Raw genomic sequence first — 922,746 nt, 5'->3', positions numbered from 1 at the left:
GCCGACGGCGTCGCGTCCATGCGGCGCACCTCCCGGCCGGGTCTCGTGGCGCTCGCCGCCTCCAGCCGCGCCGACCTCTCCTCCATCGAGGCCGACGACCTGCCGTTCTCGCTCGTGCCGCGCCTCAACGCCGCCGGGCGCATGGGCGACGTCGACGTGGCGTTCGACCTGCTCGTCTCCCAGGACCCCGTGGAGGCCGCCACGCTGGCGGGCCGCCTGGAGGCCATCAACGACGAGCGCCGGGCCACGGAGGCGTCCATGGCGGCCTCGGTGACGGCCCGGGCGGCCGAGGAGTACGACGGCGGGCCCTGCCTCGTGTTGGGCGGCGAGGGGTGGCACGAGGGCGTCAAGGGCATCGTGGCCAGCCGCATGGTCAACCGCTACCACGTGCCCTGCCTGCTGTTCTCGGTGGCCGACGGCGAGGCGCGCGGGTCGGGCAGGTCCGTGGGGTCCGTGGACCTCTTCCACGCCGTGGAGGGCTGCTCGGACCTCCTCACGCGGTTCGGCGGCCATGCGGGCGCCGTGGGCGTCACCCTGCCGGCCGACCGCCTGCCGGAGTTCCGCGACCGCCTCTCGGGGGAGCTCTCCGCCCTGCCCCCGGAGCAGTTCGCCTCGGTGGGGGAGGTGGCCTGCGTCGTCACCCTCGACGAGCTCACGATGCCCGTGGTCCAGGGCCTCGACCTCCTGCGCCCCTTCGGCCAGGGCAACAAGAAGCCGCTCCTCGCCGTGCGGGGCGTCACCATGCGCTCCGCCGCGGCCGTGGGCGCCACGGGGGAGCACGTGCGCTTCTTCGTCAGCGACGGCGCCAACTCCGTGGCGGCCATCATGTTCCGCGCCCCGGACGTGGAGCGGGCGCTCTCCTGGGAGGGCGCCGTGGACCTCGTGTTCGAGGCCGTGGTGGAGACCTGGCAGGGCCGCTCCAAGGTCAAGCTCATGGTGCGCGACATCCTCTACCGCGACGGCGCCTCCGGCGACGGCGGGGACGGGGGCGAGGGCCCCGCGTGCCCCGACGACGCGCCGGTTCCCGGTGCGGCCGCGGACGGCGACGACGCCGTCGCTGACGGCCCCGACCCCGCGTCCGAGCGCGCCCGCCTGGCGGCCCTCGACGCCCCCGGGCTCACCGACGCCCTGCGCCGCTCCCTCATCGGCGACCGCGACCTGCTGCCCGCCCAGGCCACTGCCCTGGGCATGCTGGCCGAGGGCCAGTCGGTCCTCGAGGTCATGGCCACCGGCCGCGGCAAGTCCCTCGTCTTCCACCTCCACGCGGCGCGCCTGGCCGTGGCCGGCGGGCGGGCCTCCGTGCTCGTCTTCCCGCTCCGTGCCCTGGTCAACGACCAGGCCTTCCACCTCGAGCGTGCGTTCGCGGGGCTCGGCATCGGGGTGCGCGTCCTCACGGGCGAGACCCCCGCCCACGAGCGCGACGCCGCCTTCGCCGGCCTCGCCGACGGCTCGGTGGACGTGGTGCTCACCACGCCCGAGTTCCTCTCCATCCACCGGAGACGCTTCGCCGCCTCGGGCCGCGTGGGCCTCGTCGTGGTTGACGAGGCCCACCACGCCGCCATGGGCCACGGCGGCGACCGCGCCGCCTACCAGGACATGCCCGAGGTCCTGTCCCTCCTGGAGTCGCCCCAGGTGCTCGCCGCCACCGCCACGGCGTCGGACTCCGTGGCCCAGGAGGTCTGCCGGCTGCTCTCCGTGGACCGTGTGGTCGTGGACCGTACCGTGCGGTCCAACCTCTCCGTGGCGGACCACCGCGGCCTCCGCGACCGGGGCGCCTACGCCGCCTCCGTGGCGTCGTCGGGGGAGCGGTGCATCGTCTACGTCAACACCCGCGACGCCGCCTGCGCCGTCGCCCGCGAGCTGCGGCACCGGCTGCCCGACCTCGCCCACCGCGTGGCCTTCTACCACGGCGGCCTGGACCGCGGCCGCCGCGTGGCCGTGGAGCGGGCCTTCCGGTCCGGCCGGGTGAGCTGCGTGGTGGCCACCTCCGCCTTCGGCGAGGGGGTCGACCTCCCCGACGTCCGCCATGTCGTGCTCTGGTCGCTGCCCTTCGACACCGTGCAGTTCAACCAGATGAGCGGCCGTGCCGGCCGAGACGGGCGCCCGGCCTGGGTCCACGCGCTCTTCGGCCCCGCGGACGCCCCCACCAACGACGCCGTGCTCTCCTCGGCCGCGCCGGCCCGCGAGGCCCTGGTGGCCCTCTACCGGGCCCTGCGCACCCTGGGCGCCCCGAGCGGCGGCACCGTGGCCGAGTCCGACGGCCAGGTGCTCGACCTCGCCCGCACGCTCCCCGGCGGCGGCGGGCTCACCGAGGCCGCGGTCTCCTCGGGCATCGGCGTCTTCAGCGAGCTCGGCTTCTGCTCCCAGGAGGGCTTCGGGGACGGCCGGCGCCTCTCCATGGCCCAGAACCCGGGCCACATGGAGCTCACCTCGTCGGTGCGCTACCGCGAGGGTCAGCGGAGCCGGGAGGGGTTCCGCACGTTCTCCGAGTGGGTCCTGCACGCCCCGGCCGAGGCCCTGGCCGAGCACATCGATCGCCCCATCGCCCCCACCTTCGGGGTTCTGTGCGATAGTTGAACCCAACCGTAAAAAACGAGGGGAGGGGCAGGTCATGGATAGCACGGAGGTCCAGGGCGTCCACGCCACCCCGAGAGTGGGCGCAGACAACTACGGCCAGCTGAGAAAGACGTGCGAGCTGTACATGACGCCGGCCCAGATGGCCAAGGTCGAGGAGGCCTACCTCTTCGCGGCCGACTTCCACTCCGAGCAGAAGCGCCGGAGCGGCGAGCCCTACATCAACCACCCAGTCGAGGTGGCCCTGATCCTGGCCCACGACCTGCGCATGGACGACGACGTCGTGTGCGCGGCCCTCCTTCACGACACCGTGGAGGACACGCCGGCCACCAAGGACCAGCTGCAGGACCTGTTCGGCCAGACCGTGGCCGACCTCGTGGACGGCGTGACCAAGCTCACCAACATCGATGTGGGCTCCACCGACGAGAAGCAGGCCCTCAACCTGCGCAAGATGTTCCTCGCCATGTCCAAGGACATCCGCGTGGTCATTATCAAGCTGGCCGACCGCCTCCACAACATGCGGACCCTCGCCGCCCTCAAGCCCGACCGCCGCCAGTTCAAGGCCCGCGAGACCATGGACGTCTACGCGCCCCTGGCCGACCGCCTGGGCATCAGCTCCGTCAAGTGGGAGCTCGAGGACCTCTCCTTCTTCTACCTCGAGCCCGAGGAGTACCAGCGCATCGCCCGCATGGTCCAGGAGTCGCGCGAGCAGCGCCTCGTGGCCACCGACGAGGCCATCAAGGTGCTGGACGACGAGCTCAAGGGCGCGGGCCTCTCCGGCTACCAGATCACGGGCCGCGCCAAGCACCTCTGGTCCATCTACCAGAAGATGCAGCGCAAGAACAAGGACTTCTCGGACATCTACGACCTCATCGCCCTCCGGGTGATCACCGAGACCGTGGGGGACTGTTACTCGGTCCTGGGCTCGGTCCATTCGCTTTGGCACCCTCTGCCCGGGCGCTTCAAGGACTACATCGCCACGCCCAAGCCCAACCTGTACCGCTCGCTCCACACCACGGTCATCGGCCCCGACGCCCGGCCCATCGAGATCCAGATCCGCACCAAGGAGATGCACGAGCAGGCCGAGTACGGCATCGCGGCCCACTGGCTCTACAAGAGCTCGGGCAACTCCAGCGGCGCCATGAGCTCCAGCGACCGGTCCATCGACCTCACCATCTCCCACATCCGCCGCAGCCTCGACTGGGCCGTGGAGGGAGAGATCGACGACCCGAGCCGCTACCTCCAGGACCTCCGGGTGGACCTCTTCGACGACGAGATCTTCATCTTCACCCCCAAGGGCGAGGTCATGAGCCTCAGGCGCGACTCCACGCCCCTGGACTTCGCCTATGCCGTGCACACCGAGGTGGGCAACCACTGCGTGGGCGCCCGCGTCAACGGCGCCGTGGTGCCGCTCACCTACCACCTGCAGACCGGCGACCGCGTTGAGATCCTCACCAACAACAACTCCAAGCCGTCGGCCGACTGGGTCAACATCGTGCGCACCCCCTCGGCGAGGGCAAAGATCCGCAAGTACTTCACCTCGGTGAACAAGGGCACCGACGCCGAGTCGGGCCGCTCCATGCTGGCCGTCGAGCTGCGCAAGAAGGGCTACGGCATCTCCACGAGGCGTTCCGTGCGCGCCATCGCAAAGGTGTGCGAGACGCTCAAGTTCACGACGCCCGACGACCTCTTCGCCGCCATCGGGTCCAACAAGCTCTCGCCCAAGTCGGTGGCCAACAAGGTGGAGAACGTGCTCGAGGAGGGCTCGCCGGCCCAGCTCGCCGCCGCCAAGAAGGCTGCCGAGGAAGCCGAGGAGTTCAAGCGGGTCTTCTCCGAGGACCGCCCCATGCTGCCCACCCACGGCGCCAACCGGGCGCGCCGCCAGCAGGAGCGCAAGCGTTCCAACTGCGGCGTCGTGGTGAAGAACGACCCCGACCTCCTCGTGCACCTGGCCCACTGCTGCAACCCCGTGGCCGGCGATGACATCGTGGGCTTCATCACCCGCGGCCGCGGTGTCTCCGTGCACCGCACGAGCTGCCCCAACGTCAAGGGCCTCATGGCGCACCCCGAGCGCATGATCGACGTCGCTTGGGACACCAGCGGGGCCACGCAGTTCCAGGTGGAGATCGTCGTGGAGGCCACGGACAGGATCGGCCTTCTCAAGGACGTGACGATTGCCCTGGCCGACGCCGGGGGAAACATCCTCTCGGCGGCCACCCAGGTGACCTCGTCGGGCCTCGCGCGCCTGCGCTTCCTCGTGCTCATCTCCGACGCGAGCCTGCTCGACCCCCTCCTGGCAGCCGTCAGCCGGGTGCCCAGCGTCTACGACGCGCGGCGCATCATGCCCGGCGAGGGTGCCAACCAGATGAAGAGGAGGGCCTGACATGGCCGAACCCATTGACGAGCGAGAGATAGAGGACCCCGAGGACTCCCATGTGGAGATCCGCGCCTTCACCGTGGGCCCCATCGAGACCAACTGTTACGCGCTGGTGAGCGACGGCCATGCCATGGTGGTGGACCCGGGCTTCTGCGGCGCCGGGATCGCCGGGCAGCTGTCCGACGTCGCCGTGGACCTCGTGGTGGCAACCCATGGCCACGGCGACCACGTGGGCGGCGTGGCCGCGCTCGTCGAGGCCCTGGGCGGCGACGTGCCCTTCGCCATCGGCGCGGGCGACGCCGAGCGCGCCATGCACGCCGGCGGCGTGGGGAGCCTGGGCATCCCCTACGACGACGATGCCCCAGAGCCCTCTCGCCTGCTCCGCGAGGGCGACACCGTGACCGTGGGCAGCGTGACCATGGCCGTCATCGAGACCCCGGGCCACACCGAGGGCGGCGTCATCCTCCTGGGCGACGGCATCGCGTTCACCGGCGACACCGTCTTCAAGGGCACCGTGGGCCGCACCGACCTCGTGGGCGGCGACCCCGAGGTGATGGGGGAGACCCTGGAGCGCCTCAAGGGCCTCATCCCGCCCGAGACCGTGCTGCTCCCCGGCCACGGCGAGGCCACGACCATGGCCGACGAGCTCCGGGACAACCCCTACCTCAACGGCCGGGCCAGCCGGTAGGGGCGAGGCCGTGGGCCTGCGGCGTCTCTGCTAGAATGGCTGGGCCCGCCCGAGTGGTGGAATGGCAGACACGGGGGTCTCAAAAACCCCTGGGGGCAACCCCGTGTGAGTTCGAGTCTCACCTCGGGCACCATGAGAACGCGCAGCTCCCGGCACCCGACCCGGTGCCGGGAGCTTTCTTTTCTTGTATGCATTTCCGGGTGGTCTGTGCCATCTTGTGCCAAGGTCTCCGGTCAGGCATAAACAGCTTTACGGTGTTGAAAACCAAACGGGCGTCTCGGTACGACGGCTGAGACACCTCAGGCAAGGGTCACCGCTTTGAGGCGGCGCACGAAAAACGCCCCGACCCCATCGCTGGGGCCGGGGGCTTGTCTGTGCCGGGTATAAACGAGGGCCCCGCTACAGCCTGCCGTCGTTGAGCGCGGCCTGGAGGGCGCGGACGGTCTTGGGGCCGCACACGCCGTCGGGGTAGACGCCGAGCCTGCGCTGGAGGGCGCGGACGGTGTCCCTGCCCGCGATGCCGTCGGCCGTCGCGCCGAGACGGCTCTGGAGCGCGCGGATGACCGGGGACCCGCTGGGGTTCGCGCCCCACTTCCACCCTCCCGCGCAGTTGGGCAGCCACCGTCGGTTGCCCGACCACTGGCCCCAGACCTCGCCGTCCGCGACGCAGCGGATGTGCGCCTGCAGGGCCTTGGTGGTGCCCCACCCCCACCAGCCGTCGACGGAGAGCTTTCCGATGGCCGGGGCGGGCACGGGCGTGGCGGGCGTGGACGGCACCGCGCCGCCCTTCGCGGCGATGCCCGCCGCCGACAGGATGGCTCGGGCGATCTCGTCCAGACGGTCGTTGAAGATGGTCCGGTCGGTGACGTTGTCGATGAAGCCGACCTCGGCCAGGCGGTAGTTGATGCCGCGCCTGGCCGCCCGGTTGGCGTTGGCGAGGTCGGAGCGCCCCACGATGATGGAGCTGCGCCCCGGGAGGATGGCCGCGAGGTTCTTCGCGAGCGCCTTGTCGAAGGCGTCGGCCTCGAAGCCGTCCTTGATGATGACGTGGGCACCACGCGCGGAGCCGTCCGCCGCGTCCATGTGCAACTCGAGCACCATGGTCCCCTTGGGCGCGGAGAGCGTGTTGAGGTCCCCTTGGGCGTAGGCGTTGCGCGAGAAGTCGTGCAGCTCCACGTCGGAGGGGTCCGCCGCCAGCTCCTTGACCCGCCTGGCGAGGTTCCTCACGGAGTCTGCCTCGTTATGGCCGCCCCCGACCGCGCCGGGGTCCCCGTGCCCGTGGCCGGGGATGATGTACAGCTTCGCCATCTTACAGGTCCTTCCCGTCGTCTCTTTCGCCGATGTCGCCCGCCGCCACCATGGTCGGCAGGCTCGCGCCGCCGTCCACCTCCGGGATGCCGGCCACGCTCGTGAGCAGGCTCACCAGGGCCGCCAGCAGGGCGCCGCTGCCCACGAGGGCCCAGTCCACCTGCCCCATGGCCGCCGCGGCCCCGATGACGCCTATGGCCGTCTGGGCCGCCGTCTTGCCCGCGCGCACCCCGGCGCCGAGCAGCCATCGCTTGATGTCTTTCATGCCTCAACCCTTCCTCGTCATCCCGTGGAAGGTCTCCACGGGCACCTCGCGGATCTTGCGGTACAGCTCAGAGCCGGTGCCGTTGCCCCCGAGCCCGGTGTAGGCGGCGTAGCAGCGGTCTATCTCGGTGCGCCTCTCCACGGAGAGGCGCTTGTCACCCAGCACGTAGGTGTCGTAGGAGTCCACGAGGTTGCACCGGAGCAGGGCCTTGAGCCCCTCCTCCAGAGCCTCGTCGCGCTCCAGCTCCCTGCGCTCCGAGGCGCGCCCCGCCTCCCCCATGCGGTTGATGGCGGCCACGCACCACGTGACCACGCCGCCCAGGGCGAGCGTCACCACGGTCTCGGCGAGCTTCATGGGGTCCATGGGAACAGCCCCCTCACCCGACGTGGACCAGCACCATCTGGCCGGCGAAGTTCCACTCGTAGCCCGACGCCGGGGCGATGGACGCGGTGTAGCTGATGTGGACCGCCCCTGCGCTGTCCACGGCGAAGAAGACCGAGGGCATGGGGTCGGGGTAGTTGTTGGTGGGGGCGAGCATCCCGCTTCTGGCCGTGTAGGGCGGCCTGAACGCGGTCGGCAGCACGATGCCCGTGGGCCGGCTCCCGTTGGAGATGGACCCGCCGGCCTTGCGCGTCGCCCACAGGTCGAGGACCCCCACGCCGCCCTTCATGTAGTAGTTGACGCTGCCGGTGAGCCTCCCGCCGTCCAGGGAGAAGGCCTTGGACGCGCGGGCGAGGTCCCCTTGGCCCCGGACGAACCGGGTGCCGTTGACGTCGACGGTGCCGCTGGCCGGCTCGTAGATGCGGCTGGTGTAGTCGGCGGAGCTCCCGTTGAAGTGGAAGTCGATGAACCCGCCCGTGCCGTTGGTCGCGCCCGTGCCTATCTCGATGTGCTGCGGGCGGATGATGCGGCCCTTGACGAGGTTGGCGAGCGCCCCGTCGGCGCTCGCGGCCCCGGTGCCGCCCCGGGCCACGGGCAGCGTCCCGGACGCTATCTCGGACGCCGACACCTTGCGGTTCGCCGCCGAGGCCATGGGCGTGAAGAGGCGGACCGGGGCGGCGGGGGAGATGCCGTTGAGGTCGATGCGGTACAGGGGCATGTCGCAGGACGTGGCGCCCGTGAGGGGCGAGCCCGGCAGGGTCGCTGGGGCGGAGGGAGAGCCCGGGACCCCCTTGACGCAGACCAGCGAGCACGACTCGACGCCCGTGGCCGCGTCCCTCGCGTAGCGGACGCACACCACGTCGTGGCGCTGCTGGCCCTGGGTGCCGCTCTCCACCGGCACGTCCACGTGGGAGCCGGTGGGGATGCGCACGTGGCGGCCGCCGAACCATGCCTCGCCGTCGTGGACGCGGCACGTGTTGGCGTCGGGCATCTCGGCCCTCAGGGCCTGCCCCACGTCGGAGCTCACGTAGTTGCCGGGGCCCACGATGGAGGCGTAGCCGCCCCCGTCGTCGGCGCTTTCGATGTGGGCCTCCCCGGTGTAGCCGGTGACCAGCTCGACGGCGGGCATCAGGAGTCGCCCCCGGCCGCCGGCGCGTCGCTCATCCAGGCGTTGAACTCGGCGTCCCACTTGGCCGCCATGCGCTTGTACTCCTCGTAGCTCTTGCGGTCCAGCACGTACTCGGACAGCACGCCGTCCGCTGTCACCCGCTGGACCCTCGGGTAGTTGCCGATGCGCGGGTCCCCGTCGCGCAGGTACTCGCCGTAGTGGGTGCGGTCGCTCATGTAGAGGGTGTAGCCGCTCTCGATGGCCATGGGGCCTCCTTTCCGTCTGCGCCCATGGTCTGCCGGGGGTAACGCCGCTAGGCGACCATGAAGGTCACGGTCCACTGGACGTGGGTGGTGCCGCTGCCGTAGCGGTGGGCCGTCAGGCGCCCGTCGGCCCCCACGGTGTAGCGGCACACGTTGTTGCCGGCCGCGTCCGGACCGTAGGCCGCCCCCACGATGTCGGCGGGCGGCCGGTGGCCGGCGGGCAGGCCCCACCCGCACCGGGCCCACGTGCCGGCGGCGATGTTGGCGGACGTGACCGTGACGGTCACCATGGGGCCGAACTTGCGGTACCTGACGGTCCAGCCGCCGTTGGTCACGGCGTGCCAGCCGGTGGCGGCCACCCCCAGGTAGCCCCTCAGCTGGGAGTCGTTCATGTAGCCGCCGTCGGCCCAGCCGGGCGTGAAGACGGGGAAGCACAGGGTGCCGCTCGTCAGGTTCCCGTCGAAGGCGTCGTGGATGAGGCCGGAGGCGCCGGTGAGGGTGTTCCTGTCGTAGGCCATGACCCAGCCCGGCATCGTGGTCGTGGAGGCGTTGGCCTTGCGGTGGTAGTGGGCGAGGGTTCCGGCCTGGCTCCAGAACTCCTGGTGGATCTCTGAGCCCTGGGCGCGGGACACGAGGAACCCCCACTGGGAGGGTTGCCCCTGGAGCCTCCCGGTGAGGCTGTAGAAGGCGTAGCCCGTCCCCTTGTCCCGCCAGAAGGCCATGGTGTCGGTGGCGGCCTCGGTGGGGTTGGTGCCGAGGTAGGCCAGGTTGTCCAGGGCCTGCAGGCGCGTCGAGCCGCCGGTGCCGCCGGAAGGGACCGGCAGCACCCGCGCGGTCTCCGGCTCGGAGCTCCCCGTGAGGGAGCGGGTCTGGCGGGTGTCGCCGCCCTCCACGGAGACCCTGAGCGCCCCGTCGGTGACCTTGGCCACGGTGCGGGTCACCTCGGCCGTCACCTCGGTGCCGCCCTCGTCGTCGGTCACGGCCACCATGTCGCCCACCTCGGCCGACAGCGACAGGCCCGACAGGTCCACCGACAGGGTGGGGGTGGCCTGCAGCTCCTGGAGCTTCTCGGTGCCGTCCTTGACCAGCTCCTCGCGGCCCGAGCTGGAGCGGTCGTAGAGGGCGGCGCGCTCCAGGCGCCCCTTGAGGGTCTGGGTCGCCGACACCTTCCCGGAGGCGTCGGCGTAGAGGTCCACCACCACGCGGTCCTTGAGCTCGCCCTCCCCGGCGCAGACCAGGTGGTTGTAGGCCATGAGTCCGGCGTCGCTCGTGACCCGGGCCTCCGAGGCGTCCACCTCCACGGTGCGCCGGGCCACGGCGTCCAGCACCCAGCGGGACCCGTCCCAGGACGCCGACAGGCGCAGGCCGGCGCGGCGCAGCTCCTTTCGCAGGCCCGACCACGCGGTGCAGTAGCGATCGAAGCGCCCGGACACGGCCGTGCCGCAGTTTCCGGGGGCGGAGCAGAACCATCCCTCCAGCCCGCAGGCGGACAGCACCTGGCGCACCACGGCCCTCGCGTCGCCGGAGTAGGCCAGGTAGTCCTGGCCCGCGGGGGGCCTCAGCACCCGGGCGTCCAGGAGGCCGCTCCAGGTGCGCCCCACCACGTCCACGCTCGCGGCGGCCGAGTCCGCGCCGCGGCCCTCCACGACGCCCCCTATCTCGGTGCCCTCCACGTAGACCACCGCGCCGACCTCCGGCACGAAGCCCGAGGCGGGGCACGAGAGCGTGAAGTCGTTGTCGTCGGGGTCGTCGGACACGGCCATGTCCAGCTCGCATCCGGCCAGGCGGCAGGCGTCGGTGGCCCCGTCGGGGCCGGTGCACATCAGTTCGTAGCGCGTCAGGTCCACGTCGGGGCCTCCCTCTCGTCGTACACCACCACGTCGTAGGCGAAGCTGCCCGGCGTTGACAGGCCCACCGTGCCCCGGGGAAGGCGCTTGAAGGCGTAGGTGCCGCTGCCGGCGGCGCCCCTCACCCGGCTGCCGAGCACGTTGGTGCGCCGGCCCAGCCCGTCGATCAGGGCTATGGTGCGCTCCCGGGTGTCCAGCTCCAGGCGGCTGCCGGCCGGCACGGTGACCATGACCTGGTGGCGGTTGCCGTCCTCGATGAGGTAGGGGTCGGCGGCCGGCCCCCACACCCGCCACAGCCACTCGGCGGGCCCCAGGGTGTCCACGGAGACGCTGTGGGAAGCCCCGCCGCGCCCGTAGCCGTAGGGGTGGGGCTTTGGGTAGTCGCTGCCCGGCACGGCGGCCGCCGCCGGCAGCAGCGGGAACTCGTGGGCCACCTCGCGGCACCACAGGGGCCGGGGCAGAAGGACCGTCAGCGCGTCGGCCTCCACGCCGCCGTCGAACCACCACGCCGACAGGGCCTGGGCCGTCACCACCGCAGGCACCGACCAGTCCCCGTAGGAGAGCGTTCCCAGCTCGCCTGCGTGGGCGTCGGCCGACAGCACCCGCCGGGCCCGGTCGCGGCCCGCAGGGGAGCTGCCCGCCAGCACCAAGGGCAGCTCGCGCTCCGAGGCGGCCAGGGACCGCGACGCCACGCGGGCGCCGGCCGTCTCGTACTCGTAGGCCGCCGCGTCGAAGAGGTCGGTCTCGCCGTAGTGGACCGTGCCCGGCCCTCCTATGGCCAGCTCCTCGCCCAGGTGGTTTCGGTAGACGAGGCCCCTGCTCACCGGAGCGCTCATGCCTGGCACCTCCTCACCGCCCGGCCGAACTCGCGGCCGTCCATCTCGATGACAGATCCCGCCCGCACGGCGGCGGCCACGGCGTCGATGCCCTTGAGCACCCGGCGCAGGTCCGCTGCGGATGCCGACGGGGCCTGCGCGGCGCGGGCCGCCGACAGCCCCGCCGCCCCCACGGCGGAGGCCCCCGTGGCCGGGGGCACGGCGGCGCCGGACAGGGCCCGGGCCGTGGCGGCCACGGTGCGCACCACCGACGCCGACCCGTCGGACTCTCCCAGCTCCCAGCCGGCCATGACCTGGCGGCCGATGGCTCGGAACACACGGCTGGGGGAGTGCACGCCCAGCTCGCGCTTGGCTGCGGCCACGGCCTCCCGGGCCACCCGCACGGCGGCGGAGACCACCGAGGAGCGCCCGTCGGATATGCCGGCCGCCATGCCGTCGCAGAGCCTGCGCCCGGCGGCGCGCGCGGCGCCCTGCTGCGTCCCCATGCCCGAGGCCGCCGCGCGGGCCAGGGCCTGGGCCGCGGCCGACACCGAGGCGGCGCCGGCCGACACGCCCGCGGCCGCCTCCCGGGCCAGGGCCGAGCCCGCCGAGCGCATCTGGCCGTTGGCCGAGGACACCGCGCGCACGCAGGCCGTCACCATGCCAGAGACCGCCGTCACCGCCTGGGCCTGCACCGAGCGCAGGCCGTTGACCAGGGACACCCCCACGGAGCGGCCGGCGCTCTGCATCTGCCCCGCCTGGGACGACACCGCCCGCACGGCCTGGGCGGCGCAGGCCTGCATCTGGGCCCTCGCCGGCCCCTGCACGGCGCGCAGGGCGCCCAAAAGCTGCGCCGCCATGGCCCGGCCGGCGGCCCCCATGGCCCCCGCGGCGGAGGCCGCCGCCCCCACGGCCGCGGTCACGGCGGCCGACACCGCGACGGGCAGCCCCGCCATGCCGGAGGCCACGCCGGCCACGACGGACGCGGCCAGCTGGGCCCCTGCGGCGGAGAAGGCCGGCGCGCAGGCCGGCAGCTGGGCCGCGGCCGCCTGCAGCGCCAGCGCCACCTGCTCCGACAGCGGCGCCATGGCTGGCCCGACGGCTGCCACGAGCCCGGCGAACATGGCCGTCCCCGCCTCGGTCATCATGGGGGCGTTGGCCGCCACGGCCGCCGCGATGGCCTGCAGGGCCGGCTCCATCTGGGCCGAGAGCTGGGAGACGGGACCTGCCATGGCCGCCGGCAGCGTCGCGAACACCGCGTCCGCGGCCGCCCCCATGCCGGGGGTGGCCCCCTCCACGGTGGAGGTGAGCCCGTCGGCCACCCCCTGCATGGCCCCGGTGACCCCGCCGGCGCCGCCCTCGATGCCCTGCTGCAGGCCTGCGTCGATGTCCCCGCCGGCCCCGGCCATCCTGGTGGAGGGGGAGTGGATGCCGAAGAAGTCGCAGAAGCCGTTCCAGAGGGTGTCGCAGACGCTGCCGATGCCGTCCATGAGGCCGCCGATGGCCCCGGTGACGCCGTTCACGAGGCCCTGTATCAGGTCGCTGCCCAGCTGGCCCCAGTCGGTGCTCGCGATGGCCTGGCCGGCCTGCATGAGCATGTCGCCCACGGCCGACAGCAGCTGGGGGATTATCTGCGGTATCGCCTGCACGAGTCCCGTGAAGAGCTGCACCCCTGCCTGGAGGATGGCCGGCAGGTTCTGCAGCAGGGCCCCGGTGAGGACCGGCACGGCCGCTATGAGGGCGCTCGCCACTTGGGGCACGACCACGGGCAGCGCCTGGACGAGGGCCAGGAACAGCTCGACCGCCGCCTGCACGAGGGCGGGCAGGTTCGCCACCAGGGCCGCGCCCAGCTGCTGCACCATCGCGGGCACCTGCGGCGCGAGCAGCTGCACCACCTGGGAGAACGACTGCAGAAGGCCCGTGAAGAGCTGCATGCCGGCCGTCGCGAGCAGGGGCAGGTTCTCCACCAGCATGGTGCCGATTCCGGCCACCAGGGCCGTCACGCCGGGCAGGAGGTTGGCCAAAAACGTCGGCAGGCTCTCGGAGAGCTGTGCCACTAGGGACCCCACGGCCTCGACGAGCGCGGGCATGGCCGCCTGGACGCCCTGGGCGAGGCCTCCCACCAGGGTCAGGGCCGCCTCCAGCATGGCCGGCAGCAGCGCCCCGAAGGACTCCTGCACCGTCGGCCCCAGCGTGGAGAACAGCGATGTCAGGGCCGCCGGTATCTCGGTGAAGGCCGCGGTCACGATCTCGGCGACCCGGGGGACGACGTTGCCCGCCACGGTCTGCACCGAGGTTATGAGCTTCGAGGTGTAGTCGGCCATGTCCACGTCGTCGCGACCCAGGGCGGCGAGCCAGTTCTCCCAGGAGGCCTTCATCATGTTGACCGAGCCCTCGATGGTCTCGGAGGCCTCCTTGGCCGTGGTGCCGGTGATGTCCATCTTCTTCTGCATGACCGAGATGGCGTTCACGCAGTTGGCGAAGCTCATCGAGCTGGCGTCCACGGTGACCCCCAGCTCCGACTGGATGTCGGTCATCTGGGAGGCGTCCTTGATGAGCTTCTGCATCTCCTCCTGGGTGCCGCCGTAGCCGAGCTTGAGGTTGTCGAGCATGGTGTAGTTCTGCTTGGCGAACCCCTGGTACGCGTTCTGGATGTCGCCGATGTTGGTGCCCATCTTGTTGGCGTTGTCGGCCATGTCGAGGATGGCTCGGTCGGCCACCTGGGCCGCCGCCGCGGTGTCGCCGTCGAGGCTGGAGATGAGGGAGGCCGAGAAGCCGGTCACCGTCTCCATGTACTGGTTGGCGCTCATGCCCGCGGTGCGGTAGGCGTTCTCGGCGTTGGCGAAGACCGCGTCCTGGGACGCCTGGAGCCGCTGGAAGTCGGCGGCCGCCTCGTCGGTGGACTTTCCCACCGAGGCCGCGTACCCCTCCAGGGAGCGCCCGCCGGCGCCGAACAGGGTCTCCACGCCGCCGGCCAGCTGTTCGTAGCTGGCGTAGGCGTTGAGGGCCTGGGCCCCGCAGGCCACGGCCGCCGTCCCCACGGCGGCCAGGCCCGCCCCCACGGCCGCGCCCACGCCCTTCAGGGCGCCCACGGCCGCGGAGCCTATCTTCGAGGCGGCCCCGCCCACGGCCGACACCGCCTTGGAGGCGAAGCCGGCCACCTTCTCGCCCATGCCGGAGAAGGCGGTCCCCACCTGCTCGGCCAGGGGCCGCAGCCTTGAGCCGACGGCCGAGAAGGCCCCGGAGAGCCTGGGCCCCACCGCCGAGGCCAGGGAGGAGGCCCGGGCCGATATGCCGGAGAAGGCCGTGGCGGCGGCGCTGCCGACGGCCGAGAAGGCGGCCGTGGCGAACCCGCCCATGAACCTGAAGGAGCTGCCCACCTGCGACGCCACGGCGGACGCCCGGCCCGCCAGCGACGAGAGGCCCTGGCCCAGCTTCGAGGAGCCGAAGGCAGAGGCCACCGACGAGGCCGCGCCCCGGAACGCCCCGGACACCCGCGACGCGGCCGACGAGGCCGCGCCCGCGACCGAGGAGAAGGCCCCCTGCACCGCCGAGGCGGCCCGGCCGGCCCCGGCCGACGCCGAGCCCGCCAGAGACTGGAAGGCCCACTGGAAGCGGGACTGCACCGTCGCGGCCTGCAGCGAGGCCGTGGCCGCCATGCGCCCGAAGGCCTGGCGCCCGCGCTCGGAGGCCGAGGCCGCCGAGGAGGCCACGCCCTCGTTCGCCCTGGCCATGGACTGCGCGGCCCGCGACGCCTCGGCCGCGCCGGAGGCCGCCCCCTTGCCCACGTCGCCGTAGGAGGCGGCCACCCGGCCGCAGAAGGACTCCCACCTGCCGGCGTCCACGGTGGCCGAGGAGGCCGCCTGGGCCGTGGCCCTGGCGCACCTCTCGGCCCCCTCGGCCCCGGCCTGCCCGGCCTTGGCGTAGGCGGCTCCCATGCGCCGGGCCGCCCCCTCGCCCTTGGACCCGGCGTTCTCCATGGCCCGGGACACGTTGGCCACGGCCCGGTCGCTCTTGGCCCTGAGGCCGTCGAGCTCCCGCATGTAGCGGGAGACGTCGGCGACCACCTCGATGGCGATTGTCCCGTCCACGGCGGATACCCCCTAGAACGACTCCATGGCCCGTTTCCTCAGCTCATCCTCGGTGGGCGGTAACGCCCAGGCCTCGGCCCGCCTGCGGTGCTCGGCCCGGGCATGGCGGTCGGCCCCGGGGCCCAGCGGGGCGCGGGCCGACAGGGCGGCGGACAGCAGCGACCCCTCGGTGCGCACGGCGGCCAGCAACAGGGCGCAGAAGCGGTGCCAGTGCACCTGGCACGCCGGGTCGGTGAGGTCGAGGCCGTAGAGGCGCTGGAAGTCCGCCGTCACCAGGGCCGCGTCGGCCTCCCAGTCGAAGGTCCGGGGCCCGTCGGCCGCCCGGGCATCGGGGGCCAGCGGGTCGCCGTAGGGCATGGCCCCCATGGCCGCGTCGTGCCACTCCAGGGCGGCGGCCAGCCACGGGGCCGGGTCGGCCGCCACCTCCTCGGGCAGCGAGCGGCGCCCGTCGGGGCCGCGGGTGGCCATGAGGCACCACAGCAGGGAGGAAGCCGCCCCCGGAGCGTCGCGGTCCACCAGCTCGGCGGCCACGTTTCGCCGGAAGCCGCAGCACACCGGCAGCGAGACGCCCCCCGCCTCCACGGTGGAGGGGAGGGCGTCCACGAGCAGCACCGCCGCCCCTAGTCGGCGTCGGCGGTGTCGGGCACGTCGGGCATGGCTGCCTCCATGGCCGCGGCCGCCTCGGGGGAGGCCAGCACGTCGGCCACCACCCCCAGCACGGCCACCATGCGGGCCACGTCCAGGCGGTGGGGCCCGCCCACCAGGCGCCCGGCCCCCTCCTCACCGAAGACCGAGGCCACCACCGAGCGGGTGCGTTCGTCCAGCTCCTCGACGCGGGCCGAGACCTCGGCCACGTCGCCGCCGGCCTCGGCCAGGGCGCGCCAGCCGTCCACGAGGCCCGGCAGGTCCAGCATCCCGGCCAGCACCCCCAGGCGGGCCTCGTAGGCCTCGCCCCCGACGGTCACCGCCAGGGTCGGGGTGGCGGGCAGGTCGTAGGCGAGCGTCGCCTTTGCCTTGCGTGCGGTCATGGGGGCTCCTCCCTCGTCGCGTCGTGTCGCCGCCCATGGTGCAGGGGCGGTAACGCGGCGAGGGAAAGGGGCGGTCGCCCGAAGGCGCCGCCCCTGACGGTCACTCCGTGTCGCCGCCCGCGTCGGGCTGGCCCCCGCCGTCCCCGATGCCGGGCTGGCCGCCCGTGCTGCCCCCGGCGCCGTCGCCGCCCCCCCCGGCCGGGGCGAAGGCCAGGGCGCCCGGGTCGAAGGTGCCGCGGTCGTAGGAGGTGGTCACCGAGAGCGTCGCGGTGATGACGGCGGCGCTGGAGGCCTCGGTGGTCAGGGGCTGGACGTTGAGCACGCCGTGGGCGTGCTTGGCCGTGAGGGCGTTGGCGGGGCACGGCGCGCCCTTCTCGAAGTCGTAGGCCAGGGTTCGCACGTACTCCACGGGGATGTTGCGGTCGTCCTCGCGCAGGTAGAGCTCCTTCTGGATGCCGCCGGGGCCCAGAAGGGAGATCTCCAGCGTGATGGTGTCCTTGGAGCCGGTGGAGTAGGTGGGCTGCACCTCGTAGTCGATCCACTCGGGGCTGTACTCGGCGGCCTCGCGCTCGGTCTCGGCCGTGTTCACCTCGGTGCACTTGACGTAGGCCGGGGTCCCGGCGTCGTTGAACTTGATGTAGTGGCCGACCTTGTAGCTCTCGATGATGGAGCGGTCCGTCGTGGTCATGGTCTCGCCTTTCTAGTCGCTCGGCACCAGGTAGGTCGCTTGGGCCGACATCTGGTAGGTCTCGTTGCCGTGGGGGTCCACGGCGTAGAGGCAGGGGGCGCGGGTGAGGGTATGGCCGGCCCACGAGACGCCCGCCGCGTCCGGCAGCCCGCCGTGTTCCACGGCGTCGGCGAGGCGGCCGAGCACGCCCAGCGCGTCGATTCGGGCCCCTGAGGAGCGCGGGCAGGTGCGCAGGAAGACGTCGTAGCCGAAGCGGTAGATGCCGCCTCCGGAGACGAACCGGCGCACCACAGGGTCGGCCCCGGTGGCCGCCACCTCGGCCGCGTCCACCCCGTCCATGGGGCAGAGCTCGCCGTAGGTGGTGCGCACCCCGTCGCCGAGGACGCCCGCCACCCACGCCGTCACGGCCTCGGCCACGCGGGCCTGGGCCGCCTCCTCGCCAGGCGCCGGGGCCGCCGGGTTCGCCCCGAGGGCCCTTAGGACCCCCTCCTTCGCGTCCGCCATCTCACACCCTCGCCTTCAACTCGTGGTCGAACAGCTGGACCCAGCGCCGGCCGTCCTCCCTCTCCGCCTCGTCGAACCACCGGGCCGGGCTCTGGACCCCCGGCTGGTTGGGGTGGTTGAAGTTGCCGTAGTACTGCGGCCTCGCGTAGGCCGCCGTGTCGGCGTCGGTGCCCCACTCCACGACGACCCTGAGGTCGCCCGCGGCCCGGGTGCGCCCGCTGCCCCTGAGGGCCCCCGACAGCTTGGGGACCCGGGGCGTGCAGTCGGACAGGACGTTCTCCGCCGTCACGAACAGCGCCGCCCCGGCGGCCCTGCCCGGCCGCTCCCTGGCCCGGGACAGGTCGATGCTCTTGAGCGCGCACCTCACGGGCACACCACCTCCACGTGGTGGGGGAGGCCCCCGAGGGTGTAGGGGCGCACGGCCCCGACGCGGAGGGCCCCGGCCGGGGGCTCGTCCCCGCCGTGCTCGCCGGCCATGCAGTAGCCGCCGGGCTCGGCGAAGGGGGCCTCCCCGAACACGTAGACCGAGAGCTTCGGGGACGCGTCGGGCCCCACGGCGGCGGTGGAGGAGGAGAGGGCCCCCTCCACCCGGCACCCGCGGGCCACGCGGCGCTCCCACCCGTCGCCGGAGCGGCGCCAGAAGGTGGCCGCGTCGCCGCGCAGGGCGCTCACCGGACCCCCTGCCAGAGGAGGCCGGTGGGGGCGAGGTAGGGGCGCACCACGTCGTAGTCGCAGGCCCCGGAGGCCGCCGCGTCGAAGGAGAGCGTGGTCTCGCCCACGCGCTCGCTCGTGACGTTGGCGGCCCTGCCCTGGGCCACCCGGTCGCACAGGACCCCGAGGGCGTCGAGCCACCGGGGCTCGTGGCGCTCGGGCACGTCGTCACCGGTGAGGCCCGTGAGGCGGGCCGTCGCCGCCGGCAGGGCGGCCTCGAAGGCCTCCCTGTCGAGGCGGCCGAGGTGGCGCTCCGCGTAGCGCTCGTAGGTCAGGGTCGGGACCGCCATGGCCTCCCCCTTACTTCGCGGAGGCCTTGGCCGCGGCGGCCGCCTGGTGCAGCACGCCGGCGGCGCGGGTGTTCTTCACGGCCACGCCGCACACGAACTCGGCGTCGCCGCTCTTGACCGCGCCGGGAGCCGACCAGTCGGGGACGCTGACGGTCACGGCGGAGTCCCCCTTGAGGGTCACGCCGTGCACGGCGTCCATGCCCAGGCAGACGGCGTAGACGTCGGTGCCGCAGACCGCGGCGTCGCGCACCTCCTCGATGCGGATGCCGTTCCAGGAGGCCACCTGGTGGCCCGCCTCGTCGGCGGTGGTGGTGCCGAGGCCGAGGGCGCGGCAGACCGCGTTGATCTTGACCTTGGTGGCGCTGGAGACCAGGAGCAGGTCGGGCTGACGCATGAGGCTGGAGAGCATGCCGTCGAGGTCCTCGGCGAAGGCCAGGGCGGAGGCCTGGGTCACCGTGGAGATGTCGGCGGCGGCGGTCTTCTCGGTGGCGCCGCCGGCGAGGAGCTTGGCCATGCCCTCGAAGCCGAGCACGGCAGGGCCGTTGCCTGCCGCGGCCTTGGGGGCGCCGTTGATGAACTCCTTGGTGAAGGCGCGGACGATGGCGCACTTGGACTCGGTCAGGTACTGCTCGTAGAGGTCGGGGGCCGCGGCCTGGGCGACGCGGTCCATGGACCACTTGTCGGACAGGATGGCGAGCGTGGTGGTCACGCGCTCGAAGGTGAGGTCGGATGCCGCGGGCTCGGCGTTGAGCTCGCGGAATGCGGCGGTGAGGCCGCCGGTGACGCGCTTGTAGCCGTAGACGAGGGTCGAGCCCCCCGCCTCCACGCAGTTGTCGAACTGCAGGGAGTCCAGGAGTGCCGAGTCGGTGATCACCTCGTTCACGAACCCCTGCACGAGCTTGTCGTCGGCGTTCTTCGCCAGCTCAGCCAGTGTGATCATGGTTTCCTACTTTCGGTAGTCGCTCACTGCCTCGTGGATGCTGCGGGCGGGCCCGGCGCCGGCGGCGCCCACGGGGCGCCCGGTGCCCTTGGCCTGGGCCCTGAAGAGGTAGGGCTTGGCCGCCTTGAGCGAGGCCACGTCTCCGTCGAAGGAGGCCAGCGCCGCCCGCCCCAGTTCGGGGTCCAAGCAGCCGGCCGCCGCAAGCGCCGCGTTGGCGCGCTCGGCCTCGGCCTCGGCGCGGCTCTCGGCGAGCTCGCGCTCGAGCGCCGCCACCCGCTCCTCGACGGTCTTGGCCTGGCCGTCGCGCTCGGCGAGCCTCGCGCGCAGCTCCGCCACGGTCTTCTGGGCGCGGCGGTAGTCCGCCTCCAGCTTGTGGTCGCTCGCGGCCGCCTCCGCCGCCTTGGGGTCCTGGGGTTTCGCGCCCTCGCCCGCGGCGGCCTCCTGGGCTGCCTCACCCTGCGCCTGCGGCTCCTGGGGCCTCGTGCCCTCCCCGGCCTTGGGGTCCTGGGGCTTCGCGCCCTCGCCCGCGGCTGCGGCGATCGGGTTGTCTCCGGCCATGCTCCCTCCCGTCCACGATGGGGCGGGGCCTTCCCCCGCCGTCGCCATGCAGTGTCGGGGCGCGGTAACGGGGCGCACGGGAAGGGGCCCCTCGCGGGGCCCTCGGTTCGGCTCGGTTGTGGTTGCGGAGCTAGAGGCCGGCGGCCCCGGCCACGTCGGCGATTCCGCTGGCGGCCTGCGCCGCTCTCCTCATAAGGGAGTTCTCCTCGAGGAACTGGATGCCCTTGAGCGTTATGCGCGGGTCTATGGGGACCACCGTGGGGCCGCGCCTGTCCACGAAGTGGCGCACCTCGACGCCCGCGACGAGCCCCTCCTCCACGGCCATGGCCACGATGTCGTCGGCCCTGGCGTCGCCCATGCGGTCGCCCATGGAGCAGAGGAACGCCCTGCCGTCGAACTCCTCGTCCCCCACGCCGTCGGCGAGCCCCTTGAGGATGCGGTAGATGTCCCTGCTCTCCGGCCTCATTGCACGACCTCCCATTTCTCTATCTCGTCGAGCCGTATTCCGTAGGCGTGCTCGTCGTTGACGAGGTACGCGAAGTCGTAGCTGTCGGATTCCGGCGTGAAGCCGCCAACGATCACCTGCCCGTCCGTGAACGTGATGCGCAGCCTCTTCCCGGCAAGCCCCCACGCCTCCCTGATGTCCATCACTCTGCCCTCCTCGGCACGCCGTGCACGCCGCGCTTGCTGTAATGAATTGTAATACTGCCGGCGGGGGTCTCGGTGCCGTCGACATCCACCACAAACCCGATGCCGCGGCCGATGTCGACCAGCTCCCTCCCGGTCCACCTCCCGTCACGGCCTATCAGCGGCTCCCCGGTCCCCACGGCCCGCTCGACCATGCGGCAGACCTCCTCGGGGGTACCGGTGAGGTGACTTTGGGACGGGTAGGCCGCCGCACCCGTCTTCATCGCCTTGGCCCCCAGGGACCGGCGCCTGTCCTCGAACTCCTTGGTGCCCGGCACGTGCTTGTTCTGGGCAGCCTCGTGGACATGCGCCTTACCGGCCGCCTTGAGCTCGGCTATCTGCCTTTTGGCCCGCTGCTCGGGGGTCTCCCTGAGCGCCCTCGGCTGCTCCCTGACCCCGTAGGCCCGCTCCAGGTCGTAGCGGCGAGGAAGCCCGTTCGCCTTGCACCACGCCCTGACCTCGGCCTGGGCCCGGCCGAGCCTGGCCCGGTCCGCGGCCATGTCGAGGCCGGACTCCTGGCCCATGGCCACCCGGCGCTTGTACTTGCGCACCCGGCGCTCCAGCTCCCGCTGGCGCTGCAGGGCGGCGTAGCGCTCGTCGCTGGTCTGGCCGAAGGCGTCCTCCTCGGCCTCGAACCGAGTGTCCGGGAGCCTCGTGCCGCCCGGCGAGTAGGGGTGGAAGGTGTGGCGGCAGTTGGCGCCGCAGAGGCCGGCCACGCCGCCGTAGCCCGTGGCCTCGGCGAGGCCGGGGTACCGGACGCCGCCCACCGTCACCGGGCCGTGGAGCCCGTAGGCCTTCCCCTGCCACGCGGCATGGGACGGGCGGGCCCCGTAGTGGGCGCTCGTGAAGACGAGGGCCACGCCGTGCTCGTCGCAGCGCTGGACCAGCAGGCGCGCCCTCGCCTGTGAGGCCTGGGTGACCATGTGGCGGCGGGTGGCGGCGTCGACGGACGTGCGCCGGCGGCTGGCGTAGTCCACGGTCTCCAGGCCCTTGTCGGCGAGCGCCCTCACGGCGTCCTCCATGACGGCGCGGCGCGAGTCGCCCTGGAGCGTCCGGGCCACGGCCTTCCCGGCCACCCGGTACCAGAGCCGCGCCAGGTCGTCGGCCATGGCCACGTTCTGGCGTCGGATTATCTGCTCGACCCCGGCCTTGGCCCCGGCCGAGATCTCGGCGGCCACGCCGGGCCTCCCGGCCCCCATCTCGGCGTCGAGCGCCTCCTCCTCGGCCGCCAGGGCCTCGGCCAGGGCGGCCGACGCCTCGCGCTCCACGGACGGTCCCGCCTCGGCCAGCACGGCCGACAGCGCCTGGGGGCACAGCCTCGCCAGCACCGCGTAGCGGTCCGGCTCCGCCACGCCCTCGGCCAGCATCCGCAGGGCCTCGGAGGTGAGGCGCGCCGCCAGCTCGGACTCGGCGCCGGACACCAGGCGGTCGGCCACGTACTCGAAGAACCCGGGCTTGGCCACGGCCTACCCCAGGTCCGGCAGGCCGGCGGCCGCGTCGCCGGTGAAGGCCCGGGCCTCGGCCTCGTCCATGCCGTAGTACCTGGCCGGGTAGAGCCAGGCGGGGCAGAGGCCCCGGGCGATGTCGTCCTTCATCGTCGCCCGCTCGGCCTCGGTGTCGGTCACCACCGAGTCGTCCCACGTCACGGAGGGGTGGGGGACCTCTGCCAGGGGGCGGCCGTTCAGGGCCTCCTCGGTGGCGTAGGCGGCCCGCACCACGGAGGTCAGGGCGGCCTCGATGGCGTTCTCGTGGCGGCGCACGTTGCGCATGAGGGCGGCGTTGTCGCTCACCACCTCGGTGGCCGTCTTGAGGCCGCTGGCCCGGTCGAAGGAGAAGTAGTCCTGGCCGAACCCGGCCTTGAGGCCGAGGGTGGACAGGGCGCAGTCCAGGGAGGCCACCATGTCGCCCACGTGGGTGTCGGGGTTGTACACGGACACCGGCGCCCCCTCGACGCTGCGCACGGCCCGGAAGATGACGTGGTCCACCGTGGCCCGGCCCAAGGGCGTCCCGGTCTCCGGGTCGCGGGCCAGGGCGGCCTCGTCCACGAAGACGCGGGGCAGGCTCACGCGCACCTGCCAGTAGAGCTGGTTGTAGCTCTCGTCCACCACCCGCACGGCGTCCAGGGCGCTGTCGAAGCAGGACACGCCGGCCTGGGAGTAGGCGCTGTAGGGGTTGGAGCGGCTGGGGCGCACGATCGCGTAGGTGGGCAGTGGCTGCCCGGTGTCCACGTCGGCGGCCACCTCGTCGCTGGCCACCTCCCGGTGGCCGTCCACGGTGAACAGCCGGGTCCGGACGCGGTAGTGGCCGGTGTCCGGGTCCGGGGCGTGGACCTGCAGGCGGTCCAGGGGGCGCCCCCCGACGGACACCCGGGCAAGGGTGGCCACGCCCTCGCCCTCCAGCGGGACCGTGGCCCACGCCGGGTGGCGCTCCAGCGACGTGGCGGGCGAGCCCCCGAGGCCGTCCACGGCCACCGTCCACGCGCCGCAGCCCAGGGCGAAGGCCTGGGCCACGAAGTCGGCGTTGTCGTCCACCCAGTCCGGCATGGCCCGGCCTATCCACGCGGCCATGCCGGGGTCGTCGGCCCGCAGCTCGGTGCCGTCGGTCATGATCAGGGCCGGCCACTCCTCGGCCACCATCTGGGCCGGGCGCAGGCTGATGCGCTCCTCGGGCTCCAGGCTCTCGCCCATATCGTAGCCCGCCGTGTAGAACGGGTTGTCGCAGCTCCACCAGCTGCGCCAGCGCTCCTGCATGTCGTCCATGGACGTGTCCGGGGACAGCCCCATGCCCCTGAGCTCCCTCAGCGCCCACTCCGGCTTGCGGCAGTCCACGCCCTTGCTCGTCACCCTCGCCACGGCGGCCTCCCTACACGAACCTTCTGTCGGCGACCAGCGTGCAAACCGCGTAACGGGCGGCGTCGATGGCGTGGTTGCCGGCGTCGGGCAGCAGCGACGTGGCCCTGCCATCGGCGTCCAGGGCGTAGGAGTAGGCCGGGAACTCGGCGGCCGCCAGGCGGCAGGACGGGCTCACGACGATGCGCGAGCGCTGCTGGAGCCAGCGGACGCCGGAGCGCACGGAGTTGGCCCCCTGCTTCGGCGCCCTTTGGGCCCGGACCCCCAGTTCGCGGAAGTCCGCCACGCTCTTGGGCTCGGCGCTGTCGCACCACACCTCGGCGAACGGCTCGGCCGGCAGGGCCTCGGCCCCGTCTGCCGTCACGGCCAGGCGCATCCTCGCCGCCACGGCCTCGGCCGCCCCGGCGTTGGACATGCCGCGTCCCGAGACCTCGTCCAGCACGTAGAGGGCCCGCGCCCTCGGGTCGTAGGCCAGGCGCACCCAACAGAACGGGTCCTGGGAGAAGCCCCAGTCCACGCCGTAGAGCTGCATGGACGCCCCGACCAGCTCCTCGGCCGTGGGCTCGCGCACCTCGGCCCGGGGGAAGACCTCGGCCCCGTAGCCCACGGCCTCGCCCAGGTACTCGTGGCGGTAGGCCTCGGGGTCCGCCGCCCGGAGCGCCTCGGCGTCGGCCACGAACTGCTCGCCGAGCCACTCGGGCGGGGCGTCGGTGTAGCAGGAGTCGACCACGGCCTCCCCCGGGGCGGGGGCGCTGCGCACCCTCGCCACCTCGGCGTTGGCCCAGCTGTCGCGGGTCCTCGGCGGGTTGAAGGTGTAGAGGCGCTGCACCGGCACGGGGGAGCGGCTGACCGTCTGGCGGACGGAGCGCACCTCCGCCATGCCGCGCAGGAGGTCGGCCTCCTCGACCCAGAGGTAGCGCCAGTGGCCGCGTCTGAGCTTGATGGACTTCAGCTTCTTGGGCTCGTCGCATCCCCGGAAGACGACCGCCTGGCCGGTCTCGCGGTTGTTGATGCGCAGGGTGGAGCCCGTGGGCACCCACAGGTCGGCCACGCCGAGGCGGTCGAAGGCCCAGAGCATCTGGGCCATGGACGCGTCGCGCAGGTTCACCCGGCGGCTCTGGATGACCAGGGCGTTGGCGTCGGGGTCCCGCATGAGGCCGCAGGCGATCTCCAGCGAGGCGAATGAGCTCTTGAGCGAGCCGCGCCCGCCCGGCAGCCACAGGTCGCAGGCCTCGCCGGACGCGAGGCCGCGGTGGGCGTCCACGAAGTCCCGCCCGATGAGCAGGGCCATGTCGGCCGCCCACGGGCGGTCCTCCCCGGCGTCCCCGCCTCCGTCGACGCCCGCCAGCTCGGTGACGGCGCGGAAGGCCTGGGCGTTGCCGTTGGCCGCCGCGTTGACCTGCCCGGCGAGCATGACGGCCCCCGTGGTCACCTCGTCGAGTCCCGGGGCGATGGTGCGCACCTGGGCCGCGAGCTTGGGCGGGGCGGGGGAGTCGATGATGTCGAGGGCGAGGTCGCGCAGGCTCCGCCGGGCGCGGCGCACCTCGCCGGAGCGCCGGCCGCCCCTGGCGCCGAGGCGCCTGGCCTCCTCGCTGGTGCGGATGGGCGGGTTCAAGTTGTCCCTGGGGTCCCTCTTCTTCGTCGCCATGGGCCCATCATCCGGCCCCTGTCACGCCCTCCCCGCCCCATGGGAAAGGCCCCCGCAGGGGCCTCCCGGTCAACCCTCCCTGACGGCCGTGCCGCCGGTGAGCCGCTCCCAGCGCCCTATGGCGACGTCGCAGTACCTCGGGTCCAGCTCCATGGCGCGGCACGCCCGGCCCATCTGCTCGCAGGCCACGACGGTGGTCCCCGAGCCCACGAACGGGTCGAGCACCGTGTCGCCCCTGCGCGAGCTGTTGGCCATGAGGTAGGCGATGAGCCGCACGGGCTTCATGGTCGGGTGCTCGGCGCTCCTCGGCGGCCTCTCGCAACGGACGACCGTGGAGGGCCCCGCGCAGACCGCCCGCAGGCGCTCTAGCAGCTGGGCCTTGGTGAGCGACCCCAGGTCCACGTCCTCGATGACGGTGGACTCGCTGCGGCTCGGGTCGAAGTAGTGGGCGGCCCCCTCCTTCCAGCCGTAGAGGCACGGCTCGTGCTGCCACCGGTAGTCCTGGCGGCCGAGGGCGAAGGAGCCCTTCACCCACACGAGCACCTGGCGGGCCCGGGCGCCGCAGGCGTCGAGGGCCCTCGTGAACGGGTCCCGGCGGGTGTCTGCGTGCCAGAGGTAGAAGGACGCCCCGGGCCGCATGTGGGCGAGGGCGCAGGAGAGCGCCGCGGTCAGGAACCCGGTGAAGGCTTCGTCTTCCATGTCGTCGTTCTCGATGGTGGGCCCCTCGACGGTGCCGCCGGTGTAGGCCACGCCGTAGGGCGGGTCGGTCAGGAGGAGGTCAACGGACTCCCCCCCCCCCCGAGCAGGCGGTCCACCGCCTCGGCGTCGGTCGCGTCGGCGCAGAGCAGCAGGTGGTCCCCGAGGCGCCAGAGCTCGCCGGGGCGGCACCTCGGCTCCACCTCGTCGGGGCCAGGCACCTCGTCCTCCGCCACGTCGGCGATCTGCTCCTCGGGGGTCTTGAGCGCATCCTCGAAGCCGTCGAAGCCGAAGCGGCCCATGTCGAGGTCGGTCAGGCCGTCGAGCTCCTGGCCCAGCAGGTCGAGGTCCCACTCGGCGAGCTCCGCGGTGCGGTTGTCGGCGAGCCTGTAGGCCGCCACCTGCTCGGCCGTGAGGTCGTCGGCCACCACCACCGGCACCGTCTCCATGCCGAGGCGCCGGGCGGCCTTGAGGCGCGTGTGGCCGCAGACCACCGTCATGTCGGCGTCCACCACGATGGGCTGGCGCCAACCGAACTCCCTGAGGCTCTCGGCCACCGCCGGCACCGCCGCCTCGTTGTCCCTGGGGTTGCCCTCGTAGGGCACCACGTCCCCGATGGGCACCTCCCTCACCCGCATGGTCATGCCTCTCCTTTCCCGCGCTTGGCCCGCGCTTCGCGGGCCCTCGCGTCGTGCATCCGCTTGCGCAGGGCGCCGGCCCTCGCGTCCTCAGCCGAGCGCCGCTCCATCTCGTCCAGGTAGCACCCCTTGCAGAGCCCCATGCGCCGGGCCCGCGGGCTCTCCTCCCACACCGGGCGCGCGTCGCAGCACCGGCACGCCGGCGTGGAGCCGGCGGCGCGCCTGCCGTGGCGCTCCCGGATGCGCCTGACCGCCTTGGCCGTGCGCCCCGGCAGCATCGCCGCGAGCTCCGCCGCGGTCATCTCCGGGTGGGCGAGCACCCGCCCGAGCTCGCCCGGCGTCCAGAGCCGGTACAGGGGCCTTGGAGATTTCTGTGTGCTTTCTGTGGATGGGGCAAATGCCCCATCTCCGGTCCCGACGCGCTCAGCCACCGTGCACCGCCCCCATCCACGCCGTCACCGCGACCCACACGCACGCCGCCGCCACCGCCAGGGCGCAGAGCCCCGCCGCGGCGGGGTGGGCCGCCCGGACGTCCCAGGCGGCCCACAGCAGGCACGTGGGCACCGGGATCCCGGCCGCGCGCCACCCGCGCCACCGCCCCCGGAGGGCCGTCCGCCTGCGGGGCGCCCTGCGGCGATTTGCGGCCCTGAAAACCCGATTGCGCCTACTCACCCCGGCACCACCCCCAGCTCCCGTTTCCCGGCGCCCTGCGTCCCCCCAGGGCCATCCGCGCGCCCCCTCACCCGGCGCGGCACCATGGAGCGCCGCACCAGCTCCCCGAGGCGCCCCGCCTGGGCGGGCCTCACGCTCCTGGAGCGGGCGAAGGCCTCGCAGAAGTCCCCGAGCCCCGACCGGCTGGCCGCCACCGTGGGGAGCCCGGCCTCGGAACGGGCCGTGAGCACCCGGTACCAGGCCTTGTAGGCCGCCTTGGTGGGCTCGGCCTCGCCGGCGTCGTCGACGCAGAGCAGCGGCGCCTCGGCGTACTGCGCCAGCTCCGCGGAGAAGTCGGCCCGCCAGGACCGGCCCGCCTGGTCCAGCCGGTCCACCATCTCGTCCTCGAGGACGTAGACGGACCGCTCCCGGACGCCGCACCAACGCACCCCGGTGAGGGCGTCGGGCTCGGTCACGGCCACGTGGGAGCCGTCCCACCACAGGCGGATGGCGTGGACGAGCGCCGTCTTGCCGCAGCCCCCGTCGCCGAAGAGCCAGAGGCCCCCCGCGGCGAGCTCGGGGGCGTAGGCCCCGTCGGCCTCCACCCACCCGTAGGCCCTGGGCGCCCGGGTGCGGGAGCGCACCCACGCCGGGTCGGGCGGGTAGGGGGCCCAGGCCTCACTCGGCGTCGAGCGACGCGAAGTCGTACCAGCCATCGGGCGCACCCCCTCCCCGGTCCATGGAGGCCTGGGAGCGGTAGGCCTCGAACTTCGTGCCGAAGAGGGTCTGGGGCCGGAGGTACTTGGCCATCTCGGTCCCGGCCCACTCGGAGCACTTGGCGTCGACGACGGCCTCGAAGTCGGGGAGGCGGTAGCCCTCGCGCCACCTCGCGTCGATGAGGCGGCGGGTGGCCCTAGACGACGGGCGGTAGTCGGCGCCCGCGCGCTGGTTGAGGCGGCCGACGATCGCGCCGTAGGGCACCGGCCCGTCGGGCATGGGGGAGCCCCCGTCGTCCGTGCCGGACTCTATGCGTTTAGAACTCTCCTCACCACTCCTCATCCTCACCTCATTCTCACCTCTACTCACCTCAGTAGAGTTGGTACCTACGCGGCACCTATCGTTGGTACCTACGCGGCACCTATCGTTGGTACCTACGCGGCACCTATCGTTGGTACCTTCGTCGGTGTCCTTATAGGTACCTATGGAGGTACCTTCGTCGGTGTCCTTATAGGTACCTATGGAGGTACCTTCTTCCTGCCTATTAGCCCACCTTTTAGCTACCGACTTACGTCCGCCATTGGAGCGCTTCGCGCTCATCTCGAGACGGCGCCGGCATACGTGGAAGGTCGGGTACCACGGCTCGCCCTCGTCGGGGAGCACCCCGGACAGCCCGAAGGCCACCAGCGCCGCGATGAACGGCTGCCTCTGCTCGGGAGGCATGAACTCGGCGGCCTCGTACATGTCCTCCTGTATGGTCACGCCCACGTCTCACGCCTCCTCGTCCGCGGCCCACTCGCCGCAGCAGTGCTCATAGCCGACCGCAGGCCACATGCAGGTGTAGATGTCCTCCGCCCCTGCGTAGACCATCTGCGGCGGAAAGCGGCGGCACTCGGCCTCGAGCCCCTCGTCATGGTCCGACCTGGGATCCGGCGGCCACGCCCACCGGCACGTCACGCAGCAGTGCCTCATCGGCGCCCACCTCCCTCACGTCCAGTCGCCGCGCATGCGGCGGCGGTACTTCTCCAGCAGCTCCCGGTCCCTGCGCTCGGCCATGGCCGCCTCCGGTCCCCGGTCCGCCTCCGCGCCGCAGCGCGGGCAGTACCTGGCCGTCCTGGAGAGACGGCACCCGCAGGCGCCGCAGCGGACCGTCGGCGCGCCGCCCTTGGGGCCGGGGCACACGTCGACGGGGACGGGGCGCCCCCCCGGGCGGTCACGAGGCCCCCGCGAGGGCCTTGGCGCGGGCCACGATGTCGGCCCTCATCGCAAGGCCGCAGCCAGCCGTGCCGTATCGATCCATTGGGTTCTTGCCGTCGACTATCGCCGGGCAGTCATTGCACATCACGTCCCGGCACGACCAGTAGTCGATGAGCTCCTTCTGTGCGTCATTCTTCAGCCGCTCCCAGCTGTCGGGCTCCGGCTCGGGCTCCGGCACGCCGCCCAGGGCGTGGAGCAGGGCGAGGCGGGCGCCCTTGGAGACGCCGACGGGGTTGCCGTCGACGTCGATGACGGTGTCGTGCTCGACATAGGGCTCGAGGACGACGGTGAAGCCGTCGCCGTGGCGGCAGATGCAGGCGCCGGGCTGGTGGATGCGGTCGGCGTCCATGAGGGCGCAGGCGAGGGCGTCGAGCACCTCGTCGCGGCGCTCCCTGGCGGCGATGGCGGCGCACTCCTCGCCGATGGGGTTCGTCATGTCCGGCTCCTTAGAACGGGATGTCGTCGGTGTAGGTCTGGGGCGCGGCCGGCGGCTGCAGGGTCGGCTGCGCGGGTGGCTGCGCAGGGGCCGCGGGCGCCGGCCAGGCGGCCTGCGGCGGCGCGTAGGCGGGCTGCTGGGGCTGGGGGGCCGGGTAGGCCTGCGGCTGCGGGTACGCGCCCTGGGGGGCCGCCTGCGGGCCGTCCTGGCGGGGGCTCATGAACTCCAGCTCGTCCACGACCACCTCGACCTTGGAGCGGTTCTTGCCGGTCTCCCTGTCCTGCCACTGGCTCCAGCGGAGTCGGCCCTCGACGGCCACCTTGGTCCCCTTGGTGAGGAAACGGGAGATGGACTGGGCGCGGTTGCCGAACACGACGCAGTCGATGAAGTTCGGGCGGTCCTCCCACTGGCCGGTCTGGGCGTTCTTCGTGCGGTCGTTCACGGCCACGCCCATGCGCAGGACCCGGGTGCCGCCCTGGGTCGCCTGCAGCTCAGGGTCGCGGGTCAGGTTGCCGGTGATGGTGACTCGGTTGATGCTCATGCGTCTCCTCTCGAGGCCGCGTCCCTCGCGGCCAGCTCTCGTATCCTGGCGGCCACCGTCACCGGAGGCCGCGCCATCCTCTCGGCGAGGAGCCCGAGGAGCCGCCTGAGCGCCTCGTCCTCCTCCGGCCTCCACCGGTCCCCGCGCCTCTCCGCCGCCCCGATGAGGCGGGCGCGCCTGGAGATGGCCCCGGGCGTGCGGTCCACCCCGGCGGCGAGCCATCCCGGCCACGACGGGCCGTGCTTGCGGTAGTGCTCGTAGAGGGCCGCGTCCTCCTCCGGGCTCCACGGCCTCGTGCCGCCGAGCCTCGGGGCGCTCACGCGACGCCCCTCATGCCGCACCGGGCCGCCCGGACGCGGAGCTCGGAGGCCCGGTGGTGGAGGTCCGCCGCGGCGTCCTCCAGCGCGTGCACGTCCTCCATGGACAGGCCGGCGCCGTCCTCCACGGCCCAGGCCCTGCCGTCCACGTCCTCGGAGACGCGGCGCAGGTCGTCGGCCAGGAACATGAAGCCCGCCACCACCTCGCCGTAGGTGGGGGCCGTCCGCCCGCTCACGACGCCGCCCCCTCGCGGCGGATGGAGCCGTGGAGCCCCATGGCGCGCATGGCCTCCACGAGGGCCAGCACCTCGGAGCGGGTGGCCCCCGTGACGGTCAGGTGCCAGTCGCCCCGGGGCTCCCCGGGGGCAGGGGCCGGCTCGCCGGCCATGCGGGCGTAGTCCTCGGGGCCAGGGCGCCAGGTGGCCGGGGCGGTGGCGGGCTCCGGCGCCTGCTCCGGCTCGGGGACGGGTCCGGGCTCCGGGAGCGGCTCGGGGGCCACGGCCGCGGCCATCTCGGCGATGCGGGCCTTGGCGTCGGCGGCGTCGCGCCCCGCGGCGATGGCGGCGGCCACGTCCAGCGTCTCGAAGTAGGCGCGCTCGGCGTCGGGCAGGGCGTCGCCGAGGCCGGCGGCCTTGAGGGCCTCCCAGCCGTCGGCCACCCGGGCCACCTTGGCGGCCATCTCCTCCTGGGCCTTGGGCAGGCTGCAGGAGCGCCGGAGCCACCGCTCGCCGTCCATGAGGCGGGGGAGGGGCACCACCGGGGCCAGCAGCTCGGCGCCCTCCGCGTAGAAGGCCTCGAGCTCGGCCGTGCGCCGGGCGCGCCACGCCTCGTCGGCCTCGGCTATGGGCTCTCCCAGGCGCTTGGCGGCGTCGGTGGCCTTCCGCTCGATGGCCTTGCAGCGGTCCTCGAAGGCCTTGAAGGGGCGCATGTAGTCGCGCTTCACGCGGTTGCGCTCCTGGGAGACGGCCTTGGCCATGCGGTTGAGCTGGGCGCGGGCGCCCTTGGCCCAGCGGTAGTTGTCGGGGTCGGTGCAGTCCAGCCCCTCGGCGGAGAGCTCCTCCACCGCGCCTGTGACGTAGGCCTCCAGGGAGTCGAGGTTGGCCTCGAGGCTGGCGGGCACCAGCTCCACGGCGACCTCGGGGGCCTCGGTTCCTCGTGACATGTCGGGTATCCTCTCGTCGGGGTCTCGGGGCCGGGCGCACGCACGCCCGGCCCCGCTCTCGTGTCGGCCGCTAGAACTCGATCTCGTCGGGCTCCTCGGCGGCCTGCGCCGCCGGGGCGGCGCCCATGCCCTCGAGCGTCTCGGCCACCTTGGCCGCATAGGCGTCCCAGTCGCCCAGGTGGTCCCTCGGGTCGCCGTGGGCCGCCACCAGCTCCCGGGCCACGGTCTCCTCGTCCTTGCCGAGGGCTGTTGCCAGGCGCTTGGCGGCGTCGCGCATGAAGGCGGCCTGCTCGGGGGAGAGCCGCGCGGTGGCGGCCTGCGGCTCGGGCTGCGTCGACGCCTGCGGCTCGGGGGCCGGCGTCGCGTCCACGACGGTCACGGGGGCCGCCTCCCGGGGCGCCGGGTCCATGTCGTGCATCTCGTCGGGCGTGTAGGCGACCCCGTAGAGCGCCTCGGGGCAGGCCTCCCGGGCCGCCGCCGTGATGGCGCGCCAGGTGAGCATGGTCATGGGCTGCCTGACGTAGTTCTCCTTGGCGGCGAGGCCCATGGCCTCGGCCCACGCCCGGTCCCGGGTCACGGAGATGGGGTAGTCCGGGTCGTCGCAGCGCACCACCGTGGCCGTGACGCTCTGGGCCGCCTCGTCCTTGGCGATGCGGAGCTTGTGGCCGGCCTTGCGGACCTGGGCGGCGATGAGCTCGGCCGACGCCGTGGGCTTGCCCTGGATGACGTTGATGCGGTAGAGGCTCTCGGCCGGGGACAGGCCCATGGAGGTGCCGAGGCCCACGGCGATGAGGACGTTGGCGGGCGAGTTGCGGTAGGCGATGGGCACCAGGCTCCCCTGGGCCACGGTGTTGGCGAAGTTCCACTGGTCGGCCATGGTCAGGGCCTGGGGCGCGGCGGGCGCCGCGAGCTGGGTGGCCGCCACGTCACTCACCGTCCTCGGGGCTCGCGTTGTCGTCGGCGTAGAAGAACCTGGCGCGCTCCCTCTCGGCGCGCTCGGCCCTCTCCTCGGCGTGCGTGCGCAGGGCGTCGTCCACCAGGGCGATGTCTGCCAGGGCGCGCAGCGCCATGCAGAGCTTCCGCTCGTGTTCGGTCATGTCGGTTCCTTTCTCAGAGCTTGTCGACCTTGATGTGCAGGAGCCCGCCGTCCCGGCGGGTCCTGTCGTGCTTGTGGACGAGCAGCCACGTCACCTGGGCGTCGTCGCGGTAGGCGAGCCCGCCGAGGGCGTCCAGCACCGCCTTGGCCACGTTGTCGGCGTCCGGCTTCACGCAGTCGGGCTCGGACAGCACCCGCTTGGGGCGGCTTGCCGGGAGCGGCCGGTAGATGTGGACCTCCACGGCCACGGGCCCGAGCGGCACAAGGCACGCGTCGCCGTGGGCGGCGGCCCAGGCCGAGCGCACGCGGTCCTCGGCCAGGCGCGTCCGGCGGGGCGTGAAGGTCCTGCCGCTCCGCCCGTCGCGCCCGGCGCGCTGCCAGCCCACCACCTCGCCCGGCACGTCCGCCTCCCAGCTCATGGGGCCACCCCCAGGAGCTCGTCCGGGCCCACGGCGAGCCAGCTGCAGAGGTGGGCGAGGTAGTGGACCGTCGGGAAGCTCTCGGAGCGGATCCAGCGGCCCACGGTGGATCGGGCGATGTCCAGGGCGTCGGCGGCGTCCGATGCGGTGAGGCCGCGCTCGTCGAGGACGCGCTCGAGGTTCGCCCCCAGCCACTCGGCGCTGTAGAGCGGGCCCATCACAGGTCCCACCCGTCGGCGCGGGCGTGGGCCAGGCACACGTCGGCGGTGATGGCGGCGCCCGTCTCGGCGGGGCGGGCGTTGGCCGCCTGGAGCCCCCACACGAGGGCGAGCCACGCGGCCCAGAGGACCGCCATCCAGATCAGGACGCGCAGCTCGGTCGGCACGGGCGAGGGGGCCGGCCTGCGGCGCCTGCGGGCGGCCATCAGGCCACCACCCGGGGCGTGGCGGGGTGGCTGCGCAGCCACGCGTCGAGGTCGTCGACGTGGACGAGGCGCCGGGCGCTGTTGGCCACGTGCTTGGTGGGGTCAACGGCCTCGGAGACGGGCATGGACGCGGGGATGTCGCCGCGGGAGATCAGGAGGGCGACGTTGGCCTCGTTGGTGCGCAAGCACCGGGCCGCCTCGGTGACATTGAGCCAGGTGCGGCGCAGGGGAGGGAGCTTGGCGGAGCCCATCACTCGTCACCGCCCTTCCCGGGGTAGTAGCGGCCGCCGTCGCCGCCGCGGTGGACGCCGTCGGTGTAGGCCTTGGGCCAGGAGGTGATGACGTCGTCCAGGTCGCTGCGGGAGATGAGGGCGAACTTGCCGCCGGGGCGGGCGTAGGCGGTGACGGTGCCCTGGGCGAGCAGCCCGAGGAGGTAGTCGGTGGAGCAGTGCAGGTACGCCCGTGCCTGGGCCATGGTCAGCCACCCGGTCATCGCGCGTCACCGCCCTCCATGACCTCGCGGACCGCGGCGTCGATGGTGTCCACGAGGGTCGCCTGCGCCGCGGCCTGCATGCCGGAGAGGTCGTGCGTCCCCAGCACCTCGGCGATGGCGGCTGCGGTGCCCAGCCCGGCGCAGAAGCCGGCCTGGCAGGCCTCGGCGGCCGCCTGGGCCGTGGCGGCCATGCGGCGGGCCTTCTTGCTGTCCTCCCGGGGCACGGCGCTGGTGCCGACGAGTCCGGCGGCACCGCAGCACGCCAGCAGCGCCTCCCCCAGCTCTGCGGTGTCGACGCGGCCCTTCCTGTCGTGCTTCCTGCTCTTGTCCTTGCTCATGGGGTCTCCTTTCCTGCCCCCGCGACACGGGGGCGATGCTTCTACCGGCCCCGTTACCGGGGCCTTAGGGTCGTGGCTCTAAAGGGGGTGGGCGATGGGTCGCAGGGTCAGGCCCAAACACATGGGGGGCGGCGGTGCGGGCCCGTCGCTCGACGGCCACGACGTTGCCGTGATTGCCATCTCCGCCGTTGCGAGCACTCTCGCCGACAGGCTTCCCGGCGGCCTTCTCGACCAACTCCTGCAGCTCATCGCCGGGCCTCTGGGGTGCCCGTAGGCTTGCCCGTCCGCTCATCGGCCCGCCGCCCCGCCGACCTTTCCTCGGATGTGCAGCAGCTCGGCCATGACGAGCATGAGCAGGCCCATCAGTACCGTTTCGCCCGGGGACAGCTCCCCGTGCCCCTGCGCGATGGCGACGTTGCCTTGGACGCATTCGCCGAGGCCCGTCAAGGCCAGGAGCCAGAACAGGCCCTCGCTCAGGCATCTGGCCGTCCTCTCGGTCATCGTCTCTCCTCTCATCGGCGGGACAGCAGGGTGAAGGCGATGCCGGCGAAGAACGCGGCGACGCCGGCTAGGATTAGTGGCATGTGCAGGCCCCTTTCTTTGGCGGTGGTCCCGGTGGTCAGGCGAATCAAAGAGAACGTGTCCCTCGCCGTGTCGGTCCTGGGCCTCTGCGGCGGCGGCGTCTGGGCGTGGCTGGCGGGCGTCGGCCGGGTGGCGGCCGAGGACCCGGTCGCCTTCACGTCCGTGGTCACGACGTCGTTCTTCGCGGGCGTGGTGGCCTGCCACCTCTTCCCGCCGCTCAGGGCCTCCCTCGACGAGGCCGCCCGGCGCAGGGAGCTGTCCCGCAAGGTCCGCTCCCTCTCGGGGAGGCAGCTCGGGATGCTGAGGTCGCTCGTGGACGGCGAGTGGCTGCGCGCCCCGGTCGGCGACGTCGGCGCGGAGGCGCTCGTTTCCCTCGGGCTCGCCGACAGGTCGCGCATCGGCTTCGGCTTCGACGGCGACTGCCTGACCCTCGGCCTGCGGTACGCCGCGGAGCTTCGCGGCGACCCGGACCGTTGGCTGGCCCGGTGATGATTGGTCATCGCTCCTCCTCTCGTTGGTAACGTGCAAACTTTAACTTACGTTCACAGGCAAATAAAAAAGGTCTTCGACCCTGCACCCAAGGTGCTTTGCCAAGGTCTTTGCCTGTGCCAACGTCAGCCTGTCCGGGTCAGCTTCGAACTTCCGGTACGTCGGTTCGGAAACGCCCAGAACATCGGCCATGGCCTTGACAGTGAACTGCTTGGCCTCGGCTGCCTTCGACGTTCGGACTTCCTTCAATCCGGGCATCGCCCCTCCTTTCGTTGGCACAAGAGTAAACCAAACTTGCTCCAGTTGTAAAGCAAGATTTTCCTAGTCAGGTAAATCTCGTTTTCTACAATGGTAAGTGTATTTTTTGGCGACGCGAAAAGGCGCAGCTATGGATGTGAGTACGAAGCTAAAGGAGCTAAGGAAAAAGGCCGGCCTCACCCAGCAGGAGGTGGCCGACAAGGTCGATGTCTCTCGTGTCGCTGTTGGCCAGTGGGAGTCTGGTTCGGTGACGCCCCGGCCAAACAAGATTGAGCGCTTGGCCGAACTATTCGGCGTCTCCGTCGCCCAGCTCCTCGGCTACGATCCCGCCTCCCTGCCGTCCCGCGACACCCGGGCCGACGCCCCGGCCTATGTGCCCATGATGGTCCTCGGCTCGGTCCACGCCGGCGAGTTCGACGAGGAGGCGGTGTCCGGCGACGGCGACGTGGTCAACGTGCCATCCGAGGTCAAGGAGCGCTGGCCGCACGCCCGGGCCGTGCGCGCCCGGGGCACCTGCATGAACAAGGCGATACCGGACGGACACTGGTTCCTGGTCGACCCCGGCACGGAGCCCAGGAACGGCGACATCGCCGTGGTGGAGACCGAGGACCACGAGGCCGTGGTGAGGCGCTGGTACCGGGGCGGCGACACCCTGATGCTCGTGGCCGACAGCACCGAGCACCACGAGGACATCGTCATCCACTGGGAGGACGGCGCCGTCCGCGTCATCGGGACCGTGGTGTACGAGCAGGGGTTTTTGAGGGAGTAGGGGGGGGGAGATGGGTTTTCCTGACAGGTTGAGGTCCCTCCGTCACAAGGAGGGCATGACGCAGCATGATCTTGCCGACCGGCTCGGTGTCACGGCGCAGGCGGTGTCGAACTGGGAGTCCGGGAAGGCGACACCGGGCGTCTCCCGCCTCAAGGCCATCGCCGGCGTGTTCGGCGTCCCGGTCGACGACATTGTGGCGGACGACGCCCACGACGATGAGGGGGCGGGGGAGGTCGTCATCTACCGGTCGGCCGAGGGGGAGCCCGCCATCGACGTCCGCTTCGAGGGTGAGACCGTCTGGCTCACGCAACAGCAGATGGCCGACCTCTTCCAGACGTCCCGAACGAACATAGTCGAGCATATCGGGAACATCTACGACGAGGGTGAGCTCGACGTTCAATCAACCTGTCGGGATTTCCGACAGGTTCGTATAGAGGGGAGCCGCGACGTATCGAGGGAGGTCCCCCATTACAACCTGGACATGATCATCTCCCTCGGGTACCGAGTGCGCTCGAAGACGGCCACTCAGTTCCGCCGCTGGGCCACCGAGCGCCTGAAGGAGTACATGGTCAAGGGCTTCGTCCTTGACGACGAGCGCCTGAAGGGGTCAGGCGGTGGGTCCTACTGGCGCGAGCTCCTCGAGCGCATCCGCGACATCCGCTCCTCGGAGAAGGTCATGTACCGTCAGGTGCTCGACCTCTACGCCACGAGCGTCGACTACGACCCGAAAAGCCGGGAGTCGGTCGCCTTCTTCAAGATGGTCCAGAACAAGCTCCACTTTGCCGCCCATGGCCACACCGCAGCCGAGGTCATCTACGAGAGGGCGGATGCCGAGAAGCCTTTCATGGGCCTGATGACGTTCTCCGGCGACCATCCCGTCCTCGCCGATGCCCGGGTCGCGAAGAACTATCTCACGGAGGACGAGCTTGCCGTGCTGAACAGGGTCGTGTCCGGATACTTCGACTTCGCCGAAGTCCAGGCCATGCGGCACAACCCCATGCACATGAGCGACTACGTGGAGCATCTGGACAAGGTGCTGGCGTCCACGGGGCAGCCCGTGCTGGACGATGCCGGGACTGTGAGCCACAAGATGGCCATGGAGAAGGCCGAGCGCGAGTACAGGAAGTACCAGGCGGCCACGCTCTCCCCGGTCGAGGAGGACTACCTGCGCACGGTCAAGGGCCTGGAGAAGAGGGCCAAGGATGCGTGCGGGCGCGAGCGGCCCTGACCGCTCGAAGGAGGGACCCGGGCATGTCGGCTTATCGTCTCGAGGAGGAGGCGCACTCATGGCCAGGCGCAAGATGGGGACCATCCTGTGGTCCGATGACGGGACCAGCTGCCGGGTCCAGGTGACGCGCGGTCGCCGGTCCGACGGGTCCCGCAGGCGCGTCACACGCACCCTGTACGGCGTATCCGCCGACGAGGCGGAGGCGGAGGCGGTCCGCATGGCCGCCGAGCTCGGGGCGTCGGACCTCGCCGGCGACTCCATGACGCTCTCAGACTTCTACTGGGGGCTTTTTCGCGACACTCCCAGCAACCGGGGAACGCCCCGCACCAAGACCACCCTCAGGGGCTACGACCAGGCCATGCGTCGGTACGTCCTCCCAACCCTCGGCGACGTGCGGCTCGACCGCATCACCCACGACATGCAGGCCCGGGTGGTCCAGGCGGCCGGTAGCCCCCGCAACTGCAAGGCGGTCCTCAGGGCCGTCCTGCGCTCCGCCTACGACATGGGGTACCTCGCCGAGGAGCCCATGAGGCGCCGTATCGTCGCCCCGCGCCACCGCAAGGAGCAGGTGCAGCCCTGGGACCTCCGGGAGGTGGCCATGGCCGTGGAGGCGTCGCGCTCGTGGCGCCCCGAGCTCAGGGCATACCTCGCCCTCGGGCTCTCGGGCCTGCGCAAGAGCGAGGCCCTGGCGGTGCGACCCCGCGACCTGTCGGTGACCACCCTGCACGACTTCGTGACGGGGGAGGCAACCGAGTCCATGACGGTGACCGTGCGCCGGTCCTACAACGAGGTCGACGGCCTCAGGGAGGGCACGAAGAACGACCACAGCGTCCGCAGCGTTCCGGTCTTCGCGCCGCTGCGCCGCGATCTCATGGAGATCGCCCGGTCCTGCGACCCCGAGGCGCGTCTCGTCGACCTCTGCGAGAGCCACTTCAACAAGGAGTGGACCCGCGCCCTGGAGGCGTCAGGCCTCAGGCGGGTGCCGCCCGGGACCCTGCGCCACACGAGCGACACCATCGCCCTCGACTCGGGCGTCGCCCCGGATCTCGTGGACAAGATGCACGGCCGCACGGAGCACTCGTCGACCTACCGCAACTACTACCGGCCGGCGCTCTCGGCCATGGAGCAGGCTGCCCGGCGGGTGGGGGAGACGTTACGATAGCGTGCGGTGCCACGGCGTGCCATGGCCGGCAAACGCGAGCATACCTAAGCAGAGACAATTATCCGTATTGACGGCGTAACTGCTGGTAGAAGGGGTGTTGTTGGATGGTTTACCCGCACTCAAAAACCCCTGGGGGCAACCCCGTGTGAGTTCGAGTCTCACCTCGGGCACCATGGAAAGAAGCGGCTCCCGGCACCCGTTTGGGTTCCGAGAGCTTTCTTAGATATGCAGTGTCCCATTGGTCGGACACTTTTGTCCCACCACCCGGACACTTTTGTCCCATTTTCCGACGGGCGGGTTCCCCGCCGTCCAGACGGGGTCGTGCGCGCCATAGCCACCCAGTAGGGGCGCCCTGCAAGGGGGTCTTGCGGCAAGTGCCCCTTACAGGGCGGCAGGTCGCGTACCAAGGCTGCTGTGGGCGCCAGAATCCACCCTCCAAGACCCTTTTGCGGCAGAATCTTCTTAAAGTGCGCACGGCAACGCGGGCTTGCGCCAAGGAGTCCTTATAGGGGGCCCTACAGGGCGTCCCTGCCACGCGGCCGGGATAAGGGGCGGCGCCCGTTGTCGGGCGGGGCCATGGGTCGGCGGTCTCCCGGCCCGGCACCCGCACCCTCGCCTCCCGGCCCGGCACCCGCACCCTCGTCTGCCGCCCCGCTTTCCGCGCCGTCGACCTTGCAACCCCGCTACCTGCGGTTCGCTACCCCCAGGTGCCTTCCGGTAGCTTAAGAAAGCATCCAGCGGTTGGTAGAATCGTGGGTCCCGCAACCCCATCGTGGGTGCCGTCGCGTTTCCCGCCGCCCGAAAGGACATCCATGAGCTTCCGAGAGAACGTCCAGCACCTCCGCGCCGCGCACCGCATGACCCAGGAGCAGCTCGCCATGCTCCTCGGCGTCTCCCGCCAGTCGGTCACCAAGTGGGAGTCGGGCAAGTCCAACCCCGAGATGGACAAGCTCCTCAAGATCTGCGAGATCTTCGGCTGCACGCTGGACGACCTCGTCTGCGGCGACCTCACCTCCCGTCCCGCGGAGCCCACGGTGGCCATGCCCGACGCCGCCCCCGCCGACGTCTGCGGCTACGACGAGGAGCGCCGCTCCTTCGCCCGGTCCGTCTCCACGGCCGTGGCCTGCTTCATCCTCGGGCCGGCCTGCTCGGCGCTTCTCGAGTCCCTCGGCCGCCTCGCCGACATCGACCATCGTCTCGTCGACGTCCTCGGCGTCCTGCCGGTGCTCGGTCTCGTGGCCGCGGGCGTCGCCCTCGTGGTGCCGGCGGGCATCCGGCATTCGGCCTTTGTGCGCAGCCACCCCTTCGTGGAGGACTTCTACACCGAGGAGGACCGTGCCGCCTGCCGCACCCTCCTCACCCGGCGCCTCGTGGCCGGCATCGCCCTCATCCTGCTGGGCGTGGCGGTGTGCGTCGTCGTGGACCAGTACCTCTGCCTCGAGGACCTCGCCGGTGGCCTCATGCTCTGCCTCGTGGCCGTGGGCGTCCGCTTCATCGTCCTGGGCGGGATGCTCTGGGGCGGCATGGACGTGGGGGCCTACAACAGCGCCAACGCCGGCGCCGAGGCGGATGGCGCCCTCGGCCCCCGCAGCCGCCGCGACCGCGTCACGGGCGGCCTTTGCGGCGCGGTCATGCTCGTGGCCACCCTCGTCGGCCTCGTCATGCTGTTCGTGCCGGGCTACCAGACGCCGCTCTTCTGGCTGGCGTGGCCCATCGGCGGCATCACCTGCGGCGTGGTGAGCTGCCTGACCTCGGCCTTCGTGGCCGACGAGTGAGCCTTTTGCACCGGTCACGCAAAGACGGGCGCCCCGCCACCGACCCTCGTGCCGGTGGCGGGGCGCCCCTGTCGGCCGCGCTGCCGCCGTCCCCTAGTCCTCCACGATGACGAGCTCGGGGCTCTCGCGGGTGAGCGTGCCACGGGCCGTGACGGTGCCGCCGAGGAACCGCCCCACGAGCTCCCCGAGCTCGTCGATGGCGGCCGCGAGGTCGTCGGAGCGCCCCGGGTCCACGGACTCCATGACGAGGAACGCGTCGCGGGAGTCGTCGGAGAGCGCGGTGCGCTGCCCGTCGCGCCAGTTGAGGCAGCGGCAGACGGCGCCCTCGTCGTCGCGGTAGCAGACCTCGCCGGGGAGTGTCGGGTCGTCCTTCTCCTCGCCGAGGGCCCAGAACGCGTCGCCGCCCTCGGTGACGCCCAGGCGCAGGTCTCCGGCGAAGGCGTTCACGTCCTCGCCGCCCACGGGGAACGCGTGGCGCAGGCTCACGATGTTGTAGAGGTCCACGGACGGCGTGATGGGGCCCACGGGGTTGTCCTTGAGGACGCGCTTGAGGAGGTTCTCGATGGAGCAGCGCGCGCCGCGCTTGGTCTTGAAGCTGCGGTAGGCCTCGCGCCACACCTTGACGGGCGCGTTCTCGGCCAGGGTGGGGGAGTCCAGGTGCCTGGCGGCGTCGCGGTTGGCCTGCTCGAGCAGGCCCGCGATGGCGGCGCGGTCCTCGGCCCCCACCTCGTCGGCGGTCCTCATGCCGCGCACCACCAGGCAGGCGACGGACGCATCGGGAAAGAGGTCCCAGAACGAGTCCTCCACGACGAACCTTTGCATGACGGGCTCCCTTCCCGGCCGCATGGGGCCGAGTTCGATGGCGGATGCTATCTCGCTCGGCCGGCTGCAGCCCCCGGGTCCCGGTGCCGGCGTCTCGACCTCGTCCCAGCCTAGCATCGTCGTGCCTCCCCTTCAAACGCACCTTAAAAAACGGATGTGGAGAGGCCCGGTGCCCCGCTTCCGGGCGCGCCGACCGGGCATGAACCACCCCAAACCCGAGGAGGACCCGATGACCGCAGACACCGCCGACAGCCCCAGCACCGCCGCCCCCGCGTTCGATGCGGCCGCCCTCGTGGCGCGCCAGCACGCCTACTTCGACGCCGGCCGCACCCAGGACGTGAACCTGCGCATCATCGCCCTGCGCCGGCTCTACGACGCCATCAAGGCCAACGAGGGCCGCATCGCAGAGGCCATGCACGCGGACCTCGGCAAGTCGCCCGACGAGACGTACCTCTCCGAGGTGGGCCTCGTCCTGTCCGAGATCTCCTACCAGATCGCCCACGTGCGCCGGTGGTCGCGCCCCAGGTGGCGTGTGCCGAGCCTGCTGAGCTTCCCGTCGTCCTCCGTGGACTACCCGTGCCCCAAGGGCGTCGTGTTCGTCATGAGCCCGTGGAACTACCCGTTCATGCTGGCCCTCGACCCGCTCGTGGGCGCCGTCGCCGCCGGCAACTGCGTCGTCGTCAAGCCGAGCGACTACTCGCCCAGCGTGAGCCGCGTCATCGCCGACATCCTCGCCGGGGTCTTTCCGCCCGAGCACGTCGCCTGCGTGCTCGGGCACCACGACGTGGCGGACGCCATCCTCGAGCAGCCCCTGGACCACGTGTTCTTCACCGGCTCCAAGGCCGTGGGCGCCTACGTCATGGGCGCCTGCGCCAAGATCTGCTGCCCGGTCACCCTCGAGCTCGGTGGCCAGAGCCCCTGCATCGTGACGCCGGACGCCGACATCGACCTCGCAGCCCGCCGCATCGTCTTCGGCAAGTTCCTCAACTGCGGCCAGACCTGCGTCTGCCCCAACCACGTGTTCGTCCACGAGTCCGTGCACGACGGGCTGGTGGCGGCCCTCAAGCGTGAGGTGCGCCGCCAGTACGGCGCGCGCCCCCTGGAGAACCCCGCCTGGGGCCACATCTGCAAGCGGCGGCACTTCGACCGCATCGTGGGCCTCGTCGACCCGGCCAAGGTGGTCCTCGGCGGGCGCATGGACCCTGCCACCCTGCGGATCGAGCCCACGGTCATGGACCGCGTGACCCTGGATGACGCCGTCATGGCCGACGAGATCTTCGGCCCGGTGCTGCCCGTCCTCACCTACACGGACATCGGCGACGTGTGGCACGAGGTCGCGGCACGCCCCACGCCGCTGGCGGCCTACATCTTCACCCACGACCCCGCGACCGTCGACTACTTCAAGCGGCGCCTGCGGTTCGGCTCCGGCTGCGTCAACGACACCGTCATGCAGCTCACCACCTCCAACCTTGGCTTTGGCGGCGACGGCGCCTCGGGCATGGGCCGCTACCACGGGCGCTTCTCGTTCGACACGTTCACCGACGTCAAGGGCGTGCTCACCGTGTCCACACGCCTGGACATGCCGTTTCGCTATCGGCCCTACACCAAGGCCCATATGGCCGTGGTGCGCCTCCTGGAGCGGTAGGGGGATGTGGCGGTTCTTTGGACCGCCCCGCACGGCTTGCATCCGGGTGGGCCTGCGGTACCATGGTTTCTCGCATGGGTCTGCCCATGCCCAAGCGGGACCTCGCGTCCCCACCTGATCGGCACCCGCGGGTCGCTGACTGGTACCAGCAAAACGGATCTCGCGGCGCTCGGCGCCGCGTCTTCACAGGTGTTGCGTGCCGGTGGCTTCCTTGGGATGCCACCGGTTTTTCTATGCGGCCCCGGCCGCGCAGAGAGGAAGGTGCACCGACATAGCCAAGAACGATGGACCCCGCATCAACGGCCAGATCAACGCCCGTACCTGCCGCCTGATCGGCGTCGACGGCTCCCAGCTGGGGCTCTTCGGCGTCCGTGACGCCCAGCGCATCGCCGACGAGCAGAACCTCGACCTGGTGGAGATCGCCCCCAACGCCGACCCGCCCGTCTGCAAGGTCATGGACTACGGCAAGTACAAGTACGAGCAGGCCATCAAGCAGAAGGCGGCCCGTAAGAACCAGCAGCGTGTCGAGATCAAGGAGATGAAGTTCCGTCCCAAGATCGACACCGGTGACTACGAGACCAAAAAGGGCCACGTCATGCGCTTCCTCAAGAAGGGCGCGCGCGTCAAGATCACCATCATGTTCCGCGGCCGCGAGATGGCCCATCCGGAGCAGGGCCTGAACGTCCTCGAGCGCCTCGCCGACGACCTCAAGCCCTACGCCACCGTGGAGTCCCAGCCCAAGATGGAGGGCCGCAACATGCATATGCTCGTCGCCCCCATCAAGGGCGCCTTCGACGAGAAGCCCGAGGACACTGCAGAGAAGAAGGAGAACTAGCATGCCCAAGATGAAGACCCACAAGGGTTCTGCCAAGCGTTTCCGCCGCACCGGCACCGGCAAGATCATGCACGCCCACGCCTTCAAGAGCCACATCCTGACCAAGAAGTCGCCCAAGCGCATCCGCCGCTTCCGCAAGGAGGTCCCGCTGGCCGCCGGCGACGCCAAGGTCGTCTCCCAGCGCATGGGCAAGTAGCTCGCGCCCTTCCGTTCCCTTCGTTTTCGCCGGGCCCCGGGCCCCATTTAGGAGTTGATTTACATGGCACGAGTCAAGCGCGCTGTGAACGCCAAGAAGCGTCGTCGCACCCTCCAGGAGCGCACCAAGGGTTATTACGGCACCTCCTCGCGCACCCTGCGCGGCATGAAGGAGCAGAGCCGCCACTCCATGCAGTACCAGTACCGCGACCGTCGCAACAAGAAGCGCGACATCCGCAAGCTCTGGATCCAGCGCATCAACGCCGCCGCCCGCATGAACGGCCTCAACTACTCCAACTTCATGCACGGCCTGAAGCTCGCCGGCGTGGAGCTCGATCGCAAGGTCCTCTCCCAGATCGCCTACGAGGACGAGGCCACCTTCGCCGAGCTGGCCGAGGTCGCCAAGAAGGCCCTCGCCGAGTAGGGCGCGACGGGACCTGCACCATCGGATGACATGAGGGGCGCCGCCGGTATCGTCGGATACGGGCGGCGCCCCTCCGCCGTTAGTCCCACCACCCGGACACTTTTGTCCCAATGGTCGGGCACTTCTGTCCCACCACTCGGACACTTTTGTCCCAAGGGCGACGGCCCTGCTGCCTCACCCCATGTGCTGGCGGTGGGCCTCCTCCTCGAACTCCGGGTCGTCCGGGCCGATGAGCTCGTCTCGCCCCTGGGTATCGTAGTGGTGGAGCAGGACGGGCGTGAAGAGCTTGAGCCTCATGGCAAAGAGCGCCGACATCGCCACGAGGAATGCGAGGACGAGGATGCGGGGGAGGGGCTCCACCTGCGTCATGACGACGGCCCCCAGGCAGAGGGCGGCCGTCCACAGGTAGATGAGCACCACGGCCTGGCGCTGGTCGAAGCCCTCCTCGATGAGGCGGTGGTGGATGTGGCCCTTGTCGGCATGGCCCACCGAGACGTGGGCGCGGCGCCGGCGCACGATCGCCGAGAAGGTGTCGATGATGGGGATGCCGGCGAGCACGAGGGGGAGAAGCAGCGTGGTGAGGCCGGCGACGCGCGCCACGGAGAGCAGCGATATGACGCCCAGGAGGAACCCGAGCAGCAGCGACCCGGAATCCCCCATGAAGATGGAGGCCGGGTTGAAGTTGTACCGGAGGAACCCGAGCGTGGCGCCGCAGAGCGCGATGGAGAGGGCCGCGGCGTCCATGCGGTGGGCGAGGACGGCCAGCACGAACATCGTGAAGCTCGAGATGCACGTGATGCCGGCGGCGAGGCCGTCGAGGCCGTCGATGAGATTGATGATGTTGGCGAAGGCCACGAGGTAGATTACGGTGATGGGGTAGGCCAGCCAGCCGAGGGCGATCTCGCCACCGGCGAAGGGGTTCACGATGTCGCCGATGACCAGGCCGCTCGCGGCGGCGATGGAGGCCGCAGCCACCTGGCCCAGGAGCTTGGGGAGGGGCTTCAGCTGCCGCACGTCGTCCACGGCGCCCACGACGAAGATGGCGAGGACCGACGCCGCGATGCCCTGGTAGGTCACCGTGAGCTTTGGGCTGGGAACGAGGACCACGGGCCACTGGAGCCGGGTGGTGCCCAGGTACTGCACGATGCAGGCGAGGATGAGCCCGCAGAGGATGGCGATGCCGCCCATGCGGGGGACGGGCCTCACGTTCACGCGGCGCTTGGAGGGCATGTCCACGGCGCCAAGGGCCACGGCGACCCTCCGGGCGACCGGCTCGGTGGCGAGCGTACCCGCCAGCGCCGCGAGGAACACGCTGGCGAACGGTATCCAGTTCACGGGACCTCCCTCCGGTGTCCGCCCGGGCCGTCCGTCGCGGCCGTCAGGTCTTCCAGTCTACTTCATGGCCCGCCCTGGCCAAAAAGGCCATGGCCTCTGCATGGAGGGGATGCGCCGTCGCCCGGCGTTCCCGGCCGCTTCCCGACGTTTTGTGCACTTTCGCGCCCTCCGGCGGGGGAGCGACGAGGGGCGGGGTATTATGAGTTCGTCGACTTTCGCGGTACAAACTGGGTGAACCGACGCGTTTGTTTCAGGGAGTCCGCATCTCGTCCTCAGTACAGGTATCCTCCGTTGTTGAGGAAGCTGGAACCGGCGACGAGGACACCCACCTGTGAGAGGTGGGTTCATTATCGTCCCGCGGGGTCGACTCGCAGATTCGGGGCGGGGCCCATCGGGGCCCCGCCCTTTCCCGTGCCGGGCGCCGCTTGACGCGCGGGGCCGCAGGTGCGACAATCGCTTCTGCGCAAATGCGCTTGGGGACGTAGCTCAGCTGGGAGAGCGCTGCCGTCGCATGGCAGAGGCCGAGGGTTCGATTCCCTTCGTCTCCACCAGACGAATCCAAGAGGGGCGCCCCCGGGGGCGCCCCTCTTCTCGTAAGCGTCCGAGGGGAGCGTGCCGTGGGCCTGCTCGACGAGTCCGCCTACACCGAGTGCCGCCTCTGCCCCCGGGGGTGCGCCGTCGACCGCACGGCGCCCGGCCCCCGCGGCGTGTGCGGCCAGGGCGACGGGGTCCGCGTGGCCCGGGCCGCCCTCCACTACTGGGAGGAGCCACCCATCTCGGGGGAGGCGGGCTCGGGCGCCATCTTCTTCTCGGGCTGCCCCCTCGGGTGCGTCTTCTGTCAGAACCACCGGATCAGCTCGGAGGGCTTCGGCCGCGCCGTCTCGGCGCGCCGCCTGGCCATGGTGATGATGGAGTTGCAGGGCCAGGGCGCCCTCAACGTCAACCTCGTCACGGCGCTGCACTTCGCCCCGCAGGTGGCCCGGGCCGTGGCGCTGGCCCGTGACGCCGGGCTCGCCATCCCCGTGCTCTGCAACACCTCGGGCTATGAGCGGCCCGAGCTCGTGGCGGCCCTCGACGGCGTCGTGGACGTTTGGCTCGCCGACTTCAAGTACGCCTCGCCGGACCTCGCGGCCCGCTACTCCCGCGCCCGGGACTACCCCCGGGTGGCGGCCGCCGCGCTCTCCCAGATGGTGGCGCAGGTGGAGGCCCGGGGCGGTCGCAGGCTCGCGCCCGACGGCACCATGCTGCAGGGCGTCGTCGTGCGGCACCTCGTGATGCCCGGCGCCTCGGACGACTCCATGGCGGTGCTCGACCGCGTGTGGGAGATCGGCGGCAACCGCGTGGACCTCTCGGTCATGAACCAGTACACGCCCAGCGCCGAGTGCCGCGCCCGCGGCGACGAGCTCTCCCGCACCGTGACGGACGCCGAGTACGAGTGCGTGCTCGACCACGCGGACGCGCTCGGCTTCGAGCGCATGTGGTGGCAGCAGGGCGGCACGGTCTCAGAGAGCTTCGTGCCCGAGTTCGATGACACCGGGGTGGCCGGCCCCGAGCTCTGAGCGCCATCTGGCATGCCAACCTGCCGTCTCCCGGCCCCGGCGCCCTGTGGCCCCCGTTTCCGTGAAGGCGCGCCCCTGCGCGGGGTACACCGCGGTTGTGAGTCTGCAAGCGGGGTATAGACCGGCGCGAAAGGTTGTGACCGACGCGCCCGAGAAGGAGGCAAGCATGTTCGATTTCTTCAATCGCGACCACGAGACCCGCGAGTCCAAGGACCTCGACCGCCCGCAGGAGATGACCGAGGCCGAGCAGGCTTCGCTCGACGACCGGACGAAGGCCGAGAAGGAGGAGAAGGAAGTCCTCGAGCAGGCCCGTCGCGACATGATCGACAACGAGGAGGAGGGCTACCTCCGTCAAACCGTCTACGACTCGGTCTACGAGACCGCCCGTGACGAGGAGATCGGCCGGTAGGACCTTCGGCACACAGGGAGGGCGCCGGGAGGACCGGCGCCCGTTTTCGTGAGGAGAGACCATGGCATACATCTATGACGAGCCGCTCAACGACCGCAGCGGCATCGGCGGCAAGGAGAAGATGGAGCGAGAGCACGCCGTGGGCGAGATGGACGAGCAGCTCGAGGAGGGGCGCCCCGAGGTCGCCGGGAGGGCCGAGGCCGAGCGCCTGGCCGACGAGGCCGAGGCCCGCGAGACAAAGCGCGCCATCGCTGAGAAGATGGAGGACGAGGCCGAGCAGCGCTAGGCCCGTCCTGTCCCTTCTCCGTCGGGAGGCCCCATGTCAGACACGCCCAACGCCCTGAGCGACCAGGAGCGCGCGGAGCTCGAGCGGCTCCGCGCCGAGAAACGGCGCCGCGAGGCCGACACCGCAGCCGCACGGGAGCGCGCGGAGCTCGAGCGGCTCCGGGCGGAGCGAGACGCCGAGGCCTGCGACGCGGCGGCGCACGAGCGCGAGGAGCAGGCCCGCCGGCGCATGGAGCCCGGCGACGATCTCTCCATGCCCACGGCCCAGAAGGTCGTCTTCGCCATCTGCGTGGTGCTCATGGTCTGCGGAGTGCTCTACATCGCCTTCGCACCCAGATAAAGCCCGGTCTTTCCGGACCTGTGCGCGCCCTTCCCCGCAAAACGGGGGAGGGCGCGCTACCATTGCCCCGAACCGCGCCACCGCCCGCGTACAGCAAAGGGAGACCTCCCATGTCGCTCACCGACCGCACCGTCCCCACCGACGTCGCACTCAACACCGACCTCTACGAGCTCACCATGGCCCAGGGGTTCTGGGAGTCCGGGCTGGCCGACACCCGCGCGGTCTTCTCGATGTTCTTCCGCGAGAACCCCTTCGGCGGCGGCTACGCCGTGGCCTGCGGCGCGGGCCAGGTGGCCGACCTCGTGGAGAACTTCCGCTTCGAGCCCGACACCGTCGAGTACCTGCGGGGCCTCGAGGCCCCGAGCGGCGGCCCCATGTTCAAGGACGGCTTCCTCGACTACCTGGCTGACTTCAGGTGCGACCTCGACATCCACGGCGTGCGCGAGGGCGACCTCGTCTTCCCCCGCGAGCCGCTGCTGCGGGTGGAGGGGCCCATCATCGCCTGCCAGCTCGTGGAGACGGCCCTGCTCAACCTCGTGAACTTCCAGACCCTCGTGGCCACCAAGGCGGCCCGCGTGGTCCAGGCGGCCGAGGGCCACACCGTGAGCGACTTCGGCCTGCGCCGCGCCCAGGGGCCCGACGGCGGCCTGGCCGTGGCCCGTGCGAGCTACATCGGCGGCGCGAGCTCCACCTCCAACGTGCTCGCCGGCAAGATCTACGGCATCCCGGTGTTCGGCACCCATGCCCACAGCTGGGTCATGGCGTTCCCGAGCGAGCTCGAGGCCTTCCGCGCCTTCGCCCGCTCGGCGCCCAACAACTGCGTGCTCCTCGTCGACACCTACGACGTGGCCCAGGGCGTCGAGAACGCCATCACGGTGGCCCACGAGATGGAGGGGCGCGGGGAGCGCCTGGCGGCCGTGCGCATAGACTCCGGCGACCTCGCCAAGCTCTCCAAGCTCGCCCGGGCGCGCTTTGACGAGGAGGGCCTCGGCTATGTGCGCATCAGCGCCTCCAACGACCTCGACGAGTACACCATCCAGTCGCTGTTCGCCCAAGGGGCCCCCATCGACTCCTTCGGCGTGGGCACCAAGCTCGCCACGGCCGATCCCCAGCCGTCCCTCGGCGGCGTCTACAAGCTCTCGGCCTACCGCAAGGGTGACGAGGGCACCTGGCGCCCCACCATGAAGCTCTCCGAGATGGCCTATAAGCGCACCGTGCCGGGCGTCCAGCACATCCTGCGCTACCGCGACGCGTCGGGCGTGCCCGTGGGGGACGTCATCGTGGACGACGACTGGGTGGACGAGACCCGCGCCGGCCGCGCCGTGGACGTGCTCGACGTCGACACCCTCTACGACTTCGGCCGCTACGAGGCCGAGGAGGTGCTCGTCTGCCTCGTGCGCGACGGCGCCGACACCGGGGAGGGCGGCACCATCGACGAGGCCCGCGAGCGCTGCCGCGCGTCCCTGCGCTACCTGGACCCGGCCACGCGCCGCTTCCTCAACCCGCAGATCTACCCCGTGGCGCTGGAACCAGGCCTCTCGGCCCTGAGGAGCCGCCTCGCCCGGGAGGAGCGCGAGCTCGCTGGCAACCCCGTGGCCTGAGGTTTTGCGCCCGCTGCAGGGGCGGTGCTCCGTGATACACTACTTGCATTCTTGCCCCGTGTCCTTCCCGGGGTGTTTCATCCGCTGTGAGAAAGGACCTCTCCCATGCCTGAGACCATCGAGGAGCTTGTGCGCCAGGCCGTGGCAGCCGCCCAGGCCGCCGGCGACCTTCCCGCCTTCGAGGTGACCGATGCCGGCGTCGAGCGACCGGCCGACACCTCCCACGGCGAGTGGACCTCCACGGTGGCCCTGCGATCGGCGCGGCTCGCCCGCATGGCCCCCGCCAAGATCGCCGAGGCTGTGGCCTCCCACATGCCCGCCTCGCCCGAGGTCGAGAAGGTCGAGGTGGCCGGCCCCGGCTTCATCAACTTCTACCTGGCCACGGCCGCGCACAACGAGATCTTCGCCGAGGCCCGCGCCGAGGGCGCGAACTTCGGCCGCTCCGACGCCGGCCACGGCGAGAAGGTCCAGGTGGAGTTCATCTCCGCCAACCCCACCGGCCCCCTGCACGTGGGCCACGGCCGCTGGGCCGCCATCGGTGACTCCCTCTGCAACGTCCTCGACTTCGCCGGCTACGACGTCCAGCGCGAGTACTACATCAACGACCACGGCTCCCAGATGGACGTCTTCGGCAACTCCATCTCCGAGCGCTACCTCCAGATCGGCGAGGTCATGGAGAAGGAGGGCCTCGACCTCGACGGCGCCGTGCAGTTCCTCGTCGACGACCGCGAGGCCTACATCGCCGACGAGGACGACTCCGCCCCCGAGACGCACCCCTACATGGACTCCTTCAACGAGAAGCTCGGCGGCAACTCCTACGGCGGCGACTACATCATCACCCTCGCCCGCGAGTTCTGGGACGCCGACGGCGACAGGTGGATGGGCGCCACCGAGGAGGAGCGCGCCCCCGAGTTCCGCGAGCGCGGCTACAAGCTCCAGCTCGGCCGCATCAAGGACACCTGCTCGAGCGTGCGCTGCGAGTTCGACAACTGGAAGAGCGAGCGCTCCCTCTACGTCAAGGATCCCGAGACCGGCGTGAGCCCCATCGACGCCACCTTCGCCATGCTCGAGGAGCAGGGCCTGCTCTACCGCACCGACGACGGCGCCCTCTGGGTCAAGACCACGGACTTCGGCGACGACAAGGACCGCGTGGTCGTGAAGTCCAACGGCGAGTACACCTACTTCGCCTCCGACGTGGCCTACACCTGGGAGAAGCTCACCAACTACGATTACGAGATCAACATCCTCGGCGCCGACCACCACGGCTACATCCGCCGCGTGCAGGCCGTGGGTGCGGCCATGGGCTTCCCGGGCAAGTACGAGGTGCTGCTCGGCCAGTTCGTGAACCTGCTCCGTAATGGCGAGCCCGTCCGCATGTCCAAGCGCCGCGGCACCATGGTCTCCTTCGACGAGCTCATCGACGAGGCCGGCGTGGACGCCACCCGCTACACCCTCATCAGCCGCTCGTCCAACCAGACCATCGACTTCGACATCGAGAACGTCCGCAAGCAGGACAGCTCCAACCCGGTGTACTACGTGCAGTATGCCCACGCGCGCATCTGCTCCATCCTGCGCCGTGCCGCCGGCGTCGACTACGCCGAGGCGGAGAGGATGGGCATGGAGGCCGTGGCCGCCAAGGCCGTGGGCCCCGACCCCGACCTCTCGCTGCTCACCGACCCCACCGAGGCCGAGCTCGCCCGCACGATGTCCAAGTTCGCCGAGCTCGTCGCCGGCTGCGCCCGCGACCGCGCCCCCTTCCGCATCACCCACTACGTCCAAGAGCTGGCGAGCGAGTTCCACCGCTTCTACAACGAGTGCCAGATCCTGCCGTCCGACGCGCGTCCCATCGACCCCGCGCTGTCCCACGCCCGCCTGGCCGTGTGCGACGCCGTGCGCATCAACCTCGAGGTGGCGCTGCGCCTCATCGGCGTCTCCGCCCCCGACAGGATGTATCGAGAGGCGACGAACGATAACGCTTAGGTATCTTTGAGTTGTTGAAGCGGCGTAGGCTGTAGCCTGCGCCGCTTTTTTTGTCCCGGCCTGCTCCTAAAACGATCATACAAAGAAGGTAAAAAGGAACTGTCCGGCGTAGGCTGGCACATTCGCCGTATTTCCCCAGCACCCGGTGGCACTTACGCCCTGGCAGAAGTGGGTGTTCCCTACTTTTAGTATGAACTTCAGCTGCGTGCTAATCTGGAAGTTGAAAATCGCCGAGAGTTGGAGTAGAAAAGGATACGAATTTGGTATACACGTGAATGCGATAGAAAAAGAGTCCTTTTTGAGTACGTCAGCGCTCGGAATTGATATTCTGGGCATGACGGGAGCCAAAGGGGACCCCGTTTCTGTCGCAACGGCCCACAGACCGATCGGGGAGGCAGCGTCATGGAGCTCAAGGAATTCATGTCCGTCAGATGCGCGTGCAACATCGTTCGCCAGGAGACGCCGGCGCCCGAACGCCTCACCTTCGAGGAGCTCGCCATCCTCTGCCACCTCTTCGAGAACGGCGACGAGCTGAAGACCTCCGAGATCGCTGACTACCAGGGCGTGCTGCGCCCCACCATGACGCACCGCACCAACCACCTGGCCCGTCTCGGCCTCATCACGCGCCACGAGGGCATCCACGACCGACGCAACGTCTGCTGCGCCATCTCCGACAAGGGCGTCGAGGTCAAGGACCGCCTCTGCCGCGAGGTCTGCAGCCACATCCAGAACGGCGCCCCGCTGCACCGCTCCAGCCCCGAGCGCATCTGCAAGTTCATCGACGCCATGGGCACCGTGTTCTGCATGTCCGGCGACCTCGTGCTCCTCGCCCTCCAGATGAGCGGCGACGACTCCCTCTCCGTCTCCCAGATCGTGCGCACCCTTGGCCTGCTGCAGCCCACCGTGTCCATGTCGGTCTCCAGCCTGGTGGACCGCGGCATGGTGGAGCGCAACCGCGCCACGCCCGACGCCACCCGCACGCTCCAGGTGAGCCTCCTTCCCGAGGGCAAGGCCCGTGCCTTGGAGCTGGCCGACCGCGTGAACCAGATCGTGGTGCGCCGCAACCGCCGCTCCCACGGCACCGCGGAGGCCGAGTAGCCCGTCGGCGCACATTCGCCCCGCATGCAGGCGCCCGCCCATCCGGCGGGCGTTTTTTCTTGCCGCTGGGGGAGGGCGTCAAACCGCAGGGCTCTGCTGTGGTATAGTGCCTGCGATGCCGCGGCCTTTGAGCCGCTGCTCCCCGCGGGCGCATGTCCCGCCACCTTCCAGAGCACCTCAGCGTCCCACCCCGCATGCCGTCGCGCGCCGGACGCCGTGATGCCCTCCCAACCCTGTGTGCAAGAAGAAAGGCTCCCCATGGCCCAAGACGAGAACCCCGCCGTCGTACCTGCGGACCCGTCCCCCTCGGAGGAACCGGCCAAGCCCAAGCGCCGCCGCCGCGTGAAGCCGCCCGAGCCCCAGGACGCCGCGGCGGACGCTCCCGCGGAGGAGACGCCCAAGCGCAGGCCGGGCCGTCCCCGCAAGAAGCCCGTCGAGACCGAGACGGCGCCCACCAAGGATGCCGCGCCCACCGAGGCCCCCGAGGCCTCCCCGGCCGAGGGGAAGGCCGGCGAGCCCGAGGGCGAGGCCAAGCCCAAGCGCCGTCCCGGCAGGCCCCGCAAAAAGGCCGCGGAGGCCGCGGACGACGCCGCCCAGGACCGCCAGGGCGATGCCAAGGCCGGCAAGGGGGCCGACGACGCCCGCGACGACCGGGGCCAGGAGAAGGCCGAGAGGGCGCCCCGCGACGCCCGGGACAGGGGCGACCGTCCCGAGAGGAACGACCGCGACCGCGGCCAGGGCCGCGGCAACAACGGCCACCAGCAGAACGGCAAAGGCTACAACGGCAACGGCCGCAACGGCGGCCACCAGCAGAACGGCCGCAACAACCGCAACAACCGCCACAAGAAGCAGGTGCAGACGGCACCCAGCCTCACCCGCGAGGAGCTCGAGGCCCTCAAAGTGGCCGAGCTCCGCACCAAGGCGGCCGAGTACGACGTTGACCCCAAGGGCCTCCGCAAGGCCGAGCTCGTGGACGCCATCTACGATGCCGCCGCCCGAGCCGAGGGCTTCCGCACCGTCATGGGCGTCCTCGAGATCACCAACGAGAACTACGGCTTCGTGCGCACGGACCACTACATGCAGGGCGAGGACGACGCCTTCGTGCAGCAGGCCATGATCCGCAACCTGGGGCTGCGCCGCGGCGACCTCGTCGAGGGCACCGTGCGTCCCGCCGGCCCCGGCAACAAGTTCCCGCCCGTGGCGCGCGTCACCGCCGTCAACGGCAAGGACCCCGAGCTCGCCCGCCGTCGCCCGCGCTTCCGCGACCTCACGCCCGTCTACCCCAACGAGCGCCTGTACATGGAGACCGGCCGCGAGTCCATTACCGGGCGCGCCATCGACCTCGTGGCGCCCGTGGGCAAGGGCCAGCGCGGCCTCATCGTGAGCCCGCCCAAGGCCGGCAAGACCACGGTGCTCAAGCACATCTGCCAGTCCATCGCCATGAACAACCCCGAGGTACACCTCATCTGCCTGCTCGTGGACGAGCGCCCCGAGGAGGTCACCGACATGGAGCGTTCCATCCGCGGCGACGTGGTGGCCTCCACGTTCGACATGCCCGCCGACAACCACACCCACGTGGCCGAGCTCGTCATCGAGCGCGCCAAGCGTCTCGTGGAGGAGGGGGAGGACGTCGTGGTGGTGCTCGACTCCATCACGCGCCTGGCCCGCGCCTACAACCTCGCGGCGCCCGCGAGCGGGCGCATCCTCTCGGGCGGTGTGGACTCCGCGGCCCTCTATCCGCCCAAGCGCTTCCTCGGCGCCGCCCGCAACATCGAGAACGGCGGCTCGCTCACCATCCTGGCCTCGGCTCTGGTGGACACCGGCTCCAAGATGGACGAGGTGATCTTCGAGGAGTTCAAGGGCACCGGCAACATGGAGCTCAAGCTCGACCGCGAGCTGGCCGACAAGCGCATCTTCCCAGCCATCGACCCTGTGCAGTCGGGCACCCGCAACGAGGAGCTGCTCATCGCCAAGCAGATGCAGCCGTTCGTCTGGGGCCTGCGCCGCGTGCTCGCCAACATGAACAACGTGGAGCGTGCCGAGGCCTCCCTCGTGAAGGGCCTCAAGCAGACCGAGACCAACCAGGAGTTTCTCATCCGCTCGGCCAAGAAGGCCGCGCAGCTGGAGTACTCCGACTAGCGTCCAAGGGCATCAAGGGGTCGTCCCTCGGCAAGACGGGGGCGGCGCGCCGGGGGTATCCCGCGGCGCGCCGCCCCCTCTCGTCGTGGGGGGGGTGATTATCGGCCGTTCTTCTTCCGGTGCCTGGCATAGGTCCTTCCCACGGCGCCCTGCAGCGCCATGACCAGGCCCGTGGGCAGCGCCTTGCAGAGGCCGTTGGCCACGCACATGTCCGGGGCGGTGATGATGCAGGCCTTGCCCCTGAGCGACTCCCTGAGGGCCTTGGCGCACACGGCGTCCGGGTCCTCGAAGCCGATCCACTCCATGGATGCGAGGGCCTTCTCGCTGCCCGGGCGGTCGAGGAACGCGGTGTCCATGAACTTGGGGCAGACGGCGCTCACGTGGATGCCGGCGTCGCCGAGCTCACGGTCGAGGGCGCGGGAGAAGTCGAGCACGAACCGCTTGGTGGCCCCGTAGACCGAGAGGCCGGGCTGGGGAACGAGGGCGGCCGCACTCGCGATGTTGACGATGCGGGAGCCCGCGTGCATGTAGAGCAGGCAGCTGTAGCAGAGCTCCACCACGGCGAGGCAGTTGAGCCGCACCATGTTGCCGTTGGCGGTGGCCCCGATGGAGGTGAAGGGGCCGAACTTGCCGAACCCGGCGCAGTTGAGGAGCCACTGGACGTTGAGGTCGCGCTCGGCGGCCAAGGCCCCGTCCACGGCCTTGAAGCTCGCGGGGTCGCAGAGGTCGAGGGCGAGGACCTTGGTGGGGGCGGCGAGGTCGGAGGCGACCTCGTCAAGCTTTTCCGCGCTGCGGGCGATGAGCCAGATCTCGTCGAGCGGCCCGCCGGCCCCCTGGTCGAGGAGCTTGGCAAAGCGCAGGCCGAGGCCGGATGAGGCGCCGGTGACGATGGCGATGTTTCGCACGGTGGGTCCTTTCGACGGGGTCTCCCAAGTGCTTTCGACAGTTTTGCACGGTGCGGCGTACATGTGGGTGGTTACCCCTCGGCGGACCGGCGAGTGGTTCCGTTGTGGGAAGAATCATGGATTTGGCATAGGGTACAGGAGGGAAAATGGACTATAGTCGGAGTTGGTTCGACGCACTTCGCGACGGTAAACGCAGCAGAAACCCACCAAACCGTTGCACTGCAAGCGTCTCGTACGCCCAGCGCATCCCGGGGACACCGCTCCCCATCTGCTCATACCGCCGCCGTAGGCGTCCTCGCGGCGAAGGGATGCATCGATGGTCAAAGATCACGGGAGCCGGGCGGTTTTCGCAGGCTTGGCAACTTCCACGACCCTCTGGTCGGTCCCTTCCCTCGCCCAAGCGTCGCCCCTCGACGGGGCGTCCCCCATGCTCGCCTGCACCGGCGCGGCCGTCCTCGGCTTCGCCGCCGGCGCCGCGGTTGCGGCCGTCCTGGCCCGCCGGGCCGTGGCGGGGGAGCGCTCGGAGCTCCTCGCCCGCATCTCGGCCCTCGAGGAGGCCGTCCAGGAGACGCGCCTCACGGGCACCGTCACCGGCCGCCATGTGGCCACGGGCGAGCCCCGCTACCGGCTGCGCCGCACCGACGCCGCGACGGCCGTCGAGGAGGCGCCCCTCGCCGCCCCCGCACCCGTAGCGCAGGCCTCCGAGCCCGCGCCCGCTGCCGAGGCCTCCGCGCCCGTGGAGGCGTCCGAGGCGGGGACCGACGCCGCGCCGCGCCCCAAGGGCCGCCACTTCAAGGGGAGCATCGCCGCTGCCCGTGCCGCCGCCCCGGCATCCGAGCCCGTGCAGGCCGCGCCCGCCGCGAAGCCTGCCACTCCGAGCCCTGTCGCCCCGGACCCCGCGGCCCCGCTCGCCGACCGCCTGCCGGCCTTCGGCGTCCCCGACGAGGAGCGCCCGTTCTCCGCACCCACCCTGGGCGACGCCGGGCTCCACACCGCCGCGCCGGTGGAGGACTACGAGAGCGTGGCCGCCCAGTACGCCCAGCGGAAGTCTTTCAAGAACCGCATGATGGCCCTCTCCAAGGGCGTGGGCCGGGTCCTTGCCGAGCGCCTTGGCGGCGACATCATGGACGACCTGCCCATGATCCAGCGCGCCGACGGCACCGTGGCCGACGTGGGCACCTCCTGGTGGGAGGCCGCCGCCGCCATGAACGACCTCGAGATCTCCCGCGACCTCTCCAACGAGCTCGCCTCCATCCGCGAGACCGTGGACGACGTGGCCGCCGCCGTGGACGCCTCCGTCTCCTTCGAGGTGCCCTTCTCGGCCTCCGACGTCCCCGGCTGCCCCGCCCAGACCCTGGACCGGGAGGAGCCCGCCGCCACCGCGACCGCCGAGGGGTCTGCGGCCCCCGTCGCCACGACGCCCGTCCCCGCCTCCGCGGCCCTCGAGGCCGACTCCACCGACTGCATGGACCTCCAGGGCCGCTCCGACGGCTGGGAGCAGGCCCTCGACGCCCTCGACCAGCGCTTCGACGACAACCTCGTCTCCGGCAAGGCCGAGTCCACCCCGGCCGGCGTCCGCTGCGAGGTGGAGCCCGTGGCCGAGTTCTCGCGCTTCCAGGACTTCGTGGGCGGCGACGACACCCTCGACGAGCCCGACGGCCTGGAGCCCGACACGCAGTTCCTCACGTTCCGCGCGCCGGCCGGCCACCCCGAGGTCACCGACACCGCGAGCTACGTGAACTACCTCGTAGCCCACGAGATGGGCGAGAACCGCTCCCGCACCGCACGCCGCGCCGTCAAGCACGCCCTCAAGGTCATCCCCGGGGGCACGTCGGCCGACCTCAAGGTGGTGTAGGTGACGGCCTCTCCCAAGGACGGCAAGACGGCGCGCCGGACCTGGGTCTGGCGCGCCGTCCTCGTGTGCTGGTGCCTTTTCATGTGGAGCCGCTCGCTCAAGGCGGGCGACGCTTCGCTCGGCGACAGCGCCTTCGTGGTGGGCCTCGTGCGCCCGCTCTTCGAGACCGTGGGCGTCACCGACGCCGACCTCATGCAGTTCGTCGTGCGCAAGCTCGCCCACTTCACCGAGTACCTCGTCATGGGCCTCGTCTGCCGCCAGGCGTTCCCTGCGGACCCGGGGCGTCGCGGCAACAGGGCGGCCTACGCGGCCCGGGCCCTCACGGTGGTGCTCGTGCCGAGCGCCGACGAGTGCATCCAGCTCTTCGTCCCCGGGCGCTCCGGCATGGTGCGCGACGTCCTCATCGACATGGCGGGTGCCGCCTGCGGCCTCGCCCTCAGCGGATGGACGTCCCGTCTGTGCAGCAGGAGAGCGCGAAGGTCCTGAGCCCGGGGTCGACCCTTTGGGCCGCGGCCCCCACGGCGGCGGCGCGGGCGTCGCCCAGACACGCGGCCATCATGGTGGAGCCCGAGCCGCTGATCCAGAACGCCGAGGCGCCGGCCCCCAGGCAGGCGGCGCGGCAGCGGTCGTAGTGGGCGATGAGGGGGCGGCGGTAGGGCTCGTGGAGCCGGTCGTCGCAGGCCTTGGCGAGGAGCTCGCCGTCGCCGGTCTCGAGGGCGTGGCACGTGGCGGCCACACGGCCCATCTGCCACACGGCCGTGGCGAGCGGGACGGAGGGGGGCATGACGCGGCGGGCGTCCTCGGTGCGCACCTCGTAGGGAGGGCACACGGCCACGAACCGCCAGGCGTCGCTCACGGGGGCCTCCATGCACACCACCTCGCCGTCCCCCGTCGTGAAGGAGCTCGTGAGACCGCCGAGCACGGCGGGGGCCACGTTGTCGGGGTGGCCCTCCCGCTCGCTCGCCAGTTCCACGAGGCGCCGGCGGTCCACCTCCACGCCGGCGAAGGCGTGGGCCGCGGCGATGCCGGCCACGATGCACGTGGAGCTGGAGCCCAGGCCGCCGGAGAGCGGGATGCCCGTCTCGCAGGAGAGGGCAACGGGCGATGGCTTGACGCCGAGGGCCCGCGAGGCTTCGAGGTAGGTCGTGTAGGCCAGGTTGCCCGGGTTGGCGAACCGCGGCTCGCAGCCGGAGAAGGAGCTCTCCTCCGCCCGCTCGAACGTGAAGCGGTTGCCCAACGTGAGGGCCAGCCCCAGGCAGTCGAAGCCCACGCCCAGGTTGGCCGACGTGGCCGGAACCCAGACGGAGACCCGGTCGCGCGACACCGTCACGCCCCCGCGGGGAAGACGGCCCCGGCAGCGCGCTCCACGGCGGCGCCCATGGCGTCGCGGTCCACGACCTCGGTGAAGCGCACGGCGCGGTCCCGGAGGGCCGAGAGGGGCGCCGGCGGCTCGGTGCCGGTGAGCGCGGCCAGACGGTCCATGGCGGCGAAGCCGTCGAGCCCCGCAACGTCCTCGCCCAGGGCGGCGAGCACCTCGGCCGGGAACTTGTAGGGGCTGGCCGTGGCGAGCACCACGCGCGCGCGGCCTTGGGGCTCCTGGGCGTCGAGCACGGTCTTGGCCACGGCCGTGTGGGGGTCGAGCAGCACTCCGTCTCGCTCCCAGGTGCGCCGGATGGTCCCGCGGCACTCGTCGTCGGTGGCGCGGCCGCCCGAGAAGGTGGAGCGGATAGCGTCCATGACGGGGGCGGGCACGGTGTAGGCGCCCTTCTCGGCGAGGTCGGCCATGAGGGAGGCCACGAGCTCGCAGTCGCCGTCGGAGGCGAAGTAGAGCAGCCGCTCCAGGTTGGACGACACGAGGATGTCCATGGACGGCGAGATGGTCTTGTGGAACGGGCGCCGGCGGTCGTAGGTGCCGGTGGCCAGGAAGTCGCAGAGCACGTCGTTGGCGTTGGAGCACACGTGGAGGCGCCCCACAGGCAGGCCCAGGCGCTTGGCGTAGTAGCCGGCGAGGACGTCGCCGAAGTTTCCGGTGGGCACGTAGAAGTCCACCTCGTCGCCCATGGCCACGGCGCCGCGCTCCAGCAGCTGGGCGTAGGCGTCCAGGTAGTAGACCACCTGCGGCACGAGGCGCCCCACGTTGATGGAGTTGGCGCTGGAGAGGAACACGCCCTCCCCGGCCAGGCGCACGGCCAGGTCGCGGTCCGCGAAGATGCGCTTGACCTCGCCCTGGGCGTCGTCGAAGTTGCCGCGCACGGCGTACACGGCCACGTTGCCGCCGGCCTGGGTGGCCATCTGCAGGTGCTGGACGTCGCTCACCTTGCCGTCGGGGTAGAACACGCAGACGCCGCAGCCCTCCACGTCGGCGAAGCCCGCCAGCGCCGCCTTGCCGGTGTCGCCGGAGGTGGCGCACACGATCATGACGTCGCGGCCGTCGCCGGCGCGGGCCTGGCCCATGAGCTGGGGCAGCATCTGCAGCGCCACGTCCTTGAAGGCGCTCGTGGGGCCGTGGAAGAGCTCCAGCAGCCAGTCGTCGCCCACCGGGGTCACGGGCGTCACGGCCGGGTCGTCGAAGGTGTCGCCGTAGGCGCGGCGCACGCAGCCCGCCACCTCCTGCTCGGTGAAGTCCGGCAGCAGGTGGCCGAGGACGCGCCGGGCGCGGGAGGGGTAGTCGCCGGCCCAGAGCGGCTCGAGGTCGAGGGGGGAGGCGAGCACCCCGTCGCTCACGTAGAGCCCGCCGTCCGGTGCGATGCCCGCCAGTATTGCTTGCTTGCTTGTTACGGGTTCGAGCAGAGAACGGGTGCTGTGGTAGAACGAATCCATCGAGACTCCCCCTCGGTCGAGCGGTGCAGGGTTCTGCCCATGGTAGCGGAGCCGCCCCGCGGGTCGCCGAGGGGCGATGGCCGCGAAAGATTGGATTAACAGAGATGAGAATCGCCCTTCTCGGCGCCGGCACCGTGGGAGGCGGCGTCATCGAGATCGTCGACTCGCGCGCCCCCTCCCTCGAGGTGGCCCGCATCCTCACCCTCCCGGGCACCTACGACGACCCCCGCGTCACCTACGATTTCGCCGACATCGTCTCCGACGACTCCATCGAGTGCGTGGTGGAGGCCATGGGCGGCCTCGAGCCGGCCCACACCTTCATCATGGAGAGCCTCGCCGCCGGCAAGCACGTGGTCACGGCCAACAAGGCCGTGGTGGCCGCGTTCCTACCGGAGTTCTGCGCCCAGGCCGAGGAGTCCGGCGTGGGCTTCTTCATCGAGGCCACCTCGGGCGGCGGCATCCCCTGGATCGCCTCCATCGAGAAGGCGCGCCGCATCGACCGCATCGACCGCATCTCGGGCATCCTCAACGGCACGTCCAACTACATCGTCGACCGCATGGCCAAGGACGGGGCCGAGTTCACCGACGTGCTCGCCCAGGCCCAGGCCCTCGGGTACGCCGAGGCCGACCCGTCGGCGGACATCGACGGCATCGACGTCGCCAACAAGTGCATCATCAGCTCCACCGTGGCGTTCGGCACGCTCTGCCGCCGCGACATCCCGGTCCACGGCATCCGGAACCTCACCAAGGCCGACCTCGACACCTTCGCCGGCCTGGGCTACGCCGTGCGCCTCATGGCCCGCGCGGCCCGCGACGACGACGGCTACGCCGCCTGCGTGGAGCCGGTGCTCCTGCCCCTGGCGTCGGTGGAGGGCAACGTGCCCGACAACTTCAACATCGCAACGCTCGTGGGCACCACCGTGGGCCCGCTCAAGTTCTACGGCCAGGGCGCCGGCGCGCTGCCCACGGGCAACGCCATGGTGCAGGACCTCGTCGACTGCGCCGGCGGCGAGCGGCCCGTCTACCCCACGGGGGAGACCCTGTCCTGGAAGCCCGGCCTGCTCCGCGCCGACTACGTCTTCCGCACCGCGGCCGCGCTCCCCGCCGACACCCCCGGCACCGCCGTGGAGGTCGCGCCCGGCTACGTCTCCGTGGGCGGCCTCTCCGCCACCGAGGCCGCGGCCCTGGCGGACGCCCTCCTCGCCGAGGACCCCGCCACCCTCATGGCCGCCGTGGCCGACGTCGACTAGGGGCCGGAGCCCCCGAGAGCTAAGGACCATCGCCCGATGATCAAGATCACCAAGTTCGGCGGCTCGTCGGTCGCCAGCCCCGAGCAGTTCGCCAAGGTCAAGCGCATCATCGACGCCGACCCGGCCCGCCGCTTCGTCGTGGTGAGCGCGGCCGGCAAGCGCTTTGCCGGCGACAACAAGGTCACCGACCTCCTCTACCTCGTGAACGCCCACCGCGACTACCACGTGGACTGCTCGGACCTCCTCGACGACATCGAGGGGCGCTTCCTCGCCATCAAGGAGGGGCTGGGCCTCACCTGGCCCGTGGCCGAGAAGTTCCGCGACTTCCGCGAGGGCCTGGCCGACGACTCCCCGGAGTACGTGGTGAGTCGCGGCGAGTGGTTCACCGCGCACCTTATGGCCGAGTACCTGGGCCTGCCGTTCGTGGACGCCGCCGACGCCATCGTCTTCCACCACGACGGCACCCTCGACCTCGAGCGCACGGCCGATCGCGTGCGCGAGCTCGTGGTGCGCCGCGGGAGCTTCGTCATGCCCGGCTTCTACGGCGCCACCTGCGACGGCGAGATCAAGCTGCTGGACCGCGGCGGCGGCGATATCACGGGCTCCATCCTGGCCAACGCCCTCTCGGCCGACCTCTACGAGAACTGGACCGACGTCTCGGGCTTCCTCACGGCCGACCCGCGCGTGGTGGACCGCCCCCGCACCATCGAGCGCATCACCTTCGACGAGATGCGCGAGCTCTCCTACATGGGTGCCAACGTGCTCCACGAGGAGGCCATCTTCCCGGTGCGCGAGGCCAACATCCCCATCGCCATCCTCAACACCAACGACCCCGAGGCCCAGGGCACCATCATCCGCGAGCGCGTGGAGACGAGCCCCGACGACCCGGTGATCACGGGTATCGCGGGCAAGCGCGACTTCATCACGGTCTACATCGCTAAGACGCACATGAGCGACGCCGTGGGCTTCATGCGTCGGGCCCTCTCGGTGTTCGAGCGCTACGGTGTGAGCGTGGAGCACATCCCCACGGGCATCGACTCGTTCTCGGTGGTGGTGAACGGAGCCGACGTCAAGGACTCCATCTACTCCATCGTGGCCGACCTCCAGAAGGAGCTTCAGCCCGACCAGGTGAAGGTGGTCGACAAGCTGGCTCTGGTCTCCGTGGTGGGCCGCAACATGAGCTCCCGCCCCGGCTCGTCGGGCAGGCTGCTCGGGGTGCTCGGCAACGCCGGCATCAACGTGCGCATGATCACCCAGAGCTCCCAGGAGATCAACATCATCATCGGAGTGAACAACGAGGACTTCGAGCGCACCGTGGCCGTGGTGTACGAGGCGTTCGTGGTGAACGAAGGGAAGTGAGGGCGGTGCCCGAACCCAAGAACGTCGCCATCCTCGGCGCCACCGGCGCCGTTGGGGCCCAGATGCTGCAGTGCCTCGAGGAGCGGGACTTCCCCGTGGGCGAGCTGAGACTCCTTGCGAGCAAGCGCTCCGCCGGCACGGACATGTGCTGGAACGGCCGTCTCCTGCGCGTGACCGAGGCCACCCCCGAGAGCTTCGAGGGCGTCGACATCGTGCTGGGCGCCGCCACCAACCCCGTGGCGGAGGCCCTGCTGCCCCACGCGGTCGCCGCCGGCGCCGTGTGCGTGGACAACTCCAGCGCGTTCCGGCTCGACCCCGAGGTACCCCTCGTGGTGCCCGAGATCAACCCCGAGGACGTGGCCTGGAACCACGGCATCGTGGCCAATCCCAACTGCGCCACCATCATCGGCCTCGTGTGCGTGGCGCCGCTGTCGCGCGTGGCGGGCGCCAGGCGCATCGTCTGCAGCACCTACCAGGCCGCCAGCGGCGCCGGACTCCCCGGCATCGAGGAGCTGGAGGCCGAGAACCAGGCCATCGTGGAGGGCACCCCCATGCCGGAGCCCCGCGCCTTCGCCTACCAGCTGGCCTACAACCTCATCCCGCAGATCGGCGGCTTCGACGGCATCGGCTACACCTCCGAGGAGATGAAGATGCAGAACGAGGGCTGCAAGATCATGCACGACCCCGACCTGCGCGTGAACTGCACCTGCGTGCGCGTGCCCATCGCCCGCAGCCACAGCGAGTCCATCACCGTGGAGTTCGAGCGCCCCATCACGCCCGACGAGGCCCGAGATGTGCTGCGCCAGGCCCCAGGCGTGCGCGTGGTGGACGACCCGGCAGGGCAGCTCTACCCCATGCCGCTCGCCACGAGCGACCAGGACCTGGTGTACGTGGGCCGCATCCGCGAGGACGTCTCGGCGCCGGAGGGTGTGAACTCGCTCACGTTCTGGTGCTGCGGCGACCAGATCCGGAAAGGCGCCGCCACCAACGCTGTGCAGATAGCAGAATTGCTGCTCTAGGGGTAGAATGGGCGCTGTTTGGAGCTGCAAGGTCCAGATAACGCGCCCATAGCTCAGTGGATAGAGCACCGGTCTTCTAAACCGATGGTCGACGGTTCGAATCCGCCTGGGCGCACCATGACCTTGAGGAGAGCCCCCGTGGCCGCAAGCCGGCCGTGGGGGCTTTTGCCATGGCGGGGGGGGGTGTGCGGTCTGCGTCCGGTGCGTCGCAGCCGCCCTGTAGGGTGGGCGTGGCACAGGCACGCCCTCTAGGGCGCCTCTGTTGGAGGCCCTTGTCCCATTCCTCCGTTAGAGGGGGAGTACCAAGCCCCCGTTGGTCCATGGGCCCCTTAAAGGGGGCTTTTCGGCCGCAAGCCCCCTTTGCAGGGTGAGACCGTCCCCCTTCATCAAGACCATGCGCCACACCGGCGTAGCAGGGGGACCCTAGAGGGCGCCCGTCTGCCCTGTCCCAACACCCTGTCCCAACACCCGGACACTTTTGTCCCACGCACGAGTCGTCGCGCATGCCTGTGACATCACTGGGCTGGAAGACATGGCAGAGTTTGCTGAAAAGAAAGAAGAGGACAAGGGGTGATGACACTTCCACGGCCCTCACCCTCTGCGACTCCCACCGCGTGCTCAGCTCTGTGGACCTGAAGACGCCATGGCCTGCGCCTTCGCAACCGGCGAACCGCCCGCCAAGCGATTCTGGGTGCCAACATCATCGTCGCGTCGCTAGGGAGCTCGGTGCGTTCCGATGGCCTCGTCCTTGACACTCAAAAGGCTGCCTGCCGGTGTCTGATCACGGGCAGACAGCTACCACGATTGTGTGCTCGCAGCTGTCAATTTGGTTGGCAATGCCGACACCGCAGCCGCAGCGGCGGGCATGCCTGCGGGTATCGTCTGCGGCATGTGGGGTCCTGCGGAGCGGTTGGGCGCACTGCTCGGCATGGTCCGCAGCCATGTCGAGGCCGGCCCTGTGAACTCGGCCCCGCAGCCGTTTGGTGGTTTTTCTCTCCGCGGGGCCCCGAAAACCACCAAATGGCATGTCGTTTGGTGGTTTAGATCAGGATATGTACCGAAAAGTACCAAACGTCCAGAGAGACCCCGAGGATCGGCCTTGAGAACCTGGGACAAACTTCGCCCGCAGGGAGCGAGTCGGCGCCCATTACATCAAACAAGAAATACGCGAAGTGACAGATGGGCCAGGCACCGCTGTCACGCCTGGCCGGCGGCCCCGGCGCACGGCCGCCGCCAAACCGGGTACCCTCCCTGCGCACCCGCACCCGCACCCGCACCCGCACCCGCACCCGCACCCGCACCCGCACCCGCACCCGCACCCGCAGCCAGGAGCCCCCATGGCACAGTCCCGCAGCACGCAGCCCGACCGGCCGTCGCCTTTCGCCGGCTCCTCGGAGCCGTCCATCCCCGACGCCACCCTCCGGCGCTTCTCCGGGTTCGTCGAGGCCCGCGACACCGGCCGCTCGCTGCGCAAGCGCTGCCCGAGGAGCTCTCTCGCCCGCTGGGAGGTCGTGCCCGACCGCACGTCGGCCCTGGACCTCATCCTCTCCCAGGAGCGCGGCCGCCTGCAGGCCCTCATCCCCGAGCGCCACCGCCGCATGGCCGCCTCGCCCTTCGCCTACTTCCGCGCCACGGCGCTGCCCATGGCCGCGGACCTCTCCACGACGCCGTCCACGGGCCTCATCGTCGAGGCCTGCGGCGACGCCCACATCGGCAACTTCGGCGGTTACCGCTCGCCGGAGTCCGCGTTGGTCTTCGACCTCAACGACTTCGACGAGGTGGCCCGCGGCCCCTGGGAGTGGGACGTCAAGCGCATGGTCTCGAGCGTGGCCGTCTGCGCCCGCAGCCGCGGGTTCGGGGCGGCCACCGCCCACGACGCCGCGCTCGCCTGCGCCGCGGCCTACCGCGAGGCCATGGCATACTTCGCCCACCAAGGCGCGCTTTCCATCTGGCACACCCACGTGGACGTCCAGGGGCTCCTCGACGCCCTCTCCGCCGACGCCTCCAAGAAGGAGCGCCGCCAGGTGGCCAAGGGCCTCGCCGCGGCCTTTGCCAAGGACAACTCCCGTGCCTTCAGAAAGCTCGTGGAAGGGGAGGGCGCCGACCGGCGCATCGTGTTCGACCCGCCCGCCATCGTGCCGCTGGACCGGTTCCTTCCCGCGGGCGACGTAGAGCGGTTTCCGCGCTCCCTCGCCGAGCTCTTCTCCGCCTACCGCTCATCCCTCGCCCCGGAGAACCGCGGGCTCATCGACCGCTACGCCTACGTGGGCGCCGCCCTCAAGGTCGTGGGCGTGGGCAGCGTGGGTATGCGCAACTGGGTGGTGGCCCTCTCCGGCCGCCAGGTGGACGACCCGCTCGTGCTGCAGTTCAAGGAGGCCGGGGAGTCGTGCCTCTCGCGCTACACGGGCCTCGCGCCGCGCTACCGGGGCGGCGAGCGCGTGGTGCGCGGCCAGCGCCTCATGCAGGCCACCGGCGACGTGCTCCTCGGCTGGGCCGACGTCCCCGTCCCCGGCGCCCCGGGCCGCTCCTTCTACGTGCGCCAGCTCTGGGACTGGAAGGCCACGGTGGACCTGGACGCCATAGACGCCGACACCCTCGCGCTCTACGGAGAGCTCTGCGCCTGGACCCTCGCCCGCGCCCACGCGCGCTCCGGCGACCGCGGGGCCATCGCCGGGTACCTCGGCACCTCGGACGCGGCCGACCGCGCGCTCTGCGCCTTTGCCGAGGCCTACGCCGAGCAGAACGAGTGCGACTACCGCGTCTTCATGGACCACGTCGCCGGCGCGGCCGGCACGGGGAAGGGGGAGGCCTCATGAGCCTCGGAACCGTCGACACGTACCTCACCCGCCGTCACGCCCGCCGGGTGCAGCGCGAGCAGGCCGTGCCCGAGCGCGACTGGGCCCCGGTGCCCGCGGGCTCCTACACGCTCCTCGTGCTCTTCAACCTCATGGCGGCCTTCGACGAGGGCCATGCCATCCTCGCCGTGGGGCCGTCCGCGGGCGACCTCATGACCTACTCCTACTACCGCCGGGGCAACGCCCTCAAGGCCCCGGCGTCCATGGCCTGCCTGCGGGAGCCGGAGACCTTCGCCGCCCTCCGCCGGGCTTCCGGCTGGATCGTCCACGGCAACCCCGGCAACTGGTGGAACGAGCACGTGGACTGCGCCGTCGCCCTCACGGCCCCCTCCAAGGCCGGCCGTGCCGTGGCCGACTACGCCGAGGGGGTCAAGGCCGCGCCCGGCACCTACGACCTCGTGACCCACAACTGCCTCGCCTTCGTGGAGGAGGCCTTGGCCGCCGGCGGCGTGCGCCTCACCACGGTCTCTGGCGCGGGCCTGCGCACCTTCGTGCCCAAGGACGCCTTCGAGGCGGTGACAGGGGCCACCGGCGCCACGCCCTTCCGGGAGTGGAAGTATTGGTTCGACGACGTCCCTGCCCCCGACGACGGCCTGCGCACCATCGGCGACGACCCCGGCACGGAGCGCGGCGACGCCCCGGCGGCGCACCGGGGGTAGGGGAGGCCTCTCGGGACCCATCGCCGTCCCGCGCACCTACACCGCCCGCACCCCGTGCGCGGAAGCCTTTGTGTGCCGCGCGGGCGGCCCCCGTCGTGCGGCGCGGCAAACGGGTACGTAGGGCCCAGCACACGCCCACAGGAAGGAACACCCATGGCCACTGCGTTCTACGGCACCATGTCCATCGCTACGTCCGTCATAGGCGACCCCGCCTTCAAGTCGCTCTGGGACGCCACCCTCGACGGCTACGACGAGGCGAGGCTCACCTACGGCATCACGTCGGTCTACGGCTCCGACGAGGAGGGCGGCCGTACCGTCTACCAGGTGAGCGGCAAGACCGACGACGGCTTCGACGAGGACGCCGCCGCCTGCCTCTGCGGCTCGCTTTCTGTGGAGGACGCCGGCCGCCTGCTGAAGGCCCTCGAGGACGCCTCCGCCGCCATCGCCTTCGACATCGACGAGTACGACGTCGACGCCGACTCCCTCACCCGCGAGAAGGCCACCGTCACCGTCGAGGACGGCCGGGCCCGCCTCTCCGACACCTCCTACGACGACGTGCCCGTGACCTCGCGCAAGCTCGTCGACATGGGCTTTGCCGAGGAGTCCGAGCTCGACGACGGGGAGCTCGCCGTCATGGTGGCTGCCGAGATCCCCGACGGCCCCGAGGCCGACGACCTCGTGGACGCCATCGAGGACCTGCGCGAGGACGCCCGCCACGACGGCGTCTTCACCGCCGAGGAGACCGCCGACCCTGTGGCCTTCGCCCAGATGCTCGAGGCCTCCTACGCCGACGAGGACGACATCGAGTAGCCCTTCGCCCTCCCAGACGCGCGGGAACGCGGCGCCGGGCCGGCCCGTCCGAGGCGACGGAGCGGCCCGGCGCCGCGTCGCTGCGGGTACAATGACACGCGTTGCCCTGCCCTGCGAACCGGAAGGTGGCCATCCGTGACCGACATGCCCAAGACCTACGATCCCCAGACGACCGAGCCGCAGCTCGTCGAGCGCTGGATCGACGCCGGCTGCTACCAGCGCTCCAAGGGCACGGGCGACTGCACCGTCGTCATCCCGCCCCCCAACGTCACCGGCGTGCTCCACATGGGCCACGCCCTCGACGACACCATCCAGGACGCCTTCATCCGCTACAACCGCATGGCCGGCCGCTCCACCCGCTGGATCGTGGGCCTCGACCACGCCGGCATCTCCACCCAGACCAAGGTGGACAAGCGCCTGAAGGAGCAGGGCGTCTCCCGCCTGGAGCTGGGGCGGGAGAAGTTCGTGGACGCCTGCTGGGACTGGACCCGCGAGTACGGCGGCACCATCGTCAAGCAGATCAAGCGCATGGGCTGCTCCGCGGACTTCGCCGACGAGCAGTTCACCATGAGCCCGCAGTTCTCCCACGCCGTGCGCAAGGTCTTCTGCGACTGGTACCACGCCGGCCTCATCTACCGCGGCGAGCGCATCGTCAACTGGTGCCCCAACTGCTGCACCGCCATCTCCGACGACGAGGCCGAGTACAAGGACGAGCACGGCCGCCTCTGGTACCTGCGCTACCCGCTCAAGGAGCCCGTGGACGGCAAGGACCACATCGTCGTCGCCACCACGCGCCCCGAGACCATGCTCGGCGACACCGGTGTGGCCGTCTCCCAGGACGACCCCGAGGCCTCAAGGTTCGTGGGCGCCACGGTGGTCCTGCCCATCGTGGGCCGCGAGATCCCCATCTTCGCCGACTGGCACGTGGACGCGGGTTTCGGCACCGGCTTCGTCAAGGTGACCCCGGCCCACGACCCCAACGACTTCGCCATGGGCGAGGCCCACGACCTCGAGAAGATCAATGTCTTCGACGAGCACGCCCACGTGGTGGACGGCTACGGCGAGTTCTCCGGCATGGACCGCGACGAGGCCCGCGCCGCCGTGGTGGCCTGGTTCGAGGAGAACGGCCTGCTCGACCACGTCGAGGACCACGACCACTCCGTCATGCACTGCTACCGCTGCGACACCGCGCTCGAGCCCTGGCTCTCCGAGCAGTGGTTCGTGGCCGTGGACAGGCTCAAGGGCCCGGCCACCGAGGCCGTCACCTCGGGCGACGTCACCTTCCATCCCAAGCGCTGGGAGCAGACCTACCTCACCTGGATGGAGAACCTCAAGGACTGGTGCATCTCGCGCCAGCTCTGGTGGGGCCACCGCATCCCCGTCTTCACCTGCGAGGACTGCGGCTGGGAGGACGCCTCCATGGACGACGTGGAGGTGTGCCCCGAGTGCGGCGGCCGCCACGTCCACCAGGACCCCGACGTGCTGGACACCTGGTTCTCCTCGCAGCTCTTCCCCTTCGCCACCCAGGGCTGGCCGGAGCACCCCGAGGAGATGGCCGGCCACTATCCCACCAAGGCCCTGGTCACGGCTCGCGACATCATCGCGCTCTGGGTGGCCCGCATGATCATGAGCTCGCTGTACTTCTGCGACCGGATTCCCTTCGAGGACGTGGTCATCTACGCCACCATCCTCGCCAAGGACGGCAGCCGCATGTCAAAGTCCAAGGGCAACGGCGTCGACCCCATGGACCTCATGGCCAAGTACGGTGCCGACGCCATGCGCCACAACCTGCTCACCTTGGTGACCAACAACCAGGACGTGCGTTTTGACGCCACCTTCGACAAGAAGACCGGGGCCTTCGAGTCGAGTCCCCGCACCGAGCAGGCCCGCGCCTTCGTCACCAAGATCTGGAACGCCTGCCGCTTCGCCCTCATGAACATGGAGGGCTTCGAGCCCGGCGCCCCGGTGGCCGCCACGCCCGAGGACGCCTGGATGCTCTCGCGCCTGGCCAAGCAGGTGGCGGACACCACGGCGTGCCTCGAGGAGTACCGCTTCGGCGACTACGCCCGCGGCCTGCAGGGCTTCTTCTGGAACGAGGTGTGCGACTGGTACATCGAACTCTGCAAGGGCCGCCTGCAGTCCGAGGACCCCGAGGTCCGCGTGGGTGCCCAACGCAACCTCGTCTTTGTGCTCGACACCTCGCTGCGCCTGCTGCACCCGGTCATGCCCTTCGTGACCGAGAAGGTCTGGGAGTCCATGCCCGCCTCCGCCCTCGACCTCGCCGAGGCGGCCAAGACCGGCTGCGACTCGTCCCACGACGGCCGCTTCCTCATGCTCTCGGCCTGGCCCGAGCCCGCGGCCTACGGGGCCTACGTCAACGACGAGGCCGAGGCCGATTTCGAGATCGCCCGCGCCCTCGTCTCCGGTGTGCGCTCGTTGCGCGCCCGCTATCGCCTGAGCCCTCGCGCCGAGGTCGACGTGGTGGTCAAGGCCGCCCCGGCCGACGCCGCCCGCCTCGAGGCCCAGCGCGACTTCCTCGTGGAGGTGGGCCGCCTCTCGTCGCTGGTGGTGGGCGAGCACGCCGAGAAGCCCGCCAACTCCGTCTCGTTCGTGGCCCCGGGCTTCGAGGCCTACGTGGTGCTCGAGGGCCTCGTGGATCTCGGCGAGGAGGCCAAGCGCCTGGAGAAGGAGGTCAAGAAGGTGACCGGCGAGCTCGCCGGCATCGAGCGCACCCTCGGCAACCCCGGGTTCCTCGCCAAGGCGGCCCCGGAGGTCGTGGAGGCCAAGCGGGCCCGCAAGGAGGAGCTCGAGGTCACGCTCTCCCGCCTGAGCTCCCAGCTGGAGGACCTCTCGGAGTAGGGACGGGCGGCTTCCTCCCAGGGAGGACGTTCGGGTTCCAGGCACCCCGCGGGCTGGTCCCGCGGGGTGTCTTTTTGCGGGGCGGCCCATGCCAAAGGCCGCTCCGGCATGGGTTTTGGCCCCCGCACCCATGCCGCAGGCCGCTTTGGCATGGGGTGAGGCGGCGGCCGTCGATCGCTCTCCATGCCGCAGGCGCCCTTGCATGGGGCCGAGGGCCAAGCGTAGGGCCCAACCGGCGGGCCCTGTCGCAGTGGGGTCCCGGGGACCGCCCCGCCTTCGTGGCGGTCCCGTTTTTCAGCTACTATGGCGTCGACCGTGGGGTCGATGAGCGGGGAGAGGGGCAGGACCGTGGCCACCATCAAGGATGTCGCCCGCATCGCCGGGGTGAGCAGCGCCATGGTCTCGCGCTACCTCAACGACGGCTACGTCTCTGCTGAGAAGCGTCAAGGCCGACGAGGCCTCCGCCTCCGAGCCCGCCGCCGCTCCCGCGGCCGCCCCGGCGCTCCTGGCCGCCGAGACCCTCGTGGCCCCGCTCGCCGGGTCCCCCGCGGCCGCCGCCTACATCGCCGACCCCACCTTCGCCGCCGAGATCCCGGGTCCCACCGTGGCCATCGACCCCGGTGAGGCCGACAGGCTCCCCGTGGTGGCCCCGTGCGGCGGCACCGTGAGCACGGTCTTCGACACCGGCCACGCCGCGGGCATCACCAGCGGCTCCGGCGCCGAGATCCTCATCCACGTGGGCGTGGACACCGTGAAGATGGAGGGGGAGGGCTTCTCCAAGCTCGTCTCCGAGGGCCAGCGCGTGGCCGCGGGCGACCCGCTCCTCGACGTGGACTTCTCCGCCGTGCGCCGCGCCGGCTACCCCGCCACCACGATGATGATCGTCTCCAACGCCTACGACTTCGACGTGGAGCGCCTCGACCTCTCCGCCCCCGTGGAGCCGGGCAAGAGCGACGTCATGGGCCTTGCCCGCAAGGGCTGAGACGCCTGTCTCCGAGGGCCCGGGCCCCGGCTGCGGCCGGCGCCCAGGCCCGGCCCGTACCCGACACCCGACCATTGGAGATCAACCGGTGAACTCCCTCACCCGAGACCTCGCACGACTCTGCCGCGCCCGCACCGAGGAGGCCGCCCATCGCGGCCACGGGCCCTGGTCCCAGCGGTTCCACCTCATGCCCGAGGCCGGCTGGCTCAACGACCCCAACGGCCTCTGCCAGAAGGACGGCGTGTTTCACGCGTATTACCAGAACTCGCCCTTCGACTGCCACGGGGTCTACTCGGGGTCCTCCGTCGTGCACGGGGCCGCATCCACGCCTTCTACGCCGGCAACGTCAAGCGCGAGGAACCCGGGCGCGAGTTCGACTACGTGCTCGACGGCCGGGAGTCCAACACCGTGCTCGTGGAGAGCGACGACGGCGGCGTCTTTGGCTCCAAGCGCCTGGTCATGACGGTGGACGACTACCCCGCCTCCGTCACCTGCCATGTGCGCGACCCCCGCGTCCTGGCCAACCCGGGGGAGGGCGGCCCCGCCTTCCTCATGCTCCTGGGCGCCCGGGCCAAGGGGGCGGACCGCGACCGCGACCGCGGCGAGGTGCTTGTCTACGGCTCCGACGACCTCGTGCACTGGGCCTTCGCCAACACGGTGGCCTCCGAGCGGCCCCTGGGCTACATGTGGGAGTGCCCCGACCTCCTCGTGCTGGGGGCCGCGGAGGCCACGCGCGCGCCGGGCTTCGACCCCGCCGCCCCGCCGCTGGCGGTGCTCTCGGTGAGCCCCCAGGGCATGGAGGGGCCCGCCGCCGGCGCCAACGTGTACCCGAGCGGCCACATGCCCTTCTCGGGGTCGCTCCTCGGTCCCTGCTCGCTGGGGGAGTTCACGCTGTGGGACGCCGGGTTCGACTTCTACGCGCCCCAGACCTTCGAGGCCGAGGACGGTCGGCGCATCCTCATAGGGTGGATGGGCATGGCGGACTGCCCCGACCACGCCAACTCCACCGTGGACCACGGCTGGCAGCACTGCTTTACACTGCCTCGCGAGGTGGTCACCGACGGCCGCACCGTCCTCCAGCGCCCCGTGGTCGAGCTCGCCGGGTTTCGCGGGCCGGTGCTGGAGGGGGAGGGGTCGCTCCGCGCGGAGGGCCTCCCGGCCTTCGACCTCGAGGTGTCGGGCATCCGGGGCCCCCGGTGTGCCGTGACGCTCGCCGGCGGCCTGGACGTCACCTACAACGCCGCGGTCGGCGAGGTGGCCATGGCGTTTCGCGACCGGTCCCGCGGCTCCATGGGCGGCGCCCGCGGCGAGCGGCGCGTGGCGGTGCCGGCCCTCCGGTCGTTCCACGTCGTGGGCGACGCCTCCTTGGTGGAGGTCTTCTGCAACGGCGGGGAGCAGGTGTTCTCCACCCGCTACTACCCATCGTCCTACTCCGTGGCCGTGGAGGCGCCGGGCGCCCGCTCCCGCCTGTGGCCCCTGGAGGTACCGCTCACCTTGTAGAAACTGTTCAGGTTTCCGTCGTCATCGGTGGACCGCGATCAAAACTGTATCGTTACAGTTAGTAAGGCATATCGCTCTCGTTCACCTACCCAGGGAGGAGACCCATGTCCGAGAAGAAGTCCCTGCGCATCGGAGCCCTCGAGGCCGGCGGCACCAAGATGGTGATGGCCGTGGCCACCCCCGAGGGCGAGGTCCTAGAGCGCGAGGAGATCCCCACCGGGGAGCCCGGCCCCACCTGCGAGGCCATCGTGGCATGGTTCGCCGGGAGGGACATCGACGCCCTCGGCGTGGGCGCCTTCGGCCCCACCGGCGTGGACCCGGAGTCGGATACCTACGGCTGGATCCTCGAGACTCCCAAGACGGCTTGGCGCCACTTCGACTTCCTCGGCACCCTCAGGAGGGGCCTCGACGTGCCCTGCGGCTACGACACCGACGTCAACGCCGCCTGCCTCGGCGAGGCCACCTTCGGGTGCGCCAAGGGCCTGGGCACCGTGGTCTACATCACCATCGGCACGGGCATCGGCGCCGGCGTCATGGTGGGCGGGAAGCTCCTCCACGGCATGCTGCACCCGGAGGCCGGCCACATCTCCCTGCGCAAGCGCCCCTACGACACCGGCGCCAGCGTCTGCGGCTTCCACGACTCCTGCTTCGAGGGCCTGGCCTCCGGCCCCTCCATCGAGGCCCGCTGGGGCGCCAAGGGGGTCGACCTCGCCGACAAGGCCGAGGTCTGGGAGCTCGAGAGCGAGTATATCGCCGAGGCCCTCGTCGACTACGTCATGGTCTACTCGCCCGAGAAGATCGTGCTGGGCGGCGGCGTCATGAAGCAGGAGCAGCTCTTCCCGCTCGTGCGCAACAAGTTCACCGAGCTCCTGGGTGGCTACATCCAGACCGAGCAGGTCAAGGCGCAGGACAGCTACATCGTGCCCGCCGGCTGCGGCGGCGACCAGGGCATCCTCGGCTGCACGGCCCTGGGCGTCGAGGCCCTGGAGGCGGCGGGGGAGTAGCGGCCCCGAGGCGGCCGTTCCCCATAAGGCCCCTGCATGACGGAGGCCCGGGTCCCCAGCGCTGGGGTCCGGGCCTCCTGCCGTGGGCGCTGTGCGTCCTCGCTGCCGGCGGCCTAGGTGATGTTGATGGTGTGCAGGGCGGAGCGGCTGCCCACGTTCCGCGAGACCGAGTACTCGAAGGGGGCGCCCGAGTCCAGGAAGCCGATCTGCTCCAGCTCGAGCAGGGGGTCCCCCTCGGCGATGTCCAGGCGCCCGGCCTCCTCGGCCGTGGCCGCCACGGCCCGCACGATGCGGTGGAAGCTCGCCAAGTGCAGCCCGAGGTCCTGCCGCAGGTAGTTGTAGATGGAACCCTCCACGTGGTGCCGCTTGAGGCCGGGGACGAGCTCCAAGGGCATATAGGTGTCCTCGATGACGAGGGGCACGCCGTCGAGGAGGCGCGTGCGCACGTCGTGGTAGCAGAAGTCCTCGTCGCCCAGGTCGAGTCGGGCCGCCACCTCGGCGGGGGGCACCTCGATGGCGAATAGGTGGACCACCGAGGAGACCTCGCCCTGGTGGGCGTGCTCGTTGGTGAAGCCGATGGAGCGGTCGGTGCGGCCTATGTAGAGGGTGTCGCCGGCATGGCGCCCGTCCACCCCCTTGGACTCCGGCGTCGCCTTGACGAAGGTGCCCGACCCCCGGCGGCTCGAGACCAGGCCCTGCTCGGCCAGAAGCTCCACCGCCTTGCGCACGGTGACCTTGCTCACCCCGTAGAGCTCGCAGAGCTCCACCACCGTGGGCAGCCGCTCGCCGGGGGCGATGGCCCCGTCCTCGATGGACGCACGGATGTCCTGGGCGATCTCTGCGTACTTTGACATGGCTGCCCCCCTCGAGGCCGGTGGGGGAGTCCCCAAGTTGTGTGCAAAAAGAAGAATACCGCTTGCGGAGGGATAGCTACCGCTCGCACTCGAATAGAACCCAATTTCTCAAAAAATCGCTGTGTAAGCAGAATTATATCGCTACAATTCTCACCAAGAAGCGCGACCCAAAAGGGGGGACCCCGCGGGCCGCACCAACCGAGACGTGCAAGGAGGACCATGGAACCCATCACCCTGCCCGAGAACTTCTTCTTCGGCGCGGCCATGTCGGGTCCCCAGACCGAGGGCCGCTGGGCCGAGGGGGGCAAGCTCGAGAACCTCTGGGACACCTGGTCGATCGAGAACATCGACGACTTCTACAACAAGGTGGGCTCCTACGTGGGCAACGACTTCATGACCATGTACGAGGAGGACCTCCGCCTCCTCAAGGAGGAGCTCGGCTTCACCACCTTCCGCACCTCCATCCAGTGGAGCCGCCTGCTCGACCGCGACGGCGAGCTCAACCCCGCCGGCGTCGAGTGGTACCATCGTCTCTTCGCGGCCGCCGGGGAGGCCGGCCTCGAGATCTTCGTGAACCTCTACCACTTCGACATGCCCACCTACCTCTTCCGCCGCGGCGGCTGGGAGAACCGCGAGGTCGTGGACGCCTACGAGAACTACGCCCGCAAGGCGTTCGCCGAGTTCGGCCAGGAGGTGCGCTACTGGTTCACCTTCAACGAGCCCACCGTCGAGCCCGAGCAGCGCTACCAGGAGGGCGTATGGTGGCCCTTCACCAAGAACTTCAACCGCGCCCGCACGGTGCAGTACAACATCTCCATCGCCCACGCCAAGGGTGTGCAGGCCTTCCGCGAGGCCCAGTCCGCCGGCCTCGTGCGCGACGACGCCCGCATCGGCCTCATCAACGCCTTCATGCCGCCCTACACCAAGGACGACCCCTCCGACGCCGACCTCGAGGCCGTGCGCATGGTGGACGGCATCAACAACCGCTGGTGGCTCGACCTCGTCACCAAGGGCGAGCTTCCCGCGGACGTCATGGAGACCCTGGCCGAGCGCGGCTGCGTGCTCCCGGTGCGCCCCGGCGACGACGCCATCCTCGCCCGCGGCACCGTGGACTGGCTGGGCTGCAACTACTACCAGCCCACCCGCGTCCAGGCCCCCTCGCGCGACGTCGACGACGCCGGCTGCCCCGTCTTCGCCGACAAGTACGTGTGGCCCGACGCCGTCATGAACGAGAGCCGCGGATGGGAGGTCTACCCCAAGGGCATCTACGACTTCGGCATGACCGCCGCCCGCGACTATCCCGACCTCGAGTGGTTCGTCTCCGAGAACGGCATGGGCATCGAGGGCGAGTACAAGAACCGCGACGCCTCCGGCAAGGTGCAGGACGACTACCGCATCGACTTCGTGCGCCAGCACCTCACCTGGATCGCCAAGGCCATCGAGGACGGCGCCCGCTGCGTGGGCTACCACTACTGGGGCGCCATCGACAACTGGTCGTGGAACAACGCCTTCAAGAACCGCTACGGCTTCATCGAGGTCGACCTCATGGAGAACTACCGTCGCGTCCCCAAGCTTTCCGCCGCCTGGATGCGCCAGGTGGCCACCTCCCACATCGTCTCGTAACGGCCTTCCGGCCGGGGAGGGGAGCCCCGGCCGGGGCGCGAGAGGGGCGGGTGCCCGCCCCGTTCTGAGAGAGCAAGAGAGTCAAGCGAAGAAGAGAAAGAGTTAAGGAGACACCATGGCATCAGGCAAGGGTCAAGCCTTCCTCGACAAGTTCGCCGAAGTGTCGGCGAAGATCGGCAACCAGGTGCACCTGCGGTCGCTGCGCGACGGCTTCGCCACCATCATGCCCATCTACATCCTGGCCGGCATCGCAGTCCTTATCAACAACGTCGTGTTCCCGCTGTTCCTGACCGGCGACGGCCTCGCTGCCGCCCAGTACTGGGGAAACGCCATCACCCAGGGCACCCTGTCCTTCGCGGCCATCCTCCTCTGCGGCGTCATCGGCTACTGCTTCGCCCAGAACAAGCGCTTCGGCAACGCCATCGCCTGCCTCGTGGTGAGCGTCTGCTGCCTCGTCATCATGTTCCCGCAGGCCGTCAATACCGCCGTCTCCAACCTCACCTACGCCGTGAGCGCCGGTGAGACCGGGGCCGCCACCCAGACCCTCGAGGCCGTGGACATCGCCAGCACCCTCGGCATCGCCGAGGACGCCTCGGTGACCACCGCCGCCACCGGCGTCATCTCCACCACCAACACCGGTGCCAACGGCCTGTTCGCCGGCATCATCGTGAGCCTCGTCGCCACGACCATCTTCATCAAGATCTCCTCTGTCGAGAAGCTCAAGATCAACCTCGGCGAGGGCGTGCCCCCGGCGGTGGGCAAGTCGTTCAACGTCATGATCCCGCTGCTGTTCACCCTGTCCATCTTCGCCCTGGTGGCTGCCCTGCTCCACGGCATCTGGGGCACCAACCTCATGGACATCATCGCCACCTGCGTCTCCGCGCCCCTCAAGGACGTCATGAATGCCGGCCCGCTCGCGGTCATCGTCATCTACACCGTGGCCAACCTGCTCTTCTGCCTGGGCATCCACCAGTCCACCATCTCCGGCGTCCTGGCCGAGCCCATCCTCACCGTCCTCATCGTCGAGAACATGGCCTTCTACGCCGCCGGCGAGGCCATCCCTGCCGACCACTACATGAACATGCAGATCGTGAACTCCTTCGCCCTCATCGGCGGCTCGGGCTGCACGTTCATGCTCCTGCTCGACACCTTCCTGTTCTCCAAGAACAAGGCGTCCCGCGACATCGCCAAGCTCTCCATCCTGCCCGGCATCTTCAACATCAACGAGCCCGTCATCTACGGCTACCCCATCGTCTACAACGTGGCCCTCATGGTTCCCTTCGTGATCCTGCCCGACATCTTCATCGCCGTCACCTACGGCCTCACCTGCATGGGCTGGATCTCCCCCTGCGTCGTCCAGGCCCCCTGGACCACCCCGCCCGTCCTCTCCGCCCTCTTCTCCACCGGTATGGACTGGCGCGCCGCAATCTGGCAGGTCATCGAGATCGCCATCGGCATGGCAGTCTGGCTCCCCTTCATGAAGGTCTCCGAGCGCGCCCAGGCCAAGCAGCTCGAGGAGATGCAGAACGCCGCCTAAGGCCTTCTGGGACCCTGAGGCCCCGCACCACCATCCCCGACCGTCGGGGGCATGCCTCCCCGCGCTCCCCGACGGCCCCACCCCCGCGCCATGCGCCGCACCTACACTGATCCCATGGGCCGCTGGCCCGGAAACCGCTAAGGAGGAACCATGCAGAAGATCATGCTCGTGTGCAACGCCGGTATGTCCACCTCGCTCCTGGTCCAGAAGATGCAGAACGAGGCCAAGACCCGCGGCCTCGACGTCGAGATCGAGGCCCGTCCCATGGCCGAGGCCATGGAGGCCCTCGACACCGCCGACGTCCTGCTCCTCGGCCCCCAGATCGGCTATGCTAGGAGCGACTTCGAGAAGGCCACCGACAAGCCCGTGGACGTCATCGCCATGGTCGATTACGGCCGCATGAACGCCCCCAAGATCCTGGACGACGCCCTCGCCAAGCTCTAAGGGCGCACCGGAACGCACCTGAGGGGGCGCGCCACGTCAGCGGTGCGCCCCCTTTTTCTAGACGAGAGACGCCCGGCACGGCCGGGCGGGAGGGAGAGAGACCCATGGACGAGATGAACGAGCTCCAGCTCACCTGCTTCGAGATCATCAGCTACGTGGGCACGGCCAAGTCGTGCTACGTGAACGCCATCTCCAAGGCCCGCGAGGGGGACTTCGAGGGCGCCCAGGCCCTCATCGCCGAGGGCGACACTGCCTACGCCGGCGGCCACGACGTGCACCTCAGGCTCCTCCAGGCCGACGCCGCGGGCGAGCGCGACGCCGAGGCGCCCCTCATCCTCCTGCACGCCGAGGACCAGATGGCGAGCACCGAGACCGTGAAGATCATGGCCCTCGAGTTCATCGCCCTCTACAAGCGCCTGGACGGCGTGGAGGCCTAAGGCCCCACGGCTCCGCACGCACCTCCCCTGGACGGCCGGCCCCCTCGCGGGACCGGCCGTCTATCATTGGCGCGATAACGTCGGACGGGGAGGGGACCGTGGACAAGGGGACGTTGAGGCGGCGCGCCCGGGAGGCCCGCGACGGGCTCGGGGCCGCCGGGCGCGTGGCCGCGGACGGACGGCGTGCGGCGGCCGTGGAGGCGTCCGGGCTCTGGGCGGCCGCCGACGTCGTCCTCGCCTACGTGCCCATGGGGTCCGAGGCGGACCCCGCCGCCCTGGTGGACGCCGCCCTCGCCGGGGGCAAGGCGGCGGCCCTGCCGCGCTGCATGGCCGGCCGCAGGCTGGAGTGGCGCGCCGTGGGGTCGGGCTGGCGGGACGGCCTCGTGGGCCATCCCTTTGGCATGGCCGAGCCCGACCCGGGGCGCTGGGGGTTGCTCGACGTGCCGGCGGCGCTGGCCGGCGGCGCCTCGGTGCTCGCGCTCTGCCCCGGCCTCGCCTTCGACGGCGAGGGGCGCCGCCTCGGCTACGGCGGCGGCTACTACGACCGGTTCCTCTCCGCCGCCCGCGCCTGCGGCGGCCCCGGCACGTTCGCGGCCGTCGGCCTGGCCCACGGCTGCCAGGTGCTCGACGCCGCGGTGCTCGCCTCCGTGGAGGGCCCCTGGGACGAGCCCGTGGACGCCTTGGCCCTCGACGGGTCTATCATGCGGTGCGCACACACACCTTCTACCGAGGAGCGCCTGTGACCGAGCCCGAGAATCAGCGGCCCTACGAGGTGCCGTTCCCTGTGGAGCCCATGGACTACGAGGGGGCGCTGGCCCACCTCCACGGCATCCTGAGGCTGGGGATCTGCCCCATGCTCGAGACCGTGGTCGACATGCTCGCCGAGCTCGGCCGCCCCGACGGGCGCTTCTCCGTGGTGCAGGTGGCCGGCACCAACGGCAAGACGTCCACGTCGCGCTACACGGCGGCGATCCTGGCGGGGGAGGGGCTCTCCACCGCCCTCTACACGTCGCCGGAGCTCGTGGACTACACCGAGCGCATGGAGGTGGCCGGCCGGCCCGTCTCCCGCGAGGGGTTCGCTCGGGCCGTGGCCGCCGCCGCCGAGGCCGGGCGCCGCGTGAACGCCGCCCGGGAGGCCGCGGGAAAGCGACCCTACGACGTCACGGAGTTCGACACCCTCACCGTGGCCGCCTGCGTGCTCTTTGCCGAGCGCGGGGTCGACGTGGCCGTGCTCGAGGTGGGCATGGGCGGCCGCTGGGACGCCACCACGGCCACGCACCCGGCGGCCACCTGCGTCACGGGCATCGGCCTCGACCACACACGCATCCTCGGCGACACCCTGGAGGAGATAGCCGGCGAGAAGGCCGCCGTCATCAAGGCCGGCCAGGCCTGCGTTCTGGGGCGCGGTACGGCCGAGCCGCCCTCGGTGCAGGACGTCCTGCTGGAGCGGTGCGCCGCCCAGGGCGTGGCGCCCGCGGTGGTGCGCGCTGTGGGCGAGCCGACGCCTGCCGGGCTGCCGGTGTGCCGGTTCTCGGTGGTCTCGGAGCCCGCCGCCCTGGGCGACCCCCTCGTCCTCGACGTCGAGGCTCCGCTTTCCGCCTACCGCGGGCTCTCGGCCGTCAAGCCCCGTTACCAGGCTGCCAACATCGCCTGCGCCGTCGCCCTGGCCGAGGGGTTCCTCGGCCGCCCACTCGATCCTGCGGCCCTCGCCGTCTCCGTGGCCGCATGCCCCACGCCGGGGCGCTTCGACCTCGTCCGCGCCGAGCCGCCCCTGCTCGTGGACGCCGCCCACAACCCGCAGTCGGTGGCCGTGTTCCTCGACAGCCTGGGGGCCCTGGACGGCGCGGGGCGGGTGCCGGAGCTCGTATGCGCGGTCCTCGCCGACAAGGACGTCGCCGGCATCGTGGGGCTGCTCGCCGACGCCTTTCCCGTGGTGCACGTGTGCCGGACACCGAGCCCCCGCGCACTGCCGCCCGAGGAGCTCGCGGGGCTCTTCCGGGAGGCCGGTGCCACGGTGGCGTCCGTCTCGCCCACGGTGGCCGGCGCCCTTGCCGCGGTGGGCGACGCCCCCGCCGTGGCTGTGGGCTCCATCACGCTGGCGGGCGAGGTGTGCCGCGTGCTGAGGGCCGGTACGGGGGAGTGACGGCAACCGGTTGCCTTTGCGGAGCGGGGTCGTGGCGCCTGCGGGGCCGGGGGCTCCCGACCATGGGCAACCGGTTGCCCATGGGGACGCCTGACGACGATGTATGGGCCGTCGAGAGGCCTCGGCCGCCGCCGGTGCGGGCTGTAAGGCTGTGTGGCGGGGCTGTGATGGAGAGGGGAGTGTCGTGCCGGTACGGTACAATGCACCAAGCATGCAGCTCGAACGCACCGCCGGTGCAGATAGCCCCGAAGGAGCCACCCGATGCAGGACCTGCTCGATCAGATAATCACGCCCGAGGTCCGCATGGTCCTCTACCTCATGCTCGCCTGCGTGGTCATGCTCTACCTGCTCTCCATCGTCTACGTCATCCGCGACGCCCAGCGCCGCGGCGCCGAGCCCTGGTGGCTGTGGGCCATCATCTCGGTGGTTCCCATCGTGGGCCTGCTCGCCTACGTCATCCTGCGCCCCAGCAGCTACCTGGTGGACCGCGAGGAGCAGGACCTCGACATCGCCCTGCGCGAGCACCAGCTGTCCCACTACGGCATCTGCCCCAAGTGCGGCACGCCCATCGACCGCGACTTCATCGTCTGCCCCATCTGCAACACGCAGGTGCGCAACGTCTGCCCCACGTGCCACCGTCCGCTCAACGCCGACTGGAAGGTGTGCCCCTACTGCCGCACCCGCATCCAGTAGGCACGCCCACAACGGATCGCCCAGGCCCGCTCCGGCGGGCCTTTTGCTAAGGAGGGAGCCCCATGCCCCGCGAGACCATGGCCCAGAAGCGCGAGCGTGCCGCCGAGGTGGAGCGCCGCATGTTCGAGGTGTACGGCGAGGGGGCCTGCTCCCTGGACTATACCGACCCGTTCCGCCTCACCGTCGCCGTGGTCCTCTCGGCCCAGTGCACCGACGCCGCCGTCAACAAGGTGACGCCGCTGCTGTGGGAGCGGTTCCCCGAGCCCGCCGACCTCGCCGCCGCGGACACCGCCCAGATCGAGGAGATCATCCGGCCCCTGGGCTTCTACCGCGCCAAGGCCGCCAAGCTCAAGGGCCTCGCGCAGATGAGCGTCTCGGAGTTCGGCGGGACCGTGCCCCAGGACATCGACGAGCTCCAGCGCCTCCCCGGCGTGGGCCGCAAGACCGCCAACTGCGTCATGTGCCAGGCGTTCAGGGACCCCCAGGGCATCGCCGTCGACACCCACGTGTACCGCATCGCCCACCGGCTCAAGTTCTGCGGCCCCTCGGCCAACACGCCCGACAAGGTGGAGGCGGCACTGCTCAAGGTCTACCCCCGCGAGCAGTGGCTCTACATCAACCACCAGTGGGTGCACTTTGGCCGCGAGTACTGCCGCGCGCGCAACCCGCGGTGCTCCGAGTGCTTCGTGGCGGACATCTGCCCGAGCGCCGGCAAGTGCTGACCCGCCCCGTTGTCCTGTCCCATCGCCCGGACACTTTTGTCCCATTGGTCGGGCACTTTTGTCCCACCATCAAGGACCGAACCTCCGTCGCCCCGGTCGGTCGCCGTTTCCGCCGCATAATCAGTTATGAAATAAGCGAAGTGACAGATGGGCCAGGCACCGCTGTCACACCGGGCTTGATTGATATGTGACACGTCCGCCCATGGCGCCCTCCGGCCCGCGGGGTATGAACCCCCGTCGAACGACGATTCGAAGGAGGCCCCATGGCCAAGAAGGACAGGAAGAACGACCGCCTCGACCCCGACGAGGTCGAGCGCCGCGTCAAGGAGGAGCTCGAGCGGATCGGCGCCGTGCCGGTGCGGCCCGACGGCGCGGACCTCGCCGAGGGGGAGGACGTGGAGATGGCCACCGTGGAGGAGGTCATGGCGCCGGTCCAGACCACCCCGGTGGAGCTCGAGAACGAGCTGGCCGCCTACCTCATCGACACCGCCGTGCGCTCCGTGGACACCGAGAACCAGCGTGGCCGCTCCATCGGCTCCTACTCCAGCCGCCTGCTCATCGGCATCGCCGTGCTGGCCGTCGTGGCCCTGGCCGTGGCCGTGCCCACCATCCTCATCCTCGCCCCGGGTTGGGAGGCCATGCTCATGACGGCCCTCTTCACTGGCGTGCTCGTGCCGCTGCTCGTGGCGTTCCTGCTGGCCGTGACCGCGGGCGCCGGCTCCGCACGCATGGTCAAGGGCGTGCCGGCCGACCTCTTCTCCACGGCCGTCTCGGCCCCCGTCAAGACCAAGATGGAGCTCGCCAGGCGCATCTGCGCGGCCGAGCAGGAGCGCTACGAGGAGGCCAGCCGCAGCCACGACCGCGTGGCCGGCGCCCTCACCGCCGCTCGCATCCTCATGCTCGTGGCCGTGGGCTTCTTCGTGGTGGCGCTCCTGTTCCTCTGCGTCATCATGTTCGTGCACGTGGCGTAGGCGCCGGGCGGGGCCTCGACCCCGCCCGTACAGGGACGACCGCCCTGGGCGGCGGGACGGCGACCGGCCGCCCTGCTGCCTTTCTCGTGCCGCGCGCCGCCCCTTCCCACGCGCCGACCCCGCGCGCGACGCCGCCCAGCCTTGTGGACACCTTCTGAACCTTGTTGGCCCCGGTTACCTTTCATCGGTTCGCTCTGGCTAACTTGTCGCGCCGAAAAACGGACCGAAAGGTACCTCCGCAGATGATCGACAGGCGCCTCATCGCCGTTGCGGCCGCGGCCGTGGTGCGCCTCCTCTGCACCGCCGCGTCGTCGCGTCAGAGCCATCTGTCCTCGGCCGAGGTCAAGCTGCGCCTGCGCGACCTCATCTACCGCAAGCTCCTCGCCCTGGGTCCCCGCTACCGCTCGGTGGTGTCCACCTCCGAAGTCGTGCAGGTGGCCGTGGAGGGTGTGGACCAGCTGGAGACGTACTTCGGCGCCTACCTCTCGCAGTTCTTCTGCGCCATGCTCGCCCCCGTCACGCTCTTCGCGGTGCTGCGCTTTGTGAACGTGCCGGCCGCCGCCGTGCTGCTCGTGTGCGTGCCGCTCATCCCGGCCGCCATCGCCGCGGTGCAGACCTGGGCCAAGAGGCTCCTCGGCACCTACTGGGGCCGGTACACCTCCCTCGGCGACACGTTCCTCGAGAACCTCCAGGGCCTCACCACGCTCAAGGTCTACCGCGCCGACGCCTTCAAGCAGCGCGAGATGAACGAGGAGGCCGAGCGCTTCCGCCGCGTCACCATGCGCGTGCTCACCATGCAGCTCAACTCCATCACCATCATGGACCTCGTGGCGTTCTGCGGCGCGGCCGCCGGCACCTGGGTCGCCGTGACGCAGTTCCAGGCCGGCGCCGTGGGTCTCGCCGGCGTGCTCTTCACCGTCCTCGTGGCCGCCGACTTCTTCATCCCCATGCGCCAGCTGGGCAGCTTCTTCCACATCGCCATGAACGGCATGGCGGCGTCCGAGAAGATCTTCCGCCTGCTCGACGCCGACGTCCCGGCCGACGGCACCCTTCCCGTGCCGGACGAGGGCCCCATCGTCGCCCGGGGCCTCTCGTTCACCTACCCCGGCGCCGAGGGGCCCACCCTTCGCGACCTGGACATCGAGGTGCCCCGTGGCTCGTTCACGGCCGTGGTGGGGCGCTCCGGCTCCGGCAAGTCCACGCTGCTCAAGCTGTTCATGAGGTTCTGGGACGTGCGGGGCGGCTCCGTGGCGGTCTCGGGCACCGAGGTGGCCGACGTCGACACCGACAACCTGCGCGACCTCGAGGGCTACATGACCCAGGACACGCACCTGTTCCACGACAGCATCCGCAACAACCTGCGCATCGCCAGGCTGGACGCCACCGACGACGAGATCGAGGCCGCCTGCCGCGCCGCGTCGGTTCACGACTTCGTCGCCGGCCTGCCCCAGGGCTACGACACGCCGGTGGGCGAGCTCGGCGACACGCTCTCGGGCGGGGAGCGCCAGCGCCTGGGCCTGGCCCGCGCGTTCCTCCACGACGCGCCGTTCCTGCTGCTGGACGAGCCCACGAGCAACCTCGACAGCCTCAACGAGGCCCAGGTGCTGAAGTCGCTCGCCGAGGGGCGCGACGGCCGCACGGTGCTGCTCGTGAGCCACCGCGAGTCCACCATGCGCGTGGCTGACCGGGTCTTCTCCGTCGAGGACGGGAGGTTGAGCTGATGGCCGCCGTCGGGAACGCCCGCCGGCCCGCGGACGCCGTGGAGGCCAGGCGCGCCCGGGAGCAGGAGGTCGTCTCGCAGATGATCGGCATCTGGTGCCACGCCAGGCACGGCACCGCCCGCGGCGAGCTCTGCGACGAGTGTGCCGAGCTGGAGGCCTACGCCCGCGCCCGGAGCGAGCGGTGCCCCTTCATGGAGACCAAGACGTTCTGCTCCAACTGCCACGTCCACTGCTACCGGGCGGAGATGCGCGAGCGCATCCGGGAGGTCATGCGGTTCTCGGGACCCCGCATGCTCCTGCACAGGCCGGTCATGGCCTGCCGCCACGTGGTCGAGTCCCGCAGGGAGAAGAGGGTAATCGAGAGGGAGATGAGAGATGATCGTTAAGAAACTGCCGTTCCTCGTGCTCGGGTTCGTCGGGCTCGGCCTGGGGTTCGTGGGGGCGGTGCTGCCGCTCATCCCCGCGTTCCCGTTCCTCATGCTGGCGGCGTACTCGTTCGCCCGTTGCTCCGAGCGTCTTGACCGCTGGTTCCGCGGCACGCGCCTCTACTGCGACAACCTGGAGGACCTCGTGGGCGGCCGAGGCATGACCCGTGCGGCGCGCCGCCGCGTCATGGGCGCCGTCACGCTGGTCATGGCCGTGGGCTTCACCCTCATGGCGCTGAAGGGCCTCGTGGTGCCGTGCACCGTCCTGTTCGCCGTGTGGCTGGGCCACATGCTGTACTTCGCCTTTGGCGTGAGGCACCGCGAGGAGGACGGGGAGGCCGCCGCAGCGTAGGGGGAGGGGCTCTGGGTCGCGGCCCGCAACCCATCCCAAGGCGACCGGTCGCGCTGCGGGGCCACACGGCGGGGTCCTGTGGTGGGGCCAACATGGTGCGGCCTCTCCCCGGCGCGCCCCCTGGCAAGCGCCCCCTGGTTCTTAGGTGCGTCCCCCTTGCGAGGGGCCATTTGGCGCGACGCCCCCGACGAGCGGCCCCTCTGACAAGCCCCCCGATTCTTCAGTGCGGCCCCTGCAGGGTGACCTTGTCCCCAAGGCGCCCTGCAGGGGCCCTTCCGTCTTTTGGCGGCACATCTCCGCGCCCTAGAGGGGGATGATGCGCCCGGTAGGTGGCCGCGACCGCCTCCCGCAGACGGGTGGGGGCGGAAAACCCCCTTCAACGGCCCCCTATGCCGGTGGCTTGTCCCAAGGGTGGGTTGCAGGGCGCACGCTAGGCTCGTCTCGCTCCAAAAGGGCTTTGGAGGGGGACTTTTCGTGCACTGGACGCCCTTAGAGGGCGCCCCGCCACCCTCCAAGGGTCCTTTGCCGCAAGCCCCCTCCGCAGGGTGCCCCTAGAGGGGGGTCTTGCGGCTTCCCGCGCGCCGGCCGCCCAAGCCCCGCCGCCACGCCCAAGCCCCGCCGGCCGCCCAGACCCTCGCCTCACCAAAGGTTCCACGGGGTGAAGAGCTCCCGATGCAGGCGGGCGCGCCTCTCGAGGGTCGAGCGGCAGAGCGGCCGCTGCCTCACGCCGAGCCTGTCCGCCACCTCTTCCATGAAGGCGTCCAGGCGCTCCCGGCGGTCTGCCATGTTGGGTGTCAGGGGCAGGATCTCAAAGCCCATGTGGGCGGCGGCCACCAGGCGGTCCTTGTCCTCGAGGGGGCGCATGCCCTCCTCGTGGCCGTGGGAGTCGTACTCGACGGCCAGGTGGCTCTCGGGCCATGCGAGGTCGAGGTAGATCGCCCGCTTTGCGGGGAGCAGGGCCCGCGCCCGAGCGTTGAGGGCCACCGGGTGGTTGCGCTGCGGCTCGGGGAGACCGTAACCGCCGCGGCGCGCGGGGAGCGAGGCGTAGAGGACGGTCGCCGCCTCACGCGGGGAGGCGCATCCGTCGAGCAGGTGCGGGGCGGCCGAGCGGGCCGTGGAGACGTGCCTCGCGCCGTCCGGCACGGAGGCGAGGAGATCTGCCACCTCGCCGGGCGTCGTCAGCGGGCCCGGCCGCCTCCTCATGCCTTGGGGCGCCATGGAGTAGGTGCCGCACAGCTCGCATCCCAGGAGGAGGGCCTGCCCGAAGCCGAGGCCACGCGTGCGGAGCAGCCAGTGAAATGCGGGGGAGGGGGCGAAGACGCCCAGTTCGGGCGGGTCGGACGGGTCGTCGAGGCGCACGAGCGCCCCGTGGGGCAGCCCCACGCCCCAGCGCCTGCAGCCGATGCTGCCGCCGTGCCGACGGGCGGCGTCGGTGCCCACGAGGCACGGTATGGGGAGGGGCTCGTTCTCGGGGCGCCTGCGGGCCCCGTTCACCACCGGCCTGAACGACGGCTCCCAGCGGGAGAGGGCGTCCAGGGCCGGTGCCCCGTCCATGTCGCGCATGTTGGCCGTCGCGGATGCCAGGGCGATGGCCGCCTCCTCGTCCGGGACGGGGGCGAGGGTGATTCCCGAGAGGTACGCCGCGCGGGCGCACCAGTCGTGGACGATGAGTGCCATGGATCCTCCCTTGGTCGTCTCCGTGGGTCGGCCGACCCATACGACAAGGGTGTCCACGTTGCGATGATGATGGATGTTCTCCGAGCATACCTAACGGGTGGCGCCCTGTGAAGACGCCTCCCGCCTGACGCCTTTCCGACGGCGGCCGTCAGGGGGGGGCGGCAGGGGCGCAGCCGGCGAGGAGCGCCCCTTGCCCGCGCCCGCGTGCGCCCCGCCCCTTGCCCGCGCTCCGCCCCGCGCCCGCCCTCGCGACACGCCCGCGCCAAGAGGGGTATCCTTGACCCCGTGCGCCGGCATCGGGCCGGCTCGTATCCGGAGGGTGCACCCCATGAACCAGCGCGTCCCACAGCCCGCAGCCATGCGGCCCGTCAAGGGCGTCCTCGCTGCGTGCGGCACCCTCACCCTCACCCAGACTATCTAGGCGCTTGGCGAGCGGCCTCGGCCGCCCGGTGAGCGCCGCCTCCTGTACGGGGACGTCCCTGCCGCCAGGCGGGCCGGCCCCTGCCCGTTGTCGTCAAACGGCCATCGTGAGGCCGAGAAAACAAGAAGGAGTCAGCACCATGTCCAACCCCATCTCCGTCAACCTGCCCGACGGCTCCGCCCGCGAGCTCGAGGCCGGCGCCACCGCGGCCGACCTCGCCGCCTCCATCGGCGCCGGCCTGGCCAAGGCCGCCCTCGCCGCCAAGGTCAACGGCGTGCCCCAGGACCTCGCCGCGCCCCTGCGCGACGGCGACACCGTCGAGATCCTCACCATCAAGAGCCCCGACGCCCTGCCCATCGTGCGCCACTCCTGCGCCCACGTCATGGCCGAGGCCGTGAGCGAGCTCTTCTCCAACGTGGCCCTGGGCATCGGCCCCGACGTCGAGAACGGCTTCTACTACGACTTCCAGACGCCGGACCAGATCTCGTCCAACGACTTCGAGCGCATCGAGGAGCGCATGCGCGCCATCATCCGCGAGGACAAGCCCTTCGTGCGGGAGGTCGTCAGCCGCGAGCAGGCCCAGGAGATGTTCGCCGACCAGCCCCTCAAGCTCGAGCTCCTCGACGACATCGACGCCTCCGAGGACGTCACGGTCTATCGTCACGGCGACCACCTCGAGCTCTGCCGCGGCCCGCACGTGGCGAGCGCCGGCAAGATCCCGGCCGACTCCTTCGAGCTGCAGAAGGTGGCCGGCGCCTACTGGCGCGGCAACGCCGAGAACGAGATGCTGCAGCGCGTCTACGGCGTCGAGTTCGCCACCAAGAAGGAGCTCAAGGCCTACAACCACATGATGGAGGAGGCCCGCAAGCGCGACCACCGCGTCCTCGGCCCCAAGCTCGGCATCTTCGAGACGCTCGACGAGGTGGGCCCGGGCCTGCCGCTGTTCTTCCCCAAGGGCGCGCGCATCGTGCGCACGATGCAGGAGTGGCTGCGCAAGGAGCTGTACCGCCGCGGCTACGAGGAGGTCATCACCCCGCACGTCTACAAGTCCGATGTCTGGAAGACCTCCGGCCATTACGACTTCTATAAAGAGAACATGTACTTCTTCAACATCAACGAGGGCACCGACGAGGAGCCGCGCCTCTCGGAGTTCGGCGTGAAGCCCATGAACTGCCCGGGCCACGTGCTGCTCTACAAGAGCAACCTTCACAGCTACCGCGACCTCCCGCTGCGCTACTTCGAGTTTGGCACGGTGTACCGCCACGAGCTCTCCGGCGCCGTCAACGGCCTGTTCCGCGCCCGCGGCTTCACCCAGGACGACGCCCACGTGTTCTGCCGCGAGGACCAGGTGGTGGACGAGGTCGAGAGCATCATGGACCTTGTCGACCAGATCATGGGCACCTTCGACCTCACCTACGAGTGCGAGATCTCCACGCGCCCGGCCCACTCCATCGGCACCGACGAGATGTGGGAGAAGGCCGAGAGCTTCCTCAAGGAGGCCCTCGAGAAGCGCGGCGTGCCCTACGACATCAACGAGGGCGACGGCGCCTTCTACGGCCCCAAGATCGACGTCAAGGTGAAGGACTCCATCGGCCGCACGTGGCAGTGCTCCACCATCCAGGTGGACTTCAACCTGCCCGAGCGTTTCGACATCACCTACCGCACGGCCGACAACACCCAGGAGCGCCCCTGGATGCTGCACCGCGCCATCTTCGGCTCCATCGAGCGCTTCCTGGGCATCCTCATCGAGAACTACGCCGGCGCCCTGCCCCTGTGGCTGGCTCCGGTCCAGGCCGAGATCGTGCCCATCGCCGACCGTCACCTCGACTACGCCGAGGACGTGGCCAAGCGCCTGCGCGCCGTGGGCGGCCGCGTGGAGGTGGATACCCACTCCGAGCCCATGCGCGCCAAGATCGCCCGCGCCCAGGAGCAGAAGATCCCCTACATGCTCGTGGTGGGCGACAAGGAGGCCGAGGAGGGCACCGTCTCCGTGCGCGAGCGCTCCGAAGGCGACCAGGGCTCCATGGCCGTGGACGAGTTCGTGAAGGTCATCGCCGACGCCCAGGTGTAGCCGCCGTGGGGCCTTCCCCCCAGGGGCCCGGGCTTTTGCATCATCGGGGCAACTGGAAGGGCCGGCCGTATCTGGTGATACGGTCGGCCCTTTCTCGGTGTTCTCATCGCGGTGGGCGACCCCGGGCCGGCCGGGGCCGCCGCTTTACCGCTTTTGTGCTTGATGGCCATGGAGCCAGGGCCACTGCAAGGAACCTGATACCATTTTCGGCGATCCCGTCGGAAGAAGGAAAACGTTGAAGGTCCTGTGCCTGGGCGAGCCGGTCCTGCGCCTCTCCCCGCGTCCGCCCCTCATGCTCCATCAGACCGACCAGCTCTCCATGGCCTTTGCCGGCTCCGAGGTCACCGTGGCCAAGTCCCTGGCCCTCCAGGGCGACGACGTGGCCCTGGCCTCGGTGGTGTCGTCCAACACGCTGGGGGAGCGCTCCCTCATGGAGCTCCGCCGGTTTGGCGTGGACGTCAGCCGCGTGCAGCGGGCCGACTGCCGCCTGGGCGTCTATTACGTGGAGCGCGGCGGCACCGTGCGCCCCGACCGCGTCCTCTACGACCGCGACGGCACCGCCATGCGCGACGTGGGACGGGACGATTTTGACTGGGACGGCCTGCTCAACGGCGTAGGGTCGTTCTACTTCTCCGGGGTCGTGGCCTCCATCACGTCCACCCTCGGCGACGTGGTGGAAGACGCCCTCGTGGCCTCCAAGGGACGGGGCATCCGCACCTTCTGCGACCTCAACTTCCGCCGCGGCATGATCACGCCTGCAGCCGCCCGCGAGCTTTGGGGGCGGCTGCTGCCCTATGTGGACGTGGTGTGCGGCTCCGACGAGGACTACGTGGGCATCTGGGAGCGGGAGGGCTTTGAGGGCGACGGCGACCAGTGCGCCGCGGCCGCCGACCGGCTCATGACGGCCAACGGCATCCAGTCGCTGGCCATGAACCGCCGCGACGTGGACGCCGGGGGGCTCCTCTCGGTGCGGGGCATGCTGCTCTCCGAGAAGGGCCTGTTCCGCTCGCGCTCCCGCGACGTGGCGCCCATGGAGCAGTCCGGTTGCGGCGACGCCTTCTCGGCCTCCATCGTCCACGGGCTGCTCAACCGCTGGGACGCCCAGCACACGCTGGACTATGCCGTGGCGCACGCCGCCTACAAGGCCACCGTGGAGGGAGAGCTCTCCTGGGCCGACGAGGCCACCATCGAGCGGATCGTCACCGGCGACGCCCGCGGCTCCATCATCCGCTAGCGGCCGCCGGTTGAGAGGTGCGCCAAGTAGCCACCTGGTGCAGGTCGCGGAGGCTTCTGCCGGTCGGGATGTGCACCAACTAGCTACCTGGTGCATGTTGGAGGCGCTTTTCGGGCCGATAGGTGCACCAAGTAGCTACCTGGCGCAGGTCGCGGAGGCCCCTGCCGGTCGATGGGTGCACCAACTGGCTACTTGGTGCAGGTCGGATGCGCTTTTCCGGTCGATAGGTGCACCACCTGGCTACTTGGTGCAGGTGGGGGCGGCTCTTGCCGGTAGGGAGGTGCACCAACTAGCTATCTGGTGCAGGTCGGGGGGCTTCCGTCGGTAGGAAAGTGCACCAACTGGCTACTTGGTGCAGGTCGCGATGGTCCCTGCCGGTCGAGAGGTGCGCCAACTAGCTACTTGGTGCAGGTTGGGGGCGCTTTTCGGGCTGGGAGGTGCACCAACTGGCTACTTGGTGCAGGTCGGGGGGGCTCCTGCTGGTCGATAGGTGCGCCAAGTAGCCACCTGGTGCAGTTCGGAGCGGCCCCAGCCGGTTGATAGGCGCGCTAACTGGCTACCTGCTGCAGGCCGCGGCGCCCCCTGCCGGCCGAGACCTGCGCCAACCGGCCACCCGCTGCAGGTCGGACCGCCCACCTACCCGTCGAGCCGACCGACGAGGTCGCCGGCGCCCACGGCCCCGGCCTCTCGCGAGCCGTCGCGCCCCTCCACGGCCGCGCCTAGGGGCCGGCCCACGGCCACCCCCACCACGCACAGCGCGCATACGGTGCCCAGCGCCACGGAGAACGACGTCGCCTGGGCGAGGAGCCCGGCGCCAAAGCTGCCCGCCAGGGAGGCGAAGATGCTGTAGGTGTTCACGGCGGCCAGGTTCTTTGCCATGGCGGCGGCCCCCCACACCTTGGCGCACACGTACGTCATCATGATGACGGCCACGCCCCAAGAGAACCCGCAGGCCAGAAGGGCCACGGCCTGCATCGGAAGGCTTCCGGCGCCAAGGGACCCGAGCAGCGCCAGGATCGAGGCCACCATGGCGGCCGACGTGGCGCGGATGGTCGCCGGCGCGCCGAAGCGGTCCGCCAGCCCGCCGCCCACAAGGCGCCCGAGGCCCGACCCCACGTTCACGAACCCGATGACGAAGGCCGCCGTCACGGCGTCCGCCCCCAGGCTCGCCGGCAGCTCGCGCCCGAGGCCCGTCACGGCCATGCCGGCGCCGCACACCAGGAAGAGCCACAGGTAGAGAAGCCTGAAGCGGCGGTCGGCCACGAGGGGCCCGCCGTCTGCGCCGCCCTCATCGGCCGCGCCGGCCCCCGCGCCCGCCGGCTCCACCACCACGGCGGAGGCGGCCCAAAGCATGCAGAGGAACGCCGCGCCGAGCACCCTCAGCACCACGCGCCACTCCACGACGCCGTAGACCCAGCTCACGGCCGGCCCCAGCAGGAACCCGCCGATCCCAAAGCCCATGAGGCAGATGCCCTGGGCGAGCCCGCAGCGGTCGGGGAACCACTCGGTCACGGCAGCGATGAGCACGTCGTAGGCCAGGCCGATCCCCAGGGCGCAGAGCGCGCAGTAGCAGAGGCAGGTGATCGGGAACGCCAGCGGCCCGTCGGCGACGGAGCAGCCCACGAACCCCGCGGCGAGCAGCACGCCCGCCGCCATGAACGTGGCCCGGGTGCCCCAGCGCCCGCTCATCCTGGCCCCGGCCACGCCGCCGAGGGTGAACATCCCTATGGAGAGCGCGAACACGAGGGTCATCTGCGAGACGGACCACCCCCAGAGCTCCTTCATGGGCGCGAGGACCACCGAGTAGGCGTAGATGAGACCGAGGAAGAGCAGCAGGAGGGTGGACGCGGCGAGGATGCCGCGCCTTCCGCGGAGGGAAGCCATGGGGGAGGGGCCTTTCTTTCTTGTACGACGTCCTGATGTGGGGGAGGGGGCGGCCGGGGACCGCCCGCCCGGAGGCCCTAGGCGGCGGCTACGCTGCGGCCCTGGGCGCGGGTCTTGACCTTCTTCTTGCCGCGCACGAGCCCGGGGTGCAGCCGGCGCACCACGGCAAGGGCGTCCTCGCAGGTGTACCCGCCCGGCACGCTCGCCAGCTGGATGCGCACGGGGGCGAAGCCCGTGGTCAGATTGGCCTCGAGTAGCTTGCGCTGGCGCCCGTTGAGGCGCGCCGAGAAGCCCTCGACGTCGGCGAGCTCCAGGCACAGGTAGCTGTTGGCGCCCATCTCCAGGATGTAGGCGGCCGAGACCTCGTCCCAGGCGACCTCGCCCGGGCTCATCCAGTTGGAGCGGTCGCGGATGCCGCGTTCGTCGATGGCCAGCAGCTCCGGGCGGCGCACCAGGCGGTCGACGCTCCACGCCAGGACGCCCAGGCCCAGGGGAAGGCCCGCCGCCCCCATCCACAGGCGGATGGACAGCTCGTCCTGGCCCGGGGCCAGGGGGGCGAACAGGGCCAGGGCGCCGGCCACGGCCACGCATGCGCCCATGAACGCGGTGAGGGCGCACTTGACGCGGTCGCGCATGATCACGAGCTCGGTGGGTCCACAGTTGCGTTTCTTAGAAGATGGCATGGTCTGCCCCCAGGGGTCGCCGCCTGCGTTGACTCCAGTATATGGAGGGACACCTTCTCCACGGATGCAGAGCCAGAATATGTGTAGGAAATGTGTAGTAGATAGAGTCTTAACCCTATCTGAATCCATATAAAGCGATGGGACCAAGAAATACCAGCTATACGCCCCGTACATTTGTGAAGGAAAAGTGGAGAGACAACAAATACACCATTTGGGAACCACTCAGAAAAATGGAGACATACGATGGGGCCGTGGAAAGAGGGGGCAGTCCGACCCCTCACGACCTTCGACAGAGAGAGGAAGGACATGGCCAAGAAGTACATCGTGGGCGTCACGTCGTGCATCGTGGGCATCGCCCACACCTACATGGCCGCCGACGCCCTCAAGCGGGCCATCGAGGCCGCGGGCTGCGAGGCCAAGGTGGAGACCCAGGGTGCCGACGGATCCGAGAACGCCATCACCGAGGAGGACCTCGCCCGCGCCGACGCGGCCATCATCGCCGCCGACCTCAAGATCAAGGGTCTCGAGCGCTTCGAGCCGGTTCCCTACATCTCCTGCCCCACCGAAGAAGTCATCAAGGACGCCCCCTCCGTGGTGGCCGAGCTTTTGGAGGCGATCGGATAAATGGCCGAGCTCGCACGCAAGGGCGCCAAGAGCGCCAAGAAGTCCCAGGGCGCCGTCATCAAGGAAGCCATCTTCACCGGCGTCTCGTACATGATCCCCGTCATCGTGGGCGGCGGCGTGCTCCAGGGCATCGCCAAGGCCATGGGCGGCTACGACATCGCCCAGCAGGCCGCCGAGCTCGCCTACACGCAGTTCACCTTCGCCATGGTGCTCAACGCCATCGGCGCCGCCATCATGAACCTCTCGGTGCCCATCATCGGCGCCTACTCGGCCTACGCCATCGCCGAGAAGCCCGGCCTTGCCCCCGGCTTCGCCGTCGGCTTCATCTCCGTCACCACCCAGACGGGCTTCCTGGGCGCCCTCGTGGGCGGCATCCTCGCAGGCTACCTCGTCAACTGGATGAAGGACCTGATGAAGAAGGCGCCCAAGGACCTGCAGTCGGTCTTCCCGATCCTGCTCATCCCCGTGTGCGCCACCCTCATCGTCTGCCTGGCCATGTGGTACGTCATCGGTGTGCCCATCGCCTGGTTCATGGGCGCCCTCACCACGTTCCTCACCGGCCTCGAGGGCGGCAGCCGCTTCATCTTCGGTGCCGCCATCGGCGCCATGATGTCCATCGACCAGGGCGGCCCCATCGGCAAGGCCACCGCGCTCTTCACCAACGGCCTCAACGCCGACGGCGTCTTCGGCCCCACCGCCTCCAAGATGTGCGGCGGCATGCAGAACCCCATCGGCATCTGCATCGCCATGCTCCTCGGCGGCAAGAAGAAGTTCGCCGAGAACGAGCGTCAGACCATCGTCTCCGGTCTCATCCTCGGCTGCTGCTACATCCAGGAGTACGTGATCCCCTTCCTGGTCAAGGACCCCATCCGCGTCCTCGTCTGCTGCATGTGCGGCGGCGCCGTCTCCGGCGGCCTCGCCATGACCTTCGGCCTGGAGTCCATGGCCACCCACGGCGGCGTCTTCGTCGTGCCCCTGATGACCGCCTCCGCCGACGCCCCCTTCGCCGGCCCGGTCATGTTCCTGCTCTGCTGGCTCGCCGGCGCCCTGGTCACCGGCGTCTCCTACGCCCTGGTCAAGGCCCCCATCAGCGCCACCGAGACCGACACGGGCAACCCCATCCTCGACAACCTCGTCTAGGAACGGTCCCCCGCAGGGCCGGGGGTGCGAGAAGCATCCCCGGCCCTTTTCCGTATCAGCGCCCCACCGTGAGCAAAGGGAGAAGCCCCACCATGTACACCTCCATGAAGGAAATGCTCTGGCACGCCAGCGAGAACTCCTACGCCGTCATGGCCATCAACTGCACCGACATGGAGCAGGCCCGGGCCATCTGCCACGCCGCGGCTGCCGAGCACGCCCCGGTGATCATCGACATCTCCCCGCGCCAGATGAAGGCCCACGCCACCCCCGAGGTCATGGTGCCCATGATCCGCGCCATCGCCGAGCCCCTGGCGGTGCCCGTGGCCCTCAACCTCGACCACGGCGGCGAGTACGCCGACATCGTCCGCTGCATCCAGGCGGGCTTCTCCAGCGTCATGATCGACTCCTCGAGCTTCCCCTTCGAGGAGAACGTGCGCCGCGCCCAGCTCGTGGCCTCCATCGCCCACGCCCACGGCGCCTCCTGCGAGGCCGAGCTCGGCCACGTGGGCGTCGCGGCCGCCGGCGACGGACGCTCGGCCGACATGTACACCAACGTGGAGCAGGCGGTGGAGTTCGTGGAGCGCACCCACTGCGACTGCCTGGCCGTGGCCATCGGCACCGCCCACGGCTCCTACCCCGACGACTTCGTGCCCAGCCTCGACTTCGACCGCCTGGCCGAGCTCAAGGCCGCCCTCAAGATGCCCCTCGTCCTCCACGGCGGCTCCGGCGCCGGAGAGGAGAACATCCGCCGCTGCGTGGAGCTGGGCATCAACAAGATCAACGTCTGCACCGACCTCTTCAAGTTCCAGCGCGGCGCCATGCACGAGCGCCTCAACGCCGAGCCCGGCATCGACTACATGGACATCCAGATGGTGGGCGAGGAGGCCGCCATCGGCTTCATCCGCGACTACATGCGCATGATCGGCTGCTCCGGCACCTACGCCTTCGACGGCTCCGGGGAGGAGCTGGACTAGATGGCCCCGCGGCGGCCCGGGAGCTCCCGGGGGCGCGCGGCCGGCAGACGGCCTCGAAGGCGGCGAAGGCGGCGGGAAGAGAGGGGAGTGGTGGGCATGATCTCGGGCGACCTCTGCTGGGGGTCCCTCGCGGACGACCTCATCATAGGCTGTGACGGCAAGCGTCGCTGGGCCGGTGCGCCCCGCACGCTCTACGCGACCTTGGAGCAGAGCGCCCGGCGCTACCCCCACCACGACGCCGTGGTGGACGACGACGGCACCCGCACCACCTACGCGGCCCTCCTCGACCTGGTAGACCGCCTCGCCGGGCGCCTGGAGCGCCGCCTCTCGGTGCGCCCCGGCGACCGGGTGGCCCTGCTCATGGAGGCGGGCCTTCCCTACGTGGCCTCCCTCTACGCCGTGAACCGCCTGGGGGCGGCCGCCGTGGCCGTGCCCACCAAGTGCCGCCGCGACGAGGCCGTGACCCTGCTCTATGCCGCCGACGTCACCCATGCGGTGGTGGGGCCCGAGTACGAGGCCTGGGCGCCGTCCCTGCCGGTGGAGCCCGACCGCGTGCTCTGGGCGTCCCAGGTGGCCGGCGGCGACGTTCCGGCCCCGGCCTCGGCCCCCCACGGGGACGCCGCCTCCTGCGCCCTCATGATGTTCACCAGCGGCACCACGAGCCGGGCCAAGGCCGTGATGCTGTCCAACGAGAACGTGGTACACGCGGCCCTCACCTACGGCCGGCTCTGCGGCACCACCATCGAGGACCGCTGCCTGGTGTGCCTGCCCATCTACTACGTCACGGGCCTCGTGGGCCTGGTGGCCCACTTCGTCGCGGTGGGGGCCACGGTGTGCCTCCAGCGGCGCTTCGACGCCCAGCGGGCCCTGGGGCGCGTGGCCGCGGAGGGCGTCACCTACCTCCACGCGGCCCCCGCGGCCTTCTCGCGCATGCTGGACGAGCGCGGGGCCTTCCCCGAGCTCCCCTCGGTGCGCATGGTGCTGTCGGGGTCGGCCCGGGAGACCGCGGCCACCATGGACGCCTTCCGGCGGTGGATGCCTCAGGCCCAGTTCCGGGTGGTCTACGGCCTCACCGAGACCGCCAGCCCCGCCCTGCTCTTCCCAGGCGACACCCCCAGCTCCCCCTGCCCCATGGCCACCGGGCTCCCCGTGCCCGGCATGGACGCCAAGATCGTGGACGGCGCCGGCAACGAGGTGGCTGACGGCGCGGCCGGGGAGCTGTGGCTCCGCGGCACCAACGTCTGCGAGGGCTACTGGAGGCGCCAAAGCGACGCCCACAAGGGCGACGGCTGGTTCGCCACCGGCGACGTGGCCCGTCTCGACCACGGCCTCGTCTGGGTGGTGGACCGCATCAAGGACATGATCAACCGGGGCGGGGAGAAGGTGTGGTGCTCCTCCCTGGAGGAGCACCTGGCCGCCGTGCCCGGCGTGGCGGCCGCCCTCGTGGCCGGCATCCCCTCCGCCGCCTACGGCGAGGTGCCCGTGGCGGTCTGCGTGCGCGAGGCCGGCTCCCGCGTCAGCGAGCAGGAGGTGCGCTCCTGGCTCTCGGGGCGGGTCGCCCGCTTCGAGGTACCCGAGCACGTGGTCTTCGCCGACGAGCTGCCCCTCACCCCCGCCTCCAAGCCCGACCGCGCCCGCGCGGCCTCCATCGTCCTCGACCACATCGCCCAAGAAAGGACGGCCGTCCATGGCTAGCGCCCTCGACGCCCACTTCTGCACCCCCGACGAGGCCATGGCACAGATCCGGGACGGCCAGACCGTGGCCACCGTGGCCATGACCCTGGTGTCGGCCTCGGAGTCAAACCTCAAGGCCCTGGAGCGCCGGTTCCTCGAGACCGGGCACCCCCGGGACCTCACCCTCATCCACTCCTGCGGCCAGTCGGACCGCGAGCGCGGCATCCAGCACCTGGCCCACGAGGGCATGGTGCGCCGCATCGTCGGCGCCCACTGGGGGCTGCAGCCCAGGTGGATGGAGCTCATCGCCTCAAACAAGGTGGAGGCCTACTGCCTGCCCCAGGGTCAGATGGCCCAGCTCTACCGCGAGGCCGCCTCGGGGCTGCCCGGCAAGGTGAGCCAGGTGGGCCTGGGCACCTTCATCGACCCGCGCGTGGAGGGCGGCAAGATGAACGAGCGCACCCGGGCCTGCGAGGACCTCGTGGAGGTGGTGGAGCTCGACGGCCGGGAGTTCCTGTTCTACCGGGCGCTCCCCATCGACTGGCTCCTCATCCGCGGCACCGCCGCCGACGGCCAGGGCAACCTCACCACCACCGACGAGGCCATGAAGCTCGAGGTGCTGCCGGCGGTGCTCGCCTGCAAGCGCTGGGGCGGCAAGGTGGTGGCCCAGGTGCGCGAGCGGGTGGAGACCGGCACCCTCGACCCCAAGGACGTCACCGTCCCCGGCGTCTTCATCGACTCCGTGGTGGTCTGCCCCGACCCCGAGACCGACCACCGCATGACCTCGTCGTTCTACTTCGACCCGTCGTTCTGCGGCCAGGCCCGGGTGCCCGAGGAGGCCATCGAGCCGGCCCCCATGAACGAGCGCAAGCTCATCGCCCGCCGCGGCGTCTGCGAGCTCTACCCCGGGGCCGTGGTGAACCTGGGCACGGGCATCCCCAACGACATGGTGGGCCGCGTGGCCGCCGAGGAGGGACTGTCCGACGACGTCATGATCACCGTCGAGAGCGGCATCTACGGCGGCGTGCAGCTGGGCGGCGTGGACTTTGGCATAGGCCAGAACCTCACGGCCATGGTGGCCCACCACGAGCAGTTCGACTACTACGACGGCGCCGGCGTGGACGTCACGTTCATGGGCCTCGGCGAGCTCGACGGCCAGGGCAACGTCAACTCCACCAAGATGGGGGACCGCTGCGCCGGCGCCGGCGGGTTCATCGACATCACCCAGAACGCCAAGAAGGTGGTGTTCCTCGGCACCTTCACCGCCAAGGGCGGCCGGTACCGCTTCGAGGACGGCCGCCTGGTGATAGAGCGGGAGGGGGAGGTGCGCAAGATGGTCCCCCAGGTGGGCCAGCTCTCCTTCAACGGGCCCGCCGCCCGCCGCGCCGGCCAGGAGGTGCTCGTGGTCACCGAGCGCGCCGTGTTCCGCCTGGTGCCGGAGGGTGTGGAGCTCGTGGAGGTCGCCCCGGGCATCGACCTCCAGACCCAGGTGCTCGACCTTATGGGCTTCACGCCCATCGTGAGCCCGAACCTCAAGGTCATGGACCCGGCGCTCTTCACCGTGGACGGCCCCGCCGGCATCGCCTTGGGCCCGCGCCCGGAGGGGCGCTGAGAGACGGCCCTCCCGGCAGCATTGAATCATCGGATTAACCATAGCGGACACATTAATTAAGGAAAGGAAGCACACCTCATGAACGAGAAGAAGGTCGCGGTCATCGGCTCCGGTCTCATGGGCGGCGGCATCGCCCAGCTCTGCGCCCAGTCGGGCTTCGAGACGGTCAACGTGGACATCGCCCCGGAGCCCCTGGAGCGCGCCCAGGCCCTCGTCGAGAAGCTGCTCTCCGGCAAGGTGGCCAAGGGCAAGATGGACCAGGCCGAGAAGGACGCCGTCATGGGGCGCCTCACCTACAGCTGCGACTTCGCCGACATCGCCGACGCCGCCGTGGTGGTGGAGGCCGTGCCCGAGCGCCTGGATATCAAGAAGGCCACCTTCGCCTCCATCGACGAGCACGCCGACCCCGAGGCCGTCCTGCTGACCAACACCTCGGGCCTCTCGGTGTCGGCCATCGCCGCCGCCACGGCGCGCCCCGGCTCGGTCATGGGCATGCACTTCTTCTATCCGGCGCCGGTCATGAGGCTCGTGGAGCTTGTCCGAGGCATCGCCACCACCGACGACACCTACGACCGTGCCGTCGCCTTCGCCGAGGCCATCGGCAAGGAGGCCATCGACGCCCCGGAGCTGCCGGGCTTCGTGGTGAACCGCCTCATCGTGCCCTACCAGAACGAGGGCGCCTTCCTCGTCATGGAGGGCGTGGCCCCCGAGGACGTGGACCGCGGCATGAAGCTCGGCTGCAACCACCCCATGGGCCCCTGTGAGCTCATGGACTTCACCGGCATCGACGTGGTGCTCGCCACCATGCGCGGCCTCTACGAGCAGTTCGGCGACTCCAAGTACCGCCCCGCGCCCATTCTGCAGACCATGGTCGACGCCGGCCGCCTGGGCCGCAAGACCGGCCGCGGCTTCTACGACTACACCAAGTGACCGTAGCCCGAGAGAGAAGAGAGAGGGAAGAGCTTTGAACAGGACCTTCGAGAAGCACGACGACGACATCGTCATCGTGGCCGGCGCCCGCACCGCCATCGGCCGCTTCGGCGGCAGCCTCAAGGACATCTCGGCCATCGACCTCGGCGCCACCGTGGTGGCCGAGGCCGTGGAGCGCGCCGGCATCGACCCGGCCGAGGTGGACGAGCTCGTGGTGGGCCAGGTGGGCGGCTGGGGCCCCAACGGCTTCGTGGCCCGCGCCGTGGGCCTCAAGGCGGGCCTGCCTAACGAGACCTGCGCCTACTCGGTCAACCGCCAGTGCGGCAGCGGCCTCCAGGCCATCGTGGAGGCCGTGATGGAGATCCGGTGCGGCGCCAGCGAGGTCGTGGTGGCCGGCGGCACCGAGAACCTGTCGCAGCTGCCCTACTACGTCACCGACGCCCGCTGGGGCGCCCGCATGGGTCACAAGCGCTTCGAGGACGGCGTCATCGACATCCTCACCTGGCCCCTGGACGAGTCCCACAACGGCGTGACCGCCGAGAACGTGGCCCGGGAGTTCAACGTCACCCGCGAGGAGCAGGACGAGTTTGCCGCCCGCAGCCAGCAGCGCGCCGTGAAGGCCGTGGCGGACGGCGTCTTCGCCGACGAGATCGTGGCCGTCAACGTGCCGGGCCGCAAGGGTGCCGTCACCGTGGTGGACACCGACGAGAACCCCCGCGACGGCGTCACTGCCGAGGGCCTGGCCCGGCTCAAGCCGTGCTTCGTCTTCGACGGCACCGGCACCGTGACCGCGGCCAACTCCAGCTCCCTGAACGACGCCGCCGCGGCCGTGGTGGTCATGACCCGCGCCAAGGCCGCCGAGCTGGGCTGCGAGCCCATGGCCACCATCCGCGGCTGGGCCGTGGCCGGCTACGACGCCGCCCTCATGGGCTACTCGCCCTTCCTCTCCACCAAGAAGCTCGCCGAGCAGCTGGACATCGACCCGGCCGAGGTGGGGTTCTTCGAGCTCAACGAGGCCTTTGCCAGCCAGGTCGTGGCCGTGAGCCGCGACCTCGGCCTCGACCCGGAGCGCGTGAACGTCTACGGCGGCGGCATCTCCCTCGGCCACCCCATCGGGGCCACCGGCGCCGTGCTCGCCCTCAAGTGCGCCTATGAGCTCGGGCGCCGCCACCCGGAGAAGGGCGACGCCATGGTGTCCATGTGCATCGGCGGCGGCCAGGGCATCTCTATGTACTTCACCGCCGGCTGATCCCGCCGGCCCGGTACCGGGCCACTGTTTGTCACCGGGTTTTCCCACCGTTCAAAGATCCCTATGGATAGGAGTTGCGCGTCATGGTCAATTTCGAGTTCCTCGTTCCCACCAAGGTCGTGTTCGGCAAGGACACCGAGAGCGAGGCCGGCCGCCTCGTCAAGGAGTACGGCGGCACCAAGGCCCTCATCCACTGGGGCGGCGACTACGTACGCACCACGGGCCTGCTCGACCGCGTGGAGAAGGGCCTCGCCGAGGCCGGCGTCGAGTACGTGGAGCTGGACGGCGTGGTGCCCAACCCGCGCCTCTCCCTCGTGAAGGAGGGCGTGGAGCTCGCCCGCAAGGAGGGCGTGGACTTCGTGCTCGCCATCGGCGGCGGCAGCGCCATCGACTCCTCCAAGGCCATCGCCTACGGCCTGACCAACGACTTCGAGCTGGAGGACCTCTTCCTCGGCAAGGTGGCCACCGACAGGATCGCCCCCCTGGCCGCCATCTCCACCCTGGCCGGCACCGGCTCGGAGACCTCCAACTCCACGGTGATCAACATCGACACCCTCGACGGCCCCATGCTCAAGCGCTCCTACAACCACGAGTGCGCCCGCCCGCTCTTTGCCATCATGAACCCCGAGCTCACCTACTCGCTGCCGGCCTTCCAGACCGCGGCCCCCGGCGCCGACATCATGATGCACACCATGGAGCGCTACTTCACCACCGTGGAGCACACCGAGCTCATCGACGCCATGGCCGAGGGGCTCATGCGCACCGTGAGGACCGCGGTGCCCGAGGCCCTGGCCAACCCCGGCGACTACGCCGCCCGCTCCAACCTGCTGTGGGCCGGCTCGCTCTCCCACAACGGCCTCACCGGTACCGGCAACGTGGGCGACTTCGCCTGCCACGCCATCGAGCACGAGATCGGCGCCATGTTCGACGTGGCTCACGGGGCCGGCCTCACGGCCATCTGGTCCGCCTGGGCCAGGTACGTGCTGCACACCAAGCCCGAGCGCTTCGCCCAGTTTGGCGTGAACGTCTTTGGCGTGGAGAACGACTTCGACGACCCGGTGGCCACGGGTCTCCGCGGCATCGAGGCCTGGGACGACTGGTGCCACAAGATCGGCCTGCCCACGACCCTCACCGAGCTGGGCATCGACCCCACCCCCGAGCAGATGCGCGAGATGGCCGAGGGGGCCGTGGAGGCCCGCGGCGGCAACCTGGGCGGCTTCTGCCACCTGGAGGCCAGCGACGTGGTGGCCATCCTGGAGGCGGCCCGGTAGGGGAGCCGGCCCCCGGGTGCGCCGCACCTCTCGGCACCCGGGGTCCTCTCGGCACCCCTCGGCACCTGAATGCGGTTGAGGGCGACTCGCGGCGCGGTCCAGCCGCCAAAGTCGCCCTCAGCTGCGTTCAGGAGGGCGAAATCCGCCCCCAGTCGCGTTCAGGTGCCGAGGAGGTCGCCCCCATTCGCGTTCAGGTGCCGATGCGCGATGTAGACGTGTGACAAAGGTGCCTGGCCCATCTGTCACTTGTCCTATTTCGTGTTTGATGAAATCGCCGACAACCGCCGACAACCGCCGATAACCGCCCGCTCGGCCCGGCCTCGTAGCCGTTACGCTTGATATCCCGCCAGCTCCCAAACCGAGGAGGACCCATGCCCCGCTTCCTGTTTGCCTGCGACTCCTTCAAGGGCACGCTCTCCTCGGCCCGCACCGCGGAGCTGCTCGCCGAGGCCGCCGAGCGGCACTTCCCCGGCTGCGGGTGGGCCGCCGTCCCCATGGCCGACGGCGGGGAGGGGACCGTGGACGCCGTCGTGGCGGCCACGGGTGGCGAGAAGGTGACGGCCCGGGTGGACGGCCCCCTGGGCGACCCTGTCCAGGCCGCCTACGGCATGCTGCCGGACGGCGGCGCCGTCATAGAGATGGCCGCCGCGTCAGGGCTGCCCCTCGTGGCGGGCCGGGAGGACGTCCTCGCTGCCTCCACGCTGGGGACCGGTCAGCTCGTGGCCCACGCGCTCGACCGCAGGGCACGCGGCGTGGCCCTGGCCATCGGCGGGTCGGCCACCAACGACGGCGGCAGCGGTTTCCTCGTGGCGCTGGGTGCTCGCCTGCTGGACGCCCGGGGCGAGGAGGTCGTCCCCTGCGCCGCCGACCTCGGGCGCGTGGCGGCGGTGGACCTCTCGGGGCTGGACCGGCGCCTGGCCTCCGCGGGGCTCACCGTGATGTGCGACGTGGACAACCCGCTCCTGGGCGAACAGGGCGCCACCCGGGTCTTCGGGCCGCAGAAGGGCGCCACCCCCGAGGTCGTCGAGCGCGTGGAGGAGGGCATGGCCGTCTACGCCCGTGCGCTCTCAAAGGCCTGCGGACGCGACGTCGCGTCCGTCCCGGGGGCAGGGGCGGCCGGCGGCCTGGGCGCGGCGTGCCTGGCGGTGGGGGCCACCCTCAGGCCGGGCATCGACACGGTGCTCGACCTCGTGGGCTTCGAGGGGCTCCTCAACGGCACCGACCTCGTGGTCACCGGCGAGGGGCGGCTGGACGCCCAGACCGCCCACGGCAAGGTGGTCTCGGGCGTGACAGCGGCCTCCCGGCGGGCGGGCGTGCCCTGCGTGGCCGTGGCGGGGTCGGTGGACGAGGGCTACCGTCCGGGCGACATCCCCGGCCTTGCCGCCGCGGTGTCCTGCGTCACGAGGCTGGAGCCCCTGGAGCGGGTGCTCGCCCACGCCGAGGAGAACTTTGCCGCCGCGGCGGACCGCCTCTTCTCGCTCCTGGCCATCGACCTCGCGTGACGGCGGGCGGGTTTTGACAGGCTCTCGCGCTCCTTACAGCCCGTTTGACAGAAGGTGGTCGCGTAGATAGGGGACCGCAAAGGTGAGCCTGCCGCGTCCGGCCTGCTCCACCACGCCGGCGTCGAGGAGCCTCCTGCGGTACTTCTGGGCGTAGTCGGGGGTGACCCCGAGGCGCTCGGCGACGTCGCCGATGCGGCTCGACCCCTCGTCCGGGGCCATGGCCGTGAGGAAGTCGACGTCGCGGTCGGAGAGGGCGCGCAGCGTCGTCTCGCAGACGTCGTTCTCAAAGTCTGCCTGCGAGGAGGCAGCCGCGCTCTCAAGGATATCCGGTGTGAGCTCGCCGCCGGGCTGCAGGCGGATGGCTATGTTGTGCCCCAGGAGCTGCATGAGGTACGCGGACCCCTGTGACGCCTCTGCCGCCTGGCGCGTCATGGGGCCGGTGCTCGCGATTCCGAGCTCGCGGAACGCATCCTCGTAGAACGCCTCCACGTCGCCGATGGGGATGGCGGGGAGGGGGAGCTTCCGGGCGCGGTTGAGGAAGGTGAGGACGCGGTCGTTGAGGGTCGCGGAGACGGCGCCGGGGAGCCCCGCCATCACGATGGCGACGTCGAGGCCCTGGCCGACCAGTTCCTGGTACACGGAGACCAGCTGACGGACCTCCGGGGAGTTGGCCTGAAGCTCGTCGATGAGGATGAGGGAGCCCCTGCCGAGCTCGCTCAGCCTTTGCACGGTCTGGGTGAGACGGTGCTCGGGGCTGGCCACGGTCGGAGCATCCTTGGAAAACTGGACCCCGACGGAGAAGCCGAGCGCCCCGATGCTGCCGCCCGAGATGCGGGCGTGGTCGTCACCCTCGACGTACCTGCCGGCGTCTGCCTGCAGTTTCTCGACGATCCTGTCGAGCATCCCCTCAGAGGGGATCGTGGGGCTGGCGACGGTCCAGCCGCGGGCGCGGGCCCGTTCGGCGAGCTCCCAGAGGAGGACGGTCTTGCCGCTGCCCCGTTGGCCGAGCATGACGATGGAACGCTCCCTGCTGCCGGGGGCGGAGTCGAGACCGGCGAGCATCGTCCCGATCTGGGGTTCCCGACCCACCAGTTGGGACGGGCGGTTGCCAAACGAGGGGGCGAAAATCGTGTCTATGGTCATTCATCCTCCTCACCTGCAGTTTTCCTTTTTTTCCTATTTTTTCCTTTTTTTCCTATTCGTCAAGCGTGATGCCACTGCGCGGGCTGGGAGCCGCCATGGGCGGGCGCTGCCGTCCCGGTCGTGCCACTCCTCGCGCAGCGCGTAGGGGACGGCACCCACCAGCACCATGTCCCCGCGACGGCTACAATCCCCCCAAACCCCGACGGATGGGAGTCGCCATGGAGCCGGACCGTGTTCTCGTAGACGTAGACGCCCTGCGCGCGTACCTGCTCGACTACTGCGGCACGGCCATGTTCTCCGGCTTTCCCGCGGCACTGCTGGACGTGGCCGACGTGGACGGCGCGAGCCCCGAGGAGCTTGTCTCCATCGCGGAGCGCCTGGGCGTGGACCCGGCGCGGTTCGCGGTGGGGGAGTGAGGGGGCGCCGCTGGTATCGGGACGGCCGCGCCTGCCGCCGCCTTCCGGGCGTCTGGTGCGATTAAATAAATTTATGATACATTATAGATACGACAATTATATAATTCCACCAATAACCTCGCTGTGTATGAAAACATTGGACAACAAGCAATGTTTTGAGGTAGCGTCGTGTTACAGAATTTCTGAAAGCGCTTCGGCCCGCGGCCGGGCGCCCGGGAACGGCAAACAAGACACAGGGAGGCACAATGAACCAAAACGTTCTGGCCCAGGCCATCGCTCAGGTCGTCCGCACCGACCCCAAGACCTACGGGGCCCAGCTCCTGTCGCTCAGCCCCAGCAAGGAGCTGTTCGAGGCCGTGCGGGCCGTTCTCGGCGAGCCCTTCGACGAGGAGGACTTCTACGGCGCCCTCAAAGAGGCCGTGGGTCTTTGTGCCGAGAAGATCGTGGCCGCAAGCGACGACCCGTGGCACGCCGCAGTCGATTGCTACCTGTTCGATCCCGCCGTGGAGTGCACCGCTGTGGGCGAAGCCTCGGACGGTTCGCCCGTGTTCCGCTACATGGATGTGGGCGGCCATTACCTGGACCAGATCGCGGTTCGGTGTCCCGACGCCGGCGACGGGAAGTGGGGCCTACCCGAGGCCGAGAGCTTCTTCACGTTGCCCGGCGGATTCCAGGCTGCCCACGTTTGATGGGGTGGGCAAATGCCCATGACCGCTCTAGGCGTCAGGAAATGTGGGCTGAAGCCATACCTGGCATGAGCACAAATGTGATCAATAAAACTATTTGAGCAGAAGCTGCCCATAACGCAACAATGCTCTTTCGCCTGCTAGCTGGTTTAGAAGCGTCAACAAAGGGATTTGGTCATGACAGAACAAAAACGGGAGGTCAGAGACCTGGTCAGTGAAAAGCCTCTGACCACCCAGAAGAGGATGGCCTTCATCGATGAAACCGAAGAGCGGCTAGTCCACTATGAGCCGGCCACGCAAGGGAGGGGCGGCGGCAAGGAGGATGTCGGCGAGGTCGCTGAGAATAAAGATAATATATCGCATTACTCTGCCGCTTTTCTTTGCTGGAGTTTACTGACTACTCCGAGATGCATGGGGCTTCCGGTTGTGGTTTGGGGGCGCATAAGGGCCCTTTGCGAAGGCCGGATAGAGATGATGGGGGGACTTCGCGTTTCCGTCTTTGACGCACCCGGCGACTGTGTTAGAGGGTCTCAAAATGATCCCGCATTCCGGAGGGGGCTACTTGACAGAGTCTATCCCAACTCGTCGGAAATGGTTGCAGCATGAACGGTTTTGGAGAGTCCTGTCCTAGGGAGACAATAGATGTTACAAGTTTTCTTAGATCGTTTCCCCGAGACTTCGATGGCGTAGGCCTTACGTTCAAGGGTCTCGGCAAAGTTGGGATAACCACACTGACCCATGCGAACCTGTCATTGCTCAGGAGGGCAGTTGAGGGCGGCCACGATGGCGTAATCGTCAGTTGTCCCGATTTTGTTCGCGAGTCGGTTGCTACAGCCTTCCTTGCATCATTTAAGAACCTTATAGAATTCAAAGGGGGTGGTGGCCTTCGTGAGCCGGTGTCGGGGGAACGTGTCGCAGTCGGTCGCTGTGTGGTGGATGTTGTAGACGTCGACGAAGAAATGGTGCGGTTCGACGGGTTAGGAATCAATCACAGGGTAGGTCTCCGCCGCGACAAGTTTCCGCTTGTTCACAGTGCCTCAGGCGAGCTGACAAGACTCAAAAAGGGGTCCAAGGAACTTCGGCAAGCGGCTGAAGAGTACGACGCCGTGGCCCCTTTTGCCAGGGCACTTCTGGACAGATGTGGTAGTGCCGTTCCCGCTGTCGGAATCGTGTCAAGCTCGTGTCAATACCTCGATGAACCGCCGACCCGTATTTTGAATGGGTCCTTGGTCTCGGATGGTCACGAGACGCCCCTCTCCGATGCTCTTCCATTGACCTATCTCTCCCCGGAAAAGGAGAGGAACGGCTTCGATTGGCCGTTCGATGTCACTCCTTCAATCCTTTTGGCACCCCGCTCGAACGGGGTCGGAGATGCCTTTTCTCTCGCGAATTGCGACGATGGGACCATCCTCGACTTTGTGTCCATCAACATCCCTGATTCCGATGTGTTCGAATCCGAGATGCTTCCTGGCATTCGCTTTCTAGTGAAAAGGCAGCATGTTCCTGTCATCGGATTCTGCGATCGCTGGACACTCGATAAAGTCTCCGGGTTGCAGGCACTCGAGAAATATAACTTCCTAATCGTTGATTGGGACTGGGATTGGGGTTGTTGTGAGGCCATCAGAGGGCAAGGCCCGCTCGTCCTCTCGGCGACCCAAAGAAACCGTCTAGAAGGTTCCTCTAGGGAAGCCAAGCTTCACGTCGTGCCCTCTGGCGACAGTGGTCTCTCGCGGGTCGCCTCGGTCTTTGAGGGTGTGCTTAGACGAACAGAGATGATCAACAGCGAAGCTCTCGTGGCGAAACAGCATCTGTTCCGCTACCTGGCCTCAGCTCTCAGGTTGACTATGCGCCCTGACGAGAATTACTGCTTCGAGCGGAGCGAAAGCATCAAAGGGTCTCTCAATGCCATCCTCAAATCTTCGTCTCTGACGGAAGAAGAATGCGGTGATCTGCAAGAAGCCTGCCGCATTCTCGCGTCGGTGTTTAACCCCACTCGTCATCTGCCAAAGGAGGACGAGATTCTCAAGATCGTGTCTGGTCGCCTAGGGGAGTTCGGGCAATCAGTCACGCTTGTCGTGGATACAGACAGGACGGAGCGGGCTTTCGAGTACTGGAGGAAGAGGGTCTCCGATGAAGGGCTGCCGACTGATCGTTTACACGTAGTGAACGTGTACGGGTTCATTGCAGAGAAAGGATCATCCAAGGACAAGGGGGATAGCGTCGTGTTCTGCGGTTGGTATGACCGCGGAACTATGGACCGAGCGATTCACTCCGGAATCTCTTCTGATGTGTCACTTGTGCTTTACGCGGGTGAGGACCATGACCTCGAAGTGGGTTGGTACAACGATGCGCGCATCCGGTGGCAGGCGTCCTCTGAACGTTGCGCGAAGAAGACCGATGAGTCCCTGTCTGCTCTGGGCTTCAGCCCTCCATTGCGCCCAAAAGGCAAGTGTCTCAAAAGGCCCTCTGGCAAGGAATGCGAGATCCGTGACACTTCGCCGGCAGCGACGGTTGTCGAAATCGATAAGAAGCTTCTTGAATCCGACATAGAGAGCGCGGGCGAAGATGGTGTCCGGGCACGACCGGTGCTGTTCGACGACGGCTCTCATGTATGGCTGAGCACCGACAAGGGGCACAGGGGAAAGCTCACCGTTATCACTGCATGTCTCGCGGGGCTCTCATGCGAGCCGGTGAAGAAGGGGGCCTCGGCCCTTCTGCAAGGGGATGTCGTCACGAGGACTAAAGCAGACAGGTCCTATATCTGGGAGGCATCTGCTTCAGTTGATGACGGTCATCAGGCTGATCTCGAGACTGCTCAGAGGTGGAAGGCTCCGATAAAACGGGCGCAGGAGAGGGGGATGACCGACGCGGAGATCATCAGTAGGATTCGTTCCTATCAAAAGAATAGGGTCCAGCCTCAGACCGTCAGAACCTGGATTACCGATGCAGGAAAGATTTGCCCACGGAAGAAGGAGCATATTCGGTCGATTTTCGTTGCTATGGGCGAGCCTGTCGACGGGCCGGTACTGGACGAGATCCTGGAAGCGGCCGAGAGGGTCAGGGGGTCCCATCGCAAGACAAGCCGCTTGGTGAAGAAGGAAATCGTAAATCTTTTCCTAGATGATGTTGCAGCCTTCGGTCTTGATGACGCCTTGGAAGGGTTTGACCGGCGCCACTCCCTCGGCACCGTGGAACTCTTGCGGGTCATGTCGATCGGGGAAGAGGCCCGAGTTTCCGAGAATGCGGCTGTCATCTAGGAGGAGGGAGGGATCTACAGTGCCCGATATCATTGGTAGTGGGTCTATTGACGATATGCTTAGGGACCGTATTTATAAGAGGGTCTTCGAGGAGTTCGTCGGGCCTATGGATGCCGCGTCCAAGGAGGTCATAACGATCCCGCCGACCCTTAGGTATTCTGCAGGTGTGCTTCACCCGCGGGGACTCGACCTCTCCTCAGAAGCGTGCGAGGGTGACGACAGTGCAATAACCGAAGAATGTGACTATGGAGAGACTTCGAGTGGCAAGGAGCAGCACCTAGATATTGTCGAAACCGGCGTGGACGATATCGAGGGGGCCAGCGACGAGCCCATAGCGCTGTCGAATGCCATGAGGCAGTCTGCCCTGAGCATGACGGTGGCAGTGCGTGATGGGGACCGCCTGTCCTATGTCGCGAGCTGCGCACGCTACGAGTCCGTTGCTGGCGACTCCGGCAATAGGTACCGACGCGTCCCATTGACCTTCGATGTGGGTTTTGATGAGCTCCCCTTGCCTCGGGAGCCAGGGGGGTCTTCGCGGCATTGGCTTGTGGATAGCTCCCTTTACCTCCAGGTCGTGTTTAGGAGGAGAATCCCTGAGGGAATTGTTGTCACTGTGGCGCTCTGCAACAACCTCGAAAATAAAAGAGACAGTTGTGAGAACTGCTTCTTCCAAGCCTCTGTTAAAGTCGTGTCAGAGCTCGGGCTCGTCCCTCCGGTCTGGTCAGATTCGACAAGGTCCGGGGTCACCGAAGAGGAGGCCTCGCACCTCCTTATCTACCGAGATGTGAGGAACTACGCGGTGGGTCATGGGTGTGCCACCCGGTGGGAGGAGGGGGAGAAGGTTACCTGGGCCCAGACCGAGGTCATGCCCGTGGCGGAAACCCGTTCGATGAAGCCCATGCACCCCTCTATGGAGGGGTTGGCACTTCCGCTCAAGACGTTCGGAGACCCTGACCAATGGTGCCAGACTCTGCTGGCAATGAGAGAGATGTGTCATAGGTACAAGAATTGGATCGCGGGCGTCGAGAGGGATGCCGGACTGCTTCCTGACGAGCATCGTGATGCGGCGGCGAATAATCTATCGAAGTGCAGGGCATGTCTTGCCAGGATGGAGGACGGCATCGACCTGCTGGAACACGATGAACATGTAAGGGACGCGTTCGTAATGACCAACGAGGCCATGTACGAGCAATACCTACACTACAGCGTGGTCAGCGGAGAGAGGGCATCCCTCGACGCCCCCGTTGATTCTCCCCGGTGTTGGAGGCCATTTCAGCTTGCATTTATAATCATGAACCTTCGTTCCATCGTTGACGAAGGTTGCAGCGAGAGGGGAGTCGTCGACCTCATCTGGTTTCCTACAGGAGGTGGCAAGACGGAGGCGTACCTCGGTCTTACTGCTTTTACCTTGATTTATGAAAGGCTTTCCGGGACCACGGCGAGCGGCGTTTCCGTCTTCATGCGCTACACCTTGCGCTTGCTCACATCTCAGCAGTTCGACCGAGCCTCGTCACTCATTTGTGCACTAGAGTCCATGCGCAGACGTCGCCGCGAAGTTCTCGGTGAGAGGACTTTCAGAATCGGTCTGTGGGTTGGTGGTGAAGCGAGCCCGAACACCAGAGAGAACGCCTCTGACGCGTTGAACAAGTATTTGAACTCAAAGGAATGCAAGAATCCGTTTCCGGTGCGGAGGTGCCCATGGTGCGGGGCCGACATGGAGGAGTGGGAGGTTCGTGATTCGGCCTATATCGAACATGGGAAGAAAAAGAGAATCGTCTTTGCCTGCCCCAACAGCGAGTGTGAGTTTTCGGATGCAGAAGGTCTCCCGCTCGATGTCGTTGACGAAGATATATATGAACGCCCGCCGTCGTTACTGGTCGGTACCGTGGACAAGTTCGCTATGCTTCCATATCGCCCGGAAGCTCTGGTGCTGTTCGGGATTCAGGGCGGGAGTATGCTGGGAGCCCCGAAGCTCATCATTCAGGACGAACTCCACCTTATCTCCGGCCCTCTAGGGTCGATGTGCGGCCATTATGAGACCTTGGTATCGACCCTTTGCGAGCGTGAAGGTCCCCACGGCGTCGTAAAGCCCAAGATTGTTGCATCAACGGCCACGGTAAGCCGGGCAAAGGAGCAGTGCAACCAACTGTATGCCTGTGGGAAGGACAACGTCTTCCAATTCCCTCCCGCTGGCATCGACCATGGAGATTCTTTCTTTGCCGTAGAGGATACCGGGGCACGTGGCAGACGCTATGTCGGGGTTTTCGTCCCTACGGTCAAGGATTCCTCCGCGAGTATCCAGCTCTACTCGGACCTCTTGTGGGAGCCTGCGTCCTGGAAGGACGTGGATGACGAGTGGAGGGATCGGTATTGGACCACCATCGGCTATTTCGGGACCACAAGAGAGCTCGGACAGGCCGTGACCTGGATGGGAGGGAGTATTCCGGAGCGCCTTAGGGAGCTCCGGAATAGATCAAATGACGGCACCATAAGGTGGCTCAACGAGGGTCTCGAGCTCACTGGTCGAAAGAGCGCAGATGAGGTGAGGTCCGGTCTAGGTCGCCTCTCGGTCTCCTATCCTCAGAGAGGCGCTGTTGACCTCTGTTTTGCCACGAACATGATATCTGTAGGTCTCGATGTTGGTCGCTTGGGACTCATGGTCGTAACCGGGCAACCGAAGTCCACTGCGGAGTACATTCAGGCAACGAGTCGTGTCGGGCGTGGTGATGCCAAAGGAATCGTGTTCGTCGTTTACAGCCCCACCCGGCCTCGTGATAGGTCCCACTACGAGAACTTCGCGATGTTCCATAAGAGTTTCTATCAGAATGTCGAGCCTTCGAGTGTGACGTCGTTTTGCAGGCAGGTGAGAAATCGCGCCCTGTTTGGGACCCTCGAGGGAATCTATCGCTCCGCTCTAGATGGGTCCATGGAGCGACCTCCTGCAGATCCGGACGGCCCCGCCTTCGACAGGGCCGTCAACGCCGTGATCGAGAGGGTGGCTAAGGTCGACCCAGAGGAGCGCGAGGGGACCAGGGAGGACATCCAGGCCATTCTTGATCGGTGGCGGCATGCCAACTATGGACGCTGGATGGAACTCGGTTCTGGGTCAAAAAAGCTCGAATGTCCCCTCATGCGCTCCCCGGAGGTTGAGGTCAAAGATGAGTGGGAGGACTCGTTCGTGGTCCCTACGTCGATGAGGAGCGTTGACTCGCAGTGTGTCATGAGGATGATCAAATCGTATTGAGATGCTGGTTGAACATGAACCCGGTGAGGTGAGTCGATGAGAGTGTCGAGGAAATCAAGAAGCGGAAAAGGCAAAGCCGGACTGAAGTCGGATCACAAGATCCGGATGGGGCAGCTTCTCGGTCCCTACGGCGTGGGCTCCATCTACCCGTGCGACGCCAGCACCGTGGTTATGGTTGCAGGGCTCGACGCGTTTGACGAAAGAAAGCTGGGAGAGGTTCATGACGTTCGGCTTTGCAAGCGTATCGGCGTCAATGGACTTCGTTTGCCGCCGGTTTTCAAGAATGACAAAGATGACGGGTTCATTCCGGTCGTGAGGTTCCCCGGCTGGATGTACTGCCCGAAATGTGGGCGCATGCGCCATGTCGGCCTATTTGAAAACTCGCGGGTTACCTGTGATAACCCGGATTGCAAGCACCGCCTCCTCGTCCCCGAGCGGTTTATTGTCGTTTGCCCCCATGGCCATGTGGATGATTTTCCCGTGATGGAATGGGTTCATCACGGTCAGCATATTTGGCCTGGTGATCCAGAGCACGTCGTCACGAGAAAGACCGGTGGCGGAATCGGGACCATGGGGGATATCCGCTATAAATGCACATGCGGCGAGACGAGGACGCTTAAAGGTGCTATGGACCCATATGGGCCAGGGGGAATCAAGTACCACTGCAGAGGTCGCAGGCCCTGGCTGGGAAAAGAATCTGAAAGCTGTGACTGTGAGACGGGCGACCTTCGGGTTGCGGTCATGGGCGCTTCCAATGTCTGCTACAACGACACGGTCAGTTCGGTCCTGATACCTGGTCCCGTCGAGGAAAGGGCCAAGACAATCTTGTTAAATAGTCTCGACATACTCAAGGAGTTTGAAAATAGCGGGATGCTCCGCAAAGGCTTCGAGCTCATAGCGAAAACTGCGCCTGTTGAACCCGATGCCTTGGCTCTCGCCTACGAGCAGTTCAAGGATGTGGGCGATGCCGAGCAGACGGAGGCTGACTATCTTTACGAGGAGTATCTGACCCTTAAATATCCCGATGTCGTAAAGAATGATAAGTTTTCCGGCAATGCGGTGGACATCGGGGATTTTGACTCGCCGTTTCTGAAAGGGAAGGTGTCGAGTTTTACTCTTGCTGAGACCCTCACAGTGACTCGTGCGCTTGTGGGCCTCACAAGGCTTAGTCCTGAAGGAAACGAGGACAAGTCGATGCGGGAGCGCAGGGGGGACCTGTCTAAGCAACAACTGGACTGGACGTTGGCGGTTCAAAACGTCGGGGAAGGAATATTCCTAGAAATTGATGGGGAGACACTCGAGGGGCTGTGTGGCATCCCCGCGGTGAAAACGCGTGTCGAGATCATGCAGCAAAGACTTGACGGATCGAGGCGTCGAAGAAGGCTGGACGCTCGGGCTATCAACCCCAAGTTTGTCATTACCCACACTCTCGCCCATCTCCTTCTTTTGGCTATCAGCGAGGTCTGCGGTTACTCTGCTTCCTCCATCCGGGAGAGAGTCTATTGCGAAAGGTTCCTGACAGACGGTCAGGAAACACATGACGATATGCACGGCTTGCTCATCTATACAGCTTCCGAGACCGGTGAAGGCTCTCTCGGCGGTCTTGTCCGAACGGGTCGACCAGGCAGGTTCGAGGACGTTTTTCGCCGGGCGCTCGAGGACGCTTTATGGTGTTCGGGCGATCCGGTATGCATAGAGTCGAAAGGTCAAGGTCCCGATTCCTGCAACCTGGCTGCCTGCTACAACTGCGCCCTTGTGCCAGAGACCTCCTGCGAGGTAGGAAACCGTTTCCTCGATCGGGCCCTCATAGTGGGGACTTTGGACGACCCATCTGTAGGTCTGTTTGGGCCGATTCTTCGAGGCGATGACGGGCCGGCTGTATGACCCCTCGATCGATATGTGTCACGCTACGCACTTGGTAGCCAAACGGATGCATCCCCGCCGCAAGGAAGGAGCCGGCATGCCGCCAGAGGCCAGAACCACCCTGGACGACCAGGTCGCCGCGCTCCGCGCCTTCCGCGACGAGCGCGACTGGTCCCGCTTTCACACTCCCAAAGACTTGGCCTGTGCCATCTCGGTGGAGGCGGCCGAGCTGCTCGATGCCTTCCGCTGGAGCGGTCCGGACACCGGCGTTGCTGGCCGAGAGGACGAGGTGCGTGAGGAGCTCGCCGACGTCATGATCTACTGCCTCTACCTGGCAGACGCTATCGGCGAGGACCCCGCCGCCCTCATCGCCGACAAGCTCGCCCTCAACGAGGGCCACTATCCTGCAGACAAGTCCCGCGGCAGCGCGGCCAAGTACACGGAGCTCTAGCCATGGCGCAGGCCATCGAAACCGGCACCAGCGCGCTCGCCCCGCATAGAGGCGAGCCGTTCCGGTGCTACGAGATGAGCTTCTCCGACGCTCAGAACATCACCGACGCCGTCATCGGCGAGGGCATCGTGCTCGACGAGGACCTCATCGGCAACGAGAAGCTCCTGTACGACTGGCCTGCCGTCTACATCCTGGACAACGGCGAGCAAGCCTATGTGGGTCAGACCACGAGCTTTGCAAGACGCATGGGCGAGCACGGCAAGAACCCCGAGAAGTCCCTGTTCAACCGCGCCAACCTCATCTCCCATCCGGAGTTCAACCAGTCGGTGGTCACCGACTACGAGCACCGCCTCATCGGCCTCATGGCGGCCGACGGCAAGTACGAGCTCACCAACGGCAACGGTGGCATGACGGAGTCCGACTACTACTCCCGGGCCGAGTACGAGGCCATGTTCGAGGACCTCTGGGAGCAGCTCCGCCAGATGCACCTGGCCAACCACACCGTCGCCCAGATCCAGGAGACAGAGGTCTTCAAGTATTCCCCGTACAAGGAGCTCAACCTTGACCAGAAGGTGGCCCTCGAGAAGATCCTTCTGGCCGTAACCGGTGCCATGGAGGGGTCCGAGGAGCGTGTAAGACCCATCGTGGTGGACGGCAAGCCCGGCACCGGCAAGACGGTCCTTGCGGTCTTTCTCCTCAAGATGCTCAAGGACAACTACGTGGACGAGAACGGCAACCCCACGGCGAGGATCAAGCTGCTGGAGCCAATGACGTCGCTTCGCAAGACGCTCCAGAAGACCCTTCGCACGGTGCCGGGCCTCAAGGCGTCCGATGTCATCGGCCCTGCCGACCTCGTGAGCCCCAAGAACGGTTTCACCGGTGACGGGGTGCCCAACATCGACATCCTTCTGGTGGACGAGTCCCACCGCCTGCGTCGCTACAAGAACATCGTGGCCCGCAAGTCGTTCAAAGACGTCTGCGCGGCGCTCGGCCGCAGTGCGGAGAACACCACGCAGCTCGACTGGGTCCTCGCCACGTGCCGGCTGCCCATCTTCTTCTACGACCACCGCCAGAGCATCGGCCCGGCCGACATCCCGCAGCAGGTCGTGCGGCAGAAGCTTGGCGATTCGCTTGCGCACCCCATCTCCCTGGGGCGACAGATGCGCGTAAAGGCGGGGGACGCCCTGCTGGACTACGTCGAGGCGATTCTGAACAACGAGCGGCCTGAGCCGCGATCGTTCCCTGACTACGAGCTCTGCCTGCACCGGACGTTCGAGGGTTTTGACCGCAGCTTCGAGGAGCACCTGGCCGAGGCCGAGCTCACCCGCATGGTGGCTGGTTACGCGTGGAGGTGGGCCTCCAAAAAGGACGGGTCGCTTTACGACATCACCATCGAAGGCGTGGACAAGCGTTGGAACACCACGCTGGACAACTGGGTGGGTAAAGGCATGGAGAGCGAGGCCGTCGCCCATGAGGTTGGGTGCATCCACACCATCCAGGGCTACGACCTCTCCTACGCCTACGTGATCGTAGGGGAGGACCTGGTCTACAACCGGCAGGCCGGGCGCATCGAGGCCGTGCAGGACAACTACTACGACACCAACGGCCAGACCAAGGGCATGGACCCGGAGGAGCTCCTCGCCTTCATCCGCGACATCTACTACGTCCTTCTCACCCGGGGCATCGAGGGCACGCACCTCTACGTGTGCGACCCTGCGCTGAGGGAGCACCTGAGCCGCTACATTGAGGCGGTGGAGTAGGGATAAGCATGTTGGACGACGGATGCGCTATTTTGGGTACAGCAGAGAAGTTTGAATTCCATCGAATCGAGAGCCAGCTTGCCTAAGACACTCAACTCGCTCATGAAACATCTCCGCGACAGCGGCATCTCCATCGGGGGCTCCTCACAGAAGCGCAAGCTGAAGAACATCGGATACTACCACGGATACAAGGGGTATCGTTTTGCCCACAAGGCGTCGAATCGGTTGCCAATAACCGACTTTTCCCAAGTGGCGGCCCTATACGATTTCGATACTCATCTAAAAGCGCTTTTCTATCCCCGCGTGATGTCTATCGAAACCGGGCTTAAAAACTACACGTTGGAGGCCGTGCTCAAGGACTCGGATTCCGCCTATTTTGAAGATATCTGGGGAAAGAGTCTTACCGACTATCGGACCTATTCAGGTCGGGACTACCGCGAGGCATGGGGAAGGCGCCAGCGTCTCCGCCAAGAGATTGATGAAATTATATACCGGTATAGGAAGCGAGATGTCATAGGTCATTTTTGCGACTCCGATAAGGACATTCCTATCTGGGCGATTTTTGAGGTTATGACGTTGGGAAACTTCGGCACCTTCTATGAGTGCCTCGATGCTCGCGTAAAGGCGGAGATAGCCGAAGACCTCAGCATGCCGACGAACCTCGATTCGGAGCTGCGTCTTAAAGAGATGATTTATGTACTTAAGGATTTTCGAAACGCAATCGCCCACAACGGGGTGGTTCTTGACGTGCGTTTCCAGTCCGGATCTATCAGCTTGAAACTATTTCAGTTTCTCAAACAAGAGACAGGCGTAAACAGGATCGATTTTACCGATGTGACCGACTATGTCGTCCTGCTGGTTTATCTCATGCGGTGCATGTGCTTCACCAAAACGGAGTGCAAGCAGTTCATTGCGGGGTATGAGGCGGCAATTGAGAAGTATCGTGCCGAGTTGCCATTTAACGTGTATTCGAAGATCATCAAGACGAACACGCGAGGTAAATTGCGTGCCCTGCGGCAGTTTGTGAGCGGGAAGTAAGTCGGGGATCGTCGACCGCTATTCGTGGTAAATTATCACTAATCGCGGTGGAAGGCTTCGGCTGACACCTGGAAAAGCCCGATGCGTCGGGCTTTTCTTTTGCCAAAGGTTTGCGCTCAGGTAGAAATTCATCAACAACGCAATATACGAAGTGACAGATGGGCCAGGTACCATTGTCACGCGTGGCCGGTCGGCGGGGCTATGCCGCATCGCCGTCTGGATTAAGCTTTTGGCGATGTATTATGGCTGATTGTACGAACCTGAATAAAGACGGGGACACGCCATGGCTTCAATGATCGTATGTAATACGGGGGGGGGCGTCGCAGTCTTAGCGCGCCTCTGATCGTTCCCGCGGGGGCGTACCAATGGTGCGCCTAGCCGACATCACCCCTGGTTGCCGGCTTATCGGCCTCATCCCCGGTCAGGCCGTCAGCGTCGTCTCGGTTGAACCCTACAGCGACATATCGGCAAATATCACCTATAGGCTGTCGTCTGGCGCCATCGAGGGGCGGGTCTTCTTTGCCGAGGACGTCGAGACGCTCTCCATCGAGGAGAGCTCCTGGGGCTTCACGGCCAACGGTGGTGACTTCAAACTCGCGTCCGAGGCCCTGCGCATCTCGCTCGCCTCCACCCAGGACCCCTTCCTGGCCGTGCGCACCTCCCGCATCCGGCCGCTGCCCCACCAGATCAGCGCGGTCTACGAGAAGATGCTGCCCTGCCTGCCGCTGCGATACGTTCTCGCGGACGACCCTGGCGCGGGAAAGACCGTCATGGCCGGCCTTCTCGTCAAGGAGATGATGGCGCGCGGCGACCTCAAGCGGTGCCTCGTCGTGTGCCCCGGCAGTCTCTGCGTCCAGTGGCAGGACGAGCTCCTCGACAAGTTCGGCCTCGACTTTGCCATCCTCACCCGGGACGCCTTCGAGGCCTCGGGCCGGCGCAACGCATTCCTGGACCACGACCTCGCCATTGCCTCCCTCGACCGCCTGGCCCGGGACAAGGAGATCGGGTCCCTCGTGGAGGATTGCCAGTGGGACCTCGTGATATTCGACGAGGCCCACAAACTGGCCGCCCATGTGTACGGCAGGGAGGTCAAGTACACGGCGCGCTACAGGCTGGCCCAGCTCCTTTCCGGGCATACGGAGAACCTGCTCCTCATGACGGCGACGCCCCACAACGGCAAGCCGAAGGATTTCCAGCAGTTCATGGCCCTCGTGGACGCGGACCGTTTTGAGGGGGCCGCCCATGGCGAGCCCGACATCGCCGACATCGCCGACGTCTCCGACGTCATGCGGCGCCTGGTGAAGGAGGAGCTCCTCACCTTCGAGGGCCGGCCGCTCTTTCCTGAGCGCATCGCCCACACGGTGAGCTACGAGCTCACGCTCCTGGAGGACGAGCTCTACCAGGAGGTCACGGAATACGTGCGCACGGGCTTCAACCGCGCTGACTCCATCGGCGACGGTGCCAAGCGCAACTCCGTGGGCTTTGCCCTCACCGTGCTGCAGCGCCGGCTCGCCTCGTCCCCGGCCGCCATCCTCAGCTCGCTGCGCCGCCGCCGCGACCGCCTCAAGGAGGAGCTGGCCAACATGAAGGCCGGGAGGGCCCGCAAGGAAGCCCCGGGCGTCTCGGCGGATATCTGGGACAGTCCGGCCTACGACGAGGACCTCTCCCAGGAGGAGCTCGACACCCTGGAGGACTCCACCTCCGGCGTCACGGCGGCCGAGACAGAGGCCGAGCTCGTGGCCGAGATAGCGGAGCTCGACCGCCTGGTGGACCTTGCGGGCCGCGTGTACCGCAGCAAGGACGACCGCAAATGGCAGGAGCTCTCCCGGCTGCTGCAGGACGCGCCGGCCATGTACGCCAAAGACGGCTCGCGCGAGAAGCTCGTCATCTTCACCGAGCACAAGGACACGCTGGATTATCTGGCCTCCAACATCCGCCAGCTCCTGGGCCGTCGCGACGCCGTGGAGGTCATCTGCGGAGGCATGGGCCGCAACGCCCGACGCCAGGCGGAGAACCGCTTCAAGAACGACAAGGACGTCCAGGTGCTCCTCGCCACCGACGCTGCGGGGGAGGGCATCAACCTCCAGCAGGCCCACCTGGAGATCTCCTACGACCTGCCCTGGAACCCCAACAAGCTGGAGCAGCGCTTTGGCCGCATCCACCGCATCGGCCAGACCGAGGTTTGCCACCTGTGGAACCTCGTGGCCGGGGGCACCCGGGAGGGCCAGGTCTACGAGCGCCTGCTCAACAAGCTCGAGGTGGAGCGCGGCGTCTTGGGCGGTCGCGTCTTCGACGTGCTGGGCGAGGTCTCTTTTGGCGATAGGAGTCTGGCCGACCTCCTCAAGGACGCCGTGCGCTACGGCTCGGACCCCGCCCGGGCGGAGGAGCTCAACCGCATCGTGGAGGGGGCGCTCGACCAGGAGAGGCTCAAGGAGCTCCTTGTCGAGAACGCCCTCACCGACGACGTGATGGACCAGGCCGCGGTGGCCCGCGTGCGCGAGGAGATGGAGCTCGCCGAGGCCCGCCGGCTGCAGCCTCACTACGTCGCCTGCTTTTTCTGCGATGCCGTCGAGCGCCTCGGGGGACGCGTCGTGGAGCGGGAACCCGGCCGCTTTGAGGTCACCCATACGCCCGACGTGATGCTCGAACGCGACCGTCGCAACAAGGGTGCCCGGTCCCTGCTGCCCCGTTATACGCGGGTGTGCTTTGACGGCAGGCTCGCCGAGGTCCCCGGTGCCCCGGATGCAGAGTTCGTCTACCCGGGCCACCCCCTCATGGACGCCGTCATTGACACCATGCTCGCGCTGCATGGGAACCTGCTCCACAAGGGGGCCGTGCTCATCGACGAGGGGTCCTGCGAGACCGAGCCTCACGCCCTCTTCTATGTGGAGGACCGCATCTGCGACGGCCGGCGCACAGCCTCGGGCGAGCAGCATGCAGTGGCCTGCAACCTCTGCTTTGTGGGCATGGCGGAGGATGGCCGCACCTTTGACAGCGGCGATGCCCCGTACCTGGACTGCAGCGCGCCCACCGAGGACGAGCTCGAGCTCCTGGAGACATGGCTGAGGGAGCGCCGCCCCTTTGCCACGGTGAGCGAGCAGGCCGTCCGTGCCCGTGCCATGGGCGATGTGGTCCCCCGCCATATGGACGCGGTCAAGGCGCTGCGCGTGCCCCGCCTCGAGAAGATGCGGGCGGCCGTAGACCACCGTCTCACGCAGGAGATCCGCTACTGCGGCGTCAAGAGCGCCGAGATGCGCTCCCGTGGCGCGGACGGCACGTTCTGGCGCGACCGCGCCAAGGACCTCGAGCGGCGCCGCACGACCCGTCTTGCCGAGATAGATGAGGAGCTGCGGATCTTCCCCGTGTCGCCGCAGGTGGTGGGGTGTTCCCTTGTGGTGCCCCGCGCCCTCGTGGAGACGCTCAAGGCGCCCGCCATGGCCGCCAGCCTCGCGGCCGACGCCCAGGCGCGCCGCGTCGTGGAGCTTTGCGCCATGGGGGCCGTCATGGCCACCGAGCGGGCCCTCGGCTTTGAGCCTGTGGACGTCTCTGCAGACCATTGCGGCTTTGACGTGCTGTCCCGGCCCCCGGAGGGCCTGGTGCCCGCGCCGGGGCAGCCCGTCCAACGGTTCATCGAGGTGAAGGGCCGCATCCAGGGGTCTACGACCGTGACCCTCTCCCGCAACGAGGTGCTCAAGGCCTTGAACGCGCCCGACAACTTCATCCTGGCCGTTTGCGAGGTGGTGCCCCAGGAGGGCGGCACTGTGGGGGCCGGGAGGCTCGTCTATATCAAACATCCGTTCAACGAGGAGGTGGACCGTTCCGTCGTCTCGGTCAACTACGACGTCAGCAAACTCATGGAAGACGGAACGGTGGTCCTCCATGAGGAGGACCTTTATGGCTGAGTCCACGCCCAAGAAGAAGCTCATCGAGGTGGCCCTGCCCCTGGACGAGATCAACGCGGCGACGGCCCGCGAGAAGTCCATCCGCCACGGCCACCCCTCCACGCTGCACCTGTGGTGGGCCCGGCGACCCTTGGCCTGCGCCAGGGCCGTGATCTGGTCCTCCCTGGTGGACGACCCGTCGTCTCACCCGGAGGAGTTTCCCACCGCCGAGGCCCAGGACGCCGAGCGCGAGCGTCTCTTTGACATCCTCAGACGCCTGGTGGTGTGGGAGAACTCCAACGACCCCAAGACCCTCGAGGACGCCAAGGCCGAGATACGGCGCTCCATGGGGGACGACGTGCCGGCCCTGCTCGACCCCTTTGCCGGCGGCGGCGCCATCCCCCTTGAGGCCCAGCGCCTTGGCCTCAAGGCCTATGCCCAGGACCTCAACCCCGTGGCCGTCACCATCAACAAGGCCCAGATAGAGATTCCCCCGCGCTTTGAGGGGTTGCCTGCCATGAACCCGCGGGACCGCAAGGACCGTATGGTGGATGTCTGGGAGGGCCACACCGGTCTTGCCGCCGATGTGGACTACTACGGCCAGTGGATGCGCGAGCGCGCGTGGGAAAAGATAGGCCACCTGTACCCCAAGGTGGAGCTCCCTGCAGAGCAGGGCGGTGGCATGGCCACGGTGATCGCATGGCTGTGGGCCCGCACCGTCACGTGCCCCAACCCGGCGTGCCGCCACACCACGCCGCTGGTGCGCAGCTGGGACCTTTCCAAGAAGAAAGGGAAGGAGTGGCACGCCGAGCCCTTCTACAACGAGGAGGGCGAGCTGGACTTTGTGGTGAAGCCTGGGAAGGCCACCGAGAAGGGGATGGTGGACCGCAAGGGCGCCGTGTGCGTCCACTGTGGGGAGCCGATCAAGTTCGACTACATCAGACAAGAGGCTCAGGAAGGGCATATGGGCTCGTCCCTCATGGCCGTTGTGGCTGAGGGTGAACATGGTCGCGCCTACGTAGCTCCAAGCACGGTTCAGGCTAAAGCGGCAGACCTGCCAGTGCCCAAAGATGCACCAGAGAGTATGCTTCCAGAACATGCCCTGGGTTTCAGGGTGCAGACTTATGGCATGCTGAAATGGCAGGACCTTTTTACCCCGCGCCAGCTGACGGCCCTCACCACCTTCAGCGGCTTGGTCAAGGATGCCCAGGAACAAGCCCGCCTGGACGCCGCGGCATCCGGCATGGCAGACGACGGCGTGGGCCTCGCCGACGGCGGCACCGGCGCCACCGCCTACGGCGAGGCGGTGGGGGTGTACTTGGCCTTTGTGGTCGATCAGATGGCCAACCACGGTTCTTCGATATGCGGCTGGAATTCCCCGAATACTCAGTTAAGAAGCACCTTTTCTAGGCAGGCCATTCCAATGACCTGGGATTATGCTGAGAGCAACCCTTTCTGCTCTTCTTCTGGTAGTTTCGAAAACCTATTTTCGAGAATGATTAAGTCATTTTCTGGACTAGCAGTGGGGGATATAGAAGGACACGCGCAGCAAGGTGATGCGTGCAGTGATGGGTCATATCGAAACATTATGGTCTCAACCGATCCACCCTACTATGACAACATCGGCTATGCGGATTTGTCTGACTATTTCTACGTGTGGCTGCGCCAGAGCCTCAAATCTACGTATCCCAAGCTCTTTTCCACCATGCTTGTTCCCAAGGCGGAGGAGCTCATCGCCACGCCCTACCGTCATGATGGTTCGGCGCAGGCCGCTAAAGAGTTTTTTGAAAGCGGCATGCTTGATGTGTGCCGGCGTATTCGCGATTACGCCCGCGATGATGTGCCGGTGACCATCTATTACGCCTTTAAGCAAAGCGACTCGCAGGTTGGCGATGCCAAGGACACCACTGCTTCTACCGGTTGGGAGACGATGCTCTCGGCCATTATCGAGGCGGGTTTTGCCATTACGGGAACATGGCCCATGCGATCGGAAAAACCGGGCCGAACCATCTCTAACGGCACCAACGCCCTCGCATCCTCCATCGTCCTCGTATGCCGCAAGCGCCCCGAGAACGCCGCGCCCCTCTCCCGGCGCGACTTCGTGCGCAGGCTCCGGGCCAACCTGGCCCCGGCCGTGCGCGACCTCCAGGCCTCCAACCTCGCCCCCGTGGACATGGCCCAGTGCGCCATCGGCCCCGGCATGGCGGTCTTCTCCGCCGCCGGCGCCGTGCTCGAGAGCGACGGCTCCAAGATGGGTGTGCGCTCGGCTCTGGCCCTCATCAACCAGGAGCTCGACGCCGTGCTCAACGACGCCGGCGACGCCACGGATACCCCGTCGCGCTTCTGCGTGGAGCTCTATGGCTCCCATGGTTTTGACGCGGCCCCCTACGGAGAGGTGGACGTGCTGGCCCGGGCCAAGAACGTGGAGCTCCAAAAGCTCGTGGACGCCCATATGGTGGAGGCGGCCCGGGGCAAGGTGCGCCTCCTGGGGCGCAGCGAGCTGCCCGAGCGGGGCGTCGACCTCTCCAACGACTGGCTCCTCTGCCAGGCCCTGGTGCGCGACCTCGAGCAGGGCGGCATCGAGGGGTGCTCGGCGCTGGCTGCCCAGCGCACGCCCGTCGAGGCCGAGGACGCCCGCGCCCTGGCCTACCGCCTGTACAACCTGGCGGACCGCAAGGGCTGGGCGTCGGAGGCCCTGCTCTACAACAACCTCGTCACCGCCTGGCCCCAGATCGCGGGGCAGGCCGAGGCCCGCCGTCGCTACGACGAGAAGACCGACCAGACAACCCTGGGTTTCTAAGGAGGACGTCATGCCGGATTCCATGAGCAACCATGACTATCTCAACAAGGGCTTCGACCTCCTGCTCGACCCCCTGGCCGACTACGTGTGCATCCGCCTCAAGGACGTCTACGGCGTCTCGGACTGGTGGCGCACCGGCGTGTACGACCGGCTCTTTGAGAACCAGCGCATGAACCTGCCGCGGGAGGGCACGTTCATGGACCTCGTGAACTCTCTGGACGTCACCGCCTCCCTGAGGCTCATCGACGTCAACTGGAGGGAGGCCTTCAAGGCCCAGCTGGTCAAAAGTGCGCGTACGTGGGTGAATGAGCTCATCGAGCTGCGTAACGCCGTGACGCACCGCGGCCGCCAGGACATGACGAACGACCAGGCCGCCCGCGGCCTCGAGACCATGGCCCTGCTGCTGGAGTCCTTCGACGACCGCGAGGAGGCCGAGAAGATCCGCAAGCTCATGCGGGTGGTTCGCTACGGCTCCGAGGACGGGTCCGTGGCCGCCCGGTCGGTCGAGGCGGCGGACGTTCATCTCACCAAGAAGCAGCGGGCCTTGGCCGAGACCCTCCCGGCGGAGGCCCTTCCCTCGTGGCGCGACGTGGTGAGCCCCCAGGCCGACGTCACCCGCGGCGTCTACCGCAAGGCGGAGTTTGCCGCGGACCTCGCCCAGGTGGCGGCCGGTACGGCCCAGAGCGAGTACCAGGACCCCGTGGAGTTCTTCGGCCGCACCTACGTGACCGCCGGCATGCAGGGGCTGCTCTCCCAGGCCCTCTCCCGGGTGGCCGGCGGCAGCGGCGAGCCCGTGATTCAGCTCAAGACCGCCTTCGGCGGCGGCAAGACCCACTCCATGCTGGCCCTCTACCACCTCATGAAGAGCGGCACGGTGCTCGGGGACACCCCGCGCACCAGGGAGCAGCTCGAGTCGGTCTTTGAGGCGGCAGGGGTCTTCCGCGTGCCCAAGGTCCATGTGGCCTGCGTGGTGGGCACGGCACTGAACCCGGCCAAATCCTCCCGCCCGCAGACCATGCCCGGCGTCACGGTCAACACCCTCTGGGGCGAGATCGTCTGCCAGCTGGCCTCATCCGCGGGAAAGCCCGAGCTCTACAACCTGGTGAGGGAGGCCGACAAGAAGCACGTCTCGCCGGGCAGCGAGGCGCTCCGCCAGGTGATGGACGACTGCGGCTCCTGCCTCGTGCTCCTCGACGAGCTCGTGGCCTATGCCAAGAAGCTCTACGGCGTGGACGGCCTCAAGGCGGGGTCCTTCGACAACTTCATCACCTTCGTGCAGGAGCTCACCGAGGCGGCCCGTGCCAGCCGTTCCTCCCTCGTGGTGGCCTCCATCCCGGAGTCCGAGCGCGAGATCGGCGGCGAGGCCGGCCAGCTGGCCCTCGAGGCCATCGAGCACACCTTTGGGCGCATGGAGAGCATCTGGAAGCCCGTGACCAAGGACGAGGGCTTTGAGATCGTGTCGCGGAGGCTCTTCCTGCCGGTGGAAGACACCGACGCCCGGGACCGCGTATGCGAGGCCTTTGGCGCCCTCTACCATGACAACGCCGGGGAGTTCCCGGTGGAGGCGAAGGAGGCCGACTACGAGCGGCGCCTTGCGGCCTGCTACCCGGTGCACCCGGAGGTCTACGACCGTCTCTACGAGGACTGGACCACCCTCCCGGGCTTCCAGCGCACCCGCGGCGTCCTGCGCTTCATGGCCAGCGTCATCTATCAGCTGTGGCTGGTGGGGGACAGGTCCCCCATGATCCTGCCGGGGTCCCTGCCCCTCTACGACGCCGTCACCCGCGACGAGATCACGCGGTACCTTCCCGACAGCTGGAATGCCGTGGTCGACGCCGAGGTGGACGGCGAGGGCTCCGAGCCCCTGCTGCTCGACCAACGCGAGGCCCGTTACGGTCAGTTCCAGGCGGGTCGCCGCGTGGCCCGTACGGTGTTCCTCGGCAGTGCGCCGGATGTGGCGGCCCAGAACGTGCGCGGCCTCGACCGAAAGCAGATCCTTCTGGGCTGCATCCAGCCCGGTGACAACGTCCCCGTGTTCGTGGACGCCCTGGTGCGGCTCAAGGGGAGCTCCCAGTACCTGTACGAGGACACCCAGGGCGTCCGCTATTGGTTTGACACCCGGCCGTCCCTGCTAAAGACCGTGGCCGACCGCATGGGCCAGGTCGGTGACCCGGAGGCGGACGACGCCCTGCGGGCCCAGATGCAGCGGCAGATGAAGGGTGTGGACCCCCTGGGATGCGTGCAGGTGTGGCCGCTGCGCTCGGCGGACGTGCCCGACGAGGAGCAGGTGCGCCTGGTGGTGCTCGGCGTGGACCACGGCGTGGGGGCCACCGGGTTCGACGGTGACGCGGCGTCCTGCGCGCGGGACTACCTCTACAACCGCGGGGAGGCGCCGCGCACCAACCGCAACATGCTGGTGTTCTGCGCCTGCGAGTCGCGCCGAAGGAGCGACCTGCGGGAGCGCGCCAAGCGCCTGATCGCCTGGAGGGGCATCGAGGCCGACTCAGAGCTCCTCAACCTGGACCGCAGCCAGCAGCGGGAGGTGGCCGAGGGCATCAAGGGGTCGCAGGCGGATCTTCAGTCGGCCATCCGCGAGGCGTGGTGCCACCTGCTGGTCCCCTCGTCCACCGTGGAGGGGGGAGGCTCCGACCTCGAGTTTGACGACGTGCGCATCAACGCCGTGGACGGCGTGGTGCCCGGTTGCCTGGCGCGGCTGAGGAGCGACGAGTCCCTCGTGGAGCGCTGGGCCCCCATGCTGTTGTCCATGGAACTCGGCCGACTCCTGTGGGACGGCAGGGACGAGGTGGGCGTGAGCGAGCTGTGGAACATGTTCTGCCGCTACACGTACCTGCCGCGCCTGGCCGACCGCGACGTGCTGCTGCGCTGCATAGAGGAGGGGTGCGCCGCGGACTCCTTCTGGGGCGTTGCCAGCGGCGTGGAGGACGGCGAGTACGTCAATCTCACCCTGGGGGAGCGCCGGAGCGTCTACACGACGGATGTGCTGGTGAGGCCCGACGTGGCGAGTCGGGTCATCGCCGAGCGCGAGGCCGAGAAGGTGGATGACGGCCCCGGTGACATGCCGGTGGAGCCGGGGACCGTCGGCCCCCACGGCGGTGAGGGCGGAGACGCGCCCTCCCAGGGGGACGGGCCCACGGAGACGCTTCTCAGCGGGTTCTATCTTGATATGGAGCTGGACCCCGTCAACGGTGTGATGGAGCTGGACACCGTGCTCGCAGAGATCGTGGACCCGCTGAGGCTTGCCGATGGCACCAGGGTGCGCCTGCACCTGTCCCTTTCTGCCGAGAACGGCGCCGGCTTTGACGGCGACACCCAGCGGACGGTGCGTGAGAACTGCAACACGCTGGGATACTCGGGGCAGTTTGAGGAGTAGCGGCCGGCCAGTTTGGCCGGGTGTTTTGGCTGTCCCATGGTCTACGGGAACGGGGCCCGCTCTCAGGAGCGGGCCCCGTTCTCTTGCTGCCCGTGCTTGCCGCCCCAGGCGCAAACGGCGTAATTTGCAGTCTCAAAACGGCGTATTTTGCTGTGCGAGAAGGGAGTATTTTGCTGTAACAAAATGGCGTAAAATGTATTCAGAAAAGGGCGTATTTTGTAAATAGCACTTCTGAACAGCGCTTTTGTCGGTAAAGTCGTGTGGGATAGGGGACGACCATCATGCCAAGCAACGATCGGGCGGCAAGCGGTTTCCTCGTCCCGCAGGGCTATCGCCCCAGGCTCGTGGAGGCGCGGCTGGACACACTGTTGGAGTCCTTTGGATGTGTCGAGGTCACCGGGCCCAAATGGTGCGGCAAGACGTGGACGGCGTTGACCCGCTCCCGGAGCGCCTCTCGTCTCGACGCGCCGGGGGAGCGCGCGGCCGCGCAGACGGACCCCCGGTTGGCCCTCTTGGGGGAACGGCCCCACCTGGTGGACGAGTGGCAGGAGGTGCCCCAGGTCTGGGACGCCGCCCGGCGGGCCGTGGACGACGAGGCGGGGGAGCGCGGTCTGTTCATGCTCACGGGATCGTGCGGCCTTTCTCCTCAGCAGCGTGGACTCATCAGCCACAGCGGTGCCGGTCGCATCGCAAGGCTTGCCATGAGGCCGATGACCCTTGTGGAGACGGGGGACTCCACCGGTCAGGTGAGCCTTGCGAGGCTCCTCGGTGGGGAGGGGCTCGACCCCTGCAGGAGCGACACCTCGGTCGAGGACGTCGCCCGGTGGTGCTGCCGTGGGGGATGGCCCTCCAACCTCGGGCTGTCCGAGGACGTCGCCCTCGAGACCGCGCCCCAGTACCTGAGGGCCGTGCTGGACGAGCGGGTGTTCTCAGAGGGGCGTTCCGTCGAGCAGGCGGAGTCGCTCCTGCGTGCGCTCTCCCTCAACGTCTCCCAGGCCGCGACGGTCAACACGCTCGTCAAGGATTCCGGGCTGGGGTCCGACGGGCTCGCACGCACGACGGTGGAGCACTACGTGTCCCTGTTCAAGCGCCTGTACCTGCTCGACGACGTCGCGGGTTGGGAGCCGCCGCTGCGTGCGAAGACGCGCGTGAGGGTCAAGCCTAAGCGCTACTTCACGGACCCCTCCCTGCCTGCGGCGCTGCTCGGGGCCACGCCCTCGACCCTCCTGAGGGACATGCAGACGCTCGGCCTGCTCTTTGAGAACCTGGTGGCGAGAGACCTCCTGGTCTTCCTGTCCACCTATCGCGGGCTGGGGAACCGGCTCTCCTACTACCGGGACGAGAAAGGCCTCGAGGTCGACTTCATCGTGGAGAGCGCCGGTGCCTGGGGTGCCATCGAGGTGAAGCTGAGCGACCTCAAGGCCGACGACGGCGCTCGCAACCTCCTCCGCCTGCGCAAGAAAGTGTTGGCCAACGGCGCGGCCCGGAACCTGGAGCCGGCGTTCATGGCGGTGGTGGTGGGCCGGGGCTCCGTGGCGTACCGCCGCGACGACGGCGTGTACGTGATCCCGGTGGCGACGCTGGGCGCCTAGCCGTCGTCACCTTGGCCGGGCACTCTTGCTGTCAGATCGGCGAGGGCCGTTCGTGCTGGGAGAGGTTTCCTCGGCCTTGAACGGTCTGGGGCAGGGGTGATAAATTATCAGTCATCGTTCAGATATCTCTCCAACAGTTAAGGAACAGCCATGGCCGATCCCATGAAGTCCTTTCTCAAAAGCCTGCAGAACATCGACGTCAAGGGTCTTGTCGACAACGCCCAGCAGCTCGCCGACAACGCCGGTGCCGCCCTGGGTGAGGCCGGTGCCGCCATCGGCGACACCGCCGGTCGTATCGGGGCGGGGGTGACGGGCGCGGCCGAGGGTTTCCTCAAGGGGTTCAACCAAGATCAGGAGGCCGACCCCGTGGAGTACGAGGAGGCCAACGAGGAGATGGCCGACCTCCTCGAGGAGCTTGAGTTCGAGGAGGCCTCCGAGGCCGAGACCCCCGACGCCGGAGTCTCCGCGGGCCCCGCGTTCGTGGACGACGAGGTTCGCGACGCCATGGATCAGCAGGATCGCGAGGCTGAGGAGTTTGCCAAGAAGTTCCTGCTCAAGGCTATCCGCCTGCGCGGCGTGAAGATCGACCGCGCCGCCTTCCTCCGTCAGGAGCTTCTGAAGAAGGGCCTCTCCGAGACCCAGGTGGACCTTGCCATTGCGGAGCGTCCAGCCGTGGCGGGGGTAGACCCCGAGGTGCTCGACGCCATCGCTCGTGAGTCCATCGTGCTCGAGACCAACAAGTCTTCGTGGATGTCCTTTGCCGCCGGCCTGCCGGGAGGCCTTGCCATGGTGGGCACCATCCCCGCCGACATCACCCAGTACTACGTGCATGCCTTCCGCATCATGCAGAAGGTCGCCTATCTCTACGGTTGGGACGACTTCCTCGAAGACGTGGACGACACCGATGACGAGACCCTCGCCAAGCTCGCGTTCTTCTTCGGCGTGATGGTCGGGGTCGGCTCCGCTGCCGCGGGCCTCAAGGCCTTTGCGAACAGTGCCGGCAGGGCCGTGGCGAAGAACGTCGCCAGGGCCGCGCTCACCAAGACGACGTGGTACCCGGTCCTCAAGTCCGTGCTGAGGGCCATCGGGGTGAAGGTGACGAAGGTAGGCGTGGGCAAGGCCGTGGGCAATGTCGTCCCCTTGGTGGGCGGCGTGGTGAGCGGCGCCATGACCTTCGTGACGCTCAAGAACGAGTCGGGCAAGCTCCTCGACCAGCTCAAGAAACTCCCCCAGGCCCAGCCGGTGCCCGAGGTGGTCGTCGAGGAGGACGAGGCGGCTGAGGAAGAGTAGCCATCCCTCACTCCCGCTCCCCGTGGAGCACCTCCCAGAGCCACTGGCCCTCTGCGGAGAGGTCCTCCCTCTCAAAGCCGCTGGTCTTGGCGCATCCCGCCTTGAACAGCGCCGACGACTCGTCCTTGTTCGACAGGTTCCAGCACACGAAGCTCACGTCGAGGGAGTCCATGAGGTCCACCCACGCGTCGGCCGACGCCAGGTCCACCGCCCCCGACCCGCTGGCGTCGCACACGCCGAACTCGCTCACAAACACCGGCAGCCCCGCCTCCACGACCGTCTGCAGCCGGTCGCGCAGGTCCTGCTGGTGGGCGGCGGCGTAGAAGTGCAGCGCGTACATCACGTTGTCAAAGGCCAGGGGCTCGGCGGCGGCCTTGTCCACCTCCTGGGACCACGTGGGCGTGCCCACGATCACCACCGCGCCGGGCGCGTGCTCGCGTATGACCGGGATCACCTCGTTGGCGTAGCGCCTCACGTCGTCCCACGAGGTGTCGCCGTTGGGCTCGTTGCAGATCTCGTAGATCACGTTGGGGCGGTCCCCCAGCCGCTCGGCCATCCTCCCAAAGAAGTCCTTGGCCTCGTCCAGGTGGGCGTTGGGGTCGCCCTCGGAGAGCACGTGCCAGTCCACGATGGCGTAGAGGTCCGCCTCGGCGGCCGCCTCCACGCCCGCCGCCACGAGGTCCTCCAGCCGCCCCTGGTCGCCGTCGGTGCAGTAGCCGCCGCTCTCCTCGGTGTACATCGCCAGGCGCACCACGCTGGCGCCCCAGTCGCTCCGGAGCTCCTTGAAAAGGGTCTCGTTCACATAGTCGGGGTACCAGGCCAGGCCGTGGGTGCTCACGCCCCGCAGCTGCACCGGCCGGCCGTCCTCGCCCACAAGGCGGCTCCCCTCCACGCGGAGCTCCCCGGTGACGGAGGGCGCCGCGTCCCGGGTCTCCCTGTCTTCCTGTGTGTGGGCGTCCCCGTCTTCCGCGGGCGCGGCGGCAGGGGCATCCTCGGCGGGGTCCTGGCTGACGGGCGGCTCCGACGGGGCGGGGCAGGCCGCCAGCCCCAGGCAGAGGCACATCCCAAGGGCCACGGCAACTGCGCGCAACGGGATCCTGACGGTCATGGCGCTCCTCTCTGCAGGGTTCTGCACAAAGGTAACAGGTGCCTTGTGCCGGTATCCTTTGGCCCCTTATCATGAGCGGCGCCTGAAAACGAGAGGAGCCCCCATGGCCGCCACCGCCCAGACCAGCCCCGCCGCCCCCATCGTTCTCCTTGTGGAGTCCGGTGCCGATGTTCCCTCCGCCGCCCGCCAGGACCTGGGCATCGAGGTGGTGCCCATGCACGTGACGCTGGCGGGGGAGACCTTTGACGACGGCTCCGTCCCCTGCGCCCGGATGCTCGCCGCCTGCGCCGAGACCGGCGCCGTCCCCACCACCAGCGGCTGCACGCCCCACGACTTCACCGTGGCCTTCGACCGCATCCACGCCGAGCGCCCCGACGCCCACATCCTGCACCTGGCCTACTCAGCCGCCACCACCTGCTCCTACGAGTCGGCCCTCACCGCCGCCGAGGGCCGCGACTACGTGACCTCGGTGGACGTCAAGAGCGTTACCTGCGCCCAGTACCTCCTGGTCTCCGAGGTGGCACGGTTCCTGGCCGCCAACCCCGGCGCCACGGTGGGGGAGGCCGCCGACCTCGCCCGGGACCTCTCCGGGCGTATCCGCCTGGGGTTCATCCCCGGCGACCTCGCCTTCCTCCGCGCCGGCGGCCGTCTGAGCAACGCCGCCTACGTGGGGGCGCACCTGCTGCGCATCAAGCCCACCATCGAGATGATCGACGGGCTGCTCGTGGCCACCGAGAAGCACCGCGGCTCCATGGCCCGTGCGTGCCGCGCCTTCCTCGACGACTTCCTCTCCAAGGAGGACCTCGACCGCTCGCGCCTGGCCTTCGTCTACTCCCACGGGCTGTCCGACGGGATTCGTGCCGACGCCGAGGCCCGGGTGCGCGAGGCGGGCTTCCGGGATGTCGAGTGGGTGGAGACCGGCTGCGTCATCGCCTCCCACAGCGGCCCGGGCTCCTTCGGCGCGGCGGCCATCGCGAAGCGCTAAGGGCGGCAGGAGCGCGGGACGCTGGGGTGCGGGGTGTCGGGGAGTGTCCCTCCACCTTCTTGGCACCCTCCGCACCTGAACGCGATTGAGTACACCCCCTTCTCCACCTGAATGCGAATAAGGGCGGATTTCCTGCCCCTGAACGCGGTTGAGGGCGGATTCCGACGCGGTTCGTCGTAGAGAGTCGCCCTCAACCGCGTTCAGGTGCCAGGGGGGGCGAGAGGGGGCGCTGCCGAGGAGAGGTGCCGAGAGAGGGGCGCCGAGGGGACGCCGCGGGAGCGGGCACCGGCGACCCCCTCGCGGGGTATAAACCCCTCGCGAGCCCCAACGCCAAGGAGGCGCCATGTCCCGATCGGTCATCACCCTTTCCGCCTACCAGACCACCGCCGAGCGGTTCTTCACCACCCTCGTCGACCACAAGGTCGACCTGCTCCTCGACGTGCGCCTGCACAACACCAACCAGCTCTGCGGCTTCACCAAGCAGCGCGACCTCGCGTATTTTGCCAGGGTCATCGCCCACTGCGACTATCTGCACGACGTCGAACTCGCCCCCAGCCAGGAGCTGCTCCAGCCCTACCTGCACCACGACATCGACTTCGACGAGTACGCCAGCGGTTACCGTGCCCTCATCGAGGGTCGCGGCGGCATCGCCATCTTTGACAGGGACGCCGGCCCCCACGCCTCCGTCGCCATCCTCGGCACGGCCACCAAGAAGCGCCGCAGCCACGCCGAGGTGTTGGCCCAGATGGTCGCCGAGGCCACAAAGTAGCGGTCCAATATTCCTCCATAACCAAAAACAAGCAGCTCTACCTCGATAAATGACAGACGCGGCCAGCAAACTGTCAGGTATCGGTCAAAAACCGGTCAGGTCGCCCGTGCACACTGGGCCCATGAGCATTGTCCTGTGCGACCTGGATGCTTGGACACTTTTTGCCTCGCGAGCACCTTTGCGCCGCGTCCCGAAGGAAGAGGCAGACCGCGCCCTGGAGAGGGCGACCTGCACGACGGCAGACGCCGCGCTCGTGCGGGACCTTCCATGGCGCCGCGAGCTCGACGGGCATGTGCGGGTGCTGGCGGGTGCCGCCCCCGAGGACGACGTGCCCGTGCATCTCGCTGTCTCTGAAGGCAAGGCCCGCCATCGGGCGAAGGGGCTCGTTGCGCACCGCATGGCGATGCCCCTTGCCGAGGGCTCGCTCTGCTCCACGGAACAAGGCGTGCTCACGGTGTCGCCGGAGCTCTACGTGCTCATGCGCTCCCGGATTCTCTCGCCAGCCTCTCTGGCGGTGGTGGTGTCGCTTCTCTGTGGCAGGTACAGCCCGCGGTTTGACGACCCGTCCGGCACATCCGTTCAGTGCGAGCCGGTCGCCTCGGTGGCCTCTATCCGCTCCTTTGCGAAAACGTGCGAGGGGCTGTGGTTCTCGCGCACAAACGTCTGCCGCGTCTTGGACTGCGTTGCCGACGGCTCGCGCTCTCCCATGGAGACGGCTCTCAACGTGCTGCTTGCCTTTCTGCGCGCGACGGCGGGTACGGGCTGCCCAAGCCGGCACTCAACAGCCCGATTCACCTGAGCCGCAACGAGGTGTTTGCTATGAGGGGGCAGCGGCGGTGCGAGATCGACTTCTTGTGGCCAGATCACGGTGCGGGGCTGGAGTACGACGGGGGAGGGCATTTTGACTCGCGGGAGGCCATGGAGCAAGACCGCCTTCGCGACGCGCTGATGAAGGAGCGGGGCCTGGACATTGTGCGGTGGACATGGCCGATGGTCTCGGACGAGGTGGCCTTCGACCTCAAAGTGAGGGAGCTTGCTCGAAAGCTCGGTGCAAAGGTGTCGACGGGCCCTTGCTGCAACAGGCTGGTCGAGCGCAGGGCGCTGAGGGCGTTTGTCTTGGGGCGGCATCTGGTGTGGTGAGAGGCTGCCGATAGGGGCGCGGCCAATACGCGCCAACTTTAGAGTTGGCGTGCACTCCGGCCGGCGCCGGCTCGCAAGTACGCACCAACTTCATTGTTGGAGCGCGTTTCGGCCGAAAAAACGGCTGCCGGACGCTCCCGACACGCACCAACTTCAAAGTTGGCGTGCACTCCGGCCGGCCAGTGCGCACCAACTTCAAAGTTGGCGTGCCTTCCTCGGCCGAGGCTCCTCTCCGGGCCGCACCTTCCCGGTCAGAAAGCCGGCCGTCCTGTCTTCCCATCCACTCGGGTGGGCAAGAAACCCTAGAATCACTCCCAATGACAACCGCGAGCGCCCCCAGCGGCAACCAGATTGGAGAGCCATGACCAAGAAGGCCAAGAAGACGTCTGGACCCAAGAGCAACTTCACCTTCAACGACGACACCATGGCCCTCGTGACCGCCGTGGTCGACGCCACGCCCGACGACAACGTCCTGGCGCTCTTCGACCCGGCGTCCGGCATGTCGTACTTTGGCATCCCCGGCCCGCTGCTCAAGGCCGACCTCGTGGGCGGCCGCGACTCCAAGCGCTACACCGCCTCCTCCCACGACTTCGGCCGCGGCATCCAGGGCCACGTCTACAAGGCCTGGATGCCCTCCCAGCACGGCCGCCTCGAGCTCCTCGTGGCAGAGAACGAGAAGCGCGCCCTCGAGGAGACCCGCGACGTGGACGACCCCGCCGACGACACCACGCCCGACCCCGAGTGACCGTCCGCGCCGACAAGCCTGCCGCCCCCGACGACCCCGCCGCGGCCCTGACCGGGATGCTGGGCGCCCGCTGCGCCCGCACCTGGCTCGTGGCCGCGACGCCGGCCGAGGCGGGCGCCACCCTCGGCGTGCCGTGCGCCCCCGTGGTCTCGTGCGCCCTCGACGCCCCGGGGCTGCCTGCCTTCTCCGTGCGCGACCTCCGCGCCGAGAGGGCCGCACGGCCCCGGGGCGCCCTTCTCGGCTGCGACGTGTCGGCCACCGGCTCCTACCTGTGCCCGGCGGCCATGCGTGGCGCGGACGTGGTCGTGGACGACCTCTCGTCCCTCGGCCTCGGCCCCGCCGCCGCGCCCAGCCCCGCCGCCGCTCCCATCTGCGCGCTCTCGCTCTCCCGGGACGCCCTCCGCGATGCCGCCGCCGTCTCCGCGGCCGAGCGCCTCGCGGCGTCCCGCCCCATGGAGCCCGCGGCCGTCCGGGCCCTCTCCGCCGCGCTGCCGGGCTTCCCGGAGCGCTGCCGCCGCCGGGCCGACGCCGCCTCCGCCATGGCCTCCTACCTCGCCTGTCATCCCGACGTCGCCGCAACGGCCTACCCCGGCCTCAAGGGCGACCCCGCCCACGGCACGGCCGAGCGCATCCTGGAGAACGGCTTCGGCTTTTCCGTGGCGTTCGTCCCCGCCTCGTCGCCCGCCGCCGTCCTCGCCGCGGCAGATGCCCTGGAACCCGGCGCCCGGCGGCCCGCCGCCGCGGCCCCCGACGCCCCGCCCCCGACGCCCGCGGCCCTCGCGCCGCTCCCGTCCGCCCGCGCCGCCCCCCAGGCGCTTCTCCTTACGGTGGGGGACGCCGACCCGCTCGCCCTCGTCATGTGGCTGGAGCGCCTCCTCGACCCCTTCGGCGAGTTTTGAAGTAATTGTGCAGGGGCCGCCCCGCCTCGAGACCGTCCCTTGGTTTTCAGATTCTTTTGCGGCAACAACGATCCTTTGTCAAAACAAAAGATGGCATCGGTTTCCAAGGGGATGGTCCCTCACTTTTCGCAACGTCCCCGCTTAGGGCGTCGCGGCCTCCCGCCGGTTGCTGCGGGAAAACTCAAATGACCATTCCCAAGTGGTCCTTATTGACAATATAAGAAACTACATATATAATAAGAGTTCAAACTCAACCAGCTAGAAATACCTGTCAAGTGCAATTCGGTAAGTGGTTCACGTAGCGAAACCCCTCCCCGAACGCTACTATCTCATTGTCAGGGAGCATTCGGTCTGCGCCCGGTCCCGGGTGCGCCGACCCGCAAGGAACATCCAAGGTCAGATGGAGGTCATCCATGGCAAATCCCGACCAGGTCCTCGACACCGTCGAGACCATCGACAGCGTCGACGCCCTGAAGGCGGCCCTCGACGAGATGCGCGTCGCCGAGGCAGAGTACGCCACCTTCAACCAGGAGCAGGTCGACAAGATCTTCTTCGAGGCCGCCATGGCCGCGAACAAGGCCCGCATCCCGCTGGCCAAGCAGGCGGTCGAGGAGACCGGCATGGGCGTCGTGGAGGACAAGGTCATCAAGAACCACTACGCCTCCGAGTACATCTACAACGCCTACAAGGACACCAAGACCTGCGGCGTCGTCGAGGAGGACGCCGCCGGCGGCTACAAGGTCGTCGCCGAGCCCATCGGCGTGGTGGCCGCGGTGATCCCCACCACCAACCCCACCTCCACCGCCATCTTCAAGTGCCTGCTGGCTCTCAAGACCCGCAACGCCATCATCATCTCCCCGCACCCCCGCGCCAAGGAGTCCACCATCGCCGCCGCCAAGGTCGTGCGCGAGGCCGCCGAGGCCGCGGGCGCGCCCAAGGGCCTCATCCGCTGGATCGAGCAGCCCAGCCTCGAGCTCACCAACGAGCTCATGCGCGACGCCGACATCATCCTGGCCACCGGCGGCCCGGGCATGGTCAAGGCCGCCTACAGCTCCGGCAAGCCCGCCCTGGGCGTGGGCGCCGGCAACACCCCGGCCATCATCGACTCCTCGGCCGACATCAAGCTCGCCGTCATGTCGATCCTGCACTCCAAGACCTTCGACAACGGCATGATCTGCGCCTCCGAGCAGTCCGTCATCGTCCTCGACGACATCTACAAGGCCGTGAAGGACGAGTTCAAGCGTCGCGGCGCCTACTTCCTCAAGGGCGACGAGATCGACAAGGTCCGCAAGACCATCATCATCAACGGCGCCCTCAACGCCAAGATCGTGGGCCAGTCCGCCCACACCATCGCCGAGATGGCCGGCGTCGACGTGCCCAAGAACACCAAGGTCCTCATCGGCGAGGTCGACTCCGTGGAGCTCTCCGAGGAGTTCGCCCACGAGAAGCTCTCCCCGGTGCTGGCCATGTACCACGCCAAGGACTTCGACGACGCCATCGCCAAGGCCGAGCAGCTCATCGCCGACGGCGGCTACGGGCACACCAGCTCCCTCTACATCGACACGATGAACGAGAAGGAGAAGATGGCCAAGCACGCCGAGGCCATGAAGACCTGCCGCATCGTCATCAACACCCCCAGCTCCCAGGGCGGTATCGGCGACCTCTACAACTTCCGCCTCAAGCCTTCCATGACCCTGGGCTGCGGCTCCTGGGGCGGCAACTCCATCTCCGAGAACGTGGGTGTGAAGCACCTCATCAACACCAAGGTCGTGGCAGAGAGGCAGACCAACATGCTGTGGTACCGCACCCCCGACAAGATCTACTTCAAGCGCGGCTGCATGCCGGTGGCCCTCGCCGAGCTCGGCACCATGGGCAAGAAGCGCGCCTTCATCGTCACCGACCAGTTCCTCTACAAGAACGGCTACTCCAAGGCCATCGAGGACAAGCTCGACGAGATGGGCATCGTCCACTCCTGCTTCTGGGACGTGGCTCCCGACCCCACCCTCCAGTGCGCCGAGGAGGGCGTGAAGCAGATCCGCTCCTTCGAGCCCGACTGCATCATCGCCCTGGGCGGCGGCTCCGCCATGGACGCGGCCAAGATCATGTGGCTCATGTATGAGCACCCCGAGGCCCGCTTCGAGGACATGGCCATGGACTTCATGGACATCCGCAAGCGCATCTTCACCTTCCCCGAGATGGGCTCCAAGGCCTACTTCGTGGCCGTCCCCACCTCCTCCGGCACCGGCTCCGAGGTCACCCCGTTCGCGATCATCACGGACGCCGAGACCGGCATCAAGTGGCCACTCGCCGACTACCAGCTGCTGCCCAACATGGCCATCGTGGACGTCGACAACATGATGAACCAGCCCAAGGGCCTCACCTCCGCCTCCGGCATCGACGTGCTCACCCACGCCCTGGAGTCCCTCGTGTCCATCATGGCCAGCGACTACACCAAGCCCGCGTCGCTCCAGGCCATCAAGCTGGTCTTCGACTACCTGCCCGCGGCCTATGACAAGGGTGCCGCCGATCCGGTGGCCCGCGAGCACATGGCCAACGCCTCCTGCATGGCCGGCATCGCCTTCGCCAACGCCTTCCTGGGCGTCAACCACTCCATGGCCCACAAGCTCGGCGCCTTCCACCACCTGCCCCACGGTGTGGCCAACGCCGTCATCCTCACCCGCGTCATGCGCTACAACGCCGTCGACCGCCCGGTGAAGATGGGCACCTTCCCGCAGTACGCCTACCCCGAGGCCAAGGAGCGCTACTGCGAGGCCGCCCGCTACGTGGGCATCACCGGCAAGAACGACGACGAGGTCTTCGAGAAGTTCCTCGCCGCCATCGACGAGCTCAACGAGCACGTGGGTATCAAGAAGACCATCGCCGACTACGGCATCCCCGAGCACAACGACGAGGGCACCGGCTTCCTCGACACCCTCGACGAGATGGTGGAGCAGGCCTTCAACGACCAGTGCACCGGCGCCAACCCGCGCTACCCGCTCATGAGCGAGATCAAGGAGCTCTACCTCGACGCCTACTACGGCCGCGAGCCCCAGAGCTACGAGGACTAACACGGCTTGACCGGGCCGCCGGGCGCCCCTTGGGGGAGGGGCGCCCGGCCCGCCCGTTGTTCCATACACCTGAGAGAGAGGAACGAGAGTGGAGCAGATAGTCCAGCGCGGCAACAAGGCCGTCTTCGTGGACGGCGAGAACATCGTCAAGGTCTTCAACGACACCAAGCCCGTCTCCGACGTCTTCAACGAGGCGCTCAACCTCGCCCGCGTCAACGAGGCCGGCATCTCGACGCCCGAGCCCGTCTCGGTGGCCAGGGTCGACGGCTCCTGGGCCCTCACCACCACCTACGTGCCCGGCCGCACCCTGGCCGAGCTCATGGCCGAGGACCCCGACCAGCTCGACCGCTACCTCGCGATGTTCGTCGACTTCCAGATCGACATCCACAGCCACCGCGCGCCCCTCCTCCAGCACCAGAAGGACAAGTACGCTCGCATGATCGCGTCGCTCACCGACGTCCTCGACGCCACCACGCGCTACGAGCTCGAGATGCGTCTCGACGGCATGCCCAACGAGGTCTCAGTCTGCCACGGCGACTTCAACCCCACCAACGTCATCGTGGGCGACGACGGCAAGCTCTACGCCTGCGACTGGGCCCACGCCACCCAGGGCTCCGGCGCCGCCGGTGCCGCGATCTCCTACCTCCTGTTCGAGATCGACGACCACGAGATGGCCAGGCGCTACCTCGACCTCTACTGCAAGAAGAGCGACACGCCCAAGCAGGTTGTCCGCAACTGGATGTCCATCGTGGCCGCCGCCGAGCTCTCGCGCCGCCGTGAGGAGTCCGCCAAGGACTTCCTGCTCCGCTGGATCGACGTGGTCGACTACCAGTAGGCTCACTGCGTCGCCGACGTCAAGGGCCGGCACCCCGCATGGGTGCCGGCCCTTTTTTTCTGTTTTCTTTCTGAAATGTGGCACAATGGGGGAACCGTACTAAAGGACACTTTCAGAAAGGTTCCCCATGGAGAAGAAACTCTGGCAAAAGGTGGCCACGGCCGCCCTCGCCGTGGCTCTGGCCGTGGTCCCCGCCGTCGGTCTCGTCGGTTGTGGCGGCAACCCGGCCGACCAGGTCAAGTCGGTGGTGACCTCCAACTTCGATCAGATCAAGAGCCTCGATGCGGAGGCCATCGACGAGCTCGGCAGCATGGACGAGCTCAAGGAGCTCGAGACTACCTACGGCATCTCGTCCGAGCGGCTCATCAAGGCGTTCTATGGGCACTTCGACTACACCGTCGACTCCGTCGAGGTGGACGGCGACACCGCCACCGTCAAGATCACGAGCTCCAACGTCGACCTGCAGAAGGTCGTCGAGAGCTACATGGACAGCCTCACCGAGTTCGCCACGAGCGGCGAGGCCCAGAATCTCGTGACCGAGGGTGGCCAGCAAGCCGTGCAGGACAAGGTCGTGGAGCTGCTCATGGCCGCCTTCGAGGCCGAGGACGTGCCCATCGCCACGGGCCAGACCGACCTGGCCATGGAGCGTGCGGACAACTCCTGGACCTATGTCAACGAGGGCGAGGTCCTGCAGGTGCTCTTTGGCGGTCAGGACCTCCAGAGCGCCATGAGCCAGTTCTCCTGATCCCTGCGGGGGGTTTCAAGGACCGGCTGACGAGAGGGGGCCGGCACCCGGTGCGACGGGTGCCGGCCCCCTCGGCAGTGCGGGCGGGGGAGGGCTCAGCGCTGGCGGTACACGCGGTACTCGTAGGCCACGCCCTCGTCGGTCTCACCGCCCGGGCAGCGCTTGGAGAGGCACCAGCCGGGGTGCGTGTCGAGGTTGGGGAACCACGCGTCGGCCTTGGGGCAGAGGGTGTGGTTGACCGTCACGTCGCAGGCGCTGCACAGGGGTAGGAAGGTGCGGTAGACCGACTCGCCGCCGATGACCCACACCAGGTCGTCGTCGGCCACCATGGACAGGATCTGGCTCACGCGGTGGGCCACCTCCACGCCCTCGCGGGCAAAGGACTCGTCGCGGGTGAGCACGATGTTGCGGCGCCCCGGGAGCGGCCTGCCGCCGGGCAGGGTCTCAAGGGTCTTGCGGCCCATGACCACGGTGTGGCCCCAGGTCTTTTCCTTGAACAGGCGCATGTCGGCGCGGTTGGAGGCCGAGAGGCGCCCCTTGCAGCCGATGGCCCAGTCGTCGGTGACCGAGACGATGGTGCGGAACTCTGGCTTCATGGGAGCGCCTTCCCTAGACGGCGATGGGGATGTTCTTGACCTGCGGGCCGTGCTCGTAGCCCTCCACGACGAGGTCGTCCACGGTGAAGTCGTAAAAGTCGGTGACCGCCGGGTTGAGCGAGACCTTGGGCGCCGGGTATTGCGGGCGCTCGATGAGCTCTTCGACCAGCGGCACGTGGCGGTCGTAGATGTGGGCGTCGGCGATGACGTGGAGCAGCTCGCCGGCCTCCATGCCCGACACCTGCGCCATCATCATGAGCAGGATGGCGTACTGGCACACGTTCCAGTTGTTGGCGGCCAGCACGTCCTGGCTGCGCTGGTTGAGCACCATGTTGAGGGTGGGGCGGGGGTTTCCCGGCTCCTGGGTCACGTTGTAGGTGACGCTCCAGGCGCAGGGGTAGAGGCCCATCTCCGGCAGGTCGCCGACGGTGTAGGTGCTCGTGATGATGCGCCGGGAGAACGGGGTGTGCTCGAGGTCGTAGAGCACCTTGTCCATCTGGTCGAAGTCGCCCTCGGGGTAGTGGGTCACCTGGCCGATCTGGTAGCCGTAGGCCTTGCCGATGGACCCGTTCTCGTCGGCCCAGGAGTCCCAGATGTGGCTCGAGAGGTCGCCCACGTTGTTGGACTTCCTCTGGTAGATCCAGAGCACCTCGTCCATGGCGCTCTTGAGGGCGGTGCGGCGCAGGGTGATGGCGGGGAACTCTCGGCGCAGGTCGTAGCGGTTGACCACGCCGAAGCGCTTGACCGTGTAGGCCGGGCTGCCGTCCTCCCAGTGCGGGCGCACGAGCTCGCCCTCCGTGGTCGTCCCGTTGTCTATGATGTCGCGACACATGGAGCAGAACAGCTCGTCGGCGTGGCTCATGGTGCCTCCCTAGGGGTGTCGTTGCATGGGAAAAGGGCCCCGCGAGGGGCCCGGTGGGTCGGGGGTCAGGACGCCGAGAGGCTCAGCGCCTCCATGAGGCTCTCGTAGCCGTCGTCGGCCACGGTGTTGAGGCCCTCGCGGCAAGTGTCCTCGAAGTCGTCCAGCGTGGTGCTGCCGTTGCCCGCGGCCGCCTCGCCGAGCGCGGCGAGGGCGTCGGCCGTGTCGTCCCAGCGCTCGGCCACGGCGCGGGCCGCCTTGGCGAGGAGCCTCGCCTCGCGGCCCTCTACGCCCTCGGGGAGCGCGTCGGCGAGCCCTGCCGCCTGGGCGGCGGCGTCGGCGGCCGTCTGGCGGGCCTCCTCGACGGCCTTGGCGGCGGCCTCGTCGTCGCCGTCCTCGGCGGAGGCGAGGGCGGGGCGCAGCTTGGAGACCACGGTGCCGTTGGCGGTGGCGTCGAGGGCGCAGAGCCCCTTGACCCAGTCGCGCACGCCCTGGGGGACGCCGGAGTAGTCCGAGGCGGCCACGTAGTCGTCGATGGTCACGTCGTAGGATTCCACATAGGCCTCGAGCCCGCTCTCCAGCGTGAGCTTGTCGACGGAGGCGCGGTCGTCCCAGCCGAGGCCGCCGTCCCAGTCGTCATAGGGGCTCGTGCCGTCCCAGCCGTCGTAGTCGTCGTCCCAACCGTAGCCGTCGTAGTCGTCGTACCCGTAGCCGTCGTCCAGGTCCCAGTAGTAGGGCGCGCCCGCCACGAGGAGCGAGGACGTGCAGCCGCCCACGCCGAGGGCGAGGAGGCAGAGGACCGCCAGGGCGCACACCACCCCCACGACGGGGCCGACGCCGGCATGGTTGTGCTCGTGGTCAGTGGTCGCAGAGGCCGACTCGACGACGGGGTCGCCGTCCGGGACGTTGGCGACGTGCTTCTCCTCCATGGGATCCTCTCGCGGGCGGTCGGGTGCAGGTGGCCTGATTCTAACAGGCAAAGGCGGGACCCCGTGCGGCACGGCGGTCGTACGGTCGGGGGCGCGTGCCCTAGTGCTCCTCGAAGATGGCGCCCCACCAGGTCTGGAGGTTCCTCATGAGGTCCACGTCGGCGGGGAGCCAGGCGACGTCCATCAGCTCGTCGCGGGAGAGCCAGCGGAGCTCGTCGTGCACGGAGGAGACGGGCTCCTGGCCCGCGGCGATGCGCGCGCAGAAGACGTCCATGGAGAGGTGGAAGTCGGGGTAGTCGTGCTCCACGTGCTCGAGCGCCCACAGGGATTCCAGGTCGCAGGAGAGCTCCTCGCGCACCTCCCGCACGCAGGCCTGCTCGGGCGTCTCGCCGGGCTCCACCTTGCCGCCGGGCAGTTCCCAGAACCCCGCCTGGTCGCCGTCGCTGCGGCGGCAGGCGAGCATGCGGTCGCTGCCGTCGACGATGAACGCCGCCGCCACGGTTACCTGCCTCATGGGTGCCTCCTCGTCCGGGTGCCTGCGGGTGGTCGCTCCGTCCCATTGTGGCACCTTGTCCCGCCGCCCGGCACGGCCGGGTGCGGTCGGGCGGCATGGCGGCGCGGTCCCGCTGGGACAGAAGTGCCCGGGTGCTGGGACAAAAGTGCCCGACCATTGGGACAAAAGTGTCCGGGTGGCGGGACAGGGGGCGGTGGGTTTGCGCTACCCATTTACCCCTGTCAAAATGATGGCTCGATTGCCGGTTGCTTTCAGATCCGTGATGGGAGGGGAGGGCCATGGCCGTCTACGTGCTCTCCGACGTCCATGGGCACCTGCGGGCGCTCGACGGCGCCCTCGCCCAGGCGTCGCCCGCCGACGACGACCGCGTCTACGTGCTCGGTGACATGGTCGACCGGGGGCCGGACCCCATGGGTGTCATCCGCCTGCTCCGCGGGCTGCCCAACGCCACCGTGCTCGCCGGCAACCACGAGCAGCTCATGCTCTCCTGCGTGGGAAACCCCGACGACCGCGCGGCCTGGGACCTCTGGATGCGCAACGGCGGCACCACCACGGCGCAGGGCCTCATGGCCCTGGTGCCCGAGGCCTACGAGCACACGGTCTCGTGGGTGCGGCGCCTCCCGCTCTTCGACGTCGTGACGGCGGGCGGCCGACCGTGGGTGCTCGTGCACGCCGGCATCGTGGACCCCGCGCCCCCCGAGGGCGGAGTGTGGGACGAGCGCTCGCTCTTCTCCATGCTCCTGGACCAGCGCCCTGACGACCTGCTCTGGGTGCGCTCGGGGTTCTGGGACCGCCCCACGGGGCTCGTGTCGGAGGAGGGCCCGTCCCCCGTGGTGGTGGCCGGCCACACGCCCTCCACCTACCTGCCCTACGTGACCGACGCCATGGACGGCCCCGTGGCCGACGACGACGGCCGCGGCGTCATGGTCTGGGTGGGCGGCGACAAGCTCGATGTCGACTGCGCGGCGGCGGGGGGCCACCCGGAGGGCCAGGTGGGGATCGTGCGCCTGGACGACGGGGCCACGTTCTACGAGCCGGTGCGGGAGGGCGAGTAGGGGAGGGCCCGGGGCCTGGCGCCCGGGGCCTAGCGCTTCTTGGGCGCCTTCCAGCGGCGGGGCTGCTTCACGGCCTTGGGGCGGTACGCCCGGGCGGCGTCGAGCACCTCGCCCACGGTGTAGGAGCCGGGAAACGCCGCCACGCGGACCTCGACCGCCGGGATGCCCTGGGCGAGGCGCGCGCGGACGTTGGCCGCGGGGTGGGGCGCCATGCGCCCCTGGAGGCCCTCCGGGTCCTTGAGGTCGATGGCCAGCGTGTGGCCCTGGCGCACCTGCCAGTCGTAGACGGCGGCGATGTCGTCCCAGGGTATGAGGCCGGGGGCCGCGGAGGAGGAGTTGTCGGTGATGCCGCGTTCGTCCACCTCGAGGGCCCAGCGGTGCTCGGGGAGCATGCGCATGAAGATGATGGCGCAGGCGGAGCCCACGACCACGCCCGTGGCGGAGGCCCACACGCGCCACGGCGCCTCCCCGTAGGAGCCCACCGACGTCACCAGGATGAACAACGACGCCACGGCCACCACGGCGCCGATGGCGATGAAGATGCGCTGACGGGTGGTGTCGGCGGCGATGCGGAACGGCTGGGGACCTTCGGTGCGAGCGGTCATGGGACCTCCAAGACGGCGGGCGCGCAGGCGCCGCGCGGCGGTGGCTTCCTGATGTCTTTCTGTTAAAGAAAGAGGAGAAGCCCGGCATTGGTTTTGGGCTGTGCCATGCTGCCTATAATGACAGGTGGGCGCGGTGCCGCGCCCGCCAAACCGTGATGAGTGGCCAAGATGCCCCAAGGAGGCAACATGAGCGATTTCGTTAAGGCAAGCCAGGTCTTCGTGGACAACCCCTCCAAGAGCCGCGAGGAGGTCCTCCAGCTCCTGTCCGAGCAGGCCGTGGCCCTGGGCATGGCCGAGGACGCCGCCACCGTGCGCGCCGCCTACGACGCCCGCGAGGACATGGGTGCCACCGGCATGCAGGACGGCTTCGCCATCCCCCACGCCAAGGCCGACGCCATCAAGGAGGCCGGCGTCATCGTCGTGAAGCTCCAGGAGCCCGTCGAGTGGCCGTCCTTCGACGACAAGCCCGTCGACGTGGTCATCTCCCTGCTCGTCCCCGACGGGGAGGCCGGCACCACCCACATCAAGCTCCTCTCCAACGTCGCCGTGATGCTCATGCGCGAGGAGTTCCGCGACGCCATGCGCGCCACCGACGACGCCGAGAAGATCGCCGCCATCATCAACGACGGCCTCGACGCCTAGCCGCGCCCCGATCGGCCCTGCCCCGGCGCCCCCTGCTGCCGCGATGCGGCCCGGGGCGCCTTTTTTGTGGGGAGCGGCCCTTGATGCGGGCGGACCCGCGCTTGGGGGCGTTCCGGCGGGCGAACCGTTCCAACACCACGGTCACCCAGCTGGAGATGAGCAACGGCTGCAGCACGAGGTTGATGTTGGCCGGCGTGAGGGCGATGGAGAAGAACTGGCCGAGGCCCTCCGGGTGCCCGAGGCGCGCCACGCTGGCAAACCCCTCGAAGAAGCACTGGTAGACCACGCAGAAGATGGTCAGCCATTGGATGATGTACTCGAAGATCTGGTACTCGTCGCCGCCCATGGACACCCAGCCGAAGCGGCCACGCAGGAGGCGCCGCACCTCGTACTGCACGATGGCGGTGGCAAACACCAGGAGGAAGATGGCGGTCATGAGCGTCCCCGCCGAGAACCGGCCGTCGTCGGTCACCAGGAGGCCCATGAGCGCGGCGGTGGGCCCGGGGACCCGGAGCAGCGCGGCGGCCCCCACCAGGAGCGCGGCCATCACCAGGGCGTTGCCCACCATGACGACGCAGAACTCCAGCACCACGTGGAAGATGCGCCAGCGCACCTTGGGGTCGTCGCCCTGGTACATGATGCGCCCGCAGGCGTAGAGGGTCACAAGCACGATGAGTGCGCGCGCGATGACGGTCACGGGGCTCCCTTCCCACGCATCCTGTCCGGGGCACGGCGCCCCGGGGTGCTCTTACCCATCGGGCGAGGGTGAGGGGCCCTGGGTGCCTTGTGAGACAATGGCCGGTGTCCGATGAGCGCCGACCGCGAGAGGGGGACCCGAATGGGCAGATGCCGCTGGCACAGGCTGGGGAGGAGCTGGCCCGTGGAGGTCCCCGCCGAGGGGCTGCTCCACGGGGCCGTGTCGCTCGAGCGCGGCGCGTCCGGCTGGGTGCGTCCGCTGCGGTTCTTCCCCTCCCAGCTCAGGGCCCTGGGGAGCTGCGCCGCGTGGCACCCGTCGCTCTACCGGGCCCAGGCGCGCACCACCTCCGGGATCGTGGTCGAGTTCGAGACCGACGCCTCCGAGTGCGCCCTCCAGATAGACGTGGACCCCGAGCCCCGCACCACCGTGGCCCAGGTGGAGCTCGCCGTCGGAGGCCCTGCGGACGACCCGTTCGACGGCGTCTCGGCCACGGTCGACGGCCGGCCCGTGGCGCCGTGCATGCCCCCGGAGGGCCCCGTGGAGCTCGTGGTGGACCTCGCCGGCGAGGACGGGGACCCCACGCTGCCGGGGTTCGACCCGCGCCGCCACGTGCGCATCTACCTGCCGGCCCTGAGGGGCTGCACCGTGGGCATGGTGCTCTGCGACGGCACGTACGTGGACCCGGTGCCGCCCCGGCCCACCCTCCTCGTGCTGGGCGACTCCATCTCCCAGGGGTTCCTCGCCGGCGACCCGGCCGGCACCTGGCCGGCGCTCGTGGCGGCCGACAAGGGCCTCGACCTCGTGAACCAGGGCGTGGGCGGTCTCGTGTTCCAGCCCACGGCCCTCATGGGACTCGGGGCCCTCGAGGCCCCGGACACGGTGTGGGTGGCCCTCGGCCCCAACTACCGCTTCGAGGGGTGGTCCGGCACCGTCGTGGCCCGCGAGGTCGCCGCCTACATCGACACCGTATGCTCCCTCTGGCCCGAGGCCCGCCTCTTCTGCGCCACGCCGACGCCTCACGACGAGGACGCCTACCCCACGGCCCGCGGCGCCGCCTACGGCACGGTCCCAGGACTCATCGCCGACGCCTGCGCCCGCCACCCTGAGGTGACCCTCGTGGACGGCCTCGAGCTCCTTGAGGACCGCGCCCGCTACTTCGCTGACGCCGACCACCCCTCGGCCCGCGGCGCCCGGCTCATGGCCCTGCGCATCGGCCGCGTCATGGCCGGCGAGCCGCCCATCGACACCATGGCGGCCAAGAAGGCCCGCCGCGCCGCCCGGGAGGCCATCGCCGCCCGGGAGGGCGCCGAGCCCTGCGACCTGCCGCCGGAGGACACCGAGCCCATCGACCTCGCCGCCCTGGCGCCGGCCGTGCCCTGCCACCTGGAGCCGCTGGCCCCGGCGTCGGTGGGGGAGGGCGCCCCGGCCCGCGCCGACGCCGCGCCCGCACCGGCGCCCGACGCCGCCGCACCCGCCCTCGGGCGCGCCCTGGAGGACCGCTTCAACGCCCTCTGCGGGTCGCTGCCCGGCCTCGACGCCGAGGGCCGCGCCGCGGGGCAGGCCTACCTCGCCGGGACGCACGCCCTCTACCACGGGGCCCCGCTCAGCTGGGCCTTCACGCCCAAGCTGTTCACCGTCGAGGGCGAGCGCCTGCTCGCCGACGCCGCCGAGACCATGTACCGCATCATGGCCAAGACGCTCCGGGCCTACCGTTCCGACCCGGCGGTGCGCGCCGCCTTCGGGCTGCCCGCCGACGTCGAGCGCCTCTGCCTCATCGAGGACCACTTCCCCTGCCCGGTCCCCGTGGCCCGCGTGGACGTGTTCCTGAACGAGGACACCGGGGAGTACTGGTTCTGCGAGCTCAACTGCGACGGCTCGGCGGGCATGACGGCCACCGACGAGGTCTCCCGCGCCGTGGCTCTGAGCCCCACGTTCGCCGCGCTCGAGGGGGAGCGCCCCGGCCTCGACCCCTACTCGGTGGTGGACGCCTGCGCCCGTGAGGTCCTGGACTGCTACGGCGCCTGGGACCTGGCCGGGACCGGGCCCTTCCCGGCGGGGCGGCCCAGCCTCGCCGTCGTCGACTACCTGGAGTCGCTCTCCCGCGACGAGGCTGAGGACTTCGTGGCCCGCTTCGCCGCCATGGGCGTGGACGCCCGCATCACCGACATCCGCGACCTCTCCGTCGACGAGGTGGGCGGCCGGTGGCGCCTCATGGACGGCCGCGGCCCCATAGACTGCGTGTGGCGTCGCGTGGTGGTCTCGGAGATGATGGGGAAGCCCTGCGAAGGGGCCGACGCCCTGGTCCTCGCCGCCGAGGAGAACCTGGCCTGCGTGGTGGGCGGCTTCTCCACCTGGCCCTGCGCCACCAAGAACGTGTTCGCCTTCTTCCACGGCCCGCAGGCGGCCTCGGTGCTGGACGCCGGGGAGCTCGAGTTCGTGCGGGCCCACGTGCCGTTCACCAAGGTGCTCGCCCCGGGAGACGACCTCGCCCCCTACCTCGACCGGGAGGCCTGGATCGTCAAGCCCGCCGACGGCTACAACGCCGACTCCGTCGTGGCCGGCCGCGACGTGGACGACGGGCGCTGGCTCGAGGTCCTCGGGCGGGGCCGCGAGACCGGCGCCGTCGTGCAGGCCTACGCGCCGCAGTACGTGTGCCCCGTGGTCGTGGGCGGCTGCGCGCCGGAGGACGTCACCCAGCTCTCGGGCGTCGTGGATGCCTCCTGTATGGAGGGCCTCTACCTCTTCGGCGGACGCTTCTCGGGCGTCTTCACCCGCTGCGGCGTGGGCGCCACCATCGGCGAGTGGACGAGCCGCCTCAACATGGGCTGCTTCGTGGACCGCGGGGGCCGGCCGTGAGGCCCGGCAGCCGGCAGGGCGCCCTCAACCCCCTGGCGCCCGGCCTCGCCCGGGGGCTCTCCCCCGAGGCGCGGGCCCAGGTGGCCGAGAACGCCGCCCGGGGTGCCTGCAGCCCCTGGGCCACGCCCGACTCCGCTGCGCTCCGCCGTGCGGACGAGCCCCGGGACGTGGCCACGGCCCTCCGCCCCGCCTTCATGCGCGACGTCGAGAAGGTCATGCACCTGCCGGCCTACAACCGCCTCGCCGGCAAGACCCAGGTGTTCAGCTTCCTCGCCGACGAGGACCTCTCGCGCCGCGGCCTCCACGTGCAGCTCGTGAGCCGCGTGGCCCGCGACATCGGCCGGGCCCTCGGCCTCAACTGCGACCTCATCGAGGCCGTGGCCCTCGGCCACGACATCGGCCACACGCCGTTCGGCCACGCCGGCGAGCGCTTCCTGGACGCCATCCTGCGCCGTCGCGACGGGCGGCGGTTCTTCCACAACGTGCACTCCGTGCGCGTGCTCGACACCCTCTACGGGCGCAACCTCTGCCTCCAGACCCTGGACGGCATCCTCTGCCACAACGGCGAGTGCGAGCTCCAGCGCTTCACCGTCTCGGGCCTCTCCTCCTTCGAGGGGTTCGACGCAGCCGTGGCCGCCTGCGCCACGGAGGGCGAGGGAGCCGTGGGGCACCTCAGGCCTATGACGCTCGAGGGCTGCGTCGTGCGCGTGGCCGACATCGTGGCCTACGTGGGCAAGGACCGTCAGGACGCCATCCGCGCCGGTCACGTGGGGGAGGGCTCCTTCGCCGACGGCCTCGGCGGCGCCTACAACAGCTGGGCCCTCGACGCCTTCATCTCGGACATCGTGGAGTCGAGCCTGGGCCAGGACGCCATAGTGATGAGCGACGAGGGGTTCGCCGAGCTCAAGCGCGCCAAGCGGGAGAACTTCGAGCGCATCTACCACTCCACCGAGATAAACGGGGCCACAAGCCACGCCGTGGAGGGGCTGTTCGAGCTCGTGTTCGACGCCGCCCTCGACGACCTCCGGGCCGGTCGGGCCGAGGCGCCGGTCTTCGCCCACCATGTGGCGCCCCTGGAGGCCGACCTGGCCCACTACGACCGCACCTACGACTGGGAGGCCGACCCGGTGCAGACGGCGGCCGACTACATCGCCTCGATGACCGACGACTACTTCATGGCCCTCGCCGAGCGCCTGGACCCCACCGCCGCCAAGGTCTTCCCCCAGCACAACTATTTCGATGCCCTGGCCTGAGGCCTGCGGCGCCCCAGCGCCCGCGCCCACCCCAGTGCACATCAGTCCGTGCCCCGCGCCTGTGCCTGATTTTCAGCTACCATTGCCCGAACAACCGCGAACATCCTCACGTTAGGGGAGACCAATGCACCCTGAGACCAGCCAGTCCCCGCGGGCCGGCCGCGCCCTCACGCCGCGCGCCCTCGTCATCGGGTCGGTGGGCAGCGCCGTGCTCACGGCGAGCTCCATGTTCATCGCCCTCAAGATGGGGGCCCTGCCCTGGCCCATCGTCTTCGCGGCCCTGGCCTCGGTGGTGACCCTGAGGGCCCTCGGCAGCCGGGACCTCCACGAGGCCAACGTGTGCCACGCGGCCATGAGTGCCGGCGCCATGGTGGCCGGCGGCCTCGCCTTCACGCTGCCCGGTCTCTGGATGCTGGGCCCCCAGTACCAGGTGACGTTCCCCCAGGTGCTGCTCTGCGCCCTGTCGGGCACGGCCCTCGGCCTCGTGGCCTCGGCGGTGCTCCAGCCCTACTTCATCCGGGAGCGGCGTCTGGCCTACCCCGTGGGTCTCTCGGCGGCGGACACCCTCAGGGCCTGCGACGGCTCCCAGGGCAAGGACGCCCCGGTGCTCTTCGGGTCCATGGGCCTCGCCGCCCTCTACGCCTTCGTCCGCGACAACCTTGGTGCCCTGCCCTCGGTCCTGGGCTTCGGCGGCGTCATCCCCGGCGTCACCCTGGGCGTGTACAACTCGCCGATGATGGCGGCCATGGGCTTCGTGGTGGGCGTCGTGCCCGCCCTCGTGTGGTTCGCCGGCGCCGTCCTGGGCACCGTCGTGGTGGCCTGGGCCCTTCCCGCCCTCGGCGTCATCGCCGCCGCGGACGCGCCGTCCATCCAGACGAGCCTCGGCCTCGGTCTCATGCTCGGCGTGGGCGGCGGGGCCGTGGTCTCGGGGCTCGTGCCCGTCGTCAAGGCGCGCCTCGCGGGTGGCGCCGGCGCCGCGCCGCGCCCCGACGCCGCCGAGGAGCGCCGCCGCCTCTCCGTGCCCCGCTCCGCCGTGGCGCTCGCCATGGCCGTGGTGGCCGTCGTCGCCTGCGTGGGCCTCGGCCTCGGGCCGCTGCCGTCGGTCGTCGTCATCCTCGGCGCGTGGTTCTCGGTGTACCTCTCCGCGTGGCTCACGGGAACCATGGGCATCAACCCCATGGAGATCTTCGGCGTGCTCGTGCTGCTGCTCGTGCGCATCGCCTTCGCGGGCCTCTCCATGGAGACGCTGTTCCTCGGCGCGGCCGTGGTGGCCGTGGCCTGCGGCATCGTGGGCGACGTCATGAACGACCTCAAGGCCGGCGACGCCCTGGACACCGACCCGCGCGACCAGTTCGCCGGCATGGCGGTGGGCGGCCTCGTGGGCGCCGTGGTCGCCTCGCTCATGCTCATGGCTCTGGCCGGCGCCTACGGGCCCGAGGCCTTCGGCCCCGAGGCCACCGGCGCCGACACCTTCGTGGCCGCCCAGGCCTCCGTCGTGGCGACCATGGCGGGCGGCATCCCCCACGTGGGCGTGTTCTTCGGCGCCTTGGCGGCCGGCTTCGTCATGGCCCTGCTCAAGCTGCCGGTCATGACGCTCGGCCTGGGCGTGTACCTGCCGTTCCACATGAGCGCGTCGGCGGGCCTCGGCGCCCTCGTGCGCATCGTCGTGGAGCACCGCCACAGGGATGACGACCCCGAGGCTAAGGCGGCCCGGGAGGCGCGCTGGCAGGCGGCGGCGTCGGGCCTTCTCGGCGGCGAGTCGCTCGTGGGCGTGGTGACGGCCTTCGTGGCCGTGGCCCTCATGCTCGCGGGCTGACGGCCGGCCGGGACACGCACGGCTGGGGCGCGGAGGGCGCCCGGGACCCGTCTCAGACGGCGGTCCCGGGCGCCCTGTCCGTCTGCGCCCGCGTGCTGTACCCGGGCCGGACCCTCAGCGGCCCAGGGCCCTCCGCCGGGCGTCGGCCGCGGCCACGAAGGCCGAGAAGAGCTCGGGCTGCGTGCCCATGATCTCGGGGTGCCACTGCACGCCCATGAAGAACGTGCGGTCCGTGAAGTCGATGGCCTCGGGCGTGCCGTCGAGGGCGCGCGCCACCACGTGGCCGCCCTGGGGCACCTCCGAGATGGCCAGGTGGTGGATGGAGTTCACCCGGGTCTCCAGGCGGCCGAGGATGCGGGCGAGCTCGCTGTTGGGCTCCACCAGCACGTCGTGGCTCGGCGTGTCGAAGGGCTCGGGCTGCAGGTGACTGCCGATGTGCGCGGCCATGGACCAGGCCTGCTCGCTCACGTCGCGCACGAGCCTCCCGCCCATGGCCACGTTCATGACCTGGAGGCCTCGGCAGACGCCCAGGCACGGCACGTCCCGGTCCCAGCAGGCGTGCACGAGGGCGCCCTCGAAGGCGTCGCGCACGGGCATGGTCTCGCCGAGGGGGTGGTGGGTGGAGTCGTCGTAGGCGCGCCCGCCGAAGCTCGCGCCGTCGATGTCGCAGCCGCCGGTGAACACGATGCCGTCGAAGCGCTCGGCCACCTCGTCGGCGCAGGCGTCGGCGCCCTCGTGGGCGGGCAGGCCCGCGGGGAGGCCGCCGGCCTCGTAGACGCGGTCCGCGTAGTCCTTGAAGATGATGAGGTACTCGCCCGTCTCGTCGGGCCTGCCGCAGATGCCGATGAGGGGGCGGCGGCAGGTCCCCGCCGTGTAGTCCATGGTCCCTCCGTCGAGTTCGTGGGTTTGGGCCAGTATGGCGAACATTAGTTTCCAAGACCTTACAATACCTGCCATGGACACTCTATTCTCCCAGCGGGAGCGCGAGGCCAAGGCGCGGTTCGCACCTCTCGCCGCCCGCATGCGACCCCACACCCTCGAGGAGTTCGTCGGCCAGCCCCAGGCGGTGGGCCCCGGCTCGTGGCTGCGCCGCGCCATCGAGCACGACGTGCTCTCCTCCGTGATCCTCTACGGCCCCGCCGGCACGGGCAAGACCACCCTGGCCCGCATCGTGGCCAACGTCACCCGGGCGGAGTTCGTGGAGGTGTCGGCCATCACCGGCACCGTCAAGGACCTCCGCCGCGAGGTGGACGCCGCCGAGCACCGCCTGCTCTCCGACGGCCGGCGCACGATCCTGTTCGTGGACGAGATCCACCGGTTCAACCGTAGCCAGCAGGACGCCCTGCTCCACGCCGTGGAGGACCGCGTGGTGGTGCTTGTGGGCGCGACCACCGAGAACCCCTACTTCGAGGTCAACTCGGCCCTGCTGTCCCGCAGCCGCGTGGTGGAGCTCACGGCCCTGGACGACGGCGCCGTGGGGGAGCTCGTGGACCGCGCCCTGGCCAGCGACCGGGGCCTCCGTGGCTGCTTCGCCCTCGACGACGAGGCCCGCGCCGCCGTGGTGTCGCTCGCCGGCGGCGACGGCCGGGCCGCGCTCACCACGCTGGAGCTGGCGTCCCAGCTCGCGAGCCCCGACGGCACGGTGCCGGCGTCCGTCCCGGAGGAGGGCCCCTACGCCATCACGGTCGCCGAGGTCGAGGAGGCCAACCCCCGCCGCGGCCTGCCCTACGACAAGGGCGGCGACATGCACTACGATGTGGTCTCGGCCTTCATCAAGTCCATGCGGGGCTCCGACCCCGACGCCGCCCTCTACTGGCTCGCCCGCATGATCGACGGGGGAGAGGACCCGCGCTTCATCGCCCGCCGCATCCTCATCTGCGCGTCCGAGGACGTGGGCAACGCCGACCCCCAGGCCGTCCTCGTGGCCGAGGCCGCCTTCAAGGCCGCGGAGGTCATCGGCTACCCGGAGTGCCGCATCAACCTGGCCCAGGCGGCCACCTACCTCGCCCTCGCTCCCAAGTCCAACGCCTGCGAGGCCGGCATAGACGCCGCGCTCTCCGAGGTGCGTCGCGGCCCGCGCCGCGAGGTGCCCAACCACCTGCGCGACCGCCACCGCCCCGGGTCCGACTCCTACGGGCCCTACCTCTACCCCCACGCCTTCCCGGCCGGCTGGGTCCCCCAGCGCTACCTGCCCGAGGGCCTCTCCGCGGGTGCGTTCTGGCACCCGTCGGAGCGGGGGTGGGAGGCCTGGCGCCGCGAGGCCGTGGCCCGCGACCGCGGCGGTGGGCCTGCGCCCTCAGATGGGTAGAATGCAAACCATCGGAGCGAACGGGCCCCGGCCGAGGCCGGCGCCCTGAGAAAGGGAACGCCATGAACATCTGGATTATCGTCGCGCTCGTCGTGCTCATCGCCGCCTTCGTGTGGGTGGGCGTCGAGATCGCCCTCACCCTGCGCAAGGTCCGCGGCAAGGTCGACGGCCTCGTGGACAAGGTCGACGGCACGGTCGACGGGCTCCAGGGCACCATCAAGAACGTCGACAAGGCCGTCGCCGACCTCAACCCCGCCATCCAGGAGGTCAAGCCCCTCCTCGGCAAGGTGGAGACCACGGTGGACGCCCTCTCCCTCGACCTCCTTCAGGTGAACACCATCCTGTCCGACGTGGGGACCGTCACCGGGGCCGCCTCCGACGCCACCACCGCCGTGAGCGGCGTCGTCGACAAGGCCGCCGCCGTCGCGGGCAGGGCCGTCAACAAGATCACCGGCAAGGGCGGCGAGCAGGGGGCCCAGCCGCTGCCCGAGGCCGAGGCCGCGGCCATCGACGCCGCGGCTCCCGAGGTAGAGACCGTCTCCGACGACAGCGGGTACTTCACCTATCCCGCCAGCGCCCCCACCGACAGCGACAACGAGTAGGAGAGGCCCCATGGATAGCAAGATCGTCGAGCTCAAGACCCCCGCATCGGCGGAGTTCGCCCGCTCGGTGCGTATGCTGGCAGCCAACCTGGCCGTGGTCTGCGGCCTGTCCATCGACGACGTCGAGGACGTGCGCATGGCCGCCGAGGAGGGCTTCGTCTACGCCTGCGCCACCGAGCAGGACTTCTGCGACATCCTCTTCGCCATCGACGAGGCCCAGATCCGGATGAGCTTCTCCCTGGGCCCCTGCCGCGACGTGGAGGACGCCTACGAGGAGGGCTCGTTCGACTACGCCCAGCTCATCCTCGGATCGGTCACCGACGAGTACTCCATCGACGACGGCCACACGCGCCTCACGGTCCTCAAGAAGATGGGAGGGGCCGAGTGAGCGAGTCCAGGCCCCAGGTCTCCCGGACCTCCGGCATCCACGCCCGCCGCATGTCCGCCGGTGCCGGCAGAGGCAAGCTGGCGTGGGACAAGGAGCGCACGCGGGAGCTCTTCGCCCTGTACAAGGACGAGGGCGACGAGGACGCCCGCGAGCAGCTCATCGTGAGCCACCTCAACCTCGTGCGCTTCCTCGCCTCCAAGTTCAAGAACCGCGGCGAGTCTCTCGACGACCTCATCCAGGTGGGCACGATAGGCCTCATCAAGGCCATCGACCGTTTCGAGCCGGAGCGCGGCTTGGAGTTCACCACCTACGCCACGCCCACCATCATGGGCGAGATCAAGCGTCACTTCCGCGACAAGGGCTGGTCCGTGCGCGTGCCCAGACGCCTGCAGGAGCTCTCGGCCAAGGTCAACCAGGCCACCGACGAGCTCACGAAGGACCTCCAGCGCTCGCCCTCCGTGGACGAGATCGCGGCCTCCCTCGGCGTCACCGTCGACGAGGTCCTCGAGGCCATGGAGTCCTCGAGCGCCTACAGCTCCGTGCCCCTCGAGGGCGGCGGCTCCGGCGACCAGGACGCCCCCTCGGTCATCGACCACTACGCCACCGAGGACCAGGACCTTCTTGCCTCCGACGACCGCATGGTCATCGAGGACACCATCGGCTCCTTCTCGCCGCGCGAGCAGGAGGTCCTCAAGATGCGCTTCCAGGACGGCCTCACCCAGGTGGAGATCGCCAAGCGCCTCGGCGTGAGCCAGGTACAGGTCTCGCGCTTCCTGCGCCGCACCCTCAAGAAGGTCCAGGACCGCATCGACCCCGAGGGGCTGATGGGGTAGCATGGCCGGCCAACCGTCAGTACAGCAGCCGACGGGGGTCCCCGCGTCCGACCGCCTGCGCATGGTGCGCGTGTGGACGGTCGTGGGGTTCGTCCTCGTCTTCATCTTCGTGGTCTGGGCCCTGGGCTTCCTGGCCCCCGCCATCGAGTTCCTCGCCGTGGGCATCATCGTGGGCTTCATCTGCAGCCCGCTCGTCAACTGGCTCGAGAACCACGGCGTGGGGCGCGCCCTCGGAGCCATCATGGCCCTCGTGTGCGTGCTCGGCGTGGCCGCCGCTGTGGTGGCGGTGCTGGGTCCCGCGTTCACCGAGCAGCTCACGTCGCTCCTCGAGCGCATCCCCGGCTACCTCCGCGAGACCCAGGACTGGCTGCGCTCGCTCTTCGAGCGCTACGGCAACGCGGACACCGCGGACCTCCAGCAGAACATGACCGGCGTGGTGGACGCCCTGTCCACCATGGGGTCCAGGTTCGCCACCGACCTCGCGAGCCAGCTCTCCAGCGGCCTGCTGCCCAACCTCATGAACATCGTCAACGTGTTCTTCATGTTCTTCCTGGGCCTCGTCATGGCCTACTGGCTCGCGCGCGACTACCCCAGGATCGTGCGGGAGTTCGCCGTCATCGCCGGCCCCGCCCACCGCGACGACCTCACGCTGCTCCTGGCTGTCGCCAGCCGCTCCATGGGCGGCTACATGCGCGGCATCGTCATCACGTCCATCGTGGGCGGCTCGCTGGCGTTCCTCGGCTTCACGGTCGTGGGCCAGCCCTACGCCCCGCTCATGGGCATCCTCACGGGGCTGCTCCACTTCGTGCCCGTCGTGGGCCCCTGGATCAGCGCGGCCATCGCCACGGTGACGGCCCTGTTCGTGAGCCCGGTGTGCGCCTTCTGGACCCTCGTGGTGGCCATGGTGGCCGAGAACGTCACCGACAACGTCGTGAGCCCCGTCGTCATGCGCTCCGCCGTCCAGGTGCACCCCGCCCTGTCGCTCCTCGCCATCGTGGTGGGCTCGAGCCTCGGCGGCGCCGTGGGCATGGCCATCTCCATCCCGGTGAGCGCCGCCATCAAGGGCGTGTTCATCTACTACTTCGAGACCCGCACGGGCCGCCAACTCGTGTCCCGCGACGGCGCGCTCTTTCAGGGCACGCCCTACCGCCACGCCGACGGCAGCCCGGCGCCCTCCTGCGACGCCCTCGACGACGACCACTTCTTCGCCACGAGCCGCCTCGTGCCCGAGCCGCCGGAGACCGACGTCACGGCCGAGGCCGACCCTGCGCCCAGGCCCGACGTCACCGAGGTCATCCGGCGCCACGCCGCGGAGGCCGCCTCCATCCTCGAGCGCGGCCACGACCGCGCGTCGGGGCAGCGCGGCGGCGACGCCCAAGACGACGACCGGGACCGGGACAAGCGGTAGAATGCCCCCTGTATGCGACCAGCCTGCAAAGGAGAAGCCCCGTGGCTGAACTTGACTACCCGACCATGACCACCGCAGAGATCCGCTCCTCGTTCCTCGACTTCTTCGAGGCCCACGGCTGCAAGCGGTTCCCGTCCTCCTCGCTGGTCCCCGACGACCCGTCGCTGCTCCTCGCCAACGCCGGCATGAACCAGTTCAAGCAGTACTACCTGGGCACCAAGACCCTCAAGGACGCCATCGGCGCCACCTCGTGCCAGAAGTGCCTGCGCACCAACGACATCGACGCCATCGGCCTCGACGGGCGTCACCTCTCGTTCTTCGAGATGCTTGGCAACTTCGCCTTCGGCGGTTACTCCAAGCGCCAGGCCTGCGAGTGGGCGTTCGACTTCATCGTCAACCACCTGCACCTCCCGCTCGACCGCCTTTACTTCACCGTCTTCACCGACGACGACGACTGCGCGGCCATCTGGGAGTCCCTGGGCGTGGACCCGGGCCACATCTCGCGCTTGGGCGAGGATGACAACTTCTGGGCCGCCGGCCCCACCGGCCCCTGCGGCCCCTGCTCCGAGATCTACTTCGACCAGGGCGAGGAGCACGGCTGCGGCAGCCCCGACTGCGCCCCGGGCTGCGACTGCGACCGCTTCCTCGAGTTCTGGAACCTCGTGTTCACCCAGTACGACCGCCAGGAGGACGGCACGCTGGCAGACCTCCCGCACCAGAACGTCGACACCGGCATGGGCCTCGAGCGCATGGCCGCCATCATGCAGCACAAGTCGTCCAACTACGACGGCGACATCCTCTGGAGCCTCATCGAGCTCGGCGAGCGCCTCTCCGGCGCCACCTACGGGCAGGAGTTCTCCAAGGACGTCTCGCTGCGCATCATCGCCGACCACTCCCGTGCCGTCACGTTCATGATCGGCGACGGCATTCTGCCCTCCAACGAGGGCCGCGGCTACGTGCTGCGCCGCCTGCTCCGCCGCGCCGTCTTCCACGGTCGCCTGCTGGGCATCGAGGACGCCTTCCTCTGCGACTACGTGGCCGAGGTGACGCGCCTCATGGGTGACACCTACCCCGAGCTCGTGGAGAACGCCGCCCTCATCGAGGGGACCGTCCGCGCCGAGGAGGCCCGCTTCTCCTCCGTCATCGAGACCGGCCGCCTCTACCTTGAGGGGGAGCTCGAGAGGCTCGCGGAGGGGGAGACCCTCTCCGGCCACGTGGCCTTCACCCTGCACGACACCTACGGCTTCCCCGTGGACCTCACCCGCGAGATCGCCCTCGGCGCCGGCCACGACATCGACCAGGGGGCCTTCGACGCCGACATGGAGGCCCAGCGCTCCCGCGCCCGCGCCGCCGGCGCCACCGACTCCGACGCATGGAGCCAGGTGGACGTCTGGACGGCCCTGTCCGACTCCGTGGACGCCACGGAGTTCCACGGCTACGAGGGGGGCGAGCTCCGAGGCTGCACCGTGCTGTCCATCGTGCGCGACGGCGAGAGCGTCATGCGCGCCGAGACCGGCGACGACGTGGAGGTCGTGCTCGACCGCACCCCGTTCTACGCCGAGATGGGCGGCGAGGTGGGCGACACCGGCGAGCTCTCCGGCATCGAGTTCCGCATGGATGTGGACGACACCGTCTCCCACGACGGCCTCACGGCCCACGTGGGCCGCGTCAAGGGCGGCTTCGTGCGCGTGGGCGACATCGTGACCGCCGAGGTCGACGAGCGCCGCCGCGAGCTCATCCGCCGCAACCACACGGCCACCCACCTGCTGGACGCCGCGCTCAAGCGTGTCCTGGGCGACCACGTGCACCAGGCCGGCTCCCTCGTGGCCCCCGACCGCCTGAGGTTCGACTTCACCCACTTCGAGGCCCTGACCCAGGCGCAGGTCCATAGCATCGAGGAGCTCGTCAACGAGCAGATCTTCCTCGCCCTGCCGGTGACCACCGAGCTCATGTCCATCGAGGACGCCAAGGCCTCCGGCGCCGTGGCGCTCTTCGGCGAGAAGTACGGCGACGAGGTGCGCGTGGTGCGTGCCGGCGAGGGCCCCGAGCCCTTCTCCGCGGAGCTCTGCGGCGGCCTCCACGCCTCCAACACCGCCGAGCTCGGCATCTTCAAGATCGTGTCCGAGGGCTCCGTGGGCAGCGCCGCCCGTCGCATCGAGGCCGTGACCTCGCTCGGCGCCCTGGACTTCCTCAACGGCCGCCTCGACGCCCTCGACGCCGCGGCCGCCTCCCTCAAGAGCCGCCCCGCCTCCGTGGCCGGCGCCGTGGACGACATGCTGGCCCGCGAGCGCGACCTCAAGGCCAAGCTCAAGCGCGCGCTCTCCGGCGCCGGCGCCAACGCCGCCGTGGACGCCCTGGCCGGCGCAATCCAGTGCGACGGCTACAAGGCCGTGGTGACGCGCCTGGACGGCCGCGACGCGCGCGACCTCCGCGGCGTCTGGGATACCCTGCGCGAGCAGGCCAAGGGCCCCGTGGCGTGCTTCCTCGTCTCCCAGTCCGACGAGGGCAAGACGTCGCTTCTGGCCGCCGGCACCAAGGAGGCCGTCGAGGCCGGCTTCGACGCCGGCGCCGTCGTGAAGGCGGTCACCGGTGCCTTCGGCGGCCGCGGCGGCGGCAAGCCCGCCATGGCCCAGGGCGGGCTGCCCGGCCCCGCGGTCATCGCCGACGCCCTCGACGCCGTGCGCGAGCGTCTGGGCCAGGGGAAGTAGCCGGTGCGGTACCTTGCCCTGGACATAGGGGAGCGCCGCATCGGTGTGGCGGCGTCCGATGTCTCGGGCGCCGTCGCCTTCCCGGTGTGCGTGCTCCCCGCTGACGAGGTGCTCTCGGGCGCCCGGACGTTCCGTCGCGTCCTGGAGGACCACGAGCCCGACGTCCTCGTGTGCGGCAGGCCCAGGACCATGGCCGGTGACGACGGCCCCCAGGCCGAGCGGGTCATGGCGCAGGCGCGCGACATCGCCCGTGCCTGCGGTCTTCCTCTGGAATTCGCGGACGAGCGTCTCTCCAGCACCGAGGCTAAACGTATCCTGAGGGCCCAGGGCATGGACGAGCGCTCCATGCGGGGCAAGGTAGACATGGTCGCGGCGTCGCTCTTCCTCCAGGCGTTCCTCGACGCCCGACCCCACGAGAGTTAGGAACCCATGGCAGACCCCAGGAACCCCCGCGGCGGCGCCGGCGCGGGGCAGGGACGTCCCGACCGCACGCCCCGTCACAGCCGTCAGCAGGGACGTCGTGCCGCGGAGGCCCCGTGCGCCCCGCTGGCCCGTCATGCCGCCTCTCAGCGCGCCCAGGCCCCGGACCGCGCCGCCCCCCCGCGTCGCGGGGCCTCCCGTGCCACCGCCCAGCGCGTGGCCTCCGGCGCCACCACGCGCCGGGTCTCCGAGCGCACCCAGGCCCAGACCCGCAGTCGCGGCGCCGTGCGCCACCCCGGGTCCGGCGGCCCCGCCGCCCCCTCGCGCCTCCCCCTGGTCGTGGCCGCCGTCGCGGCGGTCGCCGCCGTCGTGGTCGCCTGTCTCGTGGTCTCACGCTGCGCCGCGTCCCCGTCCGACGCCCCCTCCCAGGAGCCCGCGTCCGGCGAGGTGGAGATCCAGGTGGCCGAGGGCGCCGGCACCGACGCCATCGCGCAGTCGCTCGTGGACGCCGGCCTCGTCAAGGACTCCGCCACGTTTACCAAGGCCGTCATGGCCCAGGGGGCGGGGCAGTCGCTCAAGCCCGGTACCTACCGCTTCGCTGCGGGCATCCCGGTCACCCAGATCGTGGAGCAGCTCGTGGAGGGCCCCAACACCACGTCCAACCGCGTCACCGTGCCGGAGGGCCTCACCGTGGCCAAGACGGCCGCCTACGTGCAGGACGCCCTCGGCATCCCGGCCGACGACTTCGTGGCCCAGGCGAAGGCCTCCAACTACTCCTCCGACTACCCGTTCCTCTCCGAGGCCGCCGACGACTCCCTCGAGGGCTTCCTCTGGGCCTCCACCTACGACTTCTCCGGCAAGGAGGTCTCGGCCGACGCCGTGATCCGCGCCATGCTCGACCGTTACGTCACGGCCACCGCGTCTCTGGACTGGCAGTCCGGTGAGGCCGCCCTCAAGGGCGCCTACGGCGTGGACTTCGACGACTACGACGTGCTCATCCTCGCCTCCGTCATCGAGCGCGAGGCCGTGACAGAGCAGGACCGCCCGCTCGTCTCGTCCGTCTTCTACAACCGCATGCGCGACGGCATGCCGCTGCAGTCCGACGCCACCATGGGCTATGTGACCGGCGGCGAGGTGACGGCCGACGACCTCAAGAAGGAGTCGCCGTACAACACCTACCTCAACAAGGGTCTGCCCCCCACGCCCATCTGCACGCCCTCCATCGAGTGCGTCCAGGCGGCGCTGAACCCGCAGTCCACCGACTACCTGTACTTCCTCATCATCGAGAACGGCACCTACTCCAACCACACGTTCTCGCGCACCTACGACGAGCACATGGCCGCCATCGAGCAGGCCAGGCAGGACCAGGCGCCATGAGCGCCGAGCGCGGGGGCACGCCCCTGACCCGCCCGTGGGCCCGCTACCACGCGGTCCCCGACATCCCCGTGGGGCGCCTCGTGGACGAGGGCGTGCGGCTCGTGCTGCTCGACCGCGACAACACCTGCGTCCCCGGCGACGCAGAGCACCCGCCCGCCGAGGTGGCGGCATGGTTCGACCGCGCCCGCGCGGCCGGCCTCGCCCTCTGCCTCGTCTCCAACAACTTCCACGGCACTCGGGTGGCCGCGAGCGCCGCCGAGCTGGGTGTGCCCAAGGTGGACCACGCCATGAAGCCGGCGCCCTTCGCCCTCTGGGCCGCGTGCGGGACCATGGGCGTGCCCGTGGAGCAGACGGTGCTCGTGGGCGACCAGGTGTTCACCGACGTCATGGCCGCCAACCTGGCCGGCGTGCGCCCCATCCTCGTTGACCCGCAGTCCACCGAGGAGCTCTGGTACACCCGCGTCTTCCGCCTGTTCGAGCGGGCCGCCTCGGGCGACCCCGCCTACCGCCCCTGACGCGGCCGTGGCAGCCTTCCTCGCCCTGGCCGCCTGGGCCTCCGTCGCGGACGCCCGCGAGCGGAGGCTGCCCAACGCCCTCCTGGCCGCCATGGCGGCCGTCGCCCTGGCCTTCCAGATGGCCCGGGCCCTCTCCCTGCCGCTCTCCCCGGGGCTCCCGTGGCTCGCCGCCCTCGCCGGCAACCTTCCTGCCCCCGGCCCCCTGCTCGTGGGTGCCGTCGCCGTGACGGCCGCCGCCGCTGCGGCCGAGCTCTGCGCCCGGCGCCTCGGCCGGGGTGCGGTCGGCATGGGCGACGTCAAGCTCCTCGGCTGCTGGGCCGCGCTCCTCGGCTGGGGGCCGGCCGTGGCCGCCATGGCCGCCGGGCTCTGCCTCGGCGCGGCCGTTGCCGCCCTGCGCGGGCGGGCCACGTTCGCCGTGGGCCCGTGGGCGTGCCTCGCGGGCGTCGTCGCCGCATTCCTCTGCGCCTTCGGACCGGTGATACTATCGTTCAGGTGAAACCGGCGAGACGGGGGGAGGGGGAGCCCCATGGAACATGACGGCATGGTCGTGCACGACGACTGCGACCACGTGCTCTTCGTGGGCTTCTCCGGCGCCGGCAAGTCCACGGTGGCCCGCAACCTCGGCCACATGTTCCACCGGCGCTACGTGGACACCGACCGCCTCGTCGAGCGCCGGCTCCACGGCTCGCTGCCCGTGCTCTGGCACTCGAGGGGCGAGGCGGCGTTCCGCGACGCGGAGGCCGGGGTGCTCGAGTCGCTCAAGGCCGAGAAGTCGCTCCTTGTCTCCTGTGGGGGCGGCACCGTGGAAAGCGGGCGCAACCGGAGGCTCATGGGGGAGCTCGGCCACGTGGTCTTCCTCGACGGCACGTTCGAGGACTCCCTCGCCCAGATGCGGTCCATGCGGCGCAGGCCCGACCTCGTCGACCTCGCCCACGCCGCCAACGTGTACGAGCTCAGGCGCCCGCTCTACGAGAGCGTGTGCGACTATCGCGTGATCATTACCGGCAAGACGTTCGAGGAGGTCGCCTGTGAGTGCGGCGCCCTGCTCTGGGAGGAGGGGCTGCTGTGAGCGAGGAGACCGTGAACGACACGGCCGGGGCCGTCGAGGGGGTCTCGCCGGCCTCCCCGGACGCCGGTGCGGGGGCCGTGGCCCCGCTGCGCCAGACGGTGTCCGCCAACGGCGCCTCGTGCGACGTGCGGGTGGGCGACGGCGTGCTCGACAGGTTCGGCCGCGACCTGCGGGTCTGCTGCGGCCGCACCGGCACCGCCGCCCTCCTTGTGGAGGAGGGGGCGGACCCGGGCCTCGTGGAGTCGCTCCGCCGCCTCGTGACCGACGCCGGGTTCCTCGTGCGGCGCCTGCCGGACGTGCCGGCCGCCGACGCCGCGGATGCGTCGCGCCTGCCCGGCCTCTGGGAGGCGCTCGGCTCATCCGGCGTCACCTCCTCCGACGCCCTCGTGGCCGTCGGGGGCAGGGCCACGCTGTCGTTGGCGTCGTTCGCCGCGAGCACCTGGTGCGGCGGGACCCCGCTGGCCTGCGTGCCCCTGTCCCTCGACGCGCTCGTGCTCTGCCCTGCCCTGCCGCTGCCGCTCTCCTCGGGCGGCGAGGGGGCCATGGTCTCGGCGCGCTGCCGCATGGCCATGTGCTACGCCGAGCCCGGGACCCTGGGCATCGCCGCCCTCACGCCGGGCAACGTCGCCGGCCGCGCCGCCATGGTGGCGGCCGCCGTGTGCGAGTCCCGCGACGCCTTCAACACCCTCGTGATGCGCTCGGAGGCCATGGCCGCCGGCGACGCGGCGGCCATGGCCGGGCAGGCCCTCGAGGCCGCCCGCGGCGTGGGTCGCGTCAACGCGTCCACGTCCGTGGCCGTGCGCCGGTCGCTCTCCTACGGCGAGACCTTCGCCCGGGCCCTCGGGCGCTTCCTGCCCGGGGTGGGCTGGGGCCTCCGGCTCGGCGAGGGCCTGCGTTTCGCGGCACGGCTCGCCGTGGGTGCCGTGGAGGGCGACGTCGACCTCGTCTTCGCCCAGGACGCCCTGCTCGACCGCCTGTCGGTGCCCGAGGTGCCCTGCGCCCTCGACCCGGCGGCGCTCGGTCGCGCCTTCCGCGAGGAGGAGCTCGCCCGAACCAACCGCGCCATGGTGGTGCTGCCCCACGCCGTGGGGCGCGTGCGCATGGCCGCCGTGGACGACGCCGTGCTCGCCGAGCACCTCGACGCGTGGTGCGCGGCGAGGTCGATCCTGTGAACCGCGCCCGGGGACGGGCAGGAGAGAAAGGGGAGTGCCGCATGTCCGAGGCACAGCAAGGAGGGGTCGCGCGCCTGCGCGCCCTCATGGGGGAGCGGGGCTACGACGCCGTGGTCCTGCGCAACAACGCCGACCTTAGGTGGCTTACCGGAGCCGAGCGCACCTTCGACGACGAGGTGGCCCACACCGCGGTGGTGACGGCCGACACGCTGCTGCTCCACACCGACTCGCGCTACTACAACACCTTCATGGAGCGCCTCGGGCCCGACGGCCCCTGGGAGGTCGACATGGGGAGGACGCCCCACGCCGCCTGGGCCGCCCGCGCCCTCGCCTCCGCCCGGGCCTGCGTGGCCGCGGTGGAGGACACCGTCGCCGTGGGGTTTGTGGACGACCTCGCCCGCGGCCTCGACGCCGAGTCGTGGGCCTGTCTCATGCCCCGGCTCCACGGCGCCATCTCGCGCCTGCGCATGGTCAAGGACGACGAGGAGCTCGCCCTGCTCCGCCGCGCCCAGGAGATCACCGACGCGGCTTGGGAGCACATCCGCTCCTACGTGCGCCCCGGCATGAGCGAGCTTGAGATCCGCGCGGAGCTCGAGCGCTCCATGTTCGAGCACGGCGCCGAGGCCGTCTCGTTCGACTCCATCGTCGCCGCCGGCCCCCAGGGGGCCAACCCCCACGCCCAGCCCGGCGACTACCGCGTGCGGGAGGGCGACTTCGTCACCATGGACTTCGGCGCCCTCTACCACGATTACCACGCCGACATGACCCGCACCCTCGTGGTGGGGGAGCCCTCTGAGAAACAGCGCGAGGTCTACGACGTCGTGCGCCGGGCCCACGAGGAGGCCGCCGCGGCCGTCAGGGCCGGCGTCGTCGGCGCCGACATCCACCGCATCGCCCAGCGCGTCATCGAGGAGGCCGGCTACGGCGAGTACTTCGGCCACGGCCTTGGCCACGGGGTGGGGGTCGAGATCCACGAGGACCCCAACTTCAGCCTCCGGTGGGAGGAGCCCGTCCCCGAGGGGTCCGTCGTGACCATCGAGCCGGGCATCTACATCCCTGGCGAGTTCGGCGTACGCATCGAGGACACCGGCGTGGTGACCGCCGACGGCTACGAGCCCTTCACCCGCCTCGGCCACGAGCTGGAGTCCGCCAGGGGCTAGGTTCGGCCCGTCGGATCCATATTCTATGGACATGGTTAAACGCCCCATGGGCAGCCCGTCGGCGCCCGTGGGGCGTCCCCTTCTGCCGGTGCCGGGGAGGGCCGCCCAGCGCTACCGCGGGGCCCATGGAGAAAGGAAAAAGGTCAACGCAAACGGAAAGTTGGGTACACTGAAATACCAACGGACCGGATAATATATCGAAAGCATATCCGACGGTCTGGCGCCACGTCGGTGCAGATGAACACTGATTTATGGTCATCTTTCGACTATTTGAGCAGAACCTTAATATGTAAAAAATGACCATTATATCTTCATTTGTGCGTTAAACCAACGAAAATGCGCCGCAAAAACCTATCACGGAAAAAATCCGCCTCCTCGCCACCCCGTCGGGGTGCCTGGGCTATAGTTCATGAAGGTTTTTGTACATGTAAACGACAAGGATAATTTTAGGAGGTTATGTGATGGTAGGTATTGTCCTGGCAAGTCACGGCAAATTCGCCACCGGCATCCAGCAGTCCGGCTCCATGGTCTTCGGCGACCAGGAGAACGTGGCCGCGGTCACCCTGATGCCCAGCGAAGGCCCCGACGACTTCAGGAAGAAGCTGGAGGAGGCTGTCAGCGGCTTCGACAAGGACGCCCAGGAGGAGGTCCTCTTCCTGGTCGACCTGTGGGGCGGCACCCCCTTCAACCAGTGCAGCGCGTTCGCCGACGGCCACGACCAGTGGGCCATCGTCACCGGGCTCAACCTGCCCATGCTCATCGAGGCCTACACCGGCCGCTTCTCCCTGGGCACCGCCCACGAGATCGCGACCAAGGTGTTCGTCGAGGGCCGCCGCGGCGTCCGCGTGAAGCCGGAGTCGCTGCAGCCCAAGCCCAAGGGGGGCGCTGCCGCGGCCGCTTCCTCCGCCGGCTCCGCCGCGCTGCCCGAGGGCACCGTGGTGGGCGACGGCCAGATGAAGCTCGTGCACACCCGCATCGACTCGCGCCTGCTCCACGGCCAGGTGGCCACCAACTGGGCCCGCTCGGTGGGCTGCAACCGCATCATCGTCGTCTCCGACGCCGTGGCCCACGACGACCTGCGCAAGTCGCTCATCGTCGAGGCCGCCCCTCCGGGAGTCAAGGCCAACGTCACCACCATCGCGCAGTTCGTCAAGTGCTACAACGACCCGCGCTTCGGCGACGTCAAGGCCCTGGTCCTCTTCGAGAACCCCGAGGACACCCTCGCGGTCGAGGAGGCCGGCGTGCCCATCAAGCACATCAACGTCGGCTCCCTGGCGCACTCCGCCGGCAAGACCATGATCTCGCAGGCCATCGCGGTCAGCGAGCAGGACGTCCAGGCCTTCGTCGCGCTCCGCGACAACGGCACCACGTTCGACACCAAGAAGGTTCCTTCTGACGGCGGCGAGGACCTCTTCGCCCTCATCCAGAAGAACAACATGATGCCGTAGCCACTCGGCTCTCTAGAAGGATGCAAAAGGAGGATTCATGGACATCCTTTCCGCCGTACTCATCTTCGTGATCGCCTTCCTGGCGGGCATGGAGTCGGTGCTCGACCAGTTCGAGCTGCACCAGCCCATCATTTCCTGCACTCTGATCGGCCTGGTCACCGGCCACCCCGTCGAGGGCATCATGCTCGCCGGCACCCTCCAGCTCATTGCCCTTGGCTGGATGAACATCGGCGCCGCCGTCGCCCCCGACGCGGCCCTCGCCGGCGTCTCCTCGGGCATCTTCGTGTGCCTCAAGGGCATGGGCGTGCAGGAGGCCGTCGCCGTCGCCATCCCCATGGCCGTCGCCGGCACCGTGCTCACCATCTTCGTCCGTACCATCACCGTGGGCTTCGCCCACGGCGCCGACGCCGCCGCCGCTCGCGGCAACGTCGGGGGCGTCGAGGCCTACCTCTGGCTCTCCGTGGCCTGCCAGGGCCTCCGCATCGCCATCCCGGCCATGATCATCATGGCCATCCCCGCCGAGGCCGTTCAGGCCGCCCTGGCCGCTATCCCCGAGTGGATCACCACCGGCCTGTCCACCGCCGGCGGCTTCATCGTCGTCGTCGGTTACGCCATGGTCATGAACATGATGGCCACCGCCAAGGTCTGGCCGTTCTTCTTCCTCGGCTTTGCCCTCGCCTCCGTGTCCGAGCTCGGCCTGATCGCCATGGGCATCATCGGTGTGGCCCTCGCCTTCGTCTACCTCGACCTCTCACCCGAGTTCAACGGCGGCGGCAACGGTGGCGCGGCTGCGGCCACCGCCGGCGGCGGCTCCGACCCGCTCGACGACATCCTGAACGACTACGAGTAAGACGAGGGAGGATTGAAACCAATGGCTGAGACCAAGAACGAGATTACCCTTGACCTCAAGGACCGCCGCGCGGTCTGGATGAGGACCTGGCTGCTTCAGGCCAACTGGAACTACGAGCGCATGCAGAACGTCGGCTGGTGCTACGCGATGATTCCGGCCATGAAGAAGCTCTACAAGGACCCCGAGGAGCAGAAGGCGTTCCTGAAGCGCCACCTCGAGTTCTTCAACACCCACCCCTACGTGGCCGCCCCCGTCTGGGGCGTGGAGCTCTCCCTCGAGGAGAACCGCGCCAACGGCGCCCCTGTCGACGACGCCGCCATCCAGGGCGTCAAGATCGGCATGATGGGCCCGCTCGCCGGCGTCGGCGACCCCATCTTCTGGGGCACCCTGCGCCCGGTCATCGGCGCCTTCGCCGCGTCGCTGGCCCTCACCGGCAACATCCTCGGCCCCATCCTGTTCTTCGTGCTGTGGAACGTCATCCGCATGGCCTTCCTCTGGTACACCCAGGAGTTCGGCTACAAGGCCGGCGCCTCCATCACCAAGGACCTCTCCGGCGGCCTGCTGCAGCGCGTCACCACCGGCGCCTCCGTGCTCGGCATGTTCATCATGGGCGTGCTGATCCCGCGCTGGACCTCCATCGACATGTCCTCCGTGGTCTTCTCCACCGCCGACATGGGCTCCACCACCAACGCCTTCCCGGCCGTGGACGAGCTCGTCGCCGCCCTCAACGGCGTTGCCAACGGCGGCACCGTCACCCCGGACGTCATGGCCAACGGCCTCAACAGCTTCCAGGGCATCGCCTCCCAGGGCTACAGCATCGTGGAGAACGCCGCCGCCGCCTCCCAGTCCGACCCCGGCGTGTGGCGCCTCATGAGCACCACCACCCTCCAGAGCGTCCTCGACCAGCTCCTGCCCGGTCTCCTGCCGCTCTGCCTGACCTTCCTCTGCATGTGGCTCCTCAAGAAGAAGGTCAACCCCATCGCGATCATCTTCGGCCTCTTCGCCGTGGGCATCCTCGGCGCCCTCGTGGGCATCTTCTAAGAGCCTGCACAGAGATCGCTCGCATCGAGGGCGGGGTCTTCCGGGACCCCGCCCTTCCCTGTAGCGCGCCGGGCCCGACCCGGGACCATGGGTTAGGATTGCACTCGTTCCAGACATCCAGGGAGGTGGGACCGTGTTCGGCAAGAAGGACGACATCTCGGCCATCGAGGAGGACGGCGTCCGGACCAAGGAGGACCCCGGCGAGCTCAACCGCCGGGTGGACCTCGTCGTGAACGCCAACAGCTTCGCCTCGGCCGTGTTCCCCAAGACCGGCAGGCTCATCCTGGGCGACGTGGGTCTCGAGTTCAGGGCCGACTCCGGCGTCGGCTTCATCCAGATCCCCTGGCCGAGCGTGGAGGAGGTCAAGGTGGACATCGTAGCCAACAACTATGTCCGCGCCATCACCGTCTCCACCCCCGACTGCTCGCCGCTGGAGTTCGTGGTGTCGGACGGCAAGAACCTCGTCCGGTGCCTGGCCGGGCACGTGGGCCGCGAGCGGCTCGTGCAGGCCACCCACGCCACCGGGGAGGTGGGCGACGCCGTCAGGCGCCGCGTGGGCAGGCTCTTCTCCCGCGGCAGGGGGGAGGAGTAGGGGAGGTTCGTCCCTCCTTCTGCACCGCCGCGACACAGCCAGGGCCTATACTTGACCCCCGTACGTGGCGAGAACCGCCGAGAGCTCTGTGTTAGAAAGCGAGTCACCAGTGGCAACCATCAGCACCGCAGATTTCAAGAACGGCATGGGCCTCCGGATCAAGGACAAGATCTACACCATCGTCGAGTTCCAGCACGTCAAGCCCGGCAAGGGGGGCGCCTTCGTCCGCTACAAGATCCGCGACCTCAAGAGCGGCCGCGTGATCGACCAGACCTGCAACGCCGGCTCCAAGTTCGAGAACGTCCAGCTCGTCACCAAGGAGTATCAGTACCTCTACAACGACGGCCAGGACTACTACTTCATGGACAACGAGACCTACGAGCAGCTGCCGCTGTCCGCCGACTACATCGGCGACAACGCCAAGTGGCTCCTCGAGAACGACGTCTGCCAGCTCCTGTACGCGGACGACGAGCTCCTCGGCGTGACCCCGCCCATGTTCATCGAGTGCGAGATCACCGAGACCGACCCCGGCTTCAAGGGCGACACCGTCCAGGGCGGCACCAAGCCCGCCGTCATCGAGACCGGTGCCCAGATCCAGGTGCCCATGTACCTCAACGTGGGCGAGAGGATCAAGGTCGACACCCGCGACGGCAAGTTCGTCTCCCGCGTCTAGCACCCAAGGCCCTGCCAGGCGCGGCCCGCGGCACAAGCCCGGGCCGCGCCTTCTTTGTGGCCGGGCCCGTCCGGCGGCTCAGGGGCCGCGGATTGGGCATTTATCGGGAATCAGGCGCCCTGCGTCTATACTTGACGCGGCAGACCCCAGTTTGCGGGCGCACGAGCGCAGGAAAGGACCAGGAACATGGCCAACGAGCTCTCCATCGATGGCTTTGCCATCTCCACCAACGTCATCGCAACCATCGTCACCATCGCCGCCGAGAAGGTCGACGGCGTGGCCTACGTCAACGGGCACAACGTCGCCACGAGCCTCATCACCATGTTCACCTCCAAGCCCACCGTGGCCGAGGACACGGTGGAGTGCGAGGTCACCGACGGCAAGCTCGACGTGACGCTGCCCATCGCCGTCTTCTTCGGCTACACCTTCCCCGAGGTGGCCCAGGGCGTGCGCGAGGCCGTCGCCAACGCCGTCACCACCCAGATCGGCGTGCCCGTGGGCGCCGTGAACATCCGCATCGACGAGCTCGTCTTCCCCAAGGAGTAAGCGTTGTCCAAGTCCCATCTCTCCGGCCGCCTCCTCGCCCGCGCCCAGGCCCTCCAGGTCCTCTTCCAGGCGGAGGCCACCGGCCGCCCCGTCGACCGCATCCTCGCCGACGAGTACGTGGTCACCGACGGGCCTATCGACGACTACGGCCGCGACCTCGCCCTGGCCGTGTACGACCGCCGCGGCGACCTCGACCTCGTCCTCGGCACCGTGGCCCGCAACTGGTCCGTCGGGCGCATGGCCTCGGTGGACCGCAACATCCTCCGCATCGCCCTCTACGAGCTCCTCTACGAGGAGGCCGTGGGCGACGCCGTGGCCATCGACGAGGCCGTGCGTCTCTCCAAGGTCTTCGGCGGAGACGACTCCTTCTCGTTCGTGAACGGCGTCCTCGGGCGCCTCCAGCGCGACATGGGTTCCGGCGTGGACCTCGTGGCCCGCGCCCGCGAGCAGCGCGCCGCCCAGGAGGCCGAGGCCCTCGCGGCCCAGGCGGCCGAGGCCGGCGCCGACCAGGAGCTCCAGGCCGAGGCCGACGACGCCGCGGCCGCCGACGACGCCGCGGCGGAGGCCGTAGACGCCGACGTGGCGGGGGCCTGACGTGGGCGCCCGCTCGGAGCGCGCCCACCGCGGCTTCGATGAGGTCACCGACCGCCTCGACCAGATCGTGAGCGACGTGCGCGCCAAGGACACCTCCCTCGAGCGCTCCCTCGACCTCTTCGACGAGGCCATCGCCCTCGGCTCCAAGGCCGTGGAGCTCGTGGACCGCACGGACTTCTCGCCCGCCGAGAAGGAGCGGATGGCCGAGGGCCTCGCCGCCGAGGACCTCGTGAGGGCTCAGGAGGGGGCCGGCGGCCAGGTCGCCGCGGAGCTCCTCGACGGGCGCGCGTCCGAAGGTCCCGCCATGGCCGTGCCGGGGCACCCCGAGGGCGCGGACGAGGCCCAGGCGGCCATGGGGCGCGCCGTGGACGACGCCGACGACGGGGCCTGGGCCGACGGGCCGAAGGAGGGTTAGGCGTGCCCAGGCGGCGTCGGCTCGACGACGAGCTGGTGGCTCAGGGCCTCTTCTCCTCCCGTGACGAGGCCATGCGGGCGGTCCTCGCCGGAGACGTGTCCGGCGCCGGGTTCCGCTACTCCGCGCCCGGCGACCAGGTGGTGCCGGGGTGCGAGCTCCACGTGCGCGCGCAGCGCCCCCATGTGAGCCGCGGCGCCGAGAAGCTCGCCGCGGCCCTCGACGCCTTCTCGGTGGACCCCGCGGGACTCTCCTGCCTCGACGTGGGTTGCTCCACGGGCGGCTTCACCGACCTCCTCCTGGAGCGTGGCGCCGCATCGGTGGACGCCGTGGACGTGGGCTATGCGCAGTTCGCTTGGAGCCTCCGGGGCGACCCCCGGGTGAGGCTCCACGAGCGCACGAACATCTGCGACCTCCCCGGGCGCGACGACGCCCCGGACCCCGTGGACCTGGCCGTGTGCGACGTGTCGTTCACCTCGGTGACCTCGGTCGTGGGCGCCGTGCGCGCCCTCCTGAAGGAAAGGGGCACCTTCATCGTCCTCGTGAAGCCGCAGTTCGAGGCCGACCCTGCGGACGTGGGGGAGGGGGGCGTCGTCCGCGACCCCGCCGTCCGCCTCGCCGCCGTCGAGCGTGTGGCCGACGCCCTCGACGGGTGCGGCCTCGCCGTCCAGGGCTGGGTCCCGAGCCCCATCAAGGGGGCCAAGGGCAACCAGGAGCACCTCCTCGTCGCCCGCGAGGGTGCCACGCCCCGTCCGCTTGTCTGCACCCTTAGAGACGTCTGACAGGAGGCGCCGCCATGGAGGTCCTGCTCGTCCCCAACTACTCGCGCGCCCAGGCCGTCGAGGGCGCCCGGATGCTTGCCCGCTACCTCGAGGGGCAGGGCGTGGGCGTCCGCTGGGTGCGCGACGGCGAGCGCGCCCCCCTCGGGGCGGTCACGGCCGAGGGCGCCGACCTCGTGGTGTCCCTGGGCGGCGACGGCACGCTGCTCCGCGCCGCCGGGATCGTCATGTACTCCGGCGTCCCCATCCTGGGTTTGTCCTACGGCCATCTGGGGTTTCTCACCGGCGCCGGCTCCGACCACGTCGTCGCCTCGGTGGCGGCGGCCCTCGCCGGCGAGCTCCATGTGTCGAGACGCGCCACGCTCTCGGTGGACGTCGGCTTCGGCGACGCCGAGGGGCGCGCGCCCGTGGAGGAGTGGCGCCGGGGGGTCTTCTGCCTCAATGAGATGGCCCTCTCGCGTGGCGCCATGGGCAACCTCGTGGAGTTCGACGTCTCGGTGTCGGGCAGCCCCATCGACCGCCTCAGGGCCGACGGCTTCGTGGTGGCCACGGCCACCGGCTCCACCGGCTACGCGCTCTCCGCGGGCGGCCCCATCGTGACCCCCGAGTTCAACGGCATGGTCAACGTGCCCGTGGCGCCGCACACCATCCTGGCGCGCGCGTTCCTCACCTCGCCGTCGGACGTCGTGGAGCTGTCCATGACGCCGGAGCGCCCCGTGGAGCGCTGCGTCTTCTGCGACGGGCGCCTCATGGAGGGCCCCGAGGGCCTCGTGCCCATGGTCGTGCGCGTGAGCCGCGGCCCCGGCGACATCGTCCTGCTCGACGACGACACCCACGGTTTCTACCGGAGCGTCTCCCGCGTCTTCTACGGAGGCACCAGATCATGATCGACGCCATACACGCCACCGACGTCGCGCTCATCCGCGACGCGTCCATCACCTTCTCCGACGGCCTCACCGTCATCACCGGCGAGAGCGGCTCGGGAAAGACCGCCCTGCTCTCGGCCGTGAAGCTCCTCGTGGGCGAGCGGTCCAACGCCGACATGGTGCGCGAGGGCGCCAAGGGTCTCACGGTGGAGGGCCGCTACTTCGCGGGCGACGACGAGGACGGTCACGTGGTCAGGCGCAGGGTGGACGGCCGCGGCCGCAGCCGGGTGACCGTGGACGGCTCAATCTCCTCGGTGAGGGAGCTGGCGGAGACCCTGGGCGCCACCGTGGACCTCTGCGGCCAGCACGAGCACCAGCGGCTCCTCTCGGCCGCCCACCACGCCGAGCTCCTCGACGCCTGGGTGGGCGCGCCCATGGACGCCGCGAAGGGGTCCTACCGGGAGGCCCTGGCCGCCGCCCGCGCCGCCGCCCGGGAGCTCGACCGCGTGCTCGAGCTCGGGCGCACCGCCGCCGACCGCCTGGACCAGGCCCGCTACGAGCTCGACCGCATCGACGCCGTGGGGCCCGGCGAGCGCGAGCTCGAGGAGTTGGCCGAGCGTCTGCCCAAGGCCGAGAACGCCGAGATGCTCATGCGCGCCGCGAACGACGCCTACCGGGCCGTGACCGCCGACGACGGCGTGGCCGACCGCCTGTCCGAGGCCGTGCGGGACCTGCGCCAGGCATCCTCGGCCGACCCGGCCCTCGAGGGGTTCGCCGCCTCGCTGGAGTCAGCCCTCATCGAGGCCGAGGACGTGGCCGCGTCGCTGCGCGCCTACCGCGACGCCCAGGACCTCGACCCGGCCGAGCTCGCGTCCATGCAATCGCGCCAGGCCGAGCTCCAGGGCCTCATGCGCACCTTCGGCCCCACCATGGCCGACGTCCTCGCCCGCCGCGCCGCCGCGGCCGAGGTCGTGGAGGCCGCCGAGGGCACCGGCGAGGCCGAGGCCGCGGTCCGGGCGGCCGTCGACGCCGCAGAGCGGGAGCTCGCCGAGCGGGCCGCCGAGGTGGACCGCCTGCGGGCCGAGGCCGCCGCCGGGCTGTCCGAGGCCGTGACGGCGCAGATGGGGCGCCTCATGATGGGCGGTGCCTCGCTCGAGGTGGCCGTGACCCCGCTGGCCCGCGACGAGTGGACCGCCGCCGGCCCCAGCTCCGTGGAGCTCATGTACCGGCCCGGCGAGGCCATGGCGCCCCGGCCGCTGCGCAAAGTGGCCTCTGGCGGCGAGGTGAGCCGCGTGACCCTGGCCTGCAAGGTGGTGCTCGGCGACGCCGACGAGGTGGAGACCCTCGTGTTCGACGAGGTGGACGCCGGCGTGGGCGGCACCACGGCCGTGGCCCTGGCCCAGGTGCTCTCGGACCTCGCGGGGAGCCACCAGGTGGTCTGCGTGACGCACCTCCCCCAGGTGGCCGTGGCCGGCGACGCCCACTTCGTGGTGCGCAAGGTGGAGGGTGCCGACGGTGTGCCCGAGACCCGCATCGAGGAGGTGGACGGCGAGGAGCGCGTGGCCGAGATCGCCCGCATGCTGGCGGGCGACGAGTCCGAGGCGAGCCTCGCCCACGCCCGGGAGCTCCTGGCCGACCGAGGCTAGGGGAGGGCCCCTGAATAAGACAGGAGCGACGCGCCGCCCGGTATCGGGTCGCGCGCCGCTCGTCGCTTCGTGCCATTCGGGCATCCTCAGCGGTGGAAACAAGCGCACCAATCAATTAGTAGATATAACAGCAATTTGCCAATTATATCGGAAATACTATATTTGATTTCTCGAAATGGGCTGAGACCAGAAAAGGTATATTAATGCAAAGTAATTAGCTGTTTTTACCTCCAGCAGAAGCTGGAGGTAGTATGTTCAAACAAAGAAATAAAATAATACCTAGTCTCCTCCTTTTGCTTCTATTGTCTAGTTTGCCCACGTATGCGAATGCGGTGCCGAGCCTACCAGATGATCTGAATAGGGGTATTGCAGCAGAGGCTACGAGTTCAGTTTCACCAGAAAGTCGTTCTGTTCTCTTGGACGGGGTTCTGGATACGTATATGTCCTTCTATTGCTACGTAAACCCTGCTCATAATCGCAGAGAGTTTAATCAAACTTACAAGAGGTTATATTTCGGCCATAGCTACACGAGACTTAACAAAGATTTGATTATCGGTTCCATGAGTGGTTACCCTTGCCCAGTTGACCCCTCTCATGGAGGCGACTGCTACGACTTGAAGTGCCAATATAGGGTTTGGTGATTATGGTGAGTGATTCTGTCGTCAAGAATGGACATTTCGGTTTAGTTGTTGCTTTGGTTCCGTGTACTTCCCTTTTTGTCCTAGGCGAATCTGCTCTTGCTCAGACTGGGGCTGGGGGAGCATCAGGTTCCACCTCTATCATCCAAGGCCGGTCAGCAGCTGAAGAGGTTGTTGATACATATTGTACATTTGACGGGATTATAGGATGAGTCCCATATAACCGTTATAGGTTTGGTGACACATACAAGGTGATTTCATTTAGGAACACTTATAATTTTGTTGGTGTCGAGAGGGTCGGCGAGCCGGAGTTTAAATCCTCTAAACTTGATGGATCAAGTACTTTCAAAATAAATGGAAATGGTGCAATCGGTTGGGTAACAACTTGGAAGTGTATTTATTCGGTTAGGTAAAGTGGCTTCGTAGAGAGAAGGTCGCGCCATGGTGGGCTCTGCAAGGATTCGTGTCGCCTCAGCCCTCGTCGTGGCCGGGGCCTGGCTCCTCTCGCTCCCGCTTGCGGAACCGACGCTTCGTGGGTTCTTCTTCATCCTCGGCACCGAGGGGGTGGCCTCGGCCTCTTTCGGCGACCTGGCGCTGGCATACGGTCCGGCGGTCGTCGCGGCGGCGGTCGTCTCCCCGTTGCTGGTCGCCGTCCAGGGGTTCTTCGTCGCGCGGTTCGTCCGCGGCGACGACTCGGTCCCCCTGTCCCGTGGGGCCCGCCGGGGTGTGCGGCTCGCGGTGGCGGCGATGGTGGCCGCCTACGGCGCCCTCGTCCTCTGGAGCCTCTCCCATACTGGCCTCGCCTCGGCGGAGCTGTGGGCGACGGTGGTGTTCGGGATGGGGTACCGTGCCCCCATGGTGGCGCCGTTCCCGAGCCTCTGCGCCTTGGTGGGCATCCTAGCGGCCATGGGATGGGGGCGCAAAGCCCCGATTGCCGAGCCTTTGGCCTGATCTTGCGTTTGCCCATGCGCCTGAAAGCGATTGAGGGTACGTGCCTCGCACGTACCCTCAATCGCTTTCAGGCGCAGCGGACGCCCGCGTGCCGCGAGGCGATCCCTGCCGTTAGCGGTGGTAGTAGCCCAGCCCCTCGTAGCGGGGCTCGCAGCACACGTTGATGCCGAGCTTCCGGTAGACGCTCTCGTCGGCCTCCGAGAGGATGACCGAGAAGAACGCGTCGCAGCCCTTGAGGCTGGCGAGGCCCTCGAGCACGGCGGCTGCCACCTCGTCGGTGGCCGACGACTGCGAGAGGGCGATGAGCGTCTCGTCGGAGTGCAGGCGCGGGTTGTGTCCGTGGAGGAAGCGGGTCTTGAGGCGGCAGATGGGCTCGAGGGCGTCCTCGGCGATCACCGGGGTGTCGGGGTCCACCCCGGTCACGGCCTTGCAGGCGTTGAGGAGCGTGGAGCTCGCGGCACCGAGGAGGTCGGAGGTGCGGCCCGTGACCACGGTTCCGTCCGGGAGCTCGAGGGCCCCCGCGGGCGCCCCGGTGGTCTCGGCCTTGAGGAGGGCGGCGCTCCTCGCCGGCAGCAGGTCGGCGTCCACGCCGGCCTGCTTCATGAGGAGCTCCAGGCGGGCCTGGGCGTCCTGGCCGTCGCCGGTGCGCTTGACGTGGCAGGCGGCTTGGAAGTAGCGGCGCACGATCTCGCGGCACGAGGCCTCGCGGCACGCCCCGTCGTCGGTGATGGCCGAGCCCACCATGTTGACGCCCATGTCGGTGGGGCTCATGTAGGGGCTCTCGCCGGCGATACGCTCCATGAGGGCGCGGACCACGGGGAACACCTCGACGTCGCGGTTGTAGTTGGTGCAGGTCTTCCCGTAGGCCTCCAGGTGGAACGGGTCGATGATGTTGGAGTCGCCGAGGTCGGCCGTGGCCGCCTCGTAGGCCACGTTCACCGGGTGGGTGAGGGGCAGGTCCCACACGGGGAACGTCTCGTACTTGGCGTAGCCGGCCGAGACGCCCCGGCGGTGCTCGTGGTAGAGCTGGGAGAGGCACGTGGCGAGCTTGCCGGAGCCGGGACCCGGGGCCGTGACCACCACGAGGGGCTTGGAGCACGGCAGGTACTCGTTCTTGCCGAAGCCCTCGTCGGAGACGATGCGGTCGATGTCGTGGGGGTAGCCCTCGATGGTGAGGTGCAGGGCGCAGGGGATGCCGAGGGTGGCCAGGCGCCGGCGGAAGGCGTCGGCGGCGGGTTGCCCGGCATAGCGCGTGAGGACGACGCCGGCCACGGGGACCTGCTGGGAGCGGAAGAAGTCGGCCAGGCGCAGGGCGTCCTCGTCGTAGGTGATGCCGAGGTCGCCGCGCACCTTGGACTTCTCGATGTCCTGGGCGTTGATGGCGATGACCACCTCGAGCTGGTCGCGGAGCGTCGTGAGCATCTGGAGCTTGGCGTCGGGCTCGAAGCCGGGCAGCACGCGCGAGGCGTGGTAGTCGTCGATGAGCTTGCCGCCGAACTCCAGGTACAGCCTGCCGCCGAACTGCCCGATGCGATCGCGGATCCGCTCCGCCTGGAGCCTCACGTAGGCGTCGTTGTCAAAGCCCGTCTCCATGGGGCCCCCTTCTCTCGTGTTTGCACAGGTGCGATTATGGGCCAGGACCGGCTTGTGCGCTGGGCTCATTACCATCCCATGAACTCGGGGACGCCCTTCGGGGGACCGGGGCGCCCGTATTAGAATGAGGTTCCGTAGGGACCCGTTCATTTTCAGTGAAAGTGCAGGTAGAACCATATGACCAAGCACGTCTTCGTCACCGGCGGCGTCGTCTCCTCATTGGGCAAGGGCATCACCGCCGCCTCCCTCGGACGACTGCTGAAGTCCCGCGGCTACAAGGTCATGATGCAGAAGGCCGACCCGTACCTGAATGTCGACCCCGGCACCATGAGCCCGTTCCAGCACGGCGAGGTCTTCGTCACCCAGGACGGCAAGGAGACCGACCTCGACCTCGGCCACTACGAGCGCTTCATCGACGAGAACCTCACCCGCACCTCCAACTTCACCACCGGCCTCATCTACCAGTCGCTCATCGCCCGCGAGCGCGCGGGCGACTTCCTCGGCGGCACGGTGCAGGTGGTGCCCCATGTAACCAACGCCATCCGCGACAAGTTCCGCATGATCGAGGAGCACACCGACGCCGACGTCGTGATCACCGAGCTTGGAGGCACCATCGGCGACATCGAGGGCCAGCCCTTCGTGGAGGCCATGCGCCAGTTCCGCAACGAGAAGGGCCCGGCCGACGTCTGCTTCATCCACGTGAGCCTCGTGCCCTACATCAGCGCCGCCCACGAGGTGAAGACCAAACCCACCCAGCACTCGGTCAAGGAGCTCCGCTCCCTGGGCATCCAGCCCGACTTCATCGTCTGCCGCAGCGACCACGAGGTCGACGAGGCCATCCGCGCCAAGATCGCCAACTTCTGCGACGTCCCGGCCGACCATGTCTTCGAGAACTCCGACTGCCCGTCCATCTACGACGTCCCCATGCACCTCGCCGAGCAGGGGTTCGACGTGGAGGTCTGCGAGCGCCTGGGCCTCGAGCCCCGCGAGCTCAAGATCGGGGACTGGACGGCATTCACCCGCGCCATGCACGCGGCCGACGCCCAGTCCGACACCGTGCGCGTCGCCGTCGTGGGCAAGTACACCCAGCTGCCCGACGCCTACCTCTCCATCATCGAGGCCCTGCACCACTCCGGCGTCTACTTCGGCCGCCACGTGGAGGTCCAGCTGGTTGACGGCGAGAACCTCACGGCCGACGACGTCGAGGAGGTCCTGGGGTCCGCCGACGGCATCCTCGTGCCCGGCGGCTTCGGTGTGCGCGGCCTCGAGGGCAAGATCCTGGCCGCCGAGCGCGCCCGCACCCGCGAGGTGCCCTTCCTCGGAATCTGTCTCGGCATGCAGGTGGCCGTCTGCGAGTTCGCCCGCCATGTCGCCGCCATGCCCGACGCCAGCTCCACCGAGTTCGTGCCCGACTGCGAGTACCCGGTCATCGACCTCATGCCCGACCAGGAGGACGTCACCGACATGGGCGGCACCATGCGCCTGGGCGCCTACCCCTGCAAGGTGGCCCCCGGCACCCTGGCCCACGAGGCCTACGGCGAGGACCTCGTCTACGAGCGCCACCGCCACCGCTACGAGGTGAACAACGCCTACCGCGACGAGCTCCGCCAGGCCGGCCTCACCATCTCCGGCGTCTCGCCCGACGAGCGTCTCGTCGAGATGGTGGAGCTCCCCGAGGACGTGCACCCGTGGTTCGTGGCCGCGCAGTTCCACCCCGAGTTCAAGAGCCGCCCCACACACCCGCAGCCGCTGTTCCGCGAGTTCGTGCGCGCCGCGGTGGCCTACCACGACGGCTGCGACCGCCACGGGGTGGAGCCCCCGGCGGACCTCGGGTACTGACCTGTGGACATGGACGTCGCCGTGGGCGCCTTTCTCGACTACCTCGTGGCCGAGAGGGGCGCCTCGTCCAACACGGTGGCCGCCTACGGGCGCGACCTCCGGCGCTACGTCGACGACCTCGCCGAGCACGGCGTGACCGACACCTCCGGCGTCACCCGCGCCGACGTGGAGGGGCACGTCTCGCGGCTCTTTGAGCAGGGGAGGGCCGAGTCGTCGGTCAAGCGCGCCACCTCGGCCGTGAGGTCGTTCCACCGCTTCCTCGTGGCCGACCGCGTGGAGGAGGCCTACCCGGCGGCCGAGGTGCGTGCCCCCAAGCAGGGCGAGCACCTGCCCGACGTGCTCTCGGTGGAGCAGGTCTTCTCCCTCCTGGACCAGCCGTTCCCCGACGACGCCGCCGGCCTGCGCGACCGCGCCATCCTCGAGGTGCTCTACGGCTGCGGCCTGCGTGTCTCCGAGCTCTGCGGCCTGGACCTCCTGCGCGTCTCCCTCGCCGACGGGCTCGTGCGCGTCGTGGGCAAGGGGTCGAAGGAGCGCCTCGTCCCGCTGGTGGGCACCGCCGCCGACACCCTCGCGGTCTACCTCGACCGATCACGGCCCCTGTTGGCCTCCACGGCGTCCGCCGCCGGGCGCAAGGCCGCCTCTCAGGGGGCGGTCTTCCTCAACCGGCGGGGAGGCCGCCTCACGCGTCAGGCCGTCCACGGGCTCTGCGAGCGCTGGGGGCGCTATGCGGGTATCGAGGGGCTGCACCCCCACACCCTGCGCCACAGCTTCGCCACCCACATGCTCCAGGGGGGCGCCGACCTCCGGGCAGTGCAGGAGATCCTGGGTCACGCCGACGTGGCCACCACCCAGCTCTACACCCACCTGGACCAGACCCACCTGCGCGGCGTCTACCTGGGGGCGCACCCCCGGGCTCACGAGCGCTGACGCCGGCATCGCCCCGGTCTGCCCTGACGGCGGTGCCTGGCCCATCTGTCACCCAGCCCCCGATATGCGCCCCTAAGCCATCCCCGGTTGTCGGGGCCCAGCCGTCCGGGGTCTTGCATCAAAGGGGACGACCTCCCGGCCCGCGGCGCGCATCGTCAGATGCGCGCCGCGGGCCGGGCCGGAGTTCTCGTGATGCAAGACCCCGGACCCGCGTGGCGAAGGCTCCCGTTGCCGTCCCACCTTCTCCCACCGCCTGTCCCACCTCGCTCCACCATGGGGCCACATCGGCTCCCACTGGACACCCTCCGGGGTCAAATGTGGAGGCGCGTCACAAAGAGGCAACGCTTTTTCAGGGGGATGGGCCGTTTAGCCCAAGGACCGCTCCCCGCGACTCGATTCGCAATCGCATAGATGCCGATTCTGATAACACCAGCAAGTGAGGGGCGCCCTCCCGCAAACTCCGGGAGGTGGAGAACCGCCGTCCCACGGTCATCAGCAACAGTTCAGCTTATGTAACCAATGGGAAACAAAAAACTTCCGCAGGGATACTATGAGAATTGCAACCCATAAACCTATCTCTGATAATAATTCATATATGAAATAAAAAAAGAACGTCCCCGTATTTCTTAGCTAGGTTTTTGCGCCCTACCGAACAGGTTTTCGACTGAAGGCCACCAAGGGGCCTGACCTGCTCGAACAGCCGTTCTGAATCAACATGAGGTATATCAAAGTCACGGTTCGGGGCCAGATGTTGTGGGTGGGTTCTGGGGGGACAAAGTGGGTCGAAGTGTTGCTAAAAGGTGGGCGCCACCCTAGAATCAGTGCCATGCAACGGCGAGGGAGCCGGGGCAGACTCGGTTTCGCGGGGGACTCCAGATGTATCTGACGGGCAGCAGGAAGCATAGCCTTGACTCCAAGGTGCGCCTCACGCTTCCCGCCGACATGCGTCGGGAGTTCGCCGAGAAGGTCTGCCTCGTCCCCCTCAACGACGCACTGTACGGGTTCACCCCCGACGGGCACCGGGCGTGGGTCGACGGGTTCTTCCCAGACGGCTTCAACCAACGGTCCAGGGACGACGTCCGTCTCCGCCAGCTCCTGAACTCCAGGACGGTGACGGTGGACATCGACTCCGCGGGGCGCATCGCGCTCGGCAAGGTACCTGAGGACGTGCGGGCCAAGCTCGGCCTCGCTGGCGAGGTCATGGTCGTGGGCAACGACGACCACTTCGAGCTCTGGAACGTCGAGGAGTGGGAGAGGGCCCAGGAGGCCTTCGACGACGACCTCGAGGCGCTCATGTTCGGCGGGATGTAGGTGGACCATTGACAGAAGAATACCGGCACGTACCCGTACTGCTCGACGAGGTCGTCGAGCACCTCGACCCCAAACCGGGCGAGACCGTCTGCGACTGCACCCTCGGCGGGGCAGGCCACACCGTGGCCCTCGCCGCCAAGGTTGCCCCCGACGGCCTCTCCCTGGGGATCGACCAGGACGACGCGGCCCTCGCCGCGGCTTCCGGGCGCATGGAGCGTGAGGCGCCCGGGGCGGACCACCTGTTCCTCAAGGGAAACTTCGGCCAGCTCGACGAGCTCCTGCTCGAGGCCGAGGTCCCCGGGGTGGACTGCTTCCTGTTCGACATCGGGGTCTCGAGCCCGCAGCTCGACCGCGCCGAACGCGGCTTCTCGTTCCACGAGGACGCCCCGCTCGACATGCGCATGGACCCGGGGAACAACCCCACAACCGCAGCAGAGGTCATCAACACCTACTCCGAAGCCGACCTCGCCCGGATCCTACGCGTCTACGGAGACGAGCGCCACGCGGCCGCCATCGCCAAGGAGGTGGCCCGCCGGCGGGCCAAGGCGCCCATCGAGACGACCTTGGAGCTCGCCGACGCCGTGTCCTCGGCCTACCCGGCCAGGGACCGCCGTGGCAAGCACCCGGCGCGCAAGGCCTTCCAGGCCCTGCGCATCGAGGTCAACCGCGAGCTCGAGGTGCTGCGGAGCGGCCTCGAGGCTGCCATCCGCTGGGCCAACCCCGGCGGGCGCATCTGCGTCATCAGCTACCACTCCCTAGAGGACCGGCTGGTGAAGCATGTGTTCACCGAGGCCTCGCAGGGCTGCACCTGCCCACCCGACCTCCCGGTCTGCGTGTGCGGGAACGTGCCGGTACTCCGAGTCGAGACCCGTCGGCCCATAACGGCCGCCGACGGGGAGGTACAGGCGAACCCCCGGGCACGGAGCGCCAAGATGCGCGTCGCGGTCAAGCTGTGACGCACACGCGGCACCGGGCCCACCCCAATCAGCTTTATCTGGGCCGCAAGGCCCTCGGATAAAGACGCGGGCACCACCGACGCACCACTACCACACCACAACGCACCTCAAACGCACCACCAACGCACCACACCACACTCCACCGCACCACACTTTCATTGGGGGCACCATGAACTACCGGGGATCTGAGGCCGAGCGCCTCGACAGTCGCGACTCCGCGCGGCAGGGCGCGCGCCGCTCCTTCGACGTCGTCGAGGGCGCGGGGCTCGACTCCGCCGTCCGACGCGGCGTGGCCCCGGAGCGCCTGGCGGCCTTCAGACTCGCGCTCGCGTGCGTGGCGGTCTTTCTCGTCCTGGGCGTCGCCCGCGTCGCCGTCACGGCGGCCACCGTCCAGACCCTCGAGGCCAACTCCGGGCTCGCCGGCCAGGTCAGCGCCGCCGAGGACACCGCCAAGGAGCTCCGCATCGAGGCCGCGGTGCTCTCCAACAACTCGCGAATCACCACCATCGCCACCGAGAACCTCGGCATGGTCTACGCGGGTGCCGGCGAGTCGCTCACCGTGAGCGTCTCCTAGGGCACGCCAGCGACCTGCCGGGGCCGCCCCCGAGGAGGGCCCGTGTCACGGAACCAACAACCCAAGCGCCCCAGGAGCCCCCGCAGCCGCGGGGGCTCTTCCTACGACGGCGAGCGGAGCCAGGCCCAGAAGGGCCTCTTCTCGTCCATGGGCTACCTGCTTCTGGCCATGGGGGTCGTGGGCGTCGCGCTCGTCGCCCGCCTCGTGTGGCTCCAGGTGGTCGACGGCCCCCGCATCGCGGAGGACGCCCGCACCCAGCGCACCAACGTCATGACCCTCCAGGCCAAGCGCGGCACCATCTACGACCGCAACGGCAACGTGCTGGCCACCTCCGTGGAGTGTCGCACCCTCTATGCCAACCCCAAGGAGGTCACCGACCCCCAGGCCGTGGCCAAGGTGCTCGCCGACAACCTCGGCGGCACGGCCCAGGACTACCTCTCGTACCTCACCCAGGACACCACGTTCGTCTACATCAGGCGCAAGGTCGACACCTCGGTGGCCGACAAGATCCGCTCCGCCCTGGCCAAGGCCGAGCTCACCGGCCTCTACCAGCTGCCCGACATGAAGCGCGTGTACCCCTATGGCGCCGTGGCCGGTCAGGTGCTGGGCCTCGTGGGCACCGACGGCGAGGGCCTCACGGGCCTCGAGCTCCAGTACAACGACATCCTCTCGGGCAAGAACGGCGAGCGCGTCCTCGAGACCGGCGTCGGCGGTACCCCCATCGCCGGCGGCGCCTACATGGAGGAGCCCGCGCAGGACGGCACCGACATCGTCATCTCCCTCGACATCGACATCCAGGAGATAGCCGAGAAGAAGGTCGAGGAGGGTGTGGGCACCTACTCCGCCGAGACCGGGTTCGCCACGGTGGTGGATCCCAAGAACGGCCAGATCCTCGCCATGTGCTCCACGCCGTTCCTCGACCCCGAGGACACCGCCGAGGTGACGCCCGAGCAGCTCACCGTCAGGAGCTTGACCGACTCCTACGAGCCCGGCTCCGTCATGAAGGTGCTGACGCTGGCCGTGGGCCTGGAGAACCACTCCTTCAACCTCGACACGAGCTTTACGGTCCCCGGGAAGGTGCAGGTGGGCGACGACTACGTCGGCGACGACGACGACCGCAAGGAGACCATGGCCATGACGCCGCGCGAGATCATGCGGCGCTCCTCCAACGTCGGCGCCGTCCTCATGGGCACCGCCGAGGGGGCCCAGGCCTTCTCGGAGGGCATCGCCAGGTTCGGCATCGGCCAGACCACGGGCATCGACTACCCCGGCGAGGTGGCGGGCCTCGTGACACCCCTCGACTCCTACACCTCCGCCTCCCTCGGCGCCATGTCCTTCGGCCAGGGCGTGGCGATCCCGGGCATCCAGATGGTGCGGGCCGTGTCGGCCGTGGCCAACAAGGGCGTCCTCACGACGCCCCACTTTCTCATCTACAAGGGCACCGAGGAGGTGCAGTGGCCGGAGGGGGAGCGGGCCTGCTCCGAGGAGACCGCAGACCAGGTCGTCGACGTCATGCGCACGGTGGTCCAGGAGGGCACCGCCACCAAGGCCGCCGTCGAGGGCTACGACATCGCGGCCAAGACCGGCACGGGCGAGCAGGCCTCCGAGGAGGGCGGTTACAAGAAGGACAGCTACCTCGCCTCCTTGGTGGGGTTCGCCCCCGCGTCCGACGCCGACGTGCTCGTGTACGTTGCGTTCAACGGTGTGTCGCAGCTGGCCTCGGATTCTGCGGCCCCGGTCTTCTCGGCTATCATGGGTGAGTCGCTCTTGGACATGGGTGTGGACCCCACCGCCTGACGAGCGCTTTCGGCTTTCACGATCGGGCGCACCGCGCCTCTAGGGGAGTGACATGTACAGAGCATCGGTATCAGAGACCGCCCGACGCGGCGGCGCCACCGTGGTGGCGGGCGACGCGTCCGTCGAGGTCGGGGACTTCACGGTCGACTCGCGGTCCGTGGGGGAGGGCGGCTGCTTCGTCTGCTTCCACGGCGAGTCCCGCGACGGCAACGCCTATGCCGCCGCGGCCCTCGAGGCCGGGGCGGCCTGCGTGGTCATGACCCGCGAGGCCACGGCCGCGGAGGCCGCCCTCGCCGAGGCGCACGGCGCCTGCCTCCTCAGGGCCGACGGCGACGACGCCGAGGGCTTCCTGCTCCGCCTCGCCGAGTCCTGGCGCCTCGAGCAGGGCTGGTGCGTCGTGGGCGTCACGGGTTCCGTGGGCAAGACCACCACCAAGGACATGCTCGCCTGCGCCCTGGCCGCCGCATGGCGCGTGCACTCCAACAGGGGCAACCTCAACAGCGTCATCGGCGTGCCCCTCACCGTGCTCTCCGCCCCGGACGACACCGAGGTCTTCGTGTGCGAGATGGGCATGAACCACGTGGGCGAGATCGACGCCATCGCCCGCTGCGCCCGCCCCCACGTGGGCTGCGTGACCAACATCGGCACGAGCCACATCGGCATCCTCGGCAGCCGCGGGAACATCGCCCGTGCCAAGGCCGAGATGGTGCCCTGGCTGGCGGCCGACCGCGGGCTGGCCTCGTCCCCCGCCCCCGCCCCCGCCATGGCCCTCACGGCCTCCGACGACTTCACCGCCCTTATCGGCGGTATCTGCGAGGAGGAGGGCGTGGCCACCGACGTCGTGGGCGGCCGGGACTCCGCCGTGCGCGCCGAGGGCGTGGAGCTCGACGGCGACGGCTGCCCCCGCTTCACCGTGGTGACGCCCCAGGGGTCCTCCGAGGTCCACCTGCGCCTCAGCGGGCGCCAGACCGTGCCCGACTTCCTTTTGGCCGTGGACCTCTGCCTGCGCCTGGGCATGGGGCTCGGCGACGTGGTGGCGGCCCTCGAGGCCATGGAGCCCACACACATGCGCGCCGAGGTCGTGGCCGCCGCCCGCGGCTTCCGCGTCATCGACGACTCCTACAACGCTAGCCCGTCCTCCATGGCCGCGGCCCTCGACCTGCTTTGCGAGATGGACTGCGACGGGCGCCGCGTGGCCGTGGTGGGGGAGGTGGGCGAGCTCGGTGACGAGGCACCCCGCCTCCACGGGCTCATGGGCGCCTACCTGGCCGCCAAGCCCCTCGACATCGTGTGCGTCGTGGGCGGGGAGATGGCCGACGCCATGGCCGACGCCGCCCTCGTCATGGGGCTGTCGGACGACCGCCTCGTCCGCGTGCCCACCGCTGCCGACGCAGCGCGCGTCCTCGGCCCCGTCCTCGGCGAGGGCGACCTCGTCCTGGCCAAGGCGTCCCGCTCCGTGGGGCTCGACGCGTTCGTGGAAGAGGTGCGTGCCTGATGCTCGCCGTCCCCGCCTACCCCACCTACACGATCTTCCTCGCCTTCGGCATGGCCGTCGTCGTCGCCATCCTGCTCATGCCGCCCTTCATCCGCTTCATGAAACGCGACGGCATCGGCCAGCAGGTGCGTGCCGACGGCCCCCAGACCCACCTCGTCAAGCAGGGCACGCCCACCATGGGCGGCGTCGTGATCCTGGTCGCCATCCTCGTCACGCTCGTGTTCTTCGGCCTGTGGAGCCCCGACCTCATCCTCGCCGTCGGTGCCACCTACGCCACGGCCCTGCTCGGCCTGGCCGACGACATCGAGTCGGTCTCCCACGGCCGCTCCCTCGGCCTCACCCCGGCCCAGAAGATGGCGGGGCTCACCCTGGTCTCCGTGGTCTTCTGCCTCCTGGCCGTCAACTGGGCCGGCATCACCCCCACGGTCACCTTCCCGGGCGGCTTCTCCGTCGACCTCGGCGTGCTGGCCTTCTCCGTCGGCGGCGTGTCCGTGCCCTGGGTCTACATGGTCTTCGTGTTCCTGCTCTTCGCGGGCCTCTCCAACGCCGTCAACCTCACCGACGGCCTCGACGGCCTTGCCGCGGGCACGGTGCTCGTGGTCATGGTCTTCATGGCCATGGTGTGCTTCCGCTACAACGAGCTCTCCCTCGCCGTCTTCGCCGCCTGCGTGGCCGGTGCCTGCGTGGGCTTCCTTTGGTACAACTGCCACCCGGCCCAGGTCTTCATGGGGGACACCGGGTCGCTCGCCCTCGGCGCCGCCTTCGCGGCCTTGGCGGTCCTCACCAAGACCGAGGTCACCTCGCTCATCATGGGCGGCCTCTTCATCGTCGAGGCCCTCTCGGTCATGATTCAGGTGGTCAGCTTCAAGAAGACCGGCAAGCGCGTCTTCCTCATGGCACCCCTGCACCACCACTTCGAGAAGAAGGGTTGGAGCGAGACCAAGGTGGTCATCCGCTTCTGGATCGTCTCGGCCGCCTTCGCCGCCCTCGGATTCGCGCTCTACTTCCAACTCGGATAAGGAGGCACCTCCCATGGACAACGTCCGTCCCGACGCGCTGGGGGACGTGCTGGTCCTGGGCCTGGGCCACACCGGCCAGGCCGTGGCCCGCTACCTCCTGCACCTGGCCGACGACCCCGCGACCGCGGCCCGTGTGGGCTCGGTGACCGTGGTCGGCGGCGCCAAGAGCTCCGACGGCCCCGCCGCCCGGGCGCTCCGCGCCGCCGGCGCCGCCGTGACCGTGGGGGAAGACTCCGTGGAGGGCTCCTACGACCTCTGCGTCGCGAGTCCCGGCATCTCCGAGTTCTCCGATCTGTTCGCCGCGGGCCGTGCCGCCTCGGGCGCCGTCGTCGGCGAGCCCGAGCTCGTGTGGCGCGAGAGCCCCGAGCGCTGGATCGCCATCACCGGCACCAACGGCAAGACCACCACGACGTCGCTCGCGACCGCGCTCCTGACGGGCGCCGGCATCGACGCCGTGTCCGTGGGAAACATCGGCACCAACCTCGCCGACGCCCTCGACGCGGGGCGCCCGGCGGGCCGGTGGTACGTGACCGAGCTCTCGAGCTTCCAGCTGGCCACCACCGAGCGTCTCCACCCCCGGGTCGCCTGCCTGCTCAACGTGACGCCCGACCACCTGGAGTGGCACCGCACGTTCGACGGCTACGTCGCGGCCAAGGAGCGCGTCTTCGCCAACCTCGACCCCTCCGACCTCGCCGTGCTCGTCGTGGACGACCCGGTGTGCGCGCGGGTGGCCGACGGCCTCGAGGCCCGCGGCCTCACGGTCTGCCGCGTTTCCGTGGAGGGCGTGCCCGACGCCCCGTGCCGCGCCTACCTCGACGGGGACACCCTCACCGTGGACCTGCCCGACGGCACCCACCGCCTCGCGGACTTCTCCGCCATGGCGCTCGAGGGGCCCCACAACGCCGCCAACGCCCTCGTGGCGAGCGCCTGCGCGCTGTTCGCCGGGGCGCCCGACGACGCCGTGACCGCCGGGCTCGTCGCCTTCGGCCCCCTGGAGCACCGCATCGAGCCCGTCCGCACCGTGGACGGCGTGCGCTACGTCAACGACTCCAAGGCCACCAACACCGACGCCGCCGTCACGGCCGTGGGCGCCTTCGCCCCAGGCACCGTGGTGTGCCTCGTGGGAGGCCACGACAAGGGCGGCGACCTCGCCGACTTCTGCCGCGCCATGGGCGGCGCCTGCCGTGCCGTCGTCGCCTACGGCGAGGCCCGGGCCCGCATGGGCGGCGCCCTCGAGGAGGCCGGCGTCCCCGTGACCTACGCACCCCACATGGCCGAGGCCCTCGAGGCCGCCCGCGCCCTCGTCCGGCCGGGCGACGTCGTGCTGCTGTCGCCGGCGTGCTCCTCCTTCGACGAGTTCTCCGGCTACGAGGAGCGCGGCCGCGCCTTCAAGGACCTCGTCCGAGCCCTCGTGCCGGAGGGGGGCCGCCGGTGAGCCGGGCCCGCAGCGACAGGGGCGCCGCCAAGGCCCCCGCCAAAGACGCCCCCAAGGCCGCCGGCGGCGCCCGCGGCGCGTCCGACTGGCTCTCGTCGGTGGCCGCCAAGGTCCCCGCGCGCATTATGGAGCCGCGTCTCACGCTCATCCTCGCCACGACGGCCCTGGTGGTGTTCGGCCTCGTCATGGTGTACTCCGCCTCGTCCGTCAAGGGCATCATCAACGGCGAGAGCCCCTCCTCGTACCTCGTGAAGCAGCTCATCGGCACCATCCTCGGCCTCGTGGCCTGCGTCGTGTGCGCCAAGGTCGACTACCACACGTGGGGGCGCCGGTGTCTGCCGTGCCTCTGGGTCCTCGCCGTGTTGCTCATGGTGGTCGTGCACCTGCGCGGCACCGACTCCCACGGCGCCACGCGCTGGATCTCCCTGGGCCCGCTCTCCTTCCAGCCGTCGGAGTTCGCCAAGATCGTGGTGGTCGTGACGGCCGCCGCGGTCATCGCCGACTACGTGGTGGGGCACCGCCCCGCCACGCCTGTCGCCTTCCTCGGGGAGGCGGCCTGGAAGGTCGGCCTGCCCGTGGCGCTCGTCCTGTTCCAGCCCGACAAGGGCACGACGCTCGTGCTCGGGGCAGTCATCTTCTGCCTCTGCCTCATGGCGGGGCTGCCGAGGAGGCCCCTTCTCGTCTGCGCGGCCGTCGCCGTGGCCGCCTACCTCGCCCTGTCCCTCAAGGACGACTACTCACGCAGCCGTTTCCTCATCTTCCTCAACCCCGACTCCGACCCCACGGGGGCCGGCTACCAGGTGATCCAGAGCTTCCGCGCCTTCGGCTCGGGGGGCCTCTTCGGCACGGGCATCGGCATGGGAGCCATGAAGTACTCGTACCTGCCCGAGGCCCACAACGACTTCATCCTCGCCGTCATCGGCGAGGAGTGCGGCCTCGTGGGCATGGTCCTGGTCATCGCGCTCTTCGCCCTGATCCTGTGGTCGGGCTTTCGCATCGCGCGGAACGCCCCCGACTTTTTCGGCAGCCTCCTGGCGGCGGGGTCGAGCATGCTCATCGTCTTCACGTTCCTGCTCAACCTTTCCGGCGTCATCGGCGCCTTCCCGCTCTCGGGCAAGGCCGTGCCGTTCCTGTCCTACGGCGGCACGTCGATGATGGCGTCGCTGCTCGTCGTGGGGACGATCCTCTCGGTGTCGGTGCACAGCCGTCTACCCGAGACGGTCCACGACCGGCGGCGTCGGAGCCTCGGGGTCGTGCGCGACGGCGCCCCGGCACCCGTGCCGACGGTCGAGGGCTCCACGGCCGGCGCCCCCACGGCGCGGTCGCTGCGCCTCGTGCACGACTCCGGCTCCCGCGGCGACGCCCGGCGGGGAGACCCGGGGGCCGGGGGCCGGTCGGGCGACCGCGGCGGCGGCCGCGAGGGGTCCGGAAGGGACGGGTCCCACCCGGAGGCGCGACGCACCCGCGACTCCAGCGGGCGCGAGCGGATCGAGCTGGGGCGGAGCGCCACCGAGCGCCTCAGGCCCGAGCGGGGGCCGGAGGTGCGCGAGCGTCGCGGCCCCTCGTCAAGGAACACCGGAAGGAGATAGCCCGTGGGTGATTCGCTGAACGTGGTCATCGCCGCCGGCGGCACCGCCGGCCACATCAACCCGGCCCTTGCCTTGGCCGAGGAGCTCCGCGACCGGGGCCACCGCGTCACGTTCTTCGGCCAGACGGCCAAGCTCGAGGGGACCCTCGTGCCCGAGGCGGGCTTCGACTTCGTGCCCATCGAGGTGCGGGGCTTCGACCGCTCGCGGCCCTGGACGGCCGTCTCGGCCCTCGTGCGTACCAAGATGGCGGAGCGCGACGTCGCGGTACACTTCGCCCGCACCGGCGCCCCCGACGTCGCCGTGGGCTTCGGCGCCTACGTGGAGGTCCCCCTGCTGTCCTGGTGCGCCGCGCATGGGGTGCCGGTCATCCTCCACGAGCAGAACTCGGTGCCGGGCCTCGCCAACAAGATGCTCGCCCCCAAGGCGGCCACGGTGGCCGTGGCGCTGCCCCAGGCCGTGAGGACGCTCTCCGGCCACGCCGGGGCCGGCACCAACGTCGTGGTGGTGGGCAACCCCGTCCGCCGCTCCGTCATCGAGGGCGACGGCGCCCGCGGCCGCGCCTCCCTCGGCATCCCCGACGACGCCCGGGTCCTCCTCGTCTTCGGCGGCTCCCTCGGCGCGGCGTCCGTCAACGACGCCATGGTGGCCCTCAAGGACGAGCTCCTGTCGCGTCCCGACCTCCATGTGGTCCACTCCTGCGGCCGCGACGGCTACGAGGCCACGGTCGAGGGGCTCCGCCTCACCGACGGGGAGGCGGCCCGCTGGCACGTGGTGCCCTACATCGCGGACATGGGCGACATGCTCGCCGCCGCCGACCTTGTGGTCTCGCGCGCCGGCGCCAGCTCCATAGCCGAGATCGCGGCCCTCGCGGTGCCCTCGGTGCTCGTGCCCTACCCGCATGCCACGGCCGATCACCAGACCACCAACGCGCAGTTCCTCGTGGGGGCGAAGGCGGCGGTCCTCGTCCGCGACGACGAGCTCTCCGACCCCTCCTTCCAGGGGTTGCTCACGGGCCTCCTCGACGACCGCGCGCGCCTGGACGCCATGCGGGCGGCCGCCCGCGGCCTCGCCCAGGACCAGGCCGCGGCGCGCCTGGCGGACCAAACGGAGAAACTGGGGAAACAGGGCCGCTAGCCGGCTCAGGGGCTACAGTCTTTACCGATACGGACACGGCTGTCGCGCCCCGCCCGGGGCGCTCGAGAGGGGCATCCATGACAGACAACGGGCTTGGCTTCGAGCGCGCCCACTTCATCGGCATCGGCGGCGCGGGCATGAGCGGCATCGCCCTCGTCCTCCACGAGCGCGGCTGCGCGGTCACCGGCTCCGACCTCAAGGAGTCCCGCTACGTGCGCGACCTGCGCGACGCCGGCATCGAGGTCGCCATCGGCCACCGGGCCGAGACGGTCGACGAGCACCGCCCCGACGTCGTGGTGACCTCCACGGCCGTGCCCGAGACCAACCCCGAGGTGGTGCGCGCCAAGGAGCTCGGCATCCCCGTGTGGCCCCGCGCCAAGATGCTCTCGGCGCTGTCCCGCGGCCGCCGTACCGTGGCCGTCGCCGGCACCCACGGCAAGACCACGACGTCGTCCATGACGGCCACGATGCTGGCCAACATGGGCCTCGACCCGTCGTTTCTCATCGGCGGCATCGTGGAGGACTTCGACACCAACGGCCGCAACGGCTCCGGCGACCTCTACGTGGCCGAGGCCGACGAGTCGGACGCGTCGTTCCTGCTGCTCGACCCCGACATCGTAGTGGTCACCAACATCGAGGCCGACCACCTGGACCATTACGGCAGCCTCGAGGCCATCGAGGAGGCCTTCTCCCAGTTCATGGCCTCGGCCGGCGAGGACGGCACCGTCATCTGCTGCGGCGAGAACCCCCACGTGGTGGAGCTCGCCCGCGCCGCCGGCCCCCGCGTGGTCTCCTACGGCTTCGGCGGCCAGAACGACGTCGTCTGCACCCCGGACGCCGCCACCCGCTCCATCTCAAGCTCCATGGAGGTGGGCTTCCCCGACGGCCAGCTCGCCCACGTGACCATCAAGGGCAACCCCGGCTCCCACAACCAGCTCAACGCCACGGCGGCCCTCACCGTCGCCTGGGTGCTGGGCCTCGACATCGCCGAGGCCGCCCGGGCCCTCTCCGAGTTCGGCGGCGTGCGGCGCCGCTTCACCCACGTGGGCGACGTCGCCGGCGTCACCGTGGTGGACGACTACGGCCACCATCCCACCGAGGTGGCCGCCACCCTCGCCGCGGCCTCCGGCCTCGACTTCGACCGCGTGGTGGTGGCCTTCCAGCCCCACCGCTACAGCCGCACCCAGGCCCTTGCCCCGCAGTTCGCCCATGCCTTTGACGACGCCGACGCCCTGCTCGTCATGGACGTCTTCCCAGCCGGCGAGATGCCGGTGCCCGGCGTCTCCGGCAAGACCGTGGCGTCGGCCGTGGAGGCCGCCGGCTCGGTGGGCGACGTCCGCTACGTCCCCGGCCGCGCCGCCATCGCCGCCGCCATCGCCGAGGAGGTCCGCCCCGGCGACCTCCTCATCACCATGGGTGCCGGCGACGTGACCATGGTGGGCCGCGAGTTCATCGAGCTCATGAAGGAGCGCGAGTCCTAAGGGCGCCCCTCCCCCTCAAACGCGCCGCCACCGCACCCCCGGGAGACCAATGAGCCTGTTCAATGCATTCATGTCGCTGTCCGGCGCCTACGACGCCGACGTGCGCCGGGACGAGCCGCTCTCCCGGCGCACGTCGCTGCGCGTGGGCGGCCCGGCCGCCCTCTCGTGCTGCGCCCACAGCTACCCGGCGTTGGCGCGGGTCCTCGACACCCTCCGGCGGGAGGGCGTGCCCACGGCCGTCCTCGGCAAGGGGTCCAACGTGCTCGTCTCCGACGACGGGTACGAGGGCTGCATCGTGAGCCTAGGCCGCGAGTTCTCCCGCATCGTGGTGGACGTCGAGCGGGGGACGGTGTCGGCGGGCGCCGGCGTGCAGCTCGCCAAGGTGGTCAACGCCGCCTATCAGAGCGGCCTCTCGGGCCTCGAGGACCTCGCGGGCATACCTGGGACCGTGGGGGGCGCCGTCGTCATGGATGCCGGCAGCCGCCACCACTGGATCGGCGCCGCCGTGAGGGCCGTCGTCTGCGCCAAGCCGGGGGAGGGGCTCGTCCGCCACGAGGGGCCCGACATCGACTGGGGCTACCGGCGGACCTCCATCCCCGCCGACGAGACCGTCCTCGAAGTGGAGCTCTCCCTCGCCCCGTCCACCAAGCCCCAGGTGGCCCGCGCCATGGACCGTCGGCTGGCCGTCCGCAAGGGGAGGGTCCCCATGGGCGTCCCCTCCACCGGCGAGGTCTTCATGGACCCGCCGGACCTCTCGGCCTCCCGGCTCCTCGCCGACGCGGGGCTCCGGGGCGCGCGGTCGGGGGGCGCGCTGGTGAGCCGGCTCGACCCCGGCTACATCGTCAACGACCGTCAGGCGCGCGCCGTGGACGTGCTCGCGCTCATGCACCGCATGCAGGAGACCGTGGAGGAGGCGAAGGGTGTCAGGCTCAAACCGCAGGTCAAATTCCTCGGCTTCCAGTCGTAGGCGCACGGACCGGCCCGCGAGGGGGCGGCGCCAGGCGCCCGCGCCCCGTCCCACCCGGCGCCTCGCGGCGGCGGGCAGCGCGCGCGAGACCAAGTCCGTCGGCCGCCTCTCGGTCGCGGGCCTCGGCCTCACCGACCACAAGCGCCGCCCCTGGCCGGCCGCCCTCAAGTGGGCCGTCGCGGCCCTCGTCGCCGTCGGCCTCGTGGTGGGCGCTCTCTTCGCGGCGAGCCTGACCCCCGTCTTCACGGCCACCTCCATCGAGGCCGAGCCGTCCGACCACCTCACGGCCGAGAACATCATCAAGCTGGCCGCCGTGCCCGACGGCGCCACGCTCCTCAACGTCGACACCGGGGCCATCGCCGAGCGCTTGGCCAAGAACCCGTGGGTCGCCGATGTGAGCGTGCGGCGGGAGTACCCCGACCGCCTCCGCATTACCGTGACGGAGCGCGACATCCTCGCCATCGTGGTCGTGAGCTCCGGCAACGTCGCGTGGTACCTGTCGTCAGACGGCACCTGGGTGGAGCCCGCCAAGCTTGCCGGCGGCTCCGACAGCCTGGCCGACCAAGCCCTCGCCCTCGCGCGCCAGGAGGGCTGCCTGCTCATCCGCGACGTGCCGGGCACCGTGTCGCCCAAGGCCGGTGCCAAGACCACGGACGCCCCCATCCTCGGCGTCATCGACTACCAGAAGGGCTTCACCAAGGGCCTCGCCGACCAGGTGGTGTCCTACTCGGCCTCGAGCGAGGAGGCCATCTCGTGCGTGCTCGAGAGCGGCATCGAGGTGAGCCTCGGCGACCCCTCCCAGATCTCGTCGAAGGAGGCCGTCGTCAACGAGCTCATGGCCCAGCACCCCAACCAGCTCACCTACATCAACGTTCGCAACCCCGCCAAGCCGAGCTTCCGTAGGGTCTCGAGCAACTCCGTGGCCCAGGGCAGCGGTGTGCAGGCGCCGGCAGCCGACGGGGGAGGGGGCGACCCGCAGGCCCAGGGGGACAGCTCCCAGGGCTCCGGTGACGGTACCAGGACGGGGGACGGCGACCAGTCCGCCGACGGCTCACTGCCCACACAGGATGGTTGAGGGTGAGGTAGAGGGTTATGCTTTTGAAAGCCGCCGGTAAAGGCTCTAGCTGGGACGTTCATAGGACTGACAGACCGGTTGACGGGTCACTCGCATTTATGGCAATATAAGTCGCTTTAGCTGATTCGTAGAGCTTAACTTGAACCTTAGGGTTCAGCGGGGGAGGGCGAGCAGGCGTCCGCCTCGAAGAAGAAGGACCTGCGCACCACACAGGAAGGCCGGGAGCATCCCGAGGAGGAACCATGAAGGACACCGAGACCCCCAACAACTACCTCGCCGTCATCAAGGTCGTGGGCGTGGGCGGCGGCGGCACCAACGCCGTCAACCGCATGATCGAGGAGGGCATCCGCGGCGTCGAGTTCGTCGCCGTGAACACCGACGCCCAGGCCCTCGCCCTCTCCGACGCCGACATCAAGGTGCACATCGGCACCGACCTCACCAAGGGCCTTGGCGCCGGCGCCAACCCCGAGGTGGGCATGCAGGCCGCCGAGGACTCCCGCGACGAGATCAAGGCCGCCCTCGCCGGCGCGGACATGGTCTTCATCACCGCGGGCGAGGGCGGCGGCACCGGCACCGGCGCCGCCCCCGTCGTGGCCGACATCGCCAAGAACGACATCAAGGCCCTCACCGTGGCCGTCGTCACCCGCCCGTTCACCTTCGAGGGCCGCAAGCGCGGCCAGCAGGCCGTGGACGGCGTGGACGCCCTCGCCGAGAACGTCGACACCCTCATCGTCATCCCCAACGACCGCCTGCTCGACCTCGCCGAGAAGAAGACCACCATGCTCGAGGCCTTCCGCATGGCCGACGACGTGCTGTGCCAGGGCACCCAGGGCATCACGGACCTCATCACGGTCCCCGGCCTCATCAACCTCGACTTCGCCGACGTCTGCACCATCATGCGCGGCGCCGGTACGGCCATGATGGGCATCGGCCTCGCCTCCGGCGACTCCCGCGCCGCCGACGCCGCCCAGGAGGCCATCTCCAGCCGCCTGCTCGAGAGCTCCGTGGACGGCGCCACCCGCGTCCTGCTCTCCATCTCCGGCAACAAGGACCTCGGCATCCAGGAGATCAACGACGCCGCCGAGGTCATCGCCCAGAACGTGGACGCCGACGCCAACATCATCTTCGGCACCGTGGTCGACGAGAGCCTCGGCGACCAGGTGCGTGTGACCGTCATCGCCACCGGCTTCAACGACGGCAACGTGCAGCCCCAGCTCAACATGGGCGGCTTCGGCGCCTCCGCGCCCAAGCGCGCCGCGGCCCCGGCCCCTAAGCCCGCCTCCAACAACTTCGGGGACCGCGAGTTCGACATCCCCGACTTCCTCAAGCGCGCCCGCGGCTGATGGGCGCCCCCTCCTTGGTGGAGAGGACCGTCGACGGCGTGACCCTGCTCGGCGACTTCGGTCGCCCGAGCAGGGTCACGTTCGCGTTCACGGAGCGCACGGGCGGTGTCTCCCTGCCCCCTTTCGAATCCCTCAACCTCGGCGACCACGTGGGCGACGACCCCGCCGCCGTGGCCGAGAACCGCGCCCGCGCCCTGGCGGCCCTGGGGGCCGGCGACATCGCCGGGTCCCTCGTGGTCCCCAACCAGGTGCACGGCGACCGCGTGGTGACCGTCCGCTCCGCCGACCCCGCGGCCGTGGCCGCGGCCCGCTCCGAGGCCGCCGAGGGGGCCGACGCCGTGGTGTGCCTCGTCCCCGGGGTGCCGGTGCTCCTGTGCTACGCCGACTGCGTCCCCGTGGTGCTCGTGGCCCCCGACGGCTTTGCCGTCGTCCACTCGGGCTGGAAGGGTACATACGCACGCATAGCCGCCAAGGCGCTCGGGGCGCTGTGCGAGGGCTCCCCGGTGCCCCCGTCCTCGGTGCGGGCCTACCTCGGCCCCCATATCGCGGGATGTGACTATGAGGTGTCGACCGAGCTGCTTAATCGGTTCGAAACCGAGTTTGGTAGCATTGTCGGGGTCGACGCCAGCCACCTCTCGCTGGCCGCGGCCATCGTGAACACGCTCGTGAGTGCAGGGATGGACCCGTGCAACATCGTGAACCCAGAGATATCGACGCCCGCCTCCACGGACCGCTTCTTCTCGTACCGCGCCGAGGGGGGCATGTGCGGGCGGCACGGCGCGGTGGCCTGGCTCGCCCCGTGAGGCGCTTCGGCGCGCTGGCGTGCCTCGCGGCCTGCGTCGTCGCCCTCGCCGGCTGCGCCCCCTCGTCCGGGGCGACCGGCGACACCGTGACCGTCGCCGGCTCCACCACGGTCATGCCCATCGCCGAGATGGCGGCGGAGCGCTTCCAGGAGCTCACGGGCGACCGCGTCCTCGTGAGCGGGCTGGGGTCCTCCGCGGGCATCGAGGCCGTCATGAACGGCACGGCCGACATCGCCACCTCGAGCCGCGGCCTCACGGCCGCCGAGGAAGCCACCGGCGAGCTCGTCACCACCGTCATCGCCCGCGACGGCATCGCCGTCATCGTCAACGCCGGCAACCCGGTGGGCAACCTGACCGTCGGCCAGCTCCGCGCCGTGTACGCCGGCGACGTCACCAACTGGTCCGAGCTCGGCGGCCCCGACCTCCCCATCCTCGTGGTCAACCGCGACGAGGCCTCCGGCACCCGCGAGGCCTTCAAGTCCATCGTCATGGACGGCGCGCGCTTCGACGCCTCGGCGGCCGTGCTCCCCGGCACGGGCCAGGTTCGCGACGTCGTGAGCCGCACCCCGGGCGCCATCGGCTACATCTCCATCGGCTTCGTGGACTCCGCCTTCACCACCTCCAAGGTCAAGGCGCTCTCCATCGACGGCGTCGAGCCCACCGAGGCCAACGTCGCCAGCGGCGTGTACCCCGTCTCGCGCAGCCTCTACCTCTTCACCAAGGGCGAGCCCTCCGGCGAGGCGAAGGCCTACATCGACGAGGTCCTGTCGCCCGACATGGCCCAGACCATCCGAGACGCCGGCTACATCCCGGCCTCCGAGTCGGAGGGAGGCGACGCCTCGTGAGCAAGAAGGAAGAGCCCCTGCTCAAGCCCCCGCGCCTGGATGACATCGACCCCAACACGGCGCCGGCGCACAGCTCCAACCTCAAGCTCGTTAGCCGCTCCACCATGATCAAGGAGCGTGCCCTCGAGGGCCTCTTCCTCGTGTGCGCCTGCGTGGCCGTCCTGGCCGTGCTGCTCATCTTCGTCTTCACGCTGTGGAAGGCGATGCCCGTCCTCTCCGACATCGGCATCCTGAGCTTCTTCGGGCTCACCTGGGCGCCCTCTGAGGGGGAGTACGGCATCATGGCCCTGCTCGCCGGCTCCGTCATCGTGACGGCCGGCGCCTTGGTCATCGGCGTGCCCCTCGCCATCGGCTGCGCCGTCTACCTCACCGAGATCGCCAACAAGCGCCTCTCGGGCATCGTGTCGACGGCCGTCGACCTCCTGGCCGGCGTCCCCTCGGTCATCTACGGCTTCTTCGGCCTCGTCATCCTGCGGCCCCTCGTCGCCGACGCCACGGGCGGCCTGGGCTTCGGTGCCCTCACAGCGTGGCTCGTGCTCGCCATCATGATCGTGCCCACCATCACGACGCTCACCATGGACGCCCTGCGCTCCATCCCCATGGGCGTGCGCGAGGCCAGCTACTCCATGGGCGCCACCAAGTGGCAGACCATCTACAAGGTGGTCCTCCCCGCGGCCAAGCTCGGCATCGTCAACGCCGTGGTGCTCGGCATGGGCCGCGCCATCGGCGAGACCATGGCCGTCCTCATGGTCGTGGGCAACGCCCCCGTGGTGCCCGAGAGCGTCTCGAGCCCCATCTCCACCCTCACGAGCCAGATCGCCCTCGACATGGGCTACTCCAGCGGCCTGCACCGCTCCGCGCTGTTCGGTATGGGTGTGGTGCTCTTCGTCATCTCCGCGGGGCTCGTGGGACTCGTGCGTCTGGTGAGCCGTCCCCGCGAGGCCAAGGTGGACACCGAGAAGCTCGCCGAGGAGCGCCGCGAGAGGGAGGACGGGACCCGCGCCACCCAGTGGGAGCTCGCCGAGGACGTCGCCGCCCCTCCCGCCGGTCTCGCCGCCGACGTGGCGGCCCAGGAGGGTTCCCGCGCCCGCATCAAGCGGCTCCTGTCGTCCGGTGCGTCGCCCAAGGTGTCCAAGTCGGCCACCAACAGCGCCATGCTCGGCGTCTTCCGCACCGCCGGCGCCGTCACCACGGCGGTGCTCGTGCTCATCATCCTGTTCGTGGCGGTCAACGGCCTGCCGGCGATGAGCCTGGACTTCGTGTTCGGCTGGCCCGAGGGCGTCAACGCCGAGGGCGGCATCTTCCCCACGATCGTCTCGTCGCTCTACGTGACGGCCCTGGCCATGCTCGTCTGCACGCCCATCGCCGTGCTCGCAGCCGTGTACCTGGCCGAGTACGCCAAGCAGGGCCGCCTCGTGAACTTCATCCGCTACGCGAGCGACACCCTGTCGTCGGTCCCCTCCATCGTCATGGGCCTGTTCGGCTTCGCCCTGTTCGTGGAAGCCTTCGGGTTCGGCCTGTCCATGCTCTCGGCCGCCCTGGCCCTGGCCCTGATGATGCTGCCCATAGTCATGCGCACCACCGAGGAGGCCATTCGTGCGGTGCCCCGCTACATCCGCTGGGGTGCCTACGGCCTCGGTGCCACCAAGTGGCAGGTCGTGAGCCGTGTCGTGCTCCCGAGCGCCTTCCCACGCATCGCCACCGGCATCGTGCTCGCCATCGGCCGCGCCGTGGGCGAGACCGCCGTGGTCATGTACACCATGGGCCAGGCTATCAACCTACCCGTGACGCCGCTCGACTCCGGCCGTCCCATGACCATCCACCTGTACCTGCTCGCCAACGACGGCATCAACATGCAGGCCGCCTACGGCACGGCCCTGCTGCTCATGCTGCTCATCCTCGCGTTCAACCTCTTCGCCCGCCACCTCTCCCGCAAGAGCGCCAAGAAAGCCGGAGGCAAGTGATCCCATGACCGAGTACCGCAACGCTCCCCGCAACGAAAAGACCGGCATCCATGTGGCCGACTTCGACTTCTGGTACGGGGACTTCCACGCCCTCACCGGCGTCACCATGGACATCGCCCAGAACAAGATCACGAGCTTCATCGGCCCGTCGGGTTGCGGCAAGTCCACGTTCCTGCGCTGCATCAACCGTATGAACGACCTCATCGAGGGCACGCGCACGGCCGGCACCATGGAGCTCGACGGCAGCGACATCTACGCCGCCGGGGTGGACCCCGTGGACCTCAGGCGCCGCGTGGGCATGATCTTCCAGCAGCCCAACCCGTTCCCCAAGTCGATCTATGAGAACGTGGCCTTCGGGCCGCGCCTCCAGGGCGTCACGTCCAAGGACGACCTCGACGGCATCGTGGAGGAGTCGCTCAAGCGCGCCAACCTCTGGAAAGAGGTGTCCAACCAGCTCGACAAGAACGGCCTGGCCCTCTCCGGCGGCCAGCAGCAGCGCCTCTGCATCGCCCGCGTGCTCGCCGTCCAGCCGGACGTCCTGCTCATGGACGAGCCCTGCAGCGCCATCGACCCCACCTCCGTGCAGAAGGTCGAGGACCTCATGTACGAGCTGGCGCCCGAGATGACCATCATCATCGTCACCCACAACATGCAGCAGGCCGCGCGCATCTCCGACTACATGGCGTTCTTCCTCCAGGAGCACGCCGGAGAGCCCGCCACCCTCATCGAGTACGGCGTCACGAGCGAGATCTTCTCCTCGCCCAAGGACCAGCGCACCGAGGACTACATCACCGGCCGGTTCGGCTGATCGGCCAGCCCCGCACGCACCGAGAGAAAGGAGCCCCATGAGGGAGCAATTCGACCGCCAGCTGGCGCGCCTGCGCCAGGAGCTCGTGTCCATCTACGCGGAGACCGACCTCCAGCTCCACGACGCCGTGGACTCCCTGGTCCAGGGCGACAAGGCCAAGGCCCGGGCCGTCAAGAAGGCCACGCGCGCCATCGACCTGCGCTGCAACGAGCTTGAGGACCGCGCCTACAACCTGATCGTGCTGCAGAACCCCGTGGCCAGCGACCTGCGCCTCCTGCAGTTCGTCATCTACTGCAACTTCAACCTCGCCCGCATGAGCAACCACGTGCGCAACATCGCCAAGACCACCAAGCGCTGTGCCGGCCACGACGTGCCCGGCCAGCTCCTCGACCTGCTCGCCAGCGAGGCGCACCTCGTCTACCGCGTGCTCGGCGCCACGGTCCAAGCCATCGTCGACAACGACATCGCCGAGGCCGCCGAGCTCCCCGAGCTCGACCGCCCAGTGGACGACCTCTACAAGAGCTTCTACAGCTCGTTCTCGCGCCTCGGGCCCGACGACGACATCGACGCGGCCAGCCGCGTGATCATGGCCGCCCGCATGCTCGAGCGCATCTCCGACAACTCCGTCGAGGTGGGGGAGCGCCTGGTGTTCCTGCTCACGGGCAACCACGAGGCCCTCACCGCCCTCGCCGACATGGACGAGGAGGAGATCGAGGACCTCTACGTGGGCCAGAACGCGTCCTTCTCCCTCGGCGCCGAGAAGATCGAGCGCCTGGCCAACCAGATCCCCGAGATCGAGGTGGGCGCCGACTCCGACCCCATCGTGGACGACGAGATCATCTCCGGGAACATGAGCCAGGCCCTCGAGATGGCCGCCCGCGCCGCCGCCCAGGCCAAGGCCGAGAAGGCCGCCAAGAAGGCCCAGAAGGCCGGTGCCCAGAAGGAGGCGCCCAAGGACGGTGCGAAGGGCGCCCAGAAGGGGGGCGATCCCCGATGAGCCCGGTGGAGGACCAGGGGGCCTACCGCGCGTTCCTCGCCCGGCGCCGCGCCGAGATTGAGGCGCGCATTGCCGCTGCCTGCGAGCGCGTGGGGCGCGACGCCTCTGAAGTCCGGGTCTTCGCCGTCTCCAAGACGGTGGGGCCGGAGGAGGTCGTCTCGGCCATGGCCGCCGGCTACACCTGCTTCGCGGAGAACCGTCCCCAAGAGCTCGTGCGCAAGCTCGCCGCCCTCGAGGCCGCGGGCGTCGACGTGCCCCGCTTCGACATGATCGGCAACCTCCAGAAGAACAAGGTCAACGCGGTGCTCGGCCGCGCCACGGTCATCCAGTCGGTCTCCTCGGCGCACCTGGCCGAGGCCGTGAGCCGCCGTGCCGCCGAGCGCGGCATCGTGGCCCGGGTCCTTCTCGAGGTCAACGTGTCCGGCGAGGAGACCAAGGGCGGCTTCGCCCCCGCCGAGCTGGCCCAATGGGCCGAGCACATCGCCGACCTCCCCGGCATCCAACCCGAGGGCCTCATGACCATGGCGCCCGCCCACGAGCCGGTCGAGGACCGCGAGACGTTCAGGGGACTCCGGGAGCTTCGTGATAGTCTGGAGACCGAGACGGGCCTCGTGCTGCCGGTGCTCTCCTGCGGCATGAGCGACGACTTCGAGATCGCGGTGGAGGAGGGCTCGACCCTCGTGCGCCTCGGCCGCGTCGTCTTCGACCACGACTACACCCCCGCCGCCGGCGACCCGGCGACCAAACGCGACTAAAACGAGACCAAGGAGGGTCTGCCGTGAGCTTCCTCGACAACATCCGCGACCGCCTCATGGGCGAGTCGGGCCAGGGCTACGACGACTACGACCGCGGCTACGACGACTACGACGACCAGTGGGGCGACGAGCACCAGACCAGCGGCGTCCTCGGCAACACGTCCCGGCCCGAGGCCGAGTCGGTCTCGGTCTACACGAGGAGCGGGCGTCCCGTGGAGGAGGGCGTCTCCTCGCCGTCCGCCGGCGGGTTCAGCACCTCGCAGCGCATGGGCGACGAGCGCTGGGGCGCCGGCAGCACCCACCGCACCGCGGGCGACTACGCGCCCTCGGCCACGAGCGTGCTCGGCAACTCCCACACCCCCACGCCGGGCGACGTGGGCCTCACACCCGTCCCCCGCGTGAGCTCCGGCAAACTCCCGCCCTACGTGCTCAAGCCCACGAGCTACGACGACGTGCAGCTCGTCATCCGCCGCGTGCGCACCAACCAACCCGTGGTCATCTCGTTCAGGAACACCCAGATCGAGATCGCCAAGCGCATCCTCGACTTCTGCTTCGGCCTCTCCTGCGGCGTCGACGGCGCCGTGGAGGAGATCGACGACCGCGTGTTCGTCGTCCTGCCCAACGGCATCGAGCTCTCCTCGGCCGACCTGGAGAAGCTCGCCGCCGACCGCGTGATCGGCGGTAGGTAGCGTGCGCGCCTCGGAGGCCGCCGTCTGCATCGTCGGCGGGGGAGCCATGGGCGGCGCCATCGCCCGCGGGCTCGTGGCGTCGGGCACCTGCCCCGCCTCCCACGTGACGGTGTGCGACCACAACGACGCCAAGCTCGAGGCCCTCGCCTCCGATTGCGCCGTGTCCACCGCCAGGGATGCGGCCCGCGCCCTCGCCGCGTCGCCCGACGTGGTGGTCGTGGCCGTGAAGCCGCAGGTCCTCTCCTCGCTCCTCGAGGAGGTGGGGCCCGCCGTGGCCGGCTCCCTCGCTGTCTCCATCGCCGCCGGCACGCCCCTGGGCTCCATCGAGGAGCAGCTGGGGGAGGGAGCCCGCGTCGTCCGCGTCATGCCCAACCTTCCCGTGGCCGTCCGCCGCGGCGCCTCCGCCGTGGCCCGGGGCCTCTGGGCCACCGACGACGACGTCGCGCTCGTGTGCGAGCTCTTCGGCGCCCTGGGCTCCGTCGCCGTCATGCGTGAGGACCAACTCGACGCCGAGGGTGCCGTCATCGGCTGCGCGCCGGCGTACTTCGCCCTCATGGTCGACGCCCTCACCCGTGCCGGCGTGGACGCGGGCCTTCCCGCCGCGGCGGCCCGCGACCTCGCCTGCGCCACCATGGGGGGCGTGAGCGAGATGCTCTCGGACTCCGGCGAGCACCCCCGCGCCTACATGGAGAAGGTGACCTCCCCCGGAGGCACCACCGCGGCGGCCCTCCGCGTGCTCGAGCCGGCCCTCGTGGAGGGCTGCTACGGCGCCGTGGACGCGGCCCTCGAACGCACCCGTGCCCTATCCCGGAAAGGCTGAGCCCATGCTTCCACTCGCCCGCGCGGTGAGCACCCTGTTCGAGATCTACGAGTTCATCATCCTCGCCTGGTGCATCCTCAGCTGGATTCCCCGCACCCCCGGCGGCTTCGTCGACGACCTCTCCCAGGTGCTCTCCCGCCTCGTCATGCCCTACCTCGGCGTGTTCCGGCGCGTCATCCCCTCGTTCGGCGGCATCGACTTCTCGCCGGTGGTGGCCATCCTGGCCCTCTCCATTCTGCAGCCCATCGTCGTGAGGCTCATCCTCATGCTGTAGCGCCGCGGCCGGCCACCTGCATTTCTCGTGGTGGGCGCGGCACGGCGCCTCCGTGCGCTAAACTTTTCCCTGTTCGTGCAATTGCACCAGGCCATCCTTTAGTGAAGGGACCGAGAATGGCGATCACACCAGCGGACATCGAGCAGCTCACGTTCAGCGCGTCCAAGCAGGGTTACGACACCGAGGAGGTCGACGCCTTCCTCGAGGAGCTCGCCGGCGAGGTCGACGCCATGCTCCAGAAGATCATGGACCTCAAGAGCCGCCTCACGGCTTCCGAGCAGGCCCTCGACGCCGCGCGCGCCCAGGTCGCCCAGCTCGAGGCGCAGGGCTCCTCCTCCGAGATCGTGTCGGTCCAGGCCTCCAACGTCACCATCGCCTCCGAGCGCCAGATCTCCCAGGCCCTCATCGCCGCCCAGCAGACGGCCGACCGCATGGTGGCCGACGCCCGCGACAGCGCCGACAAGATCAAGAACGACGCCGACCAGAAGGCCCGCGAGGTCATCCGCCAGGCCCTTGCCGAGAAGCAGAACGAGCTCGACGAGATAGACCGCCTCAAGGCGTCCCGCGAGGACTTCCGCACCCAGTACAAGCAGCTCCTCCAGCACTTCATGGACGACGCCGAGTCGGTGTTCCCCGACCAGATCCTGTCCTCCCCCTCGGGCTCCGCGCCCCGCTACGACATGCCCAAGGTGACCGAGACCGTCGACGCCAGCGCCACGGTCTACGTCCCCGCCTCCGACGGCGCGCTCGACGACCTCGACTAGCCCCGCTGCGACCCGACGGTTCCGTGGACGGCCGGCCCCGTGCTGGGGCCGGCCGTCCCTTCATTCGCGGACCCCTCCCGGCCGTTCGCAGACAATTCAGATTACGTCCATAAACCAGAAGGTCTTCTCCTGAAGAATGGGGGCACCACCGGACGCAGGATCCGGCAGCCCACGATCCCAGGGAGGCCGCCATGGCATGGACACCCCTCAACGACAACTACGCCGTCAACGACGAGACGGCCACCGTCATCTGCCGCGCCATGCGCACCACGGGTTTCTTCGACGACAGCTACCGCGTGTGCGACGACCCGCTGACCCGATCCACCAACCGCGGCGTGAGCTTCGCGACCTTCGACGACCGCGTCGCGGCGGGGGAGCGCGGCGGCATCCGCAGGGTCTCGTTTCCCATGGGCATGAGCTACGAGGACGTGGTGGACGCCATCCGCGTGTACGGCCGCATCCGCTGACCTCCAGACCGACGACCCCTCCTTCCGCGCGGCCCACGACGCCCACCCCGTCGCGGGCCGCCCTCCCATGGGCCTGTGGCCCCGGGGCCCGCGAACGGGTATCGTCTTGGGCTGCCGACCGTCTGCGGAGAGGAGTGGGGCCCATGAGCTGGAGTCAGCCCGTAGAGACCTATCTGGAGGACCTCGGGGCGCCCACGCCGGCCCCCGGCGGCGGGGCCTCGAGCGCCTTGGCCGGCGCCGTGGGGGCCGCCCAGCTCCAGATGGTCGTCGCTCTCACCTGCGCCAATCCGCGCTACGCCGGGGTGGCGGGGCGCATGGCCGAGCTGGAGGCCGCCCTCGAGGCCGACCGCAGACGCTTCCTCGCCCTCGCCGACGAGGACGCGGAGGCCTATGGGCGCGTGGCCCGGGCCCTCAGGCTGCCCCGTGGCACGGACACCGAGTGCGCGGCCCGCTCCGAGGAGCTCGCCGCGGCCCTCCTCGGCGCCGCGGCCGCCCCCTTCGCCATCATGGACCTCGCCGTCGCGTGCCTCTCCCTCTGCGACGAGGTGGCCCGCACCGGCACGTCCATGGCCGCCTCCGACGTCACCGTGGCCGCCGCCCTCCTGCGCGCGGCCGTGGACGGCTCGGTGGCCACCGTGCTCGCCAACACCCGCTGGATGGCCGACCGCGCTCTCGCGGACGGGCTCGTGGCCCGGGCCGACGCCGCCCGCGGCGAGGGCGAGCGCCTCGCCGCCTCCGCCATCCGCCGAGCCGAGGAGGACCTCCGATGAACCGAGAGCTCGAGGGCGCACCCGTGGCCGCCTCCATCCGAGACGCCTGCCTCGCGAGGGCCGCGGCCCTCGCCGACCGCGGCGTCACCCCGCGGCTTGCCATCGTCTCCGCGGGCGACGACCCCGGCAGCCGCTGGTACCGCGCGGCCGCGGCCCGGCGCCTCGAGGGCTGCGGGTGCGAGGCCGACGTCGTGGAGCTGGACGCCGACGTGACCCAGGGGGCGCTCGAGCGCCTTGTGGCGGACCTATCGGCCGACCCCGCCGTCCACGGCATCCTCGTGCTGCGGCCGCTGCCCCCCCACATCGAGGAGGCGGCCGTCGCCGCGCTCGTGGCGCCCGCCAAGGACGTCGACGGCGTGGCCCCGGCGAGCGTCGCCGGCCTCGCCGCGGGCGACCCGGCGGCCTTCGCCCCCTGCACGGCGGCCGCGGTGATGCGCCTCCTCGACCACTACGGCTTCGAGTGCCGCGGCGCCGCGGCCACGGTGGTGGGGCGCTCGTCCACGGTGGGCCGCCCCGTGTCCCAGCTGCTGCTGGCCCGCGACGCCACGGTGACCGTGTGCCACTCCCGCACCGCCGACCTCGCGGCCGCCTGCCGCACCGCCGACCTCGTGGTCACCTGCCAGGGGCGCCCCCGCTCCATCACGGCGGACATGGTGGCCCGCGGGGCCTGGGTCGTGGACGTGGGCACGAGCGAGGACGAGGACGGCTCCATGGCGGGCGACGTCGACTGGGGGCCCGTCTCGGCCAGGGCCGGCGCCGCCACCCCGGTGCCGGGCGGCGTGGGGTCGGTCACCACGGCCGTGCTGGCCGAGCACACGGTGACGGCCGCCGAGCGCGCCGCCGCGCGGGGCCGCCCCGCCTCCCCGTACCGCGACGACCCGGTGGTCTCGCAGCTCTTCGACCGCAGGTCGGTGCGCGCCTTCATCGACGACCCGGTGGGCCCCGAGCTCCGCGAGGCCGTGCTCGAGGCCGCCTGCCAGGCGCCCACGGCGGGGAACCAGCAGCTCTACTCCATCGTCCAGGTGGACGACCCGGAGGCGAGGGCGCGCCTCGCCGTGCTCTGCGACGACCAGCCGTTCATCGCCCGGGCCCCCTGGGTGCTCGTGTTCCTGGCCGACTGCCGCATCTGGCCCGCCCTCTACGCCGAGGCCGGCGTCGAGGGGTTCCGTGCGCCAGGGGTGGGCGACCTCATGCTCGCCGTCTCGGACGCCGTCATCTGCGCCCAGAACGCCGTCGTGGCGGCGCACGCCCTCGGGCTCGGCTCCTGCTACATCGGCGACGTCATGGAGCGCAAGGAGGAGGTCTCCGAGCTCCTGGGCCTGCCGCCCCACGTCTTCCCGGCGGCCATGCTCGTGCTCGGCTTCCCGACGGCCGGGCAGGCCGCACGCCCCAAGCCGGGGAGGGCCCCGCTCGCGGCCAAGGTCATGGGGGACCGCTACCGCACCCTCGAGGGCGACAGGCTCCGCTCCCTCGTGGCGGACCGCGTGGGCGCCAAGGGGTTCGACGAGTGGGTGCGCGCCTTCTGCGCCCGCAAGCACGACTCGGCCTTCTCCCGCGAGATGACCCGGAGCGTGGCGGCCTACCTCGACGGGTTCGACCGCACGGGCGAGGCGTCCGTCTGACATACGGCTCGGAACCCGGTCCCGGGGCACCTTGGAGCGTCTATACTTCCAAAGGACTGTGCACGTCCCCGGGGGTGCAGGCCCCGGTACAAACCATCCCAGGAGAGGGAGGTACACACCCCATGAAGGGAATCGTCCTCGCAGGCGGCCATGGGAAGCGCATGTATCCCATCACCCGCGCCACGTCCAAGCAGCTCCTTCCGGTCTACGACAAGCCCCTGATCTACTACTCGCTGTCCGTGCTCCTCGAGGCCGGCATCCGCGACATCCTGGTCATCTCCAAGCCCGAGCACCTCGGCTCCTTCCAGGAGCTCCTGGGCGACGGCTCCCAGCTCGGCATCAACATCGTCTACCGCCCCCAGCCCACCCGCGGCGGCATCGCCGAGGCCTTCGTCATCGGCCGCGACTTCATCGGCGACGACGACGTGGCCCTCGTGCTCGGCGACAACGTGTTCCACGGCTCCGGCTTCGGCGACAAGCTCAAGACGGCCCAGAAGAACGCCGCCGACGGCCAGGCCACGATCTTCGGCTACCGCGTCGACGACCCGCAGCACTTCGGCGTCGTGGAGTTCGACGACGACGGCAACGCGGTCTCCCTCGAGGAGAAGCCCCTCGAGCCCCGCTCCAACTACGTCGTGACCGGCCTGTACTTCTACCCCTCCGACGTCTGCGACTACGCGTCCCGCCTCCAGCCCTCCACCCGCGGCGAGCTCGAGATCACCGACCTCAACCGCATGTACCTCGACGACAAGCGCCTCAAGGTGCAGCAGCTCGGCCGCGGCTTCGCCTGGTTCGACACCGGCACCATCGACCGCCTCTTCTCCGTGGGCGAGTACATCCGCTCCGTCCAGGAGGCCACGGGCGTCAAGGTGGCCGCCCTCGAGGAGATCGCCTACGACGCCGGCTGGATCCGTCGCGCTCAGCTCCTCAAGCTCGCCGACGGCCTCAAGAAGACCGAGTACGGCCACTACCTCGAGAAGATCGCCCTCTCCACGCGCCGCTAGGCCATACGGGAGGACCGTGGCAAAGGACGGGCCCGCACCCCCTGGGGAGCGGGCCCGTCCCCTTGTCCGGGCGCCCTGTCCTCGGGCGCCGTGCCGGGCGGTGTCAGTCGGTGGGGAAGGCCTTGACCTCGGTGCCGGGGAAGAGCGGCGCCTCCCCGCTCTCCACCGCATAGGGGGAGAGGGCGTCGACGACGAGGCGGCAGCGCTCCGGCAGGATGCGGGCCGTGAACGACGAGACCTCGTGGTCGAGGGGGTCGCCGTCTATCTGCATGGGGATCGGGCGGCTCGACGATATGGTGGCCTCCCTGGCCCTGAACCGCTCGATGGACGGGCGCCCCAGGTTTGCGCCGTGGCGGTCGATGAGGCCCAGGAACAGCGGCTTCAGGAGCCCCACGGCGTCGGGGGACTCCAGGACGATGATGTCGAGGAGGCCGTCGTCGAGGCGGGAGTCGGGCACGATCTCGAGGTCGCCCTGAAGCATGGCGCTGTTGGCGGCAATGCAGGCGATACCCTCGCGCACGAAGGTCTCGCCGTCGGCCTCCACGGTGAAGGTGACCAGCGGCGGGTTGGGGTTGCCCACGGCGGCCATGAGGTAGGCGGCCTGGCCCATGGCCTTCTTGTTGGGGACGGCGGCGCGCATGAGCTCGGCGTCGAACCCGGTGCCGCTCATGAGGGTGAAGCCCGCACGGTGCTCGCGCCCCTCGGGGCCCATCCAGCCCACCTCGCCGAGGTCGCACTCCATGGTCCGGCCGATGCGGCACGCGCGGGCGAGGGCTGCCGGCTCCGGGGAGTTGCCGAGGCTGGCGAAGAACAGGTTGGCCGTCCCCGAGGGGAAGACGCAGACGATCGCCCGGTGGCGGCGCAGGGCGTAGAGGAGCGACGCCACGGTGCCGTCGCCGCCCGACACCACCACGAGGTCGAAGTCGTCGGCGTCCGCCACGGCCTCGTCGGCGTCCCAGTCGGCCGCGAGCGAGCGGAACTCGCAGCGGTCGCCCGTGTGGAGGAGACTCCGCTCGAACAGGTACACGGCGTCCGACCCGAACCCCGACGCCCCGTTGTGCACTATCAGGGTCCTCATGGGTCCCCCTCCCGCCGTGGGGCCGCACTCGCCGCGGCCTCGCCTGTCGGTCTAGTATAGGGGTCGGCCCCGACCCAGGGCCGTGCAGCCAGCCCACGCCCCGCCGGTCCCTGTGCGGGACCGGTCAGAAGGAACCCCATTGTTCATAGACAGCGCCGCCGAGCTCGCCGCGTTCTGCGGGAGAGCCGCATCCTCGCCCATGCTCGCCCTCGACACCGAGTTCCTGCGGGAGCGCACCTTCCGCCCGCAGCCCTGTCTCCTCCAGGTGGGCACCCACGACGAGCAGGCGGCCGTGGACGTCATCGCGCTCACGGGCGAGGCCCTCGCGCCTCTGCGCGACCTCCTGTTCGACCGCGCCCGGGTCAAGGTGCTGCACGCCTGCAGCCAGGACCTCGAGATCTTCCAGATCCTGTTCGGCGACATCCCCGATCCTGTCTTCGACACCCAGGTGGCGGCCGCGTTCGTGGGGCACCGCCTGCAGATGGGCTACGGCGCCCTCGTGGAGGCCGTGTGCGGCGTGCACCTGCCCAAGACCGAGAGCCTGACCGACTGGACCCGGCGCCCCTTGGACCCGGAGCAGGTGTCCTACGCCGAGGACGACGTGCGCTACCTGCCCGCCGTCTACGACGGCCTCGTGGCCGAGCTCGTGCGCCTCGACCGCCTCACCTGGGTGCTCCCCGAGATGGAGGCCCTCGTCGCCAAGGCGCGCTGCGCCGCCGATCCCGAGGACGCCTTCCGCCACGTGAAGCGCGTGGGCACCCTGAACGGCCGCCAGTTGGCCGTCTGCCGGGAGGTGGCCGCCTGGCGCGAGCGCAAGGCGGCCCAGCGCGACGTGCCGCGCAAGTGGCTGCTCTCCGACGAGGTCGTCATCGAGGTGTCCAAGCGCATGCCTCGCACCCAGGAGCGCCTGCGCCGCGTGAGGGGCACGGCCCAGCTCAAGGAGAAGGATGGCGACGCCATCGTCTTGGCCGTGCGCCGCGGTCTGTCGTGCCCGCAGGACCGGTGCCCCCGCGTCGTGCACCGCGCCCGGCCCACCCAGGAGTCCGAGAGCGTGGTCGACCTCATGAACGCCCTGGTCCGCCTCGTGGCGGAGCGGGAGTCCATCGCCCCCCAGCTCCTCTCCGGGCGCGACGACCTGATGGCGTTCCTCGACGACCCGGCGTCCTCGAGGCTGGGGGAGGGGTGGCGCCGCGACCTCATGGGCGACATCCTGTCCGACCTTCTCGCGGGGCGCGCCGGCCTCACCGTGAAGGACGGCCGAGTGGAGCTCCTCTGACCCTTTGCGGGTTGTATAGAACAGATGTTCTGCAACGCCCGCTGGGCTATACTTGGGAAACCGTCAGGGTCGGAAGGTCCGACCCTCGTACCTGAGGAGTGATCAAGCATGCCCCTGTACTATCCCATGGGGTTCGACTCCGGCTACCTGCTCCTGGTGGTCGTCTCCCTCGTCCTGGGCTTCGCCACCCAGCACTACATTGACAGCACCTACAAGCGCTGGAGCAGGGTCCCCGTGCCCGACGGCCGCACCGGCGCCTTCATCGCCCGCTCCATGCTCGAGGCGGACGGTGTCGGCGGCGTCGGCATCGAGGTCGTCCCCGGCGAGCTCACGGACCACTTCGACCCCCGCGACAACTCCCTGCACCTGTCGCAGGCAAACCTCTCCGGCGCCTCGGTGGCCTCCGCCGCGGTGGCCTGCCACGAGGCCGGCCACGCCGTGCAGTACGACAAGGGCTACGTGCCCGGCCGCATCCGCACGGCGCTGGTCCCCGTCGTCAACCTCGCAAGCAATGTCTGGATGATCGTGCTCATCGTCGGCATCTCCATGTCGTTCGCCGGCCTCGTCGACCTCGCCATCATCCTGTTCGCGGCCTCCGTGCTCTTCCAGCTCGTCACGCTCCCGGTGGAGTTCGACGCCTCCCGGCGCGCGCTCGCGTACTTGCGGACGGCCGGGTTCGACGGCGAGGTCGTCGCGGGCGCCCGCAAGGTGCTCACCGCCGCCGCCCTCACCTACGTGGCCGCGGCCCTCGTGTCGTGCCTGCAGCTGCTCTACCTGCTCGGCGTCAGCAACAGGAGGGACTGAGGTGGCGGTTCGCCCCCTCTCGGTGTCGGCGGCCGTCGGGCTCGCCAGGCGCACCGTCGAGGACATCCCCCAGATCCAGGTCATCGGCGAGGTCAGCGGCTTCCGCGGCCCCAACGCCCGCAGCGGCCACTGCTACTTCTCGGTCAAGGACGAGTCGGCCGCCATGGACGTCATCGTGTGGCGTGGCGTCTACCAGGGCTCCGGCGTGCAGCTGCGCGACGGCCTCGAGGTGACCATGAGCGGATCGTTCCAGGTGTACGAGCGCTCGGGCCGCCTGAGCTTCGTGGCCCGGCGCCTCTCCCTGGCGGGGGAGGGGCTACTCCGCCAGCGGGTGGCCGAGCTCGCCCGGCGCCTCGAGGCCGAGGGCCTCATGGACCCCGCGCGCAAGCGCCCCGTGCCCTCCTTCTGCGAGCGCGTGTGCGTGGTGACCTCGCTCTCCGGCGCCGTCATCGACGACGTCAAGCGCACGCTGGCCCGCCGCAACCCCCTCGTGCGTATCGACGTCGTGGGTTGCTCCGTGCAGGGCCCCGACGCCCCGGCCACCATCGTCGAGGGCCTGCGGGCGGCCGCGGCCTCCGCGCCCGACGCCGTGCTGCTCGTGCGCGGGGGCGGCTCCTTCGAGGACCTCATGGCCTTCAACGACGAGTCGGTGGCCCGCGCCGTGGCCGCGTGCCCCGTCCCGGTGGTCACGGGCATCGGCCACGAGCCCGACCACTCCATCGCGGACGACGTGGCGGACCGCAGCTGCTCCACCCCTACCGCCGCCGCCGAGTCCGTGGCGCCCGACACCGTGTCGCTCACGGCCGCCCTGGACCGCTGGGGCCAGCGCCTCGCCTCCTCCTTCTCCCACCGCCTGGAGGGGGAGTCCCGCGCCCTCGACGTCCTTGCCGGCCGCATGGGCCAGGCCCTGGGCGCGCGTCTCTCCCTCGAGGCCGCGCGGGTGGAGGCCCTTGCGGCCCGGCCGGTGCTCTCGGGCCCCGAGGCCGTGGTGGACGCCCGGCGGGCCACGGTGGAGCTCATGGCCGACGACCTCGCGGGGGCCATGGAGGGCCTGCTCAGGTCCCATGGGGCGTCCCTCGACGTCCAGGGCTCGCGCCTCGGCCGGGCCGCCTCCGCGGTCACCGCGCCCTCCTTGGCCGCGCTCGAGTCGCTCTCCGGGCGGCTCGGCCGCGCGGCCCCGTCCGTGACCCGTCGCGGCGAGGAGGCCGTGAGGCGCATGGCGGCCTCCCTCGAGGCCCTCTCGCCCCTCAAGGTCATCGCCCGCGGCTACGCCATCGTGCGCGGCCCGGACGGCGCGGTGGCGAGCTCGGTAGCCTCGCTCTCGCCCGGCGACAGCGTCGACGTCTCGGTGTCGGACGGCTCGTTCACGGCCACGGTCGCGGCCTGCACGCCCGCACCCACCACCCGGTAACCCACAGCGGAAGGAGCCACCCATGGCAGAGCCCACCCCGGTGGACCAGCTCACGTTCAAGCAGGCCTCCGTCGAGCTCGAGCAGATCGTCTCGTCGCTCGAGCGCGGCGACCTCGAGCTCGAGGAGGCCCTCGGCGCCTACGCGCGCGGCGTCGAGCTCCTCACGAGCCTCCGCGGGCGCCTCGCGAGCGCCCAGCAGCAGGTCTCCGTGCTCTTCGACGCCACCCAGCCCCAGCAGGCCCCCGCGGGCGCCCAGGGCGCCGCGGCCCCGCAGCCGGCGGCCCGGCCCCCCTACGGCGCCGACGGCCCGCTCTTCTAGCCCGGACCCCATCCAGAGGAGGAACCCATGGAGGACTGCGTCTTCTGCAAGATCGCCGCGGGGGAGATCCCGGCCGAGAAGGTGTACGAGGACGACCTCGTGTGTGCCTTCAAGGACCTCTCGCCCCAGGCGCCGGTGCATGTGCTCGTGATCCCCAAGGCCCACTACGGGTCCGTGACCGACGGCGTGCCGGCGGAGACCCTCAAGGCCATGTTCGACGCGGTGGCCGAGGTGGCCCGCACCACCGGCGTCGACGCCACCGGCTTCCGCTGCATCGCCAACACCGGCGCCGACGCCGGGCAGACGGTGCCTCACGCCCACATCCACGTCCTGGGCGGCGCCCCGCTGGGGGAGTCCCTCGCCGTCTGCGAGGGCGGCCGATGACCCGCGAGGAGACGGTGGCGCGCGCCCTCGAGCTCCACACGGGGGGCTACAACTGCGCCCAGGCCGTGGCCTGCGCCCTGGCCGAGGCCCTCGGCGGCGCCGTCGACCTCGACGAGGCCCAGCTGTTCGCCGCCTGCGAGGGCCTCGGGCTCGGCATGGGCGACATGGGCGGCACGTGCGGGGCCATATCCGGCGCCTGCGTGGTCTCCGGCCTCGTCGGCTCCACGCGCCGCCTCGATGCCCCCGACTCCAAGGCGGCCACTTACGCCGTGGGCAGGGAGCTCCTCGGCCGCTACCGGGACGCCGTGGGCTCCGTCACCTGCGCCCTGATCAAGGGGCGCACCGGCGGCCCCGTGCTGCTCGGGTGCCACGACTGCGTGGGCACGGGCGCCGGTGTGGCCTACGACGTGCTGGTGGGCGAGGGCTGAACCTGTCTCCCATTCGCGGTCAAGCGTGTACACTTGTCTGACGCCGGCCCACAAGGGCCGGCGTTTCCACGAGAGCGGGCCCCGGGCCCCCAGAGGAGGACGTCCATGAACGTACTGGTCATCAATGCCGGCAGCTCTTCCCTCAAGTACCAGCTGCTCGACGTAGACACCGGCGAGGTCTTCGCCAAGGGAAACTGCGAGCGCATCGGCATCGACGGGTCGTTCATCGGCCACCAGGAGCGCGGCGGTGAGAAGGAGCGGCTCGTCGTCGACCTCCCCGACCACAAGACCGCGGTCAAGCACGTCTTCGAGATCATCGACGGCCTCGGGCTGCCGGTGGACGGCATCGGCCACCGCGTGGTCCAGGGCGGCTGGTACTTCCCCGAGTCCGCCGTGGTGGACGACGAGGTGCTCGCCAAGGTCCGCGAGGTCGCCCCGCTGGCCCCCCTCCACAACTACGCCGAGGCCGACGTCGTGGAGATCTGCCGCGAGCTGTACCCCTCCCTCGGCAACGTGATCGTGCCCGACACCGCCTTCCACTACAACATGCCCGAGCGCGCCTGGCGCTACGCCCTGCCGCGCGACGTGGTGGACAGCCTGCACATCCGCAAGTACGGCGCCCACGGCACCTCCCACCGCTTCATCTGGCGCGCCGTGCAGGAGTTCACGGACGGCGCCTGCCACAAGCTCGTGTCGTGCCACCTCGGCTCCGGCGCCTCCCTCTGTGCCGTCGAGGACGGCCACTCCGTCGAGACCACCATGGGCCTCACGCCCCTCGACGGCCTCATCATGGGCACCCGCTGCGGCACCCTCGACCCCGCCACGGTCTTCTACCTGCAGCGCGAGGGCGGCTACACCGTCGACGAGGTCGACACCATGATGAACAAGCAGTCGGGCCTGCTCGCCCTCTCCGGCATCTCCAGCGACTCCCGCGACATCGAGGAGGCCGCCGCTAAGGGTGACGAGAAGGCCGAGGTCGCGCTCGACATGTTCGCCTACCGCTCCGCCCAGCTCATCCTCGAGATGGCCGAGGCCATGGAGGGCTTCGACACCATCGCCTTCTCCGCCGGCATCGGCGAGAACTCCGACGACGCGCGCGCTCGCATCTGCGCCAAGCTCGGGTGGATGGGCGTCAGGATCGACGACGCCAAGAACGCCGTGCGCAGCGACGAGGTCCGCGAGATCTCCGCGGCCGACTCCGCCATCCGCGTCCTTGTGGTGCCCACCAACGAGGAGCTCATGATCGCCCTCGACGTCCAGGAGAAGCTGGCCTAGGGCGGCCGCCCCGCATCGTCCCGGCTGTGTGAACAGGGGGCGCCCGCGACCGGTCGGGTCGCGGGCGCCCCCTTTCCTCTCCGCCGCCGTCCTTCGCCCGGGGCCTCACCGTCTATTTGGTGTCGACGCAGCGGAAGCTCCAGTCGCGGGTGTCGTGGTGGAGGACCGTGTACTCGAACAGCCTGCCGTCTGACAGGAAGCTCACCTGGTCGATCTCGAGGATGGGCACCTCGGAGGGCAGGGAGAGCCAGATGCGCTCGTTGAGGTTCGGCATCACCGCGCGGATGGAACGGTGCGTGGAGGAGACCGTGAGGCCGAGCCCCACCTCCACGTGGCGGTAGATGGACTGTGCGGCTTGCTGCTTGGTGAGGTTGGGGACCGTCTTGACGGGGATCCAGGTGTAGGCCACCGCACCGCGGCTGCCGTCGATGGAGCGGACGCGCTCGATGTGGTAGACCGGCGTCCCCTCGGGCACGCGGAGCCGCTCGGCGACAACCCCCTCGGCCCCGCACACCTCGAAGGTGAGGATCTGGGTGTCCACGGAGGCTCCGAGCTCCCGCGCGCTCTCGGAGTAGCCCTGCACGAGCTGGTCGAGGGGCGCGGAGTCCTCGGGGTCCACGTCCTTGACGTAGGTGCCCGACCCCCTGCGCTTGATCACGAGGCCGCGGTCGTAGAGCACGTCCATGGCCTTGCGCACGGTGATGCGGCTCACGTCGTAGGTCTCGCACAGCTCGTCGCACGAGGGGAGGCGCCGCTGGGGCTTGAACTCGCCGCTCCGGATCTTGGACTCTATGTCGTCGGCCACAAACAGGTATTTGAGCGGCATGTCCCTCCTCGACGGTCGACATATCAAAGCCCCTCAATGATAGCCCTCATTGCGTGCGGACCGTGGCCTTTCCCGCCGGGGCGCGCCCGCGGCCGCGACGGGGGTTAAAGTGGGGGTGCCCGCAGAGCCTCACCCGAAGGAGCGCACCATGGCCGACCTCATCTTCCTCGAGCCCGTCTTCCACGAGAAAATCTGGGGCGGCCGGCGCCTCGCCACCGAGTTCGGCTACGACATCCCCGACGGCCCCATCGGCGAGTGCTGGGCCATCAGCGCGCACCCCCACGGCGACTGCGTCGTGGTGGGCGGGGAGTACGACGGCATGCACCTCTCCGAGGTCTGGGACGGGCACCGCGAGGCCTTCGGCTCCATGGAGGGCGACCGCTTCCCGCTCCTCATCAAGATCCTCGACGCCGAGGGCGACCTCTCCGTGCAGATCCACCCCGACGACGCCTACGCCGCCGAGCACGAGAACGGCAGCCTCGGCAAGCGCGAGTGCTGGTACGTCCTCGACTGCGAGCCCGACGCCACCATCATCGTGGGCCAGAACGCCAAGGACCCCGAGGAGTTCCGCGCCATGGTGGACGCCGGCCGCTGGGACGAGCTCCTCAACGAGCTGCCCATCCACAAGGGCGACTTCTTCCAGATCGACCCGGGCACGGTGCACGCCATCAAGCACGGCACGATGATCCTCGAGACCCAGCAGTCGAGCGACGTCACCTACCGCCTCTACGACTACGACCGCGTCACCGAGGACGGCACCAAGCGCGAGCTCCACATCGACAGGTCCTGCGACGTCGTGGACTACGGCGTCGTGGCCCCCGCCTCCGGCGAGGTGGACGTCGTGGCGGACGACCGCGGCGTGGCCGTGCTCGAGAGCAACGAGGACTACACCGTGGAGACCGTGGACGTGGATGGCTCCCTCGAGCTCGCCGAGGACGCCCCGTTCCTGTGCGTGTCGGTTATCGCCGGCGAGGGCACGGCCAACGGCCACGCCGTCAAGGCGGGCTCCAACTTCATCGCCCCCTCTACGGTTCCCACGCTCTTCCTTGAGGGCTCCATGCGCCTCGTGGTGAGCCGCCCGTAGAGGCCGGGCGGCCGCCGGCGCTCCCGATATACCCACGAAGACGCCTGTGACGAGGGCGCCCGCAGCCGCCACCGGCCGCGGGCGCCCTCTGTGTGCCGCGCCCTTCTACGTGCCGCGCCTTCCCCCCCCGGGGGGGGGGCTAGAACGGGCGCACGGTGAAGGTGCGCTCGAAGGTCCCGCCGGGGGCGAGCAGGGTCACGCCGCGCTTCCCCTCCATGGCGTCGCCCTCGTCGGTACCCGTGGCCGTGCCCGTCCAGGGCTCCACGGCCACGAAGGGGGCGTCGCCGGCGGCCGACCAGATGCCGCAGTACTTGAAGCCGGGGAAGTTCACCTCGACGCCGTGGCCCGACCTGGTGCCCTCCAGGCGCACGGTGCGGCCGGGCACGTCCTGGAGCACGATGGCGTCGCGGTCGAACAGCCGGTGGGAGAGGGGCAGCACGGCCTCGTCGTCGACGACCGCCACGCGGTCGGACCAGTCGATGAGGCGGTCGTGGATGACCGGCGCCTCGTAGGTCCAGGGCTCGGCGAACTCGAGCACCCAGTCCTCGAACGCCTCGCCGGAGCCTGGCTCCAGCGGCACGTTGAAGGCGGGGTGGCCGCCCAGCTGGAAGGGCATGGGCACGTCGCCGGTGTTCTCCACCGAGAAAGTCTGGGCCAGCGCCCCGTCCCCGACGGCGTAGGTCATGGAGAGGGAAAAGGCGTAGGGCCACTGCCCCCGCGTGCCCTCGTCGTCGGTGAGGCGGAACGTGACGGAGGCGGGCCGGACGTCCACGACCTCGTGCTCGTGGGTGCGGGCGATGCCGTGCTGCGCCATGGTCGCGGGCCCCTGCTGGGTGGTGCAGCGGTCGCCGCGGAGCGCGCCCACGATGGGGAACAGCACCGGGGCGCGGCGGGGCCACCACCGCCCGTCGCCCCGCCAGAGGTACTCACGGCCGTCGAGGGCGAGCGACAGGAGCTGCGCCCCCTCGGAGTCGACGGCCGCCCTGAGGTTGTCGCTTGCGATGACGGTGGTTGCGCCCACGGCACGCTCCTCTCGGAAACGGCGCCCCCGGTGGGCGCCCGTTCCCGTCCTACCACGGGCGCCGGTCGTGAGACAATGGCTTTTAGTCATTTACCAAGAAAGGAAGGCGATGGAAGACCTCAGGATCGCCACCATCGGCACGTCCATGATCACCGGCCAGTTCCTGGAGGCCGTGGGGCTCGTCGACGGTATCACCTTCGCAGGCGCCTACTCCCGCTCCCTCGAGAAGGCGGAGGAGTGGTCGCGCGCCCACGGCGCGGACAGGGCCTGGGACAGCCTCGACGCCCTCGCGGCCGACGACTCCGTGGACGCCGTCTACATCGCGAGCCCCAACCTGCTCCACGCCGAGCAGGCCCTCAAGATGATCGGGGGCGGCAAGCACGTCCTCGTGGAGAAGCCCCTCGGCACCACCCGGGCCGAGGCGAGGCGCGTGTTCGAGGCCGCCAGGGAGAAGGGCGTCGTGGCCATGGAGGCCATGCGCCTCGTGCACGACCCCGCCTGGCGTGTCGTGGCCGAGAACCTCCACTTCCTCGGCACCCTCCGCAGGGCCAGCTTCCCCTACGGCAAGTACTCCAGCCGCTACGACAAGGTGCTCGCCGGGGAGCAGACCAACATCTTCGACCCCGCCTTCGCTACGGGCGCCCTCATGGACATCGGCATCTACCCGCTGAACGCCCTCGTACTCATGCTCGGCGAGCCGGACGACCTCATGTGCTTCGCCGACACCGTCGACGTCACGGGCGACGGCGGCACCATCGACCTCTGCGGCACCGTGCTCTTCGACTACCCCGACGCCGTGGCCACGGTGTCGTACTCCAAGGTCACCGACGACCGCCTCCCGGCCCAGATCGAGGGGGAGAAGGGCACCATGATCGTCGACAGCGTGCCCCAGCCCAGACGCATCGAGGTCTTCTACGGCGACGGCTCGAGCCAGGTGCTCCCGGTCCCCGGGCGGAAGAACCGGACCGACCACGAGGTGGGCAACATGGAGTTCGAGGTCGCCGACTTCCTGGCCGCCTGCCGCGGCGAGCTCTCCCTGGAGCGCCTCAACGAGAACACCCTGGCCGTGATCGGCATCATGGACACCGTCCGCCTGCGCGAGGGCATCGTCTTCCCGCACGACGAGGGCTGACATCCACCTGAGAGACAAGGAACCCCATGGTCAAGAAGCGCTTCCGGGCGGCCGCCATCGCCGCCGCCCTCGCCCTGTTCGCCGTCTGTGGCCTCGCCGCCTGCGGCCCCGCCGACACCGCCGCCCCCGCCGACGACGCGGGGAAGGCGCCCGTCACCGTTCGCGTGGCGTCCATGAAGGGCCCCACCTCCATAGGCCTCCTCGACCTCATGGACAGGGCCGACGCCGGCGACGCCCCCGTGCCCTGCTCCTTTGACGTCGTGGGCACCGCCGACGAGGTGGTCAAGAAGGTCGTGGCCGGCGACGTGGACGTCGCCCTCGTGCCCGCCAACGTGGCCGCCGTGCTCTACCAGAAGACCGACGGCGAGGTGCAGGCCGTCGACATCAACACGCTCTCGGTGCTCGAGTGCGTCACGGCCGATGCCAGCGTCACCGACGTCGCGTCCCTTGCCGGGCGCACGGTCTACCTCACCGGCAAGGGCGCCACGCCCCAGTACGTGATGGAGTACCTGCTCTCCAAGGCCGGCGTGGCCGACCAGGTGACCCTCGAGTACAAGAGCGAGGCCACCGAGGTCGTTGCCGCGCTGGCGGCCGACCCCTCCGCCGTCGCCGTGCTGCCCCAGCCCTACGCCACCGCGGCCCTCTCCAAGGTGTCCGGCGCCCGCACCGCCTTCGGCCTCGGCGACGCCTGGAAGGCCGTGGCGCCCGAGGGCTCGGAGCTCGTGACCGGCGTCACCGTGGTGCGCGCGGAGTTCCTCGCCGAGCACCCCGACGAGGTCCGCTCCTTCGTCGACGCCCAGAAGGCGTCCGTCGAGGCCGTGCTCGCCGACCCGGCCTCGGCCGCCGAGGTGGCCGTTGAGAAGGGCGTCGTGGACAACGAGGCCCTCGCCGAGAAGGCCATCCCGCACTGCGGGCTCGCCTGCGTCACCGGCCAGGGGATGAGGGACGCCCTGTCCGGCTACCTCTCGGTGCTCTTCGACGCCGACCCCGCGTCGGTGGGCGGCGGCATGCCCGAGGACGACTTCTACTGGCTCGACTAGATGGCCTCCACGTCCCCGAACGGCGGCCGCCCGGCGCCCGCGCACGGCCCCGCCGCCGCGCGTCGGGCCCGGGCGGCCGCCGTCCTCGGCTGGCTCGCCCTGTGGCAGCTCGCGGCTTGGGCCGTGGGCCGGCCCCTCCTGCTCAGCGGCCCCGTCGACGCCGCCGCCTCCCTCGTGTCGCTTGCGTCCACCGGGGCCTACTGGGGCTCCGTGGGGCTCTCGGCGCTTCATGTGGCCCTGGGCTTCCTCGGGTCCGCCGCCCTCGGCTGCCTTATGGGGGCTGCCGCCTCGCGCCGCCCCGGGGTGCGCGTGGCTCTCGAGCCGCCCATGCTGGCCCTCAAGGCCGTCCCCGTGGCGTGCCTCGTGGTGATCCTGCTGCTCTGGGTGGGCTCCGCCGGCGTCGGCATGGCGTGCGTGGCCATGGTCGTGCTCCCGGCCTACTACTTCTCGGCCCTCGAGGGGCTCGGCGCCCGCGACCGCACCGTCGAGCGCGCCCTCGCCGTCATGGGCGTGGGCCGCGGGTCGAGGCTCCTTGCCTGCTCCTGGCCCGGCCTCCAGCCCTACCTCGCGGCGACCTCCCGCGTGACGGTGGGCATGGCGTGGAAGGCCGGTGTCGCCGCCGAGCTCATCGCCCTGTCCGGCACCACCCTGGGCGCCCAGGTCTACCAGGCCAAGCTCCTGCTCGACACCCCCGCCCTCATGGCGTGGACCGTCACGGTCGTGGCCTGCGCGGCGGTATCCGAGCGCCTCGTCACGGCCCTCGTGGCCGCGTCGGTGCCCTGGGCCCGGCGCCTCGCCGTGTCCCTGGCCGTGCGCCGGGGCCCGGCTGCCCGGGAGCCCGGCACCGTGCTGTGGGCCCGCGGGCTCGAGGTCTCCCACGGCGGGGTGCCCGTCGCGGCGCCGGTCACCCTCGAGGCGGCGCCGGGTGACCCCGTGGCCGTGGTGGGGCCGTCCGGGGCGGGCAAGTCCAGCCTCGCCGCCGCCTGGTGCGGGTGGCTCGGGCCGTCGGCGGGAGAGTGCGGGCCCGACGCCCCCCTCGGCCTGCTCACGCAGGGCACCGACCTCGTGGACGGCCTCACCGCCGAGGAGAACGTGGCGCTCGTCTGCGGCGACGCGGCGGAGGCCCGCTCCGTGCTGGGGCGGCTCCTTCCCGAGGGCTGCCTCGGCCGCCCGGTCCGGGGGCTCTCCGGCGGCCAGCGCCGCCGCGTGGCCCTGGCCCGGGCCCTGGCCGCCCCCGCGGGCCCCCTCGTCCTCGACGAGCCCTTCTCGGGGCTGGACGCCGGCGCCCGGGACTCCGTCGCCGCCGCGGTGCGCGGGGCCGCTCGCACGCGCGCCGTCGTCTTCCTCGTGCACGGGCCCGAGGAGGCGGCCCGTCTCGGGGCCCGGGTCGTCCCGCTCTCGCCGGCGGCCGGCGCCTAGGCCCCCATGACGAGCCGCGGGCGGTGCGGCCCCTCCCACCCCGCGGTGCAGCGCTCCCGCACGGCGGCGAGCCGGGCCGGGTCCGAGAGGGACCGCGCCCGCACGGGGCACACCCCGATGCAGGCCATGCAGCCGTCGCAGCGGGCGGTGTCGGTGAGGTAGGGCTCGTCGGCGGGGATGCAGCCAGCGGGGCACGCGCCGGCGCAGGCCCCGCACCCCACGCAGGCAGCCGGGTCGCACTCGGCCGTGAACCCGAGCTCGAGGCGCTCGCGGGGGCAGGAGGCGGGCGGGAGCGGCGGGGGAGCGAGGTCGAAGAGCCCGCCGGCGTCCCGGAGCGCGGAGGCGACGGCGGCGCCGAACGAGCGGTAGGCGGCGAGGTCGTCTGCCGTGGGCCGGCCGGCGCCGAGGGCGGGGACCATGACGTGGCGCACCGGAGCGAGCACGGCCGCCACGGGGACGAGCCCGAGGCCCGGCGCGATGGCCTCGAGGTCGTGGAGCCCGTGGCCCGGGTCGCGGTCCCCGTAGGCGCACACGAGGACGCAGGGGGAGAACGCCGTGTGCACGCGCCCGAGGCGCTCCAGCCCCAGGGCCGGCACGGCGCCTCCGGCCACCGGCGCCCCGAGCACCACGAGGGTGCCCGGGTCCACGGGCTCGGGCCGCGTGCCCCGCGCGAGGTCGCGCTCGTCCCAGGCGAGCCCCGTACCCTCGGCGACGGCCCGGCACACCGCGGCGGTGGACCCGCACGGGCTGTAGGCCGCGACGGTCGCTGACGACGGCTCCACGGCGCCTCCCTCCCGGGGCCGCGCCCCGTCCCAAGATTTAACATCCCAACTATGGCGCCCCTCGGTCCCATGGGGCAAGATAGATTCGTTCAGACTGTGTTACGGTGGCTCGATAGCCCGTGAAACACGACGACAGCGCGCCGTTTCGTTCGCGTTGTTTTCCGATCCCCGTCGTCGAGACCCGGTCCCGGCCCTGTGCCGCGGCCGGGCCGCCGCGTACCCGAGGAGGTCCCATGTTCGACGAGCGACTTTCCGCCTACGGCATCCGCGTCCAGGAGGAGGACGTCCACTGGGACCTCTCCGTGACCCAGCTGGTGGAGGAGGCGCTCGTCCGCAAGGAGGGCGAGCTCGCGTCCACGGGCTCCCTCGTCGTGCGCACGGGCGACCGCTGCGGCCGCTCGCCCAAGGACCGCTTCATCGTGGACACCGAGGCCCAGCGCTCCGCCATCTGCTGGGGAGAGGTCAACCGCCCCATCTCCGAGGAGCACTACCGCCGCATCAAGCGCGGCATCTGCGAGCGCCTGAGCGAGCGCGACCCGTTCGTCATCCGCGGCCTCGCCGGCGCCCGGCGCCCCCACAGCCGCAAGTTCATGGTGGTGGCCGAGGAGGCCCACCAGGCGCTCTTCGTCAAACAGATGCTCGTACGCCCCAACCGCTTCGAGCTCTGGCGCTACGGCGACCCGGACTTCGTGGTCCTGGCGTGCCCCAGCTTCAAGTGCGACCCCAAGGTCCACGGCACCAACTCCGAGGCGGCCGTCGTCATCAACTTCGAGGAGCGCGTGGTGCTCGTGGCCGGCACCGGCTACTCGGGAGAGATCAAGAAGGCCGTCTTCTCGGTCATGAACTACCTGCTGCCGGTGGAGGACGACGTCCTCACCATGCACTGCTCGGCCAACGTCGACCCCGCCACCAACTCCAGCGCCGTGTTCTTCGGCCTCTCGGGCACCGGAAAGACCACCCTCTCGGCCGACCCGCGCCGCCAGCTCATCGGCGACGACGAGCACGCGTGGTGCCGCGAGGGCGTTTTCAACATCGAGGGTGGCTGCTACGCCAAGACCATCGGCCTCACCCGCAACCGCGAGCCCGAGATCTGGGACGCCATCCGGTTCGGCACCCTCTGCGAGAACGTGGTGCTGAACCCGCTCACGCGCAAGCCCGACTACATGGACGACTCCGTCACCGAGAACACCCGCGTGTCCTATCCCGTGGAGTACGTCAAGAACGCCCTGCTCACCGGTGTGGACGGCATCCCCGACGTCGTCATCTTCCTCACGGCCGACGCCTTCGGGGTGCTGCCCCCGGTCTCGCGCCTCACCCCCGAGGGAGCCAAGTACCACTTCCTCACCGGATTCACCTCCAAGGTGGCCGGCACCGAGGAGGGCGTCGAGGAGCCGTATCCCACGTTCTCCTCCATGTTCGGCGAGCCGTTCATGCCGCTGGCCCCCGAGGTTTACGCTCGCAAGCTCGGTGAGAAGATCGGCCGCCACCAGGTGCGCTGCTACCTCGTGAACACCGGTTGGACCGGCGGCCCCTACGGCACGGGCCACCGCATCGACCTCGGTGCCACCCGCGCCATCGTCGACGCAGTGCTCGACGGCTCCATCGAGGAGGCGACGTTCGTGCACAACGACCTCTTCAACCTCGACGTCCCGCTGTCCTGCCCCGGCGTGGAGCCGCGTATCCTCGACCCCCGGAGCACCTGGGTGGACGGCTGCGCCTACGACCGCTGCGCCCTCGAGCTGGCTATCATGTTCAAGGAGAACTTCGACCGCCGGTTCCCCGACATGGCCGACATCGCAGAGGCCGGCGGCCCCCACATCCCCGAGGCCTGACGGCCGCCCGGCCGGGGCCCCGCGAGAAAGGCTTCGCCATGGAGTACACCGACCTCGTCCGCGCCCGGTACTCGTGCCGCGCCTTCGACGGCTCTCGGGCCGTCGAGCCCGAGAAGCTCGCCGCCGTCGTGGAGGCGGCACGCGTGGCCCCCACGGCCGTGAACCGCCAGCCGTTCCACGTGTGGCGGATCGCCTCCGAGGAGGCCCGCGCCGCTGTCGAGGGGAATTGCCGGTTCACCTTCGGCGCGCCGGAGTTCCTGCTTGTGGGCGCCAAGGCCGACGAGGCGTGGACCCGCCGGTACGACTCGGCCAACTTCGCCGGCGTGGACGCCTCCATCGCCGCGACCCAGATGATGCTCGCCGCCTCCGACCTCGGCCTCGGCAGCACATGGGTGGCCTGCTTCGACGCCCCCGCGCTCCAGGTGGCTCTGCCCGAGACGGCCGGCTACGACCTCGTGGCCCTGTTCCCCATCGGCTACCCCGCGCCCGACGCGGCCCCGGCCGAGCAGCACGGGCGCCGCAAGGCCGTGGACGAGCTCTACTCGGAGCTCTAGGTGGTGCTCGCCCGCCGTCCGGCCACCGAGGCCGACATCCCCGCCTGTCTGGCCGTCTACGCCGCCGCACGGCGGTTCATGGCAGCCTCGGGGAACCCCGGGCAGTGGGGCTCTTCGTGGCCCCCGGCCGCGCTCGTGGCGGAGGACGTCTTTGCGGGGCGCCTCTGGGTGACGGAGGAGGGCGGCCGCGTCTGCGGGTGCTTCGCCGTCTGCCTGGGCGACGAGCCCTCCTACGCCTCCATCGACGGCGAGTGGCTCGACGCCTCGCCCTATGTCACGCTGCACCGCGTGGCGTCCGACGGGTCGGCCCGCGGGGTCCTTGCCGCCGCCGTGGAGCAGGCCCGCTCCGAGAACCCCCACGTGCGCGTCGACACCCACCGGGACAACGCCCCCATGCTCCGCGCCCTCGCCGCCCAGGGCCTCTCGCCCCGCGGCACGGTCACCGTCCACGACGGCACGGAACGCCTGGCCTTCGAGCTGGCCTGAGACCTCAGGCACGGTCCCGCGCCATGGGGAAGGGCCGGGCGCCGCCCCCGTCGGGGGAGCGGCGCCCGGCCCTCTGCGTGCGGGCGCGGGGTTGTCCTGCGGCCTACTCGGCGGAGGCGAGCTGGGCCTGGACGGCGGTGATGGCCACCACGGCCACGATGTCGGTGGCGGAGCAGCCGCGGGAGAGGTCGTTGACCGGCTTGGCGATGCCCTGGAGCAGCGGGCCGTAGGCCTCGGCCTTGGCCAGGCGCTGCACGAGCTTGTAGCCGATGTTGCCGGCGTCGAGGTTGGGGAAGACGAGGACGTCGGCGTTGCCGGCCACCTCGGAGGTGGGGGCCTTCAGCGCGCCCACGGTCTCGTCGAGGGCGGCGTCGGTCTGGAGCTCGCCGTCGCAGAGGAGGCCGGGGGCCTTGGCGTGCACGAGGGCCGTGGCTTCGGCCACCTTGTCCACGTACTCGGAGTTGGCGGAGCCGTGGCTGGAGTAGGAGAGCATGGCCACGTGGGGCTCGGTGCCCATGAGCTGCTTCCAGGAGGCGGCGCTCGCGATGGCAATCTCGGAGAGGGCCTCGGCGTCGGGGTACTCGTTGAGTCCGATGTCGGAGAAGACGAAGGTGCCGTGGTCGCCGTACTCGCAGTCGGGCACGCACACGACCATGAAGCCGGAGACGAGCTTGGTGCCCGGGGCGGTCTTGAGGATCTGGAGCGCGGGCCGCAGCGTGTTGGCGGTGGAGTGGCAGGCGCCCGAGACGAGGCCGTCGGCGTCGCCCATCTTGACCATCATGGTGCCGAAGTACGTGGCGTCGTCCACGAGCTCGCGGGCCTGCTCGATGGTCATGCCCTTCTTGGCGCGGAGGCGGCGGAGCTCCTGGGCGTAGGCCTCGTGCTTGGGCGAGGTGCGGGGGTCGACCATGCGGGCGCCCTCCACGGGCTCGGGCTCCTCGCCGTTGTGGAGGATGACGAGGTCCGCGAGGCCCTCTTCCACGATCCGGCGGGCGGCCTCGATGGTTCTGGGGTCCTCGCCCTCGGGGAGCACGATGGTCTTGCGGTCGCCCGCCGCCTGTGCCTTCATACGTGCCAAAAAGTCGCTCATGGAAACGCTTCCTCTCTCTGGGTGGGCCCCGCGGCCGAGCGCCGGCCTTCCATGCGGGCATATCGTGGCGGTCCGTGCCGCTCGCGACCATTATAGGTACGCGTGCTAACATTTCTTGCGGAATACGTGGCTTGGCGTCTCCTGGCTGCCCGACGGTCCGGGGGCGCCTCCGTGCCGTGACAGAAGGGTTCGATCCATGAGCATACGTACCGGGCTGCCGGAGGGTTTCCGCGCCGAGGACTACGACATGGTGGTCGTCGGCGCCGGCTATGCCGGGGCGGTCTGCGCCCGCCGGCTCGCCGAGGGCTGCGGCTTCAAGGTGTGCGTCCTCGAGCGCCGCGACCACATCGCCGGCAACGCCTACGACGCCTACGACGACGCGGGGATCCTCGTGCACGTGTACGGCCCGCACATCTACCACACCTTCTCCGAGCGCGTGGACCAGTTCCTCTCCCGCTTCACCGGCTGGACGGACTACCAGCACCGCGTGCTGGCCGACATCCACGGCACCCTCATGCCCGTCCCGTTCAACCACGCCAGCCTCAAGCTCGCCTTCGGCGAGGAGCGCGGCGAGGAGCTCTACCGCAAGCTCGTGGCCGCCTTCGGCGAGAACAAGAAGGTGCCCATCATGCAGCTCCGGGAGAAGAACGACCCCGACCTGCAGGAGGTTGCGGACTACGTCTACGAGAACGTCTTCCTCTACTACACGATGAAGCAGTGGGGCAAGACCCCCGACGAGATCGACCCGTCCATCACCGGCCGCGTCCCGGTGTTCATCGGTGACGACGACCGCTACTTCCCGGCGGCCCCCTACCAGGGCATGCCCGAGCAGGGCTACACCCGCATGTTCGAGCGCATGCTCGACCACGACCTCATCGACGTCTTCCTCGAGGTCGACGCCCGCGACATCCTGACCGTGGACGACGAGCACGTCACCGTCCAGGGCAAGCCCTACGGCGGCGAGGTCGTCTACACCGGCCCCCTCGACGAGCTGTTCGGCTGCGACCTCGGCGACCTGCCCTACCGCAGCCTCGACATGCGCTTCGAGACCCTGGACATGGACCGGTTCCAGCCCGTGGGCACCGTCAACTACACCACGAGCGAGGACTTCACCCGCATCACCGAGTTCAAGATCATGACCGGCCAGGTCAAGGAGGGCGTCACCACCATCATGCGCGAGTACCCGCAGCCCTACGAGCGCGGCCGCGGCATGACGCCCTACTACGCCATCATCGAGCCTCAGAACGAGGAGCTGTACCGCCGCTACCGCGACCGTGTGGACCACCTCACCAACTTCCACCCGGTCGGCCGCCTCGCCGAGTACCGCTACTACGACATGGACGGCGTCACCGCGTCGGCCCTGGCACTCTCCGACGAACTCATGGCCGCCCACGCCTGACGGGGGCACCACGACCCGTCAGGAACCCGACAGATGAGGACGCACCCACCGATGAGCACCAAGACGCTTTCCGTAGGCATTCCCTGCTACAACTCGGCCGAGTACATGGACCACGCGATCTCCTCGATCCTCGAGGGGGCCCACTTCTCCGACGACATCCAGGTCATCGTCGTCGACGACGGCTCCACCAAGGACGACACCTTCGCCAAGGCCAAGGCATGGGAGGCCCGCTACCCCGACCTCGTGAAGGCCGTCCACCAGGAGAACGGCGGCCACGGCATGGCCGTCCTCTCCGCGCTCGAGGCGGCCGACGGCGTCTACTTCAAGGTGTGCGACTCCGACGACTGGTACGACGGCGACGCCCTCGACTCCCTGATGAAGACCCTCCGCAGCTTCATCGACTACGACGTGCGCGTGGACCTCGTCGTCACCAACTACGTCTACGAGCACGTGGAGGACGGCAAGCAGAACGTCATCGACTACCGGTTCGCCCTGCGTCGCAACAAGGTCCTCACCTGGGAGAAGATCGGGCACTTCGGCTACGACCAGAACCTGCTCATGCACGCCCTGTGCTACCGCACCGACATCCTACGCGACGGCGGCATCCCCATGCCGGCGCACACGTTCTACGTGGACAACATCTACGCCTACGTGCCGCTGCCCCGCTGCAAGACGCTGTACTACCTGGACGTCGACCTCTACCGCTACTTCATCGGCCGCGAGGACCAGTCGGTCAACGAGAAGGTCATGGCGGGCCGCATCGACCAGCAGCTGCGGGTCACCCGCATCATGATGGACGCCTACCACCTCTACGACGACGTCGAGAGCACCAAGCTCCGCACGTACATGCTCGACTACATGAACCTCATGATGGCCGTGTGCTCCATCTTCGCGCGCCTGTCCGACGTCCCCAACGCGCGCCTCAACTGCGACGCCCTCTGGGAGTACTTCAAGCAGTACGACAAGCGCATGTACAACTACTGCCGCAAGGGCCTTATCGGCATCGGTGCCAATCTCCCCACCAAGATGGGGGAGAAGACCTCCATCGGCCTGTACCGCATCATCCAGAAGGTGGTCAAGTTCAACTAGGCGGCGCTTCGGCTGTTTCATTTGACGCGACCGGGCCGCAGGTCCTGGGGCAATTCGCGGCTTTGCCGCTCAGATGCCCCGGGACCTGCGGCCCGGTCGCACTGTGTTCGGCCGGAGCGGCCCAGTTGCACTCGAGGGGCCACCCACCTGAGGGAAAGCTCGGGGCTCCGCTCTTTTTGGTCATGGGCCCCTTCCAGTTAAATAGGTAAATCGTCGGCATCCACGAGGGCTGTGCCTGCGGTATTGGGGATTAGTATCTGAGATACCAATAGGCCCTCGAACGGAGGTCGATTATGAAGGTCAAGAAATCGCTCGTTGCCGCCGCGCTCTGCACCGCTCTCTGCGCCGGGGTCTCCGGCGCCGCGTTGGCCCGGACCGTCTACTACAAAGGCACCGGAGTTTACTGGAACTACGGCCGCAACGCCGGTGTCTTTGGCTTCTCTGATTGCAACTCTCAAAAATACGAGCATTGCTCTTCTGTTAATGGATACAGCTCTGGCTGGCAGCAGCCCGGCACACTGTCGCAGGCATGGGGGTTTGTTGGCCCGTCAACAATTCAGGCCTACTGGAACTGCCGGGGGTAAGGCGGCTCCTGGTTTAATCCCCTTGGCCTAGTTTCCCTTTACATCTACGAGAGGGTATCCAGTGAAGAGATGGTACTCGGTAGTCAGCTTGGTCGTCATTGTTTGCCTTGCTGCTGTCGGCACGCTCTGCGCCAAGGGGGTTTTGGAGGCCTTGGTGATGCGGTCGGCGGGCTCGTGGCTCGCCGACCGCCCCACTCTCTACACCATGCAGCTCTCCGATGAGAGCAGGGAGCGCTTGGTGGGTGCGGTCCAGGCGTTTGCCCAAGACCATCCCATGACCGTGGTGAGCCACGACTCGGTCGTGCAGCAGTCGGGGGCCACTCTCTATACCTTTGGCGTTTTGGCCTCTTCTGCTGCGGTTTCCGCCGTGGAGCCCTTGGACGTATTGGGCACTCCCGTCGTGGACGATGCTGTGGTGAGCGCGGTGGTCTCAGGCGCGCCCGGCGCCTATGCGGGCTTTGGCAACAACGCCTTCGACCGGGTGCAAGAGCTGCCAAGCATTCGCGCCGGGGCATACTTTAGGGTTCAAAAACTGGATTCTGCTGCAGTTGTGGGCAGCTCCTGCACGGTGTTGGGGCTGAGCGACGAGGAGTTCCAGGCGCTTCTGGCCGATGTCGCGACTGCCACGGGGTGCAGTGGGGAGGCGCTGACAGAAAAAACCTTCGGCTCTGTGCCGATGGCAGGCCTTTTCGCATTCTTCTCCGCCGGGGCCTTCCTTCTGCTCGCCCTCGGGCTTTCCCTTCTTTTGGTGGCCCGCTCTCTTTTGGAGCTCAAGACCCTCGGCGTGCGCCTGATGCTGGGATGGGGCGCGGGGGGATTTTTGCTTCGGCTGTTCAGGCCCCAGCTGGCGCAGCTGCTTGCCGTGGTGCCGGTATGCTTGGCAGGCACCGCCCTCATGTTGAGCGGCTTTGGCCTCACCGCCCCGTTGGCGGCCTTTGTGGGCACAATCGTGGCCGCGCCGGTCGTGGCGGTTTTGCTCTCGTTGGCCCTTGCCGCCCTGCCCATCCTGCTTGTCAAGCCGGTGGACGCCATCTGCGCCCGCTACTCGCGGCGGGGATTCTACGTATTGGCGGCCGGCGTGTACCTTGTCACCTTGGCTGCGGTCTTTGGCGGCTCTTTGTATATCAATCAGCCGCTTGCCATGTACACAGACCTTGCCCGCACCCGCTCTGTGTGGAGCGCCTACGAGGACTGGTGGGTGGTCAAGGACCTTTCCGTGGACGGACAGCACTTTGTGGGCGATGCGATGGCCCAGGCCAAGGACGTCTACGACTGGTATGCCGCCCACGAGGACGATGAGGGCGTCTACCTGTCAAATGTCTCCTATACCCCTGAGGTCGATATTGAGGGCGACCTGCCCGATGCCGCGGTGCGCCCCGTCCCTTTCTGGTATCTGGCAGCTTCTCCCTCCTATCTCGAGCAGGCCGGCGTGGAGCTTTCGCCCGACGTCCTTGCCAAGGTGAGGCAGGGGGTGCGCGTGTACCTGCTGCCGAGTTCGCTGAGCGCGGGCGAGACCGAGGCTCTGAAATCGTACCTTCTCGCGTCTCGAAAGCCGTGGGACTCCAATATCGTCACGGAGTACATGAAGCACCCTTCCACGGAGTTCGTTCCCTACGACGGGGCCAAGGGGCTGTTCACCTGGGCCACCCATGAGGGGGAGCCTGCAGAGACCTCGGGCATGGTCATCGCCGTGCTGAGCGCCGAGAACATGGTGCCCTTTGAGTCGGAGAGCCTGGTAGCCAGCGGCCTCAACAGCTACTTGAAACTGGATGGCCAAGCCGCCTCCCAGCTTTTGGACAACGACTCTGTCGCCTTGAACAGTGGCTTGGACCTGCGATTTGCCACCGTGGGCAACTTCATCGACGGCATGAAAAAGTTATTCGAGGAGCTCTTTTTCTTGTTCGGCATCGTCCTTGCCATGCTTGTGATCATCGTCGCCGTCATGGTCCTTTGCATCGTCGAGGTGGTCAACCGGGTGAGCGCCCGGGAGGTGTCGGTCAAGTGCGTGCTCGGCTTTGGCCCGTGGACCATTTACCGGAGGGAGTTCCTCTTTGTGAACATCGCCACGCTTACGGGCGTGGCCGTGAGCGCCCTCGCCCAGTCCACTGCAGGCCTTCTCATGGGCGGCGCGCTGCTCGTTGCCTCCAACCTGCTCATCGTGCTGGCGGCCCGCCGAAGGTCTGTGGCGGTCGTGTTGGAAACCGTGTCAAAGGAGCAATGATGGACTCCTCTATCCAGGTAAAAGACCTTGTCAAGTGCTTTGGCGAGCACAGGGTCCTCTCGGGGCTCAGCCTCAGCATTGCCGCAGGGGAGGCGGTGGCCGTCACCGGGCCGTCAGGCTGCGGAAAGACCACGCTGCTCAATATCTTGGGGCTGCTCGACACCCCCACGTCGGGCTCGGTCTGCCTACTGGGAAAGGCCTACCCGCCCATCAACAGCCGCAGCGCCATGCTCCTTCGCCGCAGCGCCATCAACTACCTCTTCCAGTCGTTTGCCCTCATCGACTCCAAGACGGTGCGCGACAACCTGCTTCTGGCCCTCTACCACACCAAGCTGGCAAAGAAGGAGAAGCTGTCCCATATCCAGGAGATGCTGGGGCGTTTTGGCGTGGGGGACAAGCTGGACTCTGTGGTGAGCGAGCTTTCCGGAGGGGAGAAACAGCGCGTGGCCATGTCCCGGGCCATGCTCAAGCCCGGCGACCTCATTCTTGCCGACGAGCCCACCGGCTCCCTTGACAGGAGGATGGCCAACATCGTCATGGACTCGCTTCTTCGCGCCACCCGCGATGCCGGCAAGACCCTTGTGATGGTCACCCATGACATGACCATGGCCGACAAGTGCGACCGGATCCTCACCATGGAGGAAGGGCGCCTCGTCTAAGAGCGGTCGGGCTTACTGGTCCATCGACGGCTTGAGGTAGTCGTCCAGCACTTCGGGCATGCAGCCGTCGTCGCAGCTCGACCGCAGGATGCGGCAGCCCTTTGGCAGAAGCGGCCTCGCTAGCTCGCTCACGTTGGAGACCACGAGGGGAAGGCCTGCCACCTCGAGCATGGAGAGGTCGTTCACCGAGTCGCCCAAGGCCACCGTCTCGTCCATGGGCACGCCGAGGGTGGCGGCGATTTCTGCGAGGCCCGAGCCTTTGCCCACGCCTGCGGGGTTGAACTCCACGTAGCGATCGCTCGAGAACACCGGCTCTACGGCGTCCACGAGGTCGCCGAGGGCGTCTTGCGCCTCGTCGCGGAGGACATGGAGGGCGTCAAGGTCGGTGTTCTCGAACAGGATCTTGTACACAGGCTCGTCCAGCGAAGCCGCTTCCTCCCACGTGGACGGAACCACTTCCATACGGCCGCGCAAAAACTCCCGCTCGCCGTCGTTAAGGCTCATGGCCAAGGTGCGCCCCTCTAGGTACATGTGGCCGCAGAGGCCCCGCTCCTCCCCAAAGGCGCGCAGGCGCTCGGTCACGGCGGCATCAAGCGGGTGCGCGGCAACCACCGTGCCGTCGTTGGCGCACACGTAGCCGCCGTTGAGGGTGATGGTGTAGGAGTCAGGGTCGCCCTTTGTGCCCACCTCTTCCAGGATGCCCTGGACGCTGAAGTAGGGGCGGCCGGTGGCCACCACAAAACGGACCCCCAGCTTCCCCATGGCGGCCACGGCATCAAGGTTTGACTGGGTGGGTCTCTTGTTGTGGCCGAGGAACGTCTCGTCCATGTCGCTTGCAACGATGTGGTACATCGGCAGTGCCTTTCCTTCTGAGTGTGTGTCGCGACCATTCTAGCCACGGGCGCCTCCGGCGGCATTTCCCGGCGCTAGACTGAGAAAAGTCTATGTTCATACGGGAAGGGGATCATCATGGCAAAGACATGCGCCGTTCTTCTGGCGGATGGGTTTGAGACCATCGAGGCGCTGGCCCCGGCAGACTGCCTTGCCCGTGCCGGGGCCCAAGTGAGCCGCGCAGGCTGCACCGGTTCCACCGTCACGTCCGCCCAAGGGGTGCCGGTGGTCTGCGACGCGGAGCTCGCCGACGTCGACCTTGCCTCCTTCGACCTCGTGATTGTGCCGGGCGGCCTCGGCGGCGTCGACAACCTGCGTGCCTGCCCTGCGGTCGCAGCCGAGCTCAAACGCCGTGCCGCCAGCTCCGACCTCCTCGGCTGCATCTGTGCCGCCCCTGCGCTTCTGGCCGAGAACGGCCTGCTCGACGGCCGGGTCGCCACGTGCTATCCCGGTTGCGACACCGACTTCCCGGCAGGCGTGCGCCCCGAGAAAAACGGCGTGTACCGCGACGGCAACCTCGTCACGGCCAGCGGCCCCGCGTTTGCCGTGCCCTTTGGCCTCGCCCTTGTGGCCGCCCTGCTCGGGGAAGAGGATGCCCGTCGGGTGGCATCGGCCATGCTCGTGGAGTAGGGCCGTGATACTCGCGTCCGCCTCTCCGAGGCGCATAGAGCTTATGCACCGCGCCGGCTTCTGCCCGCGGGTCATGCCTGCCGACGTTGACGAGCGTCGCCTTGAAGGGGAGGCGCCCTTGGAGCTCGTGGCCCGCCTCGCCCGTATGAAGGCCCTTGCCATGGTGGAAAAGGCTGAGGTCAACGAGCTTGTCGTGGGCGCAGACACCATCGTGTGGATGGGAGATGAGGCCTTGGGGAAGCCCGCCTCGCCCAAGCAGGCACAAGCCATGCTCACCGAGCTCTCGGGCCGCGTGCACCACGTGTCCACCGGCTGTGCCATGGCGTTGCACGCAGCCGACGGCTCTGTGGCCGACGAGACGTTCACCTGTACCACCGATGTACGCTTCTTCGACCTTGAGCCGGCCGAGATCTCCTCCTACGTGGCGAGCGGGGAGTGCTTTGACAAGGCGGGCGCCTACGCCATCCAAGGCCTTGGAAGCCTGCTCGTGCGCGACATCGACGGCAATTACGACAACGTGGTCGGCCTGCCCGTGGCAGAGCTTTCCCGGAGGATGCGCGCCTTTCTCCGTACGATGGGCACTGACGCTTCGTGACAGAGGCCATATACGCGCCTGAAAGCACATATGTGCTTTCAGGCGATCTTGATATAGGGGTTGTCCATGAAAGGAGGGGCGCCATGAGGCTCCCAGGATTCGACGACGTGTACGTGGGGCATCGCAGCGACCCTGAGGCGGGCACCGGGGTCACGGTGGTGGTGGCGCCTGCGGGGGCCGTCGGGGCCGTGGACGTGGCCGGCGGCGCCCCGGCCACCCGCGAGACCGACCTGCTGCGCCCCGAGGAGACCGTGGACCGCGTCTACGCCGTGGTGCTTTCCGGCGGCTCCGCCTACGGGCTTGCAGCCTCATCGGGCGTCATGGACGAGCTGGAGCGCAGGGACATAGGCCTTGACCTCGGGGTCTGCCGTGTACCCATCGTGTGCGGCGCATGCCTGTTCGACCTGGCGGTGGGCGACCCCTCCGTGAGGCCCGATGCCGCCATGGGGGCCGAGGCCTGCGCCGAGGCGCTCGACGGCTCGGACGCGGCAGGTCTTGCCCAGGGCAACGTGGGCGCCGGCACGGGTTGCACCGTGGGAAAGTTCCTCGGCCCCGACATGGCCATGAAGGGCGGCTTCGGGTGGTCGTCCGCCTCGGCGGGCCCGCTCGTGGTGACGGCCGTTGTCGCGGTGAACGCGGTGGGCTCGGTGACAGACCCCGCCACAGGCGCCCCGGTGGCGGGCGCGCGGGTGGCCGCCGACTCCGCGGCTCAGGTGGCGGACCCCCTGTCGGCCATTTTGGCCGGCGCGTCCATGCCCCTGTCCGTGCTCGACCGCACCAATACCACCATCTCGTGCGTGACGACCAACGCCAAGCTCACGAAGGCCCAGGCCACCAAGGTGGCGCAGATGTGCTCAGACGGGTATGCCCGCGCCATCGCGCCCAGCCATACCACCAACGACGGCGACTCCGTGTTCGTGCTCGCCACAGGCCAGGTCGAGATGCCGGTGGACCTTGTGGGCGTCCTCGGCCAACGGGTGCTGGCAGACGCCGTGGCGTCCGGCTGTCGGGAGGCCCGAACCGCCTACGGCTTTCCCGGGGCGGCAGGGTAGGGGCCATCTTCCTTCCTGTTGCTGTGTGTGAGGCACTGCGCCTGGGGGCGGCTGGGGGCGACTCAAAGGGTCGCCCCCAGCCGCCCCCAGGCGCATCGGTGCCGCCCTGTTGTGCGGACGGGAGGAGAAGCGCGCCACCGTAGCGCAACGAATCGGCCAAATCGGCAAAACGATGCGCCACGGTGGCGTGCCCGGTGGTGCGGCACGCCACCGTGGCGCGGTTGTTGTGGGACGTGGTGCGGGCAGAGGCGCCGGCAGTTGCTCTACTGTCTAGGAGCGGGGGCGCAGCAGCGTGACGCACTCCACGTGGAAGGTCTGGGCGAAGAGGTCCACCGGCTTCACCCAGACGGGAGAGAAACGCCCCGCCTCCTCAAAACGGTCGAGGTCCCGGGCGAGCGTGGCCGGGTCGCACGACACGTAGGCGATGGCGCGGGCGTCCAGGGTGGAGAGCTTTTCCACCACGTCGGGGGCGAGGCCTGCTCGCGGCGGGTCCACCACCACGATGTCGGCTCCCTCGTCGGGAAACTCGCGGCCGGCGTCGCCTCCCACGGCGTCAGCGTTGTCGATGCCGGCGCGCTCGAGGTTGTGGCGCAGGTTGCCCACGGCGGGGCCGTAGGACTCCACGGCATCCACCCAGCTTGCGCGACGCGCCAGCGGCAGCGTGAACGTGCCGGCGCCCGAGTAGAGGTCCATGGCCGCGTCGTCTGCGCCGGGTTCAAGGGCCTCCAGCACCAGCTGCACGAGCTGCTCGGCGCCCAGCGTGTTCACTTGGAAGAACGACGGGGCACTCACCCGCATGGTCTCGTCGAGGATGCGCTCCTGCCACCAGCCGTTGCCGTCCAGGCGTTCGGTGCCGGCCAGCTTGCGGGCCTTGAGCGGGCCCTTTGTCATGACGCGCACAATGGAGCTGGCACCCGTGGCGTCGCCGAGAATCTTGGCGGCCTGGGCGCGGGGAAACGGGCTCGGCTCCGTCCAGAGGGCCACCTCCACGTCGCCCGTGCGCCTTGAGGCCCGGATGCCCACGCGCTCCACGTTGAGGTTGTGGGAGTTGGCAAGGTAGGAGAGCGACCCCGAGACCGCCTTCACAAGCCCCTCGTGGTCCGCGTCCAGCAACAGGCAGCGGTCCACCTTCACTACGCCGGAGTCGCCCTGGGCGTGCATGCCCACGACAGCGCGGCCGCGCCTGCGCTCCACGGCGAGCTCCACCTTGTTGCGGTAGCCCCACGAAGCTCCGGGGGCCAGAACCGGTGCCACAAGGGCCTCGGCCCGCTCTGCCCCTAGGTGCCCGATGCGCGAGAGGCTCTGCACCACGTTGTCGCGCTTGGCGGCGAGCTGCGCCGCGTAGTCCATGGCGGCCCAAGGACAGCCGCCGCAGACCGAGGCCCACGGGCAGCGCGGCTCCACGCGGTCGGGAGACGGCTCCAGCACGGCTGTGACCCGCGCTTTGACAAGGCGCTTTTCCTCTCGCACCACCTCGGCCTCAACGACGTCGCCGGGCACCGCTCCCGTCACGAACACCGCCCTGCCGTCATCGGCGTGGGCCACGGCGTCGGGCCCGTAGGCCATGGACTCTATCTTGAGGCGCATCTACCGTCCCTCCCTGCGGCGTCGCTCGCGCCGCCTCTGCTCTCGCTCGTTTTTCCTGTCCGCCTTGGCCTGGGCCGCCTGTGCCGCCTCGGGCCCCATGACAAGGGTGCGAAGCCCCAGGCCGATGAGGGAGAGCGCCGCGGCGACGCGCCCGGGGGGCCTGCGCACGATGGTGGTGGGAGCCTCGCTGCCTGCCGACCCTTCCACGGTGGGTTCTGCCTTCACCTCGTCCGCGTCTTTCCCGCCTGCGCCCTCCTTTTTTTGCGGGCTCGGCTCTGCGGCGGACTTGTCCGGATCGGCGGCAAAGTCGGGCTCGTGGGGAAGGCCCGACGCCGGCGCGTCGTTTTCTCCAACGGCCTTGTCGGCTTCGGCAAGGGTCGCGGCGCCGGCGGTGACGGCTCGGGCGAGCACCTCGTCCTCCACAACGGGGTCTGCGCCAACGGCCATGGGGCGCACGTCGGCGGCGACGTTGGGGACCCTCGTTGCCGGGTAACCGGCGTAGAGGGCGATGAGGCGTCTGGTCACGTCGGGCGGCAACGACGCCAGCTCGGGCGAGAGGGGGGTGCCGCGGTCAGCGTGCCCGCGATTGACCATGGCGTGGTGGTAGGCGAGGGCGATGAGCACCTCTTGGCTGTTGACCAAAGGGTCGTCGGCTTCCACAGGGATAGGGCTCCACGTTCCCGACGTCGTGAGGCGCCTGGCCTTCACGTTGTCGGAGAGTTGGAGGTCCATGTACTCCACCACGAGCTCGCGACAGGTGGGGTCGAGCACGGGGAAGCAGATCTCCACGCGGCGCTCGGTGTTGCGGGTCATCATGTCGGCGCTCGACAGATAGAGCGTGTCGGCATGCTCGCCGAAGGCGTAGACGCGGGAGTGCTCCAGCAGGCGTCCAACGATCTGGCGGATCTCAAGGCCTTCGGTGCGCTCTGCGATGCCCGGCAGGATGCAGCAGATGCCGCGGACGACAAGGGTCACCGAGACGCCCGCCTGCACCGCCTCGGCCACCTTGTCGATGACGTCGCGGTCGGTGAACGAGTTCATCTTCATGAACACGCGGCCGCGCGCCCCGGAGCGGGCGCGGCCGATCTCGCGGTCGAGGCCGCGCATGATGAGCGGCTTCAGGCCCGAAGGGGCCACGCCCAGGTGGCGGTAGGTGCCATGGAGGTTGCCCAGGGTGAGGTTCCTGAAGAATGCGTTGCCGTCCTCGCCGATGCCTTTGTCGGCCGTGAGCAGCAAGAAGTCGGAGTACAGGCGGGCGGTCTTCTCGTTGAAGTTGCCGGTGCCCAAACAGGTGATGCGGCGGATGCCGTCGGTGCCGTGGTAGGTGATCTGGCAGATCTTGGAGTGGCACTTGTAGCCTTCGGAGCCGTAGATGACGGTGCAGCCGGCCTGGGAGAGGCGCTCGGCCCACTCTATGTTGTTCTTCTCGTCGAAGCGCGCGCGGAGCTCCATGAGGACGGTGACGTCCTTGCCGTTCTCGGCGGCAGTGATAAGGCTCTCGCAGAGGCGCGAGCGGGTGGCCACGCGGTAGAGGGTGATGCGGATGGAGATGCACTCGTCGTCGGTGGCGGCCTGGCGCACGAGGTCGAGGAACGGGTTCATGGACTCGTAGGGGAAGTAGAGCAAGACGTCGTGGTCCATGACCTGGTCGCGCACGGGCACGGAGGCGTCGACCATGGGGGAGCCCTGCGGCTCGAAGGGCTCGAACAGCAGCGCCTGCCGGTGACGGGCAGGCAGCTTCGACTCGAGGCCGTATACATAAGAGAGGTCCAGCGGGATGTCGAGGCGGCTCACCCGCTCGCGGGAGAGGCCCAACTCCTCGCGTACCAGCTCCTCGAGCTCCTCGCCCAGGCTGCCCTGGAACTCCACGCGCACCGGGTCGAGGCGCAAACGGCGGCGCAGGATCTTCTTCATGTGCTGGCGGTAGTCCTCTTCCTCCTCCACGCCCTCGCCGTCGGGGTCGATGTCGGCGTTGCGGGTGACGCGCACGACGGCGCATTTCGTGGGAACCATGGAGCCGAATACGTCGGAGTGGGCGAGGCCTTGGACGATGACGTCCTCCACGAGCGCGTAGCGGTAGCGGTCGGGGCCCGAGGGCAGCGCCACGACGCGGGGCGCGTTGGGTGGCACCTCCACCATGCCGAGCAGCTCTCCCTCCTCGCCGGCGTCGAGGGCGCACATGACGTAGAGCTGCCCGTTGCGCAGGTTGGGGAAGGGGTGGCGCGGGTCCACAACAAGGGGGGAGAGCACAGGCAGAAGCACCCGGTCGAAGTGGCGGCCCACGGCCACGTTGTCGCGGTCGTCGAAGTCTCCCACGCCCACGCGCTCCAGGCCGAAGCGCTCGAGCTGGCGCTCGATGGCGCCGAAGGCCTCCTCTTGGCGCCCGAGAAGGTCGGGGAGCAAAGAGAACAGCGCGTCGAGCTGCTGGGCAGGGGTGAGGTCGCTCTTGTTGTCGCGCGGCGGGTTCTTGAGGCCCTCCATGGTGGAGAGGCCGCCCACGCGGATCATGAACCACTCGTCGAGGTTGCTCTGGAAGATGGCGCAGAACTTGAGGCGCTCGAAGAGCGGCACCTCGGGCGTGAGCGCCTCGGTGAGTACGCGGTCGTCAAAGCGCAGCCAGCTTACCTCGCGGTTCTGGGTGTAGGAGTAGTCTCTGAGCTGGTGGGGTGCCTCCTTGGCGCGGGCGCGCCTGGACTCCTCGTGCCCCTTGCGGCTCGCGCTCTTGGCATAGGCCTTGAGGGCCGCGGCGTCGCGCTTGGCCTTTTTGCCGCCGTGCGCCTTGTCCTTTTGGGCGCGCTTGTCGGGCGCTTGCCCCTTCTGGCCTGTGTCCTTCCGTTTTTTGTGGGCCTCTCGAGTTTTTTTCAGGTTGTTTTTCTTTTTCTTAGGGCTCTTGGCCATGGGCGCTCCTCGATGTCGGCCTTGCGGCCGGTTGTTTTCATCCCCATTATGCGGTGGATGCGCTGTGGGGCCGGCTGCATTTCGGGCATTGAAACGCGTCTTTCGCAGCAAGGGGGCGCCGATTTTCCAAGGCCGTTTCGGCCCCTATGCATGGTCCCGCAATAATATGCAGTAATAGAGAGACTATATGCACATATTACGGCACTGTCGGATAAAGCAAATATTGCAGTTTTCTGATGTGTTGTATCAATGGGGGGATGCATTGAATTAAATAGAGAACCCGTATTTTAGTGTGATTGCATAATCACAGGTAAACCACGAGTTATACACAACGAATTCACTAATAAGGCCAAATTCAGAGCATATTGCCGTCCACAGCTGAAAAGTAACCGTTGGCCGTGAACAGGAAACATTATTCACCGTCAGCGAACCATAATTGGCACAGCGAAACCGAGGCTGGCGGGTGCCCGAGAACCCCGCGAACCGCGTGTTCCCACCGATAATTGGTCCGCACAATGGCTGGCGTCCCGCAAAAAGGCGAGGCGCCGTCGACAGAAGGAGGCACAATGTCCAAAGGGCTACATGTCCCGAGCGAGATCGGCGACCTGAAGAAGGTCATGCTGCATCGCCCCGGCGACGAGCTGCTCAACCTGCCCCCCGACGAGCTGGAGCGTCTGCTGTTCGACGACGTTCCCTTCCTGCCCGTCGCCCAGGAGGAGCACGACACCTTCGCCCAGACCCTGCGCGATCAGGGTGTCGAGGTGCTCTACCTCGAGAAGCTCGTGGCCGAGGCCCTCGACGCCGCCCCCGGCGCCCGTGACGAGTTCCTCGACCAGTGGATCTCCGAGGCCGGCATCACCGGCAAGCACGCCCCGGCCATCATCCGCGAGTACATCGACTCGTTCAAGGACAACTACGAGATGGTGCTCCACACCATGGCCGGTGTGACCAAGCAGGAGGTGCAGCTGCCCGTCAAGGCCAGCGAGACCCTGCGCTCCATCGTGGGCACCGACGGCGACACCGAGAGCGACCTCCTGGTCGACCCGATGCCCAACCTCTACTTCACCCGCGATCCGTTCGCGGTGGTGGGCAACGGCGTCAACCTCAACCGCATGTACTCGGTCACCCGCAACCGCGAGACCCTCTACGGCAAGTACATCTTCAAGTACCACCCCGACTACAAGGACTCCCCGCTGTGGTATCGCCGCAACTCCGCATACCATACCGAGGGCGGCGACGTGCTGAACCTCAACAGCCACGCCATCGCCGTGGGCATCTCCCAGCGCACCGAGGCCGCTGCCATCGACGTCATGGCCAACCACATGTTCTGGGGCCACGAGGACTGCCCGATCGACGAGATCTACGCCTTCAACATCCCGAGCTCCCGTGCCTTCATGCACCTCGACACGGTGTTCACGCAGATCGACGTCGACAAGTTCACCATCCACCCCGCCATCATGGGCACCCTGCAGGTGTTCAAGCTCACCCCGGGCAAGGAGGAGAACGAGGTCAAGATCGAGGAGATGAACGACACCCTCGAGCACACCCTCGCCAAGATCCTGGGCCTCGACCAGGTCACGCTGATCCCCTGCGGCGGCGGCGACCCCATCGCGGCTGCCCGCGAGCAGTGGAACGACGGTTCCAACACGCTCTGCGTGCGCCCCGGCACCATCTGCGTCTACCAGCGCAACAACGTCACCAACGACATCCTCTACAAGGCCGGCATGGAGCTCCTGGTCATCCCGAGCGCCGAGCTCTCCCGCGGCCGCGGCGGCCCCCGCTGCATGAGCATGCCGTTCTGGCGCGAGGACCTCTAAACCTCAGCCTCCTCCGGGGGCCGGCCCGTCCGGCCCCCGGTCGACGCGGGCCTGGGGCCCGCGCTATCCCGATGCTTCAAACGCCGCGCCCCATCGGGGGCGCATGACAGAAAGGAACCGCAACGATGGGTGTCAACATCGCCGGCCGCAGCTTTACCAAGATTCTCGACTACACCCCTGAGGAGATCCAGTACCTCGTCGACGTGTCCAAGACCTTCAAGGACATGAAGCGCAACGGTGTGCCCCACAAGTACCTCGCCGGCAAGAACATCGTCCTGCTCTTCGAGAAGACCTCCACCCGTACCCGCTGCTCCTTCGAGGTGGCCGGCAACGACCTCGGCATGGGCGTCACCTACCTCGACCCCGGCAGCTCCCAGATGGGCAAGAAGGAGTCCATCGAGGACACCGCCCGCGTCCTCGGCCGCATGTACGACGGCATCGAGTACCGTGGCTTCTCCCAGGAGCTCGTCGAGGAGCTGGCCGAGAAGGCCGGCGTCCCGGTGTGGAACGGCCTCACCGACGAGTTCCACCCCACGCAGATGATCGCCGACCTCCTCACCATCGAGGAGAACTTCCCCATGGGCGTCAAGGGCCTGAAGTTCGTCTTCTTCGGCGACACCCGCAACAACATGGGCAACTCCCTCATGGTGCTCTGCGCCAAGATGGGCATGCACTTCGTGGGCTGCGGCCCCAAGGAGCTGCGTCCCACCGACGAGCTGATCGCCACCTGCGAGAAGATCGCCGCCGAGACCGGCGCCACCATCACCTTCACCGACGACCCGAAGGCCGCCGCCACCGACGCCGACGTCCTCTACACCGACATCTGGGTGTCCATGGGCGAGCCGGCCGAGCTCTGGGCCGAGCGCATCAAGGAGCTCAAGCCCTTCCAGGTCAACAGCGAGCTCATGGGCCTCGCCCACAAGGACGCTATCTTCATGCACTGCCTGCCGTCCTTCCACGACACCAAGACCACCATCGGTGAGGACGTCGCCGAGAAGTTCGGCATCAAGGAGATGGAGGTCACCGACGAGGTCTTCGAGTCCCGTCAGTCCAAGGTCTTCGACGAGGCCGAGAACCGCATGCACACCATCAAGGCCGTCATGTACGCGACCCTGAAGTAACTTCAGCTCCATGCGTGCTCCCGAAGGGCCCCGGCAGTTGCTGGGGCCCTTTTTTGCGCTGAATAAAACGGTATATATGTCGCTTCTGTATATATACTTGAAATCAAAGGAGCCTGTTTTGGGAATACCTTCCAGCGTTGTGAGAAAACGGGGGCGAAAGCCTCCCTGCGGAGAAGGAGGGTTCCCTTGTCAGACGGACAGACGTCTGCCGCTCAGTCGGGCGGTGCGGGCAAGATCGGCCTTTTCGGGCTGATCGGTATGGTGGTGAGCTCCTGCATCGGTTCGGGCGCCTTTGCCCTCACCGGTCAGATCGCCCAGGTCGCGGCCCCAGGCCCGGCCCTCATCGCTTGGGGCATTGCCGGCGTCGGCTTCCTCATGCTCGCCCTTTCCCTGAAGAACCTGGGCGAGAAGCGTCCCGACCTCGACGGCATCTTCAGCTACGCCACTGAGGGCTTCGGACCGTTCGCCGGTTTCCTTTCGGGCTGGGGCTACTGGCTTTCCGCATGGCTGGGCAACGTGGCCTTCGCCACGGCCATGATGAGCGCCGTGGGCATGTTCTATCCGCCTTTTGCCAGCGGCAACACCGTGCCCTGCGTGGTCATTGCCTCAATCTTCATGTGGGCCCTGACCTTCCTGGTGATTCGCGGCGTCGAGAGCGCCTCGTTCCTAAACGCCATCGTCATGGTGGCCAAGGTCGCCGCCCTCGCGCTCTTCATCGTCTTCGGTGTCGTGATGTTCAACGCGGGTGTCTTCACCCAGGACTTCTGGGGCCAGCTCTACGACAACCTCGTGGCCATGGGCCAGGCCGGCCCCGACGCCGTGGCCCTGGGATCTGTGGGCCAGCAGGTGGTCAACTGCCTGATCATCATGATGTGGTGCTTCATCGGCATCGAGGGCGCCTCGGTGCTTTCGAGCCGCGCCCAGAAGAAGAGCGACGCTGGCAAGGCCACGGTCATCGGCCTTGTGGCCCTGCTCGTCATCTACATCGGCGTGTCCGTGCTGCCCTTCGGCTTCATGCCCTACACCGAGATTGCCCAGCTCAACGACACCACCTCCATGGCCGAGGTCTTCAACCTCATGGCCCCGGGCTGGGGCGGTCCCTTCATCACCATCGCCATGATCGTCTCCATCGCCGGCTGCTGGCTCTCGTTCACCATCCTGCCCGCCGAGACCACCCAGCTCATGGCCAACCACAAGCTGCTGCCGGCCTCCTTCGGCCAGCTCAACGACAAGAAGTCGCCGCAGTTCTCGCTGCTCGTGGTTGCCGCCTGCACCCAGGCCTTCCTGATCGTCGTGATTTTCTCCGAGAGCGCCTATGACTTCGCGTTCTCCATGTGCACCGTTGCCATCGTGGTTACCTGGGCCTTGGCCGCCGCTTACCAGATGAAGTACTCCCTTGCTCACAAGCAGGCGGGCCAGGCCGTCATCGGCCTTATCGCCCTGGCCTTCTTGGTCGTCGGCGTGCTTTTCAACGGCTGGAGCTTTCTGCTCCTCACCTGTATCGGCTACATCCCGGGCCTCTTCGCCTATGTGAGCGCCCGCAAGACAGAGGGCGTGAGGTCCTTTACGCCGGCCGAGCACGTTGTGGAATACGTCGTCATTGCAGGCGCTGTTCTGGCCGTCATCCTTTTGGCCACGGGCATCATCGTCATCTAGCCTTGCCCTCCATCCCAGGAAAAACCGTGCCCAAGGAAGGGGCGTCGCGCATGTTCGCTCGGCGTCCCTTCTTTGTGCGCCTCCCGACAGATTGTTGCGGCCGTGGCGACGACCCGGCTCCAACATCTTTGGACGGGCACTGGCTGTGCTTTGGGAGAGGGGGGCGGATGGGCACAGGTCGGCAGGTCTATAATTGTTCATAGGGATGCGCCTTGGGTGCCCATGCATAAGCCAGTGCCGTCTTGCCGCCTGCGTGCACCAGGAAGGTCATTCATAGGAAATCATGAATCAGTGTCCCTTTATTGCGTATATGATGAAAATGGTTTGATGGCGTAAAGTCGGCTAAAACCTTATGGATGGAATATCGGGACAGTAAATGGATAAATCATAACTTAATAAATAATAACTACACGTATGACTAAAGTCGGCTTCTAACTGCGAAAACAGGGGAAATTTGCATTATTTCATCTAGGTTTCCGCGAACGGCCGTAATGTACCAGTAAGCGGTACCTTTGCCGCCTAATCCCAGTTTTCGGCATTAAGGGAATCTTCATATGTATAAAATGAGTCAGGAATCATTAGGGGAGGGGCTCTGGTGAGCCCCCGCACGGGGCGCGTCTCAAAAGAGGTCCGCCCCCAACGAGGAAAGGAGACCCAAGGCATGTCAGACGTGACAAAGCCTAAGAAGAAGCGGGAGATGCTCTCTTCTTACACGATCTTGTTCATCATCCTGATCGTGGTGGCTCTTATCTCCATTGCCATGTCCGCGGCAATCCCGGACATCACTGCCGCCACCCTGGGTGACGTGCTGATGGCCCCCGCAGAGGGCTTCGTCGACGCCGTCGATGTCTGCCTGTTCGTCATGGTGCTCGGTGGCTTCCTTGCCATCGTCGAGCGCTCCGGCGCCCTGAACGCCGGCATCTCGACGCTGGTGCGCGCCATGGGCGGCAACGAGCTCAAGCTCATTCCCATCCTCATGATCATCTTCTCGATCATGGGCACCACCTACGGCTTCTGCGAGGAGTCCGTGGGCTTCTACGCCCTGCTCGCCGCCACCATGATGGCCGCCGGCACCGACGTGCTCGTGGGTGCGGCCATGGTGCTGCTCGGCGCCGGCTGCGGCGTGCTCGGCTCCACGGTCAACCCGTTCGCCACGGGCGTCGCCTCCGCCACGCTCACCTCCATCGGCATCCCGGTGGACCAGACGATCATCATCGTCCTCGGCCTGATCCTCATGGTCGTGGCCGACGTCATCTCGATCCTCTTCGTGTACAACTACGCCAAGAAGGTCAAGGCCGACACCGGCAAGTCCATCCTCACCGGCCACGAGATCGAGGCCGCCGAGAAGGAGTACGGCAGCGCCGCCAAGGCCGTGTCCGAGGCCAAGGCCATCACTGGCCGCCAGAAGGCCGTCCTGGCCCTGTTCGCCGTCACCTTCGTCGTCATGATCATCGGCTTCATCCCTTGGGAGGACCTGGGCGTCAACGCTTTCAACGCCGGCTACGCCTCCGAGGAGGTCACCGCCCCCATCACCGGTGACGAGATCGTCGCCGCCTGGGGCGACGGCGGCATCGACGGCGACATCGTGTTCAACTCCGAGCCCGACGCCGTCGTGACCAGCGAGACCACCACGTCCCTCGGCTGGTCCGCCTTCCTCACCGGCACCCCGCTCGGCCAGTGGTACTTCGCCGAGGCCACGGCCTGGTTCCTCATCATGGCCATCATCATCGGCGTCGTGGCCGGCCTGTCCGAGCGCGAGCTCGTGGACACCTTCATCGCCGGCGCCGGCGACATGATGGGCGTCGTGCTCGTCATCGCCCTCGCCCGCGGCGTCTCCGTCCTCATGGACGTTACCGGCCTCTCCAACTGGATTCTGGCCTCTGCCGCCGCCGGTCTCAAGGGCATGAGCGCCATCGTCTTCGCTCCCCTGTCCTTCATCCTCTACGTGCTCCTGTCCTTCCTCATCCCGTCGAGCTCCGGCATGGCCACCGTGTCCATGCCCATCATGGGCCCGCTGGCTGTGGAGCTGGGCTTCTCGCCCGAGGTCATGGTGCAGATCTACTCCAGCGCCAACGGCTTCGTGAACCTGTTCACGCCCACCTGCGGCGCCATCATGGGTGGCCTGGCGCTGGCCCGCGTGGAGTACTCCACTTGGCTGAAGTTCGCCACCAAGCTCCTGGCGATCCTCTTCGTGGTCCTCGTCGTCATCGTGACGGTGGCCTGCATGGTGGTGCCCGCCTAGCGGAAGGCGCCATTGAAACTCGCGACCACGGAAGGTCCAAAGAAGGGCCCCGCCGCACTAAGTGCGGCGGGGCCCTTTCCATGGGGCGCGGGGTGTCGACGGGGTCGCGCAGGGGGGCGGGTGTGCCCCTAGTAGACCATGCCCATCGCCTCGCGCACCTGGGCGAGGGTCTCGTCGGCGACCTCGTTGGCGCGGCGGTTGCCCTCGTGGAGGATCTCGCGCACGAGGGCGGGCTGGGCGGCGAAGGCGGCGCGGCGTTCGCGGATGGGGGCCATGTAGTCGTCCACGACCTCGGTGACGTAGCGCTTGAGGGCGCCGGCGCCGGCGTCGCCGATGGAGTCGGCGATCTCCTCCGGGTCGCGGCCGGTCATGACGGAGGCAGTGGTGATGAGGGCCGAGACGCCGGGGCGGTTCTCCGGGTCGAAGGTGATGGTGCGCTCCGAGTCGGTCTTGGACTTGCGGATGAGCTTGGCGGTCTCCTCGGCGGTCATGGAGATGGCGATGGAGTTGCCGTAGCTCTTGGACATCTTGCGGCCGTCGAGGCCCGGGAGGAGCGGGGTGTCGGACAGCAGGCCCACGGGCATGGGGAACACCTTGCCGTAGCGCTCGTTGAAGCGCCGGGCGATGTTGCGGGTGAGCTCGATGTGGGGGAGCTGGTCCTTGCCCACGGGGACGCAGTCGGCCTTGCAGAACAGGATGTCGCAGGCCTGGTGCACGGGGTAGGTGAGGAGCAGGCCGGTGAGGGCGTGGCCCGAGGCCTCCTGCTCGGCCTTGACCGTGGGGTTGCGCAGGAGCTCGCTCTCGCTCACGAGGGAGAGGAACGGCAGCATGAGCTGGTTGAGCGCCGGCACGGCCGAGTGGCAGAAGATCGTGGCCCGCTCGGGGTCGATGCCCACGGCGAGGTAGTCGAGGATCATGTCGTAGGCGTACTCGGTGATATGGGCCGTGGTGTCGCGGTCCGTGATCACCTGGTAGTCGGCGATGAGGATGTTGGTGTTGACGCCCATCTCCTGGAGCCGAACGCGCTCGCGCACGGTGCCGAAGTAGTGGCCCAGGTGCAGGCGGCCCGTGGGGCGGTCGCCCGAGAGGAGGGTGTGGGCGCCACCGTCCTCTCCAAGGGATTTCCACATGGCGTCGGACCGCCTCTGCGCCTCGGCGAAGCTCTCCTCGTTTGCCATGGTTCCTCCTTTGGTTGTGCCCCGGTGGCGGGGCGCGTCTGCAACCCCCTTATACTACCCGGTGCCGGCCCTGGCGGGGGCGCCCGTCCGGCCACGGCGGGACCGCCGCCCACCGCGAGACACAACATCTTGTGTCTTACCCGGGGTTCCCGGCTTTGGCCCGCGGGGCGTGGGGAGGGCCCTGGAGCTGGGTGTTTCGCTCTCGGCCAAACGTGTGCCCCAGGAAGCCCCTGATTGTCCTTCCAATGGTCCCATGGTTGTCATACACCACATATTGTGTTTTATGGTAGTCCTACTTCTAGGGATTGTTGTTCAGGGGACTTTTGCACACCACTACACACGACCGATGTCAAGTCTGTTCCTCGTGACGGAGCCTCCGTATCATAGGTGTCGCCGCGGTCGGCAGGCCGCGGCGACACCTCGATTTCAACCACAAGATGATGTGGTTCACCGTCAAACCGCACGGCCCAAGGAGAGTCCCAATGAAGATCATCAAGCGCAACGGGTCCGAGGCGACCTTCGACGTCGCAAAGATCGTCAACGCCATCCGGGGGGCCAACGTGACCGTCCCCGAACCCGTGCGGCTCACCGAGGCGCAGATCGACGACGCCGCCACCGCCGTCGAGGCCGAGTGCGAGGCCTGCGGCCACACCGTGACGGTGGAAGAGGTCCAGGACATGGTGGAGGACCAGATCATGGCCAAGGGCGCCTTCTCGGTGGCCCGCAACTACATCACCTACCGTTACGTCCAGAGCCTCAAACGCACCTCCAACACCACCGACGAGCGCATCCTCTCGCTCATCGAGTGCAACAACGAGGACGTCAAGCAGGAGAACTCCAACAAGAACCCCACGGTCAACTCCGTGCAGCGCGACTACATGGCCGGCGAGGTGTCCAAGGACCTCGCCAACCGCATTCTGCTGCCGCGCGAGGTGGTGGAGGCCCACGACGAGGGCATCATCCACTTCCACGACGCCGACTACTACGCGCAGCACATGCACAACTGCGACCTCGTCAACCTCGAGGACATGCTGCAGAACGGCACCGTGATCAGCGGCACCCTCATCGAGAAGCCGCACTCCTTCTCCACGGCCTGCAACATCGCCACCCAGATCATCGCCCAGGTGGCCTCCAGCCAGTACGGCGGCCAGTCCATCTCCCTCACGCACCTGGCGCCCTTCGTGGACGTCTCGCGCCGCCGCATCCGCCGCGACTTCGTGCGCGAGCTCGAGGAGCTCGGCATCGAGCCCGAGGAAGGGCAGGTGGGCCGCATCGTCGAGGAGCGCCTCCTCGACGAGATCCGCCGCGGTGTCCAGACCATCCAGTATCAGGTGGTCACCCTCATGACCACCAACGGCCAGGCACCCTTCGTCACGGTCTTCATGTACCTCAACGAGGCCCGCGACGCCCAGGAGAAGCACGACCTCGCCCTCATCATCGAGGAGACCCTCCGCCAGCGCTACGAGGGTGTCAAGAACGAGGCCGGCGTCTGGGTCACCCCCGCCTTCCCCAAGCTCATCTACGTGCTGGAGGAGGACAACCTCGAGCCCGGCCAGAAGTACTACTACCTCACCCAGCTTGCGGCCAAGTGCACCGCCAAGCGCATGGTGCCCGACTACATCTCCGAGAAGATGATGCGCAAGCTCAAGCTCTCGGCCGGTGAGGTCGAGGGTGAGGGCGACGTCTACACCTGCATGGGCTGCCGGTCCTTCCTCACGCCCGACCGCTCCGGCAACGGCTACGGCAACGTGGCCAATGCCGGCGACTACGAGCCGGGCAAGCCCAAGTACTACGGCCGCTTCAACCAGGGCGTGGTCACCATCAACCTCCCGGACGTCGCCCTCTCCAGCGGCGGCGACATGGACGAGTTCTGGCGCATCTTCGACGAGCGCCTGGAGCTCTGCCACCGCGCCCTCATGTGCCGTCACAACCGCCTCAGGGGCACGCTCTCGGACGCCGCGCCTATCCTCTGGCAGTACGGCGCCCTGGCCCGCCTGCCCAAGGGCGAGGTCATCGACCCGCTGCTCTTCGGCGGCTACTCCACCATCAGCCTCGGCTACGCCGGCCTCTACGAGTGCGTGCGCTACATGACCGGCCACAGCCACACCGACGCCGAGGCCACGCCGTTCGCCTTGGCCGTCATGCAGCACATGAACGACAAGTGCGCCGAGTGGAAGGCCGCCACGGACATCGACTTCTCCCTCTACGGCACGCCCCTGGAGTCCACCACCTACAAGTTCGCCAAGTGCCTCCAGCGCCGCTTCGGCGTCGTCCCCGGCGTCACCGACCACGGCTACATCACCAACAGTTACCACGTGCACGTGGCCGAGCAGATCGACGCCTTCACCAAGCTGCGCTTCGAGAGCGAGTTCCAGCGCCTCTCCCCGGGCGGCGCCATCTCCTACGTCGAGGTCCCCGACATGCAGGACAACCTCGAGGCGGTCATGAGCGTGCTGCGCTTCATCTACGACAACATCATGTACGCCGAGCTCAACACCAAGAGCGACTACTGCCAGGCCTGCGGCTTCGACGGAGAGATCAGGATCGTGGAGGACGACGGCAAGCTCGTGTGGGAATGCCCGCATTGCGGCAACCGCGACCAGACCACCCTCAACGTCGCCCGGCGCACCTGCGGCTACATCGGCACGCAGTTCTGGAACCAGGGCCGCACCGAGGAGATCCGCGACCGCGTCCTGCACCTCTAGGTCCGGCCCCATACCCGTCACCGCCGACCGGGCCGCCCCACGGGGCGGCCCGCCCTTCCATCGAGGTCCCATGAACTGCGCCAACGTCAAGTACTGCGACATCGCCAACGGCACCGGTGTGCGGACGAGCCTGTTCGTCTCCGGCTGCACCCACCGCTGCCCCGGCTGCTTCAACGAGGTGGCCTGGGACTTCTCCTATGGCGACGCCTTCGACGAGGCGCTGCAACAGGAGGTCCTCGACTCCCTCGCCCCCTCTTATATAGCGGGCCTGTCCGTGCTCGGGGGCGAGCCCATGGAGCCGTCCAACCAGCGGGCGCTCGCTCCCTTCCTAGAGCGGGTCCGCGCCGAGTGCCCGGGCAAGGACGTGTGGGTGTACACGGGCGACGTCCTCGACGAGCTCCTCGACCCCTCCTCGCCCCGCCACACCGAGGTCACCGAACGGCTCCTGCGGTCCGTGGACGTGCTCGTGGACGGGCCGTTCGTCCACGAGCTCAAGGACATCACCCTGAGGTTCCGCGGCTCGCAGAACCAGCGCATCATCGACGTGTCCCGGAGCCTCGAGGCCGGTCGCACGGTGCTCTGGGAGGATGACCCGGTGTTCGCCCAGCACTCCATGGGCTGCCAGGAGCTGCACCTCTAGGGCCGGGAAACTCCCTTAGATACATCTCAAAATCATTTGCCGACCGTGCGGCCCCTCTCACGGGGGCTGCACGGTGTCTTATCGCCTTTCGGGGCATCGACCTGCAAAGCCGTAAGGCCGCATTGCCGCGTCGACCCAGCGGAAGGAGACCCATGGACTGTCCCTACGAGACGGGGTGGCGCCGCGCCTACACGCCTTCGACCGCTGTGGAGGAGGCGAGTCGGTGAAAGGGGGCGAGTGACTATGGCGAGTCGCGACCTCTCCGTCGACTTCCTCGGCGTCCACTTCCAGAACCCGTTCTGCCTCTCCTCGTCCCCCGTCGGCAACTGCTACGGGATGTGCGCCAAGGCTTACGAGACCGGCTGGGGCGGCGTGGTCTACAAGACCCTGCACACCGACGACTTCAAGGTCAACGAGGTGCCCCCACGCTTCGACGAGCTCACCAAGGAGTGCACGCCGTTCGTGGGCTTCAAGAACATGGGGCAGATCGCCGAACACCCGCTCGAGAGCGACCTTGCGGCCATACGGTGCCTCAAGGCCGAGTACCCGACGGCGTCCTCATCGCCTCGCTCATGGGCCAGGACGAGGGCGAGTGGGAGGAGCTCGCCCGCACCGCGGAGGCCGCCGGCGCCGACATGGTGGAGATGAACCTCTCCAGCCCCCAGATGACGAGCCACGCCATGGGCTCCGACGTGGGGGTGAACCCGGACCTCTGCCGCCGCTACGCCGCCGCCGTCAAGCGCGGGACGTCGCTGCCGGTGCTCGCCAAGACGACGCCAACATCACCGACATGCGCGCGGTGGCCAAGGCCTCCCTCGAGGGCGGGGCGGACGGCATCGTGGCTGTCGACACCGTGAAGTCCGTGGCCAACGTGGATCTCGGCCCGTCGTCAACGGCAAGAGCGCCGTCTCCGGCTTCTCCGGCAAGGCCGTGAAGCCCGTCGCCCTGCGGTTCCTCCAGCAGATGCGCTCCGCCCCCGAGCTCGCGGACCTCCCCGTCTCCGGGATCGGCGGCAACGAGACCTGGCGCGACGCCTGCGAGTTCATCCTCATGGGCGCCACCACGCTGCAGGTGACCACGTCCGTCATGCAGTACGGCTACCGCGTGGCGCGGAGGACATGAAGGACGGCCTCGCCCGCTACATGGGGTCCCAGGGCGTCGACTCCCTCGCCGACCTCGTGGGTCTCGCGGTGCCGAACACCCTTTCCGTCGAGGACCTCGACCGCGACTGCCGCGTGTACCCGGAGGTGGACCAGGACGCCTGCATGGGGTGCGGCCGCTGCTACATCTCCTGCTGTGACGGCGCCCACCGGGCCGTCGTGTGGGACGGGCCTCCTGTAGGGGAGGGGAGCCCTCCGTGGCGGCCTGACGAGATTGGTCGAGATTCTCGGTTGCGCCGCCGGAGGCCTGTGCTAGTATCTTCTTCGCACCACCGATGTCGGAGTGGCGGAATTGGCAGACGCGCTAGCTTGAGGTGCTAGTGACTGACTAAAAGGTCGTGCGGGTTCAAGTCCCGCCTCCGACACCATCGAGAACGAGGCCCGTGTCCCAAGGGACACGGGCTTTTTTCTTGTCGCGCCAATCTTTTTCAGAAATTGGGAACGATCGTGCGGCGGTGCGAGTATCCTCGATACCGACCGCGTTGGTTGAGGGACCGCACCTTCCCGCCGGGTCGGCAGGAAGGTGCCCGGAGGCACCCTGGTGCGTCGGAAGGGCGGGGGAGCCATGATCCTAGGCAGCAACATCACGGCCACCGACACGGGGGGCCGCATCAAGGCCTTCTGCGGGCTCAACGCCGTCTTCGACATCCTCGCCATGGTCGACGACGCCGTGGCGGGCTACGACGCCTCCGGGCGCGTCATCATCGCCAACGAGAACCTCGCGTCGCTCTCGGGGCTCACGCGCCAGCAGCTTCTCGGCATCGACGTCAACGCCCTGTTCCTGCCGCTGTCGGGCATCCCCAACCCCCATGACCGCCTCCCGTTCCCCCTGGACGGCTCCAAGGCGACGCTCCTCTGCCGACGCCCCACGGAGGGCACCAAGGTACGCGTGGTGGTGCGTGCCCGCGCGATGGGGGACGACGGGTCGTTCCTCCTCGTGGCACGGCCCACGTCGGTGGCCAGCGCCCCGGAGCCCGACGGCCCGCGGCCGACGTCTGACGTCTCGGTGGACGGTGCGGCGCTCTCCTCGGACGAGGTCGCCGCCGTGGCCGACGCCGACGTGCGCGTGGCCTCCATCGGCCGTGAGGGGCCCGCCGACGTGGTGGCGCTCATGAGCGAGCTCGGCGGCGCCGTGGTGTCGGGCGACGCCAGCGGCGTCCGGGACATGCTGGTCTCCGAGCTCCGCGACGCCGTTGACGCGGACGCCGGCGCGCTCTACCTGGCCGGATCGGGCGGCTACGCCCTCAAGAGCTTCACGGGCGACGTGGACGGCAGGGAGATGCCCTCCTACATCACGTCCCAGGACCGCCTCGCGTCGCTCGCGGGGGAGGTCCGGCACACCCTGGCCTTCGACCGCCACCGCGGGCTCGACGGCGAGGTCGTCCTCTCCGAGAAGGCCACCAAGGAGGTGCATGGGGCCCCGGAGCTCGAGTCGCTGCCGCTCGTCTCGTTCTTCTCGGTGCCCATCGTCTACGACGCCACGGTCGTCGCTGTGGCCCTCGTGGGGTGGAACGCCCCGCATGCCCTCCACGGCCACGACGCCAAGGTCCTCGACATCCTCGCGCTTCACCACGCCAACGAGCTCATGACCGCCACGCTCTCGGCGAGGGCGCACTCCAACGAGCGCGTGTCCAACGCCGCCAGCGAGCGCCTCCTGCACCTGGAGGGGTTGGGGGAGAAGGCCACGCTCCTCGACTACTACGACGCCTTCGAGGCCATGGCGGCCGCTGTGGGCTGCTCCTTCATGCCCATCTTCAAGAACCTCCACCAGGACACCCTGTTCATCAAGACGCCCGCCGGCGAGCTCGTCGACTTCCCCTTCGACGTGGACATGCTCCGAGACGACGAGTGGCATTACGAGGACGTCCACATCTGGCCGTTCTCCAAGCTCGCCACACTCCGGGGCTGGGTGTCCGAGAAGGGCATCGCCAACGACGGCGTCCTCGTGATCATGGATCGTCTCGTGGGCGAGTCCCGGGGCTTCCTCGTGACCAAAGACGGCGGCACGGCCCTCCCGTCGCTCTCGTACACCTACTTCAAGCGCTTCGTGCAGGACGTCCACCGCCTCGAGCGCCGCCAGACCCAGCGGGCCCAGGACGCCCTCATCAGCCACACGCTGCAGTCGGGCCTGGGCAACCACCTCCAACACGTGGAGGGGCTCACGGCGCAGGCCATCTACAACTCGGCCACCGAGACGGCCGATGTGGGCGGCGACTTCTACGACCTCATCCGCCTGCCCGGCAACCGTGCCTGCGTCATCCTGGGCGACGTGGCGGGCAAGGGCGTGCAGTCGGCGTCGGTGTCGGCGGCCGTCCGCACGGCCCTCGGCGCCTACTCATGGGAGGGTCTGGCACCCTCCCACATGGTGCGCTCGCTCAACGACTTCTTTCTGGGCTTCTCCCGGCTCGAGACGTTCGCTACCGTGTTCGTGGGCGTCATCGACGTCGCGGAGGGCACGCTCACCTACTGCTGCGCCGGCCACCCGCCCGCGCTGCTGCTGCACCCCGCGGAGCAGCAGACCGAGCTCCTCAATGTACAGTCGGGGGTCGTGGGGGCCTTCCGTGAGATGGTCTACCGCGACGGCCACGTGCGCCTGCGGCCCGGCGACGAGCTCCTGCTCTACACCGACGGAGCCACAGAGGCGCGGGGCGCCGACGGCACGTTCTTTGGCGAGATGGGCCTCCGCGACGCCGTGGTGCGCAACATCGACCTCGACGTCCACGACATCCCCGACAAGATCATGGCGACCCTCTACGAGTTCACCGAGAACCGCCTCGACGACGACGTCGCCATGATGGCCGTGCGCTTCGACGGCCTGGACGCCGACAGCACCGCCGGGGCCCCCTCGTGACCGCCGCCGACACCCGCGGCAATCGCCTCCGCGACATCGTGAGGGTGCTCTGGGTGGTCATGGCCCTCAACCTCGTCGTGGCCGCCGCGAAGTTCCTTTACGGCCAGGCTACCGGCTCGCTCTCCATGCGCAGCGACGGCGTCGCGAGCGCCTTCGACGCCCTCTCCAACGTGGTGGGCATCGTGGGCGCGTCGCTGGCGGCGCAGCCGCCCGACCGCGGGCACCCCTACGGTCATGCGAAGTTCGAGACCTACGCCTCCGTGGCCATCGGGGTCATGCTCGTCGTGGCGGCCTTCAACCTCTGCGCCGACGGCGTCGGCGCCCTCATGGGGCGCCGGGACGCCGTCACGGTGAACGTGGGCAGCTATGTCGTCATGGTGGGCACCCTCGCCGTGAACCTCGCCGTGAGCCGCGGCGAGCGGCTGAGCGGCCGCCGCCTCAAGAGCGAGGTGCTCGTGGCCGACGCGCTGCACACCCGTTCCGACGCCCTCGTCTCGGTCTCGGTCATCGTCGGCCTCGTCGTGGTCCAGATGGGCTTCCCCGTGGCTGACGCGGTCGTGTCCCTCGTCGTGGGCGCCGCCATCGCCGTCTCGGCCGTGGAGGTCTTTCGTTCCGCGAGCACGACCCTCTCCGACGCCGCCCGTCTCGACGAGGGGGAGGTGCGCTCGTGCGCCTCCGAGGTGCCCGGCGTCCGCTCGGTTCACAACATCCGCACACGGGGAACCGAGGGGGAGGTCTTCGTCGACCTCCATGTTCTGGTTGACCCCCTTATGACTGTGCTGGACGGCCACGGGGTGGGGGAGGCTGTGGAGGCGCGGCTCCGCGACCGCTTCGGTGAGGTCGGTGAAGTAATCGTTCATATCGAGCCTGACACAGCGCTGGAGCGGCGCCTCGGCGAGGCCGACGACGCCGCCCTCGGTGCCGCCGCGGTGGGTGGACACAGTACCGGCGCTGGGGATACTCCGTCGGGTGACGTCGCCGGGCAGCCGGTGCCCCGATGCCCCCGCTGAGCTTCTCCGGGCGGTCGGCCTGCGGGTGCACGGCGGTGAAGCCGCCAATCAATGCGTTATTGCGACCCAGGGTGTGCTTCTCCTATTTCCTCATCCTGTGGCACGCGCTAACTGTTCGGCGGAGTCGACCTGTTGAGGTCGCTCGCAGGTGGGTATCAGATACCGTGAGGAAATATGAATAAGGGAGACGGGTTGACAGTGCGTGCCGCCTCCCCCAACGGGGAATAGTCATGGGCGACAAAACGCCAGGGGACAGAGCCCAGACAGGAGGTCACATGCTCATCATCTCCGACTGCATGCTCGTCCCCGTCCAGGGCAACCTCGACGTCGTCACCGCCCCCGCCCTCAAGGGCCATCTGCTCGAGCTCGTGGACGGCGGCTGCAAGCGCATCGTCCTCGACATGGAGAAGGCCGACTACGTCGACTCCACAGGCCTGGCGTCCATCCTCACGGTCGTCCGCGCCGCCCGTTCCCGCGGGGGGTCGCTCACGCTCGTGAACGTCTCCGAGCGCGTTATGCACGCCCTCGGCGTGGGGTGCCTGCTCCCCTTCGTGCCCTGTTCCGCCAGACGCCGCCCCCTGGGGCCCGTACCGCCCCTTCCGCCGGGCGCCTCGCCGCTCCGGAGGCTCACGCTCCGCATCATGCCCGAGAACCTCGAGATGGCCCGCGACTGCCTGCGGGAGCTCCTCGAGGGCCTGCCTCTCGAGGAGTCGGAGGTCTTCGACATGACGCTCGCCGCCGGCGAGGCCATGGGCAACTGCGTGCTGCACACCCCGCAGGGCACGGGTTTCCTCACGGTGGCCGTCTACCCCGACCGCCTCGTCATGGAGGCCGTGGACAACGGGCCTGGCTTCGAGATCGGCGATGACGAGGAGCCGGTCGTAACCCTCGAGCACGGTCGCGGCATCAAGATCATGCGCCTGCTCTGCGACAGCGTGGAGATCCACGCCAAGCCCTTCGGTCACGGGACCGTGGTGCGGCTGGTGAAGCTCTTCGGCCGCCCGCTCAATCCCCTGGAGGAGGGGCTGCGCATGATCATGAGCGCCTGAAGGGCCCTGCGGGGGCCTTTTCCATGGCGCGGCGCCGTGGGAGGGGAAGCGCTGACAAAGAAAAAGCCGCCCGGAGGCGGCCTGGAGATTCTGGAGCGGACAACGGGATTCGAACCCGCGACCCTCACCTTGGCAAGGTGATGCTCTACCAACTGAGCCATGTCCGCGTGAAGACTCGACTACTATAGCAGCCTCGGCGGGCGGCGCAAGGCAGAAAGTCGGCAAATCAGGCTCCGGGCATATCTGCCACATCAGTCGTGGAGGGTGTGCGGCAAGAAAAAGGCCGGCCCCGCGGGGCCGGCCGGTCTGTCTGGAGGCGACGCCCAGATTCGAACTGGGGGTAAAGGCTTTGCAGGCCTCTGCCTTACCACTTGGCCACGTCGCCAGAGAATAAAAAGGCCGATCGAAACCGGCCCTGATAAACACTGGAGCGGACAACGGGATTCGAACCCGCGACCCTCACCTTGGCAAGGTGATGCTCTACCAACTGAGCCATGTCCGCTTGCAGGGGCTACTATAGACCAACCCCGGACGGCGATGCAAGGGGAAAAACCCATTCCCTTTGCGGGTACCATTGCGGAAGTACGTTCGCCCGGCTTGAGAGTGGAACCGCCCTGTGATCAACACCCTCCTCGTCATACTGCTCGTCATCTTCGTCTGCATGCTCGCCGCCTGGTGCTCGCGCTCGGTGATGGACGCCCAGCTCCGTTCCCGGGGCAGGGCCCGGTCGCTCGGCGAGGAGCGCTTCGAGCCCGACTCGGCCGTGGACGCCGGCACCCTCGGCGGCCGCCGGCGCCTGCCCCGGCCCCTCTGGCGTCGCACCCCGCCCGCGGACCCCGCCTACGGCTCCATGGCCACCCGGCCGGCCTCGGCCGTCTCCTCCGAGCAGCGTCGCGCCGTGCGTCGCGCCGAGCGCCTTGCCCGCGACCAGTACCTCGACCGCGCCACCTTGGGCATCACGGTCTACGTCGTCGTCTTCATCGTGGCGAGCATGCTGGGCCTCTTCGCCGAGGAGGTGTGGATGTGGCACTCCCAGGGCCGCATGGAGAACCGTGCCGGTGTGGTGTGGGGGCCCTTCTCACCCCTCTACGGGTTCGGCGGCCTGCTGTTCACCGTCGTGCTCTGGAACTTCCGCAAGGCCTCCCTCGCCGAGGTCTTCCTCGTCTCCATGGGGGCCGGCGCTGCCATCGAGCAGAGCACCGGCATGGCCATGGAGTACTTCTGGCACGCCCAGAGCTGGACCTACCTCGGCCTCCCCGACGCCATCACCCAGTGGATCTGCTGGTCGTCCATCTTCGTGTGGGGCCTCCTCGGCGTGGTGTACGCCCGCCTCGTCCTGCCCGAGATCGTGTGGGTCGTCGGCGAGCCGTCGCACCGGCTCCAGGGGGTGGTGGTGGCTGTCCTCGTTGTGGCGATCTCCGTCGACCTGCTCGCCACGGCCTACTGCTTCTACCGCATGGGCCAGCGGAGTTTGGGCATACCACCCCAGAACGCCGTCGACGTCTACGTGGATGGCCACTTCAACGACGAGTTCATAGAGGGGCGCTTCCAGAACCTCGTGGTGGGCAAGCAACTCGCCCCCAACGGCTGAGGCGCGAGGGGAGGAGGGCCCATGGGCCACGGGAGGCAGACGGCGGCACCCGACCTTGCGGAGGTGGCGCTCGAGCGGCGCTTCGCGGCCTCGGACTGGGGCCACATGGGGCTTACCGGCGTGCGCAACGCCCGCGACCTCGGCGGCCTCGCCACGGCCGACGGCCGTGTGGTGGTCCCGGGGCGCCTGCTGCGTTCGGGCGAGCTCGCCGGGGCCAGCGTGGCGGACGCGCGCCTCCTGGCCGACCTCGGGCTTGCGGCCGTGGTGGACCTCCGCACGGAGCGGGAGCGCTCCGCCAAACCCGACCCCGCCGGGCTCTTCCCTGCGGCGAGCTTCGAGTTCCTGCCGGTCATCGCGGCGTCGGCCGCCGGAATCACGCGCTCCATGGGCCCGCGCGAGCTCCTTGCGCTCTTCCGTGAGTACGAGATGGGCACCGAGGGGCGCATGAGCGAGATGTACGCCCAGATCGTCACGGGCGACGAGGGCATCGCGGGCTACCGCCGGTTCTTCGACGTGGTCATGGCCGTGGGAGAGCGGCCGGCACCGTCCGCCGTGCTCTGGCACTGCAGCGCCGGCAAGGACCGCACCGGCATCGCCGCGGCGCTCCTCGAGCACGCGCTCGGCGTCCCCGAGGAGCTCGTGGTGGAGGACTACCTCGCCTCCAACCGCTTCACCCAGCCGGGCTGGGCCCGCGCCGTACTCGCCCTGGCCGACCGCCGCCTCTTCCCGGCCAAGCTGGCCGCCATGGCCCATGTCCTCTACACCGTGGAGGAGGAGAGCCTGCGCCGCGCCTTCGACGCCGTGCGGGGCAGCTGGGGCTCCGTGGACGCCTACCTCGACGAGGCCCTGGGCATGGACGCCGGCCGCGTGGCCCGGCTCCGGGAGCTCTACCTGGTCGACCCGGCCCGCTAGGGGCGACGGGAAAAAGGCGAAAAATGGGTCTTGCATGGCGAGGACGGGGCTCTTATACTCAATTCTGTTGCGCGGGCACGTGGCGCGGCAACCAACGGGCGTTTAGCTCAGGGGGAGAGCGCTTCCCTGACACGGAAGAGGTCACAAGTTCAAATCTTGTAACGCCCACCACACAGTCACAGGCCATCGGGGCAACCCGGAGGCCTGTTTTTTTGTGAGGAGGGTGCGCGGAAGGCGTACCGGTACGGCAGGGCTCCACCCCGGTGAGCCCCTGCGGTGCGGGATAATCGGGACGCGGCGAGTGTTAGCCGTGGCGCGAAGGGGGCGTCGATGCGGGGCGGTTGCGGCACGAACGGCCTTGGATGCGCGGTTTGGTGCGAACGGCCGCGAATGCGCGATGGCAGCGGTATGAACGCCCCCCCCGATGCGCGATTCGGGCCCCGTCTCGCCCCGAAACCGCGCTTTGGAGCCGTCTCAGGCCAGACGGGCCGCGCAACGGGGGCCTTTCGCGCCAAGCCGCATATCGAGAGCCCCTCGTGTCGGGAGAACCGCGCATTCGCGGGTTCCCGTGCCCAAGAAGGGCCGTGGGGGGCGCCTCTCGCCCGACTGGCCGTGCGCCTCGGCCCCGCCTTCGTTCTAGCGCACCTCCGCCCCGAAGGGCAGGAGCGACAGCTTGGCCATCTTGAAGAGCTGCACGCCGAAGGGCGCCCCCACCACGGTGACGCACCAGATGGCCCCTAGGAACAGGTAGCCGAGGGCCATCTCGGCACCACCGAAGACGAGCCAGAGGCCGTTGGCCAGGCACGACGGCAGGCCGCCCCCGTAGACGATCTCCTTGCCGAAGGGCGCGAGGGCGAGCGCGGCCATCTTGAAGGCCTGCCTCCCCACGGGGATGCCCACGAACGTGAGGCACCACACGAGACCTATGAGCAGCCAGGCCAGGGCGGTGACCCACCCGCCGGTGACGATCCATATAATGTTTCCCAGGGTGCGCATGGGTCCTCCTCGTAGGGTCAGGCGGCCGGGGAGGGAGCTCATGGAGGGTCTTTACAGCGTCTATATGGTCCGTTGCTCCGACGGCTCCCTCTACACAGGATACACCGTGGACGTGGCCCGTCGCGTGGCGTCCCACAACGCGGGCACGGGCGCTCGATACACGAGGAGCCGCCGGCCCGTCTCCCTCGCCGCCGAGGCGGCCTTCCCCACGCGCCACGAGGCCATGCGGGCCGAGGCCCTGATCAAGCGTCTGGACCGCGCCGAGAAGCTCGCCCTCACGCGGCTCTACGGCGTCGACCCGGACCGCTTCCGTGCGGCCGTTGCCGCCCTCATCGCGTGAGACCCCCGATGCCGGGCTGCCCCGTTGTTTCAGGCTGAATGCAACTGATACGAACAATCATTAGTCTGGATTCAACCATGGGGACGACTCCTGAGATTGTCCCTCTGTTATTCCCCCTGAGTTGAGAGTCCCTTTTCTGAGGGTAATTCCGATGTGACCGCAGCTCGGTTCAGGGCTCATCACAAAGGAAAGAACCCCATGGACAGAATCGCCCACGCGCCCCTCCTCGCGGCGTCAGCCGCCCTCGCCATCGCCCTTGCGGGCCCCGCCGCCGCGGCCGACGCCGCCGCGCTCCGGTCTGCCCCGGGTCCCGGCGCCCCGGCCGACGAGGACATCGCCACCCTGAGCGAGGCGGCACTCTACGCCTCGTCCGCCGCGGCCCCGCTCGACGCCGGCTCCGTCAAGGACCCCTCCACCTACTGCGAGCTTGACGCCCTCATCGCCCGGGCCAACCGCGACATCCAGGCGATCGCGCGGCGGGGCAGCGCCGGTGCCGGCGTCTTCGGCGGCGTGCCGGGGGTCATGGACGCCCGGGCGCTCGGGGACCGGCTCCATGCGGCCGCCGACGCCGCCACACGCTCCGCGGAGGAGAAAGCGGCCGAGACCCGCGCCGCCGAGCTGCGGGCCGCCGAAGGGCGCAGGGCCCGGGACCCTGCGGCGGGTGCCGCCGCCGGGGCCGCCGCCGGGGCCGCCGACAGGGCCGCCGACGGGGCCGTGTCGGCCGGCGGCGCCGAGGTCACCGGGGGCGACGACGCGTGGAACGTCTCCTACCGCGACGAGTACGGGGCGGCCGAGGGCGCGTCCGACGGGGCCTGCACCCAGTGGGCCGACGGCTACTACGTGGCCCACGACTGGTCCGAGTCCGGCGGGCAGATCGCGTCCAGGCCCGACACAGTGGTCGTCGACGGCCAGCGCTACGCCTACGCGGGATCCATGGTGGTGCCCGAGGGCTCCGACTACTATGCGAGCGGCGTCTACGACTTCACCCATGCCGACGGCGGCATCGGGTTCCAGACCTGCTGCGACGGCGGCTACCTCGTGACACACTACGTCCCGTACTAGCCCCCGACCCTAAGCCTTGGCCGGGGCGTCGGGCGGCAGCCGCATGCCCTCGCGGTCGAGGTCCGCCTGGAGCCCGCGCCACCCCGGCAGCGCCCGGTCCATGACCTCCGAGAAGCGGGGGCCGTGGTCGGGCGCCTCCATGTGGGCGACCTCGTGCACGGCCACGAGGTCGAGGAAGGCCGGGTCGTGGCAGGCGAGGTCGAGCGCGATCGAGACCGAGCCCGTGGACGGCCGGCAGGAGCCCCAGCGGCTGCCCATGCGCCGCACGGTCCACCGGCCGGTCCCTGTGCCGACGGCCCTCTCGGCCCGCTCCCGGGCCCCGGGAACCGCCGCGGCGAGCTCGCTTCTCAGCAGCCCCTCGAAGAGGCGCCTCCTAAGTTGGTGGGCCTCCTCCGAGGGGTCCTTCGGGTCGGGGACCCCGAGCACGAGCGACCCGTCCTCGACGCGGGCGGCCGGCCTCCCCTCCGCCGTCTCGAGGCGCACCGCGACCGGGCGCCCCCAGACGGCGACGACGTCGCCCTCCCGGAGCCGGCCCCAGGCGCGCCTACGCTCGAGCTCGTCGGCCGCAGGCAGGCGCTGGGCGACGGGGGCGAGGACGTCGGCGCCCTCGCCCCCGAGCCATGCCAGCACGGCCGCGCGCCCCATGGACCTCGGCGCCGAGACCGTCACCCGTCCGTCGCGGCCGGGCCGCAGCACGAAGCGCCGCCGCGCCCGGAACACCACGTCCACGGGCACGCCGGCCACCTCGCAGGAGAACCTCCGGATGCGGGCCACGGGTCAGCGCGCGGTGTCGATGAAGACCTTCAGGTACCGGGTGCCACGGTGCGTGAAGCTGTCGCGCCGTTCCACGACGGCCTCGCACGTGCGTCCCGCGAGGGTCTCGAGCACCCCGTAGGAGTGGTGCTGGCGCGGCACGACGGAGTAGGTGGCCGAGGTGGGGGAGCCCTCCGCATCGGTCCCGGCGAGGGTGACGGGAAGCGCCTCGCCCTGGGGCTCGCCCACGGTCACGGTCGCGCGCCCGCCCTGCGGGGCGCCCTCCTCCACGGCGAGGTTGACGACCGAGACGGGGGCGTCGAGGGGCATATCGACGCCGCACTCCACGAAGCGGTACCAGCGCTCGAAGGGGTCGGCCTCCGGGAGCTCGAGCTCTACGCCGCGGTAGCCGCCCAGCCCGCCCTCGGTGCGCACGGCCGCCACCGTGACGGAGTCTCCGAGCGAGAGGAGGGCGCGGACTGCGTGGGTGAGGCCCGTGGCGGCACCCACGAAGGACCCGCCGTACCAGAGGGCGTAGGCCGGCCGGCGCTCGGTGAACGCGCCGGCCCCCTCGAGCGCGGAGCGCTCCCCCTCGGTGAGCGGGTGCGCCTCCATGGCGAAGGCCTCGCCGGGGGCGAGGTGCGAGAGCGGCGCGGGGTCGACGATGCAGGGCGCGCTGGGGACGTCGCCCTCGAGGACTACGGTGCGGGACATGGGGTCTCCCTTCTCCGGGTGCGTGTCGTGGTCGATACCCAACGGAGCCCATCGTGACCGTGGGGCCGCCGCCGTGCCACAGCTCGCCCACGCTGTGCGATAGGGCGGCATGAGACCGTCGACGGCAGGGCCCCGGACCGTCCGGGATGTCGCGATGGGGCGCCCCATTCGACCGTTCGCCCTTCGTATCGACGAACATGCTTACAACCTGTTTTTAACCTGTTAAAGTTGTTCCAGTTGCCAGACGGCTGAGCGCCCTGGGTTGGAGTGATGACCATGAATGCCCCGACAACCGCCATCGACCGATTCTACGACCTGTGCGACGAGTTCGAGCGCCGCTTCGGCGAGAGTTTCTGGATGCCCGCAGGCTGCGGCCTGTCCACCGCCGACGGCATCTATGCCATCAAGAGCGCCATCGAGGCGGGGGAGTGCCGCAACGGCTACGCGGCCTTCGGCCTCGACGAGCCCCACGACGTGGCGAGCTGAGGCCCCGGACGACGGCACGGAAAGGCGCGGCCCCCTCGGGGGCCGCGCCTTTCTCCATATGCGGGGGCGTGCCGGCGGCCTCAGCCGTCGAGCGCGTCCGCGAGGATGCGGATGGCGTGCCCGTAACCCGCGAGCCCCTCGCCGGACACGGTGGCCACGCAGGCGGCGCGCACGTAGCTCACCTGGCGGAAGTCCTCGCGGGACGAGACGTCGGAGATGTGCACCTCCACGCAGGGGATGCCCACGGCTTTGAGGGCGTCGAGCAGGGCCACAGAGGTGTGCGTGTAGGCGGCGGGGTTGAGGACGATGGCGTCGTAGCGGCCGAGCGCGGCCTGGATCTCGTCCACCAGGGCTCCCTCGTGGTTGCTCTGGAAGCAGCGCACCTCGGAGAAGCCCGCGAGCCTGCCCTCGCGCCGGCAGAGGGAGACGAGGTCGGCGTAGGTGCCGCTCCCGTAGATGGCGGGCTCGCGCACGCCCAGCATGTTGAGGTTGGGGCCGTTGAGCACGAGAAGGCGCGGCGTCGCGGGCTCCTCGGCCCGCGCGGTGGCGGCCGCCGCGGCGTCGGCGGCGTCGAGGAGCGAGCCCGGGCCCTCGAGCATGCGGCGGAGCTGGTCGAGGTCGTCCGTCCGGGCCTCCGCGGCGGCGTCCTGTGCGGCCGCGGAGGCCTTGAGGGCGCGGTTGGCCTTGCGCTGGGCGGCGTAGCTGGCCCGTCGGCCGGGGTTGGCGTCGCGCGGCACCTCCTGGCGGGGCCTGGCCTCGCGTCGCGGCGCCCCGACCGTCATGGTCGAGATGGCCTTGGCGGTCTTGCGGCCGAGCGGGAGCCCGGTGAGGTCGCAGAAGTCGAGGGCGATGGCGTCGATGACGGCGGGGCCGAACACGACCTCCACGCCGTTGGTGCCGTGGGAGCGGACGCCGAGGACGCCGTGGAGTGTGCCAAGGCGGTCGGAGTCCACCTGCGAGGTGTCATCGAGCTCGAGCCTCAGCCGGGTCATGCAGATGGCGTTGGCCCTCACGTTCCCCTTGCCCCCGCAGGCGTCGAGCACCTGCCGGGCGGTCTTCCCAGAGTCCACGCGGGCACCTCCCCCTCCATGGCCGACCCTTCGTTATCGGAATCATTTTTCCATGATGGGGGAGCGCGGGTCCGCTGGGGGCGATGTTCCTTTGAACGAGCACGGCTGGCCGCCGAGCGGCGGCCGGGCATGAACCCGGCCGCCGGCGGGCGGTCAGAGGCCGAGCAGGGACCTCACGAGCACGGCGTCGCCCTCGGCCGAGCCGGTGCAGCGCACCTCGAGGTCGGCCCACTCCCGGTAGAGGGGCATGCGCTCGGCGGCCAGCGCCTCCACGCCCCTGGCCGCGGTGAGCGGCCGGTCGTTGCGGGAGAGCTGGTCGAGCGGGCGGTCGAGCATGACGACCGTGCCGTTCTGCTCCATGAGGCGGCGGTTCTCCGGGCGGCACACCACGCCGCCCCCGCAGGCCACGACGAGGCCGGTGTCGGCGCCATGGGCGGCGAGCACCGCGGTCTCCCGGTCGCGGAAGGCCGCCTCGCCGTCGCGGGCGATGCACGCTGCCGGCGTCTCGCCGTACTCCATCTCGAAGGCGTCGTCGAGGTCGACGAAGGGGCGCTGGACCATGCGCGCGAGCCTGCGGGCGGCGCCGGTCTTCCCGCAGCCCGGCATGCCGATGAAGAACACGTTCATGGACCCGCGCTCCAGCTCGCCGGCGATCCGCCCCACGAGGTCGTGGTCGAGCCCCACGCCCTGCCAGAGCTCGCTCGAGCGGAGGGCCTGGGCGACGAGCATGACGAGGCCGCCCTCGGCGGGGATGCCGGCGTCACGGGCGTCGAGCACGAGCCCGGTACGCAGCGGGTTGTAGACGATGTCGAGGACCCCCCGAAGCCCCTCCATGGCCCCGAGGATGCCGGCGGGGAGGGGCGACGCCGGGCACGCGGGGTACATCCCCACCGGCGTCGTGTTCACGAGCAGGGCCGCGTCGCCGTGGTCCTCCACGAGGGTCCCGTAGCCGTGGCCCGGGCCCCCGGAGCGGCTGATGCGGGCCACCTCGGCGCCGGCCTCGGACAGCACGGAGCCCACGGCCTCGGAGGCGCCGCCGGTCCCGAGCACCACGGCCTTGCGCCCTCGGAGCCATGAGGCGTCGGCCCCCATGTGGCGCCGCAGGAAGCCGTCGAGGAGGAAGGCGAAACCCCACGGGTCCGTGTTGTCGGCGAGGACGCGCCCGTCGTCGAGGCGCACAAGCGTGTTGGCCGCGCCGTGGGCCTCGACGAAGGGCGTGCGGACGTCGGCCGCCTCGGCGGCCAGGCGCTTGTGGGGGATGGTGACGTTGAGGCCGCGCCAGTCGCCGCTGCGGACGAGGTCCGCGGCGTCCGCGGGGTCCGGCAGCGCGTGGAGGGCGTAGGGGAAGCTTCCCAGCTCCCGGTGGATCCGGGGCGACCACGAGTGGCCGAGGGCGCCGCCGAGGAGCCCGTAGGGGGCGTCCTCGGGGGCGGGTCCCTGCTCGGCGTCGCGCACGGCCCGCCCCGCGGCGAGCGCCTCCGCCACCGCGTCGGCGGCGGGCGCTATGACCTCGCGACCCGTCATGGCCTAGACCTCCTCGGAGTAGGAGCCCAGGTAGCGGAACTCCTCGCAGACGTCGTCGAGGGAGCCGACGAGGCGGGTGAACTCGGGCGCGGCCACGGGGCAGTCGACGTCGAAGTAGAACAGGTAGTCGAAGTCGCGGTCGGGGAGGGGGCGGCTCTCGAGCTTCACGAGGTTGATGTCCAGCGAGTAGAAGCGGGCCAGCACCTTGTAGAGGGACCCGGGGCGGTTGGCGACCACGGCCGAGAGCGAGGTGCGGTCGGCGCCGGGGTAGATCTCGAGGTTCTTGGAGATGCAGGCGAAGCGCGTGTAGTTGCCGCCCAGGTCCTGCACGGCGCGGCGCACGGTCTCCAGGCCGTAGACCTCGGCGGCGCTCCGGCTGCCGAGGGCGGCGGCCCCGGGGTTGTCGCCGTCGGCCACCATCTTGGCGGCCACGGCGGTGTTCTCGACCATGTGCACGGTCACGCCCTCCAGGGAGGCCAGGAAGTCGGCGCACTGGTCGATGGCCTGCTGGTGGGAGTAGATGTCCGTCACGGCCTCGAGGGTGCAGCCGGGCTTGGCGAGCAGGTTGTGGTCCACCTTGAGGCGCACGGTCCGCACGATGTGGAAGTCGTAGGCGCCCATGAGGTCGTAGACCTGGTTGACGGTGCCGGCCGTGGAGTTCTCGAACGGCAGCACGCCGTACTGGCAGAAGCCCTGGTCGACGGCCTTGAAGACGCCCTCGAACGTCGAGAAGAACGAGAGGTCGGCGTGCTTGAAGAGCTTGTCGGCCGCCAGCTGGGAGTAGGCCCCCTCCACGCCCTGGCAGGCCACGAAGGCCGTGCGGGGGAAGAGGTCGGGGGTGTCGCGGCGCGCCCGCTCGATGGCCTCGACGAGGTCGGCGTTGCCCGAGACGTAGGCGGACTGGTTGGCCCGCGACACCTCCATGAGGAGGTTGAAGAGCACCACGGCATAGTCGCGGACGCCCTCGGGGGCCGCCTCGGAGACCTCGGCGATCTTCGCGCGTTCGCGGGCGCGGTCGAGCACGGGCAGGCCGCGCCCGGCCTTGTAGGCGGCCACCTCGTCGGTGAGCGCCATGCGCTGGGAGAAGAGGTCGAGGAGCTGGCTGTCGACGGCGTCGATGCGCTCGCGGATCTGGGAGAGGTCTGCCATGGGGGTCTCCTTCCGGTGGGTGACGGTCAGTTGCCGGGGCGCCAGACGGCGTCGCGGGGGGAGAACGTGACGAGGGCGTCCATGAGGACGAGGGCGCAGACGGCCTCGACCACGGGGACGGCCCGGGGGGCGATGCAGGGGTCGTGACGCCCCCTGACGCGGAGCTCGGCCGCCTCGCCCGTCGCGACGTCGACCGAGCGCTGGGGGCGCCCGATGGAGGACGTGGGCTTGACGGCCACGGCCACGCGCAGCGGCGCGCCCGTGGTGAGGCCGCCGAGGATGCCGCCGGCGTCGTTCTTGGCGGGCTGGGGGCCGCGGGCGCCTGGGACGTAGGGGTCGTTGTGCTCGCTGCCGCGCATGGAGGCGGCCCGGAACCCGCTGCCGAACTCCACGCCCTTGACGGCCGGGATGCCGAAGAGCGCCCGGGCGAGGAGGTTCTCGACGCCGTCGAACATGGGCGAGCCCACGCCGGCGGGCAGGCCCGTGGCCACGCACTCCACGACGCCGCCCACGGAGTCGAGGCCCGCCCGCGCCTCCTCGACGGCCGCCCTCATGGCCTCGCCCGCCTCGGCGTCGAGGACGGGGAAGGCGGCGTCGGCGAGGGCGGCCATCTGGGCCCGGAGGGCGGCCTCCGCGCCCGGGGCGTCGAGGCGGTAGACGAGGGGCTCGTCGGCCACGCCCGCGACCTCGGCGAGGTGGGCGGCCACGGAGACGCCGCGCCCCTCGAGCATCTGGAGGCAGATGCCGCCGGCGACGCAGAGGGGGGCGGTGAGGCGGCCGGAGAAGTGGCCGCCGCCGGCGACGTCCTGGAACCCCTCCCAGCGCACCTGGACGGGCCAGTCGGCATGGCCGGGGCGCGGCACGCGCCGGAGCTCCTCGTAGTCGGAGCTGCGGGTGTTCGTGTTCGCGACGATGGCGCAGAGGGGCGCTCCGCAGGTCTCGCCGTCGGGGTTGAGGCCCGAGACGATGCGCGGGGCGTCGGCCTCCCTGCGCGGCGTGGACCACGGGTCGCGGCCGGGGGCCCTGCGGGCCATGAAGCGCGCGAGGCGCCCCATGTCGGGTCGGAAGCCGGCGGGCAGTCCCTCGACGACGCAGCCGATGGCCTCGGAGTGGGACTGGCCGAAGACGGTGCAGCGCACCGAGGTGCCGATGGTGGAGCTCACGGGCGCACCTCCCTCACGGTGCCGCCGAGGGCGGCGTAGTCGTCGAAGAACCGGGGGTAGCTCTTGGCCACGCACTCGGCCCCCCTGATGGTCACGGGCCCCTCGCAGCGCGTGGCCGCCACGGCGGCCATCATGGCGATGCGGTGGTCGTTGGCGGCGTCCACGGCGCCGCCCGGGAGGGGCGCGCCGCCGTGGACGAGGATGTCGTCGCCCTCCACGGAGACGTCGGCGCCCACGGCCCGGAGGCATGCGGCGACAGTGGCCACCCGGTCGGACTCCTTGATGCGGAGCCGGGCCGTGCCTGTGATGCGGGACGTTCCCGGGGCGAGCGCGGCGGCCACGGCCAGGGGCGGCACGAGGTCGGGGGTCTGCTCGACGTCGAGGGTGGCGGCGCGCGGCTCGCCCACGGAGGCGGAGGCCCACCGGGCGCCCTGGGAGACCGAGGCGCCGAGGAGGGCCAGGGCCGCCGTGACGGCGCGGTCCCCCTGGGCGCTCGTGCGGTCGACGCCGGTGACGGCGACCTCGGAGCCCAAGGCCCCCGCCACGAGCCAGAACGCGGCGTTGGACCAGTCGCCCTCCACCTCCACGGTGCCGCCCGGCGCCACGAGCCGGCCGGTGCCGTCGGCGGCGTAGACGGTGCCGGCGGCGCGGCCCTCGGCGGAGACCGGGCGGCCGAAGCCCGCCATGACCGAGGCGGTGAGCGCGATGTAGGGGGCGGACGCCACGGGGCCGGAGACGTCCACGGACACCGGCCCCCCCACGAGGGGGGAGGCCATGAGGATGCCCGAGACGAACTGCGAGCTGACGTCGCCCGGCATGGCGTACGTGCCCTGGGTCATGCGCCCGGTGGCGCGCAGGCGCCCGTCGCCGCGGGACACGGAGACGCCGTGGGCGGCCAGGGCGTCCTCGAGGGGCGCCATGGGGCGCTCGAGGAGCCGGCGGGCGCCCACGAACGTGGCGTCGGCGCCGAGGGCCGCCGCGAAGGGGACCATGAAGCGAAGGGTGGACCCCGACTCGCCGCAGTCGAGTGTCACGGGCCCCGTCACGGCGTCGGGGACGGGGGAGACGGAGAACCCGCGGCCCGGCACAGCCTCGACGGACGCCCCGAGGGCGGCGAGGCACCGGGCCGTGGCGTCGATGTCCTGGGAGGTGTCCGTGCACTCCACGAACGTGGGCGCGGACGACGCGGCCGCGCAGACGAGGGCGCGGTGGGCGACGGACTTGCTCGAGGGCGCGTGCACACCGCCCTGGAGCGGGCCCGGTCCGACGACGAGGTCCACGGCTCAGCCCCCCATGCCCCGCCGCACGACGGCGGCGTAGCGCTCGAAGGGCATGGGAACGACCTCGGCCCTGCCGACGGCCACGGGCACAACGAGGTTCACGGTGTCGCCGTGGCGCTTCTTGTCGGAGCGGGAGAGGGCGAGGACCTCGTCCACCGACGCGTCGCAGGTCACGGGCAGCCCGCAGGCCTCGATCCCGGCGACGATGGCGTCGGCCACGGCCGGGTCCGTGAGCCCCTCGGCGGCGCAACCCCGGGCCACCACGGCGAGCCCGCAGGCCACGGAGGAGCCGTGGCCCAGGGAGAAGCCGCTGGCGGCCTCGATGGCGTGGCCGGCGGTGTGCCCCAGGTTGAGCGTCTGGCGCAGGCCGCGCTCGCGCTCGTCGGCGTCCACGACGTCGCGCTTGATCTCCACGTTGCGGGCCACCACGGCGGCCAGGCGGTCGAGGTCGAGCGGACGCGCCGTGACGGGGGAGGAGGTGACCTCCCCGAACAGCTCCGGGTCTGCCAGGACGCCGTGCTTCACGACCTCGCCCACGGAGTCGAGCAGCAGGTCCCCGGGCACGGTCTCGAGGCAGGCGACGTCGGCCACCACGGCCCAGGGCTGCCAGAAGGCGCCCACGAGGTTCTTTCCCTGGGGGAGGTCGACGGCCGTCTTGCCGCCGACGGAGGAGTCCACCATGGCCAGCAGGCTCGTCGGCACCTGCACCACGGGGCAGCCCCGCATGTAGAGGGCCGCGGCCAGGCCGGCGAGGTCGCCGGTGACGCCGCCGCCGAGGGCCACCACCGTGGTGTCTCGGGTGCACCCGGCGTCGGCCATGGCCCCGAGGCAGGAGAAGAGCGTGGCGGGGTTCTTGGAGGCCTCGCCGGCGGGGAAGGTGAAGCGGGCGGTGCCGTAGCCGGCCTCGGCGAGCGACCGCTCCACGGCGTCGCCGTAGAGCGGCCCCACGTTGGAGTCGGTCACCACGAAGGCCGTGTCGCCGCCGCAGGCGTCGCGGCACACGGCCCCCACGCGTGGCAGCAGCCCCACGCCCACGGTGACGTCGTAGGGGCGCGACGGAGCGCTCACGTGGACGGTGCGGGTCTCGCTCATCGGTCCGCCTCCTCCTTGGCGCGGTTGCCCTCCTCGAGCAGGGCCTCCAGGGCCTCGCGGTCGCCCGCCGCGATGGCGTCGCGGTACTCGGTCAGATGCCCCACGATCAGGTCGATCTCGTCCACGAGGTTGTCGGCGTTGGCGAGGAACAGCTCGGACCACATGGGGGCGTTCAGCGAGGCCACGCGGGTGAGGTCGCGCCACGACCCCGCCGAGAACCCCTTGCGGCTGGCGGCCCGGGGACTCTTGACGTAGGCGCTGCTCACCACGTGGGCGAGCTGCGAGGTGTGGGCGATCTCCCCGTCGTGCTCCTCGGGCGTGGCCACGGTGACCGACCCGAACCCGCAGGGGGCGAGCAGGCCGGCCACGCGGTCGAGGAGTGCCAGGTTCTCCACCGGGTCGCCCGGGGGCGGGCAGAGCACGAGTGGGGCGCCCTCGAAGAGGTCGGCGCGCGCGTGGGCGAAGCCCGAGTACTGGGTGCCGGCCATGGGGTGCGCGCCCACGAAGGCGAAGCCGTGCTCCCGGGCGACGGCCAGGCAGCGCCCGCAGGGGCCGCGCTTGACGCCGCAGGCGTCGATGACCACGGCGTCGGGCGAGACGAGGCGGGCGTGCTCCTCGAGCCACGCGACGGAGTGGGCCGGGTAGGTGGTGAGCACGATGAGCTCGCAGGTGCCCACGGCGTCGCCCTCGAGCTCGCCGTCGACGGTCTCCACGCGGGCGAGCTCGTAGATGGAGCGGGTGCGGTTCCAGGCCAGGACCTCGGTGCCCCCGCGGTGGAGGGCCCGGGCGAAGGAGCCTCCGATGAGCCCGAGGCCCACGACCCCCACGCGGCCGGGCACCACGGTCCCCGTGGCCGTCACTCGTCCTCCATGGTCACGGCCTGGCGCACGAGCTCGATGCGGCGCATGGCGTTCCTGAACTGCTTGGGGGTGAGGGCCTGGGCGCCGTCGGACCAGGCGTGCTCCGGGCGGTCGTGGACCTCGATCTCGAGGCCGTCGGCGCCCGCGGCCGTGGCAGCGAGGGCGGCCGACACCACGTAGCGGGTGTAGCCGGTGGCGTGGCTGGGGTCGCCCACCACGGGCAGGTGCGACAGGTGGTGGGCCACGGCGATGGCGTTGGTGTCGAAGGTGTTGCGCGTGCGGGTCTCGAACGTGCGCACGCCGCGCTCGCAGAGGACGACGTTCTCGTTGCCGCCGGCCATGATGTACTCGGCGCTCATGAGCCACTCGTCGATGGTGGCGCTCATGCCGCGCTTGAGCAGGACGGGGCGGCGCAGCTTGCCGAGCTCCTTGAGGAGCGTGAAGTTCTGCATGTTGCGGGCGCCCACCTGGAGGACGTCGACCTCCATGTCCTCGAAAAGCTGGACGTCGCGGGCGTCCATGATCTCGGTCACCACGGGCATGCCGAGCTCGGTGCCGGCCTCGTGGAGCAGGCGCAGGCCCTCGGCGCCCATGCCTTGGTTGGCGTAGGGGGAGGTGCGCGGCTTGAAGGCGCCGCCGCGGAGCATGGTGGCGCCGGCCTCCTTGACCTCGCGGGCGATGGCGAGCAGGTTGTCCCCCTCCACGGAGCAGGGGCCGGCCATGACCTGGAAGCTGCCGCCGCCGATAAGGACGCCGTGGCCGCAGTCCACCACGGTGTCGGCGGGGTGGAACTTGCGGTTGGCCTGCTTGAAGGGCTCGGAGACGCGGGTCACGTGCTCGATGATGTCCATGGACTCGAGCAGGAACGGGTCGATGGTGGTGGTGTCGCCGATGAGGCCCACCACGGTCTCGTTGCTGCCCCGGCTCACGTTGGTCGAGAAACCCTTGGACTCCAGCCACGAGACGAAGTGGTCGAGCTGGTCCTGGGTCGCGCTCTGCCTGACTACGGCAATCATCAAGGCGCCTCCTTCTCGATGACTTTCAGTTTTGGTCAATCCGAGCAAACCTACCACAACCGGGCGGGCCGCCACAGCCGGGGACGCGGCGCGTAGCGGGGCGTTTACATCGCAGAGGGTGTCCGCGGCGGCTCTGGGCACCCTTCGCGCCGGGGGGCGCCGATGTCTGTTATAGTGATGGGCGCACGCCGACTTAGCTCAGTGGATCAGAGCGTTCGCCTCCGGAGCGAAAGGTCGTGGGTTCGAGCCCCACAGTCGGCACCACCTGCATCTAGGGCCGGGGTCTGCGCGAGCGGGTCCCGGCCTTTTCCGTATCGCCCGAGGCGCCGAGAGGAGACGCAAGGTGACAGAAGAACGACCCGCGGGGGGCGTCGCGCCCCCCGCCGACCCCACACCGGCCGGCGGCCTCACGGACGTCCGGGCCGCCCGGGAGCTCGCGGAGGGGCGGGGCAACCGCGACACCTCCGCCGGGACGCGCTCCACGGCAGACATCGTGCGCTCCAACCTGTGCACGCTCTTCAACGCCGTCAACGTGGCGCTCGCGGCCCTCGTCTTCACGACGGGCTCCTACCGCAACATGCTCTTCCTGTTCGTGGTGGCCGCGAACGCCGCCATCGGCATCTTCCAGGAGCTCCGCAGCAAGCGGGCGCTCGACCGCCTCACCATCCTCGCCGCCCGGCCCGTGCGGGTGCGCCGGGAGGGCAGGGAGGTAGAGGTCCCGGCCGACGATGTCGTCCTGGGCGACCTCGTGCTCCTCGCCCACGGGGCCCAGGTCCCCTGCGACTGCCTCGTGCGCGAGGGCTCGTGCCTCGTCAACGAGTCGTTGCTCACCGGCGAGTCGAGGCCCCAGGCCAAGGCACCCGGCGACACGCTGCTCTCGGGCTCCTTCGTCGTGTCGGGCTCCGTCTGCGCCCAGGCCACGGCCGTGGGCCCGGACTCCTTCGCCGCCCGCATCGGCGCCGAGGCCAAGACGGCCAAGCCGGTGAACTCCCAGATCATGGCCACCCTGCGTTTCATCGTGCGCCTGGGCACCTGCGTGCTCGTCCCCGTGGGCCTGGCGCTGTTTCTGCGCTCCTACCTCGCGGGGGGCGGCTGGTCGTCCTCCGTGCTCACCACCGTGGCCGCCGTCGTGGGCATGATCCCCCAGGGGCTCATCCTGCTCACGTCCACGGTGCTCGCCGTGGCCACGGTGCGCCTCGCCGAGCGGAACGTGCTCGTGCAGCAGCTCTACTGCATCGAGGCCCTGGCGCGGGTGGACGTCCTCTGCCTGGACAAGACCGGCACCATCACCTCCGGCGCCATGACCGTGCGCGAGCTCGTCCCGGTGGGGGGGACCCGGGAGGCGGCCCTCTCGGCCCTCGCCGCCGTCATGGGCGCCAACGCCGGCGACGCCAACGAGACTGCCCGTGCCTTCCTCTCGTACCTCGAGGGCGAGGGCGTCGCCGCCGAGCCCGCCGTGCGCGCCGTGCCCTTCTCGAGCGAGCGCAAGTACTCCGGCTGCGTCACCGCGGGCGGCGCCTACGCGGTGGGCGCGCTCCAGTTCCTGTTCCCCGACGGCGCGCCGGCCGGTGCCGCCCCGGTGGTCGCGGGCTTCCCGGCCACGGCCCGCGTGCTGGCCGTGTGCGCCGTGGACGGCTTCGACGGCGACGACCGCCCCGTGGGCGCGCCGCGCCTCCTGGCCCTCGCCGCCGTGGCCGACGAGGTCCGCCCCTCAGCCCCCGAGACCCTGGCGTTCTTCCGGGAGCAGGGCGTGCGCCTCAACGTCATCTCGGGCGACGACCCGCGCACGGTGTCGGCCATCGCTGCGGAGGCCGGAGTGCCCGACGCCGGCTCGTGGGTGGACGCCACGACGCTGCGCACCCCTGAGGAGGTCGAGGACGCCGCCGCCCGGTACCGGGTGTTCGGCCGCGTGACGCCGCAGCAGAAGCGCGGCCTCGTGCGCGCCCTCCAGCGGCAGGGCCGCACCGTGGCCATGACCGGCGACGGCGTGAACGACGTGCTGGCCCTCCGAGAGGCCGACTGCTCCGTGGCCATGGCCTCGGGCTCCGACGCCGCCCGCGCCGTGGCCGAGATCGTCCTCGTGGACAACGACTTCGCCTCCATGCCCCACGTGGTGGACGAGGGCCGGCGCTCCATCAACAACCTCCAGCGATCGGCCTCGCTCTTCCTCGTGAAGACGGTCTTCTCCATGGCCGTGGGTCTGCTCTGCGTCCTCTTCCCGCCCTATCCGCTGCTGCCGATCCAGCTCACGCTCGTCTCGGTCACCCTCACGGGCATCCCGAGCCTTGTGCTCGCCCTCGAGCCCAACCGCGACCGGGTGAGGGGGAGCTTCCTCGCCAACGTGCTCTCACGGTCGGTGCCGGCCAGCGCCGGCATCGTGCTCGGCCTCGGCGCTTTGGTCCTGGCCCGCGGCGCCCTCGGGTTCGACGACGCCCAGGTCTCCACCGTGGCCACGTGCGTTGTGGCGGTTCTCGGCGTGGCGCTCATCTACGCCGTGTCGCGCCCGCTCAACGCCCTGCGCCGCACACTGCTCGCGACCATGGCCGCGGCCACGGTGCTCGGCATCACGGCGTTCGGCCCCTTCTTCGAGGTGGCTCCGTTCTCAGGGGCGATGTTGCCGTTCCTTGTCCTCGCCTCCGCCGCAGGGTGCGCCCTGTTCGCGGTGCTCTATAAAAAAGGTGGGGAGGCCACGGACAGCGGCCGCGGTCCCTACGTGAGCTTCGCGAGCTACCTTGAGGAGAGAGAGCATGCACATTCCTGACCCCGCGGCCTTTGCCGCCGCCGTCGCCGCAGCCCGCACCCCGCGCACCCTCGAGGCGGGCGGCGTCTCGCGACTCATGGTGGACGTCTCCGGCATCCCCGACGCCATGCGCCTGCCCTCGGCCCTCGTGCGCCTGCTGGAGAACGTCGTGCGCCGCGCCCCGTCCGACGAGGCCGCCTGCGAGGCCGCCCGCCGCGTGGTCGAGGCCGGCCTCTCCGGCGAGGCGGGCGAGGAGGTCGACTTCATGCCCGCCCGCGTGCTGTTCCAGGACTTCACCGGCGTGCCCGTGTTCTGCGACTTCGCCGCCATGCGCGACGCCATGACGGCCCGCGGCGGCGACCCGGCCCGCGTGAACCCGAGGATTCCCTGCGTGCTCGTGGTCGACCACTCCGTGGCGGCCGACGAGGCCGGCTGTCCGTCCGCCCTGGCCGACAACCTCGCCGTGGAGGCCCGCCGCAACGCGGAGCGGTTCGCCTTCCTCAAGTGGGCCGGGGCCTCGTTCGACAACGTGACCATCGTCCCGCCCGGCCAGGGCATCTGCCACCAGCTCAACGTCGAGCGCTTCTGCGAGGTCGTGGGCACGGACGCCCTCTGGGGCGGCGAGGGGGCCATGGCCTGCTTCGACACCCTCGTGGGCACCGACTCCCACACCACCACGGCCAACGGCCTGGGCGTCATGGGCTGGGGCGTCGGCGGCATCGAGGCCGAGGCCGCCGCGCTCGGCCAGCCCATCCCCATGCTCGTCCCCCGCGTGGTGGAGCTGCGCCTCACCGGCGAGCTCGCCCCGGGCGTGAGCGCCATGGACCTCGCCCTCACCGTGGCCGAGCTCCTGCGCGCCGAGGGGGTCGTCGGCCAGGTCGTGGAGGCCACGGGCCCCGGCGCCCTGTCGCTCTCGGTCACCCAGCGCGCCTGCGTCTCCAACATGTGCCCCGAGTACGGCTCCACGGCCGTGCTGTTCCCCATGGACGGCAAGCTCTTCGACTACCTGCGCCTCACGGGGCGCGACGGGGCGGAGGTCGCCTTCGCCGAGGCCTACGTGCGGGCCCAGGGCCTGCTCGACCCCGAGGTGCCCCGCGTCTACGGCAAGACGCTGGAACTCGACCTCGCGTCGGTGGGGACCTCGCTCGCCGGCCCCTCGCGCCCCCACAACCGCACCACGCCCGCGGGGCTCAAGGGGCGCTTCGAGGGGGCCGCGGCCCGGAACGGCCACGGCGACATGGCGGAGCGGTTCACCGTCGAGACGGGGGAGGGCACCTTCGAGCTCGGCCACGGCGCGATCGCCATCGCCGCCATCACGAGCTGCACCACGGCCACGGACGCCGCGATGGTCGTCGCGGCCGGCCTCGCCGCCAGGCGCGCCGTGGAGGCCGGCCTCGCGCCCAAGCCCTGGGTCAAGAAGGTCCTCGCGCCCGGCTCCCGCGCCGCCGGCCTCCTGCTCGAGCGCGCGGGGCTCAGGGGGCCCCTCGAGCGCCTGGGCTTCTACACCTGCGGCTACGGCTGCATGAGCTGCATCGGCAACTCCGGCGAGATCCTCGGGTGCCTCAAGCCCTGGGCCAGCTCCATGGAGCTGGCCAGCGTGCTGTCGGGCAACCGCAACTTCGACGGCCGCATCTCGCCGGACGTCGCCCAGAACTACCTCGCGAGCCCGGCCCTCGTGGTCGCCTACTCCATCGCGGGCACCGTCGACGTCGACCTCTCCGTGGAGCCCCTCGGCACCGCGGCGTGCGGCTCGCCGGTGATGCTCGCCGACCTCATGCCCACGGACGAGGAGGTGGCGGCCGTCCTCTCCGAGGTGCTCGACGCCAGCCTCTACGAGGAGGGCACGGCCTCCCTCATGGAGGGCGACGCCACATGGCGCCTCATCGAGGCGGCGCCGTCGGCCACCTTCCCTTGGGATCCCGACTCCACCTACATCCGCCGCCCGCCGTACTTCGAGATCGCGGAGGCCTGCAGAACCTTCTCCCTCGAGGGCGCCCGGTGTCTCGTGGACCTCGGCGACTTCGTGACCACCGACCACATCTCGCCGGCCGGCGCCATCGCCGCCGGCTCCCCGGCCGCCGCCTACCTCGAGGACCGGGGCGTCGACCCGGATCGGTTCAACACCTACGGCGCGCGCCGCGGCAACCACGAGGTCATGGAGCGCGGCACGTTCGCCAACGTCAAGCTTGAGAACCGCCTTGCCGGCGGCGAGCGGGGCTGCGTGACCCGCGACCTGCTCACCGGCGACCTGACGAGCGTCTGGGACGCTGCCGAGGACTACCGCGCCCACGGCGTGCCCCTCGTGGTCCTCGCGGGCAGGATGTACGGCAGCGGCTCCAGCCGAGACTGGGCCGCCAAGGGCCCCCTCCTCCAGGGCGTCCGCGCCGTGGTGGCGGGCAGCTTCGAGCGCATCCACCGCTCCAACCTCGTGGGCATGGGCATCGTGCCCCTGGAGCTCGTGGACGGAGACGCGGCGTCGCTCGGCCTCGACGGCTCGGAGGTCATCTCCGTGGACCCCGTCGACTTCTCCGGCGGCCTGCCCGACCCCGCCGTCGTGTGGGTGCATGGGCTTCAGCGTGGTGGCAAGACGGTCGATTTCCGATGCCGCGTCCGTGTGGACACGCCCACGGAAGGGGCGTACCTCACCGCAGGCGGTATCCTTCCCTACGTGCTCGAGTCACTGCTCTGACGTTCACAACGGAGGTGTGCCCGTGAAGAAATGCCCCCACTGCGGCTCGATCGTGGCCGACGACGCCGTCGTCTGTCCGGCCTGCCATGCGGAGCTCGACCTCACGGCGTCGCTTCCCAGGCTCACCGGCTCCTACTGCCCCAGCTGCGGCGCCCTCGTCCCCGAGGGGTCGACCAACTGCCCCAAGTGCGGCATGTGGGTCGAGTCGCGCCCGGCCCCCAAGCGCGGCCGGCGGGTGCAGGCCACCGTGGGCGACGACCCCGCCGCCCCGGACGCCACCAACGAGCTCCCGCGGTTCGAGTCGGCCGTGCCGTCCGAGAAGGACCTCCGCGATCCCTACCTGCGCGAGCACCCCGTGAGGCTCCGGGCGGTCTTCGTCGCGGCCGCGGCCTGCGTGGCCGTCGTGGGCGGGGCCGTGCTGCTCATCGCCCACCCGTGGGACCCCGACGCCTTCAGCATCCGCGCCACCGCGCCGGCGGACACCTCCCAGGCGGGCTTCCCCGGCACCGTGGACACCCTCAAGGGCCAGGACTCCAAGGGATCCGGCTCCGACACCGTGAAGTCCGGCGACGAGACCACCTACGAGGGGCTCTCGAATGCCTACACCGCCCTGGGCGACCTCTCCGGGCGCCTGGACGACTCGGTGTCGGAGCTCGAGGAGAAGGGCTTCTCCGGCACGGCCCAGGAGCGTCAGGAGGGCCAGAGGCGGGCGGCTACGCTCGGCGTGGAGATCTCGAACTGCATCTCCGACATCCAGGGCGTCGACACCACGAGCGGCACCTATGAGGACGAGCGCGAGGAGCTGCTCAAGATGGGCAACTGGCTCCGCAACCGCTCCGACATCGTCTCGTCGGCGTGGAGCGAGGCGGCCTCCGCCCCCGACCCCTCCTCGGCGCGCGAGGAGGTCCTCTCGTCCGTGCGCGGCGAGGCGTCCTCGTTCGGGTCCCTGTTCAAGCAGGCCTACTCGTCTTTCTCGATCCAGGCGCCCGCCGACGGGTCCTCCTCCTGAGCGCGCCCGTCGATGCCGTTCCTGTGAACGGTGCGATCGGTTGGTAAAATTCTGCGGATACCCTCGGTCTCGGAGGAGGACCCCCATGCCCATTGACCCGCTGCACACGCCCGAGTACGTCCCGGTGGGGGACGAGTACGCCACCATCGTCACCAACAAGGGGACCGTCGTCGTCGAGCTCGACGGCCTGGGCGCCCCCGTCACCGTGGGCAACTTCTGTGAGCTCGCCGAGTCCGGTTTCTACGACGGGGTCAAGTTCCACCGCTATGAGCCGGGCTTCGTCATCCAGGGGGGCGACCCCATCACCCGCGACATGGACCCCTCCGACGTCGCGGCCGGCATCCCCGGCCCCGCCGGCGTCCCCGGCACGGGCGGCCCCGGCTGGTGCATCCGCCACGAGTACGACGTCAACCCGAGGAACAGCCACGTCGACGGCGCCATCGCCATGGCCCGCTCCGCCATGCCCGACTCCGCGGGGTCGCAGTTCTACCTCTGCCTGGGGCCACAGCATTTCCTCGATTCCGGGTACACGGTATTCGGCGTCACCGAGGAGGGGCTCGACGTCGCCCACAGCCTCCGCGCCGGCGACGTCATCGAGTCGGTCACCATCAGCCACGGCAACCCGGCCGCGTAGCCTCCGTCACACGCAGCACCACCACACCAGGGAGGATCCACAGTGGATCAACAAGCATTCCAGAGCGGCCGCGCCGCGTACATGAACGGCGACTACTCGACGGCGGCCACCCTGCTCGGGGCGGCGACCAACCCGGGGGAGGTCTACGCCGCGGCGGACCACATGCGCGGCAACGCCCTCATGAAGCTCGGCCGCTACCGCGAGGCCGCCGAGGCCTACCGCCTCGCCCTGCGCGACCGCTCCTACGGCAAGGTCGGCGCCCTCAACACCAACCTCGGCCGCGCCCTCGCGGCCTCCGGCGACGACGTGGGGGCCGTGCAGGCCCTCAACGCCGCCCTGGCCGACCCCTCCTACACCAACAGGTACAAGACCCAGATGGCCCTCGCCAAGGTCTACGAGCACGAGGGTCAGATGCGCGAGGCCGGCGCCGCCTATCGCGCCGCCGCCATCGACGAGAACAACCCCGACCCCGCGGTGTCCCTCGTGGCCCTCGGCCGCTGCTTCATGGAGCTCGGCCGTCCCATCGACGCCGTGGAGGCCTACCGCACGGCCCTGGACTTCTCGTCGTCCACCGGCTCCCAGGCCGCGGTCTACGCCCAGCTGGGCGAGGCCTTCGTGGCCGCCAGCCGCATGCAGGAGGCCCTCGACGCCTTCAACCACGCCACAGCGGACGGCACCTACAGCCTCAACCCGGCCCAGCAGGCCTCCTTCACCGCCGCCCAGAACGCCGTCGCGGCCCTCACCGGCCAGAAGGGCGGCGAGACCGACGCCATGCTCGCCGCCGCCGGCTACGGCGGATCCGGCTCCTTCGACCCGCTCGACCCGCTCGGCAAGTCCGGCGAGTTCATCCCGTCGCCCGAGGACACCGGCTTCTTCTCCATCTCCGAGCAGGACATCGTCGAGGCCGAGAAGAAGGAGAGCAAGGTGCGCCGCAAGAAGAAGCGTACCGGCGTGAAGGTGCTCGTCTGCGTCGTTGTGGTGCTCGTGGTGGCCGCCGCGGCCCTCGGCTTCGCCTACTGGCGAGGCTACGGCTGGCCCACCCAGGAGGACGTCGTGGCCGACCTCTTCTACGCCAAGACCGACGGCACCGACACCTCGGCCTACATCGCCCCCTCGGTGTCCGAGGACCAGCGCGCGGCCATCGAGGCCATCCTCCCGTCCGGCGCCACGGTGACCGTCGACGGCGTCGACCGCTCGGCCGACTCCTCCACGGTGAGCTGCACCGCGGCCCTCCCCGAGGGCGGCAGCCAGGCCTACACCGTCACGCTCGCCCGCGAGGGCATCGGCTGGAAGGTGACCGACGTCCAGCTGGCCTTCGACTCCTCCTCCAACGCCGGCACCGGCACGCCGTCCACATCGGGCACCGTGCCGTCCGACGCCGGCATGGACGCCGGCGCCGCCACGCCCGACCCCACCTCGACCGACGGCACCCCCGTCACCGACCCCTCCTCCGCCCAGTAAGCCCGTGAACCCCGCGGGGCCGCGCCCCGCCGACCCGTCTTTGACCCGCGCCCGCAAGGGCCCTCCCGAAAGAATGGTGCCATGTCGCTCTTCGACAACCTATTCGGCGAATACGGCGGTGACCTCGCCATCGACCTCGGAACGGCCAACACCCTGGTGGCCGTCCGCGGCGAGGGCATCGTCCTCAACGAGCCTTCCGTGGTGGCCATCGACCGCAACGAGGAGCGCGTCCTCGCCGTGGGCGTCGACGCCAAGCGCATGGTGGGCCGCACCCCAGGCTCCATCACCGCCATCCGGCCCCTGAAGGACGGCGTCATCGCGGACTTCGACGTCACCGAGGTCATGTTGCGCTACTTCATCGAGAAAGCCCGCGAGCGCCGCTACCCCTGGTCGCCGCGTCCCCGCGTGGTCGTGTGCGTGCCCTCGGGTGTCACCTCGGTGGAGAAGCGCGCCGTCTTCGAGGCCACCATCCAGGCGGGCGCCCGCCAGGCCTACCTCATCGAGGAGCCCATGGCCGCCGCCATCGGCGCCGACCTTCCCATCGAGGACCCCACGGGCTCCATGGTCGTGGACATCGGCGGCGGCACCACCGAGGTGGCCGTCATCGCCATGGGCGGCATCGTCGTCTCGCAGTCCATCCGCACCGCCGGCGACGAGTTCGACCAGACCATCCTCGAGCACGTGCGCAACGCCTACAACCTGTCCATCGGCGAGCGCACGGCGGAGGACATCAAGATCAAGGTGGGCTCCGCCGCCCCGCTCAAGGAGGAGCTCGACGTCGAGGTCAACGGCCGCGACGTCATGAACGGCCTGCCCAAGACGGTCCGCATCGAGTCGGAGGAGATCCGACGGGCGCTCAACCGGCCCCTCGACGAGGTCACGAAGGCGGTCAAGGACGCCCTCGACGTCACCCCGCCCGACCTCGCGAGCGACCTCATGTACTACGGCATCATGCTCACGGGCGGCGGAGGCATGCTCCGCGGCCTCGACCAGCGCCTGCGCGAGGAGACCGGCGTGCCCGTGAACGTGAGTCCCACGGCGCTCGAGAACGTCGTCAACGGCTGCGCCAAGGTCCTCGAGGCCAACGCGCTGTCCGGCGGCTTCGTCCAGACCTCGGGCCAGTAGGCGGTCGCCGTGCCCTCTCCCTCCATGGGCGTCCCGGGGCTCAAGCGGGGCCCCTCGTCCCGCGTCCGGGTGCTCGTCCTGCTGCTCGCCGCCTCTGCGGTCATGTTCACGTTCTCGGCCAACGACCCCGGCACCGGCCCCCTCTCCGTCGTGAAGGGGGCCGTGCAGACCGTGTGCCTGCCCTTCCGCTACGCGGGCGCCGTGGTGAGCTCGCCGTTCTCGGGGCTCTCCAACCTCGCCAGCAACCTTACGGCCGACCAGGGCTCCCTCTCCGAGCTCAAGGAGGAGAACGAGCGTCTCAAGGCCGAGAACGCCCAGCTCAAGGAATCGAGCCTTGCGGCCGACCGCCTCGAGCGGCTCCTCGAGCTCCAGAACACCTACCGCCTCGAGTCCACGGGCGCGCGCGTGGTGTCGGGGGCCGTGGACTCTCTCACGTCCACCATCACCATCGACAAGGGTTCGTCCCAGGGGCTCGCCGTCGGCATGCCCGTGACCGACTCCTACGGAGTCATCGGCCAGATCAGCTCCGTGGGACCCACCACGTCGCAGGTGCGCCTCATCACCGACGAGCGTTCCGGCGTCTCGGCCATGGTGCAGTCGAGTCGCGCCCAGGGCCAGCTCGTGGGCCAGGGGACCGACATGCTCAGGCTCACCCTCGTGCGCACGGACCAGGCCGTGGAGGTGGGCGACCTCGTCGTCACGAGCGGCCTCGGCGGCGTCTATCCCAAGGGCCTGCTGCTCGGCACCGTCACGAGCGCCGAGCGTCCCTCCGGCGCGCTCTACTACGAGATCCTCGTGCAGCCCGCCGCGCTCACGTCCAACCTCGAGGAGGTGCTCGTCATCACGTCGCTCACCCAGGAGCAGACGGCCACGGCCGAGGAGACGGCCGCCGCCGACGCCCAGGAGGAGGGGAAGGCCCCCGCACGGCAGGACCAGACCCAGCAGTCCCAGCAGGGCGACGGCGCCCAGACGGCGGGCTCGGGGTCGGACGGCGACGGTGACGGCCAGACCGCGGACGGCCAGGGCGCGGACGGCTCCGACGCCCCCGCCCCCGACGGACAAGGGGAGGGTTGAGCGCCGTGATCGTCAACGACTCCAACCAGCGCCGCCGTGTGGTGCTCCTCCTGTTCTGCGTGTGCTTCGTGCTCGAGGCCGCCCTCGGTCCCAACATCGCCGTCGCTGGCGGCCGCATCGACTTCATGCTCATATTCGCGGGCTGCGTGGCCCTCTCCTTCGGCGGGACCTACGGTGTGCTCTGCTCGTTCGGCGCCGGCCTGCTCTTCGACCTCATGACCTCGGGCCCGGTGGGCGCCATGGCGTTCCTGCTCACCCTCTCGTCGTTCTTCCTCGGGGCCGAGGACCGCGACCGCCTGGCCGACGACATGGCCGGGGCCTGCCGCCTGTTTTTCGTCTCGGCGGCCGCCGTCGAGCTCGCTTACCAGCTGTGCCTCGCGCTCACGTCCCAGCAGGGTTCTTTCGTGGACGTCGTCTTCCTCCGCTGGCTCCCCTCGACGCTCCTCGATTGCGTTGTCTTCCTGCCCTTCGTGTTCCTCCTCTCGCGGACCGGGTCGTCGGGGCCCCAGCTCGGGAAGAAGAAGAGCGGTAGGACCCGCAAGGGGTCCTACCGGATCAAGGGGCTCTAGGACCCGTCGGGGGGAGATAGATGGATTTCGCTACCGTCGTCCTCATAATCTGCGCCGTCATCGTCGTGGTTGCCGTCGTGGCCGTCGTCCTGGTGGTCCATGCCCACGGCGGCCGCTTCACCGTGGACATCGGCGGCCAGACGCCCCGTGCGGCCGGCGGGAACGACACTTCGCCCGAGACGGGCTTCAAGACGCGGCTCCGCGGCCTCGGCCTGTTCTCCGGCGGTGTCGTGGCGGTCCTGCTCGCCCGCGTGTGGTCGATGCAGCTCATGTCCAACGACGAGTACACGAGCCAGGCCGAGCGCAACCGCACGCGCACCATCACCACGGCTGCCCCGCGCGGGCGCATCCTCGACCGCAACGGCGAGGAGCTCGTCACGAACCGTCCGTCGCTCACGGTGGTGGCCCAGGCCGACGTCGCCGACGACGAGCGGGAGCTCCAGCTCCTCGGCAACCTCCTCGGCATGCCCCGCATGGCCGTGAAGCGGAACATCCAGGACACCACCGAGGGCGCCCAGAGCAGCCGCACCGTGGCCGTGGACGTCTCCCGCCGCATCGTGGCCTACCTCGAGGAGCACCCCGACCTCTTCCCAGGCGTCACCGTGGAGCAGCGCACCCAGCGCCACTACCCCCACGGCAAGCTCGCGGCGCACGTGCTCGGCTACACCGGCACCGTCACGGCCGACCAGCTCGAGGCCTCCAAGGACTCCGAGGACGGCATCGCCTACGAGTCGGGCGACATCACGGGCCAGGCCGGCGTGGAGTACCAGTACGAGAGCGTGCTCCAGGGCGTCCGCGGCGAGCAGAAGGTGTTCGTGGACGCCGACGGCGACGTCACGGGCTACTCCACCTCGGTGCCCGCCGAGGCCGGTAGCGACGTCGTCCTCACCATCGACGCCAAGATCCAGCAGGCCGCCGAGGACGGCCTGCAGCACGCCATCTCCAAGGCCAAGGCGCTCCAGAACAAGGCCACGGCCGGCTGCGTCGTGGTGCTCGACTGCACCAACGGCGAGATCCTGGCCATGGCCAGCTACCCGGAGTTCGACCCCTCCATCTTCGTGGGCGGCATCTCCAACGCCGACTGGGAGGCGCTCTCCTCCGAGGCGTCGGGCTACCCGCTCATGGACCGCGCCGTCTCGGGCACCTACGCCTCGGCGTCCACCATCAAGCCGCTTTCCGCCCTCGCCGCGCTCAACAACGGCATCGCCGACGCCTCGACCACCTACGACTGCACGGGCTTCTGGACGGGCTTCGGCAGTGCCTACGGCCAGTACTGCTGGGACCATGACGGCCACGGCATCATCGACCTGCGCAACGGCATCGTGTACTCCTGCGACACCGTGTTCTACGAGATCGGCAAGGCGTTCTTCGAGTCCGACAACAAGGAGGGCCTCCAGGACACCTACAGCCGCTGGGGCCTCGGCAAGAAGACCGGCGTCGACCTCCCCGGCGAGGCCGAGGGCCGCGTCCCCACGGCCGACTGGAAGTGGAACTACTTCTCCTCCTATCCCGAGGAGGACCGCACCTGGAGGGGCGGTGACACCACCAACCTCGCCATCGGCCAGGGCGACATCCTCGTGACCCCGCTCCAGATGGCCTGCATCTACATGGCCATCGCCAACGACGGCGTCATGTGGCGTCCCCACGTGCTCAAGTCGGTGACCTCCAAAGAGGGTTCCGGCACCGTGGCCGACTACAAGGTCGAGAAAATCAACGAGGTGGAGGAGAAGGACGAGTACATGGCGCTCATCCACGATGCCCTGCAGGGCGTGATCTACGAGGAGGACGAGGCCGTCACCTCGCATTTCACGAGCCTCCCGGTGAAGGTGGCCGGCAAGACCGGCACGGGCGAGAAGGCCGGCAAGGACCCCACGGCGTGGTTCTGCGCCTACGCGCCGGCCGACGACCCCAAGTACGTGGTCTGCGCCATGCTCGAGGAGGGCGGCTTCGGCTCCACGAGCACCATGTACGCCGTCCGAGACACGTTCGGCGGCATCTACGACGTGCCCGACCAGTCCACCGCGGACTCGTCGAGCAGCGCACGGTAGGGGAGGGACCATGGCAAGGCATGCTGCGCGCCGCTCCACCGGCGTCCGGGACCCCGGCTTCTCCGAGGTCGTCTCCACCCTGTTCGGCGGCAGCGCTGGCAAGCGCCCGGGCGGCGCGAAGGCCCGCATGCCGCGGGGCAGGGGCGTGCTGTCGGAGCTCTACCTCCCGGTGCTCCTCCCGGCCGTCCTGCTCGTGGCCTACGGCCTCCTCGTCGTCTGGTCGGCGTCGCTCACCATCGCCGACGCCTCGCTGCCCCGCCAGCTCCTCGGCGTGGCCATCGGCCTCGTCGCGGCGGCCCTCGTCTGGCGCTACGACTACCGCGACCTCGCCAACTACACGACGGTGCTCCTGGTGGCAGACGTCGTGCTGTTCGCGTTGCCTATGGTCCCCGGCCTCGGCTACGAGGCCAAGGGCATGACCGGCTGGATCCAGGTGCCGGGCGTAGGCCTGCGCCTGCAGCCGTCCGAGATCATGAAGCTCGTGACCATCTACCTCATGGCCGGGCTCGCGGCGCAGTACAACGGGCGCATCAAGTCGTTCTCCGAGTACTGCCGCCTCTGCGGCATGCTGCTCGTCCCCTTCGTGCTGCTCCTCACCCAGGACCTCGGGTCGTCGCTCATCGTGCTGGTGTCCGGGGCCGCCATCATCATCTGCGCGGGCGCCAGGAAGGAGTGGGTCATCCCCACCATCGTGCTCATCGTGGTGGTGTGCGCCCTGGCCATCTTCTCGTCGCTCACGCCGGGGATGCCCGACATCCTCAAGGAGTACCAGCTCAAGCGCCTCATCGTGTTCGTCGACCCGTCGGTGGACCCCTCCGGCGACGGCTACAACCTCCAGCAGGCCAAGATCGCCGTGGGCTCCGGCGGGTTCCTCGGCAAGGGCATCGGCCACGCCTCCCAGGCCGGGCAGGGGTTCCTCCCCGAGGCGCACACGGACTTCGTCTTCGCCCTGCTCGCCGAGGAGTTCGGCTTCGTGGGGTCCGTGATCCTGCTCCTGCTCTTCGGCTGGCTCTGCTTCGCCGCGGTGGGCCTCGCCCTCAAGATCGAGGCGCCCTTCGCCAAGCTCGTCCTTGTGGGCGTCGTGGCCATGTGGTCGTTCCAGCTCCTCGAGAACGTGGGCATGTGCCTGGGCATCATGCCCATCACGGGCATCCCGCTGCCCTTCATCAGCTACGGCGCGTCCTCCATGGTGGTCCAGCTCACCGCCGTGGGTATGGTCCAATCGGTGTGGCGCCACCGGGTGAAGTCCGCCTAGGACGTCCGGCGACCGCGCCCGCGTTAGCATCTTCCCCGTCCCCGAGCGCCCCCGCGGCGCCTTACTAGGAGGTCCCATGGCCAACCCAGCCTCGACGTTCTCCAGCCTCAAGGAAGTCCTCGACGCCGGCCGCGACGCGACGGCCGCCACCGACGCGCCGGTGCGCCTCGCCGTGGAGCTCGTGGGCGGTGCCCCGGCGGACACCGTGGCCGCGCTCAAGGCGGCCCTCGTTCCCGAGACGCCCCACGGCATGGTCCATGTGGGCCGGCTCGTCCACGGCGCCCCCGTGGTGGTGAACCCCGAGGCGGACGCCTGCGTGATCGTGTGTGGCGACGATGCCCCACTGGCCGCCGGCGCCGCCCGCGGCTGGGCCAAGGCCGGCGTCCCGGTGTGCCTCGTGGGTCGCGGCGCCTCCGCCGTGCCCGAGGTGGGCCTGGTGGGGGGCGCCCCGGTCGGCTCGGTGGCGGACGCGGACGCGGGCCGGGCCGTCAGGGGGTTCGGCGAGTGGCTCTCCCGTGCCACCGACAAGGCCTGGGCCGTCGCGGCCAACTTCCCCTTCTGCCGGCGCCCGCTCGCCGAGGAAGAGGTGCTCTCCTGCGCGGCGGCCAACGCCGGCGTGGGGGCCGTGGAGTTCGTCAGGGGCGCGGACTTCCCCGTGATGTGCGCCACGGAGTCGTCCATGGTCATGAGGATCGCCTCCATGTACGGTGCGCCCACCGGCGCCGCCCGCGTCCCTGAGCTTCTGCTCGTGGTCCTCGGCGGCATGGCCATGCGCGCCGTCGCCCGCCGCGGCTCCCGGCTCCTGCCCAAGGGGGCCTGGGCCGTCAAGGGGGGCGTGGGCTGGCTCGGCACCTGGCTCACGGGCCAGGCCGTCATCTGGCGTTTCGAGGAGGCCGAGGAGTTCGACCGCCGCGCCGCGTGGGTGCGCGACCGCGTGGGGGAGGCCGCCCGCGCCGCGGCCGACCGCGCCGCGGCGCTCACGGGCGCCATCGTGGAGGTGGAGCCGGGCGCGCTCTACACTGAGCCCGGTACGCGCTCCGTCGTGCCCGTGGACGTGGTCGACGTGGTCCAGGCCCCGTCGGGCCGCAGCTGGTTCGAGGTCGGCGGCAACGCCGGCGCCGGTCGATAGGAGAGCCGTGTCCCTGCCCAGAGAGAACCGATTCGACGAGATCGCCCCGCTCCTGCCCAAGGTGGAGAAGCCGGCGCGCTATCTCGGCCACGAGTGGGGCTCCACGGAGCCCGACGAGGACGCCTTCCACGTGTGCATGGTGTTCCCGGACGTCTACGAGATCGGCGTGCCCAACCTCGGCGTGGCCATCCTCTACCGCGCCCTCAACCGCACACCGGGCCTCTCCTGCGAGCGCTGCTACCTCCCGTGGCCCGACATGGCCGACGCCATGCGCGCTGCGGGCGTGCCGCTGCTCTCCCTGGAGAGCGCGTCCCCCGTGGCGTCCTTCGGCATGGTGGGCGTCTCCATCGCCCACGAGCTCGCGGGCACCAACGTCGTGGAGGCCCTCGACCTCGCCCGCATCCCCGTGCGCGCCTGCGACCGCGCCGAGGACGAAGCCATCGTCGTGGCCGGCGGCCCTGGCATCTGGAACCCCGAGCCCCTCGCCCCCATGTTCGACGCCTTCCTGCTGGGGGAGGGGGAGGAGCACATCGTCGAGGTGGCCGAGGCGGTCAAGGCGGGTCGCGAGGCCGGGCTCCCCCGCGCGCAGATCGTGGCCTCGCTCGTGGACGTGCCGGGCACCTACGTGCCGAGCGCCTACGAGGTGCGTCGCGACGGCGAGGGCACGCGGTTCGGCTACGTGGTGCCCAAGGAGGGCTCCGGCGCTCCCGAGGTGGTGCTCCGCCGCGTGGCCGACGACTTCCGCGCGTCGGACCCTTGCGCCGGCACCATAGTCCCCTCCCTCGAGACGGTCCAGGACCGCCTGAGCGTCGAGGTGCTCCGCGGCTGCGCCCGCGGCTGCCGCTTCTGCCAGGCCGGCATCACCTACCGCCCCGTGCGCGAGCGCGACGCCGACGACGTCGTGGCCGCCTGCGTGGAGGGCCTCGCACGGACGGGCTACGACGAGGTCTCGCTCATGAGCCTCTCCACCACGGACCACTCGCAGTGCGCCCGGATTCTCCACCGCCTCAACCGGTGCTTCGAGGACGAGGCCGTGCGCGTCTCCATCCCGTCGCAGCGGCTCGACTCCTTCGGCGTAGAGATGGCCCTCGAGGTCTCCGGCGCCAAGCGCGGCGGCCTCACCTTCGCCCCCGAGGCCGGGAGCCAGCGCCTGCGCGACGTCATCAACAAGAACGTGACCGAGGAGGACCTCGAGCGCGCCGCCCGCAACGCCTTCGAGAACGGCTGGCAGCGCATGAAGCTCTACTTCATGATGGGCCTGCCCACCGAGACCGACGACGACATCCGCGCCATCCCTCGCCTGGCCGAGAGGGTCCTGGCCATCGGGCGCGAGATCGTGCCCAAGGGCCGCCGCGGCTCCCTGTCGGTCTCCGTGTCGGTGGCTGTCTTCGTGCCTAAGGCCCACACCCCGTTCCAGTGGTGCGGGCAGCTTCCCATCGAGGAGGTGCGGCGCCGCCAGGCCCTTCTCCTCGAGACGGTGTCCGACCGTGCCGTGCGCGTGAGCTACCACGATGCCGACACCTCGATGCTCGAGGCGGCCCTCTCCAAGATGGGCCGCGAGGGGTTCGACCTCATCTACGGCGCGTGGCGCCGCGGCTGCCGGTTCGATGCTTGGACCGACCGGTTCCGCTTCGACGGCTGGTGCGACGCCGCCGGGGAGCTGGACATCGACCTCGCCGTCACAGCGACGGAGGAGCTCCCCCTGGACGCCCGGCTGCCGTGGGACCACGCGAGCCCGGGCGTGTCCAAGGGCTTCCTCAAGCGGGAGTGGCGGCGTGCCCTGCAGGGAAAGACCACCGGCGACTGCACGCGGGAGAGCTGCACGGGCTGCGGCATCTGTCCCACGCTGGGCGTCGAGAACGTGTTGGCGGGTGAGCGATGATGGCCGAGAACGAGCGGTTCCTGCTGAGGGTCCACTACCGCAAGGAGGGGCGGCTGCGCTTCCTCGGGCACCTCGACGTCATGCGCGCCCTCGAGCGCGCCGTGCGCCGGGCCCGCCTGCCCTTCTGCGTGACCCAGGGCTTCTCGCCCCGCATGAGGTGCGCCTTCTCGGCCGCCCTGCCCCTGGGCGCGGCCTCGGCGAGCGAGTACCTCGACCTCACCCTGGGCTCCTACGTGCCGCCCGAGGAGGCCCTGGCGCGCCTCGCGGCGGCGCTCCCGGCCGACCTCGCCCCCGTGCGGGCCGCCTACGTCTACCCGCGCTCGCCGGCCCTCGGTGCGTGGCTCGACCGCGCCTCGTGGCGCCTCTCGCTCGCCACGGACGCCACCGCCGACGAGGTGTCCGCGGCCGTGGCAGCCCTCGCCCGGGCGGGGGAGCTCACCTACCTGAGGGGCCGCAAGGAGAAGCGGGTGGACCTCGGCCGCACCCTCGTGGGGTTCGACGCGCGCGACGTCGACGGCGGCGTGGAGCTCACGGTCCGCACGCGCTCGTCCAACGAGGGCGCCCTGAGGCCCGAGGTCCTGGTCCGGTCGGCCTTCGCCGCCCCGGCCCTGGAGGGGCGCTCCCTGGACGGGGTGGACGTCTTCCGGTTGGGTCAGTGGCACGAGGAGGAAGATGGCTCTCTTGTGGAAGCCTTGTAATGGGCGCCGCTCGGTCTACTATGACTAGGATAGCCGGCTTCAGGGGAGCCTCCACGGCGGCCTTGGAGCGGGCCCGTTGCGGCGACATCCGGGAGACCGTTGGGCCTCGTTGACGCTTGTGCGCCGGCGGTCTATCATGGACAATTGTTGCACTCACCTCGCAATGAAGGGTTCGATCACATGTACGCAATCGTTTCCACAGGTGGCAAGCAGTATAAGGTTGCCAAGGGCGACGTCCTCGACGTCGAGAAGCTCGACGCGCAGCCTGGCGAGCAGGTCCAGCTCGACGTCCTGCTGCTCAACGACGGCGCTGCCACCACCGTCGACCCGGCCGCGCTCGCCGGCCAGAAGGTCACCGCCAAGGTCGTCGACCAGCACAAGGCCCCCAAGGAGATGGTCTTCAAGTTCCACAAGCGCAAGCGTTACCAGCGCACCAAGGGCCACCGCCAGAACCTCACCCGCATCGAGGTCACCGAGATCCCCGGTGAGGCCTCTGCCCCCGAGTCGGCTTCCACCGCCGAGTAGACCAGAACCCGGATTCAAGAGTTAGGCAGGTTTTCACCATGGCACACAAGAAAGGCCTCGGCTCGTCCCGCAACGGCCGCGACTCCAACGCCCAGCGACTCGGCACCAAGATCTTCGGCGGCCAGGCCATCAAGACCGGCCAGATCATCGTGCGCCAGCGCGGCACCCACATCCACCCCGGCGAGAACGTGGGCATCGGCCGCGACGACACCCTGTTCGCCCTCGCCGACGGCGTGGTCGAGTTCACGAAGGGCGCCAAGCACAAGGTGCACGTGCGCCCCGTCGAGGCCTAAGGCCTCGTTCCTCCATCAAGGATCGGTCCGGGACCCCCGTCAACGTCGTCGGGGGTCCTTTCTTTTAGCCAGAAGGAACAAGCCATGCCGCAGTTCACCGACATTTCCCGCATCAACGTGTGCGGAGGCAACGGAGGCGCCGGTTGCATGAGCTTCCGCAGGGAGGCCCATGTCCCCAAGGGAGGGCCCGACGGCGGGGACGGCGGCCACGGCGGCAACGTGGTCCTCGAGTGCGACCCCCAGCTCTCCTCGCTCATCGACTACCGCTACAAGCACCACTTCAGGGCCGAGCGCGGCACCCACGGCCAGGGGGCCCGCAAGCACGGCCGCGACGGCGCCGACCTCGTGCTGCGCGTGCCCATGGGCACCGTGGTCCGCGAGCTCGACCCCGAGACCATGGAGCCCGCGGCCGAGATCTGCGACCTCACCGTCCCCGGCGAGCGCGTCGTCGTGGCGCCGGGCGGCGTCGGCGGCCGCGGCAACATCCACTTCGTCACGTCGGTGCGCCGCGCCCCGGCCTTCGCCGAGAAGGGCGAGCCGGCCCGCGACCACTGGATCGAGCTCGAGATGAAGCTCATGGCCGACGCCGCCCTCGTGGGCATGCCATCCGTGGGCAAGAGCTCCCTCATCGCCCGCATGAGCGCGGCCAGGCCCAAGATCGCCGACTACCCCTTCACGACGCTGGTGCCCAACCTCGGCGTCGTGCGCGCCGGGGACACCTCCTTCGTGGCGGCCGACGTCCCCGGCCTCATCGAGGGCGCGAGCGAGGGGAAGGGCCTCGGCCACGAGTTCCTCCGCCACATCGAGCGCACCGCCCTCATCATGCACGTGGTGGACGTCACCGGCGGCCTCGAGGGCCGCGACCCCGTGCGCGACTACGAGGTCATCAACGAGGAGCTCGCGCGCCACGGCGCCGAGCTCGCCGACCGTCCCCAGGTGGTCGTGGCCAACAAGTCTGACATGCCCGGCACCTCCGAGGCCGTGGAGCGGCTCCGCGAGCGGGCCATGGCCGACGGCCGCCCGTTCTTCGCCGTCTCCGCGGTCACCGGCGCCGGCATCGACGCCCTCGAGCGCGCCGTGGGGGCCATGGTGTCCGACCTCAGGGCCCAGGTCGAGGCCCCGACCGCCGACGCCTCCGAGTTCGAGCGGGTCTGGGAGGCGCGCCGCGAGCGCAACGACCGCGCCATGACCGTGCGCAACCTGGGGGGCGGCGTCTGGGAGGCGTCCGGCGTCAACCTCGAGCGAGCCGTGGTGCAGACCGACTGGGACAACGAGGAGGCCGTGGGCTACCTGCAGCACCGCTTCGACCGTATGGGCTTCGACGCCCTGCTCGCCAAGTCCGGCGTCAGGGCCGGCGACGAGGTGCGCGTCCTCGACTTCGCCTTCACCTACGAGGGAGCGCCGTCCGAGGACGACTTCGCCGAGCTCGACGGGGAGGCCGCCGAGGACGGGGAGGGGGAGTCATGAGGCACTCCGAGGAGCTCGACCGCGTCATCGTGGCCAAGGTGGGCTCGTCCACCCTGGTGGGCCCCGACGGGTCCCTGGACTACGCCTACCTCTCCTCCCTCGTCGACCAGCTCGTGGAGCTCAAGGGGATGGGCTTCCGGCCCGTGCTCGTGTCCTCCGGCGCCGTGGCCGCGGGCATGGAGCGCCTCGGGCTCGCCGAGCGGCCCTCCGACATCCCGGCCCTGCAGGCCTGCGCCTCGGCCGGGCAGGCGGCCCTCACCGAGGTCTATGCCGAGCGGCTCGCCGCCCACGGGTGCCCCTGCGGCCAGGTGCTGCTCACCCGCCGCGACGTCGTGGACCGCCGCGGCTACCTCAACGCGCGGAACACCCTCGACTACCTGCTCGAGCTTGGCGCCGTGCCCGTGGTCAACGAGAACGACACCGTCGCCGCCTACGAGTTCGTCTTCGGCGACAACGACATGCTCGGCGCCATCGTGTCCACCCTCGTGGGTGCCGAGCGCTATGTCATCCTCTCGGACATCGACGGCATGTTCACCGCCGACCCGTCCACCCATCCGGACGCCGAGCTCATCGAGCACGTCGACCGCATCGACGCGGACCTCGTCGCCTGCGCCGGCGGTGCCGGGTCGTCGGTGGGGACGGGCGGCATGGCCGCCAAGCTCCGCGCCGCCCGCGCCCTCCTCGCCGCCGGCATTCCCATGACCATCTGCCACGGGCGCCGGCCCCGCTCCCTCGTGGACGCGGTGCTCGGCCGGGGCAGACGCACGGAGTTCGGCAGCCCCGGGGCGCCGCGGGAGCAGGCCAGGAAGCTCTGGATCGGCATCGCCAACAGGGCGGCCGGCACCGTGGGCGTCGACGCCGGGTGCGCCGACGCCATCCGCAGCCAGGGGGCGTCGCTGCTCCCCGTGGGCGTGCGCTCCGTCTCGGGCACCTTCGACGAGGGCGACGTCGTCTCGGTCGTGGGGCCGGACGGCGCCCTCGTGGCCCGCGGCGTCACGCGCTACTGCTCCGCCGACCTCGCCAAGTCGCGCGGCCTGCCCCTCGACGTGGTGGCCCGCTTCCTGCCCGACAAGGCCGACGTCCCCGCCATCCACCGCGACGAGCTCCTCGTCTTCTAACCCTTCCACCGAGAGGTCCGACCATGACCGAGTCAAACGCCACCCGCTGCGCCAGGGCCGCCAAGGCCGCCGCACCCGCCCTCGCCGCCGCCCCCGCCGAGACCCGCACCGCCGCCATCCTGGCGGCCGCCGCGGCTATCGACGCCGAGGCCGACGCCGTCTGCGAGGCCAACGCCCGCGACATGGCCCGCGGGCGCGAGGCCGGCATGCCCGGCCCGCTGCTAGACCGCCTCCTGCTCGACCGCGACCGCCTCGCCCAGGTGACCTCCGCCATGGCGGAGGTGGCGGCCCAGGAGGACCCGCTCGGCGCCGTCGAGGGGGGCCGCGTGCTCGCGAGCGGCATCTCCCTCACCGAGGTCTCGGTGCCCCTCGGCGTCGTGGCCATCATCTACGAGGCGCGCCCCAACGTGACGGCCGACTCCATCGCCCTCTGCCTGCGCTCGGGCAACGCCTGCGTACTCAGGGGCGGCTCGGCCGCCATGGAGACCTGCGCCGCCATGGCCGCCGCGGCGCGCCGCGGCATCGCCTCGACGGGCCTCTCGCCCGACGTCGTGCGCTACGTGGAGTCCACCGAGCGCTCCTCGTCCGTCGACCTCATGCACGCCACGGGCCTCGTGGATGTGCTCATCCCCCGCGGCGGCGCCTCGCTCATCCGCACCTGCGTGGAGGAGTCCACGGTCCCCGTCATCGAGACCGGCACGGGTAACTGCCACATCTACCTCGATGGGAGCGCCGACGCCGCCATGGCCGAGGCCATCGTCGTCAACGCCAAGACGAGCCGCCCCGGCGTCTGCAATGCGGCGGAGTCGCTCCTCGTGGACCGCGCCGCCGCCGACCGGCTGCTGCCCGGCGTGTGCCGCGCCCTCGCTGAGCGCGGTGTCGCCCTCGTGGGCGACGAGGGGGCGCGCGACGTCTGCCGCGCGGCCGGCATCGAGATGGCCGAGGCCTCCGAGGACGACTGGGGCCGCGAGTACCTCGACCTCGCCATGAGCGTGAGGCTCGTCGACGGCGTCGACGAGGCCGTTGCCCACGTGAACCGCTACGGCACCGGCCACTCCGAGTGCATCGTGACCGAGAGCTACCGCGCGTCCGAGCGCTTCCTCGCCGGCGTGGACGCGGCGGCGGTGTACGTCAACGCGTCCACCCGCTTCACCGACGGCGGCATGTTCGGCCTCGGGGCGGAGATCGGCATCTCCACCCAGAAGCTCCACGTGCGCGGGCCCATGGGCGCCTCGGCGCTCACGTCCACCAAGTACGTCCTCAGGGGCGACGGGCAGGTGCGCGGGTGAGCGCCTGGGAGGGGCTCCCGCGCCTCGGCGACGACCCGGCCCGCACCTACCGGCTCGGCGTGATGGGCGGCACGTTCGACCCCATCCACAACGGGCACCTCGTGGCCGCCGAGCAGGTGGCCGGCGACCTCGACCTCGACGTGGTGCTCTTCATGCCCGCCGGCAGCCCCGCCTTCAAGCAGGACCGGCCCGTGTCGGCTGCGGAGGACCGGTTCGCCATGACGCTGCTCGCCACGGCCGACAACCCCGTCTTCGAGGCCTCGCGCCTCGAGGTGGAGCGGCCCGGCGTCACCTACACCGCCGACACCCTCGAGGAGCTCCGCGCCGCCTACCCGGACAACGTCGAGCTCTTCTTCGTCACCGGCGCCGACGCCATCATCGACATCGTGCACTGGCACGACGCCGCCCGCATCGCGTCCCTCGCCACGCTCGTGGGCGTCACGCGCCCTGGGTACGACCTCGAGCGGGCGCGCCGCGCCATCGAGGCCTCGGGCCTCGGCTTCCAGGTGTTCTACCTCGAGGTTCCCGCCCTCGCCATCAGCTCCTCCTACCTGCGCCGCCGCCGGGCGGCCGGGCAGTCGCTGCGCTACCTCACGCCCGACTCCGTGGTCGGCTACATCGAGAAGCGCGGCCTCTACGGCTGGGAGGCCGTGACGGGGGAGTCCGTCGGCGGCCAGGGGAGGGAGTCGTGAGCGCCGCGCCCGACACCTCGCGCTTCGAGGCCCTGCTCGAGGCGCCCTCGACCCTGTCCGGCGCCCAAGCCCGCACCGTGGAGGGGCTGGAGGCCGACCTCTCCGACCGTCTCGCCCACCGCCCGGGGCGGCTCGCCCACTCGCTGTCCGTGGGCCGCACGGCCGAGGCCCTCGCCACCGCCTACGGCGTCGACACCTTCGACGCCCGGGTGGCCGGCATCCTGCACGACTGGGAGAAGGCGCGCCCCGACGCCGAGCTGGTGGGCCCGGCCGAGGAGGCGGGCATCGACCTCGGCGTGCCCCTGGACCTCGTGCGCCCCCTCATCCACGGCCTGCTTGCCTCCAGGACGCTGCCGGGGCGCTACCCGTGGTTGTCACCGGGGGTGCTCCGCGCCGTGGCGCGCCACACCACGGGGGCCCGGGACATGGCGCCGCTCGACGAGGTGCTCTTCGTTGCCGACGGCATCGAGCCCCTGCGCGGCTCCAAGGGGCCGCTCGACGCCCAGCGCGCCATGGTGGGCGAGGCGACTCTCGACGACCTCTACCGCACCTGCTTCTGCGACGGGGTGGCCTACGTGGTCCAGACCCGCCGCTACCTCTATCCCGGTACCATCGACATCTACAACGAACTCGTCACAGGAAAGGACGCGACCCACCGATGAGCACGCCCCAAGAGATCGCCCGCACGGCCGCCGAGGCCGCCGACTCCAAGAAGGCCCAGGACGTCGCCGTCATCGACGTCACCGGCAAGAGCGACGTGTGCGACTGCATCGTCGTCGCCACCGTCGCCAACAACCCCCAGGCCCACGCCGTCATGGACGCCGTGGAGGAGGCTGTTCGCACCGGGTGCGGCGTCAAGCCGCTCTCCGTGGAGGGCAGGGACGGCATGTCCTGGGTCCTCATCGACTACGGCCCCGTGGTGGTGCACGTCTTCAAGCCCGAGCAGCGCGCCTTCTACCGGATCGAGAACCTCTGGGCCGACGCCCCGCGCATCGAGATCTGAGCCGGCGGCGTCACTTGTTCATGGGCACCGTGTCGCTCGTCTCGTCCTTGAGGCGGAGGTCGCGCCCGTAGGAGACCGCGCCGGCGCCGAACCGCTCCCGCAGCTCGTCGAGGGCCACGCTGAGCTCCCTGCGCCCCTTGGGCGCGGGGGAGCCTCCGTCGCGCCCGTCCCCGTCGCCGCCCAGCATGGCGTCGGGGAAGAGCGTGGGCTGCTCGGGGGCGGCGGCCTCGCCGAAGCGCGAGACGCCCACACCCACGAGCCGTACGGCCACGCCGGGGCGCCACACCTCGTGGAGGAGGTCGAGCGCGGCGCGGCCGAAGACCGACTCGTCGTCGGTGGGAGCCGCCAGCCGGCGCTGGGCCGTGCGGCCGTGCTCGAAGTCGAACCTCAGCTTGAGGGTCACCTCCGACCCCGCGAGCCCCTTGGAGCGCAGGCGGGTGCCCACCTTGGCCGCCACCGAGAGCACGGCCGCCTCCACGTCGGCCGCCTGCGTGAGGTCGCGGGCGAACGTCCGCTCGTTGCTCACCGACTTGGGCTCCTCGGCGTCGTCGGCCGCGCGGACGGGGGAGTGCTCGCGGCCCGCCGCTCGCTCGACAAGGGCGGGCCCCGCCACGCCCAGGAGCCGGGCCATCTCGGCCGGGTCGCCGGCGGCGAGCTCGCCCAGCGTGCGGATGCCGTGGGACAGGAGGGTCCGTTCGGTCGCGGGGCCCACGCCGCTCATGTCGCGCACGGGGAGGTCCCGGAGGAAGAGCGCCTCGGTCCCGGGCGGCACCACCGTGAGGCCGCGGGGCTTCTCCTTGTCCGACGCGATCTTGGCCACGGTCTTGGACGTGGAGAGCCCGATGGAGCACGTCACCCCCAGCGCCGCCACGGCGTCCCGCACCCGGCGGCAGACGGCCACGGGGTGCTCGCGCGAGAAGCGGCCCGGCGTCACGTCGAAGAAAGCCTCGTCGATGGACACCTGCTCCACGAGGGGCGTCTCGGCCAGCAGGATGTCCATCACCCTGCGGCTCATCTCGCGGTAGCGGTCGAACCTCCCGCGGGTCCAGATCGCCTGGGGGCACAGCCGCTGCGCCTGGGCACTCGGCATGGCCGAGTGAACGCCGTAGGCGCGCGCCTCGTAGCTCGCCGTCGACACCACGCCGCGCCTACCGGCACTGCCGCCCACGATGACGGGCCTGCCGCGCCACTCGGGGTGGTCGAGCTGCTCCACGGAGGCGAAGAAGGCGTCGAGGTCCAGTAGGCCCACGGCGGGCCCCTTCCAGGGGATCGCCTCGAGCTCGTGGGGGCGGCCGGCGTCGGGTCCCATGGTCACGCCATGGGCAGCGAGAACGAGAACGTGGTGCCGTCCTCGTCCGTGCTCGTGCACGAGATGGAGCCGTCGTGGCCGTCGACGATGGCCTTGGCGATGGGCAGGCCGAGGCCGAACCCGCCGGTGGCGCGGCTGCGCGCCCTGTCGGTGCGGTAGAAGCGGTCGAAGATGTGCTCGATGTCGGCGGGGGAGAGGGTGTCGCCGTAGTTGCGCACTGAGAAGACGGCCTGGCGCCGCTTGGCGTTCACCTTGAGGGACACGTCCACGGTGTCGCCGCGCGTGGAGTACTTCACGGCGTTGTCGAGCAGGATCTTCACGACCTTCTCGATGAAGCCCGGGTCCGCCTTCACGTGGACGCCGCCCTGGATGTCCTCCGAGATCATGTGGCCGCTCTCGAAGGCCACGACGTCGAACTGCATGGTCATGCCGCTCACGAGCTCGGAGAGGTCGCAGTCCTCCATGTGGTAGACCGACCCTCTGTTGAAGCGGTCCTCGTCGGCGCGGGAGAGCTCGAGGAGGCTCGTGACGAGCTCCTTCATGCGCTCGGCCTCCATATCGGTGGACTCCACCCAGCGGCGGTCGTCCTCAGGGATGCGGTCGAGGTCGCCCTTGAGGATGTGGGTGTTGGCGAGGATGACGGCCAGCGGGGTCTTGAGCTCGTGGGAGGCGTCGGCCGTGAACTGGCGCTGGGCCTCCCAGGAGAGGCGTACGGGCCGCACGATCCAACGGGAGATGTGCCACATGACGAGCGCGATGACCGAGAGGCCCGCCACGCCCACGGCGATGTTCACGTAGAGCTGGTTGGAGAGTGCCTGGCCGATGCCGGTGGTGTTGGCGACGGCGATGCGCTCGCCGGAGGGGGTGGCGCCGCGCTTCCACACGATGTCGAAGTCGGGGAGGTAGCCCGTCTCCCCGTCGGAGGCGTCGCTCGCCGACAGGGCGGCCGAGACGGCCTTGGGGCCGATGATGGCCGCCGTGTCGTTGCCGACGATGCGGCCGGTCTCCCTGTCGATGTCGATCCAGTAGACGGCCATCTGGCCGTAGCCGTGGCGGTCGCCGTCGCCCGAGGCCGCGAGCACGCCGATGTAGGGGCGCATGGGGGTGGTGGTGTCGAGGACGCGGTCGAGCGACGCCATCACGAACTGGCCGAGCTGCTGCTGGGTGGTGGTGTAGGAGACGGCGAAGGCGCCGAAGAGGACCAGGGCGAGCAGGGTCATGGTGAGCACCATGAAGTTGCGTTGGAGCCTCTCGAGCATGGAATCCCTGCGCTTCCCCCGTACGACCGACCGCCCCCATCATAGCGTCTGCAGACCCGGGCCCAAAAGGGGAGGCGCCCCGCACCGGCCGGTGCGGGGCGCCTCGGGTGCGCCGGTCTGGGCTGTACGGGGCCTAGCCGAGCTCCTCCAGGCGGTAGCCGAGCATGCGCAGGGTCGTGATCTGCACCTCGGAGTGCAGGTGGGAAAGTTTCTTGCGCAGGAAGGAGATGTAGGCCTCGGCGGAGTTCTCGCTGGTGTCGCCCTCGGTGCCCCAGATGGAGGCGAGGAGGTCGTGCTTGGAGACCACGCGGCCCGTGGAGCTCATGAGCATGCGCATGACCTCGAACTCCTTCTGGGAGAGGTGCACGTCGCGGCCGTTGCAGCGCAGGTCGTGGGTGTGGAGGTCGAGGGCCAGGTCGCCGAACTTCATCTCGTCGATGGGCACCTCGCCCTTGCGGCGGGAGAGGGCGCGGATGCGGGCGAGCAGCTCGTCGGTGTCGATGGGCTTGGTCATGTAGTCGTCCGCGCCGCAGTCGAGTCCCTCGATCTTGTCGGTGGTGGAGGTCTTGGCGGTCACGATGATGACGGGGGTGGCCACGCCGTCGCGACGCAGCTGGTGCACGACCTCGAAGCCGTCCATCTCGGGGAGCATGACGTCGAGGACCACGACGTCGTACTCGCCGGTCTTCGCGAGCTCGTAGCCGGCCTTGCCGTCGTATGCGGCCTTCGCGTGGCAGCCGTCCTCCGTCAGGACGTGGCACATGGCGTCGTTGAGGTTCTTCTCGTCTTCGACAACCAGGATGTTCATCGCTCCTCCTTGCTCTGGACCCTTGCGCCCGGGAATCACGGTGCGGTCGCACGTGCTTCTTGCTGTGTCTTCAACCGTGTACCCATCATCTGAAAATGAGACACCACGATCGGCGACTTCTTTTCAAGCATCGGGATTCTCACGCATTCGATACAATTCGAGCCACGTCGGTCGGGCTCCCGGGGCCGCACCGTGGGAAAAGTGTGGCGAGCGCCAAAAGCGGGGGTTTCACGCCAGGCCGCCATGTTCTATGATTATCGACGCTTTTGTGTGGTTTGCGCCCCATGGCCCGGCCAGGGCGCATTCGTCTAGAGGAGTCCCATTGGCAGTCAAGATCCGTCTGGCCCGTCACGGTGCCAAGAAGCGCCCGTTCTACCGCGTCGTCGTCGCCGACGAGCGCATGCCCCGCGACGGCCGCTTCATCGAGCAGGTCGGCATCTACAACCCGCTCACCCATCCCCATGTGATCGAGATCGACCTCGACAAGGTCGACGCGTGGATCGCCAAGGGCGCCAAGCCGAGCGACAAGGTCGCCTCCCTCATCGAGATCGTGCGCGAGGGTGACAAGCCCGCGCCCGAGAAGAAGGTCAAGAAGTCCAAGAAGCAGATCGAGAAGGACCGCGTAGCCGCCGAGGAGGCCGCCGCTGCCGCTGCCGAGGACGCCGAGTAGCATGGCCGACACCGAGAGCCAGGACGTCCGGCTGCCCGACGAGATGCCGTCCGACCGCGTCGCCGACCTCGTCGAGCTCGTGGTCTGCGGCCTCGTGGACGACATCGACGCCGTGTCCCTCGATGTGACCGACGCCATGGAGGGCACCCTCATCGAGGTCACCTGCGCCCCCGACGACGCCGGCAAGGTCATCGGCCGCCGCGGCCGCACCATCAAGGCCATCCGCACCCTCGCCCGCGCCCTCGGCGCCCGCGTGGGCACTGCGGTCGACGTCGAGGTGCTGGGCTAGACCCATGGCCTCCCGGTATCGCATCGTCTGCTCCGTCGCCAAGGCGCGCGGGGCCAAGGGGGAGATCGTCTGCGCACCCGTGGACGGTCTTCCCTTTCTTCTGAGGCCCGGCATCACGGTCCACGTCGTGCCGCCCACCCTGCACGGCGCCCGCGTCACCGAGGTCGAGTCGGTCCGCGACGGCGGGTCGGGCCAGGCCGTGCGTCTCGCCGGCGTGGACTCGCTCGGCGCGTCCGAGGAGCTCTGTGGCCGCTACCTGCTCGTGGACGAGGCCGACCTCCCAGAAGACCTCCTCGTCCACGACCCCGCCGCCATCGTGGGCATCGAGGTCGCAGACGCCGCCCGCGGCCCGCTCGGGACCGTCTCCGCGGTAATGCGCGGCCCCGCCAACGACGTCTGGGAGGTCCGCGGCCCCTACGGCGAGCTCCTCGTCCCCGTGGTGGACGGCTTCATCGTCTCGGTGTCGCCCGACCGCGTGGTCATGGAGCTGCCCCGCGGCATCGTGCCCGAGGGAGGGGAGGGGGTGCCGCGATGATCGTGGATGCCGTCTCGGTGGTCCCCGAGGTGTTCGGCCCCTACATGGACGCCTCGATCCTGGGCCGCGCCCGGCGCGCCGGGGTCTTCGAGTTCCGGGCCCACGACCTGCGCCGTTGGACCCACGACCGCCACCGCACCGTGGACGACGCGCCCTTCGGCGGGGGGCCGGGCATGCTCATGAAGCCCGCGCCCGTCTTCGAGTGCGTCCGCGAGCTGGCGGGGGAGGGGGCGGCGCCCCGCACGGTGTTCTTCTCGCCCGCCGGCCGCACCTTCACCGAGGACGTGGCCCGCGAGCTCGCGGCCGAGGAGCGCCTGCTCTTCGTCTGCGGCCGCTACGAGGGCATGGACGAGCGCTGCTACACCCTGGCCGACGACGTGCTCTCTTTGGGCGACTACGTCCTCACGGGCGGGGAGCTCGCCTGCATGGCCGTCACCGACGCCGTGGTGAGGCTGCTCCCCGGCGCCCTCGGCGACGAGCGGTCGGCTCAGGAGGAGTCGTTCTCGGACGGGCTCCTCGAGTACGCCCAGTACACCCGGCCCGCGTCGTTCGAGGGCATGGACGTGCCGGGGGTGCTCCTCTCGGGCGACCACGCCCGGGTGGACGCCTGGCGCAGGCGCGACGCCCTCGTGCGCACCGCCCGCCGACGCCCCGACCTCCTCGCCTCCGCGCCCATCACCGACGAGGAGCGCGCCTTCCTCGTGGAGTCGGGGCTCCTGTCCGGGTAAAGTCGATGGAACGAGTCGAGGTCGAGGAGGCAGCCATGGCAGGTACCGGTTCCGCTGGGAGAAAGGGCCCGTCCCGCCTCCGGGACGTCGTCGAGTGGGTGGCCGTGGTCGCCGTGGCGGTGGCCGTGGCCGTCTTCGTGCGGGCCTACGTCGCCGAGCCCTTCGAGATCCCCACGGAGTCCATGGTCGACACCATCCAGGTGGGCGACCGCGTGCTGGGGGAGAAGGTCAGCTACCTCGGCTCCGGGCCCGCCGCCGGCGACGTCGTCACCTTCCACGACCCCGAGCAGCCCTCCACGACGCTCATCAAGCGCGTCATCGCCACCCCCGGCCAGACCGTCGACATCCGCGACGGTGCCGTCTACGTCGACGGCGAGCGGCTCGACGAGCCCTACACCGGGGGGAAGCCCACCGAGCCCATCGAGGGGCGCCACGCCGCCTTCCTCGACGGCGACGTCTCCTACCCGCTCACCTTAGGGGAGGACGAGTACTGGGTCATGGGCGACAACCGCACCAACTCCCTCGACTCCCGCTACTTCGGGCCCATCCGCCGCGACTCGGTGACCTCCAAGGCCTGGTTCATCTTCTGGCCCCTCAACGACGTGGCGCTCCTGGGCTAGGCGGCTCCCCCTCACCGGCGGTCCCCGAAGGGCTAGTATTGGAAGCCGCCATGACCGCACGCACCCGAGGGGAACGAAGCCTATGCACAAGGACGCACTGACGTTCCAGGCCATGATCCTGGCCCTGGAGCACTACTGGGCCGGTTGCGGCTGCACCGTGATGCAGCCCTACGACTCTGAGGTCGGGGCCGGCACCTTCCACACGGCGACGTTGCTCCGCTCCCTCGGCCCCGCCCCCTGGGCCTGCTGCTACCCGCAGCCCTGCCGCCGCCCCGCCGACGGCCGCTACGGCGAGAACCCCAACCGCATGCAGCACTACTACCAGTTCCAGGTGCTCATCAAGCCCAGCCCCGCCAACGCGCAGGAGCTCTACCTCGGCAGCCTCGAGGCCATCGGCCTCGACCCGGCCAAGCATGACGTGCGCTTCGTCGAGGACGACTGGGAGAGCCCCACGCTGGGCGCCTGGGGCCTCGGCTGGGAGGTGTGGCTCAACGGCATGGAGGTCACGCAGTTCACCTACTTCCAGCAGGTGGGCGGCATCGAGTGCGACCCGGTGCCCGTGGAGATCACCTACGGTCTCGAGCGCATCGCCATGTACGCCCAGGGCGTCGACTCCGTGTACGACCTCGTGTGGAGCTACCTGCCCGACGGCACGCCCATGACCTACGGCGACGTCTTCCTCGAGAACGAGCGCGAGTTCTCCGCCTACAACTTCGAGGTCGCCGACGTCCCCATGATGCGCCAGAAGTTCGACGACTACGAGCGCGAGTGCCGCCGCTGCCTCGAGGCCGGGCTGCCGCTCCCGGGCTACGACTGCGTGCTCAAGTGCAGCCACGCCTTCAACCTGCTCGACAGCCGCGGCGCCCTGTCCGCCACCGAGCGCACCAACTACATCCTGCGCGTCCGCACCCTCGCCAAGGCGGCGTGCGAGTGCTACCTCGCCTGCGTGGCCTCCAAGGAGGTTGAGTAAGCCCATGACCCAGACCAAGGACTTCCTGCTCGAGATCGGCTCCGAGGAGCTGCCGAGCGCGCCCCTCGACCGTGCCGCCGCCCAGCTTGCGAGGCTCGTCGAGGCCGGCCTCGACGACGCCGGGCTCGCCCACGGCGGGGTCCGCGTCGTCTCCACCCCCCGGCGCCTCGCCGTGCTCGTGGCCGACGTCGCCTGCGCCACCGAGGCCGCCCACTCCGTCATGCGCGGCCCGGCGGCCGCCATCGCGTTCGACGCCGACGGCAACCCCACCAAGGCGGCCGTCGGCTTCGCCCGCGGCAAGGGCGTGGACCCCGCCGACCTCGTGGTTCGCGGGGACGGCGGCAAGGACTACGTCTTCGCCGAGGTGGACGAGCCCGCCGTGCCCGCCGAGCAGATCCTCGCGCCCCTCTGCGAGCGCGTCATCGCCGGTCTCGACTGGCCCCGCAGCCAGCGCTGGGGCTCAACCCACGAGCGCTACGGCCGGCCCGTGCGCTGGATCTGCGCCCTCTTCGGCGACGAGGTGCTCGACGTCTCCTACGCCGACGTCACCTCCGGCCGCACCACCCGCGGCCACCGCGTGCTGGCCCCCGGTGAGCACGTCGTGCCCGAGCCCTCCGCCTACGAGGCCGTGCTCGAGGACGCCCGCGTCCTCGGCCACGAGGAGCGCGCCGCCCGCATCCGCGAGGGCATCGCCGCCGTGGAGTCCGAGTTCGGCGTCACCGTGGACACCCCGGCCCGCGTCTTCGACGAGGTGGTCAACCTCTGCGAGTGGCCCACGGTCCTGGTGGGCCGCTTCGACGAGGAGTTCCTCTCGGTCCCCCACGAGATCATCTGCGAGTCCATGCTGTCCCACCAGCGCTACTTCCCCACGTACGACGGCGACGGCAACCTCACCCGGGCCTTCATCGTCGTGGGCAACGGCGACCCGGCCTGCTCCGAGACCGTGGTGGACGGCAACGAGCGCGTGGTGCGCGCCCGCCTCGACGACGCCAAGTTTTTCTTCGAGGAGGACCTCAAACACCCCCTCGAGGACTACCTGCCCAGGCTCGAGACCGTGACCTTCCAGGAGCGCCTCGGCACCATGGGCCAGAAGGCCGCCCGCATGGTGGCCCTCGCCCCCGCGGTGGTCTCCGAGGCCGGCGGCACCGAGGAGCAGCGGGACCACGCCCGCCGCGCCGCGCACCTCGCCAAGGCCGACCTCGTCACCCAGGCCGTCGTGGAGTTCACGAGCCAGCAGGGCGTCATGGGCGGCTACTACGCCCAGGCGGCCGGTGAGCCCGACGAGGTCTCCAGCGCCGTGGCCCAGCACTACCGCCCGCGCTTCGCCGGCGACGAGCTCCCTGAGGGCCTCGTCGCGCGGGCCGTCGCCGTGGCCGACAAGCTCGACACCATCTGCGGCATGTTCGCCATCGACGAGCCGCCCACGGGATCCTCGGACCCCTTCGCCCAGCGCCGCAGCGCCATCGGCGTCATCCACATGCTCGAGGACATGCCCCAGGCGAGCCTCTCCGACCTCATCGATGCCTCCCTCGACGCCTATGCGGACCAGGGACTCTCCTTCGACCACGGCGCCGTCGCCCAGAGGGTGAGGGAGTTCTTCCTCGGGCGCCTGGCCACCATGGCCAAGGACGAGGGCATCGGCCCCGACACCGTGGCCGCGGTCTCCGCCGCCTCGGTGATCGACCCGGCCGAGTTCTTCCAGCGCGCCCGGGCCCTGGAGCGGGCCCAGGTGGAGGACCCCGAGCTGTTCGAGGCCCTCGCGGGGGCCTACGCCCGCGCCGCCAACCTCGCCGACGCCGACCTCGGCTGCGACGTGGACGAGAGCGGCCTCGGCGACGCGGAGAGGCGCCTCCTGGACGCCTGTGTGAACGGCCAGGCCGCCGTGTCCGCCGCCCTGGCCTCCGGCGACTACGAGGGCGCCCTGGCCGCCCTCGGCGCCCTCAGGGGCCCCATCGACGGCTTCTTCGACGAGGTCATGGTCATGGACGACGACCCGGCCGTGAGGGAGAACCGCCTGCGGCTCCTCAACCGCTTCGCCGCCGTATTCTCCGGTGTGGCCGACTTCGGCGCCTTGGGAAGGGGTCGTTAGGCAACCAACTCCCTTGTTATTTTGAAAAGGCCGCCTGCTCCCAAGCGTTGCAGGCGGCCTTTAGTTACTTGTAAAATTGCCAAGGCCCGTCAACGACAGACTCCTCGCAAGGAGGTCCCTTGGCTAAGTACAGTTTCGAAGGGGAGGCCATCGACTACGCGCCCGACTGCGCGGTCATCCACGTCATCTCCGACTCCCTGGGGGAGACGGCGTCGAGCGTGGTCACCGCGGCCGCGGCGCAGTTTCCCCTCGGCTCGGTGCGTATCCGACGCCTTCCCAAGCTCCAGGCGCTCAGGCAGGTGAGGGAGTACTTCGACTCCCTCGACCCGGAGAGCGCGGAGCACCCCAGTGCCGTGTTCCACACCATCGTCGACCCCGACCTCCGTCGCGAGGTGCGCCGCGAGCTCGACGAGCGCGAGATCCCGTCGGTCGACCTGCTCGGCCCGGGCATCGCCATCCTCTCGTCGCTCACCGGCAAGGAGCCCGTGGGCATCCCCGGCATCAACCACGAGGCCGACGACCGCTACTTCCGCCGCATCGACGCCATGGAGTTCTTCGTCGAGCACGACGACGGACGCAACCCGCAGGACCTGCCCAAGGCCGACATCGTGCTCATCGGCGTCTCCCGCACCTCCAAGACGCCGCTGTCCATGTACCTCGCGTTCATGGGATACAAGGTGGGCAACGTGCCCCTGGCCCTCGGCGTCGAGCCCCCCATCGAGCTCGAGGAGGTGGACCCGGCCCGCATCTTCGGGCTCATGTCCACCACCGACACCCTCGTCTCCATCCGCACGCGCCGCCTGTCCAAGGACGGGGCGTCCGACTACGCTGCCTCCTACGCCGACCCCGCCGAGGTGGTGGCCGAGCAGGCCGAGGCCCGCAAGCTCATGCGCCACCTGGGCTGCATGATCATCAACACCAGCGGGAAGGCCGTCGAGGAGACCGCCAACGAGATCATCGCCCAGATCGAGGAGCTCAAGCGCATCCGCGCCGAGTACGCCGCCCGGGAGCGGGAGGCCCAGGGCTCCGAGTAGGTCCTTGGCCATTCACCGGTGGACAACCTTCGCCGGTTTTGGTTGGATACTGATATATGTATCGGCACGAGGCGCCCTTCGGGGCGCGAGAGAGGCGCATCCCGTGCGCCGCAAGCAAAAGGGAGATTTATGGCTGACCCGAACAAGCATGTGTACCGCTGGGGCATCGACGCCTCCGGCAACGACATCACCGAGGCCGACTCCTCGATGAACTACGTCGTCGGCGGCAAGGGCGCCAACCTGGCCGAGATGGCCAAGATCGGCCTGCCCGTGCCCCCCGGCTTCTCCATCACCTGCCAGACCTGCGTCGCCTATTCCGGCAACGACAACACCTGGCCCGAGGGCGTCCTCGACGAGATCGACGCCGCCCGCGCCGACCTCGAGGAGCGCATGGGCAAGCGCCTGGGCGACCCGGCCGACCCGCTGCTCGTCTCCGTGCGCTCCGGCGCGCCGTTCTCCATGCCCGGCATGATGGACACCGTCCTCAACCTCGGCCTCAACGACGAGTCCGTGGAGGGCATCATCGCCCAGACCGAGAACCCGCGCTTCGCCTGGGACTCCTACCGCCGCTTCATCCAGATGTTCTCCAACGTGGTCATGGGCGTGGACGCCGACCTCTTCGAGAACGCCATCACCCAGCGCAAGCTCGCCAAGGGCGTCAAGAACGACACCGACCTCACGGCCGACGACCTCAAGGAGCTCGTGGCCCAGTTCAAGAGGATCTTCTCCGACAACGTCGACACCCAGGCCCACCCCGAGATCGTGGTGGACGGCGTCGCCACCTTCCCGCAGGACCCCTACCTGCAGCTGAAGCTCGCCATCGAGGCCGTCTTCGGCTCCTGGATGAACGAGCGCGCCATCCTCTACCGCCAGCAGAACAAGATCCCCGACGACCTCGGCACCGCCGTCAACGTCCAGATCATGGCCTACGGCAACAAGGGCAACGACTCCGCCACCGGCGTCGCCTTCACCCGCAACCCCGCCGACGGCACCCGCGAGTACTACGGCGACTTCCTGGTCAACGCCCAGGGCGAGGATGTCGTGGCCGGCATCCGCAACACCCAGCCCATCGCCGAGCTCAAGGAGATGGAGGGCCTCGAGGAGGCGGGCGCCCAGCTCGAGGACATCTTCGAGCTCCTCGAGAACCACTACCACGACATGATGGACATCGAGTTCACCATCGAGAACGGCAAGCTCTGGATGCTCCAGACCCGCGTGGGCAAGCGCACCGCCCTGGCCGCCCTCCACATCGCCATCGACATGGAGCGCGAGGGCCACATCACCAAGGAGCAGGCCGTCTGCCGCGTCAACCCCCAGCAGCTCGACCAGCTCCTGCACCCCCAGATCGACCCCAACGCCAACCTGGACGTCCTGGCCACCGGCCTCAACGCCAGCCCCGGCGCCGCCGTGGGCGAGGTGGTCTTCTCCAGCGCCGACGCCGTCGACTTCGCCGAGCAGGGTCGCCCCTGCATCCTCGTGCGCTGGGAGACCAACCCCGACGACCTCAAGGGCATGGTCGCCGCCGAGGGCATCCTGACCTCGCACGGCGGCAAGACCTCCCACGCCGCCGTCATCGCCCGCGGCATGGGCGCCCCCTGCGTCTGCGGCGTTGAGGCCCTGAAGATCGACGCCGCCAACAAGGAGGCCAAGGTCAGCGGCACCGACGTGGTGCTCCACGAGGGCGACGTCATCACCATCGACGGCACCACCGGCCGCGTGGTCCTCGGCGCCGTGGAGCTCGTGAAGCCCGAGCTCGCCGGCGACCTCGACACCATCCTCCAGTGGGCCGACGAGATCCGCGACGACGAGTCCCTCGGCCGCGTCATGGGCGTGCGTGCCAACGCCGACAACCCCGAGGACGCCAAGCTGTCCCTCGAGTTCGGCGCCCAGGGCATCGGCCTCTGCCGCACCGAGCACATGTTCCTCGGCGACCGCAAGCGCATCATCCAGGACTACATCCTCTCCGAGGACAAGGACGTCAAGGACCGCGCGGTCAAGGACCTCACCGAGGCCCAGGAGGGCGACTTCCTCCAGATGCTCGAGACCATGAGCGGCCACCCGATGATCATCCGCCTGCTCGACCCGCCGCTGCACGAGTTCCTCGACAGCCCGCGCGAGCTCGCCGTCGAGATCGCCAAGATGGAGGCCACCGGCGCCGACCCGGCCCTCATCGCCGAGAAGAGCGCCCTGCTCGCCCGCATCGACGCCATGGCCGAGGCCAACCCCATGCTCGGCCTCCGCGGCTGCCGCCTCGGCATCATGTACCCCGAGCTCAACGAGCTCCAGGTGCGTGCCATCGCCACCGCCACCGCCGAGCTCAAGGCCCGCGGCCTCGACCCCGAGCCCGAGATCATGATCCCGCTCGTCTCCACCGCCGAGGAGCTCGCGATCGTGCGCGCCCAGGTGGAGCAGGTCATCGCCGAGGTCGAGAAGAAGTTCGGCTGCGAGCTCGACATCCCCGTGGGCACCATGATCGAGCTGCCCCGCGCCGCTGTCACCGCCGACGAGATCGGCAAGTACGCCGACTTCTTCTCCTTCGGCACCAACGACCTCACCCAGACCGCCTTCGGCTTCTCCCGCGACGACGTCGAGAGCGCCTTCATCCCCACCTACCTGCGCAAGAAGCTCCTGCGCACCAACCCCTTCGAGACGCTCGACGCGGGTGTCGCCAAGCTCGTGGGTATGGGTGTCGAGGGCGGCCGCGAGGCCAACCCCGGCCTCGTCTGCGGCGTCTGCGGCGAGACCGGCGGCGACCCCGACTCCATCGTCATGTACTACGACCTCGGTCTCGACTACGTCTCCTGCTCGCCGTACCGCGTGCCCATCGCGCGCCTCACGGCGGCCCAGGCCAAGATCGCCGCTGCCGGCAAGATGGGCCACGTCGACAAGTAGGCCCCTCCCGTACCCATACCGGCAGCTGAAAGGCGGCCGTCCCGGAAGACCGGGGCGGCCGCCTTGTCCATGGCGGGCGGTTTGAGAACGAGGACGCGGGCGGTCGGCGGCCGCGGTCGGTGCGGGTACCTGCGGGAGGTGCCGACGTCCCGGGGCGCGACGCTCAGCGGTCGGCCACCGTGCTCTCGCCGTGGTTCCAGAGGATGTCGTCGGTCTCCTCGAGCCCGCGCCCGTTGGCGAGGCACCAGGCGATCACCGTGTCGCGCCGGTTGTCGGCCATGAGCGGGGCGTGGCCGCCCAAGACGAGCATGTGGCTGGCCTCCTCGGGGGAGAGCTCGAGCCCGAACGCCAGCTGCAGCAGCTTGTCCCGGGAGGCGTGGCGCGACCCGGCGATGATCTGGTAGCCGAAGGTCGAGTTGAGCTTCGACGCCCTGATGGCCTCGATGCGGGTGCACCGGCGGGACTCCAGCGTGGACTTGAGCCAAGACACCAAGGTCTCCTGCGAGAAGGGTCTTGCGAGAGCCTTCTCGAGAGAGATGCCAGCGAGCTTGGTCAAGTGTTCGGTTCCCATGGCGACCCCACGTTTCCCTTCACCGGATGTTATATATGATGATGCACAAGTTGCGAGTCCTATTCATCAGCTAGTGGCTGAATCTTCCCATTTCTTTTCTTTTCCCATAGAGGGACAGTGGGGCCGCTTCTTTGGACCTCCCGTGAATCGACGTCCGTCCCTTGTGCGGGATTGACTCCACCGCTACCATGTTCGTTCGTGTGCAAAGCTATGTGTCGGCCGCAGCGCGGCGGCACCTCTAGGAAGAGGAACCATGGATTACATTCGTGCCATCGAGCGCCAGCAGATCCGCGAGGACATCCCCACGGTCATCCCGGGCGACAACGTGAAGGTGCACTACCGCATCAAGGAGGGCGACCGCGAGCGCGTCCAGGTCTTCCAGGGCGACGTCATCCGCATGTCCGGCGAGGGCGCCCGCGAGACCTTCACCGTCCGCAAGATCTCCTTCGGCGTGGGCGTCGAGCGCACGTTCCCGCTCTACAGCCCCAAGATCGCCAAGCTGGAGGTCGTCCGTCACGGCGACGTCCACCGCGCCAAGCTCTACTACCTGCGCGACCGCGTGGGCAAGGCCGCCCGCATCCGCGAGAAGCGCTAGGCCGCAGACACCCGCACCCGAACGCGCCCGCCCCGAGCGGGCGCGTTTTTTGTGCGCACCAGAAGGGAGCGTGCCATGGAACCCGCCTCCGCCGTCGCCCGGGCGCTCAGGGAGGCCCCCCTGGAGGGGCTCGAGGCGCTCATCGAGGCCAGCTCCGACGACCCCCGCGCCACGGTGGCCTCCGCCGTCGCCCGGGCCCGCCGCCGCCTCGAGCGGGAGCGGGCCGACCGCGAGCGTGTGGCGGGGCTCTACCGCACCATGGACGGGCTCGCCGAGGGCGGCCTGGCCGTGGGGGTGGACGAGGTGGGGCGCGGGCCCCTGGCCGGCCCCCTCGTCGTGGGGGCCGTGGTGCTCCCGCCGGAGCCCATAGTGTGGGGCATCGACGACTCCAAGCGGCTGTCGCCGGCCGCGAGGGAGCGGCTCGACGCCCGCATCCGTGAGGTCGCGACGGCCGTGTCCCTCGTCTGGGTGCCGCCCGCGGATATCGACGCCCACGGCATGTCCGCCTGCCTTCGCCGCGCCATGGGGGAGGCGGTCTCCGCCTGCGGCGTGGAGCCCGACGCCGTGCTCATCGACGGCAACCCCGTCCACGCGCACCCCCGGGAGCGCTGCCTCGTGGGCGGTGACGGCAGGGTCGCGTCCATCGCCTGCGCCTCCATCGTGGCCAAGGTGGCCCGCGACCGGCGGATGGTGGAGCTCGACGCCGCGTACCCTGGGTACGGGTTCGCGTCCAACAAGGGGTACGGCTCGGCGTCCCACATCGCCGCCATCCGCTCCCTGGGGCTGACCCCCGAGCACCGGGCCTCGTTCTGTGGCCGTTTTGTGGACTGAGCGGCGAGGGCCCCTGGGCGCCCGTCGCCCCATCCTCCGGAGGAGAACCGAACCTTGATGAAGGCCCCCGCCGTTGCCGGGGGCCTTTCCTGTGTCCCCCGGTTTCCGACCGTCGGCGGTCGGGGCCGTGTCGGGCAGCCGTCGGGTACCGGTCGGGAACCGGTCGGGGCCGCCTTCCACCATGGTGCCCGTCCAGCGGGTCCCAGACACGAGGAGGAAGCCATGGAGGACGTCAGGGGGGTCATGGAGGTCACGGGGGCGTCGGGGGCTGACGAGGCGGTGGTCGTGGACCAGGGCGTGGCCGCCGACACGTCGGTGCCGCCCTGGGACGCCTACCCGCGCCCCCAGAAGTCCGTGCGGGAGTACACGGAGCGCGAGCTCGGGGCCGAGGGCGAGCACCTCGCCCAGGTCTACCTCGTGCGTCGCGGGCTCGAGATCCGCGACCTCAACTGGGTGTGCCCGGGCGGCGAGGCGGACATCGTGGCTGCCGAGGAGCGCGGGTGCGTGGTGCTCGTGGAGGTGAAGTGCCGCCTGGCCATCGACGCCCCCGAGGAGCCCATGCCCGAGCTCGCCGTCGACCGGCGCAAGCGCGCGAGGTACCGGAGGATAGCCCTCTACTACCTCTCGGAGCACCCGGAGGTGGACTCCGTGCGCTTCGACGTGATCGCCATCAACATCGTCCAGGAGCGGATGGCCCGCCTCCGCCACCTGGTGGGGGCCTTCGCATGGGACGGCCAGTGAGCCGCCACGGGGCGTCGGTCCACACGGCGGTGCTCCGCGGCGCCGAGGCCGTGCCCGTGGACGTGGAGGTGGACCTCGCGGGCGGCATTCCCGGCATCAACATCATCGGCATGGCCGACAAGGCGGTGCTCGAGGCCCGGAGCCGCGTGCGGTGCGCCTTCCGGGCGAGCGGGTTCTCGCTCCCGCGCATGAGCGTGACGGTGAACCTCGCCCCGGCGGACGTCCGCAAGGCCGGGACCGGGCTCGACCTGCCCATAGCGGCCGCCATCCTGGCCGCGGCCTCCCAGGTGCCGAGGGAGGGGCTCGACGGTTACCTCCTCGTGGGGGAGCTCGGGCTCACCGGGGAGGTCTCCCCGGTGCCGGGGGCCATCGCGTTCCAGAAGCTCGCCGCCGAGCAGGGTCTCGTCCTCGCCGGGGCCCCGGGGGAGGCGGCCCGGGCGCCCATCGGCGCCCCGCCGGTGCCCGTCCCGTGCCTCTCCCGGCTCAAGCAGGGCATGGGCGCCCTCGCCGAGGCGGCGGCCGGGGCCCCGGTACCCGACGCCGTGCGCCCGGGGCCCCAGGAGGCCGTCGACTTCTCCGACGTGGTGGACCAGGAGGCGGTGAAGAGGGCCTGCGTCGTGGCGGCGGCCGGCGGCCACGGCATGCTTATGGTGGGGCCGCCGGGGACCGGCAAGACCATGGTCGCCCGGCGCATGGCCACCGTCCTGCCGCCCCTGGAGGGGGAGGAGCTCATCGAGGCGGCCGTGATCCACTCGGCGGCGGGCCTCGACGCCTCCGGCATCCTCGCCGGCGAGCGGCCGTTCCGCGCGCCGCACCACACGGTGTCGTGCGCCGGGCTCGTGGGCGGGGGCCGCCCGGTGGGGCCAGGCGAGGTGTCGCTCGCCCACTGCGGGGTGCTCTTCCTCGACGAGCTCCCGGAGTTCGCCGGCAACGTGCTCCAGACCCTGCGGCAGCCGCTGGAGGACAAGCGCGTGGTGCTCGTGCGGGCCGACGGCACCTACCGGTTCCCGGCCGACTTCCAGCTCGTGGCCGCGGCCAACCCGTGCCCCTGCGGGCACCTGGGGGACCGCGGCCGGGAGTGCACGTGCTCGGCGGCCCAGGTGCAGCGCTACCAGGCCCGGGTGGGCGGCCCCCTCATGGACCGCATCGACATCGTGTGCGACGTCGCGAGGCCGAGGCCGGGCTCCATCATCCGCGGCGAGGAGGGCATGGGCTCGGCCGAGATGCGCGACCAGGTGCTGGCGGCCCGGGAGTTCGCCTCCTGGCGCCGCTCCCAGGGCGTGGGCGACGGCCCCGTGTCGTCCCTCGGGCTCGACGAGGCGGCGTCCGGGCGCCTCGACCTCCTCGCCCGCACCGCGTCGCTCGGCGGCCGCGCCGTCACGCGGATCGCACGGGTGGCGCGCACCGTGGCCGACATCGAGGAGAGCCGGGCGGTCACGGCGCGGCACGTCGCCGAGGCCTCGCTCTGGCGTCAGAGGGAGGTGGCCTGACATGGCCGACATGACGGCGGGGTTCGAGCTCGTTCCCGGCGACGATCTGTGGCCGCCCCTGGTGGGGGAGGGGTCCGGCATCGACCGCATCTACGGCCGCGGCGACCCCTCCGTGCTCTCGACGCCCTGCATATCGGTGGTGGGGGCCCGACGCGGGACGCCCTACGGCCTGGCCGTGGCCTCGCTGGCGGGCCGCGTGGCCGCCGAGGCCGGGCTCACGGTGGTGTCCGGCGGGGCCATGGGGGTGGACGCCGCCGCGGCGCGGGCGGCGCTCGCGGCGGGCGGCCGCACCGTGGTGTGCGCCGGCACCGGGGCCGACCTCGTGTACCCTGCGAGCAGCCGCGACGTCTTCGAGGGGGCGACCGCCCAGGGAGGGGCGGTCGTCGCCCTCGCCCCCTGGGGGACCGGGCCGAGCCGGTGGACCTTTCCGAGGAGGAACCGCCTCATCGCCGCCCTCTCGCCCGTGCTCGTGGTGACCGAGGCCGGGCTGCCCTCCGGCACCTTCTCCACGGCCGACGCCGCCGTGGAGCTCGGGCGCACGGTCTACGCCGCGCCGGGATCCATGTTCTCGCCGTCGTCGAGGGGCACCAACCTGCTCATCTCCCAGGGGGCCACCATGATCGTGGACGAGGAGTCGCTGGAGATGTCCATCTCCATGGACTACGGGGTCCTGAGGAGCCCTCGCATGCGCACGGCCAAGGACCGGGGCAGGCTCTACTCGGCCCTCGTGGGCCAGGCCATGCGGCCGGACGACCTGGCGGCGGCCCTCGGGAAGGGTGTGCTCGAGGTCATGCGCCTCCTCGCCGACTACGAGGCGGAGGGACTCGTCCGCAGGCTGCCCGACGGCCGCTACAGCCCCACGGAGGCGGCGCTTCTCGACGAGGTCTGAGGGGCGGTACGGGGTATGCTTGGACGACGGCGGAACGGGGGGGCGGAGCGCCCGGGGAGGGGGACACGTGGAGAAGGTCACCGTGATCGGCGGCGGTCTGGCGGGCAGCGAGTGCGCCCTGGCCCTGACGGCCCGCGGCGTCCCGGTCCGCCTCGTGGAGCAGCGCCCCGGCGGGGACGCCCCGGCGCACCACACCGACGGCCTCGCCGAGCTCGTGTGTTCCAACTCCCTCAAGTCGACGAACCCCGAGAGCGCCGCGGGCATCCTCAAGGGCGAGCTCCACACCCTGGGCTCGCGCCTCCTGCCCCTGGCGGAGGCGTGCGCCGTGCCCGCCGGCGGCGCCCTGGCCGTGGACAGGGCCGCCTTCTCCCGCTCGGTCACCGAGGCCGTGGGGTCCGAGCCGCTCATCGAGCTCGTCCGCGAGGAGGCGACGTTCATCCCCGACGGCCCCGTGGTGGTGGCCGCGGGGCCGCTCTGCTCCGACGCGCTCTTCTCCGCGGTCTCCGACCTTCTGGAGGCCCACGGGACCCCGGGCTCGCTCTCGTTCTTCGACGCGGCGGCCCCCATCGTCGACGCCTCCACCATCGACCGGTCCGTGGTCTTCACGCAGTCGCGCTACGGCGCGGAGGGGGAGGGCGACTACCTCAACTGCCCCCTGGACCGCGGTGAGTACGAGGCCTTCGTGGAGGCCCTCGTGGGTGCGAGGCGCGTCGTGCAGAAGGACTTCGAGCAGCGCGACCTCTTCCGGGCCTGCCAGCCGGCCGAGGAGGTGGCCCGCACCGGCGTGGACTCGCTGCGCTACGGTGCCATGAAGCCCGTGGGTCTCGTGGACCCGCGCACGGGCTCGCGCCCCTGGGCGGCCCTCCAGCTGCGCGCCGAGAACGCCGAGCGGAGCGCCTACAACCTCGTGGGCTTCCAGACGAACCTCGCCTGGCCCGAGCAGCGCCGCGTCTTCTCCATGGTGCCGGGGCTCGAGAACGCCGAGTTCTTCCGCTACGGCGTCATGCACCGCAACACCTTCATCGACGCGCCCCGGGCCCTGGACCGCACCTTCCGCGTGCCCGGCACCCGGGTGCGCTTCGCCGGCCAGATCTGCGGGACCGAGGGCTACGTGGAGGCCGTGGCGTCGGGGCTCCTGGCGGCCCTCAACACCTACGCCGACCTCGCGGGGGCCCCGGCCGTCGACCTGCCCCGCACGGGCGCCCTCGGCTCGCTCGTGGCCTACGCCACGGACCCGGCCACGGTCGACTACCAGCCCATGCACGTGAACTTCGGCCTCGTGCCGCCCCTCGATGGGCCACGGCGCAAGAAGCGCGAGCGCTACGCCGCCTATGCCGCGCGGGCGCGGGCGGACCTCGACGCCTGGGTCGCCGGGCGCCCCGACCTGTTCCCCGGGGCGGCGCGGCCGTGAGCGCGGGCTGGGAGGGGAGGCTGGGGGACTTCCTGCACTTCCTCGCCACGGTGAGGAACCTCTCGCCCAACACGGTGCGCTCCTACCGCTGCGACCTCGAGGGCTTTCTCTCGTGGTGCGACCGCACCGGCACCGACCCGGCGGCGCTCGGCCCCTCGGACGTCCGCGCCTACCTCGGGGAGCTCCGGCGGGCCCGCTACGCGGGGCGCACGGTCTCGAGGCGGCTCTCGGCGCTCCGGACCTTCTACGACTGGCTCGGGAGGGAGGGCGTCGTCGAGGGCAACGTGGCCGCGGCCGCGTCGTCGCCCAGGACCGGGCGGCCCCTCCCCGAGGTGCTCGACGACGACCAGGCATCCGCCCTCATCGCCGCCGCGGACACCTCGACCCCCGAGGGTCTCAGGGACCGCGCGCAGGCCGAGCTCATGTACGCGTCAGGCGCGCGCATCGCCGAGGTGGCGCACCTCTCGGTGGGCGACGTCGACCTCGGGGCCGGGGGCGTCCGGCTCTTCGGCAAGGGCTCCAAGGAGCGGCTCGTCCCGCTCTACCCGGCCGCCTGCCGCGCCGTGGGGGCCTACCTCCGCGACGGCCGGCCCGCCCTCGCCGCGCGGGCGGCGCACGCCTCCGACGCCCTGTTCCTCTCCAGCCGCGGCAACCCCATGGGGGCCGACGCCCTGCGCGTGCGCTTCGAGCGCCTCGCCGCCCTCGCCGGCCTGCCCTCCTCCGTGACGCCCCACGCCATGCGGCACACCTTCGCCACCGAGCTGCTCTCGGGCGGCGCCGACCTCAGGAGCGTCCAGGAGCTCCTCGGGCACGCCTCCATCTCCACCACCCAGGTCTACACGCACCTGTCGGTGGACCGCCTCAAGGAGGCCTCGCTCCAGGCCCATCCCCGGTCCGGGCGGTGAGCCGCGGCGCTTTTGTGGGGTCCCGGTAGAGAAGGGCCGGTCCTGAACTGGGGGTGGCGCCGGGGGGCCTCCGTGCCTATACTGTGGTCTTGCTGTGCAAAAGCACAGGAGAAGACACACGCGTGGCCACTCGGCAGCCGCGGTGCCCGGACCTACAAGCCAGGGTCCGGGTGGCTGGCCGGGGACGACGTCACGCGGAGGAACAACCGAAGGAGAACCATGGCTGTCAAGATCAACATCAAGACCCTGCTCGACGCCGGCTGCCACTACGGCCACCAGACCCGCCGCTGGAACCCCAAGATGAAGCCCTACATCTTCGGCGAGCGCAACGGCATCTACATCCTCGACCTCAAGCAGACCATCGTCGACGCCGACAAGGCCTACACCTTCCTCAAGAACCTCACCGCCAAGGGCGGCACCGTGCTCTTCGTGGGCACCAAGAAGCAGGCCCAGGAGCCCGTGGCCGCCCAGGCCGAGCGCTGCGGCATGCCCTACATCAACAACCGCTGGCTGGGCGGCGTGCTCACGAACTTCGTGACCATGCGCTCCCGCATCGAGCGCATGACCGAGCTCGAGGCCATGCAGGAGGACGGCCGCATGGCGCTCCTCCCCAAGAAGGAGCAGTCCGTGCTCACCAAGGAGCTCGAGAAGCTCACCAAGAACCTCGGCGGCGTCCGTGAGATGAAGGCCCTGCCCCAGGCGCTCTTCGTGGTCGACACCAAGCGCGAGGAGATCGCCATCCGCGAGGCCCGTCGCCTGAAGATCCCCGTGGTCGCCCTCCTCGACACCAACTCCGACCCCGACGTCGTGGACTACGGCATCCCCGCCAACGACGACGCCATCCGCTCCGTCTCCCTCATGTGCGAGCTCATCGCCGACGCGGTGCTCGCCGGCAACGGCCGCGAGCAGATCTCTGCCGAGGAGATGGCCGGAACCCCCGCCGTCACCGACGCCGTGGAGAACCAGATCCTCGACGTGCAGCCCGAGGTCTCCGACGCCAAGGCCGCCGTCTCCGTGGACGGCCGGACCGTCGAGTCGGTGACCACCGCCGAGACCGACGACAAGGTCGCCCGCTAACCCACCCGTCCGCGCCGGCGCAGCCGGCACCCAGCCAATGAGAAGAGGTTCCATGGCCACCAAGATCACCGCCCAGATGGTCAAGCAGCTCCGCGAGATGACCGACTCGCCCATGATGGAGTGCAAGAAGGCCCTCGTCGAGGCCGAGGGCGACCTCGAGAAGGCCGTCGACGTCCTCCGCACCATGGGCATCGCCAAGGCCGTCAAGAAGGCCGGCCGCGACACCAACGAGGGCACCGTGGGCGCCTTCGTCACCGCCGACGGCCACAAGGGCGCCCTCGTTGAGGTCTCTTGCGAGACCGACTTCGTGGGCACCAACCCCAAGTTCACCGGCTTCGCCACCAAGCTCGCCGAGGTCGTCGCCGACAACGCCCCGGCCGACGTCGAGGCGCTCAAGGCCCTGCCCTTCGAGGGCGCAGACACCGTGGACTCCGCGCTCACCGAGCTCATCCACACCATGGGCGAGAACATGAAGATCGCCCGCTTCGTCGTGCGCTCCGTCCAGGACGGCGCCCTCTCCAGCTACGTCCACGGCGGCAAGCTCGGCGTGCTCGTGGAGTTCGCCTTCTCCAAGCCCGCCACCGCCGAGAACGACGCCTTCAAGGCCTACGCCCACGACGTCGCCATGCAGGTGGCCGCCGCCCAGCCCGTGGCCGCCCGCATCGAGGACGTCCCGGCCGAGACCGTCGAGCACGAGGTCGCGATCTACAAGGCCCAGGCCGCCGAGTCCGGCAAGCCCGAGGCCATCCAGGAGCGCATGGCCGAGGGTCGCCTCAACAAGTTCTACAAGGAGAACGTGCTCACCGAGCAGGTCTTCATCAAGGACTCCGACCAGACCATCCGCTCCCTCGGCGAGAAGGTCTCCAAGGAGTGCGACGACAGCATCTCCATCGTCGCCTTCGACCGCTTCTCCTTCGGCGAGTAGGCCGAGGGCAAATCCGGCTCTCTGACAGGGGCGGGGACGGTGTGAGCCGGCCCCGCCCCTGTCCATGGGCTATGATGATGCGGCACGGGCCATCACTCGAGACGGGACAAGCGTGGAAGACTACAAGTACCGCCGTATTCTGCTCAAGCTCTCCGGAGAGGCCCTCATGGGCGACGGCGAGTACGGCATGGACCCCAAGATGCTCGAGCACCTCGCCGAGTCCATCAAGACCATCCATGACGACGGCATCGAGGTGGGCATCGTCGTCGGCGGCGGCAACATCTTCCGCGGCATGGCCGGCGCCGCCGCGGGCATGGACCGCGCCCAGGCCGACTACATGGGCATGCTCGCCACGGTCATGAACGCCCTCGCGCTCCAGGACGCCTTCGAGAAGGCCGGCATGATGACCAGGGTCATGAGTGCCATCGAGATGCACGAGGTGGCCGAGACCTACATCCGCCGCCGCGCCATCCGCCACCTGGAGAAGGGCCGCGTGGTCATCTTCGCCGCCGGCACGGGCAACCCCTACTTCACCACCGACACCGCGGCGGCCCTCCGCGCCTGCGAGATCGACGCCGACTGCCTCATGAAGGCCACCAAGGTCGACGGCATCTACGACAAGGACCCGATGAGGCACGAGGACGCCAAGCGCTACGACACCATCAGCTACCGCGACGTCCTCGCGCAGGGACTCAAGGTCATGGACGCCACCGCCACGGCCCTGAGCCAGGACAACCATATGCCCATCATCGTCTTCGACATCTCCGAGGACGACGTGTTCGAGAAGGCCCTTAAGGGAGAGTCGGTGGGAACCACCGTCGTGGAAGAGGAGACCCTCTGATGAGCGATACCATCAACAACGCAAAGAGCAAGATGGAGAAGTGCCTCGACACCCTCAAGGCCAACTTCTCCAAGGTCCGCACCGGCCGCGCCAACCCCCACGTGCTCGACGCCATCAAGGTCGACTACTACGGCGTGGAGACCCCGGTCACCCAGCTCGCCGGCGTGAAGGTCCCCGAGGCCACCATGCTGCTCGTCGAGCCCTGGGACAAGTCGGTGCTCAACGCCATCGAGAAGGCCATCCGCAACTCCGACCTCGGTATCAACCCGTCCAACGACGGCTCCTCCATCCGCCTGCCCTTCCCGGCCCCCACCGAGGAGCGCCGCCGCGAGCTCGTCAAGGACTGCAAGGGCTACGCCGAGGAGGCCCGCGTGGCAGTGCGCAACGTCCGCCGCGACGCCAACGGCAAGATCGAGCGCGAGGAGGAGAACTCCGAGGACGACGTCCGCCGCGAGCATGCCGAGGTCCAGAAGCTCACCGACTCCTACATCAAGAAGATCGACGAGGCGCTGAAGGCCAAAGAGGCCGAGGTAATGGAGATCTAGGTTGCGATACGACGCAGACGCGCTGGCGCGTCATTTCGCCGACGGTCCCGGTGACGTCTCCCTCGCCGACGTCGACATGGCGCGCCTGCCGTCCCATATCTCCATCATCATGGACGGCAACGGCCGTTGGGCCGAGGCCCGCGGCATGGAGCGCCCCTACGGCCACATGGCCGGTGTGGACTCCCTCCGCGAGACCATCACCACGTGCGTGCGCCTGGGGATCGACGCGCTGTCCGCCTATGCCTTCTCCACGGAGAACTGGAAGCGCCCGCAGCGCGAGGTGGACATGCTCATGCACCTGTTCGCGACCACGTTGGTGAACGAGCTGCCGCTCTTCGTCCAGGAGAACGTGCGCCTCGTCTTCCTCGGCGACCTCGAGGCACTGCCCCGGGAGACCCGGGAGGTCTTTGAGGAGGGCCTCGCCAAGACGGCGTCCCATACCGGCATGGTGCTCGCCCTCGCCGTGAACTACGGCTCCCGGGCCGAGATCGCCCGGGCCTGCCGGCTCGTGGCGGCCGACGTCGCCGCCGGTAGGATGGACCCCGGATCGGTGGACGAGTTCGCCGTGGCGGAGCGGCTCTACACGGCCGGTCTGTCCGACCCCGAGCTCCTCATCCGCACCTCGGGCGAGCTCAGGCTCTCCAACTTCCTCCTCTGGCAGCTCGCCTACGCCGAGTTCTACGTGACTCCCGTGCTCTGGCCGGACTTCGACCGCTGGGAGCTCCTGCGCGCCGTCGCGTCGTTCCAAGGGCGCGAGCGCCGGTTCGGGGGAGTGGTCCAAGGGTGAGCGACGACTCCAAACACAACCGCGGCCCACAGGGGCTCGAGAGGCCCATGGACAAGTACGAAAGGAAGCGCGACGAGCGCGAGGAGCTCCGTCTCGAGGGCGGAACCCGCAGCTCCCGGGTGCGTTCCGGCACCGAGAAGCTGCTCACGCGCACGCTCTCGGGCCTCTTCTACAGCGTCACCGTGCTCGTGTGCATCTTCTGGGGGCCGGTGCCCTGCGCCGTGCTCTTCTGCGCCATGGCCTGGCTCTGCTGCTCGGAGTTCTTCCGCATCGCCCGCATGCTCGGACGCATGCCCAACGAGCTCATCGGGCTCACGGCGGCCGTGGCCTTCGTCGTGTGCCCGCTTCTGCCCGACGTGGCCCTCATGGTTGTCTTCTCGCTTCTGGTCCTCTCCTGCGGGGTGTGGTTCGTCTGGACCGCCCGCGCCTCCATCAGCGACGCCGCCATCACGGTGCTCGGCCCGGTCTACACGGGGTTCCTGCTGAGCTCCGTCATGTACGTCCGCGTCATAGACATCCCGAGCCAGCCCATGCCCGTGGCGGCCCTGCTCACCTTCGGCGTGATCTCGTCCATCTGGATGAGCGACGCCGCGGCGTACTTCGTGGGCCAGCGCTTCGGGCGGCACAAGATGGTGCCCAAGATCAGCCCCCACAAGACCTGGGAGGGCTTTGCCGGCGGCATGGTCGGCTCCGTCTTCGTGTGGCTGATCATGTGGGTCGTGGGACTGCCCTGCGTCACGCTGCCCCTCGCACTGCTCGGCGGCGTCTGCGTGGGCGCCGTGGGCGTCATCGGCGACCTCTTCGAGTCGCGCCTCAAGCGCGCCGCGGGTGTCAAGGACTCCGGCAACTTCCTGCCGGGTCACGGCGGCATGCTCGACCGCACCGACTCCATCCTCTTCGGCTCCATGACGGCCTTCTTCATCCTCAGGCTTGGAGGGCTCCTATGAACATCTTCGAGGACCGCGCGCCCTCGCCGCCCCGCCCCACGCCACTGCGTGTGGCCGTCCTGGGCTGCACGGGCTCCATCGGCCGACAGGCCCTCGACGTCGCGAGGCAGCACCCGGAACGCGTGGAGGTGACGGCGCTCTCTGTGTACGGCAGCACCGCGGAGCTCGTGGCCTTGGCCCGGGAGTTCCGTCCCTCGGCCGTGGCCGTGGCCGACCGCTCCTACGGCGACGACGGCGTCCTCGACGGCCTGCCGTCTGGCTGCGGCCTGTTCCTCGGCGACGAGGGGGTCATGGAGCTCGCCTCCCTGAACGACGTGGACTGCGTCCTCGTGGCAGTGGTGGGGGAGGCCGGCATCCACGCCGCCCACGCCGCCCTGGCCGCGCGCAAGGTGCTCGCCTGCGCCAACAAGGAGGCCCTCGTGGCCGCCGGCGACCTCCTCATGCCCATGGCCGAGCCCGGCCGCCTCATACCGGTGGACTCCGAGCACTCGGCCATCTACCAGTGCCTGGTGGGAGGCCGCGAACGCGAGCTCCGGCGCATCTGGCTCACGTGCTCCGGCGGCCCCTTCCTCGGGCGCACCCGCGAGAGCCTCGCGTCGGTGACCCCCGAGGAGGCGCTCGGCCACCCCACCTGGGCCATGGGCCCCAAGATCACCGTGGACTCCGCGACCCTCATGAACAAGGGCCTCGAGGTCATCGAGGCCCACCACCTCTTCGACGTCCCCGTGGACGCCGTGGAGGTCCTCGTGCACCCCCAGAGCAAGATCCACTCCATGGTGGAGTTCGCGGACGGCTCCACCGTCGCGCAACTCGGCCCCTCCGACATGCGGATCCCCATCCAGTACGCCTTCAGCTACCCGCACCGTTGGGACGCGCCCTGCGAGCCCGTGGACTGGCGGACGGCGGGGGAGCTCACATTCGGCGCCCCCGACACGGAGACGTTCCGCTGCCTGGCCCTGGCACTTCAGGCGGGGCGGGTCGGCGGCACGCTGCCCTGTGCCATGAACGCCGCCAACGAGGTGGCCAACCAGGCATTCCGCGACGGGCGCCTGGGCTTCCTCGCCATCGCCGAGGTGGTCTCCGCGGTCATGGACGCCACCGTGCCCGAGCCGGTGGAGTCGCTCGCCCAGGTGGCCGAGGTCGACGCCCGTGCCCGCGCCAAGGCGGCCCAGGCGGTCTCGAGGCTGTCGTGCTAGCCGGGCTCGGCGGGGCGGTCTCCGCTATCCTCTGGGGCCTCGTGCTCCTCTCGGTCCTCGTCTTCGTCCATGAGGGCGGTCACTTCCTCGCGGCCCGTGTCCTCGGCATCCGCGTGCGCGAGTTCTTCCTCGGCATGCCCTGCCGGTTCCGCCTCGCATGGGAGTCGCGCCGCTACGGCACCGTCTACGGCGCCACGCCCCTGCTGCTGGGCGGCTATACCATGGTCTGCGGCATGGACGGCGCGTCGAGCCCGCACCTCGCCGGCGCCCTCGCCTCGGTGGCGGCCCACGGTCGCGCCACGGTGGACCAGGTGGCCGCCGACGCCGGCTGCACGGCCGAGGAGGCCGTCGAGGCGCTGGCCACCCTCGCCGATTGGGGCTCCGTGGCCCCGTACTACGACCCCGACCTCGGCGAGAGGCCCACGGATTCCACGTGGCCCTCGTCCTTCGAGACCTTGGAGCGCGACCCGTCGCTCCTCACCAAGTACGACCGCGGCCACGACTTCTCGCTGCCCGGCACCACGGCCCAGGGCGAGCCCCACGCCCTCGGGGAGGGCCCCGAGGCCTTCCTCGCCGCCGAGCGCTCCCACACCTACCTTGCCCACGGGTTCTGGGGCCGCACCTTCGTCCTCGTGAGCGGCGTTGCCGTGAACCTCGTCTGCGGGATCCTGCTCGTCGTGGCGGTGCTCACCCTCGCGGGCGTCCCCATGGTGGGCGACGCCCCCGTGGCGGGATCGGTGACCGAGGGGTCCCTGGCCCAGCAGGCCGGCATCGAGGCCGGCGACGAGTTCGTGTCGGTGGACGGGACCCCCGTCTCCACCTGGCAGGGGACCGTCGAGGCCGTCCGGGAGGCCCTCTCCGAGGGCACCGACTTCACGGTCACGGTGAGGCGCGACGGCAGGCCTGTGGACGTGGGCGTGGCCCTCGACGGCCCCGCCGAGACCCTCGGCATCCAGGGGACGGTGGAGAACGTGCGCCTCGGCATCGGCGAGTCCCTCTCCTATGCCCTCTCCTACGTGGGGGCGACCGCCTCGTTCATCCTCAGGCTGCTCCAGCCCGCCCACATCGGCGAGGTCATCGAGAGCTCCAGCTCCGTCGTCGGCATCTCGGTCATGGCCAGCGAGGCAGCGAGCCAGGGGATGGCGTCGTTCGCACTGCTCGCGGCCGCGGTGTCCCTGAGCCTGGCCTTCATGAACCTGCTGCCCATACCGCCGCTGGACGGCGGCAAGGTCGTGATCGAGGCCATCCAGGCCGTGCGCCGGCGCCCCGTCTCCATGCGCGTGCAGCAGGGTGTGTCCATGGTGGGTATAGCCCTGTTCATGCTCCTGTTCTTCGTCCTGCTCCGGCAGGACATCGTCCGCTTCGTCTTGGGAGGCTGACCATGGAAGACCTTCGGCGCGAGGCCGGGCTCCTGGGTGACGGCGCCCCGGGGCCCCTTCCCCGCACCCTCACCCGGCGGGTCCACGTGGGCCCGGTGGCCGTGGGCGGCGGCGCCCCCGTGGCCGTCCAGTCCATGACCTGCACCCCGACCCAGGACCCCGCCGCCACGCTCGCCCAGGTCGCGGCCCTCGCCGAGGAGGGCTGCGAGATAGTTCGTGTCGCCGTCCCGTCGGCCGACGCCCTCGACGGTTTCGGCGAGGTCTGCGCCGAGAGCCCGCTGCCCGTGGTGGCCGACATCCACTTCGACCACCGGCTCGCCCTGGGGGCGTGCGCCCGGGGGGCCTCTGCCCTGCGGATCAACCCCGGCAACATCGGGTCATGGGCCAAGGTGGACGCCGTGATCGACGCCGCGGGCGAGGCCGGCATCCCCATCCGTATCGGCGTGAACGCCGGTTCCCTCGACCCGGCCGTGGACGCCCGCGAGGACCTCACGCAACCCGAGAAGCTCGTGGAGAGCGCCCTGTCGTTCGTGCGGCACTTCGAGGGGCGCGGCTTCCCCGACATCGTGCTCTCGGCCAAGACGCACTCGGTGCCCTCCACCATCCGCACCAACCGGGAGCTCTCGGCCCGCATCCCCACCGTGCCGCTGCACCTCGGCGTCACCGAGGCGGGGGGCCTCGGGCCCGCCACGGTCAAGAACTCCGTGGCCCTGGGGGTGCTCCTCTCCGAGGGTATCGGCGACACCGTGCGCGTCTCCATCACGGCGCCGCCGGAGGAGGAGGTTCGCGTCGCCTGGAACATCCTGCAGTCGGTGGGCCTGCGCCGCCGCGGCCCCGAGATCGTCTCGTGCCCCACGTGCGGGCGCTGCCGCATCGACCTCATGGGTCTCGCGTCGCAGGTGGAGGAGCGGCTGCGGGGCGTGGAGGCGCCCATCACCGTGGCCGTCATGGGCTGCGTGGTCAACGGGCCCGGTGAGGCCCGTGCCGCAGACATCGGCATCGCCGGCGGCGACGGCCAGGGCCTCCTCATCGCCGGCGGCGAGTCGCTGGGGTCCGTCCCGGAGGGGCGCCTCCTCGACGCCCTCATGGAGGAGATCGACCGCCGCTACGGCGACGGCCCGCGCCCGTAGGGGCCGCACGGGCCGCCCGTCCCCGCGCCCGGGGCGGGGAGGCCCACATCACCGGGCGCACGACCACGTACCAGACCGGAGGAGCCTAAACCGTGAAGACGTTCCAGACCATGAGCTCGCTGTACGCACCCACCCTCAAGGAGGACCCGGCCGACGCGGACCTCGCGAGCCATCGCCTCCTGCTGAGGGCCGGCATGATCCGCAAGACCGCCGCCGGGCTCTACTCGTACCTGCCGCTCGCCTGGCGCTCCCTCGAGAAGATCGAGGACATCATCCGCGACGAGATGGACACCCACGGGGCCCAGGAGGTCCTCCTGCCCATCCTCACCCCGGCGGAGCTCTGGGAGGAGTCCGGCCGCTACGATGCCTACGGCCCCGAGCTCATGCGCCTCTCCGACCGCCACGACCGCGACTTCGTGCTCGGCCCCACCCACGAGGAGACCATGACCGACCTCGTGCGCGGCGAGCTCCGCTCCTACAAGCAGCTGCCGGTCAACCTCTACCAGATCCAGCAGAAGTACCGCGACGAGCTGCGCCCGCGCTTCGGCCTCATGCGCGGCCGCGAGTTCATCATGAAGGACGGCTACTCCTTCGACGCCGACGCCGAGGGCATGCAGCGCTCCTTCGACACGATGTACGACGCCTACTCCGGCGTCTGCGACCGCTGCGGCATCAAGGCCCTCCCGGTGGCCGCCGACTCCGGCCAGATCGGCGGCTCCACCTCCATCGAGTTCATGGCCCTCGCCGAGGCCGGGGAGGCGGCGCTCGTCTACTGCCCCGACTGCGGCTACGCCGCCGACGAGGAGGCCGCCACGGTGGTCATCTCCGTCGAGGACGGCCCCGAGACCCACGACCACGAGCTCGAGTGCGTGGAGACGCCCGGCGTCCACACCATCGCCGAGCTCGCCGGGCTCTTCGACGTCCCCGAGGCCGCCTGCCGCAAGGCCGTGGCCCTCGTGGACGGCGAGGGGAGGCCCGTGGTGTGCATCGTCCCGGGCGACCACGAGCTCAACGAGGTCAAGGCGTCCCACGCCTTCGGCGGCTACCACCTCATGAGCGATGAGGAGCTCGAGTCGTTCGGCCTGTTCAAGGGCTGCATCGGCCCCGTGGGGCTCCCCGAGGGCGTCTCCTGCGTCTGCGACGTCTCCCTGCGCGGCTCCCTCAGCTGGCTCGTGGGCGCCAACCGCCCCGAGAGCCACTACCTGGGCGCCCGCCCAGGCCGCGACTTCGAGCCGGACGCCTGGGAGGACCTCGCCAGCGCCAAGGCGTCGGACGCCTGCCCCGTGTGCGGCAAGCCGCTCGCGGCGGCCCGCGGCATCGAGATGGGCCAGATCTTCCAGCTCGGTGACAAGTACTCCCGGTCCATGGGGGCCACGTTCCTCGACAGGGACGGCAAGGAGCGGTACTTCCAGATGGGGTGCTACGGCATCGGCGTGACGCGCACGCTCGCCGCCGTGGTCGAGCAGTGCCACGACGACTCCGGCATCGTGTGGCCGGTCTCGGTGGCGCCGTTCGAGGTCGAGGTCGTCGCCCTCGACACCGCGGACGACCTCGTGTGGCCCGCCGCCCAGCAGGTGGCCGACCAGCTCGTGGAGGCCGGCGTCCAGGTGCTGCTCGACGACCGCAAGGAGCGCCCGGGCGTGAAGTTCAACGACGCCGACCTCCTCGGCCTGCCCTACCAGGTGATCCTCGGCAAGAAGGCCGTGGCCAAGGGCATGTGCGAGGTCAAGGACCGCGCCACCGGCGAGCGCCGCGAGGTGGCCATCGACGAGGTCGTCGTCGAGGTGGGCTCCGAGGTCATCGCCCGCAGGCGCTAGGCGCGGGACCATCCGACGGGCCTCCATGGGGGAGGGGGCGCCCCGACCGGTCTTCAAGCCGGTCGGGGCGCCCCCTCCCATTCATAGACAAGTCGCCCGGCTGCGCCTAACGGGTCGCCCGGCGCTCCGCGGCGGCCCCGAGGGCGGCCAGGGCGTCCTCGGCCACGAGCTCCGGCGTCATGCGCGCCTGCTCCACGAGGGTGTCGGGGTCGTAGCGGTCGGGGACGTCCTTGGGGAAGCCCCTCACGACCACGGCGACGCCCAGCGGGGCGAGGGCGGCGGCGACCTTCTGTCCGAACCCGCCGTCGGCAAAGCCGTCCTCCAGCGTGATCACCGCGTCATGGCCCTCGGCGAGAAACGCCGCGAGGTCGGCGTCGACGTCGGAGACCACGCGGGGGTTCAGTACGGTGGGCTCGATCCCGGACCGCTCGCGCACGATGCGCGCGGCCTCGAGGGCGCAGGGGTAGAACGTGCCGGCGCCCACGATCGCCACGCGGGAGCCGCGGACGACGTCGGGGAGCGCGTTCTTCACGGGGGCGCCGCCCGGCACCTTCACGGCCACGGGGCCGTCGCACGTGTCGAGGGCCCAGTTCATCATGGCCTCGAACTCGGGGACCGTGGCCGGTGCCAGGTAGGTGACGTGGGGGATGGCGCCGAGCATGGCGATGTCGCCGAGCCCCAGGTGCGTGGCGTCGGTCATGGAGTAGACGGACCCGCGGTCGACCATGAGCACGGCGTGGGCGCGGTTGACGCCGAGCTCCTGGACCACCTGGTCGTAGGCGCGCCCCAGGAACGTGGAGTAGAGGCACACCACGGGGCGCATGCCGGCCGAGGCGAGGCCGACGGAGAAGGTGAGCGCCGTGGCCTCGGCGATGCCGACGTCGACGAACTGGCGCCCCGCCGCGGCACGCATGGCGGGGGTGAAGCCGAGGCCCGTGGGTGTGGCCGCCACCACCGTCATGGTGGACGGGTCTGCCGCCATGCGGCGGTTGAGGTACCCCGTCGTCACGTCGCTCCAGGCGAGGGGCGCGGCCCCGTGGGCGCCCCCCTCGAGGGGGCCCACGTTGTGGAAGGTCTCGGGGTCGTCCACCGCGGGGCCAAAGCCGTGGCCCTTCTCGGTGTGGACGTGCACGACCTGTGGGCCCGACGCGTCGCGCGCCGCCTCGAGGGCCGGGACGAGCGCGGCGACGGAGTTGCCGTCCTCGATGTAGCGGTAAGAGAAGCCCAGGTCCGTGAAGAAGTTGCGCTCGACGTCGCTGCCCGCCTCGCGGAGCCTGCGGAGTTCCTCGTAGAGCGAGCCGTGGTTCTCGGCGATGGACATGTCGTTGTCGTTCACGACGACCACGAGGTCGTCGCAGAGCTCCCCGGCGACGTCGAGGCCCTCGAAGGCCTCGCCGCCCGAGAGGGAGCCGTCGCCGATGACGGCGACCACGTGGCCCTTCATCCCGGCCATGGCCCGACCGCGCGAGATGCCGGCCGCCAGGCCCACGGACGTGGAGGTGTGGCCCAGGACGAAGGGGTCGTGCTCCGACTCGGAGGGGCTGGAGAAGCCCGAGACGTCGTCGTAGTGGGCCGGGTCGAGGAAGGCCTCCTTGCGGCCCGTGAGCATCTTGTGGGCGTAGGTCTGGTGGGACACGTCGAACACGATGGCGTCGGTGGGGGAGTCGAAGACCCGGTGGAGCGCCACCGTGAGCTCGACGACGCCCAGGTTGGGGCCGAGGTGGCCTCCGTGGGTCCGTGCCCGCACCATGAGGGCGTCTCGAATCTCGGCCGCCAGGGCCTCGAGCTCGGCGACGCCCATGCCCTTGAGGTCGCGGGGGGAGTCGATGGTCTCGAGATACATGGGTTCGGGGTTCCTTCGCTCGGTCGGTGGCTACGCTCCTGTAGATACCCGTGCCCTACAGCTTAACCACCGCAGGGGCGGGGCCGGTCTGCGCATGGCGCCCCGGTCGACAAAGGGTGCCCAACGGTAGTCGGGCCATGAAAAAGGGCGGCGACCGAGGCCGCCGCCCTGTTGCGTGTGGTGGAGATAAGGGGGATCGAACCCCTGACCTCATGACTGCCAGTCATGCGCTCTCCCAGCTGAGCTATATCCCCGTGGGTTGGTGCGTCGTCAACTATAGCAGAGGGCGGCGCGAGTGCAACGGACCATCTCCTCTCCATCAAACCACACCGAAGATGTGCAGAGACTGGGGGGCGACAGGGGCGTGGGGTATAGTCGTTCAGACCGAGTTAGGGGCCCAGGGACCCCTGTCGCACACTAACTGATGGGAGTACCACATGGCTGACGCAGCGGTTCCCGGCACGCTCCAGGTCTCCAACGACGTCATCGCCGACCTCGCGGGATACGCCGCGATGATGTGCTACGGCGTGGTGGGCATGGCCTACACCGACGACCAGCAGAACCTCCAGACCCTGCTCTCCATGAGCCAGATGTCCAAGGGCATCGACGTCGACATGGACGGCGACACCGTCTCCGTCACGCTCCACGTGGTGGTGGACGCCGGCGTCAACATGCGCTCCGTGAGCCAGAACCTCGAGAGCAGCGTCAGGTTCATGCTCGGGCAGGTCGCCCAGATCGATGGCGCGGAGGTCCACGTGGTCATTGAGGACATGAGGGTGCGCTAGGCACCGCAGGCACCAGACGGCAGGCACGGGGCACGGCCCCGGAGAGACAGACCGGAGTTACCACAGAATGATTGCGAACGTCATACGCCACTGCTTCCCCGTCGCCGCCCAGGCGGTCGCCGACAGGGCGGACGAGATCAACAAGCTCAACGTCTTCCCCGTCCCCGACGGCGACACCGGAACCAACATGAGCCTCACGCTCAAGACCGTGGTGAAGGAGGTCGAGGCCCTTCCGGCCAACGCCCCCATGGAGGCCGTCGCCAAGGCCATCACGCACGGCTCGCTCATGGGCGCCCGCGGCAACTCCGGCGTCATCACCAGCCAGATCCTGCGCGGCATGGCCGAGGGCCTCGTCGATGCCAAGGGAGACCCCGTCACGGTCACCGACCTCGCCGCCGCATGGCGCCACGGCCGCAAGGTCGCGTTCCAGGCGGTCCGCAAGCCCGTCGAGGGGACCATCCTCACCGTCGTCTCCGACCTCTCGGAGCGCGCCGACGAGCTGGCCCACGACCGCTCCATGTCCGTGGAGGAGGCCCTCAAGGAGCTCGTGTCCGAGGCCTACGAGTCCGTGGCGCGCACCCCCGACCTCCTTCCCGTCCTTAAGGAGAACGGCGTCGTCGACTCCGGCGCCTTCGGCTTCGCGGTGTTCTTCGAGGCCTTCGTGAACGCCTGCCTCGGCACCGACTCCTCCGTGGACTTCCGTACCACCGTGGACAGCTCCGACGCCAAGCGCTCCGTGGCCGCCAGCGTGCACATCGAGCTCAACGACGACTGGGAGGGCTCGGAGTACCGCTACTGCACCGAGTTCCTCTTCCACGCCGACAGCTCGGACTTCGACCAGAAGGCCGCCCTCGACTTCCTGGCCACCATGGGCGACTGCGAGCTCCTCGTGGGCTCCAACCCCGACTACAAGATCCATGTGCACACCAACGAGCCCGACCGCGTGCTGCACCACATGCTCGGCCACGGTCAGATCTTCGAGGTCTTCATCCACAACATGGACCTCGAGGCCCACGACCGCACCGCGGCCATCGCCGCCGACCGGGAGGCCGCCGGCGCCCCCAGGAAGAAGCTCGGCGTCGTGGCCGTGGCGGCCGGCGACGGCGAGGCCGAGATCCTCGAGTCGCTCGGCGTGGACGTCGTCGTCTCGGGCGGCCAGACCATGAACCCGTCCACCGCCGACATCCTCGACGCCGTCGAGCGCGCCAACGCCGAGCACGTCATCGTGCTGCCGGACAACGGCAACATCCGCATGGCCGCCGAGGCAGCGGCCAACGCCTGCGACACCTGCGAGGTCGCCGTGGTCCCCACCAAGACCGTGCCCCAGGCCTTCGCTGCCCTGTTCGTCCTTGAGACCGACGTCCCGCTGGCCGACAACGTGGCGGCCATGACCGAGGCCGTGGCCAACGTCCGCGACGGCGAGGTCACCCGTGCCGTGCGCGACTCCCAGGCCGCCGACGGCTCCCCCATCAGGTCGGGCGACGTCATGGGCATCCAGGACGGCGCCATCACCGTGGTGGGCTCGTCCGTGGACCAGGTCACCCTCGACCTCGTGCGCCGCATGCAGACCGAGGAGGAGGGCGACACCCTCACCATCCTCGCCGGCGACGAGCTCGACGATGAGGCCTTCCAGGCCCTCTGCGACGCCATCGAGGAGGCCATGCCCGACCTCGAGGTCGACCCGCACCGCGGCGGCCAGCCCCTTTACCCCGTGATCTTCTCCATCGAGTAGTCCCGAGGGAGGCCCATGGCAGAGCCAGGGACCATCGTCGTTCCCGCGACATCCGGCCGTCTGACGCGCACCTGCGCGCTGGACGACCGCGTGTCGCGGCTTCGTCATGTCTCGGGGCAGCGTCTCGCCGCCCTCGAGCGCATGGGCGTGCGCACCGTGCGCGACCTCTTCCTCCACCTGCCCCGCCGCTACCTCGACTTCTCCCATGTGGTCCCCATCGCCCACGCCGACGTCGGCCAGGAGGCCACCGTCGTGGGGCGCATCGACCGCGTCGAGCTCAAGCGCCCCCGGCCCCGGCTGCCCATCGTCGAGGTCTTCGTCGTGGACGACACGGGCGTCATCCGTGCGTCGTTCTTCAAGCAGCCGTGGCTCAAGGACGCCTTCTCGGTAGGCGATACCGTCGCCCTCTCCGGGAAGGTGACCTTCGCCTACGGCTTCAAGCAGATGGCCTCGCCGTTCCACGAGGTGCTGGGCCCCAACGAGACGGGCGGCTACTCGCGTGTCGTGCCGGTGCACCCGGTGAGCGAGGGGCTCACCCCCGCGTGGATGCGGCGCATCGCGAGCTGCGCGGTGGCCGACTTCTCCGACGTCTGCGATTTCCTCCCGGCGTCCCTCGTCGCGGCGCGGGGCCTTATGGGCTGGGGGGCTGCCGTGCGCGCCGCGCACTTCCCGTCCTCCCTCGACGAGGCCGAGCGCGCTCGCCGGCGCCTCGCCTACGACGAGCTCCTCTGCCTCCAGCTCGTGCTCCGGGCCCGCCACGCGCTGGAGGGGGCCGGCCGACCCGGCTTCTCCCACACCGTCGACGGTCCCCACGTGGCGGCCCTCCTCGACGCCCTGCCGTTCGACCTCACCGGCGAGCAGCGGGCGGCCGTCGACGACATCCTCGCCGACATGGCGTCGCCCCGGCCCATGAACCGTCTGCTCCTCGGCGACGTCGGCACGGGCAAGACCGCCGTGGCGGCCGTGGCCATGGCCGCCTGCGCCGACTCCGGCACCCAGTGCGCCGTCATGGCGCCCACCTCCGTGCTGGCCCGCCAGTACGCCGAGAAGACGGGCCCCGTGCTCGACGCGGCCGGCGTGACGTGGCGCCTGCTCACGGGCTCCACGCCGGCCGACGAGCGCGCCTCGGTGACGGAGGGGGTGGCGTCCGGGGAGGTCGCCGTCCTGTTCGGCACCACGGCGATCCTCTCCGAGGACGTGCGGTTCCGCGACCTCTCCCTCGCCGTGGTGGACGAGCAGCACCGCTTCGGCGTCAACCAGCGCACGGGCCTCAAGGGCAAGGGCGAGGCGGCCGACGTCCTCACGATGACGGCCACGCCCATCCCTCGCACGCTCGCCCTCTCCGTGTACGGCGACGTCTGCGTCTCATCCATCCGCGAGCGGCCGCACCCGGGGGCCGGCACCACCACGACGGTGGTGCCCCCCGAGTCGCTCGACATCGCCTTCGGGGCCATCCGGGAGGAGGTCGCCGCCGGGCATCAGGCCTACGTGGTCTGCCCCCTCGTGGACGACGCCGACGACGGATCGGAGCTCGACGACGTGCCCGAGGGTTCCGACCGCACCCTCAAGAGCGCCCGGGCGGCCTTCGAGGAGCTCTCCCGCAGCGTGTTCCCCGACCTCTCCGTGGGCCTGATCCACGGGCGCATGGCGCCCGCCGAGAAGGACGCCGCCATGGCCGCGTTCCGCGACGGCGCCGTGGACGTGCTCGTGTCCACCACCGTCATCGAGGTCGGCGTGGACGTCCCCAACGCCTGCGCGATGCTCGTCTACGACGCCGACCGCTTCGGGCTCGCGACGCTCCACCAGCTCCGTGGGCGCGTGGGGCGCGGCGCCGTGGCGGGCAGGGTCTTCCTCGAGACGTCGTCCAAGAGGGGCACGCCGGCCCGCAAGCGCCTGGCGGCCCTCGAGCGGAGCGCCGACGGGTTGGAGCTCGCCGAGCTCGACCTCAGGCTGCGGCATGAGGGCGACGTGTTGGGATACCGTCAGTCGGGGGCCGCGACGCTGGCCCTCGTGGACCTCGCCGAGGACGGCGACCTCGTCGAGGCGGCCCACGGCGACGCCCTCGCCCTGCTCGAGGCGTCGCCCGACCTCTCGGTCCCGGGGCTCAGCCCCCTGGCCCACGAGGTCGAGGAGCGGTTCACGCTGTACTTCAAGGACGGGGGAGGGGCATGAGGGTCGTAGGCGGACAGTGGAGGGGGAGGCCCCTCAAGGCCCCCGAGGGCTCGGGCACCCGCCCGTCGACCGACCGCATGCGGGAGGCTGTGGCCTCCATGGTCGCGTCGGCCCGCGGGCTCGACCTCGGCGGCGCGTGGGTTCTCGACGCCTTCTGCGGCTCCGGGGCCCTGGGCCTCGAGCTCGTGAGCCGCGGCGCAGAGGGGTGCGTGCTCGTCGACCGCGACCGCCGCGCCCTCGCCTGCGCCCGGGGCAACGTGCGGTCCCTCGGTGCCGACGGGTGTGCGAGGTGCGTGCCTGGTGATGCGGTCGCCTGCGCCCGTGCGGGGCGGCTGGGCGACCGGCCGTTCGACATCGTCCTGCTCGACCCGCCCTACCGCCTGGACCCGGGCCTCTCGGCGTCGCTCCTCGACGCGCTCCGCGGGCGGGGGCTCCTGGCCCCGGGGTGCCTCGTGGTCCACGAGCGGGCCGCCGACGCCGCGCCGCTCGAGGCCGACGGCCTCGAGCCCCTCAGGGAACGCCCCCACGGCGGGAGCGTCGTGACACTGCTGGAGAGCCGCACGGGAGAGGAGGGCCCCGATGCCCGATGAGGCCGGTCCCATAGACCACGTGGTGGTGCCAGGCACGTTCGACCCGGTCACCTACGGCCATCTCGACGTCATACGGCGGGCCACCCGCATCGCCCCGGAGGTGACTGTGGCCGTGGCCGTCTCCCGGGACAAGCGCGGGAGCGCGCGGGCCTTCACGCTCGACGAGCGCGTCGCCATGGTGCGCGAGGCCGTGGGAGAGCTCGGCATCGGCGACGTGCGGGTCATGGCCATGGACGGCCTGCTCGTCGACTTCTGCCGGAGGATCGGCGCCGGGGCCGTGGTGAAGGGCCTCCGGGCCACCACAGACTTCGAGTACGAGCTCGCCCAGGCCGACCTCAACGTGCGCATGAGCCCCGACCTCGAGTCGATCTACGTCATGAGCAACCCTGAGTACGGCTACGTGTCGAGCTCCATCGTGCGCGAGATCGCGGCCCTCGGCGGCGACGTCTCCCTGCTCGTGCCGCCGTGCGTGGAGCGGCGCCTCAAACGGCGCTTTTCGGGCGGGGACGTCGGGATTCTCTGAATTGCGGGCACTGCGTGCGGCCCGTGTTAGGATTAACGAGTATGCGTCGTCCCAGCGTCGCCCGAAGGCGATGCTCGTGCCATCACCTTGAAAGGAGCCCATATGCAGCCGGGTGAGGAGCTCGAGAACCTCGTGGCGGAGCTCGAGGACATCGTGAGCCAGGCCAAGCCCACCTTCGGTGGAGGCGGCCAGAAGAAGATCGTCGACAGCGAGGAGATCTACCAGATCATCGACGACATCAAGGACACCTTCCCCGAGGAGTTCGCCACCGCGCGGCGCATCCTCAAGGAGCAGGACGAGATCCTCGCCCACGCGCAGCAGCAGGCCGACTCCATCATCGCCGATGCCCAGCAGCAGGCCATGATCCTCGCGGGCGACCAGGAGGTCGTGCGCCTCGCCCAGCAGAAGGCGGACGACATCCGCGACGCCGCGCAGCAGTACGAGCGCGACACCCGCTACAACGCCGAGGAGTACGTCGAGGAGATCCTCGAGCACCTCGAGGACAACCTCAAGTCCATCGTCGTCCAGGTGACCCGCTGCCGCCAGACGCTCACCGACAAGGCCGGCGGCCGCTCGGGCCAGCAGAACTGGTAGGGGAGCGGCGTCCATGGACATCAAGCCCATCATCGTCCACATCGACGACCACCTCGCGCTGCCCGGCGACACCTGGCCGGTCTCCGGCCACGTGGACGTCCACGGCTACGGCCTCGGCGACCACGACTTCTCGGTGCCCGACGGCATCGACTACGACATCGTGCTCACCAACACCGGCGACGGCATCCTCGCCACGGGCATCGTGAAGGCCGACGTCCTCGGAACGTGCGACCGCTGCCTCGACGAGGCGCGCATCTCCATCGCCTCCGAGGTCGACGAGTACTTCCTCTTCGAGCTGCCGGACGCCTCCGAGCAGTCCGACGACGAGGACGACGTCGACTTCTCGCTGGTGGACCGGGAGAACGGCACCGTCGACCTCGCCGGGCCCGTCAACGCCGCCGTCATCATGGAGACCCCGTTCGTGGTGCTCTGCCGCGAGGACTGCAAGGGCCTCTGCCCGGACTGCGGCGCCAACCTCAACGAGGGCGACTGCCGCTGCGCCGAGGCCCACGGGGACGACATCGACCCCACCAACCCCTTCTCGGTGCTCGCACAGCTCAAGCGAGACGTCGCCGAGGGCGAGGTGGAGGAGCGCGCCGCCCAGGACGCAGCCGACGAGGCGGCCGCGGAGGCCTGGGCCGAGGCCATGGACGCCGCCGAGGGCGACGAGTCCTAGGGGATACGTGAACATACCGTGCATGGGAGGCCCCGGCCGCCGCGGGTGTTTACAACCCCCGCTCCCGTGCTAGTATTATCAGCTGTGTGTTTGTGGACGTTGCCCACCCCGGTGGAGCGATAGACAGATCGGAAGAGGTTCATCATGGCAGTACCCAAGCAGAAGAAGGGCCGCGGGGCCACGCACTCCCGCCGTTCGGCCAACAGCAAGCTCGCGATGCCCGCGCGCTGCACGTGCTCCCACTGCGGTGCCGTGAAGCTCCCGCACCGCGTCTGCCCCAACTGCGGCTACTACCGCGACCGTCAGGTCATCGCCGTCGACTAGTCGCCCCCGCTGCTCATCCTGGGTTCGAGGCCGCCTTCCGGGGCGGCCTTTTCCGTGACGGGCGCCCATCACGGGTAGTATTGACAGGCGGGCGGGGCCGATGGCCCCGCGGACCCTCAAGGAGTGCCAATGAACACTGTCTGCGTAGACGCCATGGGCGGCGACCTCACCCCGGACGTCGTGCTCTCCGGCATCGACCTCGCCCTCGGGGCCGACCGCGACCTCACCGTGCTGGTGGCCGGCGACGCCTCGGTCGTGGAACCCTTCTGCGCCTCCCGCGGCCGCGCCGTCCCGCTCGTCACCACCGAGGTCATCGCCATGGGCGAGCACCCTGCCACGGCCGTGCGCGCCAAGCGCGACTCCTCCATCGTGCGGGGCTGCCGCGCCGTCCGCGAGGGCGACGCCCAGGCCTTCTTCTCCGCAGGGTCCACGGGCGCCGTGCTCGCCGCCGCCACCGTCACCGTGGGCAGGGTCAAGGGCGTGTCGCGCCCGGCGCTCGCCGCGGTGCTCCCGGGCCTCGACGGCCATCAGACCGTCTTCTGCGACCTCGGCGCCAACGCCGACTGCCGCCCCGAGATGGTCGTGCAGTTCGCGCAGATGGGCGCCGTCCTCGCCGAGGTGGAGGCCGGGGCGGGGCACCCGACGGTGGCGCTGCTCTCCAACGGCACCGAGGAGACCAAGGGCAGCTCCCAGGCCCTCGCGTTCCACGGGGCCCTCGAGGAGGCCGCCGACGCCGGGCTCGTCGACTTCGCCGGCAACTGCGAGGGCTCCGACATCCTGCTGGGGTCCCACGACGTCATCGTCTCCTGCGGCTTCGCCGGCAACATCGCGCTCAAGGCCATGGAGGGCACGGCCAAGTTCATGGCGGCCCGGCTCAAGGCGGCCGCGGCGTCCTCGCCCCGCTCCGCGCTGGGTGCCCTCCTCGTGAAGCCCGCCTTCTCCGCCATCGCCGCCGACCTCTCGGGCGACGTCCACGGCGGCGCCTGCCTCCTCGGGCTCAAGGCCCCCGTCCTCGTGGGCCACGGCCACACGAGCCCCGAGGCCGTCATGAACGGCACCCTCGCCGCCCTGCGCACGGTCCGGGAGGACCTGTGCGGTCGCATCGCGGCGAGCCTGCGGGCGGACGCGTGAGCCCCGCTCCACTACACTGTCAGAGACCTGCGCCCGCGCGGGCGCGCGACCGGAAAGGCATGGAAGCTATGGACCGCAACGAGCTCTTCGACAAGGTCGCCGAGACCGTGGCCGAGACCATGAACGTCGACGCCGAGGACCTCACCCCCGAGACCACCTTCGAGTCGCTCTCCGCCGACTCCATCGACCTCATCGAGCTGGTGACCGCCCTCGAGGAGGACTTCGACACCGCCATCGACGACGACCGGCTCACCTCCATCAAGAGCATCGGCGACGCCGTCGACCTGCTCTCCCAGAACCTCTGAGCCGCACCATGGTCGAGGTTCCCCCCAGCAAGGTCGCCCAAGCCGAGCGGATACTGGGCCACCGGTTCGCCGACCGCCGGCTCGTGGAGTCGGCGCTCTGCCACCCCTCCGCCGTGGAGGGCGGCCCGGTGTCGGACTCCTACGAGCGCCTCGAGTTCCTGGGCGACTCCATCCTCGGGGCCATCGTGGCCCTCGACCTCTTCCGCCGCTTCCCGGGCATGGACGAGGGCGAGCTCTCCCGCCTCAAGGTGACGCTCGTGTCGGGCGACACCCTGTCCCGGGTGGCCGCCGACCTCGGCGTGGGGGAGTGTATCGTCTTCGGCGCGTCCGAGGAGAAGACCCAGCTCCGGGGTATGCACTCCGCCCTCGAGAACGTCTACGAGTCGCTCGTCGGCGCCCTCTACCTCGATGCCGGGCTCGGCGAGGCGCGCCGCTTCGTCCTCGACACGCTGGGCCCCCACGTGGACTCCCACAAGGCGCTCCGCCCCGTGAGCCCCAAGTCGCGGCTCCAGGAACTCACCCAGCGCGACCTGCACTGCGGGCCCGAGTACAAGGTCGTGGCCGAGGAGGGCCCGGCCCACGCCCCCACCTACACCGCCGTTGCCATCGTCCAGGGCGTCCGCGTGGGCCGTGGCAAGGGCCCCACCAAGAAGGCGGCCGAGGCCGAGGCCGCACACCACGCAATCCTGAGGCTCACCGACGGCACCGGCGAGGGCCAGGTGCACTCGTCGGTGCTGGCCTCCGACGTAGACGGGCAGTCGTAGCCGTGTACCTGAGATCGCTCACGCTCAAGGGCTTCAAGTCCTTCGCCGACCGCACCCACATGGTCTTCGACCCGGGCCTCACCGTCGTGGTGGGTCCCAACGGCAGCGGCAAGTCCAACGTGAGCGACGCCATCCTCTGGGTCCTCGGAGAGCAGAGTGCCAAGCAGCTCCGCGGCCAGGCCATGGAGGACGTCATCTTCTCGGGTTCCTCCGCCCGCGGGCCCGTGAGCGTGGCCGAGGTCACGCTCGTGCTCGACAACTCCGACCACCGCCTCCCGGTGGACTTCGACGAGGTCGCCGTCACTCGGCGCATGTATCGCTCGGGTGAGAGCGAGTACCTCGTCAACGCGGCCCCGGCCCGCCTGCGCGACATCCAGGACATCCTCCACGACTCCGGCCTGGGCAAGGACACCCACTCCATCATCAGCCAGGGCAAGCTCGACGCCATCCTCTCCAGCCGCCCCGAGGAACGCCGCTCCCTCATCGAGGAGGCCGCCGGCATCTCCAAGCACCGGCGTCGCAAGGAGCGCTCCATGCGCAGGCTCAAGGCCATGGAGGAGAACGTGCGTCGTGCCCGGGACATCGACCGCGAGATCCGCCGCCGCCTGAAGCCCCTCGAGCGCCAGGTGGACAAGGCGCAGCGCTTCGCCGATCTCGACGGGCGCCGCCAGACCCTCGAGACCCAGCTGGCCGTGGACGACCTCCGGCAGCTCAAGGAGCGCTGGGACGCCGTGGCCGCCCGCCGTCGCGAGGCCGAGGCCGACGTCGAGATCTGCCGCTACCGCGCCGGCGAGCGCTCGGCCGAGCTCGAGAAGCTCCAGAGCCTCCTCGAGCAGAAGGGCCTGTTCGTGGGCGACCTTGGCGAGCAGCGCCGCCGGGTGCAGGACCAGCTCGGCCGCATCGAGAGCGACATGCGTCTCCTCGAGGAGAAGGGCCGCAACATGGTGGCCAAGCTCTCGGACACCCGCATGGCCCTCTCATCCATCGACCACCAGGCATCGTCGGCCCGGGCCGAGCTCGACGCCGCCGCCGCGGAGCTCGACGGCGTCGCCGCTCGGCAGCGCGTGGTCTCCTCCGAGAGCACCGTGCTCCAGGAGCGCGCCGACGGGTGCGCCCGCACGCTCGCGGTGGCCGAGGAGCGCGCCGCCGACGCCCAGCTCGCCCTGCGCTCAGCCCAGCGCGAGAACGACTCTGCCGTGCTCGAGCGAGCCCGGATCAAGGAGCGTCTCGCCAATGCCGAGGTGGAGGACGGTCTGTTCCAGACGCGCCTAGACCAGCTCGACGAGGACGTCGAGGCCGGCCGCGCCGCCCTCGCCGCAGCCCGGGCCAAGGCTGCCGAGACCCAGAAGGCCGCCGACGCGGCGCGCCGCGACCTCGACGCCGCGGCTTCCGCCATCTCGAGGGCGTCCAAGGCCCTCGGCGAGTGCCGCAAGGCCGAGGACTCCGCCCGCTCCCGTCTCACGGAGCGCAGGGCGCGCCTGGAGGCGCTGCGCAAGGTCGCCGCCTCCGCCAAGGGCAACCCGCGGTCGCGCGGCGTTGCCGAGCGGGCGGGCGGCTCCCTCGCCGAGGGCACGCTCTCCGCCCGCCTCGCGGCCCCGGGCGACCTCGCGCCGCTCGTGGAGTGCCTGCTGTCCGACGCCATGGAGGCGCTCGTGGTGGCCCCCTCCGGCGACATCGCCGCCGTGGCCGAGACCGCCGCGGCCACGGCCGGGACCGGCGCCGTGACCCTCGTGCCGCTCGACCCCGCGGTGCCCGACCCGGTGCCGGGCGCCCCCGGGGAGTCCCTCGTCGCGCTCCTGCGGGAGGCCGACCCCGACTGCCCGGCGGCCGAGCTCGCCCTCCTCGCGCCCGTGCGCGTGGTGTCCGGCGCCCGGGAGGCCGTGGAGGCCCACGGCGCCTGGCCGCAGTGCGTCTTCTGCACCCGGGACCTCGTGGTGGTCGACCGCGAGGGCCGCGTCACGGTGGGCCTCGCCGACCCGTCCGGCTCCGGCGTCATCGAGCGAAACGACGAGATCCGCTCCCTCGAGGCGGCCATGGGCGGCCTCGAGGAGGCCGTGTCCGCGGCCCGGGCGAGCGCCCAGGAGGCCAAGGCCGCCCTCGACGCCGCCCGCCGGGCGCAGGACGAGGCCCGCGACCGCGCCTCGTCGCTCCGCTCCGAGTCCGACTCCCTCACCCGCGAGGCCTCGCGCCTCGAGGCCCAGCTCTCCCGTTCCGAGGCGGAGCGCGCCTCCGTGGCCGCGCGCCGCGAGAAGGCGGGGGAGAAGGCACGCGCCGAGGCGCCCCGCCTGAAGGAGCTCGAGGCCACCGTCGCCCGGAGCGCCGCGGCCATCGAGGAAGCCACCGCCGCCGTGGAGGCCTGCGCCAAGGACCGCGAGCGGGCCGCCTCGGAGGCCTCCGAGGCCAAGGAGGCTGCGAGCTCCTCGGCGGTGGAGCTCGCCACCCTCACCGAGCGCCGCCGCCACCTCACCGAGCGCGTCGACTCCCTCGAGAGGTCCATGGAGTCGCTGGCGGCGCGCCGTCAGAGCGCCGTGGAGGGCACGCGCTCCCTCGAGGTGCTGCGCTTGCGCATCGACCCGCTCCACGAGCGCTACGAGGGCATCCTCGAGGCCGCCCGCGCCTGGGCGGGCCGCCTGCGCGACCGCGCCTCCCTCGCCGAGGCTGACAGCGAGTCGCTCAAGAAGACCATCGGCGACGCAAAGGCCGCCTCCGAGGAGGCCTCCGCGGCGCTCGACGGCGCCAAGGCCCGCCAGGCCGAGCTCGACGTCGAGGCCGGTCGCCTCGAGGTGCAGGTGGAGAACGCCGTGAACGCCGTGCGCGAGTGCTCCGCCGTCCCCCTCGAGGAGGCCCTCGAGCTCCCGGCGCCCGAGGATCGCGCCGCGAGCGAGGCGGAGCTCGCCTCGCTCGTCGCCTCCATCAGGAACCTCGGTCCCGTCAACCAGGTGGCCATGGAGGAGTACACCGAGCTCAAGGAGCGCGCCGACTTCATCGCGTCCCAGCTCGCCGACCTCGAGCACGCCAAGGGTGCCATCGACAAGATCAACGCCGCCATCGACCGCAAGATGCGCCGCGCGTTCGTGGAGACCTACGGGACGGTGAACGCCAACTTCCAGGAGATCTTCTCCATGCTCTTCCCCGGGGGCAGCGCCACCCTCGTCATGGACGACCCCGACCACCCGGCCGAGACCGGCATCGAGATCGCCGCCCAGCCCAAGGGCAAGCGCATACCCAAGCTGGCGCTCATGAGCGGCGGCGAGAAGTCGCTGACGGCCCTCGCCCTGCTCTTCGCCGTCTACAAGACCCGGACGGTGCCGTTCTACGTCTTCGACGAGGTGGAGGCCGCCCTCGACGACTCCAACCTCGACAAGCTCCTCGGCGCCATCGAGCATCTGAAGGAGACCACCCAGCTCATCGTCATCTCGCACCAACGGCGTACGATGGAGCAGGCGGACGTCTTGTACGGGGTCTCCATGCAGGCCGACGGGGTGAGCAGCGTCGTCTCCCAGAGGCTCGACCAACAGACAGGAAGGGTGGTGGATGCCTGATGGGATTCGCCGACAGGCTCAAGAAGGGGCTGAGCCGCTCCCGCGAGGCCCTCAACGAGATCTTCTACTTCGGCGGCGAGGTCGACGAGGACTTCTGGGAGGACCTCGAGGACACCCTCGTCATGGGCGACCTCGGTGCCGAGGTGGCCATGAACGTCACCGACGACCTCCGCGAGCAGGCCGCCCGCGAGAACCTCCGGACCGACCGCCAGCTGAGGCGCGCCCTCTCCGAGCGCCTCGCCGCGGAGTTCTGCCCCGTGGGGCGCGACCCGTTCGACGACCTGCCCAGCTGCGTGCTCTTCGTGGGCATCAACGGCGCCGGCAAGACCACCACGGTGGGCAAGCTCGCCAACGACGCCCGCGAGCGCTCCATCCCCGTGGTCATCGGCGGGGCGGACACATTCCGCGCCGCGGCCATCGAGCAGCTCGACGTCTGGGCCGAGCGCGCCGGCGTGCGCCTGGTCACCCGCGACCGCGGCGCCGACCCGGCCTCCGTGTGCTACGACGTCCTCGAGGCGGCCGAGCGCGACGGCTCCGAGCTCGTGCTCATCGACACGGCCGGGCGCCTCCACACCTCCAGCGACCTCATGCGCGAGCTCGCCAAGGTGGTCTCGGTCACGCGCAGGCGCTCCCCGATGCCCGTCTCCGTCGTGCTCGTCATCGACGCCACCACGGGTCAGAACGGCCTGTCCCAGGCCAAGGAGTTCGATGACGCCCTCGACCTCGACGGCGTCATCGTCACCAAGCTCGACGGCACCGCCAAGGGCGGCATCGCGGTCGCCATCAGCCACACCCTGCAGCTCCCGATCCTGCGCATCGGCGTGGGCGAGTCCATCGAGGACTTCCAGCGCTTCGACGCCCAGGCCTTCTGTCGCGCCCTGGTGGGCGAGGAATAGGGGTCCCATGTTCAACAGCCTGTCCGACCGACTCCAGGACACCTTCGACAAGCTCCGCGGCAAGGGGCGCCTCACGGAGGATGACATCAACGTCGCCATGCGCGAGATCCGCCTCGCCCTCCTCGAGGCCGACGTCAACTTCAAGGTCGTCAAGCGTTTCGTGGCCGCCTGCAAGGAGCGCTGCATGACGAGCGAGGTGCTCGACTCGCTCACGCCCTCCCAGAACGTCGTCAAGATCGTGCTCGACGAGCTCACCGAGCTCCTCGGCTCCACGGAGTCCAAGCTCGTACTCGCCCAGAACCGCATCCCGAACGTGATCATGCTCGTGGGCCTCCAGGGCTCCGGCAAGACCACGGCGGCCGCCAAGCTCGCCCACCTGCTCAAGAGGCAGGGCAAGAGCCCGCTGCTCGCGGCCTGCGACGTCTATCGCCCCGCGGCCGCCGACCAGCTCGCCACCCTCGGCGGCGAGCTCGGCGTGCCCGTGTACCGCGGCGACGGCGCGCACCCCGTGGACATCGCCCGCGGCGCCGTCCAGGAGGCCGTGGACACGCTGCGCGACGTCGTCATCGTCGACACCGCCGGACGTCTCCAGATCGACGAGGCCATGATGCAGGAGGCCGTGGACATCAAGGCAGCCGTCCGCCCGGACCAGGTGCTCATGGTGGTCGACGCCATGACCGGCCAGGACATCGTCAACGTCGTCTCCGAGTTCGCCGAGCGCACGGACTTCGACGGCGTCATCATGTCCAAGCTCGACGGCGACGCCCGCGGCGGCGGTGCGCTCTCGGTGCGGCAGGTCACGGGCAAGCCCATCAAGTTCGTCTCCATGGGTGAGAAGCCCGACTCCCTCGAGGTCTTCCATCCCGACCGCATGGCCAAGCGCATCCTCGGTATGGGCGACCTCTACGGCATCATCGACGCCGCCCAGCAGGCCGCCGACGAGGAGCAGGTTGCTCGCGCCGAGAAGATGCTGCGCGAAGGCCTCACCATGGACGACATGCTCCACCAGCTGCAGTCCATCCGGAAGATGGGCGGAGTCCAGAAGATCATTTCCATGCTGCCCGGCGGCGAGCGGATGCTCGGCCAGATGGGCGGCGACGCCGTGGACGACAGCTCGCTCACCCGCATCGAGGCCATGATCCGCTCCATGACGCCCGAGGAGCGCGCCTGCCCCAAGATCATCAACGGAATGCGGCGCTCGCGCATCGCCAAGGGATCGGGCCGCACCGTGCAGGAGGTCAACGCCCTCCTCAAGCAGTGGGGAGAGATGAACCGCATGATGGGGCGCATCCGCGCCATGGCGAGCTCGGGCGACATGAGCCCCAAGGCCATGAAGCGCATGATGGGGCAGATGGCCCAGATGCCCCAGCAAAAGAGGGGCAGACGCCGCTGACAGGCCCGTCCCACCGCTTGCGCAAGGCCTCCTTTCCTTTGGGAAGGGAGGCCTTTTTCTGTGCTTAGGCATATTTATGGAGAAAATGTATACGCACCGCTCAAGGGCGGATTTTGAGGTCCTGCTGCACATTGTGCTCAGATGCTGTGCATAATGAGGGCCATGGAAACGAGGGGAGTTACCGGCAATCCTCTTCCACAGGCTCTATAACACCTGTTAGATAACGGCGTATTTGTGGCGATAACCGTTTGCCACATCGCATAGCTGTCGTTTACAAATCACTTCCTTATATACGCAGGATAGACATTCATGCCTTCTTGCTCTGTGCCGCCGCTGTCTCGCGATTGCTGCCTCTCTTTAGCAACCCGGCTTCGCCACTGCCGGCCCAGCCGATCCCAGGGTCGGCGCCCGCTTCGGTTCCCAGGTTCGGAGGTGCCCATGGGCAGGTTTCGCTCTCTCATCATCAATGCCCAGATCGTCGTCTTGGTCGCTGTCGTGTTTGTGTCCTTGGGCGCCGAGGCGCTGGGGTGGGGCGCCTATGCCATAGCCACGGGCTCCATGGAGCCTTCCGTTTCCGTGGGGTCCCTGGCAGTCTGTGCCCCTGTCGGGGGCAGGGCGCCTGTAGAGGGCGAGGTCGTCGCCTACGAGAGGGCGGGGACGGTGGTGGTCCATCGCGTCGTGTCCGTGTCCGGCGACGGCTCGCTTGTCTGCAAAGGTGACCGAAACGACGAGCCCGACCCCGGGACGGTTCGCGCCGAGGCGCTTGTCGGCCGTCTGGTGTTGAGCGTCCCTGCGGCAGGCGCGGCTTTGTGCGCGCTTGCAGAGCATCGGGCCCAGGCCGTCTGCGCGCTGGTTGTCCTGGACGCTGCCCTGTGCTTGCTCCCGGGCGCCGCAATTCCAAGGCGTCCCAAAAGACGTCGAGGTAAACGCCCCGTTGTGGGCTAGGAGAAAAGGAGGGGTCATGAAAAGGAGTCAGGCGTTGTGGAAGTTGAGGCGCAAGAGGATGGCCAAGAAGGCTGTGGTGGCTGTGGCCGCGGCATCGATGGCGGCAACGGTCGTGGTCGGGGGCGCGGTGGCGTTCTTCTCAGACACCGACTCGGTCACCAACGTGGTCTCCGTTGCGGAGAGGCTCGACGTGGCCGTGGAGGAGCCTGCGTGGAACCTTGAGGACGGCGACGGAGACGGGGTCCCCGATGCGGCCCAGAACCTCGCCCCAGGGCAGGTGGTAGCCAAGGACCCGCGCGTGGCCAACAAGGCGGGTGTCGACTCGTGGTGCATGGCGCAGGTGAGCGTGCCGGTGCACGAGGTCTCGCTGGTGGGGGAGGACGGCAGGAGGCGCGACCCTGCCCCGGCCGAGCTCTTCTCCTGGGAGCTGGGCGAGGGCTGGGAGGAGTACGGAACGGCTTTCCTCACGGAGGACGGCTCGGCCGCTGTGCACACCTACCTCGCTAAAGACGCCGTTGCCGTAGGGGCCCAGACGCCGCCCGTCTTCACCCAGGTGACCATGGCCGACGTGTTGGAGGGGTCCGTCTCGGGCACTTGTTCCATCGACGTCAAGGGCTTCGGCGTGCAGGCCCATGGCTTCTCGTCGCCGTCCGAGGCATGGGGGGCCCTCCAGGGTCTCGACGCCCCCGAGGATCCGGTCGAGCCATGAGCTGCGGGGCGAAAAGGCGTGCGCGTCCTGCCGGCAAGGTGGCCGCGGCCTGGGGTTTGGCGGTGCTTCTGGGCACTGCCGCACCTCCTGCGCTGGCCTTTCTGAACGCTCGAACGCAGGAGGTGCCCAATGTCCTCTCCGTGGGCGAGGAGAAGGTGGAGATCGTCGAGGACTTCGACCCCAACCCCAAGCGCGACGGATGGGTCAAGAAGAACGTCCGGGTGAGAAACACCGGGAATGTGCCCTGCTATGTGCGTGCCTTGGCCGTGCCGTCCACCTCGCAGGTCGACTGCTCGTTCTCATGGGGCACTTCCGGCTGGGGCGCACCGGACGCGGACGGCTACCGCACATGCCGGGCCCCGATCGCCCCGGGCGAGGTGAGTCCGCCCCTGTTGAGCGGCTTGTACCTCGACGCCCCGTCTGCGCCCCGCGACCTTCAGGTGCTCGTCTACGTAGAGAGCGTCCAATCGAGTGGGTTCCCAAACGCCCAGGCGGCATTCGCCGCTCTGAGAGGAGAGGAGGAGTCATGAAAACGCTTGGAAGGCGTCCTGCGCTGGGTCTCGGAGTGCTGGCCATGGCGGCCCTTGTCGCTCAGGCACCCGTCGGCTTGGGGTCGAGCCAGTCGCTGTGGCGTGCCATGGCACATCTGGCCACCGATACCGTGGACATCGGCCTCGACGACCACCGCATTGAGGAGGGGACTGGCATTGTCGCCGAGTCCGCCGTGCCCCATGCCGTGGACATCCGAAACGAGGGGGCGCCGTGCTGGGTGCGCGTCCGCACCGTGGCGAGCCTCGGCGGAAGAAAGGACGCGGTCTTGGAGCCTGCAGCCGTTCCCGAAGGGTTCGTCGTATCGGCCGACGGCAACGCCTACCTTGAGCGGCCGCTCGAGGAGGGCGAGGCGGTCACGTGGACCGAGGACCTTTACGACCCGTGGAAAGACGGCTCGTCTCTCGGTAGAAAGGCGGAGTTCACGACCGTGGTGGAGGCCATACAGCGAGACCACGTGTCACCGGAGTTCGGGTCTGCGTCGCCCTGGGGAGACGTTGCCGTGGAGCGCTGCGTTGCAAAAAGGAGCGACCCATGAGGACGCGGCTACCGCTCGCGCTTGCGGGCTGCACTCTGGTGTGCGCGCTGGCCGGACCCCGTACGGTGCTGGCGCTCGATGCCGAAGCGATCTACCGGGGCCCGGAGGGATTCGCTGCGGACGTGGCACAGCTCACGGAGGCCTTCGAGCGTGCCGTGCCCGGCGACAGGCAGGAGGGCGGCCTGTCTTTGGAGAACGGCGGCGAGGCACCCATTGTCGTGACGCTGTGGACGGAGCCGGGAGACGCCGTGTCCGAGGTCTTGCTCGAGGAGGCGCGCCTCACGCTCACGGCGGAAAGCGGCGAGCTCCTGTTCGACGGACCTGCGGTGTTCGAGGGTGTTTCCAGCCCGTTGGAGCTTGGCACTTTGGCGCCTGGCGAGCAGGTGGGCATCGGGTTCTCCTTGTCTGTGGACGAGTCGGCTGGCAACGGCGCGGCCTTGCGCGAGGCAGCCGTGGACGTGGTTCTTTGCGCCGACGAGCTGGCCGGGGAGGGGGTGGCCGAAGAAGCCGTGGCAGGCCAGGAGCGCGTGGGCTCTATGGCCCGTACCGGTGACCGCCTTTCGTCTGTTGGCGCCTCGCTCCTTGCTTTTGCGGCGCTGGCCACGGCGGCGGTCCTTGGCGCGCGACCTAGAAAGGGGGACGTATGAGGCGCTGTGCTTCTCTGGGGGCTCTCGCAGCGACGGCGGCCTTTGCGGCGCTGTTCGTTGTGCCGGGCATTGCCATGGCCTACGAGGTCGCCTATGTGGACTCGTACAACGAGGTGCCGGTGACCGAGGCCTACCTCAACCGTTTCGACGGCAGGCTGCCCGACGAGGTGAGCTGCTCACCTGCGGTCAAGACGAGAAAGGAGGCCGACGGTGCTGTGCGCTATTACGTGGACGACACATCCTATTCTCCTGAGAGCGCGCCCAAAACCGTGAAGGATGCTGTCAGGCTCGTCTACCGCAAGGCGGGCACCGCCTTGGACGGCCGCTCTCTTGACGTGACCCTGGCCATGGATGTGACCTGGAGCAACAAAAGCCCTGAGATGGCCGGCGGACTGCCGACGTTTCTGAGGACGCCGGGCGTGTCGGGCAGCGCGCTCGACTGGGAGGCCGGGTCCCTCGTTCCCGTGGCGGGGCGGCCGTGGGATTCCGCCAAGATGAGCATCGGCATCTCCATAGCCAACCGTCTCGAGGTGACTTTGAGCGACACGGGCAGGCCTTTCGAGGGACGCGTCCTCCTCTGGCTGCGCGACCTCGACCAGTGGACCGGCGGCCCCTTCTCCCGCGAGACCATAGAGCTCGTCTCGGGATTTGCCAATGACGTGTACGTGGGGAAGAACACGCGGCTCTCCCGCGACGATTTGTCCAAGGGCCTTTTCCGCCCCGTCGACGGGGCGGGCGACGACGGCTCGCGTACCGACTTCGTGGCCTTTATGAAGGGCGGACGGGCGCAGCTGCGCTGGCAGGGCGAAGAGTGCAGCACCGCGTTTCGCTCCATCTATCCCGAAAGCTACCCGCCCATCGCCGACGACCCGGTCTACGACCCCGTGAAGTCGGTGACGGCGGTGGCGGGCAAGCCGGTCCCGGACCCTGCCTTTGCCACAGCGCTGCCGGGCCAGACTGTCACGTTCGAGGTGGAGCAGGCGCTGCCCTACGTCGTAGAGAGCAACAAGCCCCAGGTCGTGCGCTTCGTCGACGACCTCAACAGCCGCTTCGACCCCTCCACGGCAAAAGTGAGGGTCTTCCAGGGCGACAAGGACGTCTCCGACAACTGGAGGGTTGCGGTGAGCGGGAGCCGGGTCACCGCGACGGCCGTGGACACCCAGAAGGCAGTGCTGGGACTCACCTTTCAGGTCACTGCCACGCTTAAAAACGACGCCTCGGGAACGGTCGTCAACCGAGCGATCACCACCGTGGTCACGAGGACCCAGCAAAACGTTGAGAAGCAGTCCAACGCCGTGAAGGTAAAGGTGGCGTCCGCCCCCAAGGAGCTCGTGGTGGTCAAGCGGGTCAAGGCGCGAGACCTGCTGGTCGCCCATGGCATGCCCTCGTTTCCCTTCAAGGTGACGGTGCGCGGCGCCAAGGGGGACCTTGCAACCCTCTACGGGCTGGCCTCGTTCGAGGGCGACCGTGCAGACGCGGGCGACGGGTGGGTGGCCGCCCAGGCCACGTTCGACCTCACTCCCTTTAATCCCACGTCCATCGACGCAATCGTCGTTGAAGAGGTGCCGGTGTCTCGCTATCGGCTGGTCGAGGCTGCGGGAAAGGGGCCCTGGGAACGCGAGGGCCGTCGTTTGACGCTCTCATATGGGACGGTGCCCGACACTTCCGGCTTGGAGTGCACGTTCACCAATGAGAAGGTCACCGACCGCTGGTTCGGCCACGCGGCCGCAGCCGTGAACGACCTGTCGCTCGAGCCATAGAAAATCGGCCCGCAGCCATTTTGAAAGGCTGCGGGCCGACCCGTGCGCGTTTCAAACCAAGTTTTAGCCGTGGACCGCCACGACCGTACCGCGGTCGATGAGCGAGCACAGCTCGGCGGCTTTGTCGGGCGGGAGGTTCACGCAGCCGTGGCTGCCGTTGCTCTGGTAGATGGACCCGCCAAAGGAGCCGCGCCAGCTGGCGTCATGGAGGCCGATGGAGTTGCCTACGAACGGCATCCAGTAGGAGACAGGGGTCTCGTACTCGGGCTTTCCGGTCTCGGGGTCCTTTTTGCCGATGAGGGTGCTTTCTGGGTTCGACTTGTTGAAGTAGTCGTCGATGAAGTAGACGCCCGTGGGGGTCTGGTAGTTCTTGGACGCGTCGCCGCTCACGATGTCGGCCTCCCATGCCAGGGAGCCGTTGGCGTCATAGAAGCGGGCGTGCTGCTCGGCAAGGTCGACGTCCACGTAGGAGTTACCCCAGTCGCGCCCCGAGGCGTCGGGGAGGGCCTGCGCCGTCTGATGGGTGGGGATGTCGATGGTGGCGGTCTTGCCCTCCTTCACGCCGGCGACGATGAGGTCGGCAAGAGAGCCGGAGTCCACGTTCCACCCGTAGGTGCCTCCCACCACGGTCACGACCTTGCCGTCGGGCCGCGTGTAGGAGCGCTCCGTGCCCACGGTGTCGAGGCTGCGGGAGAGCTCTCCGCTGCCCCATTCCTTGATGGCGTCCTCGTTGAGCGTGGCCTTGAGATTGCCGTCCAGCGTCACCCAGTCGATGATCTTGGAGGCGTCGATGGTGCCGGCGTCCTTGCCGTCGAGGTTCAAGGAGAGCTTGGCCGTGAGGAACGAGTTGGCCTCCTCGGCCGCCTTCGCGAGCTCGGGGGCGTCTTTGGTGACCTTGGCCTGGACGTAGTCGTCGGCGGGCAAAGACACGCTGCGCTCCAGGGTGTCGAGGGCCCCTTCGACGGTGGCGACCGCCTTCTGGCCATCGATTTTCGTGCCGGCCTTCTCCTCGGTCACGACGAAGGATGTGCTGGCGCTGTCATAGGCGATGGTGGCGTCTACGGCGTCGGTGCCCTTGGCGTTGGCGGCGTCCACAGCGGAGTTCACAAGGGTGGTCACTTTGTCTCGGTCGTAAGAGGAGCCCCGGGCATGGGTGAGGTCGTGGGAGAGAAAGACCTCAGCCGGCCACAGCCAGGGGTGTGTCTCAGAGATGGCGTCGCGCACATAGGCTGCGGCGTCGAACGTGAGGCCGACCTCTGACGACTTGATGGTGAGGTCGAGGTTCTCGCCTGTCACATGGAGCGTGTAGGCATCGGTGCGGTCGGTGAGGCCCGACTGGACGTCGGCGGCGGTGCGCAGCGACACGTTGCGGCCGAGGATGCGCGTGTTGGGCATGAAGACGTTGGAGAAAACCACGACCCCCACAAGGTAGAGGGCCGCGACGGCTCCTGCGACTATCAGGGCGATCCGGGCACCTTTGGGCAGTTTGGGCACTTTCGCGCCCGTGGGATGGTTGGCCATGCTGCTTCGCTTCCATGGGTGTCGGCGCCTGCGCGCCGCGAATCGTCAGACAGGGTGTATGGTAACCCAAGGCCGCAGCGGTCGTCTGCGGAAGTTCATTAGTGGAAGTTTTGAGGTCACGATGGAAATACGCTGCACGGCAGGTCTCGACGATCCGCGCCTCGCCTTGTTCTGCGGCCTCACCGACCACGAGCTGCGTCGATCCGTCGAGGCGGAGCACGGCATCTTCATCGCCGAATCGGCCAAGGTCGTGCGAAGCGCGCTTGCGGCCTGCGTCCGCCCTGTGGCCTTTCTGCTCGAGGACCGTCGCCTCGGTCAGGCGGCCGCGCTTATTGAGGCCGCCGGCCCCGATGTTCCCGTGTTCGTCCTCGACCGCGAGGAGATCTCGCGCATCGTGGGCTACCCGCACAATCGCGGCGTCCTGTGCGCCATGGAGCGCCCGGCCCCGCGTCCGGCAGACGAGGTCCTTGCCCAGGCGAAGACGTGCGCCGTGGTGGAGGCGGTGACCGACACCACCAATGTAGGCGCCATCTTCCGCTCTGCTGCGGCGTTGGGGTGCGACGCCGTTCTCCTCACGCCCACGTGCGCCGACCCTTTGGCCAGGCGCTGCGTGCGCGTGTCCATGGGAAGCGTCTTCTCCGTGCCGTGGGCACGCACCGGCCCGTGGCCCGAAGAGGGCGTCGAGCTCCTTCACGGTCACGGGTTCACCGTGGTGGCCTGCGCCCTTTCCGCCGACGCCTTGGAGCTCGGATCGGCCGCAGCCGATGCTGTCGAACAGCCGGCGCTCCTCTTCGGCACGGAGGGCGACGGCCTGGCGCCCTCCACCGTGGCCCTTGCCGATCGTGTGGTGCGCATCCCCATGGCGCACGGCATCGACTCTTTGAACGTGGCGGCTGCGAGCGCCGTCTTCTTCTGGCAGTACTGCCGCAGATAGGCTCGCACGGGCTTGTGGTTCTTTTGGTCTGCCCGCCCTGGGCCGCCGCCCCCGCGGGCCCCGTATGTTTGAATGTCCAAACGTATGTTCCGCGGGGTCTGCCCCGCCTGCGACCCAGTGAGGAGGTGCCCATGGACAACAAGAAGAAGCGGCAGTCGATGATGCTCTACGCCATCATCGCGGTGGTCGTGGTCGTGGTCTTGCGTTCCGTGGTGTATCCCAACGTGGTCGGCCAGTCGGTGAAAGAGGTGGACTACTCCACTTTCATATCCATGGTCGACGACAACAAGGTTGAGAAGGTTCAGCTCAACACCAACAACGACTCCATCCTCTTCGTCACGGGAGAGGGCGACGGCGCCCAGACCTACCGCTGCAACGCCTTCCCCAACGACACCACGCTCGTCAAGCGCCTTGAGGACCACAACGTGCAGTTTGCCGCCGAGATTCCCGACGAGTCCTCCAACATGCTGCTCTATGCCCTCATGATCTACGGGCTGCCCATCTTGCTCCTCATCCTCGGCGGCTGGTTCCTCAACCGCCAGCTCAAAAAGTCGATGGGCGACGATGGCCCGTCCATGAGCTTCGGCGGGGGAGGCCTTGGCGGCTTTGGCAAGTCCGGCGCCAAGGTCGTCGCCGAGAAGGAGACGGGCGTCACTTTCAAGGACGTGGCCGGCCAGGACGAGGCCAAGGAGTCTTTGGCCGAGCTCGTGAGCTTCCTCGAGAAGCCGCAGCGCTACGAGGCCATCGGCGCCAAGCTTCCCCGCGGCGCCCTGCTCGTGGGCCCTCCGGGCACCGGCAAGACGCTTCTGGCCAAGGCCGTGGCCGGAGAGGCCAAGGTGCCGTTCTTCTCCATCTCGGGCTCCGAGTTCGTGGAGATGTTCGTGGGCCGCGGCGCCGCCAAGGTGCGAGATCTCTTCAAGCAAGCCAACGAGAAGGCCCCCTGCATCGTGTTCATCGACGAGATCGATACCGTGGGCAAGCGCCGCGACGCCGGGCTGTCCACTAACGACGAGCGCGAGCAGACCCTGAACCAGCTGCTCACCGAGATGGACGGCTTCGACAACCACAAGGGCATCGTGGTCATCGGCGCCACCAACCGCCCCGACACCCTCGATCCGGCCTTGCTGCGCCCCGGTCGTTTTGATCGCCGCGTGCCGGTGGAGCTGCCCGACCTTGCCGGCCGCAAGGCCATCCTCGCCCTTCACGCCGACGACGTGAAGATGGAGGGGTCCATCGACCTCGATGTCATCGCCCGCGCCACCCCCGGCGCCTCTGGCGCCGACCTCTCCAACATCATCAACGAGGCTGCCCTTCGCGCCGTGCGCATGGGCCGCAGCCGCGTGACCCAGGAGGACATCCAGGAGTCCGTGGAAGTGGTCATCGCCGGCGAGAAGCGCAAGTCCACGGTTCTCTCCGACAAGGAGAAAAAGATCGTGGCCTACCACGAGATCGGCCACGCCATGGTGGCGGCCGCCCAGAAGGGCCAGGCCCCGGTCTCCAAGATCACCATCGTGCCACGCACCTCGGGGGCCCTCGGCTACACCATGCAGGTGGAGGAGGACGAGCACTACCTGGTCACCAAGGAGGAGGCCATGGAGCAGATCGCCGTCATGTGCGGCGGCCGCTCGGCCGAGGAGCTCATCTTCAAGCAGGTGACTACCGGCGCCTCCAACGACATCGAGCGCGCCACGAAGCTCGCCCGCAACATGGTGACCCAGTACGGCATGAGCGACCGCTTCGGCATGGTGGCCCTCGGCCAGGTGCAGAACCGCTATCTCGGCGGCGACGCAGCCCTCACCTGCTCGGAGGGGACGGCGCAAGAGATCGACGACGAAGTCATGCGCATTGTCGAGGAGGCCCATCAAAACGCCCTCAAGATCCTGCGCGAGAACCAGTTCAAGCTCCACGAGCTGGCTCGCTACCTCCAGGTGAAGGAGACCATCACCGGCGAGGAGTTCATGGCCATCTTCACCCGCGACAACGACTTCCTGCCCAAGAGGGAGGACGACGCCTCCTAGGCACCGGCGCGGCATGCCGCGAGGGCCCCGGTGCGGATTCCCGTCCGCGCCGGGGCCCTCGCCGTTCGACGATCTGCGACCTAGCCCCGTGTCGCCCGCTCCTTGAGGGCGCCGGAGTTGTAGGCGTCCAAGAGCCTGCGCAGCTCCACGATGCGCTGGCGGATCTTCGCGCCGGTGTCGCTGTCCTCCACGAGCAGGGGCCGATCGGAGGTCTCGAAGCGGTCGGTGTCGCTCATGATGTCGGCGTTGAGGTCGAGCACGTCCCCGATGGAGGTGAAGGCGCGGTGCGCCTTGATGCGCAGGCCCGAGGAGTCGGAGATGAGGGTGTAGCCGGCGATACCCGTGGTCTTGTGGTAGGCGGTGCAGAAGCCGCCGTCGATGACCACGAGCTTGCCGCAGGAGCGCACCGGGCTCTCGCCGGAGCTCGCCTTGACCGGCGTGTGGCCGTTGACGATGTGTCCGTGCTCGGGGCTCACGCCGAACTCCCGGAGCACCTGCTTGCACACCGAGGGCGACTCGGTGAGCTCCCAGTAGGGGTCCCGGGGCTCCGCCCACGTCGCCTTGTCCGTGACGAAGGTGCGCTCGAACGTCTTCATGACCCTGCCCGAGAGCGGCGACGCGGGGCCGCACCAGAGGTAGTACATGAGGTCGAGGTTCCCCTGGTCGGGCTCCATCCAGGCTTGGCGCGCCTCGCGGTCCAGCCAGTCGAACAGGTCGCGCCCGGCCAAGCGCCGCCCGCGGAGCTCCACGGTACGAAACAGCCCGTCGCCCTCCGTCATGGGGACGCAGGCGTGGAAGAGCAGGTTGTCGTTGGAGATGCGGTAGAGGCTGCCGCGCTCGTAGAGAAACGCAACGTGGCGTCGCAGGCGCTCGGAGTCCGCGAAGGCCTCGGCCATGGCGTCGATCACCTCGCGTTCGCCGTCGGTGAGCGCAAGTGGGTCGGCCGGGTTGAGCGTGGGGAAGTCCACGGTGGCGAGCGGGGCGTCCCCTCCCGGCAGGTGCACACAGTCCCCCTCGACGTCCACGAGGGGCAGCAGGAGCCGGTCGTCCATAGCGAAGTCCGGGTTGCGGCGGATGAGCTGACCCTCGAGCTTGAAGAGGATGACCGAGATGGCCTTGTCGATGGGGGAGAGCACGTCGCCGTCGCGGTAGGTGCGCTCCGCGAACAGGGCGAGCTCGCGCATGGAGACGCCGTAGGAGCTCTCGAGGATGGAGAGCGCCCCGTAGCGCAGGTTGTTGCGCACCACGGCCGCCTGGCAGGCCAGCGACCCCGCGGCCGCGCCCATCCACACGATGTCGTGGTTGCCCCACTGGACGTCGGTGGAGGGCATCTCGAGGAGCCGGTCGCAGATGCGGTCGGCGTGGGGCCCGCGGTCGAAGAGGTCGCCCACGATGTGGAGGCGGTCCACGGCCAGGCGCTTGATGAGGGCGGCGAGCGACTCCACGAAGTCCGGGCCGCTCCCCGTGTCCACGATGGTGTCCACGATGCGCTCGTGGTAGCAGGAGCGGTCCTCCGACTGCCCGGCCTGGTCGCGGAGGAGCTCGTCGATGATGTAGGCGTAGGGCACCGGCATGGACTTGCGCACCTTGGACTGGGTGTAGGCCGAGGCGAAGTGCTTGGCCACCCGGAGGAGCCGCAGCAGGTGGACGCGCCACCAGGTGAGGTCGATGCCCCCGAGGTCGGACTCGGTCTTGGCGAGCTTCTCCTCGGGGTAGTAGATCAGGGTGCAGAGGTCGTCCTGCTCGGCCTGGGAGAGCCCGTCGCCGAACTCGGCGCGCACCCGCTCGCGGATGACGCCCGAGCAGTTGTTGAGGATGTGCTCGAACGCCTCGTACTCGCCGTGGACGTCGCTCATGAAGTGCTCGGTGCCGCGAGGGAGGCCGAGGATGGCCTCGAGGTTGATGATCTCGGTGAAGACCGACTGACGCGTGGGGAACTGCTCGCTCAGGAGCTCGAGGAAGCGCCCCTCGGTGCCGACGGGTTCCATGGCCCTCCTTCAGGGTGACCGGCGTTTCGGGGTCAACCGTAGCACGGCTCCGCGCACGGCCGCCGGCGGTCCACCCAACCTGCGCAGTGGTATTATCTCTTGCACATGTGCACACACGTCCCCACGTCTGGAGATGGCCCATGGCCAACAGCTACAAGAAGACCACCAACCTTCCCAAGACAGGCTTCCCCATGCGCGCCGGGCTCGCGTCGTCCGAGCCCAAACGCCTCGCCGCATGGGAGGAGGCCGACGTCTACGGCCTCGCGTGCGAGCAGAACCGCGGCAACGAGCCCTTCGTGCTGCACGACGGGCCCCCGTACGCAAACGGCCCCATCCACCTCGGCCACGCCCTCAACAAGACGGTGAAGGACTTCATCAACCGCTACCAGATCATGCGCGGTCGCGAGGTCTCCTACGTCCCCGGCTGGGACTGCCACGGCCAGCCCATCGAGCACAAGGTCGAGGAGCACCTGGGCACCGAGCGCTTCAACGCCACCGACCCGTCCGAGATCCGCTCCCTCTGCCGCCGGTTCGCCGTCGAGAACATCGACCTCCAGCGCCAGGGCTTCCGCCGCCTGGGGGTCCTCGGCGACTGGGAGCACCCCTACCTCACCCTCTCCAACGACCACGACGCCGCCGACATCGAGGTCTTCAAGCGCATCTGGGACACCGGCGCCATCTACCGTGGCCGCAAGCCCGTGCACTGGTGCACCCACTGCCACACGGCCCTCGCCGAGGCCGAGATCGAGTACGCCGACGTCACCGGCCCGTCCATCTACGTGGGCTACGCCATGGAGGACGTCCCCGAGGGCCTGGCCGACGCCGGCATGCCCGTCTCGGTCATGATCTGGACCACCACCCCGTGGACGCTGCCCGCCAACGCCGCCGTCGCCATGAAGCCCGAGGCCACCTACGTGGCCCTGGCCCACGACGGCCGCGCCTACATCGTGCTCGAGGACCTCGCCCCCCGCGTGGCCTCCGTCGCCGGCTGGGAGCCGGGACTCGTGGAGGTGGGCGGCGAGCCCTGGCGCGCCACGGCCGAGGAGCTCAGCGGCCTGCGCTACCACCAGCCCGTGTTCGACGACGTGCTCTGCCCCGTCATCACGGCCGACTACGTGGGCACCGAGGACGGCACCGGCATCGTGCACATCGCCCCGGGCCACGGCGCCGACGACTTCTACGCCGGCGTGGCCGCCGGCATCCCCGTGGTCATGCCCGTGGACGACGACGGCCGCTTCTACTCCGGCGACACCTGGGGCACCGGCGGCCCCTGGAGCGGCATGGAGGTCACCGAGGCCAACCCCAAGATCGTGCGGTGGCTCGAGGACCGCGGCGCCCTCGTGCACGCCGGCACCGTCGAGCACAGCTACCCCCACTGCTGGCGCTGCAAGAACCCGGTGATCTTCCGCGCCACCGACCAGTGGTTCGTCTCCATGGACGACACGGGCCTGCGCCGGCGCTCCCTCGACGCCATCGAGAACGAGGTCCGTTGGTACCCGGCCTCCTCCGTCAAGCGCATCCGCGCCATGGTGGAGGGCCGCCCCGACTGGTGCCTGTCGCGCCAGCGCGTGTGGGGCGTGCCCATCCCGTCGTTCACCTGCGCCGACTGCGGCGCCTCCGTCATGAACGACGCCACCCTCGACGCCGTTGTCGCCCTGTTCCACGAGAAGGGGTCCGACGCATGGTACACCGACGACCCGTCCTCCTACCTGGGCGACGCCGACGTGTGCCCCGAGTGCGGCGGCCACCACCTCGTGCCCGACCGCGACATCCTCGACGTCTGGTGGGACTCCGGCGTCTCCCACACCGCCGTCCTCAAGGATCGCGAGGGCCTCGCATTCCCGGCCGACCTCTACGTCGAGGGCTCCGACCAGCACCGCGGCTGGTTCCAGAGCTCCCTGCTCACCTCCATGGGCGCCTACTCGTGCCCGCCTTTCAAGGGTGTGCTCACCCTGGGCTTCACCTTGGACGGCCAGGGCCGCAAGATGAGCAAGTCGCTCGGCAACACCGTCGACCCCAACGAGATCTTCGACACCCTTGGCGCTGACATCGTGCGCCTCTGGGTGGCCTCGGTGGACTCCACATCCGACATGGCCTGCGACAAGGAGATCCTCGACCGCGTGTCCGACGCCTACCGCCGGTTCCGCAACACCTTCCGGTTCCTGCTCGGCGAGCTCGAGGGCCAGTTCGACCTCGACGCCGACGGCCTGCCCACCTCCGAGCTCACCGCCCTCGACCGGCTGGCACTCGCCCGCCTGTCCGAGGTGCACGCGCAGGTGGAGGAGGCCTACGGCGAGTACCGCTTCAACCAGGTCTACCGCCTGCTCTACGACTACGTGGTGACCGAGCTCTCCAACGGCTACCTCAACGCCACCAAGGACCGCATGTACTGCGACGCTGCCGACTCCGTCGCCCGCCGCAGCGCGCAGAACGCGTGGTACCAGATTCTGTCCATGCTGCTCCGCGACCTCCAGCCCATCCTCGCCTACACCTGCGACGAGGTCCTGGCCTACGTGCCGGCCTCCATGCGGGAGGGCAAGGGGTTCGCGGCGCTGCTCTCCTGGTACGAGGCGCCCATGGACGCCGCCGAGCGCGACGCCCTGCTGCCCGCCTACCGCGTGCTCACCGAGGTCCGCAACGCCTACACGAAGGCCTACGAGGAGGCCCTCGCCTCCGGTGCGGTCACGGAGAAGACCACCCAGGCCACGCGCGCGTCCGTCACGCTGCCCCAGGCGTCGCTCGACCTCCTCGCGCCCATGGCCGGCGACGTCGCGGAGTTCCTCGTGTGCTCCGAGGTCGAGCTCTCCTGCGGCGACGGGCTCGCCGTGACGGTGGCGCCCGCCCGCGGCGAGAAGTGCCCGCGCTGCTGGAACTGGCGCGAGCTCGGGGACGACGGGCTCTGCGACCGCTGCCACGAGGCCGTCTGCGCCTTGGAGGGCGATGCGTAGGACCATGGGCCGCAGCGCCCGCATGGGCCTCGCCCTGGCCGTCGCGGCGGCCTGCGTCGCCCTCGACCAATGGACCAAGGCCCTCGCCCTTGGCAATCTCGTCCCGGGCAGGCCCATGACGCTCGTGCCGGGCGTCATGGACCTGCTCCTGGTACGCAACACCGGGGCCGCCTTCTCCATCGGCGAGGGGGCGGGCTGGGTGTTCGTACTCGTCTGCCTCGTGGTCTGCGCCGCCGTGGCCGTGGCGCTCTGGCGCGCCCGCGACGTCCCGGTGCCGCTCGTGGTGTGCGCGGGCCTCGTGATGGGCGGCGGCGTGGGCAACCTCATAGACCGCGTGACCCGCGGGTGGGTCTGCGATTTCTTCGCCACCACGTTCGTGGACTTCGCCGTCTTCAACGTGGCCGACATCTTCGTCTGCACGGGCGTGGGGCTCGGCATCGTGCTCACGCTCGTCTGGGACGCCCGTCGGGCCCGCGAGGGCGAGGCCAAAGACGGCCGCGCCGCCCGCTCCGTGGCCCGCGGTGACACCGAGGGGACCGGAGGCCGCTCCGCGGCCGACCGGCTGCGCGGCAAGGGGGGCGGCCGCCGTGGCTGACCGCATCGTGAACCTCATGGTCGACGACGCCGGTGACGGCATGCGCATCGACGCCTGCCTGGCGTCCTTCGACGGCATGCCGAGCCGTAGCGCCTGCGCGAGGCTCGTGGGTGACGGCCGCGTGACCGTCAACGGCGTCTTTGTCCGCTCCAAGAGCGAGCCCGTGTCCATGGGCGACATGCTCCAGGTGACGATCGCCATCCCGGAGGTCCCGGCGGAGGGGGAGGGGCCCCTCCGCCCCGCCCCCATCGACCTCGACGTCCGCTTCGAGGACGATTACCTGCTCGTGCTCTCCAAGCAGGCGGGGCTCGTGTGCCACCCGAGCCCCGGCCACACCGACGACACCCTGGCCAACGCCCTCGTGGCCCGGTGCGGCTACGCGCACCTCGGCACGCTCCAGGGTGAGGACCGCCCCGGCATCGTGCACCGCCTCGACCGGGACACCTCGGGCCTCATGGTGGCGGCCAAGGACGACGTCACGCAGAGGGCGCTCCAGGACCTCATCCGCATGCGCACGCTTGACCGCCGCTACGTCACCCTCGTGCAGGGCTACGTGGCGCCTGAGACCGGCCTCGTGGACGTGGGCATCGCCCGCTCCACCCGCGACCGCCTGCGCATGGCCGCCACGGACGCCCCGGGGTCGCGGGAGGCCATCACCACGTTCACCACGCTCGAACGGTTCGAGGCCGGCCCCCGCGACGAGGGCTACTCGCTCCTCGAGTGCCACCTCTACACCGGCCGCACGCACCAGATCCGCGTCCACATGGCCCACATCCACCATCCCGTGGTGGGGGACCCGGTCTACAGGGCCGGCGACCCGAGGCGCAACCTCGGTCTCGACAGACAATTCCTCCACTCGTGGCATATAGAGTTCGATCATCCCCGCACCGGCGAGACCCTGTGCCTGGCAGACACGCTGCCGGCCGACCTGGCTGGCGTCCTCGACGCCCTGGCCGACCGCTCCATGGGCCGCACCGAGGCGGGGGAGCGCATCGTGCCTGCGCTCGGTCCAGCACGAGCCTGACAGAGAGGGAGCACCGTGGAGCTCACCCGCCTCGGCATCACGCCCATCGTCGTGTTCAACACGATCATCTTCCTGTTCTTCACCGTGGCGTTCTTCTACCAGATCGTCTACTTCCTCGTGGGGCTCCGCCGCGGCGAGGTGGAGCTGCCCGAGGCCAAGAAGAACCACCGCTACGCCTTCATGATCGCCGCCCACAACGAGGAGGTCGTCATCGGCCAGCTCGTGAGGTCGATCAAGGAGCAGGACTACCCGGCCGAGCTCATCGACGTCTACGTGGTGGCCGACGCCTGCACCGACGCCACGGCCGAGCGGGCCCGGGAGGCGGGCGCCTACGTCTACGAGCGCAACGACCTCGCCCGCAAGGGCAAGAGCTGGGCGCTCGACATGGGCTTCGACAACGTGCTCAACGAGAGGGGCGACGACTACTACGATGCCTTCATCATCTTCGACGCCGACAACCTGCTGTCCAAGGACTACGTCAGACAGATGAACAAGGTCGTCGACCTCGGATACCTGGCCGCCACGAGCTACCGCAACTCCAAGAACTTCGACTCCTCCTGGATCAGCTCCGCCTACGGCATCTGGTTCCTGCGCGAGGCGCGCTTCCTCAACAACGCGCGCATGATGCTCGGCACCGGCTGCGCCATCTCGGGCTCGGGCTGGATGGTCTCCAACAAGATCATCCGCTCCATGCACGGCTGGGCCTTCCACACCCTCACCGAGGACATCCAGTTCTCCACGTTCTGCGCCGCCAACGGCATCCGCATCGCCTACGCCCCCGCCGAGTTCTTCGACGAGCAGCCCGTGACCCTCAAGGCGTCCTGGATCCAGCGCATGCGGTGGACCAAGGGTTTCTACCAGGTGTTCTTCTCCTACGGTGGCGACCTTGCCCGTGGCATCGGCTTCGGCAGGTTCTCGAGCTACGACATGCTCATGACCATCGCCCCGGGCATGATCCTCACGCTCCTGTCGGCCATGGTCAACGCCACCTACCTCGTGGTGGGCTCCATCAGCCACGGCTTCCTGGCCACCCAGTCCGAGATCGCCATGTGCGTGGGCTCCCTCGTCATGACCTTCGCCTCCATGTACCTGGTCTTCTTCGTGCTCGCCCTGCTCACCACCGTGGCCGAGCGCAGGCACATCCACGCCACCAAGCGCTGGCGCGTCTGGGCCAACGTCCTCACGTTTCCGTTCTTCATGATGACCTACATCCCCATCACCGTGATCGCCCTGTTCAAGAAGGTCGAGTGGGTGCCCACCAAGCACGAGTTCGCCATGTCCGTGGACCAGGTCACGGCCGACTGACGCTGCTCCGAAGGCTGCCGGGTGCGCTATCATCATGCGATACCGCCGTCGTGCGGGGCCCGACACCTGTGAAAAAAGGAGCTGCCATGGCAACGTTCTTCCCTGGTGAGTCGCACACCTTCTCCGAGTACCTCCTGGTACCCGGGTACTCCTCCTCTGAATGCGTCCCCGGGAACGTGAGCCTTGCCACGCCCCTGGTCAAGTTCCGCCGTGGCGAGGAGCCGGCCCTCACCCTCAACACCCCCATGGTCTCGGCCATCATGCAGTCGGTCTCCGGCCCGCGCCTCGCCATCGCCCTGGCCCAGGAGGGCGGCATGAGCTTCATCTACGGCTCCCAGACCGCCGAGGACGAGGCCCGCATGGTGCGCGAGGTCAAGGCCTACAAGGCCGGTGTCGTCACCTCGGACTCCAACCTCACGCCAGACATGACCCTGGCCGAGGTCATGTGCCTCAAGGAGCGCACCCACCACTCGGCCATGCCCGTCACCGACGACGGCGGCCCCCACGGCCGGCTCCTCGGCATCGTCACCTCCCGCGACTACCGTCCCAGTCGCGACGCCGCCGACAAGCCCGTCCGCGACTTCATGACCCCCATCGACCGCGTGGTCACCGCCCCGGCCTCCTACACGCTCTCCGAGTGCAACGACATCATCTGGGAGAACAAGCTCAACCAGCTCCCCATCGTCAACGACGACGGCACCTTGGTGGGCATGGTGTTCCGCAAGGACTACGACTCCCACAAGTCCAACCCCAACGAGCTGCTCGACTCCTCCAAGCGCTACATCGTGGGCGCCGGCATCAACACCCGCGACTACGCCGAGCGCGTGCCACTGCTTGTGGAGGCCGGCGCCGACGCCCTGTGCATCGACTCCTCCGAGGGCTTCTCCGAGTGGCAGTCCCGTACCCTGTCCTGGATCCGCGACAACTACGGCGACGCCGTCAAGGTCGGTGCCGGCAACGTGGTGGACGCCGAGGGCTTCCGTTTCCTGGCCGACGCCGGCGCGGACTTCGTCAAGGTGGGCATCGGCGGCGGCTCCATCTGCATCACCCGCGAGCAGAAGGGCATCGGTCGCGGCCAGGCCTCGGCCCTCATCGACGTCTGCGAGGCCCGCGACCGCTACTTCGAGGAGACCGGTGTCTACGTGCCCGTGTGCTCCGACGGCGGCATCGTGTACGACTACCATATGACCCTGGCCCTGGCCATGGGCGCCGACTTCCTCATGCTCGGCCGCTACTTCGCCCGCTTCGACGAGAGCCCCACCGAGCGCGTCACGGTCAACGGATCCTACATGAAGGAGTACTGGGGCGAGGGTTCCGCCCGCGCCCGCAACTGGGCGCGCTACGACCTCGGCGGCGACAAGAAGCTGAGCTTCGTCGAGGGCGTCGACTCCTACGTGCCCTATGCCGGCCCCCTGCGCGACGGCGTCCAGAACTCCCTGCTCAAGATCCGCTCCACCATGTGCAACTGCGGGGCCCTCACTCTGCCCGAGCTCAAGGAGAAGGCACGCCTCACCTTGGTCTCGGCCACGTCCCTCGTGGAAGGCGGGGCCCACGACGTGGTGCTCAAGGAGCCCAACCAGCAGGTTACGCTCAATTTCAACTAGGCTCCTGTCGGGTGCGAACCGTCCGGCTCGCAGCCCAGCCCCGCTAGCCCCCTGGGACCTCTCGTCTCAGGGGGCTTTTCTGTGCCTCCACGCCCCTCACCGTCTCCATGGCCGCAGGCAAGACGGGCACCGCCCACACCATCGACATCGACGCGGGGGTCAAGGCGGACCTCACCCTTGCCGGGGTGAACATCTCCACTGCCGCCCGCTCTCCCATCAACCTGGTCACCAACTCCGACGAGGACGGCGACGGGGTCAAGGTCCGCAACGCCGCCGACATCGTCGACAAGACCACCCTGCACCTGACCCTGGCCGACGGCTCCTCCAACTCCCTGGTCAACACCGTTACGGGGGCCAACGGCTGGCCGGCCATCCGTTGCGGTTGGGGCTCGGTGCTGATCGTCGACGACGCCCGCACCAACGTCCGCGCCGGCGGTTCCAAGTTCGACCTCTCCGACATCGTCACCCCGGCCGACGGCAAGGTGGCGGCCGACGTCACGCTCCTGGACGGCACCGAGCTCAAGACGGACGACCCCCTGACCCGTCTCGAGTCGTCCCATCCCGGCACCCTCACCGTGCAGGGTGGCGGCCACTCCGCAGGCATCGGTTCCGGGCCCAAGGAGAACGCTGGCACCATGGTCTTCAACGGCGGCATCGTCTCGGCGAAGCCCCTGCCGTTCAACAGCAGCAACTGGAGCTATGCCAACGGGTCCGCCATCGGTGGCGGCTCGGCCGGCTCCGGCACCGTGACCATCTTCAACGGCGGCCGCATCACCGCCCAGGGAGGCTCCTGCGGCACCGCCATCGGCGCCGGCTTCGGCTACCACGACATGACCGGCCACCACGGGTGCACCGCCAAGGCGGATGCCATCGTGGTCCCGGCTAACAAGGCGGAGAACATCTACTCCTACGGCTACACGTTCTTCGACGTGCCTGTGAGGGGGTCCGCCTTCGACGGCGGCGCGCTGCAGAGCGGCGGGTACAACGCCTACTTCACCGTGGCCGGCGACATCTACATCAACGGTGGCTTCGTCAACGCCATCGCCGCGTACCACGGCAACGCCATCGGCCAGTGCTGCGCCCACGGCCCGGCGTCCAACCTGAACCACATCATCAAGGTGACCGGTGGCACCGTCATCACCTCGGTGGGCAACAAGACCTCCACCAACCCCACCATGTACGCCGTGGGCGCGGCCCAGGGCTACACCATCGTCACCGGCGGCTCCGTCATGGTCGAGAACCGCACCGACGGCACCTACTCGCCCATGTTCCAGGGCATCGGCGACACCGCCTTCAACACCCAGGGGGTGGAGAGCTGGGACGACGTCGAGGCCTTGGGCGGCTCCTTGCCCGACACCGACAAGGTGCAGATGCTTACCATCAACCTCTCGAGCGAGTTCGACGAGTCCGAGAACAAGACCGTGCCGGTGACCAAGTGGAAGCTCGAGGTCGACAACCAGGTCCAGGCTTACGGGTCGCCCTCCTACCTCAACGACGGAAGGCTCTATCTGTGGCTGCCGGCCACCGCCACGGGCAAGAACGTGACGGTCACCATGTCCTACCTCGACAACGACGGCGTCGAGCACGACATCGAGCCCATGTACGTCGAGGAGGTGGGCGGCTCCCAGGGCTCCACCCTCAAGCGCTACATCGACATCGACGTCGACAAGCTCACCGACGAGCAGAAGGAGTACTTCTCCGGGCTTCAGAAGGCCTACGACGGCCTGCCCTTCGAGACCCTCACGGTCTCTGATGAGAAGCCCATCGACACCACGCCCTTCGAGACCAACGGCAAGCTGCTCACGGACCCCACCAAGCTCGAGGTGAGCTATCAGGCCTACGACGGCGAGGGGGGCAGCCCACTGCCTGGGAGCTCCGTGATCCACGACGGGAAGATGCCTGCCGACACCGGCACCTTCCGCTTTCAGCTCATCTCCAAGCAGTTCGCCGAACAACCGGGCTTCATGGAGAACTACTGGGGCCACCGCATCACCGGCTGGTCGAGCGTGACGCCGGTGCCGGCGGTGGTCAAGATCTCCGAGGCCGACGGGACCGCCTGGGTGCGCCTGGCCGACGACGGCAGCTACGAGCTGGTGAAGGAGACCGACACCGAGCCCGGCAACCGCCTCCGCCTGGCCTTCACCTTGCGCAGCGCCAAGGGGACCGCCGTGACCTGCAAAGCCCCCACCGGGTCGTTCCAGGTGCTCATCGACGGCAAGCCCGTGGGCGAGGCGGTGCCGCTCACCGAGGAGGCCATGAAGGCCTCTCCCGGCTCCTCCATCGCGATCAAGGAGGGCGCCACCGACGCCTCGGCCAACACCCCCGCGGCCGTGGCCGGCGAGTCTGGCCGCTGGGAGACCCAGGTGGTCTACTACCTCGACCCGACGCGCCTCGACGGCGCCCTGGACGTGCTCGACGGATCGTCCGGCAACAGCCACGACGTCACCGTGCGCTACATCCCCGACAAGAACTATGTGGAGGGCACCGAGGCCAACCCCGAGAACGAGGCCACCAGGCCCACCACCATCGTCCCGGTGAAGCCGGAGGGCACCGTGAGCCCCGACGACCCGGACAAGGTCGAGGTGGAGGACGGCAAGGACCCCGACCCCGGGACGCCCGACCCCGACAACCCCACCGGGAGGCTCCAGGTGGTCCGCAAGACGGTCACCGTCAACTACGGCGACTTCCACAGTGAGGACGCCGAGGTGGAGGACTTCTTCGGACTCGCCCTCACCTCGACCTCTTCCGCGCCGGGCTCCTTCTCGGTCTCCAACGGGGCCGTGGCCGACCTGGTGTGCGGCGAGGACGGAAAGCCGGTCCTCGACGACGGCAGGCTCCAGGTGCGCGTCAACAGCTGCGGCACGTCGACGATCGTCTTGGAGCAGGGGGCCAACGCCCTCTATACCGGCATCAAGTACATCATCACCGTCAACGTGCGGCCCGACCCTGGCATCGTGCCCCACGTCCAGATCCGCCTCACCTGGCGAAACCTCACCGCCTCCGAGGGCGAGGGCCTCGCCCCTGTGGCCAGGCTCATGGTCCGCGCCCTGGGCGCCGCCGACTCCGCCCTCCCCGCGCCCCTGGCGTCGGTCGGACGCGCCCACACGCCCCCGCGCCCCGGCGACGTCATCGAGTACACGGTGACCGGCCTCAACCTCACCCCCGGCTCCGCCTGGCAGGCCGCCGAGCTCACCGATGCCATCGACGAGAGGCTAGAGTTCGACAACGACTCGGTGCAGATCTGCCCCAACTACCCCACGCGAACCGACAAGAGCACCGACCTCGGTTCCGACGCTTTCTACGAGGGCTTCGACTGGGACGCCCTGACCTGGTCCGACGTCGACCCGGCGCACTTCACCTACCAGAGGCCCACGCTCACCAAGGGGGTGGGCACCGTCTACGGCGGCCAGTCCACCTCGGTGCGCTTCCGCGCCACGGTGGGGATCGACAAGGGCCTCGGGGACAGGCCGGGCGACGACGGCAGGCTCCCCGAGATCTCCAACCTGCCCGGTGGCGGCGGTGGCTACGGCAAGGACGAGGCCGACCTCGACCCCGGCGAGGAGGCGGTGCCTGTCGCGCCGCTCCCCGAGGAGAACGTCGTGGTCGTCGGCGGGGGCGACCCCGAGCCCGGGAAGCCGTCGGTGCCCGAGCCCACCCCCGTCCTGCCCAAGGACCCCGTGGCCGCCGACATCCTCACCACGGTCGAGGTGGGGCATGTCGAGCACCGCGAGGAGCACGACGACGACCGCATCCTCGTGGGCGACGTGTTCCGCGTGACGGCCACCTCCACCAACCGGGCGCCCGACTCGAAGCTGGCGAACGCCGTGATCAAGGTGACCCTCCCCGAGGGCATGAGGCCCAAGGCGGGGACCATCCGCCTCACCGATGCCGGCGGCACCGTCTACGAGGTGCCCAACGGCGCCTACGACCCCGAGACCGGCATCGTCGCCGTCAACGCCGGCGACCTCTACGGCGGCGAGAGCGCCCGCCTGACCTTCGACGTCGAGGTGGTGTCGGTCTCTCCCGACGGCTCCGACCCCTCCGCCCCGCCCGTCACCGGCTCCACCCTGGGCGAGACGCCCACCGACGAGTGGGAGCGCGAGCACCCCGACCCCGACGACCCCGACGGGCCCCAGGACCCTGTCCCCGACCCCGTGCCCGGCACACCCTTCGTGCCCGGCGCCCCCTGGTCCGACCTGGAGGACGAGCTCGTCTCCACGCCCCCGGCGAGCGACCCCGACATGCCCCCCGTGCTGCCGGCCAGCCCCCGGCTCCCCGGCGACGGGGCCGAGGCCGACGTGCGCGTCACCAAGACCGCCGACAACCTGAGCAGGGACGACGGCACCACCCGGGTGGGCGACACGGTGCGCTACGCCGTCAAGGTGGAGAACGTCGCCGCACAGACCGCCTGGTACGACGTGGTCGTGGCCGACAGGCTCCCCGTGGGCCTCGAGCCCGTGGCGGGCTCCACCTCGATCACCGGCCCCGACGGGGTCCGCCGCGAGGTGCCCGACGACGCCTACGACCCCGCCACCCGCCGCCTCGCCGTGACCGCCGGCGACCTGCACGGGCCCGCCGCGGCCACCCTCGTCTTCGACGTGACCGTCACCGACGGGGCCGTGGGCGCCGACGTGGGCAATGTGGCCGACGCGTTCGGCACCGCCCCCGCCGACGTCGACCTCGACACGGTGGCCCCGGGCGCCCAACGCCCCGCGGGCGGGGAGCCCTTCGTGCCGTCGGACGGTTGGGACGCGTGGCTTGCCGGCAGGTCCCCCGTCTCCAACCCGGATCCGGCCTACCCCGACGGCGTCGGCGCTTCCGGCGGCGTTCTCCCGTCGGACGACGGCGTCTCCGGCGGCGCCCCAGGCGCATCCACCCTGCCCGCCACGGGCTCCGGGCATCCCGGGACCCTGCTGCCCGCCACCTCCGACGTCGCCTCCATGGTGCCGGCGCTCGCGGGCGCGGCCACGGCCGGCACCCTCTGCCTCGCCCTCGTCCTGAAAAGGAGGCGCTAGGGGAGGGGACCCGGCGGTTCCTGCAGAGGGGGGGCGGTCGGCCATCGGCCCGGCCGCCCCCTTTCTCCGCGCGGGGGGCTGGCTGCCTGGGCGGCCGACGCCATTTGCTAGAATCCCATGAGCATGAGCGATCCGGCCCCTGTGGGGGCCGTCACCGAGAAGGAGTCTTCCATGGGCGACCACAGCGAGCACGAAGGGCGCGTCCCCGTCTACGACGCGGGCGCCATCGAGGAGAAGTGGCAACGCGTCTGGGAGGAGCGGGGCCTCTTCCGCGCCGCCGACGACGGCCGTCCCAAGAAGTACGTCCTCGAGATGTTCCCGTACCCCTCGGGCGACCTCCACATGGGCCACGCCCGCAACTACACCATCGGCGACGCCATGGCGCGCCAGGCCCACATGCAGGGCTTCGACGTCCTGCACCCCATCGGGTTCGACGCCTTCGGCCTCCCTGCGGAGAACGCCGCCATCAAGCACCGCACGCAGCCCGCCAAGTGGACCTACGGCAACATCGACCAGGCCGTGGCCACCATGCGCCGCATGGGCTTCTCCTACGACTACGACCGCATGGTGAGGACCTGCGACCCCTCCTACTACCGCTGGGGCCAATACCTCTTCCTCAAGATGTGGGAGAAGGGCCTCGTCGACCGCCGCACGTCGCCGGTCAACTGGTGCCCCACCTGCAACACCGTGCTCGCCAACGAGCAGGTCACCGAGGGGCGCTGCTGGCGCTGCGGCACCGTGCCCGAGCGCCGCGAGCTCACCCAGTGGTACCTCAAGATCACCGACTACGCCGAGGAGCTCCTCGACGACATCGACCGCCTCGACCGCTGGCCCGAGCGCGTGAGGCAGATGCAGCGCAACTGGATCGGCAAGTCCGAGGGTGCCGAGATCGACTTCGCCCTGGCCGACGCCTCCGGCGAGCCCACCGACCTCAAGATCACGGTGTTCACCACGCGCCCCGACACGCTCTTCGGCGCCAGCTTCTTCCTGCTCGCACCCGAGTACCCGCTGGTCCACGAGCTCGTGGACGGCACGGAGTACGAGGGGGCCGTGCAGGAGGTCATCGACATCGCCGAGGCCACGAGCGCGGTGGACCGCCAGTCCAGCGAGGTGGAGAAGCACGGCGCCTTCACGGGCCGCTACATGGTGAACCCGGTCAACGGTCGGCTCCTGCCCATCTGGGTGGCCGACTACGTCATCACCGACTACGGCACCGGCGCCGTCATGGGCGTCCCCTGCGGCGACGAGCGCGACTTCCAGTTCGCCCGCAAGTACGGCCTGCCCGTCCCGCCGATCATCCTCCAGGAGGACGACCCTCTCTTCGACGGGCTCTCCGGCCAGGAGGACCTCGTGGTGACCGACGTGCCCTGGGACCACGCCATGGACGCCGAGGGCGTCATGGTGCAGTCCGGCCCGATCACGGGCATGCGCGGCGGCAAGCGCTCCGAGGCCGCCAAGGCCGTCGTCGACCTGCTCGCAGGGCGCGGGCTCGCCCGCGAGGCCGTGAACTTCCGCCTGCGCGACTGGCTCATCAGCCGCCAGCGGTACTGGGGCAACCCCATCCCGGCCGTCCACTGCGAGCACTGCGGCATCGTGCCCGTGCCTGAGGACCAGCTGCCCGTGACGCTGCCCGAGGGCCTGGACCTCGCGGCGGGGGAGACCCTGGCCGAGTGCCCCGAGTTCTACGAGACCACGTGCCCCGTGTGCGGCGCCCCGGCCCGCCGCGAGACCGACACCATGGACACCTTCACGGACTCCAGCTGGTACTACCTGCGCTACTGCGACCCGCACAACGACCACGAGCCCGTGGGCCGCGCGGCGGCCGACCGCTGGATGCCCGTGGACAACTACATCGGCGGCATCGAGCACGCCATCCTGCACCTGCTCTACTCGCGCTTCTGGACCAAGGTCATGCGCGACCTCGGCATGGTCTCGTGCGACGAGCCCTTCACCGACCTGCTCTGCCAGGGCATGGTCAAGGACGAGAACGGCGAGGTCATGTCCAAGTCCAAGGGCAACGTCGTGGCGCCTGCGAGCGTCATCGAGCCCTACGGAGCCGACACCATGCGCCTCGCCATCCTGTTCATCGCGCCGCCGGAGAAGGACTTCGACTGGGACCCCCAGGCCGTGGCCGGCTGCAACCGCTTCCTCAAGCGCGCGTGGAAGAGCGTGTGGGAGGCCTCATGCTCCGCGACGCCGGGCGCCGAGCCCTCCATGGACGCGCTCGACGACGAGGGCAGGAAGCTCCTGCGCGCCGTGCACCGCCTGGGCATCAAGTGCACCGACGACTACGGGCGTAGGCAGTACAACACCGCCATCTCGGCGCTCATGGAGCTCGTGAACGCCGGCAACGCCTACCTCGCCGCCACGGCCTCCGGGGAGCGCGACGGCGCCCTCATGGCCCGCTACGCCCACGACCTCGTGGCCATGCTCTCGCCCGTCTGCCCCCATTGGGCCGACGAGCTCGCCTCCGAGGCCCTCGGCATGGAGGGCTCCATGTACGACGAGCCGTGGCCCACGTTCGACGCCGACCTCACCCGCGAGGACACCGTCGAGATCGTCGTCCAGGTGCTCGGCAAGATCCGCGCCCGCATCCAGGTGGCGCCCGACGCGCCCCGCGAGGAGCTCGAGCGCGCAGCGCTCGAGGCCGTGGCTCCCCAGCTGGAGGGCAAGGACGTCGTCAAGGTGGTCGTCGTCCCCGGCAAGCTGGTGAACGTCGTCGCCAGGTAGCAGGCCGCAGGGCCCGTCCCATCGGGACGGGCCCTTTTTCGTTCCCTCTGCCCATGCGCGGCGCCCCCGAATTTCCCGGAACCGCGCAAATTCGATATATTGGCTGAAAGATATCGGCGAACACCGGCCGCCCCCGGGACCATGGGACCGGGGGAGGGGCCGTCAGGAGGTCCCCCATGAAGTGCCCCCAATGCGGTAAGGACCTTGGAAGCGACCTGCTCCCCGCGCGCTGCCCCGACTGCGGGGCCAACCTCCGCGACCCGGCCCTCGTCTCCGGGTCCCGGGACGCCGGCGCCTCCCGCCGCTCCGTCGAGGGGCTCACGGGCATCGGGAAGGGGAGCACCAAGGACCGTGGCCGCCACAGGGTCCAGCTCGCCCTCGCCGTCCTGATCGTGGCCGTGTTCTGCGTCGGCGTCGTCTGGATGGTGCGGTGGGCCCAGGGGACCCTCAGTCGGGTGCCCGACGTCGTGGGCTGGCGCTACGAGCGCGCCGAGAAGGAGCTCAAGGCCCTCGGCTACGACGTGGATCGCGAGGACGTGGCCACCAAGGACGCCTCCGCCGGCATCGTCGTCTCGGCCGACGTCCCCGAGGGGGGCTCCGGCACCGCCCGGCTCCAGGTGGCCACGGCGCGCACGATGCCCGACGTCGCCGGCATGGGGCTCGAGGAGGCGGAGGCGGCCCTCGACGGGGCGGCCATCCCCTACGCCGTGGAGGAGCGCACGGGGGACGGCGAGGACGGCCGGGTCCAGGGGGCGTCGCTCGAGGCGGGGCGCGAGGTGGTGGGCGACACCACCGTCACCCTCTACGTGACCAGGCTGCCGCGCGTGCCCGACGTCATGGGCAAGACCCGCCAGGAGGCCGTCGCGGCCCTCTCCGAGGCCGGCCTCGGCTACGAGGTGGAGAGCGTCCCCCACGAGGACGGCAAGGCCGTGGGCACCGTCGTCTCGGTGGACCCGGCGGCCGGTACCGCCGTCAAGCCTGGCGACAAGGTGAGGATCGGCGTGGTGTCCCAGCGCAAGAGCCTCTCCCAGGCCACTGCGGAGCAGGCGGTGGCGGCCGTGTACGACGCGGTGTCCCCCGGTGACTCCATCGGCTCCGCGCTCTCCGCGCTGCTCTCGCCCGAGTCGCCCTTCGCCGGCAAGGGCGCCCACGAGGTCTGGTACGGCATGGTCAAGGCGGCCGGCGGCCACGAGGGCGTGGACGCGCGGATCCAGTCGCTGCCGCGGTCGGTGAGCTCCGCCTCCATCGACGTGTCCGACGACGGCTCCTCGGCGGAGGCCCGCGTGTCGGTGCACTGGGACTGGACGTCCCTGGGCGACGGCTACCAAGGCGTGACGTCCGACGACCTCCACACGATCACCATGACCTTCGACGACGAGGGCCGGCTCCTGACGTTCTACGACCCCCAGACCGATGTCCCGGCCTACCGGGTGGAGTCCTGACCCTCGATTGTGGAGACTTGACGGTCGTCGGCGCCCCATGCCATACTGGGCACCGTAAACATGCAGTTCAATCGGGAAGTGGGAGCGTTCGTCGCCCCGCTTCCTTTTTTTGGGAAGGTGGGCCATGGCTGTCAAGGACATCAGGTCGCGGCTTCTGGAGGCCCTCGAGGCCGAGGCTGCCGCCCACGGGGCGGACATCGTCGACGTCGAGGTGGCCGGTGCGTCCAAGGCGCCCGTCGTCCGGGTTCGCGTCGACCGGGCCGAGCCCGGCGAGCCCGTCTCCCTCGACGAGGTGGCCTCCCACAACGGGTGGGTCGGCGACGTCGTCGAGGCGCTCGACCCCTTCCCGGGCTCCTACACCCTCGAGGTCTCCTCGCCGGGCCTCGACCGGCCCCTGCGCCGCCCTGCCGACTTCGAGCGCTTCGTCGGCGAACCCGTGCAGGTGCGCATGGCGGGCCACGGGGGTCGCCGCACCTTCACCGGCACCCTCATGGGCCTCCAGGGCGACGACGTCGTCGTGGAGTGCGACGACGGTACCCACGCCCTGCCCCTCGCCGACGTCCAGTCGGCCAAGCTGAGGCCCGTCTTCTAGGGCGCGGGCTCCCCGGAGCCAACGCCCGTTTTCCCAGCCACCCACAAGAGGAAGGGGTGCCGCAGATGGCCGCCACCCACGACAACGAGAAGAACAACGAGATGATGGAGGCCCTCATGGCGCTCTGCCATGAGAAGCACATCGACGAGCTCTACCTGCTCGACCGCCTCGAGCAGTCGCTCGCCAAGAGCTACGCCGACCTCGACCCCGACCGCTTCCCCGACGGCGCCAAGGTCACCATCGACCGCACATCGGGCCGGTTCTTTCTCTACCGTCTGGTCCCCGAGGGCGAGCCCGACCCCGAGACCGGCGAGTACACCGAGTTCCGCGAGGAGGCCGTAGACGACCCCGGCATCTCCCGCATCGCCGCCCTCCACGCCAAGAGCGAGATCGCGGCCATCACCCGCAACGCCGCCCGCCAGATGATCTACGAGGAGTTCTCGGAGCGCGTCGGTGACATCATCACCGGCACCGTCATCCAGTCGGTCCCCGACTTCACCATCATCAAGATCCGCGAGGGCATCGAGGCCGAGCTCCCGCACTTCGACCTCCGCAAGAACAACGAGGAGCGCCAGGAGCGCAACGAGCGCCCCGCCGGCGAGCGCTACCGCCACGGCGACCGCATCAAGGCCCTCATCATCGAGGTCCGCGACCCGCAGGCCCGCATCCAGCCCGTCCGCGGCGAGTTCTCCCGCCCCTCCATCGTGGTCTCCCGCTCCCACCCCGACCTGCTCCGCCGCCTCTTCGAGCTCGAGGTCCCCGAGATCTACGACGGCGTGGTGGAGATCGAGTCCATCGCCCGCGAGCCCGGCCGTCGCTCCAAGGTGGCCGTGAGCTCCCTGGACGACCGTCTCGACCCCGTGGGCGCCTGTGTCGGCCCCAAGGGCAGCCGCGTGCGCACCGTGGTCTCCGAGCTCCGCGGCGAGCGCGTCGACGTCGTGCTCTGGAGCGACGACCCCGCCAAGCGCGTGGCCAACGCCCTGTCGCCCGCCAAGGTGACCCGCGTCATCGTCGACCCCGAGCACACCTACGCCACGGTGATCGTGCCCGACGACCAGCTCTCCCTGGCCATCGGCAAGGAGGGCCAGAACGCCCGGCTCGCCGCGCGCCTCACCGGTTACCATATCGACATCAAGAGCGAGGGGATCGCCCGCGACCTCATCGCGAAGATGCGCAAGAAGGCCGAGGCCGCCGAGGACCTCATCGATCAGGACCAGGAGCAGCCCGCCACGCGTTGCGCCCACGTCTCCGAGAATGGGACGCAGTGCCGCAACATGGCCCGGCCCGGCTCCAAGTACTGCGGCGTCCACGAGGCCGCCGCGGAGGGGGAGAGCCTCCTCGACCGCGAGTACGACGCGATCGACACGTCCGATGACCCCGATTCCCTGATCTAAGGCGCATCAGGTCCCCGTCGTTCAGGTTCCAGGAAGGTTAGGTTGCATGGCAAAGACGCGCGTCAGCGAACTCGCCAAGGAGTTCGGCATCACGAGCAAGGAGATGCTCTCCCATCTCAAGGACATGAAGATTCCGGCGAAGTCCGCGTCGTCGGCCCTGGAGGACGCCTACGTCTCCATGGTGCGCAAGAAGCTCGCCCCCCAGCTCAAGGCCCGCGAGGAGGAGCTCCGCGCCGCCCAGGAGGCCGAGGAGGCCGCCCGTAGGGCAGAGGAGGAGGCCCGCCGCGCCGCCGAGGAGGCCGCCCGCCGCGAGGTCGAGGAGCGCCGCCAGCGCGAGCGCGCCGAGGAGGAGCGCCGCCGCGCCGAGGAGGAGGCCCGCCGCGCCGCCGAGGAGGCCAAGGCCGCCGAGGAGGAGCGCCGCCGCGCCGAGGAGGCCGAGCGCAACCGCGTGAAGGACACCGCGCCCAAGAGCATGCCCAAGTTCACCAGCCTGCTGGAGCAGATCGCCCAGCAGGAGGAGGTGCTCAAGCAGAAGAAGGAGGAGGAGGCCAAGCGCCGCGAGGAGGACAAGGCCAAGCGCGCCTCGCGCCCCCAGGAGCGCCGCGGCGGCGGCCGTCAGGACCGTCGCGGGCCGGCCGCCATGGACGTGGCCCCCTCGCCGGAGAAGGCCGCGGCCTCCAACCGGCACAACAAGCGCCACCACGGCCACGAGGGCCCCGACGAGGACCGCTACAGCCGCATGGCCCGCTCCGCCGAGGAGTACAACCGCGAGCGCGTCCTCGAGGACGCCCGCGCCTCCGTCGAGGAGGCCAGCCGCGAGTCCACCGGCCGCCGCAAGAAGCGCAAGGAGCACAGGAAGGCCCAGGCCGCCCAGGCGGCCAAGGAGCAGGCCATCCAGGAGGCCCTGGCCAACGACCAGGACATCTCCAAGCTCGACGTCGTGAAGGTGCCGCAGGGCGCCACCGTGGCCGAGCTCGCCGACCTCCTCGACATCCCGGCCTCCGACATCGTCAAGCGCCTCTTCCTGCTCGGCACCCCGCTCACCATGACCCAGTCGATGTCCGACGAGCTCATCGAGCTCGTGGCCGACGACCTGGGCCGCGAGGTCAAGGTCATGACCAAGGAGGAGGAGAACTCCTTCACGTTCTACGACGACCCGGCCGACCTCCTGCCGCGCGCCCCCGTGGTCACCGTCATGGGCCACGTCGACCACGGCAAGACCTCCACCCTCGACGCCATCCGCCACACCGGCGTGGCCGAGGGCGAGGCCGGCGGCATCACCCAGCACATCGGCGCCTCCCAGGTGAAGATCAACGGCCGCACCATCACCTTCGTCGACACCCCCGGCCATGAGACCTTCACCGCCATGCGCGCCCGCGGCGCCAAGGTGACCGACATCGTGGTCCTGGTCGTGGCCGCCGACGACGGCGTCATGCCCCAGACCATCGAGTCGATCAACCACGCCAAGGCCGCCGGCGTGCCCATCGTCGTGGCCGTCAACAAGATCGACCGCGACGACGCCAACCCCGACCGCGTGCGCCAGGAGCTCACCGAGTACGGCGTCATCCCCGAGGAGTGGGGCGGCGAGAACATGTTCGTCAACATCTCCGCCAAGAAGAACATGGGCATCGACGAGCTGCTCGAGACCATCCTGCTCCAAGCCGACGTCCTCGAGCTCAAGGCCAACCCCAACACCTTCGCCTCCGGCTACGTCCTCGAGGCCAAGCTCGACCGCGGCCGCGGCTCGGTGGCCACGCTGCTGGTCAACCGCGGCACCCTCCACGTGGGCGACGCCCTGGTCGCCGGCATGAGCTACGGCCGCGTCCGCGCCATGCTCGGCCAGAACGGCCAGCCCGTCACCGAGGCCGGCCCGTCCGACCCGGTGGAGATCCTGGGCCTGTCCTCGGTGCCCGCCGCCGGCGACGAGTTCCGCGTCTTCCAGGACGAGCGCGACGCCCGCGACCTCGCCGAGTCCCGCTCCCTCAAGGCCCGTATCGAGGAGCAGAACAAGGTCAAGCACGTCACCCTCGAGAACCTCTTCGACACCATGGAGGACGCCGAGGTCAAGGAGCTCAACCTCGTGGTCAAGGCCGACGTCCAGGGCTCCATCGAGGCCCTCTCCGACGCCTTGGGCAAGATGGACCAGTCCGAGGTCCGCATCAACATCATCCACAGCGCCGTGGGTGCCATCTCCGAGACCGACGTCATCCTCGCCGACGCCTCCAACGCCATCATCATCGGCTTCGGCGTGCGCCCGGAGGCCAAGGCCCGCGCCGCGGCCGAGCGCGACAATGTCCAGATCAAGTGCTACCAGGTCATCTATAAGGCCATCGAGGACATCGACGCCGCCCGTGTGGGCATGCTCAAGCCCACGGAGGAGGAGGTCCAGACCGGCGTCGCCGAGGTCCGTGACACCTTCAAGGTGCCCAAGGTCGGCATCGCCGCCGGCTGCATGGTGACCGAGGGCGAGATCTCGCGCGACGACTCCGTGCGCCTCACCCGCAACGGCATCGTGGTCTTCGACGGCAAGATGGCCTCCCTGCGCCGCTACAAGGACGACGTCAAGAGCGTCAAGGCCGGTTACGAGTGCGGCATCGGCCTCGAGAACTACCAGGACATCCATCCCGGCGACCTCATCGAGGGCTACAAGATCGTCCAGGTGGCCCGCACCGAGTAGGCTGCCGCCGGCCGTATCGCCCGGGACCGATGCGCGGGGCCCCTTGCCACTGGCGGGGCCCCGCGCATCGACCCTCAAGGAGGCTGACCATGAAACAGAACAAGAACTCCCGGCGCATCAACGAGCAGGCGCGCGAGAAGCTCGCCCACATCCTCCTGTTCGACGTGAGCGACCCCGCGCTCCAGCAGCTGACCCTCACGGGCTGCGAGGTCTCCATCGACAAGAGCTTCCTGCGCGCCTACGTCTCCTGCGACGCGGACCGCTACGAGGACGTCCTCGCGGCCCTCACCCGCGCCCGCGGCCGCATCCGCTCACTCCTGGGCCGCGCGCTCGGCTGGCGCGTGACGCCCGAGCTTGACTTTCGCATCGACACCTCCACCGACGAGGCCGAGCGCATCACCCGCGCCCTCGAGAACGTGCCGCCCACCCTTTCCGTGGAGAAGGACGAGGACGGCTACCCCGTGGCGCCCGAGGGCGCGGGCGAGCCCGGCGACGAGAGGGGCTGAGGCTTGGCCATGGCCTGTCCAGTCGCCATCGGCGAGGCCCAGCGCAGGGACTTCGCCTCGATCGCGGCCCTCGTCGAGGGGGCCCGGACCATCGTCCTCTGCGCACACACGAGGCCCGACGGCGACGCCGTGGGGTCCGTGCTCGCCATGGCCGAGGTCGTCCGCGCCCGCTGGGGCGAGGGTCGGGAGGTCACCTGCCTGCTGGCCGACGACGGCCCCGTGCCCTCGACCTACCGGTTCCTGCCGGGCTCCGACACGTTCGTGGCCGCCTCGGCCTACAGGGGCGACCCCGACCTCTTCATCGCCCTCGACCTCCCCACGCCCTCCCGGCTCAACCACGCCCGGGCGGTCATGGAGCGATCGCGGGCCGTCGCCGTCATCGACCACCACCCGGCCGACGAGCCCTTCGGCACGCCGCACCTCACACGGACGGAGGCCGCGGCGACCGGTGTCCTCGTGACGGAGTTCGCGCTCTTCGCGGGCGTGGAGCTCACGCCCGCCATGGCCAACGACCTCTTCTGCGCCGTGCAGACCGACACCGGCCGGTTCCAGTACCAGAACGCCGACCCCGAGGCGTTCAAGGTGGCGTCGCTCCTCGTGGACGCCGGCGCCGACCCGTCGTGGGTCTCCCTCAATGTCTACCAGAGCTTCAGGCTCCCGTACCTCCACCTCGAGTCCATCGTCATGGGCCGCATCGTCACCCTCGACTGCGGTCGCATCGCCTACAGCTACGCCACCCGGGCCGACCTCGCCCACACCGGGGCCGAGGACGACGAGTGCGACGGCCTCATCGACAGCGTGCGCTCCATCCGGGGCGCCGAGGCCGCGCTCTTCCTCAAGGAGTCGCCGACCCCGGGCGTCGTGCGCGGCAACCTGCGGGCCAAGGGCGACGTGGACGTCTCCGCCGTGGCGAGGGCCATGGGCGGCGGCGGGCACCGTGCGGCCGCCGGCTTCTCCGCCGACGGCACCATCGACGACGTGTTCGCCCAGGTGTTCCCGCTCCTCAGGGAGGTCGTCTCGGGCTGCCCGCCCTGCGGGGGCGCCCGGTGAGGCGCCGGGAGAGCGCGGTGGACTGCCTGTTCGCCGTGGACAAGCCCCGGGGCATGACGAGCCACGACGTCGTGGACGCCTGCCGCCGCGCCCTCCACGAGCGCAGGGTGGGCCACGGCGGGACCCTGGACCCCGACGCCTCGGGCGTCCTCGTCCTGGGCGTCGGGCAGGCCACGCGCCTCCTCGGCATCCTTACGCTTGCGACCAAGGCCTACAAGTCCACGTTCCGGTTCGGCTGCGAGACCACGACCGACGACGCCGAGGGGGCGCCGGTCCGCGTGGCCAAGGCGCCGGCACGCCTCGCCGACCCCGTGGTGGCCGCCGCGGTCGTGGCCTCCATGCCCGGCGACGCCATGCAGGTGCCGCCGGCCTTCTCCGCCGTGTCCAAGGACGGCCGGCGCTCCTACGCCGCGGCGCGGGCGGGGGAGGCCGTGGAGCTCGACCCCAGGCCCGTCTCCATCCTCCGGGCCGAGCTGCTCGGCACCTCCCTCTACGACGGCGTGGTCTCCTGGGACGTCTCCCTCGAGGTCTCCAAGGGCTGCTACATCCGCTCCATAGCGCGCGACCTCGGCCGCGACGTAGGCTGCTGGGCCCACGTCTGCTCCCTGCGCCGCACGGCGTCCGGCCCCGTGGGCCTCGCCGACTGCCTCACCCTCGAGGAGCTCGCTGCCGGCGGCGTCGACGCCGTCCGTGCGCGGGCGCTCGACCCCGCGGCGGTCCTCGGCCTCCCGGTGCGCGAGCTCTCCGACCGGGAGCTCGCCGACGCGGCGTGCGGGAGGCGGCTGGCCGCCGCCACCGACGCCGAAGAGGTCGCCCTCGTGCACGGCGGACGTCTCCACGGCGTGTGGGAGCGCCGGGGCCGCTCCCTCGCCTCCAAGATGAACCTCGTCAAGGGCGTAGAGGGGGTGCGCGGTGGGCTCCGCTGACGCCGGCGAGCTCGCCCGCTCCCTCGCGTGGGGCGTCGTCGTGCCCCGGGGCGTCCCCGTCGACGGCGGCGTGCTCCACGGGTGCCCCGGCTCCCCGTGCGTCGCGGCCATCGGAGCCTTCGACGGCATGCACGCCGGCCACCGCCAGCTCCTGGACCGCGCCCGGCGGGACGCCGCCTCCCGAGGGCTGCCGCTCGTGGCCGTCACGTTCGACCCGGACCCCTCCGGCATCCTCGGGCCGGAGCCCCAGCCTGCGCTCCTCTCCCGCGACGACCGCCTCCGTATGCTCTGGTCCACCGGCGTCGACGGAATCCTCGTCCTCGACTTCACGGCCGCCGTGGCCTCGCTCGACTACCGTCGTTTCATGGACGGGCTCGCCGCGACCCTCGGCCTCGCCTCGGTGCACGTCGGCGAGGGCTTCAGGCTCGGGGCCGGCGGCGAGGGCACCGTCGCCCGCCTCGCGGCGTGGGGCGCGGGGGCCGGCGTCGACGTCTTCGGCCACCGGCTCCTGGCCCTCGACGGCTCGCCGGTGAGCGCCACCCGCATCCGGCGGGACGTGGCCGCGGGCGACGTGCAGGAGGCCCGCAGGCTCCTCACGCGGTATCATTTCTCCCACGGGACGGTCGTCCACGGCCGGGGCGAGGGCACGTCCTTCGGCTTCCCCACGGCCAACGTGGTGTGCCCCGCGGGGTCGGTGGCTCCGGCCTCGGGCGTCTTCGGCGGCTACGTCGTCGTCGACGGCCTCGCGTGGCCTGCCGCCGTCAACGCCGGGCTGCCGCCCACCTTCGCCGACGGCGGGGAGGGCGCCTCCGGCCCCTTACTCGAGTGCGCGCTCGTGGGCTTCTCCGGCGACCTCTACGGCGCCGCCGTAGAGGTCATGCTCACCGAGGAGCTCAGGGCGTCGCGGAGGTTCGGGGACGTCGGGGACCTCAGGTCCGTCGTCCTCGGCAACATCGAGCAGGTGCGCCGCCGCCTCGGGGAGGCGCCGGTTAGGTTGGAGGGCCCCCGCTGACGGGACCCCCGGGAAGGAGGGGCATGATCGGCGACGACGAGCGCGAGCGCGTGCGCGAGGCCACCGATTTCGTGTCCCTGGTGGGGGAGACCGTCCAGCTGCGCGAGCGCTCGTCGGGGGACTTCTGGGGCTGCTGCCCCTTCCACCACGAGAAGTCGCCGTCGTTTCACGTCAAGGCGGACACCGGCTTCTGGTACTGCTTCGGTTGCGGCGAGGGCGGTGACGTCTTCAACTACGTCCAGAAGCGCGAGGGACTCGACTTCCCTGACTCCATCCGGTACCTGGCCGACCGTGCGGGCATCGAGCTCCACGAGACGGGCCAGGCCCGGAGGGGTCCGGCCCGGAACCGGCTGCACCTCTGCCTCCAGGCGGCCGAGGACTTCTACGCCAACCAGCTCCTGCGCGTCCGCGGCAAGGCCCAGGACGCCGCCCGCGCCTACTGCGCCGGCCGCGGCATGGGCTCGGCCGTGTGCCGGCGGTGGGGCCTCGGCTACGCCCCCGGCCACGGCGAGCTCGTGCGCCATCTCGGCTCGCTCGGGTTCACCTCCCAGGAGATGCTGGCCGCCGACCTCGCCGTCCAGCGGTCGGGGCGCCTGGCCGACCGCTTCTACGACCGCGTGATGTTCCCCATCCACGACGAGGCCGGCCGCGCCATCGGCATGGGCGGCCGCATCATGGGCGACGCCAAGCCCAAGTACATCAACTCCAAGGACTCGCCCGTGTGGCACAAGTCCAAGCACCTCTTCGCCTTCGACCGCGCCAAGGAGTCGGCGGTGGCCACGGGGGAGCTCGTCGTCGTCGAGGGCTACACCGACACCATCGCGCTCCACGAGGCAGGCTTCACCAACGTGGCCGCCGTCCTGGGCACCGCCCTCACGCTCGACCACATCAAGCTCATCAACCGCCTCAAGTCCAAGCGCGTCGTAGTCATGCTCGACGGCGACGCCGCCGGCCAGCGGGCGGCGGACAAGACCGTGCGGTTCGTGGACAAGACCGAGGCCGACCTCCTCTGCGTCACGCTGCCCGACGACGCCGACCCCGCGGAGTACGTGGCCGCCCACGGCGCCGACGCCCTGCGCGACCGCCTGGCCGAGGCCCGGCCGCTCATCGACGTCGTGCTCGAGCGCCACCTCGACGGCGCCGGGTCCATGGGCCCCGGGCGGCGCGTGCGCGCCATGGAGGACGTGGCCTCCATCCTCGCCCCGCTCAAGGACTCCATCCTCATCGACGGCTACGCCCGGCGCGTGGCCGACGCCCTGGGGACGAGCCCCGAGGAGGCCCTGCGCCGCATCCGGGCCGCCGAGGTCCCCCAGGACGACGACGGCGCCCGCGGCCGGAGGCAGGCGCAGGCCCCGGCCGCGCCCCCCGACGCGTACGACCGCTACCGGGACGTCTACGAGCCCGAGCCGGAACCCGGGGCGGGGGAGGGACCCTGGTCGAGCTGGGGGGAGCCTGTGCGCGATCCCGCCTCGGACCTCGAGGCCCGGGCGGAGCGCGAGCTCCTCGGCGCCATGGTCGCCCATCCCGGCGCGTTCGGCGAGCAGGCCGCCCGCATCGCCTCGACCACGTGGTCCGACCCCCGCCACGAGGCCGTGGCGTGGGCCGTCCTCGGGCTGCCGCCCGGGAGCACGCCCGCCGACGCCGCCCGGGCGGCCACCGAGGCCGTCCCCGAGGCGCCGGCGCTGCTCTCCGGCGCCTCCATCGACGTCGTGTCGAGCGCCCCCGCGGAGTCCAAGGCCGCCTTCCTCGTGGACAACGTGGAGCTCTTCTCGCTGAGGAGGAGGTCCCGCGCCCTCCAGGCGCGCCTCGCCTCGCCGGGCCCCGACGACGACGTGCGCTCCCTCATGCAGGAGGTCGTGGACCTCGGGGCCCGCGAGGCCGCCCTCAAGGAGTCCCTCGCCGGCAGTCACTAGCTTGTAGTTCCCGTGGTCACTCAGGCGTTCGGGTAGACTATTGCACAGTATGCCCATGCGAAGGGAGACCATTGGCAGCCAAGAAATCCCAGAAAAGCCCCGTTCTCTCCGACGAGCTCGAGTCGGTCCGTGCAGGCCTGGTGAAGGCCTCCAAGAAATCGGGCGGCAGCGTCTCCGAGGACGACATCCAGGTGGCCCTGAGCGACATCGACGTCGACGATGCCGAGCTCAACGACCTCTACACGGCGCTCCGCTCCGGCGGCGTCGAGATCGTCTCCGAGGCCGAGACCGTGCCCGACGGCGTTGTGGTGGAGGAAGACCTCGACGACGAGGACATCGACTCCGACATCGACAAGGTCCACGACGACGAGGATGACGACTCGCCCGTCGACGACGACGCCAAGCCCGTGGCCGTGAAGGAGCCCAAGGCCCCGGCCAAGCGCAAGCGCCGCACCAAGAAGCGCCGCACCGACTCCTCGGCCATCATGCTCACCGGCGACCCGGTGCGCATGTACCTCAAGGAGATCGGCAAGGTCGACCTCCTCTCCGCCGCCGACGAGGTGCACCTGGCCATGAAGATCGAGGCCGGCACCGAGGCCACCGAGAAGCTCGAGGCCTTCTCGGCCGGCGAGCTCGACCTCACCCGCGCCGAGCAGCGCCGCCTCATGCGCATCGAGCAGATGGGGCTCGAGGCCAAGCAGCAGCTCATCAGCGCCAACCTGCGTCTCGTCGTCTCCATCGCCAAGCGCTACGTGGGCCGCGGCATGCTCTTCCTCGACCTGATCCAGGAGGGCAACCTCGGCCTCATCCGCGCCGTCGAGAAGTTCGACTACACCAAGGGCTTCAAGTTCTCCACCTACGCCACCTGGTGGATCCGCCAGGCCATCACCCGCGCCATCGCCGACCAGGCCCGCACCATCCGCATTCCGGTGCACATGGTCGAGACCATCAACAAGCTCGTGCGCATCCAGCGCACCCTGCTCCAGGACCTCGGCCGCGACCCCACCCCGGAAGAGATCGGCGCCGAGATGGGCATGAGCGCGGAGCGCGTGCGCGAGATCCAGAAGATCAGCCAGGAGCCCGTCTCCCTCGAGACCCCCATCGGCGAGGAGGAGGACTCCCAGCTCGGCGACTTCATCGAGGACGCCGGCGCCGTGGCGCCCCCCGAGGCGGCCAGCGACTCCATGCTCCGTGAGCAGCTCGAGCAGGTGCTCGACGGCCTCGCGGACCGCGAGCGCAAGGTCATCAAGCTGCGCTTCGGCCTCGAGGACGGTCATCCCCGGACCCTCGAGGAGGTGGGCCGCGAGTTCGGCGTCACCAGAGAACGCATCCGTCAGATCGAGTCCAAGACCCTGGCCAAGCTCCGCCACCCCAGCCGCTCCGGCAAGCTCAAGGACTACATGGAGGAGTAAGGTCCGGAAAAACCGCAGGTGGGAACCATCTTCGCATCGTGCGCCCCGGCACCTCGCGTCCCAGAAGGCGGGAGGTGCCGGGGCGTCTCCCGTTACGGATCGTTTTCGCGCCCGGTTTTTCCGGATTCGCCCTTGCGCCCGCGGCGGAGTGCGCGTATATTCTTTGCTCGTGCCAAGGCGCACCCGATTCCTCGGTAGCTCAATGGTAGAGCACGCGGCTGTTAACCGCGCTGTTGTAGGTTCGAGCCCTACCCGAGGAGCCAGATATCTCCAAGGTCCCGCGAGGGGCCTTTTTTCATGGTGCGGAACCGTGCCTCTATGGCTTGTGTGGCCCCCTGTGAACCTGTGTTAGAGTCATTCTCGCACGCAGAGGTCCATTCGGGCCTTTGAGCTGCGGTTTCCCACCTTCCCCGAAGGAGTAGCGTGTCAAAGCAGACCAAGGTCTCCACGGACGGCGCCAAGGCCGTCGCCACGTGGAACACGGGCATCAAACGCGACTGGTCCATCCTACGCGAGCTGGTGAGCAAGGACTTCAAGCTCAAGTACCGCCGGAGCGTCCTCGGCGTGGCGTGGTCGGTCCTCAACCCACTGCTCATGATGGTCGTCATGAGCGTCGTGTTCACGCACTTCATGCGCGGCGCCAACATGCCGCCCGAGATCTACCCCGTCTACCTCATCATCGGCAACATCACCTTCAGCCTCATGAGCGCGGCCACCAACGACGGCATGTGGTCCATCATCAACGCCGCGCCGCTGCTCAAGAAGGTGAAGATCAACCGCATCGTCTTCCCCGTGCAGAAGGTGCTGTTCTCCCTCGTGAACTTCGGCCTCTCGCTCATCGCCGTTGCCTTCGTCATGGTGTGGGCGCGGATCCCGCTTTCCTGGAACATCCTGTTCATCGTCCCGTTCCTGACCTACATCCTGCTCTTCTGCATCGGCCTCGGACTCTTCCTGGCCACGCTCGCCGTGTTCTTCCGCGACGTCATCCACCTCTGGTCGGTCGTCCTCACGGCGTGGACCTATCTCACACCCATCTTCTACACCATGGACATCCTGCCGGAGTACCTCCAGCACCTCATGCGTTTCAACCCCATGTACCAGTACATCGACTACTTCAGGACCTTCCTGCTCTACCAGCAGGCCCCGAGCCTCCGGGCCAACGCGGCGTGCCTCGTCATGGCCCTCATCGCCCTGGCCGTTGGGTACCTCGTGTTCCGTAAGAACGAGCACAAGTTCATCCTGTACATCTAGGAGCAGCCTTGAACGCCACCCAAACGCCCTCCGAGGGCTTCGACCACCTGTTCGGCGACGACCACGCCGACATCGTCGCGGATGCGCCCGTCTGCATCGACGTCGACGACGTCTCGGTGGTCTTCAACATGGCCTCCGAGCAGCTCAACTCCCTTAAGGAGTACTTCATCTCCCTCGTCCGCCGCGAGCTGTTCTTCAAGGAGTTCCGCGCCCTCAACCACATCAGCTTCCAGGTGCGCAAGGGTGAGGCCTTCGGCCTCGTGGGCACCAACGGCTCGGGCAAGTCCACCATGCTCAAGGTCATCGCCGGGGTCCTCGAGGCCAGCGAGGGCCACGTGGCCGTGACGGGCTCCATCGCCCCGCTTATCGAGCTCGGCGCGGGCTTCGACATGGACCTCACGGCCCGCGAGAACATCTACCTCAACGGCGCGCTCCTCGGCTACACCCGCGAGTTCATCGACTCCCACCTCGACGAGATCGTCGACTTCGCCGAGCTTCGCGACTTCATGGACATGCCGCTCAAGAACTACTCCAGCGGCATGGTGGCCCGCATCGCCTTCGCCATCGCCACGATCACGGAGCCCGACATCCTCATCGTCGACGAGACCCTCTCCGTGGGGGATTTCCTCTTCCAGCAGAAGTGCGAGCGCCGCATCCAGGAGCTCGTGGAGTCCAACAACGTCACCGTGCTCCTCGTGAGCCACTCCATCGAGCTCGTGGAGCGCATCTGCGACCGCGTCTGTTGGATCGAGAAGGGCCAGCAGCGCATGATCGGCCCGTGCCAGGAGGTCTGCGACGCCTACAAGGCACTCGGGAGCTCCTGATGGCGGCGGCGGGGGAGAGGCCCCTCTTCTCGCTCGTCATGTGCCTCTACGGCGTGGAGGCCACCGTGGCCCGCGCCGTGACGGCGGTGCTCGCCCAGCCGTTCGACGACTTCGAGCTCGTCCTCGTCGACGACGCCTCGCCGGACGGCTCCCTCGACGCGGCCCTGGCCGCCGCGGGGGACGACCCCCGCGTGCGCGTGGTGCGCCACGGGGAGAACCGCGGGCTCTCCGGCGCCCGCAACACCGGCCTCGAGGCCGCCCGGGGGTGCTACGTCGCCTTCCCGGACCCGGACGACACCGTGGGGCGCGACTTCCTTCCCGCCGCCGCGGACGCCGTGGCCGCCTTCGACCCCGACATCGTCGTCGAGGGTCTGACCGAGGTCTACGAGCGCGCCGACGGCGCCGTCGAGCGGGAGCGGCCCATCGTTCCCGACGGGGCGCGCCTCGAGGGCCCGGCCGTGGCCCGCGCCGTGCTCCCCCTCGAGGTCAAGACCCTCGTCGGCTACGTCAACTGCAAGTTCTTTCGCATGAACCTCGTGGGGGACCTGCGCTTCGAGGAGGGCACGAGCCTCTCCGAGGACTTCTTCTTCTCCATCGAGATGTTCGAGCGGGCCCGCCGCGTGGCCGTGGTCCCGTGCGCCGCGTACCGCTACTTCAAGCGGCCGAGCGGGTCGCTCACGTCGCGATGGGACGACACCTACTACGACATCCACCGCCGCCGTGTGGCCAGGCTCTACCGCTACCTCTGCGAGCACGGCCTCGACGGCACGGAGACGCGCCGCCTCGTGGGCGTGCTGTACGGCCGCTACATCGTGTCCGCGCTCATGCGGGCCTGCGACCCGCGCTCGAGCCTCGACGCCGCCGGGCGCAGGGACTGGGTGTCGCAGGTCTTCTCGGACCCGCTGTTCGACCGCCTCGTGCCCGTGGCCTACTCCGACGAGAGCCTGGCCACCAACGCGGCGCTCTCGGTGCTCCGCACGCGGGACGTCGGCCTGGCCCTCGCCCTCGGACACGCCGTGGGCGTGGCGAGGGGCGCGGCCTCCGGGGCCTTCGGGCGGATCCAGCAGAAGCGGTAGGGAGGGGCGACGTGGAGAAGCAGCTCACCATAGCCATGCCCAGCTACAACGTGGAGGGGCTCATCGCCCGGGGCCTCGAGAGCCTCTCGGACCCCCGGCTGACGGCGGCCCTCGAGGTCGTCGTCGTGGACGACGGCTCCACCGACGGCACCGCCGATGTCGCGAGGCGCTTCGTGGAGGCGCACCCAGACGTCTTCCGCCTCGTCTCCAAGGAGAACGGCGGCCACGGCTCCGCGGTGAATGCCGGTCTCGATGCGGCCCGGGGCCGCTACTTCCGCGTGGTGGACGCCGACGACTGGGTGGATCCCGACGGCCTGGCCGCCGAGCTCGACCTCCTGCCCGGCATCTCGTCGGACATCGTGGTCGACGTGCGCCGCGACGTCCACATGGGGACCGGGTCCACCGAGCTCAGGCCCCTGCCGGCGGGTATGCCCACCGGTCGCGAGGTGCCCTTCGCCTCGGTGTCGGCCGAGGCCGCCCGCACCAACTGCGTCTCGATCCACACCGTGTCGGCGCGCACGGACTTCCTCCGCGCCTGCGGCGTGAGGCTCCTGGAGCACACGTTCTACGTCGACACGCAGCTCGTCGTGGAGGCCACGGCCCGCGCGGAGACCGTCACCCTGCTCGACATCGAGGTCTACCGGTACCTCGTGGGCAACGCGTCCCAGAGCGTCGCCGCCGAGGGGTACGTGCGGCGCTTCGACGACCACGACCGCGTGGTGAGGGAGGTGTGCCGGTTCGTGGAGGGGCGCCTCGCCGACCCGTCGACGACGCCCGAGGCCGCCGAGTACCTCAGGCTCCGCGCCCGCCTCCTCGTGAACACGCACTACAACGTGATGCTCGTCTACGACCGCGACCGCAGGCGGGGCCGCGCCCGCGCCCGCTCGTTCAGGGCCTGGCTCGGCGTCGAACACCCGTGGCTGCGTGCGGCCACCGACGGCCGCTACCTCGCCGCCCTGGCGGCCGGCGCGGTGCGCCTCGACGCCAGGGCCCTGGACCGCCTGCTCGGCCGCATGGACCACGAGGCTGCCGGGGATTAGCACACGGAGCTGAATTAGTCCACTGCCTATCTCCTCACCGAGTCATTGACGCCGTCGGGGGAAGTCCCTCTGTTTTCCCAAACTGAAATACTTGGTTCGGCCCTAAAAAAGAAGACATACCAAACGCCGTCCAGCGGCGCGCGTCAACGTGGTCTTCTAGGGAAGGAACCGAAATGCGCAACATCTCACGCAGGGGTTTCATCGGTGGCTCCGCCATCGCGGCGGCCGGGCTCGGCCTCGTCGGCTGCAGCGGCGGCGACACGGGTCAGGCCGAGGCCGACACCAGCGAGAACACCGTCAACGCCCCCCAGGAGCTCATCGACGCCGCCAAGGAGGAGGGCGAGCTCATCGTCTACGGCTCCTGCGAGGAGGAGCACGTCCAGGCCTGCGTCGACCACTTCAAGGAGCTCTTCGGCCTCGACGTCCAGTTCCAGCGCCTGTCTACGGGCGAGGTTCAGGCCAAGATCGAGGAGGAGAACGGCAACCCCTCCGCCGACGTCTGGTTCGGCGGCACCACCGACCCCTACAACGTGGCGGTCACCAAGGGCCTGCTCGAGCCCTACGAGGCCCAGAACGCCAGCCATCTCATCTCCGACACCTACCGCGACCCTGACGGCCAGTGGTACGGCATCTACAAGGGCATCCTGGGCTTCATGGTCAACAAGGACGAGCTCGAGCGCCTCAAGATCGACGAGCCCAAGGATTGGGACGACCTGCTCGACCCCAAGTACAAGGACCTCATCTGGCTGTCCAACTACAACACCGCCGGTACGGCCAAGCTCGTCATCAACACCATGATTCAGAAGAAGGGCCACGACGAGGGCATCAAGTACCTCGTGGACCTCGACAAGAACATCCACGTCTACACCAAGTCGGGCTCCGGTCCCTCCAAGAACGTTGGCACCGGCGAGTGCACCGTGGGCATCGGCTTCCTGCATGACGGCATCATGCAGATCGTGGACAACGGCTACGGCAACATCGGCCTCGTGATCCCGTCCTCCGGAGCCTCCTACGAGGTCGGCGCCACGGCTATCTTCAAGGGCTGCAAGCACCCCAACGCCGCGAAGCTCTGGATCGAGTACGCTCTCTCGCCCGACTGCGTCGAGCGTGCCGCCGAGGCCAAGGCCTACCAGTTCCTGGTGCTCGACAACGCCAAGCAGCCCGAGATCGCCACCGAGTACGGCCTCGACCCGGACAACGTCATGGAGTACGACTTCGAGGACGCCAAGAACAACACCGAGCGCTACGTCGAGGAGGTCATGACGGCCCTCGGCGGCGGCGACGCCGAGCGCTTCCAGACCGAGTAGCCCCTCGCCCCATCCGGCTCGGCAACCGCTGTCGGTTCCCATCTAGAGTTCGACATCGCAAGGTACCGGGCGGCCCCAGGCTCGCCCGGTACCTCTTTTGCTGAATGCAGACTGCATGACAAATCCTGAATGGCAGGTGCCCATGGCCCAAGACCAAGGAAAGGCGCTCGACCGCAAGAAACTGCTGGGCGACCCCATCCTCATCACCACCATCGTGGTGCTCATCGCGTTCCTCACCCTGTTCATCCTCTACCCGCTCGCCATGCTGCTGGTTGACTCGTTCATCTCCGGCGGCGGCTTCACGCTCGACGTGTTCGCGCGCATCTTCCAGATGCCCTCGTTCACGACGGCCATCACCAACACGCTTTCCGTTGGCTTCCTCGTGGGCGTCGTGAGCGCCCTCGTCGGCCTCCTGTTCGCCTATGTGGAGGTCTACGTGCAGCTCAAGACGAGGTTCATGCGCGGGCTCTTCTCGCTCGTGTCCATGCTCCCCGTGGTGAGCCCGCCGTTCGTGCTCTCGCTCTCCATCATCATGCTGTTCGGCAAGTCGGGCATCATCACCCGCTACCTGCTGGGCATCTACGACAACAGCGTCTACGGCTTCTGGGGCATCTTCGTCGTCCAGTCGCTGACGTTCTTCCCCGTGTGTTACATGATGCTCAAGGGCCTGCTCATGAACATCGACCCCTCCCTCGAGGAGGCGGCCCGCGACATGGGCGCCAGCCGCTGGAAGGTCTTCACGAGCGTCACGTTGCCCCTCATCGCCCCGGGCCTCGGCAACGCGTTCCTCGTCACCTTCATCGAGTCCATCGCCGACTTCGCCAACCCCATGATCATCGGCGGTTCCTACGACACGCTGGCCACCACCATCTACCTACAGATCACCGGTGCCTACGACAAGCAGGGCGCCGCGGCCATGGCCGTCGTGCTCCTCTGCATCACCCTCGTGATGTTCGCCGTGCAGAAGTACGTCCTGGAGGCCAAAAGCACGGCCACCCTCTCCGGCAAGGCGAGCCGCGGGCGCATGCTCATCGCCGACCGCTCCGTCACCGTGCCCCTCACGGTCCTCTGCAGCGCCATGGCCGTGTTCGTCGTGGTCATGTACCTCTGCGTGCCGTTCGGCGCCCTGTTCAACACCTGGGGCTACGACTTCACGCTCACACCGAAGTGGTTCATCCAGCTCTTCACGCACTACCACGGCCTCGACGCCTTCGTGGACTCCTTCGCCCTGTCGCTGATCGCGGCGCCCGTCACGGCCATCCTGTCCATGATCATCTCGTACCTCGTGGTGAAGCGCGACTTCAAGACCAAGGGCTTCATCGAGGCGGTCTCCATGCTCGCCATGGCCGTCCCCGGCACCGTCCTCGGCGTCGGCTACATCCGCGGCTTCTCCGGCGGCATCTTCGGCACCGGCGTTATGCAGGGCCTCTACGGCACGGCCGCCATCCTCGTCATCGTGTTCATCGTCCGCTCCCTGCCCACCGGCACGCGCTCGGGCATCTCGGCCCTGCGCCAGATCGACAAGTCCATCGAGGAGTCGGCCTACGACATGGGCGCCGACAGTTTCACCGTGTTCCGCACCGTGACCCTGCCGCTCATCAAGGAGTCGTTCCTCTCCGGCCTCGTGACGGCCTTCGTGCGCTCCATCACCGCCATCTCGGCCATCATCCTGCTCGTCACGCCGTCGGTACTGCTCATCACGGTGCAGATCAACGAGTTCGCCGAGAAGGGCGCCTACGGCATCGCGTGCGCGTTCGCGACGATCCTCATCGCCATCACCTACGGCTCGGTGCTGCTGATGAACCTCGCCATCAGGCACTTCGGAACGAGCCGCAAGGCCAAGGGGACAGACGACGAACTCCCCGAGACCATCAAGAAGGACTACCTCGAAGACAGCCGCCAAGTGGAGGAGCTCTAGACCATGGCAAAAGAGAAGAAGGGCGTTCGCCTCGACCACATCTCCAAGATCTACCAGGACCCCAAGACCGGCAAGGACTTCTACGCCGTGCACGACGTGAGCCTGTCCATCGAGCCCGGAGAGTTCGTCACGCTGCTCGGCCCGTCGGGCTGCGGCAAGACCACGATCCTCCGCATGATCGCCGGCTTCGAGTCCCCCAACGAGGGCGAGATCTACCTCGGCGGCGAGCCCATCAACGAGCTCACCCCCAACAGGCGCGACACCGCCATGGTGTTCCAGAGCTACGCCCTGCTGCCGCACTACAACATCTTCGACAACGTGGCCTACGGCCTCAAGCTGCGCAAGGTCCCCAAGGACGAGATCCGCAAGAAGGTGGTCAACATCCTCGGGCTCGTGGGCCTCGAGGGCATGGAGGACCGCATGACCAACCAGCTCTCCGGCGGCCAGCAGCAGCGTGTGGCCCTGGCGCGCGCCCTGGTCCTGGAGCCCGGCGTCCTGCTCTTCGACGAGCCGCTCTCCAACCTCGACGCCAAGCTGCGTGTGGACATGCGCAACGAGATTCGCCGCATCCAGCAGGAGGCCGGTATCACGGCCGTCTACGTCACCCACGACCAGTCCGAGGCCATGGCGCTCTCTGACAACATCATCATCATGAAGAAGGGCGTCGTGGAGCAGATGGGCGACCCGCATACGGTCTACTACCGCCCCGCGAACGAGTTCGTCGCCGACTTCATCGGCGAGTCCAACTTCCTCCACGGCGCCATCGTGGAGCACGACGGCCAGCACGGCGTGGCCGAGGTCGAGGGGCACCGCGTGCCCATCGCCAACATCGAGCATCTGGGCGACGGCGACGCCTGCACCCTCGTGCTGCGCCCCGAGGCCGCCAAGGTGGCCGACGAGGGCGTCCTGCCCTGCGAGGTCGTCCTCTCGCGCTTCATGGGCAACTACCACAACTACCACGTCAAGGTCGGGGGCACCGTCGTCAAGGTGACCGACTTCAACCCCAAGAACCACAAGGTCTACGAGGTGGGGGAGAGCGCGTTCGTCGACTTCACCCGTGACGACGTGCACGTGCTCTAGCTACCATGGGAGAGGGGCGCCGCGCTGCGACAGCCGGCGCGGCGCCCCTCTCCCTGACCCCGACCCCCGCCGAGGAGGCCCATGGACGCCGCCCCGCTCTTCTCACTGGTGATGTGCCTCTTCGACGTCGAGTCCTACGTGGGGGAGGCGGTCGAGGCCCTTCGCGCGCAGCAGTTCGACGACTGGGAGCTCATCATCGTCGACGACGCGGCGGAGGACCGCTCTGTGCTCCGCGCCCTCAGGGCAGCGGGCCGGGACCCCCGGATCCGCATGGTCCACAACAACGCCAACCTGGGCCTCGCCGCGTCGCGCAACCGCGGTCTCGACCTCGCCCGAGGGCGCTACGTGGCCTTCCCCGACGCCGAGGACCACCCGGAGCCCGACTACCTCTCGGTGGCCGCGGAGGCCGTCGCGGCGGAGGACCCCGACGTCGTGGTCGAGGGGGTCGTCGAGGACTACTTCAACCACCGGGGCAACGTCGCCTTCTCCGAGGAGCTTCGCGCGCCAGCCGGCGTCTACGAGGGCGACGAGGTCGACCGCCTCATGCTGCCGTTGGGCGTGGGCAGGCTCATCGACTTCGTGTTCACCAAGTTCTTTCGCCGCTCCATGGTGGGGGAGGCCCGGTTCGAGGTGGGGCGTCGCCACTACTCGGAGGATTTCTTCTTCGTGCTCGAGATGATGGAGCGCGCCCGCAAGGTCGTCGTGGTGGACCGAAGCGCCTACCGTTTCGAGAAGCACATCCGCGCCGAGCGGAACCTCACCTTCACCGAGGGCACCTTCCTCGAGAGCGAGCGCCGCGTGGCCGCCCTCCAGCTCCACCAGCAGGAGCACGGCCTCGACACCCCCGACAGCCGCCGGGCCCTCGGCGCCGTCTACGGCCGTGCCATCATGGACGAGGTCGCCCGCATCACCGAGCAGATGAGCGACGTTCCCAAGGGTGAGCGCATCGCCTGGCTGGGGAAGGTGAGGGAGGACCCGCTCTTCGAGACCGTCGTGGCGGGGCCAGGGCAGCCCGACGGCTTTCTCGACGGCCTCATCCACCAGGCCCTCGTGGACCCCAATCCCAAGAAGGCCCTGCGCCTGGGCCACCTCATCGGCTACCTCAAGAGCTTCGGCCCCGAGTCGTGGTCGCGCGCGCAGCCGTGATCTTTCGGGGATGTGGGAAACTCCCTTGTTCTTTTCCTTGCCTTCGGGTACAGTGTCCAAGACCTTTAAGAGCGGTACGGGATGCCGTCAAGGCGATAGAACATATCAAGGCCACATCTGGCCCGCCTTCGCACGGACGCCCTGCCGCATCGGCCGGAGCGTCTTTTTTGTGAAAGGAGCCAGATGGAGCAGACGAAGCCCAAGGCCACCATCATGGACGAGGCCACCATGGACCGCGCGATCACGCGCATCGCCCATGAGATCCTCGAGCGTAACGAGGGGGCCGACACCATCGCCCTCGTCGGCATCGTGCGCCGCGGCGCCACGATCGCGCGCAAGCTCGCCGATCAGATCGAGGCCATCGAGGGCACCCGCCCGCAGGTGGGCCTCCTGGACATCAGCTTCTACCGAGACGACGTCACGAGGCGCCTCGCGCCGGTGCTCCACAAGACCGAGATCCCCTTCAACGTCGACGGCAAGGACATCATCCTCGTCGACGACGTCCTCTACACCGGGCGCACGGTGCGCTCGGCCCTCGACGCGCTCATGGACTTCGGCCGCCCGGCCACCATCCAGCTCGCTGTGATGGTCGACCGCGGCCACCGCGAGCTGCCCATTCGCGCCGACTACGTGTGCAAGAACGTGCCCTCCTCCCGCGACGAGGACGTGCGCGTGTGCCTGGAGCCCCTCGACGACCACGTGGCCGTGGAGATCTGGGACGTGGAGACCGAGAAGAAGCCCGGAGGTGCGGCCTGATGCTTTCCGTTCGCAACCTGATCGACACGACCTCTCTCACCGCCGACGACATCACGCAGATCCTCGATGTCGCCCGCTCCTTCGACGAGGTCAACAGCCGATCCATCAAGAAAGTCCCGGCCCTGCGCGGCCGCACCATCGTGAACCTCTTCCTCGAGCCCTCCACGCGCACCCGCAGCTCCTTCGAGCTGGCCGAGAAGCGCCTCTCCGCCGACGCCCTCAACATGGGCGGCTCCACCTCCTCGGTGGTCAAGGGCGAGTCCCTGGCCGACACCATCCAGACCATCGACGCCATGAACGTCGACATGTTCATCTGCCGCGCCAAGTTCGCCGGCACCCCGCACCTCATCACCGAGAACACCGACGCCCGCGTCATCAATGCCGGCGACGGCAAGCACCAGCACCCCACCCAGGCCATGCTCGACCTCTACACCATCCGCGAGCACTTCGGCCACCTCGACGGCCTCAAGGTCGCCATCGTGGGCGACCTGCTCCACAGCCGCGTGTGCGGCTCCCTCGTGCCCGCCCTCAAGACCATGGGCGCCGAGGTCACCCTCGTGGGCCCGCCCACGTTCCAGGTCGTCGACCCCGCTTACTACGGCGTCGAGCAGACGAGCTCCCTCGACGAGGTCATCGAGGAGATGGACGTCGTCTACATGCTCCGCGTCCAGCTGGAGCGCATGGGCGGCGCCGCCATCCCGAGCCGCCGCGAGTACAACCGCCTCTACGGCCTCGACCTCGCGCGGCACGCCCGCATGAAGGAGGGCGCCATCGTGTGCCACCCCGGCCCCATGAACCGCGGCATGGAGATCATGCCCGAGGTGGCCGACGCCCCCAACTCCAAGATCCTGAACCAGGTCAATGCCGGTGTCTGCACCCGCATGGCCGCCATGTACCTGCTGCTCGGAGGAGACGACAATGATGTTGCTTAAGGGTGCCCGCGTCATCGACCCCCAGGTGGGGATCGACGGGGTCATGGACGTGCTGGTCGACGGCGGGCTCATCGCCGAGGTGTCCGAGGCCGTGGACGCCCCCGAGGGCTGCGAGGTCGTGGACTGCGCCGGCAAGGTGCTCGTCCCCGGCCTGGTTGACATGCACGTGCACTTCCGCGACCCCGGTTTCGAGTACAAGGAGGACATCGCGTCCGGTGTGCGCGCCGCGACCCACGGCGGCTTCACCGACGTGGCCACGATGCCCAACACCGACCCGGTGACCGACACCGGCACGGCCGTGCGCTACCAGATCGACCGCGGCGCCGACGCCGGCCTCACCCGCGTCCACCCCATCGGCGCGCTCACCCGCGGCGAGGACGGCGAGTCCCTGGCCGAGATCGGCGACATGGTCATGGAGGGCGCGTGCGGCTTCTCCGACGACGGCCACGGCGTCCAGTCCGCCGGCATGATGCGCACCTGCATGGAGTACGTGAGCCAGTTCGACCGCGCCGTCATCGCCCACTGCGAGGACGAGTCGCTCACCGCCAACGGCGTCGTCAACGAGGGGCGCGCCAGCACCCGCCTCGGCATGTTCGGCTGGCCGGCCCTGGGCGAGGAGCTCGAGGTCATGCGCGACATCGAGCTCTGCCGCCTCACCGGCTGCCCGCTCCACGTGGCCCACATCTCCACGGCCCGCTCCCTCGACCTCGTTCGCGCCGCCAAGGCGGAGGGCCTGCCCGTGACCTGCGAGGTCACCCCGCACCACCTCTTCCTCACCGAGGAGAACATCACCGACTCCTACAACACCAACCTCAAGGTCAACCCGCCGCTGCGCACCCGCGACGACGCCGAGGCCCTCGTGGCCGGCCTCGCCGACGGCTCCATCGACTGCGTCGTGTCCGACCACGCCCCCCACGCCGCCCACGAGAAGGACTGCGAGTTCGAGATCGCCTACTTCGGCACCGTCGGGCTCGAGACCACGCTCCCGCTCATGCTCACCTACCTCGTGGACCGCGGCACCGTCACCTGGCAGCGCCTCGTCGAGGTGCTGGCCGTGGCGCCCCGCCGCATCCTGCGCCTCGCGCCCGTGGCCGTGGAGGCCGGCTCCGCCGCGGACCTCACCCTCATCGACCCCGAGGCCGCCGTCACCGTCACCCCCGAGTACTTCGAGAGCAAGTCCAAGAACTCCGCGTTCCTCGGCCTGCACCTCAAGGGGGCCGCGTCCGACGTGGTGATTGGCGGTAAGCGCGTTCTGGAGGCGGGCCTCGTTCGCTGATGGCATAGACTGACCATCAGCAGCCCGCCTTTCAGAAAGGAGCCCCGTTCATGCCCACCCCCTCGCCGGCACGGGTCCACGACGCCGTCGTGGTGTCCAACGTGCCAGTCGCCTCGAGCCTGTGGAGGCTGGTCTTCCGGGCGCCGCGCCTGGCCGCGTCGCTCTCCAGCGGCCAGTTCTTCAGCATCGCCGTCCCCGGCGAGCCCAAGCAGACCGCCCGCGTGCCGCTCTCCTTCTCCGCCATCGACTACGACGCCGGCACGGTGGAGACCGTCTACGCCGTCCAGGGGCCGGGGACCCGGGCCCTGGCCGCCATGGCGCCGGGGGCCGAGACCACCGTGCTCGGCCCGGGCGGCCACGGATGGTCGATCGACGCCGCAACCCACCGGTGCCTCATGGTCGCCGGCGGCTGCGGCATCACCCCCATCCTCTCGGCGGCCGTCTCCATGGGGCTCGAGGGCATGGACTACGACGTGGTGGTGGGGGCCCGCACCGGTTCGGCCGTCTGGGGCGTCGACCGCCTCGTGGCCTCCGGCGCCGGCAACGTCATCGTGGTGACCGACGACGGCACGGCCGGCGCCAAGGGTACCACGGTGGACGTGGTGGAGAGCGCCCTTCCCACCGAGAAGTACGACCTTGTCCTCACCTGCGGCCCCGAGCCGATGATGAGGGGGGTCGCGGAGCTCTGCGCGGAGTGGTCCGTCGCGTGCCAGGTCTCCATGGAGCGGATGATGACCTGCGGCTTCGGTGCGTGCGCCACCTGCGTGGTGCCCACGGACCACGGCAATGTGGGCGCCTGCATGGGCGGCCCGGTCTTCGATGCCACGGAGGTGGTCTGGTGAGCGCCCCCAACATGGCCGTCGACCTCGGCGGCATCCAGATGAGCAACCCCGTCAACACCGCCGCCGGCACCTACGGCTTCGGTTGGCAGTTCGAGGGGTTCTACGACGTGTCCACCCTCGGCGCCATCACCACCAAGGGATGCGCCGCCGAGCCGTGGCCCGGAAACCCGGCGCCCCGCATGTGCGACGTCACCTCGGGCGTCATGAACTCCGTCGGCCTGCAGAACCCCGGCGTCCGCGGCCTCGTGGCCGAGGCGGGGGAGTACCTCGCCGGCCTTTCCGAGAAGGGGTGCCAGGTCATCTGTCAGGTGGCCGGCCACTCGGTCGACGAGTACGTGGCCGCCGTCGAGCTCTTCGAGGAGCTCGCCCCCTGGGCGGCCGGCCTCGAGATCAACATCTCGTGCCCCAACATCGCCGCCGGCGGCTGCGCCATGGGCTCCACGCCCGAGGGGGCGGCCGAGGTCGTCCGGGCCGTGCGGCCCCGCACCTCGCGGCCCCTCCTCGTGAAGATGGCCCCGGCCCGGGTGGTCGACGTCGCCCGCGCCCTCGAGGCCGAGGGCGCCGACGCCCTCTCGGTCATCAACTCCATCCCGGCCATGGCCATCGACGTTCATACGCGCCGCTCCAAGCTGTCGCGTCCCACGGGCGGCCTCTCGGGCCCCGTGCTCCACAACATCGCCGTGCGCATGGTGTGGGAGGTGGCCCAGGCCGTCGACATCCCCATCAACGGCGTGGGCGGCGTCGCCTCCGGGGAGGACGCGGCCGAGTTCATCCTCGCCGGCGCCACCGCCGTCTCCGTGGGCTCCGCCAACCTCTTCGACCCCGAGTGCGCGCCGCGCATCCTCGCCGAGCTCGAGGAGTGGGTCGCCTCCCAGGGCGTGGACGACGTCAACGAGCTGATCGGAGCCTTCGAATGCCAGTGAGTGCAGACGCCAGGGACCGCGTGATCGTCGCCCTCGACTGCTCGCGCTCCGAGGCCCTGCGCCTCGGCCGCGAGCTCGCCGGCACCGTGGGCTGGGTGAAGGTTGGCATGACCCTCTTCTACGCCTGCGGGCCGGACATCGTGGACTACCTGCGCGGCCTCGGTTTCAAGGTCTTCCTCGACCTCAAGCTCTTCGACATCCCCCATCAGGTGCGCGGGGCGGCCCGGAGCGCCGTCTCCTGCGGCGCCGACATGCTCTCGATCCACGGCCTCGGCGGCGCCGCCATGGTGGCCGCCGCCCGCGAGGGGGCGTCGTCGGTGGGCCGCACCTCGTCCTGCGACATCGTCGCCATCACCGTGCTGACCTCCATGGACCAGGCCTGCGCCGACTCCGTGGGGCTCGCGGGCCCCGTCGACCGCGAGGTGGCTCGCCTGGCGAGCCTCGCCTGCGCCAACGGCGCCGACGGCATCGTGTGCTCGCCCAACGAGGCCTCCGCCATGCGGGCCCTCCTCGGGCCGGCCGCCCGGATCGTGTGCCCCGGTGTGCGGCCTGCCGGCTCCGACCTCGGCGACCAGTCCCGTGTGGCCACGCCCGCCGAGGCGATCGCCCGGGGGGCGAGCCGCATCGTGGTGGGCCGCCCCATCACCGGCGCCGACGACCCGGTAGCGGCCGCCCGGGCCGTCGTGGACGAGGTCGCCGCGGCCCTCGACTGACAGAAAGGACCAGGAAAATGGACAAGCGTCTGGACGACGCCGCCATCATGGGAATCCTCGAGGAGACCGGGGCCGTGCGCCACGGCCACTTCGTGCTCACGAGCGGGCGCCACTCCGACACCTACATCCAGTGCGCGCGCGTCATGGAGAGCCCCACGACCACGGTGGAGCTCGCCAGGGAGGCCGTCGAGCGGCTCCCTGAGGACGTGCGCTCCGCCGTCGACCTCGTGGCGTCCCCGGCCGTGGGCGGCATCACCTTCGGCTTCGCCATGGGCTACGCCCTCGGCGTCGACTTCATCTTCACCGAGCGCCAGGAGGGCAGGATGTGCCTCCGCCGCTCCTTCGAGGTGCCCGAGGGCGCGAAGGTGCTGGTATGCGAGGACGTCGTGACCACCGGCGGGTCCGTCAAGGAGGTCTGCGACCTCGTCGAGGCCGCCGGCGGTGAGGTGGTGGGCGTCGTGTCCATCATCGATCGCCAGACCGACCGTCTCTTCGACGCCCCGTTCTTCCCCTTGCTGGCCGTCGACGCCGCCTCGTGGGACCCCTCTGAGTGCGAATTGTGTGCTAATGGGGGGCGTCCTGAATCCCTCGGGTCGCGCCGGCTTGCAAAATAGCCGCTAGATTGCCAGAATAACCGTGCTGCCGACGCTTTTCGTTATCGGCTGCACACTTGAACTGTGACCAATCGATAGGAGTTATCCATGGCACTTCCTCAGCTCTCTGAAGAGCAGCGCGCCGAGAACCTCAAGAAGGCTGCCGCCGCCCGTCACGCCCGTGCAGAGCTCCGCGAGAAGATCAAGAACGGCGAGGTCTCCCTCGAGGAAGTCTTGAACTCCGACGACTCCGCCGCCACCCGCATGCCCGTGCGCGCCCTCATCGAGTCGCTGCCCGGCTACGGCAAGGCCAAGGCCGCCAAGATCATGGAGGAGCTCGACATCTCCCCCAAGCGTCGCGTCCAGGGCCTCGGCGCCCGCCAGCGTGAGCGTCTCCTCGAGATTCTCTCCAAGTAACCCGTGGCTGCCCGCCTTTTCGTCGTCTCGGGACCGTCTGGCGCGGGGAAGGGGACGTTGGTCTCGGCCGTGCGCCGGGCCCGCCCCGACCTCGGCCTGACGGTCTCTGCCACGACGCGCGCACCCCGTCCCGGCGAGGTCGACGGCGTGGCATACAGCTTCAAGACCGACGCCGAGTTCGACGCCATGGTCGAGGCCGGCGAGTTCCTCGAGTGGGCCCACGTCGCCGGCCACCGCTACGGCACGCCCGTCTCGGAGGTGGAGCGCGTGCTGGCCTCGGGCCACTCGCTCATCCTCGAGATCGACGTCCAGGGCGGCCTCAACGTGAAGCGGCTCATGGACGACGCCGTCCTCGTCTTCATCGAGCCCCCCTCCATGGAGGAGCTCGAGCGCAGGCTCAGGGGCCGCGGCACCGAGTCCGACGAGGACATCGCCCTCAGGTTGGGTCAGGCCGCGGGTGAGACGGCCCTCGCGGCATCCTACGACGCACGCATCGTGAACGACGACCTCGACCGGGCGACAGCCGAGCTGCTCTCGACGGTCGAGGCCTTTGAATCGGAATGAGGTTTCATGTCCATCACCAAGCCCGACATCGACGACCTGCTCGCCAAGACCGAGGAGAACCCCTTCCTGCTGTGCTCCATCGCCTCCAAGCGCGCCTGTGACATCAACAGCATGCTGCGCGGCCAGCACCTCCGCGTCACGGCCATCCAGGACGTCGACGACATCACCACGGTTGTGAGCGGCAAGGACCCCATCTCCATCGCCATGGACGAGCTCGACGGCGGCGTCCTCGGCTACAACGTGGCCGAGTTCGACACCGAGATCGCCGACGGCGACACGAACAACTAGTATGGCTTCCCGCGTCTGCCTGGTCCACTACCACGAGATCGGGCTCAAGGGGAAGAACCGCAAGACCTTCGAGGACCAGCTGGTGGCCAACCTCCGGCTGGCCCTCCGTTCGTTGCAGGTCTCCTCCGTCCGCCGCATCTCCGGCCATATTATGGTCACCTTCTCGTCTCCCGAGGCGCCGTTCGAGGCCGTGGGCCTCATCCGCCAGGTCCCCGGCGTGGCCCGCGTGTCCCTGGCGTTCCGCTGCCTCCAGGACCCCGACGACTACCTGCCCGCAGCCGTCGAGGCCCTGGGTGAGGTCGGCGGGTGCGGCTCCTTCAAGGTGCAGGCCAAGCGCAGCAACACCGACTACCCGCTCCACACCATCGAGCTCAACCGCCAGATCGGCTCGGCCCTCTGCGAGGCCTTCCCCGACCGCAGTGTGGACGTTCACGACCCGGACGTCGAGGTCCGGGCGCTCTTCAACGAGGGCTCCGCCTTCATCTACGCGGCGAGCGAGCGCGGCGTGGGCGGCCTGCCCGTGGGCACCGCCGGCAAGTGCGTGTCGCTGTTCTCGAACGGCTTCGACTCCCCGGTGGCAACGTGGATGATGGGGAGACGCGGGGCCACCATGGTCCCCGTGCACTTCTCCGGTCGCCCCATGACGAGCGACGGCAGCGAGTGGCTCTGCCAGGACCTGGTGCGCGCCCTCGGTCCCGAGGGCGCGGTGGGCAGGCTCTACGTCGTCCCCTTCGGCCAATGCCAGCGAGACATCGCGCTCGTCGTCCCGCAGTCGCTGCGCATCCTCATGTACCGCCGGCTCATGTACGCCGTTGCCGAGCGCATCGCCCTCGTCGAGGGTGCCAAGGCGCTCGTCACCGGCGAGTCCTTGGGCCAGGTCGCCTCCCAGACGCTCGACAACATCCGGGCTACGTCCGAGGTCGTGACGGCCATGCCGGTTTTGAGGCCCCTCATCGGCTCCGACAAGCAGGAGATCATCGAGCGCGCCAAGGCCATCGGCACCTATGACATCAGCTCCCAGACGGCGCCCGACTGCTGCACGCTCTTCATGCCGAGGAGGCCCGAGACCCACGCCAAGCCGGCCCAGGTGGCCGAGGCGTGGGGGCTCTTCGACCACGACGCCATGGTGGAGGGGCTGCTCCGCACCGTGGAGTATGTGGACTTCGACACCTGCGGCGCCTACCGGCCCCCGGCGCGTTGGCGCGAGCGGCACGACGCCTTGGCGCCGGCCCCGCTCCCCGACGAGGGCTGACCTCCCTCTCCATCGTTCCTCCATACCGACCGGCGGTGTCCCCGAGCAGGGGTTCTGTCACCGCCGGTCGGTCTCTTGTCGGGGCCCGGTCGGGGTCCCGTCGGGACCGTCCCCTAGGCTCGGGCTCCCAGGGGATTCGGCTGAGGGAGGGCCCGTGGCGCAGAGGGGGACGAGGGGTTCCGGGCGGCGTGTGCCGCGGTGGGTGGTCGTCGCGGCCGGTGTCGCCGCGCTCGCGGCGGTCGGCTGGCTCGCGGTGGGCGCGTCCGTGCCCGGGGACGTCGTCATCGAGCGCGGGGGCGACGCCGGGCCGGAGGCGCCCGCCGCGGAGGACCCCGGGAGCGGGGACGGCGGCGCGGGGGATGCGGTCGCCCAGGCTCCCGAGGAGGCCGCCGCGCCTCCCACCGTGCACGTCGACGGGGCCGTCGCGTCGCCGGGCGTCTACTCCCTCGAGGGGGACGACCCCCGCGTCGCCGATGCCGTGGAGGCGGCGGGCGGCCTCGTCGAGGGCGCCGACACCTCCTCGCTGAACCTCGCGGCGCGGGTCGAGGACGCCATGAAGGTCCACGTGCCCGGGGAGGGGGAGGAGGCCGCCGCCCCGTCCTCCGACGGCACGGCGCAGGCGTCCGCAGGCGTCCCGTCCGACCCCTCCGCCCCCGTGAACCTCAACACCGCCACGGCCGAGGAGCTCCGGACGCTGCCGGGGGTGGGGGAGGCGACCGCCGCCGCCATCCTCGAGGACCGCGAGGCCAACGGCCCCTTCACCTCTGTGGAGGACGTCATGAGGGTCTCGGGCATCGGCGAGAAGAAGTTCGCCAAGATGCGGGAGCGGATCCGTGTGTGAGTGGCCGGAGCGCCCCCAGGTACCCTGGGCGTTCGTCGTCTTCCTCGCGGCGGCCGGGTGCGTGGCCCTTCAGCTCCGGGCCGGGTGGGTCCCCGGCCCCGGCCAGGCCGCCCTGCTCGCTGCCGCCTGCGCCGCGGCCCTCGCCGCCGTGCGCAGGATCCGGCCGGCGCTCGTCGGGCGCGCCGCAGTCGCCGCGGCCGCCGTGGGGCTCGCGCTTGTCTCTGGGTCGCTCGAGCTCGCCTCCCAGGCGCGGGGCCGCGCCCTCCTCGAGGGGACGCCCGTCTCGAGGCTCTCCCTCACCACGGTCTCCGACGCCGTCGAGGGCACCTACGGGTGGAGCTCGGAGGCCGAGGCGTCCCTGGGCGGCGTCACGGTCGGGACCGTGCGCTTCCGGAGCGACGTGCCGCTCGGCCTCCGGGAGACCGTGGAGGGGGTGGGGACGTTCTCGGCGCCGGGCGAGGAGTACGCGGCCGAGATGCGCGGCCGCGGCCTGCTCGGGACGGTGCGGCTCTCGACCATCCGCGGCCGTGCTCCGGCACCGGGCCCGCTCGGGGCGTTCGCCCGGGTGAGGGCGTCGCTGCTCGAGGGGTTCCGCCCCGACGCCTCGGAGGCCCACGCCGTCGCAGCGGCGCTCGCGCTCGGGTGGCGGGGGGCGCTCCGCTCCACCGGCATCGCCGACACGGTGTCGGCGGCCGGCGTCTCGCACCTCGTGGCGGTCTCTGGCGCCCACCTTTCCGTGGTGGCGGCGCTATTCGGCGGGGTCGCGTCGCGGGCCAGGCCCCTCTGGGCGCGGACCGCGGTCACCGGGGTCGTCACCGGGTGCTTCGTGCTGCTGTGCGCCGTCCCGGCGTCGGCCCTCCGTGCCTGGGCCATGGCCCTCGCCTCCTCCGCCTCCCAGGTGGCGGGCCGGAGGGCGAGCCCCCTCGCGGCCCTGGGGTGCTTCGGCTGGCTCCTCTGCTGTCTCGACCCGACGGCGGTCTCGGACCTGGGGTTCTCGCTCTCGTGCACCTGCGTCGCCTGTCTCGCTCTCTTCGGCCCGTGGGCCAGGGCCGCCCTGGACCGGGTCGTCCCGGCCCCGCGCCCCCGCCCACACGCTGGGGCGCTTGCGCGCGCCCTCTCGTCGGCCCGCTCGCGTTGCGTGTCGGACCTCGCGGCGGGGCTCCTGTGCTTCGCGGCTTCGGCCCCCATGGCCGCCTCCGCCTTCGGGACCCTGAGCCTTGCGGGGCCGCTCTGCTCCATGGCCGCGGCGCCGCTGTTCCCCGTGCTGCTCGCATCGTCCCTCGCCGCGGTGGCCCTCGCGGCCGTCCCGGTGGCCGGCGCCGTGGCCGACCTCGCCGCCACGGGCGCGGCGTCGGTGCTCCTCGGCATCTGTCGGGCGGCCGCCGCGTTCCCGTGGGCGGTCCTGCCGGTGGAGGTCCCCGGGGCCGTGGGCGCCGTCGCCTCGGTCCCGGCGGCCGCCGCGCTCCTCGCGCTCTGGCCGAGGCCCCGGACGGCCGCGCTCCGGCGCGGTGTGGCCCTCGTCCTGGCCGCCGCCTTCGTCGTCGGGGCGCTCCCTTGGCTCGAGCCGCCGTCCCTGGAGGTGCTGGACGTCGGCCAGGGCGACGCCCTGCTGCTGCGCGACGGCCCACGGGCCGTCCTCGTCGACTGCGGGCCGCCCGGGGGCGGCCTTGCGCCGTCCCTGCGTTCCCGCGGCGTCGCGTCGCTGGACGCCGTCGTGCTCACCCACCAGCACGACGACCACTACGGCGGGCTCGGGGAGCTGGACGGCTCCGTGGCGGTGGGGAGCCTGGTCGTCGCGGAGGGAGTGGGAGCCTCCCTTTGCGAAGGGGTGGCCTCCGCGGCCGACGCACTCGGCGCCCCGGTCCGGGACGTCTCCGCCGGCGACGCGGTTCAGGTGGGAGGATGGAGGCTCGAGGCCCTCTGGCCGGAGGGCCCGGTGGACGGAACGGAGAACGCCCACTCGCTCTGCCTACTCGCCACCCACGCCCGAGGGCTCCGCGCCCTTCTCGCCGGCGACGCCGAGAGGGGCGAGCTCTCGCGGTTCGTCCCGGCGGTGGGGCCCGTGGACGTCCTCAAGCTCGGCCACCACGGATCCGAGGCGTCGCTCGACCGGGCGTGCCTCGGTGCGCTCCGGCCGTCCCTCTGCGTGGCCTCGGCGGGGGCGGGCAACGCCTACGGCCACCCGGACCCCGTGTGCGTCACCCTCGTGGAGGGGAGCGGGTCGCGTTTCCTGTGCACCGCCGAGCACGGCCCGGTGCGTGTGTTCGCCGACACCTCGACGGGGGTCCGGGTCTCGGTGGGACGCCCCGAGGCCCTGGCGGCGTGACCCCCGCGCCGTGGTAGGCTGGACCGACAGGGGAGAGGAGGGCCGGTGGCCCAGCAGCTGTTGCCCGCCTACGTGGCGGTGGGAGACAACAAGGTGATGCGCGAGGAGGCGGTGGCCCGCCTCAAGCGGCACCTCGACCCCGCCTTCGGGGAGTTCAACCTCGACGAGTGCCGCGAGCCCGCCAAGCTCACGCGGGACGGCCTGCTGCAGTCGCTCGACCAGCTCCCCTTCGGGGACGGCCAGCGCTTCGTCATCGTCCACGGGGCCGACCACCTCCCCAAGGACGTGTCGGAGGCCGTCGTCTCGTACCTCGGGGACCCCAACCCCCGCACCGTCCTCCTCCTCACCGCCGAGCGGCTCGCCCGCAACACGCGGCTCTACAAGGCCGTGGCGGCACAGGACCCCAAGCCCGGGAAGAAGGGGCCCGTCACCGTCATCGGGTGCTCGCTCCCCAAGCCCTGGGAGCTCCCGGGTCTCTTCGCCCGCTTCTGCGGCTCCTTCGGGCTGGCGGTGGACCAGGCCGCCGCCGCCGAGGTCGTTGACCGCGTCGCCCCCGCCAAGGGCGACCCGACGCCCATGCTCCGCCAGGTGGCCTTCCAGCTCTCGTCGCGCTACGGCGCCGGCGCCTCCCTGGGCCTGGCCGAGGTGAGGGACTCCGTGGCGCGCATCGTCGAGCCCAAGCCCTGGACCTTCGCCGACGCCGTGGCGGAGCGGGACCTCCCGCGCGCCCTCGAGCTCTACGGCCTGTTCCGCGGCGACCCCGAGATCCTCCTCCACATGTTCGCCGTGGACCGGCTCCGCGAGCTCGTGTGCTGCCGGAGCCTCATCGCCCAGGGGCGCGGGACGCCCGAGGCCGTGGCCCAGGCCTTCGGCTACCCGTCTCAGCAGAGGTGGCGCTACAAGAACCACCCCCGGTGGGCCAGCGGCTTCACCGACGCCGAGCTCTCCCGCGCGCTCCGCGGCGCTGTCGAGTGCGAGCGCACCCTCAAGGGGTCCGGGAGCTCCCGGACCGCCTTCGTCCGGTGGGTCTCGTCCGTGTGCTCATAAGGGTATGTATCAGGCGCCTTACAATACCGTATGAATGGGGCCATGGGCGCCGTGGGGCGGCGCCCCGCTGGTCTAGACTGGTTCCTTGTCACCAAGGAGGTCCAGTGAAGCTCAGTTATTTGGAAGAGAAGATCCACGCGGCCGACCCGTCCGCGCCGCTCGGCACGTCGAACAACCCCAGCAACCGCGTCCTCACCGTGGCCAACGCCGTCACGGTGTGCCGCATCGCGCTTACCCTCGTGTTCCTCTGGCTGTTCGTTACGGGCGCCGACCGCGTCCTCTGCCTCGTCATCTACGCCGTGGCGGCCCTCACGGACTTCGTGGACGGCCAGATCGCCCGGCGCACCCAGACGGTGTCGTGGTTCGGCAAGCTCCTCGACCCGGCGGTGGACCGCTTCCTCCTGTTCACCGGCGTTCTCGGCCTCTGCATCGTGGGCGACCTCCCCGTGTGGGTGCCCGTCGTTCTCATCGGCCGCGACATCGTGCTCGCCGTCGGCATGGCCGTGGTCCGGCGCTACCGTCGCCGGCCCGTCGACGTCCTCTACATAGGCAAGGTGGCCACGGCCCTGCTCCTGGCCGGCTTCTCCTGGCTCCTCCTCGACATGCCGGTGCTCCCGGGGTTCGGGCTCGTGGACGTGCCGTGGCTGCCGCTGCTCAACGGCCAGGCCGCCTGCCCCGCCATCCTTGTCGTGTACTCGGGTACTGTCTGCTCCCTGATAACAGGCGTGCTCTACGTCGTCGAGGGCCTCCAGATCCGCTCCGAGGCGCTGGAGGGGGACCGCACGTCATGACTCGGACCCTCATGCCCGCGGCGCTCCTGGCGCTCCTCCTCGTGCTCCTCGCCCCGGTGCCCGCCGTGGCGGACACCGGCCTCGGCGCGCCTGGCGTCACCGAGGCCCAGGCCTGGATCGTCGAGGACTCCACCGGCCGCGTGCTCGCGGAGTCGAACGCCGACGCCGCCTTCGCCCCGGCCTCCATCACCAAGGTGATGACGGCCATGGTGGCCCTCGACGCCGGCCTCCCCATGGACACCGAGGTGGCCATGCCCGCCCATCCCGAGGACGGCTGGCAGGCGGCCCAGGTGGCGGGCTACGCGGTGGGGGAGACCTCCACCCTCGAGGACATGCTCGAGGTCCTGCTCGTGTACTCGGCCAACGATGTCGGCTATGCCATCGCCGAGAAGGTGGCCGGCTCCCAGGGCGCCTTCGCGGACCTCATGAACGAGAAGGCCGCCGAGATCGGCATGACGCGGACCACCTTCAAGAACCCCCATGGCCTCGAGGAGGACGGCCACGAGAGCTGCGCCCGCGACCTCGCCCTCATGGGCCGCTACGCGCTGACCCACTACCCCTTCATCGCCCGGATGGTCCGCACCCACTCGGTGACGGTGCCGGTGAACGGGGAGCAGCGCACGTTCTACTCCACCGACGAGCTCATGCCCGTCTACAGCCCGCTCATCGGCATCAAGACGGGCAAGGTGGAGGCAGGCACCACGTTCCTGGGCGCCGCCCGCAAGGACGGGCTCACCCTCTACACGTGCGTCCTCGGGTGCGTCACCGACTGGGGGCGCTTCGAGGACACGCGGGCCATGATGGAGTGGGCCTTCGACGGCGCGACGGGGCTGACCCTCGCGGACCCCGACCAAACGCTCGAGACGCTGCCGTTCGCCTACCGGTTCGGCTTCTCGGTGTCGGTGCGGGCCCAGGCCGCCGTCACCGGCCTCCTCTGGCCTGACGGCACCGAGTGTTCCTACACGCGGGTCGCCCTCTCCAGCGACCAGCTCGGCATCCCCGGGGAGCCCGCCGGGGCCTGCCTCTGGCGTCAGGGCGACCGCATCGTGGGCGCCTGCGCCTACGTGGTGGACCCCACGGTCTCGCCCGACGCCGCCTGGTCGTCGGACCCGGCGGCGCCCCCGCTTCCCCTTCAGAGAAAGGCGGCATGACATGGCAGACGAGAACGGGACCCCCGAGGCGGTCCCCGGCAACGTGCTGGAGGGCGAGCACCTCCTGCTCGGCGGCTCCATGGAGCCCGACGCCCAGGGGCGCCCCGAGGCCGCCTGGTACGGCGACGGCGCCGGCGAGCCCGCGGCCTTCCGCGAGGGCTGTGCCCTGGCGGACGTGGGCGGCCTCGTGGCCACCTGCATCTCCGGCGACGCCGCGGACGCCTTCGTGTCCGCCGTCTTCACCTGCTACGTCCCGGCGCCCGGCCGGCTCGCCGGCGCCCTGTCCCTCATGGGCGACGGCCGTGTGGCCGCACCGGTGCTCCTGGCCGGGCTCGCCCCCAAGGAGTTCTGCGTCTGGTGCCCGGCGGAGCTCGCCGCGGGCCTCGGGGAGTGGATACGCGGTATCGCCGCCGTGGAGTCCGGGGGCGTCGCCCCGTACTCCTCCGTGGAGTTCTCCCACGGCGCCCCGCTCTCCACGACCCTGATGCTCGCCGGTCCGGAGGCCGCGGTCGTCCTCGGCGACTACCTGTCAGAGGGCGCGTCGCTCCCGGGTCCGGGGACCCTCGCCAACGTGCGTCTCGACGCCATCGACACCGTGGTCATGCGCCCCGAGGTCGGCTCGTTCGCACCCTACCTCGTGGTGGTGCCCGACGCCTCGGCGCGCGTGCTCTGGAGGAGCCTCCTCTCGTTCCAGTCCGTCGCCCCCGTGGGCACCTCCGCCGTGTGGGGAAGGGTCGCCGAGGAGGCGCCGGGCCTCGTGGACTTCCTCGACGACCCCATCGGGCGGAGGCTTCCCGCCGACCTCGGGCTCCAGGGCCTCCTCAGGCCCGGCGGCGACTTCATCGGTGCCCGCGCCCTCGACGGCGCGGGCGGACGGACGGAAGGGTAGGCCATGTACTCGATCTTCACCCCCGACGCCCCCCAGCCCTCGGGGACCTTCTCCCAGGGCGCCTCGGCGGCCCGCTATGTGTTCGTCTCGGGGCAGCTCCCCATCGACCCGGCGTCCGGCGTGCTCCGCGACGCCTCCATCGGCGTCCAGACGGTCCAGGTGATCCGCAACGTGGAGGCCGTCCTCGCCGACGTCGGGCTGGGCATCGACTCGGTCTGCAAGGTCACGCTGTTCCTCACGGACCTCAACGACCTCGAGGCCGTCGACGAGGTGTGCTCGGAGCGGTTCGAGAAGCCGTACCCCGCACGTTCAGTGGTGGGGGTCTCGGCGCTACCCCACGGGGCCTCCATCCAGATGGAGTGCGTGGCCTGCCGATAGGGCGAAGCCCGGGTGACGGAGGGTCCCGCGGGGGTACAATGAGGTCTCAACCGACACTCCAGGAGGCATCGATGCAGAACAATCCGGGCGCTTCCCAGAACAACCAGGCGGCATCCGATTCCACGACCATCTTCCGTATGCCGTCCACAGACGCCACCGTGCCGGACCTCATGGGTGCCCAGCGCCTCGCCAACCCGACGCTCTCCATCGTCAAGGGGCCCCATACCGGCACGACCTTCGTGTTGGACACTCCTGAGGTCACCATCGGCCGCGACCCCTCCAACACCGTGTTCCTCAACGACATGACCGTCTCGCGCCACCACGCCAAGATGCACCTGGCGCCCGGCGCGGACACCGTGGAGGACCTCGGCTCCCTCAACGGCACCTGGGTGGACGGCGCCATCGTCAACCGGGCCATGCTCGAGGACGGCTCCACCATCCAGATCGGCACCTTCCGCATGATCTTCCACACCACCCAGAGCACGAGCCGCATCCAGACCGGAGCGTAAGGAACCCATGGCAGACGCCGGTTACCTCACCATAGGCAAGGTGGTCAAGCGCCTCCAGGCCCAGTACCCCGATCTCTCGGTCTCAAAGGTCCGCTACCTCGAGGACGAGGGGCTCCTCACGCCGTCCCGCACACCGGGCGGCTACCGGCTGTACTCCTCGCGCGACGTCAAGCGGCTCGAGACCATCCTCTACCTCCAGAAGAACCGGTTCCTGCCCCTCTCGGTCATCAAGGAGGAGCTCGACGGCGGGGGGGCGCCGGGCATCGCCGGCACCGACCCCGCCGCTTACCCCGAGTCCGTCTGCGACGACGAGGAGACCCGCGAGAAGCTCCACCCCCTCGAGAAGGCCCCGGAGCTCCTCGGTGTCTCGATCTCGTTCGTGCGGGACCTTGCCAACAACGGCATCGTGTCGCTGCGCCGCAGCCCCCAGGGCCGCGAGCTTGTGGACGGGCACGACTTTCGCCTCATCCGCTGCGCCGAGGCCCTGCGGCGGTTCGGTATCGAGCCCCGCAACCTGCGCCAGTACGTGAACGCCGCCAACCGCGAGACCGCGATGTTCGAGCAGGCCCTCTCGGTCCTCGGGCCCCGCCAGGGGGAGTTCACCGACGAGCAGCGCGCCCAGTACTCCCAGGCATTCGAGCAGATTCTGCACCTCACAGACTCCCTGCGCGACGATCTCATACGCCGCACCTTCGCCGACGTCCTGCGCAGGCAGGCGCCCAAGGACCAGTGATCCGCCCAACCCCCACACAGACAAGCCATGCGAGCCCAAGGAGAGAGACCCCATGAGCAAGTTCGACTACCAGGACCTCGTCTGCGACATCCCCGACTACCCGGAGCCCGGCGTCATCTTCAAGGACATCACGCCCCTGATCGCCGACCCCCAGGGATTCTCGGCCGTCATCGACGAGCTCGCGGAGCACTTCCTGGGCCGCGGCATCACCAAGGTCGTGGGCGCCGAGGCCCGCGGCTTCCTCGTGGGCGCACCCGTGGCCTACCGCCTGGGCGCCGGCTTCGTCCCGGCCAGAAAGCCCGGCAAGCTCCCCCGCGAGGTCATCTCCCAGTGCTACGCCCTCGAGTACGGCACCGACGAGATCCAGATCCACGCCGACGCCCTGACCCCCGACGACAAGGTCATCGTCATCGACGACCTCGTGGCCACCGGCGGCACGGCCGTCGCCTGCGCCCAGCTCGTGGAGCAGGCCGGCGCCTCGGTGGAGGGCTTCGGTTTCGCCCTCGAGCTCGCCTACCTGAACCCCCGCGACGTCATCGCCGAGACCTTCGGCCAAGAGGTCTTCTCCCTCATCGTCGTGGACTAGCCCTCCGCACACGGGGCACCCGAACGAGACGGCCGGCCCCCGGGGAGCGGGGACCGGCCGTCTTCTCCTGCCGCGGCGTGCTTGACGGGGCTAGTCGAGGAAGGAACGCCCCAGGGCGTCGGCTTGGAGCATGGCCGCCACGAGCTGCTCGGGCGTCACGTCGCCGGCCAGGTTGTGGATGGACTCGCCGGGGGCGCAGGCCTTCTCGGCGACCGCCGGGAGGCGGGACTCGTCCGTGATGCCGACGGCCTCGAGGGTGAGGGGGAGCCCCACCGACTCCATGAAGGCCATCACCTCGCCGAGCTCCTCGTCGGGGGCGTTCTCGAGCACGAGCTGGACCACGGTGCCGAAGGCCACGATGTTGCCGTGGGGCACGCGCTCGCACTCCTCGAGGGCCGTGGTGCCGTTGTAGACGGAGTGGGCCACGCAGAGGCCCGCGTTATCGGCGCCGACCCCCGAGAGGTAGATGTTGGCCTCGATGACGGCCTCGAGGCTCGGCACGAGCAGCCCCTTCTCGGCGGCGATGAGGGCTTTCAGGCCGTCGGAGAACAGCGTGTCGCGGCAGAGGCGGCAGAGGGCGAGGGCACTCAGGGTCACCCCGGTGTTCTCGAGGGAGGGGCTCTTGGTCCGGGCGGCGGCGCGGGCCTCGTAGTAGGTGCCGAGGGCGTCGCCCATGCCCGCCACGAGGAACGAGGTGGGGGAGTCGGCGATGATCGAGCTGTCCACGATCACGACGTCGGGGTTCTTGGGATAGAAGAGGTACTCGGCGAACGTGCCGTCGTCGTGGTAGATGACCGAGAGGCCGGTGCACGGGGCGTCGGTGGCGGCCACGGTGGGGACGATCGCGACGGGCTTCCCGCAGTGGAAGGCGCATGCCTTGGCGGTGTCGATGGCGGAGCCGCCGCCAACGCCGCAGACGACGTCGATGGAGTCCTCCTCGACGATCTTCTCCATGCGGGCGATCTCGCCCTCGGACGAGATGCCGCCGAAGGTCTCGAACCTCGCGTAGGTGTCGGTACCCTCGAGGCTGGCGGTCACCTTGGGCTCCACGGCGGCCCGGCCGCTGCGGCTGCAGACGAACAGGAACCTGCTGCCGTATCCCTTGCAGATCTCGTGGAAGTGGAGCAGGACGTCGGGGTCCTGGGCGTACATCGAGGGAGCCCGCATTGCCTTGTACATCGAAGTGCCTCCTAAGGTGGGAAGGACGGGGTCGTTCAGAGTCTACGACCGGCGGCCCGGGTCCCGCCCCCCGATCTTCTGCCCTGTGCGGGATTTGAAATAACTGAACATACCCTGATGAAGGCTGTCGGGAGGGGAGCGCGCTATCATAGGGGACCTGAACGAACTATGAACGAGAGGGGAGGGCGCGTGATGCCGGGTGCCAGCGTGGCCGTGCCCCTCCGAAGGGCGCTTCCGGTGGCCCTGCCTGTCATGCTCGGATACGTGGTCATCGGCCTTCCCGCCGGCATCCTCGAGGCCGAGGTGGGCCTGGAGCCGTGGGCGGCCTTCGTGCTCTCGTGCACGTACTACTCGGGGGCCGGCCAGTTCATGCTGCCCAACCTGTGGCTCGCGGGCCAGGGCCCCTGGTCCATCGGTGCGTCGATCTCCCTGGTCAACATGAGGCAGCTCCTGTACTCGGCGGCCTTGGCCCCGGCCATGGCACCGGTCGCCAAGCCCCTCAAGACGCTGTTCGCGGCCACCGTCACCGACGAGTCGTTCGGCGTGAACATGGAGCGGCTGTCCTCCGACCCCTCGTGGGACGCCGCCTGCGCCACGGCGGTGAACGTCCTTTCCATGCTCTCGTGGGCCACCGCCAACGCCGTCGGCGCCGCCGTGGGAGACGCCCTCGCCATGCCCACCGACGTGGCGAGCTTCGCCATGACGTCCATCTTCATCTGCCTGCTCCTGACCCAGGAGTTCTCGCGCCCCACGGTCGTGGGCGCCGTCACCGCCGCCGTGGTGGTGGCCCTCTGCAAGGCCGTGCGTGCCGGTGGCGTGGCCGTGGTCGCCGGGGCGGCCGCCGGCGTCGCCGTCGCCATGGCCGTCGGGGGCGCAGGGGAGTCCCGGCCCGTCGAGGGAGGCGGGTCGTAGTGGACGTCGCGCTCTTCTGGCCCCTCTACGCCATCATCCTCGCCACCATGCTCGTCTGCCGGTGCGTCCCCATGTTCGTCCTCGGCTCGCGCGAGCTCTCACCCCGTGTGCGTCAGGCCTTGGAGACGATCCCCGTGGCGGCGTTCGCGGCCCTTGTGGCGAACGACCTCTTCCGGCCCGACCTCTGGGCGCAGGGGCCGACGGCCTGCGCGGTGCCGCTCCTGTCCGCAGCCGTCGTGGCGCTCTGCGCGGTGCGAACGCGGTCCCTGGCGCTCTGCGCCGCCGTCGGCGTGGCCGCGTACCTCGTACTGAGCCTTACGTTCTAGGAGGGGCGCCGACGAGCGGACGCTTGCGCGCGTCAGGGGCTCGCAGGTCGAGGGGACTGCGGGTCCAAGGGGAGCGGTTCTCATCCCTCTACTTTACATAACATATATTATCCGAGATTGAGGGGGAGTGGCGGACCGCTGCCGGCGGTCTCCTCGGCCGGCTGCCGCCACCGACTGCTACCATGGTGTGTCCCAATCCCGGGTCGTGCCACCAGAACCGCCGTGGGTCGTCCCACGTGAACGGAGGCCTGTATGGACCGCATCTCCTGCGACGTCTGCGTCGTCGGGTCCGGCATCGCCGGGCTCTGCGCCGCCACCGCTGCCGCCGAGGCCGGTGCCTCGGTTGCCCTCGTCTGCCAAGGGGCCCTCTGCTCGGGTTCGAGCTTCGCCGGCACCACGTGGGGCCTCGGCATGGTGGGCCCCCGGACCCCCGCACCCGAGGACGTGGAGGCCTTCGTCCGCGCCGTCCAGGGGCCCGGCGGCTCCAAGGCCCAGGACGCCTACGTGCGTGCCCTCGGCAACGGGTTCCACGGGGCCCTGGAGCGGTTCCGGGCCATGGGCGCCGTCATCGAGGACGTCGAGCCGGGCCACGGGGACGACCGCGCCTATGTGCCGTGCTTCGGCTCCGAGGTCCAGGACTGGCACGGTTTCCATGCCCTCGCCTCGGTTCAGGGGCTCCGTAACCAGTTATGTAAAGCTGAGGTCGGCGTCGCCCACCACGCGGAGGTCGTCTCCCTGCTCCACGACCCCGCGGACGGCGCGGTGGCCGGCGTCCTGGCCCTCGTCGGGCCGCAGGCGTCGCCGCTCGTGGTGCGTGCCGGGGCCACCGTGCTCGCCACCGGCGGTGCCGCCGCGGCCCTCTCCCCCACCCTCGCGAGCCCCCTTGCCCGCGGGACCGGTCTCGTCATGGCCACAGACGAGGGCGCCACCTGCGGAAACCTCGGATACGGCCAGGTCATGGCCGGTATCCTGACCAAGGGACGCCCCGCCGTCTTCAACGAGAAGGTGTGGGGGCTCACGAGGCTCGTCAAGGACGGCAGGGACGTCTTCGACCTCGCCGGGGTCTCCCCCGCCCGGGCCCGGGAGGCCTTGGAGGCGCACTCCTGGCACGGCCCCTACTCGCGGCAGCGGGTGTCCCGCCTCGTGGAGGAGTCGGTCGCGGCCGTCGGCGGGACGTGCGAGGCCGTCGTCGACCGCCCCGAGGGCGAGGTCCAGCCGTTCGTCGCCACCTACATGGACTGGCTCGAGGAGACCCACGGCCTCTCGTGGGGCGAGCCCATGCCCCTGGCCCTCTTCCACCAGGCCTCCAACGGCGGCGTCCGCTGCGACGTCGACGGCTGGACCCGCGTGCCGGGCCTCTACGCGGCCGGCGAGGTCGCCCCCGTCTTCGCCGTCGACCGGCTCGGCGGCATCGCGAGCGCCACCGCCATGGTGTTCGGTCTTGCAGCCGGGGGCGCCGCGGCACGGGGCGTCATGTCACGGCGCCAAGAGGGTCGTCGTTACCTGTGTTTCCGCGGCGAGGACGGCGCGCCGCAGGCGGTGTCGTCCCTGGAGGGGCTCTCCCCGGACGGTGCCGCCGCCCTCGGAGAGGCGCTTGCCGGGCGCCTCCGCACCGGTGCCCACGACCTCGTGCGCGCCGCCATGGACGAGGCGGGCTCCCCCTTCTAGCCGGCGTCGGCGCCGGTCCCTCCCGTCGGCCCCGCGTCGGGCGGCGCGGGCTCGCCCGTCCCCCTGAGAAGGTCGCGGACGCGGTCGTGGAGCTCGGGGGCGAGGTCCGAGTCCATGACGAAGAGCACCTGGTCCGCCGCCTCCAGGGTGAGGTCGGCGGTGGGCACGACCCGGCGCCCGCAGCGCTCGACGACGGCCGCCACGCAGCCGGCCGGGAGTGGCAGGTCGGCGAGGCGCCTCCCCTCGGCGGGGGACCCGAACGCCACGCAGACGGCCTCCGTGAGCACCGACCTCCCGTGCACGGGGGACCCGCAGTCGCAGCGGGCCCCCACCAGGGGCTGCAGCAGGTGCTCGTAGTAGCCCTCGGTCTTGGTGAGGTTGGCGACCACGTAGGCCACGAGGGAGACGAGGGAGAGCGACAGCAGCGCCGAGAAGCTGCCGGTGAGCTCGAACACGAGGAGGCAACCGGTCACGGGGGCGTGGATGACGCCGGCGAAGAGCCCGGCGATCCCCAGGAGCATGAAGTTGTTGACGTAGGCCGGGTCCATGCCTAAGACGGCCACGGCGCCGCGGCCGAACAGGGCGCCTGCAAGCGCGCCCATGGCAACGAGCGGGTAGAGGGTGCCGCCCGGGGTGCCGGAGCTCGCCGAGGCGTCGGTGAGCAGGTACTTCCCCAGAAGCAGCCCCGCGATGGCCAGCGTGGGCCGGCCCGAGACGTGCTCGAGGAGCCCGAGGATGGCGTCGCCCCCGCCCAGGAGCTCGGGGACCGTGAAGGCCCCGACGGCGGCCAGGGCGAACGGCACGGCGTACCGGGTACCCGGCGCGTGCCTCCGGATGCGGCCGTAGAGCCGGGTGCCGAGGAACATGCCGCGGTTGTGGCAGGCGCCGAGCAGCCCGAGGAACAGCCCCTGGAGCATCACGATCCCGTAGGTGACGTGCGGGAGGTCCCGGGCGAAGCCGATCGGGATGAGGGGGCCCGTGCCGAGGAACTGGTTGACGATGTAGACGGCGGCCACCGCGGACGACATCGTGCCGATGACGAGCGGTGCCGAGAACGACTTGTGGACCTCCTCCACGGCGAACATGACGCCGGTGAGTGGGGCCTGGAACGCCGCGGCCATGCCGGCTCCCGAGCCGCAGGTGACGAGGAGGCGGCGCTCCCCCTCCGTAGAGCCGGCGGCACGCGCCACGGCGGTGCCGCAGAGGCCGCCGAGCATGACCGAGGGGCCCTCGCGTCCGAGGGAGAGGCCGCCCAGGGCGCAGAGCACGCCCTCGGAGAACTTGGCCGCCATGGTGCGCGCCCAGGGAATCTGCAGGCGCCCGAGGGCGTCGGCCTCGATCTGGGGGATGCCGGACCCCGAGCTCGTGGGCGCCCAGCGCACGAGGGCGGTGACGGCGGCCCAGAGGACGACCATGACCGCGACCCACCCGGCGACCGCCAAGGGGTTCCCGGCCGCCGCCGCGGTGACGGAGCGCATGGTGCCGTCCGCGAGGTTGAGGGCGAGCCGGAAGAGGCCCACGACGATCCCGGCGCCGAGGCCCACCGCGGCGCCCTCGACGACCATATGCACTTGGAGGCGTCGGGAGAGCCGCAGCGCCACGGGGTTGATCTGCTTCACGGGTCAGGACCTCGACGGGGATGGTTGTCCTCCCCAGTCTAGGACTAGATGACGAGGTTGCCCAGGAACAGGGCCGCGCTGTTGGCGGCGACGGCCCCGTCGGCCGCCGCGGTCACGACCTGGCGCAGGGGCGTTTGGCGCACGTCCCCCGCAACGAAGAGCCCCGGCGTGGAGGTGGACATGTCGGCGCCGGTGACGACCTCGCCGTTCCCGTTGAGCTCGGCGAGCCCCTCGACGAGCCCCGAGGCGGGCACGGTCCCGATGAACACGAAGACGCCGAACGTGCCGGCGCCGTGCTCCACGCGCTCGAGCTCCCCGGTCTCGGTGTCGCGCAGGGTGATGGACTCGGGCAGGCCGTCGCCCTCGAGCTTTGCGATGGCGCAGCGGTAGCGGACCTCGACCTTGGGGTTGAGCTCCACCCGCTCGACCAGGGAGGCCTGAGCGCGGAGGTGGTCCTTGCGCACGACCATGACGACCTTGGAGCAGATGCGCGAGAGGAAGTCGGCCTCCTCGCAGGCGGTGTTGCCGCCGCCCACGACGTAGGTGACCTTGTCGCGGTAGAACATGCCGTCGCAGGTGGCGCAGTAGGAGACGCCGCGGCCGCGGAACTCCTCCTCGCCCTCGAAGCCCGCAGGGCGCGGGGTGCCGCCCGTGGCGAGGACCACGGCGCGGGACTGGTAGGTGTCGGACGCGCCCTCGACGAGGAACAGCTGCGTCTCGGGGTCGTAGGCGAGGCCGTGGACGGTGTCCTGGGCGAAGGCGGCGCCCAGGTGCTCGGCGTGGTCGTGCATGCGGATGCCCAGGTCGAAGCCCGAGACGTTCTCGATGCCGGGGTAGTTGTCCACGAGGTCGGACTGCGAGATCTGCCCGCCCCAGCTGCCGGACTCGACGGTCACGGCGTCGACGGCGGCACGGTTGGCGTAGATGGCGGCGGTGAGGCCGGCGGGACCCCCGCCGACCACGGTGAGGTCGTGATAGACCATGGTTCGTCTCCTCCCCTTGGGAAGCGTCGTGTTCTCTGCCGATACCTACCCGGCGGCGCCCGATCCTTTCCCCTCCCGCGCACGGTGTGAACGGCCGGAGGCCCGCCGCCCCCTGACGGGACGACGGGCCTCCGGCACGGGCGGGCGGCGCAGAGCCGCCTAGGTCTCCTCGATGTACTCGGGCTCGGCGCTGTCCTGCGTGGAGACCTTGGGGAGGATGAGGTTCAGCAGGATGCCCACGATGGCGCTGGCGGCCATGCCGGGGATGGTGTAGTCGCCCACGGGGATGGAGTAGCCGCCGCACTCCATGCCCACGCCGAGGACGATGGTGACCGCGGCGATCATGAGGTTGCGGTTCTCGCCGAAGTCGATGTTGTTGGTCACGAGCATGCGCAGGCCGTTGCTGGCGATGAGGCCGAAAAGCAGGAGGCTCACGCCGCCCATGACGGGGGTGGGGATGCTCATGATGAGGGCCTCGAGCTTGGGGCAGAAGCCGCCCACGATGAAGGCGAAGCCGGCCGCGTACCAGAAGATCTGGGTGGCGTAGACGCGGGTCACGCTCATGACGCCGATGTTCTCGGCGTAGGTGGTGGCAGGGGGGCTGCCGATGAGGCCCGCGATGCACGTGGCGATGCCGTCGCCGGCGAGGGAGCGCGGGAGCATGGGGACGAAGTCCTCGCCCACGACCTCGGAGACCACGAGCAGGTGGCCGATGTGCTCGATAACCACCACGAGGGCCACAGGCGCGATGAGGGCGATGGCCACGGGGTCGATCACCGGGTGGTTCTGGAAGCTGGGCAGACCCACCCAGGCCGCGTCCATGACCGGGGCGAAGTCGACGAGGCCGAAGAACGCGGCGACGACGTAGCCCACGACGATGGCCAGGAGCACCGGGATGGTGCCGATGAGGCCCTTCATGGACGAGAAGCCCACGGCGGCGAACAGCGTCACGCCGGCGACGAGGGTGCCGACGGCGTTGAAGCCGTCCCCCGAGGAGTTGAGCGCCATGTTCACGGCCGTGGCCGAGAGGCCGATGCCGATCACGACGATGATGGACGCGATGAGCACCGGCGGGAGGATGCGGTCGATCCACGCGGTGCCGGCGAGCTTGATGATGCCCGCCACGGCCAGGAACACGAGGCCCGCGCAGAAGATGCCCGAGAGCGCCGCGTCGAGGCCCTGGGTGGCCCCCACGGCAACGATGGGGCTGATGAACGCGAACGAGCTGCCCAGGTAGCTGGGGATCTTGTTCTTGGTCATGAGCAGGTAGCACACCGTGCCGATACCGGAGCACATGATGGCCACGCTCGGGTGGAGCCCGGTGAGGATGGGGACCAGCACCGTCGAGCCGAACATCGACATCATGTGCTGGATGCCTAGGGGGATCGCCTGCGCCACGGGCACGTGGTCGGAGACCCCGATCACCTCTCTCTGCCTTGCCATACCTCTCCTTTCGTGAGAAAAGCGGGCCCGGTGTGCTTCCCGGACCCGCTTGAATCCGGACCTGTGCGTTCGGACGGGGCTATGAGATGAGGAACGAGACCAGGAAGGCCGCGGCCGCCACCCACATGAGCGGCTTCACCTTCTTGACGTTGCCGGTGGCGACGGAGACCACCACGTAGGTGATGAAGCCGAGGCCGATGCCGGTGGAGATGGAGTAGGTCAGCGGGATGCCGATGACGGTGACGAACGCGGGCAGGCCGTCGAGCTTGCTGGTCCAGTCGATGAACTGGACCTGGTCCATCATCAGGTAGCCCACGAGAACGAGGGCGCCGGCGGTGGCCGGGGTGCTCACGACGGCGATGAGCGGCGAGAAGAAGGCCGCGACGATGAAGAGCACGCCGGTCGTCACGGAAGTGAGGCCGGTGCGTCCGCCGTCCGCGGCGCCGGAGGCGGACTCCACGAACGTGGTGATGGACGAGGCGCCCATGAGGCCGCCCGCCGCCGCCGCGGCGGAGTCGACCACGAGGATCGGGCGGATGTCCTCCACCCTGCCGTCCTTCGTGAGGAAGTCGCCCTGCTTGGCGACGGCGAAGGCCGTGCCCATGGTGTCGAAGAAGTCGCTCATCATGAGGGAGAACACGAACATGAGGAGCACGGGGCTCATGACCACCTTGGCGATGCCCATGACGCCCTGCTCGTCGACCATGAAGGGCGCGCCGAAGGTGGAGAAGTCCAGGGGCGATACGATGCCCGAGGGCATGGTGGTGACGCCCAGCGGGATGCCCGCGACCACGGCGATGAGGATGCCGATGAGGATCTCGCCCGGCACCTTCAGGCAGTAGAGCACGAAGGTGGAGAAGATGGCGATCATGCCCACGATGTAGGCGGGGTCCGTGACGGCGCCCATGGTGATGAGCGTGGACTCGTCGTTGACGACGATGGCGCCGTTGATGAGGCCGATGAGGGCGATGAAGATGCCCAGGCCGGCGGCGATGGCGTGGCGCAGCGAGGCGGGGATGGCGTCCATGATGGCCTCGCGCAGGCCGCAGAGCACGAGGGCGAGGATGACGATGCCCTCGATGAACACGACGGCCATGGCGGCGTGCCAGTCGCCGTTGCACAGGCCCGTGAGCGTGAACGCGACGACGGCGTTGATGCCCATGCCCGACGCGCAGGCCAGGGGGCGGTTGGCGAAGATGCCCATGAGGATGGTCATGACACCCGCGCCGATGCAGGTGGCCGTGACGCCGGCGCCCATGGGGATGCCGGCGGCCGACAGCAGCGCCGGGTTGACGGCGATGATGTAGGCCATGGCCAGGAAGGTGGTGACGCCTGCCCGAAGCTCGGTGCCCACGGACGAGCCCCTCTCCCCCATGTGGAAGAAAGACTCAAGGGCACCCTGTCCCCCGGTCGTCCCGAAGGATTTTTCCATGCGATTGTCCTCTCGATCTCTCGTCTTCACCGGGCCGCTCCCTCACGGCGCCGGCCTATGTGCCAGGTGCCTAGGAGGCGCCGCTGGAACCGAAGCCGCCCGCCCCGCGGTCCGTCTCGTCGAGCTCCCCCACCTCGACGAGGGACACGGTGGGCACGCGCTGGATGACGAGCTGGGCGATGCGCTCGCCGCGCTCGATGGAGATGGGGGTCTCGGGGTCGAGGTTGACCGTGCAGACCTTGAGCTCCCCGCGGTAGTGGGAGTCGATGAGGCCGGGCGTGTTGGCCATGGAGAGGCCGCGCTTGAGCGCCATACCGCTGCGGGGCTGGACGAAGCCGGCGTAGCCCTCGGGGATGGCCACGGCGAGCCCCGTGCCGACGAGCCTGCGCTCGAGGGGCGCAAGGACGACGTCCTCGTTGGAGCGGAGGTCGAGCCCGGCGTCGCCCTCGTAGGCGTAGGACGGGAGCTCGACCGTGGGGTCGATGCGCTTGATGGGGACGACGACGGGGGTGTCACTCATCGGCGAGCCTCCTAAGCTCCTCGCTGAACTCATCGATGTCCTTGAAGTCGCGGTAGACCGAAGCGAACCGCACGTAGGCGACGCGGTCGATGTCGCGGAGCCTCACGAGCACCATCTCGCCGAGGTCGCCGCTGGCCACCTCGGACACGCCGCGGTCGCGCAGGCCGTTCTCGACGCCGTCGATGAGGGCGTCGAGCTGGGCCACGTCGAGGTCGCGCTTGACGGTGGCGGCCACGAGGCCGCGCATGACCTTCTGACGGTCGAAGGGCTCGCGCCGGCCGTCCCGCTTGACGACCACGAGGGGGAGCTCCTCGCGGCGCTCGTAGGTGGTGAAACGGGTGCCGCACCTCACGCACTCGCGCCGCCTCCTGATGGCCTCGTTGCTCTCCGAGGGCCTGGAGTCTACGACCTTGGACTCGTCGCAGCCGCATGTTGGGCAGTGCATGGCATCCCTTCCTTGCCGCGGGGGCGACCGCATGGCGGTACCCGGCCACCGAAAGATAGCACGCGGGCTCCACGGACACTCCACGGTCTCATCACATGGAGAGGAGCCTGTAACAGTGTGTATGAGGACGGGGACGTTGTAAAGGCGGACCCCGCCGTTCCCCGAACAGATGTTTTTGACCGAACGTCCGTTTGCTATGATGGTGGCCACGACCGTACCGACCGTCGGAGGTCCCATGACCCGTCCCAAGCTCAGCCACCGTGTGCAGATGATCTACGACTACCTCGTGGAGTACTGCCACGACCACGGCTACCCGCCCTCGGTCCGCGAGATCGGCGACGCCGTGGGTCTCAAGTCGCCGAGCACGGTCCACATGCACCTCCAGACGCTCGAGCAGAAGGGCCTCATCCGGAGGACCGCCAACAAGTCGCGCACCATCGAGCTCGTGGACTGCCACGGGCCGTCGCGCCAGGCGGTGGAGGACGGCGGCACCACGCTCGCCCAGGTGGACATCGACATGGACTCCTCCACGCTCCGCCTCCCCCTGGTGGGCCGCGTCGCGGCGGGCGTCCCCATCCTGGCCGAGCAGAACGTCGAGGAGAGCTTCACGCTCCCCACGGGCATCGTGGGCGACAACTGCTCCTTCATGCTCCGCGTCAAGGGAGACTCCATGATCAACGCCGGCATCTTCGACGGCGACTACCTCGTGGTGCGCGAGGCATCGGACGCCGTGAACGGCGAGATCGTCGTGGCCCTCGTGGGCGACGGCGCCACGGTCAAGACGTTCTACCGCGAGAGGGGCCGCTGCAGGCTCCAGCCGGAGAACGACGCCATGGAGCCCATCTATGTGGAGAACCCCCGCATCCTCGGCCGGGTGACCGCGCTTCTGCGCACCATCTCGTGACCGCGCCCTCCCCTGCCGGCCCCTGGGAGCGCCCCGTCGGCCGCGTGCGGCTCTTCGACGCCGTGCGCGGCTTCTCCGTCGTGTCGATGGTGCTCTTCCACCTCTGCTACGACCTCGTCTTCATCGAGGGGGTCGACGTCGCGTGGTTCGCGCCGCCGCTACAGGACGTCTGGCGGGCGTCCATCAGCTGGACGTTCCTCCTCGTGTCGGGGTGGATGTGCAGCTTCTCCCACGACAACCTCACGCGCTCGCTGCGCTACCTCGCCGTGGCGCTCGCCATCTTCGCGGCCACGTCCCTGGCGGCCGTGGACGACCCCGTCAGCTTCGGCATCATATTCTGTATAGGCGCCGCCACGCTCGTGGACGCCCTGCTCGAGCGCGCCCACCTGGAGCCGCGCGGGCTCCCGTGCGCCGCGGCGCTCCTCGCGCTCTTCCTCCTGACGCTCGGCGTCCCCTCGCGGGAGCTGGGCGTCGGCCCGTGGGAGGTGGCGCTCCCCGCCGGCTGGTACGCCCACCCGGGCCTCGCATGGCTCGGCCTGCCGTCGCCGGGGTTCGTGTCGGGGGACTACTACCCCCTCGTGCCCTTCGCCCTCATGTACGGCGTGGGCGTGGCCGTGGGGCGCTGGTTCGCGCCGCGCGGGTACCCGCGCCGGGTCCTCGCGGCGCGGTGCGCCCCCCTCGAGTGGGTGGGGCGCCACGCCCTCCCCATCTACGTGGTGCACCAGCCCCTGCTGCTCGCCGCCCTCGCGCTCCTCGGCGTCTAGGCGTCCGGGGCCGGGTCGTCGGCCCGGTAGGGCTCCAGCGATCCTGCCAGGCGCGGCGGAACCTTGGCCGTGACGAGCAGGCCGCCGTCCACGTAGGTCTCGCGGACCACCTGCCCGCGCTCGTGCACCATCTTCATGAGCAGGCCCTTGTCGTAGGGCACGAGCGCCGTCACGGTGACGTCGCCCTCGGAGGCCTTGGTCGCCACGGTGTGCAGGAGCGCGCCCAGGCCCGTCTCCTCCTTGGCCGACACCATGACGGCGTCGGGGAACGCCAGGCGCAGGGCCTCGCGGTCCGCCGGGTCCAGCAGGTCCGCCTTGTTGAGGCAGAGGAGGGTCGCCTTGTCGCCTGCGCCTATCTCGTCGAGCGTCCTTCTCACGGCCTCCTCCTGGGCCCTCCAGTCGGGGTCGGAGGCGTCCACCACGAGCACCACGAGGTCGGCGCCGGACACCTCGGCGAGGGTCGACCTGAACGACTCCACGAGCGTGGTCGGGAGCTTCTGGATGAAGCCGACGGTGTCGGTGAGGGTGATCCTGCGGCCCTCGGCGAGGCCGAGGGAGCGGGTGGTGGGGTCCAGCGTGGCGAAGAGCTCGTCCTTGGCGTAGACGTCGGAGTCCGTGAGGGCGTTCAGGAGCGTCGACTTGCCGGCGTTGGTGTAGCCGGCGAGGGAGACGCGGTAGATGCCCGAGTCCCAGCGGGCCTTGGACTGGGTCCTGCGGCGCGAGGCCACCCGCTCGATCTCGCCGCGGAGGTGGGAGATGCGGTCGCGGATGAGCCGTCGATCGACCTCGAGCTGCGACTCGCCTTGGCCGAACCGGCTGCCGATGCCTCCGCGGGTCTGCTCGCCCATGAGGTGGCTCCACATCCCGCGCAGGCGCGGGAGCACGTACTTGAGCTGCGCGAGCTGGACCTGGAGCCTCCCCTCCCGGGTCTGGGCGTGGCTGCCGAAGATGTCGAGGATGAGCGCCGTGCGGTCGATCACCTTCACGGGCTCGCCCAGGGCCCGCTCGAGGTTGCCCTGCTGGGAGGGGGTGAGCTCCTCGTCGAAGACCACGACGTCCACGTCGAGCGCCTCCACGGCCTCCTTGAGCTCCAGCACCTTGCCCGAGCCGATGAAGGTCTTGGGCACGGGGCGGTCGAGCCGCTGCGTGAGGGTCCCCACGACGTCGGCGCCGTCGGTGTCCACGAGGCGGGCGAGCTCGGCCATGGAGCGCTCCTGGGGCCACTCGTCGGCCCGTCCGAGGTCGACGCCCACGAGAAGGGCACGCTCGCGCGGCAGTGCGGTGGGTTGCGGTGTCTTCCGGGCCATGGAGCCCCCTTTCAGCGCCCCGCCTCGACGGAGCGCCTGAGATCGTCTGTCACGAGCGCGGCCGCCCCCTCGACCGTGGTCTCCCCCATGGGTACCACGGTGGCGCGGCCGTCGCGCCGTATCCACGAGAGCTGCCGCTTGGCGTAGCGCCTCGTGGAGCGCTTCACCTGCTCGCGGGCCTCGTCGAGGGTGCAGAGGCCGTCGAGGGCCGCGAGCACCTCCTTGTAGCCGATGGCTTGGGAGGCGGTGGCGGAGCGGCGGATGCCGGCCTCGTCGAGGGCGCGCACCTCGTCCACGAGGCCGGCCGCGAACATCTCGTCCACCCGGCGGTCGATGCGCGCGTACAGGGTCTCGCGCTCGGGCACGAGGGCCCAGGTGCGGGCGGCGTAGTGGGGGTCGCGGTGCCTCAGGTGGCGGGTGCGCTCCGCGTAGGACTCGCCCTGGTCGGCGAGCTCGAGGGCGCGCACCACCCGGCGGACGTTGTTGGGGTGCACCGCCGCGGCGCTCTCGGGGTCGCGGTCGCGCAGGAGGGTCCAGAGGGCCTCGGGGCCCCGCTCGCGGGCGACGGCCTCGTAGCGGGCGCGGGGGCCCGAGGCGGCGTCTCCCGAGGGGAAGTCCATCTCGTCGATGACGGCGTCGAGGTAGAGGCCGGTGCCCCCGCAGAGCACGGCGCAGCCGGCCGTCTCGAGGGACCGGTCCACGCACCGGCGCGCGTCGCGCTGGAAGAGGGCGGCCGAGTACGGCTCGTCGAACCCGGCGACGTCGACCATGAGGAGCTCGGCACGCCGTTCGGCGACCGGCGTCTTGGCCGTGCCGATGTCCATGGAGCGATAGACCTGCATGGCGTCGACGGAGACCACGGGGCAGCCCATGGAGCTCGCCACAAGGTCCGCCACGGCCGACTTGCCCGACGCCGTGGGACCGCAGACGCAGGCGACGGGACCCGGCAGCCCCCCGGTCATCGCGGGTCGCCGGCGCAGGTGCCCCGGAGGTACCACGGGCGGCCGTCGAGCACCTCGACGGGCACGACCTTGCCCACCAGGTCGGCGGAATCCGCGCCCTCGGGGGCCTCGAAGAGCACGGTGACGTTCTCGGGGCTGTGGCCGGTGAGGACGCCGGGGTCCTTTTTGGAGGGACCCTCAACGAGGACGTCCACGGTGCGGCCCACCTGGCGGCGGTTGTAGTCCCAGCTCTGCTCCTGCACAAGGGCGACGAGCCGGTCGAAGCGGCCCTGAATCTCGTCGCGCGGAGTCGGGTCGTCCACGGCGGCGGCGGGCGTGCCCTCGCGCTTGGAGTAGATGAAGGTGAAGGCGCTGGAGAAGGCGGCCTCCCTCACGAGCGAGAGGGTCTCAAGGAAGTCCTCCTCGGTCTCGTTGGGGAAGCCGACGATGATGTCGGTGGAGAGGGCGATGTCGGGCATGGCGGCACGGATGCGGCGCACGAGGTCGAGGTAGTCCTTCCGGGTGTACTTCCGGTTCATGCGCCGGAGCACGTCCGTGGAGCCCGACTGCACGGCGAGGTGCAGCTGGGGCATGACGGCGGGCAGCTCCGCCATGGCGGCGATGGTCTCGTCGGTGAGGTCCTTTGGGTGCGAGCTCGTGAACCGGATGCGCTCGACGCCGGTGGCGGCCACGGCCCGGAGGAGCTCGGCGAACCGGGGCTCGCCGTAGCGGTCGCGCCCGTAGGAGTTGACGTTCTGGCCGAGGAGGCACACCTCGCGCACGCCGTCCGCCACGAGGGCCTTCACCTCGGCCACGACGTCCTCCATGGCGCGGCTGCGCTCGCGCCCGCGGACGTAGGGGACGATGCAGTAGCTGCAGAAGTTGTTGCAGCCCGTCATGATGGGGACCCACGCGTGGAACGGCGACTCCCGGTGGTCGGGGAGGTCGCTCGAGAACGCGGTGCCGGGCTCCGCGGTGTCGGCCTTGAGGGACGAGCCCGCCTCGGAGCGCGACTCCTCGATGAGCCGCGGAAGGCTGGCGATGGCCTGGGTGCCGAACACGACGTCGACGTTGGGGATGAAGGAGCGCATGGCGTCGCCCTCTCGCTGGGCGATGCAGCCGCCCACGCAGACCGTGCGGAGGCCGGACGGCGGAACGGGCGCGCTCACCATGGCGGAGGCCTGGCCCTGGAGGTGCGTGTCGGCCTTCTCCCTGACGCAGCAGGTCATGAAGACGACGACGTCCGCCTCCTCGGGCGTGGGCGCCTCGAGCATCCCGCAGGAGTCGAGGACGCCGGCGACGCGCTCGGAGTCGTGGAGGTTCATCTGGCACCCGAAGGTCCTCACGTGGTAGGTGAGGCCGGCGAGGCCGCCCTCCCCCATCAAGCCCCCAGCTCCTGGGAGCGCTTGAGCACGGGGGCCGGGGAGGCGGCGGCGTCGCCCACGGCGAGCGGGTGCACGTAGACGGCGATGCGGATGGCCGTGCGGGAGTCGCCGTCGATCTGGATGTCGGAGAAGGTGGGGGCGATGGAGATGTCGAAGCCCGACGGGATGAGGAAGCCGCGCGCGATGGCCACGGCCTTGACCGCCTGGTTCACCGCACCGGCGCCGACGGCCTGCAGGTTGACGGGCACGCCGTCCTTCACCATCCCGGCGATGGCCCCTGCCACCGAGGCCGGGGACGACTTGCTCGAAACTTTCAGGAAATCCATGACCGTTGCTCCAGTGTTGCGGATGAGGTTGATGCGTGGTGCGGTTGAGGCGGCGCTTTGCCAATGGTACCCGAACCGCCCGGTGACCTGCATGGCGGGAAGGGCTCCGTCACCCCTCGTCCTCTTTGAGGAGGGGAAAGGTGACCACGAGGCGGTCCCCGGTGGAGCGCACCGTGGGGGCGTCCTCGAGGGAGACGTAGTAGCGGTCCGCGATGAACGAGAAGGCGCGCTCCATGAGGCGCGAGAACTCCTCGGCGTCACCCTCGTCGATATGGAGGCTCCTGCGGTCCCGGGAGAGGTCCACGGGGCGCCTGCGGCCGGTGCCGTCGTCGGGGCGGTGGGTGAGCCTGGCCATCACGGAGCGGACGGGGCGAATCGCCCCCGAGAGGATGCGGTGCGCCGTGCGCTCGGAGATGGGGAGCCCCACACCCTCGGCGGTCTCCACGAGCTCCCGGGCGTCGGCCGCCACGCAGAGCCGCTCGAGCACGGGGAGCGAGGAGGGGTCGTCCACGAAGAGAATGCCCGTCTCGTCGAGGGACGAGGAGAGGCGGGAGCGCACCGTGGCCACGACCTCGGCCGCGGAGCCGAGGAACACCTGGACCCTCCCCCGCTCCTCGAGGGCGAACTCGCAGCACGTCCGTGCGATGTTGTGGGCCCCGGAGCCCACGGTCTGGCGCCCCTCGTCGTCGGTGGCGAGGGCGGGCCAGGTGGACTGGTCGGCGCGCTCGGGGACGTCGTCGCAGGAGCACATGACCGAGACCGACGAGCCTCCGCCGGGCACGGAGGCGGCGACGTGGGCGTCCTCGGCGTTCTGGCGGATGGAGAAGAGCGCCATGCCGCGGCCGTGGACGCCCCACCGGTCCTCGTGGACCGTGTCGAGCTTGGAGGTCACGCGTGCCTCGAAGATCTGCTCCTGGAGGGCAGCGGGGACGCCGCAGCCGTCGTCGAGCATGACCACGCGCCGTTGGGTGCCGGTGCGACCCGTGGCCACGTAGACCTGGGTCGCACCGGCGTCGCGCGCGTTGCGGAGCATCTCTATGACGACGTCCTCCACGCAGCGGATGTCATGCCGCGCCTGACGGCGCTCCGCCTCGTCGACGACGAGGCGGACGAAACCGTCGCCGAGGTTCTCCTCGACCCGCACGGCCGAGGAGCCGATGACGTCCGACACGAAGTCCGCGAGGTCGCCCATGGGCTACTTGGCCACATCGACGGCGCGGGACTCGCGGATGACCACGACGCGAACCTGGCCGGGGTACTCCATCTCGTCCTCGATCTGCTTGGCGATGTCGTGGGCGAGTACGACGGCCTTGGCGTCGGAGATCTTCTCAGGCTCCACCATGACATGGAGCTCGCGGCCGGCCTGCATGGCGTAGGTGCGCTCGACGCCCTCGTGGGCGTTGGAGATCTCCTCGAGCTTCTCGAGACGCTTGATGTAGGTCTCGGCGGACTCGCGGCGGGCGCCCGGACGGGCGGCGCTGATGGCGTCGGCGGCCATCACGAGGACGTCGAGGACCGTGGAGGGCTCGACGTCGGCGTGGTGCGCCTCGATGGCGTGCACGACGTCGGCACGCTCGCCGTACTTGCGGGCGAGGTCGGCGCCGATGACGGCGTGCGGCCCCTCGACCTCGCGGTCGATGGCCTTGCCGAGGTCGTGCAGGAGGCCGGCGCGCTTGGCGAGGGCGCAGTCCGCACCGATCTCGGCCGCCATGATGGAGCAGAGCTCGGCCACCTGCTTGGAGTGCTGCAGGACGTTCTGGCCGTAGGAGGTGCGGTAGCGAAGCGCTCCGAGGGTGCGCACGATCTCGGGGTGCAGGTCGTGGATGCCCATGTCGAACGCCGCCTGCTCGCCGGCCTCGACGACGCGCTGCTGGACGAGCTTCTCGGCCTTGGCGTACATCTCCTCGATGCGGGCCGGGTGGATGCGGCCGTCGGCGATGAGGTTCTCGAGGGCCACGCGCGCCGTCTCGCGGCGGACGGGGTCGAAACTGGAGAGCACCACGGTCTCGGGGGTGTCGTCGATGACGAGGGAGACGCCGGAGACCTGCTCGAAGGTGCGGATGTTGCGGCCCTCGCGGCCGATGATGCGGCCCTTGAGGTCGTCGGACGGGATGTGCACGGAGGTGACCGTGATCTCGCCCGCCTGGTCGGCGGCGCAGCGCTGGATGGCGGTGGAGACGATCTCGCGGGCGGTCTTGTCGGCCTGGGCCCTCACGCGCTGCTCGGACTCCCGGAGGATCTGGGCCTCCTCGCGCACGGTGTCCTTGCGGACCCGGTCGATGAGCTCGTCGTGCGCCTCCTCCTTGGTGAGGGCGGCGATGCGCTCGAGCTCGCAGGACTGCTCGCTCACCATCTGCTCAAGCTCGTTGCGACGGCGGTCGAGGCGGCTCTGGGCCTCGGAGAGCTGGTGCTCCTTGCGGTCGAGGGAGTCGTTGCGGCGGTCGAGGGACTCCTCGCGCTGCATGATGCGGGACTCCATCTCGCGGAGCTCGCCCTTGCGGGTGCGGTTCTCCGCCTCCTGGGCATGGCGGAGCTTGAGGATCTCCTCCTGGGCCTCGAGAAGCGACTCTTTCTTCTGGGTCTCTGCCGTGCGGGCAGCCTCCTCGACGGTGCGTCTGGCCGTGTCCTCGGCCTGGCGGACCTTCTCGTTGGCCTCGACGACCCTGGCGTTGGTCTTGCCGTTGGCAACGACCCATGCGGCCACAGCGCCGATGACTAGCCCGACGATGCAGAGCACCACGGTGATGACAGGATCCATGTCGTGCCCCCTCGTCTCTTCAGGTAAAGCTCGTAATCAGAGAGACCGCCTTGCGGCGGGTGCCGAGGAAACGGCCGTTCTGGCCGGGGCCAGGGATGCCTCCAATAAGGACCTGTCGTGCAAATAGGAACCTATGAATATGCAAAATCCCAGCATGGCGTACCGGGACGGACGCTTCAACAGCTCTTGTATCTTACGGGAAGACGCAGGGTAAGTAAAGGTTCGCGGACTGCGCGGCACCGGGCACCGCTATTCATCGCCGTCCTCGAGGAGCCGTGCGGCGCAGCGCTTGGCCACGTCGTAGGAGTACCCGCGGCCCACGAGGTAGCGGACCGTCTTCTCGTAGGGGTTCCTCGCCGGCACGCTGCGGCGCGAGACGAGCTCCCAGGCGCGGTCGAGCTCGGACTCCCCCTCGAGGAAGTCGTCGGGCCAGCCGGCCACCGTGGAAGCGTCGACGCCGCGGCGGGAGAGCTCCTGCTCGATGCGGCGCAGCCCCCACCCGGAGTAGACCTTCGACCTGATGAACGCATCGGCGAACCGCGCGTCGTCGAGCAGGCGCCCCTCCCGGGCCCGGGCGCAGACGTCGTCGACGACGGCCCGTGGGTACCCTGCACGGAGCAGCCTGTCGGCCGCCTCCTTGGAGGAGTAGTCCCGGCGGTCCACCATGGACGTGAGCCGCTTGGCGCAGCAGGTGGTGGAGGCGGCGGCAACGAGACGGTCCATGCCGCCACCCCCCAGGGTGACGGAGGCGTCCTCCCGTACGGCCTTGACCACGGCCCGGGCGACGGCGACGGGCACCTGCAGGGCCTCGTCGTCGCCACCGCCCGGGCGCAGGCGCGCCTTGGGCGCGGGGCCCGAGAACCCGGAGCCCGCGCCCTTGGGCGGGAACGTGACGGTCCACAGGGAGCCGTCTCCCCCCGCGAGCTCCACGGTCTCGCCGCGGGGGGCCTCCGGCCCCGACGACGCGCCGAACCTCATCAGGCGTCGGTGGCCGGCGTGCCGTCGGCCAGCTCGTCCTCGAATTCGAGGCCGCAGGCGATGCGGACCTTGTGGTCGATCTCGTCGAAGAGGTCGGGGTTGGAGCGCAGGAACTCCTTGGCGGCCTCGCGGCCCTGGCCGAGCCGCTCGCCCTGGTAGGTGTACCAGGCGCCGGACTTGTCGACCACCTCGTAGTCCACCGCCATGTCGAGCGTGGAGCCCTCCTTGGAGATGCCGGTGCCGTACATGATGTCGAACTCGGCCTGCTGGAAAGGCGGGGCCACCTTGTTCTTGACCACCTTGACGCGGACGCGGCTGCCCACGAGCTCGCCGTCCTTCTTGATGCCGTCCACCTTGCGGATGTCCATGCGCACCGAGGAGAAGAACTTGAGCGCGCGGCCGCCCGTGGTGGTCTCGGGGCTGCCGAACATGACGCCGATCTTCTCGCGGAGCTGGTTGATGAAGATGCAGGTGGTCTTGGACTTGGCGAGGGACCCGGCGAGCTTGCGGAGCGCCTGGCTCATGAGGCGGGCCTGGAGGCCCACCGTGGTGTCGCCGATCTCGCCTTCGATCTCGGCGCGGGGCACGAGGGCCGCCACGGAGTCGATGACGATGACGTCGATGGCGCTGGAGCGCACGAGCATGTCGCAGATCTCGAGCGCCTGCTCGCCGGTGTCGGGCTGGGAGATGAGGACGTCGTCGATGTCCACGCCGATGCGGGCGGCATAGCCGGGGTCGAGGGCGTGCTCGGCGTCGATGAAGGCCACGACGCCGCCCATGGCCTGGGCCTCCGCCAGGATCTCGAGCGAGAGGGTCGTCTTGCCCGAGGACTCGGGGCCGTAGATCTCCACGATGCGGCCGCGGGGCACGCCGCCGATGCCGAGGGCGGCGTCGAGCGCGATGCAGCCCGTGGGGATGGCCTCCACCTCGAGGTCGCTGCCGCCGTCGCCGAAGCGCATGATGGCGCCGGAGCCGAACTTCTTGCGGATCTCGGCCGTGGTGGCGTCCACCACCTTGTCGCGCTCCTCGCCGGTGGTGCGCTCGGCCACGGTCTTCGTGGATTCCTTCTTCTTGGCCATGGTGCTCCTCTCGTCTCTTTTCTGCCCGGAATGCTAGAAGAACATCTGTTCTATGTCAATCCGACGCCACCATGGAACCAGACGGCCCCGACGGCGCGCCGACCGGTTTCCGACCGCTGTCCGACCGCGGCGGTCGGAGGGGCCTCCGCGCGCGGCGTCGCCGCAGGTGGGGACGGTGGCCCCATGGCACGGCCCGCAGTGGTGCCGTGACCTCTCCCTCAATCCTCCACAAGTGCCGAGAGGTGCATGGCCAGGGCACAGGCCACTGCCTTGAGGCGAACCCCCGCACGGTCGCCAGAGAAGTGGCGGAGCATGGCCCTCTCCCCCTCGGGGCCCGAGAGGCAGAGCCACACGGTGCCCACGGGCTTGCCCGGGACCGCGCCGCCGGGGCCGGCGATGCCGGAGATGGAGACGCAGGCGTCGGCGCCGAGGCACCTCCGGGCCCCCGCAGCCATCTCGCGGACGCAGCGCTCGGAGACGGCGCCCGCCTCGGCGAGGGTGGTCGCCGAGACCCCGAGGACGGACTCCTTGACCGAACAGGCGTAGCTGACCACGGAGCCGATGAGCACCTCCGACGATCCGGCCTGGGACGTCACGGCACCGGACGCGAGGCCCCCGGTGCAGGACTCGGCGAAGCCGACGGTCCTTCCCGCCCCCGCCGCGGCGCGGACCAGCCCCCCCGCGAGGGCGCAGACCTCGTCCCATGTGGGGGCCTCCCCCGTCTGGAACCCGTCGGTGAGCGCGCGCTCCCATGTCAAGGCCATGGCGGCCCCCTCCCCTACGACAGGTACTTCCAGCATTTTGCCAGGTAGTCTGCGCCGGACCAGACGGTCAGCACCACGGCGGCGGCCATGGCGACCCACGAGAGCCCGTAGAGCCAGAGCGTGGGCGCCCATGCCTGGGGCAGGGCCATGGCCACGAGGTAGCCGCCCACGGCCCCCATGGTGGTGGCGGTCTTGGCCTTGCCGAGCCAGCTCGCGGCGACCACGACGCCCTTGGACGCGACGACCATGCGGAGACCCGACACGAGGAACTCGCGGGCGACCACAACCACGACGACCCAGATGGAGACGAGGCCCTGGGCCATGAGCACGAGGAGGCTCGACACCACCACGAGCTTGTCGGCGATGGGGTCGAGGAACTTGCCGAAGTCCGTGACCTCGTTGCGGGAGCGCGCCAGGTAGCCGTCGAGGGAGTCGGTGGACGCAATGGCGATGAAGAGGAGCGCCGTCAGCGCCCACGGCACCGACACGGCGTCGGGCAGCAGGGGCCCGGCGAGCTCGGCGGCCGCGAGCCAGGCGAAGATCGCCACCACCCTGACGACGGTCACGACGTTGGCGGCCGTGGCGATGCCCGGCGCTCCCCCCTCCCGGCTCACGCCGCGCCGCCCTCGAGGGGCTCTCCGACGAGCTCGTAGCAGAAGGAGTCGACGAGGCGCACGGGCACCACGTCGCCCACGGCGTACTCGCCGGAGGCGATGTGGACGGCGCCGTCGCAGTCGGGGGCCTGGAACCAGGCGTGGCCGACGAACTCGGCGTTGCCGTCGCCGTCGTCCTCGACGCCGTCGACGATGACGTCGACTGTCTCGCCCACGTGGGCCGCCGTGGCCGCGAAGCCGAGGTTCTCGGCGATGTCGATGAGGCGCTGGGTGCGCTCGAGCTTCACGTCGTCGGGCACCTGGTCGGGCCTGCGGCACGCCGCCGTGCCCTCCTCGGGCGAGTAGGCGAAGACCGACACGTAGTCGAACTCCTCCTCCTCGAGGAAGTCGCAGAGCAGCTCGAAGTCGTCCTCGGTCTCGCCGGGGAAGCCGGCCATGCCCGTGGTGCGCAGCACCATGTCGGGGATCTCCTCGCGCAGGCGGGCGAAGACCCCCGCCAACTGCTCGGCGTCGCCGGTGCGGTTCATGGCCGACAGCACGGCGCCGGATGCGTGCTGGATGGGGATGTCGATGTAGGGAAGGACGGCCGGGTTGTCGCGGATGGCCGCCACGAGCTCGGGGGTCATGCCCTCGGGCTGCAGGTAGAGCACGCGGACCCAGGCGCCGTGGGCCTCGGCCACGGGGGCCAGGAGGTTCAGGAGGTCGGCGAGGGTCCGGGGCTCCTCGAGGTCCGAGCCCCAGATGCCGGTGTCCTGGCCGATGAGCACGATCTCGCGGGCGCCGCCCTCGAGCTGGCCCTCGACCTCCTCGAGGATCTCGTCGGCCGGCCGCGAGGCGTAGCGGCCCCGGATGTAGGGGATGGCGCAGAACGAGCAGAAGCGGTCGCAGCCGTCCGAGATCTTGACGTAGGCGCTGGCCCCCTGGACCGTGCGGAGCGGGCCCGCGGCGTTGGGGGCGGCGGCGGGCACCCGGCCGAGCACGCGCTCCATGACGCCGGCGATGCCGTCCTCCTCGTCGGTGCGGACGAAGGCCGCCACCTCGGGCAGCTCGGAGGGGAGGTCGTCCCCGTAGCGCGAGGGGACGCAGCCGCACATCACGATGGGCAGCTCCCGGGCGCCGGCGGCGCGCTCCTCGGCGAGCTCGAGGGTGGTCTCGATGGACTCCGATGTGGCGCTCGCGAGGAACGAGCAGGTGTTCACGAGGACGACGTCGGCGTCGGCGACGCCGTCGGCCTCCCCGAAGCCGGCGCGTTCGAGGATCGAGCGCATGCGGTCGGTGTCGACCTCGTTCTTGGCGCATCCGAGGGTGACGAAGAGGACGCGCGGCGCGTCCCCGGCGGTCTCTAGGGTCTCATCCATGGGCACGGGCACCTCAGCGGTAGTTGGTGAACTGGAGGGGCACGTCGTAGTCGGCGGCCCTGACCTGCGCGATGACCTGCTGGAGCACGTCCTTGGAGGGACTGGTCACCCGGAGCTTGTCGTCCTCCACGGCCACCTTGCACTTGAGCTTCATGTCGCGGACGTCCTTGGAGATGCGCTTGGCGAGCTCGCGGTCGATGCCCGACACGATGTGCCCCACCACCCGCACGTTGCCGCCGCTCGCGGCCTGGGGCGCATCCCACTGGACGGCCTTGAGGTCCACGCCGCGCTTGTGGAGGCGCCCGTTGAGGACGTCGATGACCTGGCGCGCCACGAAGTCGGCCGGGGCGGTGACGGTCACGGTGCCGTCGGCCTTGGAGAGGTCGACGGTCGCGCCGGACGACTTGAGGTCGTAGCGCTGGGTGAGCTCGCGCGCGGTCTGCTGGTAGGCGTTGTCGACCTCTTGCATGTCGACCTGGGAGACGATGTCGAAGGAGGAGTCCTTGGCCATGGGTTCCCTTTCCGTACGGGGTGGACGGTGGTGTGCGGCGCTACTCGGCGGCGCCGGACGAGGAGGTTGAGGAGCGGCTCTGCCCCTGGTTCGAGGATGTGGCCGAGCCGTCGGCGGGGGCCGCGGAGCCGGTGTCGCCGGAGGCGTCCGACGAGCCCGCACCCGAGCCCTGGCCGTCGGAGCCGTCCCCGGAGGCCTGGTCGTCGGTCGAGGGGCCCTTGACCGTGGCCGTGCCGATGCCGGCTGCGGACGTGTCGAAGGAGACGGGCTGGCCGTTGGCGGTGACAGTGACCTGGGTGGGGTCGGCCGTGCGCACCTCGAGCTCGCCGTCGACGGTGAACTTCTGCTCCCAGGGGCCGGTCACGGTCTGGGCGACCTCGTTGCGGTCGCCGTTCTTGACCTCGACCCACACGGCGGCGCCCTCGGGCACGGAGACCTGGACCTCCACGGGCTCGTCCGCGTCGTCCTGCGCGGCGGCGGGCGTCGTGGACGCAGGCTGCGCCTGTCCGTCGCCGGACGTCGCGGAACCGTCGCCGGAGGAAGGGGCCGAGGTGTCCTGGGTCGCGGGCTGCGATGCGGCCACCTGGTCGCGGTTGCCGCCCTCGGGGGCGGGCGCCGTGCAGCTCCTCACGGAGAGGACGATGACGACGATGAGCAGCACGCCGAGGGCCACGAACACTGTGAGCATGGTCCTGCGCGGGTCGGAGAACCAGGCGTCGACCACCCCGAGGACGCCTGAGCGCGGCTGCCTGGAGGGGCGCTGGCTCGGCCGGTGGCGGTCGGTGGCCGACGGGCGCCTGCGCACGTTGGGGCGCTGGGGTGCCGGGGCCTGGGTGCGCGCGCTCTCCCTCACCTCGGCCGAGGAGGCCTGCCGGTAGGTGTTGGCCGCGAGCCCGTAGCGGAGGTCGTCGTCGTACATGGTGGACGAGACGTCGCGGGTCTGGATGTCCGCGGAGGCGTACCGCCGGGCGTCTTGGCGCGCCCGGGCGGAGCGGTTGCGCCCGGCGCGGGCCGACGCCGTGGTGGAGCGCCCGGCCGTCGTCCGATGCGGGCGGTCTGTGTGCGGGGCCCGGGCCGTGTAGGGGCGGCCCTGGGGGTAGTCTCGCTCGGGGGTGCTGCCGCCGACCGGAGGCAGCGAGCCACCCTCGGCTCCGGGCGTCGCGTAGCCGTTCTGCCGCAGGTACCGCTCGGAGTAACCGGCGCTGCGGCCGTTCACCAGCGGCGAGCTGCCGCGGCGCTCCTCGGCGCTGTGGAGGTACGAGCTGCCCACGAGGGTGCCGGAGAGGATGGAGCCGGCCGGGCCCGCCGAGCCGTAGAGGTCGTGGTCCCGGGAGGGCGCCACGACCCCCTGGCGGCCCCGTCCGCGGGCGGGGTCGTCATCGCGGTGCTGCCGGCGCGAGGGACCCGCTCCCTGCCCGTTCGCATAGGCGTGGAGGTCGTCCTGGAAGAGGTCGATGACCTCGCGGGGGTTGAGGCCGAGGTAGCGGGCGTAGCTCGACAGCATGCCCTGGGCGTAGCCGGAGCGCGGGATGCGCTCCCAGTCGCCCTCCTCGAAGGCCACGAGCACCTGCTCCTTGAGCCGGAGCGCGCGGGAGGCCTGGGGGATGGTGAGGCCGAGCTGGCGGCGGCGGTTGGAGAGGAAGTCGCTGAATCTGGGCCGTGCCATGGCTTACACCTCCCGGTAGGTCGCGTCGGCGGCCATGAGCTCGTCCAGACCGCGCGGGTCGAGGAGCACGTCTCGGGGCTTGGACCCGTCCGGGGGCCCGACGACGCCCTTGTGCTCGAGCATGTCCATGATGCGGCCGGCCCTAGCGTAGCCCACCTTGAGGCGGCGCTGGAGGCCGGAGGTCGATCCCAGCTGGGAATCCACGACGATCTGGGCGGCCTCCCAGAGCAGCGGGTCGTCCTCGTCCTCATCGTCCTCGACACCGGAGGAGAGCGGGCTCGGCGCCACGGCGGTGAGGATCTCGTCGTGGTAGTCGGGCTCGCCCTGGCTCGCGAGGAACTCCACGACGTTCTCCACCTCCGCGTCTGAGACGTAGCAGCCGAGCACGCGGCGGGGGGTGTTGCCGCCGGTCTTGAACAGCATGTCGCCGTTGCCGAGGAGCCGGTTGGCGCCGGGGCCGTCGAGGATGATGCGGGAGTCGTTCTTCTGGGCCACGGTGAGGGCCATGCGGCTCTCGATGTTGGCCTTGATGAGGCCCGTGACGACGTCGGCCGTGGGGCGCTGGGTGGCGAGCACGAGGTGGATGCCCGCGGCACGGGCCAGCTGGGCGATGCGCACGATGGAGGCCTCCACCTCCTTGCCGGAGACCATCATGAGGTCGGAGAGCTCGTCGACCACCACCACGAGGTAGGGCATGGACTCGGGCGGCACGCCGTCCTTGTCGAGCACGCCGGACTCCACCTTCTTGTTGTAGCCGCCGATGTTTCTCACCCCGGCCTTCTGGAAGACCTTGAGGCGCCGCTCCATCTCGGAGACGGCCCACTGCAGGGCGCTCGCCGCCTGCTTGGGCTCGGTGACCACCGGCACGTAGAGGTGCGGCAGGCCGTCGTAGAAGGAGAACTCCACGCGCTTGGGGTCCACCAGGATGAGCCGGAGCTGCTCGGGCGTGGAGCGCATGAGCATGGACATGATGAGCGTGTTGATGGCCACCGACTTGCCCGAGCCCGTGGTGCCGGCGATGAGCAGGTGGGGCATCTTGGCGAGGTCTGCCACCACGGGCTTGCCCTCGGAGTCGCGGCCCACGGCGAACTCGAGAGGCCCGCCCTTGGAAAAGGGCACGACGTCGCCGAGGTAGACGTTGCGTCGCTCGCGGTTGGGGATCTCGATGCCCAGGTGGCTGGAGCCGGGGATGACGAAGATGCGCACCGACTTGGCGGCGAGGGCCAGGGCGATGTCGTCCTCGAGGTTCATGATCTTGGAGACGCGCTCGCCCTCGCCCATGGCGATCTGGAACGTGGTGACGATGGGGCCGGCGACCCAGCCCACGACACGGCTCGTGGAGCCGAACTCCACGAGCTTGGCCTGTAGGTGGTCGGCCGTCTCCTGGAGCTCCTCCTCCGAGCTGGCCGTGACGGCGGTGTCGCTGGAGGTGTCGAGCAGGGAGAGCGGCGGCAGCTCGAAGGTCTCGGAGCCCTCGCCGGGGCGGCTGGGGTTCTTGGGGGCGGCGACCATGGCGCCCTTGGCCACTCCCCCGCGGGGCGCGTCCCCGGTCCGCGGGGCCTCGGGGGCCTTCTCCGGTGTCGCGGCAGGGGTCCCGGCGCTCACAGCGGCGGCCGTGTCGTCTGCGGACGGTGCGTCCTCCCAGGGCAGCACGGTCGTGGGCGCGGCCTCCGGCGCGGAGGCGTCGTCCTTGGTGCGGCGGCGCCTGCGCTCGACCTTCCTCGTGGGCACGGGGAGCGGCGCCACGACGTCGTCTGCGGCCGCGGACTCGGGCTCGAGGCCCTCCACCTCGTCGTGGTGCGCCGCGGGGCCCTGGTCCTCCAGGCGCGGGTGGCGCTTGGGGCGCTCCTCGCCGTCGCGACGGAGCACGGTGGTCTTGCGGGCGCCGATGAAGGTGGTCTCGTCGCCCTTCCCCTTGGAACGCGCGCCGCGCTTGGACGGCAGCACGGTGGTCGCCGCCGAGGCGTCGGCGGCGCGGTCCTCCCGGGCGGCCACGCGCTCGCTCCTGCGCTCGGCCAGGTGCTCGTGGGCGCTGGAGGAGGCGTCGCGGATCTTGGCCACGAGCCCGGAGATGGAGAAGCCGCAGATCACGATGCCCGCGACGACCATGCCCACGAGCACGACCATGCCGATGGTCTGGCCCACGAGGGTGAGGAGCACCCAGGCGAGGGCGCCTCCCCAGTAGCCGCCGGCGTTGCAGGCGACCTCGGGGCGGAAGACCCAGGCGGCCTCCGCCTCGGCCGTGGCCGCCGGCACGTAGAGCAGCGAGAGCATGGCCAGCACCGACGTCACGATGAGCACGAGGCCCAGGGCCGCCCGTGCGGAGAGCGGGCCGTCGGAGGGCATGAAGAACGTGATGGCGTAGAGGAGCAGCGCCACCGGCACGAGCATGGCCCCCGCGCCGAACCCGTAGGTGAGGAACGTGCGGCAGGCGTCCGCCACGACGGCGCTCGAGGGGCTTGCCAGGGCGATGGCCATGGCGACCGCCACGACCACGAGGGCGACGCCCACGATGTCGTGCCATGCGGAAGGGGCGACCACGGGCTGCTGGGCCGCTCCCCTCCCCCTCGTCTGGGGCGCCTTCTTCTTGGGTGCGTTTGTTCTGCGTTGGGAGGGCATCCGGCTAGACCTCCATCACGACCGGAATGATGAGCGGGCGGGTCTTGGTCTTGCTCCAGAGGTAGTTGGACAGGGCGTTGCGGACAGCCTTGCGGGTGGCGTCCACGTTGTTGCCGGCCTTCTCCGCGGAGCGGTCAACGGTGGAGCGCACCACGTCCTGGGCCCCGCCGAGGAGCTCGGAGTCGTCGGCGAAGGAGATGCCGCGGCCGGAGATGTCGATCTCGAGGGCCTTGTGGGTGCGCGAGGCCACGGTCACCACGCAGGTGACGATGCCGTCGCAGGAGAGCTTCTGGCGGTCGCGGAGCACCACCGGGTCGGCGTCGGAGATGCGCATGCCGTCGACGTAGACCACACCGGAGTCCACGGGGGTCCCCAGCCTGACCTTGTGGTTGCGCATCTCCAGGGTGTCGCCGTTGTCGATCACGAAGATGTGGTCGGGCAGGATGCCCATGTCCATGGCGAGCTTGGCGTGGGCCCGCAGGTGCACGGCCTCGCCGTGGACCGGGGCGAAGTAGCGGGGGTTCACCATGGCGAGCATGAGCTTGAGCTCCTCTTGGGAGCCGTGGCCCGAGACGTGCACCAGGGCGTTGCTCTTGTCGAAGATGGTGCAGCCCACCTTGGAGAGGGAGTTGATGATGGACTGGACCCCCTTCTCGTTGCCGGGGATGGGGGTGGCGCTGATGATCACCGTGTCCTTGTCGGTGATGGTGAGGGAGCGGTGCTCGCCGTTGGCCATGCGGGCCAGGGCCGAGAGGGGCTCGCCCTGGGAGCCGGTGCAGAGCACGACCACCTTCTCGTCGGGCAGGCCGTCGACGTCGAAGGCGTCGATGATGTCCTCCTCGGGGATGTCGAGGTAGCCGAGCTTCCGGGCGATCTTGGTGTTGGAGATCATGGAGCGACCGGTTACGACCACCTTGCGCCCCACGGACACCGCGGCGTCGCAGACCTGCTGGAGACGGTGGATGTGGCTGGAGAACGAGGCCACGAAGACGCGGCCCGGGGCGTTCTTGATGATGTGGCGCAGGCTCGCCCCCACCGTGGCCTCGGACCCGGTGAACCCGGGGCGGGTGGCGTTGGTGGAGTCGGAGAGCAGCAGGTCGACGCCCTCGGCGGCGAAGCGGTTGATGGCGCTGTAGTCGGGGCGCACGCCGTCGATGGGGGTCTGGTCGAGCTTGAAGTCGCCGGTGTGCAGCACCGTGCCCTGGGGCGTGCGGATGAAGACGCCCATGGCGCCGGGGATGGAGTGGGTCATGGAGAAGAAGTCGACCCCGAAGGCGCCCATGTCCACGTGCTGGCCGCTCTTGACCTCGACGAGCTGCTCGTTGGTGAGCCTGTGCTCGGCGAGCTTGCCCTCCACGAGGCCGAGGGTCATGCGTGAGGCGTAGATGGGCACCTTGCGGGTGAGGTCGCGCAGGACGTAGGGCAGCGACCCCGTGTGGTCCTCGTGGCCGTGGGTGATGAAGATGCCCCGGAGCTTGTGCTCGTTCTCCAGGACGTAGGTGTAGTCGGGCAGGACGAGGTCGATGCCGGGCTGGTCGTCGTCGGGGAACATCAGGCCGGCGTCGTCGAGGATCATGTCGTCCCCGTACTCGAACACGGTCATGTTCTTGCCGATGCCGTCGAGGCCGCCCAGGGGGATGATCTTGAGGGGCGGGTTCTTTTTTGCCATTGAGGGTGAGTGTCCTTTCGTCGGGGCGCCGTGGCGCCGCGTTCTCCAACTATGTGACGGGGTCTGGAACCCCGCTGCCTAACTGTGCATGACCGACCAGTGTACCCGAGCCATGTGTGCGCAACCTGAAGGGACCGCCCCAGAGGGCTTCAGGTTCCATCGATGGACGGTCATACGAGAAGAGGGCGCCGGCTCGGCGCCGGCGCCCTCGATGCGTCAGTTCCTGACCGTGCGGGGCCTAGTTCTCGTGGTGGCGGCGCAGCTTGCGGGCCGGTGCCTGCTCCTGGGCGTTGCCGTGGTCGCCGGGCTTGCGGGTGCGGGGCTTGGAGCCCTCGCGGCGGCGGTTGCCGGAGTGGCCCTTGGACTCCGACGCGGGGGCCTCGGGCTTGTCGAGGCGGTCGAGACTGACCTTGCCCTTCTCGTCGACCTCGATGACCTTGACCTTGACCTCGTCGCCCACGTTGAGGACGTCCTCGACCCTCTCCACGCGGCCCTTGGCCACGCGGGAGATGTGGAGCAGGCCGTCCTTGCCCGGCAGGAGCTCCACGAAGGCGCCGAAGGGCTGGATGCCCACCACGCGGCCCACGTACTCCTCGCCCAGCTCGGGCACCTTGACGATGGCACGGATGCGCTCGGCGGCCTCCTCGCCGGCCCCGCCGACGCCCGCGATGAAGACGGTGCCGTCCTCCTGGATGTCGATGGTGGCGCCGGTGTCGTCCTGGATGCCGCGGATGACCTTGCCGCCGGAGCCGATGACGTCGCGGATCTTGTCCGTGGGGATGGTGAGGGAGATGATCTGGGGCGCCGTCTCCTTGGGCTGGGTGCGCGGCTCGGGGATGGCGTCGAGCATGGCGTCCAGGATGTAGGCGCGGCCCTCCTTGGCCTGGCGCAGGGCCTGGGCGAGGATCTCGGGCGTGAGGCCCGTGGCCTTGTTGTCCATCTGCATGGCGGTGATGCCGCGCTCGGTGCCGGTCACCTTGAAGTCCATGTCGCCGAGGAAGTCCTCGAGGCCCTGGATGTCGGAGAGCACGACGGTCTTGCCGTTCTCCTGGATGAGGCCCATGGCGATGCCGGAGACGGGGCGCTTGAGCGGCACGCCGGCGTCCATGAGGGCGAGGGTGGAGCCGCAGGTGGACGCCATGGAGCTTGAGCCGTTGGACTCCATGACCTCGGAGACCACGCGGATGGTGTAGGGGAAGTCGTCCTCGTTGGGGATGACGGGGAGCAGGGCGCGCTCGGCCAGGTTGCCGTGGCCGATCTCGCGGCGCTTGGGGGCGCCCATGCGGCCGGTCTCGCCGGTGCAGAACGGCGGGAAGTTGTAGTGGTGGATGTAGCGCTTGCCGTCCACGGGCTCGATGGTGTCGAGGCGCTGCCACTCGTTGAGCATGCCGAGGGTGCAGACGGAGAGCACCTGGGTCTGGCCGCGCTGGAAGAGGCCGGAGCCGTGGACCAGGGGCAGGTAGTCGGGCTTCACCATGAGCGGGCGGATCTCGGTGGCGGTGCGGCCGTCGACGCGCTCGCCGGTCTCGACGACCATCTCGCGCATGGCGTGCTTCTCGAGGCCCTTGAGCTCGACGTTGATGGCGCGGTGCCAGGCGTCGCGCTCCTCCTCGGTGAACTCGCCCTTGACGAGCTCCTTGAGGGCGGCCACCTTGGCCATGCGGGACTGCTTGTCGGCGTCCTTGAGGGCGGCCTCCATCTCGCCGTAGTGGGCGAAGACGCGGTCGTGGACCTCGGTGTTGGGCTCGTCGAGCTCGTAGCTCTTAGGCTCGATGGGGCCGTTGGCCTCGACCCAGGCGTCGATGAAGGCCTGCTGCTCGGCGCAGAACGCGGCGATGGCCTCCTGGCCGAACGCCATGGCGTCGAGCATGTCCTCCTCGGAGACCTCGTCGCCGGAGGCCTCGAGCATGGAGATGAAGGTGGAGGTGCCGGCGAGCTCGAGGTCGAGGTCGGAGACGTCGCGCTCCTCGTAGGTGGGGTTCACGATGTACTCGCCGGTCTCGGGGTCGCGGCCGATGCGCACACAGGCGAGCGGGCCCTCGAAGGGCACGCCGCCGACGGTGAGGGCGGCGCTGGCGGCCATGACGCAGACGGTGTCGACGGGATCCTCCTGGTCGGCCACGAGGGGCATGGCCACGACCTGGACCTCGTTGCGGAAGCCGTCGGGGAAGCTCGGGCGCAGGGGGCGGTCGATCATGCGTGCCGTGAGGGTGGCCTTCTCGGAGGGGCGGGCCTCACGCTTGAGGTAGCCGCCGGGGATGCGGCCCACGGCGTACATCTTCTCGATGAAGTCGACGGTAAGGGGGAAGAAGTCGAAGTCCTTGCGCTCCTTGGAGACCACGGCGGTCACCAGGACCTCCGAGTCGCCCTGCCGCACGACGCAGGCGCCGGTGGCCTGCTTGGCGAGCTCGCCCGACTCGAGGGCGTAGTGCTTGCCGAACAGGTCGAACTCGTGGGTTACTTTGGTCATGTGTTGCCTCTCACTCCCCGCCTGCCCCATGCAGGCGGCTCCTCGACGGGCCGCACGGCCCGCTCGCGCCCGTGGGCGCATATGAAAGGAGCGCCCGCAGGCGCTCCTCCGGTCACGCTGTTACTGGATGTTGTCGCGGATGCCCAGCTTGGCGATCAGCTGGCGGTAGTTCTCGATGTCCTTGGCCTTGATGTAGGACAGGAGGCGGCGGCGCTTGCCGACGAGCATCAGGAGGCCGCGACGGGTGTGGAAGTCCTTCTTGTGGGTCTTCATGTGCTCGGTGAGCTCGCGGATGCGGTCGGTCAGGATGGCGACCTGGACCTCGGGGGAGCCGGAGTCGGTGTCGTTCTTGCCGAACTCGCGGACGAGCTCCGCCTTGCGCTCCTTGGAGATGGTCATGTTCTTCACCTTTCTTTCTCATTCGCCCCGAACCGGGCGCGCCGTCGGTGTCTCGATGCGGCTAGGTACGGGGTACGGACCCGTGGATGATACCACGGGCGCTTTGGGGCGGGCCGTGGCGGTCATGTCCCCACAGTCCCTGCACGCTGCCCGGTCAGAGCCCGAGGAGGAACTCGAAGGCCCGGAGCCTCGCGTCGAGCTGCGTGGCGGCCCAGAGGTGGGCCTGCTCGAGCAGCCAGTCCGACGTCGCCCGGTCCACGGGCGCGCGGAGCAGTTCGTCGAACGTGAGGCCCACGAGCGACCCCACCCACGCCGCCCCCGTGGAGCCGCCGAAGGCGGCGCCGGCCACGCCGTGGGCGCACGACTCGCAGAGGGCACCGCCCGCGGCGGCCGAGAACCACGTGGGAGAGGGGTCGCCGCACTCCACGCAGGCCTCCGTGGCGGGGCGCCAGCCCTGGTGGGACGTCACCTTGAAGGTGTAGGCGGCCACCACGAGCCCGGTGCGGGGGCCGAGCCCGTCCCGGGGGCCGTCGGCCTCCAAGGCCTCCCCCACCGCCCGGAGCGTGCGACGCAGGAGGGCGTAGAGGAACGGGTCGCCGGCGTCCTCGAAGCTCGTGTGGCGGGCCACCTCGCAGACGGCCGAGGCCGCCTCGACGCCGTCGGGCGAGGCCGTCACGGCCGTGTGGGGGTCCTTGAGCGTGGCCTCGGCCACGACGTCGAGGGAGCGCCCCCGCGCCATGAGGAACCGGGTCTCACTGAAGAGCTGCACCCGGCCCGCGAGCCTCCCCTGGGGCTTCCGGGCGCCCTTGGCCACGGCGCGGCGCTGCTGGCCGTCGTCGCAGAGGAGCGTGAGGGCGAGGTCGGACTCCCCCATCCTGATGCGCTGGAGGACGACGGCCTCCACGGGGTAGGTGCGTGCCCTGGCCATGGCCTACTGCTCGGCGCTGTAGCCGAACCGCTTGATGGCCGCGTCGTCGCGGCGCCACTGGCTCTTGACCCTCACCTGGAGGTCGAGGAAGACCTTGCGGTGGAACAGACCCTCGAGCTCAAGTCGAGCCTGAGTCCCGATGCGCCGGATCATGGAGCCGCCCTTGCCCACGAGGATGCCCTTCTGGCTGTCGCGCTCCACGAAGATCGTGGCGCGCACGCTCGCCAGGCCGTCGTCTCGCCACTCGATGCCGTCGCAGAGCACGCCCACGGAGTGGGGCACCTCGTCGCGGCAGTTGAGCAGCACCTTCTCGCGGATGAACTCGGCGGCGAGCTCCTCGTCGGAGGCGTCGACGGGCATGTCGAGGGGGAACCACCGCGGGCCGTAGGGCAGGTGGTCGGTCACGGCCGCGATGAAGGAGTCGACGTTGAAGTCCTCGGTGGACGAGACGACGAGGGACTCGTCGAAGCACGCCATCGCGTTGCCGGCCTCGAGCTGGGCCTGGACCTGCTCGGGGGTGGCGATGTCGGCCTTGGTGACCACGAGCAGGCGCACGGCGCGGCTCTCGTCCACATGCTTGGCCACCCAGGCGTCGCCGGTGCCGGCCGGCTTGGTGGCGTCCAGCAGCATGGCCACGACGTCCACGTCGGCGAGCTCGGCCAGGGCGGCACGGTTGAGCTCACGGCCGAGGGTGTCCTTGGGCTTGTGCAGGCCCGGGGTGTCCACGATCACGATCTGGGCGTCGGGCCGGTTGATGACGGCGCGCATGCGCTTGCGGGTGGTCTGGGCCACGGGGCTCGTGATGGCCACGTGGCCGCCCATGCAGGCGTTGAGGAGCGTCGACTTGCCGGCGTTGGGGCGGCCCACGAGGGCCACGAACCCGCTGCGGAAGTCGTCGGGCACGTCGCCGGGGGCGGACACGGGGGCCACGGCGGCGCCCTGCTCCCCCATCATGGCAAGCTCCTCCTCGTCGAGGTCGAGGCCGTCGTACTGGTTCTCGGTGTCTTCCATGGATCTCCTTCTCGGGTCGGGCCCTCGGGCCTCGCCCGACGTCAGCCGAACTTGCGCAGCGCCGCCGCCACGAAGATGACGATACCCATGAGCGCGATCATGACGCTCAGCGTGTAGACGGCCGCGGCGGCGATGTCCTTGGCGCGGCCCGCGAGGGTGTTGTACTCGGGCGAGACGAGGTCGACGAGCGTCTCGATGGACGTGTTGAGCAGCTCGGCCGAGAGCACGACGCCGCACCCGATGAGCAGGCAGGCCCACTCGGTGGCCGTGCAGCCGAGGAACAGGCCCATGGCGACGCAGAACACCAGGCCTCCGACCATGATCTTGATGTTGCGCTCCGTCGTGAAGGCGAAGCAGAAGCCCTGGATGGCGAAGGCGAAGCTCTTGAAGAGCGACGGGTGGTCCTTGTCGGAGCCGGGGATCATGGCCGCTCCTCCCCCCTGTGGCGCGTGGTGGCCACGGGGGCCATGGGCCGCCCGCAGGCCTGGGCGAGGAGCGCGTCCTCCAGGCCCTCCATGACCCGGGCCTCGTCGTCCTCCAGGTGGTCGTACCCCAAAAGGTGGAGGAGGCCGTGGATGGCCAGCAGGCGGGTCTCGTCGGCGGCCGCGGTGCCGAACCGCTCGGCCTGGGCGGCGATGTAAGCGGGGTCGAGGACGATGTCGCCGAGCTCGCAGGGCTCGCCGGAGTCGAGGGATGGGTCGTCGGGGCGCTCGCACTCCAGGGAGATGACGTCGGTGGGGGCGTCGATGCCCCTCCACTCCGCGTTGAGGGCGCGCATCCCCTCGTCGTCGGCCACCGACACGCTCACGACGCAGGGGCGCTCCACCCCCTCGTGGGCGAGCACGAGGTCGAAGACGCGGGAGAGCTCCCGGGCGTCCACGGCGAGTCCTTCGAGCCCCTCGGGGGCCAGTGCGAGCTCGACGGCCATGTCATCTCCCCTCCGCGGCCGCGTAGGCGTCCACGATGCGGCCGACGAGCGTGTGGCGGACGATGTCTGCGCGGTCGAGGTCGCAGAACGCGATGTCCTCGACGCCCTCGAGCACCCGCCGGGCGGAGTCGAGGCCGCCGGTGCCGGCGATGTCGCGCTGGGTGGTGTCGCCGGTGACGACGAACGTGGACCTGAACCCCAGGCGGGTGAGGAACATCTTCATCTGCTCGGGGGTGGTGTTCTGGGCCTCGTCGAGGATGACGAAGGCGTCGTTGAGGGTGCGCCCGCGCATGAACGCCAGGGGTGCGATCTCGATCACGCCCTGATCGACCATGGTGGCGGCCTTCTCGGCGTCCACCATGTCGAAGAGCGCGTCGTAGAGGGGCCGCACGTAGGGGTCGAGCTTCTCCTCGAGGGTGCCCGGGAGAAAGCCGAGGGACTCGCCGGCCTCCACCACGGGGCGCGTGAGCACGACGCGGCCCACGTCGCGCCGCTTGAGGGCCGCCACCGCCATGGCCATGGCGAGGTAGGTCTTGCCGGTGCCGGCGGGGCCCAGGGCGAACGTGACCGTGTGGGTGCGGATGGCGTCAATGTAGGAGGCCTGGCCGACCGTCTTGGGCCGGATGGGGCGGCCCCGGTGGGTGACGAGGATGTCGTCGAAGGGCGCGGCCTGCGGGGCGTTGCCCGCGGCGGCCTGGGAGAGCAGGAGGTCGACGTCGGCCTCCGTGGGCGTGCCGCCGGCCTCCACCTCGCGGATGAGGGCCGAGAAGACCTGCACGAGCGCGTTTGCCTCCTCGGCGGACCCGATGACGGCCACGGTGTTGCCCCGGACTGAGACGGCGGCGTCGGTAGCGGCCTCGATGCGGCGCAGGAGCGAGTCGGCGGGCCCCATGACCCTCGTGATGTCTAGGGAGTCTGGGACGGTCAGGCGGACTTGGGTGGGCTCCATGCTCCTCCAAACGGGTGGGACCGGTCGGGTTGGCTGGCCCCATGGTAGTTCAAACGGATGGCGCGGCTCCGCGGGACGCGGCCCGGGCGTCGAGGCGCCCGTCGGCGGCGAGCCCGTGCGGGACGACGTCGGCGAACGCCCCCATGGGCAGCGCGGGGTCCACGAGCACCTCCACAAGCTGCCCCGAGACCGCGCGGCCCGGCCGCTCCACGAAGACGCGCACGGGTGCGCCCACGAACGAGGAGGCGAACGCGCGGCGGGATTCGGCCGCCATGGCCCTCATGGCGCGGGAGCGCCCGGCCGACACCCGCGGGTCCACCTGGCCCGGCGCCGCCGCGGCCCAGGTGCCGGGGCGCTTGGAGTAGCGGAACACGTGCATGTTGGCGTAGCCGATCGAGCGGCAGAACGCGAGGCTCTCGTCGAACTCGGCGTCGGTCTCGCCGGGGAAGCCCACGATGAGGTCGGTGGCGAGCGCGACGCCGGGCACGCGGTCCCGCGCGAGGTCGGCCACCTGGCGGTACCCGCCGGCCGTGTAGAGGCGGCCCATGCGCGCGAGGGTGGCGTCGCACCCGGACTGCAGGGGCAGGTGCAGGAACGGGGCCACGCGGCCGTCGGACCCGGCCATGAGGCGGAGGAGCGCCTCCCCCACCTCCCCCGGCTCCACGGAGCTCAGGCGCACGCGGCCGATGTCGGTGCGCTCCAGGAGCGCGTCGAGCAGGCCCGCGAGCCCGCCGGGGCAGCCGTCGTAGCGGCCGAGGTTGATGCCCGTGAGCACGACCTCGCCGGCGCCGTCGGCCACCGCGCGGCGCACCGCAGACACGGCGTCCTCGAGGGGCAGGGAGCGCGCGGGACCCCGGGCCTTCCAGACGATGCAGTAGGTGCAGCGGTTGTCGCAGCCGTCCTGGACCTTGATCCCCGGCCGCATGCGGCCCGTGGGCGTCACCGAGCCGCCGGCGTCGGAGCGCTCGGCCGCGGGCTCGGGCGCCATGCCGGCGTCGGCGAGGGCGGCGGCCACGACGCCGGGCACGCGGTCCTTGAGCACCTCCACGCGCACGTTGCCGCCCAGGGCGTCGAGCTCGTCGGAGAAGAGGCTCGCCACGCAGCCCGTGGCCACCACGGCGGAGACGCCCGGCAGCCCGGCGGCGTGGCGGACGGCCTTGCGGGCCTTGGCCTCGGCCTCGCCGGTCACGGCGCAGGTGTTGACCACCACGGCGTCGGCCTCCTCCTGGGGGGCGACGACGCAGCCCATGGCCTCGAGCTCCGCCGCCATGGCATCGAGCTCCACGCGGTTGACCCGGCAGCCCAGGTTGACGAGCGCCACCCGTGGCGCACGACCCGACGCCACGGCCTAGCGCTTCTTCTTGCGGCGGCGCCCCGAGAAGGGCCCGCGCTTGGACTTGGGCGCCTGCTTCTTGGGCTTCGGGGCCGCCTTGCCGCCATCCCCGCCCCGGTCGTCGCCGCTCTGAGCGCCGGGGACCTCCACGTCGCGGCGGTTCTGCTCGTGGAGCTCGTCGAGCACCTCCCCCTCGGTGGGGCCCTTCGTGGAGAGGCGGCAACCGCGGCCGAGGGCGATGGCCTCGAGGCGCTCCACCTCGTCGTCGCCGAGGTCCTGGGGCACCACGACGTCCACCACGCACACGAGGTCGCCTCGGCGCTCGGGGGTGCGCAGGCGCGGCATGCCGCGGCCGGCGACGACGAGGCGGGCGCCGGGCTGCGTGCCCGCGGGCACGTCGACCTCGACCTCCTCGCCCTCGAGGATACCGTCCACGGTCACCGTGGCGCCGAGCATGGCCTCGAAGGCGTCCACGGAGAGCGGGCAGAACAGGTCGTCGCCCTGGCGCACGAAGCGGTCGCCCTGGGCGACGTCGACGCGCACCACGAGGTCGCCCGCCGCGTCGCCGCGGACGCCCGCCTCGCCGGCACCCTCCACGACCAGCTGGGCGCCCGTGTCCACGCCGGCCGGGATGGAGATCCTGACCTTCTCGCGGGAGGGGGTGCGGCCCTGGCCGTCGCAGGTCTCGCAGGGGTGCTCGATGACCTGTCCCGTGCCGTGGCACTCGGGGCAGGTGGTCTGGGTCTGCATGCGGCCGAGGATGGTGTGCTGCCAGCCCACCACGTAGCCGGTGCCGCTGCACTCGGGGCAGGTGACCGGGGGCTCGCCGTCGGTGGAGCCGGTGCCGCCGCAGTCCTCGCAGGGGGCCAGGCGGTCGTAGGTGATGGTGCGCTCGAAGCCCGAGGCGGCCTGCTCGAGGGTGATGGTGAGCGTCACGGACATGTCGCGGCCGCGGGTGCGGGGCCGCCCGGCGCCGGAGGCGCGCCCCCCGAAGAAGTCGGAGAAGAGGTCGGCCATGTCGAAGCCGCCCCCGAAGAAGTCGTCCATGCCGCCCATGCCGCCGAAGCCCGATGGGCCGTTGGGGTCGCCGTAGCGGTCGTAGTTGGCGCGCTTGGTCTCGTCGGAGAGCACCGAGTAGGCCTCGTTGACCTCCTTGAAGCGCTCCTCGGCGTCGGGCTCGTCGGAGACGTCGGGGTGCAGGGTGCGGGCCTTCTTGAGGAAGGCTCGCTTGATGGTCTTGGCGTCGGCGTCGCGCCCGACGCCGAGCACCTCGTAGTAATCGCGATGTTGAACTTCAGCCACGGACGTGCAGGCCCCTTTCCCGCCCCTCGCTCACAGGAGGCGCCGTACCCCGGGGCGGCGGCACGGCGCCTGTAGGCACTAGTAGATCCAGCCCCGCGGCCCCACGCGGCCCATGGACTGCGAGCAGCTCATGAGCAGCGTCAGGAACAGGGCGATGAAGAAGCCGTTGGAGAGGCCGGCGAGCACCTGGGTGCCGGCGTTTCTCCACCAGACGCCGTTGTGCTTTGCCAAGCCGCCGCGGACGACCATGAAAAGGCCGATGACCAACGGCACGACGATGATGAAGGCGATGGAGGGGAGTACGTTGAAGAACGCCCCCATGGCGATGAACGGCAGCACGAAACCGACGAGCTGGAAGCCGAGGGCGGCCTCGGGAGCCAGGCGCTCCGCGGGCACGCCCACGCGCACCACGAGGTCGCCGGTCTCGCCGCCGTTGGTGCCGGCGTTGCCCATGCCGGGCACGCGCACGGTGTCGCCGTCGTGGGAGCCGGCCGGGATGTCCACCACGACCTCGGAGGCCGAGAGGACGCGGCCGGAGCCGCCGCAGGCGTGGCAGGGGTCCGCCACCACGCGGCCGGTGCCCTCGCACTCTGGGCACTGCACCTGCATGGCGCCGAAGCCCATGCCGCCGAAGATGGACGAGAGGTCGACGTCGATGGTGCCGGTGCCGCCGCAGGTGGGGCACACCTTGGCGTGCTCGGCCTCCTCCGATCCCGACCCGTGGCAGACCTCGCAGGTGACGTAGCGCTGGTAGGTGATGCCGCGGCGGCTGCCGGCGGCGGCCGTCTTGGCGTCGAGGTCCATCTGGTAGACGACGTCGGCGCCCCCTTGGGGGTTGTAGGCGGGGGTGCGGCGGCGCGTCTGGGTGCCGAAGCCCCCGAAGCCGGCGCCGAAGGGGAACCCGCCGAAGCCGCCGGAGTAGCCGCCGCCGAAGGGCGACTGGGGCGCGCCGGAAGACGGGGAGCCCGCGAAGGGCACGCCCGAGCGCATGGCGTCGTAGCGGCGGCGCTTGGTGTCGTCGGAGAGCACCGCGTAGGCCTCGGAGACCTCCTTGAAGCGCTCCTCGGCGTCGGGCTCCTTGTTGACGTCGGGGTGGAGCGTGCGGGCCTTCTTCTGGAAGGCGCGGCGGATCTCCTCCGTGGTGGCGTCCTGGGAGACGCCGAGGACCTCGTAGTAGTTCTTGTCGGTCATGGCAGACATGGGCTGCATGGCTCCTGTCGTTAGGTGGCGCCCGCGGCCCTTGCCGCGGCACAAACGTTCGCAAACTCACATCTTAGCGCGAAGGACGCAGGTTTCCCAACAACCACGGGGTATGCGCAAACGTGAAGCGCCCGCGCCCCTGGGTCGGGGTGCGGGCGCCGCGGGTGATCCAGGCTGGCGCGCCGGCCTACAGGACGTCCTTGACGGCGTCCTCGACCAGGGCCATGTCCACCGTGGGCTCGAAGCGCGCGACCACGGTGCCGTCGCGGTCGACGAGGAACTTGGTGAAGTTCCACTTGATGTCGTCGTTGGAGGCGTAGTCGGGGTCCACGTTCTCCTTGAGGTAGCCGTCCATGAACTCGGCCTTCTCGCCGGTGAAGCCGGTGAAGCCCTGGGCCTCCTTGAGGAAGGCGTAGAGGGGCAGCTGGTCGTCGCCGTTGACCTCGGACTTCCTGTACTGCTGGTACGGGGTGCCGAAGGTCATGGTGCAGAACTCGTGGATCTCATCGTCGGTGCCAGGGGCCTGGTGGCCGAACTGGTCGCAGGGGATGTCGACGATCTCGAGGCCCTGGTCGTGGTAGGCGTCGTAGAGGTTCTTGAGGTCCTCGTACTGCGGGGTGAAGCCGCAGCCGGTGGCCGAGTTGACGATGAGCATGGGGCGGCCGCGGAACTCGGAGAGGCTGACCTCGGTGTCGTCGGGCTTCTCAAGGGTGAAATCGTAGATGGTGGCCATGGTTGCTCCTTTTGCAGGGGTTTGTTGCCGAGGGGATTCCTACCCATCAGATGGGGATTCAGCCGTGGGACCGCGGCGGCGTGGTGCCGGTGTGTGGGCGACGGCCGCACGGCGAATGGCCGTGAATGCGCGACCATGCTGCGAAGCCGCCCCGATGCGCGATGCTGCGCCGCGAAGGGGCTCCAGTGCGCGATACGGTGCAGCGAAAGGCGGCGAGTGCGCGGCTCTTCCGCGAAGCCGCCCCGATGCGCGGTTGATTGGCCCCCAAAGGCCACCGATGCGCGAAAACGGCCCGAAATCGCGCATCGGCAGCCCTTCACTGCAGATTTGCCGCGCATTGGAGGGCATTCGCCGAAGCCGCGCACTGGGGGACTTTGGCCGAATCGGCCGAGCGGGGCCGATGAGGGCGCCCTCCCCCCACCGCTCCGTGAGGCTTTGCTGCCAACCATGTATGCCACCATCCGTCAGCGCTATCGGCAGGGCTCTGGATAGATTCGTGGGCACCGGTTTCGACAGGGGGAGGTAGGGACGGATGTTCTTGAATCCTTGGTCGTCTATGCGAGAGAACGTTCTGCTTCCAGAGGGCTGGGGGTCGCCCGACTCCATGAGGAAGCGCGGCTTCTGGCTCGACATCATCGCCCGGTCGCTGGGGGCGCTTCCGTTTGCCTACGAGCTGCAGCGCACGATCGGCCCCTACTCGGACCGGCTGGTTTTCGAGTGTACGAGCGAAAGCCGCGCGAGAAGGTTCTGCCAAGAGGTGAACGGCTCGACCCGTAATCCGCTGCACGCCGGCCTGTGGGCAAACTGCGCCTCTCCCCATTCCAACAACGGAAGGATGCGGGTCACGGTGGATGTGTTCCCGACGGCGGTCACCAGGCTCCAGCCCGAGGTCCTGGAGACGTTCGCGCGTCATTGGCATACGAAATGCCTGGAGTTCGCTGCCGACGTGGTCGTCAATCGCAGCGGCGGTTCTCGAGCCCTGCTCCGAGCTGACAGCACCCCCTGCGTCTGTGGTGTCGACATGCTGACGGGTCGCCCCGTCTCGGTCTGCTTCGAGTCCAGAGCCGGATCCCCTGTGGTCTTCGTAAAAGGGCCGCGCCACGAGGCCGACGGAATCCTCGACACGATACTGCTCGGCCTCGCCCTCGGATACCTCCCCCGGACGGTGCACCTCGTGTTGGGATCCTGTGAGTACGACGACCTGTCACGCTTCCGCGAGCTTCCCCAGAAGGTCGATATAGTCGAACCCTGGGAGGCGATCGAGATGGCCGCCCTCGAGCTCGACAGACGCAAGCGAAAGCTCGAGGCTTTCCGTCTCGATTACGCATCGTTCAACGACCTGGACGAAAACGACGAGATGAGACCACTTATCGAGGGGATTCACGACCTCTTCGTCCTCGTTCTCAGGGACATCGACCGGCTGACGAGAGATGCCGGGCCGCGCCAGCTCGAGGACCTCTACCGGATCACGGAGTTCGGGCCGCAGTACGGGGTGCAGACGGCGGTGTGGGGGTCGACGCGTTGCGAGGCGCTGCATCGGGGCAGCGATCTCGTCTTCTGGCTCGACAGATGTGGCCACCCGCCGCGCGAGTTCGGCCTTCTCGTCGACGGGTTGTTCACCTGCTCTCAAGAGACTTCGCGCAGGGATGGCAGACGCCTTTGCGCCGCCTTTCAACCGATAAACGAGAGAACCTTCAGATCGATCGTGGCGCGTTTTGCGTAAGGGCGCCTGAACGGTCGTCTGAAGCCACCAGTGATGCCATACGTCGCATAAGTTGGAGGTTCACCGTGCCCGAGAATCCCTGGTACATGATGGGGAAGAACCCGCTGCTCCCCGATGACTGGGGTGACCGGGAAGGAATGATACGGAGGCGCGAGCGGCTGAAACGGGTGGCCAGGGCCATCGGCACGCTCCCCTACGCCTTCGAAGTGAGCCGGACGGTCGGGCCCTACGGGGACAGGCTTGTCTACGAGGTGCGGTCCAGAGGCGACGCCGACATGTTTTGCGCTGCGGTCAACAGCATGTCGCTCGACTTTATGTCCGTGACCTTTCGCGCATGGAGGATGATCCCCGAAGCGTTTGATGCGGGAGGAAAGGTTGTCGTCGATGTCGCGTCCTCCCATATGCGGAGACTCCCGGCAAACGTCGTCTGCCGTTTTATCGAGTTCTTGAGAGATGGACCAGGGGCCCCGAACGATGAGGCAGTGAGCCAGGGGTGGAGTGACGTGCAGGCGGTGCCATGCGCCCTGGGCGTTGACCTGATAACGGGCGATCCGATCCACATCAGGTTTGGAGAATTCGGCGGCCACCTGTTTGTGAACGGACCACGCCCCGACGCCGAAGGGCTCGTCGACACGGCGCTTATCCAGATCTCCCTTGTGGCACGACCCCATTCCGTGCATCTGGTCATGGGTGAGCGGCAGGACGACCCCCTGCAAAGGTACAGGCTTCTTCCCCAGCATGTGGAGGTCTGCTCGACGAAACAGGCGCTGGAAAAGGGGCTCAAGGAGCTCAACAGGCGGAGGACCGCCCTCGACCCCTATGGCTGCGGATTCGAGATGTTCAACTGGTCGTCCGCCGAGGCGCCGATTAGGCTCTGTTACCACGACTGTTACCACCATGGGTCCGCGGGACTCGGCGACCCCATGAGGTTGATGGTCATATCGATCCCCGATGTGGAGCATCTGCTGAAGGGGGACGTCGGGGTCGCAAAACACGCCATTCGCGAGATCGAGAGGAACGGCGCTCGCTACGGGGTTCACCTTGCGGCAACGATGTCTTTGCCCGGGGCGTACTGCGGGTGCCACAAGGATTCGGCCAACGCCTTCTCCTTTTGCCGTGTGGAGTCATTGCCAAATGACTGCTCCTTGAGGCCGGAACTGCCGATTGCTGGAGGAATGTATTGGTCGTCCAACAGCTTCGATGGGGATGGGTCGGGGCTTGGGCTCGCTTTCGATCCGATGGACGAGAGCACGTTCAAGGCCCTTGCCCTCAGGTATTGCCCGTAAGACACGGGCCGGTGACCACGGACTTCGCGCCACTCGGGCGCCTGGCGCAATCGCCTGGACGTGCGGATCGGTGCCATCCCGCCGCGAAGGGGCTCCAGTGCGCGACGGCCGCGCGGCGAAGGACCCCGATGCGCGATGCAGCACCGCGAAGGGGCTCCAGTGCGCGATATGGCGCAGCGAAGGGCGGCGAGTGCGCGGCCATGCTGCGAAGCCGCCCCGATGCGCGGTTGATTGGCTCCCAAAGGCCGCCGATGCGCGAAAACGGACCGAAATCGCACATCGACGGCCCTTCGCTGCAGTTTTATCGCGCATTGGAGGGCTTTGGCCGAATTGCCCGAGCAGGAGGACCGATGAGGGCGCCCTCCCCCACCCAAAACTCCGTCGTCAGAACGACTCCATGGAGTGGCCTGGGAGCATGCAACGACCCTCGTTGCATGGGATCCATACGCAGAGTGATACGGGTCACAATCTACCACCATAGGACAGACCTGCACCCCTGCGGCCTCGTAGAATTAGATTCAGGCATGTCACTCAAAACAGACAGGAGGAACAATGAGGCCGGTAGAAGACCATGACCTAAAGACGAAAAAGGCGAAGTACATTCACAGTCTTATTGAGGAAGCCAAGAGCGGCGTGGCAGGAGCCAGTGAAGATACCCCAGACTTCTACTCCCAGTGGCTCCAAGGGGACGTCAAGAAGCACCTCGCCTTCATGAGCCTTGCAAGGCGCGACGGCGACATGAACGGCATTCGCAAGCAGGCAGAGCTTGCGCAAGAGGCATATGTTGCAAAGGCCGCCTCCCTCTACCGAGCACTCGACGATGCGGTTGTGCGCACGGAACGCCTCATCGCGAGCAATGAGTATTATCACGCCGAACTCACCGATGAAGAGCTCCTCGCCCTTCCCGAAGTCCCCGTGGACGACCTTTCTTTCGAGCTTGGAGCCGATGAGAGCGGCGAGCCGGTACGCCTCGACTTTGCCGAAACCCCTCACCTTGTCGAGCTCTGCGTGTTCGGAACGGGAGGACCACAAGAGTCGCTGGTAGATGTTGTTGCAGGAGCTCTTGGTGAAAGATGCGGGGTTCAGTTTGTCGCAATCGGGCCGTCGTCAAAGCGCTGCAGTGACGACGCTTCTCCACTTTGCATCCCACGTGCCTGTAGCCCCTATGCCAAGTCAGCTTCCGTCGATTGGCTGACGGCTGAGATGGAACAGCGCAAGAGACTTCTGGCCCTAGGGATGCAAACGGGCCCCGAGCTGTTCGTCTTCGCAAGCGATATGGACGCCGACAGCTGGCTGTATGACTGGGACGGTCTAAGGCCTGTTGCGGAGGAGGGCCGCGACCTCGGTGTCCACTTGGTGGCTACTGTCGACAATCTCTGGCACATGAAAACCGCAGTCGAACCGCCGACAATCGACGGGCTTGTCAAGACGAGCCTTGACGACATGGTCATTTCCATTAAAGAAGAGAGTATAGGCGATGGAGGTTCCCTGTACCGCCTTCTCACCTCCAAAGAGTTTGATATTTGGGCTGAATACTGCAAACAAATGGAAGCACGGAAGAGCTACCGCTCGGAATTGCAGTCGATTAAGGGCCTTGGCAGGCAGTTCGCTCGAGGATTCGCCACGTTCCAAGAGCTTCTTAATTACAGGCAATTGGATAATAGAGCTCGCTTCGAACTGCGACATGCAATCCACAACCGGAAGAGGGAACACCGCGAATAAGGCGTAGCGTCCTTTCGGCGATCAGGCCCCGCCCCGTGAAAATCCATGGGGCGGGGCCTGCTGCATTCCTCATATCAACCGAGATGCGATGGGCCTTGTCGTTGCCGGCGTCCAGTACGGCCCGGCCACATTGCAGCGAGTCACCAGTTGAGAAGCAGAAGCAGCGCAGCGGCTCCAGCGAAGCGCTTCTACCTGCCATCGACGCGGGCAACGACGTTGCCACCCCAGTCGGAATCGAAAATGATGCCGTCCTCTTCCACCCTTCCAATCGCGCAACAAATCGCGTTACTCAAACGCTGGCATTACATGTATTGTTCGGCCCACAGAGGATAGCTCTTATCGAAATGTTCTTTATAGATGTTAATACCCTGTTCGTTGTTACGGGACTCTAGTATGCCAAGGATGTCGTCTTTTGCAGGGATCGGATCGGCGTACCTAGTATCAAGATCCCAGGCGGAATAGAGAAGATGTGCCCTTTGGTACAGGTCGTTACAGAGGTTGTCCAGTGCCTGTGCGGCCTCGTATAGCCTGGATTGCGGAGAAAACGCCCCGCTACGCAGCTTATCCTGAAGCGGAGTCCATGTGCCGGTGATGTCCTCGACTATTCGTAGGCAATCGGTGGCATACGCACGTCTTTGCTCTAACGAACCGGTGAGGTAACTGTCGTTAAATTGCTGCGCTGCAATCGAGATTCGGCTGTCAATCTGTGCAAGCTCTTCGTATATCTCATTAAGCTCTTGAGCCTGATAATCAATGTCAATGTCGTTGTCTGATGTTTCCACTGCTGTCGTGGCATTTGGCAGATTGTCGGAAGACGAAGCCTCCTCCGGACTGCTGTTCTCCGCTGCCGGTCCCGCTGCTGGCGACGCAACCTCGTCAGTTGAAGAGCTGTCAGCTGGAGCACTACCGGCATCGGTACTAGCTGGAGTCAGGTTGATGGCACAGACAGCGAGCGCCACGACAGCGACCGTTACCAAGACTCCCAGCACGATCCTTCTCACGCTTCGGCGCCTGCGTGCTTCAGTAGCCGCACCCTCGATGGCGGCAAGCTCCTCGCGGGTCGACGCAAGCTCGAGCTCGGTTTTGCTCAACGAGTTGCTGAGCTCCTCCTCGTCTTTTGCTGCCTCTTCCAGGAGATGCGTCTGCTGCGATAGCTCATCAAGGCTGTCGATTGCTCTCTCGGCGCATGCGATGATTCGGTCGTTGTTCATCATCTGGATGACAAAACCGTTGACCAGTGCCTCGGCCCTGTTGCCGGCATCCTCGATCTCGCGTCGTGAGTCGACAAGGGCATTCTGCTGCTCCTCGTACTCCTCTGCAGCGTCCTCAAGATCCTCCTGAGCGAGGATGACGGCCTCTTCTGCCTCGTCGAGCTCCAGGGCACGGGCGGCAGAAGCGTTGGAAGCATCAGCGAGGTTACCCTGACTGACACTCCTCTGAAACTGCTTCATGGATCGGGTGGAGGCGTCGCCCCCAAAGCTGCGCACGGTATCCGTGACGGCCGTTATGGCCGCGAAACCTTCCATGCTCTTTGGCGGAGTCGTGCCTCTGTTTGGCCTGCTCTCGCCGCTCGAGAGCCCTCTCATAGGCACGCTGCGCCCGGTCAAGCTTCCTTTTGAAGGGACGCAGCCGCTTCTCGTCGCCTTTCCTGGCCTCATCACGCCTCTCGATCAGGGACCAGCATTGCCCCTGGATCTCGTCGTATTGCTTTTGCGCCTCTGCCCTCATGAGGCTCACCGAGCGGTAGTTACTCCTCTCCGCTTCCATCCTCGGGGCGATGTTCGCAAAGGCATCCTGTTTCTCCTGGATGTCCCGCCTCCTCTGCTCGAGCTGGTCCTCGAGCCGGTTCTTGCGGTCGACAAGGGAGCTGACCCGCTGGTTCAGATCGTCGTGCTCCCTGATGATCTGAGACCCTTTCGAAGCCATTACCGACCAGTCCCTTCCGTCTCAAGACCCCAGTTCTGGTCGATATCGAAGGACTCCGACGAGAAAGCCTCCTTGGCGACCTTTTGTGCGGCGAGAAGGGTCTCAAGCTCCCCTCTGCGAATGACGGCGCCGCACTGCCTCAGTGCCCAGCCGTACCGCTTTCTCCCCTCATGCTCGTAGGCTCTCACCTCGATCTCCACCTGACCGTCGCGAATGGCCCAGGAACCCTCGTCGTACTCTTTCCAGTCTTTGTCCAGGATGCCCATGGGTCAGCCCTCCTCGGAATCGTCGTTGGAAAGACCCTCGGGGATGACCACGCCGGCCTGCTCCAAGAACCTCAGGAACGACCCTTCGATCTCTGCCGTGCGTTCGTCAATCTCGCGGGAGGCAAAGTCGTCGTTGCCGTCAGCAAGATCGAGGAGTTCCTGGACGGCGGTACCGGCCTTCCCTGCAGTCAGTCCGCGGTAGATGGCGCGTTTGTCGGAGAAGTCGTAGTCCGCCGCACGGATGTTGATTCTCTTCTCGAGCAGGGCCTTGTTGCCGAGGGACTCCAGCTGATCGTCAGTGATCTCGCCTGGGTGGTTCTGATGACGCTTCCTCGCGTAGATGTGCTCGACATCGAAGTCGGTTCCCAGTTCGATAGGTGCCTGGCCCGCGTTGCTCATCATTCGCCAGGCGAGAATTCCCTTGTTGATCCTCTTCCAAGGACCGAGCACTTTCAGCGCATCTCGCATCTCGTGTTCGGTAAAGCGGCCTTCAAAGGGCGAGCGGTCGATGCGGCCTGCCAGGAACCCGGCCTCCTTGTCGATCTCGCGACGCTCCCAGGTGCTCGTGGCACCGGCCACCACGGCACCGTACAGGAACGCGATGAGACGCTGGAGGTAGCTATGGAAGGCATCCTGGTCAAGACGCCCGCTGTCGTTGCGATTCATGAGGTAATAGTTAGAAACGGCGTCCTGCCAGAGCTTGTTGGGCGCGAACCTGAGTACGAAGAAATCCTTTAGCACAGGGTCGGAGAACCCTTCCCCACCCTCGTAACGATTCCAAAAATCGACGAGGTCCTCGAGGTCGCTGAGGGTTTTCTCCTCCTTAAGGATGGCGTTGCGGTCCCGGCTGAAGAAGTCTCGGACGGCGGGGCGGTTGGTCGAGCCCGCATAGCTGAGTCCACGCAGGTATCCCATGTAGAGGCGGAACAGCTCGGTCATCGGCGAGTCCTCGGCGAGCAGAGGGCCGGCAAGTTGCCGTTCAATCTCCTTCCAACGGCTGTCGAACTCCTCTGCCCTTCCCCGGCTTCGGTAGTGCTCATACATCGCGGCTTTGAAGATGTCTGAATCCGAGAGGGGAAGGCCGCGATTGTTGAGCGTCGAGAAGATGCGGAGAGCGGAGTCCCTATCCTCGGACTCGATGGGGAGCAGGATGACGTTTCTCAACAGCCGATTGACCAGGAACTTAAAATAGTCCGGGTACTTACTGACATAATCATCCGCAGCGTTTAGGAAGAAGCGGTAGTTCGCCGCATAGCGACTGGTCATGTCGTCATCCACGATGCCAGACGCGAGAATGGCACCGAGCTCCCCGAGGTCGTCATCGGACGCGACGGAGGACTGAAGTTTTGACTCCCCTGCTATGGGTTTGCCGAACTCGCCAACCTTCCATATCGCCTTTTCGATGTCGTCCCTGAGCGAGGCATTGTCCTTGTCGTTCATGTGCTCAAGCCTCGAGTAAAGAACACGCAGGAGCAGCATGAGCGTGGTCAGTCGCTGCTGACCGTCGATGACCTCGTAGAAGCCAGAATCGGCCTGCTTGAACGTTACGAGAGGACCGAGAAAATACTCGCTGTCAGCCACAAAGCCGTTCGGATCGTTGTCGGGGACAGTAAAGGAGCAGATGTCGTCCCAGAGCGTCTCGCACTCCTCGACACCCCAGGCGTAAGGACGTTGATAGCTGGGGATATGAAAGCTCGCCTTCTCGTTTCCGAGCAACTCGAGAACCGTTTTCTTGCCTGCTTGCAACTCTGCCACTGCTCTCTCCATTTCTGAGTCTAAACTGATGTCAGTTGACTGCATTGTCACTTATATCGAGGTGCCTTTCAAGCAGTGTCTCATTAAGGATGGAAGCTCTAGGGAGGGGCTTCCATGACCGACTGGGACATCCGCATGCAGACCGGGCTGCGCATCAAGGAGCTTCGCGCCGCCGCAGACCTGAGCCAGGACGACCTCGCCTACGCCATCGACATGTCCCGCTCCTACCTCGCCGAGGTGGAGACCGGCAAGCGCAACATCTCCCTCCAGAACCTCGAGCGCATCGCCCGCGGCCTCGGCATCACGCTCGACGAGTTCTTTGACTCAGGCTACTTCCGACGGGGCGCCGACGCCTAGACCGTCCCCCTCGGTCGTGCCGCCCCCCTCCCGTTCCAGCATGGCCCGCACCTCCTCGCCGTAGACGATCCCGCGGTCGTAGAGGAGCTGCGCCACCTGGCCGTGCAGGGCCCAGTGCCCCATGAGCAGGGAGCGGGCCTCGGCCATGTCCTGCTGGATCCGGTCGACGGCCGCCGCCTCGCGCCAGGCGATGCGCTCGGGCGACGGCGGCGTGCACCTCCGGTTGCGCTCTCCGATCACGTTGAGGTGCTGGACCCCGCCCACACCGTGCATCAGGCCGCCGTAGACGATGTCGGTGACCTTCTCAAGGTCGCTGTGGGGCCCCGTGGACCATGCCCCGAAGGCGACCTCCTCGGCCACGAGCCCGCCCAGACCCACCAGGACCTGCACGTCCTCGGGGGTGCGGTCGGGCGAGAAGGGCTTGTGGTCGCGCCGCACCCTCGTGAAGCCGCGCCCTCGCCGGGCGCCGGAGCCGAGGAGCACCCCGAAGCCCGAGCACCCGGGGTCGACGAGCTCCATGACCAGCAGGTGGCCGGCCTCGTGGCAGGCGCAGCGGGCACGGTCGCAGTACCGCTTGGTCTTGGCGGCCGCCTGCCAGTCCATGGGTTCCTTGCAGGGGCGCCAGGCCCTCCCCTCCCAGTGCTCGACGCACACCCGCACCACGTGCTCCGTCGTCACGACGTCGCTCCCCTCCGATGCCGCGACGACGGCCGCGGCGTTCACGCGGGCCTCGAGCTCGGCGCACGACATGGGGAACTGCGCCACAACGTCGGGGTCGATGGTGTTGGGGATGGAGTGCTCCCTCAGGTAGTGCGCGGCGATGCGGCGGGCGTCCTCGTACTCGGGACGCTCGAGGTAGATGGTGCGGTCGAAGCGTCCGGCACGCACGAGCGACGGCGGCACGGCGCGCAGGACGTTGTTGGCTGTGGCGAGCACGAAGACGCCCTTGCCTGCGTAGTCGTCGATGCAGCTCTGCACCGCCACGTACTCCGGTTCGCTGGCGCGGTTGCGGTCGCCGCTGCCGAACTTGTCCAGGTCGTCGAGGAAGATGATCGAGGGTGCCTCCTCCGCGGCCCTGACGAAGGCGTCGCGGATCTGGTCGAGGAACTCGTTGCCTGCGACGGTACGCCGCAGCGTGACGCACGGGCATCCGGCAGCCTCCACGAAGCAGCGGGCCATGAGGGTCTTGCCGAGGCCCGGCTCGCCCGCGATGAGCAGCCCGTTTGGGACGCGGGCGCCCAAACGCTCGTAGGGGCTTGGGTCTACGAGCACCGACGCGATGCGCTCGAGCTCGGAGACGACCCTCCGGTAGCCGATCACCTTGTCAAACGGGCCCATGGGTCTCCTCTCGGGGTCGGGATGATGCGGTGAAGGTTACGGCCCGCTGAAAGAGGGACTATGCCGTATGGAGGCATATCGCGGGCGGCGCGAACGCGGTCGACCTATGCCACCATCCCTCATGGCGGGCCGCAGAGGGCAGCTACGCTGGCCACAGCCCAAAACGAGGAGCGCCGGTGAACCCACCTTTCACGCCGCCGTCTTTCGGCCGAATCAAAGACCTCTTCAGACGCGCCTCCGGGAAGCCGGGGCCGGACCCAGACCTCGGCACCAGGATCGTCGTGTCGCGCATCGTGCCCAAGTCGCGGATGCGCCGGATGGAGCTCACCGAGGTACCGGGGATCCCCTCCCCCGCCGCCGCCATCGTCATGACGTCGCGCCGCAAGATCGCAGGGGTCGAGGAGGGGCCCGACTGCCTCGTGCTGGAGTTCGCGGACGTCGCCTACGAGCACCCGCAGGCCATGACGCGGGAGCAGGCAAGGGAGGCGGCAGCGTTCTTCCTCGGGCACCGGGGTCGCGGCACCATCATGGTCGCCTGCGACAACGGTCAGGCCCGCTCGGCGGCCATGGCCGCGGCCCTGCTGCGGTCCTTGGGCGAGGACGACGGCTGGATCTGGGACAACCCGCGGTTCCGCCCCAACCAGCGGGTGTTCGCCCTCATGGCGGAGGCGTTGGGCATCGAGCTCGCGGACGGCGAGGTGGAGGCCTTGGTGGCGCGCAACGAGGAGGCCTTCCACATGGCGATGGTGCGTGGGCGGGAGGGCGAAGGGGGCCAAGACCACCTGGACAAGCCGGCAAACGTCATCGACAGGATCTGACGACGGCGCAGAATGCAGCCTGAAATGTATTCCCTCATTAAAATGTCATTCAGCTTCACGGAGCACCGTGCCACAATGGGTCTCGCAGATCCAGCTGACGGTACGGAGGCGCCATGGCCGGCCATAAGAGAGAGACGCATGTCGAGGAAGACCTCGCACCGCGCAAGGCGTCGAGCCCCGAGCGCATGCTCGCGCTGTGGGACCTCCTGTGCCGTCGCACGTCCGAGGAGGACGGCGAGGGTGTGACCCTCGTGGCGAGCGCCTGGGACGAGGGCGACCTGGATGCCCCCGACGACATCCTGACGGCCCTCGAGCGCGGCTACGGGCTGCTCGTCTCCGACGCCCAGTATGACTCCGACCGCGCCCACGAGAACGCGCTCCAGCGGATCCGCCGCGACTTCGGCGCCATCAACCAGCTGTTCGCGCGTCGCGATGTCATCGCGGACCCGGGCAGAGAGCCCACCCGGACCGTCACCTCGCGCGACCGCGGCGGCAACCGCTTCACCTACCACGTGGAACGGCCCTTCTCGGCCGAGGAGGTCTTCATCCTGGCAGACGCCATCGCCCACTCGCGCCTTGCCGACGCCCGGGCCAAGGACCGCCTCATGGAAAAGGTCAAGCTGCTGCACCACGCCCCCGAGCACGGGTCCGTGGCGCCCTGCATGAGCTACCGGCCGCGCGCCGAGTCGTCGGCGGCGCTCCTCTCCACCTATCAGGCTGTGGCCCGGGCGGCGGGGCGGCTCTCGTCCGTGGGCGGCCGAAGGGACGCCACGATCGCCCCGGTGTCGCTCATCTACGGCACCCTGGGCCCCGACCTCGACCTCGTGGCCCAGCCCCGCCACGACGGTGAGATGCGTCGGCTGCTGCTGCCAGTGGCCGTGCACGAGGACCGGGGCCGCTACTACATGAGCGCCCGGTTTGTGACCGTGGAGGAGACCTGCGACGGCCCCCGCTACGTGGTGCACAACAACGGCTACCTCAACTACCGGCTCGACCGCGTCATTCCCGGCAGCGTGGAGGACTGGGCCGACGAGGGCCATCTCGGCCTGCTCCCCTACCGCCTCCTTGACCCGGCCCCGGGCAAGCGGGCCGGCCTCACCGAGCAGGAGCGCTACACCCTGGAGACGAGCTACGAGATGTATGCCACCTCGGACCCCCTCATGCTCGAGCTGGAGGCCGAGGGCTCGGTGCTCAAGGCCATCGCGGACTCCTTCGACCCCGACAGCGAGGACTCGCCTTTGGCCCGCAAGAACTCCGTGCGGGTGCTCGACGACGGGCGCACCCGCATAGAGGTCCCGGCGTCCGACGGCGCCGCCCTCATGGGAAGGCTCGCGAGCTTTGGCACAGAGGCCAAGGTCGTGGGCGACCACCGGCTCAAGGAGACATACGCGCGGTTCCTCTGCGACGCGCTGGGGGCCTACGTCGACGACCCGCAGGTGGGAGCCGAGGTGCGCGCCTGGGCGAGGGGCGTGGCCGAAGGCGGCGGCGAGTAGGGGGCACCGCCGCGGTTGCCGGCGCGCGACCGGGAGGCCGCAGGGAGCCGAAGTCGGTTGCGCGATATAAGCGCTGCAACTTAATGGAAATATGCGAGCCACCGGCGCCGGAGGCGGCTTTCATCCATAATTTTCATCGGTCTATTCATGATGGAACATTTATATCGCGCAACCCGGCACGGGACCGGCTGAAGGCCGCACTCGAGAAGGGGCATCCCCGCCCGGGGCCGTCAGTCTCCGTCCGCCAAGCCCCACAGCTCCCCGAAGACCACGTTGCCCATGAGCCAGCCGCGCTCGGTGGGCGCAAAGGCCCCCGACGGGGTCTCGGCAAGGAGCCCCTCCCCCACCAGCGTGTCCACGGCGCGGTCCACGGCCGCCGCGCCGACGGCGTCCCGGGCGCGGGCGAGCAGCCCCGGCCCCAGCCCGTCCGACGTCCGCGCCGCGAGCATGAGGTCCTCGGCGGCGGCCTCCCCGGCCGTGAGCTCCTCTACTCCAAAGGACAGCCGCGACAGGTCCCCCTCGGCCGCGGCCACCTCCCGGGCGGTCGAGTCGCAGGTGAGACGAACCCGCGCCGTGGAGGCCGCCACGGCGGGCAGCCCCGGCGCCAGGCGACGCAGGCGCCCGTAGAGCCCGCAGTCGGCCATGGACGCCGCCGCCGTGCCGAGGCCCAGGTAGGGCGTGCCGTTCCAATAGGAGAGGTTGTGTCGGCAGCGCTCGCCGGGCCGCGCGTAGCTCGCCACCTCGTAACGCGCGAAGCCCAGCCGGCCGAGGACCCGCTCGGCCGCCTCCATGGCGGCGGCCTCCTCGTCGTCCGAGGGCTCCTCCATGGACCCCTCCTCCACGGCCCGCCCGAAGACCGTACCCTCTTCGATAATGAGCGGGTAGACGCTCACGTGGCTGGCACCGGCGGCGACCGCACCCTCCACGCTGGCGGCGAGGCTTGCCGGCGTCTGGCCGGGGACGGCGGCCATGAGGTCGGCCGACAGGCGGAGCCCGCTGGCTGCCGCCTCACCCAGGGCCCGCCGGGCCGCCTCACCGTCATGGACGCGCCCGAGGGCCCGGAGCTCGTCGTCTGCCAGAGACTGCACGCCCAGGGACACCCGGGTGGCGCCGGCGTCGCGGGCGGCAGCCGCCAGGTCGGGCGAGAAGGAGTCGGGGTTGGCCTCGAACGTGAGCTCGCCCACGGACGGGACGGCACCGATCAGGAAGGAGAGGCCCTCGCCCCCCAGGAGCGACGGGGTGCCCCCGCCCACATAGGCGGTGGAGAGACCGTCGAGCAGGCCCTCCCCCGCCATGCGGCGCACCATGGCGGCGAGCGACCGGGCGTACACGGCCATGAGCGGGTCGCGGCGCCCCGTGGCCGACGAGGCGAAGTCGCAGTAGGCGCATTTGCGCACGCAGAACGGCACGTGGAGGTAGAGGGCCCGGAAGCCGGTCGCGTCCGCCATCGTCGCCCCTCTCATAATCAAGGTCTGTAGTGACAAAAGTGCCCGACCATTGGGACAAAAGTGTCCGGGTGTTGGGACAGGGGCGTCACTGCGCGGCGACCGCCTCGATGAGGGCGAGGTAGTCGGCGGCGGTGTCGCAGTGCATGGCGCGCTCTCGCCAAGAGGCGGCCTCGGGCATGCCCTTGAGGTACCAGCCGGCCAGCGACCGCGCCCGGGCGATATGCGCCCCCGTGGCCTCGAGCAGCCGCACGTGGAGGGCGAAGGCCGCCAGGCGCTCCCCGACCCCGCGCCCCGCCACGGGCTCCCCCGCCAGGACCCGCGCGGCGTCGCCGAAGATCCACGGGTCGCCGTAGGTGCCCCTCGCGCAGTAGACGGCGCAGGCGCCGGTCCCCTCCTTGAGGCGTGCGGCCGCCGCGGCGTCGAGGGCGTCGCCCGAGGCGATGACCGGCACCGAGACGGCTCGGACGACGTCGGCCACGGCCCTCGCGTCGGACTCCCCGCGGTAGAACTGGCTCGCAAACCTGCCGTGCACGGCCACGGCCGCGACACCGGCCTCCTCCAGCCGGGCGGCGAAGGCCGGCCCCACGGTCTCGCCCGGCCTGCGGCCGATGCGGATCTTGGCCGTCACGGGGACGGCGTCGCCGGCTCCCTCGCGGCAGGCCGCGACGATGGCCGCGGCGCGGTCCGGGTCGTCGAGGAGCGCCGACCCCTCGCCCTTGCGGGTGACCTTGGGCACGGGGCAGGCCATGTTCACGTCGATGGCGGCCAGCTTGCCGCCCACGCGGTCGTGCACGGTGGCGGCGGCCTCGGCGAACTGCGCGGGGTCGGAGCCAAAGAGCTGCACCACGATGTCCGGCTCCTCGGGCAGCGGGTCCACGAGGCGCCAGGTCTTCTCGTTCGCGTGGTGGAGGCCGGCCACGCTCACCATCTCGCTCACGGCGAGCGCCGCCCCGCCCGCACGGGCGAGGAGGCGGTAGGCTCCGTCGGTGACGCCGGCCATGGGGGCCATGAGGAAGGGGTTGGCGGCGAGGCGCTCGGCGAACGTCCCCTCCCGCGGGAACGGCGCGACGGCCGGGGCGAGCCCCGCCGCGGGCCCGTAGGTGGCGAGCAGCTCGCCCGGAGTGGGGGCCACGGGCTACTCGTCCACCTTGAGGATGGCGAGGAACGCCTCCTGCGGCACCTCGACGCTGCCGATGGACTTCATGCGCTTCTTGCCCTCCTTCTGCTTCTCGAGCAGCTTGCGCTTGCGGGAGATGTCACCGCCGTAGCACTTGGCGAGCACGTCCTTGCGCCGGGCCTTCACGGTGGAGCGGGCGATGATCTTGTTGCCGATGGCGCCCTGGATGGGCACCTCGAACAGCTGCCGCGGGATGATCTCCTTGAGCTTGTCGCAGAGGCCGCGGGCCAGCGTGTAGGCCTTGTCCCTGTGGACGATGAACGAGAGGGCGTCCACGTCGTCGCCGGACAGCAGGATGTCGAGCTTCACGAGGTCGCTGGGGCGGTACTCGGAGAACTCGTAGTCCAGCGAGGCGTAGCCCTTGGTGCGGCTCTTGAGCTGGTCGAAGAAGTCGAGGATGAGCTCGGCCAACGGGATGTCGAACCGCATCTCCACCGACTTGTCCGACAGGTAGTCCATGTTGGCCATGACGCCGCGGTGCTCCACGGCCAGCTGCATCACGGCGCCGGTGAACTCGGGCGGCACGATGACCTTGGCGGAGAGGTAGGGCTCCTCGATGTGGTCGATGCGCGTGACGTCGGGGAGGTCCTGGGGGCTGCGGACGTCGGTCGTCTCGCCGTCGGTGAGGTAGACGTGGTAGTCCACCGACGGGCTCGTGGCGATGAGGTCGAGGTCGAACTCGCGCTCCAGGCGCTCCTTGACCACCTCCATGTGGAGGAGGCCGAGGAAGCCCACGCGGAAGCCGAAGCCCAGGGCCACGGAGGTCTCGGGCTCCCACACGAGGGACGGGTCGTTGACGTGCAGCTTCTCCAGGGCGTCCCGGAGGTCCTCGTAGTCCTTGTTGTCCACCGGGAAGATGCCGGTGTAGACCATGGGCTTGGCCTCGCGGTAGCCGGGCAGCGCCTCAGCGCAGGGGCGGTCGCGGTACGTGAGGGTGTCGCCTACGCGCACGCTCTCGGGGTCCTTGAGGCCGGTGACCACGAAGCCCACCTCGCCCGGGCCCAGCTCGTCCACGGGCACCTCGACCGGGCGCTTCACGCCCACGCCGTCGGCCAGGAAGTCCTGGCCGGTCTGCATCATGGTGAGCTCGTCGCCCTTGGCCACGTGGCCGTCGAACACGCGGACCATGGCCACCACGCCGCGGTACTCGTCGAAGTACGAGTCGAGCACCAGCGCCTTGAGGGGCGCGCCCGCGTCGCCCTCGGGGGGCGGCACGAGGAAGACGATGGCCTCGAGCAGGTCGTGGATGCCCTCGCCGGTCTTGCCCGACACGCACACGGCGTCCTCGGCGGGGACGGCCAGCTCGTCCTCGATCTCCACCTTGACCTCGTCGGGGTGGGCGCTCGGCAGGTCGATCTTGTTGATGGCAGGCACGATCTCTAGGTCGGCGTTCATGGCCAGGTTGGCGTTGGAGACGGTCTGGGCCTCCACGCCCTGGGTGGCGTCGACCACGAGCACGGCCCCCTCGCAGGCGGCCAGGGAGCGGGAGACCTCGTAGGTGAAGTCCACGTGGCCCGGGGTGTCGATGAGGTTGAACTGGTATGTCTCACCGTCGTCGGCCGTGTACATGACCCGGACGGCGTTGGACTTGATGGTGATGCCGCGCTCGCGCTCGATGTCCATGGTGTCGAGGAGCTGCGACTCCATGTCGCGCTCCTCCACTGTGTTGGTCATCTCAAGGATGCGGTCGGATATGGTGGACTTCCCGTGGTCGATATGGGCGACGATGGAGAAGTTCCTGATGTGAGAGAGATCTGTGGTAGCCATAGGAGCCAGTCTAGCATGGGCCAGACGGCCCGGCCGGGGCGGGAGATGTGCGGACTTTTCTCCATAGTGCGCCGTAGATGCGCTGTTCCGGGCCCCCTATGCTAGTATTGCGAAGTTGCCTCACCGTGTCTCAACAAGAGGCCTCACAGTATCGCATCGAAAGGAACCGCACGTGGCTAACATCAAGTCGCAGAAGAAGCGCAACAAGACCAACGAGAAGGCCCGCATCCGCAACAAGGCCGTCCGTTCTGAGCTCAAGACCGCCATCAAGCACGTTCGCGAGGCCGTCGAAGCCGGCGACGCCGCCCTGGCCCAGGAGAAGTGCAATCACGCCTGCCGTCTTCTCGACAAGGCTGCCTCCAAGGGCATCATCCACAAGAACCAGGCCGCCGACCGCAAGTCCGGCATCCAGAAGCTGGTGAACTCCATCAACTAACACCCTTCTGGGTTCGTGTGTGGCTGTCGCTCCTACCCCACGAGGATCTGGCAGACCTTAGAGACACGGAACATCGGGCGCCTCCCGGGGATCGGTCCCCTCGGGAGGCGCCTTTTTCATGGGACGGCGCCCGTGTGGACGTGGGGTCCCATGAGCCCGGGCACTCCCGTGGGCGTGGGCGCCGGGTTTTTGCGACCACCTTTGCGACCATTTTGCGACCATTTTGCGACCAAAAGAAAACAGGCCACCGGGTTACCCCGATGACCTGCTGTTTCTCTGGTGGGCGATGCTGGGTTCGAACCAGCGACCCCATCCGTGTGAAGGATGTGCTCTACCACTGAGCCAATCGCCCGTAGGTGCGACGCTGCCGCACGGATATTTATATTAGCAGAAGCGTCTCGGCGTGCAAGGGCCAATTTGGATTACTTTTTCGACGCCTCCAGAACGCGGCGACCGAACATCCAGCCCGCGGCGCAGACGATGAGGGCGACCACCTCGAGGACGATGCTGGGTATGTCCTCCCCCAAGACCCGTCCGCCGAGGTCGTGGCCCACCACGAGGGTGTAGACGAGGCAGAACAGCTCGAAGAGCGAGAGGATAGCCGCACCCACGTTGAACCTCCCGGAGCGCGACGGGGTGTTGGCCCCCTTGACGCCTGCCATGCCGGTCCAGATGCCGAACAGGCCCTGGAAGGTGTAGCTGGCCACGAGTACGAAGCCGGCGGAGTGCCAGCCGTTGGTGGCCACCGTCACGATGCACAGGGCGTCGTAGACGAAGATCACCAGGGACCAGGCCAAAAGGATGAGGCTCATGACCTTCATGAGCTTGCGGTCGTTGGACATGGTGTCCGCTCCCTCCCCCGGCTCGCCCGGGACAGCTGTCAATGGCGTTATGCAGTGTAACCGTTTGCCGTCGGGCGATACGACGGCTTGAGCCGCGCCCGGCACCTCGCGTAGGCGCCGGCCATGAGGCCGGAGCTCACCACGGCGCAGAAGAGCTGCTCCGTGCCGTCGGGCGACCCCATGGCCCTCACCACGAGGGCCAGCACGAGCAGGGAGAGCGCGGCGACGAGCCCCGCGAAGAGCAGGCCGAGACCGACTCGCGCGTCGCGCTGGCGCTTGGCCCCGCGCACGTTGAAGACGGCGCACACGACGAAGTAGGCTCCCTCAAGAAGGAGTATGAGGCCCGTGGTGACGCCGGAGCCCATGGTGGAGACGAAACCGGGCTCGGCCATGGGGACGGACGCCACCTTGGCGAGGTAGGTCATGGCCATGACGCACTCCATGGAGCCCCAGATGACCATGAGCTGGCAATAGCCGGTGATGAACCGCGAGAGCCCCTCGGGACACGCCACGGCGTCGGAGTCGGGCTCCTCCGGTGGCGGGACGACGACGTTCTCCGTGACCACCCAGCGGAAGACGACCGTGAGCATGAGCATGAGCGCGAAGGTGGAGAAGAGCACGGGGTCCGCCTGGGTGAACGACCAGGCGACGCCGGCGAGGTAGAGGACCACGAGGGAGGCAGAGGCCCTTCCCAGCCAGCGCGGCACGCCCCTGGTAGGCGCGCGGAGGGCACGCGAGGCGAGGGCGATGCCCGTGGTGCACGCCCCTACGGCAAGGGCGAACAGGAAGATGAGGCAGGCACCCGCAGGAAGCGAGACGAGCACGACCCGGATGGGGGCCGAGAAGCCGCCGGGCCGCCCGCTCACCCACGCGGCAGCGCAGGCGAGGAGGTAGATGACGAAGCCCATGGCCGCCCCCGTGAGGACGAGGTAGGCCACGGCGGCGTTGCGCACGGCGGAGCGGGCGCGCGGGGTGTCGGCCAGGGCAGAGATCCTTCGGTTCAATCGTCCTCCCTCACGAGACAACGTACTGGGCGGTCTTGTACATGGTCACAGTGGCCGCCGGGCTGTCTCCGGCATACTGGACGGCCTCCACGGTGTGCGTGCCCTCGCTCAACCGGTCACCCGAGAGCGGGACCACCGTGCGATCCTTGGGTGTCTCCTGCACCTCCACCATGTCGCCGTCCACGTAGATGAAGAGGAAGCGCGACGTCGAGAAGAACTCCGTCACCAGGGTCACAGGGACCCCGGACCCGTCGGAGGGGGCGGACACCTGCATGGGCTTCCCGTAGGCGGAGGTGGAGTCGTCCGTGCGGATGACGAGCAGCTCGTCGGCGTCGGGCTTCCGACCGTGCCCCACCTTCCGGGTCTGACCCAGGGTTGTGGCCCCCGCGGCCTTCGCGCTCCCTGCCGTGCAGGAGGAGAGGCCCACGGGCACGCAGAGCACCGCGAGGGCGACGGCGACCGTCAAGCCCTTTATCGCGGTGGTGCGTCCTCTACCCGCCGAGTCCCGTGCCATGGTCCCTCCTAACAGGGTGAAACGTCAGGGCCGCGATCTATCCGAGGACGGTCGCGACGCAGCCTCTCAATTCGAGGTACTGACCATCGGCGACCTGCACCTCCGTGGAGCCGTCGACCGATCCGGAGGCCACGGGCTCCGACCCGGGGGCGTCTGAGTCGAGCACGGCGTAGGAGGCGGCGCCGGAGCCGTCCGAGGTGACCGCGTAGCGGGCCGCGGGGCAGTCGGTACCCACCTTGTAGATACCCGTGCCCTCGACTTCTTGCGCGTCGGTGGCGGATATGTCGTCACCCGAGGCGAACGTGGCGCCCGAAACCTCCACCTTCTGGCCGTCCGAGAGCTCGAGCCAGCACTGCGTGGTGAAGGAGGCGGCATCGCCGCCGTCCACGGAGACGGCGGCGGTCTGCCCGCCGGCCGCCAGGAACTTGTACTGCCCCGCGTCAAGGTTGGTGCCCACCGTATAGGAGCCCGACTTGTAGATCATGGTGGCGCCCTTCTTGGCCACGGCCGGGGCGTCGGTGCCCTGCACGCGGGGGGCCTGGGAGCCGGGACCGAGACGCCAGAAGACGCTCAGGACGAAAAGCACCGCCACGACGGCCACGAACGCGGTGGCAGCCTTCTTGGACACCTTGGGGAACAGCCTGCGGTCCCCCTGCCGGGCGCGGATGCGCCTCTCGCGGGCCTTTGCCTCCTTGGCCTCGCGCTTCTGCCTGCGCCGGTCGGCGGGGGTGGGGGATCGGTCGTTCTTGTCGGCCACGGGAGAGGTCCTTTCCGGTCGTCCTGGGTGCGTGCCAGCAACATCCCATGGTAGCCACCCTTCCGGCCCCGTTAGGCCGGGCGACTTCAGAGCCTGAAATGCCCCACAAGGTCGGGGCGGGAGGCCAGGACGTCCTCCTCGAAGGAGCGCCGCAGCGGGCCCTCGTGGTGGATGAGGTAGGGCACGCCGTCCCCGTCGCGGACATCGGAGACGACCGCCACGTGGTCGGAGAACACGGCGATGTCCCCGCACGCCACGCGGCGGCGTCGTAGGGGTCGAGCGTCAGCGAGGCAGCATGGATCCCCAGGTAGACGGCGACGTTCCTCACGCGCCGGTAGTCGATGGCCCGGTCCGGCTCCCCCACGCCATAGGCCCCGGGGGCGGCGCGGATGTCCTCGTCCACGAGGGACTGCAAGTCCCACCCGGCGCCCTTGAGGGGCGGCGAGGAGGTCGGTGCACACGCCCCGGCTGTCCGCGGGAGGGCCGCCCTCGTAGTAGGCGCTCCCATAGCGGGGGCGCATGGCCGTGTAGGCGCGGGCCGACACGATGATGTCCTCGGGGTCGGGCACACCGTCGCCGTCCCGGTAACCTGCGGACCCGTCGCCTTCGACGAAGTCGGATTCGGGCAGCCCGTGGGCGGGGGGTCGGGTCCGGACAGAGCGCGAGGGGCCAGAGCACCCAGACGGCAACGGCGACCACGGCGGCGCACAGGGCGACGATGGCCCGCGTCTTGCCTGGTGAGAGGGGATGTTTTGACATCGTGGCCCAATCGACGAAAAAAAGTGCTTGCGGAGGCCTCGGCTTCTGCTATAGTTATCGACGCACCAACCCACGGGGATATAGCTCAGCTGGGAGAGCGCATGACTGGCAGTCATGAGGTCAGGGGTTCGATCCCCCTTATCTCCACCACATGATACAGGGCGGCGGCCTCGGTCGCCGCCCTTTTCTGTATCGGGCCTATAGCATAACGGTCAATGCAGAGGACTCATAATCCTTGGAGTGTAGGTTCGAATCCTACTGGGCCCACCAACCTCCAACTGTGCGAACCCCCTCGCCCGGCACGTCTGAGCAGGGGGTTCGCTGTGTCTCGCCGACGGGTTCGGACCGTGGGCCCCGGGGCCTCTCCGGCCCGTCGAAACGCCTTCGATGAGCGGCTCTCCGGTGAAAGCCGGTGGATGCGCGGCCCACCCGCGGCGAGAGGCCCCCGATGCGCGTTCTGAACCCGAAACCGCGCATCGGGGGCGCTTTGCCGGGGACAAACCGCGCACTCGCCCGCCCTCGCCGGACGGTCGCGCACCCAGGGCCTCTCGCCGCGGGCTACGCCCTCCTCGCCGTGGGGCAGGGCGCATCCGAGGGCCTTCGCCGCAGGCCGCACCCCCCCCCTCGCCGCAGGTCATGCCTCCTTAGTCGCATCCCTCGAACTGCGAGTTGTAGAGCCTGGCGTAGACGCCGTCCTTCGCGAGGAGCTCCCTGTGGGTGCCCTGCTCCACCACGTCGCCGTGCTCCATCACCAGGATGTTGTCGGCGTTGCGGATGGTCGAGAGCCGGTGGGCCACCACAAAGCTCGTGCGGCCGGCCATGAGCCGGTCCATGGCCTCCTGGATGAGCACCTCGGTCCGCGTGTCCACGTTGGAGGTGGCCTCGTCGAGGATGAGGATGGGCCTGTCGGCGAGCACGGCCCGCGCGATGGTCACCAGCTGGCGCTGGCCCTGGGAGAGGTTGGTGCCCTCCTCGTTGACCATGAAGTCGTAGCCGCCGTCCAAGGTGTTGACGAAGTGGTCGCACCGGGCGACGCGCGCGGCCTCCTCCACCTCCTCGTCGGTGGCGTCGAGCCGGCCGAACCGAATGTTCTCGCGGACGGTGCCCTTGAAGAGCCAGGAGTCCTGCAGCACCATGGCGAAGTTCCCGCGGAGGTCGGGGCGCGACCAGCGCCTCACGTCGAGGCCGTCGACCCGGACCCTTCCCCCGTCGACATCGTAGAAGCGCAGCATGAGCTTCATGAGCGTGGACTTGCCGGCACCGGTGGGGCCCACGATGGCCACGGTCTGGCCGGGGTCCGCCGAGAAGGACAGGCCGCGGATCACGGGCTCGTCGGCCTTGTAGCCGAAGACCACGTCGTCGAAGGCCACCGAGCCGTCGCGCGACGCGGGACGCTCGGGGTGCTCAGGCTCGGACTCCACGGGGGCGTCGAGGAACTCGAAGACGCGCTCGGCGGCCGCGGCCATGGACTGCAGCATGTTGCCGACGTTGGCCAGCTGCGAGATGGGCTGGGTGAAGTTGCGGACGTACTGCATGAAGGCCTGGATGTCGCCGATGGAGATGGTGCCGGCCGCGGCGAGGCCCGCGCCCACGACCACGACGCCCACGTAGCCCATGTTGGACACCAGGTTCATGAGGGGCTGCATGAGGCCGGAGAGGAACTGGCTGCGCCAGGCGCTGTCGTAGAGGCCCTCGTTGGCGGCGTCGAACTCCTCCACGGACGCCTGCCGACGGCTGAAGGCCTGGATGACCATCTGACCGGCGAAGTCCTCCTCGACGATGCCGTTGACCGCGCCGAGGGTGCGCTGCTGCTGCACGAAGTAGCGCTGGGAGAAGTGGACCACCACGAGGACCACCACGAGGGCGAGGGGCAGGCAGAGGAACGTCACGCCGGCCATGACCGGCGAGATGGAGACCATCATGGCGGCGACGCCCACGACCTGGGTGACCGAGGTCACCATCTGGGACAGCGACTGGTTGAGCGAGGCGCCCAGCGTGTCCACGTCGTTGGTGATGCGGGAGAGCACGTCGCCCTTGGAGTGGTCGTCGAAGTAGCCGAGGGGCACCTGGGAGATGCGCTCGGCGATGTCGGAGCGCAGGCGGTAGCAGACCTTCTGCGAGACGCCGGTGAGGAGGATTCCCTGCACGGCGGAGCAGCCGGCGGAGGCCAAGTAGAGGCCCAGCAGGAAGAGGGCCGTGCGGCCGATCCAGGCAAAGTCGATGCCGCCGGTGCCACCGACCTTGGCCACGAGGCCCTCGAAGAGCTTCGTCGTGATCCGGCCGAGGACGTCGGGGCCCACGACGTTGAAGGCCACGGACGCGACGGCGAAGAGCAGGGCGAGCACGAGCGCGGCGATGTGGGGCCGGGCGTAGGACACGAGCCGGCGCAGGGTGCCGCCCAGGTCCTTTGCCTTCTCGCCGGAGCCGCGGTGGCGGCCGGGGCCTCCCATGGGGCCGCGGGCCATGGCGGGGGCACGGTTATCGGCCATTGTCGGCCACCTCCTCGGGGTCGTCGTGGGTGGGGGCGTCGTCGTCCACCAGGCCGTTGGCGCGGGCCTCGGTGAGGTCGAGCTCCTCGTCGGAGAGCTGGCTGCGCGCTATCTCCAGGTAGGTGGGGCAGGCGGCGAGCAGCTCCTCGTGGGTTCCGCGGCCCACGAGGGTGCCGCGGTCGAGGACGAGGATCTCGTCGGCGTGCATGATCGTGGCCACACGCTGGGCCACGACGACCACCGCGGCCCCGCGCACCTGGGACGCCAGCGCGTCGCGCAGACGGGCGTCGGTGGCGTAGTCGAGCGCCGAGAAGGAGTCGTCGAACACGAGGACCTCGGGCCTGCGGGCCAGGGCGCGGGCGATGGAGAGGCGCTGGCGCTGGCCGCCCGAAACCGAGGTGCCGCCCTGGGCCACGGGTGTGTCGATGCCCTCGGGCAGCTGGTCCACGAACTCGGCCGACTGCGACACCTCGAGTGCCCAGCGGAGGTCCTCGTCGGTGGCGTCGGGCGCGCCGAAGAGCAGGTTGCTGCGGATGGTGCCGGAGAACAGCAGGCCCTGCTGCGGCACGTAGCCGATGCGGCCGCGCAGGTCGTCGAGGGCCATGTCGCGCACGTCCACGCCGTCGAGCGACACGGTGCCCTCGGTGGCGTCGAAGAACCGCGGCACGAGCTTCACGAGCGTGGTCTTGCCCGAGCCCGTGGAGCCGATGATGGCCGTGGTGCGGCCGGGCTGCGTCCTGAAGCTGACGGAGGCCACCACGGGGTCGGCGGCGTCGGGGTAGCGGAAGGTGACGTCGTCGAAGACGAGCTCGCCGACGGGCGCCCCATCGGGCACGGGGACGGGGTCTGCCGGGTCCGCGACCAGGGGCTCGCAGTCGAGCACCTCGTCGATGCGCACGGCCGAGACCTCGGCGCGCGGCAGCATGACGGCCACCATGGCGAGGATCATGAACGCCATGACGATCTGCACGCTGTAGGAGATGAACGCCATCATGGTGCCCACCTGCATGGTGCCGTCGTCCACGGCGAAGCCGCCGAACCAGACGATGGAGAGGGCCATGAGGTTCATGAGCAGCATGATCGCCGGCATGAGCAGGCTCATGGAGCGGTTGGTGAACAGCTGGGTCTCCTTGAGCTCGGTGTTGGCCTCGTCGAAGCGCTCGAGCTCGTAGGCCTCGCGGCCGAACGCACGCACCGGCATGAGGCCGTCGAGCATGTTGCGCGACACCAGGTTGAGGCGGTCCACCAGCGACTGCATACGGCGGAACCTGGGCATGGTGAGGCCCATGAGCACGCCGACGACGGCCAGCAGCACGAGGAGCGCCACGGCGATGATCCACTCGAGGCCGCTCCTGGTGGCGCACACCTGGATGAAGGCGACGATGCCCATGATGGGCGCCAGGAGGATCATGCGGAGCATCATGACCACGACCATCTGCACCTGCTGCACGTCGTTGGTACAACGGGTGATGAGCGACGACGGCGAGAAGCGGTCGACGTCGTAGGGCGCGAGGTCCATGACCTTGGAGAAGAGCCGGTGGCGCAGGTCGCGGGCCACGGACGCGGCGGTGCGGCTGGCGATGAGGCCCACGGCCACAGTGGTGGCGAGGGTCGCCGCGCAGAGTCCGAACATCACGAGCGCGGTGCGGGCGAGGTAGTCGGAGCGCACCCAGTCGAGGTCCACGCCCTGCGACCCGTAGACGGAGCGCACGTAGTCCACGGCGCGCTGGGACGTCATGGACCCGGCCATGGCGTCCATGGCGTCCGACATGGCGTCGGCGGCGTCCACGAGCTGCGCGCGGTCCACGAGGCCCGCGTCGTAGAGCGCGCGGACCACGTCCAAGGTGAGCCTGCCGTCGGAGGCGGCGAGCACCCGCTGCACGGCGGCGAGCCTCTCGCGACCCTGGGGCGTGGCGGCGAGCTTGGCTGCCTGGGGCGACGACCCCATGTCGGAGAAGGACGCCGCGCCCTCCATCTTGGAGGGGTCGATGCCCTGCCCCAGCGAGAGGGCCACGCACTCGGGGAGCGCCATGGCCTCCCCTACCTCGCCGTCGTCGGCCGCCTGGGCCTCCGTGCCGGTGTAGGTGCGGATGCCGTCGGCGTCGGGCTCGCCGTAGACGCTCTCCACGAGGGCGGCGTGGGGCTCGGGCATGAACATCTCGAGATTGGCGAGGTCCCGCTCGGAGATGGTGCGGGGCACGGGGCCCTCGATGCCGCCCTGCTGCACGCCGACGTCGATGATGTCGCTCATATAGCCGGGCAGCGCCAGCTCCAGGTTGGCCTGGACCACGAGGAGCGTGATGCAGAGCGCCACGGCGAGGCCGTGGCCCTTGAGGAACCGGAACACCCTCATGACCCGCACCTCCCCTGCCACTGGGACTGCTGCCGGTGGGCCTGCTGCCATTGAGCGCCCCCGAGCACGGCGACGATGCGCCCGAGTATGCGCACGAGCTCGCGGGAGTCCTCCTCGCCGAGGGCGTTGAGGAGGTCGGCCGTGTGCCGGGCGAGCGCCTCGTTCATGAGGGCGTCGACCTCGCGGCCCTTCTCGGTGAGACGCACCTCCACGCGGCGGCGGTCGCCTGCGGAGGGGCCGCGCTCCACGAGGCCCTCCCGCTCGAGGGCCGAGAGGATGTTGGAGACCCGCGCCGGGGTCAGGCCGAGCTGACGGGCAAAGAGCGACGGGCTGGCGCAGCCGCCCTCGTCGGACAGCACTCCGAGAAGGCCGATGCACCCGCGGCCAGCGTCCTCGAGGCGCAGGCCGTGGCCGTCGAGGTGCGCCAGCGGCGGCCTCACGAGCCGCCTCGCGGCGAACGCCTCCTCCAGGAACCGGCCCGCGAGCTCGCGTATCACCTCGGGGACCGGCTCGCCGGGCGGCGTGGCGCAGGTACCATGGGGTTCCTCCATGGGCTCCATGGCTCTCCTTTCTGCGGAAAACATTTTCTAGCAGAAATTATTTGTCCCATGGGACCGCCGGTCAAGGAGGAGGAGATGAAGAAACGCACAGACCGTGTACGTTCGTTGCACGTCCGGGGGCCTGTGCTATATTTGGACAGCTGTTGCATGTAGGCGTGCGCAATGGCGCCCGCGTAATGGAGGAAAACAAATGTCGAAGGTCTGCGAAATCTGCGGTAAGCACCCGGTTGCTGGTCACTCCATCAGCCACTCCCACCGCGTCACCAATCGTAAGTTCCGCCCCAACATCCAGCGCGTCACCGTCTTCAAGAACGGTCACAAGCGCAAGATGAACGTCTGCACCCGCTGCCTCAAGAAGGGCAACCTCGCCCGCTCTGCCGCCCAGTAAGGCGCGAGACATCTACGCGGCGTCGCACGCGATCGGCGACTCGGACCCCCTGGCTCCACGGAACCAGGGGGTCTTTTCCTGTCGACAGGGTGGGCGACAAGCGTCGCCGCCCCACCCCGGGACGGCGGCGCTCCCGTGCGTGTGGGCGCCGGGATTTTGCCCCCGGTTTTTGCGACCACCTTTGCGACCAAAAGAAAACAGGCCACCGGGTTACCCCGATGACCTGAGATTTCACTGGTCGGGTGGACTGGATTCGAACCAGCGACCCCTTGACCCCCAGTCAAGTGCGCTACCAAACTGCGCCACCACCCGTTCTTGCTGCCCGCGGGCAACAGAGAGAACTCTACCACCCTGCCGGGGGCCGTGCAAGCGAAATCGCCAGGTTTCTCGGACATCGGCCGACGGTGCCCCGTCCCCATTTCAGAACATCTGTTCTATACTGGGAAGCCGGGAGCGAGGAGGAGCCCATGGACCAGTCTGCCAGAACCTACGCGTGCATAGACCTCAAGAGCTTCTACGCGTCGGTGGAGTGCGCCGACCGCGGCCTCGACCCCATGTCAACGCGCCTCGTGGTGGCGGACCCCTCCCGTAGCCGGGGCACCATCTGCCTCGCGGTCTCCCCTGCCCTGCGGGCCCTCGGCATGCCGTCGCGCTGCCGCCTCTTCCAGGTGCCGGCGGCCCTCCACCCCGTCGTGGCCCCGCCGCGCATGGCGCTCTACATGGAGACCGCGGCGGACATCTACGGCATCTACCTGCGCCACATCGCACCGGAGGACATGCACGTCTACTCCGTGGACGAGGTCTTCCTCGACCTCACCCAGTACCTCCCCTACTACGGCGTGAGCGCCCGCGAGCTCGTGCGCGGCCTCATGGACGAGGTGCGGCGCGAGAAGGGCGTCTACGCCACGGCCGGCATAGGCCCCAACCTCTTCGTGGCCAAGGCCGCCCTGGACGTGGAGGCCAAGCACGACCCCGACTGCATCGCCGAGCTCGACGAGGAGTCGTTCCGCCAGCGTCTGTGGTTCCACCGCCCCATCACCGACATCTGGGGTATAGGCCCCAACATCGCCCGGCGGCTGGCCGCACGGGACATCCACGACCTCGCCGGCATCTGCGCCGCCCCGGAAGCGGACCTCTACGGGGAGTTCGGCCGGAACGCCGAGTACCTCATCGACCACGCCTGGGGCCAGGAGCCTGTCACCATGGCCCAGATCAAGGCCCACGTCCCTAGGTCGCGCTCCCTCTGCACGGGTCAGGTGCTGCCGCGCCCCTACTCGTTCGCCGAGACGCGGACGGTCCTCCGCGAGATGGCGGGCGACCTCGCCCTGGACCTCGTGGAGAAGGAGCTCTCCTGCGGCAGCCTCTCCCTCTCCGTGGGCTACCAGGAGCCCCGTGGGCGCGCGCCGTCCCGCCGCGGCCGCCCGGGGTCTCGGGCTTCCACGTCGCGCCGGCTGGCGGCGCCGGTCTGCACGCCGGAGTCGCTGGTGCCGCTCGTCCTGGAGCTCCACGGCGCCGTCGCGGACCCGGGGCGCGCCGTGCGGCGGCTGTCGCTGTCGGCGGGGCACCTCCGGTGCCTCGGGGAGGCCCAGCTGCGGCTGCCCCTCGAGGAGGGAGGGGCGACCATGGAGCTCTCCCGCACGGTCAACGCCATCCGTCGGCGCTTCGGGGCCAGCGCCGTGGTGCCGGGCGCGTCGCTGCGCGGCGAGGCCACGGGACGCGAGCGGCACTGCCAGATAGGGGGCCACCATGCCTGAGGGTGACGACCGCCGCCGGGCGCTTGTCGCGCGCATCGCGGCCAAGGCGGCCGCCGCCCCCCACGTGGCCCGCGACCATGCCGACCGTGCGTCGCAGTTCCTGCCCTTCGCCGCTCTGACGGGCTACGAGGAGGCCCTGCGGGAGCGGGAGCGCCAGAGCCCTCGGGAGCCGCCGGGCTGACGGCACGGGCCCATCCGGGCGCCGGGCCGGGGCGCCTCGTCGGCACAAAAAAGAGGCCTTCGCCTCGGCGAAGGCCTCAAAGCATCGGGATGCTCATGGATTATCACCTGATGGGGGACGAAAGTTTACTGCTCCTCGATGAGCGCGCGGACGTTCTCGCGGTAGAGCTCGGGGACCTCGGAAAGACGGGTGATGTTGCCTCGGATCATGTCGGCCCAATACCTAACCATACGACCTCCTCTGTCGTGACTTCGGGCTGCCGCTCTCGGCGCCCCTTCATGCGGCTGAACGGTTTACAAAGCGCACCGTTCCCGCGTTGGGAGAAGTATAGCCACCGTCCCTCATTTTTAGACCATGGAGGCACATATATGTCAGTCCCGCCGCCGCCTTGCCGCGGCGCTCCCGCAAGGCTACGCCGGGATGTCGCCCGCGAGGCGCTCCCTGAACTCGTCGAGGGACACGACGTCCGAGCCGTAGCAGCGCCTGAAGTACTCCAGTGCGCCGGCCTCGGAGCCCACGAGGGTGCTGCGGCAGGCGTCGGCCACCACGAGGGAGTCGTAACCCAGGAAGTAGGCGTCGGCGAGGGTGTGGAGCACGCAGATGTTGCTGTCGAACCCGATGGCAACCACGCGGTCGCAACCGAGCTCGCGCAGGGTGAGGTCGAGGTCGGTCTGGAAGAAGCCGGAGTAGCGGCGCTTCTCGATGACGAGGTCGCGGTCGCAGGGCCCGAGGCACGCCGCCGGCCGGGCGCCCGCGGAGCCCGCGATGCCGTGCTCGCCCCAGAGCTCCAGCTCTCGGTCGAGGCCCGGCACGTGGGCGTCGTCGAGGAAGATCACGGGGATGCCGCAGGCGCGGCACGCCCCCACGACCTCTGTGCAGGCGGAGGCGAAGGCGTCGAGGGCGGGGTCGGCCTCGCGGCCCTCCACGGTGGCCTCGAGCACGTCGACGACGAGCAGGGCGGTCTTTCCCGGTTCCACAAGCATGGGGGCTCCTCGGACGAAGGTGTCTTTAAGCTATGATAGCCCAGCGTCCCGGCGGCCCTCACCGCCCGCGCGCCCGAGAAGCACCCCGCCCGAAGGAAGGTCCCATGGGTCGCGTCCTGCTCGCCTGCCTCGTCCCGCTCCTGCTCGCCTGCCTGGCGTTCGCCCTGGCCTTCACCGGTGCTGCCGCCCAGGTGGGCGCCGCGGCCACCGCGCTGCTCGTGGCGGCCGGCGGTCTGTTCGCCGCCGCCTGCTTCAAGGCCATCGGCGCCGCCATCCACGGGAGCTTCGCCAGGACCCTCGAGGGCCGCGGCGAGCCCATGCCCGTCTCCCCCGAGGAGGTGACCCGCTCCCGCAGGGTCGCCGTGGCCCTCTCGGCCGCAGGTGCCGCCTGCCTCACCGCGGCGTTCGCCGTGGCCGGCCCCGTGCTTGGGCGCATCCTCATGGGCATTCTCAGCCTCTAGGCGGACCCGCCCCGTCCGCCGGCCGGGTCCTTGAAAGCCCGTCGGCCCCCACGGTTATATAGACACCGGTGGGAACGGACGACGGGAGGCGCTATGGGGGACGGAGGAACGGACGCGAGAAGACCGGGCAAGGGCGTGTTCGCCCGTGTGGTCCTCATGGTCGTGGGCGTGCTCCTCGTGGGCATGGCGGTGGCCCTCTCCAAGCACGCCCTCACAGGCACCACGCCCATCTCCGTGATTCCGGCCGTCGTCTACGACCTGCTGCGCGACAACGGCGTCGCCACCGTCACCCTGGGCATGTGCTCATTTGCCATGAACGCCGCCTGCCTCGTGGTGGAGCTCGTCCTCCTGCGCAGGCGCTTCCCCGTGGCCCAGCTGCTCCAGGTCCCCGTGGTACTCCTCATGTCGGCCTCGGTGGACATGTGGATGCTGCTCTTCGAGGCCATCCCCAACGACGTCTACCCCGTCCAGCTGCTCTGCACGGCGGTCTCCGTAGCCGTGCTCGCCCTGGGCGTCTACCTGCAGACCACGGCCGACGTCCTCATGACGCCGGGCGACGCCCTCGTGTCGGTGATCACGCGCCTCACGGGCCGCACCTACCACAAGGTGAAGGTAGCCTTCGACGTGGTGCTCGTGGCCACCGGCGCCGTGCTCTCCCTGCTGTTCTTCGCGGAGCTGCGAGACGTCCGCGAGGGCACCGTGCTGGCGGCCGTGGGCACCGGCATGGTGGTTGCTTTCTGGGCGAGGGTCCTCGCCCCCGTCATGCGCCGGGTGCCCAAGGACCCTGTGCCTGGCATCCCCGCCGTGGTTCCCGAGGACCTCGACCGGAGCCTGGACGAGAACGACGACCGCGGCATGTGACGCCACGGCGCCACGGACGCACGGATGCGCTGCCGTGGCGTCCGCCCTCCCCTACCCCTCGAACTGGCTCCGGTAGAGCTTGGCGTACTCGCCGCCCAGGGCGAGGAGCTCCTCGTGGGTGCCGCGCTCCACGATGGTGCCGCGGCCCATGACGAGGATCTGGTCGGCCGAGCGCACCGTGGAGAGCCGGTGTGCCACCACGAGCGAGGTGCGCCCGGCCATCATGGCGTCGAAGGCCTCCTGCACGAGGGCCTCGGTGCGGGTGTCGATGGAGCTCGTGGCCTCGTCGAGCAGCAGGATGGGCGGATCCACGAGCATCACCCGGGCGATGCAGAGCAGCTGCCGCTGCCCTTGGGACAGGCCGGCGCCGCCCTCGCCCACCACGGTGTCGTAGCCCTCGGGCATGCGTTCGATGAAGTCCGCCGCGAAGGCGCGCTCCGCGGCGGCCCACACCTCCTCCCGGGTGGCGTCGGGCCGGCCGTAGGCGATGTTGTCGGCCACGGTGCCCTCGAAGAGCCAGGTGTCCTGCAGCACCATGCCGAAGGCCCGGCGCAGGCTCGCCCGCGTGAGCGCGCGGGTGTCGCGGCCGTCCACCCGGATAGTGCCGGAGTCGGCGTCGTAGAAGCGGAGCAGCAGGTTGATGAGGGTGGTCTTGCCGCAGCCCGTGGGACCCACCACCGCCACGCGCTCGCCGGGGTCGGCGTGCCAGGTGAGCCCCTCCAGGAGCGGCCTGCCCGGCTCGTAGCCGAACGACACGTCGGAGAAGCCCATCTCGCCCGCAGGTTCCTCGGGGAGCACGAGGGCGTCCGCGGGGTCGGGCTCCATCTCCGGGGCGTCGATGAGCGCGAAGAGCCGCCGCGCGCTGGCGAACGCCGTCTGCAGTTGGGTCATGACGCCGGAGATGTCGTTGAAGGGCTTGGTGTACTGGGTGGTGTAGGACAGGAAGCTCTGCACGCCGCCGATGGAGAGCGGCCCGGGGAACCCGGTGAGGCAGGCCCAGCAGCCGATGGCCGCCACCACGGCGTAGACCACGTTGTTGGCGAAGCGGGTGCCGGGGTTGGTGAGCGACCCCGCGAACTGCGCCCGCTCGCCCACGGTGTAGAGGCGGTCGTTGAGGGCGGCGAAGCCCTTCTCGGCCTCCCCGGCGCGGCCGAAGGCCCAGAGGAGCCGCTGGTTGGAGACATGCTCCTCCACATAGCCGCCGAGGTCGCCCTGGATCTCCTGCTGGGCGGCGAAGCTCGTGTGCCCCACCTTGGCGATGAAGGCGGCCACGAGTACCGAGACGGGCGTGACCACCACGACGACCACGGCGATGGCGGGCGAGATCCAGAACATGAACGCCAGGGTGCCCACCACGGCCACCACGCCGCAGAAGAGCTGCTGGACGCCCTGGAGGAGGCCGTCGCCCACGGCGTCGGCGTCGTTGACCACGCGGGACATGATGTCGCCGTGGGGGTGGTCGTCGATGTAGGAGACCGGGAGCCGGCGGAACTTGCCGTAGGCGGCGTCGCGGAGGTCGCGCACGGTATCGTAGGTGAGACGGCTCGTGGTGTAGCCCTGGAGCCACTGGAGCAGCGCCACGGCGGCCACCACGCAGGCGAGACACCCCATGAGCCACGCGAGATCGCCCCAGGCCACCTGACCCGGCCCCACGACGGCGTCGATGGCCAGGCCCACGAGCACCGGCACCGTGAGCGCCAGGCCCTGGGACCCCACGGCCGTGAGGAACGCCGCGGCCACGAGCCCGCGGTGGGGCCGCACGTAGGAGACGATGCGCGCGAGAACCTCGCGCGGGGCGGCGTCCTCCCACCTCATGCCAGCACCTCCTCGCGCTCGAGCTGGGACAGGCACGTCTCGCGGTAGACGGGGCACGTCTCCACGAGCTCGGCGTGGGTGCCGAGGCCGGCCACCCGGCCGCGGTCCAGCACGAGGATGCGGTCGGCGTGGCGCACGGAGGCCACGCGCTGCGAGACGACGATGCGCGCCGGGCCGCCCTCCCAGGAGCCGAGGGCAACGCGGAGCCTGGCGTCGGTGGCGAAGTCCAGGGCCGAGGCGGCGTCGTCCATGACGAGCACCTGCGGCGAGCCCACGAGGGCGCGGGCGATGCAGAGGCGCTGGCGCTGGCCGCCGGAGAAGTTCCTGCCGCCGGCCTCCACCGGGGCGTCGAGCCCCTCGGGGCGCCCCCGCACGAAGTCGGCGGCCTGCGCCCGCTCGAGGGCCTCCCAGAGCTCGTCGTCGGTGGCCGAGCCGTCTCGCCACAGCAGGTTGCCGCGTATGGTGCCGGACAGCAGTGCCGACTCCTGGGGGACGAACGACACCGCCGACCGGAGCCCCGCGAAGGGCCACGCGTGCACGTCGGCGCCGAGCACGGACACCGAGCCGGACGAGACGTCGTAGAAGCGCCCCACGAGGTCGGCGAGGGTGGACTTGCCCGACCCGGTGCCCCCGATGACGCCCAGGACCTCGCCGGGGCCGATCGACACCGTGATGCCGTCGAGGGCGGGCCTGCCGCCCCCGGGGTAGGTGAACGAGACGCCCTCGAAGGCCACGGCCGGGGCGCACGCGACGGGCGCGGGCACGGGGCCGCCGGGGTCGCGCACGGTGGGCTCCCAGTCGAGCACCTCGGCCACGCGGCCGGCGGAGGCCTGGGCGCGGGTGAAGATGACCACGAGGTTGGCGATGTAGGCCACGGACACGAGCACCTGGTTCATGTAGCCGATGAGGGCCATGAGCTCGCCCTGCTCGAGGTCCCCGGCAAAGACCTGCCCGGCACCGAGCCAGAGGATGGCGCACACCCCCACGTTGAGGATGAGGAAGGTGGCGGGGTTGAGCAGCGCCGAGAGGCGCCCGGCCGCGACAGCGTCGGCCGCCTGGTCGGTCGCGGCCCGCTCGAAGCGCCGCTCCTCGAACCCCTCGCGGGAGAAGGCGCGGACCACGCGCACGCCGGCCAGGGCCTCGCGCACGATGGTGCCGATGCGGTCGAGCTTGGCCTGCATGGAGACGAAGTACGGGATGCTCCAGCGCATGACAAGGTAGAACACCAGCAGCGTGGCCGGCAGGCACAGGCAGAAGACCGACCCCAGCACGGGGTCGAGCGCCAGGGCGCACACGATGGCGCCCACGGCCAGCACCGGCCAGCGGATGACCTGGCGGATGAGCATGGCCACGGCCACCTGGAGCTGGTTGACGTCGTTGGTGATGCGGGTGATGAGCGACGGCGTGCCGAAGCGGTCCACGTCGGCGAAGGAGAAGCGGTTGACCGCGGCGAAGAGCTCGCGCCGGATGTCGGTGCCCATGCCCTGGCTCGCCAGGGACGCCATCTTCTGGCACACGAGCGTGAAGCCGAACCCGCAGAAGGCGAAGGCCACGAGGGCCACGGCCCCGCGGGTCACCACCGAGGCGTCCCCCCGCCGCACGCCCGAGTCGATCATCCAGGCGATGACCAGGGGCGTGAGCAGGTCGAACACCACCTCGAGCGTCTTCATGAGCGGGCCGAGCACCAGCCAGCGCCGGTAGGGGCCGAAGAACCGCCTCGCGAGCTCCGCCATGGCCTACTCCACGCCCAGGCGGTCGGCGAGCTCGAGCCACTCGTCCTCGAGGGACGAGATCTCTCCCCTCGCGGCGTCGAGGCGCCCCTGGAGCGCGCCGAGGGCCTCGTAGTCGCTGCCGTCGGCCGCCGCCATCTCGGCCTCGATGGCGGCAGGCTCGTCACGGAGCCTCTCCAGGCGCCGTGCCACGGAGTCGAGCCTCCGCTTGAGGTCGCGGCGCTCGGAGTTGGTCATGGCGCCGGGCGCGGCGGCCGCCTTGGGAGCGGCCTCGGGCCCGGAGGTGTCGAGCCCCCCGGCGGCAGCGTGCGGCAGGGCGAGGAACTGGTCCACACCGCCGGGCATGTGGCGCAGGGTGCCGCCCACGATGGCGTACTGGTCGTCGGTGACGCGCTCCATGAGGTAGCGGTCGTGGGTCACGAGCAGCAGCGTGCCGGGCCACTCGTCGAGGAGCGACTCCATGACGGCGAGCATGTCGGTGTCGAGGTCGTTGCCCGGCTCGTCGAGCACGAGGACGTTGGGCTCCTCGAGCAACACGCAGAGCAGCGCGAGGCGCCGGCGCTGGCCGCCCGAGAGGTCCTTGAGGCGCGTGAGCGTCTCCTTGGACTCGAACCCCAGGCTCTCCAGGAGCGACGTCGTGGACTGCTCCTTCCCGCCGATGACGCAGGTGCGGCGGTACTGCCCGAGGAGATCGGCCACGGTCCAGTCGCCCTTGTCGCCAAAGTTCTCGAGCTGCTGGTCCATGCGGCCGATGCGCACGGACTTGCCGCGCCTGACGGTGCCCGCCAGGGGGCGAAGGTTGCCGAGCACGGTCTCGAGCAGCGTGGTCTTCCCGGCGCCGTTGGCCCCCAGGATGCCGATGCGCTCACCCGGGCCTATGAGCCAGTCGAGGCCGCTCACCACGGGCGCGGAGCCGGAGTGGCCGGCCGCGACCCCCTTGAGCTCGAAGACCTGCTTGCCGAGGCGCGCCACCGAGAGGCGCTTGAGCTCGAGCTCGTTGCGCAGGGGCGGGTCGTCGGCCACGAGGGCCAGGGCCTCCTTGATGCGGAACTTGGGCTTGGAGGAGCGCGCCTGGGCCCCGCGGGAGAGCCAGGCGAGCTCGCGGCGCAGCGTGTTCTGGCGGCGCTCCTCGGTCCTTCGGGCCTGGCGCTCGCGCTCCACGCGCTGCTGGATGTAGGCGGAGTAGCCGCCCTCGAACGGGTCGATGCGCCCGTCGTGCACCTCCCACATGGAGGTGCAGACCTCGTCGAGGAACCAGCGGTCGTGGGTCACGCAGAGCAGCGCCCCCTGGCCCTCGGGCCACCGGTGCCGCAGGTGGTCGGCGAGCCAGCGGATGCCCTCCATGTCGAGGTGGTTGGTGGGCTCGTCCATGAGCAGGACGTCCCAGCGCCCCACGAGCACGCGGGCGAGGTCCACGCGGCGGCGCTGGCCGCCCGAGAGGTGCCCCACCGTGTCGTCGAGGGGGATGCCGCCGAGGAGCGCCCCCGCGATCGAGCGGCAGGCGGGGTCGGACGCCCACTCGTAGCGGGGGACGTCGCCGAAGACGGCCTCGGCCACCGAGGCGCCGTCGTCCAGGGCGTCCGCCTGGCCGAGCATGCCAACGGAGATGCCGTTGCGCCACGTCACGCGGCCGGAGTCTGGCTCCAGGGTCTTGTCGATGAGGCGCAGGAGGCTCGACTTGCCGTCGCCGTTGCGGCCCACGATGCCGCAGCGGTCGCCGGCGGCCACCGTCGCGGTCTGGTCCACGAGCACGTGCTTCCCGGGCCACTCGAGGCTCACGTCCTCGAGGCCGATGAGGATCTCCAAGGTGTCACGCCTCCTCGGCGGCGGCGCGGAGGACCGCGATCTCCTCGGCGTAGCCGGCCAGGTCGTTGGGGGTCTCCAGGATCATGGGCAGCCCCGCCAGGCGGGGCTCGCGCACCACGGCCTCGAAGAGGTCGAGCCCGATGGTGCCCAGGCCCAGGCGCTCGTGGCGGTCCTTGTGGGAGCCCACGGGGTTCTTGGAGTCGTTGAGGTGGAGCGCCATGAGGCGGTCGAGCCCCACCACGGAGTCGAACTCGTCGAGGACGGCGCCGAGGTCGGCCGCGACGTCGTAGCCGCCGTCGGAGACGTGGCAGGTGTCGAGGCACACGCCCACGAGCCCGTCCAGCTCCACGGCGTCGATGATGGCCGCGAGCTCCTCGAAGGAGCGGCCGAGCTCGGAGCCCTTGCCGGCCATGGTCTCGAGGAGCACCTTGGTGCGTTGACCCTCGCGGAGCACGTCGTTGAGGCCCTCGGCCACAAGCTCCACGCCCCGCTCGGCACCCTGGCCCACGTGGGAGCCGGGGTGGAAGTTGTAGAGGCACCCGGGGATGAGCTCCAGGCGCTCGATGTCCTCGGCCATGGTCTGCCGGGTGCGCTCGCGCACCTCGTCCTTGGCCGAGGCGAGGTTGTACACGTAGGGGGCGTGGGCCACGAGGGGTCCGAACCCGTTGTCGCCCATGACGGCGAGCAGGCCGTCCAGGTCCTCACGGTCAAGGGCGCGCATGGCGCCACCGCGCGGCGGGCGGGGGAAGAACGCGAAGGTGTCGGCCCCGATCTCGAGGGCCGTGGCCCCCATGGCGCGGTAGCCCTTGGTGGTGGAGAGGTGGCACCCGATGTACGGCATCACGCGGCACCCCCCTCGCGGCCGAGGTCGGCCTGGACGCGGTCCCAGATGTCCGCGGCCACCTCGGCCTTGGTCAGGGTGTCGAGCTCCTCGGCGCCGGCGTCGTCCACGAGCCACACGTGGTCGGTGTCGGAGCCGAAGGCGGAGTCGGGCCGGGAAACGTCGTTGGCCACGAGGAGGTCCACACCCTTGGAGGTGAGCTTGGCCCGGGCGTTGTCGAGGAGGTCGCGGGTCTCGGCGGCGAAGCCCACCACGTAGCCCACCTCCCCGGACGCCGCGAGGCCGGCCAGGATGTCGGCCGTCTCCACGAGCTCCACCGAGCCGAGGCGCCCCTCGGCCTTCTTGAGCTTGTGGTCGGCTGGGGCGGCGGGGGTGTAGTCCGCCACGGCGGCGGCGCACACGGCGACGTCGGCCCAGGGGGCGCGTGCCATGACGGCGTCGCGCATGTCGGCCGCGGAGACCACGTCGACGCGCGTCACGCCCGCCGGGCAGGGAAGCGACGTGGGACCTGAGACCAGGCACACCTCGGCGCCGCGGCGCGCGGCCTCGGCCGCCACGGCGTAACCCATCTTGCCCGACGAGGCGTTGGCGATGTAGCGCACGGGGTCGATGGCCTCGTGGGTGGGCCCGGCGGTGACGAGCACGCAGGTCCCGGCGAGGGGGCGGTCGCGGAGCGCGAGCACGGCGGCCACGACGTCGTCCACGGGAGCGAGCTTGCCCTCCCCCACGTCGCCGCAGGCCAGACGGCCCGAGACCGGCATGACCACCCCTGCGCCCCGGGAGCGCAGCGTGGCGACGTTGGCCTGGGTGGCCGGGTTCTGCCACATATGCACGTTCATGGCCGGGGCCACGAGCACGGGGGCCGTGGTGGCGAGGGCCGCCGAGGTGAGGCAGTCGTCCGCGATGCCGCAGGCGAGCTTGGCGAGGACGTCGGCCGTGCAGGGGCACACGAGGAAGGCGTCGGCCCACTCGCCGAGATCGATGTGCGGGATGGGAGAGGGGGGCCAGTCGAAGACGTTCCTGGCCACGGGCACGGAGGTGAGCCCCTCGAAGGTGGCGGTCCCCACGAAGCGCGTGGCGGCCTCGGTCATGGCCACCCGCACCTCGCAGCCCGCCTTCTGCAGGCCGCGGCACACCTCGGCGGCCTTGTAGGCGGCTATGCAGCCGGTGACGCCAAGAACAACGTTCATAGGTCGGAACCTCGCGGGTCAGGAGAAGTCGGTGATCAGGATGCGGTGGCAGTAGGGGCACTCGTCCACCGGCTGGGCGCGGCGCTTGAGGTCGGAGTACTGCGACGGCTGCAGCGTGACGCGGCAGGCCGAGGGCTTATTGCCGTCCAGGGTCTCTACGGCCACGGTGCCGAAGCGCTTTCTCGCCTTGATGTAGCGGAGCTGCAGCTCGGGCGGCAGCGAGCCGGAGATCGACTCACGCTCGCGGGTCAGGGCCTCCTGGCGGTCGCGCAGGGCGAGCAGGGCCTCCTTGGCGGAGGCGGCGAGCGACGCGGTCTCGGTGTCCAGGCGCTCCTGGAGGCCGCGGGCGTTCTTCTCGGCGCGCTCGGCGGTGATGAGGCGCTCGGTCACGGCGTCAGACTCGAAGTCGATGCGCTCGAGCTTCTTGGCGATCGTGGTGAGGCGCGCCTCGAGGTCGGCCGCGGCGCGGTAGTCGGAGGCGCCGTCCTGGGAGGCCGAGATCTCGTCGAGCTGGCGCTCGCAGTCCCGGCGCCGGTGCCCGAGGTCGTTGAGCTCGATCTCGAGGTCCTTGCGCTGGCCCACGATCTTGGTGAGCTCGCCGTCCACCTTCTTGCGGGCGGCCTTGGCGGCATCGATCTTGGCCCGCTGGGGCAGCTCCCTGCCCTCCTTGGAGATGCGGAGGAGCTCGAGGTCGATCTCTTGGAGTCGTCGCAGGGCGTCGGCGTCGGTCATGGGCAGTCCCCTCGGATTCTCGGCCCCGGGGCGCGGGGCGGCATTCATCGGCCTATGGAACGTGGGTCGAGGCAGATGCGCCAGTGTGCCTCCTCCGCCAGGGTCACCACGGGCACCGAGTCCTGGCGCTCGGCGACACTGGCTGCCAGCAGGCGGGCGTAGGGCAGCTCCGACACGTCGTGCCCCAACAGTATAACCGCGCACCCGGCCTCCACGGCGGCCAGCACCCGATGGTAGCCGAGCTCCCCCGTGACCACGGCCTGGCAGCCCTGGGCCACGGCGGTCTCCCAGAGGTCGCCGAGAGACCCAGAGCAGAACCCCACCCGCGTGCAGGGGGCGTCCGGGTCGCCGTAGAGCGTGGGCGGGCAGCCGTAGGCCTCGCCGAAGCGCTCGGCGAGCTCCGCCGCCGTGAGGCCTTCGCCGTCGAGGACGGCGCCGAAGCCGTCGGGCTCCTCCAGCCTGCCGACCGCATGCAGGTTGGTGAGGCGCGTGGGCACCGCCAGCGCGGCCGCGGAGCGGTCGAGGTTCGTGTGCATGGCGATGAGCGAGACGCCCAGGCGCGCGGCCTCCCACACGAGGCTGCCGCCGAGCGACGACGTGGCGACGGACGGCGTGACGGTGCCGGGGGCCTCGAGGAAGGCCGGGTGGTGGGTCACGAGGACGTTGCAGCCCTGCGCCGCGGCGCGGGCCAGGGTGTCGGGCAGCGGGTCGAGCGCGCAGGCCACGCCGGTGACCCCGGCGGAAGGGTCGCCTACGGAGAGGCCCACGCGGTCCCAGGGCTCGGCGAGGTCGCGGGGGAAAACGCTGAAGAGCATGGCCTCGATGTCGGAAACGAGCACGGTGCCTCCTTCGGCGGGTTGGCGGAGGGTCAGGCTATGGTACCCCCGGCGACCACGGTGTCGCCGTCGTAGACGGCGCAGGTCTGGCCCGGGGCCGCGAGGGTGCCGGGGCCGGCGAGCCCCACGAGGGCCTCGCCGGGGGCGGTGACGGTGACGGTCGCCGGCTCCGGGCGGCCGCGGTGGTGGGTCTGCACGAGGAGGTCGCGCCCCCGGTACCACGCCGGGTCGTGGCCGAGGACGACCCCGGTGAGTGGGAACGACGCCCTGAGCGGGCGCACGCCCGTGCCCACGCGGACCTGGCGGGTGGCCGGGTCCACGGACGAGACGAACCACGGGCCGCCGCCGGTGCGGATGTTCAGCCCCTTGCGCTGGCCCACGGTGAACCCGGCGATGCCACCGTGGCGGCCGAGCACGCGCCCCTCCTCGTCCACGATGTCCCCGGGCTCGAAGGCGTCGGGGCGCCGCCCCCGGAGGAACGCACGGTAGTCACCGCCGGGGGCGAAGCACACACCCATGGAGTCGGGGGCGTCGGCGGCGGGCAGGGAGGCGGCGCGGGCCTCCGCCCTGACCTCGGACTTCGTGGCGCCCGAGAGGGGCGCAAGGAGCCGGGCCACCTGTGCCGGGGACAGCTCGCAGAGGTAGTAGCTCTGGTCCTTGGAGCGGTCCTCGGCCCGGGCCACGTGGGTGACGCCGTCGTCGCCCGCCACGAGCCTGACGTAGTGGCCCGTGGCCACCCGGTCGCAGCCGAGGGAGTCGGCGAGGTCGAGGAGGGAGGCCACCTTCACGGAGCGGTTGCAGGCCACGCAGGGGCTCGGCGTAATCCCCGCCGCGTAGGCCTCGGCGAAGGGGGCGCACACCCGCCGCTCGAAGGCGTCGGAGACGTCCACGGCGTGGTGCTCCACGCCGAGCGAGGCGCAGAGGGCCCGGGCGCGGGCCATGGCGTCGTCGGGCGGAACGGGGACGCCCCCGCGGGCCATGACGAGCGTCGCGGCCACGACCTCGTGGCCCCGGGCCAGGAGCCGGGCCACCGTAGCGGAGGAGTCCACCCCTCCCGACAGGCCCACGAGAACCCTCACGCCACCACCCCTTCCACAAGCGCGGCCCGACGGGACGCCGCGCGACGACCGGCCCACCCGCAGGACCTTCCACGGGTACGAGGGCACCCGCAGGACCTTCTGCGGGTGCCGGAGGACGGGAAAACCGCTCGCGGAAGCCTCCGCGGGTAGAAAAACCACCCGTAGAACGTTCCGCGGGTGCCGGGGAGAATCCGGGGCCGCCCGCCCCCTACCCTAGCGCCAGCGCGCGACGACGGCCAGGAGCTCGTCGCAGAAGGCGTCGAGGTCGGCCGGGTCCACGCGCTCGTCGAACGAGACGCGCAGCGACCCCAGGGCGAGGTCGCGCGGGATGCCCATGGCCGTGAGCACGTGGCTCGGGTCGAGGGAGCCGGAGCTGCAGGCGGAGCCGGCCGACACCTCGAAGCCCGCGGCGTCGAGGGCGAGGATGAGGGTCTCGGACTCCACGCCCTCCACCACCACCGACACGATGCCGGGCAGGCGGTCGTCCCCCACCTCGGCGCCGGCCGTGGGCCGGATGCCCGTGCCCGGCGCGCAGAGGCGCCCGTAGACCCCCCGGGCGAGGGCTGCCACCGCGGGGCGCACCTCGGGGATGGCGCCCACGCAGAGCTCGGAGACCGCTGCGAGGGCCACGGCGCCGGCGACGTCGGGGGTCCCGGGGCGCCGGCCGCCCTCCTGACCGCCGCCGAACTCCTGGTTGCGGTAGGGTACCCCGCCGCGCACGGCCAGGGCCGCGGTGCCCTGGGGGGCGCCGATCTTGTGGCCGGCGATCGAGACCCCGTCCACGGGGGAGAGCCCGAGCGGGATGCGGCCGAACGCCTGGATGGCGTCCACGAACACGAGGGCGCCCGAGGCCTTGGCGGCCTCGGCGACGGCGGGCACGGGTTGCACGACGCCCGTCTCGTTGTTGGCGGCCATGAGGCAGACGAGGGCCACGTCGTCGCCCAGGAGCGGGGCCACGCGGTCGGGGCCCACGGCGCCCGAGGGGTCGGGCGAGGCCACGTCCACGGAGAAGCCCCGAGCCTTGAGGGGCGAGGCGAGATCGATGACGGAGTCGTGCTCCACGGCGCTCAGCACCACGCGGCGCCGCCCGGGGTCGCGCTCGCGGGCGCCCTCGGCGAGGCCGACGACCCCGAGGTTGTTGGCCTCGGTGCCGCCCCCGCAGAACGAGACGTCCATGGGGCGGAACCCGCACCCCAGGCACGCGGCCACGGTGCGCCGCGCGCCCTCGAGAGCCGCCTGGGCCTCGCGGCCGAGGGTGTGGAGGGAGCTCGGGTTGGCGCATGCCCAGGGCTCGGCCTCGTAGGCGGAGCGGGCGGCCACTGCCTCGGGCCGTAGGGGCGCCGAGGCCGCGTAGTCGAGGTAGACGAATCGACGGTCCATGTCAGGCGCGCCCCGTCCTTCCGAGGTACCCGGCCCGGCGCAGGCGTTCGACCGCCGCGGCGCGGTCGGGCCTCCCGAACACGGAGCTACCGGCCACGAGCACGTCGGCGCCGGCGGCCACGATGTCGGCGGCGTTGACGTCGCCCACGCCGCCGTCCACCTCCACGAGCGGCGCCGCGCCCACCCGCTCGCAGAGCCTGCGGAGGTCGCGGAGCTTGCCGAGGGTGGACGGGATGAACGACTGCCCACCGAAGCCCGGGTCGACGCTCATGACCAGCACCATGTCGAGCTCGCCGAGGAGCGCCTCGAGGGCGCCCACGGGCGTGCCGGGGTTGAGGGCCACGGCGGCCTTGGCGCCGGCGGCGTGGATCTGGGACACGATGCGGTGCGGGTGCCGCGCCGCCTCCATGTGGAAGCTCACGACGTCGGCGCCGGCGTCGAGGTAGAGGCCCACGCACTCGTCGGGGTTGGTGACCATGAGGTGGACGTCGGCCGCGAGGTCGCCCTGGCGCCTCACCGCGGCCACCATGGCGGGGCCGAACGTGAGGTTGGGCACGTAGTGTCCGTCCATGACGTCGATGTGGGCCCAGTCGGCCGTCTCAATGGCCTCGAGCTCCGAGCGGAGGTCGAGCAGGTCCGCCGAGAGCAGCGACGGGGCGATGAGGACGGGCGCGTCTTCCATGGGTACTCCTCGGCGGTTCGTCATCGGGCGTCGCCTCCCAGTCCGTAGAACTCGTCGTAGGGCATGCGGTCGAGAAGGCGGCGCATCTCGCCCTGGAGGGGCGCGTGGTCGTAGAGCACGGCGTGCACGGCGGCCACGATGGGGGCGTCCACGCCGAGCCTCCCGGCCAGCTCGTGGGCGGAGCGGGCAGCGGCGGCGCCCTCCACCACCATGCGGGTGCGAGCCTGGTACTCGTCCAGGGTCTCCCCCGCCACGAGGGCGGCGCCGAACGTGCGGTTGCGGGAGTGCGGCGACATGCAGGTGGTGGCGAGGTCGCCCATGCCGGCGAGGCCCATGCAGGTCATGGGCTCAGCGCCCATGGCGCAGGCCAGGCGGCCGATCTCGGCCAGGCCGCGGGTCATGAGCACGGCGCTCGTGTTGTCGCCGAGCTCGAGGCCGCGGGCGATGCCGCAGGCGATGGCCACCACGTTCTTCACGGCGCCGCAGGCCTCCACGCCCACCATGTCGGACGACACGTAGGCCCTGAAGGAGGGGGCGATGAACAGCGAGCGGAAGAGGTCGGCCACGGCGTCGGAGGCGGCGGCCACCACGGCCGCGGCCGGCTTGCCCTGGCAGATCTCCTCGGCGTGGGTGGGGCCCGAGAGGCACGCCATCCGGCCCGGCCCGCCGCAGACGTCGGCCACCACCTGGGTCATGAGCATCATGGTCCCGGGCTCGACGCCCTTGGTGAGCACGCAGACCGGGACGTCGTCGCCCAGGAGCGGCGCGAGCCTCTCGGCGGTGGGGCGCATGAAGGCGGAGGGAACCACGACGACCACGGCGTCGGCGCCGTCCAGCGCCTCCCCCATGGAGGAGGTGGCGCGCACGTTGGCCGGCAGCTCGTAGGAGGGCAGGTAGAGCGGGTTGCGGTGCCCCTCGGAGATGCCGCGGGCGACCTCCTCCTCAAGGGCCCAGCCGCAGACCTCGCCGGCGTTCCGGGCGAGGAGCCCGGCCGCGGCCGTGCCCCAGGAGCCCATGCCTACGACGGCGACCTTGCCGCACACGGTGCCAGCCATGTCACTCACCCTTTCCGGTCTCGTCCTCGATGTGCCGGGTCACGGCCTCCTCGTCGCCGAAGAACAGGCCGGTGCCGGGCGCGGGGACCCGGGAGGCGTCCCGCTCGGCAGCCTCCTCGGCGGCCTCCTGCACCCGCTCGACGGACTCGGCGCGCTCCCCGGCGTCCACGGCGGCGTCCTCGGCCACCTCCGCGCGCTCGGCGCGCTGCAGGCGCGACGGGGCGTCGTCGGTGCCGGAGACGGAGACGTCGGCGCGGGCGGCGGCCTCGGCGGCCACGGCCTCGGAGGGGGCGTCGCCGGTCCTCATGGAGAAGGTCGACTCGTCACCGGAGCGCATCTTGGCGATGTTCTGGCGGTGCGCCCAGACCACGACCACGGCGACGACGACGAACGGCAGCTCGAAGGCCCAGGAGGAGGGCTGGTAGAGGAAGAACGCGAGGAACGGCAGGGCCACGGCGGCGGCCACGGACCCCAGGCTCACGACCTTGGACGGCACGGTGCAGAGCGCCCACACCACGAGCAGGCCGAGGGCGATGGGCCACGAGATGCCGAGGGCCGCGCCGAACCCCACGGCGATGCCCTTGCCGCCCCGGAAGCGCAGGTACGGCGAGAAGACGTGGCCGCAGACGGCGGCCAGGAACAGGCAGGCGCCGGTCCAGGACCACGCGCCCATGGGCAGCGCCTGGGAGACGTCGCCGCCGAAGCAGAAGAACGCCAGCACCCACGTGCCGAGGAACGTGCACACGAAGCCCTTTGCCACGTCGCAGGCCAGCGTGAGGGCGGCGGCCTTGGGACCGACCTCGCGCGCCACGTTGGTGGTGCCGATGTTGCCGGAGCCCTTGGTGCGCACATCGACGCCGTCCGCGTCGCCGAAGATCAGGCCGAAGGGGATCCCGCAGATGCAGTAGGTGGCGAGCATCAGCAGGAGCAGGACGAGCGTTACGGGGGTGCCCATGGCGGTCACGAGTCCTTTCTACGGAAGCGGAGACGCACCGGGGTGCCCTCCAGGTCGAAGTTCTCCCGGAGCCGGTTCTCGAGGTAACGGCGGAAGTTGTCGTCGACCACCTCGGGGTAGTTGCAGAAGAACGCGAAGACGGGGGGCCTCGACCCCGTCTGGGTGCCGTACATGATGCGCAGGCGCTTGCGGTCGCGCGACACGGTGTGGCCGGTCTCGCGCAGACGCTGCAGCAGGTCGTTCAGGGCCGACGTGGGCACCTGGCGCGAGCGGTTCTCGCAGACCTGCGCCACGAGGGCCCAGATCTTGTCGACGGAGCGGCCGGTGAGGGCGGAGATGCGCAGCCGGGGCGCCCAGGGGGCGAAGTCCAGGCGGCGGTCCACCGACATGACGCACTCCTCGCGCTTGCGGTCGGTGTCGGCGAGGTCCCACTTGTTGAGCAGCACCACGAGGGCGCAGCCGCGCTCGATGGCGAGGCCGGCGATCTTCTGGTCCTGCTCGGTCATGCCCTCGGAGGAGTCGACCACGAGGAGGCAGACGTCGGCCTCGTCGATGGCGCGCAGGCCGCGGACCATGGAGTAGTACTCGATGTCCTCGTGGACCACGGAGCGCTTGCGCATGCCGGCGGTGTCGACGATGCGGAAGGGCACGCCGTCGCGCTCCACCACGATGTCCACGGCGTCGCGCGTGGTGCCGGCGACGTCGCTCACGATGGAGCGGGTGCGGCCGGCGATGCGGTTGACGAGCGACGACTTGCCCACGTTGGGGCGGCCGATGATGGCGATGTTGACGGTGCCCTCGGGGTAGACGTCGTCGTGGGCCACCTCCTCGGGGAAGGAGCCCACGAGGTCGTCGAGCAGGTCGCCCGTGCCGGTGCCGTGGAGCGCCGAGAGGGCGCGGGGCTCGTCGAGGCCCAGGGAGTAGAAGTCCCAGAGCGCCGCCTCGTTGGTGGGGTCGTCCACCTTGTTGACGCAGAGGAAGACGGGCTTGTCGCTGCGGCGCAGGATGCGCGCCACGGCCTCGTCCTCCTCGGTGGCGCCGGTGCGGCCGTCCACCACGAACACGATGGCGTCGGCCTCCTCCACGGCGGCGAGGGCCTGCTCGCGGATGCGGCCGGAGAAGGCGTCGTCGGTGCGGCCGGTCTCGATGCCGCCGGTGTCTACGAGCACGAACTCCACGCCGTTCCAGTCGGCCTCGTGGTACGAGCGGTCGCGCGTGACGCCGCGCGACTCGTGGACGATGGCGTCGCGACCCTGGGCGATGCGGTTTACCAGGGTGGACTTGCCCACGTTGGGGCGGCCCACGACGGCGACGATGGGTTTGGGCATGGATCACTCCTCGGCAGTTCCGACATAACCCCTTGATTATGCTTGTTACCCGTTCAGCAGGTGCCCGTAAACGCCGTCCACGAGGCTCTCCGGCAGCGTCTCGATGAAAAAGGCATCCCCGCCGCGCTCGGCGAGGGCCGCGACGACGTCCGCCGCGGCCATGCCGTCGAGGGTCACGGAGTCGAAGTTGAGCATGAGGTCGGGCAGCACCACCACGGTGCGCGACAGGTCGGCCGGCAGCTGGGCGAGGATGTCCTCGGCCACGATGAGGCCGGTGACGTTGACGTCGCCGCCGAAGTAGTCGTTGCGCACGGCGAAGGCCTCGGCCCGGGGCGCCCAGCCGACCCCCTCGAGGAAGCCGCGGTACACGCCTTCGGCGGCCTCGCCGCACACGAGCAGGAGCCCGAGGTCGTCACGCTCCAGGGCGCCGGCGACCGCGGCCGCCCTCCCGGGCAGCTCCGCCACCACGCGGGAGGTATCGTCGATGAAGCTCCTGAGCATGCCGATGCCGTCGTAGAACTGCGGGTAGCCGTCGTAGTCCTCGGCGGGCGGCGGGTCCAGGCGGGCGGCCACGTAGAACTCGTCCGAGAGCTGGAACCGCGTGATGCCCAGGGTGGCGCGGGCGCGCCCCTGGTAGGGCGCCACGGCCTCCACCACGGCGCGGGCGGCCTCGGGGTCGTCGGAGTAGCTCCTCGTGAAGGGCGAGTTCTTGGTGTAGCCCATGGGCACGATGGCGAGAGAGGTGACGGCAGGGCGCGCCTCCACGTAGTCGAGGGTGCGGAGCAGCTCCTCGCCGTCGTTGAGGCCCGGGCAGAGCACCACCTGGGCGTGGACCTCGATGCCCTCGTCGCACAGGCGCTCGAGCACCTCGAGGCCCCGGGCCTCGTTGCGGCCCATCATGGCCCGCCGGGCCCCGTGGGACACGGCGTGGATGCTCACGTTCATGGGCGAGAGGCGGTACGAGACGATGCGCTCCAGGTCGTCGTCGCCCACGTTGGTGAGCGTCACGAAGTTCCCCTGGAGGAAGCTCAGGCGGTAGTCGTCGTCGCGCAGGTAGAGCGAGTCGCGCATGCCCTCGGGCAGCATGGCCATGAAGCAGAAGACGCAGGCGTTGCGGCAGGTGCGGATGCCGTCGAACAGCACGTCGGAGAAGGCGAGGCCCCAGTCCTGGCCGGGCCCGCGCTCGAGGGTGCAGGCGCAGGCCTCCTCGGAGCCGTCCTCCCCCACCACGGCGACGTCGAGGTCCACGGAGGCGCCGTCGGCCTCCCAGCGCCAGGTGATGATGTCGTCCAGGGGCACGCCGTTCACGGCGTCCACACGCATGCCCGGCTCGAGCCCGGCCTCCCACGCGGGGCTCCCCTCCTCCACGGAGGCCACCCAGGCGCCGAGCACCGGGAGCTCCTGGCGGCCGTAGTCGGCCCGCTGCCGCTGCTCGCTCACCGGCCCTCGCCCACCATGGCCTCGAGGGCCTCCACGACCTCGTGGATCTGCGTCGCGGGCGTGGAGGCGCCGGCGGTGACGCCCACGGTGTCCGCGCCGGCGAGGAACGCGGGGTCCAGCTCGGAGGCGGACTCCACGTGGCACGTGGGCACGCGGCCGGCGCAGATCTCGGCCAGGCGCGTGGTGTTGGCGGAGTTCTTGCCACCGATGACCACCATGGCGTCCACGGAGTCGGCCAGGCGCGCGGCCGCCTCCTGGCGCTCGCGGGTGGCCTCGCAGATGGTGTTGTGCACGCGCACCTCGCCGAACCTCGCGAGGAGCTCGGAGACCACCTCGTCGAGGAGGCCCTTCTCCGTGGTGGTCTGCACCACCACGCCCACCCGCCTGGCGTCGGGCAGGGCCCGGGCGTCCGCCGCGGACCCCACCACGTGGGCGCCGGGGGCGTGGCCGAGGATGCCCTCGACCTCGGGATGGCCGGCCTGGCCCACCACGACCACCTCGTAGCCCTCGGCGGCCAGGCGCTGCGCCGCGCGGTGCACCTTCTTGACGTAGGGGCAGGTGGCGTCCACGACCTCGAGCCCGGCCGCCGCGGCCTCGTCGGCCACCTCGGGCACGACGCCGTGGCTGCGGAGCACGAGGCGGTCGCCCGCCGGGAGCCCCCGGATGGCCCCGTCGTCCACGGCGTCGGCGCCGCGCTCCTCGAGGGAGGCCACCACCTGCGGGTTGTGGATGAGCGGCCCCATGGTGTGCACGGGGGTGCCGCCGGCCGAGAGGACGCCGTCCACGAGGGAGAGGGCGCGCTCCACGCCGAAGCACGCCCCGGCGCGGTCGGCCACGACGATGGTGGCCACGGCTACCACTCCCCCGGGTGCTCGCGGCGGAGCTCGGCGCGGAGCTCCCAGACGCGGTCCATGGCGCGTCGCTCCATGGCGTCGAGCTGCTCTCGGCGCCCCTTGACGCCGAGGGCGCCGAACCTCAGGGGGCGGCCCACCTTGAAGAAGACGCGGTGGGGCCGGGGCAGGCGCTTGCCCTCGGGGGTGACGTCCCTGGCCCCCACCACAGCCATGGGGGTGACGTCGGTCTTGGCCATGCGGGCGATGAGGGCGAAGCCCCCGTGGATGTCGGCGGTGCCGTCGTCGTCGCGGATGCGGGTGCCCTCGGGGTAGATGAGCACGGACTCGCCGCGCTGGATGGCGCGCTTGGCCCGGCGCACGGCCTTGAGGTCGGCCGTGCCGCGGTCCACGGGGATGCCGCCCACCCGGGTGAAGACCCACCGGGTGAGGTCGCTCCTGTTGAACTCCTTCTTGAACACCGGGCGGATGCGCAGGCCGTGGCGCCAGAACATGACCACACAGATCACCGGCTCGACCATGGAGACGTGGTTCATGACCACGACGGTGCCCTTGTCGCGGCGCTCGAGCTCCTCCATGAGGGGCTCGGCGTCCTCGAAACGCCAGGGCCAGTACAGGCGCGTGAAGCCGTACACGACGGCGCACGCCGCCGAGTAGACCATGCGGCTGGGCAGGGGGAACTCGGCCATGCCGTGGTCGTAGTAGTCGTCCCACGTGTTGTGGAAGGGCCGCATGGGGGCGTCCCCGCCCGCGGCCTTGGCCGACTTGGCGGCCTTCCCGGCCCCCTCCCCCGCCTCGGAAGCGGGAGCGGGCTCAGGCTCGGCCTTAGGGGCCTCCTCGGGGGCGTCCTTCGGCGCGGCCTCGGCGGCCGCCCGCTCCCGGGCGCCGTCCACGAGGGAGGCCACGGCATCCACGACCTCGTCGGCCGTCATGGAGGTGGAGTCCAGGCGCACGGCGTCGTCGGCGCAGCGGAGCGCGCCCACGGCGTGGGCCTCATCGCCGGCGTCGCGAGCCAGGATGTCGCGGCAGATGCGCTCGTAGAGGGCCAGGTCGCGGACCTCGGCGCCGGGAGTGCGGGGGTCGGTGCCCTCACGCTCCATGGTGCGGCGGCGGGCCCGGGCCGCGGCGTCGGCGGAGAGGAACACCTTCACGTCGGCGTCGGGGAAGACCACGGTGCCCATGTCGCGACCCTCGGCCACCACGTCGCCGGCGGCGCCCACGGCGCGCTGCTGGGCCACCATGGCCTCGCGCACGGCGGGGACGCCCGAGACGGCGCTCACGTTGGAGTCCACCTCGGCCGTGCGGATGGCGGAGGTGACGTCGCGGCCGTCGAGGAGCACCGTGGGCGCGCCGCCGGGCTCGGCGGCCGGGCCGAAGGCGATGGTGACCGAGCGTGCCAGGGCGCCGAGGGCGCAGGCGTCGGAGGGGTCCACGCCCCGCTCGAGGGCCGCCAGGGTCACGCAGCGGTACATGGCGCCGGTGTCCAGGTAGGTGAGCCCCTCGCGACGGCCCAGGGCCCTCGCCACGGTGGACTTGCCGGACCCCGCGGGGCCGTCGATGACCACGATCATTGATTCTCCTCCTTCTCCAGGGCGGTGCGCGCCCTGCCTCGGGCCGCCACCTCCTCGGGCGTGAGCCCCATGGCACTGACCATAAGCCTGGACGAGCCGTCGCCGACGAAGATCTGCGACGAGACGTTGCCTATGGCCATATCCCAGAATCTGTCCACTTCCATACCGTAGGCGGCGCCGAGGAGGGCCCTCGTCATGCCGCCGTGGGTGACGCAGGCCACGCGCCCCCCGAAGCCGCGGGCGTCCTCGAGGAAGTCCGCGGCCCGTCCCATGAGGTGCTCGAACGACTCGGCGCCCGGCGCGGGGCGCGAGCGCCCGTCCGGGCCCACGGGCCAGGGGAACGCGAGGCCGCGCTCCCGGCCCTCGGCCGCCGTGAGCCCCTCGAGCGCGCCGAAGTCTATCTCGACGAGGCGCCCCTCCACCTCGGGCTCGATCCCGAGACAGAGCGCCGCCCCGAAGGCGATGGAGCGGCAGCGCACGAGCGGCGACGTCAGGATGCGGTCGGGGCGCCAGTCCACGAGGGCCCGCACGGCCCGGGCGCACTGCAGGGCGCCGCGGTCGGACAGCTCGACGTTGCGCCGGCCCGAGAAGAGGTGGGCGGTGTTGCCCAGGGTCTCGGGGTGGCGCATGAACAGGACCTCGCTCACGGGCGCCCTCCCCTCCCCCTGCGGCGTGCGGCGGCCTCGGCCTTCACGCCGTCGAGCTCCCGGGCCTCCCCGTCCGTGAGGGGGCGCCAGGCGCCCTCGGCGAGCCCTCCCAGGCGTACGGGGCCGAAGCCGTCCCGGTGCAGCCGCACCACCGGGTGGCCGATGGCCTGGAGCATGCGCTTGACCTGGTGCTTGCGGCCCTCGTGGATGGTGAGGGCCACGACCGACATGCCCTCGGGAACCCCGTGGGGCGCCACGGCCGCCACGCGCGAGGAGCGCGGCGAGAGCACGTGGCCGCGGGCGGGCGCGCAGAGGCCGTCGTCGAGCTCGATGCCGTCGTGGAGCGGCTCCAGCTCGTGGGGGCGCACGACGCCCTCCACGAGGGCCACGTAGTCCTTGGACTTCTCGGCGGACGGGTGGGCGAGCGCCTGGCCGAGGTCGCCGTCGGTGGTGAAGAGGAGCAGCCCCGTGGTGTCGCCGTCGAGGCGCCCCACCGGGAAGAGCCCGGGGTGCTCGGCCACGGGCACGAGCTCGGCCACGCAGGGACGGCCCCTGGGGTCGCGCATGGTGGTGAGGTAGCCCGCCGGCTTGTTGAGCACGATGGTGAAGGGGCCGTCCCCGAGGAAGACATGCCGGCCGTCCACGCGCACCTCGTCCACGGCGGGGTCCACCTTGCTGCCGAGCTCGGTGACCGTCGCGCCGTTCACCGTCACGCGGCCGGCGGTCATGAGGTCCTCGGAGCCGCGGCGGCTGGCCACGCCGGCCCGGGCGAGGAACTTCTGGAGCCGCATGGGCACCACGGCAGGCGCGCCCTCACTCGTCGTCATCGTCGTCCACCTCCAGGAGGCCCGGGTCGATGTCGTCCAGCACGTCGCCTGTGACCTCGACCTGCCCCGTCACGACCTCCTCGTCCCGCTCCGCGCCGACCTGCCCCGCGCCATCGTCGGCCGGGGCCGGGGCCGCGCGGCCTCCCAGACGCTCGATGATGAACCGGCGCGAGGCCTCGTCGGGGGCGAAGTCCTCCAGGGGCGGCAGCGCCTTGATGGACGAGAGGCCGAACCGCTCGAGGAACGCCGTGGTGGTGCCGTAGAGCACGGCGTGGCCGCGGTCCTTGTCGCGCCCGGCCTCGCGCACGAGGCCCTTGTCGATGAGGGAGGCGATGACGCCCTCGGAGTTCACCCCGCGCACGGCCTTGACGCCCTCACGGCTCACGGGCTGGTGGTAGGCGATGACGGCGAGGGTCTCGAGGGCGGCCTGGGAGAGCTTGCGGGTGTCCCAGGAGGCCACGAGGCGCTCCACCTGGTCGTGGTAGGCCGGGTGCGTGAACAGCCGCCAGCCGCCGGCCACCTGCCTGAGCTGGATGCCGCGGTTGGCGTCCTGGTACTCGGCGGAGAGGTCCGCGAGCGCCTCCACCGCCTCGCCCGGCGCGATGCCGAGCACCTTGGCCACGGTGGTGGCGGGCAGCGGGTCGGAGGACACGAGCAGCAGCGCCTCTATGCAGCCCTTCTGGGAGTCGGCCGGCAGGCGGTCGAGGGTCTCGTTCATAGGTCGTCCTCCATGTCCTGGATGTCGGTGGGCTCGTAGGGCCCCGAGCCCTCCACGCAGGCGACGTCGATGTCGCCGAAGAGCTCCCTCTGGGAGAGCCGCACCATGCCGCGCTTGAAGAGCTCGAGGATGGCGAGGAAGGTCACCACCACGGTCTCGGGGTCGCGGGAGCCGTCGAGGAGCTCCGAGAAGGTGGCGAACCCGCGGGAGCGCACCACGCGGTCCACGCTCGCGGCCGTGAGGGCCACGGGGAGCCGCTTGGGCGCCACGTGCTCCGCCTCGAGGAGGAACCCCTGTCGGCGCGACTCGCAGTCGGCGCAGATGACGGCCAGCCCGCGCAGGGTGACGCCCTTGAGGAAGTCGGGCATGACGCCCAGGAACTCCGGGTCGGGGCCGGCCGTGCGCGGATGCATGCGCGACTCCGCCTCCATGCGGGCCCCGAGCGCCGCGCCGGCGTTGCGGAACTGCTTGTAGGCCATGAGCCGGGCCACGAGGACGTCGCGGGCCTCGTCCGGCGAGAGGTCGAGCAGGTCGTCCTCGTCCTCCTCGTCGCCGCGGGGGCGGCCGGCGCCGTCCTCGGGGACGAGGGAGGCAGCCTTGATGTCGAGCAGCGTGGACGCCACGAGAACGAAGTCGCTCGCCACGTCGAGGTCCATCTCGCCCATGCGCTCGACCTCGGCCAGGTACTGGTCGGCCACCTCGGCGACGCTGATGGCGCCGATGTCCACCTTCTGGCGGCTCACGAGCGACAGCAGCAGGTCGAAGGGGCCCGAGAACGAGCCGGTCTGCACCCGGAACGACACCTACAGGCCACCTCCCCAGAGCATGACGTCGTAGAGGCTGCCGGCGGTGACGTCGAAGTACGCGCCGAGCGGGTTCACGTGCAGGAAGTCGGGCAGCAGGTAGAGCACGACGATGAGCACGGGCATGGCGTAGCGCTGCACCTGGTAGTAGGCGTCGAGGGCGCGGCCCTTGAGGAAGAAGCCGATGACGTGGGAGCCGTCGAGCGGCGGCAGCGGGATGAGGTTGAAGAAGCAGAGCACGAGGTTGACCCACACGTAGTCGGCCAGCACCTGCACGAGCAACGGCGCCTGGAAGAGCGCCATGGGCCAGAGGGCCACGACGGCGCGGAAGACGAGCGCGCCCACCGCGGCCTGCACGAGGTTGGAGGCGGGGCCGGAGAGGGCCACGAGCACCTCGTCGCGGCGCCGGTGGCGCAGGCGCCACGGGTTGTAGGGCACCGGCTTGGCATAGCCGAAGACCGGCCCGCCGAGGAGCACCATGACGAGCGGGAGCACCACCGAGCCGAAGGGGTCGAGGTGCCTGAGGGGGTTGAGGGAGAGGCGCCCCTCGTCCTTGGCCGTGGAGTCGCCGCAGAGGTAGGCCGTGTAGCCGTGGGCCACCTCGTGGAGCGTGGCGGCCCACATGACGATGGCCACGGTGATGACGGCGTCGAGGAGGTAGGACAGGACGCCGGCGCCGGTGAGATACATGGCCCTCCCCTCAGCGGACGGCCGACGAGGCCCGCATGAGGCCCCAGTCGAGGACGAACAGGAAGACGGCCACCAGGAAGAAGTCGCCGCGGAAGGCGCCGCCGAGCGGCGTGGGGATCACGAGCAGCCCGGAGACCGCCGTGGGCACGAAGTCGTTGAGCCCCATGACGATGGAGACGAGGCCGAGGTTGGTGGCCGTGCCCAGGCAGAGGACCACCACCAGCGCGGAGAGCACGACGGCGGCGGCGCGGCAGAGGTAGGCGAGCGCCCGGAAGACGCGGGAGGCGGCGGCGCTAGCCATCGACCTCGGCCTCCTCGATGAGCGTGGAGAGCTCCAGCCACTCCTCCTCCAGGGAGGAGATCCTGGCCTTGAGGTCGTTGTACTCCTTCATGGCCTCCTCGAAGCGCGCGGCGTCGGCGTAAAGCTCCTCCGACGCCATGAGCTCCATGAGCTCGTCGTAGCGCCTGTGGGCGGGGTCGAGCTCCCTCTCCACCTGACGCAGGCGCTTCTTGGAGCCGGAGAGGCGCCTGTTGCGGGCGTTGCGGGCCTCGGCCTCGGCGCGGCGCTGCTCCTTGGTCTTGACGTTGCGGCCGGCGGGCTTGGGCGCCTCCTCGGCCGCCCGCTGCGGCGCCTTGGCCTTCTGGCCGATGGCCACGACGTTGCGCGAGCCGGCCGTTGCCGAGGCGGCCTCGGCGTCCGCCCGTGAGGCGAGCTCGGCGCGCTTGAACAGGAAGTAGTCGTAGTCGCCGTCGTAGACCGTGACCGTGCCGTCGCGGACGTCCACGACCTTGTTGGCCACGGCGCGCACGAGGTGCTCGTCGTGGCTGATGAGCACGATGGTGCCGTCGAACTCCTTGAGGGCCTGCTCGAGCACGTCCACGGAGTCGATGTCCAGGTGGTTGGTGGGTTCGTCGAGGCAGAGGAGCGGGTCGGGCGACACGAGCATCTTGGCGAGCGCCAGGCGCGCCCGCTCGCCGCCGGAGAGCATGGAGACGCGCTTCTCGACGTCGTCGCCGTGGAACAGGAACGCGCCCAGGAGCTGGCGCTCCTGGGACGTGGTCCAGCCGGGGGCGGCGGCGTCCATCTCCTGCATGACGGTGTTGGCGGCCGTGAGCTCCTCGAGCTGGTGCTGGGCGTAGTAGGCGAGCTCGACGTTCTTGCCGAGGGAGACCGAGCCGGCGTCCGGCTGCAGGTGACCGCAGATGAGCTTCATGAGCGTGGACTTGCCGGCGCCGTTGGGGCCCACGAGGGCCACGTGGTCGCCGCGGTAGAGCGTGAGGTCGGCGTCCTCGTAGACCACGTTGTCGTCGAAGGCCTTGCGCACGTGGTCCACCTTGACGACCTCGTCGCCGGTGCGCGGCGGCTCGGGGAAGCGGAAGTGCACCTTCTTGGACTGTTCGGGGAGCACCACGAGTTCGCCCTTGATCTTCTCGATGCGGGCCATGCGCTCCTGGGCCGCCTTGGCCTTGGTGGGCTTGTAGCGGAATTTGTCCACGAAGACCTGCATGTGGGCGATCTCGCGCTCCTGGGCGGCGCGCTTGGCGCGGAGCTGTTCGAGGTTGGCCTCGCGCTGGCGCAGGTAGTCCGAGTAGTTGCCGGTGTAGGTGCGCAGGGAGCGGTTCTCGAGGGCGGCCACGTGGTCCACACAGGCGTCCATGAAGGAACGGTCGTGGGAGACGATGAGGACGACGCCGTCGTAGCTGGACAGGAAGCCCTCGAACCACTGGACGCTCTCGAGGTCGAGGTGGTTGGTGGGCTCGTCGAGCAGCAGGACGTCGGGGTGGCGCAGCAGCAGCTTGGCGAGGCTGATGCGCATCTGCCAGCCGCCGGAGAACTCGAAGGCCGGCTTGTCGAGGTCCTCCACGGGGAACCCCAGGCCGCACAGGATCTGGCGGGCGCGGCTCTCGAGCTCGTAGCCGCCGGCGGCCTCGAAGCGGTCGCGGGCGCGGCCGTACTCCTCCATGGCGGCGTCGAGGGCGTCGGGGTCCTTCTCGGTGGCCATGACCTGCTCGAGCTCGGAGATGCGCTCGCCCAGGTGCGCGATCTCGGTCGCGGAGGCCATGACCTCCTCGAGGGCCGAGCCGTCGCCGGCGAGCTCCGCCTCCTGCTCGAGGTAGCCCACGGTGGCGCCCCGGGCGAGGGTCACGGAGCCCTCGTCGGGCGACTCGAGGCCCATGACGATCTTGAGCAGCGTGGTCTTGCCGGCGCCGTTGGGGCCCACGAGGGCCCAGGACTCGCCGGCGTTGAGCTGGATGGTGGCGCCCGAGTAGAGGACCTGGGGGCCGAAGGACTTTGCGACCTTGTCGATGAGGAGGATCACGGGGCTTGTTCCTAGTCTTGCGTGAGGTGGATGGCGAAGCCCGCGACGGGCTCCTTGAAGTAGACGAGCTTGGTGGAGCCGTCGGGCAGCAGGACGCGGGAGGACTCGTCGACCTCGAAGCCGCGGGCGGCGAACCAGGCCTCGGCGGCGGGGATGTCGTCCACGTGGAAGCCGATGTGCCCGTGCTCGCCGCGGCCGCAGCCGCGCATGGTCTCCACAAGCGTGCCGCTGAACAGCGACACGGGGGTGTCGGTGCGGGGCAGGCCCATGAGGCGGGAGAAGGCCTCCGCGATGGAGGCGGCCTCGGCGTCGTCGGCGGCATTGACGCCCACGTGGGCGATGCGCAGGCCGAAGAGCTCTACAGGGTCCTCGCTGGGTCGTTCCATCGGTTTGTCCCTTCACCGTGTGCAGGCAGTACCGTCAAGTATATGCCAGCGCCCCGCGGGGCTGTCACCCCCGGCCGGAAACGCGGCACGACCGTGCAGGAGACGCGCACAATCGCGGTTTGTCCTCATCGACCCGGCAAGGATGCGGGGATATCCGGATCTCCCCTCACCCGGCGCTGCCCGACCGGGGGCGCCGGCTCAGCCCTCGAACAGGAGCACGAGGCAGCAGCCCACGTGGCACTCCACCTCTCCCCCGCCGGCGGCCTCCACCACGTTGGAGACGCCGAGGTCGTCCAGGGCGTCGAGCCACCGGTGGTCCAGCGGCCAGTGGAGGCCGCGCTCGGAGATGCAGGTGCCGTCCGCGAGGGGCACCGCCGAGACCGTGCGCCCCCTGCCCTCCACGCGCACAGAGGGCAGCCCCTCCGGCGAGAGAACCCAGCCCCGCCAGCCGTCGCCCACGAGGGCCACCGGGCGCCCGCTGTGCCGCCGCGCCACGCCCAGGACGCCCAGGCCGTGGTCGACGCGGCCGCCGGTGGCGCAGAGCAGGGTGAACGCCGGGATCGTCCCACGGGCGGCCGCGACGGCCTCACCCAGGGCGAACGCGGCCTCCAGGTCGGTCATGTCCTTCTCGCACGGGAGGGCCACGCGCTCCGGCACCGCCGAGGCGACCCACGCGAGCACGTCGGGCCCCGCGGAGTCGCCGTCCCCCACGAAGGCGTCCGGCACAACCCCGGCGTCGCGACACCACGCGGCGCCGCGGTCGGCCGCCACGACGTAGTCGGCTCCGGCGCAGCATGCGGCCAGCAGCTCGCGGGAGCAGGGCTCGGGCGAGCCGGCCACCACGGCCACCGAGAGGCGACCGGCCGTCACAGCGCCTCCAGCACCTCTCGGAGGGTGACGCCGCGCCAGCCGTCGGAAAGCGCCACGTCGGCCACGGCCTCCATGTCGCCGAGCCTGTGGCGGCTCGTGGGCCAGGTGAGGCCGAGCGTGGGGAAGCCCGCCCCGTGGGCCACGGTCACGGCGTGGAGGGAGTCGTCCACCACGAGCACCCGCGCGGGGTCGAGCCCGTAGTCGGTGGCCGCCGCGAGCCACATGCCGGGCTCGCTCTTGCTCGGGTAGCCCATGGACACGGAGTAGATCCGGTCGAAGAAGCCACGGAGCCCGTTGGCTCCGAGGCCGCACTCGACCTCGGGGAGCTCGGAGCAGCTAGCGACGGCCATGGGCAGGCCGGCGTCGCGCACCTGCTCCAGGAACTCCCTGGCACCGGGTATGGCCGGGACGTCGCTGGCGTAGTGCCAGTGGGCCCGCTCCATGACCTCGGCCTTGATCCGGGCCGGGTCCACGTCCAGACCGTTCTCCCTCACGAACATGGCCAGGCCCTCGTCGGCCCCCATGGTCTCGGCGCGGGCCTGGTGGGTCTGGGCGGCCTCCTCGCCGGCGTAGGCGGAGAGGACCTCGGGCAACACCGAGCGCCACATCCCCATGGAGTCGAGCAGGGTGTCGTCGCAGTCGAAGACTATGGCCTTGATGTCCACGGAAACCTCCCTCTTTCCAAGCGGTCCACCAGACTCTAGCGCAAGGGCGTCGCAGTGTTTATGGAGGGGGCAGCCGAGGGGTACAGTTATGCGTCGCACAGCATCGACGAAAGGAACGCCATGGCCCGCTACGACTACCGCTGCACCGAGTGCGGAACCGTCTTCGAGGTGGAGCACCCCATGGGCGAGCGCCCGGAGGTGGCCTGCCCGGCCTGCGGCGCACCCTGCGAGCGCGTCTTCGAGGCGAGCGCCATCACCTTCACCGGCTCCGGCTTCTACAACACCGACAGCCGCGACTCCTCGGGGTCGGGGTCCCACTCAACGTCGTGCGCCGGCTGCTCCGGCGGCGACTGCTCCGGCTGCCACTAGCGGCACCTACGGCGCCCGGCCGGGACCGGGGCGCCGCCTACCCCCGCCTGACGAGCCGGGCCGCGAAGTGCCCGTCGGGGCCGTCCGTGGCGGGCACGCTCGCGAAGTCGCCGGACGGGAGCACCCACCGGCGCACCATGCCTTGGAACGGCACCGGCGCCGCGGCCACGCCAGGCGCGCGGCCGCAGTCCTCGCGACGGAAGCCGCGGCCGGCGGGGCTGTCCAGGAATCGGTCGACGACGGCCGGGCCCTCCTCGTCCAGGACCGAGCACGTGGCGTAGACGAGGGTCCCGCCCGGGGCCACGCGTCTCGACGCCGCCTCGAGGATGCGGCCCTGGAGGGCCGGCAGGCCGTCGGGGTTGTCGGCGTCGAGCGCCGAGGGGTCGAGGGCCCAGGAAATCTCCGGGTGGCGGCGCATGGTGCCCGTGCCGGAGCAGGGCACGTCGCAGAAGACGGTGTCGAAGGAGCGGTCCAGCTCGCGGGGCAGGCCGGGGCCGTCGAGCAGACGGGCGTCCCAGGCCATGGAGGTGACGGACGCCTCCCAGCCGTGGCTCACGCGCTCCCGGGCCAGCTCCACCTTGGACTCGGAGAGATCCACGGCCACCACCTTGGCCGGGCCGCCCAGGGCCGCCGCGGCGTTCTCCAGGAGGATGGTCTTGGTGGCGCGCCCCTGCCCCACCTCGAGCAGCGCGGTGCCGGGAGCCGGTGCGCCGATGCGGCTCACCATCTGGGAGCCGAGGTCGCTCACCACCACGTCCACCGAGCCCACGAGGCCGCTCCGGGCCAGGGCGGCGGGCTTCTCGAGCAGGAACGACCCGGGCAGCGCTACGGGCACCGGCGCCGTGCCGCTCTCGCGCAGGCGCGTGTAGGCCTGGGCGGCGTCGCACACGCCGGTGTTGGCGGCGACCCACGCGGGGGCCGGCTCCAGCTGGGCCAGGGCCATGGCGGCCGCCTGGGGCGCCGGCAGCGAGGCGCACAGGCGCACGGCGAGCCAGGAGGGCATGCCGGCCACGAGGGAGACGTCGGCCACGGAGACGGGCACGCCGCCCGCCAGGGCCGCCGTCACACGCTCCCGGGCGCTCCGCACGCGGGGGCGGTCGCAGGAGACCACCTTGCGGAGCACGGCGTTGGCCAGGCCGGACGCGCGTCTCGCCACGGTGCGCACGAGCTCCACGCCCTGGAAGACGGAGACCTCGGGCGAGGTCTCGAGGTACATGACCTCGAAGCATGCCACGCGCAGGGCGTCGCGCACGCGGGGCTCGAGGTCGCGGGGGCGCCGCAGGTGGCTGTCGAGCACGGCGTCGAGCAGGCCGCGGCAGGCCGTGGACCCCAGCACGAGGCGGGAGGCCAGGCCGCGGGCCTTGAGGGAGAGCCGCGCCATCTCCGGGGCGGCGCGCAGGAGCTCGCGGGCGTAGGCGTCGCGACGGCGGGCCCGGGAGACCACGGCCAGGGCCACGGCGCGGGAGGGCGAGACCTCGGCCATCAGATACGCTCCCAGCGGCAGTCGGGGTCGTCGTGCAGGCCGCGGGCCCACTCGCCGGCGGCCATGGCGCGCTTGCCGTCGGGCTTCACCTCGAGCAGCTCCACGACGCCGTCGGAGCAGCCCAGGGCCACGCGGCCGTGCTCGATGCGCAGGTGCCCGGGACGGGCGCCGAGGCCGGCCACCGTGCGGGCGGCGAGCACGCGCATGCCGCGGCCGCCGGCCCTGAGGCGGGCGGGGGCGGCGTCGCTCGAGGCCAGCACGCGGCGGACGTTGGCCACGGCGGTGTCGCCGGGGTCCAGGCGCATCTCGGCCTTCTCCACCTTGGGGGCAAAGGTCACGAGGGACTCGTCCTGGGGCGTCCAGACGGCCTCGCCGGCCTCGACGGCCACGAGGGCGCGCACGAGGAGGCGTGCGCCCAGGTGGGAGAGCTCGTCGGTCACCTGGGCGCTGTTCTTGCCGTCGATGGGCACAGAGCCCGTGAGGCAGAAGTCGCCGGCGTCGAGCTCCTTGACCACACGCATGATCGAGACGCCGGCCGTGCGGTCGCCGGCCAGGATGGCGCGCTGGATGGGGGCGGCGCCGCGCCAGCGCGGCAGCAGCGACGCGTGGACGTTCACGCAGCCGAGGGGCGCGAGGTCGATGACGCCCTGGGGCAGGATGCAGCCGAAGGCGGCCACGCACAGGATGTCGGGCTCGAGGCCGCGGAGCCACGCCTGGGTCTCGTCGTCCATGCGGGTGGCCTCGCGCACGGGAAGGCCGAGGCGCGCGGCGCACGCCTTGACGGGAGAGGGGTCGAGGGTCTTGCCGCGGCCGCGCACGGCGTCGGGGCGCGTGACCACGCCCACGACGTCGAAGGTGGCGTCGAGCGCCTCGAGGGAGGGCACGGCGAAGTCCGGCGTGCCCATGAAGACGACGCGCATGGCGGCCCCCTACTCGGTCTCGCCGGGGCGGACGCCCTCGGCGATGGCCTGGCGGACGCGGGTGGCAGCACGGGCACGCGCGATGGGGCCGAGGTGGTCGAGCATCACGGTGCCGTGGAGGTGGTCGATCTCGTGCTGGAGGCAGCGGGCCAGCAGCGTGCCGTCGGCCTCGTAGCGCATGAGGTCGCCGTCGAGGTTCTGGGCGTGCACCACCACGTGGCGGGGACGCTCCACCTCCACGGTGACGCCGGGGAACGACAGGCAGCCCTCGGAGCCGGTGAAGGTCTCCTCGGACTGCTCCACGATCTGGGGGTTGATGAGGACGTAGGGGTTCTTCTTGGTGCCGTCGCCGTAGTCGCAGTCGATGACCACCATGGCCACCGACTCCCCCACCTGCGGGGCGGCCAGGCCGCAGCCCTCGGCGGCGTACATGTCGTCGATCATGCGCTCGGCGAGGGCGCGTACCTGGGGGGTTATCTCGTCGATGGGGCTGGCCTCGCGGGTGAGCACGGGGTCGCCCATGAGGACGATGTCATCAAGCATCGCATCTATATCGGCCATGGGTCTCCTCACGGTAGGTTTTCCACCCAGCATTCTACCCGGAGAGGGGGACCGTGAGCGGGGAGCTGCGAGGACGGGCGGCCGGCCGTTGGGAGCGAGCTTGTCGACTTGCCGCGGGCGGGCCGGAGGAGGGAGACCGGGATGTGCCCCCGTTCGACGGCGCGGCCTGAGAGGCAATCGAGATTTCCCCTCATTTTGCGGCGGAGATCGAGGGGAGATCTGGATTTGTCCTCACTCTGAAGGCCGACGGTGCGGACAAATCGCGATTTCCCTCACTTGGCGGTGAAAAACGAGGAGAAATCAGGACCTGTCCTCATCGGGATGTCGTTCGGTGCGGAGTCCGCGGCGGTACTCCGCACCGAGGGTGATTGGAGCGAGAAGTGACGTAGCCCACTCCGCAGTCCGACGATGAAAAATGCGGAGTGGCGTGGGCTGCTCCGCATTCTGGAAGGCGAACGTGAGGAGTGGCAATGGCTGCTCCTCACCACGGAAGCTCGGAGTGAGGAGTAAGGGCACACACTCCTCACTCCCCTGGCGAGACGGTGCGGAGAAGGCTGGCCCACTCCGCACGGCGGAGGAGAAACGCGCAGGGCGAGACGGGTCGCCGAGGACATAGGGCAGTCGATCGGAGACTGGCGGAGGATGCAGGGTCTCAAGTCGGAGGAGCTGGCCGACATGGCGGGCGTCTCGCGCTCGACCCTGTCGAGGCCGGAGAACGGCGATGCCTCCGTGAGCCTGGCCACGCTGCTCGACGTCTGCAACACGTTCGTGGTCACGGACCGCATCATCGACGCCGTGGACCCCTACGAGACCGACTGCGGAAGGGCGCGGGCGTCCCAGGGGCTGCCCCAGCGGGTGCGCAGGCTCACATGATCGGACGGTCCAACGGTCACCTGCATCGACCTTGGGGCGCCCGGCACGCCTCGATTGGCGGCGAGAAGGGCCAAGCGATCCCCCGCGGTCGAGTCAGGGGCCCATGGGGCAGGCCGCTTGAGGTCATGCCCCCTCGTTGGCAACGGTGCGCATGCGCTCGGTACTGACATAGCCGAGGGTTACCATGACCAGCGTGAGCCCAAGCACGACGGCCAGACCAGCCGCCGGCATGACTCCCGAAGCCAGGTCGCGCATGAGGTCGAGCTGGTAGGTGAGGGGGTTCACGGCAGCGATGACCTTGAGGAACACCGGGGCCTGGTCCAGACGGTAAAGCGTGGGGGCGCTGAACATGAGCGGTGTCATGAGAAGGCTCACCGTCAGGTCGCGGGTGCGGTAGGACGTGATGGCGGCCGTGACGACGCACCCCGCGGCCGACCAGAACAGGCCGCACAGGAGGGAGCCCGCCGCCAGGGCCGGCACATCGATCGGGGCGTTGAACCCGGTGACGACCTCTGCCACGACGACGATGCAGGCTCCCTGACACAGCAGCGTTATGAGCGGCACACAGAGCATCCCTGCGTAGTACCCGCCCCTCGACACCCCGCTGGCAAGCTTGAGGCAGCCAAGGGACCACTTTCGCTCGAGGGTCCAGCGGTAGATCACCTGGCTCATCATGGAGACCGCCTGCATGCCCACGACGCCGACTGCCAGAAAGGCCGTCATGGACGGCTCGGTGCGACCGTCGCTCGACGAGAGCGCGGTCACGACAAAGAGGCTGTAGAAGATCGGGTAGGCCAACAGCCCCGGTAGGCCGGCAACACTGGTGAGGCGTGCGGCCTTCACCTCAAACTGAACCGTGAGCGCAAAACCCCTGAGAAAATCGGCCATCGCCGTCACCGCCCTTCCCCGGCGCCCATACGGTCATAGGCCGCCTCCACGGCATCTCCCAAGGTTGACGCCGTGCGGACCACATCGATCACGCCGCCGAGCGACGCCGCCATGGACAGGAGGTCGGGGATGGGGCTTCCGGACGGCACCTCCACCTCCAATGCGTTGGCCCCGCCCAAGCGCGAACCGGCGACCCCCGCCTCGTCGTCGGCTGTCACCGGGCGGTCAAAGACCAGACGGACCGTGTCCATGGGAACGAACCGAGCAATGAACGCCCCCCTGTCTCCAGAGAACGCGCGGCGGCCTCCGTCGAGCAGGGTGATGTGGTCGACATCGTGCTCGACCACATCGAGCTCGTGGGAGCTCACGAGGACCGCGGAGCCACGGGTCGACCGCTCGCGCAGCACACCCATGAGGCCACGCTTCACCAAGGCGTCGAGCCCGACGAACGGCTCGTCGAGAATGTAGACGTCGGGGTCGAAAGCGAGGGTGCGGGCAAGCATAAGGCGCTGCTGCTCCCCGCCGGAGAGCTCCTCGGGGTCGCGCGGCGCTTTGTCCGAGAGCCCCACGGCATCGAGCACCTCGTCGGCGGCGCGGCGGGCAGAGCGGCCCGTCAGCCCACGAAGCCGCGCGCCAAGGAGCACGTTGTCATGGACACCTAGGAACCAGTCGATGACAAGCTTCTGGGCACACCAACCCACCCGGACGCCCGGGGAGCGCCCGACCCTCCCCGAATCGAGACGAGCCATGCCCAGAAGGGCGTGCATGAGCGTTGACTTCCCCGCCCCGTTGCGACCGAGCAACCCGTGGATGGAACCGGCGCTGATGTCGAGGGATACATCGTCGAGGGCGGGGCGCCCTGAAGCCCGATAGCTCACGGTCAGGCGTTCTGCCCAAAGGAGCCGACCATCAATGTGAGCCATGCTCCACATCCTTCCAAAAAGGACTAAAATCTCCAGTCCTTATGCAGTTAATGGTTAAAATGGGATTGTCTAGATAGAGTCTTAGTGCTTTTAAGGCTGCATCATCTCTTTTGGATGCAAGAACACCAGTTTCATAAAGAGTAAATCCTGGAGTTGAATAAAGAGGTTCTTCCGCATTAGAAGATGTTGTTGCATTTTCTAGGTCAGAGACAACCAGTGAATCCCATGTCTTGTTGACGAGGATGTTGTCAAACGACAAATCACACCAAGCAAACCCAGCCTCATGCAAGTGAAGTAATGCGACTTCTAAACTACCAATAATGATAGTCCAGCGGACTGCAAGAACTCTTGAGGAGAACTCAAGAAGTCACTTACTGCATTCCAATCGGAAAGAAGAGCACTCAGAACAATCTCGAGATTTGCATCTATTACTAAACTCCTAAGCTATGTTTAAGAACAATCTGAATCAAATCAAGAGTAGCCGAACTGGAAGGTATCAGCTTATAGACTTCCATCTTATAATTGCCGATTGAGAAGGTAACTTCATGCTATAGATGCCAATATTATTGGTTCTATAATCATTTAGCAATTGCGGCAACGACAGCAACGCCAAAGTGGCAGAGAATGGCCTATATTTGCCTCGGAAAGGAAGCGATTGACAGCAGCTCGCTCGACTGGGGTGCGGACATGGCCCACACAGACCACCCGCTACCATGAGCCCGTGTTTCAGAGCTCCAGCACCCGCTTTCTCAAAGGGAACATCTCCGGCACACGGCTCATCATCACTATCGACTAGACGTCTTTCATTGACAGAATCGAGATGGCCATGAATCCTCTCATCGTTGCCGAAGTGGCCGGCGCAGTCATTGCGATCGCCGTGTTTCTCAGGGGCGCTTACTGCCTCCTCGTCATAGGCGTGGCGGCGTACGACGAGATAAAGAAGAAGGACTAGCGCCTCTCCGAGAGGGCCGTGCCCGACTTTCCCGGGCACGGCCCCATCCATGTGCTACAGCGTCAGCAGCCCCTGATAGAACGCGCTCGGGAACAGGAACGTGCGCCCCCTGCCGTCGAGGAAGACGACGACCTTGCCCCGCTCGCGCTCGATACCGACCACCTCGCCGTAGCCGAAGGCTCGCTTCATTTTGCGTCCATGCTCCAGGCTGCCGGCCAGTTGGCCGGGTGCGGCAGCTCGTTCAGGGTCGGCAGGGAGTCAACGATGTCCAGCGTCTCCAAGGACACCGTAATGACCGACTCCACGAGGTCTACGATGTAGCGCGGGTTGTCCGGCGCGTAGAGGTTGGGGTCGTTGACGATGCCGCTCTTCTTGTCCACCTTCATCTGGTAACGGTCCACCAGCCATGCAAGGGCGCTCTTGCCGTTGACCACGTACTCCTGGGCCCGCTCGGGGATGCCGCGCAGGGTGAGGCTGTCGGACACCTTGAGGACGGTGAAGTCCTTGACGAGCTTGCCGGTCTTCTTGTCGCGCACCTTGCCCCAGGCCATCTTCTCGGTCCGTCCGGGGTTCTCCGAGCAGCCGGCCTCTTCCACGGGCCAGGGCTCCACCGACTCATAGTTCACATGGAGCTCGCCGAGCTTGCGGCCGGCCTGCTCGAACGCACGGAAATCCTTGGCGAGCGGTATGCGGGGCAGCTCCTTCTTGAGGTTGTTGGCGAAGCGCTTGCGGTACTCCGGCGAGTGGAGCAGGCCGTAGACGTAGAAGAAGATGTCCTCCTTGGTGATGGAGGTGTCTCCGTAGGTCTCCTGGAACACGGCCAAGGATTCATCGGTGATGGCGTCGTGGCGCACGGGCTCGGAGCGGCCGAGAAGCCCATCGCCCGACGGCTCGTCGTACCAGTAGAGGGGGAAGCACTGGGAAGTGCTCTGCATGTGCAAATCAGGAACTTGAGCTGATATAAGACATGAGAACTCTCGTCCCGAAGCTGGGCCGGTCATACATATCTCGAGATTTGTGAGACAGTGAGGGGACATTGCTGGTAGGTCATTTCGGCCGCTTTTTCCCTTCATACCAGCCTCAGCCGTCACCTCTGTCAAAGAGGCAGCATTGGGGTTGCTGGTAGGTCCTTTCGCCCGCTCGCCTGCGGCGAGCGGGAAAAAGCGGGGTTGCTGGTAGGTCCTTTCGTTCATCGTCCGCTCGTAGTAAACCCACTGCTTGCAGAACGGCCTATAGCAGCCCACTACGACCGAGTCCGGAACGTAGTCGATATTCATATGCCGCTTGGCATAGTCCTCGATGCGCCTCGTCCAGCTGTAGCGCTTATCGTCCCTGGGAACGGTCTTTGAGCCCATGCATCTCATCTCATCGACAGCATCATTGGTATTGCCAATGAGTTCAGCCATCTGATGGGCGACCTGGCTCTTTGAGTAGCCCCATGCCCAAGGATCCCTCTGTGTTTTCAGTCCGCAGGACCAAATATCAAAGAGTCCGAGGATACCCTTACGCTTCTCGATGCCCATCGGCGCGAATTCATACCAAGAGTCGTCTCGCTGATCGAGCCAGTCTCCGTGACGGTCGGGAATAACAGTGTCCCACTGGGGGTCGACGCCCACTGCCTCTTTGAGAATGTCCAACTTTTCCTGACGAGAGAGACCATCCCCGATATTCCGGTAATGTATTATCCCGCGCCCTGAAGATACCGGGTTCTTAACCAGGAGCGTGACGGTTATCGGGGACTTAGAGCCACTTCCGAACAAATTGTCGCCCTCGGCATCGAGCTGCTCTCGGGAAAGCCGACGGAACTCTTTGTTTCCCCGTAGATCGTATACATATATATCGTTGAACTCTTCCGTGAAACAACGCCTGACCCCTTCACCAGATTCGCCAGAGAGCCAGCCGCCTCCGGAGACGAAACACACTATTCCGCTGTCTCCAATGCGGTCGCTGGCCCAGCGGAACGCACGGATGTAGTGGTTGTAGAGGGAGTTCTTGTTGCTCGCCTTTGTATTCGCCGCATAGGTCTCGGCGATGCGCCCATCTAACGTCTTGTACTTCGCGTTCTGGTTGCCCGTGTTGTTCTTGTCACCGGCACGGTACGGCGGGTTTCCCACGATGACCGTGATGGGCGTGTTCACCTGCTCCTCGATGCGCTCGCTGTTCTCGAGGAAGGTCCCCCGGTCGATGACATTGTCCTCCTCCCCCAACTGGAAGGTGTCACAGAGGAGCGCCCCAGGGAACGGCTTGTAGGCCCCGCCCATGCGGGCGTGGTAGGACTGCTCGATGTTGATGTCCATGATGGAGGCAGCCAGGGGCACGATCTCGTTGGAGTGCAGGTCGTGCTCGTACTTGTAGGGCAGGTCCTCGTCCGAGATGAGGGTGGGGTCCTCGATGAGGCGCGTGAGGTAGGTGCCCGTGCCGGCAAAGCCGTCGAGGACGTGCACCCCCCTGTCGCCGAGATGCTGGCCGAACTCCCGCTCAAGGGCCCTCTGCACCATGTGGAGCTGGGCGTCCACCACCTCCACGGGCGTGTACACGATGCCCAGCTCCTCGGCGGTGCCCTTGAAGGCCGCGGCAAAGAAGTCGTTGTAGAGCTCCTTGATGAGGTTCTGCTTGGCGGCGTCGCTCTGCACCTGGGAGGCGATGACACGCACCTGGGAGTAGAGGTCGTTGAGCTCGGGGCTGTCCAGCGACGACCTGAGGCCCGCGTCGTAGAGGGCCGTCAGGGCGCGGTCGATGCCGGCCACGATGGGGTTGCCCTCGCGCACCTGGTCCTGGTTGAACAGGGCGTCGAAGATGGGCCTGGTCACCTCGTGCTGGGCCAGCACGTCCACGGCGCGGTCCGCGTCGTAGTCGGGGTTCAGGGTGTCCCGGAGACCGGTGAGGAATCCGTCAAAGGCGTCGGCCGCCTCGCCCGGCTCGGCCACGAGGGAGCGAATCTGGTCGGCCCGGGCCCGGGTGACGGCGCCGACATCGCCCGCCCACTCGTTCCAGTAGATCTTGGTGCCGCACTTGCGCACGATCTGGGCGCGGATGGCGCGGGCCATCTCCTGGAGGGAGTCCTCGTCCTCGCCCAGGAGGAGCTGCCCCTGGTTGGGGTCCACCTCGCCGCGCTTGAGCTTCTCGGGGGCCGTGGGCTCGTAGTCTTCGTCGCGGGCGTCCTCCCCCACCCGGTGAGCGCGGTGCGCGACGTTCTTGGGCCTGTCGAGGCGGGAGGGGTCGAGCACCTCGAACTCGACGACCTCCTTGAGGGGCTCGGAGTCGCCCAGGGAGGCGGCGTTGATCTTGGCGTCCAGGCGCTCGTCGTGGGAGCGCAGGGCCGAGACCACATCCCAGATGCGGCCGTACTCGCGGCTGGACGAGAGGGCCTCGCCGGGGTCGCTGCCGTCCGCCACGAAGATGGGGATGATGATGTAGCCGTAGCGCTTGCCCGCCGACGTGCGCATGACGCGCCCGACGGACTGGATGATGTCCACCTTGCTGCGACGCTTGGAGAGGTAGACGACGGCGTCGAGGGCTGGCACGTCGATGCCCTCGGAGAGGCAGCGTGCGTTTGAGAGGATTCGGCAGACGTCGTCGTCATCGCCGCCCGCAAGCCAGTCGAGGCGCTCGGCGCGCTCCGGGGCGGTCATGGTGCCGTCCACGTGCCTGACGTCCACCCGCACGTGACGGCCGCCGTCACCGGAGTCCGAGCCCTCCTCCTCCATGCCCTGGAGGTAGGCGTCCACCACATGCTGGAACTGGTCGGAGAGGAACTTGGACGCGGCGATGTTGGCCGCGAAGGCGATGGCATGGTGCAGCACGCGACGGGTGTCTTCGCCCTCGACGACGCCGGCGCCCTCGATATCCATGACGCCGCCGGCATGGGTGCGGTCGAAGAGCGCCTTCCACACGCCGAGGAAGCGCGCGGCGTCGGGCATCTCGATCTCGTTGGCGTTGTTGGCGACGAGGCGCTGGATCGACCGCGGCATCATGGACTGGTCGACCTGCATGACCACGAGCTTGTAGTCGGTGAGCAGGCCCTGGCTGACCGCGGCCCCAAAGGAGAGCCGGTGGCAGATGCGGCCGTAGACCTCGGGGTTGTCCATGGATGCCACGAGTCCGTCGGAGACCTTGGCCATGCCGGCGAGCTTCTCGTCGTCCTTGGTCTGGTAGACCCGGGGCGTGGCCGTCATGTAGAGGCGGCGCCGGGCGTCGATCCAGGCGTTGTCGTGGACGCGCACGAAGGCGGTCTCGTCGGCCTTGCCGTCCTCGCCGTGCATGCGGCCCGTGGTGCGGTGGGCCTCGTCGCAGATCACGAGGTCGAAGGAGGGCAGGCCCGCCTCCTGGGCCTCATGGATGACGTCGATGGACTGGTAGGTGGAGAAGACGACGTTGAGGGCGCCGGGGTCGGCGCGGAAGCGCGAGGCCAGAAGGCCCGAGTTGGTGGTGGCGGGATACGGCACCATGGAGAGGGTGCCGTAGGACTCGGCCACCTCGGCCGGGTCCCCCTTGCCCAGGCTCGACGCCTTGGGGTCGGAGCACACCACGTAGGAGTTGAGACGGCCGCGCACCTGCTCGGCCCAGTCGCGCATGGACTGGGCCACGAGGCTGATGGACGGGGCGAGGAAGAGCACCGTGCCGCCTGGCACGAGCTCCTCGGCCAGGCGCAGGGCCGTGAGGGTCTTGCCGGTGCCGCAGGCCATGACGAGGGTGGTGCGGTCGGCCGTCTCGAACTCGGCCTTGACGGCGTCGATGGCCCTGCGCTGATGCTTGCGGGGCTCAAAGACCAGGCGTTCGCGGCCCTGCCGCACCTCCTCGCAGGTGAGGTGCATGCCGTTGGTGTAGAAGTCCTGCCACGGGAGGTTGGACCGCTCGATGTCGTCGAGGCCGATGCGCACGACGTTGTCGTGCTCGTTGATGTAGGCCTCGAGGTTCTTGGTGAGCTTTACGGCGGTGTCCGCAAGGACCCGGTAGGTGTAGACGTCCTCCGTGGCCTGCATGAAGAAGGTGGCCACGGAGCCCTCGGACAAGGCGGCGTCCGTGTAGCACTTGGCCTGGATGGCCCAGTACTCGCCGGTCTTGGCGTCACGGGCCACGAGGTCGATGCCCACGTCCTGCTTGCCGTTGTTGGTGGGGGCGTCGGCCCACATCCAGACGCCGTCGAACCTGTCGGCATAGAGCGGGTCGTTCTCAAGGAAGAACTTGACGGCCCGCTCCCAGGCGGTGCCCTGGTCCTTTTTGTTGACGGACTCCGCGACGATACGGTCGAAGACCTCGCGGACAGATAGGTTGACCTGGCTCTCTCCCACGCTTGCGTCCTTCGAACGGACGCGGCGGGTGGCCCAAGGTCACGAAAAGGTAGTCGTTTTGAGAGGGTATTATCTGAAAATGAACCGAAGCAACTACCTGCACATTTCGCGGCGGGTCAGCACTCGAGAAGGCGCTTGAGGGGGCTCCTCAAAACGACTACGTTCTGCGAAGTTCACAGGAGAAGCGCAGACGGTCCCACCGTTCCCGGTCAACCGGCCGTCTGGGCGCAGGCACCGTCCTCGGCCCTCCAACGGTCGAAGGTCGAGACGCTCACTTGGAGGCGACGGGCCGCCTGCCTGCGGGTAAGGTCGCCGCGGAGGAACTCCTCCCTCACGGCCTCGTAGCAGTCGGGGCGCGCGATCCTGGGGCGCCCGAGGTGCTTGCCGCGGGCCCGTGCGGCGGCGATGCCCTGGGCCTGCCGCTCGCGGATCTTCTCCCTCTCGAGATGGGCCACGTAGGCGAGGAGCTGGAGAACGATGTCCGAGATGAAGGCGCCCGTGACGCCCTCGGCGTCCGAGCGCGTGTCCAGCAGCGGCATGTCGAGCACCACGATGTCCACGCCCCTGTCGCGCGTGAGCTCGCGCCACTCCGCGATTATCTCGTCGTAGTTGCGGCCGATGCGGTCGATGCTCAGCACGTAGAGGACGTCGCCCGCCCTGAGCCGCCGCTTGAGACGGCGCCACCCCGGGCGGTCGAAGTCCTTGCCGCTGGCCTTGTCCTCGTACACGGCGTCGAGCCCCAGCTCCGCGAAGGCGTCAAGCTGGCGGTCGAGGTTCTGGTCTGCGGACGACACGCGCGCGTAGCCGAAGGAACGGTGGTCCATGGAGCCCTCCCCTCGCGATCCATGGGCAAAGACGCGGCACCGGGGCGACGCGGGAGGGGGTCTCTCTCTCCAGTATAGCGTACATCTGTTCTGTTTTGGGAGGGCTGGCAGGACCGGTGCAGTATCAGTATCATGATTTGCATATATGATACCAATCTAGCCCACATGATACCGAAAGGAGCCCTCCATGCACCTCTTCGAGTACCCCTGGCCAGAGCTTGCATCGGACCCGACCATCCTTGGGCTCCTCGCAGAGACCGAACGCGGACGCGGCGGATGGGAGGCTGTCAGTGACGGAAGGGCCGCACCCCTCTCCTCCATGGCATCAGACACCAGGATCATGAGCACCCTGGCCTCCAACGCCATCGAGGGAATCCGTACCACGCCCGAACGCGGCCTTGCCGTGGCCGGAGGCATTGCAGCGCCGCGCACCCATGACGAGCGTGAGATCGCGGGCTACAGGGACGCGCTCACCCTCGTACAGGAGAACCACGGCGCCATGGAGCCCACTCCCGGGCTCATCCTCCAGCTGCACCGCGACCTTTACAGAAGGAGCGGGGAGTCCATCGGGGGCCGTTTCAAGGACAGCGACAACGTCATCGCGGAGGTCGGGCCCGACGGCGCCCTCTCCACGAGGTTCAAGCCCGTCTCCGCAAGCAGGACACCGGATGCCGTGGAGGAGCTCTGCCGGGCATGGTCGGCAGCTCATGAGGACGGCGGCGTTAGCCCGCTCCTCCTCTGTGGCGCCTTCGTCCTCGACTTCACCTGCATTCACCCGTTCTCGGACGGCAACGGACGCATGAGCAGGATCCTGACACAGCTCCTGCTCCTCAAGGACGGGTACGACGCCGTGCTCTACTCCCCCCTCGAGGCCGTCATAGAGCGCCGTCGTCCCGAGTACTACGACGCCTTGCAGGCATCCTCCATGGGATGGCACGAGAACGCGTCGGACCCGAGGCCGTTTCTCGCCTTCCACCTCGAGGCCTTGACGGAGTGCCAGCAAGAGGCTCGCCGGAGGCTCGAGGGCCGGGGAGGCGCCCCGACATCCAAAGGCGACAGGGTCGTCGAGTTCATGGCCTTCCACCAAGGCCCGTTCCGGAAAGCGGACATCTTGGCCGCCCTGCCAGACATCTCCGAGATCACGGTCAAGAGGGTGCTCGCGCAGGCCCGGCGCGACGGCTTGCTGGAGCTGCTGGGGTCGGGGAGGTCGTCCGCCTACCTGTGGAGGGGCGACGCGGGCCGCCCGTAGACGACCCTTCGGTGAGTGAAAACCCGCTCACCGAAGCCCGCCGCCACCTACAGCAGGTCGTAGGCGTCCACGTCGATGGCCACCGAGACGCCCCGGCTGTCCACCGCCGAGCAGGCCCTGGCCAGAAAGCCGCCCAGGTCGCCGTCCACCGGCGCCTTCACCAGCACGTGGCGCCGCAGGCGGTCGGCCACCTTGCCCTTCACGCACTCCGCCGGCCCCACGACCTGCCAGCCCTGCTCGCCCTCGGCCTGGGAGCGCAGCGCCGCGGCGATCTGGGCCACCACGCGCTCCACGAGCGCCCCGTTGACGCCCGACACCACCACGTTGCCCAGCCGCCTGAACGGCGGGTAGGCGGCCTCCTCGCGGTCGGCCAGCTCGAAGGCCCTGAACGCCGCGCGGTCGTGGCCGGCCACGCACGTCACGGCCGGGTGCGTGGGCCAGTAGGTCTGCACCAGCACGCGGCCCGGGTCCTCGCCGCGGCCCGCGCGGCCCGCCACCTGCTCCAGGAGGTCGTAGGTCCTCTCGGACGCGCGGAAGTCGGGCAGCTTGAGGGTGGTGTCGGCGTTGATGACGCCCACGAGCGTGACCTCGGGGAAGTCCAGGCCCTTGGCTATCATCTGCGTGCCGATGAGCACCGCGCCGTCCGCCGCGTCGAACTCCTCGAGCAGCGCCTGGTGGGCCCCCTTGCCCCGGGTGGTGTCGGCGTCCATGCGCACGACGGGGGCGTCGGGCAGCATCATCCGCAGCTCGTCCTCCACGCGCTGGGTGCCCACGCCGTAGGCGGCGAGGTAGCGGCTGCCGCACGCCGGGCAGTGCGTGGACGGGTTGGGAAACGCCGCCTGGGGCCAGGTGCGCCCGCAGGAGTGGCAGGCGAGCTCATGGGTGCGCTCGTGGTAGGTGAGCGCCGTGGAGCAGTGCGGGCACGTGGGCACGCACCCGCAGTCGCGGCACATGAGGAACGTGGCGAACCCGCGGCGGTTGAGCAGCAGCACAGACTTGTGCCCCGCCTCGAAGTTCTCGACCAGGGCCTTGCGGAGCGGTGCCGAGAACGGCGAGTTGTTGTTGGCGGCAAACTGGCTGCGCATGTCCACGACCTGCACCGCGGGCAGCGTCGCCCCGCCGGGGCGCTCCTCCATGGTCACCGACGTCCACGCCGCGCCGCGCCACGACCCGCGGGCGCAGCGGGACACCGCCTCCATGGACGGCGTGGCGCTCCCCAGCACGAGGGCGCCCCCGCGCAGGCGCGCGAGCTCTGCGGCGACGTCGCGGGCGTGGTAGCGGGGCGCCTGGTCCTGCTTGTAGGAGTGCTCGTGCTCCTCGTCCACCACCACGAGGCCGAGGTCGGCCATGGGCGCGAACAGCGCCGAGCGAGCGCCCACCACGACGCGGGCCTCGCCGGAGCGGATGCGCTCCCACTGCTCGCGGCGCTCGCCGGTGGAGAGCCTCGAGTGCAGGATGGACACCGTGTCACCGAAGCGGCTGCGGAACCGGCCCACGGTCTGGGCCGTGAGCGAGATCTCGGGCACGAGCACCACGGCGCCCCTCCCCTGCCCGAGCACCCGCTCGATGGCCGAGAGGTAGACCTCCGTCTTGCCCGACCCCGTGACGCCGTCCACGAGCACCACGCCGCCGGAGCCGTCGGCCACGGCGGCGTCCACGGCGTCGAGGGCCTGCACCTGGCCGTCCGACAGGCGCTCCGGATGGGCGGCCCGGGCGCTGGAGAGCGTGGTGGCCGGTCCCTGGGTGCGGCGGCCCTCCACCACCACGACGCCCTTCTTGGCCAGCGCCGTCACGGCCCCCTGGGCTCCCGGCACCACGGCCTTGAGCTCGGCGAGGCGCTGCGGCCCCTCGGCGAGGGCGGCGAGGAGCTCGCGCTGGCGCACGGCGTTCCTGCGCGGCTCGTACCCGTCCGCCCCCTCGCCCAGGCGCACCCAGCGGTCGTCGGCGGCCTTGACCTGCTCGTTGACGAGGCGCCAGGGCCCCGAGCCGTCGTCGCGCACCACCTTGACCGTCTGGCCCGGCGGCAGGAGGAGCCTCAGGCAGGAGGCCGGGGGTGCGGCGTACTCGTGGGCCATCCAGAGGGCGAGCCGTGCCGCCACCCCGTCGAAGGCCGGGGCGGCGAGCACCTCCTCGACGTCGCGCACCTTGGCGGGGTCGACACCGGCCGGGGGCTCCTCGTCCATGGCCACCACGTAGCCCACGGCGGAGCGGCCCGAGAAGGTGACGAGCACCGTGGCACCCACGTCCACCTGCCCGGCGAGGCGGTCGGGCACCCGGTAGTCGTAGGGCTCCGTGAGGGCGCGGGTGGGGATGTCGAGGACGACGGAGGCGAAGGGCACGGGCTCTCCCTGGGGCCGGGGCTGGCAGGACCATCCAGTGTAGCCCCACCGAGCCGTTTGGCAGGAAGCGCCACGAAGGCGGCGCACCTGTCGGCGGGCACCCTTGGCGACACGCCTGTCGGCGCCTGTGTCGACGCCCCTGTCGACCGGCGCACCTATCGGAAATCGCGGTTTCGGACCGCCGCGGCCCGGGCGCCCCGGCTCAAGGCGGCTTGAAACCGCGATTTCAGGCCGTTCCGGGCCGTCCGATGGCGACAGCCCCGTCCGCGACCGCGATTTCAGGCCGCCCGGTGGCGACGGTCCCCGTCGGAAGCCGCGGTTTCAGACCCCCCGGCCGCCCGCGATGCCCCCCCCACGGAAAAGGCCGCAACCTCCCCGAACCATCGTCGGGGCGGCCGCGGCCCGTTGTAGAGCGACCGGCGTCCGGTCGCCGGATCGCCGTGGGGCTACTCGGTGAGGGCGGCCACGGCGGCCTTGAGCTCGTCGGCCTTGTCGGTGGCCTCCCAGGTGAAGTCGGCGTCCTCGCGGCCGAAGTGGCCGTAGGCAGCGGTCTTGCGAAAGATCGGGCGGCGCAGCTTGAGGTCGCGGATGATGGCGCCGGGGCGCAGGTCGAAGACCTCCTTGACGGCCTGCTCGATCACGGCGTCGGGCACCACGCCGGTGTCATGGGTGTCCACCAGAACGGAAATGGGGTAGGCCACGCCGATGGCGTAGGCGAGCTCCACCTCGCAGCGCTTGGCGAGGCCGGCGGCCACCACGTTCTTGGCCACCCAGCGGGCGGCGTAGGCGGCGGAGCGGTCCACCTTGGTGGCGTCCTTGCCCGAGAACGCGCCGCCGCCGTGGCGGCCCATGCCGCCGTAGGTGTCGACGATGATCTTGCGGCCGGTGAGGCCGGTGTCGCCCATGGGGCCGCCCACCACGAAGCGGCCGGTGGGGTTGACGTAGATCTCGGCATCGGACCAGTCGATGCCCTCGCCGTCGAGCACCGGGGCGATGACGTGCTCGATCATGTCGTGCTTGATGACGTCCATGGACTCCACCAAGGGGTCGTGCTGGGTGGAGAGGACCACGGCGGTCACGGCCTTGGGCTCGTCGTCCTCGTAGCGCACGGTGACCTGGGTCTTGCCGTCGGGGCGCAGGTAGGACACGGTGCCGTCCTTGCGCACCTTGGCCAGGCGCTCGGAGAGGCGCTGGGCCAGGTGGACCGGCATGGGCATGAGGGTCTCGGTCTCGTCGGTGGCGTAGCCGAACATCATGCCCTGGTCGCCGGCGCCGATGCGGTCCTCGAGCTCGGCGGCCTCGCCGCGCTGGGCGCCGTAGGACTCGTCCACGCCCATGGCGATGTCGGGGGACTGCTCGTGAATCATGTTGATGACGCCGCAGGTGTCGGCATCGAAGCCGTAGGCGGGGTCGTCGTAGCCGATCTCGCGGATGACGTCGCGGGCGATGTGCTGCACGTCCACGTAGGCCTGGGTGCGGATCTCGCCGGCCACGAGCACGGTGCCGGTGGTGACGAAGGTCTCGCAGGCGCAGCGGACGGCGTCCACGTTCGCGTGGCGCCCCGACGGGGAGACGTAGCCCTTGGCCTCGAGGTCGGCCTCCTTGGCGAGAATGGCGTCGAGGATGGCGTCGGAGACCTGGTCGCAGATCTTGTCGGGGTGCCCCTCGGTAACGCTCTCGGAGGTGAAGTAATGGGTCTCAGTGGCCATAGAGTCTCCTTTGCGGCGCCATGCCGCGTTGTGCGGCGAAAACAGTCCCCACGTTATTACCCCGGGGGGAGTGGAACAATCCGGAAAAATCGCCTCGATGGTCCCCCGCGGGCCCCCAAGGCCAAAAGAGCGTAGCGCCACCGGGAATCCGGGGCAAAGGGCCGCGGCAGCTGGCATACAAGCGGACCCCTCCCCCGCCTCCGGGACGGGACGGGCCATACTGGGGATTTTCGGGACGGCCCTGCAGACCCTCGACCTTCCATGGGGAGACGCGTGCACAACATACTTCTGATATTCAAGCGGGACCTCGTCCGCATCCTCAAGAACCCGGTGGCCCTCGTGGTCACCCTGGGGGTGGCGGTGATTCCGGCCCTCTACGCGTGGTTCAACATCCTGGCCAACTGGGACCCCTACGAGAACACCGGCACGATCGCCGTGGCCGTGGCCAACGAGGACGCCGGCGCCGACGTGGAGGGCCAGGGCCACGTGGACGTGGGCCAGGCCGTGGTGGACGCCCTCAAGGACAACCACAAGCTCGGGTGGACCTTCGTGGACCGCGACGACGCCCTCTCCGGCGTGGACTCTGGCCGCTTCTACGCCGCCATCGTGATTCCCGAGGACTTCTCGGCAGACCTGGCCTCGGTGGTCACCGGCAGGCTCGACCGCCCCAGGCTGGAGTACTACGTCAACGAGAAGCTCAACGCGGTGGCCCCCAAGGTCACCGACTCGGGGGCCTCCACGGTGGAGAGCACCGTCAACGAGCAGTTCGTCTCCACCGTGACCGACGTGGTCACCGAGAAGGCCAAGGCCCTGGCCGGGGACGTCACCCAGGGCACCCAGGGGGCGGCCGACAGCGCGTCGGCGAGGATCCGTGAGGCCAGGGGCGACCTGGAGGCCATCGGCGGCCTCGTGGACAAGACCCGCACCACCTGCACGTCGGCGCAGGCCGCGGCCACCGACGCCCAGGGGGTCCTGGACAGGCTCTCCTCCACCGTGGCGGGCTCCTCCGACACCCTCGGCTCCGCCCTCTCGCAGCTCGGCGAGGCCAGGGACCAGGCCCGCACCCTCTCCTCCCGCCTGGACGACGCCCTCGTGGGCGGCGCCACCACCATGGCCGGCATCTCGTCGACGGCCTCCCACGACATCGGCGCCCTCGCGGGCGACATCGGCGGCGCCCAGGCCACGGTTGACTCGGCCGCGGCCCAGCTGCAGTCGGCCCAGGACAGCCTCTCCCAGGCGAAGCAGCGCCTCGACCAGGCCGTGGCCGACCTGCCCGTGGACGGCCCCCTCGGCGACCGCGTCGCCGAGCTCAAGCAGCGCCTCCAGGAGCAGTCCGGCCGCATCCAGGCCCAGCTCGACGCCCAGCAGGAGGCCCTGGACCGGCTCTCGAAGCTCTCTGACGCCGTGAAGAACGCCACGTCGGCGGCCGACTCCGGCGCCCAGGGGGTCAACGACGCCGTGAAGGGGGCCGCCGACGGGCTCCTCGACACCCGGGAAGCGCTCTCCCGCGACTCCCTGCCCCAGGCGGGGCAGGCCCTGGACGACTTCGCCGGGGCCGGCTCGTCGCTCCAGGGGGTCCTCGCCTCCCTCTCCACCTCCATCGAGGGGGCCAGGGGGTCCCTGGGCCAGCTCGTCGCCACCGTGCAGGAGGCCGACGGCGCCCTCGGCAACACCCGCGAGGCCCTCGACGGGGCCATGGGCACCCTCGACTCCCTCTCCGCCGACCTCGCGGCCGTGACGAGCTCCGAGGCCTTCTCATCCCTGAAGGAGCTCACCGAGGTGGACTCCGGGCGCCTCGCCGACTTCATGGGGTCGCCGGTGGCCATCGAGCAGAAGGCGGTCTTCCCCGTGGCCAACTACGGGTCCGGCGTGACCCCCTTCTACACCGACCTCGCCCTCTTCGTGGGAGGGTTCGTGCTCGTGTCCATCTACAAGCTCGAGGTGGACCGCGAGGGCATCGAGAACCTCAAGCCCTGGGAGGCCTACTTCGGCCGGTGGCTCCTGCTGTTCGTGGTGGGCGTGCTCCAGGCGCTGATCACCTGCGTGGGCGACCTCGTCCTGGGCATCCAGTGCGTGAGCCCGGCCGCCTTCATCCTCGCCGGCGTCGTGGAGTCGTTCGTCTACGTGAACATGGTCTACGCCCTGGCCGTGGCCTTCAAGCACGTGGGCAAGGCCCTCGCCGTGCTCATCGTCATCCTACAGATCCCGGGGTCGTCGGGCCTCTACCCCATCCAGATGCAGCCCGACTTCTTCCGCGCCCTCTCCCCGTGGCTGCCCTTCACCTACGGCAACAACGCCATGCGGGAGGCCATCGCCGGTTTCTACGACGGGCACTTCGGCCACGACATCCTCATGCTGCTGCTCTTTGTGGTGCCCTCGCTCCTGGTGGGCGTGGTGCTCAGGCGCTACCTGCTCAACCTCAACCGCCTCTTCGACGCCAAGCTCCGCGACACCGACCTCATGATCTGCGAGCGCACCGAGCCGCCCGAGGCCCACTTCCGCCTCTCCACCCTGCTCAAGGCCGCCCTCGACTCAGAGTCCTACCTCAAGGTCTTCAACGAGCGCTGCACCTGGTTCAACCGCCACTACCAGCGCATGGTCCACGTGGGCTTCCGCTGCCTGGTGCTGTGCTCCACGGTGCTGCTCGTGCCCATGTTCGCGGCGGGGCCCGAGGTCAAGTTCACCGTCCTGGTGATATGGATCTGCGCAATCCTGGCACTCATCGCCTTCCTCGTGGTGGTGGAGTACCTCCACGAGCGCATGAACGAGAAGACCGACCTCACGTCGCTGCCCCACGACCGGCTCCTCGAGATGGTGGGAGAGAGCCTCGACCGCGAGGTGGCCCCCATCGCCCCGTTCTCCCGGATGGGGTGGCCCAAGGGGCGCCTGGAGCAGCTGCTCAAGGACGCCAGGGCGGACGAGCGCAGGGACGGCGACGGACCGGCGGAAGACGACCGCGGGAGAGGGGGTGACGGGCGATGAGGAAGGTCTGGAAGCTCTTCTGCCTCGACGTTCGCCACGCCACCATGAACGTCATCGCCGGCATCGTGTGCATCGGCCTGATCATCGTGCCGTCGCTCTACGCGTGGTTCAACATCGCCGGCAGCTGGGACCCCTACGCCAACACCAGGAACGTCAAGGTGGCCGTGGCCAACACCGACGAGGGCTACACGAGCGACCTCATGCCCATGGACATCAACGTGGGCGAGAAGGTGACGAACGCCCTGCGGGAGAACGACCAGATCGGCTGGGTCATCACCGACAAGGACGACGCCATGGGCGGCCTCGAGGCGGGCACCTACTACGCGGCCATCATCATCCCGCCGGACTTCTCCCGCAACCTCCTCGGCGTGCTCGACGACGACGCCGCCAAGCCCACGCTGGAGTTCTACAGCAACGAGAAGGAGAACGCCATCGCCAACGTGGTGACCGACAAGGCCTCGGGGGCCCTGCGCGAGCAGATCGACACCACCTTCGTGGAGACCGTGGGCAGGATCGGCACGTCGGCCCTGGGGTCGCTCTCCGACTACCTGGACTCCGACGCCATCTCCTCCCTGGCCCAGAGGCTGCGCGCCAGCGTGGGGACCACGGCCGACTCCCTCGACCGCACGGCCTCCGACGCCCGCGCCTACGCCTCCCTGGTGGGCTCGGCCTCGTCGCTGCTCTCCGGGGCCCAGGGGCTCCTCGACACCACGGCCCCCGAGGGGGCCTCCATCCCCCAGGCGCTCTCCCAGGCCGCCTCGGGGGTCCGCTCGGCCGACGACGCCCTCGGGTCGGCCGACTCCGCCATCGAGGACGCCCTCTCCGGCTCCGCCGACTCCCTGGACGCCGTCTCCGCCAAGATCGACGCCGCCTTCGCCGACGCCGGCGACAAGACCCAGACGGTCGCCGACGGCCTCGACGCCGCTGCCGGCACGGCCCAGGAGCGCAAGGAGGCCGTGGACGCCCTGGTGGAGGGCTTCACCGCCCAGAGGGACCAGCTCCAGTCCATCCGAGACGCCCTCGACCAGGCGGCCTCGTCCGACGGGTCGGTCACCGAGCCGGAGCGGGCCGCCCTGGCCGCCGTGGACCGCGCCATCGCCGCGGCGGAGCGGGCCCTCTCGTCGCTCTCGTCGGCCTCACAGACCCTGGGGGACCTGGGCGGCTCCCTCACCGCCACCGCGTCCGACCTGCGCCAGGGCGCCACCGACGCCGCAGGGGCCAAGGAACGCCTCGACGGCATCGTGGGCCAGGCCAAAGACGCCGTGAAGGGGGCGGACACCACCTACGGCGACACCCTCGGCCGCTCCCTGGCGTCGCTCGCCTCGGCCGTGGACGGGGCCAGCGCGGACGCCTCGGCCGTCCAGGGCTCCCTGGACGACTCCATGGAGAGCCTCTCGGCGGTGTCGGGCCAGGCCGCCTCGGACCTCTCCTCCATCCGGTCGGAGCTCTCCGGGGCCGCCGACGACCTCGCCGCGAGCGCCTCGGACCTCAGGGACCTCCAGGGCCGCATCGACGCGGCCCTCGCCTCGGGCGACATGGACCAGCTCCGCCGCATCCTCGGCGGCGACCCCGCGACCCTGGCCGCCTTCCTCTCGGCCCCGGTGGAGCTGGAGCGAAACGCCGTCTACCCCGTGGCCAACAACGGCAGCGCCATGGCCCCCTTCTACACCACCCTCGCCCTCTGGGTGGGGTCGCTCATCCTCGTGGTCATCGTCAAGGTGCAGCCGAGCGAGCGTGAGCTCGCCGAGGTGGGCGGCGCCAGGCTCTGGCAGGCCTACTTCGGCCGCATGGGCGTCTTCGTGCTGCTGGCGCTCCTCCAGGCGGCCCTGGTGTGCGCCGGCGACCTCTTCTACCTACAGATCCAGTGCGTCCACCCCGGCCTCATGTTCCTGGCGTGCTTCGCCTGCGCCTTCGTGGACGTCAACATCATGTACGCCCTCACGGTGTCGTTCGGCGACGTGGGCAAGGCCATCGCCGTGTTCCTCCTGGTGATCCAGGTGGCCGGCTCCGGCGGGACGTTCCCGCCCCAGATGCTGCCGGGCCCCTTCCAGGCGGCCTACCCGTTCCTGCCGTTCGTCCAGGCCATCCAGCTCATGCGCGGCGCCGTGGCCGGGGTCTACGGCATGGACTACCTGTGGCACATGCTGGCGCTGCTGGCCTTCATCGTCCCGTCGGTGGTGCTGGGCCTCTTCCTGCGGCGCCCCCTCATCCGCCTCAACGAGTGGATGGAGCACCAGCTGGCCTCGACGAAGGTGATGTGAGGGGAGCCGCGGCGCCCAGGGGCCGTAGTACCATGGGTTGGCATTGCACCCCGTGTTAGGAGCAGTTTTGAAAGACACAGCCGTCCGCGTCCGATTCGCGCCGTCCCCCACCGGCAAGCTCCACGTGGGAGGGGCGCGCACCGCGATCTACAACTGGGCCTTCGCCCGGGCCAACCACGGCACCTTCATCCTGCGCATCGACGACACCGACCCGGCCCGCTCCACCAAGGAGAACGAGGGCGTCATCCTGCGGGCCATGCGCTGGCTGGGCCTGGACTGGGACGAGGGCCCCGGCGTGGGCGGCGACCACGGCCCCTACAAGCAGGCCGAGCGCCTGGACATCTACCGCGAGGCGGCCGAGAGGCTCGTGGCCGAGGGCCGCGCCTACCCGTGCTTCTGCACGCCCGAGCAGCTGGAGGCCGACCGCGAGGCCGCCCGCGAGCGCAAGGACCCCTTCCAGGGCTACCAGGGCCGCTGCCGCGACCTCGACCCCACCGAGGCCCGGCGCCGCGTCGAGGCCGGCGAGCCCCACGTGCTTCGCATCAAGGTGCCCCGCGACCGCGGCGACGTGGTGGTGCGCGACGCCGTCCACGGCGAGGTGACCTTCAACGCCCGCGAGCTCGACGACTTCGTCATCGTACGCTCCGACGGCACCCCCACCTACAACTTCTGCACCGTGGTGGACGACGCCCTCATGGGCATCACCCACGTCATCCGCGGCGACGACCACCTGTCCAACACCCCGCGCCAGGTCATGGTCTACGAGGCCCTCGGCTACCCCGTGCCCGAGTTCGCCCACATCTCCATGATCCTGGGCGCCGACGGCAAGAAGCTCTCCAAGCGCCACGGCGCCACCTCCGTGGAGGAGTACCGCGACGCCGGCTACGACCCCGAGGCCTTCGTGAACTACCTGGCCCTGCTCGGCTGGTCCCTCGACGGCGAGACCACCATCGTGCCGCGCGAGGTGCTGGCCCGGGAGTTCTCCCTCGACCACGTGTCCAAGAACCCGGCTACCTTCGACCCGGCCAAGCTCGACTGGATCAACGGGCGGTACTACGAGGCCATGGACGACCTCGAGTTCGCCCGCCGCGTGCTCGAGCCCGCCCTCGTGGCGGCCGGCCGCGAGGAGCGCGGCTGCGTGGAAGCCCGGCCCGAGTGGTTCTCCACCCTCGCCGCCATCCTCAAGCCCCGCACCAAGCGCGCCTCCGACGTCGAGGGGCTGACCGCGTTCCTCTACTCCGGCGACACCCCGCAGATCGAGGAGAAGGCCTGGACCAAGGCGCTCGCCAAGGACGGCGCCGCCGAGGCCCTCGCCGCCGCCAGGGCCGCCCTGGAGGGCCTGGCCGACTTCGACGCCGGGTCCGTCGACGCCGCCCTCGAGGCCCTGCCCGAGGAGCTCGGCACCAACAAGCGCAAGTTCTTCGCGGCCGTTCGCGCGGCCGAGACCGGCTCGCTCGTCTCGCCGCCCCTGGGCGCCTCCATAGAGCTCCTGGGCCGCGCCCGCGGCCTCGCCCGCCTGGACGCCGCCATCGCCAAGGTGGCCGCCGGCTCCAGGGAGGCCTAGCCGCCATGCTGCCCAGCGCCTTCGAGGTCCTCGGCCCCGTGATGGTGGGGCCCTCCAGCTCCCACACGGCGGGCGCCCTGCGCCTGGCCCGCGTGGCCCGCGAGATCGCCCCTGGGCGGGTGTCCTCCGTGGAGTTCACGCTCTACAACTCGTTCGCCAAGACCTACCTGGGGCACGGCACCGACAAGGCGCTGGTGGCCGGCATGCTCGGCCTCGACACCGACGACGGGCGCATCCGCGACTCCTTCTCCCTGGCGGCAGAGCAGGGCCTCGCCTTCTCGTTCCGCACGTCCGACGAGGGGACGGGCCTGCACCCCAACACGGTGGACATCGCCATGGGCCTCGCCTACGGCGGGTCGCTCACGGTGCGCGGAGAGTCCGTGGGCGGCGGCCGCGTGCGTCTCTCGGCCGTGGGCGGCGTGGCCGTGGACGTGGCCGGCGAGTACCCCACGCTCTTCGTGCACCACGGGGACCGCCCGGGCGTCCTGGCGCGCCTCACGGGGGCCCTGTCGGCGGCCTCCATCAACATCGCCACCATCCGCACGTTCCGCGACGCCCGGGGCGGCGACGCCTACACCGTGGCCGAGCTCGACGAGGCCCTGCCCGCCGAGCTCGTCGCCGCCGTGGGGGCCGCCCCCGGCGTCATCTTCGCCACGTCCCTCACCATCCCCGGCGCCCTCCCCGTTGCGGCCGAGGGGCCCCAGGGGCCCGACTTCTCCTGCGGCGCCGACCTCCTCGCCCTCTGCCGGGAGCGACACGCGTCCATCGGCTCGGTCATGCGCGAGCGCGAGGCCGGCCTCGCCGTGGGCGGGGCCCGGGCTGCCGACGAGACCATGGGCCGGGTGCGCCGGGCCATGGAGGTCTCCGTGCGCGCCACCGTGGAGCGCCCCGAGCGCTCCCTGGGTGGGTTCCTCCACGGCCAGGCCCGCGCCGTGGAGCGCCGCTCGGGCGCCCTCGCCGCCCCGCTCCTGGGAGGCGCCCTCTCCGCCGCCGTGGCCGGCGCCATGGCGGTCCTCGAGCGCTCCGCGGCCATGGGCGTCATCGTGGCCGCCCCCACCGCGGGCTCGGCCGGCGTCGTGCCCGGCGCCCTCATCGCCTGCGCCGACGCCCTGGGGGCGCAGGAGCGGCTGGAGGGCGCCCTCTGGTGCGCCGCGGCCGTGGGTGCCGTCGTCATGGCCAACGGCAGCGTATCGGGGGCCGAGGGCGGGTGCCAGGCCGAGGTGGGCACCGCGAGCGCCATGGCCGCGGCCGGCCTCTGCCAGATGCTCTACGGCAGCCCCGAGACCTGCCTCACAGCGGCCTCCATCGCCCTCGGCAACCTCCTGGGCCTCGTGTGCGACCCGGTGGGCGGCCTCGTGGAGTTCCCGTGCCAGAACCGCAACGCCATCGGCGTGGCCAACGCCTTCACCTCGGCCCAGCTGGCGCTCTCGTCCGTGGGCTGCCCTGTGCCCTTCGACGAGGCCGTGCAGGCCATGACGCTCGTGGGAAACGCGCTGCCGGTGAGCCTCCGCGAGACCGCCCAGGGGGGCCTTGCCGCCTGCCCGAGCGCCTGCGCTGCCTGTGGCTCCTGGGACTGAAGCCCCTGATACACCGCTCCGGCGGCCCGATGCGGCGGCAGGCGCTCTTTGGGTAGGGACCTACCCAGACAAGCCCCGAACCCGGAGAGGAGCCGCCCGTGCCACCGGTCCCCCACACGCCGCCAAAGACGGGAGACGCCCCCGACGTCCTGGACTACGCCACCAAGGGCCAGGCCGTCGCGGCGCTCGAGGCCTGGGAGCAGGGGCGCGCCGTCCCCGAGGGCGGCCGGGCCCCGGCGGCCCCCGGCCCCAAGGCCAAGCCCGACCGCAAGGGCGCCGTCGTGGGGGCGCTGTTCATGGCGGCCGTGTTCGCCTCGCTCCTCGTCTACATCGAGGGCAGCGGCCGGGGTCCGGCGCTCATGGACGCCCTGGGCCGGGTCCAGGCGCCCTGGGTCTGGGCCACCTTCGCCGTCATGGTGGCCTACCTGCTCTTTGGCACGCTTGCCTTCGTCACCACCGTGGCGGTGACGCCCGACGCCCCGGCGGGCTTCCTCGACCTGTGCTCGGCGGAGGCCGCCGGCACCTTCTTCGGCAACCTCACCCCGATGATGGCGGGGGCCGTGCCGGGCCAGATCTGGCGCCTGGTCAAGGGCGGTCTGGGGCTCGGCGCGGCCGGCGCAGTGCAGATCACGCGCTTCCTCATGTTCCAGACGGCCGAGATCGTGCTCGGCGGCGCGCTGCTGGCCCTCACCTGGGACCGCTTCTACGCGCAGGTGGGCGCCGTCATGTTCGTGAACCTGTTCCTGTTCGCCTTCAAGGCCGCCCAGATGGCGGTGCTGCTCGCCGCCTGCCTGTTCCCCGACTGGGTGACCAAGGTGGCCCTCTCCGCCCTGGACCTCGTGGACCGCAGGAGCCTCTTCGGCCTCCGCAGCCGCACGGAGGGCTGGCGCTCCTCCGTGAGGACGCAGGTGGCGCAGTTCTCCTCCACGTTCCGCACGGCTGTGCGCCACCGCGGCGCCATGGCCGTCATGCTCGCGTTCTCCATGGCGCAGCAGGCGTGCCTGTGGGTGTCGCCGTGGTTCGTGCTGGGGGCCTTCGGCATCCACCAGGACCCCCTCGTCACCTGCGCCGCGGGCTCCCTCGTGCAGTTCGTGGCGAGCTCCATCCCGCTGCCGGGCGGCACCGGCGGCGTCGAGGCCTCCTTCGCGCTGTTCCTGGGGCCGGTGTTCGGCTCCGCCGCCACGGCCGGCTACCTCGTATGGCGCCTCGTGACGTTCTACGGCTACACCGCGCTCTGCGGCGCGGCTACCATGGTCTCCACCAAGCCGTCCTCCCCCACCGTGCGCCAGCGGATGCGCGGGCTGGTGGAGCGACTCGGATCCTGAGGCCGCGACCGGAAAGGACCCCATGGACAGGACCCTGTACCTCTGCGGAGGCTGCTTCTGGGGCATCGAGCACCTGATGGAGGGCATGGCCGGCGTGACGTCCACCGTGGTGGGCTACGCCAACGGCGACAGGCCCGAGGACGCCGTCTACGAGCGCGTGTGCGCCGGCGGCACCGGTTTCAGGGAGTGCGTGAGCTGCACCTTCCGCGGGGGCGGAGACGTCGCACGGTCCCTGCTCTTCTCGTTCTTCTCCGTCATCGACCCCACGGCCAGGAACCGCCAGGGCAACGACGTGGGCGAGCAGTACCAGGCCGGCGTCTTCTGGGAGCCGGGCGACGGCGCCACGGAGCGAGAGGTACTCGCCGTGGCCGGCGCCGTGGCGAGAAGGCATCCAGGGTTCGCCGTGGAGCTGGGCCCCGTGGAAAGCTTCTATCCCGCCGAGGGGTACCACCAGCGCTACCTGTACCGCAACCCCGGCGGCTACTGCCACATGGCGCCGGGCCTCATCCGGGCGCTCCAGGACGGCACGGTGGACCCGGCGGAGGGGTACCGGCTGCCGTAGGCGGCCGCGCCCGCGGGCAGGTGGGCAGGCAAGGCGGGCGGGCTCGTCCGGCCTCAGCGCCTCCGGCCGCGCCTGGACACCGAGACGTTCGCCACGCGCCCCTTGCGGGTGCGGAACCGCTGCCAGCGCTGGTAGATGGAGCGGCGGTGCGACGAGCGCAGCGTGGTGAGCGGCAGCGACACGGCCGTGGGGATGAAGAACGTGATGAGGCGCCAGACGATGAACCCGGCGGCGGCCGCGCTGCCGAAGATGGGTCCGAAGAAGAGCGCGAAGCCGGCCTCGTTGCCGCCGGTGCCGCCGGGCAGGGGCACGGAGTTGCCGATCATCTGCACCATGGAGGCCGCGGCGAGGCACGTGACGAAGTCGGCGTCGCCGCCGAAGGCGCGGAGCACGAACCACGGCACGGCGTAGAATGCGAGCATCTGCCCCAGCGTCACCAGGAGCGTGAGGGCGAGGGACTCCTTGTGGCGGAACGAGTCGCGGAAGGTGCCCCCGAACGACATCACCTGGGTCTGGAGGACGTCCTCGTGGCGCTCGACGCGCTCGCGGGAGAGCCAGCCGTGGCGGCTGGCGAAGCCCAGCCCCCAGTGACCCACGCGGTTGACGAAGCGCGGGAAGAGGCACACGCAGAGCAGGCCGAGGGCCTGGGCCGTCTGGATGATGAAGACGACGATGTTGACGAAGACGATGTCGCCGTAGGTCTCGAGGAAGAAGTCGAACCGCAGGAGCAGCAGGACAGCGGCCACGACGACCTCGCCGGCCTGGTAGATGACGAAGCGCGTGAGCTGCGTGGCGGAGGCCTCGCCCACGTCGAGGCCGGCCTGTGTGAGGCGGAAGATCTGGGCCGGCATGGTGCCCGTGCTCATGGGCGTGAGATTGCCGAAGAGCACGCCGTTGGCCTCCACGGACATGCAGTCGCGCAGGCCCAGGGGGCTGTCGGGGTCGATGTAGGCCGCCAGCACGAAGGCCAGGGACCCGAAGGCGAAGTTGAGCCCCATGACGAGGAGCCCGGCCACGAACCAGCCGGCCTCGGCGTTGTGAAGCGCGCGGACGAACTCGTCGAACTGCCCCGAGACCACGATCCAGAGCATATTGGCGGCGAGCACCGCCGCCATGAACAGGGCGCCCTTGCGGGCCTTCGCCTTGTCGCGGCTCTCCTCCTCGCCCACGCGGGTGCGCGGGCCCGCGTGGGACCCCTTGGGCCTGGGGGCGGGCTTGGCGGCGGCCTTGGAACCGGCCTTGGCCTTCTTGGGGGCGCGGTGGGCGGCGCCGGCCACGCCGATGCGGAGGCCCTTGGGCTTGGCGCGGCGGGCGGTCTCGTCGGCGGGGCGGGCACCGGGAGCCTGAGAGGCGTGTTCGGCGGGCTCGGCGTTCCCCGCATCAGCCCCGTCGACGTCGAAGAAGCCCAGGGCGTCCTCCAGCGGCTGCTCCGCGGCCTCGAGGGCCTGGGGCGCGGGGCCGTCGGCGGGGAGCTCCAGGCCGTCCACGTCCACGACGGGGTCGACGGGGCGGTCCTGGGGGGCGTCGGCGGAAGACGCGGTGTCGACCCCGTCGCGACGTCCCTCGTCCATACCCCCCCCTCTCCGACGGCATTCCTCAAGCTCATTCTGATGGTTATACCTGAACCGCCGCGCGCCCTGACGCTGTGCCGTGCGCTCCACGGGAAAAGCGGGGCCAGCAGGGCGGCAGGCATGGACGAACTGCCGCGAGACAAAAACGCGGGCCCCAGAGGGACCCGCGGTCACGTTTGGTAGCCCGTACCAGATTCGAACTGGTGATCTCCGCCTTGAGAGGGCGGCGTCCTGAACCGCTAGACGAACGGGCCGTATGTGAGGGCCGCCGGAGCGACCCGTAGTGCGTGGTAGCCCGTACCAGATTCGAACTGGTGATCTCCGCCTTGAGAGGGCGGCGTCCTGAACCGCTAGACGAACGGGCCGTAGGGGATGGCTGGGATGGAGAGAATCGAACTCCCATTGACGGAACCAGAATCCGCTGTCCTGCCGTTAGACGACATCCCAATATCCCTGTGCGCCGATTGCTCGGCGCGAGTAGTTACATTAACGCAATGCCCTGGGCCGTGCAACCCACAATCGCGACGAATTTGCCACCGGCCCGTTTCCGCGGCTTGGGGAGGTCAGACGGGGGTCCGTCGCAGCCCGCTCCCCTACCCGCGCGCCGGCAGCCTCGGCGACAGCAGCCACGTGGCGCCGAGGACCACGGCCGTGGGGACCGCCCACCCCAGGCCCACGCCGGCCAGGGGCAGCCAGTCGAGCACGGTGGGCGCGCCGGGGGCCAGGACCCCACATGCGGCCTGGGCCACGCCCAGCACCGCGGCGCACCCCACGGCCGCCGGCCAGCACCACGGCCGCCGGTCGAACGCCCCGGCGCCGAAGGCCATGAGCACGAGCACGATGGCCGGCGGGTAGAGCGCCTCGAGCAGGGGCACGGAGAGCGCGAGGATCTGGGTGAGCCCCACGTTGGACACCACGCAGGAGAACGCGGCGAACGCGGCCGCCCACGCCACGTAGGTCACGCGCCCCAGACGGTGGGCGCCGGGCTCCGGGGAGCCGGCGCCGCAGGTCTCGAAGAAGTACGTGCCGCAGCAGCTCACGAGGCCCACGCAGACGTTGAGGCACGCGAGCAGGAAGATGGCGGCCACGAGGGCCACGCCGGCCGTGCCGAAGTGCCCGTAGGCCGCGGCCGTGAGCACCTCGGCGCCGTTGGACGCGCCGGGCGCCACGGTGCCCATAGTGGCCCCGAGAAACGAGAACGCGCAGTAGATGACCGCCATGAGGGCGCCGGCGCCGAGGCCCGCCAGGGAGACCTCGCGGGCCTGGGCGCCCCTGTCGGCCACGCCGAGGGACCTCAGGTTCTCGGCGACCACGAGGCCGAAGGTCATGGCCGCCAGGAGGTCCATGGTCTGGTAGCCGGTCACGAAGCCGTCCACGGCGGGAGACGCCGCGTACGTCGCCTGCACGGGCCCCGGCACGCCGAGCGGGTCCACGAGACTCGCCACGGCGAGGACGGCGATGAGGGCCACGAGGGCCGGGCCCGTCACCCTGCCGAGGAACCGCGAGAGGCGCCCCGGGCGGAGCGCCATGGCGAAGGCCACGGAGAAGAACGCCACCGAGAAGACGAGCTGGGGCACGGCCTTGGAACCGTCGGGCAGGAGCGGCGAGAGCATCTCGAAGGCCGTGGAGCTCGTGCGCGGGATGGCCAGCAGCGGGCCGATGGAGAGGTAGACCAGGGCCACGAACACGGCCGAGAAGCGCGCCGAGACCCTGCCGGCGAGCGCCCGGGCGTCGCCCGCCAGGGCCACGGCCACCACGGCGAGGACCGGCAGCCCGATGCCCGACACCAGAAACCCCACGGTGGCCGGCACGGCGGCCGTGCCGGCCTGGAGGCCCAGCAGCGGCGGGAGGATGAGGTTGCCCGCGCCAAAGAACATGGAGAACAGCATGAGGGCCACGACGAGCCGCGCCCTCCCGTCGAGCGGTCGGACGGGGCTCGGGCTAGACTCTGGACGCTGTCCCATGGGCTCTCCTCGCGGATATGCAAAACGGCCGGTGCCGGGTGTGTACCCCCGGCACCGGCCGCCGTTTCCCTTAAGGGACACCCCGTGGGGCCCCTAGGCCTTTCCACCGTCCCGGCGCTCGGCCTCGATGGCCGCCATGACCTGGGCCATGACGTCCGTGGAACCCAGGTCCTCGGGGATGAGGAGCGTCGAGGAGCCCTTCTCGGCGAACTTCTCGAGCATGCCCAGGCGCTGGGTGAACATGAGCAGCATGTTGGCCTCGTTGCTGGAGAGGCCCGACTCCTGGATGGTGGAGAGCGAGCGCGCCAGGCCCTCGGCGATGGCGATGCGCTGCTGGGCGATGCCCTCGCCCTGGATCTTCATGGACTCGGCGTCGGCCTGGGCGGCGATGACGGAGCGTGCCTTGGCGGCCTCGGCCTCGTTGGTGGCGCTCACGCGGTCGTTGGCCGTGGTGATGATGCGGTTCATGGACGCCTGGACGTCGGCCGGGAGCTTGATGGAGGTGATGAGCGTGGTCACGATGGCGTAGCCGTAGCCCACCATCTTCTCCTTGACGTCCTCGCCGATGGCACTCGCGATGGCGTCCTTCTCGGAGAAGACGGTCTCGAGGTCGCGGGTGGGAATCTGGGAGCGCAGGGCGTCCGCGAAGTAGTCCTTTATCTGTCCCACGGGGTCGGCGAGGGTGTAGACCGACTTGTAGATGCCGGACTCCCGGACGTCGGCGCAGGGCTCCTGGTCCACCCGGTACTGGATGGCCACCTCGAGGCCGATGGTGACGTTGTCCTTGGTCTTGGCGTCGTAGTCCAGGTGGAGGTCCTGGGTCATGAGCGAGACGTCGTGAGCCGTCTCCACCACCGGGACGAGGAGGTTGAGACCCGGCCGCAGCACGCGGTTGAAGCGGCCGAAGCGCTCCACGACGGCCACGTGCTGCTGCCTCACCACGACCACCGAGGCGAAGAGCGCCCCCACGGCGGCGACGAGGAGCACGATGGGCAGGATGCGGTCGAACAACAGCATGGCCAATCCAATCTTTCGGGCCCGCGCGGGGCCTATCCTTTGAGGTAGAGGTCCCTGGGGACGAGCCGCGACTGCCACAGGCTCGAAAGGCCGTGGAAGATGCGCCGCTCGTCGTGGTCGGTGAGGCCGTTCTCGGCGAGCTGGATGAGGCGCTGCACGAGCGTGGTCATGGGGGTGCCGTAGACCTCCGCCTCCCAGCCGAGGGTACGAAGCTGCCAGTAGGCCATGCGGACGTCCTCCTCGGTGCGGCCGTCCACGAGCAGGGCGCTCGCCCGCCCGAAGGCGTCGGCGTCGTAGAAGACGCCCTTGACGAAGGCGGCGAGGGCGGCGGCGAGTCGGGGCGGCATGGAGTCGGCGTCGCGCATCTCGACGATGCCCTTGAGGCGCACCGTGGGGAACACCATGGACAACATGTGCGCGACCTCGCCCCCGGAGAGGTCGCGCATGGCCATGATGTCGGCCTCGGTGGCGGAGCAGGTGGAGATTGTGAGGCCGTGGTCGTCCGTGAACAGGATGGGCCTCACGCCCATGAGCCAGTCCACGTAGGACTCCGGCGAGAAGTCCCCGTCGAACGTGCCGGGCACGACGCCGCAGCGGTCGCCGTCCACGGAGTCCCAGATGCGCGAACGCACCATGGACGGCGTGTCGCAGGGGGCGAGGCCGCGCCAGGAGCTCACGTTGTCGCAGAGGAACGAGAGGATGGGGCCCAGGGCCACGGCCAGGCGGAACTGCCCCACCATGGAGTCCTCCTCGCCGCAGTCGATGGAGACCTGGGTGGAGGCCGAGAGCCGCATCATGTCGCGGGCGTAGCGGCCCGTGCGGGAGAGGTAGGCGTCCATGAGGCGGTAGCGCTCCTTGGGGATGAGCGGCACCTCCCGGGGGTCGGCCGTCACGGGGTCGCAGCCCAGGGCCACGAGCTGCCACTCCACGCCGAGCTCGTCGCAGATGGCGAGGAACTGCTCGTCGAAGGCCTCGAGGGCGCCGAGGAGGTCCACCACGCTCGACGAGGGGCCCACGGAGGCCTCGAGCTGGCCGCCAGGCTCCAAGGAGACCGAGATGCCCACGGAGCGCCCGCAGCCCACGTCGACCGTGCCCGCGTAGCCGAAGACCCTGCCGTCCACGAGGACACGCTCGTCTGGCGAGAAGTAGCGCTGCCAGCGCTCGAGGAGCGTGGAGATGCCGAGGACGTCGTCGAAGGCCACGCGGGTGCCGGTGACGGGGTCGATGACGATGCGCTCGAGCTCGAGGCCGAGCGTGCGACCATCCTCGGGGCGCCTCGTCCGGGACCTCCCGCCTACGACGGAGCAGAGGGCGGTACGGTTCCTCTCCAGCCTATCGGCCTCGGCGGCGGTGTAACGGGGTTCGCCCATGGAGCACCTTTCGACGCAGGGCAAGGGGCGGCATCCGATCCGCCACGTGCAAGGCCAGTGTACCCCCTCTCCGGAATTCGGTGAAGGGTCTAAGGTTTTCCGCAAACGGATGAATCATCCCCATGTTCCTCGATCCAACGGAGCAGCTCGTCGCGCCCAGGCCCCACCTCGCCCCGGTGCACGGCGTCGAGGGCCGCACGGAGCGCCCGGCCCACGGCCGGGCCCGGGGGCAGGCCGAGCGCCCCCATGACGTCCGCGCCCGAGACCGCGAGGTCGGAGGGCCTGAGGGGCACGCCGGCGGTCAGGAGGGCGCGGCCGCGGGCCTCGAGGGCGTCCACCTCCACGGCGTAGCCGCGGTACGCGGGCGCCTTGCCGGCGGCGTCGGCGCGCTTGAGAGCCATGAGCTCGAAGAAGAGGCCCGGCGCCATGGCCGGGGCCAGGCGGTCGAGGTCGCGGAGGATGGAGGTCACCGAGCGGTCGTCGTCCGCGACGGGCCGGTCGTGCAGGCGCACGAGGGCCAGGGCGGGCACCGCCACGGCGCGCGGCACGGCGAGCCTCGCCATGACCTCCCGCGCGATGTCGCGGCTCCGGGCCGGGTGGCCGAAGAAGTGGGCGGTGTCCTCGGGGCCGTAGGTGAGGCGGTCGGGCTTACCCACGTCGTGGAGCAGCGCGGCCCACCGCAGGTGCTCGGTGGCCGTGCCGCCCGTGTAGACCTCGACGTAGTCCATGACGCGAGCCACGTGGCCCAGGACGTCCATGGAGTGGTAGGGCGTGCGCTGGGGGAACCCGTCCATGGCGGCGAGCTCGGGCACGGCACAGAAGAGCGCGGGCCGCTGGGTGCGGAGCGCCCCTCCCCCGCGGCCGGTGGCGAGCAGAGCCCGGAGCTCGGACCCGATGCGCTCGCGGCTCACGTGCCGGAGGCCCGGAGCGTGGGCGTCCACGGCGGCCTGGGTGGCCGGCTCCACCGAGAAGCCGAGCCGCGCCGAGAACCGCACGGCCCGAAGCACCCTGAGGGCGTCCTCGGCCATGCGGGCGTCCGGGTCGCCCACGGCCCGCACGAGGCCGCGGGCGAGGTCGTCGCGACCCCCGAACGGGTCGCGCAGGCCCCTCTCCGGGTGCCACGCCATGGCGTTGACGGTGAGGTCCCGGCGGGCGAGGTCGTCGTCCACGGAGTCCACGAACCGCACGGCGTCCGGGTGGCGGGCGTCGCTGTAGGCGCCGTCCACGCGGTAGGTGGTCACCTCCACGGGCACGCCCCCCACGACGGCCGTCACGGTGCCGTGGGCCGTGCCCGTCTCCACCACGGGGATGCCGGCCGCGCGCAGGGCGCGGGCGCCGTCCTCCCAACGGGCGCTCGTGGCGACGTCGACGTCGTGGACGGGGCGGCCGAGGAGGGAGTCCCTCACCCAGCCGCCCACGACCCACGCGCTGTGGCCGGCGTCCTCGAGGGTGCGCAGGACGAACCCGGCCTCCGGAGGGGCGGCGAGGCCGTCGGGCGACCGGAGGCGGGGGGCGTCAGGCAAGGGAGCCCATGGGGTCCCAGGGCGCGAGCACGATCGCCTCGGCGCCGTCCATGACGGAGCGCTCCTCGTCGGTGAGGTAGCGACGGTCCACGACCACCTGGTAGACGTACTGGTCGAACCAGTCGTCGGTGATGGTGTCGAAGCCCTCGCGGCCGTGATCCTTGCCCCAGGAGTTCTCGACCTTCCAGACCTCGGGGCGCCCCTCGGCGTCGAGGCGCACGCCCTCGAGCACCATGGCGTGGGTCATGACGGACTCGCCGTAGTCCAGCCGCTCCTCGCGGTCCATGCAGCCCTCCACCGCAAAGCCGAAGAGCTCGTCCACCTGCAGGGCGCCGCAGGACATGATGCCCTCGTCGCGCACGTAGCTCTGGGCCACGTCGCACCCGAACCACACGGGGCGGCCGTCGCGGAGCTGCGCCACGGCGAGCTCCTTGAGGCGGGACATGGGGAGGTTGAGGTAGCGCACGCCGCCGTCCTCCACGACGTTGCCGAGACGGTCGACGGTGAAGGCGTGCATGAGGGGCTTGTCGGCGGTCTCGGCGTTGATGCACGAGACGAGGGCGTCCACGTCCATCTGCACCACGTCGGAGAAGAACTCGCGGGGCGTGTAGGTGCCGTGCAGCACGAGCCTGCCGTCCTTGTCGCGCAGGCGCACCTCGAAGCTCGCGGGCGGCTCCCCGAGGCAGGTGACGAGCATGGAGTGGACGTCGGCCATCATGGCCCGGCGCAGGCCGTCAAGCTCGGCGGCGTCGGCGCCCTCCCCGTGGGCCCGGCGCAGGCGCATGGCGCAGCCGCGCAGGTAGCGCGTGAGGTAGCGGTCGAGCTCGGACGTGTTGCGGGAGCAGGCGGTCTCGGGCATGGCCTCCTTGGTCACCACGCCGTACTTCTTGACGATGGAGCGGAACATGTCCCACTGGCCGCCGTCGGCCACGGGGTCCTGAAGCAGGTACGACACGAGACGGCCGTCCAGGGGCTCGTCGACGGTGTCGATCGCGTTCACGAGGAACCAGTTGGCCTTCTCGAGCTTGTCGAAGAAGAGCGGGTAGCTCTGGGAGAGCTCGAGGGTCTTGAGGCCGAGGCGCTCGATGACGGCCTGGCGCATGGTGTTGAGGCTCGCGAACATCCAGCAGCGCCCGGAGCGCTGCTGGTCGCAGCGGTCGCCCTGGGGGACCTCGACGTCGAAGCCCATGGCGTTGGCGGCCACACCCTCGGGGACCCGGGCGGCGGCGCGGATGCCCACGGAGGTGACGGCGTTCTTGGCCACGACGTTGGCGCGCTCGCGGGAGAAGCGGGCGAGCCAGGCCTCGCGGTCCTGGGCGGTGACGGAGTCGGCAGGTACGTGTGCCATGGGATACCTCTCTCGAAGCCGGGGTTTCGCCCATCCAGCGTAGCACCGGGCAGGGGGGCGCGGCCGTTGGGGATACACTGGGAGCCGTGACCGAAGGCACGGGAGCGAACGAGGAGGGGCCATGGCGCCACAGGGAACGGGCACGGTGCGGAACGTCGTCTTCGACATGGGCGGGGTGCTCCTGAGGTGGGAGCCCGAGGTCTACGCCCGCAACGTGACGGACAACGACGAGGACGCGGGGCTGGTGCTCGAGGCCCTCTTCAAGGGGAGCGCCTGGACCCTCTCCGACGCCGGCGTGTTCGGCCCCGAAACGGTGCTCATGGAGGCCTGCCACGCCCTACCGGAGCGCCTCCACGGCGCGGCGGCCGAGGCCCTCCGGCGCTTCCCCTCCATGCAGGCCGTGATCCCCGAGGTCAACGAGCTCGGCCGGCGCCTCAAGGAGCGGGGCTACGGCGTCTACATCCTTTCCAACGTGAGCTCGAGGTTCCGCTCGGAGCTCGCTCCGAGGATCCCGCTGTGCGACGTGGCGGACGGCGCGCTCGTCTCGGCGGAGGAGCACATGATGAAGCCTGACCCCATCATCTTCCTGCGCTTCTGCGAGCGGTTCGGCGTGGAGCCGGCCAGCTGCCTGTTCGTGGACGACACGGCGGTCAACTGCGTGGGCGCCGAGCGGGCCGGTATGCACGCCTTCCACTTCACCGGCGACATGGACGCCCTGGAGGCCGAGGTGGCCGGCCTCTCCTGAGCCCCTCCGCACGGGCCCCACGGGGAAGGCCCGCCGTCCCCGTGGGGGCGGCGGGCCTGTGTGCGAGAAGGTGCGAAGCGGGCCTGTAAGCCGGGTTCTGTAATAGACGACCATTTATCTCGAGGCCGCGTCGCCGCGGTCCTTCTCTCGCGCGCAACCCGAACGCGGGTCGGGCCAACCCATGGCGTTCCTATTTGCGCTTGCTCCGGATGGGGTTTACCAAGCCACCCCGTTGCCGGGGTGCTGGTGGTCTCTTACACCACCGTTTCAGCTTTTCCCTTAACCCTTGCGGGCCAGTGGGAGTCTTCTTTTCTGCGGCACTTTCCGTCGGATCGCTCCGCCCGGCCGTTAGCCGGCATCTTGCCCTATGGAGCCCGGACTTTCCTCACCCCCGGAGAGGGGGCGCGGCCGTCCGGCCCGCTTCGCGACCAAGCAGTATAGCATTGCACCAGACCGACGACACCCCGAGGAGCGCCCCGTGAAGACCTATCTCACCCTGAAACCCGAAACCGAGGCCGTCTTCGAGCTCGTTGACCGCAAGAGCCGCTTCATCGCCGCCCTGCGCCACGTGGAGACGGAGGCCGAGGCCGAGGGGTTCGTCGACGAGGTGCGCGCCCTCCACCACGACGCCCGCCACCACGTGCCGGCCTGGGTGCTGGCCTCGGGCAAGGAGCGCGCGAGCGACGATGGCGAGCCCCAGCGGACCTCGGGCCTCCCCTCCCTCGACGCGCTCCGCGGGGCCGGCTTGGCCGACGTCTGCGCGGTGACCACCCGCTACTTCGGCGGCACGCTCCTGGGGCCCGGCGGGCTGGTGCGCGCCTACGGCGGCGCCGTGGCGGGCGCCGTGGAGGAAGCCCGCTCCCAGGGGATCGTGGTGGAGATGCGGCCCGTGACCCGCGTCGCCTGCTGCATCCCCTACGCCTGGTACGACCAGGTGCGACGCATGGCCAGAGACGCCGGCGGCAAGGTGGTGGGCCAGATCTTCACCGACGAGGTGCAGCTCACCTGCGACTTCCGCGCCGGCGAGGAGGAGGCGTTCCGCGCCAAGGTCACGGAGCTCGCCAGCGGGCGGGACCTCTGCGTGGTGCACGGGCCGAGGTTCGCCGAGTTCTGATCGCGGCCGAACATCCGTTTGCCCCTGCTATACTGAGGAGAAGGAACACCCGTTCTACCAGGAGGCGGCGTGGACACCCTCTCTAAGCTCACCATACTGGCGGACGCCGCCAAGTACGACGCGGCCTGCACGTCGTCGGGCGTGGACCGCGGGCCGCGGGAGGGGTCCCTCGGCGCCGCGAGCGCCGCGGGGTGCTGCCACAGCTTCACGCCGGACGGCCGCTGCGTGACCCTGCTCAAGGTGCTCATGTCCAACGCCTGCTCCTACGACTGCGCCTACTGCGTCAACCGCCGCTCCAACCCCCACGCCACGGCCACGTTCGAGCCGGCGGAGCTCGCGCAGCTCACCATGGACTTCTACCGCCGCAACTACATCGAGGGGCTCTTCCTGAGCTCCGGGGTGCTCGGCGGGGCCGACCGCACGTGCGAGCGCATGATCGAGGTCCTCCGGCTCCTCCGAGAGGAGCACCGCTTCAACGGCTACATCCACGCCAAGGCCATCCCCGGCGCCTCCCCCGAGCTTCTCGACGCCCTGGGACGGCTGGCGGACCGCATCTCCGTGAACATCGAGCTCCCCAGCTCGGGGTCGCTGGAGGCCCTCTGCCCCGAGAAGCGCGCGGGCACGGTGCTCTCCCCCATGCGCCAGATCCGGGACACCATGGAGCGGGAGCGCCTCCTCGGCGCCACGGGCCCCGGCTACCTGGGCGGCGGCTCGCACCTCTCGACGGTGAGGCCCGACCTCCCGCCGGCGCCCAGGGGCCTCCCCGGCGCCCGCGGCGGCCTCCGGAGGCGCGGCGGCCGCAAGCCCGGCGCCCCGGCCCCGTTCGCCCCGGCGGGGCAGTCCACCCAGCTCATCGTCGGCGCCTCCCCCGAGGACGACAACCGCATCCTCAAGCTGTCCTCCTCGCTCTACTCCACCTACGGGCTCAAGCGCGTGTTCTTCTCCGCCTACATGCCGGTGGTGGAGGACGGCCGGCTCCCCCACCCCGAGACGCCGGTGCCCCTGCGCCGCGAGCACCGCCTCTACCAGGCGGACTGGCTCATGCGCTTCTACGGATTCACGGCGGACGAGCTCGTGAGCCCCGAGGCGCCCTTCCTGGACCTGGACGTGGACCCCAAGCTCGCCTGGGCCCTCGCCCACATCGACGAGTTCCCCGTGGAGGTCAACACGGCCACCAAGGAGGAGCTCCTGCGGGTGCCGGGCATCGGCCCGGAGGGCGCCCGCAAGATCTGCCGCGCCCGCAGGAGCCACCACCTGGGGTTCGACGACCTCGAGCGCCTGCGGCTCACCCTGCGCCGCGCCCGGCACTTCCTCACCTGCGGGGGAAAGAGGGACCCGCGAAGCCCCGCCGACCCCGAGCTCATACGGGAGAAGGTGGTATCCGATGCCCGAGGCTCCCGCTACAACCGCACCCGCCGCGCCGCCGAGGGGCAGCTCGCCCTGTTCTGAGGCCACCCTGCCCCCGGAGGTGCTCCGCGACCTAGCGGCCCTCGGGGCCCGGGGGCCGCTCTGCCTCTCGTGCGAGGCCAGCGCCGAGGGCGTGCTCACGGCCGTGGGCGCCGCCTACCTGGCCCGGCTGCGCCCCGACGCCGTGCGCCTGCAGGCGGAGGGTGCCGGGCAGCCCCGGCTCGGGGAGGCGACCGCCGCCGTGGGGACGGACCCCGCCGTGGCCCAGCGGGTCCTGGACGGCTTCCTCGCCGCCACGGCCCCCATGGCCTCCGGGCGCGGCCTGCCCCGCTACGTGCACTCCCCGCGGCACCTCGTGAGCCTCGTGGCGTCCATGGTGGACGAACCCGACATGGCGGAGGCCCTGCACCGCTACCTCCGCGGCGGCTTCACCTGGGGGCCGGCCGTGGGCACCCACAACAGCGACCCGGCCATCGCCCGGGCCGAGGAACTCGCCACGGCCGCCGCCGGCGAGTGCGAGCACGCGCGCCAGTTCATCCGGTTCTCGCGTCTGTCCACTGGCGAGTACCTGGCCGTCTACCGCCCCAAGGCGGACGTCGTGCCCCTCGTGGCCGGGCACTTCCGCCGCCGCATGGGCACCGAGCGGTTCTGCATCGTCGACCCGGCCCACGGCTCGGCCGTTCTGCACGAGGGCGGCCGCCTCGCCCTCGTGCGCCTCGACGGCGAGGCGGCGCGCGAGGCGTGCCGCAGGCTGGACGACACCCACCGCGAGGAGGCCTACGTCCGCGCCCTCTGGAAGGGCTTCTACGACGCCGTGTCCCTCCCCGGCCGTGGCAGGGACCAGCGCGGCTACGACCTCCGCGTGCACCTCATGCCCAAGCGCCTCTGGCAGGGGCTGCCGGAGCTCGACCCGTCCGTCGACACCGCCTGGACGTTCGTCCCTGAGGCCTACCGGGACGGCGGCACAGATAGGGAGGGCCTGCCCCCGTCGGACAGACCCTCCCCCACGCACAGGCTGCGGCCCGCTCAGCCCAGCAGCGACCCGGCCACCAGGAACACGAGCCAGGCCACCACCCAGGCCACTGCCAGCTGGAACACCACCGCGAACAGGGCGTAGCGCGACGAGCCGCTCTCGCTCCTGATGGTGGCGATCGTGGCGATGCAGGGCACGTAGAGCAGGCAGAACGTCATGAACGCCAGGGCGTTGGCCGGGCCGAACCCGATGCCCAGCAGGGCGTCGTGGAGGGCCGCCGTGCCCACGGCCGTGCCGCTCACGCCGAACAGCACGGAGAGGCTGGAGACCACGACCTCCTTGGCGGAGATGCCGGCGAGGAGCGCCGCGGCGAGGCGCCAGTCGCCGGAGCCGAAGGGTGCCAGCGCAGGCGCGATGGCGCGGCCGACGACGGCGGCGAACGACCCGTCCACGTTCTCGCCAACGTAGCCCGTGGCCCCGAAGTTCAGGAGCACCCACATGATCACGGACGCCGCGAAGATGACGGTGCCGGCGCGCTCCAGATAGTCGAGGACCTTGTCCTTCACGTACACCCACACGGTGTAGGCGTCCGGCATCTTGTACTCGGGGAGCTCGATGAGGAGCATGCCGCCCTCGTCGTCGGTGGCGTGGCCCATGACCTTGAGCACCAGCAGCACGAGGAGCGCCACGACGATGCCGAGCACGTACATGGAGAAGGCCGCGAGGCCGGCCCACTGCCCGAAGAACATGCCGCTCAGCAGCACGTAGATGGGGAGCCTCGCCGAGCAGCTCATGAACGGCGTGACGAGCATGACCCGGCGCCGGTCGCGCATGCTCTCAAGGGTGCGCGAGCTCATGATGGCGGGGACGGTGCAGCCGAAGCCCAGGATCATGGGGATGAACGCGCGGCCGGAGAGCCCGAGGGCGCCCATGATGCCGTCCATGACGTAGGCCACGCGGCTCATGTAGCCGGAGTCCTCGAGGAACGCCAGGGCGCAGAAGAGGATGAAGATGTTGGGCAGGAACGTGAGCACGGTGCCCACGCCGGAGATGGCGCCGTCGCACACGAGGCTCACCACCGCCTCGGAGGCGCCGAGGGCCGCAAGGCCGTCGGCCACCCAGCCGTTGAAAAGGTCGAGCCATGTCTGGAAGACGTCCTTCACGGCGTCGCCGAGGACGAACGTGAGCCCGAACACCGCGGCCATGATGAGGAGGAAGACGGGGATGGACCACACCCGGCTCGTCAGGACGCGGTCGGCGCGGTCCGTCGCCTCGGCACGGCGCTCGCGGTTGAACACGCACTCGGCCACCACGCCGCTGATGAAGTCGTAGCGCTCGGCGATGAAGCGCTCCTCGAGGTCCTCCTCGAGCTCGGGGACGTCCAGGGGGTAGTCGCGCCGCACGGCGACGTCGCCCTCCAGGAGCTTCGTCGCATACCAGCGGGGGTTCGCGACGTCGGGGTAGCGCCCCTCGAAGGCCGCCTGCACGGCGTCGATGCGCCCCTCGAGGTCGCGGGAGTAGACCATGACGTTCTCGGCGTGCTTCTCGGCCATGCCGTCGTCCACCGGGTGGAAGTGCTGGATGGGGTCGTGGGCCACGCCGCGGTGGTGGTAGGCGGCGTGGAGGAGCGGTTGCAGGCCCTCGCGCCTGCGGGCGCTCACGGGGATGACGGGTGCGCCCAGGGTCTCCGAGAGGCGGTGAACGTCGATCTCCATGCCGCGCTTGGCCACGACGTCCATCATGTTGAGGGCCACGACCACGGGCTTTCCGAGGGCGAGGAGCTGCAGGGTGAGGTAGAGGGAGCGCTCGAGGGACGAGGCGTCCACGACGTCGATGATGACGTCCGCGTCGCCGGAGAGCACGTAGTTGCGGGCGACCTCCTCCTCCATGGTGTAGCTCGTGAGGGAGTAGGTGCCCGGGAGGTCCACAAGGCGCACCTCGTAGCCCTCGAACCGGGCCGAGCCCTCCTTGCCCTCCACGGTGACGCCGGGCCAGTTGGCGGTCTTGAGGTTGGAGCCCGTGTAGGCGTTGAAGAGCGTGGTCTTGCCGCAGTTGGGGTTGCCCACGAAGGCGATGGTCATGCCCGGGTGGCCCACCTCGGGGCCGGGCTCGGCCCCCACGGGCTCGTAGGTGAAGTGCTCCTCGAAGGCGTTCATCGGCCCTCGCCCCCCTCGAAGCCGCTCTCCCCCGCGGAGACGGAGTCCATGCCGGGCGCGCCGATGGCGCAGCTCGCGGCGGTGGCCACGAAATGCCGCTCGGAGACGAGGCCGTCGGCGGGGGCGCCGACGGCAGGCTCCACGAGGATGCCGCCGCTGATGGAGCGGCCCATGGCCCAGCGCGTCTCGCGCACCCGCACGATCACGGTGCCGCGGCTCTTGTTGTTGAGGACGGTCACCTGGGTGCCGCAGGTCATGCCCACGGACTCGAGCCGGCGCGCCGTGGCCTCGGGGAGTCCGTCGAAGGAGACGAGGCGGTAGGTGCGCCCCACCTCCGCCTGTGAAAGTGCGATGGGCGCCCCGTGGGCGCGCCCCTCATCCGTGGAAGTCACGTCTCAAAACCTCACTGTCGCCCTGTATGTCACTCTACCTGTGCCCGGAGCCGCAGAAAAGTATGCGGCGGGAAACAAAAACCGGGCGCCCCGCTGGGCGCCCGGTCGAAGGCGTCGTGCCCGGAGCCCGTCCTAGAGCTCGATGGAGGAACCCTGGATGGGGAACGGCTTGGCGAAGTGGCACGCGCAGTGGTGGCCGGGCGCCACCTCGCGCATCTCGGGCTTCTCCCGGGAGCAGATCTCCTGGGCGATGGGGCAGCGCGTGTGGAAGCGGCAGCCGCTCGGCGGGTCGATGGGGCTGGGCGGGTCGCCGGCGAGGATGATGCGCTCGCGACTGCGCTGCACATCCGGGTCGGGCACGGGCACGGCCGACAGGAGCGCCTGGGTGTAGGGGTGGTACGGCTCGGCGTAGAGCGTGCACCAGTCGGACCACTCCATGAGGTTGCCGAGGTACATGACGGCCACGCGGTCCGAGATGTGCTGCACCACAGAGAGGTCGTGGGCGATGAAGAGGTAGGCGGTGCCGTACTCCTTCTGGAGGTCGCCCAGCAGGTTGAGCACCTGGGCCTGGATGGAGACGTCCAGGGCCGAGACCGGCTCGTCGCAGATGATGAGCTTGGGGTGCAGGGCGAAGGCGCGGGCGATGCCCACGCGCTGGCGCTGGCCGCCGGAGAACTCGTGGGGGTAACGGTTGATGTGCTCGGGGTTCAGGCCCACGATGTCGAGGAGCTGGCGGACGTAGTCGATGCGCTCCTCGTTGCTGTCCATCTCGTTGTGGATGGCCAGCGGCTCGCTCACGATCTCGCCGATGGTCATGCGGGGGTTCAGGGACGCGTAGGGGTCCTGGAAGATGTACTGCATGTCGTGGCGGACGGCCTTGAGCTGCTTCTTGTGCATCGAGGCGACGTCCTTGCCGTCAAAGACCACGCGGCCGTCCGTGGGGTGGGTGAGGCGCATGATGCAGCGGCCGGTGGTGGACTTGCCGCAGCCCGACTCGCCCACGAGGCCGAAGGTCTCGCCGGGGAAGATGTCGAAGCTCACGTCCTGCACGGCCGAGACCTTCTTGGCCATGCGGCTGGCGAAGACCCCGGAGTCGACGGGGAACTCCTTGGTCAGGTGCTGAACGGAGAGCAGGGGCTCCTTCTTGTCTGCCATGGCTTAGGCCTCGCTTCCGTCGACGTTCTTGGCCCCGTCAGCCACGTCGGCGCTGCGGGAGTTCTTGGGCGAGTTCTTGGCGACGAACTCGGGGTCGTTGCAGTAGTGGCACCGCGCGTAGTGGCCCGACGGCGTGGTGTACAGGGACGGCCTCTCGGTGCGGCAGAGGTCGGTGGCGTAGGGGCACCGCGGCGAGAAGGAGCAGCCCTTGGGCACGTTCACCAGCGAGGGCGGGTTGCCCTTGATGGGCGTGAGCGGCTTCTTCTCGTCGGTCACCTGCTCGGGGATGGACCGCATGAGGCCCCAGGTGTAGGGATGGATCGGCGAGTAGAAGATCTCGTCGGCGGTGCCGAACTCCACGGGGCACCCGGCGTACATGACCATGATCTTGTCGGCGATGTCCGCCACGACGCCGAGGTCGTGGGTGATCATGATGATGGCGTTGCCGTTCTTCTCCTGCATCTTCTGCATGAGCTCGATGATCTGGGCCTGGATGGTGACGTCCAAGGCCGTCGTGGGCTCGTCGGCGATGAGGATGTCGGGGTCGCAGGCCAGCGCCATGGCGATCATGGCGCGCTGGCGCATACCGCCGGAGAACTGGTGCGGGTAGTCCTTCACGCGCTGCTCGGCGTTGGGGATGCCCACCATCTCGAGGAGCTCGGTGGCCCGGTCGAGGGCCTGCTTCTTGGAATAGCCGCAGTGGATCCTCAGGCCCTCCCCCAGCTGGCGCCCGATGGTGTAGACGGGGTTCAGCGAGGTCATGGGGTCCTGGAAGATCATGGCGATGTCGTTGCCGCGGATGGACTGCATCTCCTGCTCGGTCATCTCGAGCAGGGAGCGCCCGCGGTAGCGCACGTCGCCGCCCTCGATGCGCCCCGGGGGCATGTCGATGAGGCCCATGATGGTCATGGCGGTCACCGACTTGCCGGAGCCGGACTCGCCCACCACGCCGAGGGTCTCGCCGCGGTCGAGGGTGTAGGTCACGCCGTCGACGGCCTTGACCACGCCGTCCTGGGTGTGGAAGTACATCTTGAGGTCGTCCACCTCGAGAAGATGGGAGCCCTCGGGGATGGGGGCCGTCTTGAGGTCCTTGACGGACTCGTTCTGCTTCTTGGCCATGGGTCTTTACGCATCCTTCATCTTGACGTCGAGGGCATCGCGCAGGCCGTCGCCCAGCAGGGTGAAGGCGAGCACGGTGGACAGGATCGCGATACCGGGCATGAGCATGAGCCAGGGCTCGGTGGCGAGGTAGGTCTGCCCGTCCTGGATCATGGAGCCCCACGAGGGGTTGGGCGGAGTGACGCCCATGCCGAGGAAGCTCAGGGCGCTCTCGGTGAGGATGGCGCCGCCGATGTTCATCGTGGCGTAGACCACGATGGAGGCCACGGAGTTGGGGAAGATGTGGCGGGCGACGATGCGGAGGTCGGAGGCACCCATGGAGCGGGCCGCGTCGACGTAGTCGTTCTCCTTGACCGAGAGGATGGCACTCCTGAAAACGCGGGCGATGGAGGGCCACCCGAGGACGCCGATGGCGATGAAGACGTTCTGGATGCCCTGGCCGAGCACCGCCAGCATGGCGATGACGAAGAGCGTGTAGGGGAAGGCCAGGAAGATGTCGGCCAGGCGCATGATGATGGTGTCCCAGATGCCGCCGTAGTAGGCGGCGAGGGCGCCCATGATGAGGCCGAGCACCGTGGAGATGGCCGTGGCCAGAAGGCCCACCATCAGCGACACGCGGGCGCCGTAGATCACGCGGCAGAGCACGTCACGGCCGAGGGAGTCGGTGCCGAAGGGGTGCTCCGGCGACGGGGGGGAGCCTTGCGAGGTCGGCCATCTGCGACGAGTCGATGGCGATGGGGGAACCGAGCGTCTGGGGGACCCAGAGGTCGGCCGTGATCGCCACGATGGCGATGAACACGATCCAGACGGCGCCGATGACGGCGAGCTTGTTCTTGCGCAGACGCCCGAAGGCGTCGCCCCAGAGGGTGCGGGCGGAGTTGTCATTGTCCACCTCGTCGACCACGGCGTTGTAGGCGCCGCGGAAGTCGCGGTGGTGTTCCGCCTCGGAGTCGTCGTGGTCGAGGGTGACCCGCTCGCCGGCGGCCTGAGCCTCCTCCTCGTGGACCTCGTAGGCCCTGTCCGTCTCTTCTCTGAGCTCCTTGGCGGCCTCGCGGTCGAGGTCCGCCCCATGCTGCTTCTTCTCCATGGGTCTACCCCTCCCCTAGCCTTGGTCCTTGGGCGCGCCGTACCTGATCCTGGGATCGAGGAAGGCGTAGCTCACGTCGACGACGAGGTTGATCACCATCACCACGACGATGATGATCGTGACGCCGCCCATGACGATGGGCCAGTCGCGCTGGGTGATGGCACGGTAGATCTCATAGCCCACGCCGGGCCAGTTGAACACCGTCTCGGTGAGGATGGCGCCGGAGAGCATGGCGCCGAAGTCGATGCCGATGTAGGTGACCACGGGGATCAGGGCGTTCTTGAGGGCGTGGTGCAGGATGACCTGGCGCCGGGAGAGGCCCTTGGCCTTGGCGGTGCGGATGTAGTCCTGGTTCATGACCTCGAGGAGCTGGGAACGCATGATGCGGGCGGCGTAGGCCGTGGACACGGCCGCCAGGGTGATGCCGGGCAGGATGTAGTGCACCCAGCTCTCGAACTCGGAGTTGGGGCCGCCGGCACCGGAGATGGGCAGGTAGAAGCCCCCTCCCGTGGCGTTCTTGAGCACCACGCCAAAGAAGAGCTGCAGGAGCATGCCGAGCCAGAAGGCGGGCATGGCCACGAGGACGGCAGTGACCAGGGTCACGAGCACGTCCCAGAACGAGTAGCGTTTGATGGCCGATATGAGGCCGGCGCCGATGCCCACCACCGCCTCGATGACGATGCCCACCAGGGCGAGCTTCACGGTGTAGGGGTACTTGTCGGCGAAGATCTGGGTCACAGGGAGCTTGCGGCTGTAGGAGTTGCCGAGGTCTCCGTGGAGCAGGCCGTTGATGTAGTAGCCGTACTGCTTCCAGAGGGGCGTGGGGATGGTGTTTCCATCCGCGTCGTACAGGGGCTTGCCTTCGGAATCCGTCTCGATGAGATGGTTCGCGATGCGCAGCTGCAGCTCAGTCTCCGGGTTGAGAGCCTTGTCGCCGGCGATCAGCTTGATCGGGTCGCCGGGGACGATGTTTTCCATGGCGAACAGGATGATCGTGACGCCGATGAAAACCGGGATGAACTGCAGGAGACGTTTCAGGATGTACTTGACCATACTCAGTGTCTCCTGTGTCCTGGGCCGATACGAAGCCTTGCTTTTCCGTTTATTTTGGCTAAAACAGGGCCTTGGGCAAGTATAGCCGCCTAATGCAAATCCAAGCCCCTCCTATGCACCCTACTACCTACTGGAAACAGTTTCGAAGCAATCCACGGGGCGTTTTGTGCACCGAGGACCCATCTGACCCGCGCCTTGCCAACGAAACGAACAAAATAAGGCACCGGGCCTGAAAGACCCGGTGCCTCGTTATGCAATCAAGGCGGCGGTATATCCACCGAGACGGCCGTCTGGGCCTAGCCCTCCATCTCCGCGGCGCGGAGCTTGATCTTCTTGGAGGGGTCCACATAGGCACTCTTGACCTTGTCGGAACCCACGTAGGTGTGCTTGTAGAAGAAGATCGGGATCACCGGGAAGTCCTCGGAGATCGTCTTGTTGACGGCCTGGAGGGCGGCGATGCGCTCGTCGTCGTCGGTGGTCTGACGGGCCTTGTCGAGGGCCTCGTCGACGGCGGGGTTGGAGTACAGGGAGCGGTTGTCGCCGTTGCCGGTGTAGAACAGAGGGTAGAGGTAGTTGTCCATGATGGGGTAGTCGGCGATCCAACCGAGGCGGCCGGCCTGGTAGTCGCCGTTCTGGTAGCGGTCGAGAATGGCGGCCCACTCGCCCTGGTCGAGCTGGGCATCGATGCCCACGGCGGCGAGGTCGGCCTGGATGGCCTCCATGATGTCGCCGTGGTTGCCGTCGCCGTTGAACGAGAGTTGGAAGCTCACGTTGCGCTTGCCGTCGGCATCGGCGGGATAGTACTGGTCGAGCAGCTTGACGGCAGCGTCCTTGTCGTAGTGCGAGTACTCCCAGACGTCGTCCTCGTAGCCGGCGATTCCGGGCGGCACGATGTTGGCGGCCGGGGTGCGGGTGCCGGAGAAGACGGTGTCGCAGATGGCCTGGCGGTTGATGGCCAGGGAGATGGCCTTGCGCAGGTTGGGGTCCTTGAGCACCGGGTCGTTGTTGTTGACCGTGAGGTAGTAGACGGAGGCCTCGTCGCCCAGGAGCATCTGCTTGCCCGGGGTGATGGTGTAGCCGTCCTCGGAGACGCCGTAGGTGTCCTGGGCGCTCTTGATCTGGGCGGTGGGGACGTCGCAGAAGTCGTAGTTGCCGGCCTGGAACTCCTTGTAGGCGGTCTCCATGTCCTTCTGGATGTTGAACTGCACCGCGGCGATGGAGGGCTTGTCGCCCACGTAGTCCTCGAAGCGCTTGACGTTGATGTACTGGCCGTCCTCCCACTTGCCGTCCATCATGAAGGGGCCGTTGCCGATGGGGGCGCGGAAGAAGGTGTCGAAGTCCTCGAGGGCCACGGCGGGCACGGGGCCGAGGGCCGGGTGGCTGGCCACGTAGGGGAAGTCGGCATAGGGCACCGCGAGCTTGACCACGAGGGTCTTCTCGTCGGGGCAGGTGACGCCGGTGAGCTCGTCGGTCTCGCCGGCCACGAGGGCGTCGTAGCCGTCCACCATGGCGATGTGGTAGTTGACGGCCGAGGGGGACGACTCGTTGGTCTTGGGGTCGACCAGGCGGGTCCAGGCGCGCTTGAAGGACTCGGCGTCCACAGGGTCGCCGTTGTGGAACTTGGCGCCCTCCACAAGGGTGAAGGTGAACTCGGTGGCGCCGTCGTTGGGCTTCCAGGAGGCGGCGGCGCTGGGGACGAGCTCGCCCTTCTCGTAGTCGTAGTCGGTCAGGCTGTCGAAGATCTGGTAGCAGACCTGCGTGCCCTCGGACTCCTGGCAGTTGTAGGGGTCGATGGAGACGGGGTTGTTGATGTAGACCTTGGCGGTGGCACCGGTGCCCTCGGCCTCGGCAGTGGGGGCGTCGTCGGCCTTCTTGCAGGCCGCGAGCGCCAGAAGCGCGGACGCGGCAGCGGACCCCTTGAGGAACGTGCGGCGGCCGATCTTCACCTGCTCACTCATATGCTCTCTCCTTCTGTCTCTTGGCCATGCCCTCGGCACGGCCAGCAATCGCCGGAGGTTACGGACCTCCATGGAACGTCTGCATGGGACAAAAGTATTTCTCAAAGTTTCCTGATATGCAAGGAAAACGGCGGATTGCCTTCATTGATTTTATGGATTGTAACGTTTCCGAAATCCAAGGCAGTGCGGGCGGGTGTAAAGAAGGTGCCTTATTTTCCCATGTAGGGGCGGCGGTGCGCACCCCATGGCGCGACCGGGCCCCTCCCCTACCCACGGGAAGGCCCCCGGCGCACCGCGTCCGGTGCGCCGGGGGCCTATGCAGGAACCACGGTCTTTTATGATGGTGCCGCCGTCTGCGTCAGGCCTGCAGCTCCCAGGTGGCGGCGGAGGACTGCTCGATGGGCGAGAGGTAGGCATGGGCGATGCGGCTGGAGCCCACCTTGGCGAACTTGTAGTAGAAGAGCGGGACCATGGGCACGTCGTCGCCGGCGATCTTGTTGGCCTCCTGCAGCAGCCGGTAGCGGCGGTCGTCGTCCCTGGTGGCCCGGGCCTCCATGATCAGGTCGTCCACCTGCTGGTTGGAGTAGCCAGAGAGGTTGTCGGCGTTGCCGGTGTAGAGCAGCGAGTACAGGAAGTTGTCGATGGAGGGGTACTCGGCCACCCAGCCGTTGCGGCCCATCTGGAAGTCGCCGGACTGGAGCTTGGTGAGGTAGCTGGCCCACTCGAGGGTGCTCTGCTCCACGTCGATACCCACCTGGTTGAGGTTGCCCTGCACGGCCTCCATGATCTCCTTGTGGGAGCCATCGACGTTGTACATGAGGGTCACCTTGACCCCGCGGCTGCCGCTGGCGTCCTTGGGGTAGTACTGGTCGAGGATGGCCGTGGCCTGGTCGGGGTCGTACTTGCACCAGGCCCACTGCCCCTCCTCGTAACCGCGGCACGGGGGCGGGCAGAGGTTGGTGGCCGGGAGGCGCGTGCCCTGGAGCACGGAGTCGCAGATGGTCTGACGGTCGATGGCCAGGGAGATGGCGCGACGCAGGTTGACGTCGGCCATGGCGGGGTCCTTGAGGTTGAGCACGAGGTAGTACGTGGAGGGCTGGTCGCCGTCCAGACACTGCTTGCCCGGGGTGATGGTGTAGCCGTCCTCGGAGACGCCGTACTGCTCGTGGGCGCCCTTCACCTGGGCCGTGGGGATGTCGCAGATGTCGACGTTGCCGGCCTGGAACTCGCGGTACCCCGTCTCGACGTCCTTCTGGATGTTGAACGTAAGCTGGCCGATCTTGGGCTTGTCGCCGTTCTTGTAATCCTCGTAGGTCTTGAGGTTGATGTACTGGCCGTCCTCCCACGGGCCGTCCATGGTGTAGGGGCCGTTGCCGATGGGCGCCCGGAAGAAGGTCTGGAAGTCGTCGAGGGCGGCCTTAGGCACGGGGGCCGTGGGCATGATGGAGCAGATCATGGGGAAGTCCATAAAGGGCTCGGAGAGCTCCACCTGGAGGGTGTACTGGTCGGGGCAGGAGACGCCGGCGAGCTCGTCGGCCTTGCCGGAGACGACGTCCTCGTAGCCCTTGACCAGCTTGAGGTAGTAGCTCACGACGGACGGCGAGTCGCTCGTCTTGGGGCTGCAGAGACGGTTCCAGGCGCGCTTGAAGGCCTCGGCGTCAACGGTCTCACCGTTGTGGAAGGTGTTGCCCTCCTTGACCTTGAAGGTCCACACGGTGCCGTCGTTGCTGCTCCACGACTCGCCGGCGCAGGGCACGAGCTCCTGCTTGTCGAAGTCGTAGGTGCACATGGGGTCGAACAGCTGGCGGGCCACCATGCAGCCGGCCACGTCCTGCGCGTTGAAGGGGTCGATCGAGGGCGGGTTGGTGATGAAGTAGGAGAGCTTGCCGCCCCCCTCCCCCGCCGAGGCGCCGTCGCTCTTCTTGCAGCCGGAGAGCGCGACGAGGCCGGAGGCCAGCGCGCAACCCGTGAGGAAGGTGCGTCTCGTCACGCCGCTCGTACCTGCGATGCCATTCATAGATCCCCCTTGGGTCAGCGCGGGCGCCGTCGGCCCGCTCGTCCGGCTGGCGCCGGCATGCAGTGGTCCGGGGGTTTATGCGTCAAACGGCTCGAGTTATACAGTCGTCGGCGGAAGGCACCGATGCTTCACGCATCCACATATACAAAAGGACCGCCACCCCAGGGAGGGGCGGCGGTCCCGGAACGCGCGTTGGCCACAGGGCCTAGCCCAGGCTCCCCTGAGGGAACGTGAGCATGAAGATCAGGAGGGTAGCCGCGAAGACGCAGCAGCTGATCACCGTGAGGCGGTCGAGGTTCTTCTCCCACACGCCGGAACCGGCGTTGGAGTTGTACATCGAGCTGGCGATCATGTCGGACACGCCGGTCCCCTTGCCCGAGTGCATGAGCACGAAGACGATGGACGCGACGGCCGACAGGGCCCAGACGACGATGAGGGCGATGTTCAAGGGACCCACGGGGACTCCTCCTTGCACGACCCGGCCCCGCACGGGGCGGGGCCGGGCAGACGGTCTGAGATCACAGCCCATAAGGCTACCACAGCGTCGCGGGGGACGCCACGGTTCCTTACTCCTTCACGAGCACTCGGCCCGTCATCTCCTCGGGACGGTCGATGCCCATCATCGCGAGGATGGTGGGGGCGATGTCGGAGAGGCGGCCGTCCTCGACGCCGGACAGGCTGGCGTCGGGGTCGACGACGATCAGGGGCACGCGGTTGGTGGTGTGGGCCGTGAAGGGCTTGCGCTCGCCGGTGGAGGAGACGTCGTACATGTGGTCGGCGTTTCCGTGGTCGGCGGTGATGAGCGCGAAGCCGCCCTTGGCCAGGATCTCGGGGACGATGCGGGAGAGGCCGTCGTCCACGGCCTCGCAGGCCGCGGTGGCGGCCTGGACGACGCCGGTGTGGCCCACCATGTCGCAGTTGGCGTAGTTGACCACGTAGAGGTCGGCGGCGTCCGCGCGGATGGACCTGGCGAGGCGCTCGGTAACCTCCGGCTCGCTCATCTCGGGCTTGAGGTCGTAGGTGGCGACCTTGGGGCTCGGGACGAGCACGCGGGTCTCCCCCTCCTTGGGCTCCTCCACGCCACCGTTGAGGAAGAACGTCACATGGGCGTACTTCTCGGTCTCGGCGGTGTGGAGCTGCCTGAGGCCGTTGTCGGCGATGACGTCGGCCAGGACGTGGGCCGGCACCGTCTTGGGGAAGGCGACCTCGACGTCGAGCTCGGGGTCGTACTCGGTCATGGTGACGAAGCACGAGAGCTCGGGGGTGGAGCGGCGCTCGAAGCCGTCGAAGGTGGCGTCGGTGAGCGCGCGGGTCATCTCGCGGGCGCGGTCCGGGCGGAAGTTGAAGAAGATGAACGCGTCGCCGTCGTGGGTGCCGAGGGCCGCGCCCTCGACCACCATGGGGTCGGCGAACTCGTCGCCGCGCGGGTCCTTCTCGTAGAACGCGCGCAGGCCCTCGGCGGCGCTGGCCACCTCGACGCCCTCGGCGCCGACGATGGCGTCGTAGGCGCGCTCGACGCGCTCCCAGCGGTTGTCGCGGTCCATGCCCCAGTAACGGCCGGAGACCGTGGCGATCTTGACGTCGGCGCCGGTGGCCTCGGAGACCTTGGCGCAGAAGGCCTGGAGCGACTCCATGAAGCCGGCCCCGGACTGGGGGTCGACGTCGCGGCCGTCGGTGAAGGCGTCGATGCGCACGCGCTGGACGCCGCGCTTGGCGGCCATGGACACGACGGCCTCGGCGTGCTCCATGGAGGAGTGCACGCCGCCGTCGGAGACGAGGCCCATGACGTGCAGCACGGAGCCCCTCTCCTTCACGGCGTCCATGGCGTCGGCGAGCACCGGGTTCTCCTCGATGGAGCCGTCGCGCACCGCGTTGTTGATGCGCGAGAGCTCCTGGAAGACGATGCGGCCGGCGCCGATGTTGAGGTGGCCCACCTCGGAGTTGCCCATCTGGCCGTCGGGCAGCCCCACGTCCTCGCCGGACGCGCCCAGGGTGGTGTGGGGGTAGGTGGCGAGGAGCGACTGGATGTAGGGCAGCTTGGCCTGGCTCACGGCGTTCTCAGGGCCGGTGGGCGCGAGGCCGAAGCCGTCCATGATGACGAGGAGGGCGGGTTTCTTTCCCTTGTTGGAACTCATTACTCAGCAGCCCTCTCGACCATGGCGGCGAAGTCGGCCGCAACGAGCGAGGCGCCGCCCACGAGGGCGCCGTCGACGTCCTCCTCAGCGAGGAAGCCGGCGACGTTGCCGGGCTTGGCGGAGCCGCCGTAGAGCACGCGAATCTGGGAGGCGATGTCGGCGCCGAAGATGTCGACGAGGGCGGCGCGGATGGCGCCGCAGACCTCCTGGGCGTCCTCGGGCGTGGCGGTCTTGCCGGTGCCGATGGCCCAGATGGGCTCGTAGGCCACGACGAGCTGGTCGCCGCTCTCGAGCTCGACGCCGTCGAAGTCGGCGCGGATCTGGCCCACGACGAAGTCGACCTGGTTGCCGGCCTCGCGGACCTCGAGGGACTCGCCGCAGCAGGAGATGGGCACGATGCCCGCGGCCAGCAGCGCCTTGACCTTGAGGTTGATGTCGCCGTCGGTCTCGCCGAAGTAGTCGCGGCGCTCGGAGTGGCCCACGATGCAGTGGGTGCAGCCGACGCTCTTGAGCATGTCGCAGGAGAGCTCGCCGGTGAAGGCGCCGGAGGCCTCCCAGTAGACGTTCTGGGCACCGAGGCCAAAGGGGGCGCGGTCGAACTCGATGACGCCGGAGACGCCCTTGAGGTCGGTGGCCGGCGGGCAGACGACGACCTCGACGCCGTGGGTGTCGTGGCCGAGCTCGTTGGCCAGGTCCTGGGCCAGCTGCACGCCCTCGGTGTAGTTCTTGTTCATCTTCCAGTTGCCCGCGATGAGGCGGGTGCGCGTGTTGTTAGGCATCGAGAAGGGCCTCCACTCCGGGAAGGGCCTTGCCCTCGACGAGCTCCATGGAGGCACCGCCGCCGGTGGAGATCCAGCTCATCTTGTCGGCAAGGTCGAACTTGTTGACAGCCGCGACGGAGTCACCGCCGCCGATGATCGAGGTGCAGTCCTCGTTGGCGGCCACGGCCTCGGCCACGGCCTTGGTGCCGTCGGAGAACTGGTCGAACTCGAAGACGCCCATGGGGCCGTTCCAGAAGACGGTCTTGGCGCCGGCGATGGCGTCGGCGTAGAGCTGGGCGGTCTCGGGACCGATGTCCATGCCCATCATGTCGTCGGGGATGGCGTTGGACTTGACGACGACGCCCACGGCGTCGGGGCCGAAGTGGTCGGCGACCACGTTGTCCACGGGAAGGAGCAGCTTGACGCCGTTCTTCTCGGCCTTCTCCATCATCTCGCGAGCGCGGTCAACCCAGTCGGGCTCCTGCAGGGAGGTGCCCACGGTGTAGCCCTTGGCGAGGAAGAAGGTGTAGGCCATGCCGCCGCCGATGATCAGGGTGTCGACGGAGTCGAGCAGGTGGTCGAGCACGCCGATCTTGGAGGACACCTTGGAGCCGCCGACGATGGCGACGAAGGGGCGCTCGGGGGCCTCGAAGATGTTGGTGAGGGTGTCGACCTCCTTCTCGAGCAGGAAGCCGGCCACGGCGGGCAGCTTGGCGGCGGGGCCGACCACGGAGCCCTGGGCGCGGTGGGCGGTGCCGAAGGCGTCGAGCACGAAGATGTCGCCGAGGGCGGCGAGCCTGTCGGCGATCTCGGGGTCGTTCTTCTTCTCGCGCTTGTCGAAGCGGACGTTCTCGAGCACGACGACCTGGCCGGGCTCCATGGCGGCCACGGCGTCGGCGGCCTCCTGACCGTAGGTGTCGGGCACGAAGGTCACGTCGAGGCCGGTGAGCTCGGCGAGCTTCTCGGCGGCGGGCTTGAGGGAGAGCTCGGGCTCCACGCCGTCGCCCTTGGGGCGGCCGAGGTGGCTCATGAGCACGACCTTTGCGCCATGGTCGACGAGGTACTGGATGGTGGGGATGGCCGCCTTGATGCGGGTGTCGTCGGTGACGACGCCGTCGGCCAGCGGCACGTTGAAGTCGACGCGCATGAGGACGCGCTTGCCGTCGACGTCGACGTCCTTGACGGTCTTCTTGGTGAACGCCATGGGACTCCTCCTTATCGGTTTGCAATGGAAGGGGCGCGGACTGGGCTTCGGGCCTCGTCCGCGCCCCTGGCTGACGCTATGGGCGCCTCACGGCCGCGAGACGCTGGGAAGGTGCCGCTTTAGGCGACGAACTTCTCGAAGTACTTGATGGTGCGGACCATCTGGGAGGTGTAGGAGTTCTCGTTGTCGTACCAAGAGACGACCTGCACGAGGTACTGACCGTCGCCGAGATCCTGGACCATGGTCTGGGTGGCGTCGAAGAGCGAGCCGTAGGTCATGCCCACGATGTCGGTGGAGACGATCTGGTCCTCGTTGTAGCCGAAGGTCTCGGGGTCAGACGCGGCCTTCATGGCGGCGTTGATGGAGTCGACGGTGACCTCCTTGTCGGACTCGACCACGGCAAACAGGAGGGTGGTGGAGCCGGTGGGCACGGGCACGCGCTGGGCGGCACCGATGAGCTTGCCGTTGAGCTCGGGGATCACCAGGCCGATGGCCTTGGCGGCACCGGTGGAGTTGGGGACGATGTTGACGGCGCCGGCGCGGCTGCGGCGCTTGTCGCCCTTGCGCTGGGGGCCGTCGAGAATCATCTGGTCGCCGGTGTAGGCGTGGATGGTGGCCATGATGCCGCTCTTGATGGGGGCGTAGTCGTTCAGGGCCTTGGCCATCGGGGCGAGGCAGTTGGTGGTGCAGGAGGCGGCGGAGATGATGTCGTCGTCCGCGGTCAGGATGTCATGGTTGACGTTGTAGACGATGGTGGGGAGGTCGTTGCCCGCGGGAGCGGAGATGACGACCTTCTTGGCGCCGGCGTCGATGTGGGCCTGGGCCTTGGCCTTGGAGGTGTAGAAGCCGGTGCACTCGAGGACGACGTCGACGTCGAGATCGCCCCACGGCAGGTTGTGGGCGTCGGCCTCCTTGTAGATCTTGATGGTCTTGCCGTCGACGGTAATGGAGTCCTCGCCGGCCTCGACCTTGTGGTCGCGGGCGTAGTTGCCCTGGGTCGAGTCGTACTTGAGCAGGTAGGCCAGCATGTCGGGGCTGGTGAGATCGTTGATCGCGACGATCTCGGAGCCCTCGTGGCCGAACATCTGACGGAAGGCCAGACGGCCGATGCGACCGAAACCGTTAATCGCAACCTTGACTGCCATGCGCTTCTCCTTTCGCGGCCCCTCCCGGACCGAGCCTCTCGGCCGGGTCGAGGGCCATGACTTGAACCACTGCGTGCATAGTAACCCGTTTGGGGCACGCCGGGCCCGAGAACCCACAAATGACTCTGAATCTGCAGTTAGGGCCCATGATTGTCTACGGGCGAGTGGACAACTTTGAATTACGGGCAGGGAGGTAGCAAGAATATTTGTTGTAGTTTATCCATCCTCGCCGGATCGGCCGGCCCCTCCCCCGCCGTCGCGCCACTCGGCGTCGAGGGCCTCGAGCCGGAGCACCCGGTGGTAGAGGGCCGACTTGGAGAGCGGCGGGTAGGCGCGGCGGCCGAGCTCCGCCAGGGGGAGGTCTGGGTACTCGCGGCGGAGATCGCAGAAGGCACGCAGGGCCGGGGGCAGTCCGGAGAGGCCCGGCCCGGCCTCCACGCGGTCTATGAGGGCGAGCTGCTCGGCGGCGGCCCCTGAGGCGCGGCGCGCGTTGGCCATCTCCGCGTTCACGGACCGGTTGACGTCGTTCTTGACGGACTTCATGCGCCGCACGTTGGAGACGGCCCGGGCCGTGCGCGCAGCGCCCACCACGAGGAGGAACCGGACGATGTCGTCGAAGCTCTTGATGTAGATGGCGAACGCGCCGCGGCGGCGGTTGAGCCGGGCCTGGACACCGGCGTCGCGACAGACGGAGACGAGGGCCTCGGCGAGGGCCTCGCCGGTGACGGCCATCTCGAGGTGGAAGTCGCCGCGGGGGTCGGCGATGAAGCCGCCGGCCATGAAGGCGCCGCGGAGGAAGGCCGCGCGCCGCCCCGGCGTGGAGACCACCTGCCCGGGGACGCCCGAGGCGAGCCCGCGGCCGGGGACGAGCACCCCGAGCTCCACGAGGGCGTCCTCGAGGCCGGGCTGGTCGCGCATCTCGATGAGGTAGTTGCGGGTCTTGTGCAGGACGGAGCGGCGCACGGTGAGCTGCGTGTCGAGCTCGAACACCTTGTGGGAGAGGCGGATGACGGTGCGCGCCACGGCCCCCGTCTCGGTGGTCACGCGCACGGCGTAGGCGCCCGAGCCGTAGAAGGAGAGGGTGCCACAGACCCGCACCAGGGCGGAGAGCTCCGAGACATCTGCCTCGGGGCCGCCCTCGACGCGGGAGAGCTCGTCCTTGACCTCGGCGGTGAACGACATGGTCAGCCCCGCTGGGCGCGGTGGAGGTCGCGGTGGGACACCGTGACGCGGTAGCCCTCGGCCTCCAGGTGCGCGGCCGTCGCCTCGGCCAGGGCCACGGAGCGGTGCTGGCCGCCGGAGCACCCGACGCCGATGGAGAGCGAGCTCTTGCCCTCGGCGACATAGCCGGGCATGACGCAGTCGAGCAGCCGCTCCCAGGCCCCCAGGAACCCCTTGGTCTGCGGGTGGTCGAGCACGAAGGAGCGCACCTGCTCGTCCTTGCCCGTAAGCCGGCGCATGGCCGGGTCCCAGTAGGGGTTGGGCAGGAAGCGGACGTCGATCATGAGGTCGGCCTCCTCGGGCATGCCGTACTTGAACCCAAAGGAGAAGACGTGGACCTCCATGAGCTGCTGGTCGGTGAGCTCGGAGAAGAGCCCCTGGAGGCGGCGGCGCAGCTCGATGGGGCGCAGGTTGGAGGTGTCGATGACGTAGTCCGCGCGGTGCAGCACGTCCTCGAGCTGGGCGCGCTCGCGGGCGATGGCGGCGAGGTTGCTCTCCCCCTCCTTGGCGATGGGGTTGCGGCGGCGCGAGAGAGCGTAGCGGCGGCGCAGGACCTCGTCGGAGCTGTCGAGGAAGATGAGGGCCGAGGAGAGCTCGTGGTCGGCAAGCTCGGCGAGGGAGTCCTGGAGCTCGTCGAAGAGCCCCTGGCTGCGGAGGTCGCAGACCACGGCCAGGTGGCGCCCGACGCCGGAGTCGATGCCCACGACGCGGGAGAGCGGCAGCAGCAGCGAGGGCGGCAGGTTGTCGATAACGTAGTAGCCCAGGTCCTCGAACGTGTGCATGGCCTCGGTGCGCCCGGCACCGCTCATGCCCGTGATGACGACGACGTCGGGAACGTCCTCGGTCCTCTCCATGTGAGCTCCTCTCGGCGGGTTCGGGTGCAAGTATGACAGGTGCCGTGCCGGCGCCGGGCCGTCAGGGGACAACGCCCCCGGCACGGAGGGGCGCGCCGTGGTCACCCGTCGGCGGACCCCCTGCCCGCCGCGCGGGCGCGGCCGAGCTCCTCCTCCCACGAGCGGAGGGTCCCGTAGACGTCCGCCGCCACCCGCGCCGGAATGCCGGGGACGGCCTCGATCTCCTCCAGGGCGGCCTTCCGCAGCCCCCTCATGGACCCGAAGGCCTTGAGCAGGGCCCTCTTGCGACCCTCCCCAACCCCGGGGACCTCGTCGAGGACCGAGGCCGTCATGGCCTTGCCGCGGAGCTCGCGGTGGTAGGTGATGGCGAACCGGTGGGCCTCGTCGCGGACGCGCTTGACGAGGTAGAGCGACGGCGAACCGCTGGGGAGCACCACGGGTGCGTCGTCCCACGGCACGAAGAGCTCCTCGTCGGACTTGGCGAGGCCGGCCACCGGGATGTCGAGCCCGAGGGCCTGGAGCTGGCCCATGGCCGCCGTGAGCTGTGGCTTGCCGCCGTCGAGGATGAGGAGGTCCGGCCTGGACCCGAACCTGCCGTCGGCCATGCGCTCCGGCGCGTAGCGGCGCCCCAGGACCTCGGCCATGGACGCGAAGTCGTTGGCCTCCTCCAGGGGCGTGCGCACCTTGAAGCGGCGGTACTGCGACTTGTCGGCCCGGCCGTTGGTGAACACCACCATGGACGCCACCGTGTGGCGGCCGTGGATGGTGGAGATGTCGAAGCACTCGATGCGCAGGGGGGCCTCGGGGAGGGCCAGGGCGCTCTCAAGCTCGAGGAGGGCACGGTTGGCACGGTCGTCCTCGTAACCCGTGCGCATCTTGTGGCGCATGAGGGCGTGGCGGGCGTTGGCAGACGCCATCTCGTGCAGCCGCGCCCGCTCGCCGCGCCGGGGCACGTGGAGGTGCACCCGGTGGCCGCGGCGCTCCCCCAGCCATGACTCGAGGGTCTCGGAGTCGTCCGGCAGCGCGGGCACCTCGATGGCCGGAGGCACCTCGTCGGTGCGCCCGTAGTAGCGCTTGAGGAAGCCCGAGAGCAGCTCCTCCTCGCCGACGTCCATGCCCTTGTCGAGGATGAACTCCGCGCTCCTGACCATGCGGCCCTCGCGCACGACGAACACGCACACGCCAGCGATGGTCTCCTCGCGCCAGAGGCCCACGAGGTCGGCGTCCACAGGGTTGCGGAAGACGACCTTCTGGTCGTTGTCGAGGTGGCCCACGAGGTCGAGCCGACGCTTGTAGCGGCCGGCCTTCTCGAAGTCCAGGTCGCGGGCGGCGGCGTCCATCTCGGCGCGGAGCGCCTCCTTGAGGGCGGTGCGGCGCCCCTCGAGGAACCCCTCCACGGTGCGCACGTTCTCGCGGTACTCCTCGGGCGAGACCGCGCCCGCGCACACGCCGGGGCCGCGGCCCACGTGGTAGTCGAAGCAGGGGCGCCCCGACTCGGCGAGCTCCATGGGCAGGAGGTCGGCCCGCTCCGGGTGGGCGTCGGCGAGGCGCTTGACGCGCTTCCACTCGGCACAGGTTCCGATGCAGAGGGGGCAGAGCTTGCGGACCGTGTCGATGGCCTCCCGGGCGGCGCGGGCGTCGGTGTAGGGGCCGAAATAACGGGTGTGGGGACGATGCCTCTCCCTGGTGTACTTGATGGCCGGGTAGAGGTCGCCCTCGGTGACGGCAATGAAGGGGTAGCTCTTGTCGTCCATGAGGGCGACGTTGTAGGGCGGGTGGTACTGCTGGATCAGGTTGATCTCGAGGACCAGGGCCTCGTGCTCGGAGCCCACCACCAGGTAGTCGAAGGAGGCCACCTGGGGCATCATGAGCGCGATCATGGCGCGCTCGTCGTCGCCGTTCACGTACTGCCGCATGCGGGCGCGCAGGTTCTTGGCCTTTCCCACGTAGAGCACGCGGCCCGAGGCGTCCTTCCACAGGTAGCAGCCCGGGTCCGTAGGGACCCGGGACACCTGCTCGGCGAGGGAGGGGGCGCCGTCGGGAACGGTGCCGTCCTGGGCGGTGCGCGGTCGGTCCAAAGATCCTCCATAACAGGTTGCCCGGTAGAGGGCCCACGGGGGCCCGCGGCTATCATAGGTGCGCACAACCGGTCCCGTGCGCAGCGCGTGGAGGAAAGGTATCACAACATGGAATTGCATGAGATCTCGGCAGCCAGGGTCGAGGAGGCAGCAAAGGAGCACGACCTTCCGCTCCCCGTCGAGCAGACCGAGGACTGGTGCGAGTACGAGTCCACCATCACCGACCGCACCTACTGGGGGTCGGTGGCCTTCGAGCAGGACGGCAGGCCCGTGGCCGTAGCCTCGTTCATGGACTATGAGACCCACGGCTACCACTACCTCCGCGGCCACCACGCCCCCGTATGGCTCGTGCCGCCCACGGCCAACCGGGAGGAGGAGCTTGCCCGGGCCTTGGTGGCCTACGTCAAGAGGCGCGACCCCAAGGTGGCCTTCATCCGCATGGCCGTGGAGCACGAGATTCCCTCGAGCCGTCCGGTGCTCTCCACCAGCCCCTACAACCAGACCGTGGTCATCGACCTCGACCACGGCGACGCCGACGAGATCCTCTCCAAGTTCAAGACCCGCGGCCGCAGGGACGTTCGCAAGTCTCTGCGCGAGTCAAACGAGACCGTGGCCGACGAGACGACCCAGGCCCTGGAGGATTTCGCCCCCTATTACGCGGTGATGGAGGAGACCTGTGCCCGCGACGGCTTCACCCCCTCCCCCGCCAAGGACTACGTGGACATGCTCAAGATCCTGGGCCCCGACCGCGCCCGCCTCACCGCCGGCCGCATCGACGGCGAGCTTGCGTGCTGGGCGCTCAACGTCATTGAGGGTACCCGCGCCACCCGCTACTACGGGGCCTCCCGCATGCTCGAGGGCGTCAAGAACTTCGTGGACGCCGAGGTATTCGAGACCTGCCTCATCCTAGCCGGACTGGGTTGCACCACCTACGACCTCATGGGCATCGGCAACGACTTCTCCCCCAACCTCAAGGGGCTCAACATGTTCAAGACCAAGTTCTCCAAGGACGTGGTGGATGTGGCCCCCGACCGCGACATCCCCGTCAAGGGCCTCTTCTACAAGGCGCTCAAGGGTGCCAAGAGGATCAAGGACCGCTGAGGCACCCAAGGCACGAGACGTGTACGGGCCCGCCCGGAGTCACCGCTCCGAACGGGCCTTTCCCATAGCCCGCGGCCTCAGGGCCCGACGTCCCCGGCGGCCAAAAGAAGAGGGGCCGCACCGGAGAGGGTGCGGCCCCCGCAGGGACGACGCGGAGCACGAGGGTGCGGACCCGTTTAGATGGGCGACCCCGCGCCGTAGAGACGGCTGCCCGCGGTGTTCCAGATGGTTGCCACGCGCACGCCGTCAGGGGGCCAGTTGCAGTCGATCACGGTGTTGCCACCGGCATAGATGCCCACATGGCCCTCCCAGCAGACGATGTCGCCGGGGATGGCGTTGGAGGGCGACTTGAGCCCGGAGGCGGCGGAGACCATGGCGCGCTGGGACGCGGAGCTGTGGGGCAGGCTGATGCCGGCCTGGGCGTAGCACCAGCGGGTGAAGCCGGAGCAGTCGAGACCGGTGGAGGGATTCTCGCCGCCCCAGACATAGTTGACCTTGCCGACCAGGGAGTACGCGGCGCTGAGGATGGTGTTGCGCTGGGCAGAGGTGAGCCCGCCGACAGAGCCGGAGGTGCTTCCGCCGGAAGAGACGGAACCGCCCGAGGTTCCCCCGCCGGAGGTGCCGCCACCGGAGGTGCCGCCACCGGAGTAGTAGCTGCCGGAGTTGGCGGCAGCGGCGGCAGCGGCGGCCGCCGCCTCGCGCTCGGCGGCCTGGCGGGCGGCCTCGGCCTCCTGGGCCAGGGCCTCCTTCACCTGAGAATCGAGGCTGTTGACATAGGAGTCGGCCTCGTCGACCTTGCTCTTGAGGTCGGCCTGCTGGGCCTCCTGCTGGGAGACCAGCTGCTCCTGCTGGGACTTCTGGTCCTCGAGGGTGGCCTTCTCGTTGTCGAGCTCCCCCTTCTTCACGGCGAGATCGGTGCGCAGGCGGTTGGTCTCCTCGATGTTGGAGGCCTGGGTCTCGCTGATCTTGTCAGCGTAGTAGACCCTGGTCACGAAATCGTCAAACGAGTTGGCCTCGAGGACCAGGGAGAGCAGCGACACGCCGCCGGACTTGTAGTTCTCGGAGACGTTCTCGGCAAGGAGCGCCTGGCGTCTGGCCAGCTCGGCCTCCTTGACCTTGATGTCCTCCTGGACCTTGTCGATGTTCTTTTGGGTGTCCGCGATCTGGGACTCGGTCTCGGAGAGCTGCTCGCGGGTGGCGTTGAGCTGGTCGGAGACGGCCTCGGCCTGGGCGTAGTAGTCGTCGCGGGTCGCCTTGGCCTTGTCGAGCTGGGCCTGAAGCTCCGAGGAGGTTTCGGCGACGGCCGGGGACGGCACGGCCACCACGACGGTCAGGGCAAAGGCCGTGGCGGCGATGGCGGCGCAAACGCTACGGGCTCGTTTCATGGAATCGCTCCTTGATATGGATATGGGGCGCCAAGGCGTCCCTCGTCAGGCTGCGTACCCAGTGTCGCATCTTATCATAGGCCTTCAGGGCGCCAAACTGAAGGGTTTTTCAGCTGCGGGAGGCCTCCACATCCCTAGACCCTCGTCCCCTTGCCGAGATGGATGTTGAACTTCCTCACCTGGTTGAACAGCAGAAGGCGCGCGAGCACCCGGTGCTTGAGGGTGTCATCGGGATTGCCGTAGGGATAGCCGGCCTTTCCTTTTCGGAACATCTCGAGGGCGCGAGCCCTGAGCCCGTCGTCGGCGACGTGGTCGGCCACGACCTTCCTGGGAACCACCGTATAGAGGAACGGGTCGAAGGCCTCGCGGTACTCCATGGGGTCGTGGAGCACGAAGTCGCGGACGATGGGCTCGGTGAACTCGACGCCGCCCAAGGTGACGTACCAGCTGTTGCGCCCGGGCCTCGTGTTGACCTCGAAGAAGCGGTAGGAGCCGTCACGCTCGTCGAACTTGATGTCGAAGTTGGCCACGCCGTGATAGCCCACATGAGAGAGGAAGCGCTTGGCATCGGAGATTATCTGTTCCACCCGCTCCCCCATGATGCAGCAGGGGTTGCCGATGAGGATGGGCGAGTGGTCCTGGATGACCACACGGCCGCCGGACACCACGCGGGCCTCGCCATGCCGGTCGGTGAAGACCGTGAGCGAGCGCAGGGCCGAGTCACCTCCAGGCACGAAGTCCTGGAGCACGACCTCCTTGGAGTAGCCGGAACGGGCGAGGGAGCCCATGACCTCGTCGAGACCGCGACGATCGTCGACGGCGTAGACCTTCTCCTTGCCCGGGAACTCGAGCAGGTCGTAGGCCGCCGAGTTGGCCGGCTTGACCACAAGCGGGAACGGCAGGTCGTCAGGCAGGTCGCCCTCAGAGGCAAGGACGGTCCAGGTCTTGGGGTACGGGATGGAGAGCTCCTCGCAGATGCGGTAGAACTCACCCTTGTCGGTGATGCGGTCGAGGAGGGGGAAGTCCGGGTAAGGCACGGCGTAGAACTCGGAGAGCTCCTCGGCGTGCTCAGAGAGGATCCTGGCGTGCCAGTCCGCCGAACCGAGCACGATGCCGAGCTTGCCGGCGGCCTTGAGCCCCTTGCCCAGGGCAAGGAGCTCCTCGAGGAGCCGGCCGGGCTCCCCAAGGTCGGGGACGACGCGGTAGTCGCACAGGCGGCTCGACGAGGTCACCTGGACGTCGACGGCCGATAGGATAACGGGGTCGACCCCCCACCGGCGGTGGAAGGACCTCGCATAGGAGTAGCCGAGAATGTCGCCTCCGATGCACACGGGCTGCAGAAGCTCGGGGACCTGGCTCTCGTCGGTGATGGTGACAGCGGGCATCGTTTCCTCCGTTACATGTTCGATGGGGTCCAGAGGACCTGCTTGACGGCCTCAGCCATGGGTGCCACCGCGTCGATTGGGACCTCGGTGGGCAGGTTGACGATGCCCGCGGTCACCCGGTCGCAGACCGGCAGGGTCCCGACCGCGGGGAGACCGTAGGCTCCGGGGTCGACGACACCGGGGTAGAGTGACGGACGGTACCAGTCCTCAGCGAGGTAACCCAGCTCCCTGACCCTGCGGATCACCTCGCGCGACGTCTCGGTGGAGGGTGCGACCACACTGAAGCGCAGGAGGGGCTGGACGGGGTCGGAGCCCTGGGCCGCCGGGTACGGTACCGAGCCGCCAAAGGCCTCGATGAACGCCGAGACCACCTCCCGGCGCGATCCCATGTTCTGCGGGGCCCGCTTGAGCTCGTTGTTCACCTGGGCACAGATCCATCGATCGGGCGCCATGGGGCCGTGAAGAAGCCCCCCGGCCATCTCCTTGTCGGCCACGGCCGGTTCGAGGAGCCTAGCCGCCACCAGGCTGCGCCGCAGGAAAACGGCGGCCTTGCGGGGCAGGCGGTTGAGGACACGGTTCTCGTTGAGGTAAAGGCGCGCGGCCCTGGCCACGCCTCCGCACACTGGCTCGAGGGCGGCGAGGCGCTCGCGGGCGATGGAGAGGGCCTGGGGCCGGCGACCACGGGGGTTGATCCAGACGGCACCCCCGAACGAGGTGCGCAGCATCTTCTCGGCACCGAACGAGTGGACCGAGACGTCGGCAACGGGACGACCCTGGTCGGTGAGGGCCATGCGAGTGGCGCAATGGGCGCTGTCCTCGAGCACGAGGGCCCCGACCCCGTGGGCCCTCTCGACCAACTCGCGCGAAGAGGCGTCGTCGATGATGCCGAAGGAGTGCTGGAGCACGACGGCCCCGACACCCTCCCCGAGGGGCAGCACGGCCGGGTCGAGGGACACCGTGTCGGCATCGATGTCGCCGTACACCGGGACGAGCCCGGCCACGAGGATGGGGTCCACGGCGGTGCAACAGGTGAAAGGCTGCGTGACGACCGAGCGCACCGAAGGGTCCGACGCGGCCAGGGCCTCGAAGACCACTTCCATGGCGTAGCGGGCCTTGTACACAAGGTACCAATCCTCGGGACTCGTGCGTGTGGCCTCGGCAAGGCCGTGGGTGAGGCGTACGGCCTCGTCTTCCATAGGAACCTCCATCGGACGGCAGTCGGGGCGATTCTACCCCGCCCCTATGAAGACCCTGTACCCGGTGCACCGCTCTCCCCGGGCGACCGGGATGGGCGGGCGCAGGACGACCTGACGACCCCAAACCGCAAGGAGACGACGGCTTCGCACCAAAATGAAAGGCAGTCGGTCTCGGGGACCGACCGCCTCCAGATTGTTCCCCAAGACCGTGGCGGGCGGTTGCGGTCTTGGGAAATGGCCGTCTCGGGGGCGTTGGGCTACGACCCGTTCACCGCGTCCACGTACCAGCTCGTGATGGACGTGGGGTGGGTGATGGCGGTGCCCACGACCACACACCAGGCGCCGGCCTCGACGGCGTCGGCGGCGTCCTGCGGGCAGTGGACGCTCCCCTCGCAGACCACGGGGCGGCCCGGGAACTCGGCCACCGCCTGGCGGATGAGGTCGAGGTCGGGGCCCTGGCCGGCCGCCTGGTCGATGGCGGCGCCGGGGTGCGAGAGCGTGGTGGAGCAGAGGTCGCACCCGGCGGCGAAGCCACGGCGCACGTCCTCGATGGAGGAGCAGTCCGCCATCACGAGGACCTCCTCCTTCTTGAGCTCGGCGACGGTCTCCTCGAAGGTGCGGCCGTCGGGGCGCGGGCGGTCGGTGGCGTCGAGGGCCACGATGTCGGCGCCGGCCATGGCGCAGGCCCGGGCGTGGCGCAGGGTGGGCGTGATGAAGACGCCGTCGTGGCCCTCCTTCCAGAGGCCGATGACCGGGACCTCCACACGCCCCTTGATGGCGGAGATGTCGGAGAGGCCCTGGCAGCGGATGGCGCAGGCGCCGCCAAGCTCGCAGGCCCGAGAGATCTGGGCCATGGTCTCGGGGTGGCGCATGGGCTCGCCGGGGTAGGCCTGGACCGAGGCGACGAGGCCGCCGCGGAGCGAGTCGATGAGGTTTTGGGCTGTCATCGCACGATTGCCTTTCTCCCGCCGCAGGCGGGGGTCGCGGCTAGGAGAGGTCGCCATAGCCGTCCTTCACGAAGTGCTCGGCCGCGCCGATGAGCGGCGCGTCGTCGCCGAGGAGGCCCCGCTCGACGGGGAGGTCGCGGACCGGGGCCATGGCGCGGTCGGCATAGCCGGAGGCGAGGGCGTCGTGCCAGACGGGGCCGCACTGGACCACGGAGCCCGACAGGATGATTGCCTCGGGGTCGATGAGGTTGGCGGACGAGGCGAGGACGCCGCCCAGGGCGCGGCCGCTACGGGTCTCGGCCGCCACGGCGGCCTCGTCGCCCTCCTCGGCGGCCCGGGAGATGTAGGCGCCCCCCACGGGGTTGCCCTCCGGGTCGGTGTCGGCGCCGGAGAGGCGCACGTACTCCCCCACGATGGCCGGGCCGGCGGCCACTGACTCGAGGTGCCCCACGGCGCCGCAGGTGCACTCGATGCCGGCGGCCTCCTCGCAGGCCATGTGGCCCACGTTGCCGGCCATGTCGTGGGCCCCCAGGGACAGGACGCCCCCGTCCACGATGGCGCCGGAGATGCCGGTACCCACGGCCACCACGAGCACGGACTCGTAGCCGCGGCCGCCGCCCCAGCGGGCCTCGCCGAGGGCGTGGGCGTGGACGTCGTTCAGGACCCTGCAGGGCAGGCCGCAGGCCTCCTCGACGGCCGTGCCGAGCGGGGTGCCCGACCAGCCGGGCATCATCTCGTTGGCGTAGGTGATGTCGCCCGTGCGCGGGTCGACGACGCCGCCGGTGGAGATGCCGACCCCTGCCACGGGACGCGGCGAGCGGGCGACGGCGCCCTCGACGGCCGCGATCACGTCGGCCAGCACGGCCTTCCCCCCGCGCAGCGGGTTGGTCGGGACGCGCTCGACCGACTCGACGACCGGCACCCCCTCCCCCGTGAAGGTCACGAGGCCGCATGCGATCTTGGTACCGCCGATGTCGACGGCGACGACGGTGGTCGGCTCCATGGTCTCTCCCCTCTCTGCGGGCTAGAGCAGGTCGCAGGTGGCCAGGACCTGACGGATGGCCTCGACGTTCTCGCCCTCGAGCTCGGCGACGGGCTCGGGCATGCGGTTGCTGGAGAAGACGCCCATCTCGCGCAGGGCCGTCTTGAACGCGCCCACGCCGGCGCCGTAGCCGCCCACGCCCGTGGTCACCTGGGTGATCAGCATGAGGTCGGCGAGGTAGTCCTGCAGCTCGCGCACGCGGGCCCAGTCGCCGGCCTCGGCGGCACGCCACATCTCCACATAGGGCTCGGGGGCGATGTTGGCGAGGCCGGGCACGGAGCCGTCGGCGCCGCCGAGGTAGGCGCCGTCGACCACGACCTCGTGGCCGGTCAGCAGCGTCAGCGGGTGGCCGATGCGGTCGTTCTCGCGGATGAGGAAGCGGAAGGAGACGTCGTCGCCCGAGGAGTCCTTGACGCCGGCGAGGGTGCCCTCGGCGCCGAGCTCGGCGAGCAGGCGCCAGTCGAGCTTCGTCTGCACGCAGACGGGGATGTCGTAGGCGAACAGCGGCACGTCGACGGCCTCGTGGATGGCGCGGAAGTGCCGGGCCACCACGCCGGGGCCCGGGATGGCGTAGAACGGGGCCGTGGCCACGATGGCGTCGACGCCGAGCTCGGCCATGGAGCGGGCGTGGGCGATGACGGCGTCGGTCTGCATGTCGATGCAGCCGGCGATCACGGGCACGCGGCCGTTGTTGATGCGCATGCCCTCGCGCACCACCTCGAGGCGCGTCTCCTCGTCGAAGAAGGCGACCTGCCCCGACGAGCCCAGGAAGAAGAGGCCGTCGATGCCGGCGTCGATCATGCGGTTGAGGTGCCGCTCGAAGGCCTCGTGGTCGATGGAGCCGTCGTCGAGCTGGGGGACGACGACGGGGGGGACGACGCCGCGGATCTTGAAGTCTGAGCTCATGGGAAACAGGGGTCCTTTCATGGTCTGGCTGTCTATGGAAGGGCCCGGCGGTGCGCCGGGCCCTCGGTGCCTATCGGCCTGCCTCAGGAAGCTTTCCCAAGATTGGGGTGGAGCAACGAGGGGGCCGCGCCGAGCAGGAGCTTGGTGTAGGGGTCCTGGGGGTGCTCGAAGATCTGCTTGGCGGGGCCGTGCTCCACCACGGTGCCGCCGTTCATGACGCAGATCTCGTCGGAGATGTAGCGCACGGTCTGGATGTCGTGGCTGATGAACACCATGGCCAGGCCGAGCTGCTCCTTGAGGTCGGTGAGCAGGTTGAGGATCTGGGCGCGCACGGAGACGTCCAGGGCGCTCGTGGGCTCGTCGGCGATGATGCAGTCGGGGCCGATGGACAGGGCGCGGGCGATGGCCACGCGCTGGCGCTGACCGCCGGAGAGCTGGCCGGGCAGGGCGTCGAGGGCGCTCGAAGGCAGGCCGACGAGGCCGATGAGCTCCTGGATGCGCTCCTCGCGCTCCTCGGGGGTGCCCACCTTGTGCACGAGCATCGGGTCGAGGAGCTGGTCGTGGACGCTCATGCGGGCGTTGAGGGCCGTGGCGGGGTCCTGGAAGACCACGGAGAGCACGGAGCCGATGTGCTTGCGGTCCTCCGCGGTGCGCTTGGTCACGTCCTTGCCCTTGAAGAAGACCTTGCCCGAGGTGGGCGGCTGAAGGCCGCACATGACGTTGGCCGTGGTGGACTTGCCACAGCCGGACTCGCCCACGATGCCCAGGGTCTTGCCGGGCATGACGCGCATGGTGACGCCCTTGACGGCTTGCACGAGGTTGGGGTGGAGCAGGGAGCCGGTGCGGGTCTTGAAGGTGACCTTCACATCATCGAGGAAGATGATGGGCGTGACGCCGTCGACGGTGCCGTCGTTCACGGCGGGGTTCTGGGTCTCGCTCATGGCTTTATGCATCTCCCTTCGGGGTGCTGGGGGTGTTGACGACGGAGGTCAGGCCGGCGGCCGCGAGGTCCTTGTCGGGGAGCTCGGCCACGTAGTGCTCGGTGCCGGGGATCTTCTTGAGGACCGGGCGGACGTCGAGGCCCACCGTGGGGTGGCTCGAGCGCGGCGCGAAGCGGTCGCCGTCGTTGAAGTCCTTGGGGCTCGGGACCACGCCGGGCACCTGGTGGAGCCTGCCGGAGCCGCCCTCGATGGAGAGCACGGCGCCGAGGAGGCCGCGGGTGTACTCGTGGGTGGGGTGCATGAGCAGCTCGATGGTGGGCGCCTGCTCCACGACCTGGCCGGCGTACATGACGGTGATGTAGTTGGCCACCTCGGCCACGAGGGCGAGGTCGTGGGACACGAAGATCATGGCGAAGCCGAGCTTGGCCTGCAGGTCGTTGAGGAGCTTGATGACCTGCTTCTGGACGGTGACGTCGAGGGCCGTGGTGGGCTCGTCGGCGATGATCACCTTGGGGTCGCGGGTGAGGGCCATGGCGATGAGGACGCGCTGGCGCTGGCCGCCGGAGAGCTCGTGGGGGTAGCTCTCGAGGGTGCGGGCCGGGTCGAGGCCCACGAGCTCGAGGAGCTCCTCGGCGGAGCGGGTGCCGCCGCGGTCCGTGAGCTGCTTCATCTGGTTCTTGATGAGCATGGACGGGTTGAGGGCGGAGAGGGCGTCCTGGTAGATCATGGCGATGTCGTGGCCGCGGAGGGCGTTGCGCTCGGCGTCATCCATCTCGAGCAGGTTCTTGCCCTGGTAGAGGATCTCGCCGGAGATCTGGGCGCGGGAGTCGATGAGGCCCATGATCGTGAGGGCGGTGATGGACTTGCCGCAGCCGGACTCGCCCACGAGGCCCATGGTCTGGCCGGGGCGCACGGCGTAGTTCACGTGGTCGACCACGTTGACGTCGCCGTGGCGCGGGAACTTGATGCAGAGGTCCTTGACCTCGAGCACCGGCTGCACGTCGTAGTCGGGCTTGTGGCGGTCGTCGCGCCTGGCCTCGACGGCGGCGAGGGCCGTGAGGGACCTGTCGAGGGAGGCGGCCTGCTGCTTGTAGGCCTCGACCGGGTCGAACAGGAGGCGGTCCTGCTTGCGGGCGTGCTTGCCGTCGTCCTCGATGGGGGCGTTGGGCGCCGCCACCATGGCGTCGGTGATGCCCTCGGAGAAGATGTTGAGGCAGAGGACCGTGGTCATGATGGCCAGGCCGGGGAAGAGCGCCTGCCACCAGCGGCCGGCCAGGACGCCGGAGCGGGCGTCGGACAGGATGTTGCCCCAGGTGGGCGTGGGCTCCTGGATGCCGGCGGAGATGAAGGACAGCGAGGCCTCGAGGATGATGGCGTCGGCCACGAGCACGATGACGTACACGAGGATGGGCGCGATGCAGTTGCGCATGACGTGCTTGACGAGGATCCAAGGGGCCTTTGCGCCCGAGACCACGACGGCGCGGACGTAGTCCTCACCGTACTCGGCCACCACGTTGGCGCGGACGATACGGGTCACCTGCGGGATGTAGATGAAGCCGATGGCCAGCACGATGGAGGGTACCGAGTTGCCGAAGACCGACACGAAGACGGCGGCCAGGGCGATGCCGGGGAAGCTCATCACCACGTCCATGATGCGCATGATGACCTCGGAGATCCACTTGCGGCTCACGGCGGCCACGGAGCCGATGATGCAGCCGCCCACGAGGGCGAGGAGGGTGGCGCCGAAGCCGATGGCCAGGGAGTAGCGGGCGCCGAACATCATGCGGGAGAGGATGTCGCGGCCCTTCTCGTCGGTGCCGAAGAGGAACTCGCCGTTGGGGGCCTGGCGGGACTTGAAGATCTCGAAGGGGCTGTGGGGCGCCAGGAAGTTGGCGCAGATAGCCACGAGGGCCACGAGGACGAGCACCACGATGGAGATGCGGGAGCCGATGCTCATGGCGTGCCAGCGGCGGGAGATGCCGCTGCGGCGCTTGACGGTCTCAGCCACGTTACACGCTCCTGATTCGGGGGTTGATAAGGATATAGAGCATGTCCACCACGATGTTGATCACGATGAACGCGAGGGCAACCACGAGGGTGACGCCCTGGACGAGCGTGGGGTAGTTGGACGTGACGCCGTCGAGGATGGCCATGCCCATGCCGGGGAGGTTGAAGATGACCTCGATGACCACGGCGCCGCCCATGAGGTAGCCGATGCGCAGGCCGAGAACGGTGACCGGCGTGATCATGGCGTTGCGGAGCACGTTCTTGACGATGACCTCGCTGCGGGGGACACCGGCGCCCACGGCGGTGCGCACGTAGTCACGGTCGAGCTCCTCGGCCATGGAGGTACGGATGACGCGGGTGAGCTGGCCGGCGAGGGGCACCGAGAGGGCCAAAGCGGGCAGGATCATGCGCATCCACCAGCCGCCGGTGAGGAACGCCGGCAGGGCGCCGGAGGCCGGGAAGATCTTGAGGTTGAAGGAGAACACCAGGATCAGCAGGACGGCGAGCCAGAAGGACGGCGTGGCGATGCAGGCGATCGACAGTATTCGGATGACCTGGTCTGGCCACTTGTCCCGGTACACGGCGGCAACCACACCGAGGATGAACGCGACGATGACGCCGATGATGAGGCCGAGGAAGGTGAGCTGCATGGTCACCGGGAAGGCCTTCATCACGCGGTCGGCCACGGAGGCGCTGTTGACGCCGTACTCGCCGAGGCTGCCCTGGAACATGCCCCCGAGGAAGTCTCCGTACTGCACGATCCACGGCTGGTCGAGGCCGTGCTTCTCGCGGTACATCTGGACGGCCTCCTGGGTGGCGCCCTCGCCGAGGGCACCGTAGGCCGGGTCAATCGGGGAGAACGACATGACGAAGAACACCAGGAAGGTGACGCCCAGGACCATGATGGGCAGGGCGATGAGCCTTCGTCCTATCAACCGGATGAGGTTGTTCACGTTGCGTCTCTCCTTTCACAATAGAAACGGGTTGCCTATGTGCACAAATGGGGCGCGGGAAGGCGATGGTGCGGTGCCTCCCCGCGCCCGTCCCGGATCGCTCCGGGGTTGGAACCTTGAAGGAACTTACTTGGCCTTGCAGCCCACGAGGTCGATGCCCGTGCAGCCGATGGCCTGGAAGCCGTCGATCTTGTCGGCCCAGACGCCGGTGGGGGTGACGCGGTGGAACAGCGGGTACAGGGGCACCTGCTCGGCCAGGAGGTCGAAGCACTGGTTCCAGGTGTCCTGCTGGGCGTCGCCGGTCTCGGTGACGGCCTTGGCCATGAGGGTCTGGAGCTCGGTGCACTTCTCCATGCCCTGCCAGCCGTAGCGGGACTGGGTCCAGATGCCGTCGCCGTAGAACCAGCTCATGAGCAGGTCGGGGTCGTTGCCGAAGACCGAGGGGTCGCCGGAGGCGAGCACCACGTCGTAGGGGCACACGCCGGAGGCGTCGGGCGTGGCCTGGTTGGCGTAGAGGTCGGAGCTCTTCTGGGAGTTGAGCTCGACCTCGAGGCCGGCGGCGATGAGGTCCTGCTGGATCGAGGCGGCGATCTCCTTGATCCAGGCGGTGTCGGTGGTCTGGAGGGTCAGCTTGGTGCCGGTGGCGCCGGCCTCCTCGAGGAGGCTCTTGGCCTTGTCGACGTCGTAGGTGTAGACCGTGGAGGCCTTGTGGTAGCCGGGGAAGTTCTCGGGCAGGTAGCAGGTGGCCGGCTGGGCGAGGCCGTCGAGGGCGTTCTCGATGATCTTCTCGACGTCGACGGCGTAGAAGAAGGCCTGGCGCACGCGAACGTCGTCGAACGGCTTCTTCTTGAGGTTGAACATGAAGAAGGGCAGGTTGAAGCCCTGGACCTTGTCGACGGTGATGCCCTGGCCCTCGAAGTTGGCGATCTGTTCGGCGGGGACGGCCTCGCAGACCATGGTGGTGCCCTCGGTCATGGCCGTGACGCGCGGGTCGTTGTCGACGAGGACGGTGAACTCCACCGGGTTGCTGGCCGGCTTGGGACCGTTGTAGTTCTCGTTGACGGAGAGCTTGATGGACTGCTCGTTGGACTCGTCGTACTTCCAGGGGCCGGTGCCCACGGGGAGCTTGGTGAGCTCGTCCTTGGACATGGAGGCCGGGCAGATCTTGATGATGCAGAGGCGCTTCTTCATGATCTCGGGGTCGAAGGCGTTCTTGAGCTTGAAGGTGACGCCGGTGTCACCGTCGGCCTCGACGGCGTCGATGAAGGTGAGCATGGGCTCGTAGATGTTGCCCTTGTACTCCTCGTCGATGCCCGCGGCGCGCTGCCAGGACTTGATGACGTCGTCGGGGGTGACGGCGGTGCCGTCGGAGAACTTGGCGCCCTCGCGGAACTGCACCTTGTACTCGGTGTCGGAGACCTTCTCGATGTCCTCGGAGGCGGCCAGGGCGGCGAAGGCCTCCATCTTGGCGTAGTCGAACTCGAAGAAGCCCTCGGCCACGCACCAGTTGGCGGCCATGCCGGTGGCGCTGGAGGTGGACAGCGGGTCGAGGTTGCCCTGGTTCTGGTAGGCGAGGCCCGCGGTCAGGGTGGCGTCGGCGCCGCCGGAGCCGGAGCCGGACGACGCGTCGTCGCCACCGCCGCCGCAGCCGGCGAGGCCGAGGCCCGCGGCGACCGCGGCGGTGCCGCCGAGGCCGAGGAAGGTGCGACGCGACATGCCCTTGTCAAACATTGCGTATCTCCTGTCTTCTCTGGCGGTATCCCGCCCTTTTTAAGCCGGTTTTCATGATAGGTCGGCTGCGATTCCGCGCTCTTACAGCTGATATTATTGTCGGCGAACGGCCCCTCACGACCGGGAAGGCCCTGCCAAGCCATAGGCGGAATAAAACATGCCTACTCGCCCACGGGGACATGCCGGGCGCAGGAAAACGCATCGTATTGTCCGTTGGGAGGCTGTCCCCCGCTTTTGCGGTGAAATCTATCTACCGATGTAGATGCATAAGAAGTACGACCTGTCAATGCCGATTCCGGGACCGGGGGGGCCATGCTCGCCGACCTTCATACGCACACAAGTCGATCCGACGGCACCTGCGACGCCGCCGCCATGGCTGCCGCGGCGCGGGCAGCGGGCGTAGACGTCCTGGCCGTGACCGACCACCTCACGCTGCCGGCGGCCATGGACCCCGCATGCGGGTGCTCCGTGGCCGAGGCAGACCTCCCCACCCTCGCGGTCGAGGTCGCCGCGGCGGCGGAGGGTTCCCCGGTGGAGGTGCTCCTGGGCTTCGAGTGCGACTGGTACCCGGGGTGCGAGGGGAACGTGGCGCGCTGGTCCCGCGGCGCGGCGCTGCTCCTGGGCTCGGTGCACTGGATAGGCCCCCAGGAGGGCGGCGCGTGGATCGACGACCCGGACGACCTGCACATCTGGGAGGAACTGGGGCCCGACGAGGTCTGGCGCCGCTACGCGGCCGCCTGGTGCGCCGCGTGCGAGAGCCCGGCGGGGTTCGACGTCATGGCCCACCCGGACCTGCCGTTCCGGTTTTCGAACGAGGGGCTAGCCCCCACCATGGACCTCTCGGCGACCTTCTCGGCCATGGCCGAGTGCGCCCACGACACCGGGCGGCGCGTCGAGGTCTCCACGGCGGGCCTGCGCAAGGGCGTGGGCGCGTTCTACCCGTGCGGGGCGCTGCTGGACGCGTTCGTGCGCGCCGGGGTGCCGATGACCTTTGGCAGCGACGCCCACCGGGCCGAGGACGTGGCCTGGGGCCTCGAACGGGCCCACGCCTACGCCTGGTGGCACGGTGTGCGGGCCCAGGAGGTGCCGGGGAGGGACGGTTGGCGGAGCGTCCCGCTGTAGGGCCCCAGGGGCGCCATGGGGTGACAGCCCGCCACAACGGCAGGGACGCCCCCCCCCCCGCGCGACGGCTATTTGAAGCGCGCCGCCAGCTCCCCCGCCAGCTCCTCGAGCGAGACGCCCTGGCGCTCCAGGCAGACCATGAGGTGGTAGACGAGGTCGGCCGCCTCGTAGCGGACGTGGTCGTGGTCGCCGTCCTTGGACGCCAGCGCCACCTCCACCGCCTCCTCGCACACCTTCTTGAGCACGCGGTCCTCGGGCCCCTTGAGCAGACGCACGGTGTAGGAGGCCTCGGGGTCGGCGTCCCAGCGCCCCGCGATGGTGGCGGCGAGCTCCTCGAGCACGGGCCCGACGGGCCTCGGCTCCACGTTGGCGGTCCTCTCCCCCATGGCTAGGCCTCCTCGAAGTCGACGGCGGCCGTGGGCGAGAGCTGCCGGAAGAAGCAGGAGCGGTTGCCGGTGTGGCAGGCGGGGCCGGGCGAGTCCACCTCCACGAGGAGGGTGTCGCCGTCGCAGTCCACCAGGATGCGCCGCACGGTCTGCACGTTGCCGCTCGTGGCCCCCTTGTTCCAGAGCTCCCGGCGGGAGCGCGACCAGAACCACGTGGTCCCCGTCTCGCGGGTGAGCTCGAGGGAGCGCTCGTTCATCCACGCCACCATGAGCACCTCTCCGGTGCCGGCCTGCTGCACGACGGCGGGCACGAGCCCGTCCCCGTCGAGGCGCACGGTGGCCTCGTCTATCTCCACGACGCCGTCGGCGTCACCCTGGGCACGGTCCATGGGTCTCCTCCCCTACGCGTGTTCGTTCCGAGAAGCATAGCGCCGCACGACGCGCGGCCGCGGCCTAGAAGTCCAGCCGCACCGGGATGCCCTGGCTCGCCATGTACTCCTTGACCTGCCTCACCGAGAAGGTCCCGAAGTGGAAGACGCTCGCCGCGAGCACGGCGTCTGCCTCCCCCTCGAGGACGCCCTCGGCGAAGTGCTCGAGGTTCCCCACGCCGCCCGAGGCGATGACGGGGACGGGCACGGCGCGGGCCACGGCGCGGGTGAGGGCGAGGTCGAAGCCCTCCTTGGTGCCGTCCCGGTCCATGGAGGTGAGCAGGATCTCGCCGGCGCCACGGCGGGCGGCCTCCTCGCACCAGGCCACGGCGTCGATGCCCGTGGCGGTGCGCCCGCCGGCGGTGTAGACCTCCCAGCGGTTGGGGCCCGTGGCGCGGGCGTCCACAGCGCACACCACGGCCTGGCTCCCGAAGGCCGCCGCGGCGGCCGAGATGAGCGACGGGTCGCGCACGGCGGCCGAGTTGACCGAGACCTTGTCGGCGCCCGCGGCCACCATGGCCCGCATGGCCGCGAGGTCGCGAAAACCGCCGCCCACGGTGTAGGGGATGCCCAGGCGCCGGCTGGCGTCGGAGGCCATGCCCACGGTGGTGGCGCGGTCGTCGCTCGTGGCGCAGATGTCGAGGAACACGACCTCGTCGGCGCCCGCGGCGTCGTAGGCGGAGGCGAGCTCCACCGGGTCGCCGGCGTCGCGCAGGGACACGAAGTTCACGCCCTTGACCACCCGGCCGTCCTTGACGTCGAGGCACGGGATCACGCGTTTGGCGAGCATGGTCACTCCCCTCCCGCCGCGGCGAGCGCCTCGGCGAGGTCGAGGGTCCCCTCATAGAGGGCCCGCCCGCAGACGACCCCCTCGACGACGCCGTCGCCGAGGGCCGCGAGCCTCCGGACGTCCTCCACGGTGGTCACGCCGCCCGAGGCCGTGACAGGAAACCCGCAGGCGGCCGCGACAGCGCGGTAGGCCTCCGGGTCCACGCCCGTCTGCATGCCGTCGCGGGATACGTCGGTGTACACGAGGTGCGAGAAGCCCATCCCGACCACGGAGGCGAGGAGGGTCTCCAGGGACACGGGGGCCTCGTCGCGCCAGCCGTCCACGCGCACGGCGCCGCCCTTGGCCGCGACGTCGGCCGCCACGGCGTCGCCGAAGCGCGCCACGGCCTCGGCCGCGAAGCCCGGGTCGCGCACCAGCGGCGTGCCGATGGACACGCGGGAGACGCCAGCGTCCAGGAGGCGCTCGACGTCGGCGAGGCCGCGCACGCCGCCGCCGGCGTCCACGCGCACAGGGACCCGCTCGCAGACGGCGCGAATGGCGTCCATGTTGGCGGCGCAGGCCGCCTCGTCCTCGCCGAAGGCGCGGGAGAGGTCCACCATGTGGACCCACCCGGCGCCCGCGGCGGCGAAGGCCTCGGCCTGGGCCACGGGATCGGAGGAGTACACGTCCATCTCGCTGCGGACGCCCTGGCGCAGGCGCACCACGTCGCCCGCGACGAGGTCGATGGCGGGGTAGACGATCATAGGGGCAGACCCCCCTTCACGAGGGCGACGAAGTTCTCGAGGATGGGACGGCCGGCGCCGGAGCTCTTCTCGGGGTGGAACTGGCAGCCGAAGACGTTGCCCTTCCAGACCACCGAGGGGAAGCTACGCGCGTAGTGGGTCTTGGCGCACACCACGTCGGGGTCGCAGCCGTCGTCCAGGGCGTACGAGTGGGTGAAGTACATGTGCGACCCCTCCCCCACGCCGGCGAGCAGGGGGCAGGCGCGGCCGAGGGGCGTGAGGTCGAGCTCGTCCCACCCCACGTGGGGCACCTTGAGGCGCGAGGACTCCAAGCGCGTGCACCCTCCGGGAAGGAAGCCCAGGCCCGGCCGCCAGCCCTCGCCGCCCTCGCGGCCGCGGGAGCAGAACAGCTGCATGCCGAGGCAGATACCGAGGATGGGAACGCCGCGGGCGCGGGCGTGGGCCACGGCCTCGGCCTGCCCGGAGGCCTCCATGTACCCCATGGCGTCGGCGAAGGCACCCACGCCGGGGATGACGAGGCCGTCGGAGGCGGCCGCGACCCCGGGGTCGTCGCTCACCACGACGTCGGCGCCGGAGCGGTCGAGGGCGCGGGCCACGCTCATGAGGTTGCCCTTGTGGTAGTCGAGCACGCAGACGGCCATCAGAGCGTCCCCTTGGTGGAGGGCACCCCGGTCACGCGGGGGTCGGGCCCGCAGGCAAAGCGCAGCGCCCGGCCGGCGGCCTTGAAGGCGGCCTCCACGATGTGGTGGCCGTTCTCGCCGGCAAGCTCGCGCATGTGGAGCGTGGCCCCGGCGTCGCGGGCCAGGCCGGCGAAGAACTCGTGGGCCAGCTGCGAGTCGAAGGTGCCTATGGAGGGCACGGGGATCGGGACGTCCCAGAAGAGCTCGCCGCGGCCCGAGAGGTCCACGCAGGCCAGGACCAGTGCCTCGTCCATGGGCACGAGGCACTGGGAGAACCGGGCGACCCCGGCCTTGTCGCCAAGCGCCTCGCGGATGCACGCGCCGATCACGATGCCGGTGTCCTCCACGGTGTGGTGGGCGTCCACGTCGAGGTCGCCCACGCAGCGCACCGTGAGGTCGAAGAGCCCGTGGCGCCCGAAGGCGTCGAGCATGTGGTCGAAGAAGCCCACCCCGGTGCGGACGTCCACGACGCCGGTGCCGTCGAGGTCGAGGGTGACGGCGATGTCGGTCTCGCCGGTGGTGCGGGTGACGGTGGCTCGTCTCATGGTTCCCCCTAGGAGCTGGAAGGGACGGGTCTGAGGATCCGGCGCAGGGCGTCGAGGACGGCGTCGTCCTCCTCGGGCGTGCCAACGGTGACGCGCAGGCAGTCCCTGAGCCCCGGCGCAAAGGAGAGGTCGCGCACGAGGATGGAGAAGTCCCGGGCGAGACGCTGCCGCACGGCATGGGCGTCCGGCACGCGCACGAGCACGAAATTGGCCTCGGAGTCCCATACGCGCAGGCCGAGGGCGCGCAGGCCCCCCGTGAGGCGGGTGCGCTCGGCCACGACGTCGGCCACCGCGGCCAGGGCGAGGTCGCGCCCCTCCACGACAGCCGTGGCGGCGGCCTGGGACAGCACGTTCACGGTGTAGGGCTGGCGCACGGCGGCGAAGACGTCCACAAGCTCCGGGGAGGCCAGGATGTAGCCCACGCGGGCGCCGGCCATGGCGAAGGCCTTGGAGAGCGTGTGGAGCACGCAGAGGTTGGGATGGCGGTCGAGCAGCGCCGCCGCGCTCCCCATGGACGGCGCGAACTCGCCGTAGGCCTCGTCCACCAGCACGACGCCGGGGCAGGCCTCGCAGAGGGCCTCCACACGGTCCGGGGCCACGGTGTTGCCCGTGGGGTTGTTGGGCGTGGTCAGCACGGCGACGTCCGCGGTGCGCGCGGCGGCAAGGACCTCGTCCCAGGCGGGTTCGAACGTCTCGGGGTCGCGCGGCACGGCCACGACCGTGGAGCCCACGAGCCTTCCGTAGATGTCGTAGACCGAGAAGGTGGGGGGCATATCCAGCACGGTGCGGCCGGCCCCCCCGAAGGCCAGAAGCAGGTCGAAGATCAGCTCGTCCCCGCCGTTGCCTACCACCACCTGGGAGCGGTCGACGCCGTGCCACGCCGCAAGGGCGTCGCGCAGGCCGTTGGCCATGGGGTCGGGGTAGCGGTTGAGGGGCGTCGCCGCCAGGGCCTCGCGGACGGCCCGTTCGAGCGCCGGGGGGCGCGGCCAGGTGCTCTCGTTGGCCGAGAGGTTGACCCGGCACTCCACGAACCCGGGGTCGTAGGGCTCGAGGTCCGCCACCTCCGGGCGCACGAGGGCGCGGGCCCGCTCGGAGAGGCCCATGTCAGTCACCGCCCGTCTCGAAGTCGAGCTCAGGTCGGCCGGGCTCCGAGAGGGTCTCGGGCCAGGCGGCCGCGGCGGCGTCCTCGCAGAGCTCCTCCCACGGGGTCCCAGGGCCGCGCTCGCGCAGGCGGCGGCGCATGCCCACGGAGAGCGCGTGGGCCCAGAGGCCCTCGGCCTGGGCCAGGGTCTGGGTGGCGTCGGCGTCGGCCTCCATGCCGGCCGGCGAGTAGCAGACCACGCTCGAGGAGGTGGTGAAGTCGTCCACGGAGAGCGGGTTCGAGAAGGCGGCCGTGCCCCCGGTGGGCAGCGTGTGGTTGGGACCCGCCACGTAGTCGCCCAGAGGCTCCGAGCTCCAGTGGCCGGCGAAGATGGCGCCGGCGCTGCGGATGGAGCCGAGGAGCGCGACGGCGTCGGCCACGCAGAGCTCCAGGTGCTCGGGGGCGATGCGGTTCACGGCCGCCACGGCCGCGTCCATCGTGTCGCAGAGCACGACGGCGCCCTGGCCGTCGAGGGAGGCGCGGGTGACGTCCGCGCGGGGCGACTGGGCGCAGAGCAGGTCGAGGGCGCCCTCCACGGCGTCGGCCAGGGCGGCGGAGGTCGTGACGAGGTAGCTCGCGGCCAAGGGGTCGTGCTCGGCCTGGGCCATGAGGTCGGCGGCCACCACGGCGGGGTTGGCCGTGTCGTCGGCCAGCACGCACACCTCCGACGGGCCCGCGATCATGTCGATGCCCACGTCGCCCGAGACGCGGCGCTTGGCGGCGGCGACGAAGGCGTTGCCGGGGCCGCAGACCTTGTCGACGCGGGGGATGGTCTCGGTGCCGTAGGCGAGGGCGGCCACGGCCTGGGCGCCGCCCACGGCATAGACCTCGTCGACGCCCGCCACGACCGCGGCCGCCAGGGTGTAGGCGGAGAGCGAGCCGTCGCGCTGGGGCGGGGTGACCATGACCACCCTCCCCACCCCCGCAACCTTGGCGGGGACGGCGTTCATGAGCACGGTGGAGGGGTACTGGGCGCGGCCGCCGGGCACGTAGATGCCGACGGAGACCAAAGGCGACACCTTGACGCCCAGGAGGGTCCCGTCGGGCTTGGTCGTGAACCACGACTGGCGCACCTCGCGGCGGTGGAAGTCCTCGATCTGGTCGTGGGCCCTCTCGAGGGCGGCGAGGAACCGCGGGTCCACCTGGGAGAGGGAGGCGGCCACGACGTCGTCGGGCACGCGGAAGGAGCGTGGGGCCGCACCGTCGAACTCGAGGCAGAAGCCGCGCACGGCCTCATCGCCACCGGTACGCACCGCGTCGACGATGGCCTCGGCGGCCGCCACGGCGTCGGCGGGCAGCGCCCCGGAGCGGCGCAGGTCGTCGTTCGTGAGGGTGGCGCCACCCTCGAGCGTGATCCTTCTCATGGGGGTCAGCCTTTCTCGACGGCGTCCCGGAGCCTAGCCCCGAGCGCCCTGATCCGTGCGTCGCTGCGGAAGGCCGCCGGCCCCGCGAAGAAGCGGGCCGAGCAGTCCATGACGTCGTCGGCCACCACCACGAGGTCGTTCTCGCGCAGGGTGGTGCCGGTGGCGGTGATGTCCACGATGCGGTCGGCCATGCCCACGATGGGCCCGAGCTCGATGTTGCCGTGGAGCGCGAGGATGTCCACGGGGCAGCCGACGGAGTCGAAGTACGCCTGGGTGACGCGGGGGTACTTGGTGGCCACCCGGTAGGAGCCGCGCCGGGCGAAGGCGGCGTCGGCGGCCCCCGCGGAGCCCGCGGGCTCGGCCACGACGAAGCGGCAGGCGCCGAAGCGCAGGTCCTCCAGCTGCACGAGGTCGAGGTCGGCCTCGAACAGGGAGTCGGTGCCGCACACGCCGCAGTCGGCGCCTCCCCAGGCCACGAAGGCGGGGGCGTCGGTGGCGCGCACGATCACGTACTCCACGTCGCCGGCGGCCACAACGAGGCGCCGGCCGGGGTCGCGCAGGTCGTCCACGGGCAGGCCCGCGGCCTCGAGGAGGTCCACGCAGGGCCCGAAGAGCGAGCCCTTGGGCACGGCGACGCGCAGCGGACGGTCGTCTCCCCCGCCGTCGCGGACGTCGAGGGCGCCCTGGAGGCGCTCGAGGGACAGGGCGAAGCCGCAGGCCCCCACGGCCGGAACGTCCAGGTTGGCCAGCACGGCGTCGTAGCGGCCGCCGGAGGCCACGCTCGAGGAGAACCCGGGGGCGAAGGCCTTGAACACGAGGCCCGTATAGTAGTCGAACGAGTTGGCGATGGAGAAGTCAAAGGCCAGGGGCACCGGCCCGGACGCCACGGCCCCGGCCAGGGCGCGGAGCTCCGCCGTGCCGCGGTCGGCCTCGGCCACGCCGGCGGCGCCAAGCAGGGCGTCCACGGCGTCGAGCGCCTCGACCCCGCCCATGGAGCGTGGCAGCCCGCGGAGCGCCGCGGCGGCGGGGCCGGGGACGTCCAGGGAGGCCACGAAGGCGTCGAGGCCCACAAGGTCGGAGGAGTGCACCAAGGCCAGGATCCTGTCGGCCTCGGCGCGGGAGACGCCGGCGGCCCCGATGGCCGCGGCAAGGGGGCGCACCGAGCCGCACACGACCGTGCAACCCGAGAGGCCCACGGCCCCGAGGGTCTCCATGAGGATGCCCACGACCTCCGCCTCGGCCTCGCCGTCGGGGGCGCCCACGAGCTCCACGCCCAGCTGGGTGAACTGGCGCGCCTCGCCGGAAAGGCTGCGCTGCTCGCGTACCACGGGGGCGGCGTATCGCAGGCGCGCCGGGAGGTCGCCCTCCCCCATCCGGCCGGCCACGAGCCGGGCGATGGGCAGCGTGAGGTCGGGGCGCAGCATAAGGAGCCGGTCGTCGGCGTCGATGAGCTGAAACGGCACGCCGCGGATGCGGCCGGCCCGCTCGAGGACCTCGCGGCTCTCGAGCAGGGGCGTCTCCACGGGAAGGTAGCCGTGGTCGGAGAAGACGCGCCTCACGGTGTCGGCCAGGGCCTCGCGGGCCAGGGCCTCCTCGGGCAGGATGTCGCGGAAACCGCGCGGGGTGCCGTGGATCATCGGCGCCTCCTCGGGGACGGGGTCGCGGATGCTTTAGCAGAGTAAAGCACTTTACCCTAGTAAAGTCAACGGGGAGGGACGGCGGCCCCTCCCCGCACCGGGCGGAAACGGCCTCAGCCGCCCAGGTAGGCCTTGCGCACGCGGTCGTCGTGGGCGAGGTCGGCGGCGTCGCCGGCCATGGACACCCTGCCGGTCTCGAGCACGTAGGCGCGGTCGGCGATGGAGAGGGCCTTGGCGGCGTTCTGCTCCACCAGAAGGACGGTGGTCCCCGCCTCGTGGAGCTCTTTGACGATGTCGAAGATCTCGTCCACGAGAATGGGAGCGAGGCCCATGGACGGCTCGTCGAGCATGAGCAGGGAGGGCCGGCTCATCATGGCCCGGCCCATGGCGAGCATCTGCTGCTCGCCGCCGGAAAGGGTGCCCGCACTCTGCCCCTCGCGCTCCTTGAGGCGCGGGAAGCGGTCGAAGACCGTGGAGATGGTCTCTCGGGCCTCGGAGTCGCTGCGGGTGAAGGCCCCCATCTCGAGGTTCTCTCGCACCGACATGTTGAGGAACACGCGCCTGCCCTCGGGGCAGAGGGCCATGCCGCGGCCCACGGTGTGGTGGGCCGGGACGCGGGAGAGCTCCTCGCCTTTGAACTCGACGGTACCGGAGCGCGGGGTGAGCAGGCCCGCCACGGTGTTGAGCGTGGTGGTCTTGCCAGCGCCGTTGGCACCGATGAGCGTGACGATCTCACCCTCCTCGACCTCGAAGGAGACGTCCTTGATGGCGTGGATGTTGCCGTAGTACACGTTGAGGTCGGTAACCTTGAGCAGCGCCATGGCCCTACGCCTCCTTCGCGGACGCGCCGAGGTACGCCTCGACGACCTGGGGGTTGCCCTGGATCTGGTCGGGAGTTCCCTTGGCGATGATGCGGCCGAAGTTGAGCACGGCAATGCCCTCGCAGATGCCCATGACCAGGTCCATGTCGTGCTCGATGAGCAGCACGGCGATCTGGAACTGGTCGCGAATCTTGCGGATGTTCTCCATGAGCTCAGTGGTCTCGCTGGGATTCATGCCGGCCGCGGGCTCGTCGAGGAGCAGCAACTTGGGGCCCGTGGCCAGCGCACGCACGATCTCGAGGCGCCGCTGGGCGCCGTAGGGCAGGTTGCCGGCCTGGACGTGGGCCAGGCCGGCCATGCCGAAGACGTCGAGCAGCTCCAAGGAGCGGTCGTGGAACTCCTTCTCGCTCACCCAGTAGCGGGGCAGGCGGAAGATGCCGCTCCACATGCCGCACCCGATGGCGTTGTGCAGACCGATGGTGACGTTCTCCTCCACCGTGAGGCTCGAGAACAGGCGGATGTTCTGGAACGTGCGGGCGATGCCCATCTGGCTCACCTTGGCCGTGCTCTTGCCCGCAGTGTCGTGCCCGTCGAGCAGGATGGTGCCGCGGGTGGGCTGATAGACCTTTGTGAGCAGGTTGAACACCGTGGTCTTGCCGGCGCCGTTGGGGCCGATGAGGCCGGCGATCTCGGTCTTGCCCACGATGAGGTTGAAGTCCTCCACGGCGTGGAGGCCGCCGAAGTCGATGCCAAGGTGGCGGCACTCGAGCACCGGCGTGGCATGCACGTCGCGTTCGGGGACGATGCCGTCGGAAGGTAGGGGCACCATGCGCGTGCCGCGCTTGGGAGACTGGGGGGCCTTGACGGGCGCCTCGTCGCCCTTGGCGCGGGCGGCCTGCACCCGGTAGGACCCCTGCGCAGCACGGGCCTTGAGGTCTGCAGAAGTCTTCTTGGGATCAGCCACGGCTGTCGCCTCCCGTCGTGACCATGTCGGGGTCCTCGATGGCGTCCTTGTCGGAGAGCCACGGGACCTTTCTCTTGACCGCCTCCATCACGCGCTGTACTGCAGGGATGTTGGGCAGCACCATCACGCAGATGAGCACGACGGCGTAGATGAGCATGCGGTAGTCGGCCATAAAGCGCAGGAACTCGGGCAGGATCGTGAGAATGGCCGCGGCAATGATGGAGCCACGGACGTTGCCGATGCCGCCGAGCACCACGTACACCAGGATGAGGATGGACGTGTTGTAGTCGAAGCGGCCGGCGACGACGCTTGAGAAGTTCATGGCATAGAGCGTGCCCGCCATACCGGCCAAGGCAGCGGCCACGACGAAGGCCATAAGGCGGTACTTGGTGATATTGATGCCCACCGACTCGGCCGCGATGCGGTTGTCGCGCACGGCCATGATGGCGCGGCCGCTTCTGCTGCGCACGAGGTTGAGCACCACGAAGAGCGTGACGAGAATAAGGACGAAGCCGGCTGCGAACGTGGAGAGCTTGTCGATGCCCACGGCTCCCTGGGGGCCGTTGATGATGACGACGCCGTGGTTCATGCCGAGGTCGGCCACCGAGCTGAGCGACATGTGGAGGCCCGCGGCATCGCGGCCCACATAGAGGTTGTTGACGATGTTCTTGATGATCTCGCCGAACGCCAAGGTCACGATGGCGAGGTAGTCGCCGGACAGGCGCATGACGGGCACGCCCACCAAAAAGCCGGCAAGGGCGCCGAAGCAGCCGCCGGTGGCAACCGACACCAAAAGGCGCAGGGCATCGTTGGGGATGACGTCGGCCAGAAGCGAGGCCATGACGACGCCGGTGAAAGCGCCCACGCTCATGAAGCCGGCATGGCCCAAGGAGAGTTCGCCGGAGATACCCACCACGAGGTTGAGCGACACGGCGGCGCAGATGTAGACGCAGATGGGCACGAGCTGGCCCTGGAGGGCGCTCGTGATGGAGCCCGTGGCAATCAGGCCCTGGACGATCAGGAAGGCGATGACCACAAGGGCGTAGGTGCCGAAGGCCCCTCGTACGGCCTCAGAGAGGCGCGCTGCGAACGTGGGGGCCTGGGCCGAAACGGTCGTCTTAGATGCCATGGCCTCCTCCTAAACCTTCTCGGGAACGTACTTGCCGAGCAGGCCGGAGGGCTTGATCAGCAAGACGATGATGAGCACGGCAAACACCACGGCGTCTGACAGCTGGGTGGAGATATAGGCCTTGGCAAAGGTCTCGATGATGCCCAAGAGCAGGCCGCCGAGCACGGCGCCGGGGATGGAGCCGATGCCGCCGAAGACGGCCGCCGTGAAGGCCTTGATGCCGGGCATGGCACCCGTGGTGGGCTGGAGCACCGGGTAGGAGCTGCAGAGCAGCACGCCCGCCACGGCGGCGAGCCCCGAGCCGATGGCAAAGGTGGTGGAGATGGTGCTGTCCACGTTGATGCCCATGAGCCGCGCCGCGCCGGGGTCCTCGGAGCAGGCCCTCATGGCCTTGCCCATCTTGGTCTTGGCGGTGAACAGGCCCAGGGCCACCATGATGACCACGGAGCACGCAATGGTGACGATGGTCTCGGCCGAGATGGTCAGCTGCCCGTCGAAGAGCACGACCTGCGGCCAGCCCGCCACCACGGACGCGAAGACGCGGGGGTTGGAGCCCCAGATGAGCAGCGCTAGGTTCTGCAGCAGGTACGACACGCCGATGGCCGTGATGAGCACCGTGAGGCTCGGCGACTGGCGCAAGGGCTTGTAGGCCACGCGCTCGATGCCCATGCCCAAAAGCGTGCAGACCACCACGGCGGCGAGCACGGCGAGAAGCGGGTTGAGCCCAAGGGTGTTGAACGTGATGAAGGCGATGTAGCCGCCCACCATGATGACGTCGCCGTGGGCGAAGTTGAGCATTTTAGCGATGCCGTAGACCATAGTGTAGCCAAGGGCGATGATCGCGTACACGCTGCCCAGGCTGACGCCGTTGATCAGGTTGGTCAAAAACTCCAAAGCGCCTCCCCTCCTGGTTGGGATTGACAGGCTCCCCGCGCCTAGGTGCGGGGGTCACCTGAATATAGGTGACCCCCGCGGTGTCACAGCTTTCTTGTTACGCAGCACTTACATTGGGCAGTGCTACTCCATGCCAACGTACTGGCCGCCCTGGATGACCATGCCCTTGGGCTCCTTGGAGACCTCGCCCGTGTCGGACCAGGCCATGGTCTCGCCGGTAAGGCCGTCGAAGGTGAAGTCGCCGGAGGTAAAGACCTCCACGAGCTTGTCGCAGACGTCGGAGGCGCTCATGTCGGGCGTGCAACCGCCCTTTTCGAGGGCCGCCTGCAGGGCGTAGACGCAGTCGTAGGCGTCGGCGGCGAACTGGTTGGGGATCTCACCGAACTTGTCCTTGTACGACTTCACGAAGGCCTGGGTCTTCTCGTCGGTGGCGTCGGCGTTGAAGGGGGTGAGCAGCATGACGCCCTCGGCGAGGGACTCGTCGAAGCCCGCGAGGGTCAAAATGCCGTCCATGCCGTCGACACCGAAGAACTTGGGCTTGTAGCCCATGTCGTTGGCCTGCTTGAGGATGATGGAGGCCGGGGTGTAGTAGATGGGGAGGAAGAGAATGTCTGCGCCGGCATTCTTGCAGTTGTTGAGCTGCGTGGAGAAGTCGGTGGCGCTGTCGGCGGTGAAGGCCTCGTTGGCTACCACCTCGAGGCTCACCTGCTTGGCCTCGGCGAGGAACTTCTGGTCGATGCCGGTGGAATAGGCGTCGGAGCTGTCGTAGATGATGCCCACCTTGGTGCCGAGCTTCTGCTCGGAGATGTACTTGGCCGACGCGACGCCCTGGTTGGGGTCGGTGAAGCACATCTGGAAGACGTTGGGCTTGCGCGTCTCGGAGATGTTGCCGCTCGCATCCTCCTGGCCGCCGATGACGTCGGTGGAGGAGGCCGAGGGCGTCAGCTCGAAGATGTTGTCAGCGTTGGCCTCCTTGGACACCGCGATGCACGGGGCCGTGGTGGTGGTGCCCATGAGCATCTGCATGCCCCAGTCCTTGAGGGTGTTGAAGGCGTTGACCGACTTCTCGGCGTTGTTCTCGTCGTCCTCGAAGCGGTAGTCGAACTTGAACGTGGAGTCCGAGGCGTCGATCTCGTCAACGGCGATCTGGGCCGCGTTCTTGCAGGCGTTGCCGTAAATGGCGGTGGGGCCGGTAACGGGGCCGATGCCGCCCAGCTTGAACTTGCCGCCGTCGGAGCCGGCGCCCGCCCCGCCTCCGGAGGCGGAGTTGCCGCATCCGGTGAGGGCCACCGCGCCGGCGGCACCGGCCACACCCATGGCCTGGACGAACCCACGACGCGAGACGTTGGAGAACTTCATGGCTATCCCCCTTGCGTAGTGCGAGAGCCGACGACGTCGAGAACCACGTCGCATCGGCGAACGCGCTGATACCTTGGACAGATGGTAGCGAACGGCCCATGAGCGGTCGGCTCGTTAGCAGAATGCAAAACCAGCTGAAACAAGGTTTTCACTTTGGGGGCCGCGACGGCCTAGGCAGCCCTGCGCGAGGCCACCCTGCCCACCATGGACCGGAGGAAGGACGCCTCGGGGAGGCGAAGCGCCATGGCACCGCCGAAGGTGACCGCGAGGGCCGGCAGGCCCGCCGCCACACAGACCAGGAGGCCCTTGGCGAGGCCCGGGCCTCCGAGGCCGGCGGGGCCGGTGAGCGCCCACACCAGGAGGGCCCCCGCGGCGCCGCCGGCGAGGCCCAGGGCCAGGGAGCGCACGGCGCAGGCGAGGAGGGCCTTGAAGCCGATGGGGCCGAGCTCTCGGCGCAGCTGGACGAAGGTGACCACGTCGACGGCGACGAAGAAGAAGAGCGACGAGAGGCCGGGCACCACGTAGCCCCAGACCGGGGTGAGGGCGAGGCAGAAGACCACCTGGACCACGCCGGCCACGACGTTGGCCACGGCGAACAGGCGCATGCGGCGCCAGGAGGAGCACACCTTCTGCAGGTACGTGCAGACCCCGTAGAATGGCAGCGAGACGGCCAGGGCCGAGAGGTAGCCGGCGATCATGGACGTCTCCTCGGCCGTGAACGACCCGGCGTTGAGGAGCTGGGAGAGCTGGGGCGAGAACACCACAAGCAGGACGGCCATGGGCACGAGGAAGAACAGGATGCGCGAGCACCCCGAGGAGATGCCGGATACGAAGCCGGGGATGTCCCGGGCGGCATAGGCGTGGGATAGCTCGGTGAACATGGCCGTGGTGACCGGCACCGCCAGGATGGCGTAGGGCAGCGTGTACCAGAGCCTGGCGTAGTAGGCCACGGCGGCGCCGGACGACGTGGCGGAGAGCACGCAGCTCGTCTGCACCGAGACGGTGGCGAAGCTCACCACCATGACAACGAGGGAGGGCACGCCGATGGAGAGGGTCTCCCTGAGGGCAGGGTCGTGCAGGTCGACGGAGAGGCGCAGCCGTATGCCGTGGCGCCTCAGGCTGGGCATCTGCATGAGCACCTGCACCGCCACGCCGAGGGGGTTGCCCACGGCCAGGGCCAGCACGGCGGCCGCGGGCTCGGTACCCACGAGCAGGGCGTACGCGGCGAAGCTCGCGGTGCAGATGATGTTGTTGAAGACCGGGGCCGCCGTGGACCAGAAGTAGTCGCGCTCGGCGTTGAGCACCCCGGAGAACACCGAGGAGAGGCCGTAGAGCACGACCTCCACCACGAAGAAGCGGAAGAAGTAGATGGCGAGTCCGTGGTCGAAGTCCTCGGTGGCGCCGAAGGACTGGGTGAGCACCACCTGGGACGCGAACACGAAACCCAGCAGGGCCACCGCCCCCATGACCACGAGCACGATGGTCACGAGGTTGGACGTGTAGGCGCTCGCCCGCTCGCGGCCCCCCTCCTCCTTGACCGAGAGGTAGACCGGAAGGAAGGCGGTGACGAGCATGCCGCCCATGACAAGCTCGTAGAGCTGGTTTGGCAGGTTGTTGGCCACGGTGTAGCAGCTGGCGAGCATGGCCCCGCCGATGGCGGCCCCCTGGCCCCAGGTGCGGAGAAACCCCGTGATGCGGCTGAGGATGACGAGCAGGCTCATCATGGCGGCGCTGCGGCCCACGGAGGCCTCGACGTCGGCCCGCGCCGCGGCGCGGGCCTCCCCCGCCTCGGCGGCCAGCGGGTCGTCGTCGAAGGAGGCCACCGGCAGCACCTCCCCCGGCTCCACCCCCACGAGGGGCGGCTCGCCGGCCAGGACGTCGGCATCCCGGGTGAGGTCCACGGAGCCGGTGTCGCCGGGAGCCAGCCCATGACGGCGGCAGGCCCTGCCGTGGAGGCCGCCCTCCTCGAGGGCCTCCATAAAGGCGGCCGTGGTGTCGGGGGCGGGCGCCGTGCGCCGCAGGTGGCCCGGCCCCTTGGGGCGGTGGGGCTGAGGCAGGAAGGGCGAGGCCGCCGGCGCCGATGGCGCCGCGGGGATGAAGGCGTCGGCCTCGAGGGGGTCGGGGACGCCGGAGGCGATGCGGCGCGAGCGATCGGCGCGCTCGGCGCGGGGGTCGGGCGTGGGGGCGGTCGCCTGGGTCTTGCGCGATGCCTCCAAGGCCGCGACGAACATCATGGTCGAGCCCGGGTCGGTCCCGGGGCCGGGGTCGGCGCGCCTCTCGGGCCGTGGGCCGGGGGCCGCCATGTGCCTCGGGCGACGTTGCGCCATCTCAGTTCCCCTCACGCGTGATGTCGGCCAGGTGCGCCCCCGTGAAGGCCACGAGGTCGGTGGGGTCGAGCACGAGCTGCAGCCCCAGGCGGCCGCCCGACACCGCGACGGAGTCGAAGAGCGTTGCCGCCTCATCGATGATAGTGGGGAACGGCCTCCTCATGCCCACAGGGGAGCACCCTCCACGAACATAGCCCGTGAGGCGCTCGATGGAAGCCACCGGCACGAGCTCGAGGCGCTTGACACCCGCGGCCGCCGCGGCCTTCTTGAGGTCCACCTCGCACGACACCGGCACGCAGCAGACCACGTGGCCGCCGGACGGCTCCTCGCAGACCAGCGTCTTGAAACAGGCGTCGGGGTCCTCCCCCAACGCCGCGGCCACGGAGTCGCCCAGGTGCCTGCCGGGGACGCCGACGCCGTGCTCGTACTCGCGGGCCTCGTAGGCGATGCCCGCGGAGTCCAGCTCGCGCATGGCGTTGGTCTTGGTCGGCCCCTTCTCGCGCCGTGCCATGGTGGCGCCCCCTCCCCGAGATCACACAAGGCACTCCGGAGGGTACCCCTAACGGGGCGTCTCCAACGAGGCGCCCTCCCCCGCCTCGAAGAGACGGGTCCGCTCGAGCACGGGGGCGAGGAAGCGCCCGGTGACGCTCGCCGGGTTCTGAGCGACCTCCTCAGGGGTGCCCTGGGCCACGACCGTGCCGCCGCCGTCCCCGCCATCGGGGCCGAGGTCGATGATGCGGTCGGCCACCTTGATGACGTCGAGGTTGTGCTCGATCACCAGCACCGTGTTGCCGGCGTCCACGAGGCGCTGCAGGACGTCGAGGAGCTGGCGGACGTCCTCGAACGAGAGGCCCGTGGTGGGCTCGTCGAGGATGTAGAACGTCTTGCCGGTCTGGCGGCGGTGGAGCTCCTTAGCGAGCTTGACGCGCTGGGCCTCGCCGCCGGACAGCGTGGTGGCGGGCTGCCCCAGGCGCACGTAGCCCAGGCCCACGTCGTAGAGGGTCTGGAGCTTGTTGCGGACCTGCGGGATGGCGCCGAAGAACGCCAGGGCCTCGGTCACCGACATGTCGAGGACGTCGCTGATGGTCTTGTCGTGGTAGGTGACCTCGAGGGTCTCGCGGTTGTAGCGCTTGCCGTGGCAGACCTCGCAGGGCACGTAGACGTCGGGCAGGAAGTTCATCTCGATCTTTATCTGCCCGTCGCCCTTGCACGCCTCGCAGCGGCCGCCGGGCACGTTGAAGGAGAAGCGCCCCGGCGAGTAGCCGCGCAGGCGGCTCTCCGGCGTGGAGGCGAAGAGGGCCCTGAGGTCGTCCCAGAGGCCGATGTAGGTGGCCGGGTTGGAGCGGGGTGTGCGGCCGATGGGGGCCTGGTCGATGTCTATGACCTTGTCGATGGCCTCCACGCCCTCGAGGGTGCCGTACTCGCCCACAGGGCGCTGGGACCGGTGCACGGCGTTGGTGAGGGCCGGGGCGAGGGTGTCGGTGACCAGGGATGACTTGCCCGAGCCCGAGACACCCGTGACCACGGTGAGCGTGCCGAACTCCACGGAGCAGGTGACGTCCTTGAGGTTGTTGTGGCGGGCGCCCGTGATGGTGAGGGCGCCCCGACCCGGGTCGCGGCGGGCCTCGGGCAGCGCGATGATGCGGCGGCCCGACAGGTAGGCGCCCGTGAGGGAGTCGGGGCAGGCCATGACCTCGGCCGGCGTGCCGGCGCACACGACCTCGCCGCCGAGCTCCCCGGCGCCGGGGCCCATGTCCACCACGTAGTCGGCCGCGCGGATGGTGTCCTCGTCGTGCTCCACCACGATGACGGTGTTGCCCTGGTCGCGCAGGCGCTCGAGGGTGTGGATGAGGCGGTCGTTGTCGCGCTGGTGGAGACCGATGGAAGGCTCGTCGAGGATGTAGAGCACGCCCATGAGACCGGCGCCGATCTGAGTCGCCAGCCGGATGCGCTGGGCCTCGCCGCCCGACAGCGTGGCGCTGGCCCGGGCCAGGGTGAGGTAGTCGAGGCCCACGTCCACCAGGAACCGCAGGCGCTCCACGATCTCGCGCACCACGCGGCCTCCGATGAACTCCTGGCGCTCGTCGAGCTGGAGGCTCCGGAAGAACTCCAAGGAGTCGCGGCAGCTCATTGAGCAGACGTCCCAGATGGACTTCCCGCCCACGGTCACGGCGAGGAACTCGGGCTTGAGCCGGGCGCCCCCGCAGGTGGAGCAGGGCTCCTCGCGGATGTACCTCTCGAGCCGCGCCTTCACCTTGTCGTTGGAGGAGTCGGTGTACTTCTCGAAGAGCACCGACCGCACGCCGGAGAAGGTGGTGAGCCAGTGGGTGTCGCGGCCGTCGCGGGTATGGTAGTCCACCCGCACCTTGGTGGACCCAAGGCCGTCGAGCAGCGCCCGGCGCACCTTGGCCGGGAGGTCCTTCCACGGGGTGGCGGGGTCCACGCCGAAATGGACCACCACGGCGCGGAAGATCTGGGGGTAGTAGTTGGAGCGCCCGAAGAAGCTCCCGAAGACCCCGTCGTCCACGGCGGCGTCGGGGTTCTCCACCAGGGCCTCGGCATCAACAACCCGGCGCATGCCCAGGCCGTCGCAGTCGGGGCAGGCGCCATAGGGGGCGTTGAACGAGAAATCCCGGGGCTGGAGGTCGTCGATGGAATGGCCGTGGACCGGGCACGAGAGGGCCAGGGAGTACTGGAGCAGCTCCCCCTGGGCGTCGGGGCCGGCCTCCCGGGGGGCGAGCACGTAGACGCCCACCTTGTCGGAGGCGATGCGGCAGGCCTGCTCCACGGCCTCGGCGATGCGGCTGCGCGAGGAGGGCCTCACCACCACACGGTCGACCACCACCTCGACGGTGTGCTTGTACTTCTTGTCGAGCTTGATGCCGTCCTCGAGCTCCATGACCTCGCCGTCCACGCGCACCCGGGAGAAGCCCTCCTTGAGCAGGTCGGCGAAGAGCTTGGCGAACTCGCCCTTGCGGCCGAGGACCACGGGGGCAAGGACGAAGGCCCGGCGGCCGTCGGCCGCCTCGATGACCTTGTCCACCACCTGGTCGGTGGTCTGCCGCTCGATGACGCGCCCGCACTCCGGGCAGTGGGCCGTACCCACCCGGGCGAACAGGAGCCTGAGGTAGTCGTAGATCTCCGTGACCGTGCCCACGGTGGACCGGGGGTTCTTGGAGGTGGTCTTCTGGTCGATGGAGACGGCCGGCGACAGGCCGTCGATGGAGTCGAGGTCGGGCTTGTCCATCTGTCCGAGGAACATGCGGGCGTAGCTGGACAGGCTCTCCACGTAGCGCCGCTGGCCCTCGGCGTAGATCGTGTCGAAGGCCAAGGAGCTCTTCCCCGAGCCGGAGAGGCCCGTGATGACCACGAGCTCGTTGCGCGGGATGGTGACGTCGATGTCTCTCAGGTTGTGCTCCCGAGCACCGCGGATGACGATCGCGTTGGATGCCACTGGGCGAACCTCCCCCTCACGTGCAGCTGTTCGATGACGGCGCCATGGCGCTCAACCGAACAATTGTACGTTTCAGACCTCGAGGAGGGTGCGGGGCGAGACCTCTTTAGCATCCCTCCACATCTGGGAGGCATCCTCGTCGGTGATGCCGGCGATGACCCGGTTGAGGCTGTCGAGGAAGGCGGTGTCGTCGTGGCGCACGGCGATGCGCAGGGACCCCTCGTCGGCCCGGGGGCACTGGGCAGGGGGGATGGGAGCCACCACAAGCTCGGGGAAGACCCCGGCGCACTGCTCGAAGCCCCGACGGTCGACCACGGTGGCGTCGATCTCGCCGGAGACCACCTTGAGGCAGGGGTAGGTGCGGGACCCGTAGGGAGGGACGTGGACCGCGCCGGGGACCTGGGATATGGCCCGGTCGAGGTCGGTGTCGGAGCGGGCGGCCATGCGGGCCCCCTCGAGGGCCTCAAGGGAGGTGGCTCCGGCGAAGCGGGAGTCGGCCCGGCACACCACGGCGAGGTCCACCGCCGCGTAGGGGTCGGAGAAGGTGATGCCGGTGTCGCGGGACCCGTTGAACACCGAGGAGACGGCGACGTCGATGTAGCCGCGCTTGAGGTAGTCGGCGAGATCGGCATGGTCGACGTCGACCATGCGGGGGCGGCAGCCGAGCCCCTCGGAGACGCGGCTGAGGAAGAAGGCGTCGAAGCCGCTGACGTTGTAGTCGCGGTTCTCCAGGGGAAGGGACCGGTCCACAGAGGGGTCCACCAGCATCTCGTAGGCGGGGTGGGCGCAGTCGATGCCCACGCGGTAGGAGGCCTGGGAGACCGCCGGGGGCTCGAGGAACCCCTCGATGCCGGAGCACCCGGCCAGGGAGGCCGTGCCAACGAGGGCGGCGGCGCCGACGATGCAGGAGCGCAGGAAGGCGCGGCGTCCCATGGGCCGCTCGAGAAGGGGCAGCCCGCCGAGGGGCCGACCGGTCTGTGTCATCGAGCCCCCTCTTCCAAACGCCGCCTCCGGGCCAGACGCTTAATTTATCCTTAAAAGCAGCCTAAACCTCCTTGAAATCGAAGTCAACGTCACCGGTTGCCTTTTTCCCTCTGGGAGCACGGATATTGGTACTTACAGGCACAGCGCGGCCGGCCCCCTGCGACCGGGCGGAGCGGGGAGGACGCGGCGCGGGCGGCCGCGTTTTGTCATACTTTCAACCGATGGCCCCGGAGCGGGGCCCTACGAGAAAGGAAGACCCATGCTTCTCGAGAACAAGGTCTGCGTCGTCACCGGGGGCACCCGCGGCATCGGCCTCGCCTGCGTGAGGGCGTTCCTCGCCGAGGGGGCCAAGGTGGCCCTCTGGGGCTCGCGCCGGGAGACCGTCGACGCCGCCCTCGCCACCCTCCGCGCCGAGGCCGGGGACGCCCCCGTCATGGGCATGGCCCCCGACCTCACCGACGCCGCAGCCGTGGCGTCGACCCTCGACGAGGTGGTGGCCGAGTGGGGCCGGCTCGACGTCATGGTCAACAACGCCGGCATCTCCCAGTCCACCCCCCTGCTCGACTACACCCCCGAGGAGTTCCAGAAGGCCATGGACCTCAACGTGACCGCCGTGTTCAACGGGTGCCAGGCGGCGGCCCGCATCATGGTGCCCCAGGGCGGCGGCTCCATCGTCAACACGAGCTCCATGGTCTCCCTCTACGGCCAGAGGTCCGGCGTGGGCTACCCCACCTCGAAGTTCGCCGTCAACGGCCTCACCAAGTCCCTCGCCCGGGAGCTCGCCCCCGCCGGGGTCCGCGTGAACGCCGTGGCGCCCGGGGTCACGGCCACCGACATGGTGGCCGCCCTGCCCGACGAGGTGGTGGCCCGCATCTCCCAGGGCATCGCCATGGGGCGCCCCGGCACGCCGGAGGAGGTGGCGGACGTCTTCTGCTTCCTGGCGAGCGACAGAGCCTCCTACGTCACCGGGACCGTGGTCTCCGTGGACGGCGGCGCCCTGTTCTAACCTTGCCCAAAGAGGGCGGCGGCGCCCCTCCCGGGCCCGGCACCCCCTCCCGGGGTGCCGGGCCTTCTTCCTCTCGGGCCCGACGGCCGGGGCCGGAAGGGGCGGGGCCCCGGACGGAAGTAGAATGGGCCGAGTGAACACACCGCGACAGTGAAGGAGGGCCCATGGCCTGCTCCAAGAAGGACGGTTCCACAGACAGGGACGGCGGCGCGCCCCAGAGGTTCGAGCAGCACCCCCTCTCGGAGGTGGCGTGCGTGGTGGGCGTGGTCTCCGGCAAGGGGGGCGTGGGCAAGTCCCTCGTCTCCTGCAGCCTCGCCGTGGAGCTCGCCCGCCGGGGCCTCAAGGTGGGAATCCTTGACGCCGACATCACCGGCCCCTCGGTCCCCCGCATGCTCGGCCTGGGCGGCCGGCACGCCACCACCATCGGCGACCTCTTCCTGCCGGCCGTGGGACCCCTCGGCATCAAGGTCATGAGCGCCAACATGCTCCTGGCCCACGAGAACGACCCCGTGCTCTGGCGCGGCCCGGTGCTGGCCGGGGCCATCCGCCAGTTCTGGAGCCAGACCTCCTGGGGCCCCATCGACGTGCTCGTGGTGGACATGCCCCCGGGGACCGGCGACGTGGCCCTCACGGTCTACCAGGCCCTCCCCGTGGACGGCACCGTCATCGTCACCACGCCCCAGGACCTCGTCTCCATGATCGTGGGCAAGGCCGTCAAGATGGCCGCCAAGATGGGCGTGGGCGTCCTCGGCCTCGTGGAGAACATGGGCTACGCCACCTGCCCCCACTGCGGCGAGCGCATCGACGTGTTCGGCCCCTCCCACCTGGAGCGGGACAGCGAGCTCGCCGGCGTGGCCGCCCTCGACCGCCTGCCCCAGGACCCGGCCCTGGCGGCAGCCTGCGACGCCGGCGACCTCGCCAGGTGCCTGCCCGCCGACTTCCTGCCGAAGACCGTGGCCCGCGTGCTCGCCCTGGGGAACGAGCCGGCCCCCGTGCCCGACGTCGCCGCCATGGACGCCCGCTACGAGGCGGCCTACGGCGCGGTGCCCCAGCCGACCGCCGAGGAGACCGTGGACATGACCCCCGAGGAGGTCTGAGGTGGCCCGCGCCGGCTCCCCCAAGGGGCGCCGCCTCCATGCCCGGGCCGTGGCCCGCAGGGAGGCCGCCTCCCAGGCCGTCCCCGACTCCTGCGGCGTCTGCGTGGTGGGGGCCGGCGCCTCCGGCCTCTGCGCCGCCCTCGCCGCCGCGCGCGAGGGGGCCGGCGCGGCGTCGGTCGTCTGCCTCGAGGCCGGCCCGCGGGCCGGCGCGCCCATCCTTGCCACGGGCAACGGGCGGTGCAACCTCTCCAACGCGGACCTCTCCCCCGAGCGCTACAACGACCCGGCCCTCGCAGGGGCCGCCATGGGCCCCACCCCCGAGAGCGACGTCCTCGACCTCTTCGGCGCCCTGGGCCTCGCTTGGGACGACGAGGAGGGCCGCATCTACCCGCGCAGCCGCGCGGCCGGCTCCGTCAGGTCGGTCCTGCTGCAGGCCGTGGCGGCCTCCGGCGCCGTCGTGGGGACCATGCGCCCCGTCACCGCCGTGGAGGCCGCGGACGGTGGGTTCCGCGTGGGTTACGAGGAACGCTTCCGCGAGGACGGCGGCACCGGCGGCTGGCGCCGGCGGACGCTCTTTTGCCGGCGCCTCGTCTGGGCCGCCGGCGGCGGCTCCCAGGACGCCCTGCGGCCCCTCGGCGTGGACGTGACGCCCACCTCCCCCGTCCTCTGCCCCGTGGCCGTGGCGCCCTCGTTCGCCGACGCCCTGGAAGGCCGCCGCGCCCGCGGCGCCGTGCGGCTCCTGCGCGGCGGGTCGCCCGTCTGGGAAGGGCGCGGAGAGGTGCTGTTCCGCAGCGGGGCGCTCTCGGGCATCGTGTCGCTCGACCTCTCGCGCCAGGCCGTGCCCGGGGACGCCGTGGAGGTGGACCTCGCCCCCGAGGCCTCCCTGGACGACGTCGCCTCGCTCGTGGGCCCCCGCTTCAGGCCCCATGGCGCCGACGGCCTGATCGACCCCGCCGTGGCCGAGGTGCTCGCCCGCGAGGCGTCCGGCTCCCACGACCCGGCCGAGGCCATGGCGTCCCTCGTGAAGGCGCTGCCCTTCTCGGTGACGGGCCTCGCCCACCCCGAGACCGCGCAGGTCACCCGAGGCGGCGTGGCCGCCTCGGCCGTGGACGGCTCCACCCTGGCCGTGCCCTCCGTGCCAGGCCTCTCGGTCTGCGGCGAGGCGCTGGACGTGGACGGCCCCTGCGGCGGGTACAACCTCGCCTTCGCGTGGCTCTCCGGCCTGAGGGCCGGCCGATGCGCCCTCTCAAGCCTGCTGCTCCCCTGAATCCACTCCCCTGAAAACATGGGAACAAGGGGAGAAACGACCACTCTGCCCGGGAAGGCCCCATGATCGAAGTCCCCAACATCTCCGTACCGCTGCGCGACCTCGAGCGTGCCGGTGACGAGATGGCCGCGGTCCGAAAGGCCGCCCAGAAACGGCTCCACGTCGCGCCCGACGCCATCGCCTCCCTCGAGATCCGCCGCCGCTCCATAGACGCGCGCCGCGGCAGGCCCATCACCGTGGTCTACACGGTGCGCTGCTTCATGCGCGGCGGCACCAACTCCGAGCGGGCGCTCCTGTCCTCCATCGGGCGCCGCGGCCGCGGGCCCAAGGTGGAGGTCGTGGAGCCCGACGGCAACCCGGTGCCGCTGGTCTCCGGCGCCCCCCTCTCGGACGGCGAGCGCCCCGTGGTGGTGGGCGCCGGCTGCGCGGGCCTCTTCTGCGCCTGGGCCCTCGCCCGCCAGGGTCTCTGCCCCGTGCTCGTGGAGCGTGGCGACGACGCCGCGCGCCGTACCGCCCTCATCGACCGGTTCGACCGCACGGGCGAGCTCGACTGCGAGTCCAACATACAGTTCGGCCTCGGCGGCGCCGGGACCTTCTCCGACGGCAAGCTCACCACGGGCACGAGGAGCCCCTACCACCGCGCCATCCTCGAGGCCCTCGTGGCCGGCGGCGCGAGTCCCCGCATCCTGTTCGAGGCCAAGCCCCACGTGGGCAGCGACGTGCTCCCCCGCGTGGTGACCCACATCGCCCGGGAGGTCGAGCGCCTGGGCGGCGAGGTCCGCCACCGCTGCCGCCTCACGGGCCTCAGGGTGGAGGGCTCCGGCCTCGGCCGCAGGGTCACCGGCGTGGAGCTGGCCTGGCGGGAGGGGCGGCCGGCCCCCTCGCCCGACGCGCCCGTGGGGGCGCCGGGGCCGGAACGCGCCGAGACCCTCGCCGCTTCCTGCGTGGTGCTCGCCTGCGGCCACTCTGCCCGCGACGTCTTCGAGCTGCTGCGGGACCTCGACGTGGCCATGGAGCGCAAGACGTTCTCCATGGGGGCGCGCATCGAGCACCTGCAGGCCGACGTCGACCGCTGCCAGTACGGCCCGGCCGCCGGCAGCCCCCTGCTCGGGGCCGCCCCCTACAAGCTCGTCTCCCACGTGCGCGGCGCGGCCCCCGCCTACTCGTTCTGCATGTGCCCCGGCGGCTACGTGGTCGCCGCGGCGAGCGAGGCCCACGGGGTGGTCACCAACGGCATGAGCCTGGCCGCACGCGACGGGGCCAACGCCAACTCCGGCATCCTCGTGAACGTCAACCCGGGCGACCTCCCCGGCGACGACGTGCTGGCGGGCGTGGCCCTCCAGCGCCGCTGCGAGCAGACGGCCTACGCCGCCGGCGGCGGGGCGTTCCGGGCGCCGGCGCAGCTCGTGGGTGACTTCCTGGCCGGCACCCCCTCCTCCGGTCCGGGCCACGTGGCGCCCACGTATCCCCGCGGCGTCACCTGGGGGTCGCTCGACGGCCTCCTGCCCGAGACGGTGCTCGGGGCCATGAGGGCGGGCATCCCCGCCATGGCCGGCAAGCTGCGGTGCTTCGCCGACCCAGAGGCTGTGCTCACCGGCGTGGAGACGCGTTCCTCGTCGCCGGTGCGCGTGGTGCGCGACAAAGGATACGAGAGCGTCTCGGTGGCCGGTCTCTTCCCCGTGGGCGAGGGCGCCGGCTACGCAGGTGGCATAATGAGCGCGGCAGCCGACGGCGTGGGCTGCGCCATGGCCGTCGCGGGGCGCATCCGGAACGCCTGACGGGCCCGGCCCCCGCAACGGCGGCGCCCGGCGGGCGCCGAGAACCCGACACAGAGACGACGGCCGGCGCTGGTGACCCCGGCGCCGGCGGCATGGGAGGAACGAGCATGGCGGCAAAGATCATCGTGGCGTGCGGCTCCGGCGTGGCGACGTCCCAGACCGTGGCGAGCAAGGTGCGCCACCTCCTGGACGCCCGCGGCGTCGAGGCCGACGTACAGGCGGTCGAGATCAAGAACCTGCGCCAGGCGCTGCGCGGCGCCGACGCCTACATCTCGGTGGTCAAGACCGACGAGAGCTTCCCCACCCCGGTCTTCAACGGCGTGGCCTTCCTCACCGGCATCGGCCAGGAGGAGGAGCTCGAGGAGCTCGTCAAGGCCATCTCCCGCTAGCCCCCTTCCTAGCGCCGGGGGTTCCTCCGACCCCCGAGGCGCTTGCGCGACGCGTGGGACGACCCCTTGCGGGCGCCGGAGCGCAGCCTCGCGATGACGGCGTCCTCGGAGGTCCCCTCCAGGGCGGCGCGCAGCTCCACCACCTGGTCGCGCAGGGCTGCGGCCCGCTCGAAGTCCGTGGCGTCGCTCGCCGCGCGCATCTCCTCCTCCAGGGAGGCCAGCACCGCCTCGGCCTCCTCCCGCGGGAGCTCCGCCAGCTCGGCGGCCACCTGGGCGGCCCTGCCCTCCCCCGGGGCCGTGCCCGGCGTGTAGAACTCGCCGTGGCCCAGCTCGTCGCCGTCGCCGCCGTGGCGGCGGCTGCGCCTGCCCACGGAGGCGTCGGCCTCCTCGATGAAGCCCGAGATGTCGTTCACGGCCTTGCGCACCGTCTTGGGCACGATGCCGTGCTCCTCGTTGTAGGCCTTCTGGAGGGTGCGGCGGCGGTTGGTCTCGTCGATGGCCTCGCGCATGGAGTCGGTGACGGTGTCGGCGTACATGATCACCTGGCCGTCGGCGTTGCGCGCCGCGCGGCCCATGGTCTGGATGAGGGAGCGCCGGTTGCGGAGGAACCCCTCCTTGTCGGCGTCGAGGATGGCCACGAGCGACACCTCGGGGATGTCCAGGCCCTCGCGGAGCAGGTTGATGCCCACGAGCACGTCGATCTTGCCCTGGCGCAGGTCGCGCACGATGTCCACGCGGTCGAGCGTGGCGGTGTCGGAGTGCATGTAGTTGACGCGGATGCCCTGGTCGAGCAGGTGATCGGTGAGGTCCTCGGCCATGCGCTTGGTGAGCGTGGTCACGAGCACGCGCTCGTGACGCGTCACGCGGTCGCGGATCTCGGACGTGAGGTCGTCGATCTGGCCGCGCACGGGGCGCACGTCGATGGAGGGGTCGAGCAGGCCCGTGGGGCGGATGATCATCTCCACGTCCTGCTGGCTCACGGAGCACTCGTAGTCGCCGGGCGTCGCCGAGACGTAGATGAACTGCGGGATACGGGCCTCGAACTCGTCGAAGCGCAGGGGCCGGTTGTCGAGGGCCGACGGCAGGCGGAAGCCGTGCTCCACGAGGGTCACCTTGCGGGAGCGGTCGCCCTCGTGCATGCCGCGCACCTGCGGCACCGTGACGTGGCTCTCGTCGACGATGCACACCATGTCGCTCGGGAAGTAGTCGATGAGGGTGTAGGGCGGCTCGCCGGGCTTGCGGCCGTCCAGGTGGCGCGAGTAGTTCTCGATGCCGTTGCAGAACCCCATGGTCTCGAGCATCTCGAGGTCGTAGGCCGTGCGCTCCGAGAGGCGCTGGGCCTCGAGGAGCTTGTCGGCGGCCTTGAGCTCGCCCACGCGGGCGATGAGCTCGTCGTTGATGGTCTTGAGGGCGTGGTTGACCTTGGGGCGCTCCGTGACGTAGTGGGAGGCCGGCCAGATGGGCACCGCGTCGAAGTCGCGGATGACCTCGCCGGTGAGCTCGTCCACCTCGGCGATGCGCTCCACCTCGTCGCCGAAGAACTCCACCTTGAGGGGGTGTTCGGCGTAGGGCGGAAAGACGTCCACGGAGTCGCCGCGCACGCGGAACATGCCCCGCTGGAGGTCGAGGTCGTTGCGGTCGTACTGCACGGCCAGGAGGTTGCGGATGAAGTCGTCGCGCTCCAGAGGCGCCTCCTTGTCCACGTTGGGGGCGAGGCCGGCGTAGTCGTCGGGGGAGCCGATGCCGTAGATGCAGGAGACCGACGCCACCACGATGACGTCGCGGCGCGACAGGAGGTTGGCCGTGGCCTGGTGGCGGAGCTTCTCCACCTCCTCGTTGATGGAGGCGTCCTTCTCGATGTAGGTGTCGCTCTGGGGCACATAGGCCTCGGGCTGGTAGTAGTCGTAGTACGAGACGAAGTACACGACGGCGTTGTCGGGGAACATCTCGCGCATCTCGGCGGCCACCTGGGCGGCGAGCGTCTTGTTGGGCTCGAGGATGAGGGCCGGGCGGTTGACCTTCTCGATGGTCTTGGCCACGGTGTAGGTCTTGCCGGAGCCGGTCACGCCCATGAGCGTCTGGTAGCGCAGGCCCTCCTCGACGCCGCGGGCGAGCCTCTCGATGGCCTGGGGCTGGTCGCCCGCAGGCTCGTAGGGCATCTGCACGGAGAAGTCGGGGCTGCCGCCCTCCCGCCCGAAGCGGACGAGCCCGGCGCCCACGCGGCCGCGGCCGGTGTCTCCCTGGTCCATGTGGCTGCCTCCCTTATCGCGTGACGGCGTCGTCGACGAGGCCGTCGGGGTAGAGTGCGCGGTACTGCTCGTAGGCCTCCGTGACCTTCTCGAGGTAGAGGCGGGTCTCGGGGAACTCGATGGCGTCCCTGAAGTCCGAGTCGCCCCCGCCCCAGGCGCTCGCCGCGCCGGGGCCGGCGTTGTAGGCCGCCACGGCCCTGTCGGTGGAGCCGGCGGAGTCGAGCAGCGTGGCGAGGTAGGCCGTGCCGTACTCGATGTTGGTGGCCGGGTCGGAGAGGTCGTCGGGGTCGTAGACGCTCCCGTCGACGATGCCGCGGTCCGCGAGCTCCCGGGCCGTGGCCGGCATGAGCTGCATGAGGCCCTCGGCACCCGCGCCGCTCCGGGCCGTGGAGACCCAGTTGGACTCGCTCTTGATCACCGCGGCCACAAGGGACGGGTCCACCCCGTGGCGCTCGGCGGAGTCCTGCACGGCCTGGGCGTAGTGCACCGGGTAGAGCCAGTGCCGGATCGCCGCGCCCGGCAGGAGCCCCAGGGCCACGGAGAGCGCCCCCATGAGCACCATGAGCAGGATGGGGACGGTGCGGAACCAGCGCCAGAACCGCAGGCGGCGGCGCCCGAGGGGCCCCTTGGAGGCGGACGCCTTGGACGCGGCTCCCCCGGACGGGGCACGGCGGCGCCTGCCGCGGGACGGCCCCTCCCAGGCGCCGTCGTCCCAGGCGGCGCCCTGACGGTCGAGGAGCTCGCGGGCGGCCCGGGCGCGCTGGAGGTCGGCCGGCGGCGCGGCGGCGCGGCGGGCGGCCGGACGGGCCTCGGTGCGGCCGTCCGTGCCTAAGGACCGCTCGAGGGCGGCCGCCCGGGAGTAGACCGTCGGGTCCACGGCGGGGGCGCCGCCGGCAGCCGGGGCCTGGACGCGGGTAGCGCCGGGGTCGGCCACGGCCACGGTGTCCGGCGCGGCCGCGAGGCACGTCGCGCCGAGATCGTCCGCGGGCGGGGCCATGACCGTGGCGCCGGGGTCCACGGCCACGGTGGCCTGGGCGGCGGAGAGCACGGTGGCATCCGGGTCGGCGCCCGACACCAGCCGGGTGGCGTCGGGGTCGGGCACGGCGGCGCCGCCGGCGGCATCGTCCAGGCCCTCGTCGCCGGGGCCCGCGTAGGGGTTGTCCCGCCGGGGCGTCCAGCCCTCAGCTGCAGCCATGGTCCCCTCCTCCCTCCAAGCCGTTGGCGTCCCACCACTCCCGAGCGCGGCGCTCGAGCGTCGCGAGGTCGCCGTCGTTGTCGATGACCGCCGTGGCCCGGGCCTCGAGGTAGGCGTCGGTGGGCTGGCCCTTCACCCGGGCGTCGAAGTCCCCGCCGTCCATGCCGCGACCCTCGGCGAGCGCGCGGCGGCGGTCCTTGCCCGTACGTACCCACACCACGTCGTCGGCCAGGGGGAGGAGGTCCTCCACGCGGTCGAGCAGCGGCACCTCCACCACGCAGGTGGCGGGGCGCGACGAGGCGCACGAGACGGCCGTGAGCCGGTCGGCCAGCCGCTCGCGGATGTAGGGCAGCTCCACGGCCTCGAGCCGGGCCGCCCCCTCGGACGTCGCGAAGGCGGCCCGGGCGAGGGCGGCGCGGTCCACCGACCAGGAGCCGTCGCAGGGCACCCAGCGACCCCCCTCCTCGTCGAACAGCGCGCCGCCCAGGGCCACCTCGGGGCCGAAGGCGTCCACGAGCTCCTCGACGCAGGCATCGTCGGAGGCAAGCACCTCTCGCGAGACGTCGTCGAGGTCGATGCGCTCGGCGCCCAGGGACTCGAGCACGCGGCCAACGCACGACTTGCCCGACGCGGTGCCGCCCACCAGGAACACGGTCCTCATGGTCTCCCCCTCCCTCAGGAACGGCCCTCGAAGGTGGTGCCGCAGCGACGGCAGCGCACCCGCACCTTGCCCTTGCCGCGCGGCACGCGCAGCCGCTGGCCGCACCGGGGGCAGGTGAGCACCTTGTGGCTGCGGCGCTCGCGCAGGGTGCCCGTGGGCGACGAGACCCAGGGGCGCAGGGGCCCGAGACGGCCCATGAAGCGCTCGTTCTCCCGGGCCCGTGCGGCCACGTCGCGCGACAGCATGCGCCACCACCCGTAGACGATGAGCGCGAGGGCCACGACGGACAGCCACCACGCCGGCACGAACAGGTAGACGACGATGAGGGCGAGGGCGACCCACGTGCATACCCGCGTCATGTCGTCGGGGCCGTTTCGCCCCCGCATGAACTCCTGGACCCGCCTGTCGAAGTCTCCCTTGGCCATGGGGCCGCCTCCCGTCGATGGCGGGCGGCCCGGGACCGCCCGCGTCGTATGCGCAGTCCCCTATCCTACCCCGCGGCCGTCGCGCCCGCGACGCGCCCCGGGCACCCTCACAGAGGCTTCGGGTCCCCTGCGGAACGGCGCCCCCGGCCGACGGGGGCCGGGGGCGCCGGGAGGGGCGACGGGGACGTCCGGGGCCGGGCCTAGCAGTGCATCACGAAGGAGGCGGCCAGCTGCTGCACCTTCACCATGGCGTCCACGTGGGTGAGCTCGCGGCCGTGGGTGTTGCGCGTGAGCGGACCGAAGGCCGAGGCCGCCACGTCGTTGGCCGTGAGGAAGGCCCCCATGGCGTCGGTGGAGTAGAGCTTGGCGTTCTGGAGCTCCGGCGCCGTCCCGAACGCGCGGCGGCCGGCCTCCACCACGGCGTTGGTGAGGTCCCAGTCGTAGGGCCCGTGGTAGTCGTCGGCGATGACGGCGACGTCGTGCTCGGTGCCGGGGTACTCGGGCCCCATGAGGGCGATGTCGAGGGCCACGTAGGCCTCGATGTCGTCGGGCAGGTAGGCGCCGCCCCAGCCCACCTCCTCGTAGAACGGGAAGGCCAACAGGATGTCGCAGCTGGGCGTGCTCCCCGTGTCGCCGAACCACTTGAGCAGGCCGAGCAGCGATGCCACGCAGGCCTTGTCGTCGACGAAGCGCGAGAGCACGAAGCCGTTGTCGTGGATCTCGAGCTCGGGCTCGAAGGCCACCACGGCGCCGGGGGTCACGCCGAGGGCGCGGGCGTCCGCGGCGCAGGCGACGTCCTCGAGCAGGTGGATGCGCATGTTCTCCTCATCGCGCTCCCGGCCCTTCTTGGCGTCGGCCCACACGTGGGGCGAGTGGTGGTCGAACTCCACCACGGCGTCGATCTTGGTGCCGTCTCGGCAGATGACGCGGCAGCTCGCGCCCTCGAGGGAGCTGAAGTTGACGCCGCCCAGGTGCCTCCCCCGCAGGGTGCCGTCCTCCTCGACGGAGCAGACGGCCAGGGCGATGGTGTCGAGGTGCGCGCCCAGGCAGACCGTGCGCGAGCGGTCACGGCCCGGGACGCGCACGTAGACGGTGTGCTTGCGGTCGCGGAAGGCGTGGTGGCCGAGCTCGGCGACCAGGGAGGTCATGAGCGGCTCCATCTCGCGGTAGTAGCCCACGGGGCTGTCGCAGCCGATGAGCCTCGCAAAGGTCTCGAGCAGGTAGTCCTTGTCCACCGTGAATTCCATTGGTCCCCCCCAGTATGGTCTCTTCCCTCTTCACCCGTCACGTGCGGCCGGTCGCGCCCTCACCCGCCGGGCGGGGAGCCGAGGCGACGCCCGAGGTGCTCGAGGACGTCCACCATGACCTCCATCTCGCGGACCGGCACGAACTCGCGGCGGCTGTGGGCGAGGTGGTAACCGGCCGACAGGTTGGGACACGGCAGCCCTCGGAAGGTGAGCTGCGCACCGTCGGTGCCGCCGCGCATGGGCACCGCGGAAGGTTCCACACCGACGTCTCGGAACGCGCCGAAGGCGGCCTCCAGGAGCTCGGGGTGCCGGCCGACCTCCTCCCCCATGTTGCGGTAGGTGTCCCTGAACGACACGGAGAGCGTCCCGGCCCCCATGGCGCGGTTAACGTGGTCGCAGGCGGCCGCCATGACGTCGCGGCGCCGCTCGAACCCCGCGCGGTCGTGGTCGCGCACGATGTAGTGGGCGCGCGCACGCTCGCACTCCCCCTCCATGGAGACGAGGTGGTAGAACCCCTCGCGACCCTCGGTGTGCTCCGGGCGCTCGGCGGCGGGCAGCAGCCCGTGGAAGGCGGCGAGGGCCTCGCAGGCGTTCACGAGCACCCCCTTGGCCCACCCGGTGTGCACGGCGCGCCCGCGGGCCTCCACGAAGGCGTCGCAGGCGTTGAAGGTCTCGAGGGTGACCTCGCCCAGGGGGCCGGTGTCGAGCGTGAAGGCCCAGGCGGCGCCCCAGGCGTCGATGTCGAGCAGGGACGCGCCGTGGCCGACCTCCTCGTCGGGCACGAAGGCCACGGCCAGGGGCGGGTGCGGGATGGCGGGGTCCGCCGCCAGGCGCTCGAGGTAGGCCATGATCTCGGCTATGCCGGCCTTGTCGTCCCCGCCGAGGAGCGAGGTGCCGTCCGTCACCACGACGTCGGTGCCCGCAAGGCCGAGCAGCACGGGCTCCTCCTCGGGGGTGACGGCCACCGTCTCGCCATCCACCTCGCCCATGACGAGGGGGCCGCCGCCGTAGCGCACCACCCGCGGGCGCACCGGGTCGCCGACCGCCTGCCACGCGGTGTCCAGATGCGCGCAGAGGCCCAGGCGGGGCAGCCCCTCGCAGCCCGGCGAGGCGGGCCAGTGGGCCGTCACGTAGGCATGGGCGTCCACGGAGACGTCCTCGGCACCGAGTTCCTCGAGCTCGCGACCGAGGAGGGCGGCCATGGCGTGCTGGGAGGGCGTCGACGGCACCGCCCCGGCACCGTCCGGGCTGGACGGGGACGCGATGGCGCAGTAGCGCACGAGCCTTTCTGCGATGTCTCCCAAGGACGCTCCTCTCACCCCTGTCGTGACACCGGTAATTTTAGCGCCCATTCAGCTATCTGCCGCCGAGAACATGGGGCAAGTCGCAACCGCCCGGGAGGGGCCCGGTCTGGCACCCTCGAGGCGACGCGCGGCCCCGTGTATGAGACCCCCATCGTTTTGGTAGGTTTACAGACGACCGACGCGCCCGCCAGAGGGCGCCCAATGCCGGCACAGCCGGCCTCCGGAAGGAGAAACGATGCCCTTCTCCCACAACCCGATCTCGCGCCGCGGCTTCATGCGCCTCGGCGCCGCCGCCTCCATCACCGGTGCCGCCGCCACCCTCGCGGGCTGCGGCGGCGAGGGTGGCGGCGGCAAGGTGCTGCGCTACGGCTGCGCCAACCCCAAGGCCTCCCTCGACCTGCAGACCAACACCTCCAACGAGATCGGCGTGGCCGAGTCCGTGTGCGAGCCGCTCATCAGGTTCAACGAGAACCTCGACATGGAGCCCGTGCTCCTCACGAAGATGCCCGACATCTCCGCCGACGGCCTCACCTACACCTTCGAGCTCAAGGAGAAGCTGCCCACCCACGACGGCGGCAACCTCACGGCCGACGACGTGAAGTACACCTTCACCCGCATGTTCCTCCCCGAGACCAAGAACCCCTCCACCAACGTCTACGACACCATCGTGGGCGCCAAGGACGTCATGGAGGGCAAGACCACCGAGCTCGCCGGCCTCACCGTGCAGGACGACCGCCACTTCACCATGCGGCTCTCCGAGGTCACGGCCGTCTTCCTCCCCATGCTCACCGAGTTCTACGCCCTCATCTACCCCCGGAAGGCCTGCGAGGCCGCCGGCGACAAGTGGGGCACCGGCACGGACTTCGTGGGCACCGGCCCCTTCAAGCTCACGGCCGAGAGCGCCACGGGCCTCACCCTCGAGACCTTCGCCGACTACCACGACGGCCCCGCCAAGGTCGACGGCATCGACGTCGTGTACGTGGACGACCCCAACACCCTGGTCATGAACTTCAAGGCGGGGCAGCTGGACCTCGTGAACCTCGCCCCCACCCTCTACGACCAGTACGTTGACGACGAGGCCGTGGCCGGCTCCATCGTCGACTACACGCCGGCCTCCACGCGCTTTGTGAACCTCAACCTCCACGAGGACGCCTTCAAGGACGCCCGCGTGCGCCAGGCCCTGTCGCTGGCCATCGACCGCAACGAGCTCTGCGAGACCGTGCTCCAGGGTGCCTCGGCCCCCTGCACGCAGTTCTGCGCCCCGGGCGAGGAGGGCCACGACGACACCCTCGAGACCCTCCCCCACGACGTGGACAAGGCCAAGCAGCTCCTCGCCGACGCCGGCGCCACCGGGCTCTCCTTCGACTTCCCGGTGCGCTCCCGCGACGAGCAGGTGGCCACCGCGCTCCAAGAGTACTGGCGCGCGATCGGCGTGACCGCGAACATCAACGTCATCGACGACGCCATGTGGATCGACCAGCGCGCCGCCGGCTCGCTCCCCTGCACCCTCATCACCTGGACGACGCTTTGCTGGGTGGGCGCCGAGCACATGCGCTCGTTCTTCTACGCCTCCAAGGCCTCCCAGAGGAGCTCCTTCTACGACTCGGCCACCTTCGACGGGCTCGTGGACAAGGCCGAGGCCACCATGGACGAGGGCCAGCGCACCGACCTCACGCTGCAGGCCGACAACCAGCTCGTCAACGTTGACTTCGGCACCATCCCCGTGGACTGGCCCCAGACCCCCTACCTCAAGGACGCCGACTTCTCGGGCGTCTACCGGGTCTACGACTTCAAGTTCACCAACAAGCTCGCGTAGGGCGCACCCATCATCGAAGGCGGCCCGAACGGCACCGAGCACCTTTCCCATTGCGCGGACACCTCTGTCCCACATTGGAGAAAGGGGCGGCCCTTGCCTTGAGGGACCGCCCCTTTCTGAGGAGACGCAGAATGAAGACCGATTACCCCGACGTTATCGGAACAACGGTTCACGGGAGGGTCGACCGACCGCTCGGGAGCTGTCACCCGAGCCATCCGGAGACGGTCTATCCGGTCAACTACGGCTATATCGAGGGAGTGCTTGCAGAAGACGGCGAGGAGCAGGACGCGTACCTACTCGGAGCCGACGGCCCCGTGGAGGAGTTCGAGGGCCGCGTCATAGCGGTGTACCGCAGGCTCGACGACGATGAGGACAAGTGGGTCGTCTCACTGGGCGACACGAGCTTCTCGGACGAGGAGATCATGGAGCGCATTCGATTCCAGGAGCGGTTCTTTCGGGGAGTACTGCTCCGCTGAGCCGCGACCCCGGGCCTACTCGCGACGGCCCTCGCGATCGCGGCCTATGGCGACGGCCACGGCAACGGCGGTGCCAATGCGCGAGGCGATGAGGCCAAACTTGGGCAAGCCCGAAGGAACCGCGTCGAAGGCGATGGACAGGACTATGTAGAGGACGACGGCGACAACGCACGCCAGGGTGATCCGCATGGACCTCGTCATCGATGCTCCCTTCGACCGAGGGTCATGGCGTCGAGTCATTCTGACACACCTGCGCTCGGGGGCGGAGGGAGCCTCCCCTGCCCGGCGTCGCACGGAACAGGGCGGTATGGCCCAAAAAGAGACAAGGTGCAGCCGCACGGACCGCTGCCAACGACCCCACAGGAGCCCCGTGGCGGCAATCCCGCTGCCCGATGTGGAGGCATAGAAACGTCATCCTCCCAGGTGTCACCGGAATCCGCCGTCGCAAAGGGCGACGGGCGTGCAGAGGGGTCCGCGAGTCGTCTCAGATGCGCGTTCCGGACCCGAGGGGGAGCCCCTCGCGCCGAGCGGGTGCGAGGGGCTCCCCCTTTGTCATGCTATATCGCCCCGGGCACGGAGGTCCAAGGCGTCGGCACGGCGGCGTGACAGCGACCGTGCCCGACCAACGGGACGACGGTCAGCAGGCCGCCGGGTTCAGGCCGGCCGGCTTGCGCTCCTCGGCCGTGAGGCCCTCGTCGTAGAGGTGGCACGCCACCACGTGGCCGGGCCTAGGCTCCAGATCCGCCGGGACCCTGTCCTCGCACACCCGCATACACGAGGTGCATCGCGTGTGGAAGCAGCAGCCCTGGGGCGGGTGCGTGGGGCTTGGGACGTCGCCCTGCAGGATCCGCTTGTCCTGGATGCGGCCGCCCGCGATGGTGGGCACCACGTCGAGGAGCGCCCGGGTGTAGGGATGCAGCGGGTCGTCGAACAGCGCCTCCTTGGAGGCCTTCTCCATCATGTGGCCCAGGTACATGACCATGACCGTGTCGGCGATGTGCTTGACCACGGAGAGGTCGTGGCTGATGAAGATGTAGGCGAGGCCCAGGCGCTCCTGGAGGTCCTCCAGGAGGTTGATGACCTTGGCCTGCACCGAGACGTCCAAGGCGCTCACAGGCTCGTCGCACACCACGATCTCGGGTTCGAGGACGATGGCGCGGGCGATGCCGATGCGCTGGCGCTGGCCGCCGGAGAACTCGTGCGGGTAGCGGGTGCGGTACGAGAGGTCCAGGCCCACGGCCTCCATGATCTCGTCCACACGGGCGTCGCGCTCGGCCTTCGTCTTGTAGGTCCTCGCGATGTCGATGGGCTCGGCGATGATGTCGGCCACCGTCATGCGCGGGTTGAGCGAGCTGTAAGGGTCCTGAAAGATAAGCTTGAGCTTCTTGCGGGCCTCGGTGAGCTCGGCGCCGGAGAGCTCTGTGAACTCCACCCCGTCGAGCCTGACGGACCCGGACGTGGGGTCCGTGAGCCTGAGCACGCACTTGCCGCAGGTGGACTTGCCGCAGCCGGACTCGCCCACAATGGCGAAGGTCTCGCCCCGGTGCACGTCGAACGAGACGCCCTCGAGGGCGTGCACCACCGTGTCGGAGGTCCCGAAGAAGCCCTTCTTGATGGGGTAGCGCTTGACGAGGTCGCGGACCTCGAGGATGCGGTCCTCCTCGGTGAAGGCGGTCATCGCCCCTCCTCCCAGCGGTCGGTGTACTTCCAGCAGGCCACGCGGTGGCCCTCGTCGCCGTCCACCGGCGTGAAGCCGGGGACCTCGCGGCGGCAGATGTCGCGGGCGTAGGGGCACCGCGGGTTGAACAGGCAGCCCGAGGGCAGCTCGTTGAGCATGGGCACGTTGCCCGGGATGGCGTAGAGGCGCTCGCCGGAGGCGTCCATGGAGGGGATGGAGTCGATGAGGCCCTGGGCGTAGGGGTGCGCCGGGTGGGCAAACAGCTCGGAGGCCCGGGTGTACTCCACCTGGCGGCCGGCGTACATGACGAGCACCCAGTCGGCCATCTCGGAGACGACGCCCATGTCGTGGGTGATGAGCATGACGGCCGTGCCGGTCTCCTGGCGCATGCGGTCGATGAGCTGGAGCACCTGGGCCTGGATGGTGACGTCAAGGGCCGTGGTGGGCTCGTCGCAGATGAGCATGGCGGGCTCGCAGGCCAGCGCCATGGCGATCATGATGCGCTGGCGCATGCCCCCAGAGAGCTCGAACGGGTAGCTCTTGAAGACCTTCTCGGGGGCGGGGATGCCCACAAAGCGGATCATGTCGAGGGCCTTGGCGTCGGCCTCGGCCTTGGCCATGTCGGGGTTGTGCACGAGGAGCCCCTCGGCGATCTGCTTGCCGCAGAGCATGACAGGGTTGAGCGACGTCATGGGCTCCTGGAAGATCATGGAGATCTCGTTGCCGCGGTAGTCGCGCATCCGGTCGTCGGGGAGCTGCACGAGGTCGGTGCCCTCGAACAGGATGCGGCCGCCCACGATCTTTGCCGGTGGCTTGGGGATGAGGTCCATGATGGACAGCGCCGTCATAGACTTGCCGCAGCCGGACTCACCCACCACGGCCAGGGTCTCGCCCCGGCGCATGGAGAAGGAGAGGTCCTGGATGCACCTGAGCTCGCCGGCGTCGGTGAACAGCGTCACGCAGAGGCCGTCGACCTCGAGCAGCGGCCCTCCCTGGCCGCCCTGCCTGTCTTGGGTGTCCGATGCCATGGGACCTCCCTCCTTAGGAGCGCATCTTGGGGTCGAGGGCGTCGCGCATGGCGTCGCCCAGAAGGTTGAACGCCATGACCGTGACGATGATGGCGATGCCCGGGATGACCGAGAAGTACGTGGAAGACTGGATGTAGGGCTGCGAGGCGCTGATCATCTGGCCCCAGCTGGCCATGGGCGGCTGGACGCCCAGGCCGAGGAACGAGAGGGACGCCTCGCTCATGATGGCGCTCGGGATGCCAAGCGTGGCCATGACGATGATGGTGGACACGCAGTTGGGCAGCAGGTGCCGCAGGATGATGCGCATGGGCTTGCCGCCCGAGAGCGTGCAGGCCTGGATGTACTCGGCGCCCTTGAGACGCTTGACGTCGCCGCGCACGAGGCGCGCCATGGAGGTCCAGCCGAGGAGCCCCAGGGCCACGTAGAGGTTGGCGAGGCCCGGCTCCATGACGAACATGACCACGATGGCGAACAGCAGGAACGGGAAGCTGCTGAACACCTGGATGACGAAGGAGATCACGGCGTCGACCTTGCCGCCGAAGTACCCCGCGGCCACGCCGGCGAAGAAGCCGATGACCAGGGCGATGGCCTGGGACACCACGCCCACCGAGAGCGACACCCGGCAGCCGTAGAGCACGCGCGAGAAGATGTCGCGGCCGTAGTTGTCGGTGCCGAACCAGTGCTCGGCCGAGGGCGGCTGCAGCATGGCGCGCAGGTTCTGGGCGTCGGGGTCGTAGGGGGCGATCACCGGCGCGAGCACGGCGACGGCCACGAGGAACAGCACCACGGCGAGGCACGCCATGCCCAGGCGGTTCCTGCGGAAGATCTGCCACGAGACGGCCCAGTAGCTCTGGGCCGCCTTCCTCTTGCCGGCCGCCTGGGCGGCGAGGTTCTGGCGGCTGATCTCACTCGCGAGCTCCTCGGCCCTCTCCCGGCGGCTCCGGGGGCCCTCCCCCGCGTCGGGGTTGGCGCCGACGAGCATCTCGGGATAGGTCTCCTCGTTCACGGGGTTGGTCTCGGAATCGTAGGCCGAGAAGGAGTCGTCGGGAACCGCAACGCCCTCGTCCTGGAGGACCTTGCGGTCAACGGCCTCCTGAAGCTTCCTGGGGTCTTTGACGCTCATCAGTTGGCCCCTTCCTCTCCAAGGCGGATCCGCGGGTCGACCACGGCGTAGAGCACGTCGACGACGAAGTAGACGACCACGCAGATCAAGGCGATGTACATGACGCCGCCCTGGATGAGCGGCAGGTCACGGGCGTTGATGGCGTCGAGCATCATCTTGCCCATGCCCGGCATTGAGAAGATGCTCTCGATGAGGATGGAGCCCGTGAAGATGTCGCCGAGCTGGGTGCCGGCGATGGTGATGATGGGGATGAGCGCGTTGCGCAGCGCGTGGCGCACCACGATGACCCAGTACTTGAGGCCCTTGGCCTCGGCCGTGCGCATGTAGTCCTGGGAGAGCACCTCGAGCATGGACGTGCGGGTGACGCGCGCGATGGAGGCGGCATAGCGTACGCCCAGGGCGATGGTGGGCAGGACGAAGTACGCCGGCGTCTTGATGCCCGAGAGCGGCAGCCAGTGCAGCGTGAGGGCGAAGACGATCTGCAGGATGATGGCCACCCAGAAGACCGGGGCCGATATGCCGAATATGGCGAGGCTCATGAGGGTCTGGTCCACCCACGTGCCGCGTTTGGCCGCGGCCACGACGCCGACCACGACCCCCAGCACGAGGGCGAACACGTAGGCGGAGGCCGCAAGGGCCGCCGTCACCGAGAAGGCCTGGCCCATGAGCTGGGTTACGTCCTTGCGCTGGGTGTAGGACTGGCCGAAGTCGCCGGTGACCATGCCGGCGAGCCAGTCGACGTACTGCTCGGCCACGGGTTTGTCGAGGCCCATGTTGTGACGCACGGTCTCGATGGTGGCCTCGTCGGCCATGTCGCCCATCATGATGCGCACCGGGTCGCCGGGCACGATGTTGAGCATGAAGAACGTTATGGCCGAGATGCAGAGGATGATGCCCACCGCCTGCAACAGCCGCTTCACGAGGAAGTCCCTCATGGTGCTCCTCTCCCACAGATACAAGAAGGGCCGGTTACCGAACCCATGCGGCAACCGGCCCGGCACAGACGCGCGTGCTGAAATAGTTTAGCCCATCGCCTCGGTGTCGATATCGATGTCACGGAAGTGGTAGATCAAGTTGCCGATCTTGGCATTCTTCACCCAAGGCTGGGCGCAGAACATGATCTGCGGGTAGAACAGCGGCAGGCAGGCGAAGTCCTGGCGGCTCATGATGTCGTCGGCCTGGCGGTAGAGCTCGGCGCGATGGTCCTCGTCGGCGGAGCGACGGGCCTCGTCCATGAGACGGTCGAACTCGGCGTTGTTGTAGAAGCTGCCCTTGCCCTTGGCGTTCTCGGAGTAGAAGTAGGTGTACATCTGGTTGTCGGCGTCGGCGTAGAGCGGATACCAAGCCAGGGCCGTGACCTCGTACTCGCCTGCCGCCCAGTCGGTGGCCCACACGCCGGCGTCCACGGTCTGTACGTCCATGTTCACGCCCACGGCCTTCAGGTAGTCCTGCACGGCCACCATAACGGTCTCGTACTGGTTTGTGCGCACCACGCACTTGATGGAGAGGTTCTCGGCGCCGGCCTCGGACAGAAGCTGCTTTGCCTTCTCGGGGTTGTACTCAAAGACCTCGGCGTTGGCATCGAAGCCGGGGACGCCGGGGTTGAGGAAGCCGGAGGCGGGCACGCCCGCGCCGGAGAACACGGTGTCGACAATGGCCTGGCGGTCGATGGCGAGCGAGAGGGCCTGGCGCACGCGGACGTCCTGGAGGGCAGGCGTGTTGAGGTTGAGGTTCACGAACCAGGTGCCCAGCGGCGTGTTGTAGGAGATGAGCTCGCCGACCTCGGGGTCGTCCTTGTACTGCTTGAGCAGGTCGTTGGACAGGTCACACATGTCGATGTCGCCGTTCTTGAAGCTCATGAGCTTGGTGTTGGCGTCGTCGATGAAGGTGACCGTGAGGCCGTCGAGGGCCACGGGGTCGCCGTGGTAGTCCTCGAAGCGCTCGTAGCGCATGAAGGTGGAGTCGTCGTTCTCCACGAGCTTGAAGGGGCCGGAGCCCACGTAGTTGAGCTCGTAGCCCCACTTGTCGCCGGCCTCCTCGCAGGCCCCGCGGGGGAACACGTTGGCGTAGTTGATGCCGAGGTTCTTGACGAAGGCGGCCATGGGGTACTGCAGGGTAAAGGTGAAGTGGGTGTCGTCCTCCACGATGAGGCCGGCGAGGTCGGTGGTCTTGCCTGCAATGACGTCCTGGGCGCCCACTATCATGTCGTACATGTAGGTGGAGAGGCCCGCGGTCTCGGGCAGGAACATGCGCGTGAAGGAGAACTTGACGTCCTCGGCCGTGAGGGTAGAGCCGTCATGGCACTTGATGCCCTCCTTGAGGGTGCAGTGATAGGTGACGCCGTCGTCCCCCACGGTGGGAATCTCGGTGAGCAGGCAGGGCACGAGCTCGTTGTCCTCCGTGAAGCGCAGGAGGCTCTCCACCACAGGGTCGGAGACCGACGACATGCCGGAGTTGGTGTTCTTCTGCATGTCCATGCCCTGCTTGGCGTTGCTCTGGGCCCAGCGCAGGACCTTCTCGGTATTGGCGTCGGCGGTGGGCGCCCCGCCGCAGCCGGCGAGGGTCGTGGCGGCACCGGCAAGGGCGGCGAGACCGGAGCCCCTGACGAAGGTGCGGCGCGAGATTCGGTTGAACACCATGGGGTCCCCCTCTGTTCGTGTGAAGGCAGGCGACGTCCAGGCACGACGGCGCCCTGGGTGCGCCTGCGCGTATGGGAGAACTATGCTGTATTCAGCCTGAATTGGTATGCCTGGCACTCCATCGCTTTACAGAGCTTTTACAGCCCTTACGAATTGAAAAACGTCGATAACCCGAGCTCGGGCACCGGGATGGGCAGTGCGTCAGGCGCGGCCCTGCCGGAGGACTCCGACGCACGCCGCCACGACAGCCTCGAGGCCCCTTGCCGAGAGCGCCGTGTCCATGGACGGAAGAGGCTCGGCGAGGATGCCTCGCGACGCCTGGGCGGGGGTGCCGGGCACATGGACGAAGCCGGCCATGGCGGGCGCCGCCGTGCCGGGTCCGTGGGGCCCGTGCTGCCGGAGGAGGAGCGCGTACATGACCGAGTTGCAGACGTAGAGCCCCGCCGAGCAGGAGAGGTGCGCCGGGACGCCGGCCGCCTGGGCCGCCCGCACGCAGTCGGCCACGGGGACCGTGGCACAAAGCGACCCGGGGGCGCCGGGCACGAGCGGGCGCTCCTCCGGCGCGGACCCGCCGTTGTCGGGACGGTCGGGGGGTGTGGAGGCCAGGTTGAGGGCCACGCGCTCCACGGCGATCCCGGCGGCGCCGCGGTGCTCCCCGCAGGCCAGCACGACGTCGGGGCGCACGGAGTCCACGGCCGCGAGGGCGGCCTCAGCCGCGGCGCCGAAGACGCACGGCAGCACGGCGCGCTCCACAGGGACGCCGGCCACGGTGGCGGGGAGCGCCCCCACCGCCAGCCGCGACGCGTTGTCCTCCTGGCCCCCGAACGGCTCGAACGCCGTCACCAGCACCCTCATGGCCCTCCCCTTCCGTTGTTGCCTCCATGGCCCAGCATAGCGCGACACAAAGGAAGCGCGCCCCCGGCCGGACGGCGGGGGCGCGCTGCAAAGGCTCGGAGCTGGGCTCGGGGAGCGACGGGTTAGTCCTCGTCGACCTCCACGACCTCGGCCTCGACCTCCTCGTCCTCAGGCTTGTCGAGCGGGGCGACCTCGACCTCGAAGCCGAGGGTCTCGGCGGCGGCCTTCATGGACAGGGAGATGCGACGACGGTCGAGGTCGATCTCCATGACCTTGACCTGCACGGTCTCGTTGACGTTGGTGACCTGGGAGGGGGTGTCGACGTGCTGGCGCGCCATCTCGGAGATGTGCACCAGGCCCTCGATGCCGTCGCCGAGGTCGACGAAGGCGCCGAAGGGCACGAGCTTGGTCACGCGGCCCTCGACGATGGCGCCCACGGGGTACTTCTTGACGAGGGTGCGCCAGGGATCCTCGGTGGTCTGCTTGAGACCGAGGGAGATGCGCTCGCGATTGAGGTCGACGTCGAGAACCTGCACCTCGACCTCCTGGCCGACCTTGACGACCTCGGAGGGGTGGTTGACGTGGTTCCAGGAGAGCTCGGAGATGTGGATGAGGCCGTCGATGCCGCCGAGATCGACGAAGGCGCCGAAGTCGACGATGGAGGACACGACGCCCTTGAGGCGCATGCCGGCCTGGAGCTTGGAGAGGATCTCGGAACGCTCGGCCTTGCGGGCCTCCTCGAGCACGACGCGACGGGACAGAACCACGTTGTTGCGGTTGCGGTCCATCTCGATGACGCGGGCCTCGATGCGGGTGCCGAGGTAGGCGTTGAGGTCCTTGACGCGACGGAGGTCGACGAGGGAGGCGGGCAGGAAGCCGCGGAGGCCGATGTCCAGGATCAGGCCGCCCTTGACGACCTCGATGACCTCGCCCTCGACGTTCTGGCCGTTGTTGAAGTCCTCCTCCACGCGGTTCCAGGCACGCTCGTACTCGGCGCGCTTCTTGGAGAGGATGAGACGGCCGTCCTTGTCCTCCTTCTGAAGGACCAGGGCCTCGATGGTCTCGCCCATGGCGACGATGTCCTCGGGGTTGGCGTCCTTGCGGATGGAGAGCTCACGGACGGGGATGACGCCCTCGGACTTGAAGCCGATGTCGAGCAGGACCTCGTCGCGCTCGATCTTGACGACGGTGCCCGTCACAAGGTCGCCCTCGTCGAAGTCGGTGATGGTGCCGTCGATGAGGTTGTTCATCTCCTCATCGCTGACGTCGTCGAACGAGAAGACGGACGAGTTCTGAATCTCACTCAAAGGTGGACCCCTTTCAAAAACACGGGGCCCCGATGGTCATGGGCTTCGCCTGCAGAGCGACCGGTTGGATAAACCCTTGCTCGACGTCTGAAATCGCATGCTCGGGGGCCGACAGATACTGTGTGCGGGCGTCCGACCCACACGTTGGATAGGGTACCGTGACACACCTCACCTTTTCAAGGCCCATACCAACAATCCTGTGGTGAATTCACGGTGCGCAGGCCCGTCATGGGCCCGGCGGCCGCGCCCCGGCGCCGCGGGCCCTCCCCCGTCCTATGATTGCAGGGCACCCGGACCGATTTCACAGGGAGGGCCCATGGCCACCATCCAGCAGGTCGCGGCCCTCGCGGGCGTCTCGACGGGCACGGTGTCGCGCTACCTCAACGGCGCGAGGGTCAAGGACGCCACCAAGGAGAGCATCGACGCGGCCGTGGCCGAGCTCGGCTACCACCGCAACCTGCTGGCGGGCAGTCTCCGGAGCCGCAAGAGCCGCTCCGTGGGCCTCCTCGTCAACAACATGCTCAACCACTTCGCCACGAGCGCCATCGCCGCCATCGAGCGGGAGATGGAGTTGGGCAACTACATCATCCTGCTGGCTGGCTTCCGCAACGACCCGGCCGTCTTCGAGCAGAAGCTCGGGCTGCTCCTCGACCGGCAGGTGGACGGCATCGTCCTGTTCGAGGGCGACGCTGCCTGGTCGCCGGGCAGGCTCGTGGAGCGCTCCGGCATCCCGGTCATCTCGGTCTCGTCGCCCTACGACTCCCCCTGCGTCGACTCCGTGGTGGCCGACAGCCGCGCCAGCGCGCGCCGGGTGGCCCGCGAAATGCTGCGGGCCGGCCACGAGCGCCTGGGCGTCATCGCCGGCCCCCAGCACGAGCACGTGTCGTCCGAGCGCCTCGAGGGTGTCCGAGAGGCCGTGGCCGAGGCCGGGCTGCCGGAGGGGAGCCTCACCGTGTACCTGGGCGACTACTCGCGCGAGAGCGGGTACGCGGGCCTGGTGGACCTCGTGGAGGGGCACGGCCTCGACACCGTGTTCTGCTGCAACTACGGCATGGGCCAGGGGGCGCTCCAGGCCGTAGCCGAGCGCGGGCTCGTGATCGGCGAGGACCTCAACTACGCGAGCTACGACTACTTCGACCTGGCGTCGCTGTTCTACCCCCGCATCACCACCATCTGCCCGCCCACGGGCGCCATCGGGACCTACGCGGCCTCGCACCTGTTGGAGCTTGTCGAGGCGGGCGTTCCGGCCTCGGGCGAGGTCACGACCTTCCCCGACCTCATCACCTGGCAGCCGTCGTTCACGGGCATCGACCCGGCCCTGCTGGGGCGCTCCGAGGAGGCCTGACAAGGTACCAGGTTGCTTTGTCACCTGAAAGCGGTGGAGGGCGCCCTCAACCGCTTTCAGGCGCAGTATTTCGAAGTGAGCGCCTAACGGCCCTTCGGGCTTCGGGGGACGAGGCCAACCCCGGCCATCGTCACGAGCACGAGAGCGGCCCCGGCAACCGTCACCACAAGAGCGGGAATTTCGATGATGGCGAGCGCAGGAAACAACCGGTCGAGCATGAGAAGGCAGGCGCCGCCACATATCACAGCGAACCCACGGCCTAAGCGCTTCACAAACGCCCCTCTCAGGGGAATGGGGATCTGGGCAACGAGGTGGGGGTAAACAGAGCCCTCGTTTCCGATCAGCGCGACCGCGAGTGCCAGGGACAAACCCATGAACGAAACGATGGTAGGGATAAGGAAATCTACATTCATATCTTTGCCTCAGGCAAAGAGGGCAAGACGCTCGGAATGGCTTCCGGAAGACTAACAACCTGAAATGCAATAGCGGCCGTAACACCAATCAAAATGTTCTGACCGAGCACATAATCGTAATCGTAGACGATACTTCCGCCAGGACGAACACTCTCGTTGGGTCCCTCAAGGAAATCAATTGCCGGCGCACGATACGACGCAAGTACTCCGTGATCATAGCGTTCTTCTCCCATGGCTCTCTCCATTCGTTCACTTTTATCTTGATTCAAGTTATTTTACTTTTTATCAATAAGATCGACCACTGTTCCATGGCCTTGATTCAGGTCACCATCAATCTTTGAAACCTCATCCATATCGCGAGTGCACAAGATACGGGAGCATTGCGACCTGATAAAAGGCAGAGACCAGACCGAGTTGAGACCAGAGGCCCAGTACTCTGCCAAACTGTGCCTCTTGACGTTGCCGACAACCATATTCAGATATGGCGACACGACAATATCGCCGTTTGCGTGCACAGCGACATGAGTTGACAAGCGCTTTGAATCAGCATACCGGACCAAGTGGTCCACGGGATCACCCCATATCAAGGAGACAGAACAGCCGAAAGAGCCTTTCTGCAGTCTTCTGATTTTCCGTACTAAGCTGTCATACTGATCGGCGTCAGGAACTATATCGCTGTGGCATCTTGCCCGTCCAAGCAACATCATAGGCTGGACCCTGAGTTCGACCCGATCGGCCCAATTGCGCTCGAGGCGGCCACTGTCGTGGAGCAACTGCTCAATTAATTTAATTTCTTCTACGACATTGCATATATTAAAGGATGTCGGAGAGAAAGCAATCTGCAAATGAAGGTCTGTATGGCGAAGCACATTGTCTATAGCGCGAATTGCACCATCATAAGCACCCTTGTTGCCCCGGAGCCTGTTATGGCTTCCTTTGTTGCCATCGAGGCTAATCTGAATGCCACTAAGACCGCACTTCTCGAGATCGCTAGCTATCTCCCGATCAAGCAGCATCCCGTTCGTCACAAGGCCGACATTGACTTTACCTGTCCGCAGCTCTTCAAGCGCCCCCATCACAAGGGAGGCCCTGAGAAGCGGCTCTCCGCCGCAAAAGCAAAAGCTATAGGGCCTTTTGACTGCAACCGATCGAACGAAGTCTAAGACCTCCCCGTCTCCCATCTCGTCTTTCATGACACAGTTCTCGCCGCTACTGTTGTAGCAATGCAAGCAACGGAGGTTGCACCGATTAGTGATGTCAAAGGCGACGTGATGGGGGAACGACACCACACCGACGTAGGGGTTCATGACGCCTTCTCAAGACGAGAAGCGACGACCAAGAACAAAGAGCCGCCATCGCCGCAATTGTTGGGCACCTCGAGCACACCGCAAATCTTCAAGTCAGAGGAAGGCATGCCCACCCGGCTCAAACCATCGAGTTCCTCTGAGCTGCAAAGGGCAACGAGCCTTCGGACCTTCGCGAATCTGTCATAGAAGCAGAAAACAGTCTCAATGGCCTTGCCGACGGCCCCGGTAGGGAGGTTGCAGCACAGCACCTCGACTGAGCCGCTCAGAATCTCGTCGGTCGCCCTGGTTACAACGTAGCCCTCTACTTTGCTCGCAATATCGGACCTGAGCAGGAAAAAGTCGAAGTCCTCACGAAATAGAATCGACCGGGCCACAAGGGGGCTTGAAAGCGTGCATACAGGAAAATTGCAGGAACGAATGCGCAAGTTATCCTTTGGAGCATCCTTGTCGAAACGCTCCCAATCGAAAGACAGAAGCTCCCTAATGTCGTCTGCAGTCAGATGGACAAAGTCCGGACCATCGGGTAAGACCTTGCGGACCACCCCCATTGCGGTCATCTGGTCGAGGCAGTCCAAGACATCTTGCTCAATACTCCTACTGTCCTGGTTGCCATAACCGGCCTTTACATTGCTTTGTATGGCAGAGACCTTGCTGGCGCGGGGACATTCCATAAGAACCCTGTAGGCGCTCTCGTTGACGATAACGGGCTCGTTTCCGGTTACCGCAAACAGCAGAGAGTGAAATCCGCTCTTTTCTTCGCGGTCGTACACAATCTCGCTGCAGACAACGACATCGTTCGGCGTAATGCTCATGACATCAACCCCTTTTTGAAGAAGATAGGCCGATGGACGCAACACCGTACGATTATTGTTTATTGCCGGTGGTATCGGAACCAGACTGTGACAAGGTACCAGGTTGTTTTGTCACACGCAGGGAGTATATTTTCGCCGCGAAAAGTATTGTGCTGGGGACTACCAGCGACACTCTTGCTGCCACCTCTCAGAACAAACGCCCGGACAACGCTGGATGCGCTGCGATGCGAACCTTTGGTTTCCTTTGACCGTTAAATATCAGGCAGTTATAAGGAAAACTATGATGAGCAAGCCAAAGGCCGCTTTAACGGCTCTTTCCGCCGCGGCCCTTATCGTCCTTGCCGGGTGCTCGGGCGCCGGAAACACAGCCGATCTCAAAGCCCGTGTGGCCGCCCTCGAGGAGCGGGTAGGGGCCCTGGAGGGCGTCTCGGGCAACCAGGAGGCACAGGACACCGACAGGTCTAAGAAAAAGGCCGAGGATAAGGTGGGTCCCGATGCCGTTAAGTTTACTCTTCTCTGTTTTCAGGCGTCGGTTTCACTCGGCGGCCAGCTGGGCCTCCATAACGTCGAGCAGGGCGTTCATGCGTCGCTTGGCCCGGTGGGCGTATAGGCGCTGCATAATGCGGCCGTTGAGCGAGCCCAGCCTCGTGGGGGCCTCAAAGGACTCCTCGTAGGAGACCAGAGCGCCGCCTCCTGCGGATTCCACCTCGTAGCGCACCCGGTTGACGCCGTCCGCGCTCGTGAAGGACGCCTCGTACAGGTGCGGGGCGTCAAAGGCCTCCACCCGCACCTTGACCGAACGCGAAGCGCCCAGCTTGGTACGCATGGACTTGGTGTAGGCGGTTCCCCGACGGATGCCCGCAGGCCCCGGCTTACGCCCCGCCTGCTCCATGTCGGCGGCAACGGAGCGCTCGATCAGCGCAAAGACGCGCTCGGGAGAGGCGGCAACCGCCCGCTGCACCCTCATGCCGACCTCCCAGAACGAGAGCCGGCGCGAAGGCGGCGCGGGGCGCGGACCATGAAAGCGGCGCCTGCGGCCGCCACGACAAGACCGCCCACCAAAAGGGGCGCATCGGTCGTGCCTGCAGGGGCGAAGGCGGCGGAGGCCAGCACAAAGAGCATGCCGACGACCACGACGAACGCAGACCACGAGCGCTTGCCCATGGGGCCTCCTCTCTCAGGGGGCGGGCACCCGCGAGCGCCCGCCCCGTCACACAATGCTGATACGGCTTCGCACAGTGTCAGTGCGTCGCTACTGGTCGAACTTCTCCTCCGCCGCGGCCTCGGCGGCGGCGTCACGGTTGGCAAGGAGCACGAACGGCGTCCAGATGGCAAAGGAGATGGCGAGGTTGAGCAGGGCCACAAGGCCTGCGATGACGTTTCCTCCCGTGGCGAAGAAGGCATAGAGGCCCACGGGCATGATCCAAGGCACCTGGATGAAGACGGGCGGAATGATGCCGGCAGCGGTGAAGAGGTAGGCCACGACCGTGGCAACCACGGGCACGAGCAGCCAGGGGATGAGGTAGAGCGGGTTCAAGACGATGGGCATGCCAAAGACCACAGGCTCGTTGATGTTGAAGACGCCCATGGGGGCAGAGAGCTTGGCGATGGTGCGAGAGTCCTCGCGGCGCGAGAAGGCGAACACAGCGATGAGCAGGCCGAGGGTGATGCCGGAGCCGCCCATCATGGTGTAGGCGTCAAAGGAGCCGCGGGTCCACAGGTAGGGCATCTGGGAGACGTCGTGGGTGGCGTTCCACACCTGGAGGTTCTCGAGCAGGGCCGGGGTGTAGATGCCCTCGGTGATGGGCGCCATGACGTTGGAGCCGTGGATGCCGAAGAACCAGAACAGCTGCATGAGGAAGTTGGTGAGGACGACGGCGAAGAAGCTCTGGCTCATGCCCAAAAGCGGCTTTTGGATCATCTCGCTGATGAGCGCGTTGGGGTACTCGCCCGTGAGGTTCACGCACACCTGGGTGACGATGGCGCAGACGTAGATGGCCAGGCAGCCGGGGATGATGGCCGTGAAGGCGTTGGACACGGCGGGCGGAACGTTCTCGGGGAGCTTGATGGTGATCTTCTTGAGCGTGAGCTCCACATAGATCATGGTGGACACCATGCCAAAGATCAGGCAAGTGAACAGGCCCGTGGCGCTCGTAAGCTCCGTGGAGATCATGCCTGCGCCGGTGACCGCCAGGCTCACGGCGCCGTCGGCCTCCGTCACGGCGAGGCCGGCTGCCTGCAGCGCGGGCACGGCGTCGGCGCCCACCTCGGGCAGCACGTAGGAAAAGGCCGGCGCGAGGTTCATCGTGCACACGACTGCCGACAGGGCTATGACGCCGCCGGCGATGGCGTTGACCCCGTAGGACCGCGAGAGGTGGTACCCGAGGGAGAACGTGAAGCACAGGCCGAGAATGGCGAGCGAGCCATTCCACACGAAGCCGTTAATGGAGATGAGCTGGGCACAGGCCTCGGTGAAGGCGTTGCCCTCGCCCCACCACATGGCGGGCAGGTCGCGAAAGAAGACGTTGAGCAGAACGGCGATGGAGCCCACCATGGTCACGGGCATGATGGAGATGAAGCCGTCGCGGATGGCCACGAGGTGACGCTGGTTGCCGATGCGGGTGGCGATGGGCATGAACTTGGTCCCCATCCAGTTCATGAACCCCTTCATGGGCGATGCCATGGGATACCTCCTTGGGTCCGGTCGCCTAGCCGATAAGGGCGAGGGCCTGGTCGAGGACGGCGGCGCCGTTCATGGCGCCGTAGGTGCGCATGTCGATGACGTCCACCGGGGTGTCGCCGGCAAGGACGCGCATCTTGTCGAGCATGAAGCGCGCCTGGGGGCCGAGCAGCATCACGTCGGCCTCGCCCACGTTCTCGGCGGCCTTGGCGTCGGCGACGGCCCGGATGCGGGCCTCGACGCCGCGCCTCTCCGCCTCCTGCTCCATCTTCTTCACGAGCATGCTCGTGGACATGCCTGCGGAGCACACGAGGAGGATGTTGGTCGTGGCGGGTCCTTTCATGGTCGTGGGCCAAGGCCCTGGCCTCTCATCGGCCGGCCGCGGCAGACCGTTGGTTCACGCCGGGGCGCGCCCTCCCCTACCGGGAGAACTGCGGGAGGTACTCCCCGTGGGCGCGGAGAAGCTCGTCGACGACGGCGACGGACGTCGACTCCGTGGGGCAGAGCGGGTTCTGGGCGAGGGCGGCCACGGCGAGGTCGCGGTCGCCGGTGACGGCGGCCTCCACGACGAGGCGCTCGAAGCCCTTGATCATGTGGACCGGGCCGGCGATGCGAGGGTTGAGGCGCCCGGTTGCCAGGGGCTCGGCCCCGTCGGCCGTGATGCGGCAGGCCACCTCCACGGCGCTGTCGTAGGGCAGGTCGGCGATGCACCCGCGGTTGCGGACGTCCACGTACTGGATGTCGCCGGCGCCGCTGTGGATGGAGGCGAGCAAGTCGCAGGCGGCGTCGCTGTAGCGGGCCCCGCCGCGCTGGGCGAGCTCGGGAGGCTTCACGTCGAGGCGCACGTCGCGGTAGGTCGCAAAGAGCGTCTCCTCGAGGCGGCCCACCACCTCGCCGCGGACGTTGCCGGTCCGGAACTCGTCCAGTTGCTCGGCGGTGTGGAAGTAGTAGTCGTGGTAGGGGCACGGGATGGCGCGGATGCCGCGGATGAACTCGGGCGAGTAGGGCTTGGCCGCGAAGTTGTTCATGGCCAGCGTCTCGTCGTCGGCGATGGTGGCGTAGCGCTCCACGGCCTCGTCCATGACGGAGCGGCCGTCCACGAGGACGTCGGTGGCGAAGACGAAGTGGTTGACGCCCTGAAGCCTGAGCTCGAGGCGGTCCTCGCCCACGCCCATGATGGCGGCTATGCCGGCGCGCATGTTCACCGGCACGTTGCAGAGGCCGATGGCGCGCTGGAAGTCCGTCTGGGTGAGGACGGCCTCCTCGATCATGCCGGACGGGTTTGAGAAGTTGACCATCCAGGCATCGGGGCAGAGCTCCTGGATGTCGCGGACGAACCCCAGGATCACGGGGATGGTGCGGAAGGCCTTGAACATGCCGCCGGCGCCGTTGGTCTCTTGGCCCATGATGCCGTGGGAGAGCGGGATGCGCTCGTCGAGGATGCGGGCCGGGAGACGCCCCACGCGAATCTGGGTGGTGACGAAGTCCGCCCCCTCGAGGGCGCGGCGGCGGTCGAGGGTGGTGGCGACCCTCATGGGCACGCCGGCGTGCTCCACCATGCGGCGGGCTAGGGCGCCCACGGTCTCGAGCTTCTCCTCGCCCTCGGGGACGTCCACGAGCACGAGCTCGGAGACGGGCAGGCGGTCGTGCCGGAGGATAAGCCCCTCCACGAGCTCCGGGGTGTAGCTGGAGCCTCCACCGATGGTGACGACCTTGACGCCGTTGCCGTTTGCCATGGCTATGCCTCCTCGACGAACGTGAACGGGACCCAGGAGTCGAGGCAGTCCAGGAGACGGGCCTCCGAGTCCTCGACGGTGGCGACGACGTTGCGGGTGCCGTCGTTGGGGATGGGGCGGCGCACGACCTGGAGCTCGCCCTTGTAGCGGCCGCCGCGCTCGTTGACCACCACGACGTCGCCGGGTTCGAGGTCGCGGGTGTCGTGGGCCGGGAAGTCGCGGTCGGCGAAGACGACGCGCGAGGCGGTGCTGCGGAACAGGTAGGGGGAGAGGTCGCCGCGGACGCGGTGGGCGAAGGCGAGCACGTCGCGCTCGGCGTCGCCCACGGAGGGGACCGGGGCCACGGCCATGGCCACGGTGCCGGGCCGGGCAGCCGCGAGGGCGGCGAGCTCGTCGTCGGTGGCGAAGCAGTTGGAGACGAGCAGGTCGTCCACGAGCCCGAGGGCGTACAGGTGGCGCGCCTGGAACGAGACCGGGAGGCCGCGGTGCATCTCGAGGGTGGGCAGGCCGTCCGCGCCGGGCCAGGGGCCGAAGGCGCTGGGGGCCGAGCTGGAGACGAAGGCGGCGAGCCTCACGCCGGCGTCCTTGGCACGGGCGCTCTCGCGGACGAGGAAGTCGAGGCCGAGGCCGGTATAGCGCTGCGGAAAGAAGTTGTGGCAGGCCTGGAGCCGGCCCTTGTCGGCACCGCAGGCGAGGGCGGCCTCGAGGGAGCCGTCGGCGGTGGAGGCGTTGAGCTCGACGACGAGGCAGTGGGGATCGGCGGTCATGGCCGCGACGTCAGGGCCGCCAAAGCCCTCGTCGAGCCGGATGCCGTCGGCGCCGGCCTCGGCGAAGAACGAGAGGTCGTCGGGTCTGGCACCCACACGGGAGAAGACGGCCGGTGCGACGTCGAGGACGACCTCCATGCCGTGGTCGTGGCACACCCGGGAGAGGGCCGAGAACTCCCCCGCCAGCGACGCGCGGTCGCCCTCGGCGGAAAGCAGGCAGCTGAAGACGCGGGTGCACCCGTGGGCCGCAGCCCGCTCCACATAGGCGGCGTTGCGCTCGAAGGAGGCGTGCTCGGGATAGAGCGATATTCCGATGGCCATGGGCCCTCCCCCCCCCCATACGGGCCGGCATCCCGGCGCCGTCGATTTTTGAATCGGTTCAAATATGACTCCATGAATGTACAGCAGGGGGACACCACAGATTTAAACCGATTCAATTCAGACGGCGAGCGGTGGGTAACCAGGCCCAAGCGGCATGGGCCCGGGCCGGCGGGTGCCGGCAGCAGGCGGTTCCTCCTCTCCGCACCTGAACGCGGTTGAGGGCGACTCCCCCGGCGGACCGGCGTCGAAATCTGCCCCCAACCGTGTTCAGGGACGCCGAAATCGCCCCTACCCACGTTCAGGTGCGGTGAAGGTGCGAAGAAGGTCGCCCCTGTTCGCGTTCAGGTGTCGAGAGAGGGGTCCCGGGGCGTCAGGCCTCGAAGCCCTTGTCGTCCGCCAGGCCGGAGCCCGTGGCCGCCGAGACCGCCAGCTGATCGCACCGCTCGTTGAGCTCGTGGCCGGCATGGCCCTTCACCCAGACGTAGCGTACGTTGTGCGGCCTCTCGGCGGCGATGAGGCGCTCCCACAGGTCCACGTTCTTCACGGGCTTCTTGGAGGCCGTCTTCCAGCCGTTGCGCTGCCAGCCGCGGATCCACCCCTTCTCATGGGCGTTCACGAGGTACTGGGAGTCGCTGTGGAGCTCCACCTCGCAGGGGCGCTTGAGCGCCTCGAGGGCGGCGGCGGCGGCCATCATCTCCATGCGGTTGTTCGTCGTGCGCCGGAAGCCCTGGGAGAGCTCCAGCCGGTGCTCCACGCCCGCGGCGTCCACAAAGAGCAGCACGGCCCCGTAGCCTCCGGGGCCCGGGTTGCCGCGGCTCGACCCATCCGTATAGACCGTCACCCTGTCCATCACTGGCCGTCCCCCTCCTCGTCGAGGAACGCGCCGGTCTGGCGGTCCCACAGCATCTCGTAGGCGCCGCCGGCCCCTACGAGCTCCCCGTGCGTGCCGTCCTCCACGACCTTCCCGTCCTGCAGCACCACGATGCGGTCCAGGCTCGCCACGGTGGACAGGCGATGCGCGACGACGATGCTCGTGCGCCCCTCCATGAGCGTGGCCAGGGCCTCCTGGATGAGCCTCTCGCTCTCGGAGTCCAGGGCACTCGTGGCCTCGTCTAGCACGAGGATGGGCGCGTCGGTGAGGATGGCGCGGGCGATGGCCACGCGCTGGCGCTGACCGCCCGACAGCTTGACGCCACGCTCCCCCACCATGGTGTCCATGCCCTGGGGAAGGCGGTCGATGAACTCGAGCGCGTTGGCGCGCTCGGCGGCGGCGCGCACCTCCTCGTCGGTGGCATCAGGGCGCCCGTAGGCGATGTTGTCGCGGATGCTGCGGTGGAACAGCAGCGGCTCTTGCGGCACGTAGGAAATGGAGCGGCGCAGGCTCGCCTGGGCCGCCGCCGAGACGTCCTGGCCGTCGATGAGGATGCGGCCGCCCTGGAGGTCGGCCAGGCGCAGGAGCAGCGTGGTGAGTGTCGTCTTGCCCGAGCCGCTGCGGCCCACGAGGCCCACCCGCTGGCCGGCGGGCACGTGGAGCGTGAAGTCCGAGAAGACGCGGTCCTCGTCGTCGGCGTCAGGGTAGTGGAACGTGACGCCCTCGAAGTCGATGGCCCCCTCGGTCACCTCGAGGGCCGGCGCGCCGGGGGCGTCGGCCACGAGCAGCGGCTCGCCCAGGGCCACCGTGAGGTCGTAGGCGTCGCCGAAGGCGCGGTTGAGCGTGGAGAAGGTGGACGACAGGCGGTTGAACTGCATGGTGAGGCTGTAGGTGTAGTTGAACATCATCACGAGCACGCCCGGCGTGACGCCGAACCACGCGTTGCCGCCCGCCACGAACACCGTGCACGCGGCCATGATGAGCACGATGATGGAGCTCGTGGCAGCGCCGCAGCGGATGTTGGCGCGCATGCGGCGGGAGTCGGCGGCGCGCACCTCGCGGCTGGCGTCGTCGAAGCGCCCACGCTCGTAGTCCTCGCGGCCGCTCGTCTTGACGGCCATGATGTTGGTGACGGCATCGGCCAGCTGGCCCGAGAGCCGGTTGCCCGCCGCCGCGGCCTCTGCATTAGCCGGCAGGATGCGGCTGTAGAGCCGGTAGACCACGCACACGTAGACCACGAGGAACAGCGAGAGCACGCACACGTACACCGGGACCTCCGCCGCCAGCAGGCCGATGGTGAACACCACGGCCGAGCAGATGGGGATCACGGCGTACTGCAGGCAGTCCATGAGGGTGGTGTAGGCGCCGCAGAAGCGCTGCACCTGGGAGACGAGCGACCCGCCGAACCGGTTGGCGTAGAACGTCATGGACTGGTTGGAGAGTGTGTCGAAGGCCTGGGTGGTGAGGTCGTAGGTGGCCAGGATCTCGACCTTGGCGGTGAAGTAGTCCTGCAGCTTGGAGCAGGCCTGGCCCACGGCGTTCACGGCCACCAGCGCGGCCATGACCGGTCCGAACACCGGCAGGACGTCGGCGGCGGCCGTTCGCCCCTCGCTCACGCGGTCGATCACGAGGCCCATGAGGTACGGGTTCATGTAGGAGAGGAAGAACACGAACCCCAGGCTCGAGAGCACCGCGCCCACGAACCAGGGCAGGTGCCTGGCGGTGACGGCCCAGTAGTGGCGGAGGGTCTGCCGGGTGACGTCGGACGAGACCTTCAGGTTGGGTGACGCGGCGCGCACGGGCGCTCCTTTCGGTCGCGGGCCGAGAAGGCCCCACCTGCCGGGACGGCGGGCGGGGCCTGGCCCTGCAGGGATGCGGGCGGTGCGGGAGGGACCGGGGCCTAGGCCTCCGGGCACTCCAGGAACGCCTTGTAGCCGCGGTAGGCCTCGAAGACGTCGGCCTTGGAGACGACCTCCCAGAGGGAGTGCATGGACAGCACGGCCACGCCGGAGTCGATGACGTCCATGCCGTAGTGGGCCATGAGGTAGGCGATGGTGCCGCCGCCGCCCGCGTTCACGCGGCCGAGCTCGCAGGTCTGGAACGCCACGTCGGCGCCGTCCATGATGGCGCGCACCTGGGCCACGTACTCGGCGTCGGCGTCGTTGGAGCCGCTCTTGCCGCGGGACCCCGTGTACTTGTTGAAGCAGAGGCCGCGCCCGAGGAACGCGGAGTTCTTCTCCTCGAAGCGGTCGGCGTAGGCCGGGTCGAAGCCCGCGGAGACGTCGCTCGAGAGCATGCGGGAGTTGGCCAGGGCGCGGTGCAGGCGCAGCGACCCGCCCTCGCCGGCGAGCTCCATGAGCTCGGCGACGGCGTTCTCGAAGTAGAGGGCGTCCATGCCGGTGGCGCCCACGGAGCCGATCTCCTCCTTGTCCACGAGCAGGCAGGCGGAGGTGCGGCGCGGCGCCTCGACGTCGAGCATGGCGCGGAGGGACGTGTAGGCGCACACGCGGTCGTCGTGGCCGTAGCCCAGGATCATGGAGCGGTCGAAGCCCATATCGCGGGCGGGGCCGGCCGGGACCACCTCGAGCTCGGCGGACAGGAGGTCCTCCTCCTCGATGCCGTAGCGGTCGCCGAGGATCTGGAGCAGCAGGCCCTTGACAGCCTCTCCCTTGGCGTCGTCATCGTCGCCGGAGCCGTCCACGAGGGGCCGGCCGCCCACGATGACGTCGAGCTTCTCGTGCTCCACGGCCTCGGCCATGGGCTTCTTCATCTGCTCCTGGGCGAGGTGGATGAGGATGTCGGAGATACAGAACACCGGGTCGGCGGGGTCCTCGCCCACGACCACGGGCACCACGGAGCCGTCCTTCTTGGCCACGACGCCGTGGATGGCCAGGGGCGTGGCCACCCAGAGGTTGGCCTTGAGGCCGCCGTAGTAGTGGGTGTCGAGGAAGGCGAGGTCGGCCTTCTCGTACACGGGGTTCTGCTTGACGTCCAGGCGCGGGGAGTCCACGTGGGCGCCCAGGATGTCCATGCCGGCCTCGATGGGCTCGGTGCCCACGCAGAACAGCGTGAGGGCCTTGCCGCGGGTGTTCACGTAGAGGCGGTCGCCCGGCTTGACGGCGCGGCCGGCGGCCACGGCGTCGGCGAGGTCGGTGTAGCCGGCGGCCTCGGCCAGGCGCACGGAGGCGGCCACGCACTCGCGCTCGGTCTTGTTCTCCGAGATGAAGGTGCGGTAGTCGGCGGCGAGGGACTCTAGGTCGGCGAGCTGCCTGTCGTCGTAGCGGTTCCAGGCGCAGGGACGTTCCATGGTGGGTGCCTTTCTCTCTGTGCTCGACATTAGGTGGCAGGGGCGGCCTCCCCCGTCCTGCGGGAGGCCGCCCCGGGTGCGATGCGGTGTGGACGCCCTAACCCGCCAGGTGGCGGGCCGTCTCGGCCGAGATGCGGCGGGGCTGCTCGAGGCCGTCGACGGACTCCTTGGTGACCTCGACGCGCACGACGTCGGGCTCGGAGGGGATGTCGAACATGGTGTCTTGGAGGGTCGCCTCGCAGATGGCCCTGAGGCCGCGGGCGCCGGTGCCGCGCTCGAGGGACTTGGCGGCGATCTCGGTCAGGGCGTCGGGCTCGAAGTCGAGCTGGACCCCCTCGATCTCGAACATCCGCCGGTACTGCTTCACCAGGGCGTTCTTGGGCTCGGTGAGGATGTCCACGAGGTCGGACTCCGTGAGCTCCTTGGTGTTGGTGACCACGGGGATGCGGCCGATGAACTCGGGGATGAGGCCGAACTTGTGCAGGTCCTGGGGGCTCACCTGGGCCATGAGCTCGTCCTCGGACTCCTCCGTACGGGTGCCCAGGTCGGAGCCGAAGCCGATGCCCTTCTTGCCGATGCGGTCGGCCACGATCTTGTCGAGGCCCACGAAGGCACCGCCGCAGATGAACAGGATGTTGGTGGTGTCGATCTGGATGAGCTCCTGCTGGGGGTGCTTGCGGCCGCCCTGGGGAGGCACCGAGGCCACCGTGCCCTCGAGGATCTTGAGCAGGGCCTGCTGCACGCCCTCGCCCGAGACGTCGCGGGTGATGGAGAAGTTCTCCGCCTTGCGCGCGATCTTGTCGATCTCGTCCACGTAGACGATGCCCACCTGGGCGCGCTCGACGTCGCCGTCGGCGGCGTTGATGAGCTTGAGCAGGATGTTCTCCACGTCCTCGCCCACGTAGCCGGCCTCGGTGAGGGTGGTGGCGTCGGCGATGGCGAAGGGCACCTCGAGGAACCGCGCGAGGGTCTGGGCGAGGAGCGTCTTGCCGGTGCCGGTGGGCCCCAGAAGCAGGATGTTGCTCTTGGCGAGCTCCACCTCGCCCTCGCCGTCGTCGGCCGCGGCCGCCGCGCCAAAGGACAGGCGGTCGTCCGCCGGGGCGGTGACGGGGGCGCCCGTCATGATGCGGCGGTAGTGGTTGTACACGGCCACCGCCATGGCGCGCTTGGCGTCCTCCTGCCCCATGACGTACTGGGACAGCTCGTCGTAGATCTCGTGCGGGGTGGGCAGCTCGTCGATGAGCATGCCGGCCGGGGACTCCGGGCCGTCGAGCTGCTCGGCCTCGTTGATGATGTCGGAGCAGGTCTCCACGCACTCGTCGCAGATGTAGACGCCGTCGGGCCCCTGGATGAGCTTGTCCACCTGGTCGCGGCTCTTGCCGCAGAACGAGCAGTGCAGCTCGCCGTCACCGTTGCCCTTCTCGAAGTCGCTCATAGGCTAGTCCTCGCTCGCGTCTGCGCGGCTGGTGATGACCTTGTCGACGAGCCCGTACTCGAGGGCCTCCTGGGCGCGCATGTAGTTGTCGCGCTCGGTGTCGGCCTCGATGCGGTCGAAGGGCTGGCCCGTGGCGTCGGAGAGCATCTGGTTGAGGTGCCTGCGCAGGTAGCTGGTCTCCTCGGCCACGATGCGGATGTCGGTCTGCTGGCCCTGGACGCCGCTGGAGGGCTGGTGGATGAGTACCATGGAGTTGGGTAGCGCGAAGCGCTTGCCCTTGGCGCCGGAGGCCAGGATCATGGCGCCCATGGAGGCGGCCATGCCCACGCAGATGGTGGAGACGTCCGGCTTGATGTAGTTCATGGTGTCGATGATGCCCAGGCCGGAGTAGATGTCGCCGCCCGGCGAGTTGATGTAGAGGGCGATGTCCTTGTCCGGATCCTGACTCTCGAGGTGCAGGAGCTGGGCGATCACCAGGCTGGCGGAGTTGGGGTCCACCTGCTCGCCGAGGAACACGATGCGGTCGTTGAGCAGGCGGCTGTAGATGTCGTAGGAGCGCTCCCCGCGGGGGGTCTGCTCGATGACGTAGGGGATGTTCGGGATGTTGGTGGGCCTGTGGGTCATGTCGCACCTTTCCTCCCGATAAGGCGGTCGGGCGCCCCGGACCGGGGCCCCCGACCGCCATGACCGGGACTGTCTTAGTTGTTGGCGCGCTTCTCGGCAATCTCGTCGACCTCGGTCACCTGGGCATTGTCGAGCAGCCAGGAGACGGCCTTGGAACGACGGATGGTCTGGCGCACGGCGGGCATCTGGCCCGACTCGGCGAACTCCTTCATGGCCTTCTTCACGGCCTTGTCGGAGTCGTAGACGTCGGAGAACTCGGCCTTGACGTCGTCGTCGGTGACCTCGATGGCGAGGTGCCTGGCCAGGGCGTCGAGGGCGATGGACTGACGGGCGTGCTCGGTGGCCTGGAGCTGGAGGTCGGCCAGGAGCTGGTCGATGGTGATGTGGCGCATCTGGAGGAAGGAGTCCACCGTCTGACCCTGGGCCTGGAGGTCGGAGACGAACTGGCGGGCGATCTCGTCGTGGACCTGCTTGACGTAGTCCTCGGGCACGGTCTCCATCTCGAGGCGCTTCTCAAGCTCGGTGACGGCGCGCTCCTCCTTGAGGGCGGGCAGGTTGCGGTCCTTGTCGCCCTTGATCTCGATGGACACGGCGTCGCGCAGGGCGTCGAGGCCGTCGAAGCCGAAGACGTCCTTGGCGAAGTCGTCGGTGAGCTCGGGCACGACCTTGACCTTGATGTCGTTGACCTTGACCTTGACCTTGACCTTGACGGTCTGGGCGTCGTCGCCCTCGCCCTGGGTGAACTCGACCTCCTTCTCGTCACCCGGCTTCATGCCCACGAGGGCCTCCTCGAGGGCCTCGGGGAGCATGCCGGCCTCGGTGGCGAGCATGCGGTTCTCGCCGGCGAGACGCTCGCCGTTCTCGATGTCCTCGACGTCCACGTTCACGAAGTCGCCCGAGACCACGGCGTGGTCGCCGTCGGCGTCCTCAAAGCGTGCCTGGTAGCCCATGAGGACGTCGAGCTGCTGGTCGATCTCGGCGGTGGTGGCGTCCGCCGGGGGCATAGAGATGGCGACGGGGTCGTAGGAGCTGAGCTCGGCCTCGGGGATGAGGTTGACGGTGACCTTCACCGTGTAGTCCTGCTTCTCCTGGGCGGACTCGAGGTCCTCGCCGAAGTCAACGTCGCCCACGGGCACGACGTCGAGCTCGTTGAGCACGAGGGGCTCGGCGGCGGAGAGCAGCGCGTTGGTGGCGTCGGCCATCACGGCCTCGCGGCCCACGGCGGCGTCGATGACGGGGCGCGGGGCGCGGCCCTTGCGGAAGCCCTGGAAGTTGTAGCGCTTGGCAATGTCCTTATAGGCCTTGGCGACGGCCTTGTTCACGTCGTCGGCGGGGATGGTGACATCTGCGGAAAGCTTGGAATCGACGGGATCCCCTGCGGTGACGGTGATGTTCAACGTTCCTCCTGAAAAGTCTTTGCCGCGCCATGCGGCTACCCGGGTGCCAGAATGCACCTAGCTTCACGGAGGTACATTGTGCGCCAAGTGGACGCCAACGTCAAAAAAGGGGCGGCCGCTCCACAAAGGGCCCCGGCCGCGGCGGGCCCCCGGTAAGCGCCGGGGGCCGGGTGCGCAGATGGTGCGGGCGAGAGGGCTCGAACCTCCATGGACAGGGTCCACTGGAACCTAAATCCAGCGCGTATGCCAGTTCCGCCACACCCGCATGCAAGGGCATTCTAGCAGAGCGGCCCCCAGAGCCCCTGCGCTCCCGAGCCCCGCACGAACCCCTGTGCCTGAAAGCGATTGAGGGCGCCCCTATCCGCTTTCAGACGGATAGGGGCGCTGAGGAAACGTCCTTGTCTGCGCAGGCCTAAACAATGCCCTGGGCGTACATGGCGTCGGCCACCTTGAGGAAGCCGGCGCAGTTGGCGCCCACCACGAGGTTGCCGGGGGCGCCGGCCGCCTCGGCCGCCGCCGAGGCGGTGGCGTAGATGTTCTCCATAATGCCCTTGAGGCGGGAGTCCACCTCCTCGAAGGTCCAGGAGAGGCGCTCGGAGTTCTGGCTCATCTCGAGGCCCGAGACCGCCACGCCACCGGCGTTGGCCGCCTTGCCGGGGCAGAAGGCCACTCCGTTGGCGATGAGGTACTGGGTGGCGTCGAGGGTGGTGGGCATGTTGGCCCCCTCCCCCACCACCTTGCAGCCGCTGGCCACGAGGGCCTCGGCATCGTCGATGAGGAGCTCGTTCTGGGTGGCGCAGGGCAGCGCGACGTCGCACGGCACGGACCATACGCTGCGGCCCTCGTGGTAGGTGGCGCCGGGACGGGCCTCCACGTAGGCGGTGAGGCGCTCGCGGCGGCGCTCCTTGACGTCCTTGAGGAGCTCCACGTCGATGCCGTCGGGGTCGTGGACCCAGCCGGAGGAGTCGGAGCAGGTGACCACGGCGGCGCCGAGGGCCTGTGCCTTCTCGATAGCGTAGATGGCCACGTTGCCGGCGCCGGAGACCACCACGGTCTTGCCCTCGAGGGAGTCGCCCTTGTCGGCGAGCAGGGTGTCGACGAAGTAGACGAGGCCGTAACCGGTGGCCTGGGTACGGCAGAGCGAGCCGCCGAAGGAGAGGCCCTTGCCGGTGAGCACACCGGAGAACTGGTCGCGGATGCGCTTGTACTGGCCGAAGAGGTAGCCGATCTCGCGGCCGCCCACGCCGATGTCGCCGGCGGGCACGTCGGTGTCGGGACCGATGTGGCGCTGGAGCTCGGTCATGAACGACTGGCAGAAGGCCATGACCTCGCGGTCGGACTTGCCCTTGGGGTCAAAGTCGGCGCCGCCCTTGCCGCCGCCCATGGGCAGGCCGGTGAGGGCGTTCTTGAAGATCTGCTCGAAGCCAAGGAACTTGAGGATGCCGAGGTTCACGGACGGGTGGAAGCGCAGGCCGCCCTTGTAGGGGCCGATGGCGCTGTTGTACTCCACGCGGAAGCCGCGGTTGACCTGGACCTTGCCGTCATCGTCTGTCCACGGCACGCGGAACATGACCACGCGCTCGGGCTCCACGATGCGCTCGAGCAGGCCGGTGGCCTCGTACTCGGGGTGGGCGGAGACGGCGGGCTCGATGGACTCCAGGACCTCGGTGGCGGCCTGGACGAACTCGGGCTGGTCGGCGTAGCGGGTCTTGAGCTCGCCGACGACACGCTCTGTATAAGACATGGGGCTCCTCTCGAAGCAAGGCTTGGGGCCTGGCAAACGCTTATCTGAGCATAAGGAGGGGTCAAATGGGCCCGCGGCAGCGCCCGGCTTCCGGTAACAGGATGGATACGGCGGCCGGGCGCCGGCGGCCGCGCTATACTCATGGACCTGACGGGGCGTGGCGCAGCTTGGTAGCGCATCTGCTTTGGGAGCAGAGGGTCGCTGGTTCGAATCCAGTCGCCCCGACCAAAAAACCGCTGGTACTCGGTTCATATCGGGTATCAGCTTTTTCTTGGTCCGCAAACGGTCCGCAAGATGGTCCGCAAACTTGGGCCGGGATGCGGCGCCGGGAGCCCACGGGGGCCACCCAGAGGGGTACAGTGGGGCCGTTCCTTCACGTCGTTGTGAGGGACGTTGGCTAGGGGTCTGGTCGGGAAACCGGCCAGGCCCCGCCGTGTTTCCGGGCCCCCATCGAGCGCCCACGAGAAGGGGCCCGGGCTTTTGTGCCCGGGCCCCAGTGCCAACGCCTTCCGTGCCTGTCCTCGCCTACGATGCGGCCGCCAGCGCCCGCGCCACACAGGCCCTGAGCGCCCCCAGCTCCCCGGGGGCCACCATGAGCCGCCCCGGGCTCGCGTCCTCCATGATGCGGCAGAGCGTGCCCAGGGCCTCCGTCTCCGCCTCGTGGGCCTCCCAGTCGGTCGCCTCGTGGACCACCTTGGCCCTCTCCACCGCCAGGGCCGCCAGGTTCAGGCCCTCGGCCGTGCACACGCCGCCCCTCGCGGCCACGCCGTCCAGCACGTCCAGCGCCCCAGCAATGGCCCCGGCCGCCCCGGCCCTGAGGTCGCGGTAGGCCACGCCGATGCCCGCGCCCCTCGGCACGGCCGCTCCAGTCTCTGTTGTCATGGGATTGTCCTTTCATGGTCGTTGTTTACAGGAACGTTGGCTAGTTCAGAGGGTACCGCACCGGGCGGCCGCCGTCCCCGTGGATGCCCCTGGGCGTCCCCAGAGCGCCCCTGAGAGGCGCGCCACGGGCACCCGGGCCCTCCGATTGCCTCCCGGGGCGCGCCGGGCCCCCGCGCGGCCCCTAGGGCGCCTTGGCGAACGGGTCCACGCCCGCCGCCGTGGCCGCCCGGCAAAGGGCCTCGGCGGCCCGTATGCGGGTCGCATCCGTGGCGAAGTAGCCGCCCGCCGCGTAGGCCCTGAGCACGGCCACCGCCTCCCGCGCGCCCTGGGCCAGGTCCTCGGCCACCTCGGCTCCGGCCGCGTCGAGCACCCGCGCCCTCATGGCCCCCAGCTCGGCCCTGAAACCGTCGTCGGCCGCTATGGCCCGCGCAGTGCGCCCCGGTATCCCGGCCTCGGCGGCCGCCTCGGCCACGCTCGCGCCCCCGAGCATGGCCAACATGAGCGCGTCGCGCCTCCCCTTCGGGGTCCTGTCTCCACTCGGCATCGTCCCCACCTTCCCGGCCCCTGTTGGCCCTCCATGGCCCGGCCTCGGCGGCCGGGCCAAGCTTCGCCCGTGCTTCCTGTCGGGCCTCGCCCGTAGCTCGCCCGTAGTTCGGGCGCCCTCACGCGTACTCGCTGAACATGCAATGGGGGCCGTCGAGGTCGAGGGATATCGGGCGCTCGCCAGTCTGGGCCCCGCACCGGCTCTTCGTCACGTGAAGGTCCACGGCCCTGTGCCCCGAGGTCCCCGCGCCTTCGTCTGCTGGGATCAGTTGCATCACCGTCTCGGCGTCATATTCGATGTCCCCGCTGTTGCGGCCACCCCACATGGTCGGCTTTCCGTCCTTCAGAGCCGCCCGGTTCATCGAGGAGAGGCAGAGCGCGGGCACCCGGGCCTCCTTGGCCGCCGCCGTGACGGCCTTCGACGCCCTCGTGACGGCTTGGAACTGGTCGCTTGGCTCTTGGCCCTCGGGCCACGCAAGCCGCTGAAGGTAGTCCACGACCACGAGCGACACCCCCATGGCCGCCGCCTCGCGTATCACCGCGCACAGGCCGGGCACGGTCACCGCCCGGCCGCCGTCGGCCAACACGAGCCCCGGCGCGTACTTGGCCAAGGCCGCGAGCGCACGCGTGCCAGCGTCCTCGCCCTCGGGCCCGCAAGCCGCGCCCATGGCCTCCCACCGGCTCCAGGGGAACCCCTGTAGGGGCTCGCCGTCGGCCCCCGCCGCACCCATGGCCGCGAGGCACGAGCAGAGGCGGGCCAGGCACTGTTGGCGGCCCATCTCCGCGCTCACGTAGAGCACCCGGCCGCGTCCCATGGCCACCTTCAGGGCCACATCGAGGGCCAGCGCGCTCTTCCCGGCGCCGGGCATGCCCATGAGCACGTGCACGCCGGGGCAGGGGCCCCCGCCCTTGAGGGCGTCGAGGGCTTCGAACCCCGTCGGGGTCACCGGGGGCGGGTTCCGGTAGGCCTTGAGGTCGCGGGCCGCGTCGCCGAACTCCATCGTCCACAGCTCCCAGTTGCCGCCCGTCTCGCTCTGCTCCATTTCGTCACTCTCCCATCGGTCGAGGGCCCTCGGCCCCGGGGGCGGCCCTCTATGGGCCGCCCCCTTTCGTACCTTCGTATAGGGGTTCTCGGTTCAAGCACCCTTTAGTGCTCGGTTCAAGAACCCTTTGGGCTGTAAGGGTTCTCGGTTCAAGCACCCTTTGAGGCCTGAATCCCTGTCGGTCTGATAGGGCTTCAGGCGCGTCACGGGTCCCGGCCGCGCTCCCCTTCCGGGAGCCGCCACGGCTTCAGGTCGCGCCCCGTCGGCTGGGGGTCGGACCCCTCGTGGCGCTTGGCTGGGAACCTGTAAGGGATGCCTGGGAACATGCGGTATTCGGCCGCCCGCCCCTTGTGGGCGTAGCCGATGGGCTCCAGGAACCCTCGGCCTTTGAGGCGCGCCACGGCCTGAACGCGCCTCCGCTCGCCCCAGCCGAGGCGCTCGCACAGCTCGGCGGCCGGGTAGCCCGCCACCCATCCGCCGCCCGGCTCGGGCCTCATGCGCCCACAGAGGGCCGCCACGGTCAGCACCTCGCTAGCCGAGCACCCCGCGCGGGCCATGGCCTCCAGCCATGGGTTCGGGGTCCGGCTGAACCCCTCTCCCCACTCCACGGGCCCTCACGCGCCGCTCTTGAGCTTGCACACGTCGCCCAAGGCCTCGCCGTTGAGGCGAAGCACAGCGCGACCCGCCGGGTTCGGGCATAGGTCGACGGCCTTCCTGAACGACACGAGCGCGTGGTGGGGGGAGCGGAACCGTATGCTCGGCGGGTAGCCCATGGCCATGACAAGCGCCTTCCGGGCCGCACGCTCGGCGGCCCCGTCGCCCACCGCGAGGGCGCATTGCGGGAGGGGGTAGGACACGGCCCCCCGCTCGCTGAACATGATTTGGTACTGGGCCCTCATGTCATCGCGGCACATGGGCCCCCAGTGCGCCGCGAGGGCCCTTTCCCGGGCCGTCATAGGGAGCCGCCCCGGGCCACGAACTCGGTCAGGTTGACGCGCCACACCCTGCGCACCTTCACGGCCGGAATCTCGCCGTTGCGCACCATGCGGTAGACGGTCGCCTCGGTCACCCCGAGAACATCGGCCGCCTTGGCCACGGTCACGAGTGCCGGGGTATCGGGAGCGGCCACGGCCGCCCCGTCCTTCATGATTTCGATTGCCATTTTGTTGCCCTTCGACGTGCCTTTGGGTCACGCCGTGCGCACGGACAACCGGACTGTACACTCGCCCATAGGTACTCGCGATTCTGCACGAAATATGCCCCGAAGCCCCTTTTTCGGGGTCTCGGGGCATATTATTCCGGGGGTTGTCACTCCTCGTAGTCTGCTGGGGTTTGTCGGGGAACGCTGAGGGCCTATTTGCCTTGAGAGGCTCCCTTTGCCGTCTCCACAAGGACACCACAAGCTAACGAACGGCCGGTGACACCGCCCGATAGCGGTCCGTAAGAACCCCCTCCCTCACGGCCCCCAGCTGTTCAGGGTCCGCGCCATCCCGAACCAGCTCGGGGTCCAACGTGAGGAGCCGCGCGTATTCGACCAGCCGCCGCAAGCCCTCGGCCCCCAGGCATGCCTCGGCTTGCTCTACCAAGGCCTCATACTCCGCCTCCTCCGAAGTTCCCACGAACCAAGGAGACGGCCGCCTGATGCGGCCCTCTAGCCAACGGTCGAACCCGTCGAGGTCCCCCGCCTGGTCGGCCCTGGCGCATACCGCCGCTAGGATATGGCGCACCTCCTCGGCTCCCATGCGTCCGGGGTTCTGCCTGTGGTCCGGGGTCACTCCAATCTCTCTGAGCCCCGCCATAGTTCCGAACCCCCACGGCTTCGACACCTCGCACCACTCCATGCGCCGGGGGTCGTGCCGGCCATCGCCGAAAACAACCTCCCCCAACGGGCTTTCTCCCCAATCGAGGTCTGGAGGGTTGGCCATAGTTCCGGGCTTTCTCTCGTGCCTCTCTCCATCGGTTCCCACAAGGAACCCCGCAAGAGATTCGATGCCTTCGACTCCTAGCCACCCGCAACTGTCAGCGGCCCTGTTCAGCACGCCCAAGACGTGGCAACGAGGGTCACCGCCCGTGCTGAGCACATCGCCGCTCATGATGAAAAACGGCCTTCACCGGGTCGTTTGTCGACAAACAGCGTCGAAAAACACACTTCCAGCTTTACATAATGTACGTTATACGAGATTGCGCCGGGTATCGCCCTCATACGGCCTCCCCCCTCGCCCTGAATGGCACAGCCGCGCCCTCGGGGGCCCTCATGGCGCCCTCCACGAGCACGGCCGCCCGCCTCTTGGCATCCGGGTCGGCGCTTGCGTACGTGTTGAGGGTCATTGACACATCCGCATGGCCAAGGTTGCTCGCGGCCGTCTTCACGTCCCCGCCGGCCGCAAGGTAAAGCGTCGCCCATGTATGCCTGAGGTCGTGGAACGTCGGTATGCGCCCCTCGGTGCCCCGGATGCCCAGGGCCCCCGCAAGGGTCGCCCACTGCTTCCCGAGGAGCTCGGGGCTCATGAACCGGTCCCCGTACCCGAGCACATAGGCCGTCCGTGGGAGCACGGCCCCCGCGGCCCTGTAGGCCTCCTCCATGAACGCTCTCCAGTCGGCCAGCGCCGCCGCGAGGCTCGGCGGGAGCGCCACGTCGCGCCCCTTCCCCGTCTTGGGATCCTTCACGTAGCCGCCCTTGCCTATGGAACGCCTTACCCAGAGCACCCCCGCCTCGGGGTCGATGTCGGCCCACCTGAGGCCGCACACCTCGCCGCGCCTGAGCCCCGTGTAGAGGGCCACGCGGGCCCCCACCGTCACGGGCGTAAGCTCCATGGCGTCCAGGGCGTCGAGGAGCCTCGTGCGCCCGTCGAGGTCCAGGGCGTTGATTCCCTCGTGCACCGGCCGCCTCTTGGGCGGCCTCACCGCGTCGAGGGGGTTCCTTTTGATTAGGTCGAGGGCGCACGCCTCCTTCATGGCTTGTTTGAGGAGCCTGTGGCACTTGCCCACGGTCGAGGAGCCGAGGCCGCTCGCCGTCAAGTCGGCCTCCCACGCCTGAACCTCAGCCGCCGTGAGGTCGGCCACAGTCACGCCCGTGAACCGGCGTCGTATGTGGTTGACGGTCGTGCGGTAGCCGCTCGCCGTCGAGGGCTCTATGGCCCCCGAAGCCTCCAGGCGGTCAACCATGCCCGCCACGTAGTCGGGAACCTCTGCGCGAGTCCCGAGCGCGTCTGTACGGGCCTCGGCCTCGCGCTCGGCCGCATCCTCCATCTCCGCCCTCCACGATGCCAGCTCGCGACGTGCCTCGGTCTTCGTGGCGGCCTTGAGGGACCGGGAGCACTCGCGCCACCGGCCATCCCCGTCCTTGAACTTCAGATAGCCAGTCCATCCCTTGCGCCCCTTCCTGTCCTTCAGAAACGCGCTCTGGTACTTCATGGCAACCCCCTGGTCCGCAAGATGGTCCGCAAACTGGTCCGCAAACTTGGTGAACGTCGGTACCTAATGGGCTCACTCTATCCCACATAATCGCTGTTATTCAAGGTCTACAGCTCTAATGGTCCCTATCGGTACTACCTAGCACGTATCATTTGGGAGCAGAGGGTCGCTGGTTCGAATCCAGTCGCCCCGACCAGAAGACGCACGGGCGTCGGGTCCATGGCCCGGCGCCCGCTCTGCCCTTCATGGGCCCACGCGGCCCGCCGTAGGCTATACTGCTTGTGTTTGCGGGCGTAGTTCATCGGTAGAACCTCAGCCTTCCAAGCTGATGAGGCGGGTTCGACTCCCGTCGCCCGCTCCATACGACAGACCCAGGGCGTCCCGGCAGCGGGGCGCCCTTTCTCGTGGCCCGGCTGTCCCAACACCCGGACACTTTTGTCCCAATGGTCGGGCACTTTTGTCCCAACTGTGGAGGACGGAGGCACCCGCCCCCCCGACGGCAGCCACAGCCTTCCCGTCCCATCAGCAGCGCAATAGAGCGAGTGACAGATGGGCCAGGCACCGCTGTCACACGTCACACGCCGCGGCGCCCACGCAAGACATGCCAAGCCGCCTTTTCCGGGCGCCCGGGCAAACCCGCCCGGCAGAGACGGCGCAGACGGGTAGCATGGGGCGTGTGCCACCGGCGCAACACTCGGCCCACCGACCCGGAGCAACCATGACCCAGAGCAGACTCGGACGCACCCTCGTGATCGCCAACCCCGCCGCCCACAGCGGCAAGGGGGCCGGCGCAGCGGACTTCGTGGAGCGGTTCCTCCAGAGCTACGACAACGCCACCTCCGGCTTCAAGGTGGTGCGCACCGAGAAGCCCGGGGACGCCCGCAGGCACGCGTCCAAGGCGGCCGGCAACGACACGGTGATCGCCCTCGGCGGCGACGGCGTGATCCATGATGTGGTGAACGGCCTCATGGCGGTGCCCAAACCCAAGCGCCCGCGTCTGGGCGTCATACCCATGGGGTCGGGCAACGACTACGGCCGCACCCTGCACATGGCCCTCAACGACCCCATGGCGAGCCTCGGCCAGGTGACCAACGGGACCCCCGTGGCGCTGGACCTGGGCGAGGTCAACGGCGAGTACTTCTGCGAGACATGCTCCTTCGGCCTGGACGCCGCCATCGCCCTGGACACCATGGGCACGCGCACCAAGAACGGCCTCGCCGGTACCAGACTGTTCGCCAAAAGCGGCTACCGCATCCTCTCCGAGCACAGCGACGGCTGGCACTACGAGATGCGTGTGGACGGCGGCCCGCGCAAGGAGGGCCGGGAGATCATCTTCGCCTGCCAGGTGGGCCCTACCTACGGCGGCGGGTTCAGGGTGTGCCCGGAGGCCTCCCCCGTCGACGGCAGGCTGGATCTCTGCCGCAACGTGCGCATCCCGGGCAGGGCCGCGACGCTCGCGCTGTTCACCGGCGCGCGCTTTGGCATGCACGCCGGCTCCGACGCGGTGGAGATCGCGCCGTTCTCCCGCATTCGCGTGGAGTTCGACGAGGAGCCCCCGGCCCAGGTGGACGGCGAGCCGCTGCACGGCAGGGTGTTCGACGTGCGCTGCGAGCCCAGCGCACTCGAGGTGCTGGTGCCCAACTCCTTTGAGTGGCACCCCGATCCGGTGACGGTGGACAAGCCGAGCGTGACCGAGGGGCTGCTCGGCTCCAAGCTGGCCGGCAAACTGCGGGGCGAGTAGGCCGGGCGCGACAAGGTACCGGACCGGTGCCGGCGGTGGGTCTCGGCGGTGGGGCTCGGCGGCGGAGCTGGCGGCGTTGGCCGGTGTACGAGACCGCGATTCCAGGTCGGTTCCGAGGTCTCCCGGCTCGCCATCCTCGTCCAGAACGGCCTGAAATCGTGATTTCAGGCCGATAAGGACGGCCGCTCGACCAAAGACACCGTCTGCGACCGCGATTTCCGGACGCCGCAGGCGGCAAGCGCGGCCGGACGGCGCAGGCCCTCCCCCGCTGCCGCTATGATGGGGGCCAGGGAGAAAAGGGAGGGACGCACCATGGTAGAACGCCAGTCGGCCATCGACATCGTCTGCGGCGCCTACGACCGCCTCCCCGGTACCGAGGCCAAGGTGGCCGACTTCGTGGTGCGCAACGTGAGCCGCGTGCCGTTCCTCTCCGTGCGCGAGATAGCCGAGAGCAGCGGCACCTCCGCGGCCACGGTGTCGCGCTTTGTGAGACACATCGGGTTCGACAGCTTCTCCGACCTCCGCATGACCATCGCTGCGGAGGAGGGCGAGGGCGCGGACGGACCCAAGACGCCGGCCGCCGCGTCTGTCTCCACCGCGGACGTGTCGGGGTCGCTCGAGCTCATCCTCGAGACCAAGGTCTCGGAGCTCCGCGCCACGGCCCGCGGGCTCGACCCCGCCGTCGTCTCCCGGGTGGTCGACCTCGTCCAGAACGCCGACTCCGTGGTGTTCGCCGCGGTGGGCAACTCCATCCCCGTCTGCGCCAACCTGGCGTTCAAGCTCGGGCAGATCGGCGTCCGCTGCCAGTGCCCCGCCACCACCGAGTCCATGATCCTGGCCTCGCTCTCCCTCCGGCCCACCGACGTGCTCGTGCTCGTCTCGTCGTCCGGGTACTCGCGGCGCCTCGAGACCATCCTCGACAACGCGGAGGACAGCTCCACCCCCGTGGTGCTCGTCACCTCAAACCCCGCCGCACCTTTCGCCCCGCGCGCGGACTGCGTGCTCCACACGGTGTCGCGGGACCACGCCCTCTCGAGCAGCCAGTTCTCGTCGCACATCTCGGCGGACTTCGTGGTGGAGGCGCTCTTCCTCCTCGTCATGACCGGCCGCAGCCAGGCGCTCGAGCACGCCCGCATGGAGCACAAGTCGCTGGGTCGCGACAAGATGTCGACGCCCACGATGAGCTGATTCCCCCTCTTTATCACTAACTGAATACAATCCAACGCTCACCGGTTGAAACCTACCGCTGGCGGTCCTCAGGCCCGTTCTGAGACGTTGTTTCATTCTCTTCTGCATAATGAAACACAGTTTCAGCAAGCACACAGGGCCACCCGGCCCAAGGACCGTTGGAGGGAGAACCATGAAGATCGTCGGAATCTGTGCCTGTTGCAGCGGGATCGCCCACACCTACATGGCGAGGGAGGCGCTCCTGAACGCGGCGGACGACCTCGGCGTGGACATCCACATCGAGACCCAGGGCACCATCGGCGTGGAGAACGAGCTCACGCCCGAGCAGATCGCCGAGGCCGACGCCGTGCTTCTGGCCGTGGACGTGCACGTCGAGGGCCGCGAGCGCTTCGAGGGCAAGCGCGTCATGGAGATCCCCACCGACATCGCCATCAAGGCGCCCCGCCAGGTGCTCAAGAAGATCCAGGCGGAACTCTAGGAGACCGCCCCGACCCTTACCTTCCCGTACGAGAAAGGCCCACCATGGCTTCAAAGAAGATAAAGGTCCAGTTCAAGCAACCGGTCCTCACCGCCATCAGCTACCTTTTGCCCCTCATCGTCGCCTCCGGCCTCCTCATCGCCATCGGCAACCTCTGCGGCGGCAGCAACGTGGAGAGCCTCGAGGGTATGACCGTGCCCGACGCCCTCACCACCGTCGGCGTCTTCGGTATGGGGCTCATCCCCGCGTTCATCTCGGGCTACATCGCCTACACCCTGGCCGACCGCCCCGGCCTCGCCCCCGGCTTCCTCATGGGCATGATCGCCTCGTTCCTGGGCACCGGCTTTTTGGGCGGCCTCATCGGCGGCTTCATCGCGGGCTACATCGCCCTGGCGCTCGTGACCTACCTCAAGGTCCCCAAGTGGGCCCAGGCACTCATGCCCATGATGATCGTGCCCACGATCACCGCCATCCTCGGCGCCCTCATCATGCTCTTCGTCATCGGCGAGCCGGTCATGGCCCTCACTCAGGCCCTCAACGACTTCATCGTCGGCCTCGACCAATCCGCCAAGCTCGCCTACGGCTTCATCATCGGCTTCATCGGCTGCATCGACTACGGCGGGGCCATCTCCAAGGTCCCCAACCTCATCTGCGACGGCCTGCTGGCCGACGGCATCATGGAGCCCGAGGGCATCAAGGTGCTCGCCGCCATGGTCCCGCCCTTCGGCGTCACCCTGGCGTGGCTCTTCTCCAAGTGGTTCCACAAGCCCATCTTCAACAACGAGGAGGTCGAGAACATCAAGGTGGCCTTCCCCATGGGCCTCTGCATGATCTCGGAGGGCGTCATCCCCATCGCCATGAACGACCTGGTGCGCACCGTCTGCGCCACCTCCATCGGCTGCGGCGTCTGCGGCGCCATCAGCTTCTTCTTCGGCAACGCCAGCCCCGTGCCCTCCGGCGGCGTCTTCGTGATCCCCGCCATGAGCGAGCCTCTCGTGGCCGTGCTGGCGCTGCTCGCCGGCACCCTGGTCACCGGCACCATCCTCTTCCTCCTCAAGAGGCGCATCGACCCCGACGCGGTGGACATCGACGGCAACTTCGAGGAAGAGGAGCTCGACCTCTCCGAGTTCAAGCTCTCCTAACCAGGCACCATCCCGGCGGCCCCGTGGCCGCCGGGTATTCCCTACGGACCCATACCGTTTGAAACGCAAAGGAGTACCACCCATGCTCGTCAACATGAAGCAGATGCTCTCGGTGGCCAAGGACAACCACTTCGCCGTGGGGGCCTTCAACATCAGCGAGTCCAACCTCGTCCGCTGCGTGGTGGAGGCCGCCGAGGCCAACGACGCCCCCGCCATCATCGCCGTGCACCCCACGGAGCTCGACTACTGCAAGGACGACTTCTTCAAGTACGTCATCGCCCGCATCTCCAACAGTCCTGTGCCCTTTGTGCTGCACATGGACCACGGCGACTCCATCGAGAGCTGCATGCGCGCCATCCACGACGGCTTCTCCTCCGTCATGATCGACGGCTCCTCGCTGCCCTTTGAGGAGAACGTGGCCAAGACCGCCGAGGTAGTCCGCTACAGCCACATGGTGGACGTATCGGTGGAGGGCGAGCTGGGCACCATCGGCGACACCGGCACCTCCATCGAGGGCGGCATGACCGAGGTCATCTACACCGACCCCGCCAAGGCGGCACAGTTTGTGAACGAGACCGGCATCGACAGCCTGGCCGTTGCCATCGGCACCTGCCACGGCCTCTATCCCAAGGGCGTGACGCCCAAGCTGCGCATGGACGTGCTCGAGGAGATCACCCACGTGGTGGACGTGCCCCTGGTGCTGCACGGCGGCTCGGGCAACCCCGACTCCGAGATTGCCGAGGCCGTGCGCCTGGGTATCGCCAAGGTCAATATCTCCAGCGACTACAAGAGCGCTTTCTTTGAGAAGGCCCGCGAGGTGTTGAGCCGCGAGGGCTCGGGATGGGACCCCAACAACCTTTTCCCGGAGTGCATCGACGCGGCCAAGCAGGTGCTCACCCAGAAAATGGAGCTCCTGGACAGCTGTGGCAAGGCCGCCATCTACCGCGCCCAGTGCACGCCGCAGTGGAGGCAGGCACTGGTGTAGGGCAACCCGCCGACACCACGACTACGAGAACGGCCCCGCACGCAGCTGCGTGCGGGGCCGTTCTGTGTGGCAGAGACAGGAGAGGAGCGTGGCGCCGGGCGACGGCCCGGCCGGGAGGGGCGCGACCGCGGCCCGTCCCCCCCTGCGCCTGAAAGCAGCTGAGGGCGCCCTCAATCGCTTTCAGGCGCCGGGGGGGGGGACGGCGGGAGAGGGGGCAAGGAGGGGACGGGAGAGCCCCTCCCTAGCGCGTGCGGGTCCAGCGGCCCGAGGCATCCACCCAGTACCGGCCCACCCAACGGCTGGTGGCCATGGCGCCGGAGCCGGTGAGGTAGTAGTCACCCACCCAGCGGTCAGAGGCCATGCGGCCCGAGGCGTCGCTCCAGTACCAGTCCCGGCCCACGCGGTACCAGCCGGTGAGCATCTTTCCAGAGCCGTCCAGGTAGTACCAGGAGCCGCCCTCCTTGAGCCACCCGGTGACCATGGCCCCGGAGGCACTCAGGTAGTACCAGGACCCTCCGTCGGCTACCCAACCGGTGGCCATGCGGCCGCTGGAGCGGTCGAAGAAGTACCACTTGCCGCCGTCCTTGAGCCAACCGCGGCCCATGGAGCCCACCGGGCCGTAGGGGCTGCCGGATCGGCGAAAGATGTACCAGAAGCCGCCCTCCTTCAGCCAGCCGATTCCCATGGAGCCCTCTGGCCCGTAGGGGTTTTCCTTCCCCCGGAATAGGTAGCGCTGGCCGTCGACGTCCTGCCAGCCTGTGCGCATGTAGCCGTCGGCGCCCAGCCAGTAGGTCTGGCCGGCCGCCCTCAGCCAGCCGGTCTGCCAGGCCGAGCCGGTGGACCAGCGTTGCCCGCTGCCCGCGGCCACCCAACCGGGCCGGCCCTTGGCGATGGCGAAGGTAGCGTTCACGGTGCCGACGTAAGAGCCTTTGCCCACAACGACAACCTTTGCCGTGCCCACATCCACATTATTCTTGTAGCTCACGGTGTACCCGCTGGCAGGCACCACGACGTTGCCAGCCTTCACGATGACGACGGGCGTGTGGGCACCGCCGTTCCAGGTGCGCGGCCCTCCCTGCACCTCCACCGAGGTCAGCTTGGTCGCGACGGGCTTCTCGGGCTTGGTCGGTACCTGCGGCTTCTCGGCAGCGGTGCCCACGTCGCGCCAGCGCAGCGAAGCCGCTCCCCCACCCACGGAAGCCACGTAGACGCGGGTCCCGGCCGCTACGGCGCCCACGTTGTCAGAGGAGCCCACCACGCGGGAACCCACCTGCCCCCAGGTGCCCAGCTTTGACGGCGATGCCTTCCACACGGTCACGGCATTGCCCGACTGCGCAGAGACGGCCAGGTAGAGCGAACCGCCGCTCGCCGCAAGCGACCCTTCGAGGGCGGCGGGCACCGAGGACGGGAGCGCCGTATAGACAGGCGTTCCTGACGGGGCCACCGACACCATACCGCCCGAGCCGTCCTGCCCCTTCACGTGGAGGTACCCGGTCTGCCCGACAAAAGCCGAGCTCAGACCGTTGGCCGCACCGGCGTGGCTCCAGACCTTGGTCCACAAAGAGCCTGAGAGACGCCACAGGCCCGTGGAGGACGCCGAGAAGTCAGACACGGCCACAGCGGGCACACCGCCGACGTCGACAACTGCGAGCGCCGCAACGTACCCGCACGGGACCTTGGCCCCCACCGTCGCGAGACGGGAGCCGTCCAGGCGGTATGCCTGCACGCCACCATCTTCCACCAGCACGTACGCCGTGCCGCCCACCACGGCCACCTCGCCGGCGTTGCCGGAGCCCGTCACCGAGGCAACGGAGGACCACGGGCCGGAGCCGGTCTGGCGATACAGCGTGAAACGGTTGGGCGAGCCATAGGCCACGGTGAGCACGTAGCGCCCAGAGCCCGAGGCGGCAACGGCCTTGAGGTCCTGGCCGGAGGCCACTGCGGCAAGCGAGCTCCACGAGGTCCCGTCAAAGACCGCAGCAGACACCTTGGAACCGCTGCCAACGCCCGTCTGCACCGCTTGGAGCACAGAGGGGCCGCTGGCCGCGACATCGCTGGCCACAACGTTGGTCGAGGGCAGCGGGCAAGCGCCGGAGCCGTCGGTGGCCCGGGTCCAGAGCCCGGCGTCGGCCGAGGAGGGTTTCGTCACGGCAAAGGTCACCGAATTGTCGGTCTGACCGGTCACCCGCACCACAAGGCCCGAGTTCTGGCCATCGGACAGGGTGATGGCGCCGTCCTCGAGACCCAGAGAGAGATCCTGCGACCCCAGGCTCTCGCGGCCGCCCAAGCTCAGCTGGCAATGACGTATGTCGCCGGCACCGTTGCCGCGGGGACCGCCTGTCTCGCCGGAGCGGAACAGGTACACGTAATCCTTGTCACCCTTGTTTCCCTCGGGCTTGGCGACTGGGTTCACGCGATACACGAGCAGGCCGGAACCGCCGATGGTCATGAGCGAGCCCTCTTGGGAGGTATCGAGGGCCGAGAGATCGGCGATGTCGGTATTTGCGCGACGGTACTCCAGGACAAAGTACTCGCTGTCGGAGAGGGGCGAGCGCACGGCCACGGCTTGGCGGCCAGAACCAGGGGCCGCCAGAGTGTAGGTGCCGGCGTCCACGGTGTCGAGAGGGAGCCAGCCGCAGTCGGCCCGGGTGATCGCCAGCGGCCACATGAGCTTGGAGCCGCCATGCTGAGCCATGATGTCCCACACGCCCACGGGCATGTTGCTGCCCTGGCTGATCTCGGCAGAGCCGCCGCGATAGAGGTCGCGGGCGCCAAAGACATGGAGCGTCTCGTGGGCAACGGTGCCCACGCCCGCAAGATGCGTGGTGTCCACCAGCGTGTAGTCGAACGCCCGCACGCCCGAAGAGCCCAATGATGCCGGAGCCCCCAGGTTGGAGCGACGGGGCCAACAGGCGTCGCCCACCTGCGGCACGGAGGAGCCCGTCTCGGGCACCACGAGCACGTTGTCCGCCAGGCCGTCGCCGTTGCCATCGAGCACGGAGGCGTCAAAGGCAGGATAGGCGGCCGAGAAGGCCTTCACGGCGTCGGCCGCAATGGACTCGGAGGCGCGGTAAGAGCCTCGACTTCCGGGCAGCGTGAGATAGGCCACGCGACCGGTGGAGGCATCGTACTGGGGAGTGACAGAGGCCAAGCGGCACTGGCCCAAAGAGACGGTCTTGATGTAGCTGTACAGAGTCTGAAGTGTTGTCTTGGAACTTACCTCGCCGTTGAGGTCGCGCAAGAAAGATTCGTATTGGGTGCGGTAGGCACCACCGTAGGGGTAGGCGGCGTTGAGGCCGGTGGCACCGTCGCCGGTGGCATCGCCTGCAAAACGAACCACAAGCACCAGCTGGCGGCGGTTGGCGTCGGCTGGCTCGGGCGTCGTCTGCGCCAGCGCCGGTCGCGGCGCAAGCAGCATCAATGCACATAGAACAACGGCGACGCCGACAAAACGGCGCCAAGCACGCGGGGTGAATCGGTTCATGGCGGCTCCTGAAATGCGGGAGATGACGAGTCGTTCCTCGATAGTAAACGAAAGGGAATGTTTCATACACATTACCTGACCTACTGGGCCATTTTCATGCTCACGTCATGTATTCAGGGGACCTGATTCGCTTCGCAAAAACGGGGCCGCCCCCGGAGGGACGTCCCCGCGTCAGGCACGGTATGTCGTGCGCGTACTCACCCGAAACTGCGGGCCAGCGGCGTGGACTGCACCGCCAGGGGCTCCGTCGCCTGGGGCGAGGTGGTCACGGTGTAGGTAACTGTGGTGGTCTCGCCGGGAAGGTCCTGCACGTTACAGGAGACCGCGTCAAAGCCGTAGACCTGCCCTTGGGCCGCCACCGCAAAAACGCCGCCCGAGCCGGACACGTCCGAGATCGAGCCGCCGGCCGGCGCCATGAGGATTAATCCGGTGACCATGTCCCCGCGGTCGCGCTTGAGGGGGTTGCCTCCCACGATGTAGTCCACGTCGCCCGAGGCCTCCTCGGCAGTCATAGTGTTGGCGAGCGTGGTGATCACCTGGTAGCTCGTGGTGCCGTCGGCGTTCTTGACGCCGTCGCCCACGGTGGTGGCCATGTCAAGGTACCAGTCGATCTTGGACCAGGTCTGGTCGTTCACGTAGACGCCCAGCACAGGCCGCACGGGGTCTTGGGAAAGCTCGCCGGAGGCAGAAAGTGCCTGCACCACGGCCTGAGCCTGCTCGTTGGCCATCCACATCTTGATGGTGCCGGCCTCCACTTGCTTGCCAAAGGTCTCGGCCAGCTTGGGCAACTCGGCATTGCCAAGACCCGAAACCACGGCATCAAAGGACCGGCCCGCCACGGCGGAAAAGAACGCGTCGGTCTGCTCGGCGGGAAGCTGGTTGTAGGCGTCGTGAGAAAGCACCTGGTTGACGTTGTTGGCATCCACCGTAAAGCCGTACTCGGTGACCGAGGCGCCGGTAAGACCCATGAGCGCAGCGAGGAACTCGGGCGTGACCGCCACGACGCCGTCCACGTTCTGGCCGCGCACCACCCGCCAGTACTCGGCGGCCACCTGGGCCACGCGGGGAAACTGCGGCGTCATGGTGACGGATCCGGGGGTGTTGGCCATGGAACCGGCATTGAGCACGGAGGCCTCGTCGGGCTCCACGGCGTAGGAGAGGTCCACGTCGCCCAGGGCCGCCATCTGCATGGAGGAGAACTCCCCCATCTGCAGGTGGCCGTCGGTGACGGAGACGGTGCCCCACGAGCCGGGGAAGCCGCCGGCGGCGCGAATCTCGGCCCCCGTCATGGCCAGCACCAGGTAGGTCTTGGTCTGGCCGTTGGCCCCCAACATGTCGGGCACAGCGGGCAGGACGTTGCCGGCCTCCCCCACCAGGCGGTTGGCGTTGTCCACCATGGGCCGCGCCTTGTCGATCAGCTCGTTGAGCTTGCCGATATGGAAAGGCTCCATGGAGTCCAGCGTGTTTGCCATGGCGCCCAGGGGCTGCTGCATCACGCCCAAGGCCTGGATGAGCTGCTGGAGCGTGGGGATGTACACGGTGCCGCCGTTGCCCACGAGGTTCTTGAGGTTGACGCCGGCGAGGGCGTCGCCCAGGGGCACGATACCGTTGGTGGCCAGGTCGTCCAGGGAGGAGCAGAGCTCGCGGGCCTGCCGGACGTCCACGCCCAGCACCGGCACAAACTGCGCGGCGGCCCAGATGGGGCCCTCGGTGGTGCGGTGCATGGCCTGGGCGCTGCCGGCGATGGAGGCGGCGGAGCGCTTTACGGCGTCGGAGTCGCCCGAGGTGGCGGCCTTGGAGAACTCGTCCACCTGGCTCATGAGGGAGGAGGCGTCGTCGCGCAGCCCGCGGGCGTCGTTGACGAGGACGGCGCCGCAGATGCCGCAGACCACCACGAGCACGACCGCCACCACGAGCACGACCTTGGGCCAGGCGCGTTTGCGACGGCGGCGGCGCTTGACGCGTACGACCTCGCTCCCGCGGTCCGTGGACGACGGGACGTCGTGGTCCTCCACAGGGATGGCGAAGTCGCTGGGGAGCGCGGGCCACTCGGAGGACTCCTGCGCGGGGGCCGGCGCGGGCCCGCGCCGGGGCGTGCGGCCCTCCCCCGCCTGCCGGGGCTCGGGCTCGGGCCGCTGCTGCGGCTGGGACGGCTGCGGTTGCGGCGCAGGCTGCCTGCCCTGTTGGGACGTGGAGAGATAGGGGTTCTGTCGCTCGGGCCCACGGTTGTCCCGGCCCCCGGCGGACGGTTGCCCGCCGGGCTGCCTGAAGTGCTTTGCCACGAAGATCCTCCTCGGTCTTTTTGGCGGCTATGCAGTTGGGTCAGCGGTTGTGGGCCCGCCTGGAAGGGCCGCCCCCGGCGGCCCAAGTGCCATCAGTTTACAGCGGCGGAGGTGCCGGGCAGGCAACGAGCGGCGGTTTCATCCGGACGTCAGAGATAGCGGGAAAGTTGCGAGGATCCCTCCGCCCCATCTGTGCCTTCCCCTATCCCCCCGTTCCCCTACCATGGGGTCAGAAGGAGGCACCGTGGTTCCCATCGAGCAGGTCTACAGGCAGATAGCCGAGCTGGCCCAGGCGGCCGGCGTGGGCAGGGTCACGCTGTTTGGCTCCCGCGGCCGCGGGACCAACCTGCCAAAGAGCGACATCGACCTTGCCGTTGAGGGGTGCCCCGACTTCCCCGGGTTTGAGGAGACGCTGCAGGAAGACCTGTGGTCGCTCCTCCAGGTGGACGTGGTGAACCTCGACGGGCCGGCGTCCCAGGAGCTCCGGGACGCCGTGGCCCGGGACGGGCGGGTGTTGTATGAAGAAGTTTGACAACCACCTCGGGGTACCACCCAAGCGTATGACCGATAGCGTTAGCCCTTCGACCCTAAGGAGCCCCATGGCCGAGACCCTCACCTACCGCCCCGACGACTTTGACGGCGCCAAGGCCGTGCGCATCCGCGTGTTCATGGAGGAGCAGGGCTTTCAGAACGAGTTTGACGGCGTGGACCAAGACCCGCGCACCCTGGAGGTGGCCGTGCGGGACGCCGACGACAACCCCGTAGGCTGCGCCCGCGTGTTCCCCTCGGAGCTGGAGCCGGGCGTTGTCACCGAGGAGGGCCGCTGGGTCTTTGGACGCCTGGCCGTGGTGCCCGAGCACCGCCACGGCGGTCTGGGGTCGAAGATCCTCGCCTACAGCGAGGAGGAGGCCAGGATGCGCGGTGCGAGGGAGCTGCACCTGCACGCCCAGCTGGCCGCCATCCCCTTCTACGGGCGCGCGGGCTACGAACCGTACGGGCCCGTAGAGCTGGACGAGCACGTGGAACACCGCTGGATGCGGAAGCAGCTGGGGTAGCGGCGGGAAACCCTTCCCTACCCTTCCCGCTAAGAGAGCGGGGACATTTCGCCCTCGAGGACGCCGGCCTCGTCGGCCCGGCGCACGATCTCGTCGGCATCGGCCATGGCCATGGCCAGGGGCTTCTCCACGATGCAGTTCACCCCGGCGTCTATGAGGTCCAGGGCGATCCCGGCGTGCTCGCCGCTCTCGGTGGCCACGGCTGCGAGCTCGATCTCGGGGTGCTCGGCCAGCATCTGCCGGTAATCGGTGTAGCGGGCGATGGAGCGGTCGCCCTCGAGGCCGTGCTTGGCCAGGAGCGACTCCATGCGCTCGGGCAGCACGTCGCAGACGGCCACGAGGTCGAAGCCGTTGCGCTCAGATGTCCCCTGATATCACATTGAGCAACTTACCAACCACCCTGATAAGTCGCTCCTTGAAAAGGAATAGATAAACTGCATAAGCAGACAGATAAACAATAAAAGCCAGATAACCTGGCAATAAAACGGCAGACGTAATAAAAATACAAGTAAGAAGCAGTTCTCCCGCCTCCACACCATGCAGCGAGGGTGCTTCCAACCGTTTTTCAAGGTAGTTCTCAGACCATAGGCTACGCAAAATTATAGAAATGACTGCTCCAGAGATGACCACATCGATGCTGTCAAAAACAAAAATGCCGACCAAGGCAACTGCACCGCTAAATATGCAAGTAAACACATTCACTAGCAGAAGTTTCTTCTCTTCCCTGATCACTTTAAAAAAAGTAGTACAACATATATTCATTTTACTATCGAAAACGCAAATTGGAATTAGGTAAATAAAGTAAAAGAAACTCGTGGCATATCGAGGCAACCACAGTGAAAGTAAGGACACCATTGGGAAATAGAGCGCGTAAACCACCGGGAATACAAGAGACAGAATATCTCTGGAATTGCGGAAAAAACCCTGCACCTCTCCGGGACTTGCCTGGCGGAGCGCAGGAAATAGCACCATTGATGCCTGGCTTACAAAAGCCAAGAAGAAATTGACCATAGATATTGCAAATGAGAACTCACCGAACGCCTCAATTCCCCAAACAACATCGGATGCAAAACGCGCAATACCAAGAATTAGCTGACTGGCGATGTTGGCCAGCATAAGCCTGCTGCCAACACGAACCGATACAACAGCCTGGCGAACAGCGACAGGCAAAGGCTCCAGACCAGACCCAAAGAAATCCCTACAAAACCATGCACAATACGCAAGCTGCACAACGCTTGACAACATATATGCAATTACAAAGGGTTTGTACGAATCGCACCGAATTACCAAAAGGGAGATTAGCGGTACCAGGAAGGCCAAACGCCCCACAATGGTTGAAAATGACGACCTCTTTGTCTCGTTCATAGCTTGCAGGAGGTACATCAAGAAGTAGGCGCTGTTCTGAACAACCAGAAAAATACCGGTACAGGAGACAACGAACTCACGGTCTCTCCCAAAGCCCCCAGCAATCGCGACTGAAATAATAATAAAGGCTAAAATGAGCTGGAAAGTAATGCCTACTGCAAATTGTGAAGCGACAGAGCGTTTATCAACATCACCACGCCTCTGTCCTCCCTTGACAAGATAGACACCATCGTTAAGACCTAGGTGAGCGAAGCCTACGTACGATGTGTAAAACAAGAACAATTGCCAGTAGCCGTACTCTTCAATCCCAAGCAGCTTGGGGACAAGAAGAGTTTGAACAATACTAAGCAGCATTGCCACACCTTGAGCCAAAAAGGCTGCACCGGCATTCCTGGCAAGAGATCGATAGTTCATTATTTATCCACTACAGGGCAACTTGGCAAATTCGCGAAGAGGTCTAGCGTCTCATCGTCAAAGCAGGTAACAAGAGCTTGCCTGTCCATAGTTATCAACCGCTCAAAGGTGTCCTTGCTAACTCTATTTAGAACGGAGCCTAATCTGACAATGTTACCGACATATGCGGTGGCCTCTTTTCTGCCAAGACCAAGCCGTTTTATGGAGTCAACGAAGTAATAGACAGAAGTGATGGCAAGCCAAAGCTTCCACCTCAAGGGTCGATAATAATGCTTCATATCGATAACTCGGTTGAGCCTATGAACATAATCACGAGATAAGATACGATTAGCACTCGAACGTGAAGCAGTGGCCCCAACCTTATGAAGAATATGGGTGCTAAGGAGCACCCGGCCTACAGCACCCTTCTCCTTTGCGCGAAGTGCAAATTCATAGTCTTCTTCCCCAAAGAAAAAGTCTTCGGAAAGGAACCCCAATTTTTTTATGGCTCTCCTGTCTAAGAGGAGAAAGCAACCAGTGATGAACTCCACACGAGGGAATAGCTCTCCCCGCTTTTGAAATCTCAGGACATCTGTTTCCCTATAATACCGTCTCGTTCCAAAAAAGATTGACCCGCCTGCATTCCAACTCTTTTCCGGATCAGAGTAAAAACGGATATCCGTTGTTGCGTAATCGCACTGAACAGTCGGATCGCTATAGGCTTTAAGCAGCTTCGAAATGGAATCGTCCACAAGCTCTGTATCGTTGTTCAGAAGCACAACATGATCGAAACCTTCATTCAAGGCAAACCGCATTAGCCAATTATTCGCTTTAGCAAAACCCAGGTTCTCTGTACCAGAGAATAATATGCAGGAGCTATCTGATGCTCTTACTAGCTCATCATCATCTATAGAATCAGGATTGATTTCAAAAAAGGAAAAGAACTCGCAAGCCAAGGCGTCACGAAGCGTTTCTAAATCATCTGAAATAGAGTTATTATCGTAAATGAGAATCTGAAATTCAAGACAACACTCGTACTTCTTGATGGAGCGAATGCAATCTATCGTATCTTTTGACCCGTTGTAATTCAAAATGCAGATCGCAACTTTATTACACACCTGCGTCCTTTCTTCGAACAGATAGGACAGATAAAAACAGCGGCAGTACTGATGAAAGCAACAGTACCTCCCAAACAGGAGTTAGTGTGAAATAGTCGCCAAAAAAGGCCAGGAGGAGCGCAGCTGCAAGAAATGCGCCAGTAAGACTGTTTTGTATTCTATACATAGCAACCGAAGCGATGAACCCAATAAACGCAACGCAAATGAACGACACCAGCCAATTGCCCTGTAAGAAGAATACAGTTATTAAATTGCAGACGTTTCCTGTCTCTCCATTGGGACCCAGGACAAGGAAAGGAATCTGCGGAATTTCAAAGAGAGTTGCTCCCGTAAGCGAGTTCCAGACCAAATTTGGCAATGGCGCAAATTGGGCAACCAACATGACAACTGGAGTAACGGATGTCGGCAGAAATGTCATACCTACAATTGAGCTATATAGTGTCCCTCCAAACAGGTAATTCATCAGATGCGTGACTAGGTATTCTGATCTAATAACAGAGTTACTGGACATGAAATTCACGATATATACTGACATGAAGATGACGATTGGAAGAATGGCAAGCATCGGCACTAAGCGACGCGCTCCTGGCGTATCAGTTATCAAGCAGTAGATCACCGAGGCTATAATGAGAAAAATTGGGTGATATTTAACCATAGTACAGAACATCAAAAGTATGTAACCGGCCCACAGGAGCCAGGGTATTTTTGAATGGGACATTAAAGCGTCCCTTAGCAGCAAAGGGCAGAGTGCGTAGCCCACCAGGACTATATGAGCGACAGGACCCGTCAGCAAGATGCCGTCCAATCCATCGCTTGCAAAATAGTGCGAAGCGCCGACACTTCCCAATAGACCTAAAAGGCGAACTAGACCAAAACAAAGACACACGCCCACTACGCTCAAAACCAGACGACGAGGCAGCATCTCCGTCATTCCAACAGCGGAATTGATGCTGGCTTGCAAAGAGCACTGGGTCCTGGTCCTAGCCAGAGAATTCTTCAAGCTAGCACCTATTATTTCTCCAAAGAATACGCCGTAGAGACCTAGTATCAATGGGAATAGAGACGCGTCAGTAATCTGATGAAATCCGAATGACGGGCCCAAAATCGACAGAGCAACAGCAGCAACGATAATTGGCCAAAATATTATCGATGTTGGTAGATATATTGTTCCAAATATTCTTTTTTCTAGAAGTGACACACAGATACAGCTTGAGATCAGCAGTAGCAACATAATTCAATAATCCTACTATATTCTGGATTCGCTGAATCAGACCGTACGCATAGGCACGAGTAACGAGAACAATGGGTCGCCGATACAGAGGCTAGCAGGCCATAACACCTGTCATCAGCAAGCCTTACTTGCTTTCATAATCTGAAACGATTATGCTCACGTTCCATTTCGCCCTCGCCGCTAGCTTGAGCGATTGTTTCCTGCTGCTACTCGAGATGAGCTGCATAGATTTTTTCGATAGTTTCGAAACAGTCGCCTATCTCGTAGACCGATCTAACGTAATCAAGTCCTCTCTTCGCAATCGACTTCCTAAGAGCTGGACAATCAGCGAGACGCTCAATCGCGCCCGCCAACGCAGATGAGTCATCTCGAGACACAACCAGCGCAGTATTTCCGCCGTCGCACGCCTCCATTAAGCCAGGAACATCCGAGATAACCAACGGGGTGCCCGAGGCTTGCGCCTCTACAGCCGAGACCCCAAAACTCTCGCTCTTACTCGGCACCAGAGCGATGTCAAAAGAAGCCCACTCCCGTGCAGCCTGTTCCTGCGGAATAAAGCCGAGCCACTCGAGATAGCCGTCCATACCGAGGCGGCGCGCCTGATTCCTCAGCTCCGCCTCACGGGCACCAGTGCCAGCTATACGAACCTTCAAACCGAGGTCCGGCCTTCGGTCGTGAACGAAGGCGCACGCCTCCAGGAGCGCCGAGATGCCGTACTTTTCCTCTAGCGCCTTTACTGTGCCCACGAGCAGACCGTCGTGAGGCACCCGCTTGCTGGGGTTGAAGAGTGCCATGTCTACGCCGAAGGGTGTGATATAGATGTCCTTATCGGTGTACTTACGGGTCTCCTCCGCCATGGCCGCGCTCGTCGACATGACCCAAGACGCCTTAGAAAGGGCATTCTTAAGAAGTAAACGTTGCAGAGGACCCTTCCGAGGAAAGTCGTAGACATCGCTTCCCCAAACCGAAAGGTAGAAGGGGCGCCTGCATGTGGCGGCGCAAACGGTGCCGTAGCTCGACGCATAATGAGCGTGGACGATGTCTGGGTTCAGCGACTCGATCAGCCTTCGGGCCTCGCCAAAGGTGCTGAGATAGCCGAGCTTCTGCAAATCGCTACCAAGACGATTGCCGCTGTTGAAGAGCCAATGCACAGTGACACCGTTAATCTCGCCGACGCTGTTCTTGTTAGGCTCCTCCAGGCTGGCCACATGAACGTCCCAGCCCCTGCCAGCAAAAAAAGCTGCCCACTTACGAGTGTGGTAGTTATTGCAGTTGGCGAAGTAGAGGACGCGAATCTGCTCCCTCTTAGAACAGTCAGTCTGAACAGCCACGTTACCGCCCCTTGTCCGCAGAGCTCGAAGGCGTTTGCAGAACGTCAGCGATGCGCTCGCTCGCGTGCCCGTCGCCGTAGGGGTTGCTCGCCTTGCTCATAGCCGCATATTCTGCACTGTCCGAGAGCAGGCGAGAGAACTCACGATAGACAGCTTCCTCGTCGGTGCCCACGAGCTTGAGCGTGCCAGCCTCCACACCCTCAGGGCGCTCGGTAGTATCGCGCATGACGAGCACCGGCTTGCCGAGCGCCGGTGCCTCCTCCTGAATACCACCCGAGTCGGTGAGTATGATGTCTGAAGCTGCCATGAAGTTATGGAAGTCGAGGACATCCAGTGGGTTGATGATGTGAAGGCGGTCGAAGCCGTCAAGCTCGGCATGGGCCGCGGCGCGGACCTCCGGGTTCATATGAATCGGGTAGATGGCCTTGGTATTAGGGTGCTCCTCCATGACTCGACGTATGGCCCGGAACATATGATGCATAGGTTCGCCGAGATTCTCACGGCGGTGCGCCGTGACCAGGATAAGGCGGCTTCCACTCGCCCACTCGAGCTCGGGATGCGTATAGCCCTCCCTCACTGTGGTTGCGAGCGCATCAATGCCGGTATTTCCGGTGACCCAGACGCGTTCGACAGGCTTCCCCTCGGCCAGAAGGTTTGCTCTACTCGTCTCTGTGGGAGCAAACCAGTAGTCGCTCACGATGTCCACCACCTGGCGGTTGAACTCCTCCGGCCAAGGCGATGAGAGGTCGTGGGTACGCAGGCCGGCCTCAACATGGCCCACAGGAACGCGTTGATAGAAGCAAGACAAGGCTGCTGCGAAGCTCGTGGTAGTGTCGCCGTGCACGAGAACCACGTCCGGGCGCTCCTCATCAAGCACCGAGCCCATGCCCTGAAGAACACCACAGGTGACATCGGACAGAGTCTGTCCCGGCCTCATGAGGGCCAAGTCGTAATCAGGCACGACACCGAACGCTTCGAGCACCTGGTCGAGCATCTCCCTGTGCTGGCCCGTGACACACACAACGCACTCAAACTCGGCGGGACGCATCTGCAGTTCCCTGACGAGCGGGCACATCTTGATAGCCTCAGGCCTCGTTCCAAAGACGAGCAGGACTTTCCTCATTTGCTCCCCCTAGAGCTTGTAGACGTTCTCCCCATCGCCCATTACGTCACGTGGGTCCACAAGAACACGACCGTGGAAGGCCTCGGGCCTTCCACGCACCTCGGAGTGGCCGACCATGACGATCACAATGTCGAGCCCGTCAAGGAAATCCTCCATGGAGTGCACCTGGTTGGGCACCACATCTCGCTCAATCCACGGGTCGTAGACTCGCAGTGGAGAACCGCAGAGATGCCTCTCCATCGATTCGAGCATCTGAAGCGTCGGAGACTCACGGACGTCGTCGACGTCCTCCTTGTAAGTGAGTCCATAGACACCAACGTGCGACACGTCTTCGATGCCCTTCTCCTGCATAACGTCGAACGCCCGCCTGAGCACGTACTCAGGCATTGAGGCATTAGTCTCAAGGGCCATGCGGGTGAGCCGGGCGGTCTCGGGGAAATCACCCACGAGGAACCAAGGGTCCACCGGGATGCAGTGGCCGCCCACACCGGGGCCAGGCTGAAGGATGTTCACGCGCGGATGTTTGTTGGCGATGCGGACCACCTCAGCAACATCCATCCCGCCCACGCGGCAGATTCTGGCAAGCTCATTGGAGAAAGCAATATTGACGGCCCGGAAGGTGTTCTCGACGACCTTTGTCATCTCCGCCGTGCGGATGTCGGTGACCGAGACCTCACCTTGGCAAAACGAGGAATAGAGCTCTGCCACCCGTTTTCCAATAGCGGGGTCGTCCGCACCGACGGTGCGGTTGTTGTGCAAAAGCTCGAAGACCATATTCCCCGGGATGATACGCTCGGGAGCATGGGCCAGGGACACATCCTGGCGCCCGGTCTCATCGAGGAGTGGACGAACGAAGCGATCGACCGTGTTGGGCGAAACGGTGGACTCAATCACGAGCACCGCACCCACCGGAGCGACGTCGAGCACTGATCGGCAGGCCGACACGACGAAGGCAGGATCAATCTTTTTTGAAACCTTATCATAGGGTGTGGGCACTGAAACAATGTATGTGTCGCACTTTTGGTACTCGGTGGTGAACCTGACACCCTTGGTCACGGCCTCCGCAAAGAGATCGTCGAGACCGTCCTCCTTGAAGGTAGTCCGCCCTGCGTTGAGCGTTGCGACGAGACCTTCGTCGTAGTCAGTGCCCACCACCTCCACGCCGTGAGCCGCCATCATGAGAGCAGTAGGAAGTCCTATGTATCCGAGACCTATGACATTGACCATAGAGTGCACTCCATTCACGATTTGTTTTCCTTGTTTTGGTCAGCAACACCCTTCAAGACCGCAAGCAGGCGATTGGCCATAATGGCCCGGGTGTAATACGCCCCCATGTAGGAGACGGCCGAAGCGCTCATTTTTGCGAGGACATCGAGGATGTCGTGCTGCGAGACAAAGGCCTTGAGGTCAGAGAGGTCCGCCTCCTCGTCACCACAGAGCGCGACCCCTCCCCCGCTTGCTTTCACAATCTCGGCCGCATCGCCCTTCGGGCCGATGTAGAGGACCGGGACACCTCGAGCGAGAGACTGGAAGATTTTGGAGGGGACAGTCCCCTCGAAGGCCGAATCCTTCCTGAGGGAGACGACGGTCATATCCACCGAGGCGTAAAGAGACTCAAGGTCATCCTTCGGCATACCGCCGAGAAATGTCACGAGCCCGTCCGGACAGGAGGAGGAGGCGGAGACCGCTTCGTCCCTTGCGGCGCCATTACCCACCACCGTGTAGGAAGCGACAAGCCGCTCAGCCGCGAGAGCCGAGGCATAGCGGAGCGTCCGCGGCACATCCTGGGAAAGCCCAATGGTCCCGAAATAGCCGAGACGGAGAGGCGACCGAAAACTGTGGTGGCAGTCCACGATGTCGGCCCCGTTCGGCACCACCTCGATAGAAGAGGCCGGCACCCCTTCTGCCACGAGATCCCGCCTGAACCCCTCGGTGAGGACCACTACCCTCGCAGCCCCTTCGCAAAGGGAAAGCTCGAGTCGGCGCACAGCCCGCACCTTGAAGTCGTCCTCTGAGAATCCAGTCGCCATGAGCTGGCGCCAAGTGAGGTCGCGGAACTCAACGACGAAGGGAATACCGTTCCTGCGGGCCCAATGAACACCGAGCCAAGCAAAGAACACCGTCCCACACGTCACGAGACACACATCGTAGTCCGAGCCCACCGACGAGTGGCGCCTAAGGTTGCGAAGGCCGTTCACTATGAGGCTGAGGCCACTGTGGACACGCTTAAGGAGCGATGTGTTCGGACGCAATGAAGAGCCAGACCGGAGGACACGTACGCCGCCAACCTCCTCCTCTCCAAGTCGCTCAATCTCGTAACCGTCGAAGAGCCTGCCCGTTGGATAATTCGGCCAGCTGGTGAAGACCGTGACGTCGTTGTCCTCTGCAGCCCAAAGCTCGGCGTGCTCAGTGGCGCGGAAAGCGGCGGCGATGGGCTCAGGGCTATAAAACTGAGTAAAATATATAATTTTGAGTCTTCGATCTGTCATTTCGCTATTACTTGATTCAGATCTTATATTTTCACTCATCGCCCGCTCCTTCGACCGAACATGGCACCAAGAGTTCCTGCGATGCATCGCAAATCCAGCCGGGGAGAAGCCTCACGCACGTAATCCAACTCGATTTCCTGGCGTTCACCGCTCTCAAACGTTGCGTTGTTTCTTGTGGTCACCTGCCACAGCCCCGTGATGCCCCCAGGAACACTCAGCAGAAGGGCCGCATCGGCGCCAAAGTGATCCAGCTCGTCAAAAGAGACGGGCCTCGGTCCAACCACAGAAATCTGACCAATCAGTACATTGATAAACTGGGGGAGCTCGTCGACAGAAGTCTTTCGCAGAAGACGACCCAGCCGCGTAATTCGCGGGTCATTGGTGACTTTTCGCTCCCTACGCCACTCTGCAAGCTGTTCGGAAGATAGATGCTTCTCAACGTCGTCTGCATCGGCAACCATGGTGCGGAACTTGAAGATTCGAAATGGTCTGCCAAACCTACCGGCACGCTTTTGGGTGTAAATGGGCGACCCTTTGGTATCGAGCGCTATGGCCACAGCGAGCAGTGTGCAAGGGATGACACCTACCGCGATAACGACACCACTGAACACGATGTCGAACGTTCGCCTGAAGAAGCGATAGCCCATCGAACGCGTATCGAGACTCTTGCTGAGCTCTGCGAACTCTGGGGTCCCAGGCATCAGATTGGCTGCGTAGCTGTCGCATGCCGCCTGAATCGAGTTCGCAGGCATCTCCTTGGTCCACGTCGCGGACAGCGCGGCAGCAGCCGCCCCCGTCCTCGGCAGCTTCCGGTCAACCCTGTTTTCTGACAATCTCCATCCCAACCTTCACCAGCTTGGTGCGCCCCATGAGGGACACCTCGATCCAAGCCGTCCGCTTGTGGCGGTCCACCTTGCGGATCGCGCTCTCCAAACCCTTCAACGGCCCCGCACTCACACGCACGCGGTCCCCCTCGATGACGCCCTGGCTAAGCTCCACCACGTGGGTATCCGGGTTCGCCAGTGCCCCCAGCCAGGCCTCCTCGCCCGGCGTCAGCGGCAAGAACCGCTCGCCCGAGACGCCCAGGAGCCTCGAGAAACCAGGAAGCCCGCGAAGCCCGGCCGCGAGGGTGTCCGGGTCGTCCGTCCGCACGAACACATAGCCGGGCAGCAGCCGTTTCACGGCCCTCACCCACCGGCCGTCGCGCTTCTCGGCCACCTCGCGCTCGCAGATGTAGCACTCCCCCACCCCGCTCACGCCGCGCTCCACGGCCTCCTTGAGCTTTCGCTCCCGGCCTGCCATGGTCTGCAGCACGTAGGTGCGGGTGTGGTCCCTGGGCACGAGGTCCTCCTCAAGACGGCACGGCTTCGCCGCCGCCGCGCCCTCCCGGGCACGGCGCACGGACCGTTGTGTGTGACCCCTTCCGGCTGCCGGCGCGCACCGAGGCGACGACCGGTGCCGCAGGGGCTATGGGTGCAGTTGCCTGCGATGGAGGCTCTCGGGCTGCCCACACACCCCAAGAGCCCCCGTCGCAGGCCACCGGGCCGCACGCTCCCGGTGATCCCGCTGGGGCCTCAGGCCACGCTCGGCACCCGCATGTGCCGTGGTCTGAGGCGGTAGTTGCCGCTGGCACGGATGCGCCCGAGCATCTCGTAGTGCTCCGGCCGGTGGGCGTCGCTGGCCACAAAGGAGTAGGCCATCTGGTTGAAGAGCCTGGTGGCGGGCTTCTTCTCGCGGCCCAGGCGCCCGCCGTCGATGAAGTCCGCGGAGGCCTGGAGGCGACAGCCCAGGTCGATGAGGCGCTGGGCCAGGGAGAGGTCCTCCTGGATGGCCCGGTAGCGCTCCGGGTGCGCCACGATCACGCGGTAGCCCATGGACTGCAGCGCGAGGATGGTGCGCTCGTAGTCCTGGAAGTCGTCCGCCGTGCAGCGGCTGGAGAGCTCCAGCAGGAAGTCGTTGGAGCCGGAGACGCCCAGCTTGGGCGCCCACTCCTCGAGCCCCAGGTCCATGAGCTTGGAGTGGTTGACCTCAAAGCCCATGGTGAACGGGAAGTCCGGGGCGGCCGCCGTGAGCTCGCGGAAGGCCTCGTTCATGGCGGCATAGTCAAAGAACGGCTCGCGGCAGTGGGGCGTACACACGATGGAGGTGACGCCGGCCGCCTTGGCGGCCTCCAGCATCTCCAGGGACGCCTTGATGTCCGGGGCGCCGTCGTCCACGCCCGGCAGAATATGGCTGTGGATGTCTCTCATGGCCTACCTCACTCCTCGCCCGCACGGATGCGGGGGTCGTGGGTGAGGCCGAGCATCTCGGCCGTGGTCTCGGGGGCGATGCGCCGGGGGCCGGCCGCAGAGGGCCTGGGGGCGGTCACGGTGCCGGCCGCCACCGGCCTCATGGACGGCGCGGCGGCGGGAGCGGCGGTCTGCTTGCGGGCCACCTCCACGTCCTCGCGCCTCATGCGCTTGCCGTCCTTGGCGTAGTAGCTGTAGTAGTACTCGTTCTCCTCGGCCTCGCAGTAGTTGAGCACCGTGCCGATGACGTTGGCCTCGGCGGTCTTGAGCTGCTCCACCGCGGCCTGCACGGTCTCGCGCTTGGTGAAGTTCTCGCGCACCACCAGGAGCGTGGCGTCGGTGAGGTGCCCCACCACGGCGCCGTCCACAAAGGCGGAGATGGGCGGGGTGTCAAAGATCACGTAGTCGTAGGCACGGGAGAGGTCGTCCATGAGGGCGTGGAAGCGCCTGGACTGCAGGATGTCCACGGGGTTGGGCAGGCGCGGCTCGGCGTCCAGGAAGTAGAGGCCGGCGACGCCCGTCTCCACCACGGCGTCATCCAGGGTCACCTGGTGGGAGAGCACGGAGTAGAGGCCGTGCTTGGCGTAGACCTTGAGCTGGTTGGCCACCGAGCGGCGGCGCATGTCGCACTCCACCACGACCACGCGCTTGCCGGCCGACGCGAAGGCCTCGGCCAGGCCGCAGGAGATGGTGGTCTTGCCCTCGTTGGGGATGGACGAGGTGACCGTGAGGGTGCGCACGGGGTCGTCCACGGAGGAGAACTGGATGTTGGTGGCCAGACGCTTGAGGGCGTTCTGCATCTGGACGCGGTCGATTCCGGTGGAGCGAGCCATCAGCGGGCCTCCTTCATGGCGGGGATGCGGCCCATGACGGGCAGGCCTACGAGCTCCTCGAGCTCCTCCTGGCTGCGCACCCGGGTGTTGACCATGTCCTCCACCACGACAAACGCCACGGCGAGGAAGAGGCCGGCGAGGAACGCGACGGCCACGTAGAGCGGGCGCCTGGGGCCGGACGGGCTCTCGGGGGTCTGGGCCTGGTCCACCACGTTCACGGAGTCCACGTTCATGACCTCCTGGGCGATGGCCGAGACCTGCTGGGCCAGCCCGTTGGCGACCTCCGCCGTCTGGGCGGGGTCCGTGCCGGTGACCGAGAGGGAGATGACGCGGCTGGTGGTGCTGCTGGTGACGTCGATCTTGTAGTCGGAGAGGTCCTTGAGGCCCAGGGCGCCGGCCGTCTGAGTCTCCACGCGGGAGCTCTTGAGCAGCGTGGAGACGTCGTTGGTGAGCTGCTGCGAGGCCGTGAGGTCGCTGTTGAGGGTGTTGGAGGTGCCGTCGCCGGTCTTGGCGAGCACGTACATGGAGGTGGTGGCCGTGTAGGTGTTGGGCAGGAAGCCGTAGCTCACCACCGCGCACACGAGCGCGCACACCACCGGCAGCGCTATGACCAGCCTCAGGTGCTTCTTGAGGAGTGCGAACAGTTCCAGGAGGGTCATGGGCCCCTCGTCCTTTCCTTGGGTGCAGATACCTTTGCGTGAATGTGTCTAACCATTCATGCTGGGGGCAATGATAGCACCCCCCCCCATCGCGTTTATGACCGATGAGGTGATAGGAGGCCGGTCCCCTCTCGTATTCCTGTCTGAAGTCCGTGGTATATAATGTATGGATTTCTACCTGCAGTTTTACATCAGGTACCGAGTCTGGGTGTAAACAAGGCACCTTGATTGTTCTGTGGCGCCAGCGCAAAGCCTTCATATCCTTTTAGGACGCTCACCGTTGCAATAATATCCCTCTGGTTTTAGAGGGTAGTTTTGTGGGAAGTTTTCTTACAATTAAAGGGCAGTTTTGGTGGAATGGGCTGCCGGGCCAAGGTGGCTGCGGCACAGAAAAAGGCCCCCGTCCCTGGTGGGGACGGGGGCCTTCGATGCGCCTGTCAGGCAGTTATGAGGGGCTCGGGGCTACTTGGCGGCCTCGGCCAGGGCGTCCTTGACCTCCTCGGCGGTCTTGAGCCTCATGACCTTCTCGGCCAGGGCGTCGGCCTCGGCCTTGGTCCACTCGGAGATGGTCTTGCGGGTCTTGAGCACGGAGGGGGCGCTCACGGAGTACTCGCCCAGACCAAAGCTGATGAGCATGGGGATCAGCAGCGGGTCGGCCGCGGCCTCGCCGCACATGCCCACCATGATGCCGGCCTCGTTGCCGCACTCCACGATGCGCTTGATGGAGCGGAGCACCGCGGGGTTGTAGACGCTGTAGAGGTAGGCGATGGCGTCGTTGCCGCGGTCGGCGCACATGGTGTAGCCGATGAGGTCGTTGGTGCCGATGGAGAAGAAGTCGCACTCGGCGGCGAGGTCGTCGGCGATGAGGGAGGCCGCGGGGGTCTCGATCATGGTGCCGACCTCGATGTCGGGGTTGTACTTCACGCCCTCGGCGTCGAGCTCCTTCTTGCACTCCTCCACGAGCTCCTTGACCGAGCGAATCTCCTCGAGGCAGGTCACCAGGGGCACCATGATCTTGATGTCACCGAAGGCGCTGGCGCGCAGGAGGGCCCGGAGCTGCACCTTGTACTGCTCGGGGTTGGACAGGCAGTAGCGGACGGCACGGTACCCCATGAAGGGGTTCTCCTCCTTCTTGAGGTCCAGGTACGGGATCTCCTTGTCGCCGCCCACGTCGAGGGTGCGGATGATGACCGGCTGGTCCTTCATCTTCAGGGCCACCTTCTGGTAGGCCTTGAACTGGTCCTCCTCGCTGGGGAGCTCCTTGGCGTCCATGAACAGGAACTCGGAGCGGAACAGGCCCACGCCCTCGGCGTCGTGCTCGATGGCGCCGGTGGCGTCGTCGGGGTTGCCGATGTTGGCCACGAGCAGCACGCGGTCGCCGTCGGCGGTCTCGGTGGGCTTGCCACGGTAGGCGTTGAGGGCGGCCTTGGCCTCGGCGGCCTTGGCAGCCTCGGCGCGGAAGCCCTCGAGGGCCTCCTCGTCCGGGTTCACGAAGACCTCGCCCTTGGTGCCGTCCACCACCACGGTGTCGCCGTTGCGGCAGATGGTGCAGGCGTTGGGCACGGAGAGGACCGCGGGAATCTCCAAGGCGCGGGCGATGATGGCGGAGTGGGAGGTGCGGCCGCCGGTCTCGGTGACGATGCCGGCCACGTTCTCCTTGTCGATGTCCGCCGTCATGGACGGGGTGAGGTCGTGCACCACGACGATGGAGCCGGCAGGCAGCACGGAGAGGTCCACGACCTCCTTGCCCAGCAGGTTAGCCAGAAGGCCCACGCGGATGTCCTGCACGTCGGCGGCGCGCTCGCGCATCATGGGGTCGTCCATGCCGGCGAACATGCCGTAGAACATGTCGCAGACCTCGTCCACGGCCTGCTCGGCGCTCATGCCGGTGTTGATGCGGTTGTTGATCTCGTCGATCATGAACGGGTCGCGGGCCATGTTGATGTGGCCGATCATGATCTGCGACTCCTCCTCGCCCACCGTGACCGCCATGCGGTCGGCCTGGGCCTGGGTGCGGTCGCAGAAGGCCTCGAGGGCGCCGTTGTAGCGCTCGCGCTCGGCGGCGGGGTCGTTATGGGCCGTGGGGGTGTAGCTGAGGTCCGGCTCAACGGCCACCTGGGCCTGGCCGATACCGATGCCGTCGGAGCCGTTGACTCCCTGGAACATTGGTTCCTCCTTCTCGCCGCCCCGGGGCGGCTCTCTCTCGGATGAAAAAGGGGGCGCGGCGCTTGGGTCCAAGCGGTCGCGCCCCCCGAGGTGAAACAGGGCTATGGGCTCTTGGAAGCCCGAGGGGCCTTAAGAGCTACTCGCCGAGGCCGCTCTCCACGAGCTCCACGGCGGCCTTGAGGGCGTCGGCCTCGTCGGATCCCTCGCACACGATCTCGATCTCGGTGCCGGCACCGAGGCCGCCGGCCATGATGGCCATGGGCGACTTGCCGTTGATCTCCTTGCCGTTGCCCTTGATGGTGACGTTGGAGCTGAACTTGCCCATGGTGGAGGCGAAGAGGCCGGCGGGGCGCATGTGGAGGCCGGTGGGGTTGATGATGGTGACGGTCTGAGAAACCATGTTCCTTCTCCTTTTAATAAAGGCTTGCTTACCTGCCCCTTTGAGGGCTCCAGGAAGGGGCACCCCTCCCCGTTTTACCGAGTTGATTGTACCAGCGAGCTTAAAACTGTCTGCGTTGAACGGGGCTATGCCTCGCTATCGTCGTCAGTTTCCACGACCTCGACAACTTCCTCACCCGCATGGGCCTTCTCGTCGGCCAGCAGGTGATTGAGCGAGGAGTAGAAGCGCTCGATGGTGCTGCGGTTGGCCAGGCCGTTGGAGGCCGCAGTGGCGGAGCCGCAGGCGCTGGCGTAGTTGAGGGCGTCGCCGTAGGACCAGCCGCGGTCAAGGGCGGCCAGGAAGCCGGCCACCATGGAGTCGCCGGCGCCGGTGGCGTTCACGAGGCGGCACGGCGGGCAGCGGGTGACGTGCTCCTCGCCGTTGGCGTCCACGAGCGCGGCGCCATAGCCGCCGCAGGAGACGAGGACGTTCTGGGCGCCCTTCTCGTGGAGCTGGCGGGCGTAGGGCAGGACCTCCTCGGGGGTCTCGGGGTTGGCGCCGAAGATGCGGCCGACCTCGTGGTTGTTGGGCTTGATGAAGAAGGGCTCGGCGGCCAGGGCGTTCATGAGGAGGTCGCCAGGGGCGTCCACCACGAAGCGGATGCCACGGCCGGAGAACTTGCTCATCATCATGTCGTACATGTCGTCGGGCAGGCAGCTGGGGATGGAGCCCGTGAGGACGAGGGTGCTGCCGGAGCTCACGCGGTCGATGCGGGTGAACAGCTCGTCGACCTTGGAGATGGGGATGTTGGGCCCCATGCCGTTGATGATGGTCATGATGATGCCGTTGAGTTTGACGTTGATGCGCGTGTTGCCCTTGTCGAGACGGATGAAGTTGGTGTTGATGCCCTGCTGCTGCAGGGTGTTGAGCACGAAGTCGCCGGTGAAGCCGCCGATGAAGCCCATAGCCACGTTATCGACGCCGAGCTCGGTGAGGATGGTGGAGACGTTGATGCCGTTGCCGCCGGCGTACATCTCCTCGGCGGTGGAGCGGTTTGTGTAGCCCATGTCGAGCGTGGTGGGGTGCATCACGTAGTCGACGGACGGGTTGAAGGTGACGGTGTAGATCAACGGGGCTCCCCTCGCGTGGGTTTACTGGACGTAGCTTGAAGGACAGTGTACCGCCTCGGGCGTTCTCCTCGCGGAAGACGCGAGGCAGGCGAGCGCGGAGGCTAGGCCTCCAGGCCGGCGTCGATGGCGGCGGCCACCTCTGCCGGGTCCTCCTGGGACAGGACCTCCCGGGCGAAGCCGTCGTTCATGAGCATGACGGCGAGCTTGGCGAGGAGGCGCAGGTACGGGGTGCCGGCGTCGGTGTCGGGCACCATGATGGCCACGGCGCAGGTGACGGGCGCGCGGTCCATGGTCTCCCAGCCCTCGAGGGGACGGTCGCTGCGCACCACCAGGACGCAGGGCCGCGTGACGGCGGCCGACTTGGCGTGGGGGATGGCGAAGCCGGACACCATGCCGCAGGACCCCTCGGCCTCGCGGTCGAGGAAGGCCTGGTAAAGGACCTGGGCGTCGGTGGCCGCACCCTGCTCCACGGCCTTCTCGGCGATGAGGGACAGGGCCTCGTCGCGCGTGGAGGCGTCGCAATGGAGGAAGACGTTGTCGGCGGTGAGGAACTGGCCCATGACGGTGTCCTTTCTCGAGTGTTCGAGGCCATGCTAATGCGCGGGGCGCCGCTTTTCCCGCAGGGCCGACCCCGGTGGGCGCAAACACGCAAATACAGCAGATATCCCGTGATAAATGCCCAGTAATGAATAGACAACCTTTGAGAGAGGAGGCCAGACGGATACTGGGCCCCTGCCGGGGGGCCGCGGGCTGCTGGCCCCCGACCTCCGCCCCGCCGCGGGCCGGAATCCGTTTGGTGGTTCTTGGTTCCACTGATGATAAAAACCACCAAACGGGCCGTCGTTTGGTGGTTTTTAGCCACTCCCCCACCGGAAAAGTGCCAAATGGGACAGAAGTACCCGACCATTGGGACAAAAGTGTCCGGGTGTTGGGACAGGGGGGCGGCATGAAAAAAGGCCACCGCTTGGATGCGGTGGCCTGCGAGTTCATGGTGGACCGTCAGGGGTTCGAACCCTGGACCTTGGGATTAAGAGTCCCCTGCTCTACCAGCTGAGCTAACGGTCCGTGCTATGTGCGCACCGGTGGAAATGGGGTGGGCGAAGGGGCTCGAACCCTCGACCTACGGAGCCACAGTCCGTCGCTCTGCCAACTGAGCTACGCCCACCGTCTCCCACCTCGCGGTGCGTTGGTTATTATGCAACGCAGCAAAATCCGATGCAAGGGAAAATGCGACAAATTCCCGAGCAAATTCGACAAACCCCCGGAGACGGTCCACTTACGGCCGTCTACCGGGGGTTTCATGATTGACCAACAATTGTGGAGGGGTTTTCGGCAACGGGCCGGACGCCGCCGACCCCCTCCCCCGAGGCCCCTACTTGGCCTCGGCCCAGTTGTCTCCCCAGCTGGCGTCGGCTACGAGCGGGACGCTGAGGTCGGCCACGCCCTCCATGATCCGGGAGACTAGCTCGCGCACCTCCTCGAGCTCGCCGTCGGGCACCTGGAGGTCCAGCTCGTCGTGGATCTGCATGATGAGGCGGCTCTCCAGCCCCCGCTCGTTGAGGGCCCGCTGCACGCGCTCCATGGCGATCTTGATGATGTCGGCGGCGCTGCCCTGCATGGGGTGGTTCATGGCCGTCCGCTCGGCCGCGGCGCGCACCATGGCGTTGCGGGCCGAGATGTCGGGCACGAGGCGGCGCCTGCCCCACATGGTGGTGGCAAAGCCCAGCTCGCGGGCGCGGGCCACGGTCTCGTCGAGGAAGCGGCGCACGCCGGGGTAGGCGGCGTAATAGGAGTCGATCATCCCCTGGGCCTCCCGCTGCGGGATGTGCAGCGTCTGGGAGAGCCCGTAGGCCTGCTGGCCGTACACGATGCCAAAGTTCACGGCCTTGGCGCGGCTGCGCAGGAGCGGCGTGACCTCCTCCACCGGCACGCCGAACACGCGGGCGGCGGTCTCCGCGTGGAAGTCCTCCCCCTCCACGAAGGCGCGCACCAGGTGCTCGTCGCCGGAGAGGTGCGCGAGCAGGCGCAGCTCGATCTGGGAGTAGTCCACAGCCAGGAACTTCCAGCCCTCGGGCACCGTGAAGGCAGAGCGCACACGGCGGCCCTCCTCGGTCTTCACCGGGATGTTCTGGAGGTTGGGGTCCGAGCTGGAGATGCGGCCCGTGGCGGTCACGGTCTGGTTGAACGTGGTGTGGATGCGCCCGTCGCCGCGGATCTCGTTGGGCAGGGCCGCGAGGTAGGTCTTGGCGATCTTGGACTTCTCGCGCCAGGTGAGCACGTTGGCCACGATATCGTGGCTGCGGGAGAGCTCGTCGAGCACCTGGGCGTTGGTGGAGTAGTAGCCGCGCTTGGTCCTCTTGAGGCCGGCGGTGGGCAGCCCCATGACGTCGAAGAGCACGTGGGAGAGCTGGGAGGGCGAGCCGATGTTGAACTCCTCCCCCGCGTCCTCGTAGATGCGGGCGGCCAGGGCGTCTATCTGCGCGGCGAGCTCGGCGTCCTGCTCGGCGAAGACCGATGCGTCGGCATGCATGCCCACGCGCTCCATCTGGGCGAGCACGGGCAGGAGCGGCATCTCGATCTCGCCGAAGCAGGGCCACGCGCCCCCCTTCTGCAGGCGCTCCACGAGGGGCTCCACGCAGCGGCCGGCCACGAGGGCCTCCACGGCCGCGGCGGGCACGTCGTCGCCGTCCGGCAGCCCGACACCCAGCACGCCGGCGGCGAGGTCGGAGACGGTGTAGCCGCTCTTGGTGGAGTCCAGCAGGTAGGCGGCCACGGCCACGTCGAAGATGGCGTCGGGGCGCACGGAGCGCACGTCGAGGGCGGCGGGCTCCGAGGAGTCCATGGGGCTCACGCGGTGGATGAGCGCCTTGACGTCCAGGCCGGCCACCCGGCCCCGGGAGAACGCGGCCACAAGGCGCTCGGCCATGTCGCCACCGCCAAAGCGCAGGAGCCTGTCGCCCACGGCGCACCAGAGCACGGCCGCGGTGCCGAAGAGCGTGGACTGACCCTGCTCCTCCTCCACGGCGAGACCCAGCCAGGAGCCGTCCTCGAGGGCAGCCTCCCAGGCAGCATCGGCCCCGGCGCCCTCCAGAGGCTCGGGCACCGCGAGCGACGCGGCCTCGGCGCCCTCCAGCCCCGCTGCGGCCTCGGCGCCCGCCATGGCCAGCACCCGCTGGGCGATGGCGGTGAAGCCCAGACGAGAGAAGGCCTCCCGGGCCGTGGCGACGTCGAAGTCCGGGAAGCGCGTCTCGGCGAGGTCCACGTCCACCGGCGCGTCGCAGCGGATGGTGGCCACCCGGCGGCTCACGAGGGCGTCCTCCCTGTGAGCGCGCAGGTTCTCCCCCATCTTGCCCTTGACCTCGTCGGCGTGGGCCAGCACCTCGTCGAGGCTGCCGTAGCGTTCGATGAGCTGTTGGGCCTTCTTGGGGCCGATGCCAGGCACGCCGGGGATGTTGTCGGAGCTATCGCCCTTGAGGCCGTAGAAGTCCGGCACGAGGTCGGGCGTGATGCCGCCGTAGAGGTCGGCCACCGCCTCGGGCGTCATGACGGCCACGTCGCTCATGCCCTTGCGGGTGGAGACCACGCGCACGTGGTCGCCGGAGAGCTGGTACATGTCGCGGTCGCCGGTGACCAGCAGCATGTCGTAGCCCTGCTCGGCGCCCTCGCGGGCCAGGGTGCCCAGGAGGTCGTCGCCCTCCCAGCCCTCGAGCTCCACCACCGGCACCGACATGGCGGCGAGCAGGTCCTTCACCAGCGGGAACTGCGCCGCGAGGTCGGGGTCCATGGGCGGGCGCTGGGCCTTGTAGGAGGGCAGCAGCTCCATGCGGGCCTTGGGGCGGCCCTTGTCGAAGCACACGGCGATGCCCCAGGGCTTGAAACGCTCCTCGAGCTTTATGAACATGGACATGAAGCCGAACACCGCGTTGGTGGGCGTGCCGTCGGGTGCCGTCATGTTGGCCGAGATCGCGTGGAACGCCCTGTGGATCAGGGAGTTGCCGTCGACGACGGCCACGGTCTTGCGCTGGTCTGCCATTGAACCTCCCGGATGAGCCGGTTTTTTCTGCCCATCCTACCAGCCGCGCGCCGGCACGGCCCCACCGCGGCGCCCCGGCCCGCCCACGCCGGCGCCACAACGGCGGCGCAACGTCCGCGTCTCCGTGCGGTCCACCGATGGCGACAAGGTCGAACGCCAACGGAAAAGCGCGGGAAACACGAGGCTCGTATGGTCTTACACGTCCGGCACACGGTTCTCCACCGAGAGAGAAAGCGAGAGGCCCATGGCATCCAAGGTCACCGAGGAGTACGGCATCCTGGTCTTCAACGACGCCGTCATGCAAGAGCGGCTGCCGCGCCCCACCTACAAGGAGCTCGCGAAGGTCATCAAGGAGGGGCGCCGCCTCGACCTCGACATCGCCAACGAGGTCGCCCACGCCATGAAGGAGTGGGCGCTCGAGAAGGGGGCCACCCACTACGCGCACTGGTTCCAGCCCCTCAACGGCATCACGAGCGAGAAACACGACTCGTTCCTCGCCCCCCGCGGCGACGGCACCGCGCTCATGGCCTTCTCCGGCAAGGAGCTGGTGCAGGGCGAGCCCGACGCCTCGAGCTTCCCCAACGGCGGCCTGCGCGCCACCTTCGAGGCCCGCGGCTACACCGCCTGGGACCCCACGAGCCCGGCCTTCATCAAGGACGAGGTGCTGTGCATCCCCACGGCCTTCATCTCCTACACCGGCGAGGCCCTGGACAAGAAGACCCCGTTCCTGCGCTCCACGGTGGTCCTCAACGAGCAGGCCAAGCGCGTGCTCGCCCTCTTTGGCAAGCACCCCCGGGAGGTCTCCTGCACCGTGGGCCCCGAGCAGGAGTACTTCCTCATCAAGGAGGAGGACTTCGCCCAGCGCCCCGACCTCGTCATGTGCGGCCGCACGCTCTTCGGCTGCCCGCCGGTCAAGGGCCAGGAGCTCGAGGAGCACTACTTCGGCGCCATCCGCCCCACGGTCAACGAGTTCATGAAGGAGCTCGACGACGAGCTCTGGAGGCTCGGCGTGCCCGCCACCACCAAGCACAACGAGGTGGCCCCCTGCCAGCACGAGCTCGCCCCCATCTTCGAGCGCGCCTCCATGGCCATCGACCACAACCTGCTCACCATGGAGATGATGAAGCTCGTGGCCAGCCGCCACGGCCTCGCCTGCCTGCAGCACGAGAAGCCGTTCGACTACGTCAACGGCAGCGGCAAGCACGACAACTGGTCCATCGCCGCCGACGGCAAGAACCTGCTCGACCCGTCCGACACCCCCGAGGAGAACCTGCAGTTCCTCGTGTTCCTCACCTGCGTGATCGCCGCCGTTGACCGGCACCAGGACCTCATGCGCTGCTCGGTGGCCTCCGCCGGCAACGACCACCGTCTGGGCGCCAACGAGGCCCCGCCGGCCATCATCTCCATCTTCCTGGGCGACGACCTCGCCGGCGTCGTGGACGCCCTGATCAACGGCGGCTCCTACACGAGCCACGGCCACGAGGTCTTCGACGTGGGCGTGCCGCAGCTCGCCGACGTCGTGCTCGACACCACGGACCGCAACCGCACGTCGCCCTTCGCCTTCACCGGCAACAAGTTCGAGTTCCGCATGTGCGGCTCGCAGCAGAACCTCTCTGACGCCAACATGGTGCTCAACACCGCCGTGGCCGAGATGCTCGACGAGTTCGCCACCGCCATGGACGGCCTCGAAGACGGCGAGTTCGCCGCCCACGCCCTCGAATGGGTGCGCGACACCCTGACGCGGCACCAGCGCATCATCTTCAACGGCAACGGTTACTCCGCCGAGTGGCCCGAGGAGGCCGCGCGCCGCGGGCTGCTCAACCTGCGCACCACCGCCGACGCCCTTCCGGCCCTGCTCGACCCCGAGAACATCGAGTTCTTCGCCCGCTACGGTGTGCTCGACGCCGCCGAGGCCGGCGCCCGTTACGTGGCCAAGGCCGAGCAGTACGCCAAGCTGCTCAACATCGAGGCCAACACCATGGTCTACATGGTGCGCCACTTCTACCTGCCGGCCCTCTACTCCTACTCGGGCGACCTGGCCCAGACCGTGGCCACCAAGGACGCCATCGGCATCAAGAGCCCCGCGGAGCGCGGCCTGCTCGCCGAGCTCACGGAGGGCATCACCACGGTCACGGGCCTGGCCGACGGGCTGGAGGCCAAGAACGCCGAGGCCGCGGCCGTGGACGACCCCGGCCTGCAGGACGACGCCTACCGCGACGTCGTGATCCCGGCCATGGAGTCGCTGCGCGGGGCGGTGGACGCCATGGAGCAGGTGGTGGGCCACGACTACTGGCCGTTCCCCAGCTACAACACCATGCTCTTCTACGTGTAGGCGAAGAGCCGGCACGGCAGGCCCCTCCCGGGTGCGGCGCGCGTCCCCGGGAGGGGCCCTTTCCCGGGGTCTATCCCCTTTTTATCTATATTAAGGCGACGTGACAGATGGGCCTCCCCCACGACCCCCGCCACCGGGGATGCTGTACAACAGCTGAACGTACACGCTCCCCTGGGCGCCAGGGGACCACCAAAAGGGGGACACATGAAACCGCTGCAGAAGATCGGCGCCGCAACCATGGCCGGCGCCCTGGCGCTCGTCCTGGGCGCCTGCGGAGCCCAACCGGCCTCCTCTCCCGAGGCCGAGGCGGCCTCGGGCACCTACAGGATCGGCGTCATCCAGCTCACCGAGCACGCGGCCCTCGACGCCGCCAACGAGGGCTTCATCGCCGCCCTCGACGACTCCGGCATCGACTACACCGTGGACCAGCAGAACGCCCAGGGCGACCAGAGCGCCTGCCAGACCATCGCGTCCAAGCTCGTCAACGACGGCGACGACCTGATCCTGGCCATCGGCACCCCGGCCGCCCAGGCCGTGGCCGGCTCCACGACCGAGATCCCCGTCGTGGGCACCGCCGTGACCGACTTCGCCGCGGCCGGCCTCGTCGAGGCCAACGACGCCCCCGGCGGCAACGTCACCGGCACGAGCGACCTCAACCCCGTGTCCGACCAGATCGCCCTGCTCCAGAAGCTCGTGCCCGAAGCCAAGAAGGTGGGCATCCTCTACTGTTCTGCAGAGGACAACTCCGGCATCCAGGCCGACCTGGCCGAGAAGGCCTGCAAGGACGCCGGCCTTTCCACCGAGCGCTTCACCGTCTCCAGCTCCAATGAGATCCAGCAGGTGGTGGAGTCCATGGCCGGCAAGGTCGACGCCGTCTACGCCCCCACCGACAACGTCATCGCCGCCGGCATCGCCACCGTGTCCATGGTGGCCAACGAGAACAACCTGCCTGTGATCTGCGGCGAGGAGAACATGGTCAACGGCGGTGGCCTGGCAACCTACAGCCTCAACTACCGCGACCTGGGCTACCGCGCCGGCGAGATGGCCGTGAAGATCCTCAAAGGCGAGGCCAAGCCCGCCGACATGCCCATCGAGTACCTCTCCGGCGACGACCTGAAGCTCGTGGTCAACGAGGAGACCGCCAAGACCCTGGGCATCGACGTCTCCGGGCTCGAGTCCTAACCCCTGTCAGTGCCTCTGCCGTCGCGAGGCCTGAAGACCGCAACCGTTTTGCCATGGGTGCCCGGACCGTTCTTGTCCAGGTGCCCATGGCCTGTGAAAGGGGCCATATGGCTGCCGCACTCTTCAGCGCCATCAACCAAGGCATCCTCTGGGGCGTCATGGTGCTGGGCGTCTACATCACGTACAAGCTCCTGAACATCGCCGACCTCTCCGTCGACGGCACGTTCGCCCTCGGCGGCTGCGTGGCCGCCACGGCCATGGCCACCGGCGGGGTAGACCCCTGGCTCGCCGTGCTCCTCGCCTTCGGCGCGGGCGCCCTGGCCGGCGGCTGCACGGGCCTCATGCACGCGCTGCTCAACATCCCCGCCATCCTCGCAGGCATCCTCACGATGATCGGCCTGTGGTCGGTCAACCTGCGGATCATGGGCAAGTCCAACACGCCCCTGCTCAACGCCCGCACCGTCTACACCGACGTCGCCGACCTCACGGGCCTCCCCCGCGACATCGTGGTGCTCGTGGTGGCCGCGGCCATGGCCGCGGCGCTCGTGGGCCTGCTCTACTGGTTCTTCGGCACGGAGGTGGGCAGCTCCCTGCGCGCCACGGGTAACAACCCCGACATGGCCCGCGCCCTTGGCGTCGACACCCGCATGGCGGTGCTCCTGGCCCTCATGGTCTCCAACGGCCTCGTGGCCATGTCCGGCGCCCTCGTGTGCCAGAGCCAGAAGTACGCCGACGTGGGCATGGGCACCGGTGCCATCGTCATCGGCCTGGCCGCCATCGTCATCGGCGAGGCGCTCGGGCGGCTCACGCCCGGCAGGCTGCGCTCCTTCGGCAGCCGCCTCGTGGCCGCCGTGGTGGGCTCGGCCGCGTACTTCCTGATCCGCGCCGTCGTCCTGCAGATGGGCCTCGACGCCAACGACATGAAGCTCCTCACCGCCCTCATCGTGGTCTTCGCCCTGGGCGTCCCCTACCTGGCGGGCAAGGCCAGGCAACGGAGCTCCTACCAGAGGGAAGGGGTGAGCGAGTGATGGCGGGAAACGACATGCTCGTGCTCAGGCACGTCTCCAAGACCTTCAACCGCGGCACCGCCACCGAGAAGCGCGCCCTGCACCCGTGCGACCTCACGGTGGAGCGCGGCGACTTCGTGACCATCATCGGCGGCAACGGAGCCGGCAAGTCCACGCTGCTCAACATCATCGCGGGCATGTTCCTGCCCGACGGCGGCACCGTGACCCTGGACGGCCGCGACGTCACACTGCTCTCCGAGCCCCAGCGCGCCAGGTACCTGGGCCGCGTGTTCCAGGACCCCATGCGCGGCACCGCGGCCGACATGCAGATCTCGGAGAACCTGGCCATGGCCTACCGCCGCGGCAAGCGGCGTACGCTGGCCTGGGGCGTGACCCGCGACGAGCGCGCCATGTTCCGCGAGCGCCTCGCCGGCCTGGGCCTGGGCCTGGAGGACCGCCTGGCGGACAAGGTGGGCCTTCTCTCCGGCGGCCAGCGCCAGGCGCTCACGCTCCTCATGGCCACGCTCCAGAAGCCAGACCTGCTCCTGCTCGACGAGCCCACGGCCGCCCTGGACCCCTCCACGGCCTCCAAGGTGCTGGGGCTCATCCGCACCATCGTGGGCGAGCAGGGCCTCACCACGTTCATGGTGACCCACAACATGGCCGACGCCCTCTCCATGGGCAACCGCCTGATCATGATGTGGGAGGGGCGCATCATCTACGACGTGCGCGGCGCCGAGAAAGACGCCCTCTCCGTCGAGGACCTGCTGCGCAAGTTCGAGGAGGTCTCGGGCTCGGCCCTGGACAACGACCGCATGCTGCTGGGCTGAGAGCACATCACCCCGGAACCGGCGGCCGCCAAGTATATGAGAGCCGCAGGCCCCCCGACGGTCTCCGCGGCAGGGCCGCGTACTACAATTCGTGCTACGAGCAGCGCGAACCCCAGCACTCCACGCCCCCGTCGCTACCCGCGGCGGGGGCGTTTTCCATGGGGCCGCACCGACCTTTGGAGATGATCGCGATTCTAGGAATGTTCATCCTGGCGCTGTTGCCCATCGCCTTTCTCATCGTGGCCCTGACCGCCCTCAAGTGGGAGGCCTACGCCGCGGCCCTGGGCGCCCTCGCCGTCACCGCCGTCGAGGCGCTCCTCATCTGGCGGATGCCGGCGTGGAACGCCGTCACCGCTGCGGCCGAGGGTTTCGCCATGGCCCTGTGGCCCATCACCATCGTCATCGTCGCCGCCGTGTGGGTCTACAACCTCACCGTGCACACCGGCGCCATGGAGGTCATCAAGGCCCAGCTCATGGGCGTGTCCTCCGACAAGCGCGTGCTCACCATCCTCATCGGCTGGTGTTTCGGCGGCTTTCTCGAGGGCATGGCCGGCTTCGGCAGCGCCGTGGCCATCCCGGCCTCCATGCTCGTGGCCCTGGGCATCAACCCCGTGACGGCCATCCTCTCGTGCCTGCTCGCCAACGGCGTGCCCACCATGTTCGGCTCCATCGGCATCCCCACCAACACGCTGGCCACCATCACCGGCCTCGACGTGGTGCAACTCAGCACCATGCAGGTCGTCCAGGTGGCGCCCCTCGTGGTCGCCACGCCGTTCCTCATGTGTCTCGTGGCCGGCGGCAAGGGCGCCCTCAAGGGGATGGTGCCGCTGCTGTGCGTCACGTCCCTCTCGTTCCTGGCCGCCGAGTTCGTGTGCGCCTCCACCATCGGCGCCGACCTCGCCGTCATCGTGGGCGCCGTGTGCTCCCTCGTGTGCACCGTTGCGTTCGCCCTGTTCCAGAAGGACCGCCCCGTCCCCGAACGGTACGCCATCGACAACCTTGACCCCGACGACGCGGTCACCGTCGACCTCCGCAGCGCCGTGGTGGCCTGGTCGCCCTTCATCCTCATCTTCGTGGTGCTGCTGCTCACCTCCAGCCTGTTCCCGTTCATCTCAGAGCCGCTGGCCTCGATCAAGTCGACCGTGAACATCTACGCCGGCGACCCCAACGCCACGCTCACGTTCAAGTGGATCAACACCCCCGGCGTGCTGATCTTGCTCTGCGGCGTTGCGGGCGGCCTCATCCAGGGGTGCGGGTGGCGCGACATGGTCTCCGTGCTCGGCGCCACCGCCAGGCAGATGAGCAAGACCGTGGTCACCATGCTCTCGGTCCTGGCCGTGGCCAAACTCATGGGCTACTCCGGCATGACGAGCGCCATCTCCGCGTTCTTCGTGGGCACCCTGGGCGCGTTCTACCCGGCCATCGCCCCGGTGCTGGGCGCCCTGGGCACGTTCGTCACCGGCTCCGGCACCAGCTCGTCCACGCTGTTCGGCGGCGTGCAGCTGGAGGCCGCCACGGCCATCGGCGCCAACCCCTACTGGCTCGTGGCCGCCAACTCCGTGGGCGTCTCGGCCGGCAAGATGCTCTCTCCGCAGTCCATCGCCATCGGCAGCGCCGCGTGCGACTGCAACGGCGAGGACTCCGAGATCTTCTCGCGCGTCCTACCGTACTTCATCGGCTATGTGGTCGTGATGATGCTGGTGTGCTTCTTCGGCGCGCCGCTGTTCCCGGTGCGGTAGCGCCGACCCCATAGAGCACGGCCCCGGGCGGGCCCCGCTGGCGACGGCGGGGCCCGCCCTTCTTGCGGCGGGGCACGGCGCGACAGAGGGGCCTGGCCTTCGGCTAGCGTGAGACAGAGGGGCCTGGCCCATCTGTCACTTTGTCTATTCGAGAGTTGATGGTCCAGCGGCACGGCACGGAAAAGGCGCCCGATGCCGCGAGGCACCGGGCGCCTTGGCAGCGCGCGTGGGGCGGTAGCTACATGCGGACGCCGAGGACGATCTCGGTGATGCCGTCGAACACCAGGGAGATGCCGGCCACGATCATGATGGCCTCGGCCATCATGAACGGCGCGAAGAGCGTCAGGAAGCCCAGGATGATGGTGATGATGCCCAACACCAGCCAGAGGCCCCAGCTGCCGCCCTCGACCTTGCGGAAGGAGAGGGCCTCGGCGACGTCCCAGATGCCGGTGACAAAGACCACGCAGCCCAGGAAGATGCAGAGGGCCACGGTGGACCAGCCGGGGAAGAAGAAGATGTAGACGGAGCAGACGATCTCGAGGACGGCGAGCACGATGTTGGCGGCACCGCGGTCGGCCGGGTCGTGGCGGAAGTAGCCCACGAGGGTGCCGACGCCCGCGAACAGGAACGCCCACGCGCAGCAGTAGACCACGAAGAGGATCGAGTCCACAGGGTTGATGAAGAAGGCCAGACCCAGCAGGGTCATGGCAATGCCGAGAAAGATGATGGACGCTTTCGTGCGCCTGAACAGCGTGTTCACGGGGGCTCCTTTGCATCGCTTCGTTTGCTGTCGAAGTTTTTTGCCCCATTCGTGCACAGGGTAAACCAAAGGACCCGAGCCCCCATATCAATGGGCCGCGGCGGGCGGGCACCCGCGACGGGCGGCTGCCGGGCGGCCGGCAGCAGGTGGGCGCCGGGGGGGGCGGGCTAGAAGAAGAACGCCTTGACGCCCAGGGCGACGAGGACCACACCGCCCGCCACCTGGGCCCGGTCGCCGATGCGCGGCCCCACCCAGCGGCCGCAGGCGATGGCGGCCACACAGAGAGCCGCCGTCACGAGGCCGATGACCGTGGAGGCGGGCCCGACGGCCACGCCCATGGCGCGGAGCGACACACCCACGGCAAAGGCGTCGATGGACGTGGCGACGGCCTCGAGCAGGAGCCGGCCGGGGGAGAGGACGTCGTCCCCGCCGCAGTCGCGGTCCTCCTCGGCCGGGCTCCCCTTTGCGGCGACCTCCTCGGCAGCAACCGGACGCAGGGCGCCCAGGCCCTCGCGAACCATGTTGACGCCGATGGCGCCGAGCACCACGAGGGCGACTAGGCCCGAGAAGCGCTCGATGACGTCGCCGAAGAGCGACCCGAGAAGGCTGCCCAGCAGGGTCATGAGACCCTGGAAGAGGCCGAAGAGCAACGGCATGAGCAGAAGCCGGCGGCGCCGGGCACCGGGAGCGGCCAGCGTGTTGGAGACGGTGACGGCGAACGCGTCCATGGCCAGGGCCACACCCAGAACGAGACACTCACCGAGACCCACGGGCACTCCCCTCTCCGACCGAACGGCCCACCATGATAACGCCGCCGGCTCCTCCGCGAAGGGAGCGACGACGCGGGGCCGGACGGTGTGAGACAGAAGTGTCCAGGTGGTGGGACAGAAGTGTCCGGGTGATGGGACAGGGGGCCGCGGGCCAGGCCCTAGGCGCCGGCGGGCTCCCCGTGCTCCTTGGGCATGAGCAGCAGCATCACGAAGCCGACCACGAGGAGGATGGCGATGGACAGCACGCCGAGCTCGGCGGAGCCCGTGGCGGCCGTCACCACCGACACCAGGAGGGTGCCCATGACGCTCGCGTAGCGGCCGAAGATGTCGTAGAAGCCAAAGTACTCGTTGGCGCGGTCCTTGGGGATGATCTTGCCAAAGTACGAGCGCGACAGGGCCTGGATGCCGCCCTGGAAGAGACCCACGAGCACGGCGAGGACCCAGAACTCGGTGGCCGTCTTGAGGAAGAAGGCCGCAAAGCCCACGATGCCGCAGTAGGCGACCACGGCGACGAGGATCATGGTGAGGGTGCCGAAGCGGTCGGCCAACCTGCCGTAGGCGACGGCCGAGGGGAACGCCACGAACTGGGTCACGAGGAGCGCCAGGATGAGGTGCGTGGAGTCGATGCCCAAGGCCGAGCCGTAGCTCGTGGCCATGGCGATGACGGTGTGGACGCCGTCGATGTAGAAGAAGAAAGCAACGAGGAACACGAACAGGCGCCTGTCGTGGAAGATGTCGCGCATGGTGCGGGCGAGGCCGCGGAAGGTGTCGAGCACCTCGGCGCGGGCGTCCTCGGAGCGCTTGTAGTGCACCTGCCGGTAGCTGCGGAGCAGCGGGACGGTGAAGCAGAGCCACCAGATTCCGGTGATGACGAACGACAGCTGGGTGCAGAGCATGGAGTCGAGGCCGAGCAGGGCCGGGCCCCCGAAGATGAGGGCGATACAGGCGACGAACGGGACGGTGGAGCCGATGTAGCCCCAGGCAAAGCCCGCGGAGGAGATGTCGTCCATCCTCTCGTCGTCCGTGATGTCCACGAGCATGGCGTCATAGAACGTCATGGACGAGTTGAGGCCCACCGTGGCCACCACGAAGATGGCGAGGAACACGGCCGCGGACACCGGGAGCGCCTGGCAGAAGCAGGCCACGAGGCCCGTGGCGAAGAACCCGATAAAGAACTTGATCTTGTTGCCCCTGTAGTCGGCCAGGGAGCCGAGGACGGGCATGAGCAGGGCCACGATGAGCGACGCGACGGTCTGCGCCATGCCCCACTGGGCCACGAGACCGGCGGAGTCGGTGGTCTCCGCGGCGAGCGCGTTGAAGTAGATGGGCACGACGGTGGTGCTCAGCAGCACGAGGGCCGAGTTGCCCACGTCGTACATGATCCAGTCGCGTTCCTGCCGCGTGTGATGACTGAAAAGTTTCATCAATATCCTTTATCCGCGGGGGCCACTCCGCCCCGTCGGGCACACGATAGACTACAAAGGCAACCAGATACGCCTCGGTGTTGAAACGGTGCTGAATCTCCCCACGGACCATAGACCGCGGGGAGAGGGACGGTACACCCTCCCGTGCGCTAGACTTTGGGTCCCGCCCCAGCGGCCCGACGACACCGACAAGGAGCCATCAGATGCCTGCCTTGATAACCCATCACATCTTCGGCGAGAAATGCGCCCCGGAGCTTCCCGAGGGCCTCGTGGAGGACCAGGAGCAGCTCCTGGCCTTCCTCCTCGGCAACCAGGGCCCCGATCCCTTCTTCTTCCGCTTCAGGGCGCTCCCCGCCGAGCTCAAGGCCTGCCACCGGCTGGCCACCTCCATGCACTCCACGCGCGTGGCCCCCGCCTTCACCGCAGCCCACGAGAGCGTGGGGCGCCTTCCCGAGGACGAGCAGGGCCTCGGCCGCGCGTTCTGCCTGGGCCTGGTGGCCCATTACCAGCTCGACCGCTCCGTGCACCCCTTCATCTTCGCCGAACAGGACGAGATCATCGACGCCTCCGACGGCGAGCTCGAGGGCTGCGGCAGTCAGGTGCACGCCATCATCGAGGGGCGCATCGACTCCTGGATGCTCTGGAAGGAGCGCCACAGCACCGTGCTCACCTGCCACCCGGCGCTGGAGCTCTGCCGCACGCCGCGCATCGACCGCGTGGCCGGCGCGATCTTCTCGCAGGTGGCCTGGCAGGTGTTCGGGATCTCCATCTCCTGCGAGGAGTTCGGCGCCGCGGTCGACGACATGCAGGCCGTCTACCGCCTGATCGAGCCGGCCGGGTCGCCCCGCGGCGAGGCCGTGGCCCTGGTGGAGGAGCGCCTGCGCGGCACGTTCTCCCAGGTGGAGGCCATGGCCCACGAGGTGCTGCGCGAGGACGTGTGCCCGCTGGCCAACCCACGGCGCCTGCCCTGGACCGACCCCTTCACCGGCAGGGTGTCCCACGCCTCGTTCATGGACCTCTTCGACGGGGCCGTGGACGGCTTCCCCGTGGTGGCCGAGGCCTTCTGCCGCGGCGGCGACGCCATCGAGACCGCCGTGGGCGGGCTCAACTACAGCGGGAAGCGATAGCAGCGCGGCCTTTGGCCCCCGGCGGCCTGGCACCGCCGTCATGCCCGGGAAAAGGGGCGTCCGTACCACGGCGACGGGCGCCCCTTCATATCATTGTCGCAATAGGGAGAGTGACAGATGGGCCAGGCGCCGCTGTCACACGACGACAGCGGCCGGCACCGCCGTCACGCGGGCTGGCCTGCGATGCGGGGCAGCGCCGCCATCAGGGCGTGGGCCATCACGGAGGCGGCCTCGTCCTCGAACCGCTGGTAGGACTCGGCGCCGGTGCCGTCGGCCTTGTCGCTCATGGCGCGGAGCACCACGAACGGCACGTCGTTCAGCCACGCCACCTGGGCCAGAGCGGCGCCCTCCATCTCGGAGCACAGCGCATCGAACGCCCCGCGGATGCGCCCGCGGTCCTCGCCGCCGGCCACGAACCGCTCGCCGGAGGCCACGACGCCCTTGAACACGGAGACCCCGGGGGCCACCTCGGCCACGGCGGCGCAGAAGTCGTCCACGAGCGCGGGGTCGGCCTCGAACAGCGTGGGATAGCCCGGCACCTGGCCGAGGGGGTAGCCCAGCGCCGTGACGTCCATGTCGTGGTGCACGGCCGCGGTGGAGACCACGACGTCGCCGATGTCCACGCGGTCGTCCACGGCCCCGGCGACGCCGGTGTTCACGAGGTGCGTCACGGCGAACAGGTCGCACAGCTGCTGGGCGCACGCGGCCATGGACACCTTGCCGATACCCGACTTCACCACCACCACGGGCACCCCCTCGATGGTGCCCTCGTGGAACTCCAGGTGGCTGCGCTCGGTGACCTTGTCCCCCTCGATGTGGGCGACGAGGTCGCGCACCTCGTTGTCCATGGCGCCGACGATACCGATCTTCATGAAGGTCCTTCCTCGGGAGTCCGTTCTCTCCCCTCCATCCTACGCCCCCGCACGCCACCGGGGCCGCCCGGAGGGGTACCTTTGCTGCAGCTTCCCTACGTCAGGAGGAACCATGACCACCACGGCCGACGCCCCGCGTATCCTGCTCATCTACACCGGCGGCACCATCGGGATGACCGAGGACCACGCCACCGGCACCCTGGTGCCGTTCGACTTCTCGCACCTCATGGAGAACGTCCCCAAGATCGGCCGCCTGGGCTACCGGCTGGACCACGTGGAGCTCGACCCGCCCATCGACTCCTCCAACATGAACCCGGCCCTCTGGGCCAAGGTCTGCCACATGGTGGCCGACGTCTACGACTCCTACGACGGCTTCGTCATCCTCCACGGCACCGACACCATGGCCTACACGGCGTCGGCCCTCTCGTTCATGCTCGGCGCGCTGGCCAAGCCCGTGGTGCTCACCGGCTCCCAGCTGCCCATCGGAGAAATCCGCGAGGACGGCACCGAGAACCTGATCACCGCCCTCCAGGTTGCCGCGGCCCGCGACCCCCGCGACGGCGGCCCCATGGTGCGGGAGGTCGTCATCTCGTTCGGCCGTGACATCCTGCGCGGCAACCGCGCCACCAAGGCCAGCTCCACGAACTTCGGCGCGTTCAAGACATTTAACTACCCGCCCCTCGGCCGCTCCGACCTGCACATCGACTTCAACCGCGACCGCCTGTGGCGCCCCGCGGGCGACACGCCGCTGAACCCGTGCTTCGCCATGGACGACGCCGTCACCGAGCTCGTGGTCTACCCGGGCATCTCGGAGCGCGTGCTGCGCGGCACCCTCTCCATCGACGGCGTCAAGGCGTTCGTGCTGCGGACCTACGGCGCCGGCAACGCCCCCACCGAGGACTGGTTCGTGGACGCCCTGGCCGACGCCGTGAAGGCCGGCAAGGTGGTCGTCAACGTGACGCAGTGCCCCGCCGGCGGCGTGGAGGAGAAGCGCTACGCCACCGGCGACGCGCTGGCCAGGGCCGGCGTGGTCTCGGGCTACGACATGACCGGCGAGGCCGCGCTCACCAAGCTCATGCACCTCTTCGGCCGAGGGCTCTCCCCCGAGCAGGTGACCTCCTACATGCAGGTCTCCATGCGCGGCGAGCTCACGGCGCCCCTGAGCCGCGCCCAGGCGCGCTGAGGGGCGCCGGGCCGCCCGGCGCCGGCCCGCGCCCGGACGCGCTAGGCCGGGTAGACGGTGTGCGCCTCGTCGATGCCCGTGAGGCAGCGGTCGAGGTAGCGCCGGGCCTCCCAGCGGGCCATGGGCAGGTTGATGTCGAGGTAGTTGCCGCAGTCGCGGGGCGCCGCGCCGGGCACGGGACCGTCGTAGGAGGCGGCCCAGGTGAAGAGCCGCGTGAGAACGTCCAGGACGTCGGCGGGCCCCAGCTCCCCCGCCGCCACGAGGTAGAAGCCCGTGCGGCAGCCCATGGGGCCGAAGTACACCGTACGCGGGCCCCACTCGGGGTCGTTGCGCAGGAACGTGGCGCCCAGGTGCTCCAGGCAGTGCACGGCGGCGGTGTCCATGACGGGCTCGTCGTTGGGCGAGGTCATGCGGATATCGAAGGTGGTGACGGGCTCGCTGCCCACCGTGTCGCGGCGCGACACGTAGACGCCGGGCTCCAGGTCGATGTGGTTCACGGTGAAGCTGGCGATCTTCTCCATGGGGGCTCCTCTCGAACGGGCGGTCCACCCGAGTCTGTCACAGCCGCGCACCCGTTGTGAGAAGGGCCCGTGAAGTCCGGGCGACACGCGGCGCGACGGGGCCAGGGGACGGCGCATGGCGGGTACGTTCCGGGAGAGCCGAGGGAGAAGGAGGAGCGCCTTGCAGCACGGTCCCATGAACCACGCAAACCACGACGAGCGGCCCCCGAGGGAGGCGGCGCCCCGGCGGCCGGCCGCCCCGGCGGCGGACGGCGGCAGAGGGCAGGGGCTCTTCAGCGACCTGTCCGTGCCCCAGGTCGCTGCCGGCGCCCTGGCGGCCGTGACGTCCATGCTGCTCTCCAACCAGATCGGCATCGCGGGCTCGGTGATCGGCGTGGCCGTGGGTTCCGTGGTGTCCACGGTGGCTAGCTCCCTGTACAAGCGCGCCATCGCCCGCGGCGCCGACCGCATCAAGGAGAAGATCGTGGTGCCCGGCGAGGAGCCCCAGGTCGGCGGCGGGGCCGGGGCGGCGGGCATGGCGGCCGGGCAGGTGCCCGGGGCGGCGGGCGACGCCGGGGACGAGTCCGGCACCGTCACGCCGGACGGCACGCGCATCGCCCCCGAGGGCCTGCGCGAGCGCGCCCGCGCGCGGCACGACCGCACGGTGCAGAAGCGCGTCACCATGGGCGTGCTGGCCGTGGCCGTGGTCGCCGCCATCGTGGGCGTGTGGCTCTCGGCGGGCTTCGTGACCCTGGCCACGGCCGGCCAGGGGCTGGGCGAGAAGGTCTCGATCGTCCGCACGTCCCGCAGCGACGCCGCGGACGCCGACAAGGGCGCCGACGACGCCCCCGGCGACAAGGGCGCGGCGGGCGACGGCTCCCCGTCCACGGGCACGGGCTCCGGGACGGGCACAGGCTCCCCGACGGACGCGAACGGAGCCGCGACCACCGACGGCACGTCCGGCTCCACAGGCTCCGGGAGCGGGGGTGCCTCCGACGGCACGGGCCCCGGGACCGCCACGGGCGGCGGCGGCAACACCGGCAGCGGGACCGGCGCCGACGGCACCTCGGGCTCGACCGGCGGCGGCACCGGCACGGACGCCTCGGGGAGCGGAACGGGGACGGGCGGCACGTCCGGCTCCACAGGCTCCGGCACCGGCACGGGCTCCGGTGCGGGGACCTCGGGCGGCGGCTCCGGCTCCGGTGGCGGCGCGTCGGCCCAGTCGGACGGCGCCTCCCAGGGCGCGCCCGCGGCGAGCGCCTCCTAGCCCCCCCCCGCGGCGGGCGCCGGGACTTCGCCCCGGTCGGGCACCTCTGTCCCACGGCGCCGTGGGACAGAGGTGCCCGACCGTTGGGACAAAAGTGTCCGGGTGATGGGACAGGGCCTCGGTGGGGCGGAGCTGAAGTCCCTGTTTTTCATATCGACTTCAACTGGTATGCTGAAACGGCATTGAAAGACATCCCCGGAATCGAGGCACCATGGACAAGCCCCGTATTACCGTCGTGATTCCCGCCCACAACGCCGGAGAGACCCTCGCCGGCTCCATCCAGAGCGCGCTCTCCCAGACCGGCGTCGCCGTGCAGGTGGTCGTCGTCGACGACGCCTCCGACGACGCCACGGGCCTCGTGTGCCTGCTCTTCTCCTTCGACCCCCGGGTGACGGTCGTCACGCTCGAGGGGCGCCGCGGGTCCGTGGCCGCGCGTGCCGCGGGCCTCGCCGAGGCCGCCTCCCCCTGGGCCTGTTTCCTCGACGCCGACCGCCGGCTCGAGCGGGACGCCTGCCTCATGGCCCTCCGCTGCGCCGACCGTACCGGCGCCCCCCTCGTGGTGCCCTCGTCGCTCCTCTCGCCAGAGACCGCGGGTGCGTCCGACCCCTGCTCGCGGCTCTTCGACGACCCGTGCCAGCCCCTGGAGCTCAACGGCGTCTTCTGCGAGACGGGCCTCGCCCGCCGCTCCTTCGACGGCCTGCCGACCACGGGCCCCTGCCGGGCCGGCGGCACGCTCGCGCTCTTCTCCATGGCGCTCGAGGCGCCCGCCATGGCGTCGCTCGACACCCCTCCCGTGGCCCCGCCCGAGGCCGGGTGCCCCTGGGACGCCGCCATGGACGTCCGGGCCTTCACCGAGCTCTGCACCGCCGCCGAGGCCCTGCGGGCGGCCGGACGGGTCATCTCCCGCCACGACGCCTGGGACGAGCGGAGACGCACGTACCGCGCCCTCTCGCTTCGCCTCACGAGACCCCTGCTCGACGGGTTCCCCGCCAACGTGGAGCCCCGCGCCCGTGCCGCGGCCTTCGACGCGCTCTGCTCGGCCTTCCCCGTGGCCGAGGCCGTAGATGCCGTGGGGGCCTGGTGCGCCGACTCGCTCGCGGCCGTCCTCGACGCCGTGCAGGGCTCATCCTCCCTCGAGCCGCGGCCCGCGGAGCCCCTGGGCGCCCTGGCGGTGCTGATCGGCCCCGGCGACGAGCCCGCCTCGGAGGGGCCGGCCATGGAGCTGGCCCTCGCCAACTCGACCGTGAGGGCCGTCCCCCTGGCCGACCGCGATCGGGCCGCCGTGGCACCCACGCTCGAGCTCCCGCACTGGCAGCCCGGCGAGTCGTACCTCCCGCGCGCACGGCGCCTCCTCACCGTCCTCAACGAGCACGACGCCGACGCCGTGGCCTGCACGCTCTGCTGCGACCCGGCGCTTCCCCTCGACCTCATGGTCGCCCGCCTGTCCGGACGCCCCGTGCTCGTGCGCGTCCCCGCCTCGCTGGCGTGGGCGCTCGGCGAGACGGGCCGTGTGCACGACCTCGTGGCCGTCGCCCAAGCCGCCACGGTGCTCGCGCCCCCAAGGGCCGTCGACGCCCCCTTCTGGCGCGCCGCGACCGGCGGTGCCGTGATGCCCCGCCAGGGGTCCGAGACCTGCGACTCGTGGCTCGCGCGACTCCTCGACGCCCTCGAGCAGGGCGCGCCCCGCGACGCCGCACCGGCGGTGGAGGGACCGCTGCTGCCGCTCTTCGACCCGCGCCTCAACGACGACTCCTCCATGGGGCCCCGTGCCTCCGACGCCGACGAGGTGGCGCGCCTGCGCGAGCAGGTGAGCATCCTCCAGGCGCGCCTGGCCTCCGCCCAGGGGGAGGCCCGCGCGCTCCGCAGGCAGCTCGTGGCCTCCGGCTGCCTACCCTGGAACCCGGCCGCCGAGGAGTGACCCATGGGGCTCCCCGGCCCGGCGCACCGGGTTTTGGGTCCCCTGGGCCGCCGAGGTGGCGGCTCCCCCTCCCCGCTGGGGTACGATAGGGCCGGCGTCCCGCACCCGCACCCCAAACACACCCAGCGAGGAGGCTCTCCCATGGAACCCGACGTCTCCGTGGTCATCCGTGCCCACAACGCCGAGCGCACGCTCCGCCGCGCCGTCAAGGCGGCCCTCGACCAGGCCCCGTCCACCGTCGAGGTGGTGGTGGTCGACGACGCCTCCACCGACGGCACCGCCCGCGTGGCGGCCGAGGCCGCCATCGAGGACCCGTCCGTCCGCGTGGTGAGCCACGCGGACACCCTCGGCCGCCTCGAGTCGTACCGCTCGGGCCAGCGCGCGTCCCGCGGCCGGTGGATCGTCTTCACCGACGCTGGCGACCGCCTGGAGCCGCGCTCGCTCGCCTCCCTCGTGGAGGCCGCCGATGAGGCCCAGGCCCAGGTGGTGGTCCCTTCCGTCGAGTACGTCGCCGGCCGCGCGCCGGCGCCCGTGCCCGCAGACGTCCCCACCGTGGCCGACGCCCTCTCCCGCACCGGCGACACCGGCGACCTCTCCGCCGCCCGCGTGACCCCGGACGACGTCTTCGACGACCGCACCACCGGCTCCGTGGCCCGCGTGGTCTCCCCGCTCATGCAGACCCTCGAGGGCCGCGACGTGGTGGACGCCATGTTCGTGACGCGCCAGGTGCCCGTGCAGATCCGCGGCCGGCTCTTCTCAGCGGAGCTCGTGCGCCGCGCCTTCGCGGAGATCGGCATCGGCGCCGTGGCCAGCCGTGACGAGGCCGTGCTGAGCTTCCTCGCGGCCACCCTCTGCCCCCGCCTCACCGTGCGCCCCGACCTCCGCTCGGTCACCATCTGCACCGACGACGGGGGCGGCACGCTCTCGCTCGAGGAATTCCGCCAGGTGTGCGCCAACCGCGCCACGGCCGAGGTCGTGGTGGAGTACCTCAACCGCACCGAGCGCTGGGAGCGCTACTACGACGACTGGGAGGGCATGGCCCTCATGCTCGCCGGCGAGGCCGTGGCGTGCTTCCCCGACCGCGTGGGCGTGGAGGACTGGCCCGCGGCGGCCGACGCCCTCCTCGAGAGCTGGGGCGCGCCCTACGTGTGCGGCGCCGTGGCCGGCGGCGACGCCGACGTGGCGGCCTACGCCGTGGCGCTGGCCTCCGCCCAAGGCCTCGCCCTCGAGGGGGGCCGCGTGCACCGACCGGCGTTCCTGCTCCACGCGGGGGACGACGTGGCCCGCGCCAAGCATGTCATCGACGCCCTGGGCGCCAGGCGCTCCTCCCCCACCGTGCTGAGCGACGCCGCCGGTCCGCTCCCCTCGGGCCTCTCGGGCAACGCGGCGCTCCCGCCCCAGGACCGCGTGCTCGACCGCGCCCGAGCGCTCGAGAAGGCCCTCGCCGACGCAGAGGCCGACGCCCTCGTGATGCTCGCCGGCGACGAGCGCTGCGCCTACGACGCCCTCGTGGCCCGCGCCGCCGGCCTGCCCGTGGCCGTGGTGGCCTCCGAGCCCCTTGAGGGCACGGCCGCCTACCGGCGCTGCGCCGCGCAGGTGGCCCTCGCCACCTGCGTCGTGCCGGCCGACAACGTGGACGGCGAGCTGTGGTCCATTGGCAGCGTGCGCGTGACCCGGGAGAACGGGCTCGTCTCAGCGCTCTCCCTGGGCACGCCCACCCGGCGCGACCTCGACTCCCGCGTGCTGGCCATCCGCCTGGTGAGGAGCGCCCGGACCTTCGAGGAGACCTGCGACCGCCTCAAGGAGGCCTGCGCCGTGGCCATCGACGGCCACGACCGCCTGGAGACCGAGAACGCCGGCCTGCGCGACCGTGTGGCCGACCTCGAGCGGCGCCTCGAGGAGGCCTGCGCCGAGAACGACGAGCTCCACGACGCGCTCGACCGCAGCTCGCAGCGGGGCTTCCGCGGCGGCATCTTCCACCGCGGGGCCAAGGGGTAGCCGGGGCGCCGCGGGGGGGCGGCCCCGGCCGTCGCCACGCCCCTCGCCCGCATCCGCCGCACCCGGCCCTCAGAGCAGCGCGAGCACCGCCCGCTTGACCTCGAGGGCGGCCTCTGTGAGCACGAACCCCGCGCGATCGGCCCGGGGACAGTCCACGTCCACCTCGCCCGCGACGGAGGAGGGCACGCCGGCCGCGGGGTCGCCCCGGAGCACGAGGATGCGGTCGGCCAGGGCCACGGCCTCGTCGACGTCGTGGGTGACGAGCAGCACCGTGAGCCCGACGGCGTCCACGAGGTCGAGGAGCCATGCGCGCATGTCCTGCCGCGTGAGGGCGTCCAGCGCGCTGAAGGGCTCGTCCATGAGGACCACGGGGTCGTCCATGAGGCAGGTGCGCAGGAGCGCGGCCCGCTGGCGCATGCCGCCGGAGAGCTGGTCCGGGTAGAGACCCTGGCTGCCCTCGAGGCCAAACCGGGCGAACCTCCCCGACGCCCGGGTGCGGGCCTCGGCCTTGGGCACGCCCTTGAGCAGGAGCGGCAGGGCGGTGTTGTCGAGCACGGTGCGCTCGGGCAGGAGCAGGTCCTTCTGCAGCATGTAGGCCACGGAGCCGGGGTGCCCGGTGACGTCCTCCCCCTCCAGGAGCACGGTGCCGGCGTCGGGCACCGAGAGCCCGGCCAGCGCGTGGAACAGCGTCGACTTGCCGGAGCCGGAACGGCCCACGAGGCACACGAGCTGGCCGGCGCCCACGGAGAGCGAGACGTCGTCCAGCACCCCCATGCCCTCCCAGGAGACCGTGAGGCCGCGCGCCTCGAGGACCGGCGCCACGTCACTCACCGCCGGGCAGGTAGTCGTTCGTGAAGCCGCCCTCGGGGTCCAGCCTCTCCGCCGTAAGGCCCTGGTCGTTCATCCACGTGTAGAACGAGGCCCAGCGCTCCGGGTCGATGTAGCCCCAGCGGGGGGCGTCGGCCACGTACTTGTCGGCAAGGTACTCCTGGGAGGCGCGGGCGAGCTCGGGGTCCACCTCGGGGGCGGCCTCCACGAGGATGTCGGCGGCCTCGTCCACGTGCTCGGAGGCGTAGAGGTAACCCCTGGCCGTGGCATCGAGGAACCTCCGCACGGTGTCCGGCTGCTCGGCGAGGAAGGTGTCGTTGGCGACGATGACCGGCGTGTAGTAGTCGAACCGCGGGTCGATGTCGCGGAAGGCGAAGTAGTCCACGGGGTAGTCCTGGACCTTGGCGTTCTGCCCGGCCCAGGCCTCGAAGCACCAGATGGCGTCGAACTGGTCGGCCCTGAGGCCGGTGACCTCGTCGGTGGAGTTGGCGGGCACGAGCTCCACCTGGGACCAGTCGCCGCCGTCCGTCTCCACCACGCTCCTCACGATGGCCTTCTCCACGTCCTGGTCCCACGTGCCGTAGCGCCTACCCGCCAGGGCCGCCGGCCGCGTGACGCCGTCGCCCTTGCGGGAGATGATGCCGCTCGTGTTGTGCTGCACCACGGCCGCGACCGCGGTCACCGGCAGCGGGTCGTCGCTGCCCAGGTAGTTGGCCATGACGTCCTGGTAGCCCATGCCCAGCTGGGCGCGTCCGGAGCCCACGAGGGCGTCGGCGCCGTCCTCGGGCGGCTGCACGACCTCCAGCTCGATGCCCTGCTCCCTGTACCAGCCCTTCTCCATGGCCACGTAGATGCCGGTGTGGTTGGTGTTGGGGGTGTAGTCGAGCACGAAGGTGAGTTTCTCGGGGTCCTCGGGGGTGCCGGAGCCGGAAGTGCCACCCGTACCGGCGCACGCGGCCAGGGCGCAGGCGGCGGGGGCGAGGAGGGCGGTCTCGATCAGGGTTCGACGGGGGATGCCGGTCATGGCTGGGGGTTCCTTCCGTGGCGGCGCCAGGGCATGGCCAGGCGCGCGAGCGCGTCGACGGCCGCCATGAGCGCGAGGGACAGGGCTGAGATGATCGCGATGACCGCGAACATCTGGTCGTAGGAGTAGGACTTGCGCACGCGCGTCATGTAGACGCCCAGGCCGTCGAAGCCGCCGAGCCACTCGGCCACCACGGCGCCCACCACGGCGTAGGTAACGCTGATGCGCAGGCCGCCGAAGAACGACCCCATGGCCGCCGGCAGCTTGGCGTAGCGGAACACCTGGAGGCGCGAGGCGCCCATGGTGCGGAGCAGGTCGCAGGCGTCGGGGTCGGCCGAGGCGAAGCCCTCGGCCAGGGCCACGGTCACCGGGAAGAACGTGGTGAGGGCCACGAGCAGCACCTTGGGCAGCATGCCGTAGCCCAGCCAGAGCACGAGGAGCGGCGCGATGGCCACGGTGGGGATGGTCTGGCTCACGGTGACCAGGGGCCGGAGGGCGCGCCTGAGGGGGCCGAAGCGCTCCATGGCGCAGGCGATGAGGAAGCCCGCGGCCACGCCCAGGGCGAGGCCGGCGAGGGCCTCGGCCATGGTCACGAGCGCGTGGGAGGCGAGCAGCGGCGCGTCGTCCACAAGGGCGCGGGCGACGTCCACAGGCCCGGGCAGCAGGAACGACGGCACGACGCCCAGCGACACCACGGCCTGCCAGGCGACGAGCAGCACGGCCACGGCCATCGTGGGCGCCACCCAGCGGCGGCGCGGGCGGGCGGTGGCGTGGGCGGGCGCGGGCCTCTCGGCACGGGCGGGGGCGGCGGCCCGACGGGCGGGGGAATCAGGCATGGTCGGCGTCGAAGCGCGCGTTGATGCCGGCGTACTTGCCCACCTTGCGCTCCGTGGTGAGCATGGGCTCCTCGGCGCGGACGTCGATCTTGGCGTAGGTCATGACCTTGCCGGCGCCGGCCTTGACGGCGATCTCCTGGCAGGCCTTCAGGATGTCCATGCAGAGGTCGTAGTCGCCCTCGACGGTGGACTCGAACGGCCCCACGAACAGGCTCACGGGCTGGGCCCTGAGGTAGTCGATGACCTCGTCGACGATGCGCACCACCTCGTCGTCGGAGACGGCGTCCATGGGAAGGACCTGGATGGCTACGGCACACTGCATACGCGCTCCTCTCCGGCGGGGAGAAAAAGGGCCCCGCCTCGACCGGGACCCTCGTGTCACGAGCGCTGTGGTCCCTACGCTGGCATTACCCAGATCAGGTTGCGGGTCAGGGCCGCGATGGGCCCAATCTCAGCCGGCGTGCGCCAGCCCCCCGTTCGGTTGGAGTATAGCCCAGCCGGCCGGCCGTGGGGGCGCTATCCTAGGGACATCACGACCCCGAGGAGGACCCATGGCCGCAGACCCGCTCGCTGACGTCCTGGACACCGCCCCGCTCGCCGCCGCGCCAGCGGGCACCGACCCCGGCCGTGGGGGCGCCGCCCGCGTGACGGCCGCCGCTGACGCCGTGGAGGGGGCGGTGATCGGGCTGCGCCGCTGGTTCCACGCGCACCCGGAGGCCTCCCTGGAGGAGACCGGCACCGCCGCGGCCGTCGCGGCCCAGCTCGCGGCCCTGGGCGTGGAGCACGCCATGCCGCTCCCCAACGCCGTGGTGGCCACGGTGCGGGGCACGGCGCCCGGCGCCTACGGGCAGGACGGCACGGCCCGCAGACGCGTGCTGCTCCGGGCCGACATCGACGCACTGCCCGTGGCCGAGGACACCGGGCTGCCGTTCTCCTCGCTCTCCCCCGGCCTCATGCATGCCTGCGGCCACGACTGCCACGCCGCCATGCTCCTGGGCGCCGCCACCGTGCTCCAGGCCAACCGCGACCTCCTCGCCGGGGAGGTGCGTCTGGTGTTCCAGCCCGCCGAGGAGTGCTCCCAGGGAGCCCGCATGCTGGTGGAGGCCGGCGTGTGCGACGGCGTTGACGCGGCGTGGGGCTGCCACATCTGGAGCGAGCTACCGAGCGGCACGGTCTCGGTGGAGCCCGGGGCCCGCATGGCAAACGCCGACTGGTGGCGCGTGGAGGTCACCGGCACCTCGGCCCACGGCGCGCTCCCCCACCGCGGGGCCGACGCCGTGGTGGCCGGCGCCGCCATCGTTGAGCAGCTGCAGACCGTGGTGAGCCGGCAGGTGTCGCCGTTCGAGCCCGTGGTGGTCACCGTGGGGCAGTTCCACGGCGGCACGGCCCGGAACGTCATCGCCGGGAGCGCCTGGCTCGAGGGCACGGTGCGTACGTTCGACCCCGAGGTCCACGCGCGGGTGCCTCTGCTCATGAAGCGCATCGTGGAGGACACGGCCGAGGCCTTCGGGTGCTCGGCCCGCGTGACCGACTACACCCTGGGAAGCTGGGCCGTGGTGAACGACCCGGCGGTGACCGAGGTGGCCCGGCGGGCGGCCCGGGAGATGCTGGGCGAGGAGGCATTGGTCTCGTACCGCGGGTCCATGCCCGGCGAGGACTTCTCGGAGTACCTGTTCGAGGTGCCCGGGTGCTTCGTGTTCCTGGGCTGCTCCACCACGGGGACCGACCACTGCTGGCCGCAGCACTCCTGCCACTACAACCCCGACGAGAGGGTGCTGGCGGACGGCGTGAGGCTGGCGGCGCAGTTCGCGGTGGACTTCCTGGCGGGGTGACGGCCGCCGGCGGCGGGGCGTGGCTGTCAGGTGCCCGCGCGCATGCCGGGCGGGGGCGTCACGGGCGGCCCTGCGGGCTCGACGGCCCTCCACAGGCGGCCCCGGGGGCTCGGTCACCCTTCAAGCGCCCCCCTACGACGGCCCCTTGCGACAAGGGCCCGATGCAGGGCACACACCAGCGCGCTGTCGGACCAAAGACCAGCTGGAGGGGGACTTCTCGCACGCAAAAGGGCGTTGAAGGGTGAGGCGGCACCCTTCAACGGGGTGTCGGGGCAAGTCCCCCGCACAGGGTGCCCCTATAGGGGGATGATGCCCTTGGGGCGCTCCTCTGGGGCGCCCTCCTGCAGGGCAGGACAGACCGACGAGGCCGCCGTGGCCCGCCACGCGTCAAGTTGGGACAAAAGTGCCCGACCATTGGGACAAAAGTGTCCGGGTGGTGGGACGGCTACTCCTTCTCCTCGCCACTGAGCAGCCTGTCCACCATGACCTTGTTGGCGGCCAGCTCCACGGCGTCGTCCAGGGGGTCCAGCGAGCCGTCGCCGCAGCGCCTGTCCAAGGCGCGGGACAGCAGCCAGTCGGCCACGCCGGGGTTCTTGGGCAGCAGCGGGCCGTGGACGTAGGTGCCCAGCACGTTCCGGTAGAGGCAGCCCTCCTTCCCCGACTCGCCGTCGTTGCCGTGACCGAAGACCACGCGGCCCAGGGGCTCCACGCCCTCGCCGAGGGTCGTGCGGCCGCCGTGGTTCTCGTAGCCCACCACGGGCTGGGGCGACACGGGGCTCTCCACCGCCACGTTGCCGATGAGGCGCGGGGCGCCGCGGCGGGTCTCCATGTCGACGAGGCCCAGGCCCTCGAGCACGTCGTCGCCCATGGCGTAGGAGTGGCCCAGCAGCTGGTAGCCGCCACAGACGGCCAGGAGCACGCCGCCGTCCTCCACGAAGGACGAGAGCTCGGCCCTGCGCTCCAGGAGGTGCTCGCACACGATGGCCTGCTCGCGGTCGGAGCCGCCGCCGATGAAGACGATGTCGGCGTCGGCGAACGTGGGGGTGTCGGAGATGGCCACCTCGGCCACACAGGCCCCGAGGCCGCGCCACTCCAGGCGCTTGGTCAGCGTGATGATGTTGCCGCCGTCGCCGTAGAGGTTGAGCAGCTCCGGGTACAGGTGGACGATGTTCAGCGACCTAACCACGGCGCTCACCGATCCTCTCGAGCTCGGCCTTGGCGGGCCAGAGGGCCGAGTAGTTGGTGAGCACGTACAGGGGTCGGCCCTCAGGGAGGTCGCCGAGGGCGGCGAGGGCGTCGGCCACGGTCAGGGCGATGGGCGCCGGCAGCCCGGCGTACTTCATGCGCACCTGGAGGTCGTTGGCGCGGTGGCCGCCGACCACGAGGGAGAGCGCCTCCTCCGCGCCCAGGCGCTCGAAGTCCACGTCCCAGATCCAGGAGATGTCCTTGCCGTCGTTGTAGTCGTCGTTGACGACGAAGAACGCGGCCTTGGGCCGGGGGTCGGCGAGCATGAGGGAGATGTTCTGGTTGAAGCCCGTGGGGTTCTTGGCGAGGTTGAGCACCACCTCGCGGCCGTCCACGGAGAAGTGCTGCAGGCGGCCGTTCTCGGGGCGGTAGCCGTCGAGGGCCCGCTGGAACGTGGCCGGGTCAACGCCGCAAAGCACGGCGCCGGCCAGGGCCGCCAGCAGGTTGTAGACCATGTACACGCCGCCGAAGCCCGCGTGCACGCGCACGGAGCCGTCGATGCCCCTGCCGGAGACGTCGAAGGCCACCCCCTCGCGGCCCACCTCTACGCCGGTGGCCCGCCAGGCGAGCTCCGGCCGGGAGAAGTCGCCGTTGGGGCAGGCGAAGTCGCCCAGCTGGGCGTAGTGCCGGTAGGCGTAGTCGAGCTCGGCGCCGCACACCTGGCAGAACCGGGCCTCGGGCACACGGTCGGTGGGAAGCCCCAGGACCTCGTCGATGCCGAAGAACAGGCAGGGGTTGGAGCCGTGGAGCCGTTCGGCCACGCCCGCGCAGAGCGGGTCGTCGCCGCAGGCCACGAGCGTCGTGCCGGGGGACGACGCCAGCGCACGGGCGATGGAGTCCTGCACGCGGTCGATCTCGCCCGCGCGGTCGAGCTGGTCGCGGAAGAGGTTGAGCAGCACGAGGTAGCGCGGCTTGAGCGCCGGCAGGATGCGCACGCAGGAGAGCTCGTCGGCCTCCATGACGGCCCAGTCGGCACCCCTTCCGGGCAGCAGCGCGGCCGTGACGCCGGGTTCCATGTTGGCGCCGGCGCGGTTGCAGAGCACCGTGGCGCCGGACTCCTCCACGGCGGCGGCGAGCACGTTGTTGGTGGTGGTCTTGCCGTTGGTGCCGCAGACCACGATGGCGCCGTCCGAGAGCTTGGCGGAGAGCTCCGAGAGCAGGTTGGGGTCGATGGCCAGGCCCACGCGGCCCGGCAGCTGGGAGGCGCTCCGGTGCAGCACGGAGCGCAGGCCCCAGGCGGTGGCGCGGCCGGCCGCCCGGGCGACGGAGGAGCGCAGGGTCATGGCCCTAGTCCCTCTCCTGGGCCTCGGCGGCCTCGAGCTCGCCGGGGGCGATGACGTCCTCGATGCGCAGGTTCACGCCGGAGACCTCGAGCCCCGTCATGGACGAGAGCTCGCGGATGACGGCCTTCTTGACGTCCTCGAACACCTGCGGGGCGTAGGCGCCGTACTCCATGAGGATGGAGATGTTCACACGCACCGAGTTGTCCTGCATGACCTCCACGGAGACGCCCTTGGTGGGGTCCGTGCCGGTGAAGGTCTCCTGCACGCGCTTGAAGAAGCCGCCCTTCATGCCGCAGACGCCCGGGACGTCGCGGCAGGCGATGGCCACGATCTTCTCGATGACGCCGTTGGAGAAGGTGAGGGAGTCCTCGGAGTCCACGTCCTCCACGAGGTCGTCGTCCGCGTCGGTCTCGGCCAGGGGGGCCACCTCGACGCGCATGATCGAGGAGTCCGCGGGGGCCGGCGCGGCAGTGCGGGCGTCGGTCCCGGCAGCGTCGGTGGGTACCTGGCTCTTCTTGGTTGCCATGATCTAGCTCCTTGTCTCTGCCGGGGACGGGTCAGCGGGGGTCGTTGCCGGGTCCGAGCAGGCGCTTGACGCCGTTCACGATGCGGGGGTCGCCGTCGAGCCACTGCCCGAAGGCCACGCCGCACACCACGAAGACGGCCACGAGCAGCGCCTGGAAGAACCCGATCCAGAAGATGAGCAGGGCGCAGACGAAGCCCAGGACGCCGAAGAGCACCGCGTTGCGGTGCCCGGGGAACGCTCCGTCCACCCAGGTGGCGGCGGCGTCGCGGGCGGCCGCGGCGCGGCGGCGCGCCTCGGCGCCGGAGGCGCGCGGATCGGACGTGGGGGCGTCCCTGACGTCGACGTCGACGCCGTCGACCTCCACGGTGACGCGCGGGGCGGCGTTCTTGTCAGCCATCGGTCTCGACCCCCTTCCGGGACCCGGAGGGCTCCACCCTCACGGACACGGCGGACGGGGCGTCGTCGTCGGCCGCCGAGGGCTGCACGGGCGCGCCGTGGCCCTTCATGGGCACGGCCACGCCGAAGTCCTGCGGGCGTTCGGGGGCGGCGCCGGACGCGTGGCGTGCGGCGCGGTCGGCCTCGTGGACGGCGGTGGGAACGTAGGCGCCGTCGGCGCCGCGGGCGTCGTGCACATCCCGGCCCGGCGTGATGTCGGAGGTCTGGCGGGGCTCCAGGAACCGCAGCGTGATGTCGCCCAGGCGGTCGCCCACGAGCACCTCGAGCCCCTGGCGCAGGCGCCCCTGCAGGCTCTCGGCCTCGGCACGCACGTCCAGGGAGCGGTAGGGCTCCACCCACACAGCGACGTCCACGGTGTCGTGACGCACGTCGACGACGACCTTGGCGGCCACGCAGGTGCCGTCGGCCTCCACGAGATAGGTGGCCTGGCTCGCCACGGCGGAGCGGGCGATGGAGACGCGGCCGCCGTCGCCGTCCAAGACCTCGATGTCGGAGGGGCGCTTGGAGCGCACGGCCACCACGACGGCGCACACGAAGCCGACGGCGCAGACCAGCGCGAAGAGCTCGACGAGGAAGAGGTACCAGTCGAGCGAGATGAGGCCCGCGGCCTCGACGGTCCAGGGACCGACCCACGGCAGGAGCAGCGCCGCCAGGGCGAGCGTCCCGCAGACGGCGAACACGACCAGGCAGAACCGTTTGAATCCGTTCATCGCGCCCTCCTCGACGGGTGCAGGAAGGCCCCGACGGCCGCGGGCCGCCGGGGCCGGTGCGGGACCGGCCGCGCTACTCCTCGTCGAGGGCGGCGACGATCTCGTCGGTCATCTCCATGGTGTTGTAGACGTTCTGCACGTCCTCCAGCTCGTCGAGGCGGTCGACGAGGCGCTGGACCTTCTTGGCGTCGGCCACGGTCACCTGGGTGGGGGTGGTGGGCACCATGGTGAGCTCGGAGCCCTTGACCTCGATGCCCTGGGCCTCGAGGGCCTTCTGGACGTCCTGCATCTTGTCGTAGGCGGTCCAGACGATCCACTGCTCGCCGGCGTCCTCGTAGTCGTCGCCGCCGGCCTCGGCCACGGCCATCATGAACTCGTCCTCGTCCACCGCGTTCTCGCGGTCGGCGACCTTCTTCTCCTCGCTCTTGATGACCTTGTCCACGGCGATGGAGCCCTTGCGCTCGAACTGGAAGGCCACGGAGCCGGAGGTGCCCAGGTTGCCGCCGGCGTGGGAGAAGGCGGAGCGGACGTCGGCCGCGGTGCGGTTGCGGTTGTCGGTGAGGCACTCCACGTAGACGGCGACGCCGGCGGGGCCGTAACCCTCGTAGGTCACGTTCTCGTAGACGGCGGCGTCGGCGCCGGCGCCGAAGGCCTTGTCGATGGCGGCCTTGATCTTGGCGTTGGGCATGGAGACCATGCGGGCGCGGGCGACGGCGGCGGCGAGCGACGCGTTGTTGTCCGGGTTGGGGTCGCCACCGAGCTTGGCGGCAACGGTGATGTTGCGCGAGAGCTTGGAGAAGAGCGCCGAGCGCTTGGCGTCGATGGCGGCCTTCTTGTGCTTGGTGGTGGCCCACTTAGAGTGTCCGGACATGCAAACTCCTTCTCGACGGGCGCACCGCTGCGCCACATGATCGAACGTCCGCGTCCCGCCGGCACGACGGTGACGCATAACCTTACGAAGGATACCACGGGCCCGCGCAGCCTAACCGCCGTGCACTCCCCCATCACATGGGGACCCTGCCCCGGGCGGCCCTAGCGGAGGCCGTAGCGCGTCACGGTGCGGCGGATGGCGCGCCCCCACGGCACCCACACGGCCAGGAGGAAGGCCACGGTGGACAGGCCGTGGACCACGTCGAACGGGATGCTGGCCGCCCAGCAGCCGAGGAGCGACGCCGCGGTGAGCGGTCGCACGAACCCCACGGCGGTGTAGGCGTCGAGGACCGCCCCGTAGGCCATGCACGAGAGGAACCCGTAGGCGCAGAGCGCCCCCCGGCGGGCGAGGAGCCCGCGGTCCGCCAGGGCGCCGGCGACGTAGCCCATGAGGCCCCAGGCGTACATCTGCCAGGGGGTCCACATGCCCTGGCCAAAGAAGAGGTTGGAGGCCAGGGCGGCGAGCGCCCCGCAGAGGAACCCCGGGCGCCGCCCCAGGCACGCCCCGCAGAGGATTACGACGGCGGAGACGGGCTTCACGTCGGGCACGGCGGCGAGGAGGATGCGGCCCGCCGTGGCGGCGGCCGCGAGCGTGACCGCGGGCAGGAGCTGGCGGAGCGCCGGCACCGAGCGCTCCCAGCCGGCAAGCACCAGGCCCACCGACGCGGCGGCCACCGCCAGGGCGGGAACGGCCCACGCCCCGCCGGCGAGCACGGCGGCCACGAGCACCGCCGGGGGCGCCGCGAGGCAGGCGGCCTCCAGGGCGCGCCCCCGGGCACGGCGGGCGCCCGCGGGGCCTCCCGGCGCCGCGCCCTCGCCGTCCATGACCATGGCGACCCCCTTCCCTGGGTACAGACCGTCGGAGCCCATCGGGGCCCCGCCCCATGAAACCACACCGAGTCCTAAGGCATGTCCATGGCAACGTCGCTCTTCTCATTGGCCGTCATCTGCCTCGTGGCGTTCGTCGGCCCCTTCCTGGCCGACCTCGTCCCCGGAAGGTGGCTGCAGGCGAGCGCGTTCATCCTCATCCTGGGCGCGCTCCTCGGCCCCCACGGGGCGCACCTCATCGACCCCGCGGCGCCGGGGCTGCCGCTCCTGCGCCAGCTGGGCCTCGCGTTCCTGTTCCTCATCGGCGGCTACGGCCTCGCCCCCGAGGAGGTGCTCGGCACCACCGGGCGCCATGCGGCCCTCTCCTGGCTGGCGAGCCTCGCCCTCGGCCTGCTCGTGGCCTGGGCGCTGCCGTTCGACTTCTCCTGGAGGGCCCTCGTGGCGTTCGCCATCTCGCTCACGTCCACGGCCTTCTCCAAGGTGGAGGGCATCCTCAAGGAGCGCCGCGCCCTCGACACCCCCATGGGCCGCATCGTGGAGTCCTACGGCGCCACCGGCGAGCTGCTGCCCGTCATGGCCGTGGCCCTGCTCCTGGAGGAGCGCTCCCCCCTCGTGGAGCTGGGCATCATCGGGCTCTTCGTGGTGCTGGCGCTGGTCAGCGCCCGGCTCGCGCGCCACGAGGAGGAGCGCCGCACGCGCCTGGACTCCTTCGTGCGCGACGGCAGCGGCTCCGGTCAGATGATGCTGCGCCTCGTGATCTGCGTGCTCGTGGGGTTCGTGGCCCTGGGCGTCATCCTCGGCGCCGACATGATCGTGGCCGGCTTTGCCGCCGGCTTCATCCTGCGGCAGCTCGTGGGCGAGGGCGACACGACCGTGATGCCCATGGTCCAGGCCGTGGTCAACGGATTCTTCATCCCGGTCTGCTTCGTGATGTCGGGCGCCTCCATCGACATCTTCGAGGGCGGCTCGGAGCCCCTCGTGATCCTGGGCTTCATCTGCCTGCTCATCCTCGTGCGCGGCGTGCCCTGCCTCGTGTCGCTCTCGCTGGCGCCCGAGACGCGGTCCATGGCGCCGCTGCGCCGCGTCAACGTGGCCGTCTACTCCTGCACCGCCATGTCCACCGTCGTGGCCATGACGTCGGTGGCCGTGGAGGCCGGCGACATGACGCACCACATGGCCAACGTGCTCGTGTTCGCCGCCGCCCTCACCACGGTGGCCGTGCCCGTCGTGACGCGCCTCATCGGCCGGGTGGACGGCGAGGCGGCCGTGGAGGGAAAGGCCGCGAGCGCCACGAACGACACGGAGGCGTGACCGGCCCCGTAAGGCGCCCGTCAGGAGAAGAAGACCGACTCGGCGAAGAACTCCGATGCCGGGGCCGTGCCGGTCAGGGCGCCGTCGAAGACCATGGACACCGTGGTGCAGCAATCGCGGGCATAGGCCAGGTCGTGGGTGGCCACCACCACCGCTGCGCCTTCGCGGGCCGCCAGGGCCACAAGCCGCGCCACCGTGGCGCGGGCCGCGGCGTCGAGCCCTTTCACGGGCTCGTCCAGAAGCAGCGTGCGCGGCCGGCACAGAAGCACTTTTGCCACGGCCAACAGCTGGCGCTGGCCACCGGAAAGCTCTGCGGCATCTCGGTCCCACAAACCGAGAAGGCCTGTGGACACCGCCATGGCGCGGGCGTCTGCTTCCGAGAAGCCCGCCCCGGGCGCCCAGGCCATGAGCTCCTGGCCCACGGTGCCTGAGCCCAGCACCTCCCTCGGGTCCTGGGGCACGTAGCCTCGCCGGTCGGCCCCGGCGTCCGCCACCTTTCCCCGCCGGAGCCGCACGATGCCCGCCAGCGCCTTTATCAGCGTCGACTTACCGCTGCCGTTGCCGCCCACGAGAGCCCTGACCTCCCCGGAGCGCACCTCCAGCCCGCAGCCTGAAAGCACCCAGGGGCATCGAGCGTCGTAGCGGGCCCACAGGTCCCGGACCACGAGGGCCGGCTCCCCGGGCAGCGACAGTTCGCAGGGGGTGGAAGGCTCCTCGGCCAGGGCGTCCACGGGCACCGGGCGCACCTCTCCCGCAACCACCTCCACGGCCATGGTCGCATAGGGCGTCATAGGGGCGGCATGATGCGTGGCCACCACCACGGTGACGCCCAGCTCCCGGTTCACGCGGAACAGCCCGTGAAGGAACGCGCGCTCGGCCACCGGGTCCAGCTGGGCCGTGGGCTCGTCGAGCAAAAGCACCCGGGGCCGCAGCACCATGGCAGCGGCGAGCACGGCCAGCTGTCGCTGGCCGCCGGAAAGCTCGGAGATCGGCGTGTGCAGCCAGCCGTCGATGCCAAAGAAGCAGCACGCCTCAGCCATGCGCCGACCGATGGCGCCGGGCGCCATGGAGAGGTTCTCCAGAGCAAAGGCAAGCTCGTCTCCCACGGTGTCGCACACGAGTTGCGCAGAGGCGTCCTGCGTCACAAGGCCGAGGGCGCAGGCAGACTGGCGCACCGAAAGACTGCCCACCGGTCGGCCCAGCACCTCCACGGACCCGGACAGCCGGCCCACCGGGGCGACTTCGGGCTTTGCCAGCCGCAGAAGCGTCGACTTGCCCGAGCCCGTGGCGCCCGACAAAAGGCAGAAGGCGCCTTGGGGCACCGAGAGCGAGGCTTCGCGCAGCACTGGCTCGCCCCAGGAGCCGAGAGGGGCCACGCCGCCTGCGGGGTCGTCTGCGGGATAGGAGAACGCGACGTCTGCCCACTCCACGGCCGGGACGCCCGTCTCGTCAAGCTCGGTCATCTCCCGCCTTCCTTCCTTGACAGAAAGACCTCTGCCGCGGCCGCAAGACACGGCCATGCAAAGAGAAGCGCCACGGGCCCGTAGGCCGCGGCAGGCCCCGGCACAGACATCCGCGGCGCATAGGTCCAAAGTGAGCCGAGCCACAAAGCGTAGCCCACTCCTGCCGCCGAGATGGCGGCCACGGTAATCAGGGAGGGCCAGTCACCGACGGTCCAGCGCGCGCGGCGCCAATGGGTGCGCCGCCCTGCCCCCCAGCCGCGCGACGCCATGGACGAGGCCCTCTCCACCGACTCGCCCAGGGCCCACATGACCATGGCGCCCACCTGCTCCACGCCGCGGCTGAAGCTCGACGCAGCGCTGGGCGACCCTGCACACGTGCAAGCGCCCCGGGCATCGCGAGAGGCGCGGGCCCGACCCAAAAGCTCGGGCACGAGCCGCATGACCATGGAGACGGCAAGGGCCAAGGTGGGCACGACGTTGCCGAGCAGGTCGCGGAGGTCGTCGGCAGGCAGGATGGCGGAGCACACCGCAAACCAGGTCAGCGCGCCTGCCAGCATGGCCCCCATGGCAACGCCCCAGGCCACCGCCTCAAGGCGCACCGCCACGGGGCCAAAGGAAAAAAGGGTTGTCTGCCCCGTCTGGGACAGCAGCGGGTTCACTGCGGCCACCAGCACCATGAGGGGCACGGCTGTCGCCAACGTGCGGCCTGTGGCCCGCACTCCACGCCAGACAAAGGAGGACAGGACAGCAAAGCCTAGGGAAAGGCCCAGCACCACGGGCTCGAACGTGCCCATGGCCGCAGCGAGGCAGCAGGCGGCCCAGAGGGCGCGAACGGCAGGGTGAGGCCGAGGGCCCGCAACGATCCTTGCTCCTGCGCCTGCCACAAAGCCTCCCCGTTTCCGTCGAGACCCTAGGGTAGCAGCTACGCCCAGACAAGATACCAGGTTGTTTTGTCACCCTTTTCGCAATCTGCGGTACCCCCCTCGCCGGCAGCCCCTTTCACCGACGAATCCCCAGCAACGGTTTCGGGGAGGTCCCAAGGGGCCCATCCCTTCCCGACAAGCGCATCGGGAAGCCCCCTCTCCCCGAGGGCGACAGCGGGGAGCCCCCACCAACAGGCAAACCCCTGCTTCCCAGAAACCTTTCCAGGAAGCCCGCTACGGCAGAAAGCCCCTACACCTTTGGGATGACAAAACAACCTGGTACCTTGTCTCCCCTTGTCCCCTCCTAGTAGGAGACCACCGTGGTTCCCCGGGGGATGGTGTCGTATATCCACTTGGCGTCGCCGATGGCCAAGCGCACGCACCCGTGGCTGAGGCCGGCGCCCAGCCGGCCGTCCTGCACCACGTGGGAGTAGGGGTTGTACAGGATGGAGTGGAACAGATAGTCGCCATAGAACTGCGTCCAGTAGTAGCAGCTGTAGCCCTTGTTCTCGCCGAAGGAGTAGCCGCGCGAGCCCACCGAGAACGTGCCCCTCACCGTGGGCGTGGAGCGCTTGCCGCAGCTGCACGCCATGGAGCGCACCTCGGTCCAGCTGCCGCGGCCGCCGCGGTAGACGCCCACGCGGTTGGCGCCGTTGTCCACGAGGATGAGGTAGGGAGTGGGGCTCGAGTAGCCCTGGGCCCGGCCGCCCATGGAGCCGGGGGCGCCCCCGCGCGTCCAGCGACCGGAGCCATCCACCCAGTAGCGGCCGCCGTCCACCCACGCGTTGGTGGCCATGGAGCCCGACGAGCCCACCCAATAGATGCCCGAGACCCAGCGGTTGGCCCACATGGCGCCGCTAGGCCAATCGAGATAGTACCAAGAGCCGCCCACTTTCGCCCAGCCGGTAGCCATAGCGCCCGATGCAGAGAGCCAGTACCAGCGACCACCGCTAGCAAGCCATCCGGTGTCCATGGCGCCGGAGCCGGACAGGTGGTACCACGTGCCGCCGTCGTTGAGCCAGCCGCGGCCCATGGACCCTCGCGGCCCCCACGGGCTGTTGGCGCGGCGCAGGAAGTACCAGTGGCCGCCATCAGAGAGCCACCCAGAGCCGATGGAGCCCTTGGGACCCCACTGGCTGTCGGCGCGGCGCAGGAAGTAGGTCTGGCCGCCCTCCGTGAGCCAGCCTGTTCCGATGGAGCCTCTGGGGCCCCACGGGCTGTTGGCGCGGCGCAGGAAGTAGGTCTGGCCGTTCTCGGTGAGCCAACCGGAGCCGACAGAGCCCTTGGGGCCCCAGGCGTTGTCCGAACGGCGCAGCCAGAAGCGTTGGCCGTCCACGTCCGCCCAGCCCACCTTCAGGGCGCCCGACGCAGGGTCGAGGTAGAAGCGCTGGCCGGCAAGGTCGAGCCAGCCGGTGCGGGCGGCCCCGGTGGAAGGGTCGAGATAGTAGCGGTTGCCGCCCTCGTCGTACCAACCGGTGCGAGGGTGCCCATCGCCGTCAAAGCGGTAGCGCAGACCGTCGACGGTGTGCCAAGCGTCTACCACATAGGTGCCGTCGGCGAGGTAGTAGCGGCGCGACTGCCCCTGGCCCTCCCAGCCGGCCGGGTGCCGATACACGTTGGAGAACACCGGGGCGTCGGCGGACCCGTCGTAGGCAACGCTTGCAACCAAGGCGCCGGAAGCCTCTTCCACGGCCACATCCACAGGCACGGTCTTGTCGTCCACCGTGACACCGGCAACGGTGGCAGGAGCCATGCGAAGGGCAAAGGCTGCCGTCCCCTTCTCGGTAAAGACGACGGGCGCAAAGACCACAGTGCCGTCAGCGGCGCACGGGGCCTTCTGAACGACGGTGCCGTCGCGAAGGAGCTCAACGGAAAGCTCCCCTGCCGCAAGGGCGCGCCCCGACAGGGTCACACGGGCCGAAAGCGACACCGAGACCGGATCGGGCGTCACGGCCGCAGGGGGCTCTTGAGAGGTGCCGCCGGACACATCGGTACCGGCTCCGGCGCCGGGAAGGGCTCCGCCGCTCTCGCCGTCAGGCTCGGTTGCCGCCGGCTTCTCAGCTGCGGCCGGGACGTCAAGTGCCAAGGCCGCAGACGGGGCCACGCATCCAAGAACGAAAAGGGCCGAAGCGACCAGTGCCGCGACCCGGCGCGGCGACGTGCGCACATCCATGGGACTCCTCTCGTCTCCTGCGGTTGTCCTCACTTTAGACCAAAAGCTGCAGCGCGCCTGCAAATGAGGGACATCTTTGGCCCTCCGGGCAAAAGCGCCCGCTAGATGTAGAGCCTGCCCACGCCGCGGGGCGTGCTGTGGGCCCACAGGCTCGCAACGCGCACACCGGTGCCGGGCCACGCCTCTATGATGCGGTCGCCGCCGATGTAGATGGCCACGTGTCCGGGCCAGAACACCAGGTCGCCGCGCTGGCGGGACCCAATGGGCAGACGCTGCATCTTCCCATTGGCCCAAACGTTGTTGGCGTCATGGCTGTGCCAGCCGTTGGGGCCGGTAATCCAGTGGTTGTAGGGGTTGTACTCCCCCATGGACATGCCGGTGGCATAGGCACACTGATAGACCAAGCCGATGCAGTCCACGCCCACGCCGGGGCGGTCGGAGTAGTTCCACATATAGGGCGTGCCGACATACTCGTTGGCCCGCTGCACGAAGGCGTTTACGCAGTCGGCCCTGGACGCGTAGGGAGAGATCCTTGACGGGGTCACGTAATAGCCCCGCGCCACCGATGCCGAGAGGCCCAGATTCACGTTGCGACAGGAGACCTGGTAGTAGCCGGCAGGGTTCTGCCACCCCTCTTTGCCGGGATGGGACGGGTCGAGGGCGCCCGAGCCACCCAGGTAGTACCACGCGCCGCGGTCGCGGGCCCAGCCCACGCACATGGCGCCGGAGGAGCGGTCGAGCAGGTAGTCCTTGCCGCCATCAGAGAGCCAGCCGCGGCCCATGGAGCCCTGCGGCCCCCAAGCGCTGCCGGCGCGGCGCAAGAAGTAGTAACGCCCGCCCTCGTTGAGCCAGCCCACGCCCATGGAGCCCTTGGGGCCCCACTGGTTGTCCTCACGGCGCAGAAAGTAAGTCTGGCCGCTGTCCGTGAGCCAGCCCGTTCCCAGGGACCCTTGAGGTCCCCAAGCGCTTCCGACGCGGCGCAAGAAGTACCAGTGGCCGCCCTCATGAAGCCAACCGGAGCCTATGGTTCCCGCCGGACCCCAGGCACTGTCGGACGTGCGGAGCCAATAGCGCTGGCCTCCGTCATCGAGCCAACCCGTGGCCATGGCGCCCGTGGTCCTGTCAAAGAAATAGCGATGACCGCCGTCGGCCTGCCATCCGGTGGCAGCCGCACCGCTCGCACGGTCGAGGAAGTAGCGCTTGCCGCCGTCGACAAGCCAGCCCTTCCCCATGGAGCCGACGGGGCCCCAGGTGTTCGCGGTACGCATGAAGTAGCGCTTGCCGCCCACGGAGACCCAGCCAGATGCCATGGCCCCCGTGGATGGGTCAAGGTAGTAGCGCTGACCGGCCTCGTCGAGCCATCCCGTGCGCATGGCCCCCGTGGCCGCGTCGAGGAAGTAGCGCTTGCCGCCGTCGTCGTACCAGCCGCGGCGCACGTGCCCCGCGGCGTCAAAGGCAAAGCGGCTCCCGTCGACGTCGAGCCAGCGAGAGACGGCGTAGGTGCCATCGGAAAGCCGGTAGCGGCGAGAAGCGCCCTCCCCCTCCCAACCGGGCACGTAGGTGCAGCGAAAGACCGGGGTCCGGTCGGACCCGTCGTAGGTGATCGACGCCACAAGCGAAGAGCCATCGTCCGACACGGACACGGTGACGACCACGGCCACCGTGCGTGGGTCCACAGCCACCGCGGAATCGGAAGCGGGGGCCATGGCAAGCGTGTAGGCATAGCTGCCCGGGGCGTCAAAGCCCTGGAGGGCAAAGGTCGCGACGCCATCCGGGCCGACGGCCACGGTCTGGACCGGCGAGCCGTCGCGCGAGAGGGTCACGGACGCGGTCCCGACAGCGGGAGCGCCGTCCGGCAGCGCGACCGAGGCGGAAAGCGAGACCGACGACGGCTTTGGGTCGGGGGCAGAACCGGGGTCGGAGCCGCCGGCATCGGGGACCGCCGGAGTCGTGGGGCCCCCAGCGGCCGAGGGGACGCTGGGGGCGGGCACGGCCGCCGAAGCCCCGTCTGACCTGAAGGGGGCGGCCGGGGCGGTCGTCAGGGAAAGGTCGGAGGCATCCTCGGCAACGGCGGGGGCAGCCGACCCCAGACCCCAGACCAAAGCCAAAGCCGCAGTGGCTGCTGCGGCAGTCCTCTTCCTGCCCATATCCACAGCGCTTCCCGCCCCTTCCGAATGCGCGTATCAGCATCTATCAAGGTATCACAAGAAACGAATACTGGACTATTCCGTTTTGCCCCTAATCAACGGGGCGGTCCGCACCTTGGGTCGTGTCGTAGGTGTGGCCCCGCTGGGGACGCCTGGTCTTGTGGGCCCATACCAGCACGGCAACACCTGCGGCCACCAAAGGCAAGCTCAGCACCTGCCCCATGGTGATGGGGCCAAAAAGGTAGCCGAGCTGGGCGTCGGGCACGCGAACGAACTCCACAAGGATGCGAAAACACCCGTAAAGCACGAGAAACCAGCCGAGAAACGTGCCCTGGGGCCTGGGCGGGAGCTTGCGCGACAGGGCGTAGAGGATGGCAAAGAGCACGATTCCCTCGAGAAACGCCTCGTAGAGCTGGGAGGGGTGGCGCGCCACGGCACCGCCTGTCTCGAACACCACGCCCCAAGGAAGGTCGGTGGGCTTGCCCCAGAGCTCGCCGTTGACGAAGTTGGCCAGGCGACCGAAGAACAGGCCGATGGGGGCCACAATGACGCCGAGGTCGCAAAAGGTTGCCACGGAGATGTGAAACGGGCGGCACGCAATGATGCCTCCCAAAATGGCACCCACAAGGCCGCCATGGAAGCTCATGCCCCCTTGGGAGAAGGCGAGGATCTCCAGCGGGTGCGCCCAATAGTAGCCGGCGCCGTAGAACAGGACGTAGCCCAGGCGGCCGCCGATGATGGCGCCGAAGGCCACGCCGATGACGCCGGTCATGATGTCGTCTGCCGACAGGTCGAGCGACCAGCGCTTGACGATGCGCCCGATGACGAGGCCGCCCACAACGAAGGCCGCGAGGTAGGCAAGGCCGTACCAGCGCACCACGAGGGGCCCCAGCTCGAAGGCGACAGGGCTGAGGCTATGGTAGAGCTCGTTGAGCATAAGGATCCAAACCGAGATGGGGGACGTGACCTAAGACGGCCTAGCCCAACCAGGCACCGGACGACGAGAACCGCTCCTGCCGCCCGTCGATGACCACAGTGCCCGTGACCATGGCCCCGCCCGTTTTGGGGTCGAGGTAGTACCACGTGCCGCCCACTCGCTGCCAGCCGACCTGCATGGCGCCGGAGCTTGCCAGCCAATACCAGGAGCCGCCCTTCTTGAGCCAGCCGGTGTCCATGGCGCCGGAGCCAGACAGGTGGTACCACGTGCCGCCGTCGTCGAGCCAGCCTGTGCCCATAGAACCCTCCGGGCCGTACGGGGAGCTCGTGGGGCGCAGCCAGTACCAGGCGCCGCCGACGCGCTGCCACCCCGTGGTCATGGCGCCGGAGCCCGAGAGGTAGTACCACCGGCCGCCGTCCTGGAGCCATCCTGTGCCCACCGACCCTTGCGGGCCCCATGAGGAGCCCGTGGGGCGCAGCCAGTACCACGTGCCGTCGACCTTGGTCCAGCCGGTGGCCATGACGCCCGTTCCCCTGTCAAAGAAGTAGCGCGAGCCGTCCACGTTGAGCCATCCGACCTGCATGGCGCCCGAGGAGCGGTCGAGGAAGTACCAGGCGCCGCGGTCGTTGAGCCAGCCGGACCCCCTGGCGCCGTTGGGACGCAGCCAGTACCAGTCATCGCCCGCCTTGGTCCAACCCGTGGCCATAACGCCGGTCTGGGGGTCGAGGTAGTAGGTGTCGCCACCCACTCTCTGCCAGCCGATGAGAACCCGGGAGTCTCGGTCGAGCAGGTAGTAGCGGCCGGACAACAGCTTCCAGCCGCTGCCCTCCACCAGCTTCCCGCCCGCATCAAAAAGGCGCATGGAGCCGTCGTCCATCTTGGCGGTGCCGCCGCTGGCCACCAGGCCCTCGGCGTCCACCCAATAGCGCCCGCCGTCGGCGCTCACCCAGCGGCTCTCCGCCGCAAAGCAGCTGTCGTCGAAATAACGGCGGTTCCCGGCCGGGTCCGTGTGCCAGCCGACCAAGGGCTTGAGGTGGCCGCCCACGATCGACACGCAGTGGGGCGACTCGTTGCGCACGTAGGTGGCGTCGGCGTCTTCCGGCCAGTTGTTGGTGATGACGGCGCCCGTGAGGTCGATGATGATGGAGTCGAGGCCCGCACGCCGCGCCGTGCCGGTATCCATGAACTGGACCAGGGGTCTGCGACCGGCAAGCCAGCCGAGCAGCGCGTCCGAAGGGGTGACGGTGCGCATGGGAGCGGTCATCACGCACATGTCGGGGTCCAAGGCCTCCATGAGGGCCGAGGTGTTGGACTTGGCCCAACCGTGGTGGGCGACCTTCATGACGTCCACGTTGCCCACCTGTCTGGCCAGGCGGTCCTCGTCGCCGTCCACGTTGTCGATGTCGCCGGCCAGAAAGGCCCTGTGCCCGTTGGCGGACACGACAACGCCCAGCGAGAACTCGTTGGCGTCCCACTTGGGCTGGGAGAGGTAGTCCTGGTCGTAGTTGACCACCTCGAGCTCCATGGCGCCCAGCGAGAACCTCGGGTTCCCCACCTGCGGAGATGGGTCCACCACCACGTTGCCGTCCCCATCGGTGGTCACGCCGGGATTGACGGGCGCGGCAGGGTCGAACGACTGGACGAGCACGGCCCCGCAAGACTCGACGGCGGCAACGGCCTGGTCGTAGACGTACAGGTTGTCCCACAGGCGGGAGGGTGTCGAGACGCAGTCGTCGTTGTAGGGCATCAGGTACACGCGCTCAGGGCGGTAGCGCTCTATCAGCTCGTCGGCGCCGCCGATGTGGTCGCTGTGGGGATGCGTGCCGATAAAGAACTCCACGTTGTCAGCGGTGGCGCCCAAGCCGTCGAGCAGCGCGAACACGCGGTCGGTGATGCCGGACCCGCGGGTAATGCCCGGGCGCGCAGGGTAGCGCGGGTCGCTGCCGTCGGGGGCGTCGTCGTCCTCGCCGGCGTCCACGACGCCAAAGACCTTTTGGCCGTCGCGCACGCTCTCCAAGACGATGGCGTCGGTGTCGGCACCCGACACAACATAGATTTTCGCGTAATTTGACGGAAGCGCCTCGGCCCGCGCGGCCGTGGGCGCACCAAACGCCACGGCGCCGCAGAGGAGCGCCCCCAGAAAAAGAAAGGCCCGCTTGTTCAAGGTCCTTCCCTTCCCCTCAGCTCGGCAGATAAAAAACCGACCGCCGTTGCGGCCGGCACACTAGGCTACGCCTTCAATCGAGCAAAGGCGTAATCCTCATCATATTGCATTGTTTCACATCAAGCTTAAATCGTGGGCCGCATCTCAGTCGGTGAGCACCCGGGAGGCGGTTGCGCCCATCTGCCCCTGGTAGTGGCTGCCCAAGGCCGCCGACCCATAGGGCCGCTCCACGGGGCTGCTCATGCGCTCGAAGCTCAACTGGCCGATGCGCATGCCGGGGCGCAGCATGATGGGCAGCGTGGCCACGTTGGAGAGCTCGAGCGTGAGCTCGCCGTCCCAGCCGGGGTCGACGTAGCCGGCGGTGGAGTGGATCATGAGGCCCAGGCGCCCCAGGGTCGACTTGCCCTCGAGCTTGCCGAGGACGTCGTCGGGGAGCACGATGCGCTCCCGGGTGGTGCCGAGGGCGAACTGGCCCGGGTGCAGGATGAAGGCCTCGCCCGGCTCCACCACGACCTCCTCCGTGAGGTCGGGCTGGTCGGCCATGGGGTCGATGAAGGCGTGGGTGGAGTTGCGGAAGATCCTGAAGTTGGCGCCCAAGCGGACGTCGACGGAGGCCGGTTGCACGTCGCGGTCGAGCAAGGGCTCGATGACGATGCGGCCCTCGGCAAGCTTTCGTTTGATGTCTCGGTCCGACAAGACCATGGCAGGCTCCTTTCGAGCGGATAAGGTCTTTTTTCGATTAGGGGCGCCCCACAGGGCCGCTCCCCTCCCCCTGGCTAAAGCGTTTTGCCATGGAGCGGCGTAGCGCGAGCATGTTAAAGCCGCCCCCGCACAGGCAGGAGAGGACGACGGCAAACGTGACGCCGTTGAGCTGGAACGCCGCCACCAGGGGCACCATGGCCGCAAGGGAGACCGCCAGGGCAATGCCGCCGCCTGCAAGGTTGATCTTGAACAGGCGCACCGCGGCGGCGAGGCTGTCCATAAAGCTCAAAAAGGCAATGGCGAGCGAGGCCCCCACGAGCGGCGGCAGGAGGTAGACATAGTCTGCAACGCGCGAGCCGTACACGAGGGTGTAGAGAAACTCGCCGAACAGCTCCACGCCCGCAATGCACACGACGCCGATGGCCGCGATGCCTGCCGCCACAAGGCCCATGAGCCTCCAGAAGCGGGCGCCGTCGCCGCGCTCGTAGGCGTCGGTGAAGTAGCCCAGCAGCGGGTTGTAGATATAGGCCGCCCCGGTCTGCACGATGGCCATGGGGGCCGCCATGGTCCCGTAGGCGCCAAGGGCCGCCTCGCCCATGGCGACCATCAGGTACTGGCGCGGAACGGACGTGGCACCCGAAATGGTGACGAAAGCGATCACGGCAGGGGCGCAGCGCACGAGCATGCGCTTGGTCTTGGGCCAGGAAATGCCCACCTTGAACTCGGTGAAGTAGCGCCCATGGGGCAGGTCGTAGAAGACGCCCACGGCGCACATGCCCAGAAAGAGGCAGAACAGGGCGAGGGTGAGGTTCTGGGTTGCCGCGAAGACCCCGGCGAACACCACGATGGTCACAAGGCCCTGGAGGGCGTAGGAGATGCCGATGTAGTCCATGCGGCCGCGCACCTGCTCAAAGCCGTGCACGGCATCGAGCGTGGTGGCGGCCACTTTATAGAGGGCATAGCAAAAGATGGGAAGCAGCAGGTCGGAAGCGCTTGTGACCAGGGAGTAGGCCATGAGCAAGACGATGCCCAGGCCCCCTGTGATCAGCCGCAGCCCCAGGTACTCTCCCAGGGTATGCTCGCCGTGAAGGTCGCTGATCTGATAGACATACAGGCGGTAGTCCACCACGGGCGCAAAGATGAGATAGACGCTCATCACATAGGAGTAGACGCCCGCTGCGTCGTAGCCCACGGAGAGGCGCAGCACAAGCACGGTGATAAGCCACTGGCAGAGCAGGTTGAAAAACGAGCCCGCGCTGTTCCACGCCATGTTTTGTTTTATGGAAAGCGGCCTGGTGCGCCTGTCCTCAACGGACCCGCTGGTGCTCACCCCTAGACGGCGCGGACGGCGGTGACACCGGGGACGTGCTCCTTGAGAACGCGCTCGATACCCATGGAAAGGGTCATGCCCGAAAGGGCACAGCCGGCGCATGCGCCGTTGAGCTCGAGGGAGACGACGCCGTTCTCGTCCACGCCCACAAGCTCGCAGTCGCCGCCGTCAGCCTGCAGGCTGGGGCGCACGGCATCGAGCACCTTCTCGAGCAGCTCTTCGTCAACGGCCATAGGGGCCTCCTTTGGGTCGGCGCCTCGCGAAATCCCGGCGAGGCGCAGGTGTTTTCTTTCGGCATGGTACCAGCTTCATGACGTCGATAGGTGAAGGCCCTGAGAAGAGCCGGGCGCCGGCGCCCGCCGGACGTCCTAGTTGAAGTCCTCGAAGTCGCACTCCACCCGGTCGCCTGCGGCCACCGGCGTGCTGGCCGCGGCAGGGCGGTCGTTGACCTCGAGCTGCCAATAGCCCCGGCCACCGGATGCCAGGCCGTCCACAGACGTGACGGCGCCCCCACCGGCATCGGCGCCGTCCGAAACCGTGCCTGAGGACGAGGAGGAAGCGGCCTGCGGCTGCTGGGCCGATGTCTGCCGGTTTACGGACGCCGCGCCGGCCGAGAAGGCCCACACGCCCAGGCACGGGCCCGCAAGGGCGGTCACGCACGCCACGATCGCCAGGGTGCGCCGGCCGTGGCCCAGCGCACCCTGAGAGCCGGAACTCCCGGACGGCGGCATCGCCTCGGGAGGCTGGGGTCTCGCGGGGCTTTCCCGATGGCTCTGGGCGTCGTCGGCCATGGCCCTCTCCTTTTGCCGGAATGTGTCGTTGTCCGAACGGACCATTCCGGCCAACAGGGGCGCCTGTACAGCGACAGAGCTAAATTCGTCGAAGCACCCCGCCTCAGTCCACCTTGGAGAAGAGATGGCCCAAGGTGCTGCCGGGCTCCGGCGCGGGCAGGGCCTCTCCTGCCGCCACGGCCGTCAGGGCGTCGGCGGCGCGACGCACCTGACGGGCCGCACCGTCGGCGTCGAGCAGGGTGGCGTCCACCAAAAGGCGCTCCACCCCTGCCAGCAAGAGCTCGCGCACCTTGGGCACGGAGTCTGCGGGCTCGTCCCACCAAATGCGCGAGCGGCCCTGGCGGTCGGTGCGCACGGGCAGCCTGCGGTCGTCGATGTTTCGCAGGTAAAGGTCGCGCTCGCGCAGGCGGCAGCAAACGCAGTCATGGATGCAGGCGTCGGCCATCTGGAGCACGCAGTGCTCGCTCGTCATGGCGCGCACGGCCCCGTACACCGTGACCCCCACAGGCACCGAGGCGGCGCGGCACACCGGGGCCATCTGCGCCACGGTGAGCTCCGGAGAGAGCCAGAACGCCGCGGCGCCCGCCTCCTCCAGGGCCTCCACGCAGCTGCGGTTGTGCACCGGAATGCAGCCGCGCACCTCCGGGGCGGCCCCGCGCTCGGCCGCCAGGGCAAGCTCGCTCACGTTTCCCACGGCGACGGGGGCATCGGCCACAACGAGCGGGTCGATGCGGCTGTGGTCGGGCTCGCGGCAGACCTCGTCCAAAACGGGGATGCAGCCGGCCGGAAAGGCCTCGGGCGCGGCCAGAAGCTCGTCTCCCGGCACATAGACGCGCCCTGCCCCGGCCTCAAAAGCGGTATGGGCTACCTCGGGCGAGGGCGCCAAGCAGCAAACTTCGGCGCGAAGGGCCGCTTGTCGCAGGGCCCCTTCACGGTCCTTGGCGTCCCGTGGAACGCGGCGTCGGGCGCTACCTGCCCGCCGTGTGCGACGCTCGGCGCACTGCTCGCCCCATACCTCCCACGACGGGGGCGCGGCCGCTGCAGCGGCACGCTCCTCGTAAGGTGCCTCGATGGCGGCCACCAGGGCGCAGGCCGCCTCGGCGCGCACGCGGTGCAGCACAGAAAAGCCCATGCCGCAGCCGGGCGAGAGCTCCACATCCATGGAGGCGGCCTCAAAAGGGGTCTCCCCCATGCGGCCCACATGGGCGGCGACGTCTTGCTCGACCAGCTCCTTCGTACGCGCGGCCTCCACCACAGGGCCCACGGCCTCGGCGCAAGCGCTGCCGTCCGCGCACGACAGGCGCACCCGCAGCGGCTCGCCGAGGACGCAGCGCACGGCCACGTCCACGGGCCTACGTCTCGGCCAGGCGCGCCCCTCCACGGCAGAGACGGCGTCAAGGGCCGCTTGGCTCCTCAGCACCCTTACCGGGGTGCCCGTAGGCACTCGGCGCCGCACGGGGCAGGCAAAGCGCGCACCGGCGGCAGCGTCTGCCTGGGCCGTGACGCAGAAGAACGTGTCGGGGGCATCCACCGGCCGAAACTCGAGCAGGTCGCCCTTGCCCACGGGCGCGTCCAAGGCCACGGACGCCTCGGACGCAGAGCAGGCCATGACCGTGCCCACGGTCTCGCCGCGGTTGTTGGAGCGCTCGTAGCTCATCATGTCGTTTCCCGAGCGGCCCATGAGATAGGCGTCGGTGAAGTCGCGGTTGAAGGCCCGCTTGAGCCGGCGGTAAAGCGCCCCATCGGGGTCGACTGGCCCTTTGGCATCGCCCACCGCGGCGTCGACGGCCTCTCGATAGGCGGAGACCACGGAGAGCACGTACTCAGGTGCCTTCATGCGGCCCTCCACTTTGAGAGAGCCGGCGCCCGCGTCCACGAGCTCGGCCAAGTGGCTCAGCGAGAGCGCGTCTTTGGGACAAAGGCCCCGCTCCCACGAAACGGGGCCGAGCCTTCTGCCCGAGGCGTCCTCGAGGGTGTGGGGCAGCCGGCAGGGCTGTGCGCACAGTCCGCGGTTGGCCGACCGAGGCCCGCGCAGCGAGCTCATCTGACAGAGGCCGGAGTAGCAAAAGCACAGCGCCCCATGGCCAAAGACCTCGCACTCCACTCCCGTGGCGCAGCATGCGGCGATCTCGTCAAGCGCGAGCTCGCGCGACAGGGTCACGCGTTCAAAACCCTGTTGGCCGCACCAGGCCACGCCGTGAGGGTCCTGCACGTTGGCCTGGGTGGAGACATGCACCTCCACCTCAGGCCACCGGCGCTTGGCCTCGGCGGCGAGGCCCCAGTCTTGGACGATGAGGGCGTCCGCGCCCAAGCGCACGGCCCTGGCCACGCTCGCCAGGGCGCGGGGCATCTCGTCGTCTTGGATGACCACGTTGAACGTCACGAACACCCGAGCGCCGGCCACGTGCGCGGCACGGCAGCATGTGGCGAACGTCTCGTCGTCAAAATTGTCGGCGCCACGGCGGGCGTTGAAGTCGTTGCCCAAGCCGCAGTAGACGGCGTCGGCACCGCCTGCCAAGGCGGCCCAGAAGGCGTCTTTTGTGCCGGCCGGCGCCAACAGCTCCAAAAAGCGCTTCCCCACGGCCTAGACCAGCTGTGCGGCGTGGCGCTTGCCCACCTGGACGAAGGCGCCCGCGACGCGGGCCGGGTCGACGTTGTAGTCCTTGGGCGCCACCGGCTCGTCGTTCAGGCGCACGGCGCCGCCGTCGATGAGGCGCCGGGCCTCGCCGGCAGACTTTGCCAGGCCGCAGGCCACGAGCACGGGCGGCAGGTAGATGCAGCCCTCGTCGTTGGGGACAAGCTCCACGGCCACTTCGGGCGCGTCGGGGCGCTTGTGCTCCTTGAACAGGGCGTCGAAAGCCGCCGCGGCCTTCTCGCCCGCCCCCTCGCCGTGGTAGAGGTCGCAGATGTTGGCGGCCAGCTCGCGCTTGAGGCGGTAGGGGTCGGCCGTGCCGTCGGAAAGCCCGGCCTCAATGGCGTCCACCTCGTCCACGGGAAGGGTGGAGGCCAGGCGGTAGTACGTGGCGATGAGCTCGTCGGGGATGGACATGAGCTTGCCGTACATGTCGGCCGCGTCGTCGGTGAGGCCCACGTAGTTGCCGTAGCTCTTGGACATCTTCTTGGCGCCGTCCGTGCCAACCAGCAGCGGCATCGTGAGGGCCACCTGCGGCTCCATGCCGCTTTTCTCCATGAGGTCGCGGCCGGCCAGAAGGTTGAATATCTGGTCGTTGCCACCCATCTCCACGTCGGCCTCCACGACCACGGAATCGTAGGCCTGCAGCACCGGGTAGAGGAACTCGTGCAAGGCGATGGGCTGCTGGTTCTTGTAGCGGTTGGAGAAGTCCTCGCGCTCCAGGATGCGGGCCACGGTGAACTTGCCCATGAGGCCGAGCATCCGGGCGAGGTCCAGGGGCTTCAACCACTCGCCGTTGAACACCACACGGGTGCGCTCGGGGTCGAGCACCTTCATGGCCTGCTCCACGTAGGTGGCGGCGTTGGCCTCCACCTGCTCCTCGGTGAGGGGCGGGCGGGTGGAGTCGCGCCCCGACGGGTCGCCGATAAGGGCGGTGCCGCTGCCGATGATAAGCACCACGTTGTGGCCGAGGTCCTGGAACTGGCGCATCTTGCGCAGGGGCACCGCATGGCCGAGGTGCAGGTCGGGACTTGTGGGATCCACGCCCAGCTTGATGGTGAGAGGGCGTCCCTCGGCGAGCTTCTTCTTAAGCCCCGCCAAGGGCACGATCTGCATCGTGCCGCTCTCGATGACCTTCAACTGCTCCTCGGCGCTGAGCATGGCGATCCCTTCGTTCTGCCCGGTGGCCCGGGTCGTTGCGTGTGCCTAGCCATGCTACCCCAAAGAAGGGCCGCACCCGGCACTCCCGGATGCGGCCCTCTTACAAACGCGCTCGGCGCGACGCCCTAGCCGGTGATAGACCTCATGGCGGACAAGAGGTCGCGGCCGTAGAGGCGGTTGCTCGCCCACACGAGGCCGCCGTGACCGTCGGCACCGTAGTCCTCCAGGTAGGGCGCGATGCCACGGTTCACAAGGTGGAACCGGGGGTCGACGCACGCTTGGCTGAGCGCCGCCTTGGAGGAGTAGGCCTTGAGGTGCTGGGCCTGGGCCAGCAGGCCCTCCTGCACGTTCTTGAACGTGGCGGCGTTGCCGTTGGCGTTGCCGTCGAGGGCGCCCAGGCCGCCGAAGTTGCACTGGTTGGCGTTGACGATGCCGCCGAAGCGCAGCCAGCCGGTCTCGTTGCCCACCTGGGCGGCCAGGACCTCGGGGCGCACGCCCTCGGAGGTGGCGGCGTTCCACGCAGCGGCGGCAAAGGCCTCGGGCGTGGTGGCGCCGTACTTGGCGTCGGAGCGATAGACCTGCGGGTAGTTGCCCTGGATCTTGGCGGCGAAGACCTTCACGAAGGCGTCCTTGCCCATGGAGGAGGAGCCCATGACAGGGGTGTTGGTGGTGCGGGTGCAGGCCTCCTTGCCGCTCGCGTCGAAGAAGTGGACCTTGGAGCCCGACACCGAGGAGCTCGACGGGCGCCACGAGGCGTCGTACCAAGCGTTCAGGGGGCCGTCGGAGGCGAGGGCGCCGTCGGAGGCGAAGTTGCAGACCCTGCCGTCCACCACGCGCACGCCGGTCGCGGCCGCGCCGCTCGAGCGGTCGAGGAAGTAGCGCTTGCCTCCGTCGGAGAGCCAGCCGGTCCCCATGGAGCCCACGGGGCCGTACGCGGAGCTGGTGCGCAGATAGTAGCGCTTGCCGCCGTCGGAGATCCAGCCGGTGCGCATAGCGCCGGAGGAGCGGTCGAAGAAGAACCAGTGGCCGTCGAGGGACATCCACCCGGTGACCTTGCGGCCGTTCTCGTAGTAGTAGCGGGCGCTGCCCTCGGTCTGCCAGCCGCTCTTCACAACGCTTTGGGACACAAGGGCACCGCTGGCGTCGAAGACGCAGGTCTTGCCGTCGATGGTCCGGGTACCCGTGGCCATGGCGCCGCTCGTGTCGAACCAGTAGCGCTTGCCGTCGATGTCGCGCCAACCGCGCGCCATGGCGCCGCTCGAGCGGTCGAGGAAGTACCAGTGGCCGTCGCGGGCGAGCCAGCCCTTGCCCATGGAGCCCTCGGGGCCACTCGAGGAGTCGACGCGCAGCCAGTAGCGCGCGCCGCCGTCGTCGACCCAGCCGGTGCGCATGGCGCCGCTTGAGCGGTCGAGGAAGTACCACTGCCCGCCGTCGGAGAGCCAGCCGCGCCCGAGCGAGCCGGCAGGACCGCTCCCGGAGGACGTACGGAACCAGTACCACGTGCCCGAGACCTTCTTCCAGCCCTGCGCCATGACGCCGTTGGCGGGATCGAGATAGTAGCGCTGGCCGGAGACGTCCTTCCAGCCCGTGGCCTTCTTGCCGTTCTCGTAGTAATACCAAGCGCCGTTCTCAAAGCTCCATCCGGTCTTGTTCACCTGCCCCTGGCAGGCCCCGGAGCCGTCGAACCGATACTGGACGCCATTGATCGTCTGGACGCCGGTGACCATCCGACCGGACCCGGGCATGAAGTAGTAGCGCTTGCCGTCGATGTCGCGCCAGCCCTCGACGCGGGCGCCCGAGCCGTCAAGGTAGTACCACTGACCGTCAAGCTGGAGCCAGCCCGTGCCCATGGAACCGACAGGGCCGTAGCCGTTGCCGGACGGGCGCAGCCAGTACCACTGGCCGCCGACCTGTTTCCAGCCCTTGGCCATGTCGCCGTTAGGGGCGTTGAAGTAGTACCACTGGTTGGATATCTTCGCCCAACCGGTCACCATGTAGGTGTCGCCGCCGATGTAGTAGCGGCTACCGCCGGAGTCGACCCACCTGCCAGCGGCATAGGAGCCGTAGGCCCCGGAGACGTCGAACCAGCGCCAACGGCTTCCAGACGCCACCCAACGGCTGCTATAGGAGCTGGCGGCAGGCCGGCTGTAGCTGTTGGGCCACTGACGGGCGATGGCCTCGGCGTCGGCATAGCCAAGCTGCTTCAAAAAGGCATCGCTCTTGAACTTGAGGGCGTCGTCGCCCCTGTCGATGAAGCCGTGCTCGATGATGGCGCCCGAAAAGCCCGAAGCGCGGGCATTGCGCACGATGGCGTAATAGTCGGACGACTGGGCGCTCGCATAGAGCGACACCGTGGAGCCCGACGGGTAGTCGCGCGGCTTGTTCCCGCGATTGTAGAGGCCCAGAGACGAGAGTCGCGACAGCACGTCGCGGCCGAACGACTGGGTCTCAGAGGCGCAGAAATTGTTGTATGCGGCGTTGTTGGCCACGAGCACCTCGGCGCCGGTGCCGCCGCCGCTGTTGATGTGAAACGAGACGATGGCTCGCGCCTTCACATCCTGCGCCACCTTGTTGCGCTGGTAGAGCGACGGATTTGAGTTCTCCGAGGCGCGCGCCATGACCGTGGGGATGCCCAGCTGCTTAAGGCGCTCCTCGGCGTACTTGGTGATCCTCCACGTGAGGTTGCTCTCCGTGAGGCCGTTTCCCACCGCGCCAGAATCGCCGCCGCCGTGGCCCGCGTCGAGCACCACCGGACCGCAGGCGGCAAAGGCCGGCACCGCCAAGGCCAACGAGACCGCAGCGGCCGCACAGGCGGAGACGGCGGCTCTTTTAAAGGCGCGCTTGAGGCCGGGGTTCTTGCTGCGGACCTCGCGTTTCTCCTTCATTCAAGCCCCTCCTGTTTCGTTGCGTCGTTTCATATGGGCCGAAGTATAACCGCTATCAAAACCACTGAAAACAGCCTGACGAACGAGGGGCCATTTTCTGCGCATCGGCTCCGAGAACCCCCACCGTTTCCAAAATGCCGTGGAGACACGCACAAGCAGGCCCCTTCGGCCCTCGGTTCCTTGATAATGACTAGCGACCAAGCCCCCAAAGGAGGTCGCTACATGGGAATCAGGACGCGACGTGCCCGCAAGCACTCACGCACCCACATCGCTGGGTTCGGCGCAGCCGGACTCTTTGGTTTCATAGCCCTCGTCGTCATCGCCCTTGCCTTTTCCGTCGGCTCCATCGTGGAGGGGTGGCTCCAAGACCTTCCCGACTTCGACTCGCCAGACGCCTACGTGGTGTCGGAGCCCACCACGGTCTACGACTCCAAGGGCAACGTCATCGCGGAGTTCATGGCCGAGAACCGGCGCAACGTTGAGCTCTCCGAGATCTCGCCCTACGTGCTCACGGGCACCGTCGACACCGAGGACATCCGCTTCTACCAGCACAACGGCGTCGACCCCCAAGGCATCGCCCGCGCGGCGCTTGTGACGCTTGTCGGCGGTTCCGAGGGCGCCTCCACCATCGACCAGCAGCTCGTGCGCAACACAGTGCTCTCCGACGAGCAGTTCGACCGCACCCTCAAGCGCAAGGTGCGCGAGGCCTACATCGCCGTGGAGATGGAGAAGAAGTACTCCAAGGACCAGATCCTCAACATGTACTTGAACACCATTTACTACGGCAACGGCGCCTACGGCATCGAGGCTGCGGCCAAGACCTACTTCAACACCACGGCCAAGGACCTCACCCTGGCCCAGGCCGCCCTTCTCGTGGGCATCCCCAACTCCCCCACCATGTTCGACCCCACCCAAAACCCCGAGGCCTCCGTCAAGCGCCGCAACCTCGTGCTCAAGCGCATGCTGGACGCCGGCGACATCTCGCAAGAGGAGTACGACGAGGCCCACAACACGCCTTTGGAGCTCAACCCGGGGTCCAACACCATGTCGAATACCGGCGTCTACCCCTACTGGACGCAGTACATCAAGGAAGTGCTGTCGGAGGACTTCTCCAGCGACACCGTCATGAAGGGCGGCCTCAAGGTCTACACCACCATCGACCCCGACGCCCAGCAGGAGGCGCAGAAGGCCGTGTCCGACCGCCTGGAGGCCATCGGCCAGGAGGGCCTCGAGAGCGCCCTCGTGGCCGTGGACCCCTCCACGGGCTACATCAAGGCCATGGTGGGCGGCAGCGACTTCTCCAAGAACCAGGTGAACCTGGCCACCCAGGGCATGCGCCAGCCGGGCTCCTCGTTCAAGGCCTTTACGCTCGTGGCGGCCATTCGAGACGGCATGGACCCCGACGTCTACCTCAACTGCAACTCACCGCTCAAAGTCTCGTCCAATTGGACCGTCAAGAACTACGGCGGCGTCTCATACGGCACCATCACGCTGAGGAAAGCCACCGAGCTCTCCTCCAACACCGGCTACGTCCAGGTGGCCCAGGCCGTCGGCGGCCAGAGCATCGTCAAGTGCGCCAAGGACATGGGCATCACCGAGGACCTCCCCGCCTACGACTCCATCACCCTGGGCACCATCCCCGTCCCCGTCATCCAGATGGCCGAGGCCTACTCGACCCTGGCCTCCGGCGGCGTGCACCGCGACGCCGTGGCCATCACCAAGATCGAGGACCGCAACGGCAACCAGGTCTACGAGCACAAGGACACGCCCACCCAGGCCCTCGACCCCGCAGTGGCGGCGGCGGCCACCGACGTCCTCGAGGGCGTGGTCACCTCCGGGAGCGGCACGGCCAAGGTGGTGTCGTCCTACGGCATCGACCAGCCCATCGCCGGCAAGACGGGCACCACCGAGTACGCCGACAACCTGTGGTTCTGCGGTTACACGCCCCAGATCGCCGTGGCGGTGTGGACGGGCTACCCCGACTCCTCCAAGACCGTCTTCATCGACGGCTCCGACGGCCACCCCTCCAACAGCTCGTGCCCCATCTTCGGCCAGTTCGTGAAGGCCTACCTGGGAGACACCCCCAGGGCAGAGTTCCCCGACGCCGACGCCAGGCCCACCTACAAGGCCAACAGCACCTGGTCGTTTGCCAAGAACACCGGGTCCTCCTCGAACGGCGGCTCCAGGTCGTCGTCCCGCGCCGCCCAGACGCCCCCTGAGGAGACCACGGTGACAGAGGAGACCACGACCACCACGACGACCGAGCAGCCCACGGCACCCACCGACAACGGGCAGGGCCAGGGCGGCGCCACGACACCCACGACGCCCTCCCAGGGCGGGGCCACCGGCGGCGATGCAGCGGGAGGCACCGGCACCGGAGGCACGGGCGGCAACGGCGGCACAGGCACCGGCGGAGATACGGGCGGTGGCGCCGGCGGCAACGGCGGGGCCGGAGGCGATACCGCGGGCGGCACGACCCCGACGGGCTGACGCCGCGGGCGCCCTGCCCGGCACCCCCACAGGGAACCGAACAAGGGGCCCGGCGATCGAGACGGTCGCCGGGCCCCTCTTCTTTGGGAACCCCTAAGTGCCCCCCATCAGGGGGCGGTCCATCTGGAGGACGACCCCAGCCGCGCGGGCCGCGGACCCCTAGCGCGCCTCCCCCGCAACAGCCTCCTTGAGGAGGGCGAGCTGCTCGGCCACGGCGTCGGGGGCGGTGCCTCCGAACGTGGTGCGCCGCGAGACCACGGCGTCGATGGCCACGGCATCGGGGGCATCGTCGCCGAAGAGCGGCGACCAGCTGCGGAGCTCCTCGGCCGTGAGATCCTGGAGCGTCACGCCGGCCTTGACGCAGTCGGCCACCACGCGGCCCACCACGCCGTGGGCCTCCCGGAACGGCATGCCCTTGCCCACGAGGTAGTCGGCGAGGTCCGTGGCCGCCATGAAGCCCTCGTGGGCCGCCTCGGCCATGCGGTCGGACCTCACCCTCATGGTGCGCACCATGCCCGTGACGGCATGGAGCGAGCCCAGCACGGTGTCGAAGGCGTCGAACATGGGCTCCTTGTCCTCCTGGAGGTCCTTGTCGTAGGTGAGCGGGATGCCCTTGAGGACCGTGAGGATGGAGACGAGGTCGCCGTAGACGCGGCCGGTCTTGCCGCGCACAAGCTCACAGAAGTCGGGGTTCTTCTTCTGCGGCATGATGGACGACCCCGTGGAGTGGGCGTCGTCCATCTCCACGAAGCCGAACTCCGCCGTGGACCAGACGATGAGCTCCTCGCAGAGGCGCGAGAGGTGCATCTGACACATGGAGCAGGCGTAGACGAGGTCGCACACGAAGTCGCGGTCGGCCACGGCGTCCATGGAGTTGGGGATGACCGAGGAGAAGCCCATGGCCCCGGCCGTCATGGCGCGGTCCAGCGGGTAGGTGGTGCCGGCCAGGGCCGCCGAGCCGAGCGGCGAGGCGTCCGCGGCGTCGAGGGCCGCGTCGAAGCGGCGGCAGTCGCGCAGGAGCATCCACGCGTAGGCCAGCAGGTGGTGGGACAGGAGGACCGGCTGGGCGGGCTGGAGGTGCGTGTATCCGGGCATCACGACGCCGGACTCCCCCTCCGCCCGCTCCGCGAGGGCGGCCACGAGGTCGAGGGCGGCGTCATGCAACGAGGCCGCGAAGCCCTTGGCCGCGAGGCGGCCGTCGGTGACGGTCTGGTCGTTGCGCGACCGCCCGGTGTGGAGCCGCCCGCCCGCCGGGCCGATGCGCTCGGTGAGCACGCGCTCGATGGCCATGTGCACGTCCTCGTCCACCGTGGGGTCGAAGACGAACGTGCCGGCCTCGATCTCGTCGGCAATCCGGGCGAGCCCGGCGCGGATGGCGTCCACGTCGGCCTCGTCGAGCACGCCCTGACGGCCGAGCATCGTGGCGTGGGCGACGGATCCGGCGATGTCCTCGCGCCACAGGCGCCGGTCGAACGTCAGCGACGCCCCGAAGAGCTCAAGCTCGCCCGAGGGCGTGGCGTCGAAGCGGCCTGACCAGAGGGGCTTCGGGGCTTGGTTCTGCTGGCTTTCCATGGGTCGTCCACCTCGGATTTTCGTCTACTTGTACAGGGTGACCTTGGCGGCGGCGCCGGAGGGCTCCACGCTCACCACGAGAGGCTTGGGGTCGCAGGCGGCCGCAGGGGCGTCGCAGGGAGCTCCCTGGCCCAGGGTGCGCTGGGCCCACACCTTGTTGGGCAAGCCGTAGAGATCCATGAAGCCCTTGGCGGCGGAGCGGTCGTAGGTGTCGCCCTCGTCGTAGGTGGCGAGGCCGAAGTCGTACATGGAGCTGTCGCTCTTGACGCCGGTGACGGTGCAGGAACCCTTGTAGAAGCGCAGGCGCACGTCGCCGGTGACGGTCTGCTGGGTGGACTCGAAGAAGGAGTCGAGGGCGTCCTTGAGGGGGCTGAACCAGAGGCCGCCGTAGACCTGCTTGGCCCACTCGTGCTCGAGCTGCAGCTTGACGGCCAGGACGTCGCCGGGCAGGCAGAGCGACTCGAGGTGCTTGTGAGCGGTGATGAGGGCGAGGGCGGCGGGCTGCTCGTAGCACTCGCGGCTCTTGATGCCGATGACGCGGTCCTCGATCATGTCGATGCGCCCGAAGCCGTTGCCGCCGGCGATGTTGTTGAGCTTGCCGATGAGGGCGAGCATGGCCATGGGCTCGCCGTTGAGGGCCACGGGCCTGCCCGACTCGAACGAGACCACGACGTCGCAGGGCTGGTCGGGGGCCTCGATGGGGTCGACGGTCATGACCCAGGCGTCGCAGGGCGGCTCGTTCCAGGGGTTCTCGAGCACACCGCACTCGATGGCGCGGCCCCACACGTTCTCGTCGATGGAGTAGGGCGAGGACTTGGTCACCTCGATGAAGATGCCGTGGTCGGCGCAGTACTCGATCTCCTGGGAGCGGGTGAGGAGGTCCCAGTCGCGCACGGGCCCGAGGATCTCGAGGTCGGGGTCCAGGGCCTTGCACTCCAGCTCGAAGCGTACCTGGTCGTTGCCCTTCCCGGTGCAGCCGTGGGCGATGGCCACGGCACCCTCCTTGTGGGCGATGTCCACGAGGTGCTTGCAGATGACGGGGCGGGACAGGGCGGAGAGGAGCGGGTAGCGGTTCTCGTACATGCCGTTGGCCTTGATGGCACAGGCGCAGACGTCCTCGCAGAACTCCTCGCGCATGTCGACGGCGTAGGAGGCGGTGGCGCCGAGGGAGACGGCCTTCTGGGCGATGTGGTCGATGTCCGAGGAGCCGGGCTGTCCGAGGGCGGCGATGGCGGTGACGACCTCAAAGCCCTGGTCTTGGAGCCAGGGGATGAGGCAGGAGGTGTCGAGACCGCCGGAATAGGCGAGGACGACCTTTCCCTTGGGGGCGGCGGTGTTGGCGGTGGCGGTAGCGGTGGCGGTAGCGGTCATGGCTCTGCTCCTTGACGATGGGTGCCGTCGACGACGGTCCCCCGCGAGGAGGGGCCGTCCCAGGCTGTTCTGTTGTGTGAGCGGGTCTTTGCTTGAAGACAGACGCACGCACCGCCTCGGCGGGGCATGCGCGGCCAGACGGGCGCCGGACAGGCGTCGCCTGGGGTCTGGGGCGCGGACACCCGGAGGCTCGAGGCCTACCGGATGGCCGCCATCATCGGAAGTTGCGGAGCTTGTTGATGTGGCCCTCGAACGCCTCCGCGCTCTCGGGGGAGGTCGCGACCACCAGGATGGTGTCGTTGCCGGCGAGGGTCCCGACGACCTCTGGGAGGTCCGCGGCGTCGATGGCCGCGGCGATGCCCGACGCGGTGCCGGGCTGCGCCTTGACGAGCACGAGGTTGCCGGAGTGGTTGACGTCGGTCACGAGCTCGGAGACCATGCGCTGGAGGTGGAGGTCCTCGGCGAGGACGTACACGCCCTCGGGCAGCTTGCGCAGGCCCATGTCGGCGATGTCGCGGGAGACCGTGGCCTGGGTGCAGGCATAGCCGGCGTCCTCAAGCTCTTGGACAAGGACGCGCTGGGTGCGAATGCTCTTGCCGCGCACGATCTCGCGGATGGCATCCTGCCTGTTGTTGCGTCCCTTGACCAAAAAAATCACCTTTGCCTTGGTTTCCTCGGCGCGCCATTCATCGTGGCGCATGAACCGGGGCCGCTCGGTCGAGCTGGTCGGCTTGCAGGCAGTTTGCCCCTGTCTGGACCTTTTGAGGGCAGTATTTCCCCTCAATTATCGACTTCGTAACAAAACATGTCCGGCGGACGGTACCAAAGCGTCGGCGGACGGCTGGATCGGCGCCGTCGGCCCTTTTGCAGGGTCCCTGACAAAGGCGTCCTCGCCGGCCGAGGGTTTATGATTGGTTACCCGAGGAACAAGATTCGTAAATGATACGGGAGGTCCCGTGAACGAGAGTCCGCAGATGGGAAACGGGCGTCCGCCCCTGGGCAACGGGTCCGGGCGTCGCTCAAGCCACGGCAGCCGGTCCTCCTCGCGGAGACGTGCCCAGGGCCAGCCGCCGCAGCTGCACGGCCGCGGCTACCAGACCCCGGCCCAACGCCGCCGCAACGCGAGCGGCTACCAGCTCCAGCGCCACCCCATCAACTTCGCCGGGCGCCGCGGGCGCCTGGGCGCGCTCGACCCGCGCCTCATCGTCCTTGTGGCCGTCGTCCTCGTGGCGGTGGTGCTCGTCGTCTCCTCGGTGGTCTCGTGCGTGTCGTCGGCGCCCTCGCGGGACCAAGGCCCCGCGGTGTCCCAGGACCTGCCCGACGACCTCCAGAACTCGCTCAGGCAGGCCCTCTCCCGCGACTCCCAGCTGGCCGAGATCGCGGAGCGCGGCTCCGAGTACCCCGAGCCCCTCATCCGGCTCGCCCTCGCCGAGCCCGGCGCCGTGGGCTTCGTCTACGGCTGGACGTCCTCAGACCACGACACCGCCCAGCCCTACGACGACGCCGTGGCCCAAGGCGAGGTCCCAGCGCTCTACGGCTGGGACGCCCGCTGGGGCTACCTCGACTACGGCGGCTCCCCGCTCGCCGTGACCGGCTCGGGCCCCATCGCCTGCGCCATGGCCCGCATCGCCCTCCTTGGGAACGCCGACCAGACCCCCGCGACCATCGCCCAGGCGGCTACCGACGCCGGCAAGGCCTCCGGCGACTCGGGCACCGACGCCTCGTTCTTCACCGAGAAGGGCGGCGACCTCGGGCTCGCCGTGGCGGCACTCGACCTCGCCGGCACCGCGGCCCCCGGGCAGGACGCGGGCCAGGACTCCCCCGAGGGCGACGGCCCCGACCAGGCAGCCGCGCCGGGTACCGCGGCCACGGGCGACGCCCTGGCGAAGGCCCTCGGCGACGACACCTACGTGCTGGCACAGACCGGCGGCGGCGCTCTCGGCGCGACGCCGCACTGGGTGCTCGTGACCCCGGGCGACAACGGTGCCGTCACGGTGCACGACCCCACGTCGAGCGGGAACTCCTCGCACCAGTGGGACCCCGCCACCGTGGCGTCCGACGTCGCGACGGCCCTGACGGTGCAGCCCGCCAAGGCGTAGCACCTCATCATCTCCCCCCCTGCACCTGAAAACGACTGAGGGCGGCCCGGCGTGTACCAGGTCGCCCTCAGCCTTTTTCAGGTGCGCTTGATGCAGATGAAGGAGGGATTCCTAGGCCAACAGGCTCTCCTTGGCGGCGACGGCCAGCTTGTCCTGGACGGCCTCGGCGTCCTCGCGGGTGGCGCCGGTGGTGAACAGGTAGGCCTTGATCTTGGGCTCGGTGCCGGAGGGGCGCACGATGACCTTGTGGCCGCCGGCGAGGCGGTACTCGAGCACGTTGGCCGCGGGCAGGGTCTGCGCGGGGTCCTCGGGGTCCTTGTTGAGGATGGGCATCTCAACGCACCCCGCGTAGTCGGTGCAGCCCTCGACGTCGTAGCCGGCGATGGTCAGCGGCTGCTGGGCACGGAGGCCCTTCATGATCCGGGCCATCTTGTCGGCGCCGGCAGCGCCCTCGAAGGTGACGTTGACCACGCCGTTGAGGTAGAAGCCGAGCTCGCGGTAGAGCCCGTCCATGGCCTCGTAGAGGTCCTTGCCCTGCCTGGCGTACCAGCCGGCCATCTCGCAGATGAGCATGGAGGTGACCACGGCGTCCTTGTCGCGAGCATGGGTCCCGGCCAGGTAGCCGTAGGACTCCTCGAAGCCCAGCAGGTAGCGGTCGCCCTCACCCTTGGAGGTGAGCATGTCGATCTGGCCGCCGATGTACTTGAAGCCGGTGAGCACGCGGCGCATCTCGAAGCCGTACTTGCCGGCCAAAGCGTCGGGCATGGCGGAGGAGACGATGGTGGAGACGACGACCTTACGGGAGACGTCCTCGCCGGCCTCCTGCTTCAGGCGGGCGAGCCAGTCGACGAGCAGGACGCCCACCTCGTTGCCGGAGAGCAGCTTGTAGTCGCCGTCGTGGGGCACGGCGATGCCCACGCGGTCGGCGTCGGGGTCGGTGGCCAGCAGGAGGTCGGGCTTGACCTCGTCGCAGAGCTCCAGGCCCTTCTGCAGCGCCTCGCGGATCTCGGGGTTGGGGTAGGGGCACGTGGGGAAGTCGCCGTTAGGCTCCCTCTGCTCGGGCACCACGACGACGTTGTCGATGCCAACGCGCGACAGGATCTTGGTGACGCACTCGAGGCCGCTGCCGTTGAGCGGGGTGTAGACCACCTTGAAGGAGCCGTCCTCGGCCACGCAGCCGGGCACGGAGACGGTCTGGATGGCGTCGAGGTAGGCGTCGATGACGTCGTCGCCGACCCACTCGACAAGGCCCTTCTCCTGCGCCTCGCCGAAGTCCATGGACCGGACGCCGGCGAAGATATCGGTACCGTCGATGGAGGCCTGGATCTCGTCGGCGGCCTCGTTTGCGATCTGGCAGCCGTCGGGGCCATAGACCTTGTAGCCGTTGTAGGGCGCGGGGTTGTGGGAGGCGGTGATCACGATGCCGGCGTCGCAGCCCAGGTGGCGGGTGGTAAAGGAGAGCACGGGGACCGGCTCGATGCGCGGGGCAACGAAGCTCTTGATGCCGTTGGCCGCGAGCACGCCGGCAGCGGCCTTCACGAACTCGTCGCCCTTGTTGCGGGAGTCGCGCATGATGGCGACGGTGGGGTTCTCGCAATGGGCGTTGAGGTAGTCGGCCAGGCCCTGGGTGGCCTGGGAGACGGTGTAGACGTTCATGCGGTTGGTGCCCACGCCCAGCACGCCGCGGAGGCCGGCGGTGCCGAACTCGAGGTCGCGGTAGAAGGCGTCGACGATGGAGTCGTCGTCCTTGGCAAGCAGGTCGGCAAGCTCGGCGGCGAGCTCGGGCTCGTCGACGTTCTCCTTCCAGAGCTGCGCGCGCTCCTGGATCTTGGTGTCCATGGAAACCTCTTTCCGTTTGAGGGGTCACGAACGGGCGTTCAAACCCGGTTCAGCCGTCTGGTTGGCCCCATTCTATGTTTATCAAGATGGATTGTTGCCGCTTTGGGCACTCTTCAGGGTCGCGCACCTTTTTTACAGAAGAGTCCGGCATTTGCAGGGCCTTCGGGGGGGGGCGGCCGCACCGCCTGAGGCGGCCGAGCGGGTATCATGGCCCAAGGCGACGACCCGGGAGGACCCTTGGAAAAGATCGACTTCACCCACGCGCGGTTCTGCGCGGCCTATGGCACCCCAGATCAGATCCCCGAGGCCAAGCGACCCGAGGTCTCCGTGGTGGGGCGCTCCAACGTGGGCAAGTCGTCGCTCATCAACCGCCTCGTGGGCCGCAAGGCCCTCGCCAAGGTGAGCTCCAAGCCGGGCAAGACGGCCACGGTGAACTTCTACGACGTGGACGGCATCTACCTCGTGGACCTGCCGGGCTACGGCTTCGCCAAGGTGAGCGCCGCGGAGAAGAGACGCTGGGCCGACCTCATCGGCGGCTACTTCGACCAGGAGCGCAGCTTCAACCTCGTGGTCTCGCTCGTGGACATCCGCCACGAGCCCCAGAAGCTCGACCACGAGATGGTGGGCTTCCTCAAGGAGGGCGGCTTCCCCTTCGTGGTGGTGCTCACCAAGGCCGACAAGCTCAGCCGCGCCCAGCAGCAGCGCCAGCGGGCCCTCATCGCCCGGGAGCTCGACATCGACCCGGAGACGGTCCTGGTCACCTCGGCCGAGAAGGGCCAGGGCATCGACGAGCTCAAGGACGCCATCTCGGCGGCCTGCGTCTAGGGATCCCTCGCCCCTCAGCCCCCTATCCTGAACCTCCGGCCCGCCACCGCCACCAGCCCCTCCCTGGCCATGCGCCCCAGCTCCCGGGAGAGGGCGCTGCGGTCGACCCCGAGGTAGTCGGCGAGCTGCTGGCGGCCCACGGGCACCTCGAACCACTCCCCCTCCCCGACCCCCCGCGCCTCCCGGGCGGCGGTCAGGTAGGCCATGACCTTCCCCCGGATGGTGCGGGGCGCCGTATGGAGGGCCCGCCTCGACAGGCCCACGTTGCGCCGGGCCAGGATCTCCGAGAGGTTGCGGGCCACGGGGGCACAGACGGGGTCGCCGGAGAGCTCGAGGAGGCGGGCGGCGTCGAACCACAGCACACGGCCGTCGGTGTCGGCCACCACGTCGACCATGAGCGGCTCGTCCCCAAGGACCGCGTAGGCCTCGGCGAAGACCTCGCCCGGGGCGGCCCAGCCGATCACCGCGGTCTGACCCAGGCCGTCCGCGGCCTCCATGCGCACGCGCCCCTCCACCACGAGGCCCGCCCACACCCCGACGTCCCCCCGCGACAGGAGGCGCTCCCCCTGCGCGCACCCCCTGAGGGAGAAGCCCACCATCTGGGCCAGACGGTCGAGGTCCCCCTCCCCCACCCCCGCCAGCAGCCGGCTCTCAACCATTTTGGGTCCCCCTCAGCCTTCTCGTTATGTTGCAATCGCAACATACCATGGCCGGCCGACGGCCTAGGGTATGGCCCATCAGGCACCCACCCCGAAAGGAGCCCCATGACCACCCAGGAGACCGAGGAGATCCAGGCTGAGCTCGCCGCCGCCCTGCCCCACGAGATGTTCTGCTTCCAATGCGAGCAGACCGCCGGGGGCACCGGCTGCCGATGGCACCAGGGGGTGTGCGGCAAGCACGCCACCACCTCAAACCTCGAGGACGAGCTCACCGGCTACCTCGTCGCCTACGCCCGCTGCGTCCACGACGCCGGTGTGGCCTCCCCCTGCGCCCACGCCTCGCTGCCCATGGTCGAGGGGCTGTTCTGCTGCATCACCAACGTGTGCTTCGACGACGACGCCGTGCACGCCCTCATCGCCTCCATCCGTGAGCGCATCGACCATGTGAGCGCCCGCCACGGCCTGGACGCCGCCGACTACCCCGCCTACGACATGGGTCTCGTCTGGAACGCCGACGAGGACGTCCGCTCCCTCAAGAGCCTCCTGCTCTTCGGCCTGCAGGGCATGGCGGCCTACGCCTACCACGCCGCCATGCTCGGCGCCCGGTCCCAGGCCGTGGACGGCTTCTTCTTCCGCGCCCTCTACGGGCTCTCGGCCACCGACGACCGGCAGGCCCTCCTCGACCTCGTGCTGGAGTGCGGCCGCGTGAACCTGGAGTGCATGGCCATGCTCGACGAGGCCAACACCTCCACCTACGGCGACCCCGTGCCCACCACCGTGGACCTCGCCGTCGAGCCCGGGCCCTTCATCGTGGTGACCGGCCACGACCTCCGCGACCTCGAGCAGATCCTCGAGCAGACCGACGGCCGCGGCGTCAACGTCTATACCCACGGCGAGATGCTCCCCGCCCACGCCTACCCCAGGCTCAAGGAGCACCCGCAGCTCAAGGGCAACTTCGGCACCGCGTGGCAGAACCAGCAGCGCGAGTTCAGGGACATCCCCGCGCCCATCGTCTGGACCACCAACTGCCTCATGCCCCCCAAGGACTCCTACGCAGACCGCGTCTTCACCACGGAGGTCGTGGCCTACCCCGGCTGCACCCACATCGACGCCGACGGGGGCGGCCGCAAGGACTTCACCCCCGTCATCGAGCGCGCCATCGAGCTCGGGGGCTACCCCGAGCGCCACGGGATGACCGGCGTCAACGGGGGCACCCAGGTCACCTGCGGCTTCGGCCGCAAGACCGTCCTCGACAACGCCGGCGCCATCGTGCAGGCCGTGAAGGACGGTGCCATCGGCCACTTCTTCCTCGTGGGCGGCTGCGACGGCGCCAAGCCGGGCCGCAACTACTACACCCGCTTCGTCGAGGAGACCCCTGCCGACAGCGTGGTGCTCACCCTCGCCTGCGGCAAGTACCGCTTCAACGACCTCGACCTCGGCGAGGTGGCCGGGCTGCCCCGCATCCTCGACATGGGCCAGTGCAACGACGCCTACGGCGCCATCCAGGTGGCCCTCGCCCTCGCGGAGGCCTTCGGCTGCTCGGTCAACGAGCTCCCGCTGTCCTTCGTCCTCTCCTGGTACGAGCAGAAGGCCGTCTGCGTGCTGCTCACCCTGCTCGCCCTGGGCGTCGAGGACATCTACCTCGGCCCCGACCTGCCGGCCTTCGTGAGCCCCAACGTCCTCGGCATCCTGCAGGAGCGGTTCGGCATCCGCGGCATCACCACGCCCGAGGCCGACATGGCGGAGATGCTGGCGTAGCCTTCGACGCCCACGGGCCGTCCAGCCCCCCATCCGGGCCCCGTCCGCGGGGCCCTTTCTTTTGGCGGTCTACCATGGAGTCCGCTCCCGGCGGGATTTAATACCTGAGAAGGGGTAGGATTATAGCCATGGCCGACCGGCCACCTTGCACCGGCTTTGGAGGAAAGCATGCGTATCGCAACCAGCGTCAGCGCCGCCATCGGCGACACCCCCCTGATCGACCTGTCGTTCCTCTGCGACGGCGACGTGACCCTGCTCGGCAAGTACGAGGCCGCCAACCCCGGCGGCTCCGTGAAGGACCGCGTGGCCCGGGCCATGGTGGACGCCGCCGAGAACGACGGCACCCTGGAGGAGGGCGGCACCATCGTGGAGCCCACCAGCGGCAACACCGGCGTGGGCCTGGCCATGGTGGCCGCCGAGCGCGGCTACGGCATGGTCCTCGTCATGCCCGAGACCATGAGCGTGGAGCGCCGCAAGCTCGCCGCGGCCTACGGCGCCAGGATCGAGCTCACACCCGGCGCCACCGGCATGGCCGGGGCCGTGGAGCGCGCCGAGCAGATCGTGGCCGAGACCCCCGGGGCCGTGATGATGGGCCAGTTCTCCAACCCCGAGAACCCCCTGGCCCACTACCGCACCACCGGGCCCGAGATCTGGCGCGACACCGACGGCGCCGTGGACGCCTTGGTGGCCGGCGTGGGCACCGGCGGCACGGTGAGCGGCACCGGCCGCTTCCTCAAGGAGATGAAGCCCTCCGCCCAGGTCTTTGCCGTGGAGCCCGCCGAGTCCCCCGTCCTCGAGGGCGGCCAGGCCGGCCCCCACAAGATCCAGGGCATCGGCGCCAACTTCGTGCCGGACAACTACGACGCCGAGGTGGTCGACAAGGTGCTCGCCGTGACCGGCGACGACGCCATCGCCATGAAGGACCGCCTGGCCGAGCAGCTCGGGCTGCTCGTGGGCATCTCCGCCGGCGCCGCGGTGTCCGCCGCCGTGGAGCTCGCCAACCGCGAGGACATGGAGGGCGCCGTCATCGTGGCCGTCCTGCCCGACACCGGCGAGCGCTACCTCTCCCTCATCGAGGCGTAGGGCCGGGAGCCAGCCGGACCCCCTGGCCCCTCGATGAGCGGCTTCGGCGAGCGGCCTCGAGCCCCTCGGTGCGCGGATTCTCGCACACGGAAGCTTCGTGCGTGCCCATACCGCTCACCGAGGGGCCTCCCGGCACTCATCGAAAGACCGCAGTGAGCCCAAGGGGCCGTCCTGGAGATTCCACACTCCAATACGGCCCCTTGGGCTCGTTGTCGGTCCGAAAAGCCACGCCCCGGGACCGCGTTTTGGTAATCACGTGATTTAATTGTATTCATATATTTCTAGTTTTTGCTGAGGAGCAGCCATGGAGATCATTTGCCCAGAGGAGTGGACCTACACGCTCGTGATGAGGAAGAAGGACGACCCCTCGATCGCCATCGAGAGCGAGATGTCCGAGGGTCTGGGCTACGAGACCTTCGTCAAGTGCGGGGAGGAGTTCCGCCGCCAGGTGCAGGAAGGGCTCGAGGCCGCCTCGGAGTAGCGGCGGACAGTCAAAGCCACCGACACAGAGGGGCCGGCACCCACACGTGCCGCCCCCTCTGTGTCGGTAGGTTTGACGTTCGTCGGCACCCCTGGGCGCGCTGAGCGCGGGTACCGGGCGCCCGGCGCCCGTGCTTTCCGCTGCCTTTGGGTCCCGCCTTATTTCATGGGGTCGCGCCGCCCCGCCCCCACCCGGGACGCCGCAAGCGGTAGCATGGGTTGACTTTGCTTGACAACCCAAGAGAGGCGCACCATGAGATTCTACGCGACCTGCCCCACCGGTCTGGAACACCTCCTCGCCCAAGAGCTCGAGAGCCTGGGCGTGCCCTCCGTGCGCCCGCTCCAGGGTCAGGTGGGCTTCGAGGGTCCCCTCAAGTGGGCATACGTCGCCTGCCTATGGAGCCGCATCGCCAGCTCCGTCGTCGCCGTCGTGGAGTCCGGCCCCGTGACCGGTGCCGAGACCCTCTACGACCTCGCCGCCGCCATCCCGTGGGAGGACCACCTCCCCGTGGGCGCCACGTTCGCCGTGTACACCTCCGGCACCATGGAGGGCCTCGACAACACCCTCTTCACCAGCCAGAAGGTCAAGGACGCCGTCGTCGACCGCATGCTCGCGGCCAAGGGCACCCGTCCCAACGTCGACACCGACGACCCCGACCTCCGCATCCGCGTGCGCATCCGCGAGGGCCACGCCACCATGGGGATCGACATGAGCGGCGAGCCCCTGTTCCGCCGCGGCTACGAGAAGGCCGCCCGCCGCGCCGCCATCCCGCCCCAGCGCCCCGACTACGCCGCGGCCGTGCTCGAGCTCGCCGGCTGGTGGCGCACCGTGCGCCGCCCCATGCCCTCCGTCTGCGTGGCCTTCTCCGGCGGCGGTACCCTGGCCGTCGAGGCCGCATCGGTGGCCCTCGACCGCGCCCCGGGGCTCCTCCGCGTGCGCTGGGGCTTCTCCCGGTGGCTCGGCCACTCGGAGCGCAGCTGGTCGCAGGTGCGCAACGAGGCCGAGCGCCGCGCCGCCGCAGGCGCCAAGAACCCCCTCGTGCTCGTGGTGAGCGACACCCGCGAGGGCTTCGGCGCCGACTGCCGCGCCCTGCTCAACTCCGCCGGCATCGACCGCGAGCCGGTGGTCGTGCCCGCCCGCGAGGTCTCCCGCGCCGGGGCCGAGCTCACCGAAGACCGTCTCGTGGCCGTGGACCTCGCCTGGCTGCACGCCGACGAGGCCGCCCGCGAGGCCGAAGCCCTCTCCTACCTCACCGGGCTCTGCTCCGGCCTGCCCGAGGGCACGCCCGCCTGCACCCTGGCCCGCGACGGCGCTCTGGACGCCCTCCTCGGCATCGAGCCCGAGGACGAGGTGGAGTCGCTCATGGGCAAGAACAACGTCTACCTGCGCGGCTACGCCGACATCGCCATGGATCCCCCGGCGGCGGTCACCCTTAAGGATGGCTCCGAGGTGCCGGTGCTCGTGCCGGTGACCGACCAGTTCGCCGCCCGCCTGGAGAAGGACGCCAAGGAGCGCTCCAAGTGGGCCGAGGCCGAGGACGTCACCTGCTACCGCGTCTACGACCAGGACCTCCCCGACTACAACGTGGCCATCGACCTCTTCCGCGGCGCGCCCCAGACGCCGGGCCGTTGGCTCGTGGTCTCCGAGTACGCCGCGCCGTCCGAGATCGACCCCGAGAAGGCCCGCCGCCGCCTCATCGACGTGCTCACCGTGGCGCCCCGGGTGCTCGGCGTGCGCGGCCGCGACGTGGCCCTGCGCGTGCGCCACAAGGCCAAGGGCGGCTCGCAGTACGCGGCACCCGAGGACATCACCCGCACCATCAAGGCCCGCGAGCTCGCCCGCAACGTCCCCGGCCGCCCGGCCCGCAAGCCCAAGGCCCGCTACGTGGACGGCGTGGAGCTGCCCGAGGGCTGCAAGCTCGTGGAGGAGGGCGGCCTCACCTTCGAGATCAACCTCGTCGACCGCCTGGACTGCGGCCTGTTCCTCGACCATCGCGACGTGCGCGCAGAGATCCGCGAGATGGCCAAGCAGATGAGGGGGTCCAAGCGCTTCCTCAACCTGTTCGCCTACACCGGCACCGGCACCGTCTACGCAGCCGACGGCGGCGCGGGCTACACCACCACGGTGGACCTCTCCTACACCTACATCGACTGGGCCCGCCGCAACATGCAGCGCAACGGCTTCGACGGCGAGGAGCACGAGTACGTGAAGGCCGACGTCCTGCGCTGGGTGGACGAGCAGCGCAAGACCCGCAACCGCTGGGACCTCGTCTTCTGCGACCCGCCCACCTTCTCCAACTCCAGCTCCATGGGCGAGCGCAGCTTCGACGTCCAGCGCGACCACTCCGAGCTGCTCATCGGCATCTCCCGCCTGCTCACCCGCGACGGCGTGTGCCTGTTCAGCTGCAACCTGCGCGACTTCACGCCCGACGTCGAGAAGCTCGACCGCTGCGGCGTGACCGTCGAGGATGTCACCGAGCGCACCATCCCCCACGACTTCGAGCGCAACTCCAAGGTGCACCATGTCTACATCGTGCGCCGCAAGCCCATGAGCGAGGAGAAGCGTGCCGAGATCGAGGCCCGCAAGGCCCGCGGCGACCACGCCGGCAAGCGGGCCCCCGACAGCCGGTACCGCGGCGACCGCAGGCCCGGCGGCTTTGGCGGCGGCAGGGACGGTCACGGGCGCGGCAACCGGCGGGACGGCCGTCACGGCTCAGACGGCCGCACGGACCGCAGGCCCGGCGGCTTCCGCGGGCGCGACGGGCGCGACAACGACCGGCGGGGCGGCGGCCATGGCGGCAAGGACGACCGCCGCGGCGGGTTCAAGGGCGGCAGGCCCGGATCGGACCGCGGCGGGTTCAAGGGCGGCGACCGCCGCGGCCCGCGCGGCGCAGGCCCCTCGGGCAACAACCGCCGCGGCCAGGGCCGCGAGGGCGGCAACCGCCACTGATGCAGTGGGCCTCAGGGCGCGCGGAGGTGCTCTGAGGCCCATGTTCTTGGTAACCAAAGGCTCACACGAGTCCCACCTTTGCTTGAGTCAGCGGTCAGCTTCGCGCCCAACCGTTCGGCATAGTCAGCTGCAAGCGCCATACCAATGCCGGTACCTCCCGCATCGCAACTGTAAAAACGATCAAACAGATGCTCCCTCTCTTGGTTCCCGAGAGCTGCCCCGTCGTTCTCAACGAAAAGCTCGATCTGTTCCTCTTGGACCGTCATTCCTACCCTCACCACGCTCGCCGCATGACGGAGCGCGTTTACAGCTGCGTTAAACAGAATGGTCGCAACTTTATCCTCGTCAGAACCCAGGACAAGAGGCGTGGGATTCACAGGGGAAAGCTCGATTCCGCGAGAACGAGCCTCTGGGCCCAATGAGCGCACTACGTCGAAGAGCGTCTCCCGGACATCGAAAGATGCGATTGAAACATCAACCATTCCGGCATCCGCCTTGGAGAGGAGGAGGATGTCGCCCACGAGCCGCTCTGACCGCGACAGTTCCCTGTCGATACCGGCGGCCGCATCGTCAAAGCTCTCATGCTGGGCACGTACGGCATCGATGTGCGCTCCGATAACCATGAGGGGCGTCTTAAGTTCATGCGAAGCATTGGCAAAGAAGTCCCTCTTTGCCAACTCAGCTCTTTGCAACTGAGACTTCATATATCGAACGCCCATCCAGAGCAAGACGTCAACGCCAAAACAAAGGAAAGCAATGACCCCTCCGGAAAACCTCGCAAGCGCCCATGCCACGCTCGCGTCTGCCACAAGAACACCAGCAGGCTTATAGTCCGTCTCACTGGGATTGGCGGACTTCTCGGGCGTAAAGAAAAAGCATTCGTCGCCCCTGACATATGAGGACATCTCGCCTGGCTCAAGTCGATGTGCCTCACTTCGAACATGCTCCAGCAGGTCAGCCGAGAGCACGCCCACGTACCCCTCGGGCTTCGATGACGGCTGAAGAGACGGGTCGAGAGAGATGAGCCACACTTCGGGAGCGACCGGTCCATTGTGAAAAAAACCGATGTTTCCCGACGAAAGGGCACGGCGAGCAAGGTCCTGCAGCATGCACCACTGGGCAGCCACAAACAGGAAGGGAATGAGCGCCACAACGACCCCCAGCACCATGCCCGCACGGTTAAGCAGGCCCGGATGGTTGCTCGGCACGGTCACAGCCGCCCCTCCCCTTCCCGATAGGTCAGACGGTAGCCGCGTCCCCACACCGTCTGGTTGTACACGGTGCTACCAGCCGCTAAGAGACGGCGCCTGAGCCTGCGATTAGCCTCGTCGATGGCACGACTTGCAGGAAGAGGCTCAGAGCCCCAGACCTCTCGGGACAACTCGTCCCGAGAGACCGGTACGTTAAATTTTTTGAAGTAGAAGAGAAGGAGCTGATGCTCTTGAGCCGTCAGGGCAAGCTCCATACCGTCCACAGAAAAGGTTCTCGTCCGAGCGCAGTATTCGAGGTTGCCCCACCTTTTAGGCATTCCACCAAGATCCCGTGACCTCACATCGATCCGATGGAGTATCGAACGCACCTTTGCCACCAGGAGCGTTGGCTTGAACGGCTTCGTAATGTAATCGTCGGCACCAAATACCAGGCCACGGCAATAGTCTTCGTCCGAATCTTTGGCGCTGACCATGACAACAGGCACCTGAGACGAGCCTCTGATGCGAGCCAGCAGCTCGATGCCGTCTATCCCGGGCATCATTATATCGAGTATTGCAAGATCGCAAGGCGTTCTGGAGAACACGTCCCAAAACTCGGAGCCGGAACCGAAAGCAAGAACCTCGTGGCCATCTGCAGCAAGAAAGCGATTGAGAATCTCGCGCACCTCACGCTCGTCATCTGCGAGATAAATCAGTGCCACTGCGCTTCCCTTCGCGCACAAGGTAGGGGGCGTTCGCCCCCTACCTAACTAAACGATCAGCACTACCTCAACGTATAGATTAGCTTGTGCTGAGAAATCTGACCCTGATAGCCGTTATACCATCCGTTGTAATAATCGATCACCGTGTCCTTAGAGGAGTATGTGCGCTGGTATGTTATCCTTTTATATTTAATATCATACCGATCAACGCGAAAAAGGCCACAGGTGAACTCCTTAAAGGTGTCAATCACCTCATCAGTATAGGTCTGCACCTGATCGGGCTGCTTCACGGCCGCCTGGGCCTGGGCCGGGGCGCCCAAACCCAAGATCGCGACTGCCAACAAGGCCACCAGCAGGCCGATGCCCCTCTTACTCATCCGCATGTCCAACCCCTTACTCTCTGCTCGTCTCATAGCAACTGAAAAATCCTTCCCTCAAGTCCACATTTCCCTTCACCTCCTCAACGGCATCGCAATGGAGAAAGAGGACGCGATCGCATATGCGCTGCAGCCCCTCGAGCAAATGGGAGGAAATGAGGACGGTCCTTCCCGCACGTGCCATAGCACGCACTTCAAGCTCAGCCTGCTTCGTTCGCAGGGGATCCAAGGCGTTCATCGGCTCATCGAGGAGCGTGTAGGGCGCTTCCGTTGCCGATGCCATCGCAAGGAGTGTTTGTTGAATCATGCCCTGCGAGTAGGAGCGAAGCGGCCTCTTCCAAAACGAGAGGACGCCCAATCGGTCTCCAATCGCTTCAGTGCACGCATCCGAACCCCAACACCCCGCCGCATGGCCCATAAGCTCAAAGGCGCTCAACGGGCACCGCTGAGTCACCTGCTGCCATCCCGAGTAGTACACGGGCCAGCGCCGAGAGCGCCCTGGGAGCCGCTTTTGTCCATCCGCTTCAACGACGGAGCCTTTCCCAGCGGGCACATCCCCTGCAAGGGCACGCATAAGCGTCGTCTTTCCCACTCCATTAGGCGCGGCAAGGCCAACCACCTCACCTCGACGCAGGCGAAATGAGATATTGCGGAAAACAGGGCTCCATCCATAACCAGCCGCAAGATTAGAAACCTCAAGCATGGGTCCACCTTTCGGTCAGCCATAGCCTATAGACGCGACGTAGTGCCCATGCCGCTGCCCCCACAAGAGAAGCTGCAACAATCAGCAGCGCAAATGCCACAAAACACAAAGGAAAAGGAGACAGTGCTTCTGATAAGACGGAATCGGCAGCGCTAAAGCACCCCGCATATCCGCACAAGATCCCGGGAGCAAGATATGTGCTGACGCACAGAGCAAGGATGTCCTCAGGCACTGCACCCCCGTACAGCCCAATGTTAGGGAGCAGCCCAATCGCACCGGCCACCAAGCAACCAACGAAAACACTCGACCACATGCCAAGGAGGGCCATGAGGGCCGACAGGCAGAGGGAACCGAGCAGTACAAGGGTCGCGGATACGAAGAGGGACTCCCCGACTGTCGTGGAAATGGCCTGGTCACCCTGCATGAAAGCAATGGGATATGAAAGGTCGCCCAACCCATTGCAAGCGGCCATCCATACCATAGCGGGGAGGAAGGAAACAATGAGGCTTACGACGGACAAAGCCCATGGGGCGAAAGTGCAAACAAAGAGATTCAAAACAGGCCGGGGCGCCTGCAGGGACACAATGCCCTGCCTGTAAGATCCAACCGCAACGGCCGCACACGTTAAGACCGGCATACAGAGGATAATTGCCGGGGTCGTCCCGAATACGTAGGACGCATATTCAAACGCCGGCATTTTCGACGCAACATCAAAAGACTGGGGCCCTCCGGCCTGCGCCATTGCCTCATAGAATAGCTGATAGCCCTCCAACAGCCCTGCGCTTGAAACAAGAGCTCCCTGCGCGGCCAGATCCCTCTCAACGGCATTCGCCCTTTGCATCGATGAGTAAAATACCGCATCGCTTTGGGAGAAAACCGCCTCCTTCAAGGCAGCCCGCAACTCCTTGAAAGGCTCTTCCTCTTCTGGCGTCATCCCATCGTAGAAACCATTCGACCATTCCTCCTCTACCTGCCTCAGCTGATTCTCTGCCTGCATACGCAGAAACGGAGTGCCAAACACAGGAACAGAAGCAATCGCAGGCATCAAGAGGGCCAAAGCCACAGCCATAGTCACAAGAGGCAGCTTCCTGTCACGGGCTACGATTTTCCATACTATGTAAAACCTTTCCATAAGAACCTCCTTTGGCTGGCTTTAAGTCTCGCATGTAATCCCCGGATATGTTCACGGCCTATGCCACACGAATGCCACAGATTTGCAACAACCGGTCCCGGGTAGAAACCATGGATGTTTTCCCAGCACAAAGGGACTTCCACCTCAGCGGAACAACGCTAGACTAGGTGAGTTTTCCACCTGCCATCCCTCGATTGGAGTCACCATGGCATCAACCGTCCCGGCCGTCGCCAAGAAGGCGGGCCACGGCGCCATCCCCTTCTCCCTGGGCATGTCCCTCGTGACCTTGGGCGTCGTCTACGGCGACATCGGCACGAGCCCCCTCTACGTGATGAAGGCCATCGTCGCGGGCAACGGCGGCCTCGCGAGCGTCTCACAGGACATGATCATCGGCGCGGTGTCGCTGATCATGTGGACCGTGATGCTCATCACCACGGTCAAGTACGTGCTGGTAGCCATGCGTGCCGACAACCACAACGAGGGCGGCATCTTCGCCCTCTACTCCCTCGTGCGCCGGTGCGGCAAGTGGCTGATCCTGCCGGCCATGATCGGCGGCGCGGCGCTCCTCGCCGACGGCATCCTCACCCCCGCCGTCACGGTCACCACGGCCATCGAGGGCCTCCGCACCATCGAGGTGGGCCACTCCTTCCTCGGCGACACCCCCACCATCGTGGTGCTCATCACCATCGTCATCCTCTGCGCCCTCTTCCTCCTGCAGCGCGCCGGCACGAGCTCCATCGGCAGGATGTTCGGCCCGGTCATGTGCGTGTGGTTCCTCTTCCTGGCCGTCACCGGCGCGATCAACCTCGTCGGCAACCTCGACATGCTCCGCGCCCTCAACCCCCTGCGCGGCGTCATGTTCCTGTTCGGCCCCCTCAACAAGGCCGGCTTCGCCGTGCTCGGCTTCGTGTTCCTGGCCACCACCGGCGCGGAGGCCCTCTACTCCGACATGGGCCACGTGGGCCGCTCCAACATCTACGCGTCCTGGCCCTTCGTGGTGTTCTGCCTGTTCCTGAACTACCTCGGCCAGGGCGCCTGGATCGTGGCCAACGCCGGCAACGCCGAGCTGGCTGCCACGGCCGAGCTCAACCCCTTCTTCGAGATGATGCCCGTGGACATCCGCGCCTTCGCCGTGGTGCTGTCGGCCGTGGCCGGCCTCATCGCGTCCCAGGCCCTCATCACCGGCTCCTTCACCCTGGTCTCCGAGGCCACGCGCCTGAACCTCCTGCCCCACCTGCGCGTCACCTACCCCTCCCAGACCAAGGGCCAGCTCTACATCCCCATGGTCAACACCGTCATGTGGATCGGCTGCATCGGCGTGGTGCTGCTGTTCAAGACCTCCTACAACATGGAGGCCGCCTACGGCCTGGCCATCACCCTCACCATGCTCATGACCACCCTGCTGCTCACCGTCTACCTGTCCAGGGTGCGCCGCCACACCGGCCTCGCCGTGATCTTCGCCTGCTTCTTCATGGCCCTCGAGGGCGCCTTCTTCCTCTCGTCGCTCTCCAAGTTCTTCCATGGCGGCTACGTCACCATCCTCATGGCGGCCGTCATCTTCTTCATCATGTTCGTCTGGCGCCGCGGCAGCGCCATCGAGCGCTCGCAGTCGGTCTTCCTGCCTGTAGCCCGCTACATCCCGCAGCTCAGGCGCCTGTCCGACGACGACACCATCCCCATGCTCGCCGACAACCTGGTCTTCCTCACCAACGACGCCAGCTCCGACATGCTCGACCGAGACATCCTCTACTCGATCCTCGACAAGCGCCCCAAGCGTGCCCGCTGCTACTTCTTCGTGACCGTGCGGGTGACCGACGAGCCCTTCACCCACGCCTACACCGTCAACGACTTCGGCACCGACTTCGTCTTCAAGTGCACCCTGCACCTGGGCTTCAAGGTCAACCAGCGCGTGAACGCGTACCTCCGTCAGGTAGTGGGCGACCTTGTCCGCAGCGAGGAGATGGCCCCCCAGCCCATCCGCTACTCCATCTACCGCGACCCGGGCTCCATCGGCGACTTCCGCTTCGTGATGCTGCGCAAGCTCCTCACCCCCGAGACCGAGCTGTCCGGTGAGGACCGCACCGTCATGAGCGTCAAGTACGCCATCAGGCGCATCTGCGGCAGCCCGGCCCAGTGGTACGGCCTGGCCACCTCCGGCGTGCTCTTCGAGTACGTGCCCCTGTTCAGCCGCATGGCGCCGGTGACAGTGCTCGAGCGGGTTCCCCTCTCCCTCTCCTCCGACCTTGCGGCCGAGGAGGGCGACGACGAGGACGACATCCTCTCCCTCGACCTTGCCGACGAGATGGCCGACGTCATCGCCGACACCGAGGCCAACGTCATCGGCGGCGAGGAGTCGGCCGACCGCACCGGCGTGCACCCCAAGGTGGTCTTCGACGAGGAGGGCCGCCCCGTGCGCATCGAGCGCCCGGGCCACCGCGGACACCGTCACGGCCGCGGCAGGAACTAGACCGCGACCGCCCTGTGCGACCTTACGAGAACGGGGGCGCCGGCCTTGCAGTGGCCGGCGCCCCCGTTCTCCATGGGCCGGGATAGAGGAGGGGCTCAGGCCCCGAGGAGCCGGAGGAGGTAGTCGCCCACCCCGCCCTCGTCGTTGGTGAGGCGCGTGGAGGCGTCGGCAAAGGGGGCGACGCCCGGCTGGGCGTTGGCCATGGCCACGCCGAGGCCGGCGGCCGCGAGCATGGAGGTGTCGTTCATGCCGTCCCCGAAGGCCACGGAGTCGGCCACGGGCACCCCCAGGTGGCGGCAGAGCCACTCCAGGGCGCTGCCCTTGGACGCCGCGGCGTCGCTGATCTCGAGGTTGCACGACTCCGAGGAGGTCCAGGAGAGGCTCGGGTCGGCCTCCACGGCGGCGATGCACTCGTCGCGCTCCTCGGGCGTGTGGTAGTACACCGAGAGGCGGTCCACCCGGCCGAGGCCGTCGACCACCTCGTCCAGGGGCTCGTCGACCACCGTCCTCGACCGGCGGATCTGGTCGAGGAACCCCGGCGTCAGGCCGTAGGTGTGCAGGCGGTCGAAGCGCTCCCGCTCGGCGAAGGCGCGGCCGTCGGCCATGACGTCTATCTCGATGTCCAGATGGCGCACGGCCCGGTAGACGGCGCGGGCCCTCCCGGGGCCCATGGGGGTGGCGTGGATGACGCCGTCGCCCCCGGCCCGCACGGCGGCGAGGTCCACCACCACGGCGCCGTTGACGCACACGGCATGGCGGGCGCCGGGCAGCGAGCGCAGGGACTCCGGAAGGCCCGCGAGCGGCCTGCCGGTGCAGACGACGAACTCGCCGCCGGACGCCGCGAGGGCCTCCAGGGCGCGCAGGTTGGTGGGGTGCACCTGCTTCTCGGGAGTGAGGAAGGTGCCGTCGAGGTCGGAGAAGACGATGGCCATGGGGCTCCTAGTGGGGCGACGACTGGGCGAGGGGCGCCGGCAGCGGGGGCTCGTCGCCCGCCCGGTCGGCGATGGGCACGTAGACCGGGCAGGTGGACGCCCACGGCACCACATAGGCGGGGCGGATGATGCGGCCGGCGCCGTAGAGCTCCTCCATGCGGTGGGCCACCCAGCCCGAGAGGCGGGCGATGGCGAAGATGGGCGTGTGCATCTCGGCGGGGATGCCCAGCATGTCGTAGACGAACCCCGCGTAGAGGTCCACGTTGGCGCAGAGCGGCTTGGAGGTGCCGCGGACCCGCGAGACCACGGCGGGCGCCAGGTCCTCGATGGCCTCGATGGTGTGGAACCTCCTCGAGAGGCCCTTGTGCTCGGCCAGGGCCCCGGCGTAGCGCCGGATGATGGCGGCGCGGGGGTCGCTCAGGGTGTAGACGGCGTGGCCGATGCCGTAGAGCAGCCCCGTGCCGTCGAAGGCCTCCCCCGCCGCGATCTTTGCGATGTAGGCCTCCATGGCCTCGGTGTCCGACGGGTCCGCAACGTGGTCGCAGACGTCGTCGATCATCTGACCCACCTTGAAGTTGGCGCCGCCGTGCTTGGGCCCCTTGAGCGACCCCATGGCGGCCGCGTAGGCCGAGTACGGGTCGGTCCCCGACGAGGAGAGCACGCGGCAGGTGAAGGTGGAGTTGTTGCCGCCGCCGTGCTCGGCGTGGAGCATGAGCATGGTGTCGAGGACCCGGGCCTCCTCGCGGGTGTAGCCCTCGGGGCCCCTGAGGACCCGGAGGATCGTCTCGGCCATGGAGAGCCCCGGCTCGATGGGCGGGATGGAGAGCTCGGACTGGTTGGCCTCGGCCGAGTACGCGGCGCTCGCGATGGCGGCGATGCGCGGCAGGCGGGCGAGCAGCGATACGGCGACGTCGACCTCGTGCTGGGGGTCCGTGGCGTCGGGGTCGTCGTCGAAGGCGTAGAGCAGCAGCGTGGCACGCTGGAGCACGTTCATGATGGACGTCGAGGCCGTGGTGCGCGGGAAGAGCGAGAGGTAGCCCACGGGGAGTGCCCGGCGGGAGTCGATGCGGTCGTTGAAGTCCGCGAGCTGGGCGTAGGTGGGCAGCTGGCCGCTGATGAGCAGGAAGGCGAGCTCCTCGTAGCCGAACCGCCCCTCGGAGGCGGCGGCCCCCACAAGGTCGCCGATGGAGTAGCCGCGCAGCAGGAGGTCGCCCTCGTCGGGCTCGACGCCGTCGGGGCCCTTGCGGTAGCCGTGGACGTCGCACACGGTGGTGAGGCCGGCCACGACGCCGGAGCCGTCGGGGTTGCGCAGGCCGCGCTTGACCCCGTAGTGCTCGTAAAGCGCCGGGTCCACGGCGTCGATGTTGCGAAAACCCTCGTAGAGGGCGTCGCTCACCGGCTCGCGGCCGCAGGAGACCGACGGCATGGGCCGCACGTCGGTGACGTGGAGCATGGCGCTCGTGCTGGCCGACGGGATGACGGGGCGGTAGTGGGCGGTGAGGCTCTCTTTGTTAACGGTCATGGCTCTCCTTGGGGCCGATGGCCGCCTCCCTCAGGCGGGACGCCTAGAGGCGGTACATGAAGCGGAAGACCTCTTCGCGCTGGAAGGTGATCTGGACGCCGAGCTCGCCCTGGAGGGCCGCGAGCTCACCCTGGAGGGTGTCGAAGTCCACGTCGACGGCGCCGAGGTCCACCAGCATGGTCATGGTGAAGACACCTTGGAGGATGGTCTGGGATATATCGAGGATGTTCGCGTCGTGACGGGCGAGCACGGCGGTGACCGCAGCCACGATGCCGGCGCGGTCCGAGCCGAGGACGGTGAGGATCGCGCGGCCGCTGGTCTCCTGGCGTTCCTGAGCCATGGTGCCTCCATACAACGAGGGCCCCGGGGCATGCCCGGGGTCCGGGAAGGGTCGGGTCTGAATTCTAACGGACGCCGCCGGCGCGGCCCCTAGGAGACGCAGGATTGAAAGCGGGCCGTAATCTGGTCCTCTGACTCGTGGAGCGCGCAGCAGAGCTCCTCCACGGAGCGGTCGTGGGCCTCCTTGTAGATGCGCTCGTAGATGACGGGGGCCTTCTTGTGGTTGGCCTCGACGTCGGCGATGCGGGAGCGGAAGGTCTTGGCGATGCGCATGACATCCGAGCAGGAGCCGTGGCGGATGACCTTCTTGAAGTGCTTCTCCTCGAGGACGGCGGACCGGTCCGTGAAGGGGTCGAGCTCCATGTCGGGGTAGCTCTCGATGAGGGACGCGGCCTCGTCGGCGGACAGGACCGGACGGAGGTTGGCCTCGGAGGCCACGGGATACTTGATGAGCATGGGGTTGCGCCCGTGGGTGGGCATGAGGTGGTAGACCGGGGAGTCACCGCCCTCCACAGCCTCGACGCAGCAGACGCCTTGACCCGGATGGACGATGTAATCACCGATTTGGTACATGTTTTCCTCCGTTTCACTTGCATCTATGCTAGCACAAGATATACTGGTTTGTTTTTGTCGTTACTATGGGACACCCTTCAGGGACCCGGGCGGCTCTGTGGCCTTTTGGGAGGGTGCCGTCGGGTACCTGCCGGGATGCTAGGATTGGAGCGTTGTCCCGCGAACGGAGCGCCATGAGGGTCTTGGCCATAGTGCCTGCATACAACGAGGAGGAGAGCCTCCAGTCGACGGTCGAGGAGCTCATGGCGAGCTGCCCGGACGTGGACATCCTCGTCATCAACGACGGCTCGCGGGACGCCACGGGCGCCATCTGCGACCGCGAGGGCTACAACCACCTGGACATGCCCATCAACTGCGGCCTCACGTCCGGCTTCCAGGCCGGCATGAAGTACGCGCTGCGGCACGGCTACGACGCCGCCGTGCAGTTCGACGCCGACGGCCAGCACCGCCCCGAGTACATCGCCGAGATGGCCCGGGCCATGGAGGGGCAGGGCGCCGACATCGTGATCGCGAGCCGCTTCCTCGAGGGCGAGCGCGGCCACTCCCTGCGCCACATCGGCAACTCGCTCATCTCCCGCCTCATCCGCGCCACCACGGGGGCCTCCATCACCGACCCCACGAGCGGCATGCGCATGTTCAGACGCAGCACCTTCAAGGCCTTCGCCGGCGGCATGGACATGGGGCCCGAGCCGGACGCCGTCGCGCTGCTCGTGCGCAAGGGCGGTGCCAGGGTGGTCGAGGTCCCGGCGTCCATGCGCGAGCGCCAGGCGGGCGAGAGCTACCTCTCCCCCGCCAAGGCCGTCACCTACATGGGGCGCACCTGCCTCAACATCCTGTTCTTCCAATGGTTCCGATAGGAGCTCCCATGGACCGCTCCCTGCGCATACTCCTGATCGTGGGCGCCGCCGCGACCCTGCTGCTCATCTGCAGCGCCGTCAAGCGCCAGAAGATCCAGATCGAGGACTCCCTCTTCTGGATCTGCTTCTCCGGCCTCCTCGTGGTCCTGGCGGTGTTCCCCCAAATCGCCTTCTGGCTGTCCGGGCTCCTGGGCTTTCAGTCGCCCGCGAACTTCGTCTACGTGACGATCATCGCACTCATGCTCGTGAGGGAGTTCCGCAACTCGTCCAAGATCTCCACGCTCAAGTACCGGGTGGACCAGCTGGCCCAGGAGGTGGCACTCGACGAGAACGACCGCGGCGCCGACAAGGACGAGGGCCGCTGAGAAGCGGCCCTCGGGGGTACGGGGCGCATGGACCGCCGTTGGGGCCGCCCCCGGGGCGGCCCTTTCCCGTGTCGCCCCCTAGGGACGGCAGACCGCGCGGTTGTTGGGGGTCTCGTCGACCTCCACGGCCGTGACCGGCAGCCCCATGGCGCGGAGCTCGCCGAAGACGTGGCGGGCCAGGTTCTCCGCCGTGGTGCGGAAAGGCAGCACGGTGAGGGAGAAGGTCTCGGCCTCGAGGGCCGCCACGGTGGCGGGGGCGAGGGTGCCCTCCTCCACGAGGAGGGTGTGGTCGAGCGAGTCGCAGACCTCGGCCACGGCGCCTTTGACCACGGAGAAGTCCACCACCATGTCGCGCATGTCGCCGTCCTCGACGAGGCTGTCGGCGCCGAACGTCGCCACGACGCGCCAGCGGTGGCCGTGGAGGTTCTCGCACTTGCCGTCGTAGCCGTGGAGGAAGTGGGCGGAGTCGAAGTGCCCCTCGGCGATGAGCTCGTACATGGCGGCCTCCCCGCGTTCGCGCGGCGCCCGTGGGAAGCCGCTGTGGACGCGGTGCATCATACCCCACGGCCCCGGGAAGAGCGTGTATGCTTGACCCGTTTTCCTCCCCTTCAAAAAGGAGCAAGCCTTGGCGAGCCGCGCCCCCGTGTCCGTCCTGTTCGTCTGTCACGGCAACATCTGCAGGTCCACCATGGCGCAGTCCGTCATGGGGCACCTCGTGCGGGAGGCCGGCGAGGAGGGGCTCTGGACCGTGGACTCGGCCGCCACGAGCACCGAGGAGCTCGGCAACCCGCCGCACCCCGGAACCGTGGCGGAGCTCGCACGCCACGGCATCCCCTGCGTCCCCCACCGGGCGCGGCGGATGCGCGCCGACGAGCTCGACGACTGGGGCCTCGTGGTCTACATGGACGGGGAGAACCTCCGCGGCCTGCGGCGCATCCTCGGCCCCGCCGCCCTGGACGGCGGGCGCGTGAGGCCGCTCCTCTCGTTCGCGGACCCCGCCTACGCCCGCGGCCGCACCGACGTGGCCGACCCGTGGTACACCGGCGACTTCGGGGCCACCTTCCGCGACGTCCGCGAGGGCTGCAAGGGGATGCTCTCCCGTGGCTGAGGCCTCGCGGCGCCGGGTGGCGCCCTGGGTGCTCGCGGCCGGCCTCGCGACGCTCGCCGCCCTCCTCTGGCTCGCGTGCTCCACCCTGGGCGGCATGGCCTGGAGGGACGCCCTCTTCCCCACCGTCCTCGTGCCCTCGGCCCTCCTCGTCGGCCTGAGACGGCGCGCCCTGGCCGCGCACCCGGGGGCCGCCGTCCTGGCCGTGGTGCTCCCGGTGGGGCTCCTCCTCTGCGCCTACATGCCGGCCATCGTGTCCGTGAGCTGGGACGGCTACGTGCATTACCGGGCCGCCAACCGCATCGCCCAAGGGCGGGTGACCGTGAGCTCGCTCGCCGACGACGTCCTCTACGACATGGACGGCATCTACGACGTGGGCCTCTACCCGCTCGGGACGAGCGACGACGACTGGCACCCCAACTGGGAGTCCATCCTCTCGGAGGAGGGCATGGACCACGCCAACGAGCGGTTCGAGGAGCTCGACGAGGTGGTTTCCACCCGCAAGACCAACGTCACCCCGTGGGAGCCCACCACCCTGGGGCGGCTCCCCAACGCGCTGGGGCTGGCCGTCGGCGACCTCCTCGGCGCGCCGGTGCTGGCGAGGCTCTTCCTGGGGCGCGTGTGCAACCTGCTCGTGTACGCGGCGGTCATGGCCCTCGCCGCGTCGTGGCTCAGGCGCGGGGGCTGGGTGGTCTTCGCCGTGGCCGTGACGCCGACGCTCGTGTTCATGGCCTGCAACTACTCGTACGACCCCTTCGCGATCTCCCTGGTCACGCTGGCCGCGAGCCGCTTCGTAGGCGAGCTCCAACGCCCCAACGAGCGCCTAACCGCGGGCAGGGCGGCCTGGATCCTCGTGCCGTTCCTCGTGGGGACGGTCACCAAGGCGGTGTTCGTCGCCTCGGCCCTCATGCTGCTCTTCATGCCGAGGACGAAGTTCTCCGACGACCGCGGGCACCGCGCCTGGGTCTGCGCCTGCTGCGCGACGGCGGCGGCGGTGCTCGCCACGTTCGCCGTGCCGTTCCTGCTCGCCGGCGGCAGCGTGGGGGCCGACACCCGCGGGGGCGCCGCGGACATCGACTCGCGGCGGCAGCTCGCCTTCCTCCTCACGCACCCGGTCACCTACCTCGCCACCCTCGTGGGGAGCTTCCTCCGGGCCTTCAACCCCGTGGCCGTGTTCCAGCAGCTCCCCGTGAACCTCTGCTACCTGCCCATGCCCGAGGGCTGGCCCCTCATGGCCGCGGGGTGGTTCTGCCTCGCGCTGTCGGCCGCCCTGCTCGACCGCGGCCCCGTGGACGACCGCTGGCGCGGCCCCGCCGTCGGCTGGGGGACCTTCGCGGGCATCGCGCTGTCGCTCGTGCTGATGGCCACGGCCCTCTACCTCGGCTACACCGACGTGGGGGCGCCGCTGGTGGGCGGCATCCAGGTGCGTTACCTGCTCTTCGAGATCTCGCCGTTCCTGCTGGTGTGCCTCAACCTCGGCACGGGTCCCAGGCGCCGGCTCGAGGGACGGCTGGAGGCCGCGGGGGGCGCGGGGCCGGCCCGCCGCGCGATGGGGGCACTCCCGCAGGCAGCCCTGTGGGCAGGCTTCTGCCTGCTGTGGGCCGTGACGGCGTTCGGGTTCCTCGTGCGTTTCTAGGCCCGCGGGGGGGCGGCGCCCAGATTGGGACAAAAGTGCCCGACCGTTGGGACAAAAGTGTCCGACTGGTGGGACGGGGCGGCGGTCTCAGCCGTTGTGGGCGGCCACCCAGGCCAGCGCGTTGGCCACGGGGTCGCCGGACTCCTCGCAGAGGCCGAAACCGCCCTCCCAGACCGCCGTGAGGTCGGCGGTGGAGACGCCGTCGTAGGAGCGGAGCGCCCACGCCAGGTCCATGGCGGCGGTGAAGGGCACCTCCGACTGCGCGAGGCCCACGTTGACGCGCCACGCGGGCGCCACGGCGCCGGCCGAGAAGGCCTCCCCTCCCGGGGCCAGGTAGGCCAGGGGGTCGCAGAGCGAGCAGCGCTCCGGCGGCGTGAGGCCCTGGGCGTCGCGCACCGTGAGGTTCTGGCCCCAGGCGCCCACGTACCCGGGGTCCCAGCCCGCGAGGGAGCGGTACTCCCACTGGCGGTGGTTCAGCAGGTCGTAGACCATCTCGGAGTAGTGCAGCGTCTGGGTGTCCGGGACGCCCAGGAGCTGGTTCTCGGCCGTGTCGCAGCCCACGCCGTCGAAGGCCGTGCAGGCGAGCGTCGGCGCGGCGAGGGCGCGCACGTAGGCGCCGAGGGACCCCACCCGGACGGTGCCGCGGGAGGGGCTGTAGGAGAGCCAGGAGTCGCCGTCGCCGTTGAGCGAGGCCACGTAGGCCTTCGCGGTCTCGAAGGGCAGGCTCTTGAGCTGCGCATGGACGCCCTCGACCGTGGAGGCCGCGCCGAGGTCCACGTCGAGGCCCGCAGACGCCACGGCCTCCGCGTTCTGCTGCGCGCCCGCGGCGAGCTCCTCGGCCGTCCCCGTGGACGACGGCTGCACCCCGGGAAACGACGCCTGCTCGGCCGCGCCGCGCACCACGGTGGCCGGGAACGCCGTGGCGTCGAAGAACCGCTTGGCCGATCCTTCGAGCTCGGAGAGCACCGCCTGGAGGTAGGAGCCGTCGCTTGCCTCGCCGTCCAGGGTCTCGTCGAGCGCCAGGGGGGCGTTGTCGGGATCGGTGAGGCCCAGGCCGGAGACCCAGCGTCCGAAGGACCCCGACAGGTCCCGGGAGAGGGCCGACGTCCAGCGGTCGGGCGAGCGCGTGCCGTCGTCCACATGGCGCCCGTAGAGCCACTCGTAGGCGCCGTCGGCGGAGGCGAGGGGGCCCACGGGGTTCCAGATCGCACAGCCGGAGGGGGCGTCGGACAGGGTCGCACCCTCGCCGTCCCAACGCGCGGCGCCCTCGGCGTCGAGGAAGGGGTCGAACGCCGGGGCGTCGCCCGACGCACCGAGGCATGCGACGAGGGAGGCGCCGGCGCCCACGCCCAGGCAGAACACGCCCGAGGCGCCGCCGGGCAGCCGGCCCGCGTTGAGCCGCAGGAACCGGATGGCGCTCTTGAGGTCGCAGACGTTCCACGGCAGGCCGCCGGGCACGGTGCCGTCGCCGGAGGCCTGGCCCCGCGACTCGAAGCCCGTGGTGCAGCCGCGGCACCCGGCGAGCACGTAGATGCACCCGGCGTCCATGTAAGGCTTGAGCCCCTCGTAGGAGTAGGTGCCCGCCGGCGTCTGACCCCGCCACGAGGCGGAGTCCACCGCCATGACCACCGGGGCGTTGGAGGAGTCGAACGACCCCACCTTCGCTCCCTCGGCCACGGTGCAGGAGAAGGTGTCGCCCTTGGCCTCGGCGTCGAAGTAGGCGCCGGGGACGAATATCGAGAGGCGCTGCACGGTGGAGGAGGCCGGCGTCAGGCAGTAGGGCACGCAGAGCCGGTAATAGACGTCGTGCTCCTCGTCATGGCTCCAGGCGGAGGCGTCGAGGGCGAGGTCGTCGTAGGCGTGGACGTCCACGGAGGGCCCGTCGTCGGAGGCCGCCGGAGCGGGCGCGGGGGCGGGCCTGCCGCACGCGGAGAGGACCGCGCCCAGGGAGGCGGCGGCCGAGGCCGCAAGAAAGCTCCGTCGCGTGCATGCCATGGGACCCTCCCCTACTCGCCTGCCGTACGGCCCTTAGTATCCCGCGCCGCGCGCCGGGCCACGACATCTCCAGACCGCTGCCCGAATCCCCTCCGCCCGCGGCCGTCCCGGATGGGCGCCTTGGTCCATGATGGATGAAACGGTTCCGGAGGAAGGGACAGCCATGGCCAGTGACGAGAGCCGCGCATACAGTATGGTCCTCGAGTGGTGGGGGCTCCTCCCCCGCCCGGTGCGGCGACGGGAGCTCGGCGACTTCGCCATGGAGTTCGCATACCACTCCGCCAGGGTCGAGGGGGCCGAGCTCACCTACGAGGAATCGCGGGAGGTCTTCGAGCAGGGCAGCGTCACGGCCTACACCGGCGACGTGCGCTCCCTCGTCTCGCTCACCAACCAGAAGGCCGCCTTCGGCTGGATGACGGAGCGGCTCGAGGAGCGCGCATCCCTGGACGAGGCCTTTGTGCTCACGCTGCACCGCACCCTCACCTACGGCACCTACAGCCCCACCCAGCTGGCCGACGGCGAGCGGCCGGGCACCTACAAGCTCTCCGACTACATCGTCCGCGAGACCCATGACGTGGGCGCCGCCCCCGACGAGTGCCCGCGCCTCACGCGCGAGCTCCTTCGCGACGTCGATGAGACGCTCCCAGGCCTCACGCCCAGGCGCGCCGTCACCTGTGCGGCCTTCCTCCACAACGAGCTCGTCACCATCCACCCGTTCAGCGAGGGAACGGGGCGCGTGGCCCGCGAGCTGGCCAACTACGTGCTCCTCTTCGGCGGGCACCCGCCGGTGAGCGTCTTCGAGGACGAGGTGGACGCCTACTACGCCGCCCTGGAGGCCTTCGACGACACCGGCGACCTCGAGCCCTTCAAGCGGCTCCTGCGCCACGAGACCGTGCGCTCCTGGGAGGACCGGGTGCGCTAGGCACCGCGGCGGACGGGCAAAAAGAGGGGGCACCCCGGACCGTCCGGGGCGCCCCCTCCCACGTCGCCGCGGACACCCTACCCCTCGGAGCGGACCTCGCTGGCGATCTGGTCGGGAACGCTCATGCCGTCCCTGCGGTCGGCGCCCCAGAAACAGCAGGACAGGAAGCCCGGGCCCACGTGGCAGCCGATGGTGGGGCCGGCCTCGGCCTCGATGAACAGCACGTCCCCGTCGGCGCCGCGCCCGATGATCTCCTCCAACCGCCGCATGTCGGCGGGGCAGTCGGCGTTGGCGGTGGCGCACACGAAGGTGGTGTCGGAGTGGTTCTGGAGGTAGTTGTCGGCCAGGCGGCGGATGGCCTTCTTGCGGCCACGGGCGATACCGGCGAGCTCGAGGGTGCCGTCGAGGGCCACGGTCAGCAGCGGCTTGATGTCGAGCTTGGAGCCCACGAAGGCGATGCCCGAGGGGATGCGGCCGCCGCGGGCAAGAGCCGTGAGGTCGTCCACCATGAACAGGGTGTGGATGTGGTTGTGGGCCTCGGCCGCCCAGTCGGCAAGCTCGCGGGCCGTGAGCCCCTTGTCGCGCTGGCGCACGGCCTCCCACACGAGGAGCGTGAGCGGGGTCGAGGGCAGCTTGGTGTCCACCACGTAGAGCTCGATGTCGGGACCGAACTCCTCCTTCATGCGCTCGAGGGCCATGCAGGCGCCCTCGTAACAGCCGGAGATGCCGGAGTCGAAGGCGAGGTAGACGGTGGGGACGCCCGAGGCGATGGCCGCGCGGAAGGCCTCCTCGAACTCCATCTGGGAGGGCTGGCTCGTCTTGGGCTCGGCGCCGTGGCGCATCCGCTCGTAGAACTCGTGGGAGCTCATGGTGGCGAACATGTCGTCGACGCCGCAGAGGGGCTCGCGCCCGTCGTCGCGGTCGGGCTCGGTGTAGGTGAAGTGCAGGACGGTGAGGCCGTTCTCCTCGCAGAACTCGCGGCTGAGCTCGCACGGGGAGTCGACGATGAGGTTGCAGACGGCGGCCATGGGACCTCCAGTGTGAGACGGGGCACAAACGCGTCCATGATAGGGCACGACCCGAGAGCCCACGGATAACCCACAGGCGGCCCGAAGGCCCGGGGCCGGGCGCGGCTACTCGGCGGATTTCAGGCTCTCCACCATGTCGATGGACGCGAGCCTGGGCACCATGGCCGCCAGCACGAGCACGCAGAACAGCACCGTGAGCCCGAACGAGCAGAGGTAGCTCACGGCATGAATCTCACGGCCGAACATGGCGGCGTCCACCTCGGCCGTCACCACCACGTAGCCCTCGAACCACGTGCCGAGCACGAGGCCGACGAGGGCACCCACCACCACGATGATCGCGATCTCTCGGAAGACGTAGGAGCAGACCTCCTTGGGCAGGAACCCGAGCACCTTGAGGCTCGCGATCTCGCGGGAGCGCTCGGCAATGTTGATGTTGGCCAGGTTGTAGAGCACCACGAAGGCGAGGAGGGCCGCGGCGGCGATGAGCACCACCATGACGAGGTCCACCGACGAGAGCATCTCGCGGTAGGTCTCGATGGTCTCGTCGTCGAGCATGAGCGTCTCCACGCCGTCCATGGCCTGGAGCCGGTCGGCGTCGACGGCGCGCTCCACGGCGTCCGTGGGCAGGAACGCGAAGGCGGTGTTCGCCTCGCCCGGCTCGCCGAAGGCCCGGACATAGGCATCCGCGCCGATGTAGACGTAGGAACCGAGGTAGTTCTCGCACACGGCGGTGACCACGAGGCGGCGCTCCTGACCCGTGGTGTTGCCGGTGGCGTCCTGGGCCCAGAGGCGCACCTCGTCGCCGGGGCCGACACCGAGCGTGGTGGCCAGCTTCTCGGTGAGCACCACGGAGTCGGAGCCGAGGTCCACCGGGGCGCCGCCCCGGCGCTCGCGCAGGGTGACGGCGCGCCCCAGGGAGCCGGCGTCCTCCGGGACCACGAGCACGACGGCGAGGTCCTTGGAGCCGTCCTCGGGCCTCGCCACGACGTTCTCCTCGAACGCCGCCACGGGATCGCCGCGGCCCATGGAGCCGAGGGCGTCCAGGACGTCGGCCCGCTGCCGCCCCGTGGCGTCGACCGAGAGACCCACCGTGGCGTTGTAGTGCACGATCTCGCCGAACTGCTTGTCGATGATGTCGTTCACGGCGTCACGCACGCCGAAGCCCGTGAGCAGCAGAGCGCAGCAGCCAGCGACGCCCACCACGGTCATGAGGAAGCGACGGCGGTAGCGGAAGATGTTGCGGAACGTGACCTTCCACGAGAAGGAGAGGCGGCGCCAGACGGGCCCCACGCGCTCCAGGAGGATGCGGCGCCCGGCCTTGGGGGCCTTGGGCTGCATGAGGCCGGCCGGACTCTCTCGGAGCGACGACAGACAGGCCGCGAGGGCCGCCCCCACGGTGACGGCCACACCGATGACGGTGGCCGCGACGGCGGGCGCCGCCTCCACAGGGAGCGGCATGGGCCGCGCCGGGACGCCGTAGATGATGCCGTAGGCGGTGAAGATCACACACGGGAGCAGCTGCGACATGGAGAGCACGCCCACGAGCGCGCCGAGGAGCGAGGCGGACCCGGCGTAGGCCACGTACTTGGAGCAGATGGCCGCGCGGCCGTAGCCGAGGGCCTTGAGCGTGCCCATGAGCCCGCGGTCGTCGTCCACCATGCGGGTCATGGTGGTGAGCGAGACGAGGGCGGCCACGAGGAAGAAGAAGAACGGGAACGCCGTGGCGATGGCGTCGATGCGCTCGGAGTCGGCCAGGTAGGAGGCCGCCCCGTAGTTCTGTTCGCGGTCGAGCAGGTAGACGTCGCCGGGCCCGATGGCGTCGACCTCGCGCTGCGCGTCGTCCAGCCGGGCCTCGGCGTCGGCGATCCCGGCCAGGGCCTCCTCCCTCCCCCGCTCGTAGGTGGCGAGGCCCTCCTCGTACTCGGCGCGGCCGTCGGCCAGGCGCGCCTCGGCGTCTGCGAGGGACGCCTGGCCGGACTCCACCTTCGCGCGGGCCTCGTCCAGCTGCGCGCGGGAGGCGTCGAGGGCGTCCCTCCCCTCCTGGAGGCGGGCCGCGCCGGAGTCGAGGGCGGCGCGGTTGTCGGCGAGCTCGGCCTCGGCCTCGTCGAGGCGGCGGGCCTCCTCGTCCAGGCGCGCGCGACCCTCCTCGAAGGTCCGGACCGCCCCGCGGGCGGCCTCCACCTGGGGCGCCTGGGACACGAGGGCCTGGGCGGCCTCCAGGAGGTCCTCCAGGGCGGCGACCTGGCCCTCCAGTCCATCGGCACCGGCGGCCTGGTCCTCCTTGAGCCGGTCCAGGGCCGCCCGGGCGGCGTCGGCCACGGCCTGGGCGTCGTCGCCGGAAAGACCCGCGGCCGCGGCCTGGGCCACGAGCCGCTGGCACCCCTCGTCGTAGGCGGCCACGGCGGCACGGGCCTGCTCCACGGCGGGAGCCTGGGCCTCGAGCCCCGCCTCGGCCCGGGCGAGCTCCTGTCTGCCGGCGTCCACCTGCGCGGCGGCGGCCCCGAGCTGTCGGCGGCCCTCCTCGAGCCCCGCCGCGTTCCGCTCTATCTCGGCCTCGCCGTCGGCGAGGAGACGCTCCCCGTCGGCCACCTGGGCGCGGCCGTCGGCGAGCCCCCGCCTGCCGTCTTCCACCTCGGCGGCGCCGGAGTCCAGCCGGGCCCCGGCCTCCTCAAGCGCCGCGGCGCCGTCCGCGAGGGACGCCTCCGCCTCGGCCCGGCGGTCAGCCAGCTCGGCGCGGCCCTCGTCCACCCTCTCCTGGGCCTCGGCGCGCAGCTCGTCCGCCCGCCCCTGGGCGAGCCCGGGGATGAGGGCTTCGATGCGCCCGGCCACGGCGTCTACCGCGCCGTCGTAGGAGGCCGAGCCCCACGGCTCGTCGGCCGCGCCGGCCACACGCACGTAGAGCTCGGTGTAGGGGGCGTCGGGAACGAAGGCCGACGGCAGCGTGAAGAGCACCTGGTTGACGGTGCCGCTGCCGAGGGACGTGGTGGAGAGGACCGCCTCCTGCACGTGGGCCGACGACACCACGGTGCCCACGACCCTGAAGTCCCGCGTGGCGAGGAGTCCGTCGAGGTCCTGGGCGCCGTAGAGCACCTCCACGTCCCCGGGCACGGCGCCCTTGTCGGCGGCCTTGTCCACGATCACGCACTCGTCGGCGGACTCCGGCCACCTGCCGCTCCTGAGCTCAAGACCGTTCATGGGACCTCCCGAGAAGCCGGCCGAGGCCCAGGAGTCCAGCGACACGACCCGGCAGGCATGGTTTACGTCGCCCATGCGGGCCATGACGTCCACGGAGCGGCCCGGCTCGCAGGCGGCCACACCCCCCACCGAGGAGACGTCGCCCACCTGGGACGACGAGAACCCGAGCGTGGAGACCAGCTCGAGGTCGTAGAGGTTCGTCCGGTCGAAGAAGGCGTCGGCGGAGCGCCGCATGCCGACGCCGGTCATGCGCAGGCCGGCGAAGAAGCCGCAACCCAAGGCCACGATGACGACGATGGCCACATAGCGGCCGGCGGTCTGCCTGACCGTGCGCAGCAGGTGTCTCCAGAAGACGGGGGGCACGCTCACCACTCCACGGAGCTCGCGGGGGCGGGCGACGGGTTGGTGGAGACGGAGGTGGCACGGCCCTCGCGCACGTGGATGACGCGGTCGGCCACCTGGGTGAAGGCGCTGTTGTGGGTGACGATGGCGACGGTGCGGCCGGTGGCGCGGCACGTGTCCTGGAGCAGGGCGAGGATCTGCTTGCCGGTACGGTAGTCCAGCGCGCCCGTTGGCTCGTCGCAGAGCAGGAGCTTGGGGTTCTTGGCGATGGCGCGGGCGATGGCCACGCGCTGCTGCTCGCCGCCGGAGAGCTGCGCCGGGAAGTTGTCGAGGCGCCCCTCGAGGCCGACGGCCGCGAGCGCCTCGGCCGAGGGCAGCGGGTCGGGGCAGATCTGGGAGGCAAGCTCCACGTTCTCCAGGGCCGTGAGGTTCTGTACGAGGTTGTAGAACTGGAAGACGAAGCCGATGTCGTTGCGGCGGTAGAGGGTGAGGCCGCGGTCGTCGAGGTCCGACACCTGCCGCCCCCCGAGCTCGATGACGCCGGAGGTGGGGCGGTCCATGCCGCCGAGCATGTTGAGCAGGGTGGTCTTGCCGGCGCCGGACGGGCCCACGATGACGCAGAGCTCGCCCCGCTCGATGTCGAAGGTCATGCCGTCCAAGGCGCAGACGTCGACGTCTCCCATGTGGTAGACCTTGCGGACGTCCTCGAAATGCACGAAAGCCACGGCCACCCCCGTCCGACGCGACACCGGCGGCCCCGACGACAGCCGCTATGCTTACCTATGATAGGCGATGGGAGAAAGGGGCGGCCGTGGACGGGACGGGCGACGGCGGGAACAGGCTGGAACGCTACCGGATGTCGTTCGGCGGCCGGTGCCAGGGCGTGGGGTTCCGCTACACGAGTGCGGACATCGCCGGGCGCGTGGGCCTCTCCGGCTGGGTGCGCAACGAGGACGACGGCACCGTCTCCATGGAGCTCCAGGGTACCCCGTCGCAGGTGGTGCGGTTCATGAAGCTGCTCGAGCACGCCTACGAGCGGTTCCCGTGGCGCTACACCGTGGAGGCCATGGACTCCGTGGAACCCGACCCCGAGGACCGCAGCTTCCGCATCGTCTACCGCTGAGGCCGGGGCCGTCAGGCGATGCGCTCCGCCAGGGCACGGTTGCGGTCGCACACGACGATCCAGGCCACGGCCGCCGCGCCCACGACGTCCACCACGGCGGGGACGAACCCCACCTGCACGTACACCGCCATGGGCACGAAGTAGCTCCACCCCTCGAACACGAGGATGAACAGGGGCACCCACGCGAACACCCAGTAGAGCGGCGACGAGGCGAACCGCCGTATGCCCCAGGCCACAAGGGCGGCCGAACCCGCGAGGGCGAGGCCCAGGCCCAGGGAGACGAGCTTCTCGGGGCCCCAGAACGGCGTGTGCCGCATGGCCGTGAAGCGCCCGTCCATGACCTCGCTCATGGACCGCAGCAGGCGCTCCTGACCGCCGAGGTAGTTCACGTAGCGCACGGCGAAATACGTGAGTACCACCGCGACCATGAACGACAGGGTGCGCAGGGCCGCCTGGCGCGGCGACACGCTGCGGTCGGCGAGCACCACCGAGACGATGGCCCACACGCCCAGGGAGCCGGTGGCGAAGCTCATGTAGAGCCAGGTGTTGTAGTTGTAGCCGGGGTTGAGCTCGAGGGCCGCCACGACGGAGCCCGCGACGATGCCCGCGAGGGCCGCCAGCGACACGGCGCGCCCGGTGTCGAGGAACGTCTGGCACGAGCGGGGGAACGCGCCGGGCGAGTGCGCGGCGAAGAGCTCGTAGCCGGGCTCTCCGGCCCCGTCGGCCGCTCGTCCGCCGCCCTCGTTCCCTGCCCAGCGCATCGTCACCGTCCTCTTCCGTCGCTTTAGGGACTCATCCCGCCAAACGAACGGCCGCAACGCCGGGAGCCGGCCAGGCCGGGTTTTCCACGCATCCGCGACCACCCTGCTTTCAGCCTGCAGCTAACCCACGGAAAAGGCCGACACCCGGGGGGGGGCGCCGGCCTTCACGGGCGTGGTCGGGGGCCGTCGGCTAGAGAATCGTCTTGCCGCGATTGATGACGTGCTTGATGTGGTAGGAGGAGTCCACGAGCACGATGTCCGCGTAGCGGCCGTCCTCGAGGGAGCCGACCTTGTCACCCATCTTGAGGGCGCGGGCGGGGCCGGAGGTGGCGGCGTCGATGGCAACGTTGGCCGGCACGCCCATCTCGATGGCGCGCCTCATGGCGTCGAAGAGGTTGCCGTCCTCGGCCACGAGGACGGTGCGGCCCTGGAGCAGGGCGAAGTTGGCGACGATGTCCTCCTTGGAGCCGTTGTCCTCATGGGCGACGAGCTCCACGAACACCTGGTCGTTCTTGAAGGCGGCGTCCATCATGCCGGGCTTCTTCTCGTCGAGGACGATGCGCTCGTCCCAACGGCGGCTCACGAGGGTGGCGCCGGCCTTGATGGCCTTCTCGGTCTGGGCGAAGGTGGCGTCGTTGTCCACCACGCCCACCGTGGCCTTCTTGGAGACGAGCCCCACGTAGGTGTGCATGCCCTCCTGCGTGGCGTCGACGTCCACCACCTTGAAGACGCCGTCGCCCACGGACTGGAGGTCGTCGAAGGTGTCGACGTCGTCGTAGGCGAGGTCCTTCCAGGACTCGGGCGAGGGCTTGGCGTCCTCGATGTGCCCGAGCGGGCGCTCGAGGGAGAGGCCGAGCACAGCGGCGCAGTCGTCGTGGCGGTCGGCCTCGTCGGCGTTCCAGTCGACGACGGTCTTGGCGACCTTCTTGGCGTGGGCCGCGGGGAGCTCGACGGTACCCACGAAGGAGGTGACGCCGTTGCCGGCCTCGAAACGGGCGACCTTGTCGACGGCGTAGTTGCCGGCGTCGTCGTAGACGGTGTCAGCGGCCTGGCGTACGCGGATGTCCACGAGGCCCGGCAGGGCGATCAGATCGTAGGCGTCCACGATCTCGCCGTCGGCGGAGGCGTCGGACTTGATGAACTCGCCCTCGGTGACGATATCGGTCTCGGCGAAGGTACCGTCGGCCTGGTATACCTTGGCGTTCTTGATGCGCATGCAATGCTCCTTTGGTCCTTGCTAAGTCCGGCCGGCGCCCCTCGCCAGGGCCTGGCCGACGTATCCAAAGGGCCTAGTACCCGAAAGGGCAGGCGCATTGCAACAGGTCCGCCGCGCCATCGAATGGGCACCTTGCAGGGAGGGGGCGCGGGCCCGTGCGGCGCCCGCGCCCCCTCCCTGGGACGGTTCCTCGGATGGCGCGGCCGTCAGACGGCGCGGGAGAGCTCGGGGTCCTCGGCGGCAGCGAGATGGGCGAGCTGGGCGCCGAGGGCCTGGCAGCGCTCGTCCTGAACGCCCTCGGGGGCGCCGGCGACCTTGAGGTTGCCCACGACCTTGGCGCCGCAGCGGCCGAGGTGAGCCTCCCACTGGTCGAGCCACTCGCCCACACCCCAGTCGTAGGAGCCGAAGACGGCCACGGCGCGGCCGTCGACCTCGCCGTCTATGCCCTTGGTGAGGACCTCGAAGTCGGACTCCTTGAGCGTGTCGACGTCGAGAGCCGGGCAGCCGAGGGCGATGGCGCCGTACTTGGCGGCCATGGAGGGCTTGAACTCCTCGGAGGAGAAGACGCTCACGGAGGCGCCGGCGTTCGCGGCGCCGCGGGCGATCAGGCGGGCCATCTTCTCGGTGTTGGACTTGGCATTCCAGTAGACGACAGCAACGGAACTCATTGAGGCATCCTTTCCCAGGGGGTCCGCCGGCGGCGCGAGCCGCGGGCGGCCTTCTGTACCTCCCGCCGGGCCTCCGGCCGCAGACGGGACTGGAGGAGTATGCACCAAAACCCGTCGCGGTCAAACATTGACAAGCGTGGAGCACACAGTCCCTTGATATTCCTCTTTCTAAAGCAAAAAACTATCTTACAGAAGAAGGTCTTTTTTGTTTCTTTATGTAAACCATGTAACTGATATTCCGGTTTGGAACAGGAAAACATCAGGAGAATGACCGTTATTCAAAACTTGACTGAAACATCGCGATCGCGGAGCGGTCGGTTTGCGCGAGAGCCGCATGGGGCGGTGCGCCTGTCGGTGTCTGGGGACCCTTACGTTTCTGAACCTTTCGGCATCGCCCTGGGAAGAGGGCCGAGCCAGGGGACGGGTCACAGGGACGCCGCCCCCGTGTCGCCGAACGGCATCGGCCCATGGAAAAGCGCGCCCCCGAGGGGGGCGCCCCGTGACGAGGGCGTGCCTGCGGGATGTCACGCCTGAAACGGCGACTCCTGGGACGAGGCCCGACGCCGCGGCCCCGACCTGCCTGCCGGGTCGCTCACCCAGACGACCTTGACGACGATGGGGTCGGACTCATCGTCGACGACCCCCGAGCGCACGCGCTCGAGCTCCTCTGCGAGCTCCCGGCTCCGGGCCTCGGCGGCCTCGGCGCGGGCCAGGGCCTCCTCGAGCTCGACGGCCCGGCGCTCCCCGACCCGTCGTGCGGCTGCCCCGGGGATGTCGTGCACCTTCACAGGACCCGTCTCGTCGGGGCCGCCGAGACGGGACGCCCGACGACGCATGGCGCCGGGGAAGAGCTCGCGGTACGCCTCGAGAACGTCCGGATGGGCGGCCAGGGCGCGCCACATGGTCTTCCGCGACGGGGTGCCGGGAAGCTCGCAGAACGAGGAGACCGGCATACCCGAGTCGAGAAGCTGCTCGAACAGCCGCTCCCAATCGCGCTCTGTATACATGCGAACCTCCTCTGCCGGCGGGCGCCGCACGCCCGGACAAGCCGCTAGTTTCTATCGAGTCTCCGCTGGAGCAGGCGCAACTGCCGGTCGCGGTCCTCCAGGAGGGCCTGGTACCTGTCGCCCTGCTCGCGGAGCAGGCTCCGGTACATGGCGTCGAGGCCGTGGATCTTGGCCATGACGTCGCTCTCGTCGGCGCCCCAGGGGGACCGGCGGAACCTCAGGGAGCCGATGCGCCGCGAGATGCTGTCCAACGCCGCGTCGACGTCCCTCGACCGCGGCGGCACGCGCCCGGACCCGCCGGACGTGGCGAACGGCGGGGACGCGGGCAGCCGCCTCTCCGGGGCGCTCACAGCGACCTCCCCACCGGGCAGCCGGAAAGGGAGGCGCAGACTGCATGATCTTGAGGGAGGGAACGGAAAGGGCAGCAGGTTCCCCAGCGGGGCCCCGTGCCCTCAGGGGTCGAAGGTCTAAAAAAATAGCCCCGATAGCCGACCGTGGCAGCAAGGTGACTGCAGTGGGCCATAGGAGCTTCCCTCTCTTTGCGTGTGACGGCACATCGACCCCTCCCACCAGACTCCATGGGACCGGGAAGATGATTTCTATAGCACCAATGATTATGCCCCCCCCCCCCGGACAAGTCAATATCCTATACACTTAAATTCTCTCATATTTATGGATGTCGGTATAATCTACTGCCTTTTAGAATAACTACCTTGAGTTTTATAGCACCATTCAAACTAGAGAAAATCTGTGGTTCCATTTAGCTTAAGTAAATTTTCGTGTTAGAGGGTAATAATTATTCCCACTACAGCTATTCGAACATATCGATTCACTCAGTTTGAACACAGTTTCAGCGTATCATGACCCTGTGCGAAGGGCACGACCCTCAGACACCGGGCGTCCTACGGGAGGCGCAGCCTCCGGGCCCCACGGAGGCTGCGGCGAGGGGCGCCGGGACCGTGCACGGGAAGGTGCCCGGAGGACCCGCACGGTCACGTCCCGGGCGTCACCGGCACGGCAAAGGGGCCCGCCCCGATGCCGGGACGGGCCCCTGAGGCCGCCGCGCGATGCGGGCGCCGGCTTACGGGCGCTGGCCCATGCCGCCCTCGAGCACGAGGGTCTCGCCGGTCATGAACTTGAAGTCGGGGCCGGCGATCTGCACCACCACGCGGCCGATCTCGGTCTCCACGTCGCCGTAGTGGCCCATGGGGGGCATGTGGACGTTGGCCTCGAAGGCGTCCGGGTAGGCGGTCTGGAAGTCCTCGAGGGCCTTGGTCCAGGCCAGCGGGCACACAACGTTGACGTTGATGCCGTCGGGGCCCCACTCGGTGGCCGCCACGCGGCTCATGCCGCGGATGCCCTCCTTGGCGGCGGCGTAGGCCACCTGGCCGTAGTTGCCGAAGAGCCCGGCGCCGGAGGCGAAGTTGACCACGGAGCCCTTGGACTCCTTGAGATAGGGGTAGCACGCCTGCATGTAGTAGAAGGTGGCGTAGAGGCCGGAGTAGACGGCAAGGTCGAACTGGTCGGTGGTGTGGTCCGCGACGGTGACGCCGGAGGCGGAGGCCTGGGCGTTGTTCACGAGCACATCGATGGAGCCGAACTCGGCCACCGCCGCGTCGACCACCTTCTGGACCGTGGCCTTGTTGTCCTGCCCCGCGGCGACGTCGGCCTGCACCCACAGGCACCTGACGCCGTAATCGGCCTCCAGGCGCGCCTTGGCCTCCTCGAGCTTGGCCGTGTTGCGGCCGGTGACCACGATGTTGGCACCCTCCTTGGCGAAGGCGGTGGCGATGCCGTAACCGATGGAGCCCGCCGAGCCGTCCTTGAGCGCGGCGAAGCCGCCGCCGGTGATGATGACGGTCTTGTTGTCGAACTGTCCCATGCCGGTTCCCCTCTCTTCTCTGCCGTAGCGTCTCTGAACGATCGCTGACCATTATGGGCGAACTCCGTCGGGTCCGCCTGCAGGAACCGCTCGCTCCCCCCAGGCGACCGCAGGCATATATAAAGTTATTCTGAAATAACTTTCGTACCAAAATATGCTCGAGGGCCCTGTACCGGGCCTGTCCCAGCCCCAAGGAGGCACCCCATGGCACGCAAGGTTCTGCTCGACCTCGACACCGGCATCGACGACTCCATGGCCATCTGCGAGGCACTCGCCAACCCCGCCTTCGACCTCGTGGGCATCACGGGGGTGTTCGGCAACGTCTCGGTGGACCAGGGGGTGCGAAACGCCCTCGCCGTGCTGCACCTCCTCGGCCGCGACGACGTCCCTGTATGGGCCGGTGCGCGCCACCCGCTCCTGTGGGACGGCGACGGGGATTTCCTCCCGCCACGCAACATCATGGACATCCACGGGGAGAACGGCGTGGGCAACGTGGAGCTCCCCGACTCCCCGCGCGCCGCGGAGGAGAAGGGGGCCGTCGACGCCATCGTGCGGCTCTGTCGCGAGTGCGGCGGCGACCTGGACATCGTGGCCACGGGGCCGCTCACCAACCTCGCTCTCGTCCTTGAGCGCGACCCGGGGGCGCTCGGGCTCGCCGGGTCCGTCACCGTCATGGGCGGGGCCGTGGCCACCGAGGGCAACGTCTCCCCGTGCGCCGAGGCCAACGTCTTCAACGACCCCGAGGCAGCCTCCGCCGTCCTCACCTCCGGCATCCCCGTCACGCTGGTGGGGCTCGACGTGACGATGAAGGAGGTGCTCACCAGGGAGATGGTGGACCGCTGGCGGGAGGCGGGGCCCGCCGGCGAGACGATGGCCGACATCGTGGGGTTCTACGTGGACGCCCACAACGACTGGCTCGCCCCCACACTGGGCGGCTGCGCCCTGCACGACCCCCTCTCGGTGGCCGTGGCGGCCGACCCCGGGCTCTGCGGTTACCTCCCGAGCGTCATGAAGGTGGACCTCGAGGGGGAGCTCCGCGGGCGCACCATCGGCGACCAGTCGCAGATCCGCAACCCGGACCGCCCGGTCAAGGTGGCCCTCACGGTGGACGGGGCGCGCTTCTCGCAGCAGCTCATGGCCGACATCGAGCGCGTGTGCTCCGAGGCGCCGCGACCCTGACCGGAGCGGGACGACGCACGGGAGGACCCCACGGGCCCTGCGGGAGACCGATTCCCTCAGGGCCCGTTCCCGTACGTAGGACCCACCCGCGCCACGGCGGTGTCGAGGCACGGGAAAGGCCCGGCCGCAACCCGTGCGGCCGGGCCCCGGGAGAGGGCGCGTGACGCGGCGCCTACCAGACGAACAGGCCCACGAGCGCCGCGGAGAGCAGCGACACGAGGATGCCGGAGAGCAGGAGGCGGCCCACCTGGTGGGAGATGGCGTCGTTCTTCTCCTTGCTCACCATGCCCTTGAAGCATCCGATGACCATGCCGAGGGTGGAGAAGTTGGCGAACGAGGTGATGAAGGTGGTCAGGACGGCCTGGTAGTGAGGTGCGAAGGAGGTCACGCTACCGGAGACCTCGCCCATGACCACGAACTCGTTGGTCACGAGCTTGAGGCCCATGAGCTGGGCGAAGTCCCAGGCGGTGCCGGGGTCGAGGCCCATGAGCCAGGCGGGGATGAACATGAACACGCCGAGGATGGACTCGAGGGACAGGTTGGGGTTGATGAGGCCGAGCAGCGCGTTGATGACGGCGGCAAGGGCCACGAAGGCGACGACGTTGGCGGTGATGATGAGGATGAGCTGGCCGCCGGTGAGGATGGAGTCGCCGAGGAACGAGAAGTAGGGCTCCTTCTCGGGCTTGGCCGGGTCGTGGGTGAAGAACCGTTTGACGGGGGGCAGGGCCTCGTAGGCCTCGACGGCCTTGGCGAGCTCGATCTTCTCGGCGTCGGTGGAGTCCTCGACCGGGGTCTCGTCGGGGGTGTCGGCGAGGCCGTAGATCCGGTCCTCCTCGGGAGTGACCTTCACCGGGTAGAGCATGTGGGAGAAGATCAGGGCGTTGATGCAGTTGAGAGGGATGGCGGTGATGACGAACTGCGCCGGCACCATCTGGATGTACGAGCCGATGATGGCGGCGGTGACGCACGACATCGACATCATGGCCAGCGTGACGTTGCGGCCGGCCCTCATATGCTGCAGCTGGACCTTGGAGACGGCCAGGGCCTCGGTGTTGCCGAGGAACATCATCTCGACGGCGTAGAAGGTCTCGAACTTGGGCCGGCGGGTGATGAAGGACAGGCCGCGGCCCACCCACTTGATGACCCAGGGCAGGAATCCGATGTAGGTGAGGGTGTCGAACAGCGGCACGATCATCAGGATGGGCAGGAGGGCACTCGTGACGAAGTTGACGGGCGCGGGGTCGAGGCCGTCGGGGCCGACCCAGTTGGCGAAGGCGAAGTTGATGCCCTGATAGGACAGCGTGACGAGCTCGGCGAAGCCCGCGGCGGCGCCGGAGACGATGGCGCGGCCCACCTCGAAGCTCGTCAGGAACCAGGCGAGGAAGAGGCTGATGGCGCACATCAGCCCCACCGACACCCAGTCGATGTTCTTGCGGTCTGCCGAGAAGGCCCAGCCCAAGGCTATGAAGGCCAGGACCCCCAGGATGTTGACGATCAGTTCCATAGCGCGTTTCCTCTCCCTTTCCGGGCCCCGGCGCCCCAGCCGCGGGGCGCCGGGAGGATTACAGGACCATCCGGTGCACGAGCTCGACGGGCTCGGCCGCGTCGGCGATGCGGATGTTGTCGAGCACGAGGTCGACGACGTTGGCCACGTCCTCGCGGTTGCTGTGGATGGTGAGCAGGCTCTCGCCCTCCTCGACGGGGTCGCCCACCTTCTTGTCGAGCACGAGGCCCACGGCGTAGTCGAGCTCGTCGTCCTTGGTGGCGCGGCCGCCGCCGAGCATCATGGAGGCGATGCCGAGCTCGTCGGCGGCCATGGAGGCCACGACGCCGGACCTCGGGGCGGGGACGTCGAACTGATATGCCGCCTGCGGCATGACCGTGAAGTCGTCGACCACCGAGCCGTCGCCGCCCTGGGCCTCCACCATGGCGCGGAACCGCTCGAGGGCCGAGCCGTCGGCGATCTTTGCCTCCAGGAGTGGGCGGGCCTCCTCGGGGGTGTCGGCCACGCCGGCCATGACCACCATCTGGGAGCCGATGGCGAGCACCAGCTCCAGCAGGTCTGCCGGGCCCTCGCCCCGGAGCAGCTCGACGGACTCCTCGATCTCGAGGGCGTTGCCGATCTTCCGGCCGAGGGGCTGGTTCATGTCGGAGATGACCGCCACTGCCTCCATGCCCGACCCGTGGGCGATGTCCACGAGGGCCCGGGCCAGCGCGACGGCGTCCTCCTCCTCGCGCATGAAGGCGCCGGCGCCGGTCTTGACGTCCATGACGAGGGCGTCGGTGCCCGAGGCGATCTTCTTGGACATGATGGAGCCGGCGATCAGCGGGATGGAGTCCACGGTGTCCGTGACGTCGCGCAGGGCGTAGATGCGCCTGTCGGCCGGGGCGATGTCGCCCGTGGCACCGGCGATGACGCACCCCACCTCGCGGAGCTGCTCCTTGAAGCGCCCCTCGTCGAGCTCCACGGTGTAGCCGGGGATGGCCTCGAGCTTGTCGAGGGTGCCCCCGGTGTGGCCGAGGCCGCGACCCGAGATCATGGGCACGGGGATGCCGAGCGAGGCCACGAGCGGCGCGAGGGGGATCGAGACCTTGTCGCCCACGCCGCCGGTGGAGTGCTTGTCGACCTTGACGCCCGGGATGTCGGAGAGGTCCAGGCGGTCGCCCGACTCGAGCATGGCCTGGGTGAGCAGGCGGGTCTCTTCGGCCGCCATGCCGTTGAACCAGATGGCCATGAGCAGGGCGCTGGCCTGGTAGTCGGGGATGTCCCCGGCGGTGTAGCCGTCCACGAAGAAGCGGATCTGCTCCTCGGTGAGCTCGCCGCCGTTGCGCTTGACGTCGATGACGTCGACCATCCTCATGGTTGCCTCCCCTACTCCGCGATCGCGGTCTCGAGCGACAGGGCGATCATGTCGTCGAGGGAGGAGGCGCGCTCCTCGGCGGTGAGCGCCTCGCCCTCGCCGACGATCATGTCGGAGACCGAGAGGATGGACAGGGCCTCGAAGCCGAGCCTGGCCCCGAGGAGGTAGAGGCCGGCCGACTCCATCTCCACGGCCAGGACGCCGTAGTCGGCGAGCAGGCCGTTGTCGATGTCGTCGTTGTAGAAGCGGTCGGCGGCGAAGACGTCGCCCACCTTGACCGGGAGCCCCCGGTCGCAGGCGATGTGGTAGGCGCGGTCGAGCAGGCCGAAGTCGGCGAGGGGCGCGTAGTGGATCTGGGGCCCGAGGGCGCCGGCGGCGACGTTGCTGTCGGTGGAGGAGCCCTGGGCGAGGACGATGTCGCGGATGTGGACGTCGCGGCCCACGCCGCCCGCGGACCCGGGCCGGATGATGCGCTTGACGCCGTAGAAGCGGACGAGCTCGTTCACGTAGATGGAGAGGCTGGGGATACCCATGCCGGAGGCCTGGACCGAGACGGGGACGCCCTTGTAGGTGCCCGTGTAGCCGAGGCAGTTGCGGACTGCGTTGACCTGGCGGGCGCCGTCGAGGTAGTTCTCGGCGATGTAGCGGGCCCGGAGGGGGTCGCCGGGGAGCAGGCAGACGGGGGCGTAGTCGCCGCGCTCGGCCGTGTTGTGCGGGGTTGCCATCGTGGTTCCTTTCGACGTTGCGGCTTGTGGGTCCGGCGCCGGTCAGGAGACGAGGGCGAGGAAGCTCGTGCCCTCGCCCGTCCCCTCGACGCCGAAGTTGTCGAGCACCGTGGCCCCGAGGTCGGCGGCCGTGGGCCGCGTGCCCAGGTCCTGGCCGGGGTGGGCCATGGAGGGCGAGAAGGCCAGGAGCGGCACGAGCTCGCGCGTGTGGTCGGTGCCCTTGTAGCAGGGGTCGTTGCCGTGGTCGGCGCAGATCATGAGCAGGTCGTCCGGGCCCATGGCGGCCATGACGCGGCCGAGGCGGGCGTCGAAGTCCATGAGGGCCCGCCCCTCCCCCACGGGGTCGCGGCGGTGCCCGTAGACGGTGTCGAAGTCCACGAGGTTCACGAAGCACAGGCCGCAAAAGTCCGTGGCGACGGCCTCGTCGACGTGGTCCATGCCGTCCATGTTCGACTCGTTGTGCCAGCTGCGGGTGATGCCCCGGCCGGAGAAGAGGTCGCCGATCTTGCCGATGGCGAGGACGTCGTAGCCCGCCCCCACGAGCCGGTCCATGTCGGTGGGGCCGGTGGGGGCCAGCCCGTAGTCGCGACGCTCCGACGTGCGCGAGAAGGAGCCGGCGTCATCGCCCACGAACGGGCGGGCGATGACGCGCCCCATGACCACCTCGGGGCCGTTCACGAGCCCGCGGGCGTGCTCGCACAGGCGGTAGAGCTCGTCGAGCGGCACGACGCCCGTGTGGGCGGCCAGCTGGAGCACGGAGTCCCCGGAAGTGTAGAGGATGACGGCGCCCTCCTCGACGGCCTGCTCGCCGTGGTCGCGGATGACCTCCGTGCCGGAGTAGGCACGGTTGACGAGCATCCTCCTGCCCGAGAACCCCTCGAGGTCGTCCACGAGCCACCGGGGGAACCCGTCGGGGCAGTGCCCCATGTCGAAGCGCACGGGCAGGCCCATCATCTCCCAGTGGCCGTCGATGGAGTCGTTGCCGTTGGACGTGACGGTCATCCTGCCGTAGCAGCCCCGCGGGTGCTCGGCGGGGGGCACCCCGGGGAGGGGGTCGTCGGTGCGGATGTTGCCGAGGCCCAGCGACCCCAGGTTGGGCACCGCGAGGGAGCCGTCGTAGGTGCGGGCTATCGACCCGAGGGTATCGGCCCCCACATCGTCGAAGGCCGCCGAGTCGGGGGCCTCCCCCACCCCCATGGCGTCGAGCACGATGACGAAGATGCGCCGGTAACGAGGGTCCATGTCTTCCTCCGTTCGTTGCATTGGGACAGAGGGGCCCCGACCCCCCTGCACAAGGAGGGGGGCTCGAACGGTCCCGGAGGACCCCTCTCGGTTGTGCGGTGGTGGGTCGGGCGACTCCTAGGCCACGTCGTCCGGGGCGCCGGCGAGGATCGCGAGCGAGGCCGAGACGCCCAGGCGGTCGGCACCGGCCTCGAGCATCTCCACGGCCTCCTCGTAGCTGTGGATGCCGCCGGACGCCTTGACTCCGAGGTCCGGACCCACGGCCTCGCGCATGATCGCCACGTCGTGAGCCTTGGCCCCGCCGATGGAGAAGCCCGTGGAGGTCTTCACGAAGTCGGTCCCGGCCGCGGCCGCGAGCCCGCTCGCGCGGCGGATCTCGTCGTCCGTGAGCAGGCAGGTCTCGAGGATCACCTTGAGCAGCTTGCCCGCCTCGTGGACGGTCCCGGCCACGGCCTCTATGTCGGCCTGGACGGCCGCGTCGTTGCCCGCCTTGAGCTCGCCGACGTTGATCACCATGTCGACCTCGTCGGCCCCGTTGGCCAGGGCCTCGGCGGTCTCGGCGACCTTGGACGCGGTGGTGGTGGCGCCCAGGGGGAACCCGACGACCGTGCAGGTCCTCACGCCGGAGCCGGCAAGCCCCTCGCTCACGCGGGAGACCCAGTAGGGGTTGACGCAGACCGAGGCCGCGCCGATCTCGCGGGCCTCCCCGACGACTCGGTCGACGGCCTCTGCCGTGGCGTCCTGCTTGAGGAGGGTGTGGTCGAGGTAGGAGGCGAGCTCCGATTTGGTGGGTTCCATGGGCGGTGTGCTCCTTACGGGACGGGCGGCGGTTACTGGCAGGAGGAGACGAGGCGGGTGATGCGGCCCATGAACTCGTCGAGGAAGCGGGCCACGTCCACGCGCACGGCCACCTCCATGGTCTTGTTCGGGTCGTTGAGCAGCTCGGGGTTGCCGATGGTGCGCCCGCGGGTGGGACCCTCGACGTCGACCATCATGTTGATGGGGAGGCACTCCACGAGGCTTGGGTCCACGGCGACGGCACAGGCCAGGGGGTCGTGGAGGCCGCACCCGTGCAGGTGCGGCGCGGTGGTCTCGTAGGCCTTGATGTAGTAGTCGGTGATGTCGGCCAGGCGCTTGCCGGCCTCGGTGCCCGTCTCGCGCCAGAGGGCCGTCTCGCGGTAGGTGAGGAGCGTCTGGAGGGTCACGTCGAGGCCGATCATGGTCGCGGGGATGCCCGAGCGGAAGACGCGGTCCGCGGCGTCGGGGTCCTGGCTGATGTTGGCCTCGGACCACGGGGTCACGTTGCCCGGCACGGTGAGGGCGCCGCCCATGAGGACCACGGCCCCAACCTCGTCCACGATGGACGGGTCCTGGGCGATGGCCGCGTCGAAGTTGGTCAGGGGGCCGGTGGGGACGTAGATCAGGTCCTTGCCCCACCGGTGCACGGCCTCGACGATGAAGTCCACGGCCCCCTGCCCCTGGGGCGCCCGGTCGCTGGCAGGGACATCCACCTCGCCGACGCCGTTCTTGCCGTGGATGAAGGCGGAGACGGGCTGCACCGTGAAGTCTTCGGCGAAGCTGGCGCAGGGGAGCCCGGGGTACACCGGGACGTCGGGGGCGCCGAGAAGCGCGCACACCGCGAGGGCGTTGGCGGTGCTCTGCTCCGTGGTCACGTTGCCATAGGTGGTGGTGATGCCCACGAGCTCCACCTCCGGGCTCGCGAGGGCGTAGGCCACGGCGAGGGTGTCGTCGATTCCCACATCGAGGTCGAGGACGAGCTTCTTCATGCGAACCTCCTCATACGGCCCGGAGCCCCTGCCGAGGGGGCGCCGGGAACGTCCTGTGAACCACCTAGAACGAGGCGTTGACCTCGGCAAGGGAGGGGATGGACTGCTGGGCGCCCACGCGCTGCACCGTGAGGGCGCTCGCGCAGGTCGCGAGCTCCATGGACTCCCTGAACCCCATGCCCATGAGGTGCCCGGAGACCATGGCGCCGATGAAGGTGTCGCCGGCGGCGGTGGTGTCCACCGCATCCACGCACCGCGCGGGGACGAAACACTCCTCGCCGCGGTCGTAGCCGTAGGACCCCTTGGAACCCAGGGTGACGACCACCTGGGAGACGCCCTTCCCAGCGATCTTCCGAGCCGCCATGGAGGCGTCCTCCGGGCCGAACGGGAAGTCGCCGGTGATGGACTCGCACTCGGTCTCGTTCATGCAGAGGTAGTCGACGGACCGCCAGAAGTCGTCGGGGATGGGCCGGGCCGGGGCGGGGTTCACCATGGTGAAGAGGCCCCGGTCGTGGGCATGGGCCAGTGCGGCGGCCGTGGCGTCGGGCTCGCACTCGAACTGCGTGAGGAAGACGTCCCCCGGCTCGCCGAAGCGGTCGACGGCATCGCACACGTCGGCGGAGGAGAGACAGTAGTTGGCGCCGTGGTCGAGGATGATGCGGTTGTCGCCGTCGACGCGGATGATCGTGGCGGTACCCGTGGGGACCTCGGTGACCGTCCTCACGGCCGACACGTCGATGCCGGCGCCATCGAGGCACCCGAGGAGCACGGAGCCGAACGTGTCGTCCCCCACGGCCGCAACCATAGTCACCGGGGCGCCCATACGCGACGCGGCGACCGCCTGGTTGGCGCCCTTGCCGCCGGGGTTGGTGATGAAGGAGTCGCCATCGATGGTCTCTCCCGCGGCAGGGATACGCGCGCAGCAGATGGAGAGATCCATGTTCATGCTTCCGAATACCAGGGCCTTGGGCACGGCAACCACCTTTTGTTCTCGAGGGAAAAGCCACCTAAGGGCGACGGGCGCCCGCAACAACTAGATTCTGCACAGATTAGGGCCTAATCATGAGGACAATCGGACGAGCGCCCAATGGGGTCCGCGAACGGTAGTGCCTTATTTTAGATATACGGACAGTTATCTGAGCATATGGTAATAGCTCTTACCAGCTAAAAACATAGGGACAAAAAGAAAGGGCCGTCCCAAGGACGGCCCACAAAAGATGAATGTAGGGGGCTGCGAACCGGCGCCTGAAGCAAGAGGGGCCCCGGAGGGCCCCTCGAGGGTTCGCGCTGTCCCGCGCCCGTCGCTGGTCGGCGGCGTCCTGCTCTCCCACCGGCTGGACCGGCAGTACCATCGGCGCTCGGGGGCTTAACTTCCGGGTTCGGCATGGGACCGGGTGTTCCCCCCCTGCCATGGCCGCCGACCGGCGACGGGCGCGGGGAGGGCGGGTCGCCTCCGCCCCCTCAGGGCCGCACAGCGACGCGAAGCGCTCGTCTCGCACCGTCCCGGGTAAGAATGGGGGGCAAGAGCTCGGCCTATTAGTACCGCTCGGCTGAGGCGCTCGCGCGCCTTGCACCTGCGGCCTATCGACCTCGTGGTCTTCGAGGGGCCTTACCGGAAGGGAGAACTCATCTCAGGACCGGCTTCCCGCTTAGATGCTTTCAGCGGTTATCCGAACCGGACTCAGCTACCGGGCCGTGCCGTTGGTCGACAACCCGTTCACCGGAGGTCCGTCCACCCCGGTCCTCTCGTACTGGGGGCAGCCTCCTTCAATTCTCCTACGCCCACGGAGGATAGGGACCGAACTGTCTCACGACGTTCTGAACCCAGCTCGCGTACCGCTTTGAATGGCGAACAGCCATACCCTTGGGACCTGCTCCAGCCCCAGGATGCGATGAGCCGACATCGAGGTGCCAAACCTTCCCGTCGATGTGGACTCTTGGGGAAGATCAGCCTGTTATCCCCGGAGTACCTTTTATCCGTTGAGCGACGGCCGTTCCACGCCGGGCCGCCGGATCACTAGAGCCTGGTTTCCCACCTGCTCGGCCTGTGGGCCTCGCAGTCGAGCCTGCTTATGCTCTTGCACTCAAGAGGACGGTTGCCGACCGTCCCGAGCAGACCTTTGCGCGCCTCCGTTACTCTTTAGGAGGCGACCGCCCCAGTCAAACTACCCACCAGGCACGGTCCCCGGGCCGGTTCACGGTCCCGGGTTAGGATGCCAGAGCGACGAGGGTGGTATTCCAAGGGCGACTCCCCGCAGGCTGGCGCCTGCGGTTCTCGGTCTCCCACCTATCCTCTACACGTCGGACCGGCAGCCAATGCCTAGCTGCAGTAAAGGTTCACGGGGTCTTTCCGTCCTTCCGCGGGTAAGTCGCATCTTCACGACTAGTGCAATTTCACCGGGTCCATGGTCGAGACAGCGCCCAAATCGTTGCGCCTTTCGTGCAGGTCGGAACTTACCCGACAAGGAATTTCGCTACCTTAGGACCGTTATAGTTACGGCCGCCGTTTACCGGGGCTTGGGTTCGCCGCTTCGCGCCCGGAGGCGCTGACGGCTCCCCGTGACCTTCCGGCACCGGGCAGGCGTCAGACCCTATACGTCGTCTTACGACTTCAGCAGAGTCCTGTGTTTTTGGTAAACAGTCGTTTGGGCCTCTCCACTGCGGCTCCCCCGGGCTCCGGACGCGAGGTCCATCACCTGGGGGAGCGCCCCTTCTCCCGAAGTTACGGGGCCATTTTGCCGAGTTCCTTGACCATGGTTCTCCCGATCGCCTTGGTATGTTCTACCCACCCACCTGTGTCGGTTTGCGGTACGGGCCCCCAGGGGCTCGCTAGAGGTTTTTCTAGGAAGCACGGGCTCACTCGCTTCGCTCAATCGCTTCGTCGGCCGCCTCACCCCTTGGCGGGGCGCGCGTTTCACAGCGCCCCGGGCTACGCGGCTTCGCGGGGACGTCCAGAACCCCGTCGAGCCACCCCTCTCCGTCACCCCGTCGCTGATAGCGCCCCTCGGGGGGTGCAGGAATGTCTGCCTGCTGTGCATCGGCTACGCCTTCCGGCCTCGCCTTAGCCCCCGACTGACCCTGGGAGGATTAGCCTCGCCCAGGAAACCTTGGGTTCACGGCGGCGGCGTTTCCCACGCCGCTCTCGTTACTCATGCCAGCATTCTCACTTCCGCGCGCTCCACCGGTCGGTCGCCCGCCGGCTTCGCCGCTGCGCGGAAAGCTCCCCTACCACCGGACGCTGGGTCCGGTCCGCCGCTTCGGCGCCGTGCTTAGCCCCGTGTATTGTCGGCGCATGTCCACTCGACCAGTGAGCTGTTACGCACTCTTTGAATGGATGGCTGCTTCTAAGCCAACATCCTGGTTGTCTGGGCAGACGCACATCCTTTGCCACTCGGCACGGACTTGGGGGCCTTGGCGGGCGGTCTGGGCTGTTTCCCTCTCGAACGCGCGGCTTAGCCCACGCGTTCTGACTCCCGGCCTCTCGACCGTCGCCATTCGGAGTTCGGTTGGGGTTGGTAGGCGGTGAGGCCCCCGCGCCCATCCGGTGCTCTACCTGCGACGGTAAACGGCCGAGGCTAGCCCTAAAGCTATTTCGGGGAGAACGAGATATCTCCGGGTTTGATTGGCCTTTCACCCCTACCCACAGGTCATCCCCCCAGTTTTCAACCTAGGTGGGTTCGGCCCTCCACGGGGTCTTACCCCCGCTTCAGCCTGCCCATGGGTAGCTCACCCGGCTTCGCGTCTGCGTCGCGCGACTGGAACGCCCGTTTCGGACTCGCTTTCGCTGCGGCTCGCTTCCAAGCTAAACCTCGCCGCGCGGCGCAACTCGCTGGCTCATTCTACAAAAGGCACGCCGTCACACCCCGAAGGGGTGCTCCGACTGCTTGTGGGCGCACGGTTTCAGGTGCTGTTTCACTCCCCTCCCGGGGTGCTTTTCACCTTTCCCTCACGGTACTGGTCCGCTATCGGTCACAGGAGAGTGTTTAGGCTTGGAGGGTGGTCCCCCCTGCTTCCCACCGGGTTTCACGTGTCCGGCGGTACTCAGGGTGCGCGACGCGCAGCCGGGGCGGGTTCGCCTACGGGGCTCTAACCCTGTGCCGCCGGCCTTCCCATGCCGTTCGGCTCCCGTCCCGGTTTGTCACTGCGCCGGGGGCCGGCAGGCCCCCGATGCGCGCCCCTGCAACCCCGGCGGCGCAAACCCTGCCGGGTGCGCGCGCTCGCCGGTTTGGCCTCTTCCCCGTTCGCTCGCCGCTACTGGGGGAATCTCTGTTGATTTCTCTTCCTCCGCCTACTTAGATGTTTCAGTTCGGCGGGTTGTCCCCCGCCGGCCTATGGGTTCGGCCGGCGGGCGGCAGGCGTCTCTTCCTGCCGGGTTCGCCCATTCGGAGATCCGCGGGTCGCAGGCCATGTGCGCCTCACCGCGGCTTATCGCAGCTTGTCACGTCCTTCGTCGGCTTCCTGTGCCAAGGCATCCACCGTGCGCCTTTTCCATCTTGCCCGCCCCCCGCGCGGGTGCGCGGGGGGCTCGCTTTCTTAACGCTGGTGTGCTTTCTTGTGCAGTTGCACATACCCGGGCCCCAGGGAGGGGCCCAGGCGATCAGATGCGACCCCTCCCCCTTGGGGGGAGGGGATTGCTTCGCGTGCTATGCGGCTCTCAAGGTGCGGAGGGACGGGCCCTCGGGACCGGGTGCCGCGGCGCCTCGGGTGCGCGGGGAGACGGCGGCCCACCGGCCGGGCGGGCCCGGCTGCGTGAGCTTCGATGAAAAGTGATTCTAGAAAGCTTGTTCTCCCTAGAAAGGAGGTGATCCAGCCGCACCTTCCGGTACGGCTACCTTGTTACGACTTCACCCCCCTTACCCTCCACACCTTAGGCGCCTCCCCCCGCGGAGCGGTTGGGCCGGCGACTTCGGGTGCAGACGACTCGGGTGGTGTGACGGGCGGTGTGTACAAGGCCCGGGAACGCATTCACCGCGGCGTGCTGATCCGCGATTACTAGCAACTCCGACTTCACGGAGGCGGGTTGCAGCCTCCGATCCGAACTGGGGCCGGCTTTGAGGGATTCGCTTCCGCTCGCGCGGTCGCAGCCCGTTGTGCCGGCCATTGTAGCACGTGTGCAGCCCAGGACATAAGGGGCATGATGACTTGACGTCGTCCCCACCCTCCTCCGGCTTGACGCCGGCGGTCCCGCGCGGGTGCCCAACTGAATGCTGGCAACACGCGGCAGGGGTTGCGCTCGTTGCGGGACTTAACCCAACATCTCACGACACGAGCTGACGACAGCCATGCACCACCTGTCACCGCTCCTCTCGGCCACGGCGTCTCCGCCGCTTCACGGTGATGTCAAGCCCTGGTAAGGTTCTTCGCGTTGCTTCGAATTAAGCCACATGCTCCGCTGCTTGTGCGGGCCCCCGTCAATTCCTTTGAGTTTTAGCCTTGCGGCCGTACTCCCCAGGCGGGACGCTTAATGCGTTGGCTGCGGCACGGAGGGCAGGTCCCCCCACACCTAGCGTCCATCGTTTACGGCTAGGACTACCAGGGTATCTAATCCTGTTCGCTCCCCTAGCTTTCGCGCCTCAGCGTCAGTCGTGGCCCAGAAGGCCGCCTTCGCCGCCGGTGTTCTTCCCAATATCTGCGCATTCCACCGCTACACTGGGAATTCCGCCTTCCCCTACCAGACTCAAGCCTGCCGGTATCGGGGGCGGACCGGGGTTGAGCCCCGGTATTTGACCCCCGACCTAACAGGCCGCCTACGCGCGCTTTACGCCCAATGAATCCGGATAACGCTCGCCCCCTACGTATTACCGCGGCTGCTGGCACGTAGTTAGCCGGGGCTTCTTCTGCAGGTACCGTCACCGTGAGGGCCTCGTCCCTGCTGAAAGCGGTTTACGACCCGAAGGCCTTCGTCCCGCACGCGGCGTCGCTGCGTCAGGCTTCCGCCCATTGCGCAAGATTCCCCACTGCTGCCTCCCGTAGGAGTCTGGGCCGTGTCTCAGTCCCAATCTGGCCGGTCGGTCTCTCAACCCGGCTACCCATAATCGCCTCGGTGGGCCGTTACCCCGCCGACTAGCTAACAGGCCGCGGGCCCATCCCCTCCCGTCTGGGCTTTCCCGGGCCGGCCATGCGGCCGTCCCGGAGTATCCGGTATTACCCACGGTTTCCCGAGGCTGTCCCGGTGGAGGGGGCAGGTTGCCCACGTGTTACTCAGCCGTTCGCCACTCTCGGCGGGGCCCGGAGGCCCCGCTTCCCGTTCGACTTGCATGTGTTAGGCGCGCCGCCAGCGTTCATCCTGAGCCAGGATCGAACTCTCCGTTCGGACACGCGGCGCCCGCTGGCGCCGCGGTGCGTGTCAGATGGAGCCCGACCCGGCCGATGATCCGCCGATCGTCGGATCCACAAGGAAATGACAGGTTCGCTCGTTTCCCGGCGGGGTCTCCCCCGCCGCGAGGAACCATCCTTAATGGTCTGTCTCCCCGCGGCCCCCAAAGGCCGCGGTATCCGGTTCTCAAGGTCCGTCGCGCCGGGACCACCAGGCGGTGGGTGCCGCGGCGCGAGAAAGAACAATACAGTGCTTGGGGCCCCATGCCTTCGAGAATCTCGGAATAGGTTTTCCCCTCATTTTTCCTTCACAAAGACGAGGGGGCATCATTCGTGCTCGTGCCGGCGTACAACGGCGACAGCGCACTACCACTATGCCTTGCCCCCTGTGATTTACCGTGCTGATGCCGGCAAACGGCACCGTTCTGTCGGCAAGCGAGCCCCATGGATGCGAAGGGGCGGCGCACCGGGAGGGTGCCCCGCCCCCGAGGGACGTGCCGTATGGGGCGCGCCGTTCGATACGCGCCGCAGGGCACCCCTAGACGGCCGCCACCTTGGCGAGGCCGTCGACCCCCCTGCAGTCGTCGAAGGTGACGGTGCGCAGAGCCGGGTCCTCGTAGGTGCTGTAGTAATACGTCTTGCTGGCGGAGGAGTAGCCCCCCGTGTAGAAGGTGTACTCGAAGTCGCCAGACTCCTGGCGACAGTGGCCCTTGACCATCGAGACGGCCCCGAGGGTCCTGAAGAGGCGCGCGACGTTGGCCTTCTCCCCCTCCTCGTCGGGATAGAGGGCGTTGAGGATGGCGACGCAGACGAAGCGCGAGATGGCGGAGGGGTCGCCAGGCAGGCCCATCATCGAGGGACCGACGCCCATGGCGGTGAGGTGCTCCTCGCGCAGGGTGACCTCGGGGGTCCAGGCGTTGTCGAGGTGCACGTAGTTGCGCATGTTCTCGCAGTGGAACCTGAACTCGGGCTGGTTGGTGAGGACGTCGAAGCCGTCGTGGCTCACCTTGAGGCCGTCGGCGTCCTGCTCGACGACGATGGAGCGCTCGGCGTCGGCGACGAACCAGTGGAGGGAAGAGGGCTCGAGGGCCGAGGAGAAGCTGTCGTTGGTGATCGCGGCATCGGCGAGGGCCTCCTCGACCTCGTCGACCGAGGAGAACGTCCCGCACACCCAGAGCGGCATCTCGAAGCTGGCGATGTTGGTCTTGCCCTCCTCGGGGTCGCGGTAGACGCCGAAGCCACCCGCGAACGAGAGCCCGGCACAATAGAGGCCGTCCTCGTTGGCGCAGTCGAAGAACAGGGGCATGCCCTCCTCGACGATGGACATGCCGATCAGGCCGGTGCGCGTCTTGAACGTGCCCTCGTGGCGCGACCGCCACTCCCAGCCGGCGGGGACGGCCACAGGGCCCTCGCCGTAGCTGACGCCCCAGTCGTAGTTACGACCGCAGTACAGATGACCCTCGGGGTCGCAGAACCGGACCGCTGTGCACATCGCAAGCCGCCTTTCCCGGGCCCGGCCCGGACTCGTCCCGATGCTTGGCGGCTCGTACCCGTATGGCAGCGGCGCAGACTACCAGCAGTAGCTTCTGCCGAACTGGTCCACAAGCTCGCGCACCTCGTCGTCGGAGCAGTCGATGCCCAGACCGCGGATGCGCTCGGGGAGCTCGCCTTCCGAGGCGAGGAGCAGGGAGTCGAGGCACCGCTGGTTGGTGCGGGCGCACTTGAGGGCGGCAAAGAGGCTCTTGACGAGCGCCTCGGCGCTCACCTCCTCCTCGGCGTCCATCTGGTCGAGGGCGAGTCTCGCCTCGTAGGCGATGTCGGAGGAGTCTACGGAGAAATCCCGGGCCTTCATCTGCGGACCTCCCTATGGGGTGACGGCTTAGGGCGCACGTCTCCGCGCGCTGGGAGGGCTATCCCCCCTTTTTTGGGACCCGTAGCGCTCCCATGGGGACCATCCCCGACTCGCCCCATACCTGATACGTCTCGCAAGGAAACTGGAAGGGGCCTTGAGGGGAGACGTATGGAGAGGGTCCCGTTGTCCATTGAGCTAGGAGCACACAAATTGCTAACCGGTGGTTAGTGGATGACCCACCCGGCCTCGCCCATCTTCAGAGCCATGAAAGATTCTGCTTACACCACGTTTCTCGCAGGGCTCGGCCGCAGGCTCGGCGCCGTGCGACGCTCCCGCGGGCTCTCCCAGGAGCGCGTGGCGCAGATGCTGGACATGGACCGCGTCTCCATCGGCTACATCGAGCAGGGGCGCCGCTCGCCGCGCCTGGCCACGCTCTACCGCTTGGCCACGCTCTACGACGTCCGGGTCACCGACTTCTTCGACTTCGAGGAGACCGCGGACGAGGTCCTGGGGCGTCTCGTCGACGACGGGCCCGAGGCCTGAACCCATGTACAAGACAAGGGAGGGGCCGCGCCTCGACGGGCGCGGTCCCTCCCCCGTTCCCGCTTCGGGTCGCCCCTACTCGTGGTCGTGGTGGCAGCAGCCCTCGCCGTGGTCGTGGCCATGCCCGTGGCAGCAGCCCTCGCCGTGGTCGTGGCCATGCCCATGGCAGCAGCCGTCACCGTGGCCGTGGTCGTGGCCGCAGCCGCAGCCCTCGTCGCCCTCGTCGTCGAACATGTCGGCAGCGAGGTACATGTGCTCGACGGACCCCACGTACAGGGTGTGGAGGTCGTCGTCGGGATAGTTTTCGCCGTAGACCTCGGGTGCCGTGAAGCAGGCCTTGTCGAGCTGCTGGGCGTAGAGCTTGTGGCAGACGATGACGAGCTGGGCCTCCTCGAAGGCCATGGAGCCGTCCACCTGCATGGGGAAGAGGCCGGCGTCGAGGACCTTGTCGGTGTCGCGGCCGCTCGTGGAGCCGCAGACCTTGAGGGCGTCGCGCCGCTCCTCCCCGAAGAAGCTCAGCGTGAAGTCGTCGGACCGGTCCACGAACTCCTTGGTGTAGCGCTGCGGGCGGATGAAGCACGTGGCGACGGGGCGGTCCCAAAGGACACCGAGCCCACCCCACGACGCGGTCATGGTGTTGAAGGCGGAGTCGTTGCCCGCGGTGACCAGCATCCAGTCGTCGCCGATCAGCTCGAACGGGTTGAACTGCAGGTCCTTGGGGTCGATTTCGACGAACTCTCTGGGCATTGTCCCTCCTTGTAGACGATGGGCGGCCCGGCCGGGTGCGGCGGTCGCCCTGCAGGTGCTTGCCCCTGCGACGGGCCCGCCCGTCGCGGCGCCGGCACCCTCCATGGTCCCAGCTTAGCCAAAACCGGGCTACGGCCCCACGGTGACGGACGCCACGGCGGCCTTGACGGCGGCGACGACGGCGGCGGGGGCGTCGGGGGACCAGGCGCCTTCGACGACGTGAACCTTGCCGCCGTCGGCCAGCAGGAGCTCCGTGCCCTCCATGCCGTCCTCCCGCACAGGGAGCGTGGCGCGCCACAGGCCGTCCGCGCCCCGCTCGACGGCCACGTCGGCGTCAGCGGAGCCGCCCTCGGCCGACGAGACGGTGCGGGCGAGCGCCTCCATGTCGTCGGCCGAGGAGACGGACGGCACGGGGCCCATGGCACTCGCCTCGGCGGTGTCGGCGGTCACGCGGGCGACGCTGCCGTCCGACGTGGGGGAGGCCCCCTTGACGCCCGCGATGTCGACCTCCGCCCAGTTGTCGGGGACCCGCACCGTGACCCCGCCCGCGGAGAGGGACGTGAGCGTCCTGGACGGATCGGGCACGGACCCGCCGGACGCCCCGTCGGAGGCCCCCGCCGACCCAGACCCGCCGTCGGCCGACGCGGAGCCGCCCGGGGACCCGAGCGGCGAGAAGACGTCGAGGCCGAACGCCACTGCGAGCACGGCCGCCACGGCGACCACGGCGGCCACGGGCAGCCAGCGCCGCCAGCGCGCCGCGGGGGCTCCCCCGTCCCGGCCTTCCCCGATATGCCTGTCGTCCATGGGCCCTCCTGCCGCCGGCTCTCGTCCCAGGGACCCTACCCGCCCCGGCGCCGGCCTAGCGCGGGACGGCCCCCGATGTGGAGACGAGCCCCTCCAGGGCGCGGGCGACCCCGTCCTCGCCGCAGGGGCCCACCACCCAGCGGGCCCGTTCGAGGACGGCGGGCTTGGCGTCGGCCACCGCGCAGGAGTTGGGGAACGCCCCGAGGACCTCGAGGTCGTTGTCGGAGTCGCCGAAGACGAGCACCTCGTCGGGGGCGGCGCCCACCGCCTCGGCGAGGGCCCGGGCGCCGGTGGCCTTGGAGCAGCCGGCCGCGAGCACGTCGAGGATAGGCCGGCTGCGGGTGGGGCTCACGAGGTCGAAGGCCGGGTACAGGGCGGAGAGGTGGTCCGCGGCCGCCCCGAGGTCCGCCCCCTCGGGCAGGTGGATGTTGGCCTTGGTGAGGCCGGCCAGGGCCCCCTCCCCGTGGCTCGCGAGCCAGGGGCCGTCCACGACGACGAACTCCCCGGGCAGGCCCGGGAGCCCGCACACCCCGAGCTCGCCGATGCCCTCGCGCCGCACCCTGAGGGCGAGGTCGGCGAGGGCCGCCGGGTCGTAGAAGCGGGCGTGGACGCGCTCTCCGTCGAGGTAGGCGACCATGCCGTTGTCGAACACGCCGGACCGGTACAGGTCGCCCGTGCCCGGGCCGAAGAGCCCCGGCAGGTGCGCCGGGGAGCGCCCGGTGCAGGGGCCGAAGACCGCGCCGTGGGCCATGACGGCGCGGATGGCGGCCGCCGCGCGGCCGGTGAGCCCGGAGCGGGGCGTGTCGAGCAGGGTCGCATCAAGGTCGGAGAGGACGAGCCTTATCAACGTTTTCCTCCATAGGAAGGGGCCTGGGGTCACCCCACGATTATAGGGACGGCCCCGTAGCTGCATGGAGCCTGACAGCGGGCCCATCCCCCTGAAACAGAGGCGACACGGTCTTGGGGTACAGTCTTCGGCGCATAGGTGAACCCTTTGGACGAGGAGTTTGGCGTGACCCAGACCGAGACTCACCCTATGGAGCGGCTGAAGGACGACGGGATCGACACCCCCGAGCGGCAGGTGGCCGCGGAGCGGGCGCTCGACCTCATCGACATCCCCGACGAGCTCAAGCACAACATGATGTTCTTCCTGCACCTCGTGCGCGAGGTGCTCGACGAGTACGACGGCGGGCTGCTCAACCTCTTTGACCGCCTGCTCGTGGACGCCGTGGTGGTGAACCTTCCCGTCACGGCGAGCCGCACGGAGATCTCCCCCCTCCTCGGCCGGTACTCCGCCGACGACGCCTTCGAGGACGCTGTGGCCACCCTCGACGAGCTGCCCGTCGACCGCGCGACCATGCTCGTGCGCGCCTTCACCGTCTTTTTCCACCTCGCCAACATCTGCGAGGAGGACTACCGCGTCCACAGCCTCGACGCCCGCGAGGCCGCCGTGGCCACCACCGAGGCCGAGGACCCCGTGAACGAGCTCACGGTGGGCTTCCACCACCTGATCGACGAGCGCGGGCGCGTGAAGGCGCAGGGCATCCTCGACCGCCTGGAGTTCCGCCCCGTGTTCACGGCGCACCCCACGGAGGCCCGGCGCAAGGCCATCGAGGGCAAGATCCGGAGGCTCTCCGCGCTCCTCGACGAGCGCGGCCGCCTCCACGGCATCAACCTCTTCGAGAACGAGCGGCAGATGAAGCAGGAGATCAGCGCCATGGTGCGCACCTCCCCCATCTCCCACCGCAAGCCCACGCCCGTCGAGGAGGCCGACACCGTCATCGACATCTTCGACAGCACCCTCCTCGACGCGGTCCCCGAGGTCTACCGCCGGTTCGACGACTGGGAGCTGGGCCCCAAGGCCGGCGCCGTGCCCCCGATGTGCCCGGCGTTCTTCCACCCGGGCAGCTGGATCGGCTCGGACCGCGACGGCAACCCCAACGTCACCGCCAAGGTGAGCCGCCTCGTGGCCGAGAAGTACCGCCTCCACGCCGTCAAGACGCTGGCCGCGCGCTGCGCCGAGGTGGGCCGCAACCTCACCCTGGACAGCACCTACACCAAGCCCTCCCGCGAGCTCGCCAACTTGTGGAACCACCAGGTGGAGATGAGCGAGGTGCTCACCTCCAAGGCCGCGGGCATGTCCACCCGCGAGACGCACCGTGCCGTCATGCTCGTGATGAGCGAGCGGCTCCTGGCCACGGCCACCCGCACGGCCGACATCATGTACCGGTCCGTGGACGAGTTCCTCGACGACCTCCGCGTGGTGCAGCGCTCCCTCGAGGAGGCCGGCGCCCGCCGCGAGGCCTACGGCCCCCTGCAGAAGCTCGTCTGGCAGGCGGAGACCTTCGGCTTCTCCCTCGTGGAGATGGAGTTCCGCCAGCACTCCCTCGTGCACCGCCGCGCCCTCGAGGACATCCGCGAGCACGGCCGCTGGGGCGAGCGCGGCGAGCTCGAGCCCATGACCCAGGAGGTGCTCGACACGTTCCGCGCCATCGGGTCCATCCAGCGCAAGAACGGCGTCGACGCCGCCCGCCGCTACATCATCTCGTTCACCCAGAGCGCCGAGGACGTGGCCAACGTCTACGAGCTGGCGCGGCTGGCCTTCGCCCATTCCAAGGACGTGCCGCAGCTGGACGTCATCCCGCTCTTCGAGCAGGTGGAGGACCTCGAGCGTGCCGTGGACACCCTCGATCAGATCGTCGAGCTCCCGGATGTCCAGCGCCGCCTTGAGCAGACCGGGCGCCGGATGGAGGTCATGCTCGGCTACTCCGACTCCTCCAAGGACGCCGGCCCCACCGCCGCGACCTTCGTGCTCAACACCGCCCAGGAGGCCATCGCCCGCTGGGCCGAGCGCAACGCCATCGACCTCGTGCTCATGCACGGCCGCGGCGGCGCCGTGGGCCGCGGCGGCGGCCCTGCCAACCGCGCGGTGCTGTCCCAGCCCAAGGGGTCGGTCAACTGCTGCTTCAAGCTCACGGAGCAGGGCGAGGTCATCTTCGCCCGCTACGGCAACCCCACCCTGGCCCGGCGCCACATCGAGGGCGTGGCCGGCGCCACCCTCGTACACGCCAGCACCTCGACGCAGCAGGTGAACGGCGAGGCGGGCATCGAGTTCGCCGACCTCGCCCAGACCCTCGAGGACGCCTCCACGGCCAAGTACGCCGAGCTCCTCGGCACGGACGGCTTCGTGGAGTGGTTCTCCCAGGTGACGCCGCTGGCCGAGATCGGCCTCCTGCCCATCGGCAGCCGTCCGGCCAAGCGCGGCCTGGGCGCCAAGTCGCTCGACGACCTCCGCGCCATCCCTTGGATCTTCTCGTGGTCCCAGGCGCGCCTCAACCTGGCAGCCTGGTACGGCCTCGGCACGGCCTGCGAGACCGTGGGCGACCTCGAGCTGCTCCAGGAGGCCTACCGCCGCTGGCCGCTCTTCACCACGTTCATCGACAACATCGAGATGTCGCTCGCAAAGACCGACGAGCGCCTGGCCCGCATGTACCTCGCCCTGGGCGACCGAGACGACCTGGCCGAGACCGTGCTCGACGAGATGGCCCTCACCACCCGTTGGGTCCTGGCTATAACCGGCAACGAGTGGCCCCTGGAGAAGCGCCGCGTCCTCGGCCCGCTCGTGCGCATGCGCCGCCCCTTTGTGAACGTGCTCTCGCTGGCCCAGGTGCGGGCCCTCGACCGCCTGCGCTCGAAGGAGGGCGACGAGATGGGCGACGAGGAGCGCGCCGAGCTCACCTACCTCATCCTCTGCACCGTGAGCGGCGTGGCCGCCGGCCTCCAGAACACGGGGTGAGAGACGGGTTCAGAGTGGGCAGACAAGGTACCGGGTTGGTTTGTCACCGCGCCTGAAAACGATTGAGGGTGCCCCTATTCGCTTTTTGGCGAGCTCTCGGCGAGCTCCTGGTGCTTTCAGTCGGAGATGAGATATGGAGGAGAAGTGAACGACCTTCGGCGATTGACAGGCACGCCCGAGCGGTGTAATGTTCCTTTTTGCGCTGAGGCGCACCAATTATTGCGGGGTGGAGCAGTCTGGTAGCTCGTCGGGCTCATAACCCGAAGGTCGTAGGTTCAAATCCTGCCCCCGCGACCACACGTTCACGGGCGGTCGATTTTATCGGCCGCCCGTTTTTTGTTGCCCCGATCGCCCTCGCCTGCAGACCCGCTCGGCGAGCCGTCATCCTCGGATGACAACCGTCCAAACGACCCCTCCTCTCTCGACAGGCCAATCGACAATTGCGCCGTATCGATCCTGTGAGAGGAAGGAGAAGCCGATGGCAGCCATGAAACCCGAACTCGGCAACAGCGCAGGCACAGCCTTGGCTGTATCCACTGAGGGCCTCACCAAGCGCTATGGCGACACCTGCGTGGTGGACCACGTCGACCTCGCCGTGCCAGAGCACGCGGTCTACGGCTTTCTCGGCCCCAATGGGGCAGGCAAGTCCACCACCATGAAGATGCTCCTCGGCCTTGTCCACCCGAGCGAGGGGGCGGCCACGGTTCTTGGCTGCCCCCTTCTCCCGGAAAACCGCCTCGAAGTGCTCCGGGGCGTGGGCTCGCTCATCGAGAGCCCCAGCTGCTACCCCAGACTCACCGCACGGGAGAACCTTGAGATCGTGCGGCGACTGAGAGGCCTGCCCAAATCAGAGATAGACGAGGTACTCGCCATCGTGGGGCTTGACGGCCCCGCAGTGCACAAAAAGGCGGCCGGCAACTTCTCCCTCGGCATGCGCCAGCGCCTCGGCATCGCCGCGGCGCTCATGGGAAAACCGCCCCTGCTCCTGTTGGACGAACCCACTAACGGGCTCGACCCCTCTGGCATCCACGAGATCCGCGCCCTCGTGAAGTCGCTTCCCCACCGCTTTGGCATGACGGTCGTCGTGTCGTCGCACCTGCTCTCGGAAATCGACCAAATGGCCGACCACGTGGGCATCATCAACCGCGGGCACATGGTCTGGCAGGGCGCGCTCGAAGACCTCCACGCCATGGGGCGCCGATGGATCGCGCTGAGGACCACAGACAACCGTTTGGCCGCGCAGCTCCTGCCCGGTGCGGAAACAGACCCGAACGACCGCTCTTACCTGAGGATCAAGGCGGTTGACGACCGCGAGGCGGCACGGGTCTCGCTGGGCCTTGCAGGCCGAGGCGTAGGCATCGTGCGCATGGAGGGGCACGAGGAAACGCTCGAGGACATCTTCTTGAGGCTCACCTCTTTGAAGGAGGTGCTCTGATGGCTTCCAACAGCCGGGGCCTTCGCATGGGATCCCAGGTTGCCCTTGAGTTCAGCAAGCTGCGGCACCGCCACCTCGTAGCCGTCTGCATCGCCATGGTTGCCTTTGTGCTCTTGTGGTTTGGAAGCCAGGGGGCGAAACAGGTCGTGCGCTCGGACGACTACCGGACCGTTCTCTACAGCCTCCCCCAGATAAACGCCGTGATCCTACCCCTTCTCTCCACGGTGGTCGCCTCCACGGTCTGCGACATCGAGAACCGGACGAACAAGTGGAAAGAGCTCCTCACCATAGAACGCGCCGACAGCCTCTTCTGTGCCAAATGGCTCACCTGCGCCATCCTGCTCGCGGCAACGGTGACAGGCGAGGTAGCGGCCACGACGGCCCTCGGCGTCATGCTCGGGTTCGACCCCGTCCCCTTGGGAGAGGCGGCGGTCCTCTGGGCGTCGACGCTCGGGGTCTGCCTCTTCGTCTCCACGGTGGTCGAGGCCATCTGCTTCTTTGCGAACAACCAGTTCCTCCCCGTGGCCACAGGCATCGTGCTGTCGTTTCTCGGCCTGTTCTCCCTTTACCTGCCCCCTGCCGTCAGCATGTTCGTCCCCAGCGCCTATTTTGGGCTCCTGTCAACGGTGAGCATGACCTATGACGCGGCGTCCGGCTCCATCATCTGGGGCTCGGTGCCTTGGCCCCTGTGGCGGTTCTTGTTGGTTGCCGTGATCACTGCCGCCGCCTTTTTGCTCTCCTTGCGCGTCTCTTCAAGAAAGGAGCTCTAAAATGCTCGTCGCCTCCATCCAAGCGGAGCTTGTGAAACTCCGCCGCTCCCCTGTCTGGGTTGCCTTTGTGGCGCTACCGGGTCTTTCCGCCCTCATCGGCAGCGCAAACTACACGGCGAACCTCGAGGTCATCACGCCCGGATGGGAGAATCTGTGGACCCAGCAGACGCTCTTTGTCTGCTACTTCTTCCTGCCGGCCCTGCTCGGCGCAGGCTGCTCGCTCCTCTGGCGCCAAGAACATCAGGGGTCAAACTGGAACGAGTTCATGGTCCAGCCCGTCTCAACGCTCGACCTTGTGCTGGGCAAGCTCTGCGCAGGGTCGCTCATGGCAGCCACCGCGTTCGCGTCCATCCTCGTCTTCTACGGGTTTTCCGGCGTGCTTCTGGGGGTGCCTGGGCCATTTCCCACGGCCCAGGTGACAACCTACCTCGGCCTTGGGCTCCTTGGCTCCATCGTCATCGTCGCCGTGCAGCTTTTCATATCCATGCTGATAAGAAGCTTCGCGACCCCCGTGGCCATCGCGCTCGGGGGCGGCGTGTGCGGCCTCGTGGCCACGATGGGCGGCTTCGGCTGGATTTGGCCGTACTCCCTCATGCAGTCCGGCATGAACTCCAACAACCTCGTCGACCTCTCGAGCGGCACGATCCTGCAAGTCGTGGTCGCCTCGGTCCTCTACATAACGGCAGCGACGGCAGCGGCCTCGACCTGGCTCGGTCGGCACGACATCGTTGCGACGCTCTGAGCCGACAGCCCGCAGAACGGCCTTGTGGGACCATAGGGCGATGCAAACGAAAGGGGTCTCCATGGGCGGCGTGCTTGACGGCATCGCCAATCGCTGGTTCCAGTCCCCCTGGACGTCTGTGGCCGTGCCGGTGGGCTGTGCGCTCTGGGATGCGGTCGCGCTCACCCGGTTCGCGTTCCTGCTTCCCTTGGGCGCAGACGTTTCCAACCTCTGGATTCTCAACGCGTGCGCCACCGGCATGCTTGTCTGCGTTGCCCTGAGAAAGGCCTTCCCCTTGGCGTCGATTCTCGCCGCCAGCCTCCTTATGGCAGTGGCGTCTCCCGTTGACGCCGGGGCCTGCACCGGGGTGCCCGCGCTCGTTATGGTCTTCTACCTGGCGTCCCAGGGCACTGCGACAACCGCCGCCATAGGGATTGCGGCTGCCGCGGCGGCCTTCTGCCTCCCCGTCGCCTTCATGGGGGACGAGCGGCTCGTCCTTGCCCACACCATGGCCATGGCCCTCGTAGCGGCCGCGGCGCTTGGCCTGAGGACGGCGCTCGCACGGAGCCAAGCACAGCGGGAGGTCGTGGCCGAGCACACCATGGCAGAGAGGCTCACAGAAGAACGCGACCGCATGGCCGCCGAGCGGGACGAGGCAAAGGAGCGCAGCCGCATCGCGGCGGAGCTTCATGACTCGGTGGGCCACGACCTCACGGCCATCATCGCCTTGGCCGAGGGCCTTTCGGGCGGCACGGGCGACGAGACCCTCGACGAGGCCGTCACCGCCATCGACCGCCTTGCCCGGGAGGGCCTCAACGACACCCGCAAAGCGGTGCGGCGGCTCTCGGCGCTTCACGGGTCGAAGCAACGCGCCCCTTCGCCTGTCGCCGTTGGCGAGCCCGCGCTCAGGGACTGGGACGACATCTCCTCCGTGCTCGACAACGCCCGCGCCGCAGGGGTCGCCGTCGCCCTCATTGAGACCGGAGTGCGCACGGAGGGAGCAAGGCGTCAAGCGGACACCGTGTTCACAGTGGTGCGCGAGGCCCTCACCAACGCGCTGCGCCACAGCGACGACCTCCGCCGCATCACGGTCTCTTTGGATCACGGCGAAAACGGCACCTGCGCCGTCGCGGTGCGCAACGACGGGGCCGCGGCGCAGGGCAGAAAAAAGCGGGGCACAGGTCTTCGACATCTGGAAGATGCCGTGACAGGCTGCGGCGGATCCTTCTCGTGCGGCCCCGGTCCTGACGGAGGATGGGAGGTCCTCGCGACCGTGCCTTTAGAAGGGCGCCCAGGGAAAGGAGGGGCCGATGGCTGAGACGATAAGCGTGCTGCTCGTGGACGACCAGCCCGAGACGAGGCTCGGCTTCTCCCTCATGATGCGGCGCGACCCGACCTGTGCGGTATGGGGTCAGGCCGACAACGGCAGGCAGGCAGTGGACGCCTTGGAGCGCGCCTCTGCCGCCGGCCGGCCGCTCCCCGACGTCGTGCTCATGGACGTGCGCATGCCGACCATGGACGGGATCGACGCCTGCGCCCTTATCTGCTCGCGGCACCCCGACGTGCGCGTCTTGATCCTCACCACCTACGACGAGGACGACTATGCCTTCGGCGGCCTCGAGGCGGGAGCGTCGGGCTTCCTGCTCAAGGACGTGACCTCGCGTGACCTCGTGAGGGCCGTCCGGGCCGTCGCCGACGGGGACGCGGTCCTCACGCCACGGATCACCCGAGCAGTCATCGAGCGCGGCATCCCCAGGGTAACGCCGGACTCCGAGAAAGAGCGCCTGCGGCGGGCGTTTCGGCGACTCACCGACCACGAGCTGCTCATCTGCTCCCTCATCGCCGACGGGCTCTCCAACGCCGAGGTGGCGGAGCGCCTGACGATCCAGACGGCCAGCGCCAAACGGGCCGTTTCCCGGATTCTCGCGAAGCTGGCCATGCGGGACCGCACCCAGGTGGCGATAGCATGGTACCGGGCCGAGATGGAGGAGCCCCCGGATGCTGCAAGGCACTGAGGGCCAGCGGAAGACGGGGGCCGCGATGATCGACGTGCTGTGTGTTGCTGCGGGCGGGGCCGTGGGGTCTGTGGCCCGCTACCTGCTTTCCTGCGTGCCGGTGCCCGGGGCCTGGCCCACAATGACGCTGATTACAAACTTTGTAGGAGCCGTGCTCATCGGCATCGTCGCCGGGCTCGCGCCCGCGCGGCTCTCCCCCCATGCCACCCTCCTCCTCAAGACCGGTCTCTGCGGTGGGTTCACGACCTTCTCCACGTTCTCGCTGGAGACCGTGACGCTCTGGCAGCAGGGTCGCACGGGGCTCGCCTGCCTCTACGCGGCGGCCTCGGTGGGGCTGTGCGCGGCAGGCGTCCTCGTCGGCCAGGCCGTGGCCGGCTCGCTGGCCCGGGGTTAGGCAGGCGCCGGACACTGGGCGGGGGCGGGCGGCAGAGGTGCCCGGACCGGGCCCGGCGTCAGCGGCCGCGGTGGCGGCGCTTCCGGCGCTCCTTGCGAAGCTCGTAGCGGGCCTCGGCATCCACGGCCTTGCGGTCGCGTTCGCGGCCCTTGCGCTCCCGCGCACACGCCTCCCGCTGGCGCGCCAGGGCCTCCTGGGCCTTGGTGGATGGGCCCCGGTCACCGAGGGTGCGGGCGACCTCGCGCTGACGGCGCTTGGGGTTTGTGGGCAGCGGGTCCTGCGGGCGGCCCTCCCCCATGGGAAAGCGGATGGACGACCACCGCGCCAGCACGAACCGGTGCAGCTCCTCGGCGGACGGCTCCGCCCCGAAGACCTGCCGCACGCACCCGTAGTGACTGCCGTCGACATGCTCCATCAGGCCCACCCAGAACTGGCCGTCGAAATAGACGGTGAGGGTGGACGACGTGCCGGTCATCCCCATGGCGATCCTCCTTTATGTGGTGGCGACGCGTTGGAGAAGGGACAACCAAGGAGGCAGGTTACTGGCGGCGTGGGCCGCGCCCCGACTACCCGACGGGGCCGTGTTTTCATCTCCGTGAGCCGATGGTAACAAAGGGAGGGGCCCGGCGGCAGGCGGCCGCCGCCGGGCGGATGCGGGAGGCAGAAATGTCCGGCCGAGGCAACAGGGGGTCAGGCCTGGCGGAAGAAGCGCTTGCCGAGGAGGCGGCCGGTACCGGCACTCGGGCCCCAGCTGATGAGTCCACCGTCGTCGTAGACGCCGTGGGAGTCCATGCCTTCGACCTCCACGCCCTCCACGTGCTCGTCGAGGGCGGAGAGCGAGAAGGCGTTGAGGAAGCGGCCGTCCAGCACCTCGCGCCAGTCGTGCCCAAGGCCTCGGGACACCGACTCCAGATCCCCCATGACAAACAGCCCACGCGCAAGGCAGGTGCCGTCCGGGTCGTCGGGAATCTCGGGAAAGTGCTTGAGCACCCACTCCTCAAACATCCAACGAATCTCGTCGGGAAGGCAGGGAATGCGTGACGCACCGTCAATGGACAGCATGACAAACCTCCCATCAGCCAAAAGGAGACGCCTCTTACATTATCGTATCTCGATATATTCAGGCAAGATTAAGACTAGGGCCACCGGTCCCCGTCACAGCCTCGCTCGCTAAAATGGGGCGGTTGGACACTGCAGGAAAGGATGCCATGGCCCACCTTCACACCCCGCTCGTCGCCTTCTTTGACATCGACGGCACCCTCATCGACTCGGACCCCGAGTCCTACGCCAAGGCGCAGGCGCCCGGGGCCACCGTTGAGGAGCAGGAGCGCGTTTTTCTTCCCACCCCTGCCGTGCGCGAGGCCGTAAAGGAGTTTGTGGACGCAGGCAACTTTGCCTTCCTCTGCTCGGGCCGGCCGCCCTCGGGCCTGGCCCTCCTGATGGAGCGTGTCCCCTTCTCCGGCTACGTGGCCCTGGCGGGCGCCCTGGGCGAGATGGAGGAAAAAGAGCTGTTCTGCCACAGCGTCGATGCGGCCCTCATGGCCCGGGTCATCGAGATCTTCAACGAGTGCTCCGTGGCGGCACTGCTTGAGGGAACCCGGGGGTCCATGGTGTTCATGCCTGCCGGCGAGCACCCCGCCATCGACCTGTCGGTGCCCGTGACCCGGAGCGTCGAGAAAACCCTGGCCGCCATCGAGGACCTCTCCCTCGTCAAGGCCTTCTGGATGGCCGAGGAGAACGGCCGCCTCGCGCCGCGCCGGGCCGAGCTGGCGGAGCGGTTCCGCATCAGCGACCTGGGGGTGGGCGGTTTCGAGCTCACGGTTCCCGAGATCTCCAAGGCGAGCGGCATGGCCGACGTCCTGGCAGCCCTGGGCACCCACGGCACGGTCTACGGCTTCGGCGACTCCGAGAACGACGTCACCATGCTCGAGGCCGCCGACGTGGCCGTGGTCATGGACAACGGCGTGGCGTCCGTGAAGGAGCTGGCAGACGTCATTGCCCCGCCGGTCTTTGCAGACGGAGTCGCCACGATGCTGCATAGGATTCTCGCGGGAGAGCTGTAGGGCCAGGACCGCAGGAACGGTATGCGTACGATAAAGGGGACGGTCGCCAACAAGACGGCCGTCCCCTTTCGTTCGTCGGTACTCTCCAGCGCTTTCAGGCGCGCAAAGGGCACGCAATCGGACGCCGTCGGCCGGCACCGACGGCCCTAGCCGCGGACCTCCAGCAGCTTCTTGCGGAGCTCGGCCTCCATGGCGCGGAGCTCGGCCTCGGCCTCGGCGCGCTTGGCGCGGCCCTCCTGCTGGATCTGCATGACCTCGTCGAAGGTCTGGATGAGGCTCTCGTTGGTGACCTTGAGGGTCTCGATGTCCACGATGCCGCGCTCGTTCTCGCGGGCGATCTGGGTGGTGGACGTCTTGAGCATCTCGGCGTTCTTCTTGAGCAGGTCGTTGGTCATGTCGGTGACCGTGGTCTGCGCCCTCACGGCGGCGTCGGCGTTGGCAATGCCCAGGGCCAGCACCATCTGGCTCTTCCACAGCGGGATGGTGTTGACGACGGTGGTCTGGATCTTCTCCACCATGAGCATCTCGTTGTTCTGGACGAACCGGATCTGGGGCGCCGTCTGCATGGCGATGGTGCGGGTGAGGTCGAGGTCGGAGAGCTTCTTCTCGAAGCGGTCGCAGGCGGCCGTGAGCTTCTGCACCGCCTCGGCGTCCTCGGTGCGGCCCGTGGCGCGGGCCTTCGCGGCGAGCTCGGCGAGCTGGCCGGAGCGCACCTCCTCCAGCTTCTTTCGGCCCGCCAGGATGTACATGGTGAGCTCTTTGAAGTACGTGAGGTTGAGGTCGTAGAGCTTGTCGAGAATCTTGGCGTCCTTCATGAGGGTGAGCTGCTGGTCCTTGAGGTGCCCCACGATCTTGTTGACGTTGTTCTCGGCCTTGTCGTACTTGGCCGTGAGGGCCTCCACGCGGCTGGCCCCGCGCTTGAAGATGCCGAGGAACCCGCGCTCCTCCCCCACCTCGAGGCTGCGGAGCTCGCCCACGACGTCGGTGATGAGCTCGCCCACCTCGCCGAGGTCCTGGGTGCGCACCTTCTCGAGGGCGCTCTGGGAGAAGTCGGCCATCTTCTTCTGGGCGCCGGCGCCGTAGGAGAGCACGAGCGCGGAGTCGGCGAGGTCGATCTGCTTGGCGAAGGCGTCCACCTGGCGGCGCTCGTCGTCGGAGAGGAGTTCCTCGTCGAGGGAGGCCACGGGGACCGCGGCCTCTTCCTCCTCCACGGCCACGAGGGGCTCGTCGCCGAGGTCGGGGCTGAGGGTGAGGGTGGGTACGGGCTCGCCCGCGAGGGCGTCGAGCTGGTCGTCCATGGGTACCTCCTAGTCCTTGGCGGCCGGGCCGCCGCGATCGATGAGACCTTCCTGGGCGAGGACATCGTTGAGCACGGAGATGTCGGCCGAGACGTCCCAGGTCATGTCGCGGAAGATGGTGTCGAGGAGGCGCTCGTAGGCCACCGCGAGGGTGTCGAGCGTGCCCTCGATCTCCTTGCGCGACGTGGAGATGTTGACGCCCTGCACCGGCTGCTCCTCGAGGTCGTCGTAGGCCTTGAGGAGCTTGACGGTGATGGGCAGGTAGTAGTTCATGAAGCGCTCGAGGTCGTCGGCCACCTCGGGGTGCTCGGACGCGTAGGCGAGGATGTTGGTGGCCACGCACTGGATGCGGTCCACCTTGGCCGACACGGCGTCGTCGTCGATGGCCGCGTTGGCCTCGTCGAGCTCCGACAGGTAGGCGGCGCCGCGCCGCAACAGGGGGCGCACCTCCTCGGGGGCGTCGTCCACGGAGAACGGCGCGTCCCCGGCATCGGCCGCCGGGGCGGGCCCCACGGGCTCCACCTTGGCCTCCACCCGCTGCGCCCGGCTGGCGCGGCGGGCCTCGGCGGCAGCGCGCTCCTGCTCCTCCACCGCGGCGAAGGCGGTCTCGGTGACCGCGAGGGTGCGACCCGAGGACGACAGGCGCCCCTCGCGGAGGAGGCCCTTGACGATGAGTCGCCGGGCGTCGGCCCGGACGGCATCGGCCTTGCGGCCCACCTGGTGGCAGAGCTCCGCGACGGTGCAGGCCTCGCGACTGCCGATGACGCGGCGGTAGGCGTCGAACCGCCGGGCGAGGGAGAGCCGGTCGACGCCCCCGCGCAGGAGGCCCACGGACAGGAACAGGAACACGGCGAGGATGGCCACCAGCCCCATGTCCATCAGACGGAGCGCCAGGGCGCCGAGGATCCCCAGGACGAACGTGATGGCGAACATGGCGCCGAGGAACGCGGCGACGGCGCCCGTGACGCGGAGGCCGGCCGCGGAGCCGTAACGGGCCGCCACGCGCTCCCGGGCGACGCGCTCCTCCTCCTTGCGACGAGCCTCGGTCATGGAGGTCGCCACGGCCTCCTGGGCCTTGCGCACGCCCTCCCCCGCCGCCGCGGCGGTGCGCTCCACCATGGTGCGGAGCTCGGCGAACTCGCGGCTGTCGATGGCGTCCTGGACCATCGACCCCAGCGACTGGAAAACGTCCTTGTCCCCGTTGTCTGCCATGGGAGCCTTTCCGCCGGGCGCACAGGGCGTGCCCGATTTCCTAGAATGGAAGGTGCTTTTTCAGCAGCCATTGTAGTCTACCCGCCCCATCCGACCATGCCCGGGGCACGGGGAGGGGCGGTTTCCTTGGTTATACTCGGCGCCTTGGTCAACGGAGCGCTCACCGTGGCCGGCGGCGTGGCGGGGCTCGCCCTGCGGCGCCGCGTGTCCCAGGGGCTGGGCGACTTCCTCATGGAGGGCCTGGGGCTCTGCGTCATCCTCGTGGCCGCGGGCGGCATGACCGGCTCCACCCCGGTGCTCGCGGTGGTGGCCTCCGTGGTGCTCGGCAGCCTCCTGGGTCGGGCGCTGGACATCGAGGGCGCCCTCAGGCGCCTGGGGGACCGGGTGCAGGACGCCCTGGCCCACCGCTTCCGGGGCTCGGCGGCCATGGGCCGCTTCTCGGAGGGGTTCGTCGCGGCCACGCTGTTCATCTGCGTGGGCTCCATGGCCGTCGTGGGGTCGCTCCAAAGCGGTCTCTCGGGCGACCACTCGACGCTGTTTGCCAAGGGTGCCATCGACATGGTGGTGGTGGCCGTCATGGCCGCGTCCATGGGGGTGGGCGTGCCCTTCTCGGGAATCTGCGCCTTTGCCTACGAGGCGCTGCTCAGCGCGGGCGCGAGCCTGCTCTCCCCCGTGCTCACCGACGCCGTCATCTCGGCCATGACGGTCACGGGCTCGCTGCTGCTCCTGGCCGTGGGCCTCAACATGCTCGGGGTCACCCGCATAAAGGTGGCCGACATGCTGCCGGCGGCGTTCGTCCCGGTGTTGTTCGCCCCCTGGCTGGGATAGCGGCCGGCAAGGTGCCGCCGGGTGCCCAACGGCACCCGCGACGTCCCGCCCCCAGGCGCCCCCACGGGCCCCCGGGGGCGGGACGCGCCGTCTAGAAGCGGCGCGCGGTCTCCCCGCGCCCGCCCGCCGAGAGGACCTCCTCGGCCTCACGCGCCGCGAGGGCGGCCTCGTCGGGGACCGCGGCCTCCTCGTCGGGAGACCCCTCGACGGTGGGGAGCCCCTGGTCGCAGGGGTCGAACTCGGTGCCTCGGTAGGGACGGTCCTCGGATGCCACGGCCCTCTCCTTCCCGCCCGATCGGGGCGTCTGGGGTTTCCTGGGGCCTATGCCCGATGTCGGGCCGGTTTTTTCGCCGCCGCAGGCGAAGCCGCGGAATCTGCGGGTATCCCGTGGCGCCCGAGCACCTCCACGGGCGGCACGGAGTCGCTGGGCCTGAGCCCCGCGTCGCCGCCGTGCTCCCAGAGACGGCCCTCAAGGGCGCGGAAGGGCGCCGTCACCACGGGCACGCAGCCATGGTCGAAGGGCCCGGTGCCCGCGCCCACGAGCGTGAGGACGTAGGGAGCCAGGACGAACGAGGCAACCTGCCAGCCCACGCCGGCATGGAAGCACTCCGCCACCGCAGCCACGCACCAGGCGTAGCAGACCCACACGACGGCGGCGGGCACCACCCAGAACTGCTGGAGGAAGCCCGTGGGCATGGCCCAGAAGGCGCCCACGGCGGCGACCCCGGCGAGGGCGACGCCAAAGAGGAGCACGCAGCGCGCGGAGCGGAACAGGAGGTAGGGGCCGTAGAGCGGCACGAGGAAGAGCCAGGGCCTCTCCCCCATGCGGCCGAGCGCCCGGCAGCCGCCCACGAAGAACAGCACGACACCCACCACGGCGACCGCGACCGCCAGGCCCACGAGGGCCGAAAAAGCGATGACGCCCATAGAACCTCCCACCGGTGCGCCCCGGGCCGCGTCGCCCGGGGCCGTCCCCCTCTCGGACTCATTCCCCGATTATGGCGGGACCTGCGCGCCATGGGCAACAAGGTGCGGGGTGCGCAGGAACGGCATCCAAGGTACGTGGCCGTCCTGTGGTCAAACGACGGGGGCATTGTGGAACCGTCCCGACCGTGTCTCATCGGGACCGGCGATGCCACACCATGGGGCAAGGCAGAGACGGGAGGGGGCACCATGGGAAAAGGGAGACGGGCCTTGGCGGTCGTGGGCACGGTCGCCGTCGCCGGCGCGCTCTGCGGCCTCGCGGTCTTCTCCAAGTCCAGCTACCCCACGATCACGGTGCAGCTGCCCGCCAACCGGGCGGCCGGTTACACCTGGGTGTGCTCGGTGAAGCCGGAGGGCTCCTTCGTCACGGTGGACACGCGCTACGCCCCCGAGAACGTCGACGACCCGGACGGCGGCGGCGTGGAGACCTTCGTCCTCCAAAGCCGGAGCCAGGGGACGTCGCAGGTGTCGTTCGCCTGCGTCGACGGCGACGACGGCACCATCGACTCCACGGCCACCTACGAGTTCACCACCGACGGCTCGACCATCCAGAGCAGCGGCACCACGGCCGACATCTCCGACGCCCTCATGGCGCCCTTCACGGCGGGGGGCGCCTCGGAGAGCGCCGCATAGGAAGGCCCCGAAGCGGAGACGCAGGGGGCCCCGCACCCCGGCCGGGGTGCGGGGCCTCCCCTGTCCCGGGACGGCGCTGGGGTCAGGCGAACGACGCCACGAGGGCCTGGAGGATGTCCACGGTGGCCTCGAGGGCGGGCACCGGCACGAACTCGCGCACGGAGTGGGCCAGGCGGCCGCCGGTGGCGAGGTTGGGGCATGGCAGGCCACGGAACGTGAGCTGGGCGCCGTCGGTGCCGCCGCGCGCGGGCACGCAGACCGGGGTCACGTCGCAGGCCTCCATGGCCGCCTTGGCGCGGTCCACGAGGAACTCGGCCCCGTCCAGACGCTCGGCCATGTTGCGGTACTCCCGCCTGACCGTGAGGCGCACGCGGCCCTCCCCGTGCAGCCTCCCGACATACGCGGCGGCCGCGGCCATGAGGTCGAGTCGTCCCTCGAAGGAGGCGGCGTCGAAGTCGCGCACGAGGTAGGAGGCGCGGCACTCGTCCACGGTGCCCGACACCCCGTGGCAGTGGAAGTAGCCCTCGTAGCCGGCGGTGTGCTCGGGGCGCCCGGCGGCCGGCAGCATCGCGTCGAACTCCTCGAACAGGCGGATGGCGTTGACCATGCGGTCCTTGGCGTCGCCGGGGTGCACACCCTCGCCGGTGAAGACGGCCTCCACCGAGGCGGCCGAGAAGCACTCGTAGTTGAGCTCGCCCAGGGCCTCGCCGTCCACGGTGTAGGCATAGGCCGCGCCGAAGGCATCGAGGTCGAGCAAGGCCGCGCCGTGGCCGATCTCCTCGTCGGGGACGAAGGCCACCGCGAGGGGCGGGTGCGGCAGGGACGGGTCGGCGAGGAGCCGGGCCACGAGGGCCATGACCTCGGCCACCCCGGCCTTGTCGTCCGCCGAGAGGAGCGTGGTGCCGTCGCTCGTGACCACGGCCTGCCCCGCCAGGGACGGCAGGTCGGGCACGGCCGCGGGGGTCACGGACACGTTGTCGGAGATGACGAGGTCGCCGCCCTCGTAGGTCACCACCTGCGGGCGCACGCCGCGGTTGGGGGCGTCGTGGGCCGTGTCGATGTGCGCGACGAACCCGAGGGTCTGACGGTCCGCGGCGCCCGGCGACGCCGGCACCCTGGCGGTCACGTAGGCGTGGTCGTCCACGGTCACGTCGTCGGCGCCAAGGGCGCGGAGCTCGTCGGCGAGCAGGGCCGCCATGGCGTGCTCCGACGGATCGCTCGGTACCCGCTCCTCGTGGTCGGGGTCGCTGGGCGAGTCCACCTGCACGTAGCGCAGGAAGCGGCGCAGCACGTCGCTCGTGTCGGGGCTCGCCATGACCGTCTCGGCATCCAGGGCCTTCATCGTGTGTCTTCCCTTCTCCATGGGAGGGGGCCCGACGGCCGGCCGCCGGGCCCCCTCCGCGTCTCTCCCGGACCCCGTCCTAGTCGAGGCCCATCTCCTTCTTCATAGCCGCGAGCTCGTCGTCCACCGCGGCGGACGCGCCGGCAGCGGCGTACTTGGCCTCCAGGGAGGCGACGGAGTCCTCGGGCTCGGCGTTGAGCTCCTCCATGGCGTTGGAGCGGTCGAGCATCTCATCGGCCTTGGCCTCCATGCGCTCGAAGGCGGCCATGGCGCCCTCGGCGCGGTCGGCGCCGCCGGTCATGCGGCCCACCTTGTCCTGGGTCTTGGCGACGGCGGCCTTGGCCTTGATGACGTCGCGGCGGCCCTTGAGGGTGTTGATGTCGTTCACGAGCTTGTCGTGCATCTGGCGCATCTTCTGTGCGTTCTCGTGGGCGGCGTCGTAGGCGGCGATGAGGCCGGCGTTCTTGGCCACGAGCTCCTGCTTCTTGGCCAGGAACGTGCGGGCGTCGCCCTCCTCGCCGGCGGCGAGGGCGCGGCGGGCGAGGCCGTCGTACTTGTCGATGTCGGCCTGGTTGGCGTCGACCAGCCGCTTGCAGCGGGCCTCCTCGGCCATGACGCCGGCGGTGGCCCCCTTGACCTCGGCGAGGCTCTCGGTGAGGTCGCGGAGGTACTGGTCGACCATCTTGGCGGGGTCCTCCGCCTTGTCGAGCAGGTCGTTCACGTTGGCCTTGATGATGGAGGTGAAACGGTCGAGGATGCCCATGGCGCCCCCTTTCCCGACCCGCCTAGCGGGTCGTCTCGTCGTCGGAACCCGACGCCTTGTCCGCGTACTTCTTCTCGAGGTCGGCGAGGTCCTGGTCGCCAAAGGTCTCAAGGGGCTTGTTGAGCATCTCGTCGAGGTGCCGGTCGCGCTCCTTTTGGCGGGCACGGCGCCGCCGCCAGAGCATGTACCCGCCCGCGCCCACGATGCACACACCGAGGCCGCCGGCGAGCATGAGCCCGGAGCGCCGGCCCTCGGCGGGGTCGGCCATGATCTGGACCGCCGTGCGCTCGAAGGCCTGGGAGAAGATCTGCTCCTCGGAAAGCGAGCGGTCGCCGTAGGCGCGGTCGAGCTCCTTGGCGAGAATGCGGCAGGCCTCGTCGTCCATGACGGAGCGGGCGGCCGAACCCACGGAGTAGCCGCAGTTGTAGCCGCCGGAGCCGTTGTCGCAGAACACGAGGACGAAGTGGCCCTCGTCGGAGAAGCTCTCGTCGTAGACCTGCTCGGCCATCTCCGTCAGCCGGCCCGTGGACGCGGTGGTGCCGTTGGGCAGGATCACGAGGTAGGGACGCACGCCGGTAAGGCGCCAGAACTCCTCCATGCCGCCCTCGAGCTGGGACGTGTTGTGGACCCAGTCGCCGTCCCGGTCGGTGTAGAGGGGCGTGACCTCAGCCGTGCCCTGGGGCAGCGCTGTGCGCTCGTGAGTGGACGACGCCTGGGGGTACGCGCCCGACGGGCCCGAGCACGACGACGGCGTGCAGCCGAACGACGTGGCGAGGGCGAGGACGAGGAGCACAGCGCAGACGGCGATGAAGACGGTCCCGCAGCCGCAACCGCCCGACGACGCCGGGGCGCCGGCTTGGCCGGCGGGGGATACGGGGGCGCCCGGGGCGCCTCCCTGGCCCTGCGGTGCCGCGGGGGCGGGGGCCTGCCGCGCCGTCGTGCGGCGACCGGACCCGCCCAGGGAGCTGCCGATCATGCCGCCGAGCATGCCTCCCCAGAAGCTGCCGGATGACCCGCCGCGGTAGCGCCGCGGCCCCATGGGGCCCATCGGACCCAACGGACCCATCGGGCCGAAGCCCATGGGCGGGCGGCCGCCGCCCGAGGAGCTGCGCCCGCCGGAGCGCGACCCCCCGGAGAACCCGCCGGACGCCCGGCCACCGCCGGAGAAGCCGCCTCCCCCGCCACCAGACGCGCCGCCGCCGGACCTACCCATAGGGACCTCCCCCTCGATCGGTTGCTAGGTGGAAGTGTACCCGAGCCGGACCCGGTGCAGCCGGGGCCCGGGTGCGGAGGGCGGGGCGGGGGCCGGCGCCCCAGGGCCATGAATTATCGAAAAGGGCGCGTGACAGGTGGGTCAGGCACCGGTGTCACATCGCCGCGCCGGAGGCGGCGAGCACCCGGTCGAGCACCGCGTCCCAGGAGAGGGCCGTGGCGTCGAGCGACGGCTCCGGGTCCGCGAGGGACGCCGCGAGCTGCCCGGCCAGCCGCGCCTCGAAGGCGGGGAGCTCGTCGGGGCGGGGCTTGTCGACGTCGGTGACCGTGGGCGGCGCCACCCAGCGCACGGGGGCGTCGGGCAGGCCGGCCGCGAGCCAGGGGCGCACGCCCGGCAGGTCCGTGAGCACCGCCTTGCAGCCGCAGGCCAGGGCCTCCACGGCCACGAGGGGCAGGCCCTCGAAGAACGACGGCAGCACGAAGGTGTCGGCCGCGCGGTACTCCGCCGCGAGACTCGCCGGGTCCAGGCGCCCGAGGAACTCCACGGGGGTGGAGAGCCCCTCCGCGGTCGCGCGGATGGCGTCGCACTCCGCCTGGGCGCTCCCCCACCCGCCGGCCAGGCGCAGCCGCGACGGCCCCCGGCCCTCGCGCTCCAGGCACGAGACGGCGGCTAGCAGGGACGGCACGCCCTTGGCCCGGCAGACCTTCCCCACAAAGAGGAGGGAGCCGGGGTCGCGGGGGACGGCCGGGTCGGGATGGAAGACCTGCGGGTCGTAGCCCACGCCCACCACCGTGACGGCTCCGGGGTCGATGGAGAAGACGTCGGCGATCTCCTCGACCTGCGCGTCGTGGAGGGCGCAGACGCCGTCGAGGGCGCGGACGGCGGGGACGATCCTGTCGCGCCCGAGGCCGTGCTGACGGAGCTGCCGAAGGTCCGTGGAGTGGCTCACGGCCACCACGGGGATGCCGTCCACGACCTCTCGCACGACGGAGGTGGCGAGGTAGAGGTGGTGGCAGACCACGACGTCGGGGCGGAGCCCCGCCACGGCCCGGCGCACCGTCCGGGAGAACGCACGCACGAAGGCCTCCTCCATCGCCGGCGTGAGGTCGCGGTAGCGCGTGGCCGGGTAGGGCATCACGTCGCTCATGCCGCACACGTGGAACGGGAGCTCCCCGGTGCAGAAGCGCACGGGGTAGACCGCGGCGCCGGCGGGAACGGCGTCCAGGGGGTCGCCGTCGTCGATGCCGCAGACCACCGCGGCCTCGTGGCCGGCGGCAAGCTCGCTGCGCACGAGGGCCGAGAGGTACGTGCCGCTGCCGGTGGAGTCGGGCTTCTGTGCCGACACGTTGAGGATGCGCATGCTAGGCCCCCGCCGCGCAGTCGGCCGTGCCGCCGCGGAGCATGGCGAGCCCGTGGGAGACGGCGCCCACCACGGCGGAGAGGTTCTCCACGGCCGCCCGCGGGCTGCCCGGCACGTTGACGATGAGGGTGCGGCCGCAGATGCCGCTCACCTCGCGCGAAAGGCAGCCGTGGGGCGTCTTGGCCAGGGACACCGCGCGCATGGCCTCGGGGATGCCGGGGCACAGGCGCTCCGCCACCTGGAGCGTGGCCTCGGGCGTGAGGTCGCGGGGCGAGAAGCCCGTGCCGCCGGTGGTCACCACGAGGGCGACGTCGCGCGCCACGTAGCCGCGGAGCGCGGCCGCCACCGGCTCCACGCCGTCGGGGACGATGGCGCGGTCCACCACGGAGAAGCCGTTCTCGGCGAGGAGGTCGGCGACCGCGGGGCCGCTGCCGTCGGGGCGCTCGCCGCGGGAGCCGCGGTCCGACACGGTGAGGACGGCGGCGGTGAACGGTGCGTCGGGGCAGGCGTGGGGCATGGCGTTCCTCTCGGGGCGTCGGGGGCGGGCGGTGTCGCGGGTCGCAGGTCGCGAGGTGGGACAGAAGTGCCCGACCATTGGGACAGAAGTGTCCGGGTGGCGGGACAGGCGGGGGTCAGCGGCCGAAGGGACAGTGGGGATAGGTGCACGGCTTGCAGCGCAGGCAGAGGCCGCCCTCCCCCATGGACACGAAGTCCTCACGGGTCAGGGGCACGCGGGCCGCGATGCGCGGCAGCACGAGGTCGAAGATCGTGGAGTCGGCGTACATGACGCAGCCGGGGAGTCCCACCACGGGGGTGCCGTCGTCGAAGTACGCCAGGCACATCATGGCGCCCGGGAGCACCGGGGCGCCGTAGGTGACGACCTCGGCCCCGCTGCGGCGGATGGCGCCCGGGGTGTTGTCGTCGGGGTCCACCGACATGCCACCGGTGCACACCACGATGTCCACGCCGGAGGCCTTGGCGTCGAGGATGGCGGCCATGACGTCGTCCATGTCGTCGCCGGGCGTCGACACCGAGACGGTCTCGATGCCGAACGCCGCGAGCTTGCCCTCCACCACGGGCGTGAAGCGGTCCTCGATGAGCCCGGAGGCCACCTCGGAGCCGGTGGCCACGACGGCGGCTGTCCGGAGCGTGAAGGGGAGCACCTCGAGGAGGGACTCGCCCGCGGCGGCCGCCTCGGCCTCGTCGAGCACCGAGGAGGCCACGGCGAGCGGGATCACGCGGGTGCCGGCCACGGCGTCGCCCTCCGACACGGCGAAGCCGCCGCGGCGGGTGGCCACCATGACGTCGGGCACGGAGTTCACGGCCATGAGGCGCGCGGAGTTCACGAGCAGCACGCCGTCGCGGGCGGCGGAGAGGCCGATCTTGCCCTCGCTGGGGTCGCCGTCGCGGGAGACGCCGGGGCCCATGCAGAGGGCGGCCAGGCGCTCGGCGGCGTCGTTCTCGTGGAGCATGCCCGGCTCCATCTCCCAGACGTAGAGGAACCGCTTGCCCATGGAGAGCAGGACGGGGACGTCCTCCTCGGCCACCACGTGGCCCTTGCGGAACCGGGGGCCCTTGTAGCGCTCCGGCCCCTCGGGGACGATCTGGGTCATATCGTGCACGAGGACGTGGCCGACGGCCTCCTCGGTCGGGATCTTCTTCATGGCTCTACCCCTTAGATCTGGATGACGGAGACGGCGTCGCCCGGGCGCACGGTGCCGGGGCGCACCACGACGGCGAAGATGCCGTCGGTGGGCATGACGCACATGCCCACGGTGCGACGGATCTCGCAGTCGTTGTGGCAGGTCTTGCCGATCTGGGTGACGGCCAGGACGGCGTCGCCCACCTCGAGCAGGGTGCCCACGGGCAGCTCGTAGAGGGCGATGCCCCGGGTGAGGATGTTCTCGGCGAAGTCGCCGGCGGACAGCTCGAACCCGCGGCCGCGCATGCGGTCCACGGACTCGTCGGGAAGCAGGCTCACCTGGCGGTGCCAGGCGCCCGCGTGGGCGTCGCCCTCCACGCCGGAGCCCACGACGAGCCCGATGGACTCCTGGGGGCGCTTGCGCGTGCCCTTCTCGGTGCTGATGCTCGTGGCCGCCACGGTGCCCCTGACGTCGCTCATCGTCCGTCCTCCCTCACGAAGTGCCCGCTCTTCCCGCCGTCCTTCTCGAGGAGGCGAACGTCTGCTATGACCATGTCTCGCTGGTGCGCCTTGCACATGTCGTAGATGGTGAGCCCCGCCACGGACGCCGCGCAGAGCGCCTCCATCTCCACGCCGGTCTCGCCCCGGCAGGTGCACACCACCTCGACGGCGACGCCGTCCTCCTCGAGCGAAAAGGAGATGTCCACTCCCGTGAGCGCCACCTGGTGGCACATGGGCACGAGCTCCCAGCAGTGCTTGGCGGCCTGGATGCCGGCCACCTGGGCCACGGCGAGCACGTCGCCTTTCTTGGTACCGCCGGTGCGCACGAGCTCCAGGGTCGACGGCGCCATGAGCACCTTGCCCGCGGCGCGGGCGCGGCGCAGGGTGGCGTCCTTGGCAGAGACGTCCACCATGCGGGCGCGCCCCTGCCGGTTCACGTGGGTCAGGTCGTTCAAGGTTCAACCTCCAATGGCGTTCATGGCCCGGGCGCTCTGGCTGGCGTGGTCGGCGTCCATGGCGTGGCGCTCGGGCTTGCGGTGGATCTCGTCGGCGATGACGCGCACGAGGGCGTCGGGGGCCAGGCCCCGGAGCGGCACCTCGCGCCCGGAGTGCAGGCAGGCCTTGAGCATGCCGTCGGCCGTGACCCGGATGCGGTTGCACCCGGAGCAGAACCGGTGGCTCATGGGCCTGATGAGGCCCACGGTGCCGCGCCAGCCCGGGGCCGAGAAGGTCTCGCTCACGCCGTCCGCACCCACGGGGGCGAGATCTGGGAGCTCCTCGAGCACGCGCTCCGCGGGGACGAACGAGGCCCTCGGCCACGACGCCGCCTCGCCGATGGGCATGAGCTCGATGAAGCGCACCGAGGCGACGGCACCGTCCCTGGCGAGGCCCGCCAGGGGGCGGATGTCGGCCTCGTTGACGCCGCCCATGAGCACGGCGTTGACCTTGACGGGGCCGAGGCCCGCCTCCCGCGCCGCGGCCAGGCCGGCGAGGGCGTCGTCGAGGCTCCCCGTGCGGGTGATGGCGCGGTAGCGGTCCGGGTCCAGGGAGTCGAGGCTCACGTTCACACGGTCGAGGCCGGCATCGGCCAGGGCGCGGGCCTTGGGCGCGAGCAGCGTGGCGTTGGTGGTCATGGCCACCTCCTCGATGCCCGGCACCGAGCGCACCATGGCCACGAGGCGCTCCACGCCCAGGCGGGCCAGCGGCTCGCCGCCGGTGATGCGCACCTTCGTGACGCCGAGCCTCGCGCAGGCGGCGACCACGACGGCCATCTCCTCGAGGCCCATGACGTCGGAATGGCAGACCTTCTCCACACCGGCGGCCGGCATGCAGTAGCGGCAGCGGCAGTTGCATCGGTCGGTCACCGAGAGACGCAGGTAGGTGATGGAGCGACCGGTCTCGTCAAGCATGGGCACCTCCCTGGAAGCGGACACGGCGGTCCGCGAGCGGCATGACGTGCTCGGGGGCGATGTGCAGCGTGAGCCGGTCCGGGTCGCCCAGGGCCGCCCAGGCGTCCTTGTCCAGCTCGTAGCGAATCTTCCCGGGCCCCCGGGTGGAGAGCATCACGATGGTGGAGAACGTGCTGTCGATCACGCGGTCCACGGTGCATGGGATGGGATTCTCGCTCCCCTCCACGGAGAAGTAGTGGGCGCGCAGCCCCACGTAGTCGGTGGCCGGCCCGGCCTCCCCCGCGCACGCGAGCGTGACGCCCCAGTCGTCGCAGGCCACCTCGTGGGACCCCGTGGCGCGGGCGGCCGAGATGTTCTTGCAACCGGAGATGACGGCCGCCGCCCGGGTGCCGGGCTCCTCGAAGAAGCGCTTGGTGGGCACCGCCGGGTCCGACACGCCGCGGTCGACGGCGCACACCTGGTCGCAGAGGCGGTAGACCTCGTCGCGGTCGTGGCTCACGTAGACGGTGCCGCCGGGAAAGCCCCGGAGGGTGTCGGCCAACGCCATCTCGAGGGTCCAGCGCAGGTGGCCGTCCAGGGCCGAGAACGGCTCGTCGAGCAGCACGAGGGCAGGCTCGCTCGCAAGCATGCGGGCGAGGGCCACGCGCTGCTGCTGGCCGCCGGAGAGCTGGGAGGGCCTGCGGTCCTCGAGGCCCGAGAGCTCCATGGCCGCGAGCTGCGCCTCGGCCGCCTCGCGGCGCCGGCGGCGGGCGGCGGCGCCCCTGAGGCCGGGCACCGGCACGGCGCACATGACGTTCTGGAGCACCGTCATCGTGGGGAAGAGCGCGTAGTTCTGGAAGAGGTAGCCCACGCGGCGATCCTGGGGCGGGAGGTCGACGCCGGCCTCGGAGTCGAAGAGCGTGCGGCCGTCGAGCACGATGCGGCCGTCGTCGGGGTGCACGGTGCCGGCGATGCAGCCGAGCGTGAGCGACTTGCCGCAGCCCGAGGGGCCGAGCAGCGCGAGCACGCCGTCGCCCTCCAGGGAGAACTCCACGTCGAGCCTGAACGACCCGAGGTCCTTCCTCACCGACACGTCGAGGGCCATGTCACGCCGCCTTCCGGGCGCGGGCGCGCCGCTCGAACATGTTCATGGCCATGAGCACCACGGCCGAGATGGCCAGGTTGACGAGCACCCAGCTGAGGGCACCGGCGTCGTCGCCGGTGCGCCACAGCTGGTAGACCGTGGTGGAGATGGTGGCCGTCTGGTTGGGGATGTAGCCGGCCACCATGGAGGTGGCGCCGTACTCGCCCAGCGCGCGGGCGAAGGCGAGCACGGCCCCGGCCACGATGCCGGGGGCGCAGGCGGGCAGCTTCACGCGCCAGAACACCCACGCGTCGGACTTGCCCAGCGTGCGCCCGGCCTGGGCCAGCCGCTCGTCGAATCCCTCGAAGGCGCCGCGGGCCGTGCGGTACATGAGCGGGAAGCTCACCACCATGGTGGCGAAGACCGCCGAGTACCACGTCATGACCAGCCTGAGGTCGAAGGTGGAGAGGAGCCACCCGCCCAGGGGCCGCCTGGGCCCCAGGACGAGCAGGAGCAGGTAGCCCACCACCGTGGGCGGCAGGACGAGCGGCAGGGTGAGCACCACGTCCAGGACCCCCTTGAGCCACCGCGGGGCGCGGGCCACGAGGTCCGCGAGCCCGATGCCCAGGAAGAAGACCGCCACCGTGGCGATGGCGGCGATCCTCAGCGAGTTGAGGAGGGGGAAGAGGTCCATGGCGCGTCCTCCCTACCCCGCGAGCGGGGTGAAGCCCACGGCCTCGAACTCCGCGGAGGCCTTGGGGCCGCGGCAGAACTCGAGGAACCTCTCGGCGTCGTCCGGGTGCGCGGCGCCCTTGATGGCGGCGGCGGGGTAGACCACCTTGCCGCACATCTCCTCGGTGGCCTCGGCCACGGAGTCGAGGCCGGCGGAGTAGGCGTCGGTGGCGTAGACGATGCCGCAGCCCACGGCGGCCTCGCTCACCTGCGTGGTGACCTCCTTGACGTTGGAGCCGTAGGTGATGCGGCCGGCGTCGGCGAGCCGCCTCTCGTCGAGCTCGAGGTAGGCGAGGATCTTCTGGGTGTACTGGCCCACGGGAACGTCCTCGTTGCCCATGGCGAGCACGACGTCGCCGGAGGCGAGCTTCCGGGCCATGGCCTCGAAGGAGTCGATGGCGGCGGGGTTGCCGTCGGACACCACGAGCACGACCTTGTTCTCGAGGAGGTCGAGGCGGGTGCCGGGCTCCACGAGGTCGAGGTTCTCGGTGTTGGCCTCGTTGCCGGCCTCGAGCTGGTTCATCTGCTTCTGGGCGGCCGAGATGAACACGTCGCAGGAGGCGCCCTCCTGGATCTGGGTCTTGAGGGTGCCCGAGGAGTCGAAGTTGAAGCTGGGCTGCGAGGGGTTCTCCTCGGCGAAGAGCTCGCCGATCCTGGCGAGCGACTCGGTGAGGGAGGCGGCGGCGAAGACCACGAGTTCCTTCTCAGCGTCGTCGGCCGTGCCCTGACCGGCGTCGGACGCGGCGTCGTCGGCCTCGTCCTGGGACCGCCCGCAGCCGGCGATGGTGCCGGCTGCGACGGCGGCGGAGGCGCAGAAGGCGCGACGGGTGACTGGCTTCATGGATGGGTCCTTTCTATGGGAACCACGGCCCCTGCGGCACAGGTTGGGAACCTGGCTACGGGCGGTGGTGGGGGCCGCCGGCGCGGTGGCGCACCATCTCGGCGCACACCGACACGGCGATCTCGGCGGGAGTGACCGCGCCGATGTCGTCGCCGATGGGCAGGTGCAGGGCGGCCACCTCGGGCGCCGGGATGCCGGCGGAGAGGAGCTCCTCGTCGAACAGGCGGCGCTTGGAGCGGCTGCCGATGCACCCCACGTAGGTGGGGTGGCGGCCCATGGCGGCCTTGAGCACGTCGAGGTCGGCCACATGGCCGTGGGTCATGACCACCACGTAGTCGCGCGGGCCGATGGGGAGGCCCCGGGCCACCTCCACGAAGTCGCCGCAGCGCACGGCGCGGGCCTCGGGAAACCGGTCGGGGACGGCGAGGGCCGGGCGGTCGTCGGCCACCTCGCAGGTGAAGCCCACGGCCGAGAGCGCGGGCACGAGGGCGGCAGAGACGTGGCCGGCGCCGAAGACGTAGACCACGGGGTCAGCAACGGGGCGCTCCACGTAGGTGCGGGCCTCAGGGTACCAGAGGGTGTCGTTGGCCCCCGGGGACACCGGGCCCGGGACGTCCGGCGCCCCGTCGCGCACCGCGAGCGCGGCCGGGCCCTCCTCGGGCCACGCGGCCTCGAGCCAGTGGCCCGCGCCCGCGTCGAGGGCGTCGAGCAGGCGGTCGAGGAACACGGCGTCGGCCGGCACCAGCCGGTGGATGCCCACGAGGGCGTCGCCGCCGCAGGCCATGGCGGTCATAGCGTGGGTGTACCAGGTGAGGTCGTCGGCGGGGCCGGTGCCGTCGGCCGCCGCGAGGCAGCGCTCCTGCACCATGGCCTCTACCTTGCCGCCGCCCACGGTGCCGATGAAGCCGTCGCCCACGTAGGCCATGGCCGCAGACGCCTCCCGGGGCATGGAGCCGCGGCACGACAGCACCACGGCCACCACCGTGGGGCGGCCCTGGACGAAGGAGCGGGCGACGGCCCCCACGAAGCGGGGGTCGCGCAGGGTGTCGGTGAGGTCAGCCACGGTCACTCCCCTCCCTTGGGTCGGCGGGGGCGGGCGCGGAAGTGGTCCAGGGCCTCCAGGACGCCGCCGGCGACGGACCGGGCCTTGTCGGAGACCGAGAAGCAGTTGGACACCTCGCAGCGCGGGTCGATGTCGCCGGCCTTCATGCCGCGGAAGACGGTCAGGCCGTCCTGGAGCAGGCCGCGGAGCACGCCGTCGATGGTGGCCTCCATGGGCACGCCATCCACCGTGGCCACCACGTCGCCGGCGGCCACCACGTCGCCGATGGACGCCACGCCGCTGAAGACGCCGTCGGCCGGGGCGCGGAGCACCCGCTCCACGGTGTAGCCGCCGATGTTCCCGGGGATGCCGGTGTTGGGGGCCGGGGTGCCGCGATAGTAGACGCGGCCGAGGTCGTGGCCGCGCTGGGTCTCCACCGCAGCATCGACGTCGTCGGGGGCCGTGAATCCGGGGCCCACGCCCACGACGATGGGGGCCATGGAGAGGTCGGTGCCGAGGTTGCGCTTGGCGAGGATGGCGTCCACGACGGCGTCGGGGGCGAGCGCGGGGATGGAGCGGCCGTCGGGATCCACCATCACGGCCACGTTGCCGGCGGCCACCGCGGCCGCCACCTCGTCGGGGCCTGCCACGGCCACGCCGCGCACGTCCTCCACGAGGGTCTCGCCCAGCCGCACCGCCTCGGAGAAGCACACCGTGCGCCTCACCGACGTGGGCTCCGCGATATCGAGCATGGCCACCTGCCAGCCGGCCCGGTGAAGGCGCACGGCGATGCCGGAGGCGAGGTCGCCGGCACCACGCACACAGACGAGCATGGGACTTCCCTTCCCCGTTGTTCTCAAGAGCAGATAACGATGACAGGGCCTGTGCCCTGTCCCCTAGGGCCTTTGCCACTTCAGGCCGCTGGAAAACAGGGCACCGCGAATCTTCCGGTAAACGAAAGGACCTTGACGGGAGTGCCTTAAACGGTAACCACGCCCGGCTGGGCGGACAGGATCTGGGCGATCTCGTAGAGGTTGGTCACGCCGCCCACGGCGAGCTTCTCGCGAAGGTGGTGGAAGTCGAGGCAGGTACCGCAGGTGAGGATCCTGCAGCCGCGCTCCTCGAGGGTGCGGATGTCCTCCACGGTGTCGCTCCCCTCGCAGGTGAGCCGGGCGCCGTCGTTGAAGAACAGGCAGCAGGAGGGCACCTGGTCCTGCTGGGAGAGGGCGTAGATGAGGCCCTTCACGAGAATGTGGCCGAGCTCGGGGTCGCCTTGGCCCATGGAGGAGGACCCGAAGGCGAAGACCGAGGGCACCGTGGCCGGCAGGTCGCAGATGGCGGCGGTCTCCTCCTCGGCGGAGGCGACCTCGACGGCGCCCTCGGGCACGAGTGTCATGACGGTGTGGTCGTCGGCCTCGGTCACCGTGAGGGCGCACCCCTTCTCGGAAGCGAGGCGGGTGAGGTTGCCCAGAGCGGTCTCGTCGTCCACGAGCACCTCGAGGGCCTCCCCGGCGGGAAGCTCCTTGAGGGCCTGAAGGGTCATGATGACGGGCTTGGGGCAGGTGATGCCGCGGGCGTCGATCTGCATGTCGCTCTCCTAACGGCTGGAGGTTTCGTTGTCTCAATGAGAACATATCGCAAGGGGGTGGTGTGGACGCCCCCCCCTGTCGGGAACCTACCAGACTCCATGTGGGGCAACCAGATGAATATTCTTGACTTCCTTCGAACGGCACCGGGCGTCACGCCGGTGGTGGGGAGCGGCGGCAAGTCGTCGCTCCTCGCCCATCTCGCCCGGACGCTCCCCGGCACGGCGGTGCTCGCCACGACCACGCGCGTGCTGCCCTTCGACGGCATGCCGTGCCTGGGCGACGCCTCGCCCGACGAGGTGGCCCGGGCCCTCCAGCGCCACCGGGCGGTGTGCGTGGGCGCGCCGGCTGAGCGCGACAAGCTCGCGGAGCCCTCCTGCGGCGTCGCCGCGCTGGCGTCGGCGGCCGATTACGTGCTCGTGGAGGCCGACGGCTCCAAGCGGCTGCCGCTCAAGGCCCACGCCCCCCGGGAGCCCGTGGTGCCGGAGGGGGCGCGGCCGACGGTGCTCATGATGGGCGCCTCCGGGTTCGGCCGCGCGGTGGCCGAGGCCGTGCACCGCCCCAACACCTTCTGCGGCCTGGTGGGCGGCTCCCCGCTCGACGAGGCCACGCCGGAGCTTGTGGCCCGCGCCGTGGTCGCCGAGGGGCTTGCGGGCACCGTCCTCGTGAACCAGGTTGATCCGGGCGACGGCGCCGCCATGGCTGTGGCCGAGCGGTTCGCGGCGGCCCTGCGGGAGGCCGGCTTCTCCGGCCGCGTGGGAGCGGGGTCCGTGCGGGCCGACCACGTGCGGGAGCTCTAGGCTACCCGCCAGGCGTCCCACCACCCGGACACTTCTGTCCCAATGGCCGGGCACTTCTGTCCCAGAAGGCCGAATCCCGGCCGGAGCGATCGGGCGGAGGCCCCGGGGAGCCGGCTGCACGCCGCTCCCCGGGGCCTCCGGGATTTCATAGATTATGAAATATGCGAAGTGACAGATGGGCCAGGCACCGCTGTCACGCTAGACGCGGGCCACGGCCTTGATCTCGACCTTGGCGCCCTTGGGCAGGGCCACCACCTGAAAGGCGGCGCGGGCCGGGAAGGGCTCGGAGAAGAACTCGGCATAGACCTCGTTCATGGCGCCGAACTCGGCGATGTCGGTGAGCAGCACGGTGGTCTCCACGACGTCGGCCATGGAGGCGCCGGCCTCGGCGAGGATGTTCTTGACGTTGGTGAGGCTCTGACGGGTCTGGCTGGCGATGTCGTCGCCGGCGAACTCGCCGGTGGCCGGGTCGATGGGCAGCTGGCCCGAGACGTTGATCGAGAGACCCTCGGCGGCCACGGCCTGGCTGTAGGGGCCGATGGCGGCGGGGGCGTTGACGGTGGTGACGGCGCGGTTGTTCATGGGTTCTCCTATCGTTGTCTCCCCCGCCGGCTGGCGGGGCGGATGACCGGGACGGAAAGCGGCCTCATCGGCCGCGGGGACCTTACGGGACCTCGGGGCCGTCGTCGACGCGACGCGGCTCGCAGCCGGCGTGGCGCGGCACGTAGCGGCCGGGCTTGGCGCCGGTGGGCTCGCCGTTCTCGGCAGCGAGCTCGCCGTTGACGAACACGTACCGGGGCATGCCCCGGGCCTCGAAGCCCTCGTAGGGGGTGTAGTCCACGGCCTGGTGCTGGTTCTTGACCGAGATGGTCCAGGCCACGGAGGGGTCCCACACGCAGACGTCGGCGTCCGAGCCGGCGGCCAGCCGGCCCTTCTCGGGATACATGCCGAACACGCGGGCGGGGTTCTCGCTCATGAGCCGGCAGAAGTCCTCGGGACCCAGCTCGTCGGCAAAGAGGGTTTGGATGAGGGCGGGCCGGTGCTCCACACCGGGACCGCCGTTGGGGATCTTGCGGAAGTCGCCGACGCCGCGGTCCTTCTGGCCGAAGAGGTTGAAGGAGCAGTGATCGGTGGCCAGGGTGTCGATGGAGCCGTCCACCAGGGCGTCCTGCAGCACGGAGCGGTCGTGGGGCTTGCGGGGCGGCGGGCTCATGACGTACTTGGCGCCCTGGAAGTCGGGCTCGAGGAAACACGTGTCGTCGAGGATGAGGTACTGCGGGCACGACTCCACGCACACGTCCACGCCGCGGGCCTTGGCGGCCTCGACGGCCTCGAGGCCCAGGGCCGTGGAGAGGTGCACCACGTTGACGCGGGCGCCGGAGAGCTCGGCGAGGTACATGAGGCGCGAGATCGCCTCGGCCTCGCAGATGGCCGGTCGGCTCATGGGATGGCCCTCGGGGCCGGTGACGCCGGCGTCGAAGACGCGCCGCTGGAGGCTGTCCACGAGGTCGCCGTTCTCGCAGTGGACGCAGAGGATGCCGCCCCCGGGCCTTATCGTCTCCAGGACGTCGAGCATCTGGTCGTCGGGGAGGCGCAGGTGGTCGTAGGCGAAGTACGTCTTGAACGAGGTCACGCCGGCGTCGAACATGGCCGGGATGTCGGCCTTGGTCTCGTTGTTCCACTCGGCGATGGCCATGTGGAAGCCGTAGTTGGCCGTGCACGTGCCGTCGGCGCGGCGGTGCCACTCAGCCAGGGCGTCGGGCATGGTGGTGCCGCGGTCCTGGGTGGCGTAGTCCACGATGGTGGTGGTGCCGCCGCAGGCCGCCGCACGGGTGCCGGTCTCGAAGGAGTCGGCGGTCCAGTCCATGCCGGTCCAGCACTGCATGTGGGTGTGGGCGTCGATGAAACCGGGATAGACGTAGCAGCCCGACGCGTCGTAGACCTCGTCGAAGCCGTCGCGCGAGGCCACGCCGCCGGGGACGACGTCGGCGATGGAGCCGCCGTCCAGGACGAGGTCGCCCCGCACGGGCCCGGCGGGGGTGACGAGGATGCCGTCGGCGATGAGTTTCATGGTGTGCTTGTCCTCCTTCACTGGCAGGAGCCGAGGCGCCGGAGCTCCTCGGGCGTGTCGACGTCGGCGACGGACTCCGGCCCCAGGGCCTCCACGGTCACCACGCGCGCGGCGACGTCGGGCCTGGAGGCGATGAGCGCGGCGCCCCCGCGGTCCCCCTCGACGCCGGCCAGGGCACCGAACAGGTCGCGCGGCCAGAGCACGGGGTTGCCGGGCTCGCCGCGGGACGCGAGCCGGACGACAGCGCCGGGGTTGGCCTGGTGGCAGGCAACGAGGGCGAAGACGTCCCCGGGCGCGAGCCGGGGCTGGTCGCCGCAGACGAAGAGGCAGCCGGCCGCGTCGCCCACGGCGGAGAGGCCGGCCCTCACGGAGTCGGAGATGTCGGGGCCGTTGGGGGCCACACAGGTGAGGCCCAGGCCCTCGGCGAGGTCCGCGACGGGCCCAGAGGCCGCCGCGACCACGGTGTCGAGGAGCCCCTCGGGCAGCGCTGCGAGCGTGTGCGCAAGCACCGGCCGGCCGTCGAGGTCGGCGAGGAGCTTCTGGGAGCCGAACCGCTCCGAGCGGCCGTTGGCGAGCACCACACAGGCGCACCGGGGCATGCCGAAGAGCCCCTCGAAGCACGAGGCGAACGCGGCGTCCGCGGCATCGGAGCAGGCGGCCTCGAAGGCGCGGTAGCGCGCGAGGAGGTCGGCGCCCCGGGGCGTAAGCTCCGACGAGCCGCCGTCGGCGCCGCCGATGCGGCGGGCCAGCAGCGGGAAGCCACAGGCCTGCTCGGCGTTCTTGACCACGCGGTTGGCCTTGGAGTAGCTCATGCCCATCTCGCGCGCCACGGCGGAGAGGCTCCCGAGGCGGTCGACGCCCTCCAGGAGCCGGCAGGGCCCCGGCCCGAAGAACCGGGCACCGTCCCCGTCCACCAGCGACGCATGTACCGAAGGCCTCATCCCTCTCCCTCCCCCGGAAGATCCGACCCATACAGACCGGGCCGGGCACGATCGGTCGCGCCCGGCCCGGTGGAAGCTATGTACCCTCAGGCCCCACGGGCGTGTGGGTCCAGCTTACTTCTCCTGGAAGAGACGGGGCTTGTCGGCGGCGTCGAGGGCGCGCAGGGTGGCCTGCGGGTCCTTGCACTTGGCCAGGAAGATCATGGCCGCGATGGCGTACGGCTTGTAGCTGGCCTCCTTGTACATGCCCACGCGGTGCGCCTCGAAGACGTCGTTGGTGACCTCGCCGTGCTCGCAGGAGACACCCTCGATGTCGGCGGGCAGCGGGTGCATGTAGATGGCGTTGTTGGTGGTGGCCATGAGCTCGGGGGTGGTCACCCAGTCCATGTGCTGCTTGTTCTGCTCGAGGAGCTTCTGCTCGAGGGCATCGATGCCGTCGAAGTCGCCGGCGGCGTAGAGCTTGGTGCGCTCCTCCATGCCCACGAACGGAGCCCAGCTCTTGGGGATCACGATGTCGGCGCCCTTGAAAGCCTCGGCCATGTCGTTGGTCTTGGTGAAGGTGCCGCCGGACTCCTGGGCGTTCTTGCGGGCCACGTCCTCGACCTCGGGCATGACGTCGTAGCCCTCGGGGTGGGCCAGGACGACGTCCATGCCGAAGCGGGTCATGAGGCCGATGATGGCCTGGGGCACGGAGAGGGGCTTGGCGTAGCTGGGCGAGTAGGCCCAGGACATGGCGATCTTCTTGCCCTTGAGGTTCTCGACGCCGCCGAACTGGTCGGCGATGTAGAGGAGGTCGGCCATGGACTGCGTGGGGTGGTCGATGTCGCACTGGAGGGAGACGAGCGTCGGCTTCTGGTTGAGGATGCCGTCCTTGTAGGACTCGTCGACCGAGGCGATGACCTCCTTCTGGTACTTGTGGCCCTCGCCGATGTACATGTCGTCGCGGACGCCGATGACGTCGGCCATGAAGGAGACCATGGTGGCCGTCTCGCGCACGGTCTCGCCGTGGGCGATCTGGGACTTCTTCTCGTCGAGGTCCTGGACGGTCAGGCCGAGCATGTTGCAGGCGCTCGCGAAGGAGAAGCGGGTGCGGGTGGAGTTGTCACGGAAGATGGAGATGCCGAGGCCCGAGTCGAAGATGCGCGGGCTGATGTTGCGCTCGCGGAGGTTGCGCAGGGCGTTGGCGACGGCGATGACGGCCTCGAGGTCGTCCTTGGACTTGTCCCAGGTGAGCAGGAAGTCGTTCTCGTACATGTCCGAGAAGTCGAGGGTGTCGAGCTTGTCGATGAGCTTCTGAAGCTGAGCGTCCATGGGTGCCTTTCTTCGTGGTCGATGGGGCGGCGGGGCCGCAGGGCCCCGCCGCAGGGAACCGGGTTTACTCGCCGTCGTTGTCGGTGCCGAGGTTGTCGGCGCGGAACTCGGTGGCGGACTCGCAGACGGCGTCGCCGTCGTAGAGGTTGACGGAGGCCACGTAGAGGGCGGCGGCGGCCACGAGGTCGTCCTTGTAGGTGACCTCGTTGGGGGCGTGGGCCTGGGACTCGGCGCCGGGGCCGTAGCCCACGCAGGGGATGCCGTAGCGGCCCTGGATGGCCACGCAGTTAGTGGAGAAGGTCCACTTGTCCACGAGGGGGCGGTGACGCAGGTCCATGGCGCAGTCGGGTCCCTGGCGCTCGTCGCCGAAGAGGGCCTTGTGGGCCTCCACCATGGCGGCCACGTGGGGCGCGGACTCCTTGTTGATCCACGTGGGGAAGTAGGCCTCGGTCTCGTAGACCTCGCCCGTCCAGCTGGGACGGTCGTAGTTGTACATGGAGACCTGGACGTCGTCGCCGTACTTCTTCACCGCGGGGAGGTCGCGGATCTCCTGGAGGCAGCTCTCCCAGGTCTCGCCGGCGGTCATACGGCGGTCGATGGAGATGGAGCAGGAGTCGGCCACGGCGCAGCGCGAGGGCGAGGTGTAGAAGATCTGGGAGACGGTGCAGGTGCCGCGGCCCAGGAAGCGGGCGTCCTCGAAGTGCTCGGGGTTGTACTTGGGGTCGAGCATCTTCACGAGGCCGCGGATCTCGGTGGACTCGTCGCAACCGTTGTTGTTGAGGTCGCGGACGTCGGCGATGATGTCGGCCATCTTGTAGATGGCGTTGTCGCCGCGCTCGGGGGCGGAGCCGTGGCAGGAGACGCCCTTGACGTCCACGCGGATCTCCATACGGCCGCGGTGGCCGCGGTAGATGCCGCCGTCGGTGGGCTCGGTGGAGATGACGAACTCGGGCTTGATGCCGTCCTTGTTGTAGATGTACTGCCAGCACATGCCGTCGCAGTCCTCTTCCTGGACGGTGCCGACGACCATGATCTTGTAGCCCTCGGGGATGAGGCCGAGATCCTTCATGATCTTGGCGGCGTAGGTGGCGGAGCAGACGCCGCCCTCCTGGTCGGAGCCGCCGCGGCCGTAGATGACGTCGTCGGTCTCATAGCCCTCGTAGGGGTCGGCGTTCCAGTTGTCGATATTGCCGATGCCCACGGTGTCGATGTGGCCGTCGAGGGCGATGATCTTGTCGCCGTCGCCCATGAAGCCCATGACGTTGCCGAGTCCGTCGACCTTGACCTCGTCGAAGCCGAGCTTCTCCATCTCGGCCTTGATGACAGCGACGACCTCGCCCTCCTCGCAGCTCTCGCTGGGCTTGGAGATCATGGCACGCAGGAAGGCGGTCATCTGGGGGCGGTACGCCTCGGCCGCGTCCTTGATCTTCTGGTAGTCGAGCTCTTTGTTCACTGCAGTTCCTCCTCGCTATGGGACCGGTGCCTGTGCGGGCCTCCTCGCGTCTGGGAGGGTCGAAGGGGGGTGGCTGGACCCGGCCCGCAGCCGGCCCGGCCACACTCTGGCGATGGATGTCTACCGCTCGATGTCCTCGGTCGGGTAGGCGCCGCCCCAGACCACCTCGCGGTAGCGGACGGGGTCGGTGTCGCCCTCGGTGGAGAAGAGCAGCACGCGGGAGCTGCCGTCGAGGCCCAGGGCCTCCTTGAGGTCGGCGTAGTCGGGGTCCTCCATGATGGTGGAGACCACGCCCATGCCCACGGCGCCGGACTCGCCGGACGTGACGGCCGGGTCGCCGGCCAGGGGCGCGGCGAGCATGCGCATGCCCTTGGCGCTCACCCAGTCGGGGCAGCTGACGAAGGCGGTGACGTGGTTGCGCAGGATGTCCCAGCCGATGGTGTTGGGCTCGCCGCAGGCAAGGCCGGCCATGATGGTCTCAAGGTCCCCGCCCACGATGCGCGGCTCGCCGTCGGCGGCCTTGGCGCTCTGGTACAGGCAGTCGGCGGCGCCGGCCTCCATGACCACGAACGTGGGCGGGCAGCCGGGGAACAGGTTGGCGAAGTAGCCCACGACGGAGCTGGCGAGCGAGCCCACGCCGGCCTGGACGAACACGTGGGTGGGACGGTTGACCTCGAGGGCGCGGAGCTGCTCGGCGGCCTCGGAGCTCATGGTGCCGTAGCCCTGCATGATCCAGGAGGGAATCTCCTCGTAGCCGTCCCAGGCGGTGTCCTGGACGATGACGCCGTGCTCGGTCTCGTCGGCCTCCTTGGCGGCCAGGCGCACGCAGTCGTCGTAGTTGAGCTCCTCGATGGTGACCTCGGCACCCTCCTTGGCGATGTTCTCGAGGCGGGTCTGCGTGGAGCCCTTGGGCATGTGCACGACGGCCTTCTGGCCGAGACGGTTGGCGGCCCAGGCCACGCCGCGGCCGTGGTTGCCGTCGGTGGCGGTGAAGAAGGTGGCCTGACCGAAGTCCTTCTGCAGGTCGTCTCCGGTGAGGTAGTCGAAGGTGGTGTCGGCGATGTCGCGGCCGGTCTGCTGCGCGATGTAGCGGGCCATGGCGAAGGAGCCGCCGAGGACCTTGAAGGCGTTGAGGCCGAAGCGGTAGCTCTCGTCCTTGACGTAGAGGCCGCCGAGGCCGAGGCGCCCGGCCATGGCATCGAGGTCGGCGAGGGGGGTCACCGAGTACTGCGGGAAGCCCTGGTGAAAGGCACGGGCTGCGGCCACGTTCTCCAGGGACATGACGGGAAGGTTGGAGTCCTCGCTCTTGGGGCACTTGTTGAGGACCCATTTCATCTCTGGCAGCTGCATGGACGTTCCCTTCCCTGCGACATTGACCACACGTTCAATTTGGGAGCCAAACTTTTTGTTTGGACACCTCAACTATAGTCTGTTCATGGGGGGTTGCAAGGCTCATCCCCCAGAGTCCCCCCAATCGACGCCGTTTACCGGTGGACGGTTGTTCAGGGGCCGTGAGCGGGTATTTTCGCTCCTCCCTCTCCTCGTCGGCTCCATAGGGGAAGGCCCCGGGCAGACGCGCTCGCTCCGGGGCCTTCTCGGACCTGACCAAGGGGTTGTTCGGGGACGGTTGGAGGTTTTGCGTTAGAACTTGCCGTCCTTGAGCTGGGCCACGTACTCCTCGAACTTGGCCTTGGTGTCGGCGTCGACGATCTTGTCGGACACGGCGCCGGCGTAGACGCCGCCGTTGGACAGGTCGCCCTTGATGGTCTTCTTGCCGAAGGAGCCGCTCTCCACGTCGTCCATCACCTCGTTGGTCATCTTCACGTTGTCGGTGACCACGGAGACCAGGATGAGCTCGGGGTCGGTGTCGGTGATGTCGCCGGGCTGGCCGATGTCGAAGTGGCCGGCACCGGCCTCCTTGAGGGCCTCGCGGGCGCCGGTGTCGACGATGGAGGCGTCACCGAACATGACGTCGACGTTGTTGGAGTTGATCATGGTGGTGGCCAGCTCCTTGCCCTTGGCGGCGTCGGAGAAGCTGTTGGAGTAGGCGGTGGTCACCTTGATGTCGGGGTTGATCTTCTGGGCGGCCTCGGTGTAGCCCTTGATCTTGTTGAGGGTGGTGTCGAGCTCCATGGCGCCGATGAAGCCGATGTTGTTGGTCTTGGAGGTCAGGCCCGCCATGATGCCGGCGATCTGGCCGATCTGCACGGTGTCGGGCATGGTGCACTCGATGTTGTCGTAGTCGCTCACCTCGTCGTTGAAGATGCAGAACTTGGCGTCGGGGTTGGACTTGGCGCAGTCCTCCACGGAGGCGGTGTACTGGTTGCCCGGGGCGATGACCAGGTCGTAGCCCTGGTCGACGTAGTCCTGCATGGTGGTGGTCCAGTCGGCTTGGGCGACGTTCTCGGTATAGGCGGTCTCCCAACCGTGGTCCTTGGCAGCCTGGACCATGGCGTCGTAGCAGGAGGCGCCCCAGCCGCCGTCATTCACGGGGCCGTCGAGGATCATGGCGACCTTCTTGCCGGAGCCGCCGCCCTCGGTGCCCGAGTCGCCGGAACCCGAGTCGCCGGAACCGCCGCAGGCGCTGAGGCCGGCCACGCAGACCACGGCGAGCAGGCCGCACATGAACAGCCCGAGCCACTTCTTGACGTTCTTCATAGACACACCTTTCTCTGCGCGCCCCTCTTGTGCGAGGCGCTCTCCTGGGCCCTGGGACCAGGGCCCCTTGGGACCTGGGTCAGCGTTCCTCTCGGAAGTAGGGCTTTCCGTTGGCCTTTGGCCCGCCCTTCTGGGCGTTGAAGAAGAACAGGGCGACGATGGTGAACACATAGGGGATCATGGCGAAGAACTGGTACGGGACCACAGGGGCGGACACCTGCAGGGCGATCTGCACGGCGTCGAAGAAGCCGAAGAGCAGCGTGGCGCCGAGGATGCCCACCGAGCTCCAGCGGCCGAAGATCACGGCCGCGAGGGCGATGAAGCCGCGGCCTGCCACCACGCCGGTGGCATAGGTGCTCGTGTAGCAGAGGGTGAGGAAGGCGCCGCCGATGCCGGCGAGGGCGCCGCAGACCACCGAGGCGAGGTACTTGGTCCTGATGGCGTCGATGCCCAGGGTCTCGGCCGCCTGGGGGTTCTCGCCCACGGAGCGGAAGTTGAGGCCGCCACGGGTGCGGGCGAAGTAGAACCAGCAGAGGGGCACGGCGATGTAGGCCAGATAGGCGAGGATCGTCTGGTTGAACAGGATGTCGCCCACGAACGGGATGGCCGAGAGGCCGGGGACGGCCAGCTTGTCCATGGTGGTGCCCTGGACGAGGGTGGACCCGTCGCCGAAGATGACCTTGTAGGCGAAGGTGGCTATGCCGGGCGCGAGGATGTTGATGGCCATGCCGGTCACCGTCTGGTCCACGCGCAGCGAGACGGTGCAGAAGGCGTAGACCATGTTCACGGCTATGCCGGCCACCGCGCCGCACAGGACACCGAGCCAGAGGTTGCCGGTCTGGTAGCCCACCACGAAGCCGGTGAAGGCGCCGATGGTCATGAGGCCGTCGAGGCCGATGTTCACGAGGCCGGCGCGCTCCGAGAAGAGCTCGCCCAGGGCCACGAAGAGCAGCGGTACCGTCATGCGGATGGTCGTGGCCAGCACGTCGGGCATGGAGCTGAGGAAGGCTTCCATTACTCGCTCACCTCCACTTTCTGGTCACCGGCGGCCGGGGGCACGAGGCCCTCCTGATCCATGGGGCGACGGTTGAGCAGGTTCTTGAAGGTGGGGAGCTTCATGAGGGCCATGCCGGACACCGCGAAGATGATGATGAGGGCGCGGATGATGTCGAGGATGGCGGACGGGACCATGATGCCCACCTGCATGGAGGAGGCGCCGGTGGTGAGCATGCCGAAGAACAGGGCTACCACCATGGAGCCGATCGGGTTGAGCTGGGCGATGAGCGCGATGGCCACGCCCGAGAACCCGAAGCCCGAGCCGAAGCCCGTCATGAGGCGGTACTGGCGCCCGAGGAGGTCGACGGAGCCGCCGAAGCCGGCGATGGCGCCCGAGATCACGAACGAGAGGAGCACGAGGCGCTTGACGGGGAAGCCCGCGACCCGCGCGGCGGTGGGGTTGATGCCCACGGCGCGGATCTTGAAACCGAAGCTCGTCTTGTAGATGACGTACCAGACCACGACCGCCATGAGGATGGCGATGATGACGCCGAAGTGCATGCGGTCGACGCGGATGAGGTTCACGCTGTCGGCCACGGCGGGCGTCTGGAGGTTGCCGGAGTCGGGGTCGTGGAACGGACCCGAGTAGATGTAGTTCATGAACAACGTGGCCACGTAGTTGAGCATGATCGTGGTGATGAGTTCGTTGAGGCCGCGGGTGATCTTCATGACGCCGGGCAGGAGGCCCCAGACGCCGCCGGCGACGATGCCCACGAGGATGCCGAGCAGGACGCCGGGCACACCCTGGGCGCCCGTGACCTGCAGCACCATCATGGTCACCGTGGCGCCCATGATGAACTGGCCCTCGCCGCCGAGGTTGAAGACGCCGCACTTGTAAGCGAACGCCACGGCGAGCGACGTGAAGATGAGCGGGCACGCGCTCATGAGCGACTGGGCCACGCGCCCGGGGTTGCCAAGGGCGCCGGAGAAGAGCAGGGCGTAGCCCTCCACGGGGTTCTTGCCGAGGCACAGGATGACGATCGCGCCCACCACGAAGGCCAGGAGGATGGCCACGACGGGGATGACGATGCCGAGGGCCTTGTCGCGGTAGCGCTTGCCGAACTTGGTGAATCTGAATCTACTCACTGCCTCTCACCTACTTTCCTGCCATCGCGAGGCTGATCTGGTCGATGGGCGGGTTGTCTCCTGGGTACTCGCCCATGATCTCGCCCTCGAACAGCACCGCGATGCGGTCGGAGAGCTTGAGGACCTCGTCGAAGTCGGCGGAGATGAGGAGCACCGCGCAGCCCTTGTCGCGCTGGGCCACGATGGAGTCGTGGATGAAGTTGGTGGCGCCGATGTCGAGGCCGCGGGTGGGGTACACCGCCACGAGCACCTCGGGGTCGCCGTCGAGCTCCCTGGCCAGGATCACCTTCTGCTGGTTGCCGCCGGAGAGGCTCCTCGCGGTCTGGTTGACCGAGGTGCAGCGGATGTCGTTCTCGGCGCGCTTGGTCTCGGCGAACTCCTGGATGGCGCCGGACTTGAGCCAGAGACCGTGGCCGAGGGAGAACCGGTCGGAGTCGGTCTCCTTGAGGATGAGGTTCTGGGCCACGGTCATGTCGCCCACGAGACCCATCTTGTTGCGGTCCTCGGGGATGTTGCCGAGGCCCTGGTCGATGAAGTCCTCCGGGGAGAACACGGCCACCTTCTCGCCGTTGCGCCACACCTCCCCCGACTCCGGCGCGATGAGCCCGGCCACGAGGGCCGCGACCTGGGACTGGCCGTTGCCGTCGATGCCGGCGATGCCCACGATCTCGCCGCTGTGCACCGTGAGGTCGACGTCCCTCAGGCCGCCGTGCTTCTCCTCGGGGTGGTAGGAGACCCCCTTGATCTCGAGGACCGGGCGCTCGCCCGCGACCTTCTCGTAGGTGCTCTCCACGTAGTGGTGGCCGATCATGAGGTCGGAGAGCTCCTGACCCGTGGTGTCGGCCATCTCGAGGGTCTCCACCGACTCGCCGGCGCGCAGCACCGTGACCCGGTCGGAGATGCGGGTGACCTCGCGCATCTTGTGGGAGATGAAGATGACCGACTTACCCTCGGCCGTGAGCGACCGCATGATCTCGAAGAGGCCCTCGACCTCCTGGTCGGTGAGGACGGCGGTGGGCTCGTCGAGGATGAGCAGCTCCGCACCGCGGTAGAGCACCTTGAGGATCTCGACGCGCTGCTGCATGCCGATGGACATCTCGCTCACGGGAAGGTCGAGGTCCACCTCGAGGCCGTAGCGCTCGGCCAGCTCCATGATGGCCTTCTTGTCCTTGGCCTCCTCGATGAGGGGCGACGGGTTGACCTTGGAGCCGAGGATGATGTTCTCGAAGCCCGTCATGGCCTCGATGAGCATGAAGTGCTGGTGCACCATGCCGATGCCGTGCTCGACGGCGACTGCCGGAGAGGTGATGTGGACCTCCTTGCCCCCCATGAAGATCCTGCCCTCCGTGGGCTGGTAGAGCCCGATGAGGATGTTCATGAGGGTGGACTTGCCCGCCCCGTTCTCTCCGAGGAGCGTGTGGACCTCGCCGCGCCTGATATCGAGGTTCACGCCGTGGTTGGCGTAGAACGTCCCGAAGCGCTTGCTGATCCCCTCCATCCGCAGCAGTTCTTCCATACGACCGCCTTTCTCGGGATGACGACGATCCGATGCCGGGCGTGGGCCGCGCCCGCGGTACAGGGAAAATAAGAGAACCCGTTGAAGTGCATCCCCTTATTTTCATTCCACCTTACACGCCCGTTCCCCAAACGTTCAGTTTGGTTCTGCGAACGGAAAATAAGGGGAAACCGAAGGGTACGGCCCACGCTTGTGCTATGGGCACACTATTTGGAAGAACGTCAGACCAGGCCGGCCTCCTTGAACCCCTCGAAGAGGCGCTGGGGCGTCATGGGGGCCTCGTAGAGCTTCACGCCCGTGGCGTCGAGGATGGCGTCGCGGATGGCCGGGGCGGCGGGGATGGCCGGCGGCTCCCCCAGGGACTTGTTGCCGAAGGGGCCCGTGGGGTCCCAGGTCTCCACGAACTCGGCCGTGAGGTCGGGCAGGTCGAGCATGGTGGGGATCTTGTAGTCGAGGAAGTTGTCGTTCAGGGTCCGGCCGGTGGCGGGGTCCTCGATGAGCTCCTCGAACAGGCCGAACCCCACGGACTGGGCGATGCCGCCGTGGACCTGGCCGGAGGCCGTGGCCGGGTTGATGATGCGTCCGGAGTCGTGGACCTGGACGACGTTCTTGACCTCCACCTTGCACAGGGGGACGTCCACCTCCACCTCCACGAAGCAGGCGCCGAGGCAGAAGGAGTTGAGGTCGGTCTGGGCCGTTCCCTCGGCGCTGATCTGCTGGGAGTCGGTGCGGGAGTAGTACGCGATGCAGGAGAGCTCGCCGAGGCCCATGAGGGGCTCGAGGTGGTCCCTGTCGGGGCCGCCCACGATCTGGCCGTCCACGAGGTCGAGGTTCTGGCCGTCTGGGATGAGGCCCGCGGCGTAGGCGAGGATCTTCTCCCGGAGCTGGGCGGCCACCTTCTTGATGGCGATGCCGGTGACGTAGGTCTGACGGCTGGCGTAGGCGCCGGCGCCGTAGGGGCTCACGTCGGTGTCCTGGGTGGACAGGATGTGCACCGCCTCAAAGGGCACGCCCACCGCGTCGGCGCACATCTGGCACATGACGGTGTCGCAGCCCTGGCCGATCTCGGTGGCGCCGAGCTCGAGCATGACCGAGCCGTCCTCGGCCAGCAGCATGCGGGCGCTGGCGGTCTCGAGCTCGAGGCCGGCGACGGAGCACTTGTAGCACAGGAGCGCCATGCCCACGCCGTGGCGCACGGGGCCGGTCTCGTCGGCGTAGAGGCGCCTCTTCTCGTCCCAACCGATGAGTTCCTTGCCCCGCTCGACGCACTCGGGCAGCCCGTTTGAGACGCAGACCAGGGGCGCCGGCCAGAACGGGTCGGAGTAACCGAGCTTGATGGCGTTGTTGAGACGGAACTCGGCGCCGTCCCAGCCCATGTCGTAGGCGATGTCGCTCATCATGCACTCGGCCGCCCAGGTACTCTCGGGCACGCCGTAGGCGCGCATGGCGCCGGCGGTGGACTGGTTGGAGTAGTAGGTGAGGGCCTTGGTGTAGCAGGCCTTCTCCTGACCCGAGTACATGTAGCGGAACGACCCCTGGCCGTTGGCGACGATGGCCTGGCCGTGGCTGGCGTAGCCGCCGGAGTTGGAGTAGCCCTCGCAGGAGCGGGCCACGAGGTTCATGTCGTCGTCCCAGCTGGCCTCGGCCACGAAGCGCTTGGGCTGGCGGGAGCGCGTGCAGGAGAAGACCTCCTCGCGGGTGAGCTCGAGCAGGACGCAGCGGCCGCCCACCTTCTTGCAGAGCCAGGCGTTGAGGGGCTCGTATAGCACGTCCTGCTTGTTGCCGAAGCCGCCGCCCACGCACGGCTTGATCACGCGGACGTCGCCCCAGGGAATCTCGAGGGCGAGGCCGATGGAGTGGCGGATGATGTGCGGGATCTGGGTGGAGGTGACGCAGACGATGCGCTTGCCCTCCATGTAGCAGTAGGACAGGCACGTCTCGATGTGGGCCTGCTGCTGGCGCGGCGTGGCCATGGTGTAGGAGCCGTGGTGCCACCGGGGGTCGGCGTGGATCTCCTCGATGGAGCCGTAGCCGGTGCCCTCGAGGTCGGTGCGAGTGTCCCACTCGGCATGGACGTTGCCGGGGCACTCCTCGTGGACGGGCGGGGCACCGGCCGGCGGGTTCACAGCGTCTTCGTAGTCGAAGATGATGGGGTACTCCTCATACTCCACCTCGATGAGCCTCACGGCCCTGTCGGCGGTCACGGAGTCCTCCGCGACGACGGCGGCGATGTTGTCGCCGTACTGGCGCACCCTGGCGTCGAGGATCTTGCGGTCCTCGATGTCGCCGCGGTGGGCCGGGTCGACCACCCACGGGTGGCCGGCGGTGTAGATCTGGTAGCTGGGCAGGTCGGTGTCGAAACAGGTCCAGACGCCCACCACGCCCGGAAGCCTCTCGGCCTTGGAGGTGTCGATGGACACCACCCGTCCCGAGGCGATGGTGGAGCGCACCACCTTGGCTACGAGGTGGGGGTTGGGTACGAGATCGGCCGTGAACTGGGCTCGGCCGGTGACCTTGTCGATGGCATCGACGCGCGTCACGCTTCTTCCTATGGCCATAGTTACCCCTTCGGGAAAACGTGAGTGTAGACGCGGGTGCTATGGCGGGAGTCCGAGGAGTATGCTCGAAGCTAAGGTACAGTCGGCCGAGAGGCGGGCCCTCGAGCCCTCCCGCCGGTCCCCTGTCTCCTTGCATTCCGTGCGGCGCCCCGCTCCCGCCAGGTCCTGGGGCGCCGCACGGTCACGTTCCGGGCGTCAGGCGGCGCCGCCGTCCTCCCCCACCATGCCGTTGACGAGGTTCACGGCCTTCTCAACAGCGGTGACGATGTTCTGGTAGCCGGTGCAGCGGCAGAGGTGCCCCGAGAGGGCCTTGCGGATCTCGTCGCGGGTGTAGGTCTTGCCGGAGCGCACGAGCTCCTCGGCCGACATGATGATGCCGGGGATGCAGAAGCCGCACTGGACGGCGAACTCGTCGATGAAGGCCTGCTGGACGGGGTCGAGGGTGCCGTCGGCGGCCTGGAGACCCTCGACGGTCTCGATGGTCTTGCCCTCGGCCCACGCGGTGAGGTAGAGGCAGGTGTCGGTGGCCACGCCGTCGATGAGGACGGTGCAGGCGCCGCACTCCCCCACCTCGCAGCCACGCTTGACGGAGGTGAGGCCGAGGCGGTCGTGCAGGGTGTCGAGAAGGCACTCGCGGACGTCGTAGCCCACCTGGACGGGCTTGCCGTTGACGGTGCAGCTCAGGATTCTCATTTCCATGATGCGCTGGAACCTCCCTTGTTGGCGGCGTTCACCAGAGCGCGCCGGGTCATCTCTTTGATCAGCTGCATGCGGAAGTCCTTGGAGGCGCGCCAGGAGTCGCGGGGGTGCAGGTCCTCCAGGGCGGCGTCGCCCACGACGGCAGCCGCCTCGGCCACGGTCTTGCCCCGGGCGGCGTCCTCGGCCGCCTTGGAACGGCACGGGTTGGGGCCGGCCACGCCGTAGGCGAAGCGGACGTCCTCGATGGTCTCATGGTCGGCGGCGAGCTTGACCAGGCAGCAGCACCCCATGGTGGCGATCTCCAGGGCGTTGCGCTTGCCGTACTTGATGTAGTCGCCGGTGAACCCCTCGTAATGGTCGCGGGGGATCTGGATGGAGACGAGCAGCTCGTTCTGCTCGCGCACGGTCTTGCCGGGACCCGCGTACCACTCCTCGATGGGCACCACGCGCTGGCCGTCGGGCCCCTCGAGCACCATCCTGGCGCCGAGGGCGAAGAGCGTGGAGGCGGTGTCTGCCGAGGTGATGCCGTTGGCCACGTTGCCGCCGATGGTGCCGGAGACGCGGAGCTGGGGGCCGCCGGGGGTGTCGCAGGCGTCGCAGAGCACCGGGATGCGCTCCTGGCAGATGGGGTCGCGGTTCACCGCCTGGAACCAGGTGATCGGGCCGATGCAGATGGTCTCGTCGTCGGTGAGGGTAACGCCCCAGAGCTCGTCTTTGAGCTCGTGGATGGACACCAGCTCCGTGGGGCCGAAGCGCCCCTCGCGGATCTGGACCAGGACGTCGGTGCCACCGGCGATCACCTTGGCCTCGGGGTGTTCGGTGAGGTGCCTCACGGCGTCTTGGACGCTCGTTGCCTCGTGGAAGTAGGTGATGTCATACATAGGTTAGATCAATCCCTCCTTCTTGAATCCCTCAAAGAGCCTTTGAGGGGTCATGGGCGCCTCGTAGAACTTGACGCCCGTGGCGTTGAGGATCGCATCGCGCACCGCGGGGGCGGCGGGGATGCACGGGCACTCGCCGAGCGCCTTGTTGCCGTAGGGGCCGGTGGGGTCGTAGGTCTCCACGAAGTCGGCCGTGAGGTCGGGCAGGTCCATCATGGTGGGGATCTTGTAGTCGAGCAGGTTGTTGTTGCGGATGGACCCGTCCTTGGGGTTGGTGAGCAGCTCCTCGGAGAGCGCCATGCCCACGGACTGGGCGATGCCGCCGTGGACCTGCTGCTCCGCGGTCTTGGGGTTGATGATCACGCCGGAGTCGTGCACCTCCACCACGTCGTTGACCGTGACCTTGGCCATGGGGATGTCCACGGTGAGGTCGACGAAGCAGGCGCCCATGGCGAACGTGTTCTCCTGGACGTTGATGCCGTCCTGGGCCTCGATCTGCTTGGCGTTGGTGGGGTGGTAGTACGACTGGATCGAGACCTCGCCGATGGTGGTCACCTCGTTTCCGGCGACGTCGTAGATGACGCCGTCGCGCATGTCGAAGGGGCCCTGGCGCTTGGGGTTGAGGAAAGCGGCGTAGTCGAGGATCTTCTCGCGCAGCTCCTCGGCCACCTTGCGGCAGGCGGTGCCGGCCACGTAGGTCTGGCGGCTGGCGTAGGCGCCGGAGTCGTAGGGCGTGACGTCGGTGTCCTGCTGGCTGACGATGTGGACCGTCTCGGTGGGCACGCCCACGGTCTCGGCGGCCATCTGGGAGAAGACGGTGTCGGCGCCCTGGCCGATCTCGGTGGCGCCCATCTGCAGCATGATGGAGCCGTCCTGGGCGAGGTGCATGCGGACGTTGGAGGTCTCGAGGGAGAGGCCGGCCACCGACGTCTTGTAGGAGAAGAGGGCCATGCCCACGCCGCGGCGCACGGGGCCGGTCTGGTCCTTGTAGGCGGCGCGCTTCTCGTCCCAGCCGATGAGCTCCTTGCCCTTGGCCACGCACTCGTCGATGCCGCGGGAGTAGCAGCAGAGGGGGCCGGGCCAGAACGGGTCCTTGTAGCCGAGCTCCATGAAGTTGTTGAGGCGGAACTCGGCGCCGTCCCAGCCCATGTCGTAGGCGATGTCGCTCATGAGCACCTCGGCCGCCCAGTTGCCCTCGGGCACGCCGTAGGCGCGCATGGCGCCGGCGCAGGTCTCGTTGGAGTAGAACGTGGTGGCCACGCCGTGGTGCGCCAGCTCCTTGGCGGAGTACTCCTGGCGGAACGAGTTGGCGGTGTTGGCCATGAGCGCGTGGCCGTGGGCGGCGTAGGAGCCCTGGTTGGACCAGCCCTCGAGGCTGCGGGCCTTGAGGTTCATGTCGTCGTCCCACGCGGCGTCGATGTGGCACTCCTTGGGCTGGCGGGAGCGCGTGTAGGCGAAGACCTCCTCGCGGGTGAGCTCGAGCAGCACGCAGCGGCCGCCCACCTTCTCGCAGAGCCAGGCGTTGAGGGGCTCGTAGAGGATGTCCTGCTTGTTGCCGAAGCCGCCGCCGATGTAGGGCTTGATCACGCGGATGTCGCCCCACGGGCGCCCGAGTGCCTGGGCCACGATGCGGCGGCAGATGTGGGGCAGCTGCGTGGAGGAGACCACCACGATGCGGTCGCCCTCGCCGTAGGCGAAGGAGAGGCAGAGCTCGATGTGGGCCTGGGACTGGCGCGGTGTCTTGACCTCGATGTGGGTGCGGTGCCACTGGGGGTCGTCGAGGATCTGCTCGACGGTCTCGTAGCCGCCCTGGACCTCGGTGCGGTTGTCCACGTGGGCGATGATGTTGTTGGGGCGCGCCTCGTGCAGCGGCGGGAAGTCCTCGGGACGGTCCACGGCCTCGAAGCGCGTGAGCTCGAGCGGGTACTCCTCGTACTCCACCTTGACGGCGCGCACGGCGCGGTCGGCCGCCACGGTGTCCTCGGCCACGACCGCGGCCACGACGTCGCCGTACTGGCGCACGCGCTGGGTGAGGATGTTGCGGTCCTGGATGTCCTGGTGGCCCGGGTCGCACGACCAGGGGTGGCCGGCGGTGCCGAAGGGCTGCTGGGGAAGGTCGGGGTCGAAGCAGGTGTAGACACCCACCACGCCGGGAATCTCTTCCGCCTCGCTGGTGTCGATGGACACCACGCGGCCGTTGCCGACGGTGGCGAGCACCATCTTGGCCACCAGGTGGTCCGTGGGCAGGAGGTCGTAGCAGTACTTGGCCCTGCCCGTGACCTTGTCGAAGGCGTCAACTCTCTTGAGCGGCCTTCCTACCTCCTTGAACTCCTTCATCGATCGACCTTCTTTCAAAAGATCTCCTGGCGCCTCCGGGGCTGGGGCCCCGGGGATGCGCGGTTTCCTGCCGACGCTCCCCTACTCGGCCTTCTTGGCGGCCTTCTTGGCGGCCATGGCGGCGGCGATCTGCTCGGGCGTCATCTTGGCGGCCTTCTTGGGCTTCCTAGCATAGGGGGTGTCCTCCATGGGGAGCTTGTTGCGGACCTTGCCGTCGCGGGCCATGTAGGCGCCGGCGATGGCCTGGGCCGTGGGAATGGAGCTGATCTCGCCGATGCCCTTGGCGCCGTAGGCGAAGGGCAGGAGCTCGTCCTTCTCGACGTAGATGGCGTGGATGTCGGGGATGCGGTCGGCCCTGAGCAGCCCCAGGGTGCCGTACTTGGCCGTGGGCACGCAGTCCTTGAGGGGGAAGTCCTCGGTGAGGCCGTAGCCCATGGACATGAGCACGCCGCCCTCGATCTGGCCCTGGATGGCGATGGGGTTGACCACCTTGCCGGAGTCGTGGGCCTGCCAGATCTGGTCGACGTAGCCCTCCTCGTCGAGGATGGCCACGGAGGTGGCGAACCCGTAGGCCACGTGGCTCTTGGGATAGGGCACGTCGGCGCCGAGCTTGTCGGTGGGGTCGAAGAACTCCTCGTAGTACTCGCGGCCCTCGAGGGCCGCGAGGTCGCCGCCGGCCGCGTCGAGGTCGGCCCGGAGGTCGGCGGCCACCATGCGCACGGCCTCGCCGGAGATGAGCGTCTGGCGCGAGCCGGAGGTGGTGCCGGAGTCGGGGCCGAGCTCGCTGCTCACGGGCATCATGCGCACCTTGTCCAGGGGCAGCCCCGACGCCTCGCAGGCCATCTGGGCGAAGACCGTCTTGCAGCCCTGGCCGATGTCGGAGGCCGCGCAGTAGACGCAGGCCACGCCGTCGCGGACCACGATGCGGGCGCGGCCCTTGTCGGGCAGGCCCACGCCCACGCCGGCGTTCTTCATGGCACACGCCACGCCCGCGTGGTCGGCGTTGGCCTCGTAGACGTCGCGCACGGCCTCGAGGGTCTCCTTGAGGGCGGTGGAGCAGTCGGCGATCTGGCCGTTGGGCAGCACCTTGCCGGGCTCGATGGCGTTGCGGTAACGGATCTCCCAGGGCGAGATGCCCACCTTCTCGGCGAGGAGGTCGAGGCAGACCTCGAGGGCGTACTCGGTCTGGCAGACGCCGAAGCCGCGGAAGGCGCCGGCGGGCGGGTTGTTGGTGTAGTAGCCGTAGCCGCGGATGTCGGTGTTCTGGTAGCAGTAGGGGCCCGGGGCGTGGGTGCAGGCGCGCTCGAGGACGGGACCGCAGAGCGACGCGTAGGCGCCGGTGTCGAAGTAGACGTCGCAGTCGAGGCCCACGAGGACGCCGTCGGCGTCGCAGCCCACGGTGAAGGTGGCCTCCATGGCATGGCGCTTGGGATGGAAGCGGATGGACTCGTCGCGGGTGAGCTTGGCCTTCACCGGACGGCCCACGGCGCGGGCCGCGAGGGCGGCCAGATGCTGCACGGAGACGTCCTCCTTGCCGCCGAAGCCGCCGCCCACAAGGGCGTTCTCCACCACCACGCGCTCGGGCTCGTCGTCCCACCCGAACATGTGGGCGACCTCCTTGCGGGTGTCGAAGACGCTCTGGTCGGTGGTGACGATGCGCACGCCACCCTCCGTGGGCCACGCCACGGCGCACTCGGGCTCGAGGAACGCATGCTCGGTGAAGGGCGTGGTGAAGCTCTCGGTGACGGTGTGGGCCGCCTCGGCGAGCGCCGCCTTGGCGTCGCCGCGGGTGATGTGGCGCTGCTGGCAGAGGTTGCCGCCCTCATGGATGGCGGGGGCGCCCTCGGCGGCGGCCTCATGCACGTTGCGGACGGGCTCGAGGACCTCGTACTCCACCCTGACGGCGCGCCTGCCCTCCTCGAGGGCGCGCTCGTTCTCCGCCACGACGAGGGCCACGGCGTCGCCCACGCAGCGAGTGACGTCGCCCTCGGCGATCATGACGTCCCAGTCCTGCTGGAGGTGGCCCACCTTGTTGACGGGGACGTCCTCGGCCGTGAGCACGGCGAGCACGCCGGGGACCTCGAGGGCATCAGAGGTGTCGATGGAGACCACACGGGCGCGGGGGTGCGGGGTGCGCAGGGCGCTGGCGTGGACCATGCCCTCCTCGTAGATATCGTCGGGGTACTGGCCGTAACCGAGCACCTTCTCGCGGACGTCCAGGCGGAAGGCGAGGTCGCCCACGCCGAAGCCGTCGGCGCCGTTCTCGAGGGCCTCGTCCACGGGGGCCTCGCCGCGCAGCACCGCCGCGGCCAGCTGGATGGCCTCGATGATCTTCTTGTAGCCGGTGCAGCGGCAGATGTTGTTCTTGATGGCCTTCTTGACGTCGTCCTCGGAGGGGTCCGGGTTGCCGTCGATGAGGGCCTTGGCCGCCATGACCATACCGGGCGTGCAGAAGCCGCACTGGACGGCGCCCTTGGCGCCGAAGGCGTAGACGAAGGCGTCCTTCTCGGCGTCGGTGAGGCCCTCGCAGGTGACGATGGTCTTGCCCTCGGCCTTGGCGGTGTTGAGCACGCAGGCCTTCTGGGCCTTGCCGTCGACGACGATGGTGCAGGTGCCGCAGGCTCCCTGGCTGCACCCGTCCTTGACGGAGGTGAGGTGCAGGTCGTCACGCAAGAAGCGCAACAGGGGCTTCTTCTCGGAGGTGCTCACCTGGCACCCGTTGACGGTGAAGGTGTAGACGTCTTCCACGGGACACTCCTTCCTACTGAAATATCTGTTCCCTTGAATTCCGGTCCCATGAGAAGGACCGTTCGACTATTTGAAGTCGAACGGTCCTCGTTCTCCCTTACCTGCAGAGGAGGTAGGCGTAGTCCCTCCGAACCGCCTGGATGGTCCTGCGGACCCCGTCGGGGAGCCCGCAGTCGCCGTCGTCGGGGTCGAAGACGGCCACCTGGCCGTCGAGGCGCACCTTCACGCCGCCGTCGACCTCGAGGAAGCCCTCGTTCTCGGAGTTCTCGAAGTCCTCCTCACCCCAGAACACCGTGAGCTTGTCCTTGTAGGGACGGCCCTCGGAGTAGGGGCAGAAGACCGCGCAGTTGCCGCACTCGTTGCACATGCCGTCAACATGGACGATCTGGCGCTGGCGCATGCCGGGCATGCGCACGGCGACGTTGGCCCGGTTGGGGCAGACCTCGACGCAGGCCTCGCACACCGTGGGGCACCCGAGGCAGCGGGTGGGGGTGCAGTGACCGCAGTCGTGGGCCACGTCGCCGCGGGTGGCCAGGGCGCGGCCGTACTCGGGGTCGATGTTCTGGGCCGACTGGCCGTTGAAGTCGCAGCCCGAGATAGACGCGGCGACCACGGCGGCGTCGGCGATGGCCTCCACGATGGTGGCCGGCCCACGGCGGGCGTCGCCGGAGACCCAGACGCCCTCGACGTTGCTGGCAAGGTTGGCGGACACGGCGGGGATGCCGCGGTCGGTGAGCTCCACGCCGGCCGACTCGAACAGGCCGCACTCGACCTTCTCGCCCACGGCAACGATGACGGAGGTGGCGGGCACCTCGACGGTCTCGCCCGTGGGCTCGGGACGGCGGCGTCCGGAGGCGTCGGGGGCGCCGAGGGCCATGACGTCGCAGGTGAGGCTGCCCTCGTGGAGCTTGCCCGGGCTCAGGAGTTCCATGAACTCCACACCGTCCTCGAGGGCGAACACAAGCTCCTCCTCCTCGGCGGGCATGTAGCGGCGGTTGCGGCGGTAGACGAGGCGCACGTTCTCGACGCCGGGGATGCGCTTGGCGGCACGGGCCACGTCCATGGCGGTGTTGCCGCCGCCGATGACCACGACGTCGGTGCCGAGGTCGAGGGTCTCCGGGGACTCCTTGGCCTGGGCCAGGAACTCCAGGGCGTCGAGCTCGCCACCCTCGGAGAGGACCTGGGGTGCGGGGGCCCAGGCGCCGGTGGCCACGACGACGTCGGTGAAGCCCTCGTCCTTGAGGGCGTCGACGGAGTCCACCTCCACGCCGCAGCGCACCTCGGCGCCGTAGGCCAGGCAGAGGTCGATGTCCTTCTGGATGTCCTCGTCGGCGATGCGGAAGCCGGGGATCACGTGGCGCACGACGCCGCCGAGGGACTCGGCGCGCTCGAAGATGGTGGCGGGGACACCGGCGCGGGTGAGGAAGCAGGCGCAGGCGAGGCCGGCGGGGCCGCCGCCGACGATGGCCACACGGCGGTCGGAGGACTTCTCGGTGGCGGCGAGGGCGGGGGCCACGGCGGCGAAGCCACGCTTGGCGGCCTCGAGCTTGGCCTCGCGGATGAGCACGTGGGCGTCGACGTAGTTGCGCATGCAGGCGTCGGTGCAGTGGTGCGGGCAGAGAGTGCCGGTCATGAAGGGCAGGGCGTTGCGCTCGAGGACAATGCGCAGGGCGTCGGCGTAGCGGCCCTCGTCCACGGCGCGGAGGTAGCCGGGGATGTCCTGGTGGATGGGGCAGTCGTGGCGGCACGGGGCCGTGAAGCAGTCGGTGATCGGCAGCTCGCCGGGGATGTGGCGCTCGGGCAGCGGCTTGATGGGCTTGCGGCATGCGTCGCCGTGGGCGGCCTCGTCGGCGAGCTCGGCGATGCGCTCGGGGTCGGCGCCGGTGAAGGCCTCGCCGGGCAGCTCGGTGAGCAGGCCCATTATCTGGGAGAGGCGCTCGTAGCCGCCGGGCTTGAGGATGGTGGTGGCCACGGTGACCGGCCAGATGCCGGCGGAGACCAGGTCGGCCATGTTGTGGGCGTCGGCGCCGCCGGAGTACGACATGCGCAGGGTGCCGTCAAAGCGCTCGGCGATCTTGGCGGCCAGGGCGATGGAGAGCGGGTAGAGGGAGCGGCCGCTCATGTACATCTCCTCGCTGGGGAGCTCGGAGCGGGTGACGTCGACCGGGAAGGTGTTGGTGAGCTTCACGCCGAACTCGAGGCCGCGCTCGTTGCAGAGGGCGCGCAGGCGCTCGATCATGGGAACGGCGTCGGCCCACTGAAGGTCCTCGACGAAGTGGTGGTCGTCGAAGGCGACGTAGTCGTAGCCCAGGCCGTCGAGGGTGGTGCGGGCGAACTCGTAGCCGAGGAGCGTGGGGTTGCACTTGACGTAGGTGTTGAGCCCCTTCTCGCAGATGAGGTGGGTGGCGATCTTCTCGATCTCGGCGGGTGGGCAGCCGTGGAGGGTGGACTCGGTGATGGAGGCGGAGACATGGGGCGTGATGGAGTCGACGAAGGCCTCGTCCACCACCTCGAACAGGTCGAGGTGGTCGCGGGTCCACGCGATGGCCTCCTTGAAGACCTCGGTGTCGGAGGCGTCCTTCATGCCCTCGATGTAGGCGTCGATCTTAGGGGTGGTGATGCCCTCGTAGTCGTAGCCCACGCTCATGTTGAAGACGAAGCCGTCGGGGTCGCCGAAGCCGAACTCGCGGGCGATGAGCTTGCAGGCCACCCAGGCCTTGACGTACTCGGCGAAGGCCTGGGGCACGGTGAGCTCGGTGGACCACTCGCAGTTGTAGGCCTCGTCGGACGCGAGGATGCAGGGCTTGGGGACGCAGGCGGAGAGCTCGGCTCCGTCCATCTTCTGCACGGTCTTGAGCTCGAAGAACCGGGCACCGCACACATAGCCGGCCACGAGGTTCTGGGCGAGCTGGGTGTTGGGGCCGGCGGCCATGCCGAAGGGGGTCTCGATGCGCTCGTCGAAGATGGGGAAGGCGCGCTCGGGGTCGCAGCGCACGACGCGCTGCTCGCCGAAGACGGTGCCCTTGGTGCGGTACTCGTCGAGGATCCAGGTCATGAGGTGGTCGAAGCCGATGGGGCGCATGATGTCGCTCATGGGTGTCCTATCTGTCGGGGCCGGGGGTTCCGGCCGCTTCCTTTGGGGTGAGGATCAGTACTGACGGTCGTTGAGGTCGCCCCAGAGGAGCTTCGACTGCTCGAGGGTCCAGGCGTTGATGGCCGCCTCGTCCACGTCCACGAACTCGCGGTCCTTGTAGACCACGCGGCCGTTGATGACGGTGGTGCGGCAGTTCTTGCCCATCATGCCGAAGAGCAAGTGGCCGTCGACGTTCTCCTCGGAGAACGGGGTGAAGACGTTGTAGTCGAAGACGGCCACGTCGGCGGCGGCGCCGGGGGCGAGCTTGCCCAGGGTACGGCCGAAGTACTTCTCGCCCATGGCGGGGTTGTTCTGGAACAACATGGCCATGGCCTCGCCCCAGGCGACGTTGGGCATGCCGGCGTTGTGGCGCTGGATGGCCACGAAGACCTTGAGACTCTCGAGCATGTCGTTGGTGTAGGCGTCCGTGCCCAGGCACACGGGGATGCCGCGGCGGAAGAACTCGAGAACCGGCGAGCAGCCCACGGCGTTGCCCATGTTGGACTCAGGGTTGTTGACGAGCCAGGTGCCGGTCTCCTTGACGATGTCCATCTCGGCCGGGGTGACGTGGATGCAGTGGCCGAGCATGGTCTTGGGACCGAGCAGGCCGTGGTTGAGCAGGCGCTCCACCGGACGCACGCCGTAGTGGTTCTCCAGGGAGTCGTAGACGTCGTTCATGCCCTCGGACACGTGGATGTGGAAGCCCGTGAGGCCGTCGTTGGCCTCGGCCATGAGGTCCATGGTCTCGTCGGAGAGGGTGAAGGTGGCGTGGCCGCCGAACATGGCGGCGATCATGGAGGAGTCCTCCTTGGCGCACCAGCGGGCGAAGTCGGCGTTCTCCTTGATGCCCTGGTCGCGCTTCTCGACGCCGTCGCGGTCTGAGACCTCGTAGCAGAGACAGGCGCGCATGCCGAGCTCGGCGCAGACGTCCTTGATGGCGAAGAGCGAGCCCGGGATCTCCTTGAAGCTGGCGTGGTGGTCGAAGATGCAGGTCACACCGTCGCGGATGGAGTCGAGGACCGTGGCATAGGCGCAGGCGCGGGTGCCGTCGAGGGTGAGGTGACGGTCGATGTTCCACCACTGCTGCTCGAGGTTCTCGAGGAAGTTGTGGGGGTCGCAGCCCTTGATGGCCAGGCCGCGGGCGAGGCCGGAGTAGATGTGCGTGTGGCAGTTGACCAGGCCCGGCATGATGACGCCGCCGTGGGCGTCGACGTAGTCGGCGCCGGGGTTGGCAGCCTTGAGGGCCGCCTCGTCGCCCACCTCGACGATGGTGTCCCCGTCGATGAGGACGGCCCCCTGCTCGAGGTAGGGGTTGGCGGCGTCGCGGGTGATGACCCTTCCGTTACCGATAAGCAGCATAGGGTGTCTCCTTGTGCCGTGTCGCAGATCAGCTACGACTAAAACAGACCGTGGCATGGGCCCTCTCATGCCCCGCCATCCGTGTTCGCCCCAAGGACAGGACCCGGACCGGATGTCCGGCCGTTCAGACAAAATACAGCTTGCGTTTTGGAGCCAAACTTTTTGTCTGTATCCCATCTTGGCATGAGAAGGAAGGGATGCCCCCGCGCTCTCGGCGTGCGGTCGATTTGCGGCGCAAGCGGAAGAAACCACCAGCGCCGGCGGCTGATTTTTACAGGGACCGTTCACCGTGGACCGGAAGGGCGGCGCCCTCCCCCACTCCCCTAATCATTACTTTTTTCCTTGTCCCCCGTTATTCCCTTGTGGGAATATCGACAAAAAACGAGGGGATACCGCCGCGGACCTCTATACTGTCTAACCATCGGGACCCCATGGTGGGAGGAGCATCCGTGACGTCAGCACGAATCGAGTTTCTGAGCCGCCTGGCCAAGGGCCTGGCCGCCCAGTTCGGCCCCAACTGCGAGGTGGTCATCCACGACCTCGAGGCCGCCGACCCCCAGCACACCGTGGTGGCCATCGAGAACGGCCACGTGAGCGGCCGCTTCATCGGGGACGGCCCCTCCAACGTGGTGCTCCAGTCGCTCAGCGGCGACCCACGGGCCCTCCAGGACCGCTACGCCTACATCACCCGCACCGAGGACGGCCGCATCCTGAAGTCGAGCACCGTCTTCTACCGCGACGACGACGGCAGGCCCACGGCCCTGCTCTCCATCAACTTCGACATCACGATGCTCGTGGCCGCCCAGAACTCCATCGGCACCCTCACCGCCCATGAGGCCTCGGCCGAGGAGAACGCCCCCACCATCCCCCACAACGTCTCCGACCTGCTCGACGACCTCATCGAGCAGAGCGTGCGCCTGGTGGGAAAGCCCGTGGCCCTCATGAACAAGGCCGAGCGCATCAAGGCCATCGGCTTTCTCAACGACTCCGGCGCCTTCCTGGTGCGCCAGTCCAGCCAGAAGGTGTGCTCCTACTTCGGCATCTCCAAGTACACCCTCTACAGCTACCTCGACGAGGCCAAGGCCGCGGCCGAGGGGGCCAAGGACGACGGGGGCCGCTGACCGCCCTCCCCGACCCACGCACATATATAAGAGAAGGGGGCCGCATCCGGTGGGATGCGGCCCCCTTCCATGGAAGGCGTCCGGGGCTAGCCCTAGAAGATCTGGCGCCCGGCGACGAACTTGGCGTCGACGCGGCCGCCGGCGTTGGCCTCGTAGCAGAAGCGCTCGAGGCGGTGCTGGGTGTCGAGGTCGACGGTGGAGCGGATGCCGGAGTCGTCGAGGACGAGGATGTCGGCCTCGAAGCCGGGCTCGAAGGTGCCCACCTTGCCGAAGAACGATCCTCCGCCCACGGTGGCGATGTAGATGGCCTCGGGAATGGTGATGGGCTTCAGCGACTCGTCCACGCAGCGCCAGCGCAGCTTGGACAGCGAGACCGTGTGGGCGATGGCCGAGAACATGGACAGGTGCGGGCCGCCGGCCACGTCGCTGCCCAGGGCCAGGTTCATGCCCAGGTCGAAGTACATGCGCACCGGGGCGATGCCGCTGGCCAGGTCGGCGTTGGACTCGGGGCAGAGCGCGATGTAGCAGCCGGTGCCCTTGAGGATCTCCACCTCGTTGGTGGTGGAGTAGACGCAGTGGGCCATGATGGACTTTGCCGGGCCCGCGAGCTGGCCGGTCTGCAGGTAGGTGTCGCCGTAGCACGAGGCCCAAGGGCAGAGCTCGGCCACCCAGTCGATCTCGGAGAGGTTCTCGGACAGGTGGCTCTGGAGCGGCACGTTCTGGGCCGCCTTGAGCTTGCCGATGCCCTCCATGAGCTCGTCGGTGCAGCTCGGGGTGAAGCGCGGGGTCAGGATGGGCTTGGTGTTCTCGTAGCGGTCGCGGGTGTCTGCCAGCCACTGCTCGGTGTCGGCCAGGGACTGGCGGGTGTCCTCCTCGAGGCCCGGGGCGCCGTTGCGGTCCATGTTGACCTTGCCCACGTAGCTCTTGAGACCGGTGGCCTCGAGCTTGTCCATGAGCATCTCGGTGGCAGGCACATGGAGCGTGCCGAAGACGATGGCACGGCAGGTCTCGGAGTTCTTGAGGTCGTCGACGAAGATGTCGTAGGCGCGCTCGGCGTAGTCGAGGTCGGCGTACTTGGCCTCCTCGGGGAAGGTGTAGGTGTTGAGCCAGTCGAGAAGCTCGAGGTCGAGACCGGTGCCGCGGAAGGCGTACTGGGGGGCGTGGACGTGGGCGTCCACGAGACCGGGCATCACGAGCATACCGGTCTTGTCGACGAGCTCGATGTCCGCGTACTCCGCGGGCAGCTCGGGGAACACACCGGCCACGAGGCCGTCGACGACCACCAGGTAGCCGTCCTTGACGGCGGCGAGCTCGGTGGGGCCGGCCGACCAGACGATGTCGCCCTTGATGGTGAAGGTCTTCTCTGCCATGGTGCTTCCTTTCCTTCACGGGGCCGTGCCCCCGCAGGGGCACGGCCTGTCGGAATCGCGCGGAGAACGGTTAGATGAAGAAGTACTTGATAATGAAGAGCACCGTGAGCACCCAGAGCAGGGGGCTTACCTTCTTGGCCTTGCCGGCGCAGGCGTTGATGAGTGTGTAGGAGATGATGCCCAGGAAGACGCCCTCGGCGATGGAGTAGAAGAAGGGCATGGCGGCCAGGGTGATGAAGGCGGGAACGCCCTCGGTGGGGTCGTCCCAGTCCACGGCGCAGCAGGCACCGATCATCAGGAAGCCGACGATGATGAGGGCGGGGGCGGTGGCGAAGCTCGGGATGGCCAGGAAGATGGGGCTGAGGAGCAGGGCGATGGCGAACATGACGGCACCGAAGACCGCGGTGAGGCCGGTGCGGCCGCCCTCGGCGACGCCGGCGTTGGATTCCACGGCCACACAGGTGGGGCTGGAGCCGATGAAGCCGGCGCAGATGGTGGTGACGGCCTCGGCCAGCAGGCCCTTGCCGATGCCGGGGATGTTGCCGTCCTCGTCGGCGAGGCCGGCCTTGGTGGCGGTGCCGATGAGGGTGCCCAGGGTGTCGAAGATGGAGGCGAACAGGATGGCGATGACGACGGCCACGAAGCCGACGGTGGCGAACTGCGTGAAGTCGGCCTGGAAGGCCACGGGGGCCAGGGACGGGACGGCGAGGCCGTTGGAGAAGTCGGGGAACAGGGTGAAGAAGCCGGCATCGGGGTTGGGGACGTAGACGCCGCAGACCTCGCAGATCATGCCGAGGACCCAGGTGGCCACGATGCCGATGAGGATGTTGCCCTTGACGTTCTTGGCCATGAGCACGGCGGTGATGATGACGCCCACGAGGGCGAGCAGGGCGCAGATGCCCAGGGTGGAGAAGGTGCCGTCCTGGACGGTACCGTTGAACGAGACCATGGAGACGTAGGTGGACTCGTTGGGTTGCAGCAGGCCGGAGCCCTTGAGGCCGATGATGGTGATGAACAGACCGATGCCGGCGGTGATGGCCTTCTTCAGGCCGAAGGGGATGGCGTCGGCGAGCAGGTCGCGCAGCTTGGTGAGGGAGATGATGGCGAAGACGATTCCCTCGACGATGACGGCGGCCAGGGAGACCTGCCAGGAGTAGCCCATGCCCACCACGATGGTGTAGGTGAAGTAGGCGTTGAGGCCCATGGACGGCACCAGCAGGAACGGGAAGTTGGTCAGGAACGCCATGAGCAGCGAGCCGATGATGCAGATAAGGCACGACGCGGTGAACACGGCACCGTGGTCCATGCCGGCGTCGGCCAGCACGGAGGGGTTGACGGCCAGGACGTAGGCCACCGTCACGAAGGTGGTGAGGCCGGCGATGAACTCCGTCTTGACGTTGGTTCCACGCTCCTTGAGGTGGAACAGGGAGTCGAGCTTCTCTTCCATTGCGCTTCCAATCAGGGTGGGTAGCTGACTTGCTTGCAGCCCCTCTCCCGAGGACATTCGCTAGAGCGCACAAGGACGCGCCGTCCTGGGAGCCGTCCATCACCTCCATACAGGGGACTGCAGACCGGGTGACCGAGGGCAGGGTCCGGTCCTCGATGACCGAACTCTTTGTTAGTGCATATGCCTTTCGGTTTGCCCCATAGTCGGTCCCTTACACCCAACGGACGGACGCCATCCGGATGGACGGTCCCTTATTGTCGCCAAATGGTATATCTGATTATCCATTGAAAATCGATTGAAATCCATCTGACATGGCCGGACCACGGCATCCCTACCGTCGACGCGGGAAGGCACACCGTTGACCCAGCAGAAATATAACGAGGGAGTCTCGGTGGGTGGTCTTGGGGTATGACAGACAGGATCCTCTTGACATACCGACCCACCCGCCCGGAGAGACCCCTGTGACAGCCACCCCTCCCGACAACGCGACCCTGAGACGACGCCACCGGCTCCAGGCGGTGGGGGCCGACGGGGCCCTGGCCCTGACCGTGGCCCTCGTGGCGGTGTTCTGCGCATGGCCCATCGTGGCGATGCTCGCGAGGAGCCTCGACGGGGGGCCTGCCGCGGCGGCGGCACGCTTTGCCAAGGTCCTGGGCGACTCGTCACCCCTGATCGCGAACTCGCTGTTCTGCGGCATGCTCGCCGCCGCCCTTTCCTGCGCCGTGGCCCTGGCGGTGGCCGTGGTGGGTGCCTTCGGGCCTCGCCGGCTGGGCACGGCCGCCCGCGGCGCCGCGCTGCTGTCCATGGTATCGCCCCCGTTTCTCGCGTCCCTCGCCTACATCCAGCTCTTCGGCCGGCGGGGCCTGGTGACCCATGGGCTGCTCGGCCTGTCGTGCGACCCCTACGGCTGGCTCGGCATCGTGGTGATGCAGGGGCTCTTCTTCTGCGCCGTGAACGTGATGCTGCTGCAGGCGAGCATCTCCCGCATCGACCGACGCCTCATGGCCGCCGCCGCCGACCTGGGGGCGTCGGGCACCCGGGTGTTCCTCGACGTGGTGATGCCGCTGGTGCGCCCCACCCTTGCCGCCTGCTTCCTGCTCACATTCGTGCGCTCCGTCTCCGACTACGGCACCCCCGTGGTGATCGGCGGGGCCTTCGAGACCGTGGCCTCCCGCATCTACGTGCAGCTCACCGGCTACGGCGACCTGGCCGGGGCGGCCGTGCTCAACATCTGCCTCCTGGCGTGCGCCGTGGCAGCCTACGGGGCACGCCGGCACCTGGACGCCAAGGCCGAGCGGCTGGTGGCGGGCACCATGGGCGAGGGCGACGCCGGCACCTGGCGGCTCACGGGCCCCGCGGCGGCCGTGCTCTCCTGCGTGGCCTGCGCCTTCGCCGCCTTCGTGGCCGTGCTCTACCTCGCCATCGTGCGCTGTGCCTTCGTGCGGGGCATGGGCTGGGGGGCGCCCTTCACCCTGGAGAACTTCCGGCACCTGGTCGACTTCGACCTGGCGCCCCTCGGCCGCGGCATGGCCTACGGCGCCCTCGCCGCCCTCGTCGGCTGCGCCCTGGGGGCGGCGGTGGCCTACTTCTGCCACCGCAGGCACGTCGCCGGCTCGCCCCTCCTCTCGTTCGCCGCCGCCATGCCCTACATGCTGCCGGGCACCTGCCTCGGCCTCGGCTACATCCTCTCGTTCAACTCGGGCCCCCTCAAGCTCACCGGGACGGGCGCCGTCATCGTGGCCGTGCTCGCCGCGAGGCAGCTCACCGTCTCGGTGGACGCCTTTTCCAACGCCCTCGGCCAGGTGCCCCGGGACCTCGACCGGGCCGCGGCCGACCTGGGGGCGGGCGAGCTCACCTGCTTCTCCTCCGTGCTCTGGCCCAACCTGCGCGAGGCGGTGGCCGTGAGCCTGCTCAACGGGTTCTCGAGCGCCATGATGGCCTACGGCGCCGTGGTGTTCCTCGTGGCCCCCAGCACCAAGACCGGTATCGTCCAGCTCTTCGACGCGCTCTCGGGCGGCCGCTACGGCTACGCCGCCGCCATCGCCGTCGTGCTCATCGCCATCACCCTCGCCGTGGACCTGGTCTCATGGCGTCTGGCGGGAAGGGGGCGTCGCTGAGATGTTCCTCCAGATCGAAGGACTCACCAAGCGCTACGGCGACACCGCCGTGGTGGACGCCATGGACCTCGGGGTGGAGCGGGGGACCATCTGCTGCCTGCTCGGCCCCTCGGGCTGCGGCAAGACCACGACCCTGCGCATGGTGGGCGGCTACCTCGCCCCGGACGCGGGGACCGTCGAGGTGGACGGCACCGACATCGTCGGGCTGCCCCCCGAGGAGCGGCCCGTCTCCACGGTGTTCCAGTCCTACGCGCTCTTCCCCCACATGACGGTCCTCGAGAACGTGGCCTACGGGCTCAAGTGCCACGGCATGGACCGCACCGCACGCCGCGCCGAGGCACGGTCCATGCTCGCCTCGGTGGCCATGGGGGAGCTGGCCGACGCCTACCCGGCCCAGCTCTCCGGCGGTCAGCAGCAGCGCGTGGCCCTCGCCCGCTCCCTGGTGCTCAAACCCAAGGTGCTCCTGCTCGACGAACCCCTGAGCAACCTCGACACGGGCCTCAGGGAGGCCATGCGCCGCGAGATCCGCACCATCCAGCGCGACTTCGACCTCACCATGCTCTTTGTCACCCACGACCAGCGGGAGGCCATGGCCCTCGGCGACACGGTGGCCGTCATGGACGGGGGCAGGATCCTGCAGCAGGGCACCCCGGAGGAGGTCTACCTCCACCCCGCCGACGAGTTCTGCGCCCGGTTCCTCGGCCCGGTGAACGAGCTGCCCGGCCCGGACGGCCCCGTGTTCGCCCGCATCGAGGACGTGGCCGTGGTCGACCGCGGCCCGTGGGAGGGCACCGTGGAGTCGTGCACCTTCCTCGGCGACGAGCTCTCCTACACGGTGTCGGTCTCAGGGCACCCCATCACCATCCGGTCGCAAAACCGGGAGCACCTCACCGTGGGCTCTTCCGTGTTTCTCGACATAGCCCATAGGCTCACATGGAAAGGAACAGCGTCATGAAGCTCAACCTCTCGAGAAGGTCGTTCATCGGTGCGGCCGCAGCCCTCGTGCCCGCCGCGGCCCTGGCCGGATGCAACGGCACCTCCTCGGACGACGGCTCCTCCTCCGACCAGGGGGGCGCCTCCTCGGACAAGACCCTCCAGGTGGTGTGCACCAACGAGTCGTACAAGGCCCTGTTCGACATGTTCACCGAGGACAAGGGCATGCCCGTGGAGTTCGTCTCCATGTCGAGCGGCGACGTGCTCTCCAAGCTCCGGGCCGAGGGGGGCACCCCCAGCGCCGACCTGTGGTTCGGCGGCGGCATCGACTCGTTCATGGCCGCGGCCGCCGACGGCCTGCTCGAGGCCGTGGACTTCCCGGACGCCGACAGGTTCGCCGAGGGCTTCAAGAGCCCCGACAACTACTGGTTCTCCAAGGGCGTCACGGTGGTGGGCTTCATCGCCAACGACGACCTGCTCAAGGAGGTCGGCGCCTCCTCCCCCGCCGCCTGGACCGACCTGGTGAAGACCGAGTACAAGGACGAGATCGTCATGAGCTCGCCCGCCGTCTCCGGCACCAACTATGCCGCCGTGGCCGCCATCCTGCAGACCATGGGCGAGACCGACGGCTGGAAGTACCTCGAGGAGCTCAACGCCAACATCCCCTTCTACACCAAGCGCGGCAGCGACCCGGCCACCCGCGTCTCCCAGGGAGAGATCGCCGTGGGCATCACCTACCTCGACCGCACCCTGGACGACCTGCTCACCGACGGCATCCACACCATCCAGCCCACGGACGGCATGCCCTACATGCCCGACGGCGTGGCCGCCTTCAAGGGTGCCGCCAACGTGGACGGCGCCAAAGAGTTCATCGAGTGGCTCTTCTCCAGCGGCGAGAACCTCAAGGAGCTGGCCGCCATCGACAAGAAGAACACCATCAAGCTCTGCATCCCGTCCCTCGAGGGCGTGGAGCTGGACTTCGACGAGAAGGCCCTCATGAAGGAGGATATCTCGCAGTTCGGTGAGATACGCGACGCTGTCCTGGAGAAGTGGGACCAGATGACGAGCGGCAAGGAGGTCCAGGAGGGCTCGAAGTAGGGCCGCACCCCAAACCCCCTCGCCGCAAAGGGCCCCTCGACGAGCGAACGTCCGCTCGCCGAGGGGCCCTCCATTTGACGCCTGATGTGACAGCGGTGCCTGGCCCATCTGTCACTTCGCATGTTGCGATATCTATCGGTAGGGTCGAGGCGCCCGCCAGGCCGGCGGTGCGCCTCGACCCCGCCGTGGGACAAAAGTGCCCGGGTGTTGGGACAGGTGCCGGGACGGCGGTCAGCGCACGCGGATGCGTGGGGCGCCCTCCCCTGCCGCCACCATACGGCCCACGGCGCAGGCCGCCAGGACGCGCCCGTCGGCCGTCAGGGTCGCCACGAAGGCATCCGCCTCCTCGGCGGGCACGGCGAACAGCAGGCCGCCCGAGGTCTCGGGGGTGAAGAGCAGGTCGAGTAGGGCGAGCTCGGTGTCTCCGCCGTCCACGTAGTCCGCGGCGAAGTGGCGGTTGCGGTAGGTGCCGGCGGGCAGCAGGCCCAGCCTCGCCGCCTCCAGGGCGCCGGGCAGCACGTCGAAGGCGCCGGCGTCCACCTCGCAGGCGAGGCCGGCCCCCTGGGCCATCTCCAGCAGATGCCCCATGACGCCGAAGCCTGTGACGTCGGTGGCGGCGTCCACGGTGAAGCCGCCCTCAAGGGCCACGTCGTGGGGCCAGCGGTTGAGGCGCATCATGGCCTCCTCAGCGAGCGACAGCTGCTCGGGCGTGGCGAGGCCGCCCTTGGCGGCGGTCACCACGATGCCGATACCCAGGGGCTTGGTGTAGACGAGGACGTCTCCCTCCCGGGCACCGGCGTTGGTCCACATGGAGCCCGGTTCCACGAAGCCGGTGACGGACAGGCCGTACTTGGGCTCCTCGTCGTAGATGGAATGGCCGCCCACGATGGAGGCGCCGGCCTCGTAGACCTTCTCGTAGCCGCCGCGGAGGATCTGGTGCACCACGTCTTTGGGCATGTCCTCGGGGACGGCCATGATGTTGAGGGCCACCTTGGGCTCGCCGCCCATGGCCCAGACGTCGGAGAGGGCGTTGGCGGCGGCGATGGCGCCATAGGTGTAGGGGTCGTCGGCGATGGGCGGGAAGAAGTCGAGCGTCTCCACGATGGCGAGGTCCTCGGAGACCCTGTACACCGCGGCGTCGTCGCTCTTGTCGAAGCCCACAAGCAGGTTGGGGTCGCGGCGCACGTCGAGGCCCTCCAGGAGCCTGGCGAGCTCGCCGGCACCCACCTTGGCGCCGCACCCCGCGCACTCCGCGAGCTTGGTGAGCTTGATCGGCTGGGTCATGGTTCTTCCCTTCTCTAGAGCTCGAGCTCCTGGATGCTCTCTATGGCGAACCTCCCTCGGGCCACGGCCTCGAAGGCCCCGCGGTCGGCCGGGTCCATGGACCAGGAGAGCCCGCAGGTGGCGCGCACGGCCACCGGCGTGGGGATGAGCCTGCCGGCGATGCCGGCCCCCTTGCAGAGGGCCTCCGCCTCCACGGCGTCGTGGGTGGAGGCGAAGGTCGCCACGGCCCTGAGCCTCTTGCGCCTGCCCATGTCAGCCCTCCTCGGAGGCCATGGCCGCGAGAGCGGCGAGGGCCGCGTCCACGTCGGCCTCGGTGGTGAACGCGCCGAACGAGAAGCGCACGGCGCCGGTGTCGGACGTCCCGAGCGCCCCGTGCATGCGGGGGGCGCAGTGCAGCCCCGCGCGCACCGCGATGCCGTAGGTCTCCTCGAGCTCGTCGGCGGCCTCGGAGGAGTCCCAGCCGTCGAGGTTGACGGCCACCGCGGCCCCGTGGTCGCACGTGACGCCGTCCAGCGTGGAGAGGTCGTCGGGGAAGTCGCCGTAGACCGTCACGCCGTCGATGGCGCGGAGCCCGGCCACGAAGCGGCGCACGAGGGCGAGGTCGTGGGAGTGGACGGCGCCGACGCCGCGCTCGAGCAGCCAGTCGACGCCCGCGCCCAGGCCGGCGATGCCGTGACCGTTGAGCGTGCCGGCCTCGAGGTGCTCGGGGTAGGCATCGGGTTGGTGCGGGAGGGACGAGGCGATGCCCGTGCCGCCGCTCAGGACGGGCTCCACCTCCACGCCGGGCGCCACGATGAGCCCGCCCGTGCCCTGGGGGCCGAGGAGCGCCTTGTGGCCCGTGAAGGCCACGAGGTCGGCGCCTGCCCGCTCCATGGAGAAGGGCACCGAGCCGGCCGTCTGGGAGCAGTCCACGAGGAGCAGGGCACCCGCGGCGTGGGCCACCTCGGCGCAGGCGGCCACGTCCACCAGGTTGCCGGTGAGGTTGGACCCGTGGGTGACCGCGACGAGCCGCGTCCCGGGCACGCACAGCCGCTCGAGGTCCGCCAGGTCGAGGCGGCCGCGCCTGTCGGCCCGCCAGAACGAGAGGCGCACGCCCTCGGCGCGCTCCAACCGGTAGAGGGGGCGGAGCACCGAGTTGTGGTCCCAGTCGGTGGCCACCACCGGGTCGCCGGGCCGCACGCAGCCCAGGATGGCGATGTTCAGGGCCTCCGTGGCGTTGGCGGTGAAGACGACGCGCTCGGGGGAGTCGCTGCCCAGGAGCCGCGCCAGCGAGACGCGTGCGTGGGCCACGGTGCGGGCGGCACCCAGCTCGGCGTCGCCGGCCCCCCTCCCGGAGCTGCCGAGGTTGCCCATGGCCTCCACCACGGCCTCGGCCACGCACGGCGGCCGGTCGTGGGACGTCGCCGCGCAGTTGAGGTAGATCATGGAAGCCCGTCCTCCCGCTAGGTGCGTCGTACCCCTCTGGTCTACCAGAGGCGGACGGTCCCCTGCGTGCCGCGTCCCGCGTCTCCGCCATGCCGCCACGCATGGCCGGTGCCGCGGCCACGGCGACGGGAGGACGACGCTCGGCGCCAAGGACCGCCGAGAGACCTTAGACGGCAGGTGTGAGCGCTGTCAATGCACCTGGTTGCCTTTATCGTGCCGTCAGGCGTCCCTACCGCCGAAATGGGGCAACCGGCCGCGCGCAGGTGAGCAACCGGTTGCCATTATCCGTCCGACATCTGCAGCGACGGCCCACTCATCATGGGTGGGCCCGGCACGGGGCCCGCTCCCGGCGCCCCTGGGCGCGGTGCCCCCAGGCGCCCGCCGCGAGCCTCGGGCCGCCGGCCGGCGAGCCGCTTCCGGGCGCGCCCTCCCCCGCCGGCTCGACCTCCTCGCGCCCCGGGAGCACGAGGTTGAGCACGATGGCCGTGATGGCGGTCACCACGAGCGAGGACGAGCCGAGGACGCCCTGGGCCCACTCGGGCACCCCGGGGCCGGCCAGGGCGCCGGAGGTGAGAGCGATGCCCATGCCCAGGGCGACGGAGAGGCCCGCGACGGAGGCCGTGCGCTGGGACAGGCCGTTCTTGGTGAGCAGGCGCACGCCCGTCATCGTGATGGTGGCGAAGACGTTGATGGTGGCACCGCCGATGACGGCCTTGGGGATGCCCGGGAGCACGAAGGCGACCTTGGGCATGAGGCCGGCGCAGAGCATGATGAGGCAGGCGGCCACCATCACCTTCTTGTTGATGACCTTGTTCTGGTTGACGATGCCGATGTTCTGCGAGTACCTCGCGCTCGGCGGGCTCGCGGTCGAGGGCGCCGGCGCAGGCGCCGTTGAGGTCGCCCACGATCTGCACGGCACCCACGACGAACACGATGGAGAGCGAGGCGATGGCCGCCGGCTGGAACTCGAGAGAGAAGGGCGTGAACGCGGGGAGCGCGAACCAGGCCTCGCCGGCCAGCCCGTCGAACGACACCATGCCCAGGGCCAGGGAGAGCCCGTAGCCCACGAGGAGGCCCCAGAAGAGCGAGCCGAGCTTGAGCACGCCCTTGCCGAAGTTGGCGAAGGCCACGCACGCCACGAGGGTGACGGTGGCGACGAGCCAGTTGCGGGCGCTGCCGAAGTCCTCGGCCCCGGTGCCGCCCATGCCGGCGACGGCTGTGAGCGTGGGCACGTAGGCGAAGGCCGCGCCCATGAACACGGGCAGCCCCGACCCGAGGTGGCCCACGAGGGGGTGGCTCTGGATGAGGCTCAGGACGCCGGCTTGTTGACTCCCTTACTTTTTGTCTGGTTTTCAGCCGTGACCGTCGGTGAGCGGCACCGTCCGCGGGGGCGAGCGGCATCAGGGTCATGGAGAGCCTCCGCAACCGGTCGCCGACCGGGACCCGCGGCCCGGGGTCCCCATTGGGTACGAGGTCCCCCGGAGAGCCACCGAGAAAGGGCGGCCCGCTCGAGGGCCACCGGGAAAGGAACGCCATGGAAGGCCGGGAAGAGGCGGAGCTCTGCGCAGGGCTCGTGCGGACCGAGAGCACCGACCCCGGCACCTACGAGGGTGCGCTGGAGGCACAGGTGAGGGCGTGGCTCGAGGGGCGCGTGCGCCGCGCCGGGCTGGGAGACGTCGTCCGGTTCCGCGAGCTCGAGGCGCTGCCGGGGCGCCCGTGCCTCTCGGCGTGCGTGCCGGGGCGCGACGGCTCGTGCGAGGGGGCGCTCGTCTTCTGCTGCCACATGGACACCGTGGTGGTGGGCGACGGCTGGTCCGCCGACGTGGACCCCTTCGGCGGCGAGGTGCGCGACGGCCTGCTCTACGGCCGCGGCGCCTGCGACATGAAGGGCGGCCTCGCCTGCGCCCTGCTGGCCTTCGACGACCTGCTGCGCTCCGTCTCCCAGGCCCGCTGGGAGGCGGGATGCCACGGCACCTGCGTCTGCTCCGGCGACGCCCCGTCCGCCGACGACCGCTCCTGGCTGCCGAGAAGGCCCCTCATGATGCTCCTGACCGTGGACGAGGAGGACTTCATGCGCGGCATCGAGGCCGTGCTCGACGCCGGCTGGCTGGACGACGGCTGCTGGGTGGTGGACACGGAGCCCACGGACGGCCGCGCGCGGGTCTCCCACAAGGGGCGCACGTGGTTCGAGGTGGACGTCCGCGGCCTGACGGCCCACGCCTCCACCCCGTGGGAGGGCGCCGACGCCGTGGCCGCGGCGGCGGAGTTCGTGTGCCGGCTGCGCTCGTCGGTGCTCGCGCTCCCCGAGCACCCGGAGCTCGGGCGGAGCACGGTGACGTTCGGGCAGGTGGAGGGCGGCTACCGCCCCTACGTGGTGCCCGACCGCGCCCACCTGTGGATCGACATGCGCCTCGTCCCGCCGGCGGACACCGCCCTCGCGGAGCGGCTCGTGGCCGACGCCCTGGCCGGCGCCGCCGAGGCGGTGCCGGGGGCGGACGGCTCCTACACCGTCACCGGCGACCGCCCGCCGGTGGAGCGCGACCCGGACTCCCGCCTGCTGGCGGCCCTCGAGGGGGCCTCGGAGGCCGTGACCGGCTCGCCGGCGCCCGTGGACGTCTTCACCGGCTACACCGACACCGCCGTCATGGCCGCCGCCACCGGGAACCTCGAGTTCCTGAGCTACGGCCCCGGCAGCCTGGAGGTGGCCCACAAGCCCGACGAGCACGTGCCCGTGGCCGACCTCGTCAGGGTGCGGAGGGTCCTCTCGGCCCTGGCGGCGGACTGCTGCCTCTGACCCACCCGGGCATCGGGCCCCTGCGGCCCGGAGACGGCGAGGGGGCCTCCCGAGACGCCTCGGGAGGCCCCCTCTCGCCGATACGCGCCTAAACCCGAGCGGCCCGACGGGCGCCGCCGTCAGTCGCGAACGGCGCCCTCGTGACGCTCGGCCCGCCCGGCGGCCCGCTCGGCCGCGGCAGCGCGCTCCGCGGCCTCTGCCTCGGCCTGGGCGATGAGCTCCAGCTGCTCGCGGGAGAGGTGGATGGGCTCGGCCGCCGTCATGTGGCCGTGGCAGAGCGACGTGGCGTGGCGCGGGGCGGCGTCGAGGTCGAGGCCCACGGTCGCCCCTCCCCCGTTCTTGAAGTTCTCCTTGGCCACGCTGATCATGAGCTTGATGCGGTTGAGCTGGTTGACCTCGGAGGCGCCGGGGTCGTAGTCCACGGCCACGATGTTGCTCTCGGGATGCATCTGGCGCAGGCGCTTGATCACCGACTTGCCCACCACGTGGTTGGGCAGGCAGGCGAAGGGGCTCGCGCACACGATGTTGGGGCAGCCCTCCTCGATGAGGTCGCACATCTCGGCGGTGAGGAGCCAGCCCTCGCCCATGGTGTTGCAGAGGGAGAGGATCTCCTCGGCCTTGGCGGCCATGTCGAAGATGTCGGGGTACGGCTGGAAGCGTGTGGTCTCCTCGAGCATGCGGTTGATGGGCGCGCGGAAGGCCTCGATGGCCTTGATGCCCGCCATGTGGGTGGCGCGGCGCCTCATGGAGCTGCCGAGCTCGCCCCTCATGTTGATGGGGCTCGTGAGGCCGAAGAGGAAGAAGTCCACGAGGCCGGGCACCTGGGCCTCGCAGCCCTCGGACTCGATGACCTTGACCACCTCGTTGTTGGCCGTGGGGTGGAACTTGACGAGGATCTCGCCCACCACGCCCACGCGGGGCTTGGAGCGGTCGTTGACCAGCGGCAGGAGCTCGAACGCATCGATGGTGCGCTGGCACAGGCGGTAGAACGACCTGCGGTCCATGGTGGGCATGGCCCGCTCCGCCTCGTCCATGATGAGGGCGAACAGGGCGTCGGCGCTGCCGGGCTCCTCCTCGTAGGGGCGGCAGCGGTAGAGCAGCTGCATGATGAGGTCGCCGAAGAGCAGGGCGTAGAGGGCCTTGACGATCACGGCGGGCTTGAGCAGCTCGAAGCCGGGGTTGTCCTCGTCGAGGCCGCCGGCCACGGCGAGGCTGATCACGGGGATGTGGCCGTTGCCGGAGTCCTTGAGCGCCTTGCGGATGAGGGCGATGTAGTTGGTGGCGCGGCAGCCGCCGCCGGTCTGGGTGATGAGGACGGCCGTGCGGTCGAGGTCGTACTCCCCGCTCTCGATCGCCTCCATGATCTGGCCGGTGACCAGGATCGACGGGTAGCAGATGTCGTTGTTCACGTACTTGAGACTGGCGTCCACGGCGCCGCGGTCCACCGACGGCAGCAGCACCATGTTGTAGCCCGCCGCCTTGATGATGGGCTCCACGAGGGCGAAGTGGATGGGGGCCATCTGCGGCACGAGGATGGTGTAGCCCTCCTCGCGCATCTCCTCGGTGTAGCGGGGCTTGGGGAACGCGGCGCTGCCGGCCTCCCGCTCCACAGGCACGGCGTCGGCGCCGAACTCCTCCTCTAGCCCGGCGCGCTGCTCCTCGAGCGCGGCCATGAGGGAGCGCACGCGGATGCGGGCGGCACCCAGGTTGGAGACCTCGTCGATCTTGAGGCAGGTGTAGACCTTGCCGGACGCCTCGAGGATCTCCTGGACCTGGTCGCAGGTGAGGGCGTCGAGGCCGCAGCCGAAGGAGTTCAGCTGGATGAGGTCGAGGTCGTTGCGGCCGGCCACGAAGCGCGCGGCGCGGTAGAGGCGGGAGTGGTACATCCACTGGTCCACCACGCGGATGGGGCGCTCGGGGCGGGTGCGGTGCGCCACGGAGTCCTCGGTGAGCACGGCGAAGCCGAACGAGGAGATGAGCTCGGGGATGGCGTGGTTGACCTCGGGGTCGTTGTGGTACGGGCGGCCGGCGAGCACGATGCCGTGGGCGTCGTTGCGCTCGACCCAGTCAAGCGCCTCGTCGCCGGCGTCGGCCATGGCCTGCTTGAAGTCGAGGTCGGCCTGCCACGCGGCGTTGACGGCGGCGTCCACCTCGGCGCGGGTGATGTGGGCGCCCCGCACGCGGCCGCGGCCCTCGGCGGCGTCGGCCTCGCGCTGGACGGAGACCACCTCGTAGAGGCGCCGCTTGAGCTCCCGCCTGTCGTCGTAGGGCAGGAAGGGTGCCAGGTACTCCACGGAGGGCGAGGAGAGCTCGTCGACGTTGAGCTCCAGGGCCTGCGGGTAGCTCATGACGATGGGGCAGTTGTAGTGGTTGCCGGCGGTCTCGTCCTCCTGGCGCTCCCAGCGCACGCAGGGCATCCAGATGAAGTCGACGTCCTTGCCCAGCAGGTTCATCACGTGGCCGTGGGAGAGCTTTGCCGGGTAGCAGACGGACTCCGAGGGCATGGACTCGATGCCGGCCTCGTAGGTGGCCCTGGTGGAGTCGTCCGACGGCACCACGGCGAAACCCAGCTCGGTGAAGAACGTGTGCCAGAAGGGGTAGTTCTCGTACATGTTGAGGGCGCGCGGTATGCCCACGGTGCCGCGGGGCGCCTCCTCGCGGGACCAGCCCGGACGGTCGAACAGCAGGCGGTTCTTGACCTCGAAGAGGTTGGGGGCGGTGCGCTTGGCCTTGGAGCCGCCGGCGCCCTTCTCGCAGCGGTTGCCGGTGATGAAGCGCCGACCGCCGCCGAAGTCGTTGATGGTGAGCAGGCAGTTGTTGGAGCAGCGGCCGCAGTGGGCGTTGACATGCCTCACCTCGAGGTTGTCGATCTCATCGCGGGAGAGCAGCGCGGAGGCGCCGTCCTCCCCGGCGCGGTCGCGGGCGAGGAGGGCGGCGCCGTAGGCGCCCATGCACCCGGCGATGTCGGGGCGGATGGCCGTGCGGCCGCAGAGCTGCTCGAAGGCGCGCAGCGTGGCGTCGCTCATGAAGGTGCCGCCCTGGACCACGACCTTCCGGCCGATGGACCCGGCGTCGCGCATCTTGATGACCTTGAACAGCGCGTTCTTGATGACCGAGTAGGACAGGCCCGCGGCGATGTCGCCCACGGTGGCGCCCTCCTTCTGGGCCTGCTTCACGCGGCTGTTCATGAACACGGTGCAGCGGCTGCCGAGGTCCACGGGGGCCGTCGCGCCCACGGCCGCGGCGGCGAAGTCGCGCACGTCCATGCCCATGGAGTCGGCGAAGCTCTCGATGAACGAGCCGCAGCCGCTCGAGCAGGCCTCGTTGAGCATGATCGACTCGATGACGCCGTCGCGCACGCGCAGGCACTTCATGTCCTGGCCGCCGATGTCGAGGATGAACTCCACGTCGGGCACGAACGCCTTGGCACCGCGAAGGTGGGCCACGGTCTCGATCTCGCCGGAGTCGGCCTTGAGGGCCTCGATGAGCAGGGCCTCGCCGTAGCCGGTGGTGGTCACGTGGCCGACGGTCGCGCCCTCGGGCAGTGCGTCGTAGAAGTCGTCCATGATGACGCGGGCGGTGCCGAGCACGTCGCCGTTGTTGTTGCCGTACCAGGTGCGCAGGAGCTGGCCGTCCTCGCCCACCATGGCGGCCTTCATGGTCGTGGAGCCGGCGTCGATGCCGATGAACACGCGGCCGCGGTAGCCCTCGAGGCTGCCCTTGGGGACCACCTCGGCGCCGTGGCGGGCGCGGAACTCCTCGAGGGCCCCCTCCGTGGCGAAGAGCGGGGGCAGGCGCTCGACCTCGGAGCCCTGTGTGGAGCCGAGGGCGTCGAGGGAGGCGATGACGTCGTCGAAGGTGACGAGCCTGTCGCTCTCGCCGGCCATGGCAGCGCCGGAGGCCACGAAGAGGTGGGCGTTCTCGGGCACCACGCGGTGCTCCTCGTCGAGGTCGAGGGTCTCGTAGAAGCGCTCGCGAAGCTGGGAGAGGTACTGGAGCGGGCCGCCGAGGAAGGCGACGTAGCCGCGGATGGGGTGGCCGCAGGCCAGGCCCGACACGGTCTGGTTGGCCACCGACTGGAAGATGGAGGCGGCGATGTCGGCCGGCGCGGCGCCCTCGTTGAGCAGGGGCTGGACGTCGGACTTGGCGAAGACGCCGCAGCGACTCGCGATGGGGTAGATGTGCGTGGCGTCGCGGGCCAGCTCGTCGAGGCCGGTGGCGTCGGTGTGGAGCAGCGACGCCATCTGGTCGATGAACGCGCCCGTGCCACCGGCGCAGGTGCCGTTCATGCGCTGCTCGATGCCGTTGTCGAAGTAGATGATCTTGGCGTCCTCGCCGCCGAGCTCGATGGCGCAGTCGGTCTGAGGGATGAGCGTCTCGACGGCGCGCTTGGAGGCGATGACCTCCTGGACGAACTCGAGGTCGAGCCACTGGGCCAGCAGGAGGCCGCCGGAACCGGTGATGGCCACGCGCATGGGGGCGCCGCCCACGTGGGCGCGGGCGCGCTCGAAGAGCTCCTTGGCCGTGGCGCGGATGTCGGTGTGGTGGCGCTGGTAGTTGGCGTAGACCAGCTCGCCGTCGGCGTCGAGCACGGCCACCTTGACGGTGGTGGAGCCGACGTCGATGCCGAGGCGGAGGTCGGTGCCGGAGAGGTCCAACGGCTCGGCAGGAGCGAGCTCGGCGCCCGTCTCCACCAAGTGGTACCTGCTGTTTTCCGTGGCGTTATGACTCATCTGCGTCCTCCAAAGAAGCCATGAGGGCCAAGCCGTACATGGGGATGTTCATGTCGTAGGAGCTGCCGTACAGGTCGCCGGGGCGCACGAACATGAGCAGGGTCATGAGGCGGGCCATCGCGCCCACGGGCTCGGCCATGCCGCCCTGGAGCCACCGCTCCAGCACACCGCACTCCGCGCTCACGGCGAAGGTGACGTAGTAGTCGAAGAAGGCGCCGAGGGTGCGGCCGTCCAGGCCCTCGAGGGCCCGGGACGCGAAGGCGTCGTGGAGGGCGGCCTTGAGGCGCTGCATGAAACTGGGGTCGCCGCCGGGGCCCAGGAGCGGGACGAGCAGCGCGCTGCGGTCCCTGAAATAGGAGAGGAGCTCCACCGACCCGGGCACGGGCTCCAGGGCGTCGCAGGCCGAGAAGACCTGATCGAGGTGGTTCTCGGCCACGGCCTCGGCGAGGCGCACGACGTCGGCGAGGGTCTCGTCCTCCACCTCGGCCACGAGGTCGTCGATGGAGCGGTAGTGGGCGTAGAAGGTGCGTCGGGTAAGGCCTGCGCGGTCGCTCACCGAGGTGACCGTGACCCGGGCGAGGTCCCCCTGGGCCACAAGGTCGGCGGCGAGGGCGTCGCGGAGAAGCTCCCGGGACCGCACGCAGCGCGGGTCGGCGGCGTTGGACTGGCTGGTTCGGGGCAAGGGCACTCCTGACCGATTTTGTATACATGGTGTGCAATACTGCACGGTCCGTGAAGTATTGCACATACCGTGCAAATGGTTCCCCAAAAATCGCCGCGGCATACCAGTGCCCGCCGTCCCACCACCCGTCCCACCACCCCACCCGTCCCACTTCTGTCCCAATGGTCGGGCACTTCTGTCCCAGCCGCCCGGGGCCTCCGACCGTTCGGAGGATATCTATGCACTCATTCGCGTATTCATTCGGACAATGTGTCAAAAATCGTGTATTAGGCCACTTTCTATAACAAGACTGTTTCAAGGTGCCCCTTTAGGGGAGCCCTCCCCCGCACCCGTGTCAGCATCCTCCTCACGCCCGACGCGACAGCACAAGGAGCAACCATGAAGAAGAAGCCCCACCTTTCCACCGTGCTCGGCTGCATGCTGGCAGCCGTGCTCGCCGTGACCCTCGCGGCCTGCGGCGGCTCGCCCTCCCCGTCCGGCTCCTCCGCCCAGGAGCCCGACACCTCCACGACCGATGACTACGCGCTGGTCGAGGACGGCAAGCTCACCATGATCTCCAACTTCTACTTCCCGCCCTTCGTCTCGATGAGTGCGGAGAACGGCGGCGACTTCGAGGGCTTCGACGTGGACGTCTACAAGGCGGTCTGCGACAAGCTCGGCCTCGAGCCCAACATCCTGCCCTCCGTGCAGTTCGACACCATCGTCCCCACCATCAAGCAGGGCGGCAAGGCCGACGTCTCCATCGGCGCGGTCACCATCACCGACGAGCGCCTGGAGGAGGTCGACATGACCGACCCCTACATGGACTCCAACCAGGCCATCGTGGTCAAGAAGGGCGCCACCGCCACCGACGTGGACACCCTCAACGTCGCCGGCACCCAGGTGGCCGTGCAGTCCGGCACCACCGGCGAGTCCTGGGTCAAGGAGAACCTGCCCAACGCCACCTGCGTGCCCCTGGACGACATCATCCAGTGCCTCACAGGCCTGCAGAGCGGCCTCTACAACGCCGTGGTCTGCGACCTGCCCGTGGCCCAGTACGAGATCAAGATCGCCTACTCCGACCTCGAGGTGACCACCGAGATCCCCACCGGCGAGCAGTACGGCATCGTGGTATCCAAGGACAACCCCGGCCTCACCGAGAAGATCAACCAGGCCCTCAAGGACCTCGAGGACGACGGCACCATGGACCAGCTCGAGCAGAAGTGGTTCGGGACCACGCTGTAAGGCCCCTCGCCACCCGGAGCCCGGGTCCTCGCATCAACGGAAGCGCTTGGAACGCCCGCCCGTATCCGACGATACGGGCGGGCGTTCCCGTGCGGCCGCCTTCACCCCGCGGCCTGGCGCACCGCCTCCAGCAGCTCGTCGCCGTAGCGCTCCACCTTGCGGCGGCCCATGCCCGGCACCTCGAGGAGCTCCTCACGGGTGGTAGGACGCCTGCGGCAGATCTCCTCCAGGCAGGCATTGGTGGCCACGACGTAGGCCGGAGAGTCCCCGGCGAGCTCGCGGCGCACGTCGCGCAGGCGCTGGAAGAGCGCCTCGTCCACGGGACCGCCCCCCGAGCCGAACGCCCTCCCCCGGCCAGGGGCGCCGGGGGCGGCCGACGCCCCGCGGGCCCCGGGGGCCAGCATGAGCGGCTCCCGGCTCTGCAGGTAGGCGGAGCCCTCCTCGGTGAGGTACAGCACCGGGCGCTCCTCTGCGGTGAAGGCGAGCAGCCCGCGGTCAACCAGCACGTCCACCAGCCGGTCCACGCCGGCGGTGCCCACCGACGCGAGCAGCCCGTAGGTGGAGAGGCGGTCGAGGCCGCGGTCCAGGATGTCGACGGAGCGCGAGCCCGTGAGCACGGCGCTCACCCGGGCGCGACCCTGGAGGCGCCCCTGGCACTGCAGCCGGGCCACGCAGGAGAGGACCTTGAGGGCGTCGGTGGTGCGGTCCTCGTCGGCCGTGCCCGCGGCCGCCCGGGCCTCGGCGTCGCGGCACACGCCGCAGGCCTCCACGCCGGGCCCGCAGCGGTCCGGGGCCTCCTCGCCGAAGTACGCGAGGATCCGCTGCCGCAGGCACCGCTCGGACACCGCGTAGCGGCGCATGGCCTCGAGCCTGGCGTAGGCGGCCTGGAGCCGAGCCTCGGCCCCCGGGTCGCCGTCGGAGGCCTCGGAGCCGTGGGAGATGAGGAACCGCGCCGTCTGGAGGTCGGCCTCCCGGTAGAGCAGCACGCACTCAGCCGGCGAGCCGTCGCGCCCCGCGCGGCCGGCCTCCTGGTAGTAGGCCTCGAGCGTGAGGGGCAGCGATCGGTGCAGCACGTAGGAGACGTCGGACTTGTCGATGCCCATGCCGAAGGCGTTGGTGGCCACGACACAACAGCATCGGTCATGGGTGAAGTCGTCCTGGGCCTGGGCGCGCTCGGACTCGGCCATGCCGGCATGGTAGCGGGCGGCGCGGACCCCGGCGGCCCTGAGCGCCTCGTGAAGGGCGTCCACCTGCTTGCGGGTGGCGCAGTAGACGATGCCCGAGGTGTCGGCGTGGGCGCGCACGTAGGAGACGACCCAGTCGGTGCGCCGACGCTCGTTGGGGAAGCGCTCGCAGGAGAAGGCCAGGTTGGGACGGTCGAAGCTCGCCACCACGCGGAGGGGGTCGACGAGCCCGAGCGACGCCGCGATGTCGGCACGCACGGCGTCGGTGGCCGTGGCGGTGAGCGCGAGAATGGCCGGGCGCGAGCCCTGGGCGGCGGCCACCGCGTCGACGGCGTCGCGGATGCGCAGGTAGTCGGGGCGGAAGTCGGCGCCCCACTGGGAGATGCAGTGGGCCTCGTCCACGGCCACGATGGGGCAGCCGCGGCGTGCCACGGCGGCGGCGAGGCGCGGGTCCCCCAGGCGCTCGGGAGCCACGTAGAGGAGGTCGAGGTCGCGCGCGACGCGGGCGAGGACGTCGGCCTGCTCGGCGGCCGAGAGCGTGGAGTTGAGGTAGGCGGCCTCCACGCCGCAGGCCTCGAGGGCGGCCACTTGGTCGGCCATGAGGGAGATGAGCGGCGAGACCACCACGGCCACACCGGGCAGCAGGATGGCCGGCACCTGGTAGCAGATGGACTTGCCGGCGGAGGTGGGCATGACGGCGAGGGCGTCGCGGCCGTCGAGGGCGGCACCGACGACCTCGCGCTGGTGTGGCCTGAACGAGTCGTACCCGAAGACGTCCTTGAGCACGTCCTCAGGCGTGGACGCGTGGGTCATGGGGCTCCTCTCGCCGGGTTTTGCCGGGCCACCCAGTGTAGGCCATGGGGGCCGCGCCCTCGTATACAATGGCGGGACCGCAACGCCGAGAACGGAGGCCCCATGTCCATCACGCCCGAGGAGGTCTTCGAGACCCTCAACATGGTCTCGCAGCAGAACCTCGACATCCGCACCGTCACCATGGGCATCTCCCTAGGCTCGTGCGCCGACCCCTCCATGGACGCCCTCTGCTCCAAGGTCTACGACCACGTGTGCCGCACGGCGGAGCGCCTCGTCCCCGTGGCGGAGTCGTTGGAGCGCGAGTACGGCATCCCCATCATCAACAAGCGCGTCTCGGTGACGCCGGTGGCCCAGGTGGCCGCGGCCTGCCCCGACGAGGACCTCACCCCCGTGGCCCACGCCCTCGACCGCGCGGCGGAGACCCTCGGCGTCGACTTCATCGGCGGCTTCTCGGCCCTCGTCCAGAAGGGCGTGGGCGACTCCGACCGCCGCCTCATCCAGTCCATCCCCGAGGCCCTGGCCGGGACCTCCCGCGTCTGCTCGAGCGTCAACGTGGCCACCCTGCGCGCGGGCATCAACATGGACGCCGTGCTGCTCATGGCCGAGAAGATCTTCGAGTGCGCCGAGCTCACCCGCGACGAGCAGTGCGTGGCCGCCTCCAAGCTCGTGGTCTTCGCCAACATGGTGGAGGACTCCCCCTTCATGGCCGGCGCCGTCCACGGCACGGGCGAGGCGGACGCCGTGATCAACGTGGGCGTCTCGGGCCCCGGCGTCATGGCCGCCGCCCTCGAGCAGCTGCCCCCCACCGCGAACCTCGACGAGGTGGCCGAGCGCATCAAGGAGACCGCCTTCAAGATCACCCGCGCCGGCGAGCTCATGAGCCGCGAGGCCGCCAGGCGGCTCGGCGCGGCCAAGGGCATCGTCGACCTCTCGTTGGCCCCCACCCCCGCCGTGGGCGACTCCGTGGCCCGCATCCTCGAGATCATCGGCGTGGGAGAGTGCGGCGGCCCGGGCACCACGTGCGCCCTGGCCCTGCTCAACGACGCCGTCAAGAAGGGCGGCGTCATGGCCAGCTCGAGCGTGGGCGGCCTGTCGGGCGCCTTCATCCCGGTGTCGGAGGACGCCGACATGATCCGCGCCGCCCGCGACGGCGCCATCTCCCTCGAGAAGCTCGAGGCCATGACCTGCGTGTGCTCCGTGGGCCTCGACATGATCGCCGTCCCGGGCGACACCACGGTGGAGGCCCTCGCCGGCATCATCGCCGACGAGATGGCCATCGGCGTCATCAACAACAAGACCACGGCCGTGCGCATCATCCCCGCCATCGGCAAGGAAGCGGGCGACACCCTCGTGTTCGGCGGCCTCTTCGGCGAGGCGCCCGTCATGGCGGTGAACCCCCACGCCGGGACCGTCCTCGCCCACCGCGGAGGCCACTTCCCCGCACCGCTCAACAGCCTCAAGAACTAGTTCCGGGGGACAGGCCCTGGCGACGGCCCGCCGTCCGACGCTATGCTGTGGCCCCGAACAGGCGCCGCACACGACAGGCGCGAGGCCCGGGGAGGTTTCCATGGCCCGAACTCCGAGAGCGCGGCCGTCCGCTGACGGCGGGTGCCCCGGCCGCGGGGGGACCCGCCGCACGGGCGGCCGCGAGCCAGCGCCCCACGGCCGCCCCACCGGCGACAGGCGCCGCGGCACCACACCGGCCCACGGCAGGCCCGCGGCCGACGCGCGCCAGGATCGGTCCCACGGCCGTGGCACGGTGCGCGCGCTCCCCGGGGCCCGCGCGCACCGGGACCTCATGGGGCCCGGCACCCGTCGCCGGCCGTCCTCCCCCCTCCTCAGGAGCGCCCTCGGCCGCCCCGCCGCCCCGATGCGCGTCCTGCTCTGGGCCGCGGCCGCCGTGGCCGTGACGGCCGTGGCGCTCGTGGCATCGTGCGTGGCCGGCAACGCCGAGACCGCCCGCCTGGCCCCGGCGCGCACGGCGACGATGTCCGCCGCGGCCGCAGGCCCCCACGACCTCCTGCAGGGGGCGGCCTCCACCGCGGCGGCGGCCTCCGACCTCACCCAGGCGGTCTCGGCCATCCAGGACCGGGGCGACACCGTGGGCTGGTACCTCTGCACCACCGACGGCACGGTCATCTCGGCCCACAACGAGGACACCGCCTACTACGCGGCCAGCGCCATCAAGGGTCCCTACGTGCTCTCGGTCCTCTCCGACGGGGGCTCCGGCGCGCCCGGCGCCCTCTCCGGGTCCGTGGCCAGCGCCATCGTGGACTCCGACAACAACTCCTACTACCGGGTCAAGAGCGCCTTCGGCACCGACAGGATAAACGAGTGGCTCGAGGCCGCAGGCTCCGCCGAGACCCTCGACGAGGACGTCGGCTCCTACGTGGACCTCACACCCCGCCAGCTCGCCGGCCTCTGGGTGCAGGCCTACCCCTACATCCAGGCACAGGACGCCGAGGGGGACACGTTCGCCGCGTCGGTCTTCTCGGGACCCGCCAACAGCGTCATCCCGTCCCTGGAGGGCGTCACCGCCAGCTGGTCCAAGCCCGGCTGGATCGCCGTGGAGTCGGAGTCGTCCACCGTCAACGCCGGTGTGGTCGAACGCGGCGACACGGCCTACGTCATCGCCGTCATGACCGACGACGGGGACGACTTCGAGCGCCTTGACCGGGTGGTCGTGGCCCTGGACGCCATCGGGCGGTTGGCCGTGACCGAGGCGACCGGGCAGGTGGCCGTGACCGAGGCGGGATAGCGGCGCGCGCTCAGAGGCGCCCGCCCTTCCAGCGGTCGAGGTGTTCGGCGAGGCGGCGCTCCTCAGCGCGCTCCCGCACTGTCTGCGCGACGCAGCCCGCCACGAGGCCGCCCAGGTAGAACGCCGTGAACATGACCCAGGCCCCGGGACGGTCCACGGGGAACCAGCGACACGCCGCGGCCACCCAGGCGAGCAGCCCGTAGAACCCCACCCCGAAGAGCAGCACGCGCACCGGGTATGGGACGCCCCGGATGAGGACGTCGGTGAAGAAGACCGCCTGGAGCACAGCCCCCGCGGCCGAGGCCGCCAGGAGCGACCAGCCGTAGGCCACCCCCGCCGCGCCCGCGGCCGTCCCCACCGCCAAGGCGACGGCACACGCCACGGTGAAGATCACACAGGCCCTGACCGCGACCGCCGAGAGCACCGACGGCCACGACGGGCGCTCGGCCCCGTGGGGGGCCCGGTCGTTCCTATCCGTTGCCATGGCTTGCCTCCTCACTCCATGCCGAGGGCGCGCTTGAGCGGTCTCACAAAGCTGCGCGAGACCTGGAGCTCCTCGGCGGTGTCGAGCACGGCGCGGAGCCGGCCGTTGATGTCGGGGCTCAGGGCGGCCACGTGGGAGAGGTTCACGATGCACGACCTGGACGCCCGCACGAAGCCGACGTCGCCCAGGCGGTCCTCGAACTCCGCGAGGGTGAGCCGGCTCTCGAGCACCCGGTCGGCCGTGTAGGCGAAGCAGCGGCGGTCGACCGACTCCACGAAGCGCACCTCGGAGGCGGGGGCCACGTAGGTGGTCCCGTCCTCTACGCCCACCACGGTGCGGTCGAGGATCCTCAGGCGCGCGACAAGGTCGGCGACCTGCTGGTCGAGCCGGGCGCAGCCGATGCGCACCACGGTCTCGGTGAACGCCGGGTCCTCGACGATCTCGACCCTCATAGGCCCTCCCTTCCTCGGAACCCACGGTGCCACGGACGCGGCCCGGGACCCGCGGCACCGGCGCGAGGCGTCGTCACGGGCACGCGAGATGCACCCCGGCGGCCCGTGGTGCAGCGGCGCGGCTCACGGGTTGCAGGTGCCGCAGGGCTCGTAGCCCTCCTCGAGGAGGTCGGAGCGGTCGCCGGAGAAGTCCTCCAGGTTGATCGCCGACGCCGAGGAGAGCCCGGGGCAGTCGGGCCGGTGGAACCGCCTCGAGCGCACGTTGAGCACGTAGTCACCCCGCTCGGTGCCGCCCGCCGGGGGCAGCGCCGCCACGGCCTCCCCGCGGGCGCCGTCGGCCTCCGACTCGCCGGTGGCGTAGTCGATGGAGACGCCGGGCTCCACGTTGTGGCAGAAGACGTCGAACGACAGCTCGCCGTCGCCCTCCACGCAGCGGGCCTCCAGGCGCACGCCGCGGCAGACCTCCTCGTCGCCCACGAAGACGGGCGTGGCCCGGTAGAGCACGTGGTGGGACGTCCTGCGCACGTGGTCGGCCACCGAGGTCTCGTAGGGCACCATGGACCCCGCGTTCATGGTCCGGGTGCCGGTGACGAGGTTGCGCTCGTTGGCGTCCTCGCCGGTGAGGCTCCAGGCGATGAGGTGGCAGCGATTGTAGAGCATCTCGCCGTCCACCCACGGGTAGCTCGCCTGGCGCCAGCCCGTGGGGCGCACCTCGGAGATGGCCCCGCGCTCGCCGGTGGGCATGGTCTGCTCGCACACGTTGGCGTAGGCGGCGCCGCAGCGGCCCTCGCCGTCCAGCGGCGCGTAGTCCTCGAAGGCGTCCGTGCGGCCGTCGTCGGCACCGAAGTCCGCCTTGCCGTCGCCCACCGGGACCACGAGGTCGCCCTCGAAGACAGGCACGCCCTCGATCCGGCCGTCCGCCGAGAGGCCCACGGGCTCCGGCTGCGGGCGGAGCAGCGCGCCGGCCCGCCAGGCGAGGCCGGTGCCGGGAGGGAGCAGGACCGCGGCGAGGGCGACGAGGCAGACGGCCCAGACGAGCCGCAGCCGCCCGTGGCGCGCCGTGCGGCGGCGGCTCACAGCCCCTCCCCGCCGTCCCCGTCCCCGGCGCCCAGAGCGTCGGCGGGTGCCGCGGGGGCGCCGTCGGTGAGGGTCACGGAGCGCAGGGTGCGCTCCATGGCGTTGGTGCGGGTGGTGATGATCTTGTCCACGGCGTCGCCGGCGAGGTCGATGCGGCGCTTGGCCTGGCGCAGGGCGTCCTGGTAGCGGGGCAGCTCGGCGCGCACGGCCTGGAGCACGGCCATGACCTCGTTGGTCTGGCGCTGGAGGGCGAAGGTCTGGAACGAGAGCTGGAGGCTGTTGAGCAGCGCGGCCATGGTGGACGGGCCCGCCACCACCACGGAGTGCTCGCGCTGGAGCCGCTCCACGAGGCCCGGGGTGGAGACCACCTCGGCGTAGAGGCCCTCGAAGGGCAGGAACATGATGCCGAAGCCCGTGGTGGCCGGCACGGCCAGGTACTTGGAGGAGATGTCCCTGGCCTCCTGGCGGATGCGTGCCTCCAGCTCCTTGCGCGCCTTGGCCGCGGCCTCGGCGTCGCCCGCCCCCTGGGCGTCCGCGAGGCGGGCGTAGAGGTCGCCGGGGAACTTGGCGTCGATGGGGAGCAGGACCGGGTCGCCGCCCTCCACGGGCACCTTGACGGCAAACTCCACGCGGTCACGGCTGCCGGGCTTGCAGGCCACGTCGCAGGCGTACTGGTCGGGCGCCATGACCTCGGACAGGATGGCGCCCAGCTGCACCTCGCCCAGGATGCCGCGGGTCTTGACGTTGGAGAGCACCCGACGCAGGTCGCCCACGTCCGACGCCAGGGCCTGCATGGAGCCGAGGCCGCGGTGGACCGACTCCAGCTGGTCGCTGATCTGGCGGAACGACGTGGCCAGGCGGTCGTTGAGGGTGCGCTCGAGCTTCTCGTCCACGGTGGCGCGCATCTGCTCGAGCTGGCGCGCGTTGTCCTCGCGGATGGAGGAGAGCTGCCCCACCACGGTGTCGGTGGTGCGGGCCAGCTGCAGGCCCACGGTGGACGACATGGCGTCGAGGCGGCCGTCGACGGAGCTGAGCCGGGACGCCACGTCCTGACGCAGGGCCTCCATGGAGCGCAGGCCCTGGCCCTGGGCACCGTCAACGCGGGCGAGCGACGAGGCGAGCGAGCCGGCGTCGTCAGCCTGGCGGCGCCCGAGGTCGGACACCGCGGCGGCAGTGGAACCGGCAGCCCGGGCGGCGCGGGTGGCCACGAGGCAGGCGGCCACGGCCGCGGCGGCGGCCACGACGGACAGGAGCAACACGAGGACGTCCATGGGACCCCTTTCGCGACGGTTTGAGGGTCTGCCCATCATGGCACGGACGCGGCGGGGCGCAGTGCGCCAAAAGGTCCCACCCAAAATGAACCTGATTGATTCCTGTAATTTTACTTCTATACTGATGGACAGGACCTCCCTCCCCCTTTCCCGAAGGGCCTCCTTGGAGCCCGGGCGCGGTTGGGGTAGAACACGGGATGTCCTGGAACCGAGCATTCGCGCGTCCCCGCGGCGCGCCGGAAGGTAGGAATCGTGTCAGATACGGTCAGGTGGGGCATCCTCGGCGCAGGGTCCATCGCCAAGAGGTTCGCCGCCTCCCTCGCGGGGGAGCCCCGGGGCACCCTCGTCGCGGCCAGCGGCCGCACCCCCGCCCACGTGGAGGCCTTCGCCTCCGAGTTCCGCTGCGACGCCTGCGCGGACCACGACGCCCTGCTCGCCCGCGACGACGTGGACGCCGTCTACGTAGCGCTGCCGGCGTCCATGCATGCCGAGTGGTCCGTCAAGGCCCTCGAGGCCGGCAAGGCGGTGCTCTGCGAGAAGCCCGCGGCCCTCACCGCGGCCGAGTTCTCCCGGGTGGCCCAGGCGGCCGTGGACCACGACCGCCTCTACGTAGAGGCCATGAAGCCGCGCTTCACCCCGCTCTACCAGAAGGTCCGCGGCCTCGTCGTCGACGGCCTCATCGGCGAGGTGGGGTCCGTGGCCTTCACCCTCAGGCGCACCATCGAGCACGGCGACGGCCACTGGTACAACGACCCCGTGGGCGGCGGCGCGGCCCTCGACCTCGGCATCTACGGCGCCGCCTGGGCCGACGAGTACGCCGGGGGCGCCATATCGGTCTCCGCGTGCTCCCACACCTACCGCGACGAGGTGGACCGCGCCGACCGCTGCGAGTTCACCCTGGGCGACGTGGCGTGCACGGTCGACGTCTCGGCCGACGCCGCCGACGACTCCCGCGTCACCATCTCCGGCAGCCTCGGCTCCATCGAGGTGCTGGAGGTCACCCGCCCGGAGCGCGCCGTGCTGCGCCGCGACGGCGCCGACGACGAGCTCGTCGAGTGCCCGCTGCCCGGCGACGACTTCTCGGCCGAGATCGCCTCGTTCACCGACTCCCTGCTCTCCGGCGCCCAGGAGAGCCCCGTCATGCCCCTGGCCGACTCCCTGCGCTGCGCCCGTATCGTGGACGCCATGGCGTCGGGCTACGACCGCTACGCCGTGGCCGAGGCCCTGGGCGCCGAGCTCGGCGAGGACTGCGTGGCCCTGGGCGAGCCCATGGCGGCCCACACGACCTTCCACCTGGGCGGCCCCGCCGACGTCTTCGTGACGCCGCGGGGCGCGGGCGGACTCGCCTCCTGCCTCCGTGTGCTCCGCGAGCACGGCGCGCCCCACCTCATCCTGGGCAAGGGCTCCGACCTGCTGGTCTCCGACGCCGGCTACCGCGGCGTCGTGGTGGACGTGACCCGCGGCCTCGACGACGTCTCCCACGACGGCTGCCGCGTCACATGCCAGGCCGGCGTCTCGCTCCCGGAGGCCTCCGAGATGGCGGCGGCCCTCTCCCTCACGGGCCTCGAGTTCGCCTGCGGCATCCCGGGCACCGTGGGTGGCGCCGTCTTCATGAACGCCGGCGCCTACGACGGCTGCATCGCCGACGTCCTCGAGTCGTGCGAGTGCGTGTTCCCCGACGGCCACACCGAGACCGTCGCCGCCGCCGACCTCGCCCTCGGCTACCGCACGAGCCGCGTGCGCACCGACGGCCTCACGGTGGTGTCGGCCACGTTCCTGCTCGCCCCCGGCAACGCGGACGCGATCCGCTCCAAGATGGACGACCTCACCGAGCGCCGCGCGTCCAAGCAGCCCCTCGAGCTCGGCAGCGCCGGCTCCACCTTCAAGCGCCCCGAGGGGCACTTCGCCGGCAAGCTCATCGGCGACGCCGGCCTCAAGGGCTACACCGTGGGCGGTGCAGCCGTGTCGGAGAAGCACGCGGGCTTCGTGGTGAACCTGGGCGGCGCCACCGCCGCCGACGTCGCCGCCGTCATCGCCCATGTGCGCGAGACCGTCCGCGAGCGCTTCGGCGTCGAACTCGAGCCCGAGGTGCGGTTCGTGGGACCCTTCTCGTCATGAGCGCCCCGGTCCCCGTCTCCACCTGGCACGAGCTGCGCGCCCTCGTGGCCGAGGGCGGCTGCGCCGCGGCGGCCCTCCCTGCGTCGGTCGTGGTCGACGGCCCCGTCCCCGTGGGCCCCGGCCGCAGCCTCGACGTCATGGGCTGCGCCACGTCGGTGCGCTTCGCGCCGGGCGTGTCGCAGATGTTCTCTGTGGCCGACGGGGGCCGCCTGCGCCTGGCCGGCTCGCTCCTCGTGACCCCGGGCGACAGCACCGCGCCCCTCCTCTCGGTGGACGGCGGCGGCCGCCTCGACCTCGACTGCGCCCTCCTGGCGAGACCCGGCGCTCCCGGGGCGCCGGCGCCGTCGTCGTGCCTGGTCGACTGCCACGGCACGGTCAACCTGGGCCCCTGCTCGGCCCTGGACGGCTGGGTCGTCGCACCCTCCGAGGCCGAGCCCTCCCCCTGCGCGCTCCGGGTCTCCGGCCAGGGGGCCGTGGCCCGCATGGGCGGCGGCCGCGTCTCCGGCTGCACGAGCCTCGGCACCGAGGCTGCGCCGGGCGCGGCCGTCCAGGTGCTCGACGGTGCCTGCCTCCTCATCGAGGCGGGGGCGGTCCAGGACAACTGCCGCCAGGAGGGCGACGGCGTCCTCTACGGCGGCGGCGTCTACGTGGACAAGGCCACCCTCTCCATGACCGGCGGCTCCGTCGAGGGCAACCGCGCCGTGCACGGGGCCGGCGTCTATTGCGTGGGCCGCGGCCTCGTGGAGGTCTCCGGAGGGCGCATAGCCAGCAACCGGGCCCTCCACCGCGGCGGCGGCGTCTACAGCACCGGCACCGTGATGCTCGAGGGCGGCGACGTGACCGACAACCGCGCGTCCTTCGGCGGCGGCGTCTTCAACGCCGGCACGCTCCACGAGCGCTCCGCCGTCGTCTCGGGCAACACCGCCGACTCCGGCGCCGGCGTCTACAACCGCGGCACCGCCTCCGTGGAGGGCGGCTCCATCGTGGGCAACGCCGCCGACGGCGTGCAGGGGTCGGGCGGGGGCGTCTACAACACCGGCAGGCTGGTCCTGGGCGAGGGCATCATCGCGGGCAACCGCGCCCTCTACACCGGCGGAGGCCTCTACAACACCCGCTCCGGCACCGTGGACATGGACGGCGCGGGCCTCTCCAACAACCGCGCCCTCTACGGCGGCGGCATCTACAACGCCCGGGGCCGGGTGGACATCGTCACCGGCGACATCGTGGACAACTGCGCCAACTCCACGCAGTTCGGCGGCGGCGGCATCTACAACACGGGCCTGCTCTCCTGCGACCGGGCCACCATCGTCCACAACGCCTCCCAGGGCATGGGCGGCGGCATCTACAACGTGGGCTCCGTGCGCCTGGGGGCCTCGGCCCTCTCCCACAACGCCGCCATGAACGGCGGCGCCCTCTACAACCGGGGCTCGGTGGAGGCGGAGCGCGCCATCATCGTCCACAACGCCGTGGACGGCATGGGCGGCGGCGTCGTGAACACGGGCTCGCTCGAGCTTGCGGGCGGCACCGTGGCCCACAACTCCGCGCGACGCGGCGGGGGCATCCTCAACGCCGGCACCGCGAGCGTGATGGGCGCCCTCGTGGGGCGCAACACCGCCGAGACGGCCAACGACTTCTACAACTACCTCGACGACGGGTCGCGGGGCACCTTCACCCTCGACGCCCCCGACGACCCCTCCCTGGCCGCCCTCGGCTGGTGCGAGGAGGGCGTGGCCGGCACGGCGTCGCGCTTCGTGCTCGACAGCGAGGAGCGCCGCCTCTCGGCCGCCCCGGTATGGGAGGTGCGGCTCCTGCCCGCCGACGGCTCGGACCCCGCCGTGACCCTGGTGGAGCCCGGCGCCACGCTCGACCGCCCCGACGACGGGGGCACGGACTGGGTGGACGACGCGACGGGGCTGCTCTGGGACTTCGGCAAGCCCGTGGAGCGCGACCTCACGCTTTTGGCCCTCGACCCCGACGTGAAGGGGGAGCTCGGCGGCGACGTGGAGGCCGCCGACGGGGAGGCCCCCCGGGCCGGGGACGCCGCCGACGGCCCCGAGGAACCCGACGACGCCCCGACCGCCCCCGGCACCGCGGCCCAGGCCGCGCCCGGGTCCCGCGGCGGGAGGGGCGGCGCCATCACCGGCGTCATCGTCATCGCGGCGACCGCCGCCGGGCGCATCTCGGGGCGCATGCGCCGACGCGGCAGGACAGGCGGCCCCAAAGAGGGGTAAGCTCGTGGCGTCAGTTTCAGGGCGGGGTGGAAGTCCCCACTGGCGGTAACCCCCGAGGGGGAAGCCCGCGAACCGCGTGCGCGCGGCCGACCCGGTGGGAGTCCGGGGCCAACGGTCACAGTCCGGATGAAAGAAACGGAGTCGCCATGCCTGCGCAGCAGAACCGTCCCTCCTCCCATACCACGTCCTCGTCCTCCGGCGGCTGGAACAGCCGGCGGGTGGCCGTCTCGGCGCTGTTCTGCGCCCTGGCCATCGTGGCGAGCTTCATCGAGATCCCCCTGTTCCCGCCGGCGCCCTACCTCAAGTACGACCCCTCCGGCATCGTGGGCCTCGTGGCGGGCCTGGCCTTCGGGCCGGCCGTGGGAAGCTGCGTCGCGGTGCTCCCCTGGGTGATCCACCTGTTCGTCGAGCCGTTCGGCGCCGTCATGGGCATGGCGTGCTCCCTCGCCGCCGTGCTCCCGGCGTCCCTCGTCTACCGCCGCCGCCACACCCGCGCGGGCGCCGCGGCCGGCCTCGCGCTGGGATCGGTCGTGGCCATAGTTGTGGCCGTGGCAGGCAACATCGTCATCACGCCCCTCTACAGCGGCGTGCCCGTGGACGCCGTCGTGGCGCTCATCGTGCCGGTGCTCCTGCCGTTCAACCTCATCAAGGTCGTGCTCAACGACGTCGTGTGCTGGCTGGCCTACAAGCCCGTCTCCGACATGGTGGGCCGGTAGCTGTGGCACCCGCCACCGGGCGCGGCCCCGCCTGCTCCCTCAGGGGCGTGCGCTTCTCCTACGACGGGGGCACCACCTGGGCCCTGGACGGCGTGGACCTCGACGTGGCCCTGGGCGAGCGCCTGTGCCTCCTGGGTGCCAACGGCTCCGGAAAATCCACCCTGGCCCGGCTCGTGGCAGCCATCAGCGCGCCCGACGAGGGCACGGTGGAGCTCATGGGCCTGACCTGCTTCTCCGACGGCCGCCCCGACGGCGCCTCCTACGCGGAGGCCCGCTCGCGCATCTCCATGGTGTTCCAGAACCCCGAGGACCAGATCGTGACCACCCGGGTGGCAGACGACGTGGCCTTCGGGCCCGAGAACCTCGGGTGGCCGCCCGCGCGCATCGGCGCCGCGGTGGCCCGGGAACTCGACCGCGTGGCCATGGCGGACCTCGCGGACGCGGACCCGACACGGCTCTCCGGCGGTCAGCAGCAGCGCGTGGCCATCGCCGGGGCCCTCGCCATGGAGCCCGACCTCCTCGTGCTCGACGAACCCGGCGCCCGCCTGGACGTGCGGGGGCGCCGGGGCGTGGCCCGGGTGCTCGACGGCCTCCGCGGCCGCACCGCCGTGGTCCACGTGACGCACTTCATGGAGGAGGCGGCCTCCGCCGACCGCGTGGTCGTGCTCGACCGCGGCCGCGTGGCCCTGGAGGGATCCCCCGACAAGGTGCTCGAGGACCCGTCCCTGGCAGGGCTCTCCCTCGAGGCCCCCTTCACGGTGCGGCTCGCCCGCGCCCTCGCGGAGCGCGGGCTGGACGTCCCGGCGACGCTCGACACCGGCCGGCTGGCCGACGCCGTGGTCCGGGAGGTGGGGAGATGAGCCTCGCCGCCAGGTCCCTCACCTACCGCTACCCCGACGCCCCCTTCCCCGCCGTGGACGGCGTCGACCTCGAGGCGCGCGACGGCCGGGTGACCTGCCTGCTCGGCGCCACCGGGTCGGGCAAGTCCACCCTCCTACGCGCCATGGCCGGCCTCGTGGCCCCCACCGCGGGCGAGGCCCTCGTGGACGGTGCGCCCACGTGGGTGCGCCGCGGCGTGCTGGGGCGCCCGCGGCGCCGGCCCGGCCTCCCCCGGGCCGTGGGCTACGTCATGCAGCGCCCCGAGCGCCAGCTCTTCGCGGCCACCGTCGCCGAGGACGCGGCCTTCGGGCCCCGGAACCTCGGCGCCACCGACGCGGAGGCCGCCGAGGCCGCCGAGGCCGCCCTCGGGCTCCTCGGCATCCGCCACCTGGCCTGCCGCTCGCCCTTCGAGCTCTCCGGCGGCCAGCAGCGCCTCGCCGCCATCGCCGGCGTCCTGGCCATGGACCCGGCCAACCTCGTGCTCGACGAGCCCATGGCCGCCCTCGACCCCGAGGGGCGCGCCATCGTGCGCGACGCCGTGGCCCACCTCGCCTCGCGGCGCGGGGCCGTGCTGCTCGTGACCCACGACATGGACGACGCCGCCTCGCTGGCGGCGTCTGTGGCCGTGCTCGACCGCGGGCGCGTGGCGCTTTCCGGCTCGCCGGCGGAGGTCTTCCCCCGGTCGGGCGAGCTCCGGCGCCTGGGTCTCGGCCTCCCGAGCGCCCTGGAGGCCGCGCATCTCCTCAGGGAGCGCCGCGGCGTCGACGTGGGCGAGCCGCTCACCCTCAACGCCCTGGCGGACGCCCTCGCAGGCCTCGCCCGCGGACCGAGAGAGGGGGCGTGACCTGTGGCGGCCTCCATCGGCCGGTACGTGCCCGGCTCCTCCCCGCTCCACCGCGCCGACCCGCGCGTCAAGACCCTGGTCGTGGCCGCCGTCATGGCCGCCACGTTCCTCGTGGCCACGCCGGCCCAGGCGCTCCTCGCCCTGGGCGCGTTCCTCGGCCTGTGCGCCACGGCTCGGACGTCGCCCCTCCGGTGCCTGCGCACCTGCCTGCCCGTGGTGGCGGCGCTCGTGCTCGTCTCGTGCCTCAACCTCCTGGTGACCCGCACGGGGCCCGTGGTGTGGTCCCTGGGGCCGCTCTCCGTCACGGAGGGGGGCCTCGACTGGGCGGCCCTCTACTCGGTGCGCCTGACGCTGCTCGTGCTCACGGGCTCGCTCCTGCTCTCCACCACCACGCCCACGGAGCTCACCGGCGCTTTCTCGAGCCTGCTCTCCCCGCTGGCCCGCCTCGGCGTGCCGGTGGGGCCCCTCGCCCTCGTGCTCTCCCTGGCCCTGCGCTTCGTCCCCACCATCGGCGACGAGCTCGATGGTGTCCGCGAGGCCCAGGAGGCCCGCGGCGGCGACCTCGGACGCGGCGGCCCCGTGCGGCGCGTGCGCGCCCTCGCGAGCGTGCTCGTCCCGGCCCTCACCGGGGCGCTCCGCCACGCCCAGGGGCTCTCCCTCGCCCTGGAGGCCCGCGGCTACGACCCGACACGCCCCCGCACCGTTTGGAGGCGGCCCAAGGTCCGTGGAGCCGACGTGGCCTTGGCGATCGCCTGCGCCGTCTACCTCGCCGTACTGCTGGCGGCAGGGCGAATCGGTTAGACGCCCCGGCATCCGTGGACTACACTGGGATGGTTTTGACCTTCAAAACCGACTGGAAAAATCCTCGCCCGTGGTACGACGTGCACGCAGATTGAACGGAGCCGCAATGTCGCAGACCATCCGAGAGGGACGCCCCGACGCCGCCCCCCGCGGGGTAGCCCCCGCCCCCCATACCCCCCTCCGCGGCCTCTCCCGCCGCGGCTTCCTCCGGGTCGCCTGCGGCCTCGGCCTCGCCGCCCTCGCGACCCCCGTCACCGGCGCCCTCGCCAGGCCGTCGGCCTCCCAGTCGACCCTCGACGCCCTCGCCGACGCCCAGGCCCAGCTCGACGCCGCCCAGGCCGAGCTCGACCGCCTCGGCGACGAGTACGAGCAGCTCGCCGCCCAGCTCTCCGAGACCATGGGCAAGATCGAGGACGTCAACGGCCAGATCGCCGACACCGAGGCGGAGATCGAGAAGAAGGAGAGGGAGCTCGAGGAGAAGAAGGAGCTCCTCGCCGCCCGCGTGAACGCCAACTACAAGGCAGGCGACACCAACTTCCTCGAGGTCCTCATGGCCTCCTCGAGCTTCGAGGAGCTCACGAGCAACATCTACTACATGAACAAGGTCACCCAGGCAGACGTCGCCCTCATCGACGAGGTGACCACGGCCAAGCGGGCCCTCGACAACACCAAGGCCCAGCTGGAGGCCCAGAAGGCCCAGCTGGAGGACCTCAAGACCTCCCAGGCCTCCGACCTCGAGGCCATGCAGGCCAAGCAGGTGGAGACACAGAACATGCTCGCGAGCCTCTCCTCCGAGGTCCAAGGGCTCATGGCCCAGCGCGACGCCGAGATCATGGCGTCGGCCAAGGCCGAGCAGGAGGAGCGCGAGCGCGCCGAGGCCGCCCGCGCAGCCTCCGCCTCCCAGGCGGCCAGCGCCTCGGCGGCCCTCGCCGGCTCGGGCGGCTCCGCCTCCGGCAAGGGCGCGGCCATCGTGGCCGCCTGCGGGCGCGTGCCCTCGCCGGGCGCCGGCTACTGCGCCATGTGGGTGAGCCAGGTCTACCAGGCGGCGGGCTGCGGCTACCCCGGTGGCAACGCCGTGGACCAGTACTACTCGTTCTGCACGAGCTCCAACCGTTCTGCCATCCAACCCGGCATGCTCGTGGCAGTGCCGTCCCACCCCCACACCGCGGCGGGCCGCATCTACGGCCACGTGGGCATCTACGTGGGAGGCGGCATGGTTATGGACAACATCGGCTACATCCGCACGATCAACCTTGACTCCTGGATCTCCTACTACCAGTCCGGCGGTGTGACCGCCCGTTGGGGCTTCGCGTAGGACCGAGGCGTCCCGCGGCCTTCCTCTGCGTCAAGCGGGTAGCATCTCTGATGTAAGGCACATCGTCAGAAGGAAGGTTCGTCATGGCCAAAGTCGCCGTCATCGGATGCACCCACGCCGGTGTGTTCGCCACCGTCTCCATCCTCAAGGCCCATCCCGACTGGGAGGTCCACGTCTTCGAGCGCAACGACACCGTGTCGTTCCTCTCGTGCGGCATCGCCCTTTGGGTGGGCGACCACGTGAGCGACCCCAATCGGATGTTCTACAGCTCCCCCGCCGCCCTCGCCGACGCCGGCGCCCATGTGCACATGCACACCGACGTCGTCAGCGCCGACGCCGCCACCAAGCACGTGGAGTGGACCGACCTCCAGACCGACGAGAAGGGCGCCTGCGACTTCGACTACCTCGTGGTCACCACCGGCTCCAAGCCCGTTTTGCCGCCCATCCCCGGCATCGACGGCGGCCGCGTGCTCCACTGCAAGAACTGGGACGACGCCCTGCGCGTCAAGGAGCTCTGCGGCGACGCCGACTCCGTTGCCGTGATCGGTGCCGGCTACATCGGCTCCGAGCTCGCCGATCAGCTCTCCGAGGCCGGCAAGCGCGTGGTCCTCGTAGACGCGCTGCCCCGCGTCCTGGCCAAGAACTTCGACGCCGACGTGACCGACCAGATGGAGCGCGCCTTTGCCGACCACGGCGTCGAGCTCGCCCTGGGCGAGAAGGTCGTGGCCTTCGAGTCGAGCGACAGCGCCGTCACCGTCACCACCGACAAGGGCGCCTATACCGCCGACTACGCCATCCTCGGCCTGGGCTTTTTACCCCGCACCGACCTCTTCGACGGGCAGCTCGACATGATGCCCAACGGCGCCATCCGCGTGGACGAGTACCTGCGCACCTCCGTGCCGGGCGTCTTCGCGGCCGGCGACGCCGCGTCCATCCTCTTCAACCCCACGGGCAAGGAGGACTACATCCCGCTGGCCACCAACGCCGTGCGCCAGGCCTCGCTCGTCGGCGCCAACATCGTCGAGCCCACGATCGCCTACGCCGGCACCCAGGCCACCTCGGCCGTCCAGCTCTACGAGTACAGCCTCGCCGCCACGGGCCTTACCGTGGAGGGCGGCGCCGTGCGCGGCCTCTCCCTCGAGAGCACCACGGTGACTGAAAACTACCGCCCCGACTTCATGCTCACCACGGCGCCGGTGACTGCCACTTTGGTCTTCGACCCCGAGACGCGCCAGGTCAAGGGCGCCCAGTTCTTCTCCACTGAGCCCGACGTGGCCCAGGCCGCCAACGCCGTGTCCATCGCCATTGCCAACAAGATGACGGTGGAGCAGCTGGCCCAGGTGGACCTGCTCTTCCAGCCCAACTTCTCCAACCCCGTCAACTACATCGGGTCGGTGTCCATGAAGGCGGCAGGCCTCGTGTAGAGCGCTCACCCATACGGTTTTCTCCCGCAAATGGGCCGGTCTCCATTCGGAGGCCGGCCCATTGGCCTTATGGTGGGGTGCACGTTCAAGTCTCTTGTTGCGAGGAGAACCATGGATTCCAAGAAGCCTGAGGACACCTGCGTCCTCGTCACCGGAGGCGCCGGCTTCATCGGCAGCCACACCGTCGTCGACCTGCTCGAGAACGGCTACCACGTCGTGATCGTGGACGACCTCTCCAACTCCAGCCCCCGCGTCCTCGACCGCATCCACCGGATCGTGGGCGACGAGGCCTTCTCCCGCTGCACCTTCCACGAGGTGGACATCTGCGACCGCGCCGCCCTCGAGGAGGTCTTCGCGCGCCACGACGTCGACCGCGTGATCCACTTCGCCGGCTTCAAGGCCGTCGGCGAGTCCGTCGAGAAGCCGCTCGAGTACTACAGCAACAACATCGGCGGCACCCTCACCCTCTGCGAGGTCATGCGCGAGGCCGGCTGCAAGGCCATCATCTTCTCCAGCTCGGCCACCGTCTACGGCGACCCCGACGCCCTGCCCCTCACCGAGGACTCCCCCAAGAAGCCGGCCACCAACCCCTACGGCTGGACCAAGTGGATGATCGAGCAGGTCCTCACCGACCTCACCGTGGCCGACCCCGAGTGGGACGTCGTGCTGCTCCGCTACTTCAACCCCATCGGCGCCCACCCCTCCGGCCTCATCGGCGAGGACCCCAAGGGCATCCCCAACAACCTCGTGCCCTACGTGGCCCAGACCGCTGTGGGCAAACGCGAGGCCGTCCATGTCTTCGGCGACGACTACCCCACCCCCGACGGCACCGGCGTGCGCGACTACATCCACGTGTGCGACCTGGCCGCCGGCCATGTGGCCGCCCTCGCCTGGATGAACGGGCGATGCGGCGTCGAGGTGTTCAACCTGGGCACCGGCGTGGGCTCCTCTGTGCTCGACGTCGTCAAGTGCTTCTCCGAGGCCTGCGGCCACGAGATCCCCTACGTCGTGGAGGCCCGCCGCGCCGGCGACGTCGCCGAGAACTACGCCGACTGCGCCAAGGCCGGGCGCGAGATGGGCTGGAAGGCCCGCTACGACCTCGCCGACATGTGCCGCGACTCCTGGAACTGGCAGTCCAAGAACCCCGACGGGCTCGGTGCCTGACGTGGCGCCCGCCTCCCCGTCCGCGGCCGTGCCCCAGGCGTTCCCCGACTACGTGGCCGCGCGCCGCGACGCCGTGGACGCCGAGCTCGCGGCCGCCTACGCGCTCGTCCCCACCGACGACCTGCGCCGCTACCTCTACCGCCCCCTCCAGGACTTCTCGGCCCACGGCGGCAAGCGCATCCGTCCGGCCCTCGTGCTCATGGGCTGCGCCGTCACCGGCGGCGACGAGTCGGCGGCCATGCCCGTGGCGGCGGCCGTGGAGCACTTCCAGAGCGCGGCGCTCATCCACGACGACATCGCCGACGAGTCCGAGACCCGCCGCGGTGTCCCCTGCCTGCACCGCTCCGAAGGGGATGGGCTGGCGATCAACGCCGGCGACCTCTCCCTCGTGGAGAGCTTCGCCTGCGTGGCCGACGACACGCGCGTGCCCGCCGCCTGCCGCCACGCCGTCATGGTGGAGCTCTGCGAGATGATGATGCGCACCGTCGAGGGCCAGGCCCTCGACCTCGGCTGGGCCCGCGACGGCCGCTGGGACGTGACCTGCGAGGACTACCTGGCCATGGCCACCCTCAAGACGGCGCACTACTCGGCCGCCTCGCCGCTGGCCCTGGGCGCCATGGTGGCCGGGGCCCCGTCGGCCCAGGTGGACGCCCTGCGCTCCTTCGGCCTCGACGCCGGGCTCGCCTTCCAGATCCAAGACGACGTCCTCAACGTCGTCGGCGACCCCGCCGCCCAGGGAAAGGACTTCCGGAGCGACATCACCGAGGGCAAGCGCACCCTCATGGTCTGCTGGGCCCTGGGGCACGGCACGGCCGAGCAGGCCTCCGAGCTCCGGCGGATCCTCGAGTCGGGCACGTCCGACCCCGCAGGTCTCTCACGCGCCGTCTCCATCCTCGAGGCCACCGGCGCCGTGGACCACGCCCGCGCCTATGCCGCGGACCTCGCGGACCGCGCCGCCACGCGCCTCGAGGACGCGGGGCTCGTGCCCGGCGAGGCCCTCGACGCCCTCCTGGCCATGCCCTCGTTCTTCGTCTCCCGCACCGCCTGACACCGCCCGGCCCGCCCGGGCACCGCACCACGCACCACCTGTACAAAAAGGAGCACCATGGATCCAATCAAGGAAGGGATGGACGGCATCGCCGTGGAGGACGTGCAGGACCGTCTCGTCTCCCTCGGCTACGCCATCGCCCCCGACGAGCGCGATGCCGAGCGCTTCGGCCCCTCCACCGCCGAGGCGGTCCTGGCCTTCCGCCGTGCCCACGGCCTCGAGGCCGGGCGCGACGTCGACGCCACCATGTGGTCGTCCCTCGTGGACGAGGGTTACCACATGGGCGACCGCACCCTCTACCTGCGCCTGCCCAACTTCAAGGGCAACGACGTCCGCACCATGCAGAACGCGCTGTCCATCCTCGGCTTCTCCTGCGGGGAGATCGACGGCTGCTTCGGCGCCCACACCGAGGCGGCTGTCAAGCAGTTCCAGGACAACGTGGGCATGCTGGCCGACGGCATGTGCTTCCAGGACACGTTCCAGGCCATCTGGCGCCTCTACCACGTGTGGGGCGGCAAGGAGGCCCAGGGGCCGGTGCCCCAGGCGGGCATCGGCTTCGCCCGGGCGGCCTCCGTGCTCGAGGACAACGACCTGGCCCTGTTCGCCGACGGGCCCATCGCCCGCACGGTGGCCGGCCGCATCTGGAACCTCGCGAGCGCCACGAGCGAGGACTCCGGCCTCGCCCTCTACAACAGCCTCGACGAGGTGCCCGGGGATGTGACCGCCATCCTCGAGCTCGTCTGCGACGACCCGGAGGCCCAGCCGGGCGTGACCTCCGTGCACGTGGACCGCTGCGGCGACGACCTCCCGCGGCGCCTGCGCACCTCCCTGGCCGCCAGCCGGCACCGCCCGCCCTACGTGCGCATCCAGCTGCCGGCCGACGCCAACGAGTACGACGGCAGCTTCACGAGCAACCGCGCCCAGATGATCGCGAGCGTGATCCTGGACGCTGTCTGCGCGGCCTTCGAAGAGGCGTAGAGAACCCGGCATCGGGAGAAAAAGGCGGGACCCCCTCCCCTTCCGGGGCGGGGGTCCCGCCTCTCTTATCGGCCCGACCCGGGCTACCGGACGAGGGCGACGACCCGCTCCCCTGCCCTGACAGGGCCCGGGGCCACCGGCGTGACGGCGCCGTACTCGGCGGAGTTGGAGACGAGCACCATCACCTCGTCGGGATGGCCGGCCGCCGCGATGGCGTCGGGGTCGAACCCCAGCAGCGGCTGCCCCGCCCTCACGGCATCGCCCTGGGAGACGTAGGCCGTGAAGCCCTCCCCCTCCATGGCCACGGTGTCCACGCCCACATGCACGAGGACCTCCGTGCCGTCTGCCGTCTCGAGCCCGACGGCGTGGCCGGAGCCCACCAGGGCGGCCACAGTGCCGTCCACGGGCGAGAAGACCGTCCGCCCGCTCGGCCTCACGGCGAGCCCCTGCCCCAGGAGCCCCTGGGAGAACGCGTCGTCGGGGACGTCCGCGAGAGCGACCGCCTCACCGTCGACCGGCGAGAGCACAGTCAGGGGCTCCCAGTGGCACGGCACCGCGTCGGGCCTCGCCGGCCCTTTCTTGAACCTGTCAAAGAGACCCATGGCCTCTCCTCTCTGAAAAATGGGGTGCCCGCCCTGCGGGACGGGCACCCGGACGGTCGCTACACCAGCTTCTCGTCCTTCTTGCAGAAGGCGTACCCGAGCACCGCCCCGAGCACGGTGGAGATGCCGAGGCCGATCATGGCGTTCACGAAGTTCATCATGTCGGCCGAGATGAAGGCGGGGAAGGTCACCACGGAGCCGAACACGAAGGCGGTGGTGTGCACCTGCAGGAGGCCGAGGACCGCGCCGCCCACGGCGCCCGCGACTATCTGGGCCAGGAAGAGGCGCTTGTTCTTCACAAGCAGGCCGAAGAGCGTGGGCTCGATGATGGCGGAGAGCACGATGGTGATCACGCCGGTGAGGGAAAACTCTTCACGTCGCGGTCCTTGGCCTTGAGGAAGACGCCGAGGGCGACGCCGATGACGGCGAAGTTGCAGGCGAAGGTCATGGGGCAGATGTAGTCCATGCCATTCTGCGCGATGTTGTTGATCATGATGGGGTTCACGGCCCAGTGCATGCCCACGGAGACGAGCACCGACCAGCCGCCGCCCACCACGGCGCCGGCGACCATGCCGGACACACCGAGGAGCCAGTTGACGCCCGCGGCGATGACCTCGCCGCCGTACACGCCGATGGGGCCGATCACGATCATGGTCAGGGGGACCATCACGACGAGCGACACGAGGGGCGTGACGACGAGCTGCAGGTCCTCCGGCACCTTGGAGTCGAGAAGCTTGAAGAGGTGGCTGTAGACCCAGATGGCCAGGATGATGGGGATGACGGTGGAGCTGTAGTTCATGAGCACGACGGGGATGCCGAAGAAGTCGCCCATGGCGCCGTTGCCCACGTCGCCCATGAGGCCCAGGAAGTCCGGGTAGATGAGGGCCGCGCCGATGAGGGCCGAGATGTAGGGGTTGGCGCCGAAGCGCTTGGCCGCGCTCACGGCGAGGAGCACAGGGAGGAAGTAGAACACGGCCATCGACGCGGAGTAGAGGATCGTGTAGGTGCTCGAGCCCTCCGCGATCCACCCCAGCTGGGTGCACAGGATCAGGAGGCCGCGGAGCACGCCGGAGCCGGCCAGGGGGGCCAGAAGCGGCGAGAAGATCGCCGAGATGGCGCTGAACACATTGGTGACGGGGCTGCCGCCCTCGTCGACGGCCGCGGCCGTCTCGGCGGCGCCGCCCGTCACCAGCGGCTGGAACCGCTCGTAGAGCTTGGGCACGTTGATGCCCACGAGGATCTGGTACTGGCCCGACCCGTGGGCCACGTTGGGGATGCCGTCGAGGGCGCGGATGGCGTCGTCGTCGGCCAAGGACTCGTCCTTGAGGATGAGGCGCAGGCGCGTGGCGCAGTGGGAGACGTTCGCGACGTTCTCGGGGCCGCCGACGTACTCGAGGATCCTCTCGGCCGTCACTTTGTAGTCCATCGTGGTTTCCTCTCTCCGTTTCTCCGGGGCTCACTTCATGAAGGCGTCGAGCACGAGGCGGCTCACGCCCACGCCGTCGTTGGCGTCCACGGCGGCCTGGATGCGGTCGAGGCCCAGGCGGTCGATGGTCTCGTCGATGCGGCGCACCATGGCGACGTTGGCCGCGCACTCGGCGGCCGCGCGCTCGCGCTTGGGGAAGGTGTCGAAGTAGACGGCGTGGTCGAAGCCGTGCTTCTTCACGTAGTAGAGGAACTCGAGGGTCTGGGGCAGGGTGACGGTGCCCACCATGAGGCCGTCGTCGAAGCGCCCGTAGCCGTCGTTGAGGTGGACGCCGAAGAGGCGCCCCCTGGAGCCGAGGATGTCGGCGCCGTACGCGGGGTTGTCATGCTTCATGAGCATGTGGCAGTAGTCGAGGGTGGCGCCGATGTTGGGGCGGTCGATCTCGTCGATCATGGCGAGCACGAGCCCGAAGCTGTCGATGAAGGCGAAGGAGCGCTCCTCGAAGGGCTTGTACTCGATGGAGAAGAGCACGTCGGGGGCGTAGTCGCAGAGCTCGCGGAAGGCCGAGGCGACGGCGTCCCACATGCGGCGGTAGTCGGCCTGGAAGGGGTAGTCGAAGCCGTCGAAGCCCAGCCAGAGGGTGACCACCCTGCCGCCGATGGCACGGCAGTAGTCGGTGCCCTCCTTGGCGAGGGCGAGGGCGTCGGCGGCGACCGCGGGGTCGGCGTTGCCGAACTCGCCGTTGAGGAAGTGCCTGCGGAAGCGCACGGCGACGCCGTTGGCCTCGAGCCCGTTGGCGTCGAGCATGGCCTTGAGGTCGGCCGCGAGCAGGCCCTCCACGTGCTCGGGATAGTTGAAGTCGCAGTGGGTGAGGCCGAGCCCCGAGAACTCCTGGAGCACGGAGGCGAGGTCGCCGTCCGCCTCCGAGAGGAACGAGTTGATGCGGGTGGCCAGTTTCATGGGGCGTCTCCTTCTCTTCCGTCAATTCCTGTCAACCACGTTCATTTGCAGTCGTTGAGAAGGACTATACCGTCACAAACTGTCACTCAGAGTTGGAAACTATCATTTCCTGTCACTTAGGGTCATTCCATGGGATGAACGGTAGGTAATCTCCCGCGAGCGGTAGATTTCTTTCATGGACGGTCATGTACAGTCATAGACAGTCGACCACCGGGCCGAGAAGGCCCCATCGGGAACACGAGGGCCCATGATCCCCTACAAGCGTCAGCAGACCATCCTCGACCTCCTCTCCCAGGAGGAGGTCGTGCGCTTCTCCGACATACAGGAGCTCCTGCCCGAGGTGTCGGAGTCGACGCTCCGGCGCGACGTGCGCGAGCTCGAGGCGGACGGCAGGCTCCAGCGCCTGAGCGGCGGCGCCGTGAAGGCCGCCGGCGGCCCCCGCGAGACACCCATCAGCGTCAAGGCGGCCATCCACGTGGGTGAGAAGCGCGCCATCGCGGCGGCGGCGGCCGCCCTCGTGGAGGACGGCGAGACGGTCTACGTGGACTCCGGGTCCACCTGCTCGGCCCTGCTCGCCCTCCTCATGGCGAGGCCGGTCACGGTGGTCACCACCAACGCCGACGCGTTCTCCCTCGCAGGTGCCGACCCCTGCGCCACCCTCGTGATGCTGGGCGGCATCCTGAGCCCCGACCTCTCCTCCGTGTACGGCCCCATGACCGAGGAGAACGTCGGGCGCTTCGTGTTCGACCGGGCGTTCCTGGGGGCCAACGGCGTCGACGTCAGGTTCGGGGTCACCACGCCGAGCATGCAGGAGTCCAACAAGAAGCAGGTGGTGGCCGAGCACGCCAAGGAGACCTACGTGCTCGCCGACTCCTCCAAGTTCGGGGAGGTCCTAAACGTCAGGGTGCTCCCGCTGGACCGCGTCACGGTCGTCTCCGACCGCAGCGACCCCGCGGTCGCCGCCGAGACGCGCGTCATCACCGCCTGAGCCTCCAGCACCGCCGACGATACGTGCATGAAAAAAGGCCGCCGGCGGTTGCCGGGCGGCCTGCCGCGCGCTGGCGGGGGCAGAGGGATTCGAACCCCCATAACTGGTACCAAAAACCAGGGTCCTGACCGTTGGACGATGCCCCTGTGGGAGGCAAGTGTACCACGGGCTCCCCACGGCCTCGCCGAAGCGGCTCCTATCTGCGTTATCATGCAAGGCGTTCATGCATCTGTGCCGCGAGTTCAACGGCCGCGGCCCGTTGCCCAGGAGGCACCCTTCTATGGCATTCACCGCCATCGTCCTCGCCGCCGGCGAGGGCACCCGCATGAAGTCCAAACACCCCAAAGTGGCCCACAGGATGCTCGGCCGTCCCCTCGTGGTCTGGGCGGTCGAGGCCGCCCGCCAGGCGGGCGCGGACCGCGTCGTCGTGGTCGTGGGCAACGGCGCCGAGGAGGTCAGGGAGCTCCTCGCCGACGAGAACGTCGAGTGCGTGCTCCAGGGCGAGCGCCTCGGCACCGGCCACGCACTCAAGGTCGCCCTCGACGAGACGGGCGTCGCCTCGGGGTGCGTGGCCGTGCTGTACGGGGACACGCCCCTCGTGGAGCCCTCCACCATCGCCGCCCTCACCGACCAGGTGACCGACGGCGGCCGCGCCGCCGCCGTGCTCACCATGGCGCCCGAGGACCCCACCGGCTACGGCCGCATCGTCCTCGACGACGCCGGCGAGGTCGTGGCCATCGTGGAGCACAAGGACTGCACCGAGGAGCAGCGCGCCAGCCTCACCGAGTGCAACTCCGGCGTCTACGCCTTCGACGGCGCCCAGCTGGCCGCCCACATCGGCGAGATCGGCAACGACAACGTCCAGGGCGAGTACTACATCACCGACATGGTGGAGATCCTCAAGGGCCACGGCCTCTCCGTCACCGCCGTGCACGTGGAGGACGACACCGAGATGCTCGGCGTCAACTCGCGCACCCAGCTCGCCGAGGCCACCAAGGTCATGCAGCGCCGCATCAACGGCCGGCTCATGGCCGAGGGCGTCACCATGCTCGACCCCGACCTCGTGTGGGTGGGCCCCGGCGTCACCGTGGGCCGCGACACCGAGCTCCTGCCCGGCACCTACCTGTGGGGCTCCACCTCCGTCGGCGAGGACTGCGTCGTGGGCCCCGACTCCCGCCTCACCGACACCTCGGTGGGCGACCGCTGCACCGTCGACGAGACCGTGGCCGAGGGCGCCCTCATCGAGAACGACGTCTCCTGCGGCCCCCGCGCCTACCTGCGCCCCGGCACCCACATGCTGGACGGCTCCAAGGCCGGCACCCACGTGGAGATCAAGAAGTCCACGATCGGGCGCGGCTCCAAGGTCCCGCACCTCTCCTACATCGGCGACACCGCCATGGGCGACGACGTCAACGTGGGGGCCGGGTCGATCACCTGCAACTACAACGGCTACGAGAAGAACCCCACCACCATCGGCGACCGGGCCTTCATCGGCTCCAACACCATGATGGTGGCCCCCGTGAACCTGGGCTCCGACGTCATAACCGGGGCCGCCAGCTGCATCGTCGAGGACGTTCCTGACGGCGCCCTGGGCATCGCCCGGGCCCGTCAGACCAATGTCGAAGGGTACGCCGCCAAGCGCGCCGCCAGCCGAGAGTCGTAGAGAAAGGCGACCATGAACCAGGATCAGGACCTCAACAAGATCACACCGATGACCAAGCGCTTCAAGCTCTACACCGGTTCCAGCAACCCGGTGTTGGCCCAGCGCATCGCCGACCTGCTCGGCGTCGAGCTCTCGGGGCTCCTCCTCGAGAAGTTCGCCAACGGCGAGATCTACGCGCGCTTCGACGAGTCGGTGCGCGGGGCCGACGTCTTCTTCATCCAGTCCATCGTGGGCGCCAACGTCAACGACATGATGATGGAGACCCTCATCACCGCCGACGCCGCCCGCCGCGCCTCCTGCCGCACCTTCACGGCGGTCATCCCCCACTACGGCTACGCCCGCCAAGACCGCAAGGCAGCCCCCCGCGAGCCCATCACGGCCCGCCTCGTGGCCAACCTCCTCGAGACCGCCGGCGTCGACCGCGTGGTCACCCTCGACCTCCATCAGAACCAGATCCAGGGCTTCTTCAACATCCCGGTGAACCACATCACCGCCATGCCCCTCTTCGGCGAGTACTACAACGCCATGGACTTCGACACCGACGAGCTCGTGGTGGTCTCGCCCGACGTGGGCCGCGCCAAGGCCGCCAAGAAGCTCTCCGACATGCTCGGCTGCTCGCTGGCCATCGCCCACAAGGGCCGCCCCAAGCACAACCAGGCCGCCGTCACCGGAATCATCGGCGACATCAAGGGCAAGACCTGCATCATCAACGATGACATGATCGACACCGCCGGCACCCTCTGCGCCAGCGTCCGCGAGCTCAAGAAGCTCGGCGCCGGCGACATCTACGTCTGCGCCACCCACGGCATCTTCTCGGGCCCCGGCGTGGAGCGCATCGAGGACGCCCCCATCGTGGAGTGCGTGGTCACCGACGCCGTGCCCCTGGACCCCGCCTGCTACGACGGCAAGATCAAGACCATCTCGGTGGCCGACGAGTTCGCCGAGTGCATCCAGCGCATCTACAACGAGGTGAGCGTGAGCGGCATGGTGGGCGCCGACATGAACCTCTAGGGTCGGCGACCTCGGCCCGGGGCGACCCCGCCCCCCGAGTATGGGACCCTGGCCCCGCCCCCGTCTCCCTCAGGAGGGGACGGGGGCTTTCTGTGTCTCCCGGGCGCGGGCAGGCACCGACCGGCCGGGTTCGGCCCCGTGCCCCACGGTGGCGGCCGCAGGTCCGGGCCCGTGGCACCGCCATAAAGGCCAGCCGCGCCACGGCGGCGAGGAGCCATCCCCGTTTTGTCAGAAGGCCGCGCCACGGTGGCGCGGAGGGCAACGGCACCGGGCCCATGGCGGCCCCGCCTCCCCGCAATGGCGCCGTGGGCCATACTGGACACGTCACCTCCTCGACAGCAAGGAGCACCATGGCAGCAAGGAACCGCGACCAGGCCCCCACCGGCGGCAAAAGGCCCCGGGGGGCCAACCCATCCAAGGCACCCGTGCCCATCGGCATGGTCGTGGGGCTCGGCAACCCCGGGGACGAGTATGCCGAGACCCGGCACAATGCCGGCTTCCAGGTGGTGGACCTCCTCGCCGAGCGATGGGGGGCCGGCTATTGGAAGCAGGATGCCGGCGCCCTCGTCGCCCCCTGCACCGTCGAGGGGCAGACGGTGCTCCTCGCCAAACCCCAGAGCTTCATGAACACGAGCGGCGGCCCCGTCTCCAAGCTGGCCCGGGAGCACCGGGTGCAGCCCGAGGGTATCCTCGTGGTCCACGACATGCTCGACATCCCCGCAGGTGCGGTCAAGTACAAGGCGGGCGGCGGCCTCGACGGCCACAACGGCCTGCGCTCCATCGCCGACAAGCTCAAGACCCGCGACTTCAAGCGGGTGGAGGTGGGCATCGGGCGCCCGCCGGGACGCATGGACCCGGCCGACTTCGTGCTGAGGACCCTCAAGGGCAGGTTCCTGGAGGAGTTCGGGCTCACGGTGGCCGACGCGGCCGACCTGGTGGAGCGGGAGCTCAGGCGGCAGGGGCAGGCCTGAGCCCCGTCGACGCCGCCCATAACGCCACCGTGGCGCGGCCGCACCCCCGTTTTGCCGAGACACCCCGCCACAGCGGCGCGTCGTCGCCCGCATACCGCCCGGAGAGGCCCATGGAGATCAGCGGCACCAACTTCAAGCTGGAGGAGTACCTGCGCTATGCGAGCCCCGCGGAGGCCCCCGTCATCGAGTACGTGGTGGGCGACGTGGAGCGGGCGGCGGGCCTCACCGTGCGCTCCCTGGCCGAGGCCACGGGCGCATCGGTGTCCACCATCATGCGCCTGGTCCACAAGCTCGGTTACAGGGGTTACCGCGACTTCCAGCAGGCCCTGATCTACGACCTCGCCGTGCGGCGCCGCTCGGCCCGGGCCTCCATGGGCGACGTGGGCCGGAGCGACTCCACCCGGTCGGTGATCCACAAGCTCAGCAGCCGCACCGTCCACGCCCTCGACGCCACCGCCGTGGCCCTCGACGTCTCGGCCGTGGACCGGGCGGCCTACCTGGTGGGCCACGCCAAGAACGTGGTGCTCTTCGGCATGGGGGCGTCCCAGATCGTGGCCGAGGACCTGGGCCTCAAGCTCCTCCGGGCCAACATCCCGTGCACCTGCAACGCCGACTGGCACGCCCAGCTCCTCGCCGCCAAGAACATCGGCCCCGACGACGTGGCCGTGGCCTTCAGCTACTCCGGGGAGACCCGCGAGGTGGTGGAGTGCGCCCGACGCTGCAAGGAGGCCGGCGCACCGGTCATCTCGGTCACGGCGGCCGTGAGCGGCCACGGGCTGCTCCCCTACACCGACGTCGCCCTCTGCGTCGCCGCGAGCGAGCACGGCCTGAGGAGCGGCGCCATGGCCAGCCGCATCGCCCAGCTTCACGTGGTGGACATCCTGTTCACCGTGGTGGCCCTGCGCGACTACGACGCCGCCTCCCAGCGCTTTGCCGGCAACTACCACCACAAGGCCCTCGGGGAGGCCGAATAGGGGCACCGCTCGGGGCACCTGGGCCCATGCTGTGAACTCAAACTGGAATATCACCACCCTCCCATTCTGCCGACGGTAGCGCTCTGTCGGCAGACGGCCTTTCCCGGCCCTTCTTTTTTCCATGGCGCGGTACAAAGACGTCATTTACCGATGGCAAGACGAACACCTTGTGAGAACGGCGACGATAGGGGGCGACAGAAAGCGACAACGAAGGGAGGAGCTTTGGTCGATCTCGAATCCCTCGTGACCGAGAGTCCCAACCCCGCGACATCCGACCTCGACACCATGAGCCCCCTGGAGGTGGCCCGGGCCATGAACCGGGAGGACCGGGAGGTGGCCCGGGCCGTGGGCGAGGTGCTCGACCGGGTGGCCCAGGCCATCGCCTGGGGCAGGGACGCCCTGGCCGCCCAGGGGCGCATCGTCTACGTGGGGGCCGGCACGTCGGGGCGCCTCGGGGTCCTCGACGCCGTGGAGTGCCGCCCCACCTTCGGGGTGCCCGACGGCGTGGTGGTTGGCCTCATCGCCGGGGGCGCCCCGGCATTCACCCAGGCCGTGGAGGGGGCGGAGGACGACGAGGGCCTCGGCGTCTCCGACATCGACGGGCTCTCGGTGGGCGCCTCCGACATGGTGGTGGGCCTTGCCGCCAGCGGGCGCACCCCCTACGTGGCCGGTGCCCTCCGGCGGGCCCGGGAGCGCGGGGCGCGCACCGTGGCCGTGGCCTGCACCCGCCCCTCCCTCATCGGCACCATGGCCGGGCTCGCCATCGAGGTCTCCTGCGGCCCGGAGGTGCTCACCGGCTCCACCCGGCTCAAGGCCGGCACGGCCCAGAAGATGATCCTCAACATGATCTCGACGGGCTCCATGGTGGGCACGGGCAAGGCCTTCGGCAACCTCATGGTGGACGTGCAGCCCACCAACGAGAAGCTCCGGGCCCGGGCCCTGTCCATCGTGGAGCAGGCCTGCGGCACGGACGCCTCCCGGGCGGAGGCGGCCTTGGAAGACGCCGGCGGCATGGCCAAGCCGGCCATCGTCTCCATCCTCGCCGATGTCGACGCCAAGACCGCCGACACCCTGCTCGCCCAGGCCTCCGGCGACGTGCGCCGGGCCATAGCCCTTGCCCAAGACACCCGACAGGAACAGGAGATGCGATGAACCAGGAGACCGCGCTCGAGAAAGCCTTCGCCATCGTGGCCATCGGCGGCAACGCCAAGGGGGAGGCCTACGAGGCCCTCGCGGCAGCCGAGGAGGGGCGCTTCGACGAGGCCGACAAGGCCCTCGCCCAGGCAGAGCAGGACCTCGTGGACGCCCACAACATCCAGACCGAGTTCATCCAGCGGTCCGCCGCCGGAGAGGACATCCCCCTCTCCATGATCTTCGTCCACGCCCAGGACCACCTCATGTGCGCCCTCGAGGCCCAGTCGCTCATCGGGCACCTGGTGGCTCAGGCCAAGCGCATCGACGCCCTGGAGCGGCGCGTCGAGGCCCTCGAGGGGCACGACCGTGGCTAGGGCGGCCGGCACGCCGGACCTCGCCCGCCGCTGGCTCGGGGAGACCGACTACGACATTCCCCGCTTCGGCTTCGTGAGCGCCGCCGTGGTCACCGCCTCCCTCGTCATCGCCGTCTTCGTCGTCCCGGCCCTCACCGCCCCGCTGGCCCCGTCCCTCCCGCTGGCCACGCCCGTGGCCCAGGGCCTGCTCGTGGGCTTCTCCGTGGCCGTCATGGAGTTCTTCCACGAGAACGACCGCGGGCCCTGCCCCGGTTTCTGGTTCGTGGCGGCGGCCCTCTCTGCGGCCCTCGCCGCTGTGTTCTGCGTCCTGTTCGTCTGACCCGCACCCCAGCCGTCAAGGAAAGGAGCATGTCATGAAGGTTCTCGTCGTCTGCTCGGGAGGCATGTCCTCCACCATCGCCGAGGACGCCCTGAGGAAGGAGGCGGCCAAGCGCGGCCTCACCCTCGAGGTGGCCGCCTGCGGCACCTCGGCCCTCGAGGACGAGCTCAAGGAGGGCTACGACGCGGTTCTGGTGGCGCCCCAGGTGCGCCACCGGTTCAAGGAGCTCGCCGCCACCTGCGAGGCGGCCTCCGTGCCCGTGTGCCTCATCCAGCCCATGGCCTACAGCCCCATGGGCGGCCCCAAGCTCTTCGCGCAGCTCGCCGAGCTTCTGCCCGACCTGGCCTAAGGCCTTCGCCACCCACGACCCTAAGGAGTACCCATGGCCGCATTCGAGTCCATGTCCACCTGGATCGACGAGCACCTCGCCGGCCCCATGGCCCGCGTGGCCGAGCAGAGGCATCTACGTGCCATCCGCGACGGCATCGTCTCCACCCTCCCGCTCATCATCGTGAGCTCGTTCCTCATGGTCATCGCCTTCGCCTACAACCAGATGCCCGCCGACTGGGCCCTGGCCGCGTGGCTCAAGGCCAACGCCGTCAAGATCCTGCTGCCCTACCGCATGTCCATGTACATCCTGTCGCTCTACGCCTGCTTCGGCATCGGCTACTCCCTGGGCCGCTCCTACAAGGTGGACGGCCTCATGAGCGGCCTACTGTCGGTCATGGCCATGCTGCTCACCATCGTGCCGGTGATGATGCCCGACCTCGACGACGCCATCAACGCCGCCCTGGCCGCCTCTCCCCTGGCCGACGCGGGCTTCCCCGACGCCATGACCGCCGTCAACGGCGCCTACGTCATGAACATGAACTACCTGGGCACCGGCCAGCTCTTCGTGGCCATCATCGCCGCCTTCGCCGCGGTGGAGATCTACCGCCTCTGCGTGCAGCACAGGCTCACCATCAAGATGCCGGCCCAGGTCCCCGAGGCCGTCTCCAATTCCTTTGCCGCCCTCATCCCCACGGCCATCGTCTTCTTCCTGTTCTCCGCGGTGTGCATCTGGGGCGGCTTCAACATCCACGACTTCATCACCGCGCTGATCATGCCCCTGGTCTCCGGCGTCGACACCCTGGGCGCCGCCCTGGTGGTGGTCTTCCTCGAGATGCTCTTCTGGTTCTTCGGCATCCACGGCAGCTCCGTGGTCTACTCCATCGCCCGTCCCCTCTGGCTGGTGCTGCTCGATGAGAACGCCGCCGCCTACGCCGCCGGCACCGCCCTGCCCCACGTGGTGTCCGAGCCCTTCTTCCAGTGGTTCGTCCAGATCGGCGGATCCGGCTGCACCATCAGCCTCGCCATCCTGCTGCTGTTTGCCTCCCGTTCCAAGTACGGCAAGATGATGGGCAAGGCCACCATCGTGCCCGCCGTCTTCAACATCAACGAGCCCCTGATGTTCGGCGTGCCCCTGGTGCTCAACCCCACGATGATGATCCCGCTCATCCTGGTCCCCGTGGTCAACGTCCTGATCTCCTACCTCTGCCTGTCGGTGGGGCTGGTGGGCCGGTTCGTGGGCGCCATCGTCCCCTGGACGCTGCCCGGGCCCGTGGGCGCGTTCCTGGCCTGCGGCGGCGACTGGCGGGCCGCCGTGCTCTCCGTGGTGCTCATCGCCATCGGCGTGGCCATCTACTACCCGTTCTTCCGCGCCTGGGAGAAGCAGGTCATCGCCGAGGAGAAGGCCGACGAGGCCGAGGCCGCCTAGGCCGAGACGACCCATCGCCCGACGAAACCCATGGCCCGGCCCCGGCCGGGCCTTCTCCGAGAGGACCATCCATGTACGTGGCAACGGTCGACGCCGGGGGGACCCGGACACGCTTCGAGCTTCGGGGGCCCGACGGCACGGTGAGGTGCTCCCATGCCGGCACCACCTGCCACCCGGCCCAGGTGGGCCTCGACGCCATGGCCCGCATGCTGCGCGAGGGCGTGGAGCGCGTGGCCTCGGCCGCGGGGGCGCCCATGGCGTCCACCGCGGTCTCCCTGGGCGTGGCCGGCTATGGTCCCGGCCGCGAGGGGGCCGTCGAGACCGCCCTGGAAGACGCCTTCGGCGACGCGGCGGCGCTGCTCGTGGCCAGCGACGCCGAGGTCGCACGGGTCGGCGCCCTGGGAGGTGCCGACGGCGTGCTCGTGGTGGCCGGGACCGGGTCTATCGCCGTGGGCTCCTTCGACGGGCTCCCGGTGCGCGTGGGCGGCTGGGGCTGGCCCGTGGGCGACGAGGGGTCCGGGGCCTGGCTGGGCCGCGAGGCGGTGGGCCTGGTCCTGCGCCGCCACGACGGCCGCGACCCCGCGGGGCCCCTCCTCGACGCCGCCGTCTGCGAGGCCCTCGCCGTGGACAGCCCCGAGGCCATCGCGGGCGCCCTGGCGGCCTCCCGCGACCAGCGGCGCCTCCTGGCCCGGGCGGCCCCGGCGGCCGTCTCGAGCGCCCGAGGGGGCGACGGGGGCGCCCAGGCCCTGGTGGCCCGGGCCGCCACGGAGCTCGCCCGCCTGGCCAACCGCGCGGCGGAGGGGCACCCCGGGGCGCCGGTCTCGTGGACGGGCGGCCTCTTCTCGGCCGGCGACGCCGTGCTCGGCCCGTTCAAAGCGGCCCTCGACGACACCCTCGTGCCCCTGGCCCCCCAGGGCACTCCCCTGGACGGAGCCTGGATGCGGGCCGTGCGCGCCCTCAACCTCTGAACCCATCCCTGCGACCAAAGGAGCACCCATGACCCGCACGCTCATGTGGGGAGGCGCCACCGCCTCCTCCCAGTACGAGGGGGCCGCCACCGTAGGCGGCAAGGGCCTCGACACCCAGGACGTCCGCCCCTGGAAGCCCCGCACCAGCAACGCCACCTGCGAGACCCGGCTCCTCACGGCCTCGGCCGTGGCCAAGGCCAAGGCCGACCTCGCCGCCCGCGAGGGCAACTACCCCTTCACCCGGGGCACCCAGGGCCACGACCACCTCGAGGAGGACATCGCCCTCCTCCAGGAGCTCGGCATCGACATCTACCGGTTCTCCCTCAGCTGGGCCCGGCTCTTCCCCCAGGGGGACGAGGCCGAGCCCAGCCCGGAGGGGCTCGCCTACTACGACCGGGTCTTCGAGGCGGTGAGGGCCGCCGGCATGAAGACCTTCGTGACCCTCACCCACTACGCCATCCCCCTCCACCTGGTGGAGGCCTACGGCAGCTGGACCAACCGCGCCCTCATCGACCTCTACGAGCGCTTCGCCCGGACGGTGTTCGAGCGCTGGGGGTCCATGATCGACTACTACCTCCCCTTCAACGAGATCAACGCCGGCTACTTCTCGCCCTGGAACGGCGTGGGGCTCCTCAGGCCCGAGGACGGCCCCTACGACCAGTCCGCGGTGTTCCAGAGCCTCCACCACCAGTTCGTGGCCAGCGCCAAGGTCATCCGGGCCCAGCGCGAGATCTGCCCCGACGCCCGGTCGGGCTGCATGGTGGCGGCCTTCTGCTACTACCCCCACACCTGCTCGCCCGAGGACAACTGGATCAAGCTCCACGACGAGCAGGTCAACATGTGGTACCCGGTGGACGTTCTGGCCTGTGGCATCCAGCCCTACTACATGGACGCCTTCTACCGCGACCACGGCATCACCGTGGACATCACCGACGAGGACCTGGAGCTCTTTGCCCGCTACAGCTGCGACTTCGTGAGCTTCTCCTACTACTCCAGCTCCGTGCTGGGAGCCGCCGACAACGGCGAGCAGACCGCCGGCAACCTGGTGTGCTCCATCAAGAACCCCTACCTGGAGGCCAGCGAGTGGGGTTGGCAGATCGACCCGGTGGGGCTCCGCACCCAGCTCAACGCCTTCTACGACCGCACCCACAAGCCGGTGTTCGTGAGCGAGTGCGGCTTCGGCGCCCGGGACCGCCTGGAAGACGACGGCTCCATCCACGACCCCTATCGGGTGGAGTACCTCGAGAGGCACTTCGAGCAGCTGCTCCTGGCCCAACAGGACGGCGTCGATGTGCTGGGATTCATCCTCTGGGGCGTCATCGACATCGTGAGCGCCGGGTCCTGCGAGATGGCCAAGCGCTACGGCGTGGTCTATGTGGACGCCGACGACCGGGGCGAGGGCACCTACGAGCGGCGCAAGAAGGACAGCTTCGACTGGTACCGGAGCTATATCGAGAGCTACCACGCCACCCACGGCGCCTAGGCCGGCGGCATACCGGACGCACCCCCCACAGGAAAGGGCGGCCCC

812 protein-coding genes, 24 tRNA genes, 3 rRNA genes, 1 other RNA gene, 6 pseudogenes and 2 riboswitches (1 of these 848 cut by a window edge) are annotated in these 922,746 nt (G+C 69.4%); of the genes and pseudogenes, 424 read left to right on the top strand and 422 right to left on the bottom strand.

The window, feature by feature from the left end; genetic code table 11:
- From recJ to OR600_RS06810, 4 genes are all read left to right on the top strand, one after another.
- Positions 1-2,577, top strand: partial view of a single-stranded-DNA-specific exonuclease RecJ gene (gene recJ / locus OR600_RS06825; protein WP_135978964.1) — the 3' portion only. The gene continues 747 nt to the left of window position 1, outside the view; the window shows 2,577 of its 3,324 coding nt (coding positions 748-3,324); its start codon lies off the left edge, out of view; it ends in the stop codon at positions 2,575-2,577.
- A gap of 34 nt (positions 2,578-2,611) precedes the next feature.
- Positions 2,612-4,957 carry a RelA/SpoT family protein gene (locus OR600_RS06820; RefSeq protein WP_251164114.1) on the top strand — a complete coding sequence of 782 codons (2,346 nt, stop codon included), beginning with the start codon at positions 2,612-2,614 and terminating at the stop codon, positions 4,955-4,957.
- A 1-nt stretch (position 4,958) separates the two neighbouring features.
- On the top strand, positions 4,959-5,639 hold the full coding sequence (locus OR600_RS06815) for an MBL fold metallo-hydrolase (protein ID WP_135978966.1): 681 nt from the start codon (positions 4,959-4,961) through the stop codon (positions 5,637-5,639).
- Between the two features lie 47 nt (positions 5,640-5,686).
- Positions 5,687-5,772, top strand: a tRNA-Leu gene (locus OR600_RS06810).
- Between the two features lie 266 nt (positions 5,773-6,038).
- Here OR600_RS06810 and OR600_RS06805 read toward each other — a convergent pair.
- The 42 genes from OR600_RS06805 to OR600_RS06600 form a co-directional block, all read right to left on the bottom strand.
- Positions 6,039-6,947 carry an N-acetylmuramoyl-L-alanine amidase gene (locus OR600_RS06805; RefSeq protein ID WP_265590890.1) on the bottom strand — a complete coding sequence of 303 codons (909 nt, stop codon included), beginning with the start codon at positions 6,945-6,947 and terminating at the stop codon, positions 6,039-6,041.
- Position 6,948: 1 nt separating this feature from the next.
- Positions 6,949-7,212: a holin gene (locus tag OR600_RS06800; RefSeq protein WP_265590889.1), complete on the bottom strand. Its 264-nt coding sequence runs from the start codon at positions 7,210-7,212 to the stop codon at positions 6,949-6,951.
- 3 nt (positions 7,213-7,215) lie between these two features.
- Entirely contained in the window at positions 7,216-7,575 is a 360-nt protein-coding gene (locus OR600_RS06795; protein WP_265590888.1) for a hypothetical protein, read from the bottom strand.
- 13 nt (positions 7,576-7,588) lie between these two features.
- Positions 7,589-8,722 (bottom strand): hypothetical protein, encoded by a 1,134-nt coding sequence (locus tag OR600_RS06790; RefSeq protein WP_265590887.1) that lies wholly within the window; start codon positions 8,720-8,722, stop codon positions 7,589-7,591.
- Positions 8,722-8,967: a hypothetical protein gene (locus OR600_RS06785; protein WP_135978971.1), complete on the bottom strand. Its 246-nt coding sequence runs from the start codon at positions 8,965-8,967 to the stop codon at positions 8,722-8,724. The genes OR600_RS06790 and OR600_RS06785 overlap by 1 nt, the downstream gene beginning before the upstream one ends.
- Positions 8,968-9,014: 47 nt before the next feature.
- On the bottom strand, positions 9,015-10,811 hold the full coding sequence (locus OR600_RS06780; RefSeq protein WP_265590886.1) for a hypothetical protein: 1,797 nt from the start codon (positions 10,809-10,811) through the stop codon (positions 9,015-9,017).
- Positions 10,802-11,647 carry a hypothetical protein gene (locus OR600_RS06775; protein WP_135978973.1) on the bottom strand — a complete coding sequence of 282 codons (846 nt, stop codon included), beginning with the start codon at positions 11,645-11,647 and terminating at the stop codon, positions 10,802-10,804. Before OR600_RS06775 ends, OR600_RS06780 begins: the two co-directional genes overlap by 10 nt.
- Positions 11,644-15,717 carry a phage tail protein gene (locus OR600_RS06770; protein WP_265590885.1) on the bottom strand — a complete coding sequence of 1,358 codons (4,074 nt, stop codon included), beginning with the start codon at positions 15,715-15,717 and terminating at the stop codon, positions 11,644-11,646. Before OR600_RS06770 ends, OR600_RS06775 begins: the two co-directional genes overlap by 4 nt.
- Before the next feature lie 12 nt (positions 15,718-15,729).
- Positions 15,730-16,329, bottom strand: a complete 600-nt coding sequence (locus tag OR600_RS06765; RefSeq protein WP_135978975.1) for a Gp15 family bacteriophage protein — start codon at positions 16,327-16,329, stop codon at positions 15,730-15,732.
- Positions 16,330-16,337: 8 nt separating this feature from the next.
- Complete coding sequence (locus tag OR600_RS06760; RefSeq protein WP_265590884.1) at positions 16,338-16,745, bottom strand: hypothetical protein; 408 nt, start codon at positions 16,743-16,745, stop codon at positions 16,338-16,340.
- A 100-nt stretch (positions 16,746-16,845) separates the two neighbouring features.
- On the bottom strand, positions 16,846-17,433 hold the full coding sequence (locus OR600_RS06755; RefSeq protein ID WP_265590883.1) for a hypothetical protein: 588 nt from the start codon (positions 17,431-17,433) through the stop codon (positions 16,846-16,848).
- 12 nt (positions 17,434-17,445) lie between these two features.
- On the bottom strand, positions 17,446-17,937 hold the full coding sequence (locus OR600_RS06750; protein WP_265590882.1) for a hypothetical protein: 492 nt from the start codon (positions 17,935-17,937) through the stop codon (positions 17,446-17,448).
- 1 nt (position 17,938) lies between these two features.
- Positions 17,939-18,310: a minor capsid protein gene (locus OR600_RS06745; protein WP_265590881.1), complete on the bottom strand. Its 372-nt coding sequence runs from the start codon at positions 18,308-18,310 to the stop codon at positions 17,939-17,941.
- Positions 18,301-18,609 carry a hypothetical protein gene (locus OR600_RS06740; protein WP_168354124.1) on the bottom strand — a complete coding sequence of 103 codons (309 nt, stop codon included), beginning with the start codon at positions 18,607-18,609 and terminating at the stop codon, positions 18,301-18,303. The genes OR600_RS06745 and OR600_RS06740 overlap by 10 nt, the downstream gene beginning before the upstream one ends.
- Positions 18,606-18,938, bottom strand: a complete 333-nt coding sequence (locus OR600_RS06735; protein WP_135978980.1) for a head-tail connector protein — start codon at positions 18,936-18,938, stop codon at positions 18,606-18,608. The genes OR600_RS06740 and OR600_RS06735 overlap by 4 nt, the downstream gene beginning before the upstream one ends.
- Positions 18,939-18,948: 10 nt before the next feature.
- Positions 18,949-19,878 (bottom strand): major capsid protein, encoded by a 930-nt coding sequence (locus tag OR600_RS06730; RefSeq protein WP_265590880.1) that lies wholly within the window; start codon positions 19,876-19,878, stop codon positions 18,949-18,951.
- Between the two features lie 6 nt (positions 19,879-19,884).
- Positions 19,885-20,436 (bottom strand): hypothetical protein, encoded by a 552-nt coding sequence (locus OR600_RS06725; protein ID WP_135978982.1) that lies wholly within the window; start codon positions 20,434-20,436, stop codon positions 19,885-19,887.
- Positions 20,437-20,566: 130 nt separating this feature from the next.
- Positions 20,567-20,902, bottom strand: coding sequence for a YjcQ family protein (locus OR600_RS06720; RefSeq protein WP_168354125.1), 336 nt, complete (start codon positions 20,900-20,902; stop codon positions 20,567-20,569).
- On the bottom strand, positions 20,899-21,084 hold the full coding sequence (locus OR600_RS06715) for a hypothetical protein (RefSeq protein ID WP_168354126.1): 186 nt from the start codon (positions 21,082-21,084) through the stop codon (positions 20,899-20,901). Before OR600_RS06715 ends, OR600_RS06720 begins: the two co-directional genes overlap by 4 nt.
- On the bottom strand, positions 21,084-22,586 hold the full coding sequence (locus OR600_RS06710; RefSeq protein WP_265590879.1) for a phage minor capsid protein: 1,503 nt from the start codon (positions 22,584-22,586) through the stop codon (positions 21,084-21,086). The genes OR600_RS06715 and OR600_RS06710 overlap by 1 nt, the downstream gene beginning before the upstream one ends.
- A gap of 3 nt (positions 22,587-22,589) precedes the next feature.
- Positions 22,590-23,975: a hypothetical protein gene (locus OR600_RS06705; RefSeq protein WP_265590878.1), complete on the bottom strand. Its 1,386-nt coding sequence runs from the start codon at positions 23,973-23,975 to the stop codon at positions 22,590-22,592.
- 10 nt (positions 23,976-23,985) lie between these two features.
- Positions 23,986-25,620 (bottom strand): PBSX family phage terminase large subunit, encoded by a 1,635-nt coding sequence (locus tag OR600_RS06700; RefSeq protein WP_265590877.1) that lies wholly within the window; start codon positions 25,618-25,620, stop codon positions 23,986-23,988.
- 69 nt (positions 25,621-25,689) lie between these two features.
- Positions 25,690-26,370: a DNA-methyltransferase gene (locus OR600_RS06695; RefSeq protein WP_265590876.1), complete on the bottom strand. Its 681-nt coding sequence runs from the start codon at positions 26,368-26,370 to the stop codon at positions 25,690-25,692.
- Positions 26,371-26,387: 17 nt separating this feature from the next.
- Positions 26,388-26,960, bottom strand: a complete 573-nt coding sequence (locus OR600_RS06690; protein ID WP_265590875.1) for a ParB N-terminal domain-containing protein — start codon at positions 26,958-26,960, stop codon at positions 26,388-26,390.
- Complete coding sequence (locus OR600_RS06685) at positions 26,957-27,274, bottom strand: hypothetical protein (protein WP_135978987.1); 318 nt, start codon at positions 27,272-27,274, stop codon at positions 26,957-26,959. The genes OR600_RS06690 and OR600_RS06685 overlap by 4 nt, the downstream gene beginning before the upstream one ends.
- A gap of 103 nt (positions 27,275-27,377) precedes the next feature.
- Positions 27,378-27,518, bottom strand: a complete 141-nt coding sequence (locus OR600_RS06680; protein ID WP_168354127.1) for a hypothetical protein — start codon at positions 27,516-27,518, stop codon at positions 27,378-27,380.
- Between the two features lie 104 nt (positions 27,519-27,622).
- Positions 27,623-28,321: a hypothetical protein gene (locus OR600_RS06675; protein WP_265590874.1), complete on the bottom strand. Its 699-nt coding sequence runs from the start codon at positions 28,319-28,321 to the stop codon at positions 27,623-27,625.
- Positions 28,284-29,090 (bottom strand): conserved phage C-terminal domain-containing protein, encoded by an 807-nt coding sequence (locus tag OR600_RS06670; protein WP_265590873.1) that lies wholly within the window; start codon positions 29,088-29,090, stop codon positions 28,284-28,286. Before OR600_RS06670 ends, OR600_RS06675 begins: the two co-directional genes overlap by 38 nt.
- Before the next feature lie 3 nt (positions 29,091-29,093).
- A complete protein-coding gene (locus OR600_RS06665; RefSeq protein ID WP_135978990.1) occupies positions 29,094-29,294 on the bottom strand; it encodes a hypothetical protein in 201 nt (66 codons plus the stop codon).
- Between the two features lie 241 nt (positions 29,295-29,535).
- Positions 29,536-30,015 carry a hypothetical protein gene (locus tag OR600_RS06660; RefSeq protein ID WP_265590872.1) on the bottom strand — a complete coding sequence of 160 codons (480 nt, stop codon included), beginning with the start codon at positions 30,013-30,015 and terminating at the stop codon, positions 29,536-29,538.
- A 10-nt stretch (positions 30,016-30,025) separates the two neighbouring features.
- A complete protein-coding gene (locus tag OR600_RS06655) occupies positions 30,026-30,556 on the bottom strand; it encodes a single-stranded DNA-binding protein (RefSeq protein ID WP_265590871.1) in 531 nt (176 codons plus the stop codon).
- Positions 30,553-30,876, bottom strand: a complete 324-nt coding sequence (locus tag OR600_RS06650) for an SANT/Myb-like DNA-binding domain-containing protein (RefSeq protein ID WP_265590870.1) — start codon at positions 30,874-30,876, stop codon at positions 30,553-30,555. Before OR600_RS06650 ends, OR600_RS06655 begins: the two co-directional genes overlap by 4 nt.
- The gene (locus OR600_RS06645; RefSeq protein WP_135978994.1) at positions 30,873-31,109 is read right to left on the bottom strand and encodes a hypothetical protein; all 237 of its coding nucleotides are present in this window, start codon (positions 31,107-31,109) and stop codon (positions 30,873-30,875) included. Before OR600_RS06645 ends, OR600_RS06650 begins: the two co-directional genes overlap by 4 nt.
- Positions 31,106-32,035 (bottom strand): DUF1351 domain-containing protein, encoded by a 930-nt coding sequence (locus OR600_RS06640; protein ID WP_265590869.1) that lies wholly within the window; start codon positions 32,033-32,035, stop codon positions 31,106-31,108. Before OR600_RS06640 ends, OR600_RS06645 begins: the two co-directional genes overlap by 4 nt.
- Positions 32,036-32,105: 70 nt before the next feature.
- Positions 32,106-32,960, bottom strand: coding sequence for an RAD23 family protein (locus OR600_RS06635; RefSeq protein ID WP_265590868.1), 855 nt, complete (start codon positions 32,958-32,960; stop codon positions 32,106-32,108).
- Position 32,961: 1 nt separating this feature from the next.
- Entirely contained in the window at positions 32,962-33,132 is a 171-nt protein-coding gene (locus OR600_RS06630) for a hypothetical protein (protein ID WP_168354129.1), read from the bottom strand.
- A gap of 13 nt (positions 33,133-33,145) precedes the next feature.
- On the bottom strand, positions 33,146-33,550 hold the full coding sequence (locus OR600_RS06625) for a RusA family crossover junction endodeoxyribonuclease (protein WP_168354130.1): 405 nt from the start codon (positions 33,548-33,550) through the stop codon (positions 33,146-33,148).
- The gene (locus OR600_RS06620; RefSeq protein WP_168354131.1) at positions 33,547-33,768 is read right to left on the bottom strand and encodes a helix-turn-helix domain-containing protein; all 222 of its coding nucleotides are present in this window, start codon (positions 33,766-33,768) and stop codon (positions 33,547-33,549) included. The genes OR600_RS06625 and OR600_RS06620 overlap by 4 nt, the downstream gene beginning before the upstream one ends.
- Positions 33,768-33,974, bottom strand: coding sequence for a hypothetical protein (locus OR600_RS06615; RefSeq protein WP_135978998.1), 207 nt, complete (start codon positions 33,972-33,974; stop codon positions 33,768-33,770). Before OR600_RS06615 ends, OR600_RS06620 begins: the two co-directional genes overlap by 1 nt.
- A complete protein-coding gene (locus OR600_RS06610) occupies positions 33,974-34,225 on the bottom strand; it encodes a helix-turn-helix domain-containing protein (protein ID WP_373871652.1) in 252 nt (83 codons plus the stop codon). The genes OR600_RS06615 and OR600_RS06610 overlap by 1 nt, the downstream gene beginning before the upstream one ends.
- Positions 34,225-34,467: a MerR family transcriptional regulator gene (locus OR600_RS06605; RefSeq protein ID WP_265590866.1), complete on the bottom strand. Its 243-nt coding sequence runs from the start codon at positions 34,465-34,467 to the stop codon at positions 34,225-34,227. The genes OR600_RS06610 and OR600_RS06605 overlap by 1 nt, the downstream gene beginning before the upstream one ends.
- Positions 34,464-34,805, bottom strand: a complete 342-nt coding sequence (locus tag OR600_RS06600; RefSeq protein ID WP_265590865.1) for a hypothetical protein — start codon at positions 34,803-34,805, stop codon at positions 34,464-34,466. Before OR600_RS06600 ends, OR600_RS06605 begins: the two co-directional genes overlap by 4 nt.
- A gap of 94 nt (positions 34,806-34,899) precedes the next feature.
- On the opposite strand from OR600_RS06600, the gene OR600_RS06595 reads away from it, so the two are divergent.
- Positions 34,900-35,079: a hypothetical protein gene (locus tag OR600_RS06595; RefSeq protein WP_265590864.1), complete on the top strand. Its 180-nt coding sequence runs from the start codon at positions 34,900-34,902 to the stop codon at positions 35,077-35,079.
- A gap of 14 nt (positions 35,080-35,093) precedes the next feature.
- On the opposite strand, the gene OR600_RS06590 is transcribed toward OR600_RS06595, so the two are convergent.
- On the bottom strand, positions 35,094-35,306 hold the full coding sequence (locus OR600_RS06590) for a hypothetical protein (RefSeq protein WP_135979033.1): 213 nt from the start codon (positions 35,304-35,306) through the stop codon (positions 35,094-35,096).
- Positions 35,307-35,345: 39 nt separating this feature from the next.
- Here OR600_RS06590 and OR600_RS06585 point away from each other — a divergent pair, with 39 nt between their 5' ends.
- Positions 35,346-35,876: a hypothetical protein gene (locus OR600_RS06585; RefSeq protein ID WP_251164003.1), complete on the top strand. Its 531-nt coding sequence runs from the start codon at positions 35,346-35,348 to the stop codon at positions 35,874-35,876.
- Between the two features lie 42 nt (positions 35,877-35,918).
- On the opposite strand, the gene OR600_RS06580 is transcribed toward OR600_RS06585, so the two are convergent.
- A complete protein-coding gene (locus OR600_RS06580; RefSeq protein WP_135979031.1) occupies positions 35,919-36,134 on the bottom strand; it encodes a helix-turn-helix transcriptional regulator in 216 nt (71 codons plus the stop codon).
- A 130-nt stretch (positions 36,135-36,264) separates the two neighbouring features.
- Between OR600_RS06580 and OR600_RS06575 the strand changes: the two genes are divergently transcribed.
- The 4 genes from OR600_RS06575 (at position 36,265) to OR600_RS06560 (ending at position 41,068) form a co-directional block, all read left to right on the top strand.
- On the top strand, positions 36,265-36,903 hold the full coding sequence (locus tag OR600_RS06575) for a LexA family protein (protein WP_265590863.1): 639 nt from the start codon (positions 36,265-36,267) through the stop codon (positions 36,901-36,903).
- A 10-nt stretch (positions 36,904-36,913) separates the two neighbouring features.
- On the top strand, positions 36,914-38,131 hold the full coding sequence (gene rhuM, locus OR600_RS06570; protein WP_265590862.1) for a RhuM family protein: 1,218 nt from the start codon (positions 36,914-36,916) through the stop codon (positions 38,129-38,131).
- Positions 38,132-38,189: 58 nt separating this feature from the next.
- Complete coding sequence (locus OR600_RS06565) at positions 38,190-39,293, top strand: tyrosine-type recombinase/integrase (protein ID WP_168354137.1); 1,104 nt, start codon at positions 38,190-38,192, stop codon at positions 39,291-39,293.
- Positions 39,294-40,105: 812 nt separating this feature from the next.
- Positions 40,106-41,068, top strand: a complete 963-nt coding sequence (locus tag OR600_RS06560) for a helix-turn-helix transcriptional regulator (RefSeq protein ID WP_135977102.1) — start codon at positions 40,106-40,108, stop codon at positions 41,066-41,068.
- A 93-nt stretch (positions 41,069-41,161) separates the two neighbouring features.
- Here OR600_RS06560 and OR600_RS06555 read toward each other — a convergent pair whose 3' ends face one another.
- The gene (locus OR600_RS06555) at positions 41,162-41,890 is read right to left on the bottom strand and encodes a B3/B4 domain-containing protein (RefSeq protein WP_135977103.1); all 729 of its coding nucleotides are present in this window, start codon (positions 41,888-41,890) and stop codon (positions 41,162-41,164) included.
- A 229-nt stretch (positions 41,891-42,119) separates the two neighbouring features.
- Between OR600_RS06555 and OR600_RS06550 the strand changes: the two genes are divergently transcribed.
- The 4 genes from OR600_RS06550 to rplT all read left to right on the top strand — a co-directional run bounded on the left by OR600_RS06550 (position 42,120) and on the right by rplT (position 44,989).
- Positions 42,120-43,535 (top strand): aldehyde dehydrogenase family protein, encoded by a 1,416-nt coding sequence (locus tag OR600_RS06550; RefSeq protein ID WP_135977104.1) that lies wholly within the window; start codon positions 42,120-42,122, stop codon positions 43,533-43,535.
- A 211-nt stretch (positions 43,536-43,746) separates the two neighbouring features.
- A complete protein-coding gene (infC, locus tag OR600_RS06545; protein ID WP_251158922.1) occupies positions 43,747-44,370 on the top strand; it encodes a translation initiation factor IF-3 in 624 nt (207 codons plus the stop codon).
- A gap of 1 nt (position 44,371) precedes the next feature.
- Positions 44,372-44,566 (top strand): 50S ribosomal protein L35, encoded by a 195-nt coding sequence (gene rpmI, locus OR600_RS06540; protein WP_265590861.1) that lies wholly within the window; start codon positions 44,372-44,374, stop codon positions 44,564-44,566.
- A gap of 63 nt (positions 44,567-44,629) precedes the next feature.
- On the top strand, positions 44,630-44,989 hold the full coding sequence (rplT, locus tag OR600_RS06535; RefSeq protein ID WP_135977106.1) for a 50S ribosomal protein L20: 360 nt from the start codon (positions 44,630-44,632) through the stop codon (positions 44,987-44,989).
- Between the two features lie 174 nt (positions 44,990-45,163).
- On the opposite strand, the gene OR600_RS06530 is transcribed toward rplT, so the two are convergent.
- Positions 45,164-46,324, bottom strand: a complete 1,161-nt coding sequence (locus tag OR600_RS06530; protein ID WP_373871644.1) for a glycosyltransferase family 4 protein — start codon at positions 46,322-46,324, stop codon at positions 45,164-45,166.
- A 475-nt stretch (positions 46,325-46,799) separates the two neighbouring features.
- Here OR600_RS06530 and OR600_RS06525 point away from each other — a divergent pair.
- From OR600_RS06525 to rho, 9 genes are all read left to right on the top strand, one after another.
- Positions 46,800-46,875 (top strand) — tRNA-Ala (locus OR600_RS06525).
- A 66-nt stretch (positions 46,876-46,941) separates the two neighbouring features.
- The gene (locus tag OR600_RS06520; protein ID WP_265590860.1) at positions 46,942-47,883 is read left to right on the top strand and encodes a radical SAM protein; all 942 of its coding nucleotides are present in this window, start codon (positions 46,942-46,944) and stop codon (positions 47,881-47,883) included.
- A 166-nt stretch (positions 47,884-48,049) separates the two neighbouring features.
- The gene (locus OR600_RS06515) at positions 48,050-48,292 is read left to right on the top strand and encodes a hypothetical protein (RefSeq protein WP_135977107.1); all 243 of its coding nucleotides are present in this window, start codon (positions 48,050-48,052) and stop codon (positions 48,290-48,292) included.
- Between the two features lie 61 nt (positions 48,293-48,353).
- A complete protein-coding gene (locus OR600_RS06510; RefSeq protein ID WP_135977108.1) occupies positions 48,354-48,578 on the top strand; it encodes a hypothetical protein in 225 nt (74 codons plus the stop codon).
- 33 nt (positions 48,579-48,611) lie between these two features.
- Positions 48,612-48,917, top strand: a complete 306-nt coding sequence (locus OR600_RS06505; protein ID WP_135977109.1) for a hypothetical protein — start codon at positions 48,612-48,614, stop codon at positions 48,915-48,917.
- A gap of 110 nt (positions 48,918-49,027) precedes the next feature.
- Positions 49,028-50,518, top strand: coding sequence for a nicotinate phosphoribosyltransferase (locus OR600_RS06500; RefSeq protein ID WP_135977110.1), 1,491 nt, complete (start codon positions 49,028-49,030; stop codon positions 50,516-50,518).
- Between the two features lie 105 nt (positions 50,519-50,623).
- Positions 50,624-52,498, top strand: a complete 1,875-nt coding sequence (argS, locus tag OR600_RS06495) for an arginine--tRNA ligase (protein WP_265590859.1) — start codon at positions 50,624-50,626, stop codon at positions 52,496-52,498.
- A gap of 420 nt (positions 52,499-52,918) precedes the next feature.
- Positions 52,919-53,596 (top strand): MarR family transcriptional regulator, encoded by a 678-nt coding sequence (locus OR600_RS06490; protein ID WP_251173150.1) that lies wholly within the window; start codon positions 52,919-52,921, stop codon positions 53,594-53,596.
- A 258-nt stretch (positions 53,597-53,854) separates the two neighbouring features.
- A complete protein-coding gene (gene rho / locus OR600_RS06485) occupies positions 53,855-55,735 on the top strand; it encodes a transcription termination factor Rho (protein ID WP_265590858.1) in 1,881 nt (626 codons plus the stop codon).
- A gap of 98 nt (positions 55,736-55,833) precedes the next feature.
- Here rho and OR600_RS06480 read toward each other — a convergent pair whose 3' ends face one another.
- Positions 55,834-56,640, bottom strand: coding sequence for an SDR family NAD(P)-dependent oxidoreductase (locus OR600_RS06480; RefSeq protein WP_168353956.1), 807 nt, complete (start codon positions 56,638-56,640; stop codon positions 55,834-55,836).
- Between the two features lie 427 nt (positions 56,641-57,067).
- On the opposite strand from OR600_RS06480, the gene OR600_RS06475 reads away from it, so the two are divergent.
- Both OR600_RS06475 and OR600_RS06470 read left to right on the top strand, forming a co-directional pair.
- Positions 57,068-58,495, top strand: a complete 1,428-nt coding sequence (locus OR600_RS06475) for a hypothetical protein (RefSeq protein WP_265590857.1) — start codon at positions 57,068-57,070, stop codon at positions 58,493-58,495.
- The gene (locus OR600_RS06470) at positions 58,496-58,981 is read left to right on the top strand and encodes a VanZ family protein (protein ID WP_265590856.1); all 486 of its coding nucleotides are present in this window, start codon (positions 58,496-58,498) and stop codon (positions 58,979-58,981) included.
- Here the strand turns inward: OR600_RS06470 and thrB are convergent.
- Positions 58,932-59,819, bottom strand: a complete 888-nt coding sequence (gene thrB, locus OR600_RS06465; RefSeq protein WP_265590855.1) for a homoserine kinase — start codon at positions 59,817-59,819, stop codon at positions 58,932-58,934. The two genes, OR600_RS06470 and thrB, sit on opposite strands and share 50 nt — an antisense overlap.
- A gap of 2 nt (positions 59,820-59,821) precedes the next feature.
- Positions 59,822-61,315, bottom strand: coding sequence for a threonine synthase (thrC, locus tag OR600_RS06460; protein ID WP_265590854.1), 1,494 nt, complete (start codon positions 61,313-61,315; stop codon positions 59,822-59,824).
- A 104-nt stretch (positions 61,316-61,419) separates the two neighbouring features.
- Between thrC and OR600_RS06455 the strand changes: the two genes are divergently transcribed.
- The 14 genes and pseudogenes from OR600_RS06455 (at position 61,420) to OR600_RS06400 (ending at position 75,612) form a co-directional block, all read left to right on the top strand.
- On the top strand, positions 61,420-62,565 hold the full coding sequence (locus tag OR600_RS06455; protein WP_265590853.1) for a homoserine dehydrogenase: 1,146 nt from the start codon (positions 61,420-61,422) through the stop codon (positions 62,563-62,565).
- 36 nt (positions 62,566-62,601) lie between these two features.
- The gene (locus OR600_RS06450; RefSeq protein WP_251173157.1) at positions 62,602-63,924 is read left to right on the top strand and encodes an aspartate kinase; all 1,323 of its coding nucleotides are present in this window, start codon (positions 62,602-62,604) and stop codon (positions 63,922-63,924) included.
- Positions 63,921-64,943 (top strand): aspartate-semialdehyde dehydrogenase, encoded by a 1,023-nt coding sequence (locus OR600_RS06445; RefSeq protein WP_373871643.1) that lies wholly within the window; start codon positions 63,921-63,923, stop codon positions 64,941-64,943. The genes OR600_RS06450 and OR600_RS06445 overlap by 4 nt, the downstream gene beginning before the upstream one ends.
- A 42-nt stretch (positions 64,944-64,985) precedes the next feature.
- Positions 64,986-65,061, top strand: a tRNA-Arg gene (locus tag OR600_RS06440).
- Between the two features lie 1,219 nt (positions 65,062-66,280).
- Positions 66,281-67,759: a DUF2252 domain-containing protein gene (locus tag OR600_RS06435; protein WP_135977129.1), complete on the top strand. Its 1,479-nt coding sequence runs from the start codon at positions 66,281-66,283 to the stop codon at positions 67,757-67,759.
- Positions 67,756-68,457 carry a hypothetical protein gene (locus OR600_RS06430; RefSeq protein WP_135977130.1) on the top strand — a complete coding sequence of 234 codons (702 nt, stop codon included), beginning with the start codon at positions 67,756-67,758 and terminating at the stop codon, positions 68,455-68,457. Before OR600_RS06435 ends, OR600_RS06430 begins: the two co-directional genes overlap by 4 nt.
- Positions 68,458-68,610: 153 nt before the next feature.
- Positions 68,611-69,267 carry a hypothetical protein gene (locus tag OR600_RS06425; RefSeq protein WP_135977131.1) on the top strand — a complete coding sequence of 219 codons (657 nt, stop codon included), beginning with the start codon at positions 68,611-68,613 and terminating at the stop codon, positions 69,265-69,267.
- Between the two features lie 135 nt (positions 69,268-69,402).
- Positions 69,403-72,126 carry a valine--tRNA ligase gene (locus OR600_RS06420; RefSeq protein ID WP_265590851.1) on the top strand — a complete coding sequence of 908 codons (2,724 nt, stop codon included), beginning with the start codon at positions 69,403-69,405 and terminating at the stop codon, positions 72,124-72,126.
- A gap of 303 nt (positions 72,127-72,429) precedes the next feature.
- Positions 72,430-72,750 (top strand): LacI family DNA-binding transcriptional regulator, encoded by a 321-nt coding sequence (locus tag OR600_RS06415; RefSeq protein WP_309295239.1) that lies wholly within the window; start codon positions 72,430-72,432, stop codon positions 72,748-72,750.
- A complete protein-coding gene (locus OR600_RS06410) occupies positions 72,650-73,108 on the top strand; it encodes a PTS sugar transporter subunit IIA (protein WP_251163993.1) in 459 nt (152 codons plus the stop codon). The genes OR600_RS06415 and OR600_RS06410 overlap by 101 nt, the downstream gene beginning before the upstream one ends.
- A 187-nt stretch (positions 73,109-73,295) precedes the next feature.
- Positions 73,296-73,571, top strand: a complete 276-nt coding sequence (locus OR600_RS09980; RefSeq protein ID WP_373871651.1) for a hypothetical protein — start codon at positions 73,296-73,298, stop codon at positions 73,569-73,571.
- A pseudogene (locus tag OR600_RS09975) lies at positions 73,484-74,134 on the top strand (glycoside hydrolase family protein); the annotation flags it as partial. The gene OR600_RS09980 and the pseudogene OR600_RS09975, both read left to right, overlap by 88 nt.
- A gap of 234 nt (positions 74,135-74,368) precedes the next feature.
- Positions 74,369-74,608 carry a GH32 C-terminal domain-containing protein gene (locus OR600_RS09970; protein WP_373871650.1) on the top strand — a complete coding sequence of 80 codons (240 nt, stop codon included), beginning with the start codon at positions 74,369-74,371 and terminating at the stop codon, positions 74,606-74,608.
- Between the two features lie 104 nt (positions 74,609-74,712).
- Complete coding sequence (locus tag OR600_RS06400) at positions 74,713-75,612, top strand: ROK family protein (protein WP_251163992.1); 900 nt, start codon at positions 74,713-74,715, stop codon at positions 75,610-75,612.
- Between the two features lie 113 nt (positions 75,613-75,725).
- On the opposite strand, the gene OR600_RS06395 is transcribed toward OR600_RS06400, so the two are convergent.
- The gene (locus tag OR600_RS06395; protein ID WP_135977137.1) at positions 75,726-76,466 is read right to left on the bottom strand and encodes a GntR family transcriptional regulator; all 741 of its coding nucleotides are present in this window, start codon (positions 76,464-76,466) and stop codon (positions 75,726-75,728) included.
- A gap of 219 nt (positions 76,467-76,685) precedes the next feature.
- Between OR600_RS06395 and OR600_RS06390 the strand changes: the two genes are divergently transcribed.
- The 12 genes from OR600_RS06390 to OR600_RS06335 all read left to right on the top strand — a co-directional run bounded on the left by OR600_RS06390 (position 76,686) and on the right by OR600_RS06335 (position 87,534).
- Positions 76,686-78,089 carry a glycoside hydrolase family 1 protein gene (locus OR600_RS06390; RefSeq protein WP_251163990.1) on the top strand — a complete coding sequence of 468 codons (1,404 nt, stop codon included), beginning with the start codon at positions 76,686-76,688 and terminating at the stop codon, positions 78,087-78,089.
- A gap of 115 nt (positions 78,090-78,204) precedes the next feature.
- On the top strand, positions 78,205-79,626 hold the full coding sequence (locus OR600_RS06385) for a PTS sugar transporter subunit IIC (RefSeq protein ID WP_135977139.1): 1,422 nt from the start codon (positions 78,205-78,207) through the stop codon (positions 79,624-79,626).
- Positions 79,627-79,776: 150 nt separating this feature from the next.
- A complete protein-coding gene (locus OR600_RS06380) occupies positions 79,777-80,070 on the top strand; it encodes a PTS sugar transporter subunit IIB (RefSeq protein WP_135977140.1) in 294 nt (97 codons plus the stop codon).
- Between the two features lie 104 nt (positions 80,071-80,174).
- On the top strand, positions 80,175-80,507 hold the full coding sequence (locus tag OR600_RS06375) for a PTS sugar transporter subunit IIA (protein WP_204408133.1): 333 nt from the start codon (positions 80,175-80,177) through the stop codon (positions 80,505-80,507).
- Positions 80,508-80,605: 98 nt separating this feature from the next.
- Positions 80,606-81,250 (top strand): 5-formyltetrahydrofolate cyclo-ligase, encoded by a 645-nt coding sequence (locus OR600_RS06370; protein ID WP_168353960.1) that lies wholly within the window; start codon positions 80,606-80,608, stop codon positions 81,248-81,250.
- On the top strand, positions 81,247-82,650 hold the full coding sequence (locus OR600_RS06365) for a bifunctional folylpolyglutamate synthase/dihydrofolate synthase (RefSeq protein WP_309295238.1): 1,404 nt from the start codon (positions 81,247-81,249) through the stop codon (positions 82,648-82,650). Before OR600_RS06370 ends, OR600_RS06365 begins: the two co-directional genes overlap by 4 nt.
- A gap of 261 nt (positions 82,651-82,911) precedes the next feature.
- Complete coding sequence (locus OR600_RS06360) at positions 82,912-83,343, top strand: zinc ribbon domain-containing protein (protein WP_135977142.1); 432 nt, start codon at positions 82,912-82,914, stop codon at positions 83,341-83,343.
- A gap of 62 nt (positions 83,344-83,405) precedes the next feature.
- Positions 83,406-84,065, top strand: a complete 660-nt coding sequence (gene nth / locus OR600_RS06355) for an endonuclease III (RefSeq protein ID WP_135977143.1) — start codon at positions 83,406-83,408, stop codon at positions 84,063-84,065.
- Positions 84,066-84,328: 263 nt separating this feature from the next.
- The gene (locus OR600_RS06350) at positions 84,329-85,036 is read left to right on the top strand and encodes a hypothetical protein (protein WP_265590850.1); all 708 of its coding nucleotides are present in this window, start codon (positions 84,329-84,331) and stop codon (positions 85,034-85,036) included.
- A 161-nt stretch (positions 85,037-85,197) separates the two neighbouring features.
- Positions 85,198-86,757: an ABC transporter ATP-binding protein/permease gene (locus OR600_RS06345; protein WP_309295237.1), complete on the top strand. Its 1,560-nt coding sequence runs from the start codon at positions 85,198-85,200 to the stop codon at positions 86,755-86,757.
- A complete protein-coding gene (locus OR600_RS06340; protein ID WP_135977146.1) occupies positions 86,757-87,143 on the top strand; it encodes a nitrous oxide-stimulated promoter family protein in 387 nt (128 codons plus the stop codon). Before OR600_RS06345 ends, OR600_RS06340 begins: the two co-directional genes overlap by 1 nt.
- Complete coding sequence (locus OR600_RS06335) at positions 87,133-87,534, top strand: YbaN family protein (RefSeq protein ID WP_135977147.1); 402 nt, start codon at positions 87,133-87,135, stop codon at positions 87,532-87,534. The genes OR600_RS06340 and OR600_RS06335 overlap by 11 nt, the downstream gene beginning before the upstream one ends.
- A 639-nt stretch (positions 87,535-88,173) precedes the next feature.
- Here OR600_RS06335 and OR600_RS06330 read toward each other — a convergent pair.
- A complete protein-coding gene (locus tag OR600_RS06330; RefSeq protein WP_265590848.1) occupies positions 88,174-89,211 on the bottom strand; it encodes a hypothetical protein in 1,038 nt (345 codons plus the stop codon).
- Positions 89,212-89,771: 560 nt separating this feature from the next.
- Between OR600_RS06330 and thrS the strand changes: the two genes are divergently transcribed.
- A complete protein-coding gene (gene thrS, locus OR600_RS06325; RefSeq protein WP_204408127.1) occupies positions 89,772-91,703 on the top strand; it encodes a threonine--tRNA ligase in 1,932 nt (643 codons plus the stop codon).
- A 235-nt stretch (positions 91,704-91,938) separates the two neighbouring features.
- Positions 91,939-92,937: a sugar kinase gene (locus tag OR600_RS06320; RefSeq protein WP_251163986.1), complete on the top strand. Its 999-nt coding sequence runs from the start codon at positions 91,939-91,941 to the stop codon at positions 92,935-92,937.
- Between the two features lie 636 nt (positions 92,938-93,573).
- On the opposite strand, the gene OR600_RS06315 is transcribed toward OR600_RS06320, so the two are convergent.
- A complete protein-coding gene (locus OR600_RS06315) occupies positions 93,574-94,821 on the bottom strand; it encodes an MFS transporter (protein ID WP_135977152.1) in 1,248 nt (415 codons plus the stop codon).
- 77 nt (positions 94,822-94,898) lie between these two features.
- Positions 94,899-95,504 carry an STM3941 family protein gene (locus OR600_RS06310; RefSeq protein WP_251163985.1) on the bottom strand — a complete coding sequence of 202 codons (606 nt, stop codon included), beginning with the start codon at positions 95,502-95,504 and terminating at the stop codon, positions 94,899-94,901.
- Positions 95,505-95,810: 306 nt separating this feature from the next.
- Here OR600_RS06310 and OR600_RS06305 point away from each other — a divergent pair, with 306 nt between their 5' ends.
- From OR600_RS06305 to OR600_RS06265, 9 genes are all read left to right on the top strand, one after another.
- The gene (locus OR600_RS06305) at positions 95,811-96,128 is read left to right on the top strand and encodes a PTS fructose transporter subunit IIB (RefSeq protein ID WP_251158252.1); all 318 of its coding nucleotides are present in this window, start codon (positions 95,811-95,813) and stop codon (positions 96,126-96,128) included.
- Positions 96,129-97,268: a PTS fructose transporter subunit IIC gene (locus tag OR600_RS06300; protein WP_135977153.1), complete on the top strand. Its 1,140-nt coding sequence runs from the start codon at positions 96,129-96,131 to the stop codon at positions 97,266-97,268.
- 92 nt (positions 97,269-97,360) lie between these two features.
- Entirely contained in the window at positions 97,361-98,242 is an 882-nt protein-coding gene (locus OR600_RS06295; protein WP_265590847.1) for a class II fructose-bisphosphate aldolase, read from the top strand.
- A gap of 96 nt (positions 98,243-98,338) precedes the next feature.
- Complete coding sequence (locus OR600_RS06290) at positions 98,339-99,937, top strand: class I adenylate-forming enzyme family protein (RefSeq protein ID WP_168353962.1); 1,599 nt, start codon at positions 98,339-98,341, stop codon at positions 99,935-99,937.
- Positions 99,930-101,528, top strand: coding sequence for an acyl CoA:acetate/3-ketoacid CoA transferase (locus tag OR600_RS06285; protein WP_204407263.1), 1,599 nt, complete (start codon positions 99,930-99,932; stop codon positions 101,526-101,528). The genes OR600_RS06290 and OR600_RS06285 overlap by 8 nt, the downstream gene beginning before the upstream one ends.
- 78 nt (positions 101,529-101,606) lie before the next feature.
- Positions 101,607-102,458 (top strand): 3-hydroxyacyl-CoA dehydrogenase family protein, encoded by an 852-nt coding sequence (locus OR600_RS06280; RefSeq protein WP_135977157.1) that lies wholly within the window; start codon positions 101,607-101,609, stop codon positions 102,456-102,458.
- Positions 102,459-102,492: 34 nt separating this feature from the next.
- On the top strand, positions 102,493-103,707 hold the full coding sequence (locus tag OR600_RS06275) for a thiolase family protein (RefSeq protein ID WP_265590846.1): 1,215 nt from the start codon (positions 102,493-102,495) through the stop codon (positions 103,705-103,707).
- Positions 103,708-103,790: 83 nt separating this feature from the next.
- Positions 103,791-104,978, top strand: coding sequence for an iron-containing alcohol dehydrogenase (locus OR600_RS06270; RefSeq protein ID WP_135977159.1), 1,188 nt, complete (start codon positions 103,791-103,793; stop codon positions 104,976-104,978).
- A gap of 371 nt (positions 104,979-105,349) precedes the next feature.
- The gene (locus tag OR600_RS06265) at positions 105,350-106,480 is read left to right on the top strand and encodes a glycerate kinase family protein (protein ID WP_265590845.1); all 1,131 of its coding nucleotides are present in this window, start codon (positions 105,350-105,352) and stop codon (positions 106,478-106,480) included.
- 33 nt (positions 106,481-106,513) lie between these two features.
- On the opposite strand, the gene OR600_RS06260 is transcribed toward OR600_RS06265, so the two are convergent.
- A complete protein-coding gene (locus tag OR600_RS06260) occupies positions 106,514-107,623 on the bottom strand; it encodes a DUF8462 domain-containing protein (protein ID WP_265590844.1) in 1,110 nt (369 codons plus the stop codon).
- Between the two features lie 218 nt (positions 107,624-107,841).
- On the opposite strand from OR600_RS06260, the gene OR600_RS06255 reads away from it, so the two are divergent.
- The 13 genes from OR600_RS06255 (at position 107,842) to OR600_RS06195 (ending at position 133,292) form a co-directional block, all read left to right on the top strand.
- A complete protein-coding gene (locus OR600_RS06255; RefSeq protein WP_204407323.1) occupies positions 107,842-108,039 on the top strand; it encodes a hypothetical protein in 198 nt (65 codons plus the stop codon).
- Positions 108,040-108,284: 245 nt separating this feature from the next.
- A complete protein-coding gene (locus OR600_RS06250; protein ID WP_265590843.1) occupies positions 108,285-108,728 on the top strand; it encodes a hypothetical protein in 444 nt (147 codons plus the stop codon).
- 599 nt (positions 108,729-109,327) lie between these two features.
- Complete coding sequence (locus tag OR600_RS06245; RefSeq protein WP_265590842.1) at positions 109,328-111,982, top strand: DISARM anti-phage system protein DrmE domain-containing protein; 2,655 nt, start codon at positions 109,328-109,330, stop codon at positions 111,980-111,982.
- A gap of 19 nt (positions 111,983-112,001) precedes the next feature.
- The gene (locus tag OR600_RS06240) at positions 112,002-115,226 is read left to right on the top strand and encodes a helicase-related protein (protein WP_265590841.1); all 3,225 of its coding nucleotides are present in this window, start codon (positions 112,002-112,004) and stop codon (positions 115,224-115,226) included.
- A gap of 36 nt (positions 115,227-115,262) precedes the next feature.
- Positions 115,263-117,110, top strand: a complete 1,848-nt coding sequence (gene drmB, locus OR600_RS06235; RefSeq protein ID WP_265590840.1) for an MrfA Zn-binding domain-containing protein — start codon at positions 115,263-115,265, stop codon at positions 117,108-117,110.
- Between the two features lie 76 nt (positions 117,111-117,186).
- Entirely contained in the window at positions 117,187-117,540 is a 354-nt protein-coding gene (locus OR600_RS06230) for a nucleotide pyrophosphohydrolase (protein ID WP_265590839.1), read from the top strand.
- 2 nt (positions 117,541-117,542) lie between these two features.
- On the top strand, positions 117,543-119,300 hold the full coding sequence (locus OR600_RS06225; protein ID WP_265590838.1) for a DUF2075 domain-containing protein: 1,758 nt from the start codon (positions 117,543-117,545) through the stop codon (positions 119,298-119,300).
- A gap of 78 nt (positions 119,301-119,378) precedes the next feature.
- Positions 119,379-120,338: an Abi family protein gene (locus tag OR600_RS06220; protein WP_265590837.1), complete on the top strand. Its 960-nt coding sequence runs from the start codon at positions 119,379-119,381 to the stop codon at positions 120,336-120,338.
- 365 nt (positions 120,339-120,703) lie between these two features.
- Positions 120,704-124,240, top strand: coding sequence for a helicase-related protein (locus tag OR600_RS06215; RefSeq protein WP_265590836.1), 3,537 nt, complete (start codon positions 120,704-120,706; stop codon positions 124,238-124,240).
- Positions 124,233-127,019 (top strand): DUF1156 domain-containing protein, encoded by a 2,787-nt coding sequence (locus OR600_RS06210; RefSeq protein WP_265590835.1) that lies wholly within the window; start codon positions 124,233-124,235, stop codon positions 127,017-127,019. Before OR600_RS06215 ends, OR600_RS06210 begins: the two co-directional genes overlap by 8 nt.
- A gap of 10 nt (positions 127,020-127,029) precedes the next feature.
- Positions 127,030-130,410 (top strand): DUF499 family protein, encoded by a 3,381-nt coding sequence (locus OR600_RS06205; RefSeq protein ID WP_265590834.1) that lies wholly within the window; start codon positions 127,030-127,032, stop codon positions 130,408-130,410.
- Between the two features lie 281 nt (positions 130,411-130,691).
- Positions 130,692-132,002, top strand: coding sequence for an ATP-binding protein (locus OR600_RS06200; protein ID WP_265590833.1), 1,311 nt, complete (start codon positions 130,692-130,694; stop codon positions 132,000-132,002).
- Positions 132,003-132,152: 150 nt separating this feature from the next.
- Positions 132,153-133,292, top strand: a complete 1,140-nt coding sequence (locus OR600_RS06195) for a hypothetical protein (protein ID WP_265590832.1) — start codon at positions 132,153-132,155, stop codon at positions 133,290-133,292.
- Between the two features lie 7 nt (positions 133,293-133,299).
- Here OR600_RS06195 and OR600_RS06190 read toward each other — a convergent pair whose 3' ends face one another.
- Positions 133,300-134,400 (bottom strand): glycoside hydrolase family 5 protein, encoded by a 1,101-nt coding sequence (locus tag OR600_RS06190; protein ID WP_265590831.1) that lies wholly within the window; start codon positions 134,398-134,400, stop codon positions 133,300-133,302.
- A 103-nt stretch (positions 134,401-134,503) separates the two neighbouring features.
- On the opposite strand from OR600_RS06190, the gene OR600_RS06185 reads away from it, so the two are divergent.
- The 9 genes from OR600_RS06185 to OR600_RS06145 all read left to right on the top strand — a co-directional run bounded on the left by OR600_RS06185 (position 134,504) and on the right by OR600_RS06145 (position 143,586).
- Positions 134,504-135,385 (top strand): DegV family protein, encoded by an 882-nt coding sequence (locus tag OR600_RS06185; RefSeq protein ID WP_265590830.1) that lies wholly within the window; start codon positions 134,504-134,506, stop codon positions 135,383-135,385.
- Between the two features lie 343 nt (positions 135,386-135,728).
- The gene (locus OR600_RS06180) at positions 135,729-136,154 is read left to right on the top strand and encodes a DUF488 domain-containing protein (RefSeq protein WP_204408169.1); all 426 of its coding nucleotides are present in this window, start codon (positions 135,729-135,731) and stop codon (positions 136,152-136,154) included.
- 178 nt (positions 136,155-136,332) lie between these two features.
- A complete protein-coding gene (locus OR600_RS06175; RefSeq protein WP_265590829.1) occupies positions 136,333-136,953 on the top strand; it encodes a hypothetical protein in 621 nt (206 codons plus the stop codon).
- A gap of 20 nt (positions 136,954-136,973) precedes the next feature.
- Positions 136,974-137,294: a putative endonuclease domain-containing protein gene (locus OR600_RS06170; RefSeq protein WP_265590828.1), complete on the top strand. Its 321-nt coding sequence runs from the start codon at positions 136,974-136,976 to the stop codon at positions 137,292-137,294.
- Positions 137,295-137,655: 361 nt separating this feature from the next.
- On the top strand, positions 137,656-138,039 hold the full coding sequence (locus OR600_RS06165; protein ID WP_135977176.1) for a hypothetical protein: 384 nt from the start codon (positions 137,656-137,658) through the stop codon (positions 138,037-138,039).
- Complete coding sequence (locus OR600_RS06160; RefSeq protein WP_251163976.1) at positions 138,036-138,938, top strand: PLP-dependent transferase; 903 nt, start codon at positions 138,036-138,038, stop codon at positions 138,936-138,938. The genes OR600_RS06165 and OR600_RS06160 overlap by 4 nt, the downstream gene beginning before the upstream one ends.
- A gap of 413 nt (positions 138,939-139,351) precedes the next feature.
- Positions 139,352-142,006, top strand: coding sequence for a bifunctional acetaldehyde-CoA/alcohol dehydrogenase (gene adhE / locus OR600_RS06155; RefSeq protein ID WP_135977178.1), 2,655 nt, complete (start codon positions 139,352-139,354; stop codon positions 142,004-142,006).
- Between the two features lie 88 nt (positions 142,007-142,094).
- On the top strand, positions 142,095-142,841 hold the full coding sequence (locus tag OR600_RS06150; protein ID WP_135977179.1) for a phosphotransferase family protein: 747 nt from the start codon (positions 142,095-142,097) through the stop codon (positions 142,839-142,841).
- 127 nt (positions 142,842-142,968) lie between these two features.
- On the top strand, positions 142,969-143,586 hold the full coding sequence (locus OR600_RS06145) for a hypothetical protein (protein WP_265590827.1): 618 nt from the start codon (positions 142,969-142,971) through the stop codon (positions 143,584-143,586).
- Between the two features lie 95 nt (positions 143,587-143,681).
- Here the strand turns inward: OR600_RS06145 and OR600_RS06140 are convergent, their stop codons facing one another.
- The 4 genes from OR600_RS06140 to OR600_RS06125 all read right to left on the bottom strand — a co-directional run bounded on the left by OR600_RS06140 (position 143,682) and on the right by OR600_RS06125 (position 146,484).
- A complete protein-coding gene (locus OR600_RS06140) occupies positions 143,682-144,182 on the bottom strand; it encodes a dihydrofolate reductase (RefSeq protein WP_204407525.1) in 501 nt (166 codons plus the stop codon).
- Between the two features lie 13 nt (positions 144,183-144,195).
- Positions 144,196-145,044: a thymidylate synthase gene (gene thyA / locus OR600_RS06135; protein ID WP_135977182.1), complete on the bottom strand. Its 849-nt coding sequence runs from the start codon at positions 145,042-145,044 to the stop codon at positions 144,196-144,198.
- Between the two features lie 65 nt (positions 145,045-145,109).
- On the bottom strand, positions 145,110-145,970 hold the full coding sequence (locus OR600_RS06130; protein ID WP_265590826.1) for a hypothetical protein: 861 nt from the start codon (positions 145,968-145,970) through the stop codon (positions 145,110-145,112).
- 100 nt (positions 145,971-146,070) lie between these two features.
- The gene (locus OR600_RS06125) at positions 146,071-146,484 is read right to left on the bottom strand and encodes a (deoxy)nucleoside triphosphate pyrophosphohydrolase (protein ID WP_135977183.1); all 414 of its coding nucleotides are present in this window, start codon (positions 146,482-146,484) and stop codon (positions 146,071-146,073) included.
- A 278-nt stretch (positions 146,485-146,762) separates the two neighbouring features.
- Here OR600_RS06125 and OR600_RS06120 point away from each other — a divergent pair, with 278 nt between their 5' ends.
- Positions 146,763-147,539, top strand: coding sequence for a metallophosphoesterase (locus OR600_RS06120; protein ID WP_265590825.1), 777 nt, complete (start codon positions 146,763-146,765; stop codon positions 147,537-147,539).
- 29 nt (positions 147,540-147,568) lie between these two features.
- Here the strand turns inward: OR600_RS06120 and OR600_RS06115 are convergent, their stop codons facing one another.
- A complete protein-coding gene (locus tag OR600_RS06115) occupies positions 147,569-148,144 on the bottom strand; it encodes an STM3941 family protein (RefSeq protein WP_265590824.1) in 576 nt (191 codons plus the stop codon).
- 186 nt (positions 148,145-148,330) lie between these two features.
- On the opposite strand from OR600_RS06115, the gene OR600_RS06110 reads away from it, so the two are divergent.
- A complete protein-coding gene (locus tag OR600_RS06110) occupies positions 148,331-148,786 on the top strand; it encodes a PTS sugar transporter subunit IIA (RefSeq protein ID WP_135977186.1) in 456 nt (151 codons plus the stop codon).
- Here the strand turns inward: OR600_RS06110 and OR600_RS06105 are convergent.
- Positions 148,764-149,483 (bottom strand): SA1002 family membrane protein, encoded by a 720-nt coding sequence (locus OR600_RS06105; protein ID WP_135977187.1) that lies wholly within the window; start codon positions 149,481-149,483, stop codon positions 148,764-148,766. The two genes, OR600_RS06110 and OR600_RS06105, sit on opposite strands and share 23 nt — an antisense overlap.
- A 183-nt stretch (positions 149,484-149,666) precedes the next feature.
- Between OR600_RS06105 and OR600_RS06100 the strand changes: the two genes are divergently transcribed.
- The 3 genes from OR600_RS06100 (at position 149,667) to OR600_RS06090 (ending at position 155,408) form a co-directional block, all read left to right on the top strand.
- Positions 149,667-152,339, top strand: coding sequence for an SGNH/GDSL hydrolase family protein (locus tag OR600_RS06100; protein WP_265590823.1), 2,673 nt, complete (start codon positions 149,667-149,669; stop codon positions 152,337-152,339).
- A complete protein-coding gene (locus OR600_RS06095) occupies positions 152,336-153,592 on the top strand; it encodes a deoxyguanosinetriphosphate triphosphohydrolase family protein (RefSeq protein WP_135977189.1) in 1,257 nt (418 codons plus the stop codon). The genes OR600_RS06100 and OR600_RS06095 overlap by 4 nt, the downstream gene beginning before the upstream one ends.
- A gap of 124 nt (positions 153,593-153,716) precedes the next feature.
- Positions 153,717-155,408, top strand: coding sequence for an OPT/YSL family transporter (locus tag OR600_RS06090; RefSeq protein ID WP_251173195.1), 1,692 nt, complete (start codon positions 153,717-153,719; stop codon positions 155,406-155,408).
- 114 nt (positions 155,409-155,522) lie between these two features.
- Here OR600_RS06090 and OR600_RS06085 read toward each other — a convergent pair whose 3' ends face one another.
- Positions 155,523-156,290 carry a gamma-glutamyl-gamma-aminobutyrate hydrolase family protein gene (locus tag OR600_RS06085; protein ID WP_168353964.1) on the bottom strand — a complete coding sequence of 256 codons (768 nt, stop codon included), beginning with the start codon at positions 156,288-156,290 and terminating at the stop codon, positions 155,523-155,525.
- Between the two features lie 73 nt (positions 156,291-156,363).
- On the opposite strand from OR600_RS06085, the gene OR600_RS06080 reads away from it, so the two are divergent.
- The 25 genes from OR600_RS06080 to OR600_RS05960 all read left to right on the top strand — a co-directional run bounded on the left by OR600_RS06080 (position 156,364) and on the right by OR600_RS05960 (position 180,404).
- The gene (locus OR600_RS06080; RefSeq protein ID WP_135977192.1) at positions 156,364-157,716 is read left to right on the top strand and encodes a replication-associated recombination protein A; all 1,353 of its coding nucleotides are present in this window, start codon (positions 156,364-156,366) and stop codon (positions 157,714-157,716) included.
- Positions 157,717-157,778: 62 nt separating this feature from the next.
- The gene (locus OR600_RS06075; protein WP_135977193.1) at positions 157,779-158,318 is read left to right on the top strand and encodes a hypothetical protein; all 540 of its coding nucleotides are present in this window, start codon (positions 157,779-157,781) and stop codon (positions 158,316-158,318) included.
- 10 nt (positions 158,319-158,328) lie between these two features.
- Positions 158,329-158,706 (top strand): ATP-binding protein, encoded by a 378-nt coding sequence (locus tag OR600_RS06070; protein WP_135977194.1) that lies wholly within the window; start codon positions 158,329-158,331, stop codon positions 158,704-158,706.
- Between the two features lie 50 nt (positions 158,707-158,756).
- Positions 158,757-159,539: a SigB/SigF/SigG family RNA polymerase sigma factor gene (locus OR600_RS06065; protein ID WP_135977454.1), complete on the top strand. Its 783-nt coding sequence runs from the start codon at positions 158,757-158,759 to the stop codon at positions 159,537-159,539.
- Between the two features lies 1 nt (position 159,540).
- Positions 159,541-160,947: an AI-2E family transporter gene (locus OR600_RS06060; protein WP_135977195.1), complete on the top strand. Its 1,407-nt coding sequence runs from the start codon at positions 159,541-159,543 to the stop codon at positions 160,945-160,947.
- Between the two features lie 65 nt (positions 160,948-161,012).
- The gene (gene alaS / locus OR600_RS06055; protein WP_135977455.1) at positions 161,013-163,655 is read left to right on the top strand and encodes an alanine--tRNA ligase; all 2,643 of its coding nucleotides are present in this window, start codon (positions 161,013-161,015) and stop codon (positions 163,653-163,655) included.
- Between the two features lie 3 nt (positions 163,656-163,658).
- The gene (gene ruvX / locus OR600_RS06050) at positions 163,659-164,078 is read left to right on the top strand and encodes a Holliday junction resolvase RuvX (RefSeq protein WP_135977196.1); all 420 of its coding nucleotides are present in this window, start codon (positions 163,659-163,661) and stop codon (positions 164,076-164,078) included.
- A 6-nt stretch (positions 164,079-164,084) separates the two neighbouring features.
- Entirely contained in the window at positions 164,085-165,452 is a 1,368-nt protein-coding gene (mltG, locus tag OR600_RS06045; protein WP_265590822.1) for an endolytic transglycosylase MltG, read from the top strand.
- Entirely contained in the window at positions 165,449-165,967 is a 519-nt protein-coding gene (locus OR600_RS06040) for a YqeG family HAD IIIA-type phosphatase (RefSeq protein WP_135977198.1), read from the top strand. Before mltG ends, OR600_RS06040 begins: the two co-directional genes overlap by 4 nt.
- A gap of 7 nt (positions 165,968-165,974) precedes the next feature.
- Entirely contained in the window at positions 165,975-166,463 is a 489-nt protein-coding gene (locus OR600_RS06035; protein ID WP_168353965.1) for a prepilin peptidase, read from the top strand.
- A gap of 30 nt (positions 166,464-166,493) precedes the next feature.
- Positions 166,494-167,036 carry a shikimate kinase gene (locus OR600_RS06030; protein WP_251173201.1) on the top strand — a complete coding sequence of 181 codons (543 nt, stop codon included), beginning with the start codon at positions 166,494-166,496 and terminating at the stop codon, positions 167,034-167,036.
- Positions 167,033-168,208 carry a 3-dehydroquinate synthase gene (locus tag OR600_RS06025; protein WP_265590821.1) on the top strand — a complete coding sequence of 392 codons (1,176 nt, stop codon included), beginning with the start codon at positions 167,033-167,035 and terminating at the stop codon, positions 168,206-168,208. Before OR600_RS06030 ends, OR600_RS06025 begins: the two co-directional genes overlap by 4 nt.
- A gap of 41 nt (positions 168,209-168,249) precedes the next feature.
- Positions 168,250-169,368, top strand: coding sequence for a M24 family metallopeptidase (locus tag OR600_RS06020; protein ID WP_265590820.1), 1,119 nt, complete (start codon positions 168,250-168,252; stop codon positions 169,366-169,368).
- A 461-nt stretch (positions 169,369-169,829) separates the two neighbouring features.
- On the top strand, positions 169,830-170,816 hold the full coding sequence (locus OR600_RS06015) for a PTS sugar transporter subunit IIB (RefSeq protein WP_135977202.1): 987 nt from the start codon (positions 169,830-169,832) through the stop codon (positions 170,814-170,816).
- Positions 170,817-170,853: 37 nt separating this feature from the next.
- Positions 170,854-171,666 carry a mannose/fructose/sorbose family PTS transporter subunit IIC gene (locus OR600_RS06010; RefSeq protein ID WP_251173204.1) on the top strand — a complete coding sequence of 271 codons (813 nt, stop codon included), beginning with the start codon at positions 170,854-170,856 and terminating at the stop codon, positions 171,664-171,666.
- Between the two features lie 21 nt (positions 171,667-171,687).
- Positions 171,688-172,707: a PTS system mannose/fructose/sorbose family transporter subunit IID gene (locus tag OR600_RS06005; RefSeq protein WP_135977204.1), complete on the top strand. Its 1,020-nt coding sequence runs from the start codon at positions 171,688-171,690 to the stop codon at positions 172,705-172,707.
- Positions 172,708-172,840: 133 nt separating this feature from the next.
- Positions 172,841-173,299 (top strand): DUF956 family protein, encoded by a 459-nt coding sequence (locus tag OR600_RS06000; RefSeq protein ID WP_204406589.1) that lies wholly within the window; start codon positions 172,841-172,843, stop codon positions 173,297-173,299.
- A gap of 109 nt (positions 173,300-173,408) precedes the next feature.
- Complete coding sequence (gene efp, locus OR600_RS05995) at positions 173,409-173,972, top strand: elongation factor P (protein ID WP_135977206.1); 564 nt, start codon at positions 173,409-173,411, stop codon at positions 173,970-173,972.
- A 186-nt stretch (positions 173,973-174,158) separates the two neighbouring features.
- Positions 174,159-174,518: an Asp23/Gls24 family envelope stress response protein gene (locus tag OR600_RS05990; protein WP_135977207.1), complete on the top strand. Its 360-nt coding sequence runs from the start codon at positions 174,159-174,161 to the stop codon at positions 174,516-174,518.
- 3 nt (positions 174,519-174,521) lie between these two features.
- Positions 174,522-175,112, top strand: coding sequence for a transcription antitermination factor NusB (nusB, locus tag OR600_RS05985; RefSeq protein WP_204406590.1), 591 nt, complete (start codon positions 174,522-174,524; stop codon positions 175,110-175,112).
- A gap of 1 nt (position 175,113) precedes the next feature.
- On the top strand, positions 175,114-175,527 hold the full coding sequence (locus tag OR600_RS05980) for an exodeoxyribonuclease VII small subunit (RefSeq protein ID WP_265590819.1): 414 nt from the start codon (positions 175,114-175,116) through the stop codon (positions 175,525-175,527).
- A 2-nt stretch (positions 175,528-175,529) separates the two neighbouring features.
- On the top strand, positions 175,530-176,306 hold the full coding sequence (locus OR600_RS05975) for a TlyA family RNA methyltransferase (RefSeq protein WP_135977210.1): 777 nt from the start codon (positions 175,530-175,532) through the stop codon (positions 176,304-176,306).
- Positions 176,307-176,320: 14 nt separating this feature from the next.
- A complete protein-coding gene (locus tag OR600_RS05970) occupies positions 176,321-177,190 on the top strand; it encodes an NAD(+)/NADH kinase (protein WP_135977211.1) in 870 nt (289 codons plus the stop codon).
- The gene (locus OR600_RS05965; protein ID WP_135977212.1) at positions 177,187-178,815 is read left to right on the top strand and encodes a DNA repair protein RecN; all 1,629 of its coding nucleotides are present in this window, start codon (positions 177,187-177,189) and stop codon (positions 178,813-178,815) included. The genes OR600_RS05970 and OR600_RS05965 overlap by 4 nt, the downstream gene beginning before the upstream one ends.
- A 1,079-nt stretch (positions 178,816-179,894) precedes the next feature.
- Positions 179,895-180,404 carry a hypothetical protein gene (locus OR600_RS05960; RefSeq protein ID WP_135977213.1) on the top strand — a complete coding sequence of 170 codons (510 nt, stop codon included), beginning with the start codon at positions 179,895-179,897 and terminating at the stop codon, positions 180,402-180,404.
- A gap of 111 nt (positions 180,405-180,515) precedes the next feature.
- On the opposite strand, the gene OR600_RS05955 is transcribed toward OR600_RS05960, so the two are convergent.
- Positions 180,516-181,997 (bottom strand): DUF1846 domain-containing protein, encoded by a 1,482-nt coding sequence (locus tag OR600_RS05955; RefSeq protein ID WP_135977214.1) that lies wholly within the window; start codon positions 181,995-181,997, stop codon positions 180,516-180,518.
- Positions 181,998-182,174: 177 nt separating this feature from the next.
- Here OR600_RS05955 and pyrG point away from each other — a divergent pair, with 177 nt between their 5' ends.
- The 29 genes from pyrG to rfbA all read left to right on the top strand — a co-directional run bounded on the left by pyrG (position 182,175) and on the right by rfbA (position 213,521).
- Positions 182,175-183,836: a CTP synthase gene (gene pyrG, locus OR600_RS05950; protein WP_265590818.1), complete on the top strand. Its 1,662-nt coding sequence runs from the start codon at positions 182,175-182,177 to the stop codon at positions 183,834-183,836.
- A 9-nt stretch (positions 183,837-183,845) separates the two neighbouring features.
- Positions 183,846-184,763 (top strand): site-specific tyrosine recombinase, encoded by a 918-nt coding sequence (locus OR600_RS05945; RefSeq protein ID WP_135977457.1) that lies wholly within the window; start codon positions 183,846-183,848, stop codon positions 184,761-184,763.
- 876 nt (positions 184,764-185,639) lie between these two features.
- Positions 185,640-186,074 carry a division/cell wall cluster transcriptional repressor MraZ gene (locus tag OR600_RS05940; protein WP_135977216.1) on the top strand — a complete coding sequence of 145 codons (435 nt, stop codon included), beginning with the start codon at positions 185,640-185,642 and terminating at the stop codon, positions 186,072-186,074.
- Between the two features lie 8 nt (positions 186,075-186,082).
- Positions 186,083-187,030: a 16S rRNA (cytosine(1402)-N(4))-methyltransferase RsmH gene (rsmH, locus tag OR600_RS05935; RefSeq protein ID WP_135977217.1), complete on the top strand. Its 948-nt coding sequence runs from the start codon at positions 186,083-186,085 to the stop codon at positions 187,028-187,030.
- Positions 187,031-187,199: 169 nt separating this feature from the next.
- Complete coding sequence (locus OR600_RS05930) at positions 187,200-187,604, top strand: cell division protein FtsL (RefSeq protein ID WP_265590817.1); 405 nt, start codon at positions 187,200-187,202, stop codon at positions 187,602-187,604.
- Between the two features lie 42 nt (positions 187,605-187,646).
- A complete protein-coding gene (locus OR600_RS05925) occupies positions 187,647-189,401 on the top strand; it encodes a peptidoglycan D,D-transpeptidase FtsI family protein (RefSeq protein WP_204407646.1) in 1,755 nt (584 codons plus the stop codon).
- Between the two features lie 52 nt (positions 189,402-189,453).
- On the top strand, positions 189,454-190,896 hold the full coding sequence (locus tag OR600_RS05920; RefSeq protein WP_135977219.1) for a UDP-N-acetylmuramoyl-tripeptide--D-alanyl-D-alanine ligase: 1,443 nt from the start codon (positions 189,454-189,456) through the stop codon (positions 190,894-190,896).
- Positions 190,896-191,915: a phospho-N-acetylmuramoyl-pentapeptide-transferase gene (gene mraY, locus OR600_RS05915; protein WP_135977220.1), complete on the top strand. Its 1,020-nt coding sequence runs from the start codon at positions 190,896-190,898 to the stop codon at positions 191,913-191,915. The genes OR600_RS05920 and mraY overlap by 1 nt, the downstream gene beginning before the upstream one ends.
- Before the next feature lie 13 nt (positions 191,916-191,928).
- Positions 191,929-193,350, top strand: a complete 1,422-nt coding sequence (gene murD / locus OR600_RS05910; protein ID WP_135977221.1) for a UDP-N-acetylmuramoyl-L-alanine--D-glutamate ligase — start codon at positions 191,929-191,931, stop codon at positions 193,348-193,350.
- On the top strand, positions 193,347-194,939 hold the full coding sequence (locus OR600_RS05905; protein ID WP_265590816.1) for an FtsW/RodA/SpoVE family cell cycle protein: 1,593 nt from the start codon (positions 193,347-193,349) through the stop codon (positions 194,937-194,939). The genes murD and OR600_RS05905 overlap by 4 nt, the downstream gene beginning before the upstream one ends.
- Before the next feature lie 3 nt (positions 194,940-194,942).
- On the top strand, positions 194,943-196,073 hold the full coding sequence (locus tag OR600_RS05900; RefSeq protein ID WP_135977223.1) for a UDP-N-acetylglucosamine--N-acetylmuramyl-(pentapeptide) pyrophosphoryl-undecaprenol N-acetylglucosamine transferase: 1,131 nt from the start codon (positions 194,943-194,945) through the stop codon (positions 196,071-196,073).
- 77 nt (positions 196,074-196,150) lie between these two features.
- Positions 196,151-197,554, top strand: a complete 1,404-nt coding sequence (murC, locus tag OR600_RS05895; protein WP_251173210.1) for a UDP-N-acetylmuramate--L-alanine ligase — start codon at positions 196,151-196,153, stop codon at positions 197,552-197,554.
- 49 nt (positions 197,555-197,603) lie between these two features.
- Positions 197,604-198,521, top strand: coding sequence for a UDP-N-acetylmuramate dehydrogenase (murB, locus tag OR600_RS05890; RefSeq protein WP_135977225.1), 918 nt, complete (start codon positions 197,604-197,606; stop codon positions 198,519-198,521).
- Entirely contained in the window at positions 198,475-199,596 is a 1,122-nt protein-coding gene (locus tag OR600_RS05885) for a cell division protein FtsQ/DivIB (RefSeq protein ID WP_265590815.1), read from the top strand. The genes murB (OR600_RS05890) and OR600_RS05885 overlap by 47 nt, the downstream gene beginning before the upstream one ends.
- 242 nt (positions 199,597-199,838) lie before the next feature.
- The gene (ftsZ, locus tag OR600_RS05880) at positions 199,839-200,939 is read left to right on the top strand and encodes a cell division protein FtsZ (RefSeq protein WP_204407102.1); all 1,101 of its coding nucleotides are present in this window, start codon (positions 199,839-199,841) and stop codon (positions 200,937-200,939) included.
- 17 nt (positions 200,940-200,956) lie between these two features.
- Positions 200,957-201,742 carry a purine nucleoside phosphorylase YfiH/LACC1 family protein gene (locus OR600_RS05875; RefSeq protein ID WP_204407103.1) on the top strand — a complete coding sequence of 262 codons (786 nt, stop codon included), beginning with the start codon at positions 200,957-200,959 and terminating at the stop codon, positions 201,740-201,742.
- Entirely contained in the window at positions 201,739-202,587 is an 849-nt protein-coding gene (locus OR600_RS05870) for a phosphate ABC transporter substrate-binding protein (RefSeq protein ID WP_204407104.1), read from the top strand. Before OR600_RS05875 ends, OR600_RS05870 begins: the two co-directional genes overlap by 4 nt.
- Positions 202,584-204,551, top strand: coding sequence for a phosphate ABC transporter permease PstA (pstA, locus tag OR600_RS05865; RefSeq protein ID WP_265590814.1), 1,968 nt, complete (start codon positions 202,584-202,586; stop codon positions 204,549-204,551). Before OR600_RS05870 ends, pstA begins: the two co-directional genes overlap by 4 nt.
- Positions 204,552-204,555: 4 nt before the next feature.
- Positions 204,556-205,359 (top strand): phosphate ABC transporter ATP-binding protein PstB, encoded by an 804-nt coding sequence (gene pstB, locus OR600_RS05860; RefSeq protein ID WP_135977230.1) that lies wholly within the window; start codon positions 204,556-204,558, stop codon positions 205,357-205,359.
- A gap of 37 nt (positions 205,360-205,396) precedes the next feature.
- Positions 205,397-206,356, top strand: a complete 960-nt coding sequence (locus OR600_RS05855) for a phosphate signaling complex PhoU family protein (protein WP_135977231.1) — start codon at positions 205,397-205,399, stop codon at positions 206,354-206,356.
- Positions 206,353-207,111: a YggS family pyridoxal phosphate-dependent enzyme gene (locus OR600_RS05850; RefSeq protein WP_135977232.1), complete on the top strand. Its 759-nt coding sequence runs from the start codon at positions 206,353-206,355 to the stop codon at positions 207,109-207,111. The genes OR600_RS05855 and OR600_RS05850 overlap by 4 nt, the downstream gene beginning before the upstream one ends.
- A gap of 23 nt (positions 207,112-207,134) precedes the next feature.
- Positions 207,135-207,800, top strand: coding sequence for a cell division protein SepF (locus OR600_RS05845; protein ID WP_251163970.1), 666 nt, complete (start codon positions 207,135-207,137; stop codon positions 207,798-207,800).
- A 1-nt stretch (position 207,801) separates the two neighbouring features.
- The gene (gene proC / locus OR600_RS05840) at positions 207,802-208,620 is read left to right on the top strand and encodes a pyrroline-5-carboxylate reductase (RefSeq protein ID WP_204408284.1); all 819 of its coding nucleotides are present in this window, start codon (positions 207,802-207,804) and stop codon (positions 208,618-208,620) included.
- A gap of 4 nt (positions 208,621-208,624) precedes the next feature.
- Positions 208,625-208,894, top strand: a complete 270-nt coding sequence (locus OR600_RS05835) for a YggT family protein (protein WP_135977233.1) — start codon at positions 208,625-208,627, stop codon at positions 208,892-208,894.
- Positions 208,895-209,010: 116 nt separating this feature from the next.
- The gene (locus OR600_RS05830) at positions 209,011-209,658 is read left to right on the top strand and encodes a DivIVA domain-containing protein (RefSeq protein WP_265590813.1); all 648 of its coding nucleotides are present in this window, start codon (positions 209,011-209,013) and stop codon (positions 209,656-209,658) included.
- 191 nt (positions 209,659-209,849) lie between these two features.
- Positions 209,850-210,125, top strand: coding sequence for a hypothetical protein (locus OR600_RS05825; protein WP_168353967.1), 276 nt, complete (start codon positions 209,850-209,852; stop codon positions 210,123-210,125).
- Positions 210,126-210,268: 143 nt separating this feature from the next.
- Complete coding sequence (locus tag OR600_RS05820; protein WP_168353968.1) at positions 210,269-210,895, top strand: cyclodeaminase/cyclohydrolase family protein; 627 nt, start codon at positions 210,269-210,271, stop codon at positions 210,893-210,895.
- Positions 210,892-212,517, top strand: a complete 1,626-nt coding sequence (locus OR600_RS05815) for a tetrahydrofolate dehydrogenase/cyclohydrolase catalytic domain-containing protein (RefSeq protein WP_265590812.1) — start codon at positions 210,892-210,894, stop codon at positions 212,515-212,517. Before OR600_RS05820 ends, OR600_RS05815 begins: the two co-directional genes overlap by 4 nt.
- Before the next feature lie 122 nt (positions 212,518-212,639).
- Positions 212,640-213,521 carry a glucose-1-phosphate thymidylyltransferase RfbA gene (rfbA, locus tag OR600_RS05810; RefSeq protein WP_135977236.1) on the top strand — a complete coding sequence of 294 codons (882 nt, stop codon included), beginning with the start codon at positions 212,640-212,642 and terminating at the stop codon, positions 213,519-213,521.
- A 103-nt stretch (positions 213,522-213,624) separates the two neighbouring features.
- Here the strand turns inward: rfbA and OR600_RS05805 are convergent, their stop codons facing one another.
- Entirely contained in the window at positions 213,625-214,599 is a 975-nt protein-coding gene (locus OR600_RS05805) for a diacylglycerol/lipid kinase family protein (protein ID WP_135977237.1), read from the bottom strand.
- 139 nt (positions 214,600-214,738) lie between these two features.
- Here OR600_RS05805 and rnd point away from each other — a divergent pair, with 139 nt between their 5' ends.
- From rnd to OR600_RS05770, 7 genes are all read left to right on the top strand, one after another.
- Positions 214,739-215,875, top strand: a complete 1,137-nt coding sequence (gene rnd, locus OR600_RS05800; protein ID WP_265590811.1) for a ribonuclease D — start codon at positions 214,739-214,741, stop codon at positions 215,873-215,875.
- A gap of 108 nt (positions 215,876-215,983) precedes the next feature.
- Complete coding sequence (locus OR600_RS05795; RefSeq protein ID WP_135977239.1) at positions 215,984-216,679, top strand: zinc metallopeptidase; 696 nt, start codon at positions 215,984-215,986, stop codon at positions 216,677-216,679.
- Between the two features lies 1 nt (position 216,680).
- Complete coding sequence (gene xseA, locus OR600_RS05790; RefSeq protein WP_265590810.1) at positions 216,681-218,090, top strand: exodeoxyribonuclease VII large subunit; 1,410 nt, start codon at positions 216,681-216,683, stop codon at positions 218,088-218,090.
- A gap of 22 nt (positions 218,091-218,112) precedes the next feature.
- On the top strand, positions 218,113-218,409 hold the full coding sequence (gene xseB / locus OR600_RS05785; RefSeq protein ID WP_135977241.1) for an exodeoxyribonuclease VII small subunit: 297 nt from the start codon (positions 218,113-218,115) through the stop codon (positions 218,407-218,409).
- Between the two features lie 27 nt (positions 218,410-218,436).
- Entirely contained in the window at positions 218,437-218,793 is a 357-nt protein-coding gene (locus tag OR600_RS05780; RefSeq protein ID WP_265590809.1) for a histidine triad nucleotide-binding protein, read from the top strand.
- A complete protein-coding gene (locus tag OR600_RS05775; RefSeq protein WP_135977243.1) occupies positions 218,790-219,221 on the top strand; it encodes a C-GCAxxG-C-C family protein in 432 nt (143 codons plus the stop codon). Before OR600_RS05780 ends, OR600_RS05775 begins: the two co-directional genes overlap by 4 nt.
- 105 nt (positions 219,222-219,326) lie before the next feature.
- Complete coding sequence (locus OR600_RS05770) at positions 219,327-220,496, top strand: acetate/propionate family kinase (protein WP_265590808.1); 1,170 nt, start codon at positions 219,327-219,329, stop codon at positions 220,494-220,496.
- 112 nt (positions 220,497-220,608) lie between these two features.
- Here the strand turns inward: OR600_RS05770 and OR600_RS05765 are convergent, their stop codons facing one another.
- Positions 220,609-221,322, bottom strand: a complete 714-nt coding sequence (locus OR600_RS05765; RefSeq protein WP_135977245.1) for a GntR family transcriptional regulator — start codon at positions 221,320-221,322, stop codon at positions 220,609-220,611.
- Between the two features lie 148 nt (positions 221,323-221,470).
- Here OR600_RS05765 and OR600_RS05760 point away from each other — a divergent pair, with 148 nt between their 5' ends.
- Positions 221,471-222,406, top strand: a complete 936-nt coding sequence (locus OR600_RS05760) for a type I phosphomannose isomerase catalytic subunit (protein WP_135977246.1) — start codon at positions 221,471-221,473, stop codon at positions 222,404-222,406.
- Between the two features lie 139 nt (positions 222,407-222,545).
- Here the strand turns inward: OR600_RS05760 and OR600_RS05755 are convergent, their stop codons facing one another.
- Entirely contained in the window at positions 222,546-223,427 is an 882-nt protein-coding gene (locus tag OR600_RS05755) for an aldose 1-epimerase family protein (RefSeq protein WP_265590807.1), read from the bottom strand.
- A gap of 109 nt (positions 223,428-223,536) precedes the next feature.
- Here OR600_RS05755 and OR600_RS05750 point away from each other — a divergent pair, with 109 nt between their 5' ends.
- The 3 genes from OR600_RS05750 to OR600_RS05740 are packed head-to-tail and all read left to right on the top strand — an operon-like array spanning position 223,537 to position 227,018.
- Positions 223,537-224,559: a Gfo/Idh/MocA family protein gene (locus OR600_RS05750; protein ID WP_168353969.1), complete on the top strand. Its 1,023-nt coding sequence runs from the start codon at positions 223,537-223,539 to the stop codon at positions 224,557-224,559.
- Between the two features lie 26 nt (positions 224,560-224,585).
- Positions 224,586-225,599 carry an ABC transporter substrate-binding protein gene (locus tag OR600_RS05745; protein ID WP_135977249.1) on the top strand — a complete coding sequence of 338 codons (1,014 nt, stop codon included), beginning with the start codon at positions 224,586-224,588 and terminating at the stop codon, positions 225,597-225,599.
- Entirely contained in the window at positions 225,600-227,018 is a 1,419-nt protein-coding gene (locus tag OR600_RS05740) for an ATP-binding cassette domain-containing protein (RefSeq protein ID WP_265590806.1), read from the top strand.
- Here OR600_RS05740 and OR600_RS05735 read toward each other — a convergent pair.
- Positions 227,015-227,800: a 4Fe-4S binding protein gene (locus tag OR600_RS05735; RefSeq protein WP_251173220.1), complete on the bottom strand. Its 786-nt coding sequence runs from the start codon at positions 227,798-227,800 to the stop codon at positions 227,015-227,017. The genes OR600_RS05740 and OR600_RS05735 overlap by 4 nt on opposite strands.
- A 233-nt stretch (positions 227,801-228,033) precedes the next feature.
- Between OR600_RS05735 and pckA the strand changes: the two genes are divergently transcribed.
- From pckA to OR600_RS05720, 3 genes are read left to right on the top strand one after another with little or no spacing between them, the layout of a single operon-like run.
- The gene (gene pckA, locus OR600_RS05730) at positions 228,034-229,632 is read left to right on the top strand and encodes a phosphoenolpyruvate carboxykinase (ATP) (protein ID WP_265590805.1); all 1,599 of its coding nucleotides are present in this window, start codon (positions 228,034-228,036) and stop codon (positions 229,630-229,632) included.
- Between the two features lie 38 nt (positions 229,633-229,670).
- The gene (locus OR600_RS05725; protein ID WP_265590804.1) at positions 229,671-230,186 is read left to right on the top strand and encodes a nitroreductase family protein; all 516 of its coding nucleotides are present in this window, start codon (positions 229,671-229,673) and stop codon (positions 230,184-230,186) included.
- Positions 230,187-230,672: a GNAT family N-acetyltransferase gene (locus OR600_RS05720; RefSeq protein WP_135977254.1), complete on the top strand. Its 486-nt coding sequence runs from the start codon at positions 230,187-230,189 to the stop codon at positions 230,670-230,672. It begins immediately after the preceding gene.
- A gap of 103 nt (positions 230,673-230,775) precedes the next feature.
- On the opposite strand, the gene pta is transcribed toward OR600_RS05720, so the two are convergent.
- Complete coding sequence (pta, locus tag OR600_RS05715) at positions 230,776-231,762, bottom strand: phosphate acetyltransferase (RefSeq protein ID WP_135977255.1); 987 nt, start codon at positions 231,760-231,762, stop codon at positions 230,776-230,778.
- 196 nt (positions 231,763-231,958) lie between these two features.
- Between pta and glf the strand changes: the two genes are divergently transcribed.
- The 5 genes from glf (at position 231,959) to OR600_RS05690 (ending at position 237,714) form a co-directional block, all read left to right on the top strand.
- Positions 231,959-233,161: a UDP-galactopyranose mutase gene (gene glf, locus OR600_RS05710; protein WP_135977256.1), complete on the top strand. Its 1,203-nt coding sequence runs from the start codon at positions 231,959-231,961 to the stop codon at positions 233,159-233,161.
- 51 nt (positions 233,162-233,212) lie between these two features.
- Positions 233,213-234,250, top strand: coding sequence for a glycosyltransferase family 2 protein (locus OR600_RS05705; RefSeq protein WP_135977257.1), 1,038 nt, complete (start codon positions 233,213-233,215; stop codon positions 234,248-234,250).
- A 293-nt stretch (positions 234,251-234,543) separates the two neighbouring features.
- A complete protein-coding gene (locus OR600_RS05700; RefSeq protein WP_135977258.1) occupies positions 234,544-234,834 on the top strand; it encodes a hypothetical protein in 291 nt (96 codons plus the stop codon).
- A 238-nt stretch (positions 234,835-235,072) separates the two neighbouring features.
- On the top strand, positions 235,073-237,055 hold the full coding sequence (locus tag OR600_RS05695) for a bacteriocin-associated integral membrane family protein (protein WP_135977259.1): 1,983 nt from the start codon (positions 235,073-235,075) through the stop codon (positions 237,053-237,055).
- The gene (locus tag OR600_RS05690) at positions 237,055-237,714 is read left to right on the top strand and encodes an ABC transporter ATP-binding protein (RefSeq protein WP_135977260.1); all 660 of its coding nucleotides are present in this window, start codon (positions 237,055-237,057) and stop codon (positions 237,712-237,714) included. The genes OR600_RS05695 and OR600_RS05690 overlap by 1 nt, the downstream gene beginning before the upstream one ends.
- A 12-nt stretch (positions 237,715-237,726) precedes the next feature.
- Here OR600_RS05690 and OR600_RS05685 read toward each other — a convergent pair whose 3' ends face one another.
- The gene (locus OR600_RS05685; protein WP_135977261.1) at positions 237,727-238,566 is read right to left on the bottom strand and encodes an HAD-IIB family hydrolase; all 840 of its coding nucleotides are present in this window, start codon (positions 238,564-238,566) and stop codon (positions 237,727-237,729) included.
- 117 nt (positions 238,567-238,683) lie between these two features.
- On the opposite strand from OR600_RS05685, the gene OR600_RS05680 reads away from it, so the two are divergent.
- The 3 genes from OR600_RS05680 to OR600_RS05670 all read left to right on the top strand — a co-directional run bounded on the left by OR600_RS05680 (position 238,684) and on the right by OR600_RS05670 (position 240,882).
- Complete coding sequence (locus tag OR600_RS05680; RefSeq protein WP_135977262.1) at positions 238,684-239,235, top strand: DJ-1 family glyoxalase III; 552 nt, start codon at positions 238,684-238,686, stop codon at positions 239,233-239,235.
- Between the two features lie 4 nt (positions 239,236-239,239).
- Positions 239,240-239,830 (top strand): Maf family protein, encoded by a 591-nt coding sequence (locus OR600_RS05675; RefSeq protein WP_135977263.1) that lies wholly within the window; start codon positions 239,240-239,242, stop codon positions 239,828-239,830.
- Positions 239,831-239,913: 83 nt separating this feature from the next.
- On the top strand, positions 239,914-240,882 hold the full coding sequence (locus OR600_RS05670; RefSeq protein WP_135977264.1) for a P1 family peptidase: 969 nt from the start codon (positions 239,914-239,916) through the stop codon (positions 240,880-240,882).
- A 270-nt stretch (positions 240,883-241,152) separates the two neighbouring features.
- Here the strand turns inward: OR600_RS05670 and rlmD are convergent, their stop codons facing one another.
- Complete coding sequence (rlmD, locus tag OR600_RS05665) at positions 241,153-242,469, bottom strand: 23S rRNA (uracil(1939)-C(5))-methyltransferase RlmD (protein ID WP_135977265.1); 1,317 nt, start codon at positions 242,467-242,469, stop codon at positions 241,153-241,155.
- Positions 242,470-245,367: a polyphosphate kinase 1 gene (gene ppk1, locus OR600_RS05660; RefSeq protein ID WP_204406642.1), complete on the bottom strand. Its 2,898-nt coding sequence runs from the start codon at positions 245,365-245,367 to the stop codon at positions 242,470-242,472. It abuts the gene before it with no gap.
- Positions 245,368-245,933: 566 nt separating this feature from the next.
- On the opposite strand from ppk1, the gene arcA reads away from it, so the two are divergent.
- From arcA to OR600_RS05640, 4 genes are all read left to right on the top strand, one after another.
- Positions 245,934-247,184: an arginine deiminase gene (gene arcA / locus OR600_RS05655; protein ID WP_135977267.1), complete on the top strand. Its 1,251-nt coding sequence runs from the start codon at positions 245,934-245,936 to the stop codon at positions 247,182-247,184.
- A gap of 125 nt (positions 247,185-247,309) precedes the next feature.
- Entirely contained in the window at positions 247,310-248,305 is a 996-nt protein-coding gene (gene argF / locus OR600_RS05650; protein WP_204408017.1) for an ornithine carbamoyltransferase, read from the top strand.
- 186 nt (positions 248,306-248,491) lie between these two features.
- The gene (locus OR600_RS05645) at positions 248,492-249,961 is read left to right on the top strand and encodes a basic amino acid/polyamine antiporter (RefSeq protein WP_204408016.1); all 1,470 of its coding nucleotides are present in this window, start codon (positions 248,492-248,494) and stop codon (positions 249,959-249,961) included.
- Positions 249,962-250,622: 661 nt separating this feature from the next.
- Positions 250,623-252,203, top strand: coding sequence for a YfcC family protein (locus OR600_RS05640; RefSeq protein WP_135977269.1), 1,581 nt, complete (start codon positions 250,623-250,625; stop codon positions 252,201-252,203).
- A gap of 128 nt (positions 252,204-252,331) precedes the next feature.
- Here OR600_RS05640 and trpS read toward each other — a convergent pair whose 3' ends face one another.
- On the bottom strand, positions 252,332-253,381 hold the full coding sequence (gene trpS / locus OR600_RS05635; protein ID WP_265590803.1) for a tryptophan--tRNA ligase: 1,050 nt from the start codon (positions 253,379-253,381) through the stop codon (positions 252,332-252,334).
- A 482-nt stretch (positions 253,382-253,863) separates the two neighbouring features.
- Between trpS and nrdD the strand changes: the two genes are divergently transcribed.
- The 9 genes and pseudogenes from nrdD to OR600_RS05590 all read left to right on the top strand — a co-directional run bounded on the left by nrdD (position 253,864) and on the right by OR600_RS05590 (position 262,796).
- A complete protein-coding gene (nrdD, locus tag OR600_RS05630; RefSeq protein WP_265590802.1) occupies positions 253,864-256,086 on the top strand; it encodes an anaerobic ribonucleoside-triphosphate reductase in 2,223 nt (740 codons plus the stop codon).
- A gap of 70 nt (positions 256,087-256,156) precedes the next feature.
- Complete coding sequence (nrdG, locus tag OR600_RS05625) at positions 256,157-256,726, top strand: anaerobic ribonucleoside-triphosphate reductase activating protein (RefSeq protein WP_135977272.1); 570 nt, start codon at positions 256,157-256,159, stop codon at positions 256,724-256,726.
- A gap of 243 nt (positions 256,727-256,969) precedes the next feature.
- Positions 256,970-257,374, top strand: a complete 405-nt coding sequence (locus tag OR600_RS05620) for a beta/alpha barrel domain-containing protein (protein ID WP_251163960.1) — start codon at positions 256,970-256,972, stop codon at positions 257,372-257,374.
- Positions 257,371-257,583: a hypothetical protein gene (locus OR600_RS05615; RefSeq protein WP_265590801.1), complete on the top strand. Its 213-nt coding sequence runs from the start codon at positions 257,371-257,373 to the stop codon at positions 257,581-257,583. The genes OR600_RS05620 and OR600_RS05615 overlap by 4 nt, the downstream gene beginning before the upstream one ends.
- A gap of 58 nt (positions 257,584-257,641) precedes the next feature.
- Positions 257,642-257,848 (top strand): annotated as a pseudogene (locus OR600_RS05610) (hypothetical protein); the annotation flags it as partial.
- A gap of 315 nt (positions 257,849-258,163) precedes the next feature.
- Positions 258,164-258,254: transfer RNA gene (locus OR600_RS05605), tRNA-Leu, on the top strand.
- Between the two features lie 197 nt (positions 258,255-258,451).
- Positions 258,452-260,737 (top strand): SpoIIE family protein phosphatase, encoded by a 2,286-nt coding sequence (locus OR600_RS05600; RefSeq protein WP_251173229.1) that lies wholly within the window; start codon positions 258,452-258,454, stop codon positions 260,735-260,737.
- Positions 260,734-261,747: a cation diffusion facilitator family transporter gene (locus OR600_RS05595; protein ID WP_251173230.1), complete on the top strand. Its 1,014-nt coding sequence runs from the start codon at positions 260,734-260,736 to the stop codon at positions 261,745-261,747. The genes OR600_RS05600 and OR600_RS05595 overlap by 4 nt, the downstream gene beginning before the upstream one ends.
- Before the next feature lie 275 nt (positions 261,748-262,022).
- The gene (locus OR600_RS05590; protein ID WP_135977274.1) at positions 262,023-262,796 is read left to right on the top strand and encodes an anti-sigma factor antagonist; all 774 of its coding nucleotides are present in this window, start codon (positions 262,023-262,025) and stop codon (positions 262,794-262,796) included.
- Between the two features lie 91 nt (positions 262,797-262,887).
- On the opposite strand, the gene OR600_RS05585 is transcribed toward OR600_RS05590, so the two are convergent.
- The 3 genes from OR600_RS05585 to OR600_RS05575 form a co-directional block, all read right to left on the bottom strand.
- A tRNA-Gly gene (locus tag OR600_RS05585) sits at positions 262,888-262,963 on the bottom strand.
- Between the two features lie 144 nt (positions 262,964-263,107).
- Positions 263,108-263,181: transfer RNA gene (locus OR600_RS05580), tRNA-Cys, on the bottom strand.
- A gap of 41 nt (positions 263,182-263,222) precedes the next feature.
- Positions 263,223-263,298, bottom strand: a tRNA-Gly gene (locus OR600_RS05575).
- Positions 263,299-263,412: 114 nt separating this feature from the next.
- Between OR600_RS05575 and OR600_RS05570 the strand changes: the two genes are divergently transcribed.
- From OR600_RS05570 to OR600_RS05560, 3 genes are all read left to right on the top strand, one after another.
- A complete protein-coding gene (locus OR600_RS05570; protein WP_135977275.1) occupies positions 263,413-264,387 on the top strand; it encodes a putative ABC transporter permease in 975 nt (324 codons plus the stop codon).
- Positions 264,388-264,408: 21 nt separating this feature from the next.
- Complete coding sequence (locus OR600_RS05565) at positions 264,409-265,299, top strand: tyrosine-protein phosphatase (RefSeq protein ID WP_265590800.1); 891 nt, start codon at positions 264,409-264,411, stop codon at positions 265,297-265,299.
- A gap of 96 nt (positions 265,300-265,395) precedes the next feature.
- Positions 265,396-265,470 (top strand) — tRNA-Val (locus tag OR600_RS05560).
- Between the two features lie 465 nt (positions 265,471-265,935).
- On the opposite strand, the gene OR600_RS05555 is transcribed toward OR600_RS05560, so the two are convergent.
- Complete coding sequence (locus OR600_RS05555; protein WP_265590799.1) at positions 265,936-266,295, bottom strand: YccF domain-containing protein; 360 nt, start codon at positions 266,293-266,295, stop codon at positions 265,936-265,938.
- 40 nt (positions 266,296-266,335) lie between these two features.
- On the opposite strand from OR600_RS05555, the gene OR600_RS05550 reads away from it, so the two are divergent.
- Together OR600_RS05550 and OR600_RS05545 are read left to right on the top strand one after the other, a co-directional pair.
- Complete coding sequence (locus tag OR600_RS05550) at positions 266,336-266,635, top strand: GIY-YIG nuclease family protein (RefSeq protein ID WP_135977278.1); 300 nt, start codon at positions 266,336-266,338, stop codon at positions 266,633-266,635.
- A 198-nt stretch (positions 266,636-266,833) separates the two neighbouring features.
- A complete protein-coding gene (locus OR600_RS05545) occupies positions 266,834-267,697 on the top strand; it encodes a hypothetical protein (protein WP_265590798.1) in 864 nt (287 codons plus the stop codon).
- A 9-nt stretch (positions 267,698-267,706) separates the two neighbouring features.
- Here OR600_RS05545 and OR600_RS05540 read toward each other — a convergent pair whose 3' ends face one another.
- Positions 267,707-268,471, bottom strand: coding sequence for a M48 family metallopeptidase (locus OR600_RS05540; protein WP_251173233.1), 765 nt, complete (start codon positions 268,469-268,471; stop codon positions 267,707-267,709).
- Positions 268,472-268,474: 3 nt separating this feature from the next.
- Positions 268,475-269,164, bottom strand: coding sequence for a hypothetical protein (locus tag OR600_RS05535; protein WP_265590797.1), 690 nt, complete (start codon positions 269,162-269,164; stop codon positions 268,475-268,477).
- Positions 269,165-269,440: 276 nt separating this feature from the next.
- Here OR600_RS05535 and OR600_RS05530 point away from each other — a divergent pair, with 276 nt between their 5' ends.
- Positions 269,441-269,650: a hypothetical protein gene (locus OR600_RS05530; protein WP_135977282.1), complete on the top strand. Its 210-nt coding sequence runs from the start codon at positions 269,441-269,443 to the stop codon at positions 269,648-269,650.
- 80 nt (positions 269,651-269,730) lie between these two features.
- Here the strand turns inward: OR600_RS05530 and OR600_RS05525 are convergent, their stop codons facing one another.
- The 8 genes from OR600_RS05525 to aroF all read right to left on the bottom strand — a co-directional run bounded on the left by OR600_RS05525 (position 269,731) and on the right by aroF (position 278,804).
- Complete coding sequence (locus OR600_RS05525; RefSeq protein WP_251173234.1) at positions 269,731-270,720, bottom strand: type II 3-dehydroquinate dehydratase; 990 nt, start codon at positions 270,718-270,720, stop codon at positions 269,731-269,733.
- 153 nt (positions 270,721-270,873) lie between these two features.
- A complete protein-coding gene (locus OR600_RS05520) occupies positions 270,874-272,244 on the bottom strand; it encodes a shikimate kinase (protein ID WP_135977284.1) in 1,371 nt (456 codons plus the stop codon).
- Between the two features lie 3 nt (positions 272,245-272,247).
- Complete coding sequence (locus OR600_RS05515) at positions 272,248-273,393, bottom strand: bifunctional chorismate mutase/prephenate dehydratase (protein ID WP_135977285.1); 1,146 nt, start codon at positions 273,391-273,393, stop codon at positions 272,248-272,250.
- 26 nt (positions 273,394-273,419) lie between these two features.
- On the bottom strand, positions 273,420-274,556 hold the full coding sequence (aroC, locus tag OR600_RS05510; RefSeq protein WP_265590796.1) for a chorismate synthase: 1,137 nt from the start codon (positions 274,554-274,556) through the stop codon (positions 273,420-273,422).
- Positions 274,553-275,836, bottom strand: a complete 1,284-nt coding sequence (gene aroA / locus OR600_RS05505) for a 3-phosphoshikimate 1-carboxyvinyltransferase (RefSeq protein ID WP_265590795.1) — start codon at positions 275,834-275,836, stop codon at positions 274,553-274,555. The genes aroC and aroA overlap by 4 nt, the downstream gene beginning before the upstream one ends.
- 3 nt (positions 275,837-275,839) lie before the next feature.
- A complete protein-coding gene (aroB, locus tag OR600_RS05500; protein WP_135977288.1) occupies positions 275,840-276,928 on the bottom strand; it encodes a 3-dehydroquinate synthase in 1,089 nt (362 codons plus the stop codon).
- Positions 276,925-277,788, bottom strand: coding sequence for a prephenate dehydrogenase (locus OR600_RS05495; RefSeq protein ID WP_135977289.1), 864 nt, complete (start codon positions 277,786-277,788; stop codon positions 276,925-276,927). The genes aroB and OR600_RS05495 overlap by 4 nt, the downstream gene beginning before the upstream one ends.
- Positions 277,785-278,804, bottom strand: coding sequence for a 3-deoxy-7-phosphoheptulonate synthase (gene aroF / locus OR600_RS05490; protein ID WP_135977290.1), 1,020 nt, complete (start codon positions 278,802-278,804; stop codon positions 277,785-277,787). The genes OR600_RS05495 and aroF overlap by 4 nt, the downstream gene beginning before the upstream one ends.
- 187 nt (positions 278,805-278,991) lie before the next feature.
- On the opposite strand from aroF, the gene OR600_RS05485 reads away from it, so the two are divergent.
- From OR600_RS05485 to rsfS, 22 genes are all read left to right on the top strand, one after another.
- Positions 278,992-279,068 (top strand) — tRNA-Arg (locus tag OR600_RS05485).
- Positions 279,069-279,147: 79 nt separating this feature from the next.
- Entirely contained in the window at positions 279,148-281,565 is a 2,418-nt protein-coding gene (locus tag OR600_RS05480) for an HAD-IC family P-type ATPase (protein WP_265590794.1), read from the top strand.
- Entirely contained in the window at positions 281,552-284,233 is a 2,682-nt protein-coding gene (gene acnA, locus OR600_RS05475) for an aconitate hydratase AcnA (RefSeq protein ID WP_265590793.1), read from the top strand. The genes OR600_RS05480 and acnA overlap by 14 nt, the downstream gene beginning before the upstream one ends.
- A 22-nt stretch (positions 284,234-284,255) precedes the next feature.
- A complete protein-coding gene (locus OR600_RS05470) occupies positions 284,256-285,242 on the top strand; it encodes a zinc ribbon domain-containing protein (RefSeq protein ID WP_168353970.1) in 987 nt (328 codons plus the stop codon).
- Positions 285,243-285,327: 85 nt separating this feature from the next.
- Positions 285,328-285,876, top strand: coding sequence for a peptidylprolyl isomerase (locus tag OR600_RS05465; protein WP_204407947.1), 549 nt, complete (start codon positions 285,328-285,330; stop codon positions 285,874-285,876).
- 42 nt (positions 285,877-285,918) lie between these two features.
- Positions 285,919-287,337: a tetratricopeptide repeat protein gene (locus OR600_RS05460; protein WP_265590792.1), complete on the top strand. Its 1,419-nt coding sequence runs from the start codon at positions 285,919-285,921 to the stop codon at positions 287,335-287,337.
- A gap of 81 nt (positions 287,338-287,418) precedes the next feature.
- The gene (locus tag OR600_RS05455) at positions 287,419-288,462 is read left to right on the top strand and encodes a rod shape-determining protein (RefSeq protein ID WP_135977295.1); all 1,044 of its coding nucleotides are present in this window, start codon (positions 287,419-287,421) and stop codon (positions 288,460-288,462) included.
- A 9-nt stretch (positions 288,463-288,471) separates the two neighbouring features.
- Positions 288,472-289,536 (top strand): rod shape-determining protein MreC, encoded by a 1,065-nt coding sequence (gene mreC, locus OR600_RS05450; RefSeq protein WP_265590791.1) that lies wholly within the window; start codon positions 288,472-288,474, stop codon positions 289,534-289,536.
- 5 nt (positions 289,537-289,541) lie between these two features.
- On the top strand, positions 289,542-290,105 hold the full coding sequence (mreD, locus tag OR600_RS05445; protein WP_265591062.1) for a rod shape-determining protein MreD: 564 nt from the start codon (positions 289,542-289,544) through the stop codon (positions 290,103-290,105).
- A 20-nt stretch (positions 290,106-290,125) separates the two neighbouring features.
- On the top strand, positions 290,126-292,153 hold the full coding sequence (mrdA, locus tag OR600_RS05440) for a penicillin-binding protein 2 (protein WP_135977296.1): 2,028 nt from the start codon (positions 290,126-290,128) through the stop codon (positions 292,151-292,153).
- A 10-nt stretch (positions 292,154-292,163) separates the two neighbouring features.
- On the top strand, positions 292,164-293,408 hold the full coding sequence (locus OR600_RS05435; RefSeq protein ID WP_204407367.1) for an FtsW/RodA/SpoVE family cell cycle protein: 1,245 nt from the start codon (positions 292,164-292,166) through the stop codon (positions 293,406-293,408).
- A gap of 76 nt (positions 293,409-293,484) precedes the next feature.
- Positions 293,485-294,537 (top strand): hypothetical protein, encoded by a 1,053-nt coding sequence (locus tag OR600_RS05430; protein ID WP_135977297.1) that lies wholly within the window; start codon positions 293,485-293,487, stop codon positions 294,535-294,537.
- Between the two features lie 7 nt (positions 294,538-294,544).
- Positions 294,545-296,419, top strand: coding sequence for a TIGR03960 family B12-binding radical SAM protein (locus tag OR600_RS05425; RefSeq protein WP_265590790.1), 1,875 nt, complete (start codon positions 294,545-294,547; stop codon positions 296,417-296,419).
- The gene (locus OR600_RS05420; RefSeq protein WP_251173240.1) at positions 296,419-297,117 is read left to right on the top strand and encodes a TIGR03936 family radical SAM-associated protein; all 699 of its coding nucleotides are present in this window, start codon (positions 296,419-296,421) and stop codon (positions 297,115-297,117) included. The genes OR600_RS05425 and OR600_RS05420 overlap by 1 nt, the downstream gene beginning before the upstream one ends.
- Before the next feature lie 180 nt (positions 297,118-297,297).
- Positions 297,298-297,642, top strand: a complete 345-nt coding sequence (rplU, locus tag OR600_RS05415) for a 50S ribosomal protein L21 (protein WP_135977300.1) — start codon at positions 297,298-297,300, stop codon at positions 297,640-297,642.
- Between the two features lie 38 nt (positions 297,643-297,680).
- Positions 297,681-297,935: a 50S ribosomal protein L27 gene (rpmA, locus tag OR600_RS05410; RefSeq protein WP_135977301.1), complete on the top strand. Its 255-nt coding sequence runs from the start codon at positions 297,681-297,683 to the stop codon at positions 297,933-297,935.
- Positions 297,936-298,019: 84 nt separating this feature from the next.
- Positions 298,020-299,402: a GTPase ObgE gene (gene obgE, locus OR600_RS05405; RefSeq protein ID WP_135977302.1), complete on the top strand. Its 1,383-nt coding sequence runs from the start codon at positions 298,020-298,022 to the stop codon at positions 299,400-299,402.
- Complete coding sequence (gene proB, locus OR600_RS05400) at positions 299,399-300,520, top strand: glutamate 5-kinase (protein ID WP_135977303.1); 1,122 nt, start codon at positions 299,399-299,401, stop codon at positions 300,518-300,520. Before obgE ends, proB begins: the two co-directional genes overlap by 4 nt.
- Before the next feature lie 23 nt (positions 300,521-300,543).
- The gene (locus OR600_RS05395) at positions 300,544-301,809 is read left to right on the top strand and encodes a glutamate-5-semialdehyde dehydrogenase (RefSeq protein ID WP_265590789.1); all 1,266 of its coding nucleotides are present in this window, start codon (positions 300,544-300,546) and stop codon (positions 301,807-301,809) included.
- Positions 301,806-302,501 carry a nicotinate-nucleotide adenylyltransferase gene (nadD, locus tag OR600_RS05390; RefSeq protein ID WP_251173242.1) on the top strand — a complete coding sequence of 232 codons (696 nt, stop codon included), beginning with the start codon at positions 301,806-301,808 and terminating at the stop codon, positions 302,499-302,501. The genes OR600_RS05395 and nadD overlap by 4 nt, the downstream gene beginning before the upstream one ends.
- Positions 302,498-303,163, top strand: a complete 666-nt coding sequence (gene yqeK, locus OR600_RS05385; protein WP_204407113.1) for a bis(5'-nucleosyl)-tetraphosphatase (symmetrical) YqeK — start codon at positions 302,498-302,500, stop codon at positions 303,161-303,163. The genes nadD and yqeK overlap by 4 nt, the downstream gene beginning before the upstream one ends.
- Complete coding sequence (gene rsfS / locus OR600_RS05380; RefSeq protein WP_135977305.1) at positions 303,160-303,504, top strand: ribosome silencing factor; 345 nt, start codon at positions 303,160-303,162, stop codon at positions 303,502-303,504. The genes yqeK and rsfS overlap by 4 nt, the downstream gene beginning before the upstream one ends.
- A gap of 10 nt (positions 303,505-303,514) precedes the next feature.
- Here rsfS and dinB read toward each other — a convergent pair whose 3' ends face one another.
- The 3 genes from dinB to OR600_RS05365 all read right to left on the bottom strand — a co-directional run bounded on the left by dinB (position 303,515) and on the right by OR600_RS05365 (position 306,880).
- Positions 303,515-304,813: a DNA polymerase IV gene (gene dinB, locus OR600_RS05375; RefSeq protein WP_265590788.1), complete on the bottom strand. Its 1,299-nt coding sequence runs from the start codon at positions 304,811-304,813 to the stop codon at positions 303,515-303,517.
- A gap of 2 nt (positions 304,814-304,815) precedes the next feature.
- Positions 304,816-306,072, bottom strand: coding sequence for a sensor histidine kinase (locus tag OR600_RS05370; protein WP_135977307.1), 1,257 nt, complete (start codon positions 306,070-306,072; stop codon positions 304,816-304,818).
- 133 nt (positions 306,073-306,205) lie between these two features.
- On the bottom strand, positions 306,206-306,880 hold the full coding sequence (locus OR600_RS05365; protein ID WP_135977308.1) for a response regulator transcription factor: 675 nt from the start codon (positions 306,878-306,880) through the stop codon (positions 306,206-306,208).
- 322 nt (positions 306,881-307,202) lie between these two features.
- Here OR600_RS05365 and rpsP point away from each other — a divergent pair, with 322 nt between their 5' ends.
- The 9 genes from rpsP to ppdK all read left to right on the top strand — a co-directional run bounded on the left by rpsP (position 307,203) and on the right by ppdK (position 316,707).
- On the top strand, positions 307,203-307,550 hold the full coding sequence (rpsP, locus tag OR600_RS05360) for a 30S ribosomal protein S16 (RefSeq protein WP_135977309.1): 348 nt from the start codon (positions 307,203-307,205) through the stop codon (positions 307,548-307,550).
- A gap of 1 nt (position 307,551) precedes the next feature.
- The gene (locus OR600_RS05355) at positions 307,552-307,839 is read left to right on the top strand and encodes a KH domain-containing protein (RefSeq protein ID WP_135977310.1); all 288 of its coding nucleotides are present in this window, start codon (positions 307,552-307,554) and stop codon (positions 307,837-307,839) included.
- A gap of 4 nt (positions 307,840-307,843) precedes the next feature.
- The gene (locus OR600_RS05350; RefSeq protein WP_135977311.1) at positions 307,844-308,374 is read left to right on the top strand and encodes a ribosome maturation factor RimM; all 531 of its coding nucleotides are present in this window, start codon (positions 307,844-307,846) and stop codon (positions 308,372-308,374) included.
- On the top strand, positions 308,371-309,102 hold the full coding sequence (trmD, locus tag OR600_RS05345) for a tRNA (guanosine(37)-N1)-methyltransferase TrmD (RefSeq protein WP_135977312.1): 732 nt from the start codon (positions 308,371-308,373) through the stop codon (positions 309,100-309,102). Before OR600_RS05350 ends, trmD begins: the two co-directional genes overlap by 4 nt.
- Before the next feature lie 35 nt (positions 309,103-309,137).
- On the top strand, positions 309,138-309,722 hold the full coding sequence (lepB, locus tag OR600_RS05340; RefSeq protein ID WP_135977313.1) for a signal peptidase I: 585 nt from the start codon (positions 309,138-309,140) through the stop codon (positions 309,720-309,722).
- Positions 309,723-309,804: 82 nt separating this feature from the next.
- On the top strand, positions 309,805-310,692 hold the full coding sequence (locus tag OR600_RS05335) for a glycine--tRNA ligase subunit alpha (protein WP_135977314.1): 888 nt from the start codon (positions 309,805-309,807) through the stop codon (positions 310,690-310,692).
- Between the two features lie 4 nt (positions 310,693-310,696).
- Entirely contained in the window at positions 310,697-312,781 is a 2,085-nt protein-coding gene (gene glyS / locus OR600_RS05330) for a glycine--tRNA ligase subunit beta (RefSeq protein ID WP_135977315.1), read from the top strand.
- A gap of 119 nt (positions 312,782-312,900) precedes the next feature.
- Positions 312,901-313,815, top strand: coding sequence for a pyruvate, water dikinase regulatory protein (locus tag OR600_RS05325; RefSeq protein WP_251158027.1), 915 nt, complete (start codon positions 312,901-312,903; stop codon positions 313,813-313,815).
- 129 nt (positions 313,816-313,944) lie between these two features.
- A complete protein-coding gene (gene ppdK, locus OR600_RS05320; protein ID WP_251163948.1) occupies positions 313,945-316,707 on the top strand; it encodes a pyruvate, phosphate dikinase in 2,763 nt (920 codons plus the stop codon).
- 163 nt (positions 316,708-316,870) lie between these two features.
- Here ppdK and OR600_RS05315 read toward each other — a convergent pair whose 3' ends face one another.
- On the bottom strand, positions 316,871-317,263 hold the full coding sequence (locus OR600_RS05315; protein ID WP_251173246.1) for an XRE family transcriptional regulator: 393 nt from the start codon (positions 317,261-317,263) through the stop codon (positions 316,871-316,873).
- A gap of 268 nt (positions 317,264-317,531) precedes the next feature.
- Between OR600_RS05315 and rplS the strand changes: the two genes are divergently transcribed.
- The 17 genes from rplS to OR600_RS05230 all read left to right on the top strand — a co-directional run bounded on the left by rplS (position 317,532) and on the right by OR600_RS05230 (position 334,784).
- Positions 317,532-317,873 carry a 50S ribosomal protein L19 gene (gene rplS, locus OR600_RS05310; RefSeq protein WP_135977318.1) on the top strand — a complete coding sequence of 114 codons (342 nt, stop codon included), beginning with the start codon at positions 317,532-317,534 and terminating at the stop codon, positions 317,871-317,873.
- 75 nt (positions 317,874-317,948) lie between these two features.
- On the top strand, positions 317,949-318,704 hold the full coding sequence (gene rnhB, locus OR600_RS05305; RefSeq protein WP_251163947.1) for a ribonuclease HII: 756 nt from the start codon (positions 317,949-317,951) through the stop codon (positions 318,702-318,704).
- 222 nt (positions 318,705-318,926) lie between these two features.
- Complete coding sequence (locus tag OR600_RS05300; protein WP_251163946.1) at positions 318,927-319,445, top strand: YraN family protein; 519 nt, start codon at positions 318,927-318,929, stop codon at positions 319,443-319,445.
- The gene (locus OR600_RS05295; protein WP_135977320.1) at positions 319,430-320,935 is read left to right on the top strand and encodes a YifB family Mg chelatase-like AAA ATPase; all 1,506 of its coding nucleotides are present in this window, start codon (positions 319,430-319,432) and stop codon (positions 320,933-320,935) included. Before OR600_RS05300 ends, OR600_RS05295 begins: the two co-directional genes overlap by 16 nt.
- 1 nt (position 320,936) lies before the next feature.
- Positions 320,937-321,824 (top strand): DNA-processing protein DprA, encoded by an 888-nt coding sequence (locus tag OR600_RS05290; RefSeq protein ID WP_204408054.1) that lies wholly within the window; start codon positions 320,937-320,939, stop codon positions 321,822-321,824.
- 67 nt (positions 321,825-321,891) lie between these two features.
- Complete coding sequence (trmFO, locus tag OR600_RS05285; RefSeq protein ID WP_135977321.1) at positions 321,892-323,235, top strand: methylenetetrahydrofolate--tRNA-(uracil(54)-C(5))-methyltransferase (FADH(2)-oxidizing) TrmFO; 1,344 nt, start codon at positions 321,892-321,894, stop codon at positions 323,233-323,235.
- Positions 323,232-324,140 carry a tyrosine recombinase XerC gene (locus tag OR600_RS05280; RefSeq protein WP_135977322.1) on the top strand — a complete coding sequence of 303 codons (909 nt, stop codon included), beginning with the start codon at positions 323,232-323,234 and terminating at the stop codon, positions 324,138-324,140. The genes trmFO and OR600_RS05280 overlap by 4 nt, the downstream gene beginning before the upstream one ends.
- Before the next feature lie 219 nt (positions 324,141-324,359).
- Positions 324,360-325,217 (top strand): 30S ribosomal protein S2, encoded by an 858-nt coding sequence (rpsB, locus tag OR600_RS05275; protein ID WP_204407358.1) that lies wholly within the window; start codon positions 324,360-324,362, stop codon positions 325,215-325,217.
- 52 nt (positions 325,218-325,269) lie between these two features.
- Positions 325,270-326,142: a translation elongation factor Ts gene (gene tsf, locus OR600_RS05270; RefSeq protein ID WP_204407359.1), complete on the top strand. Its 873-nt coding sequence runs from the start codon at positions 325,270-325,272 to the stop codon at positions 326,140-326,142.
- A gap of 112 nt (positions 326,143-326,254) precedes the next feature.
- A complete protein-coding gene (gene pyrH / locus OR600_RS05265) occupies positions 326,255-326,983 on the top strand; it encodes a UMP kinase (RefSeq protein WP_204407360.1) in 729 nt (242 codons plus the stop codon).
- Entirely contained in the window at positions 326,983-327,528 is a 546-nt protein-coding gene (frr, locus tag OR600_RS05260) for a ribosome recycling factor (protein WP_265590787.1), read from the top strand. The genes pyrH and frr overlap by 1 nt, the downstream gene beginning before the upstream one ends.
- 1 nt (position 327,529) lies before the next feature.
- Complete coding sequence (uppS, locus tag OR600_RS05255; protein WP_239654491.1) at positions 327,530-328,315, top strand: undecaprenyl pyrophosphate synthase; 786 nt, start codon at positions 327,530-327,532, stop codon at positions 328,313-328,315.
- A 47-nt stretch (positions 328,316-328,362) separates the two neighbouring features.
- Positions 328,363-329,262, top strand: a complete 900-nt coding sequence (locus OR600_RS05250; RefSeq protein ID WP_135977327.1) for a phosphatidate cytidylyltransferase — start codon at positions 328,363-328,365, stop codon at positions 329,260-329,262.
- Positions 329,259-330,458, top strand: a complete 1,200-nt coding sequence (gene dxr / locus OR600_RS05245; RefSeq protein ID WP_265590786.1) for a 1-deoxy-D-xylulose-5-phosphate reductoisomerase — start codon at positions 329,259-329,261, stop codon at positions 330,456-330,458. The genes OR600_RS05250 and dxr overlap by 4 nt, the downstream gene beginning before the upstream one ends.
- A complete protein-coding gene (locus tag OR600_RS05240) occupies positions 330,452-331,837 on the top strand; it encodes a site-2 protease family protein (protein WP_135977328.1) in 1,386 nt (461 codons plus the stop codon). Before dxr ends, OR600_RS05240 begins: the two co-directional genes overlap by 7 nt.
- 2 nt (positions 331,838-331,839) lie before the next feature.
- The gene (ispG, locus tag OR600_RS05235; RefSeq protein WP_265590785.1) at positions 331,840-332,967 is read left to right on the top strand and encodes a flavodoxin-dependent (E)-4-hydroxy-3-methylbut-2-enyl-diphosphate synthase; all 1,128 of its coding nucleotides are present in this window, start codon (positions 331,840-331,842) and stop codon (positions 332,965-332,967) included.
- Positions 332,968-333,077: 110 nt separating this feature from the next.
- Entirely contained in the window at positions 333,078-334,784 is a 1,707-nt protein-coding gene (locus tag OR600_RS05230) for a proline--tRNA ligase (protein WP_251164009.1), read from the top strand.
- Positions 334,785-334,890: 106 nt separating this feature from the next.
- Here the strand turns inward: OR600_RS05230 and OR600_RS05225 are convergent, their stop codons facing one another.
- Together OR600_RS05225 and OR600_RS05220 are read right to left on the bottom strand one after the other, a co-directional pair.
- Positions 334,891-336,627, bottom strand: coding sequence for a 1-deoxy-D-xylulose-5-phosphate synthase (locus tag OR600_RS05225; RefSeq protein ID WP_265590784.1), 1,737 nt, complete (start codon positions 336,625-336,627; stop codon positions 334,891-334,893).
- Positions 336,628-336,805: 178 nt separating this feature from the next.
- Positions 336,806-336,881, bottom strand: a tRNA-Ala gene (locus tag OR600_RS05220).
- Positions 336,882-337,064: 183 nt separating this feature from the next.
- Here OR600_RS05220 and OR600_RS05215 point away from each other — a divergent pair.
- The 20 genes from OR600_RS05215 to OR600_RS05125 all read left to right on the top strand — a co-directional run bounded on the left by OR600_RS05215 (position 337,065) and on the right by OR600_RS05125 (position 357,202).
- A complete protein-coding gene (locus tag OR600_RS05215) occupies positions 337,065-337,412 on the top strand; it encodes an Asp23/Gls24 family envelope stress response protein (protein WP_251163941.1) in 348 nt (115 codons plus the stop codon).
- Between the two features lie 67 nt (positions 337,413-337,479).
- Positions 337,480-339,144 carry a DAK2 domain-containing protein gene (fakA, locus tag OR600_RS05210; RefSeq protein ID WP_251163940.1) on the top strand — a complete coding sequence of 555 codons (1,665 nt, stop codon included), beginning with the start codon at positions 337,480-337,482 and terminating at the stop codon, positions 339,142-339,144.
- A gap of 15 nt (positions 339,145-339,159) precedes the next feature.
- On the top strand, positions 339,160-341,316 hold the full coding sequence (recG, locus tag OR600_RS05205; RefSeq protein ID WP_265590783.1) for an ATP-dependent DNA helicase RecG: 2,157 nt from the start codon (positions 339,160-339,162) through the stop codon (positions 341,314-341,316).
- A complete protein-coding gene (locus OR600_RS05200; protein ID WP_135977334.1) occupies positions 341,313-341,906 on the top strand; it encodes an RsmD family RNA methyltransferase in 594 nt (197 codons plus the stop codon). Before recG ends, OR600_RS05200 begins: the two co-directional genes overlap by 4 nt.
- Positions 341,896-342,429, top strand: coding sequence for a pantetheine-phosphate adenylyltransferase (gene coaD, locus OR600_RS05195; RefSeq protein WP_135977335.1), 534 nt, complete (start codon positions 341,896-341,898; stop codon positions 342,427-342,429). The genes OR600_RS05200 and coaD overlap by 11 nt, the downstream gene beginning before the upstream one ends.
- Positions 342,430-342,531: 102 nt before the next feature.
- Positions 342,532-343,023 (top strand): ATP synthase F0 subunit B, encoded by a 492-nt coding sequence (locus OR600_RS05190; protein ID WP_135977336.1) that lies wholly within the window; start codon positions 342,532-342,534, stop codon positions 343,021-343,023.
- A gap of 13 nt (positions 343,024-343,036) precedes the next feature.
- Positions 343,037-343,699, top strand: a complete 663-nt coding sequence (locus OR600_RS05185) for a YceD family protein (RefSeq protein WP_265590782.1) — start codon at positions 343,037-343,039, stop codon at positions 343,697-343,699.
- A gap of 144 nt (positions 343,700-343,843) precedes the next feature.
- A complete protein-coding gene (gene rpmF, locus OR600_RS05180; RefSeq protein ID WP_135977337.1) occupies positions 343,844-344,023 on the top strand; it encodes a 50S ribosomal protein L32 in 180 nt (59 codons plus the stop codon).
- A gap of 129 nt (positions 344,024-344,152) precedes the next feature.
- Positions 344,153-345,154, top strand: a complete 1,002-nt coding sequence (gene plsX, locus OR600_RS05175; protein WP_135977338.1) for a phosphate acyltransferase PlsX — start codon at positions 344,153-344,155, stop codon at positions 345,152-345,154.
- A 68-nt stretch (positions 345,155-345,222) separates the two neighbouring features.
- The gene (locus OR600_RS05170) at positions 345,223-345,459 is read left to right on the top strand and encodes an acyl carrier protein (protein WP_135977339.1); all 237 of its coding nucleotides are present in this window, start codon (positions 345,223-345,225) and stop codon (positions 345,457-345,459) included.
- 8 nt (positions 345,460-345,467) lie between these two features.
- Positions 345,468-346,223, top strand: coding sequence for a ribonuclease III (rnc, locus tag OR600_RS05165; protein WP_135977340.1), 756 nt, complete (start codon positions 345,468-345,470; stop codon positions 346,221-346,223).
- 2 nt (positions 346,224-346,225) lie between these two features.
- Complete coding sequence (gene smc, locus OR600_RS05160) at positions 346,226-349,765, top strand: chromosome segregation protein SMC (protein ID WP_135977341.1); 3,540 nt, start codon at positions 346,226-346,228, stop codon at positions 349,763-349,765.
- Positions 349,765-350,661, top strand: coding sequence for a signal recognition particle-docking protein FtsY (gene ftsY, locus OR600_RS05155; RefSeq protein WP_204406304.1), 897 nt, complete (start codon positions 349,765-349,767; stop codon positions 350,659-350,661). The genes smc and ftsY overlap by 1 nt, the downstream gene beginning before the upstream one ends.
- Before the next feature lie 7 nt (positions 350,662-350,668).
- Positions 350,669-352,054, top strand: a complete 1,386-nt coding sequence (ffh, locus tag OR600_RS05150) for a signal recognition particle protein (protein ID WP_135977343.1) — start codon at positions 350,669-350,671, stop codon at positions 352,052-352,054.
- Between the two features lie 309 nt (positions 352,055-352,363).
- A complete protein-coding gene (locus OR600_RS09965) occupies positions 352,364-352,999 on the top strand; it encodes a signal peptidase I (RefSeq protein WP_135977344.1) in 636 nt (211 codons plus the stop codon).
- A gap of 16 nt (positions 353,000-353,015) precedes the next feature.
- On the top strand, positions 353,016-353,708 hold the full coding sequence (locus OR600_RS05145; RefSeq protein ID WP_135977345.1) for a TasA family protein: 693 nt from the start codon (positions 353,016-353,018) through the stop codon (positions 353,706-353,708).
- Positions 353,709-353,830: 122 nt separating this feature from the next.
- Positions 353,831-354,238 (top strand): hypothetical protein, encoded by a 408-nt coding sequence (locus OR600_RS05140; RefSeq protein ID WP_251163938.1) that lies wholly within the window; start codon positions 353,831-353,833, stop codon positions 354,236-354,238.
- A complete protein-coding gene (locus tag OR600_RS05135; protein ID WP_265590781.1) occupies positions 354,235-354,795 on the top strand; it encodes a hypothetical protein in 561 nt (186 codons plus the stop codon). Before OR600_RS05140 ends, OR600_RS05135 begins: the two co-directional genes overlap by 4 nt.
- Entirely contained in the window at positions 354,792-355,442 is a 651-nt protein-coding gene (locus tag OR600_RS05130; RefSeq protein WP_251163937.1) for a COG1361 family protein, read from the top strand. Before OR600_RS05135 ends, OR600_RS05130 begins: the two co-directional genes overlap by 4 nt.
- The gene (locus OR600_RS05125; protein WP_135977349.1) at positions 355,439-357,202 is read left to right on the top strand and encodes an isopeptide-forming domain-containing fimbrial protein; all 1,764 of its coding nucleotides are present in this window, start codon (positions 355,439-355,441) and stop codon (positions 357,200-357,202) included. The genes OR600_RS05130 and OR600_RS05125 overlap by 4 nt, the downstream gene beginning before the upstream one ends.
- A gap of 63 nt (positions 357,203-357,265) precedes the next feature.
- Here OR600_RS05125 and OR600_RS05120 read toward each other — a convergent pair whose 3' ends face one another.
- Entirely contained in the window at positions 357,266-358,723 is a 1,458-nt protein-coding gene (locus OR600_RS05120; protein ID WP_204406300.1) for a L,D-transpeptidase family protein, read from the bottom strand.
- A gap of 121 nt (positions 358,724-358,844) precedes the next feature.
- Between OR600_RS05120 and OR600_RS05115 the strand changes: the two genes are divergently transcribed.
- Together OR600_RS05115 and ftsH are read left to right on the top strand one after the other, a co-directional pair.
- Positions 358,845-359,657 (top strand): TrmH family RNA methyltransferase, encoded by an 813-nt coding sequence (locus tag OR600_RS05115; RefSeq protein WP_135977351.1) that lies wholly within the window; start codon positions 358,845-358,847, stop codon positions 359,655-359,657.
- 131 nt (positions 359,658-359,788) lie between these two features.
- The gene (ftsH, locus tag OR600_RS05110) at positions 359,789-361,675 is read left to right on the top strand and encodes an ATP-dependent zinc metalloprotease FtsH (protein WP_251163935.1); all 1,887 of its coding nucleotides are present in this window, start codon (positions 359,789-359,791) and stop codon (positions 361,673-361,675) included.
- Between the two features lie 80 nt (positions 361,676-361,755).
- Here ftsH and OR600_RS05105 read toward each other — a convergent pair whose 3' ends face one another.
- Positions 361,756-363,663, bottom strand: coding sequence for a fructose-1,6-bisphosphatase (locus OR600_RS05105; RefSeq protein ID WP_135977352.1), 1,908 nt, complete (start codon positions 363,661-363,663; stop codon positions 361,756-361,758).
- A 140-nt stretch (positions 363,664-363,803) separates the two neighbouring features.
- Here OR600_RS05105 and ileS point away from each other — a divergent pair, with 140 nt between their 5' ends.
- From ileS to OR600_RS04870, 47 genes are all read left to right on the top strand, one after another.
- Positions 363,804-366,611: an isoleucine--tRNA ligase gene (gene ileS / locus OR600_RS05100; RefSeq protein ID WP_135977353.1), complete on the top strand. Its 2,808-nt coding sequence runs from the start codon at positions 363,804-363,806 to the stop codon at positions 366,609-366,611.
- Positions 366,604-367,206 carry a signal peptidase II gene (gene lspA, locus OR600_RS05095; RefSeq protein WP_204406297.1) on the top strand — a complete coding sequence of 201 codons (603 nt, stop codon included), beginning with the start codon at positions 366,604-366,606 and terminating at the stop codon, positions 367,204-367,206. The genes ileS and lspA overlap by 8 nt, the downstream gene beginning before the upstream one ends.
- Positions 367,199-368,230: an RluA family pseudouridine synthase gene (locus OR600_RS05090; RefSeq protein WP_204406296.1), complete on the top strand. Its 1,032-nt coding sequence runs from the start codon at positions 367,199-367,201 to the stop codon at positions 368,228-368,230. The genes lspA and OR600_RS05090 overlap by 8 nt, the downstream gene beginning before the upstream one ends.
- Positions 368,231-368,245: 15 nt before the next feature.
- Positions 368,246-369,535 carry a glycosyltransferase family 2 protein gene (locus OR600_RS05085; RefSeq protein WP_135977354.1) on the top strand — a complete coding sequence of 430 codons (1,290 nt, stop codon included), beginning with the start codon at positions 368,246-368,248 and terminating at the stop codon, positions 369,533-369,535.
- Between the two features lie 86 nt (positions 369,536-369,621).
- The gene (locus tag OR600_RS05080) at positions 369,622-371,139 is read left to right on the top strand and encodes an IMP dehydrogenase (RefSeq protein ID WP_204406294.1); all 1,518 of its coding nucleotides are present in this window, start codon (positions 369,622-369,624) and stop codon (positions 371,137-371,139) included.
- A gap of 107 nt (positions 371,140-371,246) precedes the next feature.
- Positions 371,247-376,154 (top strand): hypothetical protein, encoded by a 4,908-nt coding sequence (locus OR600_RS05075; protein ID WP_265590780.1) that lies wholly within the window; start codon positions 371,247-371,249, stop codon positions 376,152-376,154.
- A 171-nt stretch (positions 376,155-376,325) separates the two neighbouring features.
- Complete coding sequence (gene leuS / locus OR600_RS05070; RefSeq protein WP_265590779.1) at positions 376,326-378,884, top strand: leucine--tRNA ligase; 2,559 nt, start codon at positions 376,326-376,328, stop codon at positions 378,882-378,884.
- Between the two features lie 176 nt (positions 378,885-379,060).
- Complete coding sequence (locus OR600_RS05065) at positions 379,061-380,326, top strand: PASTA domain-containing protein (protein WP_265590778.1); 1,266 nt, start codon at positions 379,061-379,063, stop codon at positions 380,324-380,326.
- A gap of 124 nt (positions 380,327-380,450) precedes the next feature.
- A complete protein-coding gene (rimP, locus tag OR600_RS05060) occupies positions 380,451-380,918 on the top strand; it encodes a ribosome maturation factor RimP (protein WP_135977359.1) in 468 nt (155 codons plus the stop codon).
- Positions 380,919-380,983: 65 nt separating this feature from the next.
- The gene (nusA, locus tag OR600_RS05055; protein ID WP_135977360.1) at positions 380,984-382,312 is read left to right on the top strand and encodes a transcription termination factor NusA; all 1,329 of its coding nucleotides are present in this window, start codon (positions 380,984-380,986) and stop codon (positions 382,310-382,312) included.
- 46 nt (positions 382,313-382,358) lie between these two features.
- Positions 382,359-384,989, top strand: a complete 2,631-nt coding sequence (infB, locus tag OR600_RS05050) for a translation initiation factor IF-2 (protein WP_135977361.1) — start codon at positions 382,359-382,361, stop codon at positions 384,987-384,989.
- 89 nt (positions 384,990-385,078) lie between these two features.
- On the top strand, positions 385,079-385,495 hold the full coding sequence (gene rbfA / locus OR600_RS05045) for a 30S ribosome-binding factor RbfA (RefSeq protein ID WP_135977362.1): 417 nt from the start codon (positions 385,079-385,081) through the stop codon (positions 385,493-385,495).
- A gap of 9 nt (positions 385,496-385,504) precedes the next feature.
- Positions 385,505-386,545, top strand: a complete 1,041-nt coding sequence (locus OR600_RS05040) for a DHH family phosphoesterase (RefSeq protein ID WP_135977363.1) — start codon at positions 385,505-385,507, stop codon at positions 386,543-386,545.
- Between the two features lie 17 nt (positions 386,546-386,562).
- Positions 386,563-387,471, top strand: coding sequence for a tRNA pseudouridine(55) synthase TruB (truB, locus tag OR600_RS05035; RefSeq protein WP_204407723.1), 909 nt, complete (start codon positions 386,563-386,565; stop codon positions 387,469-387,471).
- Positions 387,458-388,483 (top strand): bifunctional riboflavin kinase/FMN adenylyltransferase, encoded by a 1,026-nt coding sequence (ribF, locus tag OR600_RS05030; protein ID WP_135977365.1) that lies wholly within the window; start codon positions 387,458-387,460, stop codon positions 388,481-388,483. The genes truB and ribF overlap by 14 nt, the downstream gene beginning before the upstream one ends.
- Before the next feature lie 23 nt (positions 388,484-388,506).
- Positions 388,507-390,396 (top strand): DNA primase, encoded by a 1,890-nt coding sequence (gene dnaG / locus OR600_RS05025; RefSeq protein WP_265590777.1) that lies wholly within the window; start codon positions 388,507-388,509, stop codon positions 390,394-390,396.
- 71 nt (positions 390,397-390,467) lie between these two features.
- The gene (rpoD, locus tag OR600_RS05020) at positions 390,468-391,808 is read left to right on the top strand and encodes an RNA polymerase sigma factor RpoD (RefSeq protein WP_135977367.1); all 1,341 of its coding nucleotides are present in this window, start codon (positions 390,468-390,470) and stop codon (positions 391,806-391,808) included.
- A gap of 188 nt (positions 391,809-391,996) precedes the next feature.
- Positions 391,997-392,071, top strand: a tRNA-Asn gene (locus OR600_RS05015).
- 160 nt (positions 392,072-392,231) lie between these two features.
- A complete protein-coding gene (locus tag OR600_RS05010) occupies positions 392,232-393,059 on the top strand; it encodes an ABC transporter permease (protein ID WP_204406578.1) in 828 nt (275 codons plus the stop codon).
- An 8-nt stretch (positions 393,060-393,067) separates the two neighbouring features.
- Positions 393,068-393,883: an ABC transporter ATP-binding protein gene (locus OR600_RS05005; RefSeq protein ID WP_204406579.1), complete on the top strand. Its 816-nt coding sequence runs from the start codon at positions 393,068-393,070 to the stop codon at positions 393,881-393,883.
- The gene (locus OR600_RS05000) at positions 393,883-394,959 is read left to right on the top strand and encodes a glycosyltransferase family 2 protein (RefSeq protein WP_265590776.1); all 1,077 of its coding nucleotides are present in this window, start codon (positions 393,883-393,885) and stop codon (positions 394,957-394,959) included. The genes OR600_RS05005 and OR600_RS05000 overlap by 1 nt, the downstream gene beginning before the upstream one ends.
- An 11-nt stretch (positions 394,960-394,970) precedes the next feature.
- Complete coding sequence (locus OR600_RS04995) at positions 394,971-395,999, top strand: glycosyltransferase family 2 protein (RefSeq protein ID WP_204406580.1); 1,029 nt, start codon at positions 394,971-394,973, stop codon at positions 395,997-395,999.
- A gap of 173 nt (positions 396,000-396,172) precedes the next feature.
- The gene (locus OR600_RS04990) at positions 396,173-397,306 is read left to right on the top strand and encodes an extracellular solute-binding protein (RefSeq protein WP_135977369.1); all 1,134 of its coding nucleotides are present in this window, start codon (positions 396,173-396,175) and stop codon (positions 397,304-397,306) included.
- A gap of 142 nt (positions 397,307-397,448) precedes the next feature.
- Positions 397,449-399,224: an ABC transporter permease gene (locus OR600_RS04985; RefSeq protein ID WP_135977370.1), complete on the top strand. Its 1,776-nt coding sequence runs from the start codon at positions 397,449-397,451 to the stop codon at positions 399,222-399,224.
- A 3-nt stretch (positions 399,225-399,227) separates the two neighbouring features.
- Positions 399,228-400,304 carry an ABC transporter ATP-binding protein gene (locus OR600_RS04980; RefSeq protein WP_135977371.1) on the top strand — a complete coding sequence of 359 codons (1,077 nt, stop codon included), beginning with the start codon at positions 399,228-399,230 and terminating at the stop codon, positions 400,302-400,304.
- 81 nt (positions 400,305-400,385) lie between these two features.
- Positions 400,386-401,450 carry a glycosyltransferase family 2 protein gene (locus OR600_RS04975; protein WP_135977372.1) on the top strand — a complete coding sequence of 355 codons (1,065 nt, stop codon included), beginning with the start codon at positions 400,386-400,388 and terminating at the stop codon, positions 401,448-401,450.
- Positions 401,451-401,633: 183 nt separating this feature from the next.
- Positions 401,634-402,206 (top strand): bifunctional pyr operon transcriptional regulator/uracil phosphoribosyltransferase PyrR, encoded by a 573-nt coding sequence (gene pyrR / locus OR600_RS04970; protein WP_135977373.1) that lies wholly within the window; start codon positions 401,634-401,636, stop codon positions 402,204-402,206.
- The gene (locus tag OR600_RS04965) at positions 402,206-403,138 is read left to right on the top strand and encodes an aspartate carbamoyltransferase catalytic subunit (RefSeq protein WP_135977374.1); all 933 of its coding nucleotides are present in this window, start codon (positions 402,206-402,208) and stop codon (positions 403,136-403,138) included. Before pyrR ends, OR600_RS04965 begins: the two co-directional genes overlap by 1 nt.
- Positions 403,125-404,414, top strand: a complete 1,290-nt coding sequence (locus tag OR600_RS04960; protein WP_135977375.1) for a dihydroorotase — start codon at positions 403,125-403,127, stop codon at positions 404,412-404,414. The genes OR600_RS04965 and OR600_RS04960 overlap by 14 nt, the downstream gene beginning before the upstream one ends.
- A gap of 50 nt (positions 404,415-404,464) precedes the next feature.
- On the top strand, positions 404,465-405,256 hold the full coding sequence (locus OR600_RS04955; protein ID WP_135977376.1) for a dihydroorotate dehydrogenase electron transfer subunit: 792 nt from the start codon (positions 404,465-404,467) through the stop codon (positions 405,254-405,256).
- Complete coding sequence (locus OR600_RS04950) at positions 405,250-406,179, top strand: dihydroorotate dehydrogenase (protein ID WP_135977483.1); 930 nt, start codon at positions 405,250-405,252, stop codon at positions 406,177-406,179. Before OR600_RS04955 ends, OR600_RS04950 begins: the two co-directional genes overlap by 7 nt.
- A complete protein-coding gene (pyrF, locus tag OR600_RS04945) occupies positions 406,170-406,892 on the top strand; it encodes an orotidine-5'-phosphate decarboxylase (protein WP_135977377.1) in 723 nt (240 codons plus the stop codon). The genes OR600_RS04950 and pyrF overlap by 10 nt, the downstream gene beginning before the upstream one ends.
- A 17-nt stretch (positions 406,893-406,909) precedes the next feature.
- Positions 406,910-407,506, top strand: coding sequence for an orotate phosphoribosyltransferase (gene pyrE / locus OR600_RS04940; protein WP_135977378.1), 597 nt, complete (start codon positions 406,910-406,912; stop codon positions 407,504-407,506).
- A gap of 87 nt (positions 407,507-407,593) precedes the next feature.
- Positions 407,594-407,902 (top strand): integration host factor, actinobacterial type, encoded by a 309-nt coding sequence (gene mihF, locus OR600_RS04935; protein ID WP_135977379.1) that lies wholly within the window; start codon positions 407,594-407,596, stop codon positions 407,900-407,902.
- 3 nt (positions 407,903-407,905) lie between these two features.
- Positions 407,906-408,466 (top strand): guanylate kinase, encoded by a 561-nt coding sequence (gene gmk / locus OR600_RS04930; protein ID WP_135977380.1) that lies wholly within the window; start codon positions 407,906-407,908, stop codon positions 408,464-408,466.
- A gap of 6 nt (positions 408,467-408,472) precedes the next feature.
- Positions 408,473-408,754 (top strand): DNA-directed RNA polymerase subunit omega, encoded by a 282-nt coding sequence (locus tag OR600_RS04925; protein ID WP_135977381.1) that lies wholly within the window; start codon positions 408,473-408,475, stop codon positions 408,752-408,754.
- Between the two features lies 1 nt (position 408,755).
- Complete coding sequence (thiI, locus tag OR600_RS04920) at positions 408,756-410,006, top strand: tRNA uracil 4-sulfurtransferase ThiI (RefSeq protein ID WP_265590775.1); 1,251 nt, start codon at positions 408,756-408,758, stop codon at positions 410,004-410,006.
- 154 nt (positions 410,007-410,160) lie between these two features.
- On the top strand, positions 410,161-410,847 hold the full coding sequence (locus OR600_RS04915; RefSeq protein WP_135977383.1) for a ComEA family DNA-binding protein: 687 nt from the start codon (positions 410,161-410,163) through the stop codon (positions 410,845-410,847).
- The gene (locus OR600_RS04910) at positions 410,840-413,173 is read left to right on the top strand and encodes a ComEC/Rec2 family competence protein (RefSeq protein ID WP_135977384.1); all 2,334 of its coding nucleotides are present in this window, start codon (positions 410,840-410,842) and stop codon (positions 413,171-413,173) included. The genes OR600_RS04915 and OR600_RS04910 overlap by 8 nt, the downstream gene beginning before the upstream one ends.
- Before the next feature lie 45 nt (positions 413,174-413,218).
- Positions 413,219-414,220: a DNA polymerase III subunit delta gene (gene holA, locus OR600_RS04905; protein WP_135977385.1), complete on the top strand. Its 1,002-nt coding sequence runs from the start codon at positions 413,219-413,221 to the stop codon at positions 414,218-414,220.
- 104 nt (positions 414,221-414,324) lie between these two features.
- On the top strand, positions 414,325-415,011 hold the full coding sequence (locus OR600_RS04900) for a CDP-alcohol phosphatidyltransferase family protein (RefSeq protein WP_204407496.1): 687 nt from the start codon (positions 414,325-414,327) through the stop codon (positions 415,009-415,011).
- Entirely contained in the window at positions 415,008-416,162 is a 1,155-nt protein-coding gene (locus tag OR600_RS04895) for a D-alanyl-D-alanine carboxypeptidase family protein (protein ID WP_265590774.1), read from the top strand. The genes OR600_RS04900 and OR600_RS04895 overlap by 4 nt, the downstream gene beginning before the upstream one ends.
- Before the next feature lies 1 nt (position 416,163).
- Positions 416,164-417,051 (top strand): hypothetical protein, encoded by an 888-nt coding sequence (locus OR600_RS04890; protein ID WP_135977387.1) that lies wholly within the window; start codon positions 416,164-416,166, stop codon positions 417,049-417,051.
- A 3-nt stretch (positions 417,052-417,054) separates the two neighbouring features.
- Positions 417,055-417,429 carry a RidA family protein gene (locus tag OR600_RS04885; RefSeq protein WP_135977388.1) on the top strand — a complete coding sequence of 125 codons (375 nt, stop codon included), beginning with the start codon at positions 417,055-417,057 and terminating at the stop codon, positions 417,427-417,429.
- A gap of 71 nt (positions 417,430-417,500) precedes the next feature.
- Positions 417,501-417,938: an FHA domain-containing protein gene (locus OR600_RS04880; protein WP_135977389.1), complete on the top strand. Its 438-nt coding sequence runs from the start codon at positions 417,501-417,503 to the stop codon at positions 417,936-417,938.
- Between the two features lie 7 nt (positions 417,939-417,945).
- The gene (ftsR, locus tag OR600_RS04875; RefSeq protein WP_135977390.1) at positions 417,946-418,671 is read left to right on the top strand and encodes a transcriptional regulator FtsR; all 726 of its coding nucleotides are present in this window, start codon (positions 417,946-417,948) and stop codon (positions 418,669-418,671) included.
- A gap of 52 nt (positions 418,672-418,723) precedes the next feature.
- A complete protein-coding gene (locus OR600_RS04870; protein WP_135977391.1) occupies positions 418,724-419,257 on the top strand; it encodes an adenine phosphoribosyltransferase in 534 nt (177 codons plus the stop codon).
- Between the two features lie 90 nt (positions 419,258-419,347).
- Here the strand turns inward: OR600_RS04870 and OR600_RS04865 are convergent, their stop codons facing one another.
- On the bottom strand, positions 419,348-420,436 hold the full coding sequence (locus tag OR600_RS04865; protein ID WP_135977392.1) for a glycerol dehydrogenase: 1,089 nt from the start codon (positions 420,434-420,436) through the stop codon (positions 419,348-419,350).
- A 192-nt stretch (positions 420,437-420,628) separates the two neighbouring features.
- Between OR600_RS04865 and OR600_RS04860 the strand changes: the two genes are divergently transcribed.
- The 3 genes from OR600_RS04860 to OR600_RS04850 all read left to right on the top strand — a co-directional run bounded on the left by OR600_RS04860 (position 420,629) and on the right by OR600_RS04850 (position 423,342).
- Positions 420,629-421,348 (top strand): AzlC family ABC transporter permease, encoded by a 720-nt coding sequence (locus tag OR600_RS04860; protein WP_265590773.1) that lies wholly within the window; start codon positions 420,629-420,631, stop codon positions 421,346-421,348.
- Entirely contained in the window at positions 421,348-421,674 is a 327-nt protein-coding gene (locus OR600_RS04855; RefSeq protein ID WP_265590772.1) for an AzlD domain-containing protein, read from the top strand. Before OR600_RS04860 ends, OR600_RS04855 begins: the two co-directional genes overlap by 1 nt.
- Positions 421,675-421,926: 252 nt before the next feature.
- Positions 421,927-423,342: an FAD-dependent oxidoreductase gene (locus tag OR600_RS04850; protein ID WP_251163929.1), complete on the top strand. Its 1,416-nt coding sequence runs from the start codon at positions 421,927-421,929 to the stop codon at positions 423,340-423,342.
- Here OR600_RS04850 and OR600_RS04845 read toward each other — a convergent pair.
- From OR600_RS04845 to nrdR, 6 genes are all read right to left on the bottom strand, one after another.
- The gene (locus OR600_RS04845; RefSeq protein ID WP_265590771.1) at positions 423,339-424,961 is read right to left on the bottom strand and encodes a ClC family H(+)/Cl(-) exchange transporter; all 1,623 of its coding nucleotides are present in this window, start codon (positions 424,959-424,961) and stop codon (positions 423,339-423,341) included. The genes OR600_RS04850 and OR600_RS04845 overlap by 4 nt on opposite strands.
- Before the next feature lie 44 nt (positions 424,962-425,005).
- Complete coding sequence (locus tag OR600_RS04840) at positions 425,006-425,944, bottom strand: NAD(P)/FAD-dependent oxidoreductase (protein ID WP_135977395.1); 939 nt, start codon at positions 425,942-425,944, stop codon at positions 425,006-425,008.
- Positions 425,945-426,103: 159 nt separating this feature from the next.
- Positions 426,104-427,387 carry a uracil-xanthine permease family protein gene (locus OR600_RS04835; RefSeq protein WP_204407419.1) on the bottom strand — a complete coding sequence of 428 codons (1,284 nt, stop codon included), beginning with the start codon at positions 427,385-427,387 and terminating at the stop codon, positions 426,104-426,106.
- Positions 427,388-427,466: 79 nt separating this feature from the next.
- Entirely contained in the window at positions 427,467-428,819 is a 1,353-nt protein-coding gene (locus tag OR600_RS04830) for an NCS2 family permease (RefSeq protein ID WP_265590770.1), read from the bottom strand.
- A 70-nt stretch (positions 428,820-428,889) separates the two neighbouring features.
- Positions 428,890-429,339 carry a dUTP diphosphatase gene (gene dut, locus OR600_RS04825; protein ID WP_265590769.1) on the bottom strand — a complete coding sequence of 150 codons (450 nt, stop codon included), beginning with the start codon at positions 429,337-429,339 and terminating at the stop codon, positions 428,890-428,892.
- Positions 429,332-429,784, bottom strand: coding sequence for a transcriptional regulator NrdR (gene nrdR, locus OR600_RS04820; protein WP_135977399.1), 453 nt, complete (start codon positions 429,782-429,784; stop codon positions 429,332-429,334). Before nrdR ends, dut begins: the two co-directional genes overlap by 8 nt.
- A 235-nt stretch (positions 429,785-430,019) precedes the next feature.
- Here nrdR and lexA point away from each other — a divergent pair, with 235 nt between their 5' ends.
- Together lexA and OR600_RS04810 are read left to right on the top strand one after the other, a co-directional pair.
- Positions 430,020-430,688 (top strand): transcriptional repressor LexA, encoded by a 669-nt coding sequence (lexA, locus tag OR600_RS04815; protein ID WP_265590768.1) that lies wholly within the window; start codon positions 430,020-430,022, stop codon positions 430,686-430,688.
- A complete protein-coding gene (locus OR600_RS04810) occupies positions 430,685-431,452 on the top strand; it encodes a heparan-alpha-glucosaminide N-acetyltransferase (RefSeq protein WP_265590767.1) in 768 nt (255 codons plus the stop codon). Before lexA ends, OR600_RS04810 begins: the two co-directional genes overlap by 4 nt.
- On the opposite strand, the gene hflX is transcribed toward OR600_RS04810, so the two are convergent.
- From hflX to OR600_RS04680, 26 genes are all read right to left on the bottom strand, one after another.
- A complete protein-coding gene (gene hflX / locus OR600_RS04805; protein WP_265590766.1) occupies positions 431,449-432,759 on the bottom strand; it encodes a GTPase HflX in 1,311 nt (436 codons plus the stop codon). The genes OR600_RS04810 and hflX overlap by 4 nt on opposite strands.
- A gap of 11 nt (positions 432,760-432,770) precedes the next feature.
- Positions 432,771-433,721, bottom strand: a complete 951-nt coding sequence (miaA, locus tag OR600_RS04800; RefSeq protein WP_265590765.1) for a tRNA (adenosine(37)-N6)-dimethylallyltransferase MiaA — start codon at positions 433,719-433,721, stop codon at positions 432,771-432,773.
- Positions 433,718-435,082 (bottom strand): tRNA (N6-isopentenyl adenosine(37)-C2)-methylthiotransferase MiaB, encoded by a 1,365-nt coding sequence (gene miaB / locus OR600_RS04795; RefSeq protein WP_265591061.1) that lies wholly within the window; start codon positions 435,080-435,082, stop codon positions 433,718-433,720. Before miaB ends, miaA begins: the two co-directional genes overlap by 4 nt.
- On the bottom strand, positions 435,082-435,411 hold the full coding sequence (locus OR600_RS04790) for a stage V sporulation protein S (RefSeq protein ID WP_135977402.1): 330 nt from the start codon (positions 435,409-435,411) through the stop codon (positions 435,082-435,084). The genes miaB and OR600_RS04790 overlap by 1 nt, the downstream gene beginning before the upstream one ends.
- A gap of 109 nt (positions 435,412-435,520) precedes the next feature.
- A complete protein-coding gene (locus OR600_RS04785; RefSeq protein WP_265590764.1) occupies positions 435,521-436,603 on the bottom strand; it encodes an ATP-binding protein in 1,083 nt (360 codons plus the stop codon).
- 3 nt (positions 436,604-436,606) lie between these two features.
- Positions 436,607-438,169, bottom strand: a complete 1,563-nt coding sequence (gene rny / locus OR600_RS04780; protein WP_204407008.1) for a ribonuclease Y — start codon at positions 438,167-438,169, stop codon at positions 436,607-436,609.
- Between the two features lie 249 nt (positions 438,170-438,418).
- Positions 438,419-439,147 (bottom strand): regulatory protein RecX, encoded by a 729-nt coding sequence (locus OR600_RS04775; protein ID WP_135977404.1) that lies wholly within the window; start codon positions 439,145-439,147, stop codon positions 438,419-438,421.
- Positions 439,147-440,226, bottom strand: coding sequence for a recombinase RecA (gene recA / locus OR600_RS04770; protein WP_135977405.1), 1,080 nt, complete (start codon positions 440,224-440,226; stop codon positions 439,147-439,149). The genes OR600_RS04775 and recA overlap by 1 nt, the downstream gene beginning before the upstream one ends.
- 218 nt (positions 440,227-440,444) lie before the next feature.
- Positions 440,445-440,990, bottom strand: coding sequence for a CinA family protein (locus OR600_RS04765; protein WP_135977406.1), 546 nt, complete (start codon positions 440,988-440,990; stop codon positions 440,445-440,447).
- 14 nt (positions 440,991-441,004) lie between these two features.
- A complete protein-coding gene (pgsA, locus tag OR600_RS04760) occupies positions 441,005-441,604 on the bottom strand; it encodes a CDP-diacylglycerol--glycerol-3-phosphate 3-phosphatidyltransferase (protein ID WP_135977407.1) in 600 nt (199 codons plus the stop codon).
- Positions 441,601-442,962, bottom strand: a complete 1,362-nt coding sequence (gene rimO, locus OR600_RS04755; RefSeq protein WP_135977408.1) for a 30S ribosomal protein S12 methylthiotransferase RimO — start codon at positions 442,960-442,962, stop codon at positions 441,601-441,603. Before rimO ends, pgsA begins: the two co-directional genes overlap by 4 nt.
- Positions 442,963-442,975: 13 nt before the next feature.
- The gene (locus OR600_RS04750) at positions 442,976-443,473 is read right to left on the bottom strand and encodes a YajQ family cyclic di-GMP-binding protein (protein ID WP_135977409.1); all 498 of its coding nucleotides are present in this window, start codon (positions 443,471-443,473) and stop codon (positions 442,976-442,978) included.
- A 40-nt stretch (positions 443,474-443,513) separates the two neighbouring features.
- Positions 443,514-445,139 carry a helix-turn-helix domain-containing protein gene (locus OR600_RS04745; protein WP_265590763.1) on the bottom strand — a complete coding sequence of 542 codons (1,626 nt, stop codon included), beginning with the start codon at positions 445,137-445,139 and terminating at the stop codon, positions 443,514-443,516.
- A gap of 3 nt (positions 445,140-445,142) precedes the next feature.
- The gene (locus OR600_RS04740; protein ID WP_135977411.1) at positions 445,143-447,758 is read right to left on the bottom strand and encodes a DNA translocase FtsK; all 2,616 of its coding nucleotides are present in this window, start codon (positions 447,756-447,758) and stop codon (positions 445,143-445,145) included.
- Positions 447,759-447,762: 4 nt separating this feature from the next.
- Positions 447,763-449,427, bottom strand: coding sequence for a ribonuclease J (locus OR600_RS04735; protein ID WP_265590762.1), 1,665 nt, complete (start codon positions 449,425-449,427; stop codon positions 447,763-447,765).
- A gap of 238 nt (positions 449,428-449,665) precedes the next feature.
- Positions 449,666-451,897 carry a polyribonucleotide nucleotidyltransferase gene (locus tag OR600_RS04730; protein WP_135977413.1) on the bottom strand — a complete coding sequence of 744 codons (2,232 nt, stop codon included), beginning with the start codon at positions 451,895-451,897 and terminating at the stop codon, positions 449,666-449,668.
- Positions 451,898-452,017: 120 nt separating this feature from the next.
- Positions 452,018-452,296, bottom strand: a complete 279-nt coding sequence (gene rpsO, locus OR600_RS04725; protein WP_135977414.1) for a 30S ribosomal protein S15 — start codon at positions 452,294-452,296, stop codon at positions 452,018-452,020.
- A gap of 154 nt (positions 452,297-452,450) precedes the next feature.
- Positions 452,451-453,224: a DNA repair protein RecO gene (gene recO, locus OR600_RS04720; RefSeq protein WP_135977415.1), complete on the bottom strand. Its 774-nt coding sequence runs from the start codon at positions 453,222-453,224 to the stop codon at positions 452,451-452,453.
- A gap of 3 nt (positions 453,225-453,227) precedes the next feature.
- A complete protein-coding gene (era, locus tag OR600_RS04715) occupies positions 453,228-454,175 on the bottom strand; it encodes a GTPase Era (protein ID WP_373871649.1) in 948 nt (315 codons plus the stop codon).
- Between the two features lie 101 nt (positions 454,176-454,276).
- Positions 454,277-454,660, bottom strand: coding sequence for a diacylglycerol kinase family protein (locus OR600_RS04710; RefSeq protein WP_135977417.1), 384 nt, complete (start codon positions 454,658-454,660; stop codon positions 454,277-454,279).
- The gene (ybeY, locus tag OR600_RS04705) at positions 454,657-455,163 is read right to left on the bottom strand and encodes an rRNA maturation RNase YbeY (RefSeq protein WP_265590761.1); all 507 of its coding nucleotides are present in this window, start codon (positions 455,161-455,163) and stop codon (positions 454,657-454,659) included. Before ybeY ends, OR600_RS04710 begins: the two co-directional genes overlap by 4 nt.
- 1 nt (position 455,164) lies before the next feature.
- Positions 455,165-456,112, bottom strand: a complete 948-nt coding sequence (locus OR600_RS04700) for a PhoH family protein (protein ID WP_135977419.1) — start codon at positions 456,110-456,112, stop codon at positions 455,165-455,167.
- Positions 456,113-456,161: 49 nt separating this feature from the next.
- The gene (locus tag OR600_RS04695) at positions 456,162-457,457 is read right to left on the bottom strand and encodes a MiaB/RimO family radical SAM methylthiotransferase (protein ID WP_265590760.1); all 1,296 of its coding nucleotides are present in this window, start codon (positions 457,455-457,457) and stop codon (positions 456,162-456,164) included.
- 3 nt (positions 457,458-457,460) lie between these two features.
- A complete protein-coding gene (gene dnaJ / locus OR600_RS04690) occupies positions 457,461-458,747 on the bottom strand; it encodes a molecular chaperone DnaJ (protein ID WP_265590759.1) in 1,287 nt (428 codons plus the stop codon).
- 78 nt (positions 458,748-458,825) lie between these two features.
- Positions 458,826-459,947: a DnaJ domain-containing protein gene (locus tag OR600_RS04685; RefSeq protein ID WP_135977491.1), complete on the bottom strand. Its 1,122-nt coding sequence runs from the start codon at positions 459,945-459,947 to the stop codon at positions 458,826-458,828.
- 187 nt (positions 459,948-460,134) lie between these two features.
- A complete protein-coding gene (locus tag OR600_RS04680) occupies positions 460,135-460,680 on the bottom strand; it encodes a glutathione peroxidase (protein ID WP_265590758.1) in 546 nt (181 codons plus the stop codon).
- Between the two features lie 604 nt (positions 460,681-461,284).
- Between OR600_RS04680 and OR600_RS04675 the strand changes: the two genes are divergently transcribed.
- The 3 genes from OR600_RS04675 to OR600_RS04665 all read left to right on the top strand — a co-directional run bounded on the left by OR600_RS04675 (position 461,285) and on the right by OR600_RS04665 (position 465,411).
- Complete coding sequence (locus OR600_RS04675; RefSeq protein WP_265590757.1) at positions 461,285-462,403, top strand: hypothetical protein; 1,119 nt, start codon at positions 461,285-461,287, stop codon at positions 462,401-462,403.
- A gap of 65 nt (positions 462,404-462,468) precedes the next feature.
- Positions 462,469-463,689 (top strand): hypothetical protein, encoded by a 1,221-nt coding sequence (locus tag OR600_RS04670; protein ID WP_265590756.1) that lies wholly within the window; start codon positions 462,469-462,471, stop codon positions 463,687-463,689.
- Positions 463,690-464,241: 552 nt separating this feature from the next.
- On the top strand, positions 464,242-465,411 hold the full coding sequence (locus OR600_RS04665; protein ID WP_265590755.1) for a hypothetical protein: 1,170 nt from the start codon (positions 464,242-464,244) through the stop codon (positions 465,409-465,411).
- A 302-nt stretch (positions 465,412-465,713) separates the two neighbouring features.
- Here the strand turns inward: OR600_RS04665 and OR600_RS04660 are convergent, their stop codons facing one another.
- Genes OR600_RS04660 through OR600_RS04645 form a run of 4 tightly spaced genes read right to left on the bottom strand, consistent with a single transcriptional unit; the run spans position 465,714 to position 469,358 of the window.
- Complete coding sequence (locus tag OR600_RS04660; RefSeq protein WP_265590754.1) at positions 465,714-466,862, bottom strand: LIF/OSM family cytokine; 1,149 nt, start codon at positions 466,860-466,862, stop codon at positions 465,714-465,716.
- Complete coding sequence (locus OR600_RS04655) at positions 466,828-467,337, bottom strand: hypothetical protein (RefSeq protein ID WP_265590753.1); 510 nt, start codon at positions 467,335-467,337, stop codon at positions 466,828-466,830. The genes OR600_RS04660 and OR600_RS04655 overlap by 35 nt, the downstream gene beginning before the upstream one ends.
- Positions 467,337-467,603: a hypothetical protein gene (locus OR600_RS04650; RefSeq protein ID WP_135977427.1), complete on the bottom strand. Its 267-nt coding sequence runs from the start codon at positions 467,601-467,603 to the stop codon at positions 467,337-467,339. Before OR600_RS04650 ends, OR600_RS04655 begins: the two co-directional genes overlap by 1 nt.
- A gap of 3 nt (positions 467,604-467,606) precedes the next feature.
- Positions 467,607-469,358, bottom strand: coding sequence for a DUF262 domain-containing protein (locus OR600_RS04645; RefSeq protein ID WP_265590752.1), 1,752 nt, complete (start codon positions 469,356-469,358; stop codon positions 467,607-467,609).
- Between the two features lie 114 nt (positions 469,359-469,472).
- On the opposite strand from OR600_RS04645, the gene OR600_RS04640 reads away from it, so the two are divergent.
- The gene (locus tag OR600_RS04640) at positions 469,473-469,715 is read left to right on the top strand and encodes a helix-turn-helix domain-containing protein (RefSeq protein ID WP_135977429.1); all 243 of its coding nucleotides are present in this window, start codon (positions 469,473-469,475) and stop codon (positions 469,713-469,715) included.
- On the opposite strand, the gene OR600_RS04635 is transcribed toward OR600_RS04640, so the two are convergent.
- Positions 469,683-471,053 carry an AAA family ATPase gene (locus tag OR600_RS04635; protein ID WP_265590751.1) on the bottom strand — a complete coding sequence of 457 codons (1,371 nt, stop codon included), beginning with the start codon at positions 471,051-471,053 and terminating at the stop codon, positions 469,683-469,685. The genes OR600_RS04640 and OR600_RS04635 overlap by 33 nt on opposite strands.
- 281 nt (positions 471,054-471,334) lie before the next feature.
- On the opposite strand from OR600_RS04635, the gene OR600_RS04630 reads away from it, so the two are divergent.
- A complete protein-coding gene (locus OR600_RS04630) occupies positions 471,335-471,871 on the top strand; it encodes a hypothetical protein (RefSeq protein ID WP_265590750.1) in 537 nt (178 codons plus the stop codon).
- A gap of 113 nt (positions 471,872-471,984) precedes the next feature.
- Positions 471,985-473,364: a WYL domain-containing protein gene (locus tag OR600_RS04625; RefSeq protein WP_265590749.1), complete on the top strand. Its 1,380-nt coding sequence runs from the start codon at positions 471,985-471,987 to the stop codon at positions 473,362-473,364.
- Between the two features lie 230 nt (positions 473,365-473,594).
- Here the strand turns inward: OR600_RS04625 and OR600_RS04620 are convergent, their stop codons facing one another.
- The 3 genes from OR600_RS04620 to lepA form a co-directional block, all read right to left on the bottom strand.
- Positions 473,595-474,812 carry a coproporphyrinogen-III oxidase family protein gene (locus OR600_RS04620; protein WP_265590748.1) on the bottom strand — a complete coding sequence of 406 codons (1,218 nt, stop codon included), beginning with the start codon at positions 474,810-474,812 and terminating at the stop codon, positions 473,595-473,597.
- A gap of 85 nt (positions 474,813-474,897) precedes the next feature.
- Positions 474,898-475,944, bottom strand: coding sequence for a tRNA dihydrouridine synthase (locus OR600_RS04615; RefSeq protein ID WP_135977434.1), 1,047 nt, complete (start codon positions 475,942-475,944; stop codon positions 474,898-474,900).
- Between the two features lie 3 nt (positions 475,945-475,947).
- On the bottom strand, positions 475,948-477,756 hold the full coding sequence (gene lepA / locus OR600_RS04610) for a translation elongation factor 4 (protein WP_251173295.1): 1,809 nt from the start codon (positions 477,754-477,756) through the stop codon (positions 475,948-475,950).
- A gap of 172 nt (positions 477,757-477,928) precedes the next feature.
- Between lepA and rpsT the strand changes: the two genes are divergently transcribed.
- On the top strand, positions 477,929-478,192 hold the full coding sequence (gene rpsT, locus OR600_RS04605) for a 30S ribosomal protein S20 (protein ID WP_135977436.1): 264 nt from the start codon (positions 477,929-477,931) through the stop codon (positions 478,190-478,192).
- A gap of 277 nt (positions 478,193-478,469) precedes the next feature.
- Here rpsT and OR600_RS04600 read toward each other — a convergent pair.
- From OR600_RS04600 to OR600_RS10010, 7 genes and pseudogenes are all read right to left on the bottom strand, one after another.
- Positions 478,470-478,544 (bottom strand) — tRNA-Val (locus OR600_RS04600).
- A gap of 70 nt (positions 478,545-478,614) precedes the next feature.
- Positions 478,615-479,034, bottom strand: coding sequence for a hypothetical protein (locus OR600_RS04595; protein ID WP_135977437.1), 420 nt, complete (start codon positions 479,032-479,034; stop codon positions 478,615-478,617).
- Positions 479,035-479,081: 47 nt separating this feature from the next.
- Positions 479,082-480,038: a hypothetical protein gene (locus OR600_RS04590; RefSeq protein ID WP_204407195.1), complete on the bottom strand. Its 957-nt coding sequence runs from the start codon at positions 480,036-480,038 to the stop codon at positions 479,082-479,084.
- A 10-nt stretch (positions 480,039-480,048) separates the two neighbouring features.
- The gene (locus OR600_RS04585; protein ID WP_135977439.1) at positions 480,049-480,552 is read right to left on the bottom strand and encodes a hypothetical protein; all 504 of its coding nucleotides are present in this window, start codon (positions 480,550-480,552) and stop codon (positions 480,049-480,051) included.
- Positions 480,553-480,589: 37 nt separating this feature from the next.
- Positions 480,590-481,309 (bottom strand): hypothetical protein, encoded by a 720-nt coding sequence (locus tag OR600_RS04580; RefSeq protein WP_265590747.1) that lies wholly within the window; start codon positions 481,307-481,309, stop codon positions 480,590-480,592.
- 86 nt (positions 481,310-481,395) lie between these two features.
- Positions 481,396-481,566 (bottom strand): DUF1287 domain-containing protein, encoded by a 171-nt coding sequence (locus tag OR600_RS10015; RefSeq protein WP_482478766.1) that lies wholly within the window; start codon positions 481,564-481,566, stop codon positions 481,396-481,398.
- A gap of 47 nt (positions 481,567-481,613) precedes the next feature.
- Positions 481,614-481,817 (bottom strand): annotated as a pseudogene (locus OR600_RS10010) (DUF1287 domain-containing protein); the annotation flags it as partial.
- 325 nt (positions 481,818-482,142) lie between these two features.
- Here OR600_RS10010 and OR600_RS04570 point away from each other — a divergent pair.
- Positions 482,143-482,218, top strand: a tRNA-Ala gene (locus tag OR600_RS04570).
- Between the two features lie 44 nt (positions 482,219-482,262).
- Positions 482,263-482,338: transfer RNA gene (locus OR600_RS04565), tRNA-Ile, on the top strand.
- 374 nt (positions 482,339-482,712) lie between these two features.
- On the opposite strand, the gene OR600_RS04560 is transcribed toward OR600_RS04565, so the two are convergent.
- Genes OR600_RS04560 through OR600_RS04550 form a run of 3 tightly spaced genes read right to left on the bottom strand, consistent with a single transcriptional unit; the run spans position 482,713 to position 487,470 of the window.
- Positions 482,713-484,557 carry an ABC transporter ATP-binding protein gene (locus OR600_RS04560; RefSeq protein WP_265590746.1) on the bottom strand — a complete coding sequence of 615 codons (1,845 nt, stop codon included), beginning with the start codon at positions 484,555-484,557 and terminating at the stop codon, positions 482,713-482,715.
- Complete coding sequence (locus OR600_RS04555) at positions 484,547-486,910, bottom strand: ABC transporter ATP-binding protein (RefSeq protein ID WP_265590745.1); 2,364 nt, start codon at positions 486,908-486,910, stop codon at positions 484,547-484,549. Before OR600_RS04555 ends, OR600_RS04560 begins: the two co-directional genes overlap by 11 nt.
- A complete protein-coding gene (locus OR600_RS04550) occupies positions 486,907-487,470 on the bottom strand; it encodes a MarR family winged helix-turn-helix transcriptional regulator (RefSeq protein ID WP_168353981.1) in 564 nt (187 codons plus the stop codon). Before OR600_RS04550 ends, OR600_RS04555 begins: the two co-directional genes overlap by 4 nt.
- A 190-nt stretch (positions 487,471-487,660) precedes the next feature.
- Here OR600_RS04550 and rpmB point away from each other — a divergent pair, with 190 nt between their 5' ends.
- The gene (gene rpmB, locus OR600_RS04545; protein WP_135977496.1) at positions 487,661-487,858 is read left to right on the top strand and encodes a 50S ribosomal protein L28; all 198 of its coding nucleotides are present in this window, start codon (positions 487,661-487,663) and stop codon (positions 487,856-487,858) included.
- 235 nt (positions 487,859-488,093) lie between these two features.
- On the opposite strand, the gene OR600_RS04540 is transcribed toward rpmB, so the two are convergent.
- Positions 488,094-488,170 (bottom strand) — tRNA-Pro (locus OR600_RS04540).
- A gap of 155 nt (positions 488,171-488,325) precedes the next feature.
- Here OR600_RS04540 and OR600_RS04535 point away from each other — a divergent pair.
- Both OR600_RS04535 and OR600_RS04530 read left to right on the top strand, forming a co-directional pair.
- A complete protein-coding gene (locus OR600_RS04535) occupies positions 488,326-489,612 on the top strand; it encodes a Y-family DNA polymerase (protein WP_251163912.1) in 1,287 nt (428 codons plus the stop codon).
- On the top strand, positions 489,605-489,793 hold the full coding sequence (locus tag OR600_RS04530; protein ID WP_135977557.1) for a hypothetical protein: 189 nt from the start codon (positions 489,605-489,607) through the stop codon (positions 489,791-489,793). The genes OR600_RS04535 and OR600_RS04530 overlap by 8 nt, the downstream gene beginning before the upstream one ends.
- A gap of 410 nt (positions 489,794-490,203) precedes the next feature.
- On the opposite strand, the gene OR600_RS04525 is transcribed toward OR600_RS04530, so the two are convergent.
- Positions 490,204-490,776, bottom strand: a complete 573-nt coding sequence (locus tag OR600_RS04525) for a cysteine hydrolase family protein (RefSeq protein WP_135977558.1) — start codon at positions 490,774-490,776, stop codon at positions 490,204-490,206.
- Positions 490,777-490,880: 104 nt separating this feature from the next.
- Between OR600_RS04525 and OR600_RS04520 the strand changes: the two genes are divergently transcribed.
- Together OR600_RS04520 and OR600_RS04515 are read left to right on the top strand one after the other, a co-directional pair.
- Entirely contained in the window at positions 490,881-491,237 is a 357-nt protein-coding gene (locus OR600_RS04520; RefSeq protein ID WP_135977559.1) for a hypothetical protein, read from the top strand.
- A gap of 93 nt (positions 491,238-491,330) precedes the next feature.
- Positions 491,331-492,098 carry a YczE/YyaS/YitT family protein gene (locus OR600_RS04515; RefSeq protein WP_135977560.1) on the top strand — a complete coding sequence of 256 codons (768 nt, stop codon included), beginning with the start codon at positions 491,331-491,333 and terminating at the stop codon, positions 492,096-492,098.
- Positions 492,099-492,149: 51 nt separating this feature from the next.
- Here the strand turns inward: OR600_RS04515 and OR600_RS04510 are convergent, their stop codons facing one another.
- The 26 genes from OR600_RS04510 to OR600_RS04385 all read right to left on the bottom strand — a co-directional run bounded on the left by OR600_RS04510 (position 492,150) and on the right by OR600_RS04385 (position 519,316).
- Positions 492,150-493,913 (bottom strand): ABC transporter ATP-binding protein, encoded by a 1,764-nt coding sequence (locus OR600_RS04510; RefSeq protein ID WP_135977561.1) that lies wholly within the window; start codon positions 493,911-493,913, stop codon positions 492,150-492,152.
- A complete protein-coding gene (locus tag OR600_RS04505) occupies positions 493,910-495,646 on the bottom strand; it encodes an ABC transporter ATP-binding protein (RefSeq protein ID WP_265590744.1) in 1,737 nt (578 codons plus the stop codon). The genes OR600_RS04510 and OR600_RS04505 overlap by 4 nt, the downstream gene beginning before the upstream one ends.
- Before the next feature lie 3 nt (positions 495,647-495,649).
- Positions 495,650-497,449 (bottom strand): ABC-F family ATP-binding cassette domain-containing protein, encoded by a 1,800-nt coding sequence (locus tag OR600_RS04500; protein WP_204406771.1) that lies wholly within the window; start codon positions 497,447-497,449, stop codon positions 495,650-495,652.
- Between the two features lie 4 nt (positions 497,450-497,453).
- Positions 497,454-498,290: a deoxyribonuclease IV gene (locus OR600_RS04495; RefSeq protein ID WP_135977783.1), complete on the bottom strand. Its 837-nt coding sequence runs from the start codon at positions 498,288-498,290 to the stop codon at positions 497,454-497,456.
- Positions 498,290-499,480 (bottom strand): bifunctional phosphopantothenoylcysteine decarboxylase/phosphopantothenate--cysteine ligase CoaBC, encoded by a 1,191-nt coding sequence (gene coaBC, locus OR600_RS04490; RefSeq protein ID WP_265590743.1) that lies wholly within the window; start codon positions 499,478-499,480, stop codon positions 498,290-498,292. The genes OR600_RS04495 and coaBC overlap by 1 nt, the downstream gene beginning before the upstream one ends.
- An 18-nt stretch (positions 499,481-499,498) precedes the next feature.
- Positions 499,499-500,212 carry a zinc ribbon domain-containing protein gene (locus OR600_RS04485; RefSeq protein WP_168353987.1) on the bottom strand — a complete coding sequence of 238 codons (714 nt, stop codon included), beginning with the start codon at positions 500,210-500,212 and terminating at the stop codon, positions 499,499-499,501.
- Positions 500,213-500,256: 44 nt separating this feature from the next.
- Positions 500,257-501,051 carry a Nif3-like dinuclear metal center hexameric protein gene (locus OR600_RS04480; protein ID WP_265590742.1) on the bottom strand — a complete coding sequence of 265 codons (795 nt, stop codon included), beginning with the start codon at positions 501,049-501,051 and terminating at the stop codon, positions 500,257-500,259.
- Between the two features lie 29 nt (positions 501,052-501,080).
- Positions 501,081-502,127 (bottom strand): tRNA 2-thiouridine(34) synthase MnmA, encoded by a 1,047-nt coding sequence (mnmA, locus tag OR600_RS04475; RefSeq protein WP_168353988.1) that lies wholly within the window; start codon positions 502,125-502,127, stop codon positions 501,081-501,083.
- A gap of 213 nt (positions 502,128-502,340) precedes the next feature.
- Positions 502,341-503,507, bottom strand: coding sequence for a cysteine desulfurase family protein (locus tag OR600_RS04470; protein ID WP_265590741.1), 1,167 nt, complete (start codon positions 503,505-503,507; stop codon positions 502,341-502,343).
- 1 nt (position 503,508) lies between these two features.
- Complete coding sequence (gene rpe, locus OR600_RS04465; RefSeq protein WP_135977569.1) at positions 503,509-504,189, bottom strand: ribulose-phosphate 3-epimerase; 681 nt, start codon at positions 504,187-504,189, stop codon at positions 503,509-503,511.
- A gap of 20 nt (positions 504,190-504,209) precedes the next feature.
- Positions 504,210-505,244, bottom strand: a complete 1,035-nt coding sequence (locus OR600_RS04460) for an NAD(P)H-dependent glycerol-3-phosphate dehydrogenase (RefSeq protein ID WP_239654474.1) — start codon at positions 505,242-505,244, stop codon at positions 504,210-504,212.
- A 1-nt stretch (position 505,245) separates the two neighbouring features.
- The gene (gene plsY / locus OR600_RS04455; RefSeq protein ID WP_204407085.1) at positions 505,246-506,199 is read right to left on the bottom strand and encodes a glycerol-3-phosphate 1-O-acyltransferase PlsY; all 954 of its coding nucleotides are present in this window, start codon (positions 506,197-506,199) and stop codon (positions 505,246-505,248) included.
- Between the two features lie 5 nt (positions 506,200-506,204).
- Positions 506,205-507,527: a ribosome biogenesis GTPase Der gene (gene der, locus OR600_RS04450; protein ID WP_135977571.1), complete on the bottom strand. Its 1,323-nt coding sequence runs from the start codon at positions 507,525-507,527 to the stop codon at positions 506,205-506,207.
- A 45-nt stretch (positions 507,528-507,572) separates the two neighbouring features.
- Positions 507,573-508,967 carry a DUF512 domain-containing protein gene (locus OR600_RS04445; protein ID WP_204407086.1) on the bottom strand — a complete coding sequence of 465 codons (1,395 nt, stop codon included), beginning with the start codon at positions 508,965-508,967 and terminating at the stop codon, positions 507,573-507,575.
- Positions 508,964-509,818: a 4-hydroxy-3-methylbut-2-enyl diphosphate reductase gene (gene ispH / locus OR600_RS04440; protein ID WP_135977572.1), complete on the bottom strand. Its 855-nt coding sequence runs from the start codon at positions 509,816-509,818 to the stop codon at positions 508,964-508,966. Before ispH ends, OR600_RS04445 begins: the two co-directional genes overlap by 4 nt.
- 2 nt (positions 509,819-509,820) lie before the next feature.
- Complete coding sequence (gene cmk, locus OR600_RS04435; protein WP_265590740.1) at positions 509,821-511,389, bottom strand: (d)CMP kinase; 1,569 nt, start codon at positions 511,387-511,389, stop codon at positions 509,821-509,823.
- Positions 511,386-512,036: a histidine phosphatase family protein gene (locus OR600_RS04430; RefSeq protein ID WP_204407468.1), complete on the bottom strand. Its 651-nt coding sequence runs from the start codon at positions 512,034-512,036 to the stop codon at positions 511,386-511,388. The genes cmk and OR600_RS04430 overlap by 4 nt, the downstream gene beginning before the upstream one ends.
- Positions 512,033-512,863, bottom strand: a complete 831-nt coding sequence (locus OR600_RS04425) for a pseudouridine synthase (protein WP_265590739.1) — start codon at positions 512,861-512,863, stop codon at positions 512,033-512,035. Before OR600_RS04425 ends, OR600_RS04430 begins: the two co-directional genes overlap by 4 nt.
- Complete coding sequence (gene scpB, locus OR600_RS04420; RefSeq protein WP_204407472.1) at positions 512,850-513,581, bottom strand: SMC-Scp complex subunit ScpB; 732 nt, start codon at positions 513,579-513,581, stop codon at positions 512,850-512,852. Before scpB ends, OR600_RS04425 begins: the two co-directional genes overlap by 14 nt.
- A complete protein-coding gene (locus OR600_RS04415; RefSeq protein ID WP_204407474.1) occupies positions 513,578-514,384 on the bottom strand; it encodes a segregation and condensation protein A in 807 nt (268 codons plus the stop codon). Before OR600_RS04415 ends, scpB begins: the two co-directional genes overlap by 4 nt.
- Entirely contained in the window at positions 514,385-515,074 is a 690-nt protein-coding gene (locus OR600_RS04410) for a site-2 protease family protein (protein WP_251173583.1), read from the bottom strand.
- Between the two features lie 10 nt (positions 515,075-515,084).
- Positions 515,085-515,375, bottom strand: coding sequence for a hypothetical protein (locus OR600_RS04405; protein WP_204407478.1), 291 nt, complete (start codon positions 515,373-515,375; stop codon positions 515,085-515,087).
- Positions 515,368-517,395 carry a ribosomal protection-like ABC-F family protein gene (gene abc-f / locus OR600_RS04400; RefSeq protein ID WP_265590738.1) on the bottom strand — a complete coding sequence of 676 codons (2,028 nt, stop codon included), beginning with the start codon at positions 517,393-517,395 and terminating at the stop codon, positions 515,368-515,370. The genes OR600_RS04405 and abc-f overlap by 8 nt, the downstream gene beginning before the upstream one ends.
- An 11-nt stretch (positions 517,396-517,406) precedes the next feature.
- Entirely contained in the window at positions 517,407-517,781 is a 375-nt protein-coding gene (locus OR600_RS04395) for a VOC family protein (RefSeq protein WP_135977580.1), read from the bottom strand.
- A 198-nt stretch (positions 517,782-517,979) separates the two neighbouring features.
- Positions 517,980-518,651, bottom strand: a complete 672-nt coding sequence (locus OR600_RS04390; RefSeq protein WP_265590737.1) for a thiamine diphosphokinase — start codon at positions 518,649-518,651, stop codon at positions 517,980-517,982.
- Complete coding sequence (locus tag OR600_RS04385) at positions 518,648-519,316, bottom strand: HAD family hydrolase (RefSeq protein WP_265590736.1); 669 nt, start codon at positions 519,314-519,316, stop codon at positions 518,648-518,650. The genes OR600_RS04390 and OR600_RS04385 overlap by 4 nt, the downstream gene beginning before the upstream one ends.
- A gap of 120 nt (positions 519,317-519,436) precedes the next feature.
- Here OR600_RS04385 and OR600_RS04380 point away from each other — a divergent pair, with 120 nt between their 5' ends.
- The gene (locus OR600_RS04380) at positions 519,437-519,685 is read left to right on the top strand and encodes an FmdB family zinc ribbon protein (RefSeq protein ID WP_135977583.1); all 249 of its coding nucleotides are present in this window, start codon (positions 519,437-519,439) and stop codon (positions 519,683-519,685) included.
- Between the two features lie 37 nt (positions 519,686-519,722).
- On the opposite strand, the gene OR600_RS04375 is transcribed toward OR600_RS04380, so the two are convergent.
- The 3 genes from OR600_RS04375 to def are packed head-to-tail and all read right to left on the bottom strand — an operon-like array spanning position 519,723 to position 522,649.
- Positions 519,723-521,168, bottom strand: a complete 1,446-nt coding sequence (locus OR600_RS04375; protein ID WP_265590735.1) for an RsmB/NOP family class I SAM-dependent RNA methyltransferase — start codon at positions 521,166-521,168, stop codon at positions 519,723-519,725.
- The gene (gene fmt, locus OR600_RS04370) at positions 521,168-522,088 is read right to left on the bottom strand and encodes a methionyl-tRNA formyltransferase (protein WP_204407206.1); all 921 of its coding nucleotides are present in this window, start codon (positions 522,086-522,088) and stop codon (positions 521,168-521,170) included. Before fmt ends, OR600_RS04375 begins: the two co-directional genes overlap by 1 nt.
- A 9-nt stretch (positions 522,089-522,097) precedes the next feature.
- Complete coding sequence (def, locus tag OR600_RS04365; RefSeq protein ID WP_135977586.1) at positions 522,098-522,649, bottom strand: peptide deformylase; 552 nt, start codon at positions 522,647-522,649, stop codon at positions 522,098-522,100.
- A 531-nt stretch (positions 522,650-523,180) separates the two neighbouring features.
- On the opposite strand from def, the gene OR600_RS04360 reads away from it, so the two are divergent.
- The gene (locus OR600_RS04360; protein WP_309295245.1) at positions 523,181-523,522 is read left to right on the top strand and encodes a helix-turn-helix domain-containing protein; all 342 of its coding nucleotides are present in this window, start codon (positions 523,181-523,183) and stop codon (positions 523,520-523,522) included.
- A gap of 123 nt (positions 523,523-523,645) precedes the next feature.
- Here OR600_RS04360 and OR600_RS04355 read toward each other — a convergent pair whose 3' ends face one another.
- Complete coding sequence (locus tag OR600_RS04355) at positions 523,646-524,320, bottom strand: ABC transporter permease (RefSeq protein ID WP_373871642.1); 675 nt, start codon at positions 524,318-524,320, stop codon at positions 523,646-523,648.
- Between the two features lie 95 nt (positions 524,321-524,415).
- Complete coding sequence (locus OR600_RS04350; RefSeq protein ID WP_265590734.1) at positions 524,416-525,333, bottom strand: ABC transporter ATP-binding protein; 918 nt, start codon at positions 525,331-525,333, stop codon at positions 524,416-524,418.
- A gap of 826 nt (positions 525,334-526,159) precedes the next feature.
- On the opposite strand from OR600_RS04350, the gene OR600_RS04345 reads away from it, so the two are divergent.
- The gene (locus OR600_RS04345) at positions 526,160-526,285 is read left to right on the top strand and encodes a hypothetical protein (protein ID WP_265590733.1); all 126 of its coding nucleotides are present in this window, start codon (positions 526,160-526,162) and stop codon (positions 526,283-526,285) included.
- A 54-nt stretch (positions 526,286-526,339) separates the two neighbouring features.
- Here OR600_RS04345 and OR600_RS04340 read toward each other — a convergent pair whose 3' ends face one another.
- From OR600_RS04340 to OR600_RS04330, 3 genes are all read right to left on the bottom strand, one after another.
- Positions 526,340-526,474, bottom strand: coding sequence for a hypothetical protein (locus OR600_RS04340; RefSeq protein WP_265590732.1), 135 nt, complete (start codon positions 526,472-526,474; stop codon positions 526,340-526,342).
- Positions 526,471-531,576 carry a type ISP restriction/modification enzyme gene (locus tag OR600_RS04335; RefSeq protein WP_265590731.1) on the bottom strand — a complete coding sequence of 1,702 codons (5,106 nt, stop codon included), beginning with the start codon at positions 531,574-531,576 and terminating at the stop codon, positions 526,471-526,473. The genes OR600_RS04340 and OR600_RS04335 overlap by 4 nt, the downstream gene beginning before the upstream one ends.
- Positions 531,577-531,785: 209 nt before the next feature.
- The gene (locus tag OR600_RS04330) at positions 531,786-532,400 is read right to left on the bottom strand and encodes a recombinase family protein (protein ID WP_265590730.1); all 615 of its coding nucleotides are present in this window, start codon (positions 532,398-532,400) and stop codon (positions 531,786-531,788) included.
- A gap of 187 nt (positions 532,401-532,587) precedes the next feature.
- Between OR600_RS04330 and OR600_RS04325 the strand changes: the two genes are divergently transcribed.
- Positions 532,588-533,649: a Fic family protein gene (locus OR600_RS04325; RefSeq protein ID WP_265590729.1), complete on the top strand. Its 1,062-nt coding sequence runs from the start codon at positions 532,588-532,590 to the stop codon at positions 533,647-533,649.
- 47 nt (positions 533,650-533,696) lie between these two features.
- Here OR600_RS04325 and priA read toward each other — a convergent pair whose 3' ends face one another.
- A complete protein-coding gene (gene priA / locus OR600_RS04320; protein WP_265590728.1) occupies positions 533,697-535,988 on the bottom strand; it encodes a replication restart helicase PriA in 2,292 nt (763 codons plus the stop codon).
- Between the two features lie 446 nt (positions 535,989-536,434).
- Positions 536,435-537,697 carry a methionine adenosyltransferase gene (gene metK, locus OR600_RS04315; protein ID WP_135977594.1) on the bottom strand — a complete coding sequence of 421 codons (1,263 nt, stop codon included), beginning with the start codon at positions 537,695-537,697 and terminating at the stop codon, positions 536,435-536,437.
- Between the two features lie 273 nt (positions 537,698-537,970).
- On the opposite strand from metK, the gene OR600_RS04310 reads away from it, so the two are divergent.
- The 6 genes from OR600_RS04310 (at position 537,971) to msrA (ending at position 547,968) form a co-directional block, all read left to right on the top strand.
- Positions 537,971-540,679 carry a YhgE/Pip domain-containing protein gene (locus OR600_RS04310; protein WP_168353992.1) on the top strand — a complete coding sequence of 903 codons (2,709 nt, stop codon included), beginning with the start codon at positions 537,971-537,973 and terminating at the stop codon, positions 540,677-540,679.
- A complete protein-coding gene (locus tag OR600_RS04305) occupies positions 540,676-542,940 on the top strand; it encodes a YhgE/Pip domain-containing protein (protein ID WP_265590727.1) in 2,265 nt (754 codons plus the stop codon). Before OR600_RS04310 ends, OR600_RS04305 begins: the two co-directional genes overlap by 4 nt.
- Positions 542,941-543,007: 67 nt before the next feature.
- Positions 543,008-544,504, top strand: coding sequence for a glutamate--tRNA ligase (gltX, locus tag OR600_RS04300; RefSeq protein WP_135977597.1), 1,497 nt, complete (start codon positions 543,008-543,010; stop codon positions 544,502-544,504).
- Between the two features lie 5 nt (positions 544,505-544,509).
- Positions 544,510-546,081: an L-serine ammonia-lyase, iron-sulfur-dependent subunit beta gene (gene sdaAB, locus OR600_RS04295; protein WP_265590726.1), complete on the top strand. Its 1,572-nt coding sequence runs from the start codon at positions 544,510-544,512 to the stop codon at positions 546,079-546,081.
- A 98-nt stretch (positions 546,082-546,179) separates the two neighbouring features.
- Positions 546,180-547,406: a lysylphosphatidylglycerol synthase transmembrane domain-containing protein gene (locus tag OR600_RS04290; RefSeq protein ID WP_135977599.1), complete on the top strand. Its 1,227-nt coding sequence runs from the start codon at positions 546,180-546,182 to the stop codon at positions 547,404-547,406.
- Between the two features lie 22 nt (positions 547,407-547,428).
- Positions 547,429-547,968, top strand: a complete 540-nt coding sequence (msrA, locus tag OR600_RS04285) for a peptide-methionine (S)-S-oxide reductase MsrA (RefSeq protein ID WP_135977600.1) — start codon at positions 547,429-547,431, stop codon at positions 547,966-547,968.
- Between the two features lie 53 nt (positions 547,969-548,021).
- On the opposite strand, the gene OR600_RS04280 is transcribed toward msrA, so the two are convergent.
- The 9 genes from OR600_RS04280 to OR600_RS04240 all read right to left on the bottom strand — a co-directional run bounded on the left by OR600_RS04280 (position 548,022) and on the right by OR600_RS04240 (position 556,761).
- Positions 548,022-549,539: a lysylphosphatidylglycerol synthase transmembrane domain-containing protein gene (locus tag OR600_RS04280; RefSeq protein ID WP_265590725.1), complete on the bottom strand. Its 1,518-nt coding sequence runs from the start codon at positions 549,537-549,539 to the stop codon at positions 548,022-548,024.
- Positions 549,540-549,716: 177 nt separating this feature from the next.
- A tRNA-Glu gene (locus OR600_RS04275) sits at positions 549,717-549,793 on the bottom strand.
- A gap of 34 nt (positions 549,794-549,827) precedes the next feature.
- Positions 549,828-549,904, bottom strand: a tRNA-Glu gene (locus OR600_RS04270).
- 8 nt (positions 549,905-549,912) lie between these two features.
- Positions 549,913-549,986 (bottom strand) — tRNA-Gln (locus OR600_RS04265).
- A 146-nt stretch (positions 549,987-550,132) separates the two neighbouring features.
- Positions 550,133-551,503: a branched-chain amino acid transport system II carrier protein gene (brnQ, locus tag OR600_RS04260; RefSeq protein WP_265590724.1), complete on the bottom strand. Its 1,371-nt coding sequence runs from the start codon at positions 551,501-551,503 to the stop codon at positions 550,133-550,135.
- A gap of 93 nt (positions 551,504-551,596) precedes the next feature.
- Positions 551,597-552,520 (bottom strand): SPFH domain-containing protein, encoded by a 924-nt coding sequence (locus OR600_RS04255; RefSeq protein WP_251164265.1) that lies wholly within the window; start codon positions 552,518-552,520, stop codon positions 551,597-551,599.
- A gap of 32 nt (positions 552,521-552,552) precedes the next feature.
- Complete coding sequence (locus tag OR600_RS04250; RefSeq protein ID WP_135977604.1) at positions 552,553-553,890, bottom strand: glutamate-cysteine ligase family protein; 1,338 nt, start codon at positions 553,888-553,890, stop codon at positions 552,553-552,555.
- A gap of 89 nt (positions 553,891-553,979) precedes the next feature.
- The gene (locus OR600_RS04245) at positions 553,980-555,413 is read right to left on the bottom strand and encodes a CCA tRNA nucleotidyltransferase (protein ID WP_265590723.1); all 1,434 of its coding nucleotides are present in this window, start codon (positions 555,411-555,413) and stop codon (positions 553,980-553,982) included.
- Complete coding sequence (locus OR600_RS04240) at positions 555,406-556,761, bottom strand: C1 family peptidase (RefSeq protein ID WP_135977606.1); 1,356 nt, start codon at positions 556,759-556,761, stop codon at positions 555,406-555,408. Before OR600_RS04240 ends, OR600_RS04245 begins: the two co-directional genes overlap by 8 nt.
- A 121-nt stretch (positions 556,762-556,882) precedes the next feature.
- Between OR600_RS04240 and OR600_RS04235 the strand changes: the two genes are divergently transcribed.
- Positions 556,883-557,506 carry an HAD family hydrolase gene (locus tag OR600_RS04235; protein ID WP_135977607.1) on the top strand — a complete coding sequence of 208 codons (624 nt, stop codon included), beginning with the start codon at positions 556,883-556,885 and terminating at the stop codon, positions 557,504-557,506.
- 70 nt (positions 557,507-557,576) lie between these two features.
- Here the strand turns inward: OR600_RS04235 and rnpB are convergent.
- Positions 557,577-557,930, bottom strand: an RNA gene (gene rnpB, locus OR600_RS04230) — RNase P RNA component class A.
- A 54-nt stretch (positions 557,931-557,984) separates the two neighbouring features.
- On the opposite strand from rnpB, the gene OR600_RS04225 reads away from it, so the two are divergent.
- From OR600_RS04225 to OR600_RS04215, 3 genes are all read left to right on the top strand, one after another.
- Complete coding sequence (locus tag OR600_RS04225) at positions 557,985-558,620, top strand: IMPACT family protein (protein WP_251164262.1); 636 nt, start codon at positions 557,985-557,987, stop codon at positions 558,618-558,620.
- A 69-nt stretch (positions 558,621-558,689) separates the two neighbouring features.
- The gene (locus OR600_RS04220) at positions 558,690-560,069 is read left to right on the top strand and encodes a putative DNA modification/repair radical SAM protein (RefSeq protein WP_135977609.1); all 1,380 of its coding nucleotides are present in this window, start codon (positions 558,690-558,692) and stop codon (positions 560,067-560,069) included.
- Positions 560,070-560,088: 19 nt separating this feature from the next.
- Positions 560,089-561,144 (top strand): TIGR03915 family putative DNA repair protein, encoded by a 1,056-nt coding sequence (locus OR600_RS04215; RefSeq protein ID WP_204406709.1) that lies wholly within the window; start codon positions 560,089-560,091, stop codon positions 561,142-561,144.
- Here OR600_RS04215 and feoB read toward each other — a convergent pair.
- The 16 genes and pseudogenes from feoB to uvrC form a co-directional block, all read right to left on the bottom strand.
- The gene (gene feoB / locus OR600_RS04210; protein WP_204406710.1) at positions 561,054-563,156 is read right to left on the bottom strand and encodes a ferrous iron transport protein B; all 2,103 of its coding nucleotides are present in this window, start codon (positions 563,154-563,156) and stop codon (positions 561,054-561,056) included. The two genes, OR600_RS04215 and feoB, sit on opposite strands and share 91 nt — an antisense overlap.
- The gene (locus OR600_RS04205; protein ID WP_204406711.1) at positions 563,153-563,548 is read right to left on the bottom strand and encodes a FeoA family protein; all 396 of its coding nucleotides are present in this window, start codon (positions 563,546-563,548) and stop codon (positions 563,153-563,155) included. The genes feoB and OR600_RS04205 overlap by 4 nt, the downstream gene beginning before the upstream one ends.
- A 132-nt stretch (positions 563,549-563,680) precedes the next feature.
- Positions 563,681-564,703, bottom strand: coding sequence for an ABC transporter ATP-binding protein (locus OR600_RS04200; protein WP_135977611.1), 1,023 nt, complete (start codon positions 564,701-564,703; stop codon positions 563,681-563,683).
- 3 nt (positions 564,704-564,706) lie between these two features.
- A complete protein-coding gene (locus OR600_RS04195) occupies positions 564,707-565,822 on the bottom strand; it encodes an ABC transporter ATP-binding protein (RefSeq protein WP_265590722.1) in 1,116 nt (371 codons plus the stop codon).
- A 6-nt stretch (positions 565,823-565,828) separates the two neighbouring features.
- A pseudogene (locus OR600_RS04190) lies at positions 565,829-566,726 on the bottom strand (ABC transporter permease).
- Positions 566,727-566,924: 198 nt separating this feature from the next.
- The gene (locus OR600_RS04185; RefSeq protein WP_135977613.1) at positions 566,925-567,962 is read right to left on the bottom strand and encodes an ABC transporter permease; all 1,038 of its coding nucleotides are present in this window, start codon (positions 567,960-567,962) and stop codon (positions 566,925-566,927) included.
- 296 nt (positions 567,963-568,258) lie between these two features.
- Positions 568,259-569,920, bottom strand: coding sequence for a peptide ABC transporter substrate-binding protein (locus OR600_RS04180; RefSeq protein WP_265590721.1), 1,662 nt, complete (start codon positions 569,918-569,920; stop codon positions 568,259-568,261).
- Between the two features lie 358 nt (positions 569,921-570,278).
- Positions 570,279-571,937, bottom strand: coding sequence for a peptide ABC transporter substrate-binding protein (locus OR600_RS04175; RefSeq protein ID WP_265590720.1), 1,659 nt, complete (start codon positions 571,935-571,937; stop codon positions 570,279-570,281).
- Positions 571,938-572,142: 205 nt separating this feature from the next.
- Complete coding sequence (gene secG, locus OR600_RS04170; protein ID WP_265590719.1) at positions 572,143-572,394, bottom strand: preprotein translocase subunit SecG; 252 nt, start codon at positions 572,392-572,394, stop codon at positions 572,143-572,145.
- A 109-nt stretch (positions 572,395-572,503) separates the two neighbouring features.
- Positions 572,504-574,072 carry a 2,3-bisphosphoglycerate-independent phosphoglycerate mutase gene (gene gpmI / locus OR600_RS04165; protein ID WP_265590718.1) on the bottom strand — a complete coding sequence of 523 codons (1,569 nt, stop codon included), beginning with the start codon at positions 574,070-574,072 and terminating at the stop codon, positions 572,504-572,506.
- Entirely contained in the window at positions 574,072-574,851 is a 780-nt protein-coding gene (gene tpiA, locus OR600_RS04160; RefSeq protein ID WP_135977618.1) for a triose-phosphate isomerase, read from the bottom strand. Before tpiA ends, gpmI begins: the two co-directional genes overlap by 1 nt.
- The gene (locus OR600_RS04155) at positions 574,844-576,037 is read right to left on the bottom strand and encodes a phosphoglycerate kinase (RefSeq protein ID WP_251173610.1); all 1,194 of its coding nucleotides are present in this window, start codon (positions 576,035-576,037) and stop codon (positions 574,844-574,846) included. The genes tpiA and OR600_RS04155 overlap by 8 nt, the downstream gene beginning before the upstream one ends.
- Positions 576,038-576,156: 119 nt before the next feature.
- Positions 576,157-577,182 (bottom strand): type I glyceraldehyde-3-phosphate dehydrogenase, encoded by a 1,026-nt coding sequence (gap, locus tag OR600_RS04150; RefSeq protein WP_135977620.1) that lies wholly within the window; start codon positions 577,180-577,182, stop codon positions 576,157-576,159.
- A 216-nt stretch (positions 577,183-577,398) separates the two neighbouring features.
- Entirely contained in the window at positions 577,399-578,364 is a 966-nt protein-coding gene (gene whiA / locus OR600_RS04145) for a DNA-binding protein WhiA (protein ID WP_135977621.1), read from the bottom strand.
- Positions 578,365-578,366: 2 nt separating this feature from the next.
- Entirely contained in the window at positions 578,367-579,257 is an 891-nt protein-coding gene (rapZ, locus tag OR600_RS04140) for an RNase adapter RapZ (RefSeq protein ID WP_135977622.1), read from the bottom strand.
- Between the two features lie 101 nt (positions 579,258-579,358).
- Positions 579,359-581,335, bottom strand: coding sequence for an excinuclease ABC subunit UvrC (uvrC, locus tag OR600_RS04135; RefSeq protein ID WP_265590717.1), 1,977 nt, complete (start codon positions 581,333-581,335; stop codon positions 579,359-579,361).
- Between the two features lie 108 nt (positions 581,336-581,443).
- On the opposite strand from uvrC, the gene OR600_RS04130 reads away from it, so the two are divergent.
- Entirely contained in the window at positions 581,444-582,436 is a 993-nt protein-coding gene (locus tag OR600_RS04130; RefSeq protein WP_135977624.1) for a lipid II:glycine glycyltransferase FemX, read from the top strand.
- A 176-nt stretch (positions 582,437-582,612) separates the two neighbouring features.
- Here the strand turns inward: OR600_RS04130 and OR600_RS04125 are convergent, their stop codons facing one another.
- From OR600_RS04125 to OR600_RS04080, 10 genes are all read right to left on the bottom strand, one after another.
- Positions 582,613-583,821, bottom strand: a complete 1,209-nt coding sequence (locus OR600_RS04125) for a C40 family peptidase (RefSeq protein ID WP_265590716.1) — start codon at positions 583,819-583,821, stop codon at positions 582,613-582,615.
- A gap of 134 nt (positions 583,822-583,955) precedes the next feature.
- A complete protein-coding gene (locus OR600_RS04120; protein ID WP_135977626.1) occupies positions 583,956-585,206 on the bottom strand; it encodes a carboxylate--amine ligase in 1,251 nt (416 codons plus the stop codon).
- Positions 585,207-585,217: 11 nt separating this feature from the next.
- Entirely contained in the window at positions 585,218-586,402 is a 1,185-nt protein-coding gene (locus OR600_RS04115; protein ID WP_265590715.1) for a DegT/DnrJ/EryC1/StrS family aminotransferase, read from the bottom strand.
- A 257-nt stretch (positions 586,403-586,659) separates the two neighbouring features.
- Positions 586,660-587,349 carry an N-acetylmannosamine-6-phosphate 2-epimerase gene (locus OR600_RS04110; protein ID WP_135977628.1) on the bottom strand — a complete coding sequence of 230 codons (690 nt, stop codon included), beginning with the start codon at positions 587,347-587,349 and terminating at the stop codon, positions 586,660-586,662.
- Between the two features lie 40 nt (positions 587,350-587,389).
- On the bottom strand, positions 587,390-588,352 hold the full coding sequence (locus OR600_RS04105; protein ID WP_265590714.1) for an ROK family protein: 963 nt from the start codon (positions 588,350-588,352) through the stop codon (positions 587,390-587,392).
- Positions 588,353-588,373: 21 nt separating this feature from the next.
- Complete coding sequence (locus OR600_RS04100; RefSeq protein WP_135977630.1) at positions 588,374-589,297, bottom strand: dihydrodipicolinate synthase family protein; 924 nt, start codon at positions 589,295-589,297, stop codon at positions 588,374-588,376.
- A gap of 83 nt (positions 589,298-589,380) precedes the next feature.
- Complete coding sequence (locus tag OR600_RS04095) at positions 589,381-590,238, bottom strand: ABC transporter ATP-binding protein (protein WP_135977631.1); 858 nt, start codon at positions 590,236-590,238, stop codon at positions 589,381-589,383.
- 4 nt (positions 590,239-590,242) lie between these two features.
- Positions 590,243-592,195, bottom strand: a complete 1,953-nt coding sequence (locus OR600_RS04090; protein ID WP_251173622.1) for a dipeptide/oligopeptide/nickel ABC transporter permease/ATP-binding protein — start codon at positions 592,193-592,195, stop codon at positions 590,243-590,245.
- Positions 592,196-592,247: 52 nt separating this feature from the next.
- Positions 592,248-593,198 (bottom strand): ABC transporter permease, encoded by a 951-nt coding sequence (locus OR600_RS04085; RefSeq protein WP_135977632.1) that lies wholly within the window; start codon positions 593,196-593,198, stop codon positions 592,248-592,250.
- Between the two features lie 126 nt (positions 593,199-593,324).
- Positions 593,325-594,929: an ABC transporter substrate-binding protein gene (locus OR600_RS04080; RefSeq protein WP_265590713.1), complete on the bottom strand. Its 1,605-nt coding sequence runs from the start codon at positions 594,927-594,929 to the stop codon at positions 593,325-593,327.
- Between the two features lie 312 nt (positions 594,930-595,241).
- On the opposite strand from OR600_RS04080, the gene OR600_RS04075 reads away from it, so the two are divergent.
- The gene (locus OR600_RS04075; protein WP_265590712.1) at positions 595,242-596,051 is read left to right on the top strand and encodes a PHP domain-containing protein; all 810 of its coding nucleotides are present in this window, start codon (positions 595,242-595,244) and stop codon (positions 596,049-596,051) included.
- Positions 596,052-596,119: 68 nt separating this feature from the next.
- Here OR600_RS04075 and hisE read toward each other — a convergent pair whose 3' ends face one another.
- The 18 genes from hisE to OR600_RS03985 form a co-directional block, all read right to left on the bottom strand.
- Positions 596,120-596,437: a phosphoribosyl-ATP diphosphatase gene (gene hisE, locus OR600_RS04070; RefSeq protein ID WP_135977635.1), complete on the bottom strand. Its 318-nt coding sequence runs from the start codon at positions 596,435-596,437 to the stop codon at positions 596,120-596,122.
- Positions 596,438-596,439: 2 nt separating this feature from the next.
- The gene (hisI, locus tag OR600_RS04065) at positions 596,440-596,826 is read right to left on the bottom strand and encodes a phosphoribosyl-AMP cyclohydrolase (protein WP_204406597.1); all 387 of its coding nucleotides are present in this window, start codon (positions 596,824-596,826) and stop codon (positions 596,440-596,442) included.
- Positions 596,827-596,890: 64 nt separating this feature from the next.
- Entirely contained in the window at positions 596,891-597,655 is a 765-nt protein-coding gene (hisF, locus tag OR600_RS04060; protein ID WP_135977636.1) for an imidazole glycerol phosphate synthase subunit HisF, read from the bottom strand.
- A gap of 2 nt (positions 597,656-597,657) precedes the next feature.
- A complete protein-coding gene (locus OR600_RS04055) occupies positions 597,658-598,398 on the bottom strand; it encodes a 1-(5-phosphoribosyl)-5-[(5-phosphoribosylamino)methylideneamino]imidazole-4-carboxamide isomerase (protein WP_135977637.1) in 741 nt (246 codons plus the stop codon).
- The gene (gene hisH / locus OR600_RS04050; protein WP_135977638.1) at positions 598,395-599,039 is read right to left on the bottom strand and encodes an imidazole glycerol phosphate synthase subunit HisH; all 645 of its coding nucleotides are present in this window, start codon (positions 599,037-599,039) and stop codon (positions 598,395-598,397) included. The genes OR600_RS04055 and hisH overlap by 4 nt, the downstream gene beginning before the upstream one ends.
- The gene (gene hisB, locus OR600_RS04045) at positions 599,039-599,623 is read right to left on the bottom strand and encodes an imidazoleglycerol-phosphate dehydratase HisB (RefSeq protein ID WP_135977639.1); all 585 of its coding nucleotides are present in this window, start codon (positions 599,621-599,623) and stop codon (positions 599,039-599,041) included. Before hisB ends, hisH begins: the two co-directional genes overlap by 1 nt.
- 8 nt (positions 599,624-599,631) lie before the next feature.
- Positions 599,632-600,726, bottom strand: coding sequence for a histidinol-phosphate transaminase (hisC, locus tag OR600_RS04040; protein WP_251164267.1), 1,095 nt, complete (start codon positions 600,724-600,726; stop codon positions 599,632-599,634).
- Position 600,727: 1 nt separating this feature from the next.
- Positions 600,728-602,128 carry a histidinol dehydrogenase gene (gene hisD, locus OR600_RS04035; RefSeq protein WP_251173616.1) on the bottom strand — a complete coding sequence of 467 codons (1,401 nt, stop codon included), beginning with the start codon at positions 602,126-602,128 and terminating at the stop codon, positions 600,728-600,730.
- Between the two features lie 5 nt (positions 602,129-602,133).
- Entirely contained in the window at positions 602,134-603,765 is a 1,632-nt protein-coding gene (gene hisG, locus OR600_RS04030; RefSeq protein ID WP_251164259.1) for an ATP phosphoribosyltransferase, read from the bottom strand.
- A 113-nt stretch (positions 603,766-603,878) separates the two neighbouring features.
- Positions 603,879-604,586 carry an ABC transporter ATP-binding protein gene (locus tag OR600_RS04025; RefSeq protein WP_265590711.1) on the bottom strand — a complete coding sequence of 236 codons (708 nt, stop codon included), beginning with the start codon at positions 604,584-604,586 and terminating at the stop codon, positions 603,879-603,881.
- 4 nt (positions 604,587-604,590) lie between these two features.
- Entirely contained in the window at positions 604,591-605,415 is an 825-nt protein-coding gene (locus OR600_RS04020; protein WP_135977792.1) for an ABC transporter ATP-binding protein, read from the bottom strand.
- 127 nt (positions 605,416-605,542) lie between these two features.
- A complete protein-coding gene (locus OR600_RS04015) occupies positions 605,543-606,679 on the bottom strand; it encodes a branched-chain amino acid ABC transporter permease (RefSeq protein WP_135977643.1) in 1,137 nt (378 codons plus the stop codon).
- Between the two features lie 9 nt (positions 606,680-606,688).
- Positions 606,689-607,573 carry a branched-chain amino acid ABC transporter permease gene (locus tag OR600_RS04010; protein WP_265590710.1) on the bottom strand — a complete coding sequence of 295 codons (885 nt, stop codon included), beginning with the start codon at positions 607,571-607,573 and terminating at the stop codon, positions 606,689-606,691.
- Between the two features lie 123 nt (positions 607,574-607,696).
- Complete coding sequence (locus tag OR600_RS04005; RefSeq protein ID WP_135977645.1) at positions 607,697-608,932, bottom strand: ABC transporter substrate-binding protein; 1,236 nt, start codon at positions 608,930-608,932, stop codon at positions 607,697-607,699.
- Between the two features lie 170 nt (positions 608,933-609,102).
- Positions 609,103-611,259, bottom strand: coding sequence for a murein biosynthesis integral membrane protein MurJ (murJ, locus tag OR600_RS04000; RefSeq protein ID WP_265590709.1), 2,157 nt, complete (start codon positions 611,257-611,259; stop codon positions 609,103-609,105).
- A 1-nt stretch (position 611,260) separates the two neighbouring features.
- Positions 611,261-611,770, bottom strand: a complete 510-nt coding sequence (gene ybaK, locus OR600_RS03995; RefSeq protein ID WP_135977646.1) for a Cys-tRNA(Pro) deacylase — start codon at positions 611,768-611,770, stop codon at positions 611,261-611,263.
- A gap of 48 nt (positions 611,771-611,818) precedes the next feature.
- Positions 611,819-614,713 (bottom strand): excinuclease ABC subunit UvrA, encoded by a 2,895-nt coding sequence (uvrA, locus tag OR600_RS03990; protein ID WP_135977647.1) that lies wholly within the window; start codon positions 614,711-614,713, stop codon positions 611,819-611,821.
- 72 nt (positions 614,714-614,785) lie between these two features.
- Positions 614,786-615,697: a transporter substrate-binding domain-containing protein gene (locus OR600_RS03985; RefSeq protein ID WP_135977648.1), complete on the bottom strand. Its 912-nt coding sequence runs from the start codon at positions 615,695-615,697 to the stop codon at positions 614,786-614,788.
- 259 nt (positions 615,698-615,956) lie between these two features.
- On the opposite strand from OR600_RS03985, the gene OR600_RS03980 reads away from it, so the two are divergent.
- The 5 genes from OR600_RS03980 to OR600_RS03960 all read left to right on the top strand — a co-directional run bounded on the left by OR600_RS03980 (position 615,957) and on the right by OR600_RS03960 (position 621,234).
- Positions 615,957-616,703 (top strand): SDR family NAD(P)-dependent oxidoreductase, encoded by a 747-nt coding sequence (locus OR600_RS03980; protein ID WP_135977649.1) that lies wholly within the window; start codon positions 615,957-615,959, stop codon positions 616,701-616,703.
- A 164-nt stretch (positions 616,704-616,867) separates the two neighbouring features.
- Positions 616,868-617,800, top strand: coding sequence for an Mrp/NBP35 family ATP-binding protein (locus OR600_RS03975; protein WP_135977650.1), 933 nt, complete (start codon positions 616,868-616,870; stop codon positions 617,798-617,800).
- A 1-nt stretch (position 617,801) separates the two neighbouring features.
- The gene (locus tag OR600_RS03970) at positions 617,802-619,067 is read left to right on the top strand and encodes an aminoacetone oxidase family FAD-binding enzyme (protein ID WP_265590708.1); all 1,266 of its coding nucleotides are present in this window, start codon (positions 617,802-617,804) and stop codon (positions 619,065-619,067) included.
- A gap of 62 nt (positions 619,068-619,129) precedes the next feature.
- Entirely contained in the window at positions 619,130-620,845 is a 1,716-nt protein-coding gene (locus OR600_RS03965; protein ID WP_135977652.1) for an NAD(P)/FAD-dependent oxidoreductase, read from the top strand.
- Between the two features lie 107 nt (positions 620,846-620,952).
- A complete protein-coding gene (locus tag OR600_RS03960; protein WP_135977653.1) occupies positions 620,953-621,234 on the top strand; it encodes a PTS sugar transporter subunit IIB in 282 nt (93 codons plus the stop codon).
- A gap of 8 nt (positions 621,235-621,242) precedes the next feature.
- Here OR600_RS03960 and uvrB read toward each other — a convergent pair whose 3' ends face one another.
- From uvrB to pepT (OR600_RS03930), 6 genes are all read right to left on the bottom strand, one after another.
- Positions 621,243-623,483 carry an excinuclease ABC subunit UvrB gene (uvrB, locus tag OR600_RS03955; RefSeq protein WP_135977654.1) on the bottom strand — a complete coding sequence of 747 codons (2,241 nt, stop codon included), beginning with the start codon at positions 623,481-623,483 and terminating at the stop codon, positions 621,243-621,245.
- A gap of 13 nt (positions 623,484-623,496) precedes the next feature.
- Complete coding sequence (locus OR600_RS03950) at positions 623,497-624,678, bottom strand: lytic transglycosylase domain-containing protein (RefSeq protein ID WP_251164255.1); 1,182 nt, start codon at positions 624,676-624,678, stop codon at positions 623,497-623,499.
- A complete protein-coding gene (locus tag OR600_RS03945) occupies positions 624,665-625,339 on the bottom strand; it encodes a dephospho-CoA kinase (RefSeq protein WP_204407403.1) in 675 nt (224 codons plus the stop codon). The genes OR600_RS03950 and OR600_RS03945 overlap by 14 nt, the downstream gene beginning before the upstream one ends.
- A 14-nt stretch (positions 625,340-625,353) precedes the next feature.
- Positions 625,354-625,764, bottom strand: a complete 411-nt coding sequence (locus OR600_RS03940; protein ID WP_135977656.1) for a zinc ribbon domain-containing protein — start codon at positions 625,762-625,764, stop codon at positions 625,354-625,356.
- Positions 625,765-625,964: 200 nt separating this feature from the next.
- Entirely contained in the window at positions 625,965-627,011 is a 1,047-nt protein-coding gene (locus OR600_RS03935; RefSeq protein ID WP_135977657.1) for a zinc-binding metallopeptidase family protein, read from the bottom strand.
- 59 nt (positions 627,012-627,070) lie between these two features.
- Positions 627,071-628,315: a peptidase T gene (pepT, locus tag OR600_RS03930; RefSeq protein WP_251164254.1), complete on the bottom strand. Its 1,245-nt coding sequence runs from the start codon at positions 628,313-628,315 to the stop codon at positions 627,071-627,073.
- Positions 628,316-628,550: 235 nt separating this feature from the next.
- Between pepT (OR600_RS03930) and OR600_RS03925 the strand changes: the two genes are divergently transcribed.
- Positions 628,551-630,131 carry an ABC transporter substrate-binding protein gene (locus tag OR600_RS03925; RefSeq protein ID WP_265590707.1) on the top strand — a complete coding sequence of 527 codons (1,581 nt, stop codon included), beginning with the start codon at positions 628,551-628,553 and terminating at the stop codon, positions 630,129-630,131.
- Between the two features lie 131 nt (positions 630,132-630,262).
- Positions 630,263-630,607 (top strand): inorganic diphosphatase, encoded by a 345-nt coding sequence (locus OR600_RS03920; RefSeq protein WP_265590706.1) that lies wholly within the window; start codon positions 630,263-630,265, stop codon positions 630,605-630,607.
- A 15-nt stretch (positions 630,608-630,622) separates the two neighbouring features.
- Here OR600_RS03920 and OR600_RS03915 read toward each other — a convergent pair whose 3' ends face one another.
- The 8 genes from OR600_RS03915 to rpsA all read right to left on the bottom strand — a co-directional run bounded on the left by OR600_RS03915 (position 630,623) and on the right by rpsA (position 639,237).
- Positions 630,623-630,808 (bottom strand): hypothetical protein, encoded by a 186-nt coding sequence (locus tag OR600_RS03915; protein WP_204406461.1) that lies wholly within the window; start codon positions 630,806-630,808, stop codon positions 630,623-630,625.
- Between the two features lie 436 nt (positions 630,809-631,244).
- Entirely contained in the window at positions 631,245-632,285 is a 1,041-nt protein-coding gene (locus OR600_RS03910; protein WP_135977662.1) for an ABC transporter ATP-binding protein, read from the bottom strand.
- On the bottom strand, positions 632,282-633,313 hold the full coding sequence (locus OR600_RS03905; protein ID WP_135977663.1) for an ABC transporter ATP-binding protein: 1,032 nt from the start codon (positions 633,311-633,313) through the stop codon (positions 632,282-632,284). The genes OR600_RS03910 and OR600_RS03905 overlap by 4 nt, the downstream gene beginning before the upstream one ends.
- A gap of 13 nt (positions 633,314-633,326) precedes the next feature.
- Positions 633,327-634,436: an ABC transporter permease gene (locus OR600_RS03900; protein WP_204406459.1), complete on the bottom strand. Its 1,110-nt coding sequence runs from the start codon at positions 634,434-634,436 to the stop codon at positions 633,327-633,329.
- Entirely contained in the window at positions 634,436-635,371 is a 936-nt protein-coding gene (locus OR600_RS03895) for an ABC transporter permease (protein WP_135977664.1), read from the bottom strand. Before OR600_RS03895 ends, OR600_RS03900 begins: the two co-directional genes overlap by 1 nt.
- A gap of 87 nt (positions 635,372-635,458) precedes the next feature.
- Entirely contained in the window at positions 635,459-637,075 is a 1,617-nt protein-coding gene (locus tag OR600_RS03890; protein WP_265590705.1) for an ABC transporter substrate-binding protein, read from the bottom strand.
- A gap of 201 nt (positions 637,076-637,276) precedes the next feature.
- Entirely contained in the window at positions 637,277-637,930 is a 654-nt protein-coding gene (locus OR600_RS03885) for a pyroglutamyl-peptidase I (protein WP_135977666.1), read from the bottom strand.
- 122 nt (positions 637,931-638,052) lie between these two features.
- Entirely contained in the window at positions 638,053-639,237 is a 1,185-nt protein-coding gene (gene rpsA, locus OR600_RS03880) for a 30S ribosomal protein S1 (protein WP_135977667.1), read from the bottom strand.
- Positions 639,238-639,553: 316 nt separating this feature from the next.
- On the opposite strand from rpsA, the gene OR600_RS03875 reads away from it, so the two are divergent.
- Positions 639,554-640,582 carry a LacI family DNA-binding transcriptional regulator gene (locus tag OR600_RS03875; RefSeq protein ID WP_135977668.1) on the top strand — a complete coding sequence of 343 codons (1,029 nt, stop codon included), beginning with the start codon at positions 639,554-639,556 and terminating at the stop codon, positions 640,580-640,582.
- A 409-nt stretch (positions 640,583-640,991) separates the two neighbouring features.
- Here the strand turns inward: OR600_RS03875 and OR600_RS03870 are convergent, their stop codons facing one another.
- From OR600_RS03870 to gdhA, 17 genes are all read right to left on the bottom strand, one after another.
- Entirely contained in the window at positions 640,992-641,228 is a 237-nt protein-coding gene (locus tag OR600_RS03870) for a hypothetical protein (RefSeq protein WP_265590704.1), read from the bottom strand.
- A gap of 42 nt (positions 641,229-641,270) precedes the next feature.
- Positions 641,271-642,302 (bottom strand): radical SAM/SPASM domain-containing protein, encoded by a 1,032-nt coding sequence (locus OR600_RS03865; protein WP_265590703.1) that lies wholly within the window; start codon positions 642,300-642,302, stop codon positions 641,271-641,273.
- Entirely contained in the window at positions 642,299-643,114 is an 816-nt protein-coding gene (locus OR600_RS03860; protein WP_204406454.1) for a hypothetical protein, read from the bottom strand. Before OR600_RS03860 ends, OR600_RS03865 begins: the two co-directional genes overlap by 4 nt.
- Before the next feature lie 535 nt (positions 643,115-643,649).
- A complete protein-coding gene (locus tag OR600_RS03855; protein ID WP_204406453.1) occupies positions 643,650-644,081 on the bottom strand; it encodes a DUF3284 domain-containing protein in 432 nt (143 codons plus the stop codon).
- Positions 644,078-644,278: a hypothetical protein gene (locus tag OR600_RS03850; RefSeq protein ID WP_204406452.1), complete on the bottom strand. Its 201-nt coding sequence runs from the start codon at positions 644,276-644,278 to the stop codon at positions 644,078-644,080. Before OR600_RS03850 ends, OR600_RS03855 begins: the two co-directional genes overlap by 4 nt.
- Before the next feature lie 88 nt (positions 644,279-644,366).
- Positions 644,367-645,797, bottom strand: a complete 1,431-nt coding sequence (locus OR600_RS03845; RefSeq protein WP_251164251.1) for a PTS sugar transporter subunit IIC — start codon at positions 645,795-645,797, stop codon at positions 644,367-644,369.
- Between the two features lie 25 nt (positions 645,798-645,822).
- The gene (locus OR600_RS03840; protein ID WP_204406451.1) at positions 645,823-646,137 is read right to left on the bottom strand and encodes a PTS sugar transporter subunit IIB; all 315 of its coding nucleotides are present in this window, start codon (positions 646,135-646,137) and stop codon (positions 645,823-645,825) included.
- Positions 646,138-646,213: 76 nt separating this feature from the next.
- Positions 646,214-647,530 (bottom strand): 6-phospho-beta-glucosidase, encoded by a 1,317-nt coding sequence (locus tag OR600_RS03835; protein WP_265590702.1) that lies wholly within the window; start codon positions 647,528-647,530, stop codon positions 646,214-646,216.
- Positions 647,531-647,532: 2 nt separating this feature from the next.
- Complete coding sequence (locus OR600_RS03830; RefSeq protein ID WP_251164249.1) at positions 647,533-648,618, bottom strand: DUF871 domain-containing protein; 1,086 nt, start codon at positions 648,616-648,618, stop codon at positions 647,533-647,535.
- Positions 648,619-648,988: 370 nt separating this feature from the next.
- On the bottom strand, positions 648,989-649,468 hold the full coding sequence (rnhA, locus tag OR600_RS03825) for a ribonuclease HI (RefSeq protein ID WP_135977672.1): 480 nt from the start codon (positions 649,466-649,468) through the stop codon (positions 648,989-648,991).
- Positions 649,468-651,288, bottom strand: a complete 1,821-nt coding sequence (locus tag OR600_RS03820) for an ABC transporter ATP-binding protein (protein WP_135977673.1) — start codon at positions 651,286-651,288, stop codon at positions 649,468-649,470. The genes rnhA and OR600_RS03820 overlap by 1 nt, the downstream gene beginning before the upstream one ends.
- 101 nt (positions 651,289-651,389) lie before the next feature.
- Positions 651,390-652,796, bottom strand: coding sequence for an aminopeptidase (locus OR600_RS03815; RefSeq protein ID WP_135977674.1), 1,407 nt, complete (start codon positions 652,794-652,796; stop codon positions 651,390-651,392).
- A gap of 97 nt (positions 652,797-652,893) precedes the next feature.
- Positions 652,894-654,231, bottom strand: a complete 1,338-nt coding sequence (gene clpX, locus OR600_RS03810; protein ID WP_135977675.1) for an ATP-dependent Clp protease ATP-binding subunit ClpX — start codon at positions 654,229-654,231, stop codon at positions 652,894-652,896.
- A gap of 3 nt (positions 654,232-654,234) precedes the next feature.
- Positions 654,235-654,855: an ATP-dependent Clp protease proteolytic subunit gene (locus OR600_RS03805; protein ID WP_265590701.1), complete on the bottom strand. Its 621-nt coding sequence runs from the start codon at positions 654,853-654,855 to the stop codon at positions 654,235-654,237.
- Positions 654,856-654,929: 74 nt separating this feature from the next.
- Positions 654,930-656,252, bottom strand: coding sequence for a trigger factor (gene tig / locus OR600_RS03800; RefSeq protein WP_265590700.1), 1,323 nt, complete (start codon positions 656,250-656,252; stop codon positions 654,930-654,932).
- Between the two features lie 179 nt (positions 656,253-656,431).
- A tRNA-Leu gene (locus OR600_RS03795) sits at positions 656,432-656,517 on the bottom strand.
- 147 nt (positions 656,518-656,664) lie between these two features.
- Positions 656,665-657,996 carry an NADP-specific glutamate dehydrogenase gene (gene gdhA, locus OR600_RS03790; RefSeq protein ID WP_265590699.1) on the bottom strand — a complete coding sequence of 444 codons (1,332 nt, stop codon included), beginning with the start codon at positions 657,994-657,996 and terminating at the stop codon, positions 656,665-656,667.
- 151 nt (positions 657,997-658,147) lie between these two features.
- Between gdhA and OR600_RS03785 the strand changes: the two genes are divergently transcribed.
- Positions 658,148-658,224 (top strand) — tRNA-Pro (locus tag OR600_RS03785).
- A gap of 297 nt (positions 658,225-658,521) precedes the next feature.
- Here OR600_RS03785 and OR600_RS03780 read toward each other — a convergent pair.
- From OR600_RS03780 to OR600_RS03745, 8 genes are all read right to left on the bottom strand, one after another.
- On the bottom strand, positions 658,522-658,878 hold the full coding sequence (locus tag OR600_RS03780) for a hypothetical protein (protein WP_265590698.1): 357 nt from the start codon (positions 658,876-658,878) through the stop codon (positions 658,522-658,524).
- A gap of 181 nt (positions 658,879-659,059) precedes the next feature.
- Positions 659,060-659,422, bottom strand: a complete 363-nt coding sequence (locus OR600_RS03775; RefSeq protein WP_265590697.1) for a hypothetical protein — start codon at positions 659,420-659,422, stop codon at positions 659,060-659,062.
- 118 nt (positions 659,423-659,540) lie between these two features.
- Positions 659,541-660,464, bottom strand: coding sequence for a DnaB-like helicase C-terminal domain-containing protein (locus OR600_RS03770; protein ID WP_265590696.1), 924 nt, complete (start codon positions 660,462-660,464; stop codon positions 659,541-659,543).
- 203 nt (positions 660,465-660,667) lie between these two features.
- Positions 660,668-661,021, bottom strand: a complete 354-nt coding sequence (locus OR600_RS03765; protein ID WP_265590695.1) for a hypothetical protein — start codon at positions 661,019-661,021, stop codon at positions 660,668-660,670.
- 57 nt (positions 661,022-661,078) lie between these two features.
- Complete coding sequence (locus OR600_RS03760; RefSeq protein ID WP_265590694.1) at positions 661,079-661,378, bottom strand: hypothetical protein; 300 nt, start codon at positions 661,376-661,378, stop codon at positions 661,079-661,081.
- Between the two features lie 38 nt (positions 661,379-661,416).
- Positions 661,417-661,626, bottom strand: coding sequence for a helix-turn-helix domain-containing protein (locus tag OR600_RS03755; RefSeq protein ID WP_265590693.1), 210 nt, complete (start codon positions 661,624-661,626; stop codon positions 661,417-661,419).
- Between the two features lie 241 nt (positions 661,627-661,867).
- Complete coding sequence (locus OR600_RS03750) at positions 661,868-662,557, bottom strand: hypothetical protein (RefSeq protein ID WP_265590692.1); 690 nt, start codon at positions 662,555-662,557, stop codon at positions 661,868-661,870.
- Positions 662,558-662,663: 106 nt separating this feature from the next.
- Complete coding sequence (locus OR600_RS03745) at positions 662,664-663,878, bottom strand: tyrosine-type recombinase/integrase (RefSeq protein WP_265590691.1); 1,215 nt, start codon at positions 663,876-663,878, stop codon at positions 662,664-662,666.
- A 287-nt stretch (positions 663,879-664,165) separates the two neighbouring features.
- Between OR600_RS03745 and OR600_RS03740 the strand changes: the two genes are divergently transcribed.
- From OR600_RS03740 to OR600_RS03715, 6 genes are all read left to right on the top strand, one after another.
- Positions 664,166-664,239: transfer RNA gene (locus tag OR600_RS03740), tRNA-Gly, on the top strand.
- A 357-nt stretch (positions 664,240-664,596) separates the two neighbouring features.
- Positions 664,597-665,619 (top strand): diacylglycerol/lipid kinase family protein, encoded by a 1,023-nt coding sequence (locus tag OR600_RS03735; RefSeq protein ID WP_135977678.1) that lies wholly within the window; start codon positions 664,597-664,599, stop codon positions 665,617-665,619.
- 312 nt (positions 665,620-665,931) lie between these two features.
- Positions 665,932-666,807 (top strand): MurR/RpiR family transcriptional regulator, encoded by an 876-nt coding sequence (locus OR600_RS03730; protein ID WP_204407850.1) that lies wholly within the window; start codon positions 665,932-665,934, stop codon positions 666,805-666,807.
- A gap of 172 nt (positions 666,808-666,979) precedes the next feature.
- A complete protein-coding gene (locus OR600_RS03725; RefSeq protein ID WP_251164248.1) occupies positions 666,980-667,285 on the top strand; it encodes a PTS fructose transporter subunit IIB in 306 nt (101 codons plus the stop codon).
- A 44-nt stretch (positions 667,286-667,329) separates the two neighbouring features.
- Positions 667,330-668,427, top strand: a complete 1,098-nt coding sequence (locus OR600_RS03720; RefSeq protein ID WP_135977681.1) for a PTS fructose transporter subunit IIC — start codon at positions 667,330-667,332, stop codon at positions 668,425-668,427.
- An 82-nt stretch (positions 668,428-668,509) separates the two neighbouring features.
- The gene (locus tag OR600_RS03715; RefSeq protein ID WP_204408298.1) at positions 668,510-669,412 is read left to right on the top strand and encodes a ketose-bisphosphate aldolase; all 903 of its coding nucleotides are present in this window, start codon (positions 668,510-668,512) and stop codon (positions 669,410-669,412) included.
- A gap of 241 nt (positions 669,413-669,653) precedes the next feature.
- On the opposite strand, the gene OR600_RS03710 is transcribed toward OR600_RS03715, so the two are convergent.
- Together OR600_RS03710 and OR600_RS03705 are read right to left on the bottom strand one after the other, a co-directional pair.
- Positions 669,654-672,896, bottom strand: a complete 3,243-nt coding sequence (locus OR600_RS03710; RefSeq protein WP_251164246.1) for a hypothetical protein — start codon at positions 672,894-672,896, stop codon at positions 669,654-669,656.
- 197 nt (positions 672,897-673,093) lie between these two features.
- Entirely contained in the window at positions 673,094-675,178 is a 2,085-nt protein-coding gene (locus OR600_RS03705) for a DUF4012 domain-containing protein (protein WP_265590690.1), read from the bottom strand.
- A 244-nt stretch (positions 675,179-675,422) separates the two neighbouring features.
- On the opposite strand from OR600_RS03705, the gene OR600_RS03700 reads away from it, so the two are divergent.
- Both OR600_RS03700 and OR600_RS03695 read left to right on the top strand, forming a co-directional pair.
- Positions 675,423-675,710: a nucleotidyltransferase family protein gene (locus tag OR600_RS03700; protein WP_265590689.1), complete on the top strand. Its 288-nt coding sequence runs from the start codon at positions 675,423-675,425 to the stop codon at positions 675,708-675,710.
- A gap of 67 nt (positions 675,711-675,777) precedes the next feature.
- Entirely contained in the window at positions 675,778-676,233 is a 456-nt protein-coding gene (locus tag OR600_RS03695) for a GNAT family N-acetyltransferase (RefSeq protein WP_265590688.1), read from the top strand.
- A gap of 29 nt (positions 676,234-676,262) precedes the next feature.
- On the opposite strand, the pseudogene OR600_RS03690 reads toward OR600_RS03695, so the two are convergent.
- From OR600_RS03690 to polA, 20 genes and pseudogenes are all read right to left on the bottom strand, one after another.
- Positions 676,263-676,577: pseudogene (locus OR600_RS03690) on the bottom strand (Gfo/Idh/MocA family protein); the annotation flags it as partial.
- Positions 676,578-676,590: 13 nt separating this feature from the next.
- Positions 676,591-678,012, bottom strand: coding sequence for a lipopolysaccharide biosynthesis protein (locus OR600_RS03685; protein ID WP_265590687.1), 1,422 nt, complete (start codon positions 678,010-678,012; stop codon positions 676,591-676,593).
- Complete coding sequence (locus OR600_RS03680) at positions 678,012-679,109, bottom strand: glycosyltransferase family 2 protein (RefSeq protein WP_265590686.1); 1,098 nt, start codon at positions 679,107-679,109, stop codon at positions 678,012-678,014. The genes OR600_RS03685 and OR600_RS03680 overlap by 1 nt, the downstream gene beginning before the upstream one ends.
- Complete coding sequence (locus tag OR600_RS03675; RefSeq protein ID WP_373871641.1) at positions 679,102-680,070, bottom strand: hypothetical protein; 969 nt, start codon at positions 680,068-680,070, stop codon at positions 679,102-679,104. The genes OR600_RS03680 and OR600_RS03675 overlap by 8 nt, the downstream gene beginning before the upstream one ends.
- 476 nt (positions 680,071-680,546) lie before the next feature.
- Entirely contained in the window at positions 680,547-681,671 is a 1,125-nt protein-coding gene (locus OR600_RS03670; protein ID WP_265590684.1) for a glycosyltransferase, read from the bottom strand.
- 1 nt (position 681,672) lies between these two features.
- A complete protein-coding gene (gene wecB / locus OR600_RS03665; protein ID WP_265590683.1) occupies positions 681,673-682,794 on the bottom strand; it encodes a non-hydrolyzing UDP-N-acetylglucosamine 2-epimerase in 1,122 nt (373 codons plus the stop codon).
- A 9-nt stretch (positions 682,795-682,803) separates the two neighbouring features.
- Entirely contained in the window at positions 682,804-684,021 is a 1,218-nt protein-coding gene (locus tag OR600_RS03660) for a nucleotide sugar dehydrogenase (RefSeq protein WP_265590682.1), read from the bottom strand.
- A gap of 14 nt (positions 684,022-684,035) precedes the next feature.
- Positions 684,036-685,322: a glycosyltransferase family 4 protein gene (locus OR600_RS03655; RefSeq protein WP_265590681.1), complete on the bottom strand. Its 1,287-nt coding sequence runs from the start codon at positions 685,320-685,322 to the stop codon at positions 684,036-684,038.
- On the bottom strand, positions 685,319-686,035 hold the full coding sequence (locus tag OR600_RS03650) for a sugar transferase (RefSeq protein WP_265590680.1): 717 nt from the start codon (positions 686,033-686,035) through the stop codon (positions 685,319-685,321). Before OR600_RS03650 ends, OR600_RS03655 begins: the two co-directional genes overlap by 4 nt.
- A 61-nt stretch (positions 686,036-686,096) precedes the next feature.
- A complete protein-coding gene (gene loaP / locus OR600_RS03645) occupies positions 686,097-686,624 on the bottom strand; it encodes an antiterminator LoaP (protein ID WP_265590679.1) in 528 nt (175 codons plus the stop codon).
- Between the two features lie 233 nt (positions 686,625-686,857).
- Positions 686,858-687,532, bottom strand: a complete 675-nt coding sequence (locus OR600_RS03640; protein WP_204829555.1) for a CpsB/CapC family capsule biosynthesis tyrosine phosphatase — start codon at positions 687,530-687,532, stop codon at positions 686,858-686,860.
- A gap of 8 nt (positions 687,533-687,540) precedes the next feature.
- A complete protein-coding gene (locus OR600_RS03635) occupies positions 687,541-688,404 on the bottom strand; it encodes a CpsD/CapB family tyrosine-protein kinase (protein ID WP_251164271.1) in 864 nt (287 codons plus the stop codon).
- On the bottom strand, positions 688,404-689,063 hold the full coding sequence (locus OR600_RS03630) for a YveK family protein (protein ID WP_135977696.1): 660 nt from the start codon (positions 689,061-689,063) through the stop codon (positions 688,404-688,406). The genes OR600_RS03635 and OR600_RS03630 overlap by 1 nt, the downstream gene beginning before the upstream one ends.
- Positions 689,064-689,525: 462 nt before the next feature.
- The gene (ptsP, locus tag OR600_RS03625; protein ID WP_135977697.1) at positions 689,526-691,229 is read right to left on the bottom strand and encodes a phosphoenolpyruvate--protein phosphotransferase; all 1,704 of its coding nucleotides are present in this window, start codon (positions 691,227-691,229) and stop codon (positions 689,526-689,528) included.
- A 136-nt stretch (positions 691,230-691,365) separates the two neighbouring features.
- On the bottom strand, positions 691,366-691,629 hold the full coding sequence (locus OR600_RS03620; protein WP_135977698.1) for an HPr family phosphocarrier protein: 264 nt from the start codon (positions 691,627-691,629) through the stop codon (positions 691,366-691,368).
- A gap of 125 nt (positions 691,630-691,754) precedes the next feature.
- Positions 691,755-692,738, bottom strand: coding sequence for a 1-phosphofructokinase (gene pfkB, locus OR600_RS03615; protein WP_135977699.1), 984 nt, complete (start codon positions 692,736-692,738; stop codon positions 691,755-691,757).
- A 101-nt stretch (positions 692,739-692,839) separates the two neighbouring features.
- The gene (locus OR600_RS03610; protein WP_135977700.1) at positions 692,840-693,298 is read right to left on the bottom strand and encodes a PTS sugar transporter subunit IIA; all 459 of its coding nucleotides are present in this window, start codon (positions 693,296-693,298) and stop codon (positions 692,840-692,842) included.
- Between the two features lie 429 nt (positions 693,299-693,727).
- Positions 693,728-693,803 (bottom strand) — tRNA-Lys (locus OR600_RS03605).
- A gap of 24 nt (positions 693,804-693,827) precedes the next feature.
- A tRNA-His gene (locus OR600_RS03600) sits at positions 693,828-693,903 on the bottom strand.
- 207 nt (positions 693,904-694,110) lie between these two features.
- Positions 694,111-696,771, bottom strand: a complete 2,661-nt coding sequence (gene polA / locus OR600_RS03595; RefSeq protein WP_251173823.1) for a DNA polymerase I — start codon at positions 696,769-696,771, stop codon at positions 694,111-694,113.
- A 244-nt stretch (positions 696,772-697,015) separates the two neighbouring features.
- Here polA and OR600_RS03590 point away from each other — a divergent pair, with 244 nt between their 5' ends.
- The 5 genes from OR600_RS03590 (at position 697,016) to OR600_RS03570 (ending at position 703,861) form a co-directional block, all read left to right on the top strand.
- Positions 697,016-699,103 (top strand): glutamine synthetase III family protein, encoded by a 2,088-nt coding sequence (locus tag OR600_RS03590; protein ID WP_135977702.1) that lies wholly within the window; start codon positions 697,016-697,018, stop codon positions 699,101-699,103.
- A 204-nt stretch (positions 699,104-699,307) separates the two neighbouring features.
- Positions 699,308-700,285: an ABC transporter substrate-binding protein gene (locus OR600_RS03585; protein WP_135977703.1), complete on the top strand. Its 978-nt coding sequence runs from the start codon at positions 699,308-699,310 to the stop codon at positions 700,283-700,285.
- A 107-nt stretch (positions 700,286-700,392) separates the two neighbouring features.
- Positions 700,393-701,313 carry an ABC transporter permease gene (locus OR600_RS03580; RefSeq protein WP_265590678.1) on the top strand — a complete coding sequence of 307 codons (921 nt, stop codon included), beginning with the start codon at positions 700,393-700,395 and terminating at the stop codon, positions 701,311-701,313.
- 14 nt (positions 701,314-701,327) lie between these two features.
- Positions 701,328-702,122: an ABC transporter ATP-binding protein gene (locus tag OR600_RS03575; RefSeq protein ID WP_135977800.1), complete on the top strand. Its 795-nt coding sequence runs from the start codon at positions 701,328-701,330 to the stop codon at positions 702,120-702,122.
- A gap of 182 nt (positions 702,123-702,304) precedes the next feature.
- The gene (locus tag OR600_RS03570; RefSeq protein WP_251164274.1) at positions 702,305-703,861 is read left to right on the top strand and encodes an L-lactate permease; all 1,557 of its coding nucleotides are present in this window, start codon (positions 702,305-702,307) and stop codon (positions 703,859-703,861) included.
- A 238-nt stretch (positions 703,862-704,099) separates the two neighbouring features.
- Here the strand turns inward: OR600_RS03570 and OR600_RS03565 are convergent, their stop codons facing one another.
- The 3 genes from OR600_RS03565 to OR600_RS03555 all read right to left on the bottom strand — a co-directional run bounded on the left by OR600_RS03565 (position 704,100) and on the right by OR600_RS03555 (position 706,815).
- Complete coding sequence (locus OR600_RS03565) at positions 704,100-704,621, bottom strand: HdeD family acid-resistance protein (protein ID WP_135977705.1); 522 nt, start codon at positions 704,619-704,621, stop codon at positions 704,100-704,102.
- Positions 704,622-704,788: 167 nt separating this feature from the next.
- Positions 704,789-705,391: a manganese efflux pump MntP gene (locus OR600_RS03560; protein ID WP_265590677.1), complete on the bottom strand. Its 603-nt coding sequence runs from the start codon at positions 705,389-705,391 to the stop codon at positions 704,789-704,791.
- Positions 705,392-705,549: 158 nt separating this feature from the next.
- Positions 705,550-706,815 carry an MFS transporter gene (locus OR600_RS03555; RefSeq protein WP_265590676.1) on the bottom strand — a complete coding sequence of 422 codons (1,266 nt, stop codon included), beginning with the start codon at positions 706,813-706,815 and terminating at the stop codon, positions 705,550-705,552.
- 203 nt (positions 706,816-707,018) lie between these two features.
- On the opposite strand from OR600_RS03555, the gene OR600_RS03550 reads away from it, so the two are divergent.
- Positions 707,019-707,942: a zinc dependent phospholipase C family protein gene (locus tag OR600_RS03550; protein WP_135977708.1), complete on the top strand. Its 924-nt coding sequence runs from the start codon at positions 707,019-707,021 to the stop codon at positions 707,940-707,942.
- Positions 707,943-708,106: 164 nt separating this feature from the next.
- On the opposite strand, the gene OR600_RS03545 is transcribed toward OR600_RS03550, so the two are convergent.
- Positions 708,107-708,814, bottom strand: coding sequence for a 5'-methylthioadenosine/adenosylhomocysteine nucleosidase (locus OR600_RS03545; protein WP_135977709.1), 708 nt, complete (start codon positions 708,812-708,814; stop codon positions 708,107-708,109).
- Between the two features lie 112 nt (positions 708,815-708,926).
- Between OR600_RS03545 and OR600_RS03540 the strand changes: the two genes are divergently transcribed.
- Positions 708,927-709,997 (top strand): asparaginase, encoded by a 1,071-nt coding sequence (locus tag OR600_RS03540; RefSeq protein ID WP_135977710.1) that lies wholly within the window; start codon positions 708,927-708,929, stop codon positions 709,995-709,997.
- Between the two features lie 41 nt (positions 709,998-710,038).
- On the opposite strand, the gene OR600_RS03535 is transcribed toward OR600_RS03540, so the two are convergent.
- A complete protein-coding gene (locus OR600_RS03535) occupies positions 710,039-710,518 on the bottom strand; it encodes an S-ribosylhomocysteine lyase (RefSeq protein ID WP_251173850.1) in 480 nt (159 codons plus the stop codon).
- A 160-nt stretch (positions 710,519-710,678) separates the two neighbouring features.
- On the opposite strand from OR600_RS03535, the gene OR600_RS03530 reads away from it, so the two are divergent.
- The 3 genes from OR600_RS03530 to OR600_RS03520 all read left to right on the top strand — a co-directional run bounded on the left by OR600_RS03530 (position 710,679) and on the right by OR600_RS03520 (position 715,680).
- The gene (locus tag OR600_RS03530) at positions 710,679-711,764 is read left to right on the top strand and encodes a hypothetical protein (protein ID WP_265590675.1); all 1,086 of its coding nucleotides are present in this window, start codon (positions 710,679-710,681) and stop codon (positions 711,762-711,764) included.
- Positions 711,765-711,975: 211 nt separating this feature from the next.
- Positions 711,976-713,682, top strand: coding sequence for a glycosyltransferase (locus OR600_RS03525; protein ID WP_135977713.1), 1,707 nt, complete (start codon positions 711,976-711,978; stop codon positions 713,680-713,682).
- A 141-nt stretch (positions 713,683-713,823) separates the two neighbouring features.
- The gene (locus tag OR600_RS03520; RefSeq protein WP_251173819.1) at positions 713,824-715,680 is read left to right on the top strand and encodes a glycosyltransferase family 2 protein; all 1,857 of its coding nucleotides are present in this window, start codon (positions 713,824-713,826) and stop codon (positions 715,678-715,680) included.
- A gap of 69 nt (positions 715,681-715,749) precedes the next feature.
- Here the strand turns inward: OR600_RS03520 and OR600_RS03515 are convergent, their stop codons facing one another.
- From OR600_RS03515 to OR600_RS03500, 4 genes are all read right to left on the bottom strand, one after another.
- Positions 715,750-716,502: an ABC transporter ATP-binding protein gene (locus OR600_RS03515; protein ID WP_265590674.1), complete on the bottom strand. Its 753-nt coding sequence runs from the start codon at positions 716,500-716,502 to the stop codon at positions 715,750-715,752.
- Position 716,503: 1 nt separating this feature from the next.
- A complete protein-coding gene (locus tag OR600_RS03510) occupies positions 716,504-717,532 on the bottom strand; it encodes an ABC transporter substrate-binding protein (protein WP_265590673.1) in 1,029 nt (342 codons plus the stop codon).
- Positions 717,529-718,263: an ABC transporter permease gene (locus tag OR600_RS03505; protein WP_135977803.1), complete on the bottom strand. Its 735-nt coding sequence runs from the start codon at positions 718,261-718,263 to the stop codon at positions 717,529-717,531. Before OR600_RS03505 ends, OR600_RS03510 begins: the two co-directional genes overlap by 4 nt.
- Before the next feature lie 97 nt (positions 718,264-718,360).
- Positions 718,361-718,690: a thiamine-binding protein gene (locus tag OR600_RS03500; protein WP_251173816.1), complete on the bottom strand. Its 330-nt coding sequence runs from the start codon at positions 718,688-718,690 to the stop codon at positions 718,361-718,363.
- Positions 718,691-718,743: 53 nt separating this feature from the next.
- A riboswitch (TPP riboswitch) is annotated at positions 718,744-718,854 on the bottom strand.
- A gap of 65 nt (positions 718,855-718,919) precedes the next feature.
- Here OR600_RS03500 and OR600_RS03495 point away from each other — a divergent pair.
- Positions 718,920-720,200 (top strand): amidohydrolase, encoded by a 1,281-nt coding sequence (locus OR600_RS03495; protein ID WP_265590672.1) that lies wholly within the window; start codon positions 718,920-718,922, stop codon positions 720,198-720,200.
- 445 nt (positions 720,201-720,645) lie between these two features.
- On the opposite strand, the gene OR600_RS03490 is transcribed toward OR600_RS03495, so the two are convergent.
- The 7 genes from OR600_RS03490 to OR600_RS03460 all read right to left on the bottom strand — a co-directional run bounded on the left by OR600_RS03490 (position 720,646) and on the right by OR600_RS03460 (position 726,181).
- Positions 720,646-721,386, bottom strand: a complete 741-nt coding sequence (locus OR600_RS03490; RefSeq protein WP_204407411.1) for a type 1 glutamine amidotransferase — start codon at positions 721,384-721,386, stop codon at positions 720,646-720,648.
- Positions 721,379-722,728 (bottom strand): MurT ligase domain-containing protein, encoded by a 1,350-nt coding sequence (locus tag OR600_RS03485; RefSeq protein ID WP_265590671.1) that lies wholly within the window; start codon positions 722,726-722,728, stop codon positions 721,379-721,381. The genes OR600_RS03490 and OR600_RS03485 overlap by 8 nt, the downstream gene beginning before the upstream one ends.
- 4 nt (positions 722,729-722,732) lie before the next feature.
- A complete protein-coding gene (locus tag OR600_RS03480) occupies positions 722,733-723,254 on the bottom strand; it encodes an Asp23/Gls24 family envelope stress response protein (protein WP_135977720.1) in 522 nt (173 codons plus the stop codon).
- Positions 723,255-723,285: 31 nt separating this feature from the next.
- Positions 723,286-723,651: a DUF2273 domain-containing protein gene (locus OR600_RS03475; RefSeq protein WP_135977721.1), complete on the bottom strand. Its 366-nt coding sequence runs from the start codon at positions 723,649-723,651 to the stop codon at positions 723,286-723,288.
- Positions 723,644-724,420 carry an Asp23/Gls24 family envelope stress response protein gene (locus OR600_RS03470; RefSeq protein WP_265590669.1) on the bottom strand — a complete coding sequence of 259 codons (777 nt, stop codon included), beginning with the start codon at positions 724,418-724,420 and terminating at the stop codon, positions 723,644-723,646. The genes OR600_RS03475 and OR600_RS03470 overlap by 8 nt, the downstream gene beginning before the upstream one ends.
- A 73-nt stretch (positions 724,421-724,493) precedes the next feature.
- A complete protein-coding gene (locus OR600_RS03465) occupies positions 724,494-725,291 on the bottom strand; it encodes a YebC/PmpR family DNA-binding transcriptional regulator (RefSeq protein ID WP_265590668.1) in 798 nt (265 codons plus the stop codon).
- A 161-nt stretch (positions 725,292-725,452) separates the two neighbouring features.
- Complete coding sequence (locus OR600_RS03460; protein ID WP_239652484.1) at positions 725,453-726,181, bottom strand: ECF transporter S component; 729 nt, start codon at positions 726,179-726,181, stop codon at positions 725,453-725,455.
- Positions 726,182-726,265: 84 nt separating this feature from the next.
- On the opposite strand from OR600_RS03460, the gene OR600_RS03455 reads away from it, so the two are divergent.
- Complete coding sequence (locus OR600_RS03455; RefSeq protein ID WP_265590667.1) at positions 726,266-727,489, top strand: cation:proton antiporter; 1,224 nt, start codon at positions 726,266-726,268, stop codon at positions 727,487-727,489.
- A 20-nt stretch (positions 727,490-727,509) separates the two neighbouring features.
- Here the strand turns inward: OR600_RS03455 and OR600_RS03450 are convergent, their stop codons facing one another.
- The 13 genes from OR600_RS03450 to OR600_RS03390 form a co-directional block, all read right to left on the bottom strand.
- Positions 727,510-728,952, bottom strand: a complete 1,443-nt coding sequence (locus tag OR600_RS03450; RefSeq protein WP_265590665.1) for an ABC transporter ATP-binding protein — start codon at positions 728,950-728,952, stop codon at positions 727,510-727,512.
- Entirely contained in the window at positions 728,949-729,650 is a 702-nt protein-coding gene (locus OR600_RS03445) for an energy-coupling factor transporter transmembrane component T family protein (protein ID WP_135977727.1), read from the bottom strand. Before OR600_RS03445 ends, OR600_RS03450 begins: the two co-directional genes overlap by 4 nt.
- A gap of 529 nt (positions 729,651-730,179) precedes the next feature.
- Positions 730,180-731,826, bottom strand: a complete 1,647-nt coding sequence (locus OR600_RS03440; RefSeq protein WP_168354002.1) for a L,D-transpeptidase family protein — start codon at positions 731,824-731,826, stop codon at positions 730,180-730,182.
- A 323-nt stretch (positions 731,827-732,149) separates the two neighbouring features.
- Positions 732,150-733,871 (bottom strand): NlpC/P60 family protein, encoded by a 1,722-nt coding sequence (locus tag OR600_RS03435; RefSeq protein ID WP_251173874.1) that lies wholly within the window; start codon positions 733,869-733,871, stop codon positions 732,150-732,152.
- A gap of 415 nt (positions 733,872-734,286) precedes the next feature.
- Positions 734,287-735,132, bottom strand: a complete 846-nt coding sequence (gene lgt, locus OR600_RS03430; RefSeq protein WP_135977730.1) for a prolipoprotein diacylglyceryl transferase — start codon at positions 735,130-735,132, stop codon at positions 734,287-734,289.
- Between the two features lie 40 nt (positions 735,133-735,172).
- Positions 735,173-737,296 (bottom strand): MBL fold metallo-hydrolase, encoded by a 2,124-nt coding sequence (locus OR600_RS03425; protein WP_265590663.1) that lies wholly within the window; start codon positions 737,294-737,296, stop codon positions 735,173-735,175.
- A gap of 144 nt (positions 737,297-737,440) precedes the next feature.
- Positions 737,441-737,998: a dCTP deaminase gene (gene dcd / locus OR600_RS03420; protein WP_265590661.1), complete on the bottom strand. Its 558-nt coding sequence runs from the start codon at positions 737,996-737,998 to the stop codon at positions 737,441-737,443.
- Positions 737,999-738,035: 37 nt separating this feature from the next.
- Positions 738,036-739,268: a lipopolysaccharide biosynthesis protein gene (locus tag OR600_RS03415; RefSeq protein WP_135977733.1), complete on the bottom strand. Its 1,233-nt coding sequence runs from the start codon at positions 739,266-739,268 to the stop codon at positions 738,036-738,038.
- A gap of 62 nt (positions 739,269-739,330) precedes the next feature.
- Positions 739,331-739,561, bottom strand: coding sequence for a NifU family protein (locus OR600_RS03410; RefSeq protein WP_135977734.1), 231 nt, complete (start codon positions 739,559-739,561; stop codon positions 739,331-739,333).
- 135 nt (positions 739,562-739,696) lie between these two features.
- Positions 739,697-740,119 (bottom strand): hypothetical protein, encoded by a 423-nt coding sequence (locus tag OR600_RS03405; RefSeq protein ID WP_265590660.1) that lies wholly within the window; start codon positions 740,117-740,119, stop codon positions 739,697-739,699.
- Positions 740,120-740,222: 103 nt separating this feature from the next.
- Positions 740,223-742,685, bottom strand: coding sequence for a peptidase U32 family protein (locus OR600_RS03400; protein ID WP_265590659.1), 2,463 nt, complete (start codon positions 742,683-742,685; stop codon positions 740,223-740,225).
- A gap of 18 nt (positions 742,686-742,703) precedes the next feature.
- A complete protein-coding gene (gene tyrS / locus OR600_RS03395; RefSeq protein ID WP_265590658.1) occupies positions 742,704-743,912 on the bottom strand; it encodes a tyrosine--tRNA ligase in 1,209 nt (402 codons plus the stop codon).
- A 125-nt stretch (positions 743,913-744,037) separates the two neighbouring features.
- Complete coding sequence (locus OR600_RS03390) at positions 744,038-746,797, bottom strand: N-acetylmuramoyl-L-alanine amidase (RefSeq protein WP_265590657.1); 2,760 nt, start codon at positions 746,795-746,797, stop codon at positions 744,038-744,040.
- Between the two features lie 222 nt (positions 746,798-747,019).
- Here OR600_RS03390 and OR600_RS03385 point away from each other — a divergent pair, with 222 nt between their 5' ends.
- The gene (locus tag OR600_RS03385) at positions 747,020-749,287 is read left to right on the top strand and encodes a transglycosylase domain-containing protein (protein ID WP_135977739.1); all 2,268 of its coding nucleotides are present in this window, start codon (positions 747,020-747,022) and stop codon (positions 749,285-749,287) included.
- Between the two features lie 159 nt (positions 749,288-749,446).
- Here the strand turns inward: OR600_RS03385 and argH are convergent, their stop codons facing one another.
- From argH to OR600_RS03370, 3 genes are all read right to left on the bottom strand, one after another.
- On the bottom strand, positions 749,447-750,859 hold the full coding sequence (argH, locus tag OR600_RS03380; RefSeq protein ID WP_135977740.1) for an argininosuccinate lyase: 1,413 nt from the start codon (positions 750,857-750,859) through the stop codon (positions 749,447-749,449).
- A 24-nt stretch (positions 750,860-750,883) separates the two neighbouring features.
- Positions 750,884-752,230, bottom strand: coding sequence for an argininosuccinate synthase (locus tag OR600_RS03375; RefSeq protein ID WP_265590655.1), 1,347 nt, complete (start codon positions 752,228-752,230; stop codon positions 750,884-750,886).
- A 214-nt stretch (positions 752,231-752,444) separates the two neighbouring features.
- A complete protein-coding gene (locus OR600_RS03370; RefSeq protein WP_135977742.1) occupies positions 752,445-752,879 on the bottom strand; it encodes an arginine repressor in 435 nt (144 codons plus the stop codon).
- 307 nt (positions 752,880-753,186) lie between these two features.
- Here OR600_RS03370 and OR600_RS03365 point away from each other — a divergent pair, with 307 nt between their 5' ends.
- Positions 753,187-754,329: a hypothetical protein gene (locus OR600_RS03365; protein WP_265590654.1), complete on the top strand. Its 1,143-nt coding sequence runs from the start codon at positions 753,187-753,189 to the stop codon at positions 754,327-754,329.
- A gap of 111 nt (positions 754,330-754,440) precedes the next feature.
- On the opposite strand, the gene OR600_RS03360 is transcribed toward OR600_RS03365, so the two are convergent.
- Positions 754,441-756,168 (bottom strand): phospho-sugar mutase, encoded by a 1,728-nt coding sequence (locus OR600_RS03360; protein WP_265590652.1) that lies wholly within the window; start codon positions 756,166-756,168, stop codon positions 754,441-754,443.
- 207 nt (positions 756,169-756,375) lie between these two features.
- Here OR600_RS03360 and yihA point away from each other — a divergent pair, with 207 nt between their 5' ends.
- Positions 756,376-756,993, top strand: coding sequence for a ribosome biogenesis GTP-binding protein YihA/YsxC (gene yihA, locus OR600_RS03355; protein WP_265590651.1), 618 nt, complete (start codon positions 756,376-756,378; stop codon positions 756,991-756,993).
- A 14-nt stretch (positions 756,994-757,007) separates the two neighbouring features.
- Here the strand turns inward: yihA and OR600_RS03350 are convergent, their stop codons facing one another.
- Complete coding sequence (locus OR600_RS03350; RefSeq protein ID WP_135977746.1) at positions 757,008-757,652, bottom strand: Crp/Fnr family transcriptional regulator; 645 nt, start codon at positions 757,650-757,652, stop codon at positions 757,008-757,010.
- A gap of 105 nt (positions 757,653-757,757) precedes the next feature.
- Here OR600_RS03350 and hcp point away from each other — a divergent pair, with 105 nt between their 5' ends.
- The 4 genes from hcp (at position 757,758) to rlmKL (ending at position 763,923) form a co-directional block, all read left to right on the top strand.
- On the top strand, positions 757,758-759,410 hold the full coding sequence (gene hcp / locus OR600_RS03345; RefSeq protein WP_265590650.1) for a hydroxylamine reductase: 1,653 nt from the start codon (positions 757,758-757,760) through the stop codon (positions 759,408-759,410).
- Positions 759,411-759,578: 168 nt separating this feature from the next.
- Positions 759,579-760,493 carry a cysteine synthase A gene (cysK, locus tag OR600_RS03340; protein WP_265590648.1) on the top strand — a complete coding sequence of 305 codons (915 nt, stop codon included), beginning with the start codon at positions 759,579-759,581 and terminating at the stop codon, positions 760,491-760,493.
- A 304-nt stretch (positions 760,494-760,797) separates the two neighbouring features.
- Complete coding sequence (locus OR600_RS03335) at positions 760,798-760,974, top strand: hypothetical protein (RefSeq protein WP_168354004.1); 177 nt, start codon at positions 760,798-760,800, stop codon at positions 760,972-760,974.
- A 252-nt stretch (positions 760,975-761,226) separates the two neighbouring features.
- Positions 761,227-763,923: a bifunctional 23S rRNA (guanine(2069)-N(7))-methyltransferase RlmK/23S rRNA (guanine(2445)-N(2))-methyltransferase RlmL gene (gene rlmKL / locus OR600_RS03330; protein WP_265590647.1), complete on the top strand. Its 2,697-nt coding sequence runs from the start codon at positions 761,227-761,229 to the stop codon at positions 763,921-763,923.
- Positions 763,924-763,934: 11 nt separating this feature from the next.
- On the opposite strand, the gene OR600_RS03325 is transcribed toward rlmKL, so the two are convergent.
- From OR600_RS03325 to OR600_RS03305, 5 genes are all read right to left on the bottom strand, one after another.
- Positions 763,935-765,137 carry a sensor histidine kinase gene (locus tag OR600_RS03325; protein WP_265590645.1) on the bottom strand — a complete coding sequence of 401 codons (1,203 nt, stop codon included), beginning with the start codon at positions 765,135-765,137 and terminating at the stop codon, positions 763,935-763,937.
- Positions 765,134-765,835, bottom strand: a complete 702-nt coding sequence (locus tag OR600_RS03320) for a response regulator transcription factor (protein WP_168354005.1) — start codon at positions 765,833-765,835, stop codon at positions 765,134-765,136. The genes OR600_RS03325 and OR600_RS03320 overlap by 4 nt, the downstream gene beginning before the upstream one ends.
- Positions 765,836-765,897: 62 nt before the next feature.
- Complete coding sequence (locus OR600_RS03315; protein WP_135977751.1) at positions 765,898-766,218, bottom strand: hypothetical protein; 321 nt, start codon at positions 766,216-766,218, stop codon at positions 765,898-765,900.
- A 10-nt stretch (positions 766,219-766,228) separates the two neighbouring features.
- Entirely contained in the window at positions 766,229-766,915 is a 687-nt protein-coding gene (locus OR600_RS03310) for an ATP-binding cassette domain-containing protein (RefSeq protein ID WP_265590644.1), read from the bottom strand.
- Positions 766,908-768,047: a hypothetical protein gene (locus tag OR600_RS03305; protein WP_135977753.1), complete on the bottom strand. Its 1,140-nt coding sequence runs from the start codon at positions 768,045-768,047 to the stop codon at positions 766,908-766,910. Before OR600_RS03305 ends, OR600_RS03310 begins: the two co-directional genes overlap by 8 nt.
- Before the next feature lie 205 nt (positions 768,048-768,252).
- Here OR600_RS03305 and OR600_RS03300 point away from each other — a divergent pair, with 205 nt between their 5' ends.
- Complete coding sequence (locus OR600_RS03300; RefSeq protein ID WP_251164289.1) at positions 768,253-770,514, top strand: KUP/HAK/KT family potassium transporter; 2,262 nt, start codon at positions 768,253-768,255, stop codon at positions 770,512-770,514.
- 95 nt (positions 770,515-770,609) lie between these two features.
- On the opposite strand, the gene OR600_RS03295 is transcribed toward OR600_RS03300, so the two are convergent.
- From OR600_RS03295 to OR600_RS03280, 4 genes are all read right to left on the bottom strand, one after another.
- On the bottom strand, positions 770,610-771,446 hold the full coding sequence (locus OR600_RS03295) for an HAD family hydrolase (protein ID WP_265590643.1): 837 nt from the start codon (positions 771,444-771,446) through the stop codon (positions 770,610-770,612).
- Between the two features lie 7 nt (positions 771,447-771,453).
- Positions 771,454-772,968: a citrate synthase gene (locus OR600_RS03290; protein ID WP_204407800.1), complete on the bottom strand. Its 1,515-nt coding sequence runs from the start codon at positions 772,966-772,968 to the stop codon at positions 771,454-771,456.
- Between the two features lie 43 nt (positions 772,969-773,011).
- Positions 773,012-773,308, bottom strand: a complete 297-nt coding sequence (locus OR600_RS03285; RefSeq protein ID WP_135977756.1) for an ACT domain-containing protein — start codon at positions 773,306-773,308, stop codon at positions 773,012-773,014.
- 89 nt (positions 773,309-773,397) lie between these two features.
- Positions 773,398-773,880, bottom strand: a complete 483-nt coding sequence (locus OR600_RS03280; RefSeq protein ID WP_135977757.1) for a CarD family transcriptional regulator — start codon at positions 773,878-773,880, stop codon at positions 773,398-773,400.
- A 173-nt stretch (positions 773,881-774,053) separates the two neighbouring features.
- Between OR600_RS03280 and OR600_RS03275 the strand changes: the two genes are divergently transcribed.
- Complete coding sequence (locus OR600_RS03275) at positions 774,054-774,737, top strand: glycosyltransferase family 2 protein (protein WP_265590642.1); 684 nt, start codon at positions 774,054-774,056, stop codon at positions 774,735-774,737.
- 8 nt (positions 774,738-774,745) lie between these two features.
- Positions 774,746-775,102, top strand: a complete 357-nt coding sequence (locus OR600_RS03270) for a DUF2304 domain-containing protein (RefSeq protein WP_168354007.1) — start codon at positions 774,746-774,748, stop codon at positions 775,100-775,102.
- 78 nt (positions 775,103-775,180) lie between these two features.
- Here OR600_RS03270 and OR600_RS03265 read toward each other — a convergent pair whose 3' ends face one another.
- Entirely contained in the window at positions 775,181-775,600 is a 420-nt protein-coding gene (locus OR600_RS03265) for a 6-pyruvoyl trahydropterin synthase family protein (protein WP_265590641.1), read from the bottom strand.
- A 127-nt stretch (positions 775,601-775,727) separates the two neighbouring features.
- On the opposite strand from OR600_RS03265, the gene OR600_RS03260 reads away from it, so the two are divergent.
- Positions 775,728-776,210, top strand: coding sequence for a low molecular weight protein-tyrosine-phosphatase (locus tag OR600_RS03260; RefSeq protein ID WP_251173862.1), 483 nt, complete (start codon positions 775,728-775,730; stop codon positions 776,208-776,210).
- The gene (locus OR600_RS03255) at positions 776,203-777,843 is read left to right on the top strand and encodes a DUF2142 domain-containing protein (RefSeq protein ID WP_265590639.1); all 1,641 of its coding nucleotides are present in this window, start codon (positions 776,203-776,205) and stop codon (positions 777,841-777,843) included. The genes OR600_RS03260 and OR600_RS03255 overlap by 8 nt, the downstream gene beginning before the upstream one ends.
- Positions 777,844-777,930: 87 nt before the next feature.
- On the opposite strand, the gene OR600_RS03250 is transcribed toward OR600_RS03255, so the two are convergent.
- Positions 777,931-779,838, bottom strand: coding sequence for a hypothetical protein (locus OR600_RS03250; RefSeq protein WP_135977762.1), 1,908 nt, complete (start codon positions 779,836-779,838; stop codon positions 777,931-777,933).
- A 163-nt stretch (positions 779,839-780,001) separates the two neighbouring features.
- On the opposite strand from OR600_RS03250, the gene OR600_RS03245 reads away from it, so the two are divergent.
- Entirely contained in the window at positions 780,002-780,760 is a 759-nt protein-coding gene (locus OR600_RS03245) for a Fic family protein (RefSeq protein WP_168354008.1), read from the top strand.
- Positions 780,761-780,837: 77 nt separating this feature from the next.
- On the opposite strand, the gene OR600_RS03240 is transcribed toward OR600_RS03245, so the two are convergent.
- The 3 genes from OR600_RS03240 to OR600_RS03230 form a co-directional block, all read right to left on the bottom strand.
- On the bottom strand, positions 780,838-781,788 hold the full coding sequence (locus tag OR600_RS03240) for a DegV family protein (RefSeq protein ID WP_135977764.1): 951 nt from the start codon (positions 781,786-781,788) through the stop codon (positions 780,838-780,840).
- A gap of 105 nt (positions 781,789-781,893) precedes the next feature.
- Complete coding sequence (locus OR600_RS03235; protein WP_265590638.1) at positions 781,894-785,346, bottom strand: FtsX-like permease family protein; 3,453 nt, start codon at positions 785,344-785,346, stop codon at positions 781,894-781,896.
- Positions 785,347-785,348: 2 nt separating this feature from the next.
- Entirely contained in the window at positions 785,349-786,050 is a 702-nt protein-coding gene (locus OR600_RS03230; protein ID WP_135977766.1) for an ABC transporter ATP-binding protein, read from the bottom strand.
- 86 nt (positions 786,051-786,136) lie between these two features.
- Here OR600_RS03230 and OR600_RS03225 point away from each other — a divergent pair, with 86 nt between their 5' ends.
- Complete coding sequence (locus tag OR600_RS03225) at positions 786,137-786,448, top strand: acylphosphatase (RefSeq protein ID WP_204408116.1); 312 nt, start codon at positions 786,137-786,139, stop codon at positions 786,446-786,448.
- Positions 786,449-786,459: 11 nt separating this feature from the next.
- On the opposite strand, the gene OR600_RS03220 is transcribed toward OR600_RS03225, so the two are convergent.
- From OR600_RS03220 to OR600_RS03195, 6 genes are all read right to left on the bottom strand, one after another.
- The gene (locus tag OR600_RS03220) at positions 786,460-787,209 is read right to left on the bottom strand and encodes a hypothetical protein (protein WP_265590637.1); all 750 of its coding nucleotides are present in this window, start codon (positions 787,207-787,209) and stop codon (positions 786,460-786,462) included.
- Between the two features lie 190 nt (positions 787,210-787,399).
- Entirely contained in the window at positions 787,400-788,425 is a 1,026-nt protein-coding gene (locus tag OR600_RS03215; protein WP_265590636.1) for an amidohydrolase family protein, read from the bottom strand.
- Between the two features lie 206 nt (positions 788,426-788,631).
- Entirely contained in the window at positions 788,632-789,093 is a 462-nt protein-coding gene (locus OR600_RS03210) for a flavodoxin domain-containing protein (protein WP_135977770.1), read from the bottom strand.
- A gap of 524 nt (positions 789,094-789,617) precedes the next feature.
- On the bottom strand, positions 789,618-790,100 hold the full coding sequence (locus OR600_RS03205; RefSeq protein WP_135977771.1) for a hypothetical protein: 483 nt from the start codon (positions 790,098-790,100) through the stop codon (positions 789,618-789,620).
- A gap of 44 nt (positions 790,101-790,144) precedes the next feature.
- Positions 790,145-790,450: a hypothetical protein gene (locus tag OR600_RS03200; RefSeq protein ID WP_204407835.1), complete on the bottom strand. Its 306-nt coding sequence runs from the start codon at positions 790,448-790,450 to the stop codon at positions 790,145-790,147.
- A gap of 731 nt (positions 790,451-791,181) precedes the next feature.
- Positions 791,182-791,982, bottom strand: coding sequence for an SDR family NAD(P)-dependent oxidoreductase (locus tag OR600_RS03195; protein WP_204407169.1), 801 nt, complete (start codon positions 791,980-791,982; stop codon positions 791,182-791,184).
- 204 nt (positions 791,983-792,186) lie between these two features.
- Between OR600_RS03195 and OR600_RS03190 the strand changes: the two genes are divergently transcribed.
- Positions 792,187-793,161 (top strand): nucleoside hydrolase, encoded by a 975-nt coding sequence (locus OR600_RS03190; protein ID WP_265590635.1) that lies wholly within the window; start codon positions 792,187-792,189, stop codon positions 793,159-793,161.
- A 172-nt stretch (positions 793,162-793,333) separates the two neighbouring features.
- Here the strand turns inward: OR600_RS03190 and OR600_RS03185 are convergent, their stop codons facing one another.
- The 12 genes from OR600_RS03185 to OR600_RS03130 all read right to left on the bottom strand — a co-directional run bounded on the left by OR600_RS03185 (position 793,334) and on the right by OR600_RS03130 (position 807,943).
- Positions 793,334-794,665 carry a NupC/NupG family nucleoside CNT transporter gene (locus OR600_RS03185; protein ID WP_265590633.1) on the bottom strand — a complete coding sequence of 444 codons (1,332 nt, stop codon included), beginning with the start codon at positions 794,663-794,665 and terminating at the stop codon, positions 793,334-793,336.
- 58 nt (positions 794,666-794,723) lie between these two features.
- Positions 794,724-796,022 (bottom strand): pyrimidine-nucleoside phosphorylase, encoded by a 1,299-nt coding sequence (locus tag OR600_RS03180; protein ID WP_265590632.1) that lies wholly within the window; start codon positions 796,020-796,022, stop codon positions 794,724-794,726.
- A gap of 11 nt (positions 796,023-796,033) precedes the next feature.
- On the bottom strand, positions 796,034-796,747 hold the full coding sequence (gene deoD / locus OR600_RS03175) for a purine-nucleoside phosphorylase (protein ID WP_204407173.1): 714 nt from the start codon (positions 796,745-796,747) through the stop codon (positions 796,034-796,036).
- A gap of 42 nt (positions 796,748-796,789) precedes the next feature.
- Positions 796,790-797,989: a phosphopentomutase gene (locus OR600_RS03170; RefSeq protein ID WP_204407174.1), complete on the bottom strand. Its 1,200-nt coding sequence runs from the start codon at positions 797,987-797,989 to the stop codon at positions 796,790-796,792.
- Between the two features lie 117 nt (positions 797,990-798,106).
- Positions 798,107-798,787, bottom strand: a complete 681-nt coding sequence (gene deoC, locus OR600_RS03165) for a deoxyribose-phosphate aldolase (RefSeq protein WP_135977779.1) — start codon at positions 798,785-798,787, stop codon at positions 798,107-798,109.
- Positions 798,788-798,819: 32 nt separating this feature from the next.
- A complete protein-coding gene (locus OR600_RS03160; protein ID WP_265590631.1) occupies positions 798,820-799,776 on the bottom strand; it encodes a nucleoside hydrolase in 957 nt (318 codons plus the stop codon).
- A gap of 64 nt (positions 799,777-799,840) precedes the next feature.
- Positions 799,841-800,749, bottom strand: a complete 909-nt coding sequence (gene rbsK, locus OR600_RS03155; RefSeq protein WP_265590630.1) for a ribokinase — start codon at positions 800,747-800,749, stop codon at positions 799,841-799,843.
- Positions 800,750-801,082: 333 nt separating this feature from the next.
- A 5S ribosomal RNA gene (gene rrf / locus OR600_RS03150) occupies positions 801,083-801,198 on the bottom strand.
- A 94-nt stretch (positions 801,199-801,292) separates the two neighbouring features.
- A 23S ribosomal RNA gene (locus OR600_RS03145) occupies positions 801,293-804,275 on the bottom strand.
- A gap of 295 nt (positions 804,276-804,570) precedes the next feature.
- Positions 804,571-806,089 (bottom strand): 16S ribosomal RNA (locus OR600_RS03140).
- Together the 16S, 23S and 5S rRNA genes form the textbook arrangement of a ribosomal RNA operon.
- Positions 806,090-806,629: 540 nt before the next feature.
- On the bottom strand, positions 806,630-807,583 hold the full coding sequence (locus tag OR600_RS03135) for a linear amide C-N hydrolase (protein WP_265590629.1): 954 nt from the start codon (positions 807,581-807,583) through the stop codon (positions 806,630-806,632).
- Positions 807,584-807,661: 78 nt separating this feature from the next.
- Positions 807,662-807,943 carry a hypothetical protein gene (locus tag OR600_RS03130; protein WP_204406849.1) on the bottom strand — a complete coding sequence of 94 codons (282 nt, stop codon included), beginning with the start codon at positions 807,941-807,943 and terminating at the stop codon, positions 807,662-807,664.
- A gap of 264 nt (positions 807,944-808,207) precedes the next feature.
- Between OR600_RS03130 and OR600_RS03125 the strand changes: the two genes are divergently transcribed.
- Positions 808,208-808,486: a helix-turn-helix transcriptional regulator gene (locus OR600_RS03125; RefSeq protein WP_204406850.1), complete on the top strand. Its 279-nt coding sequence runs from the start codon at positions 808,208-808,210 to the stop codon at positions 808,484-808,486.
- A 75-nt stretch (positions 808,487-808,561) separates the two neighbouring features.
- On the opposite strand, the gene OR600_RS03120 is transcribed toward OR600_RS03125, so the two are convergent.
- From OR600_RS03120 to OR600_RS03110, 3 genes are all read right to left on the bottom strand, one after another.
- Positions 808,562-809,233, bottom strand: coding sequence for a flavin reductase (locus OR600_RS03120; RefSeq protein ID WP_265590628.1), 672 nt, complete (start codon positions 809,231-809,233; stop codon positions 808,562-808,564).
- A gap of 129 nt (positions 809,234-809,362) precedes the next feature.
- Positions 809,363-810,037: a hypothetical protein gene (locus tag OR600_RS03115; RefSeq protein WP_135978628.1), complete on the bottom strand. Its 675-nt coding sequence runs from the start codon at positions 810,035-810,037 to the stop codon at positions 809,363-809,365.
- 55 nt (positions 810,038-810,092) lie between these two features.
- Positions 810,093-810,884: an HAD family hydrolase gene (locus tag OR600_RS03110; protein ID WP_251164061.1), complete on the bottom strand. Its 792-nt coding sequence runs from the start codon at positions 810,882-810,884 to the stop codon at positions 810,093-810,095.
- A 189-nt stretch (positions 810,885-811,073) separates the two neighbouring features.
- Between OR600_RS03110 and OR600_RS03105 the strand changes: the two genes are divergently transcribed.
- The 8 genes from OR600_RS03105 (at position 811,074) to crcB (ending at position 819,168) form a co-directional block, all read left to right on the top strand.
- Positions 811,074-813,833 carry a phosphoenolpyruvate carboxylase gene (locus OR600_RS03105; protein WP_135978720.1) on the top strand — a complete coding sequence of 920 codons (2,760 nt, stop codon included), beginning with the start codon at positions 811,074-811,076 and terminating at the stop codon, positions 813,831-813,833.
- Positions 813,834-814,053: 220 nt separating this feature from the next.
- A tRNA-Met gene (locus OR600_RS03100) sits at positions 814,054-814,130 on the top strand.
- 181 nt (positions 814,131-814,311) lie between these two features.
- Positions 814,312-815,268 (top strand): ABC transporter ATP-binding protein, encoded by a 957-nt coding sequence (locus OR600_RS03095; protein WP_204407319.1) that lies wholly within the window; start codon positions 814,312-814,314, stop codon positions 815,266-815,268.
- Entirely contained in the window at positions 815,268-816,038 is a 771-nt protein-coding gene (locus OR600_RS03090; protein WP_251173688.1) for an ABC transporter permease, read from the top strand. Before OR600_RS03095 ends, OR600_RS03090 begins: the two co-directional genes overlap by 1 nt.
- A gap of 1 nt (position 816,039) precedes the next feature.
- Positions 816,040-816,780: an ABC transporter permease gene (locus tag OR600_RS03085; protein ID WP_251164060.1), complete on the top strand. Its 741-nt coding sequence runs from the start codon at positions 816,040-816,042 to the stop codon at positions 816,778-816,780.
- 61 nt (positions 816,781-816,841) lie between these two features.
- Positions 816,842-818,077 (top strand): sensor histidine kinase, encoded by a 1,236-nt coding sequence (locus tag OR600_RS03080; protein WP_265590627.1) that lies wholly within the window; start codon positions 816,842-816,844, stop codon positions 818,075-818,077.
- The gene (locus OR600_RS03075; RefSeq protein ID WP_265590626.1) at positions 818,070-818,774 is read left to right on the top strand and encodes a response regulator transcription factor; all 705 of its coding nucleotides are present in this window, start codon (positions 818,070-818,072) and stop codon (positions 818,772-818,774) included. Before OR600_RS03080 ends, OR600_RS03075 begins: the two co-directional genes overlap by 8 nt.
- A complete protein-coding gene (gene crcB / locus OR600_RS03070; protein WP_239652453.1) occupies positions 818,758-819,168 on the top strand; it encodes a fluoride efflux transporter CrcB in 411 nt (136 codons plus the stop codon). Before OR600_RS03075 ends, crcB begins: the two co-directional genes overlap by 17 nt.
- A 58-nt stretch (positions 819,169-819,226) precedes the next feature.
- On the opposite strand, the gene OR600_RS03065 is transcribed toward crcB, so the two are convergent.
- Both OR600_RS03065 and OR600_RS03060 read right to left on the bottom strand, forming a co-directional pair.
- Positions 819,227-819,649 carry a YjdF family protein gene (locus tag OR600_RS03065; RefSeq protein ID WP_251164058.1) on the bottom strand — a complete coding sequence of 141 codons (423 nt, stop codon included), beginning with the start codon at positions 819,647-819,649 and terminating at the stop codon, positions 819,227-819,229.
- 209 nt (positions 819,650-819,858) lie between these two features.
- Positions 819,859-820,230, bottom strand: a complete 372-nt coding sequence (locus OR600_RS03060) for a hypothetical protein (protein ID WP_204406890.1) — start codon at positions 820,228-820,230, stop codon at positions 819,859-819,861.
- Between the two features lie 146 nt (positions 820,231-820,376).
- Here OR600_RS03060 and OR600_RS03055 point away from each other — a divergent pair, with 146 nt between their 5' ends.
- Positions 820,377-821,231 carry an HAD family hydrolase gene (locus OR600_RS03055; RefSeq protein ID WP_251164057.1) on the top strand — a complete coding sequence of 285 codons (855 nt, stop codon included), beginning with the start codon at positions 820,377-820,379 and terminating at the stop codon, positions 821,229-821,231.
- 146 nt (positions 821,232-821,377) lie between these two features.
- Here the strand turns inward: OR600_RS03055 and OR600_RS03050 are convergent, their stop codons facing one another.
- Positions 821,378-822,529: a toxic anion resistance protein gene (locus OR600_RS03050; protein ID WP_265590625.1), complete on the bottom strand. Its 1,152-nt coding sequence runs from the start codon at positions 822,527-822,529 to the stop codon at positions 821,378-821,380.
- Positions 822,530-822,538: 9 nt separating this feature from the next.
- Positions 822,539-823,741, bottom strand: coding sequence for a 5-bromo-4-chloroindolyl phosphate hydrolysis family protein (locus tag OR600_RS03045; RefSeq protein ID WP_204406893.1), 1,203 nt, complete (start codon positions 823,739-823,741; stop codon positions 822,539-822,541).
- Between the two features lie 126 nt (positions 823,742-823,867).
- Here OR600_RS03045 and OR600_RS03040 point away from each other — a divergent pair, with 126 nt between their 5' ends.
- Complete coding sequence (locus tag OR600_RS03040) at positions 823,868-824,569, top strand: DUF554 domain-containing protein (RefSeq protein ID WP_265590624.1); 702 nt, start codon at positions 823,868-823,870, stop codon at positions 824,567-824,569.
- Positions 824,570-824,660: 91 nt separating this feature from the next.
- Here the strand turns inward: OR600_RS03040 and OR600_RS03035 are convergent, their stop codons facing one another.
- Positions 824,661-824,843 (bottom strand): hypothetical protein, encoded by a 183-nt coding sequence (locus tag OR600_RS03035; protein ID WP_135978640.1) that lies wholly within the window; start codon positions 824,841-824,843, stop codon positions 824,661-824,663.
- A gap of 47 nt (positions 824,844-824,890) precedes the next feature.
- Positions 824,891-825,496 (bottom strand): hypothetical protein, encoded by a 606-nt coding sequence (locus OR600_RS03030; protein ID WP_135978641.1) that lies wholly within the window; start codon positions 825,494-825,496, stop codon positions 824,891-824,893.
- 246 nt (positions 825,497-825,742) lie between these two features.
- Between OR600_RS03030 and OR600_RS03025 the strand changes: the two genes are divergently transcribed.
- Positions 825,743-826,186, top strand: coding sequence for a protease inhibitor I42 family protein (locus OR600_RS03025; protein WP_168354106.1), 444 nt, complete (start codon positions 825,743-825,745; stop codon positions 826,184-826,186).
- Between the two features lie 82 nt (positions 826,187-826,268).
- Here OR600_RS03025 and pepT (OR600_RS03020) read toward each other — a convergent pair whose 3' ends face one another.
- The 15 genes from pepT (OR600_RS03020) to yedF all read right to left on the bottom strand — a co-directional run bounded on the left by pepT (OR600_RS03020) (position 826,269) and on the right by yedF (position 839,682).
- Positions 826,269-827,528: a peptidase T gene (gene pepT / locus OR600_RS03020; RefSeq protein WP_265590623.1), complete on the bottom strand. Its 1,260-nt coding sequence runs from the start codon at positions 827,526-827,528 to the stop codon at positions 826,269-826,271.
- Positions 827,529-827,607: 79 nt separating this feature from the next.
- Positions 827,608-828,291: a PspA/IM30 family protein gene (locus OR600_RS03015; RefSeq protein ID WP_135978643.1), complete on the bottom strand. Its 684-nt coding sequence runs from the start codon at positions 828,289-828,291 to the stop codon at positions 827,608-827,610.
- Between the two features lie 22 nt (positions 828,292-828,313).
- On the bottom strand, positions 828,314-829,504 hold the full coding sequence (locus OR600_RS03010; RefSeq protein WP_265590622.1) for a hypothetical protein: 1,191 nt from the start codon (positions 829,502-829,504) through the stop codon (positions 828,314-828,316).
- A gap of 154 nt (positions 829,505-829,658) precedes the next feature.
- Positions 829,659-830,864, bottom strand: a complete 1,206-nt coding sequence (locus tag OR600_RS03005; protein WP_135978644.1) for a glycosyltransferase family 4 protein — start codon at positions 830,862-830,864, stop codon at positions 829,659-829,661.
- 1 nt (position 830,865) lies between these two features.
- Complete coding sequence (locus tag OR600_RS03000; RefSeq protein ID WP_135978645.1) at positions 830,866-831,381, bottom strand: MogA/MoaB family molybdenum cofactor biosynthesis protein; 516 nt, start codon at positions 831,379-831,381, stop codon at positions 830,866-830,868.
- 115 nt (positions 831,382-831,496) lie between these two features.
- Positions 831,497-832,528, bottom strand: a complete 1,032-nt coding sequence (locus OR600_RS02995; protein ID WP_135978646.1) for a molybdopterin-binding protein — start codon at positions 832,526-832,528, stop codon at positions 831,497-831,499.
- 11 nt (positions 832,529-832,539) lie between these two features.
- A complete protein-coding gene (locus OR600_RS02990) occupies positions 832,540-832,986 on the bottom strand; it encodes an MOSC domain-containing protein (protein ID WP_251173697.1) in 447 nt (148 codons plus the stop codon).
- Entirely contained in the window at positions 832,983-833,462 is a 480-nt protein-coding gene (moaC, locus tag OR600_RS02985) for a cyclic pyranopterin monophosphate synthase MoaC (RefSeq protein ID WP_135978648.1), read from the bottom strand. Before moaC ends, OR600_RS02990 begins: the two co-directional genes overlap by 4 nt.
- Positions 833,463-833,465: 3 nt before the next feature.
- A complete protein-coding gene (gene moaA, locus OR600_RS02980) occupies positions 833,466-834,416 on the bottom strand; it encodes a GTP 3',8-cyclase MoaA (protein WP_204406963.1) in 951 nt (316 codons plus the stop codon).
- Positions 834,409-835,500 carry a sulfate/molybdate ABC transporter ATP-binding protein gene (locus OR600_RS02975; RefSeq protein ID WP_204406964.1) on the bottom strand — a complete coding sequence of 364 codons (1,092 nt, stop codon included), beginning with the start codon at positions 835,498-835,500 and terminating at the stop codon, positions 834,409-834,411. Before OR600_RS02975 ends, moaA begins: the two co-directional genes overlap by 8 nt.
- Before the next feature lies 1 nt (position 835,501).
- Positions 835,502-836,173 (bottom strand): molybdate ABC transporter permease subunit, encoded by a 672-nt coding sequence (gene modB, locus OR600_RS02970; RefSeq protein ID WP_204406965.1) that lies wholly within the window; start codon positions 836,171-836,173, stop codon positions 835,502-835,504.
- Positions 836,174-836,185: 12 nt separating this feature from the next.
- Positions 836,186-837,052: a molybdate ABC transporter substrate-binding protein gene (gene modA, locus OR600_RS02965; protein ID WP_265590621.1), complete on the bottom strand. Its 867-nt coding sequence runs from the start codon at positions 837,050-837,052 to the stop codon at positions 836,186-836,188.
- 55 nt (positions 837,053-837,107) lie between these two features.
- Positions 837,108-838,115 carry an XdhC family protein gene (locus OR600_RS02960; RefSeq protein WP_204406967.1) on the bottom strand — a complete coding sequence of 336 codons (1,008 nt, stop codon included), beginning with the start codon at positions 838,113-838,115 and terminating at the stop codon, positions 837,108-837,110.
- A 2-nt stretch (positions 838,116-838,117) separates the two neighbouring features.
- A complete protein-coding gene (gene yqeB, locus OR600_RS02955; RefSeq protein ID WP_204406968.1) occupies positions 838,118-838,927 on the bottom strand; it encodes a selenium-dependent molybdenum cofactor biosynthesis protein YqeB in 810 nt (269 codons plus the stop codon).
- A gap of 146 nt (positions 838,928-839,073) precedes the next feature.
- On the bottom strand, positions 839,074-839,682 hold the full coding sequence (gene yedF, locus OR600_RS02950; protein WP_265590620.1) for a sulfurtransferase-like selenium metabolism protein YedF: 609 nt from the start codon (positions 839,680-839,682) through the stop codon (positions 839,074-839,076).
- Between the two features lie 114 nt (positions 839,683-839,796).
- Between yedF and yqeC the strand changes: the two genes are divergently transcribed.
- Positions 839,797-840,480, top strand: coding sequence for a selenium cofactor biosynthesis protein YqeC (gene yqeC / locus OR600_RS02945; RefSeq protein ID WP_265590619.1), 684 nt, complete (start codon positions 839,797-839,799; stop codon positions 840,478-840,480).
- 198 nt (positions 840,481-840,678) lie between these two features.
- On the opposite strand, the gene OR600_RS02940 is transcribed toward yqeC, so the two are convergent.
- From OR600_RS02940 to ssnA, 17 genes are all read right to left on the bottom strand, one after another.
- The gene (locus tag OR600_RS02940; RefSeq protein ID WP_135978656.1) at positions 840,679-841,062 is read right to left on the bottom strand and encodes a Rid family detoxifying hydrolase; all 384 of its coding nucleotides are present in this window, start codon (positions 841,060-841,062) and stop codon (positions 840,679-840,681) included.
- Between the two features lie 82 nt (positions 841,063-841,144).
- Complete coding sequence (gene hydA, locus OR600_RS02935) at positions 841,145-842,551, bottom strand: dihydropyrimidinase (protein ID WP_265590617.1); 1,407 nt, start codon at positions 842,549-842,551, stop codon at positions 841,145-841,147.
- Between the two features lie 17 nt (positions 842,552-842,568).
- Entirely contained in the window at positions 842,569-843,492 is a 924-nt protein-coding gene (locus OR600_RS02930; RefSeq protein WP_204408206.1) for an NTP transferase domain-containing protein, read from the bottom strand.
- Positions 843,493-843,606: 114 nt separating this feature from the next.
- On the bottom strand, positions 843,607-844,803 hold the full coding sequence (ygeW, locus tag OR600_RS02925; RefSeq protein WP_135978659.1) for a knotted carbamoyltransferase YgeW: 1,197 nt from the start codon (positions 844,801-844,803) through the stop codon (positions 843,607-843,609).
- Positions 844,804-844,867: 64 nt separating this feature from the next.
- Complete coding sequence (locus tag OR600_RS02920) at positions 844,868-846,256, bottom strand: YgeY family selenium metabolism-linked hydrolase (RefSeq protein ID WP_204407431.1); 1,389 nt, start codon at positions 846,254-846,256, stop codon at positions 844,868-844,870.
- Between the two features lie 120 nt (positions 846,257-846,376).
- Positions 846,377-847,606, bottom strand: coding sequence for a diaminopropionate ammonia-lyase (gene dpaL, locus OR600_RS02915; RefSeq protein ID WP_204407432.1), 1,230 nt, complete (start codon positions 847,604-847,606; stop codon positions 846,377-846,379).
- Between the two features lie 291 nt (positions 847,607-847,897).
- Positions 847,898-848,914 (bottom strand): BMP family protein, encoded by a 1,017-nt coding sequence (locus tag OR600_RS02910; protein WP_135978660.1) that lies wholly within the window; start codon positions 848,912-848,914, stop codon positions 847,898-847,900.
- A gap of 79 nt (positions 848,915-848,993) precedes the next feature.
- Entirely contained in the window at positions 848,994-849,929 is a 936-nt protein-coding gene (locus OR600_RS02905; protein ID WP_135978661.1) for an ABC transporter permease, read from the bottom strand.
- On the bottom strand, positions 849,929-851,056 hold the full coding sequence (locus tag OR600_RS02900; protein ID WP_204407107.1) for an ABC transporter permease: 1,128 nt from the start codon (positions 851,054-851,056) through the stop codon (positions 849,929-849,931). Before OR600_RS02900 ends, OR600_RS02905 begins: the two co-directional genes overlap by 1 nt.
- 10 nt (positions 851,057-851,066) lie before the next feature.
- Positions 851,067-852,572: an ABC transporter ATP-binding protein gene (locus tag OR600_RS02895; protein ID WP_265590616.1), complete on the bottom strand. Its 1,506-nt coding sequence runs from the start codon at positions 852,570-852,572 to the stop codon at positions 851,067-851,069.
- Between the two features lie 221 nt (positions 852,573-852,793).
- The gene (gene xdhA, locus OR600_RS02890) at positions 852,794-855,112 is read right to left on the bottom strand and encodes a xanthine dehydrogenase subunit XdhA (RefSeq protein WP_265590615.1); all 2,319 of its coding nucleotides are present in this window, start codon (positions 855,110-855,112) and stop codon (positions 852,794-852,796) included.
- A 213-nt stretch (positions 855,113-855,325) separates the two neighbouring features.
- Positions 855,326-855,829: a xanthine dehydrogenase subunit XdhC gene (gene xdhC / locus OR600_RS02885; protein ID WP_135978665.1), complete on the bottom strand. Its 504-nt coding sequence runs from the start codon at positions 855,827-855,829 to the stop codon at positions 855,326-855,328.
- The gene (gene xdhB / locus OR600_RS02880) at positions 855,820-856,710 is read right to left on the bottom strand and encodes a xanthine dehydrogenase subunit XdhB (RefSeq protein WP_135978666.1); all 891 of its coding nucleotides are present in this window, start codon (positions 856,708-856,710) and stop codon (positions 855,820-855,822) included. Before xdhB ends, xdhC begins: the two co-directional genes overlap by 10 nt.
- Positions 856,711-856,713: 3 nt before the next feature.
- Positions 856,714-859,047: a xanthine dehydrogenase subunit XdhA gene (gene xdhA / locus OR600_RS02875; RefSeq protein ID WP_135978667.1), complete on the bottom strand. Its 2,334-nt coding sequence runs from the start codon at positions 859,045-859,047 to the stop codon at positions 856,714-856,716.
- 81 nt (positions 859,048-859,128) lie between these two features.
- On the bottom strand, positions 859,129-861,795 hold the full coding sequence (xdh, locus tag OR600_RS02870) for a selenium-dependent xanthine dehydrogenase (protein ID WP_204407046.1): 2,667 nt from the start codon (positions 861,793-861,795) through the stop codon (positions 859,129-859,131).
- Between the two features lie 97 nt (positions 861,796-861,892).
- Positions 861,893-864,889, bottom strand: coding sequence for a putative selenate reductase subunit YgfK (ygfK, locus tag OR600_RS02865; protein ID WP_265590614.1), 2,997 nt, complete (start codon positions 864,887-864,889; stop codon positions 861,893-861,895).
- Between the two features lie 54 nt (positions 864,890-864,943).
- Entirely contained in the window at positions 864,944-866,287 is a 1,344-nt protein-coding gene (ssnA, locus tag OR600_RS02860) for a putative aminohydrolase SsnA (RefSeq protein ID WP_135978670.1), read from the bottom strand.
- Between the two features lie 449 nt (positions 866,288-866,736).
- Between ssnA and OR600_RS02855 the strand changes: the two genes are divergently transcribed.
- Positions 866,737-867,408: a helix-turn-helix transcriptional regulator gene (locus tag OR600_RS02855; protein WP_251164049.1), complete on the top strand. Its 672-nt coding sequence runs from the start codon at positions 866,737-866,739 to the stop codon at positions 867,406-867,408.
- A 92-nt stretch (positions 867,409-867,500) separates the two neighbouring features.
- Here OR600_RS02855 and OR600_RS02850 read toward each other — a convergent pair whose 3' ends face one another.
- Both OR600_RS02850 and OR600_RS02845 read right to left on the bottom strand, forming a co-directional pair.
- On the bottom strand, positions 867,501-868,778 hold the full coding sequence (locus OR600_RS02850) for an amidohydrolase family protein (RefSeq protein WP_135978672.1): 1,278 nt from the start codon (positions 868,776-868,778) through the stop codon (positions 867,501-867,503).
- Between the two features lie 70 nt (positions 868,779-868,848).
- A complete protein-coding gene (locus OR600_RS02845; protein WP_135978673.1) occupies positions 868,849-870,225 on the bottom strand; it encodes an NCS2 family permease in 1,377 nt (458 codons plus the stop codon).
- A gap of 461 nt (positions 870,226-870,686) precedes the next feature.
- Between OR600_RS02845 and OR600_RS02840 the strand changes: the two genes are divergently transcribed.
- From OR600_RS02840 to OR600_RS02830, 3 genes are read left to right on the top strand one after another with little or no spacing between them, the layout of a single operon-like run.
- The gene (locus OR600_RS02840; protein WP_135978674.1) at positions 870,687-872,342 is read left to right on the top strand and encodes an ABC transporter permease; all 1,656 of its coding nucleotides are present in this window, start codon (positions 870,687-870,689) and stop codon (positions 872,340-872,342) included.
- A gap of 1 nt (position 872,343) precedes the next feature.
- On the top strand, positions 872,344-873,297 hold the full coding sequence (locus OR600_RS02835; protein ID WP_135978675.1) for an ABC transporter ATP-binding protein: 954 nt from the start codon (positions 872,344-872,346) through the stop codon (positions 873,295-873,297).
- Positions 873,294-874,373 (top strand): ABC transporter substrate-binding protein, encoded by a 1,080-nt coding sequence (locus OR600_RS02830; protein ID WP_265590613.1) that lies wholly within the window; start codon positions 873,294-873,296, stop codon positions 874,371-874,373. The genes OR600_RS02835 and OR600_RS02830 overlap by 4 nt, the downstream gene beginning before the upstream one ends.
- Positions 874,374-874,604: 231 nt before the next feature.
- On the opposite strand, the gene selD is transcribed toward OR600_RS02830, so the two are convergent.
- The 4 genes and pseudogenes from selD to OR600_RS02810 form a co-directional block, all read right to left on the bottom strand.
- Complete coding sequence (gene selD, locus OR600_RS02825) at positions 874,605-875,657, bottom strand: selenide, water dikinase SelD (protein ID WP_135978677.1); 1,053 nt, start codon at positions 875,655-875,657, stop codon at positions 874,605-874,607.
- Positions 875,658-875,671: 14 nt separating this feature from the next.
- Positions 875,672-875,908: a putative Se/S carrier protein gene (locus OR600_RS02820; protein ID WP_204407306.1), complete on the bottom strand. Its 237-nt coding sequence runs from the start codon at positions 875,906-875,908 to the stop codon at positions 875,672-875,674.
- Position 875,909: 1 nt separating this feature from the next.
- Positions 875,910-877,082: an aminotransferase class V-fold PLP-dependent enzyme gene (locus OR600_RS02815; RefSeq protein ID WP_204407307.1), complete on the bottom strand. Its 1,173-nt coding sequence runs from the start codon at positions 877,080-877,082 to the stop codon at positions 875,910-875,912.
- 316 nt (positions 877,083-877,398) lie between these two features.
- A pseudogene (locus OR600_RS02810) lies at positions 877,399-878,287 on the bottom strand (uracil-xanthine permease family protein).
- A 329-nt stretch (positions 878,288-878,616) separates the two neighbouring features.
- Between OR600_RS02810 and OR600_RS02805 the strand changes: the two are divergent.
- A complete protein-coding gene (locus OR600_RS02805) occupies positions 878,617-879,876 on the top strand; it encodes a M20 family metallopeptidase (protein WP_135978681.1) in 1,260 nt (419 codons plus the stop codon).
- 119 nt (positions 879,877-879,995) lie between these two features.
- Here the strand turns inward: OR600_RS02805 and OR600_RS02800 are convergent, their stop codons facing one another.
- Together OR600_RS02800 and OR600_RS02795 are read right to left on the bottom strand one after the other, a co-directional pair.
- Positions 879,996-884,609 carry a 2-hydroxyacyl-CoA dehydratase gene (locus OR600_RS02800; protein WP_265590612.1) on the bottom strand — a complete coding sequence of 1,538 codons (4,614 nt, stop codon included), beginning with the start codon at positions 884,607-884,609 and terminating at the stop codon, positions 879,996-879,998.
- Entirely contained in the window at positions 884,599-885,291 is a 693-nt protein-coding gene (locus tag OR600_RS02795; RefSeq protein ID WP_251164046.1) for a TetR/AcrR family transcriptional regulator, read from the bottom strand. Before OR600_RS02795 ends, OR600_RS02800 begins: the two co-directional genes overlap by 11 nt.
- Before the next feature lie 378 nt (positions 885,292-885,669).
- Between OR600_RS02795 and OR600_RS02790 the strand changes: the two genes are divergently transcribed.
- On the top strand, positions 885,670-886,515 hold the full coding sequence (locus OR600_RS02790; protein WP_204407460.1) for an ABC transporter substrate-binding protein: 846 nt from the start codon (positions 885,670-885,672) through the stop codon (positions 886,513-886,515).
- 101 nt (positions 886,516-886,616) lie between these two features.
- Here OR600_RS02790 and OR600_RS02785 read toward each other — a convergent pair whose 3' ends face one another.
- Positions 886,617-888,512, bottom strand: a complete 1,896-nt coding sequence (locus tag OR600_RS02785; RefSeq protein WP_265590611.1) for a RecQ family ATP-dependent DNA helicase — start codon at positions 888,510-888,512, stop codon at positions 886,617-886,619.
- Between the two features lie 102 nt (positions 888,513-888,614).
- Between OR600_RS02785 and OR600_RS02780 the strand changes: the two genes are divergently transcribed.
- Entirely contained in the window at positions 888,615-889,979 is a 1,365-nt protein-coding gene (locus tag OR600_RS02780; RefSeq protein ID WP_135978685.1) for a PFL family protein, read from the top strand.
- A 100-nt stretch (positions 889,980-890,079) separates the two neighbouring features.
- The gene (locus OR600_RS02775) at positions 890,080-891,270 is read left to right on the top strand and encodes a serine hydrolase (protein WP_265590610.1); all 1,191 of its coding nucleotides are present in this window, start codon (positions 890,080-890,082) and stop codon (positions 891,268-891,270) included.
- 10 nt (positions 891,271-891,280) lie between these two features.
- On the opposite strand, the gene OR600_RS02770 is transcribed toward OR600_RS02775, so the two are convergent.
- From OR600_RS02770 to OR600_RS02755, 4 genes are all read right to left on the bottom strand, one after another.
- Entirely contained in the window at positions 891,281-891,754 is a 474-nt protein-coding gene (locus tag OR600_RS02770; RefSeq protein ID WP_135978687.1) for a DUF3021 domain-containing protein, read from the bottom strand.
- Positions 891,755-891,765: 11 nt separating this feature from the next.
- Positions 891,766-892,206, bottom strand: a complete 441-nt coding sequence (locus tag OR600_RS02765) for a LytTR family DNA-binding domain-containing protein (RefSeq protein WP_135978688.1) — start codon at positions 892,204-892,206, stop codon at positions 891,766-891,768.
- A gap of 123 nt (positions 892,207-892,329) precedes the next feature.
- Entirely contained in the window at positions 892,330-893,283 is a 954-nt protein-coding gene (locus OR600_RS02760; RefSeq protein WP_265590609.1) for a DNA/RNA non-specific endonuclease, read from the bottom strand.
- Positions 893,280-894,554: a DNA recombination protein RmuC gene (locus tag OR600_RS02755; RefSeq protein ID WP_251164042.1), complete on the bottom strand. Its 1,275-nt coding sequence runs from the start codon at positions 894,552-894,554 to the stop codon at positions 893,280-893,282. Before OR600_RS02755 ends, OR600_RS02760 begins: the two co-directional genes overlap by 4 nt.
- 252 nt (positions 894,555-894,806) lie before the next feature.
- Between OR600_RS02755 and murB (OR600_RS09920) the strand changes: the two genes are divergently transcribed.
- From murB (OR600_RS09920) to OR600_RS02695, 11 genes are all read left to right on the top strand, one after another.
- On the top strand, positions 894,807-896,672 hold the full coding sequence (gene murB / locus OR600_RS09920; RefSeq protein WP_309295235.1) for a UDP-N-acetylmuramate dehydrogenase: 1,866 nt from the start codon (positions 894,807-894,809) through the stop codon (positions 896,670-896,672).
- The gene (locus OR600_RS02740) at positions 896,669-898,903 is read left to right on the top strand and encodes a hypothetical protein (protein ID WP_265590608.1); all 2,235 of its coding nucleotides are present in this window, start codon (positions 896,669-896,671) and stop codon (positions 898,901-898,903) included. The genes murB (OR600_RS09920) and OR600_RS02740 overlap by 4 nt, the downstream gene beginning before the upstream one ends.
- Before the next feature lie 8 nt (positions 898,904-898,911).
- A riboswitch (FMN riboswitch) is annotated at positions 898,912-899,045 on the top strand.
- Positions 899,046-899,049: 4 nt separating this feature from the next.
- Complete coding sequence (locus tag OR600_RS02735) at positions 899,050-899,619, top strand: ECF transporter S component (protein WP_265590607.1); 570 nt, start codon at positions 899,050-899,052, stop codon at positions 899,617-899,619.
- A 2-nt stretch (positions 899,620-899,621) separates the two neighbouring features.
- Positions 899,622-900,479: an ATP-binding cassette domain-containing protein gene (locus OR600_RS02730; protein ID WP_265590606.1), complete on the top strand. Its 858-nt coding sequence runs from the start codon at positions 899,622-899,624 to the stop codon at positions 900,477-900,479.
- Positions 900,476-901,342, top strand: coding sequence for an energy-coupling factor ABC transporter ATP-binding protein (locus tag OR600_RS02725; protein WP_265590605.1), 867 nt, complete (start codon positions 900,476-900,478; stop codon positions 901,340-901,342). The genes OR600_RS02730 and OR600_RS02725 overlap by 4 nt, the downstream gene beginning before the upstream one ends.
- 3 nt (positions 901,343-901,345) lie before the next feature.
- Complete coding sequence (locus OR600_RS02720) at positions 901,346-902,143, top strand: energy-coupling factor transporter transmembrane component T family protein (RefSeq protein ID WP_204407854.1); 798 nt, start codon at positions 901,346-901,348, stop codon at positions 902,141-902,143.
- A gap of 106 nt (positions 902,144-902,249) precedes the next feature.
- Positions 902,250-903,458, top strand: a complete 1,209-nt coding sequence (locus OR600_RS02715; RefSeq protein ID WP_265590604.1) for a coiled-coil domain-containing protein — start codon at positions 902,250-902,252, stop codon at positions 903,456-903,458.
- A gap of 83 nt (positions 903,459-903,541) precedes the next feature.
- Positions 903,542-904,882, top strand: coding sequence for an FAD-dependent oxidoreductase (locus OR600_RS02710; protein ID WP_265590603.1), 1,341 nt, complete (start codon positions 903,542-903,544; stop codon positions 904,880-904,882).
- Between the two features lie 111 nt (positions 904,883-904,993).
- Positions 904,994-906,046 (top strand): UDP-glucose 4-epimerase GalE, encoded by a 1,053-nt coding sequence (gene galE / locus OR600_RS02705; RefSeq protein WP_135978697.1) that lies wholly within the window; start codon positions 904,994-904,996, stop codon positions 906,044-906,046.
- 1 nt (position 906,047) lies between these two features.
- Positions 906,048-907,094, top strand: coding sequence for a polyprenyl synthetase family protein (locus OR600_RS02700; protein WP_135978730.1), 1,047 nt, complete (start codon positions 906,048-906,050; stop codon positions 907,092-907,094).
- A gap of 57 nt (positions 907,095-907,151) precedes the next feature.
- Positions 907,152-908,072, top strand: a complete 921-nt coding sequence (locus OR600_RS02695; protein ID WP_204407023.1) for a peptidoglycan-binding domain-containing protein — start codon at positions 907,152-907,154, stop codon at positions 908,070-908,072.
- Between the two features lie 83 nt (positions 908,073-908,155).
- Here OR600_RS02695 and OR600_RS02690 read toward each other — a convergent pair whose 3' ends face one another.
- The 4 genes from OR600_RS02690 to OR600_RS02675 are packed head-to-tail and all read right to left on the bottom strand — an operon-like array spanning position 908,156 to position 911,060.
- Complete coding sequence (locus OR600_RS02690) at positions 908,156-908,674, bottom strand: PTS sugar transporter subunit IIA (protein WP_135978699.1); 519 nt, start codon at positions 908,672-908,674, stop codon at positions 908,156-908,158.
- A 59-nt stretch (positions 908,675-908,733) separates the two neighbouring features.
- Entirely contained in the window at positions 908,734-909,027 is a 294-nt protein-coding gene (locus OR600_RS02685) for a PTS sugar transporter subunit IIABC family protein (protein WP_265590601.1), read from the bottom strand.
- A complete protein-coding gene (locus tag OR600_RS02680; protein ID WP_265590600.1) occupies positions 909,024-910,100 on the bottom strand; it encodes a PTS transporter subunit EIIC in 1,077 nt (358 codons plus the stop codon). Before OR600_RS02680 ends, OR600_RS02685 begins: the two co-directional genes overlap by 4 nt.
- A 30-nt stretch (positions 910,101-910,130) precedes the next feature.
- Positions 910,131-911,060: a sugar phosphate isomerase/epimerase family protein gene (locus OR600_RS02675; RefSeq protein WP_204407025.1), complete on the bottom strand. Its 930-nt coding sequence runs from the start codon at positions 911,058-911,060 to the stop codon at positions 910,131-910,133.
- A 247-nt stretch (positions 911,061-911,307) separates the two neighbouring features.
- Here OR600_RS02675 and OR600_RS02670 point away from each other — a divergent pair, with 247 nt between their 5' ends.
- The 12 genes from OR600_RS02670 to OR600_RS02615 all read left to right on the top strand — a co-directional run bounded on the left by OR600_RS02670 (position 911,308) and on the right by OR600_RS02615 (position 922,701).
- Positions 911,308-912,048: a DeoR/GlpR family DNA-binding transcription regulator gene (locus OR600_RS02670; RefSeq protein ID WP_135978702.1), complete on the top strand. Its 741-nt coding sequence runs from the start codon at positions 911,308-911,310 to the stop codon at positions 912,046-912,048.
- Between the two features lie 280 nt (positions 912,049-912,328).
- Entirely contained in the window at positions 912,329-913,711 is a 1,383-nt protein-coding gene (gene glmU / locus OR600_RS02665; RefSeq protein WP_265590599.1) for a bifunctional UDP-N-acetylglucosamine diphosphorylase/glucosamine-1-phosphate N-acetyltransferase GlmU, read from the top strand.
- Positions 913,712-913,723: 12 nt separating this feature from the next.
- Complete coding sequence (locus OR600_RS02660) at positions 913,724-914,722, top strand: ribose-phosphate diphosphokinase (RefSeq protein WP_265590598.1); 999 nt, start codon at positions 913,724-913,726, stop codon at positions 914,720-914,722.
- A 437-nt stretch (positions 914,723-915,159) separates the two neighbouring features.
- Positions 915,160-915,693 (top strand): aminoacyl-tRNA hydrolase, encoded by a 534-nt coding sequence (pth, locus tag OR600_RS02655; RefSeq protein WP_135978732.1) that lies wholly within the window; start codon positions 915,160-915,162, stop codon positions 915,691-915,693.
- Positions 915,694-915,803: 110 nt separating this feature from the next.
- Positions 915,804-916,667 carry a MurR/RpiR family transcriptional regulator gene (locus OR600_RS02650; RefSeq protein WP_135978704.1) on the top strand — a complete coding sequence of 288 codons (864 nt, stop codon included), beginning with the start codon at positions 915,804-915,806 and terminating at the stop codon, positions 916,665-916,667.
- 222 nt (positions 916,668-916,889) lie between these two features.
- Entirely contained in the window at positions 916,890-917,819 is a 930-nt protein-coding gene (gene murQ / locus OR600_RS02645; RefSeq protein ID WP_265590597.1) for an N-acetylmuramic acid 6-phosphate etherase, read from the top strand.
- Entirely contained in the window at positions 917,816-918,175 is a 360-nt protein-coding gene (locus tag OR600_RS02640) for a PTS lactose/cellobiose transporter subunit IIA (protein ID WP_135978706.1), read from the top strand. Before murQ ends, OR600_RS02640 begins: the two co-directional genes overlap by 4 nt.
- Positions 918,168-918,494 (top strand): hypothetical protein, encoded by a 327-nt coding sequence (locus OR600_RS02635; RefSeq protein WP_135978707.1) that lies wholly within the window; start codon positions 918,168-918,170, stop codon positions 918,492-918,494. The genes OR600_RS02640 and OR600_RS02635 overlap by 8 nt, the downstream gene beginning before the upstream one ends.
- Positions 918,495-918,528: 34 nt before the next feature.
- Complete coding sequence (locus OR600_RS02630) at positions 918,529-918,843, top strand: PTS sugar transporter subunit IIB (protein ID WP_135978708.1); 315 nt, start codon at positions 918,529-918,531, stop codon at positions 918,841-918,843.
- Between the two features lie 33 nt (positions 918,844-918,876).
- A complete protein-coding gene (locus OR600_RS02625; RefSeq protein ID WP_265590596.1) occupies positions 918,877-920,250 on the top strand; it encodes a PTS sugar transporter subunit IIC in 1,374 nt (457 codons plus the stop codon).
- Positions 920,251-920,321: 71 nt separating this feature from the next.
- On the top strand, positions 920,322-921,218 hold the full coding sequence (locus tag OR600_RS02620) for an N-acetylglucosamine kinase (RefSeq protein WP_251164038.1): 897 nt from the start codon (positions 920,322-920,324) through the stop codon (positions 921,216-921,218).
- A 28-nt stretch (positions 921,219-921,246) separates the two neighbouring features.
- On the top strand, positions 921,247-922,701 hold the full coding sequence (locus tag OR600_RS02615) for a family 1 glycosylhydrolase (protein ID WP_265590595.1): 1,455 nt from the start codon (positions 921,247-921,249) through the stop codon (positions 922,699-922,701).
- Positions 922,702-922,746 lie beyond the last annotated feature (45 nt).

The sequence above is a fragment of the Granulimonas faecalis genome, from assembly GCF_022834715.1.
GTDB classification, from domain to species: domain Bacteria; phylum Actinomycetota; class Coriobacteriia; order Coriobacteriales; family Atopobiaceae; genus Granulimonas; species Granulimonas faecalis.
This window is presented reverse-complemented; position numbering and strand designations above follow the sequence as displayed.

Coding starts and splice junctions, on each gene's coding strand:
- aroF (WP_135977290.1), bottom strand. CDS start 278,804: ATGATTGCCGTAGTCAGGCAGAGCGCGACCCAGGACCAGCTCGACCAC.
- OR600_RS06640 (WP_265590869.1), bottom strand. CDS start 32,035: ATGTCACGAGGAACCGAGGCCCCCGAGGTCGCCGTGGAGCTGGTGCCC.
- OR600_RS06375 (WP_204408133.1), top strand. CDS start 80,175: ATGGACGAGATGAACGAGCTCCAGCTCACCTGCTTCGAGATCATCAGC.
- OR600_RS03805 (WP_265590701.1), bottom strand. CDS start 654,855: ATGACCCACAGGCCCACCAACATCCCGAACATCCCCTACGTCATCGAG.
- ppk1 (WP_204406642.1), bottom strand. CDS start 245,367: ATGGCCAAGAGCCCTAAGAAAAAGAAAAACAACCTGAAAAAAACTCGA.
- OR600_RS04005 (WP_135977645.1), bottom strand. CDS start 608,932: ATGAAGTTCTCCAACGTCTCGCGTCGTGGGTTCGTCCAGGCCATGGGT.
- OR600_RS04860 (WP_265590773.1), top strand. CDS start 420,629: ATGCCGGGTGCCAGCGTGGCCGTGCCCCTCCGAAGGGCGCTTCCGGTG.
- OR600_RS05990 (WP_135977207.1), top strand. CDS start 174,159: ATGGCCAACGAGCTCTCCATCGATGGCTTTGCCATCTCCACCAACGTC.
- OR600_RS04640 (WP_135977429.1), top strand. CDS start 469,473: ATGACCGACTGGGACATCCGCATGCAGACCGGGCTGCGCATCAAGGAG.
- OR600_RS04255 (WP_251164265.1), bottom strand. CDS start 552,520: ATGCTGTTGTTCGACCGCATCCTGCCCATCGTGCTCCTCGTCGCCGCC.
- OR600_RS06450 (WP_251173157.1), top strand. CDS start 62,602: ATGATCAAGATCACCAAGTTCGGCGGCTCGTCGGTCGCCAGCCCCGAG.
- OR600_RS05080 (WP_204406294.1), top strand. CDS start 369,622: ATGGCAACGTTCTTCCCTGGTGAGTCGCACACCTTCTCCGAGTACCTC.
- OR600_RS06735 (WP_135978980.1), bottom strand. CDS start 18,938: ATGGCGGTCCCGACCCTGACCTACGAGCGCTACGCGGAGCGCCACCTC.
- gdhA (WP_265590699.1), bottom strand. CDS start 657,996: ATGTCTTATACAGAGCGTGTCGTCGGCGAGCTCAAGACCCGCTACGCC.
- gpmI (WP_265590718.1), bottom strand. CDS start 574,072: ATGAGTTCCAACAAGGGAAAGAAACCCGCCCTCCTCGTCATCATGGAC.
- OR600_RS03725 (WP_251164248.1), top strand. CDS start 666,980: ATGAAGATCGTCGGAATCTGTGCCTGTTGCAGCGGGATCGCCCACACC.
- OR600_RS06255 (WP_204407323.1), top strand. CDS start 107,842: ATGGAGCCGGACCGTGTTCTCGTAGACGTAGACGCCCTGCGCGCGTAC.
- OR600_RS06500 (WP_135977110.1), top strand. CDS start 49,028: ATGTCGCTCACCGACCGCACCGTCCCCACCGACGTCGCACTCAACACC.
- OR600_RS03695 (WP_265590688.1), top strand. CDS start 675,778: ATGGCCGAGACCCTCACCTACCGCCCCGACGACTTTGACGGCGCCAAG.
- OR600_RS02680 (WP_265590600.1), bottom strand. CDS start 910,100: ATGGACTACAAAGTGACGGCCGAGAGGATCCTCGAGTACGTCGGCGGC.
- OR600_RS02975 (WP_204406964.1), bottom strand. CDS start 835,500: ATGGCCCTCGACGTGTCGGTGAGGAAGGACCTCGGGTCGTTCAGGCTC.
- der (WP_135977571.1), bottom strand. CDS start 507,527: ATGCCCAAACCCATCGTCGCCGTCGTGGGCCGCCCCAACGTGGGCAAG.
- rplU (WP_135977300.1), top strand. CDS start 297,298: ATGTACGCAATCGTTTCCACAGGTGGCAAGCAGTATAAGGTTGCCAAG.
- OR600_RS03245 (WP_168354008.1), top strand. CDS start 780,002: ATGGCCAGTGACGAGAGCCGCGCATACAGTATGGTCCTCGAGTGGTGG.
- OR600_RS05670 (WP_135977264.1), top strand. CDS start 239,914: ATGAGGCTCCCAGGATTCGACGACGTGTACGTGGGGCATCGCAGCGAC.
- OR600_RS04675 (WP_265590757.1), top strand. CDS start 461,285: ATGAGGAAGCGCGGCTTCTGGCTCGACATCATCGCCCGGTCGCTGGGG.
- leuS (WP_265590779.1), top strand. CDS start 376,326: ATGGGCGACCACAGCGAGCACGAAGGGCGCGTCCCCGTCTACGACGCG.
- OR600_RS03290 (WP_204407800.1), bottom strand. CDS start 772,968: ATGACCGTTAACAAAGAGAGCCTCACCGCCCACTACCGCCCCGTCATC.
- OR600_RS06805 (WP_265590890.1), bottom strand. CDS start 6,947: ATGGCGAAGCTGTACATCATCCCCGGCCACGGGCACGGGGACCCCGGC.
- OR600_RS03210 (WP_135977770.1), bottom strand. CDS start 789,093: ATGAGTTCCGTTGCTGTCGTCTACTGGAATGCCAAGTCCAACACCGAG.
- OR600_RS03545 (WP_135977709.1), bottom strand. CDS start 708,814: ATGAAGATCGGTATCGTCGGCGCCATGGACAACGAGGTGCGCGACCTC.
- OR600_RS03080 (WP_265590627.1), top strand. CDS start 816,842: ATGGGCGGCGTGCTTGACGGCATCGCCAATCGCTGGTTCCAGTCCCCC.
- OR600_RS03770 (WP_265590696.1), bottom strand. CDS start 660,464: ATGGAGCAGAGCGAGACGGGCGGCAACTGGGAGCTGTGGACGATGGAG.
- frr (WP_265590787.1), top strand. CDS start 326,983: ATGAGCGATACCATCAACAACGCAAAGAGCAAGATGGAGAAGTGCCTC.
- aroB (WP_135977288.1), bottom strand. CDS start 276,928: ATGAGCGAGACCCGCACCGTCCACGTGAGCGCTCCGTCGCGCCCCTAC.
- OR600_RS05745 (WP_135977249.1), top strand. CDS start 224,586: ATGGTCAAGAAGCGCTTCCGGGCGGCCGCCATCGCCGCCGCCCTCGCC.
- alaS (WP_135977455.1), top strand. CDS start 161,013: ATGACCACCGCAGAGATCCGCTCCTCGTTCCTCGACTTCTTCGAGGCC.
- OR600_RS05335 (WP_135977314.1), top strand. CDS start 309,805: ATGCACAAGGACGCACTGACGTTCCAGGCCATGATCCTGGCCCTGGAG.
- OR600_RS03060 (WP_204406890.1), bottom strand. CDS start 820,230: ATGCTGTCCATTGACGGTGCGTCACGCATTCCCTGCCTTCCCGACGAG.
- OR600_RS02715 (WP_265590604.1), top strand. CDS start 902,250: ATGTCGCAGACCATCCGAGAGGGACGCCCCGACGCCGCCCCCCGCGGG.
- OR600_RS02800 (WP_265590612.1), bottom strand. CDS start 884,609: ATGAGTCATAACGCCACGGAAAACAGCAGGTACCACTTGGTGGAGACG.
- OR600_RS05355 (WP_135977310.1), top strand. CDS start 307,552: ATGGCCGACACCGAGAGCCAGGACGTCCGGCTGCCCGACGAGATGCCG.
- OR600_RS05430 (WP_135977297.1), top strand. CDS start 293,485: ATGGCCAACCCAGCCTCGACGTTCTCCAGCCTCAAGGAAGTCCTCGAC.
- glmU (WP_265590599.1), top strand. CDS start 912,329: ATGGCATTCACCGCCATCGTCCTCGCCGCCGGCGAGGGCACCCGCATG.
- OR600_RS02790 (WP_204407460.1), top strand. CDS start 885,670: ATGAAGAAGAAGCCCCACCTTTCCACCGTGCTCGGCTGCATGCTGGCA.
- OR600_RS02940 (WP_135978656.1), bottom strand. CDS start 841,062: ATGAACAACCGCGCCGTCACCACCGTCAACGCCCCCGCCGCCATCGGC.
- crcB (WP_239652453.1), top strand. CDS start 818,758: ATGCTGCAAGGCACTGAGGGCCAGCGGAAGACGGGGGCCGCGATGATC.
- ispG (WP_265590785.1), top strand. CDS start 331,840: ATGGAAGACCTTCGGCGCGAGGCCGGGCTCCTGGGTGACGGCGCCCCG.
- hisE (WP_135977635.1), bottom strand. CDS start 596,437: ATGGGGGAGAGGACCGCCAACGTGGAGCCGAGGCCCGTCGGGCCCGTG.
- OR600_RS06170 (WP_265590828.1), top strand. CDS start 136,974: ATGAGGGGGCAGCGGCGGTGCGAGATCGACTTCTTGTGGCCAGATCAC.
- OR600_RS05145 (WP_135977345.1), top strand. CDS start 353,016: ATGAAAAGGAGTCAGGCGTTGTGGAAGTTGAGGCGCAAGAGGATGGCC.
- OR600_RS06815 (WP_135978966.1), top strand. CDS start 4,959: ATGGCCGAACCCATTGACGAGCGAGAGATAGAGGACCCCGAGGACTCC.
- OR600_RS03850 (WP_204406452.1), bottom strand. CDS start 644,278: ATGGGCAAGCGCTCGTGGTCTGCGTTCGTCGTGGTCGTCGGCATGCTC.
- rapZ (WP_135977622.1), bottom strand. CDS start 579,257: ATGGAGAGGACCGAGGACGTTCCCGACGTCGTCGTCATCACGGGCATG.
- nusA (WP_135977360.1), top strand. CDS start 380,984: ATGGCCGCCACCCACGACAACGAGAAGAACAACGAGATGATGGAGGCC.
- pth (WP_135978732.1), top strand. CDS start 915,160: ATGGTCGTGGGGCTCGGCAACCCCGGGGACGAGTATGCCGAGACCCGG.
- deoD (WP_204407173.1), bottom strand. CDS start 796,747: ATGGCAACCCCGCACAACACGGCCGAGCGCGGCGACTACGCCCCCGTC.
- OR600_RS04020 (WP_135977792.1), bottom strand. CDS start 605,415: ATGGTGCCCCTACCTTCCGACGGCATCGTCCCCGAACGCGACGTGCAT.
- OR600_RS06310 (WP_251163985.1), bottom strand. CDS start 95,504: ATGCCATCTTCTAAGAAACGCAACTGTGGACCCACCGAGCTCGTGATC.
- OR600_RS05065 (WP_265590778.1), top strand. CDS start 379,061: ATGAAGTGCCCCCAATGCGGTAAGGACCTTGGAAGCGACCTGCTCCCC.
- mraY (WP_135977220.1), top strand. CDS start 190,896: ATGCTCGCCGTCCCCGCCTACCCCACCTACACGATCTTCCTCGCCTTC.
- OR600_RS03215 (WP_265590636.1), bottom strand. CDS start 788,425: ATGCGCATCAAGAACGCCAAGGTATACCAGGCCGACGGTACCTTCGCC.
- rpsB (WP_204407358.1), top strand. CDS start 324,360: ATGGCTGTCAAGATCAACATCAAGACCCTGCTCGACGCCGGCTGCCAC.
- OR600_RS05855 (WP_135977231.1), top strand. CDS start 205,397: ATGAGGGAGCAATTCGACCGCCAGCTGGCGCGCCTGCGCCAGGAGCTC.
- OR600_RS04055 (WP_135977637.1), bottom strand. CDS start 598,398: ATGATCGTCTACCCCGCCATCGACCTCGTCGCGGGCGACGTGGTGCGC.
- OR600_RS04185 (WP_135977613.1), bottom strand. CDS start 567,962: ATGGTCAAGTACATCCTGAAACGTCTCCTGCAGTTCATCCCGGTTTTC.
- OR600_RS04765 (WP_135977406.1), bottom strand. CDS start 440,990: ATGGCCTTGACATGGGAGCGCGCGCTCACCGACGGGTTCCAGACGGGG.
- pyrR (WP_135977373.1), top strand. CDS start 401,634: ATGGAGCAGACGAAGCCCAAGGCCACCATCATGGACGAGGCCACCATG.
- metK (WP_135977594.1), bottom strand. CDS start 537,697: ATGGCCACTGAGACCCATTACTTCACCTCCGAGAGCGTTACCGAGGGG.
- OR600_RS03875 (WP_135977668.1), top strand. CDS start 639,554: ATGGCCACCATCCAGCAGGTCGCGGCCCTCGCGGGCGTCTCGACGGGC.
- OR600_RS06350 (WP_265590850.1), top strand. CDS start 84,329: ATGGCCAAGAAGGACAGGAAGAACGACCGCCTCGACCCCGACGAGGTC.
- OR600_RS06575 (WP_265590863.1), top strand. CDS start 36,265: ATGGATGTGAGTACGAAGCTAAAGGAGCTAAGGAAAAAGGCCGGCCTC.
- OR600_RS06755 (WP_265590883.1), bottom strand. CDS start 17,433: ATGACCACGACGGACCGCTCCATCATCGAGAGCTACAAGGTCGGCCAC.
- OR600_RS06080 (WP_135977192.1), top strand. CDS start 156,364: ATGGACACTCTATTCTCCCAGCGGGAGCGCGAGGCCAAGGCGCGGTTC.
- OR600_RS04105 (WP_265590714.1), bottom strand. CDS start 588,352: ATGGAGCCGACCACCGTCGTCGCCGTCGACATCGGCGGTACCAAGATC.
- OR600_RS03055 (WP_251164057.1), top strand. CDS start 820,377: ATGGCCCACCTTCACACCCCGCTCGTCGCCTTCTTTGACATCGACGGC.
- OR600_RS03205 (WP_135977771.1), bottom strand. CDS start 790,100: ATGTATACAGAGCGCGATTGGGAGCGGCTGTTCGAGCAGCTTCTCGAC.
- OR600_RS06560 (WP_135977102.1), top strand. CDS start 40,106: ATGAGCTTCCGAGAGAACGTCCAGCACCTCCGCGCCGCGCACCGCATG.
- OR600_RS06265 (WP_265590845.1), top strand. CDS start 105,350: ATGCCCCGCTTCCTGTTTGCCTGCGACTCCTTCAAGGGCACGCTCTCC.
- OR600_RS03085 (WP_251164060.1), top strand. CDS start 816,040: ATGCTCGTCGCCTCCATCCAAGCGGAGCTTGTGAAACTCCGCCGCTCC.
- OR600_RS05200 (WP_135977334.1), top strand. CDS start 341,313: ATGAGGGTCGTAGGCGGACAGTGGAGGGGGAGGCCCCTCAAGGCCCCC.
- OR600_RS06195 (WP_265590832.1), top strand. CDS start 132,153: ATGGCCGATCCCATGAAGTCCTTTCTCAAAAGCCTGCAGAACATCGAC.
- OR600_RS06605 (WP_265590866.1), bottom strand. CDS start 34,467: ATGACCGGGTGGCTGACCATGGCCCAGGCACGGGCGTACCTGCACTGC.
- OR600_RS05815 (WP_265590812.1), top strand. CDS start 210,892: ATGAACCGAGAGCTCGAGGGCGCACCCGTGGCCGCCTCCATCCGAGAC.
- OR600_RS05920 (WP_135977219.1), top strand. CDS start 189,454: ATGTACAGAGCATCGGTATCAGAGACCGCCCGACGCGGCGGCGCCACC.
- OR600_RS02990 (WP_251173697.1), bottom strand. CDS start 832,986: ATGAGCGACGTCAGGGGCACCGTGGCGGCCACGAGCATCAGCACCGAG.
- OR600_RS03105 (WP_135978720.1), top strand. CDS start 811,074: ATGGAGCGGCTGAAGGACGACGGGATCGACACCCCCGAGCGGCAGGTG.
- OR600_RS06595 (WP_265590864.1), top strand. CDS start 34,900: ATGGGTCGCAGGGTCAGGCCCAAACACATGGGGGGCGGCGGTGCGGGC.
- OR600_RS04555 (WP_265590745.1), bottom strand. CDS start 486,910: ATGAGGGTGTTCCGGTTCCTCAAGGGCCACGGCCTCGCCGTGGCGCTC.
- OR600_RS05550 (WP_135977278.1), top strand. CDS start 266,336: ATGGAGGGTCTTTACAGCGTCTATATGGTCCGTTGCTCCGACGGCTCC.
- OR600_RS03780 (WP_265590698.1), bottom strand. CDS start 658,878: ATGACAACAGAGACTGGAGCGGCCGTGCCGAGGGGCGCGGGCATCGGC.
- OR600_RS04680 (WP_265590758.1), bottom strand. CDS start 460,680: ATGGCCACCATCTACGATTTCACCCTTGAGAAGCCCGACGACACCGAG.
- OR600_RS06615 (WP_135978998.1), bottom strand. CDS start 33,974: ATGGCCGCCCGCAGGCGCCGCAGGCCGGCCCCCTCGCCCGTGCCGACC.
- OR600_RS04985 (WP_135977370.1), top strand. CDS start 397,449: ATGGCCCAAGACCAAGGAAAGGCGCTCGACCGCAAGAAACTGCTGGGC.
- OR600_RS03135 (WP_265590629.1), bottom strand. CDS start 807,583: ATGTGCACAGCGGTCCGGTTCTGCGACCCCGAGGGTCATCTGTACTGC.
- murB (WP_135977225.1), top strand. CDS start 197,604: ATGAGCCTGTTCAATGCATTCATGTCGCTGTCCGGCGCCTACGACGCC.
- OR600_RS06040 (WP_135977198.1), top strand. CDS start 165,449: ATGAGCGCCGAGCGCGGGGGCACGCCCCTGACCCGCCCGTGGGCCCGC.
- OR600_RS06565 (WP_168354137.1), top strand. CDS start 38,190: ATGGCCAGGCGCAAGATGGGGACCATCCTGTGGTCCGATGACGGGACC.
- yqeC (WP_265590619.1), top strand. CDS start 839,797: ATGAATATTCTTGACTTCCTTCGAACGGCACCGGGCGTCACGCCGGTG.
- selD (WP_135978677.1), bottom strand. CDS start 875,657: ATGACCCAGCCGATCAAGCTCACCAAGCTCGCGGAGTGCGCGGGGTGC.
- OR600_RS05395 (WP_265590789.1), top strand. CDS start 300,544: ATGACCGAGTCAAACGCCACCCGCTGCGCCAGGGCCGCCAAGGCCGCC.
- OR600_RS06125 (WP_135977183.1), bottom strand. CDS start 146,484: ATGAGGCAGGTAACCGTGGCGGCGGCGTTCATCGTCGACGGCAGCGAC.
- OR600_RS03500 (WP_251173816.1), bottom strand. CDS start 718,690: ATGCAGTGTGCCGTAGCCATCCAGGTCCTTCCCATGGACGCCGTCTCC.
- OR600_RS06550 (WP_135977104.1), top strand. CDS start 42,120: ATGACCGCAGACACCGCCGACAGCCCCAGCACCGCCGCCCCCGCGTTC.
- OR600_RS06425 (WP_135977131.1), top strand. CDS start 68,611: ATGGCCACTGCGTTCTACGGCACCATGTCCATCGCTACGTCCGTCATA.
- OR600_RS06085 (WP_168353964.1), bottom strand. CDS start 156,290: ATGGACTACACGGCGGGGACCTGCCGCCGCCCCCTCATCGGCATCTGC.
- feoB (WP_204406710.1), bottom strand. CDS start 563,156: ATGAACGCCTTCGAGGAGCACTTCACCTACGAGCCCGTGGGGGCCGAG.
- OR600_RS03505 (WP_135977803.1), bottom strand. CDS start 718,263: ATGGCCGTGGCCGTGCTGCTCGTCGCCTGGCAGGCCGTGGTGTCGCTG.
- OR600_RS03945 (WP_204407403.1), bottom strand. CDS start 625,339: ATGAGGACCGTGTTCCTGGTGGGCGGCACCGCGTCGGGCAAGTCGTGC.
- OR600_RS05765 (WP_135977245.1), bottom strand. CDS start 221,322: ATGCCGCTCAAATACCTGTTTGTGGCCGACGACATAGAGTCCAAGATC.
- OR600_RS06165 (WP_135977176.1), top strand. CDS start 137,656: ATGACCAAGAAGGCCAAGAAGACGTCTGGACCCAAGAGCAACTTCACC.
- OR600_RS05825 (WP_168353967.1), top strand. CDS start 209,850: ATGGCATGGACACCCCTCAACGACAACTACGCCGTCAACGACGAGACG.
- OR600_RS06245 (WP_265590842.1), top strand. CDS start 109,328: ATGAACGGTTTTGGAGAGTCCTGTCCTAGGGAGACAATAGATGTTACA.
- OR600_RS04155 (WP_251173610.1), bottom strand. CDS start 576,037: ATGGCGTTCACCAAGAAGACCGTCAAGGACGTCGACGTCGACGGCAAG.
- OR600_RS05465 (WP_204407947.1), top strand. CDS start 285,328: ATGCCCATTGACCCGCTGCACACGCCCGAGTACGTCCCGGTGGGGGAC.
- OR600_RS03840 (WP_204406451.1), bottom strand. CDS start 646,137: ATGAAAGGACCCGCCACGACCAACATCCTCCTCGTGTGCTCCGCAGGC.
- OR600_RS03720 (WP_135977681.1), top strand. CDS start 667,330: ATGGCTTCAAAGAAGATAAAGGTCCAGTTCAAGCAACCGGTCCTCACC.
- hisC (WP_251164267.1), bottom strand. CDS start 600,726: ATGGGCCTCTCCGAGCGGGCCCGCGCCCTCGTGCGCCCGGAGGTGGCG.
- mrdA (WP_135977296.1), top strand. CDS start 290,126: ATGGATTTCGCTACCGTCGTCCTCATAATCTGCGCCGTCATCGTCGTG.
- OR600_RS05740 (WP_265590806.1), top strand. CDS start 225,600: ATGGCCTCCACGTCCCCGAACGGCGGCCGCCCGGCGCCCGCGCACGGC.
- OR600_RS05600 (WP_251173229.1), top strand. CDS start 258,452: ATGATCCTAGGCAGCAACATCACGGCCACCGACACGGGGGGCCGCATC.
- OR600_RS04015 (WP_135977643.1), bottom strand. CDS start 606,679: ATGGCATCTAAGACGACCGTTTCGGCCCAGGCCCCCACGTTCGCAGCG.
- murD (WP_135977221.1), top strand. CDS start 191,929: ATGGACAACGTCCGTCCCGACGCGCTGGGGGACGTGCTGGTCCTGGGC.
- hflX (WP_265590766.1), bottom strand. CDS start 432,759: ATGGCCCGGAAGACACCGCAACCCACCGCACTGCCGCGCGAGCGTGCC.
- dpaL (WP_204407432.1), bottom strand. CDS start 847,606: ATGCAGCTGCCAGAGATGAAATGGGTCCTCAACAAGTGCCCCAAGAGC.
- rpe (WP_135977569.1), bottom strand. CDS start 504,189: ATGGAAGACGCGCCCGTCCTCATCGCCCCGTCGCTGCTCTCGGCGGAC.
- OR600_RS06250 (WP_265590843.1), top strand. CDS start 108,285: ATGAACCAAAACGTTCTGGCCCAGGCCATCGCTCAGGTCGTCCGCACC.
- OR600_RS06515 (WP_135977107.1), top strand. CDS start 48,050: ATGTTCGATTTCTTCAATCGCGACCACGAGACCCGCGAGTCCAAGGAC.
- OR600_RS06180 (WP_204408169.1), top strand. CDS start 135,729: ATGTCCCGATCGGTCATCACCCTTTCCGCCTACCAGACCACCGCCGAG.
- OR600_RS05230 (WP_251164009.1), top strand. CDS start 333,078: ATGAGCTCGCTGTACGCACCCACCCTCAAGGAGGACCCGGCCGACGCG.
- OR600_RS04380 (WP_135977583.1), top strand. CDS start 519,437: ATGGCCCGCTACGACTACCGCTGCACCGAGTGCGGAACCGTCTTCGAG.
- OR600_RS06360 (WP_135977142.1), top strand. CDS start 82,912: ATGCAGGACCTGCTCGATCAGATAATCACGCCCGAGGTCCGCATGGTC.
- OR600_RS04525 (WP_135977558.1), bottom strand. CDS start 490,776: ATGCTTGTGGAACCGGGAAAGACCGCCCTGCTCGTCGTCGACGTGCTC.
- ileS (WP_135977353.1), top strand. CDS start 363,804: ATGGCCAACAGCTACAAGAAGACCACCAACCTTCCCAAGACAGGCTTC.
- miaB (WP_265591061.1), bottom strand. CDS start 435,082: ATGGGGGAGGGCGGCCTCGCCGGCCTCACCTACCACGTGAGGACCTTC.
- OR600_RS02830 (WP_265590613.1), top strand. CDS start 873,294: ATGAAGCTCAACCTCTCGAGAAGGTCGTTCATCGGTGCGGCCGCAGCC.
- proB (WP_135977303.1), top strand. CDS start 299,399: ATGAGGCACTCCGAGGAGCTCGACCGCGTCATCGTGGCCAAGGTGGGC.
- OR600_RS04340 (WP_265590732.1), bottom strand. CDS start 526,474: ATGAAGCGAGCCTTCGGCTACGGCGAGGTGGTCGGTATCGAGCGCGAG.
- pstB (WP_135977230.1), top strand. CDS start 204,556: ATGACCGAGTACCGCAACGCTCCCCGCAACGAAAAGACCGGCATCCAT.
- OR600_RS06490 (WP_251173150.1), top strand. CDS start 52,919: ATGTCCGTCAGATGCGCGTGCAACATCGTTCGCCAGGAGACGCCGGCG.
- hisF (WP_135977636.1), bottom strand. CDS start 597,655: ATGCTCGCCAAACGCGTGATCCCGTGCCTCGACGTCAAGGACGGCCGG.
- obgE (WP_135977302.1), top strand. CDS start 298,020: ATGCCGCAGTTCACCGACATTTCCCGCATCAACGTGTGCGGAGGCAAC.
- OR600_RS05250 (WP_135977327.1), top strand. CDS start 328,363: ATGGACAAGTACGAAAGGAAGCGCGACGAGCGCGAGGAGCTCCGTCTC.
- trpS (WP_265590803.1), bottom strand. CDS start 253,381: ATGGCAAACGAGGAGAGCTTCGCCGAGGCGCAGAGGCGGTCCGACGCC.
- OR600_RS02785 (WP_265590611.1), bottom strand. CDS start 888,512: ATGACCCACGCGTCCACGCCTGAGGACGTGCTCAAGGACGTCTTCGGG.
- recO (WP_135977415.1), bottom strand. CDS start 453,224: ATGGCCAGGGCACGCACCTACCCCGTGGAGGCCGTCGTCCTCCAGCGC.
- rnhB (WP_251163947.1), top strand. CDS start 317,949: ATGGAACCCGCCTCCGCCGTCGCCCGGGCGCTCAGGGAGGCCCCCCTG.
- OR600_RS03010 (WP_265590622.1), bottom strand. CDS start 829,504: ATGGGTAGGTCCGGCGGCGGCGCGTCTGGTGGCGGGGGAGGCGGCTTC.
- OR600_RS03375 (WP_265590655.1), bottom strand. CDS start 752,230: ATGACCGCTACCGCCACCGCTACCGCCACCGCCAACACCGCCGCCCCC.
- OR600_RS02850 (WP_135978672.1), bottom strand. CDS start 868,778: ATGGCAGAGAAGACCTTCACCATCAAGGGCGACATCGTCTGGTCGGCC.
- OR600_RS02620 (WP_251164038.1), top strand. CDS start 920,322: ATGTACGTGGCAACGGTCGACGCCGGGGGGACCCGGACACGCTTCGAG.
- OR600_RS03925 (WP_265590707.1), top strand. CDS start 628,551: ATGCCCTTCTCCCACAACCCGATCTCGCGCCGCGGCTTCATGCGCCTC.
- OR600_RS03895 (WP_135977664.1), bottom strand. CDS start 635,371: ATGAGGGACTTCCTCGTGAAGCGGCTGTTGCAGGCGGTGGGCATCATC.
- OR600_RS05185 (WP_265590782.1), top strand. CDS start 343,037: ATGGACATCAAGCCCATCATCGTCCACATCGACGACCACCTCGCGCTG.
- OR600_RS03415 (WP_135977733.1), bottom strand. CDS start 739,268: ATGGCGTGGAACAGCGCGGGCTCGTTTTTCAACCTGCTCTGCCAGTGG.
- OR600_RS03905 (WP_135977663.1), bottom strand. CDS start 633,313: ATGGCATCGGACACCCAAGACAGGCAGGGCGGCCAGGGAGGGCCGCTG.
- OR600_RS06065 (WP_135977454.1), top strand. CDS start 158,757: ATGTCCGCCGGTGCCGGCAGAGGCAAGCTGGCGTGGGACAAGGAGCGC.
- OR600_RS03620 (WP_135977698.1), bottom strand. CDS start 691,629: ATGGTTTCTCAGACCGTCACCATCATCAACCCCACCGGCCTCCACATG.
- adhE (WP_135977178.1), top strand. CDS start 139,352: ATGGCAAATCCCGACCAGGTCCTCGACACCGTCGAGACCATCGACAGC.
- OR600_RS02835 (WP_135978675.1), top strand. CDS start 872,344: ATGTTCCTCCAGATCGAAGGACTCACCAAGCGCTACGGCGACACCGCC.
- OR600_RS06395 (WP_135977137.1), bottom strand. CDS start 76,466: ATGTCAAAGTACGCAGAGATCGCCCAGGACATCCGTGCGTCCATCGAG.
- OR600_RS04515 (WP_135977560.1), top strand. CDS start 491,331: ATGGGGGACGGAGGAACGGACGCGAGAAGACCGGGCAAGGGCGTGTTC.
- OR600_RS05930 (WP_265590817.1), top strand. CDS start 187,200: ATGAACTACCGGGGATCTGAGGCCGAGCGCCTCGACAGTCGCGACTCC.
- OR600_RS05960 (WP_135977213.1), top strand. CDS start 179,895: ATGGTGGGCTCTGCAAGGATTCGTGTCGCCTCAGCCCTCGTCGTGGCC.
- OR600_RS02695 (WP_204407023.1), top strand. CDS start 907,152: ATGGATCCAATCAAGGAAGGGATGGACGGCATCGCCGTGGAGGACGTG.
- OR600_RS03450 (WP_265590665.1), bottom strand. CDS start 728,952: ATGACCGAGCTTGACGAGACGGGCGTCCCGGCCGTGGAGTGGGCAGAC.
- mltG (WP_265590822.1), top strand. CDS start 164,085: ATGGCAGACCCCAGGAACCCCCGCGGCGGCGCCGGCGCGGGGCAGGGA.
- OR600_RS03660 (WP_265590682.1), bottom strand. CDS start 684,021: ATGGTCAATGTCATAGGTCTCGGATACATAGGACTTCCTACTGCTCTC.
- OR600_RS04375 (WP_265590735.1), bottom strand. CDS start 521,168: ATGGCCGAGGTCTCGCCCTCCCGCGCCGTGGCCCTGGCCGTGGTCTCC.
- OR600_RS05530 (WP_135977282.1), top strand. CDS start 269,441: ATGAATGCCCCGACAACCGCCATCGACCGATTCTACGACCTGTGCGAC.
- OR600_RS04120 (WP_135977626.1), bottom strand. CDS start 585,206: ATGCCCGCTGTCACCATCACCGACGAGAGCCAGGTCCCCGAGCTTCTG.
- sdaAB (WP_265590726.1), top strand. CDS start 544,510: ATGCTGCCCAGCGCCTTCGAGGTCCTCGGCCCCGTGATGGTGGGGCCC.
- OR600_RS04955 (WP_135977376.1), top strand. CDS start 404,465: ATGCCCACCCCCTCGCCGGCACGGGTCCACGACGCCGTCGTGGTGTCC.
- OR600_RS04635 (WP_265590751.1), bottom strand. CDS start 471,053: ATGGGCCCGTTTGACAAGGTGATCGGCTACCGGAGGGTCGTCTCCGAG.
- OR600_RS06455 (WP_265590853.1), top strand. CDS start 61,420: ATGAGAATCGCCCTTCTCGGCGCCGGCACCGTGGGAGGCGGCGTCATC.
- OR600_RS04965 (WP_135977374.1), top strand. CDS start 402,206: ATGCTTTCCGTTCGCAACCTGATCGACACGACCTCTCTCACCGCCGAC.
- ybaK (WP_135977646.1), bottom strand. CDS start 611,770: ATGGCACGGCGCGAGAAGGGGCCGACCAAGACCAACGCCATGCGCGAG.
- OR600_RS04880 (WP_135977389.1), top strand. CDS start 417,501: ATGCAGAACAATCCGGGCGCTTCCCAGAACAACCAGGCGGCATCCGAT.
- OR600_RS06725 (WP_135978982.1), bottom strand. CDS start 20,436: ATGGCCGGAGACAACCCGATCGCCGCAGCCGCGGGCGAGGGCGCGAAG.
- OR600_RS06580 (WP_135979031.1), bottom strand. CDS start 36,134: ATGCCCGGATTGAAGGAAGTCCGAACGTCGAAGGCAGCCGAGGCCAAG.
- OR600_RS03170 (WP_204407174.1), bottom strand. CDS start 797,989: ATGGACCCTCGTTACCGGCGCATCTTCGTCATCGTGCTCGACGCCATG.
- OR600_RS04835 (WP_204407419.1), bottom strand. CDS start 427,387: ATGGCAAGGCAGAGAGAGGTGATCGGGGTCTCCGACCACGTGCCCGTG.
- OR600_RS02675 (WP_204407025.1), bottom strand. CDS start 911,060: ATGAAACTGGCCACCCGCATCAACTCGTTCCTCTCGGAGGCGGACGGC.
- OR600_RS02660 (WP_265590598.1), top strand. CDS start 913,724: ATGAACCAGGATCAGGACCTCAACAAGATCACACCGATGACCAAGCGC.
- OR600_RS04350 (WP_265590734.1), bottom strand. CDS start 525,333: ATGGCTCACATTGATGGTCGGCTCCTTTGGGCAGAACGCCTGACCGTG.
- OR600_RS03520 (WP_251173819.1), top strand. CDS start 713,824: ATGGAACCCGACGTCTCCGTGGTCATCCGTGCCCACAACGCCGAGCGC.
- OR600_RS04330 (WP_265590730.1), bottom strand. CDS start 532,400: ATGGACCACCGTTCCTTCGGCTACGCGCGCGTGTCGTCCGCAGACCAG.
- infB (WP_135977361.1), top strand. CDS start 382,359: ATGGCAAAGACGCGCGTCAGCGAACTCGCCAAGGAGTTCGGCATCACG.
- OR600_RS05420 (WP_251173240.1), top strand. CDS start 296,419: ATGGCCGAGAACGAGCGGTTCCTGCTGAGGGTCCACTACCGCAAGGAG.
- OR600_RS04095 (WP_135977631.1), bottom strand. CDS start 590,238: ATGAGCGAGACCCAGAACCCCGCCGTGAACGACGGCACCGTCGACGGC.
- OR600_RS05125 (WP_135977349.1), top strand. CDS start 355,439: ATGAGGCGCTGTGCTTCTCTGGGGGCTCTCGCAGCGACGGCGGCCTTT.
- OR600_RS06785 (WP_135978971.1), bottom strand. CDS start 8,967: ATGGCCATCGAGAGCGGCTACACCCTCTACATGAGCGACCGCACCCAC.
- OR600_RS03310 (WP_265590644.1), bottom strand. CDS start 766,915: ATGCTTGAGGTTTCTAATCTTGCGGCTGGTTATGGATGGAGCCCTGTT.
- OR600_RS04650 (WP_135977427.1), bottom strand. CDS start 467,603: ATGGGCATCCTGGACAAAGACTGGAAAGAGTACGACGAGGGTTCCTGG.
- OR600_RS03830 (WP_251164249.1), bottom strand. CDS start 648,618: ATGGCCATCGGAATATCGCTCTATCCCGAGCACGCCTCCTTCGAGCGC.
- OR600_RS04125 (WP_265590716.1), bottom strand. CDS start 583,821: ATGAAACGAGCCCGTAGCGTTTGCGCCGCCATCGCCGCCACGGCCTTT.
- OR600_RS06585 (WP_251164003.1), top strand. CDS start 35,346: ATGCCGGCGAAGAACGCGGCGACGCCGGCTAGGATTAGTGGCATGTGC.
- OR600_RS06610 (WP_373871652.1), bottom strand. CDS start 34,225: ATGGGCTCCGCCAAGCTCCCTCCCCTGCGCCGCACCTGGCTCAATGTC.
- OR600_RS02670 (WP_135978702.1), top strand. CDS start 911,308: ATGATCCCCTACAAGCGTCAGCAGACCATCCTCGACCTCCTCTCCCAG.
- lepB (WP_135977313.1), top strand. CDS start 309,138: ATGGCAGGTACCGGTTCCGCTGGGAGAAAGGGCCCGTCCCGCCTCCGG.
- OR600_RS04980 (WP_135977371.1), top strand. CDS start 399,228: ATGGCAAAAGAGAAGAAGGGCGTTCGCCTCGACCACATCTCCAAGATC.
- dcd (WP_265590661.1), bottom strand. CDS start 737,998: ATGGTCTTGTCGGACCGAGACATCAAACGAAAGCTTGCCGAGGGCCGC.
- OR600_RS03335 (WP_168354004.1), top strand. CDS start 760,798: ATGGAGATCATTTGCCCAGAGGAGTGGACCTACACGCTCGTGATGAGG.
- recG (WP_265590783.1), top strand. CDS start 339,160: ATGGCAGAGCCAGGGACCATCGTCGTTCCCGCGACATCCGGCCGTCTG.
- OR600_RS05350 (WP_135977311.1), top strand. CDS start 307,844: ATGGCCTCCCGGTATCGCATCGTCTGCTCCGTCGCCAAGGCGCGCGGG.
- OR600_RS03870 (WP_265590704.1), bottom strand. CDS start 641,228: ATGGGAGAAGAACGCTATGATCACGGAGTACTTGCGTCGTATCGTGCG.
- OR600_RS04850 (WP_251163929.1), top strand. CDS start 421,927: ATGGACCGCATCTCCTGCGACGTCTGCGTCGTCGGGTCCGGCATCGCC.
- glyS (WP_135977315.1), top strand. CDS start 310,697: ATGACCCAGACCAAGGACTTCCTGCTCGAGATCGGCTCCGAGGAGCTG.
- tpiA (WP_135977618.1), bottom strand. CDS start 574,851: ATGCCTAACAACACGCGCACCCGCCTCATCGCGGGCAACTGGAAGATG.
- OR600_RS06190 (WP_265590831.1), bottom strand. CDS start 134,400: ATGACCGTCAGGATCCCGTTGCGCGCAGTTGCCGTGGCCCTTGGGATG.
- OR600_RS05370 (WP_135977307.1), bottom strand. CDS start 306,072: ATGCTCGAGAGGCTCCAACGCAACTTCATGGTGCTCACCATGACCCTG.
- OR600_RS06380 (WP_135977140.1), top strand. CDS start 79,777: ATGCAGAAGATCATGCTCGTGTGCAACGCCGGTATGTCCACCTCGCTC.
- OR600_RS06715 (WP_168354126.1), bottom strand. CDS start 21,084: ATGGACATCAGGGAGGCGTGGGGGCTTGCCGGGAAGAGGCTGCGCATC.
- OR600_RS06415 (WP_309295239.1), top strand. CDS start 72,430: ATGGCGTCGACCGTGGGGTCGATGAGCGGGGAGAGGGGCAGGACCGTG.
- OR600_RS06760 (WP_265590884.1), bottom strand. CDS start 16,745: ATGACCGCACGCAAGGCAAAGGCGACGCTCGCCTACGACCTGCCCGCC.
- OR600_RS03835 (WP_265590702.1), bottom strand. CDS start 647,530: ATGGCAAACGGCAACGGCGTCAAGGTCGTCACCATCGGTGGAGGCTCC.
- OR600_RS06295 (WP_265590847.1), top strand. CDS start 97,361: ATGTACACCTCCATGAAGGAAATGCTCTGGCACGCCAGCGAGAACTCC.
- OR600_RS06260 (WP_265590844.1), bottom strand. CDS start 107,623: ATGACCATAGACACGATTTTCGCCCCCTCGTTTGGCAACCGCCCGTCC.
- OR600_RS03655 (WP_265590681.1), bottom strand. CDS start 685,322: ATGAGTGAAAATATAAGATCTGAATCAAGTAATAGCGAAATGACAGAT.
- OR600_RS03115 (WP_135978628.1), bottom strand. CDS start 810,037: ATGGACGACAGGCATATCGGGGAAGGCCGGGACGGGGGAGCCCCCGCG.
- OR600_RS03390 (WP_265590657.1), bottom strand. CDS start 746,797: ATGAAGGAGAAACGCGAGGTCCGCAGCAAGAACCCCGGCCTCAAGCGC.
- OR600_RS03755 (WP_265590693.1), bottom strand. CDS start 661,626: ATGGCAATCGAAATCATGAAGGACGGGGCGGCCGTGGCCGCTCCCGAT.
- OR600_RS03360 (WP_265590652.1), bottom strand. CDS start 756,168: ATGGACACCAAGATCCAGGAGCGCGCGCAGCTCTGGAAGGAGAACGTC.
- OR600_RS03190 (WP_265590635.1), top strand. CDS start 792,187: ATGGCACGCAAGGTTCTGCTCGACCTCGACACCGGCATCGACGACTCC.
- OR600_RS05775 (WP_135977243.1), top strand. CDS start 218,790: ATGACCCGCGAGGAGACGGTGGCGCGCGCCCTCGAGCTCCACACGGGG.
- OR600_RS04305 (WP_265590727.1), top strand. CDS start 540,676: ATGAGGAAGGTCTGGAAGCTCTTCTGCCTCGACGTTCGCCACGCCACC.
- OR600_RS03750 (WP_265590692.1), bottom strand. CDS start 662,557: ATGAGCGGCGATGTGCTCAGCACGGGCGGTGACCCTCGTTGCCACGTC.
- OR600_RS03935 (WP_135977657.1), bottom strand. CDS start 627,011: ATGGAATTCACGGTGGACAAGGACTACCTGCTCGAGACCTTTGCGAGG.
- wecB (WP_265590683.1), bottom strand. CDS start 682,794: ATGAGGAAAGTCCTGCTCGTCTTTGGAACGAGGCCTGAGGCTATCAAG.
- lspA (WP_204406297.1), top strand. CDS start 366,604: ATGCGTAGGACCATGGGCCGCAGCGCCCGCATGGGCCTCGCCCTGGCC.
- OR600_RS06200 (WP_265590833.1), top strand. CDS start 130,692: ATGCCAAGCAACGATCGGGCGGCAAGCGGTTTCCTCGTCCCGCAGGGC.
- galE (WP_135978697.1), top strand. CDS start 904,994: ATGGATTCCAAGAAGCCTGAGGACACCTGCGTCCTCGTCACCGGAGGC.
- OR600_RS02755 (WP_251164042.1), bottom strand. CDS start 894,554: ATGGACGTCCTCGTGTTGCTCCTGTCCGTCGTGGCCGCCGCCGCGGCC.
- OR600_RS04990 (WP_135977369.1), top strand. CDS start 396,173: ATGCGCAACATCTCACGCAGGGGTTTCATCGGTGGCTCCGCCATCGCG.
- OR600_RS05520 (WP_135977284.1), bottom strand. CDS start 272,244: ATGACGGGTCGCGAGGTCATAGCGCCCGCCGCCGACGCGGTGGCGGAG.
- hcp (WP_265590650.1), top strand. CDS start 757,758: ATGACCACCCAGGAGACCGAGGAGATCCAGGCTGAGCTCGCCGCCGCC.
- OR600_RS05795 (WP_135977239.1), top strand. CDS start 215,984: ATGCCCCTGTACTATCCCATGGGGTTCGACTCCGGCTACCTGCTCCTG.
- tyrS (WP_265590658.1), bottom strand. CDS start 743,912: ATGCTCAGCGCCGAGGAGCAGTTGAAGGTCATCGAGAGCGGCACGATG.
- rpsO (WP_135977414.1), bottom strand. CDS start 452,296: ATGACCATCTCCAAGGAGCGCAAGGCGGAGCTCGTCCGCGAGTTCGGC.
- pckA (WP_265590805.1), top strand. CDS start 228,034: ATGTTCGACGAGCGACTTTCCGCCTACGGCATCCGCGTCCAGGAGGAG.
- OR600_RS04175 (WP_265590720.1), bottom strand. CDS start 571,937: ATGAATGGCATCGCAGGTACGAGCGGCGTGACGAGACGCACCTTCCTC.
- OR600_RS04625 (WP_265590749.1), top strand. CDS start 471,985: ATGGCCGGCCATAAGAGAGAGACGCATGTCGAGGAAGACCTCGCACCG.
- OR600_RS06800 (WP_265590889.1), bottom strand. CDS start 7,212: ATGAAAGACATCAAGCGATGGCTGCTCGGCGCCGGGGTGCGCGCGGGC.
- OR600_RS06505 (WP_135977109.1), top strand. CDS start 48,612: ATGTCAGACACGCCCAACGCCCTGAGCGACCAGGAGCGCGCGGAGCTC.
- OR600_RS06400 (WP_251163992.1), top strand. CDS start 74,713: ATGTCCGAGAAGAAGTCCCTGCGCATCGGAGCCCTCGAGGCCGGCGGC.
- rho (WP_265590858.1), top strand. CDS start 53,855: ATGGCCCAAGACGAGAACCCCGCCGTCGTACCTGCGGACCCGTCCCCC.
- OR600_RS05820 (WP_168353968.1), top strand. CDS start 210,269: ATGAGCTGGAGTCAGCCCGTAGAGACCTATCTGGAGGACCTCGGGGCG.
- OR600_RS05770 (WP_265590808.1), top strand. CDS start 219,327: ATGAACGTACTGGTCATCAATGCCGGCAGCTCTTCCCTCAAGTACCAG.
- OR600_RS06315 (WP_135977152.1), bottom strand. CDS start 94,821: ATGGCTTCCCTCCGCGGAAGGCGCGGCATCCTCGCCGCGTCCACCCTC.
- OR600_RS03860 (WP_204406454.1), bottom strand. CDS start 643,114: ATGAGCATTACGCCGAACGATGTCGTTGTCTGCAGCGAGATTGTGTAC.
- OR600_RS06435 (WP_135977129.1), top strand. CDS start 66,281: ATGGCACAGTCCCGCAGCACGCAGCCCGACCGGCCGTCGCCTTTCGCC.
- OR600_RS03405 (WP_265590660.1), bottom strand. CDS start 740,119: ATGGCCGACGACGCCCAGAGCCATCGGGAAAGCCCCGCGAGACCCCAG.
- OR600_RS05115 (WP_135977351.1), top strand. CDS start 358,845: ATGGAAATACGCTGCACGGCAGGTCTCGACGATCCGCGCCTCGCCTTG.
- OR600_RS09980 (WP_373871651.1), top strand. CDS start 73,296: ATGCCCGAGGCCGGCTGGCTCAACGACCCCAACGGCCTCTGCCAGAAG.
- OR600_RS04110 (WP_135977628.1), bottom strand. CDS start 587,349: ATGACAGCCCAAAACCTCATCGACTCGCTCCGCGGCGGCCTCGTCGCC.
- OR600_RS03195 (WP_204407169.1), bottom strand. CDS start 791,982: ATGGGACAGTTCGACAACAAGACCGTCATCATCACCGGCGGCGGCTTC.
- OR600_RS05120 (WP_204406300.1), bottom strand. CDS start 358,723: ATGGCCAACCATCCCACGGGCGCGAAAGTGCCCAAACTGCCCAAAGGT.
- OR600_RS03940 (WP_135977656.1), bottom strand. CDS start 625,764: ATGGCCAAGGGAGACTTCGACAGGCGGGTCCAGGAGTTCATGCGGGGG.
- OR600_RS04665 (WP_265590755.1), top strand. CDS start 464,242: ATGAGGCCGGTAGAAGACCATGACCTAAAGACGAAAAAGGCGAAGTAC.
- OR600_RS02710 (WP_265590603.1), top strand. CDS start 903,542: ATGGCCAAAGTCGCCGTCATCGGATGCACCCACGCCGGTGTGTTCGCC.
- OR600_RS02995 (WP_135978646.1), bottom strand. CDS start 832,528: ATGAAGAAGATCCCGACCGAGGAGGCCGTCGGCCACGTCCTCGTGCAC.
- OR600_RS02615 (WP_265590595.1), top strand. CDS start 921,247: ATGACCCGCACGCTCATGTGGGGAGGCGCCACCGCCTCCTCCCAGTAC.
- brnQ (WP_265590724.1), bottom strand. CDS start 551,503: ATGGGACAGCGTCCAGAGTCTAGCCCGAGCCCCGTCCGACCGCTCGAC.
- OR600_RS06225 (WP_265590838.1), top strand. CDS start 117,543: ATGGCGCAGGCCATCGAAACCGGCACCAGCGCGCTCGCCCCGCATAGA.
- modA (WP_265590621.1), bottom strand. CDS start 837,052: ATGAAGCCAGTCACCCGTCGCGCCTTCTGCGCCTCCGCCGCCGTCGCA.
- OR600_RS05135 (WP_265590781.1), top strand. CDS start 354,235: ATGAAAACGCTTGGAAGGCGTCCTGCGCTGGGTCTCGGAGTGCTGGCC.
- OR600_RS03745 (WP_265590691.1), bottom strand. CDS start 663,878: ATGAAGTACCAGAGCGCGTTTCTGAAGGACAGGAAGGGGCGCAAGGGA.
- OR600_RS06145 (WP_265590827.1), top strand. CDS start 142,969: ATGGAGAAGAAACTCTGGCAAAAGGTGGCCACGGCCGCCCTCGCCGTG.
- OR600_RS03550 (WP_135977708.1), top strand. CDS start 707,019: ATGCCTGCCTTGATAACCCATCACATCTTCGGCGAGAAATGCGCCCCG.
- OR600_RS03760 (WP_265590694.1), bottom strand. CDS start 661,378: ATGTGCCGCGATGACATGAGGGCCCAGTACCAAATCATGTTCAGCGAG.
- ftsZ (WP_204407102.1), top strand. CDS start 199,839: ATGAAGGACACCGAGACCCCCAACAACTACCTCGCCGTCATCAAGGTC.
- def (WP_135977586.1), bottom strand. CDS start 522,649: ATGGCCGATATAGATGCGATGCTTGATGACATCGTCCTCATGGGCGAC.
- drmB (WP_265590840.1), top strand. CDS start 115,263: ATGAGAGTGTCGAGGAAATCAAGAAGCGGAAAAGGCAAAGCCGGACTG.
- OR600_RS03815 (WP_135977674.1), bottom strand. CDS start 652,796: ATGGAACGTCCCTGCGCCTGGAACCGCTACGACGACAGGCAGCTCGCC.
- OR600_RS02780 (WP_135978685.1), top strand. CDS start 888,615: ATGTCCATCACGCCCGAGGAGGTCTTCGAGACCCTCAACATGGTCTCG.
- OR600_RS03715 (WP_204408298.1), top strand. CDS start 668,510: ATGCTCGTCAACATGAAGCAGATGCTCTCGGTGGCCAAGGACAACCAC.
- OR600_RS05725 (WP_265590804.1), top strand. CDS start 229,671: ATGGAGTACACCGACCTCGTCCGCGCCCGGTACTCGTGCCGCGCCTTC.
- OR600_RS06115 (WP_265590824.1), bottom strand. CDS start 148,144: ATGACCGCTCGCACCGAAGGTCCCCAGCCGTTCCGCATCGCCGCCGAC.
- OR600_RS04115 (WP_265590715.1), bottom strand. CDS start 586,402: ATGGAAGACGAGGCCGTACGCCTCACCCACGGCCTTGCCGAGGCCACA.
- OR600_RS05170 (WP_135977339.1), top strand. CDS start 345,223: ATGGACCGCAACGAGCTCTTCGACAAGGTCGCCGAGACCGTGGCCGAG.
- nrdR (WP_135977399.1), bottom strand. CDS start 429,784: ATGCACTGCCCAACATGCGGCTGCGACGAGTCCAAGGTCGTAGACTCC.
- OR600_RS05805 (WP_135977237.1), bottom strand. CDS start 214,599: ATGAGGACCCTGATAGTGCACAACGGGGCGTCGGGGTTCGGGTCGGAC.
- clpX (WP_135977675.1), bottom strand. CDS start 654,231: ATGAGCGACTTCGAGAAGGGCAACGGTGACGGCGAGCTGCACTGCTCG.
- xdhB (WP_135978666.1), bottom strand. CDS start 856,710: ATGTATGACATCACCTACTTCCACGAGGCAACGAGCGTCCAAGACGCC.
- OR600_RS04885 (WP_135977388.1), top strand. CDS start 417,055: ATGTACTCGATCTTCACCCCCGACGCCCCCCAGCCCTCGGGGACCTTC.
- OR600_RS04250 (WP_135977604.1), bottom strand. CDS start 553,890: ATGGGCGAACCCCGTTACACCGCCGCCGAGGCCGATAGGCTGGAGAGG.
- OR600_RS05680 (WP_135977262.1), top strand. CDS start 238,684: ATGGCAAAGACATGCGCCGTTCTTCTGGCGGATGGGTTTGAGACCATC.
- OR600_RS05640 (WP_135977269.1), top strand. CDS start 250,623: ATGTCAGACGTGACAAAGCCTAAGAAGAAGCGGGAGATGCTCTCTTCT.
- OR600_RS05555 (WP_265590799.1), bottom strand. CDS start 266,295: ATGCGCACCCTGGGAAACATTATATGGATCGTCACCGGCGGGTGGGTC.
- rny (WP_204407008.1), bottom strand. CDS start 438,169: ATGGATCCTGTCATCACCGTGGTGCTCTGCATCGTCGGGCTAGTCATC.
- OR600_RS05835 (WP_135977233.1), top strand. CDS start 208,625: ATGCTTCCACTCGCCCGCGCGGTGAGCACCCTGTTCGAGATCTACGAG.
- OR600_RS06060 (WP_135977195.1), top strand. CDS start 159,541: ATGGCCGGCCAACCGTCAGTACAGCAGCCGACGGGGGTCCCCGCGTCC.
- OR600_RS04745 (WP_265590763.1), bottom strand. CDS start 445,139: ATGGCACGGCCCAGATTCAGCGACTTCCTCTCCAACCGCCGCCGCCAG.
- OR600_RS02815 (WP_204407307.1), bottom strand. CDS start 877,082: ATGATCTACCTCAACTGCGCGGCGACGTCCCACGACCGGCCGCCGTGC.
- OR600_RS02640 (WP_135978706.1), top strand. CDS start 917,816: ATGAACCAGGAGACCGCGCTCGAGAAAGCCTTCGCCATCGTGGCCATC.
- OR600_RS06390 (WP_251163990.1), top strand. CDS start 76,686: ATGGAACCCATCACCCTGCCCGAGAACTTCTTCTTCGGCGCGGCCATG.
- OR600_RS06285 (WP_204407263.1), top strand. CDS start 99,930: ATGGCTAGCGCCCTCGACGCCCACTTCTGCACCCCCGACGAGGCCATG.
- OR600_RS04090 (WP_251173622.1), bottom strand. CDS start 592,195: ATGAGCATCGGCTCCCGCATCTCCATCGTGGTGCTCGTCCTCGTGGCC.
- OR600_RS06030 (WP_251173201.1), top strand. CDS start 166,494: ATGGAACATGACGGCATGGTCGTGCACGACGACTGCGACCACGTGCTC.
- xdhA (WP_135978667.1), bottom strand. CDS start 859,047: ATGAAGGAGTTCAAGGAGGTAGGAAGGCCGCTCAAGAGAGTTGACGCC.
- OR600_RS03385 (WP_135977739.1), top strand. CDS start 747,020: ATGGGAATCAGGACGCGACGTGCCCGCAAGCACTCACGCACCCACATC.
- OR600_RS03275 (WP_265590642.1), top strand. CDS start 774,054: ATGAGGGTCTTGGCCATAGTGCCTGCATACAACGAGGAGGAGAGCCTC.
- OR600_RS05620 (WP_251163960.1), top strand. CDS start 256,970: ATGGCGAGTCGCGACCTCTCCGTCGACTTCCTCGGCGTCCACTTCCAG.
- OR600_RS03030 (WP_135978641.1), bottom strand. CDS start 825,496: ATGGGCGTCATCGCTTTTTCGGCCCTCGTGGGCCTGGCGGTCGCGGTC.
- OR600_RS05830 (WP_265590813.1), top strand. CDS start 209,011: ATGGCGATCACACCAGCGGACATCGAGCAGCTCACGTTCAGCGCGTCC.
- OR600_RS04425 (WP_265590739.1), bottom strand. CDS start 512,863: ATGACGACGAGTGAGGGCGCGCCTGCCGTGGTGCCCATGCGGCTCCAG.
- OR600_RS03535 (WP_251173850.1), bottom strand. CDS start 710,518: ATGGAGAAGATCGCCAGCTTCACCGTGAACCACATCGACCTGGAGCCC.
- OR600_RS03865 (WP_265590703.1), bottom strand. CDS start 642,302: ATGAACCCCTACGTCGGTGTGGTGTCGTTCCCCCATCACGTCGCCTTT.
- hisD (WP_251173616.1), bottom strand. CDS start 602,128: ATGAGAAGGATCACGCTCGAGGGTGGCGCCACCCTCACGAACGACGAC.
- OR600_RS03250 (WP_135977762.1), bottom strand. CDS start 779,838: ATGGCATGCACGCGACGGAGCTTTCTTGCGGCCTCGGCCGCCGCCTCC.
- OR600_RS02895 (WP_265590616.1), bottom strand. CDS start 852,572: ATGGAAGAACTGCTGCGGATGGAGGGGATCAGCAAGCGCTTCGGGACG.
- OR600_RS04520 (WP_135977559.1), top strand. CDS start 490,881: ATGGGTCGCGTCCTGCTCGCCTGCCTCGTCCCGCTCCTGCTCGCCTGC.
- OR600_RS06185 (WP_265590830.1), top strand. CDS start 134,504: ATGGCCGCCACCGCCCAGACCAGCCCCGCCGCCCCCATCGTTCTCCTT.
- nrdD (WP_265590802.1), top strand. CDS start 253,864: ATGAAGATCATCAAGCGCAACGGGTCCGAGGCGACCTTCGACGTCGCA.
- OR600_RS03575 (WP_135977800.1), top strand. CDS start 701,328: ATGCTCGTGCTCAGGCACGTCTCCAAGACCTTCAACCGCGGCACCGCC.
- era (WP_373871649.1), bottom strand. CDS start 454,175: ATGGGGGAGCAGGGCGCCGCCGTGGCCCCCGTGTCCGCCCCCGGCGAC.
- OR600_RS04395 (WP_135977580.1), bottom strand. CDS start 517,781: ATGGAACGACCCAGCGAGGACCCTGTAGAGCTCTTCGGCCTGCGCATC.
- OR600_RS04660 (WP_265590754.1), bottom strand. CDS start 466,862: ATGAAGCAGTTTCAGAGGAGTGTCAGTCAGGGTAACCTCGCTGATGCT.
- rpmB (WP_135977496.1), top strand. CDS start 487,661: ATGTCGAAGGTCTGCGAAATCTGCGGTAAGCACCCGGTTGCTGGTCAC.
- OR600_RS06625 (WP_168354130.1), bottom strand. CDS start 33,550: ATGAGCTGGGAGGCGGACGTGCCGGGCGAGGTGGTGGGCTGGCAGCGC.
- thrC (WP_265590854.1), bottom strand. CDS start 61,315: ATGGATTCGTTCTACCACAGCACCCGTTCTCTGCTCGAACCCGTAACA.
- OR600_RS03910 (WP_135977662.1), bottom strand. CDS start 632,285: ATGACCGCCTTCACCGAGGAGGACCGCATCCTCGAGGTCCGCGACCTC.
- coaD (WP_135977335.1), top strand. CDS start 341,896: ATGCCCGATGAGGCCGGTCCCATAGACCACGTGGTGGTGCCAGGCACG.
- murC (WP_251173210.1), top strand. CDS start 196,151: ATGACAGACAACGGGCTTGGCTTCGAGCGCGCCCACTTCATCGGCATC.
- OR600_RS03050 (WP_265590625.1), bottom strand. CDS start 822,529: ATGGACGACCAGCTCGACGCCCTCGCGGGCGAGCCCGTACCCACCCTC.
- OR600_RS03265 (WP_265590641.1), bottom strand. CDS start 775,600: ATGTACGAGCTCATCGCCGAGGGGCACTTCGACTCCGCCCACTTCCTC.
- OR600_RS03160 (WP_265590631.1), bottom strand. CDS start 799,776: ATGAAGAAGCTCGTCCTCGACCTCGATGTGGGAATCGACGACACCCTC.
- trmD (WP_135977312.1), top strand. CDS start 308,371: ATGATCGTGGATGCCGTCTCGGTGGTCCCCGAGGTGTTCGGCCCCTAC.
- OR600_RS06820 (WP_251164114.1), top strand. CDS start 2,612: ATGGATAGCACGGAGGTCCAGGGCGTCCACGCCACCCCGAGAGTGGGC.
- OR600_RS05535 (WP_265590797.1), bottom strand. CDS start 269,164: ATGTCCCGCACCGTAGTCCTCGAGGGCGACGTCCCCAGCGCGCCCTGC.
- OR600_RS06385 (WP_135977139.1), top strand. CDS start 78,205: ATGGCATCAGGCAAGGGTCAAGCCTTCCTCGACAAGTTCGCCGAAGTG.
- OR600_RS05365 (WP_135977308.1), bottom strand. CDS start 306,880: ATGAACATCCTGGTTGTCGAAGACGAGAAGAACCTCAACGACGCCATG.
- OR600_RS03845 (WP_251164251.1), bottom strand. CDS start 645,797: ATGGCATCGCCCATGAAGGGGTTCATGAACTGGATGGGGACCAAGTTC.
- OR600_RS04130 (WP_135977624.1), top strand. CDS start 581,444: ATGGAATTGCATGAGATCTCGGCAGCCAGGGTCGAGGAGGCAGCAAAG.
- OR600_RS04620 (WP_265590748.1), bottom strand. CDS start 474,812: ATGGCGGACGCGACCGGCTTCCGGGCCCTCTACCTCCACGTGCCGTTC.
- OR600_RS04200 (WP_135977611.1), bottom strand. CDS start 564,703: ATGGCAGACAAGAAGGAGCCCCTGCTCTCCGTTCAGCACCTGACCAAG.
- OR600_RS06600 (WP_265590865.1), bottom strand. CDS start 34,805: ATGAGCAAGGACAAGAGCAGGAAGCACGACAGGAAGGGCCGCGTCGAC.
- ftsH (WP_251163935.1), top strand. CDS start 359,789: ATGGACAACAAGAAGAAGCGGCAGTCGATGATGCTCTACGCCATCATC.
- OR600_RS04535 (WP_251163912.1), top strand. CDS start 488,326: ATGGACCAGTCTGCCAGAACCTACGCGTGCATAGACCTCAAGAGCTTC.
- OR600_RS04460 (WP_239654474.1), bottom strand. CDS start 505,244: ATGGCTGGCACCGTGTGCGGCAAGGTCGCCGTCGTAGGCATGGGCTCC.
- OR600_RS03610 (WP_135977700.1), bottom strand. CDS start 693,298: ATGGGCCAGTTCCTCACCGCCGACAACGTCTTCCTCCATTGCGACGCC.
- OR600_RS02650 (WP_135978704.1), top strand. CDS start 915,804: ATGGAGATCAGCGGCACCAACTTCAAGCTGGAGGAGTACCTGCGCTAT.
- OR600_RS05760 (WP_135977246.1), top strand. CDS start 221,471: ATGGCCGACCTCATCTTCCTCGAGCCCGTCTTCCACGAGAAAATCTGG.
- OR600_RS06665 (WP_135978990.1), bottom strand. CDS start 29,294: ATGAGGCACTGCTGCGTGACGTGCCGGTGGGCGTGGCCGCCGGATCCC.
- OR600_RS03510 (WP_265590673.1), bottom strand. CDS start 717,532: ATGACCGGCATCCCCCGTCGAACCCTGATCGAGACCGCCCTCCTCGCC.
- OR600_RS03045 (WP_204406893.1), bottom strand. CDS start 823,741: ATGGCAGACAACGGGGACAAGGACGTTTTCCAGTCGCTGGGGTCGATG.
- OR600_RS04280 (WP_265590725.1), bottom strand. CDS start 549,539: ATGGACGAGGGACGTCGCGACGGGGTCGACACCGCGTCTTCCGCCGAC.
- OR600_RS04505 (WP_265590744.1), bottom strand. CDS start 495,646: ATGGCGGAGCTCGCGAGGCGGTTCTTCGGCCCCTACCGGCGCTGGCTG.
- OR600_RS03180 (WP_265590632.1), bottom strand. CDS start 796,022: ATGAGGATGGTCGACGTCATCGACGTCAAGCGCAACGGCGGCGAGCTC.
- OR600_RS02630 (WP_135978708.1), top strand. CDS start 918,529: ATGAAGGTTCTCGTCGTCTGCTCGGGAGGCATGTCCTCCACCATCGCC.
- OR600_RS04405 (WP_204407478.1), bottom strand. CDS start 515,375: ATGGCTAGCGCCGCCGCCTCCCGCGTCTTCCGGGCGCTCGCCTACCTC.
- OR600_RS06075 (WP_135977193.1), top strand. CDS start 157,779: ATGAACATCTGGATTATCGTCGCGCTCGTCGTGCTCATCGCCGCCTTC.
- OR600_RS05940 (WP_135977216.1), top strand. CDS start 185,640: ATGTATCTGACGGGCAGCAGGAAGCATAGCCTTGACTCCAAGGTGCGC.
- OR600_RS04560 (WP_265590746.1), bottom strand. CDS start 484,557: ATGGCCGATAACCGTGCCCCCGCCATGGCCCGCGGCCCCATGGGAGGC.
- OR600_RS05295 (WP_135977320.1), top strand. CDS start 319,430: ATGGGACGGCCAGTGAGCCGCCACGGGGCGTCGGTCCACACGGCGGTG.
- OR600_RS02820 (WP_204407306.1), bottom strand. CDS start 875,908: ATGGGCAGGCGCAAGAGGCTCAGGGCCGTGGCGACCTTCGCCTCCACC.
- glf (WP_135977256.1), top strand. CDS start 231,959: ATGAGCATACGTACCGGGCTGCCGGAGGGTTTCCGCGCCGAGGACTAC.
- OR600_RS06675 (WP_265590874.1), bottom strand. CDS start 28,321: ATGGCTGGTACGACTTCGCGTCGCTCGACGCCGAGTGAGGCCTGGGCC.
- OR600_RS03900 (WP_204406459.1), bottom strand. CDS start 634,436: ATGAGCGTCAAAGACCCCAGGAAGCTTCAGGAGGCCGTTGACCGCAAG.
- mihF (WP_135977379.1), top strand. CDS start 407,594: ATGGCACTTCCTCAGCTCTCTGAAGAGCAGCGCGCCGAGAACCTCAAG.
- OR600_RS03735 (WP_135977678.1), top strand. CDS start 664,597: ATGACCCAGAGCAGACTCGGACGCACCCTCGTGATCGCCAACCCCGCC.
- miaA (WP_265590765.1), bottom strand. CDS start 433,721: ATGACCGGGGGGCTGCCGGGTCCCGTCGCCTGCGTCTGCGGTCCCACG.
- whiA (WP_135977621.1), bottom strand. CDS start 578,364: ATGTCGTTCACCGCCGAGGTCAAGGACGAGCTCTCCCGCGTCGAGGGC.
- OR600_RS04410 (WP_251173583.1), bottom strand. CDS start 515,074: ATGTATCTCACCGGCGCCGGCGTCCTGTCCTACCTCCTCGACGCCGTC.
- OR600_RS03470 (WP_265590669.1), bottom strand. CDS start 724,420: ATGAACGGATTCAAACGGTTCTGCCTGGTCGTGTTCGCCGTCTGCGGG.
- murJ (WP_265590709.1), bottom strand. CDS start 611,259: ATGGCGCAACGTCGCCCGAGGCACATGGCGGCCCCCGGCCCACGGCCC.
- OR600_RS06555 (WP_135977103.1), bottom strand. CDS start 41,890: ATGCAAAGGTTCGTCGTGGAGGACTCGTTCTGGGACCTCTTTCCCGAT.
- OR600_RS06300 (WP_135977153.1), top strand. CDS start 96,129: ATGGCCGAGCTCGCACGCAAGGGCGCCAAGAGCGCCAAGAAGTCCCAG.
- OR600_RS02625 (WP_265590596.1), top strand. CDS start 918,877: ATGGCCGCATTCGAGTCCATGTCCACCTGGATCGACGAGCACCTCGCC.
- fmt (WP_204407206.1), bottom strand. CDS start 522,088: ATGCGCGTCGTCTTCATGGGCACGCCGGACTTCGCCGTGCCCTCCCTC.
- xseB (WP_135977241.1), top strand. CDS start 218,113: ATGGCAGAGCCCACCCCGGTGGACCAGCTCACGTTCAAGCAGGCCTCC.
- ptsP (WP_135977697.1), bottom strand. CDS start 691,229: ATGTTCCAGGGAGTCAACGGCTCCGACGGCATCGGTATCGGCCAGGCC.
- OR600_RS06330 (WP_265590848.1), bottom strand. CDS start 89,211: ATGGCACTCATCGTCCACGACTGGTGCGCCCGCGCGGCGTACCTCTCG.
- OR600_RS04595 (WP_135977437.1), bottom strand. CDS start 479,034: ATGTCCAACGACCGCAAGCTCATGAAGGTCATGAGCCTCATCCTTTTG.
- OR600_RS03270 (WP_168354007.1), top strand. CDS start 774,746: ATGGACCGCTCCCTGCGCATACTCCTGATCGTGGGCGCCGCCGCGACC.
- OR600_RS02770 (WP_135978687.1), bottom strand. CDS start 891,754: ATGGCAACGGATAGGAACGACCGGGCCCCCCACGGGGCCGAGCGCCCG.
- OR600_RS06430 (WP_135977130.1), top strand. CDS start 67,756: ATGAGCCTCGGAACCGTCGACACGTACCTCACCCGCCGTCACGCCCGC.
- OR600_RS03960 (WP_135977653.1), top strand. CDS start 620,953: ATGGCGGCAAAGATCATCGTGGCGTGCGGCTCCGGCGTGGCGACGTCC.
- OR600_RS05300 (WP_251163946.1), top strand. CDS start 318,927: ATGGAGGACGTCAGGGGGGTCATGGAGGTCACGGGGGCGTCGGGGGCT.
- OR600_RS03410 (WP_135977734.1), bottom strand. CDS start 739,561: ATGGCCGTTGACGAAGAGCTGCTCGAGAAGGTGCTCGATGCCGTGCGC.
- OR600_RS06660 (WP_265590872.1), bottom strand. CDS start 30,015: ATGACGAACCCCATCGGCGAGGAGTGCGCCGCCATCGCCGCCAGGGAG.
- plsX (WP_135977338.1), top strand. CDS start 344,153: ATGAACACTGTCTGCGTAGACGCCATGGGCGGCGACCTCACCCCGGAC.
- OR600_RS03775 (WP_265590697.1), bottom strand. CDS start 659,422: ATGCCGAGTGGAGACAGGACCCCGAAGGGGAGGCGCGACGCGCTCATG.
- ppdK (WP_251163948.1), top strand. CDS start 313,945: ATGGCTGACCCGAACAAGCATGTGTACCGCTGGGGCATCGACGCCTCC.
- OR600_RS05130 (WP_251163937.1), top strand. CDS start 354,792: ATGAGGACGCGGCTACCGCTCGCGCTTGCGGGCTGCACTCTGGTGTGC.
- OR600_RS02910 (WP_135978660.1), bottom strand. CDS start 848,914: ATGAAGAACGTCAAGAAGTGGCTCGGGCTGTTCATGTGCGGCCTGCTC.
- rsfS (WP_135977305.1), top strand. CDS start 303,160: ATGAGCACGCCCCAAGAGATCGCCCGCACGGCCGCCGAGGCCGCCGAC.
- thiI (WP_265590775.1), top strand. CDS start 408,756: ATGGCTTCCCGCGTCTGCCTGGTCCACTACCACGAGATCGGGCTCAAG.
- yihA (WP_265590651.1), top strand. CDS start 756,376: ATGGCCCAAGGCGACGACCCGGGAGGACCCTTGGAAAAGATCGACTTC.
- OR600_RS06070 (WP_135977194.1), top strand. CDS start 158,329: ATGGATAGCAAGATCGTCGAGCTCAAGACCCCCGCATCGGCGGAGTTC.
- OR600_RS03685 (WP_265590687.1), bottom strand. CDS start 678,012: ATGAACTATCGATCTCTTGCCAGGAATGCCGGTGCAGCCTTTTTGGCT.
- OR600_RS03455 (WP_265590667.1), top strand. CDS start 726,266: ATGGCAACGTCGCTCTTCTCATTGGCCGTCATCTGCCTCGTGGCGTTC.
- recA (WP_135977405.1), bottom strand. CDS start 440,226: ATGGCCAAGAAGAAGGAATCCACGAAGACCGTGGCCGAGCGCACCACC.
- OR600_RS02690 (WP_135978699.1), bottom strand. CDS start 908,674: ATGGGTCTCTTTGACAGGTTCAAGAAAGGGCCGGCGAGGCCCGACGCG.
- OR600_RS02845 (WP_135978673.1), bottom strand. CDS start 870,225: ATGGAAGAGAAGCTCGACTCCCTGTTCCACCTCAAGGAGCGTGGAACC.
- OR600_RS04495 (WP_135977783.1), bottom strand. CDS start 498,290: ATGCCGTACATCGGGTGCCACCTCTCCACCACCAAGGGCTACCGCGCC.
- OR600_RS06690 (WP_265590875.1), bottom strand. CDS start 26,960: ATGACCATGCGGGTGAGGGAGGTGCCCATCGGGGACGTGGTGCCCTAC.
- OR600_RS03635 (WP_251164271.1), bottom strand. CDS start 688,404: ATGGCTCGCTCCACCGGAATCGACCGCGTCCAGATGCAGAACGCCCTC.
- OR600_RS03220 (WP_265590637.1), bottom strand. CDS start 787,209: ATGCGCTGGGCAGGGAACGAGGGCGGCGGACGAGCGGCCGACGGGGCC.
- OR600_RS05705 (WP_135977257.1), top strand. CDS start 233,213: ATGAGCACCAAGACGCTTTCCGTAGGCATTCCCTGCTACAACTCGGCC.
- OR600_RS03005 (WP_135978644.1), bottom strand. CDS start 830,864: ATGCGCATCCTCAACGTGTCGGCACAGAAGCCCGACTCCACCGGCAGC.
- OR600_RS03000 (WP_135978645.1), bottom strand. CDS start 831,381: ATGCCCCACGCCTGCCCCGACGCACCGTTCACCGCCGCCGTCCTCACC.
- OR600_RS04685 (WP_135977491.1), bottom strand. CDS start 459,947: ATGTCTGCCATGACCGACAAGAACTACTACGAGGTCCTCGGCGTCTCC.
- argF (WP_204408017.1), top strand. CDS start 247,310: ATGGGTGTCAACATCGCCGGCCGCAGCTTTACCAAGATTCTCGACTAC.
- OR600_RS05700 (WP_135977258.1), top strand. CDS start 234,544: ATGAAGGTCAAGAAATCGCTCGTTGCCGCCGCGCTCTGCACCGCTCTC.
- OR600_RS03590 (WP_135977702.1), top strand. CDS start 697,016: ATGGCATCCAAGGTCACCGAGGAGTACGGCATCCTGGTCTTCAACGAC.
- OR600_RS03460 (WP_239652484.1), bottom strand. CDS start 726,181: ATGGTCATGGACGGCGAGGGCGCGGCGCCGGGAGGCCCCGCGGGCGCC.
- OR600_RS06210 (WP_265590835.1), top strand. CDS start 124,233: ATGGCTGAGTCCACGCCCAAGAAGAAGCTCATCGAGGTGGCCCTGCCC.
- OR600_RS05565 (WP_265590800.1), top strand. CDS start 264,409: ATGGGCCACGGGAGGCAGACGGCGGCACCCGACCTTGCGGAGGTGGCG.
- OR600_RS04830 (WP_265590770.1), bottom strand. CDS start 428,819: ATGGAAAAATCCTTCGGGACGACCGGGGGACAGGGTGCCCTTGAGTCT.
- OR600_RS04785 (WP_265590764.1), bottom strand. CDS start 436,603: ATGGGCGACCTCGCGGACTTCGTGTCGGACGTCATCGGCTCCTCGGCC.
- OR600_RS04485 (WP_168353987.1), bottom strand. CDS start 500,212: ATGACCGACGCCGACGCCCTGCGACGACTCCAAGAGATCGACCTCGAG.
- ygeW (WP_135978659.1), bottom strand. CDS start 844,803: ATGGACGCTCAGCTTCAGAAGCTCATCGACAAGCTCGACACCCTCGAC.
- OR600_RS06335 (WP_135977147.1), top strand. CDS start 87,133: ATGATCGTTAAGAAACTGCCGTTCCTCGTGCTCGGGTTCGTCGGGCTC.
- OR600_RS03090 (WP_251173688.1), top strand. CDS start 815,268: ATGGCTTCCAACAGCCGGGGCCTTCGCATGGGATCCCAGGTTGCCCTT.
- OR600_RS04325 (WP_265590729.1), top strand. CDS start 532,588: ATGCACCTCTTCGAGTACCCCTGGCCAGAGCTTGCATCGGACCCGACC.
- OR600_RS03885 (WP_135977666.1), bottom strand. CDS start 637,930: ATGAGGGTGCTGGTGACGGCGTTCGAGCCGTTCGGGGGCCAGGAGGAC.
- OR600_RS03480 (WP_135977720.1), bottom strand. CDS start 723,254: ATGGCAACCAAGAAGAGCCAGGTACCCACCGACGCTGCCGGGACCGAC.
- OR600_RS03965 (WP_135977652.1), top strand. CDS start 619,130: ATGATCGAAGTCCCCAACATCTCCGTACCGCTGCGCGACCTCGAGCGT.
- OR600_RS04895 (WP_265590774.1), top strand. CDS start 415,008: ATGACTCGGACCCTCATGCCCGCGGCGCTCCTGGCGCTCCTCCTCGTG.
- OR600_RS03015 (WP_135978643.1), bottom strand. CDS start 828,291: ATGGGCATCCTCGACCGTTTCACCTCCATCATCAAGGCCAACGTGAAC.
- OR600_RS04865 (WP_135977392.1), bottom strand. CDS start 420,436: ATGTACAAGGCAATGCGGGCTCCCTCGATGTACGCCCAGGACCCCGAC.
- OR600_RS02805 (WP_135978681.1), top strand. CDS start 878,617: ATGGAAGGCCGGGAAGAGGCGGAGCTCTGCGCAGGGCTCGTGCGGACC.
- OR600_RS03950 (WP_251164255.1), bottom strand. CDS start 624,678: ATGGCTGCAGCTGAGGGCTGGACGCCCCGGCGGGACAACCCCTACGCG.
- OR600_RS03185 (WP_265590633.1), bottom strand. CDS start 794,665: ATGGAACTGATCGTCAACATCCTGGGGGTCCTGGCCTTCATAGCCTTG.
- OR600_RS05965 (WP_135977212.1), top strand. CDS start 177,187: ATGATCGACGCCATACACGCCACCGACGTCGCGCTCATCCGCGACGCG.
- tsf (WP_204407359.1), top strand. CDS start 325,270: ATGGCCACCAAGATCACCGCCCAGATGGTCAAGCAGCTCCGCGAGATG.
- OR600_RS03495 (WP_265590672.1), top strand. CDS start 718,920: ATGGCCGCAGACCCGCTCGCTGACGTCCTGGACACCGCCCCGCTCGCC.
- arcA (WP_135977267.1), top strand. CDS start 245,934: ATGTCCAAAGGGCTACATGTCCCGAGCGAGATCGGCGACCTGAAGAAG.
- pyrG (WP_265590818.1), top strand. CDS start 182,175: ATGACCAAGCACGTCTTCGTCACCGGCGGCGTCGTCTCCTCATTGGGC.
- OR600_RS05615 (WP_265590801.1), top strand. CDS start 257,371: ATGAACCTCTCCAGCCCCCAGATGACGAGCCACGCCATGGGCTCCGAC.
- lepA (WP_251173295.1), bottom strand. CDS start 477,756: ATGGCTACCACAGATCTCTCTCACATCAGGAACTTCTCCATCGTCGCC.
- OR600_RS06630 (WP_168354129.1), bottom strand. CDS start 33,132: ATGACCGAACACGAGCGGAAGCTCTGCATGGCGCTGCGCGCCCTGGCA.
- OR600_RS04655 (WP_265590753.1), bottom strand. CDS start 467,337: ATGGCTTCGAAAGGGTCTCAGATCATCAGGGAGCACGACGATCTGAAC.
- OR600_RS04510 (WP_135977561.1), bottom strand. CDS start 493,913: ATGAGGTGGGAGGACGCCGCCCCGCGCGAGGTTCTCGCGCGCATCGTC.
- rplS (WP_135977318.1), top strand. CDS start 317,532: ATGGATTACATTCGTGCCATCGAGCGCCAGCAGATCCGCGAGGACATC.
- OR600_RS03555 (WP_265590676.1), bottom strand. CDS start 706,815: ATGAAACTTTTCAGTCATCACACGCGGCAGGAACGCGACTGGATCATG.
- rfbA (WP_135977236.1), top strand. CDS start 212,640: ATGAAGGGAATCGTCCTCGCAGGCGGCCATGGGAAGCGCATGTATCCC.
- rlmD (WP_135977265.1), bottom strand. CDS start 242,469: ATGCGCCTCAAGATAGAGTCCATGGCCTACGGGCCCGACGCCGTGGCC.
- OR600_RS06305 (WP_251158252.1), top strand. CDS start 95,811: ATGGCCAAGAAGTACATCGTGGGCGTCACGTCGTGCATCGTGGGCATC.
- OR600_RS04775 (WP_135977404.1), bottom strand. CDS start 439,147: ATGAGGTTCGGCGCGTCGTCGGGGCCGGAGGCCCCCCGCGGCGAGACC.
- OR600_RS03730 (WP_204407850.1), top strand. CDS start 665,932: ATGGTAGAACGCCAGTCGGCCATCGACATCGTCTGCGGCGCCTACGAC.
- rimO (WP_135977408.1), bottom strand. CDS start 442,962: ATGGATGAGACCCTAGAGACCGCCGGGGACGCGCCGCGCGTCCTCTTC.
- OR600_RS06280 (WP_135977157.1), top strand. CDS start 101,607: ATGAACGAGAAGAAGGTCGCGGTCATCGGCTCCGGTCTCATGGGCGGC.
- lgt (WP_135977730.1), bottom strand. CDS start 735,132: ATGCTCAACGAGCTCTACCATAGCCTCAGCCCTGTCGCCTTCGAGCTG.
- OR600_RS05435 (WP_204407367.1), top strand. CDS start 292,164: ATGGCAAGGCATGCTGCGCGCCGCTCCACCGGCGTCCGGGACCCCGGC.
- OR600_RS04740 (WP_135977411.1), bottom strand. CDS start 447,758: ATGCCCTCCCAACGCAGAACAAACGCACCCAAGAAGAAGGCGCCCCAG.
- OR600_RS03650 (WP_265590680.1), bottom strand. CDS start 686,035: ATGCCTGCGAACTCGATTCAGGCGGCATGCGACAGCTACGCAGCCAAT.
- OR600_RS06590 (WP_135979033.1), bottom strand. CDS start 35,306: ATGACCGAGAGGACGGCCAGATGCCTGAGCGAGGGCCTGTTCTGGCTC.
- xdhC (WP_135978665.1), bottom strand. CDS start 855,829: ATGGAAATGAGAATCCTGAGCTGCACCGTCAACGGCAAGCCCGTCCAG.
- OR600_RS05040 (WP_135977363.1), top strand. CDS start 385,505: ATGGCCTGTCCAGTCGCCATCGGCGAGGCCCAGCGCAGGGACTTCGCC.
- dnaG (WP_265590777.1), top strand. CDS start 388,507: ATGATCGGCGACGACGAGCGCGAGCGCGTGCGCGAGGCCACCGATTTC.
- OR600_RS04870 (WP_135977391.1), top strand. CDS start 418,724: ATGAGCAAGTTCGACTACCAGGACCTCGTCTGCGACATCCCCGACTAC.
- OR600_RS06795 (WP_265590888.1), bottom strand. CDS start 7,575: ATGGACCCCATGAAGCTCGCCGAGACCGTGGTGACGCTCGCCCTGGGC.
- rbfA (WP_135977362.1), top strand. CDS start 385,079: ATGAAACAGAACAAGAACTCCCGGCGCATCAACGAGCAGGCGCGCGAG.
- nth (WP_135977143.1), top strand. CDS start 83,406: ATGCCCCGCGAGACCATGGCCCAGAAGCGCGAGCGTGCCGCCGAGGTG.
- OR600_RS03025 (WP_168354106.1), top strand. CDS start 825,743: ATGGGAAAAGGGAGACGGGCCTTGGCGGTCGTGGGCACGGTCGCCGTC.
- OR600_RS03580 (WP_265590678.1), top strand. CDS start 700,393: ATGGCTGCCGCACTCTTCAGCGCCATCAACCAAGGCATCCTCTGGGGC.
- OR600_RS02765 (WP_135978688.1), bottom strand. CDS start 892,206: ATGAGGGTCGAGATCGTCGAGGACCCGGCGTTCACCGAGACCGTGGTG.
- OR600_RS04890 (WP_135977387.1), top strand. CDS start 416,164: ATGGCAGACGAGAACGGGACCCCCGAGGCGGTCCCCGGCAACGTGCTG.
- OR600_RS06205 (WP_265590834.1), top strand. CDS start 127,030: ATGCCGGATTCCATGAGCAACCATGACTATCTCAACAAGGGCTTCGAC.
- OR600_RS06090 (WP_251173195.1), top strand. CDS start 153,717: ATGCACCCTGAGACCAGCCAGTCCCCGCGGGCCGGCCGCGCCCTCACG.
- OR600_RS02905 (WP_135978661.1), bottom strand. CDS start 849,929: ATGGAAGCCTTCCTCAGCTCCATGCCCGACGTGCTGGCCACGACCATC.
- OR600_RS03285 (WP_135977756.1), bottom strand. CDS start 773,308: ATGGCTCAGGAACGCCAGGAGACCAGCGGCCGCGCGATCCTCACCGTC.
- OR600_RS04925 (WP_135977381.1), top strand. CDS start 408,473: ATGTCCATCACCAAGCCCGACATCGACGACCTGCTCGCCAAGACCGAG.
- hisH (WP_135977638.1), bottom strand. CDS start 599,039: ATGGCCGTCTGCGTGCTCGACTACCACAAGGGCAACCTCATGAGCGTG.
- OR600_RS06110 (WP_135977186.1), top strand. CDS start 148,331: ATGAGCGATTTCGTTAAGGCAAGCCAGGTCTTCGTGGACAACCCCTCC.
- OR600_RS05545 (WP_265590798.1), top strand. CDS start 266,834: ATGGACAGAATCGCCCACGCGCCCCTCCTCGCGGCGTCAGCCGCCCTC.
- OR600_RS03130 (WP_204406849.1), bottom strand. CDS start 807,943: ATGAAGGCCCGGGATTTCTCCGTAGACTCCTCCGACATCGCCTACGAG.
- OR600_RS03280 (WP_135977757.1), bottom strand. CDS start 773,880: ATGTACCAAATCGGTGATTACATCGTCCATCCGGGTCAAGGCGTCTGC.
- OR600_RS03305 (WP_135977753.1), bottom strand. CDS start 768,047: ATGGAAAGGTTTTACATAGTATGGAAAATCGTAGCCCGTGACAGGAAG.
- deoC (WP_135977779.1), bottom strand. CDS start 798,787: ATGGAACCCACCAAATCGGAGCTCGCCTCCTACCTCGACCACACCCTC.
- OR600_RS05105 (WP_135977352.1), bottom strand. CDS start 363,663: ATGGAACCCGTCGGCACCGAGGGGCGCTTCCTCGAGCTCCTGAGCGAG.
- OR600_RS03585 (WP_135977703.1), top strand. CDS start 699,308: ATGAAACCGCTGCAGAAGATCGGCGCCGCAACCATGGCCGGCGCCCTG.
- OR600_RS06020 (WP_265590820.1), top strand. CDS start 168,250: ATGTCCGAGGCACAGCAAGGAGGGGTCGCGCGCCTGCGCGCCCTCATG.
- argH (WP_135977740.1), bottom strand. CDS start 750,859: ATGGAAAGCCAGCAGAACCAAGCCCCGAAGCCCCTCTGGTCAGGCCGC.
- msrA (WP_135977600.1), top strand. CDS start 547,429: ATGGACAGGACCCTGTACCTCTGCGGAGGCTGCTTCTGGGGCATCGAG.
- OR600_RS03975 (WP_135977650.1), top strand. CDS start 616,868: ATGGCCTGCTCCAAGAAGGACGGTTCCACAGACAGGGACGGCGGCGCG.
- OR600_RS03485 (WP_265590671.1), bottom strand. CDS start 722,728: ATGACCCTGCGCTCCTCCGTCGCCCGGGCGGCCGGCCGCGCCACCGCC.
- OR600_RS04700 (WP_135977419.1), bottom strand. CDS start 456,112: ATGGAGCCCACCCAAGTCCGCCTGACCGTCCCAGACTCCCTAGACATC.
- OR600_RS05515 (WP_135977285.1), bottom strand. CDS start 273,393: ATGGCAGACCTCTCCCAGATCCGCGAGCGCATCGACGCCGTCGACAGC.
- OR600_RS04730 (WP_135977413.1), bottom strand. CDS start 451,897: ATGACCAAAGTAACCCACGAGTTCGACCTGTTCGGCAAGCACTACGCC.
- cmk (WP_265590740.1), bottom strand. CDS start 511,389: ATGATCGTGGTCATCGACGGCCCCGCGGGGTCCGGCAAGTCCACCGTG.
- OR600_RS04840 (WP_135977395.1), bottom strand. CDS start 425,944: ATGGTCTATCACGACCTCACCGTGGTCGGCGGGGGTCCCGCCGGCCTC.
- OR600_RS04240 (WP_135977606.1), bottom strand. CDS start 556,761: ATGGCACACGTACCTGCCGACTCCGTCACCGCCCAGGACCGCGAGGCC.
- OR600_RS05750 (WP_168353969.1), top strand. CDS start 223,537: ATGGAAGACCTCAGGATCGCCACCATCGGCACGTCCATGATCACCGGC.
- OR600_RS09970 (WP_373871650.1), top strand. CDS start 74,369: ATGGCGTTTCGCGACCGGTCCCGCGGCTCCATGGGCGGCGCCCGCGGC.
- OR600_RS06700 (WP_265590877.1), bottom strand. CDS start 25,620: ATGGCGACGAAGAAGAGGGACCCCAGGGACAACTTGAACCCGCCCATC.
- OR600_RS03475 (WP_135977721.1), bottom strand. CDS start 723,651: ATGGCTGACAAGAACGCCGCCCCGCGCGTCACCGTGGAGGTCGACGGC.
- plsY (WP_204407085.1), bottom strand. CDS start 506,199: ATGGGCACCCCCGTAACGCTCGTCCTGCTCCTGCTGATGCTCGCCACC.
- OR600_RS03630 (WP_135977696.1), bottom strand. CDS start 689,063: ATGACCCTCCTGGAACTGTTCGCACTCCTCAAGAAGCACCTGAGGCTG.
- OR600_RS05290 (WP_204408054.1), top strand. CDS start 320,937: ATGGCCGACATGACGGCGGGGTTCGAGCTCGTTCCCGGCGACGATCTG.
- OR600_RS03350 (WP_135977746.1), bottom strand. CDS start 757,652: ATGGTTGAGAGCCGGCTGCTGGCGGGGGTGGGGGAGGGGGACCTCGAC.
- scpB (WP_204407472.1), bottom strand. CDS start 513,581: ATGAACGAGACCCTCGACCGCCTGCCGGCCGACTCCCAGAAGGGCTGC.
- rnhA (WP_135977672.1), bottom strand. CDS start 649,468: ATGGACAGGGTGACGGTCTATACGGATGGGTCGAGCCGCGGCAACCCG.
- OR600_RS03640 (WP_204829555.1), bottom strand. CDS start 687,532: ATGAGAGACATCCACAGCCATATTCTGCCGGGCGTGGACGACGGCGCC.
- OR600_RS03915 (WP_204406461.1), bottom strand. CDS start 630,808: ATGACGAGGTCCATGCGGATCACCCTGGCGTGCGTTGTCGCCGTCGTC.
- OR600_RS03890 (WP_265590705.1), bottom strand. CDS start 637,075: ATGGTGTTCAACCGAATCTCGCGCCGCACCTTCGTCAGGGGCTCCGGT.
- OR600_RS06775 (WP_135978973.1), bottom strand. CDS start 11,647: ATGAGCGCTCCGGTGAGCAGGGGCCTCGTCTACCGAAACCACCTGGGC.
- OR600_RS04585 (WP_135977439.1), bottom strand. CDS start 480,552: ATGGCACGGGACTCGGCGGGTAGAGGACGCACCACCGCGATAAAGGGC.
- OR600_RS06730 (WP_265590880.1), bottom strand. CDS start 19,878: ATGATCACACTGGCTGAGCTGGCGAAGAACGCCGACGACAAGCTCGTG.
- ftsY (WP_204406304.1), top strand. CDS start 349,765: ATGGGATTCGCCGACAGGCTCAAGAAGGGGCTGAGCCGCTCCCGCGAG.
- cysK (WP_265590648.1), top strand. CDS start 759,579: ATGCGTATCGCAACCAGCGTCAGCGCCGCCATCGGCGACACCCCCCTG.
- modB (WP_204406965.1), bottom strand. CDS start 836,173: ATGGACCTCTTCCCCCTCCTCAACTCGCTGAGGATCGCCGCCATCGCC.
- OR600_RS04080 (WP_265590713.1), bottom strand. CDS start 594,929: ATGTTTGACAAGGGCATGTCGCGTCGCACCTTCCTCGGCCTCGGCGGC.
- OR600_RS06510 (WP_135977108.1), top strand. CDS start 48,354: ATGGCATACATCTATGACGAGCCGCTCAACGACCGCAGCGGCATCGGC.
- OR600_RS06655 (WP_265590871.1), bottom strand. CDS start 30,556: ATGAGCATCAACCGAGTCACCATCACCGGCAACCTGACCCGCGACCCT.
- lexA (WP_265590768.1), top strand. CDS start 430,020: ATGACCCGTCCCAAGCTCAGCCACCGTGTGCAGATGATCTACGACTAC.
- OR600_RS04750 (WP_135977409.1), bottom strand. CDS start 443,473: ATGGCCAAGGACTCCTCCTTCGACATCGTCTCCCAGGTCGACATGCAA.
- OR600_RS06790 (WP_265590887.1), bottom strand. CDS start 8,722: ATGCCCGCCGTCGAGCTGGTCACCGGCTACACCGGGGAGGCCCACATC.
- OR600_RS05685 (WP_135977261.1), bottom strand. CDS start 238,566: ATGTACCACATCGTTGCAAGCGACATGGACGAGACGTTCCTCGGCCAC.
- OR600_RS03525 (WP_135977713.1), top strand. CDS start 711,976: ATGGACAAGCCCCGTATTACCGTCGTGATTCCCGCCCACAACGCCGGA.
- rhuM (WP_265590862.1), top strand. CDS start 36,914: ATGGGTTTTCCTGACAGGTTGAGGTCCCTCCGTCACAAGGAGGGCATG.
- OR600_RS06130 (WP_265590826.1), bottom strand. CDS start 145,970: ATGGAGGAGAAGCACGTCGCCAACGTCCCGGACGGCGACCCCGTCGTC.
- OR600_RS03125 (WP_204406850.1), top strand. CDS start 808,208: ATGAAAGATTCTGCTTACACCACGTTTCTCGCAGGGCTCGGCCGCAGG.
- OR600_RS05215 (WP_251163941.1), top strand. CDS start 337,065: ATGGCTGACGCAGCGGTTCCCGGCACGCTCCAGGTCTCCAACGACGTC.
- thrS (WP_204408127.1), top strand. CDS start 89,772: ATGTCCAACCCCATCTCCGTCAACCTGCCCGACGGCTCCGCCCGCGAG.
- ftsR (WP_135977390.1), top strand. CDS start 417,946: ATGGCAGACGCCGGTTACCTCACCATAGGCAAGGTGGTCAAGCGCCTC.
- OR600_RS02775 (WP_265590610.1), top strand. CDS start 890,080: ATGGCCCGAACTCCGAGAGCGCGGCCGTCCGCTGACGGCGGGTGCCCC.
- OR600_RS02735 (WP_265590607.1), top strand. CDS start 899,050: ATGCCTGCGCAGCAGAACCGTCCCTCCTCCCATACCACGTCCTCGTCC.
- OR600_RS03465 (WP_265590668.1), bottom strand. CDS start 725,291: ATGTCCGGACACTCTAAGTGGGCCACCACCAAGCACAAGAAGGCCGCC.
- OR600_RS04710 (WP_135977417.1), bottom strand. CDS start 454,660: ATGATCCCCGGCTCCGACAAGGACCACCCGTCGCTCTTCAAGAGCTTC.
- OR600_RS05000 (WP_265590776.1), top strand. CDS start 393,883: ATGGCGGCGGCGGGGGAGAGGCCCCTCTTCTCGCTCGTCATGTGCCTC.
- rpmI (WP_265590861.1), top strand. CDS start 44,372: ATGCCCAAGATGAAGACCCACAAGGGTTCTGCCAAGCGTTTCCGCCGC.
- thyA (WP_135977182.1), bottom strand. CDS start 145,044: ATGAGCCACGCCGACGAGCTGTTCTGCTCCATGTGTCGCGACATCATA.
- OR600_RS04550 (WP_168353981.1), bottom strand. CDS start 487,470: ATGGAGCCCATGGAGGAACCCCATGGTACCTGCGCCACGCCGCCCGGC.
- OR600_RS04345 (WP_265590733.1), top strand. CDS start 526,160: ATGAATCCTCTCATCGTTGCCGAAGTGGCCGGCGCAGTCATTGCGATC.
- dinB (WP_265590788.1), bottom strand. CDS start 304,813: ATGGGACCCGACGCCGGCCGCCCCCACGAGCTCGAGGCGATCCCCTGG.
- OR600_RS05780 (WP_265590809.1), top strand. CDS start 218,437: ATGGAGGACTGCGTCTTCTGCAAGATCGCCGCGGGGGAGATCCCGGCC.
- OR600_RS05970 (WP_135977211.1), top strand. CDS start 176,321: ATGGAGGTCCTGCTCGTCCCCAACTACTCGCGCGCCCAGGCCGTCGAG.
- OR600_RS03920 (WP_265590706.1), top strand. CDS start 630,263: ATGAAGACCGATTACCCCGACGTTATCGGAACAACGGTTCACGGGAGG.
- hydA (WP_265590617.1), bottom strand. CDS start 842,551: ATGAAACTCATCGCCGACGGCATCCTCGTCACCCCCGCCGGGCCCGTG.
- OR600_RS03065 (WP_251164058.1), bottom strand. CDS start 819,649: ATGGGGATGACCGGCACGTCGTCCACCCTCACCGTCTATTTCGACGGC.
- OR600_RS03855 (WP_204406453.1), bottom strand. CDS start 644,081: ATGAGGGTGCAGCGGGCGGTTGCCGCCTCTCCCGAGCGCGTCTTTGCG.
- OR600_RS04025 (WP_265590711.1), bottom strand. CDS start 604,586: ATGGCGCTGCTCAAGGTTACCGACCTCAACGTGTACTACGGCAACATC.
- rimP (WP_135977359.1), top strand. CDS start 380,451: ATGGCTGTCAAGGACATCAGGTCGCGGCTTCTGGAGGCCCTCGAGGCC.
- OR600_RS03095 (WP_204407319.1), top strand. CDS start 814,312: ATGGCAGCCATGAAACCCGAACTCGGCAACAGCGCAGGCACAGCCTTG.
- hisG (WP_251164259.1), bottom strand. CDS start 603,765: ATGATCCACGGCACCCCGCGCGGTTTCCGCGACATCCTGCCCGAGGAG.
- fakA (WP_251163940.1), top strand. CDS start 337,480: ATGATTGCGAACGTCATACGCCACTGCTTCCCCGTCGCCGCCCAGGCG.
- OR600_RS06720 (WP_168354125.1), bottom strand. CDS start 20,902: ATGAGGCCGGAGAGCAGGGACATCTACCGCATCCTCAAGGGGCTCGCC.
- polA (WP_251173823.1), bottom strand. CDS start 696,771: ATGGCAGACCAGCGCAAGACCGTGGCCGTCGTCGACGGCAACTCCCTG.
- OR600_RS04075 (WP_265590712.1), top strand. CDS start 595,242: ATGCTCGCCGACCTTCATACGCACACAAGTCGATCCGACGGCACCTGC.
- OR600_RS02740 (WP_265590608.1), top strand. CDS start 896,669: ATGAGCGCCCCGGTCCCCGTCTCCACCTGGCACGAGCTGCGCGCCCTC.
- OR600_RS03120 (WP_265590628.1), bottom strand. CDS start 809,233: ATGCCCAGAGAGTTCGTCGAAATCGACCCCAAGGACCTGCAGTTCAAC.
- acnA (WP_265590793.1), top strand. CDS start 281,552: ATGCACATTCCTGACCCCGCGGCCTTTGCCGCCGCCGTCGCCGCAGCC.
- OR600_RS06120 (WP_265590825.1), top strand. CDS start 146,763: ATGGCCGTCTACGTGCTCTCCGACGTCCATGGGCACCTGCGGGCGCTC.
- yqeB (WP_204406968.1), bottom strand. CDS start 838,927: ATGCTCGTCTGTGTGCGTGGTGCCGGCGACCTCGCCTCCGGCATCGCC.
- OR600_RS06340 (WP_135977146.1), top strand. CDS start 86,757: ATGGCCGCCGTCGGGAACGCCCGCCGGCCCGCGGACGCCGTGGAGGCC.
- OR600_RS04975 (WP_135977372.1), top strand. CDS start 400,386: ATGGACGCCGCCCCGCTCTTCTCACTGGTGATGTGCCTCTTCGACGTC.
- OR600_RS04100 (WP_135977630.1), bottom strand. CDS start 589,297: ATGAGCTCAGACTTCAAGATCCGCGGCGTCGTCCCCCCCGTCGTCGTC.
- OR600_RS05225 (WP_265590784.1), bottom strand. CDS start 336,627: ATGTATCTCGAGACCATCGACTCCCCCCGCGACCTCAAGGGCATGGGC.
- OR600_RS06015 (WP_135977202.1), top strand. CDS start 169,830: ATGGTAGGTATTGTCCTGGCAAGTCACGGCAAATTCGCCACCGGCATC.
- OR600_RS05955 (WP_135977214.1), bottom strand. CDS start 181,997: ATGGAGACGGGCTTTGACAACGACGCCTACGTGAGGCTCCAGGCGGAG.
- OR600_RS04960 (WP_135977375.1), top strand. CDS start 403,125: ATGATGTTGCTTAAGGGTGCCCGCGTCATCGACCCCCAGGTGGGGATC.
- pta (WP_135977255.1), bottom strand. CDS start 231,762: ATGAGCGACTTTTTGGCACGTATGAAGGCACAGGCGGCGGGCGACCGC.
- ssnA (WP_135978670.1), bottom strand. CDS start 866,287: ATGCTGCTTATCGGTAACGGAAGGGTCATCACCCGCGACGCCGCCAAC.
- OR600_RS06750 (WP_265590882.1), bottom strand. CDS start 17,937: ATGGCGGACGCGAAGGAGGGGGTCCTAAGGGCCCTCGGGGCGAACCCG.
- OR600_RS04235 (WP_135977607.1), top strand. CDS start 556,883: ATGGCGCCACAGGGAACGGGCACGGTGCGGAACGTCGTCTTCGACATG.
- OR600_RS05190 (WP_135977336.1), top strand. CDS start 342,532: ATGCAGCCGGGTGAGGAGCTCGAGAACCTCGTGGCGGAGCTCGAGGAC.
- pyrF (WP_135977377.1), top strand. CDS start 406,170: ATGCCAGTGAGTGCAGACGCCAGGGACCGCGTGATCGTCGCCCTCGAC.
- rpmF (WP_135977337.1), top strand. CDS start 343,844: ATGGCAGTACCCAAGCAGAAGAAGGGCCGCGGGGCCACGCACTCCCGC.
- yedF (WP_265590620.1), bottom strand. CDS start 839,682: ATGCAGATCGACGCCCGCGGCATCACCTGCCCCAAGCCCGTCATCATG.
- OR600_RS05455 (WP_135977295.1), top strand. CDS start 287,419: ATGTCGCTCTTCGACAACCTATTCGGCGAATACGGCGGTGACCTCGCC.
- OR600_RS09965 (WP_135977344.1), top strand. CDS start 352,364: ATGCCTTCTTGCTCTGTGCCGCCGCTGTCTCGCGATTGCTGCCTCTCT.
- OR600_RS03570 (WP_251164274.1), top strand. CDS start 702,305: ATGATCGCGATTCTAGGAATGTTCATCCTGGCGCTGTTGCCCATCGCC.
- OR600_RS04790 (WP_135977402.1), bottom strand. CDS start 435,411: ATGGATTTCCTGAAAGTTTCGAGCAAGTCGTCCCCGGCCTCGGTGGCA.
- moaA (WP_204406963.1), bottom strand. CDS start 834,416: ATGCTTGACGAGACCGGTCGCTCCATCACCTACCTGCGTCTCTCGGTG.
- argS (WP_265590859.1), top strand. CDS start 50,624: ATGCCTGAGACCATCGAGGAGCTTGTGCGCCAGGCCGTGGCAGCCGCC.
- OR600_RS03300 (WP_251164289.1), top strand. CDS start 768,253: ATGGCATCAACCGTCCCGGCCGTCGCCAAGAAGGCGGGCCACGGCGCC.
- OR600_RS04530 (WP_135977557.1), top strand. CDS start 489,605: ATGCCTGAGGGTGACGACCGCCGCCGGGCGCTTGTCGCGCGCATCGCG.
- hisB (WP_135977639.1), bottom strand. CDS start 599,623: ATGAGACGAGCCACCGTCACCCGCACCACCGGCGAGACCGACATCGCC.
- pepT (WP_265590623.1), bottom strand. CDS start 827,528: ATGAAGGCCCTGGATGCCGAGACGGTCATGGCGAGCCCCGACACGAGC.
- OR600_RS03980 (WP_135977649.1), top strand. CDS start 615,957: ATGCTTCTCGAGAACAAGGTCTGCGTCGTCACCGGGGGCACCCGCGGC.
- OR600_RS04195 (WP_265590722.1), bottom strand. CDS start 565,822: ATGGCCAAGAAGCAGAACGAGTCCGTCAAGGACCTCAAGACGGCCCCC.
- dut (WP_265590769.1), bottom strand. CDS start 429,339: ATGAGTGACACCCCCGTCGTCGTCCCCATCAAGCGCATCGACCCCACG.
- OR600_RS03075 (WP_265590626.1), top strand. CDS start 818,070: ATGGCTGAGACGATAAGCGTGCTGCTCGTGGACGACCAGCCCGAGACG.
- OR600_RS02725 (WP_265590605.1), top strand. CDS start 900,476: ATGAGCCTCGCCGCCAGGTCCCTCACCTACCGCTACCCCGACGCCCCC.
- uvrB (WP_135977654.1), bottom strand. CDS start 623,483: ATGGACCAGGGAGACACCGGCCGCGGCCGCGTGGGCGCCGGGCTCGTC.
- OR600_RS02930 (WP_204408206.1), bottom strand. CDS start 843,492: ATGAGGCCTTCGGTACATGCGTCGCTGGTGGACGGGGACGGTGCCCGG.
- gap (WP_135977620.1), bottom strand. CDS start 577,182: ATGGCAGTCAAGGTTGCGATTAACGGTTTCGGTCGCATCGGCCGTCTG.
- OR600_RS06010 (WP_251173204.1), top strand. CDS start 170,854: ATGGACATCCTTTCCGCCGTACTCATCTTCGTGATCGCCTTCCTGGCG.
- OR600_RS04735 (WP_265590762.1), bottom strand. CDS start 449,427: ATGGCAAAAAAGAACCCGCCCCTCAAGATCATCCCCCTGGGCGGCCTC.
- ygfK (WP_265590614.1), bottom strand. CDS start 864,889: ATGAGCGACATCATGCGCCCCATCGGCTTCGACCACCTCATGACCTGG.
- coaBC (WP_265590743.1), bottom strand. CDS start 499,480: ATGAACGTTGTTCTTGGCGTCACCGGCTGCATAGCCGCCTACAAGGCC.
- OR600_RS04470 (WP_265590741.1), bottom strand. CDS start 503,507: ATGGACCGTCGATTCGTCTACCTCGACTACGCGGCCTCGGCGCCCCTA.
- dxr (WP_265590786.1), top strand. CDS start 329,259: ATGAACATCTTCGAGGACCGCGCGCCCTCGCCGCCCCGCCCCACGCCA.
- pyrE (WP_135977378.1), top strand. CDS start 406,910: ATGGACAAGCGTCTGGACGACGCCGCCATCATGGGAATCCTCGAGGAG.
- nrdG (WP_135977272.1), top strand. CDS start 256,157: ATGAACTGCGCCAACGTCAAGTACTGCGACATCGCCAACGGCACCGGT.
- rlmKL (WP_265590647.1), top strand. CDS start 761,227: ATGAGATTCTACGCGACCTGCCCCACCGGTCTGGAACACCTCCTCGCC.
- OR600_RS03540 (WP_135977710.1), top strand. CDS start 708,927: ATGACCACCACGGCCGACGCCCCGCGTATCCTGCTCATCTACACCGGC.
- OR600_RS03315 (WP_135977751.1), bottom strand. CDS start 766,218: ATGCGGATGAGTAAGAGGGGCATCGGCCTGCTGGTGGCCTTGTTGGCA.
- OR600_RS06005 (WP_135977204.1), top strand. CDS start 171,688: ATGGCTGAGACCAAGAACGAGATTACCCTTGACCTCAAGGACCGCCGC.
- OR600_RS03985 (WP_135977648.1), bottom strand. CDS start 615,697: ATGACACAGACCGGTCGGCCCCTCGGCGGGCTGCCCCTTCTCGAGCGG.
- hisI (WP_204406597.1), bottom strand. CDS start 596,826: ATGGACCGTGCCCAGGGTGACGCCGACGGCGTCGTGGAGATAGACGAG.
- OR600_RS03710 (WP_251164246.1), bottom strand. CDS start 672,896: ATGAACCGATTCACCCCGCGTGCTTGGCGCCGTTTTGTCGGCGTCGCC.
- OR600_RS06290 (WP_168353962.1), top strand. CDS start 98,339: ATGATCTCGGGCGACCTCTGCTGGGGGTCCCTCGCGGACGACCTCATC.
- rnc (WP_135977340.1), top strand. CDS start 345,468: ATGGTCGAGGTTCCCCCCAGCAAGGTCGCCCAAGCCGAGCGGATACTG.
- rpmA (WP_135977301.1), top strand. CDS start 297,681: ATGGCACACAAGAAAGGCCTCGGCTCGTCCCGCAACGGCCGCGACTCC.
- OR600_RS06140 (WP_204407525.1), bottom strand. CDS start 144,182: ATGAAGCCAGAGTTCCGCACCATCGTCTCGGTCACCGACGACTGGGCC.
- OR600_RS05690 (WP_135977260.1), top strand. CDS start 237,055: ATGGACTCCTCTATCCAGGTAAAAGACCTTGTCAAGTGCTTTGGCGAG.
- OR600_RS05850 (WP_135977232.1), top strand. CDS start 206,353: ATGAGCCCGGTGGAGGACCAGGGGGCCTACCGCGCGTTCCTCGCCCGG.
- OR600_RS03240 (WP_135977764.1), bottom strand. CDS start 781,788: ATGGCCGCCGTCTGCAACCTCATCGTCGACTCCCCGTGCGAGCTCAGC.
- OR600_RS05945 (WP_135977457.1), top strand. CDS start 183,846: ATGGACGTCGCCGTGGGCGCCTTTCTCGACTACCTCGTGGCCGAGAGG.
- OR600_RS03765 (WP_265590695.1), bottom strand. CDS start 661,021: ATGGCCCGCGCGGGGTGCTCGGCTAGCGAGGTGCTGACCGTGGCGGCC.
- OR600_RS05590 (WP_135977274.1), top strand. CDS start 262,023: ATGCTCATCATCTCCGACTGCATGCTCGTCCCCGTCCAGGGCAACCTC.
- OR600_RS03295 (WP_265590643.1), bottom strand. CDS start 771,446: ATGGCCATCGTCTTCTCCGACCTCGACGGCACCTTCCTCACTCCCGAG.
- OR600_RS06270 (WP_135977159.1), top strand. CDS start 103,791: ATGGTCAATTTCGAGTTCCTCGTTCCCACCAAGGTCGTGTTCGGCAAG.
- OR600_RS06230 (WP_265590839.1), top strand. CDS start 117,187: ATGCCGCCAGAGGCCAGAACCACCCTGGACGACCAGGTCGCCGCGCTC.
- ffh (WP_135977343.1), top strand. CDS start 350,669: ATGTTCAACAGCCTGTCCGACCGACTCCAGGACACCTTCGACAAGCTC.
- ybeY (WP_265590761.1), bottom strand. CDS start 455,163: ATGGCCGTCGAGCTCGCACTGGCCCCCGAGGGGCTCGAAGGACTCGCC.
- OR600_RS04180 (WP_265590721.1), bottom strand. CDS start 569,920: ATGAGTGAGCAGGTGAAGATCGGCCGCCGCACGTTCCTCAAGGGGTCC.
- OR600_RS05075 (WP_265590780.1), top strand. CDS start 371,247: ATGGCCGCAGGCAAGACGGGCACCGCCCACACCATCGACATCGACGCG.
- OR600_RS06215 (WP_265590836.1), top strand. CDS start 120,704: ATGGTGCGCCTAGCCGACATCACCCCTGGTTGCCGGCTTATCGGCCTC.
- rplT (WP_135977106.1), top strand. CDS start 44,630: ATGGCACGAGTCAAGCGCGCTGTGAACGCCAAGAAGCGTCGTCGCACC.
- OR600_RS06475 (WP_265590857.1), top strand. CDS start 57,068: ATGCTCGCCTGCACCGGCGCGGCCGTCCTCGGCTTCGCCGCCGGCGCC.
- OR600_RS06620 (WP_168354131.1), bottom strand. CDS start 33,768: ATGGGCCCGCTCTACAGCGCCGAGTGGCTGGGGGCGAACCTCGAGCGC.